Below are 906,083 nucleotides of genomic sequence, written 5' to 3'. Positions count from 1 at the left end.
GCTGGCCGAGGCCGAAGCGGCGCGCGAAGTGATCGAGCAGGCTCGCGACCAGCCCGGCGGCACCTTGCGCGTGAGCTGCCCCGTGGCCATTGCCCAGAGCCTGCTGGCGCCCGCCATCGGGCATTTCATGCAGGCCAATCCCGGCGTGCGCATCGAACTGGAAGCCACCAACCGCCGCGTGGACGTGATCGCCGAAGGCTTTGACCTGGCACTGCGGGTGCGCGACGTGATGGACGACTCGTCGCTGGTGGTGCGCACCTACGGCGAGAGCCCGCTCATGCTGGTAGCCAGCCCGGCGCTGCTGGACAGCATCGGCCGCCCGCGCACGCCAGAGGCGCTGGATGGCATGCCGGGCGTTAACCAGAAGCCGCACGACGGCAAGCATGTCTGGACGCTGACCTGCAATACCGGGCAGTCGATCCACGTGCCGTACGATCCGCGGCTTGTCACCGACGAATTCGCCTTGCTGCGCGCGGCCGCCATCGCGGGCGTCGGCGTGGCGATGCTGCCGCGCATGTTCTGCCGCGATGCCATCGAGAGCGGGGAACTGGAGGTGCTGCTGCCGCAGTGGATCATGCCGGTCGGGACGTTGCACGCGGTCTTTCCCTCGCGCAAGGGCATGCCGCCGGCGCTGCGGCGCTTCCTGGATTTCCTTGCCGACATCTTGCCCGAGACGGCCTGCAAGGCGGGCATGCAGCCGCCGCGCCAGCCGGGTATGCATCGGCCCGTCGGCCAGGTCTGAGACACGCCAGCGCAACTTGTGCCTTTACCTTCACCGCGCGGCGCACTAAGGTAAATATGCGTGCCGCGCGTGGAGCCAAAGGCGCTTCGGCTGCAGGCGGCTCATTCGCGCTTTTCTGATGCGGACAAGGAGTGACGACCATGAGTGGTTCTCAGCCATCGCAGGACCTGGGCAAGGCGGTACTGCGCATTGTGCTCGGCGCGCTGATCCTGCTGCACGGGATCTCCAAGCTTATCGCCGGGCCGGGATTCGTGACGCAGGTGGTGACGCAGGCCGGCCTGCCCGTGGTGCTGGCCTATGGTGTCTACATCGGGGAAGTGGTGGCGCCGGTGCTGCTGATCCTTGGCTTGTGGGCCCGGGTCGCCGCGCTGATTGTCGTCGTCAACATGCTGGTGGCGGTGGGCCTCGTCCATGTGAAGCAGCTAGGCATGATGGCCGACACCGGCGGCTGGGCGCTGGAGTTGCAAGCGATGTTCCTGGGCGGCGCCCTCGCGGTCGCGCTGCTGGGTGCGGGGCGCCTGAGCGTGGGCGGCATCAACGGCAAGTGGAATTAGTGTAGCTGCCGCTTGGGGGCGTCCCGAGTGCGTCCTCAGGGCGTCCAGCGGCCCAGCGTTTCGGCCACGAACATGTCGGGCGGCAGCGCGGGGGACCACAGGTAGCCCTGGCCAAGGTCGCAGCCCAGGGCTTGCAGCGCGTCGCGCTGCGCGGGGGTCTCGATGCCCTCGGCCACGCATTCCAGCTTGAGGTCGCGCGCGAGGTTGATGACGTTGCGGCAGATCGCCGCGCGCTGGCTGTTGCCAGGCACCGCCACCACGAACGAGCGGTCGAGCTTGATCTGGGTGAAGGGCAGGTCCGCCAGCAGCTTGAGGGTGGCGATGCCGATCCCGAAATCGTCGATGGCCACGCCGTAGCCGAGCAGGCGCAGGCGGTTCAGCGCGATCGACAGGGCACGGGTGTCGCAGACCGGGTAGCCCTCGGTCAATTCGATATTCAGCAACTGGCGCGGCATGCCGCTGGCTTCCACCATGGCGTCGAAGGCGTCAAGCACGCCGGGCCGGCACAGCGTCTGCGCGGATGCATTGATGCTCAGCGGGATGCGCACGCCGCGCGCCAGCAGCTGGCGCTGCACCGACAGGCATTGCTGGCCCGCCAGCTGGAAGATGGCATCGGCCTCGCCCAGCGCCTCGAGCCTTGGGATGAAGAGGTCGGGCCGGATCAGGCCCATGGTCGGATGGCGCCAGCGGCAAAGCGCTTCCGCGCCGGCCAGCGCGCCGGTGCTGATCCTGAACTGCGGTTGCAGCATGATGACGATGGCGCCGGGCGTCTGCACCGCGGCCAGCAGCTCGCGGTCATCCGTCTGGCTTGGCGCCGCCGCCGGGGCTTCGGCGGTGAGGTCGCGCTCCAGCGCATCCTGCAGGATTTCTTCCAGCACCACCGCCGAGATCGGCTTGCGCACCGCGCGCACATGGGCGAGCCCAACCGAATCGGCCAGGCTCACATGGGAGTCGATGATGTCGTCCTGCAGCGCCGACACCCATACCCACAGGGGCTGGGCGCCGGCGAAGGCGTGGTCCTTGCGCCGGGTCAGCTCGTCCATCATGCCGGGCCCGTTGAGCCCCGGCATCTCGATATCGCAGAGCACGAGGTCGACCTTGCGCGCGGCAAGCAGGTCCAGCGCAATGCGGCCGTCCGCGGCGCAGTGCACGTCGCTGACGCCGAGCTGGGTCAGCAACTGTTCCGCCGCCAGCAATTGGAACGGGTGGTCATCGACCACCAGGGCGGACAGTCCGGCGTAGCGCGTCTGCATGGTTGGCTCGAGATGGGGTCGATGGAAATCGGCCGATGAGAACGGGCGGAGTGGATTCGAGGCAGGCTTCGTCCATAGTAGTGCACATGCTGCACGGCGGGCACGCCTTTGCGCCGGCGTTTGCCGACGTCGGCGCACAGGGTTCGCGCGGCGGGGGAGGGGGCCAGGCGCCGGAAAGCGGGCGATATTCCGTTGCGAGTGCCATCTTGGGCGGAAACGCAGCGCCCAGACCCGCTACAATCGTCGCCCGAGGTATTTGATGATGGCGTTTCGATAATGGGTTTTGGCTGGTTCGGATTTTCGACCTTGTGGCTTGTGCCGCTGGTGTGGCGCCAGGCGGCGCGCCTGCTCGCCGGCGAGCGCCGGTTCTTCAGTGGACGCGGTACGCTGCGGGTATGGCTTGGCACGTTGATCGTGCTGTGCGCAAGCGCTTCGCTCGAAGCGCTGACAGGCGCGGCGGGCGAGGGCGGCATGGCAGGCAGCACGTCGGGCGGCAGCGCCGGGCGCGCGCTGGGCACCCTGGTTTCCGGCATGCTCGGCTGGAGCGCCAGCCTGATGCTGATGCTGGGCGTGCTGGCCCTGGCCGCGCCGATGGTGTTCGGCGAAACCTGGCGCAGCCTGTTCCTGCGCAAGCCCAGCCTGCCGGAGCCGGACGAGGCCGAGCTGGCGCCCCAGCGCCCGCCCGCCCGCGCCGCGCGCGAGCCGGACAGCTGGGAGACCACTCACCTCGGCGCCACGCACACCGCCGTGCCGGGGTCGACCGACTATGTGCCGCGCCACAAGGGCATCGAAGCCGTATCGGCGCGACGCCAGCCAGTGTGGCAGCCGCCGGCGCGCACCCGCAATTCGCCGCCGCAGCCGGGCGAGATCTGGTTGCAGCAGGCCGGGCCGCCGGGTGCCGCCAAGCCGCAGGCCCCTGCGCCCGCCTCGCCGCCACCTGCAGCCAAGGCGCCCGTCAGGCCGGCGCCGTTGCGCACCCCCAGCCAGCCGCAAGCCGCCAGCCCGGCAACCGCGCGCACTGCATCCGTCGCGGCGTCTGCTGCTGGTGCCGCGGCGGCCATGCAGGCCCGGGCAGCCAGTCCTGCCCCGGCTACGGCTGCACGCGCGGCCGTGGCCAGCAGCCCGGTGCGCCAGCCGCAGATGAGCGCACGCTCGGCCATCACGACGCTGCCGCAAGCCAATGTGCGGCCCAATGCGCAGCCCGCCCAGCCCGCCCAGCCCGCTGCAAAGAGCGGGACGACAGCTGCCGCGGTGCGGCCGGTTGTCATGCCGGTAGTCACGCCAGTCGTGACGTCGGTTGGGCAGGACGACGATGCGCGCAAGCACCGAAGCGAACAGGTTGCCACCGTGCCATCCGGGCCGGCAGCGCCTGAATCGCTGTCCGGCCAGGCGCAGGAAACGGAAGTGCTGGAGGCCGAGGCCGTCCCCGCCGTGGCGCCCGCCGAGCCGCAGCCTGTGGTGGTGCTGTCCACCGAGGACATGGCCATTCCCGCCGCTGCATCCGTTGACGCCCCGCAGATTGCGGAGCCGCACGTGGAATCCGCAGGCGCGGCGCCCACCGTGACGCTGGATGCGCTCCGGCTGGAAGCCGAGGCGCTGATGGCGGAGCTGAGCGCACTGGCCAGCGCCTGGAAGTCGACGCGGCCCGCCGCTCCGGCGGCCGACGCGCAGCCGGAGCCGGAAGCCGCTCCCGCAGTTGCCGCTGTTGTCGCCGAGGCAGGCACCGATGTTGTCGCCGGTGGCGCAAGCGAGGTAGCAGCGCCGGTCGTGGCTGAAGCCTCGATCGAAAGCCCGGCCGAAGCAACGGCCGAAGCAACAGCCGAACCCAGCGACGGAGTCGTTGCCGAACCGTCCGCCGTGGATATCGAAGTAGCTGTCCCGGCCGAGCCCGAGGCGCTTGCCTTGCCAGAGGTTGTCCTGGCGCCCGAGGTGGACGAACCGGCAGTGCTTCAGGCGCCGGAAGGCGCCGCCGAGCCGGCTGCGCAGGCCGGAGCAGAGCCGGAAGTAGAAGCACAAGCCGCACCCAATATCCTGTTCGTTCAGGATGCCGAAGCCGACCTGATGCCCGTAGGCGACCCCGAACCTGAAGCCGAATCTGAGGCCGAGCCTGAAGCCGCCACGGAAGAGATCGCCGAAGGCGTTCTCGATGCCAATCTGCTGGTCGAGCACCGCAGCGAGGTTAGCGCTGCCGGCCCCGCGCCCGAGATAGAGGCAGCGCCGGCTCCGCTGCCCGAAACATTGCCGGTCACGCCGCCGGCGCCCAAGCCGCGCATTGTGCTTCCGGCCGTGGTCGGCAAGATGGTGGCGCTCGATGTGCCCGCACCCGCCGCACCCGCCGCATTCGTTGTAACCGCCGCGCCAGCAGCCAGCGCCGTGCCGGCGTCGCAAGTCATTGCCGTCACGCCGCCGCCATCCCGTATTTCGGACTACCGTTTGCCGGACCTGGGCTTGCTGGAAACCGCCACCGCAGACATCCAGCAGGTGACCGAGGCGCAGTTGCAGGAAACCGGCAACCTGATCGCGCAGCGCCTGGCGGAGTTCAAGGTGCCGGTGTCGGTGGTTGGCGCCTCGGCCGGCCCGGTCATCACGCGCTTCGAGGTGGATCCCGCCATGGGCGTGCGCGGTGCGCAGGTGGTCGGCCTGATGAAGGACCTGGCGCGGGCGCTGGGCGTGACCTCGATCCGCGTGGTCGAGACCATTCCGGGCAAGACCTGCATGGGGCTGGAGCTGCCGAACGCGCGGCGCCAGATGATCCGCCTGTCCGAGATCGTGGCAGCCTCATCGTTCCTCGCGCACAACTCGCACCTGGTGCTGGCGATGGGCAAGGACATCACCGGCAACCCGGTGGTGACCGATCTCGCGCGCGCGCCGCACCTGCTGGTGGCCGGTACCACCGGCTCGGGCAAGTCCGTGGCGGTCAATGCCATGATCCTGTCCTTGCTGTACAAGGCCACGCCGGACGACGTGCGCCTGATCATGATCGACCCCAAGATGCTGGAGCTGTCGGTCTACGAAGGCATCCCGCACCTGCTCTCGCCGGTGGTGACCGACATGAAGCAGGCCGCGCACGCGCTGAACTGGTGCGTGGGCGAAATGGAAAAGCGCTACCGCCTGATGTCGGCGCTGGGCGTGCGCAACCTGGCCGGCTTCAACCAGAAGATCCGCGCCGCCGAGGCAGCGGGCGAGCACGTGCCCAATCCGTTCTCGCTGACGCCCGATGCGCCCGAGCCGCTGCGCACGCTGCCGTTCATCGTGGTAGTGATCGATGAGCTGGCCGACCTGATGATGGTGGCGGGCAAGAAGATCGAAGAACTGATCGCACGGCTGGCGCAGAAGGCCCGCGCCGCGGGCATCCACCTGATCCTGGCCACGCAGCGCCCGTCGGTGGATGTGATCACCGGCCTGATCAAGGCCAACATCCCGACCCGGGTGGCTTTCCAGGTCTCGTCCAAGATCGACTCGCGCACCATCCTTGACCAGATGGGCGCCGAGAGCCTGCTGGGACAGGGCGACATGCTGTTCCTGCCACCGGGCACCGGCTATCCGCAACGCGTGCACGGCGCCTTTGTGGCCGATGACGAAGTGCACCGCGTGGTGGAGCACTGGAAGCAGTTCGGCGAGCCCGACTACGACGAGGCCATCCTCGCGGGCGATCCCGCCGAGGCCGCAGCGTCGGACCTGTTCGGCGAAGGTGGTGGCGATGTGGAGGCCGACCTGCTATACGACGAAGCGGCCTCCTTCGTGCTTACCAGCCGGCGGGCCTCGATTTCCGCCGTGCAGCGCCAGTTGCGCATTGGCTACAACCGTGCGGCGCGCCTGATCGAGCAGATGGAAGTGGCGGGACTGGTCTCGCCGATGGGCCGCAACGGCGCGCGCGACGTGCTTGCGCCGGGCCCGGGCGATTGACGTTGGCGGCAGACGTTGCGCCCAACCGGAGACGATGATGGATGCCAAGGGCAACCCGCCGCCTGCGCCACAGGGCAACCTGCTGGCGCAGGTGCCGGTCGACCGCACTGCCGAGCGCTTCGAAGCCTTGCTGGAGCGGCCCGGCCTGAAGATCGAGCGCATCGTCTCGAACGGCCAGGCCAGCCCAAAGGGCTTCTGGTACGACAGCGCGCAGGACGAGTGGGTGCTGCTGCTGAGCGGCAGCGCGGGCCTGCACCTGGACGGCGAGGCCGCGCCGCGCACGCTCGCGCCCGGCGACTACCTGCACCTGCCGGCGCATTGCCGGCATCGCGTGGCGTGGACGGATGCGCAACAGCCTACGGTCTGGCTCGCGGTGCATTGCGAGCCGGCCGCGCAGGGCTGACTGGCGTCAGCGCCCTGCGTTAACTCTCCGCAGCCGGAAACACCGGCTCCCCCAGGTTCAGCATCAACCGGTTCGCCCACGCAAAGATGGCGATCGAGTGAATCAGGTCGAGGATTTCGGCATCGCTCACGCCCACCTCGCGCAGCGCGCGCAAGGTGTCGGCATTCACCGCATCCGGCCGCTCGGTCAGCGCGATCGAGAACTTCGAGATCGCCTGCTCGCGCGCGCTGGTGCCCGCCGTATGCGGGTCCTCGAACACCTGCGTGATCACATCGTTGCGCTTGGCCAGTTGCTCGAAGCGCTGGGCATGCACCGACGCGCAGTACACGCAGCCGTTGATGCGCGACACCACCGTGCTGGCCAGCTCGCGCTCCGCGCGCGCCATGCCGCCGGGGGCGTACATGATGGCGTTGAAGGCGGTGGAGCGCTGGCGCAGGATTTCGGGCTGATGCACCAGGAACAGGTAGTAGTCGGATACCTTGGCCTTGGGATGGCTTTCTTCCAGCACCGCGATCTGCTCTGGCGTGGCCTGGTCCACCTGGACCACGTCCAGCCAGGCTTTCCAGTCGAGCACCTCGTTGGTGAAGCCGTTTGCCTTGATGGGTGCGCTCATGCTGCAGCCTCCTGGGATTGCAGGGTGTTCAGGGCCTTCAGGGCCTTCAGGCCGGCTACCAGGCGCACCTGGTAGGACAGGAAGGCGATCAGCTGCGCCAGCGTCACCACCTCGGGCGTGGCCAGGCCGGCGGCGGGCAGGGCCTTGAGGGCGGCTTCGTCGCCCGCTACCGGGTTCTCGATCAGCGTGCGGGTGAAGGCGAGGATGGCACGCAGGCGCGGATCGGCCAGCGAATCCGCATTGCCTTGCCCGGCCACGGTGACCAGGTCGGCATCGGCGCCGGCTTGCGCCAGGCGCGCGCTGTAATGCGCAACCAGTTCCGGCGCGGGCGTGAGGCGCGCGGCGTACAGCGCCACCAGCAGGCGCTCGGTCAGCGGCAGGCCGGGCAGGGCGGGATCGAACAGCGCGTCATAGCTGCCTTGCGTGGCGGCGGCGACCTTCTCACGCTGATGGCGCAGTGCGTGGGTGGCCGAGCCGGCGGCGAGGCCGGCAACGTTGTCCACCACGTCGGCGGTGGCTGGATTGGCTTGGGTCATGATGGGGTTCTCGGTCTTGACTCAGTGATTTTGTTGTTCGGCAACTCAGGCTTGGCCAGCGTGGCGCGCCACGGCGCGCGCCAGGAAGTCGCGCACGGCGATCCACGATTGCTCGTCCGCCTCGGCATTGGCGGCCGCCGTGCCACCCGTGGTGCTGATGCGTCCGGATACCGGATGCGCATAGACCATCTGGGTGGTCGGCACATACGGGAAGAGGATGGCGTGGCCGGCTTGCTCGAAATCAAGGTGCCTGACGTCGTGGGCATGCCCCGCTTCGGCCAGCTTGTCCGCCACCATGCGCGCATACAGGCTGGAAGGCCAGGAGCCGTCATCGGTCCCCGACAGCAGCATCACCGGCCCGCGGATCGCCTCCACGCGGATGCGGGCGCGCGCCACCGCTTCGGGGTCTTGCAGCGCGGTCAGGATGGCGCGTTCGTGCCGGTGGGGCGCCGGGCCTTCGTCAAAGGGCGCCCAGCTTGCCGTGCGGTTGTTCTCCCACACATGCGGCAGCGGCTTGCCGTGGTGCAGCCAGGCGGGGCCTTCGCGGCCGATGGCGGGATCGGCGGCGTTCTGCGCGCTGTGCACCACCGCGCCGGGCACGTAGCCGATCACAGCCGAGACCAGCTCGGGGAAGGTTGCGCCCAGCAGCAGCACAAGCTCGCCGCCGCGCGACTGGCCCGACAGCGCGATGAAGTTGCGCGCAGGCCGGACATGCTCGCGGATCCAGCGCAGGCCGCACTCGAAGTATTCCAGCGGCGTGTTGGAGATGTAGTCCGATAGCCCCGGCGCCTTGAAGTAGGCCAAGGCCAGCGCGGCATACCCGCGCGAGGCGTAGAGCGCGGCGCGCGGTTCGTTGATGCCGCCGCCCGAGCCATTGAGCACCATCACCGCCGGATGCGGGCCGGGGCCCGCGGGCAGGTAAAGCGTGCCGACCAGCCCGTCCTCGCGCACTTCCCGGCGGGTCACGCCGGCAGCCGCCAGGCGCTGCACCAGTTCGCCGCGTGCTTGCGCGCCATCGGCCCGCACCGTGATCTCGGTCACGAGCGCCCGGGTGGCGTCGGCATGGAACTGCTCGCGGCTGTCGCTATCGACCGGGCGCTGGGACCACAGCAGGCCCATCGGGCTCACGCCCGTGTAGCTGCCCGACAGCGGCGCGTCGCGCTCCAGGTCCACGGTGCCGGCGGCGTTCGCCGCGAACGTGGCTTCGCTGGCCCAGGCCAGCTCCGGGCCGCGCAGCGTGCGCGTGGCGATGGCAATGGTTTCGCCGGGACGCAGTCCAGACACGGAAATCCGCCGCGCGACGTCGATCAGGTCGTCGGCCGGGGTGATATGAAGCTGTGCCATGTCCGCCCCCGCCTCACTTGCCGTCGCGGGTGACCATCATCGCCGCGGTGCGGTCGCTGGTCATCGGCGCCACCTTCAGGCCCTTCCTGGCGGCCCAGATGTTCTGGTAGTGGTAGAGCGGAAGCACGCCTACGTCGTCCGACACCAGCTTGACCGAGCGGCGCAGGATGGCCTCGCGCTTGGGCACATCGAACTCAGCGGTGGATTCGTCCAGGGCCTTGTCCACGGCCGGGTTGCTGTAGTGGCCCCAGTTGGAGGCGCCCAGGCCCTTCTTGGCATCCACGGTGGCCAGCACGTTGACCAGCGCATAGCTGGCCTCGCCGGTGCCGTTACCCCAGGCCAGCATGCTAACCGCGTACTCGTTCTTGTTGGCGCGGCCAGAGTAGACCGACCAGGGCACCACTTCCACCTGGGTCTTGACGCCGATGCGGGTCCAGAACTGGGCAACCGCCTGCGCCGTCTCCGGGCCTTGCGGATAGCGGTCGTTGGGGGCGTGGATGGTCAGCTTGAAGCCATCCTTGAACCCGGCCTCGGCCAGCAGCTTCCTGGCTTGCTCCGGATCGAAGGGGATGTCCTTGACCTCCGGGTTGTAGCCGAAGGTGTTTTTCGGCATCCACTGGTTGGCCACGCTAGCGGTGTTCTGCAGGATGCGGCCCACCACCGCCTGCCGGTTGATGGCGAGCGACAGGGCGCGGCGCACACGCACGTCCAGCAACGGGTTCTGGTCCAGCGGCTTGCCGGCGTTGTCAGTGATGTACGGATTGGGGCCGGGCTTGAAGCTGGGCTGCAGCAGCATCACGCGCAGGCCGGCATAGGGAAACACGCTGATGCTGGGCGATTGCTTGAGCTTGGCCAGGTCCGACACCGAGACTTTGTCGATCACATCGACGTCGCCGGACAACAGCGCGGCGGTGCGTGCCGGGCCGTTGTTGATGTAGCGGTAGCTGACCTGCTGCCAGGCTGGCTTGCCGCCCCAGTAGCCATCATTGCGCGCCATCATCACGCGATCGCCTGGCGTGTAGGAGATGAACTTGTACGGACCGGTGCCAACCACGGCGCGGCCGCTGTTGTAGTCCTCGGTGCTGGACTTCTCGCCGACGTGCTTGCTGACGATGTGGATCGAGGCCAGGTTCAGGGGCAGATCCGGGTTGGGGATATTGGTCTTGATGACCAGGGTGTACGGATCCTTGGCATTCATCGACTCGATGGTGCGCAGGTAGCCCGCGTACGACGCCACGCTGCCCGGCACGTTGCGCGCGCGCTGGTAGGAGAAGATCACGTCTTGCGCGCCGAAGGGCTTGCCGTCTTGCCACTTCACGTCGCGGCGCAGCTTGAACTCCCAGGTCTTGTCGTCCAGCGCTTTCCACGACAGGGCCAGCCCCGGCTGCAGCTTGTTGTCCTTGTTTTCGATCAGCAGGTCCCAGAAATGCAGGTCGACGGAGCGGTCGCCGGCATGGTTGTTGAGCTGCGGGTCCAGCGACGAAAGCGGATCGGCAAACGCGATTGACAGGGACTGCGCGCTGGCCGCGCCGGCGCAGAGCATGGCGGCAACGGCGGCGCTGATCGAGAGGGACAGCAGGCGTTTCATGGGCAGGTTTCCTCGGGGCGTGAGAAGGGTTGAGAGGCGTGGCGCGCATTGGCCAACAGTTAGCCAACAGTTAGCCAGCCGATGTGCAACATCTAGCCAGCCTCGTTCAGGTGGCAGGCGCTGAGATGGTTCACGGCGATGCCGCGCAGGCGCGGCACCTCGGTCCGGCAGCGCGCCATGGCATGCGGGCAGCGCGGATGGAAGTGGCAGCCCGGTGGCGGCGCCAGCGGGCTGGGGATCTCGCCTCTGATGGCGGTGAAGATCTTGTGGCGCGAGTCCAGGCGCGGGATTTCCGCCAGCAGCGCCTGTGTGTACGGGTGGTTGGGCTGCCGGAAGATCTCTTCCGTCGGCGCGCTCTCCACCACGCGGCCCAAGTACATGATGACCACGCGGTCCGATACGTGCTCGACCACGCCAAGGTCGTGGCTGATAAAGAGATAGGTCAGGCCAAGCTGCTCGCGCAGGTCCATGAACAGGTTGAGCACCTGCGCCTGGATCGACACGTCCAGCGCGGCCACCGCTTCGTCGCACACCAGCAGTTCCGGCTGCACGGCAAGTGCGCGCGCAATGCCGATGCGCTGGCGCTGCCCGCCGCTGAACTGATGCGGGTAGCGCTGGCGCAGGGCCGGGTCCAGCCCGGCGCGCTCCAGTTGGGCGCTGACGTAGTCGTCGAAGCCGGCCGCGTCCACCAGGCCGTGCAGGCGCGCGCCTTCGCCGACGATGCGGTCCACGCGCAGGCGCGGGTTGAGGCTGGCGTACGGATCCTGGAACACCATCTGGATCTTCAACCGCAGTGCGCGGCGGGCGCTGGCGTCCAGGCCCTCGATGCGCTGGCCGTCCACGCGGATTTCCCCCGCTGAAGGTTGCAGCAGGCCGGCCACCATGCGGCCAAGCGTGGACTTGCCGCAGCCGGATTCGCCGACCAGGCCGACCACTTCGCCACGGCGGATCTGCAGGTCCACCCCGTCCACGGCGTGCGTGACCGGCGCGGGTACCGACCAGCCCATGCGCTGCAGCGCGCGGCCAATGCGGCCGGGATGCTGCTCACCAAAGCGCTTGGCGAGATGGCGGGCATCGATCAGGGCAGGTAATTGCGGCTGCTCGCCGGCAGCGTGTTCAGTCGGTTTCATGCGAACTCCGCGGCAATGGCCGGTTGGCCCGGATGGAAGCAGCGCACCTGGCGCAGCGCTTGCGGCGAGGTGATGGCGGGCGCCTGCACGCACGCCCCGGAGACGCGCGGGCAGCGCGCCGCGAAGGCGCAGCCGGGCGGCATCGTCAGCAGGTTGGGCGTCATGCCGGGGATCTGGCGCAGCCGCTGGCCGCGCTGGTTCAGGCTGGGCAAGCTGCCGATCAGGCCGGCGGTGTAGGGGTGCAGTGGATGGTCCAGTACGGCATCGACCGGCCCTTGCTCGACGATGCGCCCGGCGTACATCACGGCGACTTCATCGGCCAGCCCGGCCACCACGGACAGGTCGTGCGTGATCCAGATCAGCGCGGTGCCGTGCAGGCGCGCCAGCTTCTGCACCTCGGACAGGATCTGCGCCTGGATGGTGACGTCCAGCGCGGTGGTGGGCTCGTCGGCAATGATCAGGTCGGGCCGGTGCAGCATGGCGATGGCAATCGCCACGCGCTGGCGCATGCCGCCGGAGAGCTGGTGCGGATAGGCGCGCAGGCGCTCCTCCGGGCTGGGGATGCCCATCATGCCCAGCGTATCGCGCGCCAGTTCGCGCGCCTGTTTGTGGCTCGCCGGGCTATGCGCGCGCACCGCCTCGATCATCTGGGCGTCCACCCGCATCACCGGGTTGAGCGTCATCATCGGATCCTGGAAGATCATCGCGATGCGGTTGCCCTGCAACTGGCGCAGCTCAGCGGGCCGCATGCGGGTCAGCTCGCGTCCCTGGAACAGGATCTCGCCGCCGGCAATGCGTCCCGGCGGATCCACCAGGCCCATGATGGAAAACCCCGTGACCGATTTGCCGGAGCCGGATTCGCCCACCAGCCCGAGAATGCGGCCGCGCGGCACGGTAAAGGAGACGTCGTCGACTGCCGGCAGCACGCCGGCGCGGGTTTCGAAGTGCGTGCGCAGGTGGCGGACCTCCAGCGTCGGCACGGCGTTGTCGATGTCCGGCGCCGTCATTTCTGCAACCTCGGGTTGAGCACGTCGCGCAGGCGGTCGCCCACCAGGTTGATGGCCACCACCGTGACCAGCAGCGCGACGCCGGGGAAGAAGCTGATCCAGTACTCGTCGGACAGCATGAACTGATAGCCGTTGGCAATCAGCAGGCCCAGCGAGGGCTCGGTCACCGGCACGCCCAGGCCAAGGAACGACAGGGTAGCCTCCAGCGTGATGGCACGCGCCACCTGCAGCGAGGCGATCACGATCAGCGGCGGCAGGCAGTTCGGCAGGATATGGCCCACCACGATGCGCCAGTTGGAAATGCCCTGGCCGCGAGCGGCTTCCACGTACTCGCGCCGGCTTTCCACCAGCGCCTGGCCGCGCGCGGCGCGGGCGTAGTAGGCCCACTCCAGGATCACGAGTGTCAGCACCACATTGGTCACGCCCTTGCCGAGGAAGGCCAGGATCATCATCGCGACCAGGATCGACGGGAACGACAGCAGCAGGTCCACGGTGCGCATGATCACGCTGTCCACGCGGCCGCCGGCATAGGCGGCCAGCAGGCCAAGCAGGGTGCCGATGACGCCGGCGATCAGCGCCGAGCCCACGCCCACGCTCAGGCTGATGCGCAGGCCGTAGAGGATGCCCGAGAAGATGTCGCGCCCCTGGCCGTCGGTGCCGAGCCAATAGCTGTAGGCGCCGGCGCCGCTTGGCGTGCCGGGCGCGAGGCGCGCGTCCATGACGTCGAGCTGGAGCAGGTCATACGGATTCTGCGGGGTGACCAGCGGTGCAAAGACCGCGGCCAGCACCAGGATCGCCAGCAGCACCAGGCCAAACACGGCGGTGCGCGAGGCGAAGAAATCCGCCGCCATGCGGCGCCACGGCGATTCCCGGCGCAGCGCCTGGGGCGCCGCCGGGGCGGTGGCAACGGGGTTGTCGATGGCGCTCATGTGGCGGCCTCCAGCCGCACGCGCGGGTCGAGCAGCTTGTAGAGAATGTCCACGATCAGGTTCAGCGTGACAAATAGGCACACCACCACGATCAGGTAGGAAACGATCACCGGGCGGTCGAGCGCGTTGATGCTGTCGAGAATCAGCTTGCCGGCGCCGGGCCAGGCGAAGATGCTCTCGGTCACCACGGCAAATGCGATGGTCGAGCCGAACTCCAGCCCCAGCACGGTGACCAGCGGAATCATCGTGTTGCGCAGCACATGGCCCAGCACCACGCGGATCGGCGACAAGCCCTTGGCGCGCGCGAACCTGACCCAATCCTGCGGCAGCACCTCGCGCACGCCGGCGCGGGTCAGCCGCAGCACCAGCGACACCTTGAACAGCGACAGGTTGATGGCCGGCAGGATCAGGTGGCGCAGGCCGTCGGTGGTCAGCCACGACCACGGCACGCCCAGCCACTCGGCGGTGGCGCCGCGCCCGCCCGAGGGCAGCCAGCCCAGCCGCACGCTGAAGGCCATGATCAGCATCAGCCCGACCCAGAAGGTCGGCAGCGAGAAGCCGACGATGCTGCCGGTCATCAGCAAGCGCGAGACCGGATGCTCCGGATACAGCCCGGCAAAGAGGCCGCAGGGTACGCCCACCAGCACCGCCAGCAGCAGCGCCGCCACGGCGAGCTCCAGCGTGGCGGGCAGCCGCTGCAGGATCAGCCCGATGGCGGGCACGTTATAGACAAAGCTGTTGCCCAGGTTGCCGTGCAGGGCGCCTTGCAGGAAGGCGAGATACTGGCGCCAGAGTGGCTGGTCCAGCCCCAGCCTGGCGATGATGCGCGCGCGCTCGACCTGGTCCACGTCCTGGCCGATCAGGATATCGACCGGGTTGCCGATCGCGTGCAGGCCGGCAAACACGATCACCGTCATCGCCAGCACGACCAGCAGCGATTGCGCCAGCCGCCTGGCCAGCCATCGGATCGGCCAGCGGCTCATGATGCGTTCGCCGCGTCGCTGGGCAGCGCCGGGGGTGGCCCGGCGGGAATCCACTCATCGCCGAACACCTCGGGCTCGTCGAAGGCTTCCATATTGGCGTAGTGCAGCGCCACGTCTTCCTGGTAGAGCAGCGCGGCGATGCCTTGGCCGAGGCGCCTGGCGCCGTCGCTGATGGCGGGGATGTCGCCCGATACCGTGCCGTGCGTCAGCGCCGCCGGATAGCAGAAGCAGTGGATGCGCGACAGGCCGGGGCATGCGTGCGCCGTCTTCTCCAGGAATTCGAAGGCCGGGCCAAGGTCCGGCGAGTCCGACAGCTCCTGGTCTTCCTGCCCCGCGGCCGGCGTGTAGCGGTCACGCCAGTAGCGGATATGGCGCGCGAAGGCGCCGAACTCCTCGCGCGTCTCCAGCGCGATACGAAAGCCGGTGGAGAAGATCAGGAAATCCAGCTCGAACGCGCCCTTGGGCGTATGCACCAGCAGCGCGTCCCCGGCTTGTTCGATGCGCTCGATGGGGCAGGCCAGGTTGAAACGTGCATTCTCGTGGCGGGAGACGCGCAGCGTGCTGCCGCGCGGCGGTGGCACCTGCTGCGCGTTGATGTAGTGGCGGATGCGCCATTTCCAGTCATCCGGCAGGCTCGGGTGGCCATGCGTGAGGCCAGGGTTGCCCGCGCCCTTGCCCTTGTTGACGCGCGGGATGTCGGCGCGCCGGATCAGCAGGTCCACGCTGGCCGCGCCCGCTTCCAGCGCGGTGGCGGCGCTGTCCATGGCCGACGCGCCGGCGCCGATCACGCCCACGCGCTTGCCACACAAGGTGGTGTAGTCGAACACATCGCTCGAGTGCGCCCAGCGCGAGCGCGGCAGGTCCTGCGCGAAGGGCGGCACATGCGCGCCGCCCAGGCCGTCGCGGCCGGTGGCCAGCACCACGCGGCGCGCCAGCACGCTCAGCGCGCCGGCGGGGGAGCGGAGTTCCAGTGCCACCAGGCCATCGGGGCGGGGCACCACACGCTCGACCACATGTTCGTTGCGCACGTCCAGGTCCAGCACCCGGCGGTACCAGCGCAGGTAATCCATCCATTGCAGCCGCGGGATCTTGTCCAGCGCTTCCCAGGCGCTGGCGCCGAACTGTGCCTCGAACCAGGCTCGGAAGGTCAGGGCGGGCAGGCCGAGCGCGGGGCCGGTGAGTTGCTTGGGCGAGCGCAGCGTTTCCATGCGCGCGGTGGTAGCCCAAGGGCCTTCGAAGCCTTCCGGCGAACGATCGAAGATGCGCGCGTTGATGCCCAGGTGCTTGAGCGTAGCCGCCGCGGCCATGCCGGCCATGCCGCCGCCGATCACGGCAACGTCCAGCACCGGCTTGCCGTCATGCGTGCGAGCCACGGTCCAGCTTTTGGCCGGGAGTTCCAGCCAGGACAGGTCCTGGCGCAGGCGCGCTTCCAGGGCGGCAAGGCCGGCGGCGTTGGCGGCGGCCGGGCAGGTGTCAGCGGGCGAGTTCATAGGTCGGTGTGTTCCGTGTCGTAGGGCGTGCCGGCGGCCGGCTCGGTGGCGGTGGCGTCGCCATACAGCGCTTGCAGCAGCGCACCATGCTGTTCCGGGCCGCGTTGGGTGAAATCCGGCAGCAGCGCGCGGGCCGCGTCGGCCAGCGTGTCGATCAGCGCCAGCACCGCAGCGCTGGCCGGCCTGGCCTGCGGGGTGATCACGCCAAAGTAAAAGGGAATGTCGGCATCGATCGGGCGCACCACGATATCGGCCAGCGGCACGCCGCGCGCGGTCACTGGCTCTAGCACGGCAATGCCCAGCCCGGCGCGCACGGCGGTGAGCGCATTGAGCGAGGAGTTGGTGTCGATCAGCGCGGCCGGCTCCACCCCGGCGCGGGCAAACGCCTCGTCCAGGCGGCGGCGCAGCCGGTAGGGATTCTGCATGGTGACGATGCGCCGGCCGCTGCAGGCTGACAGCGCAATCGTAGCCAGCGCCGCCAGGGGATCGTCGGCACGCACCGCGGCCACGCAGGCAGCTTGTCCGATCCAGTGCACGGTGACGCCGCGATGCTCCAGCGGCAAGCTGGTCAGGCCGATCTCGGCCGCGCCGGTCAGCACCGAATGCACGACTTTTTCGGGGGAGGCGCTACTGATATGGATATGGCTGGCGTGGGCTGCCCCGCTTGCCACCCCGGCCGCCCCGGCCGTCGCATGGTCCGGCTGGTGGCCGGCCAGGGCCAGGGGCAATAACCCGGCCGCCAGGGCCGGCGTGGCCGCGATCTGCAGCGAGCGGTTTTCCTCGCGGGCGATTTCAGCGGCGCGGGCGCGGATCTGTTGCAGGCCAACCAGCGCGTGCTCTACCTCCTCGTACAGCAGGAAGCCGCGCTCGGTCGGGCTGACGCGCGGCCCGCTGCGGGCAAAGAGGGCAAAGCCGATCTCGCTTTCCAGCTCCTGGATCAGCCGCGTGATGGCCGGCTGGGAGCGCCCCAGCAGGCGCCCGGCGGCGGTCACGCTGCCGCTGGTCATGACTGCCGCGAAGGCTTCCAGTTGCCGGATTTCCATGGGGGCCCGAGTTGCTGATGCTATGTATGTGTTTTGTGGATTCTCGCCCCGCTAGCATTCGGATTGCAAATACTATTTTCGTATGTGCTCATGCGGCACAAAGTGGGTGCGCGCCGGCGTCGCCGTCGCGGCCATGCACGTATCATGTGATGAACCGGCCCGGCAGTCCGCGTGCCACGCACGATGCCCACGAGAGCGCTTCATTTGACCTTGCAACCCGGAAATCCCCGCCGTGCCGAGCCCTGGCTGGCCTTGCTCCTGTGCTGGGCAGTGGCCTGTTTGTCGCTGCTGGCCACAGCCGGCACGGCCCGCGCCGATACCCTGCGGGTCGGCTCCAAGCGCTTTACCGAGTCCTACATCCTCGGGGAGGTGCTCACCCAGACCGCCGCGGCCCAAGCCAGTGCGCAGCACACGCCCGGCCTTGGCAATACGGCGATCGTGTTCGAGGCGCTCAAGGCCGGCAGCATCGACCTCTATCCCGATTACACCGGCACCGTCTCCAGTGAAATCCTCAAGCTGCCCCCCGGCGCCAGCCTGGCGCAGATCAACCAGGCGCTGGCGCCGCTGGGCCTGGCGGCAGGGATTCCGCTTGGCTTCGAGAACACCTATGCGCTTGCCATGGAGGAGCACAAGGCCCGGCAGCTCGGGCTGGCGGCGCTGGGCGACCTGGCCGCGCAGCCGCAACTGCGCCTCGGGCTGTCGCATGAATTCCTGGGCCGGGCGGACGGCTGGCCCGGGCTGGCGCGGCGCTACGGCTTGCCCCAGCGGCCCCTGGGGCTGGACCACGGCGTGGCCTACGAAGCCCTGGCCAACGGGCAGGTCGACGCCATTGATATCTATTCCACCGATGCGAAGATCCGCAAATACGGTCTGCGCGTGCTGACGGACGACCGCCACTACTTTCCCCGCTATGACGCCGTGGTGCTGTACCGCCTGGACCTGCCGCAGCGCTTCCCGGCCGCCTGGCAGGCATTGACGGGGCTGGCCGGCAAGGTGAGCGCGGCGGACATGATCGCCATGAATGCCGCGGCGGAACTGGATGGGCAATCCTTTGCCGCCGTGGCGAGGGCCTTCCTGGCGCATGGCAACGCCAGCGTGGCCGATGCAACGGCAAGCGCGCGGGCCGGCCTTGCCGGCACCTTGTTCGGGCGCGATACCTTGCGGCTGACCTGCCGCCACCTGGCCCTGGTGCTGGGCGCGGTTGGCGCGGCCAGCTTGCTGGGCGTGCCGCTTGGCATCGTCGCCGCACGCCGGCGGCGGCTGGGGCAGGTGCTGATGGCCACGGTGAGCGTGCTGCAGACCGTGCCGTCTCTGGCCCTGCTGGCGATGCTGATCCCGCTGCTGGGGCGCATCGGCGTCTGGCCGGCGATGGTGGCGCTGTTTCTCTATGCACTGCTGCCCATCGTGCGCAACACGCTGACCGGCTTGCAGCAGGTGCCAGCCGGCATGCGCGAGGCAGCGCGCGCCCTGGGCTTCACGCCCGGCCAGGTGCTGCGCTATGTGGAGCTGCCGCTGTCGATGCCGGTGCTGCTGGCCGGCATCAAGACCGCCGCCATCATCAGCGTGGGCACCGCCACCATTGCCGCCTTTGTCGGTGCCGGCGGCTATGGCGAGCGCATCGCCACCGGGCTGGCGCTGAACGACCATGTGCTGCTGATGGCGGGCGCCATCCCGGCCGCGGTGCTTGCACTGCTGGTGCAGGCTGGCTTCGGGCTGGGGGAGTGGTATCTGGGCAGGCATGCCCGGAGCGGGACGGTAACCTGACGCGCTTTGTTGCGGCGTACTGCGCCTTACTGCAATTTATTTCGCCCTATTTAGACCTATTTCGCCCTATTGCAATTGCGCTTTCGCCAGCTCGCCCAGCTTGGCCACGGCGGCTTCCACGGCATCGCTCCACAGGTGGCCATAGTTCAGCCGGATGCAGTTGCGATAGCCTTGGCGCGCTGAAAAGATCGGGCCCGGCGCAATGCCGATGCCATGTTCCAGCGCGGCGCGATGCAGCGCCAGCGCATCGAATCCGGCCGCAAACTCCACCCACAGGAAGTACCCGCCGGCGGGCTGCGAGACCCGCACGTTCTCCGGGAAGTGCAGGCCGATGGCCGCGATCAGCTGGCCCTGCTGCATCTCGAGCAGATGGCGCAGGCGCCGCAGGTGCTTGTCGTAGCCGCCGTTCTGCAGGTACTCGGCCAGCGCCACCTGCGTGGGCACGCCCGCCGACAGCGTGGTCATCAGCCGCAGCCGCTTGATCGCCTCGCCATACCGCCCGGGGGCCACCCAGCCCACCCGGAAGCCCGGCGCCAGCGTCTTGGAAAACGAGCTGCAGTGCATGACCAGCCCCTCCTGGTCGAAGGCCTTGGCGGGCAGGGGGCAGCGATTGCCGAAATACAGCTCGCCGTAGACGTCATCCTCGATCAGCGGCACGCGGTGGCGCGCCAGCAAGGCCACCAGCGCCTGCTTCCTGGCCTCGGACATGCTCGCGCCCATTGGATTCTGGAACTGCGTCATGAACCAGCAGGCCTTGATCGGATGGCGCTGGAGCGCGGTATCCAGTGCGTCCAGGTCGATGCCTTCGCGCGGGTCCACCGGGATTTCCACCGCCCGCAGACGCAGCCGCTCCAGCGCCTGCAGCGCGGCATAGAAGCCGGGAGACTCGATCGCCACCACGTCGCCGGGCTGGGTCACTGCCATCAGGCACAGATTCAGCGCTTCCAGCGCACCGTTGGTGACGATGATCTCGTCGGTGGGCTGCGGCGCGCCCGCGCCGAGGTAGCGCAGCCCGATCTGCTGGCGCAGGGCAAGGTGCCCGGCGGGCATGTCGTTGACGGAATACCAGGGGTCGAGCTCGCGCCCGGCCCGGGCCAGCGATTTGCCCAGCCGCTCCCAGGGGTACAGCTCGGGCGAAGGGAAGGCCGAGCCAAGCTGGATGAGCTGCGGATCGCGCGCGGCGTCCAGCACGGAAAAGACCAGCTTGGAAATATCAACGTCGGTCGAGACCTGGTGCGAGGGCCGCGCAGCCGGCTGCGGCAGCGGCCGGCCGGCCTGGCCGGTCACGTAATAGCCGGAGCGCTCGCGTGCCCGCACCAGGCCGCGCTCCTCCAGCCGGTAGTAGGCCTGGAACGCGGTGGCGGGGCTCACGCCGAACTGGGTCACGGTCTTGCGGATCGACGGCATCTTGGTGCCGGGCGGCAGGTTACCGTTGCGGATGTCCTTGGCCAGCGTTTCCGCCAGTTCTTCGTAGCGCTTCATTGGGGCAGGGGGGCAGGGGGCGTTGCCGTGGCGATGAGCGCAGTCTCAGGCGCTCAAACTGATACGCAAAATTATCGCAGATCTGATTCTGTTATTCCTTGCCAGCCGACGCCATAATCCCCCGTAACTACCAAAAGCCAAAGCGCCGCAAGGTCACGCGGCGGTTGGCACGCATGTAAGGAAGAGCGAAATGAACCCCTTGAGATTGGTGCTCACAGTGCTGTGGGGATTTTTTGGCCTGCGCAAGGGCCAGGAACATCTGCGCGACCTGCAGGCCGTGCGGCCGGTGCCGTTGATCCTGACGGGGGTGGCGCTGGCGGCGGGGCTGGTGCTGCTGCTCGTGTCGCTGGCGCACTGGGCGGTGACCCACGCCTGAGCCGCGAGCCCGCCAATTTTTCCCGTGCCCACGGGGCCATCCAGGCCCGCAACCACGAAGTGCAGCCCGCCGCGTGCGGGCTGTGCACGTTCGCCGTACTGAATGCCATCGCGGCGCTTGAAACGACAAACAGCCCCCATGAGCCTTGCCACAAGGCGGTTTTCCGCCACCGTTGCCTTTGCTGTCCTATTGCTGGCGCCGTGCTTCGCGGCGGCGGCTGACGCCCCCGGTGCCGCGCAGGTCGAGCGCGGCCGCTACCTGGCCAAGGTTGCCAATTGCGCGGCCTGCCACACCAGCGTCGGCGGCGCGCCGTTTGCCGGCGGCTTGCCGTTGAAGACCGGCGTCGGCACCGTCTACTCGACCAACATCACGCCGGACGTGGACAGCGGCATTGGCGCTTACTCGTTCGAGGAATTCGACCGCGCGCTGCGCGAGGGCGTGGCCAGGCATGGCAAGCGGCTGTATCCCGCCATGCCTTACCCGTCCTACGCCAGGCTCGCCGAGCCGGATGTGCAGGCGCTATACGCCTATCTGCGCACCGAAGTGAAAGCCGTGCGGCAAGCAACCGCCGAGCCCGAGATGCGCTGGCCGTTTGGCATGCGCTGGCTGCTGCGCGTCTGGAACTGGCTGTTCCTGGAGTCCGGCCCGGTTCCTGCCAATGCAGGTCAGAGCGTCGAGTGGAATCGCGGGGCTTACCTGGTCCAGGCGGTGGCCCACTGCGGCGCATGCCATACGCCGCGCGGCATGCTGATGGCCGAGAAGGGGCTGGACGAGCGCAGCCGGCACTTCCTGGCCGGCGCCAGTGTGGAAGGCTGGGCCTCCACCAACCTGCGCGGCGATCCGCGCACTGGGCTGGGCACCTGGTCGCGCGAGGACATTGCCGAATACCTGCATACCGGCCGCAATGCGCATGCGACTTCCTTCGGGCCGATGTCCGAGGTGATCGCGTCGTCCACGCAGTTCATGACACGCCCGGACCTCGATGCCGTTGCGGTGTACCTCAAGTCCGTGCCCGGCGCGCGCAGCGACGAAACGCCGTATGCCTATGACGCCCATACCGCCGACGCGCTTGCGCAGGGCCGTTTCGATGCTACCGGCGCGCGCCAGTACGCCGAGTTCTGCATGCCTTGCCATGGCGCCAACGGCAAGGGCTTTGCCCGCGTTTTCCCACCGCTGGCGGGCAATCCCACCGTGGTGGATCCCGATCCGTCCTCGCTGGCCAACCTGCTGCTCGATGGCGCCGTGACGGCGCACGTGGGCACCGCGGCGACCGATTACCACATGCCCGGCTATGGCTGGACGCTGGACAACCAGGAACTGGCGAATGTGCTGACCTTTATCCGCACCGGCTGGGGCAACCAGGCCAGCCAGGTCAAGGAGGCGACTGTCGCCGCCCGCCGCGCCGCGCTCGGGCGCCAGCGCGACGCCGCCGAATCCCGTTGAGCCCGCGCGCCACCTACATCAAGCGAATCCTATTGCCATGACCATCACGCGCAGAGATTTCCTCAACGGCGCCGCACTCACCATTGCCGCTGGGCTGGCGCCGTCCCAGCTATTGCAGGCCGCCGAACGCGGTGCCGGCTACCCGCCCGCGCTGACCGGGCTGCGCGGCAACCATGCGGGCACCTATACGCTCGCGCACAGCCTGGCGCGTGAGGGCGCCAAGTATCCCGCCGTCATGGCGCGCGAAGTCTACGACCTGGTGGTGGTGGGTGGCGGGCTCAGCGGGTTGGCGGCCGCGTGGTTCTACCAGCGCCGCTTTGGCGCCGGCAAGCGCATCCTGATCCTGGACAACCACGACGATTTCGGCGGGCACGCCAAGCGCAACGAATTTACCGTGCGCGGGCAGAAACTGGTGACCTACGGCGGCAGCGCCGAGATGCCATCGACCGCGCTGGACAGCCGCGCGGTGGCGACGCTGCTGGCCGGCCTCGGTGTAGACGCGAAGCGCCATCAAGCCGCCGAACGCGACCCTTACCGCGAGCTGGGCATGGGCCGCTCGGTGTTCTTCGACCAGGAGCATTTCGGCCGGGACCAGTTGCTTGCCGGCGATCCGTTTGCGGGGCTGATCGATGCCCGCAATGGAATAGGAACGCAGGGAATAGGAACGCAGGGGGCGGGCGCGCAGGCTGCGGATGCCGCCGCCTTCAAAGCCTTCCTCGACAAGGCGCCGTTGCCCCAGCAAGACCGCGCCGCGCTGGCGCGGCTGGCCGACGGCGGCACGGATTACCTGGCCGGCATGAGCGAAGGCGAGCGGCTGGCCTACCTGAAGCGCACCAGCTACGCGGTGTTCCTGCGCGAGAAGGCCGGCCTGGGACTGGATGGCCAGCGCTTTTTCCGCAGCCGCAGCAACGATGCCTATGCACTCGACGCCGACGGCGTGTCCGTGTTCGACGCGCTCGCCATCGGCCTGCCGGCGGGCAAGAACATGCCACCAGCGAGCCTGAATCCGCGGCTTGGCAAGTCGCCCGCGTCAAAGCTCTGGTTTGCCGACGGCAACGCCACGCTGGCGCGGCTGCTGGTGCAGAACCTGATCCCGGGCGTGGCAAGCATCGCCAGCCCCGATGCGATCGGAGCGGCCAGCTTCGACTACAACCGGCTCGATGCCGAGGATGCAAAGGTGAGGGTGCGGCTGAACAGCACCGCCATCGCCATCGAGCCCGACCAGCGCATCACGCGCGTGACCTACGGCTGGAGTGGGAACCTGCACCGGGTCGAAGCCGCGCATGTGGTGCTGGCGGGCTACAACATGATGATCCCGTTCATCATGCCCGGCCTGCCGGACGCGCAAAAGCAAGCGTTGCGCTCCGACGTGAAGGCGCCTGTGGTCTACACCAAGGTGGCGCTGGACAACTGGCGTGCCTTCGAGGCGCTCAAGACCAGCCGCATCCACGCGCCGGCCATGGCCTACACCGACCTGTGGCTGGAGAAGCCAGCCGGCACGCGTCCGGCCGATCCGGTGGTGCTGCATATGCTCTATGTGCCCACCGTGCCGGACAGCGGCATGCAGGCGCGCGAGCGCTTTCGCGCGGGGCGCGCCTTCTTGCTGGGTACGCCGTTCAGCGAACTGGAGAAGGGCGTGCGCAGCCAGCTGGATCGCATGCTGGCGCCAGGCGGCTTTGCCGGCAAGGACGTCATCCGGGGCATCACGGTCAACCGCTGGGCGCACGGTTACAGCTATATGCCCAACAGCTTGTTCGAGGAAGAAGCGGCGGCGCAGGCCGTGCTGGACCGCTCGCGCGCCCGCGCTGGCAATGTGGTGATCGCCAATAGCGATAGCGCGGGCAGCCCGTCGTTGACGGCCGCCATTGATCAGGCGTGGCGGGCGGTGGGCGAGTTGGCTGGCTGATGTGGCGGCGCAATGCGGGCACGTTCAGGCGCAAAGCTTGAAGTTGCTGGTGCGGGGCGGAGCGCATCAGGCCGGAATGCCAAACAGGCGGCGGCTGTTGCGGGTGCACTGATCCGCCACTTCGCGCATGCTCAGTCCCTTCAGTTCGGCGACTGCTTGCGCAATCCAGGGAAGATTCGCGGGCTCGTTGTACGGCCGCCGGTTCTTGTGGTTTTTCGGGCCGAGATACGGCGCGTCCGTCTCCAGGTGCAGGTGCTCGAGCGGGATGGCTTGCACGGCCTCCCGCAGCGCCTGGCCGCGCTTGATATCCGTGACCCAGCCGGTGATGCCGATGTCCAGGCCTAGCGCTACGAAAGCGGCTGCCTCATCGGCTGCGCCGGTGAAGCAGTGCACCACGCCGTGGGCGCCCGCGCGCACGGCGGGTGCGACCATGGCGTAGAGATCGTCGAAGGCGTCCCGGCAATGGAGGAACAGCGGTTTGTTCCAGCGCACCGCCGCCTCGAGTTGCGCCTCGAAGGCGTGGCGCTGGTCGGCTGGCGTAGAGAAGTTGCGGTTGTAGTCCAGCCCGCATTCCCCGATTGCCACCACGTCAGGGCTCTCCCAGAGCGCCTGGAGGGACTGCAGGACCGTTGGCGACCAGTCCTTGGCGCTGTGCGGGTGGATGCCGGCCGTGGCAAAGAGAAAATGGGGATGCCGGCTGGCCAGGTCGCGTGCCCCTCGGCTTGATTCCAGCGAGGTGCCGGTGGCAAGGATGCCGACCACGCCCGCTGCCTTAGCCCGCTCCAGGATCACTGCGGTGTGCGGGGCAATCTGAGAGGAGTGGAAGTTCACGCCAATGTCGATCAGGTGCATGTCTCTGGCTAAGGGGTGGGGTGGCTGGTGGTTCGGCAGGTTTGCAGTCTAACCTCTTGAATATCGTGCCCGTGCAACCTTCTTAATGTTCCTCATATGGAGCATTGCTAGGATATTGGCCATTATTGTTCTACTTGTGTCACGTTATCTTGATGCCGCCTTCTGTTTCATATACAGTACATTAAATGCATTTCAAGGCTTAATGTTTTATAGGTGGCATATGAATCTCGCCGAACTGGGGGAGGCCTTCAAGCACGCCAGGCTTCTTGCCAACAAAACCCAGCAGGAAGTCGCGGACTCCAGCGGGGTGCCGCGTGCGCGGATCAGCCGGTTCGAGACCGGCGGCTTGCCGGAGTTGGGCGCCGTGAAGCTGCTGAGCCTGTTTGAAACCGTCGGGCTTGAGCTGTTCGCACGGCCTGCCGGCCACCGAAGGACCCTTGACGACGTGCTGGCAGAGTCCGAAACAGGCAATGCCGCTGCGGGAGAGCTCCGCCGGCGGGTCAGGCATGCCCACAACAAGCCCCAGGCAGCCATGGGGAGGACGGATGAGCGCTAAGGTACTGGACGTCTACGTGAATGCAACGCCAGTGGGCACGCTGGTCGAAGAGGCGCGCGCGAGCGTTTTCACCTACCTGCCAGACGTTCAGGCGCACAACCTCGTCTCACTCCTGCTCCCGGCGCGGGCAGCGTCATATAAATGGGCTGCCGGATTGCTGCCTTTTTTTCAGATGAACCTGCCCGAGGGGTACAAGAAAGACCTGGTGCGCCGAAAGCTTGGCGCCCATGCCGACGTGAGCGACCAGGGCCTGCTGGCACTGACCGGCGCGAACGGAATCGGCAGGGTCAGGGTGGTGCCCCGTGGCGTATCGGCGGACGCCCCCGCCTCCAGCCTGGACATGGCGAGCCTGCTGGCCGCAACAGGCTCGCGGGACAACCTGTTGCGGCAGCTGGAAGCCGGCATTACCGAAGGTGTCTCTGGCGTCATGCCGAAGATGCTTGCCAGGCCAGAGGACAAAGCCACGGTCTGGACCGACGAGTTCATCCTGAAAACCGGTCCGGCCGACTTGCCCGGCCTGTCCGTCAATGAGTTCCTGTGCCTGGAGGTCGCGCGGCATGCGGGCCTGGAGGTCCCCGAGACACAACTCTCGGAGGATGGGGAGGTGCTGGCCATCCGGCGTTTCGACCGGCTGGCCAACGCAGGCCGCCTGGCGGTCGAAGATTTCTGCGCACTCAAGGGGCTGGATCCCGTTAACAAGTACAAAGGCAGTCTTGAGGACCTGGCAAAACTGTCGTCGATTTACGTCAGTGCCCCGCATCGCAAGGAGAGCGCGAGGCGGCTGTTTACGCTGTTGCTCGTGAACTATGCGCTGCGCAATGCAGACGCGCACTTGAAAAACTTCGCAGTGGTCTATACCTCTGCAGAGGACGTGCGGCTGGCGCCGGTTTACGACATAGTCACGGTGACGGCCTACCCCGAGTACCAGGCAGATATTCCGGGCCTGCCATTGGCCGGCAAGCGGGCCTGGGCATCCGGGCAGTGGTTGACCCAATACGGCGGTGCCCGGTTGTCGCTGTCCCGCACCGACATGGCGGCGTGCGTGGCGCAGGTGACCGAGGCGGTTCGAGCCGTGCTGCCGATGGTGGCTGAGTGCGCTGGCCGCTACCCGGAATTCAGGGAAATCGCCAAGCGGATGCTGGCGGCATGGGCGCAAGGGCTGGAGGACATCAAGCCGGATGCACGGCCGGGGAAATCGACACCCACCCCGTTAAGAGAAGAAGCCGGCCTTTCCGGGCCCGGTAGCCTGGCTGGCAAGAAAAAAACAAATCTGTATGTAAATCCTGACGGTGCTTTCGGTCACAAGGCCCGATGAGGTTGTATGTAATCTTTGTGTCACATATAGCGGGTAATTCGCCCGCTTTGTGCGTGAAAATAGGGCTATTGCCTAGCATGGAGTGACGTGGCAACGCAAATTTAAGAGGGGCTGAAGGGCCTCGGCGATGCGGTAAAAAACTTTTATCACGTGCTGCGTCGCACCAACGAATGTAGAATATCGCCCTTTGGCCTAAACGAGCGCGGACCACCATACTGGAAGAACCCGGTAGTGGTGGCGTCAGCCATGCATCTCTCGACAGGTACCCATCCTGTGGCGGCTTTGACAGCCGGAGGTGCGTTGGGTGTACCCTCGTACGGGCAACAGCAACAGTTAAGCAGTAATTCAGCAAGGGAGCAGCAGTTAATGGCGAGTGGCGCACAACGGACGGTGGCAGAAACAAAGACAGCATTGACCGGCAAAAAGCCTGTCGGCAGGGGTGCGGCGTCCACGACTCAAGCTGATCCCGCAACCGAAGCAACGGAACGCAGCCAGCAGCTGCGCGCGCTGATCCAGCTGGGCAGGGAGCGAGGCTACCTGACGCACGCGGATATCAGCGACCATTTGCAGGGCAATTTCACGGACACAGCGGCGATGGAAAGCATCGTCAGCACGTTCGCCGAAATGGGCGTGACGATCTATGAGCAGACGCCGGATGCCGAAGCGCTGCTGCTGCGCGACAGCGCGGTCGCCGCGTCTGACGACCAGGCCGATGAAGAGGCGGAAGTCGCGCTCTCGACGGTCGACTCCGAATTCGGCCGCACCACCGATCCGGTGCGGATGTACATGCGGGAAATGAGCTCGGCAACGCTGCTGACCCGCAAGCAGGAAGTCGAGATCGCCAAGCGGATCGAGGACGGCCTGAACCGCATGGTGCACGCCATCGCTGCCTGCCCGTCCACCATTGCGACGATTCTTGAGCTGTCGGAGCGGGTCGCCCGCGACGAAACGCGTATCGATGAGCTCGTCGACGGCCTGATCGAAGGGGAAGGCGACGTCGCCGAAGCCGAGGAAGACACCAGCCGCGACGAAGTCGTCGCCGAGGATGAAAGTGCCTCGGACGAGCCCGTCGACGAAGGTGCGGCCGCGCAAGCCAACGAAACCGCCAGCCTGGCCAAGCTGCGTGACGATTGCCTGACCCGCTTCGCGCGCGTCGCCAATCATTTCGAAGCCATGCGCAAGGCCTACACCGCGCACGGCGTGGAGTCGGAAGGCTTCCTCGTGGCACAGCTCGCGGTTCGGGAGGAGCTCAAGTCGATCCGCTTTACCGCAAAGACCATTGAGCGCCTGTGCGCCGATGTGCAGACGGTGGTGGAAGAAGTACGCGTGGTCGAGCGCCAGATCCTGCAACTGATGGTCGAGCGTTGCGGCATGCCCCGTGAGGAGTTCATCGAACGCTTTCCGGGCAACGAGACCAATCTCGCCTGGGGCCGCGCGATCGCCGGCGAGTCGCGTTCGTACAGTGATTCCGTTTCCCGCAGCTTGCCGGACCTCGAAGCGCATCAGCAAAAGCTGATCGACATCCACGCACGCGTGGTGCTGCCGCTGTCGGAACTGAAGCAGGTGAATCGCCAGATGCTGGCAGCCGAGCGGCAGATGCGCCAGGCCAAGCACGAGATGACGCAGGCCAACCTGCGCCTGGTCATCTCGATCGCCAAGAAGTACGTGAACCGCGGCATGCAGTTCCTGGACCTGATTCAGGAAGGCAACATTGGCTTGATGAAGGCGGTCGACAAGTTCGAGTACCGTCGCGGCTGGAAATTCTCCACCTATGCAACCTGGTGGGTTCGCCAGGCCGTGACGCGCGCGATCGCCGACCAGGCCCGGACCATCCGGGTGCCGGTGCACATGATCGAGACGATCAACAAGCTCAACCGGATCTCGCGCGAAATCATGCAGCGCACCGGCAAGGCGGCGGATCCCGCTGCCCTGGCCGAGCGCATGGAGATGCCCGAAGAGAAGGTCCGCTCGATCATGAAGATCGCGAAGGAGCCGGTTTCGATGGAAACGCCGGTTGGCGAAGACGGCGACACGAGCCTGGGCGACATGATTGCCGACTCGGACACCGCGTCCCCCGCCGAAGCCGCGTTGCATGCTAGCCTGCGCGCCACCGTGCGCGAAATGCTCGACGATCTGACGCCGCGCGAGGCCAAGGTGCTGCGCATGCGTTTTGGCATCGACATGTCGACCGACTACACGCTGGAAGAAGTCGGCAAGCAGTTCGATGTGACCCGCGAGCGGATTCGCCAGATCGAAAGCAAGGCGATGAAGAAGATGCGCCATCCCAGCCGCGCGGACCATCTGAAGGCGTTCCTGAAGGAAGGCTGATCAAGGTTCTGCCCCGGCGCCTGCCGGGCGAAGGCTGGTCGAAGGGGGTTACGGCAAAGTTGAAAGCCGTAACCCCCTTCATTGTTTCAGCCAGGCGAGTACCTCAGCCTGCGCCTGCCACTCGGGCCCGCGTGCCGTTGGTGGTCCGTTACCAGCGAGACACGGTCTTGCGCCGAATGGCGCCCGCCAGCTGCAAATGCTTCATGCTGCGTCCGGCGCCGCCACCAGCGCCATCAGCGGCGCGATGCATGGGCTGGCCGCCGCCAGCGCGCGCTGTTCGTCGAGGATGTCCTGCAGGATGGCATGCGTCGTATCCGGGTTGGCCAGCACCACGCGGAAAACAGCAATCGGGCGCCCACCCCACTGTGCCGACATCAACTGCGTGCGCGATACGAACGAACGGCCGGCATCGCGCTGCATTTCCTGGATGCTGATGGTCAGCGCATCCAGGGCGTCCAGGATCTTGTCGCGCCTTTCGGCGCACGCCGTTGCCAGCGCGGCATGCACGGTCTCGGGCACATGGCGATAGGTCAGGATGCAAAGCTGCGGGCGGCTATTGAGCTCGAAATCCGGCTGCCGCGCTATCAGGGATGCAAAGTAGCGGGCGTTATCGATGCTGCGATCGATCAACTGCGCCAACCCCTTGCGACCGAGCAGGTGCAGGTTTGCGTAGAGCATGACTGCCGCAGCGCCTCGCGATCCTTCGAGCGTATGGCGCCCCAGGTCCACCGAGCCCTTGCGCACAATGTAGTTCGCATGCTGGATGATTTCCTGCGTCCACGCCGGGCTCCGGAACAGCACCATGCCGGCGCCCATCGGCACGTAGAACTGCTTGTGCGCATCGATGACGACGGAATCGGCACGCTCGATGCCCGCGAAGCGCCAGCGCTCGCGCTCCGACAGGAGCGTTGCGCCGCCCCAGGCGGCATCCACGTGGAAATGGCAGCCGGCCTCCTGGGCCACATCCGCGATCGCGTCGAGCGGATCGACCGCGCCCGTCTCCGTCGTCCCCGCTATGCCGACGATTGCCATCGGCCGGATGTTGCGCCGCTGCAGGTCACGCAGGGTGTCGCGCAGCAGGTCGATGCGCATGCGCCCGTCCGAATCGACCGCGACCGGTACAAGATTGTCGCGCCCGATGCCAAGGACATCGGCTGCTTTTCGCAACGAGTAGTGGCCGCGCTCCGAGACGACGATCGCGAGCCCGTCATGGCCGTAGTGGCGCAGCGCGGCCACCATGCCGGCGCGATGGATGCCGGCGAAGCCATCACACGCGCCCAGCAACTTGTTGCGGCTCGCCCATAACGCGGTGAGGTTGGCGACCGTGCCGCCAGAACAGATCGCGCCGAGCGCGTGGTCGGCATCGTGCAGCCACCTCCCATAGAACGCGCTGTCCTGGGCAAACACCAGCTTGTGCAGCATGCCGATGACCTGGCGCTCGAGTCCTGTCAGCGCGCCCGACGTCTCGAGTTTCACGACGTTCTGGTTCAGCGCCGCCACCACCTTGGCCAGCGAAGGCATGAACGACGGTAGCGACGACGTCATGTGTCCGACGAATGTTGGCGATGCCACGGGCATCACGTGCCGAAAAACGTCGTGGAGCAGATGATCGGCATGCGCTTGCGGCGATGTCGGCGTCTCTGGCAGTTCTACCGACGCGAACACCGCCTCGCGTGTGGCGCAAGCGCCGACCGGATCAAAACGCTCGCTCGCGAAGAAATCCGCCGGATGCTCGGCGATCCATTGTTCGAGCGACTCGAATGCGCCGCGATCCGCATCGAACCAGCGCAAGGGGCAGTCGTCGCCCCCGTCTGTGCTTTGTGAGGTCTTTTCGCGAGGGATGTCCGGCTTCATTTGCATTACCCAGTTCAATCTAGTGCCGCCATGGTGTGCTGGGCATTATGCCGGAGCGGACGGGATCTACCACAGGTCGTGACTCAGATAGCGCATCGTGCGTGCCTTCGCGGCGGCAAACGAGCGCCAGTCAGGGTGGCCGCCCGGGAGCTTCTTCCTGCTGCCGGCCATCAGCCAGCGCGCGGTTGCCGGGCAGCGAGGAAGCGCTCGTGCGTGAGCGACGTTATGGCTACCAGAAGGGTAGGCCTCTAGCGATTGATACCCCGTGACTTATGGCGCTTCGTGACGTTGTCAGAGCGGTTCTTGATTCAGGCTCCTGGATTCACCGGGTGACACCGGCTGGGCGTGCTGCGCGATGGCCTTCTCGAAAAACCGCAGTGCTGCGGCCTTGTCTCGCTGGGCGCGCAGCAGGAAGTTGATGGCATTTCCCGCCTGGTCGACCGCCCGGTACAGATATTTCCACTGGCCCGGCAACAACGGCGCCGGTACTGCCTACGCGAACGGCTCGAACCAGAACATGGGGCTGGACAACTTGTTCTACACAAACACGCTGGCGCAGACGGCCGCTGGCTGCTATGTCATCGGCAATTGTCCGTGAGTCGCCGCGATGTGGGGTCGCGGGGCGATTCATTCGACAGGCCGGCCCGATTCGGCAAGCGCCGCCGTGAGGCTTGCCACATGCAATGAAACTGCCATATTCACCCTGCCGCCGATCCTGCTGCAGGGTGTTTCTTTGCTCGTGAACGGTTCCCGGAACCGCCGCGAGGACATCTAGGGTTCGATGCCGAGCGCTGCGATCTTCTTGTACAGCGTCGCGCGACCAATGCCGAGCCGGCTGGCAGCCTCGGCGACGCGGCCGCCGGTGGCGCGCAGCGCATCCGACAGCAGGCGCTGCTCGAATGCCCGCATCGCCTCCTCGTACCGCTGCGGCGTGGCGGCGGCAGTCGCCTCGCTCGCATCGTCCTTGCCCGGCGCAGCGTCCTCCCCGCCGCGCGGGGCATCCGCGTGCGTGCCGAGGCCCGCCATGCCGTGGCCATCGCCGATGAAGCGCGCCAGCGAGCGCGCGTCGATTCGCTCGCTGTCCGACAGCATGACCGCGCGCTCCAGCGTGTTCTGGAGTTCGCGCACATTGCCGGGCCAGTGGTAGGCGCAGAGCAGCCGCAACGCTTCCTCGTCCAACTCCAGATGGCCGGCATCGCGCTGCGAGCAGAGTCGGTCGAGGATGGCGTAGGACATCGCCTCGATATCCGACAGGCGCTCGCGCAGCGGCGGTACGTGGATGGTCAGCACATTGAGCCGGTAGTACAGGTCGGCGCGGAACCTCCCCTGCGCCACCAGGGCCGGCAGGTCGGCTGAGGTTGCGGCAATGATGCGGGCGTCGGCGCGCACGATGCGGTTGGAACCCAGTGGCTCGAACTCCTTGTCCTGCAGGACACGCAGCAGCTTGCCCTGCAGCGGCAGCGGCATGTCGCCGATCTCGTCGAGGAACAGTGTCCCGCCGTGCGCGAGTTCGAACTTGCCGACGCGCCCCTTGCGGTCCGCCCCGGTATAGGCACCGGCGGCGGCGCCGAAGAACTCCAGCTCGAGCAGGGTGTCCGGGATGGCGGCGACGTTGACGGTGACCAGTGGCCTGTCGGCGCGCCCCGAGGCGCCGTGGATGGCGTGCGCCAGCAGTTCCTTGCCGGTGCCGGTTTCTCCCAGCAGCAGCACCGGCGAGCCGAGCTGCGCCGCGCGGCGCGCCAGGCGTTTGGTTTCCAGGCTGGCGGCGCTGGTGCCGACGAAGCTGGAGAAGGTGTACTTGGCGCGGCGGGCCTGGGCGAGTGACTGCCGTGTGGCGATCAACTCCGCTTGCAGGCGCGAGTATTGGCTGAACAACGGTGTCAGCGCCTTCAGCTCGGCGAACAGAGCGAAGCCCACCGCGCCGATCGTGTTCCCCTGGCCGTCCTTGATTGGCAGCCGCGTGACCACCAGCGGGTCGCGGCTGGTTTCGAGGATATCGAGCAGGATGGGCTCGCCGCTCGTCACCACCTCGCGCATCAGGCTGTGAGGGATCACGGCTTCGCAGTCCCGGCCGATGGCATTGCGCGGATCGGCGAAGCCGAAGCGCGCCGCATAGTCCTGGTTGATCCAGACGATGCGCGCATCCTGGTCGACCACCACCGTGCCTTCGCTCGAGGCGTCCAGCGTATCGAACAGTGACTGCATGGCCAGCTTGCGTACGTGACCGTAGTCGGCCAGCAGCTTGCCGCTGTCGTTAGCGTTCATTTCAACATTCCTGATGGCGCCGCGCATGCCGGCCTACTCGTCTCTTGTCTCTTAATGGAGACAGTGTGTCCATGTTTTGAGACGTGGCATCCGAAAGACATTCGGCCACTCTCCCTGCTTACTGGGGTGGTCGGTGGTCCTTGCGGCGGAGATCGCCCCAGGTTGTGTCTCCAGATCGAGACGTATTGTACCCGCAATCACCGGACCGACGGGACCGTGCCCTCGCCGCGAGCCGCCAGGGAAGCCGGAATGCCGCGTGGGACAAGGATTTGCGCGCCAGTGGCACGTTTTGTGCGTTGCATCACCGCCGCGCGGTGCCTTTCACCGCGCCCTGACGGGCAAGCCAACCGCCCGGCAGCGTATTCACACGGACAAAACGATTGGAGACAAGATGTCCTTCCTGATAGTGATCGCCGCACTGGCGTTCCTGATGCTGGTCGCGTACCGCGGCTATAGCGTGATCCTGTTCGCCCCCGTCGCTGCGCTCGGCGCGGTTCTGCTGGTCAACCCCGAAGCCGTGGCGCCGGTCTTCTCCGGCATCTTCATGGAGAAGCTGGTCGGCTTCGTCAAGCTGTACTTTCCTGTATTCCTGCTCGGCGCCGTGTTCGGCAAGGTCATCGAGTTGTCGGGCTTTTCGGAATCCATCGTTGCCGCGGCAATCAAGTACATCGGCCGCTCACGCGCCAATGCAGTCATCGTCGCGGTGTGCGCGCTGCTGACCTACGGCGGTGTCTCGCTGTTCGTCGTGGTGTTCGCGGTCTATCCTTTCGCTGCGGAACTGTACCGGCAGAGCAATATCCCCAAGCGGCTGATGCCGGGCGCGATCGCCCTGGGCGCCTTCAGCTTCACGATGGATTCGCTGCCGGGCACGCCGCAGATCCAGAACATCATCCCCACCACCTTCTTCAAGACCACCGCCTGGGCGGCACCCATGCTGGGTACCCTCGGCGCGGCCTTCATCGTCGTGGTCGGGCTGTCCTACCTGGAATGGCGCCGGCGCGCGGCGGCCGCGCGAGGCGAGGGCTATGGCGACTCGCTGCTCAACGAACCTGAGCATGTCGACTCCACCCACCTGCCCAACCCGATGCTCGCGATCGCTCCGCTGATTCTGGTCGGCGTGGCCAACTTCGCGCTGACCAAGCTGATCCCGCAGTGGTACGGCGACAAGTACTCGGTGGATCCGTCCGTGCTGCCGGGCGTGCACGCCCCGCTGACCGTGTCGATCAAGAGCGTGGTGGCGATCTGGGCCGTCGAGGGCGCGTTGCTGCTCGGCATCCTGCTGGTCCTGGCCACCGCCTTTGGCCGCGTGCGCGAGCGCTTCGCCTCCGGTACCAAGGTGGCGATCTCCGGCGCATTGCTGGCCACGCTCAACACCGCGTCGGAGTATGGTTTCGGCGGCGTCATCGCGGCCTTGCCCGGCTTTCTTGTGGTCGGCGATGCACTCAAGAGCATCCCGAACCCGCTCGTCAATGCCGCCGTCTCGGTCTCGACCCTGGCTGGCATCACGGGATCGGCCTCGGGCGGCATGAGCATCGCGCTGGCCGCGATGTCGGACACCTTCATCAAGACCGCGCAGGAAATGCAGATTCCTCTGGATGTCCTGCATCGCGTGGTCGCGATGGCCAGCGGCGGCATGGATACGCTGCCGCACAACGGCGCGGTCATCACCTTGCTGGCCGTGACCGGGCTGACGCACCGGGAATCCTATCGCGAGATCTTCGCCGTGACGCTGATCAAGACGCTCGCCGTGTTCTTCGTGATTGTCACGTTCTATGTGACCGGCCTGGTCTGACCACGCTTCGGAGCTGATTCATCATGACTACTACCTCTTGCGCCCCGCTCGCGGGCAAGACCGCCCTCGTCACCGGCTCGACCAGCGGGATCGGCCTCGGCGTCGCCAGGGCGTTGGCCAAGGCGGGCGCCGACATCGTGCTGAACGGATTCGGCGACGCCGAGGGCGCCGTCGCACAGATCGAGGCGCTTGGCGTGCGTGCCATCCACCACGGCGCGGACATGAGCCGGCCCGGCGAGATCGAAGCGATGGTCGCTTTCGCGGCCGAACGCTTCGGTGGCGTGGACATCCTCGTCAACAATGCCGGCATCCAGTTCGTCGCGCCCATCGAGGACTTCCCCGCGGAGCGCTGGGACGCGGTGATCGCCATCAACCTGAACGCCACGTTCCACGCCATGCGCGCTGCCTTGCCGGCCATGCGCGCACGCGGCTGGGGCCGGGTGATCAATATCGCCTCCGTCCACGGGGTGGTCGCGTCTGCGGGCAAGTCCGCCTACGTGGCGGCCAAGCACGGCGTGATCGGCCTGACCAAGGTGGCCGCGCTCGAAACCGCGCGCAGCGGCATCACGGTCAACGCGATCTGTCCGGGCTGGGTGCTGACCCCGCTGGTGCAGCAGCAGATCGACGACCTTGCCCGGCGCGAAGGCCTTGCGCCGGACGAGGCCAGCGTCAGGCTGCTGGGCGAGAAGCAGCCTTCGGCGCGGTTCGTCACGCCGGAGCAGATCGGCGAACTGGCCGTGTTCCTGTGCTCCGGCGCCGCCAGCGAGATGCGCGGCGCCGAACTGAAGATTGACGGCGGCTGGACGGCGCAGTAGGCGGCCTCGAACCTGGGAGCAAGTAGAGGGCTTCTGCCTGGGTGTCGGACGCAGCCGGATCCCCATTTGCCGGCATGGGGAGCGCACTGGCAGCAGCCTCCGACACCTCCATCGCCAATGGCAGCGCACTACTTCACAGGTATCGCATAATAGTGCCAGCCGGCGTATTGTGACTAAAGACGGGCGGGAGACAACAACGTGAGCGATTCCTTTGCGAAACAGGATCTCTATGGTGCGCGGACCGGCAAGATAATGAGCGCGCGCCAGGCGGTGCAGTTGATACGGGATGGCGATACGGTTGCCACTGGCGGCTTCGTCGGTATCGGTTTCGCGGAGAACATCGCGGTCGCGATGGAAGAGTTGTTTCTGGAGAGCCAGGCAGCCGAGTCATCCGATCTGCGTTATCCGCGCAATCTGACACTGGTCTACGCGGCCGGGCAGGGCGACGGGAAGGACCGGGGGCTAAATCATCTCGGCCACATGGGTCTTGTACGACGCGTGATCGGCGGTCACTGGGGCCTGGTGCCGCGGTTGGGGGAACTGGCCGTCAACAATGCGATCGAGGCGTGGAATTTGCCGCAGGGGGTGATCTGCCACCTGTTTCGCGACATTGCTGCCGGCAAACCAGGCACATTGACGCGCGTCGGCCTCGGTACCTTCGTCGATCCACGGTGGGGCGGCGGAAAACTCAACGCCCGCACGCAGACCGACCTTGTGCGGCTGATGCCGATCGATGGCCGCGAGTACCTCTTCTATCAGGCTTTTCCGATCCACGTCGGTATCATCCGCGGCACCACTGCCGATCCGGATGGCAATATCACGATGGAGCGCGAGGCGCTGACGCTCGAAGCACAAGCCATTGCGATGGCGGCGCATAACAGCGGTGGCATTGTCATAGCGCAGGTCGAGCGCCTGGCAGAGCGCGGCACGCTCAGGCCGCGCGAGGTCAAGATTCCCGGGGTGATGGTCGATGCGGTGGTGGTGGCGGAAAAGCCGGAGTATCACATGCAGACATTTGCCGTGCCATACAGCGCGGCATTCGCGGGTGAGTTGCGTGTGCCGCTGGCGAGCATCGGCGGCATGCCCCTGAACGCGAGGAAAATCATTGCCCGGCGTGCGGCGATGGAGCTGCGTAACAACGACGTTGTGAATCTGGGCATCGGTATGCCGGAGGGCATCGCAAGCGTTGCGGCGGAGGAGAAAATCATTGATCTGCTGACGCTGACCGCGGAGCCAGGGGTGATTGGCGGCATTCCGGCCAGCGGGTTGAACTTCGGCGCTGCGACCAATCCGCAAGCCGTGATTGACCAGCCAAGCCAGTTCGATTTCTACGATGGCGGCGGACTCGACGTTGCCTTTCTCGGTCTGGCGCAGGCGGATGCGCAAGGCAACGTCAACGTCAGTCGCTTTGGCCACCGGCTGGCCGGGGCGGGCGGTTTCATCAATATCTCGCAGAACGCGCGCAAGGTCGTATTTGTCGGGACGTTTACCGCCGACAAGTTCGAGCTTGTCGTCGAAGAAGGCGGGGTGAGCGTGCGCCACGACAGGCCCGCAGTCAAATTCGTTGACGCAGTCGAGCACCGAACCTTCAGCGGCGGATTCGCACGCGAGGCCGGAACAGTGGTTCTATACATCACTGAACGATGCGTATTCGAGTTGGGCGAGTCCGGGATTGAGTTGACAGAGATCGCACCGGGGATGGATTTGCAAGGCGATATTCTTGCGCACATGACCTTCCGTCCCTCTGTTCGCACGCCACTGAAAATCATGGACGCGCGCATCTTTGCTCACGCCCCCATGGGATTGCGTGCTCAGTTGCTGGATCTGCCGATAGCGCAGCGGTTGCGCTACGACGCAGAGACCAAGTGCCTCTATATCAATCTCGCGGGAATGGAGGTCTGCAGCGTCGACGATATCGAGCGTATCCGACGCGCTGTTGACGAGCGCCTGGCGCCGATCGGCGAGAAGGTATCGGCCATCGTCAACTATGAGCATTTCAGTTTCCTGCCGGAGCTGGCCGAGGCCTACGCGGAGATGATGGCCGATTTGAGCGCACGCTATTATCGCAGCGTGACTCGCTACACCACCAGTGCCTTCGAGCGCGCTCAACTCAAGAGCGCGTTGGCGCAGCATCTGGGCGATCTCAGGCTCTTCTCGAGCGAGAATGAAGCTGGGGAACATCTGGACTAGTACAACATCCTGTAAATGGGTGGAATAGCGAGATGTCATGCGCGCGCGAATCGCGTTGTGGGCCCACGAGGGCCACTCCAATACCGCCATTGCGCGGGAATCGGACGTATCGGTACAAACGGTCTGCCTCTGGCGTAAGCGCATTGCCAAGCACGGTGCCCAAGGCATTCGCGAGGGCGAGCATAGTGGCCGTCCGCCACGCATCACGCACGAGGCGCGGCTACAGTTGATCGCGCTGGCGTGTGAAACGCAGGAACCTGAGGGACGGCTCGCGCCCGGGGCTCCCGGGGTTCCAGATTGTACGGAGTCAGACGGCCTCTCGCGCGAGATCCAGTGCGACGTCCACAATCATATCCTCCTGCCCACCGACCATCTTTCGACGACCCAGTTCGACAAGGATATCGACGGTCTTCAGGCCATAGCCCGTCACCCTTCGCGTGTCCAACCGATTCGGTGCCGCTCCTGGGTTGCCTCGTGTCGCGCATCGTCCTCGGTGTGCAGATAGGCGCTGGTGGTCGAGATGGACGCGTGCCCAAAATTATCCCGTACAAAGCGCAGGTCCATCATCAGCTCATCGGCGGCCGGCACCAGCCGTGTCTTGCTGCCCTCTGCCAAACCTGGGGCGGCAAGGGCAGTCTCGGTTGCTGCAGCGCCGCCTTGCCAACCGCCCGGATTGCAGCTGCGGGGCAGGCACAGGCATTCGCGGGGCGAGATGCACTGCACGCATTGCCAGCTCCTATTCTTTATACGCCGCCCCATCTGGCGGAGCGGATTCGCGCCGAGCAGGCCGCCATGGAGGCAAAGGGCGGGGACGCCGGTGGTGAGCGCAAGGCCATCTCCGCACTGTTCGCGGATGTGGCCGGCTCGACGGCATTGATCCAGGACCTGGATCCCGAGGAAGCCCGCAGCCTGATCGATCTGGTCGTGGCGCTGATGATGGAAGCGGTGCATCGCTATGAGCATGTGGGTATACACAGTTGCCCCCATCGTCGACGGCTCGTAAGCCTCGCAGTGTCTTCGCCGCGACATGAACTTCTTTCAGCCCCAGCCAAATCGTCTTCACGCCGGGCTCGCCATCACTCTTGCGGCCAAGGAATCCGCCAAGGTTTGCTCCATGGTCACGGGCGTCCCTCCGAGCGAGTGCCGTTTCTTCATCCCCAGTGGAGCGATCTCCAGTGTCGGTACGCCAGTGTGACGTCATAGCGATTGGCGCGGACCTTTTTGGGCGATCGCTTGGACTCGCAATGCCGCGCTGCACAAATTTAGATTATTTGTGAAAACGCAATAATTCGCTTATTTGTTGACTTGACGCCACAAAACTAAGCGTCTAGGATGCGCGCAACCGCCGCATTTGTTCGTCTACAGAACTAATGTTCGACATACGGTGAATTTGGCTACATTTAGGGGACAGTGAAGTGAATAAGATTGCTGGGTTCTTTACAGAACTGATGCGCCGGTATTTGCCGGATCCGTTTGTTTTCGCCATCGGGCTGACGCTGCTGACGATGGTTATGGCGATGCTGGTGCAGGGCCAAGCCGCGCCGGCCGTGATCGTCAGTTGGGGCAAGGGCTTCTGGAATCTGCTCGCGTTCACCACGCAGATGGCGGTGATTTTGGCCATGGGCTACGTGCTGGCCACCGCGCCACTGACCGACCGCCTGCTCGACCGGATCGTCGGCAAGGTCAACACGCCGCATGGCGCCATCATCGTTGCCACCCTGGTGGGCGGCATCGGCAGCTACCTGAACTGGGGCTTCGGTCTGGTCATCGGCGGCATCATCGCCAAGAAACTGGCCCGCCGCGTCAAGGGCGTGCACTACCCGCTGATCATCGCTTCGGCCTATAGCGGCTTCACGATGTACGGCCTCGGCCTGTCGGCCAGCATCCCGGTGCTGATCTCCACCAAGGGGCACCCGATGGAAAAGCTGATGGGCGTGATCCCCTTGTCCGAAACCATCTTTTCCATGCCGATGCTGCTAACCAGCCTGGCGGTCATCGTCACGCTGCCGCTGCTCAACGCCTGGCTGCACCCACGCGATGCCAAGGACGTGGTCGAGTTGGACACGCGCGCCGAGGATAAGGACGATGCTGCCGCTGCAGTCTCGCACAGCATCGGCGGCGACGGCACACTGGCTTGGCGCATGAACAACAGCCGGTTGCTGAGCCTCGTGATTGGCGTGTGCGGGCTCGCGTACGCCGTGCTGTACTTCACGCAGGGGGGCACACTGGACCTGAACCTGATCAACTTCCTGATCCTGTTCATCGGCGTGCTGCTGCTGGGCACGCCCGTCAAGTACGTGGCGAAGCTCAACGAGGGCATCAAGACGATCTCCGGCATCATCCTGCAATATCCGTTCTACGCCGGCATCATGGCGATCATGGCGGGCTCGGGCCTGGTCGATACCATATCGCGCGTGTTCGTCGATATAGCCACGCCGCAGACGCTGCCGTTCTGGGGCCTGGTCAGCTCGTTTGTGATCAACTTCTTCGCGCCGTCGGGCGGTGGCCACTGGGTGATCCAAGGTCCGTTCATGATCGACGCCGCCAAGGCGATTGGTAGCTCCGTGAGCCAGACCTCGATGTCGGTGATGCTTGGCAACGCCTGGAACGATCTTGTGCAGCCGTTCTGGATCCTGCCCGCGCTGGCGCTGTCCAAGCTCAGCCTGAAGGACGTGATGGGCTATACCGTCATCATGATGTTCTGGGTGGGCTTCATCTTCATTGTGTCGATGCTCTTGTGGGGCGCGCAGATCGTCTGACGACGCGTCCGCTCTTTATTTGCCACGGCCCGCTGCCGGCGGGCCATTGACCAGGCGACGCTAGATGCCTTACTTCATCGAAACTTGGGACAAGCCGAACCACCAGACGGTCCGCCAGGCGATCCGCCAAGTCCACCTCGAGTTCCTTGAGCAACACAAGCAACTGCTGCTCGCGTGCGGTGCCAAGTTGAACGACGACGGCAGCGATGCGGGCGGCGGTGTCTATATCATCGATGTCGATACGCGCGAAGCTGCCCAATCGTTCATCGACGCCGACCCCTTCACGAAAGCCAGCCTGTTCGCCGAGGTCCGCATCATGCGCTGGCGCAAGGCCTATCTCGACGGCACCTGCTGCCTCTGAACCGCAATCAACGACAGGCCTCGGTGCCACGCGCGCGGCATGGCATCATGCCGCCCCAGCCCGCTACTGGAAAACGCAAGCCATGCGATGGAAGAATCGGCCGGAAGGCTCCAACTGGGGCGACTTCGGCCACGACGACCAACTCGGTCGCCTGAACCTGCTCACCGCCGAACGGATCCGCGCCGCGGCTCGCGAAATCCGCACCGGCCAGCGCTTCTGCCTGTCATTACCGCTGGACTATCCCGGCGGCAACGGCCTCAACATCCGGCGGCATCCGCCGGTGCTGCGCCCTACGTACCGTGAAGGCATCGCGTACGTCAACTTTCCCCTCGTCAAGGTGGATCCTCGCGCGACCGACGTGCTCAGCGACGACCAAGTGTTGTTGTCGCTCCAGTATTCGACTCAGTGGGATTCGCTGGCCCATGTCGGCGCCCTGTTCGACGCCGACGGCGATGGCGTGCCGGAGCGCGTCTACTACAACGGCTACCGCCCCAACGCCGACATCCTCGGACCGGTCGACTACCGCGAGGACGACGGCTTCGCTGCTCACGCTTGCGGACATGATCACAGCCGCGCCAATGCGCTGGGCATCGAGACGCTGGCCGAGCACAGCATCCAGGGCCGTGGCGTGCTGGTTGACCTGGCCGAGTATTTTGGGCGGGAGTTCCGGACGATCGGCTACGATGACCTGATGCGCGCGATGGAGGCCCACCAGGTCGATGTCGAATCAGGCGACATCCTGGTACTGCGCACCGGCTTTGCCGAGATGGTGCTGGAAATGCAGCGCGAACCCGATCCCCATCGCTTGCACAACAGTTGCGCCGCGCTAGATGGCCGCGACGAACGGCTGCTGCAATGGATCACCGACTCCGGCATCGCCGCCATTGCGGCCGATAACTACGCCGTCGAACGATTTCCGGCGCGCGAGGCGGCCGGCGCTGCGCCGGCGTTGCCGCTGCACCACCATTGCCTGTTCAAGCTGGGATTGCCGCTTGGCGAACTCTGGTACCTGCGCGAGTTGGCGGCGTGGCTGCGCAGCCACCGCCGCACGCGCTTCTTCCTGACCGCGCCGCCACTGCGGCTGCCGGGCGCGATGGGTTCGCCCGTCACGCCCGTCGCCACCGTCTAGTCATCAGGCGCCGGTCACCCCGATATCCCCGACACCGCTAGCAAAAGGAGACCCCTATGTTGTTCATGGCCGAAATGACCGTCCGCATTCCGCACGATCTCGACCCGCAAGTCGCCGAAAAGCTGAAGGCGAACGAAAAAGCGCTGTCGCAGCAGTTGCAGCGTGAAGGCAAGTGGCGCCATCTGTGGCGTGTGGCCGGCAAGTATGCCAACGTCAGCATCTTCGACGTGCGTGACAACGACGAACTGCATACGCTGTTGATGTCGCTGCCGCTGTATCCGTACATGGAGATCAGCGTCACGGCGCTGGCCCAGCACAGCTCGGCCATTGCCCAGAACTAAGGCCGCCGTTCCGTCAATCCGGCGCGCGCCTTGTCCGCCGCGCCCTTAACCTGCTATCGTTCATGCCCTTTGCTGAATTTCCTGGCGTGCGCCTGCACTACCGCCTCGACGGGGACGACACGCTTCCCGTCCTCGTTCTGGCCAATTCGCTTGGCACCAACCTCGACATGTGGAATCCGCAGATCGAGGCCTTCGCCAAACACTTCCGCGTGCTGCGCTACGACACGCGCGGCCATGGCCAGTCGTCCGTCACGCCTGGTCCGTACACGATCCCGCAGCTCGGCGAAGATGTGATCGCATTGCTCGACGCATTGAAGATCGATCGCGCGCATTTCTGCGGCCTCTCGATGGGCGGCATCACGGGCATGTGGCTTGCGCTGAACCATGCCGGCCGATTCGACAAGGTTGTGCTGTGCAACACGGCTGCCTATATTGGCCCAGCGGAAAACTGGACGAATCGCGCAGCCGCTGTGGAACGCGACGGTGTGGGTTCGATCGCCAACGCCGTGGTCGACAAATGGCTGACGCCGGGCTACGCCGCGGGCCAGCCCGCGTTGGTGCAATTGCTGCAAGCCATGTTGTCCGCCACCGATGCCGCCGGCTACGCCGCCAACTGTCGCGCGGTGCGGGACTCGGATCTGCGCGATGCCGTGGCAGGCATCACCCGCCCGACGCTGGTGATCGCCGGCTCCGGCGACATCCCCACGCCGCCGCACGACGGCCAGTATTTGGCGCAGAAGATTCCGGGCGCACGTTATGCCGAACTGGACGCTGCGCACCTTTCGAACCTCGAGCAGGTCGAAGGGTTCACGGACGCCGTGCTGGAATTCTTGCAGAATTGAGCTGTTCTGGCTGGAATGCTAGGGAGGCATCACCCAGCGGAGGGCCGCGGAGTGAGAGCCGAACGGGGGGGAGGGCTTTCGCATCAGGGGGAAGCCCACTTCATCCACGCTATGGAGATGTACCATTCTGAATGGCCAGGCGTAGAACGAAGTAATTCTGTCACTCCGGAATCCCGCCGAAACCGCGCTGAATATAGAAGCCAGGCCGGCGAATTGACAATATTGCTTCCACTCAAAACGAAGCAAAACCGTCAATTCGCATAAGTCCGGATTAATTTTGTCAATTGGCGTCCTAGACTTCCAATCCCGCTCGTAAGGCATTGATCTTATGGAAGATTCTCTGCACATAACGGAGCCGATTGCACTCGTCCGGCCGCGTGGCTCGCACCGCCTAGAAGCCTTCAGCCCGAAGCTGAAGCGGCGGCTGACCCTCTACTGACGCTGCGCGTTCGACCAATGGGTGTTGATCGAATCCGATCCGGCAATCGGCCGCTTTTGTGAGCGTCCTGGGTTCATTCAGTTTCGCGGCAGACGCTACCTCGCCGACTACTTGGTGTCTTACGCAGATCGCCAAGAATTGGTACTCCTACCCAATCCAATGATCGATGAGGGTGCAAAGCAGAGCGCAGAGCTTAGCGCCGCATCAGGCTATGCCGGATATGGTCTGTACAACCCCATCGAAGCCGTCACCGAGGCCCAGTTCGATGGTTTGATGGGCGTGCATCTGAAAGGCCCATTCTTCCTGACTCAGACACGGCTGCCGCTGTTGAGGGAGGGCGCAGGCATCGTCAACCTCACCAGCGCGACCACTCGTGTGGCGACTGTTGGTGTTGCGCCCTATGCCATGTTTAAGGGCGGATTGGAGGTGCTGACCCGATACATGGCCAAGGAGTTCGGTGACCGTCGCGTTCGGGTTAATGCCGTATCGCCTGGAGCGATCCGAACAGAACTCGGTGGCGGGCTGAGTGTTGAGTTCGAAGCCGTACTGACTTCCCAGACAGCCCTCGGGCGCGTGGGGGAGTCGGAGGACGTCGCCCGGGTAATCGCCTCTCTGCTGACGGAGGATGGCGGCTGGATCAACGGCCAGTCGATCGAAGTCGCCGGCGGCTACATTATTTGAGGAATGTCTCCACGCTTGATCACATCTTTCTTACCGTCAGTGACATCGATCGTTCGATTGCCTTCTATGAGAGGGTGCCTCCGATCCTCGAAATCCCCAACCTCCTCGACTATGACGGCGAGGACGGCCTGGCAGGTCATCCCTACCTGAAGGGCTTCTGCACAAAGGGCCGTATATTTTTCCGGCAGAGGCAGGGTACGGCGGCGCCGTGCGCCGTGCACGTCGGCTTCGTTGCAGACTCCGAACAGATGGTCAGCTCTGCTTACGCAGAAGCATTGGCGGCCGGCGCGACTGAGATCCATCCGCCCGGACCGCAACTTCACTACGATCCTCGATACAATGCGGCGCAAGTCACGGACTTGGACGGCTACAGCCTAGAGTTCGTCTACAAAAGTTGGCAGCACGGGAGTTGATGTGATGATCCAACAGAATGAGAAACTGCGCAAAGCCGCTGACGCACTGATCGCCGCAACGAACGCTTTTGATGTCGAACGCGCGCTGTCTCTGTTCACGCCAGAGGCGGTGATCGATGATCCGTCTACCGGCGACCGTTTCGATGGCCATGCGGGCGTCCGCGACTATATCGAGCGGTATTTCATCGGCTATCACACTGTGACTCGCTTTCTGTCGATTGCGATCCGCGACGAAAATCGGGCGCGCGTGCGGGTCGATTTCACCGGCGATTTTGGGCACGAGATCGGTTTGCTGGAGATGTTCATAAATGCCGAAGGCCTTATCGCACGAGTCGACGCCGATCTCGAATGACCACGATCAAGAAGCCATTCGGATGGCGGCGATGCTAGAGTCGGTGATTCATCGCAGCAGCTGTTCGTCGCGGCCATCTAGCGCGGCGCAACTGTTGTGCAAGCGATGGGGGGGCGAGTGTTGATTTTCACCGAATTCTGACCCTTTGCCCGTGCTGCGCATCAATGGATGGTCCGCTTAATTTGTGACATAGTAGAACTAATTCCCCGTTGCGTTCGCAATATAAGCGACAACATCGTCAAGGGTAACCAGCCTGGCATAGTCGGACTCTGGAATTTCCACGCCCAGCTTCTCGTGCAAGTCAATCAGGAAATTGAGCCAGTCCATCGAGTCAAGGTCCACCTGTTTCCGCAGCGGACGATCCGGGCGAAGTTTCTCCGCTTCTACCTCGGGCGCGATCGAGCGGAGGGTGGCCAGGGCGACGGCGCGGATATCGGCATCCTTCATTGGTTCAGTTCCTCGGGGTGTTGCAGCAGTTCGCGAAGTTCGACGAGGAACAGGGCGCCGCGATGACCATCGGAGACGCGGTGATCGGCCGACAAGCTGGCGGTGACTGCCGGGACCACCTTAAGCTCGCCGTTCTCGGCCCAGGGCCGCTCTATCACGCGACCAATTCCCACCAACGCCACCTGGGGCGGGTATATGACGCCGAACACTGCTTCCGCACCCTGGTCTCCGAGGTTGGTCACGGTGATTGTCGGCATTGCCATCTCGGAGCTTCTCAACGATCCGGCCCGGCAGCGCTTCACCAGGTCGCTCAATTCCCGCATCAGCAGTGTCAGCGGCTTGGTGTCTGCGTCGAGCAGTGCCGGCGCGATCAGCCCGCCCTGGCGCAGCGAGATTGCAACGCCGACATGCACTTGCGACACGGCATGGAATACCTCGTCGCGAAAGAAGCCGTTGAGTTCGGGGTAGTTCTTCAGAGTGACAGCCACCGCTTTGATTAGCAGCGCTGCCGGTAGCAGGCGCTCGGCCATCGGACGATTCGCGTTCTCCCGCGTGAGCCAGGCCAGCGTCGCCCCCAGGGGGATCGTCTCGCCCACGTAGTAGTGGGGGATCTCTCGCTTCGAGCGCGCCATCGCCACGGCGATGGCTTTCCTGATGCCGGCGGATTTGTCGACTGGTGCTGCGGCCCTTTCTCGTACTGCCCGCTCCACATCTGCAAGTTTTACTATGCCATTGGGGTCCGTGGCGAAAACGGCGTCAATATCGATACCGAGTTCCAGCGCGGACTTGCGCGCTGCGGGGGAAACCATGTGTCGCGTCGGCGGTGCCATAGCGATGCCGGGCAGCCCGTGGGCGGCGGATGGCGCCGGCGCATCGGCGGGTCCGGTCGCAGGCCTTGCGGCCCCGGGTGTCTCACCCGGTTCGAGGAAAACCGCCATGAGCGTGCCAACGGGGATTTTCGCACCAGGCGTGACGATCAACTCGGCCACCGTACCTTCATGCCAGCACTCAACTTCGACGGCCGCCTTGCTGGTATCAACGACAGCAACCACCTGGCCCCTCTTCAGCGGATCGCCGGGCTTCACGGTCCATTCAAGGAGCGTGCCCTCGTCCATGTCGGCACCCAGCGCGGGCAGCCTGAACTCGATCATTTTGGCACGCCCGTCCTTGCGAGGGGCGGCGAGGGCAGGGAGGAGTTCATGAAAGCAATTGCTTCACTGCGGCGACGATCTTGCCGGCCTGGGGCAGCGCCGCCTCTTCCATGTGCCTGGCATAGGGGATCGGCACCTCCTCGGAACACACCCGCGCCACCGGCGCGTCCAGTTCGTAGAAGACCTGCTCGACAATGCGCGCCATCACTTCGGCGGCGAGGCTGCCGCTACGCCAGCCCTCGTCGACGATCACTGCGCGGCGGCACTTGGCGACCGAGGCCATGATCGTTGCATCGTCCAGCGGGCGCAACACCCGCAGGTCGATCACTTCGGCGGCGATGCCCTTGGCTGCGAGCGTGTCGGCCGCCTGCAGCGCCTTCGCCAGCGTGCCGCCGTAGGCAACGATGGCCACGTCCTTGCCCTCGCGTCGCACCTTCGCCGAGCGGATATCCACGCCGGACACGTCGGGTAATTCGTCCTCCATATTGTAGAGGGCAGCATGTTCGAAGATCAGTACCGGATCCGGATCGGCCAGCGCCGGTGCGAGCATATGCCGCGCGTCTTCGATGGTGGCCGGCGCCAGCACCTTGACACCGGGTATGCCGGCATACCATCCCTCGAAGCTGTGCGAATGCTGGGCCGCCACCTGGCGGCCAGCGCCGGTGGCCATGCGTACTACGAGCGGGACGGAGAACTGTCCACCGGACATATGGTGATAGAGCGCTGCCGTATTTACGATCTGATCGAGCGCCAGCAGGCTGAAGTTGACTGTCATCACCTCGACAATAGGACGCATGCCGCCCAGCGCCGCACCGATGCCGGCGCCAGTGAAGCCGAGCTCGGAGAGCGGCGTATCGCGTACGCGCTCGGGCCCGAACTCGGCGAGCAGCCCTTTGGAGACCGCATAGGTGCCGCCGTAGCGCCCCACGTCCTCGCCCATCAGGAAGACGCGTGGATCGTTCGCGAGCGCTTCACGCAGGGCCTCGCGCAGCGCGTCGCGGTAGCTGAGGCGGCTCATCGAGTTGCTCCCGCGGGCGTGTAAACGTCCTTCAAGAGATCCTCGACAGGTTCCCAGGTGCCCGCCTCGGCGAAGGCTTCGGCCTTGGCCACTTCGGCGTTCGCCGCGGCATCAAGGGCGAGAAATTCCTCTTCCGCCAGCTTGCCGCCGGCCTTCAAACGCGCGGTGAATGTATGGATCGGGCCACACTCCTCCCACGCCTCGACCTCGGCCTTCTGACGGTAGAGTTCGGCATCGTACATCGAGTGCGCGCGAAACCTGTAGGTGCGCAGTTCGAGGAATACCGGCCCGGCGCCGCTTCTGACGTGCGCCGCCGCATCCCGTGCCGCCTCGTGCACCGCGACGATGTCCATGCCATCCACGGCCACAGCTGTCATATTGTAGGACGCTGCCTTGGCGCAGAGATCCGTCTGGGACTCGTGCCGCTCCAGGGCCGTACCCATCGCGTAGAGATTGTTCTCGCAGCAGAAGAGGACCGGCAGCTTCCACAGCGAGGCCAGATTCATCGATTCGTGAAACGCGCCTTCGGCGACGGCGCCGTCGCCGAAGAAGCAGGCCGTCACGCGCTGTCCCGCCTGCATCTTCTCGGCGAGCGCGAGGCCCACAGCCAGCGGCAGGCCGCCGCCGACGATGGCATTGCCGCCGAAGAGCCTGGTCGCCCGGTCGAACAGATGCATGGAGCCGCCGCGCCCGCGGGCGCAGCCTTGCTGCTTGCCGTACATCTCGGCCATCAGCACGCCCATGTCCATGCCGCGAACCAGTGCGTGGCCGTGCTCGCGGTAGGTGGCGACGACGTTGTCCTCCGGTGCAAGCGCATGCAGCACGCCGACACCGACGGCCTCCTCACCGATGTAAAGGTGCAGGAAGCCGCGTATCTTGCCCGCATCATATAATTCTGCGCACTTTTCTTCGAGCCGGCGGATGCGCAGCATGTCGCGCAGCAAGTCGAGCGCGACGACTTTATCGTACGGTACCGGACCGCTTGGCGGCGCCGGGGCTGGATGGTCAACCGCTGTCATGGCCCGGCTTCCAGTGTCGATGTATCGCCCTCGGGCAAGCCCAGCTCGCGCGCCTTTAACAGCCGGCGCATGATCTTGCCGCTGCGCGTGCGCGGAAGCTGGGTCAGGAAGGCAATCTCCTTTGGCGCGACGGCCGCGCCGAGCCGTGTTCTGGCGTGGCCCAGCAACGCCATGCGCAAGGCTTCGCTTTGTTCGAAACCATTGTTCAGCGACACAAACGCCTTGACCACCTCGCCAGCTATGGGGTCCGGCTTGCCGATCACGGCGGCCTCGGCTACGGCCGGATGTTCCATCAGTGCACTCTCGACCTCGAACGGTCCGATCAGGTGTCCAGCCGACTTGATGACGTCGTCGGCGCGGCCGACAAACCAGTAGTAGCCATCCGCATCGCGCCGCGCCAAGTCCCCGGTCAGGTACCACTCGCCGGAAAAACTCTTGCGGTAGCGCTCCTCGCTGTTGAGATATCCGCGGAACATCGATGGCCAGCCGCGCTTGAGGGCCAGTTCGCCTTCCTTGTTGGGTGCTTCTATTACCTGCACGCTGCCGTCTGCCTGCCGCGACACGATCGCAGCCTCTACGCCCGGCAGCGGCCGGCCCATCGAGCCGGGCTTGATATCGAAGGCGGGCGTGTTGGCAATCATGATGCCGCCAGTCTCGGTCTGCCACCAGTTATCGTGGAACGGCAAGCCCAGCACCTGCTTGCCCCACCATACGGCCTCCGGGTTCAACGGCTCGCCGACGCTGGCGGCAAAGCGCAGCCGAGGGAAGGCATATTTCTTTGCGATGTCGGCACCGGCTTTCATCAGCATCCGAATCGCCGTAGGCGCCGTGTACCAGATGCTCACGCCTTCGTCTTGGAGGATGGCGTACCAGCGCTCGGCGTCGAACTCTTCCCGATCAACGATCGACGTCACGCCGTGCAGCAGCGGAGCGATAACGCCATAGGAAGTGCCCGTCACCCAGCCGGGATCGGCGGTACACCAGTAGATGTCGTCGACATGCAGGTCAAGCGCATATCTGCCGGTAGACCAGTGGGTCAAGACGGCGCCATGCACGTGGACGGCACCCTTCGGCGTGCCCGTGGTGCCGCTGGTGAAATGTAATAGCGCCATGTCCTCGGCCGTGGTCGGCGTGATCTCGCAAGCGTCCGACGCGCTGGCCATCAGCGAAGAAAGGTCGAGGGTCCCCGGCACTGCCGTGGTGCCGCCGTCCTCTGCCACCAGCAACACGTGCTTCAAGCTCGGCATGCGGTCGCGCCATTTGGCAATCTTGCGCTCGAAGAGCATATCGGTTGTCACCAGCACAGCCCCTTCGCCGAGGTTGACGCGCGTGGCGATGGGATCGGGGCCGAAAGCCGAGAATAGCGGCGAAACTGCAGTGCCGTTCTTCAGGCTGCCAAGTATGGCGATGTAGAGTTCCGGGATGCGGCCGGCAAGAATGAACAGACGTTCGCCCTTGCCAACGCCCAGGTCTCGCAGCACATTGCAGAATCGGTTGGTGAGCGCGGACAACTGGCCGTAAGTGACGAAGTGGGTGGGTGTGCCGCGGGCCAGGATGCGAAAAGCCGCCTTGCCGCGTAAGCTACTGGCGGCATGGCGATCCACCGCCTGCCACGCGATATTCAACGCGCCTTGCGGCTGGTCCGCCAGCTCGCGGCTCACGGCAGCCCAGGAAAAAACGCGGCGCTCGGCTTCATAGTCGCCCAGGTTGGGCGCTAACCGCAGATCGGAGGCTGTCTTGTGGATAATCGACGAAGATTCCATCGTTCCTCACTTCCCATTGGCATCAATATAGCCTTCTAGACACGCAACGGGAAGGTGCGCGAAATCGAATCCGGGGCCAAGTGACGGCTTCCCTCAACCTATAATGATCTTGCCGGGCGGCGACACGCGGGGGGGTGAGCCGCCGTGCGGCTGCCAGCACAGGAGCGAGGGTTTTTGATGCGCTTCCAAGGTTTTTCCTTCGGCTCAATCCAAATTGATGGTGTGACCTATGGGCACGACGTCGTAATTGATAACGGAAAGATCCGCAAGCGCAAGAAGAAGCCATCCAAGGCTTTTCGCCAGGCTTTTGGCCACACGCCGCTGTCGGTGGCGGAGGATATACCTTGGAAATGCCGGAGGCTGGTGATTGGAACAGGGACCGGGGCGCTGCCAGTCATGGGCGAGGTCAAGCGCGAGGCTCGGCGGCGGCGCGTCAAACTGGTGATAGTGCCGACGGTAGAGGCCATCGCCGATCTGAAGGAGCACCCCGACCGGACCAATGCCGTCCTGCATGTCACTTGTTAGTTGGTGCAGCTTGGTTTGGGGTAAGCCAAGCCAAGGAGAAGCATTTAGCGTGCCCGAGTCTGCGCGCGAGGTCTTGTTCATATGCGCGCTTCTCTTGAAATCCGATTTGCCGAGGTCGGGCCAAATCTCGATAACAACTGGATAGAGGCAGAAAATGCTGATCGGCGTGCCAAAGGAAATCAAGGATCAGGAGTATCGGGTCGGACTGACTCCGGCCAGTACACGGGAATTGACAAGCCGGGGCCACCAGGTGCTGGTCCAGTCGGGCGCTGGCGTGGCGATCGGCCTGGCGGATGAAGCCTACATCGCGGCCGGAGCGGCGGTATGTGGCGACGCAGGCGATGTATTCGCCCGTGCCGACATGATCGTCAAGGTCAAGGAGCCGCAAGCTGCCGAGCGCGCCATGCTGCGACCGGGACAGATTCTTTATGCGTATCTGCATCTGGCCCCGGATCGCGAGCAAACGGCGGATCTCTTGAAGTCCGGCGCCGTCTGCATCGCCTACGAGACGATTACCGGGCCCAGCGGCGGCCTGCCATTGCTGGCACCCATGAGCGAGGTAGCGGGCCGAATGTCCGTCCAGGTGGCTGCGGCCAACCTTGAAAAGTCAAAGGGCGGGATGGGCTTGCTGCTCGCTGGCGTACCCGGCGTCGCTCCGGCGCATGTCGTCGTGATTGGTGCGGGCGTCGTGGGGGCGCACGCCTTGCAGGTAGCTATCGGCATGGGGGCCAGAGTCACGATTTTGGACAGGAACGTGGACCGCCTGCGGCAACTCGATTTGATCTTCGGCAATCGCGTCACGACGCTTTACTCCAGCGGACACAACATCGAAGAGTCGGTACTGGACGCCGACGCGGTGATCGGAAGCGTTCTGTTACCGGGGGCAGCTGCACCTAAACTTGTTACACGCGGCATGGTGGCAAGGATGAAGACCGGCGCGGTTGTCGTCGACGTTGCGATCGACCAGGGCGGATGCTTCGAGACATCGCACGCCACCACCCACACGGAGCCGACCTATGTGGTGGACGGCGTGGTGCATTACTGCGTTGCGAATATGCCTGGAGCCGTCGCCAGAACCTCAACGTTCGCGCTGAACAATGCAACCATCGGCCACGCGGCCGCGTTGGCGGACAAGGGATGGAAGCGCGCGCTTGCTGAGGACAAGCACCTGAAGGCCGGCTTGAATGTGTGTGAGGGCCGAGTGACGTACAAGGCGGTGGCAAAGGCGCTTGGCTACGAATACACGCCGGCCGACCAATTGCTGGACTGATGGCATGAATCGACGAGGTCGGCTATCTGTCGTGCTCGAACCGTCATGCCGACCTGCTGTTCGAGCTGATTAGTCGGAGATACGAGGCCCGTTCCACTATCGTCACGACCAACAAGCCGTTTGCACAATGGTCCGAGGTGTTCCCGAATGCCGCCTGTGTCGTCTCGCTAGTCGACAGGCTGGTGCATCGTGCCGAGGTCCTCTCAATCGAGGGTGAGTCCTATCGCCTGAAGGAAGCGCGCGAGAGCGCCGAAGCCCGTTCCCGCCAGCGGGCCGCGAAGAAGATCGTCACGGAAAAAGGAGCCGCAGCATTAGCCACGATCCCTTGCTGCCGTCGGGACGCCGACGCGGCCTGCCGTTCGTCGTGCCTGACGACTGGACACCCGAGCAGGCGATCGCCGTGTTCGAGTTGCTCGACGATCTACGCGAAGTCGTCTGCTCGCGCTATCTACATCAGATCCAGGACTTGATGGGAGAAGAGCGCGGATCCTCCACCAGTGCCGCGAGCCAGGCGACGCAGCATTCTGACGTCTGTCGCGCATCACAAATAAAAGGGCCGCGCGGGCTCCTTTGTTGTTGAACAATTCACTCAACCTTGCGCCGCCATTTATGCGCGGTTTTACACCGCCGCTAACACCCGCTCGTACAGCGCCAGCCGCGTGGCGCGACGCTGATCGCTCAGGCGCTGCCATGACCGCAGTGAGGTGTGGCTCGGCACCCCTTGCCGGCCCAAGGTCACTCCGCCGACCTCGACTTGCTGCGCGGCTTGGCGCAGTTGCGGCCCGAGTCGATACAGCAGCCTCTCGACGTTGTCGCGCAGGTTGCTCAGCAGATACCAGCGATCCGAGACTTGCTTGGCTACCGGCAGCGCGATGTCGACCGCCTCGGAGTAGGCCCCGGCCCGCTCCCTGGCGACGATCTCGATCGATGGGTGCGCACGCGTCCACGCAGCCACCGCAATGGCTTCCCTGCCAGCGAACACTGCGATCGGCTCACGTCGCTCCATGTCGACGATGATCGTTCCGTATTGGTGACCGAGCGCGATCGCCCAGTCATCGATGCCGACGACCCGCGGTCGCGGTTTTCGCTTGCGCTCAGGAGCTCTTCGCAACTCCCGCAGCACGGTGTCGGCATTGGTGCGCAAGCCCAAGGCGTTAGCAAGCCGGGCTGCGGCCTCACCACCGAGGGCGTGGTCCAGCGCGTGCAACGCCCGAGCCTGCGATCGCGTTCGGCGTTGATGCCGACCGGCCAAGGCGTCGATGTTCTCGGCAAACGTACGACGGGGGCAGCTGGCGTTCGCGCACTTGAAGCGACGCACCTCAACGGCGAGAACGACCCGCTGCTCCAGCATCGGACGTTCTTCCAGCCTGCGCACATAGCTGCCGTGGCGTCGGTGACTCCAACGATGGCAGGCAGGACACGGTGCCGCGCGAATCGTACTGCTGGCTTCGACAGTGATGGTCTTCCCTCGCGCGTCGCTGGAGACGACGCGCTTACCCACACGGGCGAGAATACGATCGATGGCACCGAGAACTTGGCCCATGGTAACGATCAACGTGGGGCCAGATCGGCCTGAAATCAAGCCATCGACGCGGCCGTCACACAAAGTGCGGGAGACCCAGTTTTACTTCATAAACGGAGCGCGATTACTTCACTTCACGACAGGCGGTACTGTTCCGCGACCAGCTTGTGGGTGCGGGCGCTGACAAGCGCGTAGATCTGCTGCACGTCCAGTCCATTCTGGCCGGTGATCGCCGGCGCCTGCAGCTTGATCTTCTCCTTCAGGCCGGCAACGCGGATCTCGAAGAACTCGTCCAGGTTGCTGCTGAAGATGCAGAGGATGCGCAATTGCTCCAACAACGGAATGTCGTGGTTCTCGGCCTCGGCGAGCACGCGCCGGTGGAACTCCAGCTGGCTGGCCTCACGGTTCAGGAAGAGCTGCCGTGCGTTGGCGCTGGCACTGGCGAGGAAGTCAGATGGAGCGCCGTGAACATCAATCGGCGCCAAGGGGAGGGAAGGGGCGATTTCCAGGGGGTCTACCTGACCATGCAGGGCGCCTTGTTGTCGAAGGTCCAGCCCGGGATCAGGAATTGCATGGCCACGGCGTCGTCGCGCGCACCCAGGCCCATGTTCTTGTAGCGCTCGTGCGCCAGCGCGAGTTGCTCCATATCGAGCTCCACGCCCAGGCCCGGCGCCGTCGGCACGGCCACCTTGCCGTTCTCGATCTTCAGTGGCGCCTTGGTCAGGCGCTCGCCGTCCTGCCAGATCCAGTGGGTGTCGATGGCGGTGACGCGGCCCGGCGCGGCGGCGGCCACGTGGGTGAACATCGCCAGTGAAATATCGAAGTGATTGTTCGAGTGCGAGCCCCATGTCAGGCCCCACTCGGCGCACATCTGCGCCACCCGCACCGAGCCCTGCATGGTCCAGAAATGCGGATCGGCCAGCGGGATGTCCACCGATTGCAGGCGCACCGCGTGGCCCATCTGGCGCCAGTCGGTCGCGACCATGTTGGTGGCGGTGGGCAGGCCGGTGGCAGTACGGAACTCGGCCATGATCTCGCGGCCCGAGTAGCCCTCTTGCGCGCCGCAAGGATCTTCGGCATAGGCCAGCACGCCATGCTTGTCGCGGCACAGGCGCACGGCTTCGGCCAGCGACCATGCGCCGTTGGGATCCAGCGTGATGCGCGCCTTGGGAAAGCGCTCGGCGAGCGCGAGGATGGCTTCCATCTCTTCGTCGCCGCGCAGCACGCCGCCCTTGAGCTTGAAATCGTTGAAGCCATAGCGCTCATAGGCAGCTTGCGCCAGGCGTACCACGCCCTCGGCATTCATCGCGGCTTCGTTGCGCAGCCGGAACCAGTCGTTGTCCGCCTCGGGCTCGCTGCGGTAGCCGAGCGTGGTGCGGTTACGGTCCCCGATATAGAACAGGTAGCCCAGCATCTCCACGGCATCGCGCTGCTGGCCTTCACCCAACAGCGCGGCCACCGGCACGCCCAGATGCTTGCCCAGCAGGTCGAGCAGCGCCGCCTCGAGCGCGGTGACCGCATGGATGGCGATGCGCAGGTCGAAGGTCTGCAGGCCACGCCCACCCGCGTCGCGGCTGGCAAAGGCGGTGCGCACGCGATTGAGCAGCGCCTGGTGGTTGCCGATCGACTGGCCGGCGAGGAGTTCGCGCGCATCCTCCAGTGTCTGGCGGATCGCTTCGCCGCCGGGCACCTCGCCTACGCCTGTATTGCCCGCGCTGTCTTTCAGGATGACGATATTGCGGGTGAAGAACGGACCGTGCGCCCCGGACAGGTTCATCAGCATGCTGTCGTGGCCAGCCACCGGCACGACGGTAAGTTCGGTGACCACGGGCGTCAGGCCGATGGAAGCGCTATGTGTTTGAGTGGGATTCATGATCTCTGAGACTAATGCGGGAAAGAACGTCGGGTTGATCAATCAGGCGGCAGGAAAGCCATAGACTTCGGCCGGATTAGCGACCAGTACCCTGTGTTTCACGGCTTCGGTTTCCATGCAATCGAAAGCCCAATCAAGCAGGTCCTTATCGCCTGGGCAAGGATTGATGTTCAAGTGGGGCCAGTTGCTCGCCCACAGGCAGCGCTCGGGGTAATCCCTTGCCAAGGTTCGGGCAAGGCCAGCCGCATCCTCATAGCCGGGTGGTCCCTTACGGGCGCTCTCGTATGGCGCCGACAATTTGATCCAGCAATGCCCCTGCTCCAGTAGCCGGCGCAACGACAGGAAGGCTTCATCCTGCACCGTCACGGGCCCCAGGAACTTGCCGATGTGATCGATGACGAGGCGGCCCGGCAACTTGCCGAGCGTGGCTTCGCGATGGGGCAACTCGCGACCGTCTAGCTGCAGGTTGATGTTCCAGCCCAAAGGAGCAACGCGCGCGGCCAGCGTCTCCAGGTTGTCCCACGGCAACAAGCCGCCCGGCAGCATCATGTAGCGCACGCCGCGGATGCCGGCGCGATGCAAGCTCTGCAGTTCCACATCCGCAACGTCCTGCCGGACCACGGCAATCCCCCTGGCATTCGCGCCGAGCTGCTCGATTGCCGCAAGCGTGCAGCGATTGTCGAAGCCGTATCCAGTTGGCTGCACCACCACCGCGCGAGACAACCCGAGTGTGGCCTGTACCTCCTGATAGCACGCAGCGGGCGCAGGCGGCGGCGTTGACGTTGCGGTTGGCGCCAGCGGGTAGGCATCGTCGAAGACATGGATGTGGCAGTCGCAGGCATCCGGATAAGCGAGCGTGGCATGTTTTTGCATGAGCAGCCTTTACCTTGCTTCCGCATTTTCGAGACCAGTCAAGTGGATACCCCAGCGCTGAAGCCGGGTGGCGCGTGCGGCGTTGACTGCGCCATCGGGCAGGCGGCCTTGTACCAGGGCGCGGAGTTGCTCGACCGTTTCGAGCGCCTGGTGTTCTGTAGCCGCTAGAGTTAACCCGCCGATGTGGGGCGTGGCAATCACGTTCGGATGGCGCGCCAGTCCGAGCACCGGCATCTGGTCGGGCGCGCGGCCGACATCTAGTGCACAGCCGCCCAGATGACCGGATTCCAGCGCGTGCAGCAGCGCCGGCTCGTCGACCAGCTCACCGCGCGACGCATTGATGAAGTACGCGTCAGGCTTCATCGCCGCGAAAGCTTGCGCGTTCATCATGTTCTCGGTTTCCGCATTGGCGGGGGCCACGCAGACCACGAAATCCGCCTCCGCCAGCAACTGCGGCAATGGAACCTGCCGCAGTGCAGGCTGTGCAGGGATTTTCCCCGGCGTGGTCACCAGGATGCGCATGCCGAATGCCTGCGCCAGCTCGCACAGGTAGCGTCCGATCTGCCCGTAGCCAATCACTCCCAACACCGAGCCCCGCAGTTCGCGGCCCATCACCGGGGCGGGAGGCTGGCCGCGGTGGTAAGCCGCTGCGTAGCGGCTGGTGCCGCGCGCCAGGTCCACCATTGCCCCGATTGCCCATTCGGAGACCGCGGGCATGAAGCCTGCGCTAGCCTGCGTGATCAGCACGCCGTGCCGGCTCGCCGCCGGTACGTCGATGGTGCTGATGTCCACGGCGCAACGGATAAATGCTGCCAGTGCGGGAAGGCCAGCGAACAACGCCTCCGGCCCCGGGGTCTGCCGGTATGCAATCAGTGCATCGCAGCCGTGTGCCGCGGCGATAAGCTCCGGCGTGGAAAGCTCCCGCGCCTCGGTGTTCAACCGGACCTCGGCGAATGCCTGCAGCGCAGTGATGGCTTGGTTACCGAAATAGTGCCGCAGCTTGTCGGTGGGGTGGCTAACGAAAACGGTTTTCATGGATTGCGTGTGGCTGATGGTTGTTGGGGCGCACCGGGCCCGCCTTCCTGCGGCGGCGGCGCCACGGATTCGCGTTCGATCAGGCGGGTTGGCGGGAAAATCGCTTCGCAGCCGGTGGCTTCGACCTCCGTATTGGCGTCGCGCCGGCGCAGCGCCCGCTCAACCATGGCGCGGGCCATTTCGGGAACCGGCAGTTCCACCGTGGTCAGCATCGGATTGGACAGTGCCGACAGGAAGTGCCCGTCGATGCCGACCACCGAAACATCGCGCGGCACCTGCAGGCCGGTCTCGCGCAGGCCGGCCATCAGCCCGAGCGCCAGCAGGTCATTCACGGCGACGACGCCGGTCGGTCGTGCGGGGGCGTTCGCGATCTGCAACGCCAGTGCGTAGCCGACCTCGGCGATGACTGAATCGCCGTAGTCTTCCAGCGGACCGCTGTCAAATACATGGGCGCCGGCCTGGATGCCGGCGTGTTCAGCCGCGGCAAGGAATCCCCTGATCTTGTTGCTGCGGCTCATCGTCATGCCGGACACAGTCGCGAAGGCGAGGCGTGTGTGTCCGTATCGGATGAGATGTTCGGTCGCCAGCCGCGCGGCCTCGAAGTTGTCCGGCGTGACATGCTCGATCAGCGACGGCTGCCCGAGGGTCGCCGGGCGGTCGTAGCTCACCACCGTCATGCCGCGTTCGACGGCCAGCTCGATGTGCCGCTCGTCGCTCAAGGAGGAGATGACGATAACGTGCCTGACACCGTGCGCAAGCAGGTCTTCGAAAAAGGAAGCTTCCCTGTCGCTCGTGCGATGGGTACTGCCGATCACCAGCCGGTATCCGAACCGCTCTTGCGCGATGGCTTCGATCTCGCGGGCGATGTAGCTATACATCGGATTGGCCATTGAGGGGACCAGCAGGCCGAGTAGCGGCGTCTGCCCGGTCTTGAGCTGCCGCGCCAGCTTATTGGGCCGGAACTGCAGCATCTTGATAGCATGCTCGACGCGCGCAAGCGTATCTGCCCGCATCTGGTCGGTCCTGCCATTGAGTACATTTGAGACCGTGCTCACGGACACGCCGGCATGGCGTGCGACGTCTTGAATGGTGGTCACGCGAATATCCTTGAGGCGGCTACATCCCGAGCCGGTTCGGAAGCCACAGGGAAAACGCGGGCACGAGAATCAGCAGCACCAGTGCAACCAGCAGTACGGCCAGGTATTTCAGCATGGGACGAGCGACGTCCTTGACCTGGGTACCGGTGATGGCGCACGTGGCGAACAATCCGAGGCCGACGGGGGGCGCAAACAGCCCCAGGCCCATCGCAATCACCATGACGGTGCCGAAGTGTAGCGGGTTGACGCCCAATTGCTGCGCAATCGGCGTCAGCAATGGTCCGAAAATGATCAGGGCCGGCGCGCCCTCCAGCACGGCCCCGAATACCATCATGAGCAGGGCCGACAGCATGATGAACATGACGCTGCCATACTGCGCCGCGAAGGCGGTCATCGTGCCGGACATGAGTTGCGGAATCTGCTCAATGGTCAGCGCGAACGATACGCTCGACGCCGCTGCCACGATGAACAGGATGCCGCCCGCCATCGACGCGGAACGCACGAACAACCGTGCCACCGAACGCAGGTTGAGCTCGCGGAACGCCAGGCCACCGACTACCAGCGCATAAACCACCGCGAATGCCGATACCTCGGTCGACGTGGCGATACCGGAGGTCACGCCCTTGCCGATCATGCCGACCATGATGAGCGCCACCAGCGCGCCGCCAAGCAGGGGCCACAGCGGTGTGCGGTGCTCGAATGCCTCGTCGGGATTAATCTTGCGACCCACGATGACGGCGAGGACAGCCAGAGACAGTGCCATTACCGCGGCCGGCACGAGCCCGGCCATGAACAGACCTGCAATGGAGATATTGGCTACGAAGCCCATCAGGATCAGGTTGATGCACGGCGGAATCGTCTCCGCCATGACGGCGCTGCAGGCCAGCAGCCCCGCCGCCTCGCCAGGATCCTGCCGGGTGCGCCGCACCGCGGGCATGACGATACCGCCTACCGCCGCCACATCGGCCAGCTTGGACCCGGACACGCCTGAGAAGAACGCGGTGGCGATGATGGTGATCAGGCCAAGCCCGCCGCGCACGCGGCCAAAGACGCGCAGCAATAGCTCGATCAGGCGTGACGACATGCCATTCGCCTCCATTAGCAGGCCGGCCAGCACGAAAAACGGAATGGCTAGCAACACGAAGTGATCGGTTCCCGCCATCACTTGCTGAGAGTAGACCAGCATCGGCAGCGACGGGTCAGCCAGGAAGTACAGCAGCGCTGCAAATGCCAGCACAAAGCCGATCGGCACGCCGAGCACCAGAGCACCGATAAAGCCAATGGCGAGCAGCGCGCCTCGCGAGATTGCATGTTCCGGCACCAACACGTTCCAGGCGGTGACGGCCGCAGCCAGTACCGCGCACGTCACGAATGCGCGCCACACCACGCCGCGCGAACCACTTACCGCGTTGGCCAGCGCGAACAGTGTCATGAAGGCACTCCCGAACACTACGGGGTAGACGTAGAGCCACTGCGGCAAGCCGATGGACGTGGTCTGGTCATAGCTATCCACCAGCAGAAGAACCGATGACACCAGCAGGCTTGCCGATACGCCGGCAATGATCCAGTGGCCGGCCTGGATCAGCAGCGGTTGCCAGCGCACGGGCAGCAGCCCGCGGAAAAGGTCGATGCCGACGTGCTGGGACCTCGCCAACACGGTGGCGGCACCGAAGAACACGAGCACGACCATCAGGGCGCGAGCAATTTCCTCGGCCCAGTCGACGGGATCGTGCAGGAAATAGCGGTACACGACTGAGAGGAAGACGATCAATACGTCGAGAGCCAGGACCGCGCCGGACATGTACTCGAGTGACCGGGTCAGCCACGCCAGCCAGCGCCCGGCCTCATTGTCCTGGTGGAATCCCAGTACGTCGGTCCGCGTCGTTTCCGAGTTTGCAATGGAAGCGCTATGGTTCACGACTCACCTCTTGCTGCGTTGATCGCCGAGAAAAGGGGGGCCGTCGCCGGATACTGCTTGGCGAAGCCAGCCCAGAGGGTGTTCTCCATCTGCTTGCGGACGGCAACGCGCTCGGCGGGGGCCATCGGGAAGAAGGTCACACCCTTGCGCTTCAGTTCCTGGACCACCACCGAGCCGTTACTCTGGGCGATCACGCGTTCCTGGGCCGTTGCGTCCGCCACGGCCTTCAGGAAGGCCGGGCGCAGGCTCGCGGGAATCTTGTCCATGCCGCGCCGGCCGATGACTACCACCATCGGACTGAACAAGTGCTCGCTCAACCAGCAAAACTTGACGACCTCATTCAGCTTGCTGGCCAGCACGGTTGCGGCATCGTGCTCGAAACCGTCGACCACGCCAGTCTGTGCGGCCATATATAGCTCGCCAAACGGAATCGGCGTCGGGATCGCGCCCATCAGCTTGAACGTCTCGATGAAGGAAGGGGTGGGCAACACGCGCAGCTTGACCCCCCGGATATCGGCCAATGACTTGACAGCGCGCTTGGTATAGACGCTGCGCGCGCCGAAATGCGATGCCCAGGTCAGGATGGTGCAGTCCGAACGCTTCCGGAGCAGTTGGTTCAGGCTCGCGCCCGCTGCCCCATCGAGCACTCTCGCCACGTGGTTGTAGCTGTCGAACAGATAACCCAGATCCAGCATGCCAAGCTCGGGGGCAATCGTCGCCCAGATCGAAGAGCCGGTCACCATCATGTCGATGGACCCGACCTTGACCTGCTGGACGACGTCGCTCTCCTTGCCCAGTTGATTATTGGGAAAGTAATCCACTCGGATGCTATCGCCGACGTTTGCCTTCAGATTGGCGGCAAAACGTTGATACCAGACGTAGTGCGCGGCGTTTTGGTCTGCCAGCATGGACGAAGAAAAGCGCAAGGTGATTGGCGCTTGGGCCCGCAGGACCGAGGGAAACCCAACTGCACCTGCTGTGATCGTTGAGGCACTCAATAAGAACTGGCGGCGCGAAAGTGGATGCATCTTTTGTCTCCTACTGTGGTCAATTTTTGTACTGTATCGGTTTACTATATCGATTCAGTAGATGAATTGCATCAGGGTTTTCACGGAGCAAATGAAGTGACCGGGCTGTTGCCGCGTTCCGCCCCCGCCCATCGCCACACCTTGCAAAGCTGCGTTAGGCACCGCTACGCGGACATCGATCCGCAGATTTATTTCGCCGAGATGTTGGGGGCCAAGGGCGCTGCCTTCCGGCCGGAGGACGTCTACATCGCCACGATGCTGGTACCCGCGGCGCGTTCGCGCACGGCTGGCCGCTGGTCGACGGAGCCTCATGGATGTTCGACAGTCAGCGAGGCCACCTCGAGGATATCCGGCGCCTGCGCGAGCGCAATTTCTCTTCCGATGACCAGTTGCTGACGCTTGCTATGGCAGGGCGCGGCCCGGAAATGGCGTGCCGCAATGTCTGGCTGGCCAACCTGCGCCTTGGGCGCCTACGCCCGCAATGCTGCCGTTAAGGGCATTGCGCAGATGCACGATGCGGGCGTGCAGGGCGACGATCTGACGTTCGTGCATTGCTGCTGTTCCAGCCAGGAAGAGATCGCGATGATGGCTGACGCCAGCGTCAGCGCATCGCTCGGCGTGCATTGCGAGCTGAACGCACAGGGCATCGGCATCCCGCTCAACCGCATGCTCGCCGCCGGCATCCGGCCCAGCCTGAGCGGGGATACAGAGACGAAGTGTTCGGGCGACATGTTCACGTAGATGCGCCGCGCCTTTGTCTATTACCGATCGTGGATGGGCGGCAATCACTCGCGCGTGGCGAATGCCCCCACGACCATCTCGATGCGGGATGTGCTGGAATTCGCCCCGGTGGCCGGGGCCAGGGAAAATGGCCTGGACCACAAGGTCGGCTCACTGACGCCGGGAAAGCAGGCCGACATCACCACGGTCCTGCCGACTCGCTTACGGAAGTTGTTGTGGCGACCCGGGAGTGTTCGACCCATGAAGCCGGAGTACCGCAAGGCGTTGGCGCGGGCCTACTTTGAGCATGGCCTGGGATGCAGGCGCCTTGGCTAGTCACGGACACCGGCTTGAGCCCGTACCACGATCACAAGACAGTCGCTGCGACAAGGCGGGAAGGGTTGTCGTTTCCCGTTGGTCGCCGATCGCGGGCACCAGTTGGACATCGGCCCAGAGATTTAGGGGCGTGTAAGGGCGTCGCACACGCTCAATTGACACCTTCGCGAGCCTCAGGCGGTGACAACTTTAATTCGCTGTGTGCAAGTTATTGATTTCATTGGTGTTACGTCGGGTCGCATTGCCGTTTCAACGCGGATTGACGACATTGCTTCGGAAACGGTGACAACTTTACTTTGGTCTACGTCGGCGTCGGCCTTCTCCCTCAAGTACCACACCACCTTCTGCACCACGTCGTTGCTGCTCGTGCCCTTCGGGATGCACACGCGCACACGGCCGATCTGCTCGTTCTGCAAGGTGCTGGCCACGCCCGTGATGAAGCCCTCGCAGTGGGCGCGATCCGTTTGGCGTTGGCTCGTGCAAAGCTCGTAGAGCTGGCTGGGCCCTGACGGAGTCCTCCCGTTCAGCCCTTGCTTCGTCCGCTCGAATCACGTATGATGACCATCATGCGAAAATCACCCATCAACGTCCGAGCCGCCGCCAAGGAGGCCTCCCACGAGCGCATCGTGCAGGCTGCTGCACGCGCCATCCGTCGCAGCGGCTACGACGGCACGGGTGTAGCCGACATCATGAAGGACGCGGGCCTGACGCATGGCGCCTTCTACGCCCACTTCGAGTCCCGCGAGGCCATGTTGGCCGAGGCGGTGGACCGCGCCGGCGCCGAGTCCAACGGCTTCGGGGCCCGTGTCATTGCCGCTGTGCCGGCAGAGCAGGCTTTCCAGGCCTTGATACAGGCCTACCTCTCCAAGGAGCACCTCGCGGGCATCGAGACGGGCTGCCCCGTGGCTGCCCTCGGTTCCGAGATGCCCCGTCAGGCGCCTGAAGTGCGTCGGGCGGCCACGCGCCGTATCAAGGAAATGATCGATCTGGTTGCGCGTCAGTCGCCGGATTGGGGGCAGCCAGGAGTCCACGAACGCGCCTTAGTGACCGTGGCCACCATGGTGGGCACCTTGATGCTGGCTCGCGCCGTCGATGATGCTGCGTTGTCGGACTCGCTGTGCAGTGCCGCATTGAAGCGGCTGGCACCCTCTGACGCGTGACTGCACCGTCCCTGCCTTTTTTTGACATTACGTATGACAATCATCATACCAAACGCCACATCCACCGCTGCCGCTGGGCGTGTCCGTGAATCTGGCAGCAACAAGGAAAAACAATGAAAGCCTTCATCGTTGATCGCTACGGCAAGAAGCCACTGCGGGCCGGCGACGTGCCTGAGCCGGAACTGCGTGACGACGAGGTGTTGATCCAGGTCCACGCGGCCGCCGTCAACCTGTTCGACGCCAAGGTTCGAAACGGCGAGGTCAAGCTCATCCTGCCGTACCGCACACCGTTCGTGCTCGGGCACGACGTGGCCGGCGTGGTGGTTCGCGTCGGCCCCCGCGTGAGCCAATTCAAGGTGGGCGACGAGGTCTACGCCAGGCCCCGTGACCTGCGCATCGGGACCTTTGCAGAACTCGTTGCGGTCCATGAAGACACCGTGGCGCTCAAGCCCAGGAACATCAGCATGGAGGAGGCCGCCTCCATCCCCTTGATCGGTTTGACGGCATGGCAGGCGCTGGTCGAAAGGACCAGGCTCCGCAAGGGTCAGAAGGTCTTCATCCAGGCAGGCTCCGGCGGCGTCGGAACATTCGCGATCCAGCTGGCCAAGCACCTGGGCGCCACGGTGGCCACCACCACCAGCACAGCCAATATCGCGCTGGTGAAGAGCCTGGGTGCCGATGTCGTCATCGACTACAAGAAGGAAGCGTTCGAAGAGCAGCTGCGCGACTACGACGTGGTGCTGAACAGCCAGGACGAAAAGACATTGAAGAAGTCCCTGGGCGTGGTCAAGCCTGACGGTCATGTCGTGTCCATTACGTCGCCGCCCGACCTGCAGTTTGGCAAGGACGTCAAGGCTCCGTGGCTGGTTAGGCAGGTCTTCAGAGCGCTGGGCTTCAGCGTTCGCCGGCAAGCCCAGCGCCTCAGGGTCAACTACAGCTTTCTGTTCATGAAAGGCAACGGAAGCCAGCTGCGGCAGATCGCGCAGCTCATCGAGTCGGGCGCCATCCGCCCGGTGGTCGACAAGGTCTTCCCGTTCGAAGCCACCAACGAAGCCCTGGCCTATGTCGAGAGCGGCCGCGCCAAGGGCAAGGTTGTCATCAAGGTTCGTTGAACCGTTCCTTCTGACCGTCATTGCACGCTTTCACAGTTGACGGTCGTCATATTCCCCACCATCCGGCCCTTGGAGATCTCCATGAACATTGCAAACTCCGTCGTCCTCGTCACGGGTGCCAACCGCGGCATCGGGCTGGCATTTGCGCGCGAACTGCTTGCGCGCGGTGCCCGCAAGGTCTACGCCGCCGCACGCAACCCTGCCACCGTCACGCTGCCGGGCGTGCAGGCCCTGCGGCTTGATGTCACCAAGCCCGAAGAGATCGCGGCCGCAGCAGGGGTGGCTGCCGACGTGAACCTGGTGATCAACAACGCCGGGATTGCCCAGGTCGGCGGCTTTCTCGCTGGGGACAGCGACGCAGTGACCCGCCGCATCTTCGAGACGAACTTCTTCGGCGTGCTGAACGTGAGCAAGGCCTTCGCACCCGTGTTGAAGGCCAATGGCGGTGGCGCATTGATCAACGTGCTGTCGGTGGCGTCCTGGATCAACGGCGGCGAGCTGGCCGCCTACTCGGCGAGCAAGGCAGCGGCGTGGTCCTTGACCAATGCCTTGCGCCACGAGCTGGCTGGCCAGAAGACCCAGGTGCTGGGCCTGCACATGGCCGCGGTCGACACCGACCTCACGCGCGGCTTCGAGGTTCCGAAGACCAGCGCCGAAGAGATCGTTCAGCGTGCACTCGACGGCCTGGCCGCGGGCGCCGACGAGGTGCTGGCCGACGCGCTCACCCAGCAGGTCTGGCAAGGCTTGACAGCGCCGCGCCCGGCCTATCTTCCCCAGGCCCAGTGAACCGACGCTGTTAATCCGACACCGACAGAAGGCCCGACATGCTCTTCACCGCACTCTCCGAACCCTCCCTGCCGCTGCGCAACCGCATCGTGATGGCGCCCATGACGCGGCACCGCGCCGTGGAGCGCAACACGCCGAACGCCCTGATGGCCTCGTACTACGGCCAGCGTGCAGCGGCCGGCCTGATCGTCACCGAGGGAACCTCGCCATCGCCCAATGGGCTGGGCTACCCGCGTATTCCGGGCCTGTTCAACCAAGCCCATGTGCAGGGATGGAAGCAGGTGACGGAGGCCGTTCACGCTCAGGGCGGCAAGATCTTCGTGCAGCTCATGCACACCGGCCGCGTAACTCATGTTGACAACCTGCCGGCCGGCGCTGAGGTTGTAGGGCCGATGGCAGAAGTCTGCCCCGGGGAGATGTTCACCGACACCGGGGGGCCCCAGCCGCACAGCGCGCCGCGCGCCATGACCGCTGACGACATCACCCACGCGGTGGCGGAGTACGCGCGGTCGGCACAACTGGCCATCGAGGCGGGGTTCGACGGCGTCGAGCTGCATGCGGCCAACGGCTACCTGATCGAGCAATTCCTGAACGCCAACGTGAACCGGCGTACCGATGGGTATGGGGACGGTCTTAAGGGCCGCAACCGTTTCGCGCTGGAAGTGGTTCGCGCCACTGTGGCCGCCATTGGCGCAGACCGCGTAGGTATTCGCCTATCGCCCTACGGCGTGTTGAACGGCACGGGCGCCTACTCCGATGTCGAAGCCCAATATCTGGCGCTCGCCGAGGAGTTGTCGCAGCTGGGCATTTTGTACGTCCACCTGCTGGACCATTCCGCCTTGGGGGCACCACCCGTGCCCGCCGAGCTGAAGCTGCGCCTGCGCGCGGCGTTCAAGGGAGTGTTCATCCTGGCCGGTGGCTTTGACCGGGCCAGTGCCGAGCGTGCGCTCGAGGCGGGCCAGGCGGACCTGATCGCCTTTGCCCGCCCCTTCATCGCCAACCCCGATCTGGTGGCACGCATGCAGACGGAGGCACCGCTCAACCCCTTGGACATGGCGACGTTCTACACGCCCGGCCCCAAGGGCTACACCGACTACCCCGCGCTCAACGCCTGACCTGCAGACCCACCATGAAACGCCTGCTCATCACTTTCGCCCTGGGGCTCGCCCTGTCAACGACCCTGCACCCGCTCACGGCTGGGGCGGCGGAACCCGCCGCAGCGGGCGCGGCCCAAGGCCAGCCGTTGATGGCTCAGAAGTCCGAGCTTTCCTGGAAGACCGTCCCGACCCAGACCATAACGGCAGGTGGCGTGGACTACACCTACCGCGAGATGGGCCAGCAACACGGCGGGACACCGGTCGTGTTCCTGGTGCACCTCGCCGCCGTTCTGGACAACTGGGACCCACGGGTCATGGACGGTATCGCGGCCAAGCACCACGTGATCGCATTCAACAACCGCGGCATCGGCTCCAGCAGCGGCTCGCCGGCCAATTCGATCGAACAGATGGCCGACGACGCCATCAGCTTCATCAAGGCCAAGGGCTTCCAGCAGGTGGACCTGCTGGGCTTCTCGATGGGCGGCATGGTCGCCCAGGAAGTCGTGCTCAAGGAGCCGCAACTCGTCCGCAAGTTGGTCCTGGCCGGCACCGGCCCGGCCGGCGGCGAAGGCATCAGCTCCGTGGCGGGGGTGACCTTCTACGACATGCTGCGCGGCTTCTTCACGGGCCAGGATCCGAAGCAGTTCCTCTTCTTCACGCGCACTCCCAACGGCATCGAGGCCGGCAAGGCCTTCCTGGCGCGCCTGAACGAGCGCACCGAGAACCGTGACAAGGAGATCTCGAACAGCGCCTTCTTCGCCCAGCTGGGGGCGCTGCGCGCTTGGGGCAACAAGGCCCCGGCCGATCTCTCGGTGGTCAAGCAGCCGGTACTGGTGGTCAACGGCGACGACGACCGCATGGTGCCCACCATCAACACGCACGACCTGGCGAAGCGGCTGCCGAACAGCCAGCTGATTATCTACCCGGATGCCGGGCATGGCGGCGCATTTCAGTTCCACGACGAGTTCGTGCGCAGCACGCTGGAGTTTCTGGCCCGCTGAGCGGTGCCGGAACACGCCCGCCATCACCAGGACTCCTCCATGAGCCCCACCCATCTCACCGCCGCCACCCGCTTTGTCGAAGTGGGTGGCGACCGGTTCGCCTACCGCCGCTGGGGGAATGCCGCGACGGACCAGCCGCCGCTGTTCTTCCTCCAGCACTTCCGCGGTGGCATGGACCACTGGGACCCCCTGATGACCGACGGCCTGGCTGCCGGGCGCGAGGTGATCCTGTTCAACGGGCGAGGTATCGCGTCGTCCACCGGCGCGCCGCGCACCCGGATCGAGGACATGGCCGATGACGCGGCGGCGGCGATACGCGCTCTGGGGCTGCGCCAAGTGGATGTGCTGGGCTTCTCGCTGGGCGGCTTCCAGGCCCTGGACCTGACCTGGCGCCATCCCGAGCTGGTGCGCAAGCTGATGCTGCTGGGCACCGGGCCGCGCGGCGGCGACCCGGAACTGGAGCAGCGCGTGCTGAGCACCGCCGTCAACCCGGTGCCCACCCTCGACGACTTTGCGTACCTGTTTTTTGGCCGCTCGGCGCAGGCCCAGCAGGCCGCGCGAGACTTCTGGGCGCGGCGCCACCAGCGGGTGGACCAGGACCCGCCGTCTTCCCCGGAGGTTGCTAGCGCGCAGATCGAGGCCAACCTGCACTACCTGCCCAGGGTGCAGGAAGACGACCCCTTTGCCTACCTGCGCGGCATCCGGCAGCCCACCTTCATCCTCAATGGCGTGAACGACGTGATGGTGGCCACCGTCAACTCGTTCTACATGGCGCGCAACCTGCCCAACGCGCAGTTGTTCATCTATCCCGACGCCGGCCACGCCGCGCAGTTCCAGTGCCCGCAGCGGTTCCTGCAACACGCGGTGCAGTTCCTGGCCGAGTGACGCCTGCCACTCCGTCGCCAGACCGCACCGCTCCACTTCTGAAGATCGCCTGCCATGCTCAAGTTCAAGTTCCTGCTGTGGGTCTTCGCCCAGTTGCTGCAGCGAAAGATTCGCAGCGACGCTGATTGCGCGCGCTATGTCGGCGCCAAGCAACTGGTCTTCCAGATCCGCACGGCCTCGGGCGCCGGCCGCACCTACGTGATCCAGGACGGTGCCGTGCGCTCCTTCGCCGGCCTGAGCGGCAATCCCAGCTTCACGCTGAGCTTTGCGACGCCGGCCAAAGGTTTCGAGATCCTGTCGGCCAAGGACGTACAGCCGGCCTTCGTGCGCGGCGTGGGCAGCAAGGACCTGGCAATCAGCGGCGACTTCCGCGAAGTGCTGTGGTTCCAGGGGCTGACCTCGTTCCTGCAGCCGCCCAGGGTCATCGCGGCCTGGGACCGCAGCCCGTTCTGAACCCGCGGTTCACACACAGAGACAACTCCATGCCCAGCACATCCACTGCCGCCCCCCGCCTGCTGGCCCAACCGCTGACATTGCCCAACGGTACGGTCCTGCGCAACCGGCTGGCCAAAGCCGCCATGAGCGAGACGCTCGGCACCTACGACAACCGGCCCACGCCGGCACTCGTCGCCCTCTACCAGCGCTGGGCGGCATCGGGCCTGGGCCTGATCCTGACCGGCAACGTGATGGTCGACCGGCGAGCCCTGGGCGAGCCTGGCAACGTCGCCATCGAAGACGAGTCGGACCTGGGTCTGCTCGCGCAATGGGCGCAGGCCGCCACCGGCCGCGGAGTCGCGATCTGGGCGCAGCTCAACCACCCGGGCAAACAATCGACCAAGGGGCTGAACGCCTACAACATCGCCCCCTCGGCTGTGCCGTTCCGGGAGGACATGGCCGCCTTCTTCGAGACCCCGCGCGAAGCGACGCAGGAAGAGATCGAAGACGTGATCCGGCGCTTCGGGCGCAGCGCCGCGGTTTGCAAGAAGGCCGGCTTCAGCGGCGTGGAGATCCACGGTGCCCATGGCTACCTGGTCAACCAGTTCCTCTCGCCCCGGCACAACCTGCGCGATGACGAATGGGGCGGCACGCCGGAGAAGCGCCGGCGCTTCGTGTTGGCGGTCTATGCCGAGGTTCGCCGCCAGGTCGGCCCCGGGTTCCCGGTGGGCATCAAGCTCAACTCGGCGGACTTCCAGCGCGGCGGCTTTACCGAAGAGGAGTCGCTGGACGCCATCCGCGCCTTGGCCGAGGCGGGCATCGACCTGATCGAGATCTCGGGCGGCACCTACGAAGCGCCCGCGATGAACGGCGCCAACCACGATCCGAAGAGTGCGTCGACGGCGTCGCGCGAGGCCTATTTCCTGAGCTTCGCCGAGAAGGTGCGTGCCGCGGTGGATGTGCCGCTGATGGTGACCGGCGGCTTCCGCAGCGCCGCCGGCATGGAGGGTGCCCTGGCCTCCGGCGCACTGGACATCGTCGGCCTGGCGCGGCTGCTGGCCATCGACCCCGATGCGCCGGCCGCCTTGCTGCAAGGGCGCGACAGCTCGCAGCAGGTTCGTGCCATCAAGACCGGCCTGAAGGCGGTCGACCGCTTGGGAATCATGGAGGTGCTCTGGTACGAGCGCCAGCTCAAGCGCATCGCCAGAGGCGCCGAGCCACGGCCCGGCGAAAGCGGCCTGGCGGCCTTCCTGAAGTCGGCATTGGCCAGCGGCTGGGGGACCTACCGCACGCGACGCTTGCGCGCGAGCAATTGATCGACGACGTGACATTCGATGACCAAGGACGCAAGGAGACGACGATGACATTCAGAGCACTGTTGGCCACCAAGACGGGTGATGCCATTTCCACCGACCTCGTGGACTTTGACGAGGACCACCTGATGCCGGGCGAGGTCACCGTCGCGATCGACTATTCGACGGTGAACTACAAGGATGCGATGGCGATCAGCGGCCGCGCGCCGGTGATCCGCCAGTTCCCCTTGATTCCGGGCATCGACTTCGCCGGTGTCGTCGAAGCATCGACGCACGCGGGATTCGCCGTGGGCGATCGGGTGGTCGCCAATGGCTGGGGCCTGAGCCAGACCCACCATGGCGGCTTCGCGCAAAAGGCACGCGTCAGCGGCGACTGGCTGGTCAAGCTGCCCGACGTGTTCTCGACGCGCGATGCCATGGCCGTCGGCACGGCGGGGTACACCGCCATGTTGTCCGTCCTTGCGCTCGAGCATGCGGGCGTTTCACCGGACAAGGGCGAGATCCTGGTGACCGGGGCCGGCGGTGGCGCCGGCTCGATTGCCATTGCCTTGCTGTCCAGGCTGGGTTACCGGGTGGTCGCCTCCACCGGGCGGCTGGACGAGGCGGACTACCTGCACGCGCTGGGGGCGGCCGAGGTCATCGACCGGCGCACGCTCTCCGAGCCGGGCGCGCCGATCGGCAAGGAGCGCTGGGCCGGCGCCATCGACTCGGTGGGCAGCCACACGCTGGCCAATGTCCTGGCGCAGACCCGCTACCGCGGCGCCGTGGCGGCCTTCGGGCTGGCGCAGGGCACCGACCTGCCGGGCTCGGTGCTGCCCTTCATCCTGCGCAACGTGACGCTGGCCGGCATCGATTCGGTCAACGCGCCGCAGGACGTACGGCTGCAGGCGTGGGCGCGTCTGGCCACCGATCTGGATCTGGGCAAGCTCGCGCGCGCTACGCAGGTTGTCGCGTTGGCCGACGTGCCTGGCCTGGCAGGGCCGGTGCTTCAAGGCCAGGTACGCGGCCGCACGGTGGTGGACGTCAACGCATGAAGGCAGCCCCACCGTGCTGCACAACTTCACCTCATCTCACGACAAGGAGTTTCCATGAGCAAGCCTGAAATCGTCCTCTGTGCGCCAGTGCGCACACCCATCGGTGCCTTTGGCGGTGCGCTGAAGGAGACCCCTGCCACCGCACTGGGCGCAGCGGTGGTGCGCGAGACCCTCCGTCGTGCCGGGCTGCCTGCCGAGGCTGTCGACACCGTGGTGCTGGGCCAGGTGATCCAGGCAGGCGCCAGGATGAACCCGGCGCGTCAAGCCGCCATCGGCGGCGGCCTGCCCGTGCAAGTGCCTGCATTGACCGTCAACCGGGTCTGCGGATCGGGCGCACAGGCCATCGCCAGCGCGGCGCTGGAGGTGACATCGGGCTACGCCAAGGCGGTGATCGCAGGCGGCATGGAGAGCATGGACCAGGCACCGTATCTGATCCCTGGCGCACGCTGGGGACAGCGCATGGGGGACGCGGCGATGCTCGACAGCCTGCTGCGCGACGGTCTCAACGACGCCTTCAGCGGGCAGCACTCGGGCTGGCATACCGAAGACCTGGTGAGCCAGCACCGCATCAGCCGCGAAGATCAGGACCGCTGGGCAGCGCGCTCGCAGCAGCGATTCAGTGCTGCGCAGGCGGCGGGCAAGTTCGGCGAGGAGATCGTGGCGATCGAGCTGGCGGGCCGCAAGGGGCCGGTGCGATTCGATCGCGACGAAGCAAATCGCCCGGACACGACCGTCGCAACGCTGGCCAAGCTCAAGCCGGCTTTTCGCAAGGACGGCAGCATCACCGCCGGCAACGCGCCCGGGCTCAACAGCGGCGCGGCCGCGATGATCGTCGCGGAGCGTGGATTCGCCGAGAAGCAAGGCTTGCAGCCCTGGGCCCGACTGGTCTCGCACGGTGTGGCGGCGGTCGAGCCGGGCCTGTTCGGCATCGGACCCGTGCCGGCGGTCAAGCTGGCCCTGGAGCGAGCAGGCTGGAAGCACAGTGACATCGAGCGCATCGAGATCAACGAGGCCTTTGCGGCAATTGCGCTGGCCTGCCTGCGCGAGATGGGCCTGCCGGAAGACATCGTCAACGTCGAAGGGGGCGCGATCGCCCACGGCCATGCGATCGGCGCCACGGGTGCCGTGCTGACCACGCGACTGCTGCATTCGATGCGGCGGGACCGGCTGAAGCGGGGCGTGGTGACCCTGTGCATCGGGGGCGGGCAAGGGATCGCACTTGCGCTGGAGGCGCTTTGACACGGAGCGGTGTACTTGGCGAAGTCGAGTGCGTGGTACGAGGAAGCGCATGCACGGGACGGCTTGCCTCGGCGCGCGACGCGCCATCGCGCTGACTCAGGACCGATCGCCACCGGCTTCGCAAGACGCCGATCCGGAAGTCTTTCAAACTCACTCTTCAAAGGAAAATCATGAGCAAGTATTTCAGGCTCTGGTGCGAATCGGCTGGGGAAGTGGGTTACGCTCGGACTTTTGATGAGCGCGAGCCCACGATGAGTACGTTGAGAGACATTGACTGGTTGTTCAACGGGCGGCACTTCGACCGCGAAGTCATTGTCCTGTGCGTGCGTTGGTACCTGCGCTAAAAGCTCAGTCTTCGGGACCTCGTTGAAATGATGGCCGAGCGCGGCCTGTCGCTGGCGCATAAGACCATCATGCGCTGGGTCAAACGCTTCACGCCGGAGTTCGTGAAGCGCTGGGATCGATTTGCAAGATCGGCCGGTCGTTCGTGGCGCGTCGACGAGACCTATGTGAAGATCCGCGGCAAATGGGCCTATCTCTACCGTGCCGTTGATCGAGCGGGGATGACGGTCGATTTCCGGCTCAGCGCCAAGCGCGATGTCGCGGCAGCCAAGGCCTTCCTCGCGAAGGCGATCAAGCGTCAGGGGGGGGGCGCTCCCAACACCATCACGTTGGACGGCTACGCGGCGTCTCATCGCGCGGTGCGCGAAATGAAGACTGACCAGTTGCTGCCCGGAGACACGATGTCTCGATCATCGAAATACCTTAATAACCTGATCGAGCAGGATCATCACAATATCAAGTCCAGGGTCAATGCGATGCTCGGCTTCAAACGCTTCAGGAATGCGGCCGTTACGATCTCCGGCATCGAACTGATGCATCGCATTCGCAAAGGGCAGTTCGACATCACAATGCCGCGCTTCAAAGATGCCAGTGCGCCTGCCGTATGGAAGGCGGTTCTCTCGGCATGATGAGGTCACCGCGAACGCGCCGCCTCATCGCTCGCGGCCGAAGTTTGCACCAGAGCCGTCGAGATGGACGCATGCCCAAAATTGTCACGCACGAAGCGCAGGTCGACCTGCTGGTCGGTCATGTGCGAGCCCGCCGTCTACTCGCGATGGACCTTCCGCCAGGCACGTCCAGTAGCGGGTTCCGTGACACCAGGTCCGGATCGCCTCGCGCAATTCCGCCTCTATCAGGGCAAGCTCTTGGGCGTGTTGAACGAGGTCCGCGAAGATGCCGATCTTGAGCGGCACCTTGGGCGCAGGGTTCTTCGAAAAGGGTTGCGGGAAGCGTTTTTTCGGCATGGCGATGGCGTGCACCACCGGATCGACAGTTTTTGTGGGCTGAGCCGAAGCGGCAACCCGTGCGCGGGGCGGCTTTGGGCTTTTCGCAGCCTTTGCCTGTTCTGCCAGTCGAATACGCGCGATATGCGAACGGCTTCGAGCGCGGTTGCGAGGGCGTGACAGCCGAATATGCGAAGCGCGACGACGGGCTGATCTCGGTTCGCAATACATGCCATGAAGAGTGCGCCGACAGCAAGTCGCGCACGTCGGAAGGCCGTGCCCGCGTGGTGCCCGGCAGCGGTGGTGCCAAGCTTGAAGTATCGTTTTTTGGTCCGTTCTTCTTTGGCAACTACTGGGTGCTCGATCACGGCAACGACTAGTCGTGGTCGATCGTCGGCGAGCCCTCGGGCCGCTATCTGTGGATCCTCACCCGCGACGCCAGTCCATCGCGCGAAATGGCCGATTCACTCGTGGCCCATGTAGCCGCACTTGGCTATGACACCTCGCTACTACGCACGACCATGCATTGAGATTGCCAATTGCCGATTGTGTTCGCCCCTCTCCCGCGCGCGGGAGAGGGGCGGGGGAGAGGGCTGGCGCATCAAATGCTGCGATGCTGGACCAAACCGACGGCCTTGCTCATTGTGGCTCCTTGCTGTACCACCCCTCACCCCCGCCCTCTCCCCATGAGGGGCGAGGGAGCCAAGACACCACCTCCTGATTGCGCTTGGGCGTGGCTCGCGGCGTTGGTTGTTAAACAACCCGCGGCTTCGTTCTTCGTTCCTGGCTTGTTTCTTTTTACTCCGCCTGGATATTGGCTTCCTTGACGACCTTGCCCCATTTGGCGAGGTCGGACTTGATCACCGCAGCGTATTCCTGCGGCGTGCCGCCCTGGACTTCGATGCCCGCGGTTTCCAGCTTGGCGCGGACTTCCGGAAGCTTCAGTGCGGCGTTGATCTCGGCATTCAGTTTGGCCACGATCTCCTTCGGCGTGCCGGCCGGCGCCAGGAAGCCGCCGTTGGTGTTGGCGTCATAGCCCTTCAGGCCCTGTTCTTCAGCCGTCGGCACATTGGGCAGCGCCTTGGAGCGCTTGCGCGTCGATACGGCCAGCGCGCGTACATTGCCCGATTTGACCTGCTCCAGAACGGCGCTGATGGTATCGATGTAGAGGGCCGTGCGACCGGCAATCAGGTCAGGATGCGCGGCGGACGAGCCCTTGTAGGGCACCAGCAGTACCGGCGCACCGCTGACCATGCGGAACATTTCGGCGGCCATTTCCTGTGCGCTGCCGCGACCCGAGGTAGCCACCTTGGCTTCGGCCGGATCGGCCTTCATCCATGTCACGAGTTCCGGCACGGTCTTCACCGGCAACTTTGGATACGCCGCGAACACCAGCGGGATCTCGTGGGTGTAGACGATCGGTTCGAAGCTCTTCTCCGGGTCCCAGCCCAGGTTCTTGAACAGGAACTTGTTGATATTGTGGCTGCCGCCGACGATGCCGATCGTGTAGCCGTCAGGCTTGGCGTTGGCCAGCACGGCGGTGCCGAGGTTATTGGAAGCGCCCGGGCGATTTTCGACGATAAAGGGCTGGCCGAACTTTACCGAAAGCTTCTCGCCAACCACGCGCGCGATCAGGTCGATGCCGCCGCCGGCCGGTGCCGGGACGATGATCGTGACCGGACGGGTCGGATAGTTTTGCGCCGACGCCTGTCCGGGCGTCATCATCAGCGCCGCGCAGCCGGCCGCGGCGCCAATCAGGGTAGTGAATTTAGTGGTGGTGAATCGCATGGGGTGTCTCCGTTTGGATGCTGGTCAACTCGAGTCAACTCTTTGGGCGCCCTGGAGCGTGATGTGCCAGGGCGCGGGGTCTGGCTTCAGCCGCGACCCACGAATGGCATGGCGCTGGCCATGACCGTCATGTTCAGCACGTTGGCGTCCAATGGCAGCGATGCCATATGGCGCACGGCGTTCGCTACGTGACGCGCGTCCATCATCGGTTCCGGCGCGGTGGTGCCGTTAGCCTGCAACACGCCACGCGTCATACGCTCCGACAATTCGGTCAGCGCATTGCCAATATCGATCTGGCCCGCCGCGATGTTGAAGGCGCGGCCATCGAGCGCCAGCGCCTTGGTCAGGCCGCTGACCGCATGCTTGCTGGCGGTATAGGGCGCGGTGAACGGTCGCGGCGTTTGAGCGGAAACCGAACCGTTGTTGATGATGCGGCCACCTTGCGGCGACTGGCGACGCATCAGTCCGAACGCGGCCCGTGCGCACAGGAACACGCCCGTAATGTTGGTGTTGACGACGTTGAACCACTTCTCCAGCGGCAATTCGTCCATCGGCACCGCGGGTGCATTGACGCCAGCGTTATTGAAAAGCATGTCGAGCCGGCCGAACTCGCGCTCGATGGTGTCGAACAATGCCTGCACGCTGGCGGGATCGGTCACGTCGGTCGGTACGGCCAACGCGGTCTGGCCGCGTGCAGCGGCTTCGGCTACCAGAGTCTGCAACGGGTCGGCACGACGGCCGGCCAGCACCACGGTCCATCCATCTTCAAGCAGAGCCAGTGCGGTCAGGCGACCGACGCCACTGCCGGCGCCGGTAACCAGCGCGATTTTCTTGGAAGTATTCACGGCATTCACGGTTGTCTCCGGGGGTTCTTTCAAAGTTCAGGTTGCCGTCACGCGACGGTCAGCGATATCTCGCCAATGCCGGTCACGCTGGCATCAATGACATCGCCGCGCTGCAATGGGCCAACGCCCACCGGCGTGCCGGTGAAGATCAGGTCGCCAGCCATCAGCGTGACCGAGCGTGACAGCATGGCGATCAGTTCGGGCACGGGCCAGATCAGGTCGGACAGATCGGCACGCTGACGCGTGGTGCCGTTGACCGCCAGGCGGATCTCGCCGTCGTGTGGGTGGCCACATGCAGTTGCCGGTACGATTGGGCTGCAGGGCGCCGACTGGTCGAAGGCCTTGGCTGGTTCCCATGGGCCGCCAACCTGCTTGGCTTGCTGCTGCAGGTCCCTGCGCGTCATGTCGAGTCCGACCGCGTAGCCCCAGATATGCGGCGTCGCATAAGCCGGGTCGATGTCGCGGCCGCCTTGCCCGATCGCCACGACGAGTTCGACTTCATGACAAAACTCTTCTGTGCCGGGCGGATAAGGCAGCGCGCCTTGTGCCTGCACCACGGCGGTGGCCGGTTTCATGAACCATGCAGGCATCTCGGTCGGCGCCGGCTCGTTTGCGGTCCAACGATAGTTGCGCCCGATGCAGAAGACCCTGGCGATCGGGAACTGCGCGTTGCTGTTGGCAACGGGCAGGGTGCTGGGTGCCGGTACTGGCAGAACGAATTCCATCATGACGCTCTTGAGGTTGGATACGTTCGCAGGTTCAGGTGGTCAGGCTCATGGATGGGCGCTTGCCGGCCAGCCCGTCGGCAACGCTGTCCAGCACCATGCGGATCATGGCCGCGCGCGTTTCCCAGGTGGCACTGGCGCGATGGGCCTGCAGCGTTGTGCGGTCGGACTGGCGCAGCGCCAGCGGCACGCGCGGTTCGTCCACGAACACATCGAGGCCCGCGCCAGCGATGCTTCCCGCCTCGATGGCCTGTGCCAGGTCCACTTCATTGACCAGACGTCCACGTGCCACGTTGACCAGGAAGCCGCGCGGGCCCAAGGCATCGAGCACCTCGGCATTGACGATGCCTTCGGCCTTGTCAGCCGCCGCGCACAGCACCAACGCATCGCTGTCGCGCGCCAGATCGACCAGATCGGATACGAACTCATGCGGCAGGTCGTTCATGCGCTGCAGATCCGTATAGCGGATCGGACAACCAAAGGCCGCGGCACGCGTGGCCACCGCGCGTCCCACGCGTCCCATGCCAACAATGCCCACCCGCATGCCGCTGAAGCGGCGCGCCAGCGGAATCGCCGATGGCTGCGGGAAGCGTTCCCACTGTCCGTCACGGACAAAGCGATCACCGGCGCAGATATTCCGGCACGCCGCAATCAGCAGGCCGATGGCCAGGTCGGCCACGTCTTCGGTCAGTGCGCCCAGCGTTGCGGTGACGGGCAGGCCGCGTTCACGGCAATAGGCCAGGTCCACCGCATCGGTGCCAACGCCGTTCACGGCCACCACCTTCAACGCCGGCAACTGTTCGAGCATCGCGCGGGAAATCCCGGTATGCCCGCCGGTGATCACGGCCTGGATCGATGGGCCATGCTGGGCCAGCCAGACGGCCTGGTCTTCAATCTCGAAATACTTGTGCACTTCGTAGAGTGCTGCCAGCTCTTCATTGGCGGCGGGAATCAGGATGGGATTCAGTTGCAGGATCTGGGGCTTCATGGGCTGTCGTGGGCGGCTGGAATGTGGAACCCATGGTAGTTAATAGTTGATTGTCAACGCAATATTGATATATAAAATCAACATAAATAAGTGCGAGCGAGTCAAAAATGGGTTCATGGATGTCGATGGACGAGGCGTGTACGCGGCTTGGCGTGCGGCCGCAAACCGTCTATGCATACGTAAGCCGCGGCAAGATCGAAGTCATGTCCGATCCGGCCGACACGCGGCGCAGCCTTTACCGTGCCGAGGATGTCGCTACGCTTGCCAGGCGCAAGCAGGCCGGCCGCAAGCACGAGACGCTGGCCACCAACACCTTGTTCGGGGCGGAGCCGAGCATTCCAACAGCCATCTCCACATTCGTGCGCGAACGGCTGTACCTGCGCGGCCAGGATGCAGTGACCCTGGCGGCGAGGGCCACGCTGGAAGAGGCCGCGCAATTGCTGTGGGATTCAGGGCAGCCGGTGGATTTTTCGTCGTCGGTGAAGGTGGCGCGCCCTGGCCGTGTGGCGGCATTCAGAACGCTGGCCGAGCTCGCGGCCACCGGACACTCCACGCACGGCCGTATGAAACGGGTGTTGCAAGTGGAAGGGCAGGCGTTGGTCGGGCAACTGGCCAATGCGTTTGGCGCCCAGCCGGGGCAACACCCGCTGCACCTCCGTTTCGCGCAAGGCTGGGGGCAGACGCCAGCGGTGGCAGAGCTGTTGCGGACGGCCATGGTCCTGCTGGTGGACCACGAGTTGACGAGTTCGGCGTTCGCGACGCGCATTACGGCGTCGACCGGCGCATCGCTACCGGCCTGCCTGTTGTCTGGCCTGACCACGCTGTCGGGGCCGCTGCATGGCGATGCTTCGGGTCGAGTCAAGGCGTTGTTCGATGAGCTGGAACGGCAGGGTGAGGATCAGGTGATTGCCCATTACCTGTCCACCGGACAGCCGCTGGCGGGATTCGGGCACCATCTGTATCCCGAGGGCGACCCGCGTGCGACGATGTTGCTGGCCATGTTCAAGCCGCCGGCAGTGATCGCACGGTTTATCGAGAAGGCAACCCGCCTGACCGGTCTGCAACCCAATATCGACGTGGCACTGGCGGCGCTGTCCACCCACTATGGGTTGCCTGACGATGCCGCATTCGGGATGTTCGCCACGGCGCGCAGCATCGGGCTGCTTGCGCATAGCTTGGAACAACTCGGGGTAGGTCAGGTCATCCGGCCGCGCGGCCGCTATGTCGGCGTGCTTCCGGACAAGGGCTAAATCCGATCAGCGGATCCTGCCGAATCCATCGGCGGCCCAGCGCGAGGCGCTATCCCGCGTCAGCTTGAAATCCGGTCGCACCTTGACCGTCGCGAGCACATCGCCAAACGGGCCGATGGCCGTAAGGGTGCGAGACCGCCCATCTGTGACGTGCTCGTTAGCACACATATGGGCGCCGCTAGCAGAATTAGTGGTCCTCTACAGCAACACCTTGCGTGACTCGGTGTGCCAAGACCAAAAACGCAATTAATCGCCAAGACGCGCGACCAACTGCACAAATAGGCCGACATGACGACCACGGCAGAGGGGGAGCCGTCGTAGAAATACAAGGTTTACTCAATGGTCGCCGCGTAGCGCCCCGACCCTCCCAAGCACCAATCACTAGCGCTAGCCGTGCCGACAGATATGGTGAGCGGAAGGCCTGTTGGCCACCGCAGCGTTTGATATACTTTCATGATGGTGAAATAACCGAGAGAGCCGTTCAAGTGCTGGATCTCTCCCGACCTCTGGACCTCCCCTCATGCCACGACCGCTAGCCGATGCGTCCCCACCATCGCGGGCCACCATCCGCACCATCGACCAACTGGGTGATCGCATTCGGGCGACGCGGGTTGCCGGGGGGATGCCAATTGACCAAGCCGCCAGGCATTGCGGCGTCTCCGTCGGCATGCTGTCTAAGCTGGAGAACGGTAAAGGGGTGAATCTAGAGCACGCGCTACGCGCGCTGGAAGGACTGGGTTTGACGATGCTGGTTGTCCCCAAGGCGCACGCGCCCCTGCTCGAGCAAGCCGCCGCTCACGCGGCCAAAGTCTCCGGGCAGGCAGCGAGGGAGGATCACACGCACATGGAAGAGGGCGACTCCCAATACTTTTAAGCGGACACGCCGGCGCGAACCAGCACGCCTGCGGCGGGCCCCCTTCGTGGATCAATTGGTCTTGGCGGCTTTCGCGGGCTGCGGCAAGGCCCGTGCTGCGCGACGGGCTTGCCATTGCCGTGTCCGCTTTGCATTGGCCTGCGATACCTGTCCCACCTCCTGGCCTGCCAGATCCACGCGCGGCGCGCCTTCCACCAGAGAGGTCCAATATCGGGTGCCGCGGCACCAGGTCCGGAGCGCGTTGTGCAATGCCGCCTCTGTCAGGGCCAGTTCCGGCGCGTGCTTGGCCAGGTCTCGAAGATGTCAAGCTTCAGTGGCACCTTGGACGCGGGACTCTTCGGGAACGCCGCGGACGCTCCGGACCAGAGCCGCGATGGCTTAGTCAGTCCACTCGGCATCCACCTCCCGCATCAGCTTCCCCGCGAGGATGTAGTCCCCCAGTCTTGTTGCTTTCGCCTCCAAACTCTCCAATTCAGCTGCTGGCAACTCACTTAATTCAAATTGGCAGTACAGATTGCGTTGCCGGAACGTCAGCTTTGGCCGGAAGAGGCCGGCTGCCAATGCCGCTGGCGACGTAACAGCAATGCTCTCGTGTCCACGGTATTCCACACGAATTCCGGTCTTCTGACCGAGGCGGCCGAGTTCGACGGCATCTTGCCAGCCAGACTCGTAGTTCAAGTCCACGACCGTTACTCCCGCTGTTTTCAGGTGCAGCAGCGCCTCCCCCTTGGTGCGTGCTCGAACCGTCGCCATTCTCTCTCTCCACTCACATCGATCGCACATCCAAATTGCACCTTGCGCGTCTACAACATTGTAACTGGCGGTAGCGCGGTAAGCTGCGTCTGGCGATTGACGTCCGCAGCTAACAAGCGACGCGGCGCCAAATCAGGAAAGCATGTGACTTCGCATCCTCCGGAGTGGAAGTTATTCAGCGGGCCGTATCGTCGATGACACTCTCCCCTCATTCAAATGAAAAAGTGAGTAAAAAGTTCAAACGGATTAGTTTTCCGACAGGTGGATCGACACGTTGACGAGTCAAAGAAGGACAGAAATTATTTGACATTTAATGGTGCGGAAAAAATAGAGGATTCGGCGCACCTCGCCCCGATAAATAATGTACGATTCTGAGATCCAAGGATAAAAGGAGAAAAGCGATGGCCACCTACAAGCAGTTGCTGGCAGAGAAGGAAAAGATCGAAGCGCAACTTGTGGAAGTGCGTGCCACAGAAGTGGCCGGTGTTATCGAGCAGATTCGGGCCTTGATGGCGCAGTACGAACTAACCGCGGAAGACATTGCGCCAAAACGGCGTCGTGGCCGTCCTGCTGCGAGCGCGGCGCCTACCGAAAAAATCAAGGTTTCGCTGCCACCCAAGTACCAGGACCCGAAGACCGGTGCCACCTGGACAGGGCGCGGCCGAGCACCCGCCTGGTTGGGCAAGAATCGCGACAAATTCTTGATTCCGGAAGCGTGAGTCAAGGACGATATCCACTGACGTGAAGACGTACCATGCCTCGCCTTCGCGAGGCAACTCGGCACGGGTGGATGGCAACTCACGCACCTCCATTCGTGTGAAATCTGGTGCTTCAGGCTTGTCTCCAATTGATTTCATGTCAATGTCGGATTCGCCTCCGCTCTTTGTATCTGGAACCCGGAAAACACTGGAGGAAGCGGATCCTCAGGCGACGAGCGCCAGTTTTCACACGAGAAGTACCCTTACCCCAAAGAGCGACGACCGACTCCAAAGCGGAGAAGATTCATCGATTTCTGCCTCGAGCCCTTCACGTCGCTGACTCTTACCAGAGGCATGCCAATATCCACTGGACGTGAGCAAGGGACGCATCCCGCGCGGTAATGTCTGGAACCCAGAGGGAAAGCAAGTCTGCAAACACCGCCTGAGGCCGCTTGCCGAGCCGCGAGCGTGATATTGACGCGCTGTACTTTGTCCGAAGATCAGGCGTAACGACGTAGAATGACGCGTACCGCGCGCGCAGCGCGGTGGCAGCCACGGCTCAGAATAAAGGAAAGATGGCTACACTGCCACCCAAGCAGGTCATGGACCTGCTGCTCGACGCGATTTGCGTTGTCGACCGCCATGGCCGTTTTCTATCCATTACGGGGGCTTGCGAAAGTATCTTTGGTTATCAACCAGAGGAGATGCTGGGCAAGCCCATGATGGATTTCGTCCATCCTGAGGAACGGGCGAGAACGCTACAGGCCGTCGAACGGATCGAGGCAGGCTATTTGCAGCGTCATTTCGAGAATCGCTATGTGCGCAAGGACGGCAGTATCGCGCGCATCATGTGGTCGGCGCGCTTGTCCGAGTGCAAGAACCAGCGGGTGGCAGTGGCCAGCGATATTTCTGACCAGGCCGACGCGCTGGCCGAGGAGCGGTTGCAGTCCAGCGAAGCCTCGGCGGAGGCGCATTGGCGGCTGTCGGCCACGCCCCCGACACTGACCCCGCCAGGATTCCCGCCGATTCCACTGTCGATGCAGGATTACACGGTCTTGCACGCACTCGCCAGCGGCGAAGCCTGCGTGACGCGCAAGGCGATCGTGCACGCGCTTGGTGAAGACTTCCTGCATTACGATCAGCGCCGACTGGATACCCAGATGCGCCGCCTGCGCCGCAAGGTCGAGCAGGCGGGCAGTCTGCGCTTGCCCGTATCCACGGTGCGCGGTAAGGGCTTCCGGGTCTACCAGAAGATCGTGATCGACCGCTAGCGCCGAGGCACGACGCGAAGGCACGCGGAGTGCGAGCCGGGCTGCTCAGATTTGCTCAGACAACGCCGGCGATTCTGCTTCTATTCTCTTGGCTTTGAACATAGCCAGACTGGCGATCGTCGGCGTGCCTTGCACGCCCGATCCATCAGAGTTTCCATCGCATGGAGCAGTCTCAACCATCCGTACTTAGCCGTACGGATTTGGACATCGCATTTTCCTCGTTCACAGGTATGGAAGGCGGCAATCTGGGCGCCGCCCTTTGGGTATGCGATGTGGCGCCCCCGTCTAGTTCTGTTCCGCTGTCGGTCGCGTTGCAGAGCCAGCCGATTCCCGGAGCCTGGGACAGGGAGTTTCGTGCGCGCCATGCCGATCAACTGCCGCGCTGGCAGTCGCACTATCGCATCGCACGGGTTTTGGCCGCGGCGCGATCGGCTGCCTTGCCGCTTGGACGCACGCCGATCAGTGCGCAGGAGTACTTTGACAACTATCTCTATGTGCCTTCTGGGTGGGAACTCAAGCTGAATCTCTTCCCATTGCCTGAACGATCCGATCATGCTTTACCCTGGAGTGGGGAACTGCGTAAGCTGTCAGTGCTGCGTGTCAAGTCGGAGTACTATCGCCTATGCCGCCTCGGTGGGCGCTTCCAGTTCATCTCGTCGCTGCGTCGTCAACACCGTCCCCGTGTCGTGCTTTGCCTCGGCCATCGGCACGCGCGCGATTATCTGCATGCCTTCGGTTTCGAAAACATTGAGGGCGCCGAAGTGCTCCTGCAGCCGGCGGATCTAACGCAGCGCCTACAAGTTTTCGAGCATGATCAGACCGTGCTGGTTTTGAGCCCTCGTCTTGGTGGTGCGCAAGGACTGACTTCCGACGTCTTGCTCGACGCGCTGGGCACCTTCTTGGCAAAGTGGCTTCGCCCGACGGATTTTCCGCCCTGCCTGGGCTTGACCACGGATACGCCCATGGCGCCGCCCGCGAATAGCGCTTCGCCTGCTGCTCTGGGGCTCGCATTGAGCGAAGCAGCGTAAGCGTCCGAGAATGGGCGTCCTAGCCTGATAGGCTGAGAGTTGGCAGGATTGCGTCCGCAACCAGAAATTGCGGACGCAAGCATGAACGAAGATGATTTGGCATTTCTCCCGCTGAAGGTGACCCATGTAGGAATCGACCGCAAGCTGAGCTTCGACCCCGATGGCAAACGCCGGCCGATTGGGGCGTGTCTGCGGCCGGGGGGATCGATATCCGGCATGGCGCTGAAGGCTGGCGTCAACGCGACCCAGTTGCACACAAATGGATTCGCGAGCGCGAGCGGGCGGACGCCGCCGTGATGGATGACGCTGAGCCTGCACCACCGGCGTTCGTCCCGGTTGTCGCCGTCGGCGATCTTGTGCCAGCGCCGGTACCGGGGGGCAGCGCGAAGCAGCAAGCCCAGCGCCGCGACCAACGGTACCATCGCGCCTGACGGCGCCGTTGCCCGACGGCGTGACGTGCCCCAACCTGAAACCACGGTTTGGTACTACAGGCAAACCGGCAAAGGGAGCGACGCGGAGTGTGGGGCCGTCGCCGTCCACGGCGTTTCAAGGCACGTCGTCTACTAGGGATCCACGGTCGAGATTCTTGAAGGCGATCTTCAGGACGCCGACCAAGTCTTCCACGATTTCTGCGCTCTCAAGAACCGGAAACTCCTTTCGGAGCTTGTTCGAGACGGCACCCTGGTTGTCCCTGATCGAGCGGATGATCCGATCGATATCGGCGTCAGGACCATCGATGATGTCCTTCACCATCCGCCGCGCGGTTGTCCACTCCTGCAGAATCCCGGCTTCCATCCTCATTTCCTGCCTGATGGTTCTGTCGATCACGTCAGCCATATACTCGGCCTGCGCAGTCAGGTCAGGGTAACGCCATGCCGGCAAGGCAGCGTCATATCCAGCAAACTCGAAGTTCGACTGGACGCCATCCGGGTACAGCCTCCGAGTCGGCGTGAATGCGCATAGGTCGCCATATCGAGCCATCAGCGGCTTCGAGAAGCGTTCAAGGATCTGGTCGTAGCGCGCGATGTTCTGCGGTTTCTCTGTGATGACAGCCGAGATTGGTAGGATGAAGGGCCGCGGGACGGCGCCGTCTCGCCGGAGGACGTCATTGATGATGAAGCGGTGGATGCGCCCATTGCCGTCGGCCAGTGGGTGGATGAACACGAACGCAAACGCGGCGGTTCCGGCGCGAACCACGGACGATTGCCCGGCAGTGCGTTCCAAAAAGACTTCGAGCCCGCGTAGGAGTTCCGGCAGCTGATCCCAGTGTGGGGCAACATAGTGGACGATTTGCTCAAACCGATGCGTCTCGCCGACGAACACGGGGGAGGCGCGCAGCCCAAAACGGGAAATCGTGCTGCGCTCGCTCACAATCTCTCGTTGCAAATCGGCTAACGTGTCAGGGGAGAGCAGCGCTGGGTACTCCCCTATGCGGCGTTCCATGACTGCCGCGAATCGGCGAATTCGATCTTTCTGGTCTTGCTCATGCTCGATCGCAAACGACGACTTGGATTCCTTGATGGTCAGCCAGACGGCGCTGCGCATCAGAATGTTGCCCCCGAACTCTGCATTTAGCTCGTCGAGCCGCGCCGCGCAGTCGTAGTGCTGCGCCTCCCTAATTTCCGGGGTTCGCCGAACCAAAGGGCAGAAATGTCGATTGCCGGGCAGGTTGTCCCGCACGCGCCAACGTGTATTTCGAGTGGCCTCCGTCGCCGTCACGTAGGCCTCGGGGTCTATCGCGTCGACGTAGTTGCCCCCGGTCACCGTCTCGACGCCGGCGATCCGCCGGCCGGTGAGCCATTCATACAGGAATCCAACGCGTCTGGCATATTGGCCGGTGCGCTCGCTGTTCAGCCAGGCGGCCAACTCAGCCTCTGGAAGCACATCAAAGAGCCGCGCCAGGAACTCGAGATGGACGCCTTCATGTCGTAGCGCGTAAGTCAGGTGAGACTGCAGCGTCGGCTCTTGGCGAGAGGCGGTCGGGTAGGTTTCCAGCGTCTTTCCGTCGTTGACGACGGAGCGCCGAGCGGCGCCGATCTCGCTAGTGATCTGGAAATCCTGCACGGGGGTGACGTTGTAGTGCTCCGAGAGCCACTTATACCCCATCCATTCTGTCGTCAAAGCACACTCCAGTCGTTTAATCTGGCCGACGGACGTTTAAATATCCCGCATTTTTTCTATTATCGTTTAAGCGCCACTTTTATGCTGTAATCTTCTCGGCGCAGCGAGCCTGTGCGGCCGCTGGTGGCGCGCGAGTTCCGTGACCAGTTCGTGGGTGGGAGGAACCCGGAAACGCAATTAATCGCCAGGATTTGCCCACTTCCCAAAATGGAACAGCCCGGCAGGAAAGGCGGGGCAAAGGCCCGCTATCAGCGCTTCCACCCAATCCGGTGCCGTTCCTGCGTAGCCTCATGCCGCGCATCGTCCTCGGTGTGCAGGTAAGCGCTGATGGTCGAGATGGATGCATGCCAAAATTATCCCGTACAAAGCGCAGGTCCACCTGCCGGTCAGTCATGTGCGAGCCCGCCGTCTACTTGCGCTGGACCTTCCGCCAGGCACGTCCAGTAGCGGGTTCCGTGACACCAGGTCCGGATCGCCTCGCGCAATTCCGCCTCTATCAGGGCAAGCTCTTGGGCGTGTTGAACGAGGTCCGCGAAGATGCCGATCTTGAGCGGCACCTTGGGCGCAGGGTTCTTCGGAAAGGGTTGCGGGAAGCGTTTTTGCGGCATGGCGATGGCGTGCACCACCGGATCGACAGTTTTTGTGGGCTGGGCCGAAGCGGCAACCCGTGCGCGGGGCGGCTTTGGGCTTTTCGCAGCCTTTGCCTGTTCTGCCAGTTGTTTTTTTAGTGCCGCCAGTTGTTCGAAGCCCATCGTGTCCAGCCGAGTCATACCCCGGGGCGATTGTAGAAGTCCCGCCTCATTCTCCTTGCCGCCTGCGCCAGATAGGACTTAGCAAGGGCGATTTTCGGGCTCGGCACGCTGGTGCGCCTCATGTCCTGCTTGTCCATCCGATCGATGCCGCCTGTGACTTGGGCTTCCCGCGCGGGGGCCCCGAGCAATCAGGCGCTTGGTCCGCCATGCCGAGTTATTGTGGCGCTACCGCACGGCACGTTCTATGGGAGCCGGGGGGCGGGTGACTATTCCGGCGACCCGACTGGTATCGGGCAATCGATATTCCCAGCAAGATCTGGAATACGATACGGCTTCAGGTCATGGGCGTCTGAAAGTTCTGGTCCCCGAAAAGTAAAAACCCCACACTTCGGAAAGTGTGGGGTTCGGCAGCAGTCTGAAGCTCACATCCGGGCGGGCTACTTCGCCAGGGAATGCGAAGAGGGCCCCTTCAGGCGTCCTCCCCAGTACCTATCGGGACCAAGCTGGAGAGGGGGACCGGGTTCGGGGGAGTGGTCCCCGACCGGGGCTTGCAGCCTATTAGAGGGCGGCGCCGTCAGACGCGATGTAGTACCTGGCGCCATCGGTATAGGTGTCGAATTTGCCGCTTTTCGCGCCGTCAGTGTAAACATCGTACTTCCCAGACCGCGCGCCGTCAGTGTAAGTGTCGAATTTGCCACTCTTTGCAAACGCCGGAGCAGCCGACAGGGCGGCGGCGAGTGCGGCGACAGCGATCAGGGCATGGCGATTGGTATTCATGGCTCACCTCTTTCTAACTGGTGGATGCCATTCTTTTGGTCCGGCCTGTTGCACTGCGGCATCCGATGACCGAATACTAGGGATTTCCCTCGTAGAGGTAAACCCTTGCACCCACAATGATCGATTTCAATACCCACAATAATCTGGCCTGAGCCGGAAGTATTTTGGCTGAGCCCGGCGGACTATGTCAGGAATCGCCTGGGAATCGATGCGCATCCTCAAGGTGGTAGGGGCCCAGCACCTTTGCTCGGGCGGTGCAGCAACTGGCGTTGTTCTTTGCGGTCGTCGTGCCAGCCTGAAGAGCCACTTAGGCTTGTTGCTGATCGACCATCTTTCCTAAATCTCGGGCACCGCGAGAATGCCACCTGTAGGTGCGAGAGCCTGCGGTAGGGCGCAGCCAGCGCGCCGAGTCCCGGTCGGCGTCTCGCGCGACACAGCCTGCCCACATCCGATGACCGGCAGGACACACCTCTTGTACATGATCGGCCGGAAGCGGGGAGACGAGGTCGCTTTCACAGACCGATAGATGGCGACCGAACGCGGCCGGGCTTGCGACTTGGGCTGCTCTCCAGAACCGCAACGCGACCGGCAAGTGTGTTGGGGCCAAGCCCTGACAAATTGCCTTCGCTGTCCTTTAGATCGATCAACAACTGGCGGATCAACTGGCTCGTGTCGCTGCATGTCCTTTCTAGTTGTCCATCGAGCGCGCCTGACCCCGAAGGATGAAGCGGGCGCGCGGCACGCGCAGGCAGCGAGCCAGCGCAGGCCTGCGTCAATTGTTGCTGCTCCACCCGATCCGATGCCGCTCCTGCGTCGCTTCGTGCCGCGCATCCTCTTCCGAGTGCAAGTAAGCGCTGGTGGTCGAGATGGACGCGTGCCCAAAATTGTCCCGTACAAAGCGCAGGTCCACCTGCTGGTCGGTCATGTGCGAGCCCGCGGTATGGCGCAGCCAGTGCGCGGAGGCGCTGGCCAGCACCGCGGCCGGGCTTTCCCATTCGGGGCCGCGCGCGCGCAGGCGCGCGGCCGCCAGCGCGAAGATCTCCTTGAGCACCAGGTGCAGTGCGCCGCGCGATAACGGTTTTTCCTTGCCGATGACCGGCAGCACGATGGGGCGTTCCTCGCCGGGCAGCGGCGCCGGCGGCAGGCCGTGGGCGCTGCGATAGCGCGCCAGTTCCACCATCAACTCATCGGTGGCCGGCACCAGCCGCGTCTTGTTGCCCTTGCCGGTCACCTCCAGCCACCAGCGCTCCGCGCCCTCCCGGTCGCGCCGGCAAAAAAATGCCCCCATGCGCGTGCTGGCCACCTCGGCTGCACGTAAGCCGCCCAGATACAGCACCGTGAAGAGCCAGCGGCACCGCGCCGCGTGCAGGCGCTCGCGCTCGGTCGCGCTGTCGCTCGTCCCCGGCATCGCCTCGATGGTGTCCTTGACCGTCTGCCACATGGCGTGGCTGAGGTAGCGCGTGATCCTGGGCTGGCTCTGGCGGCGCCGGCGGCGCGCCAGCGACAGCGGGTTGCCGGCCAGGTAGCCGGCCTCGACCAGCCAGGCGAATAGCGCATTCAGGATCACCATGGTGTGGCGCGCGCTGGCCGGGGAGAGCGGACCGGCGAAAGGGCGCCAGTCCGGATGGCTGCGCGCGAGTTTCTTGCGCGAGGCCATGACCCAGCGCCAGGCCGGCTGCGGGTCGGCCAGGAAGCGCTCGTAGCGCAGCAGGTCCTCGTGGGTGAGCGACGACAGCGGCTTGCCGTGCTGCATGACCGCCCATAGCAGCAAGCGCTCCGCCTCGCGCCGGTAGGTCTGCAGGGTGGCCGGGGTGTCGGTGTAGCGCGCCAGCCAGGCGGTGACGGCGGCGAGATCGTCGGCGGCCGCGATCTGCGGGGTGCCGCCGCGGGCGCGGTTGCTGCCGGTGGTGCCGGATAGGTCGGCGGGCAGGGCCAGGCGTTCGAGCGGGGTGGCGGGCAGGGCAGTGAAGGCGGTGTGGGCAAGCGGGAGGGGTTCCATCGTGGCACGCAAGGCGCGCAAGCTGATCCAGGCATTATTATAGACAGAAGCCTACTTATGTCTAAAGATTTATCTTTTTAGTTAACTATTTAACGTATTACGTAGTAATATACGACAAATTTACCGAACGTTCCACGTAGAACATGACCGCCAGCCCGCTCGATCACCCGCCGCCCCTGCCCAGCGACGCCGCCGCCGAGGCCCAGCTCGCCGCCGACATCGCCACGCTGCGTGCGCAGTTCCCCGACACCCGCGCGCTCTACCGCGAGGTCTGCGCCTTGCTGTTCTTCCGCTACGGCATCACGCCTACCGCCAACAAGCTCTATCAGTTGGTACGAAAGGGCAGCATGGGCACGCCCACCGAGGTGCTGGCGCAGTTCTGGCAAGACCTGCGCGGCAAGATGCGCGTGACCATCGACCAGCCCGGGCTGCCGGACGCGCTCAAGGCGATCGCGGCCAACGCCGTGCAGTCGATCTGGCAGGCCGCCAATGAGGCGGCCGCCGGCGAGCTGGCCGCCTTGCGGGCCGAAGCGCGGCTGCAGGCGAGCGAGGCGGAAGCGCAGCGCGACCAGGCGCGCGCCGCGGTGGTGGAGGCCGAGCAGGAGAAAGCCGCCGTACAGGCCGGGCTCGACGCCGCCCAGCGGGCCAGCGCGGCGCTACAGGGGGAGCTGGACGCCGAGCGCCAGGCCCACGCGGCCGCGCAGGCGCGCCAGGAGGAGGGCCGGCGTCAGATCGAGGCGCTGGAGCGACAACTGGGCGAGATGCATACGCAGTTCTCGGCGGACCTGGAGCGCACCCGCGAGCAGGTCGCGGTGGCGCAGGAGCGCGCCAGCGCCACGGAGCGCCGCGCGCTGCGCGAGATCGACCAGGAACGCACGCTGCGCCAGAAGGGCGAGCAGGCGCTGGCGGATTTGCGCGCCGAACTGGCGGCCGGGCAGGCGAGGGCGCAGGAGGCCGCCGTGGCTGGCGCGGAGGCGCGGGCGCGGCTGCAGGCCGAGCGCGATACGCTCAGCCGGCAACTGGTGGAGGCAGAGCAGGCGCTCGGGCGCGGGCAAGCAGCCCAGGACGAGCTGCGGGCGGAACTGGAGATGGCAGTACGGCGCGCCGAGCGGGCCGATGCGCAAGCCAGCGCGACGCGCCGCATGGCGACCACCAGGCGCCAGGTGCCAGCGACCAAAACCAAGTTCAAGTTCAGGCCGGGGCCGGTCTGAGGAGAGGAGGGGGGCGAGGATTTGTCCATGCCGCATGGCATCGAGGTTTCGGCCACGGCGTTTCACATGGTTCCGTTACGAACCCCAACGGCGGATAGGCGCGGCCAGGACTCCTTCAAGAGGAAATTGAATGCCGCCCCCTTGAAAACCGGCGACAGATTGCCTAATTTAATCTCGCCCAGGCAGCCGCGATGTTGCGCGCTGCGTGTTTCTGTTTGTTTGCCAGCAGTTTGGCAGGCGAGTGGGAGCGCATAGGCCCGTTCGCCTCCTTGCTGCATCAAAGGAGGATACGATCATGAGTGATCTCTTTTTGGGGACCGACCTCTTCAGCGAGTTCGACCGCCTGCAGCGCCAGATGGCGAGCTTGTTCGGCGGCTTCCCGTCCAGCATCCGCTCCGAGCGATCCGGCGCGTTCCCTGCCGTCAACGTTGGCACCACGGAAGATTCGATCGAGATCGTCGCATTCGCTCCTGGCATCAAGCAAGACAACCTTGAGGTATCGATCGACAAGGGCTTGCTGACGATCAGCGGCGAACGCGAAGCCGCGCACTCGGAAAATGACGCCGAGGTACGGCCGTACGCGCAGGAGCGATTCGTCGGCCCCTTCCGGCGCATCGTCGAACTGCCACAGAATGCTGACCCCGACAAGGTACAGGCGCACTACGCCAACGGCTGCCTGTCGATCAGCATTGGCAAGCACGAATCCTCGAAGCCTCGGTCGGTCACTGTCCAGTAACGTGAGGAGAATGCCATGAGCGACACTACCCAAGTGGTTGAGCGCGGCCAAGGCGCGGTGGCGCAACGCCAGGAAGAGAGGCCGACGCGCAAGATCACGCTGCTTCCCACTGTTGACATCTTCGAGGACAGCAACGGCGTCACCCTTTGGGCGGATCTGCCGGGGGTCACCAAGGACAGACTCAACGTGAGTGTCCATGATGGCACCCTGTGCATCGAGGCGGAAGCCGTGGTGCCGACCCCGGCCAACCTGCGAGTGCAACACGCGGAAATTCGCGAGCCGCACTTCGCCCGCGCGTTCGCCCTGAGTCCAGAGTTCGATACGTCGAAGATAGACGCGCACTTGCAGGATGGCGTGTTGAAGCTGACGATCCCGCGCCGAGACGAGGCACGGCCACGTCGCATCGCGGTTAGCGTCGGGTGAGTTCTGTCGTGCCATTCACGGGGTTGAAACGGCAGGGTGGCGTCCGGATGGGCGCCACCGTCGGCCCTTAGAAGACGCGGATGACCGTATCGGCGGCCTCACCACCAGGGTTGGGTCTAGCGGCGTCGCCGGTGGCCGGGCGCGGCCGGTCGTTGCCGGCGGTCATTCGTACCCGTCAACTGAGCATTCGGCAGGAGGGTAAGATGAAAACGGAACTGGGCAAATGGAACCCCTTCAAGTTCCTGCGGAAGACGACAAGTGACAAACAACCGATGGGGGATGCGTCCAACGTGCCCGCGCCGAGGCACGGCACGCCCGACTGGCCCGACGTTGCGCCTCCCCAAGACCGGTTCGTCGCGGTCTGCCGTAAGGACGATCGAAGTGAAGTGAGCTGATGTCTGCAATCCTGAGGCATCGTATGTATTTGCGCGAAGCGTGCTCCAGGCAGGCGGGCAATCCTGGCGGCCGTGGAAGGGGGCGGCTGACGCGGAACGCCAGAGGCGGGCGCAGCCCTTTGGCGCGCGCGGTGCTTGGGGCTGCACGCTATGGGCTTCCAGTGGGGCTCATTGCAGCGGCGAACGACGGCGCGACGTTGCGTTCTTGAAATCGCCGGACTCGCCCCTATTTTGGCGGCAATGTACTGTCGGATGGAGACTTCCATGGAGTTCAATTCTGAGTGGCTGACGCTGGGCAAGCATCGGGTGCAACTCAAGTGCGTGCGCGGCTTCCCTACCGAGCGAACGCGGAGTGTGGCGGAGCTGGCCAAAATGGCCATTGAGAACAACCTGAGCGCGGGAGCCCGCTTGGTGGAGGTGACCGCAGAAGGCGAGAAGGCCTATGTGATCAGTGTCGGTACGACCTTCGCGAAAGACAGGGAGGCGGCGCCCCACCTGGAAGTGGCATTGGCCACAATGTTCGGCTTAGCGCCCGAGCAGGTCAACATAGACGTCGTCGTGGTCAGTCAAACGGAGGTGGATATGCACTTTGGCGTGTATGAGCGGATGCTGGCCGAAAAGCTTGGCGCCGTGCCACCAATCCAGTGAAGCTCGGTCCTGGCACCAGAGTTCGAACGGGTTATCGTTGATAGCACGGTCCAGGAGAAGGTCGTTGCCTATCCGACCGACAGCCCGCGGCTGGAAGTGGCGCGGGCTAAGGTGGTCCAACTAGCAAGACGCGCTGGCATCCGGCTCAAGCAGACCTTTACCAGGGAAGGCAAGTGGCTGCGATTTCGTGCGGGCGGTTATGCGCATGCCAAGCAGTTCAAACGGCTGAGTACAATGCTCACGCGTCAGCGCACCGTGCTCGGCCGTGTACTGCGTGATATCGAACGCAAGATGGCGGCGCTCGCCGAGGATCAGCAAGAGCGTTTGCGTCCCTGGCCAGAACGCGCGCGACGCACTGCGCAGCAGCGTGCCAAGGGGGGTACAGATGAGCAAAGCCGGCGCCGAATTTGTCACACCAGCATCGAATGGTTTCGTAGGTCATGACCACGCCGCGCTCAAACAGCTACTCCTCGATGTCGCGCGCGCAGGACACTGCTGCGTATCATGCTCTGCTGGGGTATCGCCGCCGCAGCGATGATGTACGTCGACACGCCGCCCCAGTTCTATGCCGCGCGGCTCCTGCTCGGCGTGTTCGAGGCCGGCTTCTTTCCTGGCGTTATCCTGTATCTCACCTACTGGTACCCTTCGGCCCGCCGCGGGCAGGTGATCGCGATCTTCATGACGGCGACGACTATTGTCGGCTGCGTCGCCGGGCCGTTGAGCGGCGCCCTCCTGAAGTATATGAACGGGGTTGGCGGCATGCACGGATGGCAGTGGCTGTTCGTGGTACAGGGCCTGCCCGCTTCGGTACTCGGTGTATTGATCTACCTGCTGCTGCAGGACCACCCGAACGATGCGAACTGGTTGACGCAGTCCGAGAAGAACCTACTCCGCCATCACCTCGAGCACGACGAAAATGGCATCGAGGGTAGGGACGAACCCAGCGTCCTGCACGCCTTGCGTGACCCCAAGATCTACATCTTCGCGCTGGTGTACTTCTTGTCGCTCGGCGCGACCTATGCACTCGCGTTCTGGGTTCCGACCTTGATCCAGAGCTGGGGCGTCAAGGACGTCATGCTGATCGGCATCTACGCCGCGATCCCGAATGCGGTCGCCGTAGTCGGCATGGTCCTGGTCGCACGCAATTCAGACAAGCACCACGAGCGCCGCTGGCACTTCGCGATCAGCGCGGCCGTCGCGGCCATCGGCATGTTTGCCACCACCCTGCTGCAGGGAAACCTGGCGGGGTCGATCATCGCGCTGTCGATCGCATCGATCGGCACCGCCTCCCTGACGCCGCTGTTCTTCACGCTTGTCAGCGAGTACCTGTCGGTGACCTCGGCCGCCGGCGGCATCGCGTTGATCAGTAGCCTGGGCAACCTCGGGCCGATGGTGAGTCCGTCGATCACCGGCCTTATCCGGCAGCAGACCGGCAGCGCGACCTACGCCATGTACCTGGTAGTCGCGATGTATGTGGTCGCTGGCGCCCTCCTGCTGAGCACCGTGCGCGCGGTGAAGGCGGCGAGGCGGGGCGCTTCCTAGTTGGGGTAATCGAATGGCGGGGACTTCCATTCGATTACCCCGAGGAGGGCAAGCGCCAGGTCGAAGCGCTGGAGCGGCAACTGCAGCGAACCATGGACGCCGCGCTCACCATTCAAGCACTGCGGGAAAAGTCATGACTTCTGTATAAGGAAATGGGCCATGGAGGGGATTCGCTGCGCGCCTCGATCGGTGGTATTGGTTTGCACAATGTTGTTCCCGCTGGTCCGCTGCCAACTGGCCGATCGCTGAGGCCACTACGCTTTCCATGGGAGCTGTCAAAGGATGCCCATTGGGGGCGGGAACAAAATTGCTGCAAAAACCGGAAACAAGAATGTGCAAACCAACGGTTGCGAGTACTCCATATTCTCCAAGCCGGCCGACATGTCTGACATAACATCCGGTGCCGCGACAATTGAAAGTTGAATCTGGGGGTGGACATTTGATTCGCCTATTCTTTGTCGGGCGCAAAGCACCCGATGGCCATCAGCCGTCCATCGACGAGCGGCCGGCGGGAACAGGAGCAAAGTCGAAATGGGCGGCGGCATACACGGCATTGCATGCCCAGACTTCTTCGCCGTCCCTATAGAAGGTGACCCATTTGCCGTCGCTGACGCAGTGGGCGCCAGGGAAAACCTCATCATGGCCGTTGGGACCGTCCAGCGGAAAGGGCGCGTGGGGCGTGGCCCAATAGTGGCCGTTCGGCAACGCCGATGGCGTCTTTCGGGACATACTCTTCAGGACAGCCATGCGCTATCGCTCAACATGGTGTCCAACCCCGCCGCGAAAAAACGGATTGTGTCAATCCTGCAACGGCATGGCACCGACCCGAGACATCCTCGTGTAGTCTCACTGCCAAATCTCCTTCTGCCATACCGTGCAATTCCGCCATGGCGCAATACCTCCGAATTGCCGCCCGAGCCTTCCGCCTCGGCGCCATCATCGTGATCATCGCCGTTGTCTCCCGGCAAGTTTACCTGCGCGTCGGCCCTCAGGCTGGCATTGCCGCCGCGGAAGAGGATCCCGCCGCAACGATGTTGAGCCGGTGCGAGGCGATGCACAGTCGCCTGCAGAATCGGCAAGTTTCCGAAGACGCTGCGCAGGGTGCCGAGGAGCCGCGCTCCCGTTGCATGGCGTCCTGAGCGCGCAGCGAAGCTGACCAACCAGCGCCTCACGCGCCATCCCCGACGTGACGGATGCAATGGCGGCCATTCGCCGAACTCGAAGGTCAGCTGGCGGTCTCCAGCGAGCGGCGACCGCCGGCACGTTACCGGCACCTTGCTTACACAAAGCGTCTAGCCGTATCGTAGCAACCGCGCCAGCGGGTGATTTTGCCGTCATGAACGGTGAACACATGGATCCATTCGGTTTCGACCAGTTTTCCTTCCGGCCGGGATACGAATCGTTCGAAGCCTAGCACGGTCACCTGTTCGCCGGCCTCGATGAACTCGCGTGGCTCGAAACTTTGCATGTCGTCCGCCTGTGCCACCTCAGCGAAGAACCGCGCCACCTCTTCCTTGTTATTACGCTGGCCGGCGTAGGGGATGGCGGGCGGCCCCAATAGCTTCCAGTCCACCTTCTCGGCAATGAGATCAAGAATGGCTGGGACATCGCCTCGCCCGAAAGCGGCGTAGGCGGCCTTGACAACGGAAAGTGAGTTGGCCATGTGTGCTCCAGAGTTGGAAGCGCGGATTTCCGCGCAAGCGATTCCAACTTAGTGCCAAATCTGCGCGTCTTCAACCGGCTCCGTGCGGGACGGTTTGATACCTTTGCCGGGCTGGCGAATGGCTCGCCAGATGCGAAGTACGCCTTCGTATAGGCGTGTACGCCCGCATCCGCCAGCACCGCCTCCGGCGCCAACCAACGATACGCCCCATGCTGGAGCTAGGGCAACTGCGCCGCGTCCACCGGCCCAGGTAGACAGCGGGGCAGCGCGGCGCTACAGGGGGAGCTGGACGCAGATCGCCAGGCCCGCGCGGCCGCCCAGGCGCGCCAGGAGGAGGGCTTCCGTCAAGTGGACGCGCTTGAGCGGCAGTTGCAGGAGTTGCGTACCCAATTCTCGGCGGAGCTGGAGCGTACCCGCGAGTTGGTGGCCGTCGCGCAGGAGCGCGCCAGCGCTACCGAGCGCCGCGCGCGGTGCGCTGCGGGAGATTGGAGCCGATTGGTCCCGATGTAGTGCGCGTGCATCCGGACCCACCTGCACTCTGGCCTTGCCCCTACTCGTCAGCTTGTAGCGGCCATTGCTCCACTTCCGCCTATCGTGAAGCCGTTACCTTCTCATCGCCGCCCCTCTACTCGGCAGACACGTTTTGTATTTAAACGGGTCGATAGCTAGCCAGCCTGGCCGTGCGGGAAAGCCCCGTCAAGCTGGCCAGAATCTCACGACGGTCACCCGGCATGCACCAACTGTGTGAATGCGGCTTCCACGAATCGCTCCACTTTGGCCGATACGTATTTCCGGGTCGGATAGGCAACCCACACATCCACTGCAGGAAGCGTTTCGTTTTGCAATACCTTGACCAGACGCCCAGCTGAAAGATCATCGGTGACTAGGAACGTCGGAACAATGACAATCCCTGCGTCTTCAAGTGCTAGCAGACGCAGCATTGCGCTGTTGCCCGTGATATTTACGCGCCGGGATTCCAGTTTGGGCAGCTCGCCTGCGAAGCGCCGAAGGCAGAAGATGCGGTGGCCTTTTAGTTCTGCGAACGTGGAAGGTGCCTGCAGGCTGCCAAGATAAGCCGGCGTGCAGCAGGCGACGAAATGGCTGAGGCTCGCCCGGCGAGCCACTACGTCATCGCTATTTAGCATGCTATCGACCACGATCGCCACGTCGAAGCCCTCTTCGATCATATCGATCTGCCTGTCCACAAGAGAGACATCCAGTTTCACTTCGGGGTGGCGCCGGGCATACTCGGCCAGCACAGGCGCCAGCAAAGTTAGAGCAAGCGAGGACGGTATCGCGACGCGAAGCAGGCCTCTCGGATTGACATGTTCCTGCCCCGCGAATGCATCGGCCTCGTCGATGGCGGCCAGAATTTCCCCGCAGCGCCGGGCGTATTCGATGCCGATTGCGGTTGGCAGCACGCTTCTGGTGCTCCGCTGTAGCAGGCGCGCCCGCAACTGCGACTCCAGTCGGGCCACGGCGCGCGTGACCATCGGCTTTGAGACTGCCATGACGCGCGAAGCGGCAGCGAAAGAGCCGCTCTCGACGACTTGAAGGAAAACTCGCATTGTGAATAGCCTGTCCACCGTGCCTTCTCATTGGAATGTTTCACCGCTTGCAACACTGCGTGAACCGCCTGGAGCCTTTTCGGGGCCCATGCCCGCGGCTATGCTTGAACTCGTAAACCCGGTTTCCACGGATACCCGTAGTTCGTAGTAGAGGAGTTCGAGAATGAAGCGCAGCTTGATGATGTTCGTTTTTTTTGCGGCGGTGTCTGTTGGTCTGGAGGCCATGGCAGCCGATCGCACGGTGGCACAGCCGATGTCTCCGGCGTGCGCGCAATCGCAAGTCACCCGGGAGCAAGTCAAGCGTGAGCTTGCCGAAGCCGTGGCGCATGGCCGCCTCGTCACCGAAAACAATTACCCGGAGATCTTTATGCAAGCTGGAACGTGCAGCCGTGTGCAGGGTACGGCCGGCTCTTCAGTCAGTGCGCAGCCGGGAGGGATCGGTGCTTGCGGCCGCTGACTACACGCGCGCTGAATGAGAGCGCCTGGCTACCAGGGTTGGCGTCGTAGGAGGTAGTCCAAGCCTTTCCTTTGGCGCCTGCCCGCACCGGCCACGAGCCTCGGATCGACGCAGTCGTCCCGAGGCCGCCGCCGTCTTGAACCCCTGGTCAGCCAATCCTCATACTTCTCATCCATGCCGCTCTGCACATCGTAGTGCGGCATGGGGGCGAGCGTGTGGACGGTGGCGTCGCGCCAGTCAATCAACCGGCCGTACATCCGGATCCTGCCTTCCCGGTCATGCAGCGGCATCGGATGCGCTTACGGATTCCACCATCCCGGATCGCCATTGCCCTCAAGATATTCGCCTTGCTTGGTGATGAAGGTACGCGATTCATGGTCCGGTAAAAACGCGCCCTCAACGGCGAGGCCCAGCCAGTCGAGCGAGGCCGTCAGCCACTCGTCCGATTGCGGCCCGATCGGGTGGAATTCGTACTGGTAAATCCAGAGCTCCTTTGGCCCGCGCAGCTTGTTGTAGACATCGATGGTGGAGTCCAGTGTCGTCAGTTCGTCGTTCTCGCCGGTGACGATGAGATAGGGCACGCTGACGCGCGGCGCGATATCGTCCAGTGCCATCGTTTTCGAGAGCGCCTGGATTTCGTCGGTGTCGGTGATGCCTGTCATGAACATCAGGTTCGACATGAAGCTCGGCTGCGCTTGATTGAGCAACACGAATTTGTCGCCCAAGTTCGACATGTTTGCAGCGATGGCACGGATACGAGGCTCGACCGCGGCGGCCCGCGTCGCCCACCACGACCCCATGCTGGAGCCCATGATCATGATGCGCTCCGGATCGATGGCGGGATGTGCCGATAGCCAGTCGATCACGGCGGTGATTGCGCGGTCATAGTTGTCGAGTGTCATCTTCAGACCCTTGGTCAGGCTCTCTCCCTGACCCGGTCCGTCGAGTGCAAAGGCGGCCCACCCACGCGGCAGGATGCGCTGCTCCATCAGCTTGTGCCAGTCTTCCTTAAACATGTCCATGCCGGGCAGCATGATCACGCAGGGCAGGCGCTGCGCGCCGGGAGGATGCTCCAGGATGCCGTGGAGATGCTTGCCTTCGAATGGCAGCATCACGCGCTCGATGGGGTGGTCGGAGAATTCGATGACCTTCTCGAAGGTTGCTACCAGCTTGTCCAGATAGCGCATGCGACGCGGATCGTCGCCGATGATGGAATAGTGCGTGCGCGCATAGAGCAACGTCGCACGTTCATAAAGGCGCTTTGCCGTGCGGATGAAGCCGCGCTCCTCCCAATGACGGGCGCGCTGCTCTATCTCCCTGGCTGCGGCGCTCCAGGCCGAGGGGAGCATCGAACCCGCCTTGACCGGGTTGAACACTCGCTTCAGATCGGTCGAGTCGTAGCCGATCTGCTCGAAGATCGCACCTGCATCCGGATGCAGCACATCCAGGCCACCCACGGCCAGGAAGGCGTCGAGCACCCACCTCTGGCCCTTACGCGTCATATCCATCTTTTCCTCTCCTCTCTTTCTCTTGGTTTGCCGATATGCACTGTCTGCAATATAGCAGCGTGATCTGAGATCACGCAATGCTTTGTTAGCAAACCTGCGATCGCCACCGCTGCTCGTTGTTTTTCCAAAAAAACCGCATGAAAAAGGCTATTAATTCACTTTTTGCACTTGGAGGCGTAAACCCCAATTGAGATCAGTGATCACAAGAACGATATTTGCATTAGCCGCAAGCCAGGGAGCTTGAGAGCCGAACAATTGATACGGAGAACTACCCCCATGCTGTCGCGAACACTATTGCCGTTGTTTATCGCGGGTGCCGCCTGCCTTACACCGTCTCCTGCCAAGGCAGCCGATCCGGCACTACTGCGCGTCGGTCTGATGACCGTCAAGACAGGTGTCGCTGCCGGTATCGGCAGTCAAATGCAGGAAGGATTCGAATACTTGCTGAGCGAGAGGGGGGGGCGCCTCGCCGGGCGCCCGATTCAACTCATCGTGGCGGATACGGCGGCGTCTCCAGCCACCGCGAAGGCAAAGTTTCTGCAGCTGACCGAGCGCGATCATGTGGACGTGGTGGTGGGCCCGCTGGCGGCATTCGAGGCTGTCGCGATCCGGGACGACGTGGTCCGGGCCCGCGTGCCGGTGATCCTCAGTTCAGCGGCTGCGGAGGACCTGACGCAACGGAAGGCCGATCCCTGGATGGTGCGCAGCTCCAGCTCATCCGCGCAGGCGATGCATCCATTCGGGGACTATGCCGCGCGCGTGCTCAAGTACAAGCGCATCGCCGTGGTCGCGGAAGACCTCGCGTTCTCCCATGAGGCCGTCGCCGGATTCCAGCGCACATTTGAAGAGGCCGGAGGAAGGATCACTCAGCGGCTCTGGGCACCATTCAATTCGAGTGATTTCGCCACCGTTATTGCGCAGATCAAGCCCGACGTTGACGCCGTGTTCATCAACTTCTCGGGGGCCAATGCCACGCGCTTCCTCAAGCAGTACAACGAGTATGGCCTCAAGCAGAAGCTTCCCTTGCTCGCCGGAATGAACACGGTCGACGAGTCCCTGCTGGACAGCCTGGGCAACGAAGCGCTCGGCATTACCTCCGCAGGCTGGTATAGCGCGGCCATCGACACGGCGGATAACGCGCGATACGTTGCCGGCTTTCGCAAGCGCTACAAGAGCACACCGGGTTTCTATGCGACAGGCGGCTACAGCGCCGCGTTGCTACTCGAACAAGCGCTACAGGCAACGGGTGGCATGCCAGCCGACGGAAAGGCGCTGGCCGATGCACTGCACGCAGTGAAGATCGATCGCTCGCCGCGCGGACCGCTGAAATTGGATCGCTTCGGCAACCCGGTTGTGACCGTGTACGTGCGCAAGGTAACGAGAGTCAACGACAGGCTCGTCAACTCGGTCGTGATGAGCTATCCGGATGTCAGCCAGTTCTGGACCTACGAGCCGAAAACCTTCCTCGCCAGTCCGGTTTATTCAAGGGAGTTTCCCCCCGCACGGAACCTCGAGTAAGCCGGCGCACTGGAGCTCACCATGTCCTTGCTTCTTACGCAAACGCTCAACGGCCTGACCTTCGCTTCCCTGCTGTTCCTGATGGCGTCCGGCTTCACACTGATCTTTGGCCTGATGCGTGTGCCGAACATGGCCCACGGCGCGCTCTTCATGTTGGGCGCCTATCTGGCGGTCACGCTGCTTGGTGCCGATCTGCCGTTCGCCGTTGCCGCTTTGTTGGCGGCGGTGTTGGTTGGTGTCCTGGGCGTATTTGTAGAACGCGTCATCCTCGCGCGCATTGCTGGCAATGAACTGGCGCAGGTGCTGGCAACCCTAGGCATCGCCTTCGTGATTGCCGACGCTTGCCGTGCGGCATGGGGAGGCATGCCGCTGGAGGTCGCATCGCCCGAATGGCTGAGTGGCACCACCACGTTCGCGGGTACCGTCTTTCCTTTGTACCGCCTGTTCGTCGTGGGCGTGGCGGTTGCGATCGCCATTGCTCTCGATCGGTCCTTGTCACGTACCACGCTCGGCGCAAGGCTGCGCGCCGCAGTTGACGATCGCGTCATGGCGCGTGCCGTCGGCATTCCAGTTGACCGTTTGTTTGTCGCCACGTTCTTTGCGGGCGCTGCCCTCGTTGGGCTGGCCGGCGTAATCGGCGCACCGATTCTCTCGGTCTTTCCCGGGCTCGACATGGAAGTGCTGCCGCTGGTGCTAATCGTCGTCGTGCTGGGCGGGACCGGCAGCATCCCGGGCGCATTCCTAGGCAGTGTATTGACAGGCTTTGTCTACAGCTTTGGGCAGACCCTGCTGCCCGAGCTGTCCTATGTACTGCTCTTCGTACCGATGATTGCAGTGCTGGCCTTGCGTCCACAGGGCCTGTGCGGAAGGAAACCATCATGAATCGTGCTTTCGGCATTGCTGCAGCGCTCGCGCTGCTCTCGTTTCCGGTGTTTTGCGCTTCACCGTTCTATCTTGACCTGATGGTCCAGGTCATGATCGCGGCGCTGATCGCCAGCAGTCTCAACATCCTGCTCGGTATCGGCGGATTGCTGTCCTTCGCGCAGACGGCGCTGGCGGGCAGTGCGGGCTATTTCGTTGCGATCGGGTGTCTGCAGGCGGGGTTGTCTCCCTGGTTAGCGGCGGCGTTGGCGATCGCAGGGACGGTGGCCGCCTCGGTCGGTGTCGGCATGCTGGCGTTGCGAACCACCGGGCTCAATATCGGCATGATCACCCTTGCGCTGGCCCAGGTGCTTTGGGGCGTGGCGTTGCACTGGGGACGCATTACGGGTGGAGAGAACGGCCTGAGCGGCATTGTGCGCCCGAGCATTCCCTTTGTTGTCACCGCGGATCCCGTCATTTGGTTCGAGCTGGTCGCACTTTGCTTCATCGCCCTGATCGTAGCGCTGCAGCGCTTCATGCGCTCACCGCTTGGCGTCTGCCTCGCCGCGACCAACTCGCAACCGCGGCGCATGGCCGCGCTCGGCTACGACGTCTGGCGCATCCGCATCTCGGTCTTCGCCATTGCTGGCTTTGTCACCTCCGTTGCCGGCGTGCTCTTCGTCTTTCACCAGCAGTTCATCAGCCCGCATGCGCTCTCCCTGGGCGAAACAGCCGAGACCCTGCTGATGGTGATTGTCGGCGGCCCGGCGACGCTGTTCGGACCCCTTGTCGGTGCGGCGATCGTCGTGACCTTCCGCGTAATCGTCAGCAGCTACTTCGAGTACTGGCCGATGCTGCTCGGCCTGCTACTAGTAGCCGTCGTGGTCTTTCTTCCCCAAGGGATCGTGCCTGGTCTTACCGCGGCATTGAAGAAGAGAGGTTCCCAATGAATGCAGTCGAGATATTGCCACCGCCCGCATTTGCGGCAGCGTCGCCGGCCCCGGCCGATGCGCGGATTAGGCGCCCCGCGATCAAGGCACTTGGCATCGGGATTGCGTTTGGTGCCCTCAAGGTGGTCGACGGGATTGATCTATGCGTGTACGAGGGCGAGCGCCGGTTGCTGTTGGGCCCCAATGGCGCGGGCAAGACCACGCTGCTGAACTTGATCGCGGGCGATTTGCGTGCCACTTGCGGGACCTTGCACCTGTTCGACGCCGACGTGACGACGGAGCCGACCCAGCGGCGCGCTCGCAGGGGGCTGGCCCGCACCTACCAGATCATCACGCTTTTCCGCGAAAGCAGTCTCTTGCACAACGTGCAGATCTCGCTGGCGGCGGCTGCGCAGTCGCGCTGGAGCGCGTGGAGGCCATTCGGCAATCCAACGCTCGCACGGCACGCACGCGAGGTGCTCGAACGCGTGGAACTCGATAGGAAGGCTGATGCGTTGGTAGATTCATGCTCCTACGGTGAGATGCGCCGACTCGAGATCGCGCTCGCTCTGGCCCAGAACCCGCGCATCCTCCTGCTTGACGAGCCGCTTGCCGGTTTGTCCGGCGCGGAGCGTTCCCGGGTCGGCGAGTTGCTTGCCGCTTTACCCCGCGATCTGACCATCATCATGATCGAGCACGACATGGATATCGCGCTCGTATACGCAGACACCATCACCGTATTGCAGAGTGGCCGCGTGGCGGTCGACGGCAACAAGCGGGAGGTGTTGTCCGATCCGCGTACCCAGGAGATCTATCTTGGACACTAATACAACCCGCGCGCTCGAACTGCTGCATCTCACCTCCGGCTACGACGGCAGCGAGATCCTTCAGGACGTGTCGTTCTCGCTGCCGCCGGCCAGCGTCTTGGCGCTACTGGGCCGGAACGGCGCTGGGAAGACAACCTGCATCAACACCATCGTCGGGATCACTCGTGCGATGCGTGGACAGATCCGCTTGTTCGGCAAGCCGGTCACGTCGTTGCCCGTCGATGGCGTGATTCGCAGCGGCATAGCAGTGGTGCCGCAAGGCCGGCGGTTGTTCTCCCTGCTCTCAGTAAAAGAGAACTTGCTCGTGGCGCAGCCCGCCCAGCCCCCGCACGCGGGGCCACGCTGGTCGCTCGACCAGATCGTTGCAATGTTCCCCAGGCTTGGCGAGCGCTTCAGTCAACGCGCGGGCACCCTTTCCGGTGGTGAGCAGCAGATGCTTGCCATCGGCCGCGCGCTGATGGCAAGCCCGCGCGTGCTGCTGTTGGATGAACCGTCCGAAGGGCTCTCTCCACAGATGGTCGCGGAAGTGGCTCACATCATTGCAAGGCTGCGCGAGGCTGGACTCGCGATCTTGTTGGTCGAGCAGAACAGCCGGCTCGCGCTCTCCGTGGCGCAGAACGCGGTCGTGCTCTCCAGCGGCCGGATTGTATTCAGTGGGCCGGCCACGGAGCTAGCGGCTAATGGGGACTTGATGGCGTGCCACCTTGGGGTGCGCGCAAGCGAGCCTGCCGACTAGTCAGGAGATGTCCCGGCTGCAATAGAAGAAAGCAAACCAAAGCTCTGCAGGCCCTTGTTTTTCAAACTGAGACGTTCTGGAGGAAACAATGAAGAAGGAATCGGAGACCCCACGCAGCAGGCTTCACGGGTTGGCGGCAGCCGGCTCTGCATGGCTGCTGCTGCGTAACACCATCTTGTCCGGCGGCGTTGCCGCGCTTGGCTTGTGCGTGTCAGGCGCCGCTGGCGCACAGTCCAGCGTGACCTTGTACGGTGTCATGGACGTCGGCCTTAACTATCGTTCGGTGGCGGGCGCGGATCCAGCCACTGGCAAAGCCGCCGGCTCGCTGGCCCTGGCGTCCGGCAATGAACTGACGAGCCGATGGGGCCTCCTCGGCCTCGAAGACATCGGCGGAGGGTACAAAGTCACGTTCAAGGTCGAAAGCGGCTTTAGCGCCGACACGGGGGCTGGCAATTTCTCCGTGCCGTTTCCCAACGACACGAACTCGCTTTTCGACCGTGGAGCCATCGTCGGACTGATCGGACCCTGGGGCTCGGTGCGCCTCGGGCGCAACTGGTCGCCGTTCTTCGATGGCATCTCAGCGGGCGATGCCACCGGCTACATGAATTTCGGATCGCTCGCAAACGCGACCTTCCAGAACGCCTCGAACCTGAATCCGTCTCTTGGCCTGGCGGGCGTGGCGTCGGGCGCAAACAGCGCAGCTAACGGCGGTTTGCTGTACACGTGGGTGAACAAGTCAATAAAGTACATGCTGCCTGACAACTTCTACGGCTTCAGCGGTGGCTTGCTGTACTCCTTGGGCGGTACTCCCGGCAGTTTCTCCAACAAGTCCACGATGTCGGCCAACCTGAACTGGACCAATGGGGCGCTGGGCATAGCATCGGGCTATTTCGATGCGAAGGACCCAACCGGGCAGACGAATAATCCCTGGTTGCGCGCCTACACCATCGGTACGACATATACGGCCGGCCCGCTCAAGGCTGGCATCAATTTTGTTAAGTTTCGTAATCCCACCACGGGTGCGAACCAGAACTTCTACTATGTCGGCGCGGCGTATCAAGCATCGCCCGCGTGGCGTTTCACGGCGGACTGGCTGCACTTGCAGGATCTGCAAAACAGTTCCGCCGGGGCAAACCTGTACAAGGTTGGGGCGGGATACGCATTATCCAAGCGTACCATGCTATATACCGATGTCGCGTTCTCGGATAACAAGCCGAAGGGCATGCTGGGTGCGGGCAGTAATACCAGTATCCTGACGAGTCCCGCAACGATCGGGCGCAATCAGTGGGCGGTTGGATCGGGAATTCGTACCGTGTTCTAGCCGCTGGCCAGCCGGGACCCTGAGTGTGTGGGGGGACCTGATGGTGCTAAAGCGCAGAGTGGCCGGGTCTCGGGCGCGCCCGGGAACACGGCCACTCTGCGCGCCACTTCACTCACTCCTTCTCACGTATCGGTAGCGCGGTCTTGTAGACAACGCGCCGCATCGCCAATGAAGTGCTGATATTGCTGACCCCCTCGATCTTGGTGAGCCGGGTCATGACGAAGCGCTCGATGCCGGCGATATCGGCGGCGACGACCCGCAGCATATAGTCGAAGCTGCCGGTCATCAGGTAGCACTCCATCACTTCCGCCTGGCGCGCGATGGCCGCCTCGAAGTTGGCCAGCCTGGCCTCTGTCTTCTTCTCTATTTCCACCTGGACGTACGCGTTGACGGGAAAGCCGGCCTTTTCCTGGTCTAGCAGCGTGACGTATTTGGCGATGACGCCTTCCTCTTCGAGCATGCGGATACGTCGGTAGAAGGGCGAAGGGGAAAGTCCGACCTTCTCGGCGAGCTCACTGCTACGGACATGCGCGTCGCGTTGCAGCTCTGCCAGGATACGGACATCGGTACGATCAAAGCGCATTGGCACTCTCGGTTTCTTTGTGGGAGGCGATTGGGAATGTGTGCTAAATCCGATGGAATTAGTCGTTAAGTTTGGCACAAAGGGAAGCGACTGCAAACCTAGAATTGGAGAAAGAAATCGCAATATTCAAGGAGACAGTTGATGAACAAGCGAGCACGCGTCGAGCAGGAAATCGACGACACCTACCGTCTGGAAGATCGCTACCGGCGTGAAGCCGGATCCGTCTTCCTGACCGGGACGCAGGCGCTGGTGCGGATCCTGGTTGAACAGGCGCGGGCTGATCGCATTGCGGGCCTGAAGACGGGGGGCCTTGTCTCCGGGTATCGTGGCTCGCCGCTCGGTGGCTTCGACCAGGAGCTGTGGCGGCAGCGCTCGCTCCTTGCCGAATACGAAATCCGCTTCGAGCCCGGCCTGAACGAAGACCTCGGTGCGACGATGCTGTGGGGCGCGCAGCAGATAGATGCATTCCCCGGCAAGCGCGTCGAAGGTGTGTTCTCGATGTGGTATGGAAAGGGGCCCGGCGTGGATCGCACCGGCGACGTGTTCCGCAATGCCAATGTCCTTGGCACATCGCGCCATGGTGGCGTGCTGGCTATCGCGGGGGACGACCATGCCGCGCAGTCGTCGATGTTCCCGCATCAGACCGATCACGTCTTCGAAGGCGCGATGATGCCGGTGCTGTTCCCGGCATCGGTCGAGGAGTATGTCGAGTTCGGATTGTTTGGCTACGCGCTGTCGCGCTTCTCTGGCCTCTGGGTGGCGTTCAAGGCGATCACGGAGACGGTGGAGAGCGGCCGCTCGATGCTGATCGGTGGAGCCGGATCGGCGCGGGGTGCCCGCTTCAGCTTGCCGGGAGACATCGACATTCCCGAGCGGGGCTTCGGCTACGATACCGGGGTGAAGTGGCCCGGCCAGCGTGCGGAACTGGAGCGTCGCCTGCTGGAGGAGCGGCTGCCTGCGGCGCAGGCTTTTGCGCGCGCAAATCCCATCGACCGTACTATCGTCCGCCCGCGCGACGCCCGGATCGGCATCGTGACGGTGGGCAAGGCACACGGTGACTTGCTGGCCGCGCTGGCGCGCCTTGGCCTCGACGAACCCAGGCTTGCCGAGCTCGGCATTGGACTCTACAAGATCGGCATGACCTGGCCGATCGAAGGCGAGGGCGTCCGGCGTTTCGCCTCGGGCATGCGTGCCTTGCTGGTCGTCGAGGAGAAGCGTTCGTTTGTTGAGCGGCAGATCCAGGAGACCCTCTTCAATGTTGCGGCGCCGCAGCGTCCCGAGGTCTTCGGCAAACGGGGGCCCAACGATGCGCCACTGTTGCCGGCCACGCTTGAGTTCGCACCCGATCAGCTCCAAAAGGCCCTGCGGCAGTTCCTTGCATACACGGGGGTGCACGCGCTGCCGCCCGGCAATACGGGCAGCGCCGCGGCGCTGCCAAGGCAGCCGCGGGTCATTCCATTGAGTGCGCAGCTGCAGCCGGATGTGCTTACGCGAAAGCCATTCTTCTGTGCGGGCTGCCCGCACAATAGCTCGACCAAGCTTCCGGACGGCTCCTACGCAGCTGCTGGCATTGGCTGTCACATCATGGCGTTGGGCCAGGGGGACAACACTGCAACGTTCTGCCAGATGGGCGGGGAGGGCGTGCAATGGGTCGGGCTATCGAGCTTCTCTGATCTGCCCCACCTGTTCGTCAACCTGGGGGACGGAACCTACCAGCACTCTGGCAGCCTTGCGATCCGGCAAGCCGTGGCGGCCGGCACGGCAGTCACGTACAAGATCCTATTCAACGATGCCGTCGCCATGACGGGCGGGCAGCCCACGGAAGGCGGCTTGACGGTGCCGCGCATGGTCGCCCAGCTCATCGCCGAGGGCGTGGGGAAGGTTGTCCTCGTGTCGGACCATCCGCAGCGCTATTGGGGGGCGAAGAGCATTCCCGCCAGCGTGGAGATCGCGCATCGGGATGCGCTCGATGACGTGCAGCGGCGACTTCGCGCCTACCGCGGGGTTTCGGCGATCGTCTACGACCAGACGTGCGCAGCCGAGAAACGGCGGCGCCGCAAGCGCGGAACGCTGGCTGACCCTGTAAGGCGCGTCGTCATCAATCCATCGGTGTGCGAAGGCTGCGGAGATTGCTCGGTGCAGTCCAACTGTATTGCCATCGAGCCACTCGAAACCCCGTTAGGCCGCAAGCGCGCGGTGAACCAATCGAGTTGCAACAAGGACATGTCATGCCTGAAAGGATTTTGCCCGAGCTTTGTCACGATCGAGGGCCTTCAACCAAAGCGCGCGAACCAGCGTCGCATCCAGCAGATGGAGGCGCAATGGCGCGCCTCCCTGCCGCCGCCAGCCGGGCCTGCTGCGCTGGGAGCCCTGCTTGAGCATGCGCGTATTCTCGTCACCGGGGTCGGCGGGACCGGTGTCGTCACGGTGGGGGCAATCCTGGCAATGGCAGCCCACCTGGAGGGCAAGGGCGCAGCGACGCTGGACTTCACCGGACTGGCCCAGAAAAACGGCGCGGTGGTTAGCCATGTGCAGCTCGCGGATCGCAGGGAGCGCATTGTCACGGCGAGAATCGAGGCATGCTCGGCTGATGTGATGATTGGTTGCGATGCGGTGGTGGCGGCTTCGCCAGACGTGCTGGCGCGGCTGCGCAAGTGCGGGACACGCGCTGTAGTCAATAGCGCAGTCGCGCCGACGGCGGATTTCGTCGCGAATGGCGACCTGCCGATTAGCAGGGAGATTCACCAGGCGGCGATCGAAAGCGTGGTTGGCGCGGGTCAGGCGGAGTTCTTCGATTGCACTGCCGCGGCAATGACGTTGTTTGGCGATGCGATTGCGACCAATATGATGCTGGTCGGCCACGCCTACCAGCGCGGCTGGATTCCGCTGTCGGAAATGGCGATCGCCAGGGCGATCGAACTGAACGGCGCCGCTGTCGAGTTGAACCGGCGGGCATTTCTCTGGGGGCGCATCCTTGCATGCGAACCCAATGCGCTGCGGCGGACAAGCGCTGCCGAGGCGCAGGCTGCGCAGCCGTTCGAGCTGGCGCGCTTCGTTGCCGAACGCAAGCGCGACCTGTCGGCCTACCAGAATGCCGCTTACGCGGAGCGCTATGGCCGCATGGTGGCTGCCGTTGCCGGCGCGGAGCAGCGCATCGCAGGGGAGGCCGGCCTGCTGGCGGAAGCCGTGGCTAGGAGCTACTACAGAGTGCTTGCCTATAAGGATGAATATGAGGTGGCCCGTCTGCACAGCGATCCTGCCTTCGCCCGGTCACTGGAGAGCACCTTCGACGGCCATGGGAAGAAGACTTTCCACATGGCGCCACCATGGCTCACCCGGGTCGATCGCAACACTGGGAGACGCAACAAGATTGTGCTGAGTGGAACCGTCATGAGTCCGCTGCTTCGCCTCCTGCGGCATGGCAAGATCCTGCGCGGCACACCCTTTGATCCGTTTGGCCGGCAGAGCGATCGCAGGATTGAGCGTCGGATGATCGTCGAGTGCGAGGACGACGTGCAACTCGTGCTGCGTACGCTTTCCGAGCGGACACTCGCAAGCGCTGCAGCGCTCGTGGGAGCGTACGCGCAAATCCGTGGCTTCGGCGTGATCAAGGAGCGAAACTACAGGTCGGCGCAAGCCGACCTGCAGAAGTACCGCGCACTGTGCGGCGCGCCGCACGCGGTGTCGGGTTCCGCGGAGCATCTTACGTAAGTACAGGACACGCCCGACCGGCTGGCGATGGTGCCGACGGTGTGGCTCTCCTTCCCGCGGGGTCATCGCCCAAGCAATTCTGGCCCCGTATCAACATACCATTCCTCCACGACTTCATCTGCAACCATGAATGCATCGATTCTAGCTACGCCTTCCCTGTTTGGCCTTCGCGGCGAGGCCGCGCATGAGAAGCTGTTGTTCGTCACTGACGAAAAGACCGCAATGCGTGCCATCGTTGCGGTGCACAGCACCGCGCGCGGCCCGGCATTCGGCGGTTGCCGCTACTGGCAATACGATTCGGAGGAGGCTGCCCTGAGCGACGTGCTACGGCTGTCACGGGGCATGAGTCTGAAGAATGCCATGGCCGACTTGCCGTTCGGTGGCGGGAAGGCCGTGATTCTCAAGGATTCGTCGCAGCGCGAGCGCGCCGGACTGTTCCGTGCGTTCGGGCGGGCGGTGCAGTCGCTTGCCGGCGAGTACATTAGCGGAGAGGATGTCGGCACCACAGTCGAGGACTTGCTTGAGGTGCGCAGCGAAACCACTTTTGCGGCAGGGATTCCGCGCGAGGGCGGCTTCGGCGGCAATCCCTCACCCAAGACAGCGTTGGGTGTCTTTGCTGCGATCGAGAGGGGATGCGGCTTGCTTCTCGGTGGGGCATCCCTACAAGGGCTCACGGTAGCGGTGCAGGGCCTTGGCTCGGTCGGGTGGGCGCTGGCGGAGCACCTGCACGCTGCAGGCTGCCGGCTGATCGTCGCGGATGTGGATGCGGCGCGCGTCGCGGCCGCGCGCGAGCGATTCAATGCTCGCGCAGTTTCGCCATTAAAGATCACGGCGCAAGCTGCGGACGTGTTCGCTCCATGCGCGCTGGGGGCAACGCTGAACGGGGCGAGTATTCCGGCGTTGAAAGTGCGCATGATCGCGGGCGCTGCAAATAACCAACTCGCGACCGAAGCCGACGGTGACGCGCTGCATGCGCGGGGGATTGCCTATCTGCCTGATTACTTGGTCAACGCCGGAGGCATTGTCAGCTGTGCGCGCGAGTACCAGGGGGGCGCGGAGTCCGCCCTCGTCGACGCGGAAGTGATGCGTATCGCCGATCGCGTCGAAGCGCTGATCGAGCGCGCAGCGGGTTCGGGCGAGTCGCTGGCCCGTACTGCCGACCAATGGGCGCGCGAAAAGCTCCTGCTTGCGCATTGATCCACCACAGTGGGCGTGGCGGTCGATCGCATCGACAAGATGCCGGCGAATGCACTATAATTGTGATCACAAACGGCGTTTTGCCGCTTTGAAATGGATTATGTGCTCACAATGGGCGCATGACATGAAATCAGAGATCACAAAGCCGGACTTGATATGGCTACATCCATTGCGGAAACAGAGGACGACGGTGGTCCGCTCGACGATGAAGCGCCCGCCGTATCGCGGCTAAACAACGTAGCTTTGCGCGAACGTGCCTACGAAGAACTGGCGAACGCCTTGCGTGCGGGGCGCTTTGTCCCTGGGACGGCAGTGACGATTCGCGGAATCGCTGCCATGCTCGGGACGAGCACCATGCCGGTTCGCGAGGCGGTCAGCCGGCTGGTCACAGAGGGTGCGCTCGAAATGCTGCCCAATCGCACCCTATGCGTGCCGACCGTATCGATCGAGCGGCTCGACGATTTGATCGATACGCGAGCCACGGTTGAAGGGCGCGCGGCCTGGCTGGCTGCCGAACGGATGACTGCCGCGGATTTTTCCCAGATCAAGGCAGCGGCCGAAGACTACAGCCATGCGGTCGATGCCAGGGAAGTGCTGGCTGCAGTCGCTGCCAACGAGCAACTTCATTTTTCGATTTATCGGGCGGCGCGTTCGGAACAGCTGCTGTCGATCATCGAGAGGCTCTGGCTGCAGAGTGGGCCGTATCTCGCATCTGTCATGAAGCAGATGCAGACGGCGCAGGAAAACCTGCATGATCGCGGCATCATGCATCACTTCAATATTCTCGCCGCGCTGGCCAAGCGCGATCCGCAGGCCGCTAGCGAAGCCGTCAAGGCAGACATCATCGACGCATCAATCTGGTACAAGTCGCAGATATTCTCGCCCGATGGCGCACCGGTGGCGACGGAGCCGCTTCCCCGCAAGCGCAAGACACGGGTCTCCGCGCCCGGGTTTTGAGCGAATTGCAGGAGGGGCCGGATTTGCCGGCCCCAATCCATACCGGCGCCACGCGGCTTCATGACGCCGCGCAACCCCGCTTGGCCAGTGCCGAGAGACAGTCCTTGCCGAGCCGGACGTACTCCTGCGCGCCCCACACCAGTTCACCAACCTCTTCGTCGGTCAGCGTGCGTACGATCTTTCCGGGCATGCCCATGACGAGCGCACGCTCCGGAATGATCTTGCCAGGTGGGATCAACGCGCCGGCGCCGATCAGAGCGTGACGCCCGATTCGCGCACCGTCCAGGACGGTCGCGCCAATCCCGATCAGCGCGCCGTCTTCGATGGTGCAGCCATGGAGCATGGCGCCATGGCCAACGGTGACGTCATCGCCCAGACTGACCGGGTAGCCTGGGTCGGCATGGACAATGACGCCCTCCTGCAGATTGGTCCTCGCGCCCACGGTGATTGCTTCCACGTCGCCGCGCAGGACCGCATTGAACCAGACCGAGCTGTGCGCGCCCAGCATCACCGCGCCGATGAGGGTCGCATTGGGCGCAATGAAGCAGTGCTCGCCGATGGACGGCGTGATCTGACGAAAGGACAGGATCATCACGCCCCCTTTGCCTGCCGCTCGCGCAGCGCCGCCGAGCGTGCCACGTCGACCTCGCCATGCGCATCGAGCGCAATGCCAAACACGGATTGCGCGCGCTCGGCAGAAAGATAGCCTTCGCGGACATCCTTACGCACCAGTTCAGGGTCGCGCGTGCGCGGGTCGCCATAGCCGCCGCCGCCGCAAGAGTATGAGAGTACGGTCTCGCCATCGCGCAGGTTCAGCAGTGCTCCGCCGGGAAGCTCAACAAGTTCGCCCGACGCCAGGCGCTTGAACTGTTTCGAGTTCGCGCCCGCAAGGCCGCCGCGCACACCCTTCGGTGCATTGATGGTACCGTCGCTCACATAGCCCACGTCCATATCGCAACCGCGCGGGCCGAACTCGACGAACATGCTGCGCGCGCCGTTGAAACGCCCGGAGCCCTCGCTATCGGTGACAAAGCTGCGGGAATGGACCAGCAGCGGATGGCGCATTTCGTCGAGCTCAACGCTGTCCTGAAAGCACAGACCAGCATTGCCTACGTGTCCGATGGTCTGCCATGCATCGGCATGCGGCGCGCCCGCGCCGCCGGTGAATCCCAGGAACAGCTGGTTGATGAAGCGATGGCCTGTCAGGGGATCGGTCCCTGAGATCACGCCGATCGCCGGCGGAATTACCGCGCCGCATTCGGCCAGGCCGGCGCCGTCCGCCATGTCCGCCATCGCCGTCTGCACCGAGTTGGCGACCCGGTCGGCCATATTGGTCGTGGCCACCGAGCAAGAGGTCGGATGCCTGGGGATGCCGACCACGCAGCCTTCGCGCAGCCGGATATCGATCCGGCGGAAGGATCCCGCATTCTTCGGGACGGTATGCTCGATCCCGTTGAACACGCCAACCATCGCGGCGGTGCGTGCGCAGGCCTCGCTCAGGTTCAGTCCACACGGCAGGCAGTCGGGATTGTCCTGCAGGTCCACCACGATCCGGCCACTCTGCGCATCGACTTCAACTTCCGCGCGAATCGTTACGCCTTCTGCCGGCATGCCGGGAAACAGGGGATCGTGCGTGCTGGATCCCACCGCCCGCCCGCCGGACATGTTGCGGATCGCGCCAATCATTCTCTGTTCGGAGTAATCAAGATAGTCGCGCGAATAGTCCTCCAGTGTTTGCCAGCCGAGCTCTTCGCCCAGGGCAAGCAGTTCGCGCTCGCCGATGCGCGCCGCGCCCACCATGGCGAGGTAGTCTCCCCACCATTGGTCGGGCACGCGAATGCGCATCTTGCACATGCGCACGATGTCGTCGATATTGCGATAGTCCCGCTGCACCTTCACTGCAGGGAAGATCAGCGCGCCTTCATGATAGACATCGCGCGCGGATCCCATATACGTCGTCGGTTCGGAGTTGCCGCAGTCGGCCTGGTGCGCCTTGGCAACCACCGTGAAGCGATGAATGCCGACGTCGTCCATCACCGGCACCAGGATGGTGTGGTCGGCGGGATGCGAGCAACCGTGGTACGGCGAGTTGTGCAGGAAGGCATCGCCGCGGCGCAGTTCCGGATGAAAGGACTTCATTGCCGCGCTCATCAGGTCGGGGCCGCACAGCACATGGATGGGCAGGCTTTCGGCAGCCGCCAGCAGTTCGCAGCCAGCGGTGACGATGCAACAAGAGAAATCGCGGGCGATATTGAGCACGCCGGAGCGGCCGCTGCGCAACAGCGTGTTGGCCATCTTGCGGGCGATGCCTTCGAGCCGGTTGGTCAGTAGGGCAAGCTGGACCCCATCGGTCGCGGGGCGTTTGGTGTCTCGGGTCATTTGGGTTCTCCTGTTCCTGTTTTAGTCGCGGCCGGGAATGATCGACAGGCTGCCGCTGGCACGGCGCTCGGCTGTCGCGCCTGGGTTCAGCACGACCGTGGTGAAGGAAGACTCGACGATGGCCGGGCCGTGGATCGTGGTGCCGGGCTGCAGCGCCTCGAAGCGGACCACCGCGGTGTCGACGTAGCCTGAACCCGCGAAATAGGCGCGGCGCACGGGCTGGGCGATCGGCAGCGCGACGGAGTTGGCCAGCGCGCCCCCTTCCTGTTTCCTGATTCTGCAGGCGACTGTGGCGCGCCATCCGACGATCTCGATCTGCGAGCTTGCATCTCGGATCGCAAAGACTTCCTCGTGTGCGCGATGGAAGCCCTCGATCAGGTCCGCGACGTCGGCTTCCGTCTGGATAGTCATTCCCTTCAGCGGAACCTCGAGCTCCCACACCTGTTCCGGGTAGCGTGCCTCCGCCCAGAAGGTGATGGCTTGCTCTAGGGAATCTTTGCCGGGGCCGGAGATGAATTCCCGGCACTTCGCGTCCAGCGTGGCGAGCACATCGTGCACTGCGCTGAAGTCGAATGCATCGCTGCGGGTAAAGAATGTCGCGTGGTAGTGCGAGGTTAGATCGGACATCATCGCGCCCGCGGCGCTCATGGTCGCACCAACCTGCGGGATGACGAGGCGCGGCGAATCCAGTCTCCGCGCGATAAGCACGGAGTTCAGGCCCGCCGCCCCGCCGCCGCCAATCAGCACAGCGTCGCGCGGGTCGATGCCCTGGTTGATCGTGATGTCGCAGATGGCTTGCACCATATTCTCCGTGGCGATCGTAATGATTGCCGCGGCGGCGTCTTCGATGGACAGGTGGAGCGGCGTGGCTACAAACTGATCTATCGCGCGCTTGGCTGCGGCGGCGTCGAGCTTCATGGCTCCGCCAAGGAAGAAATCCGGATCGATGTAGCCGAGCGCGAGCGAGGCATCGGTCACCGTGGGCTGGGTGCCGCCGCGCCCATAACAAACGGGACCCGGCACGGCGCCCGCGCTCTTGGGGCCGACGTGCAGCATGCCGCCGTCGTCCACCCAGGCGATGGAGCCGCCGCCGGCTCCGACGCTTTTAACGTCCACTGAGGGGAAGCCGGTCATGATGCCCCGATAGGGCGCTCCAATCCAGGTCTCCTGGGACCAAGGCACCCTTCCACGACGCACCAGGCTGACGTCGTAGGTGGTGCCGCCGGTATCCGCGACGATCGCGGTTTCCGCCTGCTCGTCCGCCTTGGCGAAATAGCGTCCCGATACCGGCGCCATGGACGGGCCGGAATTGATCAGGTGAATAGGCGCCTCGGCGACATGGTCGGCGTCCATGACGCCGCCCTGTGACGTGACCACCACCACGCGGCCGGGAAAGCCGGCCGACTCCAGGCGGTCGACCAGCGTGTGCATATAGGCCCGCATCATGGGCTTGAGCGATGCGTCGATGCATGTCGACGAGGCGCGACGAAACTCGCGGGGGATGGGGTTGAGCTGATGCGACAGCGTGAACGGCACGCCGGGCAGATGCCGTGAGAGGAGTTCGCCAACGCGCAGCTCATGCGCGGGGTTGACCACCGACCACAGCAGGCAGACCGCCACCGCTTCCACGCCAGCACCGAGCATCTGGGTGCAGGCTCGCACCAGTGCAGCTTCGTCCAACGGAAGCAACTCCGAGCCATCGGCCAGGATGCGCCCGGGCACGTCCCAGGTCAACGCCCGAGGCACGAACGGATCCGGATAGGGCACGGCGAAGTTGAAGGGCTCGAGCCGCCCACCCTCGCGCAACGTCAGGATATCCCGGTGCCCGCCCGGCACGATCAACGCGGTGCGTGCCGTGTTGCCAGTGATGATGGCGTTGATGGCGTGTGTTGTCCCATAGATAAACATCTCGCCGCGCGCCAGCATTTCCGCGCGGTCCATGCCAAGTCCATCTGCCGCCACCTGCAGGGCTTCGAGCACGCCGCTGATCGGATCGGACGGGGTAGTCGGGGACTTGAACATATTGAGGTTTCCGTCGTCGTCCTCGACGATCAGATCGGTGAACGTACCCCCTGTATCCACTGCGAAACGCATAAATCATCTCCTGATGAACAAACCTCGAGCCAACGCTGATCGGCGCATCCCGCGATCGCGCAGCATTGCATCTGAGTATATTAATCGATGTTTGTGATCACAAGAACAAATTGAGATTGTGATAAAAAACGAGGGTTAACCCCAATAAAAACTTAGAATTATGCGATGTTTTGAGCGGCGAATTAAAAAAACATTTGATCAGTGATCACAAAAAGGCTAATCTTCGCATCATGGTGAACGATCGGGATGTCCTCGGCACGAAGGGCGTCGCCAATGGTTCCGTGGATCGAAAAGAGGAGAACGACGATGAGCGTGGAGCGCAAGGTTGTAATCGTGACGGGTGGCTCGCAGGGGATTGGCGAGGCCGTGGCAAGGCGCCTGGCGGCGGATGGCTACCGGGTTGCCGTGATTGCCAGTTCAGATATCAGGAAGGCCCAAAGGGTGGCGGCGTCGATCCGGGAAGCGGGCGCCGAGGCAGAGGGCTTTGTCTGCGACGTGCGCAATGCCGTGGCGGTGGGCGAACTGGTGGCGTCGGTCAGGCAGGCTTTTGGCAGGATTGACGCGCTGGTCAACGCGGCGGGCGTGTTCAAGCCGACGCCCGCCGGCGAAGCCAGACTCGCCGACGTGGATCAGATGATCGATATCAATCTCAAGGGTACCTGGAACATGATCAACGCGGTGGCGCCCACTCTGAAGGAAAACGGCGCGGGCCGGATCATCAACGTGGCTTCGGTAGCGGGCCTCACCGGCTTCGGCACCTATGCGATCTATTGCGCCACGAAGGCTGGCATCGTCCTGATGACGCGCGCGCTCGCGTGCGAGCTGGGCCGCCTAAACATCAACGTGAATTGCGTTGCGCCGGGCAATACGTCCACGGCGATGAACGAGGACATCCGCAATGATGCCTCCATGCAAGGGCTGCGGGACTTTATGGCTTCGCGCACGCCAAGCCCCCGCACCTTTTCGCAGCCGGAAGATATCGCCGGCGCCGTCAGCTTCCTGGCTTCGGATGCGGCCCGCGCCATGCATGGCAGTTGCCTGCTGATGGACGAGGGAATTTCCGCGGGCCTCTGACCGGGGTGCCGGCGCGCGCCGGCGATACAGCGCGCACCAAGCGTGCGCCGCATACGCTATGGAGAGTCACAGCATGGAAGAAAGAGTCATCGTTACCGGCGGGGCGGACAGCGTCGGACGCGTCATTGCAGAGCAGTTCCGGGCAAGCGGCGCGCGCGTGCATATTTGCGACGTTCGTGCCGACGCGCTCGAGGCCACGCTCGCGGCCAATCCCGGCATGACGGGTACGGTCGCCAACGTTGGAGATCCTGCTGGCGTCGCCCGTGTGGTGCAGGACGCGGAACGCGTGTTCGGCGACGTGTCGGTGCTAGTCAACAATGTCGGCATCGCTGGCCCCCGGGCCGCGCTTGAGGACATCTCCGATGATGATTGGCGCGACACGATGGAGGTGAATGTCGGCGCCATGTTCCAGTTCATGAAGCGGGTCGTGCCGTCGATGAAGCGCAATCGGCATGGCGTGATCATCAATTTCTCCACGGGATCGACGCGCACGCGCCTGCCGATGCGAACGCCCTATGTCGTCTCCAAGGCGGCGGTCGAATCGCTTACGTTGAATGCTGCCCGGGAACTGGGGCCGTTCAATGTGCGCTGCAATGCGATCCTTCCCGGCATGATCGACAACGAGCGCATGGGCCGGATCGTCGCCGGCATCGCGCACGAAAGCGGCCGCAGCGCGGCGGACGTCGAAGCAGATTATCTGAAATACATCTCGTTGCGCTGCAAGGTGCAGCCAGACGATCTCGCGCAAACGGTGTTGTTTCTGGCTTCCGGCGCAGCATCGAAGATCACGGGCGAACTCATTGCCGTCAGCGGCAATGTCGAATGGGAAATCTGAACATGTCACGAAAAGTCATTCTGACCTGCGCGGTCACAGGCAACGCACCTTTCAACCGCAAGCACCCCGCTATGCCGGTCACGCCGGTCCAGATTGCCGACGCCTGCGTGGAAGCGGCGAAGGCCGGCGCTTCCGTGGCGCACATTCATGTGCGCGATCCGGATACAGGTGCGGGCAGCCGCGATCCGGCACTCTTCAAAGAGGTGGTTGACCGCGTGCGCGCGTCTGGAACCGATATCGTGCTGAATCTCACCTGCGGCCTGGGCGCTTTCCTGCTTCCCGACCCGGAGGACGAGTCGCGTGCATTGCCGGACAGCGATGTAATTCCGGTTGCGGAACGTGTTCGCCATCTCGAGCTGTGCCTGCCGGAGATTGCGTCGCTGGATATCACGACCGGCAACCAGGTGGAAGGCAAACTCGAGTTCGTTTACCTGAACACCACCCGCACTTTGCGGGCAATGGCCAAGAGGTTTCAGGAGCTGGGAGTGAAGCCGGAGCTCGAAGTATTCAGCGCGGGCGACATCCTGTTCGGCAATTCAATGATTGCGGACGGCCTGATTAATGGAGTGCCACTGTTCCAGATGGTGCTGGGCGTGCTGTGGGGCGCGCCAGCCACTACGGAGACCATGATCTATCAACGCAGCCTGATTCCGGCTAACGCGCAATGGGCGGCGTTCGGCATCGCCCGCGACGAGATGCCGATGGTGGCGCAGTCCGCGCTGCTCGGCGGCAATGTCCGGGTGGGGCTGGAAGATAACCTGTACCTGAGCCGCGGCGTCTTTGCGACCAACGGGCAGCTCGTGGAGCGGGCGCGCACGATCATCGAGTACCTGGGCATGTCTGTTGCCACGCCTGCCGAGGCTCGCGACATCATGGAGTTGCGCACGCCGCGTTGAGCGCTGCCCAGCCCGGTCCGGGGTTCCGTCGCGATAAGGGTGTAGGTGCAGCCGGCGGTGTCCGAGTAGCAAGCGCTTATGCGACCAGCGAGTAGAATTGCTCGGCCGCGGACGGATTGCTCCTCTTTGAGGTAGCCATCTGCCCCTTACGGATCATGCGCATGGTCTCAATGCCGCCCAGGATGATGCGCGCGCAGAGAAAGGTCTGGAATCCCAGCATCGGCCTGACCCGGCGTTTGATGGATCGATGGTCCTGCTCGACGAGATTGTTCTGGTACTTGTTTTGCCGGATCTTGATGGGCGTTTCCCGCTCGGCGTTGATCGCCTGCAGGGCCGCCAGGTTCGCACCACTCTTGTCCACCGTGACAGTCTGCGGCACCCCGTTCTGGGCGATGGCCTTCTCGAAGAAGCGGCGAGCGGCGGCGGTATCACGACGAGCGCGCGGCAGGAAGTCAATGGTCTTGCCGGACTTGTCCACGGCCCTGTAGAGGTACGTCCACCGGCCTTTGACCAGGATGTAGGTTTCGTCCATGGCGTAATCGTACGATTACCCCGAAGGGCGCGGCTTTGTCGCACCGCTATCTCATCGCAAACATCGAGCGGTTCTAGGTCTTCATGCCTGATGTGCTGCAGTTCGGCGAGGAGGTAGTTGCGACTGTGATCCCGCTGTACCAGATCTTCGCCCTCATGGTGAACTTCCTGACCGACTTCTCTGTCGACGCCGAGAACTGGCTCGTGGCCAACGCGCGAAATATCGATGGCTGCATCGACGTGCTGAAGGCTGTGCGGCCGACAGTGTTCACCGGTGTCAACACGCTGTACACCGGGTTAGTCGCCCATCCACGATTGAGGGGGAACTGGTCAAGATTGAAGCTTTCCGCCGGCGGTGGGGCAGCGGTGATCGACACTATCTCAGATCGGTGGGAGTCGGTAACCGGAAACTTCATTCGCGAGGGCTATGGGTTGTCGGAAACCTCGCCTGTCGTCTCACTCAAACCGCATACCGTTAGCGGCTTTACCGGTACCTTACACAGACGTCAAGCTTCTTGACGACAACGATAGCGAGGTTCGCATTGGTGAGGTTGGCGAGATCTGCGTCAAGGGACCGCAGATGATGTCAGGATACTGGAAGAATCTCGAAGCAAACGCGAAAATCGTTCACCGCTGACGGCTACTTCCGCACCGGCGATCTCGGCATCTTCGACGACAAGGGCTTTCTGAAGATCATCGACCGCAAGAAGGAGATGGCGATCGTCTCCGGCTTTCGGCGGAACTCCCCGACGGCGAGTCGGTGTCAGATTTTTCCCTATTTTTCCATCCTTCGCACAGGTGCACGGCTGCTGGCTATAGTCACCAGTGATTTGCGCCATGGCGGCGCCGCCGACAGGACAGGAGAGAGACATGGATTTCGCACGGATTACTCCACAAGCGATGTTGGACTCATCTTTCGTTGCGCAGCAAGGACAGATGGCATCCACTGTTGATGAGCAGCCCGGCCTTGTGGAGTTGCTACTCGGTGCCGTGCTGGATTCAACATGCGGCTCCGCCGCCCCGGTTTTGCTGACGGCTTACATTGACAAGCCGTTGCGATCAGGCAGATACGACCTCGAGGCAAGCCTGCGGCATGCAGACGGCCGGCAGCAACGATGGCTAGCCGAAGTTAGGCAAGAGGGAGACATTGTTGGCCGCGCGCTTGTGGTTTTGGATGCCGAACTCCCGTCGTCCAGCTATGTGCCATGGCGCAGCGGAATGCGAGCGGCATCGACAATGATTGACGATGGCCTTGGGCAGTTTCTCGCGATAGCTCGAATATGCGACTCGTATGGCCGTTCGCACACGGCAGCTGCATCGAATCCAGTATGGTGCGCGGTGCGCTACTTCGACAACGCAGAGCGCGGGAGCTTGTCGGGGCCTTTGACAATGTCCCTGCTGCGCGACGAGCAGTTTGGCGTCTTGCAACACGTTGAAATTGATATGTTGCGGGAAGAGGTCAAGATTGCTACGGTAACCACCGTCTATGAGGACAATCATGCCTAGGCGCGAATCCCGGTCGTCACGCAGAGCAGTCTTGGGCGCAGCTATTTCTCTCTCACGGCGTGGAGGCCTCGATAGCTTCTCGATTAGCGACCTTGGTGAAGAGATCGGCGTGTCGAAGAGCTGCATCTACCAGCACTTCGAATCCCGCAGCGAGCTTCTCGCAGAGGCCGTCCTTACTTACGCTGAGGCTCTCTCGGCCGACGTGATAAAGGCTGCCGCGCAAGCGCCAAAAGGCTTACGCCGGCTAGTACGCATGCTGGACGTCTGGCTCGGCGACTATGTATTGCGCGGTGGTTGCCTCATCCTGCGCGCCGGCAGCGAATTGGCTGGGCGAGCAGAGAACGCTGTCAGTCTTAGCGTGGCACAGGCGGTAACCACCTGGCGTGGCCTGTTGGCTTTGCAGCTAAAGGACGCCGCGCATGTAGGGGAAATCAACCCGAGTGTTGATGTTCAACACCTAGTGTTCGAGGTTTTCAGCTTTGCTCTGGGTGTTCAGCATGACCACCTGTTCCTGGGTTATCCGGTGGAATTCCGGCATTCGGTTCTGAGGGGAATCTTCGGCCGTCATGGCATTGAGGTGCCGGTAGAGGCGAGCCACCGCGTCTTACCATCTGGCGCCCTCAGGCACGCTCAGACGACCTACTGAAGCATCCTGACGAAGCCGACTTTCCTCAGCAATTCTCTTCCAGTGCGAGCAATTCCCGCTTGGCGGCAGCCAGTACGGCATCCGAGTGCTTCTCGTCTGCCATTACCCGCGACACCACCAGTGCGCCAATCAGCGCGCTGACCGCGAACAGGGCCTTCTCGGGGTCGCCACCAAGCGCCTTGTCTATGCGTGCGACGAACTGTTCGATATGGGCCGACATCACTTCGCGCACGGGTTCTTCGGCTCGCGCTACGTCACCGGCCAAGGCCGCGATTGCACAACCCGTGGTACGTGAATCCCGATGTTTGCGGCTCAGATAGCTTTTGACAGTTGCGGCATAGTCGGGATGTGTACTGCCTTTCTTCGCTTCGAATGCGGCCGCTCCATCGTCTAGCGCACGCTCCAACGCATGGGCGAGCAGGTCCGCCCGTGATGCGAAATGTCCATAGAACCCGCCGTGGGTCAGATTGGCGCGGCGCATCAACTTGCCAACGCTGACGGATTCCAGCCCGCCGTCCCGGATTTGCTCCGCCGCTTCACTAAGGATTCGCTCCCTGCTGCGCATCTTGTCTGCTTGAGAATGACCCATGCGTCATACCTCCATCGTTCTCTTGACTTTATACATTGTGCTTGTCATCCTCCTGCATGACAAGCATCATTTAGAAGGGCGGATGTCATGCGTGACACGAACGTTGAACTGGGCGACGTTGGCCTTGACGACTATGAAATCCCTTTCAAGGGCATCGTGGAGCAGTCCATCGTTGGCATCTATATCCTCCAGGACGGAAGGTTCCGGTACGTGAACGAGACGTTCGCACGCATGTGTGGTCTGAAGCGGGAGCGTCTCATTGGTGCCAGGCTACGCGACGTGGCCAATCCTTCTCAGCGCGCGGACCTGATGGCTCAGTATCACCAGAGAATCAAGGGTATCGCGCAGACCGAAGTGTTTGTCATTCGGAGGACATCGTCCCGCAATCCCGGTTGCTTCGAAATTCACGGCACCCGCGTGAATGTTCACGGTCGACCGGCGATTTTCGGCGTCAGCATCGATATCACCGAGCGAGAGCGGCAGCGCGCCGACCTGGTCGACGCCAGCGAGCGATTGCAGGAACTCGTGGCTAGCGCCAACAACGTAAGGGAGAACGAGCGCAACCGCGTGGCGCGCGAACTGCACGATGTGATTGGCGGCATGCTTACTGCAATTAAGTTCGACCTGTCGAGGCTGTCACGGGGCATCGAGGCACTGGACCGCTGTCGCGAGTCGGGGAAGAGACGCGGCGGCGACGCTTCGTCTTCGCTCGCCTTACTGGCTCTCACGGCAGCTCAGACCCTTCAGCTCACACAAGAAACTATCGAGGCGGTGCGCACGGTTTCAGAAGGCCTTCGCCCGGGGGCTCTGGACCATCTGGGCTTATGCGACACGCTTTCGTTGGATTTGAACCGCTTCGAGCGGCGCTATGGAATCGCAACGCGATTCCATACTACGGGCCCGGGGCAGTGCTTGGACCGCAATCGAGAGATTGGCATTTACCGCATATTTCAGGAAGCCATGACGAACGTGGCGCGGCATTCCAAGGCGACCGAAGTGACGGTCAGCCTAGATTGGGCGGCTGACCGGCTAGAGCTTGAAATCGCGGACAACGGACTAGGGTTCGAAGTGAATTGCGGTGCTTCCGAGGGACATCTCGGCCTTTTGGGCATGCGGGAGAGGGCGCGCGAGCTGCACGGGACGCTGGTTCTGGATCCCGGACCCCGCTCCGGGGCGCGCGTGAGACTAGGCGTTCCAATGCTGTCGCGCGCCAACTGTGAGAAAGGATAGGTCATGATTCGCCTGCTGCTGATAGACGACCACACAATCTTCAGAGAGGGTCTCAAACGCCTGCTGGCAGAGCAGGACGGATTCGATGTGATTGCCGAGGCCGGTGATGCGTCGGAGGCGCTGGGCCGCGTGCGAGAGCAGCCGTTCGATGTTGCGTTACTCGACGTGAACATGCCCGGCCGCAGTGGCCTGGAAATGCTACCCACGCTACGGGCCGAGAGGCCAACAATGCCGGTAATCGTCCTGAGCATGTACCCGGCCGAGCAGTATGCGCTGCGAGCGTTCCAGGCGGGAGCATCCGGCTATGTCACCAAAGACATGGATGCCATGGAGTTGGTTGATTCAATCCACAAGGTAGCGCAGGGCAAGCGCTACATAGCGCCTTCCGTTGCGAATTGTCTGCTCGATGGCTTCGACCGCGTTGCTGACAAAACACCGCATGAACAGCTGTCGTCCCGTGAATACGAGATCATGCTGCTGATTGTACGGGGCATCCGATTGACTGAGATTGGCCGGCAGATGTTCCTGAGCGTAAAGACCGTGAGCACCTATCGGTCACGCATCCTGAAGAAGCTTGGCATCACCAGCAACGCCGAGCTGGCGCGCTATGCCGTCGAGCATCGACTGATTGACTGAGCCACTGCACCACCGGGGTCTTAACTTCAGAAAACGCTGACAAGCAGCAGAGTCAATTCCGACAGCCAAATCAGCGCCCGACGTCCAAACTCTCCTCAACGACACAACTCCACCGGGGTTGGACCGAAGGAGAGAACGATGACGGCAGACGTGCTGCTGCACATGGACGACGGCGTGCTGGTCGTGACAATCAACCGGCCGGCGAAGAAGAATGCGCTTACTGCGCAGATTTACACGGCGCTTGCCGATGCCATCGCTGAGGCGGACCGTCGGGACGACGTGCGCGCCGTACTGCTCCAGGGCGAGGGTGGCAACTTTACCAGCGGCAACGACATCAGCCTGTTCGTGAATGGGCAGACGTCCGGGCCCGAGGAATCCCCCGCCGGGCGTTTCCTGCGCGCGGTCATCGCGCTGCACAAGCCCATGGTTGCCTGCGTGTGCGGGCACGCCGTCGGCATCGGGGCGACCATACTGCTCCATTGCGACTACGTCGTCGCCTCCGACGATGCCCGTATCCGCTTCCCGTTCGTTGACCTGGGCCTGTGCCCGGAATTCGCTTCCACGCTGCTGCTCCAGCAAGTAGTGGGCCGGAACAAGGCGGCGGAATGGCTACTCCTCGGTGCGACCATTCCCGCCGCCGAGGCGCATCGGGCAGGACTTGTCAATTGCGTGGAACCGCTGGAGACAGTGGCCGAAGCGGCACTGTCGATTGCAAAGTGCCTGGCCGCAAAGCCACGCCAGGCACTTATGGCGACTCGCGGCCTGATGCGCGAGGCAACCGAGGCGCTCGTGAAAACCAGCCTCCAGCGCGAAATGGTTGTATTCGACTCCCTGCGCCAGTCGCCCGAAACGCAGGAGATTCTCCGGCGCTTCCTGGAACGCGCGCCGGTCAGGGCGGCTGCTCGCACCTGAGCCGCGCGGCCAGACAGTCCCATCTGCTACCCCGATCTGTAAAGAACCTTCCATGAGCATCCAGTACACAGTCATCCATGACGTCGCCGTCATCTCGATTGCCAACCCGCCCGTCAACGGACTGGGCTACGACGTGCGCGTTGGCATCATCGACGGCATCGACCGTGCCGCGGCCGATGACAACGTCCGCGCCATCGTTCTGACCGGCGCGGGCAAAGCCTTCTCCGGCGGTGCCGACATGCGCGAATTCAATTCGCCGGAAGCCTGGCGCGAACCGGGCCTCAACACAGTGCTAGTGGCCATTGAGAACAGTATCAAGCTCGTAGTCGCCGCCGTTCACTCGGTGGCGATGGGCGGAGGGCTCGAACTGGCGTTGGCATGCCATTACCGCGTCGCCGTGCCGAAGGCGCGCATTGCACTGTCGGAAGTGACGATGGGATTGCTGCCGGGCGCCGGCGGCACCCAGCGGTTGCCGCGCCTGATTGGCTTGGAGGCGGCCACCAACATGATTGTGCACGGAACGTCCATCCCTTCCGAGGCGCTGGCCGACACCGGCCTGTTCGACCGCCTCGTGGAAGGTGACGTGGTCACTGCCGCCGTGGCCTTCGCGCAGGAAGTCGCGGCACGCCCGGGCCCGCATCCCAGGGTACGTGATCTGACTATCCGCCATCCAACCCCGGAGGGCTACCTGGCGGTAGCGCGTCCGGCCGTCGCCGCCCGCTACAAGAATCTTCAAGCGCCGCTGCGCTGTCTGGACGCCATTGAGGCCAGCTTCAAGCTGCCCTTCGACGAGGGCTTGGCGCTGGAACGCCGCCTCTTCCTTGAGCTGATGAATGGCCCCGTCTCGAAATCGCTGCGCCACGCGTTCTTCTCGGAACGGGCGGCGGCCAAGTTGGCGGACGTGCCCGATTCGGTGCCCGAGCGCGCGGTGAACAAGGTAGCCGTCGTGGGGGCGGGCCTCATGGGCAGCGGGATTGCAATGAACTTCCTCAGTGCGGGAATTCCCGTCGTGCTGCTGGACATCTCCGATGAGGTTGTACAGAAGGGTGCCGCGGCAATTCGCCGTAACTACGAGGCAAGCCTTAAGAAGGGCAAGCTGCGAGCCGAGGTGGTCGAGGCGCGTATGGCGCTGCTGCAGCCGACCGTGGACTTGGGCAGGGTCGCCGCTTGTGACCTTGTAATCGAGGCCATCTACGAAGACATGGACGTCAAGCTGCGCATGTTCCGCGCGCTCGATGAAATCGCCCGCCCTGGCGCGATTCTGGCGACCAATACGTCGATGCTAGACGTCGACCGTATCGCCGCTGAAACGAGGCGCCCCCAGGACGTGGTTGGTTTGCACTTCTTCAGCCCGGCCAACGTGATGCGCCTGCTGGAGGTCGTGCGCGGCGCCAAGACGGCACCGGACGTACTGCAGACCGCAATGCGCCTGGCCCGACGTATAGGCAAGGTGCCGGTCGTGTCGGGCGTTTGTGACGGCTTCATCGGCAACCGCATGCTGGCCAAGTACACCCGGCGCGCCGGCGAACTGCTGGAGCAGGGCGCGTTCCCCGAACAGGTAGACCGCGCCATCGAGGAATTTGGGCTCGCGATGGGTCCCTTCCGGATGGCAGACCTTGCCGGCAACGACATCGGTTGGGCTATCCGAAAACGCCACTACGCCGAAGATCCGTCGCAGCCCCGTTTCGAACTTGGGGATCGCCTTTGCGAGGCTGGCCACTTCGGCCAGAAGACCGGCACCGGCTGGTACGACTATGAAGCGGGTCAACGCAAGGCGCTGCCGTCGGCGCGCACGCGGGCCATGCTGGAGGCGTACTGGAAGGAACGCGGTGTGGTGCCGAGGCGCTTCAGCGGCCAGGAAATTGTCGAGCGGCTGATCTATGCGTTGGTGAACGAGGGCGCCGCCGTTCTCGATGAAGGCATTGCGGCCCGCGCGTCCGACATCGACGCGGTCTATCTGCACGGGTATGGCTTCCCTGCCTGGCGCGGTGGTCCGATGTTCTACGCCGACACGGTCGGCGTGACGAACGTCCGCCGTACTCTGCGCGCACTCTCGGCGAAAGACCCGAGCTGGAAGCCCGCTGCATTGATCGAACAGCTGGCTGACAAAGGCCGAACCTTCAACGCTTGATTCCCACTCAATCCTACGGAAGACCATCATGAATGAGGCTGTCATCGTTTCGACTGCCCGCACCGGCCTGGCCAAGAGCTGGAAGGGCGCGTTCAACATGACCCACGGCGCCACGCTGGGCGCGCATGCGGTGTACCACGCGGTGGCCCGCTCGGGCCTGGACCCGTCTGAACTCGAGGACTGCATCATGGGCGGGACCTTCGGCGAAGGCACCACCGGCGGCAACATCGCCCGTGCCATCGCCCTGCGTGCCGGCCTGCCGGTGACAACGGGAGGCGTGAGCGTGAACCGATTCTGTTCGTCGGGACTCCAGACCATTGCGATGGCCGCGCAACGCGTGATTCTGGAGGGCGCACCGGCCATCGTCGCTGGCGGCGTCGAGTCGATTTCCTGTGTGCAGAACCAGGCCAACACCCATATGGGGTGCGACCCGTGGTTGGTCGAGCACAAGCCGGAGTTGTACTGGGGCATGGTGCAGACCGCCGAGACTGTGGCGAGGCGCTACGGCATCCCCAGGGAAATACAGGACGCGTACGGCGTGCGCAGCCAGCAGCGTGCGGCTGCGGCGCGGGCCGCCGGAAAATTCGACGACGAGATTGTGCCGATGACGACCACGATGGGCGTGGTCGACGAGGCGGGCCGCGTCACGACTCGTCAAGTCGTCATCTCCGAGGATGAAGGCATCCGACCAGATACGACGCTCGAGGCGGTGTCGCGTATCCGTCCCGCCTTGCCGGGAGGTGTCGTCACGGCTGGCAATGCGAGCCAGTTCTCGGACGGCTCTTCGGCCTGCGTTGTGATGAACGCAAAACTCGCCGAGCGCCGCGGCATCGAGCCCCTCGGGCTGTTCCGTGGGTTCGCGATTGCTGGCTGCGAGCCCGACGAGATGGGCATCGGGCCCGTGTTCGCTGTCCCGCGCCTGCTGGATCGGGCCGGCGTCAAGCTGGAAGACGTCGGACTGTGGGAGCTGAATGAGGCGTTTGCCTGTCAGGTGCTCTATTGCCGCGACAAGCTGGGCATTCCCGATGACCGCCTCAACGTCAACGGCGGTGCCATCGCGGTTGGCCATCCCTATGGCGTCAGCGGTTCGCGACTGACCGGGCACGCGCTAATTGAGGGCAAGCGCCGCGGCGTCAAGTACGTCGTAGTGACCATGTGTATCGGTGGCGGTCAGGGTGCCGCCGGGCTCTTTGAAGTGCTTTAACAACGTTCCAATCACCAAGAAGGAGACAGCAATGACGGCTGTGGCAAATCTCTTCGACCTGACGGGCCGCACGGCGCTCGTTACCGGCGGATCCAGCGGGCTGGGCTTGCAAATTGCCGAGGCGCTCGGCACGCAAGGCGCCCGCGTGGTGATCTCATCACGCAAGGCTGATGCGCTCCAGTCCGCGCAAGCGCATCTTGCCAGCCTCGGGGTTGACGCAAGCTGGATTGCGGCCGACAACGCCTCGGAGGACGACATCGAGCGCCTCGCCAACGAGGCAATGGAGCGACTAGGCAAGGTCGATATCCTGGTCAACAACGCGGGTGCGACGTGGGGCGCAAGCACCGTCGACCATCCGCTGGCCGCCTGGGACAAGCTCATGAACCTGAACGTGCGGTCGATTTTCCTGCTCACGCAAAAGATTGGGAAGCTGTCGATGATCCCCAACCGCTACGGGCGCATCGTCAATCTCGCGTCGATTGCCGGCCTGATCGGCAACGGTCCCAATGCCCAGCCGACCATCGCTTACAACACCAGCAAGGGTGCCGTGGTGAACTTCACGCGCGCACTGGCAAGCGAGTGGGGGCCCTACGGCATCACAGTCAATGCGCTTGCACCGGGCTTCTTCCCGTCGAAGATGACGAAGGGGACTATCGAGAAGGTAGGTGTCGAGAAGTTGTCGGAACAGGTACCCCTGCAACGCATTGGCGACGACGACGACCTGAAGGGTGCGGCACTGCTGTTCGCGAGCGATGCGGGCAAGCACATCACCGGCCAGATCCTGGCTGTCGACGGTGGCATCACAGCGGTTTAAGCGCGGTCTGAAGACATTCAAAACGTAACCCGGACATCCCGAATCGAAGGAGGAACACCATGAGCAACACCGCAGCCACGCCCGAAGTCCGCATGACGATCGAAGACCACATCGCAATCATCTCGCTGGACAACGCCGCCAAGAAGAACGCCATCACGCCGGAATTGATGCAGCAGCTTTCGCAGCGGCTGACCGAGTTCGACAACGACGACAACCTGTGGGTGGCCGTGCTGGATCCGGCCGGGGAGCACACCACGGCCGGCCTGGACATGCCGAAGTTCTTCGGCCCGACTGCCACGGCCAAGCCGATCCCGGACGACCAGATCGACCCGTTCGGTCTCGAGAAGCGCTGCCGCAAGCCGCTTATCTCGGTGGTCCACGGAATTACCTACACAATCGGCATCGAGCAGATGCTTGCTTCCGATATCGTGATTGCGGCCGATACCGCGCGCTTTTGCCAGCTTGAATCGAAGCGAGGTATCGCCCCGCTCGGCGGCGCCCACTTCCGCTATCTGACGCGGACGGGTTGGGGCAACGCGATGTACCACCTGTTCCTGTGCGACGAATTCTCGGCAGCCGAAGCGTACCGCTGCGGTTTCGTTCAGGAAGTCCATCCCTACGGCAGGCACCGCGAACGGGCGATGGAGATTGCCCGTCTCATTTGCAAGGTGGCGCCCATCGGCTTGCGTGCGACCAAGGCAGCAGCGCTGACCTATATCGAGCACGGCGAGAAAGCCGCCATCGAAGTCATCCCCCAGGTGCGCGACCAGGTTTTTGCCTCGGAAGACTTCAAGGAGGGCATCCAGTCCTTCGTTGAGCGTCGCGAGGCGAGGTTTCAGGGGCGCTGAGGCGACGCTGGCGATCATTCACGCAGACAGGGGAGCAACATGCAGACTTTTACGTCAATCGATGCCTTGAAGGCGTTCAGGGGAAAGGAGGCCGGGCCTAGTCCATGGCATCAGGTCACGCAAGACGAAGTGAACCTGTTTGCGCAGGCGACCGGCGACCATCAGTGGATTCATGTCGACCCCGAGCGTGCCCGGCGGGAGTCCCCTTTTGGTGGTCCCGTCGCACATGGCTTTCTCACGCTGTCGCTGCTGCCAATGCTGATGGCCCAGGTGACCCGGTTTGAGGGGATGCGGGCGGGCGTCAATTACGGCCTGAACCGGGTTCGTTTCACCGGGCCAGTACCGGTTGGCGCGAAAGTACGAATGCGGGCCGTTCTGCACGACGTTGATGACGAAGGGCGGGGTGGAGTGAAAGTGATGTGGACGGTCACGTTCGAGATGGAGGGCGCTGCCAAGCCCGTCTGCATCGCCGAATCCCTGGCCAAGCTGTACTTCTAGGCGAGTCCTCCCGCCGACCACCGACACCATGTTGCGCCGCGCGACTATGTCAGTCGTGCGGGGCTGCGCCCTGCGCCCGGCGGGAATGCCGCTCGTAGTAGAACTATAAAAACTGGAGACAACAAAATGGCTTTACTCATCCCGAGACTCGGACGCACCGGTCTCGCCGCTGCGTCTTTGCTGATAGCCGGCATGTGGGGAGGCACTGGCGCTTTGGCTCAGTCGCCTGCGCGCACCACAGCCTCAATGATTGTTCCGTATCCGGCCGGCAGCGCGTTCGACATGGTCGCACGGCGGATTCAGTCCGAACTTGGCACTCGCCTGGGCCGAACTGTTGTCGTCGAGAACTTCGGAGGAGCCTCGGGTTCTCTTGGCGCCCAACGGCTGCTCAACGCCGACGCAGAGATGCTGACGATGCTGGTGGCGTCGCCGAACGAATTGACGCTGCCGCCGCTGGCGATGAAGAGCGTGCGCTACAAGCCGGACGACTTCCGCATGGTGGCGCAATTGCAAACGGGCGTGCTAGCTGTCATGGCAAGACCGGACTATCCGGTTAATAGCCTGAAAGAGCTTGTCGACAAGGCGAAGCAACCAGGCGCGCGGCCGCTTTCGTTCGGCAGTACGGGAACTGGCTCCCTCTTCCACATGGTGGGCATCGACTTCGGCAGGCGCCTCAATATCCCTGTTACCCACGTGCCCTACAAGGGGGGCGCCCCCGCGATGCAGGACGTGATGGCCGGCCAGATCGACGTCATTTTCCTGCCCCTGATCCCAAGCTACATTCAGGCGGCAAAGGCGGGAAGGATCAAGGTGCTGGGCGTTCTCTCGGCGGACCGGCATACCGGAATGCCAAATGTCCCGTCGGTTGACGATATCCCGGCATTGCGCGGCTTCCACTATGCGATGTGGACGGGGCTCTTCGTGTCATCAAAGCTTCCGAAGGCAACCGCGGAGGCTGTCAGCAAGGCGGCAAACCATATCATTGACGAGCCGACCTTTCGCGATTGGGTGGCGGAGCAAGGCAATTCGGTCGGTGCAGTCATGGACCTTGAACAGTCCGCCAGCTACTTCGGCCAGGAGTCCAGCCGCTTCGCGCGACTGGCAAGCGATATCAAACTCGAACGCGAATGAACGCGGCAAACGAGCAACCCATGACCACCTCAATGCCTAAGTACTGGACGTCCGAAGTCCTGCTGAGCCAAGCGGACGTGACGCGCTTCGAACGCGTCCCGCTTGCGGACCGCAAGCTGCCGGCGTCCACCTACGAGATGCTGATGGACGGCTGTGCTATCGCACCGTCCAAGGTCGCCATTCACTTCTTTACGGACGGCGCACGGCCATTGGAGACCGCCCGACATGTCACGTACGCCGAGTTGCGCGAGAAGATTCACCAGACAGCCAACCTGTTCGGTGACTTGGGTGTCGGCAAGGACGACGTCGTCTCGGTGCTGATGCCCGCGATTCCAGAGTCACAATTCGTCCTGTGGGGCGCTCAGGCGGCGGGCATCGTGAATCCGGCCAACTGGATGTTGGAGCCGGACAACCTCATCGAAATGTTCCGGTCCGCCGGCACGAAGGTAGTGGTTGCTTTCGGCGGTGAGGGGAACACGGAGATTTGGGCCAAGGCCGAAGCGGTCGCGCGCGGTCTGCCCTCGCTGGCTGCGGTGGTTCGCGTGGGCGGTTCGGGACCGACGTCGGTGGCGGGTGTGCCGGTGATTGACTTCGCTGAAGCCGTGGAGCGCTATCCGGCGGACCGCCTTCTCTCAGGGCGGGTTTTCTCGCCCGACGACACCGCGTCTCTTTTTCACACCGGTGGCACGACCGGTGTCCCGAAGCTGGCGCGTCACCTGCACCGCAACCAGGTGTTCTGGGTGTGGGCATCGAAGTACTTGACCGGGTTCGATTCGACTGACGTGCTGCTGGTCGGCGTTCCGGTCTTCCACGTGGCCGGCGCGGTGGTCAGTTGCTACAGCCCGTTGGCGAAAGGTTCGACGGTCGTCCTTATGACGTCGTCCGGATTCCGCCATCCGTCCGTGCTGCCCAATATCTGGCGCATCGTCGAGGCATTTCGCGGGAACATGCTGACGTTTGTGCCGACGCTGGTTAATCAAGTGCTGTCGATTCCCCTCAATGGCGCGGACATTTCGTCGCTGACCTACGTCGCCTCGTCGACTGCTCCGCTGTCGACCACCGTCGCCGAGGCATTTCATCACATGACTGGCTTGCGTATCCGCGAAAGCTGGGGCATGACCGAGACCACGGCGGTCACATGCATCACGCCGCCGGCTGAGCGGGTCAAGGTCGGCAGTTCCGGTGTGCGCATGCCGTACCAGCAGGTGCGCATCGTGCAGCCGGATGGGGAAGGAAAGATCGCCCGGGACTGCGAGCCGGGCGAGCCCGGTCTGGTCATCGTGCGTGGCCCTTTGGTCTTTCCGGGCTATCTGGGGCAGGAGCAGGCAGCGCGTTGGTTCGACGGCGACTGGTTCGACACCGGCGACCTTGGATACCTCGACGCGGACGGCTGGCTGTGGATAACGGGCCGCGCCAAGGATCTGATTATCCGAGGCGGCCACAACATCGACCCGAGGATGGTGGAAGAGGTGCTGTTCGGCCATCCCGCCATCCAGGATGCCGCAGTGGTCGGCGCTCCTGATGCCCATGCCGGCGAGATACCGGTCGCCTACGTGGTGCTGAAGCCGGGAGCGACGGCATCTGCAGAGAGCATTCTGCAATACGCTACGGCCCACGTGCCCGAGCGTGCTGCGATACCGAAGTACTGCTCCGTGCTGCCGGAAATGCCGAAGACCTCGGTGGGCAAGATTCAGAAGAACCTGCTGCGCGTCGATGCCATTGAGCGGATGTTTCGCGCCGCGCTCGACAGCATCGGCCGGAGCACACATACCTTGGTGCAGGTGAGTGACCGGGGCAGCCGAGGTTTCTTCGTCGAGATTCGTGTGCGGGGAGGCGACGCGGACGACGCTGCGTTGACCGAAGTGCTACGCAGCTTCACCGTCCCCTATGCCATTCGACACGCCGAGGAAGTTTAACCGTGAGCCTGAGCCCCGCCGCCGCAAGCCCTGAGTTCGGCACAGACAGACGGGCTGGACCGGAAAACCAACGCCGCCTGGGCGAAGCTTGTCTGGGAAATTGGTGACCGCCACGGCAACGCCTGACCTGTCACCATTCATCGCATCAACCATGGAGGAATCGCTGTGTCTACAAAATACAAGGCTCCCGTCGACGACTATGTCTTTCTGCTGCACGACGTCATCGCGCCCGTCGCGCCGCACGCGCTTGGCGAGATGACACGGGACGATACGCGTCAGGTGCTGGAGCAGGCGGCACGTTTCTTCGAAGAGGTCTGGGCACCGCTGGACGGGCCAGCAGACGAAGAAGGTTGCCATTTCGAAGACGGCGTAGTAAGGACGCCTGATGGGTATCGGGCCGGATACGCCGCGCTTTGCGAAGCGGGCTGGAACCGGGTGTCCGCTCCAGAGGAATTCGGCGGAACCGGCTTGCCTGAATTGATTGGACAGGCGGTGCACGAGTTCACTGCATCGGCCTGCAATTCGCTGGGACTCTACGCGGGGCTGACGGGCGGGGCGCACGCGACAGTCAGCCGCAACGGCGAGCCGTGGATGCTGCAGTACATCGTTGCGCCAATGGTGGAGGGGCGCTGGGCCGGTACGATGTGCCTCACCGAGCCGCATTGCGGTACCGACCTGCGCCTCATGAAGACGCGCGCTGTGCCGCAGCCGGACGGTAGCTGGCGGCTGAACGGCACGAAGACCTTCATCAGCGGCGGGGACCATGACCTCACCGAGAACATTATCCATCTCGTGCTGGCCAAGGTCCCGGACGAGGACGGCCGCATCCGCGAGGACTTGTCGACGGTCCGGCTGTTCCTGGTATCGAAGCGTGTGGTGGATTCTGAAACCGGTGCGCTGGGCGGCCCAAATGGCGTCGTTGTGGCCGGTGTCGAGCACAAAATGGGTCTGAAGGGCAGTGCCACCTGCACGATGTCGTTCGAGCACGCTCTGGCCTATCCGCTGCGTGAGTCGAGTCAGTCTGGCGGCACGCAGCGCAAGACGTCCGCAGGCATGAGCGGCATGTTTGACATGATGAACTCGGCCCGCCTCGGTACGGGGCTCCAGGCGGTGTCGTCGGCGACACGGGCCTATGGTCATGCGGCTGACTACGCCCGCGAGCGACTAGCTGGCCGCGCGGCGAAGGCGGAAGACCGCACCGGTGGCGCCGCCGATCCCATCGTGGTCCACCCCGACGTGCGTCGGCTGTTGCTCAAGCAGGCATCCTTCCTCGAAGCTGCCCGGGCTTTGGCCCTGCACGTCCGGACGCTGCTCGACGAACCGGATGAAGCAATACGTGCAAACCGGAGCGCAATCGGCAGTCTGTTGACGCCGGTCATCAAGGCATTTTTCAGTGACCGCTCCTTCGAGTCGGCCAATGACGCCATGCAACTGATGGGCGGCCATGGCTATATCCGCGACAACGGCGTCGAACAACTCGTGCGCGACTGCCGCATCTTCCAGCTTTATGAAGGCGCGAACGGCGTGCAGGCGCTGGACCTCGTGCTGCGCAAGCTTCCGGCCGCAGGCGGGAGGGCGCTGGCCGACTTCCTCGACCTGGTGGACGCTACCGCATCGGAGGCGGAACAGCAGGAGCCACTCCGCGCGTACGCCGAGGCACTGCGCAAAGCCGTGCAGGAAATCCGCGCGAGCGCCAATTGGTTTGCCGATCCCGCGCGGGACCCGTACGACGCTGGCGCATCGTCCAGCGATTTCCTGGCCATGATGGGCATCGTGGCCTGTGCATGGATGTGGCTGCGGATGTCTAACGTCGCGCTTCCTCTTCTGCCTCACGCCGACAACAAACAGTTCCTCGAACGCAAGCTGGAGCTTGCCCGCTACTGGTTCGCGCGCGAGCTGCCGCTGGTCTTCGCGTTGCGGGAGCGCGTGGAAACGGGCGCCGCCTGCCTGATGGCGCTGCCTGCCGACCAGTTCTGACGCATTAATATTTCTCTATTCAAAGGAGGCTCGTCGATGAAGACGAAGATTACCGAATTGTTCGGCATCGAACATCCCATCATTCAGGGTGGCATGCACTACGTCGGATTCGCGGAGTTGGCTGCAGCAGTGTCAAACGCGGGCGGCCTGGGCATCATCACGGCGCTGACCCAGCCGAGTCCGGATGCCTTGGCCCGTGAAATCCGGCGTTGCCGGGAAATGACCGACAAGCCGTTTGGCGTCAACCTCACCTTCCTTCCTGCCCGTGTACCGCCTGACTATCCCGGTTACTTGAAGGCGATTGTCGACGGTGGCGTGAAAATCGTCGAGACTGCCGGCAACAATCCGGTGAAGTGGCTACCCGTGCTCCATGAAGCCGGAATCAAGGTGATTCACAAGTGCACATCGGTGCGGCATGCGCTAAAGGCGGAGAGCATCGGTTGTGACGCGGTCAGTGTGGACGGCTTCGAATGTGGAGGGCATCCGGGAGAGGACGACGTTCCCAATTTCATCCTGCTGCCCCGCTCCGCGGACGAACTACGGGTGCCGTTCGTTGCGTCGGGCGGCATGGCAGACGGTCGCTCGCTGGTGGCCGCGCTCGCGATGGGGGCGTCCGGCATCAACATGGGGACGCGCTTTGTTGCAACGCAGGAAGCGCCGGTGCACCAAAAGGTGAAGGAGGCAATCGTCGCCGCGACGGAACTGGATACGCGGCTCGTGATGCGCCCACTCCGAAATACTGAACGCGTGCTAAACAATGCCGGGGTCGAACGTCTATTGGAGAAGGAAAGGCGACTCGGGTCAGACATAACCTTCTCGGATATCGCGGAAGAAGTCGCCGGCATTTATCCGCGCGTCATGAAAGACGGCGAACTCGACGTGGGCGCCTGGTCGTGCGGCATGGTTGCGGGCCTCATTCATGACATTCCCAACGTCGGAGAACTGATCGGCAGAATCATGCGCCAGGCGGAAGAGATTGTCGCAGAGCGACTTCATGGAATGCTGGGGCGCCGCTGACTATCGGGAGACAAGAAAATGCGTGCAATCGTTGCCAAGATTAAAGTCAAACAAGGCCAAGAGGCTAACTTTGAAGCGCTAGCCGCCGGACTGGTCGCGGAGTCGCGTCGCGAAGCGGGTTGCCTGTCTTACGACCTGTGGCGTTCCGACGAAGCTCGTGAATACGTGTTCATTGAGCGTTATACCGACGATGCTGCGGCCCAAGCCCACGTCAAGTCCGACCACTATCGTCGAATTGGTCGCCAGATGGGGGCGCTCATGGATGGTGCGCCGACCGCCTACCGGCTATCCGCAGCGGAGGTTGCTGTAGGTATGGCATCCGACAATCCAGAATCCGCGGCGGACGGGTGCCTCGATGCAGAGCGCGTCAGACTGGTGGCACAGTGGCTCCGCCATTTCGGGGTCGAGGATGCGAGCGAACTGGACTTGGGCATCCTGGAGGCGATTCGCCAATGCATCAACGACGGCGTGTCACCACCCGATCGGACTGCGCACGTCTGAACCGCCAACACGGATGTACCCAGTGGTCTTCTTCGACGTGCTGTGCGTCAAGGAGCGAGGTTCCGGCAGGGGAGTTTGATGACCTCGACACTGCATTTGTTTGACCATCTGCGGGCGGCCAGCGCGGCCGCCTGCCAACAACCAACCACCAACCACGGAGTAATCTAGCCATGAGTGCGCAGTCTGAGGTCTTGCTCACCGATGCGTTGTTCCAGCCGATCAAGCTGGGCAGAATCGAGCTTGCCAATCGCATGGCCATGGCACCGCTGACGCGCAGTCGGGCCGATGGCAACCTCGTACCGACCGACATGGCGGTCGAGTACTACAGCCAGCGGGCCAGTTTGGGCCTGATCATCGCTGAAGCCACGCAGGTATCCACGACCGCCCAGGGCTACACGAATACGCCCGGCATCTACACCCCCGACCAAATTGCTGGCTGGAAGAAGGTGACTGACGCGGTGCACGCGAAGGGGAGCAAGATTTTTCTGCAAATCTGGCACACGGGCCGCATCTCACACACACACTTCCAGCCGGGCAACCAAGCACCCGTAGCACCGTCGGCCTTTGCCGCCAATGCCAAGACCTACATCAACGGCCAAGGATACGTTGATTGCTCGCCCGCGCGCGCGCTCGAGACCGCTGAAATCGCCGGCATCGTCGATGACTTCCGCAGCGCCGCCGCAAACGCCATCCGGGCCGGCTTCGATGGTGTAGAAATCCACGGCGCGCACGGCTACCTGCTGGACTCCTTCCTGCGCGACGGCACCAACAAGCGCATCGACGCGTATGGCGGCAGCATCGAGAACCGTGCCCGCTTCCTGCTCGATGTCATGGAAGCAGTGATCGCGGAAATCGGTGCGGACCGAGTGGGCGTGCGCCTGGCACCGGTGTCGCCGGTCAACGACGCAGTCGAGAGCAACCCGCAGCCATTGTTCGAGCATGTCGTAAGCGAACTGGAGAAACTTCACCCGGTGTATATCCATGTCGTCGAAGGCTACACGGGCGGCGCGCGCGACAACGTTCCCTTCGACTATGAGGCGCTGCGCCGGCTGTATACCGGCGTGTGGATGGTCAACAACGGCTACACCAAGGAAATGGCAGAGGACGCCATCCGCAACGGCCGCGCCGACATGGTCTCGTTTGGCCGTAAGGTGATTACCAACCCCGACTTGCCGCGCCGCTTCCGCGAGAACAAGCCACTAAACCGGCCGTTCGAAGACGCTCCGCTCTACGGCGGAGATGGCGCTCACGGCTACGTCGATTATCCGGTGGTGTCCTGACACGGGCGCTTGTCTTGATGTCATGCTGCTCCAGGTGGCGCGGGCATCGGCCGCGCCACCCTTTCCATTTGCATCAGAGGGCGCACAGCACCAGCCTTGTAGTAGTTCGGGCAGCACAGGCGGAAGTCCGTGCATCACCGCACTGCATGGCCCGTAAACACGCTGACTTGAGGCGATCAAGGCCTGGGGAAATGAGGACCCCTCGCGTCTGAAAGAGATTGATCGGCCGACCGTCATCGCAAATGGGGATGATGACGTAATAGTCCCCACGGAGCGGTCTTTTGCATTACACCGACTGGCACCTAATTCGACCTTGCGCATCTATCCGGATTCGGGTCACGGTGGAATCTTCCATTGTCACAACATCCTTGTGAATCAGACGCTTGCTTTCTTGGTGTGCTGAGGCGGCTCGTTGGAGCCACATCAAATAGTTTTTCTTGCTCAGGCGGTTGATTGACCTTAACGGAGAGAACCATGTTTCGCGCAATTCTACTCAATCAGAAAGAAGGAAAGACCGAGGCATCGGTGCAGACGCTCACCGCGGATAGACTCCCTGCGGGTGATGTCACGGTGGCGATTGATTACTCGACGCTGAACTACAAGGACGGGATGGCCATTACCGGACTTAGACCTGTGGTAAGGACGTGGCCGATGGTGCCGGGTATCGACTTCGCGGGAACGGTAGAGCAGAGTGCGGACCCGCGCTACCCCGTTGGCAGCAAGGTTGTTCTGACCGGCTGGGGTGTGGGCGAGTCATATTGGGGTGGTTTGTCGCAGAAGGCCGCCGTAAATGGCAACTTTCTGGTACGACTGCCGGAGGGACTGAGCACTCGTGACGCAATGGCTGTCGGCACGGGCGGCTTCACCGCAATGCTGTGCGTGCTGGCCCTGGAGCGAAATGGTGTGACGCCGGATTCGGGTGAGATCCTCGTGACCGGTGCCAACGGCGGGGTGGGTAGTTTTGCCACGTTTCTACTTGCCAAGCGCGGCTACACGGTTGCTGCGTCCACTGGACGTCCCACGGAGGCCGATCGACTTCGCGCTCTGGGCGCGTCGGAGATCATCGACCGCAAGACGCTAAGCGAACCGGGTAAGCCACTTCATGGCGAGCGCTGGGCAGGCGCTGTAGATTCGTTGGGAAGTCACACGCTCGCCAACGTCTGTGCGAGCACTAAGTATGGCGGCACCGTAGCGGCGTGTGGCTTGGCGCAAGGCATGGACTTTCCGTCGACTGTAGCACCGTACATCTTGCGCGGCGTCACCCTGGCCGGCGTTGACAGTGTCCATTGTCCGCTATCGGCGCGGATCGAAGTTTGGCGGCAACTTTCTGCAACACTGGGCGGGAGCGAGTTGCTTACTGCAGTGAAAGAGATCAGCCTTGAGCAAGCGATACCTGTCGCCAAGGAACTACTGGAAGGAAAAGTGCTCGGGCGAGTGGTGGTGAACGTGAATAAGTAATCTATGGGGGTTGGGCATAAATGGCCTATGAGTTCCTCGGCACCGAGCCGGTGGGAAAGCAGAGGATTCCAGTGGTCAGCACAGTGCATGCACGCCGCATTGCAGGTCCCGAGGATTTCGCGCGCCATCCCAGCGAGGAATTCGCGTACGTACTCTCCAGCGAGATCAAGGTGCATTTCGACAACGATGAGAGGGTACATCTGCCGCGCGGCGACTCACTGTACTTCGATGCCCGCCTGGGGCACGCCTAAAACAGCGTCAGCCGCCAGTTCGCCCGGATCGTCGGCGTGATGACTAGCGAAAGCAACTTCATGAAGTCAGTCCAGGCCAAGGGCATGGAGGCTGCGCTAAAACGGGGCGTCGGGGGGGGGGCTCAGGGGAAAGCCGCTGCCGGGCAGGGCAAGGATTGACGGGCGACGCGGATCAGCGAGCACCGGTGGCCACGCTTTGCACTGGAGTTCGCTCCCACCCTTAGTCCACCGTAGTCCACGCCGCCCGGGCCATGGCCGGCGATGGTCTTTCCGGCTGGGGCGTGCGCGCAACGATAGCGATCTTCATCGTGCCACCCAATGGGCCACTTTCTGCCAGAATTGGCGGCTTTATTCCCCCCCCTCTGGCGCCATATGCAGGCACAACACATTTCCTCAGCCACGCTGACGCACCGCGAACGAGAAGTCCTGGCCCTGGTCGCATCCGGCATGAGTTGCCGCGCCGTTGCCACCGAATTACAGATCAGCGTGCTGACCGCCCGCAAGCATCGCAGCAACTTGCTCGGCAAGACGGGCCTGCGCAATGCGGCGCAGCTTGCCGCCTACGCGGTGGCGCACGGCTTTCGTCGATCTCGCGCGGCCCATCGGAGCGGCAGAGATGGCGCATCCGGATCGCGTGCCACCGCTTGTGCTGACGCAGCGCGAGTGTGACATCGCACAACGCGTAGCCGCGGGGCACACTAGCAAGCAGATCGCCAGAGAGCTCGGCCTGAGCAACCTGACCGTACGCAAGCATCGGGAGAACCTGTGCCGGAAACTCGGGGTTGGCAATGCGGCCGGCGTGGCGATCTATTGCCTACGTCATGGCCTGCTGGCGCCTTGAGCGAATGCTTGAATCCGTGCTAACGGAGATACGGCATTGGCAGTATTGCAAGGTGCGTGCGCGCGGCGGGATGATGCTGCGCAGGCTTTGCTTTGTAGGCTGGAAAGCTAGAGCTGGCGCGGCACTCAGCGAACTGTAAGTCAATTGAAAAATATTTAAAAGAGATTTTCGCGTGCACGGGCGTTAGTTGGTTTTTATTAGGGGCAGGCATGGAGCAAAATAAAAATTCCGGGTCGGTGCTCTGGGGCGCGTACGGGCTTGTCCCAGAGCGCAGGCCCGCGTACCAAGCCAATCGTCCAACGCGCGGGCGGCGGCGCCGCGAGCAACAGCAAGCCATCCTCGACGCCAGCCTTCTGGCCCGGGAATGCGAGCGGCAGCGCATCGCCTGCCGCCTGCACGACGAGGTGGGCCAGGTGCTTGCCCTGGCGCTATTGCGGCTGGGCCAGTTCGAGAGGCTGGCGTGCCCGCCGCAGGCGCGGGCGCTGATCGACGAGACGCGTGAGCTGGTGGCGGACGTTGCCGGCAACATCCGCTCGGCGACGTTCGACCTCGGGCTTGGCCTGCTGGCGCAGGGGCCGCTCGACGACGCGCTGCGTAGCTTGGCGCATCGTGCACGGGCCGGATCGAGCGGCGCACCCCGCCTGCTGCTGGATCTGCGCGGCCCGCAGGTGCTGCTTGAGCAAGCCGCCACCGCAGTGTTGCTGCGTGTGGTGAACGAACTGCTTGCCAACGTCCGGAAGCACAGCGGTGCGGCCCAGGTGTGGGTGCGTACGGCCTGTGGGCGCGGTCACGTGACGGTCAGCGTGGAGGACAACGGCCGTGGCTTCGATGCCGGCGCCGTCTCCAGCGAGGGCGCTGCTGCTGGCGGCTTTGGCCTGCCCAGCAGCACGGCGCAGCTTCGCGCGCTGGGCGCGCGCCTCGAAGTGTGCTCCGCGCCGGGCATCGGCACTCGCATGCGCATCGTAATGCCCATAGGCCACGGGCGGGGGGGTGGCGCCGACGCCGACGGCTCGCCGCATCGCGACGGGAGCGACACCATATTGCGAGGTTAGAGATGCCGACCACGCGCGTTTTGCTGGCGGATGATCACACGCTCTTCCGGGAGGGGCTCGCCGCTTTGCTTGAGCGGGAAGCCGACATGACCGTCATCGGGCAAGCCGCCGACGGTATGGAAGCTTTCCGAATGGCTCAGGCTTTGCTCCCCGACGTGATCGCACTCGATCTCGGCATGCCAGTACTCAACGGCGTCGACGCGCTCTGCCGCATCGTGCCTGCCGTGCCCTCGGCGCGCGTCCTGTGCCTCTCGGCGCATGCCGAGCAGCGCATGATCGCCGCCGCGCTGGATGCCGGCGCGCTCGGCTATCTGCTCAAGGATTGCGCCTACGACGAGCTCGGCAAGGCCATCCGCACGGTGGCGGGCGGACGCTCATATCTCAGTCCGGAAGTAGCCACCGCCATGGTCGCCAGCCTGCGCTCGGCGCGGCACCACGGCGCGACGGCGCCGAGCGCGCAACTCAGCGTGCGCGAGAGGCAGATCCTGCAGTTGCTGGTGGAGGGTCACTCCACCCGGGAGATCGCCGAACGGCTGCACATCAGCGCCAAGACGGTAGGTACCCATCGGGAACACATCATGGCCAAGCTTCAGGTCAAGGGCATTGCCCAGTTGACGCGTTACTCCATTCGCGAAGGCCTGTTCTAGCCGTTGCGCCCCCGCGCGAACCGCGCCTGTGCCTCCGCCGGTCCGGGCTGCTGACGAGCGAATCAGTTTTCCTGAAGGTGCAAATCAGCCAGCGACACGGTTCGCCGGCGCCCGCGATGGGCGACCATGCATTCCAGACGAACGGTGCATGCGCGATGGCGGCAAGGCACGGCGCGTCGGCGGACGACGGGGTTGATGCCGGCGCCGTCCTTTCTCGACAAACGATCTGGAGCTGGAAAATGGCAAACGTCGATACGGTGGGTCTGTGGAAACAGTGGATGGGCGCCCTGCAGGCGTCCGCCTTTCCCAATGGCATGTCCGCCCAGCAGCAGTTCAGCGCTGGCTCTACCACCCTGAACGTGGACCTCGGCAACGCCGACCCTGGCATTATCAATGCCTACGTGTATGGCATTGGCGATGTCGTGCCTGCCAACAGCCCGGCATACGCACCAGCGGGCGGGCTGCTGGCGACGTACGCGACCTTCCTCGACTGGGTGGACCTTGGCGCCATGGTCAACCCAAACCTCGCCAGCCAGGTCAACCAGGCCGCAGCCGCGCTCAATACCGCCCAGACGACATTCAACAACGTCCAGGTGGCGGCCTACACGGCTTACGGTGCCTACAAGAACGTCAATCCCACGCCGCCTGCGTTCCAGACCTGGGTGCAGCAGAGCTATCCGTCATACCTGAGCGCCAACAATGCGCTGATCGGCGCTGCCAGCGCCTATGACGAAATCATGATCCAGGCCTATGGGGCCGGCTATAGCGTCGTGCAGCAGGCCCGCGCAAAGGTGGGCATCAACGGCGCGCAGAGCATGTCGCTGCAGAACCCGTACAACATGCCAGTCAAGATAGGCAGCGTCGCGCCCGCGGGCAGCCAGCCGGTGGTAATCGGCGGCACCAATCCGGTGCCGGCGAACAACCTAATCTCGGCCTTTGCGCCGTCCTACGCCCTGCAAGCATTCAGCACCAAGTATGCCGAGTGGCAGCAGGCCAGCGTCGCCGGTAAGAATAACGCCGGCGCGTCGATCTCGGTGACCTCCGCTTCGAAGACCTATGACTTCGACGAGTTTGGCTGGAGCACCTCGGTGGACGCCAGCCTGTTCGGCGACTTCTTCTCCTTCTTCGGCAGCGGTTCGGCCAGCGGCCAGAAGACCAGCGTCAATACCGCCAGCACGGACTTCAGCCTGACCGTGGACTTTACCGGCTTCGGCACCTTTCCGGTCGGCCCTGGGCTGTGGTGGGACAACGGCGCGCTGGTGTCGACCTACCATCAGCGGCTCAAACCCGGCGCGCCGGCTTTCTTCGGCGACAGCGGAGCGCTGGCGCGGATGCCGACGCAGATCGTGGTGGGCTTCCAGCCGACGGTGACGCTGAAGATGGCGGCCAGCGACTACAGCAACGTCAAGAACAGCTGGCAGGCACAGGCGACCGCATCGATTGGCATCGGGCCGTTCCGCCTCGGCTCGGCCACGGTGTCGACCTACGGCACAAAGCAGGACATCAAGTGGGACGACGCATCGGCCACAGTCACCATCGGCCCGGTCAGCAGCACCCTGCCGATCCTGCTTGGGGTCGTAAGCCAGAAGCTCGGCACCTGATGCCACTCGCAGTGGCAGTCCCTCGCGCGCTCGTGCGAGGGGCTGCACCGCGTTCCTGTCCATCCTGCCGGGAGGTCTCGCCGTGCTATCCGACCGCGCGCTCTGGCGCTTGTATGCCGCGGCGATTGCCAGCCATGTGGGCGTGACTGGCAGCGACGTGTTCTCCGTCGCCGGGGTTGCCACCTTCAGCGGCCTGGGCAGCGCGGATGCGCAGGTGTGCAATTGGTGCACCTACCAGCTTGGCGACAGTATTCCCGCTGCCGCCGGTGCCTACGCACCACGCAGTGGCTTGTTTGCCGCATATTGGCTGTGCCTGAGCTACCTGGTGGAAAGCGCCGCGGCGCAGCCCGGCTTGTTGCAGGCGGCTGCCCGGTCGAGCGGCCTGCAATCCGACCTAGCGCGCTACCGGCACGCCGTGCTGGCATGGCGGCCCGGACCTGCCACGCCGACGGGCGTCAACTTCGCGGCCAATGCCGCAAACGATGCGATGGCGGGTGGCGTGTCCGCGGCAGCGCTGGACGCGCATCAGGCGCTGCTAGTCCGGCTGGGCGGACGCATGCTGGCGCTCACGACGGCCTTGAATCGCTGCCTGCAGGCAGCGCAACAGGAGGCGTCGGACCTGAACATGGCCGCCAGCCTCTATGCGACGGGAACCGTATTCCGCTGCCCGCAATACGCGATCGACGGCTGGCTGACGGGACTGGCCACATGGCGCGCGTCGCCGGCCAGCGGCGCCACGGCCTGGTCCGTGTCCGTGCCGCCGCAAGGGCTGGCTGCGCTAGCCGAGGCCGCGCCCGCTGCCTCGCAGGGCGCAGGGCCGCCGGATCCGACGGATGCAGGGAACTGGCCTTCTTTCCTGGACCTGCACGCGTCCGGAGACACGGTAGCGGCTGGCGCCCTCAACGCCGCTTCGCTATCGACGACGGTCGACGGCGCGGCGGGTGGCCTGCTCGACGAGGTCAATGGGTTGACGTTGTCGCTGGGTGGATTCGGCGTCTTCGCGCTGTCCCCGGGCAACTGGTTCGACGCCGGCCTGCTGGGTGGCGGCCAGGCCGCGTTGCCTGCCGGCGCGCCCGATTTCTTTAGCGCTGCCGGTGCGCTTGCCTTGCTGCCAACGGGTGCAGTCATCGGCTACCAGCCGCGCGTTACACTGCGCGCCGGCAGCCCTCAGCAGGCTCAGGCGCTCGCCACCGCGCTGACGCGGGTCGGTCCGTTTGCCGTACAGGGCGTGAGCCAGGATGCGCCGGGCGTCATGGCATGCCGGGGTTGCAACGACACCGAAGTCTCGTTCGATGCCAGCGGCTCGGATGTCCCGGTCCTGCTGGGCGTGATCAGCAAGCCGATTTCGTAGCGCTAGCGGGGACACGCCCGCCAGCGCATCCATTGCAGTAGCGTTTCAAGGAGAGCAACCATGATGAACGACTGGAAAGTCAGCACGTATCGCGACCCCACGAACGGCATTGGCGTCTGGGTGTACTACGAGAATCCGGCCTTTCCGGATATCCACATGAGTCGTTGCGTCGACGATGCCACGCGCGACCATATGGCGACGAACGATCGCACCGCCTATTACTTCGGCAATAATCGGCCGCCCACTTTCAACAACGCCACAGTGCCGGAACATACCCGCATCGCGCTGCAGGCGGCCTGGCGCGACTATTTCACTGTGATGTGAGGTCTGCCATTCCACGAGTTGCATCCTTCAAGGAGTCAGCCATGGCCAAGTATTGCCAGGAAAAATTCACCGAAGCCACCACCGGAACAGAGGTCAAGGTCTGCTGGCGGCAGGACAAGCATGTCCACGATGCCACTCTCATCACAACGATCGAGCTCTGGCTCCAGGCCCAGCGGGGAGGGCAATGGGGTGTACGCCCCGGCAGCTACGAGTCCAACCTGTCGTCCTGCGCGGTGAACGCGGTCAGTTTTGGCTAGTGCGCTAACCAGGGCGGGGGCCGGTACCCCCGCCGATCGGACTCAGGCGACGGCATCAGCTTTGTCGCCGCGCCATGAAAACCTGCCGCCGGCCCTAAAAGGATCCGGATCCCCGCCGTTAAGCAGCCACGCCTAATTCAATCTGTACATGGGGAGCTGGCAGGCTCTGTCGCGATAGGGGTGTGGTGACGAGCTAAGTGGGTGAGTGCCGCGCGGGTCGAATCTTCTAGAGGAACAAAGCGCGATATGGTGTATCGCCCATGGTCGCTTGAGGGCAAAGAGATTGAAGCGCGGCCGTTTGGCTCCCCACCGCCAGATATGGAAGTTGTCCTGCTTTGGCGGAAGGATGTGGAACTCTCGCAATCCGCCACCGCAGTTCGCGACTTTCTGATCTACGCCTGCAGCCGTTAGTTGCTCGACGCATTGGGTCAGTGTAATGCAGAGCGCTGCTCAAGCCGTGCCACGATCCAGTCGATGAAAACGGGAACCCTGCGATTCTTCTTGGCCGAGGGTGGATAAAAAGCGAAACTGGTGCGGTTGGTGTCTTCCACTCGGGAGGAGAAGGACCAGAAGCCCTTGAGAGATTGGGGTGGGTATGGTTGAACGGTAGAGCTGACCAATACCTAGGCCCTGTACCACCATGCTGAGGTGGCCGTTACTTCCACGGCTTGCGCACCGATAGCGGTGCCGATGTGCGTTTTAACCGTGCCGGGCCCGCCCACAAGGACGACGTTGTGGGCAGACTCGAGGAATTCGCATCGATAGAGTTACCGCACGAGTGCCTCGTTCATTTCAACGCAACTGAAATCGAAGCCGACTAGATCCTGAAGCGCTGGAAACTTGGCTAACCACGAGTTTGTCACGCTCGAGCCAGGCACACCATATCGGGTGTGGGCTTGACGATACTTGCTGCTCCAAGCGGATTTCCTACGATATAGATGTTGGAGGTCACGAAAAGGTCTGGAGGCAAATATGTATCGGCATGAGCGCTCACTGGCGGTGATGTACCCGCTAGGCACAGGAGAGTGGTTGTTCGCCGTAGTCACCGGACCGCGAGTTGTTCACTTCGGTCCATTCGAATCGAGGGATGATGCGGACGAAATTCTCGCAAAGATGTATCCGGATACACCGATGGTTGAACTGTCGGTGCAGCCAAGGAAACTAGATAACGATGGTGTGTCGATCCTCGGATATGCCGCCGCGCAGCAGGTAGCGTTTCAAGCGGAAGTCGGCTAGTAGCCGCGTCAGCAGCCATAGCCAGTAGCCACCTTCGGGTGGCTCTTTCATGCCCATTGCATGCGCAAAAAAAAGACCGGACCGCGCGGGGGCGTCCAGTCCGATCCTGCGCAGCGGCGCTAAAGGTGAAGCAGCTACCGCTGCGAGGCGTGAATTTAAACATATCAATATCTGATATAGGCGGCGTCTAATTCTCTTGTTGTTGTCGGCCAACGCTTAAAAATATTAAGCGGTGGGCCAAGTGCATGCCTCTTCATTCCACGCGCGCTCGTCCACGCACAAAGCCACCTTTGGGTGGCTTTTTCTTTGCCGGAGTCCGCATGGACCAACAAGTCTTCTAGGCCGCTGCCGGCCTATCGCCGGCGCTCTCGGCACGCTGGTGGCCACACGTCGAGCCGGCGCCGTTGGAGTTCGGCATCCTGTCGCCGGCGCGTGTTGCCGCGTGGATCGCGCCGACCGGCCACAAGTCGCTGGGCTTCTCGCTCACACGCGAACTGTGGGGGCCGACCCCAGCGCAGATGCGCTGCGAGCGCGACCTGTCGGCGCGGTAGCCGCTGGCGGACAAGACCGGCCGCAACCAGAGACCATTCGAGCTGGGCAACAGCCAGCCAGGAGACGGCAAGCGCTTCATGGGCCGTGGGCTTATCCAGATCACCGGGCGCGCGAACCACCGTGCATGTGGTGCCGCCCTTGGCTTCGACCCGGAGGCGGCACCGGCAATGCTCGAGGGCGATGCGCTGGCCGCGCGCTCGGCGTGCTGGTTCTGGGCAAGCCGCAATCTAAATGCGCTGGCAGATGCCGGTGACTTCGAGGCGCTGACACGCAAGATCAACGGCGGCACCAATGGGCTAGCGGACCGCAAGGAGCGTTGGGCCCGCGCAAAGCAATTCATCAGGGGATAACAGGGAGGGTACATGCAAGAGCACGAAAAGAGCCTGGCGATGCTGATCGCAATGGACGCGATGATTGCCCTGGGGAAGCTGCTTGTGAGCGATGAACACCTGACATTCCGGCTGATCATCAGCCGGGCACTCCTGGGCGCGGCCACGTCGATAATTGCTGGCGTGGGCCTGATCCAGTTTCCGGAGCCGCCGCCGCTGGCGCTCTATGGCATTGGCAGCGGCCCTGGCATTGTTGGCTCGCAGTACATCGAGGTGTGGCTGAAGCGCAGGCTGCGCCAGGGGGGGGCGGGAAATGAAGACGGTCATCTGGGGCGCCTGTGGGCTGGCGGCGCTGCTTGGCGCCGTGCTCGCGGTGATGCTGGCCTATCTGCTGTATTTCGCACCGTGGACGGACGCCGCCGCTCAAGCGCTGCAGGCGGCCACCGAACGCGCCGGTCGGGTGCAGGACGCCAACGAGCGCTGTACAGCTGACGTGGATAAGGCCAACGGCGCCGCGGCGGCGCTGAAGGCGGCGGCGGCCGAGCGTGCGGGCCAGGTTGCCGCGGCGCTGGCGCAGGCCGAGAGCCGCGCGGTGGCGGCTCTGCATCCATGAGCTCGTGCTGGCAGGCCCGCATGAAGCTGCGCGCCCGCTCCGGGTCCCGGCACGTCATCCAGTCATCCCACTCCGCCCGCGGCACGATGACGATCATTCGTTTATCCTTGCCCGGTGCATGGAAGCGGTTCATCAGCGGATGCTTGTCCGAGTCGATGGTCCGCATGGTGAACGAGAGCGCGCCGTCTTACCAATCCCGCCACCGGCCGGCGATGGCGAACTCCGGCTCGTCCTTCAGCCAGATCCGCCAGCGCAAGGACTTGGGTCCGGCCTCGTAGTTCGGCTCGTAGAAGCTGGGGCCGGCACTAGCTGGGGCCGGCACTAGACAGAGCTACCTATTCGCAAATCCTTGGAGTCGACGCGGACCGCCCACAGGAGGTTCTTCATAAAATGACGGCAGCGAGCTTCGCCTCCAGCGGAGTATCTGACGAAGGCTTGCAACTTCGACTTTGTCGACCGGCCGATGGCATACAGCAGGCGCTGGCCGAACTGCGCGACAGCGGGGGGCGGCTGGACGAGGATCCGTCGCTGGTCGTATCGTTCAACGAGCGCCAGCGGCTGGTGAACAAAGCGCTATTCGACCACCTCGATCAGGAATACATGGCGGGCGAGGCATAGCGGCATCCAGAGTGCACCGGCTAATGGGTGTCATTCGGCACAATACGCGGAATTTCACGCAATTTCCCCGCCTTCTTCATGCAACACGTCAGCAAAATGTTCTGGTAGTCCGGTTTGCCATGAGCGCGGGTACGCATCTAAGATGCATTTCCCAATCGTCCACCGATGCTGCCATGCTGCTTGACCGACTCACCCAGGCCGCCGCCGAGCGTGCCGAACGCGCCATGACGCGCAGGCGGCGCGTCACACACACAGCCTGCGCGCCGCATCAGGAGGTCAGCCATGGATGCGGCGAGCCCCGCACGCTGTTGAGTTTTTGCAGCAACGACTACCTTGGGCTGGCCAACCATCCCACGGTTATCTCCGCCTTTGCCGAGGGCGCTTACCGCTATGGCGCGGGCAGCGGGGCATCCCACGTGGTTAACGGGCACTCGTTGGCCCACGACCATCTGGAGAACGAGTTGGCGCGGTGGCTGGATTCACATATCCCCGGCGCGCAGGCGCTCTATTTCTGTAGCGGCTACATGGCAAACATGGCAGTGCTGAGCGCGTTGGGCACGGCCGGCGCTACCCTGTTCTGCGACAAGCTCAACCATGCCTCGCTGATCGACGGGGCGCTTCTGGCACGCGCCCATGTAAAACGCTACCCGCACGGCAACACCACTGCGCTGGCGAGACTGCTGGCCGGTAGCGACAGCCCCCTCAAGCTGATCGTCACCGACAGCGTATTCAGCATGGACGGTGACATTGCCCCGCTGGTCGAATTGCTGGCATTGGCCGAACGCCACGATGCCTGGATCGTCGTCGACGACGCCCACGGCTTTGGCGTGCTGGGGGAGAGCGGTCGCGGCGTGCTGGAGCATCTGGCACTGGCCTCCGAACGCTTCATCTACATCGGCACGCTGGGCAAGGCCGCCGGCGTAGCCGGCGCCTTCGTGGCTGCGCACGCAACCATCGTGGAGCATTTGGTCAACGTGGCACGGCCCTATATCTACACGACGGCCGCGCCACCGGCCGCAGCGCATGCGCTGCTGGCTAGCCTGGCGCTGATCGCGGGCGCGGAGGGGCGTCGGCGCCGCGCCCATGTGGCGCAACTTATCGGACAGCTGCGAGCAGGCCTGGAAACATTACTGGCCTGCCATGCGGAGGCCGGCTGGCAGCTGGCCGATAGCGATACGCCTATCCAACCACTGATCGTAGGAGGCAATGCCGCTGCCATGGCCCTCTCCGCCGCGCTGGAAGCTGACGGCATCCGCGTCACTGCCATCCGGCCGCCAACGGTACCGGAAGGCACGGCGCGCTTGCGCATTGCGCTCTCGGCAGCGCACACGGCGGGCGACATAGCGCGCTTGCTGGACTGCCTGTCTGCCATCGTGGCGCAGCGGGAGGCGGCATGAGCGCGCCGGCCCGTCTCGCCACATTCGCCAGGCTCGGCATGCACGCCCAAATGGAGGCTGAGGCGCAAACGGAAGCGGTGATCGAGAAGCCAGCGTCCTGTCGCCCATTCGTTGACGCCACATTCTTGCACGATCCCTATCCTCTCTATCGCGAGCTGCGTGAGGCTGGCCCTATCCATTGGAGCGAGGAGTTCTTCGGCGGTGCCTGGTTGCTGACCAGGCACGACGACGTTGAGGCCGTGCTGCGCGATCCCCTTTACTCAGCGCGGCGCACGGGTGGCTGGGTGATGCGTGGCAACGAGGAATCGCGCCAGACGCTCTGTCCCTTCCAGCGCCTGTTCAGCCGGGCGATGCTATTTCTCGACGCACCGGATCACACGCGCCTGCGGCAGGTGCTCAATGCCGGCTTCCGGCCGTCAACCCTACGCGCCAGCGCAGGCGCGATCGAGCACATGGTGGCCGGATTGATGAGTGGCATTGACGAAGCAGGGCCGTTCGATTTCATGGAGAGGATTGCCAGGCCGCTCCCGGCAATGGTGATTGCGCGGTTGCTCGGCATGGACGCGGCCGACCAGCCGGAATTCCTGGCCTGGTCCGAGGATCTGGCCGCCTTCATCGGCGCACCGGATCCTGATCAGGGGCTAAAACGACAAGCGCAGGTCAGCCTGCTCAAGCTGAGTGCCGCCTTCGAGGCAATGCTCGCGCGGCGCCGGGAGCAAGGGGCAACGGTGCTGGACGCAGCGGGTGACGATTTGATCGGGCACCTGCTGCGAGCCGAGGCCAGCGGCGAGGTGGAGTCCGGGGCCGAACTGTTGGCGCAATGCGCCATGCTTCTGTTCGCGGGACATGAGACGACGCGCAATCTGCTCGGCAATGGACTGTATGCCTTGCTGAGCCATCCGGATCAATGGCGGCGCCTGCAGCGGGCTCCCGAGTTGCTGCCGAATGCCTTGCGCGAGCTGTTGCGCTACGAGAGTCCGGTCCAATACACAGGCCGGCGGGTCACCACGGACGTGGTCCTGCATGGGCGCCGGCTGCGGCGCGGGGAACTAGTGGTCCCTCTGATCGGCGCTGCCAATCGCGATCCGGCGCGCTACAGCAACCCGGACAGCCTGGATATCTCCCGGCGGGAGGGCTCGCATTTGTCTTTCGGACATGGCCCGCATTTTTGCATTGGCGCCGCGCTAACGTTGATGGAGGCAGAGATTGTGTTTCGGGCGCTGTCAGCCCGCTGGCCCGAGCTAGCGCTCCTGGATGCCAGTCCACATTGGAACGGGAACCCCGTCTATCGGGGACTCGCTAGTCTGCAGATACGCTGCCTCCCTTGAAGCACACCAAGGGCGCAAGATAAAACGACTCGTGGACCAGATAAGGCAGCCTAATCCAGCTTCATTCGCGCGTCTTTTGCCAGTTGCCACTACTGTGCGATCTCGGCACCCACGCACTGGCGGAAATGCTCGGCGTGACCATGCCCGACAACAATAGCTTGTTCGGCGAGCGTATTGTGAACTTCAGAATTCTACAGGACCGTCTGCAGGTCCACTCGCAGCCGCTCCTGGACATTCCGCAGAGTACCGCGAGGGACGGCTACGCCGTACCAGAACGCACCGCTCGACATGGTGATACCGGCTTCGGAAAAGGTGGGAACTGCGCGATACTAAGGCAACCGTGCCGCTCTCGACGGAACTGGAGCGCACCCGCGAGCAGGTGGCCGTCGCGCAGGAGCGTGCCAGCGCCACCGAGCGCTGCGCCAGAAGGGCGAGCAGCCGGCAGCGGACCTGCGCGCCGAACTGGCGGCCGTGCAGGTGATGGCGCAGGAAGCCGCCGTGGCCGGCGCCGAGGTGCGGGCGCGGCGCCATACTGGACTGGCTGCAGCGGGCGGTCCACGCCGGGCAGACGGTGGAACCTTTCCGGGGAGTCGCTACGAAGCAATAGCTGACCACTGCCGAAGAGCCAGAACCCAGACAAGAGTCCTGGGCGGGAGCACCAAGTTCCGGTAGTGGTGGGGGAGGCGGAGGATGGCTCCGCTGTGCTCCAGAAGCTGGCTTGGTTGCCAGCGATTCATCTACAATGCCCGGCTGGGTTGGAACCGATATCATGGGGCATTCCAGGGCAACGCACCGTCCTTGGCGAGGCAGCATCCGGCCCATCGACCAGGAATACGCGCGCTGCAAGACCAAGTTCGATTACCTGCTGGCGATCATAATAATATTGCACCCGAACCTCACTACGCTGGAGAGACCGTGATACGAAGTGGACTTGGTGGCTTGCTCCTTGCGCTGTGCTGCGTAGGCCCCGCACGCGCGGGCGGTCCTGATTGCTCACGCCCATTCACCCTTGCGTTGCACGATCACGGCCTGCTCTATTCGCTTGACACCGATACCGGTATCGACAAGGATTTTGCCAATGAACTGATTCGCCGCAGCGGCTGCCAGATTAAAGTCAGTCTCATGTCGCGCGCCCGTATCTGGAAACTAATTGAATCCGGTGCGCTCGATTTCAGCCTGTCCGGCATTGCAAGCGTCGAACGCAATCAATACGCGTCGTTCGCTTGGTACTTCAGCAACAAATACTATCTGCTGGTACGCAAGGATGCCGGCATACGTATGCTGTCCGACTTCGAGCACAACGACCAGCTTCAACTCGGTGTCATCCGCAGTTTCCGCTACAGCGACTCTGCCAACCAGTTGGTGGACAAGCTAGCACCCGTCAACCGCGTCAGCCAGGCCGGCGGCCTTGAGCCCCTGTATGAGGCGCTTGTCCTCAGGCGTATCCAGGGCATGATCATTGAACCCTTCGATTACCCCGCGCTCGATGCAAAGAAGATTCGCGACGTCACCACAATTGTCGAGTTCAGCGACCCGGCCGTCCCGCACGGTCTCATCATGTCGAAGAAGGCGCTGTCATCCTCCGAGCAGGATAAGTGGCGTGCGTTGGTGCAAAGCATGCGCACAGATGGAACCGTACGCCGCATATTCGAAAGATATTTCAACCCGGATCTGATCGATTCCATGGTCGATTTCAAGACGCCATCGTGACCTGGATGCGCCTCGTCTTACTTCCAATTCTGATCCTGTTCGCCGGATTCGGTGTGACGTGGACAGTTTGGGATCACGAACGGCAAGCCTCCCGGCATGAAGTGCTATCCCAATTCGATTTCGCAATGAGTGACGCTGTCAGCCGCATCGAACAGCGGATGGCGACGTACGAGCAACTACTGCGGGGCGTGCAGGGCATGTTCGTCGCGAGCGGCTCGATGGACCGCAATAGCTTCCGCGACTACCTCGGCGCTGTCAATCTCGATGCAGACTTTGCCGGAATCCAGGCCGTCGGCGTCGTCAGGTGGGTACCAGCGACTGACAAGGAGGCACACGTCGCTGCGATGCGCCGGCTAGGTGTTGCCGGCTACGCTATCAAGCCCGACGGGTTGCGCGAAAACTACGCACCGGTCGTCCAGCGCGAACCGTATGCCGACGGGAATTCTGCAGTGCTTGGCGTCGACTCCTGGGCCAGCCCGGTACGGCAGCTGGCGATGCAAAAGGCACGCGACTCGGGGATGGCGACTGTATCCGGGAAGGTTCAACCGATCAGAGGCAATGGGGAGGATTACCCACCCAGCTTCGTCATGTACCTCCCGGTATATGCCCGAAACCAGCCACCGGATACCGTCGCAAAGCGTCGCGCGCACCTGGTTGGCTGGGTCTACGCTGAATTCCGTATGCGAGACGTGATCGCCAGTCTCTACGGCGAGCAACCGCCGGGACTCTCCCTCGCTATCTACGACGGTGTCGAACCATCTGCTGCGGCACTACTATATCGTTCGTCCGACCGAGGGCGGCAACCGAATTCAGCGATGTCGGCCAGTGAATATCTGGTTGTGGGGAGACACAGTTGGATGCTCTCCGTGACCGCAGGTAAGGACTTCACGGCTCGCTTCGGTCGCAATTCCGAAACACTGATCGTTTGGGCCGGTACTGGTCTCAGCCTGCTGCTCTCGCTGCTGGCCTGGGTATTGCTGACCGGTCACAGCCGTGCTATGCGCCTGGCTTCCACGATGACCGGAGAGTTGCGGGAGAGTGAGAGAAAATTTCGTGCCTTCGCCGATTGCGCAGTCAACCTGGAGGTCTGGTTGGGATTAAATGGCAAACCGCGCTGGATCAGCCCATCCGTCAAGGAATACACCGGCTTTACCGTGGACGAGTGCATGGCGATGCCCGACTTCGTTGGCACGCTAGTCCATCCAGAAGATCTGCTACGTGTCGCACCTGTCCTTCTGAAAGGGCTGCAGAGCTTTCGTGGCAATGATCTTGAATTTCGTTGTTTCCGCAAGGATCGCTCGCTGCTCTGGCTTTCCGTCTCCTGGGTTCCCGTACACAGCGCCAGCACCGTTTTTACTGGGGTCCGAATCAGCGGGCGAGATATCACCGAGCGCAAACTCCTCGACGCCGAGCTTCGTATCGCCGCGGTCGCTTTCGACTCGCTGGAAGGGATGATGGTCACGGATGCAAGCGGCACGATCCTGCGCGTCAATTCGGCTTTCACCGAGTGTACCGGCTACACGGCCGACGATGTAGTGGGGCAGACGCCGCGAATACTTCAGTCAGGCCGTCACGACGCGGCATTCTTCCGTGAGATGTGGGACACGATCCACCGCGCGGGTGGATGGCAAGGCGAGATCTGGGATCGTCGAAAGAATGGCGAGATTTATCCGAAATGGCTCACGATCGCTGCAGTGACAGGAAGTGATGGGGGGGTGACGCACTATGTCGGCACGCACCATGACATTACCGAACGCAAGCTCGCCGAAGATCGAATTAAGGAACTGGCCTTCTTTGATTCCCTTACGTGTTTGCCTAATCGCGCCCTGTTGTCGGATCGCCTGAAGCAGGCCATCGCGGTCAGTGCCCAATGCGGATCCTCTGGCGCCTTATTGTTCATCGACATCGACAACTTCAAGACACTAAATGATACGCTTGGCCATGACAAAGGTGATTTACTGCTGCAACAGGTAGCGCAACGTCTCGCTGTCAGCGTACGTGAGGGTGACACGGTCGCGCGGGTAGGCGGTGACGAATTCGTCGTTGTGCTAGGAAATTTGGGCGAAAGCGGACAGGAAGCCGCCAGTAAGACCGAAGCCATTGGTGAGCAGATTCTCTCCGTTCTCCGCAATACGTTTTCTCTTGATGGTATCGAATATCGCAGTACTTCGAGTATTGGCGCGACCGTGTTCAAGGGACATCAGGCCTCCATTGAGGTACTCCTGAAGCAAGCCGATCTCGCTATGTACAAATCGAAGGAAATAGGGCGCAACACGATGTGCTTCTTCGATCCAACCATGCAAGCCGTCATCCTGGAGCGAGTTGCTCTTGAGGCCGGTCTGCGCAAAGCAATCGAAGAAGATCAGTTCCTGCTTCATTACCAGGCACAAGTGACCTCCAACGATCGCCTAACAGGCGCCGAAGCGCTGGTGCGTTGGCAGCACCCGGAGCGCGGTGTCGTATCTCCTGCCGAGTTTGTCCCACTGGCCGAGGAAACTGGTTTGATCCTCGCACTCGGAAAAAAGGTGCTGGAAACCGCCTGTATTCAACTGGTGAGATGGTCGAGCCAACCAGAAATGGCCCATCTCACGATCGCAGTAAATGTCAGTGTCCACCAGTTCCGTGCGCCTAACTTTGTGGCCGAGGTATTGAAGGTAATCGAACAAACGGGAGCGAACCCGACTAGGCTAAAACTGGAATTGACAGAAAGCGTGTTGGTGGAAAATGTGCAAGATATTGCAGAAAAGATGCGCGCGCTTAAAAACAAAGGCGTAGTTTTTTCCTTGGACGATTTCGGTACCGGATATTCATCACTTTTGTACTTGAAACGCCTCCCGTTAGACCAATTGAAGATCGACCGATCATTTGTGCGTGACATCCTTATTGACCAGAATGACGCCATAATTGCCAAAACTATCGTTGCGCTTGGACAAAACCTTGGCCTGGAGGTGATCGCGGAGGGTGTCGAGACCGAAGCGCAGCTAGAGTTCCTTGCTGGAGCAGGATGTTCTGCCTATCAAGGTTACTACTTCTGCCATCCGCTGCCGATCGAGGGCTTTGAAGCGTTTGTGAGCGGGTTCGATTTCCGTCGACGCGAATCAGAATTCGCGCAACAAGCGCAGGACTGAGCGGCATGGATTGATGGGGCCATGTCGGCCAGCTGTTGCTGGGTAAGACCCAGGGCAATCCGCTCGCACTGGATCGCCCTGCCTATGGTTGCGGGGTTGATGGAAGGCTCCAACGTGTAGACGACAAACGTCGGGGCCCCCGCACGCTATCTTTGTCTCCCGCCTGAAGTTGCCGCTGACTGGTTCTGGAAGCGAAATGTCATGCCGCGCCTGAAGCTGACAATCGTGGGGCGAGCACGCCATGTGGGATGCGGAGCAACGCGTCGGCGTGAAATTCTTGTTGCATACGGAACGCGTGCTCCCCTCGCTCCATCGCTTCGATCAGTCGGATTTCAAGCGGCCAAGCGCCCCCGTTTCTGCGAGCCACGGTTTAGAGGATGTCGGCCACTCCTGTAGCGGCATAAACCAGTCCAAGATTTTAGCCGCCCCCCGGGTCAGAATTCGGTGCAAATCAACAGCAATGACGCTCTGCACCTATGGAAACAGTGTGATCCGTCTCCTGGGGGATGATTCAGGTCGATCTGGCAGGGGGCAGGGGGCAGGGTCCGAGTCTCGTCGATCCTCAGTTTCTACAAGGACGATTTTCTGATGCGGAGCCCGACGTTGATTTCCTACATCAATCGTTATGTGCCAGTGCGGCTACCTCCATGCATGGAAATCGAGTTCATTCCCAACGAATGGACGGTCAATACGCAAGGCCGCAGTTGCCAGCGGACTGATTGATGTTCGCTGCACCCGTCACGGCAGCTGCCGCCCGTTGCTGGGCCGTCCCCATCGCTTGAGACGATCGGCGAATTTTCCCTGCGATGGCGTAACAACGTGGGCAAGCGGAATGACTGCAATCAACCGCAGGTGCGGAATCCGACGAAGATGTCGTTACGGGGCGGCAGATAGAAGTTTCGGTAGTGAGGATGCCGCATCCTGGCGTGGGTGGCGAAGGACCCACCGCGTACGGAGCGGTGCGTGTGAAACCAGGGCGCTGAATATTCCCGGTAGGGGTCTGCCAAGAAACCTGAATAGGGTTCGAAAGGATCCGCCGTCCATTCCCATACCGCCCCTCCCCAGCGAATCAAGCCGTGGCTCGCGGCATACTCCCACTCGGCTTCGGTCGGCAGGCGCCGCCCGCGCCACCGGGAATAGGCCTCCGCTTCGTAGGCATTGACATGGCAGACCGGGAGGTCAATGGGAAGCGGCTCCCACTGTCCGAACCAGCGTTGCTCCCAGTGTCCTTGACCATCGTGCGCCGATTTGCGCCAGCGGTTCGGTTTTGTGAGCCTGGTATGCTTCAGCCACGCCCTCCCTTCATCCGACCACCAGCGCTGGTCGCGGTAGCCACCGGCCGCGACGAATTCAGCGAACGCGCCGTTGCTCACGCACTGGCGGTCGATACACAGGGGAAGGATCCGGATTGGGTGGGCCCATTTCTCGTTGTCGAACACGAATCCATCGTCATCGGATGCGCCCATCAGGAAAGCCTCGCCTCCCATCGCCACTTCGCCGCCGTGGGGTTCGAGGGGCGGCATCGCAAGGGGTGCATGCAGGGGATAGTCAAGGGTCTGGCGCATGTAGGTCAGCGCCTCGGCGTGCATATCCTCGTGGAACAAGGCGAGGCGAAAGAAATAGAGCGCCTCGTCCGTGTCGTTGGCTGCGGCGAGCCTGGCGCGCACGCCCTCGAGCACGGCGGCCACATAGTCGCGTATCTGCGCAAGCGGGGGCAAATCGAGATGCCAGCGGTCCTGATGGGCAACATGCATGGAATCGAACCAGCGGTCCGCGTCCGCCAGTAAAGAGGGCCGGCTGGCAACGAACGCGCCTTGGCGGCTGGCCCGCGGATCCCGCAGTATCCAGTGCTCCGTAAACCAGGCGATATGGGCATACTCCCACAAGGGCGGATTGATCCCCGGTTCATAGCGGACCTGCCATCGGGACGGCGACAGATCCCGGAGAATGGCCCAGGTGCGCCGATGGGCATCGACGAACGCGCCATCCAGCCCGGATTTGTTTATCCTTCTTGCAGCAACGCCTTCAGCCTCCATCGTCATGCGTCCTCCCAAGACCACAGTGGCAATTATCAGCCCGGCTCTGCGCAAAGCCAACAACGGCAACTGGCAGACCGCTTATCGCTGGTCCCGCTTCCTGCGCGCCGCATGCGAGGTCTCGCTGGAAACCGAATGGTCGCCCGCAGACCACCCCGGCAAGCCGCCCGCGTGCATGATCGCGCTCCACGCCCGGCGCTCGGCCGATACCGTCGGCAGGTTCGCCAAGGCCTGCCCGGGTAGTCCCCTGGTGGTGGTGCTGACCGGCACCGATCTCTACCGCGACATCCGGACCGATGAGTGCGCCCAGCGCTCGCTCGATCTCGCCACCCACCTGGTGGTATTGCAGGAAGAGGGGCCCGCCGAACTGGCCTCGCACCATCGCACCAAGTGCCGCGTAATCTACCAATCGGCGCCGGCGCTGACACCGGGGACGCCTAACCAGCGCACCTTCGACGTCGTCCTGGTGGGCCACATGCGGGCGGAAAAGGACCCGCTTACGCCCATGCGGGCGCTGGAATGGCTTCCGGACGATTCGCCCGTGCGACTGATCCACATCGGCGATGCTCTGGAGAACGAGTATCTGCGAGCGGCACAGGCTTTGCAAGCGCGGGCCTGGCCTACCGTAGGGCGCTACCTCTGGCAGGCGGGCTTGCCGCACCATGACACGCGACAGCGCATCAGGCGGGCCCAGGCGATGGTCATCTCGAGCGTCATCGAAGGCGGCGCCAATGTGATTATCGAGGCAGTGACCGCCGGCGTGCCCGTGCTGGCCAGTCGCATCCCGGGCAACATCGGCATGTTGGGCCGAGACTACAATGGTTACTTTGCGCCGGGCGATTGCCGGGAACTGGCCCGCTTGCTCGACCGGGCGAGCCGTGACCCTGCCTTCCTGTCCCTGCTGCAACGGCAATGCGCCCGCCGGGCGCCGCTGTTTGCGCCGGCGCGAGAACAGGCAGAAGTCATTAGACTAGTGACCGACGCTTTGAGCAGACCCGATACCCTACAATGACTACCCCAATGGCGGCGGGGCCGGCCCGGGTCGCCGTCGCCTAGGCGCCCATTCGCAATCCCACTTCCCCAATCGATCTCTGCTATGCACCCCATTCTTGCCCGTACCCAGAAGCGCTTGTTGGCGCTAGCGCTGATGGCCGTTGCCGGTCTCGCGAGCGCCCAGGCGGTTCTCAAAGTCTCGGCGATTCCCGACGAGGCGCCGACCGAACTGCAGCGCAAGTTCGCCCCCCTTGGCAAATACCTGGAAAAGGAAACCGGCATGAAGGTGGAGTTCGTCCCGGTCACGGACTATGCGGCAGTGGTCGAATCACTGGCGACGGGCAAGATCGACATGGCCTGGCTGGGCGGCTTCACCTACGTGCAGAGCAAGATCCGCACGAAGGGCGCGACGATCCCGATCGTCCAGCGGCAGGAGGACGCTGCGTTTACCAGCAAGTTCATCACCGCGAACAAGGCGATTCAGTCCCTGGCAGACTTGAAGGGCCGCACCTTCGCCTTTGGGGCGCCGTCCTCGACCTCGGGCCACCTGATGCCGCGCCACTTCCTGCTGCAGGCCGGCATCGATCCGGACAAGGACTTCAAGACCGTTGCCTATTCGGGCGCCCACGATGCGACGGTGGCCTTCGTGCAGGCGGGCAGGGCAGACGCCGGCGTGCTCAATGCCTCGGTATGGAACAAGCTGGTGGAACAGAAGAAGGTCGATCCCGGCAAGGTGAGGGTGTTCGCCGTGACGCCCCCTTACTACGACTACAACTGGACGGTACGGGGCGGCCTCGATCCCGCGTTGCGAAAGAAGCTGACTGAGGCCTTCCTCAAGCTCGACGCGAGCAACCCCGAACAGCGAGAGATCATGGCGCTCCAGCGGACCACCAAATTCATCCCAACCCAGCCGGAAAACTACGCCGGCATTGAAGCTGCGGCCTTTGCCGCCGGCCTGATCAAGTGAGCTTCCGGCTCGATGCGGTCGGCGTCAGCTACCAGAACGGCCAGCGAGCCCTCAGCCAAGTGAAGCTGGCGGCAAGCCGCGGCGAGCGCATCGCTGTCATCGGTCCGTCTGGGGCCGGCAAAACATCCCTGCTGCGCCTGCTGGGAACGTCCCTGCGTCCGACGGACGGTCGCGTCGAGGTGCTGGAACAAAGCCCCTGGGCGCTCTCTGCCGGGCACCTGCGGCGCTTGCGCTGCCGTATCGGCACGGTGCACCAGGCGCCGCCGATTCCGCCGCGGCAGCGCGTCGTCACGGCCATCCTGGCCGGGCGCCTCGGCGTCTGGCCAGGGTGGAAATCGATGCTTTCCCTCGTCTATCCGTCAGACCTGGCGGGCGCGAACGAGCAGCTTGCCCGCCTTGACCTCGCCGACCGGCTATTCGATCGCTGCGACCAACTGTCGGGAGGCCAGTTGCAGCGGGTGGGGGTCGCGCGCGTGCTGTATCAGCGCCCTGAGTTAATCCTGGCGGACGAACCTGTCTCGGCGATGGACCCGGCCCTGGCCAATCTCACGATTGGTGAACTGACCAGGGAAGCTTCGACGCGGGCGGTGACCCTGGTCGCCAGCCTTCACGCGGTGGATCTCGCGCTACGCTGGTTTCCCCGCATCGTAGGACTCAAGGCAAGCGAGGTCGCCTTCGACCTGCCACCTGGGCGCGTCACGGATGCGTTGCTCCGGGATCTTTATGCTTCCGAGAGCGGGGTTCTGCCGGTACAGGGCAGCCAACCTCTGGTCGTGGCCGCAAACGCTTCTGGCGGCAATGGACGCAAATCGCCGTGCCGCTGAACACCCACCCCCGCGATCCGGAGGCTATGAAGCGGGCGACCGGCCTGGTCGTCGCATTGATCCTGTTGTGGCCCTTGCTAAGCCTTTCCCAGTTCAGACCGTCGGCGCTGTTCGATGCCGGCAACCTGGATGTGATGGGCAACTTTTTGCGCGGCTTTCTCCCCCCGGATGTTTCGGCCGAGTTTCTCGGCTACGTGGTCAAGGCCACGTTGGAGACGCTGGCGATCGCCACTGCGGGCATTACCCTCGCTTTCGTGGTCGCCGCGCCTCTCGCCCTGGCGATGACGCGCAGCCTGTCGATCTCCCGCATTGGGCCCGGACCCGGGCGCAAGCGGCGCAAGGTGCTGCGCATTGGTGTGCGGGCCTGGGTGCTGGTCTTGCGTGGGGTACCGGAGTTGGTCTGGGCACTGGTCTTCGTGCGCGCTCTGGGCCTGGGACCGGCAGCGGGCGTGCTGGCGCTGGCGATCACTTATGGTGGCATGCTGGCGAAGGTCTATGCGGAAATTCTTGAATCCACCGACAAGCACGCGGTGGATGCGCTGCTCTGCAGCGGTAGCGGGCGGTTGCCGGCTCTCTTATACGGACTGCTCCCGAACGCGTCGCAGGAGTTGGTCTCGTACACGGTCTATCGCTGGGAGTGCGCAATTCGGGCCTCGGTGGTGATGGGCTTCGTCGGCGCTGGCGGGCTCGGGCAATTGATGGACCAGGCGATGAAGCTGCTCAATGGCGGCGAGACGGCGACAATTCTGCTGGTCTTCTTGCTGCTGGTGCTGCTGGCCGACGCGGTTAGCGCGCGTCTGCGCAGACTGTTGGCGTAAATGATGAGCGAGAAAGCCAAAGCCAGCGAGCTCTGCATGAGTTGCCTGCTCACACTACTTGCCCTGGCAACCATTGTGGCGGGCAGTTTCGCCTATCTCTCGCTCAGCCTCGACCGGCTGTTTTCCATGGCCGCTGCCGGCGAGATGCTACGCTTCGTCCTGTCTTTCTTTCCCCCTGACCTGTCGGCAGAGTTCCTCGCCAGGACAGCCAGGGGCATGCTCGAAACGCTTGCAGTTTCCGCGGTTGGCACCTTGTGTGCCACAGTCCTCGCGCTAGCCCTGGCGCTGCCCGCATCCGGTCGTCACGGCGACGCCATGCGTGCGCTGTCACGCTTCATGCTGAACCTGCTGCGCTCCGTGCCGGAACTCGTCTGGGCAGCGCTCACGGTGCTCGCCGTGGGCCTGGGACCGTTCGCCGGGACCCTCGCCCTAGCACTGCATACCGGCGGTGTGCTGGGTCGCCTGTTCGCCGAAGCGCTGGAGAACGCTCCGAGCGCGCCGGGCAATGCACTCTTGGCGTCGGGTGCCTCTCCCGCGCTGGCCTTCCTCTACGGCACGCTGCCTTGCGTCCAGCCGCAGTTCCTCGCCTACATCCTGTACCGTTGGGAAATGAATATCCGCATGGCGGCCATACTAGGCTTCGTCGGAGCCGGCGGGCTTGGACAGATGCTTTACTTCGAGCTTTCGCTTTTTCACCTGGCCCAGGCCTGTACCGTGACCATCGCCATGCTTGCGCTGGCGGTTCTGGTCGACGCGGCGAGCGCAACGGTGCGCCGCAGATGGGACAATGCCCACGCATGAAGGGAGAGTGATCGGGCTGCAAACCGCCGTTCGACGGCACCTCGTCCAGCCCCGACCTGGCTGAGACCTGCAGCGTCCCGGTGCTGGCGTTGATCGACGCGTCGGCAATGGCACAGACCTTCGCGGCCATCGCGCACGGATTGGTGCGCTTCGGCCCCGGCTTACCGTTTTACGGCGCGCTGGCCAAACAGGTCGCCAGTGCCCGCCATGGTGAATTGCAGACTTCGGCAAGCTCGTCACGCTGCCCGATGGCGTGGTCGATATTGGACTCTGTCACGATAAGGGGGCTGGAGCAGCAACGGGGTAAGAAGAAAGCTGCGGTTATACGACCAGGGAGTAGAACTGCTCGGCAGTGGACGGATTGCTCCCCTTGGGGGTGGGCATCTGTCCTTTGCGGATCATGTGCATGATCTCGATGCCGCCCAGGATGATGCGTGCACAGCGAAAGTTATGGAACCCCAGCATCGGCCTGACGCGGCGTTTGATCGCCCCAGGTCGATAACGAGTAACGGTGGAGGGTGACGCTTGCGTCTTCGAGCGAAGCGGCTAGCGCTCCGCGGACTTCCGGCCCGAGGACGAGGTCGAGACACGTCCAGCCGGAAATGGTTGTGCCGTTATGCGAAGCACACCAGCGTCCCTCGCCGAGTAGCAAATCGTCTTTTGTCGTATAGGCGTTCGGCTCGCCGGAGAGACCCATGCCGAGAGCCTTCAGCAGAGCTTCCTTTCGGGTCCAGATACTGAGCAGGGTTGCAGCCGAATCGGGTCGCGCCGGGTCAAGCGCCTCCTCCTCGATCGGAGAGAATATCCCGCGTCCAATGCCCGCAACGTCTACGCCGTCAATCCGTCGCTCCACGTCCACGCCGACGCGGCAATCCCATGCGAAAGCGAGCAGCGTCATCCCGTCAGTGTGGGAAACACTGAACGCGAGGCTTGCAGCGTGCGGCCACTGCAAGGCGGGCTTGCCGAATGGCGTAATACTAAAGCGCAGGGATTCGGGTTTGCAGCTCAGATAGCCGCCGATCAGCCAGCGGAGAACGCTCCGCCGGGCAATGAAGTAGTTGCGATTCCTTGCGTGTCTGTAGGCTCGGGCACGCTGTCTCTCATCCGGCGAAAGCGTGTAGGCGAGCGTCGAACATGCTGGTTCGACAAGAGCGTCATTCAGTACCCACACATGCACGGCTCTTTCCGGTAACGAGAGGCGGCTCGGATCAGGCAGTATGGGAGACGCGGTACGCCCCGCGCTTCGGGCAGTGACAATATCGTGCTGCATGCCGTTCGATCCTCGCTCACGCCTTGCGGCGCCTCATGAAACACGCCAGCCGCGTCACGCGTTTGCCAACCCCTCGTCCAGTAGCGCCGCGACGACCTGCAAGTTCGGTTCGACGAGCATATCGTTATGGCCACTGGGCACTTCGGAAATCATCAAGCCGCCGCGCGCGACACGCCGCCACAGCGATATCGGATCGCCCCGATCCTGCTGGCGAATCGCCGCGCGCACATAGACAATCGGGCCCGCGTGATACGGCCGCGGCCGGTAGGTCGTCATTGCTAGTCCCATTGTTTCGCGCACGCGCCGAAGCGCAGGCGGCAACGATTCAGTGAAGGGGTCCGGCCGGCGCCTCATGCGCCCGCGGCTCATCCGCACGCGATCTGCCGCCCTCCCGAGCATGTACGTCAGGTAACCGAAAAGCTGCGACGCAGGCACCGCGCGCAGCTTGCGCCACCGCTCGCCCAAATAGCTGCAGCGGTGTTGCATCCAAGCACTCCATGGCAGGAAATGCTCGTGCACATAGGTATCGAGCAGGCACAGGAATTCGATGTGCTCGCCAGCGCAGCTCAGCTGCTGCGCAATCGCGAACGCGACCAGCCCGCCGAACGAGTAGCCCGCCAGCGCGTACGGTCCGTCCGGCTGCACGGTGCGCATCTGTTCGATGTAGCTGGCTGCCATGTCTTCGACGCGCCGCTGTGTCAGCTGCTCGCCATCAAGGCCTCTGGCTTGCAGTCCATAGACCGGGCGTGGACTACGCAGCGCGCAGACCAGCCCCCAGCATTCCATCACCGAGCCGCTCAAGCCATGCACGAGGAATAGCGGCGTCCCGGTGCCGGCGCGTACGGGCACAAGGATCGGCGACGGCGGCGGCGGTGCGCCCTCGTCGATCGCGGCGGCGAGGCGCGCGATCGTCGGCGCGATCAGCAGCGTCGCGAGTGGAATCGTGCGCCCGGTCGACTGATGCACGTCGGCGAGCAACCGCGCTCCGAGCAGCGAATGACCACCCAGGTCGAAGAAGTTGTCGTCGCGACCGATCGGCGCGAAGTGGAACAGTTTCTCCCACAGCACCTGCAAATGACGTTCTAGTTGTTCGCGGGAGTCGCAGGCGGGTGGCAATTCGCGCGCCGCCAGGTTTAGTGCCGGATGGTTCTGGATCGAGTCGAGGCATCCGGGATTGCGTAACGCCGCGGCATTGCCGACCGGCAAGCCGTTGATCGCATTGCGCGCGGCCGCTTCGGACAGCTTGCCGTTATGCGTGACCGGCAACTCATCGACGGCGATGATCAGGTCTGGCACGTGCGCCGGCGACGCACGACGTGCGAGGTCGCGGCGCACTCGGGTGGCCAGCGCGCCAGTCAGCGCGACGCCATCCTGCAAGACCAGCAGCAGCACGATGCGCTGGTCGTACCTCTCCGCGTGCGTGCGGTCAGGCGGCGCGGCGCATGACCGCTGCTCAACCACCAGCGCCTCGCGAATGTCCCGGATATCGCTCAGCACACGATAGATCTCGCCCGGACCAACGTTGATGCCGCGAACATTCAGTATGCCATCGGAACGGCCATGCAGCCGCGCAGTGCCTTCCGGCGAAAATTCGATGCGATCGCCGTGCGTCCAGACACCTGGGTTTCTGGTGAAATAGGCAGCGTGAAACCCCTTGCCGTCCATGTCGCCAAAAAAACCGAGCGGACGTGATGGAAACGGATTCGCGCAGACCAGCTCGCCGATTCGGCTGGTGTGGGCACCCTGTTCCCACGCCTGAACATCGAGCGCAAGGCTCTTGCATTGGGCTTCCCCTGCATAGATCGGCAGATTCGGATTCCCCAACACAAAGCAGCCGAGAATGTCCGTGCCGCCCGAGATCGACTGCAGGGGCAGCGGCTTCACGTGATCACGCACCCATTCGAACTGCGCGTCGAACAGCACAGCACCGGTCGACATCATCGCGCGTAGTGCGCCGAGATCGAATTGCTGCCCTGGCACCAGGCCCGCGTCCTCGCACATCTTCAAGTAAGCGGGACTTGTGCCGAACACGGTGACGCGCTCGTCGGCGACGAGGCGCCACAACGCATCGACCGTCGAGATCGGGCCGTCATACGTAACGATCTCGGCCCCGGACGCGAGCGCCGACAATTGCCAGTTCCACATCATCCACGCGCAGGTGGTGTGAAAGTACAATCGATCGCCGGGCCGCAGGTCGCAGTGCAGTCGATGCTCCTTCAGATGCTCGAGCAGGCTGCCGCCAGCGCCGTGCACGATGCACTTCGGCTTGCCGGTAGTGCCCGACGAGAACATGATGAAAAGCGGATGGTTAAACGGGAAGCGCCGCCACACGAAGCTCCCGGCATCGCCACTGTCGATCAGTTCGCCAAGCGAATAGATCCGCTGCTTGACGGTGCCGGGCAAGGTTCCGTCGTCGAGCCGGACGACGCCCTGCAGCGACGGCAACGCAGCAGCCAGATCGGCGACGTTATCCGCCAGCGACATGCCCGTGTCGAACTCCCGCTCCGCAACGTGTGCGAACAGCAGCCGCGGCGCTAGCGGCGCGAAGCGATCGAGGATCGTCTCGACGCTCATCTCGGCCGCCGCGGTCGACAGCGTTGCACCGAGCGCGGTGACGGCCAGCGCGGCAACGACCGCATCTGCGTCGTTGCGCATCACACCAACCACGCGGTCCCCATCGCGCAGCCCCAACTCCGAAAGAGCATGCGCGAGACGAGCTACTCGATTGCGCAGTTCGCCACGGGTCAGGCGTACACGTCGGCCATCTGCGTGACATGCGGTCAGCGCAGGTGTGTCGGGCGCCGCTACCGCCTGGCCAAGCAGGTTGTCCGCGTAGTTCAGTTGGACCTGCGGGAAGAAGCGTGCATGCTCGCACTCGTCGCCGACGCAGACCGGCTCGGTGCTGCCGGACCATGCGAGCCCGTGCGACCACTGCACGAAGCATTGCCAGAACGTCCGGTACTCCCGTACCGAGAAATCGTGTAGCGTATCGTAGTCACCGAAGACTTGGCCGGTGTATGCCTGCAGGGCCGTGGTAAATGCGGTCATTTGCGACGCCGCGGCGCGCTCGGATGTGCTGCCATAAATGGGTAGGCGTCTCATGGTCACGCTGGGCAGAACGACTCGTCGAACAGGTAAAAGCGATCCATCCAATGCTCCACGGAGCCCGGTGCACACCGTTCGGAGCAACGGCGTGTTCTGATGATCCAGACTAATGACTCGCTATCATTTGCTCTGTGCGAAATCGCACGAACTATTACCAAACCACAGGCAACGACCAGCGAGCTTGCATAGACATGACTGGGGCGGCCACCGCAGCATCGCAGGCGCCACTTGGCAACTCAGGCAGAAGTTATATCCGGACGTTTGGACTGCCGCGGGTACCCGACGGGTTCGCTCAATCGGCGTGCTTGCGGCCCAGAAGATGTCGTACCTCTCTTAGCTCATGCTCCGAGCCGTCCGCCGCCTCCGAGCGTTACACCTTTCGCCGCCCTGCGTTGGCGGCAAGCTTCTGCGCAGCCCTGGCGGGGGAGGGAATCCAGGATGCTCGCTCGGGCCTGTTCCTCGCTGCGCCGCGTCGGGTAGGGAAGTCCACGTTCCTGCGCGAGGATCTGATGCCGGCCGCCGGGCAGCGCGGCTGGGTGTCCAGGCTAGATTCAAATGTCCTCTCTCTGGCCAGACCAGAATGTCCGGTCTAATGCAGGCTGGTTTTGATTCGTTGACGTTTTTTTCCTGGCAGTTTCCGTAAGGCAGTCGAGCTGGCCTGAGGCGGTAAGGTATCTACAGGGTGGGGCGGTTGCGCCAGTTCATCGATGGCGCGACGCAAGTCTTGCGCATTCAGCTGCCGTTGTGGTTTCGTGCCCGGCGTCACCTGTTCAGGCCGTTGCCGCGGTTTTTGACCGGTCAGCGTGCGCGACGGTGTCGCCAGGATGCGACGATTGTCGCGCTGGGCCTGCACGCGCTGGGCGATCTCCAGCACATGCCCCAGCCGCTTGTTCTCCACTACTGCGCCCTGATTGATCTCGGACAGCCGGTCATAGAGGACGTAGGGCAGGGAAGTCCCGTCGGCGCACAACTCGATACGGCCGTCCGGGTATTCGGCCACTTCGATGTAGCGATGGATCAGGGGGCGCCGCTCGGGTTGGTCCGCGATGAGATACAGCTTGCGGTCGTACTGCAGCGTCAGTCGGTTGGAGACTTTGCGCCATTCGCGCCAGGTAAAGATGCGCTCAAGGTCCTCGTCGGGCCGCACGGGCCGGTGCGCGTTGAAGTCGCTTCTGGGCGTCTTGGCGAAGCGCACATTGAAGTCCGCCAGGAAGACCGGGGCAAAGGCATTGGCCTCGGCCAGCGTCGAGATGCCGCGTTGGCGCAGTTCTTTGACCAGGCGGTCCTGCAGCGTGCCGTTCATTCGCTCCACACGGCCCTTGGCCTGGCTGCTGTTGGCGCACAGGCTCTCGATATTCAGCTCGTACAGCGCGCGCCCGAACTGCGTATGGTCCCGCCCCGTGGTGACACCTTTGGCATTGACCCGGAAGATGCTGGCCTTGTCGCTGTAGAACGCCACCGGCTTGCCATGGCGCTCGATGTAAGCACGCGTCGCGGCAAAATAGGCAAAAGTCGATTCGGTCGGCACGAACAGCAACTGCATCAGGCGGCTGGTGGCATCGTCGACATAGACCAACAGCGTGCACATGGGCGCACGCTCCTCGAACCACGCGTGCTCGCTGCCATCGATCTGCACCAGTTCACCCAGGCAGGCGCGGCGCTTGCGCGGCTGGTGCAGCTTGGGCGGGCGCAGCTTCCTGGGGACCCAGAAGCCGGCGTCAATCATGATCCGGCGCACCGTCTCCTTGGCCAGCACGATGCCATGGCGCTCGCGCAGCTTCTCGCAGGCCAGCGTGGGACCGTAATCGGCGTAATGCTCCTGGATTAGCGCGCGTGCCTGCGCTTCGAGCATCCTTGGCAGTTGGCGATGCCCTGGCTGCCCGCGCTGGCGCGACAGCAAGCCCATAGGGCCATCGGCGCGCCAGCGCTGGACTAGCCGCCGGACTTGCCGCGTCGTCAATTCCAGGCGCTCTGCGGCGCGCCATTGCGCCAGCAGACCCTCGGCTGTTGCCTGAATGACCTTGAAGCGGTCAACTTCACGCAGACTCATGGTGATCAACCCTCGATCCTTCACGGCGCGCTCCCGTCCAACTCAGGCGCTACCAGTATAGGTCTATCCAGAGGACATTCTGATGTGGCTGGAAGCGGACATTCTGATTTGGCCTTCACACACGTAGGTTTCGCATAATGAGGATTATGTTAAATAAAGGATGGAGAGGATGAACCGACGGATTGTCGGCAATTGTTCTGCTGGGCAGGGTTGGCGCATTCGCTCCCCCTGGGAGCATCTTGCGCCGTAAGGCGTAATGGGTTGCGCTTGCGGCGTTGTCGACAATGGCGATCACGATGCCATCGTCTTTTCTGCTCTACCGGGCATTCACCGCGTTGATCGCGCCCTTGGGTATCCGCCTGCCTATTCGTAAAATTACAAATGTTGTATTAACATTAAAATCAGAATTTTTTCACAAAAATAGGACTAGTCCGATTCCATCATCTCGATCATTCTGCTAGGTTCGCCATTGAGGGTCATCTACGAAAAACACTTGGGAGTGTGGAGTGCGTTAGATGCACTGGCTCATGAGGTGCGAAGCTTCCCCTTTGCCTTGTGGGCTGGATTGCCCGTCAATTTATTTACGTTTTTATAAAAATACAAAGGAGAATGTGATAATAAATGTACTCTGGATTGATGTAATTTGTTTATTTCAAATGAAATTTGAAAAGTCTCTCGACATGAAAATAAAAAATAATCTACCTATTAATTTTGATTTTTTCATTCTGACTTTTGACGGCGACAATCGTGAGGTGAATTTGGCGGATGGATTGCGCGTTGCACTGACTATGCCAGCATCAGGCTTCCACTTTGCAGAGGCGAAGCCGTGACAGCATTTGAGCCTGGGATTTTGCAGTTTCTCCATGCGGCCTGCGCAAGTCTTTCTGCATCAGCGGGCCGCGTGTCCTACGCGCCCGGGATTGCAATTCCGCTGGTCGTGCAAGAGTTTGGAGACGTCGGGATAGACTTTCCTCCCGTAGCATCTCCATTCCGATGGAACGGCCCCGCCCTGCCGCAGTTGCTTTCCGCGGACATTGTTGAGAGCGCCTTCTTTGGTCCGGATGGCTCGGCGTCGCGGCTTCTCATCCAGCGCGCCCCTCCTCCCGACCTCGGCTCAATCCTCGCTGCTCACGCGAGACTTCACGCTGCCTATGACAATGCGTATTCAAAGAGCACTGAAACATCGAGCAGTCCTGCTCGATTAGAGGACAGGGAGAAGAATGTACTGGCGTACGCGGCGCTCGGGCTGTCGAGCAAGGAGATCGCCCAAGAGCTTGGGATTTCAGCGCGTACCGTGGACTACTATGTGGATCTCGCGCGCGATAAGCTAGGGGCTCACAATCGAACCGAAGCGATTGTTCGAGGAATCCTCACGCGCCAGATTTGCGCGCTCAAACTGCCAGGTGAGCGGAAGGTGTAACGCATCATCGTCGTAGCGGAAAGTGCAAGTTGTGGCAGAACGCGGCGCGTGAACACAAGGTCGGCGGGAGAAAGGCAGCTTGCAAAGATGGAGGTGGGCCGGTGGGGACACGGCAAGCGCTTGATCAGGCTTTCACGGAGCCGTAACGCGCAGCCAGTCCATCCACGGCCTGGCCGAAATCCCGAATCGTTTCTTCAATGATCCGCCGTACCGTTTTTACGGAATCGATACGCCCGCAAACCTGACCGGTCAGCGGAACGGCCGCCTCCATGTCGCCGCCGAAATAGAGTTGCTGCACGCCGGCAAATTCGTTTTTAATGCTCTCTGGTATCTGCTCTTCGATCCGGGACGTGCGTGCCGTGCGCAGGGCGCGCAGCGCTGGGCCATTGCCGCCGCGATTGAGAAAAACGGTGTCCGTTTCGCGGGCATCGACGATGGCGTTCTTCCAGTTGTCGTGAACGGGTGACTCGACCGACGACAACATGCGCGTGCCCATCTGGATCCCCTCGGCGCCCATGGCAAACGCCGCCGCCATGGTGGCACCGTCGCAGAAACCGCCGGCGGCGATGACCGGAACATCGACCTTCGAGCAGACCAGCGGCAGCAACACCATTGAGGCGACGTCACGCTGATTCTTGAAGCCACCGCCCTCGCTGCCTTCCACGATCAGGCCATCCACGCCGGCGGCGACCGCCTTGAGCGCGCCGGCCAGCGTGGGCACCACATGAAAAACCGTCAGGCCGGCGGCCTTCAGTTCGGCGCAATAGCGCGTCGGGTCGCCGGCGGATGTGGTCACGAAGCGGATTCCCTCATCGACGACGAATTGCACGATGGCTGGGTCACGCACATAAGTCAGGGCAATGTTGACGCCGAACGGCCTGTCGGTCAGTTCGCGCATCTTGCGAATCTCACCACGGATGGTGTCCAGTTCGCCGGATGAGGTCTCGATGATGCCCATGCCGCCCGCATTGGAGACTGCCGCAGCAAGCTGGGCCCGGGCGATCCATCCCATGGGGGCCTGGACGATAGGATGCTGGACGCCAAGCATCGTTGTGACGCGATTGTTTATGGTCATGTCAATTTGTCGCCGCTTGGCAATCCAGGATCGTTGATTGTGCATTTTATTTCGCAACGCCGACTCAATGCAACTGATTGCATATTCATGGCGCCCCGCCGGTCGGTCGGTCGTTTCATCAATGCGTTCCGGCGTTGGCGTGGGCAGGAGCCGCATGCTTTCCGGCTGGCTCGCACGAATAATGCGTGCAGGCCCGGCCAGGCAGGCCGGGCCTGCAACCAAGACCGCTTCAGTGTCCAGCTTCGGCCCGCGCGGCCTCAATCGACTCCATCACCACGCGGCGCGCGTCAAACTCCTCCGCGATCTTCTGGTCCTGCGCGAACTGCGCCTCGACGTCGACGTTGGCGAACTCGATCGCGCCCATGTCGGCAAACGCGGCCTGCACGCGCGGGCTCCACAGGCCGATATCCTTGACGGTCGGCACGATCCGGCTGAACAGCCGCTGGCGGAACTGCCGCATGGTCTCGGACTCCCGCACGGCCTTGGCGCACTCTTCGTCCGGCAGGCCGAGCCGGCCCCAGACTTCCTTCTGGTCGAAGCGATCGCGCATCAGGTAGCAGGCCTCGATCACGAAGTCTTCGCGCTCCTTGCGCTCGGCCTCCGTCAGCTGTGGATAATAGCCGCGCAGCGCGGTGCGGCCGAAGGCAACGTGGCGCGCTTCGTCCTGCATCACGTAGGCATTGATCGATGCCGCCAGCGGATTCTTGGAGAAGTCGCGAATGCGCTGGAACGCGGCCAGGGCAAGACCTTCCACCAGCACCTGCATGCCGAGGTAGCAGAAGTCCCAGCGCGAGTCGGTCAGGATGGTTTCAAGCAGCGATTTCAACCCGGACGTGATCGGATAGATGATGCCGACCTTCTCGTGCAGCAGGCGCGAATAGGCTTCCACGTGGCGCGCTTCGTCCATGGTCTGCGTGGCGGCATAGAACTTGGCATCCATCTCCGGCACCATCTGCACGATGCGCGCGGACACCATCAGCGCGCCCTGTTCGCCATGCAGGAACTGCGACAGCGAATGCGCTTGCTGGTGGCGGCGCACTTCGATGCGGTCGTGCTTGCCCATCTTCTCCCATAGCGGCGTGCCGTAGATGGGAATCATCCGGTCATCGAGTTCCTGCGGGTTCTCGGGGTCGAGTTCCTGCGACCAGTCGATCCGGTCGGTAGCGTTCCATTGCTGCTTCTTGCTGGTCTCGTAGAGCTGCAGCAGCTTGGAATTCTCGTTGTCGTATTCCCAGTTGAACTCGGTGGAAACCTGGCTGCCGATCGACCAGCCTGTCTGGACCACCGGCAACGTGTAACGATGAAGGGATGACATGCAATCTCCTTTGGCGCTCATGGGTTTTGACCGTTCTCCCCGCCTGTTTTGCTCACCCTAGCCGGTGGTGGGATCGGTCTTGAATTTGCTTTTGCTTCCGGCTATAAACAGAATCATAATTCTCTTTCTTGTTATATCAAGGGTTCGGCACAGGGCCCGCGGAAGCCAGGAGACATTGATGCAGTTCCACAATCTGACTGTCGCGCAGATCACTTGGGAGACCGAAGACGCCCGTTCCTACGCGCTCTTGGTCCCCGATGCGTTGCAGCAATCCTTCGTGTATCGCGCTGGCCAGCACCTCACCTTCCGGGTAAACGTGGACGGGAAAACACTGCTACGCAGCTATTCGCTTTCCAGCTCGCCCGAGGCAGGCGGCCTTCCGGTCGTCACCGTCAAGCGGATCCCGGGGGGGCGCGCGTCGGGCTGGTTCCATGCGCACGTCGATGCGGGCACGCGACTGGAGGTAAGCGCGCCGACCGGCCGGTTCGTGTGCGAGGACATGGGCGCCCCGCTCTTCTTCTGCGCGGCGGGCAGCGGCATTACGCCGGTGCTGTCGATGATCCGTTCGGCGCTGGCATCCACCAGCTCCGCGATGACGCTCTACTACGCCAATCGGGATGCCGCCAGCACGATCTTCGCGGCGCAGATCGCCAAGCTGTCCCGCGACCATTCCGATCGGCTGGCCGTGCATCTGCACCACGACGACACCGATGGCTTTCCCGAACGCGGCAAGATTGCTGCCTTGCTCTCGGCGGTGCCACACTGCCAGCTCTATCTGTGCGGCCCCGGGCCATTCATGCAGACCGTGCTGGAGGCCGCTGAAGTGGCCGGCATGGGGCCGGGGTGCGTGCATCTGGAGCGATTTGACGCGGCCGCGCAGGAGCCCGAAGTGGCAAGCGCGGCGCCAATGCCTGCGCAGGCTTGCGACGCCACGGTAACCCTCGGCGGCGCCCTGCATGTGGTGCGGGTTGCCAGCGGCCAGTCCCTGCTGCAAGCCGCGCTGGCCTGCGGCGTGGATGCGCCCTATGCCTGCGAGGAAGGCTATTGCGGCTCGTGCGCGGCCAAGTGCGTGGATGGCGCGGTCGTCCATGCGCGCAACGATGTTTTCAGTGCTGACGAACTTGCCGCCGGCTGGATCCTGACCTGCCAGGCGCGCCCGCGCCAGGAGCGGCCGGTCGCCATCACCTTTGACGTATGACGCCCGAGATCACGGCCCCCTCCGAGGCTGCGGCGCCAACGCTGCGCGCGGGGCTGAAGCAGCCCCGCCAGGAGAGAAGCGAGGCCACGCTAAGGGCGCTGCTTGCCGCCGGCAGAGCGCTGATCAACGAGGCCGGCAGCCTGACCGGCTTCTCGCTCGCCGATCTCGTGCGGGCTGCGTCCACGTCCATCGGCGCGTTCTATGCACGCTTTCCGGACAAGGAGACCTTCTGCGCGCTGGTGCTGGAAGACACACTGGCGGAGCTGCGCGCCGAGTTGGACTATTCGCTGGCCACGGACCCCGCCTGGAACGCAGGGCCGGCCCACGCGATCTGCACGCGCATCGTCGGCTTCTACATCGGCCTGTTTCGCAAGCACCGTGGCCTGTTTGCCGCATATATGCGGCATAGCCCCGCGCAGAACCCCTTGTGGCAACCCATTCGCGAGGCCAACCGGCAGATCCTGGATGCCATGGTGCCGCGCCTGGCCAGCCGCGTCGCCGCCGGGCGCTTTGCCGGGCCGGACGACGAGACCCGCATTGCGGTCCAGCTTGTCATCAGCGCATTGACCAACATCGTGCTGCATACGCCCAGCGCCCTGGATCTGTACGATCCGCGGCAGGAGCAACGGCTCACCGAGATGCTGCACCGCTACCTTGCCTTGCCAGCGGCGGACGACGTCTCGCCTACGCCTCTGGCAGCATCAGATAGCGGCTCATCATGCGGATCAGGTGGGTTTCCAGCTTGCGTTGCTCCAGGTGCAGCGGGCCCGGATCGTTGAGCAGCAGATTGGCCAGCGTGCCCACTAGGAACTGAATGGCGACGCGCACCTCGAAGTCCGCGGTGCCAGTGCGTGGGGAATCGAGTTGCCTGGCCAGCAATGGCACAAGCAAATCCTGGATGCGGCGGTTGGCCTGCCGCATGGGATTGTCGCCGCCCCCGGTTGCGGAGTAATGCCGCAGGAAGCCTTTGAACAGGCCACGATTCTGGCGAAACTGGCCTACGTAGACGCGTACGATGCGCTCCACGATGGCCGTAGCCGAACCGGCTTGCCAGACTGGATCCCTGGAGATGGATTTCTTCGTGAGCGCTTCGGCCTCGTCCAGTGCCGCCTCAAGCATGATCTGGAGGAACGCCTCCTTGTCCTTGAAGCGGGCATAGAAGGCACCAATCGACGTCTCGGCGGCCTTCACGACGTCATTCAGGGAAATGTCATCCAGGTCGCCGCGCTGCTCAGCCAGCGCACGCCCCGCCTTGATCATGTTGACCAGGTTCTGCTCGCTGCGCGGCTGGCGTGGGGGGCGCATGGCTGGCGGGGTGACGGTGGTTGCGGCAGGTCCCTTTGCGGCTCGCCGCGCGGGCGCGTCCTGGCGAGCGGACGCGCTGGCGGGTGTCGGGGTTTTTCGGCGAATAGGCATGGAGTACAAATAGACGATAAGCGCAAGCAATGCCACATTATGCGGCCTTCTTATTCTTCCGCCAGCAAGCCGAGCACCCTGGCCAGCTCGGTATTCAAGATCGATCGCACTTTTCGCAGCCACTTTCGATCGCACAAAAGCAAAACCCCCCAGCACTTTCGTACTGGGGGGTTTCAAGGGAGAGCCTGGCGATTACCTACTTTCACACGGGTATCCGCACTATCATCGGCGTGGAGTCGTTTCACGGTCCTGTTCGGGATGGGAAGGGGTGGTTCCAACTCGCTATGGTCACCAGGCATAAACGGTGGCCGCGCTGAGGGTTGCTCAACGCAGCGAATAGGGATGTAGTAAGGGGTTGTGCGTATCGGCCAAGCTGCTGCGCAGCGGCACGCGACACTCACACCAGGTAGAAACACACTGGTTATAGGATCAAGCCTTACGGGCAATTAGTACTGGTTAGCTTAACGCATTACTGCGCTTCCACACCCAGCCTATCAACGTCCTGGTCTCGAACGACCCTTCAAGGAGCTCAAGGCTCCAGGGAATCCTCATCTTCAGGCGAGTTTCCCGCTTAGATGCTTTCAGCGGTTATCTCTTCCGTACATAGCTACCCTGCGATGCCTCTGGCGAGACAACAGGTACACCAGCGGTACGTCCACTCCGGTCCTCTCGTACTAGGAGCAGCCCCCGTCAAGATTCCAACGCCCACGGCAGATAGGGACCAAACTGTCTCACGACGTTTTAAACCCAGCTCACGTACCTCTTTAAATGGCGAACAGCCATACCCTTGGGACCGGCTACAGCCCCAGGATGAGATGAGCCGACATCGAGGTGCCAAACACCGCCGTCGATATGAACTCTTGGGCGGTATCAGCCTGTTATCCCCAGAGTACCTTTTATCCGTTGAGCGATGGCCCTTCCATTCAGAACCACCGGATCACTATGTCCTGCTTTCGCACCTGCTCGACTTGTCGGTCTCGCAGTTAAGCACGCTTTTGCCATTGCACTTTAGGTACGATGTCCGACCGTACCAAGCGTACCTTCGAACTCCTCCGTTACACTTTGGGAGGAGACCGCCCCAGTCAAACTGCCTACCATGCACTGTCCCCGATCCGGATTCACGGACCAAGGTTAGAACCTCAAACAAACCAGGGTGGTATTTCAAGGACGGCTCCACGCAGACTAGCGTCCACGCTTCAAAGCCTCCCACCTATCCTACACAGATCGGTTCAAAGTCCAATGCAAAGCTACAGTAAAGGTTCATGGGGTCTTTCCGTCTAGCCGCGGGGAGATTGCATCATCACAAACACTTCAACTTCGCTGAGTCTCGGGAGGAGACAGTGTGGCCATCGTTACGCCATTCGTGCAGGTCGGAACTTACCCGACAAGGAATTTCGCTACCTTAGGACCGTTATAGTTACGGCCGCCGTTTACCGGGACTTCAATCAAGAGCTTGCACCCCATCATTTAATCTTCCGGCACCGGGCAGGCGTCACACCCTATACGTCCACTTTCGTGTTTGCAGAGTGCTGTGTTTTTATTAAACAGTCGCAGCCACCATTTTATTGCAACCCCTTCACCCTCCTGGCGCAGGCCAGTCAAGCTACAAGGGCGTACCTTATCCCGAAGTTACGGTACCAATTTGCCGAGTTCCTTCTCCCGAGTTCTCTCAAGCGCCTTAGAATACTCATCTCGCCCACCTGTGTCGGTTTGCGGTACGGTCTCGTATGACTGAAGCTTAGAGGCTTTTCTTGGAACCACTTCCAATTGCTTCGCAGCACTAGGCCGCTCGCCCCGCATCCTTGAATTCCGCGCCCGGATTTGCCTAAGCGCCTTCTCCAATGCAGGGACCGGGACTTCCAACACCCGGACAACCTTCCGCGATCCGTCCCCCCATCGCATCATACGACGGTGCAGGAATATTAACCTGCTTCCCATCAGCTACGCATCTCTGCCTCGCCTTAGGGGCCGACTCACCCTACGCCGATGAACGTTGCGTAGGAAACCTTGGGCTTACGGCGAGGGGGCTTTTCACCCCCTTTATCGCTACTCATGTCAGCATTCGCACTTCTGATACCTCCAGCATCCTTTACAAGACACCTTCACAGGCTTACAGAACGCTCTCCTACCATGCACTTACGTGCATCCGCAGCTTCGGTGACTGGCTTAGCCCCGTTACATCTTCCGCGCAGGACGACTCGATCAGTGAGCTATTACGCTTTCTTTAAAGGATGGCTGCTTCTAAGCCAACCTCCTGACTGTTTTAGCCTTCCCACTTCGTTTCCCACTTAGCCAATCTTAGGGACCTTAGCTGGCGGTCTGGGTTGTTTCCCTCTTGACACCGGACGTTAGCACCCGATGTCTGTCTCCCGTGATTGCACTCTTCGGTATTCGGAGTTTGCTATGGCGGGGTAATCAGCAATAGACCCCCCAACCATGACAGTGCTCTACCCCCGAAGGTGAGACACGAGGCACTACCTAAATAGTTTTCGGAGAGAACCAGCTATTTCCAGACTTGTTTAGCCTTTCACCCCTATCCACAGCTCATCCCCTAACTTTTCAACGTTAGTGGGTTCGGTCCTCCAGTACGTGTTACCGCACCTTCAACCTGGCCATGGATAGATCGTCTGGTTTCGGGTCTACACCCAGCGACTGAACGCCCTATTCGGACTCGCTTTCGCTACGCCTTCCCTAATCGGTTAAGCTTGCCACTGAATGTAAGTCGCTGACCCATTATACAAAAGGTACGCCGTCACCCGTTTCCAGGCTCCGACTGTTTGTATGCATGCGGTTTCAGGATCTATTTCACTCCCCTCCCGGGGTTCTTTTCGCCTTTCCCTCACGGTACTGGTTCACTATCGGTCGATCACGAGTATTTAGCCTTGGAGGATGGTCCCCCCATCTTCAGACAGGATTTCACGTGTCCCGCCCTACTTGTCGTACACCTAGTTCCACAACGCTGTTTTCGCATACAGGGCTATCACCTGCTATGGCCGGGCTTTCCATCCCGTTCTGCTAACAATGCTGCTAAAGAGTACAAGGCTCTTCCCATTTCGTTCGCCACTACTCTGGGAATCTCGGTTGATTTCTGTTCCTGCAGCTACTTAGATGTTTCAGTTCGCCGCGTTCGCTTCCCTGACCTATGTATTCAGTCAGGGATGACCCATAAGGGCCGGGTTTCCCCATTCGGACATCTCCGGATCAAAGCTTGTTTGCCAGCTCCCCGAAGCTTTTCGCAGGCTACCGCGTCCTTCATCGCCTGTGATCGCCAAGGCATCCACCACATGCACTTGTTCGCTTGACCCTATAACGAGTGTGTCTCAAACTTGCGTTCAAGCCGTGCTCGCTACAGGATGAGTTCTCGCATTTGTGCCGTATTCCAAGTCATCTTTCGATCACTTAAATACATTTCGGTTGATACAATCACAACCCGGTATCGTGTTTTACTACAGCGTCTCATCAACGCTCACGACACCTTTACTACATCCCATATTTTTAAAGAACAGCCGACTGAGACTGGGTCTCATGTCGTCTTGGCAAAGCCAAATGCAAACGCTCAATGCTAAGCGCTTGCATTTGACCATGCTACGCAAGACACGCACCGCGCATCCTGGCTCTAACAACCAACAAACCGATAAGTGTGAACGCTCGACTTGAGATGCACGCTCTGAAAGGAGGTGATCCAGCCGCACCTTCCGATACGGCTACCTTGTTACGACTTCACCCCAGTCATGAACCCTGCCGTGGTAATCGCCCCCCTTACGGTTAGGCTAACTACTTCTGGCAAAACCCACTCCCATGGTGTGACGGGCGGTGTGTACAAGACCCGGGAACGTATTCACCGCGGCATGCTGATCCGCGATTACTAGCGATTCCAGCTTCACGTAGTCGAGTTGCAGACTACGATCCGGACTACGATGCGTTTTCTGGGATTAGCTCCCCCTCGCGGGTTGGCAACCCTCTGTACGCACCATTGTATGACGTGTGAAGCCCTACCCATAAGGGCCATGAGGACTTGACGTCATCCCCACCTTCCTCCGGTTTGTCACCGGCAGTCTCTCTAGAGTGCTCTTGCGTAGCAACTAAAGACAAGGGTTGCGCTCGTTGCGGGACTTAACCCAACATCTCACGACACGAGCTGACGACAGCCATGCAGCACCTGTGTCCACTTTCCCTTTCGGGCACCTAATGCATCTCTGCTTCGTTAGTGGCATGTCAAGGGTAGGTAAGGTTTTTCGCGTTGCATCGAATTAATCCACATCATCCACCGCTTGTGCGGGTCCCCGTCAATTCCTTTGAGTTTTAATCTTGCGACCGTACTCCCCAGGCGGTCAACTTCACGCGTTAGCTACGTTACTGAAGAAATGAATCCCCAACAACTAGTTGACATCGTTTAGGGCGTGGACTACCAGGGTATCTAATCCTGTTTGCTCCCCACGCTTTCGTGCATGAGCGTCAGTGACGTCCCAGGGGGCTGCCTTCGCCATCGGTATTCCTCCACATCTCTACGCATTTCACTGCTACACGTGGAATTCTACCCCCCTCTGACATACTCTAGCCTTGCAGTCACAAGCGCCATTCCCAAGTTGAGCTCGGGGATTTCACGCCTGTCTTACAAAACCGCCTGCGCACGCTTTACGCCCAGTAATTCCGATTAACGCTCGCACCCTACGTATTACCGCGGCTGCTGGCACGTAGTTAGCCGGTGCTTATTCTTCCGGTACCGTCATCCCCCCGCTGTATTAGAGCAAGGGATTTCTTTCCGGACAAAAGTGCTTTACAACCCGAAGGCCTTCTTCACACACGCGGCATTGCTGGATCAGGGTTGCCCCCATTGTCCAAAATTCCCCACTGCTGCCTCCCGTAGGAGTCTGGGCCGTGTCTCAGTCCCAGTGTGGCTGATCGTCCTCTCAGACCAGCTACTGATCGTCGCCTTGGTGGGCCTTTACCCCACCAACTAGCTAATCAGACATCGGCCGCTCCTATCGCGCGAGGCCTTACGGTCCCCCGCTTTCACCCTCAGGTCGTATGCGGTATTAGCTAATCTTTCGACTAGTTATCCCCCACGACAGGGCACGTTCCGATGTATTACTCACCCGTTCGCCACTCGCCACCAGGATTGCTCCCGTGCTGCCGTTCGACTTGCATGTGTAAGGCATGCCGCCAGCGTTCAATCTGAGCCAGGATCAAACTCTTCAGTTTAATACCTGTGTGGTTCCGAAGAACCTCGCTCTTTCGAGCGGTCGCTCACTCTCAGAAAACTGACTGGTTACATCCGAAGACATAACCAACATGTTTTACTGTGCGAGCACTTTATAACTTGTAAGCTAAAAGACCGAAGTCTTCCGCATCCGCTATCAAGCGCCCACACTTATCGGTTGTTTGTTTGTTAAAGAACTGGCCTCGGCTCGCTTTGCTTACCGCGTCGCTGCGTTTGCTGCAGCAGAGAAACGAGACTATAAAGAATTATCTGCGTTTCATCAATACTTTTTTAATCTTTTCTTGCTCGGGAAAGTTTCGCTATGCGGATTACTCACCTTCCCCACTAGCACCCCCCGCGAACTCTTCCACCCTGCCCCTGAAGCTGAGCCTCATGCCGCGAGGGGAGCGAATACTAAGTCGTTCGCGCAACGCTGGCAAGTTTTTTCCAAGATTTTTTGCCCCAAGCTTTGTCGCCGCGGGATGAAGATCACCGCAGAGCACTTGTGCAATGACGATGGGGACACCACCAGCCTGCCGGGCGGATTCCGGCCAGAGCCGAACGGCGCGGATCCCCGATCTGAACATATTGTATGCAATAATAGAATGCAATTACATGGTTTGACGCCCGCCATTCTGGCCAAGGCCAGGCGGATTCATAGATCTGGAGACAACATGACATTCAGCACCCCCGGCATGACATCACAACATGTAGCCGCTCTTGAGCCGATCGAGAACTACCTGCAAGCCCACATCACCGGCGATGCCGAATACATGCGCAAGGCGTTCCACCCGGATGCCAGGATCATCTCGTTTCGCGAGGGAAAGCTGCACGCCTTGACCCTCGATGAGTTTTCCGCGCGCTTCCAGGGCCAGCCTGCGGCAGATGAAGCACAACGCAAGCGCTACATCACGCATTTCGACGTCACCGGCAACGCCGGCACTGCCAAGGTCGTGCTGGAGTATCCGGAAGTGACCTTCACGGACTACATGACGCTGCTGGAAATCGACGGCGTCTGGAAGATCGCCAACAAGACGTTCAGCGCAGCGCCGCCAAAAAAATAGCCAGGCAGAACCGCGCAGGTCACGGCGCCCGGTGGGCGCTGGCCCGCCTCCTGATGCGCCAAAATCTGGCGATGACGCGGAGAAATTAATTTAAAATCAATGAGTTGAAGGAAAATCGAGTTCGCCGGACCGCGTCCTTCGGATGCAAAATCTGGCGCATCCGCCCTTTGCCAGCAGCGCTGAACCCCAGCGCCATTCTTGGCCGATGCTGCTCGGTGCGGAACGGCAACGTACCTCGGAAATTCACATGTGCCGAATGCGTCGCCCCCCATCCCGAGGCGGGGCGACGGCATGGCCGCATGCTTGCCCCGCGCCCCGCCGCCGTCAGATCGCCGACGGATGCTGTGCCAGCGGCGTGACCTGGATGGTCATATAGGGAAACAGCGGCAGCGACGACAGCAGCGCGTGCAGTTCATCGTTGCTCTCCACGTCGAAGAGGCTGACATTGGCGTAGCGGCCGACGACGCGCCATAGGTGGGGCCACTTCCCGGACTTCTGGATCTCGATGGCGCGCGCCTTCTCGGCTGCCTTGATGGCGTCGGCCTGCTCGGCCGGCAGGGAGTCGGGAATGTTCACGTCCATCTGCACGTGGTAAAGCATGGTGTCTCCTTGAAGGATGGTTGCGGGACGGGCACGGCCGCGCGGTGCGTCGGCCGGGACCCGCCGGGTGGGGATCGTGGGGGCCGGCCCGGCTCAGCCCGCGCCGTCGCCGCCGACCGTTTCGGTACGAAAGGGCTTGAGCCGGCCGATGAAGGTCTTGCCGTGCTCGAACCAGGCCTTGCGGATGTCGCTGGCCAGATAGGCGGCGTAGGCCGCTTCGTTCTCGAACCAGCATTCGCCGACGGCGTCGACGTGGCCGATGTCAAAGAAGGGCACGTGGGTGTCGGTAGGCTGCTCGGCGACGAGGCGGACCTCGTACTTGTGCAGGCCCGGGATGGCGTGCGACATGTCGTAGTGGCGCCGGCATTCGGCGCGGAAGGTGGCATCGGACATGCCTTCAGGCTTCACCAGCAGGTACAGCATGCGGATCATCGCGTCTCCTCTCGGTATGGATCAGTTCTATGTGGCGTGCGCTTGCCGGCGCCGCGCATCAACCATGCGCCCGTACGGGCTCGGCCCGCGGTGCCGCGGCATGGGCATCGTGAGCATCGGCGTGGCCACCGTCCGCCGCGCCGATGTGCTCGATGGCAATGCCTCGCGTCTCGGGCAGCAGCAGGATGCCGAACACGGCGATGGCATAGGCCACCAGGCAGAAGGTGCCCATGGCGTTGGCGAGGCCGATGTGGGTGGACAACACGCCGACGCCGACGACGGAGCCGGCGCCCACCGACTTGCCGACGTTGTAGGCGAAACCCATGCAGGTAGTGCGCACGTGGGTGGGGAACATCTCGCTCAGGAAAGGCCCCAGCGCAGCAAACATGCCGATCGCGGAAAAGCCTACCAGGAAGCCGAGCACGGCCGCCAGCACCGGGTTCAGCGGCAGCAGCATGTAGCTGGCGGTGACGATCCACGCGCACACGGCCAGGCCGATCAGCGTGGGGCGCCGGCCGATGCGGTCGGCCAGGTCCGCGGCCACGGCGAAGCCGCAGAACGAGCCGAAAGACATGATGAATACGGTGACGATCATCGAGGACGCGGCCACCTGGCGCTGGGCGAGCAGCGAGGGCAGCCAGATCAGGATGGCATAGCAGCCGGCCTGCAGGCCGATCACCAGTATGCTGGAGAGGATCAGTGAGCGCGCGTACTGGCGGCTGAACACCGAGGCCAGCGAAGCACGCGCCATGCGGCTCTGCCTGGCGCGCTCGAACATGGGCGAGTCCTTGATGTGGCGGCGGATGAAAAGCACGATCGAGGCCGGGATTACCCCACTCCAGAAGGCCACTCGCCAGGCCAGGTCATGCGGCAGCCAGGCCAGCAGCGCGGTGGCCACCACCACCGCCAGCGCCCAGCCCAGGGCGAAGCCGGATTGCACGAAGCCCATGGCCTTGCCGCGGTGCTTGGGGTCGATCACCTCGGCCATCAGCGCGGCGCCGACGGCCCATTCGCCGCCGAAGCCTAGACCTTGCAGCGTGCGCGCGACCAGCAGCTGGTTGTACGACTGCGCGAAGCCGGCAAGCACGCCGAAGAATGTGAACCAGACGATGGCGAACACCAGGATGCGCGCGCGGCCGTAGCGGTCGCTGAGGATGCCGGCGCCCCAGCCGCCGATGGCGGTGACGACCAGCGCCACGGTGCCAAGGACACCCACTTCGCCCTTGCCCAGGCCCCACGCCGCGGTCAGCGCGGGCAGCAGGAAGCTGAACATCTGCATATCGAAGGAATCCAGCGCCCAGCCGGAATAGCAGGCCCAGAACGTCTTCTTCTGCTGGGCATTCCCAGCCTTGTACCAACCTGTCATTGTCGTCTCCTGTTTGTTCTGACTGTTCTACTGACTCTTCTGTCTTGTCTTGGTCCTGCTATCGCGCGCGCCACCCGGCGCTCAGGCGTACTCGGCCATGACCATGTTCGTGAAGTCGAGCGCCACGTCGGTGACCGACTGCAGCGCTTGCGACGACATGTCGCCGACGATCTCGATGACCGACACCCCTTGCGGGCCGATAGCGAAGGTGCCAAGTTCGGTGTACACGCGGCTCACGCATGCCATTCCGGTAAGCGGGTAGCTGCACTGGCGGCGCAGCTTGCTCGTCCCGTCCTTGGTCAGGTGGTCCATCATCACGAACACCTGCTTGGCGCCGATGGCCAGGTCCATGGCGCCGCCCACCGCGGGGATGGCGTCGGGGGCGCCGGTGTGCCAGTTGGCGAGGTCGCCGCGCTCCGAGACCTGGAAGGCGCCAAGCACGCAGATGTCGAGATGGCCACCGCGCATCATGCCGAAGGCGTCGGCATGATGGAAAAAGGCCGCGCCGCGCTCCAGCCGGATCGCTTCCTTGCCGGCGTTGATCAGCTCCCAGTCTTCCTGGCCAGGTTCGGCGGCTGACCACTGCCCCAACACGCCGTTCTCGCTGTGCAAGATGACTTCGCGGTGACGCGGCAGATGGTTGGCTACCAGCGTGGGCAGCCCGATGCCGAGGTTGACGTAAGCGCCGTTGGGGATGTCGCGCGCCACGCGCGCGGCCAGCAGGTTTCTTGCCACTTGGTCCATTTTCCTCACCTTGCCTGTGCGCTTGCCTTCGCGCCTGCCTGCTGATTTGCCGCGGCGCCCTGCGGCCCGCGCATTGGCTGTGCGCAGCCACCGCCGCGCAGCACCACGCGCTTGACGAAGATGCCGGGCGTGACGATGGCCTCGGGGTCCAGCTCGCCGAGTTCGCACACGCGCGTCACCGCGGCGATGGTGGTGGTGGCGGCCATCGCCATCACGGGTGCGAAGTTGCGCGCGGTCTTGTTGTAGACGAGGTTGCCCCAGCGGTCGGCTGCCGCGGCGTTGATCAGGGCCACGTCGACGTGGATGGGATACTCGAGCACATAGTCGCGCGCGCCGATGCGGCGCGCTTCCTTGCCCGCCGCCAGCAGCGTGCCGTGGCCGGTCGGCGTATAGAAGCCGCCGATGCCGCAGCCGGCCGCACGCAGGCGCTCGGCCAGCGTGCCCTGGGGAATCACTTCCAGCTCGATCTCGCCGGCCCGGTACAGTGCCTCGAAGACGTAGGCATCGCGCTGGCGCGGGAAGGAGCACATCAGCCTGCGCACGCGGCGAGCCTTGAGCAGCGCGGCGAGGCCGGCGTCGCCATTGCCGGCGTTGTTGCTCACCACGGTGAGATCCTTGGCGCCCTGCTCGATCAGGGCATCGATCAGTTCGTCAGGCATCCCGGCGCCGCCGAATCCGCCGATGGCGATGGTGGCGCCGTCGGCCACGTCGGCCACCGCCTCGCGCGCTGTTGCGTAGAGCTTGTCGATCATGTCTCGCGTCGTTGTTATCGGGTACGGCAAGATTGCCATGCACCCTCCGGCCAAACAATTTCGCGATTTGCAAGCACCCTTAGCGCTGCGTTAAAGACCAGGCCAGGGCTGCCGTGAAGGTCTGGCGGGAACGCTTCGACATGCTGCGCTCAAACCATGCGCGACGAACCGGGAAGCGCCTCGCGCGCTGTGCCGAGGGCGAAGGCGAACGGTGAAAGGAAGGCGAAGAGAAGGCGCCCTTGGTGGGCAGCGAGCGCGACAGGTGCCCCGCTGCCCCGCGCGTCTAGCCCGCGTCGCCGGCGGGCGCGTAGTGGCCGATCAAGCGGTTCGCGAACTCGCGCGCAAAGCTGGACAAGCCTTCCAGGTCCCGCGCGCAGACCTGGAAGGTGCGCACGGCCCAGTCGTCGAGCAAGTCGCTGCAGCCGATGCGTTGCTCGCCCTTGAGGCGCGCGAAGGCGGCCTTGGGCATGATGGCAATGCCGGCGCCGGCGGCCACCATGCGGCAGGTGGCGTCGTAGCTGGCCACGTGCACGCGGATCGTCATGGGCTTGTGCAGCGCGCCCGCGGCGCGCGTCATGAACATCTGGTAGGCGCTGCCCTCAAGCAAGGCGACGAAGGCATGTTCGAGCGACTGCTCGAACCACACGGCCGGCTCCGCCAGCAGCGGATGGCCGAGCGGCGCGACCAGGATCAGCGCACTCTTGACGAAGGGCACCGCCTGCAGGCCTGCGGTGGGCACGTTGCCGGAGATGATGCCGAGATCGGCCCCGCCCTCGCGGACCACGCGCACCACGTCATCGCTCAGGCGCTCGCGCACATCAATGCGCACATCCGGATGGGTGGCGAGATACTCCCCGATGACCGGCGGCAGGTATTCGGTGATGGCGGTGGTGTTGGCCACCAGCTTGACCTGCCCGCTCAGGCCTGCGGTGAAGGGCTGCAGGTTGCCGGTGAGCCGCTCCAGCTCGGCCAGCACCACGCGCGCGTGGTGCAGGTAGACTTCGCCGGCCGCCGTCAGCGCCACGCCCTGCGGCGAGCGCTCCAGCAGCCGTACGCCGAGCGTGTCCTCGAGATTCTTGATGCGGTTGCTGACCGCCGGCACTGAAAGAAACGAACGCTCGGCGCCGCGGGTCAGGCTGCGCGTTTCCGCCACGTTGACGAAGAGGCGAAAGTCGGTGATATCGAAGGGGACAGCCATACAGCATGGTCTCGCGGCTCATTCGTGTAGCGGGGATGATAACCCCGTCGAGGCAGACACCATGGCGCCATGGAGCGCACGCGGCCGCGCAGCCAAGCCGCGGTGCGCTACCAGCCCGCTGGCTCGAAGCGAAAGCCCTGGTCTTGCCGCCGCACGTAGCCGCAGTATGGCTCGCCGAAATGCACTGGCAGCACCAGCGCGCCACTGTCGGCGGCCTGGTGGAGCAAGGCAAGGCGCGTGCTGCGGGCAAGGTCGGGGCGGATACAGTAGCCGGAATTTACGTCCGGGCGCACGATCTGCAGCGGGCTGTGCAAGATGTCGCCGCAGAAGATTGCCTCCTCGCCGCGCGAACGGACCCGGAACGCGACCTGCCCCGGGCTATGGCCGGCGGCGGCCTCTACCTGCAGGCAATCGGCGATCTCGCGCCCCGGCTCGATCATCTCGGCCAGACCCGCGTCGACCACCGGCATCACGCTGTCGAAGAACGATTCACCGAACACGTCCACCACGCCCGGCTCCCTGTTGCGGCCCTGCTCGCAGAAGACGAAGTCTTCCTTGGGGAGGTAGTAGCGCGCGTTGGGGAAGGTGGGCACCCAGCGGCCGTCTTGCCAAGTGGTGTTCCAGCCGACGTGGTCGGCATGCAGGTGCGTCATGACCACGTGGGTGACCTTCTCCGGCGGCGCCCCGGCCGCGATCATCCATTCGCGCACCAGGGTGTTGAGCATGTTCATGCGTGCGATGCCCGCGCGCGGCTTGAAGTTGCCCACGCCGGTATCGACGACGATGATATGGCTCCCCGCATGCACCACCCAGAACTGGATCGTCACGATCAGCTTGTTCATGTGGGGGATCCAGTGGTGCGGCGCCATCAGGCCGGCATTCGCATCCAGCACCGAGCGGTCGATGTCGGGGAACAGGAAGGCTGGATCGTGCGTGGGACCGGCGTATTCGAGGATGCGGGTGACCTTCAGGTCGCCGACGGCGCGCGTTTGCATCATGGTGCGGTATCTCCTTCTTGGTTCTATGCGGGCCGGGACCGGCGCGCCGGATACGCGGCTCCGCTTGGCAGGCTCCAAGCATCAGCGATTCCGCCGCCGGCGCCAATTTCGCTTTGCGAAAGTGGGGTTTCAGACGGCTTTACCCTCGCAGCCGGCGACGTCCGCCCTGCCCCTGCGCCTCGCTTGGCAGCCGCCCTTCCTCCGCGCGAACAGGGAATCTGGGATAGTCTCAACGGCACGCAGGCTTTCACAGCCAGACGTCGCGCCGGCAATGCCAGGGAGAGCGCGCAGCGCAGCATTCCGTCACGGCACAGGATATCCCCCGCGAATGGTGGCCGCTGTTCATTTGTGCCTCATTCGACACATTGATGCTGTCTCCCTCTTGTCGGGAGACAGCAGAGTGGCGCAGAATCCCCCCTGCGATTCCAATGACCCGGCATGACAGGCCTGGTACGGTTGATTCTGCCCCAACGGTATGTAACGGTCAGGATGCAGGGACCACACTGGCTGTAGGGCAGAGCCAAGGACTGGTGAACACCATGGAAAGCTTCCTGGTACGGCAAGCCACGCGCAGACAGGCAATGCTTGCCGGTATCACGGCGCTACTCATCCTGTGCGTCTTCGCGATCGCAGTCCCTCGAGCCACCCAGGCGCTGCCCGCGGTTCCCCCTTTCATGCCGATGTGCGCGCTGACGGTATTCACCACGGCCTGTATCGCCAGCTTTTTGCTCGGCGCGCAATTTACGGTGACCCGGCAGCCGATCCTGGGAGCACTGGGTGGGGCCTACGCGTTTACCGCATTGGCCGTGGCTGTGCAGCTGCTGACGTTCCCCGGTGTTCTCACCCCTGGCGGCCTCTTTGGCGCCGGTCCGAATAGCGCCGGGTGGATGTGGGTCTTCTGGCACGGTGGCTTTCCGTTTTTTGTGATTCTCGCGGTGGCGGCGCGTAGCCTATCCGTGGAAGATCTGATCCGCCCCAAGAATGTCCGCCTATGGGCATGGGGGCTAGTCGGCGGGCCCGTCGCAATTGGCGTGGCGCTGTGTGGCCTCGCCATATACGGCGACCTGCCATCCGCCCTGAACGTAGCGGAAAACGCCGGAGCTTACGACAAGAATGCAACCGCGCTGGCGATATGGTCGCTCAATGTCGTTGCGATTGCTGTCGTGTTGCTGAGCGGCCGCTTGCGGGCCGTACTCGACATCTGGCTATCGATTGCCTTGCTGGCTTGCCTCATCGATACCAGCTTGAACCTGCTGAGTGCCTCGAGGTTCAGCGTGGGCTGGTATCTCGCCAGGGTATTCAGCATGTTTGCACCTGGTGTTCTGGTATGCGTTCTGGTGTGGGAGGTCACCATACTGTATCAACGTCTATTTGCCGCCCATGCCACTTTGCTGCAAACGTCTGTCCATGACGCGTTGACGGGGATCTATAACCGGAGCTATTTCAACGAGCAATTCAACAAAGAATTCGACCGTGCGAAACGCAAGAATTTGCCACTATCGCTGATCATGATCGATGTCGATCATTTCAAGCTCTACAACGATACCTTGGGCCACCTGAAAGGAGATGCTTGCCTTGTTGCTGTGGCGACTGCTCTCGCCGGGGTCGTTCGCCGGCCGGCGGACCTTGTCTGCCGCTACGGCGGAGAGGAGTTTGTGATTGTGCTTCCGGATACGGACCGTCGTGGCGCTTCCGAAGTCGCGGCGCAAGCGCTCCAGGCGGTGACCCGGTTGAAACTCGAATCTCCGACTTCCGTCGGCTATGTCACAGTCAGCGCCGGCTACGCTGCCCTTGCGCGAGAACGCTTCCCCGACGAGCTTGTCGAGGCGGCCGATGCGGCGCTGTACCGAGCGAAAGGCGCTGGGCGAAATCGCGCATATCTCGCGAAAACTGAATGAAGGGCTCTTTGCGCTCTATCCTGTTGGCCGCGCATCACCCCGTCAGGGATATATCCTGTTTCTCTCGGACACCTGCTCATTCAGCGTCCAGAAATCGTACAGCACGCCGATCAGGAATAAGCCACCGGTCAACAGGTAGATCAGGCCACTGATCCATTTGCCGATAACCATCCGATGCACACCGAAGATGCCGAGGAAAGTCAGCAGGATCCACGCCACGTTGTAGTCGTACCTGCCGGACGCAAACCGGCTGTCCGCTTCCCGGTCCATGCCGGGGATCAGGAACAGGTCCACGAGCCAGCCGATCCCGAGCAGGCCCAACGTGAAGAACCAGATCGTTCCGCTCACCGGCTTGCCGTAGTAAAAACGATGGGAACCAGTAAAGCCAAATATCCACAACAGATAGCCAATGACTTTGCTGTGCGTATCACTCGGGGGGGTGCTCGATGGCTGCATCGTCCGTCTCTTGCAGTGGTTTGGCGCGATGATGCCATAACCTGTGGCACCGAAGCTTGGGCAAGCCGGCGCCGCCGTCCCGTTGGTACCGCAGCAGCAAGCGCAAAAGCTGCCGATAGGTCTGTCCAAGGCTGAAGGCAGCCGTCAGGTGTGCGACACGTGCTCGTAGTACTGCTCCGCGGACTGCGGCGGCACGGCCTGGCCGGAGAGGCATTGCAGACCCGGTTAAGCGATCAGGCCCCGATGGCATCCTGGCCGAATACCCCACTTAAGTGGGGGTTCCACAACCGCATTCGGCCTTGCCCCGGCTCCAATTTGGGATAACGTTGTAGAGACAGGTCAAACAACGCTGCGCAAATCCGCGCGCCTCGGCGGCGGCCCAGCAGCCGGTTGACATCATCGCCGCTTGATCGCTTAGGTTCGCAGTCAACACGTCACGCTCCGGGGGATATCGTGTGCGCAAACTACTGACGCAATTGCTGCGTCCGTTTGGGCGCGTCAGTACGGCCGCCGTTACACTCGGCGCGCTGCTGCTTGGCCTGCTCAGCACGATCGTTGTGCATTCGCTCTACACAGACTTGCTGGAGAAGGACGCGCGCCTGCGCTTCAAGAGCGATACGGACGATATCGCCCGGCAGATCGATACGCGTATCCGGCTCTACACCGACGTCCTGGTAACCATGCAAGCGCTCTTCGGCGCTAGTGATGACATCTCGCGCGAGGAATTCCGCGACTTCGTCAATGGTCTCAACCTGGAGCAACGCTACCCCGGGTTCCAGACGCTGAACTACGCGCCCTATGTGCCGGCCTCCGAGCTGGCCAGCTTTGTCTCCAGTCAGCGCACTGACCCGTCCCTGCGCGACGCCGGAGTGGTGTTCTCCATCCACCCGGCAGGAGAGCGGCCAGCCTATTTCGTGTTGACTTATGTCGAGCCGTTCCATAACAACTTGCCGTCGATCGGCATCGACATGGGTGCCGAGCCGGGACGCTTGGCCGCCCTCGAAAGCGCCCGCGACAGTGGGCAGGCAGTGAGCAGCGGGCGCCTGATCTTCAGCGGAGCCAAAGGCCCACACGTCGGCATTGCCTTGCGCCTTCCGGTCTACAGAAAGGGGCAACTGCTCGACTCAGTGGAGCAGCGCCGCCATGCCTACGTTGGCTCCGTTGGTGCAGGCATACGAATCAGCGGCCTGCTTGGGGAGATCGCCGGCAACGAGCGCGTGTATGGGACCCGTTTCGAACTGTACGACGCCGGGAAACTCGATGACGAGCCGGTGCCGCCGTCCCCAGCGACTTTGCTGTATAACAGCGCCGACGGCTCGATGGCCACCGCCACCGCCAGAGCCAAGGCTGCTAGCCTGGCCAGCACATCGGACGATCGTTCCTTCCTGCGCAAGGAAGTGGCACAGCCGTTTGGAGGGCGGCGCTGGCTCATTGTTTTCTCCGCCGACGCCCAGGCCATGGCGGGCTCGCAACGCTACCTGAAGAGCGTGATGCTTGGGGCCGGGTTGATCATTACCGCGCTACTGGCCGGGCTGGCCTACGCGCTATCCAGTTCCCGTTCACGGGCCCTGGCGGTGGCAGATGGCATGACACAAAGCCTGCGCGAGAGTCAAGAGGGGCTGGCCCAGGCGCAACGGATCGCGCACCTTGGGGATTGGCGCCTCGACCTTGAGCACAACGCGGCCTATTTCTCCCGGGAGATGGCCCGGCTGCTCGGTGTGCGTGTGCTGGATCTCACGCCAGCCACGCTGGTAGGCGCAGCCGACCCGCGCTTTCGCGGCGCGTTGCGGCAGAAGATGCAAACCGCCTTGCGGGAACGCATCCCTTTCGAGCTCGAATGCCCCTACCGCTCGTCGCGTGGACGCACGGGTTGGATTCACCTGATCGGCCACGCGCATGGCCCACCGGGTACGGCCGTCCTGCGCGGCACCGCGCAGGACATTACGCAACGAAAGCTCATCGAGCAGGCTCGCGCGCAGGAACATCTGGTTGCCTTGCATCTCGCCAGCGTGTCCAGCGAGGCCGAAGTCCTGGAAAAAATCGTCCGGACGCTGGTTGCAGGAATGGAATGGGAGGCGGGTGCGTTCTGGCCCTCGGATGCTGGACGTGGCTTGACACTTGCGCCGGTTCGCCAGGCCAGAGAGCACGAACTGGAAGCTTGGCTGGCACGGCGGCCGGCCGAGCCGCAGGCAGATCAGGCAGACGCACTGACGCAGCCACATTGGTATGCGAGCCGCAGCGCCATCGCGGGTTTGCCTCAGCATCAATGGCTGGCCGACGGGGGCATGCGAACTGTATTCGTTTTCCCCCTACGCAAGGGTACGACCACGCTTGGACTGGTGGAGTTGTATTCGCGCACCAAGCGTCCACGCGATCCGCATGCGCTTGCCATGGCTAGCGCGATAGCAAGTCACACTGGCCACTTCCTCCTACGTCGCCAGGCCGAGGAGACCTTGCGCTTTTTTGCCAATCACGATGCGCTCACCGGCCTGCCAAATCGGCTGATGTTCAAAAGTCATCTCGAGAGCAGCCTCGCGCGTTCGCGCTCCCGTCAACATCGTCTCGACATCCTTTTTGTTGACCTGGACCAGTTCAAGAGGGTCAACGACACAATGGGCCACAATGCAGGCGACGACTTGCTGCGCGCCGTGGCAGATCGCTTTAGCGCCACGCTTGGAGAAGCCGAACTGATTGCCCGGCTTGGTGGCGACGAGTTTGTCGTACTGGTCGAGCCGATCGACGACTTCTCCCTTTTGCATCGCATCATCAAGCGTATCCAGGCCGCGCTCGCATCCGGCTTTGTGGTCAATGGCAAGGAGCTGCAAATGACAGCGAGCATCGGCGTCAGCTCCTTCCCCGAAGATGGCAATGACGCGCAGACTCTGCTCAAGCATGCTGATCTCGCCATGTATGCCGCCAAGCAGCTCGGCAAGAACGGCTTCCAATACTATGTGCGCGAAATGAGCGTTTCCCTGCAGAATCGCATCGACATAGAATCGTATCTGCGCAGCGCGCTCGAGCACGATGAGTTCGTGCTGCACTACCAGCCTCGAATCTCGCTGGACACCAATGCCTGTACCGGCGTGGAAGCACTGATCCGATGGCACCATCCGAAACTCGGCCTGGTGATGCCAGCTGATTTCATACCGATTGCGGAGGAATGTGGCGCCATCGTGCAGATTGGCGCGTGGGTACTGCGTGAGGCTTGCCGGCAGAATGCGCAATGGCTTGCCGACGGCATTGCCCCGATACGCGTCTCCGTTAACCTGTCCGCACGGCAATTTGCCGACAAGGACTTGAGGCAAATCGTTCTCGCTGCCCTGAAGCAAGCCGGCTTGCCAGGGCATCTGCTCGAACTTGAACTGACCGAAAGCATGGTAATGCGCGATGCCGAGCAAGCGGCGCGCTGGCTGTCGCGCCTGAAGCGAACCGGGGTGCGGCTGGCCATTGACGATTTCGGTACCGGCTACTCCTCGCTCGCCTACCTGAGCCGTTTCCCGATCGATACCGTGAAGATCGACCGCTCATTCATACGCTATCTGCCCGACAGCATGAGCGATGCGCAGATCACGGGCGCGATCATCGGGCTGGGGCACCAGATGGCTCTGGAGGTCGTGGCCGAAGGCGTCGAGAACGAGGCGCAACTGGATTTTCTTCGCCGCGAGGGCTGTGACGAAGTCCAGGGCTACTATTTTAGCCGCCCCATTCCGGCCGAGGATGTCACCGCATTCCTCGCCAGCCATATTGTGCACGGCCCGCTGCCTGAGCAGGGACCGCAGCCGATGCGCGCCTGATTCTGGAATCCGGCGCGCGCCCCAGCGTCAACTCAACGATAGGAGGGATCACATCATGACAGTGCAGCAACAATCGATTGAACGGTCATGGCAAGCAATCGATGCGCTCGATTTCTCGAGGATCAAAGCCAAGCTCCTACATGGACAGTCTGCCCATTGGAGCCTCGAAAGCCTGGCCGATGCCGAGGCGGGTTACCGCAGGTTTCTCAAACTCGCGGCAAAGTACCCCGACGCACCGGTCGTACCCGGTGAACAGGTGGACGCATTCTGGCACGCCCATATTGTCGATACCAGGCGCTATGCAAGCGACTGTGAGCGCATCTTTGGCCATGTACTGCATCATGACCCCTATGTCGGCATTGATGGACCACAGGATGAAGTCCGCCTGCGCGGGCTGGCCGAGGCAAGCGCTCAGCTCGGCAAGCGCGAATTTGGCTTGAAACCGACGACGGCCGCCTACTGTGCGATCTCAGGCGAGGAGAGATCCATGCAGAGTCCTGCGCCGACCGGCGCCAAGGCGGCGTACTGTGCGATAGCCCAGGGAGTGGTTTCGCCCCAGTGATGGACCAGGCCACGCCCTGGAGGGCGTGCCCTTCTGCCGGAGACGATGCGATGATCGATGCATTGCTGTTCAGCAAGCCGTTTACCTTCCTGGCCTGCCCACCGATAGCAGAACTAAAAGAAGCCATCGATGCGCTCAATACGCTGCCAGGACATTCGCGCTGGCTCAACGAGGAAAACGCTATCCGTCGCGATCATGTGCCTGCCTTTGTCGAGCAGAGCCGCCAGGCCCTGGAGGCGCTTGTTCCGGGTCGGTCTTTCATGGTCGATAGTCTTGCCGAACAGATTCGGCACACACCACGCGTGCTACACGAGCTGCGCGAGTACGGACCTGAGGTGGCGGCTGCCGCTCACTCCTACTTCTACTGGCGCTACTCAGCCGACGTGCTTGGACGAGCGCAGGGTATTCCGCGAAGTGCGCTGGAGCGTCAATTTGGCAGGGTGGCAGCGCGCGACGGTTCCCACAGGATCATGTGGGACTGTCCGTGTTGCGCTCACCCAGCGCGATACCAGGTTGATGGACTCCTTGCCAACCAGCGCCCGTCGCGCCAGGGTGGCTTTGCCCTCGAGTGTGATCACTGCGGGCACCAGGAACGGCTGTATGCCGGATTTCTGCATTACGGGCGCCTCCAATGCCAATGTGCTGCGTGCAAGAGCTATGTTGGCGTTCTCGCCTATGACATGGCCAGGGCCGCGCGAAAGCTTGCCGAGAATCTCGAGAGCTACGCCTGGAGCCAAGCTGCCGAGACCCTCGCCGAGATCCAGGAGTACAAGGACGAGTTCCTGCACAAGCTGCAGCGCCGGGGGAGCCCGTCACGCAATGCGGTCTCATTCGCAATGGAAGTCACGTCTGGCAGGCACGCATCGATGCCTGCCATTCTAGCGAGCTTGGACCCTGGCCTGGAAGGCTGCATCGAGAAGAACCCCAGATCCTGGACATTGCTGTGCGAGTTGCTGCGCGAAGGCATGGTTGACGCCGATTGCCTGACTTACCAGGAGGCTGACCGCGAGCGCGTGGCGCTGCAGCTCTGCCTGCTGGACGACCTCTCCCCAAATTCGGAAAGCTTGCCTCACAAGAACCTCGAAATTGTGCTGCAAGGCTATCAGCCCGCATCGCGCGAATCCTTCGTAGCCTGGCTGAAGGCAAGCACGCAACTAAAAATCTTCACCAGTAAATTCTGCACCGCGGTGGAAGTTACCTGGAGGCCCAATATGCAGCGCTGCGAGATTGTCGCCAGCAGCGAAGTTGTCCAGAGCCTGGCCCTCCCGCACGATGCGCCGGCAGGACCAGCGACTTCCTTCATCCCGCCTTCGAGGCACCCGCCCCACACCGAAGCGGAAATTGAGGCAGTGACGCTACTGAGATCACTGGGCTACATTGTTGTGGATCCCGCTGTCATCGAGGCGCACGGTTACGCCAAACTGGAAGAGAGCACACCGCTCAACAGGTAGGCCCGTGCAGCATGAATCCGCTAACGTCACCTGACGGCGCCGCCTCCGGAGCCCTCCATGTGGGGATACTTGTCGGCTCCGTCTCCTTTGATGCAGCGAAATGGAGGGGGCGCGACTGGAAGGTGAAACGATATACGGCCAAGCGCCGGGTGTCGGTGGTTGCGCCGATGACGCCCCTCCCCCGCTTGACCGATCAGTAGAGGCGTTGGCCATCCACGCCGCAGCTTAGGCGCGCAGCGCTTCGTGAGTTCGGGATTTTGGCGCCTGCCCCGCGCGTCAGCCGTTCAGGCAGGTGCGCAACGTTCGCGCGAGACGGCCCGCTTCGCCCGCGTCGGCGACGTTCGCGAAGCCCATCACGAGGCCGCGCGGCGTGCACCGCATGCGGCCATTCGCGTACCAGATCGAAAGTGGCAACACCGCAAGCCCAGCCTCGCGGGCACGCGCGGCAACGGCGACATCGTCGACCGGGCCATCGGGGCCTTCGGCGAATTGCACCGCGAACTGGATCCCACCGGGTGGCAAATTGACAATCAGCCGCTCACCGAACGCCTGCTCTAGCGCAGGCGCGATCAACAGGCGCCGCTGTCCGTACAACGCACGCATCCGCTTCACATGCCGCGCGAAATGTCCCTGCTCCATGAAGTCTGCCACGGCAGCCTGCAATAGCGTTGGCGAGCCGGCGTTCATGCTGCACGCCACCCGCCCCACGCGCTCGACAGCGCGCTGCGGCACCACCGCGTACGCGAGCCGCAGACCGGGAAACATCACCTTGCTGAACGTGCCGCAGTAGATCACGCGGTCATGCCGGTCCAGGCTCTTCAAAGCCGGCAAGGGCCGCCCAACGTAACGAAACTCGCTGTCGTAGTCGTCTTCGATGATCCAGCGAGACGCTTTTTCTGCCCACTCCAGCAGCGCCATGCGTCTTGCGAGCGACAGCGTTTGCCCGAGCGGGCTCTGATGCGACGGTGTCACCAGCGCGAAGCGCGCCTGCGGATCCAGTTGTGTGCCGCGCTCGACGTCAATCCCTTCGCTATCCACAGGCACCGGCACGAGCTGCACGCCGGACTCGGACAGAAAGCTGCGCGCGAGCAGATAGCCGGGATCCTCGAACCACATGTGATCACTCGGGCTCGCGAGACTGCGCAGCACGAGTTCGAGCGTAGCGCGGTAGCCACCGGTCACGAACACCTGTTCCGGCAGGCAAGTTACGCCGCGCGAGAGACCGAGATAGGTGGCGATGTGTTCGCGCAGCGGCCTGTAGCCCGCCGGATCCGGGTAGGCAAGCACCGCGCGTTCGCCACTGCGTGCGCGATGCGATACGAGCCGGTTCCATACCTTGCGCGGAAACGCGTCGAGCGCTGGCAGGCCTGGTTGCAACGGCCGCGGCTCGCCGCTCATGGCGACGGTGATCGCCAGTTGGCGCGGCGCCCAGGGTTCCCCACCGGGTGATGCGTCTGGCGTCTTCGGCGCGCTCGCTTCTTTCGAGTCCGTTCTGCCATGCGCCTCCTCGAGGCCTTGCCTTTGTGAGGAACGCAGTACCGATGGCGGCAGCGACGGTGATACGAACGTGCCTGCCGCACCGCGCATCTGCAGGTAGCCCTCGTCGACGAGGATCGTGTAGGCCAGTTCGACTGTCCCGCGCGCCGTGTTCAGCTGTGTGGCGAGGCCACGCAACGCGGGCACGCGATCGCCGGGGCGCAGATGCCCCGCCGCGATCGCCGTTCTGAAACGCTCGCAGATCTGCAGATAGATCGGCAACGCCTGCTGCCGATCGACTTCGATGGCCAATGCTGGGGGCGGTACGGTCATGACGGTCTCGCGGGCAAGGGGGCGGAAAGAACTTGGACTAGTCATATCGACAATTCTTGGCCCTTATCAGTGGGTCATGATTGTCCCATACTGGCCTCAAGCAATGCCCCGTTCACCGCGCCCAGCGCGGTCATTGACCCTCATCTGGAGAATTTGCCATGAAGATCATCGTAGTCGGAGGTTCCGGCCTGATCGGCTCGCGTCTCGTCACGCTGCTCAACGAGGCAGGCCATGCGGCGCTCGCCGCATCGCCGCGTAGCGGCGTCAACACCATGACAGGCGACGGCCTGAGCAACGCGCTCGTGGACGCGGACGTCGTGGTGGATGTGACGAACGCACCCTCATGGGAGCCGCAGGCGGTACTCGATTTTTTCCGCACTTCGGCGCGCAATCTTGGTAAGACCGAAGTGGCAGCAGGCGTGCGTCATCACGTTGCGCTGTCGATCGTCGGCGCCGACCGCATGCCGCAGAACGCATACTTCGCTGCCAAGGTCGCGCAGGAGGAAGTGATCGAAGCGGCAGGTGTGCCATACACGATCGTGCGCGCGACGCAGTTCATGGAGTTCATCGGCGGCATCGCTGATTTCAGCACGGAAGGCGGCATGGTGCGGGTGGGCGACGGCCTGTTCCAGCCGATCGCCGCGGACGACATCGCGGCGATCCTCGCGCAGGTCGTGCTCGCGGCGCCGCTGAACGATACGATTGAAATCGCCGGCCCGGACCGCGAGCCCTTCGCGGAAATCATCACGCGCTATCTGAAATCGGTCGGCGACGCACGCCCGGTCGTGACCGATCGCAATGCGCGCTACTACGGCGGCCAGGTCGAGGAGTTGTCGCTCGTGCCGCTTGGCGACGCGCGGATCGGCCGGGTCAATCTTGACCAGTGGCTCGCGCAGACTAAAGGCGGTTGATCACAGGTTGCCAACCTGCGAAGTCCATCCTGCCGCGCAACGCTTGGATCCGAGCGTCACGCCGTTGCCGGGCACAACTTGCCTGACGAGACCTGTTCGGGCCAACCGCTTAAAACCATGCCGGCGAGCTTCAGCGAGATCCGCCTCGATGTGCCGCCCAACACAACCTTGACCATCTCCCCAGGAGAGCATCATGACGCAACGCGTTAACTACTTTCAGCAATCCCCGGAATTATCCAAGAAGCTCATGGAGCTCAGCGCGCTGTTCCAGAAAACGACGATCGAGGCGCACATCCGCGAGCTCGTCGAGCTACGCACGTCGCAGCTCAATGGCTGTGCGTTCTGCGTCGACATGCACGTCAAGATGGCGAAGATCCATGGCGAGCGCGAACTGCGCCTGCATCATGTGGCGATCTGGCGCGAGTCGACCCTGTTCTCACCGCGCGAACGCGCCGCGCTGGCATGGACCGAGGTGCTAACCAACATTCCTGCCCAGGGCGTGTCCGACGATATCTATGACAGCGTACGTACGCTGTTTTCCGAGACGGAACTGTCGGATCTCACATTCCTCGTGGGTGCGATCAACAGCTGGAACCGGCTGAACGTGGCTTTCCGTATGGTGCCCGGCTCGTCTGACAAAGCGTTCGGGCTCGACAAGGCCAATCTGGAGTGACGCCATGAAAACGATCGCTTCATTTGCGGCACCCCTGGTGTTGTCTTCCTTGCTGGTTATGCATCCGGCGGTGGCCGCGCCGCAAGCGAGCGTCACGCCGCTGACCTCGGAACCGTTGCCCGAGTACCCGGGCAAGGAAGTCCAGATGATTGTGGTGGACTATCCGCCTGGCTCGGCAGACCCCGTGCATCGCCATGACGCGCACGCCTTCGTCTATGTACTCGAGGGAAGCATTATCATGGGCGTCAAGGGCGGCAGGGAGGTGACACTCAAGGCCGGAGATACGTTCCACGAAGGCCCCGACGACATCCATACCGTTGGGCGCAACGCCAGCGCGACGCGACCGGCCAGGTTTGTCGTGTTCCTGATAAAAAACAAGCGCGCGCCAATCCTGACCCCGGTGAAGTAGCCAGGTCGTTCACGCAGGCACCGGCAGCGCCGGCTTGCTTTCCTGTGCGCAGAAGAATGACTGCATCGCGGCGTTCTTGCCGCGTCCCCGGTTTCCTGAGAGAGACGATCCTCCGGTCCTGACGCGACCGGGGGCATACCTGGCCAATGCCCGCAACACGCTGCCCGCGCCGGTCACCGGCGGCGCTTTCTCCGCCCTGCCCGCGCAGAATGCCACCAGCAACCAGACAGAATGTCCTGAGTCTGAAATTCGTTGAAGAAATAAGTTGTCGCACGTTCTATTGCACGACCTATTGCACGACCTATCGCACCGACGTGTTCCAGCGCTACGGTGAATATCCCAGGCAATATGAGGTCATCAATATGCGCTTTGTCCGCGCCTTTTTTCCGCTGCTGCCTGTTGGCATTCTTACGGAGTTCAAAAAGCGCATTGCCAGCGTTTCTGGCGTCATGCATGGCAACATGATCAGGCCGGTCATTCCATTCAGCGCGATGATCTTGTGGGTGTACCTCGCGTTGGAGCAGGTGGTCGAAAGCACGGAGAACCCATTCGAAGGAAGCCCCGATGACGTGCCCGTGGCCCAGATCTGCCGGAAGATCGAACTTGAACTCATGGACATGCTTGGCGAAAAGAGCGATGTCCCCGAGCCAACGGCAGAGCACGGCTTTGTCCTGCTCTAGACCATTCAGGGTTATCGGCTTTCCCACCCAGGGAGCCTGCTTGGTAACTTTCCGCACACGTGCTTTTCTACGGAACTGAATTGAAATCAGTTCAGAACCTCGCCGCCATCAGGGTCCACAAGACGTAGGCTAGTCCAGGTATCAGCAGGCAGGCCGCCAGCCCCAGGTAATACCGCGTCCCGTGATGCCGCGGGTTGGAGTGAAAGTGGCGAATTAGTGGTTTCATGGCGGCCTCCGGGAGGCAGGATGTGCACTGAAGTCGCTTTTAGAATAGACCTCGGTGCCGCATGTAAAAAAGCAAAGCCAATGCCCCCCTCCCGCTGGGCGCGCTGCGGCGCGCGCGTGGTCGCCAGCCTGATCGTCTGCGGCATTTTCGACTCGCTCATCGGCAGCGGCCGAGACCCGCGCGCCGCGATCTGCCAATCGGCAGCGCGACCACTGCCCCACAGGCCGGCATGGGGAAACAGTGTCACCCGGCGCCACGTCAAGATATACAGGCCGATCTGGAACAGCTGGCTGACACTGGTTTTGTGCAGTGCAAGCTTTACCTGCGGCAGACAAGCTATCCTCCCGGCCTGGGATGATCGTTCTTTTCGTGTCGATTGATACGGTCATGCTCCAATAAAACCTTGTGATTCAAAGCCCATTGCGCAACGATGCGCGCGCCTGACAAGCGTGTGCGGTCGTCCGGCAGACTGGCCGACTGACCCGGCAGATCTCGCCGATCGGCAAGGTGCGCGTGCTCATCATCAATCTGCTCGACATGCACCGTCGCCTTCAGGATTCAGTGTCGCAAAAATGGGCGTGACCTTCTTCTGAAGCGGCCCCGGGGTGATCTTCTGGCTCTTACGAATCCTCATCGGGAGCGATAACCTACAGATATCACTCCATTAAAAATGGTGAATAGACAGTAATTGGACCGACGGAGAAAATCTCTAAAACAAAGTCGAATCCAGACAGGAGACAAGCATGCCGGCTGCGCCCCGCATTGCATGGGCGCGCGCGTCCCACACCGCTTTGCCAGTCGCTTCGATGCCTTGCAAGCACCGGCAGTGACCGGGAACGGCGCCACAATCTGCCGCCTTTTTCCTTGCCCAGCCTGATGAGATCCGGGTCCGGCAAGTTCTGAACGAGTTCGAAAAGCTCGCCGCCAAGCCTGCTCGGCATCCTTGCTCAACATCCAGCGAAAAAGACCAACCCATGTTTTTGCGTCATTTTCGTCCCCACCGTTCGCAATCCGGCAAGCTTTCTCGGCGGCGTTTCCTGGCGTGCTGTGGCGGTGCCGCATTGGCGGCGCAGGCCGTTGCACGGGAGTCCGGCCCGCTGGCGGCCACGCGCCTGCAGGAGCCGGTTGTGCTTGATGAACGCTTCCAAGACGTCCTGCAACCGGGCCAGCTGCTCGAGCGGCTGGCGACCGGTGCGATCTGGAGCGAGGGGCCAGTGTGGGTGCCCCGGCTGCAGAGCGTGCTGTGGAGTGACATTCCCAACAACCGCCTGCTGCGGTGGTCCGCTGCCGGCATGGAGGTGTTTCGCCAGCCTGCACAATTCACCAATGGCCATACGCTGGACCTGCAAGGCCGGCTGGTGTCGTGCGAGCACGGCCGTCGCTGCATCTCGCGCACCGAGGCTGACGGCAAGGTTGTCATCCTCGCCGACCGCTACAAGGGCAAGCGGCTCAATTCGCCCAATGACGTGGTGGTCAGATCGGACGGTTCTATCTGGTTTACCGACCCGAGCTACGGCATTCTCAGTGACCGCGAGGGCTACAAGGCGGACCAGGAGCAGCCGGGGCGCCACGTCTATCGCATGGACCCAGTGACCGGCGCGCTGGAGGTCGTTGCCGACGATTTCGTGCAACCCAACGGGCTGGCATTTTCCCCGGACGAGTCGAAGCTATACATCTCGGATACGTCGGCCTCCCACGATCCCGACGGCAATCACCATGTGCGCGTGCTGGACGTGGCGACAAACGGCAGGCCGGGCAAGCGCCTCGCGAGCGGCGGTGTGTTCACGGTTATCTCACCCGGCTTGCCGGATGGCTTGCGCGTGGACCGTCAGGGCCGGGTCTATATCACCGCGGAGGATGGCGTGCACGTGCACGCGCCGGACGGCACCGCACTCGGGCATATCGCCGTGCCGGAGAAGACTGGTAACTGCACGTTCGGCAGCGCGCCGGGTAGCGCGGCGCGCAACCGACTGTACATCGCTGCATCGAGCTCTCTGTATGCCATCACGCTGATTACGACGGGCGCGGGGCACGCATGACGTGTTCACGACGCTACGCTGCCCGATGGTGTGCCGCGGCATTGAGCGGTGGCGCGATGCTGCTAGGGGCGCCAGCGGCGGGCGATGTTTCCCCGCCCCGTGCGGATGAGGTTGCCGACACCGCGCGCGCGACCCAACTACTCAAACGCCAGGCCGCGTTGCCGGTGCGGCCGTGGTCCGTGCCTGATCCGGCCACCATTCCGGCCGCGTATGTAGTGTATGAGCTGCCACGCAAGCACGACCCGGGGCGCGTCCGGTCGTATCCAAACGAGAACTTCAGGCCTGGCGGTTTCGTCATTCCCGAACAATTTCCGCGGAACGCAGCGGCATATCAGCGTGCGCGCCTCGGACCATTCGCCGACCCGCCGGCTCTTGCCGTTTCCGCACGTATGCGCTGACCAGGCACTCACAGGCACCACACTCGCAGGCACCAAGGAAGGAGACTAACCATGCAATCCGTGCAATCCATCAGGCCGGCCACCAGTCCGGCACGCCGCCATTTCCTGCAGCAGTGCGCCACGGGTGCGGCTGGCATCGCCCTGGGGGCGCTGGGCATGCTGGCCGGACCGGCGACAGCCAACCCAGCGGTAATCCGCCCGCGCGAAATGCTGTTGCTGATCGAGAAATCAGCCCATACCTTCAGCATTTACGACGCGGTGACGGGGGATCCGATCAAGCACATCCCGATGCCGTCTGGCGCGCAGTATCCGCACGAGTTCGTGGTGGACTCCAGGCGGCGCTATGCGTACATCGGCCACTACGGCGTGCAAAACTCCAGCATCGAGGGCCAGGGCGGCAACCGTATCTTCGTGATCGACCTGGAGCAGATGGCCCACGTGCGAACTCTGCGCACCGATACCTTCTATCGCATCCATGGCTTGGCCATGGATGACCAGGACCGTCTTTATGCGTTATCGGAGACCCAGGGCGCCGTGCTGATCTTCGACGACCCGACTCGAGGCGAGACCCCCAACCGGGCGGTACCGACCGGGGGCTACAAGAGCCACCTGATCGCGCTGACGCGCGACGGGCAGCAGGCGTTCTCGATGAACCTGCTATCCAACACGGTGACCTACTTCAGGCCGCACGACCCGGCATTCGTGCCCGTCGTCGTCAAGCCGGGCCGCAAGCCGGAGGGCAACTGCCTGTCGCAAGACGAGCGCACACTGTATGTCACCAACCGTAATGACGACACCGTGGTCGCCATCGACGTTGCCACGAGAAGAATCGCCGGCAGCGCCGCGACGGGCAGGGATCCGACGCGCGTGTACCTGGCTCCCGACGGGAGACTCTTTGTCTCCAACTACGGTGAAAACTCGATCTCGCTGTTCGATACGGCGCTGAAGCCGGTCGGCCGCATTGCACTGCCCGCGCAACCCATCGCGGTTAGCTTCCATCCGACTCGTCCGGCGGCCTACGTCTCGCTCACCAACGACACGCTGGGCATACTGGATCTAGCCACGCTGCGCTTCACGCGGTTCATGAAGACGCTGGCGGAGCCGGATGTATCGATGGTCATCGTAGCCTGACGGCGCGCCGCCTGGCTCGTTACGGCAGACAGGCTGGCCACGAAATTGCAAGCGTCCCGTTCCGGCAAGTCCAATCCGAAATTGGGGAGTTGGTCCAGCAAGCCCAGAGTGGCGAAATCGAACTCGCCTACGTAGACGAAGTTGGCTTCGCGCAAGCGCAGCCGAATCGAAGTGCTTGGACACCCATGGAGGAGCAACACATGATTGAAGCCCGGCGCGGTAAGCGTCTGAACGTGGTCGGAGCACTGCAGTCCTCGGGACAGCCCGGAGCTCAATCGCATCGAAAAGCGCTGGCACAAGATGAAATACAAGTGGCTGGCCTTCAAGGCTCGCGACACCAAAACCCTTGAAGCTGATGTCGATGTCATCCTTTTAAGATTCGGGGAAGACTATAGATTCACTTTTTGCTGAAAGCTTAGCGCGCATCGCCGTCGATGCCTTGGTCGGGTTGGGAATCGACGGAAGGAACTTGCCCCGCATTGGTTACACCTCCCACGGATTGATGACGGTGACGCCGGCCGCGGTGTACGGGGCCGCGTCACGAGACGCCACGATGAACCCGCGCGAAGCCGCGATCGCGGCAATGTAACCGTCAGGCGTCGGGAAGCCGCGCCCGCTGGTCCTCGCCAGCATGGCCAGCTCGGCATAGTGCCGTGCTGCGTCGGTGTCGAAGGGCAGCACCCGATCGCGGAAAAGCGCCAACAGGCCGTCAACGGCCTCCGTCAACATGTTCTTTCGCTTGCCGGCCGGGAGTGCCGCGATCCCGAACAGCAGCTCGGCGACTGTCACGCTCGACAGATACAGCGTTTCAGCAGCCTGGTTGTCCAGCCAAGCACGCACCGCCGGGTGCGACTCGGGCTTCATCGCCTCGGAAACGACGTTTGTATCCAGGACGATCATTCAAATCTCAGCGGCTCGGCCGGCGTCTTGTTACTCACACGGTCGAAGACCTCGAAATCCTCGCCGGTCAGGCCGATCTTGCGGCCGAGTGCCGCAAGGGCTTCGCCCATGCGAATGCGAGCTTCTGGCTTGACTACGCTTTCCAGAATCTCGCGGACTTCGGCCTCGGTGCTGCGACCATGTTGCGCGGCCCGCACTCGCAGAGCACGGTGCACGTCGTCGGGCAGGTTACGAACGGTCAGCATTGCCATAGCTTCATCCTTCAATAAACGCATTCGATGCATGCATTTTATATTTATGCATTCATTTCTGCAAGCAACGCCCTAGGAGGTGTCCCTTTGATTTCGGTGCCATTTACCGGGATGGCTGCCTCTGGCATTCATGCGGGTTTCCGGGCGATTTTCTGGAAAATACCACGACAAATCAATAGGTTGCTGTCTGCGGTTGCCTGCCATTTTTGGGTGCGCTAAGCAACATATTAATGCTCTGGGCATTGCGCCCCCCCTTCTCATTGCCGCTACCCTCCGCAGTCCGTCTCAAGCTTGGGAGAGCGCGATGGATCACTGGCGGTTGGCCTACCCTCTTCCAGCGCTTGCAGCGTCAGCCTGTACGCGGCGACCCTCTACGCCTGGACCCAGCGGATCGCCGCCGCCCGCTCGCGGGCACAGGATGACCTTCAGTGCTGCGACGACTTCGGCTCTGTACCGGCACGAATTCCTGCGGCGATAAAGCTCACCAGATACTCGGACTTGCGCCGCATGTCCCCGGCCTTGACCTTGCCTCCGGAGATTCGCTCGATGCGACTGTCGAAAACGCTCATGACCAGCGCCCCGACGGCAAACAGATAGGCCCAGTGCGCATAGCTCGTGCCGTTTCCCGGCAGGGCCTTACGGATCGCCTTGACAAATTCCATGGCAAAGGGGTCGAAGTAGTCGGCAACGATACCGCGCTCGGCTTCCTTCGGGTCGGAGGCCTCGCGTGCGACCAGCTTGGCATAGGCAAGACCGCCCTCCGTATTCTGGATCCGCATCACAGGCTCGACGAACGCCCGGACGATATGCTCGACCGGATCCTTGCCGTCCGTCAGCGGTTCGCGCAGTGCCGCCAGGCGTGCCTCGAACACCGTTTTGCGCCGCTCAAAGAGCGCGCGGTACAGGTTCCGCTTGGTCTCGAAGTGATAGACGATCAGCGGCAGGCCAACCTCTGCGGCTGCCGCGATATCGCGCATCGACACGCCGTCAAAGCCGCCTTGCGCAAAGAGTCGTTCCGCGGCATCGAGCACGCGTTCGCGCTTGCTCGCCTCAGGAATCGGTGACGCCAGCACTTGTTCCCGCGCTCTGCTCCGCGCCCCGATCGCAGATTTCCGTGCTTCTCCGCCTTCCATGCTGCCTCCGCGTTGTTGATGCGCCATTGTAGCGAACCGCACATCACCGCTCGCGGCACCGGCGTTTACCCTAGTTCAAGACTTGACTGTACGAGCGTACAGTCCGCTCAAATTCATACTGAACGATCGTACAGTCAGTATAAGAATAGCGCCGACAACTTAGGCCCCGGCTTACACAACCAGGAGACGCATCATGCCCCTCAATCCTGCCTCGCTGAAGTGGCGCGTGCTGCTCGGCTGTTTCCTCAGTTATATGTTCGACGCGGTGGACATCCTCATCCTTGCCATCGCCATGCCGGCCGTCACGGCGTCGCTGCACATCAGCCAGGCGCAGGCCGGCTTGCTGGTCACCGCCACGCTCCTGGGCATCGGGCTGAGCAGCGTGGTGATGGGCCGGTTGGCCGACACCAGGGGCCGGCGCACGGCGTTGCTGCTGTCGCTGGTCATCTTCGGCGTGCTGACGATGGTGACTGCTGCCGCTACTGACTGGCGCCAGATTTTGCTCTTGCGTTTCCTTTCCGGCCTTGGCCTGGGCGGGGTCTGGAGCGCGGCAGCGGCGCATGTCAACGAGACTTGGCCGGCGCACCGGCGCGGACGAGCCACGGCCTTCGTGCTCAGTTCCTTTTCGGTGGGCGCGACCGTGGCCGCGCTGGCCGCGGCCTGGCTGCTGCCCGCATATGGATGGCGCATGTTGTTCCTGGTCTGCGGCGCTGCCGTAGGCATCGCCATCGTCTATGTCTGGCTGTGCGTGCCGGAATCAGCCGTCTGGCGGCAGCAGCGAGCTAGGGGGGCGGCCGGCGAGGCGCGCGCTGGCAGCGGGAGTCTTGCCGAATTGTTCGCCCCCGGCATGCTGCGCATTACGCTGCTCGGCACCACGACCTCAGCGCTGGCGCTGTCCGCGTACTGGGGCGCTTCGACCTGGCTGCCGACCTTCCTGGTCAGGGAAAGGGGGCTCGATGTCGCCACCATGGCGAGCTTCGTGGCCGTGCTGAACGTCGGTATGTTCCTCGGGTACAACGTCTTCGGCGTGCTCGCGGACCGCATCGGCAAGCAACGTGCCGTGATCGCTTCGCTGGTCGGCTCCGGGCTGATGCTGCCGGTCTATACCGCCGTCACGGACCACACCGCTTTGCTGGCGCTGGGACCGGTGTTCGCCTTCTTCATGGCCTTTGCCGGGCTGGTGGGCTCCTATTTCTCCGAACTTTTCCCGACGCACATCCGCGCAACCGGCGCCGGATTCTGTTTCAACGTCGGCCGCGGCATCTCCGCCTTCGCCCCCCTGGCGCTGGGCTCGGCGGCAACGGCGTTCGGCTTTGCACCCAGCATCGCACTGTGCGGCGGCTTGTTCCTGCTGTCTGCTGGCGTGGTGACTCTGTTGCCACGCGCCGTCGCCGGGCAGGAAGCCGGCGCGAACGCATCCGAGGCGGCAGGCGCCGCACCGTCGCTGGACGCCAGCTGAGCCCGCGTCTTCCGAACTTACGCATCTCCACAGAGGATTCGTCACCATGCCCCGCCACTTCGTCGATCTCTCGATCTACCTGGAAAACGATGTCGTTTCCGACCCGCCCGGCTATGGCCCCCGGATCGAGTACCTGTCCCATCGCGCCACGGCCAAGCAGATCGCGGCCTTTTTCCCAGGGCTGAATCCATCAGACCTCCCGGACAGCGAAGGCTGGGCGATCGAGCAGGTCCAGCTCAATACGCACAATGGCACGCACCTGGACGCACCCTATCACTTCCACAGCACCATGAACGAATCGTTGGGGCAGAAGGAGCGCGCCATCACCATTGACGAGGTGCCGCTCGAGTGGTGTTTCCAGCCGGGCGTGAAGCTCGATTTCACCAGCCTGGCCGACGGCTATGTGGTCACCGCCGACGATGTCGAGGCCGAACTCGCCCGCATAGGCCACGTGCTCAAGCCGCTCGAGATCGTGGTGGTCAATACGCGCGCGGGCAAGCGCTACGGCCAGCCTGACTATGTCTCGTCAGGCTGCGGCATGGGGCTCGACGCCACCATGTACCTGCTTGAGCATGGCGTACGCCTGACCGGCACAGACGCGTGGAGCTGGGATGCACCGTTCGTGCATACGGCAAAGAAGTATGCGCAGACGCACGATGCCTCCCTGATATGGGAGGGCCACAAGGCGGGCCGCAATATCGGCTATTGCCATCTGGAGAAGCTGCATAACCTTGAGTCGCTGCCGCCGCATGGCTTCTACATCTCGTGTTTCCCGCACAAGATCCGGGGTGCCTCGGCCGGCTGGACCCGCGCCGTTGCCATCTTCGACGATGCCCTCAACGCCGCCTGAGTTCATCATGGAACTGAACCACACGCATGATGCCTCGCGCCGCAGCTGGCTGGACTCGGCCAATGCCGCTGGCTGCGATTTTCCGCTGCAGAACCTTCCGCTTTCTGTCTTCCGGCGCAAGGGCAGCACCGAAGCGTGGCGCGGCGGCGTAGCAATCGGTGACCAGATAGTCGACCTCGGTGCGTTGCAGTCTCTGCCCGGTTTGCAGGACAGCGCCGCAGAAGCGGTGCGGGCTGCGGCGGCGCCAACGCTCAATGGCCTGCTTGAACTGGGTCCGGAGAGCTGGCGGGCACTCCGGCACGGACTCTATGGGCTGTTGCAGTCCGGCAGCTCGCTTGCACGGCAAGTTCGCGAAGCGCTGGTGCCGCAGCTGGATGCCGAGCATGCCGTTCCCGTGCGTATCGGCGATTACACGGACTTCTACACCTCGCTGGACCACGCCGTGAACTGCTGCCGCCAGTTCGGGATCGAGGTCAACCCGAACTTTGACTGGCTCCCCATCGCCTATCACGGCCGCGTGTCCTCTATCGATGTCAGCGGCCAACAGGTCTACCGGCCGGCGGGTCAGTATCGTACAGATCCCAGCAGTGCGCCTGTGTACGGACCTTGCCAGCGTCTTGACTACGAACTGGAAGTTGGTGCGGTCATTGGCATCGGAAATGCGCGTGGTACGCCCATCCCCCTGGCAAACGCGCAGCAGCACATATTCGGCTTGTGCCTGCTCAACGATTGGTCCGCGCGTGACATCCAGACCTGGGAGATGCAACCGCTCGGGCCCTTCCTCGCCAAGAACTTCGCCACCACGTTGTCACCATGGATCGTCACACTGGAAGCCTTGCTGCCGTACCGCACCGGGTGGACGCGCGCTCCAGAGCGCCCGCAGCCGCTCGACTATCTTCGCTCGGCGGACAACGCTGCAGCCGGCGCGTTCGACATCCAGCTCGAGGTGTCGATACTCAGCGCGCGCCGACAGGCGCAGGGCCGGCCACCGCACAAGCTGACCCGTACCAGCTTCCAACACCAGTACTGGACACTGGGCCAGATGATTGCCCACCACACCGTGGGAGGCTGCAACCTGCAGCCCGGCGACCTGTTGGGGAGCGGCACGGTTTCTGGCCCCAATCCTTGGGAAGCCGGGGCGTTGATCGAGCTCACCGTATCCGGGACGCATCCGGCAGATATCGGCGACGGCGAGCAACGCGGCTTCCTTAAGGACGGCGATACCGTCGTGTTCCGTGGCTGGTGCGAGCGCGAGGACTATGCGCGGATCGGCTTCGGCGTCAACTACGCGACCGTGTTGCCGGCCCCTGGGCCTCCTTGACAGCTTTCTATCCACAACTGGCGCGCGCCACGCTCTGCCCCTTATGGGTCGCACTGCGCTGTCGCGTCGCAGCCAGCATGGGCGAATACCAGCATTCACACTGCCGCAGGGCGGGACGACCACCCCGTCAGTGAGCTGGCTCATACGCCACGATTTTTGGTGCTCGAAGTCAATAAGATGGAGGAGATGCTTTGTACAAAGAACGACAAGTAAGCAGTGCCATTGACGACATGGCTTGTAGCCAGCGCGAGGATTCAAGGAGCGCGCCGATGGTGAAGTGGTACGCGCTGGCGCTCATTGCGTTGCCTTGCGCAGCCAATGCAACCGGCGCACAGCTATACGGGCTCGCAGACGCCTATGTCGGCTCGACCCATCTCAGTGGGCAGCGTTCCGCAATTGGCGTGGAAAGTGGTGGTCTGCAGACGTCCTTCTGGGGCATGACGGGGAGCGAGGACCTTGGCGCCGGGCTCAAGGCGAACTACCGCCTCGAGGGATTCTTCCTGACGGACACGGGTGCCAATGGGCGTGCACCCACGGATGGCCTTTTCGCCCGGAATGCCTATGTTGGATTGGAAAATGGCTTTGGCGAAGTTCGCCTCGGCCGGCTCGCCAATCCGACATACCTGGCCACCGCACTCTTCGATGCGTTCTCCGGATCGACCAAATTTTCGCCATTCGAGAACGTGCTGTGGACGCCGCAACAAGGCCGATTCATTGCTGGCGATACCGCTTGGAACAACGCGTTCGGATACTACTCACCGGAATTCTCGGGAGTTTCGTTCCGGGGCCTATACAGCCTTGGCGAGCAGTCTGGCACAAACTCGCAGAACAATGCCGTCGGTATGCTCCTCTATGATCGCGGGCCATTCTCGGCGAGCTTCGCCATCCAGAGGACCCGGCTCGGCCCCGGACTTCCGGCGGGAAGCTGGGCGCAGACAGCAATGGTGGGAGGATTGTCCTATGACTACAAGGCCATCAAGCTGCTGACTGAATATGCCCACACAAGCACGAGCGGCGCATCGACGATGACCGATACGCTGCAAGTGGGTGTGCAGATTCCAGTCGGCAGCGGAAAGATCTTAGCCTCGGCGGTGTCTTCACGCGTACGTAGCGATGTCATGGCGGACTATCGTCGTCACGGGCTTTCCGGCGGTTATGACTACGCCCTGTCGACGCGCACGGACCTTTACGTTGCGACTATGTTCGACAAGGTGGCTGGAAAGGGCAGCGGCACCAGCTTGGCCCTGGGCATGCGCCAGAAGTTTTAACGCTGACTACAAACTGTATCAGGAGACAGACATGCAAATCGATTGGGACGTTGAAATCCCCATGGACGATGGTTCGGTAGTTCGTGCCGACGTCTTCCGCCCGCAAGAGGAAGGACGCTATCCGGTGTTGATGTCATACGGACCCTACGCGAAGGGCCTCCCATTCCAGGTGGGATTCCCCGCACAATGGCAATCACTCACTGCCAAGCACCCGGAAATCCTCAACGGCAGCAGCGGGAAGTACGCGAACTGGGAGACCGCGGATCCTGAACGATGGGTACCCCTGGGTTATATCTGCATTCGCGTGGACTCGCGCGGCGCTGGCCGATCACCAGGCGTCATTGATTCCTTCTCCCCGCGCGAGGCACAGGACTTCTACGATTGCATTGAATGGGCAGCGCAGCAGCCCTGGAGCAACGGGAAGATCGGGCTGGCGGGCGTGTCCTATTACGCTTCCATCCAATGGATCGTCGCGGGAAAGCGCCCCCCCCATCTGGCGGCGATCTGCCCCTTCGAGGGGTTCAGCGATTTCTACAGGGACGTCGTCAGGCACGGCGGAATGCTCAACACCTTCATGATCGAGTGGTATCCGATGCAGGTGACAAACGTGCAGCACGGCCTCGGCAGGCGTGGGCATGTGAATCCCAACAATGGGGTTCCGATTTCCGGACCGGCGGAACTCAGCGACGAACAACTGATCGCCAACCGCGTTGACATCGATGCCATGCAGGTCGGCTCGGAACTTATCACGGCCGGCTACTTTGACGGCAGGCGCGCGGACTTGCCGGCCATCGAAGTGCCTGTGCTCTCATGCGGCAACTGGGGTGGCCAGGGCTTGCACATGCGCGGAAACATTGAAGGGTACCTGCACGCCGGATCGAAGCAGAAGTGGCTCGAGATCCATGGCCTTGAACACTGGACGGAGTTCTATACCGACTATGGGGTCGCACTCCAACGCCGGTTCTTCGATCACTTCCTCAAGGGGGAAGACAACGGCTGGGACCGTGAGCCGCCAATCAGGCTTCAGGTACGCCACACAGACAAGTTCATTGAGCGTGCCGAGTTCGAGTGGCCATTGGCCCGGACCGCGTGGACGCCCATGTATCTGGACGCAGATACCCTGGCACTGAATGCGGAACCGCCGGCTGCGTCATCTCTACAGTCCTTTGACGGGCTCAACGGGAAGGTGAGTTTCAGTACGGTGCCCTTTGAGCAGGACACAGAGTTGACCGGCCCACTGGCTGCAACGCTCTATATCTCCTCGACAGCCGCGGATGCCGACTTGTTTCTGACGGTGCGGGCCTTTGCTCCAGACGGAAAGGAACATCTGGTGCTCGGTTCCGTCGAGCCTCACGCGCCCATTACGCAAGGCTGGCTGAGAGCATCTCATCGCAAGCTGGATTCGGCTGCCTCCAAACCTTATCAGCCCGTACATACGCATGACGAGATTCAGCCGCTTGAGCCGGGCGAAGTATACGAAGTCCAGGTTGAGATCTGGCCAACCTGCTTCGTCTTTCCGAAAGGCTATCGGCTTGTACTTACGGTAGGCGGCTCGGACTTTCAGCATGATCTGCCGGGTCCCTATCCCAAGCTGTACGGCAAGGAGCTGCGGGGATGTTCGGTGATGCTGCACGATCATCCTGTCGATCGGAGCCAGGAGCGATTCCGCGGCGTGACTTCCCTTCATTGCGGTGGTGAATACGCTGCGCGCATCTTGCTGCCTGTCATTCCGGCGCTCTGAGTCGCCGTCCGCGGCAAGCGATCAGCAGGCCGTTGTTTGGCCTCCTCTCGTACGTCGTTCAAGGCAGCACGGCACGAGGAACGGCTTCAACTTCGGTAAGGATCGGGGGCCTACCGATTGAAGCCACCACGCGCGGCGCACGGCTTTGACCGCGCGACACATGAGATCGCCCCAAAAGGCCCCAGTTCAAAATGATAAGGAGACCGAAAATGAGCAAACATGGACTGGTCGACAAGTTCGTCCGGCAGCAGTGCATTGGCGACATACTCCGCCGCGCGGCGAAACGTAGCCCTGACAAGGACGCGATCCTATGCTGCGACGTGCGATGGACCTATGCCGAGTTCGATCGCATCTGCAATCGGGTCGGCCATTCGCTACTCGAACGAGGCATCGGCAAAGGGGATCCGGTCGCCATCCTGTCGCGGAATTCCCACGCGTTCGCCGCGATGCGTTTTGCCATCGCGCGCATCGGAGCCATTCTCGTTCCAATCAATTTCATGTTGAACGAGGACGAGATTGCGTACATCTTGCGCAACTCGGGTGCGCAAACGCTTGCGGTCGGCCCGGGGCTGGAGGATTTGGGGCTGGAGGCGATCAAACGGGACACCAAAGTGTCGCGAACGCTCTGGCTGCCGGGTGAAGAACCGGCAACAGCACTTGCGGGAATGGACACATTCGCCGACCTGCTGAGCGGTGCCGATGAGCCGCTTTCGATCACTGTCGAATCCAGCGCACCCGCTCAAATCATCTATACCAGTGGCACCGAGTCTTTGCCCAAGGGGGCACTCTTGAGTCATGACGCCGTGCTGTGGCAGTACGTCAGCTGCGTCATCGAAGGGGAGATGTCAGGCGAGGATACGCTTCTTCATGCGCTGCCCTTCTACCATTGTGCGCAACTCGACTGCTTCCTCGGGCCAGCGATCTATCTTGGATGTACGAACGTCATCACCGGCATGCCGCGGCCGGACGTGATTCTGCCGTTGATCGCACGGAATGCGATTAGCTCGTTCTTTGCTCCGCCGACGGTATGGATCAGCCTGCTGCGTTCAGAGCTATTCGAATCGAGTCATCCCACTACGCTTGAAAAGGGCTACTACGGCGCGTCCATGATGCCGGTAGAGGTACTACTAGAAATGTGGCGGCGCTTGCCTAAGGTTCGGCTGTGGAACTACTACGGGCAAACAGAAATCGCGCCATTGGCGGCGGTGCTCAAGCCGGGCGACCAGTTACGCAAGGCCGGATCTGCGGGACGGCCGGTACTGAACGTGGAAACCCGTTTAGTCAATGACGAAATGGAAGATGTCCTGCCCGGTGAGATCGGCGAGATCGTGCATCGCTCTCCCCAACTCCTGTCGGGTTACTTCAACGCGCCGGACAAGACCGAAACGGCATTTGCCGGTGGCTGGTTCCATAGTGGCGATCTGGCAATGATGGACGACGAGGGCTACATCACAATCGTGGATCGAAAAAAGGACATGATCAAGACTGGCGGGGAAAACGTCGCCACTCGAGAGGTAGAGGAGACCATCTTCCGCATCGCGGAAGTTTCGGAGGTCGCGGTCGTCGGTGTTCCGGATCCCCGCTGGGTCGAGGTAGTGGCTGCCGTCATTGTTGTCAAGAGCGGATGCACTCTTGAGGAAGATCGGGTGATCGAACACTGCAAGGCCCACATGGCGCACTTCAAGGTGCCCAAGCGCGTGGTCTTCGTCGACAGCCTACCCAAAAATCCGAGCGGAAAGCTGCTCAAGCGAGAATTACGCCGCCAATTCGAGGTGCCGTCTACCGTCTGACCAATTGAGAGGCACCGTTCCTTGAACAGCTTCTGGATGGTCGTCGGGCTGGTGTTCAGGTAGGCCGCGAACACAGCCTGGCTGGCACGCGTGCGCAGCCGCAGCGCCTTGCCCCACGCGCCCTTTCCGCTGGACGGTCCCAACGGCCATGATGAAGGCTTCCCTGGCGCCCACTGCGTGACAAGCGGCTGCGCCGCACTAATTTGGTGCAGAGCACCAGCGTAGATGGCGCGATGAGTGATGCGACGTCCCTGCTTGTCGTATTGCGCGGTCGGATACATCCCTACTTGCACAAATCGGCAGCCGAAGGCGGCGTCGCCAGGCTCAAATCAAAATCACTCTCTCGCAGGCCCGCGGGAGTCAGGGAGACCCAGTGCAGTATCGATGGCGAGCGCACCAGCCCAAGGCTGCCTGCATAAGTCCATGGAATCGGCGACGGCTGGCTGCCGTGCAACGCAATTGCGTCGGCGGACAGCTTCAGGTGCAGTAGGCGGCCATCCTGCGAGGGCGTGTACGCCATGTTGCCGACCACGGTGATGCCGGCCTCGCGCACGCTTTCCGGCATGCAGGCCAGCGAGGCACTCACCCTGCCCGCCCTGTCCAGCAGATGCGCGAAGCCCTTGCCCACGTCGTTAGTGCCAACCAGCAGGAAGCTGTCCAGGGCCGGGACATAGGCCACGCTGTAGGTGTAGTACTTCAGGCGGCCATTCAGTACCTGCATGCCAGTCAGCGTGCCGTCGATGGGCCGATAGACGGCCGTCTTCAGCCTGGCGTGCGTCTCGCCGGGCACGAACTCCTGCCAGGCAAGCAAGGCCGTCTCCTTCGAGCCTGCAATCAATGGCCACCATTCGCGCTTGTTCGGCGCCACCTCGGTGCTTTGCAGCAGCCGGCCGTTACCGTCGTAGGTCTTGAGGTAGACGCCGTTCCCGGTGCCCAGGTTGTCCACGCCGCCACCATCGATCCAGTCGTCCGAGTAAAACACGACGAAATTGTCCCCTACCGCTGTCACGTGGCCAGAGTGTCCGCCAGACCAGACGTCGGTCGATTTCGCCTCTTTCGATTGAAGGTCCGTGCCGTACACACGAAAGCGCTGACTGACGCCGTTGGTGGTGTTCGAGCCGTCCTCAAAGGTCAGCATGATGCGGCCCGCGGCGTTCTGCGCTACCGAAACCGGCTCCTGCGCTTCCTTCTCGGCGACCAGTAGCCGGGGCTTGCCAAGACTGGCCTGGGCCGGGTTCCATTCGGCGACGTAGATGTCGTGCGTCCAGTTGCGATTGCGATCCGGGCCACGCGGCGGCAGGCCTGAGCTGCTGAAGACGATGTAGGTGGTCTGCCCAGGCCCGCTGGCCGCGCCAATGCCATGCATAAAGGCGCGCTGATCGATCGCCGGGCGGACCTTGGCGGGCGGCCGGGTGTCAGCGCGGCCATTGTTCCGGCCTTCGTTACGCGCACCCGCTGGCGCGCATAGCAGCGCACCGGCAAGCACGAGGGTAGCGCCACGCATCATGGCGAACGCACGCATGGTTATTCCACAGTCACGGACTTGGCGAGATCGCGCGGCTTGTCCACGTCGGTGCCGCGCGCGCAGGCAGTGTGATACGCCAGCAACTGCAGGGGCACCACGTGCAGGATCGGCGACAGCAACCCATAGTGCTCGGGCATGCGGATGACGTGCAGCCCGGGCGCACTGCGGATCTTGCTGTCTGCATCGGAAAACACGTAGAGTTCGCCACCGCGTGCGCGCACTTCCTGCAAGTTGGACTTGAGCTTCTCCAGCAACGCATCATTGGGGGCAACCGTGACGACCGGCATCTGCTCAGTTACCAGTGCCAGCGGCCCGTGCTTTAGCTCGCCGGCAGCATAGGCCTCGGCATGGATATAGGAAATCTCCTTGAGCTTGAGCGCGCCTTCGAGTGCGATCGGGTAGTGGATACCGCGGCCAAGAAAGAGCGCGTTCTCCTTGCGCGCCAGCGAGCCTGCCCAGGCAATGATCTGTGGCGCCAGCGCCAGCACGCCATTCAGCGCCGCCGGCAAGTGGTGCAATTGCCCAAGCATGGCGGCTTCGCGGTGCGCGTCCAGCATGCCGCGGCGCTTGGCCAGCGTTGCCGCCAAGACGAACAGCGCCACCAGCTGGGTGGTGAAGGCCTTGGTGGAAGCAACGCCGATCTCGGCGCCCGCGCGGGTCAGGAAGTGCAAGGCCGCCTGGCGCAGGATGGCGCTGCCCGCCACGTTGCATACTGCCAGTGTATGACGATGGCCAAGCACCTGCGCATGCTTGAGCGCGGCCAGTGTGTCGGCCGTCTCGCCTGACTGCGAGATTGCCAGCACCAGGGTGCGGGGATTCGGCACGCTGTCGCGATAGCGGTATTCGCTCGCGATCTCCACGCTGGTTGGCAAACGCGAGATCGACTCCAGCCAGTACTTGGCGGTCATCCCCGAGTGGTAGCTGGTGCCGCAGGCAAGGATCAGCACCGAATCGATTTCGGCGAAGACAGCATTGGCATGCGCACCGAACAGTGCCGGGGCGAACCTCACCAGGTGTTCGGTGGAGTCGGCGATCACCGATGGCTGCTCGAAGATTTCCTTCTGCATGTAGTGCCGGTACGGGCCGAGTCCGACGGCAGCCTTCGTTGCCTCTAGCTCGCGGATCTCGCGAGCGACCGGGTTACCGTCGCGGTCCGCGATCGAGATCCCCTCGCGCGAGAGTGATACCAGGTCACCCTCTTCGAGGTAGATAAAGTGCTCCGCGTTGCCGGCCAGTGCCATGGTGTCGGAGGCAAGGTAGTTTCCGTCACGGCCGAGTGCGCTCAATGTCTCGCGCAGCGATTCGTGATTCTCGATGATGCCGTTATGCACCAGCGCGATCTCGCCGCTGGAGAAGATGGGGTGCGCATTGCGCGTAAGCGGCTCGCCATCCTGGAGCACGGCAACGCCACAGGAATCGTAGCCGCGATATTCGAGACGCCGCAATCCTTCCAGCAGGACCGGTGTCACATTACGTTGCGCGATGGCGCCGACAATGCCGCACATCCTGATTTCCCCGTGATGATGCAAAATCCATTCAATGAGGACCTCGCGCGAAAGCGGCCGGGCCGCCGGCGCGAGGCCAAACTGCGGAGCTGGTCAGGCTAGTTCCTGCTGTAGCGGTGCAACGTGCGAGATCAGGCCGTCTTCGTCGTGAAAAGCCACCAGGCGACGACCCGTGCCCACCGATAGCACCACATCCTTGGCCAAGTCGAGCGTCGAGATCGGTGCCACCCGGGCAGGCTGTTTCAGGTTGGACACGCTTGTCCCGAAGCGGCGCGCCAACGTCCACACCGTGAGCGCCATGCCTATCCAGAGAATGGTCAACGCGTCGGGGATGACTTCCCTAAGCGCGAACTCGGTGCTTCCCGCGGAGGCCACGCACCAGTAGATGTAGAACGCCGCAGCTACCCAGATGCAGGCCACCAGCAGGGGCCGCGCCAGCCGATACCAGAGATATCGTCGGACTGCCTTTCCCCGCGCATGGTGCTGCAGATACTGCTGCAAGGTCGTGCCGGACGCGTCAATGATGGGCTCTTTCATGTCTCACTCCTCCTCAAGAATGCTCTTCAAGCTGCCCGACAACCGGAGATGCGGGCGCAGGTGACCTTGGCGGCGTGGACGCGGGGGCGTCCTCGCGGATGCCGCGGTCGGGGCTGACCCACCTTGCCCGGGTGCGGCGCTGGTGCAACAGCACGCTGGGCAGGGCGATCACCGATGCGACCATGCTGATGGTCCAGAACGCGATCGGGTACCAGATCGTGTCAAGGAAGTAGCGCAGCAGCTTGGTGTCGTAGCGGCGATCGATGACGCAGCCGACCAGGATCTGCACGCAGCAGGTCAGAAAGAGAAAGACGCCGGCCCCGCGCGGCATGCCGGCGAAGCGCCAGGCTTCGGGCAGCACGAACAGCGCGGTTGCGGCCGTCATCACCAGCGTGAACAGCATGCAATAGGCCCAGATCACGCTGATCGAGTATTCGAGGAAGATCGGCCACATCATCGGCTTGTTCTTGGTGACGATGGGCGCCGCATACTTCTGCAGCACCTGGATGCCGCCCCGCGCCCAGCGCAGGCGTTGCTTGAACAGGCCCTTGAGCGTCTCCGGCATCAGGATCCAGCTGAGCGCGCGCGGCTCGAAATGCAGCCGCCAGCCATTGACCTGCAGCTTCCAGCTGATATCGATGTCTTCGGTCAGCATGTCGGGGCTCCAGTAACCCACGCCGCGCAGCGCGCTCTTGCGGAACATGCAGATCACGCCAGACACGGTCAGCAGGCGGCCATACATTTCCTGGGTCCTTTTGATCAGGCCCACGATCGACGAGAACTCGCCGACCTGCATGCGCCCCAACAGCGAGGTCCGGGTGCGGATGCGCGGATTGCCGGTGACCGCACCAACCCCCGCATCCCGCAGGAAGTGCCGCAGCATCCAGCCGATCGCCTCGCGGTCAAGCAACGAGTCGCCGTCGATGCACAGCAGATACTCGGCATCGGTCAGCATCGCCGCAGTGGTCAGGCCAATGGCCTTGCCCTCGTTACTGTTCTGGTGGATCACCAGCAATTGCGGATACTGATCGATCAGCGCATTCAGGATGTCGCCGGTGGCGTCGCTGCTGCCGTCATTGACAGCGATGATGTTGTAGTTCGGATAACGCAACTCCGCCAGGTTCGCGATGACCTCGCGCACATTGGCTTCCTCGTTGAAGCAGGGCACGATCACCGACACCTTCGGGCAATCGAGCAACACGTCCGCCCGCGTTTCCTTGCGCTCTTTTCTCTCGATCAGGAAGTAGTGAAGCAGCCCGCCGGTCATCCATAAGTAGGACATGAACAGTGGGTAGTAGAAGACAAAGTTCGAAAGCAGGCTTGCCGTATTCTTCATAATCTTCCCCCTACCTTGTTGCTATCGGCTCTTGGTCTGGATCTTGGTCTGAATCTTGGACTGGATCTGGCTCTTGGTCTAAACCTTCATGCCATTGCGCGGTCGCACCAGGTTCTGCATCGACATGACATCCCGCAGCACCGCCAGGTCTGGCTGGTTCACCATGAACTGGTCGGGGCAGTAGCCGAGGTGCTTCACGCCAGCCATGCGCAGGCGCTGCATCTGATCGCGTAGCGCGGTGGTGGCGACCGGCGCCTGGGTACGGCCGTCGAGTGTCTGCAACGCGAAGATGGTTTTCGGCAGCGCGCCCGGATGCGCCGCTACGGCGCGGGCCAGGCCCTCCAGCCAGGGCGTCGAAGGCGGGCCGCCTCTGGCGTCCGCGTAGGCCATCAGGTTGACGAAGTCGTATTGCGCGGCGAACGCATCGATGTCCTGGGCCAGGCGCATGCTCGCATCGGGGCGCAGCACCGCATTGGCAGGCAGGCTGCGCACGGTCAGCACATTGCCGCCGCCCTGATAGTCCTTGACCAGGTCGCCCAGTTGCCGCGTAAAGTCGATCAGGTACCGGAGCTTGGCGTCCGACCATCGTTGCAGCAGATCGGGGTTGGCACGGATCGCAGCCAGTCCGCGCGGCAACCCCCAGTCTGCGTAGGCGGCAAGCGCTGCGTCGCCCGCGTCTTCGATATCGCTCAGGCTCGCGTCATCGCCAAACACGATGCCATTCAGACTGGTGTACCTGCCCAGGTCGTAGTAGATATCGCGGATCACGCTGCGGGCGAGCGGGTCGAAGGGGCTGAGCCGTTGCCGCTGGCGCGGGTCGAAGGGCGTGGCCGGCGCGCCCGGCATCACCGCTACCAGCCGCGATGAGGCCGGATGGCCCGCGGGCAGCTTGTAGGCAAGCACCGGCAATGCCGCATAGACTTGTACGCCAGCTCGGGTGATCAGCTGCCAGGCCGCGCGCGAGAACAGGTCGCCGCGCACCGGCATGTGGCGGTTGGGAAAGTAGAGCGCCTGGGCGGTGCCGCTGCCGTCGGGATCGTGAAACGCCTGCAGGTAGACCGATTTGGGCTCAAGATCCTTGATCCGATCTATCAGCCGCGACAGCCTGGCTTCCTGGCGATCGGGGTTCGGATCGTACACGTCGTCGAGAGAGACGTTGACAACCCGTTCGACCGGCTGGTTGTCGCCGCGATAGGCCGACTGCTGCCGGAACTGGCCCATCATGACACCCGCATCCCAGTCGTAGGAGACCAGCAGGCGCCTGACCTTGGTCAACGGCACCTCGGGCGTATTGGGCCCGTCGTCGAGGGTGAAGTGGACATTCATGCCCAGTTTGTGCGAGGCACCGATCAGCGCCGCGTTGTACATGCCGTAGGGCCAGACCATCGAGCGCACCCGAACCCCGGTCTTGGCCTGGATCATGTCCGAGCACGTCTTCAGGTCGCCACCGACCCGGCTTTCGTATTCCTGGTCGGTTTCGTAGCGTTTCAGGTCGGCATGGTAGAGGTGCGCGCTGGCCGCCGGTAGTTCGTTGCCCTGAGGGTTGGCCACGGCACCGTGGTGCATGTCGTGCGTGTGCGAGGCGATCTCCACCAGACCAGACTCAGCCATCTCGCGCAGGTTGTCCCAGCTCATGAAATAGCCTGGCGCCATCACCGACTTATGGCTGATGCGCACCGGTTCGTCCTGGGGCGTACTGGTCCAGCGCGACACCACGGCGACCAGGCCGGGGTAGTTGTACTGTTGCAAGAGCGGAAAGGCCTTGGTGTACTGGCTCTTGTAGGCATCGTCGAAGGTCAGCAGCACGGCGCGCTGCGGCAGGCGTGGGCCGCCGTTGCGCGAAGCGATGATCTGGTCGACGCTGACCGGGTGGAAGTCGTTGCCCTTGAGCCAGGCGAAGATATTGTTGAGCGTGGCGGTGCTGATCGCGCAGGTATCTGCCACCGTTCCCACATCCGCACGCAGGTCGTCCCGGATGTCGTGAAACGCGAGTACGCGGAAGGTCAGTCCGTCGTCGCGATCCTGCGGCGGCAGCAAGGACAGCGCATAGCCGGCGTGGACGCTATTGGTCACAGACAGCGCGCCGGCGAGCCCGATGAATGTTCGGCGATTGAGCTTTTGCATGATGACCTATAGAGGGACGTTGAGGTTGACGTAGATCAGCTTGGTCGTCTCCCGGCTGGCGTCGAAGCGCCTGCTACCGATGCCGATGCCGTAGGTGAGCGAAGCCTTGCGGCCAAGCTGCCAGAACTGTTCGAGGCGCGCCTCCCACAACATGCTGTCGCCGAAGCCGTCCTGCCGGTAGCCGCCTGCGGTGACATAGACGCGCTGGCTGAAGGACTTCTCCGCATAGCGCCACGGCGTCCATTGGTACATGGTGCGCAGTTGCGCGGTGTAGTCGCGTCGAGGATTGAAGTAGGCGGTGCTGTCCAGCGTATTGCTGGTGGTGCCCACATCAAGCCAGATTGCCACCTGGTGGCGCGGCTGGTTCAGCAACCGCTGGTAAGCGGTGCCCTGCCACATCTGGTGAAAGTTGGTGTCGCTGTAGCGCGAGGCGCCGTACATCACATTGAAGTAGCGCGCATCGTCCTGCGAGTAGCGTGCCGATGCCATGGCAGCGCGGCCTGTCACGCCGGCCCGGTAGGCCTTCAGCGGCAACGCGTTGTCGTCGGAGTCAACGCCCGCGCCGAAGCGCCAGTAATCATTGGGCTGGAAGGCGACCGTGCCGGTGCCGCCGGTCTTGCCCTGACCGCCGGTGGACTGATGCAGCTCGGCGGCGGCTTCCCAGCCGTCGCGCCGGAAGTCGCCGCCGAGGCCGTTGCGTATGCGGCTGACGCTCTGGCCATCGCCGGTGTCGCCACGCGCCGTGTATTGGTGCGCGAAGACACGCCAGTAGTCCGCCATCGGTGACGAGTAGAGACGGGTGTCAACACCCCAGGCATGATCCGCCAGCACTGCGTTGCCGCGCTCGCCAATGGCGTCGATGATCAGTTGCGGTCGCTCGTAGACGCGGTACTCGCGCTGGAAGTTCTTGACGCTGTTGTTGTCGGGGAATTTGCCGTCGAAAGCCGCGGCGACCGCCTTCGCCTGATCGTACTGATGAAGTTGGAGGGCGGTCTTGCCGAGCCCCACCAGGCTTTCAATATCGCCGGGGTGGTCGACCTGCGCCTGCCGGTAGAGGCTTTGCGAGGCGTACGGGCGCTCCAGCACCAGCGAACCGTCCGCGCGGGCGGTCAGCAGGGAGGGATCGAAGGGGGCATCCTTGCGCAAGGCATCCAGTGCCTGGACACCCTCATTGACGTGATTGGTATAGAGGAGGTACTGCGCCTGCAGCTTCTTGACTCGGCCGTACTCGGGATTGGTTTTGTCCAGGTCTTCGGACAACTCGGTTTGCGCTGGCGTGGTACGGGCCATCATCGAGACCAGTTCGCGCGCCGCCTCGTAGTGTCCCTGGTCCAGGTACGCAAAGAACAGGCTTTCCTGCACGTTAGGACGCGATAGCGCATAGGGTTCGGTAGTCTCCTTGATCGGCTCGATGACTGCCTGCAAGGCCAGTTCGTAGGCGCGCGAGGCAAGGTCGGGCTTGTCGAGATAGGCGTAGGCATCGCCCGCAGCGGCATAAGCCGAGCCCGGTAGCGGCTCGTTGGCCAGCGAGAGCTGCTCGTATAGCGCTGTGGCTTCCTTCATGCGTCCGCGCACGGACAACGCCGTGAGGCGATCCGCCTGGACCGCGCGCCGCACCCCGTTGTATTCGTCGTCGGCGGGAATCCTGCCTTGCAGTGCCTCGGCGGCTGCAAGCGCGCTGTCGGCGGGAACCAGGCGATCCTGGTCATTGGAAGCGCTGGCTTGCTGCCGTGCCCAACGGATTTGCTGGGCAACGACAAGATGCTCCAGCAGCAGCAGATCCCGGCGCGCGAAGACATCCGGGCGCGCGGTGGCCTGTTCCAGCGCCAGTTTTGGAGAACCTGCTTCGGCCAGGGCAAAGATGCGCTCCCTGAGCCGGTCCTGCTCGCCGGCCAACGCGGGTTGCTCCAATCTTGCCGGTGGTTGCACGCGTGGTGTTGCCGGCTTCGCTGTCTCTGCTGCGCAATGCTCGCGAGCGAGAAGCGCCAATAGCACGGCTGTGGTTTTGAGCGTGGTCCGCAATCGCTTGCGGCTTTGCTGGGATGCGTTCACGTTTTTGTCCCCCCGGATCGCGCTACTGCAAACAAGACGTCTCCTGGCGTGCGGCATATCCTTGCCGGCACCAATGCGCTGGAACCAGAGAGACGGACACCACGCGGCCAACCCGATGGCCCCGTTGCAACACAACGCGCCAATCTGGTTCACCGAAACCTGATCTTGCTGAATTCGCTAGAAATCAAAGCGGCTCCGGATCTTCGCCGGTTGCACCCTGTTGCCTCCATCCAATGCCCCTCGCCCTCGGCAGCGATTTGTGCTGCGGCGATGCGGCCGATTTCCCCGATTCTTTTCGTTCTGTTCACGTCTGCCATGAAGGCGGCTGCTCCCTGCTAACCTCGCCCTCCAGACTTTCTCTTTGCGCCTGCATTCATGCACTTGCTTCGTGCAGGTGCGCCTATTATTTGGCAGTCGAGCGCTATTGCGACAGTGACCAGAAGCACTAGAGCGCCCAGCCGAAAGATGGAGTCGATCTAAACCGGGAAGCCAGCCGTGCTGTCATTGGCATGACACGTAGGCGTGCTTACGAACGCGCTGTGAAAAAATTCGCGTTCCTGCAGTGGGTACTGCTTCAAGTGGAAGCGGGGCGTCGAACGGGGCCTTCAGGTTTGGCTGCGCTGGGTTAGCCCGTGCCGTGCGCGCAGTTGGAGGCGAGGCATCCGCATCGCTCCAGCGGCAATTCCGCGATCTCGCAGCCTCCTTGCCCACGGAGAATCGTTCCGCTTACCTGGTACGATCAGGGATCAATTTTTCGTAGCCCGCCGAGCAAGGCAAGTGCGGGCAGATGCGACGGGGACATCCCGCGACGTTCGTGAGGACCATCGTCTTCGACGCCAGGGAGCTGAAGGATGAAACCACGCCTGACTGAGACTGAAGCACGTCACCTGCCGCCCGTCCCCTTGTTGGTCGGGCGGCAAGGCAGTGTCATCCTGGAACGGCGCTGCGAACGCCGGCCGCAGGCCCGGCCCATGCCGAGCTTCACGCTGTAGTCCGGCCCGAAGGTCAAGTCGCCGGTGCACAGTCCGACCTGCACGCGGTCGTGGCAGTGCGGCGTGCCGACTGCCGCGCTTGACGCGCAATGGCTGGGCGCCCTCCCCTCGCTCGGGTTCGCCCACGGCGCAGGAGAACTAGGTCGAGGACCCTTGCCGCTACCCCACCAGATCCAGACTGAGTGCGGCACGCATGATGGAGGCGGCAATGTGCGCCAGGCCACAAATGGGTGGGACTTCTGGCGGATAGCTGTGGATGCTGCAATTGTCTAGGCTTCTCGCACCAAACCAGAGAGGGGAACGCAGTGCCAATCTCACATACTGCCCGCCCGGCGGCTGTTGCGCGCTTTGTATTTACGGTTCTGTCGGCGGCGCTCGCGCTTGGCACGCACGCCCAATCGTCGCCAGAGACATCGCCTACGTTGCCGCAGGCGGCCTCCTCGTTGCCAGAGGCTGCGGCAAAGCCGGCGGAGCTGGCACCGGCGGAGGCGCCGGCCCAGCAACCGCAACCCGTGACCACACCGCTGGAGATAGCCGCCCCGGCGATGGCAATACCACGAGCCGCAGACCCGCAGGCCTCAATTACACAGGTACAGACGGCAAGCGCGCAACCGCCGCATTTCATCGCGCAGCCGGATGCCGCAGCCTCACAGGCGCAACCGCCAGTCATGCGCCCGCAGGCCTCCGGACCGCAACTGATGGTGCCGCGGACTGTGGGCAATGTCACCTATATTTGCGGTGGCACGGGCGTCGCGGAGCAGGACCAGCTGACCGATCTCGAACAACAATACAACCTCGGCATCATATTCACGGAGGGTCCACGCGGCGACTTACTGGCGGGAGTCAATGTCCAGCTGCGGCGGCATGGCAGGGTGCTGGTGGCGTTCCAGGCCACCGGCCCGCGCTGCCTGTTCAAGGTGCCCCCCGCCGACTATCGGGTGGAGGCCACGTACAAGCAACGAACGCAATACGTGATCTTCGAAACAGGATCCTTGGGGACAGGCATGCGCTGGTAGCAATGACCTGCGGCTGGCTGACCCAGCAGCAACTGGCGGATATGGCCAAACTGTCGCGCCAGTCCCTAAACGGCATCGAGCATGGAACCGTGAACGCCACGCTCGAAACGCTGGGCCGGCTGATGGACGTCCTCGGCCTGGCGCTTGATGTGTACGATCCCGAAGCCGACCGCCGAGCCGGGGGCACGCCGACCCGCGCGCTATGGATGGCCGTGAAGGGCGCGAACGTCAGTTACACCGGCGAGCTCACGCCTGATCAGCTTGAATGGGCGCTGGCCACTGGCGAGGTGCCGGCGGAGTTTCGGCCGCAGCTAGCCCAGGTCTTGGATGAGGCGCCACTGCAGCTCGTCACCAAGGTAGTGGCCGACGTGGCGGCGAAGCAGCACCGGAAACCGGCCGACATCTGGAAGAACCTCAGACGGCTCGCGCAGTCATTGACTGCGACACGCGGAGGGCTGTGGGCATGAAGATTGAACTCCGGGGTGACATCTGGGAACGCCTGTTCCCTCACGCCTTCACGCTGATGGACGAGGTCAGGACGCACGGGGGTATCGAGCCGTTCTGGACCTTCGGGGGCAGGACGGTCCTGATCGAGGCGGGCCCGCCGATCATGCGCGAGCAGTTCGCCAGAATCCAGCGGATCGGCTTTGACCGAAGCTTTGATGAGTGCGTTGCGCTGGCGCGGGATTTTCTCAATTCGCTGCGGGAAACCAATAACGCTCCGCGAAGGGCGCGGGAACGACAGCGCCCGTAGATCTCCCGAAGTGCGCGTCGTTCTTTCAGTTCTGGCACCTGGTGGGCAATATGATCCGCGTGGACCTGCCGTCGCTGCGGAAAAAGCTGTGCGCCTGGCAGGCATTGCAAGCGTGGCTGCCTGTAAAGCCGCGTCTGGCATAGCTCGTTCACGCTCCCACGTTACTTGGGTATCCCTTCATACATGCTGGTGACGTCATCCATCAGCTGAAGAATACGCTCGCTGGTCGTGGCGATGTTTCTCAACTGTTCCGCACGACTGACCCCGGTCTGATTGAGCGCCTCTTCAAAGAACAGCCACTGAGAGCCGGCAAGCTGCAGTTCGCGACGGATGGCCTCTGTGTTTTGCGGTGCTGCGGTGAGGAGTTCCTGCGCGGCTGCGAATTCCCTGGTGGCCGTGTCCAGATCCTGTGCCATCTGGGGGGAAGTAATGCCCCAGGCGCGGAACATGCTGATCTTGGCGATTCTCTGCGAGAGCATCCGCTGGCGACCGGCAACGTTGATCAGCTTACCCGTCATGGTGCCGGAATGTTTCTCGAGCAGGAGGGTTCCCTGTTGCGCAAGCTTCAGCACGTCCTCGCTCATTCTTGCGATTGCTTTCGCGCTATCGAGATTCGGATCGCCAGCGGACAGCAACTGCTTGTAGGGAATCCATGACTGCTCGAGCCTGGCGTAGGTGTCCTTGATCTCCGGCGTGGGCGCTGACGCCTTCAGCTCCATGAGCTGCTTGTCAAAGAGCGCCACGGATTGTTCGAGGATCTTCTTCGAACGTTCGACTTCAACACCAAGGCCAGCCTGGCAGTATGCCTTGGCCATGCGCTGAGACAGCATGCGCTGGCGGCCCGCCTTGTTGATCGCCGCGTTGATTGTTAGCGTTTCGGCCGAAGCAATCCCGGCCAAGGCCAGCGCCATGACGCCGCAGGCAATCAAGCAGAAGGAACAGACGTAACGTTTCAAGGGTGTCTCCGCATTAAACTTTGATTGGATCTTTGGACGCATCGATCGAGCCGACGACGTGTCGGATCAACTGATCCATCTCCTTGATGATGTCCGCAAGCACCAGCGTGATCACCGCGAACTCCCTGCCATACTCTCCCGCCCGTGCCGCCGAGATGCGCGCATTCATTGCGACGATGTTCGCCTGCATTGAAATGCCGCTGAGGCGCTCGACGAGGTCGGTGTGGCGTTTGCGCACTGCGGCCTCGCAACGGTGCATCTCCTCCTGGTAGGCCTGCGTGACGGTCTGCAGCAGTTCAAGCACCGGCGTGGCCTGCGCCACCAGTACGTCGAGGGATGGCGCTCGCCGGCCGGTGTCGGCCAGTGGTGCGTCTATCGCTGTTCTGACCTGGCCGATAAATTCACGGATACGCGCGTCAGCGCGCGGACTGCCAAAATACAACTGCTGCAAAGCGCCGGAGAATGCGCCGGGCAAACGCGCATTGCCCGTTACGAGATCCGAATGCGCCGACTCGAACATTGACAGGCACTTGCGCGCGATATCGAGCGCGGCAGTGTCCCCCCGCGAAGCGAGCAATATCTGGAGGACGATCCGTTGCGACAGCATGCGCTGCCTTCCGGAAAGGTTGATCAATCCGCCGATGGTTTCGGCGGACACTTCGGCCTCGGGTGACTGAGTAGAGAAAGCGTTCATGCCATGCCTTGCAGGTAGTGTCGACGCAGACGCGCACCGCGCTGACCGGCAAAGAAAAAGCGCCCCGAAGCGAGATGCCTGCAAACCGGTTGTCCGGTTCGTGATCATTTCGCTCCGGGGCGCCGTTGCCCGGGATGCTCCTTTTCGGAGCGTGTCATCGCGACTTGCCAGATTGTTTCAAGGCCGCCGTTGGCCTGTGTGTCGCCTACGCAATATCTATGCCATAGCCTACGGGGGTTGCATCAGGCTGCGGGCGCAGGAAAGTGGCACGGCGGGGCCGACCCACGCACCGATCCCGTGCCAGATGCCTCATCACGACGCGTGCGTTGGGGCATGGCCAGCTGATCACGGGTAACTCTCGGCTTGACTGGAAGTACTTTGCCTGCCGCATCGCCCCCATGGACGGCAAGCACGTCTTTGGTCAGCCCGATACCCACGATAACAATGGACATGGGGCTTCCCCTCCTGTGGTCGTGATGGCATTTCGACATGCCATCATGGCACCTCGATGCCGACTCGCGGCTTCCGCCACAGCCTCGGGACGGGGACGTCCCTTCCATTCGATTACCCCTGCCGTCAGCGAGGGGGCGGCATACCACAGTCAATCGCCAATTACGGACCAGCAGGTCCGGCTGTATATGAGCAAGCGCAAACATCAAACGCAGGAAGTCGCCGCGGCCAGGGCCGGCATGGCACCACGCCCGTCCCAGACCTGCCCGTGCGCGTTGCAGTAGCGCACCGCCCCAGGCGACCGGGTCGGCGGGGTCTCAGTAAAGCAGCCGGTGGCCTGCAGGTCGACCAGGGTCAGGCCGTACTGGGCCATCTGGATGCGGATCCAGGTAATCGCTTGTGCGCGCTCGATTTCGATCGACGTGGTGTAGGTGAACAGATTTGGGGGCCGCGCCGGATCCGGCGTTGTGCCGTCGTCTGGGAGCATGGGACTTCAAGGTTGTCTGGAGGTGGCCGTTGTGGGAATTCGCGCCGGCGGGAACTCGCGGCCCGCCCTTTCGCTTGAATTTTAATCAAATCCGCAGAGGCTGCCGGCCACCTGCCCCTGCGCGGCTTGTCCACCGGCGTGTCCCTGCGTGCGGTGGATCGGCCTCGGCTACTGCGGCGCGCGCCAAGTCGAGGGATGGCCGGGATTAGTCATATATAAGTAGCTTTACATATTCGAGAATGCCGACCATCTCTCTATCCGGGCAGCGCGGAAACTGGCGTTGGGTCAAGGAAATGCCAAGTGGCAGGGAGCAATTCGAGGGATTCAAACGCTCCCCCATTATTGGGGGATCAAAGAACGCAGACCGGCCGTACACTGCTTCTAACGTGTGCACTGCACCATGAGGCCGCTATGAGCATCTCCCTGCTGGGCTTCCTCGTCTTCGAGGCGCTCTGGTTCTTCCCGTTCCGGAAGGTTTTCCGCACGGCTCGCTTCGAGTCGGGCTTCGAGTATCTAGCCCTGATACCTATTTTTGGGCCGCTGGCCTGCGTCTGGATTCTCGCATTCAGGCCTTGGCCACTAAAATCGAGACTGGTGCGCACGCTGGCACCCTAGATCAATAGAGCCACCCGAAGGTGGCCGTTTTCTGGCGAATCGGTTCTACTGCGGTCGCTTTATCTGTGGAAGCGACTCTTGGAATCCGTGGAGCAAACAGCCAACGAGCGCCGGACCGTAATTGCTATCCGGACTATCTGGGATCTTCCATTCGAAGAAACCATCCTCGGAAAAGGTTGCGTTCCCCTGATCCTCGATCAGGATCACATGGAACGGAATCAGCCGCATCATCTCATCTGTGCCTAGAACGAAGCGCGAGAATTGGTACCGCCCCACGAGGTGTCCATCCCACTTCGCAAAGCCGAACTGAGCATAAACGCGACCGAAGCTAGTATTGAGTTCGAAACTCTCTCTCTCATCTCCCGGTAACGCTGGGCCTTCCACCGCGGAGCGGGCCAAGAATCCCTCTTGGGCGAGACATTCGCCCACGAACCTCATGAACCGCCTCGCCTGCGCGCGAAGCATCTCGGCGCGCATGGCATTTTTCCTGGCGGCGTCGCCCTGCTCTTTTGTGGCGTCCATGTCAGCTGCATGATGGTGAAGTGACGCCCAGTCTCCGATGTGCTGGCAGTGTCTGCAATAGCCCTTCATGGGGGAATGTAGATCCGCGGATCGAGGCGGCGTGGCGAACCAATATGTATGAGAATCCGACAAGAGCAACCTCGGCCCACCGCAGGGCTGCTCGCCCGCGCGCGCTGCTTCCACGGCGGCATTTAGCGCAAGGATGTTGGTCTGGAAGGCAATGCCTTCGATCACGCCGGTGATCTCGCCAATCTGGCTGGAGGCGAGCCGGATGTCACCCATCGTATCTACCACGCGCCGCACAGCCTGCCCGCCGCGTGCAGCGAGGTCGGAGGCCTGCGCGGCCGCGTGCGCCTGGCGCTCTGCGTCCAGCTCCCCCTGTAGCGCCGCGCTGCCCCGCTGTCTATCTGGGCCGGTGGACGGGGCGCAGTTGCCCTTGCCCCAGCATGGGGCTTATCGATGGTTGGCGTCGGAGGCGGTGCTGGCGGATGCGGGCGTGCACGCCTATACGAAGGCGTACTTCGCATCAGGCGGGCCATGTCCGGTATCGAGGCCCTGCCCACGAGTCGAGCAGAGCGCGAGCGTAACGTGACGTTTTCGGCGCATGCCAGCCCGGCTCCACGCCGTGAGCACGGGACTAGCGTACATGCTGCTTGTCGGGTTCGCTGACCTCGATTAGCCTGCTATCGATGTCCATTCTTCGCTGCGCCGCGATACCAGTTTCATGCCAAAACGTTCGACCACCCAATATGGCAAGGCGCTGCAGCGCCTGCGCCAAGTCTTTTCCCCGTTGAACCTGGGGGCGGCAGCGTGGCTGATTGCAACATGGGTGTTCGCGGTGTTTCAGCTCGTGAGCGAACGGGACCGCTTGCTGCACGACGCCGCGGAGCGTACCCAGGCGGAAGCTCAGGCGTTCGGCGCGTACTCGCAATCCAGCATCCTGCGGCTGTCCGAGTTCCTCCTCGACCTGCGGGCCAGTTGGCTGGTTGGCCAGACGGGGTTCATCGACATGGTGCGTGAGCGGGAGAACCTGGTGGTAGACCTGTCGTTCCAGGTGGCAGTGATCGACAAGCATGGCCTGCTCGTCTACTCGTCCATCGCCCCGCCCGCGCCCGGCGAGAAGGTCGACCTGAGCGGGCGCGAGCATTTCCGGATCCATCGGAACGCGGGCGGGCGCGACATGCTGTTCATCAGCGACCCGGTGAAGGGCAAGGTCTCGCACAAATGGTCGATCCAGTTCACGCGCCCCATCCTGCGCGCGGGCAGCTTCGACGGGGTCATCGTGGTCTCGGTCAGTCCGGAGCAGTTCGCCAGCTTTGCGCAGACGTTCACTAACCGTGATGGCGAAGTGGCGTCGGTCATCAAGACTTCAGGCCAGGTCATTGCGCGCGTGCCGGCCCTGGAGGGCACGCTGGCAAGGGCGGTCAGCAACAGGCCGTACCTCGCCAGCGAGTCGCCCCAGTCTGGTAGTTATCGGGCGGTGTCGGGCTCCGAAGGCGTGGAGCGGGTCTTCGGCTATCACCGTATGCCGGAGTTCGGGCTCAATTTCGTGGTGGGCGAGTCGGTCGGGCTGGTGCTGGCGCCCTACGAGGTCTATCGCCGCGTTGCCTTGGCCGGTGCCATGGCTTCCACGCTGCTGCTTGGCCTGTTGTACTACAGCTTGCGCCGCACCATGGCGGAGCGACGGCGCCATATGGAGGAGATGCGGCTGGCTTCGCTGGTCTATTCGTCCAGCAGCGAGGCCATGGTGGTGACGTCGCTCGATGGCACCATCATCGACGTGAATCCGGCCTTTGCCGCCGCCACCGGCTATACAGCTGAGGAGATCAAGGGCCGCTCGGGCTATAGCATCAGCGGGGCAGGCAATGCGGCAGGGCTGGTCGAACGCCTGCGGGCTACCGTGGGAGCCAAGGGCAGATGGAGCGGCGAATTCTCGATCCGCCGCAAGGACGGCAGCGAGTTTCCCGCCTACCTGACGGTGGATACCTACCTGGCCCACGCGTATGGCGAGCGCCGCCGCGTCGCGCTGATCCATGACATGACCGAGAAGCGCCAGGCGGAGGAAGTCATCCGGCACCAGGCGAATTTCGACGCGCTCACGGATCTGCCCAACCGCCGCCTGTTTTTCGACCGGCTGGAGCGGGAGATCGAGCGTTCGCGCGGCACACAGGATGTGCTGGCGCTGCTGTTCATCGACCTGGATCGCTTCAAGGAGGTGAACGATACCCTCGGCCACGACCAGGGCGACCTGTTGCTGCTGGAGGCGGCGCGGCGCATTGCGGCATCGGTGCGCGCGTCGGATACCGTGTCGCGGCTGGCGGGCGACGAGTTCACCGTGATCCTGCCCGCGGTGGGCGATGCCGGCGTTGCCGAGGGCATTGCCCAGGCGATCCTGCAGCGGATTTCCGCGCCTTACCGCCTGGCCGGCGAGCTGGTGGTGGTATCGGCCAGCATCGGCGTGGCCACCTACCCCAAGGACGCCAACAACGCCGAGGCCCTGCTGGTGTGCGCCGACCAGGCGATGTTTGCCGCCAAGCAGGAGGGCCGCAATCGCTGGAAGGTCTTCACCCAGGCGCTGCTGCAGGCGGAAAAGGAGCGCCTGCGCATCACGCAGGATCTGCGCACGGCGCTGGCGTCCGGGCAGTTCGCGCTGCACTACCAGCCCATTGTCAATCTGCGCACGGGCAAGGTCTGCAAGGCCGAAGCCCTGATTCGCTGGAACCATCCGGTACGCGGGCCGATCCACCCGGCCGATTTCATTGCCGTTGCAGAGGAATCCGGCCTCATCATCGACATCGGCCGCTGGGTGCTGACGGAAGCCCTGGACCAGCTTGTGCGCTGGCAGGTGCTGCTGGGCAAGGGCCTCCAGATCTCGGTCAACAAATCACCCATGGAGTTTTGCGCGCCTGCGAGCGGGCCCGAGTCCTGGTCCAGCATGATCGAGCGCAGGAACGTGCCGGTGGGCAGCCTCGTCATCGAGATCACGGAAGGCTCGCTGATGGAGCAGAACGCCGACGTCATGGATCAACTCTCCCGCTTCCAGGCGGCGGGCATCGAGATCGCGCTCGACGACTTCGGCACCGGCTACTCGTCCTTGTCGTACCTGCGGCGCCTGGACATTGACTACATCAAGATCGACCAGTCCTTCATCCGCTCGCTGACGCGGGGCCCGGACGACGTGGCCTTGTGCCGCGCCATCATCAGCATGGCGCATGCTCTGCGCATCCGCGTGATTGCCGAGGGCATCGAGACCGAGTCGCAGCGCGACATCCTGCTGGCTGCCGGCTGCGACTACGGGCAAGGCCACTTCTTCTGTCCGCCGGTGGAAGCCAGCGCGTTCGAGGCCTTCGTGAGCGCCTTGACTTAACAGGCTGCTGAAATTCGTCCCGCGCAACTGCGGCTTTTCCCGCTCGCGCGGCGACGACTCTGTTTTTTCCACATCCTGAAACGTAGGCGTAGCTTCGTCGGCTTTTCGACTGCCTGACGCCTGTTTCCCGCGCGCTTTTGTCCCTTTATCAATCGGATCGGGCACTGCAGAGCGTCGCCCATTGGTGTTTTGCGCCACGTGCGGCATGACCCTCATCCTCAGGCACGCTTCGACGAACTCCGCTGCGTCATAGCCCTTGTCTGCACCGAGCGTGAGCACCGTGCCTGGATCCTCAACGGCCTGCCGAGCCTCGTTGATCATGACCTTGGCGGCCTCGCGTTCTGCGCAACCGTCCGCGACTGTCACCATGGCGCTGGCCACCAGGCCATGACGGTTATCGCTCAGGGCGTGTCCCATGTAGCGCAGTGCACTGGCTGTATTGCCTTTGCGGAACAGCCGAGCATCGGGAAATAGCCGGGAGGCCCCTATTGCTCCAGGTATCGCAGCGCATCCAACGCCGCCATGCATCCAGGGCCGACGCTTGTAATTGCCTGCCGATAAATTTGGTCTTGCACATCGCCGGCAGCGAAAACTCCAGGCACGCTAGTCATGGTTGCGAACCCGTCGACACCGGTGGAGATATATCCATCTTGCATGCCAACTTGTCCAGCAAAGATTCCCGTGTCCAATCGGGGGCAATCGTCCTTTTCGTGCAGATTGATACGGTCAGGGTTGAAAAGACCTTCTGGAACAATGACTTAGTGATCCTCTGTTTCGCGCTGCGCCGACCTTTCCTTGCGGATTGGTACGCTTGCCCAGCGTTTCCGCCCATGAAAAGCTGGCACACGGAGGACCATGCTTAGGTGCACCGAACGGATTCGGCTACCTGCGGCGCGCTGCTACTGTCGTAGCTGCCGCAGCAAAGGTACCGCCGTATCTCGGCCTCCAGCCACTGCGGTGTACCAATCTGTGTCCGATTTTGCTCCGCGGCGTTGTTGGGGGTGCGACCGAGAAGCTGGGACTGCCCCGGCGCCAGGTGAAACGCCTGGTGATCCGGTATCGCGAAGACGGTCCAAGCGGTCTAGGTTCGCGTAAGCGCGGCCGTGATAGCAATCGGCAGCTGCCGCCAGGTCTGGAATCCCGCGTGCGCGGCCTGATCCGCGATACCTATGCCGATTTCGGCCCGACCCTGGCCGCCGAGAAGCTGCGCGAGCGCCATGGCATCGACCTGGCCAAGGAGACCGTGCGCCGGATCATGATTGACGCCGGCTTCTGGGTGCCACGCTTGCGAGCACCTTTTTCGCGCCCGTTTCACAGCGAGCGGCAAAGCGCGATCGACGAGGCGCTGTCGGAGGATGACATTGGCCCAATGGCGCCATCACGAAGCGGTAGGCCTGAGCGCCTGTTGGCACATTCGGCGCTGGCGTCCCAGCCCCCGCCCAGCGCCAGGAACAAGGTCACGGTGTCCTGCAGCCGCTGGGTCCTGGCTTGCAGGTAGCCGATATCGGCCTGGTGAAACTGCGCATCCGCCACCAGCACCTGCAAGTAGCCGGCGGTGCCGGCCTGGAAGTTGGCCTGGACCTCCTGCAAGGCCTCATGGGCGAGAGCCCGCGCATGGCGCGTGGCCTCGACCAGTTCAGCATCGTGCTCCAGGGCGCGCAACGCGTCTGCCACCTGTCCAAATGCAGCCAGCACCACCTGACGGTAGCCGGCCTGCGCCGCGTCCATCTGCGCCAGGGCGGCTTGCCGCCGGTAGTACAGTTCGCCGCCATGGAACAGCGGCGCTGTGAGGCCCGCCCCCAGGCTCCAGACTGCGCTGCCGCCGCCAAACAGCGTCCCGATCTGCAAGCTCTGGCGGCCATAGCCAGCACTCAGGGTAATGGCGGGAAACATGGCGGCGGTGGCCACGCCCACCTCGGCGCTGGCGACGTGGAGCTGCGCTTCGGCCAGCAGCACATCGGGACGGCGCCGGACCAGTACCGCCGGCAGCAGCCGGGGAATGTCCGCCGGCAAGCGCAGGTTCTCAAGCGTCACGGCAACCGGCTCGCCCTCGGCAGGGTAATGGCCAGACAGGGTCGCCTCCAGATGATCGGCCTGCTCCAGCTTTTGCCGCAGCGGCGGCAGCGTCGCCTCCAGCGCGGCAAGCTGCACCGCCAGGCTCAGTTCGCTGGCGTGTGCTGCCGTGCCGGCCTGCACCTGCGCGTGCGTGATCTCCACCTGCTCGCGCACCAGGGCCGCCAGCTCGGTGGTGGACTGGATCTGTGCCGCGTAGCCAGCCTGGGCGACCACGGCGTTGACCAGATTGCCCGTCAGCGCCAGGTAGGCGGCGCCGAGCGTCTGCCGCTGCAGGTCAACTTGTGCGGACAGCGCCTCGACCGTGCGCCGGTTCAGGCCGAACAGGTCGAGCGTATAGCTGACCGTAGCGCTCAGCGAGAACAAGTTGAAGACGGTGCCCGGGACGGCTTGGCCGAAGCGGACCGGCGATGCTGCCTGCCGCGTGGCCCCTGCCGCGGCGTCCAGCTGCGGGTAGAACACGCCGGCGCCAGCGCGCATGGCGGCCTCGCTCTGCCGCAGGTTGGCCTGCGCCGCCTGCAGTGTGGGGTTGCCCGCCAGAGCCCGGGTCATGGCGCCGTCCAGCGCGGCGCTGCCGAACATGCGCCACCAGTGCGCCGGCAACGTGGCCCCCTCCATGAAATTTTGCGAGATCCCGTCACCAGGCACCGTGCGCGCCGCGTCTGCATCGCGCGTAAAGCTAGCCGGCACCGCCGGCTCGGGGCGGACGAAGTCCGGGCCCACGGCGCAGCCAGCCAGCAAGGTGAGGATCAGCGCGAACCCGGGCAGCGCATGGCGCTTCACGACGTGCCACCCAGGTAGACATCGACCAGTTGGCCCGGATAGACAGTGACGTTCTGCGGCGGGCTGAACCTGAATAGCAGGGGCAGCACGCGCACGTCCACGCGCTCGGTACGCTGGTCGGACAGCTGGATCTTTGGCGTGACGTAAGGCTGCGTGCGCACGAACTCCAGCGGGATGCTGGTGTTCGTGCCGCGCACAAACATCCTCCCCTGCATCGCCTGTCCGGATTTCGCGCTCGGCAGGCGCTGCAGCAGGATCTCGTCGACATACACGCGCACCGCCAATGTGCCTGGCGCGCTGCCCATCACGATCACAGGGGTGTTGGCCTGCGTATAGGTGCCGTAGGTGCCTTGCGAGGACACATAGGCGCCCACTGCCGTATTGACCGACATGACCACGCCGTCCACCGGCGCGTGGACCACATACTTGCCGAGCAATGCCGTGGAGGCGGCAGCGGCCTTGCGCAACGCATCGACCTGCCTTTCCTGATTGCGGATGTCGTAGACCCAGGCGCCTGCGCGCGTCAGCTCCAGCTGGCGGCGCGCCACGTCGAGGTTGCCGCGCGCCACGCGCACCGCATTGGCGGCGTTGTCCATGGCGTCCTGGCTGACCGAGCGGGCGTTGAGCGCATAGGACCGCTGCAGCTTGTCAAGCTGGTCTTGCACCGTCTTCAGGCTGGCGGAACTCGCCTCGGCCTGCGCGCGTGCCACCTCCAGCGTTTCCTTGCGCGGCTGCGCCTTGAGCTGCGCGAGCTGGGCCTCGGCAGCCTGCACCTGCGCCTGTTGCTGCGCGGCCAGCGCGCGCTGCACGGAGTCCTCGATCACCAGCAAGTCCGCGCCCCGCCCCACCTCTTGCCCCTCGCGCACCGGAATACGGATCACCGTTCCCGCGACTTCGGGATACAGGTTGATGTTGGCGCCGTTGTCCTGGTAGCTCTCGATGATGCCATTGGCGTAGATACCGTTCTTGTACGGATTGGCCGCTGGCTGGAACACCGGCGGCAGCGGCGGCCGCTGCTGAGCATAGAAAATGGCCGCCACCACGCCGATCAGGGCGCCCAGCGCTGAAAGGATGAACAAGAGCTTGTTCTTCATCGCGCCTCCCCCCGCTCGATACCCTTGAGCTTGCCATCTTCCATATCCAGGATGCGGGTGGCCATGTCGAAAATACGGCCATCGTGGGTGACGATCACGATGCAGCGCTTGTCATTAAGGATATGCACCTTGACGAACTCCATGATGGCGTGGCCGGTGTCGCCATCCAGCGAGGCCGTGGGCTCGTCGAGAATCAGGATGTCGGGCTGGCTAACAATGGCACGTGCGATGGCCACGCGCTGTTGCTCGCCGCCGCTGAGCTTGATCGGCGGCAACTGGGCGCGGTTGGCCAGCCCGACGATTTCCAGGTAGCGCTTGGCTTCGTTCAGCGCATCGTTCCAGTCGCGGCCCTTGAGAATCAGCGGGATAGCCACGTTTTCCAGCGTGGTCAGGCGCCCGAACAGGTGGAAGTCCTGGAACACGAAGCCGATCCTGGCGAGACGGAAAGCCGCCAGCGCATCGTTGTCCATCTGCCAGATACTGTTGCCGTCGATCACCACCTCGCCACCGTCCGGGCGCAGGATGCCGGAGATCACGCTCAGCAGCGTGGTCTTGCCGCTGCCGGATGGGCCTACGATAAACAGGATCTCGCCGAAGTACGCCTCGAAGGTGACCTGCCTGAGCGCGTTGGTCCGGGCCTCCCCTTCGCCAAACCATTTGTCTAGCGCCTTTGCGGCAATGGCAACGCGCGGCATGCTTACCCCCGGAAGATGTCGAAGGGTTCGATGCGCAGCACCTTGCGCACGCCGATATAACCGGACACGGCCGCGATCACGATCACCATCACCAGTGCGAGGCCCAGGTTATAGAACGTGATCATGGCGGCGTAGTCGGGGATACGCAGCCGCGCCAGGCGGATCAGGATGGCGCACAGCCCAATGCCCAGGCCGTAGCCGGTCAGCGCGGTGAAAGCCGCCTGGAACACGATCATCGCCACCAGTTCGTGCCCCTTGGCGCCGATGGCCTTGAGTGCGCCGAATTTCTCCAGGTTCTCGAGGATAAAGGTGTAGAACGTCTGCCCGGAGATCGACAGCCCGACGATAAAGCTGATCACGGTCATCAGCAGGATATTGGTGCCGAGCCCGGTCTGGTATTTGTAGAAATCCGAGATGCGCTGGATGAACTGCGCCTTGGTGAGCGCGCGGTAGCCTAGCCGTTGCACTTCCCGCTGGATACGCGTGACGTCCGCCACGGACTTGGGCTCCACGAGAATGTAGGAGATCGTATAGCGCGTGGTCGGCAGGTACTGGATGGCGCGCTGGTAGGTCGTGTAGAGCGTGGGCACACCAAACAGGCCCGTGGTGGAGACCTGTGCAATCCCGACAATGACGCCGCGGTTATCGTTGATCTCGAACTCGGTGCCGACCGCCGGGTTCTCCAGCTTGTTGAATTCGGCATCCTTGACGACCAGGAAGGCGTTCTCGGCGTAGATATCCTCGATCCTGCCATTGAGCACGTCGGGCCGCCCGAACAGGCTGGCGTCATCAATGCCAACCACGGTCACTGGCTGGTAGGTGCCGCTCCTGAGACGCACCAGCGCACCGCCCGAGTAGAGCGGGACTGCAAACTTGACGCCCTCGATACTGCGCACGGCATCGAGCATGTAGTCCGGCATGCCGATGGTGTTGGCCACGGTATTGACCGCCGGGTCCATGACCCAGATGCTCGCCCCGATGTTGTACACGGTCGATGACGAGCGATTGAGCACGCCGGCAAACAGCGAGGTCATCTCGATCATCAGAAACACCGCGAATGTGATCCCGACCAGCAAGCCAGTGAACTTGGCCCGGTCGTTGACGAGCAGCTTGTAGGCGAGTTTGAGGATACCGGGCACCATGTTCTTGCTTGCTTGACCGTGTGCTGCGCAGGGGGCATCAAGGCACGCTGGTGCCGTGTACTCAGTCTAGTGTCGGGCGCTTGGTGGCCTTTGATGCAGATCAATCTCGCCTGCGGCGCGGCTGGTGACACCGGAGCTGCGTGCAATCCAGCACAATCGTTGTCGGCCTGGCCCTGATCGGCCTTGCCGTCACCGGCACGATCGGCGGCTGGGGATGGATCGGCGTGATCCCGGTCCTGACTGGGCTCATCCGCAACTGCCCCCTCTACAGCCTGCCCGGCCTCGGGCGGAAACCCCGACTGATCCGGCCGGCCTGCCGCCCGCGGCCCCTGGCGGCAGGCGTGCGCGGCCGGAAGAGGTCGCAGCGCTGATTGGACTTGCAGTCCGCGTGACTCGATGGTGCGCTTGCTGGTCGAGCAAGGCCACGCGGTCTTCATGATCTCGTGGAAGAACCCGGGTGCCGATGCGCGCGACCTGGTCTGGTCCCCCATCATGAGCGAGCGCCTGCTCGGCGAGCGGCTGCGCCCGAACGACCTGGTGTCATGGACCCGGGTTGCCACTCGCCTGCCCTTGCGCATGCAATCAGAGTGGCTGCACAAGCTGTTCCTCAACAACGACCTTGCGCAAGGACCCTATTGCGTGGATGGCCGCCCCGTCGCCCTGTTCCGGCTCATCGTGCGCCACGCAGTGCCGTGGTTTGGCTGTGTTGGCGGTATTGGCGGGCATGTCCGAGGGCGGCCCCGGAAGACACCATCTCAGCGGATCGTCACACGCTGCTGCGGCGAGGCTTCCTTCTTGGGCAGTACCACCCGCAGGACACCGTTCTCGTAGCTGGCATCCACCTTGCTTTCGTCCACGGAACTGTCCAGGGTAAAGGCGCGTTGCATCGAGCCACTGTAGCGCTCACGCCGGATCACCCGTTCGCCTTCCTTCTGCTCGGAAGACTTTTCCACCTTGGCCGAGATCATCACCGTGCCGCGATCGACGGATACTTCGATATCTTCCTTCCTGGCGCCGGGAATCTCGGCGACGACGTTGTAGGCCTTGTCAGACTCGGTCACATCGACCTTGAACGCGAATCCTCCTTCATAGTTGCCGCGAAACGCGCGCAACATGCCCTGCAGCATGTCCCCAACCGGTTCGATCGACAGCGGATCGTGAATCCTGAGATTGCTCATTGTCGCCTCCTTGCAGTGAAGGGCCCGCATGGCGAGCGGACCTCCACTTCATGGTGGCACAGCGCGCCTGCCGTATCTTGTCCCAGATCAAGCGCGGCGTTGCCCGGCAATGAGAGAACCTGGGGGGCCAGGGCTGGCCTGCAGCGCCAGGTAGTGGAGGCTTTGGAAATCCCGGTCCATTGATACCGCTGCTGCCCGATCGGCAACATCCTTGTCCTGCATCAAGACCGATGCACCCAAGCTGAACAATGCTGGCATATGGCCTGACGCACAGCCCGTCCCGCAGCCGGATACGGATCTGGCGCCACCTTCCACCCCGGCAACCCCAACCACAATGAGCATTCGTAACCTGGAACATCTGTTTCATCCGCGCTCGGTCGCGGTGATCGGGGCGTCCACACGACCGCACAGCGTAGGGGCCACCGTGCTTGCCAACCTCTGTGCCAGCGGCTTCGCCGGCCCGGTGTATGCGGTGAACCCAAAGTACCGCGCGCTGGAAGGCCGGCCTTGCTATCGCTGCGTCGCCGCGCTGCCCGATACGCCCGAACTAGCAGTGATCTGCACGCCGCCCCACACGGTGCCGGGCCTGATCGCCGAACTGGGCGAACGCGGCACCCTGGCCGCCGTGGTTCTTACCGCGGGCATGGCGCGAGCGGACGGCGCGGGCGGACAAACCCAGCAGGATGCAATGCTCGGCGCCGCCAGGCCGCATCTGCTGCGCATCCTTGGCCCCAACTGCGTGGGGCTGCTCGTGCCGGGCCTGGGGTTGAACGCCAGCTTTGCGCACGCGCCGCCCCTGCCCGGCAAGCTGGCCTTCGTCTCGCAGTCCGGCGCGCTGACCACGGCGGTGCTGGACTGGGCAAGATCGCGCCAGATCGGCTTTTCTCACTTTGTCTCGCTCGGGGACAGCGCCGACGTCGACGTGGCGGACGTGCTCGACTATCTCGGCAGCGACCCGGGCACCCAGGCGATTCTGCTGTATGTGGAAGCGCTCAGGTCCGGGCGCAAGTTCATGTCCGCAGCGCGCGCGGCTGCCCGCAACAAGCCAGTGCTGATCATCAAGGCCGGCCGGGTGCCAGAAGGCGCGAAAGCAGCAACCTCGCATACCGGAGCCCTGGCTGGCGCCGACGATATCTACGACGCGGCGATCCGCCGGGCCGGCATGTTGCGTGTGGACAGCACCGAGGACATGTTCGACGCAGTGGAAACGCTCGCTCGCGCGCGCCCGCTCGCCGGCGATCGCCTGGCGATCATGACCAACGGTGGCGGCGCTGGCGTGATGGCCACCGATGCCTTGATGCTTGGCGGTGGCCGGATGGCCACCCTGGGAGACGACACGCTGAAGTTGCTGGACGCGGCCTTGCCACCAACCTGGTCGCACGGGAACCCCGTCGACATCGTTGGGGACGCTCCCGTCGAACGTTACGTCGACACCTTGAAGCGACTTGCGGCGGACCCCGGCAGCGATGCAATCCTGATGATCCACGCTCCCACGGCGATCGTGCCAAGCAGCGACATCGCCATTGCCCTCACCTGCGCCCTCACCAGCGCCAGCACGCCAACTGCGCCGGCCACACCGTCGACGGTATCGCACCCCGTCTTCACAAGCTGGCTCGGCGGCGACTCGGTGACCCGCGCCCGCCAGATCTGCCGGCACGCCGGCCTTCCCACCTACGACACACCGGAGCAGGCCGTGCGCGGCTTCTTGCAGGCCGTGGCCTACCGCCGCAACCAGGAACTGCTGATGGAAACGCCGGCATCGGTTCCGCCCGGCCCCGATCCCGACAGCGAACGGGCGCGACAGTGCATCCGCGACGCGCTCGCCACTGGCCGGTCGATGCTGACCGAACCCGAAGCCCGCACGGTCCTGACCGCCTACGGCATCCCTGTGGTGGAAACCCGGACCGCTGCCGATATCGATGCCGCCGTCGCCGCCGCCGAAGGCATCGGCTTTCCGGTTGTCGCCAAGATCCTGTCGCGAGACATCACGCACAAGTCCGATGTCGGTGGCGTGGCGCTGGACCTGCAGTCTGCCGGCCAGGTACGGCAGGCCCTGGAGCGCATGGAAGCCCGCATTCGCAGCGAACGGCCCGGGGCGCGCCTGGATGGCTTCACGGTACAGCGCATGATCCGCCGGCAGGGTGCTTTCGAATTGATCCTGGGCGCCACCACCGATCCGGTGTTCGGCCCTGTGGTGCTGTTTGGACACGGCGGCACCGCCGCCGAGCGCATCGCCGACCGTGCCATTGCCCTGCCGCCGCTGAATGTCAACCTGGCAAGGGATCTTGTCGGCCGCACGCGCGTTGCGAAGCTGCTTGCGGGCTATCGGGACCAGCCGCCGATCCGCCATGACGCCCTGTACCAGGTCCTGATCCAGCTGTCACAACTGCTATGCGACCTGCCGGAAATCACCGAACTCGATATCAATCCGCTGCTGGCCGACGGCGCTGGCGTACTGGCCCTGGATACGCGTATCGGCGTGGCCACAGCCACGCAGCCTGGCGCCGCCCGCCTTGCCATCCGGCCTTATCCCAAGGAACTGGAGAAGACTGTGACGTGGCACGGCGCACCGTTGCAATTGCGCCCCGTGCATCCCGAAGACGAGCCCGCCTACCAGGCCTTCTTTGCCGCCATGGCGCCGGAGGACATCCGCATGCGTTTCTTCTGCATGATCCGCCAACCGCCGCACAGCCAGCTCGCACGAATGACCCAGATCGACTACGCCCGCGAGATGGCATTCGTCGCCGTCGGAGCGGCAACCGGCGGGCAGCCGGCCATCCTGGGCGAAGTGCGGGCCGTGGCCGACCCCGACAACCAGCGCGCTGAGTTCGCCGTGGCGGTGCGCTCCGATTGCAAGCGCCAGGGCATCGGCAGCCTGCTGCTGGGCAAGATGGTGGCCTACTGCCGCACACGCGGCACGCGGGAGCTGGTCGGGACCACGCTGGCAACCAACAGGGCGATGCTCAGGCTCGCCGAAAGCTGCGGTATCCACGTGCTGCGCACTGGCCAGCCTGCCAGCGACGGCGTGGAACTCCGTCTCTTGCTGACGGGGTCGAACTCAGGCAATGGGCCATGACATTGCACTGGCCGCCCGCCTTTGCCTAAAACACTACCTCCCAGAACGCCCACCCCTACTCCCGTCCCGCCAAACGCCCCTCCCCGCGCTGCCCCGAATCCCCTTCCAGGCAAGCCACCACTTCCGCATCCTCAACCTGCGGAAACTCCCGGTAATGCTCACCGACAGCGGAAAAATTGGCCGGCGAGCGCAGGCAGACCACCTCATCCGCGTAGCGCCGCACCTCGGCGAGCGAAGCCGGCGCGGCCACGGGAACAGCACATACCAGCCGGGCAGGATGCTGCTGGCGCACGGCATGCAGTGCAGCAATCATGGTGGCGCCCGTGGCAAGCCCATCGTCCACCACGATCACAGTGCGCCCGTCCAGAGCACGCGCGCGGCGCCCCGGCGTGTATTGCTCCCGGCGGCGGCGCAGCAATGCAAGCTGTTCGTTGCGCTCCTGGTTGAGATAGCTGGCGTCGGCGCCAACTCGTGCCGCGTAGGGCGTCACGTAGACCCAGCCGCTTTCATCGACCGCGCCGACCGCCATCTCGCGGTCGAATGGCGCCCCTAGCTTCCTGACCAGGACCACGTCCAGTTCGCCGCCGAGACGGTCGGCGAGTATCTTGCCCATCGGCACGCCGCCCCTTGGAATGGCCAGCACAAGGGGATGGGCGTCGCCATACCCGGAGAGCGCTTCGGCCAGCCGCTCGGCGGCCTCGTTCCTGTCCTGGAAAGTCATGACATCACCTCTTGCCTGTGAGGGACTAGCTAGCTGGTTTGCCAGACTGGACGGCCCTCAAGCGCGGTGCCAATGGACATACAGGGTCTCGTCGGCGTCGGGATAGTCGATTTCCAGCTTGCCACGATACGCATGATGCACGGCAGAGCCAATATCGCGTGCCAGGTGAAAGCCCGTGGTCGTGATGGTGATGCGATCCTCCTGCGTCTGCGTCGCCATGATGCGCTCCATCGGATGACTCTCCCTCATCAGGGCTTCCCGGTGCCGCACCAGCCCGAGAATCTCTTCCCGGTGCTCCCGCTGAAACGCCCCATCCAGTGTCAACCGCGCCGCGGGCACAAGGTCGGCGGTGCGGTGGCAGGCCGGGCACATCAGTGCCTTGGCGCCAGGCGGCACGGCCCGCCATTGCCAACGTCCTTTCAGGAGGACCGCGTGGCAAGCCGGACAGGAAGCGATGGCAGGCGCTTGCTCCGGCTGCTTGTAGGCATCGTGGATGGGATCCTGGGGAAGCCGGTCCCAACGGGCCGGCCTGACCTGACTCGCACGCTCACGGACTTTCATGTCTGGCTCCTTCCTGAAATCGAATCGGGCAGCGCCCACGCGGCCTGCCTGCTGTATTGCGGACTCACCTGGCGAGTCCGCCCCATGTTCATCGCATACCGCTCGGCGCCCCGAACATGTGCTCGTGCTTGCGCTGGCAAGGGGTGCAGCGTTTGGCCGTGGGATACGCTTGCAGCCGCGGATAAGGAATAGGCTCGCCGCAGTCCAGGCACACGCCGTAGCTGAGCCTGGCGATCCGCTTACGCGCCACCGCTATGTCGGCCAGTTCCATGCGGTAATGTTCCGCCACGGCATCGTCCATGCGCTCCTCGGTGCCGTGCTCGGCGAGCTCCGCGTCGTCGCTCGCTTCGCGCTCGGCGGACACAGTACGGGAAACGGCAGCGGCGTCCATCTGGCCACGGATTCTCTGCTCTCTGCCATCCAGCAAGGTGACGAGGCTGGAGAGCTGCTCTTTCGTTAGATCGGACATCGTTGACTCCCGGGCGCGGCAAAGCGGATCCTCATGCATGAGGCGATGACATCGGGCAGGCCGCCCGCGCCAGATCAAGTAATGGGCCGCCGGTACGGAGTGCCTGCGGCGCGGCGCGCTGAACCCTCGTTCCGCTTCAAGCTTCAATATAGTTTGGGGGGCTGCCGGTAAGCTTGATCCGCGTCAATCTCACTTCCGGCCCTGCGCAAAGCCAGCCTCAGCCATGGTGCGCGTGGGCGCGGATATCGCGCCGGCGCCATGCCGGCCGTAATTGTGGCCAATGTGGCCAATGTGACTAATGCGACATCAGGACGGGCACCGTCATGGTGTCCAGCAAAGCCCTGGTGACGCCACCCAGTACCAACTCGCGCAGGCGGCCGCGCCCGTAGGCACCCATCACCACCAGATCGGCGCCAAAATCCGCCGCGCGCGAGAGCAAGGTTTCGCCGATGGCGATGTCCGATCCTTCCTGGCAGTGTTCAAGCTCTGCGTGGACGCCATGGCTTGCCAGAGCAGCCATGGCATGGCCCGGCAGGCTCGCATCGGGCCGCGCGCCGGTACCTTGCGCGCAAAGCACCTTGGCCTGCCCGCCGCAGATCAAGGGCATGGCGTCGTGCAAGGCGCGCGTGGCCTCGCGTCCGCCGTTCCAAGCCACCATGACACGGGCGCCAGGGACGGCGAACTGGCCGGCGAAGGGAATGATAAGGACCGGCCTGCCAACGTCGAGGATGAGGGTTTCCAGGAACTGGGTCGCGACAAAGCTGTCTGGGTCGTCCGGATCATATTGCCCGGCAACGACAAGGTCGGCCTCGCGCGCTTCGCGCAGTGCCATCGTCAACGGATCGCCCTCCACTGCCCGCCACTCGGTTTCGATCCCCAGGTCCTGCGTTGCCGCCCGGAAGCGCCGGTGCACCGCCTCGCGCGCCTCGCTGCGCCGCTGGCGGTCCTCGTTGATGTAGGTCGCGGCGCCCTCCATCAGGTAAAACCAGGCGACGTCCGGCATAAAGCCGGCAAACAGCCCGATCAGCCGGGCATGGCGGGCCACGGCGAGCCGGGCAGCGATTTCAAGCCGGTCCATCGCGCGTGGGCTGGTGTCCAGGTGGACCATGATGCTGGCGTATTCCATGACATTCCTGTGCGGTTTGGGTTTGGGAGCTTGAATCCAGTCTAGGAAGCGTTTGGACTTGGCTATTGACTCAGGTCAAGCCGATATCTTCTGCACAGGGGCTGGCGCCTCGCGTACGCCATTGATACGGATCAAGCGCCGACAGTCGGCGTGGCCTAGGATAAATGCTGGGCACCGGCGAGGATGTCACCATGCACGAGACGATGCGCGCCATGATTTTCGACGGCACCGGGCCGGTCCTGCGCCTGGCGCACGTCCCCGTGCCAAACCCCGGCCCAGGCGAAGTGCGTATCGCGGTGAGCACCTGTGGCGTCTGCCGCACCGACCTGCACATTGTCGACGGCGAACTCGCGCACCCGAAAGCCGCGCTCATTCCCGGACACGAAGTCGTCGGCAGGGTCGAGTCCTGTGGCACTGGCGTAACGGGCCTTGCCCCGGGCGATCGGGTCGGCGTGCCGTGGCTCGGGCAGACCTGCGGGCACTGCGGCTATTGCGCCGCGCATCGCGAAAACCTGTGCGATACGCCGCAGTTCACCGGCTATACGCGCGACGGCGGCTACGCCGAGTACGCGGTAGCCGACAGCCGCTATTGCTTCCCTATCCCGGAGCACTACGACGACGAGCATGCGGCGCCCTTGCTGTGCGCGGGCCTGATTGGCTACCGCACGCTGTGCATGGCCGGTGACGCCCGCAAGGTCCGGTCTGTCGGCATCTACGGATTTGGCGCCGCGGCCCACTTGGTGACGCAGATCGCCGTCGCCCAGCAGCGCGAGATCTTTGCCTTCACGCGTCCCGGCGACACCGCCGCCTGCCAACTCGCCCGTGACACCGGGGCGTGCTGGACCGGTCCGAGCGACCAGCCCGCGCCGCGGCCGCTCGATGCCGCGCTGATCTTCGCGCCGGTGGGTGCGCTGGTGCCGATGGCGCTGCAAGCCGTGGCCAAGGGCGGCACCGTGGTTTGCGGCGGCATCCACATGAGCGATATTCCGGCCTTCCCCTATCGCCTGCTATGGGAGGAGCGATCGATCGTGTCGGTGGCCAACCTCACGCGCGACGACGGGCTGGAACTGATGCGAATCGCCCGGGCCACGCCGTTGCGCACCACCACGACGGTCTATCCGCTGGAGCAGGCCAATGCCGCGCTGGCCGACCTGCGCGCGGGGCGCCTGGCCGGCGCGGCGGTACTGCGCATCGCCTAGCGTGACATCGCTCGGGCAACCGATACATCGACCGCGGCGCTAAACACGGCACCTATTAGAACTCCCCCTCCAAAAAGTGCCCCCTTCGGCACCGACTTGCGCTAGATCAAGTCCACGCCCCACCCCGCCGGATAGCATGGGTTCCTACGCCGTCGCCCCGCGGATCAAGGTCTGTCTTTGTCGTCTCCCCTCCCCTTTGCCCGACACCCTGAAACCCCTGGAGCGCCCGGCGGCATCCATCATTCAGCGCACAGGTGCACAGGTAGCCGATGAAACTCAAACCAGGCTGGGGTATAGCGGTATTGTTGGTTGCTGGCGCCATTGGAGCCGCCGTGTGGTGGCTTGGCAGCCAGCGCGACCCGTGGCCGGCTTATGTGGTCCACAGCAACGGGCGCATGGAGATCGGCCGCCTCGACGTGGCGGTGAAGTATCCGGGCCGCGTCATCGATCTGCCGGTTCGCGAGGGCGATGCCCTGGCTGCGGGCGCCGTGGTGGCCCGGCAGGATGACGCCGAGCTATTGACTCAACTCAGCCTTGCCACTGCGGCCCGCGAACGTGCCGTGCAGGCAGCGTCGCGCGCGCAGGCGGAGATCGAGGGGCGCGCGAGCCGCCAGCGGCTGGCGCGGCTGGAGTTGACCGAGGCGGTCAAGCTCTACCAGGACCGTCAGATTTCTTCCGTGGAGCGTGATCGCCGCCAGCTTGGCCTGGATGGCGAGAGCGCGGGCGTGACCGGTGCGCGCGCCGGGCTTGGCGAGGCTAACGCGGCGATCGCGGAGGCCAACGCACAGATTGCCCGCCTGAAGATCCAGCTGGATGAGGCAACCATCCGTACCCCGGTGGCCGGCCGTGTGGAGTATCGCGTGATCGAGGTCGGCACGGTGCTGCCGGCGGGCGGGCGCGTGGTGTCGCTGCTGAACCTGGCCGATATGTATTTCACGGTGTTCCTGCCCGCGGGTGCCGCCGGCAAGCTGGCGATCGGCGATGAGGCGCGCATTGTGCTGGACGCCATGAAGGACGAACCGATCCCGGCCCGCGTCAGCTTTGTCGCCAGCGAGGCGCAGTTCACCCCCAAGTATGTCGAGACCGATGCCGAGCGGGCCAAGCTGATGTATCGCGTCAAGCTGCAGCTGGCGCCCGAGGTTGCCCAGCGCTACGCGGCCAAACTGAAGGCCGGCATGACGGGCGATGGCTTTGTGCGCCTGGATGCCAGGCAGCCCTGGCCCGCCGCGCTGACGCTGCCCCGGCAGCCGGCCTGACGCCATGCCGAGTCCGTACCCCGACGGTGCCGCGGCCATCCGGATCGATGGCTTGTCGCACCGCTACGGCGCCAGCGTGGCGCTGGACAATGTGTCGCTCACGCTGCCCGGCAATGCCACCATCGGCCTGATCGGCCCCGATGGCGTTGGTAAATCGACGCTGCTCGGCGTGATTGCCGGCGTCAAGCGTATCCAGCAGGGCCATGCCGCCGTGCTGGGCGCGGACTTGCGTGACCGGCAAGCGCGCGAGGCGCTGTTGCCGCGCGTGGCGTTCATGCCGCAGGGGCTGGGACGCAACCTGTACCCGACGCTGTCGGTCTACGAGAACGTGGACTTCTTTGCCCGGCTGTTCGGCCTGGGCGGCGAGGAGCGGCGCCAGCGCATCGAGCGCCTGCTCGCGGCCACCGGCCTGGCGCCTTTCCCGGACCGTCCGGCGGGCAAGCTCTCGGGCGGCATGAAGCAGAAGCTCGGCCTGTGCTGCGCGCTGGTCCACAACCCGGACCTGCTGATTCTCGACGAGCCCACCACCGGGGTGGACCCGCTCTCGCGGCGCCAGTTCTGGACCCTGGTGGAGGACCTGCGCGCCGAGCACAGCAATATGACGGTGATCGTCGCCACCGCGTATATCGAGGAGGCGCAGCGCTTCGAGCATCTGGTGGCCATGGATGCGGGCAAGGTGCTGGTGTGCGACCGTACCGCCGAAGTGCTGGCGCGCGCGGGCACCGGCGACCTGGAGCAGGCCTATATCTCGCTGCTGCCGGCGGCCCGGCGCGGCGATGCCACGGGACTGGTGATCCCGCCCCGCCCGCCGGATGGCGACGAACCCGCCATCGAGGCCGAGGGACTCACGCGGCGCTTCGGTGCCTTTACCGCCGTGGACAATGTGAGCTTTCGTATCGAGCGCAGCGAGATCTTCGGCTTTCTCGGCTCCAATGGCTGCGGCAAGACCACCACCATGAAGATGCTGACCGGGCTGCTGGATGCCACCAGCGGCACCGCGCGCCTGCTCGGCCAGACCATCGACGCCGGCGATATGCGTACGCGCATGCGGGTGGGCTATATGTCGCAGGCGTTCTCGCTGTACGAGGAATTGACGGTACGGCAGAACCTGGACCTGCATGCCAGGCTCTACCAGATGGAGGGCGAGAACGCGCAAAAGGCGGTCGGGCAGGCCCTGCTCGATTTCGAGCTGGACCAGCATGCCGGTGCGCGGCCCGCTGCCCTGTCGCTCGGCATCCGCCAGCGCCTGCAACTGGCCGCGGCTTGCCTGCACCATCCGGAAGTGCTGATCCTCGACGAACCCACCTCCGGCGTGGACCCCGGCGCGCGCGACATGTTCTGGCGCCATCTGGTCCAGCTATCGCGCCAGCAGCGCGTGACAATCTTCGTTTCCACGCACTTCATGAACGAGGCGGCGCGCTGCGACCGCATCTCCTTCATGCACCGCGGCCGCGTGCTGGCGGTGGGCAGCCCGGACGCGCTGCGGGAGAGCTGCGGCGCGCGGACGCTGGAGGATGCGTTCGTCAGCTACCTGGAGCAGGCGCAGACCCCGGAGAACGGCGCAGCCGCTGCCTCGGCTGCGGCGAAGGCAGCGCCGGCGCAACCCGCCCCGTCCTCCTCCCCGTCCTCCGCGCCGGTCGGCAGGCCGGCCGCGCATGCCGGCGGCTCGCGGCTGGCGCGGACCTGGGCGTTCGCCAGGCGCGAGGCCATGGAGCTGGCGCGCGACCGGCTCCGGCTGGCATTCGCCATCCTCGGCCCGATCGTGCTGCTGTGCGCCGCGGCGTGGAGCGTGTCCTTCGATGTGGAGAACGTGCGCTTCGCCGTGCTGGACCGCGACCAGAGCCGCGCCAGCCGCGAGCTGGTGGAGCAGTTCTCCGGATCGCGCTATTTCGTGCAGACCGATGGCGTGCACAGCGAGGCAGACGCGGACCGGCGCCTGCGCGTCGCGGCCGATATGCTGATCGTCGAGCTGCCGCCTGGCTTCGAGCGCGACCTGCTGGCCGGGCGCCAGCCGCAGCTCGCATTCCGCGTCGACGGGTCCAGCCCGTTCCCGGGCGCCACCACGCGCGCCTATGTGACCGGCGTGCTGCTGGCCTACGCCAATGCGCAGATGCGCGCGCAGCCGGAGCGCCCAGCGGCGCTGCCGGTGTCGATCGAGACGCGCTTTATCTACAACCAGGAGTTCCGCAGCATCTACGCGATCACGCCGGGCATCATCATGCTGGCGCTGATCCTGATCCCGACCATGCTGACCGCGCTCGGCGTGGTGCGGGAAAAGGAGATGGGGTCGATTACCAACCTCTATGCCTCCCCGGCCAGCGTGGGCGAGTACCTGATCGGCAAGCAACTGCCCTACGTGGGGCTGGCGATGATCAGCTACCTGACCCTGGTGGCGCTGGCCATCGTGCTGCTGCAGGTGCCGCTCAAAGGATCCTTCCTCGCCTTATCGATCGGCGCCGCGCTGTTCGTGCTGGCGGCCACGGCGCTCGGGCTGCTGATGTCGACCTTCGTGCGCTCGCAGGTGGCGGCCATCTTCGGCACCGCGATCCTGTGCCTGATTCCGTCGGTCAACTTCTCCGGCCTGCTGTATCCGGTGTCAACGCTGACGGGCAGCAGCTACTGGATCGGCCTGGGCTTTCCGTCGTCGTGGTTCCAGCTGGTCAGCCTTGGCAGTTTTACCAAGGGGCTCGGCGTGGGCAGCTTCGGCACCATGTACCTGGCCTTGCTGGGTTTCGCGCTGCTGTACCTGGCGGGCGCGCGTGTGCTCCTGCGCAAGCAGGAAGCCTAGCCGGGAGATACCGCGATGAATCAATGGTGCAAGAACGTGGCCAGGCTGTGCGGCAAGGAGCTGCGCAGCCTGTTCAGCGATGTGACGCTGATGGCGCTGATCGTCTTTGCTTTCACGCTGGCCGTGCATTCGGTCGCCAAGGGCATCAAGGCCGAGGTATCGAACGCATCGGTGGCCATCGTCGATGCCGACCACTCCGAGCTCTCGCGCCGCCTGCGCGATGCGATCCGGCCGCCGTATTTCAAGACGCCGGTGGATGTGGACCGGCACGCCGTCGATGCGGAGCTGGACCGGGGACGCTATATCTTCGCCATCGAGATCCCGCCGCGCTTCGAAGCCGACGTGCTGGCGGGAAGAACGCCGGCGGTGCAGGTGCTGGTCGATGCCACCGCGATGACCCAGGCGGGCCTAGGAGCCAGCTACCTGCAGCAGATCTTCACGCGTGAGGCGCTTGAATTCCTGCACGCGCGAGGCATCGAGGCGCAGTTGCCCGTGCGCGCGCAGAGCACGGTGCTGTTCAATCCCAATACGGAGTCGCACTGGTTCACGTCGACCATGCAGATCCTGGTGAATATCACGGTGCTGGCCATCATCCTGGTAGGCGCGGCGGTGATCCGCGAGCGCGAGCACGGCACCATCGAGCACTTGCTGGTGATGCCGGTGCGCGCCAGCGAGATTGCGGTGGCGAAGATCCTGGCCAATGGCGCGGTGATCTTCCTGGCGTCCCTGCTGTCGTTGTGGCTGGTGGTGCATCTGTGGCTGGATGTGCCACTGACCGGTTCGATGGGGCTCTTCGCGCTGAGCACCGCGCTCTATCTGTTCTCGGTGACGGCGCTCGGCATGTGGCTGGCGACCATCGCGCCGGCGATGCCGCAGTTTGGCTTGCTGGCGGTGCCGACCTATGCCGTTGCCTACCTGCTGTCTGGCGCCGCCACGCCGGTGCAGAGCATGCCGCAGGCCATGCAGCACGCGGTGCAGTTCCTGCCGACCACCCAGTTCGTCACGCTCACGCAGGCCATCCTGTTCCGCGGCGCGGGCGTGGATGTGGTGTGGCCGCAGTTGCTCGGCGTCACAGCCGCGGGCGGGATCTTCCTGGCCCTGGCGCTGACACGGTTCCGCTCCATGCTGGCACAGCAAGGATAGACAGCCATGCCTGACCACACTTACCACACCCGCCTTTTCTCCAGCCCGCTCACCCAACGGATTTCCGCCTTGAGTACCCATCCACGACGCGGCATCCTCGCCGCTCTCATTACAGGCATCGCAAGCATCGCCGCAGCCGGCCTGGCCGGCTGCGCCACGGTCGACGTCACCGTGCCCGGCAGTATCGCGGCGCCGGCCGCGTTCAGCGAGGCCCCCGCCGAGGGCGCGCCGGCGGCGCAGGACCTGGCGCAGTGGTGGCAGAACTGGAACGACCCGGAACTGACGCGGCGCGTGACCGAGACGCTGGCGGCCAATCTCGATCTGCGCGTGGCCCAGGCGCGCGTGGCGGAGGCACGCGCGATCGGGCAGGTTGCGGAATCGGCGCTCTACCCGACGCTGTCGGCGCAGGCACGCGCGGCGCGCGGCGTGGCCGACTTGCGCAGCCCCCCTGGCCTGCCGGATACCTCGCCCGGCCTGGAGGGCCATCTTGCCGGACTGACCGTGGCCTGGGAGGTCGACGTCTTCGGCGCCCGCCGCAGCGACGCGCTAGCCGCGGCGGCCGTTGCCCTCAGCGCGCAAGAGCGCCTGCGCGGCACACGCCTGCTGATCGCCGCCGACGTGGCCGAGAACTACCTGGCGGCGCGCGGCTTGCAGCGCCGCCTGCAGCAACTGGACCGGAGCACGGAAATCGTCGCTCAGTTGCTGAGCTATACCCGCGCGCGCTATGCGGCCGGACAGGCGCTGTCCTACGATGTCGACCGCGTGAGCGAACAGCTTGGCGCATTGCAGGCGCAGCGCCCGGTGCTGACGAGCCAGATCTCGATCCGGGAACGCCGCCTTGCGTTGCTCGCCGGCCAGGTGCCGCAGGCCGCGGCGGCGCTTTCGCCGCCGCCCGCGTTCTTCGTGCCGGCGTCACCCGCCGGGCAGGTGCCGTCGGACGTGATCGAGCGGCGCCCGGACGTGCGCGCCATGGCCGCGCTGGTAAGCGCGCAGGCTGCCAGGCTCGGCAGCGCCAAGGCGGAACGGTTTCCCCGGTTTTACCTGACGTTCCTCGGCCAGGACGGGCGCCTGCACGTGGACGGGCTGCCGGCGCTGAGCGGCACCGGCGGGCTGGTGGGCGTCGGCGTGCAGTTGCCGATCTTCACCGCGGGCCGCGTCCAGGCCGGCATCGATGCCGGCGACGCCCGCCTGCAGGCCGCGCAAGCGGAATACAACCAGACGGTGCTGCGCACGCTGGAGGAAGTGGATAACGCTTACAGCCAGCGCAGCAGCCTGGACCAGCGCGGCGCCCGGCTGGCCGATGTGGCCGCCACTGCGCAGCGCAACAGCCAGAACGCCACGCGCCTCTACGAAGGCGGCCGCCGCACGCTGCAGGATGTGCTGGACGCACGCATCGGCGCGCTGCAGCGGGCCGACGAACTGATCCAGACGCAGACGGCGCAGGCGCTGGCAGCCGTGCAGCTGTATCGGGCACTCGGCGGAGCATGGCCGGGCGATCCGGAGTCAGCCCGGCATTGACGACGTCGTGGCCGTGTTCGCGGGGAAGCTGGAAACCGAAGACGCCTTCGAGCCGTTTGAGGAAATCCTCCGACGGCTTCTCCGTGATGCCGACCACGCGGTTTCCCTGGACGCTGGAGTGCCCGCGCAGCGGGCATATGTCAGCACCAGATGTGGGCCGACGACGCGAACCGTCGGCTATTTGCAGAACATGAAAAAGCTGCCTATGGTAGCGCAATGGCAACCCAGGATCGAGTGCGTATCCCGAGCGCTGACCTGCATCCCCGCGAGGAGGGATTCTGCAGCGGCGCCTGGCGAGCCGATTTCCCGCGGCTGCATTCGCACGCAGCCGCGACGGCCGCCTTCAGGCCTTCAACGCCCCCAGCGCATCCTCAATTTCCTGCTGGAACGCCGGCCATAATCCCTGGAAGCTATCGAGCCCCTCGCTTCTCACCAACTGCTGCAGGCCGATGCATAGTTCCGCCAGGGTCGCGTTTCCTACCAGTGCGAAGCCTCCGCTCAGCGAGTGCAATGCATTGAGGACGGCGTCGGCGTTGCCCGCCCGCAAGGCATCCGTCATGGCCGCCGTTGTCTCCCGCGTGGCGGCGTGCATCGCCTCGCACACCTGTGGGGTGATCGGCAACTCCGCCAGTGTCTTGTCACTATCGGATTCCTTTGGCGCGCTTCGACCGCCATGCGACCGCAGGACGCGCCCCAGCACCGCGAGCGGCACGGGCTTGACCAGCAGCGTGGAAATGGACGATTGCAGGCTGCGATGCTCCTGCTCGGGCGTGCTGTGCGCGCTCATTGCGACGACCGGCAAACCGGGATATTGCCGCCGGATGGCCGATGCCAGGGCATAGCCATCCATCACCGGCATGCCGATGTCCGTGAGCACGACGTCGTACTGCCTTTGCGCAAGCGCCGCCAGTGCCTTCGCGCCATCCTCGACAATGGTCGCGTCAAAGCCGAGCTGCTCGAGCTGGTCGGCCAGCATGGCACGGGTTGCGGGATGGTCTTCCGCGACAAGCACCTGGATGGGTGGCTCACCGTCACTGGACTCCAGCGCGCTTGCGGCGTCCGATGTCTCGGCTGCCGCTGCGCCGCCGGCCTGTGCTACCTGGGGAGGCGCCTCCGCGCGTTGCAATGGCCACCTGACCGTGAAGGTGCTGCCCTGCCCCGGCGTGGAGTTGACCGAGATATGGCCTTGCGCGGCTTCCACAATGCGCTGGCACAACGGCAGCCCCAGGCCAGTGCCACCGTAACGCCGATGGATGGAACTGTCAGCCTGCGTGTAGAGCGCGAACAGGGTTGGCACGGCGGCCGGATCCATCCCGATGCCGGTATCCGCAATCTCGAACTGCACGACAGATCGTTCGTTGTCTTGCACAAAGGCGGCGCGAACGATCACATGGCCGGATTCCGTGAACTTGATCGCGTTGCTGACCAGGTTGGCGATCACCTGCCGGATCCGGGTCGGATCGCCAAGAAAGTAACCGGCAACACCGGGCGAGATTTCACAAGTCAGCGCCAGGCCTTTGGCCTCCGCAAGCGGCGCGAACGTGTCGCGCACGTTCTGCAGCAGCTGGTCGCAACGGAAAGGAATGGATTCGAACGTCAATTGTCCCGCTTCCACCTTGGACACGTCCAGCACGTCATTGATGATGCGAAGCAGCGACGCGGACGACGACTCGACGATCTCCAGCCTTCGCCGCTGGCCGGCAGACAATGGGGAGCGCCCCATCAGCTCCAGGCAGCCGATGATGGCATTCAGCGGCGTACGGATCTCGTGGCTCATGATGGCAAGGAACGTGGATTTGGCCTTGTTGTCCTGGTCCGCCGCCTGGCGCGCCTCCCTGAGCTTCTGCTCCTTCTTCTTCTGCGCGCTGATGTCCAGCAACGCGCAAAGCAGAGCCGCCTCCCCTCGATACCTGACATGGGTGAAGTTCACCAGCAGATGCGTCAAGGCATGCGTGCCCGCCCCGATGGTCAGCTCCTGTCCGACCAACGGCCGGTTCCTGCTCGGGCGGTCCGCACGCGCTTGCGACGCGCGGCAATAGAGTTCCCACATGCGCTGGTGCAGCGGCGGCGCACCAGCCTGCTCGGCATACCGGGCCATCACGTTGTTGTCCACGATCACACTGCCATCCGCCAGCGCAAGCAGGCTAAGGCCCACCGGCGCGGTATGGATCAGCACACGGTTGAGCTTCTGGCTCTCCTTCAGGCGCACCGCGCGCTCATACGACGGCAGGAGGATATCGCGGCGAAAGATGACAATGCGGACCCACAGCAACAACCATCCCACCAGGGCAAGGGCGCTGATCGTCAGCAGGCGATACTTCAGGCCAGCCAGGATCGTGTACGGCGTATAAGCATAAACGAGCGTCCAGTCCGTCTCCGCAAGGCGCTTGCTGATCTGGAAGATGCCATCCTTGAAGGTCTGTTGCACGCCCGGCGGCGGCCCAACGGTATGCGTGGCAGCCACACGGCTGATGAAGGCGCTGCGCTCCGCGCCAGGCGTCAACAGCAACTTGCCCTGCCCGTCGAGAATGGCGAACTCGCCCCCGTCGTCCGGATTCTGCAGGCCATTCAGGAGTTGGCCCGGATGCCTGGTGGCGACCACGATGGCCAGCGGCCTGTTGTCGCTGTCGAACAGGAACTGCGCGAGGCGGACCACCAGTTCGCCCGAGAGCGGATCAAGTTGCGGCGCCAGCCAGATCACGTCCGCCGGCGCGGCTTGGGGATGGGCTACCGCGGCCTGCGTGAGGCTGACGACGTCCGGCCAGGCCTGCCTGAACAATGCGAGCGCATCGGGCAGGCGGGACAGTGGTGCAGCGTCGCCGCTTTCCGACCGGAGCAGCATGGCCAGGAAATCCCCTTGCACGGAAAGGAAATAGGTGTTCGCGGAAAGCCCGGGAGTGCGCTTGCGCACGATTCTGGGCTTGAGTTGTTTCTCCATCAATGCCAGAAGCGGCAAGAAGCTCGATGCGGGCCGGGCGTCGCTGACCTCGGTTGCCACGGCATAGACCCGGCGGCCCGAATCCTTGATGACCCGCAGTTGACCGTTGTTGGCGAGATACTGTTCACGCAGGGCTGCCGACGGTAGCGCCTGGCGGTCCCACATGCTTTCCACATTGGCCGTGCCTCGCATCAGAACCGCGCTGGCCCTGGTCATGCTGACCAGGAGCCTGGTTTCCTGTATCCGAAAGCCAGCGCGCGCCGCCGCATTGTAGTCACTGACCGCCATGCGCAAGGCCAACAACGAGCACAGCAGGATGAAAGCCGAGAGTGCGGCACCACCGACGTACAGCAGGGTAAGCTGATACCGCTTCATCCACTCAGGATTGAAGTCGCGGCGGCCACGGGAAATGCGGCGCCTGACAAAGGGCTTCAGTTTCACGGTGAAGTTGATATCATTGCGCTTCTGTTGTATCCATCAGGCGCTCAGGCGCGCCGGCGTCACGCTTGCTCTTGCCCACCTTCCGGCTCAGGCTGCATCTCGTCGCCGCTGTAGCGGATCAGATCCGCATCGCGCGTGACCCCGAGCTTTTTCATTGCCGCCACCTTTTGCGAGCTGATGGTCTGCTTGCTACGATGCAGCTGGGCAGCAATCTCGCCCACCTTGTAGCCTGCCCGGAACAATCTCACGATTTCCGCCTCCCGGACACTCAGCTTGCGCGTGGCACCGGGGTCCTCCTGATCTTCGAACAAGGCAACAACGCTGGGCGACACGTATTGCCCGCCGGTATAGGCGGCATGCACAGCGGTGACGATATGCGCCATGGCATCGGACTTGCTCAGTATGCAGGTCACGCCAAGCGTCTGGATGGCGCGCAGCACCGCTGGATCGTCCACCATGGTGATGGTCACGATGCGCACCTCGGGAAACCGCCGCAAGATCATCGAGATGAGTGCCTGTCCGTCGCCGTACTTGCCATCCGGCATGACATAGTCGAGCACCAGCACATCGCAAGGCTGCTTGCCGAGCGCATCGACCAGTTCCGTGGAATTCGAGGCTGTCCCGGTTACCTGGATGCCGCTGGCCCCCTGCAGCGAGTGGGCAATGCCGAACAACGTGACTGGGTGATCGTCCGCCACCATGACACGCAAATGAAAGTCATCCATCAAGCCCACGCTTGTAGAAAGTTGCACAAGACCCCAAGATGCCAATGGCAAAGAGTGCAACGTCACCACGGACAGTTCCTGGTCCACACGGCGCCAGGGTTTCGACCCCGGTCGCAATGATACCCTTCGATCACTTTCCCGCCTGCAAGTGCGAAGTAGACTTTGCAGATGGTATACCATCCGCGCCGACGCCCTCCCAATTGGCGGCCGAGCACGACTGGCGCGTCGATTTCTTTCACCCGAGGCGCTACTTTCATACTCGTCCTATTCAGTAATGCCAACCATCCTTTTATCCTGTGGGCATGAAAGGATTTCTCAGCACCCTCGCTCCGCATCAAGCCCTGCTCCATGGCTCCCCAGGCGCGCGTTCCCGCGATAAGCCAATAGGCCCGGACAGCGCGCGCCGTCATCGCATCCTGGTCGTGGAAGAGAATCCGCGGCACCTCTTCACCACAATGCAAATGTTCGCCGGCCAGGGCGAACATCATGTGGAAGGCTGCACCGACGGAGCCAAAGCCTTGCAGCGCCTGGGCGAATGCCCTTTTGACCTGGTTGTCACCGGCCTCAATGTCGCCGGCGTCGACGGCATCCAGATCATCCAGAGCCTGCCTGTGTCCGCGCTCGCGCCGGCGCTGGTCATCACAAGCACCGCGCCGCGGCCGATACTGGTCGGCGCCCGCAAGGTCGCCGAGTCGCGGGGCATCCCGGTGATGGCAACGTTGCCGAAGCCGCTCACCCAGCAAGGCGTGAATGCAGCGCTTGGCGCGTACAGCGAGAGCGTGAAGCGTGTACGTCCCGCCCTGCCCGGCAACACCCTGGAATTTCACCGCAATGCCCTGATCGCCGCGATGGAAAACGGCGAAATGCAAGCGTGGTTCCAGCCAAAGTACGCACTGGTCGATGACCTGGGCCATGCCGCGGAGGCGCTGGCACGTTGGGAACATCCGAAATTCGGCTTGCTGCTGCCTGGCGCCTTCCTGTCCGCCATTGAGCGCGAAGGGCTTGAGGACCGCTTGCTGCAGACCATGCTGGCACAGACACTCGCCGCACAACAAGATTGGATGGCCGCCGGCCTGGATATCGCCGTCTCCGTGAACCTGACGACCAGGCTGCTGGATGACCCGGAACTTCCCGATCGCTTGCATGCGCAGGTAAAAGCGGCCAATGGCGATCCGCGGCGCATCTGCTTCGAGTTGACCGAAGACTCCATGGAGGCGCAGGAAAGCAACTACTACGCGGGCGCATGCCGGCTGCGCATGCACGGCTTTGGCCTGGCCCAGGATGATTTCAGCAGTGGTTTCAGCTCGTTCTACAGACTGGTGGCGACACCTTTCACGGAGCTGAAGCTGGACGGGTCCATGATCAAGGACGCCATCATGATCGATGCCTTCCGTGCCGCCCTTTCGAGCGTGGTGCAGCTCGGGCGCAAGATGGGCCTGACCGTTGTGGCGGAAGGCGTGGAGACCGAAGCCCAACTACGGCTTCTCCAGGAATTTGGCTGCCACCGGGCGCAAGGCTTTCTGATATCGCCCGCCATCCAGCGAGACGCCATCGCGCGCTTCTTCCGCGCAAGCTGATGCGGCGCATGGCGCCGCAGCCTGCCGCCGCCACCGCCCCTTGAGCCGTAAAGACTGTGACAATCCGTGGCGCGACCGCCTCCCCTGGCGCTGCCGCCTGAATGTCAACAACTGCAAAGATTAGGACTTGTCCTATTAATTTCTGAAAATTTCGTACATGTCCTATGTATCTTGGCCCAAGAATCGTACAAGATACACATATTGCAACGCCACACGCCGCCATCGAAATAGGGGATAACCAGACAATCAGCAAACAAAGGGTCCATGGTTAGAATGCGTAAGTTAAACATAAACGTGGTGATCGCCGACGACACCCCATTGATACTGGATGGATTGAAATGCGCACTCAATTCTATTTCGACGATAAACGTCCTGGCGTCGTGTGAATCGTCATCCGAACTATTCGGTGCTTTGTCTGATACCGATTGTGATGTTGTTGTAACGAACTACTCCATTCGTGGAGATGAATATGGTGATGGTGCTGATGGGCTGTCTTATGTATCCCGCCTTCGCCGCCTTCACCCAAATGCAAAGATTGTTATCCTGACGAGGCACAAGCAGCCCGCCATCATCAAGTCTGTCCTGGCCCTTGGCGTCTCCGCCATCGTGGGTCGGCATGACGATGCAACAGAGGTAATCACTGCCATTCATGTCAGCGCTTCCGGCGGGCAGTATATTTCTCCACGGGTCCGCCTGGCGCTGGCTTGCCTGCAGTCCAACATAGATCGGTCACAGCCGCTTTCGGCCCGTGAAACCGAGGTGATGCGCCTCTATATATCGGGCATGACCGTCGGTGAAATTGCAGTCCTTCTCAAGAAGGGCAAACAGACAATCAGCTGCCAGAAGATGAGTGCCATGCGAAAGCTCGGAATAAAGAGCAATGTCGATCTCATCAAGTATGGCCATGACATTAATCATAGCCAGCATTGATTGATCGCAGTCGCAGCAGCGATCGCGCATCTTCCGGCTGGCTTCCCTGATACCGGGTCGCCCGCAGTACCGGCTGTAAGCCGCCCTGTACCGAGGCAATCACTCATTAATGAGTGTGCAGCCTCTAACCTTGCATGAATGCAATGCCATTCACTCGCGATATTGCTGAGTGGCCATGCGTATCAAGCAGCCTTTGAAACTTGCTTTTACTAACCTCCGAGAGGAAACTTGAAAATGAAAACGAAAATTCTGGCAATCACCCTGGCAACGGCTGGCCTGATGACCGCGGCTGGCTCGGCACAAGCTGCTGACGGCATGATCAACTTCACCGGCAGCGTGATCGCCTCCACCTGCAAGATCAACGGCGGCACCAACGATCTGGCCGTAGCGCTGCCCAAGGTGAGCACCAGCACGCTGGCCAAGGCGGGCGCCACTGCCGGCCGTACGCCGTTCGTCCTCTCGCTGACGGGCTGCACCGTCTCCAAGGATGCGCCCACCAAGGTCGCTGTTTCCTTCGAACCCGGCACGACCGTCAACGCCGACACCGGCCGTCTGAAGCTGCAGGGCGCCGACGCCGCTGCCAACGTGGAAATCGGCATCCTGAACGATCAGTCCCTGCCGATCAAGGTGGGCGCGGCCAGCACCGACCAGAACTCGCAGATCGTGGACATCGATGGCACGACCGGCATCGCGAAGCTGAGCTACGCCGCCGAGTACACGGCGACTGGCGTGGCAACGGCGGGTAGCGCGAACTCGTTCGTGCAATACACCCTGATGTACCCCTAAGCGCAAGGACGAATCTCTGATCTACAGGGATTGACGTACCAGCTTGCAAGCCGCCCGGCCGGCTCCGGCCGGCGGCTTGCGACAGGAGGTATCAACGCAAAGGACACGCATATGACACTCAGCATTCCGAAGTCGAAGTTATCGAGGATGATGGCGCTGGTTTCCGCATCGATTGCCTGCGCATCGATCGCGACAACGGCCGCCGCAGCCGTCGTCGTCTCGGGCACGCGCCTCGTCTTTCCCTCGCAAGAGCGCGAAATGACCCTCAAGGTCACGAATGACGGCCGCCTCCCCTCCCTGGTGCAGACGTGGATCGATACCGGGACCGAGAATGATTCACCTGACAAGATCGACGTGCCGTTCACGCTCACGCCGACCATGTTCCGCGTTGAGCCCGGCAAGGGCCAGACCCTGCGCATCATCTATACGAACGAGCCGTTGCCGACCGACAAGGAATCGCTGTTCTGGATCAACGTCCTGGACGTCCCCCCGAAGCCGGCCGCCGAAGACGAACGCAACCGCCTTCAGGTTGCCTTTCGCACGCGGATCAAAATGATGTACCGGCCGCAGGGACTGCCGGGTAAAGCCGAGGAAGCCCCGGCACTGCTCAAGTGGCACATCGCCAGGGACCCCGAAGCCAACCAGTATGTCCTGAAGACCGTCAACCCCAGTCCTTATGTCGTCAGCCTCGGCAGTGTCCAGTTGAAGATGGGCGGGAAAACGTTCGACGCAGGCATGGGCTATGTACTCCCCGGCGCGTCGCAGAAATTCCCGATCACGGGGCTGGAATCGGCGCCCGCCGCGGATGCGACGGTCGAGTTCAGCAGCATCGACGACTGGGGCGGCAACAAGAATGCGCAAGTGCCCGTCGCCATCGACCCGCGGCACTAGCCTGGCCGGTTAGCGCGGCCAGCGCATCCGGGCCAGCCGCACTGCTGGCCAATCAGAAATCCCACACAAGCAAGCGTTGCGCATCCATGCGCCACGTACCGAAGTCGGGCGGCAAGTTCGGACCGTAGATCCGATGGCGTGGTCCGATCCATGATCGCCTGATGAATTGCTCCAGGAGTGTTTTGTATGCCGCCGATTCAGCGTCCGAATTCCGATATTGGCCACATGCCGCAGTTGCGGCCAATATGCGCTTTGCTCCTGACCGGCCTGGCCGGCTGGCAGAGCAATGCGAACGCTGATGGTGGCACGCCCGAGCCGTTTCAAATCGCACAAGCCCAGTCCACGCCCCTTGAGTTCGAGAGCGGTTTTCTCAACAACAGCGGCGGCACCGTGGATCTGTCGAAGTTCCAGCGCAGCAATATCGTCCCGCCTGGAACATACAGCGTCGATATCTATGTCGAGCAAAACTGGGTGGGCCGCGCCAGTGTGCCGTTCAAGGCCGTAACCGGTTCCGCGGATGCCCAGCCTTGCTTCAATGAAGCGCTGCTGAAGCAGGCGGGCGTCAATCTTGGCAAGTTGCCTCACCATGTGAAGGCCACCTTCGCCGATCCGGATGCCTGCGTTCGCCTCGGGCAGGCCATTCCGGACGCGAGCACCAGTTTCGATTTCGGCGAGCAGCGGCTCAATCTCAGCATTCCGCAGATTTCGCTCGTTCGCAACGCGCGCGGATACGTGAGCCCCGACCAGTGGGATGCCGGCGTCCCCGTCGGCATGGTCGGCTACAACGCCAACGTCTACAGCACCAAGAGCCAGGGCGGCAATGCGCAGACCCAGGGATACCTGGGCCTGAATATCGGCGCCAACCTGGGGAGCTGGCATTTCCGTCACGACGGGTCGTATAACCTGGACGATAAAGGACGCCAGAAGTACCAGAACGTCGCCACCTATCTGCAACGCAACCTGCCATCGTTGTCGTCGCAACTCATCATCGGCGAGTCCTATACCTCGGGGGACCTGTTCGACTCCACCCAGTTCCGCGGGGTGCGCATTGCCTCGGACGACCGGATGCTGCCGGATTCGTTGCGCGGTTACGCGCCGGTCGTGCGCGGCGTGGCCAACAGCAATGCGAGAGTCTCGATTTCGCAGAACGGCGTCAAGCTCTACGAGACCACGGTCGCACCCGGTGCGTTCGAGATCGACGATCTCTACCCGACCGGGTACGGCGGCGACCTGCGCGTTACCGTCACGGAAGCGGACGGTTCCGTGCATTCGTTCTCCGTGCCGTATGCGGCCGTGCCGCTGTCGCTGCGTCCTGGCACCAGCCGCTACAGCGTGGTGGCGGGTGCGGTGCGCAATCAGCAGAGCTCGAAGAACCCGCTCTTCACCCAGGGCACCTGGCAGCACGGCTTCACCAACCTGCTGACCGGCTACGGCGGCATCACCGTGGCCGAAGGCTACGTGTCGGTGATGGCCGGCGGCGTGTTGAACACCTCATACGGCGCGCTCGGGGCGGACGTCACGCAGGCCCGCACCTCGATCCCGGGCGTGAAGCGCTTCGACGGCTCCAGTGTGCGGGTGAGCTATGCGAAAAACGTGGTGGCGACCGGCACCAACATCTCGATCGCAGCCTACCGTTATTCCACGGCCGGCTTCTTCGGGCTCAACGACGCCATGCTCGCCCGCGAGCAGGCCGAGCGCGGCCTGTCGATCGACACGGTCTACCGGCAACGCAATCGCGCGTCGCTGACACTCAACCAGCGGCTCGGCGAGCGCGGCGGCAACCTCAATGCCACCGCGTCCACGGCGACATACTGGAACCGCAGCGGCTCGGATGTGAGCTATTCGGTGGGCTACAGCAATGCCTACAAGAATCTCTCCTACAGTGTTTCCGCCACGCGCCAGCGCAACTCCGGCGGGCAGATGAGCACGCTGTACTACGTCGGCCTGACGATTCCGCTGGGCGGGAAGACGCCGGGCACGGTCACCGGAAGCTTGCTGCGCGATACCGCCGGACGCACCCAGCTGCAATCGTCGGTCTCCGGGTCGTCCGGCGTGGACAACAATCTCTCCTACGGCCTGAACGCCAATCACGCGAACGGCAGAGGCGGCTCGACGACCACTGGTGGCGCCAACGTGATGTACCGGGCCCCGAACGTCGAACTCGGCGCGAGCGTGAGCGGAGGTGCGGATTACCAGCAGGCCTCCGTCTCGGCACGCGGCGCCATGGTCGGGCATCCCGGCGGGATCACGCTGTCGCAGCCGCTTTCGGAAACCTTCGCGATTGTCGAAGCACCGGGAGCGGAAGGCGCGCGCGTGACGAATGCGTCGGGCGTGCGGATCGATAGCCGGGGCTACGCGATCGTGCCGTACCTCACGCCGTTCAACATGAACACGGTCGAGCTGGACCCGAAGGGGTTGTCGACCGATGTGGAACTCAAGGAAACGAGCCAGCGCGTGGCGCCGCTGGCGGGCTCGGTCCCGATGCTGAAGTTCGCCACGGAATCCGGGCGCTCCGCGCTGATCCAGCCTCGGCGGCCGAATGGCCAGCCGCTCCCGTTTGGCGCCACGGTGCTCAACGAGCGCGGCAAGGAAGTCGGCTCGGTCGGCCAGATGGGCAAGATCTTCGCGCGCGGCCTGGAATCGCAAGGCGAACTGACCGTCAGGTGGGGCAAGGACGAATCGTCGGTATGCCATGTCCCCTACAACCTGCCGGAGCGAAAGAAGCAAAAGGGGCTGCAGCCGCTGCAGCGGATCGATGCGGCCTGCGCGGATGGTGCGACTCGCCCGAACTATGCCTCGAATCAGGTGCGCCGCTAAACATCGGATCGGGTGCGCGGGATGCCGCGCCACGCTTGAGCAACGCAAGATCACAGGAATTGAGAGAAATCGGGATGAATATTCTGGAAGCTCCAGGAAGTGCCGGTGGCTCGCACCCATACGCGAAGAGACTGTCGACATGGTTCCTGTGGCGGGCGCGTGCATTCCAGGCGGCGGCCCATGCGCCGGCGTCCCGGATCAAGCCCGCGAGTCCCGATAGTACAAAGCGTGACCCGAATCGAGGCGCGGTATGGGAGGGAGAGATGTTCCCTCGCCTGCCGAAGGTAAAAATTCCGGCCATGCAACGGTTCCCTCAAATCCCCCAAGGTCTTACCGCGCATCTGATCCCGGCATGCGTTCTTGTCGTTGTCGCGTCGATTTCGCCGAAAGCACTTGCGATGACCGACCTGACGGCGTTTGGAACGACGCTGAACCTGCCAAGCACTTTGCCGGAAGGCACCGTGATCAGCCGCTACACGATTGCGTTGAGTCAACTCTGCGGCGCATTGCCGTCGTGCGAGATTGCTGCGATATCGCTCTGGCCGAACGGTGGAAGTACAATCCATTCCGGACCGTTAATCGAGACCAACGTATCGGGCATCTCGAGTCGCCTGCTGATGAACGGCCGGCCCGTCTCCAGGTTCGACTACAAAACCGGCGCCACAGTCATCGCCAATTCGCCGCTTGAAGTGCAACTCGTGCGCGACGGCCGCCCACTGTCGCCCGGCAGCCTCGCGGGCCAGCAAAACGGCAACCCGGGCTATTTCGGTCTGTGCTTGCCCTACGTTTGGGCAAACCCTGGCCAGGCATGCCTGTTTGGCCACCCCGGTTTCGCCATTGTTCTGAAGGCCACCATCAGGCTGATCAACGGCACCTGTTCGACACCGGATCAAAGCGTTACGCTGCCTCCCATGGTCGTGCACAAGCTCAAGGGCGTGGGATCGACCGGCGACATGTCGGGCACGAAGGGGTTCGAGCTTCGCTTCAACAACTGCCCACCCGGCTTCGCTCGCATCGGCTATGTACTCAGCCCGACCGCAGGCACGGCGCCCGCCTTCGCCGGCGCGCTGCCGGTCGACGGCGGCACGACGGCAAAGGGCGTGGCGATCCAGATCACCGGCAAGGACGGCGCGCCCGCGACGTTCAACCAACGGCTGCCGCTCGCCGCGTATAGCTCCTCGACCGGCGGCTCGTACTCGGTCCCGATGAACGCACGCTACATTCAAACCGAAGCGACGGTCACTCCCGGCACGATTTCCGGCATGATGTCCGTGCTGGTGGACTACCAGTAGCGCGGATCGTGCGCCTCGCCCGAACTATGCATCGAATCAGGTGCGCCGCTAAAAATCGGATCGGATACGCGGGATGCCGCGCAACGCTTGAGCAACGCAAAATCGCAGGAATTGAGAGAAATCGGGATGAATATTCTGGAAGCGCCAGGAAGTGCCGCCGGATCATATGCATACGCGAACAGGCTGTCGAAATGGCTCCTGCGGCTGGCGCTTGTATTCCAGGCGGCAGCCCATGCGCAGGCGTCCCGGATCAAGCTCGCGAGTCCCGATAGTACAAAGCGTGACCCGAATCGAGGCGCGGCATGGGAGCGAGAGATGTTCCCTCGCTTACCGGAGGTAAAAATTCCTGCCATGCAACAGTTTCATCAAATCCCCCGGGGTCTTACCGCGCGCCTGATCCCGGCATTCGTTCTTGTCGTTGTCGCGTCGATTTCGCCGAAAGCACTTGCGACGACCGACATGACGGCGTTTGGAGCGACGCTTAACCTGCCGAGCACCTTGCCGGCAGGCACCGTGATCAGCCGCTACACGATTCCGGTGAGTCAATTCTGCGGCGCATCGCCGTCGTGCGCGGTTGCTGCGGTATCGCTCTGGCCGAACGGCGCGAGTACACTCAATCCCGGACCGTTGATCGTGACCAACGTATCGGGCATCTCGACTCGCCTGCTGATCAACGGCCAGCCCGTCTCCTCGTTCGGCCACAAAACTGGCAACACCTTAATCCTCAGATCGCCGCTGGAAGTGCAACTGGTGCGCGACGCTCGCCCACTGTCGGCCGGCAGCCTCGCGGGCCAGCAAAACGGCCGCCCGGGCTATTTCAGTTTGTGCGTGCCCTACGATGTGCCAATATCTGGTAGCGCATGCTATGCGAGCCACCCCGGTCTCAGCATTGTTCTGAAGGCCACCGTCAGGCTGATCAACGGCACCTGTTCGACACCGGATCAAAGCGTCGCGCTGCCCGCCATGGTCGTGCACAAGCTCAAGGGCGTGGGATCGACCGGCGACATGTCGGGCACCAAGGGGTTCGAGCTTCGCTTCAACAACTGCCCACCCGGCTTCGCGCGCATCGGTTATACACTCAGCCCGACCGGAGGCGCGGCGCCCGCCTTCGCCGGCGCGCTGCCGGTCGCCGGCGGCACGACGGCAAAGGGCGTGGCGATCCAGATCACCGGCAAGGACGGCGCCCCCGCGACGTTCAATCAACGGCTGCCGCTCGCCGCATATAGCGCCTCGACCGGCGGCTCGTACTCGGTCCCGATGAACGCACGCTACATTCAAACCGAAGCGACGGTCACTCCCGGCACGATTTCCGGCATGATGGCCGTGCTGGTGGATTACCAGTAGCGCGGACTGTCCGCGCCGTCTGCCGCATGCCGTCGCGGCGAAGGGCATACCGTCAGTTGAACGCGCGATTGAGTCCGCCCGCGCGGCCGCCGGCCTCCTTCGGCGATGCAGCCGCTGCAGCGGATCGATGCGGCATGCGCGGATGGTGCGCCTCGCCCGAACTAGGCATCGAATCAGGTGCGCCGTTAGAGAATCAGATCGGATGCGTGGAACGCCGCGCAACGATTGCGCAACGCAAAATCATAATAAATTAGAAAAACATAAGGGAAATGGGATGAATATTCTGGAATCCACAAGAAGTGCCGCTGGATCGTACGCATACGCGAAGATACTGTCGAAATGGCTTCTGCCGCTGGTGCTTACATTCCCGGCTGCAGCCCACGCGCGGTCAGGATGAAGCGGCTCAGGGGGCGCCTACGGTGCCTTCGCCAGCTATACCGCGCAGTCTCGCCAGTGCGGCGGACGCTTGCCAACCTGCACCGTTCCACCATCTTCCCGCCCGTTACAGCAAAGCGTGGCGATTACACCTACGACCGGTGCTCTCCCTCTTGAACAATCAAAGATGAATTCCCCGAAAAAATGGCAGTTATGGCGGCTTGCCTCGCAGGGCAACGGATACTGCGCGCTTGCTACCGCCTCCCTGGCAAGCCTGCCGCCACAACAGCAGGACATGGCGCAAGGCATCGCGGCCAGGCTCTTGCCACGCGACCGCTACTCCGACGTCAAGGTGGCGCTTTTGGTCCTTGTCACGCTGGATCTGCGCAATGAAGCCCGCCCGCATGCCGGCGGCACCGCCGTGGGGCGAGCACTGCACTATGTCTACGCGCCCTGGAGTTTGCAATTTGCCTATCGGCAATTCAATCACACCGGCCCTGTTCCTCGCTGAAATCCCGTGGCACTGCCCTTTGCGCCAACGACGAAACGCCTTCTCGTCGACGGCGCGCAGTTTAGTACTCGTCCTATTCCAAACGGTCTGCAATCTCGATATCCTTGTTGCTTCAGGACGCCTTGTCGCCGGCATTTTCGCCATTTTGCTTCAGGCTATGGCTGTCGTGAGACCGCGGGATGCGGACGGTCAACAGCGCGGTGAAGAACCCATCCGTCTTTCAGCTCCAGGGACGATCAAGGTGACGACGCGTGGATGCGTGTCGGCCGCTCGTCGGCATCGGGGGCCTCGAAATCCGCGTCATCAATACTTATCGGGAAGCTCGGACGCGCAGGACGCCGCGCAGCGCTTGAGCAACGAAAAATTTATGTCGAGTCGTGCGGCTGCGCCGCACGGGATGTGACGCCAACGCGGGCATCTAGCCCAGGCAGAGATGGGAGCATGCACCCGATGATGCATTGCGGTGTTCGGATGGCATCGGGAACTTTGATGGATCCGACACGTGTATGGCAAGTGGACTTCTTATGCTATTTAAAATTACTTCGAGCGCTCTAATCCTGGGTGTCATGTTTCTGTCTGAATCAGCGTTTGCTGGTTGTACGGTAATTTGGCCTGGTACTTCGTTATCGCCGACACTTCCGACCACTCTCAGCCAGGTTCGAGATTCGTTAACCCCAGGGATTCAGTTTCCGTCATCGACTGCCGGAAGCGAATATGTTGCAGGAATCTCCGGCGCCGGCTGCCGGCTCGATGCAGTCGTCGTAACGCCGCTCGGGAGAGTGGTTCCGGGTGTGACGTATCAGGGCTACACCGGCCCCGCGGCTGTATTTGAAACCGGAATTCCCGGCATCGGTTACGCACTGGAAACAAAAAATATCAACACGTCATGGGTGTCTATTGGGGCTGGGCCAACTGTGTTTCCGGGCGGGCCATCCGGCTCTGGCGGTTGGGGTTACAACCAGCGGGTGACGCTCGTCGCAACGGGGGCTGTCCCAACGGGAACCTATCGTGTCCCGGCTCAAACCACCTCGACCCTAGGCGCCATGCTGGATGGAACTGTCGTGTCGAATCGACTGTCGTTAGGTATAGGTGCATTGAGCATCACCGTTACGGCAAGAGCATGCACGATCACGTCCGGCGCGACCAACGCGGTGGTCATGCCGCAGTTGGTGACGTATAGCCTGAAAGCGGTAGGAGATGTCTCTGCCGCCAAGTCGGCGCCGTTTTCGTTGGGACTCAAATGCGATGCGAACGTCAGTGTCTATGCAACCTTGACGGATGCGACCAATCCCGCGAATACCGGCAATATCCTTAGCCTGGCGAAGAATTCGACGGCAACTGGCTTGGGTATTCAGATAATGAAGCAAGGTACGACCAGTCCGTTGAATTTTGGGCCGGATTCATCGGTCAAGGGCAATAAGAATCAGTGGCTGGCCGGTAGATCGGCATCTGGTGGTGTGATCTCGGTGCCCCTCGAAGCGCGCTATATCAAGACGGCGGAAACGATCAAGCCGGGTGCCATGAGCGCGCTCAGCACCATCACTTTTTCGTATCAGTAGTAGCCACCGAATCCGGACGGAGAGACACAGGCTTTCCGGCTGATGCTGTAAATTTTCGGGAGATGGAAATGCCGGCAATGCACTGACAGGCCCGTTGGCGGCAATTCCACCGCCACCGGCGTGGGAATTCAAATGTTCCGCTCGGGCGAAACAACGCCGCCGGGGCTCGGTCCGGATTCGTCGGCGAAGGGAAACACCAACCAAAGGTATGTCTGCCGCTCGCGGGCGTCGGGTGGCAACGTCAACATTCCCCTGGCCGCAAAATATGTGAAGACCGAGCCGACCATCAAGCCGGGCTCGGTTAGCGCGCGGAGTACGGTCACGTTCTCGTATCAGTAGCATCAACCCGCTTCAACCGGTTTTCGGTTCGGTCTGCCTTGCCGCCCCCGCCGCCGCCGTCCTCATCTGGCGATGCGGCAGCACGCATCGGCCGCCGCGCCGGGTTTTCTTGCAAATTCCGCCGCATTTTCAAACTTGTCCGATTGTCTTCCCTGCCCAAGACACTCAGAATCTTGTTACTTCGCTAACGACAGCAGCGACGCACGATGCACGACGCGCACGCGCGTGCAAGACACCAAACACAAGACACCAAACGCAACACACAGCGACTGCCACCCCGGCCCATCAAGCGGCGCAGGCATTGGCGGGCTGGCGTTTCCGCAACAAACCTGCGCCTGCGTTCCAGGCAACGCGCGCAGCATGGGCAGCATGAAATCCATCCGCATTATCGGCGGCGCAGTTGCGCTGCTCCTGCTTCGGGCCCCCGCGGCCACCGCACAGTCACTGACACCGCATGCGGCCGCCGAGACCACAGAAACGACACGCCGCCAGGCGCAGCAGGTCGACGAGGCGTTCTCACGCGCCTCGTCCGCAGCGCCTGTGCTGTCGGGCGGCGAGGCATCTCCACACGCGACACTGGTCTTTCCCGTGGAGTCGCCTTGCTTCAACATCTCGCGCCTTGCATGGAAGAACGCCGAGGCGTTCGCATGGCTCGTGCGCGCTGTCCAGGTGCAGGACGTGTGCGTCGGGTCCGAGGGCATCACCCGCCTGCGCGACCATCTGCGCTACCAGCTCATCGAGCGCGGCTACCTCACCACGCAAGTGCTCATCGGCGAGCAGGACTTGCGCGCCGGCACGCTGGAAATCGAACTCGTGCCAGGGCGCATCGGCAGCATCGCCGAGACCGGCGATGCCCCGGGCCGCCGCCAGATGGCAATGCCGATGCGCGAAGGCGACGTGCTCAACCTGCGGGATCTCGACCAGACGCTGGAGAACATTCGCACCGTGGCCGGCGATGCATCGGTACGGATGGTGCTGGAGCCAGGCAAGGCGTTTGGCCAGACCGATCTCGCCATTCACCATGCGCCCGAGGTGCGGCGTTGGCGCGCCATCGTCACCGCCGACAACTCCGGCATCGACGCGACCGGCAAGAATCAGCTCGGCGGCGTACTGGTGCTTGACTCGCCCCTGGGACTTTACGACCAGCTCGTCGCCACCTACAACAACGACGCGCACCTGCGCAACCGAGCCGTCGGCTCGCGCGCGATGGGCCTGCAATGGACCGTGCCGCTTGGCTATGGCGCCTTCTGGCTGGGCGCGAACCAGTATGATTTCCTGCAGACGATCTCAACGACTGCCGGCAACCTGCCCTACACGGGCCGCACGCGTACGTTCGAGGTGGGCGCCAGCAGCGTGGCCTACCGTACCGGCACGATGAAGGGCACGGTGCGCGCCAGGCTGTCGCGGCGATCGGACGACGTCCGGCTTGGCCAATGGCCGATCGGCGTGCAGACGCGCGACATCACCAGCTACACACTCAGCTATTCCCACTATCAACGCACGAGCCGCATGACGGTCACCGCGGGCCTCGGCCTGCGCGGGAGCATTCCCGCGTGGTCGGCCAACAGCGGCTATGTGAGCGGAAAAACGCAATGGAACGGCCGCTACAGCATCCTCAGCGCCAATGCGAGCGTCGATGCCCCCTTCTCTCTCGCCGGGCAACGCCTGGGCTATCGCGCCAGCGCCAATGCCCAGGCCGCGCCGAATGCGATCCCGGCGACGGAAATGCTCTCGATCGGCAGCCGCTACACCGTGCGTGGCTTCGATGGCTCGCGCACGCTGATGGGGCAAAGCGGGTGGGTGCTGCGCAATGAAGTGGCGCTGGCGATCGGGAACACCGGGCAGGAAGCCTATGCCGCGGCTGACGCGGGCGCCGTGGGTGGCAGCGTGACGCGCGAACTCGCGGGGCGGACCCTCGTGGGCGCGGCGATCGGGGTCCGGGGCGCGTATGGCAGGGTTGGCTACGACGTGTCGGTTGGCATGCCGGTGGCCAAGCCGGCCGGGTTCGAGGCGGCCCGCGTGGCGGTGGCCGTGCAGCTATCCATGAGGCTATGACACCGGATGCACTGACATTGAATGGATCCACAACCTGACGGAGGAAGCCAACCACAGCCATCACTGAATCGCCCCCCCTGACCCGGCATGCCCGCCCCCAATCGGCACGGATCTCCGTATGCCGGCGGCCTGCCGTCTCTCACTTTACTTTCCATGGCCCAAATGATGAAAACGACATCCATGATTGCCCGCCCGCCCAGCTGCAGCAGCCTGCTGCGCGCACTGTTGCTGGCCGTCCCGGCGCTTCACGCCTCCATCGCGTCCGCACAGATCAGCGCGGCGCCTGGCGGCCCGGCTATCGGCGCGACCGCCAATGGCGTGCCGCTCGTGCAGATCAACGCGCCGAACGCCGCCGGCGTATCGCACAACCAGTTCCAGAACTACAACGTGGGCGCCAATGGCGTGGTGCTCAACAACAGCGCCAACGGCGCCGCCACGCAGATCGGCGGCAACGTCGCGGGCAATGCCGCGCTCGCCAATGGCGCCGCCAGCGTCATCCTGAACGAGGTGGTCGGCAGCTCCCGCACCATGTTGAATGGCGCCACGGAAATCGCCGGGCAGCGCGCCGCGCTGATCGTGGCCAACCCGAACGGCATCTCCGTCGATGGCGGCAGCGTGCTGAACGCCTCCCGCGTCACACTGACCACGGGCACCCCTAACCTCACCAGCGGCGGCGCCGTATCCGGCTTCGCGGTGGCCGGCGGCGACATCGCCATCAGCGGCCGGGGGTTCGATGCCGGCACGGTGGACAAGGTCGACCTGCTGTCGCGCTCCATGAAGATCGACGCGGCAGTCCGTGCCAAGGACCTGATCCGCGCCGTGGCGGGGCGCAACGATATCGCCTATGACGGCGAACGCGTCGACGCCGCGCAGACGACCAACGGGAAAGATATCGTTCCCGTGCACGCGATCGATGTGGCCGCGCTGGGCGGCATGTACGCCAACGCCATTTCGCTGCGAAGCACCGAAGGTGGCGCCGGCGTGAACATCGCAGGCAAGGTGCAGGCGCTCACGGGTGACCTGACGATCAAGAAGACCGGCATGGTCGTCACATCGGCAGGCCAGGGCGGCGAGCAGGCCAACGCCGACATCGAGCCCGGTTTCGTCGTCGCCGGGAAAGCCACCGAGGACAAGATCCGCGTACGGTCGGGCGCGCAGCTGCTCGCGGCAGGCACCACCGATATCAATTCGAACAGCCTGGACAATGCCGGCGCGATCCGCGGCGCATCCGGCGCCACGATCAAGGTGGCATCGCTGATCAATGACGGCACCATCGCGTCGGACGGCGACATCACGCTGAACACGGCCACGCTGCAGAACACGAAGACGATCAAGGCCGGCGGCACGCTTTCGGCCAAGACGGCGGACTTCTCCAATGGCGCGCAAGGCACCATGGAAGCGCAGCAGGACCTTTCCGTATTCGCCGCAACCCTGATTAACGATGGCGTTGTCCGTTCCAACGCGGGTGAGCTCAAGCTCGATGCCGCAACCATCACCAACACAGGCACGGTCAGCAGCGCGACTGGCATCACCACGGTGAAGGCGGCGGAATTTTCGAACTCCGGCAAGATCACCGCGAGCCGGGACCTGTCGGTCAAGATAACGTCCGGCAGGAACGAAGGCACGCTGTCCAGCGAGCACGGCAACCTCGACGTCTCCAGCACCACCTTCACCAACCTCGACCGCCTGTCCGCCAAAGAGGGCGAGGTGACGGTGCGCTCGCCGATCTTCGTCAACTCCGGGACCATCGAGCAGGCCCAGCTTGTGGAGCTGCCCTTGGTGCCGGTCAAGCCTGTGGAGCCTGAGGAGCCAGTCAAGCCCGTGAAGCCGGTGAAGCCACCCAAACCCGTGAAGCCAGCCAAGCCCGCCAAGAACTGGTGGGCACAACAATGGTCCGCACCCGTCGTCGGCGCTTGGGGGCAAGCGACGCCCGTCAGCTGGAATACGCGCTGGAACTGACGCGCTGAAGGCATCCGCGGCATAGCGCGACGCGGATGACGAAAGGCGAAGCGGGCGCCTTCCCGGCGCCCGCCTTTCGCGGGCGTTTCGTATGCCAACCTTGGTGTCTGTTCTTTTGATCGCTGCCGCAACGCACCGGCACGCTGCCAAAGCCAACTTTGCCGACTTTGCGGACTTCGCCGGCGTGGCTGGCTTTCGTGGCGCCGGCAAAAAAAAACCCAGGCTGTCACGGGGATAACAGCCTGGGGCGCGATTGCGGGGTCGGAGGGGGTCGCCCACTCAGCAAATGTAGACCGTCGGCACATAGGGGTATGCCGACAAACGAAAGTCTAACGAGATTGCATCGCGCCGGAAATCGGATAAGTCTGATTTTTTATGGCGCTTGCAATCGGATAAGTCCGAATTTAAAAACCGGCGCAATTGCCCTGCACCTCAGTCCAGGCGCGCATCGAGGCCGAAAATGCGGACTTCGAAAGCCGGTTCTGCGGTGATGCAGATTCGTACTTGTCCGATTTTCATCTGATTTTAGCGATGCTAATATCACTCCACTGACCAGCTTCGCCCGGATAGGCCGGCCGCGTTGCGTCGTTTTTGCGCTTCGGAGATAAGCCTTGTCTAGTTCCGTTATTCCTTCCCAACTCGATGTGCCACCACCATGGGGCACACGCTTCGATGTGCGCGATACGCTTGCCGCGTACCGTGCGGAGGCCGTCAAAGTCCATCTTGCCAGCACGGCCCCCACCCTGGCGCGGGCGTTGCGCCGCGCGCGGCTGCGCGGGCTGGCTGCCGGCACGGTAGGCTGTGGCATGGCGGCGGCGGCGTGGCTGTTGGCGGCTTGGTTGACGGGCCCCGCGCCCGAGCCCTTGCCTTCGTTCCAGCCTGTGTCCATGCCCGGGTCCATGCCAGTGACCTCGCCTGCGCGATTGCCCGCACCGGATGCCGGGCTGCAAGCCGCTGTGGCCGACCGGCCGGAAGCCGTGGCGGCCGCGGTTGACTCGCCCACGCCTGCGGCGCCTCTGCCCGCCCCTTTGCGGGCTGATAGCGCAACCGCCAGCACAGCCACCAGTCCTGTCGCCGCACCGGTCGAGCGCGCCATGGCCCGCAGGCATTCGCATGCCGACCCGGTTCCTCCCAGGCAGGTGGCCGGGCGCAGTGCCGGGACGCCGGTAGCCGATGATGCTGGAGATAACGCCGGCCATAGCACTAGCGATAGCGTCGGCCATAGCGCTGGCTATATGTTGGCTGCGCCCGCGTACGATGCCGGCTCGCGCCCGAGCGCCGTGGCCTATCTGCCGCCCGACTCGCACTTCACGTTGCATGGGCACTCCCGGCTGATCGACGAGTAAGGCTGCTGCCTTCCACGTGCGCCGGTTTCATCGACTCGATCCCGGGCGCCGTGGAAGTCAAACTGGCCGCGAGCCAAGCGCAACGCGCGTCGCTCCCGGCCAGCATCCTGACATCGACTTTTCCAGGCGCCCGCTTCGCTTTCGCTCGCGCTTTCGTTTTCGTTTTCGGTTGAGCAATGCGCCATGCCCGGAGACCGCGCTTTGTCGTCGAGCGCCACGCTTTTCGTACTTGTCCGATTCAAATCTGGCGAATGCGTATCTAGAATGCCCCGGCTGATCCCATTCTCTCAACGCTCCCCGTCAACGCCTCCATACTCACTTCATTATTTTCAATAACGGATTCAGGTTTGGTGTATTTGGTATTGGGCGGAGCAAGCCGGGCACGCCTCCATGAAACTGCAACCGACCGGAATTTCCGTCGCCATCCTCACCATGCTGTTCCCGGCCATTCCGCTGGCCACGGCAGCGACGGCCTACCCCAGCATCGATCTCTCCCCACCCGATGGGGAGAACCGGGTGCTCTTCCCCGGTGACACGGTCACGCGTGCGGATGCCGGCGCAGCGGTCAATATCAGGGGAACCAACAACTCTCTTTCGGGTAACAGCGTCAGCATCCGGGCCGGCATCGCAGGCACAAGCGTCGGCGCGCAGGGCGTCACCGTCAGCGCCGGCGGCACGCTGGGACTGTCCGACAGCAACCTTACCGCGCTGGGCGAGTTCAACGCCGATGCCTTGGTCGTGCGCGATGCGGGCAGCCTAGCGACCCTGAACGGCACGCGGACAACGACCGAGGGTCGATATTCCTACGGCGTGCACGCCATCGACGGCGGGCGCGCCGAGGTGACCGGCGGCTCGGTTTCCACCCAGGGAGACGAAGCCCATGGCCTGCACGCAGCGGGGACGGATGCCGTGATTACCGCCCGCGAAACGCAGATCACCGTCCTTGGCGACGGCGCCTCGGCAGTCCACGCAGCGGATGGCGCCAGCGTCGTCCTGGATCAGGCGAGGCTCCATGCCACCGCCGCCACGAATTGGGGCGGCAAAGGCATCAGCGTCGAGCGCGGCGCGGTGACCGCAACCAACGCCGAGATCGTCTCGGTCCGCGGCACCGGCATCCACGCGGCCGGCGGCAGCATCTCGTACTTCAACGGCACCATCGATGCGTATCGCGACGGCGTGTATCTCACCAGGGCCGGTGGCGCGGTATTCACCCCGTCCAAAGCCGAGTTGCGCGATGTGGTGGTGCATGCCGAGACGGGTTCCGGCATCGACGCAAACGCCGATGGTGTCCATGCCAGGCTGGAACGCGTGCAGATCAGCAGCAATGGTTCGTTCGTGGCTGGCATCCGGGTTCCGAGCGAGAGCGTCGTGCTGGCCAAGGACGTCTCCATCAGGATGACCGGGGAAAACGCCTTGGGCGTGGACAACCGGGCGGGCGCAGTCACCATGGACGGCGGCTCGATCACGACGCTTGGCGCCAGCGGGCACGGCATCTACGTGTCCGAACTCTATGGCGGCAGCGGCACCAGCGCGACGACCACCGCGCACGGCGTCGCCGTCGAGACCTTCGGCAACGCTGCCATCGGTGTGGTCTCGCGCCTGTCCGGGTCCCGTGTCGTGCTGGAAGGTGGCTCGGTCACCACGCACGGCGACACGGCCTACGGCCTGCTCGCCAACGGCGCGCGCCTGGAAGCAACCGGTACCATCGTGCGCACCGCTGGCGACAACGCCCATGGACTGATGATGGGCAACCAGGGCGCGCAGGCCAGCCTGGACGGCGTCGACATACGCACCGGCGGCACAGGCGCCAATGGCATGCAGGCCTACTCGAACACGCCCGGCGTCGACAACGCGATAGGGATCCGCAACAGCCATATCGAGGCCGCGCGCGGCAATGGCATCTCGGTCGAAGGCGGCGGCCTCATCGCCAACCTGGTCGACACCACGATCATCGGTGGATCCCGCAGCGGCGAAGGCACATTGCTGTACGTGGACGAACGGCGCCTCTCCACACCAAGCGGCAGCACTACGATCGCCGCACGCAATGTGCAACTCAACGCGCAGCGCAGCCACCTGGTGGGTGACGTGCTGCTCGACAGCGGGTCGGCCAGCGTAACCCTGCGCGACCACTCCGTGTTGACCGGCACCTTGCGCAACAACGCCGGGCGGACGCTGGATACGCTGAGCATTGACGGCAGCAGCACCTGGCGCGTGCGCGGGAACTCGGCGGTGGCGCGCCTGGACAATGCGGGCACGGTGTCGTTTGCCACCCCGGGCAGCGGCTTCAAGGTGCTGGACGTGACCGGCAACCTCGGCGGCGGCGGCCTGTTCGAGATGCGCACCGACCTGGGCGCCGGCCAGGGGGACCTGCTGCGTGTCGCCGGCACCGTCACGGGCAATCACCGCGTGCTGGTCGCCAACAGCGGCGCCGAGCCACTGGCCGGCCACGGGTCCCTGAGGATCATTCAGAGCGAGGGCGGCCCGGGGTCGTTCGCGCTCGCAAACCGCGATCAATTGGTAGACGCCGGCACCTATCGCTATGCGCTGAAAAGCAGCGACACGGTTAACGGCCGCGCCACCGACTGGAGCCTCGTCAACGCCATCGAGCTGTCGCCGGAAGCGGTGCCGGCGCCAGACCAGTCCCGGATCGGGCCGCCTGACAACCTGTCCACGGCCGCCAACGCCGCGGTCAATACGTCCAGCGCAGGTACCGCGCACGCGATCTGGCATGCCGAAACAGGCACGCTGGCCAAGCGGATGGGTGAGTTGCGCCAGGGCAAGAACGAAGGTGGCGTCTGGGTGCGGGGTTTCGGCGAGCGCCAGAAGCTCGACAATCGCGGCGCTCGCTCGTTCGAGCAGACCGTGGGCGGCCTGGCGGTCGGCGTCGACAAGTCCCTGCCGGTCGAAGGCGGGCGTTGGTACGTCGGCGCCATGACCGGATACAGTTCGACCGACCGCCGTTTTCGTGACGAAGGCACGGGCGGCGCCGATAGCTACCACTTCGGTGGCTATGCCACCTGGCTGGCTGACGCCGGCTGGTACGTCGACGGCATGTTCAAGGCCAACAAAATCCAGCAGAACTTCGCGGTGGTGGCGACCGACGGCCAGTCGGTGAAGGCCGCCTCCCACCAGAACGCCATCGGCGTGTCGGTGGAAGCCGGCCGCCAGATGCCGTTCGGTTTCGGCTGGTTCGTCGAGCCTCAGGTGGCGTTGTCGATGCTCCGCGCCAGCGGCGCCAGCTACCGCGCCAGCAACGGTCTGCAGGTCGATGCCGGCAGCGGCAATTCGATGCGCCTGCGCGTTGGTTCCCTGCTCGGCCGCCACATTGCATTTGCCAATGGCAACGCCGTGCAGCCCTACCTCAAGCTGAGCCTGTCGCAGGAGCTTGACGGCAGGAGCACGGTACGCACCAACGGCGTGGCTACCCGGACCGATCTGTCCGGCGGCCTTGCCGAGCTGGGCGTGGGCGTTGCTGCGTCACTGGGCACGAACCACCGCCTGTACGCCGACTACGGGTACGCAAGCGGCGCCAGGCTCGACAAACCGTGGACGCTCAGCATGGGCTACAGGTACAGCTGGTGATTTCGGGCAAAAAACCCAAGCCCGAACCCAAACCCAAACCCAATCTGCGCCCTATTTGCCCCTATCCGCCCAAGGATCATCGCCCGTGCGCCGGCTTGCCCAGGTGCTCGGCGAACCAGCTTGCAGCCGCGCGGCTGGTCTGGTCGAAATGCTCCGTGTAAACCGAGTAGTGCCCGCCGCCAAGCAGCAGCAGTTGCTTGGGCTGGTGCGCCTGGTTAAAGGCCTCTTGCTGCAGGTCGGCTGGTGTCAGGCCATCTTCGGTCGCAACGATCATCAGCAGCGGCGTTGGCGCGATACGCCGGATGTAGGCACCCGGCTCATAGGCGCGCGCCAGTTCCAGCGAGCGCAGCGTGACCGCGTTGGCCCACGACGGGCAGCGCTGCGCTTCGCCATGCATGTAGTCGTACGAATCGCGGCCGGGATAGGCGACCGGCGCATCGGGCTCGGCATCAATCATGCGTAATGTCGCCGGCGCTGCTCCGGCAAAGCGGGCCTCGCGGTCCGCCTCGAACGCGGCCTGCAGTGTGCGCGCCTTGTCGTAGCGCACGCGCCGCTGCGCGGCGGCAAAGCCGCTGATGGTCGGGACCTGGCTGACCACGCACCTGACCCGTTTGTCGATGGCGGCCACGACCAGGGCATGCCCGCCGCTGTAGCTCGATCCCCAGATGCCGATGCGCTCCCGGTCGACCTCGGGCCGGCTGCGCACGTAGGAGATCGCCGCGCGGAAATCCTCGATCTGCCAGGCGGGATCGATCTCCTGGCGGGGCTGCCCGCCGCTGCGGCCCAGCCGCCGGAAATCGAACGTCAGGGCCGCGATGCCCTCATTGACAACTGCCGCGGCGTAGTCCTCCAGGTCACCGCCCGCCACCATCGACCACCCGTGCGCAAGCACCACGGCCGGCACCTGGCCCGTGGTGCCCGCAGGCAAGTAGAACGTACCGCGGATCACGTCGCCATCCAGTGTGAATTCGATCGGTTCTGCCGATCCATTCACGCGCACCTTGTTTTGCGCAGTCTTGCTCAACGCCCCTTCTGCTTTGCCCATATCGCCAGATAATTCAAGTAGTAACCGCGCCATTCTGCCGATGTGCAGTTTTGGGAACAAGTGCTAATATCCTGCCGATTAATCGCACTTTCCGATTGATTAAACAATGCGTGTCAGGAGGCATGGATGGACCTGAAGCAACTGGAGTGCTTTCTGGCAGTCGCGCGCGAGTTGCACTTCGGCCGGGCCGCCGCGAAGCTCTACGTGAGCCAATCGTCGGTATCCGAGGCGGTCAAGGCGCTGGAGCACGCGCTGGGCGGGCTGCTGTTCGATCGCACCAGCCGGCGTGTCGCGCTGACGCCGCTGGGCGAGACACTGCGCAACGGCGCTGCGCCAGCGATCATTCAGCTCAAGGCATCCATCGAGGACTGCAAGCAGCAGGCGGCGGGCAAGCCACGTTTGCTGAAGATCGGTTTTCTCGGCGGTGGCCTTTATGAACTGCACCAGCCGTTCGTGACCGAAGCCAAGGCCGCGCACCCCGAAATCGAGCTGGAATTCGTGGAACTGACCTATGTGACGCACTACGCCGCTGTCAGCGACGGCACGGTGGATGCGGCTTTCTGCCGGCTGCCGCTGGGGGCCGACGGCCTGCGCCATGGGCCCGTGATCATGCGAGACCAGCGCATGCTGTGCGTGCCGCAGGACCACGCTCTGGCCGCCACCGGATTGGTGGACCCTGAGTTGCTGGCGCAGGAGCGGCTGGTGCGCATGGTGCCGGGCTCGGTCAACCAGGAATGGCAGGACTATCACTTCCCGCACCACACCCCGCAGGGCAAGCCGATCGGCGAAGGGCCAGTGATACGCACCATCCGTGAAGCCATTGCTGCCGTCGGCACCAAACAGGCCTTGCTCATGCTGACCAAGCGCGCCGCCAGCTACTACGCGACGCCGCAGATCGCGTTCGTCGAAATCGATCTGCCGGCCATGCCGTCGGCACTGGTGTGGCGGGCCGACGACAGGAGACCGATCATTCAGGAACTGAACGCGCTGTTGCTGCGCATTGGCAGCCGCTACGGCATCGCTCCCGCCTGAGCCCGGGCCGGCCTTGGTCTTGCCCTCATTGCTGACCTCATTGCTGACCTCATTGCTGACCTTGACGCTGTACTTAATGTTGCCTTAAGCCAGCGCGGACTAGCATCTGCCAATCCTGGCGGGCAGGCGACTGCCGCGCCACGCCCAACGCAGCACGAAGGAGTTCAACATGACAGCACGCCCCACTTGCGAGGCCAGCGCCGCAGCGGCCAGCAAAGTGCCGGAAGTCACACTGGCATTCTGGCTGATCAAGATCGCTGCGACCACGCTCGGGGAGACCGGCGGCGATGCGCTGTCCATGACGATGGGACTGGGCTACCTGGTCAGCACAGCGATCTTTGCGGCGGTGTTCCTGGTGGTGGTCTGTGCCCAGGTTCGCGCCAGGCACTTCCGGCCGCTGCTGTACTGGGCCACCATCGTGGCCACCACCACGGTCGGCACAACCCTGGCGGACTTCGCCGACCGCTCGCTCGGCATTGGCTACGCCGGGGGATCCGCGTTGCTGGCACTGCTGTTGCTGCTGTCGCTGGCGTTGTGGTATCGCTGGCTTGGCACGGTCTCGGTCGACAGCGTGCATTCGCCGCGCGCCGAGCTGTGCTACTGGGTCACCATCATGTTCTCGCAGACGCTTGGCACAGCGCTGGGAGACTGGACTGCCGACACGGCCGGGATGGGCTACGTCGGCGGCATGGCGATCTTCGGCTCGTTGCTGGCATTGTTAGCCCTGGCCTACTACCGCACGCGGATCTCACGCACGCTGCTGTTCTGGGCGGCTTTCATCCTGACGCGCCCGCTTGGGGCGGTGGTGGGGGACTTCCTCGACAAGCCCCTGCAATCCGGCGGGCTGGCGCTGGGTCGCTTCAGTGCTTCGGCAGCGCTGCTGGGCTTCATGGCGCTTTGCCTGCTGCTGATGCCGCAGCGGGCCGCGGCCCGGGCCCGGCACTAGCGGCCGGAGCCCGATGCATTCGCCTGCGGCGAGGATGCGAGCAGTGCCAGGAAACCAGCGGCGGCACCCTTCGTCCGACCCGGGTTTGATGGGCGGCTTGATACCGATCAAGCACCGGGCCGGCGCCGTACCTATAGTGTTATGTGGCTTGGCTTCATCCCGCCGAACCTTCATCGTTTCCATCCGCCAGGAGTGCGCCATGAACGACGTCAGATCCGCATTTTCCGTCCACCGCGTCGTGCTACAGCGCGATGTCAACGTCCTGCTGGCCGATGTGCAGGCATTGCTGCGCGACGCCGCCGCCTTGACCGGCGAGCAAGCCGGCCAGGCCCGTGAACAGTTCAAGGCGCGGCTGGAGGCGCTGCAGCTGCGCCTGCGTGAACTGCAGGCGCAAGGCCGCGACCAAGTGCGCGATCTGGCCGATGCGGGAGAAGCGTACGTGCAGTCGCACCCATGGCGCGCGCTTGGCGCGGCCGCGGCCGTTGCCGCCGTATGCGGGGTGCTTGTCGCGATGTCGGTCTCGCGCCGCGATTGAAGGCGGAATGATGGCCGATTGATAGCGGATCGAAGGCAATATGGCGCCTGCGCAGCCTCGCTACCATCGCTGGCTCGACCTCGGGCTTCTGGCGACCTGCGCGCTCACGCTGAGCGCGGGATCGCTGCTGTACTGGTTCGAATCGGCGGCGCTTGCCCGCACCGCGTGGCTGATCGGCGTCCTGCCGGTACTGATCGCCCTGGCCGCCAGCACCGTGCTCGCGGCGTGGCGCCGCAAAGCCGGCGTGGATGTCCTGGCTCTGCTGGCCATCGGCTTCGCATGGTGGCTGGGCGAGCACTTTGCCGCCGCCGTGATTGCCCTGATGCTGGCCAGCGGACGCGCACTGGAAAGCTATGCGCAAGCGCGCGCCGCCAGTGAGATGAGCGCGCTGCTGCGCCACGCGCCGCGCGAAGCCAGCCGGTTCGAAGACGGCGAATGGCGCCCGGTACCGCTGGAGCTTGTGCGCCCCGGTGACCGGCTGCTGGTACGCGCGGGCGAGGTGGTGCCCGCCGATGGGACGCTGCTCCAGGCTGCCGAGCTGGATGAATCCACCCTGACCGGCGAGGCCATGCCGCTGCGCCGCGCACCGGGCGAGCCACTGCGCAGCGGCGTGGTCAACGCCGGCGCGCCGTTCGAGATGCTCGCCGGCGCCACGGCGGCACAAAGTACCTATTCGGGCATTGTCCGCCTTGTGATGGCGGCGCAACAAAGCCGCAGCCCGTCCATACGCCTGGCTGACCGCTACGCCCTGCTGCTGGTACCGCTGGCGCTGGCCGTCGCCGGTGCGGCCTGGATCATCACCGGCGATGCGCGCCGGGCACTCGCGGTGCTGGTGGTCGCCACCCCCTGCCCGCTGATCCTGGCGGTGCCGGTGGCCATCGTCTGCGGCATGTCGCGCGCTGCCAGCCGGGGCATCCTGGTCAAAAGCGGCGGTGCGCTGGAGCGGCTGGCGCAATGCCGCGTGCTGTTTTTCGACAAGACCGGAACGCTGACCACGGGCCAGGCCCGCATCTCGGCCATCGAGGCGGCGCCGGGACACGCGCAGGACGAAGTGCTGCGCCTGGCAGCTTCGCTGGCGCAAGCCTCGGTCCATGCCAGCTCCCGCGCGCTGGTCGCCACGGCGCGCGAGCGCGGCCTGGCGCTGGCGTTGCCGGGCAAGGTCGCGGAGGATCCCGGCGCCGGCCTGCGCGGCACGATCGACGGGCATGTGGTCACCATCGGCTCCCTGGCGCACGTGGCCAGCGAAACCGCGCCCACGCCGTGGAGCACGGCATGGGTGCGGCGCATGGGCCATGAGGGCGCGTCGGCCGTCTTTCTTGGCGTCGATGGCGCCATGTGCGGCGCGCTGCAGCTTGCGGACCAGATCCGGCTTGATACGCCGCGCGCGCTCAGGCTGCTCAGGCAGGCCGGCATCCAGCGCATGGTGATGCTGACCGGCGACCGCGAAGACGTGGCGCGGATGACAGGCGCGATGCTGGGCGTGACGCAAGTGCGCGCCCAGCAAACGCCCGCGCAAAAGCTAGCGGCAATCCGCGAGGCACAACGCGACGGCACGGTCATCATGGTTGGCGACGGCGTCAACGACGCGCCCGCGCTGGCCGCCGCCGATGTCGGCGTGGCCATGGGCGCGGCAGGCGCGGCCGCGTCGGCGCAGGCTGCGGACGTGGTACTGCTGGTCGACCGCCTGGACCGCCTGGCCGAGGCGATGCAGATCGCCCGGCGCACGCGCCACATTGCCGTGCAAAGCGTCGTGGCGGGCATGGCGCTGTCGCTGGTGGCCATGATCGCGGCCGCATTCGGCTACCTGCCGCCACTGGCGGGCGCGCTGCTGCAAGAAGTGATCGATGTCGTTGTGATTCTCAACGCGCTGCGGGCACGCAAGCCTGGGCCTGAATGGAAGCCCGCGCAAATCACCGCGGCCGAGGCCGCCAGGCTGAAGACAGAGCATGGCGAGCTGGGGCAGGTGCTCGACCAGGTGAGATCGATGGCGGATCGCGTAGCCAGCCTCCCAGGTCATGCTGCCGCGACCGAACTGGCGGCGCTCAACCAGGCACTGCGCGAGCAATTGCTCGCGCATGAGATCCACGACGACGCCGACCTCTATCCGGAACTCGCGCGGCGCCTCGGCGGCCAGGACCCGCTGGCGGCGCTCAGCGGCGGGCATCGCGAGATATTCCACCTGGTCGGCATGCTGGAGCGCATCGCCGCGGACCAGCCCGCGGACGGCATCGAGCTGCAAAGCGCGCAGGAAATCCGGCGTCTGCTCTATGAGCTCAATGCGATCCTGCGCCTGCATTTCGCGCAGGAAGACGAGCTGTATCACGCGCTGGGGGACGTCTGACGATCTGCCCGCGGCACGGCGTGCCCGGGCCGGCGTCAGCGCAACCACGCCAGCGCGAGCGCCGCGGCCCAGGTCACTGCGCCAGCCAGCACAAGCCCCGCACCGACACGCAAGGCAAAGGCACGCCCGCCCGCGGCAGCCAGCACGATCTTGGTCGCGGTGTTGGCGGAAAAAGCCGCCAGCACCGGCCACACCGCCGCCTCTGCCGGCATGCGTCCCGCCGCTACCTGCGCGGCAACCGACACGGTTGCGGCATGCGCATCGGCAAACCCGCCGGCCACGGCAACCACCATCAGCATCCCGGCCCCGGACGAGGCCCGCGTGGCGCCATTGACCAGCAAGAGCAAGGCCATGAGCAGCACGAACCCTGCCGCTACGCGCCAGTCCAGCGAGCGGCCCGCCAGTTGTGCGCCATCCTGTGCACCGTCCCGCACGGCTGGCCTGCGCGCTGCCAGCCAGAGCCAGACGCCGGCATAGAGGCCCATTGCCGTGAGTCCGGCCGCGAGGGGCAATGCCAATGGCCGCAGCGCTGCCGCGCTGGTCGCCGCCAGCAACAGCAGCATCTGCACGAACGTGGCCACGCTGGAAAGCAGCGCGGCCGCCACGGCCGCATCGCGCAGGCCCGGCGTCCTGCGCACCATCACCGCCATCGAGCCGATGGTCGCCGCGCTGGAGACGAAGCCACCGAAAAGGCCGGTCACCGGCAGGCCTACCCGCTCGCCGAACAGCCGCGTGGCAATATGCCCGGCAGCGCCCATCAGCATCACCAGCATCGCCACCAGCCAGAGTGTGCGCGGGTTCCAGGCGTCGAACGGGCCCATGTAGCGGTCGGGCAACAAAGGCCAGATCACCAGCGCCGCTACCGCCAGCATCAAGGCATCGCTCAGCTCCTGCCGGCTCAGCGCGTTGCGCACCAGGCCGTGCAGGGTTGCCTTGCCGTGCAGCAGGATCGCAAGGACGGTGGCAATGCCGGCGGCAAGCGCCGGATGCGTCACGGCCAGCGCGCCGAGCAAGACCGTGCACAGCAACGCAATCTCCGTGGTCATGCCGGGATCCCCGGCCGCTGTGTGGCGGTAGCCCAGGGCTGCCAGGCCGGCAATCGCCAGGAGGACCGCCGGCAATAATCCCGCGTTGGGCAGGAACGCGCCCAGCGCGCCGCTGACGCTGGCAATGGCAAACGTGCGCAAGCCGGCCGGCGCCTCGCCACCGTCGGCCGCCTGGCTGCGCTCCCGCTCCAGCCCGATCGCAAGGCCGATGCCGAGCGCGACGCTAAATGCCACGACCGTGTGATCCATGCTATCCCCCCGGAAACGGTCAAGCTTACCGGCACCATTGCATCCAGTCTGGACCATGCCTGCGCAAGCAGCTTGATGTGCCGCAAGCTTGATGCGGATCAACCAGCGCCGGCGGCACGCTTCTAGAATCATCGGATGGGCGAAACCGGGATCTTCCGTCGTCGCGCGACTTGCGTGAGACATATCCGGTGAGACAGGCCCGGTGAGACAGGCCCGCCCTGACCGCTGACAATAGTTGGCGGCACAGCAACAATCCACGCGCATTACCGCACTATCTCGTGTTACCGCGCGCATCCAGGAGATTCACCATGACAGACCAGACCGACATCCCCCTCGCATTTTTCACCGCCAATTGCGAGGCGGGCCTGCGCGCGCTGACCTTGATGCAGGAGAGCCGGCAGCGCTTTCTCGAACTCCAGCTCGATGCGGTACGCAAGGACATCAAGACCTTGCACGATGCAGGCGCGCAGCTGGCGAATGCCGGTGACTTCGCCACGCTTGCCACCCTGCCGGCCACCTTCGCGCAAAACCAGGCCGAGCACTACGCGCAGCGGATGCAAGCCTGGATGAATCTCGCCATTCACAATCAGACCGCCATGGTGGAACAAATGCGGGAAGCCGCAGAGACCTGGCAGCGCTGCCAGGCAGCGACGCTGCAGCAGGCCGGGAGCACCGCTTCGCTGCCCACGCCAGTGCAGGAGATGTTCGAAAAATTCAGCCAGGCGGCGGCCATGCTGAACGGGACCGCCGGCGGCACCGGCGCCGCTACCCGGAAGCGGCCCATGCCTGCCTAATCCAGCGCATACGAACGAAGATACTCCGGCATCGTGACAGCCCAGCGCAGTTCCCGCTCGATGCGCTGGCGCAGGGCGTCGCTCGCGGCGGGCTCGCCGTGCACCACGAAGGTCTGCCGGGGCGCGCTGCCGAAGCCGCCGAGCCATGTCATCAGCTCACCGGCGTCGGCATGGGCCGAGAGCGAAGTAATCTGCTCCACCGAGGCCTGGATGGCAACCTGCTTGCCATGGATGCGCAGTTCACGCATGCCCGAGGCCAGCGCCGCGCCCCGCGTACCGGCGGCCTGGAAGCCGGATAGCAATATCGTATTGCGCGCATCCTGGCCATAGGTCTCCAGGTGATGCACCACCCGCCCGCCGGTTGCCATGCCGCTGCCGGCCAGGATGATCTTGGGCGCGCGGTCGCGGTTCAGCCACATGGACTGCTGCATGCTCTGGACCAGGACGGCGATATGGCAGGCCGCCGCGCAGGCGGTGCGGTCGATCCGCAGTTCGTCCGGGTGCAAGGCGAAGATCGTGGTGGCGTCGATCGCCATCGGGCTGTTGAGGTAGATCGGCACCTGGGGAATGCGGTTTTGCTCGCGCAGCTTGTAGAGGCAGTACAGCAGCGCCTGGGTGCGCCCGACGGCAAACGCGGGAATCACCACGCTGCCGCCGCGGCCGATGGTGCGGCTGACGACCTCGCCCAGCGTGTCGAGCGGATCATCCGCGGGATGGGCGCGGTCGCCGTAGGTGGACTCGACCAGCAAGTGATCCGCTTCGCGAAGGATCTCCGGGGGGCGCATCACGATGTCCTGCTGGCGCCCCAGGTCGCCCGAAAACACGATCCGCTTGCCATCCACATGCAGCGTCACGATGGCCGAGCCGATGATATGCCCGGCGCGATGAAACTCCGCCTCCACGTCGGGCGTCACCCTCACCCGCGTGTCGTAGTGAAACGGGTCGAGCCGGCGCAGGGCGCGCACGGCGTCCGCGCCGTCGTAGAGCGGCAACGCCGGCTGGTGCCGCGAGTAGCCCTTGCGGTTGGCGTAGTGCGCGTCCTCCTGCGCCAGGTGTGCGCTGTCGGGCAGCAGGATCTGGCACAACTGCGCGGTGCCCATGGTGCAGAACACCCGCCCCCGAAAGCCGTTGCGCACCAGCAGCGGCAGGTATCCGCTATGGTCGATATGCGCGTGCGTGAGCACCACCGCGTCCAGCGTGGACGGATCGACCGGCAAGCGGTCCCAGTTGCGCAGGCGCAGCGCCTTGTAGCCCTGGAACAGCCCGCAGTCGACCATCACGCGGCTGCGGCCGGTGTCCAGCACATACTTGGATCCCGTGACCGTGTCGGTCGCGCCGAGAAATTGCAGCTGCATGGCGCGCTCCGTCAATGCGACAACAGCAGAGGCACCGGCGCGTGATGCATCAACGTGCGCGTGGTGCCGCCCATGATCAGTTCGCGCATGCGCGAGTGTCCGTAGCCCCCGGCCACCAACATGTCGGCCCCCAGCGCGCCAACCGCGTCGAGCAGCCTGGCGGCGACGGGCCCCGCCTGCTGCACGTTGCGCACGCCGGCCACGATGCCGTGGCGCTGCAGGTAATGCCGCAAGCCGGCCACCGGCTCCGAGTCTGCCCGCGGTTCGCCGCGATCGTCCCAGACGCCGATGATGGTGACGTGGCTGGCGCGCAACAGCAAAGGCATGGCGTCGGCCACGGCCCGGGCCGCTTCGCGCTGCCCATCCCACGCGATCGCCATGTGCCCGCCATGCAGCCGGCGAAACGCCTGCGGCACCAGCAATACCGGGCGCCCGGCGTTGAGCAGCACATACTCGGCCGCCCCGGCGCCCAGGGATGGCACTTCCTGCGTTGCCACCGGCCGAGCCATCACGGCCAGGTCGGCTACGCGGGCCTCCTGCGCCAGGACCCAGCCGGTCTCCTCCTCGACCACGCGGTGCGAGAACGGCACGCCCGGCGCATGCGCTGCCATGGTGCTGTGCAGTATCTCGCCCTGCAGCGTGGCCTGCGATAGCAGCCTGCCGCGCGACGCCGCCATATGCCGCGCAACGTCATCGCCCACGCCCCGGACCGGGTCCAGGCGCAGGCCGGTGGCGCTGACGCCGGTGACATGCGCGCCAAAGGAGGCTGCCAGGTCGGCAGCCATCCTGACGCGAGATGCGCAGTCGGGATCCGCTCCGAGCGCGACCAGCACGGTCCGGTAGTCCATGATGTGCTCCGTGTATTGGCGAGCCTGCCCGCGGGCAGGCCCAGTCCAATTCATGGTGGCACAGCACGCCGGCCGCACTTTGTCCCAGATCAAGCGCAGCAAGCGCAGGGACTAGATCTCGCCTTCGCCGAACAGGCGATGCCGGATCGCGTAACGCACCAGCGCCGCCTCGCTGGGCAACCGCAGCTTTTCCATCAGCCGCATCTTGTAGGTGCTCACGGTCTTGGCGCTGACGCACAAGCCAGCGGCGATCTCGGTCAGCGGCTCGCCCAGCACCAAGCGGCGGTAGACCTCCATCTCGCGGTCCGACAGGCGCAGGTGGGGATCCTCGCGGTACTCGTCCTGCAGGCTGTTGGCCAGCTTCTCGCCCATCGCGGCGCTCACGTAGGTGCCGCCCGCGGCGACCTTGCCGATGGCGCTGACCAGCTCCGTGGCCGCGCTTTCCTTGGTCAGGTAGCCCGCCGCCCCGGCCCGGAAAGCGCGCACCACGTACTGCTCCTCGGCGTGCATGGTCAGCACCAGAATACGCAACTCGGGCTGCTCCACGCGCAATTGCCTGATCAGCTCCAGCCCGCTGCGCCCTGGCATGGACAGATCCAGCAGGACGACCCGGGCCTTGCAGTCGCGCGCCAGCTGCAGCACGGCGGCACCATCCACCGCCTCACCCACCACCTCGAAGCCGCCCGCGCGGCTCAGGATGTGGCGCAGCCCGTCGCGCATCACGGCGTGGTCGTCGGCAATCATCACGGGGATCATGGGCTTGCCTCCTCGCTCGCGGCTGTGGCTGTGGCCGTGGCCAACGGAAAGCGCACGGTCAGGCAGAAGCCCTCGCCAGGCGCTTGCCTTGTCGCGACCGTGCCGCCAAGCAGCCGTGCGCGCTCCCGGATCCCCACCAGCCCCAGCGATACCCGCTCGCCACCGGCAGGCTGCGTGGCGGCGTCGCCGCGGCCATTGTCCCGTACGGTCAGCTCAAAATGGTCGTCCTGGCGAACCAGCTCGATATCGACCCGGTCGGCCTGCGCATGCTGCACGACATTGCTGAGCGCCTCCTGCACGATACGGAATACCGCGGTGGCCGCATGCTCGCCGACGTCTTCCTCCTCGGCGGCATGGATGATGACATTGACGCCGTAGCGGGCGGAGAACTCCTTTGCCAGCCATTCGATCGCCGGGATCAGGCCAAGCTCGTCCAGCAATGCCGGGCGCAGGTCGGCGGCGATGCGCCGCACCGAAGCCACGGTTTCGTCGATGACCAGATGCATGGCGGCGGCTTGGTCCAGCAAGGCAGGCGCCGTGCCGGCGTCCTTGAGGTCGCTGGCGAGGATAGCCAGGTCCATTTTCAGCGCGCTCAGGCGCTGGCCCAGGTCGTCGTGCAACTCGCGGGCGATGCGGCGGCGCTCCTCTTCCCGCGACGCCTGGACCCGGTCGGAGAGTTGCTGGAGCTCCTCGCGCGACTGACGCAAGGCCGTCTCCGCCCTCACCCGCTCCGTGGTGTCCCGCAGGATGACGGTAAACAGTCTTCCGGCGCCGTCCTGCGTCTGGGAGATCGAGGCCTCGATGGGGAACTCCGTGCCATCCTGGCGCAGCGCGTGCAGTACCCGCTGCTGGCCCATCTGCCGGTCCGTGACCCCGGTGACGCCGAATCGGCGCACATGCGCCTCATGCGCCACGCGAAAGCGCGCCGGAATCAGGTCAGCCAGGGGGCGCCCGGCCACCTGCGCGGCGGTGTACCCAAAAAGACGCTCCGCCGTGGGGTTGAACAACACGATGCGCTGCGTTTCGTCCACCGTGATGATCGCCTCCATCGACGAGCGGATGATCGCTGCCAGGCGGGCCTCGCTGTCCTGGGTATGCGGCAGGTTGCCTTCCCCGGCGCGCCGCGGCCGCCGCAGGCGCACCAGCAGCAGGCAGAGCATCACGGCCACCGCCAGGCCCCAGGCGCCGAGCCTCGGCGCGCGAGGCAAATTTGGTGAAGTAGGCTCGTTGGTCGCCATGGCTGGTCGCGAAGTGCTCCCGGAGGGTCGGCAAGTCCTACGTGGATCCCGCGAGGATCGCCGGAGGCTCTCCTGTAAAGGTAGGCGATTTGAGCGAAATGCACACGCCCTCTGTGATGCACGCGCAATATGGCGAGGTGAGCGCAGTGGGCACGGTTCGTGCTGTCGGCCGAGTCAACGATGGTCCTTGTCAGGGTTGCCTGACAAGGACCTGCTTTTTTCCGACATCACTATCAGCCTGCGCTTCTTTCCGCCTGCCGCGGCGCAAGCCATACTCGATTGCATGGCTCCCATGACTCTTCCTGAACGTCTGACCGTCCTGCTGCTCGAGGACTCCGCCCTGATCGGCGCGCGGCAGGCCATGATGCTGAGATCGATCAAGGACGTGGAACTGCTCGCCCTGGCCCGCGAGCCACGTGCCGCGCTGCTGGCCGCGCAGATCCTGCTGCCCGACATTGTCATCCTCAGCCTGAGCCGGTATGGCGGCTCGGGACTGTGCGCACTGCGGGGCCTGCGAAGAATGCGCCGCCAGGCGACCGTGGTCGTCCTGAGCAACTGCCCTGCGCCGCCAATGCGCAGTGCTTGCCTGCGGGCCGGGGCGTCGTATTTCTTCGACAAGACCATGGAATTCGACGCCTTGCGCAGCACCATGCTGCGCCTTGCGGCGGAAAAGATAACCGCCCGGGCGGCGGCGCCGGAACACACCGCGGCGTAGTGCGCGCAGCCCCGGCCCTTTGCCCGGCACCGGCGGCAAGCACGCCCGGCAGCGGTGGCCGGTCCGAGCGGCCAGGGGCAAGAGATAAGAGACCAGAAACCAAAAACCAAAAACCAGAGACAAAGGAATCAGCCATGTCAGCGTACCTGCAACAGCAAGCGAAAGCGCCTGCGGCGATGCCCCAGGCCTACCACGGCCCTCAATTGCTGGATTTCCTGCCCCTGGAACCCACCCCGCCGGCCACGGTGTCCCACAAGACAAATTGCTCGAGCTGCGCCATGCGCGCCATCTGCATGGGTGGCAACCTGAACGACGCGGATCGCTCCAGGCTCGATACCGTGATCCACAACTGGCGCATGGTCCGGCGCGGCGAAGCGCTCTACCGGGCCGGCGACGCCTTTCAGAGCATCTACGCGCTGCGTTCCGGTTCGTTCAAGACGGTGTTGGCGCACCAGAACGGCTGCGAGCAGGTCAGCGGCTTCTTCCTCACCGGCGAGACGCTCGGGCTCGATGGCATCTGCACGGAGCACCACGCCTGCGACGCCATCGCCCTGGAAGACAGCGCGGTGTGCGTCATTCCCTTCCATCTGCTCGAAGCGCTCTGCCGCGAAATGCGCTCGCTGCAGCAGCACGTGCATCGCATGCTGAGCAGCGAGATCGTGCGCGAATCGGGCGTGATGCTGCTGCTCGCCAGCTTGTGCGCGGAGCAGCGCGTGGCGGCATTCCTGCTCAATATCTCGGCGCGCCAGCATGCGCGCGGCTACTCCCGGCGCGACCTCGCGCTGCGCATGACACGCGAGGAAATCGGCAGCTACCTGGGCATGAAGCTCGAGACCGTCAGCCGCACCCTGTCGCGCTTCCAGCGCGACGGCCTCATCGAGGTCAAGGGCAAACGCGTGACCCTGCTGGATCTTGAGGCGCTGGACCGCATCTAGCCGCGCGCCGTCGCGCAAGCCGCTCCTGCCAGCCTTGTGCAAGCCGTGAGAGCGCGGCCCACCATCTTGCGCGCCTGGTTGACGTTGGCTTGACGTTGATCAGCAAACGCGCACGGTTCGGCTTGCGGCTGCAACCGTAGTGCCTAGACTGGCAGAAAGCACGCTGCTGCGTGCCCGCGGCGCTCGCCCTCCCGTGCTCCGCCTTGCACTGCATTGCGCCTTCCTTTTTGCGCCTTCCTCGTTTCCCTTCCCGGGGGAGGCAGATGCCATGACCATCGAGATCGTCTTTGCAAAAGCCATCCCCTCGTATTGCCCGGCTGACCTGTGCCTCGAATGCGCTGCCAGCGTCGATGGCGTCCCGGCCAGCTACGCGATCACGGCGGAGGCACTGGAAGACCACTTCGGTGCGCGTTCGCACCAGCCGGACGACCTCATCCAAGCCTTCGAAGGGCACCGCGAGGATATCGAATGCGTGGCACGGCAGTTGTTTGAAATCACCGCGGCTCACCACATTGTGCTGCACAGCGGTCATTTCCGATTCGCGCTCTAGGCCTGCCTGTGCGCCGGCCGGCGCGGCCCCTCGATGGCAACGGCACCGATTGCCAGCAACGGATCGAACGAATCGAACGAATCGGACTGATCGGACAGGCACATGGCATTCCGGGCATGCATCGCGGCGGCGGGTGCGACCGTGTCGGCCTTGGGCCTGGGCGGCCGCCACCACCCCGGTCCCGGCGCGCAGCCGGCGCAAAGCATGGCGGCCAGGCAAGCCGCAAGGCCGCGCCACAGTATGCAGCCGCCCGCGGCACCTTGGTGGGGAACTCTCATCTTCATCGCCGCCTCCAGTTGCCGGCGCTTGCGGGCACCGGCTTGTCACGCCCGTGGCCTGCCGCGTCGAACCCTCGTTCCGCTTCAATATAGGCGCGTGGTTGCCGCTCGGCTTGATCCGCATCAAGCTAACTTCCAGGCACGCGCATAGCATGAGTGCATGACCTGCCCGATCGGGGCGGCAGGCACCTGGGAGAGCGCGGCATGGAACCGGCGGCACTCACGCAAGCGTTGATGCGACCCGCGGCGTACCCGCATCCGGTGGGCAAGGTCAGCCTCATCGAGACGCACATCTCGCAAGTCTTCCTTGCCGGGCCCTTTGCCTACAAGGTGCGCAAGCCCGTGCGCCTGGACTTCGTCGACTTCGCCACGCTGGCCGCCCGCAAGGCGGATTGCCAGGCCGAACTCGAACTGAATCGCAGGATGGCGGCGGCGCTCTACCTCGGCGTGGTGCCGATCGTGGCGGGCGCCGGCCCCGGGGAGGTCCGGATAGGCGGTACTGGCCAAGCGCTGGAGTACGCGGTAAAGATGCGCCGCTTCCGCCAGCAAGACCTCTTCTGCGCGATGGCGCAGACAAACCGGCTAACCGGCACCCATGTCGAGACGCTGGCCCGCCGGCTTGCCGCGATCCACCTGGCTGCGCCGGTCGCCGGCGGCGGCACGGGGCACGGCACGCCGGCACGGATCGCGGCGGTGGCGCAACAAGCCATGGCGGGCGTTGCCGCCCTCGCCTCGGACACCGGCGCGGCGGCACGCATGGCGGCGCTGTTGCGCGAGCGGGCCGTAGCGCTGCAACCGGCATTTGCCAAACGGCTGGCAAGCGGCCATGTCAGGGAGTGCCACGGCGACCTGCACCTTGGCAACATCGCCTTGATCGACGGCGAGCCCACGCCATTCGATTGCCTGGAGTTTGATGCCGGGCTACGCTGGATCGACACCATCAGCGATACCGCCTTTGTCTTCATGGACCTGCTCCATGCCAGCCGGCAAGACCTCGCCTACCGGCTGATCAATACCTATCTGGAGTGCAGCGGCGACTATGCCGGCCTGGCGATATTGCCGTTCTACACGGCGCTGCGCGCCGTGGTGCGCGCCCGCGTGCTGCTCGAACGTGCGCACCAGCGCAGCGCGGCGGGAACCGGTACCGCCGCGGAAATGGCGGCGGCTCAGATGCGCTGCAACGATCTGCTTGCGCTGGCCAGCGCCGCGCTGACGCGCAATCCGGGCGCGATCACCATCATGCATGGCCTCTCGGGCAGCGGCAAAAGCACCGTTGCCCACCACCTGGCGCTGGCCGCGGCCATGGTGCGCGTGCGCGCCGACGTGGAGCGCAAACGCCTTGCGCCTGCACATGGCGATCAACAGGGCAATCAACCGGGCGATCAACCGGGCGATCAACTTGCCGATGCACCTGGCAAGCCGGCTGCGCACGGCGACCGGTACACGGCGCAACGCACCGCCCGCGTCTACCGCAGGCTGCTGGCAATCTGCCGGCTGGGCAGCGGCGCCGGATTCCCCATGATTGCCGATGCGACCTTCCTCGCGCGGGCCGAGCGGCTGCGCTTCGCGTCGCTGGCCGCGCGCCGGGGAGCGGACTTTTCCATCGTCGACTGCCATGCGAGCCTGGCCACCCTGCGCGAACGGATCGTCACGCGCGCGCGCCGGGGCGGCGATCCTTCCGAGGCGGATCTCCAGGTGCTGGAGTGGCAGCGGCGCGCGCAGGAGCCATTGGGCAGCGATGAATGGCGCCATGTGGTGCGCATCGGCGAGACCGTTCTGTCCGGCTGATGGCGCTTCGTGGAAATTTCGTGGAAATTTGCCCGCTCAGGCTTCCTTGGGCGATAGCCATGCCGGGCGCTGCGCGGCGCCGCTGCGCCCGTTCGCGGCTTCCACCTGCTCGGCAAAAGCGCGCAGGGCCTGCGTGGCCGCCCCGCTGGCCACGTCGGCCTGGCGCAGCGCCAGTACCGGCGACGGTGGCTGCGTGGCCAGGCGGGCGATCTCCTCTGCCGCCCTGAAAGCGCCTTGCCGGGCCATCACGCAGATCACCGACGTCTTGCAGGCCAGCGGCATGTGGTCGCGCAGGAAGCTGCGCATGGGCGCGGCCAGGTGGCCGACCCAGATGGGCGCGACGATGACAAGCCGCTGGCAATCGTCCAGCGCCGGGCCGGCGTAGCGGTAGCCTACATGCCGCTGCAACAAGATATCCAGCACGCAGCGCGCATCGCCCAGCAAGCCGGAGCGGCTGGCCTGGTCGCCGACTTCCGCCAGCGGCCAGCCGGATTGCGCCGCCAGTTCTTCCGCGGCCTGGCGCGCCGTGCCGGTGCGCGAGTAATAAACGATCAGGATCTTTTCCATCAATGGCTCCTCAGCTCTCGATCCGGGTTATGCGCGTGCCGACCAGCGACAGGCTGATCATGATGCCGCCGTTGGTCAGCACGAAGCCCGCGATATCGCCCCGCACGGTGTTGCTATCCACGCTGGCACCGATGCCCAGGCTCAGGACGGACACCGACCCGTCCACGCCCACGGTCCAGCCCTGGCTGGCACGGAAGCGTTCCAGCGCCTGCCCGGTCAGGAACACCAGCACCACGGCCTTGGATGCCATGCCCGCCTGCGCCCCGAGCGAGGCGCCAACCAGCCGGTAGTAGGCCTTGTCCCCGCCTGCGCCACGCAGCATGCCGTCGCCCTGCTGCACGCCCGCCACCGCGCCGCCGGCGAGCACGTCGGGAAAGACCAGTACACCGCTGGCCTTGTCCACCAAGGCCCGCGCGCCGGGGTTACGCGCAGTCAGGCGCGCCAGCACGGCTTCGCAGCGTGCATCGAGCTCCTCGGCATCCAGCACGCGCTTGTCGGCGGCTGAACCCGCCCAAGCGGCCGCCGGCAGGCCTGCGGCGCAACACAGCACGGCAGCCCCGGCGAGCGCCCGGCATGCCAGGCGCCGCCGCCTGGCGGCAGCCGGCAACGTGGAGGTCATGGCGCTACCGGCGCGCCTGATGCCGGCTTTGCGCCGGCCCTCGCCTCAGTCTGTGGTGCGTGCACCAGCAGTACCGGCTGGCGGCATTGCCGGACCAGCGCTTCGGCTACGCTGCCCATCAGCAGGCGCCGCACGCCACGCCGGCCGTGCGTGCCCAGCACCAGCAGCTCCGCCCCGGTCTGCTGCGCCACCTGCTCGATGGCGTTGGCCACGTCGCCCAGCGCCAGGGCTTCATCCACCATCAGCGTCTTGCATGTCACCTGCGCAGCCGCCGCCTTGGCCTTGGCTTCGTCCAGCAAGATCTGCCCGCCTTCGAGCAGGCCGGCACGCAGGTCTGTCAGGTCGACGTAGCCGACCTCGTACCTGAGGTAGCTGTTATCGATCACATGCACCACGGTGAGTTCCGAGCGCATCGCGGCGGCCAGGCGCAGCGCCTCCTCCAGCGCTCGATCGGCGGACTCGCTGCCATCCACGGCAACCAGGATCTTGCTGTACATCTTGTACCTCCCGCTAAAAAAAGACAGGCGCCGCAGCTTGCAGCCGACGCTTCCAGTTTGTACGCCCGGGCAAGCGTGGTGTTGATGTAGATCATGGCATTCGCTGCTTTCCCGGGTACCGCGCCGTTTGCGCGCTTTGCGCGCATCGCCCAGGTGGCTTGACGTGCATCAATACGTCCCGTGCCCAGCGCTCTAAGCTGCTGATGGAAGCCGCTGCCATGCGCGCTTTCCTATCGACATTGCAACATGGCGACATCCAGCCAGGAGGCACGGACCATGTACCAGAGAATATTGCTCGCGGTGGACGGCAGCCGCTCTTCGGACCTAGCCCTGAGCCAGGCCATCACGGTGGCCAAGGCGACCGGCAGCGAGGTAAAGGTGCTCTACGTGGCGGACGACAACGATATCTTCTTCACGGCGGGCAGCTACGACCCCCACAAGCTGATGGAAGGCATCCTGGCCGCGGGACGCGATGCGCTGGCAGCGGCCGCCACGCGCCTGGCGGATGCCGGCATCCCGCATTCGACGCTGATCCTCGAGAAGCCCGTTTCCCCCGGGCAGATCTCCACCACGATCGTGGAGCAAGCCGACCGCTGGAATGCGGACCTGATCGTGATCGGCACGCACGGCCGCCGCGGCTTCCGGCGCCTGGTCATGGGCAGTGTGTCCGAAGGCGTGGTGCACAAGAGCAACAAGCCGGTGCTGATGGTGCGCAGCGAGATCGAGGAATGAGGGCGCCCCGCGAGCAACAGGTGCAACAGGTGCGACAGGTTGATCGACGGGCTTCATGCCGGCGGCGGGCGGGCTGATGCGAGGCGCTTGCCGGATCCGACGCAACGGCGTGGCCGCGCCCCGGGTCCTCGCCGGCCTGGTGGCTGCGTGGGCCTTGAGTTGCCATGGCATTGCGCTGGCCGCGCCCTCCGCGCCCTCTGCGCTCTGGTTTTCGCAGGGTCATCCCAATGCCCTGGCCTGGCAGGCCGCCGGCATCCTGGACGGCGCCACGGCCGACGGGCTGGAACCCCGCGACTATGATGCCGACGGCCTGCGCCGCGCGCTGGGCCAGGCCGCGGATGGGCTGCCGCTGGCGCCCGAAGCCGCCGCCTCGCTTGACGAGAGGCTGACAGCGGCGATGCAGCGCTATCTCGCCGACCTGCACGGCGGCCGGGTCGATCCCGGCACGATCCACGAGAAATTTGCCCCGGCGCCGGACCGGCAGTTCGATTCGTCGCGCCTGCTGCGCGCAGCCATCGCCGGACAGGACCTGCCCGAGGCGGTCCGGCAGGCGGCGCCGTCGTTCCCGCTCTACGCAAGCCTGCGCGCGGCGCTTTCACGTTACCGCGCGCTGGCCGGCCACCCGGCCTGGCAGGCACCGCTGCCGCCGCTGCCCGGCAGGAAGCTGGTGCCCGGGCAGGCCTACGCCGGGCTGCCGGTGCTGGCACAGCGCCTGATCGCGCTCGGCGACTTGCCCGCCGCCACGCCCGTCCCGCAACACTATCAGGGCGAACTGGTGGAGGGCATCAAGGCGTTCCAGGTCCGCCACGGGCTGGCACCGGATGGCGCCATCGGCGCGGGCACGTTCGCGCAACTGAATGCGCCGCTCGCCGGCCGCGTACGGCAGATCGAACTGACGCTGGAGCGCCTGCGCTGGACGCCCCTGCTGGAGGGCCCGCGCATGATCGTGGTCAACGTGCCGGAGTTCGTGTTGCGCGCCTACGAAATCCACGACGGGGCCATCCAGGTCAAGGTGGAAATGAAGGTGATCGTGGGCAAGGCGCTCGATACGCGCACGCCGCTGTTCAAGGAGGACATGCGCTTCATCGAATTCAGTCCTTACTGGAACGTGCCGCCGTCCATCGCGCGCGCGGAAACCGTGCCCCGGCTGCGCCGCGATCCCGGCTATTTCGAGCGGCAAGGCTTCGAGTTCGTCAGTGGCGACGCCAAGGTGATCACCACCTTGTCGGCCGCCAGCCTGGATGCCGTCCAGCGCGGCCAGCTGCGCATACGGCAACGCCCAGGGCCGATGAATGCGCTTGGCGACATCAAGTTCGTCTTCCCCAACAACGAGAACATCTACCTGCATCACACACCCACCCCGCAACTGTTCGCGCGGGACCGGCGCGACCTGAGCCATGGCTGCATCCGTGTCGAGGCACCGGTGGCGCTGGCTGGCTTCGTGCTGCAGGACACGCCCGGCTGGACCGAGGCGCGCATCCGCGAGGCCATGGAGAAGGGAGAATCCAGCACGCTGCGGCTGCGCCAGCCCCTGCCAGTGGTGCTTGCGTACGGCACGGCCATCGTCAAGGCCGACGCTCGCGTCTACTTCTTCCCGGATATCTATGGACTGGACAGCGTGCTTGACGAGGCGCTACGGCAACGGTCCGCCCGCCTGCGGGCTTCCGCCTTGGCCAGCACGCAGGCAAGATAGAGCCATTGCATTGCGCCAAAGGGGAGTGCTTTCGATGACCAAACCGCCCAGCGATCCTCGCCGCCTGTTTCTGCGGCACACCGGCGGGCTTGTGCTGGCTGGCGCGCTGTTGCCGTTGCCGGCCCGGGCGGCCCTGGTGAGCTTGCCGGATGCCCGCAGCCTGTCTTTCGAGCACACCCACACCGGTGAGCGCATCGCCTTGGTCTACGCCGTCGGCGATCAGTTCGTGCCCGAGTCGCTGGCCTCGCTCAATCACTTCCTGCGCGATCACTACTCGGGCCAGGTCGGCGTGATCGATCCGCAACTATTCGCGCTGCTTTACCGCCTGAGACAAACGCTGTGCTGCGCGGCCCCCTTCCAGGTCATCTCCGGCTATCGCAGCCCCGCCACCAATGCGCGGCTGCGCCAGACGCGCGGTGGCGGCGTGGCCAGCCATAGCCTGCATATGGACGGCAAAGCCATCGATATCCGCCTGCCCGGCGTTGCGCTGTCCGACCTGCGCGACGCCGCGCTCTCGCTGCGCGCCGGCGGGGTGGGCTTCTATGCGCAGGAGCAGTTCGTGCATGTGGATACGGGCCGGGTGCGGGATTGGTAGGCAAGGCACCGTGGAAGGCCATCGGCAGGTTCCGGCCAAGCCCTCGCATCCGGGTTTTCCCCAGCGGTGGCCCCCCTAGCCTGCGCTGCCCGGACAAGTTATGCTTTTTGCCGCATATTAGCCCGCACAGGATGGGCTAGCGCTCAATCGACAATCCCCCGGCACCGGGCGGGCACAGGCACAACTGGACGGAAATCAGCCATGCGCACCCCTGCACGAACAACCTCTTGCCCGCGCGCATGCCGCTAAGCCGCTTGTTGTTGCCTCCAGAGCCGCCAACGCTCGCGCCCGGCATCGCGCACAGCAGTTTCAGCGTGCAAGGCGACGCCCGCCAGAGCTTGCTGGCCTGGCAGGAGCGGATGAGCCCGGTCTACGATATCCGGCCTGCCACGACGCAAGGCGACCAGACGTTCGAAGCCTCGCTGTCGCGCTACTCCATCGACGATCTGAGCTTCTTTGACATCCGCACCAGCCCCAATCTGGCCGAGCGCTCGTTGGGGCGCGTGTCGACAGAGAACATTCGCGACATTACCTTCAGCGTGTTCCTGGAAGGCGCGCCCGCCCAATTCATGGGCGGCAAGCCCGGGCCGGACGCGCCGCAGCGGCACGGCGTGCCAAGCATCCTCGCGCTGGACATGGACCAGCCGTGCACCATCCGGAGTTTTCATGGCCGCATGCTGCTGTTTTTCGTGCCGCGCGCCCTGGTGGAAATGGCCTTCCCCGATGCCGCCTCGCTGCATGGCCGCCTGGTTGAGGCCACCACACCACTGATGCGGGTGCTGATCTCGCATCTGGTGGCACTGAACCGACAAATCGTGGGCCTGAGCAAAGCGGAAGCCGACCGGTCATTTCGCACCGCAATCGAACTGCTGGCAGCCGCGTTCAGCCGGCACGCAGGGCTTTCCGGCAGCGCCCGCGCGGCGGTGCGGGCCGCGGTGTACGGCCAGGTGCGGCGTTATGTCGAGGCCAATCTGCATGACCCCGACCTGACCCCTGACAGCGTGCTGCAATCGCTGCAGCTGTCGCGCGCCAGCGTGTACCGCCTGTTCCTGCATGAAGGCGGCCTGGCCGCTTATATCCGCAGCCGCAGGCTGCGGGCGGCGGCCGATGAGCTGGTGCGCTTTCCCGACATGGCGGTGCAGGACATTGCCTCGGGGCTCGGTTTCAACAATGCATCGAGCTTTACCCGCGCCTTCCGCCGCGCCTACGACATCGCGCCGCAGGAATTGCACAGCTATGCCTCGCTGCTACAGCGCGAACAGGCAAGGCTGCAGCGCCATGCACCCTGGCGCGCGGCGGGATTCGGGTAGGAATCCGTTCAGGGCACTGCACCGCTGGCCACCTCTCGCCCCGTCACTCCACTGGCGCCGCCATCCACCCGTTTGCGGCATTCGCCGCCACGACCTGTTTCGCGATCGAATCGCCCAGGCGCCTGGCATCCGCCGAGATACTGTCGCCCTTGACCTCGGACACGCCATGCAAGCCCGCGCCGGCCGCGGCTGACATCGCGAGATGGCCGGCGGCGGCACCCACGCCGGCGGTTTCCGCCACGCCCGGCATGTGGCCGCTGTTGGCCTCGGCCGCGAAGCGCTGCAGCGGCATGGGCGCACCGTGCGCCGGCTGGTACAGGATCTGGACCGACGCGCCGACCTCGCTCTTGCCTGCGCCAAGGCCGATCAGCAAGCGGCGCCGACGCTTGCCCTCGTCGATCTTCTGGATGCTTGCCTCAACGATCAGCGCATTGCCGGGCGCGGGCGCGGCGCCGTCCGCGCGTACCGCGCGCAGTCCCTGGGACTGCAGCTGGCGCACGATTTCATCGGACACCTGCTCGCTGGCAGCGGTCCCGCCAGCGACCATCGTCTTGAGCTTCTGAGCCATGCCGCTGTCGAGTTTCACCTGATCCGGGCTGGCATCGAAGGCTTGCACATAGATGATGTCCGCCCGCACCTGTGCCTGAGGCATGACGCTGGCCTGATGCGTCACGCCGGTGACGCCCCAGGCGCAGCCCGCCATCAGGAGCGATCCTGCCGCCAATGCTGTCATTGCCAGACGCGTGGCGTTGTGCTTGATGAGTGAGTATGAAGTCCGCATGTTGTTCCTGTCATCGGCACCATCGTGCCGCCGATTGCCGAAGAATTGCCGAGAAGACGTCGCCGACAATCATTCGATCCACAGGATCAGAAACCATCGGAGATCATGCCTGCTTGCGTGCGGCTCATCTGCTATCGGTGTGAGCCGCGACCCGCAGACGCAAGTATGGGAGGCACCGGCTGCGCGCGCCATGCGGGAAATATGTCGCGCGATGTCACCCTTGCGTCGAGCCCGGGCGCGGGGAATGGGCGGTCTCGCCTCACGCCGATGGCTGGTGCAGCGGCAACGCCACAACGGCTTCGAGACCGCCCCCCTCGCGAGCGCGGAACTGCAAGGAACCGCCGTGCAGGCGCGCAATGCGCTCCACGATCGCCAGGCCCAGGCCGGTGCCGCCCGAATGGCCGCGTGCGTTGCTGCCGCGGCTAAAGGGCGCCTTGAGCTGCTCCAGCTCCTGCGCGCTGATGCCACTGCCCCGGTCGCACACGGCGGCATAGGCCGTATCGCCCTCGGCCCAGGTGCGCACGCACAAGCCGGTTCGTCCGTAGACGACCGCGTTGTGCATCAGGTTCATCAGCAGCCGCATCAGGGCCACCGGCCGGAACGAAAGCGCCGGCACGCTGCCGAGCGAAAGCGCGAACTCGTGCCCAAGCCCGGCATAATCCGCGGCGAGCTGGCTCACGAGCGCATTGAGGTCGCCAGGCTGTGGCACCTCGCGTTCGCCACTGCCCGCGTAGTCCATGAACTGCTGGAGGATCGTGTCGATCTGATCGAGATAGCCCTCCGCCGATGCCACGAAGTGATCGGCGGCGCCGCGCGGCATCGCCATGGCCATCGCCAGACGCAGCTTGGTGAGCGGCGTGCGGATATCATGCGACACGCCGGCCAGCATCAGCGCGCGCGTCGCCTCCGCCTGCTGCAATGCCTGCGTCATCTGGTTGAACGCGCTGCTCACCTGGGCGATTTCCGTCGGCCCGCTGGTGGGCAGAGGCACGGGGGCTTCGCCGGCGCTGACATGGCGTGCCGCGCGCGCCAGATCCTGCAACGGACGATTGATGTGCAGCTGGATCAGGTAACCGGTGAGCGCCGCGAGCAACGCGAAGGCCGCCGACAGCGCCAGCGCGGTGGTGACGCCGCTCGCCTGCGCGTCTTCGGTCATCGGCAAGGCGATCCATTGGGGTGCGCCATCCACATGCACGCGAATCCAGAGCTGTTCCCCTTCCCACTCCCTCCCGCCTTGCCCCGTCTGCCATCGCACCGCCATGTCCGGCGGCAGATAGCGCTGCAATGCCTCCATGAAGACATCGCGCTGGTAGGTGCGAAAGAAGTGGAGCGCGCTGGCATGCGGCGCCTCTACGCCTTGCTCCGGCGGCTGCGCCCGCGCCCCGAGCCGTGCCGCCGCCGCGCGGCCCTGCTCGGGCGGCATGGCGGCAAAGACGCGGTCGAGCGTCTTCACGTAGTCGGAAAATATGATCGCCGCACGCTCGATGTGCGGGCGCTGCACGAAATGCAGCAACACGGTGAGCGCGCTGACCTGGGTCAGCGCCACGAGCGCCACCAGCAGGGCGATGTTGCGCGCGAGCAGCGAGCGGGGCAACGCGAGCCGCATCACGGCCCGACGCCGGCGACCAGCATGTAGCCGACGCCCCACACGGTCTTGATGAAGCGCGGCTTTGATGGATCGTCTTCGACGATCTGGCGCAGCCGCAGGATCTGTACGTCGATGCTGCGGTCAAGGGCGTCATGGTCGCGGCCGCGGGCTCGCGCCAGCAGGTTCTCGCGGCTCACCGGGCGGTTTGGCGACGACCCTAGCGCGTGCAGCAGCAGCATCTGCGCGGAGTGCACTTCGACCGGCTCACCGCCGCGCTCCAGCGTCTGCTTGCCGACGTCGAATGCGAAATCGCCGAAGTGCAAGGTCTGCGAGGTCACGGTCGGATCTCCAGCCGCCATCTTCTGCCGGCGCAGCAGCGCGCGAATCCGTGCCACCAGTTCGTCCGGAAGGAATGGCTTGGCGAGATAGTCGTCGGCGCCGGTCTCAAGCCCGGCCACCCTGTCGAGCGGATCGCCCTTGGCGGTCAGCATCAGGATGGGCAGCGTCTGCCCTTCGGCGCGCAGCCGGCGGCAAATGGCCAGGCCATCTTCCGGTTCCATCATCAGGTCCAGCACGAGCAGGTCGTACGGCTCGCGCTGCAGGTAGCGGTCAAGCCGCTTGCCATCGGCGACCGCGCGTACCAGGAAGCCGTGCCCGGTCAGGAACCGTTGCAGCATGTTGCGCAGCTCGGCCTCATCATCGAGCACGATAATCCTGTTCACCTGCTCCATGGCGCGTCTCCGGCAAGGATCGCGAATCGCCCGAAATCACCGGCGATCAGTGGTGATCAGCGAGCCATTGCCTTCTGTCTCATGAACCCCTCGATCTGCGCCAACGTGACGTATCCGGCCTGCTGCGTGTCGATCTCATCGAAATGGCTGGCGACCATCGGCATGCCCGCCGCCGCTTGTTCCCGGGTCAGCTTGCCGTCGCGCGTCGTGTTGGCATTGGCGAAGCGCATCTGCAATTGCTGCATCGCACGTTCCACCCGCGCGCTGGCGCCCGCTGGTGGCGCGACGCTCTGCGCGGATGCGCCTGCAGAAACAATACACAAAATCAAAACCGCGATCATCTGCTTCATGGTGTTCTCCGTGGTGTAGCCGACATTCGATGCCGGCGGGGGTAGTCGATCCGCATCAATCCGCATCAATCCGCATCGATCCGGAACAATCAGATTGGGCTGATGGCCGTCAGGCCCAGTGCGCGGGCACCCAGACGCGGCCGACCCAGTGTCCGGGCACCATGACCGCCGCACGCGGCGCCCGTGCCACGTAGACGGCACGCGGCGCGACATACACAACCCGAGGCGGGGGCGGCGGCGCAACCACCACCACCTTGGGCGCCGGCGGGGCGACGTAGACCGCCTTCGGGGGCAGCGCGGGCGGCAGGTAGACAGGCGTGGGCTGCACATAGGCAACCGGAGGCGGAGGCACATAGGCCACTGGCGCAGGCGTGACGACCACCGGTGCGGCGCCAACCGCCACGGTGGCGCCCACCGTGGTCACCGTGCCGCCGGTAGTGACTGTGCCTGCGGTCGTCACCGTGCCGCCATGCACCACCGTCGCGGCGCCCGTCGTCACGACACCCGGCGCCACGCGCGTCGCGGTGCCAGAGTGGGTGACGGTGCCGCCGTCCGCGCCGGTCACCGTCCCCGAACGGGCGCACGTCGCGCCGGCGCAAGTGGTCGATGCCGCGTGGCTGACCGTGTTGCCGTTCGAGCCGGTGATCGTGCCCGACGATGCATACTGGCCCGGCGCGTCACGCGTCACGCTGCCCGCCGTGGAAGCAGTCTGGCCGTTTGGTCCGGTGAGGTTGCCCGTGTGCGAACAGGTGCCGCCGGCGCAACTGGTGTCGCCAGCGTGCTGTACCGAGCGGCCGTTGGGCCCGATCGCCGTGCCCGAGTTGGAGAACTGCCCGGGCGCGGTGCGGGTCACCGTGCCGGTATTCGTCGCGATCCCGCCGTAGGGGCCGGCGACGCCACCGGCGTGCGAACAGCTTGCGCCCGAGCAAGAACCGGCATGCGCGCCGTTGTAGACGCCGTGCGGCGTGTAGGCCGTGCCGTGGCCCGACCAGCCAGCGAAGGCCGGGGTGCTGGCGAGGAGGATCAGCGACGCGGCCGCTGTGACAACGTGATGGCGTTTCATGGGATGTCCTTCGGGTTCGGGTTCGGGTTCGGGTCAGGTCACGCACTGCGGCCTGGCAACGGGACGAACTATAGGACGAGGGTGCGAAACATTCGCCATGGAAAACATGTCGCGGTGTTACACCGGCCGGGCTGACGGATTGGCTGACGGATTGGCTGACATCGGGCGACATATTTCCCGCCTGGCTCTGCCCGCGGCCGCCCACTACAGTGGCCTCACCCGACGCGACGGCGGTCACTGCCGCGCACGACGCGTCCCACCCCAACCTGTTCCGCGCCCATCATGCACACCACTGGAAACATCGCACTCTATGTCGCGTTAGCCACGTCGTTCATCGTCGCCGTCTCGCTGATCGAGGCTTTCGTGCTGACCCGAAAGCTGCGCGACAGCGCCGCGCCGTTCGACTGGAATGAAACGTGGCTGTCGCTGGCCGACCTGGCCGGCGGCAAGCTGTTCGCGCTGCTGCCGCTCTCGCTGGCAACGCCGATCTTCGCCTTCGCCTGGGATCATCGCCTCTTTACCGTCACGATCAACAGCGCGCTGATGGCGCTGCTGCTGTTTGTCGGCCAGGAGTTCTGCTACTACTGGTATCACCGCGCGTCGCACCGCATCCGTTTCTTCTGGGCCACGCATGCGGTTCATCACTCGCCGAACCAGTTGACGCTGTCGTCCGCCTATCGCCTTGGCTGGACCAGCAAGCTGAGCGGCTCGGCGATGTTCTTCGCGCCGCTCGTCTGGCTTGGCGTGCGCCCTGAGGTCGTGCTCGCCACGCTGATGTTCAACCTGCTGTATCAGTTCTGGCTGCACAACACGTGGATGCCCAAGCTCGGCTGGCTCGAATACGTGCTCAACACGCCGTCGGCCCACCGCGTGCACCACGCGTCGAATGCCGCTTACCTGGATGCCAACTACGGCGGCGTGCTGATCGTGTTCGATCGCCTGTTCGGCACCTACGTCGAGGAACGCGCCGACGAACCGTGCCGTTACGGCCTGGTCACGCCGACGCATACGCGCAACCCGCTCGTCAACCAGTTCGAGCACTGGGTCAGCCTTGCGCGGGATATCGCGTCGGCGGGCAATGCATGGACCGCCATCCGTTACGTGATGCTGCCGCCCGGCTGGCGCGCGGACGGCACTGGCCAGACCACGGAGAACCTGCGCCGGCGCCACTGCGGCTCGCCACCGCCTGCCTCTACTCGCTGACCCCGTGCGCAAGCCAGCCAAACTGGAACGCGACGCAAACACGATCGGCGTGCCTGTCGCGACCCGGCGGATCTGCGCGATGTGGCGGCATTCGCGCTCGACCCGGGGTGCTGGCAAGACAGGTACGCACGATGCATAATCCTGAAACTGGTTTCACCGAGACCGACTTCCCATGCCACACGCTGTGACACAACCCAAGTCCGACCTGAAGCCCGCAGAGACACTCACCATCCAGGACGTTGCCAACTATGCGGGCGTCTCCAAAGCGACGGTGTCGCGCTTCCTGAACCGGGGCGGCGAGCAGTTGTCCGCCGACGTGGAGGCACGCGTGGCCGCGGCCGTGCGCGCGCTGGGCTATAGCCCGAGTCCCATGGCGCAGGCGCTCAAGCGTGGCAAGTCGCGCCTGATCGGGCTGGTGGTGGCGGACGTTTCCAATTCGTTCTCGGTGGCCGTACTGCGTGGTGTGGAGAAGGCCTGCCGCGACGCTGGCTATATGGTGATGCTGTTCAACCTGGGCAATGACGAGCAGCTGGAGCGCGAAGCCATTCGCTCGCTGTCAGCCTACCGGGTCGAGGGCTTCATCCTGCACACACTGGGCCACGACGCCGGCGCCCTTGCCGATGCCGCTCAACTGGGCAAGCCGGTCGTGCTGGTCGACCGCAAGGTCGGCGACGCCCAGGTCGACCTGGTGGCCCTGGATAACCTCTCCGCGGTTCACGAGGCTGCCGCCCACCTGCTCGAAGCCGGCTACCGGCGCCTGCTCTTCATCAGCGAGCCGATCAAGGCCATCAGCTCGCGCAACGAGCGGGCCCGGGCCTTCCAGAACTTCATCGCGGAGCATGAGGACTCGCTGGGCGGAAGCGTGTTCGAAGCCCGTACCGGTGACGACGCCGCTCTCGACGAAGCGCTGCGCGCCCTGCGCCGCGACGCCGGCGAGGCGCCGGTAGCCGTGCTGGCGGCCAATGCGGTGATCTCGCTGCGCGTGGCCGCCGCCGCCGCCAGGCTGGGGTGGCAGCTCGGTACCGACCTCGGCCTGGTCGGGTTCGATGATCCGGAATGGGCTGCCCTGGTCGGCCCTGGCCTGAGCACCATTTCCCAGCCCACCGACGACATCGGACGCGCCGCCACCAACTGCCTGATCGAGCGGCTGCAAGGCGCGCAGCTTGCGCCGCGCCAGGTCCTGTTGCCTGGCACCCTGGTCAAGCGCGGGTCGACGCGCCGCGGCTGACAGGAAGCCGAAAGTCGTTCTTGGCGACGCGACGGCGTAACGAGCGCCACCCTCTCCCTCGCTCCATCCCCCCGTTCCACCCGTAAGGGTTTCCACTGCTGGAGTTCTGAAACCGGTTTCCTATAATTCTGAAACCGGTTTCAGAACCGTACTTGCCGATCGCTGCGACGCCAGCGACACATTCCACAGAACGTGCAGGAGACATTGATGAACATCCAACGCTTGTTGCGCCAGATTGCCGCGCCCGTGCTCACGCTGCTGGTCCTGGCCAGCACCTCGGCCGGAGTCCAGGCGCAGACCGTCGCCGAGATCGTCAAGAGGGGCAAGGTCACCATCGGCGTGGTGACGGGCGCGCCGCCCTTCGGCACCACCGACGCCACCGGCAAGCCCGCCGGCTACGATGTCGACGTGGCCAACCTGTTGGGCAAGTACCTCGGCGTGCCGGTCGATATCGTGCCGCTCACCTCTCCCAGCCGCATTCCGGCGCTGGAAGCCGGCAAGGTCGATTTCCTGGTCGCCACCCTGGCGCCGACGCCCGAGCGGGCGCGGGCCATCATGTTCAGCTCGCCCTACAGCGCGTTCGAGCTGACCATCTTCGCGCCGGTCGCGGCCAGGTACGCCAAGCTGGCTGAGCTTGGGAAGAAGAAGGTTGGCGTGACGCGCGGCACCACGCAGGACACGGCACTGACCCGCCTGGCTGTGCCCGGCATGAGCATCGTCCGCTTCGAGGACGACGCGACCTGCGCGCAGGCGCTGATCAGCAACCAGGTCGAAGCCATTGCCCTGCCCAGCACCACCGGCAACGAGATCATGAAGGCACGCGGCGCCGGCAAGTTCGATGCCAAGTTCGCGTTCTCGGTGCAACCGAACTCGATGGCCGTGCGCAAGGACGCCTTCGAGCTGCGCCAGTGGCTCAACACCACCATCTCCTACGTCAAGCTCAATGGCGAGCTCGACGCCATTGCGCAGAAGTGGACCGGCAAGGCGCTGCCCGCGCTGCAAACGTTCTGACCCCGGCAAGCCCGACGTTGCGCGCGGGCGTCAGCCTGCGCGCCAGGAGACCCGCATGAACTATCAATTTGAATGGAGCCCGGTGCTGTCGCAGCTGGATAGCTTTGCGCGCGGCGCGGCCATGACGCTGGCGCTCAGCTTTGGCTCGATCCTGCTCGGCACGCTGGTCGGCACCGCCGGCGCCATCGCGGCAGCGTTTGGCGGCCCCTGGCTCCAGCGCGCCGCCAGGGTATACGTCGAGGCGATCCGCAACACGCCCTTCCTGATCCAGCTCTTCATCATCTTCTTCGGCTTGCCTACCATCGGCCTGCAGATCGATGCCATCACCGCCGCGGTGATTGCCATGACGGTCAATCTCGGGGCCTACTCGACCGAGATCATCCGGGCCGGCCTGCAGGCCGTCCACCGTTCGCAGCTCGAAGCCGCCGCCGCGCTGGGCATGACGCGCTGGCAGTTGATCCGCCACGTCGCCCTGGTGCCGGCCTTCGAGAAGGTCTATCCGGCGCTGACCAGCCAGTTCACGCTGATGATGCTGACTTCGAGCGTGGTGTCGGCGATCTCGGTGGAAGAGCTCACGGCGGTCGCCAGCCAGATCGATTCGCAGACCTTCCGCACCTTCGAGAGCTACATCCTTGTCATGTTCATCTACATCGGGCTAGCACTGCTCCTGCGCGCCATGTTTGCCCTGATCGGCAACCTGGTGTTCCGGCGGCGCCGCGTGGTGGCGCGCGCCAGGAAGGCCGCGCGCACTGCCCGCGTTGCACCGCTGGCGCATGCGGCGCTGACGCCGGCGGTGGCAGGGAGCGCGAAATGATCACCGAGTTCTCCTGGAATCATCTTGAAATCCTGCTCCTGGCAGCACGCTGGACGCTGTGGGTGACCTTGCTGGCCTTCGTCGGCGGCACGCTGGCCGGCTTCCTGGTGGCGCTGGCGCGGACCTCCAGAAGCGCCCTGCTGCGCCTCGCCAGCACGGTCTATATCCAGATCGTGCAAGGCACGCCGGTGCTGATCGTGCTGTTCCTGAGCTACTACGGCCTCTCCGTGCTCGGGCTCAAGCTGTCGCCGATGACGGCGGCCATGCTGGCGATGTCGATCTACGCCAGCGCTTATCTTGGCGAGATCTGGCGGGGCTGCATCGAGGCCGTGCCGCAAGGGCAGTGGGAGGCCAGCGAGGCGCTCGCCCTCACCCGCTGGCAGCAGCTGCGCCATGTGGTGCTGCCGCAAGCCGTGCGGCTGGCCCTGCCGCCCACGGTGGGCTTCTCGGTCCAGCTGGTCAAGAACACCTCGATCACCTCCATCATCGGCGTCATCGAACTCACCCGCGCCGGCCAGCTGATCAACAACGCGACCTTCCAGCCCTTCGCGGTCTTCGTCGTCGTCGCACTTATCTACTTCGCGCTTTGCTTCCCGCTTTCTTCGGCAGCCAGGCGCATGGAAAGGAGGCTCCATGCCCATCGTTGAAGCACAAGGCGTGCACAAATCCTATGGCCCCGTCGAAGTCCTGAAGGGCGTGTCGTTTGCCATCGAGCCGGGCCAGGTGGTCGCCATCATCGGCCGCAGCGGCTCCGGCAAGAGCACCATGCTGCGCTGCCTGAACGGCCTGGAAACCATCAACGCCGGCAATATCACGGTCGCCGGGCACAAGCTGGACCACGACAGGAAGCGGCTGCTCGACCTGCGCCGCGACGTAGGCATGGTGTTCCAGAGCTACAACCTCTTCCCGCACCTGACGGTGGGCGAGAACATTGCGCTGGCGCCTGCCATCGTCAAGAAGATGGCCACCGACAAGATCGACGGCATCGTCGACCAGGTGCTGGCCCAGGTCGGCCTGCAGGACAAGAAGGACTGCTACCCCGAGCAGCTCTCCGGCGGCCAGCAGCAGCGCGTGGCCATCGCCCGTTCGCTGGCAATGGAACCCAAGGTGATGCTGTTCGACGAGGTGACCTCCGCGCTCGATCCGGAGCTGACCGCGGAAGTGCTGCGCGTCATGGAAAACCTGGCCGCTTCCGGCATGACCATGGTGCTGGTGACGCATGAGATGGAGTTCGCGCGCCGCATGGCGCATACCACCATCTTCATGCACCAGGGCAAGGTGCACGAGGCCGGCCCGTCAAAGGCACTGTTCGCGCAGCCACGGACACCGGAACTGCAGCAATTCCTCAGCGCGGGAGCCCTGAAATGACCCGGCGGCAACAAGATGGTTCTTTGCAGCCGCCGGTGCTGATCTCGCTCACGGCCTATGGCGCGGACCTCGCCCGGCGCGACGGGCAGGCGGCCCTGGGGCGGATTGCCGCGGCGGCCGGCGCGGACGGCGTGGAATACCGCGGCGAACTCCAGCGCGGACACAAGGATGAAGTCAGGGAACAGCGCGCGGTCGCCGAACACCATGGGCTAAGCGTGGTCTGGTCTAGCCCCGAAGGCCTCTGGAGCGAAACCGGTAGCCTCGACCTCGCCGCGCTCGACCGCGCCTTCACAACCGCGCTGGCGCTCGGTGCCGGCAGCGTCAAGATGTCGCTGGGCGGCTACCGGGAAGGCGCCGCGCTTGAAGGATTGCTCCCGTGGCTGCGGCACGGCGGCATCGAGCTCGTCGTGGAAAACGACCAGACCGCCAGCGCCGGCACCGTACCGCCGCTGCGCGACTTCTTCGCGCGTGCCACGGCGCTCGGCAAGACGGTGCCGATGACCTTCGACATGGGCAACTGGCACTGGACGGGCGAAGATCCCCTCGACGCCGCGCAGGCCTTCGCCGCGCAGGTGGGCTATGTGCACTGCAAAGGCGTGCTGCGCACGCCCGCCAGGTGGGTTGCCGTGCCGCTGGACCAATCTGCCGCGCCATGGCGCAGCGTATTGCGCCGCCTGCCCGCCGGCGTTGCGCGCGCCATCGAGTTTCCGCTGCAAGGCGAAGACCTGGTACAGGTCACGCGCAAGCATGTCGAACTGCTGCGTTCGGTGGAGATTCCCGCATGAGCCCGGATCTGGATGTGGTGACGCTGGGCGAGGCCATGCTGATGCTGGTGGCCGGTGAAGCCGGGCCGCTCGAAGGCGTGCAGACCTTCCACAAGCGCACCGCCGGCGCCGAGACCAATGTGGCCATCGGCCTGTCGCGCCTGGGCCTGAAGGTCGGATGGGCCAGCCGCCTCGGCGATGATTCGATGGCGCGCTACCTGCTCGGTGAAATGCGGCGCGAAGGCGTGGATTGCAGCCAGGTGGTGTGCGAGCCCGGCGAGCGCACCGGCTTCCAGTTCAAGGGACGGGTCGACGACGGCAGCGATCCGCCCGTGGAATATCACCGCCGCGGCTCGGCCGCAAGCCGCATGAACCCGGAGCATCTGGACGACCGGTGGCTACGGCGCGCACGGCACCTGCACGTCACCGGCGTGTTCCCCGCGCTGGCCGAAGGCACGCAGGCCGCCACGCGCCAGGCCATCGCCACCATGCGGGCTGCCGGCCGCACGGTCTCGTTCGATCCCAATCTGCGCCCCGCGTTGTGGGCCACGCCCGAGTTGATGCGCGAGACGTTGAACAACCTGGCCCAACAGTGCGACTGGGTGCTGCCCGGCATCGAGGAAGGCCGCTTCCTGACCGGCCATGCCGAGCCCGAACGCATCGCCGCCTTTTACCGTGGGCGCGGCGCCAGGCTGGTCGTGGTGAAGCTGGGCGCTGAAGGCGCCTACTTCGATGGCGAAGCCGGCACCGGCCATGTCCCCGCGTTCAGCGTCGAGCGTGTCGTCGACACCGTCGGCGCGGGAGACGGCTTTGCCGTGGGCGTCATCAGCGCGCTGCTGCAAGGCCGGACGGTGGCCGACGCCGTCCGGCGCGGCGCATGGATCGGCGCGCGGGCGGTGCAGGTGCGCGGCGATACCGAAGGCCTGCCGACCCATGCCCTGCTGGCGGCCAGCAACCTGTGAAGTCACAGCAAGGATTTGCGATGCGCAAGAATGTATTGGTGTTCCGTCCCATTCCGCCCGACCTGCTCGCCCGGATCGAAGCGGAGCATGACGTGATCGTCGCCGACCCGCGCCAGCCGCCGCAACGGCCGGCCTTTCGCGCCGCGCTGGCGAATGCGCACGGCCTGATCGGCTCCAGCGTCAAGCTAGGCGCGGCCGAACTGGCAGAAGCCGGCCGGCTGGAAGTGATCTCGAGCATTTCGGTGGGGGTCGACAACTATGATCTCGCCTGCCTGCGCCGGCGTGGCATTACGCTCTGCCATACGCCCGGCGTACTCACCGAGACCACCGCCGACACGGTCTTCGCGCTCATCATGGCGGCCAGCCGCCGCCTGGTCGAACTCGCCGCCCATGTGCGCGAAGGCCGCTGGGCCGCCAATATCGGTGAAAGCCTGTTCGGCTGGGACGTGCACGGCAAGACGCTGGCGATCCTCGGTTTCGGGCGTATCGGCCAGGCGGTGGCGCGCCGCGCGGCGCTCGGCTTCGGCATGGAGGTGCTGTACGTCAACGAGACTGCCGCCGAACCGCCCGATCTCGTGGGGCGCGCCACCCGCACGGAACTCGACGACGCCTTGCGCCGCGCCGACATCGTCGCCGTCACGCTGCCGCTAACCAAGAGCACGCGCGGCTTGATGGGGCAGCGCGAGTTCGCGCTGATGAAACCGGGGGCCATCTTTGTCAACGGCGCCCGCGGCCAGATCGTGCAGGAAGACGCGCTGCTCGCGGCGCTCGACAGCGGCCACCTGCGCGCGGCCGGGCTCGACGTCTTTGCCACCGAACCGCTGCCGCAGGATTCGCCGCTGCGCTGCCATGCGCGGGTGACGGCCCTGCCCCACATCGGCTCAGCCACGCATGAAACCCGCCGCGCCATGGCGGAACTGGCCACGCGCAATCTGCTGGACGCGCTGGCCGGCCGGCCACCCGCCACGCGCTTCGACCTGACGGCCATGGCCTCTTGAATCGCTCATCGCTGCAATCGCTTTAATCGCCTAAGCCGCTTTAATCGCTTAAGCCGCTGCCCGAACCTTCCCGCAAGGACCATCCGCAATGCCCCGTTCCATTCCCACGCTGTGCGGCTCGATCATGGGCGAGCCTTTCACCTTCAATGTACGCATCCACAACGCGGCCTACCGGGCGCTGGAGATCGACTACACCTTCGTCTGCTTCGGCGTGCAGGACGTGCCCGGCGCCGTGCAATCGATCCGCGCGCTGGGCGTGCGCGGCATGAACGTATCAATGCCGCACAAGCAGGCCGTGATCCCTCACCTCGACCACCTCGACGAGACCGCGCGCGCCATTGGCGCGGTCAACACCATCAACAATGTCGATGGCGTGCTGACCGGCTACAACACCGATTGCATCGGCGCCGTACGTGCCTTCCAGGAGGTGACCGAGCTGCAGGGCAAGCGCATCGCGCTGCTGGGCGCGGGCGGCGCGGCGCGTGCCATGGCCTATGGATTGCGCGAGGCCGGCGCCGCCGTGACCCTATTCAACCGCACCGCGGCGCGCGGCGAGGAACTGGCCGCCTCGCTTGGCCTGCGCTTTGGCGGCGCGTTGTCCGACTTCCGGGCGGCAGACTTCGACCTGCTCGCCAACGCAACGGCCGCCGGCTTTCGCGCCCCCGATGTCAACCCCGTGGCCGGGCAGCTTGCCGCCCACCTGATCGTCATGGACGCTGCCTTTATCCCGGTCAGGAGCAAGCTGATCCGGGACGCCGCCGAGCTTGGCTGCCGCACCATCGACGGCACGCGCATGATGCTGCACCAGGCTTGCGCCCAGGTCGAGTTCTACACCGGCTGCGCACGCGCGCCGATCGAAGCGATGGAGGCGGCGCTGCTGGAGGAGATCGCACGCCAGTCCTGACGGCCCATCGCCCGCCTCCCACCGCAAGCCTCCGACCCTCGCCGTTAGCGGCTAGCCACTCGCTGCGAACCATGCGGGCTTCGCGGTGAGTTCGCTGGTAGCGCAAGCCTTGCCTATTCCCTCATCGCGATGAAGGCCGGATGGCTCTCATCGTTCCGTGGCGAGACGTTCGGCCTGTCGCCGAACCCTGGCAAGCATACGCCGCCGGAGTAACCCACTGACAGGACGGATGACGTACCAGTAGGGCGCAAAGCGGCGACGAACTGCCGCGGTTGGACAAAACACCCGGGTCTCCGTGCTCAGCACGGACGCGCCTGACGCATCGGCATCTACGTTGAAGCTCATGACGAGCTGGCAGACGTCCAGTCTGACAGTCGCCTTGAAGGCTTCGGGGGACGCAATGTCCAGCAAACCGTAATCTGCCCGCCAGAACGCGCCTGTCAGTCCGAACGCTAGCCCGGCATCCCCCTCGCGGCCAAGAAATGTGAAATCGTCGAGATCAAGCGGGGGTCTGCTCGACCGGCTCATCAAGCGCGACGGCAGTTCGCGCAGGCCAATGGCCAGTCGTACCAGCGGATCATCTTGCACACGTTGGCGAGTAACGCAATCCAGAATCATGTTCGCCGGCGCGTGTACGCGCGCAGCGTGCCGCTCGCGGAAATCATAACGAGGCAGAAAATCGTCAATCAGAGTCATCTACATTTTCCCCACCGCATGCGAAATTTGCATCCTATGGTCCGCGGTCCGCTCCACGAAGCGGCCATTCGAGACGGCCATATGCACCTTGGTCTTTTGCCAGACAGGGAGACTACCGGAGTGCGACGAAGGCAGCAAGCATAGCCGGTTCGCATGGCTCCTCGCTGAATCCCCAAGCCGAAAAAGTCATCCGGCAGGCGCCAACGCAAGCTTCTTCACCATGGGCATGCAGGCCAGCCGAAGCCCCGAGGGGGATTGGTAGACAGACGGCTTATCGCCGATGAAACCACATCGCCGGTAAAAGGCGGCGGCGTTCAACGTGGCCTCGAGATTGATTTCAGTCAACTCGGCCTGGCGTGCCAGGCATTCGAGGTGGGTCATCATTTTCATGCCCAGGCCGCGCTGCATGAAGTCGGGGTGGACAAAGATTGCCCCCAATTCTCTCTTTTCGAAATCGATCATGCCGGTGGCGACGGGATCCCCCTGGATGCAGACCAGGTGAAAGTGATTTTCCACCAGGTCTCTATACCACTCCGTGAGCGGCACGGTCGTCCAAGCCTGGACCTGCTCCGGGGTATAGGCGGTGCCGCATTGATCATGAATCGCCAGACGGCGAATATCGAATGCCGCCTGGGCATCGCTTCGCCTGGCTCGTCGAATTTCCGGCATTTCCATTCTCCGTTCATGGCCATCAGTGACGGAGAAGCAAAAAGCCCCGTCATTGTTGGCGGGGCTTCGAGTAATACGCTGAATCCTGGATGCGTACGACGTCATGGCCCGCCGAAGGCGGTCATGGAGAAGCACATCATGTTCATCTGGCGTATGTGGGGCATACCCGGATAGTGGTGGACGCTTTGCGGATTGTCAATATCAAGGTCAAGGGCCGCTCCTGGCCGAGCTTATTGAAATACGCAATCTACCCACTGAGTACCCACTGAGCAGACTGGGCCTGCCGGTTGCCAACCTCTCGGATCGGCCTGTGTTGCATCGACCGGTTGAATCCGCAACTCAGCGGCGGCGCACGCACCCTCGACCCGCAAACGTCAGACTTCCACCTCCACCACCCGAGCCTTCAAGCGCGGCGCGGCGAAATCAAGGAAAGCGCGCAGCTTCAGCGGCAGGATGCCCTGTCCGGTGTGAACAAGGCTGACGGGCCACGGCGCCGGCTCGAACGGTGCGAGCACGATCTTGAGCGCACCGGCGCGCAACGCGCTCGCCATCTGATAAGACGCCACGCGCGTGATCCCGACGCCGGCCACCGCCGCATCGACCGCGGCTTCGGCGGTGCTGACGGCAAGCCGCGAACGCACGGGCACCGCGATCTCCGACTTGCCCGACATGAAGGTCCAAACCTGCCTGGATGTCATCCGTTCAAACGTGATGCATGCATGCGCGGTGAGCTCAAGGGGGCTCGTCGGCATGCCGTGTTCGGCGAAGTAGGCCGGGCTTGCGCACACCACCCGGCGCACGGTGCCAATCCGTGCCGCGACGAAACTGCTGTCGGGCAGGTCGGCAACCCGCAATGCGACATCGACGTGCTCTTCAAGCAGCGGCACCACGCGGTCGGTCAGCACCATCCGCACATCGATGTCCGGATAGATCTTGAGGAAATCCGCGACCACCGGCAAGACGTGCAGGCGTCCGAAGACGAGGGGCGCGGTGATGACGATCTCGCCTTTGGGCGCCGCGTACTCCCCCGACGCCGCACGCTCCGCCTCCCCCACTTCCTCGAGAATGCGCCGGCATGCGGCGACATACGCTTGCCCGGCTTCGGTGAGGGAAAGCTGTCGGGTGGAGCGGTGCAGTAGCCGGGTTTTCAGGTGCGACTCCAGGTCTGCGACCTTGCGGCTCACCGTTGCGAGCGGCATCTTGAGCTGGCGCGCCGCAGCAGAAAAACTGCCTGCCTCGACGACAGCCACCAGGATCGACATGGATTCGAAGCGATCGGCCACGTTCTCAATTTTTGGGAGGATGATTTCCAATAATGGCAGATTATCTTCTTAGGTGGAAGAGCATATTATCGGCCGCACTGCCCCGGCAAACGAGGCGGCGAACGATTTGAGGCTTGTCGATTGGCTGCTCTGGGCTGCCACGTCTCAGGTCCGCAAAAATCTGGAGAATGTGCTGTGTCAACGCTTTCGAGTCCCCACCCGCAGTCCTTGCGCGCAACCGCTTCCATCAAAAATCTGCCCGTCAACCTGTTTGCGTCGGTCATGGGCATTGCCGGACTGTCCATTGCGTGGCGCCAGGCCAGCCACGAGTTCGGGGTAAGTCCGCTGATCTCCGATGCAGCCGGCATCCTCGCCTTGGTGGTGTTCGTCGTGCTGGGCGCGGGCTATCTCGTCAAGGCAGTCAAACATCCTGAGGCGGTTGTCGCCGAGTACCGGCATCCCGTCGCCGGCAATTTCTTTGGCACGATCACGATCGCTATCCTGCTGCTTTCATCGGTCGTTGCGCCATTGAGCCCGACGCTCTCCGAAATCATGTGGACGGTGGGTACCATTTTCACGCTTGCGCTCTGCTTTGCGATTGCGGGCCGGCTGCTGCGGGGAAAGATTGACGCGGCGCACGCCGTTCCCGCCTGGTTCATCCCGGGTGTGGCCACGTTGGACATCGCCGTTGCCGGCGGGACCATGCCAATGCCGTGGGCGCATGAAGTCAACCTCTTCGCGCTGGCCGTTGGCACAATGATTGCCCTCTTGTTCTTTACGATGATCATGTCGCGAATGATTCACCACGAACCGCTGCCCGCCGGCATGGTCCCTTCGCTGCTGATCCTGATGGCACCGTTTGAAGTGGGCTTTCTTGCCTACACCAACTTTACGCAGCACGTCGACACGTTCTCCGGGTTGCTGTTCTACTTCGGTCTCTTTGTATTCCTCACACTGGCGCCCAAGGTGTTTCGCAGGGGAATGCCGTTCGCTTCGGGTTGGTGGGCAATCAGCTTTCCAATGGCAGCGCTGGCGATTGCGTCGCTGAAATACGCGATGTTCGTCCAGGCCTGGCCCGTGAAGGCGATTGCCATCATCCTGCTCGCCATGCTGACCCTCGCGATTGGGGTTCTCTTTGTCAAAACGCTGCACATTCTCCTTAACGGTAAGCTGCTCGGCGGTTGAAACGGCGAACGACATGACCGAAGTCCAGGACCTGCGCATCGTCTCCGACCCGACAGGCGGTGCGCCATCGCCATCACCATCGCTACCGGACGTGATATCGGAAGGCTTGGCAGTCGTCTTTTGTGGAATCAATCCCGGCATGAAAGCGGCGGCAGGCGGCCACCACTTTGAAGGCAATGGCAACCGCTTCTGGCGAGTCTTGCATCTGGCCGGTTTCACGCCAGTGCTGATGCGCCCGGAAAACGACCGGGACCTGCTCGCCCACCGGTGCGGATTGACAACGGCCGTTGCCCGGCCTACCGCGCGGGCCGATCAGCTTTCACCGCATGAATTCCATGCATCGACATCGGCGCTACTGAAGAAAATCGAACTTCATCGCCCCGCCTGTATCGCCTTCCTGGGCAAGGCCGCATACGCAGCGATATCAGGTCAGCGGCACGTGTCATGGGGACGCCAGAACGCGATGTTGGGCGGGTCGACAGTGTGGATCCTTCCAAATCCGAGCGGGTTGAACCGCTCGTTCAGCCTCGATGAACTCGTTGTGGCTTATAGAACGTTGTACCTTGCGTATGCCTCGCCGAAAGCCTGGTTTGCGCAATAGACCGCAAAACACAGGACATCGGAAAGCCTCGGGGCCGCGGTGGCCCCCTTGCCCCCTTGCCCCCTTGCCCCCTTGCCCCCTTGCCCCCTTACCCCCTTGCTCCCCACCACGCGGCCCTCCGCGTGCCGCTATCTGCCGCCCCCCTCCACGCGCGTAAAACCTCCTTGCAACGTCATGATCCGCCTGCTAGAGTCCACAACTGATCAGTGCATAGTTAAAGAAGAATCGATCGAGCCGCCTGGCAGGCGAGACGACCAACGACAGGAGACACGATGGTTCCGGCACTATGGTTTGACGGGCGAGCATATTCGGCCGACTGGATGAAAGGGGAGATCCAGCGCATTCTCGCTGGCCTGCACGATCTGCAATGCAAGGAGGGCGACACCATCGCCGCCATGCTGCGCAACAGCCCGGAGTACGTGGCGCTTGTGCTGGCCTGCCGCCAGGCGGGGCTGTACCTGGCATCGATCAACTGGCACTTCAAGGCGCTGGAAGCCAACCATATCCTGACCGACAGCGGCGCCCGCGCGTTGGTTGTCGATGCGGACCTGCTCGACCAGGTGCGTGAAGGCATCCCCACGGGCGTCGGTGTCATCCTGGTCTCGCGCGGCGCGGCGCCGCCATCCAGCCCGCAGGCGCATCACTGGGCGGATTTCGGGGCGGGCCTGCCAGCCATGCCCGCGCGCACCGGCACCTCGCACGGGGCCATCGCCTATACCTCCGGCACCACCGGCAAGCCCAAAGGCGTGCGCCGCATTCCCGGCGCGCCCGAAGAGCGCGCCGCCATGGAACAGCGGCTGCAGCGGGTCACCGACATCGTCTACGGCACAGGGGCGGACGTGACGGCCTATCTAAGCGCGCCGATCTACCACAGCGCGGCCATGGCCTATCTCTCGCACTTCTGCAACCTGGGCGCCACGCTGGTGCTGGAGCCGCGCTTCGATGCGCAGCGCGCGCTTGCGCTGCTGGCGCGCCACAAGGTCACGCATGCCTACCTGGTGCCGACCATGTACCAGCGCCTGCTGGCCTTGCCGCCTGAAGCGCGCACGGGGCATGATCTGTCCGCGCTGCGCCAGGTGGCCTCGACCGGCTCGCCCTGCCCCGTTCCCCTCAAGCAGGCCATGATCGCGTGGTTCGGGCCCATCATCACCGAGGCCTACGGATCGAGCGAGGCAGGCTACACCACGTTCGCCGACTCGGCGAACTGGCTGCGCCATCCGGGCTCGGCAGGCAGCGCGCTTCCCGATGCCGAAATCCGCATCCTGGACGAGGACGGCAACGCGTTGCCGGCGCGGGAAATCGGCCTGATTTATGTGCGCCAGCGCGCGCTGCCCGACTTCACCTACATCAACCGGCCCGAAGCCCGTGCGGCCATGGAGCGCGACGGGCTGATCACGCTGGGCGACATGGGCTACCTGGATGAAGACGGGTTCCTGCACATCTGCGACCGCAAGGCCGATATGGTCATCTCGGGCGGTGTGAATATCTATCCGGCGGAGATCGAGTCGGTGCTGCAGACCATGCCGGGCGTGGCGGACTGCGCGGTCTTCGGCATTCCCGATGCGGAGTTCGGCGAAGGCCTGGCCGCCGCGGTCCAGCCAAGCCCCGGGCACGGCCTCGATGGCGCGCAGGTGCAAGCCTTCCTGCGCGAGCGCATTGCCAACTACAAGGTGCCGCGCATCGTCGAGATCCACGCGACGCTGCCACGGGAAGACACCGGCAAGATCTTCAAGCGCCGGCTGCGCGAGCCGCACTGGCAGGGCCAGGCGCGCGCCATCTGAATCCAGCGGTGCCCAAGCGCATCAAACCCATCAAAAGCAGGTGGATAAAACAGATCGGAGACAGCACCCATGGCCATCGCCTTCCCCACCAACGAGCCCTATTTGTCCGGCTACTTCGCGCCGCTGCACGCCGAGTGCGACGCGCCTAACCTGCCGGTCACGGGCGAGGTGCCGGCCGGGCTGCGCGGCACCTTTTACCGCAACGGGCCGAATCCGCAGTTCGCGCCGCGCGGCAAATACCATTGGTTCTCGGGCGATGGCATGCTGCACGCGTTTCATTTCGAGAAGGGCCGCGTGTCCTACCGCAACCGCTGGATCCGCACGCCGAAATGGGTCATGGAAAACAAGAACGGCGAAGGCTTGTCAGGCTCGCTGGCAAGCCGGCACCTGACGGACCCCAGGCTGCTTGAGCTGAACTCCACCGTGGCCAATACCAACGTGGTCTGGCATGGCGGGCGCCTGCTGGCGCTGGAAGAAGCGCATATGCCGTTCGAAGTGGACCCGGTATCGCTGGCGCCGCGCGGCTACCAGACCTTCGATGAGAAATTCTCCGGGCCCATGACCGCGCACCCCAAGATCGACCCGGTCAACGGCGAAATGGTCTTCTTCGGCTACGGCGCCCGCGGCCCGTTCACGCCGGACCTGATGCTGCATGTGGCAGACAGCCAGGGCAAGCTGCTGCGCTCCGTGCATATCGTCGCGCCGTTCCCGAGCATGGTCCATGACTTCGTGGTGACGCGCACCCACATCCTGTTTCCCATCTTCCCGCTGACGGGATCGATGGCGCGCGCCACCAACGGCCAGCCGGCCTATGCGTGGGAACCGGACAAAGGCACGCACATCGGCATCCTGCCGCGCGACGGCACCGCGGCGGATGTGCGCTGGTTCACCGGCGATCCGTGCTACGTCTTCCATCCGATGAACGCCTTCGACACGCCGCACGGCGGCATCGTCTGCGACATGATGAAGTACGACGTGCCGCCGCTGTTCCCCGGCCCGGACGGGCGCCCGCTCTCCAACGGCGCGCCCGTGGCCAGCCTGGTGCGCTGGACCTTCGACCTGGCGGGGAAATCCGGCACGTATCGCGAGCAGCCGCTATGCGATACGCCGGGCGAGTTTCCGCGCCTGGACGAGCGCTTTGCCATGCTGCCCTACCGGCACGGCTACTACTGCAGTGGGGATATCTCCGCCTCCACCCAGGGCGACAGCCTGCGCAGCGGCCTGGCGCATATCGACCTGGCCACCGGGCAGGTCGCGCAGTACCAGCCGCCGGCCGGCGACAAATGCGGCGAACCCGTGTTTGTCCCGCGCCATGCGGATGCCGATGAGGGCGACGGCTGGCTGCTGTCCGTGATCTGGCGCGCCGCGGAGAACCGCAGCGATATGGCTATCTTCAACGCGCAGGCGCTGGCGGCAGGGCCGGTGGCGCTGGTACACCTGTCGCATCGCGTGCCCGCCGGCTTCCACGGCAACTGGCGTCCCGCCGACTGAGGCGGATGCATGCCGGCGCATTGACTGGCCCACTGATCAAACTAGCGCGGCGTTGCCGATCCCCGCAACGCCGCCAGGCAGAACTGCACGACAACATCGGCCATCTGCTCGGCCGTGGGCTTGTGCGTGGAGGCCACAGGCAGGCGGCGGCGGTCGATGGTCAGCGTGGCCAGGCCGTGCGTGGCGGCCCACACGGAGAACGCCAGTTGCTCCTCGCTGAGCCCGCCGACGCCTGGCGCCTGCAGTACGGGCCCGATGGCGCTGCGCAGCACCTGGAACGAGGCAGCACCCGCCTCCGCCAGCTCCGGATACTGCTCCCGGTCCGCAATCTCCGGCCCGAACATCAGGTGAAACCGCGCGGGATGCGCCTGGGCGAACGCCACGTAGGCGAGCATGATCGCCCGCAGCCGCCCTTGCGCATCGGCAGGGTCGATGTTCTCGACGCTCTGGCGGCGATACGCCACCAGGTCGCGAAACGCCTGGGCCGCAATGGCGGCCAGCAGCCCGTTCCGGTCCTTGAAATGATAGGCCGGCGCGCCCGGCGAGACGCCAGCGAGCTTGGCTGCCGTGCGCATGCTCATGCCCGCGATCCCCTCGGTATCGAGCAGATGGGTGCCCCACGCAATCAGCGAAGCGCGCAGGTCGCCATGGTGCCACTGCCCTTCCGGCTTGGTGGTTCCACCTTGGGACTGGCCCTGCTTTACCGGGGCGTCACCGCGTGCTGTTGCTGGTTTTTTCATGGGAGCGGAGTTTACCAAATGCCCGGGCCGCGGCATGAATGCCCTCGGCATTCTCAATAATTAGACGATTGTGCTGCCATGGCTACTGCAGACTAGCGAGAAGCGTATGCGAGCCACCGCTCCAGCATGCCATCGGCCTCTAAAAAAACCCTTGCAAACGCGATTTTCCACGCGTAATCTAAAAAAAAAGACAGATACCGAATGGCAACGGATCAAAGAGTATTTGCAGAGTAGTGCCTGCAGCCAGATCCATCCGGGTATTTTTTTCCCTATACAGTCTACAAATTGAGACGTATTTCGGCTTACCTGCAGTGGCCCGCAACCCGGCGTCATGCAAAAGATCATCGATGGGCTGCAGGACTATTGCCAGGAAACCGGCACCGAGGCGCTGCTCGACCTGGTGGGCCAGGTCCGGATCGACCCGCACTTGAGCGACCGCTGGCTGCGCTTCGCGCAGCAATCCGGCTGAGCGCCATGCGCAAAAGACCGCTCGCGCCGGCGCATGCCGCTGGCGCGTCACTGCAACGATCAACAAACGTGTCATGGAAATTCTGGAACTCAAGCCGGTCGCCGAACAGCTCTTCAAGGACATGCGCGAGCTGTCGTTCGATGGCGTTGGCGTGACCCGCGACAGCTACGGCGCGGGCGAAACCGCGGCGGCCAGCTACCTGCGGGACTTCGCGCTGCGCCACGGCCTGCAAGCGCAGGCCGACCGCGCCGCCAATCTCGTCTTGCGCCTGCCGCAAGCCGACACGGGCGCGCCAGCGACGTGGGTCGGCTCCCACCTGGACTCCGTCCCGCAAGGCGGCAACTTCGACGGGCTGGCGGGGATCGTCGCTGGCCTGCTCTGCCAGTTCCGGCAAAAGCGGTCCGGCCGGCACTCGCGCGTGCCGCTGCAGGTGGTGGGCTTCCGGGGCGAGGAAAGTGCCTGGTTCGGCAAGGCGTACATGGGTTCGGGCGCGCTGCTGGGCAAGCTCAGCGCCGACGACCTGGCGCTGGCGCACCGGCATTCCGGCGCGTCGCTGGCGGCCTGCATGACCGCCGCCGGCGCCGATGTCGAGGCGATCCGCGCGCAGGCGCCGCTGCTCGACAAAGCCAAAGTCCATGCCTACCTGGAACTGCATATCGAGCAAGGCCCGGTGATGGTCGCGCGCGGCTTGCCGGTGGCGGTGGTGCCCGGCATCCGCGGCAATGTGCGGCACAACCGGATCCAGTGCATCGGCGAGGCCGGGCACTCCGGCGCGGTGCCACGATGGCTGCGCAAGGACGCCATGTTTGCCGTGGCCGACCTGATCACGCGGCTGGACGAGCACTGGCGCGTGCTGCTGGAGCGCGGTATCGACCTGGTCGTCACCACTGGCGTGGTCAGCACCAGCCCGGCGGAGCATTCGATCTCCCGCATCCCCGGCATGGTGAGCTTCAGCTTCGAAGCGCGCAGCAAGAGCGAGGAAACGCTGGAAGGCTTCCATCAACTGCTGCGCACGGAATGCAAGGCGATCTCGCGCGATCGCGGCGTGCGGTTCGCGTTCGACCGCCGCATCGAATCGGCCCCGGCCACCATGGACGGCAGGCTCTGTGCGCTGCTCACGCAGGCATGCCGGCAACGTGACCTCCCGGTTGAGCCGGTGCCAAGCGGCGCGGGGCACGATGCCTCGCTGTTCGCCAACGCCGGCATCCCCACCGGCATGCTCTTCGTGCGCAACGAAAACGGCTCGCACAACCCGCACGAGGCCATGGACATCGATGATTTCCTGCTCGGCGTGCAGGTGCTGGACGACACCATCGCGAGCCTCTGAGCCACGGCCGAGCCGTTCCGGCCGGGCCAGCCCGGTCTATATCGACTGCCGCCGGCTGATCTCGTTTCCGGCGCTGCGCGAGGCACGAATCGCGTCTGACGCGGTTCCCGTGCTGCGCTGCAATGTGAGCGCCGGTTCGGGATGTGCTAAAAAGACGCGGCACGCAGACCGGTGCCGCGTGATCGTGGCACACAACGCAGCCGTGTCGACCTATCGAACGCCGACGCACCTTGCAATTGGCGTGACGCATGTTGAGGAAGCTGGCATGACGCAATCATATGCACTGCAACACGCACGACGCGTTTCATCCGTGGTCGACAATGCATCATTCCATGAAGCGGCGGCGCAGGCGCGCCTGTTTCGCTCCTGGACCCGCTCGCTCAATACCTTTCAGCTGGATCCGGGCAATACGTCAGGCCCGCGCGTCATCAGTGCGGCGGAGCTGAAAGACCGACGCAATCGCGCCGAGGCCCTGCTGCGCTTCTCGAGCCCGGTGGTGGAGCGCTTGCACGGCATCGTTGGCAAGGCGGGCTATTGCGTGCTGGTGGCCGACGCCGATGGCGCCCTGATCGATTTTCGTGGGCAGGAAGACCGGCGCAAGGAATATCGGCAGCACGGCCTGTATCACGGCCGCTATTTCACGGAGGACGCCGAGGGGACCAGCGGCGTGGCCTGCGTGCTGGCAGACAAGGAACCCATCACCGTCCACACCGAGGATCACTTCAGGGCAGCGTTCACCTGCCTGACCTGTACCGCCGCGCCCATCATCTCGCCAGCCGGCGAACTCACCGGCGTGCTGGACGTATCGGCCGTGCGAAACAGTGAAAACCGGGACTCGCAGGAACTGATCTACGCCTGGGTGTGCCAGGCGGCGGAGATGATCGAGAACGCCTACCTGCTCCACGATACCGGCCACTTGTGGACCCTGTACCTGCACCGCAGCCAGGACTACCTGAGCCTGCACCCCGAACTGCTGATTGCATTCGACGATGCCGGAAACATCGCATCGATGAACCGGCAGACGAGAAGCATGCTGAGCAGGCTATACACCGCGATTCCGTCGAACGTCCAGCATCTGTTCGATCTCAATGCCGGACAGGTCATCGACCTGAACAGCGGCCTGGAGATGTTCCCGTTGCGCCTGACCCGTGGCGGGGACCGCTTTTTCGCGAGACTTCGCCCGCCGCGCCAGGCCTTGCGCACGATATCGCTGCCGCCGGGACACCCGGCCGCCGGCCACGCCGAGCCGGCGGCCCGTGCCATCGCCAGCGATCGCCTGGTCACCGGCGACCCACAGGTCTCGTCGCATCTCGCCCGCGCGCTCCAGATCATCGACCGGCGCATTCCCGTGCTGCTGCAGGGCGAGACGGGAACAGGCAAGGAGGCATTCGCACTCGCCGTGCATCGCGGTTCGCTGCGCGCGCCGCAGCCGTTTGTCGCCGTAAACTGTGCGGCCATCCCGGATACGCTGATCGAAAGCGAGCTGTTCGGCTACGCGGAAGGCGCATTCACCGGCGCAAAGCGCAAGGGTCTCAAGGGAAAGATACTCCAGGCGCACGGCGGCACTTTGTTCCTGGACGAGATCGGCGACATGGCTTTGCCGCTGCAGACGAGGCTGCTGCGCGTGCTGGCTGAGAACGAGCTGGTGCCGCTGGGCTCCGAGCAATCGGTGCGGGTCGATATCAACCTGATCTGCGCCACCCACAGGGACCTTGCGCGCATGGTCTCCGAAGGCACTTTCCGGGAAGACCTCTACTATCGCCTGACTGGCGCCGTGTTCCGGCTGCCTCCCCTGCGCGATCGCACTGACCTGGGCGAGCTCGTCGACTTCTTCCTGGCGGATGAAGCCCAGGCGCACGGCACCCGGTCCGCGCTGTCCGAGGAGGCAATGGCATGCATCCGCCGCTATCGCTGGCCCGGCAACGTACGGCAACTGCGCATGGCATTACGCTACGCATGCGCGCTGGCCGCAGCCCAAGGCGTCATTGTCGCCGAAGATCTTCCCGACTACCTGCGCTGCCCGGCCGATGCCGCGCCAGCGGCGCCGCAGCCCGCGAACCCGCCAGTCACCGCGCAGGCATTCGACAGTGCCGGCCTGCGCCCCGGCGAGCTTCTCGAACGAGAGCACATCGCGCAGATGCTCGCCTGCCACCACTGGCGCGTCAAGGAAACCGCCAAGGCACTGGGCATGAGCCGCGCAACCATCTACCGCAAGATGGCCAGATACGGCATCGTCTACCCGGGTTCGGCATCCTTGCCTGGAGCGCCGCCCTTGTCTCAAACAGACGCTCAGACAGACGCTCAGGCGGACGAGGCGGACTGAGGCACGGTGTCTCACCGGATCGAGCCGGGCCGTCTCACGCTTGCCGCGCCGTAGCTTGCCAGTCCATCGCCGGCGTCATGCTGTATCGCAGCACTAATCCCGCGCTGCCCACGCTTTACCCTGCCTGCGCCTGAGCCCTCCCCGCGCTGCGCCGCAGCGCACGCTGCGCCTTCGTCATCCACCTTCGTCTGCTGTCCTCTCTGGCATGGATCATGCGGTTTCCTTCCTGCACGAAGGCCACGCCACACGTTGACCCGCGCCACCCGCATGGCCCTTCGTCGATTCCCCACAACTACGATGGAGACACAACCGTGAGCAACGAAGGTTCGGTACATCAGTCCAGCATGAAGGCCGCCGTATGGCGGGGTCGCCACGATGTCCGCGTCGAGGAGGTACGCGTCCCGGACAAGCCCGCCGAAGGATGGGTAAAGATCCGCGTGCATTGGTGCGGCATCTGCGGGTCGGACCTGCATGAATATGTCGCGGGCCCGGTCTTTATCCCGGTCGACCACCCCCACCCGCTCACCGGTCTGAAGGGGCAATGCATCTTGGGCCACGAGTTCAGTGGCGAGATCGCGGAACTGGGCGCGGGCGTGACCGGTTTCAAGGTCGGCGAACGCGTCACCGCGGATGCCTGCCAGCATTGCGGAAAATGCTATTACTGCACCCATGGCCTGTACAACATCTGCGAGAGTCTCGCGTTCACCGGCCTGATGAACAACGGCGCATTCGCGGAATACGTCAACGTACCGGCGGAGCTGCTCTACAAGCTGCCGGAGAACTTCCCCACCGAGGCGGGGGCACTGATCGAACCGCTGGCGGTAGGGCTTCATGCCGTGAAGAAAGCCGGCAACATCGTCGGCCAGACGGTTGTGGTGGTTGGCGCCGGCACCATCGGCCTGTGCACGATCATGTGCGCGAAGGCGGCCGGCGCAGGCCGCATCATCGCGCTCGAAATGTCGTCGGCGCGCAAGAAGAAGGCGCTGGAGGTTGGCGCCAACGTCGTCATCGATCCCAAGGAATGCGACGCGATCGCGCAGGTCAAGGCACTGACCGGCGGCTATGGCGCGGATGTGTCCTTCGAGTGCATCGGCAACAAGGCCACGGCGAAGCTTGCCATCGACGTGATCCGCAAGGCCGGGAAATGCGTGATGGTGGGCATCTTCGAAGAGCCCAGCGCATTCAATTTCTTCGAGATCGTATCGACGGAGAAGGAAATCATCGGATCGCTCGCCTATAACGGCGAATTCGCCGACGTGATCCGCTTTATCGCCGATGGCCGCATCGACGTGCAGCCGCTCATCACCGGACGGATCTCCCTCGCCGACATTGTGTCGCAAGGCTTCGAAGAACTCGTCAACAACAAGGATGGCAACGTCAAGATCATCGTCCAGCCGGTTGCCAGCCTGGCAGCCTGACCGCTGGACAACTTGACGGCTTGACGGCTTGACGGCCGCTCATTCCAACGCGCCGCGTTGACCAACGCGGCCACCCTCCCATCCCACCGGCATGCGGGCCTCGCGCGATGCAGCGTCGCGCAGCGGCCAGCGCGCGCCTCGCGTGCCGGGCCTTCATCGTACTGGACATGCCGGTCATGGAACCCCTCAGCCCCAATATCGAAGCTCAAGACACACCAGCGCTCGCGCCTGCCGGACTAGCGCTGCGGCCATTGGCATTCTCCGTGGCCGTCTTCCTGATCGTGCACGGCATCAGCCTTGGCGTATGGCGCCTGTTCGCCGACCCCGCCCAGGCCGTCTGGAAATACGCCCCCCAGCCATTTGGCATGTACCTCTTCTGGGGCATCCTGGTGCTGGTCTTCGTCGGCTTCAACTTCGGCATGGCGGGATTCTCAGCGCTGAAGCAGCCCGTGCGCGGCTGCGCCGCCACGGTCGTGACGCTGGCGCTCTCCTTCGCCGTGCCCGCCGCACTGGTCCATGGCTACGGCGCACTGGATCCGGCATTCAGCGCCATCAACGGCGCCGGCTACGGCGCGGCCGGCCTGATCGTGCTGATCGGCTTCTACGGCTTCGGCATACTGGCAACAGGCATGGCCGGATGGCCGTGGTCCGACAGCGGCCTGCGCCCCGCGGCTAGCGGCCTTGCTCAAATCGCCGCCGGCTGTTGCCTCACGGGCCTGGGATACTTCCTGCTGATCTATCCCAGCGTGTCGGCCACCACCGCGCCGCATGCGATCCTGCTGCCGTTGCCGGTGGCGATCGGCTGGTTCTATTCCGTCATCGTAGCGTGGCTGACGACATTCCTGATCTTCGACAACTGGCCGTGGAACAGGCTGGCCCGGAAAAGCCATATGGCGCTCGCCGCGCTGGCCGGCAACTTCTTGCTGGGCACTGCGCTCTATGCCGTGCATCTGGCGTTGCTCAGATGGGTCCTCATCCCTCCCGGCGCCGTTGAAAAAATCGGCGCGATGCTTCCAAGCTGGCCCGCGCAGCTAGGCGTATGCATTGCCTTCTGGCTGATCTTCTGGGCCAACGTTGCCGGCAACTGGCCGACACGGTTCGGTGCCGGCACGAACCGGGCCATACGCGCGGCATCGTGCTGGGGCCTTGGAGTGATCTCCTTTTTTGCCTATACGCGATGGTTTGCCGGCACCGTGCTGCATGAAGCGCAGATCATCCCCGGCTTTGGCGGCGATCCGCTCACCTGGGTCGACCTGCTCAACTACGTCATGCTGATCTACGCCGTCTATTTCGAGTTCTACGGTCTTTCGAAGAGGAACGGCTGATCTACCTGCCGCAAGGCTTGGCCGGCACTCCGCCCCCTCGCGCGCTTTGCGCTGGCCATGAGCGACAACGGATGGATCGAAATGGAGCGCTACGGCATTGTCGCACCCAACCAGCACTAAGGCTTCGGCCGTGGAAGAACCGTAAACACCTGAGTCCCGGCACGTACGGCGCGGGTGAGCGGCATCGTTCCTGTTCACCCGCGCGGCAGCAAGGCGGTGGATCGACCATAATGTCGGTCGCCCCCAAAACACCCAGCCCTTGCTGCGCAACGTGCCAGACGCCGACAGTCCCCTCTCATCCGCTTCACCCGCCAACGGCAGCGCTTGCAGCGCACCGCCGGCCCTGCCCGCTTCGCACTGGCACCGCCGCGTGCTGGCGCTGGCGTGCCCGATCATCCTGGCCAACCTGACCCAGCCGATCCTGGGTGCGGTCGATACCGCCGTTGCCGGCCACCTGCCGGACCCGGCCTACCTGGGCGGCGTGGCCGCCGGCGGCCTGTTCTTCAGCTTCGTGTTCTGGGGCTTCGGGTTCCTGCGCATGGGTACCACCGGCCTCGTCGCGCAAGCGTATGGCGCCCGGGACGGCGCGGCATTGCGCGCCACGCTGGCACGCGCCCTGATGCTGGCCACCGTCATCGGGCTCGGCGTGCTGGCCGTACAGATGCCCTTGATCCACGGCGCGCTGGGCCTGATCGGCGGCAGCGACACACTCCAGCACCACGCGCGGGCCTACAGCCATGCGCGGATCTGGGCGGCGCCTTTTGCCTTGTGCAATTACGTGGTGCTCGGCTACCTGCTGGGCTGCCAGCGCGTGCGGCTGGGCCTGCTCATCCAGCTCTTCATCAACGCGGTGAACATTGCCGCGGTACTGCTCTACGTTTATGTATTCGACTGGAGCATCGCGGGGATCGGCGCTGCCACCGCCACCGCCGATGCGTGCGGCTTCATGCTGGGCGCCGCCCTGCTCTGGCGGCTGCGCCCGCACGGCCTGGCGCCCCTGCGCTGGGCGGTGGTCGCCGATGCGCACGAACTGAAGCGGCTGGTCGCCCTCAACCGCGACATCTTCATCCGCACGCTGTGCCTGGTGGCCAGCTTCGGCTGGTTCGCCCATGCGGGCGCCCGGCAAGGCGACGTGATCCTGGCGGCCAACGCGCTGCTGCTCAACTTCCAGACCTTCATGGCGTACGCGCTCGATGGCTTCGCGCATGCGGCCGAGGCGCTGGTGGGCGCCGCCATCGGCACCCGGGACCGGCACGCCTTCCGCCGCGCGGTCCGCGTCACGATGATCTGGGGGGCAGTGGGCGCGCTGTGCTTCTCCCTGGTGTATGCCAGCGCCGGAGCATGGATCATCGCCTGCCTGACCGACCAGCGCACGGTCCACGACGCGGCGGTGCGCTACCTGCCGTGGGCGGTTGCCCTGCCGCTGGTTTCCGTGTGGGGCTTCCTGCTCGATGGCGTGTTCATCGGCGCCACCAGCACGCGCGACCTGATGCACTCGATGGCCTTGTCGTTCGCGGCGTTCATGGTGGCGGCGCTTGCGCTGGCCGGCCCGTTCGGCAACGATGGCTTATGGGCGGCGCTGCTGCTGTTCATGGCCGCGCGCGGCGTCACGCTGGCGCGGGTGTTCCCGCGCATCGAGGCCAGCCGCCTGGCGTGATGTCGGACATCGCCGGACTTCGGTGCCTGGCATCCTGGTCGGGCTGGGGCCGGGACGAGAGGAATGGCGTCACGCTACCGGCCACGCCCGCCGGGACTGCCGGCACTCCCGCTATGCGTCGCGCAACAAGCCCAGCAACTGCGCCCGGCGCACGATCTGCTTGCGGGTGCCGGCATCCAGCTTGGCGGACAGGTTCTTCAGGTGCCACTTGACCGTCTCCTGACCGATGCCCATGGCAAGCGCGATTTCCTTGTTGGCAAGATGCCGGGCCAGCAACTCCAGGACATTGCGCTCTTTCGGCGTCAGCACCATGCTGGGCGCCGCGCGCGGCCCGTCTGCGCCGGCCTCGGCAGCAAGGTGTACCGCCGCACGTGCCGGCCTGGCAGGATCAGGACGCTGCGTACCGATCGATTCCGTCTCGATATTGCGAGCCCAGTCCGCCAGCGCGGGATGGATGTCGCGCACGCCTCGCGTCACCCCGTACGCCTCCAGCAGGTTCATGGCTTCACGCAGCAAGGTAAGGCTCTTCTCCCCGCAGCGGTCAATGGCCAGCGCCCGCAGCGCCATGATTTCGATGCGCACGACCTCGCGCTTCATCGCCTCGGCCCCAGCCTCCGCTCGCATCAGTTGCTGCTGCGCCGCGCGCCAGTCTTGCTCGGCAATGCACGTGTAGGCGTGCGCCAGATCCTGGAGCAGGACCAGGTTGCGCCGCTGGATCGCAGACTCGGGCGCGGCATTGTCCGCGACGATCTCATCAACGCGCCGCAGCAGGGCCCGGCACGTCTCGGAGCGAAAACGCCCGCTATGCAGCCGCAACTGCTCTGTCAGGCTGGCCACGCACAGCCTGGGCAGGTTGCGGGCAATGCCCACCGCATACAGGGTCTCGAGCAGGTCGAGAGCGCGATGCTCAACGCCCCTGGCGGCAGCGATGCGGGCCGCCGTGCGGTAAGCGAGCAGCACCGTGTCTGGCGTGCCGCCACGCTCCAGGACATCCAGGCGATTGGCCAGGAGCGCTGCCGCTTCGTCTATCTGGTCCCGCGCATAAGTGGCGGCGGCCAGCAAGCCGGCGATCATGCAGGAAAACGGGTGGCGCCGGCCCAACTCTTCGTCGGCGCGTGCCAGCGCCGGGCGCAGCGTGCGCTCCGCCAATAACACCTGTCCCTCGAACAGGTACCCAAGCCCGATGATGTAATCGCGCCAGCGGATCACGTAGCGGTAGGCAAGACTGGCGTCGCCGCGCGGTGCGTTCTGTTCGTAACGCCGCGCCTTGGCATACTCCCCCGCCATCAGCGCACGCACGGCCAGGCGGTTGGCGTGCGCCTGCCGCAGCCATGCATCGTTGACGGGCGGTGCCTCCCCCCAGCGATCGAAGAACGCCGCAATGCGGTCCGGCTCGTCCGCGTAGTAGGCCGCGGCGCTCAGGATCAGGTCGATCTCGTAGCGCATGGCATCGTCCGGCGTCGCATGGTGCAGGATTTTCCGCACTTGCACCTCGGCCTGCTGGTGGCGCTCGCTCAGCGCCAGCGCCCATGCCGCGGCCAGGCGCAGGCGTGGATGCCGGTCGAGCTCGGACTCGGGCAGCCATTCGAGCCATTCGAGCACGGCGGGCAACTGGCCGCGCGTGGCGGCTTCATACAGGCAGCGCTGCGCCAGGTTGTAGGCAGTCTCGCGCTGGCCGCTGGCGAGCGCGTGGCGCGCGGCAGCCTCGGTCATGCCGTGATCGGCAAGCCAGTGCATCGCGCGATCGTGCATCCCGGCGAGTTCCTGTGCCGGAAGGTCCGCCAGCCGGGCGCGCAGCGCATCACGTGCCATCGCATGCAGGCGGAACCACTCGCCATGCTGGTCCGAGACGACGAACAGCGGCGTGTCACGCATCAGACGCTGCAATCGTTCCTGCGCATCCGGCAACCCCGTCATGGCGCGGCAAAGATCCGCATGCAGCAACTCCACGATCGAGATGCGCGTCAGGAATCCAGCATCCGCATCGGAGAGCCGGGCGAGCAGCGCTGTAACGAAGTGTTCTCGCATGCCTGCGGTACTGCTGGCGAAGGCATCGATGGCGGCAACGGGATCCGGGGCATGGGTGGCTGCCGCCAGCGCAAGTTGCAAGCCAAGCGGCCAACCCTCGGTCACGTCGTGCAGCCTGGCGCAGGCGTCGGCCTCCACGCTGGCCTCAAAGTGCATGCCGATCAGCGTGATCGTCTCGTCCAAGCGGAAACGCAGCAAAGCGGTATCAACCTTCACGCACTGGCCATACGGTCCCAGCCGCTCAACCACCGTGTCGAACCCGTCACGGGCCGCCACCACGATGCGCAGGTTGGATGGCAAATTGTTAAGCAGGTAGATCAGCGCATCGCGGCTGCCGTCCGGCAGCCGCTCGGCCTCATCCAGGATGAGCACGACATCCAGTGCAAGGTGGGCAACCTCGGCCAGCCATGCCGTGAAGCCCTCCAGCGGCGCGTCGGTCACCCTTCCTCCTGCCAGCAGCCGTGCGCCGAACGCAGCGCGCCCGCAGCCGGAGCGAATCGCGCTCGTCAGGCTCATCAGCAACCGGGGGGGATCGTTGCTCTCATCCAGCGACACCCAGGCAACGGCGCTGCCGCGCATGATGTATTCGCGGTGCCACTGGATCAGCAGCGATGTCTTGCCGAAGCCGGCAGGCGCTTGCACGATCGTTACGGGCCGGTCACGAAACCGCTCGCTATCCGAGCGCAGGCGCGAGCGCGCCAGCAAGTGGCGCGGCGCACGGGGCGGACTGGTCTTGAGGAGCAGTTCCGATGCTGTGATGCCAGTGCCACTGTAGGGATTTGTCATCAAGGAATCCCGGCAGGCGATGCCGATCAAGAGGGTTGAGCGTATCCGGCTGGTCAACCGACGCGCACGGCAAATGCCGCGGATTATAGCCATGCCAGGTGCGTTTCTGGCCGCACTCAGGGATATCCCTGTGCCCAATCCCCCCCGCTGCTGGGGGGCGCCCCCAACCAGAGCGCTTCTACCATTCAATCCACATCAGGACGATCAAGCAAGGGACGCAATGCCTCTCACCGACGACCCAATCGCTACACCGGCCGGCGACGTCGTCCTAACCCGACCTAACCCGACCTAACCCGAACCGGCCCCAAACCATGCTCCGCCATCTGTTCGTCCCTGTCGACCCTCGCGACCATGACGCCAAGGCAGCGCTGCAAGCGATCGCGCTGGCCCGCAGCCACGGAGCACGCATCAGTTTCCGGCATGCGCAGGACAACGGCACGCGCGGGCAGTCGCAGGCCCGCGAGGCGCTGATCCGGGCAGATGCGGCGGCACGTGCACAGGGGGTAGCGAGCACGTTCGCCAGTCTGATTGCAGAACATCCGGCGCGGGCCTTGCTGGCCGCGGCGGACCAGGCCGGTTGCGATGCGATTGTCCTCGCCCACGGCGCGGGGGATCTCGCCGGGCCAGCGTCACCTGCCAAGGACATACTGATGCATGCCCGCATGCCGGTGCTGTCGATCGGGGCTGCTTGCGCACCCGCGCCGATTGCGGCGATCGCTTTGCTGCACAACGCATACAGCCGCCTGGCCACATTGCTGCATGCCTGGCTGCACCTCGTCGAAACGACGCAGGCGGCGGGCGCGCCGATTGTCGCGGCTCCCATGCTCGCGGCCATCGATTATGTGCGCCAAACGCTTCATCCCCTGCAGCGGCGCAAGGAGGCCACGTTGTTTCGCCGCCTGAGCCAGCGCAGCGAGGCATTGCGCGCGGAACTGGACGAGCTGTCCCGCCAGCATTTGCGCCAGGAGAACCTGCTCGAAGACCTTGCCGTGCAGGTGGAGCAAGCTGCCGCCAGCGCGTGCGCGCTTACGGCACTGGCCCAGGTGGTCGAACTGTATGCCCACCTGGCATGGGAGTACCAGGGCCGCGAAGAAGGCGTGATATTGCCGGCGGCGCGCCACTACCTCACTCAGGCCGATTGGGATGCGCTGCATGTCGCACTGACCCAGAGCTTCGGTCATCACGCCGGGACGTCCCCCGATGCTGCCTTTGCGCAGCGACTGGCCGGGCTTGCCCCTGGCGCACCGCAGGGTGCCTGAACGCAAGCCGGCGGATCACCGCCAAACCGAATCAACCACATACTGAATATAACCAGGAGTCAACTTGCCACACGCCATTCGAATCCATGAAACCGGTGGCCCGGAAGTCTTGCAATGGGAAGAGGTCGCGGTAGGCGATCCGGCTCCTGGGCAGGCACGCTTGCGCCATGAGGCCGTCGGCCTGAATTTTGCGGACACTTACTTCCGCTCGGGCCTGTACCCGATGCCTCTGCCGGCCGGCATGGGCGTTGAAGCCGCCGGCGTCGTCGAGGCTGTCGGGGCCGGCGTCAGCCAGGTCGCGGTTGGCGATCGCGTCACCTATACGGGCTTTCTGAACACGCTCGGCGCGTACAGCACCGCACGCCTGATCCCGGCCGCGGCGCTGATCAAGCTGCCCGCCGGAATCGCCTGCGAGACAGCTGCCGCCATGACCATGCGTGGCCTGACTTCTGCCTACCTGATGCGCCGCATCTACGCGTTCAAGCCCAACGACACCATCCTGCTGCACGCCGCCGCCGGCGGGGTCGGCCTGATCGTCTCGCAATGGGCGAAGCTGCTCGGCCTCACCGTGATCGGCACCGTTTCGAGCGAGGCCAAGGCGGCAGTCGCCCGCGCCCACGGCTGTGACCACATCATCGACTACAGCCGTGAGGATGTGGCCAGGCGCGTGCGCGAACTGACCGGCGGAGTCGGCGTCAACGTGGTGTTCGACAGCGTCGGCAAGGACACCTTCGAGGCTTCGCTGGACTCACTCAAGCGCCGCGGCCTGATGGTCTGCGTGGGCACCGCCTCGGGCCCAATCCCGCCGTTCAACCCGCAATTGCTGGCAATGAAGGGGTCGCTCTACCTGACCCGCCCGGCCCTGGCCGACTACATCGCTGATCCCGCCGAAAAGAAGGAACTGGCGGACGAGCTGTTCGCCCATGTCGCGGCCGGCCGCATCCGGATCGAGATCAACCAGCGCTACGCTCTGCAGGACGCGGCACAAGCCCATCGGGACCTGGAGTCGCGCAAAACCACCGGTTCCTCGGTCTTCACGGTCTAGGAGGGCAGCATGCGTGTCGAACAACTTACCTGTGCCATCGGCGCCGAACTGGTTGGCGTAAAACTGGCGGACGCCATTCACGATGCCGGCCTGTTTGCGGAAATCCGCGCCGCGCTGCTCAAGCATCGCGTGCTGTTCCTGCGCGGCCAGGACATCACGCGCGCCGAACACGTGGCCTTTGCCCGCCTGTTTGGCGAACTCGAAGATCATCCGGTAGCCGGCAGCGACCCCGACCACCCTGGCCTGGTGCGGATCTACAAGAATCCGGAACAGCCGAACGACCGCTACGAGAACGCCTGGCACGCCGATGCCACCTGGCGCGTAGCCCCGCCCTTCGGCTGCGTCCTGCGCTGCGTGGAATGTCCGCCCGTCGGCGGCGACACCATGTGGGCCAACATGGTCCTGGCCTATGAGAACCTGCCGGACCACATCAAGAGCCAGATCGCCGGGCTGCGTGCGCGTCACAGCATCGAAGCCAGCTTCGGCGCCGCCATGCCGATCGACAAGCGTCTCGCGCTGAAGGCCCAGTTCCCGGACGCCGAGCATCCAGTCGTACGCACCCACCCGGAGACCGGCGAGAAGGTGCTGTTCGTGAATGCCTTCACCACGCACTTCACCAACTTCCACACGCCGCAGCGTGTTCGCTTCGGCCAGGACGCCAATCCGGGCGCCGGCCTGCTGCTCAGCTACCTGATCAGCCAGGCCAGCATTCCCGAGTACCAGGTGCGCTGGCGCTGGCAGCCCGATAGCGTGGCGATCTGGGACAACCGCTCGACCCAGCACTACGCCGTCATGGATTACCCGCCCTGCCATCGCAAGATGGAGCGCGCCGGCATTATTGGCGACACCACGTTTTAGGCGTTCAGCTGCCTTAGCGCAGTTGAACCCACCCCAATCCGACAAGGAGTAACAAATGCAATTTCTCGACGATTCCCTGCATCCCGAAAACCAGGACAAAGTGGTCATCACCGTGGCGCCTTATGGCCCCGAGTGGATGCCGGCGGATTTCCCCGAGGACATTCCGGTGACGATGGAAGAACAGGTGCAAAAGGCCGTTGACTGCTACAACGCCGGGGCCACGGTGCTGCACCTGCACGTGCGCGAACTCGATGGCAAGGGCTCCAAGCGCCTGTCCAAGTTCAACGAGCTGATCGCCGGCGTGCGCGCCGCGGTGCCGGACATGATCATCCAGGTGGGCGGCTCGATCTCGTTTGCGCCGGAAGACGACGGTCAGGCCGCCAAGTGGCTCTCGGACGATACCCGCCACATGCTGGCCGACCTGGACCCCAAGCCGGATCAGGTGACGGTAGCTATCAATACAACGCAGATGAACATCATGGAGTTGCTCTATCCAGAGTACCTGGAGGGCACCTCGCTGGCCAACCCGGCGTTCCAGGCCGCCTACAGCGAAATGACCGTGCCTGCCGGCCCCGCCTGGGTCGAGGAGCACCTGAGGCGCCTGCAAGCGTCCGGCATCCAGCCGCACTTCCAGCTCACCGGCATGCATGCGCTGGAAACGCTCGAGCGCCTGGTGCGCAAGGGCGTGTACACGGGACCGCTGAACCTGACCTGGATCGGCATTGGCGGCGGCTTCGATGGCCCGAATCCGTTCAATTTCGTCAACTTCATCCATCGCGCGCCGGATGGTTGCACGCTGACCGCCGAATCGTTGTTGAAGAACGTCCTGCCGTTCAACATGATGGCCATGGCGATGGGCCTGCATCCCCGCTGCGGCATCGAGGACACCATCATCGACCAGCACGGCAACCGCATGAGCTCGGTGCAGCAGATCGAGCAGTGCGTGCGCGTCGCCCGCGAGCTCGGCCGTGAAGTGGCCAGCGGCAAGGAAGCGCGCAAGATCTACAAGATCGGCGTGCAGTACAAGGATGCCGACGAAACCCTGGCAATGCATGGCATGGCGCCCAACCGCAAGCCGCGCCAGGTAAACCTGCCCTTGCGCGCAGCTTGACGGCAACCCGGGCAAGCAGAGAGACGGCAACGCCCATCCGCTTGCCCCGGCACGCACAATCCGCGCCGAATTCGCGGCGCAGCAGCGGCACCAGACCGCAGGAGACCTTCATGGGACAGTACCTCTCCGGGGCCGCTCGCGCGGACACGGCTCTCACCGCCAAGCCGGCACGCTCGCATGCCTACGCGTGGCTGGTATTCGCCCTCATTTTTGCGCTCCTGCTTTCCGACTATATGTCGCGGCAGGTGCTGAACGCCGTCTTTCCCCACCTGCGGCTTGAATGGAGCCTGTCTGACGCCAAGCTCGGCTCGCTCAGCGGCATCGTCGCGCTGATGGTCGGGCTGTTCACTGTCCCGTTCTCGCTGATGGCCGATCGTTGGGGCCGCGTCAGGAGCCTGGCCGTGATGGCGCTGCTCTGGAGCTGCGGCACACTGGCATGCGCGCTGTCCGCCAGCTACGGGCATATGCTTGCGGCGCGCTTCTTCGTCGGCATTGGCGAGGCCGCCTATGGCAGCGTCGGGCTGGCCGTGATCCTGAGCATCTTCCCGCCCTCCATGCGTGCCACCCTGACCGGCGCCTTCACATCAGGCGGCATGTTCGGCGCCGTGCTGGGCATGGGGCTGGGCGGTGTCGTGGCGGCCCGCTTTGGCTGGCGCGCGGCTTTCATGGCCATGGCGGTATTCGGCCTGATCGTGGTGCTGATCTACTGCGTGGCCGTTACCGAAGCCAGGCTGGCGCGGCACGCCGCCGGGTCACCGGCCACCCGCGGCCAAGCGGTGCCAGGCCGTGTCCGCCCCCCCCTGCCGGCGCTGCTGGGCGGGCTCTTCTGGGCACCGTCCCTGGTCTGCGCCTATGTTGGCAGCGGCCTGCAGTTGTTCATCGCCTATGCGATCATGGCCTGGATGCCGAGCTACCTGAACCGGTACTACGACATGCCGTCCGACAAGGCGACACTGCTTGCCGCGGCGCTGCTGATCGTCAGCGGCATCGGCATGACCTTGTGCGGCATGCTGACGGACCGGGCAAGCCGCAACGCGCCGGCCCGCCAGCTGACACTTGCGATCCTCTTCTGTCTCGTGTCGTGCGCGCTACTGCTGGCGGGCTTCCGGCTGCCGCCGGGTACCGCGCAGTTGCTGCTGATCGGCTTGGGCATGCTGCTGGCAATGGGTACCTGGGGTCCCGCCGGTGCCATGGTGGTCGGCCTCTCCCGTCCCTCGACCCATGCCACCGCACTGGCGATGCTGACCCTGGCCAACAACATCCTTGGCGCGGCGCCGGCGCCTTACCTGACAGGCCTGCTGGCCGACAGGATCGGTTTGCTGGGGGCCCTGCAGATGGTGCCACTGATCTCCCTGGGCGCAGCAGTCGTATTCCTCATCGCCAAGCCGCGCTACCTGCGCGACCTGCGGCTTGCCGAGGCGCGCAATGAGACGGAGCGCACCCTCGCCTGACGCTTCTTTCACCCACTGAGTAGACAAGCAGATGCAACGCACTGAATTACCCCCGATCGTCATCGTCCCCGGCCTGCGCGACCATGTCGCGGATCATTGGCAAACCTTGCTGGCCGACAAGTTGCGCGCGCACGGGCGCCAGGTCAGCGTCGTACCCCCGCTGGAACACGACAGGCTTGACTGTGCCGTGCAGGTGGCTGCGCTGGAACGCACGCTGGCGAGCCTGCGTGAGCCCGCCTTGCTGGTGGCCCACAGCGCCGGCGTCTTGACGACGGTGCACTGGGCGCGCCGATGCGCGCGCGCCGTGCATGGCGCGCTGCTGGCCGCACCGCCCGATTTCGATCATCCGTTGCCTGCGGGCTATCCGGACGAAGATACGCTGCGCCTGAACGGTTGGACACCCGCACCGCGCGCAGCCTTGCGCTTCCCAAGCATCGTTGCGGCCAGCCGCAACGATCCGCTTGCCCGCTTCGAGGAAGTCGCCGCACTGGCCAGCGCCTGGGGCAGCCGCCTGGTTGACCTCGGCAACGTGGGCCACCTCAACCCCGCCGCAGGCTATGGCGAATGGTCCCGCGCGGAGCCGCTCATTCAGGAGCTTTCGGAAATAGCCGAACTGATTGGCCAGGGCGCAGAGCGGACGGCTTAAGCGTCCGACGCCCCACGGGTCACGGCAGGAAACACCGCGACGTCTGGCTGAACTCGCTGCAAGTGTCTTCCATCCCGAAGACCTCCCCCAAAGCCACCTCGCCCTCGGCCAGCAGCGCGTTCATGTGGACGGCCTTCTCACAAAGGCGACGGCCTCCCGGTGCGATAACTCCGGATGCCCCCGCGATATTCCGCGGGGTAGCGCATCTGCCGGTGCTCCCCCCCAACCCTGGCAGCTGTAAAACCAGAAAAAAAACCCCAGCTTCAAACCGAACGGCCGAATCGACTGACGGCTGGCTCGAAGTCTTCTTCGTGTTTCTCAAGCTTGGGCTGTCGTCTTTTGGCGGCCTGCTCTGCCTCGCTATACGACCCGGTTTGGACAACAGCGCTCCGGTGGCGTTTCTCCGACAGCGCCTACCCTGCGTTACCAAAACGCCGCGCATTGCCGCGCGGTTCTTGCGCCTTACACAGGCCAGCTTGCCCGTCACCTCCGGCTTTCATTTCTCGCCCGTCGACAGGCCCTGACCTGCAACTGAATCCGCGGCGTCCACTTCCCGCCATGTACCGAAAATCTCGTGCTATCCGGAGTATCCCGCCCCCCTGCCATTGGGGGGTGCGCAGTGCCCGATTCTTTGCATGATGACGGCGTCTGCCACAGACGTAAAAATAGACAAGAGGAGAAAAGATAGTGAAGTTATCTGGCAATCTGAGCAAGCTGAATCTTGCACTCATCGCTGTGGGCGCGATCTGCGCCGGCAGCGCACATGCGCAAAGCGGCGTGACGCTGTATGGCGTGGCGGATATGAACGTAGAGTTCGCTAATCATGTCGGCACCGTTCCCAGCGCAGCCAACAAGTTCAATGCGGGCCCGTCCAACAGCGTCTACCGCATGGACTCCGGCGGCCTGTCCGGTTCGCGTTGGGGCTTGCGCGGTACCGAGGATCTCGGCAATGGCATGAAATCCGTTTTCGTTCTGGAAAGCGGCTTCAACCTGGATACCGGCACGTCGCAGCAAAGCAGTCGCCTGTTCGGTCGCCAGGCATACGTAGGCGTGCAGAGTACGCGGTTTGGCCAGGTGACTTTCGGCCGTCAGTACACGTCGATATTCGAAGGCCTTGCGAACTTCGTGCCGGCATCCTTTGCCACACAATATGAACCGATCGTGATGCTGACCGGCGCCAACTTCCGCGAGGACAACACCATCAAGTACTCCGGCCAGTTCGGTCCGGTGTCCGCACTGGCGCACTGGTCCTTCGGTACCGGCCTGGCGTTGCCGACGACGGTGGCCAACGGCCCGCTCCTCGGTGGCAATGGCGAAGTGCCGGGCCAGTTCCGCCGCGACACCGCTTATGGCGCGGCGCTGACCTATATTGCCGGCCCTGTCGGCGTGGCGGTTGCTTACGACCAGTTCAACCCGACCATTTCCAACCCCTTGACCGCTGCTGCCCTCGGCAGTGGCAGCTTCAAGAAGGCAACCATCGCAGGAAGCTATGCGTTCGGCCCGGCAAAGATCATGGGCGGCTACCGCTGGGGTCAGAACAAGGACCAGAATGGCGGCCTGATCGAGCGCGACGACTTCTACTGGATCGGCGCCAACTACCAGGTGACGCCGGCGCTTGGCCTGACGCTCGAATACGACTACGACCACGTCAAGCGCTTCTTCGCCAGCACGTCAACCCCGAACCCGTGGCAAGTTGCGTTCATCGCCGACTACACGCTCTCCAAGCGAACTGATGTCTACCTGACCACGGCGTATGCAAAGAACGCGGGCCTGGGACTGGATTCCGCGATGATCGGCTACGCCAACAGCCTCTCCCTTGGCAATAGCTACACGCTTGCCAGCGGCCAAAGCAACATGCTCGGCGTCGCCGTAGGTATTCGCCACAAGTTCTAAGGAAAGTCCGCTGGTATGTAACAAGGTCATGCTTGCATGGCAGTGCGGGCAGTCCTGCAGATGCGCCCGCGAGCATCCCGCCTCTCTCATGCTCTTTGTGCCACCTCGGTGGCACTTTTTTTGGCCCAGTGCTGGTGCCGCGGCACCGGGTTCAACAGCGAGCGCACAACCACAGCACCTCCGAGCCTGAGCGGCCATTTCAAAAAGTTCCTGGCGTCGTTGCGCGGCCTTGGCCGATCCACTTGTACTGTCTGCGGCGCGCGCCTGGCCGGGTGCGCATCCCAGGCTTGCCCGACGGAAGGTCCTTCTATCAAACCGCCATGGAGACACGCGTCGCACAGGGCGACCCTTCGCAATGGGCCGGGAAGAGCCGTCGGCCGACGGCGGTTCATCGGCCTGTACGGACAACCACCAATGCAGGAAATGGGGCCGGCAGCCGAGCGGAGCGCTGACGTGTTCCGCTGCGCCAGGCTGGCAATGGATCTGGTCGGTGGGGAGATGCCGAAACTAGCCCTGGCCGGACACGCTCAACTCGCTTTCGATTTGCTTGCGTAGCATCGCGAAACGCTCTTGGACGTTTTCCCCGAAGAGCGGATCGTCGCTCGCCGGAACGGCAGCGTCAACGGCTGCCCAATCCTCGCGCGTTAGTAGCTGAGCCGCGCGCGGCATGACGCGTTGCTCCTCTGTCGAAAGATGATTTCGATAGTACACAAGGTACATCGCTCCGGCGGCCTCCAGAGCCGTGCGCGAACTGATCAGATCTCCTTCAGCCTCATTGAGGCGGTCCGATAGCGTTTCGCCCACCATGGCAATCACACGATGTTCCTGCTGGATCCGACTAATCACGATCTGCATGCCGGGATCTCGCTCAATGAGCCGTGCGTATGCAACATCCTCACGGGGATGGTGAACGCGATCGCCGAAACTTCGCATGTAATAGATGATGATGCTCATCAAATTGTAATTTGGCCGCTCTCCCCGACCGAAGAGAATTACCTGCTCTTCCAAAATGTCCAGCAGTCGAGCGAAATGAATATGATCTTCGTGCCATAGCGCAAGTGGGGTGGTCACGGCGCGCTCCATGGAAACGGGTTATGCTCACATCGCCTTCGACACCATATCGAATCGAAGAGCCTTGCCTAGTACAGTATTCCTCCATCCAGAGATTGCCATGACCTAGATCAATGGATCGAAGCTAAAGCCCTGTACGGCTATGGCAGCGCGACCGGGCGCGATGCTTGCGCGACACCGGCTGCGCTGTATCGAAGGGCTGGATCGGCCGGTGAGCCGTCGTAGGCCGGCACGGCGGCGGACGGCTCTTCCCGATCCATGACTGGTTCCCGGATGCCCACACGACCGGACTGAACTGAGGCAAGGAGAACAGAAATGAGTATCTCGGCGTATTCGGCCTTCATGCCGGTCAAGCCCTGTTTCGACCTGGTGCGAACTGCCATGAGGGATCTCGTCGACGGCGAACCTTTCTTCGATTGCGCCGCCGACGACATAGTCTACGAAGTCCTCTACGATTTTCCGGGCTGGCCGAGAATCATCGAGGGCAAGGCCGACCTGATGGAGCGTTTCCACGGCTACGGCAAGCACATCGTCGTCCATGCAGCAGACCACCTGATCAGGCGCCTGGCCGCGGATGGTCATGTCATCGTCATCGAGTACGAGGTGCATGGAACGATCGTGTCGACGGGCGTGCGCTACGACAACCGGTTCTGCTCGATCGTCAGTGTCGCCGCTCGGCGCATTGTTCACTGGCGAGACTACATGGACTCACTTGCCGCCTGGAACGCGCTTAGCCAGAACCGCTTCGCTTCATTTTGAAACAGCCTCTAGCGTATTTTCTCCTGTGCTATGATTTCTGCACTCATGTGACTGGCGCATACAGATAGGCCACTATCGGGGAGCATGAGGTTGCTGGCCGCCGCGCGCCTGGGCATTACCTACTATCCTTGGAGATGGGTTATGCCTGATTTTGCACAGTTGCTCATGTTCGCTCTTGTGGCGTTGGGAATGGTTCTAACGCCGGGGCCGAACATGATTTATCTGATTTCCCGCTCAATTTGCCAAGGTAGACGCGCAGGCCTCATTTCATTGGGCGGCGTTGCGCTGGGCTTTGTGTTCTACATGCTCTGTGCGGCATTCGGAATTACGGCTTTCGTATTTGCGGTACCTTACGCATACGACACGCTTCGCATCGGCGGCGCTTTGTACCTTCTGTATCTTGCCTGGCAAGCGGTCAAACCGGGCGGACGGTCCGCGTTTGCGGTGCGCGACCTGCCAATCGATACCCCAGGAAAGCTCTTTGGCATGGGGTTTATCACTAACCTGGCGAATCCAAAAATCGCCGTCATGTATCTGTCTCTGCTTCCCCAATTTATTACGGAAGGACATGGCAGTATTCTTACCCAGTCGCTGGCGCTCGGCAGCGTTCAGATTTCGATCAGCCTGGCTGTGAATGCACTGATCATCGTGACGGCCGGATCGATATCCACCTTCCTGTCGGGACGCCCGCAGTGGCTATCGGTGCAGCGCTGGCTGATGGGAAGCGTTCTGACAGGTCTGGCGGTGCGGATGGCATACGAATCCAAGAAATAGCGGCACCTTGCCAATACGCCGGCGAAGGTGAAAGCGCTGGCACCCAGGGCTTGGCGACGACACTGCCGGGCTGCGCAACCCCGACGCCCGGCCCCCCCCGTCAAAACAACGCCTTCTGCCCCGTCACCAGCGTCTCGAACGCATCGCCCAGGAAGGGCAGGATGGCGTCGGCCACCGGTTGCAGCTGGCGCGTGAGATAGTGGTCGTAGTCGATGGGCGAGCGCCGGGTTTCCAGCGGCTCGGGGCCGGCCACCGTCATCACATAGCTGATCCAGCCGCCGTTCTGGTATTGCAGCGGACGGCCTTCCTTGCGGTTGAACTCGTCCGCGATGCGTGCTGCGCGCACATGCGGCGGCACGTTGCGCTGATAGTCTTCGAGCGTGCGGCGCAAGCGCTTGCGGTAGACCAGTTGCGCGTCGAACTCGCCGCTCATGGTGCGGCGGACATAGTCCCGCACGTATTCCCGGTACGGTTGCTTCTTGAACACGCGCTGATAGAGCGCTTGCTGGAACTGCTGGGCTAGCGGCGTCCAGTCCGTGCGTACCGTTTCCAGCCCCTTGTAGACCATCTCCTCGCTGCCGTCCGCCTTGGCGACCAGCCCCGCGTACCGCTTCTTGCTGCCCTGCTCGGCGCCGCGCACGGTGGGCATCAGGAAGCGGCGGTAGTGGGTCTCGTACTGCAGCTCCAGCGCACTCTCCAGGCCGTACTGTTGTTGCAGATGCTGCTGCCACCACTGGTTCACTTGCTGGACAAGCATGCGGCCAATCCTGTCGGCGTCTTCCTCGGCATGCGGCTGCATCAGCCAGACAAAGGTCGAATCGGTATCGCCATAGATCACCTGGTAGCCCTGCGCCTCGATCAGCTCGCGCGTGCGGTGCATGATCTCGTGGCCGCGCATGGTGATCGACGACGCCAGGCGCGGGTCGAAAAAGCGGCAGACGCTGGACCCCAGCACCCCGTAGAACGCATTCATGATGATCTTCAGCGCTTGCGACAAGGGCTTGTTGCCTTCGCGCTTGGCCGCTTCCCGGCCTTGCCAGATCTGCTTGACGATGGCTGGCAGGCAATGCCGGGTGCGCGAGAAGCGCGCGCCGCGAAATCCGGGCACCGAGCTTTCGTCGGACGGATCCTGCAGCCCTTCCACCAGCCCGAGTGGATCGATCAGGAAGGTGCGGATGATGGACGGGTACAGGCTCTTGTAGTCCAGCACCAGCACCGAATCGTACAGCCCGGGCTGCGAATCCATGACAAAGCCGCCGGGGCTGGCACCCTCCGGCACCTCGCCCAGGTTCGGGGCGACATAGCCCTGGCGATGCATCAGCGGCATGTACAGGTGCGTGAAGGCCGCCACGCTGCCGCCGCTGCGGTCCGCGGGCAAGCCGGTGACGGCGGCACGTTCCAGCAAGAAGGTCAGCAACTCGGTCTTGGCAAAGATCCGGGTCACCAGCTCGCAGTCCTTGAGGTTGTATCGAGCCAGCGCGGGCTTGTCTTCGGCAAAGCGGCGGTCGATCTCCGCCATGCGCTGATACGGGTCGTCGATGGACTTGCCCTCGCCTAGCAGCGTCTGCGCCACGTTCTCCAGGCTGAAGGATGGGAAGTTCCAGGTGGCGGAGCGCAGCGCTTCGATACCATCGATGATCAGGCGGCCGGCGGCGCAGGCAAAGAAATGGTTCTCCTTGAAGCCGTGCTCGCGCCACTCCAGCACATTGCCTGCCCGGCCAAACAGCAGCGGGACCTGATAGCGATCCGCATGCTTTTGCAGCACGCGCAGGTCGAACTGCACCACGTTCCAGCCGATGATGGCATCGGGATCATGCTGGGCTAGCCATTGGTTCAGCTTTTGCAGCATCAGCGGGTGGCTGGCGCAGTACTCCAGGTCAAAATCGAGCGCGCTGTCGTCGCCGTTGGGCGGGCCGAGCATATACACCTGGCGCTGGCCGCAGCCTTCCAGCGCGATCGAGTACAGGTCGCCGTGGGCGGTGGTCTCGATGTCCAGCGACACCAGCTTCAGCGTTGGCCGATAAGCTGGCCCCGGCTTCATCTGGCTGTTGAGCAGGGTGCCCCCGCCGTGGGCCGCGTTGGCCTCGCCGGCAAACCAGACGGGCGCGGTGATAAAGCGCTCCATCAGGTAGCGCTCCGGGGGGCGGATGTCGGCCTCGTAGACGCTGACGCCGGCTTCCTTCAGCAGCTTTTCCAGCTTGATGAGCTGGCGGTAGTGCTGGCAGTACAGGCCCAGCACCGGGCGGCGATGGAAATCTGCGAGCGGGAGTTCGCGCAACGCCACATTGCGCTCACCGCACAAGATCGCCTCGGCGGTCTCGCGCTGCTCCGCCGGGATAAATGCCACTGAGGGCTGATGCGCCAGGCGGATATGCCGGGGGCCGCTGTCGGTCGCCAGCCAGAACTCGACTTCCGTCCCGGCGGCCGTATCCCGCCAGTGCCGAGTCAGAAGAAAACCCTGTTGTCGTTGTGCCACCTGCCGCCTTTGAAAACCAACCCTGACCGGCCATTTTACTGGTCCTTGGCCGGCCGGCCCCCTTCAGGCGCAGGTCAGGCGCAGGTCAGGCGCCGGTCAGGCCGGATGGCGCGCCATGCCCTGCGCGCTCCTGATGGAGCTTGAACACGGCCACCGCCTGCACGGATGCCTGATCTTCGCTTGTCGTGGCAACCGATCGAGCGTCGGCTTCGGGAGGAAGACATCGGCAAGACTGAGTGGCTCTTTTGTCCCTCGCGCAATGGCGTTGCGCGAGTAATGATTAGCCGGCCATCCTTTTTTTAAGCAACTACTGCACACGCGACGACGGATTGCGTGTCACACGAATTTCCCGGTGATGCCGCCATCCACCACGAGCTCCGTGCCGGTGACATAGGCCGCCGCATCGGAGGCGAGGAAGGCGCAGGCGTGGGCCACGTCCCATGCGCTGCCCATGCGGCCCATCGGCACTTGCGCGGCGCGCGCACGCCGCGCCTCGTCCAGGCTGGTGCCGGAGAACATCTTCGCCACCGTGGTGGCGATGCGCGGCGTGTCGATCAGCCCCGGCACCACGGTGTTGGCGCGCACGCCATGTGGCGCATATTGTTGCGCCAGCATGCGCGTGAACTGCGTCACGGCGGCCTTGGTCACGCTGTAGGCCAGGTGCGGGTAGCCCACGTAGCGCATGCCGGCCACCGACGAGATGGCGATGATGGCGCCGCGCCCGCGCGCCACCATGTCGGGCAGCACCTGCTGGCTGGCCAGCAGCAGGCTGCGCACGTTGACGGCATGGATGCGGTCCAGGTCGTCCGCGGTGGTGTCCATCGGGCCACCGGTCTTGCCAATGCCCACGTTGTGATGCAGCACGTCCACCATGCCGAAGCGCTCGCGCGCCGCGGCAAAGAGCCTCACCACTTCGGCCTCCACGGACACATCGCCCGTGAAGGTCTCGGCGATGCCGCCTTCGGCCCGGATCAGCGCCGTGGTTTCCTCGGCCGAGGCCGCGTCACGGTCCACCACGCAGACCTGCGCGCCCAGGCGCGCGTAGGTCACGCTGGCCGCGCGGCCGATGCTCCAGCCCGGCCCCGCCGAGCCCGCGCCGGCGACAAAAACCGTGCGGCCCGGAAGATCGAGCGGCAACGCCGGCGGGCGTGCCGCCGGCGCGCTGTCGCCTGGGTTCGATCGGTTCGTCATGTCACGCGCCCTCCCCCGGCTGGTGCCCGCCTTCGCCCACGTAAGGAATCGCGTGCTCGATGGTGTCCCAGATAAAGCGGCCCGAGGGGCTTTGCTGCTCCTCCACGATATGCGCCACCAGCCCGGCCGCGCGCGAAATCACGGCAAAGCCGCGCATCACGGCCGTGGGCACGCCCAGCTCACCCAGCAAGGCGGCCACGGCGCCGGTGGCGTTGATGGTAATGGGCCGGCCGGCCACGGCATCCACCGCGCTGGACAGGCGCTCCAGCGCACGGATCTTGTCGCCGGCCAGGTCGGGCTCGGCGCGGCCCATGTCCAGCAGCTTGTAGGCGCGCGGGTCCACCGGCTTGTGCAGGTGGTGGCCAAAGCCGGGCACATGGCTCTTGATGGACTTGTAGTGGCGCGCGATCTCCATGGCCTCGGCATCGGGGTCGGCGGCCGCTCCGATGCGATCGAGCAGCTGCGCGCAGTTCTCCATGGTGCCCACGAAGGAGCTGCCCACGGCCAGCAGGCCGGCGGATACGGCGCCCTGCAGGTTTTCGGGCGCGCTCATGTAGATCAGCCGCGTGGCGATGGCGCTGGGCGTGAGGCCGTGCTCCATCAGCACGATCAGCACCACGTCGGTGATGCGCAGGTCCACCGGGCGCGGCGCGCGGCCCAGGATCTGCATGAGCATGACCTCGGTGAAGGTCTTTTTGCCCATCAGGTCCTCGACCAGGTCCGCGTCGCGGTAGTGCAGGCTGGTAAGGGTATGGGTGCAAAGGCGTGTGACGGGCTTGGAGGACGCTGAGGAAGTCATGATGGGTTCGCAGTGGATTCGTTGGCAGGGGGCGGGGCCGATGGGACCGAAGGGGCATCGGGGGCGATGGCGCGTTCGCGCACGGCGGTCTTGAGCACCTTGCCCACGGCGGAGCGCGGCAGGCTCGCATGGAAGTGGACTCGCTTGGGCGTTTGCACGGGGCCCAGGCGCTCGCGCACAAAGGCAATCAGCTCGCCTTCGGTGGCATGCTGGCCGGGGCGCAGCTGCACGGCGGCCTGCACCGCCTCGCCCCATTTTTCGTCGGGCACGCCGAACACCGTGCATTCGTGCACCGCCGGGTGCTGGCCCAGCGCGTTCTCCACATCCACCGGATAGACGTTGAAGCCGCCGGTGATGACCATGTCCTTGAGCCGGTCCTTGAGGTACAGGTAGCCGCGCTCATCGATCAGGCCGCGGTCGCCCGTGTGCAGCCAGCCGTCCACCAGCGTCTCGGCGGTTTTCTCCGGCAGGCGCCAGTAGCCGCTCATCACCAGGTCGCCGCGCGCCACCACCTCGCCGACCTCGCCCGGGGGCAGCAGGCGGCCGTCCGGTGCCATGATGGCCACGTCGCTGAACCAGGTGGGCAGGCCCACGGCGGCCCAGTTGCGCTCGTCCTCGAAATCCTCGGGGCGCATCACGGTCAGGCTCTGCGGCGCCTCGGTCTGCCCGTAGGTGGTGCCCAGCACGGGGCCGAAGAACGCACGCACCTCGCGGATCTTCTCCGGCGGCATCGGCGCGCCGCCGTAGATCAGGCGGCGCAGGCAGGGGAAGTCCGCGCGCGCGGCGCCAGGCAGCGCCATCAGCATGTAGACCAGCGTTGGCGGCATGAAGCACACGGTGCCGCCGCGCTCGCGAAACGCCGTGCGCACCGCCTCGGCGCCCGCCTCGGCCAGCACCACGTGGCAGCCGCCCTGCGCCAGGATGGGCAACAGGTAGGTCGACGTGCCATGCGTGATCGGCGCGGCCACGATGTAGCGCTCGTGCTCATCGAAGCCCCAGGCGTGGATCTGGTTGGAGACGTTGGTCATCCAGGCGCGGTACGGCTGCATCACGCCCTTGGGCAAGCCGGTGGTGCCGCCGGTGAACTTGATCGCCTGCGTGGCATCCTGCGGCAGCGCAAAGGCCGGGCGCGATGCGCCGGCATGCTGCGCGATCAACGCGGCCACCGAGCTCTGCCCGGGCGGCGGCGAGCCGCAATGGATGCGCGCGCCGGCCGCGCCCTCCAGCAGGCCGGCGCAGGCCGTATCGAGCACCAGGATGGAGGGCTCGGTGGCGTCGATGATGCGGCGGATCTCCGGCCGGGTGCTCTTGGGGTTCAGCGGCACCCAGACCTTGCCGCAGGCCAGCACCGCCAAGAGCGCGACGATGTGCTCGGCGCTGTTCTTCGCGCAAATGCCCACGCGGCTCTGCAGGGTGTTGTCGAGCGCATTGAGCGCCGTGGCCAGCGCGGCCACCTGGGCAGCCAGCGCGTCGTAGCGGATCGCGCCTTCGGGGGCGTCGATCGCAATGTTGCCGGGCCAGCGCGCTGCGGCGCGCCAGAAGAAATCGATCGGGTACATGGTAGGCAACGCTCCTTGTTTCTTATTCGGCCTTGGCGCCGGACTGTTTCACCACGTCGTGCCAGCGCTTGGTTTCCGCCGCGATCAGGCGGCGCAATTGCTCTGGCGAGCCGGGCTCGGGGGTGGCCGCCAGATCCTGCAAGCGCTGGCGCACGTCGGGCGCGGCCAGCACCTTGTTGAGGGCCGAGTTCAGGCGCTCGATCACCGGCCGCGGCGTGCCGGCGGGCGCGGCCAGGCTGAACCACGATTGCACGTCAAAGCCGGGAAAGCCCGACTCGGCAACGGTCGGCACCTCGGGCAGCAGCGGCGAGCGCTGGGCGCTGGTGATGGCAATGGCGCGCAACCGCCCCGCCTTCACGTGCGGCAGCGCCGAAGGCGTGTTGTCGAACATCGATTGGACCTGCCCGCCCAGCAGGTCGGTCACCGCCGGCGCGCTGCCCCGGTACGGGATGTGCAGCATGTTCAGCCGGGCCTGCATCTTGAACATCTCGCCCGACAGGTGGATGGACGAGCCGCTGCCCGACGAGGCAAAGGTGATGCCGTCCGGCGACGCCTTGGCAAAGCGGATGTAGTCGGCCAGGGTCTTCACCGGCAGCTTGGGGTTCACCACCAGGATGTTGGGAATCCTGGCGATCAGCCCGATGGGCTCGAAGTCCTTTTGCGGGTCGTAGCCAAGCTTGTCGTACAGCGACGCGTTGATGGTGTTGGCGATGGTGTAGACGTAGAGCGTGTAGCCATCGGGCGCGGACTTGGCCACCACTTCGGCGCCCACGTTACTGTTGGCGCCCGCCCGGTTGTCCACCACCATCGGCTGGCCCAGCTGCTCGCCCAGCTTGAGCGCGATGATGCGCGCGATCACGTCCGTGGCGCCGCCGGCGGCGTAGCCGACCACGAGCTTGATGGGCTTGGTAGGCCAGGCGGCAGGCTGGGCATGAAGCGGCAGCGCGAGGCCGCCCGCCAGGCCAAGGGCCGCCGCGAGCGCCAGCAGGCGCCGGCGCGGTGCATTGTGGAAGGTCATGGTTTGTCTCCTGTTTTGGCAGTGCGATGCCGTCGCTAGCCCCCTTCTGGCCGCGCTGCGGCATACTGCGGGTGGCTTCCATCGACCGAGAAATTCTTCCCCATGCCTGCCCGCTCCGCCAATCAAAACGTCCGCCTGCCGGACGTTTCTGCCAAAGGCAAGGCAACCCTCAGCGCCCTTCCCGATGCCGCCGATGCCACCGATGCCGCCGATACCACCGATGCCACCGATGCCACCGATGCCGCCGATGCCGCCGATGCCGCCGATACCACCGATACCACCGAGGCCGCCGAAGACGGCGGCAGCCGCACGCTGCGGCGCGGCCTGCAATTGCTGGATGCGGTGCTGGCCAGCGGCCGCGAAGGCCTGCGCGTGGTCGACCTGTGCCGCATCGCGGCGCTGGAGCGCGCCACCGTCTACCGGCTGCTGGCCACTTTGATGGAAAGCGGCTATGTGGCGCAGCGCGGGCGCTTTCGCTACGTGGCGGGGCCGCGGCTGGCGGTGCTCGCGCAGCCGCACGCCACCGATGGCCTGGCGGCGCGGCTACAGCCAGTGCTGGCGCGCGTGAGTGCCGCCTGTGGGGATGCCGCCTTCGCCGTCGTGCGCGAAGGCGCGATCTCGCACTGCATCGCGCGCCATGTCGGGACGCATCCGGTGCAGATCCTCGTGATCCAGGTCGGTACTCGCCAGCCGCTCGGCGTCGGCGCCGCCGGGCTGGCCCTGCTGGCGGCGCTGCCGCAAGACGACGTGGCGCAATGCATCACCGCCAATGCCGCGGCGCTGGGCCACTATGGCGGCATGACGCCAGAGCGCATGAACATCCTGGTGCGCGCCACGCGCGAGCGCGGCTGGTCCGTGATCGGCAATCACGCCACCAGCGGCGTGCTGGCCGTGGGCATGGCGGTGCACAGCACGGACGGCGAACCGGTGGCGGGCATCAGCGTGGCCTCCACGCTGGCCCGCATGCCGCGCGAGCGGCAGCAACTGATTGCGCGGGCCATGCGGGAATCGCTGGCGGCGTTGTTGCCCAAGGGACTGTGAAAGCGATGGGTAGCCCCCCTACCCCCAAGACACATCCCGAAACGCCTCCACCAGGAAATCCACCAGCCGGCGCACCTTGAGCGGCAACTGCTTGCGCGTCGGATACACAGCGTAGACGCCAATCTCGATCGCGCGGAACCCGGGCATCAGTTCAACCAGGTCCCCGCGCCGCAAGTCGTCCTGGAGCATGAAGCTCGGCTGCAGCATGATGCCGCCATGCGCCAGCGCAATGGCGCGGCACGTGTCGCCATTGTTGGAGTACACCCGGGCGCGGGTGCTCACGCTGACCTTGCCGTGCGGGCCATCGAACTGCCATTCGTCGCGCCCGGACCAGTTGGTGTAGGCCAGCACGCGGTGCTCGGCCAGTTCATGCGGATGGGTTGGCGCGCCGTGCTGCGCGAGATAGCCAGGCGACGCGCATAGCACCATGCGGGTTGCGACCAGTTTGCGGCTGATCAGCGCGGAGCTTGGCATGTCGCCAATGCGCACGGCAAGGTCGTAGCCTTCGTCGACCAGGTCCACCACGCGGTCATTGAGGGTGATGTCGAGATCAACCTGTGGATACGCCGCCATGAAAGCGCTCCAGAGCGGCGCGAGGTGCAGGATGCCAAACGTGAGCGGCACGTTGATGCGGATCAGCCCGCTAGGCTCCTGCGTGCGGGACGTGATCTCGGACTCGGCGTCGTCCAGCGCCGCCAGCACTTCGCGCGCGCGCTGGTAGAAAATGCGCCCCTCCTCGGTCAGCGACAGCCGGCGCGTGGTGCGCTGCAGCAGGCGCACGCCCAGGCGCTGTTCCAGCGCATCCACATGGCGCGAGACCGCGGCCTTGGACATGCGCAGGCCCTCGACCGCGCCGACAAAGCTGCCGGCGTCGACCACGGCGGTGAATACGGTCATTTCCAGTGCGCGGTCCACGGGGTTGTCTCGGCTCCGGCTTATTGTCTCGATAATCGGGACTATATATCACACGATTGGCAGTTTATTGCCGCCACATGAATCAATAGACTAGCAAGATTCCCTATGTCGTTGCACGCCGCGGGTTTTGCCGTGGCCTCCGGAGATTCCGAGATGTCTACCGCACTTCCCGTCCTGTTTGTCTCCCACGGCGCGCCCACCTTCGCCATCGAGCCGGGCCTGGCCGGCCCGCAGCTCACCGCGCTGGGCCGCGCGCTGCCGGTGCCCGAGGCGGTGCTGGTAGTCTCGCCCCACTGGGAAACGCGCGGCGGCGTACGCGCAACGGCAAGCACGCAGCCCGAGACCATCCACGATTTCGGCGGCTTCCCGCGTGCCCTGTACGAGATCCGCTACCCGGCGGCCGGGCATCCGGCATTGGCCGAGCGCACGGTGGCGCTGCTGGCGCAGGCCGGGTTCGACGCCGGGCTGGACCCGCAGCGCGGCCTGGATCACGGCGCCTGGGTGCCGGTCCGCCACCTGTATCCCGATGCGCAGGTGCCGGTGTTCCAGGTGTCGCTGCCGCAGCCGCTGGACCCGGCCGGCGCGCTGGCGCTGGGCCGTGCGCTGGCGCCGCTGCGCGAGCAGGGCGTGCTGATCGTCGCCTCCGGCAGCATGACGCACAACCTCCATGAATTCCGCGGCCATGGCGGCGGCGATGCCCCGTACGTGGCAGCATTCACGCAGTGGGTGCGCGAGGCGGTGCGCAGCGCCATGCGCACCGGCGACCCGCAGCCGCTGATCGATTACCGCCAGCTGGCCCCGCACGCGCAGCGCGCGCACCCGACCGACGAGCACTTCCTGCCGCTGCTGGTGGCCATCGGCGCGGCCGCGGCGGGCGAGCCGATGGCGGTGATCGACGGCGGCATCACCTACGGGATCTTGTCGATGGAATCCTATGTGCTTGGCCGATTCCGGCCGCTGGCCGCGCAGCCCGTTGCGGCCTGATCCCCTGATCCCCTGATCCCCTGCCTGATCCCTTGCTCACAGCCACGCGAGACGATATGAACACCACCCCCAATGAAATCGGCCCGCTGGCCGAAGACCCCGTGACCGGCCTGCGTTATCGCTTGCGAAAGGCGTCAGCGGCTGCGGCCGCAACGCCTGCCGCGCGGCTCCTGCTGCTGCACGGCGTAGGCAGCAACGAGACCAGCCTCGCGCCGGTGGCCACGCGTATCGACCCGCGCGTGGAAGTGGTGCTGGTGCAAGGCCCGCTCACCTTCGGGCCCGGCCAGCATGGTTTTTTCGAGGTCAGCTTCGCCGGTGGCACGCCCGCCATCAACGCAGCCCAGGCCGAGCGCAGCCGCCAGCAGCTGATTGCCTTCGTCCGTGCCCGCCATGCGCAGGATGGCGCCCTGCCCGCGCGCACGGTGATCGCCGGCTTCAGCCAGGGCGGCATCCTCAGCGCCAGCGTTGGCCTGAGCGCGCCAGCCGACGTGGCCGGCTTTGCGGTGCTGAGCGGGCGCATCCTGCCGGAGATCGAGCCGCACCTCGCCCCGCGCGAGGCGCTTGCCGGGATATCGGCCTTCATCGCGCACGGCGAACTCGACAACAAGCTGCCCGTCGCGTGGGCCGAACGCGCGGACCGGTGGCTGGACGCGCTGGGCGTGCCGCATCGGTCGCAGCGCTACCCGATCGGCCATGAACTGGATGCCGACGTGGTTGCCGATTTCCAGCAATGGCTCGCCGGCGTGCTTTTTCCTGTCTAATCCTTACCCTGCACAAAACCCAAAAAACCCGATACCCCGCCCCCTGATCGCATGTACAAGAAAGGCACCGCAGTAGAGATCCAGTTTTCCCCAAAGCGATTGAACGACGGCGCAGGCGATCCGTACTGGATCGACCTGACCACGGAAGAGGCGCAGGCGCTGCTTGCCCTGTTGCAGGCGCGCCTCGCGCCCGGCGACGCTACCGCGGCGCCGCTTGTCTTCAGCCTGGACGAGCCGGAACAAGAGAAGCCCGCCGCGCAGCCAGAAGCCCCCATCGCGGCAAAGACCGCATCCGCCGCTGACGACGCGTTCAAGCAATGGGTGTGCATCATCTGCGGCTGGGTCTATGACGAAGCCGCTGGCCTTCCAGAAGACGGCATCGCGCCCGGCACCCGCTGGGAAGATATCCCCGACGACTGGCGCTGCCCGCTGTGCGACGTGGGCAAGGAAGACTTTGCGATGGTGGAATTCTGATCGGCCCCAGTCAATCTGGTTGCGCGCGGTGCTCGCTGGAAATCCTCGACGCGCTCGGGGTTGCCGCCCCGGTCCCGGACAAAGGCCTCGCCTGGGCGGGCGGCCGCAGCTACTACCGCAACGAGGCGGTGTGTCGTTGCGCGGCATGCAGCACGAGGGCCGCTACGTCATCGTGGACATCGCCATCGACGCCCCGCGCGGTGCTCATTTCGCTGTCCGCCGAGGGCAAGCCGCTGTTCGAGAAGATCATGCTGATCGTGGTCTGCCGGCACGAGACGCTGATGTCCGCGCTTTCCCCCGGGAGCGCACGGTGATGGAGCTCGCGCTGGGCAAGCTGCTGGCGCAGGTGGAGGTGATGCTGTAGGGCTGCGGGCGTTGCGCACCTGGGGCTTGTAGCGGCACGTCAGAAAACGAATGATCAATATTGCACGCTAAGCCTTCGAGAACCTCGCCAGAAGCTCGCGACCGGGCAGCAACAGCCTGATCCATCTGGCGTGCCCGCTTGAGCTCATTGCTTCGCAGGTAAATCGAGGTGTTGGCCACAGAGGCATGGCGAAAGCTTTCGCGAGCGGTGGTCAGCTCTGCGCCGCTGGCTAGGGCGCGTGCGGCATGGGTATGCCGCGTCTAGTGCGGACTAGCACGCCGCAGCTTTTCGGCGACTGTCGGGTGATCGAGGGCGATGATGTCCGCGGCCTGGTCAAAGAAGCGCTGCATCACCGTCCACAAGCGGGTACCGGTGATGCTGGTTGCGCTGCCCTACTCCAGGCTGGCGATCAGGGCCATCTTGGGATCCCAACGGGCTGGCGTCACGGGCAGGCCGCGTTGCGCGAGTTGCTGATCGAGCGCCATGCGCAAAAGCGGCGATAACGCCAATTTTACCGACCGGCTTCCCTTGCCGACCGGGTGCTGCCAGTGGCAATCAGCCAGCGAAACAAGGCGCCAGGCCCCAATAACGCGTACGCCGTCGAGCGTGCCGACAGCCCACCTGCGAAGGGGCGCCCGTCGGGCGCGTTACGTGTTCGTGGTGGTCCTATCCACCGCTCGCGGGGATCAGTACGCGCCATATCAGTCCAAGCTGGTCAATGTCGGCGTACGTGATCCCACTTACGTGCTGGATTCCTACTCTACGTTTGATGGGCCGGTCGACAAGAAGCCACTTGCAATTGTTTGCTATTCATCAGTCCATTTTCAGACGCGTCCGATTGCCATCTGTGCTGAACTACTGTTGTATTGGGTGTTGGCGAAACTCTATTGTTTAACAAGGAGAATTACGTTAATAAATCGAATGTCAAGCAATCCTACGTTGTCGCATTTTCTGGCGCAAGAACCGCCAAAGGCGGTGAGATCCTGACTGGCACTTCGGAGCTGTCTATCGATGGGCATGTCGGGCTGCGCGTTGGGGATATCGCGACCTATCCGGACGGTCGTTCTGCCGAAATCATCTCGGGTGCCGGCAACGCTGTTTGTTTTGATGGCGTGCCTATGGCAATCGTCGGAAGTGTACTAAGCAACGGCGACACCATCGTTTCTAGCTCGACCTCGTTGTTTACCTTTAATGAGATAGAGGGCGCGCCGATTCCTGGCCTGCTTGAGCCGGGCTATCGATTCTTCGCCGTGAATGGAGTACAAAATTGAGTGATATGCGCGCAGCCATTCGGCACGGCGACGCAACAAATCGGGGTGGGAAGGTATTTGCCACAGGGGGCATTCCGCACCATGGTGTCGAAGTTGCTGCCGAGGGTGACCAGGCGACGTGTCCGGCGTGCAATTCCATCGGCACGTTGTTCAACGATGCTTACCCAGCATTTACGCTAACCGATGGACGGCAGATTCTCGTCGAAGGAGCATGGCTGAAGTGCAAGTGCGCGACTCATCCTCGCGTCATTGCCTCGCAGAGCGACTTCCGTATCGCGATACGTCGGCCGCTTTCAGAGGCCCATTTGACGCAGGCAGGACCACTTGTTCCGTCCCATCGCGCTCTAAGTCAGGAGGCATCCAATAAGCTCATCGAGCGGATGCAGGACGACACCTACGCGGAGGATCAGACGATCATCTGCCCAAACATGTCCAATGCGGAGTTCCGCGCATTGATGCTTCGTCTGCGCGATAAGGCTGTGAAAGACGTAGACAATCGGCTCGGAGAAATTTCTACCTGGGGCAAGATAGACCAGGCGAAGATGGCTCTGTACTTTGGCCCCCCAAGCAACGAGTTACGAACGAGGCTGAAGGATGGCCTCGCGAGGATCCGTGCGTTGCTGGTATCGCTATCTGAGAACAACTTTGAGCGGTACTCCGAAGAGAGCCTCGCGCGGACAGGATGCATACCGAAAGCCGCCAAAGATAATCTTGGGGCGGCCTCCGTCTGTGGGCCCGACGGACTGCACCGCATTTTTATCTGGCCGGCGTTCTGCAGGCTGCCCGATGAACTTAAAGACTCAAAGGGAGTGCCAGTCGATGGGGATAGTAAGCTGCTCACTCTTATTCACGAGGTCTCTCACTTCCAGGATGCAATGGGAACGCGAGATGTTTGGTATAGCACCCGCAACTCACGCTGGAAGGCGGCGGACGCCAACCGCTTTTGCATCGAAAACGCCGAGAATATCGCCGCATACACCGTCGGGATTTGGGATGATCGAATATAAGAAGCTCTTGGCTGGAGCATGCCTATTCATGGCGCTAGACGCTCTTGCCTGCAAACCACTGGGGCTTGATACCGAGGTTCAGTTTGCAACGGGCGCCTCGACACTCTCAGCAACGAATATTGGGAATCTGGCACACTGGAATGCAAAGATCATCGCCAATTTCCAGATCAAGGGACGCTACCTCGTAGAAATTAAGACTGGGTCTTCCCTCGGCGTGTCGAGAGCACTATCCGAGAAACGCCAGACCCACCTGCGGAACCTCCTGTCCCAGTTTGGCGCTGATCCAACGCAGATCGAAGTCAGATTGTTCACGTCCAAGGATTCGAATTCCGATCGTGCCAATTTGGCAGGGATATCTTTCGAGCCCGACTGCCCTAACCCCTGTTGCCCCGGACCGTAAGACACCTACCTCGCTGACGCGTACTCCGAGGCGTAAACGTCAGTGACTCACCATTGCCTTTGAATTTTCCGTTTCCTGAAGCGCCTCATTGCGCAGGCGCCCCTCGGTGGATAGCGTCAGGCAACCCGCTCACTCGGGCCAGATGCACCTCAAGTCCCCTGCGAACCCGCGTCTTCTTGCTCGAACGCCCGCTTTGCCAGGCGCCGCAGGCATACTCGCCATGTGGGTTAGCGCACGTGCGCGCGCCGGGCACTGGCTCAAGCTCAGCGCGTCAGCCGTGCCAGCCTTGATCGAGGACAGACGCCATGACCCTGTACCTGCTCGCGCTTTTTATCGGCATCGTGGCTGGCCTGCGCGCCATGACGGCACCTGCCGCCGTCAGCTGGGCGCTGTGCGGGGCCCCGATCGGGGCGGGCGGCGGCATGCTGGTGGGAGGGGGTATTCTTGGCACCGCGGGCGCGGCGATCGGCACGCTCGGCGGCGCGGCGGTGCGCGCGCGCCTTGCGGCGATACTCGGCAGGTCCTACAACGGATCGACCAGGCTGCGCACGACCTCCGCCAGACGGGCCGCGCGTGCGCGCCCCTTTGCGTCCAGGCCAAGCGCGCCACCCGCGGCCAGCGCCTGCAGGCCGAACGCGGCGTCGGTCATGTCGCGCCACGAGGGGTGGTCGGCGTGCATGGCCTCCAGCGCCTGCGCGCCAGCCGCCAGGCGCGCCGGGTCAGGCTGCAGGCCGGCGGCCAGGTCCTCCAGTACCATCGCTGCATCGAGCAAACCCTTGCGGTCCATATCGGCATCTCCCTCTCAAACTGAATAGCAAACGGACGCTCCCGCAGTGCATTTTTTTGCAGGCTCGCCGCTGGATTTCGCTGCGGTGGGCCACACGCCGTGCGCCGCGCCGGCCCAAACGATATGCGCGGACTTTCACCCCTTATTCACTCAATTGGCCCCAAGCCCGCGCCGCTACGATCTTGAGCGTGAAGAGTGAAGCACACGATCGGGATTACCCCCTGGTTTTCGGTCGATGCGCTCATCTTCAGCGCGAAACGAGGGCAAGATCGGCGCACACAGCCGACAGATCGGCGAGCCGGGGTGCAGTCAGCAACATCTTAATGGCCAGTGGCGTCCCACGGCTGTCCCGGCGTACCCGTATCTACCCTCGTGTCGACAACCTCAAGGGCGACGCGACAGCCAGGCCACGGGCACCGGATTTCCTGCCAGGAACCAGCGGCTTGTCGCAATACAGCGCACGCCTATGGCGACGCCATCGATCAGTACCTCGCCCGAGGAAGCCCTGCGTGCCGGCCGTATCATCCGCACGCAACTGGCTCTCCTGACTAGCCGGGCCGCTTCGGCGGGCCGACCTCCTCCAACATGCAATTAAGGGATTGCAACCATGGCTATTTCCTCGATAGGCGTCGGGTCGCAGCTGGACCTGAGCACCTTGCTGGACAATCTGCAAAAGGCGGAAGAGACCAAGCTCACTGCCCTGACCAAGAAAGCCACCGTCCACACCACAAAGCTCTCCGCTTATGGTCTGCTGCAAGGGGCGCTGGCTTCGTTCCAGAATGCCGCCAGCGCGCTTGGCACGGCGAGCCTGTACAACAGCACCACGACCACCTCCAGCAACACCGGCGTGCTGGGCGTCGTGGCCGACAAGTCCGCGCTGGCGGGCACCTATGCGGTCAAGGTGTCGCAGCTGGCGCAGTCGCAGACGCTGGTGTCCAACGGCATCTCCGACAGCACGGGCCAGTTGCTGGGCAGCGCCAAGATCACGATCGAGTTCGGCACCACCGAGGGCGCCGTTTTCACGCCCGGCACCGGCAAGCCCGCCTCGATCAACATCAACGGCACCAACAACACGCTGACCGGCATCCGCGATGCGATCAATGCGTCCAATGCCGGCGTGACCGCCAGCATCGTCAACGATGGCGGCAGCACACCGTACCGCATGGTGCTGACGTCCAACACCACGGGCGCCAAGTCCAGCATGCGCATCTCCGTGGACAGCAACGGCGCCGGCGACCCCAGCACCATTGCCGGTTTGCTGGCGTATGACCCGGCCGGCACCAAGGCGATGAAGCAGAACATCGAGGCCCTCGATGCCAAGCTGAACATCAACGGCATCGACGTGAGCAGCCCGACCAACTCGGTGCAAGGCGCCGCGCCGGGCCTGACGCTGAACCTGTTGAGCAAGGGCGACAGCACGGTGACCGCCGTCACCGACACCGGGACGATGGCTGCCGCCGTACAGAGCTTTGTCACGGCCTACAACACGCTGCAAAGCACCGCCGCGAAGCTGTCCGCCTTCGACAAGAGCAACAAGGGCACGCAGTCGCCGCTGCTGGGCGACGCTACGCTGCGCACGATCCAGAACCAGTTGCGTTCCGTGTTCAACACGCCGCAGACCGGCACCAGCGACTCCAGCCTTGTCAACCTGACCCAGATCGGGATCTCGTTCAAGGCCGACGGCTCCATGGGGCTCGACACCGCCAAGCTGAACAAGGCGCTCACCTCCAACCGGACCGGCGTGGCGCAGCTGTTCAGCGGTGCCGACGGCAAGTCCGGCTATGGCAATCAGCTGGCGGACATGGTGAAATCGTTCAGCGCTGCAAAGGGCGCGCTGACGACGGCCACCGAAGGCCTCAACACCAACCTGAAGAACCTCGACAGCACCTACACCCGCACCTCCGCGGGGATCGACGCCACGATGTCGCGCTATCGTGCGCAGTTCCAGCAGCTTGACCTGATGATGACCCGGATGAACTCCACCAAGACCTACCTCACGCAGCAATTCACAGCGATGAACAAAACGTCCTCCAACTAGTCATCACCGCCACTGCCGTCCTGCCCGCAAGTGCGGGACGGCCCCGCCAACGGCTTACCGTCTCGCTTTCCCTTGGTGGCATAACCGTGCGATGCCGCTACACTGTCGCCTGATCCTAGCCAGTCAATCAGGAACCGCCCCACATGCGCGAACAAGAACAGAGCGGAAGCCCCCCTCCCTCACGCCCCCCCTCACTGCGCCAGGCCGCAAGCATCCTGGTAGTGCGCGATGGCGCGGCCGGCATGGAAGTGCTGCTGGTGCGCCGCGCCGAGCGCAACGACGACCGCAGCAGCGGCGCCTTCGTCTTTCCCGGCGGCACGCTCGACCCCCAGGACAAAACCCTGCACGAGGCCTGCGCCGGCCTGGACGATGCCGCGGCCAGCGCACGTCTCAAGCTGCCTGACGGCGGCCTGGATTTCTACCTGGCGGCCGTGCGCGAGTGTTTCGAGGAAGCCGGCCTGCTGTTTGCGAGCGATGCCGGCGGCGAGTTGATCGCGCTGGACACGCTCGACGCCACGCAGCAGGCATGGCTGCGGCAGTCCGCGCGGCGCGGCGGGCCAGGCATGGCGCAGCTCTGCGAGCGGCTTGGCGTGCGCCTGGCGGTGGACCGCCTGGCATATCACAGCCACTGGCTGACGCCACCCGGCTTGCCCAAGCGCTTCGACACGCGCTTTTTCGTGGCCATGGCGCCCGCCGGGCAGTCCGCCACGCACGATGGCGACGAGGCCGTGGAGCATCTCTGGATACGCCCGGGCGATGCCATCGATCCGGCGCGCGGCCTGAAGCTGGTGGCCGTCACGCGGCGCACGCTGGCATCGATTGCCCGCTTCGACACCGCCCAGGCCTGCTTTGACCACGCGGCGCAGTTGCGCGACATTGCGCGCATCATGCCGCGCCTGGCCCAGGGCAGTGGCGGCCTGCGGCCCGTGCTGCCCAGCGAGCCCGCCTATGCCGAGATCGAGCGCATCGACCCGCTAGGCCAGGGCCATGCGCGCTATGAGCTGGCGACCGGTGCCGCGGTGCGCCTGTCCGAGCGCATCTGGCGCGTCACGGCCGGCAATGGCAGCGTGATGACCGGGCCCGGCACCAATACGTACTTTGTGGGCGATCCCGCGCGCAACGAATGGGCCGTGATCGATCCGGGCCCCGACGACGAAGCCCATGTGGACGCCGTGCTGGCGGCCGCGCCCGGGCCGATCCGCTGGATCCTGGCTACCCACACGCACATCGACCACTCGCCGGCGACATCCAGCCTCAAAGCCGCCACCGGCGCTCCGGTGCTGGGCCGTCCCGCGCCGCAGACGCCACGCCAGGACCAGACCTTCCAGCCCGAGCGCATCCTGGCGCACGGCGAGCGCCTGGCGCTTGGCGAAGGCTGCACGCTGCGCGTGGTCCACACGCCGGGACATGCATCCAATCATCTTTGCTTCCTGCTCGAGGAAGAAAAGACCTTGTTCACCGGCGACCACGTGATGCAGGGCTCCACCGTCGTCATCAATCCGCCCGATGGCGACATGCACGCGTACCTGGCCTCGCTGGCCGCGCTGCAGGACGAAGACCTGGAATGGCTCGCGCCCGGCCACGGCTTCCTGATGCCCCGGCCCGCGGATGCCATCCGCACCTTGATCCGCCATCGCATGCAGCGCGAGGCAAAGGTGCTCAACGCGCTGCGAGAGCTTGGCGAAACCGGCATCGACGCCCTGCTCCTGCGCGTCTACGACGACGTGCCCCAGCGCATGCTCCCGGTGGCAAAGCGCTCGCTGCTGGCGCACCTGCTCAAGCTGGCGCACGACGGCCGCGTGCAGGAGTCCGACGAGAAGTGGCAGGTGCTGAAGCGCGCAGCGGATTGAAAACGCGGCGGCAAACAAAAAGCCGACCTCGACAGGTCGGCTCAACTTGTTGACAAAGCCGGCTCGGCGCTGCCCTACTCCGCTCTCCCCCTGAGGGGAGTAGGGAGCGACAGCCTTCGTCATGGCGCGCGGCTTTGGCCTGTTCAGCGCCTTCGGCTATTGCTTCAGGCTTGTCAGCAATACGTACTACTCGGATACCGAAGCCATCAGCAGGTCCGCGGCGGACTCCAGCCGCTCAGGCGCCCCAAACAGCCGCGCAACGATCAAGCCGTTCTGCAGCGCGCCGTAGATCACCTGCGCCAGCGCGCGAGCCGTCACCGGGTAGACCTTGCCGTAATCCTTCTGCGCGCGCTCGATCAGCCCCATCAGCCAGTTCTCGTTCATGCGGTAGAACGCCTTGAGTTCGGCGTGGACCGACTCCGGCAGGCACAGCGTCTCGGTGGACAACATGCCCGCGAGACAGATCTGGTCGCCGCAGGCCGCGGTACGCAGGAAGTTGAGGTAGCCCTCGGCCTGCGCGGCAGGGGAAAGCGAGGAATCCACGCTGCGCAGCCGCTCGGCGATGCGGGCGCTGTATTCCTTCACCGCCTCCAGCACCAGGTCGTCCTTGGCGGGGAAGTAATAATGGATGCTCGAGGTCTTCACGCCGACCAGCTCGGCCAGGTCGCGATAGCTGAAACCATTGAAACCGCGCCGGCGGATAAGCACCAGCGTGTGTTCGAGCAGTTGTTCGCGTACGGATTGCGTTTTCATAGCGTGATCTTATCTATCTATCGATAGATCCTCAAGCCAATTTCGTGTGCGGTCGCAACAAGGCAGCTTAGTTGGCCCTAAGTTACGCCTTCATTGCGCTTATCAGCACCCCATGCCGGCTCAAGCCGGGAGCACTTGCGCCACCACGGTGATGGCAGAGCCACTGGCGACGCAGAGAACCACCCAGCCGGCCAGGATCAGGAAGCTGTCCCGTAAATTCATGATGCACCCCCACTCTATTTCACGCTCACTCTGTTTCCCAACCGCTATCGGGCATCCAGGCGGCGATCGCCGGGATGCCTTTGCCGCGCTCAGGCATTGGCGCCTTCGCTGAACACGTCGAACTTGCCGCCACGCGCGCCATCGGTGTAGGCGTCTACGCTGCGCGCCGGGCTAGCGGAGACGCCGCTGCGATCCAGGCCGGCTACGATGCGGGCACCATCGGTGTACGGGTCAGCCTTGCCAACGCGTGCGCCTTCGGTGTACGGGTCGAACTTGCCGCTGCGGGCGCCGTCGGTATAAGCGTCAACGCTGCGGGCCGGGCTGGCCGACACACCAGTGCGGTCCAGGCCGGCTACGATGCGGGCACCGTCCGTGTACGGGTCGGCCTTGCCAACGCGAGCCCCTTCGGTGAACGGGTCGAACTTGCCGCTGCGCGCGCCGTCGGTAAAGGCGTCGGGCGTAGTGGTGCGGAACACGTAGCCGTACTTGTCACCCGAGAACGTGCTGTCCTTCGGGCCCGAAGCCTGGGCGGTACCGGCAACGAACGCGGCGGCAAGGGCGGCGGCGGTGATCAGGGTCTTGGCGAAGAGGTTCGAGGTCATGATGTTCTCCATTTGCATTTGAGGATCCGCGCTTGGGCGGAATCGAATCGGTACGCTTTGGAACCCTTTGCTTTTCTCGTCGTTATCTACCAGTAGATAGATAAGCTAGCCAAAAAAAACGGGGAGTCCCCGGGTGCTGCGCTGGATCCTCTTTCCTGCTTCAGCTTTCTTGCTGGGGCGGAGCAGCGGCTTCCATGTGCTGAATATTATCTACTGGTAGATAGATAGTCAAGGGGTTTTTCAGATCGGATGCCAGAAGCTCAAGATACCGCGCGAAGCGCACATGAGACGTGGCAAGACGCGCGAAGAAAGCGCGAAGAAAAGCCGGGGAAAACCAGGAAAATCGGGGGGAATGCACCGGCCGCTGCACACCGTTCACGCTCCGGGACAGGGCGCGGCCGAAAGGAAAAGAGCGCAACAAGGATTTACAACGTTTTACTACGGCCTCCCCGGATTCACTCCTAGGATGAACTGTGCGGGACGCAGCATAGGCAGACGGGGGCGAGCACGCATGCACCCCGGCCAGCCTTCACTTGCGTGCCCCGCTGGCCCACCGAGGTTGCCGCCCCAGCTTGCCTGGCGTGGCGCAGATGCCAGCTATTCCGGCCGGCCTGTGACCGGGCGCACCCTCGCTGAACCACAGGCGACCACCTCCTTACCACCGGAGCAAGAGATGCGCAGAGTACTCACGTTGACGTTACTTGTCGCCGCCGCAACGGCTTCAGGCTTGAGCTATGGCCAGCAGAAGAAGTTCGACCCATACACCGACGGGGCCAAGGCCGGCAAGGCCGATCCCTATACGGATGGGGCGAAAACCGGCAAGTTCGATCCGTACACGGATGGCGCGAAGCAATCCACGCAAATGGACCTGAATGCCGCGCAAGGCAAGCCCGATCCCTACACGGACGGGGCCAAGGCCGGCAAGGCCGATCCTTATACGGATGGCGCCAAGGCCGGCAAGGCCGACCCGTACACGGACGGCGCGAAATCGAAGTAGTGTGCAGCCAAAAGGCGCGGCCACCCATGTGCCGCGCCGCCGCGTGGCCATGCTGACTCCCGGGCAATAGCGCCCCGGGTTCGGATCTTTGCAGCGGCAACCGCGCGCGGCCCCTTCGCTTGGCCGCGCTGGGTATGTCTGTGTGCGCAAGGTCACGTCGCCCCCTTCCCCGATCTCCACGCCTAGCCGGCCAGGACCCGCTACGCTTGCGGCCGCTGGCGCCCAGCAACACCTCTGTCCCGCGCTGCGACGCCAGGCTGGCGCTGGAGCGGCTAGCTCGCGGCGAGGCCGTGGGCGAAGTTGCGCCGGCGCTGGGCTACGCCACGCCAAGCAACTTCATCGCCATGTTCCGCCGTGCCTTTGGCGATTCTCCGGCCCGGTATTTCGCCAGCCGCGGGGTGAACGCGTAGCCATCCACGCCGGCAAGCGGCACATTCGGGACCTGTTGACCGCCCTTTGCGCACGCGCTAAAGAATGTAGATTCTGACCTTGAATTTATCTGACTTATCAAATACTATCCAGCCAGCAGACGGAAGACAGGAGGTAGCCATGAAGCACTACACGAAAGGGACTTTCAACCTGACGGAGAGCGTCGGTTTTTATCTCAACAAGGCCCGCAATCTCGTGCTGATGGAGATGGACGCGGCCCTGAAGGACCTGGATATCACCGCCCAGCAGATGGGCATCCTGCTGTCGCTGTCGCACGGCACGGCCACGACCCCGTTCGAGCTGAGCAAGCTGCTGGTGATCGACACCGGCCTGATGACCCGCATCCTCGACAAGCTGGAGCACAAGGGCCTCCTGACCCGCTCGCGCAGCGTGGATGACCGCCGCGTGGTGAACCTGGAACTCACCGCCAAGGGCCACAGCGTTGCCGACCAGATCCCGGAGATCGCCCCCGAGGTGCTCAATGCGCGCCTCAAGAATTTCAGCAAGAGCGAGTTCAACGAATTGTTGCGCCTGCTCGACAAATTCTCCGCCGCCTGAGCGCGCCTTATTTTTTAACCATTTATCTGACAAATCAGAAAATGAAAACGCAGATTTCTCGAGCGACCGGCCGCGCCCTGCGCTCCGCCAAGGTCCTGCCCCTGCTGCTCAGCGCCTGGCTGGCCGGCTGCGCCAGCTACGCGGGCATCTCCAGCGACAAGCACATCACCGACCCCACCACGCTGGAGGCGACCGCCAGCCTGCCCGCCGAGCAAGGCCGCTGGCCCGCGGCGGACTGGGCCGCCCAGTTCGGCGACGCGCAGCTGCGCGCGCTGATTGCCGAGGCGCTCGAAGGCAGCCCGTCGATCGACATGGCCAAGGCTCGCCTGGCCGCCGCCGCGGCCTACAGCGAAGGCGCCAATGCCAACACCTTGCCGCGTGTGGATGCCGGTTACGCCTTGACCCGCCAGCAGTACTCGGCCACGGCCATGGTGCCTCCGCCCGTCGCGGGTTCCTGGCAGACCGAAAACCGTGGCGTGATCAGCGCCACGTATGAACTCGACCTGTGGGGCAAGAACCGCGAGGCGCTGGCCTCATCGGTCTCGGCCCGCCGCGCTGCCGAGGCCGAATCGGAACAGGTGCGCCTGTCCGTCAGCTCGGCCGTGGCCCGCGCCTATAACGAACTGGCCCGCCTGTACGCCCTGCTCGACATCGCCCAGAACGAAGTCAGGCAGCGCGGCGCGCTGGCCCGCATCACCCACGCCCGCGCCGCCTCCGGCCTGGACACCGAAGTGGAACAGCGCACCGCCGACGCCAACCTCGACGCCAGCAACGCCACAGTCACGGCGCTCAACGGCGCCATCCTCAATGCCCGCTACCAGCTGGGCGCCCTGCTCGGCCGCGGCCCGGACCGCGCTCTGGCCCTCGCGCGGCCCACGCTCAGCCCCGGCGATACGGTGCGCCTGCCGGACAACCTCCCGGCCGACCTGGTCTCGCGCCGCCCCGACATCGTTGCCGCGCGGTGGCGCGTGGATGCCAGCACCCACGACATCAAGGGGGCCAAGGCCGGCTTCTACCCCGACATCAACCTGAGCGCCACGATTGGCCTGGATGCCTTCGGCTTTGGCCGCTTTCTCACCGCCGCCAGCCGCACCGCCAGCGCCGGCCCGGCCATCCACCTGCCGATCTTCGATGCCGGCGCGCTGCGCGCGCAGCTAAAGGGCCGCTACGCGGAATTCGACATGGCGGTGGCGAACTACAACCAGACGCTGATCGGCGCCCTGACCGACGTGGCAACGCAACTGGCCCAGATCCGCACGATCGATGCGCAACTGGTCGATGCACTGCGCGCCGAGCAAAACAGCCGCCGCGCCCGCGACCTGGCCCTTGCGCAATATCGCCAGGGCCTGACGACCCAGCTCACCGTGCTGAACGCCGAGACCAGCGCGCTGGCCCGCACCCAGGCCGTGGCCCAGCTGCGCATGACGCGCCGCGACCGCCAGATCGCGCTGGCGGCGTCTCTTGGCGGCGGCTACACGGATACGTCCGGCGTGGCGGGCGCTCCCGAACAGCCGCAATCGCCGCAATCGCCGCAATAACCGCTCAACGCCACCAACGCCACCGATACCGCCACCGATACCGTCACCGAGGTGATCAAAATGACCGAAGCTACCCAGACCGAATCCGCTGCCGACAGCAGCAGCACCGCCCCCGCCAGCAAGATGGCCACCCGCAAGCGCCTGCTCGCCACGCTGGGCCTGGCCGGCCTGATTGCCGCCGGCGGCTACGCTGGCTACTATTTCACCTACGCCGTGCACCACGAAAACACCGACGACGCCTATGTCAACGGCAACCTCGTGCAGCTCACGCCGCAGGTCAGCGGCACCGTGATCAGCGTCAACGCCGACGACACGCAGATCGTCCAGGCCGGCGAAGCCGTGGTCAATCTCGACCCGGCCGATGCGCAGGTCGCGCTGGGCAACGCCCAGGCACAACTCGCGCAAACGGTGCGCCAGGTCAGCGCCCTCTACGTCAACAACAACGTCTACCAGGCCGCGATCCTGCAGCGCCAGGCTGACCTGGCCAAGGCCCGCGACGACTTCCAGCGCCGCAGCCAGGTGACGGAAACCGGGGCCGTGTCCGCGGAAGACGTGGCCCACGCCCGCGACGCGGTCAAGACCGCCGAGGCCGCGCTCGAAGCCGCCCGCCAGCAACTTGCGTCCAACCGCACCATGACCGACCACACCACGGTCGCCGAGCATCCTGCCGTGCAGGCCGCCGCCGCCAAGCTGCGCGACGCGCACCTCGCCCTGGCGCGCAACACGCTGCCGGCGCCGGTCACGGGCTATGTGGCGCGCCGCTCGGTGCAGGTCGGCCAGCGCGTAGCCCCGGGCGCGCCGATGATGGCCATCGTCCCGCTGGATGGCGTGTGGGTCGATGCCAACTTCAAGGAAGTGCAGCTCCAGCACATACGAATCGGCCAGCCAGTCGAGCTGCGCGCGGACGTGTACGGCAGCAGCGTGCGCTATCACGGCCGCGTGGTGGGCTTCTCGGCCGGCACCGGCAGCGCGTTCTCGGCCCTGCCCGCGCAAAACGCCACCGGCAACTGGATCAAGGTGGTGCAACGCCTGCCCGCCCGCATCGAACTTGACCCCGCGGAGCTGCGTGCCCACCCGCTGCAGATCGGCTTGTCGATGCAGGCCGAGGTGGACACCAGGGACCGCAGCGGCGCGCAACTCGGCGCGGTCAAGAAAACCACCTACAGCACCAATGTCTACCGTGGCTATGGGGAGCAAGCCGACGCTGAAATCGCTCGCATCATCGCGCTGAACAGCACTTCGGGCGCATCGAGCCAGGGCGCACAGGCCACCGCGATTGCCGCGGTGGCTGCGAAGACAGCGGAAAAACCGGCCAAGGGTGCTGCCCTGTAATGCCTCGCCAGGATTTTTCTTCGCCATTTATCTGATAACTCAGATTTTTAAATAGCAATCAAATCCGGCGAAAGCCGGCCGGCACCAGCCAGAGACCCGTCGAGTTCACCATGGAAAACGCCAACACAGCCGAACCGCTCCAGCCCCCGCCGCTTGCCGGCGGCAAGCTGGTGCTAGCCACCTTCGCGGTAGCGCTCGCCACCTTCATGAACGTGCTCGACTCGTCGATCGCCAACGTGGCCATTCCCACCATCTCCGGCAACCTCGGTGTGTCGGTGGACGAAGGCACGTGGGTCATCACGCTGTTCGCCGCCGCCAACGCGGTATCGATCCCGCTCACAGGCTGGCTGACCCAGCGCATCGGGCAAATCCGCCTGTTCGTCGGCGCCATCCTGTTGTTCGTGCTGTCATCCTGGCTGTGCGGCATTGCGCCCACCCTGCCGATCCTGCTGGCCGCGCGCGTGCTGCAAGGCGCCGTGGCCGGCCCGCTGATTCCGCTCTCGCAGGCCATCCTGCTTGGCTCGTATCCCAGGCAACGCAGTTCCACGGCGCTGGCGCTGTGGGCCATGACGGCTACCGTGGGCCCGATTGCCGGCCCGGCGCTGGGCGGCTGGATGACCGACCGCTACTCCTGGTCCTGGATCTTCTACATCAACATTCCCGTAGGCCTGTTCGCTGCCGCCGTCACCTGGATCATCTACCGCTCGCGTGAAACACCGAAGCGCGCACTGCCGATCGACAAGGTTGGCCTGGCTTCGCTCATCACCTGGGTGGCAGCGCTGCAGATCATGCTCGACAAGGGCAAGGATCTCGACTGGTTCCATTCGTCGCTGATCGTGGGCCTGGGTGTCGTTGCGTTGATCAGCTTTATCTTCTTCGTGATCTGGGAGCTGACCGAGGAACATCCGATTGTCGATCTCAGGCTGTTCGCCGGGCGCAACTTCCTGGGCGGCACCGTGGCGATCTCGGTAGCCTACGGCGTATTCTTCGCCAATCTGGTCCTGCTGCCGCAATGGATGCAGCAGTACCTTGGCTACCCGGCCGTGAACGCCGGCCTGGTGACCGCTCCGCTGGGCATCTTCGCCGTGATACTGGCGCCGGCGCTGGGCAAGATCATGCCGCGCTCCGATGCGCGGGTGCTGGCGACCATGGCCTTTGCCGGCTTCGCCGCCGTGTTCTTCATGCGCTCGGGCTACACCACCACCGTGGACACCTGGACGCTGGTGTTGCCCACGTTGTTGCAAGGCATCCCCACCGCGCTGTTCTTCGTGCCACTGACCGCGATCATCCTGTCGGGGCTGTCGCCGGACAAGATCCCGGCCGCCGCGGGCCTGTCGAATTTTGTGCGCGTGTTCACCGGCGCGGTAGGGACGTCGCTGGCCAGCACGGCCTGGAACGACCGCAATGTCCTGCATCACTCGCAACTCGCGGAGCAGGCCAGCCAACACAACCCGGCCTTTGTGCACGCGCTGGAAGCCTTGCAAGCCACGGTCGGCTTCAGCCATGACCAGGCGATGGCGTTTTTCGAACGCAACCTCACCACGCAAGCCGCCATGCTAGGGTTGAACGATATCTTCTGGATCTCGGGCGTGATCTTCATCATGATCATTCCGCTGATCTGGTTCACCAAGCCGGCCAAGGGCGGCAATGCTGCCGCTGGTGCGGCCGCGCATTGAAGGCGGGCGGGAGCTTGCATGAATGGGGGGCAAACCGGCCTGCCTGCTTGCCTACTTGCCTGCTTGCCTACTTGCCTTCCTGCCGCCTTGCCCCCGCCGTCCCGTGCGGCTGCTCTGCCTTCCCGGCGGCCCATAGCAGCAACCAGATGCCCAGCAGGCCCGAATAGATCACCAGGCCCACGCCCGCGATGCGCTGGTCGGCCAGCAGGTAGCTGGCGCAAAGGCGCGTCTCGCTATCGATGAACAGCATCCCGAAGGTCAAGCCCATCCATATGTAGTTTCCGCCGAAGAACAACACCAGCGGCCAGGCGCTCACCTTGAAGCCGAAATGCGCGGCGATGCCCGCTGCCACCACCAGCGCGTACTTGGCCACCAGGGTCGGAAATTCCAGCCGGCTGAGATCCAGCGCGACGGGAAGCATCCATGCGCCGTAGGCCAGCAAGGCGAACGCCAGCAGGCTCGGAGCGTAGGGCCGCAACGCCGTGATTCGCTCGCGCCGCGCGTCCGAGATCAGCCAGGGCAGCGCGCAGCCCGCGCAGAACAGGCCCGGCAGCAGCACCAGCATCTGCAGCGTCATCGAGCCCTCCAGCAAGGCATGCACACGCGGCACGCACAGCGTCACGGCTAGCACCGCCAGCCCGCCGGCAAGACCGGCCCGGCGCGCCGGCCAATGGTGGGGACACGGTTGCTGCACGGCGGATTGCGGATTCATGGCAGATGCCTGCGCGCGAAGTCGTAGGCCTGCTGGTAGTCGGCCAGCGCGTAGACGGCCAGCACCCGGCCATGGGCGTCGGCCACGTGCACGCCGCCGTTGTGCTCGAAGCCGCCGAGCCCATCCGGGATAGCGATGACATCCGCGTCGCGCAGCAGCGCCTGCATGGCGGGCGCGGCGACGGGCGCGGCCACCTGCCAGCCGGGCAGTTGTGCATGATGCGCCCTGGCATATGCGGCAAGGCTGGCGGTGTCGTCGCCGGCGGGGTCGAAGGATAGGGATACCAGGCCAATGCGGCCGTCCAGCCCGTCGGCACGGATGCGGCCCTGCAATTGCTCGAACTCTGAGCCGAGCGCGCGGCACACGCTCAGGCAGCGCGTGTAGATGAAATCCACCAGGAAGAACTGCGCGCCCTGCTCCCGCCCCGCGCCGAACAGCCGCGCGGGCTCGCCCGCTTGATTGCGCGTCTCGATGGCCGGCAGCACCAGCGCGCCTTGCGCGATGCGCGTCTCGCGCCGGTCGTCCAGCGTCCAGGCAGTAAAGCCAAAGGTGAGATAGCGCAAACCCGCGACGGCCAGCACCAGCACCAGCAACAAGGCCGATGCCGGCCATGCCGGGCGAGTGCGCGACAGCATGCTAGCCACCCGGCGCGCCAAGCGCGGCATCGCCGTCGAACGGTGCGGTCATGGCCGCGGTCTGCGCGCGCGCCGCCTTGACGATATCTTCCGTGATCGCGGGCGAGGTGTTGCCCCACTGGCTGCGCACATGCGTGAGCACCGCCGCGACCTCGGCATCGCTCAGCTGATCCGCGAATGCCGGCATGGCGCCGTTGTACGTGGCGCCCTTGACCGTCAGCTTGCCGGTGATGCCGCGCAGCACGATGGAGGCAACCTTGGCGTCCTTGCCGTTGACCCACTCCGAGCCGGCCAGCGGCGGGAACACACCCGGCAAGCCCTGCCCCGTGGCCTGGTGGCAAGCCACGCAGCGCGCCTGGAACACGGCGGCGCCATCCACGGCACCGCCGGCGGCCTTGCCGCTGCCCTGGAGATCGGCCAAGGTGCGGCGGTCGCCCAGTTCCGCCGGCGCGTTGATGGGCGCGGTGGCGATATACCAGCAGCCCCAGGCTACCAGGGCCACCACCAGCACCAGCACCACCTTGGGCATGGGTGCGCGGTTTTCATGCGGGTCCGCATTCTCGCGGGATCGGGCCGCTGCGGCCCGGCGCTTTTCCGATGGGCTGTCCATCTGTGTCTCCGGGGGCTACGGCGCGGCCTTGGCCGCGGGCGGCGCGGGCAGGACGGCGCCGGTGCGATTCAGCGATTGCAGGTACGAAACCAGGTCGAGCGCGGTTGCCGATGCCACCACGATCTTGCCCGGCGGATTGAAGGCCTCCGGCAGGTTGACCACCTTGTCGCCGGGGTCCGCCTTGTCCTTCACGTCGAACAGGAACGGATAGCTCGGCATGATGCTGCCGGGCACGTAGGCGCGCGGCTGGAACAGGTGGCCGAGGTGCCAGTCGGCACTCGGCTGGCGCACGCCGATGTTCATCAGGTCCGGCCCGGTGCGCATGGTGCCGAGCAGGTGTGGGTGATCGTAGTAGTAATCGCCCGCCACCGACACCCGGCCCCAGCCACGCTTGGCGTCCGGCGCGAACGAGGCATCGCGCGGCTGCTGCGAATGGCAATAGACGCAGCCGTTGGCGATATAGACCTCGCGCCCGCGCAGTTGCGCGGCGGAATACGGCTTGACGCCTTCGGTGGGCTTGACGTCCCGGAGCTGCAGATAGGGGATCACGACCAGCGCGCTCGTTGCCAGCGCGAGCATGGTCATGCCGCCGGCCAGCAGGGCTTTTTCATTGTTCACGATTCAGGCTCCCAGTGCCCGCTTGCGGCCTTGGTGGAACAAGGCAGGCCGGTCCCGGTTGGGTCCCAGGCCAAGGATGGCGCAGACAAAATTGGCGACGAAGCACAGATGGCCGAGCAGCATCATGCCGCCCCCGACGGAGCGCGCTTTCAGGTAAGGGATGGTGACGGCCACGGAATCCATGAAGGGCTTGCTGGCATCGAGCATGGCATAGCCCTGCAGCGTGCCGCCGATGGACAGCCCGATGAAGTACACGCCGATGCCGGCCACCGCGAGCCAGAAGTGCGCGTAGATCAGCCAGCGGTACGGCCACTCGCGGCCGGTCACGCGCGGCACCATGAAGTAGATGGCGCCAAAGAACGCAAAGCTGACAAAGCCGTACAGTCCCAGATGCGCATGCGCCACCGTGTAGTGCGTGAAATGGGTCACGCGGTTGACGGCGCGCAGCGCCTCGAACGAGCCTTGCGCCGAGCTCAGCGTGTACATCATGCCGCCGAAGGTGACGAAGCGCAGCGTGGGCGAATCGATCAACCGGTGGAAATGGCCGCGCATGGTCTGGTGCTGGTTGATCGAGAACGCAATCACGGGCACCAGCATCATCATGCTCTGCACGATGGACAAGGTAATCAGCCAGCCCGGCACCGGCCCGCCGATCAGGTGATGGCCGCCGACCTGTCCATAGAAGAACGCCAGCGCCCAGAAACCCAGCAAGGACAAGCCGTAGGAACGCACGGGCTGGCCGATGATCTTGGGCAGGAAGTAATAGATGGAAGCCAGCGCTAGCGGCGTGTAGAACAAGCCGAGCACGTTATGGCCGAACCACCAGTTCATGGTGGCCTGCTCCACGCCGAAGTGCAGCCCGGGGATGTTCGCCACCAGGAACAGCACGGGGAACCAGAACAGCGCGCAGCCCATGTACCAGACCGAGACGTAGAGGTGATCCACTTTGCGGTTCACCAGCGTGAGCACCAGCGGCATGCCCACCAGCGCACCGCCGGCCACGAGCAGGATGTCGACCTGCCACGGGATCTCCAGCCACTCCAGGCCGTCCGAGATCCCGGCCGCGATGCTCCCCAGCCCGGCAATGAGCCCCGCGTTCCACAAGGCCGCGCCGAGTACAGCATACTTCGCGCCGGCCAGGCGCGTCTTGAGCAGGCGCGGCAGCAGGAACAGCGCGATGGACAAGCCGGCCATCGGCGCCCAGCCATAGGCCACGGCGTTCAGGTGGATGGTGCGGATGCGGCCGAACGACAGCCACGGCACCGAAGCCAGCAAGTCGGGCTCGTGCAACTTGACCGAAGCCGTCAGCCCCGCCAGCGACGCCACCACCAGCCAGACCATGGCGCAGCAGATGAACAGGAAGACCACGGGCGCCGAGGATTCGTCAGCGATATCGCGCGAGGTGTCGTACGCGGCATCGCCAGCGGTCCCATGCGGCTTGTCCGCGGCAGGGTCTTCCGGCTGCCCCGCCTCCCCGCGCTCGAAGATGACGTTGGCCGCGGCTGGCGAAGTATCGAACAAGCCCTTCTGCATGCTCCAGATAAAGGCCGCGAGCGCGACCACCGAGAGCAGGAAGGCGGATAGCAGGATGGCGATTGTGCTCATGGGACGTTTCGGTTGCTGCCGCATCGGGCGCGTGGCGACGATTGCCGCGCGCCAGGCCACCAGCTTGGCCAAGCGCTCGACCCTTTGGGTGGTTTTGTTGCGGATGTGCCGGTGGCGGCCGGCGGCCAAGGCCTCCCCCCGAGGCCTTCTTCAAGATGCTCGTCACAACTTAGCTCAGTTTGGCGGGCGGCGTCGCCCGGGCAAAGAATGGCCTTGCCCGGATACGTCACAGGCCCCGTCACGTGCAGAGTAGGTAGGAAATCGATAAGCCGCCATAGCCATTTTCCAGATTCTTCTAGTAACCACCAGCGGGCGGGCACGCACCGCGGCGGCTCAGCCTTTGCGCAGCCGGGGCCGCGGGCGGCTTAGCGGCAAATTGTCACGTCGCCGCGCCGCCCGTCGCCCCGTTGACACATCCGCATTTTATGTTGCATTTGAAATGCTTGTTTTATAGAATCGTTCACGGGTTGCCGCGCCGCACGATATGCGAGCTCTGTTGGCAAGCGCACAGACAAACACCTGGAAACACCGGCAAACGCCAACAAACGCCAAGAAGCGCCAACGGCAATCCGTGTTTCATCCACCCCCTTGCGAGAAGCGTCATGCTGCCCCTGCCACAAACCCGGCCATCTACCCGGGCGCCAACCGGCGCCGGATACCACGGCCACCCCGTGCTTGCGCTCGCGTTCCGGCCCTTCTATCTGCTGGCGGCGGGCTTCGCCGTGGTGGCCATCGGCGTGTGGGCAGCCATCTACCTGGGCTGGTGGCCCTGGTCCGGCGCACAGCCGGCCATCGGCGGCATGCTGTGGCATGCGCACGAAATGGTGTTTGGCTTTGCCGCCGCGGTTGTGGCTGGTTTCTTGTTTACCGCCGGCAAGAACTGGACGGGACAGCAGACGCCGCAGGGTTGGCTGCTGGGTGGTCTCGCCGCGGTGTGGCTCGCGGCGCGCGTGGCGATGTGGACCGGGCCCGCCCCTGCCGCAGCCCTGCTGGACCTCGCCTTCCTGCTGCTGTGCGCCGCCGCCTTCCTGCGCGTGCTGGTGCGCGCCGGCAGCACGCGCAACTACGGCCTTGCCGCCGCCCTGTTCCTGCTGTGGGCACTGAACGTGGTGTTCCACCTGGCGATGAACAGAGGCGCCGTGCACATCGCGCTGCAAAGTGCCGATGCCGGCATCGGCCTGGTCGTCATCTTCATCACCGTGATCGGCGGGCGGGTGATCCCGATGTTTACCGCCAATACCGTGCCCGGCATACGCATCCGGCGCTCGACGCCGGTAGAGCGCAGCGTGGTGGCGCTGACGCTGGCCGCGATGATCGCCTGCACGCTGGCGCCGCGCGGCATGGCTACCGCGGCCATCGCGCTGCTGGCTGCGCTGGCGCAAGCGCTGCGGCTTGGCGGCTGGAGCTCGTGGCGCACGGTGCGCAAGCCCTTGATCGCCATCCTTCACCTGGCGTATGCATGCCTGCCGCTGGGCCTGGTGCTGCTGGCGGCATCCGCCCTGGGCTGGGGCGAGCGCTCGACGGCGCTGCACGCCCTCACCGTGGGCGCGATCGGCTGCGCCATTCTGGGGATGATCACGCGCACCGCGCTGGGCCACACCGGCCGCAAGCTGGAAGCGGGTGCGGTGGAGAGCGCCGCCTACGCATGCATCGGCCTGGCTGCTGTCGCGCGCGTGATCGGGCCGCTGCTGTTGCCGCAATACAAAGCCTTCTGGATCGCCAGCGCGGCGGCGCTCTGGATGGCGGCCTTCGCGCTGTACCTGCTGAAGTACGCGCCCTACCTGACCCGGCGCCGGGCCGACGGGCGGGAAGGTTAAGGCTTCCGGCGATGCCCGCCGAACGAGACCACGCTCCCCGCTCTCTGCGCTCTCCCCACCTGCCAGCCTCAGCCTCAGCCTCAGCCTCAGCCTCAGCCTTTGGCATCGTGCCGGGTCCGGGTAACCACCAACAAAAGATCAAGGCATGGATGTCCATTTGAGCCTTCACGGCCGGCAGGGCCTTGCCGGCCAACTCTATCGACAGTTGCGGGCGGCCATCGTCGATGGCCGGCTGGCGCCGGGCGAAAGACTGCCGTCGACCCGCGGCCTTGCCACGCAGCTCGGGGTATCGCGCAAGACCACGCTCGACGTGTTCGAGCGGCTGATTGCCGAGGGCTACCTGCGCTCCCGCGCCGGCGACGGCACCTTCGTCGCGCACGAGATGACGGGCCTGGCGCCATCGCCGTCACCGCTCGCCCCCAGCGCCGGCTCCGGCTCGATCTGGGAAGCGCTGCCCGACACCCTTGCCCATACGCCGCCCGGCGCCGCGCCGGCGTTTGACTTCGTGGGCGGCGTCACCGACAAGGGCATGTTTCCTTTCGACAAATGGCGTAGCTGCGTCAGCCACGCGCTACGCGTGCAGGCCCGCGAGCGTGGCAGCTACCGGGATCCCGCCGGCGAGCAGGAACTACGGCTTGCGGTGTCGCGCTACCTGGCGTTCAGCCGTGCCGTGGTAAGCAACTGGCAAGACGTCATCATCACGCAGGGCGCGCAGCAGGCGATCGACCTGATGGCGCGGGTGGTCATCCGCCCCGGCGACGTGGTGGCGGTGGAGGATCCCGGCTATCCGCCCGCGCGCATCGCGTTCCTCGCGCTGGGCGCGCAGGTGGCTTATGTCCCCGTGGATGCGCAGGGGTTGGTCGTGGACGCCCTGCCGGACAATGCGCGCATTGTCTACGTCACGCCGTCCCACCAGTTTCCACTGGGCATGGCGATGAGCCTGGAGCGGCGCGTGGCGCTGCTCGAGTGGGCGCAACGCCGTGGCGCGCTGGTGCTGGAGGACGACTACGACGGCGAGTACCGCTTCACGGGCCACCCGATGGAGTCGCTCAAGAGCCTGGACAAGACAGGGGTGGTGGCGTACGTCGGCACCTTCTCCAAGACCATCTTCCCTGAGTTGCGCATCGGCTACGTGATCCCCCCGGCGCCGCTGGGCACAGCCGTGCGCAGGGCCAAGCAGGTCAGCGACTGGCACAGTTGCACCATGACGCAGACGGCGCTGGCCAAGTTCATGCTCGATGGCCACTTCGCCAAGCACCTGCGGCGCATGCGCAAGGAGTACGCCGCACGCCGCGCCGCGTTGCTTGCGCACCTGCAGGGCCCGTTGAGCCCGTGGTTCACGCCCCACGCGCCGGCCGCGGGCATCCACATGGTGGCCCACCTGAGGATGCCGCAAGACGAAACCGCGCTGATCGCGCGCGCCGCCGCCGCATCAGTCGGCCTGTATGGCATTGCGGGCATGTACGGCGGGCAGGCGCCGGCGCCTGGCATCCTGTTTGGCTACGGTGGCATCAGCGCGGCGGACATCCACGCCGGCATGGAAAAGCTGGCCGGCACACTAGCAGCGGACGGCCCGCCACTGGTTACCTCAAATTAGAGAAAACTGGCTATTTTGCATAGCCAGTCGCCGTCCTATTCTTGTTCCTGTCGCGCCTGCACACCGATGGCGCAAAACGCAAGACAGGAGCAAACCATGGAACAACGTCTGGACTTCTACAAAGCCAACCCTGCCGCCATCAAGGCCGTGCTCGGCCTGGAAGAACGCATCGGCAAGAGCGGCCTGGAAAAACCGCTGGTAGAACTGGTGCGCCTGCGCGCCTCGCAAATCAATGGCTGCGCCTATTGCATCGACCTGCACACGACCGATGCGCGCAAGGGCGGCGAGAATGACCGCCGCCTGGCCACCCTGTCGGCCTGGCGTGAAACGCCCTTCTTCACCGACCGCGAGCGCGCCGCACTGGCCTGGACAGAAGCCCTCACGCTGGTCGCCCAGGATCATGTGCCCGACGCTGCATGGGAAGCGGTTCGCCCCCACTTCAGCGACGCCGAGCTGGTCGACCTGACGCTGCTGATTGCCACGATCAACAGCTGGAACCGCTTCGCCATCTCGTTTCGCAAGACGCCGGCCTGAACCCGGGCCGGCCTCGCCAGCCGGGAGACCGGCGCAACGCCGGCTTACTGCTCGCCAGCGTCCTCGGCTGTCGCCTTGGAGGCCTTGGCCTTGCGCGTCACGTTCTTGACCGGGATGGCGGCCAGGGTGGCCGCGCCGCCGTCGCCAAACGCCCGCGTGAGCGCCGCAGGCTTCTCCACCAGATCCTGCAGGCTATAGGCGTCGAGCACCTCGAAATAGGCGCGCAACGCCGCAGACAGCACACCGCGCAAGCCGCATACGCGGGTAATGATGCAGTGGTTGTCGTCGCCCTGGAAGCACTCCACCAGGTTGAAATCCGACTCCATGGTCCGGATCACTTCGCCCAGATTGACCTCCGACGCCGGCCGGCCCAGCGCGATGCCGCCGGCGCGCCCGCGCACCGTATGCAGGAAGCCGGCCTGGCCGAGCTTCTGCACGATCTTGATCAAGTGGTTCTTGGGAATGCCGAACGCATCCGCGATGTGCTGGATGGTGACCAGTTCGCCCGGATGGACCGCGACATAGATCAGGGTCCGCAGACTGTAGTCGGTGTAGTCGGTCAGTCTCATGGAAGGAATCCGGTTTGCGGCGATGACGCACGGGGTAGCCAGGATGGGGCTGTGGCGGGCACTTGGCCTCAGTGTGACGGCCAACGCAGTCTAACATGGACCAAAGATACATCTTTGCGCGCCGCCGCAAATTTTATGTTGCATTGCAAATGCATGTTTAATAAAATCGGCTCCAAGGCGTCACCATCTGACCGCGTCCAGGCTGAACCGGGACGGCACCCAGACCGTACGCCGCCACCGCACCACGTTGCGGAGTCGTTATTCTTTTTTGTTGCATTTTCTGCACATCTTTGGAGGTTGCCGTGCTGTCCGAACAATCGAGACCCCTGATCGACGCGAGCGTGCCCGTACTGCGCGAACATGGCCTGGCCATTACCCAGACGTTCTATCGCAACATGTTTGCTGATCGGCCCGAGCTGACCAACCTGTTCAACATGGGCAACCAGGCCAACGGTTCGCAGCAGCAGTCGCTCGCCTCCGCCGTGTTTGCCTATGCCGCCAACTATGGCGACAACAGCGCCCTGGCACCGGTGGTCAGCCGCATCGTCCACAAGCACGCCTCGGTCGGCATCAAGCCCAGCCACTACGCCATCGTCGCACGCCACCTGCTCGGCGCCATCGGCGAAGTGCTCGGCGATGCCGCCACCCCGGCGCTGGTGGCCGCCTGGGACGAAGCCTACTGGCTGCTCGCCGCCGAACTGATCGCGGCGGAAGCCCGCCTCTACGCGCACGCGCAAACCGGCCCCGATCACCGCCAGCCCGTGCGCATCGTCGCGCGCGAGGAACAAAGCGCCGACATTACCGCCTTCACGCTCGAAGCCGTCGGCGGCACCACCTTGGCCGACTTCCTGCCCGGCCAGTACATCTCCGTGGTGGTGGAACTCACCCCCGGCACATTCCAGCAGCGCCAGTACAGTTTGTCCGACGCGCCCAACGGCAAGACCTGGCGCATCTCGGTCAAGCGCGAGCGCGGCAATGGCGAGGACCTGCCCGCCGGCACGGTCTCGAACTGGCTGCATGAAAACGCCCGCGAAGGCGACGTGCTGCTGGTCAGCCAGCCCTTTGGCGACTTCGCCCCGCGCATCGAGCCCAGCACCCCCATCGTGCTGCTTTCGGCCGGCGTCGGTGTCACGCCCATGATCAGCGCGCTGAACACCGTCGCGCAGCGCAATCCTTCACGCAAGGTCGTATTCGGCCACGCCGCGCGCATGGTCTCGCATGTGGCGCACCTGAAGGACGTCAAGCATGCCGCCCGCAAGCTGCCCGAGTTGCGCACGCACTTTTTCCTGGAATCCGAGGAACCGGCGGAATTTCTGGCGCAACCCGCCCTGCCCGGCCGCATGGACATCGATGTGATTCTGGCCAACGAAGATCTTGCGGATGCCGACTTCTACCTGTGCGGGCCGCTGCCGTTCATGCAGGCACAGCGCGCGGCGCTGCAAGCGCGTGGGGTGAAGGCGGACCGGGTGCACCGGGAGGTGTTTGGGCCGGATCTGCTCGATACGCTGCTGTAACGCTGCTGGCACGCTAGAAACCAGACGGCAATGAAGCGCGCGGGGATCCCGCGCGCAAGCTCAGCAAGCCTGCCCCTGCTGCCGCGGGAACCGTAGCGCAAACCGCACCAGCCCCGGCGCGGGGCAACTGGCCGTCACGCCGCCGCCGTGCAGCACCATGATGGCCTTCACGATGGCCAGGCCGAGGCCGTTGGACTCGGTGACCCGGCTGCGCGCCGCATCGCCGCGATAAAAGCGGTCGAACAGGCGGTCGAGCTGGCCTTGCGGGATGGCCTCGCCCTGGTTTTCCACCGCAACGACGATGCCGTCAGGCTCTTCGGTGCTGCTGAGCCGCACCACGCTGCCCGGCGTGCCGTAGCGCACGGCATTGACCACCAGGTTGTTGATGGCGCGACGGCACAGCAGCGGATTTGCCCAGACCGTGCCGAGTGCCTCCACGTCGAATGTCATCGCCCTCTCGTCCGCCGGCCCTTCGAAATACTCGGCAATCTTGTTGAGCTCGTCAGGCAGCGACACCGGGACGCGCTCGATAACCAGCCCGGCATGGTCGGCCTGCGCCAGGAACAGGATGTTCTCGGCGATATGGCCGAGCCGGTTCAGCTCCTCCAGGTTGGACTCGAGGACGTCCTGGTATTCCTCCGGCCGGCGCGACTGGTTCAGCGTGACCTGGGTCTGGCCGATCAGCGCGCCCACGGGCGTGCGGATCTCGTGGGCCAGGTCGGCGGAGAACTGGGACAGCCGCTCGTAGCCGTCGGCCAGCCGGTCCAGCATGGCGTTGAACGCGCCAACTAGGCCGCGCAGCTCGGCGGGCGCATCCCGCTCATCAAGGCGCACCGCGAGGCTGGCGGGGCTGATCTCGGCGGCGCGCGCGGCGATGCTGCCAACCGGCTTGAGCCCGCGCCGGATGGCGAAGAAGGCGAGCGCGGTCGCCGCCAGCATGCCGACCAGCGCGGCCAGCACCACGCGGTCGCGGTAGGCGGCGAGCATCCGCACTTCGTTGCTCATCGGATGCGCGGCGATCACCTCGACCACGCCGCCATCCTCGCTGGAGCGCGCCATCGCGGCCGCCCAGTGCACCGGCACGCCGTTGTCCAGCCGGGTGCGCAGGATGCCGGCCGCGCTCAGGCCGGCGCCGTCGCCCGGCGGGGACGCCTCAAGCCTTGCCGGCACCGGCAGGTTGTCCGGGTTGACGTGGATGAACGGCGGCTCGCCCGGCTTGCGGAAAATCAACACGTCGCGCTCGGCGCCAAGCATGGATTCGAACAGCAAAGGCCGGTCCTTGAGCTCGCCGACGGTGTACACGTCGCTGGCCAGCCGGCGGAAATGCGCCACGCGCCCGATCAGCTGCAGATCGGCGCGGGCCTCCATCGAGGTCTTCACGGACTGGTAGAAATACGCGCCCAGCGCGCCGATCACCACGCAGGCAATCGCGGCGAACGACAACGTGGTGCGCGCGGTCAGCGAGCGCGAGGACCAGGCTTTCACGCGCCCTCGCCGAAGGTATAGCCGATGCTGCGCACGGTATGGACGAGCTTCTTGTCGAAGGGCTGGTCGACCTTGGCGCGCAGCCGCTTGATGGCCACGTCGACGACATTGGTGTCGCTGTCGAAGTTCATGTCCCACACCTCGGCGGCAATCAGCGTGCGCGACAGCGCCTCGCCCTGGCGCTTGACCAGCAGGTGCAGCAGCAGGAATTCCTTGTTGGTCAGCACGATCTCCACGCCCTGGCGCGTCACCTTGCGGCGCAGGACATCGAGCTTGAGGTCGGCGAATTCGAACACCTCCGCCTCGCGCACCACGCCGCGGCGCAGCAGCGTGCGGATGCGCAGCACCAGCTCGATGAACGAGAACGGCTTGACGAGGTAATCGTCGGCGCCAAGCTCAAGCCCGTGGATGCGGTCGTTGACGTGGTCGCGCGCGGTCAGAAAGATCACCGGCAAGTCGCGCCGCGCGCGCAGCGTGCGCATGATTTCCCAGCCGTCGATGCCCGGCAGCATCACGTCGAGCACGACGAGGTCATAGGCATGCTCCAGCGCCATGTGCAGGCCGTCCGTACCGGTGCGCGCGAGATCCACGGCGTAGCCGCTTTCGCGCAAGCCCTTCTTGAGGTAATCGCCGGTCTTGGGGTCGTCTTCGATGACGAGGATGCTCATGATGCGCAATGCCATTCAACGGTATGCCGCCATTCTAGCGGTGGCCGGAGCCCCGATTTATGACTTTTTTGTCATCAAAAAGTCACCCGAGCGACCCGGCCATCACCCTAACCTACGCAGCACTTTCCACGCACCAGGAGTTCCAGGATGAAGATCGTTTCGAGTAGGTTGACACGTACCTTGGTGGCCCCGGCGCTGCTCGCCGGCGCCATGTTTGCCGCAGCGCCCGCAGTGCTGGCGCAGCCCGCTCCCGCCGCCACGCCGACCGGCGTGCGCGGCACCGTGACCGCCTTCGCCGGCGACACGTTGAAGGTGCGCACGCGCTCGGGACAGGACCTGGAAGTGGGCCTGACCAAGGACACCGCGGTGCGCGCGGTGACGCTGGCCAAAGTCGATGAGATCAAGGCCGGCAGCTATATCGGCTCGGCCGCCGTGCCGCAGGCGGATGGCTCGCTCAAGGCGCTCGAGGTGCACGTGTTCCCGCCGAGCATGCGTGGCAGCGGCGAAGGCCACCGTGCGTGGGACCTCGGCAAGAACAGCAGCATGACCAACGGCACCGTGGGCAACGTGGTGGTCAGCAACGGCCGCACTATCACCGTGAAGTACCCCGACGGCGAAAAGCGCATCGTGATTCCCAACGACGTGCCCATCGTCAACCTGGAACCCGGCGACCGCTCCTTGCTGATCCCCGGCGCGCACGTCGTGCTGTTTGCCAGCAAAGGCGCCGACGGCGGGCTGACCGCGCGCTTTATCTCGGCCGGCAAGGAAGGCGTGGTGCCCCCGATGTAAGACCCGCCCGGGCCGGCGCCGTCCGGCCTGGATCCTTGCTGTCCCGCCAACGTTCCCCGTCATGCGCAAGCTTCCCTCCTCCGCACCCGCGCGGCGCGCCGTCGTCCATCCGCTGGTCGTGCGCGCCACGCACTGGATCAACGCCTTCGCCATGGCCTGCATGGTGATGAGCGGCTGGGCGATCTACAACGCCTCGCCGCTGTTTTCCTTCAAATTCCCGGCCTGGGCAACGGTGGGCGGCTGGCTGGGTGGCTCGATCGCATGGCATTTCGCGGCCATGTGGCTGCTGGCCGCCAATGGCCTGGTCTACCTGGCTTATGGCCTCGCCACACGGCATTTCCGGCGCCACTTCCTGCCGCTGAGCGCGCGCGGCGTCCTGCGTGACGCGTCGCTTGCCATCCGGTTGCGCCTGCCGCATCGGCCCGGCGCCTACAACGCGGTGCAGCGGCTGATGTATGTGGCGGTGCTGCTGCTGGGCGTGCTGGTGGTGGCATCCGGGCTGGCCATCTGGAAGCCCGTGCAGCTGGACTGGCTGGCGACGCTGTTTGGCGGGTTCGACACGGCGCGCCATGTGCATTTCCTTGCCATGGCGGGGATCGTGGGTTTTGTGGTGATTCACCTGGCGCTGGTCATCCTGGTGCCGGCCACCTTGTTGCCAATGTTGACCGGACGCGCCGGGCGCGCTGGCCATGGAGATGTCCAAGCATGAGCGCCCCCAACGATGACAAGCGGATCGTCATGCCGGCCGCGGAGCCGCCAAGCGCGGCTGATTTCAAGCCCCAGCTCGTGCAGCTCCAGCGGCGCCTGTTGCTGCGCTCCTCGCTGTCGCTGGGCGCCCTGTCCATGCTGGCCGGCTGCACCATGCAGGATGGTGATGCCGTGGACAAGGTGCTGTGGTCAATGTCGCGCTGGAACGATCGCGTGCAGGCCTGGCTGTTCAACCGCAACCGGCTCGCCACCACCTACGCGCGCAGCCAGGTCACGCAGCCCTTCCCGTTCAACGCCTTCTATCCTGAGTACGACGTGCCGGAGGTCGACGGTGCCGGCTACCGCCTCGAAGTCTCCGGGCGGGTCGCCGACAAGCGCGCATGGAGCCTGGCGCAACTGCGCGCGCTGCCCCAGGCGGGGCAGATCACGCGGCATATCTGCATCGAAGGCTGGAGCGCGATCGGCGAATGGCGCGGCGTTGCGCTGCGCACCTTCCTGGAACGCATCGGCGCGGACACCACCGCCCGCTATATCGGCTTCAAATGCGCGGACCGCTACTACTCCAGCCTCGACATGGAAACCGCGCTGCACCCGCAGACCATGCTGGCGCTGGATTTTGGCAGCGAGCCGCTGCCCGCCCGGTATGGCTACCCGCTCAAGCTGCGGGTGCCGACCAAGCTCGGCTTCAAGAACCCCAAGCATATCGCCGCGCTCTTCGTGACCAACGAGAATCCGGGCGGCTACTGGGAAGACCAGGGGTATAACTGGTTCAGCGGGCTGTAGGACAAGAAAGCGCCGCCGCCGGCAAGTGACGAACTCTGGGTGATGCACTGGTTGCCGGGCACCCGACGCGGCGTGTGGTGTGCATGCTGCCGCACTCACAAGGCGCGCCGAGCATTCCCACCGTCGCCGCACATGGGTAATATCAAGGCCATGCGCGTTGCCGCCACCCTGGCCGGCACGCAACCTGGATAGCGCAAGCCCGCCCGATCTCCCGCCGCGGGCACCGGCACGCGAACGGGAGAGACCATGGCTTCAGTGGCATCAGGCGGCAGCCCCTACCGGCAACTCTGGCATCTCACATCCGAAGGATGGGGCTACTGTGCGCTCGGCACCTTCAGCCACGATGGTCTGCCCCCGGAATGGCGCGCCGTGCTGCCCATGCTGCCGCTGCGCGACCGCTACTCCCCCGTGAAAGCCGCGCGCATGGTGCTGGTCACCATGCAGATCCGCGGCGCGGCGCCGGCATCGGCCAGGCAATCGGACCCGCAGCGGCCGTTGTACTTCGTTTATCAGGCCTGGAGTACGCGGCGGGTGGCTTGAGCGGGGAAACCACGGGCTTCGCTTGCAGTGGCTCCTAGCTAAGCCACCCCTCTCCCCGGCCCTCTCCCCCTGAGGGGAGAGGGAGAGACAGCCGTCGTCATGGCACTCGGCTTTGGCCCGTTCCCCGGCTTCGGCAAATGCCCCGATCAGAAAAGACAAAAGCCCGCTTGCGGGCTTTTGTCTTTCTACAGCGCAAACAACAGCAGGCCGGTCAACCCACCCACTTGCGCGCATTGCGGAACATGCGCATCCACGGGCTGCCGCCGTCTTCCACCTGCTTCCAGGCGTCCGGCGCCCAGCTCATGGTGGCGGTGCGGAACACGCGTTCCGGGTGCGGCATCAGCACGGTGAAGCGGCCATCGGTGGTGGTCACCGAGGTAATGCCGTCCGGCGAGCCGTTCGGGTTCAGCGGGTAGGTTTGCGTCGGCGCGCCGTGGTTGTCCACGAAACGCAGCGCCACCTGCGCCTGGCTCTTGTCGCCTTGCTGCGAGAAGTCGGCGAAGCCTTCGCCGTGCGCCACCACGATGGGGATGCGGCTGCCTTCCATGCCGGCGAAGAAGATCGACGGCGAGGATTGCACTTCCACGGTGACGTAGCGCGCTTCGTACTGTTCCGACTGGTTGCGGGTGAACTTGGGCCATGCGCCCGCGCCGGGGATGATCGGGGCGAGGTTGCTCATCATCTGGCAGCCGTTGCACACGCCCAGCGCGAAGGTGTCCTGGCGGTTGAAGAAGGCCGCAAACTGCTCGGCCATCTGCGCGTTGAACAGGATGGTCTTGGCCCAGCCCTCACCGGCACCCAGCACGTCGCCGTAGCTGAAGCCGCCGCAAGCGACAAAGCCGGAGAAGTCGGCCAGGTTGGCGCGCCCGGCAATCAGGTCGCTCATGTGGACGTCATGCGTGTCGAAGCCGGCGCGGTCCATGCTGTACGCCATTTCGATCTGCGAGTTGACGCCCTGCTCGCGCAGGATCGCCACGCGCGGACGCGCGCCGGTGGCCACGAACGGTGCGGCGATGTCCTGTGCCGGATCGAAGGTCAGCACCGGCGAGATGCCCGGGTCCGCCGCGTCGAGCACGCGATCGTATTCGCTGTCGGCGCAAGCCGGGTTGTCGCGCAGGCGCGCGATGCGCCAGCTGACTTCGCTCCAGGTGCGCTGCAGCTCGCTGCGCGCGGCGCCGAAGACCTTCTTGGCGTCGCGGTAGATCTCGATCTGGTCGGTGGCATTGGGCTTGCCCACCACGTGGCTGCAGGCCGACAGGCCAACTTCGCGCAGCACGGCGAACACGCCGTCGCGCTCTTCCTGGCGTACCTGGATCACCGCGCCGAGCTCTTCCGAGAACAGCGCGCGCAGGGTCTGCTCGTCGCGGCGGCCGGAGATTTGCTGCGCCCAGTTCTTGGCGTCGCCAAAGTCCTGTTCCTGGACCGGGTCCAGCGCCAGCATGTCGACGTTGAGCGACAGGCCGCAATGGCCGGCAAAGGCCATCTCGGCCAGCGCGGCCATGAAGCCGCCGTCGGAACGATCGTGGTAAGCCAGCAGCTTGCCCTCGCGGTTCAGGCGCTGGATCACGTTGAAGAAGTTCTTCAGGTCTTCGGCGCTGTCCACGTCCGGCGTGGTGTCGCCAACCTGCTGCGTCACCTGCGCCAGGATGCTGCCGCCCAAGCGGTTCTTGCCACGGCCCAGGTCGATGGCGATCAGCACGCTGTCGCCCGCATCGGTGCGCAGTTGCGGGGTCAAGGTGCGGTCGGTGTCATCCACGGCGGCAAACGCCGAGATGATCAGCGAGACCGGCGCGACCACTTCCTTGTCGACGCCGTCGTCCTGCCACTTGGTGCGCATGGACAGCGAATCCTTGCCCACCGGGATGCTGATGCCCAGCGCCGGGCACAGTTCCATGCCGACCGCGTGCACGGTGTCGTACAGCTTGGCGTCTTCGCCGTCCACGCCGCAGGCGGCCATCCAGTTGGCGGACAGCTTGACCTTGCCCAGGTCCTTGACCGGCGCGGCGGCCAGGTTGGTCAGCGCCTCGCCGATGGCCATGCGGCCCGAAGCGGGGGCGTTGATCACGGCCAGCGGCGTGCGCTCGCCCATGGTCATGGCTTCGCCGGCGCGGCCCTTGTAGTCGAGCGTGGTCACCGCCACGTCGGCCACCGGCACCTGCCAGGGGCCGACCATCTGGTCGCGCGCGTTCATGCCGCCGACCGTGCGGTCGCCGATGGTGATCAGGAACGACTTGCTGGCCACGGTCGGGTGGCGCAGCACGTCGCGCACGGCCTGGTCCAGCGCGATGCCGGTCACGTCCACCGGGGGCAGGCTTTGCTCCACGTGCCTGACGTCGCGGTGCATGCGCGGCGGCTTGCCCAGCAGCACGTCCATCGGCATGTTCACGGCATAGTGTTCCTTGAGCGCCGCGTCGACATGCGCATCGACCAGTTGCAGCTGCTGCTCTTCGGTGGCGATGCCCACCACGGCAAACGGCGAACGCTCGCGCTGGCACATGGTCTGGAACAGCGGGAAGGACTCCGGCGCCACCGCCATCACATAGCGTTCCTGCGACTCGTTGCACCAGATCTCGGCCGGGCTCATGCCCGACTCTTCCAGGTGCACCTGGCGCAGGTCGAAGCGCGCGCCGCGGCCCGCGCCGTCCACCAGCTCGGGGAAGGCATTGGAGATGCCGCCCGCGCCCACGTCGTGGATCGACAGGATGGGGTTGTCGTCGCCGAGCTGCCAGCAGGCGTTGATGACTTCCTGCGCGCGCCGCTCCATTTCCGGGTTGCCGCGCTGGACCGAATCGAAGTCCAGGTCGGCCGTATTGGTGCCGGTCGCCATCGAGCTGGCGGCGCTGCCGCCCATGCCGATGCGCATGCCCGGGCCGCCCAGCTGGATCAGCAGCGAGCCGGCCGGCAGCGCCTTCTTGTGCGTGTGGCCGGCGTCGATGTTGCCGATGCCGCCGGCGATCATGATCGGCTTGTGATAACCGCGCACGGTGCCGCCCACGTTTTGCTCGTAGACGCGGAAGTAGCCGCCCAGGATGGCGCGGCCGAATTCATTGTTGAACGCGGCGCCGCCAAGCGGGCCTTCGGTCATGATTTGCAGCGGCGAGGCGATGCGGTCCGGCTTGCCGGTCACGCTCACCTTGTCGTCCGGGTTGCGGTGCGCCACCGGCTGGGCGGCGTCGCGCGCGTTTTCCCAGCCTTGCACGGCGTCGGGCAGCATCAGGTTGGAGACCGTGAAGCCGGTCAGGCCAGCCTTGGGCTTGCCGCCGCGGCCGGTGGCGCCTTCGTCGCGGATTTCACCGCCGGCGCCGGTGGAGGCGCCGGGGAACGGCGAGATGGCGGTCGGGTGGTTGTGCGTTTCCACCTTCATCAGCGTGTGGGTGAGCGCCTCATGGCGGCCGTACTTCTGCTCGGCGCCGCGCGGGAACCAGCGCTCGGCCACATCGCCTTCCATCACCGCGGAGTTGTCCGAGTACGCCACGATCGACCCTTGCGGGTTGAGCTGGTGGGTGTTGCGGATCATGGCGAACAGCGATTTGTCCTGCTGCACGCCGTCGATGGTCCAGGTGGCGTTGAAGATCTTGTGGCGGCAATGCTCGCTGTTGGCCTGCGCGAACATCATCAGCTCGACGTCGGTCGGGTTGCGATCCAGCTTGGCGTAGGCATCGACCAGGTAGTCGATCTCGTCTTCCGACAGGGCCAGGCCCATTTCGGTATTGGCTTGCGCCAGCGCGGCGCGGCCACCGGAGATATCGATGAAGCGCAGCGGCTTGGCCGGCAGTTCCTGGAACAGGCCGGCGGCGTCTTCACGCGAAGCCACCACGCTTTCGGTCATGCGGTCGAACAGGTGCGCGGCCACCGCGGCGCGCGTGCCGGCATCCAGCGTCTTGCGCCCGCGCAGCAGGCCCTTCTTGCAGATCACGGTGATCTCGATGCCGCGCTCGATGCGGTGCACGTGCTCGAAGCCGCAGTTGTGCGCGATGTCGGTCGCCTTGCTGGCCCACGGCGAGATGGTGCCGAAGCGCGGAATCACCACAAAGCGATCACCGTCGGTTTGTGCCTCGAAAGGCGCGCCATAGGTCAACAGCGCGGCGATGCGGGCGCTGTCGTCTTGCGACAGCGGCACGTCGGTGTCGACAAAATGCAGGAACTGGCCGTGTACCGACTCGATGTCGGCGTCGATCTGCTTGAGGGCGGTGAGCAGGCGTTGCTGGCGAAAGGCGGAAAGCGCCAATGCACCGGGGAAGCACGAGAAATGCGCCATGGTCTGAGCGGTCGGGAGGGCAGGAGGTAGGGGCTGCTACCGGCCGGCGCCGCTGGTTGGGGCGCCGTGCTGGCGGGAAACCGGGATTATACCTTGTCGAGGGGGGTTTCCCGCGTTGCAGCAGAGGCGGCTTGACGGACAAAGGCGGCGGCGGCCCGGACAAGCTCCGCAGCCATCACGCGGGCCGGGCGACACCCGGGCCAATTGCGCCTCATAAGCCACTTTACCTACTTAACCCACGCAAACCACTTGAACCCGACTCACCGCGACCAGGCTCAGCGGTCCGGCCAGGGGGCCGCGTCCACCACCGGGAAGCTGCCGCTGAACTGGTCCAGCAAGCCCATGAAGCGCGCAAGCAGCGACACATCGCCGCGCAGCGCGAGCCGGCCTTGCGCCACCGCCTCGGCCGCCGTCCAGCGCCGGGCCAGCACGGCGTCGAGCGTGTCGCGGCTGGTCTCGATGACCACGTCCGGCGTGCCCGCCATGTCCGCCGCATCGGCCACATCGGCCGCCTCCACCTGCAGGCTGCTCAGCGCGCAGTTGGACAGCGTGCTCACCCAATGCTCGCCGCTGTCGGTGAACTGCCAGCCGATCTGGCACGCCATGCCCTGCGCGCGCTGGCCGTGGATGCGCACCGCCAGCGCGTCGAACAGCAGCTCGTTGCTCATCGCGCCCATCAGCGCGTTGGCCGGTGGCCCCTGCGGATTGGCCTGCGGCGGCCCTTCGCGATACTCGCGCGCGGCCAGCAGGTAGGCATTGCGCCACGTCGCCGACTCGGCCTGGAAGCCCATCTGCTCCAGCGCGCGGGCCGCCAGCTCGCGCGCCTCGGCATGCGCGGGATGCGCGTAGACCGCGTGCTTGAGCACCTCGGCCACCCAGCGGAACTCGCCGCGCTCGTAGTCGGCGCGGGCCTTGGCCATCACGGCGTCGATGCCGCCCATGTATTCCAGGTGCTTGCGCGCGGCGGCCACCGGTGGCAGCGCATGCAGGTTGGCCGGATGCGCGTCGTACCAGCTCAGGTAGTGCTGCACGATCGCCTTGACGTTGTGCGACACGGTGCCGTAGTAGCCGCGCGTGTGCCAGCGCCTGGCCAGCGGCTCCGGCAGTTGCAGCCCTTCGGCGATCTCGCCGGCCTTCAGGCCGTGGCTCATCAGCCGCACGGTCTGGTCGTGCAGCACGCGGTACAGGTCGCGCTGCTCGGACAGGAAGCGCCGGGCGCGCTCCGCACCCCAGGTCGGCCAGTGATGCTGGGCCAGCACCACCTCGGTACGCGGGCCGTAGCGGCGCAGCGCGCGGTGCAGGTACTTGGACCACGCCAGCGCGTCGCGCACCTTGGCGCCGCGCAGCGGGCACAGGTTGTGCAAATTGTGGGTAGCGTTCTCGGCCAGGTTGAGCGCGCCCTCGGACGGGATGAAGAGGTGCATCTCGGAGGGCGCCTCGGTCTCGGGCGTGAGCTGGAACTCGATCTCCAGCCCGTCGATCACGTGGATCTCGTGCTCGGCCTCGATCGACCGCGTCGGCGCGATCAGCGTCGAGCGGCCCATTGGCAGCGTCTTGCCCAGGCCGGCATCCACCTGCGCCGCCGGCCCTTTGGCCAACGTGTGGCCGAACTGGAACTGCGCGCGGCGCGCCATGGCCACGCCGCCGATCACGTTCTCGGCGATGGCGTGGTGCATGAAGCCGGAGGGCGCGATCACCTGGACCCGCCCGGCGCGCACATCGGCCTCGTCAACCAGCCCCGCCACGCCGCCGAAGTGGTCGGCGTGGCTGTGGCTGTAGATCACGGTGTGCAACGTGCGGTTGCCGCGATGCGCCCGGTACAGCGCGAGCGCCGCCGCGGCGGTCTCCGGGCAGGTCAGCGCGTCCAGCGCGATCACGCCGGTGTCGCCTTCGATAAAGGTGATATTGGCGATATCGAACCCGCGCACCTGGAAGATGCGCGGCGTGACCTGGAACAGGCCGTGGATGCGGTTCAGGCGCGCCTGCCGCCACAGGCTGGGGTTGACGGTATCCGGCGCCTCGGCGGCGTCAAGAAAACCGTAGGCCTCCAGGTTCCACACGCCGTGCCCGTTGGCGCGCGCCACCTTGGCATTGGGGATGGTGCCGACAAAGCCGCACTGCGCGTCTTCCCAGTCCTGCTCGTCGTGCTCCGGCAGCTCGCGCGCCAGCAGGCGGTGAAAGTCAGCCGTGGCCGCGTGGGCACAGCTTGCGTTGTCCGGCATGGGGTCTCCTTGGTGGCTCGCTGGTAGCTCGCTGGTGGCTCGTTGATGGCTCGTTGGTGGCTCGTTGACGATGCCCAGGCAAGCCAACCGCGCCGGGACCGGTCAGCACGGCGTGAATCGGCACGCCATGCCATGGATGAGCGGACGCAACCCGCTTGTGAGCGCGAAGGGCGGTTTCGCCGCGATGGGCATGGCGCAAAACAACCTGAACAGGAATCGGGGTTTCATTCTTTGTCGCGCCCTGCGTTCACGTTATCGGTAAAAACCCTCGCCGGGCGGGGCTGCCTCAGGTGCGTGGCTGCCCGGCGGCCTGGTGGATGGCTGCGCGGATCCGCGGGTAGGTGCCGCAGCGGCAGACAATGTGCGCCATTGCCCTATCGATGTCGGCATCACTGGGCTTCGGGATGCTTCTCAGGAGCGCGCTGGCGGTCATGAGCTGCGCGCTCTGGCAGTAGCCGCACTGCACCACGTCCAGATCGAGCCAGGCCGCCCTCAAGGCTTGCGCCTGCGCGCCGCGCAAGCCTTCGATGGTCACGATCCGGATATTGGCCAGCGTGGAGACCGGGCTCATGCAGGCGACCTGCGGCGCGCCGTTCAACTGCACCGTACAGGCCCGGCAAACGCCGATGCCGCAGCCATACTTGGTGCCGGTCAACCCCAGCTCGCACCGGAGCACCCACAGCAGCGGGGTGTCCGGGTCGGACTGCACGGAGACAGTCTTACCGTTGATGTTCAGGGGCAGCATGGCTTTCTCCCGGGGCTCAGGCCAGTTTCAAGGGCAACGCGCGCAGGCGCTGTCCCGTCAGCGCAAACAGGGCATTGGCCACTGCCGGCGCAATGGGCGGCGTGCCCGGTTCACCCACACCCTGGGGATGGTCCTGGCTTGGCATGATGTAGGTTTCGATGGCCGGGCAGTTGTTCATGAAGATGACGGGGAAATCGCCAAACGTTTTCTGGTGCACCTGGCCGTCGACGATCGTGATCTCCTCGAACAGCGCGGCCGACAAGCCAAAGATGATCGCGCTCTCCATCTGCTGGCGAATCAGGTTCGGATTCACCGGCAGCCCGCAATCGATCGCGCACACCACGCGGTGCACGCGCACGGTCTTGTCCGGCGCCACGGATACCTCCGCCACCTGCGCGACGATGCTGCCGTATGCCTCGTGCAGCGCCACCCCGCGTGCGCGTGCGGCACCGTCTGCCGTCTTCCCTAACGGCTTTGCCCAGCCGGCCTTGTCCGCTGCCATGTGCAACACGGCCAGATGGCGCGGATGCCTGGCCAGCAGGCCGGCGCGGAATGCAACGGGATCCTTGCCAGCGGCCGCCGCCAGCTCGTCGATAAAGCTCTCGGTGAAAAATGCCTGGTGCGAGTGGCCCACCGAGCGCCAGAAGCCCACCGGCACCGGCAGGTCGACAATCACATGCCCGACGCGCGCGTTCGGCCATTCGTAGGGCCGGTCGAATGCGCCCTCCGTCGTGGTCTTGTCGATGCCCAGGCCGGGCAGGCCAAGCAAGCGCGCCAGCATGGCCGGCACGACCGCCTGGCTGGCCGACGTGTTGTGCCAGGCCACCAGGTTGCCCGCGCCGTCGAGCCCGGCCTTGAAGCGCGAGAGGCAGGCAGGCCGGTAGAAGTCGTGCGTGGTGTCCTGCACGCGCGACCAGATCGTCTGCACCGGCCGTCCACCGCCCGCGCGCGCGATGGCTGCGGCCTGGGAGATGAAATCCACCTCCAGCCGCCGCCCGAACGCGCCACCGATCAGTTGCGGCTGCACATCCACCTTGTCGGCATCGATGCCAAGGACCTTCGATACCGCCCGGCGCGCCAGGCCAGGCAGTTGCGTCGAGACCCAAACCCTGGCCGCGCCGTCGCGCACCTGCACCGTGCAGTTGATGGGCTCCACCGCCCCATGCGCGAGGTAGGGCGCGCTGTACTCGGCGCTGACGGGCTTGGCGGCTGACTTCAATGCCGCGTCGACATCGCCGTGGCGGTAATAGGCGTGGCCGTCGGAGGCATCCAGCGCCTGCGCGAGGCGGCGGCTCACCTCCGGGCTGGACAGCGAGGCGGCGGCGCCAGGGTTCCACACGATCTTGACCGCATCCAGCGCCTTCATGGCCCGGTACGCGTTGTCGGCGATCACCGCCACCCCGCCGGTGCCGCCGTTGTAGGCATCGACCGCGAGCACCTTGACGATGCCCGGCATCGCGGCGGCAACCGCGCCGTCGAAGCTCGCCACCGTGCCGCCCAGGGTCGGGCACATCGTCACGCTGGCGTACAGCAAGCCCTCGGGCAGCACGTCGATGCCAAAACGCGCCGTGCCGTCGATCTTGGATGCGGCCTCGATGCGGCGTATGTCCTTGCCGATCAGCTTGAATTCGGATGGCGTCTTCAGCGCCACCTTTGCCGGCAGCGGGAGCTGCCCGGCCTGGGCCGCCAGTTCACCGAAGGTGGCTGTTTTTCCGGAGGGATGCAGTACCTTGCCGTCCTGCGCGCGGCACGCGCCCGCTGGCACGTTCCACCGCGCCGCCGCCGCGCCGATCAGCATCGCGCGGGCGGATGCGCCGGCTTCGCGCATCGGGTTCCACAGGTCATTGAGGCTCGACGAACCGCCTGTCACCATTTCGCCGATCTCGCGCATGAGCTTGCGGGTCAGCCAGGCGGCCAGATGCCTGGCCACGCCGTCGTCGTCCGCTCGGAACGGGAGATCCTCCACGACGACTTCCAGGTTGTTGTAGATCTTGTCCACGGGCGCGTGCTCAACCTTCACCTGTGCCCAGTTGGCATCCAGCTCGTCGGCCAGCACCATGGCCAGGCCGGTGTGCACGCCCTGCCCCATCTCGGAGCGGCACATCATGATGGTGACGGTGTTGTCCGCCGCGACCTTGACCCAGCCATTGAGCCCCACCTGCGTGCCAACCGCCGGCAACGGCTGCGACGTGGCCAGCCGCTGCCGAGGCGGCAGCACCGACCAGCCGACCAGCAACGCACCGGCCCCGCCAATGCCAGCGACCAGGAACGCTCTGCGCTTCATCGGAACGCGAGGCAGAAATCGATCAGGCGATGCTTGTCCCAGTACACCTTGCCAAGATATACGCCGGGCGCGATGCAGCGAATCTCGTCACGGATCCAATGCGCGACCAGCGATGTGGCGGAATAGTCCAGGACAACGCACTCCTTCTGGTCAAGCCAGCTCTCGCCCTTGTACACCTTCGCCAGGATCGCCTCGAGCCCGAAGATGGAGACGCGGTTCTTGAGAACGCCGCGCCTGGCGTCGAAGACCTTTCCCTGCCAGGCAAAGAGGTTGATCATCTTGGCGATGCTCTCGGTGAATACGGTGCCGGGCGAGATGATCGCGGTGCCGGTGGCCTCGCCATCCGGAATATCGCCGGCCGGGCTGTTGCGAAACAGATCGTCAAGCTCGTCCTGGCGCATTTCCAGCAGCGTGCGTACGTCGTATGCCATGTTTGCACCTCCAATGTCCCGCCTGCCTACACCTTCGCCGCCTTCTCCGCCACCCTCGGCGCGGCTTTCGCTTCGTGCAAGAGCACATCGGCAGCCTTCTCGGCGATCATGTAGACCGCGCTGGCCAGGAAGAAGCCCGGAATCCTCGGAAAGACGGACGCGTCGACAACCCGCAGCCCGCGCGTGCCATGCACGGAAAAATCGCTGCCCAGCACGCCGCCCGCCGCGCGCGCGCCGATGGCGCAACTGCACGAGGCGTGATGCCCCCAGGCGTTGTCGCGCACATAGCCGCCCAGCTCCTCGTCGCTGCGCAGGTGCGCGCCAGGAAGCTGCTCCTGCACGATCACGCCGCGCTCAGCCAGCGGCGCTGCCAGCTTGCGCACAAAGCGGATGGCGTCGATCACCGCGCGCAGATCCTCGTCCGCCCCCGCCCCGCCTTCTTCGAAATAGTGGAAATTGATCAAGGGCGGCTCCAGCGGATTCGCGCTGCACAACCGCACCGTGCCCGCGCGGTTGCGCGTGTGTGCCTTGAGAATGGCCCAGGTGAGTGCATCGTCGCTCTGGGCGAGTAGCTTGGAGTAACCCGGGAAGTAGCCGGTGAAATGCGCAACCAGCGCCATGCAGAACACATCCGGCACTGGCGCGGATTTGCGTGAGCGACGTGCAACCGCGATCGCCACGCCGTTGGAGGTATAGACCCCCTGCCGGCGGTCGCGCCAGCTGCAATAGGCCGGATCGTCCTTCTGGAAGCGGGCGCCATCAAGGATGCGCCACGGCTGCGCCATCCGGCTTACCACGCCCACCTCATAGCGATCCTGGAGATTGCGCCCGACGCCCGGCAAATCCACCTTCACGGCAATGCCGTGCGCCCGAAGGTGCTCGGCAGGGCCAATGCCCGACAGCATCAGCAGTTGCGGCGTATTGAACGCGCCGCCCGCCAGGATCACCTCACGGCGCGCGTGCACTTCATGGCGCACGCCGGGCGCCGTGCTTGGCGAGACATGGGCCTGATAGAGGCGCTTGCCCTTCAGGTATTCGACACCGGTTGCCGTGCCGTGCGCGTCCAGCAGCACGCGCGTGGCCAGCGCGTCCATCTCGACATGCAAGCACGACGGCAGGCGGGTCGCCACCTCCAGCACCCGTTCGCGCGCGCCGTGGCGCGCATGCCCGCGTGTGGAAAGCGGTGTGTAGCAAACGCCTTCGAAACATCGCCTTGCCCAGATCCTGGCGTTCGGATCGCCCTGCCAGCGCAAGAAGCGCAGGAGCGCATGCAGGCGCCGCGGCACGCTGCGCGCGGCCATTTCCATGGAGCCCAGGATCAGGCGCGTGAGCGCATCGTCGGTCAGCGCTTCCAGCGGGAACGCGCGCTCGGTGCTGAGCCATCCGTCCCAGCCGTGCGCCGTGGGATCGAAGCCAAGGCGGCGCGCGAGCGCCCACAGCGGACGGTGCCGGCATTGCTCCAGCGTCTTGGCGTACCGGCGCATGCGGGTGGCTTTCCACGAGTGGTCGCCGGTCAGCTCGGCAATGCCGTCCCAGTCGGAGTCGTGCGGGTAGAGGAAGATCATCGCATTGTGCGCGGTACAGCCGCCGAGCGTCGCCGCCCGGGGATAGAGCACGCCTTCGCCGCCGTACTTCGGGTCCCTGCGCTGCTGCGCATCGTCCGCGTAGTGGCGCACAAAGAAATTCCAGCTCATGGCCGGGTTCTCGGAGGCGCAGGCATGAAACGCCGGCACCTCGTAGTCCTCCGGCATGCAAGCCGTGCCGGGCTCGCCCGCATCGTTGCCGGCCTCGAGCAGGAATACGCGCATGCCGGCCTGCGCCAGCCGCGCGGCGAGCGTGCCGCCACCCGCGCCGGAACCGACGATCACGTAATCCCATGCTTGTTCGTCTGGAGCAGACATATCCCCGCCGCGCCGCCTACGTCAAAACGTCTTGAGAAAGGCAATCAAGGCCCGCTTGTCGTCATCGCTCAATACCGGCTCCTGCCCGAACGATTGCTCATCGGCGCTCAGGCCGGCCTGGTTGTTGAACTCCGCCGTGCCGAAGTAGTGGCCGCGGTTCACAACAAAGTCCGGGCACTTGCTGAGTGCCAGCATCGGTTTGACCAGGTCGGCGTAAGTCTTGCCCAGATCCGCGTCGGTCGCACCTTCCGGCACGGAGGCCAGGTCCGATCTCAGCTTGAGCGCAAAGCCCACCAACCTGGCCGCATGCTCGGCCTTGGCCCCGACATCGCTGGTCTCCGACAGCGGCTGGATATTGGCCAGCAGGTTGACCGGCATGCGCCTGGGCGCCGGCCCGATCGTCACATCGCCGCCCGCCCCCACCAGCCACGGCGCATAGCGGTGCATGAAGCCCTGCAATGGCTTTAGCGCGTCCGGCACGAAGCCCTCCGGCACGGTAATCTGGCTGCGCTCGGTGGTGCGATCGATGGTGCCCGGCACCTTGGCGCCCAGGATGTCGTCATGCACGCGCTTCTCGGGCCAGAGCAGCTGCTCGATGGACGCGTCGAAGACCTGGATGCGGCTGGCAACCGACGGATCCTCGCTGAAGGGTCCAAGCGCGTTATTAAGCAGGAACGGCGCCGTCGACCAGACGCTGATCAGCGAGGGCACGCGGGTATAGCCACGGCCGCCGGCCGGCATCCGGTATTGCCAGCGCTCGCCGGTAAAGGGGTCGTTGAGGGTGACGGCCCCGACCGAGGGCAGCGTCTTGTATGACTCCGACGAGAAGTTGTCCCAGATATTTCCGCGCAACGCATTGGTCGCGAGCGGGCTGCACACGTTGGTCCGCAGCAGCGTAGCGGGAATGCGCGCATCGGACGACAGATAGTTGCCCGCCAGGAAGTCCGGCGCTTTGACCACCGCGCGCATCTGCGTCTTGAACTCGTCCGTCTGCGTCCATTTCCAGTACCGCATGAAGCAGGCGAGATAGTTCGGGCCCGCGCAGTTCCGCAGGTTCAGGCTGGCCGGCGGCGGCGGCGCCTTGCTGGAATGACAACGCGCGCAAGTGTCGGCGAACACGACCTTGCCCCGGTCGAGCACCTGCGCGCCGGCCGGCGTGGAAGCGTCCGCCAGGAAGCCTGCGCCGCCCGGGGCATCGCTCAAGTGGTCCGGCGGGGTTGCCTTCAGCAGGAACAGCGCCATGTTGATCGTGCCGGCTTCCGTCGCCGCCCAGTAGCTCGAATTCTTCTGCGCCACCGCCAGCTCGATGGGCGAGATCGCCTTGCCGCCGAGGATTGGATTGAAGTGCAGCAGCCATTCCTCGCTGAACAGCCCGATATTCAGGTACACCCGGTTCAATGCGCCCAGCACGCCGACCGAATCGGCGCCGTCCTTGAGGACGTGCGGCGTCCATACCGTGTCGGGCGGCGTGTAGAACTGCGTCAACGCGCCGGTCTTGACGAAGTCGTTGAGCTGCCGGTTGTTCAGCTCGCCCCCGGCCAGTTTTTCCTCGCCGATGCGCCTGGCCACGCCCATGCGCGACGTCAGGTCGTAGAGCGCGTTCATGGTGCGGGGGTTGTTGATGTTGTCCGTGGACACCAGCGAGGTATCCATGGTGCCCGGGCGGAAGGTATGCACGAGCTGGAACATGAAGTTCTGCCGGCCTTCGGGCGTCGATGCGTTATGGATGAACAGCCGGTCCACCCACATGTACTGCGCGCCCACGGTGGAGCTCAGCTCGGGCCATTGCGGGTGCGCGGGATCCCGGGGGGGATGGATCGGGCTCGGGCCCACGTGGCAAAAACCGCAGGCCATGCCAACGCGGTAGGGCCGCACGAGATCCGCGCGGTTGTAGTACTTGGGATCGGTGTAATAGCGCTGCGGATCCCATGCCTTCGCGGCTTTCTCGTCAAAGGCCGGGTTGGGAAACAGCCGCAAGCCGATGATCCCCGTGGGGTAGCCGTAGTAAGAGCCCACCGGCAGCTTCGCGCCATTGGCGAACGTGGTGCCGCGCGCGCCAATCCTGACGCCCGGATAGGCTTGCTCGTTCTCGAAGGGATCGGCCGGGCAATCCTTGGCCCGCTGGTCCAGCCACAGCCCGAAACGCTGCGGATCGGGCCCCGCGGGCTTTTCGAAGCAGGGCTCGTTGAGCAGGCCCAGGTAGCGCCAGCGGGTGTCGCGGGAATAGCCCTGGCTCGGATGTGAGCTGATGGACTTGAGCAGGTCGAACGCGCCGAACGTGAAGTTCGTCATGTCGTCCCAGAACCGGTCGTTGCCGCCGCTCCACACCAGCCACATATCGCGGCCGGCGACTTCTTCCCGGGTCAGCGCAACGCCACGATCCATGTCGTGGAAATAATCCTCCGATGCATGCCGGAACGTTTCCGGGCCCCGGCCGGCCTGCTTCGCCTCGTCAAGGACCCGGCCCGGCTCCGGCCTGGAGCACCCGCCTGCGGCAAGCGCGCCAATCAATGCGCCAATCAATGCGATACCAAGAACGATTGATCTGCTGCGTGGCGTCACTGTGGTCCCTCCCTTGCCCCCCGGGAATGGCCACATGCTGCACGATGGCCTCACCCCCCAGGGTCTTCATAAACCTAGGAATCACCTGAAGATAAGTCAAGGAGTTTGCTGCAACGCGATGTGTCCGGCAGCGGCGCCCGGCGCGCCGAATCTGCCGAAAATACTGGATCGAAAACTCAGGAAGTGACGAAAGACTGATCTGTTGGAAATGAATGGAAATCAATGGAAATGACCGGGAATGAAAATTCGCCGCACCCGCGAAGCGCGCGCGGCGAGCCGGCGCATTGCACCCCTGCTCGCCCCGCCGGGCGCTTACACCTTGCCGTAGCCCCCGCCTCCCGGCGTTTCCACCACGAAGACATCGCCCGCTTTCATCTCGCAACGCCCGACATGGCCCAGCGCTTGCTCGCTCCCGTCACCCCGCACCACGTAGTTGCGGCCCATCGCGCCGGGCTCGCCGCCGGCCATGCCGAACGGCGCATGCAAGCGGTTGTTGGACAGGATCGACGCCGTCATCGGCTCCAGGAAGCGCACCTTGCGGATGCCGCCGTTGCCGCCATGCCACTGCCCCGCGCCACCCGAGCCAGGCCGGATCTCATAGCTCTCCAGACGCACCGGGAAGCGCCATTCCAGCACCTCCGGATCGGTCAGGCGCGAGTTGGTCATATTGGTCTGCACCACGTCGCAGCCGTTGAAACCCTGCCCCGCGCCGCTGCCGCCGGAGATGGTCTCGTAGTACTGGTAGCGCGCGTTGCCGAACGTGAAATTGTTCATGGTGCCCTGGCTGGCCGCCACCACGCCCAGCGCGCCATACAGCGCGTTGGTGATGCACGAGGACGTTTCCACATTGCCAGACACCACCGAGGCCGGATAGCGTGGATTGAGCATGGAGCCTTCGGGGATGATCACGTTGATCGGCTTGAGGCAGCCGGCATTGAGCGGGATGTCCTCGCTGACCAGCGTGCGGAACACGTAGAGCACGGCCGCCATGCAGACCGCGCGCGGCGCATTGAAGTTGTTGGGCAGTTGCGCCGAAGTGCCGGTGAAGTCCACCACGGCTTCGCGCCTGGCCTGGTCCACGCTCACGCGGACCTGGATTTGCGCGCCATTGTCGAGCGGGTAGCGATAGGCGCCATCCTTCAGCGCGGTGATGACGCGGCGCACGGCTTCTTCGGCGTTGTCCTGCACATGGCCCATATAGGCGCGCACCACCGGCAGGCCGAACTGCACCACCATCTTGCGCAGCTCCTCCACGCCCTTGGCGTTGGCTGCCACCTGGGCGCGCAGGTCAGCCATGTTCTGGTCGATATTGCGGGCCGGGTAGCGCGCGCCCGCCAGCAGTGCGCGCATGCCGGCATCGTCGAGCACGCCGGCCTTCACCAGCGCAAAGTTGTCGATCATCACGCCCTCTTCCTCCACCACCGTGGAGTCCGGCGGCATCGAGCCCGGCGTGATGCCGCCGATATCGGCGTGGTGGCCGCGCGAGCCGACGTAGAAGAGGATCTGCGCGCCAGCCTCGTCGAAGACCGGCGTGATCACCGTCACGTCCGGCAGGTGCGTGCCGCCGTTGTACGGGTCGTTGAGCACGTAGACATCGCCATCGGCCATGTGTCCGGCATTGCGCGCGATCACCGTCTTGATGCTCTCGCCCATCGAGCCCAGGTGCACCGGCATGTGCGGGGCATTGGCGATCAGGTTGCCGCCGGCATCGAAGATGGCGCAGGAGAAGTCGAGCCGCTCCTTGATGTTGACCGAGTACGCCGTGTTCTGCAGCCGCTGGCCCATCTGCTCGGCGATCGACATGAACAGGTTGTTGAACACTTCCAGCATGACCGGATCGGCGTCGGTGCCCATGGCGCGCCGCTGGGGACGCGGCACCGCGCGGGTCAGCACCAGGTGGTCGCGCGCGGTCAGCTCAGCCTGCCAGCCGGGCTCGACCACCGTGGTGGCGTTGCGCTCGGCGATGATGGCCGGACCCGGCAGCACGTCGCCGGGGCGCAGCGTATCGCGCGGGAACAGGCCAGTGTCATGCCAGGCGCCGCCGCTGAACATGCGCACCAGTTCCGCCGGCACGGGGCCGCCGCAGCGCGGCTGCGCGTCGGGCAGCTTCTCCTCGGGTGGCTCGCTGCTGCCGATGGCTTCCACCGACAGTGCTTCCACGACCAGGGGCTTGCCCTGCATCAGGAAGGCGTAGCGCTGGCGGTACGCGGCATCGAACGCCGCCCGCATGGCAGGCAAGGTGCCGAACGGCACCACCAGTGCCGAATCCGTGCCCTCATAGCGCAGGTGCGCGCGGCGCACCACATCGATCTGCGCCTCGGCGACTTCCTGCTCCAGCAATTCCTGCCGCGCTTCGCTTGCCAGCGCATCGAGCGTGGCTTGCAGCGCGGGCAATGCGCTGTCGTCCAGGCGCGTCTCCACGGCGCGCTCGCGCATGGCGGTGCGGTCTGCCAGGCCCATGCCGTAAGCCGACAACACGCCCGCCAGCGGATGCACGAACACGGTCTGCATGCCGAGGGCGTCCGCCACCAGGCAGGCATGCTGCCCGCCGGCGCCGCCGAAGGTGGTCAGTGTGTAGCCGGTCACGTCGTGGCCGCGCTGCACGGAGATCTGCTTGATGGCGTTGGCCATGTTGCCGACCGCGATCTCGATGAAGCCTTCGGCCACCTGCTCGGCGCTGCGTTGATCGCCGGTCGCCTGCGTTACCTCTTGCGCCAGCGCCGCGAACCTGGCCACCACCGTGTCGCGGTCCAGCGCGGCATCGGCGCGTGGGCCGAACACCGCGGGGAAATGCCGCGGCTGGATCTTGCCGAGCATGACATTGCAGTCGGTCACCGCCAGCGGGCCGCCGCGCCGGTAGCTCGCCGGCCCCGGGTTGGCGCCGGCCGAATCGGGGCCGACACGGAAACGGCTGCCGTCGAAATGCAGGATGGAGCCGCCGCCAGCGGCCACCGTGTGGATGCTCATCATGGGCGCGCGCATGCGCACGCCCGCCACGCTGGTCTCGAACACGCGCTCGAAATCGTTGGGATGATCGCCGTTGAAGTGCGAGACATCGGTCGACGTGCCACCCATGTCGAAGCCGATGATGCGCCCGAAGCCCGCGCTGTGCGACGAGCGCACCATGCCGACGATGCCGCCGGCCGGGCCGGACAGGATGGCGTCCTTGCCCTGGAAGCGGTGCGCATCGGTCAGGCCGCCGCTGCTCTGCATGAACTGCAGGCGCACGCCCGGCATCTGCTGCTCCACTTGCCCGACATAGCGGCGCAGGATCGGCGACAGGTAGGCGTCCACCACCGTGGTGTCGCCACGCGAGACCAGCTTCATCAGTGGCGACACCTGGTGCGAGACGGAAATCTGCGTAAAGCCGGTCTCGCGCGCGATCCGCGCGGCGGCCTGCTCGTGCGCCGCCTGGCGGTAGCCGTGCAGGAACACGATGGCAATGGCGCGGATGCCGCTGTCGAACACGCGCTGCATGTCAGCGCGCAGCGCGGCCTGGTCGAGCGGCATCACCGTTTCGCCCTGCGCATCCAGGCGCTCGCCCACCTCCACCACTTCGCGGTAGAGCAACTCCGGCAGCACGATGCTCAGGTCAAACAGGCGCGGCCGGTTCTGGTAGGCGATGCGCAGCGCATCGCGAAAGCCGCGCGTGATGAACAGCGCCACCGGCTCGCCCTTGCGCTCCAGCAAGGCATTGGTCGCAACGGTGGTGCCCATCTTCACCACTTCCACCTGCGCCGGCGTGACCGGCTCGCCCGGCGCCAGCCCCAGCAGGTGGCGGATGCCGGCCACGGCGGCATCGCTGTACTGCTCCGGATTCTCGGACAACAGCTTGTGCGTGACCACCGTGCCGTCCGGCTGAAGCCCCACCACATCGGTGAAGGTGCCGCCGCGATCGATCCAGAATTGCCAGCGGCGACGGTCCGAAACAACGGCGGCGGAGGATGGCAGCGACTGTGGCATACGGGGGCTTCCTTCTCGGGCGTGATGGAGATGTCGGGGAAAAAACGGGCGATCATGCGGCAGCGCGGCCGGGGCACAGGCCGGCCGCGCGCGGTGTGCTTGCTGCTACAGGGACGTCGCCGAGCGTGCGGCCTGCTCGTACAGGCCGGTCAGCACACGCAGCAGCCGTGCCAGCTCGCCGATCTCGACGTTCTCGGCACTGCCGGCGGAAAAATTGCTGGTCAGGCATTGCTCGCGGATCTCGCGGTAGCGCGCGCAGGCCTCGGTGCCGGCGGGGGTGGTGATGTAGGTGGCTTCCTTGCCGATGCGCTCGCCCTCCACCAGCGCCAGGCCTTGCAGCTTCTTGAGCGCGTAGGTGACCAGGTGGGTATCCTCGACGTTGAGCACGAAGCAGATATCGGCGAGCCGCTTGGGACGCGCCCGGTGGTTGACGTGATGCAGCACCAGCACGTCCAGGAAGGTCAGGTCGCGCACGCCGGAGGCGCCCATGCAGCGCACCACCCAGCGGCTGTATGCGTTGTAGGCCGTGTTCAGGCCGAACTCGAACTCCGACAGCTCCGGGCTGCGCTCCGACACCAGGTGCGAGGACGAAACGATATTGGGGCCGGGCGGGCGCGCCAGCGCGCTGGCCGCGGATCTGGCGTGAGCGTGGCCAACCTCGGCTTGATCGGCGGCTGGCTGAGTTGCTGGCTCGGTTGCTGGCTCGGTTGCTGGCTTACGCGCCATGTCTTCACTCCTTTCAGGGGTTGGTGTACGCACGGAACGACAAGGATGACTAGGTGTATCCCCGAGGTCCCGGCCACCATATTTGGCTTGACAGTTTATTAACAAATTATGAGGATAAACACAAAATAAATCCAAGCAAAACATCGGGGATGTCACCGTGGATTCTGCACGAAAAAAGGGCGGGAAACGCGGATTGCGCACTATCGCGGGGACGCAGGCGTGCCCCGCCATGGGCTGGTTGCGCAGCGCGGACGCACTGGATAGACTCGATCCGACCCCTCCTGAGCGCGACTGATCGCGAGCCCCATGCCCACGGATATCCATACATTACAGACAAGACTTCGCGATGGCGCGATCTCCCGCGCCGACGTGATCGCCCAGGCTGCGCAGCACGCGCAGCAGCCGGACGCGCACGCCGTGTTCCTGCACACCACCTTCGACACCGCCGCGCAGGTCGCCAAGGCCGCCGATGCGGCCACCCGGGCGGGCAAGCCGCTGCATCCGCTGGCGGGCCTGCCGGTCTCGGTCAAGGACCTGTTCAACATCGCCGGCGAAGCCTCGCGCGCCGGCTCGCCGGTGCGCAGCGACGCGCTGGCGGCCACGGCCGACGCCACGGTGGTGCGCCGGTTGCGCGAGAGTGGCGCGGCGCTGGTCGGGCGCACCAACATGACCGAGTTCGCCTTCTCGGGCGTGGGCATCAACCCGCATTTCGGCACGCCGGTGAACCCCGCGGACAAGCAGGTCGCGCGCATTCCCGGCGGCTCGTCGTCGGGCGCCGCGGTGTCCGTGGCGCTGGGCCTGGCCGTGGCGGGGCTGGGCAGCGACACCGGCGGCTCCATCCGCATCCCGGCTGCCCTGTGCGGGCTGACCGGCTTCAAGCCGACCGCCCGGCGCGTGCCGCTGGATGGCGCCTTCCCGCTCTCCTATACGCTGGACACCGCCTGCGCCATGGCGCGCACGGTGCAGGATTGCGTGCTGGTGGACAGCGTGATCGCCGACCAGGCGGTGCTCCCCGTCATCAAGGCCGCGGCGGGCATCCGCCTGGCCATTCCGCGCCAGGTCCTGCTCGACGGACTCGATGACACGGTGGCGCGCGCGTTCGACCGCGCCCTCGGCCGGCTGTCCGCGGCCGGCGTGCAGATCGAGCACATCGACCTGCCGGAGCTGGCCGAGCTGGCCAGCATCAACGCCGGCGGCGGCTTCACCGCCGCCGAGGCGCATGCCATCCACCGCCACGTGCTGGCCACGCGGCGCGAACAATACGATCCGCGCGTCGCCTCGCGCATCGACCGCGGCGCGGCCATGAGCGCGGCCGACTACGTGGACCTGATGCGCGCCCGCCTCGACTGGATCGCGCGGGTTGCGGCCCGCATCGAAGGCTTCGACGCCGTGACCTGCCCCACCGTGCCGATGGTGGCGCCGCCGATCGCCCCGCTAGTGGCGGACGACGCGCTGTTCTTCCGCACCAACGCCCTGCTGCTGCGCAATACGTCGGCGTTCAACTTCCTCGATGGCTGCTCCATCTCGCTGCCCTGCCACCAGCCGGACGAGTTGCCCGTGGGCCTGATGCTCTCGCACGGTGCGTTGCGCGACGCGCAACTGCTGGGCACGGCAATTGCATTGGAATCCATCATCAAGCCGGCCGCCTGAGGCGCCGCGGCAAGAACCGGGGTAACCCGCGCCACCCCTGAGCCAGGTGGCGCGGGCAAGACGACTTCAGAACAAAAACCAAGACAAAACGTAGCCGCAACGACCAACCAGGAGAGATCGATGCAAGGGAAGGCCACACTGAAGTGCATGTTGCTGGGCGGGGTGCTTGCCACCGCTGCCGTGATGACGTCGGCCGCGCGGGCGGATACCAAATGGGACCTGCCAACCGGCTACCCGGTGAGCAACCTGCACACCGAAAACCTGCAGCAGATGGCCACCGACGTGGAGAAGGCCACGGGCGGCAAGCTCAAGATCGTGATCCATCCCAACGGCTCACTGCTCAAGGCCAACGAGATCAAGCGCGGCGTGCAGACCGGCCAGGTGCAGATGGGCGAGATCCTGATGTCGCTGCTGGCCAACGAGAACCCGGTATTCGGCGTGGATGCGGTGCCCTTCCTGGCGACCAGCTACCAGGACTCCTACAAGCTGTGGCAGGCCTCGCGCGCGGTCACCGACAAGGTGCTGGACAAGCAAGGCATGAAGCTGCTGTACGCGGTGGCCTGGCCACCGCAGGGCATCTACGCCAACAAGCCGATCAACGCCGCGGCCGACATGAAAGGCCTGAAATGGCGCGCGTATAACCCCGCCACCTCCAAGATCGCCGAACTGGTGGGCGCGCAGCCGGTGACCATCCAGGCCGCCGACCTGGCGCAGGCGCTCGCCACCGGCACCGTCAATTCGTTCATGTCCTCGGGCGCCACGGGCGTGGACACCAAGGTCTGGGAGAGCGTGAAGTACTTCTACACCGTCGATGCCTGGCTGCCGAAGAACATGCTGGTGGTCAGCAAGAAGTCCTTTGCCGCGCTGGACAAGCCAACCCAGGATGCCCTGCTCAAGACGGTGGCCGAAGCCGAGAAGCGCGGCTGGCAGATCTCGGAGCAAAAGACACGTGAATACCTGGCCGTGCTCGGCAAGAACGGCATGACGGTGCAGCCGCCCTCGCCCCAGTTGAAGCAAGACATGCAAAAGCTTGGCCAGGTGATGGTGGAAGACTGGGCCAAGGGCGCCGGCGACGACGGCAAGGCCATCCTGGACGCCTACAAGAAGTAGGCGTCGCCGTCATTGGTGCCGTAATTGGTGCCGTAATTGGTGCCGTAATTGGTGCCGTAATTGGTGCCGTCATTGGCGCCCTAGTCAGCGCCGTAGCGGGAAACCAGCGGTCCGTATCCTGCCATGGCGGCATTGCCCGCCGCCGTGGCCCTGCTGCCGCAAGCCTCCCGCGCCCTCCTTTTTCACTGCCTCTTTTTCACCGCATCCACCCTCCCCAATCGCCATGCAAGCCACTTCCGTCAACAAGCGCTGGCTGGACCGGCTGCTTGACCTGTTCGCCGTGCTCGGCGCGCTGTGCATCCTCGGGGTCTGCCTGATCATGATCCTGATGTCGTTCTCGCGCGAGACCACGTTTATCTTCAAGGGCGGCGACGACATCGTTGCGTGGCTGTGCGCCGCCTCCGCCTTCCTCGTACTTGGCCAGACCTTCCAGCACGGCGGCATCGTGCGCGTGGAAATGCTGCTGGAGGCCGTCAGCCCGCGCGTGCGCTGGTGGCTGGAGCTGATCTCGCTGACCATCTGCGCGGTGTTCGCCGCCTACGCGACCTGGGCCTTGTTCAGTTTCGCCTGGGCGAGCTGGGAGATCGGCGATGTGTCGCAGGGCCAGATCGTGGTGCCGCTGTGGATTCCGCAGAGCTTTGCGGTGCTGGGCTGTGCCGGCTTCATGCTGGCGGTGCTGGACGAACTGTTGCGCGTGGCGCGCAAGCAAAAGCCGCGCTACCAGCTGGCGCAGGAAGCCAAGCTGGCCGCCGGCGACTTCGGGGAGACCGTCTGATGAGCACCGTCCTGGTTTCCCTGATCCTGCTGGTGGTGATGATCGGCTTCCTGGTCATCGGCGCGTGGATTCCCGTGGCCATTGCCGTCACCTCCTGGGTGGGGCTGGTGGTGTTTGCCGATCGCGATGCGCTGGTCAACCTGGCCAATGCGTGGTGGTCGTCCAGCGCGTCGTATACGCTGGCCTCGCTGCCGCTCTTCGTGTGGATGGGCGAGATACTGTTTCGCACCAAGCTGTCCGAGCAGATGTTCAACGGGCTCTCGCCGTGGTTGAACTGGCTCCCCGGGCGCCTGATGCACGTCAACATCCTGGGCTGCGGCATCTTCGGCTCGGTGTCGGGCTCGTCTGCCGCCACCTGCGCCACCATCGCCAAGTCGGCGCTGCCCGAGCTGACCCGGCGCGGCTACGATGAGCGCGTGACGCTGGGCTCGCTGTCGTGCGCCGGCACGCTCGGCATCCTGATCCCGCCATCGATCACCATGGTGGTCTACGCGGTATCGGCCGATGTGTCGATCATCCGCGTGTTCCTGGCCGGCTTCCTGCCCGGCCTGCTGCTGATGCTGCTGTTCTCCGGCTACATCGTGGTGTGGGCGCTGTCGAACCCGGACAAGACGCCGAAGGCGGAAGCCTTCAACTGGCGCTCGCGGCTCGCCTCGATCCGCCAGCTGATGCCGTGCATCGTGCTGATCGCCTTTATCACCTGGATCATGATCACCGGCTACTCCACCGCCACGGAAGCGGCCGCCTACGGCGTGGTGGCGTCGCTGGCGCTGGCGTGGGTGGGCGGCTCGCTCACCCGCAAGGCGTTCTGGGAAAGCCTGATGTCGGCCACCCGGCTGACCGCCATGATCATGTTCGTGCTGGGTGCCACCTCGTTCCTGTCGGTGACCATGAGCTTTACGGGCATCCCGCGCGCGCTGGCGGAATGGGTGGCCTCGATGCACCTGTCGCCCTGGGCGCTGATCGCCGTGCTGACCGTGATCTACATCCTGCTGGGCACCGCGCTCGATGGCATCTCCATGATCGCGCTGACCACCGCCACGGTGCTGCCGATGGTGCAGGCCGCGGGCTTCGATCTGGTATGGTTCGGGATATTCATCGTGCTGCTGGTGGAGATCGCCGAGGTGACGCCGCCCGTGGGGTTCAACCTGTTCGTGCTGCAGAGCATGACAGGCAAGGACAGTAACTACATAGCGCGGGTCTCGCTGCCGTTCTTCATGATGATGGTGGTGGCCATCGGCATCGTCACCGTGTGGCCGCAGATCGTCACCTGGCTGCCCGATGTGGTGATGCAAAAAGAGCTGAAGTAACTGAAGTGACTGATGTGACTGATGTGACTGAAGTAACCTACGGAGCGCCATGCATGTGATCGTCATCGGCGCCGGTGTCATCGGCGTGTGCTCCGCGTGGTACCTGCGCGAGGCTGGCTTCGACGTAACCGTGGTCGAGCGGCGCGCGGCGCCGGCGCAGGAGTCGAGCTTCGGCAACGCTGGCGTGATCGCGCCGGGCTATGTCACACCCTGGGCGGCGCCGGGCATGCCGGGCAAGGTGCTGCGCAACCTCTTCGCCAGCACCTCGCCCGTGCTGTTCCGGCCCAGCGCCGATCCGGCCATGTGGCGCTGGATCGCGCGCTGGCTGGGCGAATGCACGCTGGAGCGCTACCGCCTCAACAAGCTGCGCATGCAGCGCCTGGCCTTCTACAGCCGGCAATGCCTGCATGCGCTGCGCGGCCAGCTCCAGATCGACTACGAGCAGTCTCAAGGCTACCTGCAGCTGTTCCGTACCCAGCGCGACCGGGATCTCGCCGAGCCGGCGCTGGCCCTGCTGCGCGAGCACAAGGTTGCGCACCGGCTGGTCGATGCCGACGGCTGCCGGCGCATCGAGCCTGGCCTGACCACCGATACGCCGCTGGCCGGCGGGCTGCATCTCCCCGAGGACGAATCCGGCAATTGCCCGATGTTCGTGCGCCGGCTGCGCGTGCTGGCCGAGGCCGCGGGCGTGCGCTTTGTCATGGACAGCGACGCCAGCGCGCTGCGGCCGTTGCCGGGCGGCAAGCTCTCGCTCGACCTGCGCAGCACCGCTGCCGGCGATGCCCGCAGCGCGCGCGGCGTGCGCGAAACGCTCACCGCCGATCGCGTGCTGGTCAGCGCAGGCATCGCCAGCGCCGCGCTGTTGCGCCCGCTGGGCCTGCGCATCCCCCTCTACCCCGTCAAAGGCTATAGCGCCACCGTGCACGTCAGCGACGAGCTGCAGGCGCCGCTGGGCGCGCTGATGGACGAGTCCTACAAGGTCGCCATCACCCGCATGGGCAACCGCCTGCGCATTGCCGGCACCGCCGAGCTCGGCTCGCGCAAGCTCGACCTGCGCCCCGCGGCCATCAACACCTTGCTCAAGGTGGCGCGCGACTGGTTCCCGGTTGCAGGCCACTATGGCACGGCCACGCTGTGGGCCGGCGCCCGCCCGATGCTGCCCGATGGCCCGCCGCTGATCGGCGCCACGGCCGTGCCCGGGCTGTACCTCAACCTGGGCCACGGCTCCACCGGCTGGGCGATGGCATGCGGCTCCGGGCGCATTGCCGCCGACCTGATCGCAGGCAATCGCCCCGGCATCGACCTGGATGGCCTGACCCCCGACCGCTACGGCTTAGGCCCACGCTGACCATGCAAAGCTCTGCCCCGACTTCTCCCACGCTGGCCGCTGCGCTGCCCGACGATGCCTGGCTGCCCCTGGACGCGGCAAGCGCCAGCGCGATCCCGTTGTACGACGTGGCGTCCGTGCGCCACATCGAAGCGGCCGCCCTGGCCAGCCTGCCCGCCTTCGCGCTGATGTCCCGAGCCGGCGCCGCCGCGGCGGCCTGGCTGGCGCACCACGCGCCCGCGGGCCCGCTGCTGCTGCTGGCCGGCCCGGGCAACAACGGCGGCGACGCGCTGGTGGCCGCCACCCGCCTGCACCAGGCCGGGCGCCAGGTGCAGGTGTGGCTGACGGCCGAGCCCGATCGCCTGCCCGCCGACGCCGCGCGTGCCTGGCTGGAGGCGCGCGCGGCCGGCGTGATACTGCACGCCATGCCGGAATCCGCCTGCCATGGCACCCTGCCGCCGTTTCCCCCGGACACCTGCGCGCTGGTCGACGGCTTGTTCGGCATTGGCCTGAACCGCGCCGCCGATGGCTTCACGGCGCAGTGGATCGCGCACCTTGCCGAGTCCCGGCTGCCCGTGTTCTCGCTCGACATCCCGAGCGGGCTGTTCGCCGATACCGGCGCCGGCGCGCCGGCGGTACGCGCTTTGCGCACCCTCACCTTCATCGGCGCCAAGCCGGGCCTGCTCACGCTCGACGGGCGCGATTGCGCGGGCGAGGTCGATATCGCCCCGCTCGGCCTGCTCTATCCGCCGGCCCAGTCCGCCTGCGCCACGGTCAGCGTGCCGGCGTCGTTTGCATCGGCGCTGCCCGCGCGGCGCCATGCGACCAACAAGGGCACGTTCGGCTCGCTCGCCGTGATCGGCGGCGGCATCGGCATGACCGGCGCACCGCTGCTTGGCGCGCGTGCCGCGCAGCACCTCGGCGCCGGGCGCGTGCACATCGCTTTCCTGGCGCAGCCCGCGCCGCTGATCGACCCTGTTCACCCGGAGCTGATGCTGCACCCGATCGCGGAGATCGAGCTGACCAATATGTCCGCGCTGGTGATCGGCCCGGGCATGGGCACGGGCACGGCGGCGCGCAAGCAGCTGGCGCAGTTGCTGCAAGCCAGCGTGGCCGCCACCGAGCCGCCCGCGCTGGTGCTGGATGCCGATGCGCTGAACCTGCTGGCCGCGGACCCCGCGCTTGCCGCCATGCTTGGCGGCGGCCCGCCGGTGCGCGTGATGACGCCACACCCGCTCGAAGCCGCGCGCCTGTCCGGCATCAGTGTGGCCGAGATCCAGCGCGACCGCCTGGCGGCGGCGCGCTCGCTGGCGGCCCAGTGGCAGGCCGTAGTCGTGCTCAAGGGCTCGGGCACGGTGATCGCGTCGCCGCCCGATGCGCTTGGCAGCGTGTCGCTATCGATCAACCCGACCGGCAATGCCGGCCTGGCCACCGCCGGCACCGGCGACGTGCTGGCCGGCATGATCGGCGCCCTGCTGGCCCAGGGGATGCCGGCGCTGCAGGCCGCACAGGCCGCGGTCTGGCTGCACGGGCGCGCCGCCGACCACCTGGTGGCGCAGGGCACCGGCCCCGCCGGCCTGACCGCGAGCGAGCTCTACCTGCCGGTGCGCGACCTGTTCAATGCTCTGCTGCGGGCGCGGCAGGCATGAGCAAGGCGACGGATGGCGGCGCCCGCGCGCAGGCTGCCGGCACCTCGCCGGCCCGGCGCCAGTTGCTTACCGGCGTGGCCCTGCTGGTGCTCGGCCAATGGATACTCAGCCTGCTGGATGCCAGCAGCAAGACGCTGACCCAGCAGGGCCTGCCGGTGGTGGGCGTGGCGTGGGTACGCTACGTGGGCCATGTGGCCGCCATCTTCCTGCTGCTCGGGCCGGCGCGCGTGCGCCAGCAATGGCGCCCCGTGAAACCGGGCCTGCAGTGGCTGCGCGGGGGAATGATGCTGGTCTCCACACTGGTGTTCTTCAGCGTGCTCAAGCTGATGCCGCTGGCCGAGGCCACGGCGCTGAATTTCTGCGCGCCGTTGTTCGTGGTGGCGTTGTCGCCCTGGCTGCTGGGCGAGCGCCCAAGCGCGCATGCGCGTGTCAGCCGCTGGAGCGGCGTAGCGATCGGCTTCATCGGCATGCTGATCGTGGTGCGCCCCGGCGGCGAGTTGAGCGGGCCCGGCATTGCGCTGGGCTTGTTGTCGGCACTGGTGTTCGCGCTGATGCAGATGCTGACGCGGCGCATTGCAGCGCATGACGCGCCCATGACCACCTTGATCCAGAGCGGCGTGACCGGCGCCGCCCTGACCACCCTGCTGGTGCCCTTCTTCTGGTTCGAGGCGGTACCCACGCCGCTGCAAGCCGTGCTCCTGCTGAGCACCGGCGTCACCGGCTCGATTGGCCACTATTTTGTGATTCGCGCTTTCCAGTACGCCGACGCCTCATTCCTCAGCCCCTTCCTCTACCTGCAGATCCTGTCGGCGACGACCATCGGCTACCTGGCGTTCGGCCAGTTGCCGGACTGGATCACTGCGCTCGGCGTGGCGGTGATCTGCGTGGGCGGGGCATGCGTGGCGGGCGGTGAGCCAGCGCTGCGGGCCGTCGCGCGCCGGCTCGGCCGGCCCGGCTGACGGGAGAACAGCGCCAGCGCGCGCAGGCATGCGCCCGGCGACCGATCCCCTCGGAAGCACTAATGCCGTCTTTTGCCGCCAAAACGCCGAGTCGTGCCAGATGGGCGCGTTATACTTGAGAGGCTTCTGACCGTTGCGCAAGGCCAGCCTGGCTGGCTGCCGGGGAGCAATGCTACCTAGCCGAAAAACCAAGCTTGAAACGGTACTTCCGCGCAGTCCTTCAAAGAATTCCGCACGCATGCCCACAGACCTCCACGCCTGGCACTCACTTCTGCAACACCACGACGCCATTCGCGAAACGCCGATGCGCGAGTGGTTTGCCGCCGGCTCCGCGGAACAACGCGTCGAGCAGTTCTCGCTGGAAGCCGCAGGCCTGTATCTCGATTACTCCAAGAACCGCATCACGCCACAGACCATGGCATTGCTGATGCAACTGGCGGATGAAGCCGGCGTGCCGAAACGCCGCGATGCCATGTTTGCCGGCGACCACATCAACGCCACCGAGGACCGCGCGGTCCTGCACATCGCGCTGCGCGCCGGCGCCGACGCAACCTTCAAGGTCGACGGCAAGTCCGTCATGCCCGCCATCCACGCCGTGCTGGACCGCATGCGCGTGTTCTCGCAGCGCGTGCGCAGCGGTGACTGGACCGGCTTCACCGGCAAGCGCATCACCGACGTCATCAACATCGGCATCGGCGGCTCGGACCTCGGCCCGCGCATGGTGTGCCGCGCGCTCTCGCACCTGGCCGGCAACGGCCCGCGCATGCATTTCGTCTCCAACGTGGACGGCACCGAACTGGCCGAATGCCTGGAGCGGCTTGACCCCGAACAAACCCTGGTGATCGTCTGCTCCAAGACCTTCACCACGCTCGAGACCATGGCCAACGCCTGCAGCGCGCGCCAGTGGTTCCTCGACAAAGGCGTGGCCAAGGACCAGCTCGCCAGCCACTTCGCCGCGGTATCGACCAATGTGGAGGCGGTGCGCGCCTTCGGTATCGACCCGGCGCACATGTTCGAATTCTGGGACTGGATCGGCGGGCGTTTCTCGCTGTGGTCCTCGGTCGGGATATCGATTGCGCTGGCGGTGGGCTTCGATGCATTCGAAGACCTGCTGATCGGTGGCCGCGCCATGGATGCGCATTTCAGCAGCGCGCCGCTGGCGCAGAACATGCCCGTGGTGCTGGGCATGCTCGGCATCTGGTACCGCAACTTCTTCGGCATGCCGACCAGTTGCATGGCGCCGTATTCCACCTCGCTCGAATTGTTCCCTGCCTTCCTGCAGCAACTGGAAATGGAGAGCAACGGCAAATCGGTGCAGCTCGACGGCCGCCACGTGCGCGCCCATACCGCGCCGGTGGTCTGGGGCTCCGCCGGCACCAACGGCCAGCACGCCTATTTCCAGCTGATCCACCAGGGCTCGCAGATCGTGCCGGTGGATTTCGTGGCGCCGCTGCGGCCGCCGCGCCAGCTGCCCGGCCATCACGCCAAGCTGCTGGCCAACTGCTTTGCCCAGGCCGAGGCGCTGATGCTCGGGCGCACGGCCGAGGAACTGCGCGCCACGGGCCTCACCGACGAGATCCGTATCGCCCACATGGTGTTCGAGGGCAACCGGCCGAGCAACACGCTGCTGATGCAAGACATCACGCCGCATACCCTCGGCGCGCTGATCGCGCTCTACGAACACCGCACCTTCGTGCAAGGCGTGGTCTGGAACATCAACTCGTTCGACCAGTGGGGCGTGGAACTCGGCAAGATCCTGGCCAAGCCGATCGAGGGCGAGCTTAACCATGCGCAAAGTGCCGCCGCCGGGCAGCACGATGCATCGACCGGCAGCCTGATTGCGCGCGCGCGCGCGGCGCTCGGCAACGCCTGACACCGCGGTTTATCAAACCGGCGCGGTCATCCATTCGTCGCTGGCAACCCGGCCGGCTTCGATGGTCAGGATGCGCCCGCAGCGAGCCGCCACCGAGCGATCGTGCGTGACCAGCACCAGGGTGGAACCGGCATCGCGGTTCAGCTCGAACATCAGCGCAATCACGGCCTCGCCAGTTGCCGTATCCAGGCTCCCGGTCGGTTCGTCGGCAAAGAGAATGTCGGGACGGGCCACAAACGCCCGCGCCAGCGCCACGCGCTGCTGCTCGCCGCCGGAGAGCGTGCGCGGATAGTGGGAAAGGCGCCCGCTCAGCCCCACGCGGGCCAGCATGTCGGCGGCGCGCTCGCGCACGCCCGCGGTCTCCCCGCGCAACTCCAGCGGCAGCATGACGTTTTCCAGGGCGCTCAGGTGCCCGACCAGCTGGAACGACTGGAACACAAAACCCACATGGCGCCCACGCTGCGCTGCCCGCTGGTCTTCGTCGAGCTGGAACAGGTCCTGCCCGTTGAGCTTGACGGTGCCCGTGGTGGGCAGGTCCAGGCCCGCCAGCAAGCCCAGCAGGGTGGATTTGCCCGAGCCGGATGCGCCCACAATGGCCAGCGTTTCGCCGGACGTGACGGAAAACGACACGTCGTGCAAAATCGTCAGCGAACCTGTCGTGTCGGCTACGGTCTTTCCTAATGACTCGACTGCAAGAATGGATGAAGACATGAGCAAGAAGTTCTGGTGCGGTTGGCGAAAGCTGGCGCTGGCGGTGAGCGTGGCCACGCTGGTGCCCGCGATGGTGCCGGCCACGGCGTCGATGGCGCGTGCGGCAACGCCCGCCATCCTGGTGCTGGGCGACAGCCTGTCCGCTGAGTATGGCCTGGCCCGCGATGCAGGCTGGGTCAAGCTGATGGAGGCGCGTCTGCGGGCGGAACGTTTCGATTATAACGTCGTGAATGCCAGCGTCAGCGGCGAGACCACGGTGGGCGGCAAGACGCGCTTGCCCGACCTGCTGGCAAGGCACCATCCGGCCGTGGTCATCGTGGAGCTGGGCGCCAACGATGCCTTGCGCGGCCTGCCGCTGCAGACCACCGAGGCCAACCTGCGCAGCATCGTCACCGGCGCGCAGCAAGCCAAGGCCAGCGTGCTGCTGGTGGGCATGCGCATCCCGCCCAACTACGGGCCGGACTACACCGAGCGCTTCTTCTCGCTCTACCCCAAGCTGGCCGGCGAGTACAAGGTCCGGCTGGTGCCCTTCCTGCTGGAGCAAGTCATCGCCAGGCCAGAGTGGTTCCAGGCGGACCGCCTCCATCCCACGGCGCAGGCGCAGGGCGCGCTGCTCGATACCGTCTGGCCGCAGCTCAAGCCCTTGCTGAAGACGCCAGCGGCCGAGACCGCTACCCGCTAGTTGTCCGCGGCTTTGCCATAACGAGAAAGGCGCCCGAAGGCGCCTTTCTCGTTATGGCTGCGAGCAGCAGGTTTACTGCGCGCCAGCGTCGCTGGCCGGACCGGCTTGCGTCGTGGTGGCGGGCTTGAGCAGCTTCACCTTGGCCCGGTCCTTCAGACCTTCGTAGAAGGCTTCCAGCTGGCTCTGGCCGAGCATCTGGCCCAGTTGCTGCGCCTCGCCCTGGCGCTGCGCGGCATCCGCCTGCGCAGGCTGGCTGACCTTGCCGATGCGATAGATCGCGTAGCCGTCGGCACCCAGGTCCACGCCGACATACGCGGGCAGCTTGGCGGTATCGGCACGCATCACGGCTTCCACAGCCTTCGGTGCCAGGCCGTCGGCCTTGGCGCGCGAGACCGTTACCGGCGCGCCGAAGCCGTCGGCGCCGCCGCTCTTCTTCAGCGCTTCGAGACGTTCCGCGCCCGCCTTGGCGGCAAGCTCGGCTGCCTGCTGCGCGATATAGCCTTCGCGCACCTTGGCCTGCACGTCTTCGAACTTGCGCACCGTGGCCGGGCGGTAGTCGACGATGCGCGCCGCCACCAGCGTGGTGGGGCCAACCTGCACGGCCTCGGTGTTGCGCTTGTTCTTGACGGAATCATCGCTGAACAGCGCCTTGAGCAGCTTCTCGTTGTTGAGCGGGTTCTGCGCGCCCAGGGCCGGGTTCGGCTGGCGGGTCACGTTGTCGGCGCTCTGGATCGTCAGCTTGAACTTGTCGGCGGCCGGCTTGAGGCTGTCGGACTGCTCATAGACCGTATTGCCAAACGTGTCGGCCAGTTCGGTGTACTTCTTGGCGGCGAGTTGCTTGCGCAACTCCGCTTCCAGTTCGGTACGGACCTGGTCAAGCGGCTTGGTCTCGGCCGGCTTGATGCCGGTGAGCTTGATGATGTGATAGCCGTAGTCGGTCTCGACCACGTCGCTGATCTGGCCATCCTTGAGCGCGTACATCGCGTCTTCGAACGGCTTGACCAGCGCGCCACGGCCCATGAAGCCGAGGTCGCCGCCCTTCTGCGCCGAGCCCGGGTCCTGCGACTGCTTGCGGGCCACGTCGGCAAACGTCTCGGGATGCTTGCGCAGGTCCTCGAGCAGCTTGGTGGCTTTTTCCTTGGCGGCCTGGCGCTCCGCGGCCGGGGCTTCCTTGGGCGAGCCGATCAGGATGTGGCTGGCGCGGCGCTGCTCGTCGGTGCGAAAGCGCGCGATGTTGCTGTCGTAGTAGGACTTGAGCTCTTCGGGCGTGACCGGCGTCGATGCGGCCAGCGCGTCGGCCGACAGCACCAGGTAATCGACCTTGGCTTGCTCGGGCACCGAGAACGCCGCCTTGTGGCTTTCGTAGTAAGCCTTGAGCGCGGCGTCATCCGGATTGACCTTGGCGGTGAAATCGGCCGCCTTGATTTGCAGCGCCTGCACGTCGCGCTGCTGGTCGCGAATGGCGATCAGGCGGTCAAGCAAGGACTTCGGCACGAAGGCGGTCGCGCCAACCGAGCTGCTGAGCTGCTGGGTGGCCAGGTCGAAACGCATGCGGGCGTCGAACTGCTCGGGCGTCATGCCTTGCTGGGCCAGCAGGCCAACGTAGGCCTTGTCGTCGATCGTGCCGTCTTTCTTTTTCGGCAACTGCGCGATGGCGGGAATGCTGCTGATCGTCTCGAGCAGGCGTTCGTTGGAAACAGTCAGGTGCTTCTTGGCCACCTCATCCGCCACCACGCGCTGCAGGATCAGCTGGTCGAGCACCTGCTGGCGTGCCTGCGCGCCCTCGAACTGGCGCGGATCGTAGTTCGTGCCAAGCATCTGGCGCATGCGCTCGCTCTGGTCATGCACCACGTTATCCACTTCTTGCGCCGTGATAGCGCGGCCGTCGACCTTGGCAAGGTCGTGCGAGCTGTCCATGAAACGCGAGTAGCTCTCCACGCCGAAGAACACAAACGACGGGAAGACAAGCACCAGCAGCAGCAAAAGCATCAAGCGCCGGTTGTTGCGTACGAAATCAAGCATGCTGACTCAGAAAAAGGGTTGGTACCGAACGGCAAACCTCGGGATTCTATCAGGAGCGGCAGGCTTCACGCGATTCGCAGCCCCGCGGCTGCAATTGGCGAGCCATATCTGCCCTTGCCGGGCGGGTGCTCCGGGACACCGCAAGCCGGAGCCGGCTTGATCAGGAACGGCGCGCCGAATGCGTAAAGCGAAGTGATGCGCAAAAAGCAAAACGGGCCACTAAGGGCCCGTTTTGCTGACTGCTTGTTTGGCGGAGTGGACGGGACTCGAACCCGCGACCCCCGGCGTGACAGGCCGGTATTCTAACCAACTGAACTACCACTCCTGAATTGGTGTTGCAGGATGCATCCGTGTGTCTGGCTTGTCTTGCGGCAGGAGCGTGGTGGGTGCTGAGGGGCTCGAACCCCCGACCTACGCCTTGTAAGGGCGCCGCTCTACCAACTGAGCTAAGCACCCGCTCGTACCGCAGCCGCACTGCATGCTGCAAGCATCGCCGCGCACATATCAGAGTAATTACTGCTGTTTGCGTTGCGAGGGCGCAAGTGTAATACAGCCTTTGGCGTTTTGCCAAGTATTCTTCGCAGGCATTTTTACAGGCCGGAAAATGCGCCTGCACGTTGTGCAAAGGCTGTGCGACGTGGCATGAAACAGGAGACGGAACACAGGGGCCAGAATGGAAAAACGCCGCGGGGGACACCCGCGGCGTTTTTCATGCGCTGCCAGCAAGCTACGGCAGCATCAGCGAGACATCATCAGTGATGAATCATCTCGACCTTGGCAGCGCCCTTGTCCGCCACATCGGCAGGCTTGGCCACTTCTTCAGGCAGAGGCTCGGGCTTACGCTCGAGCGCGAGTTCCAGGACCTTGTCGATCCAGCGCACCGGGACGATCTCGATGGCGTTCTTGACGTTGTCCGGAATCTCCGCGAGATCCTTCACGTTCTCTTCGGGGATCAGCACCAGCTTGATACCGCCGCGATGCGCCGCAAGCAGTTTCTCCTTGAGGCCACCGATCGGCAGGACTTCGCCGCGCAGCGTGATCTCACCGGTCATGGCCACGTCAGCACGCACCGGAATGCCCGTGAGCACCGACACCAGCGCCGTGGTCATCGCACCGCCTGCCGAAGGGCCATCCTTGGGGGTGGCGCCTTCAGGCACGTGGATGTGGATGTCGCGCTTCTCGAACATCTCGTCCGTAATGCCCAGACGACGTGCCCGCGAGCGCACCACCGAACGTGCTGCCTCGACCGACTCCTTCATCACGTCGCCCAGCGAACCGGTGCGGGTGATGTTGCCCTTGCCCGGCATGATCGCGGCTTCGATGGTCAGCAGATCGCCGCCCACTTCCGTCCACGCCAGACCGGTCACCTGGCCTACCTGGTTTTCCTTGCCGGCCAGGCCGAAGTCGTACTTGCGCACGCCAAGGAACTTGTCCAGGTTCTCGGACGCGACCTTGACCGTGCCCGTTTCCTTCTTGAGCAGCAGCAGCTTCACCACCTTGCGGGCGATCTTCGACACTTCGCGCTCAAGCGAACGCACGCCCGCTTCCCGCGTGTAGTAGCGAATGATGTCGCGCAGGGCGTCTTCGTTCACTTCCATCTCGCCGGGCTTCAGACCATTGTTCTTGATCTGCTTGGGCAGCAGGTAGCGCTGGGCGATGTTGACCTTTTCCTCCTCGGTGTAACCCGACAGGCGGATCACTTCCATCCGGTCCAGCAACGGAGGCGGAATGTTGAGCGAATTGGAGGTCGCCACGAACATCACATCGGACAGGTCGAAATCGACCTCGATGTAATGGTCCTGGAACGTGTGGTTCTGTTCCGGGTCCAGCACTTCGAGCAATGCCGACGACGGATCGCCGCGGAAATCCATGCCCATCTTGTCGATTTCATCGAGCAGGAAGAGCGGATTGCGCACGCCGACCTTGGCCAGGCTTTGCAGGATCTTGCCGGGCATCGAGCCGATGTACGTACGACGGTGGCCACGGATCTCGGCCTCGTCGCGCACGCCGCCCAGCGCCATGCGCACGAACTTGCGGTTCGTGGCACGCGCAACGGACTGCCCGAGCGAGGTCTTGCCCACGCCAGGGGGCCCAACCAGGCACAGGATCGGCGCCTTCACCTTGTCCACGCGCTGTTGCACTGCAAGATACTCAAGGATGCGTTCCTTGACCTTCTCGAGACCGTAGTGGTCTTCATCCAGCACGCGCTCGGCGTTGGCGAGGTCGTTGTTGACCTTGCTCTTCTTGCGCCACGGCAGGTTGACCAGCGTGTCGATGTAGTTGCGCACGACCGTGGCTTCCGCCGACATCGGCGACATCAGCTTGAGCTTCTTGAATTCGGCGTCCGCCTTTTTCTTGGCTTCCTTCGGCATGCGCGCAGCCTTGATGCGCTTGTCGAGTTCTTCCAGGTCAGCGCCTTCTTCGCCCTCGCCCAGTTCCTTCTGGATGGCCTTGACCTGCTCGTTGAGGTAGTACTCGCGCTGGCTCTTCTCCATCTGGCGCTTGACGCGGCCACGGATGCGCTTTTCCACCTGCAGGATGTCGATCTCGCCTTCGAGCTGCGACAGCAGGCTCTCCAGGCGCTCGGTGACATTCACCATCTCCAGGATCTTCTGCTTCTGCTCGAGCTTGATCGGCAGATGCGCGGCGATGGTGTCGGCCAGGCGACCCGGTTCGTCGATACCCGACAGCGACGTCAGGATCTCGGGCGGGATCTTCTTGTTCAGCTTTACGTACTGGTCGAACTGCGACACGATGGCGCGGCGCAGCGCCTCCGTCTCGGCGGTTTCGACCGGACCCGGCGGCACGGGCACGGCTTCGCACATGAAGTGCGATTCGTCTTCGCTCACTTCGCGGATATTCGCGCGCTGCGTGCCTTCCACCAGCACCTTGACGGTGCCGTCGGGCAGCTTGAGCATTTGCAGGATGTTGGCGATGCAGCCCACCTCATAGAGGTCGTCAGCGGTCGGCTCATCCTTGGCCGCCGTTTTCTGGGCCACAAGCATGATGCTTTTGCCCGCCTCCATCGCAGTTTCCAGCGCCTTGATGGACTTCGGACGTCCCACGAACAGTGGGATCACCATGTGCGGAAACACCACCACGTCGCGCAGCGGCAACAGTGGCAAGCGAATCGGCTCAGCCGGGAGGAGTTGTGTTCCGGACATCATTTTCCCCAGTCAGTCATTTAGGCGTAAATTGGGTCTCATGAATCGATTGCAAGACATCCTTTGCGCGCGATTCGATGCTAGTTGCAAAATGCTGCTCCCCGCACTTGCAAGACCCGTCCAGACAGCATACCCCCGTTTCCTCCCCTTCGTTTTACGAAAATGAAGAAAAAAAGCCGCTCGCTTTTCGCGAACGGCCTCTCAGGACTCGCTGCCGGCCTGGCATCGTCATAAGCGCCGGCGTTCGCGTCAGTTCGAACCAGCCACCTTCGGCTGTTCCTCGTACATCAGCAGCGGCGGCGCGTCCCCGGTGATGGTGTTCTCGTCGATCACCACCTTTTGCACGCCCTTGTAGTTAGGCAGGTCGTACATCACATCCATCAGCGATTGCTCAAGGATCGAACGCAGGCCACGTGCACCGGTCTTGCGGCGGATTGCCTTGCGGGCAATCGCGGAGAGCGCGGCCGGGCGGATTTCCAGCTCAACGCCTTCCATCGCCAGCAGCTTCTGGTACTGCTTGATCAGCGCGTTCTTCGGCTCGACCAGGATCTGCATCAGCGCGGCTTCGTCCAGCTTGGCCAGCGTAGCCACTACCGGGAGGCGGCCGATCAGTTCCGGGATCAACCCGAACTTGATCAGGTCTTCCGGCTCGACCTGCGGCAGCACTTCGCTGGCCTCGCGCTCTTCCTTGCTCTGCACCTGCGCGGCAAAACCGATACCGGTCTTGTCCGAACGCTGCATGATGACCTTCTCGAGGCCGTCGAACGCACCGCCGCAGATAAACAGGATGTTGGTGGTATCCACCTGCAGGAAGTCCTGGTTCGGGTGCTTGCGGCCACCTTGCGGAGGCACCGAAGCCATGGTGCCTTCGACCAGCTTCAGCAGGGCCTGCTGCACGCCTTCACCGGAGACATCCCGGGTGATGGACGGGTTGTCGGATTTGCGCGAGATCTTGTCGATCTCATCAATGTAGACAATGCCGCGCTGTGCCTTTTCCACCTCGTAGTTGCAGTTCTGCAGCAACTTCTGGATGATGTTTTCCACGTCCTCGCCGACATAGCCGGCTTCGGTCAACGTGGTGGCATCGGCGATCACGAACGGCACATTGAGCAGGCGCGCCAGCGTTTGCGCCAGCAGCGTCTTGCCCGAACCGGTGGGACCGATCAGCAGGATGTTGCTCTTGGACAACTCGACGTCGTCCTTCTTGCCAAGGTGCTTCAGGCGCTTGTAGTGGTTGTACACCGCTACGGCCAGGATCTTCTTGGCCTGCTCCTGCCCGATCACGTATTGATCCAGGCTTTCGCGGATCTCGTGCGGGGTGGGGAGATCGGACTTGGCCGTGGCCCCCGCGTCCTTGTCGGATGCAGCAGCCTCGTCGCGGATGATCTCGTTGCACAGGTCGATGCATTCGTCGCAAATGAACACCGACGGGCCCGCGATGAGCTTCTTTACCTCGTGCTGGCTCTTGCCGCAGAACGAGCAGTAAAGGAGCTTCTCGCTGGATGAACCTTTTTTATCCGCCATAGGAATCAGTCACATTAGCAGTGTGCGTGCCGCAGTACCGGAGCGCTGCGGGGATACGCTTCAAACGCATCATACGCCAAAAAAAATGGCGCGGCGGGTAGACCCCCACGCTGTGGGGCAAAAGCAAAAAACGAGGCACAAGGCCTCGTTTCTCTATAGCCTTCTTCGTTGCGGCCGGGCGGCGATTCCCGAAGGATCACTGCCCGGCCCCTGCCCGGGCCGCCTTGCGGCAGCCGGGCCGGTCTGTCAGGCACGGCGGGCGAGCACCTTGTCGATCAGGCCGTAGTCCACTGCCTGCTCGCCGCTCATGAAATTGTCGCGATCGGTGTCGCGGGCAATCTTGTCGACCGGCTGGCCGGTGACTTCCGACAGGATCGTGTTGAGCCGCTCGCGCAGGTACAGGATCTCGCGGGCCTGGATCTCGATGTCCGAGGCCTGGCCGCGCGCGCCGCCCAGCGGCTGGTGGATCATGATGCGCGAGTTGGGCAGCGCCGAACGCTTGCCCTTGGCGCCAGCCGACAGCAGGAAGGCACCCATGCTGGCTGCCATGCCCATGCACAGCGTGGCCACGTCCGGCTTGACGAACTGCATGGTGTCGTAGATGGCGAGGCCAGCCGACACCGAGCCACCCGGCGAGTTGATGTAGAGCGAAATATCCTTGTCGGGATTCTCGCTTTCCAGGAACAGCAACTGGGCGACCACCAGGTTGGCGGTCTGGTCGTTGACTTCGCCGACCATGAAAATCAGACGCTCCTTCAACAGGCGCGAATAGATGTCATAGGCGCGCTCGCCCCGACCGGACTGCTCAACCACCATCGGCACCAGCCCCAGTCCCTGCGTTTCCAGGGCGGAGGCCTGCGTGGTGGCCAGACGGTCAAGCAAATCATTGCGGGTCATGCAAGTTCTCCTGGAGTTCGGTAAGAGGCAAGGCTGCGGCCAACGCGCCACGCGCGCCGGCCACGGACCAGGCTCAGGCCTGCTGAGGCTGGTTGTTGCCTTCGGCAGTCAGTTCCTCGAAGGACACCGTCTTGTCGGTGACCTTGGCCTTGTCGCACACGAAATTTACCACGTTGTTTTCGAGCACGTAGGCCTCCATCTCGGCCAGGCGCTGTTGGTCACCGTAGTACCAGCGCATGACTTCCTTCGGGTCTTCGTAGCTCTTGGCGAAGTCTTCGATCTCGGCCTTGATCTGGTCTGCCTTGGCGTCCAGGCCGTGCGCCTTGACGATCTCGGCCAGGATCAGGCCCAGCTTGACGCGGCGCTCAGCTTGCTGCGTGAACATTTCGGCCGGGATGGGCATGTCCTTGGCGTTCGGCATGCCGCGTTGCTCCAGGTCGCGACGCGCCATTTCCACCAGGCGCTCCTGGTCTTGCTCGATCAGGGCCTTCGGCACTTCCAGCTCGCTCGCCTTCAACAGCGCGTCCATGACCTGGTCCTTCAGCATGGCGTGCGTGCGGCGCTTGACTTCGCGCTCCAGGTTTTCGCGGATGTCGGCGCGCATCTTCTCGACGCTGCCGTCGGCGATGCCCAGCGACTTGGCGAACTCGTCGCTCACTTCCGGCAGGTGCGCCCACTCGATCTTCTTGAGCGTGACGGTGAACTCGGCAGTCTTGCCGGCCACGTCCTTGCCGTGATAGTCCTCGGGGAACGCCAGCGGGAAGGTCTTGCTTTCGCCAACCTTCAGGCCCAGCGCAGCTTGCTCGAACTCGGGCAGCATGCGGCCTTCGCCCAGCACGAAGGCGAAGTCGTCAGCCTTGCCACCGGGGAATTCCACGCCGTCGATCTTGCCCACGAAGTCCAGGGTCACGCGGTCGCCGTTCTGGGCGGCCACTTCCGCACCGCCGTCGCCGTGCTCGCCGGCTTCGCCACGGGTGTGGTAGTGCACGCGCTGCTTGCGCAGGATGTCGATGGTCTTGTCGACTTCGGCATCGGTAATTTCGGTCTTGGTGCGGGTCACTTCGGCGCCAGCCAGGTCACCCAGCTTGACTTCCGGATAGACCTCGAAGGTCGCGTCGAAGGCCACTTCGTCTTCGCCCACGCCGTCGGTCTTGACTTCGAACTTCGGCTGGCCGGCAACCTTGACGTCTTGTTCTTTGGTGATGTCGAAGAACTTGCGGGCAGCCTTGTCGAAGCGCACTTCGAACTCGACTTGCTGGCCGTATTGCTTCTCGACCATCTTCATCGGTACCTTGCCGGGACGGAAACCGGACATCTTCACCGTCTTCGACAGGCGAACCAGACGTTCCAGCTTTTCCTTTTCGACTTCGGCCTTGGGAATGGCCAGGGTCACCTTGCGGTCCAGTTTGCCAAGGTTTTCAATGACATTCGACATGGTCGTTGATCCAATCCAGAGTGTTGTTGTGTTCGTAAGCGCACCCCGCTCGCGTGCCCGAGAAGACACAGGCAAAGCGACGGCAAATGCCGATACCCGGCACGCAAACCCGTACCCGGCATGCAGGACACGCGCAAAAATCGGCGTTTCCAGAGCATCCGGGCGCAGGCCCACGCAAACGGAAAACGGGCATTATCGCACGGTTTTCATTCGGTTCCGGCAGTTTTTACCCGGGAACCGGCTCGGCGGGCACATCGCCGCCTGCCACGGTCCCCTGGCGCAAGGCGCGCACCAGCAGGCGCGCCGGATCGATGGCCTCGGCCAGTTCGAGCTCGAGCGGCAATGGCTCCCCTTCGATCTGGCTGGCCAGCAATTCCGCCCCCAATGCGGCCCATGTGAGGCCGCGCGAGCCATATGCAAGTGCCGCGTAAAGCCCCGGCAGCCGAGGGATATCCCTTAGGCGCGCCCCGCTGAGCGCCGCGGCGTCCCGCGCCGCCCGGGCCTCGTCGGCCACGCGGCCGATCAGCGGCAGGCGGTTGTGCGAGACGCTGCGCACGCCCACATACCCGCTGAGCATTGCCGGGTCCAGGCTGGCGGCCGTGCCGGCAAGCGCCGGCAGCAACGCGGCGAGCCGGGCGAGGTTCTCGGCGTGCACCGCGGGGCGCGCATCCAGCGCGCCGGATTCCTGTGCATCCGGCTCGTAGCTGGAACCGATGCGCGCGGTGCCGTCCGCCGCGCGCGGCAGCAGGTAGCCGGTGCCGGTGACCACGCAATCGGGCCATTCGCCAAGGCGCGCCAGCTCTGCCGGCGCCAGCGTGGTGAGCTGGCCGCGCACCCGGTCGATCGTCATATGGCGCAGCGCGAGCAAGCGCAGCGCCTCGTACGCGTTGGCCACGACCACCACCGGCGCCGCGGCCATGACCATGCCCACCTCATCCAGCGCCTGCCAGCCATCCGCCACGCGCGCCAGCCGCGCAACGCGGCTGCCATAGCGCGCCGTTACCGCCGCCCCGGCCCGCGCCAGCTGCGCGCGGCAGATCTCGGGCGGCGGCGCCCAGCCGCCCTGCCCGAACCACAGCCCGCCATGGGGCACCGGCGCGCCATGCCGGCTGGCCGCCTCCTCGGCGCTCATCCACCGCGCGAACGCCTGCGGAAAACCCAGGGCGGCAAGCGCCGCCTGCTGGATATCCGCGTCCTCCACGCCCGCACCGGTCTGCAGCACGCCGCAGCCCTGCCAGCCGGGCGCATGTCCCGCCGCCGCCAGCCCCGCCCAAGTCCGCAGGGCCTGCAGGTTGCCGGCGCGCGACAGGCGCGACAGGATGCTGTCATCCGAGGACAAGTGCGGATGCATGGCGGCGGCACGGTGGGCCGAGGTCAGTTGCGCCGGGCCGTCATGGGCATCGAACAAGGTCACGCGCCAGCCACGCGCGGCCAGCCGCTCCGTGACCGCGCAGCCGGCCAGGCCCGCGCCGATAACGATCGCGTGCCGCTCGGGCCACGCGGCCGCGGATGGCGGCGGCTGGCGCCGCGTGCCGCGCATGGCAGGAAAGCGCGCCACGGTCATCGGTGGCTCTGAGCCATATCCCGGTGCGGAGCTGAGCGCGAAGCCGGCGGCTTGCAAACCCCGCTGGAAGGCGATGTCCGCCACGTGCGTGGCTAGCGTGGCCTCCGGGCGGGCCAGCCGGGCCAGCCGCTTCATCAATGGCGGCTGCCACATATCGGGGTTGCGCGCGGGCGAAAAACCGTCCAGGTAAAACGCATCCGCGCCCAGCACCAGCCGCGGCAGCACGGCGTCGATATCGCCAAATGCCAGCGTCAGCACGACCGCCCCGCCCTCGAATTCCAGCCGGTGCAGGCCAGGCAGCGCCAGCGGCCATGCGGCCCTCAGCTCGGCGGCCAGCGGCGCCAGCGCCGCCGGCGCGCCAATGCAGGCATGCATCGCGGCAAGCCCCTCGCTCGTCAACGGATGCTTCTCGATCGACACAAAGTGGAGCCGCCGGCAACGCTTGGGATCGTCTCGCCATGCCTGCCAGGTTGCCAGGAAGTTCAGCCCCAACCCGAAGCCGGCCTCCACAATCACGAACTGGTCGCGCCCGCCCCAGGCCTGCGGCAAGCCGTTGCCGGCAAGGAAGATATGACGGGCCCGCTCCAGGCTATCTTCGTTGCCGTGATAGGCCTCGTCGTAGCGCGGCGAGTAGGGCAAGCCTGAAGCGGAAAACGCGGGCTCGGCGAGATCTAGGCTGCGGGACATGGACAAGGCAACAAGGCGGCTGAGGCCGGGAGAATGGGAAATGCGCAGGAGCGTCAGACGCGAAGCGCATTGGAAGTGCATCGGAAGCGGAGACTGGCGAAGAAGCCGGCAATCGCCCGCCAGGCGCGCCCTGCGGCATGCCGCAGGGCCGCCCCAAAGCCCGGCGATGGTAGCATAGCGCCCTGTGCCGCCGGCCCCTCCAGGCCGGCACCCGCACGCCCCGCACGACCTTTTCCCGCCTCGCCATGCTCAGCTACCGTCACGCCTTCCACGCCGGCAACCACGCCGATGTTCTCAAACACGCCATCGTGGTCCAGTTGCTGGAGCAGTTGAGCCAGAAAGACAAGCCCTTCTGGTACATCGACACGCACGCTGGCGCCGGGCTGTACGCGCTCGATCACGCCTACGCGCAGAAAAAAGGCGAGTTCGAGACCGGCATTGCCCGGCTGTGGCAGGCCGCCGCCGCCAAGCGGCCCATGCCGACGCTGGTCGAGGATTACCTGGAGCAGGTTCGCACGCTGAACCCGGACGGCAACCTGAAGCACTACCCCGGCTCGCCGTGGCTCGCCTGGCAGATGCTGCGCGACGCGGACCGCCTGCGCCTGTTCGAGATGCACAGCACCGAAATCCAGGTGCTGCGCGACAACTTCCGTGGCGCCGGCCGCCGCGTCATGCTGTACGACGGCGACGGCTTTACCGGCATCAACGCCATCCTGCCCCCGCCGCCGCGCCGCGCACTGGTGCTGATCGACCCTTCATACGAGGACAAGCAGGACTACGGCCGCGTAGTGCGCAGCCTGCAGGATTGCCTGCAGCGCTTTGCCACCGGCATGTACGCGATCTGGTATCCCGAAGTGCAGCGCCGCGAATCCGTGCAGTTGCCGGTGCAGCTGAAAAAACTGCCGCTCAAGAGCTGGCTGCACGTCACCCTGCGCGTCAAGCACCCCGTCGCCGGCGGGCTGGGCCTGCACGGCAGCGGCATGTTCATCGTCAACCCGCCGTGGCGCCTGAAGGAAACCCTGGAGGCAGCCATGCCCGCCCTGGTGACGATGCTGCGCCAGGACGACGGCGCCGGCTTCACGCTGGAAGCGCAGGAAAGCTGATCCTCGCGCCGGCCGGGCCGCTGGCGAGAAAGAAGCTATTTGGCCATGCGCCGGCCATCCTCCAGCATGCCGCTGGTGTCGCGGCAGTGCTGGCCGCTTTTAGCGCCGCTGTCAGGAGATGGTGTACCTGTTCTGCCGGCTGCGGGAATAGAGCCCGCGGGCGAGTTCCAGGATGTGGTCGCGGTGGCGGTCGAATGCCTCCAGCACGGCAGGCTCGTCCGGGCGCAGTTCGGGGCTGAGGTTGGAGAGTACCGCTCGGTCGACCTCGAAGGAGATCTCACGCGAACTGTCGTAGCCCCAAAAGCATACGCAATGCCTGGATGGGTCGTAACTCCGGCTGGGATTGGGAAAATTAAGTGCCATTTCTGTATCCTAGTCCGATTCGGCCCCCTCTGTACGGCATAGAAGGCGGGACTGCCGGATTTGCGCCGAATTGGGCAACCATCCCGCCAGCAAGTCTGGAGAAGACCGCTTCTCATCGCCATTTCGCTTACCGGTAACCTGGTGTCGAGCCGCACAGACATGACGCGACATAGGTGTCGGGAAAACCAGATCTAAGCATCTTCTACTTCGCCCGCGCGCGGCCAGACCGTACGATTCCCATCACAACCGCGGTGGCACGATCGCCGCGGTCCGGGACAGGACGGCAACCATAAAGCTGTCCGCCGGACATCAACACAAGGGTCAAGGGGTCTTATGAAAAGCTTGCGCGGAGCCAGCAACGGTTGGGCGCCGGACGTCGAGGTGACGGACAGGGGCATCTGGAAAAACACGATCGCCGCAGCCAGCCACGCGCTGGAAACCGTCGCCCTCATCGAGCACGGCGTCGGCATGACATTGAAGCTGCAGCGCAAGATCCGCGCGCTGCGCGAGCGTTTGCACGCCACCCAGACCGAACTGGACCGCTATCGCGACATGCACGCCGCCGCCATGGAGGCGTTACGCCAGATTGAAGTGACACCGCCGGAAGATACCGGCCGGCTGCGCGCCGAAGGCGAAGCCCTGCAGATGCGCCACCGTGCCTACAAGCTGCTGGTCGAGCATTACGCCCGGGCGGGCATTCCCATCGACCTGGCCGTCTTCGCCAGGCAGCGCCGCCAGGTCCTCCAGCACATCCTGTTCCAGCAGCGCCGCGGCGTCGCGCCGGCGCAGATCAGCGTCGACGATATCGCCTTCCTGCTGCGCTGATCCCATCGCCAGAGGGGAAAGAGATTCCGGCGTCCATTGCGACAATCGCGGGCCAGCCGGATCCGCTTACACCGGCTGCGCTTTCAAAGGCCCGCGCAGTTCGCGGGCTTTTTTTTCGCGCCGGCGGGCATCGTCATGACGGCCACCTACGTGCATCGCTGGTAGCGCGACCGGGACGCAGCGGTATTGTCGGCAGAATTCGATATACTGTATATGCATACAGTCACCCGCCGACGCCCCATGTCATCTGCACCTCACCGCATCGCCCACCTGGATATGGACGCGTTCTACGCGTCCGTCGAGCTGTTGCGATACCCGGAGTTGCGCGGCAAGCCCGTGGTGATCGGTGGTGGACGCAATGCGGTACCCGAGATACTTCCCGACGGCAGCCGGCGCTTTGCCCGCCTGCGCGACTACGCCGGGCGCGGCGTGGTCACCACGTCCACCTACGAAGCCCGCGCGCTGGGCGTGTTCTCCGCCATGGGCATGATGAAGGCCGCGCAACTCGCCCCCGACGCCATCCTGCTGCCCACGGATTTCGACTCGTACCGGCACTACTCCCGCCTGTTCAAGGCTGCCGTCGCCACCTTCACCAGCGACATCGAAGACCGCGGTATCGACGAGATCTACATCGACCTGAGCGACGTGCCGGGCGAGCCCGCCGATATCGGTACCCGCATCAAGCAAGCGGTGCGCGAAGCCACCGGACTGAGCTGTTCGATCTGCATCGCCCCCAACAAGCTCCTCGCCAAGATCGGCTCGGAACTCGACAAACCCGACGGGCTCACCCTGCTGGCAGCCAGCGACGTGCCACTGCGCATCTGGCCACTGCCCGTGCGTAAGGTCAACGGGATCGGCCCGAAGGCCACCGAGAAGCTCGCGGCGCTGGGCATCGCCACGGTCGGCGACCTCGCCAGCGCGGACCTGGGCATGCTGCAGACCCATTTCGGCCGCAGCTACGCCGCCTGGCTGGCCGAGATCGCGCAAGGCCATGACGAACGCCCGGTGGTCACCAGCTCCGAGCCCAAGTCCATGAGCCGGGAAACCACCTTCGAGCGTGACCTGCACCCCAAGCAGGACCGCCAGACGCTCTCCGAAGTCTTTACCGGCCTGTGCCAGCGCCTGGCGGAAGACCTTCGCCGCAAGGGCTACGTGGGCCGCACCATCGGCGTCAAGCTGCGCTACGACGACTTTCACACCGTCACCCGCGACCTCAGCATGCCGGCCCCGACGGCGGACGCCGCACAGCTGCGGCGCGCCGCGACCGAATGCGTCAAACGCGTTGCGCTGGACCGGAAGATCCGCTTGCTGGGCGTGAGGGTCAGCGCGCTGACGCCTGCGGGAGAAGTGGCGCCGGCTGCGCTGCCGGTACAGGCAGAGTTGCCTTTCGCCGACAACGCTTAGCCGGCCCCGCTTTGAGCCGATCCGTCTGATAGTATTGGCACAGCCGTGCATAACGTTGCAGCACCTGCGCACAATCCGCACAATCAACACCCTCGGGCTAACGTCAATTGTCATTTGACCTGGATATGCGGGCCTCTACCGAAGCGCAAGCTAGACATGAACGCATCGACACCTCTAGGTGGCTAAGCCTGACAGTCGCCTTACAGCAAGCGCGGTTTGACGCGCTGACACGACTCGCGCGGCACCTCTTCAAGGTCCCGGTTGCCCTGGTTACGTTGCATGACGTGCTTGATGATGCGCATCCCGGCGACGTTCCCATCCTCATCGACGGCCTGCCCATGGGCTTTCACGCGGCGTGCCCCTTGACCACATCGAGCGGCAGCCGGCTCGGCGCCTTCTGGCTGCTCGATGCAGGGTCACGCGAACTGGACCAGGCGGAGCGCGGCCTGCTGCAGGACTTTGCCGACATGGCGGTCGCTATCGTCGAGCGCGACCTGGCCCAGGGCAAACTGAACGACGACGCCAGCAGGCTCGAGGAAAACGAAAAGCGGCTTGAGCTGGCCATCGCGGGAAGCGGCACGGGCGTCTGGGACCGGGATATCCAGTCGGGCTGCATCCACTACTCGGCCGGCTGGAAAGCCATCATCGGTTATGAAGAATCCGAGATCACCAACCGGATCGAAGATAGCTATACCCGCGTCCATCCCGACGACCTCGCCTACGTCCAGGCCACCATACAAGCCCACTTCAACCAGGAAACGGAAAGCTACGCGGTGGACCACCGGATCCGCTGCAAGGATGGCAGCTATAAATGGATATCCAGCCGCGGCAAGGTGGTCAGCCGCGGCGGCAACGGCGAGCCGCTGCGCATGATCGGCACCACCACCGATATCACGGCCATCCAGGCACTGGCCGAAGAACTGCAGCAAACCGTCGACCTGGTCACCAGCCTGACCAACGAAGTCCCCGGCCTGGTATTCCAGCATCGCCTGCTGCCAACGGGGGAATCCTTCCTGTCCTACGCCAGCGCCGGCATCGCCGATATCTACGAGCTCACGCCGCAACAGGTAGCCGCCAGCACAGGCCCCATCCATGCCGTCATCCACCCCGACGACCTGGAGGCTTACCGCGCCTCGCTTCACGCGTCCGCCGCCAGCCTGACGCCCTGGCACCTCGAGTATCGCGTCGAACTGCCCAGGCAAGGACTGCGCTGGCGGCAAGGCGACGCGCGTCCCCGGCGGCTCGACGACGGCAGCACGCTATGGCATGGATTTATCACGGACGCGACCGAACGCAAGCGCATCGAGGGAGAACTGCAGGAATTTGCAACCATCGATTTCCTGACGCAACTACCCAATCGCCGTCACTTCGTCGTGCGGATCGAACAGGAGCTTGCCCGGATCCAGCGCACGGACGGCCGCCCTGCCGCCGTCCTGACGTTTGACCTCGACCACTTCAAAGCCATCAACGACACCTGGGGCCACGCCATGGGCGACCACGCCCTGCGGTGTTTCGCGGCGCTGCTGCGCGATGCATTGCAAAAACACGATTTCGCCGGCCGCATCGGCGGCGAGGAATTTGCCGTGGTGCTCCCCGATGCGAGCCTTGAGACGGCGACACGATTTGCCAGGCGCGTACAGCATCAGATCGCGGAAACCGCACTGCTTGACGGCAGCCAGATCGTCACGCTGACCGTCAGCGTCGGCATTGCCCTCATGCATGCCACCGATCTCAGCGCGGACCTATCCCTGTTGCGCAGCGACGGGGCGCTCTACCGCGCCAAGGAACGCGGCCGCAACCGTATCGAGTGTGACTGATCCACGCCAGGCCGGTGACTGGCGAAGCGATACCGCACGACGATGACACACCAGCAGAATCCCCGGCACCCCGGCCAGCCTCTCACGCCATTCATCAATGGCTGGAAAACGCCTCCTGATGCATAAGCCACGCATTAAGTTACCCAGTAAATTACCCACCGAATTACCCACCGAATTACCCGCTAAATTATCCACTAAGTTACCCATTAGTCATTGAATTAGCAGTACCAACAGAAAATTTACCTTCAGGTAATGCACAGGTTTAATGGGCCATGGATATTCAAGACACGCGTGAACAGCGCCTAGCCCAGATCATGGCCGAACAGTTCGGCGGCTCTATAGCGCGCCTATCAGACCGGCTGGACCGCGACCCCTCATACTTCTCCCGCATATTCTCGAACACAGGTAAAGCCGGAAAAAAGCGCATCGGCGAACATCTCGCTCGCGACATCGAAGCCAAGCTCGGCCTGCCGCGCCTGTGGCTGGACGGCGAGGCACAAGACGCCGCCGCACCCCCGAAAGAAGAAACCCTGCCGCCCGAGATAGCCGCCCGATTCGCCCGCCTGATCAATGGCTTGCGCAACGAAGACATCGACAGGCTGCTCGCGGCCATCGAATTGATCACCCAGGTCGAAACCGTGCAATCGGTGCGTAAATACAAGAAAAACACCAGAACTGCCCGCGTCCTGAAGACCGGCGGGAGAAGCACGGCATTCAAGCTAGCCAGCAACGCCGTTCACGAAAGCGGCACGCAGGCACCCGCCAAGCCACGCAAGAAAACGTCCACAAGCTGAGATAAGCGCGACTACCGGCTTGCCGGATGACTCACCCCGCCCTGCGCGCTCCGCAAGATCCTGGCGGGGTATCAAAATTACCCAATGATCTTGCATTTTTAGTTACCCATGGGTAATCTATGACATCGACTTCCCTGACGCTGCACGACCAAGGAAACTTCATGCTCATAGGACTCTGCGGCCGCCCGGGCTCCGGCCAGGACCGCATCACGAACTACCTGGCCTGCGGGAGCCGCGCCTTCCACGTCATCACCTTCGACGCCCCGCTGCGCCACATGATCCAGGCCTGTGCGGGCATCCGTGAGACGTACTTCAGCGCGGCAAGATTCCACGACGTCATCCCGGCGCTCGGCAAGTCACCGGCCCAGTTGCTGTACACGCTTCGGGAATCCTGGATCCGTTCGCCGATGGATCCGGATGTGCTGGTCGGGTACTTCTCGCAAACGCTGGCCCGGCACGACGGCCACGATGTTGTGGTTCCCGATGTGTCCACGCAAGCAGAGGCTGAGTTCATACAGGCGCGCGGTGGACGGTTGATCCGGGTCGTTTCGCGACGCGGGCCGGGGGCTGACCCGTTGATCAAGCCTGCATGGATTGATCTGGAACTGCAGGCGGACGAAGGGTCGGATCGGCTGTATGCGCAAATTGATGCGATCGTGGGCGAGGACGTTCCGGTGGGTTGACGGGTTGCGCGCCGGCCAGTGCTCAAGGTTCGGCACATCGTGCGCGATGGCAACCAGCAAACAATATTTGCATCATGGTTAGCTGCAATGGCTAACATGAAGATGCACACGATCGCGTTCACCAGGCATTCGGCCCGGCCGCCCAAGCCATACCGGGGAATGTCCGGGAATGCCCATCGAGGAGGTGCCTTGCCATGATCCAAATTCAGTTCATCGAACGCGACGGCCGCCCCGAGTTTGCGGTAGTGCCCATTGAATTGTGGGAGCGCATCAAGCATCGGGTCGAGGACCCGATGCTTGATGCACTGCCAGGCCAGGCGAAGGGCCAGGACAACAGCTTTCGGATCCCTGCCGCCATCCTGGACGCCGAACTCGCCGGGGACAACCCGGTCAAGGCCTGGCGGGAATATCGCCGCATGACCCAGGATGCGCTGGCGGCAGCGGCAGGCCTTAGCAAGCCCTACCTCAGCCAGATAGAGAACCGCAAACGCGATGGCAGCCCCGAGGTTTTCCAGAGCCTGGCGGCGGCGCTGCGCGTCCCGCTCGACGTATTGGTGGGACGGCCGGAAAAATAGCGCGACATCCGATGTCCAGGCGGAGTACCGGACACCGCCCGCCATGCCGCCATCCCGCCATGCCGCGGACAGAACACCCCCTAAAACAGCAGTAGCGCACTGCTCAGAGAGACAACCATGGATTCGATACCGCAACGCAACGTACACGTCGTGCCTCATGGCGACGGTTGGGACATCATCCACGAGGGGGCAAAGGGGGAAAGAGCACACTTCCTCACTCAGGAGGAAGCGGTGCAAGCCGCGACGGTGATTGCACAGCGCGAGAAGGTGGAACTCCTGGTGCACGGCCAGGATGGCCAGATCCGTACGCGCGCCAGCTACGGGCGAGACCCCAGGAGCATAAGGGGCTGATCATGCTCAGGCGGCTGGCGTGCCGGGACCCGGCGCGCCAGCCTGCCCCATGGAATCGCCGCCAGCGGAATCAGAGCACCTTCTTCATCGAGGGAGCCGGATGGAGGACATAGCTCTCGCGCTCATAGAACGGAATGGCCTCCGGGCGGGCGTCGAGAAACACCGCAGTCATGTCGCGCGCACGCGCGTCGGCTTCCGCATATGCCATCAGGGCGTGACCGGCGCCAGTTCCGCGCGCTTGCGCATCGACCACGAGGTCATCGACGTGCAGGTGTGCTCCGCGCGCCAACGTATGGACGGGCCGCATCCCCATCACGCCGACAAGCTTGCCGCCTTGAAAGGCGCCAACAAGCTCGTAGCCAGAATGCGATTGCCGGCGCACCCGGCGCAGGAACTCGGCTTCATCCAGCGAGCGCAATTGCATGATGATGGGGAAAGCTTGCTCCCATTGCGCTGGGGAAAGCCTTCGGACATCCAGGCTGGCGCTGTGATTTTCAGTCATCGTTTCGTTCCTTGCGCATTGCCGAAATCGCGATTCTGGCACAGGCGTTAGCAGCCGGCATCCAACTTGCACGGCGAAGTCACCCGCTGTCACGCAAAGCCTTGGCGCACCCCCTCTACGGCGGGGTACTGAAACTGGTGCGACGCACCACAATCAATAGCGGCGACAGATTGCCCCTTTGCCTTCTCCCGAGGGTGCAGGCAACCACCTTGCCGTCCCCCCCTTTTTTCACCCAACCGGGATGCAGCATGAGAATGACTCCGATTCTTGCTCTGATGTTGGTGCCGGGCGCGGTTCATGCCCAACTCACGGCATACAAAGCTTCCGGATCTGCTGGCTACGGTGGCTACGGTGGCTATGCCGCCGCCTCGCAGCAGCACGGCGGCACGGCCTACGGCTCAGCACAAGGCCAGGGCAATTCGCTCTCTGGCGTCAACGGCGCCATTACGCAGCGCTATAGCAATGCCACTTCAGGGCATCAGCGGGACGAGTTGACCGCTGCGCAGACTGCGGGAGCCTCGCGAGACTACGGCGGCGGCGCAAGCAAAACCTCGTTGAATCCGTCGACAGCCCGCGCTCAGCCGGGCAAATGAACGAGCGCGACGCCACCGTGCTGAGACCATGAGCGTCCCATTTTCCTGAGTACCCAAAACGATACACGGCTGCGGCAAACGGCTACGGCAAACGGCTGCGGCAAGCTCAAGCGGCATGTCCGCCCGGTTCTCAGGCACAGGACCTGAGTGCCGTCTCATCCCAGGACTTTCCGCGCGAGTCCGGCTTGCGCTTGGGCACAAACAAAGCGTTAACGTCCACGCTGACGATACGGGGATTCCCCGTTGGACCAAAGTCCAATAGCCCGGGAACCTCACTGCAAGTACCATGGGTTCAGGGCCATTCCACAAGCGGCGAAGCCGGTGGCTTGGCGATCTGCTGCCGTCTGCCAGGGAGCCGGCGCGCAGTGAATCGCCCATGCACGACAGCGCCGCGATGCCAGCAACAACGACCGCCTTGCGGTTGTTTGCGGAGAATCAAAATGCACAAGAAAACTGTCTGTTGTGCAGCGGCGCCCTCCAACAGCGTTGGAAGACGTACCGTGCTGAAGACTGCGCTTGGCGTGGCAGCCGTTGGGCTGGCGGCAAGCATGGGGGACGCCGAATCCGCCTATGCGGCGGCGCTATCGAAGCCCGAGCGAGACAAACTGACCCCGGACCAGATCATCGAGAGCTTCAAGCAAGGCAATAGACGTTTCCGCTTGGGGAAGATGCGGTCCCACGATTATCTGGCACAAAAAAGAGTGACTGCCGGCGGGCAGTATCCAGCGGCGGTGATCTTGAGTTGCATTGACTCCCGGGCCCCGGCCGAGATCATCCTTGACACGGGAATTGGAGACACGTTCAACGCGCGTATTGCGGGCAATATCGCCAACGAGGATCTCATTGGAAGCCTGGAGTTCGCCTGCGCGGCGGCTGGCGCTAAAGTCATATTGGTGATGGGGCACACAGGATGCGGCGCCATCAAGGGCGCGATCGATCACGTTGAACTGGGAAGCCTGACCGGTCTCCTGGCCAGGATCAGACCGGCAGTGGACGAAACGCAGTACGCCGGCGACAGAAGCAGCAAGAATGATGAATTTGTCGATGCGGTGGCAAAAACCAATGTTCAACGCACGATCGACGCAATACGAAATGGGAGTAGCGTGCTGGCCTCGATGGAGAAAGATGGAAAATTGAAAATCGTTGGCGCGATGTACCACTTGAACGGTGGGGCTGTCGAATTCCTCGCCTGAGAAGAGCACTGTATATCCATACAGTTAACTCAACTATCCACGCTTGGCCTACGATGACTCTTATACTGGATATCCATACAGTACAAACGAGAAAGACATGTTCGCCTGCGATCTGGAAACCGTCTTCCTGTACCGCCGCGCAGCCGATGCGGTCGCCGTGCCCTTTCCTTGCGCGCGCATCACGGTGGACGATCCGCTGCTGATTGCCGACACGTGGAATCCTGAGGCAGAAGCGGCAGCGCAGGCCAGCAGCGCCACGCTTACCCTGAACGGCATCGATACGGCAGCAATCATGGCACTGCCATGGACAATCGACCGCCTGGCATTCCATTACCAAGGCGCCTGGCTGAGCTTCCAGCTTGCCTGCAGCATCCAGTTCACAGGTCCTCGCTCGATTTGCCTGCGCACCCGCGGCGAGCGCCACTACGCCACCCGCCAGGAAACGGCATGCTCCCTGTAAAGTAGCCATACCGTGCGCCGCCATGCCACCCGACACACCAGAGACATGGGCCCGGGCGCTACGCCACGCCGTTCGCGGCGGCATGCCGGATCACTACGGCGAGATCTATCGCATGCAGTTCTACCTGCTCGGCCCCAACGGCGAGCCGGTGAAGGAGTCGCGCATGCAGACGCACCAGGAATTCCTGACGGGCAGGTTCAAGCGGTTCGTCCTGCGCACCGACCTGATCGAGCAGAGCGCCCGCGTCTGGACCTGCTTTTGCCCATGGTCGGAAATGATGGATCCGCCGGTCTTCCTGACCCACCTGAGCGCGCCCGGCGTCGACAAGATTTTCACCTCGCCAACGTGGCAAGATGCGCAGGACAAACACCGGCGCGTCTCGGACAAGGCGCGGCGGGTGCTGCCGCTCACGCCCTTGCCGGGCTCTCCATGACGAAGAAACCGGACTTGACCATGGCGCGATACACGACTGGGTCTGCGCCGAGCGCAGGCTGAAGACCAGGCCGGGGCGCGCCATGCGCGCGCTACTGTACCAACGGTGTGTCCGAACCGTCGAGATCCACGCCCTCGATCACCGCCTGCCCTGCCAGCAGGCACAGGTATTGCCGCAGCGCGGTGACATAGGCTTGCTGGCGCAGTTGCAGCGCCACGGCCGGGCGCACTGTCTCGAACGGTTGTACTTCGCCACTCTCACGCGCGCACACCTCCACCACGTGCAGGCCAAAGCGGCTGTGCACCAGCCGCGGCAGCACCCCGACTTCCTGATGGCCGAACAGCTCGCGGGCGAACTCCGGCGCGCAATCGCTCGCCTCCAGCCAGCCCAGTTCGCCGCCCTGGGCGCCGCTGGGGCAGTTTGAAAACTCCCCGGCCGCGCGCGCAAAGTGTTCGCTCGCGGATGCCGGGTCGTCGTGGCAGCGCACTGCCACCAGCATGCGTTCGGCGCGCTGGCGCAGTGCATTGACATCCAGGCCGGGCGTCACGGCAAACAGGATGTGACGGGCCTGCACGCGCTCGCCGCGGCTATAGCGGGCGAGATTGGCCGCGTGATGGCGCCGGCATGCCTCTTCGCCCGGCTCGGGTATCCGCAGCTCGTTTTCCAGCAAGGTCTCGATTGCCGTGCTGGCGGCCTCGCTGATCACACCGTCGGTTGCGCCGGCATCGGCTGGATCGAGCAGCCCGGCACGCTGGGCGGCCTGGCGCAGCAGCTCGGTGCAAGCGCGCTGGCGCAGGGCTTCCAGCGCCAGCGTTTCATCGTCGGCGTGCAGGGCCTGGCCGTTGACGGACGCGGCGCGGGTAGATACGGAATGACGCATGGCACGCTCCTCAGTGCGATTGTTCGGGCTGCGCACGCTTGGCGCGATCGTGCCCCGCCGGCAGGTTCAGGCGGCGGCTGCGCACCACCTGGTAAGGACGGAACAGGTAGGTCACCGAGGCAAAGCCGCTCCAGACATGGACCAGGCGGGTGAAGGGAAACACGAGGAACACTGTCATACCCAGCACCATGTGCAGCTTGAACACCCAGCCCACCCCCTGCATCAACGCCGGCGCGCCGCCTCGCAGCGTCACGATGCGCTGCGCCCATTCGGCCAGCACCAGCATCATGCTGCCGTCCAGGTGTTGCCCGGACAGCGGTATGGTGCCCAGCCCCAGCGCCAGTTGCACCCACAGCAGCCAGAGGATGGCGATATCTCCGGGCCGCGAGGTGGCGCGAATACGCGGGTCACCCAGGCGGCGATGCAGCAACAGGCTCACCCCGATGAAGCCAAGCACGCCGGCCATGCCGCCCGAGATCATTGCCAGGAGCTGCTTGGCGCCGGCGCTGATGAAATGGCCGTAGACCGCATGGGGCGTGAGCATGCCGAACAGGTGCCCGAAGAACAGGAACAGCACGCCGACGTGGAACAGGTTGCTGGCCCAGCGTAACTGCCCGGAGCGCAGCATCTGCGAGGAATCGCTCTTCCAGGTGTACTGGTCCCGGTCGAAGCGGATCAGGCTCCCGACCAGGAATACGACCAGGCAGATGTACGGATAGAGGCCGAAGAAGAAGGTGTCGAGGGCGGCAGTCATGATCGCGCTCCGGTGACGGGTCCGTCGCGGCGGACGAAATGGATAGGCTGGGGCTCGCCGGGCTTGCTCTGGCCACGCGTGGCACAGCCATCGAAGGCAGGCGGCTCGGCCCAGGCCTCGTCGAGCGATTCCTCGGGCGGCAGCCGTACCGGCTCGACGCGCTCGCCCGCCAGTTCCAGCACGGCCGCGATTGCCGCGTGATACGGGCTGTGGCGCTCGGCCAGCGCGGTATGCACGGCATTGAGGATGTGCGCCATCTCGGCCAGGAACTCGCGCGCGGTCTGTGCGGGCTGCGTGGCGGCGAACTCCAGCACTACCGGCAGATAGTCGGGCAGTTCGCCCGGCCCCAGGAACAGGCCGGCGGCCTCATAGGTCTGCAGCAAATCCACCAGCGCCTGGCCGCGCTCGCGCGAGTCGCCATGCACATGCTCGAACAGGTGCAGCGCGGTGGCGCGACCGCGGTCGAAGGTGTCGACATAGCGCGCCTCGAGTTCATAGGGGTCGCGCCGCTGCATGCCGTCAACCAGCGCCAGCAGGCTGTCCCGCCCGGCATCGCTGAGCGTGCGGCTCGCCGCCACCAGATCCCGCATCGGCGCCAGGCAAGCACGCAGCTCCTCCCCGGGATAGGCCAGCAGCCGGGCCAGCACCAGGCAAATTCGCGCATCGAATGGTTTCATGGCAGCGTCCTTTACAGTGTCGCCTTGATCGGAATGGTCCGCCGCTTCTTGCCGCCGAACAGGCTGGTCTCGCTGGTGCCGTCCGAGCAACCGTTGCCGAACGAGAAGCCACAGCCGCCGCGCAGGTCGAAGGCGTCCTCCGCATACTCCCGGTGCGCCGTGGGGATGACGAAGCGATCCTCGTAGTTGGCGATCGCCATCACCTGGTACATCTGCTCGACCTGCGCCACGCTCAGCCCGGCCTGCTGCAGCGCAGCCAGGTTCTGGCGCCCTTCCACATGCTTGTCGCGTTGATACGCGCGCATGGCCAGCATCCGCTCCAGCGCACGCACCACGGGTGTGGTGTCGCCGGCGGTGAGCAGGTTAGCGAGGTACTTGACCGGGATGCGCAACTGCTTCACGTCGGGAATCTCGCCATTGATGCCGACTTCGCCGGCGTTGGCCGCGGCCGTGATGGGCGAGAGCGGCGGCACGTACCAGACCATCGGCAAGGTGCGGTACTCCGGGTGCAGCGGCAGCGCCACCTTCCAGTCCACCGCCATCTGGTAGACCGGGCTGCGGCGCGCCCCCTCCAGCCATGACTCGGGCACGCCGTCCGCCCGGGCCTGGTCAATGACTTTGGGGTCATTGGGGTCGAGGAAGATGTCGAGCTGCGCCTGGTAGAGATCGCGGTCATGCTCCACGCTGGCCGCCTCCTGGATGCGGTCCGCATCGTAGAGCAGCACGCCGAGGTAGCGGATGCGGCCTACGCAGGTTTCCGAGCAGACGGTCGGCTGGCCGGCTTCGATGCGCGGGTAGCAGAAGATGCACTTCTCCGCCTTGCCGCTCTGCCAGTTGTAGTAGATCTTCTTGTAGGGGCAGCCGGACACGCACATGCGCCAGCCGCGGCACTTGTCCTGGTCGATCAGCACGATGCCGTCCTCTTCCCGCTTGTAGATCGAACCGGACGGGCAACTGGCCACGCAGGTGGGGTTCAGGCAGTGCTCGCACAGGCGCGGCAGGTACATCATGAAGGTGTTCTCGAACTGCCCGTAGATCTCCTTCTGGATGTCGTCGAAGTTGCGGTCCCTGGAGCGCTTGGCAAACTCGCCGCCCAGGATCTCTTCCCAGTTCGGCCCCCATTCGATCTTTTCCATGCGCTTGCCGGTGATCAGGCTGCGCGGGCGCGCGGTGGGGGCCGTACGGGACTCGGGCGCGGACTGCAGGTGGTCGTAGTCGAACGTAAACGGCTCGTAGTAATCGTCGATCTGCGGCAGGTTGGGATTGGAGAAGATGCGCATCAGCAGCTTCCACTTGCCGCCCTGGCGGGGCTCGATGCGGCCGTCGGCCTTGCGCACCCAGCCACCGTTCCAGCGCTCCTGGTTTTCCCATTCCTTGGGGTAGCCAATGCCGGGCTTGGTCTCCACGTTGTTGAACCAGGCGTACTCCATGCCGGGGCGGTTGGTCCAGACGTTCTTGCAGGTCACCGAGCAGGTATGGCAACCGATGCACTTGTCCAGGTTGAGAACCATGCCGATCTGTGCGCGGACTTTCATCGTCGGTCTCCTTCTTGTCAGGCGGCGCCGGGGGCGTCGGCGTTGGCTGGCTCGTCGAGCCAGTCGACCCGGTTCATCTTGCGCACCACCACGAACTCGTCGCGATTGGTGCCGATGGTCCCGTAGTAATTGAAGCCGTAGCTGTATTGCGCGTAGCCGCCGATCATATGGGTGGGCTTGAGCACCACGCGCGTGACCGAGTTATGGATGCCGCCGCGCAGGCCGGTGATCTCCGAACCGGGCGTGTTGATGATCTTTTCCTGCGCGTGGTACATCATCACCATGCCCGGCTTGATCCGCTGGCTCACCACGGCGCGCGCGGCGATGGCGCCGTTGGCGTTGAAGAGCTCGACCCAGTCGTTATCGACGATGCCGGCCCGCCCCGCATCGTCTTCCGACAGCCAGATCACCGGCCCGCCGCGATTGAGCGTGAGCATGATCAGGTTGTCGGTGTAGGTTGAATGAATGCCCCATTTCTGGTGCGGCGTGATGAAGTTCAGCGCAATCTCCGGGTGGCCGTTGGGCTTCTTGCCCAGCATCTCGTCGACGTTCTTCAGGTTGATCGGCGGGCGGTAGCTGACGAAGCCTTCGCCGAAATCGCGCATCCACGGATGGTCCTGGTAGAACTGCTGCCGCCCGCTCAGCGTGCGCCACGGGATCAGTTCGTGCACATTGGTATAGCCGGCGTTGTAGCTCACCTTTTCGCTCTCCAGCCCGCTCCAGGTCGGCGAGGAGATGATCTTGCGCGGCTGCGCCTGGATATCGCGAAAGCGGATCTTCTCGTCCTCGCGGTGCAGCGCCAGGTGGGCATGCTCGCGCCCGGTGATGCGGCTGAGCGCCTGCCATGCCTTGACCGCCACGTGGCCGTTGGTTTCAGGCGCCAGCATCATCACCACTTCGGCCGCGTCGATATCCGTGTCGATGCGCGGCAAGCCCTGGCTGACGCCCGCCTCGCTGACCGTGCCATTGAGTTCCCCGAGTGCGTGCACCTCGCTTTGCGTGTCCCAGCCGATCCCCTTGCCGCCATTGCCGATGCGCGTCATCAGGGGCCCGAGCGCGGTGAAGCGCTGATAGGTGTTGGGATAATCGCGCTCCACCACGTTGATCTGCGGCGCGGTCTGGCCGGGCACCAGGTCGCACTCGCCCTTCTTCCAGTCCCGCACGCCAAAGGGCTGCGCCAGTTCGGCGGGGGTGTCGTGCATCAGCGGGGTGAGCACCACTTCCTTCTCCACCCCGAGATGGCCCGCGCAGACCTTGCTGAAGGTCTTGGCGAAGCCCTTGTAGATCTCCCAGTCGCTGCGCGCCTGCCAGGCCGGATCAACGGCGGTGGAGAGCGGATGGATAAACGGATGCATGTCGCTGGTGTTGAGATCGTTCTTCTCGTACCAGGTCGCCGTGGGCAGCACGATGTCGGAGTACATGCAGGTGGTGCTCATGCGGAAGTCGAGCGTGACCAGCAGGTCCAGCTTGCCCTCGGGCGCCTGCTCATGCCAGCGGACTTCCTCGGGCTTGGCATGGTCGGGACCGAGGTCCTTGCCCTGCACGCCGTGGCTGGTACCCAGCAGGTGCTTGAGGAAATATTCGTGCCCCTTGCCCGAGGAGCCGAGCAGGTTGGAGCGCCACACGAACATATTGCGCGGCCAGTTGGCCGGGTGGTCGGGATCCTCGCAGCTCAGCTTCAGCGAGCCGTCCTTGAGGGACTGGGCCACATAGTCCCGCGTGTCCATCCCGCGCGCCTGCGCGTCGCGCTGCACCTGCAGCGGATTGGTCTGCAGTTGCGGCGCCGATGGCAGCCAGCCCATGCGCTCCGCGCGCACGTTATAGTCGATCATCGAGCCGCTGTAGCGCGCCGGATCGGCCAGCGGCGAGAGGATCTCGTCCACACCGAGTTTCTCGTAGCGCCACTGGTCGGTATGGGCATAGAAGAAACTGGTCGAGTTCATCTGGCGCGGCGGGCGGATCCAGTCCAGCGCGAAGGCCAGCGCGGTCCAGCCGGTCTGCGGCCGCAGTTTCTCCTGGCCCACATAGTGCGCCCAGCCGCCGCCGCTCTGGCCGATGCAGCCGCACAGCATCAGCATATTGATGATGCCGCGGTAGTTCATGTCGCAGTGGTACCAGTGGTTCATCGCCGCGCCGATGATCACCATGGACTTGCCCCGGGTCTTGTCGGCGTTGTCGGCGAACTGCCGCGCCACCGCGATGACCTGCTGGCGCGCCACGCCGGTGATGCGCTCCTGCCAGGCAGGTGTGTAGGGGACCTCGTCGTCGTAGCCTCCGGTGGCGGCACCGCCCTGCTGTTCGCCCGGCAGCCCGCGCGCCACGCCGTAGTTGGCCGCCAGCAGGTCGAACACCGTGGCCACCAGTGTCTCGCGCTGCCCGCCTGCTTCCTGCAACGCCAGGCGCGCCGCTGGCACGCGCCGCACGATCACGTCGCCGGCGGTCTTGCTCGACGTGAAGTGCGGCGTGTCGATGCCGCCGAAGTACGGGAAGCCGACATCGACGATGTCATGCGGCTGGGCGCCATCCTCCACCACCGACAGCTTGAGCTTCACGGCTTCGCCCTGCCTTGCCTCCTTGCTCTCCAGGTTCCATTTGCCGGCGTCGGGCCTGCCGTCCGGCCCCCAGCGAAAACCGATCGAGCCGTGCGGCAAGGCGACCTTGCCCTGCTCGTCGAATCCGACCGTTTTCCATTCGGGATGGTTCGCCTGCCCCAGTGCATCGGGGAAATCGCTGGCGCGCACATAGCGATCGGGCACCAGGGTCTTGCTGCCGTCGGGCAGCGTGTGTTCCTTGAGCGCGACCAGCAACGGCAGGTCCGTATACCGGCGCGCATAGTCGTCGAAATAGGCGCTGCGCCGCTCGAAGTAGAACTCCTTGAGGATGACGTGGCCCATCGCCATCGCCAGCGCCGCATCGGTGCCCTGCTTCGGGTGCAGCCACAGGTCGGCCAGCTTGGAAACCTCCGCGTAGTCCGGGGTCACGGCTACCACCTTGGCGCCTTTGTAGCGCACCTCGGTAAAGAAATGGGCGTCCGGCGTACGTGTCTGCGGCACGTTGGAGCCCCACGCGATCAGGAAGGTGGAGTTGTACCAGTCCGCGCTTTCCGGCACATCGGTCTGTTCGCCCCAGGTCTGCGGGCTGGCGGGCGGCAGGTCACAGTACCAGTCGTAGAAACTCATGCAGACCCCGCCGATCAGGCTGAGATAGCGGCTGCCCGCGGCGTAGCTCACCATGCTCATGGCCGGGATGGGCGAGAAGCCGATCACGCGGTCCGGGCCGTGCTTCTTGATGGTGTACACGTTGGCCGCGGCGATCAGCTCGTTGACCTCGTCCCAGCTGCTGCGCACGAAGCCGCCCAGCCCGCGCTGCTGCTGATACTCGCGGCGCGCGGCGTCGTCTTCGACCACGGCCGCCCAGGCATCCACCGGACTCTTGGCCACGGCCCGCGCCGAGCGCCAGTGCTTGAGCAAGCGCCCCCGCACCATCGGGTACTTGACCCGGTTGGCGCTGTAAAGGTACCAGGAGTAGCTCGCGCCGCGCGCGCAGCCGCGCGGCTCGTGGTTCGGCAGGTCGGCGCGCGTGCGGGGGTAATCGGTCTGCTGGGTTTCCCAGGTCACGATGCCGCCTTTCACGTAGATCTTCCACGAGCACGAGCCGGTGCAGTTGGTGCCATGGGTGGAGCGCACGATCTTGTCGTGCTGCCAGCGGTTGCGGTAGGCGTCTTCCCAGGTGCGGTCCTCACCCGTGGTCTGGCCGTGGCCGTCGGAGAAACTCTCGCGCGGCTGGCTGAAGTAAGTGAGGCGATCGAGAAAATGGCTCATTGCGGGGCTCCGGTATCGTTTGTGCGCATCGCGCTCGTGCTCAGCACGGCATCTCGGCGCCGCGGCGCCCGTAATACCACCAGGTGACCACCACGCAAAGCAGATAGAAGACGATGAAGATCCATAGCGCGGCCTCCGGGCCGCCGGTCGCGGCGATGGCGGTGCCATAGCTCTTGGGGATGAAAAAGCCGCCGTAGGCACCCAGCGCCCCGGCGAAGCCCAGCGCGGCTGCCCCTTCGGTATTGCCGTCCTTGATCGCCCGGGCCTGCGCCTCGTCGCCGGCGCCCTCCACCTCGCGCAGCTTCTGATTGAGGAAGATCACCGGGATCATGCGGAAGGTCGAGCCATTGCCGATGCCCGTGGTCAGGAACAGCACCAGGAACATCAGGAAGAAGCCGGTAAAGCTGCCTTGCGCCGGACCCGCGGAGAGTGCATAGCCGCCCGCGCCCTTGGGCAGGAAATACAACACCCCGACCACGGCCAGCGCCATCACCACGAAATTCCACAGCGTGACGGACGCGCCGCCGAGCCGGTCGGCCAGCCAGCCGCCGACGGGCCGGATCAGCGCGCCGAGCAGCGGCCCCAGCCAGGCATACGCCAGCGGGTTGACGTCGGGAAACTGGCTCTTGATCAGCAGCGGGAACCCCGCGGCAAAGCCGATGAACGAGCCGAAGGTGCCAAGGTAGAGCAAGCACATCAGCCAGTTGTGCTTGCGCTTGAAGATGGCCGCCTGCGCGGCGAACGAGGCCCGCGCGTCGGCAATGTCGTTCATGAAGAACCAGGCCGCTACCGACGCCAGCGCGATCCAGGGAATCCAGATATAGGCGGCGTTCTGCGCCCACACCTGGCTCACCTGGCCGGTCTTGCCGACGATCGTCTGCGGATCGCCGCCAAAGATGCCGAGGATGCCCACAGTGACGATCAGCGGGCTAAGGAACTGCACCACCGAGACGCCAAGATTGCCCAGCCCCGCATTCACGCCCAGCGCCGAGCCCTTGTGCTCCTTGGGAAAGAAGAAGCTGATATTGGCCATGCTGGAGCTGAAGTTGCCGCCGCCCAGGCCGCACAGCAACGCCAGCAGCAACATGGTGGGATAGCTGGTGGTCGGATCCTGCACCGCAATGCCGATCCCGATGGCGGGAATCAACAAAGACGCCGTGGAGATCGCAGTCCAGCGGCGCCCGCCGAACAGGGGCACCATGAAGGAATAGAAGATGCGCAGCGTCGCGCCCGATAACGCTGGCGCGGCCGCCAGCCAGAAGAGCTGGTTGGTCGAGTACCTGAAGCCGAGCTGCGGCAGGTTGACGGCCACCACGCTCCACAATTGCCAGATCGCAAATGCCAGGAACAGCGCGGGCACCGATATCCACAGATTCAGCTTGGCGATCGCCTCGCCCTCGCGCTCCCAGAATGCGCGGTCTTCGGGGGTCCAGATGGTCAGCACCCGGCCACCGCCGGACGGCTTCGGTGTGTCTGCTACGGTTCGGCTCATTTCAGTCTCCAGGCGCGCTCAGGACTGCGCCGCGTTGCCGGCACGCACCCCGTGCGGGCCCATCATCTCGGTGCGGCGCACCTCGGTGAAATACAGCGAGCCGGTCAGCACGAGCATGGCTGCCGGCAGGCCGAACGCCGGGGCGTTGAGTCCCAGCGCCCTCTCCTGCGATAACGCCGTGCCGATCGCTCCCCCGGTCTCTTGCTGAGTTCCAATCTAGGCGCCCTGTGCAAGGCGCAACATCCCTCGACCGGGCAGGCCGGCATGTCCGGAAGGAGGATGGTTTCGAGCAACCAGACGCCCGGGCATAGTTCGAAAGAACGATGCCGGATCCGGTTCAGGCGCTGCCGCGCCCGGCGAGGAAGACGGCCGCCTGGACCCGTGAACTGAGGTTGAGCTTGCGCAGGATATGCTGGACGTGGACTTTCACCGTCGTCTCGGCGATGCCCAGCTGGCGCGCGATGGCCTTGTTGCTCAAGCCGCTGGCGATGCCGTGCAGGATCTCCTGTTCGCGCGGCGACAGCACGGCAAGCGGATCGGCGGGTGCGGGCGGCGCGCAGGCACCTTCCCGACTGCCATGCGCGGCATGGAACGCGGCGACCAGCTTGCCGGTCATCTCGGGACTGATGGCAGACTGCCCTTTGCGGATCTGGTGGATGGCCGCGACCAGGGCAGCACCCTCGATGTTCTTGAGCACATAGCCGGCGGCACCCGCCTTGAGTGCCGCGCTCAGGTCGTGCTCGTCCTCGCTGACCGTCAGCATCAGCACGCGCGCGCGCGGCGCGGCCTCCCTTAGCCCGGGCAGCGCATCGATCCCCGTCACACCGGGCAGATGGTTGTCGAGCAGGATGACATCCGGCTGCAAGGCCTGGGCGCGATGCTGGGCCTCGCCTGCGTCGCCGGCCTCGCCAACCACCTGCAGCGCCGGTTCCTGCGCCAGCAAGGCGATCAGCCCGCGGCGGAACAAGGTATGGTCGTCCACGACCAGGAGGCGGACCGGATCAGCGGCGGGCATCGGTTTCTCCTCTCTCGTCAGTGGCTCTGCAAGGTGCTGGCCATCCGGGCGGGCCGGGACGACGCTTCGCGCAGCGCGGGCCGGCGCGGCGGCAACGTCAGCGTCACCCGCGTGCCGTGGCCGTTGCCCGAGGTCAGCGTTACCGTGGCGCCGATGCGCTGCGCGCGCTCGTGCATGATGCGCAAGCCCACGTGCAACTGGGCGGACGCCGGCGGTTGCGCAACGTTGAAGCCAAGGCCATCGTCGCGCACCTCGAAACGCCACACCTCGGCCTGGCGCACGTCGATCCAGACCTGTGTCGCATGCGCATGCTTGCGTATGTTGGACAGCGCCTCCTGAATGACGTGCAGTACCTGAACCTGCACGTCGGGCATCAGGGGCACATCATGTCCTTCCATGCGCAGATGCGTGCGCAAGCCAGTCTGGTGCTCGAATTTCTGCAGCGTGGTACGCAGCGCGGGCTCGATGTCTTCGTGGTTGGTGCGCGTGCGGAAATGCACCAGCAGTTCGCGCACGTCGTTATAGGTCTCGTGCACGCCGGTCTCGATCTCTGCGAGCACCTTGTCAAGCGCCGGCGCGTCACGGCGGCCAAGCGCGGTCCTCATCAACTCCACCTGGATCCGCAGAAAAGCCAGCGACTGGGCGATCGAGTCGTGGAGTTCCTGTGCCAGCAAGCCCCTCTCCTGAGCCACCGTGGCTTCTTTCTCCAGTGCTCCCGCGCGCAGCCCCTCCATCGCGCTGGCAAGGTGAGCTGCAAGGGCTTCGAGCAGGGAGCGGTCCTCAGCCGTCAGCGAGGTTTCCTCGAGAAAGAACAGATCGATTTCGCCAAGCACCCGCTGCTGAAGTTTTACCGGCAGGCAAACCAGTGTCCGGTAACCGGCCCGCGCGCATCGGATCGATGGATCGTCTGTTATCCCCCGGATGGGGATAACCCGCAGTTGCGCGGTGGCGCCGGCCTGAGCGCAATGGCAAGCCCCCGGGTGCAGGCAGCGCTCCTGCTCAAACATCACCTGCGGCAGGCAGTCGCCCGCCAGCAAAAGATAGCGCTGGTTGGCGGCATCGGACCAGCGGATCGCAACGGCATCGGCATGGGCAATCGCGCGAACCTTGCGCGCAAATCCTTTTGCAAGCTCGTCGAGCGTAGCCGCCTGCGCGATTTGCCCGCTCATCTCATACAAGGCGGCAAGGCGCATGCGCTCGCGTTCCAGCCGTGCGGTCTTTTCATTGACGCGTTGCTCGAGGTCGCCATACAACGCTTCCAGTTTTGCGGCCATGTGATTGAAGCCCTCAGCCAGTTCGCCAAACTCGTCCTGGGAGGTCACGGCCACGCGCGCGCCGAGGTCCGCGGTCTCGATGCGCTGCAAACCGCGCCGCAGGCGCGTCAAGGGCTCAAAGACGATCAGATAGCCGGCATAGAGGAGCGTCACTGCGCTGGCAATGACAAGGGCCACCATGGCGAGCTGGAACATATGCAACCGTGCCGTCCACCGGGAGAGCTGCAGCTCGATGCCGGAGACCAGCGCGTCGACGGCTGCCGCGAAACGGTCCAGCTCGCCCGCCGGGGCAGGCGCACCCGATAGCCAGTGCGCGCGAAGCGAGGCCCAGCCTTGTTGCACCGTGGCGAACTGCGCACGGGTCTCGGCGTTCCAGGGAACAAAGAGTGGGCGCGAAGGATCGCCGCTCGCCAATAGCGCCAGACCCTGGTCAGACTCGTGCAACTGGGATGTCACCGTATCCATGGTTGCGCCCCGCTCCATGGCCAGCGCGAGCCGATAGCCCTGCATGCGCATGCGGCCAGCTTCGTTGACGGCTGCCGCTCCGCCTTCGATCTGCCAGGTGACCCAGAGCGTGAGGCCGATCGAAGTCAGGGCAAGGCACAGTACCGCGGCACCGATCGCCAGCAGTTTGGTCAACAGACTCCAGCCCGGACGGTGCATCGCGTGACTCCAGGTTGCGCGTTCCGCATGCCGCTATTGCCGGAACCCGATCACTGCATGCTGCGTTGCACGATTCCTGCCGCCACCGGCATTGACCGTCTCTGCCGGCGATCGGTCGGCAACGCAGTATCCGTGCGCACAAAGAGGCACTTGATCGCGCCGGTGTTTCACTCGGATCTACGTGAGCGCCGCCAACGGATATGCGTCCCCCCAATGCAACTGAATATATCCAAGACCGCGTAGCGATGTTTGATTCATCGCAAACCTGGTGCTTGCCAATTCCGAAGATCTGCAATAAAGAGGCGTATTTTTCCCGATTTTTTTCGATCCTGGCGAGCGTTCATGGAAATGCCTTCCGGCTACGCTTTTCCCTGCCAGGATCGGAATGTCCGGTTTCCCTTCGACCGGCATGCCGAGGCGGCAGCCCGCCGCGGGCCATGGTGCGGTGCAGGCAGCGAACGGCGCGCAACAGTTGCAGGCCGAGCCAGACGTTGGCCGCCGCAAACAGCACGCCACCAGGCAAAGCCAACCATCGCGGCGCCAGCGGCAGCGCCAGCAGCAGGACATAGGCCAGCAACAGCAAGTTGGCTTGCCAGCGCTGCTGGCCTGGCGAAATCATCGCCTGCATGGCAGGAATCCGGGCTGGCAATGGCAACCGGCGGCGCAAATGCATCCAGATCAGGAAAGGCACGATCTTGCCGATCATCGCGGTTACCGGCAATACCCCGCATCCGACCAGCACGGCGATGCCGATCCACCAGGGTATCGCGATGGACACAGGCAGGGCGATGGCCGCGAGCGACAATGCCACCGCGCCGATGGCGCTCACGCAGGCGGCGGCCCACAGCCGCCAGCACGGATCATGGCGGCGTCGCGCACGCAGTACGCCACCCAGTCCATACGCCGCGAGGGCCCCCAACAACAATAGAAGCGGCGCTGCGCCAGCACCGGAAAATTGCGGCGCGTCGATCACGGCGCCGCTATAGGCCAGCAGCAACAACCAGATTCCCCAAGGCAGGAAGCGCTCCAGCGCGGCAGGCAGGCGCCCGGTCTGCCAGAACATGGGCACCACCGTGGTCGCGACGCCGGTAACGAGCGTGGCAATCCAGCCCACCAGCCCCCAGGCGACATGCAGTCGCAGCAATGGGCCCGGCGCCAGTTGCCACTGCCCGCCCAGTACGCCGGCTAGCGCCGCGCCGGTCGCAGCCGTTGCGATCAGCGCGGCGCCTATGCCTGCCAGCGTCCGCGTGGTTGCATCCACGGCAACTACGCGTGCGCCCGCCCGCAGCAATGCCAGGCCGACCAGTCCCAGGAAAGGCGCCCCAAGGACCATTGCCACGCGAAAACCGAGTGGCCGGCCGGCAAGGAAGCCTCCGGCCAGCCCAAGCGCCGTGGCCCCGCCGAGCAACGCGACCAAGCGAGCCAATGCATCGGACCCGCGTACGCGCACCCCGGCGACCACCGGCATCATCTGGAACAGTGCCCCCACCATGACGGGAACCAGCATCCCCAGCGCAAGGAGATGGACTACCGCCAGCACCGTCGGGGAGAAGCGCAACGGCAGGCCGTCGGAGGGACCGAACGCCAGCAGCAATCCCGCGGTAGCGCCAAGCCATGGCGCCGGCAGCAGGCAGCCAAGGACTACGGATGGCCGGGGTGCGTTCTCGTATGTCAGGTGCGCAGCCCTCATGCTGGCTGCCATGCGACAAGGCGCTGCCGGCGCAGGCGAGGTGGCGCACCGGCGTCCTTGTGGATTTCGGAAGGGGAAAGTCGGGTCGGCATCTTGTCAATCTCCGCATGCAGGGCAGCAGGGTTGCAGCATTCATCTCGAACTCACGTTCGTCCTGGCGCAGACACACTAGACGCCAAATGCGCGCGTCGTCATTGATCGCGGCAAAGGGTTGTACAACTGGAGAAGCCACCCATGAACCGGCGGCGCACGTTTTTGCGCTATCTCAACAGTGCGTGCTCTGCGTCAGGCGATACTTGAAAGTCGGCAGCAGGCGATTGAAGATTGCCTGGCCCAACCGGAGCGCGACAATGTTCTCTACCGCGGCCAGTCTTCCTGGCTTCGATTCACCGATTGAATTGCTGCTGGCATGCCACGACAAAGTGCGGCATTTCGCCGGCTTGTGTTCCAGACTTGAGCAGCATGCGGCGCGGCACGGCGCAGATGAAGAGGCACGCGCCGCGGCCGCCAGTGTGTTGAGATACTTCCAGCTCGCCGCGCCGCTGCACCATGCGGACGAGGAGGAAGACCTGTTCCCGGCACTGCGCGAGCTGGATGACGCTGGCCTGAGCGCAAGTATTGACGAACTGGATGCCGAGCATGAATACCTGGGCGAGTTGTGGTGTTGCGTGCACCCCTGGCTGGAGGCGATGTCGTCGGGGACAAGTGACCCTGCTCCGCCTGAGCTCGAGGCGTTCTCCACCCTCTATCCCGAACACGCATTACGGGAGGAGCGCGAGGTCTATCCCGCGGCCGTCCGCCTGCCGCACGATCGCCTCGCCGGGATTGGCCAGCGCATGGCGCAACGCAGAGGCGCACGCCAGGGGCCCTGACCGTCAAAGCTCGCCAGCCAGGACGGCAGACTTGATCTGCCACAAGGCCCGGTTGCCCCGGGCGTGGAATCCTATGCGCTACGTGGCTGTCGCCGCGCTCCGGATACGCCACCATCGGCCGGTCCGCAAGGCCGGCGTGCCCTGGAGGCAGGCTGCGACAGCCTGACCGATGCAACCACCGCCACTGAGGCAATCCATGCGCCACAAACTAAACCTGGAGGGACTACTGGGAAGCCTGCCGCTCTTCAGGAACCTCGACGCAGAACAACTGGCCGAACTGGCGGGCTCCTGCCATGAGGTCAGGGTATGCAAGCACAGCCGTCTCTTCCGGCGCGGCGACGCGGCTGCGGGCTTGTACGTTGTTGCCGTTGGCCAGATCAAGCTGGCGCTGCCCTCGGTGCACGGCAATCCCGAGAAAATCGTCGAGTTCTTCGGCCCCGGCGAGGCATTTGGGGAGGCCGTCATGTTCCTTGACCGCCCCTACCTGGTAGACGCCCAGGCGCTCGATGACACGCTGCTGATCCTGCTCGACAAAAAGGAGATATTCGCCGCCATCGATCGCGATCCGTCGTTTGCGCGCCGCATGCTTGCGGGCCTGTCGATGCGTCTGCATACCCTGGTGCAGGATATCGAGACAGTGAACCTGCACAACTCGCAACAGCGAGTGATCGGCTACCTGCTGAACGGGCCTCGCGAGGGCAACCTCACGCGCTTTACCGTCAACAAGAACCTGATTGCCTCCAAGCTGGGGTTGTCGCCGGCAACGCTGTCTCGCACCCTGCAGCGGCTCAGCGAAGCCGCCTTGATCACCGTGGCCGGCCCTGAAGTCGTGATTCACGATATCCAGGCGCTTGAGCGCCGGTTTGCCGGACGGTAAGCGCGCCCTCGCGGCATGCAACCCCAACCAGAAATGGCTTGACCGGCGTCAATCGCGGCGGGCCGATCCCTCGCTAGCGCGGCGTTCCATTTTCGTCGTGGGCGCGGTGGCACCGCCGGAACAGTTCTGAGGGATTCACCACCGCGCCCACCCCACCACGAAACCATCATGGCGCGATATATCGTGGCGATTCGGACCGGTACCGGCAGATGTGTGAATGAGCAGGGATGCCGCTACCGAGCAGCCCCACCACGAAACCAGCGTCATTCACAGGATCGTGGCCATTCAAACCGGTAACGGCACGAGTCCTTTAAAACCCGGGGCCTGACGACGAAACCACCGGGCTACGCAACCCCGACACGCCAGCCTCCTGCAAGGATCGCTTTCTTTTGGTTACTTTTCTTTACGAGTAAAGAAAAGTGACATCTCACACGTTCCAAAACGGCCAACACCGTACAGCCGCGACAGCAGCTAGAAGCGCTAAAACCTCGCCCACTTACGCTACCATCCAAACCAACCCTGCCTTTCTATTCAACGCGCGCGGCATCGCCAGGCGCTTTCGCCATGCCGCGATTTTTGGCGCGCTGGAAGCGCTGGGCGAAGGCGAGTCGATGCGATTCGTCAACGATCGCGACCCCCTTCCCCTGATCGAGCAACTGCGCCGGCGCTATCAAGACCAACGCCAGATTGCCTACGTTGAGCGCGCGGGCGATGCCGTGGTGATCGACTTCACCGTGCATCCCGCGGCCGCCACACAGGGATGCGGCGGCGCAAACGGCACGGGCTGCGGCTGCAGCGGCGGCTAACCACGCCTAACCACGCCGTCCTGCGCCGCATTCAGGCCGTCTTCGCTCTCCCGATTCGCTTTTTCCGCAATTGGCTTGCCCGCGGACAAGCCGGCCCAGGCAGTCCTGAGGCAAGATGCCAATGAGGCCACTGAGTTGCGGGGGCGCGCCCGGTGGCCTTGATGTTGCTGGCCTGAAGCCTGTCCGTACGAACTATGGGCAGGCTTCTTTTTTCCCCGTTCGGCATCGCCTGCGCTCGACTCGGCTTGTCTTTGGTCAATGCATTGCGACAAAGCACGGCGGCGTCGCGCCTCATAAGATACATTCACCATGAATCTTAAATTTCGTGATGTCTCCCGCCGCAAGCGGAGGCTTGATGCCCCGAGCTTCCTGCCTGCCGTTCTGACCGGGGCCAAGAGCCACGAACCAACAGGCAAGAACCAAGAGCCAGGAACCAACAGCCCGACAGGCTGAGAGGTCGATACGATGCGCCTTACCACCATGACCGACTACGCGCTACGGCTGCTGATCTACGTGGCGCGGCATCCTGAACGGATGTGCACCAATAGCGAGATCGCGCAGGCCTACGGTATCTCCAGAGCACACATCGTCAAAGTGACGCACAAGCTCAGCCGCCAGGGATGGATCGCAACCATGCGCGGCAGAGGCGGCGGCATGCAGTTGTCGTCCGGGCCGGGAAGCATCAATCTCGGCGACGTGGTTCGCAGCGTGGAGCCCGATTTCGATCTGGTTGCCGGCCTCGCCGACGGCAGCGCCCGCAAGTTCGCGAGCGACGAGCATCTGTGCTGCGTCATGGATGGCGCTCGCCGGCGTTTCCTGCAACATCTTGAAGGCTATACGCTCGCCGACCTGCTGGCGCGGGCATTCCCGGCTGCGCCGCATGCCGGCGTAGCCGTGGATCCGGTCAGAAACTGAGGCCAGCCGCAGCGGCCCTCGTTCTCCGGTGGAAGATTCAGGACTGCCGGGGCCGTGGCGCCTCGCGGGATCGCCATGCCTGCGCCGCGGCGGCGGCGACAGCGATGAAGAGCAGGATGGCGACAACGTTGCCCGCCGCCGCCGCCGCCCTGATTGCAGGCAGCGCGTGGCCGAAGCTCAGTCGCGCGGCCAGGGACAAGTGCAGCAAGGCAAGCGGCACATAGAAGCCATTGCCGAACTGCAGCTTGATACGCGTGATCGCCGGCAGGATGACAGGCGCATGCGCCATCACCATGCTGACGATAAAGCCCAGTCCCAGCGCATGCAGCGCGGCGTCGCGCCATGGCAGCCCTGCCGCGGTTGCCGCCCACGCCACGCCCGCCACCAACAGCCAGCCGTAGCCCAGAAGCAGGCAGACCGCCATGTAGCGGCTCAGTCCGTGGCTGCGCACCGTGCGGCGCGCAATGTCGAACAGTGCCAGCCAGGCGGCAAGCAACGCCAGCGCTGCGCCATAGATGACGCCGCCGATCCTGCCCGCGCCGCCTTCCAGCGCCGAGCCGGCGGCACCCAGCACCAGCACCGCCAGGATGGCAAGCAAAGCCGCTTGCGCGCCGGGCCGGCGGCGCATCAGGCGCGTCATTTCAAGCCGCTCGGCAGCGACCGTGACAACCAGGAAAATGAAGTACCAGGCGTTGACCGAGGCCAGCCAGCGGCCTGACGCCACCCCCACGTTGCCCGCCAGCCAGGCCACCGCGGCGACCAGCAGCAAGGCGGTATGGGCGGCCGGCTGGCGCCGCAGGACTTCCACGCTGACGCCCACGAACACCAGCGCGCCGGCCGCCATGGCCCAAGCGCCGGCGGCAGGCAATCCCGCCACCATCAGCAAAGCGCCCAGCCCCGATGCGACTGGCGCCGCAAAGGCCACGGGACGGCCGAGCGCCACCGCACGCTCGATGCCGATGACCGTGCCGAAGAAGCCGCCGGTCATCAAGGCACCGTGGAATTGCAGCGCGCGCCACGCCACGTGGTAATCGCCGGCCCATGGCAGCATCACGCCCGCGCGCATCCATCCACCGAGCATGCCCGCGAGCAATGCGCATACGGCCAGCAGCAGCACGGCCAGCCGGGGCCAGGTCTTGCGCTGGCGTCCTTGCGCGCGGCGCGCGGCCACGCTCACCATCCCATGGCGTGCTTCGCGCTGGCGCTCATGCGCTCCGGCGTCCATGCGGGCTCCCAGCCTAATTCCACATCGATCAGGTACCCCAGGGGCATCACGCCTTCCAGTTCGAGCTGCACGTCGTCCAGGATCATGTCGGCCACCGGACATGCGGCGGAAGTCATGGTCATCGAGACATGCACGGATCCGTCCGATACGGTGATGGCGTAGATCAGGCCAACGTCAAGGATGCTTAGCGCCAGTTCCGGATCCACCACGCGGCGCAGGGCATCCCTGATCGGTATGCGCCACTCCTCCGGCCCCTGGTAGTCGAACCTGCCCGTCCCGTTCGAAGTTTGTCTGGTGAGCATGCTTGCCTCCTTGCGCATTACTGTTGGTTTCCTGTCACGCGTCATCCCATCGTAGTACGGACCACGCTGGCTGCGTGGCCCCTACCCGCCAATCGATTGACATAGCGCAATGCCGACGCGTCCGTCACGCCGTGCGCAGCGTGAAACTGCTGAAGTGCGATGCCAGCCTGGCGATATCGTAGCGGCCAAGCGAGGCGCTCGCGCCGCCGCCGCGGCACGCCTGCAACGCCCAGTGCGTCACGCCAAGCGCGGCGATCCGTTGCGCCAGCGCATGCAGCTCGGCGATATCGAACAGGCCGGCGTGCCAGGTGGTGCGGCATTCGCCCGCCACGCCGCTGGCAAGCCACCGGCGCAGCGATTCCCAAGCCCTCTCCCCGCTGCCCGGCACCCGTGTAATGGCCTCATACCGATGCAGGGGTGCCTTGAGATCGAGGCCGATCCAGTCCAGCCGGGGCAGGATGGCGGCCAGGCGATCGGGGTACATGCCGGCGGTATGCAGCGCAACCTCGAACCCCTCGGCCCGCACGGCCTCGATGGCACCGGGCAGTCCCGCCTGCAGGGTTGGCTCGCCCCCGGAAAACACCACGCCGTCGAGCAGGCCCCGCCGCGCCTGCAAGAAGGCCTGCACATCCGCCCAGGCAATGGCGGGCGGCACGCCAGCATCCAGCAAGTCCTGGTTGTGGCAATAGCCGCACCGCCACGGACAACCCTGGCAGAACAGGACGGCGGCCAGGCGGCCGGGGAAGTCGATCGTGGTCAGCGCTGTCATGCCGCCGATACGCAACGTGGCCGCGTCGCGCCGGCGCCGGGCCGCCGCCGCGCATACGTCAGGCGTCGATGGCATGGGGTTGCGTGAAGAAGCGCCGCTCGCGGTGCTCGCCCTGCTTGCCGGTGTTGAAGCTGGAGACCGGGCGGTGATAGCCCATCACGCGGGTCCAGACCTCGCAGGGTTGGCGCTCCTCGTCGCGCAGCGCGGCGCTGCAAGGTTGGAATTGCGTGGATGGCGAGGATTGAGCTTGGTGAGTCATCAGATTTACTCCGTCTTGAGAGTGGGTTGAAAAAACCGGGGCATGAAAAGAACAGCGGATCCTGGTCAGGCGGCGATCGGGTCCCGCTTGCGCGCGAGGATCTCTTCGTCGCACCGCGGGCAGAACGGATGCTCGCCGGCGAGGTAGCCGTGCGTGGGGCAGATCGAGAACGTCGGCGTCACCGTGATGTACGGCAGGCGAAAGCGCGTCAGCGCGCGCCGCACCAGTTCGCGGCAGGCCTCGCCGCTGGACAGGCGCTCGCCCATGTACAGATGCAGCACCGTGCCGCCGGTGTACCTGGACTGCAAGGCCTGCTGCCGCGCCAGCGCCTCGAAGGGGTCGTCGGTCCAGCCGACCGGCAACTGCGAGGAATTTGTGTAGTAGGGCTGTGCGGCCGTGCCGGCCTGGCGGATCTCCGGCCAGCGCTTGCGGTCTTCCCGTGCGAAGCGGTACGTTGCCCCTTCGGCGGGGGTCGCTTCGAGGTTGTAAAGATGGCCGGTTTCCTGCTGGAAGGCCACAATGCGCTCGCGCACATGTTCCAGCAAGCGCAGCGCGAAGGCATGGCCCCACTCCGACGTGATGTCGTGCCGGTCAGCGGTGAAGTTGCGGATCATCTCGTTGATGCCGTTCACGCCCAGCGTCGAGAAATGATTGCGCAAGGTGCCCAGGTAGCGCTTCGTGTAGGGGAACAGGCCCTGGTCCATCAGGTGCTGGATCAGCGTGCGCTTGTTCTCCAGGCTCTGCTTGCCCAGATCCAGCAGGCGGTCGAGCGCACGCAGCAGCGCCGCTTCATCGCCGGCATGCAGGTAGCCCAGGCGCGCGCAATTGATCGTGACCACGCCCACGCTGCCGGTCTGCTCGGCACTGCCGAACAGGCCGTTGCCGCGCTTGAGCAGCTCGCGCAGGTCGAGCTGGAGCCGGCAGCACATGGAGCGCACCATATTTGGCTCCAGCTCCGAGTTGATGAAATTCTGGAAGTACGGCAGCCCGTACCTGGCCGTCATCTCGAACAGCCGCGTGGCATTCTCCGATTCCCACGGAAAATCGCGCGTGATGTTGTAGGTCGGAATGGGAAAGGTGAACACCCTGCCCTTGGCATCGCCTGCCGTCATCACCTCGATATAGGCGCGGTTGATCAGGTCCATCTCTTCCTGCAGGTCGCCATAGGCGAACGGCATTTCCTGGCCGCCGATCACCGGCACCTGTTCGCGCAGGTCTTCGGGGCAGGTCCAGTCGAAAGTCAGGTTGGTAAAGGGCGTTTGCGTGCCCCAGCGCGACGGCACGTTCAGGTTGTAGATCAGCTCCTGGATGCACTGGCGCACCTGGCCATAGGACATGGCGTCCTTGCGCACGAATGGCGCCATATAGGTGTCGAACGACGAGAACGCTTGCGCGCCGGCCCATTCGTTCTGCAGCGTGCCGAGAAAATTGACGATCTGCCCCACGGCAGAGGACATGCGCTTGGGCGGCCCGGCTTCCACCTTGCCCGGCACGCCATTGAAGCCCTCATGCAGCAGTGTGCGCAGCGACCAGCCGGCACAGTAGCCGCTGAGCATGTCGAGATCGTGGATATGGATGTCGCCGCTGCGGTGGGCGTGGCCGATTTCCGGCGCGTAGACATGGGACAGCCAGTAATTGGCGGTGACCTTGCCCGCCACATTCAGTATCAGCCCGCCCAGCGAATAGCCCTGGTTGGCGTTGGCATTGACGCGCCAGTCCGCCTTGCTCAGGTATTCGTTGATCGCGGCTTGCACGTCGATCAGGGCCGTGCGGTCCTGATCGACGTGCTGGCTGACCTCCCTGTGCAGGCATGCTACAACGGCTTCGGTACAGTGCTCCATCTATTCCCCCGATAATATTCACACTAAATGTGGGGGTAGAGTACCCGTCAAACACTATATCTAGATTGACGGAAAGCAAGCGTATGGCATGCCGACCTGTTCTCTCTGGTATCGGCGCGGGGCGGATCGCCGCGGCCATCCGCCCCGCGCTTACCGTTGCGCCGCGCTCAGGCGCCCTTCCGGCGCGGTCTGCGCCGGTGCCTTGGCGGCGAGGCCCAGTACCACTTGCAGCGCCATCGAGAGCGCGCCGACGATAAACACCACGTCGCCGAAGGTGCGCACCCAGCGCAGCGTCTGCAGGATGGGCTGCTGCATGAAGGCCTCGCTGCGCGCATACCACAGCCCCTGGCTGACGCTGGCGTGGAACTGGATGATGCCGATGGGCAGCAGGCTGGTGCCGATCATGAGCACCAGGCCGGCGTTGAGGCCCCAGAACGCTGTCTTCGCCAAGCCCTGGTTCAGTACGTAGCCGGGCCGCACATAGCGCAGCACCAGCAGCGTGAAGCCCAGCGCCAGGAAGCCGTAGACCCCGAACAGCGCCGCGTGGGCATGCACCGCCGTGGTATTCAGGCCCTGCACGTAGTACAGCGAAATCGGCGGGTTGATCATGAAGCCGAATACACCGGCGCCCAGCATGTTCCAGAACGCCACGGCGACGAAGCACATCAGCGGCCACTTCAGGTTGGCCATCCACGGTGCCCGGTCCTTCAGGCGCCAGTTTTCCCAGGCTTCATGGCCCAGCACGATCAGCGGCACCACTTCGAGCGCGCTGAAGCTGGCGCCCACCGCCATCACCGGCGTCGTGGTGCCGGCAAAGTAGAGATGGTGGAACGTGCCAGGCAGGCCGCCCAGCATGAACAGCGATGCCGACGCGAGGCTGGCCGCCGTGGCCATCGGCCGCGACACCAGGCCGAGGGTGGAGAAGATAAAGGCCAGCGCCGTGGTGGCGAACACTTCAAAGAAGCCCTCGACCCACAGGTGCACGACCCACCAGCGCCAGTACTCCATCACCGACAGGTTGGTGCGCTCGCCGTAAAACAGGCCGGCCCCGTAGAACAGGCCGATAGCCACCACCGAGGATGTCAGCAAGGCCAGCAGGTTCTTGTCGCCGCCCGGCGTGCGCAGTGCCGGCGCGATGGCGCGCAGCATCAACACCAGCCAGAACAGGATGCCGGCGAACTTGCCGATCTGCCACAGGCGGCCCAGGTCAACGTACTCGTAGCCCTGATGCCCCAGCCAGAAGTTAAGGTTCTCGGGCATGATCTGCGCGATCGCCAAGTAGTTGCCGGTAAACGATCCCACCACGACCACCACCAAGGCCCAGAACAGCACGTCCACGCCAAGCTTCTGGTACTTCGGGTCCTTTGCGCCGTTGATAAGCGGCGCCAGGAACAGGCCGGCAGCCAGAAAGCCGGTAGCGATCCAGAACAGCGCGCTCTGGATGTGCCAGGTGCGCAGCAGCGTGTATGGGAACCACTTCGACAGCTCAATGCCGTAGAAACGCTGCCCTTCCACCGTGTAGTGAGCCGTCAGGCCGCCGATCAGCACCTGGAACACAAACAGCGCCACCACCAGGAACAGGTACTTGCCCAGGGCACGTTGCGACGGCGTAAGCGCGAACGCCGTGAGCGGGTCGCGCGCGGCCACGGCGGGCGGTGCCTCTTCGTGTCCGCGCAGGAATGACCAGGCCCATACCAGGAAGCCAACACCCGCGAGCAGCACGACCACGCTGGCGATGGACCAGATGATGTTCTCGCTGGTGGGCTGGTTGCCGATCAGCGGCTCGTGCGGCCAGTTATTGGTGTAGGTGGCGGTGAGGCCGGGGCGTTCGGTGGCGGCGGCCCATGCGGTCCAGAAGAAGAAGTGCGTCAGCTTCACGCGGCGTTCGGCGCTGGGCAGCGTGTTCTCCTTCATGGCGAAGCTTTCGCGGCTCTTGCGCAGCGCCGGTGCGTCGGAGAACAGCCGTTCGTAGTAGACGGCGGTGGCGGCAATGGCCTGCGCTCGGCGCCTGGAGACGGTGAGCACGCCGCTGTCCTGGTCGGCGCGGTTGCCACGGTACTCGGCGCGGAGCTGCTCGCGCAGCGCGGCCTGGGTTGGCCCGTCGAGCGCGGCATAGGTGCGGCCGTAGGTATCGCGCGCGGCCAGGTCGAGCCAGGCGGTGAGCTCGCGGTGCAGCCAGTCGGCAGTCCAGTCCGGCGCCTGGTAGGCGCCGTGACCCCAGATGGAGCCGAGCTGCATGCCGCCGACGGATTGCCATGCGGTCTGGCCGTCGAGGATATCGTCCTTGCTGAACAAGGCGTTGCCGTCGGCACTAACGACTTGCTGCGGAATCGGCGGCGCCTTGCGGTAGACCTCGGTGCCGTAGTAGCCAAGCAGCGAAAAAGTGACCGCCACGACGGCGATCAGGGTGAACCAGAGTTTTTTATATTGTCCCATGATGGGTCTCGCTGTGATGCGTGTGCCTGTCGCGGCGGGATCAGGCGTGGGCCGGGGCGGCTTGCTCAGCGTTGTCGAACAGGATGTTGTTCTCGAGATGGATGTGTTCCATCAGGTCTTCACGCAGGGTGCGCAGCCCCAGGTACAGCGCGCGCCAGGTGTTGCACGCGGCGCGGGGCAAGGTGATGTCGTTGGTCAGCGCATTGAGACGCTGCAGGGCCTGCCCGTGCTCGTCGTGCTCCATGCGCATGACCGTGATGGGGCCGCCCGCCATAGCGCCGAGTTCGCGCGCGAGCAGCGGGAACAGGATCTGCTCTTCCTTCTGCATATGGCTCTCCAGCTCCTGCTGCATGACGCAGAGGTGATCCGCCAGGCCGAGCGGGCAATCCTCGCGGTCGCCATGCACCTGCTCCACCCGGCGCGCCAGGCGGATCAGCTCGGGCAGTTGCTGCCGATGCACCTCGTGGTAGCGCGCGAGGATGTGGGCGATCAGGTCGGCCGCGCACGCGCTGCCCCAGTCGCGGCCGTCGCGTTGCGCCTGGGCTTGCAGCGACAGCAGGCTTGCCTCGATGGCCTGCGCATCCAGGCCCGCGGCTTGCGCGGCCTCGCCCAGGGTCTGCTTGCCGCCGCAGCAGAAATCCAGCTGGTAGTCGTGAAACACGCGGGTGGCGCCGGGGATCTTGCGGGCAAGCTGGCCCAGCGATTGTTCGGTCATGCTCATGATGTTCTCCTGTGTAAGGTGTGCATCATTCACATAGCCAAATCCATGCCCGAAAAATTAGCGCAAAGAATCAATGGTTTAGTTTTTTGAGGGTATTATTTACCCTTGCTCAACAATGGTAAAAAATACCCAATAGGGTTTAATTGACCATGATGGAAAATCTCTTGCTGACGGACCTCGTTGCCGACCTTCCGCAGGCAGTGCGGCTGCAGCGGCTGGTCAGCAGCCTGCGGGCCCACTTCCGCTGCGGCGCCGTGGCGCTCCTGCAGCTGGAAGAGGATCAGCTGCGGCCGGTGGCGATCGACGGGCTGGTGCGCGATGCGCTCGGGCGGCGTTTCGCGGTGGGCCTGCATCCACGGCTGGCCGCCATCCTGGCCAGGCGCGGCGTGACCTGCTTCCACCACGACAGCGTGCTGCCCGACCCCTACGACGGGCTGATCGACGAGCATGTGGGCGAACCCCTCCCGGTGCACGACTGCATGGGAACGAGCCTGCATGTGGAAGGCCAGCCGTGGGGCGTGCTGACGCTCGACGCGCTGACGGTCGGCACCTTCGGCGACGAAGCGCAGGCCGATTTGCGGCAGTTGACGGTAGTTGTCGAGGCGGCGATCCGCACGACACGGCTGGAAGCCGAGATCCGCGCGCTGCGGCTCACGCGCGGCGAAGCCCCGCTGGGCGACACGGCCCGGGACGATGGCGAGATCATCGGCCAGAGCGAGGCGATCAGCCGCTTGCTGCATGAGCTCACGGTGGTGGCCGACTCGGAGCTCCCGGTGCTGCTGCTGGGCGAAACGGGCGTGGGCAAGGAACTGTTCGCGCACCGGCTGCACCGGCTCTCGCGCCGTCGCGCGCAACCGCTGATCCATGTCAATTGCGCTGCCTTGCCGGAATCGCTGGCCGAGAGCGAGCTGTTCGGGCACGCCAAGGGCGCGTTCTCGGGCGCGGTGGGCGAAAGGCCGGGCCGCTTCGAAGCGGCCGACGGCGGCACGCTGTTCCTTGACGAGGTGGGCGAGCTGCCGCTCTCGATCCAGGCCAAGCTGCTGCGCACCTTGCAGAACGGCGAAATCCAGCGCCTGGGTTCCGACCGGCCGCGCCGCGTCGACGTGCGCATCATCGCCGCCACCAACCGCAGCCTGCGCGATCACGTGCGCGACGGCTCGTTCCGCGCCGACCTGTATCACCGGCTCTCGGTCTATCCGATCCCGATTCCGCCGCTGCGCGAGCGCGGCAACGACGTGCTGCTGCTGGCAGGCCGGATGCTGGAACTCAATCGCGCCCGGCTCGGCCTGCGCAGCCTGCGCCTGTCCGTCGCGGCCGAGGCCGCGCTGCGCCGCTACCCCTGGCCGGGCAATGTGCGCGAGCTGGAGCATGTCATCAGCCGGGCGGCGCTCAAGACCGTCAGCCGCGGCGCGAACCGCAACGACATCGTCACCCTGGAGGCGGAACTCCTGGATCTCGACGGGGTGGAGCCGGCGCCGCCCGGTGCCGCAGCCCCGCCCCCAAGCGCCGAGCCGGGTGCGTTCGCGCCAACGGCAGCCACCCTGCGCGAGGCGATGGACCAATGCCAGCGGCATTGCATCGAGCAGGCACTGGCCGCGCGGGGTGGCAACTGGGCGCAGGCGGCCCGCCAGCTGGGCGTGGACGCGAGCAACCTGCACAAGCTTGCCCGCCGGCTCGGCATCAAGCACGACGACAAGCACGACAACAAGCACCACGACATGCCGCACCGCATGGCGGACTGAGCGTATCTCGTCGATCAGCCTGGCGCCCGCTTGCGCGGCGCCAGGCCTGCCCCAGGCGGGCACACCCCTCCCCATTAGAACTAGCTCCACCGGCACCTGCGGATGTGCTGCCGGCGAATGGTCAATTGCGGTCGCGCTCTCTACGCTGGGAGCCGATCGTCATTGTTGACACAGGAGCATGGCCATGGCCACTCAACCCCTCACGCATGAGCCGGTGCCACCGCGCGCCTACGCGGTGCTGGCATCCAGCACCTTCGCCTTCACCATCTGCTTTGCCATATGGATGATGTTTGCGGTGCTGGGCATTCCCATCAAGCAGCAGCTGGGCCTGTCTGAAACCCAGTTCGGCCTGCTGGCCGCCACGCCCGTGCTCAGCGGCGCGCTGGTCCGCCTGCCGTTGGGCATCTGGACCGACCGCTACGGCGGGCGCATCGTCTTCTTTGCGCTGATGCTGGTCACTGTCATTCCGATCTGGATGATCTCGCATGCCACCACGCTCCCGCAGTTGCTGATCCTGGGCTTGTTCGTAGGCCTGGCGGGCGGCTCGTTTTCCGTGGGCACGCCCTACGTGGCGCGCTGGTTTCCGCGCTCCCGCCAGGGCCTGGCCATGGGCATCTTCGGCGCGGGCAACTCCGGTTCGGCCTTGACCAAATTCGTGGCGCCGGCGCTGATCGTGGCCGCCGGCGGCAGCTGGACCGTGGTGCCACGCGTCTATGCGATCGCCATGCTGGTCACGGCCGTGCTGTTCTGGGTGTGCTCGTCCAGCGATCCCGCTCACCGCGCCACGTCCTCGGCCAGCCTGCGCGCCCAGCTCGCCATGCTGCGCGACCCACGCGTGTGGCGCTACTCGCAGTATTACTCGGTGGTGTTCGGCGGCTATGTCGGCCTGTCGCTGTGGATGACCAAGTACTACATCGGCGAGTATGGCTTCGACATCAAGATCGCCGCCCTGCTGGCGGCCTGCTTCTCGCTGCCGGGCGGCGTGCTGCGCGCCATCGGCGGCTGGATCTCCGACCGCTACGGCGCGCACCGCACCACCTGGTGGGTGATGTGGGTGTGTTGGGTGGCGTTCTTCCTGCTCAGCTATCCGCAGACCGATTTCATCATCCACACCGCGCGCGGCCCGCAAGCCTTCCATATCGGCCTGTCGGCGCTGCCGTTTACCGCGCTGCTCTTTATCGTCGGCGTTGCCATGGCGGTGGGCAAGGCCTCGGTGTTCAAGTTCATCGCCAACGATTTCGGCCACAACCTCGGCGCCGTCTCCGGCGTGGTGGGGCTGGCCGGCGGCCTGGGCGGCTTCATCCTGCCGGTGCTGTTCGGCCTGCTGGCGGACCTGACCGGCGTGCGCAGCAGCTGTTTCATGCTGCTGTACGGCACGGTCTGCGTGAGCCTGGTGTGGATGCACTACAGCCAGCGCGCCAAGGGCGCGGGCGCCGGCCAGCGCGTGCTGGCGGCGCAGCCGGCCTGAAGCGGCGCGCCGGTTCCCCGATCGCCCGCCCCCTCGATCCCCCGATTCCTTCTTCCGTCACATAGGACATTGTCATGTCTAGCTCCGTACTAACCCGCTGGGAGCCCGAAAGCGCGGCCTTCTGGCGCACCCACGGCGAACGCATCGCCTACCGTAACCTGTGGATCTCGATCCTCGCCCTGATGCTCGCCTTTGCAATCTGGATGCTGTGGAGCGTGGTGGCGGTCAACCTGGACCGCGCCGGCTTCCGCTTCAGCAAGAACCAGCTGTTCTGGCTCACCGCGCTGCCGGCACTTTCGGGCGCCACGCTGCGCATCTTCTACGCCTTCCTGGTGCCGATCTTCGGCGGCCGCCGGTTCACGGCTATCTCCACCGCCACGCTGCTGGTGCCGGCGCTGGGCATGGGGTTCGCGCTGCGCGACCCGGCCACGAGCTATCCCACCTTGCTGGTGCTGGCACTGCTGTGCGGATTCGGCGGCGCCAACTTCAGTTCCTCGATGTCCAACATCAGCTTCTTCTTCCCCAAGGCCAAGAAGGGCCTGGCGACGGGGCTCAATGCCGGCATTGGCAACCTGGGCGTATCGGTGGTGCAGTTCCTTACCCCGCTGGTGGTCTCCGTGGGGCTGTTCGGCGCCTTTGGCGGCGAACCCCAGGCCTACCAGGCCGGCGAAGCCGGCAGGAGTCTGTGGCTGCAGAACGCCGGCTTTATCTGGGTGCCGTTCATCCTGGCCGCCACCCTCGCCGCGTGGTTCGGCATGAACGACATCGCCGATGCGCGCGCCTCGTTCGCCGACCAGGCGGTGATCTTCAAGCGCAAGCACAACTGGCTGATGTGCTGGCTGTACGTGGGCACCTTCGGCTCGTTCATCGGCTTCTCGGCCGGGTTCGCGCTGCTCACCAAGTCGCAGTTCCCCGGCGTCAACCCCACCGCCTACGCCTTCCTCGGGCCGCTGATGGGCGCGCTGATGCGGCCGGTGGGTGGCTGGGTGTCGGACAAGCTGGGCGGAGCCCGGGTCACGCTGTGGAGCTTCGTGGCGATGATTGCCGCCGTGTTCGGCGTGCTGGCCACGCTGCCGCATGACGGCGCCGGCGGCAGCTTCCAGGGTTTCCTGGCCGCGTTCGTGGTGCTGTTCGCGCTGACCGGCGTCGGCAATGGTTCGACCTTCCGCATGATCCCGGTGATCTTCCTGACCGAGCGCCAGCGCGCCGCGCGCGGCAAGGACGCCGCGGCGCAAAAGCAGGCGCAGCTGGACGCCGGCAAGGAATCGGCCGCGGTGCTGGGTTTTTCCGGTGCCATTGGGGCCTACGGCGGCTTTTTCATTCCCAAGAGCTTCGGCACCTCGCTGGAGCTGACCGGTTCGGCGGACGCGGCGCTGTATTGCTTTGTGGTCTTCTACGTGAGCTGCGTGCTGGTGACCTGGTGGTACTACGCGCGCAAGAACGCGCCCATGCCTTGCTGAACGGTGCCGGCCGGCCTAGTTCCTCCGAACTAGGCGGCCGCGCCCGGACTAGCCCGAGCGCATCGCGCCCTACTCCCCCACCAGCGAATGGGCACGGCCGGGCCTGGCCCATAAGCTTGCAACATCCCTGGACCGATAGCCCAACGGTCAGCAAAAGCACTCGCGGAGAACAACAATGAGCCATTTTCTGGATCGACTGAAATTCATGTCGCGCGTCAAGTCCACCTTCGCGGGTGGACACGGCGCCGTGGTGGACGAGGACCGCCGGTGGGAGAACGGATATCGCAGCCGCTGGCAGCACGACAAGATCGTGCGTTCCACCCACGGCGTGAACTGTACAGGTTCGTGCTCCTGGAAGGTCTACGTCAAGAACGGACTGATCACCTGGGAAACGCAGCAGACCGACTATCCGCGCACCCGGCCCGACCTGCCTAACCACGAGCCGCGCGGCTGCCCTCGCGGCGCCTCGTACAGCTGGTACGTGTATTCGGCGCAACGCGTGAAGTACCCGATGATCCGCGGCCGCCTGATGGAGATGTGGCGCGAGGCCCGCAAGACCATGGACCCCGTGGCCGCCTGGGCCTCGATCAGCCAGGATCCCGTCAAAGCCAATCGCTACAAGAGCGTGCGCGGCCTGGGCGGCTTCGTGCGGGCCGACTGGGACACTGCCACGGAGATGATCGCGGCAGCCAATGCCTTTACCATCAAGCGCTTCGGCCCGGACCGCGTGGTCGGGTTCTCGCCGATCCCGGCCATGTCGATGGTCTCTTACGCCGCCGGGGCGCGCTACCTGAGCCTGCTGGGCGGGGTCTGCCTGTCCTTCTATGACTGGTACTGCGACCTGCCGCCGGCCAGCCCGCAAGTCTGGGGCGAGCAGACCGACGTGCCGGAATCGGCCGACTGGTACAACTCCACCTACCTGATGGTGTGGGGCTCCAACGTGCCGCAGACGCGCACCCCGGACGCGCACTTCTATACCGAAGTCCGCTACAAGGGCACCAAGACCGTGGCCGTGTCGTCCGACTTCGGCGAGATGGTCAAGTTCGGCGATATCTGGCTGACCCCCACCCAAGGCACGGACGCCGCCCTGGCCATGGCCATGGGCCATGTGGTGCTCAAGGAATTCCACCTGAACGCACGCTCTGCCTATTTCCGCGACTACATCAGGCAATACACCGACATGCCGATGCTGGTGCTGCTGCGCGACAACGGCGGCACGCTGGTCCCCGATCATTTCCTGCGCGCCTCCCACCTGGCCGGCGCCCGCGGCGAAGCCAACAACCCGGAATGGAAGACCCTGGTCATCGATAGCGCCAGCGGCGACTTTGCGGCCCCCAATGGCAGCATCGGTTTTCGCTGGGGCGAGGCCGCCCACAACGACGGCGAGAAGGTAGGCCGCTGGAACCTGGAAATGAAGGACGGCGGCAGCGGACACGCGCTTGACCCCCTGCTCTCGCTGATGGCGGCCGAGCACGAGGTGGCGGAGGTCGGCTTCCCGTACTTCGGCGCGGAGCACGATGCCCTGCTCAAGCGCCGCGTGCCGGCCAGGCGCATCACGCTGGCGGACGGCAGCAGCGCGCTGGTGGCCACCGTCTATGACCTGCAGATGGCCAACTACGGCGTGGACCAGGGCCTGGGCGGCGACAACGTGGCCACATCCTTCGACGACGATGTGCCCTACACGCCGGCCTGGCAGGAGAAGCACACCACGGTGCCGCGCCACCTGGTGATACAGGTGGCACGCGAGTTCGCCGACAACGCCGATCGCACCCAGGGCAAGAGCATGGTGATCGTCGGCGCCGGGCTCAACCACTGGTACCACAACGACATGATCTACCGCGGCATCATCAACCTGCTGATGATGTGCGGCTGCGTGGGCAAGAGCGGCGGCGGCTGGGCCCACTACGTGGGCCAGGAGAAACTGCGCCCGCAGTTCGGCTGGGCTCCGCTGGCCTTCGGCCTGGACTGGTCGCGCCCGCCGCGCCAGATGAACGGCACCTCGTTCTTCTACAGCCACACCAGCCAGTGGCGCCACGAAAAGCTCGCCGTGGACGAGATCCTTGCCCCGACCGCCGACAAGGCCAAGTACGAGAATCTCTCGCTGCTGGACCTGAACGCCCGCTCGGAGCGCATGGGCTGGCTGCCTTCGGCGCCGCAGTTGAGCAGCAATCCGCTCGATGTGGCCGACGCGGCCGCCGCGGCAGGCAAGGACCCTGTGGCCTATACGGTCGAACAACTGAAGTCCGGCGGATTGCAGTTCGCCTGCGACGACCCCGACAACCCGGAGAACTTCCCGCGCAACATGTTCGTCTGGCGCTCGAATATCCTCGGCAGCTCGGGCAAGGGGCACGAGTACTTTCTCAAGTACCTGCTTGGCACCCAGAACGCCGTGTTCGGCGACGAGGCCGACGCCATCACGCCAAGCGAGGTGAAGGTGCGCCCCGCCGCCGAGGGCAAGCTCGACCTGCTGACGGTGCTCGATTTCCGCATGAGCACCACCTGCCTGTACGGCGATATCGTGCTGCCGACCGCGACCTGGTACGAGAAGGACGATCTCAACACCTCCGACATGCATCCCTTCATCCATCCCTTGTCGGAGGCGGTGCAGCCGCTGTGGGAGAGCCGCACGGACTGGGAAATCTACAAGGCGATCGCCAGGAAGTTCAGCGAGATCGGCGGCGCCCACCTGGGCACCCGCAAGGACCTGGTCTGCAGCCCCTTGCTGCATGACACCCCGGGCGAGCTGGCCCAGCCGTTCGAGCCGAAGGACTGGAAGCGCGGCGAATGCGAGCTGATCCCCGGCAAGACCGCACCATCGATGACCGTGGTCGAGCGCAACTATGCCGACATCTACAAGAAATTCACCTCGATCGGACCGCTGCTCGACAAGCACGGCAACGGCGGCAAGGGCATCAACTGGGATACCCGCCACGAAGTCAAGGAAATCGGCGCGCTCAGCAAGACGGTGGACGAGCCCGGCGTGAGCCAGGGCCGGCCGCGGCTGGATACCGCCATCGACGCCGCCGAGATGATCCTGACCTTTGCACCGGAAACCAACGGGCATGTCGCGGTAAAGGCGTGGGAAGCGCTGTCGGCCATCACCGGGCGCGATCACGCCCACCTGGCCGCCGGGCGCGAGCACGACAAGATCCGCTTTCGCGACGTCCAGGTACAGCCGCGCAAGATCATCTCCGCGCCGACCTGGTCCGGGCTCGAATCGGAGGAAGTCAGCTACAACGCAGGCTATACCAATGTGCACGAGCTGATTCCCTGGCGCACCCTGACCGGGCGCCAGCAGTTCTACCAGGACCATCGCTGGATGCTGGATTTTGGCGAGGGCAACTGCGTCTACAAGCCCGCCATCGACACCAAGACCATCGCGCCGATGCTGGGCGCCAAGCCCAACGGCAACACCGAGCTGGTGCTGAACTGGATCACGCCGCACCAGAAGTGGGGCATCCACTCCACCTATTCGGACAACCTGCGCATGCTGACGCTGTCGCGCGGCGGGCCGCACGTCTGGATCTCCGAGACCGAGGCCAAGGCCAGCGGCATCCGGGACAACGACTGGGTGGAAGTCTTCAACGTCAATGGCACGCTGACCGCGCGGGTGGTGGTGTCCCAGCGGGTCCCCAAGGGGATGTGCCTGATGTACCACGCCCAGGAAAAGATCGTGAACGTGCCCGGCGCCGAAACCAGCGGCATGCGCGGCGGCATCCATAACTCGGTGACCCGCACGGTCACCAAGCCCACCCACATGATCGGCGGCTACGCGCAACTGGCCTACGGTTTCAACTACTACGGCACCGTCGGCAGCAACCGCGACGAGTTCGTGATCCTGCGCAAGATGAACAAGGTCGACTGGCTGGAAGGCCCGCTGGTGGAAAAACAAGCCAAGGAAGGAGCTGAGCAATGAAAATCCGCGCCCAGGTAGCCATGGTCCTGAACCTGGACAAGTGCATCGGCTGCCATACCTGCTCGATTACCTGCAAGAACGTGTGGACCAGCCGCGACGGCGTGGAATACGCCTGGTTCAACAACGTCGAGACCAAGCCCGGCATCGGCTACCCCAAGGAGTGGGAGAACCAGGACAAGTGGCACGGCGGCTGGGTACGCAATGCCGCCGGCAAGCTCGAGCCGCGCCAGGGCAGCAAGCTCGGCATCCTGGCAAAGCTGTTTACCAATCCCAACCTGCCGCAGATCGACGAATACTACGAGCCGTTCACCTACGACTACGAGCACCTGCAGAAGGCCCCGCTGGTGCAGACGCCGCCCACCGCCCGTCCGGTATCGGTGCTGACCGGCAAGACGATGGAAAAGATCGAATGGGGCCCGAACTGGGAAGACGACCTGGGCGGCGAGTTCAGCGCGCGCAGCAAGGACAAGCTGTTCGAAGACGTGCAAAAGGAGATGTACTCGACCTTCGAGAACACCTTCATGATGTACCTGCCGCGCCTGTGCGAGCATTGCCTCAACCCGACCTGCGTGGCCTCCTGCCCGTCCGGCTCGATCTACAAGCGCGAGGACGACGGCATCGTGCTGGTCGACCAGGACAAATGCCGCGGCTGGCGCATGTGCATCTCCGGATGCCCGTACAAGAAGATCTACTACAACTGGCAAAGCGGCAAGGCCGAGAAATGCCTGTTCTGCTATCCGCGCATCGAAGCGGGCCAGCCCACCGTCTGCGCGGAAACCTGCGTCGGCCGGATCCGCTACCTGGGCGTGATGCTGTACGACGCCGACCGCATCCAGGAAGCCGCCTCGGTGGAGAACACGCAGGATCTCTACCAGTCGCAGCTGGACATCTTCCTCGACCCGCACGATCCGGCCGTCCAGGCCGAAGCGCTGCGCCAGGGCGTCCCGCAAAGCTGGCTGGACGCCGCGCGCAAGTCGCCGGTCTACAAGATGGCCTGCGAATGGAAGGTGGCCTTCCCGCTGCACCCCGAGTACCGCACGCTGCCGATGGTGTGGTACATCCCGCCGCTGTCGCCGATCCAGTCGGCCGCCGAGGCCGGCCACATGGGCATGAACGGCGTGATTCCGGACGTGAAGAGCCTGCGCATCCCGGTCAAGTACCTGGCCAACCTGCTGACCGCGGGGGAAGTCGCGCCGGTGCTCAAGGCGCTCGAGCGCATGCTGGCCATGCGCGCCTACAAGCGCTCGGAAGTGGTGGACGACGTGCAGGACCTGGCTGTGCTGGAACAGGTCGGCCTCACGCCGGCGCAAGTGGAGGACATGTACCAGATCATGGCAATCGCGAACTATGAAGATCGCTTCGTGATCCCGTCCTCGCACAAGGAAATGGTGGAGGACAGCTTCAACGACAAGGCGAGCTGCGGCTTCACGTTCGGCAACGGATGCTCGGGCGGGACGTCGGACGGCTCCCTGTTCGGCAAGAAACCGCAAGGCAGCGTGATGTTCGCGGACATGCCGAAATCGCGCAAGAAGGCCTTGGCGGCGTCATGACCGGCGCCTGACGTGCCGCCACGCCCCCGTTGGCAAACGGGGGCGGCCGGCACCCGCATCTTCCCCATCCAGACAGAACAGAACAGAACAGAACAGGAGCCTTCCCATGCCGCTTTACCCCATCCTCAGCGCCCTGCTGTGCTACCCCGAGCAGGAGCTGCTCGACGCCCTGCCTGAAATCGACGCCGCGCTGGCCGAATGGCCGCAGGCGCAGGCCACGCTGGCGCCGTTGGGCGATCTGTTGAAGACAAACACGCTGATCGAGCTCCAGGAGAACTACGTCGCCACCTTCGACCGCAACCCCGCCCACTCGCTGCACCTGTTCGAACACGTGCACGGCGAGAGCCGGGATCGCGGCCAGGCGATGGTCGACCTGATCGAAGAATACCGCCGCGAGGGCTTCGAGCCCGCCGAGGCGGAGCTGCCCGACTACGTGCCGCTGTTCCTGGAGTTCCTGGGCGCGCTGGTCGCAGACGGCAAGGACGCGCATGCCGGACAACTGCTGGGCGACGCCATCCACGTGCTTGCCGCGGTCGGCGACCGGCTGGCGCGCAACGAGAGCCCGTATGCCACGGCGTTCGCCGTATTGCGCACGCTCACGGATGTGCAGCCGCAAGCCCGGACCGAGCCGCCGGTGCGCGACATGGACGAAGCGCTGGAGACCCTCGGCCCCGGCGCGGACGGCGTGGAGCCGCTGCTCGCTGCGCGCCCCACGGGCGACCAGCCCGTGCACTTTTACGCCCGTGGTATCACGCCAACTCGCACACCAACCCGCACGCCAACCTCAACGCCCATGCCCACCGCTTGCTGAGGCGACGACCATGAACCTGCTCAACCAATTCCTCTACGGCATCTATCCGTACATCGCCCTGGTCGTCTTCCTGTTCGGCAGCCTGGCGCGCTTCGAGCGCGAACAGTACGGCTGGAAGAGCGACAGCTCGCAGCTGTTGCATCGCGGCAACCTGCGCGTGGGCAGCATCCTCTTTCACGTCGGCATCATCGGGCTGTTCTTCGGCCATCTGGCGGGCCTGCTGACGCCGGTGGCGGTCTGGGACGCACTCGGCGTCTCGCATGGCTTCAAGCAAGGCGTGGCCATGGCGGCCGGCGGCCTGATGGGCACCATGTGCCTGTCCGGCCTGCTGATCCTGCTCCACCGCCGCTTCACCAATGCCCGCGTGTCCGCGGTCACACGTGCCGGCGACAAGGTGCTGCTGCTGTGGATCCTGGCGACCTTGCTGCTGGGCCTTTCCACCATCTTTGAATCGTCCCGCCATATGGACGGCCACATGATGGTGCAGCTCATGACCTGGGCGCAGCACATCGTCACCCTGCGCGGGGACGCCGCCAGCTATATCGCCGACGCACCGCTGCTGTTCAAGCTCCACCTGTTCATGGGGATCTCGCTGTTCGTCATCTTCCCCTTCACCCGCCTGGTGCATGTGTGGAGCGGCTTTGGATCCATCGGCTACCTTGGCCGCGCCTGGCAACTGGTGCGCAGCCGCTAACGCCCGTCCGCCCGCCCGCCCGTCCGTCCACCCACCCGGCAAGGAGAATGCAATGCCTGTGTTAGTCAATGGCGTCGAACTGGAAGACGCCGAAATCGAGCGCGAACTGGCTCACCATAGCGGCTCGCCCGAGCCCACCCGGCATGCCGTGGTTGCCCTTATCCTGCGCCATCTGGTGCGTGCGCAAGCGCGGCGGCTCGGACTGCCCGACAGCGACGACGAGGCACTCACGCAAGCCCTGCTGGAGCGGGAGGTCGGGCTGCCCGAGCCGGACGAGGCCAGTTGCCGCCGGCATTACGATCACCACCTGGAGCACTTCCGCGAGGGCGAATGGGTCGAGGCCGAGCACATCCTGTTCCAGGTGACGCCACGCGTCCCGCTCGATGCGCTGCGCGCAACCGCCGAGGCCACCCTCGCGCAGGTGCAGGCCGATCCCCCGGCATTCGCCGGCCTGGCCATCGCCCGCTCCAACTGCCCGACCGGCGCCGGCGGCGGGCGCCTTGGCCGTGTGTTGCGCGGCGAGACCGCGCCCGAGTTCGAGCGCGCCATCTTCGCGGCGCGCCACCCCGGCGTGTTGGCCCGGCTGGTTGAAACGCGCTATGGCCTGCACGTGGTGCGGGTCGTCGCGCGCTGCGAAGGCGTGCAGTTGCCGTTCGATGCCGTGCGGCAATCCATCGCGCGCGCCCTCGCGGCGGCGGCGCGCGACCGCGCCTGGAAGCAGTATGCAAGCCTGCTGATCGGCGGCGCCAGCATTGAAGGGATCGACCTGGGCGGCGCCGAAACGCCGCTGGTGCAATAAGCAACCTTCACCGCCACGTCCGGCAACAGGCAACAGGCGCAGGCACTGGAAAGCCGGAGGCGCACGCATCTCGCTCCACTGGAACGCACGCCGCGCTTTGCCAGTCAGCCTGCCCGGACGCAACTCATGGGAGAACAGTCATGCAACCCGCCATCATTGGCATCGCCGGCACCTCGGGCAGCGGCAAGACCACGCTGATCACAGCCATGCTCGCCTGGTTCCGCCAGCAAGGGCTGACCGTCAACGTCATCAAGCATAGCCACCATCCCCTCGAACTCGAACCGCCGGGCAAGGACAGCGCGCGCTTTCGCCAGGCCGGTGCCGGCGAGGTGCTGGTGGCCTCGCCCTTTCGTTTCGCCATCGTGCACGACCTGAACGGCGCGCCGGAGCCCACCCTGCGCGAGCAGGTGGCACGCCTGGCGCCGGCGGACCTAACCCTGGTGGAAGGGTTCCGCAGCGAAGCCATTGCGCGCATCGAGGTATACCGGCCGGCGCACGGGCGCGCGCCCTACTACCCGCGCGATGCGTCCATCGTCGCGGTGGCCAGCGACGTGCCGCTCGATATCGGCATGCCGTGCCTGCCGCTCGACCAGGCTGCCCAGGTGGCGCGCTTTATTCTCAGGCTGTGCGGGCTGGACGGCGCTGTCGCGCCGCGTGGCGAGCGCCTTGCCGCTTCCCCGGGCAGCGCGCGATGCGAGCCGTCGGCAATCGCTTCCTGAGGACGTTCCGACGCTCCCTTAGACCGCACATCAAGTCCGGAGGTATCGCAATGCCCAAGGCTGGCACCACATCCTTGCCCCTCGTCTACGCCTGCTCTGGCTGCTCCAGCGTGGCGCAGCTCGCCAACACCTTCGCCGTGCGGCTGGATCGCAGCGGGATGGCCGAGATGTCCTGCATCAGCGGGGTTGGCGGCGGCGTTGCCGCGCTCACCAGGGTGGCGCGCTCGGGCCGCCCGATCCTGGCCCTGGACGGCTGCCCGCTGGCCTGCGTGAAAGCCTGCCTGGCCAGCACGGGCGTGGAACCCGGCCAGCACCTTGTGCTCAACCGCCTGGGGGCCACCAAGCGGCAGCATGGCGAATGCAGCGAAGCGGAGGCTGGCGCGGCCTGGCAGGCCGTGATGTCGGCGCTGTCGGCTATCAAGGATGCGTCGCCCCAGCCTGCTGACAAACCGGCGGCATTAGCCGAGAGCGACAAGTTGCGCCAAAGCAGCCTGGAATGACGACGGCTTTGACTCCCTCTCCTGTCACATCACGGGGAGAGGGTTGGCTAGAGGGGGCGGTTTGGCCAGGCGCCACTTGAAGCCAAGCCAATGGCTTGGTCTGGCACGACGGCATAACAAGCGCCCACCCACTCCCCCAGCCGCCCTTGCCGCCTCATCAGCCAGCGTGCGGCGCGACGGCACCCGCCGCCAGATGCCTGGTCAGGCCGGTCAGCCACTCCGGCCGGCTCACCGCGTCCAGCCAGTATTTCACCTCCAGGCCTAGCGCGGTATCGCCGCCGATCACCAGACGCCGCTGGAAGAACAGCGTGTCGGTATCAGCCTGCCCGCCCAGCAGACGCAGGTAATCGACAGCCTTGGCGCGCAACGCCAGCGTCGGGGGAGTGCCGTCAAAGGGCCCGGCGGCGAAGCGGCCATCCGCGCAACGAAAACGTATCTGCAGGCCAAGGTCCTCCACCGTCAACAGGAAGCAGTGGCCATCGAGCGCCGCCGGTGGCTGCAGCCAGCCACGCCGCCGCGCAAGCTCCAGCGCGGCCACCAGGGGTAAGGCCTGGGCCTGCGCCGGAACCGCGCGGTGCAGGCGTGCCAGCATGGCTTTGGGGCCGATCATGCGTGTGCCTCCTGCCAGGCGATGCCGGCCTTTGCGTCCCAGTAGCCATTGCTGGGCTGTGCCCCCGCCGGCAGCAGGCCGCCGGATGCCGTGGTCCTTGCGCCGGACCGCAGTGCCGCGAGCGCTGCCACGACATCCAGCGTGGCGCTGGCATGCGGGCTGACACGCACGGAGTCGATCCCCATGGCCATCAAGGCCGGCACTTCGGCGCACAGGTCGAGACAAGTCGCGGACTGGATCTGCACCCCGTTGAGCGTGAAGAATGGCTGGCCCTCCCCGGTCGAGGCCACCAGGCCATCCGGGTAATCCAGACAGCGGAACTCGCAGTTGTCCTTGCGCAGCCTGTGATGGCGCGCGGTGAAACAACGCGCCGAAAACGCCAGCGGCATGCGGCCCCAGACCAGTACCTCCAGCCCCGTGGCTGCCGGGCGAGCCGCCGCCAGCGCCGCCAGCGCGGTGCGGTCCATTTCCAGCGGTGGCACGCATGCCACGGCGCCCAGCCCGCTCAGCCAGGCCAGCGTATCCGCGTGGTACACGTTGAGATGCGGTCCGCACACGAAGGGGCGTCCATGCATCCGGTTGACCGCGCCGGGGTCGTTGGCCTCGACCGGATATTCTGTCTGCTCGCAAACGCGGTGCATGCAGGCAATATCGCTGTCGGACTCGACCAGCACCGGCGTCGAGAGCACGACTTCCTTGCCGGCCTCCTGCAGCATCTGCGCGATCTCCAGCCAGTGGGTATGGCGCAGCTCATGACGCCGGGTACAGACGGTTTCGCCCAGGTAGACGCGGTCGACCGCGGAGTGCGCGACCTCGGCATAGAACTGCATGACCGTGGCACGCGGCCAGTAGTACAGCAGCGGGCCGAGCGAGATGCCCAAGCGGGCCGCCGTGGCGGCGGCGGGGTCGATCATCGAATCGTTCATGGGTAGTTGGGTTCCAGAAGAAAGTTGGCATGCCGTGAGGCATGAGGAATGCAGCCGGCAAAGGCGCGACGGACCTGCCTTAGCGCCACGGCCGGTCGTACGCGCCCTGGGTAACCTGGTCACCCTCGGCGTGCCGGCCAAGCACGCCCTGCCATTCCTGCCGTGCTGTGAAACGCGCCGGATCGGTACACGCCGCGTCGATCGCCGCGCGCAGCACGCCGACCACATCGCCCACATAACGCGGGCTGCGCTGGCGGCCTTCGATCTTGATGGCAGCGATGCCCATGCCGATCAGCGCCGGCAGCAGCGACAGCGCATTGAGGCTGGTCGGTTCCTCGAGCACATAGCCCCGTTCGCCTTCCACCTCGAATCGCCCTTTGCACAACGTCGGATAGCCGGCGGCCTCGCCCGGCGCGTAGCTGTCGATCAGGATGCCGGACAGCCGCGCCTGCATGGTTCCCTCGCGCTCTTCCCAGCGTACCGCGTGCGCGGGCGAGCACACCCCCTTGTTGTTCGGCGAGTCACCAGTCGCGTAAGAGGACAGCAGGCAGCGGCCTTCGGCCATCACGCACAGGCTGCCGAAGCCAAACACTTCGAGCTCGACATCGGTCTGGCGCGCTAGCTTGCCGATCTGCGCCAGCGTCAGCACACGCGGCAGCACCACCCGGTGTATGCCGAAACGCGCGCGCATCAGCTCGATGGCGTCGGCATGCGTGGCCGAGCCTTGCACCGACAGATGAAGACGCAGTTGCGGATGGCGCTCGCGGGCATAGGCCATGAGGCCGGGGTCGGCCATGATGACCGCGTCAGCGCCGAGTTCCGCCGCGGCATCGACGGCGCGATGCCAGCACGTCACCGCACCCATCTGCGCGAAGGTATTGATGGCGAACAAGACTTGCGCGCCTTGCGCATGGGCCTCGGCCACGCCTGCCTGGATGTCGGCCTCGGTGAAGTTCAGCCCGCCGAAGTTGCGCGCATTGGTGGCGTCGCGCAGGCCAAGGTAGACGGCGTCGGCGCCACGTTGCAGCGCCACGCGCAGCGCCGCCAGCGAGCCGGCGGGCGCAACCAGTTGCGGTCGGCGCGTTGCGCCGGATGTGTTGGATGTCATTGGATAGGCTCAACGGGGTCAACGGGGTCAACAGGGTCAACGGGGTTTAGGAGTCCGCATGCGCCACGGTGGCGGCGAACGCCTGTGAGGCACGATCCTAGCCAAGCCCGGGGGCGAACCAGTTGACCAGGCGCAAAAGCGTGGGCTGTGGCGCGCGCATGGAACAGCGGCCCTCCGCCGAGTGGCATAGGCCATTGGTATCGTGCCGTGCGCGGCTTGATCCAGCGCAATTCCCTGGCCACCTGCCCATGCAACCCTATGCCGGTTTCCTGTATCGCCCGGCACCTCCGCCGGCGAGCGGGATGTCTTATCGAGGGTGATATGCAAGAGCAATGGCTAAAGCTGATGGGCCGCCGGCTGGTCCCGGTGGTACAGGGCGGCATGGGTATCGGCATCTCCGCGCACCGGCTCGCGGGCGCGGTGGCGAGCCAGAACGGCATGGGCACCATTGCCAGCATCGATCTGCGCCACCATCATCCGGACCTGCTGGCGGCCACCGCCAAATCACGCGACAAGGCCAAGACGGAAGCGGCGAACCTGGTGGCCCTGGATCGCGAGATCCAGGGCGCGCGGCGGCTCTCCGGCGGGCGCGGCGCCATCGCGGTCAACGTCATGAAAGCAGTCAGCTCGCATGCCGCGCTGGTCCGGCAGGCTTGCGAGAGCGGGGCCGATGCGATCGTGATGGGCGCGGGACTGCCCCTCGACCTGCCCGAGCTCACGGCCGGCCACCCGAACATTGCGCTGATCCCGATCCTGTCGGATTCCCGTGGCATCGGCCTGGTGCTGCGCAAGTGGATGAAGAAAAACCGCCTGCCGGACGCGATCGTCGTCGAACATCCGGCGCACGCCGGCGGCCACCTCGGGGCTTCGCGCATCGAGGACCTCGGCGACCAGCGCTTCTCCTTCACCCGCGTGCTGGCCGAATGCCGTGAACTGTTCGCCGGGCTGGGGCTGGCCTGGGACAGCGTACCCCTGATCCTTGCCGGCGGCATCAACACCCACGCCAAAGTCCGTCACTGGCTGGATCAAGGCGCCGCCGCCGTGCAACTGGGCACGGCCTTTGCCGTCACCGAGGAAGGCGATGCACACCCGGCCTTCAAGGAAGTCCTGGCCAGTGCGCATCCCGGACAACTGAGTGAATTCACCAGCGTGGCCGGCCTGCCAGCACGCGCCGTGCTGACGCCCTGGCTCAAGCGTTACCTGTCGCGTGAAGCCGCGCTGCAGACCCGCGCCAAGGTGCGCGACTGCCTCGAAGGCTTCGACTGCCTGCAGGCCTGCGGCCTGCGCGATGGCGTCGGCCGCGTGGGCCAGTTCTGCATCGACCTCAAGCTGGCCCAGGCCATGCGCGGCGACGTGGAACGGGGGCTGTTCTTCCGCGGCAAGGGAGCCTTGCCGTTCGGCGAAGCCATCCGTCCGGTGCGCGAACTGATGCATTACCTGCTCACCGGCGAAATGCCCGCGGGCGCCGGCACGCAGCGGGGCACGGTGGCCCCGGCCATTTGACTGCACCCGCCTCACCGCACTGACCGATTCATCCCGGTCTCGACGCCGGAAATTGCGTCACGCCATGATATTTAAGGAAAGTTAGCCAAGCGCCACCCGGCGACGCAGGGGATATTGATTTTGCGCAAGTCGCCACGCCGGCTTCGCGTCAATAATGCGACAAGCCCCTGAAGCGCCGATCCAGACCGAAGACGTCCGCCGGGGGGCCGGAGCCATATGGTAGATCTCACGCCCCCTTCCCCGTCCGCTTTCCCGCCCGCTTCCCCGTGCGCTTCGCGGCACGCTTCCCCCGTGGAGCAGTCCTTCCCGGCGCTGCCTGGCCAGGCAGCGTTGCCTGGTTTGCGCCACCGGCTGTCGACACGCATCGTCTCGCTCTCGCTGGGCGCGCTACTGATCGTGCTGGCCATGATTTCCGGGACGCTGTGGCTGTCATGGCAGCTCGAAGGCGCGGGCGCGGCCATCAATGATGCGGGCAGCCTGCGCATGCGCGCCAATCGCGTCGCCATCGAACTGGCCAGGGCACATGCCGGCGAGCGCCATCAACTGGATGCGCAGATCACCGGGATGGATGCCACTCTGGCACGCCTGCGCCAAGGCGATCCGGCGCGGCCCTTGTTCCTGCCGGACGACCCCGGCATCCGCGCACAACTGGAACGGGTCAGCCATGACTGGAACCAGCGCATCAAGCCCAGCGCGCTCGCCGACCTGGGCGTCGCAACCGGCGAAGCGCCTGCCTACCCTGCCGCGCTGGCCGCCTTTGTCGATCAGGTCAATCGCCTGGTCAGCATGATCGAGCAGGAGAACGCCACCAAGACCACCCTGCTGCGGCTGTCTCAGGCCGGACTCGCGGCAATGGCCTGCATGGGTACGGTGGCCGTCATCTACCTGCTCTACATCTGGATCATCCTTCCGGTCATGCGCTTGCAGGATGGCTTGCAGCGCATGGCCGCGCGGGAGTTCTCCCTGCGCCTGCCGGTGGAGACGCGCGACGAGTTCGGCATGCTGGCGGACGGCTTCAACCGGATGGCCGGCGAACTGGAGGGGCTATACCAGGACCTGGAAGCACGCGTGGCGCAGAAGACCGCCGAGCTGGCGCGGCACAACCGCGACCTCGCGGCGCTTTACGACATGGCCGCCCTTCTCAATATGCCGAATGACAGCGAGGCGCTTTGCCGCGGCTTCCTGGAGCGCGTGATGCAGCAGTTCAATGCCGACGGCGGCAGCGTGCGCATGATCGATGCGGACCACGGCCAGCTGCACCTTGTGGTGTCGGCTGGCTACTCGGCTGCACTGGAAGAAGCCGAGCACTGCATGAGGGTGGACGCGTGTTTTTGTGGCGAGGCGGCCAGCGAATCCGTCGTACTGATTGAAGATCTCAGCAAGGGAGCCGCACTCTCGGCCGGCCGGCCAGCGTCCGATGCGCGCTTCGGCTGCGCGAGGGAAGGCTTCCCGGGGCTTGCGGTGTTCCGCATAGAAACGCAGCGCACGGTGCTAGGCACCTTCTCCCTGCACTTCCGCCAGCCGCTGACGCTGCCCGCCTCGGATATCCGCCTGCTCGAGACCTTCGGACAGCATCTCGGCGTGGCGCTGGATCATCTGCACCTGTCGGAAACCGCGCGCCAGCTTGCGGTGGTGGAAGAGCGCAACCTGGTAGCACAGGGCCTGCACGACAGCATTGCCCAGGGCCTCAACTACCTGAACCTGCAGGTGCAGGTGCTGGAAGACGCGGTCTCGCGCAGCGATATGGACGAGACTCGCACCATCGTGCCGCTGTTGCGTTGCGGTGTGGAAGAAAGCTATCAGGATGTGCGCGAACTCCTGCTCAACTTCCGCAGCAAGCTGGCGCATGGTGAGTTGCGCCAGGCAGTGGAAGACACCGTGGCGCGCTTCCGCCGCCAGAGCGCAACGGAGCTTGCCTTGGCGTTCAATGACGCGCAGGGCGGGCCGCCCCTGCAGCCGGAGCAGCAATTGCAGGTGCTGTTCATCCTGCAGGAGGCGCTGTCCAATGTGCGAAAGCATGCGCGCGCCGGCCACGCCAGCGTCATCGTGCGCAATGGGCGCACCTTCAGCATGGTCGTGGAGGACGATGGCGAAGGCTTCGACCCCATGGAGCCGGCCGCCGACGATCAGGCCCACGTGGGATTGCACATCATGCGCGAGCGGGCGGCCCGGCTTTCGGCCAGCCTCCGGATCGTGGCCGCGCGCGGCACGGGCACGCGCGTTGAGCTCATTCTGCCGCGGTAACCAACGCCACGGCCGCCGGCCGCCCTCGCTCGCCTACTTCGTTCAAGTGAATATCATGACCATCCGCATCCTCCTGATAGACGACCACTCCCTGTTTCGCTCGGGCGTGCGCGCCCTGCTTGCGCGCCAGACCGATTTCGAAATCGTCGACGAAGCGGCGGATGGCGTGGAAGGCATCAAGCGGGCCAAGCAGCACCGGCCCGATGTGATCCTGCTGGACCTGAACATGCCCGGCCTGTCGGGGCTTGAAACCCTGCAGTTGCTGGTGGAAGACTTGCCCGAGAGTGCCGTGGTGATGCTCACTGTGTCGGAGCAAGCCGAGGAACTGGCGGCCGCCCTGCGCAGCGGCGCCCGGGGCTATCTGTTAAAGAATATCGAAACGGAAACCCTGACCGGCGCCATCCGCCGCGCCGCGGCGGGAGAGGCGGTCATTTCGCAAAGCATGACGGCAAAACTTGTCGCGCAATTCCGTGCGCCCACCAACCCTGCCGCGACCACGGCAGCATGCGTGAGCGACGAGCCCCGGCTTACCTCGCGCGAACACGAGATCGTGCGTGGCCTCACGCGCGGCGAAAGCAATAAGGAGATCGCGCGCGAGCTGGGCGTGGCGGAAAGCACCGTCAAGATCCATGTGCAGAATATCCTCAAGAAACTCAACCTGACGAGCCGCGTGCAGATCGCGGTCTACGCCGTCGAGCGCGGGCTGACTGCGCCCGGCTGAAGCGGCCGCGCATCACTTGCCCTCGAGACATGACCGAATCCGTCATTCCCATTTTCGACCTGCGCGATCATCGCTACCGCTCGATGACGCCAGGCATTCCGGCCGTGCTCACCGCACCGTCCGGGCTGGTTGCCGACACGCGCGGCCGCCCGCTCCATGATCTGCGCATCTCGGTCACGGATCGCTGCAATTTCCGCTGCGTCTACTGCATGCCCAAGGAAGTGTTCGACAAGGACTACACCTTCCTGCCCCATTCCGAGTTGCTGAGCTTCGAGGAAATCGAACGCGCGGCGCGCCTCTTCGTTGCGCACGGCGTCGAGAAGATCCGCCTCACCGGCGGCGAGCCGCTGCTGCGCAAGAACATCGAGAAGCTGGTGGAAATGCTGGCGCGCATCGACACCGTGTCCGGCAAGCCGCTGGACCTCACCCTCACCACCAACGCCTCGCTGCTGGCCCGCAAGGCGCGCGCGCTGCGCGACGCCGGCCTGACGCGGGTGAGTGTGAGCCTGGACGCCATCGACGACGCCACCTTCCGCCGCATGAACGATGTTGACTTCGCGGTGCGCGACGTGCTGGACGGCATCGAGACCGCCCAGGCGGCCGGCCTGGCGCCGATCAAGGTCAATATGGTGGTCAAGCGCGGCACCAACGACGGGGAAATCGTGCCGATGGCCGCGCATTTCCGCGGCAGCGGCATCATCATGCGCTTTATCGAGTTCATGGACGTGGGCGCGAGCAACCACTGGCAGATGGACGAGGTGCTGCCCTCGGCCGATGTGGTGCGCCGCATCCACGCGGCCTTCCCGCTGGAAGCCATCCCAGCCAACTACAGTGGCGAGACCGCAGAGCGCTGGCGCTACCGCGACGGCGCCGGCGAGATCGGCGTGATCTCCAGCGTGACCCACGCCTTCTGCGGCGACTGCAGCCGCATCCGCCTGTCGACCGAAGGCCGGCTCTACCTGTGCCTGTTCGCCACCGAAGGCTACGACCTGCGCGCGCTGCTGCGCGGCGAGCACAGCGACCTGGAAATCTCGAACGCCATCGCCGGGGTCTGGCAAGGCCGCACCGATCACTACTCCGAACAGCGCAGCGACCCCGCGGTGCGCCAGGCGCGCGCCGAGAACAAGATCGAGATGTCCTATATCGGCGGCTGAGGGCAGCTTTCACCAGATGCTGAAGGCAGCGCTTATGGTGGAGTCACGGTTTCCGAGGCTGATCGAGAAGCTGATCGAGAGGCTCATTGAGCACGTAAAGGCGGCTATGGGGCAGTAAGGCTGTTCTGAACAAACGGGTATTCGTGATCAAGACCCCTACGCCATTCCAAGCTAAACGAGTCAGCGTATGAGCAGGTTGGCACCCACCCCGCTGCATTGCGGGATTGCAACGCCTTGCCCGCCCTCCAACGTCACCAATGCTACCTGGGCGCGCAAGTTGCCAGCGTAAAGCGCTAGCGCTTGCCGCCAACGACAGCACCAACTCTGCCGCACCGGCCTTCTTGGCATCCCCGAACGTGCGCCGGCTCACGGACTATCTGCGCAGTGAATGGCTCGGGCAGAAGCTGTGTCTCGGCACTGTCCGACTGCAACTCGCCGACGCTTCACATAACAGGAAACACATCCGCAGGTGTCATTCGATTTCCATTGATCTTGGTCACGTGCGCATCTTTCAGGACGGTCTAAGGTTCATCGTAGGCAATAGGTAATGGGTAATCGGTTCCCGGCGAGATGGCTAAGAAATTTCCTTTGTATCCGAATCATCCCGAGCGGATCTGCTGGGGATGCGACAAGTATTGTCCCGTTGACTCGATGCGATGTGGAAATGGCTCGAGTCGCACACAGCACCCGATTGAATTGCTTGGAGAGGACTGGCTCGCGTGTGGCGACTGGGGCATCGATTCCCCAGTCAAGGCCGGCGAAATGCCAGGCACGCCGGACGACCATCGAACACCAGGAAGTGGCTGTCAGGAAAGGAATCGCGATGGAATCAATGAACGGGAATGAGGCATACCTGGCCCCGAAGGAGTTGATCATGCACTTTCCACAGCAATGCAATGCGGTGCGCATTATCCAGGACGAACACGAACGGTTGTCGACCGTGATGAATGGCATGCTGCATTTCGTGCGTCGGATCGATGAAGGAGAGAAGGCGCCGGGTCTTATGGTATTTCGCGCGATGCTCTACTACATTCGCGAGTATCCAGAGCAGGTGCACCATCCCAAAGAAGACCGCTTCCTGTTTGCGCGATTGCGGGAGCGGACCAGCGAACTCGACGGGACGCTTGCTGAACTGGAAGCCCAGCACGCCAAGGGCGAGACGCTGGAGCGGGAATTGGAGCATGCGCTCGCCCGCTATGAGCTGGAGGGCAGTGCCGCATTCCCGGCATTTCGCGACCTGGTGGAGAAATACGCCAAATTTTATTTCAATCACATGCATCTGGAAGAGGATGTGGTCTTGCCGGCAGCGCAGCGTCTGTTGACGTCGGACGACTGGAACGTGATTGACACTGCGTTCGCCGCCAATCGGGATCCACTTGCCGGGGCCGAACTCAAAGACAACCTCGACAACCTCGACAAGCTCTACTCGCTGATCGTGACAATCGTTCCCGCTGCGATGGGATCAAGGTCGACGCCTTCTGCAAGCTCCCCCGGGTGACGGGCGTTTGTCTGCACGGCGCCAGCGGCCTGCAGGTCGGCCAGGAACTGCCAGATCGATCCGGTCAATGCTTTTAACGCACCCGCCTCTACGCTCGTGCCTGTCGGGACTGCGCCGCATTGTTCCCCGCAAGTACCGGGCTTTGACGCTTTGCGCCACCGCGCCCCGATGAGCCGCTTCTTATCCGCTCCCTGTTTGTCGGGCCAGCGCTTTGCTTCGACGAGTCAGTTCAGCCTCCCGACGAGCCAGACCACCGCGAGGTAGGTCAGCACGTGCGCGTACTGGTCCACGCCAAATGCCCACCAGAACTGCGGCCGGTCCGGCGTCAGATTGGCGCTTCGGCCCAGGCGCACCTTCCAGCGGTCAACCATGTAGTGGACGACGGCGTCGAAGATCCCTAGCCAGAGCCAGTGGGCCACACCGAAGCCACCAAGCAGCGTAGCGGTACACAGGCCATGCAACCCTGCGTGGGCATAGCCACCCGGGCTGCGAAAGTCGCCCTTGCCGGCCAGCATCCAGCGCGGCTGCCACAGAAAGTCGCACACGAGATGCTTCGTGAACAGCGCGAACAGCAGCTGCAACGCCATGGCCAGCCCTCCACCCAAAGTCGTGCCAGACCGCGCGTGCCAGCGACGGCACCGCGCTCTGGCTATTCATTATCAATGAGCAGAAAAGAATAAGGCCACCGACCGCCCGGCATTGACCACCCGCCGCAGCCAATCCGGCATCGTGCCCTGCCGGTCGCAGAGCTAAATCTGCGCATTGCGGTAGCAGAACCCGCCTCGCTGCTGCCACGAAACACCCCGCCGCTGGCAGATCCGCTAAGAACTGAAATCTTGGTACCCTTTCATGGAAAGTCGTGTTTCTTTTGGCAAAATTCAGACCTTCGCGGCGGACCGCCGCGAAGGTTGAAGGTTGGTCAGCCGGCGGCAGAGTCGGGGGCGAGCTTCCGTGAGCAACTATAAGCGATCAGGTTGTCCTACAGCAGATGAAAAGACAGTTCACCAGACATGTGCAACGCAGCGCACAGGCATACCCCGGACGGTTGGTCGACCCGATAGTTCGGCCATGCCAGACGCAAACGGAGATTCGCCCGGCCCGAACCATGCCGGAGGGCCCGCTGTTTGATTCCTCAGCCGCCTGCCTTGAACACATGCGGCTTCAGCGCTTGCACCAACCGTGCGATTGGGGTGGTCGCTCGTGACGGCTCCCGACATGCTCGCACCACATCTGACGCCCGGCGGACACCTGCTTGCGATGCCGGAGGACGGCGCGCCAATCATGGCAGATGACACGCGACTGCGGCTTGGGAGTGCTTTTGCGCTGGGGGCGGGGCATGGCCTGCTGCATCTGGGAGCGGCGGAAATCGGCCGCATCTTGCCCCCCGCCTGGGCCTGGTGGCGCGATGTTGCCGCGCGCTATGTCACCGCCTTGTGCGCTACGCCCGAAGGCGCCGAGATCGTGGTCGCAACGCCTGCGCCCAAGGATCTTGATGCCATGATTGCCGATGCGCCACCGATGACGGGCGGCGAGTATCTCACGCCAGCGGTGCTGGGCACGCTGTGGGGCGAGATCGATTCCGCCTTGCGCCAGGAGCTGGCGAGCGCAAAGGTCTCGCTTCAGGATTTCCTCAAATTGCGCCACCCGGCCTGGAATCTCGTCGGTCGCGTGCATTTCAACCTCGCTGAGAACCGCAAGGATCCGGAGTCACCGTTCGCCTTTCTTGCGACTTACACCTCGCGCCTGTCGGCCCATGGCAAAGCGCAACATCAGCCACTGTCGCAAGCCCTGGCGGAATTCTCCGGAGCCAGCAGCAAGGCGCAGCTCCTGTCATTGCTGCTGCCGGTGCAGCGCGCCGCGGAACACTGCGACTGGCTTCGCGACATGGTGGACACCGGCGAGATATACCATCCGCTGCGCTGGACGCCGCTCGACGCCCATCGCTTTCTCTCGGACCTGTCCAAACTCGAAGCCGCCGGCATTGTCGTACGCACCCCAGGCGTCTGGCAGGCTGGCCGTCCCGCTCGCCCCGTCGTGAAAGCCAGCGTCGGAGCCCAACCGCCTTCGCTCCTGGGCAAGGAAGCGCTGCTCGATTTCAACATGGAAGTCTCCCTCGACGGCGAGCGTCTGAGCGCCGCCGAGGTCAGGGATCTGCTCAAGGGCGCCGACGGCTTGCAACTCATCCGTGGGCGCTGGGTCGAGGTGGACAAGAAAAAACTCGGTCGCCTCATGAAGCGATTCGAGGCCATGGAAAAGGCGGCGCAAACCGGTCTGCCGCTCAATGAGGCCCTACGCCTTCTGGCCGGTGTTTCGCTCGACGATAGCGCCGACCCCGCTGACCACGACTGGTCGCAGCTTGTTGCAGGACCCTGGCTGGCCGATATCCTGCAGGAATTACGTCAGCCGCAGGGCTTGGCGCAGATCAGCCCAGGCGCGGAACTCAAGGCCAAGCTGCGGCCCTACCAACAAGCCGGCGTGCGGTGGTTGTACCTGCTCACCCGGCTCGGACTGGGCGCTTGCCTGGCCGATGACATGGGCCTGGGCAAGACCATGCAGGTACTCTCGCTGCTGCTCGTGCTCAAGCGCGAAAGCGCCGAGGCGCGGCCCAGTTTGCTGGTCGCCCCCGCATCGCTGCTGGCCAACTGGGCGGCGGAGGCCGAGCGCTTTGCCCCCGGCCTGCGCCTGCTGATCGCCCATCCGTCGGTCATGCCGGCGGCCGATTTGCGTGCGCTGGACCCCGCGCGGCTTGCGGACATCGATCTCGTCATCACCAGCTTCGGCTCGTTGCTTCGCCAGCCGGTATTGGGGGCCGTCCAATGGCGCGTTGCCATTGTCGACGAAGCCCAGGCGATCAAGAATCCGGGCGCCAGGCAAACGCGGCAGGTCAAGCAGCTCCAGGCACAATCGCGCATCGCACTGACCGGAACGCCCGTGGAGAACCGCCTGTCCGATCTGTGGTCCATCTTCGATTTCACACACCCCGGCCTGCTGGGCTCGGACAAAGTCTTTGCCAGCTTTACCAGGCGGCTGGCGAAGGCCGAGCACTTCGGTCCGCTGCGAACGCTCGTGCGGCCCTACATCCTGCGCCGCCTGAAGACCGACAAGCGGGTCATCGACGACCTTCCGGACAAGACCGAACTCAAGGCCTGGTGCCACCTGAGCCCGAGCCAGGCGGCACTTTATCAGCGTGCGGTGAAGGATCTGGCCGCCGCGCTGGAAGACGCCGAAGGCATTGGCCGCAAGGGTGTCGTGCTGAGCTTCCTGATGCGCTTCAAGCAGATCTGCAACCATCCGTCGCAGTGGTTGGGCGACGCGGCCTGGAAGGCGGAAGACAGCGGCAAGTTCGCCCGCCTGCGCCAACTGGCCGAAGTCATTGCCGCCAAGCAGGAAAAGGTGCTGGTATTCACCCAGTTCCGCGAGACCACCGAGCCGCTGGCGGCATTTCTGGGTTCGATCTTTGGCCGCGAAGGCCTGGTGCTCCATGGCGGCACCCCGGTAGCCAAGCGCCGCGAACTGGTCAAGCGATTCCAGGAAGATGAACTGATCCCCTTCTTCGTGCTCTCGCTCAAGGCCGGTGGCGCGGGTCTGAATCTCACCGCCGCTTCGCATGTGATCCACTACGACCGCTGGTGGAACCCGGCCGTGGAAAACCAGGCGACCGATCGCGCATTTCGTATCGGCCAGCAGAGGAACGTCCTGGTGCATAAGTTCATCTGCCGTGGCACGATCGAGGACCGTATCGACCAGTTGATCGAAGCGAAGCAGCAACTGGTGCAGGATGTGCTGGAGGGCGGCGCAGAACTCCTGCTCACCGAGATGAGCGATCGCGAATTGCTCGATCTCGTGAAGCTCGACGTTTATGCCGCGCAGGAAAACTGACCGTCAAGAGGAAGCAATGGATTACGGTTACGGGGGGTGGAAGCCCTATGTCTCGGTCGCCGAGCGCAAAAAGAAGGCTGAACGGGCCGCCGCGAAGGCGAAGAAGGTTGGTGCGGTCCTGTCGCCAATCGCGTCGTATCGCGGCGCCATCGCCAAGACGTTCTGGGGCAAGGCCTGGTGCGACAATCTGGAACGCTACAGCGACTATGCCAACCGCCTGCCGCGCGGCCGCACCTATGTGCGCAACGGCTCCGTGATCGACCTTCAGATTACGGCAGGCGAAGTCCGCGCGCAGGTAATGGGCTCGAGCCTCTACACGGTCGCCGTGACCGTGACGGCGTGTACTGAAAAGCAATGGCGAGCGATTGGCGCCGATTGCGCGGGATCGATCAATTCGATCGTGGAACTCTTGCAGGGCAAGCTCTCGACAGCGGTGATGGAGCGCATCTGCAAATCCGGCACCGGTCTTTTCCCGGTGCCGAAGGAAATCAGGTTCCAATGCAGTTGTCCGGACTGGGCGTCAATGTGCAAGCACGTTGCTGCCGTACTGTACGGCGTCGGCGCGCGGCTCGACCAACAGCCGGAATTGCTCTTTGCCTTGCGCCGCGTCGATGCCAGCGATCTCGTCAAGCAGGCCGCCGCTGGCCTGCCCAAACCCACCAAACGACCCACTGCCAGCAAGGTGCTCGACGACGCGCTGGTGGCCGATGTGTTTGGCATCGAGATGGCCGACGCTTACGCGCCGCCAAGGCCTGCCGCCGGACGTAACAAGCCACCCGCAGGTAAGGCGACAGCGAAGAAGGCGACCCGGTCGGCTGTCCCGGCAACCCCCAAGCCACCTGCGACCGCCAAGACTGCGAAGACTGCGAAGACTGCGGAAGCCAATAAATCGGCGACAAGGAAGCTACCAGTCAAGCCCTCTGCCGGCCCGCGTAAATCAACAACCGGCAACGTGGTTGCCGGCAAAACAAAGGTGGCGAGCGCGCCGGCCAGCCCGAAAGAGGCTGCGACAAGCAAGCGCACCAATACTCGACTGGTGAAAGGTACGTCCCGCTAGACGCCGATTCCATTGCCCGCAACCTAGCGCCCGATGACCACCTGGAAGACCACGCCAGTCGGAACGGCGACCAGGAAATAGTCCCCGCCAACGCCCACCCACTGGTATCCGCGCGGCGGAGGTGACAGCCGATAGGCGCGCCAGTCATCGATCACGTACTGACGCTGACGGTATTCCGAGGGGACCCTTTCACCTTTATGCCAGCTGCCGGGCCCCGGGCGATCGGCGCGACGGTCAGGGCCGTACCCATGGTCCATCGGTCCTCTGCCCCTGTCACCTTCCCAGCCTCTGTCACCTTGCTGACCGTGGTCGCCGTCCCGGCCATGGTCACCATCTCGACCTCGGTCGTTGTAGCCGCGCTGGTTATCGTGATTCTGCCCATGATCGTGACCCATGGTCGGCCTTCCGCGATCATCGCCGCCGGGGCTCCTATCTTGGGCATAGCCTGCCGCCGAAGTGAGAGTACACGCCGCCAGCGCCAAGCTGGCGAACATCTTGATCTTCCGCATCTCGATCTCCAAAAACCCACGTGATTGATGGGCGTGTACCGTCCAGTCTATTCCGGGCTCCCGAGCAAACCAGTAACGAAATCGTAACGCGTACTCATCACATATCCGGCGACGCCCGCACCCGCATATCTATGCCCAGCCGATAAAGCGTGGCGCCAACCTCAGTCAGCAGCATCCTCTCCTCCCCCTGAATAGCCGGATCGGCCAGCAGCGCCGCTAGGCCGGCGCTCGCGTCGTCCATCGGTAGCTCGGTTTCCTCGTCCAGCGCCAGTGGCTCAAACGGACCACCGACGGTACAGGGTAGGGATGGGGATCAGAAGCGCGCTGCACGCGCGAGGGTCTGCGAAACAGTGCCGCAACAACCTATGACCGTGGGGACGGTGCCGAGCGCCGGACAGGTTGGCAGCTAATGGGAGCGGCGGCAATCGGCCAGGAGCGGCCAATCCCACGAAATATACTCAGGCCGCTTCGATCGACAAAGCGGCCTTTCATCAATGCAACAATCAAGCGGTGCGCGTCACGGCGAACGCATCCGCCGCCGCCACCGTATCCAGCGCTTCACGCAGCAGCGAGATCTTGCCGTCGCGTGCCACGAGCCGTCCGGCGTACATCTGGCGATAGATCTTCCCCGTTGACGGCACGAGCGCTTCAACTTCATATTCCGCGAACACCTGCTCCGGCGTTTCGATCAGAAAGCGCACGTTCCTGAACGCGAAATCCGGTACTTTCACAAGCAGCGAAGCAATGAATCCCTCGATCGATTCGGGTCCCTCCGCACGCCCGTCGATACCGAGCGACTTCAGATAAGGCAGTTCCAGCACGCCGTCGCTGGCAAAGAGCGCGGCGGCGGCACGCGGGTCGCGAATCGATTCGAGGTAGGCGAAAAGCAGTTGTTTGGCGTTGTTCATGATCGGCTCGAAAAAAGAAGGAATGGATGCGGCTTTATTGCAGACGCGTCTTCAAGGCGTTCGCCATCTGCTGCATGGCGGCGCGCGTTGGGGCGTCGGCGGCTAGTGCGTTGAGCAGGCCGAAGTCGTGGATCGTCCCCTTGTACTGCGTCGTCGTCACGTCGTTACCCGCCTGGTCGAGCCGATGTCCGTATGCTTCGCCTTCGTCGCGCAGCACGTCGAACTGCGCGGTCTGAATGAGCGTGGGCGGCAAGCCCTTCAGCTCGTCGATAGATGCGCGCAGCGGCGACGCGTAGCGTTCGTTTCGCTCGCGTTCATCGGTCGTGTACGCGTCCCAGAACCACTTCATCATGTCGCGGCTCAGGAAGTATCCATTGGCGAAGGCATCGTACGAGGCGTTGTCGAACGCGTGGTCCGTCACCGGCCACATGAGTCCCTGGAAGCGGATGGCCGGACCCTGCCGGTCCTTCGCCATCTGGCTGATGACCGCCGCCATGTTGCCGCCCACGCTGTTGCCCACGACGGCAAGCCGTGCACCATCGACGCCGATTTCCTCGCCATGTGCGGCGACCCATTTCGTCGCGGCATAGGCCTCGTTGACCGCGACCGGATAACGCGCTTCGGGAGAGGGCGTGTATTCAACGAACACCGCTGCTGCGCCCGACTGGACGACGAGGTCGCGCACGAGACGCTCGTGCGTCGGGTAATCGCCAAGAATCCAGCCGCCACCGTGGAAGAACATGAACACGGGCTGCACGCCAAGCGCATTCCGCGGCTTGAGGACGACGACCGGCACGACGAGGCCATCCTGTTCGATCGTGCGGCGCTTGACGTCGATGCCCGACACGTCGACCGGCGCGCTGCGCTGGGCGCCCGCCAGGACTTCTCGCGCCTGGACGGGCATGAGCGTTTCGATCGCCGGGCCGGTTGCGCGGTTGAGCGCATCGAGGAAGGCGACGGTTGCGGTGTCAGGCGTATTCGGCGTGGATTGCGTGTTCATCGTAATGCTCCGTTTCCGTGTGGTTGGTTGGCCTTCGACGTGATGTCGTGCAGCCGGTGGAAAGGAGAATACGGATCGCGCGATATTTGCGAAATTGAATTGTTTGAAATTCATCATTGCAAAAATGCAATGATCCTCGGCCATCCAGACTGCGGGCTCAATCTCGCCAACGCGTTACTTCGGCCATCGCCATGACGGCTCCGAGAGATGCTCCGCAAAATAATCGGACAGCGCCGCCACCTTCGCAGGACGTGCGCGCGCCGATGGCGTGACGAAGTAAAGACCGCCTTTCGTCAGTGACCAGTCGGTGAGGATCGCTTCGAGGCGGCCATCGGCCAGATATTCGCCGGCGATGAATTCGGGCAACTCGGCAATTGCGAGGCCGTCGAGCAGCGTGGGCAGCAGCGCATCGGAATTCGTCACGCGCAACGGGCCGGTCGGCACGACCGGCTCCTCCTCGCCCGCCGCGTTAGTGAAGCGCCACAAATCGCTGCGCGCGCGATACGCGTATGAAAGGCATGGCCGGCCCGCCAGTTCGCGCGGATGCGCGGGCCGCCCTTCGCGCTTCAGGTACGCGGGCGACGCCACCACGAATTGTGTGACCGCGCACAGGCGTCGCGCCACCAGCGACGAATCAGGCAGCGCGGCAATGCGCAGTGCGGCGTCAAACCCATCGGCAACCAGATCGACTGACGCATCCGAAAGATGCAGGTCGATCGACACCTCCGGGTACGCGCGAAAGAATGCGGGCAGCAGCGGCGCTACCCAGCGCAGCCCGAACGACATCGGTACAGCCAAGCGCACCAGTCCGCGCGGCTGCACCGACATCTCGCGCGCGGCGCTTTCTGCTTCTTCAGCCTGACGGTAGATCTCTCCGGCTTTCTCGCAGATCGTCCGGCCGAACTCGGTGAGCGAGAGTTGGCGCGACGTGCGGTTGAAAAGCCGCGCGCCCAGCCGGTCTTCGAGACGGGCGACGCCGCGCGACACCGTCGCCACCGACACGCCCATCGCGCGCGCCGCAGCCGCGAATGAGCCTTCCTCGGCGACCTTCGCGAACATAGCAAGTCCTTCGAAATCAGGCAGCTTCGCCATTTCCCCTCATCTTTTCATTTTTGCAACGTTGGATTGCAATCAATTCTATTTCGAAAAGCCTTGGGCGTCGATATTCTCCTCACATCGCAGCACGCAACACCGAATGCAGTCATCCACTTACCGAACGAAAGGAGAAGCACCATGGCACGCAAGCTCGACAACAAGATTGCACTCGTTACCGGCGCAACTAGCGGCATCGGCCTCGCCACTGCACAGCGTTTCGCGGCAGAAGGCGCGCACGTCTACCTCACCGGCCGCCGTCAGGCCGAACTAGATGCCGCAGTGAGGGGCATCCGCGAAGCAGGCGGCAACGCGACGGGGGTACGTGTCGATTCCACAAAGCTGGGTGAGCTCGACGCGCTGTATGCGCAGATCAAGGAAGAACAGGGGCATCTCGACGTGCTGTTCGCGAATGCCGGCGGCGGTTCGATGCTGCCGCTTGGCAGCATCACCGAAGAACACTACGACGACACCTTCGATCGCAATGTGAAGGGCGTGCTATTCACGGTGCAAAAAGCGTTGCCGCTGCTCGCCGAGGGGGCGTCGGTGATTCTTACCGGTTCAACGGCAGGCAGCGCGGGCACGGCTGCATTCAGCGTGTATTCGGCTTCGAAAGCCGCGGTGCGCGCCTTCGTACGCAGCTGGATTCTCGATCTGAAGGATCGCCGCGTCCGCGTGAATACAATCAGCCCGGGCGCGACGCGCACGCCCGGCCTGCTCGACCTCGCCGGTGACGATGCAGCCCAACGCCAGGGTCTTGCCGATTACCTGGCTGCCCAGATCCCGATGGGGCGCCTCGGCGAGCCTGGCGAGATCGCGAGCGCTGCCCTGTTCCTTGCCTCGGACGACGCGAGCTTCGTGAACGGCATCGAGCTGTTCGTCGATGGCGGGCAGCAGCAGATCTAAGCGCAGGCCGGGCGCGTGGATGCGGTCTTCGCCGATCGCATCCACGCCCGACGCGTACGCGCGCCTTGAACGGATTCACGACATGTTCGAACATCGTCCTTACCTTTCGCTTGGCGCAGTCAGGCGCGACTGGCTCGATACGCGACTGCATTTCCGCCTCGGCGAATGCGGGCGCGCCGACCATGCGCCGCTCGGCGCGCTCTATGTGTGGAACGACGATGCGTTCGCGCCGCACTCGGGCTTCGACCTGCATGCTCACCGCGGCGTGGAGATCGTGACGTGGGTGCGTTCGGGTGCGATCACGTATGAAGACGACGCGGGCAATCGCGCGCGGCTCGTCGCCGATTCCGTGCAGACGATCAGTGCGGGCGCCGCGATCCATCATACCGAGCGCAACGAGGAAAACGTGCCAGCGCGGCTATTCCAGATCTGGCTGCATCCGCGCACGCCGGGTGGCACGCCACGTTGGGCGGCGCGTATTTGTTCGCGCGGTTGTCGCGAAGGTCACTTCGTCACGCTGGCGAGTGGCGACCCAGAAGATGTGCGCGCGGGGGCGCTTCCCGTTAATGCCGACGTGCGCGTGCGCATCGCCACGCTACGCGAAGGCACGATGGTGCATCACATGTTGTCGACGCCAGGTTCGGCGTATCTGGTTGCCGATCATGGTCGGGTTGACGTGGGACCGGTCCGGCTCGCGCCGCGCGATGGCGTCGTGATCAGCGATGAAGCGCAGCTTACGATGGTTGCGCGAGACGACACCGATGTCGTGATAGTCGAGCTTTTGCGGTAGAGACATTGTGCCGTTGGGCTCGAGCGCGACGACATTCCCCCTGGTTTCCGCGTTTTCCGCAAGACTCGGTTTGGTAGCTTTAATTGGCTGTTTTGCGATAAGAACCCGACGTTGATCCTGCGTGGCCGGATAACAGGTTCCTACCTCAGGCTCGAAAACCAAAGATATCCGTCAAACCGGTCCCCATCAAAAAACACGAAAAGGAAAATCCGGCGATCATCGCTATTCTTGCCACCGAGGTCAATCACGCCTTCCTCGTAGTAGTACGTCCACACGGTACGCGGCGAGTCCTGCCAGGGCATCATCGAGCGCCCGCGGCCGGCGGGACTGCCCAGAGTCGCCAGAACCCCCTGCTGCGTGGATTTGCCGACCTGCAGTGAGCTGCCCAGCGCGGTCACGTCGGGCTTGCTCCCTGCGCGCACCTGGATGGGGCCGCAGCCGGCCAGCAGGCCAAGCGCCAGTGTCAGATGCAGAAGCAGAAGCACTGCGGCCAGTCTCATTGCTTGCTCTCCAACAGTTGTCCGGATGAAAACCACATGTATCCCGCGTAGACATCTTCTTCCATAAATACGAGCAGCATCTTGAGCTTCACCTTTTTGCCGTCGGATTGTGTGTACTCATAAAGCCAGACCTGCTGTCCGGGTTGGTCGGCAGCAAACCTGACCTGCCCGCGGCCACGCGGCACGCCAAGCACGGAAACGACTTCGTTCGCGCTGGAGATGCCAATCTTCAGCGTAGGCAATTGCTCGACTCGCGGCATGGAGCCAAAGCTCATGGTGGTCGCGCAGCCAGCCATGAGGGCAAGCCCGAGCAGCAGCATGAGCCCGCTGGCAAGCCGGCACAATGCGCCGATACCCGCCAGATCATCGATCAGCCGTCGACGTGAGCGCATTTGAACTCCAGAGATAGCCGTCGAAGATGTCTGCTTTGAAGAAGACAAGGAGGATCTGCTGGCGCTCCTTCATGATGACTGCACCATCGCCCGACTTCGTGTCCGTGACTTCGATATCGTCGTAGTACCAGATCTCGCGCGGCCCGGCGCCCAGCGCCAGTGCGCCGCTCGCGGCCAAGCGCGCCATCTCGCTGCGACCAGTGCCGTTCGGCACGCCGAGCAGCCGCTGCACATCCGCCTTGGTCGAAATGCCGCGCCGCAGTTGCTTCTCAATCAGCGTGGCGTTGGGAAACACACCGGTCGTAGCGGTCTGCGCCTGCACAGGCGAGGCCTGCAGTGCGATGCCTAGTAATAATCCGGCGGTCAGCACCAGGCGCGCTTTGATGCGGGTCATCGCTATCCTTCCTCTTAAAAGGTGCATTCACTTGCCCGGTACAAAATCGGGAGCCAGCAGGCGCAGTTGCCTCACAACATCGTCAATCGCAGAGGCCAGGATTATCTTGTCCGCGCCGACCGAATATAATCCGCCCGCCTGCACTGTGGCCCGGCCGCGGACCAGAGCAATCGTTTCTCCTGTAGCGGAATCCGTGATCATCACGGCAACCTGCCCGGAGGTGGTGCCCCAACTTGGCAACAGCCAGCGTTTGAAGGCGCTGCCTTCCTCAAAGGCTGAAATATCGCAGGTCAACACGTAACGCCCGTCGGGCTCCAGTTCGAACCCGGCGGCTTCCTTAAGCTTTGCAGTTAGAGCCTCGGTGGCTTCGCGGCCAAGATCCCGGCCGGCGTATCCGGTGCGGTCAACGCACGCCTGCACCTGCAGCGGCATGCGCCCGCTCATGCCGGCAACAGGGTGCAGATCGGACACGGATTCCTTTGCGGCAAGGTAGGAAGCGCAGCCTTCAAGGGCGAACAGCCCGGTCAGAGCCAGCGCAGAGGCGGAAAAAATTCGCATGGCATGCCTTGTGCACGAAACGGCAAGGGGAAGGCAGGTTCTTTCCACCGAGGGTATCGGAGAAAATCCTCCCATGCCCTCGCCGCAAGGCGGTCTTATTCGAAGAATTTAGTGCCTGCCGCCCTCTTGTCAAGCCACTCATGGGCGCAGCCCCGGTGTCCGCAGCGCCGTTTTTGGGAGGCGAGAAACTGGCGGCCGCTTCTCGACGGCGACCGGTTCCGCATGCGGCCATTCATTCTTGGCCCGTCCGGACAGCCAGTGGAGGAACTTGTGCCAGATTTCCACCTGGACTTCCTGAGGGGATGGTTCAGACGCTTCATCCTGCGGACGGATCTGCCGGATCAGGATGCCCACATCTGGACTCGCTTCTGTCCATGGGACACGCCGGTATTCCTGACCCACTTGATTGCACACAGCGTCGACAAGATTTTCACGTCGTCAAGCTGGGCGGAAGCACAGGACAAGCATCAACGCGTTGCGGAAAAGGCCAAGCGTTTACTGCCGCGCGTGGCGAAGTGACCGCCATGGCACCCGAGTTCCCTATCGGCCCGGACGGCCGGTGCCTGTATCCGAAGCGCACGGCCGCCGAGCTGCGCGCCAACAAGTTGCAGAAAGCATACGGCGGGGGCTGCCACATGTCGCACGCGCAGATCCTAGAGACTTTTCGGGCCGAGATCCGTGGCGAACCCTGCATCGAGGAACGGGAGGCTTGGGAAGAAGAGTTCTTCGGACCAGCCATGCAGAGCGTTTACACTCGACAGCGCACCCAGAACCGCGGCGGATAGCGCACGCGGCGCCAACAGGAGGCACCGTGGACGTAGTTGCAGCATTCACACTCGCAAAAGCAGCCATTGAGATGGCTAAAGGGATGTCGTCCCTAGCAAGAGTTATTACAAGCAACGGCCGACAACGCCGCCCTCCAGGCGCAGAGGGACTATTTCGGCGCGCATAGCGTGAGTCAAGAGCGATGTGCAATAACTACGCCCCGGTCCAGCGGCAATTGCTGCGCGACGTCTACGGCATCGAGCCGCCGATGGATTACCCGCCGGAGACATGGCCGGACTATGCCGCGCCGCTGATCGTGGCCGACAGCGAAGGCAGCCGCCAGGCGCTGGTGGGCACGTTCGGCATGGTACCCAAGACCCGCATCCCGCCGGGCGTGGCCAAGTTTGACACCACCAACGCGCGATCGGAGACGGTCGGCGAGAAGCGGTCGTTCTCGGGGCCGTGGAAGAAGGGCCAGCTCTGCCTGGTGCCGGCCACGAGCTTCTACGAACCCTTCTACGACCCCGATCAGGAGAAGCCCAAGTCCGTGCGCTGGCGCATCTGGCTCAAGGACCAGCCTGACTTCGCGATCGCTGGCTTGTGGCGGGCGTGGCCGAGCGAGGCAGGCGCCGAGTTGTTCAGCTTCACCATGCTGACCATCAACTCGGACAAGCACCCGCTGATGAACCGCTTCCATGCCCCAGGCAAGGAAAAACGGATGATCGTCATCGTGCCGCGGACGCAGTGGGATGACTGGCTGCGTTGCCGGGATACTGAGCGGGCACGGAGTTTCATGAGGCCCTACCCGGCGGAGTTGATGGATGCGGAGCCTGCGCCACGTGCCCCAAAAGCATTGTGAGGCGAATCCAACTCAACGTCTCCAGCGGGGATTAATCCAAGGCCTGCGCAACAGTTCAGGCGGGCAACCTGACCGTGGGTGAATTTTGGGTGAACTGGGTGAAAGGACTAGACAGAAACAGAAAGAACCTACCGAGTCGAATTACCGGTAAGCCCTTGTTTTTCAAGGCTTTCGGCAGTACCGGAAAGCCCTGGAAATGGTGCGAGGGAGGGGAAGCGTGAAGCACTAAGTATCAAGCACTTACGTATCGCATGCGGAGCCGAAGGGGAAATCCGCATTGCGGACATTGAGCGTCTGGAGGAGCGAATGAGATCTCTACATGCCCGCCCCGCTCCTAGCGCAACAGTCCAGGATCATCACAGTTGTTCTGAGCGCTATTGCAGTACGGACTTGTTCAGGGCCGTACTGTTAGGGTCGCATGGATCCCCCGATTTTGGTGCCTTGATGCTTGCGAATTTGATGACTAGGGTGTTGCCTGCAGTTGTTGTCTTGCTTCTATCAAACGTTCCCGATGGTGCCAACTGTCCGATTACCGGGAAAGTGACCGAGATGCCACCGGCAACCTTATCTTCGACCGTCAGCCCTAGGGTGAGTTCGATATCACTAAGGTAGACGCCAAGCCTCTGATGTTTTTCACATTCAGCCGCGCGGGCCTCTGCAATCTGCGTGCTGATCTGCTTAAGAACATCACTCAAGGGCTTTGTGACCATCGGTTGCTGTTGGGGCTGAACTGTACAGCACGCAGAAAGCAGCCCCGCACCAAAGAGACAACAGAATCGGGACGTTGCCATGAGGCCTCTCCAAGGCATGAACACCTAGCGAAGTAGACATCAGAGTGTCTGATGGGTGTGTTCGGTAATGCACATAACGGCAGCTTCGCTAAAGTCGGGCAGGGGTCCGGAAAAAGGTAACCTCAGTAACTTGACGCACGGAATATCGCGGAAAGCCTTACCAGACAACGGATTCCAGCTTTCTGGCTGAAGGTAACTTCGGGGTAACCTGGAGGTAATTAGTTACCTTCTTGAAGAGTAATTTCCCTCTTACCCGACCTTCAATAAAATCAACTACTTAGAAGTAGGTTACCTTCTTGGTTACCCCGGATTACCTTCCGAAGGTAACCATCCACCCCTTACAAATCAAGTACTTAGATGCGATTTTCGGGGGCGGTTAGCGAAGTTACCTTTTTCCGGAGGCGGCCCTGGATCTCAACTTCCTGGCGCAGCGGTAACCGCCCCGTTCGCTCCCTGGCTGACAGGCTCGATGTGCCTTTATGCGCATAAATCTGCATGAATTGGCGAGATCCGTCCTCAACCGCTCCGCTCGCTCTGGCCGGCGCCACCGGTCTGTGTGCACCTGCAGAAAAGGAACTCGATAAAGTGGGCCGGCGAGGCGGGGTCTCAACCGCGCGCGGAGACCGCAATCAGCCACGCCCTTGGAATTTCACGATATGAAATTCCGAACAGGGACCCTTTGCGCAGCGAGGACGGGCACAAAGGCCATCGGCGCTATGAAGCATGGGTATAGCAGGTGCACTGTACGCACGGGGCCATCTCTGGCGATGAACTTCGGCTTGGCAGGCTAAGGAAGATAGAATTGGCGGAATCGCGAAAAAGCTTTACAGTGCGGCGTAACCGTCCCAAATTTAGAGAACGTTTTCCAATGACTACAAGCGCAGCCGCGAAAAAGACAGCAGCAACAACCCGTAGGCCTTCGCCTGCTGCTACCAAAGTAGCTGCGAAGTCAAGACCAACGGCTAAGACAGGACGAAAGCGCACTAGCAAAGCAGACCTCCCTCGAGAAGAGGAAAACAAAAGCAGCCAAGGGCCCGTTCTGGACCTTCCCGAAGGCGACTCCCTGGAGATCGAACCATCGCGACTGCTTCTTGACCCCGATAACCTCCGGTTACTCGAACGAGTGGGTGAAACTTTCCAGAATTTGGAACTTAAACTCTATGGACAGCCTTCAATCCAGAAGAAGCTATTCGACGTCATCAACAGCGATCCCCGATTCGATATCGGCTCGCTGGCAGCCTCAATTGCAAATAACGGATTTCTGAAGCATGAACGCCTAATTGTCGCCAGATATGACGGAGAGAAGTTCCTCGTCCTTGAAGGTAACAGACGGGTAACGGCTGTACGCAGACTTCTCGAGGAGAATGGACCCACTCTTCAGAAGCTGCGCCCAACTGTGCGCGAGTCGCTCCAAACCCTTCCCTGCTTCGTTCTAAAGGGATCTGTAATTGGTACATCAACGCAGCAGTTAGCGGCATATCGGCGGGCATCTGAAATTTATATTGGCATGCGGCATCTCATGGGTGCCAAGAGCTGGGAGCCAGCAAGCAGGTATGAATTCCAGTCGAGACTCATCTTTGATGAGGGCTGGAGTGCATCGGATGTCGCCGAGCGATTTGGCCGAAAAAAAGCTGAAGTCCTTCGCGATCTTAAAGCCCACGTTTTGTATCATGACTTTGTAAAGTTCGAGCGCGCAAATTCCATTGAGCACTCGCTTACCTACAACGCATTCGCAGAAGCTGCCCGGGCACCTGTAATATCTCAATGGCTCGAGTGGTCGGCCGATGAGATGCAATATCTAAATCGGGAAAATGAGGATGCCTTTTTCCATTATCTGATTACCAGACTTAGAGGCGCATCATCCAGCAGTGAGGATACCGATGATGACCTCGTGCCGGAACTGTCAGCCGAAATGGCTGTTCGCAGGCTTCGCGACATGCTCAGATTGGAAGACCCGACTATTGTGGAGTCGTTGCTCGACCGCGACTTCAAGTCCGCTGAGATTTTGTTTGAGGAGCGGAAAGAAGGTGCATTACCCAAGAAGATTGCTAGTTTCACTAGAACGCTGAAGCGAACGACCACAGAAGACCTTACTGACTCGCCAGAGACTGAAGCAAGGCTATTAGAATTGCACAAGCAGGTCACAAAAATGCTGTCCATGATAAAGGCGTTGTCCGGCGAATAAGATGACCTTGACTAGTGCGGATATTCGGCGAGTGATTAATCACGCCTGTGCGCTTGACTTTGATGCGCCGGAAAAGTCCATCGAAGACTTTTTTGGGGACGTTTTGGGTCTAAATGCAATCCAACGGGCAGGCGTATTTCCCGACCCAGATTTAACCGGAACTGGAGCAGTGACCGTCGGCCGTCTCACCTGCGCGCGCGACGAATTGCTTCGGGACAAAGGCGAGGTCCCCTCCTTCATCATCTTTCACAGAAAGCCCCAGAATCGGACGTTTATTTCTGGGATCTCCACATACCTGAGGCTTAAAGGACTGCCTTCAGACTACCCCGCCGACTTCCTGACCCGGATAGGGAGGCATCGCGCCATTCGCCGAGAGCTGCTGCAACTTGACCAGGGCCACAAGCTTGAAGTTGTGGCCGCTGCCATTTTGTCTGCCGCATGTCACTACGGCGAAGCTACGAAGGGCTCTGGAGATCAAGGGGTAGACGCCATCGCATGGAATCAACTGATCCACATTGAGGACGCATTTCTAGATGGCCTCATTGGTGACAAGGTCATTCGACCCGGCCATCGCGTCATGGTCGTCGCGTCGTCGAAAGCCGCGATTGGTTCTGACCCTGATAACTTGAAAGTAATCAACCCAGCGCACATACGGGAGTTAGTTGGTAGTTGGCTCATCCAGAGAAGCGAGAGCGGTCACTGGAGAAGTTTTGGCATCCAGATGCTGACGCCATTGCAGTTGGTACTGGTCACGACGTATCGCCTGAGCGAAGAGTCAAAAGCCGAATGCCAGCGACTCGGCGTTCAAGTCTGGAGCGTGCCGGAGCTTGTATATTTGATTTGTCGCTATGCGCCTTCTACGGTCTTTCCTAACGGACGACGATCCACGTTTTCAGCCCGCGGCTTTGCTGATTGGTGGCAGGCAAAGGAGCCCACCCGGTTGAGGCCCGAACTTGCGTGATATTCGGCCGCTATGCGAGCGCCGTTAGGCCGCCGCCCGTCTGCTTAGGCCGAAAATTGGCCGATCTGGCGACAGTCTGTAAATGGCCAAAATTGGTTCCCCCCACACGCTGAACCCTTTTTATAGCTCGGCCGATATCACCTTGTCGCCCACGGCGCTGTCGATTCAGGCATTCCTGAGTTGGCTCACGGTAGTGGGCCTCCCACCTCATTGCAAAGGCTGTAGGCATCAAAGCGCACCACCTCCGCACCAAGCCATTCGTTGACCTCCATCAGCCGGTTCTGCAAAGGCTTCACCTCATTGCACGCGAAGACCTCCGCCGCCTTCGCCGCATCCCCGAACCCACCGGTGTTGTGTGGAATGATCCCAATCAGTTGCGGCGGCACGCGATGCGCGGACAACTGATCATCGCGCGTAATGTTCTTCACGTTCCAGAATTCATCCTTGGCCGCCACTTCCGACACCGGCAACAGCTGGATGCCGTCCTTCTTCCCATTTGGCGCGTACATGAACAGGTTCCGGAAATTCCCCGGCCCCTTGCTGTCCTTGAGCGCCTGGCGAAGCGTATCGACGTCTTCCTGCTTCTGCGCGGCGTCCGTCATGTACAGGATGAAGCCGGCGTGGCTACCGTTCTTGTAGTAGCGGCGGCGGAACAGCGTGGCCGATTCGTTCAGCCAGGTGGCATTGAGCGCAGAGAGATACTCGGGCAAGCCATACACCTCCTGGTTGATGTCCGGCTCGAGCAAATGGAAGACGCTGCCCGGCCTGAACTCATGCGGCTGCTGCCAGTTTTGCACCCACCAGTAGCTGGCCAGGTCAATGCCGCGGCGCATGTACTTCGCCAGCGCGGGCTCCAGGCTGACGGGGCGGCCCAGCACGTTGTCGCGCCGTTCGAGGTACGCGTTGCCGAAGATGAGAAAGTCCAGCACCCAGCGCGCGAACGCCGAGCGTGACAGCAGCTTGTGCGGCACGAAGGTGGATACCAGGATGTTGCGCTTCACATAGATGGGCGAGCTGTGATGCACGGCCGCGCGGAACGACCGCGCCAGACCATCCCACGACATAGGTGGCTCATACCATTTCCCCATGCGCTGGCACTCCACATAGTCCAACAGCTCGCGCCGGTCGAGCACGGCGATGGGATCGCCAAAGCTGAACGCCTCAGCAGAGGCGGCAGGCGCTGCATGCGCCTCGGCTGGGTTCGTTGCGCGTGCGCCGCGTGGCGACTTTCTTCGACTCATGACAGCTCCATGATGCTGGAATTGGTGGTGGTGACGCCTTCGATGGGTTCGTGCGAAAGCGCATGCATGCAGGCCCACGCGAGATCCGCGTGGCTGGTTTCCTCCGAGCGGCCGGCCTGGTACGTGACCCGGCCGCCGGCGGCGGTGGTGGTCTTCTTGATGGACATGAAGGACGCGGCGAAGTCGGTCCAGCCGGCGTCGTATTCCAACCGGCCCTTGCTGATGACGTCGTTCGCCTTGAGCACCAGGCCAGTCTTGACGTCGACCGAATACGTGAAGCCCTCCGCTCCGGGAAAGAACTTCTGCGCCAGCTTGAACACGGCATCGCCGATACCAGTACGGTCAATGCCGATGTAGCTCACGTTGTAGCGCTCGGTCACGCGCTGGATTGCGGCAGCCTGCTCTTCGTAGTCAATGCCGCGGAACTGATGCTTCTCCAGTACGCGGAACTTGCCACCGGCCACCAGCGGCGGCGCCACGACAACTAGCGCGGCGCTGTCGCCACCACCGCCGTTCGGGTCGTAGCCCACCCACACCTCGCGGTTGCCGAACGGCCGTGGCGACCAGTGCCGGAAGTCTTCCCACACCTCCCAGCTATCGACCATGCAACGCATCATCACCGAGAGCGGGAAGACGGAGGCGTTGTCATCGATGAACCCGCACATCAGCAGGTTCTCGAAATCGGCGTCGCTGTATTCGAGGCGGAGCTGGTCCAGGTCGAACAGGTTGCAACCACCACGCACGGCATCTTCCACGGTAACAATCTGACGCCACTGTCCATCTCCGCACCGCTTGCCATGCTGCAGGCTGGCATGGTCGATATCGACCTGTACCCGCGCCTCCTTCTTCCGACCGCGATTGAACAGCGCGCCGGACCAAAACGGATAAGCCTCATGCGCCAGACTGGACGGCGTCGAGAAATAGGTTTGCCTCCACCTGGCATGAATCGCCATGCCAGACGCCACCTTCCGCAGCTCCTGGAAGCGCTGAATCCAGAAGTACTCGTCCACGTAAAGATTGCCGTGATAGCTCTGCGCCGTGCGTGCATTGGTCCCGAGGAAGTACAGCGTGGCGCCATTCGGCAGCACGATGGGATCGCCCCGTAGCTCAACGCCCGCGGCGTCGCGGGCGAACTGGATGATGTACTGCTTGAAGACGTGCGCCTGCGCCTTACTGGCCGACAGGAAGACCTGGTTGCGCCCCGTGGTCAGCGCGTCGATGAAGGCCTCCCGCGCGAAGTACCATGTGGCCCCGATCTGCCGGCTCTTGAGGATATTGCGGATGCGCTCGGTCAGCCCCGCCTCGTACCAGCGCTTCTGGTAGCCGAAGAGCGAATCCATGAACGCATCCTGCAACTGCGTCTGCTGTTCCTCGCTGACCGCATTGCGCTCCGGCGCCTTTCTCGGACCCTTGTTCCGGTTCGCCACGTTCGGGTTCAGGTCCGCCTCATTTCGGCTGACCTCGTACCGCCGCACGCGCGCCAGTCGCTCCATCTGCCGGCCCAGCAGGTCGATCTCCTTGAAGTCCTTCCCCTCTTTCGCTTCCTTGGCGATCAGCTGTGCCATGCGCGCTTCGATGCAGGTGCTCACCCGCTCCACCGGGTCCGCCGCATCCCACGCGTCGCGCCGCTTCCAACTGTAGACCGTGGCTGCGGTGATGCCCAGCATCTCGGCGATGCGCGCAATGCGATAGCCCTGCCAGTAGAGCGCCCGAGCGCGCCGGCGAGGGTCCATCACCGCTTCGACAGGGACTGTTAAGAGGGCTTGCGTATCCATGCCGCCACGCTACCCGCCGCGCGCGCGCGTGCCACGCCGCCCATGTTGTGTACGGCCAGCTCACAACACCCCGACATTGCCCGCGCGTGCCCCGCCGCAGAAGATGGCATCACCACGACGCATCGCCAAACACGAGGACACCATGGCCGCCAAGACCAAGTTTTTCCGCATCGCTACCGAAGGCGCAACCAGCGATGGCCGCACGATTGACCGCAACATGCTGCTGCAGATGGCTGCCAGCTACGATCCCAAGACCTACGGCGCACGCGTCAACCTGGAGCACATCCGCGGCTATGACCCCACTGGCCCGTTCAGAGCCTACGGCGACGTGATCGCGCTCAAGACCGAGGAAGAGGACGGCAAACTCGGCCTGTATGCGCAGATCGACCCAACCTCTGAGCTGGTGGCGCTCAACAAGGCACGCCAGAAAATCTACTGCTCCATGGAGATCCAACCCAACTTCGCCGACACCGGCGAAGCCTACCTGGTCGGCCTGGCCGTCACCGACAACCCCGCCAGCCTCGGATGCGAGATGCTGCAATTCAGCGCCAAGGCGAAACAGAACCCGCTGGCCGAACGCAAGCAGGAGCCGGACAACCTCTTCTCCGAGGCCGTCGAGGTCTCCCTCGAGTTCGAACCCGCGCAGACCACCGCGGCTGTAAAGCCCGGATTCGCGGCCAGCATCAAGAAGCTGTTCGCCAGACAGCAGGAAACCGATGCCGGAAACGCCGACATGCAAGAAGCCGTGCAAACCATCGCTCAGCAACTGCAGGCACTTGGCGAACAGTTCTCCACCGCCATCGATGGCATCAACCAGCAGCTCGCCCAACTCAAGACGAGCCAGGACAAGGACAAAGAAGCCTTCACAGCCCTGAAGAGCTCGCTCGACAAAGCCGAAACCTTCGCCCGCCGCCCCCCCGCCACCGGCGGCAGCGGCGACGCCATCAAGACCGATTGCTGACCCAGCCTCCGGCCAGCGCACCTCACTCATCCATCCGGAGCCACCACAATGCGTAACGACACCCGCGTCCTGTTCCAGCAGTTCGCCGACACCATCGCCCAGCTCAACAGCGTGCAGCGCGTCGACCGTAAGTTCTCGGTCGAGCCCAGCGTGCAGCAGACGCTGGAAACCAAGATCCAGGAATCCAGCCAGTTCCTCAAATCGATCAACATCTATCCGGTCCTGGAACTGGAAGGCGAGAAGATTGGCCTGGGCGTATCCGGCCCCGCCGCCAGCACCACGGACACCTCCAAGCGGGATCGCCAGACCAGCGACCTCGCCACCCTCGACGACCGCCGGTACCGCTGCGAGAAGACCGACTCCGACACGCACATCACTTACCAGAAGCTGGACGCCTGGGCCAAGTTCCCCGACTTCCAGACGCGCATCCGCGACGCCATCATCAAGCGCCAGGCGCTGGACCGCATGATCATCGGCTTCAACGGCATGCGACGGGAGGCGGACTCCGATCGCTCGGCCAACCCGCTCCTGCAGGACGTCAACAAGGGCTGGCTGCAGCATATGCGCGAGCAAGCGCCGCAGCGCGTCATGAAGGAAGGCAAGCGCGGCGGCACGATCGCCGTCGGCAAAAACGGCGACTATGCCAACCTGGACGCCCTGGTGTTCGACCTGGTCAATGAGATGCTGGAACCCTGGTACCAGGAAGACCCCGACCTGGTGGTGATCTGCGGCCGCAAGCTGCTAGCCGACAAGTACTTCCCGGTGGTGAACCAGAACCACGCACCCACGGAGACCCTTGCAGCGGATCTGGTCATCAGCCAGAAGCGCATCGGCAACCTCCCGGCGGTGCGCGTGCCCTACTTCCCGCCCGCCGGCCTGCTGGTGACTAAGCTGGAGAACCTCTCGCTCTACTACCAGTCCGGCGCGCGTCGCCGTACCATCATCGATAACGCGCGCCGCGACCGGATCGAGAACTTCGAGTCCAGCAACGATGCCTACGTCATCGAAGACCTGGGCTGCGCCACGCTGGCCGAGAACATCGAGGTGCTGGAATGAGCAGCCCGGCCCGCCACCACTTCCTGCGCGTCTCCGCCACCCAGGCCGCGGCAATCGAGCAGGCCGGGAACCCGCTGCGCCATGCCACCGGCCACGAGCTCATGCTGGCCCAACTGGCGGACCACAAACGGCAGCTCAAGCTGGTGCAGTCCATCGAGCGCAAGGCCGAGCTCAAGCGCGTGCTGCTGCCCGAGTACGCAGCCTGGATCGAAGGCGTGCTGGAGGCCGATGCCGGCGTGCAGGACGAGGTCTTCATGACTGTCATGGTCTGGTTCATCGATATCGGCGACTTTGCCGGCGCCCTGCCCCTGGCGATGTACGCCATCCGGCACCAGCTCGCCATGCCCGACCAGTATCAGCGCACCACCGCCTGCCTGATTGCGGAGGAGTACGCCACCATGGGCATCAAGGCAGCCGAGGCCGGCCAGGCCGTCGATGTGGACACGCTAGTTGCGGTCGTGAACCTAACCGCCGACCAGGACATGCCCGACGAGGTGCGCGCCAAGCTCCACAAGGCCGTCGGCTACGCGCAGCTGAGTGTGCTCGATGCCAGCCCTCCCGACGCGCAGCCACACCACCGCGCCTTCGCTCTGAGCTCGCTCAAACGCGCGCTGGAATTGCACGACAAGGTCGGCGTGAAGAAAGACATCGAGAAGCTCGAACGCGAGCTAAAGAACGCAGCCCAGGCCGATACCAAAAAAGGGACCGGCAAGGCCTGACACCGAGCGTGACCCCGCGCACCAGGCGGCACGGGGCGAGCTTCCGGCATGCCGCGATCCCTCGCCCCGTCCACCGCCTCTAATTCAAGACGCCCATGTCCTCTTTCATCGCAGCTGCACCGCCCGACACAGCGCAGGAAATCATCCGCAACGACGGATTCTTCCCCGACCTGGACGTGGCGCACGCCCTAAAGGCCATGCGCCTCGATGGCACTGTGACTCCCGAGCGCCTGCGTGCCGCCCTCGTGGAGGCAGCACTTTCCACCAACGAGGAACTGGCCAACTGGAAGGCCCGGCAGTACGCCGCCGGCCACACCACCCTGCGAGAGATCCCCACGCCGGAGATCGACGGCCAATCGGCCCACCTGCACCGCTACCAGCGAGCCGTGTACTGCATGGCCCGGGCCAGTCGGATTGAGCGCTACCCGGACTTCGACGCGACCGCCGCCGGCGACCGCAAGGGCGAAGTACTCCTGCTCGCTGTCGACGACCTGCGCCGCGACGCCCGCTGGGCCATCAGCGACATGCTGGGCATCCCGCGCAGCACCGTGGCGCTGATCTGATGCGCGCGCGGGCCATGCAGGGCGACACCGTGGACGCGATCTGCCAGCGCGTCTACGGCCGCACCGCCGGCGTCACTGAGGCCGTGCTCGAAGCCAATCCCGGCCTGGCCGATCTTGGCCCGGTCCTGCCCAACGGCACAGAGCTTGAATTGCCCGACAACCCGCCACAGCCTGCCATCCAACGCGTGCAGCTGTGGGACTGATCAAAGGAGCCGTCATGGCTGAACCCATCGCCGCCAGCTCCGCCACCGCCGTCGCGGTGACGGCCGCCGGCGCCATCTCCCTGCTGCCTGGCGTGGACGCCGGCACCGTGCTCGGCGCCTTCGCCGGCGCCGCCGTGTTCGTCCTCAACTCGGAAGATCTCGGCCCGCTCAAGAAGATGGCCTTCCTGGCACTGTCCGTCATTGCCGGCTGCATGTCGGCACCGCTCACCGCCTACCTGATCGACTGGGCGCTACCGCCGGAGGCTGAGGTAAGCCATGGCGTCGGCGCCCTCGTGGCGTCCGCCGTGGTGGTCAAGCTGCTGCTGGCGCTGATCCGCGTTGCCGACAACGGCGACAAGATGTTCGCCCTCTTCAAGGGCGGTACCCGAGGAGACCGCAAATGACCCTGCTGTTCACCCTGCACGCCATCCTGTGCGCCCTGATCGCCGTGCGCTTGCTGCTCTTCCGCCGGCATGGCGCGGTCTACCGGCCGTGGGCCGCCCGGCTCGCCTACGGCATGATCGTGGTGACCGCTGCTGCGCCCATCGGCGTGCTGTTCGGCCGGTACGACTGGGCGATGCTGGCTCAGATCGGCATCACCGCCATCCTCTGCGTCGCCGTCTACACCGTGCGCGGCAATGTGGTCGAGCTGTTCCGCATGGACGACGGCCGGGGCTCCTGGCTGCTCCGCCTGCTGCGGAGGTGCCCATGACCATCCTGCGACGCGGCAGCAGCGGCGATGACGTGCTGGAACTGCAACGGCTGCTCCGGCTCCGTGGCGCCACCCTACCCCTGACCTCCCACTTCGGCATCCAGACCGACGCCGCTGTGCGTGCCGCCCAGGCGCGCTACGGCCTGGTCATCGATGGCATCGCCGGGCCGAAGACCTTTGTCGCCCTCCAGATCGACGGACGCCAGCCGGGACACCTGGCTGCTGCCGATCTGCAACGTGCTGCCGACAAGCTAGCCCTGCCCTTGGCCGTGGTGCGCGCCGTGAATGAAGTGGAGAGCCGCGGCACCGGCTTCCTGCCCGATGGCCGCCCCGCGATTCTCTTCGAACGGCACATCATGTATCGGCAGCTCCGCCTGGCAAAGCTGGATGCCGATGACTTGGCCAAAGGCTTCCCCAAGCTAGTGAACCCCGCCCGCGGCGGCTACATGGGCGGCGCCAGCGAGCATGTACGGCTGGCCGGCGCCATGCACATCCATCGCGACAGCGCGTTGGAATCGGCAAGCTGGGGGCTCTTCCAGATCATGGGCTTTCATTGGCTGCGGCTCGGCTATGCCAGCGTGCTCGCCTACACCGATGCCATGCGCACCGGCGAGCCCGCGCAACTTGGAGCCTTCGTGCGCTTTGTCGAAACCGATCCCGCGCTACACAAGGCACTGAAGACCCGCAAATGGGATACCTTCGCCAGCATTTATAACGGCGCGGCCTACAAGGCGAACCTGTACGACATCAAGCTGGCGCGCGCTTATGAGCGTTACCAGGCAGAGGAGCAGGCAACCGTATGAAGCGCTCGCTCGCCATCGCACTCACCCTGCTGGTCGCGCTGGCGGCAGCAGCTACTGCCGGCGCCTCGGCGGTCGGCAGCTACCGTGCGGCGCAGCAACGCGCTACCGAGGCACAACGCACGGTTGCAGCGCTACGCATCCAGCTGGACAACGCCCAAGGCGCCACGGAGTACGTCACCCGGTACGTCGATCGCGTGCGCGAGATCCGAATCAAGGGCGACACCATCATCAAGGAGGTACCCCGCTATGTTTCCCCGCAAGCTGATGCCGCTTGTATTGTCCCTGTCGGCTTTGTCCGGATGCACGACGCCGCAGCAGCCGGCGTCTTGCCAGATCCAGGTACCGGCGATGCTGATGCGGCCCCCGCAGGCCTTGCGCTCTCTACCGTCGGCGCCACCGTTGCCGACAACTACACAACCAGCCACGCCAACGCCGAACAGCTAGCCCGGCTCCAGGCCATGCTACGCGCCCAGGGCGTGACCGTCATTGGAGACGACAACCCATGATGAAGCCCAACGACCTCCGGCAAGCGCTAACCGCCGCGGTACCGGAACTGCAACGCAACCCCGACAAGCTGCACATCTTCGTGGACGAAGGCCGCGTCGTGGCTACCGGCAGCAAAACGCTCTCCTTCGAGTACCAGTACACGCTGACGCTGATCGTGACGGACTATGCCGACAACTCGGACACCATCACGGTGCCGGTGCTGGCCTGGCTGCGCGCCAACCAGCCGGAGCTATTCTTCAACCCGGATCGGCGGGAAGATGGCTTCAAGTTTGAGGCAGACATCCTCAACCACACCACTGTCGATATCGCCATCAAGCTGGCGCTCACCGAGCGCGTAACAGTCCGCGTGGCCGGCAGCGGCTACAGCATCACGCACGAGCCGGAGCCGGTGAACGAGTACGACGATCCCTCCACCTGGCGGCCGGTGGTGCCATGAGCGATCTTCACGAGTTGGAGTCCTGGTTGGGCGGGCTGCTGGTCAACGTCGATGCGCCCGCGCGCCGCGCGCTGGCGCGGGCCGTGGCGGCGGAGATGCGGCGCCGCCAGGTCAAGCGGATTGCCGCGCAGCGCAACCCCGATGGGTCGGCGTATGAGCCGCGCAAGCCGCAACTGCGGCAGCGGCCTGGACGAATACGCCGCACGATGTTCGCGCGGCTGCGCACTGCACGGTTCCTGAAGGCCGAATCTGATGAAAACGCTGCCGTGGTCACATTCATCGGGCGCGCGCGCCGAATTGCGGAAGTGCATCACTTTGGGCTGAGGGATCGCGTCAACAAGGCAGGCCTAGAAGCGCAGTACCCCAAGCGCGAATTGCTAGGCTTCGACGATGCAATGGTGTCGGCACTGACCGACGCCATCGTTGCGCACATCGCGGGCTAAACCACTGCTACCTACGCATCAAACTTAGCCTCGCATCAACGCCTGGCGGGCGGCACCGAGCGTCAGTTCAAGGCAGACCACCGGCAGCGGAATCCAGAGGATCGGAAACCAGAAGATCTTCCCACCTATCTGCGTCACTGCAGAACAAAGGATATTGGCGCGCCGGTTGCAAAGATTTAGTACTTCGGCGCGCTGACGCTGCCAGCCTAGCGTTGTTGTAGTGGCAGAAATGACAACATCGAATGAATGACCATCCCGCGCGCGCAAGGCAATCTTGCCGCATGGACCTCGCCGAACTCGCTCGTCTCCTCGAAAACCTCCTCCGCCTCGGCACCGTCGCCGCCGTGCAGACAGGCAATCCGCCCCGCGTCCGCGTCCAAACCGGCGGTCTCACCACCACCTGGCTACCCTGGGCCGAGCGCCGCGCCGGCAAAACACGCACCTGGAACCCACCCACCGTCGGCGAGCAGGTTCTGCTCCTCTGCCCGAGCGGCGACGTCGCCAACGGCATCGTCCTGACCGGCATCCCTTCGGACGCAACCGACGTTCCCAGCCACAGCGCAAACGAGACCGTCACGAGCTACCCGGACGGCGCCCTCACCCGCTACGACCACGCCACCAGCGAGTTGGCCATCACCGGCGTCAAGACCATCCTGGTAGAGGCGGCAACCAGCGTCCTGGTGCGCTGCCCGGACACCACCTTCGACGGCAACGTGACCGTACAGGGCCTGCTCTCCTACCAGAACGGCATCGCCGGTACCGGCGGCGAGCATGGCAACGCCATCACAGGCGACTTCATCCACCGCGACGGCGTCCTATCCTCCAATGACGTGGTCCTCGACAAGCACGACCACGGCGGCGTCTATCGCGGCGACAGCCGAACGGACGGCCCCCGATGACCACTTATCTCGGCATGCACGCCATCGCCGGTACCGCCATCGGCGACCGCGACCACATCATGCAATCCGTGCGCGACATCCTCACCACGCCAATTGGCACCCGCGTCATGCGGCGCAACTACGGCTCGCTACTGCCCGAACTGATCGACCAACCGCTACACGGCGCCACGCTGCTGCGGGCCATGTCGGCGTCCGTTGCCGCGCTGGTCCGTTGGGAGCCACGCATCCGCGTACAGCGCGTGAGCTTCGAAGTCAGCGCGCAAGGCAGTCTCTATATCGATATCGACGCGCCGCGCGTGGACGGCCCGCGCCTTGAGGCCGGCGCCTACCGCGTCCTGCTGCGCGAGGCCAACGCATGAGCGCCACGCCGATCGATCTCTCGCGCCTGCCCTCGCCCGATGTGGTGGAAGCGCTCGACTTCGAAACCCTGTACGCCGAGCGCAAGGCCGAGTTCATTGCCCTGTGGCCGCCCGAGCAGCAGCCCGCCATTGCAGCCGCCTTGGCCCTGGAATCCGAGCCCATGGCGAAGGCAGTGCAGTCCAGCACCTACCGCGAGCTCGTGCTGCGCCAGCGCGTAAATGAAGCGGCGCGCGCCGTCATGCTCGCCAAGGCGCGCGGCGCCGACCTGGAGCACTTGGCCGCCCTCTTTGGCATCCAGAAGCTGACGATCACGCCAGGCGACCCGGACCGGGGTATCCCGGAGGTAAAGGAAGGCGACGAAGACTTGCGCAAGCGCACGCAGCTTGCCCCGCAGGGTTTTTCCGTGGCCGGCCCGGAGGGGGCATACATCTCGCATGCCATGGGCGCCAGCGGGCTGGTGCTGGACGCGTCCGCCACCAGCCCCAGTCCCGGCAATGTGCTGGTGACGATCCTGGCCCGAACCGCCGACGGCACGGCGGACGATGCCCTGGTCCAAGGCGTCAGCGCGGTGCTGACGGCCGACCACGTCCGTCCGCTGACCGACTTCGTCACCGTCCGCTCGGCGGAGATCGTCAGCTACCGCGTCCGAGCTACGCTCTACACCTTGCCGGGCCCCGATTCCAGCGTGGTGCTGGTAGAAGCCGAGCGGAACCTGGCCAGGTACGCCGCAGCCTCCCACCGCATCGGCCGCGAGATCAACCTATCCGCCATCTACGCCGCCCTGCATATCGAAGGCGTGGAGCGCGTCGAGCTGCTGGAGCCCAAGGCAAGCATCCCTATCTCCCGCACCCAGGCGCCGCATTGCATCCAGGCCGAGATCAAGCACGGAGGCGTCTATGGCTGACCGCAGCCTGCTCCCGCCAAACGCCTCACCACTGGAGCGCCGGCTGACCGAGATCATGGGTCGCCTGGGAGACATCCCCTCGCCCCTACGCGAGCTGATGCAGCCCGACATCTGCCCAATCGAATTGCTGCCCTGGCTGGCCTGGCACCTCGGCGTGGACGCCTGGAAGGACTACTGGCCCGAAGAGGTCAAACGCGCCCGCGTGAAGGCCGCCATCCCCATCGCCCGCCAGAACGGCACTGCCGCGGCGGTGCGCGGGGTCATCGCCGCCTTCGGCGCCGATATCGCCCTGCGGGAATGGTGGCAACTCACCCCGCCCGGGCCGCCCCACACCTTCGACGTGGTGCTGACAGTGAACAGCCGCAACGGCGAGCCGGTCACCGCCGACTTCGTCGCTGACGTCATCGGCGAGATCGATCGCACCAAGCCCGTTCGCTCGCACTACACCTTCACGCAGCGCATGAACAGCCGCGGCGCCGTCGCCATCGGCGCCGCGCTGCGCGTCGCCCTCTACTACCGTCTCTCCATTACCGAATCCTGATATGGCCGGCATCCTCATCAAGCTCACCACTGCCGGGCGCGCGGCGCTCGTCGGCCCCGGCAACACTGGCACCGCAAAGCGCCTGGTGGTCTCCATCGGCGTAGCCACCGCCGCGTTCACCCACAAGGACGATCTCGCCAAGCTGCCCAACGAGCGAAAACGCCTGCAGACTATCGCCGGAGTGAACGTTGCGCCTGACACCATCCACGTCACGATCCAAGACGACACCGATGATCGATACACCATGTTTGGCTTCGGCTTGTACCTGGACAACGGCGTGCTGCTCGGCACCGTTAGTTCGACCGTAGCGATTGCGGAAAAAGCGCCGGCGGCAATCATGCTGGTGGCAGCCGATATCAAGTTCGAAACTGCAGACGCCACCGTCCTGGTCTTCGGTGATGCCTCTTTTGCCAACCCGCCGGCCACCGAGGAGCGCATGGGAATCATCGAGCTGGCAACGGCGGAGGAAACCGGCGCTGGCGAAGACGACTCCCGAGCCGTCACCCCTCAGAAACTGAGGCATCGCCTCGCGGCGCTCGGGCTGGGCACGACGGATAACAGCGCCAGCATCGCCGACCTGAACGATGTCTCGGTGGGTAGCGGGATGTTCTTCGCAGCTGCGGATGCCAAGAACCTCCCGATGCCGCGTGGCGCCGGCATAGTCCTGCACCGGGTCTATGGCACTGCGGGCATGCAGATCTTCTCGCCCCAGGAACACTCTCAGTTGTTTTTTCGGCGTCGCATCGACCAGGAATGGCATTCCTGGTCCGAGTTGGCGCCGACCGACAGCCCACGCCTCACAGGTAGTCCTACCGCACCGACGCCACCGGCAGGCGACCACTCCACCCGGATCGCCACCACAGCCTTCGTGATGGACGTCATCTCAACAGCGTCCATCGGGCAGATCATCATCGAGGCGCGCACTAGCGTGCGCGCCGGTTGGCTCAAGCTCAATGGCGCCGTGCTCAACCGCGCAGACTATCCGCTGCTGTGGGCCTACGCACAGAGCAGCGGCGCGCTGGTACCAGAGCTCGAATGGTTCGCCCGGGGCTGGGGTTGCTTCTCCACCGGCGACGGCATCGCCACGTTCCGTATTCCGGACGGGCGCGGAGAGTACCTGCGTTTCTGGGACGATGGGCGTGGCGCTGACACAGGCCGCGAAATTGGCAGCTATCAAGGTCCGCAGAATATGACGCACTCGCATACTGCCAGTGCTGCGACCGCGGGCGACCATCTACACAGCGCCTGGACGGACGCGCAAGGCAACCACAACCACGGTGGACCGACAACCGCCGCTGGTGCCCACAACCACCACTCCGGCATCTACCGCAATTCGATGATCTATGGCGGCGGCGGCCCGCGCGACGACATCGGTGAGTACCCTACCGATCCGATCTACACCAGCGGCGCGGGCGACCACCAGCACTGGGTGTATTGGGACGGCCACCACGGCCACAACGTCGGAATCGGTACGGGCGGCGGCCACACGCACGGCGTCACCATCGAGTCACACGGTGGCGACGAGGTCCGCGTCCGCTCCATCGCATTCCTAGCGATGATCCGCGCTTACTAGGAGAGACACAGCATGCTGATTCACCAATACGACAGCGAGACCGGCCAGTACGTATCCAGCCGTCTGGCCGACGCCGATCCGCTCAACCCTGGGCGCTGGCTGATCCCGGCCTTTACGACACCGCTGGCCTTGCCTGAGCGCGCCCGCACGACCTGGCCCTTCTTCCGGAACGGCGAGTGGGTCCTTCTGCCGGACTATCGCGGCATCCTGCTCTATCGCCAGAACAACGGCGAACGCGCGGAAGTGCTGGCCGCCGGCCTCACACCAGCCGATGTCGGCCTGACGGAGCAGCCGCGCCCCACGGCTCAGCACCGCTGGACCAGCGACGGCTGGGAGCTTGACCCTGCTGTGGTGGCGGCGCACGCGCGCGACGCCGCCATGGCGGAGTTCGAGATGCGGCTGGAGCACGCGCGTACGCGCAACGCCGGCAAAGCCGACGCCTATGCAGCCGGCCAGCTCTCCCGGCTTGAGGTTGCCGTTTTTAAGGCCTGGGCGGCGTATCAGCTGGAGCTGGTACGCGCGATCCAGTCGCCAGGCTTCCCCGAAAGCCATGCGTGGCCGGCAGAGCCGGACGAGGATGCGATCGCGATCGAGGTCGCCGCCGAAGTAGAGCCTGAGATCACACCCGAGGCTGCGGTTGATCTGGTATCCCACGATGGACGTGCCCCTCACGAACCACCTGCGACAGCGCCTGGGGCAGACGCTCTAGCGCCCAACCCATAGCAAACCGCTACGTTGTGTTGTGACACCAAACCGCACAACACAACGCACGCGACCAGCTCGCGCGAGCACTGCATCCTACCGGGACGAACCCTTCTTCGCCCGACCATCCCCGGAGGACTGCATGGCAACCGACTACCACCATGGCGTGCGTGTCATCGAACTCAACGAAGGCACACGCGCTATCCGCACCATCAGCACCGCCGTGATCGGCATGGTCTGCATCGCAGACGATGCCGACCCGAAGGTCTTCCCGCTCGACACGCCCGTGCTCCTGGCCAACCCTCAGGCCAGCATTGGCAAGGCCGGAGACAAGGGCACTCTCGCCCCCAGCCTGCAGGGCATCTGCGACCAGGCCAATCCGCTGACCGTCGTTACGCGAGTAGCCAGCGGCAAGAACGAGAACGAAATGCATGCCAACGTCGCCGGCTCCGTCAACAAGGACGGCCGCTACACCGGCATGAAGAGCTTCCTGACCGCCAAGGCACGCCTCGGGGTCGCGCCACGCATCCTGGTGGCGCCTGGGCTGGAAACCATGGGCATCGGCCTGGAACTGGCCGCCTTGTGCCAGAAGCTGCGCGGCTTCACTTACATTGCCGCCTCAGACCGCAAGACCAAGGAAGACGCCACCGCCTTCCGGCAAATGTTCGGCCAACGCGAGGCCATGGTGCTGTGGCCGGACTTCATCGGCCGCCATCCCAAGTCGGGCACCAACGGCATCGTGCCCACGGCCGCCCAGGCCGCCGGCCTGCGGGCGAAGCTTGACGAGACCATCGGCTGGCACAAGACGCTCTCCAACGTGCCCGTCAACGGCGTCAGCGGCATCTCCAAGGACGTCTATTGGGATCTGCAGGACCCCGCCACGGACGCCGGCTACCTGAACAGCAACGAGGTCACCACGCTGGTGAACTTCCAGGGCTTCCGCTTCTGGGGCTCTCGCACCTGCTCCGCCGATCCGCTCTTCGCCTTCGAGAACTACACCCGCACCGCGCAAGTGCTGGCCGACACCATGGCCGAGGCACATGCCTGGGCCATGGATCTCCCCATGACGCCCTCGCTGGTGCGCGACCTGCTGGAAGGCATCAACGCCAAGATGCGTAGCCTCATCCGGCAAGGCTACCTGCTGGGCGGCGCGGCCTGGTTCGACCCCGAGGTCAACGCCAAGGAAACGCTCAAGGACGGCGGCCTGATGCTCGACTACGACTACACCCCCGTTCCGCCCCTGGAAAACCTCACCCTGCGCCAGCGCATCACCGATCGCTACCTGATGCAGTTCGCCGAGGCCGTCCAGGCCTGACTGCCCCTGACAAGGAACCACCATGGCTCTGCCACGCAAACTCAAGAACTTCATCATCTTCGCCGATGGCGTGAACTACGCCGGCGAATGCGAGGAAGTCACCCTCCCCAAGCTAACCCGCAAGCTGGAGGAATACCGCGCCGGCGGCATGAACGGCCCCGTCGATCTGGACATGGGCGGCGAGAAGCTTGAGCTCGAGGCCACTTACGGCGGCCTGATGCGCGAGATCCTCAAGCAGTACGGCGTCACCAGCACCGATGCCGCCCTGGTGCGCTTTGCCGGCGCCTACCAGCGCGACGACAGCGGGGACGTTGACTCCGTGGAAATCGTTGTCCGCGGCCGGCATACCGAGCTGGACTTCGGCACCGGCAAGGTCGGCGACAACAGCCAGTTCAAGGTCAAGTCGTCCGTCAGCTACTTCAAGCTCGCCGTCAACGGCGAAGTCTGGATCGAGATCGACTACGTCAACTTCATCGAGATCGTGTTCGGCGTCGACCGCCTGGCTGAGCAGCGCCGCGCCATGGGCCTGTAACGTCGCCACACTCCCCTATCTGCCCTCCCTTGGAACGCCATCATGAACGAACAAACCACCGTCATCATCCCGCTCGACACGCCCATCACCCGTGGCGAGCAGACCATCGCCACCATCACCGTACGCAAGCCGGCCGCCGGCGAGCTGCGCGGCTGTAGCCTGATGGATCTCATGCGCATGGACGTCACCGCCCTCCACGTGGTGCTACCGCGCATCACCACGCCCACGCTCACCACGCAAGACGTCAGCAAGCTCGACCCCGCCGATATGACCCAGCTCGCCACCGCGGTGAGCAATTTTTTGCTGCCGAAGGCGGCGAAGGGCGAGGAATACCAGACCGAGTCGAAGACGCCATCGCCGACGTTGCAGTGATCTTCCATTGGCAGCCCGAACACCTCTTCGAGATGGGGCTCGCCGAACTCATGGCATGGCGCGAACGCGCCAGGGAACGTAGCGGAACAGACGAATGAGCACGCCACGCAATCTAAGGCTGGAGGTGATCCTGCAGGCGGTAGACCGCCTCACCCGCCCGTTCCGCTCCGCCATGGGCAGCAGCACCGCCCTGGCCCGCACGGTGAAAGCCACGCGCGACCAGCTGAAGGAACTGAACCGCACGCAAGCCGGCATCGACAGCTTCCGCAAGCTATCCAAGGACGCTGCGATCACGCAGAACCAAATGCGCGGCGCACAGGCACGCGTCAAGGCGCTCTCCGACCAGATGGCCGCAACGGAGAAGCCCACGGCCGCGATGGCCCGAGGCCTGCAGGTGGCCGTGCGCGAGGCCCAGGCCCTCAAGCGGCGTGGCACGGAGCTGCAGCAGAACCTGCACGGCGTGCGCGGCCGGCTCGAAGCCGCCGGCGTCAGCACTACCAACCTGGGCCTGGCGCAGCGCGAGCTGCGGACCCGCGTCACGACGGCAAACGAAGCGCTCGTGCAGCAGGAAGCGCGGCTGCGGGCCGTAGGCGCGCGCCAGCGGCAAATGGCCGCCGCCCAGGCGCAATACGCCAAGGGGATCGCCGTGCGAAATTCCATGCTCGGCGCGGGCGTCTCCACCATGGCGGCCGGCGGCGTAGCCATGGCGCCAGTTGCCAAGGCGGTGAAGGACTTTGTCAGCTATGAAGACGCGATGCTGGGCGTTGCGAGGCAGATTCCCGGCGCGCGAGACGATGCGGGGAAGCTGACACAGCTGTACTACGACATTGGCGCGGCCGCCAGGAAACTGAGCGAGGATATTCCCATCCCCACCAATCAGATCATCGAGATGACGACAGCCGCCGCGCGCATGGAGGTCGGCACGGATTGGTTTGAGCAGGCGGAGGCAGCAGAAGCGGCCGGTGACCGCATTGAAGCAGCTCGCAAACGCGCGCTCGGCATTGCAGAACTGATGGAGTACAACAAGATGGTGGCGATGATGGCCACCGCATTTGATGCTGTGCCCGACGAGATCGCGGAGAGCATGGGCAAGGTGGCGAAGAACTTCAAGATTCCCACCAAGCACATCCGGGGCCTGGCAGACACGATCAATTACCTGGACGATAACGCCATCAGCAAGGGCGCGGACATCATCAATGTGGTGAATCGCACCTCCGGCGTAGTCTCCACCGTCAAGATGACTCCGGGCGATTCCGCCGCCCTCGCGTCAACGCTGCTCACGCTGGGAGAGCGCGCCGAGACAGCTGCCACGGCTATCAACGCCATTACACAGAAGTTCGCTGCGGCCGAAAAAGGCACGAAGAAGTTTCGTTCGGCGGTGGCGGAAATCGGCCTGACCCCGGAAGGCATCCAGAAGGGGATGGCCGAAGACGCCACCGGCACGATACAAAAAGTCATCGAGGCGGTGCAAAAGTTGCCGAAGGAAAAACGCGTAGGTGTCATGGTGGAACTCGTGGGCATGGAGCACTCCGATACCCTCGCAAAGCTTGTCGACAAGCCGGAGGAATTCGAGCGCCAATTGTCACTGGCACGGGGTACGAAGGCGCAAGGCTCAATGGAACGAGAGTTCTCCGCGCGCCAGCAGACGCTCTCGGCGGCGTGGACGCGCCTGCAGAACAAACTATTCAACGCCAGCGCCACCAGCGGCGAAGTGCTACGCCCGGTGCTGGTGGACCTAATGAACAGCATCAGTGGCCTGGTGGACCGCTTCAACACCTTTGCACAGGCGAACCCCGGGGTGGTGGCCTGGCTCATCAAGGGTGCCGCCGCCGTTGGCGTGCTGCTGGCCGTCATGGGCGCCCTCACCCTCGCGCTAGCTGCCGTGCTCGGGCCGCTGGTGATCGCCAAGTACGGCCTGGCCATGCTCGGGGTCCACATGGGTGCCGGCGCGGGCATCGCCGCGCGCCTGGCAGGGGCTTTCAATGTCGTCATGAAAGCGGTGGGCCTGCTCAGCCGCGCCTTCCTGATGAATCCCATCGGGCTGGCCGTCACCGCCATCGCTGTGGCCGCCTACCTGATCTACAAGTATTGGGAGCCGATCAAGGCGTTCTTCACCGGGCTGTGGTCCGAGGTGCGCGGCGCCTTCCTGGGCGGCCTGGGCGGCGTGCTGGCACTGATCCTCAACTGGTCTCTGCTTGGCGCGCTCTATCGCATCGTCGCGCCGGCGCTCGACTATTTCGGGATCAAGCTGCCGGCCAAGTTCAGCGAATTCGGCGCCAATCTGCTGCAGGGCCTGGTCGACGGCATCACCAGCAAGCTCGGCGCCGTGCGGGACGCCGTGGTGGGCGCTGGCGAGAGCGTCGCCGCATGGTTCAAGGAAAAGCTGGGCATCCACTCGCCCAGCCGCGTCTTTGCCCAGCTGGGCGGCTTCACCATGGCCGGGCTCGAGCAGGGCCTGGCGCAGGGCCAGGACGGCCCACTGCAGGCCATGGCACGCATCGCCGCAGCCGTGACGGCTGCCGGTGCTGCGGGACTTGCCGGGGGCGCCGGCGCGCCGGCCGTGGCCACGGTGCCTATCGACACGCGTCCGCCCCTCGCCACCCAGGGTGGCGCCTCGGCCAGCGCCGGCGTGGGTCCGGCGACGGTCATCTTCAACATATATCCGCCCGCGGGCGCGGACGAGCAGCTGATCGCGCGCCTGGTGGAAGACAAGCTCCGCAACCTGGAGCGCCAGCGTGGCGCTCGGGAGCGCTCGCGATTCACCGACAGGGACTGACCATGATGATGGCACTCGGGCAGTTCGTCTTCAGCGTGGAGACGGCGCCCTACCAGGACTTTCAGCAGCAGATGGGCTGGCAGCACCCCTCCAACAATCGGATCGGCCGCCGGCCTGCGCGGCAGTTCCTTGGCCCCGACGACGAGACCATTACGCTGGCGGGCCTGCTTGTTCCCGAACTGACCGGCGGCGATGTGACCGTCGACAGACTGCGCAATATGGGCGATGCCGGCGCGGCGTATGTGCTGATCGAGGGCACAGGCCGCTACTATGGGCTCTTCGTGATCGAGGGGCTAAGCCTCACCCGTACCCTCTTCTTCCAGGATGGTAAGGCGCGACGGATCGAGTTTTCGCTCAAGCTGACGCGCGTGGACGATGAAGCCGAGGCGCTGATTGGCCCCGGGCTGGTGGAGGATGGGCTCGCATGATCCGCTCCGTTGCAAACACCGAGCCGCGGGAGACCACCGGGCGGGAACCCAAGCCAATCTACCGGCTCACGCACAACGGCAAGAACATTACCGCTCGCTTCCAGGGACGGCTCATGAGCCTGACGCTCACGGACAACCGCGGCTTCGAGGCCGACCAGCTGGATATCGAGCTGGACGACCATGACGGCATGCTGGATCTGCCGGAGAAGGGAACCCGGTTGTCCCTTGCGCTCGGCTGGGCCGATACCGGCGTAGTAGACAAGGGCACCTACAAGGTGGATGAGATCGAGCATAGCGGGCCACCGGACCAGCTGACCATCCGCGCACGTAGCGCGGACCTGGGCAGCGACCTGACCACCCGGAAAGAGCGCTCCTTCCGCGACAGGACCGTGGGCGCGGTGGTGCGCGCCATCGCCAGCAAGAACGAGCTGGCGGCCGTGATCGCGCAGCAGCTCGCCGACCTGGTCATCGACCACCTGGACCAGACCGGCGAGTCCGATGCCAACCTGCTCACGCGCCTGGCGAAGGACTACGACGCCGTCGCCACCGTCAAACAGGGCAAGCTGCTGTTCATCAAGGCCGGCGAGGCGCTGTGCGCATCGGGCATACCGTTGCCCGTTGTCACCATTACCCGCGCGTCGGGCGACAAGCACACCTTCAACATTGCCGACCGAGAAAACTACAACGGCGTCAAGGCCAGCTACCAGGACACGCGCTCGGCGAAAAAGGGAGAGGTGGTCATCGACGCGTCGAACGCAGTAGCGGTGCGGGAGAAGGCCGGCTCGGGCAAGGGAAAGAAGAAGAAAGAGACCGTCACCAGCTATCCCAACCCGGACAACGTGAAGGTGCTGCGGCACACCTATGCCAGCAGGGCCAACGCGGAACGCGCCGCACGTGCCGAGTGGCAGCGCATCCAGCGCGGCGTGGCCACCTTCAGTATCACGCTCGCTCGCGGCCGGCCCGAGTTGTTTCCCGAACTGCCTGCCGTCGTGCGCGGGTGGAAGCCGCAGATCGACAGTACTGGCTGGATCGTGACGAAGGTTACCCACAACCTAACTGGCAATGGCTACACGACTGCGCTCGAGCTGGAGATCAGGCCTGCCGACCTCGACAATGAGGAACGTCTGGACAGAAGATCAGTCAGCCCTTAGAGTCAGTTTGAGATGTTGCCTCTGCATCTCTACTCGGCTTCATGAGACAGAGTCAGTATCCTCAGTACGTCTAATAGCAGACTACCATTTGCCGTTATCATGTGCGAACTATGTCAACGGATGAACCGATAGATGAGCGCACCACTAATTTCCGCTGAGTCTCGCGTTGCCGTACTGGTTGACTGCGACAACACTAGTCCGGAGATTCTGGAATACGCACTACGAGTCGTAGCTCAGTTTGGCCGTGTTGTTCTTCGTCGCGGCTATGGCAACCACAGCACGCTCGCAAAGACGTGGCAGGAGGCACTGGTTCGTCAAGCTTTCACACCATGCCTTCAATATCAATACGCTGCCGGCAAAAATACAGCCGACATTGCGCTGGCGCTGGATGCTCTCGAAGCGATGTTTGATCATCGTGCTGACAAGTTCTGCCTTGTTACCAGTGATTCCGATTTTGCCTATCTATGCCGGAAGCTTCGAGAGCGCGGGGCGACGGTCTGCATCGTCGGCGAGTCAAAGACGCCAGAAGCGCTACGCAATGCGAGCGACCAATTCTTTGAATGGTCATCAGTATCCACCGCAAGCGCTGAGCCTTCCAATGGCAAGCCAACCCAACTGAGAACGGAGCAGCCAAAGCAGCAGCCAGTAATCAAGCGGCGCCCGAGGTTCATTATGGACGCGGTGGCGTTGCTCGCGAGTAGCACATCCGAAGGCCAAGTTGCTTTAAGCGCACTAGGACAATACCTGAAACGCACAGACCCTGGTTTTTCAACAACAAGCTACGGTCATTCCGGCTTATTAGACATGTTGAAGACGTACGACCTTTTGGCTCTCAGAAAAGGGGAAGGTGGTCATTACACGGTGAGTCTGAGCCACCTGGGATGGAGCGGAGCCGGTTCCGTCGCTGAATCCTTGCCTAGCGAGACAGTCCAGCAATAGTGGAGGCAAAAACCTACTTTCTTACTGAGCATCGTCGTGTGCTCTGCGCAGGGAGCGCACATCGTCGATGTCCGAAAGCAAATCGACAACAACGGGTCGGATGCGGTCATTCCCCCATAGCCAACGAACCGCCGAGAAGGATTGGAAAGTGCCGATCGGCTCACGACTGGTGGAGATCGCTTGCCGGCCAGAAGCGGTCATTCGACATTGAGTCCTCAATAGTCGAATCCTGCTGGGCGTATTCGCAGAACGTTTGCCATTCCCGAAGCGGCACATGACGGAAAAACCCATGGGTCTGGCACAGCAGGTGGTCCGCCTTGTACCGCCCGGGAGCGTAGTCTGCGATCCATTCGCCGGCTCGGGCAGTTTCTTGGTCGCCGCAAAGGAGGCCGGGCATCAGTGGTCGGGTGCGAACTGCAGCCGGCCTACCATGAAGCGGCCAACGATCGTCTGGCCGAGGTGGAGCCCTCGGCGGCGTGAGCTACTTGTGAGGGACTCCCGCGCAGTTGCATACCTGCGCGGGGTATGGACTAGCGATCCCCGCCTCAGTCGGCGTCCCGAAGCAATTCATCGCGCCACTTGCCTGCCGTCAGCAGTTCTCCGGTGCTCATTCTGGTGACCTTGCCAACAATGCTATCGAAGAGGAAGGTTCGCACGTCCCTTCGAAGATGGCAGAAGCCCTCGAAGTACTCGTCATCCGCCTTTTGTACACTCACATGCCGCGCTGACTTCGCGCCCTGTCGATCCCGATATACGAACCTCACCTCGTCTGACACGGCGGCCATGTCCACTTGGATGGATTCGAAATCGGAAGACTGCGTATCGGTGACAGCGTATGTCGGCTTTGCCGCGTTAGAAGCGAGCTTGCGCAAAGACTCAATCTCAGCCTGAACGCGGCTTGTCGAGTTGCCGGGAGTTCGATTGCGCACATCTCCCTCGATCCGGGTAGCTGCATGAACGAGAGACCTCCACAGGGCGACGAGCCGTGCAATCATTTTCATTGAATCCCAAAATTTGTCTCGGTACGGCAGCGCAGCAAGGTTGCTCGTTGGCACCGATGCGCGTGCGCGTTCAGGTTGTAGACGACTGGCAATGCCAGGTACTACTACAGGCGACGCTTGCCGCCTACGCCTCGGGCAGGTACCCAGCTCGCCATGTCACCGCTGGTAGCTAGAGCAGCACATTCATAGATGCTGTTGTCTGGCATGCGTACCATGCTGCCGATGGAGTGTTCTTTTCCATCGTGGCGGCATGAAAGTGAAGTCGAGGGGTTCGTTGCATCCGCTGCGGGCCACGTGGCGTTGGCATATAGGCTATAGGCGGCTAAGCCCATCGCTACTATGGCAGTGCCTTTAAGGAAGCGAAGCGTCTGGCGGGTACCGTCAAGGCGAGCAGATAGTGCTGCACAACCGGTGCACTCCGAATGCGCGGGCGTTGTGACGTCGGACTGCCTGCAGAGAGAGCCAGGCGGCTCACCTCTCGCTTCCACGATCCAGTTGTCGAGCATCGACATCACGCTCTTGAACTGGCCACAAGGCAAGTCGAGAATCTTCTCAACACCGAAATCGCTCAGAACGACCGAGTAGACATCAAGCTGACGCTCGACACCTGCGACCTGCATGACCTCTTTCACCTTGGCCGCGATGCGCTTGCGCTGCAACTCCGTAATCGTCCTGACCGGGGGCAATGGCTCGCCGGTGCTAATCGTGATGACGTTGCTCATGTGGCTATTGGCATTGGCGCCTTCGTGGACCACGTTGCCGGCGACCACTTGCCCCACGTCGCCATCTACGGCTACACCACCATTCTTCATATTCACCGACGGTTTAGAGGACGACATGTTCGCGAGCGAGACTGGCAGGTGTGTGTACTTTGTTCAGCATAAATTTAAGTGTTGGATTACCGTGACCGGCAAAGTCACGTCACTGAGCTGCCCGTGGAATTCCAAGCAACCGCATGCGAAACGCCACAGGGAGCATGGCCCACCCAACCTATCCTAAAAAGAGTCAAAACGCTCTAGGACAAGTCTGGATCTGATTTCGATCATTTGTAATCAGATATGCGCGGCACTTAATTGCGCGGTCCCAAACGGAAACGGGCCTGCATTTAGCAGGCCCGTTTTTCGTTCATCCCGATGACTCAGGGTTGCTTCTTCTTACTCATGTCGATGGTAAATGGCGCGGTGACGTTGCCCTCGACGTACTGGCCAACGTTGCCTTTCACGCGGACGATGGCGTTTCCATTGTCTGGCTGCATGCCACCGATCAATGCGAGCACGCCGGCTCGGCCGCGCGCATCGAGCAGACGATAGCCCGCCAAGACGGCCGCTTCCTCAGCCGCTAGAGCAGCCGAGCTGCTCGCGCCAGTTAGAACATAAAGAACGTCAACGCCCGCCCCAGCTATTGCCGCCAGATAGTTTGCGTCCGGGACACGCTCGGCCTTCTCGTAGAGAACCTGAGTCTTGACTGAGACCCCGCCAATGGCCGCGAAAGCGGCCTGATTCAAGCCTTTGCGCTTCCGCTCCTCGGCCAGCCGGCCCCCGATAGTCACCGATTGGTTCATTTTGATGTTGTCAAATGCACCGTTCGGTGCATATAATTTGTTGTGCAACGCTAACTTACACAAGTATATCCGCCATGCTCAAAGCTAAAGTTCCTGTGTCTCGCTCTCCGCGCGGCGTGCTGACTAGCAAACCGATCTACACCCGCTTGCTGCCCGCCGAGCAGTGTGAATTCGAGGCACGTGCGCTGGAAGAAGGCCGGTCGCTCTCAAACATGGCTAGGGTTTTCATCCTGGTGGGCATGCAGGCTGCTGGCAACTCAAAGGCTACTCAGGGCCCAGCGCATCAGCAAACAACGTCCGTTGAGGGAGATTGAGCCATGCGGCCACCCATCCGAATTGAACAGGCCCTTCGAACAGCACTAAGCGGCCCGGGTCGCCTGGACATGCAACGCTCCATCGGCTGGGACAACTCGCAGGTGAGCCGTTTCCTCAACGGCGACCAGGGCGTGGTGATCGACAAGCTGGACACCATGGTGGCGTCGGTGGGCTATGTGCTGGTCACCCGGAAGTACCTGGACGCGGTCGCCACCCTTGGCGAGGTCGGCATGCACTGCGAATGCGCGCGGCAAGGCATGGGCGAATGCGGGCTGTCGCGGGAGGTACGCCAATGAACCGCTCCACTCGCAAACTGCGCGGACTGCTGGATACGGCCAGCGCCACACTCGCCTGCATCAGCACGGCGCGGTCAGACTGTCGGCGCCGTGACCTCGATAAATGGTTTCGGGTTGCTTGGCGGTATTACGCCTGGAATGCTCCCATGACCCTCGCTGCAATGAAGGGATTGGCCGCCATCCTGCAATTGCAGGTACGTTTTCTTATGTCGGTTCATGCAATTGGCGCAAAGGTATATCGCCGGATCAGCCGCCCCTCCCTGCGCCTTGTCGCGAAAGCAGAAGCCGCCGAGCCTGGTGTGATGTGGTTCATAGCGCGTCATATCGGCTTGAAACTCTTCGATCTTGCGCAGTTCGGCGCGGAGTTCCTCCACCAGATCTTCCGCTGCGCGTTTCTCCTGCAGGAGCGTGTTATTCGCATAGTGGAGCTCGAAGGCTGCGTGCGAGATCTCGACCAAGCGCTCAGTCAGGACAGCCTTCGCTTCGTTGAGCTTGACGTCGTCGCGCAGACCGATGGCGACCTTGGTGAAATCGACGGCTTGCTTGAGTGCCGAGAATGCGGTCATAAGTTCCATGAGGGCTCCTCCGATGTTGAATTGAACAGCGTTGCAACTGGCGATTCTACGTTGGTGGATGTCCCTCGCCCCAATGCATCAAAGCCACCGCCTCACCGGGATTGCATATGAAAATGGACTGCCCGCACTGCGGCACCCGGATGCATATCCGCACCAGCCGCCCTGTATCACTGCTCTCCCGCGAGCTATACGTGCAGTGCCCGAACGTGGAGTGCGCCTACACCTGCAAGATGCTGCTTTCGCCTGTGCACACCATCGCGCCCAGCATCCGACCGAATCCGAAGGCATACCTGCCGCTAGGCCGCGCACGGCCTGCGGCCGGCGACGAGCGCCAGCTCGAATTGCTGACGACCTGATGGCCTAGCCTCTTCCTTCCTTTGATTGCCTGTTTCATGCCCTTCGGGGCGTGAGGGGCTCCTTTTGTCCAAAATCCGCCGCCCTTGCGGCTTTGCCCTGGAGAACGCCATGCAGAACCACGCCGATTCCATCGTCCTTGCCTATGAAAACATCGAGTTCGACGTGGTCGATATTCACAACGTGCCCTGGCTAAGGGGCTTGCAGGTTGCAAGTGCCCTTGGCTACAAAAACCCGTCGGCTGATATCCAGAACCTGTTCGACCGCAACGCCGACGAATTCACTGCGGAGATGACCCGACTGGTCGAACTCGACACCGCCGGCGGCCGCCAACAGGTCCGCATCTTCAGCCCGCGCGGTTGCTACCTCCTAGGCATGCTGGCCCGCACGGAACGCGCCAAGGACTTCCGCCGCTGGGTGCTGGACGTCCTGGAGGGCCGGCAGGTGCCGCGCAAGGTCGGCGCCTTGACCGTGGCGCAGCAACTGGCCGCGCTCCGCTACCGGGGCGCCCTGGTGAAGGAACTGCCCGGCATCAGGACACGCGCCGTGGCGGTGGAGCTGTACGCCAACCTGCGCCACGTCTCCCGCCTGCTCGGCTTGCCGGTATCGGATCTCGATGCCCTGCTGCCGCGCCAACACCGGCTCGATGGCGTCGCCTGACCTAAACATCGGCATCCATCATGAACCCATCCCTGCGCACCGAAGTCACCAGCCGCTTGCTGCGCGACTACGGCTTCAAGCAGAAGAGCACGCCCACTGGCGAGAAGCTGGACGCCGGGGCCTGCCCATCGTGCGGCAAGAAGATGCTGTGGGCCTTTGGCGACGCGCCGTGGGTGATCCGCTGCAACCGGCTGAACCACTGCGGCGCGGAGTTCCATATCAAGGACCTGTACCCGGACCTGTTCGACAACTGGAGTTCCCTGCACAAGCCCACGCCGGACAGCCCGAAGGCCACGGCAGATGCCTACATGCGCGACGGCCGCGGCTTCGACCTGGACCAGGTGCGCGACTGGTACACGCTGGAGAGCTACTTCAACCACGAGCTGCAGATCGGCAGCGCCACCGTGCGCTTCCCCTTGCCCGCCGGCGGCTACTGGGAGCGGATCATCGACCAGCCGCACCGCTTCGGCAAGCGCAAGGCGAATTTCCACGGCAGCTACGCGGGCACCTGGTGGCAGCCGCCTACGCTGAACACGGCGGCGGTGGACGAAATCTGGATCGTGGAGGGCATCTTCGACGCGATCGCGCTGCTGCACCATGGTATTGCCGCCGTGGCAGTCATGTCCTGCAACAACTACCCGGCGAAGGCGCTGGCGGCATTGATCGAGCAGCTGACGGCGCTCGAACGGCCACGGCCCACGCTAGTGTGGGCATTGGATAGTGACAAGGCGGGCCGCACATTCGCCAGACAGTGGATCGCGCGCAGCCTGGAGGAAGGCTGGACGGCCACCGCCGCCCAGGTGAAGGCCAGCGGCGCCAAGAAGCTGGACTGGAACGACATGCACCAGCGCGGGCTGCTGCGTGAGCAGGACCTGGACGAGTACCGCTACCTGGGCGCCCTGCTTGCCGCGAACTCGCCGGCGGAAAAGGCGCGGCTGATCTATGGCCGGGGCAGCGCCAGCCAGTTTTCCTTTGACTTCGAGAACCGGCTCTACTGGTTCAAGCTGGACATCGAGGCGCTGAACCGCGAGGCCTACGCCATCCGCGAGACGCACGGCGATATGCCGGAGGCCGAGGTCCGCGAGCAGGCCATGCTGAAGGCCGGCGTGGTCGTGAACATCGCCACGTGTTTGCCCACCGCCTTGTACTACCAGGCCAACGCGCTGACGGACGAGAGCTGGTACTACTTCCGCGTGGCGTTTCCGCACGACGGGGCGCCGGTCAAGAACACCTTCACCAGCGCCCAGATCGCCTCCGCCGGCGAGTTCAAGAAGCGGCTGCTGGCCGTTGCACCTGGTGCGTTCTACACGGGTTCCAACGGGCAGCTGGACGAGTACCTGAAGGCGCAGATGCAGCGCATCAGGAGCGTGCAGACCATCGACTATGTGGGGTACAGCAAGGAGCACGGCTGCTATGTGTTTCCCGAAGTGGCCATCAAAGACGGGAAGCTGCATACGCTGAACGACGAGGACTTCTTCGACGTGGGCCGGCTGTCGATCAAGACGATCAGCACCTCGGCTGGGCTGTCGTTGAACACGGTCCTCAAGGACTTCAAACAAGACTGGCTGCAGCTGCTATGGGGCGCGTTCGGGCCAAAGGCCATCGTGGCGCTGGCGTTCTGGCTGGGCAGCCTGTTTGCCGAGCAGATCCGTGGCGCGCACAAGAGCTTCCCCTTCCTGGAGATCGTTGGCGAGCCGGGTGCGGGCAAGACGACGCTGATCGAGTTCCTGTGGAAGCTCTGCGGCCGGCGCGACTACGAGGGCTTCGATCCATCGAAGTCATCGCTGGCGGCGCGGGCGCGCAACTTCGCCCAGGTATCCAATCTGCCAGTGGTGCTGATCGAGGGCGACCGTGGCGACGATGGCGCTAAGGCGCGCGGGTTCGACTGGGACGAGCTCAAAACAGCCTACAACGGCCGCAGCGTGCGCGCGCGCGGCGTGAAGAATGGCGGCAACGAAACCTACGAGCCGCCCTTCCGTGGCGCCGTGGTCATCAGCCAGAACGCGGACGTGAGTGCCAGCGAGGCGGTGCTGCAGCGGATCGTTCACCTGTACTTCGACCGCTCAGGGCAGAGCCACGACAGCCTCACCGCCGCCAAGGCCATCGAGCATGTCGCCGTGGAAGAGGCGTCTGGCTTCCTGCTGGCCGCCGCGATGAAGGAACAGGAGATCATGAAGGACTTCCTGGCGCGCGAGCCGGTGTACCAGGCGCACCTGGCGAAGCATCCGGACATCAAGCACCCGCGCCTGATCAAGAACCACGCGCAGATCATGGCGCTGGTGGACTGCCTTGGGCATGTGCTGCCCCTGCCCAAGGAATACCGCGACGCCGCGCTGCGCCAGCTCACCACCATGACGGTGGAGCGCCAGCAGGCCATCGGCGCCGACCACCCGCTGGTGGCGGAATTCTGGGAGGTCTACGACCACGTCGAATCCGCCGAAGACGACCGCCCGGTACTGAACCATGCCCGCGGCGATGGCCTGATCGCCATCAGCCTTCGGCACTTCGAACAGGTGGCGAACGACCGCCGCCTCAACATCCCCCCGCTTGCCGACTTGAAGCGCGTGCTCAAGACATCGCGGCATCGCAAGTTTGTCGACCTGCGGGTGGTCAACAGCGCTATCAACGCGCACCACAACGCCGAGTATCCGATGTCTCCGAAGCGGCCAGCCACTGTGAAGTGCTGGGTGTTTGAGGGAGAGCGGTCGGCATTTAAGGGAGTTTGAGTATGAGCGCAATCAGCACCGTTCTTTGCCGCGCCGTCCATGTGGACTTGACGGCGGTTCAGTTCCACAGGTACTCCCCCGCGGATGGTAGATCTGACTACCTCATCGCAACGCAACGCCTTGAGGCCACGCTTCATGACGGTAGTCGCTTCGAACTGGTGATCCATCTCACTGAAGGCTGTGGCTGCCTAGAGGCCGGCCCACCTGTTCTTATTCCGCCTGTGTCGGCAATGGAAGGAGCGCTGGCATGAGTGCCTTCTTGGTCTTAGTCATCTCGCACGCCGGCGTACGCCTGCAGTTCACCGCGATTGCGCATACTCGGCTTGACGCGCAATTGAATACGCTCGAGCACCTAACCGAGCCGCCCCGCTTCTGCCGCGCCCGCGCGATCGGGAGGGCTGCCTGATGCTCGCCGTGCTCAACCTGTGGATGGTCGCCACGGCGTTGGTATCCGTGTTCCTGTTCAACGCAGGCCCTTCGCGGGCACGCTGGGCGGCCCTTGCCGGCCTGCTCGGCCAGCCGGCCTGGCTGTACCTGACCCACGCCACCGGCGAGGCCGGCATGTTCGCGGCGAGCCTGTTCTTCACGCTCTGCTATGGCCGAGGCGTCTGGAACGGCTTCCTCCGGCCTGGAGATCACGATGGCTAAGCCCGAGCTCACCGAAGCCGATCTGCGCCGCGCGCACCGTGCCATGCGCATCGCCACCCCGTTCGAAGCGATGTCCGACCTGGTGCGCCGGGCGCTGGCTGCAGCGGCTGGCGCCATGGCGGTCCGGGACCGTCAGCGCGCAGCGCGGCGGCCGGTGGATATGAAGCGCCGCGCCGGCGGCGATTTTGAAGATTGATATTGCAGGAGGGTCAACCCATGAAGCACGAGATCACCATCGCGATCGATGAACACCAGCTCGCTCAGCATAGCGACGAGAGCCTCGCCACGCTGTGGTACGTCGCCCAGGCCAACCCGGCGCCGTTCGGCGACCCGGCCGCGTGCCACCTGGCGGAGCAGATCGGCAGGGAGATCATCTGCCGCTGGTTGCGGATGACGCCGGCGCCGCTGTGGAACTGGCAGGGTAGCCATGTACAGCACGCCTCATTCCATGCAGCGAGGGAGAATGCCGCACGGTATCTGAAACTGCGTGACGCGCCCGTTGACCAGCTCGGCACCGCGGGTGTGCCTTGCATCGCCGTGCCATCCGGACTGCAGAGCGGGGACTATGTGAGTGGCAAGGAAGCAGACGCGGCCGTGGACTCCATCACGAGGCCCGCCGAGCACGGGAGACCGCAATGAGCGACGCGGAGCTGATTGATCGCCTCGCTGCCGCCGTCGCCGAGCGCGTCTTGCCGGCGGTTCCGTTTAACGTGCAGTTGTGGAGCACGGAGGCGATTGCCACCTACCTGCAGCGGCCCGCGCAGGTGGTGCGCGAGCGAGTCGTTTGCTTACCCGGCTTCCCCCGGCCCATTCGCCTCCCCGCGGCTGCGGGAAGCAAGGCCACTGCCCATCCCCGCTGGAAGGCGGCCGAAGTGATCGCCTGGACAGAGTCACATCGAGAGAAATTGCCCCGAGGGCAGCGCCGGACAGGCTAGAACCGATGTGCTCGTTGCAGTAGCGCTGATCTGGGAAGATCGGCGCTATTGCTCGCTACCGCTACACCAACAGCCGCGCAATCTCCGCCGCACTAGCGTTGTAGTAGGTCATCAACTCATTCAGATTGGTATGCCCAGTCATCCGCGCCAGGTCGAGCACCGGGATCTTCTTCGCCAGCCTGGTGATCGCCTCATGCCGCGTATCGTGGAAAGTCACATCCCCCACCGCCGCCCTATCCCGCCCCACGCGATAAAGCGCGTCTCGACTGCTGTTCGTCAGGTTGAAGAGCGGTTCGCCCTCCTCGACTGCCGGCAACAGCTGCAGCAACTCGACCGCACGGCTCGATAGCGGCACGTCGCGCGCACCGCCGTTCTTGGTTAGGGGAAGATGGGCAACCCGGGCAGTCAGGTCGACTGCCTGGCTTGTCAGCCCCAGGATCTCGCCGGAGCGCATAGCCGTCTCGATGGCGAACAGGAAGGCAACGGCAACGCGTTGCTTAGGTAGAGCGACGGGGAGCCCCTCCTGATAGCCCAGGGCCGCCGTGATCGCGGCAACCTCAGCCTCGGAGATGCGCCGCGCCCTGGGCCGGCTGTCTGGTGGCCGGCGGACCGGCTTCATGGGGTCGGTGATCAGCCAGCCCCACTCGTCCCGGGCCACCTTGAGCGCATGAGACAGCAGGCACATCTCGCGGGACACGGATGCCCCTGACACCTCGCGTAAGCGGGCATCGCGCCAGGCGGTGATGTGTTGGACTTTCAGGTCGGCGAGCCGGATCGCGCGGAACGGCTTGCCGTCGATCTCCTTGTTGCCGATGAGCTCAAGCCGGTAGATCTCCCAACGTTTGCCTCGCTTCTGAGGGCTGACTTCTCGCTGGTAGCGGTCGAGCACGTCGCCGACCGTATGCGTCTTGCTGCCTTGACCATCGGCCAGGGAGCGCAACTCTGCTTCCCGCTGTACGGCCCAGGCCTGGGCCGCTGCCTTGGTATCGAAAGACCGGCTTTCGCGCTGACCGTGGACGAATACCGACGCCTGCCATCCTGCTGCCTTTTTCCTCAGACTTGCCATTGCCCAAATTCCTCAGGGGCCCCCGGAGCCAGAGCAAACGCGCTCATCCCGATATTGTGGTGTGCTTATCACATGGCATTGTACCGAGCAGGCTGCGCCTGACGTAGTGCGGGCGTAATTTAGGCGTAATGAGGCGTAGTTTCGTGGGTTTTTGTGCGGCATTCCCGACACGAATGCCGAGACGCGCAAACGCCTAGAAACCCTTGTGGGGCTTAGGTTTGCGGCATGATTTGGTGTGGATTTGGGTAGTGCGGAAAGAGGACTTTGGTGCGAGGGAGGGGACTCCCTCCCACTTTGAAATCAATCACTTAGTGCACTTATGGGGCCGGTTTGGGGCCAAAGTCGCCGTTAGCGCCCCGAATCGAACTGGCACCCGAATCGCATCCCGAACCCGCGGTGGGAGCCAGTATAGCGCGCGGTTGCCGCCGCGCCCCATGCGCCGCATGGTCTCCGCGATCATCGACACTGTATATCCATACAGTTAACTCAACTATCAGCACCCGCATTAGGACGACTCCTATACTGGACATCCATACAGTATCCAGTGAGAGAGACATGTTCGCCTGCGCCCCTGAAGCGGCCTATCTATATAGCCAGTCCCACGGAGCGGCCCGTTTGGCCATCCGCTGCCCTCGCCTGACAATCGAGGACCCGCTGCTCACCGCCGACACCTGGAATCCCGAGGTCGAGGCCGCCGCGCAGGCCGCCAGCGCGACGATCACCCTGACGGGGGTCGATACCGCCGCGATCATGGCGCTACCGTGGACCATCGACCGCCTGGCGTTCGACTACCAGGGCGCCTCGCTGAGCTTCCAGCTCGCCCACAGCATTGAGTTTGCCGGCCCGCGCGCCATCCGCCTGCGCACCCGCGGCGAGCGCCACTATGCCACCCAGCGGGAGATGGCATGTTCCCTGTGACCTACCAGGCGGCATCGATCTTCTTGGAAACCCAGTTCCTGCCCGGCGACACGGCCGAGTTGCGCCTGGACTGCGAAGGCGTCACGGTGTCGGCCAACGCCGTCACCGTGCACGGCATCGAGACGCGTCATATCGAGAAGATGGCGTGGACGGCCGATTACCTGTCGTTCGAGCAGGACGGCCAGCACCACCGGATCAAGGTGGCCCGGCCGGCGGTGACGACGCCGCTGCGCGCTCGGTTCCCGCGCCGCTGACTAGCTGCACCCGCCCCACCATGCCCCCCAACACCCCAGAGAATTGGGTACGCGCGCTGCGCCAAGCCGTGCGCGGCGGCACGCCAGATGCCTATGGCAATCCGTTCAGCATGCAGCTGTACCTCCTGGACCCTCACGGCCAGCCAGTCCACACGCTCGACGGGAACGCCCATCGTGAATTTCTGAGGGGCTGGTTCAAACGCTTCGTGCTGCGCACCGACCTTCCCGAGCAGGATGCCCGCGTCTGGACATGCTTCTGCCCATGGTCGGACAAGATGAGCGACAAACCGGTTTTCCTTACCCACCTGATTGGCGGCGGCATCGACAAGATCTTCACCTCGCCAACGTGGCAAGATGCGCAGGATAAGCACCGGCGCGTCTCGGAGAAGGCGCGGCGGGTGTTGCCGCTCACGCCCCTGCCAGGAGATGAGGATGTGCACTAATTACGCCCCCGTGCAGCGCCAGCTGCTGCGCGACGTCTTCGGCGTCGAGCCGCCACCTCTGGACTATCCGCCGGAGACCTGGCCGGACTATGCCGCACCGATCATCGTGGGCAACGGCGACGGCGCGCGCCAGGCGCTTGTGGGCACGTTTGGCATGGTGCCGAAGACCCGCATCCCGCCGGGCGTGGCCAAGTTCGATACCACGAACGCCAGATCGGAGACGGTCGGCGAAAAGCGGTCGTTCTCGGGGCCGTGGAAGAAGGGGCAACTCTGCCTGGTGCCGGCGTCGAGTTTCTACGAACCGTTCTATGCAGAAGGGCAAGCAAAGTCGGTGCGCTGGCGGATCTGGCTGAAGGACGAGCCCGAGTTCGCCATCGCGGGCCTGTGGCGGGATTGGCCGGATGGCGCCTACTCATTCACCATGCTGACCATCAACTCAGACAAACACCCGCTGATGAATCGCTTCCACGCCCCGGGCAAGGAAAAACGAATGATCGTCATCCTGCCGCGGGCGGAGTGGGATGACTGGCTGACCTGCCGGGATCCGGAGCGGGCGAGGAGCTTCATGCGGCCCTATCCATCCGAACTCATGGCGGCCGAGCCGGCGCCGCGACCTTGGAGAATCCAATGACCACGCAAGACCCGAAACAGGACGAGTGTGCGTTGGAGCTTGCTCGCCGTCAACGTATCCGCGACTCGCTTGGAGAATGGTGGGCGAGGTTAGCCAAAATGTCGTCCATATGGGACTTGGAAACTGTAAAACACTTAGTGATTCTCAACGCCGCCGGATTCGCTGGTGTATCGACGCTTCTGGCTAGCAACAAGCTCACCCCGCAATGCATTGGGCCAGCCACTCTGCTCGGATACGGCTTCGCAGTGCTGCTGGCCGTGCTCAATATGCATTTGGGCGGAAAGAGTTTTGAGCGGATGGCCAGTGAAGTCAAAGACAGGATCTCGCTTACAGGGCAACTGTCGGAAAGTATGGCTGGGATTTTCGATCGCCCAAAGGCCGGTAGAGTTCTTAATATAGTTGGTCAATTTTGTGGATGGATGTCGGCGACCTTAGCGGCAGCCAGCACCGTTGCGGTCGGCATCAGCCTTGTGAGTCGTTAGGCCCCGGGTCCACTGGAACGGGCTAAACTAGTTGCATGGGGGTACGCCATGAAACAACTGAGCCGGGATTCCTTGTATGAGAATTTGCAAGCTGCTAGAAAGGCCTTCAAGGAGTTTGTGGCGACGGCGGGCCTGGACGGCGCGAATCCAAACATGGGATTGTCAGAGCGGGCACGACTTATCACCGACGCCAATCTACGTCGACAGTACTGCGATCTCGCAATAGTGATGCTCAAGGCGAACACTGCCTATTATCGGCCGGATGCGACGCCCTTGCCGGAGCCGAAGAGGAGCAGCGCTGCGCTTATCGTTCCGACCCTGATTGTGGCTGCTATTGCCCTGCAAATGTTCGGGCCGGTCGTGGCCCTATTGGCTGCCGCTGCTTGCTATTGGCTTGCGGAAAGGGATGCTGTGAGCAGGCATGAGGTCGCGGTTCGCAATGCAGAGGAACACGACAAAGAAGTCAAGGAATGGCAGGAGACCTTAGCGGGATGGGAACGGGAATGCTCGGAGCTAGAGAACGCCCGCGAACAAATGCATAGGGACAACACGCAACCGCTTAGCGCCGTGGGGCGCGAACTTATAGCCTCCGTTGCACGAGCCATGGGACTGGAAGCAAAGGACCGCTAATCAGTGCCGAATGGCACCGGCTCATTTAGCCCGGCCCCACAAGAGCAGACTCGGCCCCAACGCTCGCTAAACACGCGCGCCCTCGGTCAATTGCAAGTCCAATCGGCGCGCATAAAAGTACTACGGGTACCGGTGCTGGCCGATCCGCCGGCCGGCCTGCTGTATGCCCAGGACGTCGACGATGGGAAATGGCTCTACGCCAATGCGCTGGCGCTGAATCTGGAGGGGATCGTCGGCAAGCGCGCCGGTGGTACCTATCGGGCCGGCGTCTGCTCCCGCGCGACTGGGTGAAAATCAAATGCGCCGGCCGGTGCCTCCGGAGCGGTTCAACTGGCAGGAGACATTCGCGGTAGACTTGCACCCAGCACTGACTGCCCGAGACGAAAGAAATATGAAATCGGAAGAAATTTCTCAGAGATGCAATGAATTGATCGCGCGAGGCGTGGCCATCGAGGCGACGGTCAAGCGCTCCGAAAGATACGGTAGAGAATATTGGGTGACTGATACTGCAGCAATTCAGGATTCCCGGGCTTGGCTTTCCTCTGCGCAGAATCTGATCCGAATCTCCGCACCCTCAGACTCGCATTTTTCAAGTGAAATCGCCAAGATCCTTGGCGACGATTCACTCATAACCGGAGTGCCAACGAAAGCATTGGACGCGGCGATTGGATTGTTGAGGTCTTTGGCGGAAGAACTTGATCTTGGCTTACTTCGTACTGCGGAGTTTTATTACACCGCATCTACTTTTGATGAGTTCCTTGATCATGCTGAGGACTATCACAAGCGAGGGAAAATAACGGAATCGGCCGTGTTATCGAGTGCTGTCTTCGAGGACGCTGTCCGGAAGACAGCCGACAAGGCTGGCGTCCCCCAGGCCGGGATAAACCTTGATCCGCTCATCGATGCCCTCGTGAAGAAGGGCACGATCACACCGGTGAAGGCGAAACGTTGGAAGGCCCACGCGGCCGTGCGCAACGAAGCGCTGCATGCACAATGGGACAAGATCGAACTCCGCGATGTCGGCGATCTCATTCGCGGCACGCGAGAGATCATTGAAGATCTTTGATTTGTCCAGATTCGCTTAGGGCGTCGTATGCGCGCTCACAGGCCTGCCCGGCGATGCGGGCGGCGTCAGCGTACCCAGCCAGGATTCCCGCGCGCTGGTCAGCCCGGCTGAGCACGTCGGCGAGCACCCCAAGAAAGTCGCCGACTAGCCCCAGCCCCGATCTACTTTCCCTTGCTCGGCGGGTTGTTGCCTCTGCCGGGGCCTGATTGGTGTCCAGGCACCTTGCTCGGCCAATTGGGATTTGCAGGTATCGCGTGGCCGGCACGCCCGGTAATTTGCATCGACATACGCATGATGGTCTCCAATGTCGTCATCGACGATTTGATCCTAGACCATCCACGAGCTCACTGGCATGCAGCTACGGCCGCCTTCAGCCACGTGTCACACGTCGCGCGCTGGCCCGGCGCCATCTACGAACACTGCAGTGGTGGCACTTCGCAAGGGATGCCATCGTGGTCGCCGTCAATCTTCACGCCTGGGCAATTGCGCAGGTAAAAACGAGCTTCCTCGCAGGAAGCCATTTGGCTGCAATGCTGCTTCCCCTGGCACTGAAAGACCGGCGAAGCTGCAGGAGATGTCGTCGCTTCAATCATGGGTTCGGCAGGTTGAGCAGCTTGCTCAGCCTTGGGCGCTTGCTTGAAATAGAACCAGGCGGCAGCCGCCGCGACGCCGAGCAATAGAAGTTTGTTCATGTGACCCCTCGTTATCCCCGAAGGATGCCACAGCAAGCCACGCAGGGGCAACGCGACGCGCCGGAGGCTGCTGCGCCACGTCACCCGTGCCGCTCCCGCACCTCGTTCTCCAGATCCTCCGCCCCTCGCGGCTCCGCGACGCATCCCTTCCTCGGAAGGGTACTAAGATTGCTGCAACGCACCACAATTGATTTCGGCGACAGATTGACCCCCGTTGCCAAACCTCGAGGGTGTAGGCGTCTACCCTGCCGCCTACACCCCTTTTTTCCATCTGTCGCAAGGATGGATGTTCACTGACACGTCGCCACCGCCGCCCGCAGCCTGACCTCATACCCCGCCCGCAACGCCAGCTCGGCCAGCGCCGCCCGGAACCACTCGAAGTCGCTGGTCGTCTCCGGCACCTTCGCCAGCGGCCAGTCCGGCTCGGGGATCTCAGCCGTCTTGCACGGCACGGCCACCGGCACCCTCACCTCCACCGGCTTCTCGATCACCTGCGGCGCGGCGGCGCATCCGGCCAGACTACAAAACGCGGCGCAAATTATTCCCAAAATATTCCTGCGTGCCGCCAGCGCCGCAGAATTGCGTTTTTGCGCAATTTGCCCATTCATAGCTTCCCCCGCTCGGTCGTGAAGGTCTGCCGCAGCCCGTGCAGCGATGCGCACTGATCCGACCCAGGCACCTGCGCCTGGATCTTCCCGGCCAGCAGCGTGTACTTGGACTGGGCCGCCTGCGCCTCGGCGTCGGCCTTTGCCGCCTGGTACTGCCGCAGCTTGGCCTTCGCCTCCAGGTCGGCCACCGCCGCGTTCTGGGTGGCAACCAAGCCGGCCAGCGCCTTGTTGTCGCCCTGGGCCTTGACCAGGTCGGCCTGGGCTTGCGTCAGCTTCGTGCGCGCCACGTCGCGTTCATGCCGGTAGGTCAGCACCGACCCGCCGGCCAGCGCCAGGATGATCAGCACGGTGGCAAAGAAGATCCGTTCGGGCGTGGCGAAGACGGCTTTGATGGCCGCACAGACGGCTTCAAGAAGCAGCATGGTGAATCACCTCCGTCGGCGTGAATTGGTACCCTTCCCGCGCGTACTTCTGTGCGATCCAAAGCGGGAACGGCATGTCGTGGATGCCTTCGTCCTTGCCGGTGTGGTGGGCCTTGCAGAGCAGCAGGCCGTTGACCGTCATGTCGTCCACGAAGGTGTAGGGATCGGCCGGGTCGAACTTGTCCCAGTCGAATGTGGCCGCGTGCGGGCCCAGCGCGCCGGCGCGCGCGAATTCAGCCACGCTGGCCCAGTCGATCATGTTGGCCAGCGAGCGCTCGATGGGATGGTGGTGGGCCTCCAGCGGATGGCCGCTCACTTTTGCCGTCTCTCCGCAGATGAAGCAACGCCCGCCCTCGCGCTCGATCAACGTCTTCTTGGAATGCAGGAACAGCGGCGTGGTGGTGCGCGCCTCGTGCCCGGGCAGCAGCACGTCGACGGCCAGGGTCTCTTTCTCTTCGTGGGTATCGGTGACAGCCATAGGGGCCTCAGAAATGCAAAAAGCCGCCCGAAGGCGGCTGGAATGAGAAAAATGTGGTGGGGCTGAGGGAAAACTGGGGCTACGCGCCCAGCACTGCCTTGGCCTTCACCCAAAACGCCCGCCGCTCGGCGATACCGTTGATCCCGCCGTTGATAGCCCGCGTCAGGCCCACGAAGTCACCGGCATCCGCAAACCGATTCAGGTTGTGCGTGTGCCAGTACCATCCAGCAGACGCCGCCGCATGCACGGGAAGCTCGAGCAGCTCGGGATGCGTCAGCAGGTCCAGGTGCAGCCCGAACCCGCACAGCAGGTAGTTCTTGCGGCCGGTGACCTGGATCAGGCCGCGCCCCATGAACCGCTTGCCGTCGCCCACCTCGGTGTTGCCGAGGTCCGCCCTCCCCTCGTACCGGCGCTGCGTCGGCGTTGGTCCCCAGATCTCGCGCAGCAGGCGCAGTTGCCCAGACTCATGCGCGACCTGAGCCACGAAGGCGGCCACCCGCGTGGGCGTGTTGATCTCGAACTGCAGCATCGCGGCAGCCAGCGGCACGGCGAACACGTCGGCCCGCGCGCCGGCGAGCGGCATGATGGCGTGCAGCTGGGCGGCAGTGACGAGTGCGTCAGCCATGATTGCCCCCCGTCACCGCGTCACGCACGTCCTGAGCGACCTCGCCCAGATCCTTGCCTTCGCGCTTCTCGATGAAGTTGAAGGTCCACCGGACGACGGCCCACGCAGGCAACCCACAGGCAAACGCCAATCCGATCAGCGCCACCAGGCCGATGTACTCGCGCGCCCAGACCAGCAGCCCATATTTCATGATCACGGCAGATCCGCCGCACGCTGACCCGACGACAGTCGAGGTCAACCCTACCGCCCATTCCTTCCTGCTACGTGGCGTCATCATGCACATCACAACGAGAGATGCGAGACCGGCCCCAATGGCCCCCGCACCGGCGAGACCGCCGATTAGCTTCCAGCCGGCTACGCCTGCGGCGCTGCCGCTGATTGGTTCGGACATTTGTGACCCCGGAAATGAAAAGGCCCGCTCGGGGCGGGCTGTGGTTTTGTTTAGGTGCCAACCAGTGATTGCAACGTCGTTGCGACACGCAGGGACGCCAGATAGTTGAGATAGTCGCGGCCCAATCCTCCCGGATGAGCACCGTCGGATGCAACGTAGAAGTCCCAATTGCCAACCCCGGTTTCCGCCGTCGCCTTGCCGGTGCTCGTGGTCATCAGCCACCCCTCGGCAGTCGAGTCGATATAGGCCGTACGCGTCTGATCCTGCGCCGCAAAACCAGCAGCGATAGCGCTAGATAAGGTGGTTGCTGCGGCACCGGACGCAACAATAGGCCCCAGCCCAATGAGGTAGCAATCCGGGTTGTTGGCGCGCAGAGCGGACAACACCTTAGTAACTGCGGCAGTTACTACCGACGAACCGGCGGCCGCATCATTCTGCGACCCCCAAAATACATACACGTCTGCATTCATAGCAACGAAATCAGCAATGCGCTTGTCGTCGCTCCACGCCGGACCGTTTGGGGTAACTGCGCTATTGACTGTGGCCCATCCAGTCCCACCGATAGCATTTACCTTGCAACGATCAGCCATGCCGAGCCTTTGGGCCATGATGTAGCCCATGTGCTCGCCGGCATAGTTGCCGTAGGTCAGGCTAGAGATGGAGTCGCCTATCTGAGCCAAAATTGGTTGATTCGGGGGCGCCGGGTACGGAAGGATGCTTCCTTGCGAGCGTACGTTGATGCCATACAACTTGAGGCCCGAGCCATGCCAGATCACCTCAATCTCGCGCAGGCGGCGAGTGGCGTAGGCCGCCAGCCAAATTGGGCTGACGAACGTCGCGCCAGTGCCGCTGCCTGTGGTCGATGCTTGCGAAATGGTGCCAGTCGGGACGACCGTGTAGGCGCCGATGTTAAGAACTTCCACCAGGGAGACGGCCCCGCTGCTCACCTGAATGACATTCAGCACAGCCGCAGTGCCGGTACCACCAGCTAGCGTGATCTGATCGCCTACTGCGTAGCCAGATCCACCCGCGCTTTTGCTGATCTGCGCCAAAGTATAAGTGCGTGTATTCGCGGCATCGCCAAAGTCAAACTTGACGTAACATGGATTTCCACTGTTCGGAAGCGAGATGGCGCGAGTCTTTGCGGCATATTGATCACCGCCCAACAGATCGCGGACGGTAATGCCGACCTGTCCGAATTGAGTCCCGCGAAAACACGCCTCAAAAACAGGCTCATCCGTAACGAAGCACGTGCGAATGGGGCTATTGTTCGCTTGGTTTGACCCATCGGCAAAGGTGGTGCCTGTGCCAACCCCGCGATTCGTGCCGTCATTAATGACCACGCATCCAGAATGCCGAAGGCTGACATTGTCGAATCGATGCGAAACATTGCCCGAGGTGAAGGCATTGATTGCAGAAGATGAGCCGCCAAGGGTGATGGTTGGGGGCGAGGCCATGACGCCGTATGGATCGCGCAGTTTGTTGAAGCTACGCGCCCAATTTTGCACCCGGCTAGGCCTTTTTTGCGGAAACGACATCGGCATAATCAAGCCTCCCGAGCGGTGAAAGTCTGACCAGTCGTCGCGCCAATGATGCTGATGGCGGACGGCGAGCAGTAGGACGCAGGGGTTTCATAGAGCGCCCCGGCTTGTATCTGGATTGACGGCTGCGAAAGTACCGCCGTACCGCCAATCTCATTCAGCCAAAGATCGCCCGACGAGTTGTTTTGAATCCACCAAGCGCGCCGGTTGGCATTGGCCGCCATGAGCACCTGCGCAGTACCGCCTGCGGCGATCGAACCACTGCGATCCGTCGGCGGGATGCTGGCCGGTACCGGCTGCACTTGCATGTCCGCCGGATTCCCATTCTTCACCGCCATGTGCTTCGCAGCACCAGTCCCATTCAGCGTGGCCGAGAAGGAACCCGAACCAGCCACCGACAGCCGCGCGCGAACCTGCTTGAACGCGGCGCAGTTGAATTCAAAATCGCCCGCTGCGGTGATGGACATCACGCCCGCAGCGCCCGCCACGAGGGGGTAGACCTTGATCGTGTCCCAGGTCGTACCGGCGATAAGCCCTTCGATCACGACCGTCGCGCCGGCATTCGTGCCGGAGAGGTTGACGCCGACAGAGCCCAGGGAATCGGTCGCGAGCGTCACGGCGTCATTCAGCGCCGCCAGCGTGCCCGACGTCGACTGGTTTGAAACGCCTACAGGGAAAAATACGGAGGTCGTCATCGCTTAGAACCTTTGAATGGACGCCACTTGGTAGCCGTGGCCGTTGGCGTCGATGGTGTATTCGGTCGGGATGCTGTTGAACGTCTCATCCACCATGACGAGCACCTTCCGAGGGAGAGTGAACGCGCCAGCCGTCAGAGCGGCCTGCATGGCGGCGAAGGTGGGGAACGACAGTTGCGCGACCAGGGCGCCGCGTGTCATCCGCTTTTCCGCGCCGGATTGGGCGCCGTAGAGAAGATCGGCGTCGCCGATGGGGGCGGCATCCGGGAAATCTTTGAGCTGCTTGCCTGCGGCCATGTCTGGTACCCTGTCAAGTCCTGACATAGGTTGACAGGTTTTGTGGCGCCGTGGGCGCCTAGCGTTCCAAGGTAATAGACGCCCGATGAACCTCATCGGGCGTTTTGTATTTCAGGGCTTGATGGGGGCGTTCACGGTTATAGATCTGTACGGACTCCTTCACCATGCGAGCCGCTTGCTGCAGGTCAGTTGGTCGGTTCAGCAGGAATTCGCTCTTGAGGATGCCGTTGATGCGCTCGGCCATGGCGTTCTGGTAGCAGTCGTAGCCGTCGGTCATGGAACAGGTCAAACCGTGCCGCTGATGGATGGCCTGGTAGTAGGTCGCGCAGTATTGAATTCCTCGATCCGAATGATGTACCAGCGTCTGCCGGGTCCGGCGCGAGCGTAGTGCCATTTTCAGCGCCTGGCTCACCTGCTCGGTCTGCAGGCTGTCATGGACATGGTAGCCCACGATCTTGCGCGACCAGGCATCCGTAACAAGACTCAGATAGACGGTCTGCTGGGTGGTGGGAAGGTACGTAATGTCAGCGACCCAGACCTGCTCGGCCGCCGTGGGCACTACCTTCTGCGGCCCCTCCTTGAGAAGATTGGGATGGCACCGGAAACGGTGATGGCTGTTAGTGGTCTTGTGATACGCCCGATGCGGTTTCACGAGCAGCCTGGCTGCGCGCAGAACATCAAATAGCCGGTCTCGGCCCACCCGGATATCTGCCTTCGCCAGCGGCGCCTGCAGAACCCGCTGCAGTTTTCGCGTGCCCAAACGGGGTTGGCGCAGCCGCACTTCGGTGACCAATGCGCAGATCCTGGCGTCTCGGGCCGTTTGTCGAAGCTCGCTGTGGCGGCGCTTGTAGTACGCCTGGCGACTGATGCCAAAGTAACGGCAAGCCCTGCTAACGCTTAGCCCTTGGACGAGCTCTTGCGCGAGGACTTGCCCGAAGGCTTTTTTACGACGCGTACCCCGTGCTCCTTCTGAATCACGTCGATCACTGCTTCGAACAGTCGCGCCTTCTCCTGCGCCTCGCGCAACTGGACTTCCAGTTCCTTGATGCGCTGCTCCGGCGTGCGGGGCTTGGCTTTACCTTGCTTTTCCATCGTCGCGTACCGGGCGCCCTGTGGCAACGAGCCGCTCCAGTCCTGTAGTCCGTGCTTGCGTAACCATACCAGCACCGTGGACCTCCCCTGGATTCCGTACTTGTGTTGCGCCTGCTTGTACGTCAGTTCGCCTTTTTCCACTTCCTCAACGACCGCCAGCTTAAAAGCCAGCGTGTAGTCGCGTTGGGTTCGTTTCCGATCTATATCCAAGACACTCTCCTCATTGCTGCGGGAAAAGTGTCAACCTTAGTCAGGACGGGTCACCCAAAAGAGAAAAGCCCGCGCGGTGGCGGGCTTTGTAGCGCCGTCAGTTCTGGCGGCAATCTGGAAAAGTAAAATAGGCGCGTGTAGTAATATCCTGCGCTGGCAGCGCGAAACCACCAAAACGACACCCTCCAACACGGATGAAGCCCATTAGCCACAATTTCCGACCCCTCTCCGAGAACGAGTCAAAACAACTTGACTCTCTTCGTGGTTTTTCAGCCCTGGCCGTGTTGGTGGGTCATACGAACCAAATCGTGGTTGCGCCTGCCTACGACAAGTTAAGCCCATGGTTCGGGCTTCTCTCGCAGAGCGCTGTAATGGTGTTCTTCGTGATGAGCGGCTTTCTGATTGCCAAGTCGATTAAAGGCAATATTGCTCGACACGACGGCAACCTTCTCTTGCGGAAGTACCTTTCGGACCGTGTCATCCGTATTTGGCCCCCGCTCCTTTTCTCCGTCGTTTTGATGGCGCTGCTGTACCAACTGGCGCCAGCGGTATTTCCAAGCGGCTCAAATGCTTTTCTGCCTGCTGAACGAAATGCACTCGCAAGACAAGCATTCATCTTCGAGCCCACTCAGATGCTTGGGGCTGCGCTGGCGTTGAATGACTTCTTTACGGACACCCCATCCTCCAACGGGCCGCTCTGGAGCCTTTCCATCGAGGTCTGGTATTACGTTCTGGCTGCGATCATTGCTTGGCCGAGAGGATGGTGGAAGATCCTGTCGGTGCCAGCCGCGACTGCGCTCTTCTACGTCGGCTGGAACAACGATCAGTTCTACTACTACCTACCCGTCTGGTGGGCCGGCTACGCGCTGTCCGAGTTGCACGACCGCCACTGGATTCCGCCTGCCAAGTATCTGCGGGCGGCCACAGCAGCCTTCTCTGTTGCCGCTGCCGCGTTCGCGTACAAGTCATTGACCGTAGCAGATGCCCGCAGCGCCTGGCACTTTCTCGTGCTCTTCAACGTGACCACGGGGCTTTGCTTCGCGGCGATTCTCGGACTGTTGCTTTCCGGAGCAATACGTGTCCCTACGGCCTTTGCACCTGCCGCCGCCTACTCATACACGCTGTATATCGTCCACATGCCGCTTCTGCTGTTCGCATTCGGCATTTTCCAAACCACAATTCAAAGTTCCACAGCGTTAAGCATCGTGGCGGGGGTGAGCTTCGTCCCAGCTATCGTTTGGATTTCCAAAGCTGCATCCAGGATCTTTGAGAACCGCCCACTCGTGCGCTCGATTCTTCCTGTGTTTCGGTAAGCTCCACAGGGAATCCGGAGCATGGTTCGCTCCGGCACTACGGCGCATTGCCGGAATCTGACTCAGGCCCCTTCAGAATCCACTGGGCTGCTATATCCTGCGACGCGGTGCCGTGCCCTTTGTTCGGGGTGATTATTGTGGTGAAATCCACAGGATTACCGGCCCCCGCAGCTACGACACCTACGCCGAAGGAGATTGCTTCAGCGGTGCCTACACGATCGTCGCTGTTTCCGATCTGCATGAAGATGCGACGACCGGCAAACTTTGCAAAGTCGTTGGCGAGCCCATACATCGACTGATCGACGACAATGCCACGGAATTCCGTCAATCTTGCCAAGTCCGTCACCGGCGACAGGAGGACCACCGTCCCGATGCGAGAATCCGCGGCAGCCGCGCGAAGGGCAGCATAGCCGCCGCGCGAAACGCCGATTGCCACGACATCCACCCCGCTCGCCACTCCCTTGGCTACGAGATCAGAGATCGCATCCGAAGCGCGTTTAACCATGGGGGCAAAGATGTCGCCATTGCCTTGCTGAACGCGAGTAGCCCAGCAACCAAGGCCCGCTGTCTCACCGGCCTGCAGGTCTTGACCGTGACAAGTGACATCGACAGCGGCGATTGTGTAACCCGCCGCCTGCAAAGTCTTCGAGACTGACGTGAAAGTGCCATTCAGCGAATTGGCGACGTCCGTGGTGAAAACCAAGGCCAGCGGCTTTGCCGGAGACCCTGGCAAAACCCCGTAGCTAGCAGTTGACACGTTGCCAACCCGCGTTGCGTCGGCCTTCTGGTCAGAGCCGCAGCCTCCGATCAGAGTCATAGCCACGAAGCCAGCGGCGAGAAATTGAGTAGGTTTCATACCCCAATTCTACCGGCATTTATGCTGGTCCAGCAGGGTCCGACGGAACATGTGCATCGTATACCGACAACACTCCGGCCACCACATCTTGGGGCGTGTCGTCGAAGAATTCGATGGTCCCGTCGGCCCTCCAACTGAAATGCTGGCCCACGAGATTCCCATGCGCGACGAGATCAGCAAAGAAGTTCGATCCGATTCTCTTCCTCGTTACCATGATTAACCTCGCGTGGTGACTGACATGTTGACTTGGCCGTTGCTAGCCCCTAGCGCTGCGCTACCACCTGAGGTCACTGCGCCCCATAGTTGGAAGATGTGGAGACCTTCTGTAAGCGTCTTCGCCCCCGTGACGGCGAAAGTCTCTGCAAAGATTGCGCTGCCCGCCAATCCGAAGTTTCCGTAGCTGCCGAACTGAATCCCATCGGCGACCAGGCCCAGCGATCCGACGCCGCCAGACGTAGCCACAGATGCCGTCCCGCTGCAGGCGGCTGAGAACCCTTCATCGCCCCAGCACAGCATGCTGACGCGGAGCGCCGCAGTAACCTCTGCGACACTCGTATTGGTGAAATTGACCGGAGACCCGTTGGTGATGTTGTCGCCAGTCAACATCCGACGGTTGAAGAAGTTATGGCACAGCGCGCCGGAGAATTGACCCGGCGTGGCTGCGCTGGTGTAGATCATCCCAACCAGTGTCCGCGTCGCGTCGCCTGTCTTCTGCTCGATGCCGGTCGAGCCCGTCGTATGGCCCGTGGCCGACAGTTCCAGCGCCATCGCACCGGCGTTCATGTACGCGTAGACGTAATACAGCGTCGAGGCGGCGAGGCCACCGTTGCCAATCGTCACGCCAGCGCCAGAGACCTGCTGCGGCACGCCGTTGATGACGAGGTTGTTGCCGTTGTACGGCGCCAGCTTCAGCGACGTGCCGCTGACGACGGAGAGGCGGCACTGGCCGTGGCCGATCTGGCCGAGCTGGGCGGCATGTTGCGGTTGCGCGGCCGCAGCAACCTGCAGTGCGCCGCCGGTACATTCCAACAACACAAACGAACTGATGTCCGCGCGCCAGACGAACAATGCGCGCCCGTTGGCCACGAGCTCGTTTCCTTGTAGCGCCTGGTGCGCCGCACCGACAACCGGCGCCGGGCTGATCACACCAGGATTCGGCGTGAACGTCGTTGCCCCTGTATTGGCGGCCTTGATCTTGACCCAGAACTGCTGATTGTCCGTGAGCGTGGCCGACGGCAGCGGGAAGCTGGCCTGCACGACGTTGGCAGAGCCGTTGTCGCCCCCATAGACCAGGTTGCCGTTGATGGCGGACTGCAGCACGCCGCCGGGCAGTACCGGCGCCCCCGGATAGGCCGCAATATTCGCGCTGGTCAGCGACGCCGCGCCGTACGGCACCGTGACCACCCACAAGCCGACCCAGCCCGTGTCGGGCGTCGGCGTAACCTGTGACCCCGTCGCCGCGGCGACGCCCGCCTTGACCTGGTAGGCCACCACACCGTCGCGGAAGGTGTTGCTGGTCGCCCCGGTGTTGTTCGGGCCGGCCCACGGTTGCGTCGGATTGGCCGAGTTGTAGAACTGCAGCACGACCGGCGCGGTGCCCGTGGTCGGGTCCAGGCTGATGTCCGCATCCTGGTACTGCGCCTCGATCAGGTAGTTGATCGACTGGCCGCTGGTGCTCGGCAGCGCAAAGGCGCCGGTCGTGTACGTGCCGAGCTGGATGCCCTGCTTGAGGATGCTGTAGGTCGTGTTCGCCGGCAGCGTGCCGCAGGCAGTCGCTTCAAGCGGCGCGGCCTGGTAGATTTCGCCTGCACCGATCTGCACGGTTATGGATGCCGGCGTCGTGGGGGTGCATGCAAGGCCGTTGGCGACTGCGCTGGTGCCGAAGATCGCCGCGCAGACCTTGGCAATCGCCGTCATGGTGCTCTGGGCCTGCGCAGAGTCGTACCACTCATACACCTGGCTGCCTACATACGTTTCAACGCGTCGCATATGGGGATTCTCAATAGGAAAGGGCCGCGCACGGCGGCCCTTCGAAGGATGGAGAGGAACAGGGTTAGTTCGAGATGAGCACGCCGATATTGGTGGCGATGGGCTTCGTGGCGTTGATGGCCGCCAGAATGTCGGCATCGGTCGCCACGGACGTTTGCTCGGACAGCGAGCCGAAGGAGCCGTGAGAAAGCGGCGTGCTGAATGCGGACCAGGCCGCAGCGTTGCGGTAGGCGGCGCCCGCCGAGCCCCCGGCCACCAGTGGCCGGTACGCCGTGATGAGTGCGCCGAATGGGCAGGCAATCGAGCCGAAGCGCGCCACACCGAAGAAGCCCGGCGACGTGGGCGCGCTGAAGCAGCCGGTATCGAGTGGCCTGGCCGGTTCGAAAATAATCGGCGCGCGCCCGGTCAACTGCGTCAGCACACTGATCATGGCCGGCCGCGTGGCCCGCTTCTGGAAGATCGCGACCTGGATGCGCGCGATGTAGCTGGAATCGAGCTCGTTCGGCTTGCGCGGCAGCGTCCCTCCGAGAAAATCTGCCGCCCAGATGTCGATCCAGCCGCCCGTCGAGGTCTGCAGGCGCGTTTGCGCCCAGAAGAACATGATCAGCGCGTAGGACACCGCCAGAACAGATGCGATGCCGCCCAGCACCGCGGTGATGATGGGGGCCTGCGCCCAGCCCCCGAACCAGCCGCGGGGCACGTAGGCCTTCAGTCGCGACAGGATGTCGTCGGAATCACCAGTCGCCATATCAGGTCACCGTAATTACGCCAGCCAGGACGCGCTGCTGCGGAGTTGGGACAATATCGGCGGTGCCGCCGTTGAGCAGCACGTTCGCGACATTCGTGACGCCTTCCACGTCGAATGCGACGGTGGACAGGTACGCCCATGGCAACTGCACCCCATCGCCGAGCCCATTGATGTAGGCCTGCAGGTCGGCGGCGACCTGCGCGGCCACCGCAGAGTGCGTGTATCCGGTGCCGGTGGTGATCGCCATCGATACGGCGGCGGTGAGGATCGTCGGCCCATGCACCCCGTAGGTCGAACACAGCGGCCGCACCGCCTCGACCGCGTTGGCGACGTTGGTCAGCGTTGTTGAGGACGGATAGCCGGTGCCATCGTCTGCAATCACTGTGAAATAGCCGTTCTGGGTCGAGCCGTTGTACTGCTGGTTCTCGGTGATGATCCCGGTGATGTTCAGGCCCACGCTGGCGATGGCGTTCTTGACGGCCAGCAGCGTCGCCGACTCCAGGCTGGCGATGTACAGCACGAACCGGGCGCGCGCCGGCGCGTCCTTTTCTGCCGGCACGCCATTCTGGAAGGCCGCGGCGTTCGTGACGTAATCGACGCCAGAAATGGCCGTGCCGAGCGTGTTCACCGCGCCTGCCGAGACGTTTCCGATGGCGCCCGCTACCGTGCACTGCACCGTCACATTCACGCTGGCCTGGCCGGGCGGCAGCACGTAGCCGCCTTGCGCGGCACTGTACGCAGCGTTGGTGGCGTCGGCGACGACGGTGTACAGGACTGAACCGTCCTGCGTCTGGACCGTCGCCCCCACCGGGACCAACGCCTGGTTGGTGGGCGTGTAGCGCGCGAAGGATTCTTGCCCGGTCGCAGCTACCGCCGGCAGCCGGGCAAAGCCAAACTGCGCGAACCACGAATCCAGATCGGTTCCGTTGGACGTGGCGGCACGGGTGAGCGCACCCACCTGCAGCGCCAGCCCCTGCAGCCAGAGGGACACGCCGCCCATCGCCTCCGCGATGGCACGCAGGACCGACCCGATGGTGAAATCCACCAGCTTGGACGCCCGCCCCTGCACCGCTGTGGCGAAGTTCGAGACGATCTGCGCGAACGACTGAGTGTTGAGATTCGCCATGGCTCACTTGTTGATATCAAACGTCACCGACTGCACCGCCGCGGTGTTCGTGTCGGTGTACTTGATGGCTGCACTGATGCCGTCACCGAAGTCCGTCAGGTTCACGTTCGGGCGCGGCTGCCGTGCCACCGCCGATTCCAGTAGCATCTGCCCCCGGATCAGCGCCTTCGTAGCGCCCAGGTCGCCCGGCAACCCCACCTTGCGCGGCAGGCCGGCGCCGTAAGTTGGGTGCCATGTGTAGTCGGCTGACGCAATGGGCTGCCCTGCCGCGTTGCTGAGCTGCGGGTTGGTCAGCAGGCGCCGGTAGACGCGCTGCGTGCCGGTGGTCGGCCGGTCGGCCAGCATCAAGTCCCCGGACGGCGACGCGGAAAGGTCGCTACCGTAGTAGTGGTAGACATCGATCATGTGGCGAGGCTCAGAAGGTGATGCAGACCGTCGGGAAGCTAAAGCCCAGCATCGAAAGCGTTCCGGTGACGAAGCTCATGATCAGCGTCATGGGATACGCCACCAGCGATGAATAGAGCACGTTCAGTCCCTCGTTGAACTCGTGCTCGTAGCTGCTGTAGTTCGGGATCAGCGGCACCGGCAGCGCGGGCAATGCAGGGAAGCCGGGCACCACCACGGCGCCCAGCAGTGCGTTCAGTGACGCGTTCCCCGAGTTGATCAGCGCCGTGAGGCTTCCGAAGCCGGGAAACGCGGCAATGACCATCGCCTCGATGCGGGCCAGCGTCGGCAACGTCGGCAGTGCTGGCATGGCCGGCAAATGCAAATTGCCAGTAACCTGGTTAATCAGCCCGAAAACGGTGTCGAGCAGGTTGTTCATGTAGCCCTTCACGACCATCTTCACCGTCGTCACCAGCTCGATAGAGGGGACCGACAGGCTTCCGAAGATGGGCGTCTTGAGGTACGGGAAAATGCTGGGCCCGTGCGCCGCCAGCGCCGCAGAAATTCCCGAATAGATCGGTGCGGGGTTCATTGCCAGCAAGTCGATCAGCGTCAATGCGGTGCCGGGGATCGGCGGAAGAATCGAGGACAGCGAGAGCCCAAGGAACGAGGTCAGCGGCGTCAGGAACGCGGTGAAAGTTGTCAGCATCTGGTAGGACTGCAGTTCCTGCACGAGCTGCACGATCTCGCCATTGATGTTCGAGATGTCTGGGTAGATTGGATTCGGTAGAGTCGGCAGCGCGGGGATCGAGATCGAGCCGGGCGGGAAGGTCATCGCCGATAACGCGCCGTTGTAGAGGCTGTTGAAATCGGGGATTGGCGTGCTCGCGCATAAATGCATGGATCAGGCCCCGTTCATGCTGATCAGCGGCGCATGGACCGATACCTTCGTCTCGCTGGTAAGTGAAATCTCCTGCACCGCGGTTACCGTGATCTTCCCTGCAGCATTGATGTCCACGTCGCCGTTGGTGACCAGCTTCACGAAGCTCCCTGTCTCGTGTACCGCCCAGATTTCCCCGGACGGGACCGCAATCGCCTGTTGGGCGACCGAGAAGATCCGAGACACGATCGTGCCCGAACTGAAATCCCCATACTCGAACACCACCAGCACCTGGTCGCCGATCTGCGGGCCGACAGCCACCCCCCAGCCGTTGCCGATCCCGATGGCGCCCAGCGGCATCCAGTTGGACTCGGTGGGCGGCACGCCCGGGTCGCGTGGTTCCAGCGTCACCTTGACCGCGTGACTGGACGCGTCGTAGCTGCTGATCGTCGCCAGCCGCGGCTGCGACACGTCGTTGGTCGCCATACGGGCCTGCTGGCGGATGGCGTTCGCCAGCGCGTGGTCTCCTCGGCTCATATGGTCGCAATCGTCGATTCCGGCGAGTGATTCTTCGCCGTGATGGTCATGTCGTAGCCGCCGTCGAAGTTCATCGAGCGGTGGATGGTGTCGGGGAAGTACTGCTGGTCGAATGCAGTGCCAGTCCCGCTGAAATCGAGAATCGAGGTGGTGTCCAGGTCGTTGTCGCCCGGCATTGCCAACCCTTCCAGCCGCATCTCGTGCGCGACGATCTGCTGGTACCAGCTCTGGGCGCGCTGCAGCGCCTGTTCCTGCGTGAGGTTCGGGATCGTGCGCGAGTAGATCTGCGCACCGGAGCCCAGCGCCGACGAGCCGACCCGGATGGTCTTCACGTTCGACGGGTAGGACACCGCAAAGCCCTTGGCGTACTTCTTGTTCCAGGACCGGATCTTGACCTGGATGCCGCGCGAGACCGTCAGGGCCCGCCGCATCTTGAGCGCCTCGAAGTTGGCCTTCGGGACGCCGTCGGCGCCGGTCGCGACCTCGTAGACGATCCGGTACGGTGCGGTGGTCTTCGGGTCCGGGGGCGGCTGGAAATACAGCGACTGCCCGCGCACCCAGACGCGGAACCCCTCGATGTCCGCCAGGTAGTTCAGGATGTCCCACTCAGACCGCTCGTCGGTAAGGTTGACGTGGTCGATTTCGTAGTACTTCCCAACCCGCGTGGTGGTGGTTTCCACCATCGGCGTCAACCCGTGCTTTTGCGCCAGCGCCGTGGCAATCTGGGACGCTGTTTGGTTGGGCCATTTCTGCGTGGTCTTGGTGTCGATGAAGACGCGCGTCAGGTCACGCCCGGGCACCGTGACGGTGTTAGTCACCGGGTCGATCACGACATCGTCCGCCTGCCCGTAGATCCAACTCTTCAGGTCGGACGGCCCGTAGTTCACCGGGTCGCTAGGGAAGCCGATGAAGAGCTCGACGAACATGTCCTGTTGCTCGGAAAACCACGCGGCATCCCGGTCTGGCGGTAGCAACGCGCCCGCGAACGTGCAGCGGAACGTGTCGGCTGAATAGAACGCATTGTTTTCGAGCTCAAACTCAACCCAGCCATTGATGAGGACGCCATTGACCTTCACCGCCCCGCGCGGCTGGCGCCCGGTTGGTTCCGTGAATGAGGTCATGGGTCGCTATGCACTGAGTACGCCGCCACCCGCGCCGCTGCTGTACGGAGGGATGATCAGAGTCGTGATGCCTGGCAGTTCCGGGTCGGTGATGTTGTTGGCCTGGGCGATCTGCGTCCAGCCCGTGGCGTCACCGTATTCCTTCGAAGCGATATCGAACAGGTTGCCACCGCCAACCGTGATCGAGCGCCCACTGGAATTGATCTGCGCGAGGTTGGTGGACATGCGGCCCAACACACCCTGCAGCTGCACCAGCGGAAGCTGCATGGCCGTCGCGTTCAGTTGCGCCGTGAAGCGCGCGATGTTCCCGGCCAGCGGCACGGAGGGCAGCACGCCCGCCGGCACGCCCACGCTGGCCAGCACCGAATCGGTCGTGGCGATCAGCGAGCTCACGCTGCGCACAGCGGCGTTGATAGGCTGCAGTACCGATGCGATGGTGCTCAGCGATGCGCCCACGAAGCTTCTAACCTGACCGACCGCGCTGGTGACGTTCGCCATTAGGCCAGAAAGCCCGCTGTCGCCGATACTGTCGGCCAGCCCGTTGGCGGCATCCAGGTCGCCGTTGATCAGGTCATCTGCATCCGGCGCGGTGTCGTCGCTGACCGGCGCGGCCAGGTCCTTCAGCACCTCAAGGGCAATCCGGTACGGAATCCTGCCGAACCGCAAATCCGGGTCGAAGTCCCGGATGTAGACCAGCTTGTAGATCTCGTCCAGTTCCAGCGCGACAGGCAGCCCGGCGTCGCGCATGGCCTCAAGCAGACGCGCGCGATCGAGCGCCGACTGGCCGTCCTCCGTCGGCATGAAGATGCCAGACCAGGCAATCGGCTTCGGGTCCGCGCCTAGGGCTTGGATGTCCCGCACGCCGCCAACCATCTTCTTGATTGCTAGGCGCTGCGAACCGCCGAAGGAAATCTCCTCGGGCACCTCGAAGTCCTGGAAGACAAAATCACCAAGGATTAGGGTAGTCATAGCGTTACCTCAAGCCGGGCATCGGCAGGCTCAGGTGGCTGTCAATGCCGCCGGTGTTGGTCGACAGGCCCAGTTGCGCCGCGATGTAGGGCGTCACGCCCTGCGCGACCTTGCGGCCATCCAGATTGACGGTCCAGTGGATGTCCTTATCGCTGCTGGCACCGCGCGCCGATACCGATTGATCGGCAAGAGAGGCGGCGCGACGATCGTTCTGATCGCCACTCACCTCCCCTAAGCGCGCCTGCGCGGACGGAGTCAATCGCGCGCCGCGATATAGCTCGACGTCGGCCTGGTTCGGCTTTCCGATGTCGGCGATCTTCCGCAAGATGCTCGCGCCAGTTGTCAACATTCCACTGATAGCCGGCAGCATGTTCTTGCCGAACTCCGTCTTGAAGTCGGTCCATGCCGCATTGAATTCCGCCTCGGCGCCGGCGGGAGACTTCTTGTACTGATCTTCCAGTTCCTTGATCCCCATCGCGCCCTCGGTGACCGCGATGTTCTTCTCGATCTTGTGCTGCTGCAGGAACATCTGCGCAAACGCATTGCTAGCCGTGCGCTGGCTGAACAGGGTGTTCAGCTCGTTCACGATCTGGTCATCGGTGATGGCGTCGCCAGTGATGAGCCCATCCTTGCCGCGCACGCCCTTGGCGCGAATGGCCGGAATCAGGACCTGCTTGAGCCACTCGAATTTCGACTTGTTGTATAGGTCGTCGTTGGTCAGCGCACCCGGCAGCACCTGCTTGATCGTGCCGATCTTGGTGTACTCGATCATGCGGGGGTCGATGATCCCCAAGCGTGCGGCCTCGTTCATCGACTTCAGCGAGCCGCGGCCCATGGCCAAGTTCTGGTGGGCGCTCATCAGCGCCGTGCCGAACCGCGAGCCGCCCATCTCCTGGATCAGCGGCGCCGATTCCTCGTAGAAAGCCTTGTTCGACAGCAGGCGCGTCGCCACGCCGCCGGTTTTCATGAAGGCCAGCAGATCGGACGGGGTGACCAGGCCAGCGGAACCGGTGAGCGTCTTCTGTGCGAAGTCCGCCTGCCGGAACATCTCGGCTTCGGAGGACGTGCCACCGCGCATCTCGATGACCTTGCCCAGCGCCTGGAAGGTCTTCGTGTCGAACTTGTTACCAGCCTCGCCGAAGATCCCCTTGTTGGCCGCCAGCATGCGCGAGAACAGCGGCGTGACCGCCTTCGCCTCCTCATAGCTGCCCATGACCTCGTGCATGTCACGCAGGATGGTCATGCGCTCGGTCATCGAGACGCCGAACTGCTTGGTGCCTGTCGCGAACGCGTCGGCATCCTTGTTGACCTTCTCGCCCAGGTTCAGTGTGCGGAACCGGGCGAAGGCCATTTCGTAGTCTTTGGCGGCCTCGTAGAACTTGTGACCGACATAGATCGTCGCGCCGGTGGCGGCCAGCGGCACCAGCATGTTGGTGGCCATGCCCATGCCCACGCCGCCAATGCCGAAGCCATTCGGGCCGACGTGCATGTTGCCGCCGTGGATGTGGCCTGGGCGGCGACCACCACCACCACCACCACCACCGCCAGCGCCCGGCAGAATCGGGGTGCCACCGCCCGGCACCCGGCCGGCGCCGCGCATGCCCGCGATCTGAGCTCGCAGCGTAGCGGCCTGCGCGTTCGCACGCACCAGCTCGGCTTCCAGTCCAATGCCGCCGCTTGGGATGGCGCCGCGAATGCTGTATAGGTTGCGCTCGGCCCGCAGCGCCTGGTCGGCGATGCCGCGCAGCCCCGTGTTTAGTTGGCGCGCCGCGGCGGCGAGATTGCGCACGCCAACCACCTCGGCGCCCATCGTCTTCAGGCGCTTGTTGACCTGCAGCGCCAGCTTGTCGACCTTGGCGAATTCCTGCGAGAGCTTGAGCAGTTGCGGCGTAATGTGGTCGTGCAACTTCAGCGTTGTGCCGATTGCGTATGCATCAATCATTTTGTGCCGCCTATACTGGTTGTTTTATGGCTCTCGGCGCACAGCATCATGCTGGATTCCAAAACCCGCTACCGGATTCATGAGTGTCTCGCAGAGCACTTTTCATTCATCCAATACCCGTCGCCGCGCGCATTCCCGCTGGACAACCGCCCGACTGGCCTGCGCCGCTTGTGGATTGAGCGACCGCGCATGCCGATCGCCGTCGCCATGATTCCGCCGCCCCTGATGCTGTTTATCCCGGTCATCGGCGTGTACCTGTCGATCGCCTACCTGGTCTTCCTCTTCATCTACTTCAAGAGGACTTGATCCGGGGCCGCATCCAGCCGCGACCGGCCAGCCATGCGAACGCGGTGGCGCCGATGATGGCCTTCACCCTCCCCTCGCTGTGCAGTGCGGCAGGCCCCATGACCGGCCGCGGCGGCTGGTGGGGAGTGCCCTGGTCGAACCACACCAGGTGCGGGTCATTCGAACCCACGACAGCTTCATTGCCCTCGACGGTGCGCTCGATCGAGCGCTGCATCTTGCCGTCGCGGTAGCCGGGATCGTTTTCGGAATAGCCCAGGCGCGACCGCTCGGCCTGCGTCGACTCGGCCAGTTCTTCCCATGCCGGATAAGGCCCGACGGCATCCTGATAGTCCCCGATGATCCCCTGCGCGGTCTTCTGAATCTCCTCGGCCGCCTTGTCGACGATGTGGTGCGTGACCACCTCAGAGGTTGCCGCCAGGCGCGCGAGGTGCGTCGCGAAGGCGCCGAAGCTCTTGAACTCTTTCACGTGCTGTCCTGGGCGAGCTTCTCGTACTTGCGGGTTGAGAAGTTGAAGCGCGTATTGTTGCTATGCTCGGAACAGATGATCGACCACGCTGTGCGCGTCGTGTCGTCGATGCTGAAAGCCACATCAAACGGCACGCCGTGGCGCGCCAGCCATAGCGACTGGCGCGTCCCGGGGTCGCCTACGATTTTTTTACGAGGTCCTCGTCGACGTCCGCGTCACCGGCATTGAAATGCTCGGCGTGGGCCTTCACGACCGCGTCGTGACCGTCCTCGTCTAGCCGTAGGTACAGGGCCTCGATCTGGGCCTTGTTGGCCGGCGTCGGGACGGGCTGCCCGTCGATCGAAGCCACGAACATCAGCGGCCAGACGGTGCTAGCCCAGAGCGGGTTGTTCGACGACGGCCCCATGGCCTCGATGAAACGCAGCTTGGTAATGGGATTCGGCTTGCGCAGCACGATGACGCGTCCGCGCGCGTCTTCCGTGCTGACGTCCGTCGCGGGCCGCACGACCTGTTCAGACGGCGTTTGGGGGGTGGGGTTGACGGTGACTTTGGCGTGCATTATGCGATCCTGATTTTGCGGCCAGCGTCGAACGTCATGCGTTCGGTGACCTTGTCTTGACCCTTCCACGTGCCCGCGTCTTCCGGCGCAAGCGCGACGTCCGAGTACTGCCACTGGCTGACGCTGCCATCCAGTTCGTTGATGGTATGAGTGATGAACACCGCGCCGGGCGGCAGCCCTGCGAAGTAGTTCGCTTCGACATTCGCGAAGTAGTCGTCGAACGACGAGTCCTGACGGTCCAGTTCGAGGGTGCCAGAGTGGCCATCCGGCACGTTGCGATGGATGATGCGTCCGTTCACGTTGACGCTCTTGAGCTTCACGAACGCCGGCTTCGCCTCGAAGCTGGTGATCCCACTAAAACTCACGGGTCCGGCATTCGAGTCGATGATCGTGATCTGGTATCCATCTCGCCCGACGTTAAAGGTATTGTTGCCCGCCATATGCGGCTCCTATGAAAACAAGAAGCCCGCGCGCGGCGGGCTCGTGAAGCGTTGTTGGTCGATCAGTTCACGCTGACGTTGACGGTCGAGCCACCCTGCAGCGAGATCAGGAATTCGCGCACGATGGACAGGAACTTGACCTGCGCCAGGCACTGCATCAGACCCGTCGACACAGCCGCATCCGGGTTGTTGGACCCATTCAGTGTGACCTTGAACGGCACCTTGGTGGGGTTGTTCACATCGCCGATGTACTTGTCGACCAGCCACAGCCGGTTCAGCCATGCCGTAATGGCGTCATTGACGCCCTGGCGCAGGTCCACCGTCTGCGGGTTACCCACCACGTAGCCGAAGTTCGCCGCCAGCGTCAACGCGAGGAAGTTCGTCATGGTCGTGTACGCCTCGCTGTTGGTGGCGGCATAGCTGGACGTGTTGCGGTCGGTCTGGAACGCGAAGTAGTTGCCGCCCGGCGACGGGTTGGCCAGGAAGTCCAGGCGCCCCTGCACCGCGGCGAGCGTTTCCGGCCCAGCGTACGGCGAGTTCTGCACCGAGCGCTGGGTGCCGATGATCCCCATCACCGGCTTGTTCAGCGTCGACTGGTTCGGCGCCAAGTTGGCGCGCATCGGGCCCCAGAAGGTGGCCGGCCCCAGCAAGCGCTGCTGGCCGTTGACCGTATCGTTCCAGTACACCCAGTCGCCAACCAAGCACTTTAGGCCGTAGGTGTCGGCGCCGGCAGTTGCCAGCGCCGTGGCGACGGTCGCGATGGACTGTCCGGGCTGCCCCTGCGCCGCACCGAACATCCCGTACTGCTGGCAGAACAGCCCCAGGGTGCTCCATTGGCTCTGCGTCTGGTGATCCACCAGGTTGACGGTCTGCACCCCGGTGCTCTGCAGCGCGTACATGCCGGTGGCCGGCATGCTGTTCGAACCGATCTGCAGTGCGTCGGTGACGCCAGACGCGCCGTCCGTGCCGCCGGCCAGGGTGACGGCCGTCAACGCGGGCACGGCGGCAGACGTGCCGACGGTGGCCACGCACAACTGCGAAGGCCCGCGCACGCCGGACTGGCCGTTGTTGATGGCATTGACCAGGTTCAGCCAGACGCTCGCGGCCAGCGTGATCGAGCCGCCGGTGCCACCACCGCCGCCATTCAGCGTCAGCGTGGCGCTGGTGTAGCCGCTGCCCGGGTTCACGATCTGGGGCTGCCCCAGCCCCCAGACGAGATTCACCAGCGCGCCGGTGCCGGCGCTAGAAGTCGAGGTTGGGGCCGCCGGGTTGGTCGGCACCGAGCCGCCCGAGAGCGAGCCGCCGTTGACGACCGTCAGGGTGGAGATGATGCCGCTCGACGCCGTGACCCTCAGCACCACGCCATTGGGCATCGTGATGGTGTCGTTCGTGACATAGCCGGTGCCGCCGCTGGCACCCCCGCCGGTGACGTTCGCCGAGACCACGGCCAAGGTAGGCGCCACCACCGCCTGCACGCCGCCGGCCAACTGCGGCGCGGAGACGGTAGCCGCGGGGACCGAGGTGTAGCCGGTGCCGGCAGTGACGGTGGCGCCGCTGATGCCCTGGGTGACGTTATCGAAGACCTCCGGCGAGAATCCCGGCAGCGCCAGCGTCACCTTGTAGCTGTTCGGCTTGGTGCCAGCCGCGGGCGTGGCCACCAGGCTGTTGCCCAGTGAGCCGGTATAGAAACCCGTCAGCGTGGCGCCCACGACGCTCGCGCCGTCCTTGAGCTGGCCCGACGCTGCGGTATCGGTGCCGTCGCTGACGCGCACGCCGGTATTGTTGTATTGGCCGAGCTGGAACGCGATCGCAATGGCCGTTGCCAGGTCACGCTGACGCACCGTCTGCGGCCCCCAGTTCGCCTGGTTGGCCTGCGGCGAGCCGGTCAGCATAGGGCTGTTCACCGGGCCCCACGAGGCAACACCGACGAGGCCGTAACCGTTCGTTGCCACACCTGCCACCACCGGCGGTGGCTGGACGATCTGCACGTAGGCGCCGGGCGCCATCGCGCCGGCCGTGTTCAGCTGGCCGTACTGGTAAATCATCGTGCCGCTCATGTAGAGGCTCCAGAAATGCAAAAACCGCCCGAAGGCGGCGCTTTACGGAATGGGAAAGGGGTTACTGCGGGAAGACCCGGCGACAGTGGTGCGCGTTCTCGCCGGCCAAAATGGTCGCGATCTCGTCGGCGCCGGTCAATGCAGCGCCGCGGCTGTAGCTGCCGAACGGGTGCACCACGACCAGGTGAAAATCGGGCCTGGCCACACTCTCTTCCAGGGTCGCCGGCAGCGCCGGCACGGGGTCTTTCTTGTCGGTTGCCATAGACGGCTCCTAGTAAGTGCGCGAGGCGATCAGGCCGCCCTGCATGTCTTCGAATTGAACGGCAGTCGCAACGACCGTGGCGATCTCCTGGCTGGCCGTGGTCGCGTATTCAATCTCGTATGTGAAATCGCGACGGTAGATCCGTTCCTTCTCGGCCTCGTCGCTCAACCGGTTGCCCTTATAGAGGATCCGCGCGCCGAAGCCGTCAACCATCGTCAGGAACGAAATCTGCGCCAGCGCGACCTTGATGGCATCGCCCACGGCCTTGCGCGAAGAGCAATCAGGTGCCCAGACCGTGATCCGGAATAGCTGCGCCTGCCGCTCCCACTCGGTGGTTACGGTGCCGGTGGACCCGACACGTGCGACTGAGGGGGGTACCGGGGCGACGTTGGCAATGATCGCGTCCGACTGCCCGTCGACCACCTGCATGCCGCCAGATGTAAAGACCAGGTCCGCATCGTTGATACTCACCACCGGACCGCTGCTACTCGTTCCGGGATACACGGCGCCGATCAGCGCCGCCAGGCTGCTCGCGATCGTGGTCAGCGTGTCCAACGCCTGGACCGGGTAGATGAAGGCGCGCCCCTCGATGAGCACCGCCATGTTGTGCGGCCGGAACGGCGATGGCATCGCGCCGCCCACCGTCACGGTGTTGGCCGAGCCCACCAGCGTCAGCGTCGGCGGGTGCACGGCCATGACGTGCTGCTTCGGGGCATACCGCGTGACATTACGGTCCGGACCGGCCGGAAATACGCTCACATGAACGATGCCAAGCGCGATATCAGCGGTGAGCTGCGGCGCGATCGGCCAGCCTGGATACACGCGCACACCAGCGCCCCCTACTGGCGGCTGGCTTGTGCCATTCGGGTACACAACGCCGGCAATCTTCGCCACCAGCGTGTCCATAACATCCTGGACATCTGCCATCAGATCCCTCCGCCGCTGCGCTATGCGTGCAATTCGGTCATATCAAGTCGCCAAAGCTGCCCGTTACGCTCTGCGCCCGCGACCATGAAGCGGCGCGCGAGATCGTCGGTGATGACGTCACCAGCAAGCAGCGCAATCGGGTTGCTCATTGGCAGCAAGATCTGGTAACCGTGCTCATCAGCCGAGGTCGGCAGCAATTGGTGGCGCAGCGTCCGGGATCCAAACAGGATCGAAGCGGGCCAGCCGGCGCCGTTCTGGGTCCCAAGCACGTAATCGTCGGTGTGCGCGCTGCTGCATGAATAGCCTTGCGCGCCGAAGCCGCTGGAGGCCATGGGGCGCGTCACCCACACCCGCGCGTTGCACTCCACCGTCAGGATCGGCAGCTCCGACTGCATGCCGGCGATGAAGTGCACCGACTGGCCGTACACCAGGTAGTCGCCCAGCTGGGTTTCGCGCCCGTCCATGAGGCAATACCAGAACGGCTTGCTGGGTAAATTCGCCTTCGTGTACGTCCATTCCTGCGCGCTGAACGAGGCGTTGAGGCTCGCCACCTTAGCCGTCAGCGGGTTGGCCGCGCTGGCCGGCCGGTAGACGTCGTAGACATAGCCGATGCGCTTCGCCGCCTTTGCGTAGCCGACATAGATCCGGTCCTGAAGCTTGGCTGCGTCCATCAGAACCTCACGCTGTCGACACCGAGCGCGGCATAGTCGCTGCGCTTGGCCGCGATCAAAACAGCCTGGCGCGCCGTCGCGCCCGCCTCTAGCGCACCCCAGGCGAACTCATGGCCAGCGCCCTGGGCGAAAATCCTCTCCCGCATGCGGCACCCGTAGGAGAGCGCGCCTGACAGCTGCCACACGCCGCCGCGCTCGTCGATGACGACAGCGCAGGTGCTGGTCTTGTCGACGTCGAAATGCGCCGGGTCGGGGCGGTCCCCGCCGCGCATCCAGGCCAGGATGGCAATGGCGAAATCGCCGTTGCCGCAGAAGGCGACGAGGAACACGCGCCCGCCAGGTGCCCTCACCCGGTAGATCTTGCGGACGCGCCGGCGCACGCCGCCAGACCAGGAGCAGCGGTCGGCGGCGAGCGTCGTTCCGTCCCATGCGATCGTTGTCACAGCGCTCTCCTATCCCCTTGCGATGGAAATACCACCGCGGCCCAACACCGGCCCAGGCGCGAACCCGATGAATTCGCACAAGCGCCGGCGCCACGAGTCGAACAACCGGTCCCGGTCGGCCTGCTCGCGTGCGTTGTGCTTCCACACTGCCGCCTGGTCGGTGTCCAGGTTGTCGCTGACCGCCGGAATGGCGCTCTCGAGCGTGGCCAGGTTCGTCAGGTAGGTATTGATCAGAACGGCCTCTTCGCTCGCGGACAGCGTCGTCAAGCGCTGGTGCAGCGACATCACAACCATGCCGAACGAGCCGTACACCACGTCCTGATAGTCGGTAATGGGCATTGTCGTCCCGGTGAGCGGGTAGCCCATGTAGCGACGGACGTCGGTCAGTTGTGCGTCTGTGAGCATCGGTTACCCCTGATTCGATGCGTCCAGCAGGGCCTGCAGGTCCGCCTTCTTGGCGCCGTCCGGGATCTCGATGGCCTTCTCGGTCAGCGCGGCCTTGAGCTGCTCAACGTTCAGAGCACCGGACTGGCTCTTGTCCTTCGACTTGACCAGCGAGCGCACGTGGCTTTCGTCGTCGGCAGTGAAAAGGCCACCGAAGTAGGCGCGCATCTGCGTCACCACATATTCCGCGTCGGTGTACTCGCCAGGCAGACTGGCCAGTGCCGCATCGAGATCGGCTCGCGTGGCCACTGGGCGTCGGCCATCCTCGTCGAACAGCTCGTGCTCGTCGGTCAGATCGGACTTGTTGATGACGATGAAGCCCAGCGGGTTCCCCTCGGACACCGGGGAAACGACCTTGACGGTTTCACATTGCATGGTGGTTCCTTTTGGAAGCCGGGGCGACCGGCACTGCGCCGCCCCGCGGCGTTTAGCCGAGCAGCACGGCGATGTGGTTACTCTTGATGGCCTGCGTGCCCCAGGCCAGACGCACGTGGTACACGAGCTGCATGAACTGGCGATACACGGCGACGTCGAAGACCAGGCCCGAGACCGGGTCCGTGACCTGCGCCATGTCATCGGCCATATCCATCGGCTTGCCATCTGGACCAACCGGCATGGCCGGGGCGCGGGTGATCAGCTGCACGGCGGAGCGGCTGAAGCCAACGTTCGGCGTCGCGCTGGCACCCACGGTCACGGCGGTGGCGGACCCAGCAATAGCCTGCTTCAGGCCAGGCGCCGCCAGCGTGATCGCGCCCGGGGCCGCAACGCCGGTCACCACCACATACTTGTTGGTGTCGCCCGCAAAGGTCACCGTGTCGCCAGCCAGCACGGTGCCGGTGCCGGTGATCAGGTTGACCACCGTGGCGCCGACCGCGTAGCCAGCCGTGTCGGTGGTGTAGCTTGCGCCGGTGCCCTTGGTCACCGCCTGAACGGCATTCGAGTTGTGCAGCATCTGGCCTTCCAACTCGCCGATGATGCCGCGGCGCAGCAGGTCGTCGGTGCCGGCTTCGTTCACCTTGAACAGCACGTTCTGCTTGCCGCGCAGGTTGGCGATCGCCGCCGAGCCGAGTACCAGCTGCAGATCGGTCTGCGGCGCGCCATTGTCGTCCAGGATCTTGCGTTGCTGGGCGATGTCCGACAGGTCGCCGGCGGTACCGAAGGGCGCCGTGCCGGGCGTGCCGTAGGCGCGCGAGGCGTTCTGGTACGTGGTCGTGAACAGATCGACCTCGATCGCGTTGCACAGCGTACGGAAGGCCTGCGCGAACTGGTTCATCAGGACGCCGCCGTAGCTGCCGGCATTGATCATGCCGCGCTGCTCTTCGCCGTTCCAGCGAATCGGGACGTGCTTGGACTTACTGATCGTCATCGACACGTTGCCGATGTTCGAGTCGCCGGTGTTCGGGGCGGTCACAGCCGGCGTGTTGTCGGCCATCGTGCCCGGGGGCGCGATCGGAATCATGATCGTCTGGTTCAGCGCAGCGCGCTCGCCGCTGCTGTTGCGCGACACCGCGGGAATGAAGCCGACCTGCTCGCGAGACACCACGTCGAGTGCCTCGTAGATCGTCGGGATAAGGCCAGTCAGGGTGTTTGCCACTTGGATACTCCAAATATGGGTGGTGGGTACGATTTGGGATTGATCGGGCCATCCAGCCCATAGCGCCGTGCCCCATCCAGGGCTTGGCTAGATACCGCGTGACCCGCAGAGCGACCCCGGAAGGGCCGCCACTGCTTAGTCGTTGAGGGTGGCTTTGCCGGCGCGAACATCCGCGGAGACCGCGGCCTGCTTGCTCGGCTCGAAGGTGTTGAACTCGGCCCGGGTGTAGGCGCGCTTGCCGCCAGACGAGCCGCCACCGCTCGCACCGCCACCGCTGGCGCCAGACCCCTTCAGGATCTGGTCGCGATGCGGGTAGTTCTCGACGAGCGTTTCCAGTGCCTCGTCGAAGTCGGCCAGGTCACCGGGGCGAACGCGGGAGAAAATCTTGTTGCCGGTCGCGTCATAGGCAACCGTCTTGCCGTCTTCGATCTTGAAGGCCTTGCCGAAGGCGGCCTTGGCGATGTCGCCGGGAATGGCCAGCTTTTCGGCGATGAACTTCGATCGGTCGAAACTGCCGCCGATGCGCTCGTCGTAGAGCGTGCTCTGGAGGGTGTCGCGCTCAGTCTTTACTCGCGCGAGCTCTTCGACGTGCGACTTACTGGCGGCGGCGACCTGCTCTTCAGCGGCGCGCTTGGCGGCCGCCTTGATTTCCTCGACCTTGCCGGCCGTGATGAGGTCGCCGTCCTTGATGTTGCGGACGGTTTCGAGCGCCTTGCGGGCAGCGTCGGCATCCTCGATGCCCTCGAACAGCTTTGCCCGGCCCTCGGCGGCCTCCGCGCGCTCACGATGCGACTTCGCCTCGCCGTTCAGGCGCGAGATCGTTGCCACGGTGCCCGGGGCATCGAAAGCGATTTCCTTGCCATCGTCATGCACATAGACCGGCTTGCCGTCCTGGACCACGACGTGGCCATGTTCATCGATCTTCAGCTTCACGTTCATTCCTTTGGCTATCCAGCCAGTGAACCGGGTCATCCGACCCACGCGCCGTTCCGCATCCGCGGGCCGGCAAAAAAAGCAGCCGCGGGCCCCGAAGAGGCCGTGCGGCTGGAGAAAAGAATTTGGTTCGCTTAGTCGTTGATGTTCGCTTTCCCGGGCTTGGGGGCGTTCAGCGCGATGCGCTTCTTCTCGTCTTCCCAGGTCAGTTCCGGGCTAACGAGGCCGCGCCGCTTCGCTTCGTTGAACAGCGACTCGTCGGAGAAGGTGCCGTCGACGTTCATATCGCGCAGAATCTCCATCGAGGCCTCCGCCAGCGACGCCACGCCGAAATCGTTGAAGATCTGGATGTGGCCGCCCTCGGGCTCCTTCACCCACTCGGCAGCCAGCTGCAGGGCCGCGTCGATCGCGTCCTCTTCGTCCTGGATGATCCGCTGCAGCGTGCACATGCCGGCTTCGTTGTCGGAGACGGTCTGCGCAACGGTAAGATTGCCTGGCTTGATCACCAGCAGCTCGGCACCGACTTGGCGCATCCGGTCTTCCAGCGCCGCCAACTCCCTGCTGCCCGCCTCGATCGCCTTGCCGCCGTGCTCGACAAACCGAAGGTCCGCATCCGGATGGTCGGCATTGACCGCAGACGATGCACCCACTGTGATCGGCGAATCCCCCAGCAATTTCGCGAACAGGATTGGCACGCGCGCGACGTGCAGAATCGTCTGCTGATCGCTCTTCGACTGCCAGTGCTCGACGTTCATGTGTGCCAGTTCGACAAGCGGCGGAACGCCCTGCATGAATCCAATGCGCCGACCATAGACCGGCACGAACGGGATCTTCCGCAGCGTCGTGGTGCCTTCGTCGTGAAGGATCCACTCCTTTTCCGCCGAGTTTGCCTTCTCAGCCTCGCGCCACACCTCCCAGCGCCCGGGGTACAGCACGCGAACCTGCTCAATCTCCCGTTCGCCGAATGGGCCGTCCGGCTCGGAAACCGTCTCCAAGAACCGCAATTGCGTCAGCGTCTGAACCCCGTTGATCCGCTGCGCACGCCAACCCAGGATGCTCTGCGCGTGGATGTGAACGAAGTACGGACGCACGCCGGCGGCCTCTTCCTCGGCCTTCGTGCGAATGCCGCCGGCATTGGGGAAGTCGACCAGGATGCCGCACAGGCCATAGGAAATGGCGTGAAAGCACACCGCCGCAGCGAACGCGTGCAGATTGTGGCCCTGCAGGTCGATGTTCTCGCACCAATTGGCGATGCGCCCCGGCACATCCTTGCCAACCGTAATCGGCTTCGAAAACGGCTTGCCGGTCAACACCTCGCACGTGCGGCCAAAGGCAGGAAACAGCGTGGCCGAAGCCAGGCGTGCCTTGTACGCATCGGCAGTCTCATTGGGCCACTGCGGAAGGTGTTTGATGCCGGCCGCGCGCATGGCCGTCGTGCCGCCCAGTAACGCGGTGATGAGCGGATAGTTCTCCGCCATCGCCTTGACGGCGGCTGTTTGCTCTCGGACGGTCGATGTCATGCCAGGTTGCTCGATGATGTGCGCCGCCTACATGTTCACGGGGCGGACGGTCGCGGCGCGCTTCACGATCGGCCACAGCTTCACCAGCGGGTAGCCGCCGGCATCGTTGACGTGGTCGTGGCCGGTTGACTTGTCCGGCTCGCCGTTCTTGTCGTAAGGCTGCTGTTCGAGCGCCTCGGTGAACTCCGGGCACAGGTGCGTATTGACCTTCAGCCGGCGCTCGCCCTTGTCGTTCAGGATCAGGGCGTTGACGGCGTTCACCCGGTCCTTCACGGCTGGGTTCGTCGAGTTGACCTGCAGTTGGAACCCGGCGCCCCGGAGGATCGACAGGTCCGACTCGCTAGCGCTCTTGCTGCTGGTGTTCTGGCCGCTCGCGTCGGGATAGATCAAGACGGCATGGCCCTTGTCCTTGAACCGCTCCTTCAGCATCCGCGCCATCTCGGGCGTGTCCCGCACCTTGGTCAGCTCGCCAACCGCGCGCGGCGTGCCGTCGCGCACCACGTAGATCACCGATGCCATCTTCAGCACGTTGAAGTCCATGCCGACGTGCAGCGGCTCGCCGGCCGCCATGGCGTCGTCGGTGTGGTTCAGCTTCCGGCTGAAGTTCGGATACACCGACCCGGCTGCGAGGTTGACGAACTTCCCGCGCAGGTACGCCTCGATCAGCTGCGGCGGATAGCTCTCGCGCAGCGACGGGATGTAGTCGTCCGGCAGGTTCAGCTCGTTGTCGAACGTACTGGCCTGGATCAGCCCATACAGGCTTTCCAGCGACGGCTTCTCCGTGATGGCCTTGACGAACTGCTGGTAGACGAACTTGAACCCCTCGGGGGTCGTCGTCACATCGATGCCGTTGCGCAGCCCCTCGACCTTGTAGCGCATGCGCGCGATGATCTTCCGCCAGGCCGTCTGGGCCTTGATGGGGTTCATCACGTCCAGCTCGTCGATCAGCGCGTGGCCGATCTTGAAGCCCACGATGGTCTCGGGCTTCTCCATCGAGCGGCAGATGATCGTGCCGCGGTACCGCCGCCCCTCGTAGACGTGGACTTCGTGGTTGCTCTGGTTGATCTTGACCCGCAGGCCCATCGTGGCTGCCACCTCCTCCATCGTGGGATAGAAGATGTCGCGGATCTGCGGGTAGGTCGGCGCGAAGTAGCCCTGGTTGATCTTCGGCCACCGCCAGAAATGCTGGCAAATACTGGTGCAGCCCACCCACGTCTTGCCGGACCCGAACCCGGCCACGTAGGCCCGGAACTTGTGCGGCATCTGCAGGAAGGCAGCCTGCGGGACGTTCAGGGAGGGGCTATTCGCTGCCATCGGGGTCGGTTGCAGGGCGCCGCGCGTCCTTCACCACAAAGGTGAACGTCTGCGCCGCCGGCGGGGTCTCGTCCTCGGGGTCCGTTCCGTCGCCGCGCCAGCGCATCCGCGACTTTGTCCACCAGATAGCCGCCGTCACGGCGCCCTTGCCGCTGCCCGTGGCCGCGCGGAAGAGCGCGTTCGCCACCGCAATGTTGGCCTTCGTCGCACCAGTTTCCAGCTCGATGCGGAAATGTTTGCGCAGGGACACGGCCGCCAGCGGCTTGCCCGTCTGCGGGTTGGTGATCAGCCGAGCGATCTCATCCTGCGGGATGCCGAAGGCCGCGGCGCTTTCGACCAACTTGCGGTCTGCCGCCGTCGGCACGAAAGGTTTGCGTCCTGCCATGGAGCTTCGCGTCCCTGGGCGCTACGTTTTATTCCTCCGCCTCGGGGAATAGGTCATCCGACACGTCCACCTCACCGCACGCGGCCACCGCCCGCTTCCAGTCGCCCTTCACGAACACCAGCACATGCTGGTGCGCCGTGCCGAGCTTCCGACTGGCGCTGAACTGCTTGCCGGCGCGGATGGGCAGGCTGCCCAGCGCGGTCAGCAGCACCGCGTGGTTGTACAGCTCCGTGCCAGCGTCCAGAAACGCCTCGATGGTGTCGGCCACGAAGTTGCGGTAGCAGCCGGTACCGCGCTTCTCGCGTACGTCGCCGACCACAAAGCAGGCGAAGCGGTCGGGCTTGAGCTGCCCCACCGCGCCGGAGATCACCTCACGGTAAGCGGTCAGGAAGGCCGGATAGTCCATCGTGGACAGGTCCGCCGGGTCGTCCGAGTAGCGCTCCAGGTTGGCGTACGGCGGGCACGAGAACACGAAATCGGCTTCGACATCCGCCAGGTGCTGGCCGATCTTGCGGCTGTCGCCCACGTGCCAGGCTGGGGCGGGGTCGTCAGCGCGCAGCAGATCCAGCTGCGCCCGGTTGGCCTGCACCTGCTCGGCGCGCAGCTCCATGCCGACGTACTGCCGCCCCAGGCGCGCCGCGACGATGCCGCGTACGCTGCCGCCCGCGAACGGGTCGAGCACCAGGCCGTCAGCCGGGCAGAACCAGCGATACGCCAGCTCGCACAGCACCGGGTCGAAGATGCTGGTGCGGTGTTGCGCCGGCGCGCCGCGATCCGCCTTCTGCTGGTCGGACGCCGAAGAAAACGCCGGCGCGTCGCGGCCCAGCTCCGACTGGATGCCCAGCGCCAGCCAGGCCTTCTTGCGGTCCTGCCACGCGGCGTCGCGCGCGTTGAGCGTGCTGAACGGGGGCACCATGAACTGCTCGGCCAGCGAGCCGGCGCCACCACCAGGTGGACCAGGTTGCGGCGGGTCCAGCAGCTCGGCCAGCTCGCCAGCGTCGAAGCCGATCACCGATAGGTCGAAGTCCGCGTCGCGCAGGTCGGCCAGCTCGATCGCCAGCAGGTCCACATCCCAGCCGGCGTTCTCGGCCAGCTTGTTGTCGGCCAAAATGTAAGCTCGCCGCTCGTCCGCCGACAGGTGCGACAGGTCGACCGTGGGCACCTGGCCGGGCACAGGGCAATTCGCAATCGTCTCGCCAGCCGCCCACATCTGCGTGGCCGCCTCGATGCGGCCGTGGCCGGCCAGCAGGTCTTCGCCGGCGACCAGCGCCGGGTTCGTCCAGCCGAAGCGCCGCAGTGAAGTCTTGATCTGCTCGATCTGGGCGGCGCTGTGCGTCCGCGCATTCCTGTCGTACCGGACCAGGTCCGCCGCCGCGCGGTAGGCGATGGCGAGCTGGTTGGATGTTTTCATAGACGACAACAATGCGCGGGACAGGGAAGAAAATAGCCCGGCGGGAGGCCGGGCAATCCACCACGGGGTGGGTGGAGGAGACACTAGTTGGGCTGTGCCGTATTTGGCACCCTATCGGCACCAGGAATCTAATGATTCCCTGGCAGAACATTACGCCCTCACGTCAGGCCGGCTACCAGTTTTTCGCGACTCGGGGAGAGTCCCGGCAACCGGCCTGCGTGAGGGGGCTGTGGCCAGCGCGCCTGAAACCAGACACCCCACAGCAGGAAACAGTAGGTCGGCAGGAACATGGCTGGCCCCAGAGTTGCATCCCGTTTCCTGTCGTCAATGACGTCAGCAAACTGTCATAGAGTCGGCCTAAGGTAGGAGTTCGCCCCCTCTGCATTTCCAATGCAGTAGGGATTTCTGGAATCACTTACCGGAGGCTCACATGGCTGTCAGTCTCAGGTGCTGGTCCGAAGACGGCGAGGAAGTTCTCGACGTGCCACAGTCCGCGCTAGTTTTAGCGTTCGCACCACATACGACATTGCCCCCACCGAAAAAGGCGGTAGACATCAAAGAAGAATCCATCAAGTGGACGATGCCAGACGACCCAGATCGCTTTGGCGATTTCGCGTAGCAAGTACGCCGAAACGCCCAAAGCAAAAGACCCGCGAGGCGAGAACCTGGCGGGCTCTGAAAAGCAAAAAGCCCGCTTGCGCGGGCTTTGGACGTAATTCGCAGGTGTATCGAATAGAGGCCATTTTTGTGCAGACCTCGAAATAAGTCAAGAAATCTCAAAAAAATTGGACTTGGACTGGTTCTCGAACGCCGTGGTGACGCGCAGGTTGTACTCGCAGTGAAGCCCGCAGACCAGCGGATGCACCAACGGAACGATATGGTCGACCTGATGAAGGATGCCGGTCTCTACGATCATGCGCTCGCGCTCCAGGTAGACGGCGGTCACCGCCTCCCTATTCGCCCAGCGCGGCGTGGCCAACCTCATGATGATCCGCCGGCGCTCGGTCGGCGAGGTCGTCAAGCTAATCTGCTCGGCCCACAGCCCCTTCGTTTCCGGGTTGGTCCACGGATTGTCCTGCACGACACGCTCGATTCGCATCTGCGTCCACTCAAGCTGGCGCATCCTGCCATCGAATCGCGCGAGAAACTGCTCCGGGGTGAGCAGCGTATCGGCCAAGAATTCGCTTACTGGCTCACCCGTCGTGGCCTCATACCAGGCCCGAAACGCGCCGCCACGCATCTGATCTTGAGCAGCTTCCAGCAACTGCCTGTTGCGCGCGTGAGCGCGGTCCCTCGCAGCGCTATCCTGGCTTTGCGTCTGTCTGGAGTGCAGCCGGGCAAGCTCAGCTTGCCATTCCTCACGTCTTTTCCGTGCGCGCTCGCGGCGCTCTTCCTTGGTCGCCTTCATTGCCGATCTCCTACGCAGCTTCCTCGACGCCGACCATCCGCGCGGCCTTCAGGCGACCATCAATGGCCATCCAGGCGACCGCCTCAACGCCCGGCGCCGCGTTCAACCCCTTACGCCCCTTCTCGCCCTCGATCCACAGCTTCAGCTTCGCGTTCTGGTCACTGACCGTGTTGCGGTGCGCGCCGCAGGCCTCGGCGATGTCGGCCAGGTTGACCTTCACCCCGAAGATCTTTTCCAGGATCGACCGACGCACGCGGTAGTGCGAGAACGAGCCGGACAGCTGCTGCATGGCGCGCTCGGTCAGCCAAACGATGGCGTCGGTCCATTCGGCATTGGGCAGGCGCCCGCTGCAGCATGGCCGGGTGCATTCGCACGGCACGTCGCGCGGCGCCACGCGCGCGGTCAGCACCGCCTGATGCAGCTCGGGCAGCGTACCCAATTCTCGACGGATCATACCGGCCTGCGCCGCGCCGTCGACCCCGACGAGCCCCTTGCCGGAACCGATCTGCGGCGTCATGGCCTTGTTCATCGCCGACGCCTGGTACTGCTGCCCGGAAAAGTTGAACGCGAACACGAGCGCCGCGTGAGAGCTATCGAACAGGCGTTCTTCGGTCATGGTTTCCCCAGTCAATTTCATTCCTTCAAGCCGCTTGGAGCGGCAGTTGTTCCACGCTGACGCACACACCGGGCGCGGTGCTGTAGCGCTTGCTGATGCGGTCACTCACCGCTCACGTCCAAGGCAGCATTCGGCGATGCGTATTCCCCATGCAGCCTCAGCGCCTCCGCGTCATAGGCCGCAGCAGCCGCGTCCCTGGTGTCGTAGAGCCCAATGAACCGCTCTTTACCGTCAACCCAGATGCGAGCCCGCCATTTCCCGCGCGCGGCGCGCGCGACGCCCTTGAAGCCACTCGAATTGTTCTTCGCTAGGCTGGTGTTCTGGGCGTTGCCGTTCGAGTTCGCCCACCGCAAGTTCCCGCGCCGGTTATCGAGCCGATCCCGATTGGCATGGTCAACAATGAGCCGCCCCTTGGCGCCCCCAACCAGTAGCCAGCGATGCAGGGTGACGCTGTTGGTAGAGCCGGGCGGGCGACCGACAACATAGCCTCTTGCGTCCTTCGTCCACGCGATGTCTCGCGTTGCGTCCAGGTCGCTGGCGTCGATAAGCGCCCAGCCGTGGAACACGCCACCCTGGCCGTGCAAGGGCAGCTTTGCCGTTACTCCGTCGCATTCGATCTCGCGCCGGTCGAACACCTGGCCGAACAGGCGCAGCTCGCCCGCGAGACGTGCTGCCTTTGCAGACTCGAAGTCCGCGAACCAACCAAGGTAGACCTGCTTTCCTTCGTGCCCGATGGCCGCAGTCCACCCGCTGTCCTTGTGCGGATACACGCCGCGAAACTTGAGTGAGCTCACTCGAACACCTCCTGCTGCCAGCCGCTTCCCTCGCGCTTCAGGCGCGGCCGCACCGCGATGAAGCGGAACGGGTATAGCTCCGCAGCGACCTTGATCTTCACGCGGGCGTCATCCTGCCAATGCCCCTTCACCTCGTGCATCTCCATCGCGCCGCTGGCCAGCATCACGGCGAAGTCCGGCGAATAGAACGTGTTGTCGGCCAAGCGCAGCTTGACGCCCTCGAACTTGAACCAGGCCACCGTGCCGGCTACGCGCCTCGCCTCCAGGAAATCCGCGTACGCCTTCTCGGTCTTGTTCATCTCGCCAGACTTGAGGCGCCCGAGCGCCTGCATGCGGCGCTTCGCGGTGTTCTGAAAATTCATGCTCGGTTCCTTTCCGCCCAACGGGCTTGCACCTCGGTTTCGATGCGCGTCGCCATGGAGTCGCCGTCGCGCTTGCGCCAGTAGTCGATCCATGCCCGCCGGATTTCGACGTGAGGCATTTTCAGCAGGAAGCGCACGCGGCAGCAGACGTGGTTGAAGTCGAGGCGGCCGCCCTTGGCCCGGCACAGGTCGCACTGCTCGAGCTGGTTCATGCGGCCACCTGCCCCGGCGTCACGCCGTGAAAAAATCGGTACACGACCTCGAACTCGTTCGGGTTCATTCGTTCGGCCTTGCTGACCTCGCGCTCGACCAGGTGCTGATCGCCTGAGGCCTTGATGACCCGCCGGCGGAACCAGATCGGGTGCTCATCGGCGCGCTGGGGCGCAAGCTGCAGCTCGTCGGCCTTGGCCTGCACGCCCTCGGGGGTTTCGTCCCAGCCGGCCGCCGGAGGCGCGCTGCGCTGCTCGGCGAGCGCCTCGTCCACGAACGGCTCGAGGAACCCCGGGTTCACCGGGCCAGGGTCCCCGTCGGCCGTCCGTCGCGCGCACGCGAGGGCATGAGCCCGGAGCAACACGGGCATGGCGATGTTGCGGCCTGCAACCCGGAGCAACGCCTCGTGCGCGCGCGAGGACAGCGCCAGCGATTTGCCCCGATCGGCTTCCAGCCCAACCAGGTGGTTGCCGATTTCATCGGCGGAAAGCGGCGGCGGCGATGCCGAGTTATCCACAGGGCCACCCACGGTTGAGTCACTAGCGCCGCCGCCTATGTCTTTTGTTTTTATATGTCCTCTGTCCTCTGTCTCGCGCGCCCGCGTGGGTGGTGATGGGTCAGGTGGTGGGTAAGGTGATTCACCAAAGCCTTCACCAAAGGGGGGCTTTGGTGAAGGGTTCGGTGGTGCCTTTGGTGCCGCACCGGACCCTACATTTCCACCCTGCTTTGCAATGCGTTTGTACTCGTCTTCCACCATGCGCGAGCTGTACCAGATAGGCCCAGCTTGGCTCTCAAGGATGGTGACGGCCGGAAGGCGCTTGCGGGCGTGGGTCGGCGTGAACTGCAAAGCCGGGCAGATTTCACTCGGCTCTGCGCCCTTCAAAACCCCCTTCGAAATCAGCGATTTCAGGGTCTTCGTCGCGCATCCGACGACGTGCGCAATTTCCTTCAAATCCCAGCGCAAAACGCCGTACTCCTCGCTCTCGTGCATCAGGCAAAGGATGTCCATCCACACCCCCTTCTCTTCATGCGTGCAGCGCTTCAGCTTCACATTGGAAAGCCAGTCAGCCGTGTAGAACGGCATCCAGGGGCGATCTCTTTTCATACTGCCCTCGCAATCTCCGGCAGCGGCCGGTCTACGCTCGCTATGGCGCTCTCTACGCGCTCAAACAGGCTTCTTAGCCGCTGCACCTCAGCATCAGCTTCCAGTCGCCGCGCTGCTGCCTGCGCGGCGTTGGTAATCTCAAACGTCCTGGCGTCGGACGCCAGACCCAGCGCCTGCGCCAGCTCGGCGCGCGCGCCGTCAATCCGCGCGGCGTCGCGCTCGGCATTCTTGCGCGCGTCGTCCAGGGTCTTGCGGTACTCGGCTTCCGCCGCGACCGCACTCTTGTTCAGCATCTCTGTGGCTTGCTCGTAGCGGTACCGCGTGGCACGCCGGTCGTGCAGTAGCCGCGAGACTTCCTTGCCGAGACGCTGCTCGACGCGGTGGATCAGCGAGTACTCGTCGGCGACCTGCGGAAACCGCAACTTCACCTGGCGTTCCAGCCCATCGATGAGCAGCTTGATCCAGGCCTCGAGCGGCAGGTTCTCCACTGGGCGCAGCGTGGGCGCCTTGGCGGCGCGCCAGCCGGCCTCGCTGCGCAGCAGCAGGCCGCAGCCGTCAGGGATGTCGCCCTTCGTGATCAGCCCGGCCGGCGCGGCGAAGGTCACGCCAGCGGCGTAGCGCAGGTAGCTCTGCCACTTCCCGGCGGTCACGTCACGCCGGAAATCGGCCACGGAGATCTTGACCTCATAGGCCAGCGGCGTGAAACGGGTGAAGCTGAACGGCAGGCTGTAGGCGTCGGGCCGCGGCGAGCCGGCCGGGCCCATCTGCATGTTCGTCCAGACCATGCGCTGGGTCTTGTCGCGCAGGTACTGCGCCAGGTCTTCCTGCAGGGTGTCGTGGGTCCAGGTCATGCTAGGATTTCCGACCAACGACCAGAGAGACTGATATGAGCCGTGCGAACCGAGATAAAAAGCTCCTTGACGCGCTGAAAAAGGATTGCGATGAGGCGCTGCGACTCCTTGAGATAGAGAAGGAGCGGTGCAGACTCGGCGGCGTAGACGGCACGCATCTTCAGCGATTGAACCTGCAATATTCGGACGCGTACCGGAAATACAAAGCCCTGTCTAACGCCCTCGGTCATGGCTCGGATCTGGGCTCGAAATAGGTAGTCCGTCACGCAGTCACCTCGTCGCTAACCTCATCCTCAACCGGCACGCCGCTGATCGGGCGCAGGTCGCTGTCGTAGCAATCGAACTCAGTATCCCTGAGCGTTTCTCGTGGCCGGTCGATGTTCATCACGCGCAGCGGACCGCCGGTTGCCTGGCAGAACCAGGCGGGCCCGTCATCGATCCACTGTGGCGCGCCGACGACTTTGACGACTCGGCCCAGGTTCTCGGGATAGGGGTCGCGCACGATGTAGGCGAGATCGCCAGGCTTGCAATTCACAGGGGCACCTCAGGGATTTCCTCGCCGAACTTGCTGGCGACGTACACGCGCATGGCGGCGATCAGCGGGGTATTGCCTTTCATGCCGCGATGAGCGCTCGCGTGAGCTGCCATCCAGTAGCGTGCCCCACCCTCAAAGAAAGGCATCGTGCCTATGTTCTCCCTATCAATGATCGGGCCGCCATGCGCCCAGCGGCTGTCCGGGCGGAAATCGAAGGGCTCGCCGCCGCCCCACGGCGTTTCCTTGTAGAGGCACGGGCCGGAGGCGTACAACTTCACGCCCAAGGGCTGCTCGATGCCCTCAGCCTTGGCGACCCACAGCGCCAACAGCGCCCCTTCCAGATCCGCGACCTTCATGCCGCCTCCCGTTGCTCGCCAGCCAACTGCGTCGGCACGATGAACTCGATCCAGTAGACCCGATTACCGCTCTCGTCTTCCCATGGGCCGGCGAGGCCTGCGCCGCTTCGCGCGACGTCCCATACCACCTCGAATGCCCCGCGTCCTATCACGCAGTGCCCCACGCCGGGGATGTTGGGGCTCGCGCCACAGAGGATGTAAAGCGTGTCGTCGAACCAATCGGCCGCTGCGTGCGCGTGTTCCGCCAACATGCAGAACTTGACCAGGTTGTAGCCGCGGGCCTTGAGCCACGCACGGCACACCACGTCCGCCGCCGGCTGGTCGCCGCCGGCCGCAAAGTTCGGCACCTCTGCCGGCGCCATGTCGAGCAGGCAGGCGATGCACGTCCGCCAGCAATCGCCCCAGAAACCGTGCTCGGGGTCGTGCGAGATCAGTTGCTTATGTGGTGTCATCAATTGCCCTCCAGCGTCTGTCGGCGCGCCGCATAGGACGCCACAAACATCACCGTAGCCGCCGCGCCTGAGGCGCCGGACAGCAGCACAATCGCCAGGACCTGCCAGGCGTCCAGGGTGAACGTCATCAGCCTTCCTCCGGTGGATCTGCCCAGCCGACCATCAGCTTCGCCTGATAGCGGGTGTAGCCTTCCTCGATCAGATCCCGGTATTGCGCATAGTCCTCGTCGATGCCGGGGTAGTGGCAATGCGCGCACCAGCGCGAACCGAACACCTGAACCTCTTTCCGGCACTTGTAGCAATGCCCGTGGTTCGCGCTCATGCCGGCCTCGCAATCCGCACGTACTTCAGCGGGCAGTGGGGCGCGGTGTGGCCGGTGCTCCCGCAGTTGGCACAGGTCATGCAGTTACCTCCTCGTGCGTTGTAACTTCGAAGCCCAGAGTCTTGGCGATGTGCACCTCCAGCGTGGCGCCACGTGAGCGTTCCCAGCCCGGCAGCAAGTGAATCGCATCGCAGGTCACCAGCTCGCGGATGTCTGCGCGCATGCATTCGACCCATCCCGTTGAGGGGTCGGCGTTGATCTCGGCCGGGTTCACAACTTCGTGGCCGGCGGCGCGCAGGCGGCGGGCGGCCTCATGGAATGCCGGAAAGTTCAGATTCGGGAAGCCCGTCATGGGGCCGGCAACGTAAATCCTCATGGCCGCATCCCCATCGTGATCGCCACCATCGCGATCAGAACCACCAGCACCCAACCGCTCACGAGGTCGTCCATCACACGCCCCCCAATGCCTTCTTGGCCAAGCACTTCAACGCCTCGTACTCTTCGCGCGGCAGGCAGACCGTGCTGCCATCACCGGGGGCGACGACGTCCAGCTCGAGCACGTCGAGCAGTTGGCAGACCTTCGCGAACGGCAGGTTGTGCCCGCTGTTGTTCAGGAAGCGCGAGAAGTTCGTCGGCTCGACGCCGATCAGCTCGGCCACGCGCTTCTGGGTCATGGGAGCAACGCGGTTCAAAACCATCGATTCCAGGCTAGGCATGCGGTGCTCCCGAGTGCTTCAACCGATCCATAAGATTCATTCCAACGAGACAAAGCAGCTGGCGCGCCGAGGCCGCCGACAGAGAGAGGGAAAAATGGGAAACGAATGCCATCACCGGGTGCCCCTGCAGAAAGCGGCCCGGCCGGCGCGTGCGCGCCTGCTTCGGTCATGTGCAGCCATCTGCGTACGTCGCAGCATGGTGATTCCCCCGGTCGGGCCCTATCGGGACCGTTCAATAAAGCGCGAGTCACCCCGCGCGCCATCTATCTGGCGCATCCCCTCAGCTGTGGAACAATCAAGACATCTGACCTTCCCAACTGCCCACAAACGGGGGATGCATGAAAGAACAAGACATCACGGCAGCTTTTGTTGCCAACGCGAAGACCGGCCTGCATTTGGAAAGCGGCTTGGTCTTGCTAGAGCTCTCCTTGGCAAACTCGCCAGAAGACGCAGCAGCCGGCAAACTCACTTCACAGTGGTACGCGCTACCGCCCGAAGTCGCGCAGCAGCTCGCTGTGCGACTCGCCGAGCAAGCTCGATCTCTTCTGGCGTGGGATCAGGCTCAGCAAGGACAGAAAAACTGATTCCGCCGATGGAGAGGCGGCGCGCGACCAGGCGGCTGCCTACGGAATCGCAAAGCGGTTTCATGTGCCTATCTCCGGCGGTGCTGTTTCGGTTCATGGATCGCTCTCCACGGGTCGCTTTTAGGCGGCCTCGGGATGGTCTAGCTGGGCGGCGCTCTTCGGCTTTCCCGACTTCTTTGCCGGTGCATCCCTCGGTGCGCCGACGCGCGACGCTCGCACGAAGGCCCAGTCGACCCTGTCGTTCAATTCCTCGCATGTCACTGCCCCGCCCGTGATTCGCTCGATCACCGGGCATTGCTCGGCAGAAATCGGGCGCTTCCCGGCGATCCATTGATAGACGAGCCCTTGGGAGACCCCGAGCAGCTTGGCAAACGCCGCCTGGCTGGTCTTGGTCGAGTCGAGGTATTCGGCGAGTTTCATAAGCACAATACTAGCATAGCTAGTTAATAAAGGAATAGCTATGCTCGTTGTGGAATCTAATAGCGTTGCTAAACTCGCGCGCATGATGCGAGCAAGTAACTCTCTGGAGCAGTGGCAAGTCGAAGACTCCATTCGACTGAAGGCGCTATACAACGAGCGCAAGGGCAAAATGAGCCAGGAGGAATTCGGCAGCCGGTTCGAGATCGGCAGTCAAGGCATGGTTTGGCAGTATCTGAATGCGCGCCGCCCGCTGAACATCAAGGCCGCGACCGGCTTTGCTCGGGGCCTGGGGGTTGACGTCGACACGTTCAGCCCGCGCCTGGCAGAAGAGATCCGGCGAGCGTCCAATTCGATCACCGAAGCAGTGCCCGTACCTGCAGCCACCTCGGTGGACTCCGGACGCCCTGTCGACCGGCTCACTCTTGTTATGGCCGAGCAACAGCTCGACCCCGCAGCCCTCGCCAAGGTACTGGGCGTCGAGGCGGCCGTCGTTCGTGCGTGGCTCGAGGGCGATGGCACCAAACTGCCCCTTCACCACATCGTGAAGTTGCAGGAGACGTACGGCTACAGCCCGAAGTGGCTAGCGAACGGCAAGGGCGATAGCAAGCTTTCCGGCCAAATCGAGCCAGAGCTCGACGAACCTAGCCTCGCCTTTGACATCGTTGAAATCCCCCCAAACAGCTTCCGGCGCATTCCAGTGGTTGGCATGGCACAACTCGGCGATAACGGCCACTTCTCGGACATCGAGTATCCCGTCGGCCATGGCGATGGCTTTCTAACGTTCCCCACGAATGACCCCGACGCATATGGTCTGCGCTGCAACGGTGACTCCATGCGGCCGCGCATCAAGCACAACGAATTTGTCGTGATCGAGCCGAACCGTGCAATAACGAACGGCGACGAGGTCCTGGTGAAGTCCCAGGACGGCCGCGTCATGGTGAAGGAGTTGGCCTATGTCCGCGACGGTGTAGTGCACCTGTCATCCGTGAATGAGCGCCACGGCATGCTGCGCGTCCCTCAGGACCAGATCGAGCGGCTGCACTACGTTGGCGGCATTGTGAAGGCGTCGGCCTGGCGGCCGGACTGACGAAGGCAGCGCAGACGAGAGATTCCGCGCCATTCACTCAAAGTTCACACAACAACGCGGCTTGGAAAAATGGAACCCTCAGTAACTTCGTCTGATCCTGGTATCAGGAAGGCCCTTTCCCAGCTCCACTCCATGCTGGTCCCGAACGAAGTTGCACAGTGCTACGCCGTGCAGCGCCGGCTCTTTGCGCTTCTCCACCGCCGGATTATGGTGGCGGCGACCTCCGGGCGGCTAATCGGCATCAACCGGGGCTTGATCGGCGGATTCACGCCAGTCGACATCCGCTGGCAAGACGTCAAAACGGCCAACGTCAAAGCGGGAATTTTCGGCAGCGACATTACCATCACAGCTCTCACCCAGCCTGACCTGGCGAGCGGCGGAACAGTGCGCACGTTCCAATTTACCGGACTCAGGAAGGCTGACGCGCAAGCGGTATATCGTGCCTGCCAGGCGCAGGAACAAGCATGGCGCGAAAAGCGGCGACTTCGTGAGCTGGAAGAGTTGCGGGCCAAGTCGGGCGGCTTCCAGGCGGAATCCCCACGCGATGTGTCGTTTGGTAGCGACGAAGCAGGCTCCGGCAAGGGAGATCTGACGGCGCGCCTGAAACGCGCCAAGGAAATGCTCGATAGCGGGCTGATCAGCGATTCCGAATACGAGACGATTAAGGCCAAGGTTATCTCGGAAATCTAGCCTTGACCGGGGAAGCCGCGCGTGGGCGGGCCGGCCACGCAAAGAACTACTAACGGGAAAGATTTATGCGCATAGTCGCACTCGCATTTGTCGCGCTTCTTGCAGGCTGCACCACAGTTTCAGAGGTTAGCCCTGCCGGGAACGGCAATTTCACAGTTGGCACCCGCCACATGGGCGGTGTGGACTCGTGGCAGGAAATTATGGCCAGCAGCCTGCGTCGCGCCGACGAGTACTGCAAGGGCCAGGGCAAGGAGATGGAGTCCGTCGACATGAAGACCCACGGCGCTCGCGGATGGACTCCACTTGAGTCGGAACTGACATTCAAATGTGTGGCCGCGCCGAAGGCGTAGGCTCTCGTCGCGCCCGAATAAGCCCTCGGCCTGGCGGCCAGATTGACCAACAGGAACACAATGTCCGAAAAATTCTCGCCGACATGTCGGTACGGGCACGGCCCGCTGAGCCAGATTGAGCAAATCCCGTCGGATCATCGATGGGGCCTGGCTGGAGTGACCATCGCTCCACTAACGGCTGGAAGCCCGGTCAATCGAGCGCTCTCTGCCTCGTTCGCCTCGGGTCGAATCTATACCGTCTCCGTCCACCGCTGCCAGATTTGCGGCTATCTTGAACTGTTTGACGACGAGGTGCTGAATGGCTGAGCGTCGCCTGGTACCCGTTGACGGAAATTACGAGCCGCCCTCCGGCGGAGAACCTCCCTATAATGGCGAGATGGAAGCACGTGTAAAAACACTCGAGAGCACCATTGTCACGTTGCAGCAAGACGTGGCGGTCATACACTCAAACTACGTAACCAAGGCCGACCTCTCGGAAGCGGTTGGAACGTTGCGTGCAGAGGTTGGGGCGATGCGCGCCGAAATACATAAGGCCCTCAACGAGCAAACTTGGAAACTGGTGACGTTCACCTGTTCCTTCGGCACCGCCTTGGTTGCAGCCGTGTATTTCCTGACCAAGAACATCCACTAGAGCGCCTGCCATAGACACATAAGCCCGCTTCGGCGGGTTTTTTGTTGCCCCTCGCGCACGACGGAAGCGACCTACACTGGTTGTATAGTCACCCAATAGGAGGCCGCCATGGTTGCCTCGCTTGTCGTCCTGCTCGTCGGATTAGCGCTATGCGCGATCGTTGTCTGGGTGCTCCGCGAGCACGATCCGACCCTACTGTCGACCCAACAGCGTGCCGTCCAGACCTGGTTTGACCACCTGATTCATTGGCACTAAGGGCTTGTCGTCAATTCATCGAAGCCCGCCAACCGGCGGGCTTTTTGTTGTCCGCAACCTAGCGCCCGATGACCACCTGGAAGACCACGCCGGTCGGAATGGCGACCAAGAAGTAACCTCCGCCGACACCCACCCATTGGTAGCCACGCGGCGGGGGCGACAGTCGATAGGCGCGCCAGTCATCAATCACGTACTGACGCTGACGGTATTCCGGGGGGACCCTTTCACCCCTATGCCAGCTGCCAGGGCCCGGGCGATCGGCGCGACGGTCAGGACTGTCCCATCCGCCCATCTGTTCCCTACCCCTGTCACCTTCCCAACCTCTGTCACCTTGCTGGCGGTGGTCATCGTCGCGGCCGCGGTCGCCCTCGCGGCTATGGTCACCATCCCGGCCACGGTCGTTGTAGCCGTGCTGGTTATCGTGTTCCCGCCCCTGATCGTGCCCCATGGGCGGCCTACCGCGATCATCACCGCCCGGCCCCCTGTCTTGGGCATAGCCCGCAATCGAAGTGAGAGTACACGCTGCCAGCGCCAAGCTGGCAAACACCTTGATCTTCCGCATCTCGATCTCCTATAGCCCACGTGTGAGGACCTATACGGTTCACTCTATCCCGATCCCCCGCGCCGACTAGTTACGAAATCGTAACGTGTGCATCACAAACCTAGTGCCGCCCCCACCCGCGCATCGATCCCCAGCCGGTACAGCGTCGCGCCCACCTCCGTCAGCAGCACCCTCTCCTTCCCCCTGAATAGCCGGATCGGCCAGCAGCACGGCCAGGCCGGCTATCGCGTCGTCGATCGGTAGCTCCGTTCCCTCATCTAGCGCCAGTTGCTCGAACTGGCGGATCACGTCGTCCGGTTCCATTCCACCCTCCCCCAAGGCTAGCGCCTGACCAGGCTAGGCGCCTGACAAGACCACCGTGAGCCGGCTTTCTTGGGTCGCGCACCCCAACGAAACTGCGGCAGCTATTGAAACTAGCGCCGCTATTAAAACAAACAATCGCCTAAAACTAGCACAGCTATTGAAGATAACGACTAGCATCGCTAGTATTCATACACCGCTGAAGTTCGCAGCGGTTCGCCGGAGACAGAGATGCGCAAGCAAGCCAAGCAGTCGTGGGAAGTGGGTCAACAGGTCAAGGTGGGGTTCCTGGCCGGCCTGACCGTCATCGCCAAGATCCCGACCCCGGGCGACTTTGCGCCGGACGCCTATGTCCTGGTGCGCGGCGAGCAGTTTTATGCCTTCGTGCCGCACAACGGCATTTCCAAGATCGAAGCCGACGAAGCCCGCGAGATGGTTGCCGAGGCCAAGCGCCTGCGCGCCGTCGCCGAAGGCCGCGCAGCTGAGCAGGCCGACCGCGTCATTGCCACCGCCAAGCTCGCCGCCGAGCTGATGGCTGCCTGAGCGGGGATCGAGATGCAAGCCAACCAGTCCCTCAAGATTTTCAGCGCCGATCTGCCGCGGGCCCATGTCGTGGCCGCGCAGATGGGCATCGTCCTCGACCGGCTATACGGCGGCAACGAGGAAACCATGCGCGTATGTGGCCGCAAGGCTGGCCCCAAGGGAAACCACGAGCCGCGCTGGAACGAGCAAGAGCGCCTGGCATTCGACCTCGCCATCAACGGCTAAGGAACAGCCATGCCCTCCCTTAGCACCTACGCCCGAGTTTTCCGCAAGCCGCGCCTGCGCGCCGACGAGGCGCAAGCCGTGGTGACCGCCGCCGGCCTGTTCTGGTCGGTCACCGGCGAGCTCACCACCCCTGCCCTGGGCCAGACGCCCAAGTTCGTGGCCTCGGACGTGCGCCTCATCAGCGACGACGGCAGCGAGACCACCGAGATGCTGGACAACTTGCATCCCGACTTCGTCGCGCACCTGGAAGAACAGGCCGCCGAGTCGATCGCGGAAGAGCGCGCCGAGGCACGGGCCGCCATCCAGCAGTCGTACGCCGAGCAGGACCTGTGTGACGTGATTGATGCTGCTAGGAGCGTGGCATGAGCACCACCACCGAATCCCCCAACGCCTACGGCACCACCGCCGAACTGGCGTTCCTCAAGCACCTGGGCGGGCAGCTGACGCGCAAGGTCCTGCTGCGCAACTACATCGCCGCGGCACAGCGCCGCACGGTTTGGGGCCAGATCGACAAGTGGCGAGTCCTGGGCTATGCCGAGCAACTGCTGGCTGAAGCCGAGAGCGCAGAACAACACGTGGCGAGGGCGGCGTGAACACCACCCGCCTGCGCAAGCTAGCACGCCACCCGGTGGCCCAACTGCTCGCCCTCTGGATCGGCACCACCGTGGCCATGGCCGCCCTGTTCTGCGTCTACGACGCGGCCCAGGCCAAGAGCAGCCCCATCAAGCCCACCGCCCACCGGAAGCTCACATGATCGCCCGCCCCATCGTGCCAGGCCGCAGCTATCAGGTGCACGGCGCCGGCCTCGATCTGACCGTGCTCGCCACCAACCCGGTCGATGCCATCTGCATCGCAATCGACTTCATCAAGGAGCCGCAGCAATGAACATTGTCACCATCCGCGCCAGCTCGCTGGCCGAGTTGTTTGATTGCCCCGCGCGCTGGGAGGCCAAGCACCTCCTGGGCATGCGCATGCCTTCCGGTCCCGCCGCCCACCTGGGCACGTCCATCCATGCCGGCACGGCCGCGTTCGACCAGGCCGAACTGGACGGCGCACCGATCACCGCCGACGACGCCGCCAGCGCAATGGTTTCCACGCTGCGAGACAAGAACGCCGAGGTGGACTGGGAAGACGTCAACCCGGCCGATGCCGAACGCATCGGGCTGGCGCTGCACACCCGCTATTGCGCCGAGATCGCGCCGCGTCAGCGCTACATCGGCGTCGAGGTCCCTTGCGAGCGCTTGGAGATCCCCGAACTGGGCATCGCGCTGACCGGCACCACCGACCGCGTGCGCACCACCGCCGCCGGCGCGGGCATCTCCGACCTGAAATCGGGCGGACGCGCAGTGGGTGCCGACGGCATCGCCGTCACTGCCGGCCACGGCCCACAACTGGGCGTCTACGAGTTGCTGGCCGAGCATGCGGTCGGCATTCCCATCACCGCGCCGGCGCAGATCATCGGCCTGAACACCGGCAAGACGGCGGCCGCACAGCGCGTGGGGATGGGCGAGATCGAATCGCCGCGCGCCATGCTGCTGGGCACCGAAGAGCAGCCCGGTCTGCTGCAACACGCATCACGATTGATCCATTCCGGCGCCTTCTACGGCAACGGCAAATCCGTCCTGTGCTCGGCGAAGTACTGCCCGCGGCACGCCACCTGCCACTACAAGTCCTGACCCCCAATTCCTGAATCCTGACCGAGACCACCAACATGTCCGCATCCGCCACTCTCGACCAAATGCGCGCGCCCGTCGTACGCGAACCCGCCCTCAACGTGTCGATGGGCTTTGGCTCGTCGCAATCCTTCGAGCTGATGCAGCGCGCCGCCAACCTGCTGTCATCGTCCACCCTGGTGCCGGCGGCCTACCGCAAGGTGATCGAGAAGCTCGACAAGTACGGCAACGTGAAGGAATCACGCGAGAACCCCAATGCGCTGGCAAACAGCGTCGTGGCGCTCAACATGGCGCAGCGCATGGGGGCCGATCCGCTCATGGTGATGCAGAACCTCTACATCGTCGAGGGCCGTCCGTCCTGGTCGTCGCAGTGGATCATCGCCGCCGTGAACGGTTGCGGCCGCTTCTCGCCGCTGCGCTTCGACATCCAGGTGCTGGGCAAGAAGACCGTCGAGCGCATCGAGACCGTCTGGCAGAACGGCGACCGCAGCACCGTCACGAAGAAGGTCGAGATCATCGACAAGGTTGCCGTGGCCTGGGCGATCGAGAAAGAGACCAAAGAGCGCCTGGAATCGCCGCCGGTCACCATCGAGATGGCCGTCAAGGAAGGCTGGTACACGAAGAACGGCAGCAAGTGGCAGACCATGGACGAGGTCATGCTGCGCTACCGCACCGCCAGCTTCTTCGGGAAGCTGTATGCGCCCGAGCTGCTGATGGGCCTGCAATCCGTCGAGGAAGCGCAGGACATCATCGACCTCAACCCGGACGGCTCGTACACGGTGGCCAGCACCTCGGTGGATGAGCTGCGAGGAAGTCCGCGCGCCCAGCCCGCCCAGCGCGCCGAGGTCGTCGAGCGGACGTCAGAGCCTGCGGCCAGCGCCTCTTCTGTGGAAGTGGAACCGGAAGCCAGCGCCGACCAGGCGACCGAAGGCGAACTGCCGCTGGACCATGGGCAGCAGGACGGCCACCCCGACGCCGCCGGCGACGAGCCCGCCCTCTCCTTCCAGGACGTGAACCGCGAGCTGCTGAGCGCCAACACCATCGAGGACCTGGATTACGCGCGCAGCCTCATCAAGCAGATCCCCGACGAGAAGGCCAAGGCCACGCTGAACTCGGTCGCAGCGCGCCGTATGCGCGAACTGGCGCCGCCCGATGAGCCCGCCGCCGCGGCCCAGCCCGCCCGCCGCGCCCGTGCGCCGATCAACGCGGACTGAACGATCACGGGGGAAAGCGGATGCCACGGAGTCTGCCGTCGACCGGAAGGCGGCGCAGCAAGGCCGGCGGAAGCAGCGAGTACCCCACCCCAACACCTGACAGGACACAGAGATGAACCAATCGCCTGAATTCAAGAACACCCTGAACATGACCGCCGGCACGCTGGGCAAGGATCTGCTGTCCGCTCTCGTGTTGGAACTGAAGATGATGCCCGACACCTGGGTGAAGCTGTCGCAGAAGAAGCAAGACGACATCCTCGATCGCCTGCGCAACCGCGTCGACTCGTCGGTGAAGATGGCCGTTCACCTCATCGCCAGCAACGGCCGCACCGTCGTGGTGGGCGACCTGGACAAGGTGACCTTTAAAGGCGGCGCGCAGGCAACGATCAAGATCGGCAAATCGGCGCCGAATCTCCACGGCCTGGTAGATGCCGAGGGTCAAGCCGTGATGCTGGTCCTGAGCGGCGACGAGGAATTCACCACCGGCATGGAGGAGGTCCGTGGCGAGGCCGATCAGCGCGCGTTCGACCTCGGCAAGGAATACACCGACGGCGATGGCGACGGCATGCCCGCCGGCGACGCTGCTGCCGACGACGACAACGTGGTCGACGCCGAGTACACCGAAACGCCGCTGGTCATCGAGCAGCAGCCCCTGCAGGAAGAACTCGAAGCCGCGCACGAGGCCGGCCACAAGGCCGCCAGCGAGGGCAAGCCCGAAAGCGACTGCCCGAAGCTGGCCGGATCGCTGTGCATCGCCTGGGTCAAGGGCTGGAAGCGCTGGCACGAAGAGCAGGCAGGCGCCGACCCGCTGTACGACCAGGTCGTCGCCCTCGTCGTCGAGAAGCAACGCGTGTCCGTCTCCCTGGTACAGCGCCATTTCAAGATCGGCTACAACCGCGCCGCGCGCCTGATCGAGCAGATGGAAGCCGACGGCGTCGTCAGCTCGGTGGATCTCGAAGGCAACCGCAACGTGCTCAAGAGCACCGAAGAAACGGAGTAAGCCATCATGCAACTCACCGGCATCCACGTCCGCAATTTCCTCGGCATCCGGGCGGCCGACATCATCCCGGCCACGCCCATCAGTCTCGTCTGTGGTCCGAACGGCGCGGGCAAAAGCTCGATCCAAGAAGCCGTCCGCATGGCGCTCACCGAGGAAACCGTGCGCGTCGGGCTCAAGAAGGAATACGGCCAACTGCTGCGCACCGGCACCGAATCCGGTTCTATAGTGGTATCCGTTGGTCCGCAGTCCAACAGCATCGTGCTGCCGTCCGGCAAGGCCACCAAGGCCATCCCCACCGACGCGCGCACGCCGTTCGTGCTGGACGCCCAGCGCTTCGCCCGCATGGACGTGAAAGAGCGTCGTTCGTTCCTGTTCGACCTGATGGGGCTCAAGCTCGGTACCGACCTGGTGCGCGAGCGCCTGCTGGCGCGCAAATGCGACGCCAAGAAGATCGAAGCCGTGCTGCCGCTGGTGCGCGCCGGCTTCGACGCCGCCGCGAAGGAAGCCGGCGGCAAGGCCACCGCGGCGAAGGGCGCCTGGCGCGAGCTGACCGGCGAGACCTATGGCAGCGTCAAGGCCGCCAACTGGGTCGCCCCGCTGCCCGCCGGCGCCGAGGACCCCGAGGAACTCGCCAGCCTGATCGCCGAGTCCGAGGACACCATCAAGGTTCTGTCCACAGAGGCCGGCGAGCTGCAGCGCCAGCTGGGCGATATCGACGCCTCGGCGCGCCAGCGCGCGCAGCGCACCAGCCAGATCGCCGAACTGCGCGCCAAAGCCGAGCTGCTGCCCAAGGCACAGGACACCGCCGCCCGCGCGCTGGCCGAGCGCGACGCCTTCCTGCCGAAGGTCGAAGCACTGCGGGCCGCCGCCGGCGGCAAGGTCGCGGGAATGCCCTGCGCCTGCCCCGACTGCGGCGCCGCCCTGCTCTTCCTGGCTGGCCAGCTCGCCAAGTACGAGCCGGCAAAGGTCGATCCGGAAGCCGCCGGCCGCCTGCCGGAATACGAGCGCAGCCTGACCGTGCTGGAAAACGCGCTGAAGAGCCGCACCGCCGAGCGCGACGCAGCCGACACCGCGGCGAAGCAGTTGGCCCTCCTGCTGGATGAGGCCAAGAGCGAGGCCACCGACAGCGCCGACGACGTTGAGCGCCAGACCATCGCGAGCCGGCTGGAAGCCATCCAATGCAGCATCACCCAGTTCGGCAAGGATCTGGACGCCGCCCGCGCTTCGCAGCGCGCAGCCGCCCAGGCCGGTGAGATCACCAAGCGGGCCGGCCAACACCACGCCGACGTGGCCGCATGGGACGCGCTCGCCGAAGCCCTTGGTCCAAGCGGCATCCCCGCCGATCTGCTGTCCGAGGCGCTGGACCCCATCAACGAGCGCCTGGCTGCCGCCGCGAATGAATCCGAATGGATGCGCATCGGCATCGAGAAGGACATGAGCATCACCGCCACCTGCGGGCGCCCGTATGCGCTGCTGTCCGAATCCGAGAAGTGGCGTGCCGACGCGATGATCGCCGAGGCCATCTCGCGCCTGACTGGCCTGCGTCTGCTGGTGTTGGACCGCGCGGACGTGTTGATCGGGCCGGAGCGCGATCGCTTGCTCTACTGGCTCGACGACCTGGCCACCGCCGACGCGATCGACACCGCGCTGATCTTCATGAGCCTCAAATCGCCCCCGGGGGCACTGCCCGAGTCAATCACGTCGTTCTGGATCGCCGACCACGAGGTGGGCACTGTGCGGGAGGCCGCGTGATGGTGAGCACGACCGTGATGATCCAGCGCCTGGAAGGGCTGTTGGGCACCAAAGACCTGAACGCCCGGGAAACCAGCTTCGTGCGCTCGCTTGCGACACGCATGCACGCCGGCGAGGTGACGAAGCTCAGCGGCGACCAGGTCGACAAGCTGGACGAACTGCATGGGAGGCACTTCTCGTGAACACGGCACCGCAACGTCGAATCATCCGAATGCCCGAGGTCCGCACCCTTGTCGGCCTGAGCGAGGGCGCCATCCACGAGCGGATCAGGGAGAAGAAGTTTCCTTCCCCGATCAAGCTCGGCCGCGCCAGCGGCTGGATCGAGGAAGAGATCCAAGCGTGGATCGACGCGCAGATCAAAGCCACGCGGGGAGATCACTGATGCCGCGCGCCATGAAATTCACCCGCAAGTCGGTGCTGGCCTATCTGCAGGAACGCACGGGCCAGCACTTCACGCCGACGCAGATCGCGAACAACTTCAAGCGCAGCAACGCCGAGGCGCGCGAGGTGCTGGACGACCTGCACGCAAACGAGCTGATCCGCAGCGGCGTCGACGGCACCACCCGCGTGTTCTTCGTCGCCGCGCCGGGCAGCAGCGAGCCGCGACCCGAACGCATTGTCGGTCGCGGCGAACTCAAGGGCTGGGAAGCTGGCCTGCGCCACTTTGAAGCGCTTTGCATGACCGTGCGGCGCTGAGACAGGCGCCGAGAGAACAGCAGCACCAACCACCGCTACCCCCACAGGAACGAGATCATGACGCCCATCCTCTTCTACGACACCGAGACCTCCGGCCTGCCGCAATGGAGCCTGCCCAGCGAAGACCCCAGCCAGCCGCACATCACGCAGATTGCGGCCGAACTGCACGACGAAGATACCGGGACCACGCTGGCCTTCATGGACCTGCTGATCAAGCCCGATGGCTGGACGATCCCCGAAGAACTCGAAGCGCTGACCGGCATCACCAACGAGAAGGCCGTCCAGTTCGGCGTGCCCATCGAGAAGGCGTTGGCGCTCTTCCTTGGCCTGTGGCGCAAAGCGGATCTGCGCGTTGCACACAACGAGTCATTCGACATGCGGATGGTGCGTATCGAGATGATGCGCCAGCTCGACCATGACGCGCCGATCCACGAGGACTGGAAGACCGCCCCCGCGTTCTGTACGCAGTCGAAGAGCACCAAGATCATCAACCTGCCGCCGACCGAGAAGATGCTGGCCGCCGGCCGGCGCACGCCCAAGTCGCCGAACCTGGGCGAGGCCTTCAGGCACTTCACCGGCACCGAGCTGGTGGGCGCGCACAACGCCGCCGTCGACCTGGCAGCATGCCGCACCGTGTACTACGGCATCAAGCGGCATCTCTCCACGGCGGCATGAACTGCCACGTTGCATTGGTCGTCACCGTCGCCGGCATGCTCATCTGCCTGGTGATCGGTGGCTACGCCCAGTACCGCCTGCTCAAGAAGATGGCAGGCGACAACAAGGAACCGAAGTGAGCCAGCAAACAGATACCCAAGCACTGACGGCGAGCGCGCAGCATCCTGATGATGCTGCCGTGGACCGCTTCGCGGTCGCCATGAAGGCAAAGATGGCCGCAAGCCGCGCGAAGGGGCGCGGTGGCTGGGACGACCCTGCGCAGTGCCCGCCGAACCGCCTGGCGTACCTGCTCATGGACCACGTTCCCAAGGGTGACCCTGTCGATGTCGGTAACTTCGCCATGATGCTGTTCAATCGGCCGGACGCGGCCGGCGTTCTGGCGAAGGTGGCCACCCATGGTGCCCTCGTCACGGTTATCAAGGACCTACTTGACGTTTTCTACGAAGACCCGCTGGAAGCCAGTACAGGCCCTGCCGTTGAGCGTGCTTATGCGGCCATCGAAGCGGCTGAGTCAGGGGCAGAGCAGCCCACCGGGACCAACCGCGACGCGAAGCGCTTCGTGGCGTTCGTCGGCGCCCTGGTAGCCGACGCGAACGGTGAATCACTGACGGAAAGGCAGCAACGCATTCGCGCAGCATTCCGGGGCCAAGGGAAGCTCACAATCGAGACGGTTCGGAAGTGCGTCGATGCCGCAACTGCAGATGGAGGCGGCCATGAGTGAGCACGCGCAGAAGCTGAATCCGTGCCCCTTCTGCGGACAACCGGCTGCCACGAAAACAAGCGGCGATTGGTACGCCGCTGGCTGCACAACCTACATGGCCCCGGGCGTGCTGTGCTACGGGCAGGCCATCGCCCTGCAATACAGGTCGGAAGCCGAAGCCATTGCCGCCTGGAACCACCGGGCGCCGTCAGAGGCCGAGCCGGCGCCACGCCAAGCACCGTCGCCCGTAGAGTCGATGTTCTACGTGCAGGACACCCGCCAGTTCGTCGGCAACTGCGTGATGTGGTGGGGCAAGAATCGCAGCGGCTATGTGACGCGCCTTAACGAGGCAGGCAAGTACACGCTAGACGAGGCGACAAGCATTTGCGAGCGCGACACTGACCGCATGTGGCCGTGCGAGCAAATCGACGCGCTGGCGCATCCGACGGTCGACATGCAGCACCTACCGAAGCCGCTTCAGTACAGGACGAAGTGCGCCGGCGTGGCCTACTCGCTCAACAAAAAGGACCGCGCGTGACTCCCAACGTCCTCGCTAGTGCGGCGCTAATAGCGCTGCCCGCCCTGCCCCCGGTCTCTGTCACCACCGTAGTCCCGGTGATCGCCCCGGTCGCGATCGCCGTGGTCTCCTCGGCCATCGCCGCCGTAATACCCACCACCACCCCGATGCTCGTCTCCATAGGGGGCCACAACGCAGCCGCTCAGCAATGCAACGGAGGCGGCCAGCAACACAAGAATGGGCTTCATAAGACTCTCCTATTCAACCTACGCCTTCCTTCAGGATACGCTTTGGGTTGCAGGTCGGATGTAGGAAATGAGCTCGCCCACAACGAGAATTTCTCCTACAACGAGGCACGCACATGATCCGCCGCGAATACAAGACGTTCGGCTTCTGCTGCGGACTCGGTGGCGGCGCCAAGGGCTTCAAGAAGGCTGCCTCGCAGGTGGGCAACATGGTGGCCACCTGGAAGTGCATCGGCGGCATCGACGTCGACCCAGCTGCCGCGCGTGACTTCGAGCAGCTCGTCGGCGTGAAGTGCACGGTCATGGACCTGTTCACGCGGGCCATGTACACCGCCTTCCACGGCAAAGAGCCGCCGGTAGGCTGGCGTGAGGCCACGGCCGCCGACATCCGGCGCGCCGCCGGCAACGAGACGCCCGATTGCGTGTTCATCTCGTCGCCGTGCAAGGGCGCATCCGGGCTGCTGTCCGAGGCCCTGAGCCGCACGCCGAAGTACCAGGCGCTCAACGAGTTGACGCTGCGCTGCGTGTGGCTGATGTGCGAAGCCTGGAAGGACAATCCCGTCAAGCTGATCGTCTTCGAGAACGTGCCGCGGCTCGCCACGCGGGGCCGGCACCTGCTGGACCAGATCAACCAAATCCTGCGGTACTACGGCTATGCCGTGAACGAGACGACCCACGACTGTGGCCAGATCGGCAAGCTGGCCCAGAGCCGCAAGCGCTTCCTGATGGTGGCGCGGCACATGGAACAGGTGCCGGCGTTCCTGTACGAGCCCGAGATTCACCGTCTGCAGGGCGTCGGCACAGTGTTGGGCCGCATGCCGATGCCCGGCGATACCGCGGCGGGGCCGATGCACCGGGTGCCATCGTTGCAGTGGAAGACGTGGGTGCGGCTCGCGTTTGTCGAGGCCGGCAGCGACTGGCGCAGCCTGAACAAGCTGGCGGTCGAGGATGGGCGCCTGCGTGATTACCTGATCGTGCCGGAATATCGCGACGGCTACATGGGAGTGAATCGATGGGACGAGCCCAGCGGAACCGTCGCTGGTCGCAGCGGGCCGACGAACGGCACGTTCAGCGTAGCGGATCCTCGCGGCCCGGCGAACGCTGCTCAGTACCAGCAGTATGGCGTGCTGCGCTGGGGCGAGACGTCCGGCGCCATCATCGGCGTCAAGTCGCCCGGCCAGGGGACGTTCAGCGTGGCCGACCCGCGCCACCCGGGTCCGGCCAAGCACAACAACGAGTTCCGGATCGTGCCGTGGGACCAGGCTGCCGGCGCGGTCACCAGTGCTCACGGAACAGGTCAGTGTGTACAGGACCCGCGCCGGGCCGGGCCGACCTTTGGCAAGTACGCGGTGACGCCTTGGGATAGCGCCGCAGGCACGGTGATCTCTGGCAGCACGACAGGTCAGGGCGCCTATGCCGTTGCCGATCCGCGCCCCGGCATGCGCCGCGAGCCCGGCGACCACTACCTGACCGGTGGCCACTATGGCGTGGTGGGTTGGGAACAGCCGAGCGGCGCGGTGTCCGCGGCTGCGGGCCACGACAATGGCCGCTGGTCGGTGGCGGACCCGCGTCTGCCCGCGGCGAATGACAAGCTGATCGCGATCATCCGCGCGCTGGACGGCACCTGGCACCGCCCTTTCACCACGTTCGAACTGGCCTGCCTGCAGTCGCTGGTTGAGCCAGAGGAATATCTCGAGCTGGACGGCCTGAGCGATCAGGCCTGGCGCGAGCGGATCGGCAATGCGGTACCGCCCGACGCCGCACAGGCGATCGCGGAGGTGATGGGCACGACCCTGCTGCTGGCCGAGACTGGAGATACGTTCAGGTTGTCAGCCACGCCGATTTGGGTGCGGCCGGTGGCGGTGGCGTTGAGTGTGGCAAACGTGGGGGAGGCAGCGTGAAGCTATGTTTGATCGGCGGATCCCGTCTCATCGGCATCCGGGCACTCATCCTCGAAGAGTTCGGGATAGTCCTCTTTGCGGGCCTCTCCGTTGGCGACCATCTCACGAACATAGGCGATTGCCTCATCCATTTCCTCTTGGAGAGTGGGCCTGCCTTGGGCAACTCGGATGGCATTGAAGCTGCCCATCTCCGCTTTCAGTATGTCGGAAAGGGCGTCGACCTTGGCCATGGTGAGGCTCGCCTGCTCTTGGCCGAGCAGATCGGCCAGTTCTTTGTGAATTTCGTCCATGCCTGCCATATCGGCTGTGGCGTCCAAACCTTGAGGGAGCCGTCATGAGTGAAACGACCAAAATCGAGTGGACCGACGCCACGTTCAACCCGTGGATTGGATGCACGAAGGTTTCGCCCGCGTGCGACCACTGCTATGCCGAAGTTTCGACGCCGGCGCGCGCGCTGGGCGTGACCTGGGGCGCCAAGGAAGACCGCCACCGCACATCGGCCGCCAACTGGAAACTGCCGCACCGCTGGAACGCCCAGCACGACGCGTTCTTCGCTACGCATGGCCGCCGTCGGCGCGTCTTCTGCGCCAGCTTGGCTGATGTGTTCGACAACGCCGTCAGCGCGCAATGGCGCTTTGACCTGCTCCGGCTGATCGTCGAGACCCCCAACTTGGATTGGCTGCTGCTGACGAAGCGCATCGGCAACGCCGCGGAGATGCTGGAACAGGCCATGCGCGCGCTCACGGTTGGCCGCGAGGGCTGGCGCGACAACTACCTGCCCAACGTCTGGCTCGGCGCCACCATCTGCAACCAGGAGGAAGCCGACCGCGACATTCCGAAGCTGCTGGCGGTGCCGGCGTCGGTGCGATTCCTGAGCATGGAGCCGCTGCTGGGGCCGGTCGATTTGCGCATGTGGATGCGTGCCGCTTGGCGGGGACCACTGCCGATTGGCTGGGTGATTGTCGGCGGCGAGAGCGGCGCCGGCGCGCGGCCGATGCATCCGGATTGGGCGCGGAGCTTGCGCGACCAATGCGCGGCAGCCGGCGTGGCGTTCCTATTCAAGCAGTGGGGCGAGTGGCTCGGGCCGGGCCAAGACGGCAGCCATGACCACGACCCTATCGAGCTGAACGCCAGCGACTCGCCTGCCCGCGTGGGCAAGAAGGCCGCCGGCCGCCTGCTCGACGGCGCGCAGCACGATGGATTCCCGGAGGCGACGCGATGAGGGCTACCTCAACTCTGGCGTTGTCGCACGAATCACTTTGCGCGGCCAAGCTCGATCACTCTGCACTCGTTCAAAAGTTCGTTGACGTCTTTCACCAACCCCGTATGGGCCTCGTCCAGTCGGTCCAAAACGGCCTGAGATACCTCATTAATATGACCGAACTCTCTAAAACCCTCCCCTACAGCATTTGTGAATGTGCTCATTCTGTGCCGCGCATCCACGACCGCTTTGACGGCACCGGGCGTCGGCAGACGGTGAACCTCAATTCCATCGAGGAGCTGCAGCGCATGCGCGAAATGGGACGGATCGTAGTCGTTCGGGAAGTACGTACGTCCCTGAGTGGGACCCTTCACTGCCGTGTGCGCCGTCGTCGCGAGCTTGGCGCCGATCCGGATAACTTCCACCGTTGCGCGAAGAGCTTGCGCTTTATCACGTCGATCCATCTTCTTCGAGGAATGCGTTTGCACCGCCGGCACAGCGATCGCGATAAAGATTCCGATCATGGCACCAAGGAACTGCACCCACCCAGACAGCTTATCGTGCTGCTCAAGCCAATAGAGGACAGCGTACATGCGTGAACTCCCGATCTTGTTTTCTGGCGCCATGGTACGCGCCATCCTCGACGGCCGGAAGGCGCAAACGAGGCGCGTAATGAAGCGCCAACCCTACGTTAGCGTCTCGAACCCGCCGCGCTTTAGCGACGTGGAAGCAGGAGACGTTTTTGTTTGTCCGGACTTCGCCCCGACCACCTCGGCGCGCGGCAGCGTTTTAGCCGAATGCGAGCGGCCTGGCATCTATCACTGCATGGGACAGAAGCAGTTCGCCGAGAAGCATTCACCCTATGGCGTCCCCGGCGACCGCCTGTGGGTGCGCGAGACATGGAATCCTCGCATCGTGCATTCCTGTTTCGACATGGCGTGTGATTGCGAAACGGTACGGGTGGAATACCAGGCCGGGGGTGACGGCAAAACGTTCTATGGCGAGAAAGTCGCAGACGAATGGACGATGCCGCAAGCGGCCATCAAAGGGCGGCAGGTTCCTTCCCTGCATATGCCGCGCTGGGCATCGCGCCTACTTCTGGAGGTTACGGGCGTGCGCGTCGAGCGGCTGAACGACTGCAGCGAGGCCGATGCGATCGCCGAAGGCATTGCGCCGGAACTGGACGGCTGGACGGACTACGGCAACCCGAGTTGCCAGATGTGCGTGAACCCGGTCGATTCGTACCGCACTCTGTGGAACAGCATCAACGGCGCCGGCGCATGGGCGGCGAACCCATGGGTGTGGGTGGTTGAGTTCACGCAGGTCCGTCTGTGAACCTACTCATGTCCGAGATCCATGCCGAACCCACCAGCCAACTCACAGTCAATGGCACCGGCCGCGTATGCAAAGAGCCATGCTTCCGCTTCCTCAGTCGTTTTGGGTGCCTGCATCCAGTCCGGTGTGAACCGAACGCCGATACTTGTCTCTGGGCCGGAGATCTGCACCGAGCCATGAGTTCCTCCGGTTGCACCCGCCTCCGGAATGGCGAGTTTGACCGTGAATCCCTTGTAAGCAAGCGTCTTCTCATGCATAGCCGTCTCCCCTCGTTTCAAAGGATCGTAGCATGAAGCACCTCACGACCCAGACCCTCGACGGCGTGGCCGGCGCCATCCTCTCCGACTGCGAGCAATACCGCTTCCGCCTCTGGCGCGAGTGGGACCGCAGCCGCCCCGGCCTAGGCTTCATCATGCTCAACCCGTCGACGGCAGACCACCAAGTCAACGACCCGACCATCACGCGGTGCCTGCAGCGCGCGCTGGCCGGCAAGTATGGCCGCCTGGAGGTGGTGAACCTGTTCCCGCTGCGCTCGACCGATCCAGCCGGCCTACTGACCCACCCCGCACCGCTGGGCGACAAGGCCGACCGGAACGACTGCGCCATCATGGACGCGCTCGACCGCTGCTCGCTGGTGATCTGCGCCTGGGGCGCGCACAAGTCGGCGCCGGCGCGCGCGACCGAGGTGCTGCGCATCGTCCGGATGTGCGGGCGCGGCACCCTGCTCCATCACCTCGGGCTGAACCAGGACGGTAGCCCGAAGCACCCCCTGTACATCGCGGCCAAGGTCCGGCCGCAGCCATTCACGCCAGATGCCAGTGGATACCTATCACACGCGTAAATGGCATTTACCAATCTGATGAGTGAAACAAGAATGACCGCGACACAAGAAAAGGCAATCCGGCGCGCCGCCGAGCTGATGGACCGCCTGGCCAGTGAAATGGACGAAACATTCGTGCGCGGCCGGCGCTGGGAGGGCAGCGAAGCCCAGAAGGGAGACCGCGACGAGTACCGCGCCCTCGCGGCCAGCCTCAGAGCCGTATTCGAGGGCAAATGAACGACGCAGCAAAACGAATCATCGAATTGACCCGCCAGGCTTGGCGGATTGGAGAACAGCATGAGTGAGTCGGATCTGATCGAGCGCCTGGCCGCCGCAGTTGCCGCCCGGGTAAAACCCGCCCTGCCCTTGGCAGTCCAGTTGTGGAACCTGGAGATGATCGGCGCCTACCTGCAACGCTCGCCGCGCGTAGTGGGCGAGCGCATCGTCACGCTGCCCGATTTCCCCAAGGCTATCCGCCTGCCAGCGGCCCGCGCCAAGAAGGCGGGTGTCGAAGAGGAAAAGGACAAGGGCAAGAGCCTGCCGCTGTGGAAGGCGGCGGAGGTGATCGCGTGGACGGAGGGGCACCGCGACAAAGTGGTCGGGCGCCCCCGCCGGACCGACTAACCGAGTATGGCGGCGATGTCCGTCGCCGACTCGTTGTAGTAGGTCATGAGCTCATTCAGGTCCGTGTGCCCGGTCATCCGGGCCAGGGCCAGCGGCTGCAGCTTCTTCGCCAGGCGCGTGATAGCCTCGTGCCGTGTGTCGTGGAAGGTCAGGTTCTTGAGGCCCGACCGATCGCGGCCCTTCCTGAACAGCGCATCCCTGCTCTTGTCCGACAGATTGAACAGCGGCTCGCCGGCCTCCACCGCCGGCAGCAGCTCGAGCAACTCAATCGCCCGCGATGACAAAGGAACGTCGCGCGCGCCGCCGTTCTTGGTCAACGGCAGATGCGCCACCTTGGCCACCTTGTCGACCGTCAGGCTGGTGAGCCCCAGGATCTCGCCGGACCGCATGGCCGTCTCAATGGCGAACAGGAACGCGACTGCCACACGTTGCACCGGCAGTTCAACCGGCAACCCTTCCCGGAATCCCAGCGACTGGACGATCAACCCTGCCTCGGCATCTGTGATGCGCCGCTCGCGCGGCGGGCTGTCCGGCGGACGGCTTACCGTCTTCATCGGGTCAGTCAGGAGCAAGCCCCACTCGTCGCGCGCCACCTTCAAAGCGTGCGACAGCAACGACATCTCCCGCGATACAGAGGCCCCTGCCACCTCCCGCTCCCGGGCGTCGCGCCAGGCGGTGATGTGATGCGGCTTGAGGTCAATGAGGCGGATATCACGGAAGGGCTTGCCCTCGATCTCCTTCCGACCGATCAGCTCGAGCCGCAGGATCTCCCACCGGCTGCCACGCTTCTTCGGGCTGACGTCCTTCTGGTACTTGTCCAGGACGTCGCCGACCGTGTGGGTCTTGCTGCCCATCCCCGACTCGATCGAGCGCATTTCCGTCTCGCGCTTGGCCGCCCAAGCTTGCGCCTCGGCCTTCGTGTCGAACATGCGGGAATCGCGTACGCCCTTCACCTTCACCTGCGCGCGCCAGCCGGATGCCGACTTCGTAAAGTGTGCCATTTCGTGGGGCCGAACGTGGGGCCGCTATGGGGCCGGAGCGCCGATTATAAGTGAAATGGGAATGTGCTGAGTGCAGCGAGGCGATTGCCGCGAATCACCTGCTAAGCCTTGTGTGGCCTAGTTTTGCGGGCGGAAGTGATACGAAAATGTGGGAGGTGAAACGAGGCGGATAAGTGATTCTTAAAAGACTTTGGTGCGAGGGAGGGGACTCGAACCCCTACACCATTGCTGGCGTCAGGACCTAAACCTGGTGCGTCTACCAATTTCGCCACCCTCGCAGTCCCTGCGGCGTGCATCCCTGGCGGGAGGCCGCTGTGCTCGTTGTCTTGCAGGCGTGCCGGGCAGCGTGAGAGATGTCACAAAACCACAAAAGCAAACAGGCGGCTGGAACTGCCCGCCTGGCTTGTGTTACCTGTGCTGCCGGCGCACTTTGCGCATGCAGCGCAACGAGGCAGCGGATTCTAGCGCAAAGCGCCGCTGGAATCCAGCCCCCTCGTGCTGCCTGGTGCATCTCCTGGGCTATGCCTTCGCGCTGGCCTTGGTTTTGATGAATGCCAGCACCAGGACGGTGGCGCAGGCTTCCAGCGCGGCGACAAAGTACAGGCCGGACGAAAGCTGGCCGGTGTTGGTCTTGAACCAGCCGATCATGTAGGGCGCGACGAAGCCGGCGAGGTTGCCGATGGAGTTGATGAGGGCGATGCCGCCCGCGGCGGCGGTGCCGGCGAGGAAGGCGGAGGGCAGCGACCAGAACACCGGGAAGGCGGCGAGGATGCCGACGGAGGCGATGGTGAGCGCCACCATGGCGAGCACGGCGCTGTGCAGCCACATGCCGGTGAGCACGAGCCCGGCGGCGGCCATCAGGGTGGCTAGCGCGCAGTGCAGGCGGCGCTCACCGGTGCGGTCGGAGTGGATGCCGTTCCAGACCATGGCGAGGGTGCCTGCGATGAAGGGGATGGCGGAGACGAGGCCGATCTGCAGGTTGCCCTTGACGCCAAGCTCCTTGATGATGGATGGCGACCAGAAGGCGATGGTAGCGTTACCGCTGACCACGCAGAAGTAGATGGCGGCGCAGATCCAGACGCGCGAGTTGGTGAAGGCGGCGCGCAGCGAGGAGTGCTTCGCGGGGTCGCGGTTTTCGGCTTCGATCTCGCGGGTGACGAGGTCGCGCTCGCTGGGGCTGAGCCATTTGGCGCTGATGGGCTTTTCAGGCAGGAACATCAGCACGGCGATGCCGGCGAGCACGGAGGGGATGCCTTCGATGACGAACAGCCATTGCCAGTTGGCGAGGCCGTCGACGCCTTCCATGCTGCTCATGATGAAGCCGGCGAGCGGGCCGCCGATGACGCCGGCGATGGCGAACGAGGTCATGAACAGGCCGTTGATGCGGGCGCGGCGCTGGGCCGGGAACCAGTAGGTCAGGTAGAGCACGACACCGGGAAAGAAGCCGGCCTCGAACACGCCGAGCAGGAATCGCAGGGCGTAGAACTGCATGGGGGTCTTGACGAAGATCATCGCCATGGAGGCAAAGCCCCACAGGATGGTGATGCGGGCGAGCGTGCGGCGCGCGCCGATTTTCTCCAGCAAGAGGTTGCTGGGCACTTCGAACAGGAAGTAGCCGATGAAGAAGATACCGGCACCGAAACCGTACACGGCTTCGCTGAATTGCAGGTCTTGCAGCATCTGCAGCTTGGCAAAGCCGACATTGACGCGGTCGATCCAGGCGAGCACGAACAGGAACACCAGGAAGGGAATCAGCCGCACTGCGATCTTGCGGTAGGCCTCATTGCGCTCTGCCGGGGTGTGGGCCGGGCTCTCCAGGGCGCCAGGGGCGCCGGTCATCACGGAAGACATCGGTGGTACTCCTTGGGTGTGGATTGACGGGGCCGCGCTGCCTGGCCGCGGCCCTTGGTCTTTTCTGCTGGTTGCTACGCCTTACCGCAGTGCGGCTTCGATGGCGCCGGCCACCTGCAGCACGCGCGCGTCGCGCCCGTTCAGGCCGCCGACGCTCAGCCCCATGCCCTGCTCCGCCGCCGGCATCGGCAGCGATACGGCACAGCCGTCGAGGAAGTTGAGCACGCTGGGGTTGCGCAGCACGAGGCCGTTGGTGGCGAAGAAGGCTTCGTCGCTTTGCAGGGCATCGAGCCGTGGCGGGCGCACGGCGACCGTGGGCATCAGCCAGGCGTCGGCTTCGCGCAGCAGGCCGGCGGCGCGCGCCTGCATGGCGCGGCGCTCGGCCAGCAGTTCGATATAGTCGGCGGCGCCGAGTTGCTCGCCGCGGCGGATGCGCATGGCAACGCGCGGGTCGTAGGCATCGCCGCGTTCGGCCAGCAACGGCTTGTGCCAGTGCCAGGCTTCGGCTGCCGTGAGGCCGCCGGCGGCGTTGATCTGCGGCAGGCGCTTGAGCTCGGGGAAATCGAACGGGATGATCTGCGCACCGAGCCGGGAGAGCGTGGCGAGCGTGACGTCGAAGGCTTGGGCGACTTCGGCGTCGAGGCCGTCGCACACGAAATCGCGGGTCACCAGCAGACGCAGCCCGCCCAGCGGCGCGGGGCGGCTGTCCAGCGTTTCGCCGCTGACGATGGCGTCGAACGCGGCGCAGCAGGCAACCGAGCGCGCCAGCGGGCCGGCGGAGTCGAGCGAGGTCGACAGTGGCACGGCGCCGGCCAGCGGCACGCGGCTTGCGGTGGGCTTGAAGCCGGTCAGGCCGCAGAACGCGCTGGGGATACGGATGGAGCCGCCGGTGTCGGTGCCGAGCGCCGCGACGGCCAGATCGAGCGCCACGCTGAGCGCACCACCGGACGTGGAGCCACCCGCGATGCGTGCGTCATCGAAGGGCGTGCGGGGCGTGCCGTAGTGCGGGTTCAGGCCGAGGCCGGAGAACGCGAACTCGCTCATATTGGTGCGCCCGATCAGCACGGCGCCGGCGGCGCGCAGGCGCGCCACCACGGGCGCGTCGGCGCTGGCGGGCTCGCCCGCGAGCGCCTTCGACCCGGCCCGGGTCACCTGCCCTTTTACGTCGAACAGGTCCTTGATGGAGACCGGCAGCCCGGCCAGCGGAGAAGCCACCAGCCCTGCTGCCCGCGCCTGGTCGGCGGCGCGGGCCGCGGCCAGCGCGCCGGCGCCGTCGACTTCCAGGAAGGCGGTGCCGCCAGCGTTACGGTGGCCGTCGATGCGAGCCAGTGCCTGCTCGGTCAGCGCAACGCTGGTGGTGCGCCCGGCGGCCAGGTCGGCGGCGAGCGCGGCGATGGTGGGCAGCGTGGTGCTCATGGTGCGACCGCCAGGCATTCCACGCGATAGGCATGGCGCAGCGTGCGCTTGAGCACCGGATCGTGGAGCTCGACCTCAAAGGCTTCGCCGCTGCCCAGCTCGCCAATCACGGCTTGCGTGCCGCAGAACATGGCGGTGCCCACCGGCAGCTTGTCTTCGCCGGTGAGGCGCTGGATCAGGTCGCGCGGGTCCAGCAGGCGCGTGACCAGCCCTTCCTGATAGAGCGCGCGCTGGCCGTTGCGGGTGCGCCAGCAGCGCATCTGCAACTGGTCCCAGTGCGCGGCCACATCGTCGAAGCGCCAGACTTCGGTGCCCAGGGGCTTGGCGCACATCTGCTTGGAGACGGTGACGTCATAGGCTTCGACCTTGCGGTCGGTGTGGTCGGAACCCACACCGATGTACATCGCGTCCTTGGCCGCCAGCAGCACGAACTCGATTTCGCCGGAGGAGTCTTCGCGCGGCACTTCGAGCAGCGCGTCGGTGGTCAGCAGCGAAGCGGCCAGCGGGTAGAAGCACGGCACGGTGGTCGGCGGCTTGACGCCGATCTCTTCGAGCTCGCGGATGTGGTGGTTGACGGCGTCGGCGTCGCGGCCGGTCCAGCCGGCGATGATCAGGCGCTGGATATCGAGGACGAGTTCACCCTCGCCGGCTACCTGGAATTGAAGTGTCGGCATTGCTCACTACCTGTTGCGGAGAAAAACGGTCAGATGGTCCGGATGATGTTCTTCCGGAATTCGTCAATGTGTTCGCGGATGGCCTCGCGCACGGCCGGCACATCGCGCCGCTCCAGGGCATCGATGATCACCCTGTGCTCCTGGTAGACGTTCTCCAGGTGCTGCGGGTCGGACAGCGAGAGGAACCAGAAGCGCGCCTGCTTCTCGTGCAGGCCGCGCAGCAGGTCGGCCAGCACGCGATTGCGCGAGGCGGCCGACATGGCGGTATGGAACTTGAGGTCGAGTGCGGCCAGGCCGGCGATGTCGCGCCGCGCGATCAGGTCAGGCGAGCGGTCGACGATCTCGCGCATGGCCTTGAGATCGCTCTCGTGGGCGCGCTCGCAGGCCAGCGTGGCGCACAGCACTTCGTTGGTGGCGCGCACTTCGATCATGTCGAGCACTTCGTTAAGCGACAGCGGCGAGACCAGCACGCCCTTGCGCGGCAGGATCGACACCAGCCCTTCCACTTCCAGCCGGTGCAGCGCCTGGTGCACGGGGGTGCGGCCGATGCCGAGCAAGGCCGCGACCTGGGCTTCGTTGAGCGGCTCGCCAGGACGGAATTCGCAGGAAATGATGCGCCGCTTGATCTCGGCATAGGCCTGCTCGCGCAGCGCGGCGCCGGTGGCAGCGCGCGAAGCTGGCTCGGGGGTGTGATCGGCGCCGCCGACCAGCCGGATCGGGTTCGACATGGTGATTCCCGCAGTCTTGAAGTTGTTGTGATACTAGTCTGATATTTCACTGATCGTCAACAAATCAGGAATGCGGGTAAACACTGAAGGGGAACGAATCGACTGCATCGCACTGTCGCGCATGCGCTGCATGTCTCGCCAGCCCGCAACCGGGAAAACGCCCCGGAAGCCTTATAAAACAAGGCATTCAACCGGAATAAGAAAGCTCGCGCCCCCAAATCGGCGGGCCAGTTACATCGCCGCTATTCCCAAAGAAAGATGGCCCGAATATGATGGACGGAAACCAAACGAATCGATAATCGATTCAGTCGTATATTGGTGCAATATACATTCATCGTGGTGCAGGCCTTCCCTGCGATGGTGCCCGTCACCTGTACGAAGACTCGGAAGACTCGGCGGAATGCAAACATGAACCGGCAAGACCATCAGGAAAACGGCGGCGAAGCGCCGGTCAGCGGCACGGAGAGCGGCACGGAAAGCGACGAAAAATCCGCTCGCCCTGACCCGCTTTTCAATCAGTCGCTGGAGAAAGGGCTGGAAGTGCTGCGGGCTTTCAGCGCAGTCCATCGCACCCTCACGCTGGCCGAACTGGCGGGGCTGACCGGCATGACCAAAAGCTCCGCGCAACGCACCGTGCATACGCTGGAAACGCTGGGCTATGTGGCCAAGCACCCGCAGACGCGGCGCTTCCGGTTGACGCCCAAGGTGATGGAGATCGGCTACAACTACCTGTCCGCCGACGCGCTGATCCAGGTCGCCAGCCCCTACCTGTCGCAGCTCGCCAATGCCAGCGGCGAGACCGCCAACCTGACCGAGCCGGTGGGGCTGGAGATGGTCTACGTGGCGCAGTTGATGACGTCGAAGTACATCCCGGTGCTGACGCCCGTTGGCATGCGCATCCCGATGTACTGCACCAGCAGCGGCCGCGCGTATCTGAGCAAGTTGCCCGACGATCAGGTGATGGCCATGCTGGAGGACTCGGCCCGGGTGGCGCGCACGCCGTCCACGCTGACCGATGTGGCGGCGATCTTCGAGAGGGTGGTGGCTTGCCGGAAGGTGGGCTACGCCTGCAACAACGAGGAATTGTTCCTGGGCGATATGGGCGTGGGCGCGGCCATCGTCAACAGCCAGGGGCAGGCGGTGGGCGCGGTGCATGTGTCGCCGCCGGCCAGCCGCTGGAGCATGGCCGAGGCGCAGAAAAAGCTCGCGCCGATGGTGATCGAATGCGCCTGGGCGATCTCGCGTTCGATCGCCCACTGAGACGCTGAATCGCTAGATCGCCAGGGCGCTGAGTCGCCTTAGCGCGCGTGCTCCAGCATCGCTTGCAGCAGCACATTGGCGCCGGCCTCGATATGCTCGGGCAGCGCGTCTTCCAGCTCGTTGTGGCTGATGCCGTCCTTGCACGGCACGAAGATCATGCCGGTGGGCGCGCGCTGCGCCACGTACACGGCGTCGTGCCCGGCGCCGCTGACCACGTCCATGTGCGGCAGCCCCAGCGCGGCCGCGGCGCGGCGCACGCTGTCCACGCATGCCGGCGCGAACACGCAGGGCTCGAACTTCACCACCTGGATGATCGACACTTGCACCGCGCCACGCTGCGCAATCTGTGCGAACGACGCGCGCATGGCGGCGTCCATGCGGTCCAGCCCGGCCTGCGAGAGATTGCGCAGGTCCACGGAAAAGTCCACGCGGCCCGGAATCACGTTGCGTGAGTTGGGTGTGACCTGCACGTAGCCAACCGTGCCGCGCCCGTGCGGAGCCTCCTCCACGGCGATGCGATTGACTTCATCGATCATGCGAGCGGCCGCCAGCATGGCGTCGTGGCGCAGCGCCAGCGGCGTGGGGCCGGCGTGGGCGTCCATGCCGGTCACGGTCACGTCGTACCATTGCTGGCCGAGCGCGCCCGAGACCACGCCGATCGGCAGCCCGGCGGCTTCCAGCACCGGCCCCTGCTCGATATGCGCCTCGAAATAGGCCGCGAACATGCCGCCCGGCACTTCGCCCACCGGTTGCTCGCCACGGTAGCCGATCTGCTCCAGCGCCTCGCCCACGCTGATGCCGTCGAGGTCGCGCTGGGCGCGGATGAACTCCGCCTCGAACACGCCGGCGAAGGCACCCGAGCCCATCATCACGGGCGTAAAGCGGGTGCCCTCCTCGTTGGTCCAGAACGCCAGCTCCAGCGGCGCGCGGGTGACGATGCCCAGGTCGTTGAGCGTGCGCATCACCTCCAGGCCAGCCAGCACGCCGAAATTGCCGTCGAACTTGCCGCCCGACGGCTGGGTGTCGATGTGGCTGCCGGTGGCCACCGCGGCCGCATGGGGATCGCTGCCGGCACGGCGCGCGAACACGTTGCCGACCTCGTCGGTGCGCACATCGAGCCCGGCCGCGCGGCACCAGCCGACCACCAGGTCTCGGCCCTGGCGGTCCAGCTCGGTCAGCGCGATGCGGCACACGCCGCCCTTGGGCGTGGCGCCGATCTGCGCGAGGTCCATCAGCGATTGCCACAGGCGTGCTGCGTTGATGCGGGGAAGGTGTTGCTGATCCATGTCGGGAAGCCGGTTGGTTGGGAGTCAGACGGGGAAGTCAGCAAAAAACAGGCCATGGCAGGAACGCCAGCGGAACGAAGCTGGGGCACAGGCTCGCACATCGGCTCAGACATTGGCTCAGACGTTGAGCACTGGCATATGACTTGCTTAACTGGTTCCGTCTCCCCTTCCCCTACCCAGGAGCTTTGCCCGTGACCGTTTTCTCTTCCGACTCCATAAGAAGCGTGAAACCCGGCCTGAAGTCCATCGCCGCCGCTGCCGCGATCACCGCCGTCTCGATCCTCGCCTTGCCGGGCACCGCGATGGCCGAGAAGGTACTGCGCATCGGCATGACCGCCGCCGACATCCCGCGTACGCTGGGCCAGCCCGACCAGGGTTTCGAAGGCAACCGCTTCACCGGCATCCCGATGTATGACGGGCTGACCCAGTGGGACCTGTCCAAGGCCAATGGCCCCAGCCTGCTGATTGCCGACCTGGCCACGGAATGGAAGGTCGATGCCAAGGACAAGACCAAGTGGATCTTCAAGCTGCGCCCCGGCGTGAAGTTCCATGACGGCTCGCCGTTCAACGCCGACGCCGTGGTGTGGAACGTGGGCAAGGTGCTCGACAAGACCGCCAGGCAGTTCGATCCCAGCCAGGTTGGCGTGACCGCCTCGCGCATGCCGACGCTGCGCTCGGCCAGGAAGATCGACGACCTCACGGTGGAGCTGGTCACGTCGGAGCCGGACTCCTTCCTGCCGTACAACCTGAGCAACCTGTTCATGGCCTCGCCCACGCAGTGGGACAAGAAGCTGGCCGCCGTGCCGGCCTCGGTGACCGATCCGGCCGAGCGCTCCAAGCAAGCCTGGGTGGCCTTTGCCGCCGATGCGTCCGGCACCGGTCCCTTCAAGATGAGCCGCTTCGTGCCGCGCGAGCGCCTGGAGATGGTGAAGAACGCGCAGTACTGGGACGCCAGGCGCGTACCCAAGATCGACAAGGTGGTGATGCAGCCGATGCCGGAGGCCAATGCCCGCACCGCCGCGCTGTTGTCGGGCCAGGTCGACTGGATCGAGGCACCGGCGCCGGATGCCGTGGCGCAGATCAAGAGCCGCGGCTTTGAGGTCTATGCCAATGCCCAGCCGCATATGTGGCCCTGGCAGCTGTCGTTCGCGCCCGGATCTCCCTGGCTCGACAAGCGCGTGCGCCAGGCGGCCAACCTGTGCGTGAACCGCGAGGGCCTGAAGACCTTGCTGGGCGGCTACATGGCCGAATCCAAGGGCATCGTCGAAAAGGGCAACCCGTGGTGGGGCAACCCCACCTTCGATATCAAGTACGACGCCAACGCCGCGCGCAAGCTGATGCAGGAGGCCGGCTACTCGGCCGCCAAGCCGATGAAGGTGAAGGTGCAGGTTTCCGCCTCGGGCTCTGGCCAGATGCAGCCGCTGCCGATGAACGAGTACGTGCAGCAGAACCTGAAGGCGTGCTTCATCGACGTCGACTTCGACGTGGTCGAGTGGAACACGCTGTTTACCAACTGGCGCATCGGCGCCAAGGACCCGAGCGCGCATGGCGCCAACGCCATCAACGTGAGCTTTGCGGCGATGGACCCGTTCTTCGCCATGGTCCGTTTTGTCAGCACCAAGACGCAGCCGCCGGTATCGAACAACTGGGGCTACTTCGGCAACGCGGAGTTCGACAAGCTGATCGAGACGGCGCGCACGTCTTTCGACGAGAAGGCGCGCGACACGGCGCTGGCCAAGCTGCATGCCCGCATCGTGGAAGAAGCACCTTTCGTGCTGATCGCGCATGACGTCGGCCCGCGCGCGATCTCCAGGAAGGTCAAGGGCGTGGTGCAGCCGCAGAGCTGGTTTATCGACATCGCCACCATGTCGATGGACTGAGCCGTGCCACACGCCGAGCACCGGGCCGTGCACTAAGCGGCCTGCGCGCGTGGCCGGTCCCGGGCCGGCCGCGCGCAGCGCAATCCAGAAGATGCCCGGCCGGCATGCATCGGCCGGGCTCCCCCGAGAAACCACGGCAGGCAACGCTCGCCTTCCTTCCCGGCCACGAACATGCTCTACCTGCTCCGCCGCATCGTCTACGCGATCCCCATCCTGCTCGGGGTCGCCCTGCTCTGCTTCTCGCTGGTCCATATCGCGCCAGGCGACCCGCTGGTGTCGGTGCTGCCGCCCGACGCCTCCGAGGACCTGCGCCGCCAGCTCACTGCGCTCTACGGCTTCGACAAGCCCTTCGTTGAGCAATTCCTGCACTGGCTCACCCGCGCGCTGCACGGCGACCTGGGCACTTCCATCGCCACCAACCGCCCGGTGATGAGCGAGGTGATGACGGCGGTGATCAACTCGGTCCGGCTGGCCGCGGTGGCCACGCTGATCGGCTTTACCTTCGGCTGCCTGTTCGGCTTCGTGGCGGGCTACTTCCGCGATTCCGCTGCGGACCGCACGGCCTCCTTCCTGTCGGTCTTCGGCGTGAGCATGCCGCACTACTGGCTGGGCATGGTGCTGGTGATCGTGTTCTCCGTGTTCCTCGGCTGGCTGCCCGCCACCGGTGCCGGCCCCGGTGGCTCCAGCGACTGGGCCTGGAACTGGGAGCATATCCAGTACATGGTGCTGCCGGCGGTGACGATGTCGGTGATCCCGATGGGCATCGTGGCACGCACCATCCGCGCGCTCGTGGCTGAAATCCTCTCGAACGAATTCATCGTCGGCCTCAAGGCACGCGGCTTGTCGGAGTTGGCGGTGTTCCGCCATGTGCTGAAGAACGTGGCGCCCACCGCGCTATCGGTGATGGGCCTGCAGCTCGGCTACCTGCTGGGCGGCTCGATCCTGATCGAGACAGTGTTCTCCTGGCCCGGCACGGGCTTCCTGCTCAACTCGGCGATCTTCCAGCGCGACTTTCCGCTGCTGCAGGGGACCATCCTGGTGCTCGCCGTGTTCTTCGTGTTGCTGAACCTGCTGGTCGATGCGCTGCAGACCTTGTTCGACCCGCGCATCCAGCGCAACTGACGCCATCCAGGAAACCCGGGAGCCCCCATGGAAATGACGCTGAAAAAACCCGCCCTTGTGCCCGTCGTGCAGCGCTCGCCCGGCTACTGGGCCACGGTGGGCAAACGCCTGCTGCGCAACAAAGTGGCCATGCTGGCCGCGCTGATCGTGCTGGCGCTGGTGCTGATGGCGATCTTCGCGCCCGTGCTGATGCCGGCCGATCCGTACGCCGCCTCGATCATGAAGCGCCTCAAGCCGATCGGCACGGAGCACTACCTGCTTGGCACCGACGAGCTGGGGCGTGACCTGCTGTCCCGTCTGATGCTGGGCGCGCGGCTGTCGCTGTTCATGGGCATCACGCCGGTGCTGATCGCCTTTGTGATCGGCAGCGCGCTGGGCATCGTCGCGGGCTATGCCGGCGGCTGGACCAATACCGTGATCATGCGGCTGGTCGACATCCTGTACGCCTTCCCCTCGGTGCTGCTGGCCATCGCGCTGTCGGGCACGCTGGGCGCGGGCGTGGGCAATGCGCTGCTGTCGCTCACCATCGTGTTCGTGCCGCAGATCGTGCGCGTGGCGGAGAGCGTGACCACGCAGGTGCGCAATCGCGAGTTCGTCGATGCGGCGCGCGCCTCGGGGGCGTCGTCGCTGACCATCGTGCGCGCCCACGTGCTCAACAATGTGCTGGGGCCGATCTTTGTCTACGCCACCAGCCTGATCTCGGTGTCGATGATCCTGGCCTCGGGCCTGTCTTTCCTCGGCCTCGGCGTCAAGCCGCCCGAGCCGGAATGGGGCCTGATGCTCAACACGCTGCGCACGGCAATCTACACGCAGCCGCTGGTTGCCGCCCTGCCCGGCGCCATGATCTTCCTGACCTCGATCTCCTTCAACCTGCTCGCCGATGGCATTCGCTCGGCGATGGAAATCAAGGACTGACGCCATGATGGAAACCTTGCAAGACACGGTACCCGATGCATTGGCCAACACCGACGTCGGCGGCCCCGCGCAACCACTGGTGATCGCGCGCGACCTGATCAAGCACTTCCCGCTCAAGTCGAAACTACCCTGGCGCAGCGGTGGCGAAGTCCGCGCCGTCGACGGCGTCAGCTTCGAAGTGAGAAAGGGCGAAACGCTGGGCGTGGTCGGCGAATCCGGCTGCGGCAAGTCCACCACCGCGCGCCTGCTGATGCAGTTGATCGAGCAAAACAGCGGCGAGCTGATTTTCGATGCGCTGGGCGTGGGGTCGGCGCAGTTGCCGATGAAGCGCTACCGCAGCCAGGTGCAGATGGTGTTCCAGGACAGCTACTCCTCGCTCAATCCGCGCCTGACCATCGAGGAATCGATCGCCTTTACCGCGCGCGTGCACGGCATCGACGCGGCCGAAGCCAGCGCGCGCGCGCGCGCCCTGCTGGATCGCGTGGGCCTGGAGCCGACACGCTTTGCCGGGCGCTATCCGCACGAACTCTCCGGCGGGCAGCGCCAGCGGGTGAATATCGCGCGGGCGCTGGTACTGCGCCCGCGCCTGGTGATTCTCGATGAAGCCGTGTCGGCGCTGGACAAATCGGTGGAGGCGCAGGTGCTCAACCTGCTGCTCGAGCTCAAGGCCGAGTTCGACCTTACCTACGTCTTCATCAGCCACGACCTGAACGTGATCCGCTACCTGTGCGACCGCGTGATGGTGATGTACCTGGGCAAGGTCGTGGAGGTGGGCGACACCGAAACGCTCTACGCCAACCCCGCGCATCCCTACACGCGCGCGCTGCTGGCCTCGATGCCGGCGATGGACCCGGATCACCGCACCCAGGTTGCGCCGCTGGCGGGAGACCCGCCCAACCCGATCAACCCGCCATCCGGCTGCAGCTTCCATCCGCGCTGCGCCATGGCGCAGGACGTTTGCTCGCGCCGCGCGCCGCAGTTGTCCGACGCGCTGGCGGGGCATCCGGTGGCCTGCCTGATGGCTAACGTGGACGGCGGCCACAGCCGGCAGATGCCCGCGGCCGCCAGCCCGCTCGTTGCAGCACCCTGAGGGCCAAATCGTGAATGCACCCGTGAACGTACCCATGACTGCACCCGTGAGCGTACCCGTGACCGCACCCAACCACAGCACCCACCCCCAGGCAGCCGCCCCCATGGTGTCGGTGCGCGACCTGCGCGTGACCTTCTCCGGCGGCGGCAAGACCATTCGCGCCGTCAGCGGCGTATCGCTTGAGGTGGCGCCTGGCGAGACCCTCGCCCTGATCGGCGAATCCGGCTCCGGCAAGAGCGTGACGCTGCGCGCGCTGATGCGCCTGCACCCGCCGCGCCGCACCCGCATGGAAGGCGAGATCCGCATCGACGGCACCGACGTCACCGCCCTCGATGGCCGTGGCCTTGCCCGGCTGCGCGGCGGCAAGGTAGCGATGGTGTTCCAGGAACCGTTGCTGGCGCTGGACCCGGTCTACACCATCGGCCAGCAGATCATCGAGTGCATCCGCACCCACGCCCGCGTGTCCGCCGCCGAGGCGCGCCAGCGTGCGCTGCGCGCGCTGGAGTCCGTGCGCATTCCCAGCCCGGAGCGGCGCCTGGCGGCCTATCCGCATGAGATGTCCGGCGGCATGCGCCAGCGCGCCATGATCGCGCTGGCGCTGTCGGCCAACCCCAAGGTCCTGCTGGCCGACGAGCCGACCACTGCGCTGGACGCCACCGTGCAGATCCAGGTGCTGATCCTGCTGCGCGAGTTGCAGCGCGAGCTTGGCCTGTCGATCGTGTTCGTCACCCATGACATCGGCGCGGCCGTGGAAATCGCCGACCGCGTCGCCGTGATGTACGGCGGGCGCATCGTCGAGGAAGGCCCGATCCGCACCATCCTGCGCGCCGCGCGCCATCCCTATACGATGGCGCTGCTGCAAAGCCGCCAGCACGGCATGGACCGCGGCCAGCGGTTGCAGACCATCGCCGGCTCGCCGCCCGATCTGTCGGCCCTGCCGCCAGGCTGCAGCTTTGCCCCGCGCTGCCCGCACGCGCGCGCGCAATGCCTGGAGGCGGTGCCGCGGGCGACCGCGCTGGGTGGCGGGCATAGCGTGAGCTGTGTGCTGGCCAGTGAGCCCATCGCCCGTGCCGAGGCCCTGGCGTAAGCGCTGTCAACCGTTCGTGACTGCACAGCATGCCGTGCGTTCCGTGCCAATATCGCCCTTACTGATTGCTACCCCAGCCCTCACCTTCACCTTCACCGCTAAGCGCATCCATGACCCTGGCCAGCCATCCCTCCCACGCCTTCCTCCCCTACCCTGACGCACCCGTCGCCAATGCGGCCAGCGGCCCGCTCGCCGGCCTGACCTTTGCCGCCAAGGATCTGTTCGACGTAGCCGGCTACCCAACCGGCGGCGGCAATCCCCATGTGCTGGCCATGTCGGGCATCAAGTCCACCACCGCGCCTACCGTGCAGCGGCTGCTGGATGCCGGCGCGGCCTTCGTCGGCAAGACCCATACGGATGAGCTGGCGTTCTCGATGAACGGCAAGAATGCCCACTATGGCGCGCCGGTAAACGGCGCGGCGCCGGGGCGCATCACGGGCGGCTCGTCCTCCGGCTCGGCCTCGGCGGTATCCAACAAGCTCTGCGACTTTGCGCTCGGCACCGACACTGGCGGCTCGGTGCGCGCGCCGGCCAGCCACTGCGGGCTGTTCGGCATCCGCCCCACCTTTGGCCGGATCTCGCTGGCACAAACCCTGGCGCTGAGCGAGAGCCTTGATACCTGCGGCTTCTTCGCACGCGACATCGGCACCTTCGCCCGCGTGGCCGACGTGCTGCTCGGCAGCGACCCCCGGCCCCTGCCCGCCAGCCCGCGCCTGCTGCTGGCCGAAGACCTGTTGCGCCTGCCCACCGCCGCCGCGCTGGACGCGCTGCTGCCGGTGGTCGGCGGCATCGAGGCCGCCTTCGGCAAGGCCACGCCCGTCACGGTGGCGGACCGCCCCCTGGAAGACATCTGGTGGGCCTTCCGCTATGTGCAGGGATGGGAAGCCTGGCAGACCGACGGCGCCATGATCGAGCAGTACGGCCTGCAGCTGGGCCCCGACGTGGCCGCGCGCTTTGCGTTCTCCAAGGGCGTCACCGAAGCCCGGTTCGAAGCCTCCAGCGTGATTCGCCGCGCCTTTACCGCGCATCTGGCGGCGCTGCTTGGCGACGACGGCATCCTGATCCTGCCGACCATGCCCGACATCGCCCCGCTGTCCGACGCCGCCGGCGAGGAACTTGAGACCTACCGCAACCTCTCGGCGCAAACGCTGTGCCTGGCGCCGCTGTCCGGCTTCCCGCACCTGAGCCTGCCGCTGGCCGGCCGCGCTGGCGCACCGCTGGGCATCTCGCTGATGGGCCCGGCCGGCAGCGACCGCAGCCTGATTGCATTTGCCGAAAAGCTGGTCGCCGCGCTAAGCTGAGCAACCACCCCGATTTCCCCAGGAGAGCCTGAATGGCCCAGATCCGCATTACCGCCGGCGGCTACCAGTTCGTCGCCGAAACCCATCCCGACGCCCCCCTCACCGTTGCGGCCTTCACCAGGCTGCTGCCCTACCGCCAAAAGCTGATCCATGTGCGCTGGAGCGGCGAAGGCTGCTGGATCCCGCTGGGCGAGTTCAAGCTGGGCGTGGATTTCGAGAACCACACCAGCCACCCCTCGGTCGGCGACATCCTGTTCTATCCCGGCGGCTACAGCGAGACCGAGATCATCCTGGCGTATGGCAGCTGCTGCTTCGCCAGCAAGCTGGGCCAGCTGGCGGGCAACCATTTCCTGACGATCGTGCAAGGCAAGGAGAACCTGCGCGCGCTAGGCACCAAGGTGTTGTGGGAAGGCGCGCAGGACGTCAGCTTCGAGTTGATGTGAGATAGGGAGCGTGCCTGGCGGCGCTACCGCCAGAGCACGCCCGGGCGCGTGCTCAGCGTGCCAGCACCGCCCCGCCCGGCTCCGGCGCCTTGACCCGGAACCAGGCCGCATACAGCGCCGGCAGGAACAGCAGCGTCAACGCCGTCGCAATCACCAGCCCGCCCATGATGGCAACCGCCATCGGCCCCCAGAACACGGAGCGCGACAGCGGGATCATGGCCAGCACAGCCGCTGCCGCGGTCAGGATGATCGGGCGGCAGCGCCGCACGGCGGATTCGACGATGGCATCCCACACCGGCGCGCCGGCACGGATGTCCTGCTCGATCTGGTCGACCAGGATCACCGAGTTGCGGATGATCATGCCGAGCAGCGCGGTGATGCCAAGCTGCGCGACAAAGCCCATCGGTGCGTTGAGCAGCAGCAGCGTGGCGGCGGCACCGATCAGGCCAAGCGGCCCGGTCAGGAACACCATCAGCGAGCGCGAGAAGCTGTGCAGCTGCAGCATCAGCAGCGTGAAGATCAGGAAGATGCACAGCGGCAGCTGCGCGGCGATCGACGCGCCGGCCTTGCCGCTTTCTTCTTCCGCCCCGGCCACCGTGATGCGGTAGCCCGCCGGCAGCTGCGCGCGCAGCTTGTCCAGCCTGGGATTGATCTGCGCCGTCACGGTGGGACCCTGGATGCCTTCGGCCACGTCGGCCTGCACGGTCACGCCAAAGTCGCGGTTCTCGCGCCAGATCACGCCCGGCTCGGAGCGAAAAGCGATGCGCGCGACCTGGGTCAGCGGCACCACGCGGCCGCTGGCGGTGGGCACCTGCACGTTCTGCAGGTCGGACATGGCGTCGCGCTCGTTGCGCGGCGCGCGCATCAGGATATCGATCAGCTTGTCGCCATCGCGGTATTGCCCCACCGCCACGCCGGTCAGCACCGTCTGGGTCACCCGCGCAATCGCGGTGGTGCTGACGCCGAGCGCGCGCGCGCGGTCCTGGTCGATGTCCAGGCGCAGCACCTTGACGCTCTCGTTCCAGTTGTCGTTGACCCCCACGGTGTTGGGGTTGGCGCTCACCACCGCCCTGACCTCGTCAGCCAGCTTGCGCACGCCGGCCGCTTCCGGCCCGATCACGCGGAACTGCACCGGATAGGGCACGGGCGGGCCGTTCGGCAGCAGCTTGACGCGGCCGCGCAACTGCGGGAAATCGCGCGCCAGCAGGTCCACCACGCGTTGGCGCACCCGGGCGCGCAGCGCGACTTCGGCCGGCATCACGATCACCTGCGCCACATTGGTCTGCGGGAAGATCTGGTCCAGCGGCAGGTAGAAGCGCGGCGCGCCGCTGCCGACAAAGCTGGTCAGGCTGGCAATCTCGCGGTCCCCGCGCAGCGCGGCCTCGAAGCGCTTGGCCTCGGCCTCGGTCTGCGCAAAGCTGGTGCCCTCCGGCAGCCACAGCTCCACCATCAGCTCCGGGCGGCTCGAGTCCGGGAAAAACTGCTTCTCCACGAACTTGAAGGCGTAAAGCCCGAGGCCAAAGGCCACCAGCGTGATGACGATCACCGTCTTGCGCCACGTCACGCACCAGTGCACCAGGCGGCGGAAGCGGTTGTAGAACGGCGTATCGAACACCTCGTGCTGCTCGCCTTCGCCGGCGGGCCGCGCCTTGAGCAGCAGGTAGCCCAGGTAGGGCGTGAAGTAGACCGCGGCCAGCCACGACAGCACCAGCGCCATCGCGGTCACGGCGAAAATGGCGAAGGTGTACTCGCCCACGGTGGAGCGCGCCAGCCCCACCGGCAGGAAGCCGGCGGCGGTGATCAGCGTGCCGGTCAGCATCGGCATGGCGGTGGAGGTGTAGGCGAAGGTGGCGGCTTCCATCTTGGAGAAGCCCTCCTCCAGCTTGCGCACCATCATCTCCACGGCGATGATGGCGTCGTCGACCAACAGCCCCAGCGCCACGATCAGCGCCCCGAGCGATATCTTGTGCAGGCCGATGCCGAAGATGTTCATGAACAGGAACGTGACGGCGAGCACCAGCGGAATGGTCAGCGCCACCACCAGGCCCGGGCGCACATCGATGCGCAGCGGCTTGGTATGCAGCCCGAGCGAGACAAAGCTCACGCCCAGCACGATCACCACGGCCTCGATCAGCACGTGCACGAACTCGCCCACCGACCGCTCCACGGCTTCGGGCTGGTTTTGCACCTGGTCCAGCTCGATGCCGACGGGCAGCTGCCCGCGCAAGCCGTCCATCGCGGCACGCAGGTTCTTGCCCATGGCGATGATGTCGCCGCCGCGCTCCATCGAGATGCCCAGCCCGATCACCTCCTTGCCCTGGAAGCGCATCTTGCTGGCCGGCGGATCGACATAGCCACGGTACACATGGGCGATATCGCCCAGGCGGATATTGGCAATGCCGTTGGGGCCGCGCAGCACCAGGTTTTCCAGGTCGGCCACATTGGCGAACTGGCCCGACAAGCGCACCTGCAGGTTGTCTCCCGGGGTCACCAGCACGCCGCTGGCGGTCATGCTGTTTTGCTGCGAGATCTGGTCGGCGATCGCATTGATGTCCAGCCCGAGCTGGGCAAAGCGCGCCTGGTTGAATTCGATGTAGACCTTCTCGTCCTGCAGCCCGATCAGCGACACCTTGGCGACGGACGGCACACGCAGCAGCTGCTGGCGCACCAGGTCCGCGTACTCGCGCAGCTCCTTGTAGTTGAAGCCGTCGGCCGAGAGCGCGTAGATGGAGCCATACACGTCGCCAAACTCGTCATTGAAGAACGGCCCGCGCACGCCCGGCGGCAGCGTCTGCGCGATGTCGCCGACCTTCTTGCGCACGGTGTACCAGATCTGCGCGGTGTCCTTGGCCGGCGCGGTGTCCTTGAGCTGGAAGATCACCGTGGTCTCGCCGGGCTTGGAGAAGCTGCGGATCTTGTCGGCGTAGGGCACTTCCTGCAGCTGGCGCTCGATCTTGTCGGTGACCTGCACCGCTATCTGCTCGGCGGTGGCGCCGGGCCAGAACGCCTGCACCACCATCACGCGGAAGGTGAAAGGCGGGTCTTCGTCCTGGCCGAGCTGAAAAAAGGCAAAGAGCCCGCCCAGCAACAGCACCACCAGCAGGTAACGGGTCAGCGGCTGGTGCTCCAGGGCCCAGCGGGACAGGTTGAAACGGGAGTGATCCATGCCGGCGCCTTAGTTGCGCACGGCCGGCGTGGGCGCCACGGCCTGCAGCGGCTTGACCTTCTGCCCGGGCTTGAGCAGGTGCACGCCCGCGGTGACGATGGTCTGGCCGGGCGACAGCCCCTGCCTGACCTGGATCTCGTTGCCCTGAAGCTCGCCCAATGTCACGTTGACCGGCTGCACGGCGCCCGTCGCCGCGTCATACACCCAGACCTGGTTGCTGCCCTGCTTTTGCAGCAGCGCGGAGAGCGGCACCCGCAGCGCGGCATCGTCGCTGGTGCGGGTGAAGGTGACCACGGCGGTCATGCCGAACTTGAAGTCAGCCGGTGGATTGGGCACGCTGATGCGCGCCGCGTAAGTGCGCGTCACCGGGTCGGCCATTGGCGAAATCTCGCGCACGTGGCCTGGCAGCGCCCGGCCGGGCTCGGCCCAGGTGCGCACGGTGACGTCGGAGATGCCGCGCAGGCGCTCGACCTGATCCTCCGGCAGGCCAACCGCGACCTCTTTCTCTGCGGTTTGCGCCACCCGCACGACCGACTGGCCGGCCGCCACGACCTGGCCGACTTCTGCCTCGATCAGGGTCACCACGCCATCGGCGTCGGCGGCGAGCACGCCGTAGGCGGTCTGGTTGGACTGGTTGCGCAGCCCCGCCTCGGCCTGGCGCAGGCGGGAGGCGGCGGAGTCAAAGGTGGCCTGGCGGCGTTGCTGCTCGGCCGCGCTGATGAACTTCTTGGCGAACAGCTCGTTGTAGCGCTTCAGATCGGCCTCGGCGAGGTCGCGGTCGGTCTTGGCCGCGTCGTACTGGGCCCGCGAGCCGGCTTCCGCCAGGCCGAGGTCGGTGGGGTCCAGGCGGGCAAGCGGCTGGCCCCTGCGCACGGTGGCGCCCACGTCGACCAGGCGCGCGGCAATCTTGCCGCCCACGCGAAAGCCTAGCCGCGACTCGATCCGGGGCCGCACATCGCCCGAGAACTCGACCTCCGTCTTGCCTACCCCCGGCTGCAACTGCATCAGGCGCACCGGGCGGATCTCTGGCGCCTTTTCTGCCTCACGGCTGCAACCCGCCAGCGCCACCCCGGCGAGCAGCAGCAGGGTCACCAGCGCGCCGCGACCGCGCATGCGCAAGCCGGCCGCGAACGCGTTCGCACCGCAAAGCGTGGAAAAAGGCACTTCAATGGCCGCAACTTCCGGCCCGGGATGAGGCACTGGCATGAGTTAAGCGTTAGATCGGTGGCACTGTTGGGGTGACACTGTTGGCACTGTCGGCATTGTTTGCACTGCGGCAGGCACGGCGCGGAGTGGCGGTGATTAATAACTCACCGGTCAGTAATGTAACGGCGTGAAGCTGAAAGCGTCAAATGGCGCGCGCAGGGGGATGCCGGAAACGCACTTTTCAAACGCGGTGCTCACCCTGGGTCCCAAGTCGGACGCAGGCATCGCGCCTGGCGCGGCCAAATGCCGCAGCGCGAGATATCCGCGCAGGCCGCAGCGCGCGACGGCGCCCTCGCCCTTGGCCGCTGCCGCCGGGAGGGCGATGTTACAATCCGGTCCGTCGCCCGCGCTGCCTTGTCCCCTGCCGTGGAATGGCTTGACGACGGGAAATCGCGGCTCCTGGCACGGCCCCCCTGGCTAGCCCATCGCGCCATCTCGCCACACCGGCCACCCCGCGCCGGCCAGGTTGCCGGGGCGACAGCGCAGGCACTAGCCCCCCAATAGCCCCCCAATTCACCGACCCGAGCCTGGCGTGACGCCCGATCAGTATTGCCAAGAGAAAGCCGCGCAGAGCGGCTCCAGCTTCTATTACAGCTTCCTGTTCCTGGCGCCCGAGCGGCGGCAGGCCATTACCGCCCTCTATGCGTGGTGCCGGGAGGTCGACGATGTCGTGGACGACACCCAGGACGCCAGCGTGGCCTATCAAAAACTGGCCTGGTGGCGCAACGAGCTCGCCCAGATGTTCAACGGCGCGCCGACCCATCCCGTGACCAAGGCGCTGCAGCCGCACGCGCAAGCCTATGGGCTGACCCAGCCGATGTTCAACGAAGTGCTCGAAGGCATGGAGATGGACCTCAACCAGTCGCGCTACCTGGATGACATCGCGCTCGCGCGCTATTGCCATTGCGTGGCCGGCGTGGTCGGCACCATGAGCGCCCGCATCCTCGGCCACACGGATCCGCGCACGCTCGAATACGCTGAAAAGATGGGCTTGTCGCTGCAGATGGTCAATATCCTGCGCGATGTGGGCGAGGACGCCCGGCGCGGCCGGATCTACCTGCCGGTCAACACGCTGCAGCGCTTCCAGGTGCCGGTCTCCGAGGTCAACCAGGCCACGCACTCCGATCGCTTCGTCGCGCTGATGCGTTACCAGGCCGAGCAGGCCCGCACGCTGTACCGCGAGGCGCTGGCGCTGTTGCCCGCTGCCGAGCGCCGCGCCCAGCGCGCTGGCCTGGTCATGGGTGCGATCTACCAGACGCTGCTGGACGAGCTGGAGGCGAGCGAGTTCCAGGTGCTGAACCAGCGCATCTCGCTCACGCCCATGCGCAAGCTGTGGGTCGCATGGAAAACGTGGATGCGCAACCGCTGAACGCCACGTCCTGCCTTTTGCACCGCCACCTGCTTTCGCTGCTTTCGCTGCTTTCGCTGCTTTCGCTGCCTTCAATGCTGTCAATGCCTTCAATGCCCGAGCTGCCATGACCCGATCCGCCTCCCCACTCCTCCCGCTTGGCCAGACCATTCTCGACCAGGCCGCGGCGCTGGCCCGCTTCTCGGATATGGAAGGCGGCCTGACCTGCGCCTACCTGACCCCGGCCCACCGCGCCGCGCAGGCCCAGCTGGCGGCATGGATGGAGGCGGCGGGCATGCAGGTCCGCATCGACGCCATCGGCAACGTGATCGGCCGCTACGCCGCCGATCCTGCCGTGGGCGATGGCGCGCGCGTGCTGATGACGGGCTCGCACTTCGACACCGTGCGCAACGGCGGGCGCTATGACGGCCGGCTTGGCATCTTGCTGCCCGTGGCGGTGGTTGGGGCGCTCAACGCGGCCGGCATCCGCCTGCCCTATCACTTCGAGGTCGTGGGCTTTGCCGAGGAAGAAGGCCTGCGCTTCAAGACCAGCTTCCTGGCCAGCAGCGTGCTGGCCGGCCGCTTCGACCCGGCCCTGCTGGATCGTGCCGACGCCGACGGCGTGACGCTGCGCGAAGCCCTGGCCGCCTCTGGCCTGCCGGGCGCGGGCGGCGTCGATGCGCTGCGCGCCGCGGCGGTGGACCCCGCCAGCCTGCATGGCTTTGTCGAAGTCCATATCGAGCAAGGCCCGGTCTTGCTGCACCACGGCCTGCCGCTGGGCGTGGTCACGCAGATTGCCGGCAGCAGCCGCTTCCAGGTCCGCGTGGAGGGCCTGGCCAGCCACGCCGGCACCACGCCCATGACCCTGCGCAAGGACGCCGCGGCGGCGGCAGCGGAGATGGTGCTGCTGGTAGAGCAGCGCTGCGGGCAAGTGCCGACGCTGGTGGGCACGGTGGGCCAGTTGCAGGTGCCCAACGGGTCGAGCAACGTCATCCCCGCCGAATGCGTGTTCTCGATGGATATCCGTGCCGGCGAAGACAGCATCCGCGAAGCCGCCATTGCCGACATCGTGGCCGGCATCCAGGCCATCGCCGAGCGTCGCGGCCTCGGCGCCGCTATTGAGCGGGTGACGCCGGTCAACAACGCGCCCTGCGCGCGCTGGCTGATGGACCAGTTCGGCGCGGTGCTCAAGAAGCGCGGGCTGGATGCGTTCGAGCTGCCCTCGGGCGCCGGCCACGACGCCATGATGATGCAGCGCATGACCGACGTGGCGATGCTCTTCGTGCGCTGCGGCAACGGCGGCATCAGCCACAACCCGCTGGAAACCATCACGACCGACGACGCCCAGCTCGCGGCCGAGGTCTTCGTCGACTTCCTGCGGCATTTCCAGCCCCGCGCCTGACCCCACCGCGGCGCGCTTGCGGTCCCGGCACAAATCGTATTGGATGTAGGCACACCAATCACAAGATCGAAAGATCACAACGGAGACACCGCATGGCGCACCGGGAACTATCGGTCCTGACCGAGGGGCACACCTTTCTGGAAGGACTGCGCTGGCACGACGGCCGGCTCTGGCTGTCGGATTTCTATACCCATCGGGTGATGGCGGTGAGCCTGGATGGCGCCGTCGAACAGATCGCCGAAGTGCCGCAGCAGCCATCCGGCATGGGATGGCTGCCGGACGGGCGCCTGCTGATCGTCTCCATGCGCGACCGCAAACTGCTGCGCCGGGAACCGGACGGCAGCCTCGTGGTACACGCCGACCTGTCCGGCGTCGCCAGCGGGCACCTCAACGACATGGTGGTGGACCAGCATGGCCGCGCCTATGTGGGCAATTTCGGTTTCGACCTGATGGCCGGCGCCCCGATGCGCACCGCGAGCCTGGCGCGGGTCGACCCGGATGGCTCGGTGACCGTGGTAGCCGATGGCCTGTTCTTCCCCAATGGCTCGGTCATCACGCCGGACGGCAAGTCCCTCGTGGTGGGCGAGACCCTGGGCAATCGCATCTCGGCCTTCGATCTGCACGCGGATGGCTCGCTGGGCCCGCGCCGTGACTGGGCCCTCTTCGGCAGCCAGCCCGCTGGTTCGGATCTCGGCCAGGTGCTGGGCGGCGCCAAGGTAGCGCCGGACGGGTGCGCCCAAGATGCGCAAGGTGCGCTCTGGGTGGCCGACGCCATCGGCAATCGCGTATTGCGGGTGATGCCGGGCGGGCGCATCGATGAGGAGATTGCCTGCGGGACGGGCATCTTCGCGGCCGCCCTGGGTGGCCCGCGTGGCACCACGTTGTTCCTGGCCGCCGCGCCGAACTTCGACGAGGCGCAGCGGCGCGCTTCACGCGAGGGTCGTATCCTGATGACGGAAGTCGAAGTGCCGCATGCCGGCCTGCCATGAGGCTGTGAGGTTATGGGGCTGTGAGGCTATGGCGCTTAAGCAGGACGCACGCCGATATCGCGCTCGGCGCGCACCGAGCCAAGCTGCACGCATGTTCGCGTGCCTCGACACTAGCCCCCCTGGTACATCTCCCGCCCGAGTTCGTACAGGTTCTGGCGCAGCTTGCGCCGCTCGTCGGGCGAGAGCTTGTCGTTCGGGAACGCGTGGGGCAGGCGCTCGTTCATGCCACGCTCGCCGCGGGTCTTTCCGGCGCGCGCTCGCGCCTCGTCCTGGCTGTAGCGCTCGCGCTCGTTGCGCGGCGCGGTCTCGCGGCCTGCTGGCTTGCCAGCGCCCGGGAACAAATGCGCCATGCCAGGCGATTGCGGGTGCCCCGCACTAGCGGCAAGCAACAGCGCAACAGTCGCGCCGGCGCGGGAAAGGGTATGCCCGGCGCGCTTGCGGGTAACTTTCATTGATAATGGCGGTTTGGGCTTCGGAAACGGTGGTTACAGGACCGCCGGAAGCCGGACATCCAGTAGCCCCGCCTCGCCACGTCATGGCAGTGAACTACACGGCGGACGCCCACGAAATCCCCGTGGGACTGGCTACGGAAACGGTATGCGGCAGTTTAAACGCAGGGTGGATGCGCGCCTTCATACCTCGGGGTAAAGTATGTAACCTTTTGTTAAGCCATTTTGACCGAAAGCGTTTGTCGCTAAGATACCGCCATGGAAAATACCAGTCACAAGATTCTCGTCGTGGACGACGACCCCCGTCTGCGCGACCTGCTGCGCCGTTACCTTGGCGAACAGGGCTTCACCGTACTGGTAGCTGAGAACGCCACCGCGATGAACAAGCTCTGGTTGCGCGAACGTTTCGACCTGCTAGTGCTCGACCTGATGATGCCCGGTGAAGACGGCCTGTCGATCTGCCGGCGCCTGCGCGGCGCCAACGACCAGACGCCCATCATCATGCTCACCGCCAAGGGCGAGGACGTCGACCGCATCGTCGGCCTCGAAATGGGCGCCGACGACTACCTGCCGAAGCCCTTCAACCCGCGCGAACTGATCGCGCGGATCCACGCCGTGCTGCGCCGCAAAGGCCCCGCCGAAGTCCCCGGCGCGCCCTCCGAAACCCCGGAAACCTTCGCCTTTGGCGATTTCGTGCTGAACCTCGCTACCCGCACGCTGACCAAAAATGACGAAGAGATCACCCTGACCACCGGCGAATTCTCGGTGCTCAAGGTCTTCGCCCGGCATCCGCGCCAGCCGCTGTCGCGCGAGAAGCTCATGGAAATGGCACGCGGCCGCGAGTACGAGGTATTCGACCGCAGCCTGGACGTGCAGATCTCACGGCTGCGCAAGCTGATCGAGCCCGATCCTGGCAACCCACGCTTCATCCAGACGGTCTGGGGCCTGGGCTACGTCTTCATCCCCGATGGCGTGAAGTAAGGCGCCGCGCATCGTGGCGACTGTCATCAGCCGCACGGCTACGCGCCTGTTCGGTTCGCTGTTCTGGCGAACCTTCATGCTGATCGCCCTGTTGCTGGCGATCTCGCTGGGTATCTGGTTCCAGAGCTATCGGCTCTTCGAACGTGCGCCGCGCGCCCAGCAGATCGCCATGCAAGTGGTCAGCGTGGTCAAGCTCACGCGCGCCGCCCTGCTCTATTCCGATCCCGCGCGGCGGCGTTTCCTGCTGCTCGACCTGGTGCAAAACGAGGGCATCAAGGTCTACCCGCGCGAGAAAGACGACGATTTCTCCGTGCCCACCACGAACCCCTTCCTGACCCAGCTGGTGCAGCAGGAGATTCGCAGCCGGCTCGGCGAAGAGACCGTGATCGCCACCACCGTGAACGACATTCCCGGCGTATGGGTGAGTTTCGAGATCGAGGGCGACGATTACTGGGTGGCGATCAGCCCCGAACGGTTCGAGCGCGTGCCCGGCATCCAGTGGCTCTGGTGGAGCATCGCCGCGCTATTGCTGTCGATCATCGGCGCAGCCTTCATCACGTCGCTGGTCAACCACCCGCTCAAGCGGCTGGCCAACGCGGCACGCGCCATCGGCGGCGGCGGCGACCCACCCACACTGCCTGAGCACGGCGCCAGCGAAGTGGCGCAGGCCAACCACAGCTTCAACCAGATGGTGCGCGACCTGCGCCAGCTCGACGACGACCGCGTCGTCATGCTGGCCGGCATCTCGCACGACCTGCGCACGCCGCTGACGCGCCTGCGGCTGGAAACCGAGATGTCCCCCGTGGACAACACCACGCGCGAAGCCATGATCGCCGACATCGAACAGATGGACGCCATCATCGGCCAGTTCCTCAACTACGCCCGCCCCGCGCTGGAAACGGTCGAACCCGTCGACCTGTCGGCACTTGTGCAAGACGCCGTCGGCGTCTATGGCGCGCACGACGACGTACGCGTCCATGTCCGCGCCGGCGACCCCGTCATGGCCGTCGCCAACCGCATGGAAGTCCAGCGGATCCTGGACAACCTGGTCGAAAACGCGCGCCGCTACGCCAAGGACGAAGACAACGGCGTAGCCGTGGTCGAGATCAGCACCCGCATCGAAGACAAGGAAGCCGTGCTGACCGTGGCCGACCACGGCAGCGGCGTGCCGGAAGCGCAATTGCCCTTGCTGACCCGGCCCTTCTACCGGCTCGATGGCGCACGCAGCGAAGCCAAGGGCGCCGGGCTGGGGATGTCGATCGTTAATCGGATCTTGCAGCGAAATGGGGGAAGATTGATGTTGGCGAATCGGCCGCCGCCGGCGACTGGGTTGGTGGTTAGTGCGTTTTTCAGGCGAGCATAGGGTTGATAGGTTGGCTGCAACTGCAACCGCAACCGCAAAATCAGCTTCAGATTCAATGGCTTAACTGCAAATTCAACTGCAGTTTCACCACGCCTGCGGCGCGGCGACCTACTTTTTTGTCTTGCCAAAAAAGTAGGCAAAAAAGGCGCGCCGGATGGGGCGACACCCCCTCGGGATTTCACCAAAAGAGCGGCCGGGACCCAAACTCGCATCGCCTTAAGGCGATACTCAGACATGGGTCCCTCTTCTCCGCTCTTTTGGTGAAATCCCGAGGCGCCCCATACGGCCTGGGTGAACCTTCACGGCTCGCTTCGCATCGCGCTTGGGTGTTTCCCGCCTCCAGGCGGGAAACACGGCCGACCCAGCGCTAGAGCGATGTCCTCAGATCACCATTCGGTGTAGCCGTGATTTCCGCCCCCAGGCGGCAATCACCCGAGCGCGATGCGCAGCGAGCCGTCTGCCTTTCAACTCCCGTTATGGGGCGCCTCGTCGTCGGGCGAAAAGAGCGGAAACGAGGAGGCCATGTTTGAGTATCGCCTTAAGGCGATGCGAGTTTGGCCTCCGGCCGCTCTTTTCGTCCGGCGACGAGGGGTCTTTCGCCCCATCCGGGTCGCTTCTTTGCCTACTTTCTTGGCGAGCCAAGAAAGTAGGTCGCCTCCCCGCAGGGGAGGTGAAACTGCCTTTGACTTTCAGCCTTTGACCTTGAAGTGGCAGTTAAGCCGTCGCACATAAAGTTGCAAATACAGTTGCACATACAGCCCCCCAAGTTACCAAAAAATCACACCCCTCCGTACTAACCCTAATCCCCCCATCCCCCTTCATCCCACTGACAGGCTTTCGACAGCGTTTGATATCAAACTGAAAGCCATTTGACAGCGTAATGACAGCCCCCCCGGCGCAAACTTGCCGCCATTAGCAGCACCCCCCAAGACCAAGCCCAGCCAAGGCCATTTCCCCAAAAAAGGGGAAGCCGCCCCCCTCTGGCGCCCGATCAAAATCAAGCCGCCGGAACCAACCGGCGGCAACAGCGAGAGACACCAGCAACATGTCAAGCTCCCCCTCCCAGCAACACGGGTTCCGCACCGTGTTCCGCGTTGTCAGCGGCAACTTCCTCGAAATGTACGACTTCATGGTGTACGGCTTCTACGCCGCCGCCATCGCCAAGACGTTTTTCCCCAGCGGCAACGAGTTCGCCTCGCTGATGCTCTCGCTCGCGACCTTCGGCGCGGGCTTCCTGATGCGTCCGCTCGGCGCCATCATCCTGGGCGCATACATCGATCACCACGGCCGCCGCAAGGGCCTGATCATGACGCTGGTCCTGATGGCGCTCGGCACCCTTCTGATCGCCTGCGTGCCTGGCTATGCGTCGATCGGCGTGGCCGCACCGTTGCTGGTGCTGGCGGGCCGGCTGCTGCAGGGCTTCTCCGCCGGCGTTGAGCTGGGCGGTGTGTCGGTGTACCTGGCGGAAATCGCCAAGCCCGGCAAGAAAGGCTTCTACGTGGCCTGGCAATCGGCCAGCCAGCAGGTGGCGGTGATCTTTGCCGGCCTGCTCGGCGTGGTGCTGCACTCGATGCTGTCGCCCGAGGAAATGGGCGAATGGGGCTGGCGCATTCCGTTCCTGATCGGCTGCCTGATCGTGCCGTTCCTCTTCCTGATCCGCCGCTCGCTGGAAGAAACCGAAGAGTTCAAGACCCGCAAGCATCGCCCCAGCATCAGCGAGATCTATCGCTCGATGATGGAGAACTGGCGCATCATCGTGGCCGGTTGCATGATGGTTGTGATGACGACGGTGTCGTTCTACATGATCACCGCATACACCCCGACCTTCGGCAAGACCGTGCTCAAGCTCGACGACGTCGACAACCTGATCGTCACCATGTGCGTGGGGCTGTCCAACTTCATCTGGCTGCCGCTGATGGGCGCCTTGTCGGACCGCGTGGGCCGCAAGCCGCTGCTGGTGATCTTCACCATCCTCACATTGCTCACGGCCTATCCGGCGGTGTCGTGGCTGGTGGCGGAGCCGTCGTTCGGCCGCCTGCTGATGGTCGAGCTGTGGCTGTCCTTCCTGTACGGCAGCTACAACGGCGCGATGGTGGTGACCCTGACCGAAGTGATGCCGCCCGCGGTGCGCACGGCGGGCTTCTCGCTGGCGTATAGCCTGGCCACGGCCCTGTTCGGCGGCTTCACGCCGGCCATCTCGACCTACCTGATCCACAGCACCGGCAACAAGGCCGCGCCTGGCCTGTGGCTGATGTTTGCCGCTGCATGCGGGCTGATCGCCACACTGGTGATTTTCCGCGGCGGACGGCAGCATGCCTATGTCGAGCCCGCAGCCAAGACTGCCTGAGGTTCACGAAGGCGGCCCTGCTGGGGTAGACTCGCCGTTCCGGCAGGGCCGGCCGCGAACCCCGCGGCTGACATCGCGCGGCAACATGGCAGCGCCAACATCACTAATCGGCGCCCGCGCTTGCCGGATGTGCGGCGCCCCGCGCCTGGCTATCGGGCTCTTTGAGAATATCAATTAGCCCCGCCCCCCGGGGATGCCGCATAATCCATGTTCGTTGCGCGGCGGCCTGGCCTTATCCGTTGGGGATGGCCTGGCTTGCGGCGCGAGCGTCTCTCTTCAACCGTATCCAGGAGCAGTCTATGAAGACCGTTGGTGACAAGATCGAAGCCTTCCACGTCGTCGGTGTCAAGCCGGGTTTCAACAACCACGAAGAGAACGGCCAGTCGGCCTTTGAAGACATCACCGAAAAGTCGTTCGAAGGCAAGTGGAAGATCATTTACTTCTACCCGAAGGATTTCACCTTCGTGTGCCCGACCGAAATCGTTGCTTTCGCCAAGCTCAACGGCGACTTCGCCGACCGCGACGCGATCGTGCTGGGCGGCTCGACCGACAACGAATTCGTGAAGCTGGCATGGCGCCGTGAGCACAAGGACCTGAACAAGCTGGACCAATGGCAATTCGCCGACGTGACCGGCTCGCTGATCGACCAGCTCGGCGTGCGTGACCAGGCTGCCGGCGTCGCCCTGCGCGCTACCTTCGTCGTCGATCCGGACAATGTCATCCAGCACGTGTCGGTAAACAACCTGAACGTCGGCCGCAACCCGGACGAAGTGCTGCGTATCCTCGACGGCCTGCAAACCGACGAGCTGTGCCCGTGCAACCGCGCTGTTGGCGGTGCCACGCTGTAAGCTGTCGACCCGCTGACATGCTGCACAAACGGCCGGCGAGAGATTGCCGGCGATTTGTGACGATCTGCGCGCCGGGCTTCGGCCCGCGCCTCAAAACCCGCCATGGCGGGTTTTTTGAGACCTTACCGATAGGAGATTTGTATGGAATTCCTCAGCACGATTAAAGGCCTTATTCCTGACTACGCCAAGGATATCCGCCTGAACCTCGACGGCACCATCGCCCGCTCCTCGCTCGAGGGCAACGATGCGGTGGCCGTGGCGCTGGCCGCGGCGTTTGCCGCCAAGAGCCGCGTGATCGTCGACGCGATCCGCAACGCGGGCGTGCTGTCGCCCGAGGAAACCAATGCCGTGCTCACCGCCTCCGCGCTGATGGGCATGAACAACGTCTGGTATCCGTTCGTGGAAATGGCCGACGACCAGGATCTGGCGACGCAACCGGCTGGCCTGCGCATGAATGCATACGCCACGCACGGCGGCGTGGACAAGCGCCGCTTCGAGATGTACGCGCTGGCCGCATCCATCGTCGGCAAATGCCATTTCTGCATCAAGTCGCACTATGCGCTGCTCAAGAACGAGCAAGGCATGAGCGCGCAGCAACTGCGCGACGTGGGCCGCATTGCCGCCGTGGTCGTGGCAGCTGCCAACGTCATCGCGGCGGAATAAAGCCGTATCGAGGGCCTGCGGACCTGCGGGACTGCGGCAGGCAGGCGCCGGCCCGGCACGGCACGGCACGGCACGGCACGGCCCTGCATGGTGCTTCCGGTACTTCCCCGAAAGCCCCGCCGCGCAAGGCCGGCGGGGCTTGCCCAGCATGCCGCGCGCGTCAGCGCAAGCCTGTTGCCAACGCGCCAAGTCGGTAATTCACTGACTGCATTTGTGCACCGAAGGGCCTACAATCCAGCAAGGTCATAGCCTTCGCCCCCTCTGCCATGAGCACCCTTCCTTCGCATACCTCCCCTCGCTTTCACTACCGCCTCGCCACCGTGCAGGACTGGGGCGACATCGCCGCCGTGACCCAGCAAGCCTATGGCCAGTATGAGCTGGAGATCATGGAGGATTGCCGCGAGTCCTTCCAGCAAGGCATGAAAGCCGTGCTGGCCGCGTCGACCTCGGAAATGGAGTGGTGGGTGGCGGAAACCGATCACGGCATCAGCGGCGCGGTGTTGTTCTGCCATCCCGGCGCCACGTTGCAGGTGCTGGACGGCAGCACCATCACGCTCGCCTTGCCGGAAGCCCGGCTGCTGGCGGTCAGCCCGCAGGCTCGCGGACTGGGGCTTGGCCGCACGCTGATGCAAGTCTGCATCCAGCGCGCGCGCGATATCGGCGCCGGCGCGCTGCTGGTGCGCACCATGCCGGAAATGAAATCCGCCAACCAGCTGTGCCAGCAGATGGGTTTTGTCAAACGCACCGAAGCCGGTGCGCGCTCGGGCCCGATGGCCCGGCTGATCGACTACCGCTACGCGCTCCCGCCCGAACACGCTGGCACAGCCGGAGCGGCCGCCAGAAGCTGAGCGCCTGCGGCGCTCAGCCCCGCATCAATCCTGCGGGGAGACGATGGTGCCGCGCCAGATCAGCACCACGGCTTGCGCAACGATACCTTCCTGACGCCCCTCGAAGCCCAGCTTCTCATTGGTCTTGGCCTTGACGTTGCAACTGGCGGGGGCCAAGCCCAGGTCCTCCGCCAGGTTCGCCACCATGGCGCCGATATGCGGCGCGAGCTTTGGCGCCTGCGCGATCACCGTCGCATCCACGTTACCGATTTCATAGCCTGCCTCACGCACGCGGCGCGCGGCCTCGCGCAGCAGGACACGGCTGTCCGCGCCGGCAAAGCGCGGATCGGTGTCGGGAAAGTGGCGGCCGATGTCGCCCAGGCCGGCCGCGCCGAACAGCGCATCGGTGATGGCGTGGAGCAGCGCGTCCGCATCGGAATGGCCTAGCAGGCCGCGGTCATGGGGAATGTCCACGCCGCCCAGGATGAGCTTACGGCCCGGCACCAGCGCGTGCACGTCATAGCCTTGGCCGACGCGGATATCGAATGGGGTCATGGGAGCAATTCTCCTTCAGGATCGGAACGGGGATGGATCGGGATGAATAAGGATGGGTTGGATTAGCCGGGAATGCGCGAGGATGCCGGTCAGGGCTTGCCGGCACCCTCGCCCAGCAGCAATTCGGCCAGCGCGAAATCCTCGGGGTAGGTCACTTTGAAATTGCGCAGCGAGCCATTGACCAGGCGCGGATGCAGGCCCAGCCGCTCGATCGCGCTGGCCTCGTCGGTCACCACGGCGCCCGCGGCCAGCGCTTCCTGCAGCGCCTGGCGCAAAACACCGAGGCGGAACATCTGCGGGGTCTGCGCCTGCCACAAGCCCTCGCGCGAGACCGTGGCGCCGATGCGCACCACTGCCGCCGGCTGCCCGCCGGGAGGCGCATCGGCGCGCTTGAGCGTATCGGGCACCGGCACCGCCAGGATGCCGCCAATGGCCGCGTCGGGGCCGTCTTCGTCTTCGTGTGCGCCGTCGCCCTCCACCGCGCGCACCAGCGCGTGGATCATGGCGGGCGTCAGGCCCGGGCGGGCCGCATCATGCACCAGCACCCAGTCGCGGTCCGTGGCGCCGAGTTGCGCCAGGTGATGCAGGCCAGCCAGCACCGAGGCATGGCGCGTATCGCCACCCACGAAGGCAGTGTCAAAACGCAGGCCGGCAAACGCCGCCGCGCCGAAGCGGGACTCCAGCGGCATATCGTCGGGCGCCAGCACCAGCGCGGTGGCGCTGATGGCATCACAGGCGGCGAAAGCGGCGAGCGCGTACCAGATCATCGGCCGGCCGGCCACGGTCTGGTATTGCTTGGGCAGGCTGCCGCCCGCGCGGCTGCCGGTACCGGCACAGGGAATCAGGGCAAATCGGCGAGCAGACACGGATAGCGTGAGGGACAAGGTAAGCGCCATGCCAAGAGCACGGCGCAAGGCTTCAGGGCCCCCGCCATGGGCAGGGGAGCGGGAAGCGCGGCATTGAAAACGCGGATTCGGAGCGCATTCTATAATACGGCCTTCGCTCGCGGACATGCGGGCGTCGATCAGCGCGAGCGCCCGCCCGGCGCCGCATGCTTCGCCCACGCCCCGCCCGCTATGCCGGCGGGGTGTTGCTGTTGCATCGCCGCGCTCTTTTTGCCCCGCAACGCCTGAAAGCCGTCAACAAGCCAGCCCGTACCCGATGCCTGAAGCCAATCGCCCCGTCCCCTTCGCCAACCTCCCCTTGGTCAAGGCCGGCCAGCGCTATACCGTGTCCGGCCTGCCCGGTTCCGCCGACGCCCTGGCGCTGGCCGCCTACGCCAGCCAGCACCGCGAGCGTGTGCCGATGCTGGCAGTGGTGTGCGCCAACGCGGTCGACGCGCAGCGGCTGGCCGAGGAAATCCCCTGGTTCGCCCCTAGCCTGCGGGTGCGCCTGCTGCCCGACTGGGAAACCTTGCCCTACGACAGCTTCTCGCCGCACCAGGACCTGGTCTCGGAGCGGCTTGCCACGCTGCACGACATCCAGGGCGGCCAGTGCGACATCATGCTGGTGCCGGCGCAGACCGCGCTCTACCGGCTGGCGCCGCCCGCCTTCCTGGCGGCCTACACCTTCTTCTTCAAGCAGGGCGAGAAGCTGGATGAAGCCGCGCTCAAGGCACAGTTCACGCTGGCCGGCTATGAGCATGTCAGCGCCGTGATGCGGCCCGGCGAGTACAGCGTGCGTGGCGGCCTGATCGACCTGTTCCCGATGGGCTCGCCGCTGCCGTACCGGATCGACCTGTTCGGCAATGAGATCGAAACCATCCGCGCCTTCGATCCCGACACGCAGCGCAGCCTGTACCCCGTGAAGGAAGTGCGCTTGCTGCCGGGCCGCGAGTTCCCGCTCGACGACGCCGCGCGCACCGCGTTTCGCGGCCGCTGGCGCGAACTGTTCGAGGGCGATCCGAGCAAATCGACGATCTACAAGGACATTGGCAATGGCGTGCCGTCGGCCGGCATCGAGTACTACCTCCCGTTGTTCTTTGAAAGCTCGGCCACCGTCTTCGATTACCTGCCCGCCAACAGCCAGCTCGCCTTTGCCGGCGATGTGCCTGACGCCATCCGCCGCTTCTGGGCCGACACCACCCAGCGCTACAACTTCATGCGCCATGACCGCGAGCGGCCGCTGCTGCCGCCCGCCGCGCTGTTCCTGTCGGAAGAGCAGTTCTTCACGGGCGCAAAGCCGCTGGCACGGCTTGTGCTGCAAGGCACCGCTACCGGCGACACCGTGCCGCTGGCTGAGTCCCTGCCCGATGTCTCGGTCAACCGGCGCGCGGAAGATCCGCTAGTCAACCTGGAAGCGTTGCTGCTGAAAAAAGACCGGCGCGTGCTGATGTGCGCGGATTCCGCCGGACGGCGCGAAACGCTGCTGCAACTGTTCGGCGAAAGCGGGCTGCGCCCGCAGCCGATCGATGACTACGCTGCCTTCCTGGCGGGAGATTCGCATTTCTCCATCGTGGTGGCGCCGCTGCAAAGCGGCTTCGCCGTGCCCAGCGCGCAAGGCATCGAGCCGCTGGCCTTTGTCACCGAGGCCGAGCTGTATGCCGGCACCGCGCGCCGCACGGGCCGGCGCAAGCAGGAACAGGCCAGCGCCGTCGACTCGATGGTGCGCGACCTGGCCGAGCTCAAGATCGGCGATCCGGTCGTGCACAGCGAGCACGGCATTGGCCGCTACCAAGGCCTGGTCTCGCTGGACCTGGGCCAGGGCGAGGAGGAATTCCTGCACCTGGACTACGAGAAAGGCAGCAAGCTGTATGTGCCCGTGCATCAGCTGCATGTGATCTCGCGCTACTCCGGCGCCGATCCGGACACCGCGCCGCTGCACTCGCTGGGCTCCGGCCAGTGGGACCGCGCCAAGCGCCGCGCCGCGCAGCAGATCCGCGACACCGCCGCGGAGCTGCTCAACCTGTATGCGCGCCGCGCCTTGCGCCAGGGCCATGCCTTCGAGCTGACGCCCAAGGACTACGAGAAGTTTGCCGAGAGCTTCGGCTTCGAGGAAACGCCGGACCAGGCCGCGGCCATCGCCGCGGTGATCGCCGACATGACCTCGGGCAAGCCGATGGACCGGCTGGTGTGCGGCGACGTGGGCTTCGGCAAGACCGAAGTCGCATTGCGCGCCGCGTTCGTCGCGGTCATGGGCGGCAAGCAGGTCGCCATCCTGGCGCCCACCACGCTGCTGGCCGAGCAGCATTTCCAGAATCTGTCCGACCGCTTCGCCGAATGGCCGGTGCGCATCGTGGAGCTGTCGCGCTTCAAGACCAAGAAGGAGATCGACGGCGCCATCAAGCAGATCAACGACGGCACCGCCGACATCGTGATCGGCACCCACAAGATGCTGTCGGACGACGTCAAGTTCCAGCGCCTGGGGCTGGTCGTCATCGACGAGGAACACCGCTTTGGCGTGCGCCAGAAGGAAATGCTCAAGACCCTGCGCGCCGAGGTCGACGTGCTCACGCTGACCGCCACGCCCATTCCCCGCACGCTGGGCATGGCGCTCGAAGGCCTGCGCGACTTCTCCGTGATTGCCACCGCGCCGCAAAAGCGCCTGGCCATCAAGACCTTCGTGCGCCGCGAGGAAGACGGTGTGGTGCGCGAGGCCATCCTGCGCGAGCTCAAGCGCGGCGGACAGGTCTACTTCCTGCACAACGAGGTCGACACCATCGAGAACAAGCGCGCCAAGCTCGCCGAGCTGGTGCCGGAAGCGCGCATCGCGGTGGCGCACGGGCAGATGCACGAGCGAGAGCTGGAGCGCGTGATGCGTGACTTCGTGGCACGCCGCGACAACATCCTGCTGTGCACCACCATCATCGAGACCGGCATCGACGTGCCGACCGCCAACACCATCCTGATCCACCGCGCCGACAAATTCGGCCTGGCGCAGCTGCACCAGCTGCGCGGCCGCGTCGGGCGCTCGCACCACCAGGCCTATGCCTACATGCTGGTGCACGATGTCGAAGGCCTGAGCAAGCTGGCGCAGCGCCGGCTCGAAGCCATCCAGCAGATGGAAGAACTGGGCTCGGGCTTCTACCTGGCCATGCACGACCTGGAAATCCGCGGCGCGGGTGAAGTGCTGGGCGACAAGCAATCGGGCGAGATCCACGAGATCGGCTTCCAGCTCTACACCGACATGCTCAACGCCGCCGTCAAGTCGCTCAAGGCCGGCAAGGAACCGGACCTGATGGCGCCGCTGGCCGTGACCACCGAAATCAACCTGGGCACCCCGGCCCTGCTGCCCAGCGACTATTGCACCGACGTGCACGAGCGCCTCTCGCTGTACAAGCGCCTGGCCAATTGCGAGGCAGCCGAGCGCGTGGATGACATCCAGGAAGAGCTGATCGACCGCTTCGGCCGCCTGCCGCCGCAGGCGCAAGCGCTGATCGAGACGCACCGCCTGCGCATCGCCGCGGTGCCGCTGGGCGTGCGCAAGATCGACGCCAGCGACGCGGCCATCAGCATGCAGTTCCTGCCCAACCCGCCGATCGATGCGATGAAGATCATCGACCTGGTGCAGAAGAACCGCCATATCAAGCTGGCAGGACAGGACAAGCTGCGCATCGAGGCCAAGATGCCGGACGTGGCAGTGCGCGCGCAGACCATCAAGCACACCCTGCGCCAACTGGCCTGATTGGCCTGATTGGCCTGATTGGCCCGAATGGCCCGAATGGCCCGAATGGCCCGAATGGCCTGATCATTGCTCCACGGTACCCGTTCGCGGCGCGCCGCCGCGGCGCCAAAATGGTGCACCGTGCATGGACCGACGAGCCAGCACGGTGTAGCATCGTTTACTTAACACGTTACCAAAAGCCAACCGCCATGCAAGCCGATACCCTCAGCAAGCCTGCCGATGCCGCAACCCGCGGCAGCGCGCTCGACTGGACCCAGCGCCTGGTCAGCTACGACACCACCAGCCGCCACTCCAACCTCGGCCTGATCGAAGCCGTGCGCGATCATTTCCTGGCCAAGGGCCTGCGCCCCCACCTGAGCTACAACCCGCAGGGCGACAAGGCCAACCTGTTCGTCACCGTGCCCGCCGCCAGCGGCAGCACCGATGGCGGCATCGTGCTGTCGGGCCATACCGACGTGGTGCCGGTGGACGGCCAGAACTGGACCACCGACCCGTTCAAGCCGGTGATCCGCGATGGCCGCCTGTACGGGCGCGGCACCTGCGACATGAAGGGGTTCATCGGCACCAGCCTGGCGCTGCTGCCCACGCTGCTTGAGGCCAGGCTGCGCGAGCCGGTGCACTATGCGCTGTCCTTCGACGAAGAGATCGGCTGCATGGGCGCCCCCTACCTGCTGGCGGAGCTGCGCGAACGCGGCGTGACCCCGGGCGGCTGCATCGTCGGCGAGCCCACCAGCATGCGCGTGATCGTGGCGCACAAGGGCATCAACGCCTACCGCTGCTGCGTCAAGGGCCAGGCCGCGCATTCGTCGCTCACGCCCAAGGGCGTCAACGCCATCGAGTACGCCGCCCGCCTGATCTGCCATATCCGCGACATCGCCGACGAGTTCAAGGCCAACGGCCCGTACGACCGCGACTTCGACGTGCCCTTCACCACAGCCCAGACCGGCACCATCCACGGCGGCATCGCGCTCAACACCATTCCGGCGCTGTGCGAGTTCGTGTTCGAATTCCGCAACCTGCCGGGCGTCGATCCGGAGGCCATCTTTGCCCGCATCCAGGGCTACGCCAACGACGTGCTGCTGCCGAAAATGCGCGCCGAGCATGCCGACGCGGGCCTGACCATCAACAAGATCGCCGCCGCGCCCTCGCTCGATGTGGCCGAGCAGGCCGCCATCACGCAACTGGTGCGCGCACTGACCGCCGACCGCGACGTCAACAAGGTGGCCTACGGCACCGAAGCCGGCCTGTTCCAGCGCGCCGGCATCCCGGCCGTGGTGTGCGGCCCCGGCGATATCGAGCAGGCCCACAAGCCCGACGAGTTCGTCGCGCTGGACCAGCTCGCCGCCTGCGAGGCCTTCCTGCACAAGGTGGTCGACAGCCTGCGCGTGAACTAGGCCGTTTTCGTCGTTTTCCTCGTTTTCCTCGTTTTCCGTTGTAGCCGGCCCGCTAAAGCTGCGGGCCGGTGGTTGCGTCATGTCCAAAAATAACCCGGAGACACCATGACAGCAGTATCGGCAAGCGGTAGCAGCAACAGCGGCGCGGCAGCATCTGCGGCGCCCGCCTCGCGCCATCCCTGGCGCGCGGTGATCTCAGCCTCGATCGGCAATGCGCTGGAGTGGTTCGACCTGGTGGTCTACGGCTTTTTTGCCGTCACCATCTCCGCGCTGTTCTTTCCCAACCACGATGAAAACACCTCGCTGCTGCTGACGCTGGGCACCTTCGGCGTGTCCTTCTTCATGCGCCCGCTGGGCGCGGTCGTGATCGGCGTCTATGCCGACCGCAAAGGCCGGCGCGCCGCGCTCACGCTGTCCATCCTGCTGATGATGGTGGGCACGCTGATCATCGCGCTGCTGCCCACCTATGCCGCGATCGGCGTCATGGCGCCCATCGGCATCGTGCTGGCGCGCATGATCCAGGGCTTCTCGGCTGGCGGCGAATTCGGCAGCGCCACCGCCTTCCTGGCCGAGCACGCGCCCAACCGGCGCGGTTTCTACTCCAGCTTCCAGGTCGCCAGCCAGGGCCTGACCACCCTGCTTGCCGCGGGCTTCGGCGCGGTGCTCACCACCACGCTCACGCCCGACCAGATGCAATCCTGGGGCTGGCGCGTGCCCTTCCTCTTTGGCCTGCTGATCGGCCCGGTGGCGTACTACATCCGCCGCCACGTCGACGAAACCCCTGAATTCCTCCAGGCCGAGACCACCGACACGCCGCTGCGCGACACACTCAGCCACCAGAAGGAGCGCCTGCTGCTGGCCATGGGCGTGGTCATCGTGGCCACGGTATCGACCTACCTGGTGCTGTACATGCCCACCTACGCGGTCAAGCAGCTCGGCCTGCCGCCTTCGGCCGCCTTTGCCGCCACGCTGGCCACGGGCGTGGTGCAGATGCTGTTCGCCCCGCTGGTCGGGCACTGGTCGGATCGCTATGGCCGCATCCCGCCCATGCGCCTCGCCGCGCTGCTGTTGCTGGTATCGATCTGGCCGCTGTTCTGGCTGCTCAGCCACTATCCCGGCTTCGGCGTGATGCTGGCGGTGCAGGTGGTGCTGGGACTGATGATGACGCTGTACTTCGGCGCGCTGCCCGCGCTGGCGTCGGAGATCTTCCCGGTCAAGACGCGCACCACGGGCCTCTCGCTCTCGTACAACATCGCGGTGACGCTGTTCGGCGGGTTCGCGCCCTTCATCCTGACCTGGCTCATCAGCGCCACCGGCAGCAAGCTGGCGCCGAGCTTCTACCTGATGGTCTGCGCCGTGGTGAGCCTGGCGGCGCTGGGCCAGACGCGTGCGCGCCTGGGCATCCGCTGAGGCGCGGCAAGCATGCGGTTGCGGGGCAGGCCCCCGTTCTTCAGGCTCTGCAATGAGAACAAGGAGACATCCTCATGGCAGCACAACAAACCCATCGTTCCCGAACCTCCACGCGCGCCACGCTGAGTGCCGGCCTGTCGGCACTCTCGCTGGCCGCCGGCCTGCTCTGCCTCGCCCCCGCCCCCGCCGCCGCCGCCGCCGCGCAGGCGCAAGCCACCGGCAGCGAAAGCCTGCAGGCGCAGATCGAGACCCGCGCCAAGGCCGTCGAAGCGCAGCTGATCGCCTGGCGCCGCGACATCCACCAGCATCCCGAACTTGGCAACTACGAAGTCCGCACCGCCAGGCTGGTGGCGGACCATCTGCGCAAGCTCGGCATGGAAGTCACGACGGGAGTCGCCAAGACCGGCGTGGTGGGCGTGCTCAAGGGCGGCAAGCCGGGCCCCGTGGTGGCGCTGCGCGCGGACATGGATGCGATCCCGGTGAAGGAACGCGTGGACGTGCCCTTCGCCTCCAAGGCCAAGGGGCAATACCTCGGCAAGGAAGTGGACGTAATGCACGCCTGCGGGCACGACACCCACGTCGCCATCCTGATGGCCACGGCCGAGGTGCTGGCCGGCATGAAGGACCAGTTGCCCGGCACGGTCAAGTTCATCTTCCAGCCGGCCGAGGAAAGCCCGGCGGATTTCGAGCCCAACGGCAGCAATATGTGGGGTGCCAAGCAAATGGTGGCTGAGGGCGTGCTGGACAATCCCAAGGTGGATGCCATCTTTGGCCTGCACGTCACCAGCAACATCGAATCCGGCAAGCTCGGCTGGCGCAGCGGCCCCGCCATGGCCGCCGCGGACCAGTTCTGGATCGACGTCAAAGGCCGCCAGACCCACGGCGCCCGGCCCTGGGGCGGCATCGACCCGATCGTGGTGGCCTCGCAGATCGTGCTCGGCCTGCAGACCATCCAGAGCCGCCAGGTCGACGCCATGCTGGAGCCTTCGGTGATCACCGTTGGCACCATCCACGGCGGCAACCGCATGAACATCGTGCCTGAAAAGGTCGAGATGATGGGCACCATCCGCACCTACGACCAAGGCATGAAGAAAGACATCCACGCCCGCATGAAACGGACCACCGAAGCCATCGCCGCCAGCGCCGGCGCCGAGGCGGATTTCAAGGTGCTGGAGCTATACGACGCCACCATCAACCAACCGGCGCTGACCGAGAAAATGGCGCCCACGCTCAAGCGCGTGGCGGGCGACGGAAACTGGATGATCACGCCGAAGGCTACGGCTTCCGAGGACTTCTCGTTCTATCAGGCGAAGGTGCCGGGGTTGTTTTTTAACCTGGGCGTTACGCCCAAGGGGACGGATGTGAACAAGGCGCCTTCGAATCATTCGCCGGAGTTTTATGTGGATGAGGCCGCGTTGGTGAATGGGGTCAGGGCATTGGCTGGTCTGACGGTCGACTATATGACGATGGCGCAGCGATAAGGGAGGATTGCCGGGCAGACGATGGTCGGAAGTGATCTCGTCTGCCTGGAGAGCTGTTTGGGGCCATGATGGGTTTCGGGCCAGAAGCAGTCGCCGGAGGCTGAGGTAGGCGCCTTCTTTGACGCAACGGCGAACTCACATTGGATGGTATTTTCCCCAGCCAAAATGATCGCTGTACTTTTGGCAAGCGTACTTTTGCCAAGCCTCTTCAGGCAAAAGGCGTCGTCTGGCGTCCCGTTACACCCGAAATCGCGAGAGCCTGAAGGCGTGGTGACCGACCGTGGGCGCGATGCCTTGCACCAGCTGGGCCAGCAACTCGCCGGCAGCGGGGCCAATGCCAAAGCCGTGGCCGCTGAACCCCGTGCCAATGAAGAACCCGGGAAGGGAGTCCACCGCCGAGATGACTGGCAGGGCGTCGGGGGTGACATCCATCATGCCGCCCCAGGCCTGGACCACCTGTGCGCCTGCGAAGACGGGGAACGCCCGCTGCAGTTGACGGAGCGCGGCGAATACGGAGTGGGTGTTGGGTCCGGGGTCGAGCGTACGGTTTTTTTCGAACGGCGTGGGCCTGTCGAGCGGAAAACGCGTGGGGGTGAACAGTTCTTCAAAGAATCGCCGCCCGAAGCGGATGTTGAGATTCTGCCGTTGCGCCATCCAGGCGGGGAAGAAATGGCGCAGCAGGCGAATGCTGTCGGGCGTCACGTCGGCCACCGAGGCGGCGAGCTTCGATACCGTGTAGCCGCCGTCCGCACGGGGTCGGCAGGTGAATTCCTTGCCGTTGACCGCCAGGTCCAGGCCGCAGGGAAAGGAAGTTGTGCGCAACGCCGACCCATGCACCTTGAGCTGCGGCAGAAAGATGCCCGTATTGCCGCACAGCAGGCGGCTCCAGGCGCCGCCGGCCAGTACGACGCGGTCCGCCGCCACCCTGCCGAATTCCGTGATGACGCCCGCGGTGCGGCCACTTGCCGTGTCCAGGCCGCGCACGGCGCACTGTTCAAAGATCTGGCAGCCGGCGGCGCGCGCCAGATGCGCGATACCCGCGGTCGCCAAGTGGGGCTCGGCCACGCCATCCTCGGCGCTATGCAGTGCACTTGTCCACGGGCGCGTGGATGGCTCGGCCAGGATCTGGCGTACGGCCTCTCCGGTGAGCAAGTGCGCGCCTGTCGGGTGCTCGCGGGCCGAGTCGAGCCACGTCTGGAGTCCGGCCTGGTCGGTCGCGTTTTCGCCCAGGTAGGCCAGGCCGATCTGCCGGTAACCGACGTTCACCTGTTGCTGGATCTCGCGCCAGAGGCTGTTGGCGCGGTGGGCCAACGGCAGCTCTGCCGGGTCACGGCCAATGCTGCGAATCCAGCCCCAGTTGCGCGACGATTGCTCGCCGGCCAGGACGCCTTTTTCAAAGACGGCGACACGCTGACCGGCCCGGCTCAGTGCCCAGGCGGTGCTGATGCCGATGATGCCGCCGCCGATGATGGCAACGTCGACTTGCTGCGGAAGTGAGGAGGACATGATGCAGGCGCTGGAAGATGGGGGGGAAGGAGCGGAGCGATCAGGCAGGCAAATTCCCGCCGCGGGCTCCGTGCTCCGGACTGTTCTCGTGCTATGTGGTTTGTTGCGTCAGGGTCAGGGGCTGCCCCGCCTGCGCGTCTTGCGGCCCAGGCCTGTCAGCCGGGGTGGCCCATCGCGTCGCGCAGCCGGTACCACTGCAGCGCCGCCATCGCGCTGACCTGGCGCACTGGGTACAGCGGCAGCCGCTTGACGGGCGTGACGGGATAGTCCAACGCCGCCGCGGGCATGCCGCGCACGGCTTCGCCCAACACGCGTCCCAGGACCGTCCCCATCGCCACGCCCCGGCCGCAGTAGCCGTACGCGGCCCACAGGCCATCGGCCAGTTCGTGCAAATGTGGGAGATCATCGATGGTCATGCCCACGCGGCATGCCCAGCCGTGGGTGAATACCACGTCGTTCAGTTCCGGAAAGCGCTGACAGGCCGCGAGGCGTAGTTGCTCGCGCGTGGCGGGGTCGAGGTTGTCGCTGTCGCGGCCCCGGCCGCCGATCACGAACCGGCCCTCGGGGTCGAGGCGGCAGTAGTAGGTGATCTTGCGCGTCTCCGAGATGCCGGCGCGCAGCGGCAGCAGGCGCTGCTGCAATTCCGGTGGCAGCGGATCAGTGGCGATTTGCGCGCTGGAAACGTTCACGTACGACTGCGCGACCTCGGGGACCAAGCGGTCGGTGTAGGCATCGGTGGCCAGGATGACCTTCCTTGCTTGCACCGCATGACCATTCACCTGCAACTTGAATCTCCCCGCCGAGGTGGAAATCGATTGAACGGGCGAATACTCGTGCAGCGTGCCGCCGAGATCGGTTACCGCCCTTGCCAGGCCGCGCGCATAGGCCAGGGGCTGCACGGCGCCCGCGCTCTTCTCGAGCAAGCCCGAGGGCCAGTAATCGGATCCCGTGGCGGCGCGCATCTCATCGCGGTCAAGGTAGGTCGTGTTGCCGCCCTGGCCATTGATTTCATGCGACCGCTGACGCAGATAGCCGCTTGACGCCTGGGAGTAGGCACCCTGCAGCCAGCCATTGCGCGTCGGTTGGCAGCGGATCTGGTAACGCTCCACGAGCGCAAACAATTCGTCGGCACTGCCGTAGGCGAGGCGCATCATGCGTCGGGCCGTATCGTCTCCGAAGCGCTTGGTCAGCGCCGACGGCGGCGGCTTGACGCCGGGCACGACCTGACCGCCGTTGCGACCCGAAGCGCGGTGGCCGATTTCAAAGGCCTCGAACAATGCGGTGTGCACGCCGGCTTGTGCCAGATGCAGAGCCGCCGATAATCCCGTGAAGCCGCCACCGACGATGGCAACGTCAACCTGGAGGGGGCCGCGCACCGCCTCGGAAGCGGTGCGCGGCAACGCGGTGGCAGCCCAGAGCGATGTGGAGGGCGTAGAGAGTCGGCTGCACATGGCGTTACCCGGCATGCGTGACACGGCGCAGGAAGTCTTGCATGCGTTCATTGCTTGGCTGGGTCAAGACCTGTGCGGAGGGACCTTGCTCGGCAATGCGGCCGCCGTCGAGGAACAGCACCCGGTTTGATACCTCGCGAGCGAATTTCATCTCGTGCGTCACGATGACCATCGTCATGCCTTTCTCTGCCAGCTTGCGCATCACGCCAAGCACTTCGCCAACCAGCTCCGGGTCGAGCGCCGAGGTGGGCTCGTCGAACAGGATGGCATCCGGGCGCATGGCGAGAGCCCGGGCAATCGCCACGCGCTGCTGCTGCCCACCCGATAGCTGGGTTGGGTAATGCGCCATCTTCTCTGCAAGGCCGACCGAGGCGAGGATCTCGGCCGCCCTCTCCTTCGCCTCGGCGACGCTTTCCTTCTTGACGTGAACCGGGCCTTCCATCACGTTTTCCAACGCCGTGCGGTGCGGGAAGAGGTTGAAGCGCTGGAACACCATCGACACGCGCTGGCGAATCTGCCGGATCCCGGGCGAAGCCGCGTTGACGCGCTCGCCATCGATGGTGATGCTGCCGCCCTGGTACTGTTCGAGGCCGTTGATACAGCGCAGCATGGTTGATTTACCTGATCCCGACGGACCAATCAGGCAGACGACCTCTCCTTGCCGGATCTCCGCGTCAATGTTCGACAGCACCCGGTGCGCCCCGTAGGACTTGCTCAACTGCTCCATCTTGATCATTTGCGGCTCCCCAGGCTGCGCTCCAGCTTGCCCACGCCATACATCATGGGAAGGCTCATCACGAGATAGACCAGGGCCACCAGCGTGAAGATAGTGGCGCTCTTGAACGTGGCGGCGGCGATCAGCTTGCTTTGCATGGACAGTTCGACGACGGTGATCACCGCGGTCTGGGACGAATCCTTGAGCATCATCACAAGGTTGTTGCCATAAGGAGGCAGCGCGATCTTGATCGCTTGCGGAAGGATGACGCGGCGCATCAGCAAAGCGCGCGACATGCCCAGCGATTGCGCGGCCTCGTACTGGCCAACGTCCACGGCGTCAATGCCCGCGCGAAACACCTCGGCCATGTACGACGAATAAGCAATGCCCAGCCCCAGCGCGCCGGCCTGGAATGCATTCAGGCTGACGCCGAGTTCGGGCAACACGAAATACATGTAGAACAGCACGACGATGATCGGAACGCCCCGGATCATGTTGGTGAGAATACGGCTGGCATGGGACAGCGGGCCGATGCCCGAAACGCGCAGCAAGGCCCAGAACAGGCCCAGGAAGGTGGCGATGAGCAGCGCCGCGATGGTGATGGCGAGGGTCGTCAAGACCCCCTGCATCAGCACGGGAAGGTACTCAGCCGCATCGCTGAAAAATGTGTCGAACATAGGTGAGCCTTGGCAGGTCGGACAGGGGCTGCATGGCCCCGACTCTCACGTCGGCGTGCCATGCAGAGGCTGAGGGGCATTACTGCGGCACGCCCCATTTCTTCAGGATGTCCGCCAGCTCGCCGTTTTGCTTGATCTTGGCAACGGCGGCATTGACCCTGGCCAGCATCTCGGTATCGCCCTTGCGCACGGCCAGGGCGATGTCGGTGGCTAGCAGGCTTTGGTAGGTGTCGACAAGGCGCACCTGCTTCGAGGCGGACGTGCGCACCTGGTAGGCGACGACCGGGCCATCGCCAAAACCCGCGTCCACGCGGCCCAGGCCGATATCACGCACAAGGTCGGCCATGGTGTCGTACATCTTCAGTTCCTTGAAGCCCTGGACGGCCTTGAGCGGCTCCACATAGGACGTGCCCATCTGTACACCGACGACCTTGCCCTTGAGGTCGTCGTAATTGCGATAGGCCTTGGTGTCATTGATGGGCACCAGCAGCGCCTCCTTGTACGTCAGGACGGTCTCCGAGAAGTCCACGGCGACGGCGCGCGCGGGAGTCTTGGCGAAGGCCGACGAGATCATGTCGATCTTCCTGGTTTGGAGCGACGGGATCAGGGTGGCAAACGGGATTCCGGAGATCTCGGGTGTGACGCCTAGTTCCTTGCTGACCGCACGGGCCACGTCGATCATCACGCCCTCCAGTGCGTTCGTTTTCACATTGAGGAAGTTGAAGGGCACGGCGGTAGGCGTCGCGCCGATCTTGATGACCGGTTGCTGCGCGTAGGCCGACACAAGGGCGAAGGACAGAGCGGCGGCAAGCGATTTCAGAGCAATCTTCAGCATGGGAGCTTTCAGTTGTTGATCCGGCGCCGCACCTGAGTGACGAAGCTGGATGCCTTGTGGAAAGACCGATTGATCGGGTAATATCGTATCGCTAAACAATACGCAAAATTGATTAGCGATTCGTTGAGGTAAGAATACTGCAAACCACCGACGCTGGATCAGCTCTTTCGCCCCTAATTTCCTAGGGATTTCCCTCGGTTAGGCTCGCTCTGAGCGAATTTTCGGCTGCCGGTGACGAATGTCTTCCCGTATTTCTATACAGTAGACACCTATCTGTTATCGATTGATCTTCTGTCTTGCCACACCGATGTGATGTGGCTATGGATTTGCCCTCATGACCCCCGTGAACCCGGAATCGTCCACCCTGTATGTGCAGTCGCTGGCCACTGGCGTGCAGGTGTTAAGAGCGTTCAATACGCAACGCGCATCGATGAGCCTGCCGGAGATCGCCTCTGCCGTCGGAATCTCCAAGAGCGCGGCGCAGCGCTTTGCCTTCACGCTGGAAGCGCTGGGGATGCTCAAGAAAGACCCGCAGTCGAAGCGATATTCCCTTTCCTCGGCCAACCTGGAATCGGGCTATCAGTATCTGCAGTGCCACCCGTTGCTCGAGCGCGCGAATCCCTATCTGCTGGATCTGAACCAGCGCACCGGGGAAACGGTGAACCTGGCCGAACCCGCGGATGACTGCATGGTGTACATCGGGCGATTTTCCAGCCTGGCGCGGCTGATCGCGCATGTGCCGATCGGGCAGCGCATTCCGATGTTCTGCGCCTCCACGGGGCGCGCGTATTTGTCCGGGCTGTCGGACGATGCAGCACGCGAGATCCTGGAGCGCAGCGATCGGGTTCGCTACACGCCGCAGACGGTGACGGATGTGGATGCGCTGCTGGCGCTCGTTCAGCAGGCACGCGAGGACGGATTCGCTTGCTGCAATGACCAGTTCTATCGCGGCGATCTGGCCCTGGCGGTGCCAATATGGGACGCGGCGGGCAACGTCGTTGCCGGGCTCAACCTGTCCGTGTCTTCCTCGACATTCACCGTCAAGCGTGCCATCAGCAAGTTCGTGCCGCTGATGCTGGAAACGGCACGCCTGATTTCCACGACGCCGCCCAACCCGGCGGCGCAGCGGCCGTTTCGCACGGAACTGCGGGTGTCGAAGAGCGAGGGCGGGGTTTGATCAATCCACCTATAAGGAGCCTCGCCGTTTAACAAGATCGGTTTGTAGTGGGTTTCGAGGTGTGGGGAGCGTTTCCTTGAGGTCGAGGGACGTGCAGGCATGAAGCGGCGGCATGATTGACGGTTGCCAGGCCGTTTTTTTTATCTTGTTGTGTCCTCACGCCGCCCCCCCCTGTTGAAGAACGTCTTTGAGGCTCGGGCGATTGCTGTGAACAGACTGACACAGGGATCGCCGTAGGCCCTCAGGTACGCGTGGTGTCGGTCATTTGATCGTAATGGCTAATCTATCCGGCACAATGCTCGTTCTTGACAAGCACCCTATGTTAGACATTTCCACATCATCCCGCCGGCGTTGTGAGTGTTTAGCGTGCGGGTGTCATGACTCATGGCGTGGCCAACGCCGGTTTGACCGTTGAGATGTCCTTCCTTGGTGCAGAGACTGGAGGGGTGGCCACGCAGTTTAATTTTCGAGATCGTCAAGGGGTTTGTCGTGGACGTGGCCTGAACTGGCTCAGCGGACGGGATACCCGCACCTGACGCGTTCTGCGCTGCAGAGTTGCGGAACCTAGAGCGCTGCTTGGCCCTTCTCGGCCATCTTCGGCCATCTTCGGCCGTTGGCGCACGCTCTCGCGGCGAGGGTCGAACGTCGGCTCCGCCTAGGAGACGGTCATTCCGCCCCGGAAGACGAATGCTGCTTCATCGGCTAAACGTTCGATTGTTCGCACCTCGGCGCTTCGGAACGCATTGAGTCCTTGACTGTCGGTCGACTTTCGTCAAATCGCATAGTGCATGATCGCGCCCACAAACTGTGCCGCTAGACGAACAGTCTTTCCACCATACGACATTAAGGTTATTTCCGCTGCGTCGATATTGATCAACGCAGGCTAACGCGTGTGCAGAAGGCTATCGAAGATTCCGTCGAAACAGACCGAAACATAGTCGACAGGGAAAGCAGCCAGGCTTCGCCACATGTCATGCGCGCGGGTTGCGTTCCTTCAAACAAGCAAGCAAGAGAACCGGCATGAATGTCAACGACATGAAAATTTCTACCCGCCTGACGCTCGGGTTTGGCGTCTTGGTCCTATTGATCGCGCTTATGGGGGGCATGTCGCTGGTTGAGGTCACCTCGGTGGAGAATGAGTTCTCCGTCGCCATGAAAGATCGCTACCCGAAGATCGCTGCGGCCACCAAGATCAAGGAAGACATGAACCTGATCGCGCGCAAGTCGCGCAATGCGCTAATCATGAGCGAGCCGGCCGAAATCAACGGCGAGCTCGATTCCGCGGAATCTCTCCGCAAGGCAGTCGGTGAGCAATGGAAGGAACTTCAGGCGCATATCCAGACAGAAAAGGGCAAGGCGCTCCTGCCCAAGATCAACGAGTCCCGTGCCAAGTTTGTGGCGCTCCAGACCCGTTTTATCGATCTGGCTAGAGCCGGCAATTTGGACGCGGCGAAGAGCCTGCTCTTGGGCGAACTCCGACCCGCGCAGTTGGACTATTTTTCGCATACCGACGATCTCATCAAGTACCTTAACACCTTGATGGATGAATCCGCCCAGCGGGCATCGCTGGCCGTCGACGGACTGAAGGCGGTCATTTGGGCGACGGGCACCGTCGCGCTGGTAGTCGCCTTGCTGATGGGTCTGTGGATCATCCGTGCCATCACGGTGCCCCTCAACAAGGCGGTCGAGATATCGCGCGCGGTCGCGTCTGGCGACCTCAGCGCCACCTTTGACGCGGAGGGCAAGAGCGAGACCGCGCAACTGCTCCGCGCTCTCAAACACATGCAAGCCAGTCTCATCAAGGTCGTGTCCAACGTACGCCGCGGCGCCGAAGCGGTGGCCACCGCAAGCGCGCAGATCGCGCAGGGCAATATTGAGCTGTCGAGCCGCACGGAAGAGCAGGCCAGCGCATTGGAAGAAACTGCCTCCTCGATGGAGCAACTCAGTTCCACTGTCAAGCAAAATGCCGACAACGCCAAGCAAGCCAACCAGTTGGCAGTTGGCGCCAGCGACGTGGCCGTGCGGGGTGGCAACGCAGTGGGGCTTGTGGTGGACACCATGAAAGGCATCAACGACAGCGCCCGGCAGATCTCCGACATCATTGGCGTGATCGACAGCATCGCCTTTCAGACCAATATCCTGGCGCTCAACGCTGCGGTGGAAGCCGCCCGCGCGGGCGACCAGGGCCGCGGCTTCGCCGTGGTGGCCGGCGAGGTCCGCGGCCTCGCACAGCGCAGCGCCGGGGCGGCCAAGGAGATTAAGTCGCTCATCAATGCCAGCGTCGAGCGCGTCCAGCAAGGCACCACCCTGGTGGACCAGGCCGGCGCAACGATGAGTGAGGTCGTCACGTCGATCCGGCGCGTCAACGACATCATGGGCGAGATCAGTGCGGCCAGCGCCGAGCAGAGTGCTGGCGTCACGCAGGTCGGCGAAGCCGTGAGTCAGATGGACCAGGCCACGCAGCAGAACTCCGCGCTGGTAGAAGAGAGTGCAGCGGCCGCCGAAAGCCTGCGCGACGACGCTCAGCGGTTGGTGCAGACAGTGGCGTTGTTCAAGCTCCCGAACGATATGGGCAGTGCGCGGCCGCTGTCGGCGACAGCAACCAGTCAGGCTGTAGGCAGCACCTCCGCGGCAACCCGGAGCGTGGCTTGGCCCAGGGCCAAGACCGTTGAGGTGACAGCACCGCTCTCCATTACGGCCGACGCCACGCCGCGCACCGGTGTCGACGACTGGCAGTCTTTCTGAGTACTCGCCTCCCCTGCGCCCTCCGAACGGCTGAAGAGGCCGTTTCGCCCATTCGAGGGAGACAAGCGCAGCGCGGCTGCGAGGGAAATCGGTTGCGAGCAGCGAACTCCGATAAAGATCTTGCCCTCGAAGCGTGGAGTTCTTAGCCAATGTTCAAATACGAGCAAGGAGCCAAGACATGGCAGGCAAGCAAACGCGAGCGAAATACATGCAGGAATACAAACTGGAGGCGGTTCGCCAGGTGAGGGCCAGCCAATCGATAGCGGTCACGGCGAAGGTTCTCGGCATTCCCAAGGGTAGCCTTTGGGCATGGATGCGTCAGAGTGAGAAGGGAGAAGGGAGAACTGGCGGCGGGGACGACCGGCAAGCCTGAGCAGATGGAGTTGGCTCGGCTGCGGGCGGAGAATGCGCGCCTGAGAATGGAGCGCGATATCGCAAAAAAAGCGAGCGTACTTTGCAATCGGTCATTGACGGCCTGCCGGTCGGACCGACGATCCAGCCAGGCAAGTCATGGGTCGATCTCATCGAGTAATTCGTCCAGAACGCCGAGTTTGACAAGCGTCAAGTCTCCCCTGATGGAACCGGCTAGGCTGAATAGGGGAATAAATTCGCCACTGCACGGGCACGAGCGATATCTCTCCGTAAATCAGTTGCCACGCGGGCGCGCCGGCTCTTCCATCAGGCCAGCGATGAACAAGATGAACAAGGTGGCGTTGGGGGCTCCGAGGGATCCGGTCATGACTTTCACCGGTTCGAAACTCTGGAGTATATGCAAGATCGACAGATCGACGAACAACTGGAGTCAACATCATGAAAGGCGCATTTGAGCTATTTTGTATCGTCAGCATTGCCAGCCTCAGCTTGTTTGCCCCTGAGTGCCATGCACAGGAAACCGTTGGACGGGCTGCAAAACCCGCAACTCCCCAGACCATGCGCGGAGTTGACCTACTCAGCAGCGAGGAGAAGGCGGATTTCTGCGCCCGCATGCGCGCCGCCGCGACTCCCGAAGAGCGCCGGGAAATCACGCGTCGCCTGCATGATCTCGTGCATACACGCGCCGATCAACACGGCGTCGTGCTTCGTCACGAGCGCGGGGGCGGACAGCGCATGTACGGCGGCGGTCGGAGCACCGCAAGCCTGGACTGCGGCCCCATGATGGGCCGTAGTGCCGACACTGATCAACCAGCAGCCGGCGGGCTGCCGCCGCAGAAACGGGCGAGCGGCGTGGCCTACCTTAGTGGTGGCATTGGCGAGGATGAAGCCGCCGCCTTCCGGGCTGCTGCGCCAGCTTATAGTCTGCGCCTTACCTTTACCGGCAAGCGAGGCGAATTTCTGGCCGACGTTGACACTCGGATCTACAAGCCGGATGGCAAACAGATCTTTCGGGCGATATCCGACGGGCCCTTTATGTACATCAAACTTCCGGCTGGAAAGTATCGTGTGGTTGCTACTGCAAACGGAATCGAGCGTAAGACGGAGGTTACGATTCCATCGAAGGGAGGTGTCGCGCAGCACTTGAATTGGCCTTCCTGAAACAGTTGGAGTCTAGGACTTGCGTCGTCCCGTCTTCGTTGTGGCATTAAGGACATGGCAGTAGTCCGAACTGAGCACAAAGGAACAGGAGGCAAGCTATGTTGGCAACCTTACTCTCGTTGGCCTTTTTCGTTTCTGTTCTGACTACAGCAATTTCGATTGATTCGTATGAACAGAGCGCGAGATCCTGTTGAGTTTACGAGCGTCGCATATGGCCTGGTGACCGCCGAACTCACCGCCGTGGTCGAACCGTTCGTCGAGGGCTACAAGAACGGGGAAGGCTGCGATCTGTTCCTAATGGACGAACAGAAGGAGATCAAGGAGTCACAAGCACATGAAATGCCGGTTTAACACGACCTGAACATCATGCCGGGACACAATCACCACTGACGTGATGGAAAAGCAAGTGCACGTCAAGATGCTAAATATTACCCGCAACTGAACTGCTGCTGATGCTGTCAATCGCTGGCGGGCAAGTTTTTGCCCTCGTGTAGCAAGAACCACTGACAAAGGAGGCGGCCCCCAAGTCAGGGCGTCTTGAAGCTTGAACCTGCAGGTACCGCATAAAGCACAAACATCAACCAACGGCGCCGTCCCCGTTCGTCGCGCGTTGACATTGGTCAACCACGCGACCGCGGTGGCATCTACAGTCGTATTAGCATGCCGGCGACCAGATTGGCCGCCCCTTCGGACGCTTGAATGGAGAACATAAAAATGAAAAGCATTCCCGTAGTCGCCACTATGCTGATCGCTGCCGGACTGCCGCTCGGTGCCTCAGATCTTTATGCTCAAACCCTGGAAAAGATCGCGTCAAGCGACACGATCACGGTCTCCTATCGGGAGGCCGCCGTGCCGTTCAGCTATCTGCTGGCACCACACAAGGCAGTCGGATTCTCGGTCGATCTGACAGAAGCGATCGTTGACGAAGTGCGTGCCCGGCTGAAGAAGCCTCACCTTAAGGTCGACTACGTCCCGGTGACCGGCCAAAACCGAATCCCCATGTTGGTAAGCGGCACCTATGATCTGGAGTGCGGATCCACCACCAACACCAGTGCACGCGGCAAAGAGGTGGCGTTTTCGATCAACGTCTTCTACGCCGGCACGCGCCTGCTGACCAAGAAGAGCTCAGGCATTAAGAACTACTCAGATCTAACGAAGAAGACGGTGGCCAGTACGGCCGGTAGCACCAACGAGAAACTGCTGAACAAATTCAGCGCCGACCACAATCTGGATATCCAATTCGTCTCCGGCAAGGACTATGCGGATGCCATGCAACTGGTATTGAACGACCGCGCCGTGGCGCTTGCCCTTGACGACGTGCTGCTGTTTGGCCTGCGAGCCAACTCTGGAAATCCTTCCGCACTCGAGATCGTAGGCGATACCCTTCAAGTTGAGCCGTATGCCTGCATGGTTCGCAAGGACGACACCGAGTTCAAGAAGTTGGTGGACGGAACCATCACACGGTTGATGAAGTCGGGGGAGTTCGCGCGGCTGTACAAGAAATGGTTTGAATCGCCTATCCCTCCCGCCGGCGCGAATTTGAATATGCCGATGAGCGACGCATTACGCGCCAATATCAAGGCGCGCAGCGATAAGCCTGCACAATAAGTCCCGATAGGCGAGGGACGAAGATGAGCGACTTTCCCAGGTTACACCCCGGGATCCCTGCTCTCGCCGTGCTACCTCGCCTAATGTCGCTCGATGCGGCGATAGTGGAGCGCTACACCGCGCTCTACCTCGAGAGCCATGACCCAGAGGTTGGGCATCAGATGCGGGTAGCCCTCCGTAGGCTGCGGGCACTGTTCTGGGCATATCAATCTTTGCTGCCGGCGGGACTTGCGAAGCGGTGGCGCAAGCAACTTGGCGCGTTGGCCGGTCAGGTCGCCAATGCGCGAAACTGGGAGGTCATCGTTAGCGAGTTCTTGCGCGCCGCGGTGCCGCCGACGTATCCCGCCGCACTGGTCCTTCTAGAGATTCTGGATGATCTCACGCATCGGGCTCGCGCCGAGAGCCGCACGGCACTCACCGTTCCGAGTCAAAACGATCTGATTCCCGGCATTAGGGCGGCTGCCGCCGTACTCGCAGGCGGTCAGCTAGAGGGAACGATGGTCATCGGGGATCTCGCACGTGCGCGCGTGAAAGTGGCTTCCATTCGATTGGGACGGCGCTTGAAGCGAGCGAGGAAGGGCAAACTGGACGACGTTCAGCAGGTCCGCCATGAGATCAGGCGCTTGCGTTATCTAATCGAGTATTTCGCACCGGTGCTCAGAGGCACGGACCGCGAGCGCGCAGTGCACTTGGCCGAGGCGCAGGCGGTCCTTCGAGAGTTGAACGACGTCCTCGTTGGTGCAGCTTACGTCTCGACACTGCCGAAGCGCACAGATTGCGCGGGCGCTCACGCGTTGCTCATGCAGTGGATGAAAAAGGAGCGGCGAGTACGGAGACGCAAGGCAGTAAGGGCGCTGCGCGCCCTGGGGCATCCAAAGCGTTAGCCACGGCGAAGCCGCCTATCCTCGCATTACTACGGCGGCTTATGTCCCCATGGCGTAGGCAGAAACGCTCTTACGCGCCCGAGTGAGCGTGCGACGGTGGGAAGAAACGCCTATCAGATTTTGGGCAGATCCCGCACATTGCTGATTTGTGGCAGGACCTTTTGTTCTCATGCCCTACTCAGGAGGGGATGACCATGTGTCGTGGTACTCGCGCCGGGGCGCAATGCAGGTAGTAGTCATGCACCGCGCGGCGGCTCAGTTCAGCGGCACGGACAGCTCGTACTTGTGCAAAGTAGCCAGTCATCTTCCATGGCCCGCCTACCGGCCTCGTCATCTCTGGCACAAGCGTAGGGAATGCCCCGCTGCTCCATGATGCGCACGCGGTCTTCCCCAGGTTCCGTCTGTGTCGCGCAACCCACTGCCACCAGCGCGGCCAACAGCGACGACATCGCGATGCCAAGGCTTTTGAAATCGGCATTTACCTGTCCCCATTGGATTTCGACAGCGGCCCCGATTACCGGTCACGATAGGGGCCGACTGCGTAAGTCCGTCACCATCGGACCGATCGCGCTCCTGCGGCACTGGACGACCCGTCCTGGCAACGACTTGATCTGAGACGGAACTCAGGATGGCGCCTCTAACACCTCCGCCCCGGTTTGGGTCCGCGTCTAGGAATTCAAGTTCCTTTTTCGATCAGCTTCAAGGCTAGCCGCCTGGGTAATTTCGATGAGGTCGCTCAAGCGCTTTCTTCGACGGCGTTTGCAAGAATCCCGTGTTCCAGTTCCGCCGCCTGCTCTGCGCCGCGTGCAAGGTGAGCCGAGACGTCGAGCCAGGTCTGGATGACGTCTGCAACCGGAATGCCGTCACGGAAGACATCGCCGCGCTGGGCGTATGGCAACAGCGCATACCGGCAGCAAAAACTGGCCAGGGTCCTAGCGCGCATTGGCAAAGTAGCCGGTCCCGATCGTGCGCAGCGCATCGCCGTCGCGTACGACGAAGAGTGCGTCGAGGCGCCTGCGCTGAGCATAATCTCGCCCCGCCTGCGCGCCGAGCACCAGCAAGGCTGTCGCGTAGGCGTCCGCGTCCGCGCATGTCGGTGCAATGACCGTCACCGACGCAACGGAACTGCGCAGTGGCGCGCCGGTTCGGGGATCCATTGTGTGCGAGATACGCACACCGTCGATGTCAGCCCAGTGGCGGTAGTCGCCAGACGTCGCAATAGCGGCGTTGCTCAGTTCGATCACGCCCATTGCGGCGTGCCGCTCGTAATCCGGGGCCTCAAGCGCAATCGCCCACGGCGACCCATCCGGCTTGCTTCCGCACGCGCGCATTTCACCGTCGATGCCGACAAGCCATGAGTCGATCTCGTGCTCGCTTAACACGCGTGCAAGTTCGTCGACGCCGAACCCCTTTGCAATACCACACAGATCCAGCGCAACGGGTCCCCGCTTGCGCACCCGGCACCGTTGCACATCCACGTCAATCAGTTCGCTCACAGACGGGCATGGGCTTGCCTTGAACGTGTGCACCGCGCCTGGGCGAGGTGCACGCTGCTCGCCCGATGGCCCAAAACCCCACAAACCGACAAGCCCGCCGACGCCGATGTTGAAGGCGTTGTGCGTATCGTTGCCGATCTCCATCGCACGTGCGAGCAAAGCCGCGAGATTCCTGGACACCGGCACCCAGCAGTCCAGCTCGGCACGATTCAACCGTGACACGTCGGAGCTTTCCTTCCAGTTCGACATCTGCTCGTCAACCGAGCCAAGCGCCGCAGCAAGCCGCGCCGCCAGTTCTTTTTCGTCCGCCTTCGGCGACGTATGGAAGGCCGCCGTGTAGCGGGTTCCCATCGTCGCACCGCTCACGCGCCAAAGCTTGAATTGCGTGTCTGGCAACGCCTCAATAGACATCTTCGACATAGCGTCCCTGTGCTCTCAGTTGTGCGACGGACAAGCCGGTATCCGTCAGAATACGTTCCCACGCCTGCGCGACACCCTCCGCCATCCTGCGGCCGCCGCACACCATGATTTGCGCGCCGTGCGTAACCAGGGTGCGCAAGCTCTGTGTATCGGCGAGAAGGCGCTCCTGCACATAGCTCCGGCTTCCGGAACGTGAGAAGGCAGTCGTGAGTGCCTGCAGCCGCCGGTCGGCTACGAGGTGCTTGAGCTCGTCGCGGTACAGGAAGCCATCGTCAGCATTGCGCGCACCGAAATACAGGTGCATGGGACGGCGGGCCGCATTGTGCCGGATGAAACCGATCAGCGGACCAATCCCGGTACCGGCCCCGATCAGGATCACTGGCGCGCTACCGGCACCCGGCCGAAAGCACGCGTGCGGCCGCATGAATGCCTCAATCATGTCGTCGGGCCGCAGGCCTGTGAGATACCCGGAGCACACGCCGTTCAGATGACGCCGCACGCAGATCTCGACCAGGCCGTCCGCCGTCGCGCTCGCGAGCGAGTAGTACCGGGGCGAGGTGGCGCCCGGCGGCACGACGCCGAGCAGATCCCCCGTCTCGAACCGAGGCAGCCGTGGCCGTCGCAGGGTGGCCCAGAATCTTGCCCCCTCGGCAGGCATGAAACGCAGCACTGAAGTCCTGTCCTCCGGATCCGCACCATAGTCCTCACGTGAGACGAGCTTGAGCGGTATCGTGGGCGGCAGCAATGGTGTGTAGCGGATATCCAGCGACACGCCGAGCCTTTTGGCTAGCCCCGTGCACCACTGCCGGAATTCGGGTTCAGATTGCCGGTCAACCGTGCCCGGCTCGGTCAGTGCTTCCAGCCCCCTGGCGGTCAGCGCGTCATGAACCGTTCGCGCATAGCCGCAAAAATGAGGAAACTGGCGGTCGCCGAAGCCCAAGACCCCGAACGCCACCCCGCCAGGGATCGTCAGGCGTCCGAGCTTCGGCAGGAATCGTATAGCGCTCTCCGGTGCATCGCCGTCACCGTAGGTCGCAGTCAGGACTAGCAGATGCCGCAGGCTGCGGCCGGCTGCAAAATCGTTCATCGGCGCAACATGCACGCGAAGGCCAGCCTGGGTCAGCGCTGCATGCAGTGCCGAAGCAAAGCCCCACGTGCTATTGCCCTCGGTGCCCACCAACAACACAGTATCCGCGTCGCGTGCCGGCACGTTGCGGGCGAGCTTCGGCATGGCCCGTCGACGACGCAGCCACAGCAGCAGGCCGGTTGCGGCCAGCAACGGCACCGACGCCGACGATGCGCCGAGAATCAGACCAAGCCACCATAGTCCTTCGCCCGTGTGCAGCATGCGGACAACCCCGTGCACACGTTGCCAGGCGTCGGCGGGCTGAAAGGCAAGCCATCTGCCTAACGATGGATCGACATAACCGGCTCCATCCGTCGTATTCACTTCGATGATGCTGCTCGGGTCGGCGGCGTTGGCAAACGTCAACTGACGCAGGCTGGAGACATCTATTGCCAGTGCGGGCATCTGCCGCAGTGGCATCGGGGGCGTGGTGATTGCCGAAACGCTGAGGACGGGCTGCTGCGCGCCGCCTTCCGGGATCACGCCGAACGTCGTCAACGACATGAGGACTCCGGTCATCGCGGACAGCGTGAGGCCGGCAAGCGCGGCTCGTGCAGTTTCGTTATGCAAACGCTGCAACCCATCACCCCGGATCGGGGCCAGGATATGCGTCCACCCGCCCATCCGGCGGGCGAGCAATACAAGCCCGGAGAACGCCGCGAATAGCATGAAAGCTGCAGTTGCACCGGTGGCGATCCGGCCAGCGTCGCCGAGAAAGAGCTTGCGGTGCAGGTTCCTCAGCCAACGCTCGACAGGCGAGGGTCGATAATCGCCGACAGCCTTGCCGCTAGCGGGATCAATGATCGATGCACGCTGTTCGCCGCCGGCCCGGTAGTACGCGATGATCGCCCCTGACGGCCGGCGTATGAGTGTTTCGACATCGGGCACCGAGGTGCTCACGCGGCTGGCGAGCGTTGCAACGCTGAGCGGAGCCTGGCCTGGGCGGACGGCACTTGCGTGCTCAAGTGCCGGATTCACAGATAGCGCCACGCCTGTCAAGGCGACGATCGTCATCAGCAATGCGGCGACGAGTCCGGGGATTGAATGGAGCTTACGTAACATCGGGCACCTCCTCGTCGAGCCCCGGTTACAGTGAATAGCGGAACGACTTCACATAGCCGCTCCCCTTGACCGTCTTGTTCGCGCCCGAGGTGGTCAGCGGCACGACGACCTCGGACGGGTACTCCTTCATGTCCTCGACCGCAGTGTCAATGTGGACCTCATATCCGGCGTCGAGCAGCGTGTCGGACAGATCCAGCGTCGCACGCAGCGTCTTGCCTGCGCCGACGCTGGCGCCCGTAATGCCGTCTACCTTTGCGGTGCCGCCCGTGGCGCGATACCAGTCGCGCAGATGCCGGTAGTACTTGGCTTTGCGCCCTGCCACCCATAGCGTGCCCTGGTACCGTCCGGTGCGATCGGTGACATACATGGCAACGTAAGCGCCATCTCCCCCATAGCTCGACAGTTGCGTTTCGAACGAAACCTGACGCGCGGATGCCAGTGAAGGCGCGGCAAGCGCGCCGGCAAGCACGGCGATCGAGATTACGTGTTTCATCGGGATTCTCCTGATTTGGGCAAAAAGGGGGCCATCGCACCCGTCGCATTGGCCTGCCGCTGATTCAGCAGGGGCAACGCCGATGAGGTACGCGGTGCGTCGGCAATAAGGGGTCAGCGGATCTGGACCTGGGGCTTCGCGCCCGGCTTCAGCAAGCCTTCGTGGGGTGCGTCGGCCGGTGGCCTGCCAGTATTCGCGTCCGGCAGGCGTCCGCGTGCTCCGCCGCGGTCGGCGTCTTCACGCTTCATGCGGACGACGTCAAGGGTGACAGGATCAAGTTTTGCCTTAAAAGGCCGGCCATCGGCATCATGCCCCTTGACCTCGTAGCAACCGTCGTCGATCCTGAGCCTGTCGATCTGCCAGCCTTTTTGCTGCGCCATCGTCCGGACAGCGTCACGCGGCTTCCAGGCATTCACTGGCGCCTCGCAATCGTCGCTGTCGTGCGCCTGTGCGGGATGGATGCCGACAGCGCCGACAAGTGCAAACATGGTGAGCATCAGGCTTCTGGCTATTCTCAGGTGTTTCATGACTAACATCTCTCGTTCGCATCCTTGGACTCCACAATGCACCTGAAACCTGAAGCCAAGCTTGCGGGCACAAAGAATTTTCTTCATGTTCGCGACAGGTTCGCGTGGCAAAGTCACGCGAGACACCTATCAGGAAGATCTTAATGAGAGTCCTTCTCATCGAGGATGAGCCTTGGCTCGGGGAGGCCGTTCGCGACCAGATCGAGAAAGACGGACATCCGACCGACTTCGTGGCCAGCCTCGCCGAGGCGCGCCGACACCTTGCTGCTGCTAACTACGACCTAGTCCTGCTCGATCTGCTGCTTCCCGACGGTCGGGGGCTCGACTTCCTGCGAGAGCTTCGCGCGCGTGGTTCGACCGTGCCCGTCATCATCCTGACTGCGCTCGATCAGGTATCGAACCGCATCGCCGGCCTGAACGCCGGCGCGGATGACTATCTCGTCAAGCCATTCGACCTGTCAGAGCTTTCCGCACGGGTAGGCGCGGTGTCACGCCGGTATTCGGGCAATCCGAATCCCCTGGTCGAGCTCGGCGGACTCCGTATCGATACGGTGGGGCGCAGCGTGATGCGCGGTGCCGCACGCATCGACCTGACGGCCAGTGAATGGGCACTTCTCGAAGCGCTGATTCAGCATCCGGGAATAATCGTATCAAGGAGCCGGCTGGAGGATCGCCTTTACTCCTTCAACGAAGAAATTGGCAGCAACACCATCGAGGTACATATGAGCCGCCTACGCAAGAAGCTTGGTGCCGATGTCATTGAGACCTTGCGTGGGCTCGGCTATCGGCTGAAGCAGGACTGACCATGCTGCGCAGCCTGCAAGGTCGACTCGCGGCAGCACTGGTTGCAGGGCTCGCCGTGCTGTCGCTCGCGGCCGCGGCCGCTTCATTCTACGTGCTGCGCCACGAAGTCGATCGGATGTCGGACAGTGCGTTGCAGGAAGCGGCGCAGCGCCTGTTGCCACTCGCCATCATGGATATCGTCGGGCGTGATGCGGATGGCGATGACGATGGCAGCCGCCGTATCGCAGCCGTTCGTCCACACGACGAATTGCTGACCTACGCGGTTCGCGATGACAGGGGCAGACTTTTGCTGCGATCGCACGATGCCGATACGGTCATCTTCCCGTCGGATCTGAAAGCGGGCTTCACTTCAACGGCGTCGCACCGGATCTATGCCGAGCCGGGCTTGCAGGGCACGATCTCCCTGATGATCGCGGAGCCGCTCGCCACGCGCCGGCATGCAGTGATTGAAGCCGCGCTAGCGGTCGCCAGGGTCCTCATCCTGTTTCTGCCGGTGGGCCTGTGTGGCATCTGGCTGATTGTCCGCACCGGGCTACGGCCAATCCGGCGCTTCTGCGACAGCATCGCTGCACGTGGGCAGAACGACCTGACACCGCTCGAAAGAGAGGAACTGCCGACGGAGGTCGCACCGATCGCCGACGCGGTCAATGACCTGATGGCTCGCCTGGACCGCGCGCTGGCCGCGGAGCGTAGCTTCACTGCCAATAGCGCGCACGAGTTGCGCACACCGATTGCCGCAGCCCTTGCGCAGACGCAGCGCCTCATGGCCGAAGCGCCTTCCGACCGAGTGCGAGAGCGAGTACAAAACATCGAACGGGGGTTGCACGCGCTGTCGCGGGTCAGTGAAAGACTCATGCAACTGGCGAAGGCGGAAAATGGGCGCGTGCTCGGGGACGCGCCGCAGGATCTTCGACCAGTACTGGAACTTGTAGTCGAGGATTTTCGGCGCGTGGCCTCTGCGAACCCGATTCAGCTTGACCTGCCCGACCAGCCCGTTCCGTCGTGGATTGATCAGGACGCATTTGCCATTGTCGTGCGCAATCTGGTCGAAAATGCCCAAAAGCACGGCTCACCTGGGCAAACCGTGGGGATTTCGCTGCTGGCCACCGGTTCGCTCACAGTGAGGAATCACGGGCCGGTGCTGCCGAACGATGAACTTGATCGTCTGACAAAGCCTTTCGAGCGTGGCGCGACGGCAGCCAAGGGCAGCGGACTTGGCCTTGCTATCGTCGAAGCGATTGTGCGCGGCGCGGGTTCGTCCCTTGAGCTACGCTCCCCGGTTCCGGGCTGGCAAGACGGCCTGCAAGTAAGCATCGACCGTTTGCTTGTTGCGCCAGCGATGCAGAAGCGCGTGTAAGCGGGCCTGGCGACTTCGATTGCGATGCGTTGTACCGGACACCCGCGGCTCGACCGACAGGCACCCCGAATCGGCTAGGTTCCGACGCACGTTGCTTCGTCACGGTGGAGAAGATAGTCTCCGTGAGCGTCGCCAACGTAAGCGTCGCTCATGCAGCAGGCATACCCAGTCCACTCTTGTGAAAAGGTACACGGCCGCCAGAAGAAGCAGCTGCGAAAGAACGAAGTACAGGCCGAAATAGGCCCCATCAACATCCGTGTCCAGATAGCGCGAGCCCACTTGGGCCAGATGCGTCCACATGAAATAGCTGATGAGGCGTCCGGCAAAGAACGGCAGTCCAATCATCCAAAGCCGCATCCCTGTGAGGCCGTAGGCAATGAAGAGATAGTTCGAGGGGAATGGGCTGAAGGCATAGGCAAGCATGAACCCCATTGTCATGCTTTTGCGGCGCCCCAGCCACTGACCAACTACATCAATGTTCCGCCTGTCATCCTCACGCATCCAGCGCTGGCGCACCAGTGTAAAGGCCATCTGAGCCAAAACCAGGCGGCCAGTAGTCGCTGCACATGCCGCAGCAAGCGCCAGAAGCGCGGGATTGGCCTCCGGCAGTGAAAATCCTATCCATGACATCACCATCCAAGTCGGCGGTGCAAAGGCTGGCATCAGATTCAAGCCAAAGACCACGACGGCAAGGACAAGCAAGCCTGCGATATCGCTCATCCCTGTCCTCCCAAGAAAAAATCAAACTCATCTTCTTGCGCGCAATGCAGCCGCCGGATGGCATCGAGTCCTTAGAGGAGCCGCTGTAATTTCCGCGTGCTCATCTCGTCCGGCCCGTTCGACGGCAAGACGGCACCAGCACGGCGCGCGACGATGCCCCTTGCTCCGTATTTGCGCGCTGAAGAACCTCAAGTACAAGCCTCCCCGTGCTGTAGTCCAACGCTCCAGTCGGCTCGTCGCAGAGAAGAATGTCTGGTTGCTTGACGACGGCCCGGGCAATGGCGATGCGCTGCTGTTCTCCGCCGGCGAGTTGCGCTAAAAAGTGGTCCTTGCGCGCCGATAGCCCTACCAACTCAAGGGCATCGAGCGGATTCATGGGATGTTCGGCAATATTGGCCACCAGTGCGACGTTCTCCAGCCCCGCCAAGCTCGGAATCAGATTGTAGACCTGAAATACGAAGCCGACGTGTTCGCGGCGGCAGAGGATAAGACCGGCCTCATCCGCGTGTGCCAGGTCATGCTTCCCGTATTCGACGGTCCCGGACGTCGGGCAGTCCAACCCGCCAAGAATATGCAGCAACGTCGATTTTCCGCTTCACGATGCTCCCAACAGGACGACAAACTCCAGGTCATAACGGTCAAGGTCCACACCGCTCAAAAAGGACGGGGTACGGGGCGTACATGACCATGTTCGTAAGGTAGCTGATGAACCACTCACAGATTTGAGCTGGATCAAAGAAGCTGTAAGCGCAAGAAGCCGCGCTATACGGCCGGAGAGTCATGAAGAGACCATGATTAACCGGCTGGGCCGCGCCTCCGGCCGTTCGGTGGCGCACACCGGAGATCCCGCCACCCTCATCCGGTTGGCACCATCGAGTAGGGTAAGGGTCTGGCCGGGAGCGCCATGGCGCAAGGAGTTCCCCTGGTTACGCCAGAGCAACAATTTCCTCCTAGATACCTCGAGGAAGTCGCAACAGGATATGACCACGGTTCCACGGACGCCCGAAACAAATGTTAGCAAGCCGAGCAATCCATCACCGGCAGGGGGCAGGCCTTCTCTATGTCCGGCAGTGAGATAAATTTGGCCGTGGCTACGCGGCGTCATAAGGCGGCGCCATGCTCGGCGCACGCATGACGACACGCGCAAACGCAAGGCGCGCGGCCTAAGCGCCGCTGCAGCGCGCAAGCACCGGCACGACGCCCCATGGCACAACGATGCTGAGCGGCAGGATGGCGCTCCACGTGATAAGCCACTGCTTCCACGCGGTTGGGATCTTGACCTTTGCGTTCTTTGGCGTGAACCAGAAATCGAGGCCAGTCCTGATCTCGTACCGGTCGCCCTGCCGCAGCGATGACCGCATTCTCTCAATATGTTGGCGGCGCACATCGGATTCCATCCAGGCGTCGAGGCTCCTGAAGTCGGCGAAGCGGACGATGGTCGCATACTCGCGGCTCGTGCCGACCGGACGTATCACATCGGTGCTCAGGTAGCCGGGAAACCTGGCGCTTGCGGCTCGGATGTCCGCGAGCTACGCGTCATACTGCTCGGCGGCGTCGGGCTCCACCTCGTGGACAATGATGCTCGTCACGATTTCCTGCGGATCGACGGTAGTCGGGTTCATCGCGATTACACTCCCGGCAGAAGTGGGCGCTTTGCTGACGGACTCGGAACGCCGATCCATCACCTGGCAGCGCGCAGAGCGTCAAACGCCTGCATTGAGGACGTTCATGTCGGTTTGATCATGTCACGCGCATAGGCGAGGCCCGTGCCATACCCGCCGCCATGCTCGACCACGATCGAGCGAGCCTTCTCATAGGTGTCATGACGGGTCCAATCCCTCTGGAATTCGAGAAGGACCTGGAGCCAGGAAGTCATGACTGCGCCGGCGGAAGCCATCCGTCGCAACGCAAGATCATGGCTCGTTGGTGTCAGCCCACCGCAAGCATCGGCCGCGACGTATACCTGATATCCCTCGGACAGCGCTGAAAGAACCGGGAAGCTCACGCAGGCCTCCGTCAGCATGCCCGCGATGATCAGCGTACGCTTTCCGGTAGCCGTAATCGCGCCGCGCACCGCATCGTCTTCCCAAAGGTTCATGTTGCGGCGCTCGATCGGCGTGACGTCTGGCAGCACGTCTCTGAAAGCCGGCATCAATGGGCCGCTGTACACCTTCGAGGCTGAAGTGGAGACCACAACCGGCAAGTCAAAGGCGACCGCCGTCTTCGCGAGCGCAAGGCCATTGCCGCGCAGAATCTGGGGGTCTTGAGAACCCGCAGCAAACGCAAGGCCTGCCTGTTCATCAACGAGGATCAAGGCGCAATCGGCGGGGTCGAGCAACGGTAGTTTGGACATGGGAGTTCTCTTGTTCATTCTTGTTCATTCTTGTTCATTTGAGACCGCGATCTGTTCTCATGCCGCGATCTGCGATCAATCCGCCCACCGCCAGCGTGCCGGCGAGGATGCCGAGAGAAGATGACGTATGGGCATGCTTGAAGAATCCGCTCGCGAACGCGAATACGGCGAACTCCCACTTGCTGGCAATCTTCCTTACGCGCTTCATCGTCAGTCGGGATTGAAGTGGGCTGTTGGCCCGGTCTCTGAAATGACTGGACGTCCCTTGGATCGTCCAGCCCGCGAATGCAGTACTAGCGCTCGATCACCTGCGCATGGACCGGCGCCAGCGACTCGTGCTTCGTGGCGGTGCGCTGCTCGGCCTTGTGGACCATGGTGTAGGCGTAGTCCACGCCCATGCCGTAGGCACCCGAGTGTTCCTTGGCCACCTTCATCACCGCGTCGTACGTGTCACGGTTCTTCCAGTCGCGCTGCCATTCAAGCAGCACCTGCTGCCAGGTCACCGGCACCACGCCAGCCTGCACCATGCGCTGCATGGCGTAGTCGTGCGCTTCCTTGGTGGTGCCACCCGAGGCGTCGGCCACCATGTAGATTTCATAGTTGCCTTCGAGCATTGCGCACAGCGCGAACGTGGTATTGCAGACCTCGGTCCACAGGCCGGCGACGATCACCTTCTTGCGGCCATTGGCGGCCAGTGCGTCGCGCACCTTCTGGTCGTCCCATGAGTTCATCGAGGTGCGCTCGAGCGTCTGCTTGCCCGGGAACACGTCGAGCAGTTCGGGGTAGGTATAGCCCGAGAACGAGTCAGACTCGACCGTGGTGATGGTGGTCGGGATGTCGAAGATCCTGGCCGCCTTGGCCAGGCCGACCACGTTGTTCTTCATGGTCTGGCGGTCCATCGACTGCACGCCGAAGGCCATCTGGGGCTGATGGTCGATGAAGATGATCTGGCTGTTGTGCGGGGTCAGGACTTCGAGCTTGGCGTTGGACATGGTGCTTTCTCCGTTCTATTTCATTCAATTTGGTTGATGTTTTTTGGCAGCGAACATTTGTTGTTGCGCTGCCATTGACGTAACTATAGCGGTGATAGTTTTACTAAAAGTGATCCAATCAAGGACGCATCATTCAAATATTTTGAATTCATGAATCCGCTGAGCAGACACCCCGGAGTACGGTGAGGGATATGACTACTCCTCTGCGTCTGTGCTAGACCGTACGCGGTCATCCTCAGGGGGGTCATATCCTTCAATGACTGGATATGTTCGTGCGATAGGGTGTCGATCCAACCTGGGCGGTGCCGGGTGTCATGGTTCCTGCTTCCACTGCACGATGTGGGATGTTGGATGTTGGTAAGCTGGCTTTGCTTGAGTATCTTCGCAACGCGTCTGATATACCAATCATCCTTTGGTATGGTCGATCGGCTCGGCCGCGCGCCGTCCACATGGCCGAATACGGATGTCGACGTGATCTGGCTCGATAGGCGAGTTTCGTTCGGCATGACCCGGGCGACTTTTGCGCACGACCGAATTCTCTTCTGCAGCCGATCCACTTTTTACTCGGGGAGGCGCGCCGTACAGTGACTCCGCTGTCTCATCACCACAGTTCGGAGTTCAAATGAAAGCGGTACAAATCCAGAAGCACGGCCCGGCAGAATCTCTTGCCATCGTCGATGTCGACATGCCGGCCCCGGGGCCAGACGACCTCATCATTCGGGTCCATGCGGTTGGCGTCAATCGCCTCGATCTTCTCCTGCGTGAAGGCAGCGTATTCCAGGTACCCTTGCCGCGCATTCCCGGCACGGACTTCGCCGGAGACATCGTGGACGTTGGCGTCAACGTCGATAGCAGCCGCATCGGCGAGCGCGTGTTCGCGGCCCCTATCCTGTCATGCGGCCAGTGCGGCCACTGTCTGCGTGGCGAAGACAACCTCTGCAGCAGGTTTGGTACGGTCGGCTCGACCATTGACGGCGGATACGCGCAGTTTGTCCGCGTCCCTGCCCGCAATGCCATGGCATTGCCTGAGCAGATCGACTACGTCCGCGGCGCGAGCTTTGCCCTCACCTACGCTACGGCCGCGTCAATGCTGCGTCGTGGCCGGCTGGCACCAGGCGAATGGGTGATGATCCTGGGCGCCAACGGTGGCCTTGGGTACGCCGCAGTAGAGCTGGCCAGTGCCATGGGCGCTCGGGTGATTGCGATCGGCCGCACAGCCGATACCGACGAGGCGTTGCGCCGCGCTGGTGCTGCCGCAGTGGTGCTGGCAGGACCGAACATGGCAGAGCAGGTGCGCGAGCTGACGGGCGACCGTGGCGTGGATCTCGTATTCGAGCACGTGGGTGCGGTCACTTTCGAGCAATCGGTAGCGTCACTTGCCATGGACGGTCGACTGGTACTCGGCGGAGTGACGACCGGCACAGAGGCGCCGATGGATCTGAAGGCACTGTTTACTCGCCGCCTGGAGATCCTGGGTTGCCGGGGCAGCGGTCGCAGGGACCTTGAGCATGTCCGAGATCTCCTGATGCGGGACCTTGTCAGACCCCAAGTCCAACAGGTGATGCCCCTCGAGCAGGCGGCACAGGCGCATCGGCATCTCGAATCCGGCGTGAGTCTCGGCAAGATCATCCTGACTGTTTGAGGAAGGCATCATGTTCATTGTACTTTTGCACTACGTTCAACCCCTGTCGGCAATCGACCCGCTCATGCAGCAACATCGCGACTTTCTCGACCGGAACTATCGCACCGGTCATTTTGTGGTGTCGGGCCCCCAGATACCGCGCATCGGAGGTGTTATTCTGGCGCGAAATCTGGATCGCCCGCAGCTGGACGCGGTGCTGGCAGAGGACCCTTTCTACCGCGAACGGCTGGCGCGATATGAAGTCATCGAGTTCAATCCCAGCAAATTTGCTGACGGTGCCGAGCACCTGTTCGCGCCGGCCAACTAACAGCCAACGGAAACACAAGCATGGACATGCTGGCAGCGATGCGCATCTTCCAGAAGGTGGCCTCGACGCTGAGCTTCACCGACGCCAGCGAGCTCCTGGGCATCGCTGCTTCCAGCGTGTCCCGGCAGGTCGATGCGCTCGAGGCCCAACTGGGCGTCAAGCTCCTGACCCGCACGACCCGCCGGTTGACGTTGACGGAGCCCGGCCATACCTACAAGGAACAGTTGGACACCCTGCTGGCTGAACTGGATGCCGTCAACGAGAGCATTGCGTCGTTCGCCGATGCACCTCGCGGGCGGCTTAAGGTCAGTTCGCCCCGCGTCTTTGGCAAGCGCTTGCTGACGCCACTGATTCCGTCGTTTCTCGAGGCATTCCCAAAGGTCACGCTGGAGTTGTCGCTTACCGATGACTATGTCGACCTGGTCGAGACCGACACTGACCTGGCCATCAGAATAGGAGCGCTTGGCGACTCCAGTCTTGTCAGCAGACCGCTTGGGCGCTATCGGCGGCTGCTCGTGTGTCACCCTGACTTTCTGCGGGGGCGAACGGCACCGCAATTGCCTGCAGACCTGCTCAATCACAATTGCTTGCGCTACCGTCGCTCCGGAGAGCGGGTTGCCTGGACCTTTGCGAAGCCCGACGGCGAAGGATGTATCGAAGTGGCGCCACAAGGCGATCTGGTGGCCAACGACGTGGAGGTATTGCTGGAGAGCGCCCTGGCCGGATTGGGCATCGCTCTGCTGCCATACTGGCTGGTTCGCGACGCGCTGGCTGCCGGGCGGCTGGTTCGGTTGCTACCGGACTTCCCATCGATGAGCACATTGCAGGACGCCGGGATTCACTTCGTCTACGCAATCAATCGACGGCAGTCACGCAAGGTGCATGCTTTCATCGAATACGTGATGCGTCATACGGCGACATTGCTTATCTGAACGTTGAAAAGCCTGTTCCCGTTGTGCACCTATGGCGCCGACCTCCGTGTGCGCCGCTGCGTGACATATCCGAGCTAGCGTCTCGCCAGACCGAGTGCTCTCGACGCAAACGCCCCGAACCGCTGACGTCAGAGCTTCGGAAACGCCTTGACCACGTGCCGCAACAGACTGCTGGCGACCGGGGAGAGCGGCCGTCCGGCTCGCGTGACGATGTGGATCCGGCTGTTGTTCAGGATTGGATTGGCAAGCGGCAGCGATACCAGATCGGCAAACTGTGCGCCCTTGAGCGGAATCGAGCGCGGCGTCATGATGTAGCCGAGCCCCATCGCCGCAAATTCCCACAGCACCTTGAACGAGTTGGTGACGAGCATCGGCTTCAGGGTGATGTGCTCGTCCAGCTCCGCTGCCTGCACGTGCTTGCGCACGCCGAACGACTCGACCAGCGCCGCGCCCTGGTGCGGCGCCAGTTCCGCCAAGGTCAGCGCGCTGCGGTGGCGCGCCAGGGGGTGGCCCTTGCTCACGTGAACACGGATCGGGGACAGCCGCGAATAGTGCGAGCGCAGGCGCGCGTCGTTGGGCGGCTGGAACACCAGGCCAATGTGTGCCATGTCCTCCACGATGCAGCGGACCGTTTCCTCGGTCCCGGCCACCCGGACGTTGTAGGTCACGTCGGGATGCCCGATCAGGAAGTCGCGCAGCACCGGCTCGAGCACCATGTCGATGAAGCCCTCGCCAAAGATCAGCTCGATGTGCCCGCGCTGGGCGTTCTTCAGGCTGTTGACCTCGGCGAGGAATGTGTCGTGCAGGTCCTGCTGGCGGCGGGCGAACAGGGCGAGCATGTGCCCGGCGTCGGTGACGACGACGCCCCGCCCACGCCGCTCCAGCAGCGTCAGGCCCGTGTCCTGCTCCAGCTTGGCCACGGCGCGGCTCACCATCGACGGGTCCACCGAGAGCACATCCGCCGCGCCGCGCACCGACCCCGTCTCGATGATCTGGAGCAGGCAAAGCGCCCGCTTCCGATCCAGCACGTCTCCCATCCGTTCTTCCATGGCACCGACATCTCAAATGTTGTGGCTCGAATGTTGTCATTTATACAACAATTCGCCCCTTCGGCTGTCATGGATGCGACGGACACATCTGCAGATAATGGCGTGAATCACCTTGATCGACGACCACCATGACCGAATCCGCCCCCGCCCACTTGAGACGATCCATCGAGGCCATCGAGGCCATCGCGCCAGAGTTCGTCGCGATTCGCCGCCAGATCCACGCGCATCCCGAGCTGGCGTTCGAAGAGCGACGCACCGGCGACCTCGTCGCGGAACTGTTGACAGCCTGGGGCTACGAGGTCCATCGCGGCCTGGGTACGACCGGCGTGGTCGGCAGGCTAAGGAAGGGCCTGGGAACGCGGACGTTGGGCATCCGCGCCGATATGGATGCGCTGCCTATCCAGGAGAAGACGGGGCTGGACTACGCCAGCACCCTGCCCGGAAAAATGCACGCCTGCGGGCACGACGGCCACACGGCCATCCTCCTGTGCGCCGCGCGGTATCTGGCCGAGTCCGTCGACTTCAACGGGACGCTGAACCTGATCTTCCAGCCCGCCGAGGAAAACGAAGGCGGCGCGCTGCGCATGCTGGAGGACGGTCTGTTCGAGCGCTTCCCCTGCGATGAGATCTACGCCCTGCACAATGCCCCCGGCCTGCCGGTTGGCCAGATCGGCCTCATCGCCGGTCCGGCCATGGCCTCGTTCGACCGTGCCACGGTGACGCTGACCGGCCGCTCGGCCCATGGCGCCATGCCACACCATGGCATCGACGTGATGCAGGGCGCGGCCAGCATGGTGCTCGGACTGCAGTCCATCGTCAGCCGCGAGATCGACGCGCTGAAGTCGGCGGTGATCACCGTGGGCTCCATCCAGGCGGGCGCAACCTACAACGTGGTGCCTGAGAGCGCGACGATCAAGATCGGGGTAAGAGCGCTCGACCCCAAGGTGCGCACCTACATCGAAACGCGCCTGCGGGACTTCGTCGCGGCTCAGGCCCAGAGCTTCCAGCTTCAGGCCGAGGTCGTCTACGAGCGCAAGTATCCGGTGCTGGTCAATCACGACCGCCAGACGGAGCGCGCGCGGGAAGTGGCGGTCCGGCTGCTGGGTGAGGACAACGTCGTGTCCCGCGGACCCGTGATGGGCAGCGAGGACTTCGCCTGCATGCTGGAGCATCGCCCCGGCGCCTACATCCGGCTCGGCAACGGCCTCGGCCAGGATGGCGGCTGCATGGTCCACAACCCCTTGTACGACTTCAACGACAGGGCCCTGCCGGTGGGCGCAGCGTTCTGGGCCAGCCTGACGCAAAGCTACCTCGCCTGACAAATTCAATAATTCAATAACGGGAGACAACCATGACCACACAGACGCGCCGCCGCTTTCTCCAATACGCCGGCCTGACCGCAGGCTCGACGGTACTCGCCGGCCTGCCCGCCTTTGCGGAGCAGACCTTCCCGAGCCGGCCGCTGTCGCTGGTGGTTCCCTACCCCGCCGGCGGCGCCAGCGATACGTCCGCGCGCATCTTCGGGGAATCCATCGGCAAGAGCGTGAAGCAACAAGTAGTCGTCGAAAACTACGGAGGCGGCACCGGGCTGATCGGTGCCAACAAGGTGCTGGCCGCGCCGGCTGACGGGTACACCTTCTTCCACGGCTCGATCAACGAAGTGTTCCTCTCCCCGCTGCTGAACCCGGCGGCCCGCTACAAGCCTCAGGACTTCATGCTTGCCGCCCCGATCAGCGACGCCAGCATCGTGCTCCTCATCCGCAGCGGCATCCCGGCCGACTCGCTGGACAAGTTCCTGGACGTGGCAAGACAGAACAAGAGCAAGCCGCTGACCTACGCGACCGTCGGCATCGACTCGATCTATCACCTGATGGGCGACGCACTCGGTGCCCGCATCGGCGCGCCCTTCCTGCACGTGCCCTACAAGGGCGCGGCCCCCGCGCTGCAGGGCCTTGCCGGCGGGGAGGTGGATTTTGCCATCCTGCCCTACCAATCGAGCTTCGACAGCATGCAGGAACAGGGCCGGCTCAAGGTGCTGACAAGCTTTTCCAGGTCGCTGCCCGCGCCGCTCAAGCATATTCCGCTGATCTCGCAAAGCCGGCAGGTCCCCGACTTCGAATACGCGATCAGCGGGGGCTACTTCGTCAAGCAGGGCACACCCGCCGACCGGATCGCAGTACTGCGCAAGGCGATCGGCGAAGCGCTGGCGAAGCCGGAGATCCGGTCCAAGCTGGAAGCCGAGGGCCGCGCGGTCGCGCAGCCCATCGACAATCAGGCGCAGGCGAACCAGCTCTTCGACCAGTACATGGGTCGCGTTTCGCAGCTTATCCGCGGCGTGGGGCGCAAGACTGCCGCCTAAGGCAATGTGGATCAAGTCCTCCGATTCGTGAGATGAAGTGTTATTTGAAGAGTCACAAGTGCAGAAGGAGATGTCATTGAATGTACCGTGGCCTGAACGGCCGAGATAGTTTGCGGATTCAACCGGTCGAGCAGTCGCTCCTTCAGCCATCACCGCCACTCGACCGGAGCTACGCCAAACGGTGCAGTGCGTCCTCCTCGGCCAGGTCGATGGAATGAACCCGGCCCCCCTCCGGACGAATGCACCCACCATCTCCGCGCCGATTCCGCTTCCTCCATCAGCGATGGCGACGGTCCTTCCTTTAAGGCTCGGGTAAATCGCGTGAGACTTCAAGACTTCCGTTGGTTGACAGTCACCGCCGATAGAAAGTGAGAGCGTGCTGCGTCAGTACACCCATGTGGTTTCCTTTTTGCACGAGGGCAACTGCTTGGCGAAGCGGCGCGGCCATAACGGCGGCGGCAATGTTGCGCGCCAAGCGGTGATCTTTGAGACGAGATGCTGGGCGATCTCGGGGTGGTCTTTTGAAATGTCCTTCAGTTCGGCTGAATCAGCCTCCAGGTCATAGAGTTCGACCTGGTTGCGCTCTATCGATTGCCATAGCTTCCATTTGCCCTCGCGTGCAGCAAACACTGGGTCCTGCCCCCAAATAAGCACACGCGGTTGCTCGGATGTCCTTCCCTGCGCAGCAGCGATCAAATTCAGCCCCTCCAATGGCTCCGACGACGACAGGTCGATGCCGGCGGCCGTTAATACTGTAGGGACCACATCAAGACTGGAAACCGGCGTGTCGACCGCCCCCACTGCCGGCATGCCATGCGGCCAGGAGATCAGGAACGGCACGCGAATGCCACCGTCGACGTAAGTGAACTTCCCCGCGCCTAGCGGATGGGAGCAGTCGCAAGCACCCAGTTGCAACGGACAACCATTGTCGGAGACGAAGATGACAAGGGTGTCGTCACGCGTGCCCGTTCTCTCAAGTGCGTCCAGGACTCGCCCGACACCATCGTCCAACGCAGAGATCATGGCGATTTGGGTGCGCCGGATCGGGTCCTCGATTCCGGCAAAGCGATCGTAGTAGCTCTGCGGAACCTGAAACGGCCAGTGCGGTGCGTTGTAGGCCAGATAGAGAAAAAACGGTGCATTGCCGCTGGCGTTGCGATCAATGTAGTCGACAGCTCTATCGGTCAGGTCCTCCGTGAGGTAGCGGCGTTGGTTGCCCACCGGCGTGGCATCGGGGCCCATTACGATAGCCGCGGCAGAATTTCGCTTGAACGCCTTATCGCGCCTGGATGGCGTTGTAACGATTCCGGGGGTGCCGGGATCCGCGTACTGAGCCTCGCCGCCAAGGAAGCCATAGAACTCGTCGAAGCCGCGCCTCGTCGGATAGAACTGCGGCGCAAAGCCGAGATGCCATTTCCCGATTGCCGCCGTACGGTAGCCGTGGCCTTTTAGGCGATCGGCGATGGTCGTTTCCGTTAGCGGCAATCCTTGTTCGGGATTGGCATCGCCGTCGTCGATGTTGTAGTGGAATCCAATGCGCTGCGGCATGTGCCCCGTTAGCAGGGCCGCGCGCGACATCGCACAGACGGAAGCCGCCACATAACCGTTGGAAAAGGCCGCGCCACGGCGGGAAATCCGGTCAATGTTCGGCGTATGCACAGCGTTGCGCCCATAGGCGGACACATCAGGCCATGCCAGATCATCTGCCACGATGATCAGGACATTGGGGCGCTTTGCAGGAAACTGGCTGGCTGCTGACGGCTCCGAGCGCGTCTGCCCATGTACAGGAACGGCGTTGAGCAACGCCCCAAGTAGCATCAGCAGCGCAAAGGCGCCATAGATGCCGAGACGGCTTGCTCCCGATTGGTAGCGACAACGGACTGGCTTGTGCAGGCTCATGGAGGATCTCCGCATTTGCGAACTTGTATGAGTAAAGATGCGCGCGATAAGGAGCCTTCTGCACCGTCGCGCCGCCGTCGACGTAGTCAATTTGGACCGGCGTATAGCCAATGCGCATCGCATTCACGTGCAGGGTCTCTCCCGGCCTGAGCGGAATGACTTCGCCGCCATAGACGTTCCAGTTTGGCGGCACCGACCGCTCGTCGCCGACTTTGGCGAAGCCCTTGCCTCGGCTTCGCGGGCGCGCGCGTCGGGATCCGCGCACGGGACATTGAACGGTAACGCCGGTGGCCGAGGCGGTACGGGATTCGCAAGCACACAGAAATTGTTAGGAATCAGGAGATCCCATGGATTTGCTGCCGTCATTAAGCCTGCCTCACAAGCACGAGATCACCATGCGCCGCCATCGTGTGGCAGATAGGGGGCAACCAGGAAGGCTCACGTACTCACCGTAGTTTGCCCGCGTGGGTTTCCGTCCGCCATTAAATTATCCAATCGGATAATTTATCAACCAATTTGATCCCATGTCAAGTGCGAATCTCCTCTCCCGGCTTCAGTACAAACCATGATCCTGTCGGCGACGGGGATTCACTTTCGCTGCGACTTCGCACACTCGGAGAAAGAGTACATACCGCCCGAGCCGGGTTCGGAAGGGTTTTCACTGGATGCGGTCAAGGAATACATCCACACCTACGTCCGGTACTGTGCGCGCCACCCTGAACACGCGCGCCTGATGATGCAGGAAGCCAACCGTGACTCGGCGCGCCTCAGTGGATGGCGCAGAAGTTCATTCGTCCGCGGCATGACCAAACAGTCATGCCGATCAGGCATGTAACCACGTTGACGGCAGGACTGAAAGAAATCGATCCCGTGATGTTGCTGTACATGATCACCGCCATCGCCCAGGTTCCGCATTTGCTTACCTCGGAAATGCGGTACGCGCATGGAATCAATGCAATGCGCAAAAAGGCAAAATTTCTGACAGGCCCACGGCCATTGCCGGCCCTCGCCAGGCTGCACTCCCGCGCGTAATCGGATGCTATGAACCGCCCCGGATTTTGAGGAGCCCCCCTTGAGAGAATGGAACTCCTCAAAACCCGGGGCGGTTCAGCGGGCGAGAAGCAGTAAGCAGGGCCCTACCCTGAATCGCTACAGCGCAACAATTCTAGTGGCGGCGAATGCCACTACCCAATGCGTGAGAATCGCCGCCACCAACGCCACAACTAGCAGGCCGGTTCTCTCAACGCGCGTGCTCAGCATAAACCCCAACACGCCAAACAGAACCGGTGGAACGGGTATCAACAGAATCAAGCCAAACAGCATCCGTGCATCAGCAGGGCACACGTCTATTCCAACGCATGTTCCAGGCCGTGGCGTGCATAGCCGCAGGAACGCGTCACAGAGGTACGCATCAATGACGGAAGATCCGACGACACTAGCCAAGCCGACGCCGGCGAATGCGGCCGTCACGACGAAGCGCCACCTGCTCACTTGATTCCCCAAAAGAGTATCTCCGTCGATCGACCGAGGTCCGACCATCCATGATGCGTGCCCGGAAGGAACGCATCCAAATGTCGACGGGCTGTTTGCCTTCCTGCATACGCTTTCCCCCAGGATGGGTCATGTGCGCAAATGCGCCTACCCCATTTGGACGTACTGCATTACTGAGATCAATGAGACTGGTCCGAATCTGTGCTGAGAAATTTCTTCGTCTGTGCTGCACGTTTCCTACATGGGATCTGAGAGCAGTTACCGACCGCCCCGACACAAAGCGCCACTCGACAATCGCGCGCTATACTCTCTCGTCGCTGCAACCACAGCGACCGGGATTGGAAGCCCGAACGAAGGCGGACCGCGCCACCGCCTGGCGTTTTCATTGACAGGAGACCGCGCCATGCGCCTCTTTGCATTCGACCATTCCGGCTTCCCACCCGCATGCTCAGCGTTACCCCTTTCCATCACCGTCCTCCGCAAAGCGCGAGCAAAGCACAAGGAGGCGCCCAATGAATAACCCCCGCCAGCACACCCGCCACGGCCTCACCGCCGAATACCGCAATGCGGACATCCACCTGAGCTCGCGGGTACTCTGCGAAACCCCGCTGAGCCTGGCCGTCGAGAAATCGGCCCAGCTCTGTGCCCTACTCTTCCTGGCCAGTGACAATGCGGAATCCGGCGTCTTTGGCGACCTGAACCCGGAGATCCAGAACCGGGTGCTGTCGCTGGCCGCCGGGCTGGCGCACGAGACGCTGGTGCTGAGCGAGCTGGCCACGCAGTGCGAGGCTAACGCGCAAGTGGCGTAGTGCGATGTAGTGCGATGAGGGCTGGCCTGCGGGCCGGCCCCACACCTCGACGAGCACGATAGAACACATCCGCCCGCACGGATTCCGCCTTGCAGCCGCTGGCGCTTTCGGGCGGCGGCTGCGCCGCATGGGCGCGGGCATATACAATAGCGGTCTTCGCCGCCGCCGCGGCTCGCATCCCGCATTTACCGCCATCGGCCGCCCGGCCAGGCCCTGCATTCGCGCCATGTCCCTGATTCTGCAAAGTCCCGCCCCGCTGTCCGCCAACGATATCGACGCCGTCCGCGCCATCGCCCAGGCTCCCACGCTTGCGCCGCGCGCCGAGACCGTGGCAGCCGCCGATGCCTGCGCCGCGCTGACGCCCGCCCTGCGTGAAGCGCTGGATGCCTACTGCGGCCCGCGCAGCATCGACTGGGCCATCGTGCCCGCCGGCCGCAAGCTCTCGGACTTCAAGCTGGTGGCGATGGATATGGACTCCACGCTGATCACCATCGAGTGCATCGACGAGATCGCAGACTTCTGCGGCCTCAAGGCGGAGGTCTCGGCGATTACCGAGGCCGCCATGCGTGGCGAGATCACTGATTTCAACGAGAGCCTGCGCCGCCGCGTGGCCCTGCTCAAGGGGCTGGACGCCAGTGTGCTGGACCGCGTGTATGAAGAGCGCCTGCGCCTGTCGCCCGGCGCGGAAACCATGCTGCGGACCGTGCAGGCCCTGGGCATGCGCACCCTGCTGGTTTCGGGCGGTTTCGTGCATTTCACCGATAAACTCAAGCCCCGCCTGAAGCTCGACGTGACCCGCGCCAATACGCTGGAGATCGTCGATGGCAAGCTCACGGGCCAGGTGCTGGGCGAGATCGTCAATGCCGACGTCAAGGCCCGCACGGTGCAGGAAGTGTGTGCGCAGATCGGCGCGGACCCGTCCCAGGCCATCGTCATGGGCGATGGCTCCAACGACCTGAAGATGATGGCCGTGGCCGGACTGTCGGTGGCCTTCCGGGCCAAGCCGGTGGTGCGTGCGCAGGCCAGCGTGGCGTTCAACCACGTTGGGCTGGATGGCTTGCTGCAACTGTTTGCGCACTGACGCCCGGCCGAAAAGAGCCGCCCCGGACACCGTCCGGGGCGGCTCTTTTCCTGTCATGCCACCAGCTGCGACTCCATCGCGCCACGCAGGTCGGCGATCAGGTCGCGGGTGTCTTCCAACCCGATATAGAGGCGCACCAGCTCGCCTGTGTTCTCCCAGCCAACGGGCGGCCAGCTGCCTTGGGGCCGCATGGTCTGGACGTGGTACGGCAACGCCAGGCTATGCGCGCCGCCCCAGGACCAGCCGATCGCGAACAGGCGCAGGGCCTCGACAAAGGCATCGACCTGGGCACGCGTGTAGCGTGCGTGCAGCACAATCGAGAACAGGCCGGTGGCGCCGCTGAAATCGCGCCGCCAGAAGTCGTGGCCGGGGCAGTCCGGCAGCGCCGGGTGCAAGACCTTGACCACTTCCGGGCGCTGGGTCAGCCACTCGGCCACTTCGCGCGCGGCGCGGTCGTGCGCCGCCAGCCTGACCGGCATGCTCGGCAGCGAGCGCAGCACCAGGTAGCAATCGTCTGCCGACACGCCCCAGCCCATCAGCATGCGGGCGCGCTTGATGCGGTCATGGAGTTTGTCGTCGGTGCTCAGCACGGCGCCCATCAGTACATCGCTGCCGCCCGACTGGTACTTGGTGAGCGCCTGCACCGAGATGTCGATGCCCTTGTCGAACGGCCGGAAATACACGCCGGCGGACCAGGTGTTATCGATGGCGGTGAGCACCCCGCGCGCCTTTGCCGCGGCCACGATGGCCTCGGTGTCGGGGATTTCCATCGTCACCGAGCCTGGCGACTCCATCCAGATCAAGCGGGTGTTGGAGCGGATCAGCCCGGCAATGCCTGCGCCGATCATGGGGTCGTAGTACCGGACGGAGACGCCGAAGTCCCGTGCCAGCCATTCGCCGTGCTCGCGGTTGGGGCCGTAGACGTTATCCGGGACGAGCACGTCGTCGCCCGACTTGACCAAGGCGAAGTAGACCTGCGAGATCGCAGCCAGCCCTGACGGCAGCAGCAGCGCATGGCGCGCGCCTTCGATCAGCGCGAGGTGCTGGCACAGCGCCTCGCTGGTGGGCGTAGCATGCAGGCCATAGCGCCAGTAGGTGGTGGCACCGTCGCCATGCGCGCGCAGCTCCGCCAGGTTGCGGAACACCACAGTGGAGCCACGATGGGTAGCTTGGGAAAACGAGGCGAAGCCCGGCGCGATATCCAGCTCTGGCTGGACGGCCACGGTCGCCAGATAGGCGGGTTGGGAAGCGGGCTGCTCGGGTGGCTGGCGGTCGGACACGGCGATTCCTTGTCTGGCGATAACTCAATGAACGTTTGAGCTTACCAGCATTCGGGTGCGCGTTGGCCTACCTGGCGGGCCTGCCCCTGTCCACCTCGGCTTGGGCGCTACCGGCCGGAGATCGAGGACTTCGGTGCGGGCGGGGCGTAGGTAATGCCGCTGTTGGGGGTCATGTCGAAGGGCGGGATCACCAGCACGCCCAGTGGCCGGATCATGAAGGGGAGCACGATGGCCGGATTGACCGGGTCGGTCCAGTTGCCGTGCACGATGCCGGCACCGTCGATGCTGCCTTCCCAGTTGCCCGTGACGTGCGTGCCGTCATTGGACTCCTCCATCAGGAAAGCGCCGTTCTCGAATTCGCCGGCCAGCAAGCGCACGCCGCCAGCATGGCCAACACTGTACTCACCGCGCACGCTGTCGCGCTCGTCGGGCTTGGGGCCCAGGCGCAGGCGCACCGGCTGGTCGCCGAGCGTGCCCACGTAGACCGGCAGCGAAGCGTACTCCGGCCGCGGCGCGAGCGCCTTGGGCACGGACCCGGTTGAAAGCTGCGCGCCGCGCCGCGACTCGCCCTCGCGGATGGCCTGGTTGATCCCGAAACCCTGTACCTGGCTGGCATCGCTGGCGGCATTGGCGGTGCCGGGCGTGCCCGTGGACAGCTCGGTACCGCCGGCGGCCAGTGCGGCGCCAGCCAGCGTTGCCGCGGCCAGCCCGGCTGCCAGGGACAGGGACAGGGAAACGGGAAGTGACAAGGACATGGATAAAGGCAGGGACAGAGTCGCTACGCGCCGCAAGGCAGCCTCAGGTTCAGAGTCGTTCGAAAATCGCCGCGATGCCCTGGCCACCGCCAATGCACATGGTCACCAGTGCATAGCGGCCTTGCACGCGTTGCAGCTCGTACAGGGCCTTGACGGTGATCAGCGCGCCGGTGGCGCCGATCGGGTGGCCCAGGGAGATGCCCGAGCCGTTCGGGTTGACCTTGGCCGGATCGAGACCGAGCGCCTTGGTGACCGCGCAGGCTTGCGCGGCAAAGGCTTCATTGGCTTCGATCACGTCGAGGTCTGCCACGGTCAGGCCAGCGCGTTCCAGCGCCTTCTTCGTGGCCGGCACGGGGCCGATGCCCATGGTCTTGGGATCGACGCCGGCATGCGCATAGGAGACCAGGCGCGCCATCGGCTTGAGGCCGCGCTTCTCAGCCTCGGCACGCTCCATCAGCACCACGGCGGCGGCGGCATCGTTCAAGCCCGAGGCGTTGCCCGCGGTGACCGTGCCGTTCTCCTTGACGAAGACCGGCTTGAGCTTGGTCATGTCTTCCATGACCGCGTCGTGGCGCACGTGCTCATCGGTGTCGAAGGTCACGTCGCCCTTGCGGCCCTTCAGCGTGACCGGCAGGATCTGGTCCTTGAAGTGGCCGGCGCGGATCGCCGCCGATGCGCGCCGGTGCGACTCCAGCGCGGCTTCGTCCTGCTGGACGCGGGAGATGTCGTACTCCTTGGCCACATTCTCGGCGGTGACGCCCATGTGGATGCCGTGGAACGGGTCGTGCAGCGCACCCAGCATCATGTCGAGCATCTTGGCGTCGCCCATGCGCGCGCCCCAGCGGGCCGACTGCGCCAGGTACGGTGCGCGGCTCATGCTCTCCGCGCCGCCGCCGATGGCCACATCGGCATCGCCCAGCAGGATGGTCTGCGCGGCGCTGACGATGGCCTGCAGGCCCGAGCCGCACAGGCGGTTGACGGTCAGGGCCGGCGCGTCGATGGTGACGCCGCCCTCCACTGCCGCCACCCGGCCAAGGTACATGTCCCGGGGCTCGGTCTGGATGACGTTGCCGAACACCACATGGCCGACGTCGTCGCCGCTGACCTGCGCGCGGGCGAGCGCTTCGCGCACCACCATGGCGCCCATCTGGGTCGGGGAAAGATCCTTCAGGCTGCCGCCAAAGGTACCGATCGCGGTCCGGACGCCGCTTACCACCACCACTTCACGTGTCATTTTGTGTCTCCTGGGCTGATGTTGCAGCGCACAGTATAGCGGCGCGTTCGCCAAAACGAACGATCGTACTTTTACCTATCCGGACCGATGGCTGCCACCAGCCTCAGACTTCGCCCCACAAGTCGTGGCCATCCGCGCCGGTGATCTTCACCGAGACGAATTCGCCAACCTTGTAGCGCGGCGCGCCCTGCGCTGGCGGGTCGATATAGACCAGGCCGTCGATCTCCGGCGCATCGGCCGACGAGCGGCCAATGCCGCCGTCCTGGTTGATCTCGTCGACCAGCACGCGCAGGGTCTGGCCGACCTTGCGCTGCAGGCGCCGGGCGGACACTTCCTCGGCCACTTCCATGAAGCGCGCGCGGCGCTCTTCGCGGACTTCGTCGGGCAAGGCGCCCGGCAGGTCGTTGGCCGTGGCGCCGTCCACCGGCGAATAGGCGAAGCAGCCCACGCGGTCCAGTTCCGCTTCGGCGATGAAGTCCAGCAGCGTCTGGAACTCTTCCTCGGTCTCGCCGGGGAAGCCCGCGATAAAGGTGCTGCGGATAGTCAGCTCGGGGCAGATCTTGCGCCAGGCCCGGATGCGGTCCATGGTCTTCTCGGCGTTGGCCGGGCGCTTCATGCGCTTGAGCACGTCCGGGTGGGCGTGCTGCAGCGGCACGTCCAGGTAAGGCAGCACGTGCCCTTGCGACATCAGCGGAATGATCTCGTCGACGTGCGGGTACGGGTACACGTAGTGCAGGCGCACCCAGGCGCCGTACTTGGCAGCCAGCTCACCCAGCGCGCCGACCAGTTCGGTCATGCGCGTCTTGAGCGGGCGGCCGTCCCAGAAACCGGTGCGGTACTTCACGTCCACGCCGTAGGCGCTGGTATCTTGCGAGATCACCAGCAGTTCCTTGACGCCCGACTTGAACAGGTTCTCGGCCTCCAGCATGACTTCCGCCACCGGGCGCGAGACCAGGTCGCCGCGCATCGAGGGGATGATGCAGAACGAGCAACGATGGTTGCAGCCCTCGGAGATCTTCAGGTAGGCGTAATGCTTGGGCGTGAGCTTGATGCCGGCCGCCGGCACCAGGTCCATGAACGGGTCATGCGGCTTGGGCAGGTGCGTGTGCACGGCCTGCATCACCTCGCCCAGCGCGTGCGGGCCGGTCACGGCCAGCACCTTCGGGTGCACCGACGTGATGATGTCCTCACCTGCTGCGTTTTTCTTGGCGCCCAGGCAACCGGTGACGATCACCTTGCCGTTCTCGGCCAGTGCCTCGCCGATCGCATCCAGGCTTTCCTGCACGGCTTCGTCGATAAAACCGCAGGTATTGACGACCACCAGGTCGGCGCCGTCATAGGTGCCGCTGATGGCATAGCCCTCGGCGCGCAACTGGGTAATTATCTGCTCGGAATCCACAAGTGCCTTTGGACATCCAAGGCTTACGAATCCCACATTTGGAATATGGTCTTTCTTGATCGTTGATTCTGAAGGGTTTTTCACGGTTACTTCCAAATGTGGGGCGAGCAGGGCGGGACATGGCCGCCCGGCGGTTCAAAGCCAATCGCGCATTTTAACCGCTCGCGGGAGTTTGCCGGGGACTCATGGCAGACATGAACATGGCAGCCCGTTTGCGGCTTCAGGCTGTCGCGCGGGGCAATGCCACCTGCGAGGTCCGTCTAGCGGTCCATGGCAAAACGCTATGCGCAACGATAACGCGCGCCCCCCTTGCCCTCTCATCGACGTCCACGTCGGAAGCCAACCTGCCCCCGTTCTTCCTGGCACCTGGGCAGTGGCGTGAAGGTGTAACATAGGTCACATTTCCCCATCGGGCGGCGTGGGCTTGGCGTTTAGCAACGCCTATGACTTGATCCGCAACGCCGAAGTGTCACGGTGGGCGTCGTCCTCCAGCATGGCAAGCGCGCCGACGATACCTGCGCATGCTGCTGATCCACGATGCCAGCGCAGTCCTGTTCCGGGCCAAGGACAAAGGGGCCTGTTGCGACCCGCTGGCGCGCCGGCAACTGCCGCCAATGCGGGAGAGCCGTTTCCGCTGTCCAAGACCAAGCAGAAGGAAATCAGCCTCAAGCTCGATCTTGATGCCTGGCTTGACCAGCACAACAACCAGCGAGAGCATCAGGGGCGATTGCGCTACGGCAAAACGCCCATGCGCACCTTCCTTGACTCGCTGGAACTCGCCAAGGAGAAATTGATCTCGCATTGAGTTGCGCTTCTCAATTCGACAGCCCGGCTACCTGTCAGATCGAGTCCCAGCCAATACACATCAGTGCCGACAACTTTGGCCCTGGGCGCACCGCGTACCTTCATGCTCTCGGCCACGATGGACTTATGAACGAAGCGCGCGCAGACATCCACTCTTAGCACCCAGCCATGAAACAACATGATTTCTACCAACAAACCCGGGGCGCCCCCGCCCATCCGAGCCTGCTGCAGGCGCTGGAGCACTGGACGGGAGAGCCTGGACTGGCGCTGGACCTGGGCTGCGGCGCCGGCCGTGACAGCCTTGAGTTGCTGCGGCGTGGCTGGCGAGTGCAGGCAATTGATGTGGAAGCGCGGGCCCTGGCCGCTCTCGAGGCGCAGGTCTGCGTTGCCGATCGCCCACGACTGCACACCGTGCAAGCGCGCTTCGACGACCTTCACCTGCCCACCGCCCAGTTGATTAACGCCAGTTTCGCCTTGCCCTTCTGCGCCCCGCCGGCCTTCCCGGGCCTGTGGCAGCGCATTGAGAACGCTCTCGATCAGGGCGGTCTTTTCGCCGGCCACCTGTTTGGCGAACGTGACCCATGGCGCGAGCGAGGCCTGTTGGTCCATACCCGCGAAGAAGCCGAGCGACTGCTGCGCGGCTGGCAGGTCCTCAGCCTCGACGAACATGAGTGGGATGGACGCACCGCGCTTGGCAGGGCCAAGCACTGGCATTTGCTGGCCTTCGTTGCGCGCCGCTGAAAGGCGCCTCGAACGCGACGCCGACCAGCGAGTCATCGGCAACCAATGCTACGCCTGAACCCGCCCGATGGAGCCGCTATCGGCACACCAATGCGACCACGTAGACGGCAGGCCTGCTCCCCCGGATTGGAGAACGTGCAGGAAGCCGGGAGGCCTAGCTGCAGGCAATCCCCCATGTTCAGCCTATGTGTGTCCTCCCCTTCCTCGAACTCCAGCATGCCGCCATTGCGCGGGGCGTGCATCCAGTTTAGGGGTCTTGCCAGAACGTTTGCTCCTCGTGGCGGCTGAGCCGCTCGCCCGTCTGCTCCGCCAGCGCCCGCGCCTATTGCAACGAGGGTGATGTCCCCGGCATGCCCGCCAGGGCGCTCTCGATCACCGCCTGGATCGCAGGCGCATCATGCAGGCGCCGGATCGCCGCATGCAGTTCGGCAGCCTGCGGCCAGGTCCGTTTCAGGTAGCTGAGCCACAGCTTGACGCGCCCGTGCTCATGAAGGCATTCAGCTTTAGCCTGCAGTTTCTTCAGGTAGTCGGCGATATGACGGAGCACTGCCGGCCATTCCTCGCCGGATGCCGACCTGTCCATCAGCCCGCGTATGCGCAAGGCCAGGAACGGATCGGACACGGCGCCCCGCCCGATCATTACGTCGGCACAGCCGCTGACGGCCCGGCATCGCTCCCAGTCGGCTACCGTCCAGACTTCGCCGTTGGCAACAACGGGCACGTCCACAGCGGCGTCGATCCGCGCGATCCACTCCCAGTGCGCGGGAGGCCGGTAGCCATGATCGCGCGTCCTGGCATGCACGACGAGCGAGGCTGCGCCGCCTTCCGCCAGCGCCGTGGCGCAGTCGATCGCCAGCGCGGTATCGGACACGCCGAGCCGCATTTTGGCTGTCACGGCGATGTTCGCGGGCACAGCGGCGCGAACGGACAACACGATGCGGTTCAGCAGTTCCGGGTCCGCCAGCAGCATGGCCCCGCCGCCGTGCCGGTTGACGACTTTGGCGGGACAGCCGAAATTCAGGTCGATGCCATGCGGCGACACGGTAGCTGCCTGGGCCGCATTGACCGCCAGCCATTCAGGATCGCTCCCGAGCAGCTGGATCACCATCGGCGTGCCGCCTGGGGTATGGCCGCCGTGGAGGATTTCGGGTGTGTCCCGCTCGTAGACGCGCTCGGGAAGCAAAGAGCCCGTCACCCTGACGAACTCGGATACACAGCCATCGTATCCTCCCGAGCCGGTCAGCACGTCGCGCAGCACATAATCAGCAAGCCCCTCCATGGGGGCAAGAAACAGCCGGCTCATACGAAAGGTGGCGTCGATGCGGGAAAACGAGAAAACGCCAAACCCACCATGGGAACGGGCGTGGCCTCGGCGGCGAGCGCCTGGCGAATGTCTTGGATTGCGGAGGGCATTGGGATTCGCGCTGTGCAGGCGAGTCCGCTGTATGAATCGCCACATTTGACAGGGGTAGCGGCCGCGGTGATTCCGCGCGTTACCCGAATGTGCGTGATTTTAACCGATCGCCCCGATCGGCGAAGGAAGGTCATGCGTGCGCCGGGAATTCGCCTCCACGCCAGCCCGGCAAGAACGCCGGCGCCGCGAGGGTTCCATGCGTTCCCGGGCGATTGGGAACGCGCAACAGGCCGGCGCGGCGTGCGCCGGCTCTACTTCTTGTCCGGCTGATTGAACGGGAACGTGCCAAACATGTTCTTGGCCTGGCTTTGCATCTGCTCCTGCATCTGCACGAACAGGTTCTTGCTCTGCTCGATGTAGTTGCTCATCATTCCTTGCATCATCGGGCCCTGCATGTTCATGAACTGGGACCACATATCGGGGCTGAACGGCTCGCCCGAGTACAGGCCCTTGGAGTTCTCGGCCAGCTTGCTCTGGATGTCGATGAAGGCCTGGATGTTCTTTTCCAGGTAGGTGCCCATCATGCCCTGCATCGCATGGCCGTAGTAGCGGATGATCTGCGACAGCATGGAGCTTGAGAACATCGGCACGCCGCCCGTCTCTTCTTCGAGAATGATCTGCAGGAGGATGCTGCGCGTGAGCTCGTCGCCGGACTTGGCGTCGATCACCTTGAAGTCTTCGGTATCCATCACGAGCTGCTTGACGTCGGCTAGCGTGATGTAGGTGCTGGTCTGCGTGTCGTAGAGCCGGCGGTTTGGATACTTCTTGATCAGTCGCTCTGCGCCTTTCTTGGTGGTAGCCATCGTGCTCTATCCTTTTATCGTCGCTGTTGCATGCTGCTGCACCGCATGCTGTGCGGTGCGCAAATAGGGACCGCCAGCGGGGGATACAACGTGTTGACCTGCAACGCATGATCTATTTTGGTGCGGGCTAGCCGCTGCCCTGATTCTATGCCCAACAAGGCACTATTGAAAGCCGGACCCGTTAAGGAAAACCCGCACGGGGCATAGGATTGCGGGGTGTTTGGGGCCCGCAATGCCGGGCCACGCCCGCGCATTGGTGCGGTGCGGCGTGTGCGATGCAATATTGCTGCGGGGTGAGAGGCCTCGCAAGTGGTCGCAGAAATGAAAAAGGCCCTCGGCAGAGGACCTTCCCAAGACAGAAACCGTCCAGGAAAACCAGGGACGGCTTGCCGCTCGTTACCCCATGTGCAGGCCGCCGTTCAGCGAGAAGTCCGCGCCTGTCGAGAAACCCGACTCTTCAGACGCCAGCCACGCGCAGATCGAAGCAATTTCTTCCGGCGCGCCCAGGCGCTTGACCGGAATCGTGCCGACGATCTTGTCCAGCACGTCCTGGCGGATCGACTTGACCATGTCGGTAGCGATATAGCCCGGCGACACCGTGTTCACGGTCACGCCCTTGGTCGCCACTTCCTGCGCCAAAGCCATGGTGAAGCCGTGCAGGCCAGCCTTGGCGGTGGAGTAGTTGGTCTGGCCGAACTGACCCTTCTGGCCGTTGACCGACGAGATGTTGACGATGCGGCCAAAGCCACGATCCGCCATGCCATCGATGACCTGCTTGGTCACGTTGAACAGCGAGGTCAGGTTGGTGTCGATCACGGCATCCCAGTCGGCGCGCGTCATCTTGCGGAACACCACGTCGCGCGTGATGCCGGCGTTGTTGATCAGGATGTCGACCTCGCCCACTTCGGCCTTGACCTTGTCGAACGCGGCTTTGGTCGAATCCCAGTCGGCAACATTGCCTTCCGAGGCGACAAAATCGAAGCCCAGGGCCTTCTGCTGCTCGAGCCATTTTTCGCGGCGCGGCGAGTTGGGGCCGCAACCGGCCACGACCTTGTAGCCATCCTTGGCCAGACGCTGGCAGATGGCCGTTCCAATGCCACCCATGCCACCGGTTACGTATGCAATGCGCTGAGTCATATCTACTCCTTGATGGCTAGTTCTTATTGACGCCGGCGGTGGGAAGCCCCCCCTCGCCGGCACACCCCTCAGACCGGCCTGCGCGCTTGTTGACTGCGGCAAGCCCGGCAAATCGTCACTTGCGTTCCACAGCCAGCGCCACACCCATGCCGCCGCCGATGCACAGCGAAGCCAGGCCCTTGTGGGCGTCGCGGCGCTTCATTTCGTGCAGCAGCGTGACCAGGATGCGGCAGCCCGACGCGCCGATCGGGTGGCCAATCGCAATGGCGCCGCCGTTGACGTTGACCTTGGACGTATCCCAGCCCATCTGCTTGTGCACGGCCAGGGCCTGGGCGGCGAAGGCTTCGTTGATTTCCATCAGGTCGAGCTCTTCCACGCTCCAGCCGGCGCGCGACAAGCAGCGCTTGGACGCGGGCACCGGGCCCATGCCCATCACCTTGGGATCGACACCGGCGGTGCCGTAGGCGCGGATCGTGGCCAGCGGGGTCAGGCCGAGTTCCTTGGCCTTGGCTGCCGACATGACCACCACCGCGGCGGCGCCGTCGTTCAGGCCCGAGGCGTTGGCGGCGGTCACGGAACCAGCCTTGTCGAAGGCGGGCTTGAGACCAGCCAGCGCGTCTTGCGTGACGCCGTGGCGCACGAACTCATCGGTGGCGAACATCACCGGGTCACCCTTGCGCTGGGGAATCGGCACCGGCACGATTTCTTCATCGAACTTGCCGGCCTTCTGCGCGGCTTCCGCCTTGTTCTGCGAACCGGCCGCGAACGCGTCCTGGGCTTCGCGCGTGATGCCGTATTCCTTGGCCACGTTCTCGGCGGTGACGCCCATGTGGTACTGGTTGTAGACGTCCCACAGGCCGTCCACGATCATGCTGTCGATCAGCTTGGCGTCGCCCATGCGGAAGCCATCGCGCGAGCCCGGCAGCACGTGCGGCGCGGCGCTCATGTTTTCCTGGCCACCAGCGACCACGATCTCGGCATCGCCCGCGGCAATCGCGTTGGCGGCCAGCATCACGGCTTTCAGGCCGGAGCCGCAGACCTTGTTGATGGTCATGGCCGGCACCATCACGGGCAGGCCAGCCTTCAGTGCTGCCTGGCGCGCCGGGTTCTGGCCGGAACCGGCCGTCAGCACCTGGCCCATGATCACTTCGCTGACCTGCTCGGGCTTGACGCCGGCACGCTCAAGCGCAGCCTTGATGACGATGGCGCCCAGCTCGGGCGCGGGAATCTTGGCGAGCGAGCCGCCGAACTTGCCCACCGCGGTACGGGCAGCGGATACGATGACAATGTCAGTCATTGGGAGGTCCTCTCGAGTTGGATGCAAATAAGGGGTGAAAGGGGCCGGCCCCGCAGGGCGCCGGCCCGGACAAATCCTATGCCTTCGCCTTGACGTAGCGGCCCGGTGCCGGCTCGATCGCGCGGTAGTCCTTGTTGCCGTAGTCGGTGGGGGCCGCCTTGCGCGCGCCGGCGTGTTTGGCCAGCCAGGCCGCCCAGTCCGGCCACCAGCTGCCGGCATGCTCGGCGGCGCCGTCGAACCACTCCTGCGCCGAAGCCGGGAGCTTGTCGTTGGTCCAGTGGCTGCGCTTCTTCTTGGCCGGCGGGTTGATCACGCCGGCGATATGGCCCGACGCGCCCAGCACAAAGCGCAGCTTGTTCTTGAGCAACGCGGTGGAAGCATAGGCCGACATCCAGGGCACGATGTGGTCTTCACGCGAGCCATAGATGTAAGTTGGCACGTCGATGCTGCCCAGGTCCACCGGCGCGTTGCACACGGTCAGCTTGCCCGGCACCTTGAGCTCGTTCTGCAGGTAGGTATGGCGCAGGTACCAGCAATACCAGGGGCCCGGCAGATTGGTGGCGTCGCCGTTCCAGAACAGCAGGTCGAACGGGACCGGCGTATTGCCCTTCAGGTAGTTGTCGACGACATAGTTCCAGACCAGGTCATTGGGACGCAGGAACGAGAACGTGTTGGCCAGTTCCACGCCGCGCAGCAGCGCGCAGGGTGTGCCCGCCGCACCACCCAGGGTGTTTTCGCGCAGCTTGACGTGGGCTTCGTCGACGAACACATCGAGCACGCCGGTATCGGCAAAATCGAGCAGCGTGGTCAGCAGCGTCAGGCTGGCGGCGGGATGCTCGCCGCGCTTGGCCAGCACCGCCAGCGCAGTGGAGACGATGGTGCCGCCCACGCAGAAGCCCAGCACGTTGATCTGGTCCTGGCCGCTGATCTCGCGCGTGACTTCGATGGCGCGGATGGCGGCATGTTCGATGTAGTCGTCCCAGCTGAGCTCGGCCATCGAAGCGTCCGGATTGCGCCAGGAAACCATGTAGACGGTATGGCCCTGCTCCACCATGTAGTTCACCAGCGAGGTCTGCGGCTGCAGGTCGAGGATGTAGTACTTGTTGATGCAAGGCGGCACCAGCAGCAGCGGGCGCGCAAACACCTTGTCGGTGGCGGGCTTGTACTGCAGCAACTGGAAGTAGGCGTTCTCATAGACCACCGCGCCTTCGGTCACGGCCACGTTGCGGCCCACCTCGAAGGCGGATTCGTCGGTCTGCGAGATCTTGCCGCGGCCAAGGTCGTCGAGCATGTTGCGCACACCGGCCCGCAGCGATTCGCCGCCGGAGTCGATCAGCTTTTTCTGCGCTTCCGGATTGGTGGCGAGGAAGTTGGCCGGCGACATGGCGTCGACCCATTGCGAGATCGCAAAACGGATGCGCTGGCGGGTCTTGGCATCGGCCTCGACCGCGCCCGCCAGCTCATTCATGGCACGCGCATTGATCAGGTAAAAAGCGGCGGCGTAGTGAAACGCCGCGCTGCTGCGCCAGGCATCGCCGGAAAAGCGACGATCGGCCAGGGCCGTGGCGGGATTGGCACCGCCCTCGGCCATGCTTCGCCAGAGCGCGGTGAAGTCCTTCATGTAGCGTTGCTGGATGTCGGCCAGTTGATCGGGCGCGATTTTCACGCCCGCCATGGCGGAACCCTTCAATGCCTCGAAACCGGGAATAAATGGCATGCCAGGCATGCCCTGCTGGGTCGTCGCACCGTTAGCCTGTGCCTGACGGGACCATTCCAGCCATGTCGCTGGATCAAATGGCCCCGAAGCAAATGAAAACGGTTGGGACTTGTCTTCCTTGGTGGAAGCTGTCGCACCTTTGCCGGTTGCCATGTTCTTTCGTCTCTCTGCCGTCACTTATTTGAAAGCTGGCTGGGCGGCGTACCACCACCGCGGGGCTCTCCCCCGCCGCCAGCCTCGGAACCGGCCCCGTGCTGACGCCCTCGGCTGGTGACGTCATGCGGTATGCTTGCCGGACACGCCGCGCCGCGGACCTGAACGTCCCGGCGGAGCCTGCGAATGCCTGCCAGCACACAGCCTTGCAGTGCATTCGAGGCCATTGTTGCCTTGCAATGTTATGCCTGTCAATGCGGAAAGATGCGTGGACCGGCGCTAACGGCAAAATGCGCTCAGCGCGAACCTGCGAGCCTCACTCCGGCGCCACTCCGGCCACGGGGCCAGCTTGCCAGAGAAGGATGACTTTCTGATGTACATCGTTGCAATCGGTTGGCTGTATGTGGTCCTGATGATGGCCATTACCGAACATACCGTGATCGCGGGACTGGCCACATTCGTCTTTTACGGCCTGTTCCCGGTGGCGATCCTGGTGTACATCATGGGCACCCCGGGGCGCCTGCGCCGGCGCAAGGCAGAGGAAGCGAGGCAGGCGAAGAGCGCGCAAGCGCCCTCCGGATCCGTGGCACCCGCAGAATCCGCGGGGCCGGAACAGCCGCCTGCCCGGGATTGACGCCGGGAACGTTTCAGGCGGCCAGCCAGACCAGGCTGGCCATGCGCCCCGTGACGCCGTCGCGCCGATAGGAGTAGAAGCGCTGCGCATCGCCAACGGTGCAGGCGTCGCCGCCGTACACCGCTGTGCAGCCGGCGCGGGCCAGGCGGATGCGGGCCAGCGCGTAGATATCGGCGAAGTACTTGCCGCCTGCGCCGGCACGGAAGGCAAGGTCCACCTGGGCCGTCTCGTCAGGCCGCGCCTGAGCCAGGAACGCCTGCCGGACTTCGGCGCCCACCTCGAAGGCATCCGGGCCGATGGCCGGCCCGAGCCAGGCCAGCCATTGCGCCTGCGCGCCAGCTTGCTTGCCAACCTGCTTGCCCATATGCGCCAGGGTTGCCTCGATCACGCCGCCACACAGCCCGCGCCAGCCGGCGTGCGCGGCGCCAACCACCGTGCCGGCACGGTCGCACAGCAGCACGGGCAGGCAGTCGGCGGTCATCACGGCGCAGACCCGGCCAGCGGTCGTGGCAATGCTGGCGTCCGCCTGTGGAACCACGCCATCGGCGGCAAACTGGTCCTCGGTGGCGATCGCGCAGCCATGCACCTGCTCCAGCCAGCCTGGCACGGCTGGCAGCCACGCGTCCAGCCGTGAGCGGTTGGCCGCGACCGCGGCGGCTTCGTCGCCCACATGGGTGCCAAGGTTCAGCCCGCCCGGGCTGCCGTCAACCAGGCCGTAGGGAGCCTCGCTGACGCCGCCCTGGCGGGTGGTGGACAACGCGCGCACCCGCGCCGGAGCCGGCCAGTCGGGAACTAGCCAAGGCGCCTCAGTCGTCATCGCCGTATTCCCATGCGCCGTCCTCGCCTTCGGTCCAGCCGTCGTCCTCGTCTTCGTCGCCGGCACGGTCAAAGTCGAGCGCTTCGATCAGCGCCTGCAAGTCATCGGGCGGCTGCGCTTCCCAGGATACGAGCTTGCCGGTGGCCGGATGCACCAGCCCAAGCCGGAAGGCGTGCAGCGCCTGGCGCGTCAGCGGCACCGGCAGCGGTGCCTTGATGGCCGGACGCTGGCCGCGCTGGGTGGCGGCGCGGTGATAGACCGGGTCGCCCACCATCGGATGGCCGATCGACTCGAAGTGGACGCGAATCTGGTGGGTGCGGCCGGTTTCGAGCTGGCACATCACCATGGAGACATGGCCGCGCCCGAGCGGCACCGTGCCAAGGGTACGAAAATGGGTGCGCGAGGGCTTGCCGCTATTGGTGAGCACGATCGCCATGCGGATCCGCTCGCGCGGATCGCGGCCGATCGGCGCATCAATGGTGCCGGACTCGGGCGTCACGCCCCACACCAGCGCCAGGTAGCTTCGCTTGACGGTACGCGCCTGCAGCTGGCGCACCAAGTCGGTCTGGGCAGTCAGCGTGCGGGCCACCACCATCAGCCCCGATGTTTCCTTGTCGAGCCGGTGGACGATGCCCGCGCGCGGCAGGCTTGCGGCCTCCGGGTAGCGGTGCAGCAGGCCGTTTAGCACCGTGCCGCCCCAGTTGCCGGCGGCAGGATGCACCACCAGGCCGGCGGGCTTGTCGATGACCAGCAGCGTGGCGTCCTCGTACACGACGTTGAGCGGCACGTCTTCGGCCACGAAGGCGCGCGATTCTGCCGCCGCCTGCGGACGGACCACGACGCGCTCGCCCATCTGCACGGAGGACTTGGAGCGGCGCACCTCGCCGTCGACCAGCACCGCCCCGTTCTCGATCCATTGCTGCAGGCGGCTGCGCGAGAAGCCGCTGAGGTGGCGTGCCAACAACTTGTCGAGGCGCTCGCCGTGTGATGCACCATCAACTTCGATCTCTACCGGCTGCATTTCCAATTCGATTGGAGATGCCTCCGCTCCTGCCTCCAGGCCGCCTAGCGCGGCCACATCGGTCAGGTCTTCCAGGTCCTCCACCTCGTTCAAGATGTCGGTTGAATCGGCAGCTTGCTGCTCGATGCCCTTGGCGGCGGTTTCCGACAAGGGGCTTGGGCTATAATGCTTGACGCTATTTTTCATCCGGGATACGTTGCCCATGCAATTGATGAGCATGAAGCGCGCCAGCTGGCGCGCAAGAATTGGAGCGATTCTGCTCGCAGGCGGCTGCGTCATGCTATCGGCGTGCGGCCTGCTGTCGGATCAACCAGACGAAACTGCCGGCTGGTCGGCTAACAAATTATATTCGGAAGCCAAGGACGCACTAGATTCCGGCGACTTTCCCCGAGCTGTGAAGCTGTACGAGAAGCTTGAGGGACGTTATCCCTTCGGCCGTTTCGCCCAGCAGGCACAGATCGATACCGCCTACGCCAACTACAAGGACGGCGAAACCGCCGCCGCGCTTGCCTCGGTCGACCGCTTCATCCAGTTGCATCCGAATCACCCGAACGTGGATTATGCCTATTACCTGAAGGGCCTGATCAACTTCAATGACAATTTGGGCTGGCTTGGCCGTTTTTCCGGTCAGGACCTGAGCGAGCGCGACCCCAAGGCCGCGCGCGCTGCTTATGACGCCTTCAACACGCTGGTCACGCGCTTCCCGGACAGCAAGTACACGACGGATGCTGCCGCGCGCATGCAATACATCGTGAACTCGCTGGCCCAGCACGAGGTCCATGCGGCACGTTACTACTACCGCCGTGGCGCCTACCTGGCCGCCGCAAACCGGGCCCAGCAGGCGCTCAAGGACTATGACGGCGCGCCGGCCAACGAGGAAGCGCTGTACATCATGATCCGCTCGTACGATTCGCTGGGCATGAAGGACTTGCGCGACGATACCGCCCGCGTGATGGAAAAGAACTTCCCCAACAGCGATTACATCAAGTACGGGGAACGCCGCAAGGACAAGTCCTGGTGGGAAGTGTTCTGAACGTCAGGCACGGCGCTTGAGTGCGCTGGCAACTGCGCCGGCAACAAAAAACCCGATCGGAAGATCGGGTTTTTTGTTTGTTGGCCAGCCGCCCGCGCCAGGCGGTCAATCGGGCGCGGCTTCCCCTCCTGCGTCGCCAGCCGCCGGCGCGCTTTCGCCATTGCGCAGCGACTCCAGGAAGTGGACCACCGTCTCGGCCTCGCGCGTGCGCTTGAAGGGCGGCAGGCTCTGCCAGATCTGGCGGCCGTAGGGCTTTTCAACCAGCCTGGTATCGCAGATCACCAGCACGCCACGGTCGGATTCCGAGCGGATCAGCCGCCCCGCGCCCTGCTTGAGCGTGATCACGGCATGCGGCAGCTGATGCACGGCGAACGGGCTCAGCCCCTTCCTTTGCAGCACTTCCATGCGCGCCGCCAGCACCGGGTCGTCGGGCGGGGCAAACGGCAGCTTGTCGATGATAACCAGCGAGAGCGCCTCGCCGCGCACGTCGACGCCTTCCCAGAAGCTCTGGCTGCCCACCAGCACCGCATTGCCAAGCTCGCGGAAGCGATCCAGCAATTCGGTACGGCTGGCCTGGCCCTGCACCAGCAAGGGCAGCTCCAGGCCGCGTTCGGCAAAGGCCTCGTACAGCAGGTCGGAGGCGCGCTGCACTGCCCGCAGCGTGGTGCACAGCAGGAAAGCGCGGCCGCCGGCGGCCTCGATCAGCGGCAGCGCGGTCTGCACCACGGCGTCGGTGAACTGCGGCGACTGCGGCGCCGGCAGGTCGCGCGGCACGTAGAGCAAGCCCTGGGTGGCGTAATCGAACGGGCTGGGCAACGTCAGCGACTTGTCCTTGTCCAGGCCAAGCTGAGCCGCATAGTGCGTGAAATTGCCCTTCACAGATAGCGTAGCCGAGGTGAAGATCCAGGCACGCGGGTGCCCTTCGCGCTGGCGGGTGAAGATCGGCGCGATCGACAGGGGCGTGCGGTGCAGCTGCACGGTCTGGGAGAACACCTCGACCCAGCGCACGGTTTCCGGCCCGAGGGCCGTGCTGGCCGGGGCTTTTTCATCACCCTCCACAGCGGCGGGCGGTGGCGCCGCCTTGGCATCGCTGCGCCAGGCGGCAAGGCGTTGGTCGAGCTCCACCGCGCGGCGATGGCACTGCTCCAACGACTCGGCACGTTCAGCCTGGCTTTCCAGCAGGGTCACGAATTCTGCCAGCGCGGTTTCGAGCGCGTCCAGGGTCTCGAAGAATGGCTTGCCGATGCGGGGGTCCGCCTCGATCTGGCTCACCGCCAGGCGGGAATTGTCCCGGGTGAAGGCCAGGCGCAGGTCCCGCGCGGCGCGCTCCAGCGGGGCCGCGATCCGCACCCAGTCGGCGGCGTCCCGCGCGTGCGAGAGGCCCTCGGCCACGGTGTCCCGCGCCAGCTCCAGCAACTGGCTGGTAGACAGGCTCTCGCCGAAGAACAGCGTCGCCGTATCGGGCAACTGGTGCGCTTCGTCGAAGATCACCGTATTGGCAGCTGGCAGCAGCTCGGCCATGCCCGTGTCACGCAGCACCACGTCGGCAAAGAACAGGTGGTGGTTGACTACCACGATGTCCGCCTGCTGTGCTTCCTTGCGAGCGCGCATCACAAAGCACTCTTTGTAGCTCGGGCACTCCGTGCCCATGCAGTTGTCGCGGGTCGAGGTGACCAGCTGCCAGACCGGCGCGTTTTCCGGCACCGAGGCCAGCTCGCCCTTGTCGCCCGACGACGTGACTTTGGCAAAGCGGGCGATCTCGCGCAGCCAGGCGGCATCCTGGCGCGAAGCCAGGCGGCCCTGGATCTCGGCCCGCTCCAGGTGGTAATGGCAGAGGTAGTTGGCCCGCCCCTTGAGCAGCGCCACCGACACCGGCACATTGAGCGCTTTGCGCACCGTGGGGATATCGCGAAGGAAAAGCTGGTCCTGCAGGTTCTTGGTGCCGGTGGAGAGGATCACCTTGCCGCCCCAGAGCATGGCCGGAACCAGGTAGGCGAAGGTCTTGCCCGTGCCCGTGCCGGCCTCGACGATGACCGTGTCTGCGCGTTCGATCGCCCCGGCCACGGCGGCGGCCATCTGCTCTTGCGCCGCGCGCGGGCGATAGCCCTCGATGCCGGTGGCCAGGGTCCCGGTCTCGGCAAAGATGGTGGCCAGTTGGGCGGCGTGTGAAGCCGCCGTACCGGCCGGCCCGGCAGCGCTGGCCGCCGGTGCTTCGGGCGAGTCAGGCGTGTCGGGCATGTCGGACGTAGCGGCGTGATCAGACGGATCTGACGTTACGGTGGCGGCGGGCAGGTCTTCGGAGTCGGGCAAGGCGAGGCTTTCTGGCGAGCCGCTTCAAGAGCGGCCCGGAGCAAGGGGGAATCGGGGAATCAGGCGGGCACGTCCGGCTCGAGCTGAAGCTGTAGCAAGGTAATCGCATCCTTGAGCTTGAGACGGCGCTTTTTCAGTCGGCGCAGTTGCAGCTCATCGTGCGTGGCATCAGCCACCATGCGGTCGATCAGGTAATCGAGATCGCGATGCTCGATCTGCAATTCCATGATCTGTCGCGATAAGGTATTCAGGTTGCGGTCCATGGGCTCCCCCGCTCAAAGCCGGCGCTGGCGCCGGCGGCGCCGGTACGGCAAATGACGTGGGCGCGGCCAGATGCATCGCGCCGACGTCTGGCACCGGCTATTGTCGCCGGTATTGCCCCCGGCTGTGGGCGCGGCGCGCAGCCGCTCAGAAACCGAAGGGGCGTGGCGCGGACGCCTGACCCTGCTGCTCCTTGGCCTTGGCACGACGCTCGTCGACGTCTTTCTGCCGTTGCTCGGCGTCGCGCTGCTTTTGGTCGTAGGCCTTTACATTTTCCTGCCGCTGCCTGGCTTGCTGCGCGCCCTGCTCCTGAGCGGCCTTGACGCGGGCATCGAAGTCGGCCTGCTTCTTGTCGTAGGCCTGGGCATTGGCGGCGCGCTGCGGCGCATCGGCCTCGTGCTGCGCATCGCGCAGTTTCTGCTCCTGCTGCTTGCGCTCGTAGCTTTCGCGGCTGGCGCGCTCGTTGGCGTCGCGGCCGGGTTGCTCCGCTTCGTACTGGGCGCGCTGGATCGCCTGTTGCCGGTCACGCTCGGCCGCCTTGAATGCGCGCTCAGCGTCACCGACCTCAAGCTCGCGCTTGCGCAGCACCTGCAACTCGGCACGCTGCACGTCCTTGGCCTTGTCGATGCAATGCGTGACAAAGAACTTGTTGTAGCAATCGTGCTCGGCCGTGCCATAGCGATAGGTGGTCCAGGCACGCGAGTCGCTGATGGCCTTGCGCTCCGCGGCGAAATCCCGGGGCGGCGTTTGCGCCGCGCCGGCGGCGCCAGGAGGCTGCGCGGCGCCAGGGGCCGCCTGCGCCTGGCCGAGCGTTGGCAGGATCAACGCCGCCAGGCCGGCGGCAAGCACGGCGAGCCGCACCTGCGCGGGCAGGAAGCGGGCCGCGCGGAGCACAGCCGGAATGGCGAGGCGGTCGGGGAACGCGGCCGCAAGGGCGGTCGGATGTGGCTTGACGATCATGCTCGGATTCTAACATCCGCCCTGCCGGTTGCCGTGCTTGTTGCCACGCTTGTTGACATACGGGCAGGCCGGCATCCCGGCGCGGCGCCACCGCCCCCGCGGGCACCCCGGGCCACGCGGGCAGCCCCGCTCCCCAAGCACCCCGCCGCGGGGCGGCAAGCTTGTGGCAAAATGCCCCGCTTTCGACCGACTGTTTTCCTGATGTCCACTCTGCCAGCTTCCGTCATGCAAAAGATCGTGTCGCTCATCGCGGCCGAACTGTCCGTCCAACCCCGCCAGGTGGCGGCGGCCGTAGAACTGCTCGACGAAGGCGCGACCGTGCCGTTCATTGCGCGCTACCGCAAGGAAGTGACCGGCAACCTGGACGACACGCATCTGCGCAATCTGGAAGAACGCCTGCTCTATCTGCGCGAGATGGAAGAGCGCCGCGCCACCATCCTCGCCTCGATCGAGGAACAGGGCAAGCTGACGCCCGAGCTGCGCGCAGCCGTCGAAGGCGCAGAAACCAAGCAGGTCCTGGAAGACCTTTACCTGCCCTACAAACCCAAACGCCGCACCCGCGCCCAGATCGCGCGCGAATGCGGGCTGGAACCGCTGGCGCTGGCGTTGCTGGCCGACCCCACGCTGGACCCGCAGGCGGAGGCTGCCAAGTACGTCAACGGCAACCCCACCGCCGACGGCGGCGTGCCGGACATCAAGGCCGCACTGGATGGCGCGCGCGACATCCTGTCGGAACAGTTTGGCGAAACCGCCGAACTGCTCGGCAAAGTACGCGAGCACCTGTGGAGCCATGGCCTGGTCACCTCCTCGGTGATGGAAGGCAAGGAAGGCGCGGAAGAAGAGAAATTCCGCGATTACTACGAATACAGCGAAACCATCCGCACCATTCCGTCCCACCGCGCGCTGGCGCTGTTCCGCGGCCGCAATGCGGGCGTGCTGATGGTCAAGCTCGGCCTGGGCGAGGAACAGGACGCCATGGTGCCGCACCCGTGCGAAGGCATGATCGCGCGCCATGTCGGCATCCAGAACCAGAACCGCCCTGCCGACAAGTGGCTGGCCGATGTCTGCCGCTGGTGCTGGCGCGTCAAGGTGCAGCCGCACCTGGAAACCGAGCTGCTGACCCAGCTGCGTGAAACCGCGGAAAGCGAAGCCATCAAGGTGTTCGGCCGCAACCTGCACGAACTGCTGTTGGCCGCGCCGGCGGGACCGAAGTCCGTGATGGGCATCGACCCGGGCATCCGCACCGGCTGCAAAGTGGCCGTGGTCGACGCCACCGGCAAGCTGATCGACACCGCCACCATCTACCCGCACGAGCCGCGCCGCGACTGGAACGGCTCGCTCGCCACGCTGGCGCGCATGGCCAAGCAGCACAATGTCATGCTGGTTTCGATCGGCAACGGCACCGCCAGCCGCGAAACCGACAAGCTGGTGCTGGACCTGATGAAGGCCTTGCCCGAAGCCAAGCTGACCAAGATCGTGGTCAGCGAAGCCGGCGCCTCGGTGTACTCGGCATCGGAGCTGGCCGCCAAGGAATTCCCGGACCTCGACGTGTCGATTCGCGGCGCGGTCTCGATCGCGCGGCGCCTGCAGGATCCGCTGGCGGAACTCGTCAAGATCGATCCCAAGTCGATCGGCGTGGGCCAGTACCAGCATGACGTGAACCAGCGCGAGCTGGCCCGCGCGCTGGACGCCGTGGTGGAGGATTGCGTGAACGCCGTGGGGGTGGACGTGAACACCGCCTCGGCCCCGCTGCTGGCCCGCGTGTCCGGCCTGAACACGGTGCTGGCGCGCAATATCGTCGAGTACCGCGATGCCAACGGGGCCTTCCCCAATCGCGCCGCGCTGAAGAAGGTGCCGCGACTGGGTGACAAGACGTTCGAGCAGGCCGCTGGCTTCCTGCGCGTCAACGATGGCGACAATCCGCTGGACCGCTCCTCGGTCCACCCGGAAGCCTACCCGGTGGTCAAGCGGATCCTCGACCAGATCAAGAAGGGCTTGCCGGAAGTGATGGGCAATCGCGAAGCGCTGCGCGGCCTGTCGCCGACATCCTTCACGGACGAGACCTTCGGCCTGCCGACCGTGCGCGACATCCTGTCCGAGCTGGAAAAGCCCGGCCGCGACCCGCGCCCCGAGTTCAAGACCGCCACCTTCCAGGACGGCGTGGAAGACATCAAGCACCTGCAGCCGGGCATGGTGCTCGAAGGCGTGGTCACCAACGTTGCCGCCTTCGGCGCGTTCGTCGATATCGGTGTGCATCAGGACGGACTAGTCCATATCTCCGCCCTGTCCACCAAGTTCATCAAGGATGCGCACGAGGCGGTCAAGGCTGGCCAGATCGTCAAGGTCAAGGTGATGGAGGTGGACGTCAAGCGCAACCGCATCGGCCTGACCATGCGCCTGGACGACGAGCCCGGCCAGGGGCCGGTCCGCGCGGGCCAGACCGACCGCGGCAACGCGCCGCGCCAGGGTCAGGGCCAGCGGCCCGGCCAGGGCAAGGGGTTCGGCGGCAATCAGCGCCGCGATGAACCGTCAGGCGCCATGGCGGCGGCCTTCGCCAAGCTCAAGCGCTGAGCCTCGCGGGACCGACGTAAAAAAGCCCCTGTGCCATGTGCCTACCCGTTACACAAAGGTGTTGATAATCGGGTGACCGGCTAGGCTGATTCTGAGGAGTCCTTCCCTTCGGGGATGGACTCCTTTTTTGTGGGCCCACGGCTGTGCTTCAGCGGGTCGAAGTAGATGATGTCTTCGAGTCGGACGGGCGCTCTGGCCAAACCAAGCCGCATGGCCGGGGTCTTGCCGTCTCGGCTTTCGTCCGGAACGAGGCAGTAGTTCCAGTAGGTGCGCAGCAGCACCAGGAGTTTCTCAATCATGGCTGGGTTGTAAGGAGCATACCCATACCACATGCGACGGGCTGCGCTCGCGCTGCCGAGCGCCCGCTCCAGGGGGCTGAGTCGCCGGCGGACGAGTTCCAGGAAGCGGTCGGCGCCATAGGTGGACCCATACAGATACAACTCAGCCAGGGCATCCGTAGTAAGAGACGTACCTGGTCGCTCGGTCAGATGGCAGAGCGCCTTCTCAGGCTCGTTCATCGTCGGCAACGGATGAATCAACCACCGGTCGTGATAGCGGCCGATTTCCTTCATCAAAGGAAGCTGTTCTTTGATGAGTTCGACCTTTACACGGTAATCAGACAAGCCTGGCATGCGAGCTTGTGCGTCTCTGAACGTCTTCTTGGCGCCGTTGAAGGCTCGGACCTTCTCCCCTTTGGTCATGTCCTTGTTTGTCTTAACAAAGAAGGCATGCACGCGGTCGCGCTGAACGTCTTCCGCAAATGCGGCAAGACAAGCGGCCCGGATGCCTGAGTCCTGGTCCAGGTAGAAAGTGACGGCATCCGCGCCGGTCAGCAGTCGCTTCAGTATCTGGAAGTGCGCATAGAGCGTGTACTCAGAGTGAACCTGCATGCCGGTTTCTGGCAAGCGCTGTGACCCAACGAAGTCGTCGGGCACCTCGATGTCGTCACGTTGAGCAGCGTTTGCATAGGTCGCCGAGGCGGCTCCAAGAACGTCGCCTTCGTTCCGATATCGCTTCCGGGCGCCGGATGCCAGCACTGATGCTGAATACTCGGAGGCGAGCCAAAACCGTGCGTTTCGGCGATGCTCCTGGGGCTTAAGGTCGTCGTCGTCCGTTCGGACATCGGCCTCTACCGCGTCTGGCTGGAATCGCGCGTCGAAGTTCACGTGCGTGCCAAAGACATAGCCGGACCGGTTCTCCGCCGCAACCACAGCGTGAAGCGGCACATTGCGTTTGTCCTGGCGCCTGGTCCAGTTGGTGTAGTAGTCCTGCCGGTCCACGGATACCGAGAGATGGCCCAGCGGGAGGCCCTCCATCAGCTTGCGCTCCCGATTGGCGAGGAAGCGCTCGCATTGCCGAACCAAAAAATCAATCTTCTGATATAGCGTGGGCGCTTTGATGTCTTGCTTTTCGAGAATCCGGCGGAACGGCGCCTTGTTCACCAGCTCCAGGAAGATGTCCCGGTTCAGGTGAGGCTTCTTCTGCCCGGTCGTCGGGCCAGGTACAGAGAACGTCTTCTGGCAGGACTTGCAGCGATAGCGGGACGACCCGTGGGCCGTCTGGCCAAAAGCTTGATAGGCCCCTGGATGGGTCAGCATCCCGAGGGTATGGCACCGACAGGCGCCATTAGGGCAGCAGGGCTCAGGTTCCGGCTCCAAGTAGGCAAGCAACCGGCCGACTTCTTCAGCAATCGCGAGATTCGACTTTAAAGGGGGCTTCTCGCCACAAAGCTTGCACTCCAGACGAAGCCTAACGGCTCCCCGCTTTGAACTGGCGGCCGTGAGGATGTAGGTGTCATGGGAGCCGGAGCCCCGGCCCCTTTTGCTCTCGGCTTTGGGCGGAACCCCAAAGTTGGCGCACCTAGGCGACTTACAGAAATTGACCTGTATCCCCTCGGCTTCTGGCGGAATGCGGGGTCGAGCGGGCTTTGGCGAGGGGGGCGGCGGGAAGGGGTCCGGCAGATGCACGAGCAGAGACGGGGTCACTCCCCCGTCACCTCCCGAAGAATTCTTCGGCAAAACAAAATCCCCCGCAAGCCAATGCCTACGGGGGATTCTAATCATTGCATCTTAGTTAACCAACACCTTTGTGTAACGGGTAGGCCATGTGCACAGGGGCTTTTTACTTTCCGCGGGCCAGTGAGGCTATCCCGGCCGCGACTGCGGCATGCGAACCGCGGGGACTGCCGTCAAATCTCCACCTTGGTTCCCAGCTCAACCACACGGTTGGCCGGAATCTGGAAGAAGTCCGAGGGCTTGGCACCGTTCTGATGCATCCAAGCGAACAGGCTTTCGCGCCACATCGACATGCCCGGCAGCTTCGACGGAATCACCGATTCGCGGGCGATGAAGAACGAGGTTTCCATCAGCTCGAACTGCATGTTGAGCTTGCGCTGGGCCAGATCCAGCACCCGCTGCACATCCGGCGTTTCCTTGAAGCCGTACTCGGACTTGAGGATGAACACGCCGCCGCCAAGATCCTTGCAGGTCAGGCGATGGTCATCGTCCACATAGGGCACGTCGCGCGTGACAAAGCTCAGGAACACCACGCGCTCATGCAGCACGCGGTTGTGCTTGAGGTTGTGGAGCAGCGAAACCGGTACCGACTCGGTGTTGCCGGTCAGGAACACGGCCGTGCCTTCGACTCGATGCGGCGGGTGCGCCAGCAGCCCGCCGATAAACGGCTCGAGCGGAATGCCATCTTCCAGGCTGCGTGCGCGCAGCAGCTTGCGCCCGCTGTGCCAGGTCATCAGCAGGAAGAAGGCGGTGCCGCCCATCAGCAGCGGGAACCAGCCGCCCTCGGCGATCTTGAGCAGGTTGGCGGAGAAAAACGCAAGGTCGACCAGCAGGAAGGTCAGGCCGATCAGGGTTACCAGGATCGGGTTCCACTTCCACACGTTGCGCATGACCACGGCGGCCAGGAACGTGGTGATCACCATGGTGGTGGTCACCGCGATACCGTAGGCGGCCGCCAGGTTGTCGGACTTCTTGAAGGCCACCACCACGATCACCACCAGCACCAGCAGGAGCCAGTTGATGACAGGCAAGTAGATCTGGCCGATTTCAGCGTCCGAGGTATAGCGGATGCGCATGCGCGGCACGAAGCCCAGCTGGATCGCCTGGCTGGTCAGCGAGAAAGCACCGGAGATGACGGCCTGCGAGGCGATCACCGTGGCGCACGTGGCCAGCAGCACCATGGGGATCAGCAGGGGCTGCGGCACCATCAGGTAGAACGGGTTGCTGACGGCTTCGGGGTTCTGCAGCAGCATCGCGCCCTGGCCGAAGTAGTTGAGCATCAGGCAAGGCATCACCACCGCGAACCAGCCCGTGCGAATCGGCCGGATGCCAAAGTGGCCCATGTCGGCGTACAGCGCTTCCGCGCCGGTCAGCACCAGGAACACCGAGCCAAGCACCACGAAGGCCTGCAGCGAATGCTCCATCAGGAAGGTGACCGCATAGTACGGGTTGACCGCCATCAGGATCGAGGGCGCATGCATCATGTGATACACGCCCAGGGCGCCCAGCGCGGCGAACCACACCATCATGATGGGCCCGAACAGCTTGCCCACCGCGGCGGTGCCGCTGCGCTGGATCATGAACAAGGCCACCAGGATCACCAGCGTGATCGGTATGACGAAGTGTGTAAGCCCGGGCGCGGCGATCTCCAGGCCCTCCACCGCGGACAGGACCGAGATCGCCGGGGTGATCACCGCGTCGCCATAGAACATGCAGGCGCCGAAGATGCCGAACATCATCAGCAGCTTTGCCATGCGCGAGCGCGGCGCCGCAGTACGCAGCGCCAGCGCCATCAGGGCCAGGATGCCGCCCTCGCCGTCGTTGTCGGCGCGCATGACGAACATCACATATTTGAGCGAAACCACGATGATCATCGCCCAGAACAACATGGAGATGATCCCCATGACGGCTGCGTCGCTAAAGGGGATGCCGTGCTCTTTACTGAAGCACTCCTTGAGCGCGTACAACGGGCTGGTACCGATATCGCCGAAGACGACGCCGATCGCCCCGATCACCAGCGCACGCTTGCTGGGACTTTCGACGAAATAATGACTGGTTGCGGGCTGGGTCATGGATAAGGGTAAGGTTGAAAGGCTCGCGCAACGGCATCGGCGCACGGCTATGTGCGCCTGAGATGGCGCAACGGCACCGTGCCGCTATTGCGTTGCACAAACGCGCGCCATTCTAGATGAAGTGCCGGGTGACGACCACTAGGGAGCATCCCGCCTTGAGGAACCTGCCTCGTGCTGGTGACGTGGCAAGCATGCGAGGGAAGTCCCGCCCGGTCAAGCGCTTGCGCGCGTTGAACCACCGAATTGCCCACGAATAGGGGGATACGCACGTTGCTGCACCGCCACAAATTGCGCACGATCAGTCACAATTGAGTGGGGATCGCGTGCGGATCAAACGCCAAGATAGCGATCCAGCAAGCCAGGTTCCACCGCCAGTTCGGCCGCAGGCCCGTTCATGACGACCATGCCCTTCTCCAGCACCACCACCCGATCGGCATTGGCCAGCACCGTGCGGTAGTTGCGATCCACCACCACGGATGCAATGCCGGTGGCGCGCACGGTGGCAATGACCTGCCAGATCTCGGCGACAATGCGTGGCGCCAGGCCTTCGGTCGCCTCATCGAGGATCAGGCAGTCCGGGTTGGTCATCAGGGCCCTGCCGATCGACAGCATCTGCTGCTCGCCCCCGGACAGTTGCTGCCCACCGTGGCCAAGGCGCTCCTTGAGGCGCGGGAACAGGTCCAGCACCCTTGCCTCGTCCCAGTCCATCCGGCCGGATGGCCCTTTGCGCGCCGCCATCAAGAGGTTCTCGCGCACTGAGAGATTGGGGAAGATGCCCCGTCCTTCGGGCACATAGGCCACGCCCAGGCGTGCCACTTCATACGGCTGCGCACGGGAGACGTCGCGCCCGCCAGCGAGGATGGCGCCCTCGCGCTGCCGCACATGGCCCAGGAGAGTACGCAGCAGCGTGCTCTTGCCCATGCCGTTACGCCCCAGCAAGCCCACGGTCTCGCCCGTGCCGACGCTGAAGTCGATCCCGCGCAGGACATGGCTGCTGCCATACCAGGCATGCACGCCGCGTGCGGCAATCATCTCGCTTGGCGCATTCATGCTGCCTGCTCCCTATGCAGGGCCGCCTGGCGGGAATCCGCCCCCTGCTCGCCCCCCTCCCCCGCCTTGCCCCCCTCAGGCTCCTCGCCCAGGTAAGCCTGCTGGACTTCGCGATTGACGCGGATCGCTTCGGGATCGCCCGAGGCGATCACAGTGCCGTTGACCATCACCGTGATCCGGTCCGCCACGGAGAACACCGCCTCCATGTCGTGCTCGACCAGCAGCACCGCGTGGCCATCGCGCAGCGAACGCAGCAGCGCAAGCATGCGTGCCGACTCCTCCGCGCCCATGCCGGCCAATGGCTCATCCAGCAGCAACACGGTGGGCTGGGTGGCCAGGCACATCGCCACCTCAAGCTGGCGCTTCTGGCCATGCGACAGCGCCGTGGCAACGGTATCCGCGCAGCCCGCCAGGCCGGCGCACTCCAAGGCTTCGTCGCCCAGCGCGCGGCTGGTGCGGCAACGCTGCGCGCCCTCCCATAGCCGCCAGGCCCGCTGCGCGCGCGACTGTGCCGCCAAGCGGCAGTTCTCGCGCACCGTCAGCGGCAGGAAGATATTGTTGCGCTGGTAGCTGCGGCCCACGCCCTCGCGCGCCAGGCGTGGTTGCGACCAGCCGGTCACGTCGCGCCCCTGCAATTGCAACGCGCCAGCCGATGGCGGCAGCTCGCCCGACAACATATTGATCAGCGTGGACTTGCCCGCGCCATTGGTGCCGATCACCGCGTGGATCTCATGCAAGGCCAGGTCCAGGTCCACGTCGCCCACCGCGGTGAGGCCGCCAAAGCGGCGAGTCAGCTTGCGGGCCGACAAGACCGGCGCAGGTACGACAGGTGCAGGTGCGTTCATCGTGATCCTCCTTGGCGCCGGCGCGCGGCACCACGGGCCAGGCTGATCAGCCCATGCGGCAGCAAGGCCACCGCCAGGATGACAAAGCCGCCCATCAGCAACTGCCAGTGCTTGGTCAGCGTGCTGAACCACTCCGCGAGCAAGACGAAGGAGAAGGCCCCCAGCACCGCGCCCGCCAGGCTGCCTGCCCCGCCCAGGATCACCATCAGCATGGCGTTGCCGGACTGGTGCCAGGATGCGATCTCCGGATTGACGAAGCCGTACTGGATGGCATACAGGTAGCCAGCCAGCCCGGCAAAAGTGCCGGCCACCACGAAGGCGCCAAGCTGGTAGCGATAGGTGGCATAACCGGCAGCACGCATGCGCTGCTCGTTATGCTTGATGCCCACCAGCGCATGGCCGAAGCGCGAGCGCAGCACTACCGCCAGCCCCGCCACCGTGAGCACCAGCGCGCCAAGTACCAGCCAGTAGAAATGCGTGACGTCGTTGACGTCGAACGGGTGCGCCCCCAACAGGCCGAACTCCGGCCGGAAATAGATATAGGTACCGTCGCTGCCGCCGGCGATCTTGGTGTCGTGAAAGACGAAGTACACCATCTGCGCGAATGCCAGCGTAACCATGATGAAATAGATGCCACGCGTGCGCAGCACCAGCGCGCCCACCACCAGCGCCAGCAGCGCGGCCGCGCCAAGCGCGCCCAGCAGCATAAGCCAGCCGTTGCCCGGACCGGCCTGCGGCGCCATCATCGCGGTGGCGTAGGCGGCCATGGCAAAGTAAGCCGCATGGCCCAGGCTGACCAGTCCGGTGTAGCCGATCAGCAACTGCAGCGACAGCGCGAAGATGGCCATGATCATGACCTTGCTGACCAGCTCGATGTAAAAGCGCTGCCCATCCGCATTCAGCAGTAGCGGCAGCACCGCCAGCACCGCAAACGCGGCCAGCCAGCCCAGGCCGCCCAGCCAGGGCATGGGCTGGCTGCGCGCGCGCACCGGCCCCTCCAATGCATTGCTATCGCTTGGCATATCCCTACCCCGCCTTGAACAAGCCCTGGGGTTTCCAGAGCAGGATGAGTGCCATCAGCAGGTAGACCAGCACGCCGGAGGCCTCCTGCCAGAACACCTTGCCGAACGTATCGACGAAACCCAGCAGCAGCGAGGCCACCATGGCCCCCTTGACCGAGCCGATGCCGCCGATCACCACCACCACGAAGCACACGATCAGCACCTGGCTACCCATGCCCGGATAGACCGAGGACACCGGCGCGGCGATCATGCCGGCCAGCACCGCCAGGGCCACGCCCAGCGCGAACACGAAGCGGTACAGCACCGTGACGTTGATGCCCAGCGACTGCACCATCTCGCGATTGGTGGCGCCGGCGCGAATCATCATGCCAAGGCGCGTGCGGCGGATGACCAGGTACATGGCCGCGGCCACCAGCAGGCAGATTGCGGAGATAAACAGCCGATAGACCGGATAGGTCATGTCATTGCCGATCGGCAGGGCCCAGTCGAGCATGGCCGGCACGGTCACGCCATGTACGTCGTCGTCCACCAGGATGCTGCGCAGTTCCTCGAACACGAGGATGAGCCCGTAGGTCATCAGCACCTGCTGCAGATGCTCGCGCTCATAGAGATAGCTGAAGAACACCCACTCCAGCACGTAGCCGAACGCCACCGCCAGCACGATGCCCAGCGGAACGGCGATCAGCAGGCTGCCGGTCAGCCCGGCCAGCGTGAAAGCCAGGTAGGCGCCCAGCATGTAGAAGCTGCCGTGGGCGAGGTTGATCACACCCATGATGCCGAAGATCAACGTCAGGCCGCTCGCGACAAGAAAGAGCAACAGGCCGTACTGGATGCTATTGAGGCACTGAATGAAGAAGGAAACGATATCCATGGATATCCATGCGGCAAAGCGGCAACTCGGTTGCGGTATGCGGCCCGGCTGGCGCCGGGCCGGACTTCGGCACGGCGCCTTGGCGGCGGCGGGCCACGGCGTTTACCCGCTCAGAGCCGGCAGCCGCGCGCCGGATCGGCCAACGCCTTCACCGCGACGGCGCCCAGCTTGTTCTCCCGGCCATCGACTTTGCGCAGGTAGAAATCCTGCACCGGATTGTGGGCCTTCGACAGCGTGAACGTCCCGCGCGGGCTATCGACCTTGGTCTGCTCCATCGCCTTGATGACCTCGGCCTTCTTGCTCATGTCGCCCTTGACGGCGCCAGCGCCGGCGGCCAGCAACTGCGCAGCGTCGTAGCCCTGCACGGCGTACACGTCGGGCTGCAGCTTGTAGGCCTTGGCGTACTCCAGGCGGAAGCTTTTGTCGCGCGGGCTGGACAGGCCATCGGCATAGTGCAGCGTGGTTTCGATGCCTTGCGCCGCGGCGCCCTGTGCTTCCAGCGTGCCGTCGGTGAGAAAGCCCGACGCATAGAGCGGAATCTTGTCCTTGAGGCCCGCCGCGGCCCAGTCCTTGACGAACTTCACTGCGCCGCCGCCGGCGAAGAACACGAAAACCGCATCGGGCTTGATCGATGCGACCTCGGTGATCAACGCCTGGAATTCCACGTTGGGGAACGGCAGGCTCAACTCCTTGACCACCTTGCCGCCCTTGGCCTCGAAGGCTTCCTTGAAACCCTTGACCGACTGCTCGCCGGCTGCGTATTTCCACGTCAGCGTGACCACCTTCTTCATGCCGCGCTCGGCCAGCACATGGCCCATGGCGTAGCCCGGCTGCCAGTTCGAAAACGAGGATCGGAAGATATTGGGGCCGCACAGTGGGCCGGTGGCTTCGTCGACACCCGCATTGGGGATGATCAGCAGCGTGTTGTTTTCCTTGGCCACCTTGACGATGCCCATCTGCACGCCCGAGTGCACCGTGCCCACCACCACGTCGACCTGGTCGCGCTTGATCAGCTTGGTGGCGTTCTCCGGCGACTTGGCCGGATCGGACTCGTCGTCCACCTTGAAGTACTCGATCTCCCGCCCGCCCAGCTTGCCGCCCTGCTCCTGCACGTACATCTTGAAGCCATTCTCGATGGCGTTGCCCAGCGACGCGTATGTGCCCGTGTAAGGCAGCATGAAGCCAACCTTGATCTTGCCGGTGCCCTGGGCATTGGCGCCCGCAGCAAAGGCAAGGGATGCAGCGATGGCTAGGCATGCGGGGGCCAGCCCGCGCGATGTGAAGCGATGCATGGATGTCTCCTGGTGGTCAAGCCGACTTCCGTCGCCTGGGCCGGCATCGCCAGCCTGCGGGACTCCCCTCCGTGCGCGGCATTCGCAGACCTCGCGAGCTGCCGGACGGGGGGAACTGCAGGCCAACGCGCAGGGGGCGCGGAATTATTTTAGGTATGAAGTATGTGCCGTTATAAACCTGACTGCCGCGTCCGTCAACGGCCCGGGCTGGTCGCGGTGAGGCGAGTGGCCGCATCGCGGGAGTTTAAGCAGGACGGTTTGTGGCGCATATCGATGGATACCCTCAATCTGCGCCATGGTGCCGTATTCGTCGTCCTCGCCTTGAACCGCCAGCACGGGACATTGGATCTGCGACAGCAGCGGATGCAGGTCGAAGGCGCGAAACGCGGGATCGAGCCAGATATCGTTCCAACCCCAGAAGGCGGAATCCACATCGTCGTGATGGCGCGCCAGCTTGCTGCGCAGGTCCGTCTGCAGATAGGCCTCGCGGGTGGCCCGGATGCTGCTCACCGAGAGGTCCTCCACCAGGATGTGCGGCGCCAGCACGGTGATGCCATCGACCGCCTGAGGAAAACTCGCGGCATGAATCAGCGCGATCGAGCCGCCGTCGCTGTGGCCGAACAGCCAGGGCTTGCCACGTTTGCGTCCCGGCCCAATCTCGAGTGTATCGAACAGCGCCGGCAGTGCCTCGCGCGCCTGGCGATGCATGAAGTCGACGCCCCACTTTTCCGGGGCGGGACGCGGGGTGGAGCGCCCGTAGCCATAACGCGACAGCACCAGCCCGCGAAAGTCCCCAGCCTCGCACAGCACGGCGGGATAGTCGCGCCACATGCTGATCGAACCCAACCCCTCGTGCAGGAAGACCACCAGCGGGCGCTCCTGCCGCTGCGGCCGCAGCCACTGGATCTCTATCTGGATACGACGGCCGTCGAACGGAATTTCCACCAATTCGCTTTGCATGCCCTTGCCCTTCATCATCGGTCTGTCGCCGCCGGCGCGATTGCCGGCGGCGGAGCCACGCCGTCGGCAGCCGCATGCGCAGCCTGCTCACGCTGGCGCAGCCGGAAGCGCTGGATCTTGCCGGTGGCCGTCTTCGGCAGTTCAGCCACGCACTCGATCTGGCGCGGATACTTATACGGGGCCAGCCGCGACTTGACGAACGCCTGCAGCTCGGCCGCCATGCCTTCATGCCAGGACCGGCCGGGGCGCAGCACCACGAAGGCTTTGGGCTTGACCAGTTCGTCGGCATCGGCCACGCCGATCACCGCCGCCTCCAGCACGGCCGGATGCAAGGCCAGCACAGCCTCGACCTCGAATGGTGATACATAGATGCCGCCCACCTTGAGCATATCGTCGCTGCGCCCGGCGTAGATGAAATAGCCATCCGCATCCTGCTGGTACTTGTCGCCGCTGCGGGTCCATTCGCCCACGAAGGTGTCGCGGGTCTTGTCGCGGTTGCCCCAGTACATCAGCGCGGCACTCGGGCCCTTGATAAAGAGGTCGCCAATCTCGCCCGGCGCGCAGGGCTGGCCCGCTTCATCCAGCAGCCTCAGCGCGTAGCCGGGCACCGGCTTGCCGGTGGTGCCGTAGCGCACATCGCCGGGACGGTTCGACAGGAAGATGTGCAACATCTCGGTGGAGCCAATGCCGTCGAGAATGTCGCAGCCAAAATGCGCGCGGAAACGCTCGCCGATATCCTTGGGCAGCGCCTCGCCCGCCGAGGTGCAAACGCGCAGCGCAACGTCCGGCCGACCCGGCAGGTCGCTCGCGGCCAGCATGCCGGCATATAACGTGGGCACGCCGCAGAAAACCGTCGGGCGCTGTTCGCGCAGCCGGCGGAACACCGCTTGCGGCGTGGGACGTTCGGCCATCAACACGGTGGTGGCGCCAACGGCAAGCGGAAACGTCAGCGCATTGCCCAGGCCGTAGGCGAAGAACAGCTTCGCCGCGGAAAAAACCACATCGTCCTCACGCAGGCCAAGCACCTGGCGCGCATAAAGATCGGCGGTATGGAACAGGTTGCCATGCGTGTGCACGGTGCCCTTTGGGCGCCCCGTGGAGCCGGACGAATACAGCCAGAATGCGATGTCGTCGGGCCGCGTGGCGGCAGCGCCTTCCAGCGCCGTGCCCTGCCCGGCCATCTCGGCCACGCTCGGCCCCGGGCCGGCACTGCCGGCATCCGGTGCGGCAAGGATCAGCGCGGGCGCGGTGCCAGCTTTGCCGATAGCTTCGCGCATGACGCTGGCCAGCGGCGCCGAGACCACGGCCGCGCGCGCTGCGCTGTGGTCCAGCATGTAGGCGTAGTCGTCGACGGTCAGCAGCGTGTTGACGGCCACGGGCACCACGCCGGCGAGCAGGCAGCCGAGGAACACCGTGGGGAAATCGATGGTGTCCAGCGCGCACAGCAGCAGGCGCTCCTCGGGGCGGATCCCTGCATGCAGCAGGGCGGCGGCAAAGCGCCGGCAGCGCTGGTCCAGCGCGGCGAAGCTGAGCTGTCCGGCATCGTCCACATAGGCGACCTTGTCGGCGCGGCCTGCCGCCAGGTTGCGCGACAGCAAGTCGGCGGCGGCGTTGTAGCGGGCCGGCAGTACGGAAATGGCCGCAGCAGCAGTAGTAGCAGTAGCAGCATTGGTCGCATCAGCCGCCGGGGACGGGGATGCAATGGGGGGCGTCATGTCTCCACTCCTCGATGCCGTCCCCGGGCCGCACTTCGCCGCGGGAACGGATTCAGGTTTGTCGTGATTTTTTGTTTTTCTTCTTGACCTGCATTTGCCGATGCATTTTATTGCATATCACCTATTATGCAAGCAGAGAAATGCACTATATGACACGATGGCCGCGTCCCTTATAATCGCAACCCCGATCCCGGCCCCAACCGCTCCCATTCCCCATCCAAACCCGCCCGCCATGCGCCGCGACCCAGACCCACTGCTGGCCCCCGACTCCTCCGACGCCCGCCCTGCCGGCGAGCGCGATCCCTACCTGACGCAACTCGGCGAGCGCATCCGCTCGCTGCGCGCGGCGCGGGGCATGTCGCGCAAGGACCTCGCACGCGGCGCGGAGGTGTCCGAGCGCTACCTCGCCAACCTGGAGACCGGCACCGGCAATGCGTCCGTGCTGCTGCTGCGCCAGGTGGCGCGCGCGCTGGATGTGCCGCTGCCGGTGGTGCTGGCGGAGATGGAGACCCAGCACGCTGCTGGTGGCCAGCCTGCCTCGGAGTTCTCGCAGCTGGTGCAGTGGCTGGCGCAACTGCCCGCGGCCGACCTGTCACGCGTGCGCGAGGCTTGCCACCATGCCCTGGCGCCCTCCGCCTCCCATGACGCGCGCCATCGCCGCATTACGCTGATCGGGCTGCGCGGCGCCGGCAAATCCACACTCGGGCGGGCGCTGGCCGCAGCTATGGAAGTGCCCTTTGTCGAACTCAACGGCGTCATCGAGCAGGAGGCCGGCGCCAGCCTGGCCGAAATCCACTCGCTCTATGGGCAGGCCGCCTACCGCCGCTACGAGATGCGCGCACTTGAACGCGTGCTGCGCGAGAACGACCGCATGGTGCTGGCCACGCCCGGCAGCCTGGTCTCGGAGCCCTCCACCTTCAACCTGCTGCTGGCACGCTGCTACACGGTCTGGGTAAAGACCACGCCCGAGGAACACATGGCGCGGGTGGTGGCGCAGGGCGACATGCGCCCGATGGAAGGCAACCGTGAAGCCATGGACGATTTGCGCCGGATCCTGCTGGCGCGCACCCCGCTGTACTCCCGCGCGGACGTGACGATCGACACCAGCGGCCAAGATCCCACCACCTCCCTGCAGGCCTTGCGCGCCCACCTTCGAATCATCGGCGCGTGATTGGCGCGTGAACCTCGCGCAAGGATTGCGCCGGCCGAATTTGTGCACTATATTTCATCACAAGGGATGATCGACAATATAATGCATAAAGGAGACCACGATGTCCGCCCCGGCTACTTCCACCGCCACCACCGCCACAGCCACCACTGAGCAAGCCCCCGTCACCTTTGAGCGCGACCCCGCGCAGTACCGCCACTGGAAACTGACGTTCGCGGGCCCGGTGGCCACGCTGTCCATGGATATCGACGAAGACGGTGGCCTGCGCCCCGGCTATGCCCTCAAGCTGAACTCTTACGACCTCGGCGTGGACATCGAACTGCACGACGCCGTGCAGCGCATCCGCTTCGAGCACCCGGAAGTGCGCACCGTGATCCTCACCAGCGCCAAGGACCGCATTTTCTGCTCGGGCGCCAACATCTTCATGCTCGGCAAGTCATCGCATGCCTGGAAGGTGAATTTCTGCAAATTCACCAACGAAACCCGCAACGGCATCGAGGACGCCAGCCGCCACTCTGGCCTGAAGTTCATCGCGGCCTGCAACGGCACCACCGCCGGCGGCGGCTATGAGCTGGCCCTGGCCTGTGACGAGATCGTGCTGGTGGACGACCGCTCCTCCGCCGTCAGCCTGCCCGAAGTGCCGCTGCTGGGCGTGCTGCCCGGCACCGGCGGGCTCACGCGCCTCACCGACAAGCGCCGGGTGCGACGCGACCACGCCGACATCTTCTGCACCACCACCGAGGGCGTGCGCGGCCAGCGGGCGCACGACTGGAAGCTGGTCGATGCCGTGGTCAAGCCGGCGCGCTTCGCGGAGCATGTGCAACAGCGCGCGCTCGCGCTTGCCGCGCAGAGCGACCGCCCCGCCGGCCACGATGGCGTGAAGCTCACGCCACTGTCGCGCAGCCAGGAGGCGCACGGCTACCGCTATGACACAGTCCAGGTGCATATCGACCCACGTGCCCGCAAGGCCACGCTGACGGTCTTCGGTCCGGCCAAGCACCAGCCGCAGGCGCTGGCCGCGATCCTTGCCGCCGGCGCCGACTGGTGGCCACTGAAGATGGCGCGCGAGCTCGACGACGCCATCCTCACGCTGCGCGCTAACCATCTCGATATCGGCATATGGATCCTCAAGACCGAGGGCGACCCCCATCAGGTGCTGGCCACCGATGCGCTGCTGGATGCGCATGCCAGCCACTGGTTCGTGCGCGAAACCATCGGCATGCTGCGCCGCACGCTGGCGCGCCTGGAGGTGTCGTCGCGCACGCTGTTTGCGCTGATCGAGCCAGACTCCTGCTTTGCCGGCACGTTGCTGGAGCTGGCCCTGGCCGCCGACCGCAGCTACATGCTGCACCTGCCCGACGCGCCGGATGATGCACCGCGTGTGTTCGCCAGCACCGCCAACTTCGGCCGCTATCCGGCCGTCAACGGACTGACCCGGCTGGCCGCGCGCTTCTGCCAGGACGAGGTGGCAATCCAGGCCGTGCAGGACCATATCGGCGCGCCCCTCGACGCCATCAACGCCGCCTCGCTCGGCCTCGTCACCGCCACGCCAGATGACATCGACTGGGAAGACGAGATCCGCATTGCCATCGAGGAGCGCGCCAGCCTGTCGCCGGACGCCTTGACGGGACTCGAAGCCAACCTGCGCTTCGGACCGGTGGAGACCATGGAGACCCGCATATTCGGCCGCCTCACCGCCTGGCAGAACTGGATCTTCAACCGGCCCAACGCGGTGGGCGAGCAAGGCGCGCTCAAGGTGTTCGGCTCGGGCAACAAGGCCCGCTTCGACTGGGACCGCGTCTGAGCCCGTTTGTCCATTTGGGCCAGCCGCCCATGCAACAAAAAACAAGACAAGGAGACAACCCCGTGCGCATCGACTACAGCCAGAAGATCCCGAACAACGTCAACCTGTCCGACGACCGCGCGCTGCAGCGCGCACTCGAGCACTGGCAGCCCGCCTTTCTCGACTGGTGGCGCGACATGGGACCCGAAGGCTCGCACCAGCACGATGTCTACCTGCGCACGGCGGTCTCGGTCGATCCCGCCGGATGGGCGCACTTCGACCACGTCAAGATGCCCGACTATCGCTGGGGCATCTTCCTCCAGCCCGCGGACCCGGCACGCCGCATCCATTTCGGCGAGCACAAGGGCGAAGCGGCCTGGCAGGAAGTGCCGGGCGAGCATCGCGCCAACCTGCGGCGCATCATCGTTACCCAGGGCGATACCGAGCCGGCCTCGGTGGAGCAGCAACGTCACCTGGGCATGACCTGCCCCTCGCTCTACGACCTGCGCAACCTGTTCCAGGTCAATGTGGAAGAAGGCCGCCACCTGTGGGCCATGGTGTACCTGCTGCATCGCCATTTTGGGCGCGACGGGCGCGAAGAGGCCGAGGCGCTGCTGGGGCGGCGCTCCGGCGACGAGGACAACCCGCGCATCCTGGGCGCCTTCAACGAGCGCACGCCCGACTGGCTGGCCTTCTTCATGTTCACCCACTTCACCGACCGCGACGGCAAGTTCCAGCTCTGCGCATTGGCCGAATCCAGCTTTGACCCGCTGGCGCGCACCACGCGCTTCATGCTGACCGAAGAAGCCCACCACATGTTCGTCGGCGAGTCCGGCATCTCCCGCGTGATCCAGCGTACCTGCGAAGTCATGCGCGAGCGCGATATCCAGGACCCAGCGGACGTGCGCGCCGCCGGCGTGATCGATCTCGATACCATCCAGCGCTACCTCAACTTCCACTACAGCGTGACCATCGACCTGTTCGGCGCTGATCAGTCGTCCAACGCCGCCACCTTCTACAGCGCCGGGCTCAAGGGCCGCTTCGAGGAAGGCAAGCGTGGCGACGACCACGTGCTCAAGGGCGAGGTGTACCGCATCCTCGACGTCACCGACGGCCGCCTGGGCGAGCGTGAGGTGCCCATGCTCAACGCGCTCAACGAGGTGCTGCGCGACGACTACGTCAAGGACACGCTCGGCGGCGTGGCGCGCTGGAACAAGGTGATCGAAAAGCACGGCATCGCGTTGCGCATGACGGTGCCGCACAAGGCGTTCAACCGCAAGATCGGCAGCCTGGCCAACGTCCATGTCTCGCCGGCTGGCGAGCTGCTCACCGAAGCGCAATGGCAGGCCGGCGAGCGCGAGTGGCTGCCAACCGGCGAGGACCGCGCCTTCGTGGCCTCGCTGATGGGCCGGGTCACCGAGCCCGGCAAGTACGCCAACTGGATCGCTCCGCCGGTGGTGGGCGTCAACCGCCAGCCGATGGATTTCGAGTACGTGCGCTTCAACTGACCTTGACCAGCCCGGACTGACCCACGGGCAACATGCGGCGCAGCACCGGCGACAGACCGGCCGCGCGCCAAGGAGACCAAAGAGATGGGCGCCCCCGACATCATCAAGCAGCACCTGATCGACCCCGAGATCTGCATCCGCTGCAACACCTGCGAAGACACCTGCCCGATCGACGCGATCACCCATGACGACCGCAACTACGTGGTCAGGGCCGATGTGTGCAACGGCTGCGGCGCCTGCCTGGGGCCGTGCCCCACCGGCGCGATCGACAACTGGCGCACGATGCTCAAAAGCGAGGCCTATCCGATCGAGGCGCAGTTGCTATGGGACGAGCTCCCCGCCAGCCTGCCCTTGCCGGCGGACGCGGGGATCGATGATGCGCCGGATACGGCTTCGCCGCAGACCGGGCAGGAGCCGCAAACCCAGCAGGTGGAAACCAGCCGGCATACCTCGCCCAAGGCGCCGTGGTCGGCGGCGCATCCGTATGTCAACCTGCACGGCGTGCGCGCCCCCGTCACCGCCACCGTGGCCGGCAACTACCGCCTGACCGCCGACGACGCATCGAGCGATGTGCATCACATCGTGCTGGATTTCGGGCAGCACTTTTTCCCGGTGCTGGAAGGCCAGGCGATCGGCATCGTGCCGCCCGGCACCGACGCTAATGGCAAGCCGCACTACATCCGCATGTACTCGATCGCCAGCCCGCGCGACGGCGAGCGGCCGGGCTACAACAACCTGGCCCTCACCGTGAAGCGCGTCGAGCAGGATCATGAGGGGCAGCCGGTGCGCGGCGTCGCATCCAACTTCCTGTGCGATCTCGCGCGCGGCGACGAAGTGCGCGTGGTAGGCCCGTTCGGCACCACCTTCCTGATGCCCAACCACCGTGAAGCCAGCGTGATGATGATCTGCACCGGCACCGGCTCGGCCCCGATGCGCGCCATGACGGAACACATGCGGCGCAACGTCGGGCAATTCGACGGACAGCGCCTGCTGTTCTTCGGCGCCCGCAACGCGCGGGAACTGCCCTACTTCGGCCCGTTGATGAAACTGCCGCCAAGCTTCCTCGATATCCATCTCGCCTTCTCGCGCGATCCCGGCCAGCCCCGGCGCTATGTACAGGACGCCATCCGCGAGGCTGGCGCCCGCGTGGCGGCGCTGCTCAACGATCCGCACGGCCATGTCTACATCTGTGGCCTCAAGGGAATGGAAGACGGGGTGCTGGCTGCGTTCGCAGAGGTTTGCGCAGGTGCCGGGCTGGCCTGGGGTGAACTGGAAGCTGCCATGAAGACAGAGGGACGGCTGCATATCGAGACGTACTGAGACGGTTTGACCCATACTGATCCGGTGGAAGGCCTCGCTGCGTTGCACCCCGCACCCTCGCAACAGAGAGCGCTGCAGAAATGTCGTATACAGGACAAGTGCGCATTTTGCAGTGGGCGGGGCCACCAAGCCATGCCGATAAAGTTGGCGTTTCCCGCTTCCCTTACGAAACGAACCTCCTATAATGTTTCTGAAGAAACAGGAGCGAGGCGATGCAACCCAAGCAAGTCCCGGAGCATCTTCCTGCCGGCAGTCCGGACCCCGGCACCACCCTCACCAAGGCGGTCATGCGTGCAGCCGGCTTCCTTGGCATCAGCCAGGCAGGCGTGGCCAACGTGCTGGGCATCAGCACCGCCTCCGTATCCCGAATGGCTTCCGGGGGCTATGTGCTCGATGCGCATCGCAAGGAATGGGAGTTCGGTGTGCTGTTCGTGCGCCTGTTCCGCTCGCTCGACGCCATCCTCGGCCACAGCGACCAGGCCCGCCTCTGGCTGGCCAACGAAAACCTGGCGTTGGGTGGCAAGCCGCTCGACCTGATCCGCACAACAGAGGGCCTGGTACGTGTCGTTCACTATCTGGATGCCACCCGCGGTCGCGTCTGAGCGCAAGCCGTTTGCGCTCACGCTCTGGCGCGCGGTTGAGGCCCAGCATGTGGTATCGACCATGCCGTTGGTCGACAGCCTGGAGGAGCAGGCCGTGCTGGAAGCCGTGCTGGATGCCGGCAAGCCCGCGGTGCCCGCCGACGCGCGCCACCTGCACTATCTTCTGTTCACGCCCTTTCGCTACCCGCCCTCGCCCTGGGGCTCGCGCTTTCGCGCCGAGCAGGATCCTGGCGTGTTCTATGGCGCGGACGATATTCGCACCGCCTGCGCGGAACTGGGCTACTGGCGCTGGCGCTTCCTGCTCGACAGCCCGGCGCTGCCCCGCATCGACGCCCGGCCCCACACCTTGTTCCAGGTCAGCGTGCGCACCGACGGCATCGCGCTTGACGCCCCGCCCTTTGCCGAAGACGCGGCAAAGTGGACCGATCCCGACCACTATGATGCCTGCCAGGCCCTGGCCCGCACGGCCCGGGAGGCTGGCCTCGGCATGATCCGCTACACCTCGGTGCGCGACCCGGAGCACGGCGCCTGCGCCGCACTGCTGACCCCGCGCGCCTTCGCCGAACCGCAGCCACGCACCACCACCACCTGGATGCTGACCGTGCGGCCTGACCGCGTCATCTGGCAACGCGACGACCTGCTGCAGCGGGACAGCTTCCAGTTTGCCGCCAGCGTCTGGCAGCGCGGCAAGGCCAGCCCCGACCCTGCCTGACCCCCAGCGCGCCATTGCGGCCGCGATCCCAATCAGGGCGAGTTCTTGCGCCCTTCCCCATTCTGGCGCAATTGGCTGTTGCACCGCGGTAGGATTTGCCTTATAATCTTTTTCTTCGACGGACGCGGGGTGGAGCAGTTGGCAGCTCGTCGGGCTCATAACCCGAAGGTCGCAGGTTCAAGTCCTGCCCCCGCAACCAAACACTTGCATACCAATGCAGTCACGGTCGAATGCAAAGCAAACCAACGCCCTATACGGGCGTTTTTTGTTTTGTGCGCCGGGCGCTCGACTTCGGTGCGCTCCCGCGCGCTAGCCCACCCCAAACTCGCATCCCACCCCCGGCAGCCCCCATCGGCGGTGATACACTTTCGCCATTCCTCCCGGACGCCCCTCATGAAATTCTGCTCGAACTGCGGCCATGCGGTCGTGCTGCGCATCCCTGAAGGCGACTCGCGCCTGCGTTCAGTGTGCGACAACTGCAGCACCATCCACTACGTCAACCCGCGCAATGTGGTCGGCACCATTCCCGTGTGGGAGGACAAGGTCCTGCTGTGCAAGCGCGCCATCGAGCCGCGCTACGGCTTCTGGACGCTGCCGGCCGGCTTCATGGAGATCGGCGAAACTACCGCGCAGGGCGCCGCACGCGAGACGCTGGAGGAAGCCGGGGCACGGGTGCAGATCGGCGAACTGTTCTCGATCCTGAATGTGCCGCATGTGCATCAGGTGCACATGTTCTACCTGGCAACGCTGGAAGACCTGGACATCTCGGCGGGCGAGGAAAGCCTGGAGGTAAAGCTGGTCGAGGAAGCCGACGTACCCTGGGACGAACTGGCCTTCCCCACCGTGATCCATTCGTTGCGCTGCTTCTTCGCGGATCGCGCGGCGGGGCGACTGGCCGACGGCACCTTCCGCCTGCACAGCCTGGATATCGACAAGCCGATGCGCCCGCTGACCACCCGGGCCACGGTCGAACCCTGAACCCGGGCGCGTTGCCCGCACTGCCCGCATGATCACCTGGCTGGATCCGCATGATCCGTTCCCGCCGGTCGAGCGTGCGCTCGGCCCGGGCTCCGACGCGCCCGGCCTGCTTGCGGCCAGCCGCGAGCTGTCGGCGCAGCGCCTGCTGCTGGCTTACCGGCAAGGCATCTTTCCCTGGTACGCCGAAGGCCAGCCGGTGCTATGGTGGAGCACCGATCCCCGCATGGTGCTGCCGCCGCAGGCACTGCGGGTTTCCAGCACCTTTCGCAAGACCCTCAAGCGCGTGCTGCGCGACCCCGACTGGGAAGTCCGCGTCGACGACGACTTCATCGCCGTGATGCAGGCCTGCGCCGAAACCCCGCGCGATGGCCAGCATGGCACCTGGATCACCGAGGACATCATCGCCGCCTATGGCGCACTGCACCGTAACGGCCTGGCCCATTGCGTGGAGACCTGGTACCAGGGCGAGCGCGCAGGCGGCCTGTACGGCGTGGCGCTCGGGCGGATGTTCTATGGCGAATCGATGTTCGCGCGGCGCACCGATGCCTCCAAGATCGCCCTGGCCGCGCTGTGCGCGTTCCTCGGCAACCACGGCGTGGCGATGATAGACTGCCAGCAGGAAACCGATCACCTGGCTTCGCTCGGGGCGAGTCCCATCCCGCGTGCGGAGTTCGCGGCCCATATCCGCATTGCCACCCGCCAGCCGGATATCGTGCCGTGGGGTTTTGACAAGACGGTGCTGCAGAGATGGACTCAGGCGCAGCCGTAGGGCGCGCCGCATTGGCCACTCGCCGCAAGGCCTGGCCGCTGCGCCATCGGCTTTCCCGCGTTGCTGTTTCATCCCTGGCCGTTGCAGACACATGAGCAAGCTAAAGGAACTCCCCCTTTCCGCGTTGCAGTTCTACGCTACGGCGCCCTACGCTTGCAGCTACCTCGATGGCCGCATGGCGCGCTCTCAGGTGGCCACGCCCGCCCACCTGATCAATGCCGACGTCTATTCGCGGCTGGTGCGCGCCGGCTTCCGGCGCAGTGGCATCTTTACCTACCGCCCCTATTGCGATGAATGCCACGCCTGCACGCCGTGCCGCGTGGTGGTCGACCAGTTCCACCCTGACCGCAGCCAGCGCCGGGCCTGGCGCCAGCACGGCAGCCTGCAGGCGCTGGTGGCGCCGCTCACCTACGTGGAAGAGCATTATTCGCTCTACCTGCTGTACCAGTCGATGCGCCACGCCGGCGGCGGCATGGACCAGGACAGCCGCGACCAGTACGAGCAGTTCCTGCTGCAAAGCCGGGTCAACTCGCGGCTGGTTGAATTCCGCGAGCCGCCGGGCTCGCCCGAGGCCGGGCGGCTGCGCATGGTCAGCATGATCGATGTGCTCGACGATGGCCTGTCCTCGGTCTACACCTTCTACGACCCGCTGGAGGTGCACGCCAGCTACGGCACCTACAACATCCTGTGGCAGATCCAGCAGGCCCGCGAACTCGCCCTGCCACACCTGTACCTGGGCTACTGGATCGCTGATAGCCGAAAAATGGCCTATAAGGCGCGCTACCAGCCAATGCAGGTGCTGACCGCAAACCAGTGGCGCGCGTTCGATGCGGCGCCGGCGTCGCTGCGGGATGCGGCGCCCGCCGCCGTGGCATCGCCCACCGCTGTGCCCGTCGTGCCCCCGCAGCCCGGCGACGAAGCCCCGGAAAACAGCCGGTAGCGGACAGCCTGCGCAAGGCATGCCCGCGCCAGCGGCGCAGTACCCGATCCGGCCCAACCGTTACAATGCCGCCTTGGTCCCGACTTCCAAGCTGATTCCCTGTGCTGAACGCGCTCTACCCCCTGTTTCGCCCCGCCCTGTTCTCGATGGATGCGGAGGACGCTCACCATTTCACCCTCAACAACCTGCTCCGCGCCAAGCGCATGGGGCTGGCGGGCTGCATCGGCAATACCATCGCCGATGACCCGCGCACGGTGATGGGCGTGCGCTTCCCCAACCCGGTTGGCCTGGCCGCCGGGCTCGACAAGGATGGCGCCTACATCGACGGGCTGGCCGCCTTCGGCTTCGGCTTTATCGAGGTGGGCACCGTAACGCCGCGCCCGCAGGCGGGCAACCCGCGGCCACGCATGTTCCGCCTGCCGCAGGCGGATGCGCTGATCAACCGCATGGGCTTCAACAACGGCGGCGTGGATGCCTTTATCGCCAATGTGAATGCGTCGCGCTGGAAGGCCGAAGGCGGCGTGCTGGGCCTGAACATCGGCAAGAACGCCGATACGCCGATCGAGCGCGCGGTGGACGATTACCTGCACTGCCTGGAACGGGTCTACCCGCACGCCAGCTACGTCACCGTGAATATCTCCTCGCCGAACACCAAGAACCTGCGCCAGTTGCAGGGTGCCAGCGAGCTCGACCACCTGCTCTGCACGCTCAAGGACGCGCAGCAGCGCCTGGCCGACAAGTACAAGCGCTACGTGCCGCTCGCGCTCAAGATCGCGCCGGACCTCGATGCCGACCAGATCGGCAATATCGGCGATGCGCTGGTCCGCCACCGGATCGACGGCGTGATCGCCACCAACACCACGATCGCCCGTGACGCCGTCAGGGGCCTGCCGCACGGCGAGGAAGCCGGCGGCCTGTCGGGCCGGCCGGTGTTCGAATCCTCCACGCGCGTGGTCAAGAGCCTGCGCGCGGTGGTTGGGGACGCGGTGCCGATCGTTGGCGTGGGCGGCATCTTCAGCGGTGCCGATGCGCAAGCCAAGATCGCGGCTGGCGCGCAACTGGTGCAGGTGTACAGCGGGCTGATCTACCGCGGCCCGGTGCTGGTCAAGGAATGCGCCGCCGCACTGCGCGCCTGACCGCCTCGGCCCAACCCCGTTTTTGCGCCTTATCACCCCAGTCTCACAAGGATAGTCATGGAAACCACCCGTCTTGGCCGCAGCGACCTGCAGGTTTCGCGCATCTGCCTGGGCACCATGACCTTCGGCGAGCAGAACACCGAAGCCGAAGGCCACAGCCAGCTCGACTACGCGCTGTCGCGCGGCATCAACTTCATCGACACCGCAGAGATGTACCCGGTCAAGCCGCGTGCCGAAACTTATGGCAGCACCGAGCGCATCGTCGGCACCTGGCTCAAGCGCCAGCAGCGTGAGCGTATCGTGCTGGCCACCAAGGTGGCGGGCCCGGCGCGCATGCCGTGGATCCGCAATGGCGGCGACCTGACCCCGGACAGCATCCGCGCGGCGGTGGACGCCTCGCTGGCGCGCCTGCAGACCGATTACATCGACCTGTACCAGATCCACTGGCCCGCTCGCAACGCGCCCATCTTCGGGCAAAAGCAGTTCGATCCGGCCAATGAGCGCGAGTGCGCCTCGATCCAGGCGCAGCTCGAAGCCATGGGCGAGCTGGTGCGCGCGGGCAAGATCCGCTATGTCGGCGTGTCCAACGAAACGCCGTGGGGCGTGGCCGAGTTCGTCAAGCAGGCGGAGCTGCACGGCCTGCCGCGCATCGCCACCATCCAGAACCCGTACAACCTGCTCAACCGCAGCTTCGAGCAGGGCCTGGACGAGGCGTGCTTTCGCACCGACGTGAGCCTGCTGGTATACAGCCCGCTGGCCTTTGGCCAGCTCACCGGCAAGTACCTCGGTGGCGACCTCGCCCACCCCATGTTTGACGCGCAGGCCAAGGGCCGCCTGACGCGCTTCCCGCCCGACTGGAGCCCGCGCTACCTGCGCCCGGAAAGCCTGGCCGCGGCCGCCCGCTATGTGACGCTGGCACGCGAGCACGGCCTCTCGCCGGCAACGCTGGCGCTGGCCTGGAGCTACTCGCGCTGGTTCGCGGCGAGCACCATCGTCGGCGCCACCTCGCTGGAACAACTGCGCGAGAACATCGATGCCTGGCAAACGCCGCTGCCCGAGGCGGCAACCGCGGCCATTGCCCGCATCCACGCCGAAATCCACAATCCGGCGCAGTAACGTTTGCGCGTTGCAGGCACCAGCGACGGTGCGCCGCCCGGCGCCGCCGATGGCGTGCTCCGGGCCTGCCGTTTTCCCCTGCGGACGCACTGGAACAGGGCAAAACCGGGCAAATTTCGCCTCGAAAATGGTATCCTCGCAGGCTTATCGCCGTCGTATCCGCTGTACAAGAGCGTCCTCCAGCCTGCCGCCTGGTGTATCGCCCACATAGCGGACCGGCCGGTTGGCGCAGCGCGCCGCCGGGCAAGACGGCGGACCAGTTCTTATCGAGAACGAAACGCGGCTCATCACCCAGAACCCATATCCGGGGGAGATTAAAAATCATGAAGTGTCTCAAGACATCGACCAAGACCATCCTGGGCAGCGCCGTCGCCCTCGCGCTGCTGTACGGTGGCGCCGTACAGGCCCAGACCGTCAAGGTGCTCTCGATCGTCGACCATCCCGCGCTGGACGCCATCCGCGATGGCGTGCGCGACGAGTTGAAGACCGCCGGCTTTGACGCCGACAAGAACCTGAAGTGGGAATACCAGAGCGCCCAGGGCAATACCGGCACGGCCGCGCAGATCGCCCGCAAGTTCGTTGGCGACCAGCCCAATGTGATCGTGGCCATCGCCACGCCGTCGGCCCAGGCCGTGGTGGCCGCCACCAAATCGGTGCCGGTGGTGTACTCCGGCGTGACCGATCCGGTCGCCGCCCAGCTGGTCAAGAGCTGGAGCGCATCGGGCACCAATGTGACCGGCGTGTCGGACAAGCTGCCGCTGGACCGCCAGGTTGCCCTGATCAAGCGCGTGGTGCCCAAGGCCAAGACGGTCGGCATGGTCTACAACCCCGGTGAAGCCAACTCGGTGGTGGTGGTCAAGGAGCTGAAAGCGATGCTAGCCAAGGAAGGCATGACGCTGAAGGAAGCCGCCGCACCGCGCACGGTCGACATCGGCGCCGCCGCCAAGAGCCTGATCGGCAAGGTCGATGTGATCTACACCAACACCGACAACAACGTCGTGTCGGCGTACGAAGCCCTGGTCAAGGTCGCCAACGAGTCGAAGATCCCGCTGGTGGCCGCCGATACCGACAGCGTCAAGCGTGGCGCCATTGCCGCGCTGGGCATCAACTACGGCGACCTGGGCCATCAGACCGGCAAGGTGGTGGTGCGTATCCTGAAGGGCGAGAAGCCCGGCGCGATCGCTTCGGAAACCAGCGACAAGCTGGAACTGTTCGTGAACACCGGCGCGGCCGAGAAGCAAGGCGTGACGCTGTCGCCCGAACTGATCAAGGAAGCGAAGACCGTCATCAAGTAATCACGGCACGCTGACCCTGCGCGTTCGCGCGCAGGTGGCTCTATCCGGGCCCGCCCCCGGAAACGCCTGCGCCGCGCCGCCTGACCCGGGCAGCGCGCCAGGCGTTTTCAGATTCGGCCTCCCGTGCCGGACACAAGCAACTGGATTCCCCCATGTCCCTCTTTTCCCTGCTGGGTGCCCTGGAGATCGGCCTGATCTTCAGCCTCGTCGCCCTGGGGGTGCTGATCTCCTTTCGCATCCTCAATTTCCCCGATCTGACCGTCGACGGCAGCTTCCCGCTGGGTGGCGCCGTGGCGGCCACGCTGATCGCCTCTGGCCAGGATCCGTTCATCGCCACCGCGCTGGCGATTGTTGCGGGCGCCTTTGCCGGCTTCGTCACCGGCTGGCTCAACGTGCGCCTCAAGATCATGGACCTGCTGGCCAGTATCCTGATGATGATCGCGCTGTACTCGATCAATCTGCGCATCATGGGCAAGCCCAATGTGCCGCTGATCACCGAGTCGACCATCTTCACCATCCTGCAGCCGGACTGGATGCCCGACTACATGCTGCGCCCCGCGCTGCTGCTGATCGTGGTGGTCGTGGCCAAGCTTGGCCTGGACTGGTTCTTCTCCTCGCAGCTCGGCCTGGCCATGCGAGCCACCGGCGCCAATCCGCGCATGGCGCGCTCCCAGGGCATCGCCACCGGCCGCGCCACGCTGGCGGGCATGGCGCTGTCCAACGGACTGGTAGCCCTCGCGGGCGCGCTGTTCGCGCAGACCCAGGGCGGCTCCGATATCTCCATGGGCATCGGCACGATCGTGATCGGCCTGGCCGCGGTGATCATCGGCGAGAGCATCCTGCCGGCGCGCCGGCTGGTGTACACCACGCTGGCCGTGGTGCTGGGCGCCATCCTCTACCGCTTCTTCATTGCGCTGGCCCTGAACAGCGAGTTCATCGGCCTCAAGGCCCAAGACCTGAACCTGGTCACGGCTGTACTGGTGACCGGCGCCCTGGTGCTGCCGGGAACCCGCAAGAAGCTGTTCGGCCGCAAGAACGGAGGTGCCTGAGATGCTGCGCGCACAAGACCTGAAACTCACCTTCAATCCCGGCACCCCGATCGAGACGCGCGCGCTGCGCGGCCTCAGCCTGGATATCCCGACGGGCCAGTTCGTTGCCGTGATCGGCTCCAATGGCGCCGGCAAGTCCACCTTCCTCAATGCCATCAGCGGCGATCAGATGGTGGACAGCGGCCGCATCACGATCGACGACGTCGATGTCACGCGCAAGCCGGCCTGGGACCGTGCCCCGCTGGTGGCGCGCGTCTTCCAGGACCCGATGGCGGGCACCTGCGAGGCACTGACGATCGAAGAAAACATGGCGCTGGCCATGGCGCGCGGCAGCCGCCGGGGCTTTCGCGCGGCGCTGAACAAGCCCTCGCGCGAGCTATTCCGCGACAAGCTGCGCCTGCTCAACCTCGGCCTGGAAAACCGCCTGACCGACCGCATCGGCCTGCTGTCGGGCGGACAGCGCCAGGCCGTGAGCTTGCTGATGGCCTCGCTGCAGCCCTCGCGCATCCTGCTGCTGGACGAGCACACCGCTGCGCTGGACCCGAAGACCGCCGCCTTCGTGCTGGAGATGACCGCCAAGATCGTGGAGCAAGCCAAGCTCACCACGATGATGGTCACGCACAGCATGCGCCAGGCGCTGGACTACGGGCAACGCACGGTGATGCTGCATCAGGGCCAGGTGGTGCTGGACGTGTCGGGCGACCAACGCGCCGGGCTGGACGTGCCGGACCTGCTGCGCATGTTCGAGCAGACGCGGCATGAGCAGCTCGATGATGATGCCCTGCTGCTGGGCTGAGCCTCGCGCTTCGTTCGCTTAGCCACGCACCCATGCAAAAGGCCCCTGCTTGAGCGGGGGCCTTTTGCATTCGGGCACAGCGTGTGGCTGCTCAGGCTGTGGCCGCCTTGTCCAGCCAGCGCTTGAGCTGGTCGGTGACGGCGGTGCTCGAGAACGAGCAGCTATCTTGCGCAAATACCGCCGCCATCTCCAGCCGGCGCAGCAACTCTTCCATCGCCTGCCCGAACATCGGCGGCAGCACCAGGCCGGGAGCTGCCTCGCGCCAGCTGCGCACCAGGCCATCGGCCGCGAGCTGGCCGCCGATGTGTTGTTCGAGTGCGGCGCGCATGGTTGCCAGCGCCGGTGCATTGTTCGTCGTCGTGGCCATCAACGCGCCCTCCTTTCTTTGTAAAGTTCGCGGAACGTGCGTCCGCTCGGCGCCGGCAAGTCGCGGGTCTCGGTCCAGCCACGGCCAGCCATCGGCAAGCGGGCAATCAGCTTGCTGCTGCCGCCCATGCGCGCGAGCAAACGCGCGCCGATGCGGGTGGCGAAGGCGTATAGCCCCGGGCGGCGCGCCACAAAGCCCCACACTTGCAGCCCGAGCCGCTCCTGCCAGGGACGCAGGCCACGCTCCATCTGCTTCTCGCGCAGCTTGCGCAGCAGGTCCGACAGCGGGATCGAAGCCGGGCACACGCGGTTGCATTCTCCGCACAGCGTGGCAGCCTGCGGCAGGTCCAGCGCGTTGGCGATGCCGACATAGCTCGGCGTCAGCACGCTGCCCATCGGGCCAGGGTAGACCCAGCCATAGGCATGGCCGCCGATCTTCTGGTACACCGGGCAATGGTTCATGCAAGCGCCGCAGCGGATGCAGCGCAGCATGTCCTGGAAGTCGCCGCCGATCAGGCCGCTGCGCCCGCCGTCGACCAGCACGAAATACATATGCTCCGGGCCGTCGCGCTCACCCTCGGCGCGCGGGCCGGTCAGCAGCGAAAAGTAATTCGAGATGGCCTGGCCGGTAGCCGAGCGCGGCAGCAGCCGCATCACGGTGGCCAGGTCTTCCAGCGTCGGCAGCACCTTCTCGATGCCGGTCACGGCCACGTGCACGCGCGGCATCACCGTGCACATGCCCTCGTTGCCTTCATTGGTCACCACCGCCACCGAGCCTGTTTCGGCGATGATGAAATTGCCGCCGGTCACGCCCATGTCGGCCGACAGGAATTCCGGCCGCAGCACTTCACGCGCCTCGCGCGTCATCTCCGAGATATCGGTCAGGCGCGGTTTGTGGTGGACCTTGGCGAAGAGATCGGCGATCTCTTCCTTGTCCTTGTGCACCACCGGGGCAATGATGTGCGACGGCGGCTCGGCATCGTTGATCTGCAGGATGTATTCGCCCAGGTCCGTCTCGATGCTCTGCACGCCCATCTCGCCCAGCACCTGGTTCAGGCGCATTTCCTCGGTCACCATCGATTTGCTCTTGATGACCTTCTTCACCCCGTGCTTTTGCGCAATCTCGGCTACCAGCCGCGCGGCGTCGGCCGTGGTCTCGGCAAACAGCACGGTGGCGCCGCGGCGCGTGGCGTTCTCCTCGAAGGTGGCAAGCCAGACGTCGAGGTTCTGCAGCGCGCGGTCGCGACGCTCCTTGAGTGCCTCGCGGGTGGCATCGAAGTCGATGTCGCGGATGGCGTCGGCGCGCGCCGTGACGAACTTGGTGGAGAGCTTCTTGAGGTTCTGCTGTAGGCGCTGGTCGGCCAGCTTCTGGCCCGCGCGCGCTTTGAACTCCATGCTGCGAACTTGCATAGCGGGGATCTCGCTAAGGTTTGTTTTTCAGCTGGCCGGGATCAGGCATCGCCGGCGAGCACTTGCGCGATATGCAGCACCTGGGTACGCGTGTCGCCGGTCCTGCGCAGGCGCCCCTCGATATTGAGCATGCAGCCGAGGTCGCCCAGCACCACGGCATCGGCGCCGCTGGCCTTGATGTTGGCGCACTTCTCATCGACGATGGCCGTGGAGATATTGCCGTACTTGACCGAGAAGGTGCCGCCGAATCCGCAGCAAGCCTCGCAGTCCTTCATCTCGCTCAGCTGCACACCGGGCAATTGCGCCAGCAGAGCGCGGGGCTGGCTCTTGACGCCCAGTTCGCGCAAGCCGGAGCAGGAGTCATGGTAGGTAATGCGGCCCGTGAACTTTGAATCGAACTCGCCCAGCTTGGCCACATTGACCAGGAAATCGGTCAGCTCGAACACGCGCGAGCGCAGGCCTTCGTAGCGGCCATTCAACTCGGGATCGTCGCCGAGCAGGTCCGCATAGTGATGCAGCACCATGCCGCCGCAGGAGCCGGATGGAATCACCACGTAGTCGAACATTTCGAACTCGCGCAGGAATTTTTCCGCCAGGCCACGCGATGCCGTGCGCTCGCCCGAGTTGTAGGCAGGTTGCCCGCAACAGGTCTGGGCTTCGGGCACCATCACCTCGAAGCCAGCCTTCTCCAGCAACTTGAGCACCGAGAAGCCGATTTCCGGACGCATGAGGTCCACCAGGCAGGTGGCGAACAGACCAACTCGCATTGTTTCCCTTTTCCAGACCCCGAAACCCCGCAATTATGCGCCCTTGCGCACCGGCCAGCATACAAAAGCGTGCACGGCAGGGGTGAATTCGCCGCATTTATGCATGCCCTTTTCGACACATTCGCCACCGGCAAAATCAGAAGATTCTTGCGGCAATGCCATTTCACCCATTGAAATTTTCACAATGTGAGATAGAATCAGGCAACCGCTTAATTTGCCGCACGGCAACATTTCCCCATGGCAGAAGCAGACAAAGCCCCCGGCAAGACGTCCATCCAGGTCATCGAACGCATGATGACCCTGCTGGATGCGCTCGCCCAGCACGCTGATCCGGTCAGCCTCAAGGAGCTGTCGCTGACTACCGGGCTGCACCCTTCCACCGCGCACCGCATCCTCAATGACATGGTGGCCTGCCGTTTTGTGGACCGCTCCGATCCGGGCAGCTACCGGCTTGGCATGCGGCTGCTGGAGCTCGGCAACCTGGTCAAGGCCCGCCTGTCGGTACGCGATGCCGCGCTGGCACCGATGCGGGCCCTGCACCGCGTGACGGGCCAGACGGTGAACCTGTCGGTGCGGCAAGGCGACGAGATCGTCTACATCGAGCGTGCCTATAGCGAGCGCTCTGGCATGCAGGTGGTGCGCGCCATTGGCGGGCGCGCACCGCTGCACCTGACTTCGGTCGGCAAGCTGTTTCTCGCCGCCGATGAAGTGGCGCGCGTTCGCAACTACGCCACCCGCACCGGGCTGGCCGGCCACACCCGCACCTCGATCACCGACCTGATCAAGCTCGAGCGCGAGCTCAACTGGGTGCGCACCAACGGCTACGCGCGCGACAACGAAGAGCTGGAACTCGGCGTGCGTTGCATCGCCGCCGGCATCTACGACGACTCGCGCCGTCTGGTGGCCGGATTGTCGCTCTCGGCCCCGGCCGACCGCCTGCAGGACAGCTGGCTGCAAAACCTGAAGGAAACCGCGCTGCAGATCTCGCGCGGCATGGGCTACGCGACTGACGCCGCAGCCTGAACACGGCGGGGTGGACGGTGCGGGGAGCCACGCGCCCTTCGCGCCGAACCCTTACCTCGCCCGCTTCCCCTTTCCTACCCCCTTCCCCTCCGGATAGCTTCAGCCAAAACTAAGTATATACCCTTAGTTTTCAGATAACCTGAATAGCTATATCCTGCTGGGCATGCGGACCAAAGCCATTACCCTCACCGAACAGGTAACCCAGCAGTTGCGCGCCGAGATCGCCGGCGGCACCTACCCCGTTGGCGCCCGGCTGCCGACCGGCAAGCAGCTTGCCGAGCAATACGGTGTCAGCCCGGCCGTCATCCGCGAGGTGACCGAGCACCTGCGCTCCCAAGGCCTGGTGGAAAGCCGCCAGGGCGTGGGTAGCACGGTGCGCTCGCGCGTGGGCAATGCCGGCTTCCAGCTGCCGCAGGAAATCGGCATCGATCGCGACGAACTGGCCAGCATCTACGAGCTGCGGCTCAATCTGGAAAGCGCCGCCGCCGCGCTGGCGGCGCTGCGGCGCACCGCGCAGGATGTCGCCGGCATGCAGGCGCTGCTGGACCGGCTCGCGGCGCAATTGCACGACCCGCACCACAGCGCCGAGGCAGACACGGCCTTCCATGTGGCGATCGCCACCGCCACCCACAACAAGTACTACCTGCAGTTGCTGCAGTACCTGAACCTGCAACTGCACCAGGCCGTGCATGTGGCGCGGCTCAATACCCGCCAGCAGGAGGGCCTGTCCGAACAGGTCCACCAGGAACACCTGGCCATATTCCACGCGATCCGCGCCGGCAACCCTGAACAAGCGCGCGCCGCGGCGGTAGCCCACCTGCGCGGTGCGGCGGCACGCCTGGGCCTGCAGCTGGCAGCGCGCGGCAAGCCCCTCACCAGCGGCCAGGATCCCACTCATTCCGCGGCCTGAAGCCGCATTGCCACTCCGGATAGACCCATCATGCAAGACTTAGCTTTCCTGCCCCGCCTGATCGAGGCGCTAGGCCCCGACGTGGTCGCCACCGAGCCAGACCAGGTTGCACCGTGGCTCGCCGACTGGCGCGGCCTTTACCGTGGCAATGCGCAGGCCGTGGTGCGCCCGCGCTCGGTGGATGAAGTGGCACGTTGCCTGGCCTTATGCCAGCAGGCCGCGGTGCCGGTGGTGCCGCGTGGTGGCAACACCGGCCTGTGCGGCGGCGCCGCGCCGGACAGCAGCCCCGCCAACGTGGTCCTGAGCATGGACCGCATGAACGCGATCCGCTCGATCGATACCATCGCCAACACGCTCATCGCCGAAGCGGGCTGCATCCTGGGCAACCTGCGGCGCGCCGCGCAGGAGGCGCATCGCCTGCTGCCGCTCAGCCTGGCGGCCGAGGACTCCTGCCAGATCGGCGGCAATCTCGCGACCAACGCGGGCGGGGTCAATGTGGTGCGCTACGGCATGACCCGCGAGCTGGTGCTGGGCGTGGAAGCCGTGCTGCCCAATGGCGAGATCTTTCACGGCCTGCGCGCCTTGCGCAAGGACAACACCGGCTACGACCTCAAGCAATTGCTGATCGGCTCGGAAGGCACGCTGGGCGTCATTACCGCGGCAGCGCTGCGCCTGTTTCCGCGCACTGACGCACGCTCGGTAGTGCTTGCGGCGGTGGCCTCCCCGCTGCAGGCGCTGGAGCTCTTCGAGTTGCTGTTCGCGCAGTGCGGCGCTCGCCTGCAAGCCTTCGAATTCTTCACCGGCGATTGTGTCGACCTCGTGCTCAAGCACGCGGAGGGCGTGCAGGAGCCCTTCAGCCAACGCTATCCCGCCTATGTGCTGGTGGAGCTGGCCGACACCACCGACGAAGCCGCCCTCAACGTGCTGCTGGAGCGCGTGATTGGCGAGGCGCTGGAGCGCGAACTGTGCCTGGACGCCGCCGTCTCTGCGTCGCTGTCGCAACTGCAGAGCCTGTGGAAGCTGCGCGAGGAAATCTCCGAGGCCCAGCGTGCCGACGGGCCGCACCTGAAGCACGATGTGTCGCTGCCGATCGAGCAGATCCCAGCCTTCATGGTGTCGATGGAGGCGCGCCTCAAGGCCATCAGTCCCAGCATCCGCCCGTTTATCTTTGGGCATTTCGGCGACGGCAACCTGCACTACAACCTGTCGCGCCCCGCGGGCGCGCAGCGCGACTGGACCGCGCAGCATGGCAAGGCGCTGACCGCCGAAGTGCTGGATGAGGTGGCGCGCTACGGCGGCAGCATCAGCGCCGAGCATGGCATCGGCCAGCTCAAGCGCGATGATTTCCTGCGCCTCAAGGACCCACTCGAGCTGCGCATGATGCGGGGCATCAAGCAGTTGCTGGATCCGGCCGGCATCATGAATCCGGGCAAGCTGCTCTAAGCGCGCCGCCCACTCCCCAAGGAAAAACGCGCCGGTGACGGCGCGTTTTTTGACTTCAAGCAGCAGGCGGCCAGATCACTCCGGTGCCGCCATCAGATGCCGCGAGGCTGCTGGGCGGTCAGGATTGCCTGGGGGCTAGTGGGGTTGCCAGGCCCTTGCGTCAGGTTTGGGGACGTCGGAAAAGGGCGGCCAGGCCCGGTCTGCACGTGTTCCAGCCAGTCCTTGACGCGGTTGGCATCGGCGAAGCGGGACAGCTTGCCAACGGAATCCAGGAACACCATCACCACATTGCGGCCATTTACGCGTGCCTGCATCACCAGGCACTGGCCAGCCTCGGAGATAAAGCCTGTTTTCTGCAGGCCGATCTCCCAGTTGCCGCCGCGAACCAGGCGGTTGGTGCTGACGTAGTGCTGGGTGCGGCCCAGTACATTGACCTCATGCTCGGTCTGCGTCGAAAACTCGCGGATGGTGGGATTGCGGTACGCCGCGTTGACCATGCGCACGAGGTCCATCGCGCTCGATACATTGCTGCTCGACAAGCCGTTCGAATCGACAAAGTGGCTGTCGTTCATGCCGAGCTCGCGCGCCTTGCGGTTCATGGCCTGCACAAAGGCCGGCAGGCCGCCCGGGTAGCTGCGGCCCAGCACCGATGCCGCACGATTCTCCGACGACATCAGCGCCAGCAGGAGCGCCTCCTGACGGGAGAGCTGCGCGCCAAAGCGCAGGCGCGAACTGCTGTGCTTTTCGTTGTCGCGGTCTTCCTCGTTGATGGTGAGCACCTCGTCCATGGGCTGGCGCGCGTCCATCACAACCAGCGCGGTCATCAGCTTGGTGATCGAGGCGATCGGCAGGACCGCGGCGGCGTTCTTCTGGAACAGCACTTCGTTGGAGTTCTGATCCATCACCAGCGCCACGCTGGAGCGCAGCGCGAGCGCGTCTTCGGTGTCACGCAGGCCGAGCGCCTCGCCCAGCGAGGGTTTCGCGGGGATGAACGCTGCACGAACCGGTACCGCCTGGCGCTGCGCCACCACGGTGCGCTTACCGTTTTTCAGTACCACGACCTTGCGCGTCGTGGCGTGCTCGGCCTTGCCGCTGGTCGCGACGACCTGCTTGGATTTCGCGGATTTAGAGGGGGAATTTGCCGATTTTTTTTCGGACTTGGCGACTTTTGCCGACTTTTTGCTGGTTTTAGCGGTGTCCGACGTTTTCGTCGCGGCATCGGCCACAGGGGCGGCCAGCATGGAAACGGTCAACAGCACAGAGGCCGCAACCGAAGTAAGAGGGGTAGAGCCGAAGAATCGCAAAAATAGGGGGGAATCAGACCGGAACATGATTCATTCAGCGCGCAACTAGGATTGCGCCAGTTTAGGAAAAAAAGAAATTGTTAGCAAGATTAAAGACTTACGAAGCCTCTTTAAAGTTCGATTTGCAAACAATTCCACATTACGGCAAATGCGTGGCACACATCACATGACACGTGCATTAAGACCGACGTCGGCTGTGGTAATTCCACACCGTTTCATCTTTCTCACCCGCCCACCGGGTTGCCCCGAGCCAACATGCAGCGGACAGCGACGGCACAAAGCTGGCCTTCGCCGCCGACAGCTTCTTAAGATAAGAAACGCGCGAACCCGCTTACCGGTTCACGCTCGGTACTAAGGGTATTCTCTATGGCGGCGGGGTCGGCATGGCCCAGGGCCATGCCGCACACCACCATTTCATCCGCCGGCAGGCGCAAGTGATTGCCGATGACCGCGTGGAACTGGGTGAACGCCGCCTGCGGACAGGTATCCAGCCCGCGCGCCCGCGCCGCCACCATGATGCTTTGCAGGAACATCCCATAGTCCAGCCAGCTGCCCAGCTCCAGGATGCGGTCTATCGTGAAGATCATGCCCACCGGGGCACCGAAGAACGTGAAGTTGCGCGCGTGCTGCGCATGCATGCGCGCCTTGTCCTCGCGGCTGATCTGCAGCAGGCTGTACAGGTCCCAACCTACCTTGCGGCGGCGATCAATGTACGGCGCCACCCACTCGCGTGGATAGTAGGGATACTCCTCGCGATACTTGCTGTCGCGCTGCGGATCGTCGTAAGCGGCCAGCACGTCGGCCGACAGCTTCACCTTGGCATCGCCAGTCAGCACATAGACCCGCCATGGCTGGGCGTTGGTGCCCGACGGGGCCCGGCTGGCCACGGCCAGGATCTCATTGACCACGGCGCGCGGCACCGGCGTATCGAGAAACGCGCGCACCGAGCGGCGCGTGATGATGGCCTGATCGATCAGGGCGGCGCCCCGTTTCTGCTGCGAATCCATGGTTGTCAACTCCTTTGCGCGGGCCGGATCACGCGTTGGCATCCGCGGGTTCGCACACCAGGGCCTGCAGCGCATCGCGCAGCGCGGGCAGTAGCGGCACCGGGCGGCGCGTGGCGCGATCCACATAGACATGAACAAAATGGCCCTGCGCCGCAGCTACGTCTTCGTCGTTACGGAACAGGCCCACTTCGTAGCGCACGCTCGAATTGCCCAGCCGCGCCACGCGCAGCCCCGCCACCACCGTGTCAGGAAAACTCAGCGCGGCAAAGTAATTGCATTGCGTCTCGATCACCAGCCCGATGGTGTCGCCGGACTCGATATCCAGCACGCCCTCCCGGATCAGGTAGGTGTTCACCACGGTATCGAAATAACTGTAGTAGATGACGTTGTTGACGTGGCCATAGACGTCGTTATCCATCCAGCGCGTGGTGATGGGCTGGAAATGACGATAGGCGCTGCGGGTATCTGCGGTCGGTTTCATCGAAAAGCGCGAGAAGGGGAAATTAGCGGCGGATCACCAGCGCAACGCCACCGGCGGCCAGGGCCATGCCAAGCGCGGCCAGCGGCGGGAAGCTCTCGCCGAACAGCAGCCACGCCATGGCGGCGGTGGTCGGCGGGGTAAGGTACATGAGGCTGGATACCTTGGTGGCCGCGCCTTGGCGGATCAACAGGAACAGCAGCGAGATGGCCCCGATGGACAACGCGACCACCGACCAGGCGAGCGCGCCGACCATCTCGGCATTCCACTCGACGTGACGGGTTTCGGTCAGGAACATGAAAGGCAGGCAGGCCAGCGCCGCCGCGGCGAACTGGATCACCGAGCCCATGCGCAGGTCGAACATCGGGCAATGGCGTTTCTGATACAGCGTGCCGAAGGTGATCGAGAACAAGGCGCCCAGCGCCAGCAGCAGGCTTGGCGCGGACAGCCCGCTGGCCGACAGTTTGTTTGCCACCACCAGGCCCACGCCAAGGATGCCGAGCAGCAACCCCAGCCATTGGCGCCGCCCGATGACCTCGCCCATGCGCGAGGCCGCCAGCGCGGTCAGGATTGGCTGCATGCCAACGATCAGCGCGGAGACGCCCGCTGGCATGCCGAGCTTGACCGCTGCCCACACGCCCCCCAGGTAGCCCGCCTGCAGGAACAGCCCTGCCAGTGCGATGTGCCCCACCATGCGCCAGTCGGTCGCCCCGGCGTGCTGCGGCAGCGGGACACGCGCCATCAGCACGAAGGGCACCATCAGCACCAGCACACCGACAAAGCGCAGAAACAGGAAGGTCATCGGCTCCGCGTGCGGCATGCCGTACTTGGCTACGATGAATCCCGTGCTCCAGATCACGACGAACAGCCACGGCATGGCGGCCATCCACAAGTTGCCGCGTGCCACATGGGCCTGGCTGGTTGCGCTCATTGCTGTGCCTTCTCCGTATCGCCGGTTAGCGGGATCGCACCTGCACCGGCGGCGTCCGGCTTGTCGCGCCGGGCATAGCGCTCGTGATATTGCGTGGCGAGTGCGATGGTCTGTGCATGCACGGCGACGGTATTCTCGATCTGGTTGCCGTAGCCGCCGGCCATGGTCACGGCAATGGGCAGGCCGCGTTCCAGGGCTGCGTCAAACACCAGGCGGTCGCGCCGGGCCAGCCCGGCCAGCGTCAGTTTCAGGCGTCCAAGCCGGTCGCCCTCATGCGGATCGGCCCCGGCCAGATAAATGATCAGGTCGGGAGCAAAACGCGCGAACAGCGTATGGAGTGCGCCCTGCAGCGCTTGGGCGTAAGCCTCGTCGTCGCAGCCATCGGGCAGGCCCACGTCGAGATCGCTGGCCTCCTTGCGAAAGGGATAGTTCTTCTCGCCATGCAGGGACAGCGTGAAGACGAAGGGATCGTCACGCAGGATGGAGGCGGTGCCGTTGCCCTGGTGCACGTCGAGATCGACCACGGCCACGCGCGCCACCCGGCCGTCGCGGCGCAGTTGGCGCGCGGCGATGGCCGCGTCGTTGAAGACGCAGAAGCCACCGCCCTTATCGGCATAGGCGTGATGGGTGCCGCCCGCCAAGTTGACCGAGATGCCCTCACGCAGCGCTACGCGGCAGGCCTCGATGGTGGCACCAGCGGAGCGCCGCGAGCGCTCGACCATGGCGTGCGACCAGGGAAAGCCGATCTCGCGCTGGCGCGCCGGGTCCAGTTCGCCCCGGGAGACGCTCGCGACATATTCCGGCGTGTGCGCCAGCAGCAAGGCATCGTCCCCGGCCCGCGGCGCCTCGATCAGCACCAGCCCCGGCACATCGCGCTCGACCGCCTCCCTCAACATGCTGTACTTGCGCATCGGGAAGCGGTGGCCCTCAGGTAGGGGCAGGACAAAATGATCGGCGTAAAAAGCGAGCATGAGGGCAAACATAGGCGGGCGGCCGGTCGCGGCAACTTGGCCGTGGTGCATCGGCCGGCTGGTCGCGCCCTTGCGAGACGGCAATTCCGGCAGACCGCGATGGTAGCACTGTGCCGGCGCCAGGGTGTGCCACCCCTCCCCTGCCTCCCCCCGCAAGATGCCGGGCGTGGCACGCCTGCCGGTGCTGCGCAGCCAAAATGTGACAGTGCATCGACTTCAACAACAGTTATTTGTGCAATGCACAAGAAGCCCTTGACACCGTTTTTCTTTTCCCTACAATTGGAATTGTTGCGGCGCACCATCGATTTTGCAGAGCAAGCGGAGCGCGCCGATAACCCCCTTACGCCTGGGGCTGGCTGACGAAAAAACAGGTTCAACCTTGATTTCGTCATGGCTTTGACATCTGGGCGGCCTAATTTTGCATGACCTTGAACTTCATTATTGGAGACCAGCATGAGCTTCACCCCGGAACAAGTCGCCGCAGCGCAAAAAGCCAACCTCGAAACCCTGTTTGGCCTGACCACCAAAGCTTTTGAAGGCATCGAAAAGCTGGTCGAACTGAACCTGCAAGTCGTCAAGGCCACGTTCGCTGAAAACGTGGACACCGCCAAGAAGGCCCTCTCGGCCAAGGACGCCCAGGAATTGCTGGCCCTCCAGACCTCGCTGGCCCAACCGGTTGCCGAAAAGGCCCTGGCCTACAGCCGCCACGTGTACGAAATCGCCTCGGAAACCCAGGCTGAATTCACCAAGGTCGCCGAAGCCCAGCTGGCTGAGAACTCGAAGAAGGTGCAAACCCTGGTCGAGAACCTCGCCAAGAACGCCCCGGCCGGCTCCGAGTCGACCGTTGCCATCGTGAAGTCCGCGATCAGCGCCGCCAACAACGCTTACGAGTCGGTCCAGAAGGCCACCAAGCAAGCCGTTGAAATCGCTGAGACCAACTTCCAGGCAGCCGCCAGCGCCGCCACCAAGGCCGCACAGCAAGCCAGCGCCACGGCTCGCACCGCGACCAAGAAGGCCACCACCGCCGCCTAATCCGCGACGGCAGGAAACGGACCGGCTTCGGCCGGTTCGTTGGCAAAGCGCGCCTGGCATGGCCAGCGCATTTTGCCAACGAAGGCAGCACGGAAGGCGACTCAAGCCGCCCTGCCCTCCTACGGTGTCTCCTCGGTATCTGGTTTCCATGTATTCCAATATCGATTCATTCCCGGCCATGCGCCGGGATTTTTTTGCCCGCGACACATGGGCAAGCAGGCACTCGGACATACGGACACACGCCCTCCCCGCTGCAGGCAAGCTTTGGCCGGCGCAGCCGCAAGCGTGTGCGGCAAAAAATCCGGCGGTTAATTGCGGATCAGGGCGTAAAAAGGCCCGCCATACGGCGGGCCTCTCTAGTGTCGGCGACGTTTAGCGCTTAGCGCTTGCGCGGCGGCGGGACGTCGGTGCAGACACCTTCGTAGATCTCGGCTGCCATGCCGATGGATTCGCCCAGCGTCGGGTGCGGGTGGATGGTCTTGCCGATATCCACGGCATCGGCGCCCATCTCGACTGCCAGGCAGACTTCGCTGATCAGATCGCCGGCATGCGTGCCGACGATGCCGCCGCCGATGATCCGGTGGGTTTCCTCGTCGAAGATCAGCTTGGTAAAGCCTTCGTCGCGGCCATTGGCAATGGCACGGCCGGATGCTGCCCACGGGAACACGCTCTTGCTGTACTTGATCCCCTGCGCCCTGCACTGGTCTTCGGTCACGCCGGCCCAGGCCACTTCCGGATCGGTGTAGGCCACCGACGGGATCTGCTTGACGTCAAAGTAGGCCTTCTCGCCGTGCGCGGCTTCCGCTGCCACGTGCGCTTCGTGCACCGCCTTGTGGGCCAGCATGGGCTGGCCGACGATGTCGCCGATCGCGAAGATGTGCGGCACATTGGTGCGCATCTGCTTGTCGACGTCGATAAAGCCGCGATCCGTGACCGCCACCCCCGCCTTCTCCGCGCCGATGCGCTTGCCGTTGGGCACGCGGCCCACCGACACCAGCACCAGGTCGTAGCGTTGCGGCTCGGCCGGCGCCTGCTCGCCTTCGAACTTGACGTAGATGCCGTCCGGCTTCGCTTCCACGCCGACCGTCTTGGTCTTGAGCATGACCTTGTCGAAGCGCTTCTTGTTCATCTTGTCCCAGACCTTGACCAGGTCGCGGTCGGCGCCCTGCATCAGGCCATCGAGCATTTCCACCACGTCGATGCTGGCGCCCAGCGTGCTGTACACCGTGGCCATTTCCAGCCCGATGATGCCGCCGCCGATGACCAGCATCTTGTTGGGCACTTCCGGCAATTCCAGCGCGCCAGTGGAGTCGACGATGCGTGGGTCCTCGGGGATGAAAGGCAACTTGACCGCCTGGCTGCCGGCGGCGATGACGGCTTTTTCGAAACGGATCACCGTCTTCTTGCCTGTCGTCGCCTTGGCGTCACCTTCGGTTTCCTGCACCTCGAGGTGATGCGGGTCGAGGAAGGTGCCGATACCGCGCACGACCTGTACCTTGCGGGCCTTGGCCATGCCGGCCAGGCCGCCGGTCAGCTTGCCGACCACGGTTTCCTTGTAGTGGCGCAGCCCGTCGAGGTCGATCTTGGCCTCGCCGAACAGGATGCCGTGGGCCGCCAGGGCCTTGGCTTCGTCAATCACGGCGGCGTTGTGCAGCAGCGCCTTGGAGGGGATGCAACCCACGTTCAGGCAGACCCCGCCAAGCGTGCTGTAGCGTTCGACCAGCACGGTGTTCATGCCGAGATCGGCGCTGCGGAAGGCGGCCGAGTAGCCACCAGGGCCGGCGCCGAGCACCAGCATGTCGCAGGTGATATCCGCGCTGCCCGCATGCGCGGCGGCCACGGGAGCCGGAGCCGCGGCAGGCGCGGATACCTGCGCAGGCGCAGGTGCAGGTGCAGAGACAGGCGCGGCCGCCGGCTTGGCCGCGGCTTCGCTCTCCAGTGTGCAGATGACGGCGCCCTTGGCAACCTTGTCGCCCACCTTGATGCGCACCTCCACCACCTTGCCGGCGGCGGACGACGGCACATCCATGCTGGCCTTGTCGGACTCGAGCACGATCAGCGATTGCTCCTGCTCGACCGTATCGCCAGCCTTGACCAGCACCTCGATGACTTCCACCGCGTCGAAATCGCCGATATCCGGCACCTGGACTTCGATCACACTCATGTTTTGCTCCTCAAGAACGCGCTCCGCTTCAGATGCGGGGCGCGCCATCGTTATTGGTTGCTCCGTCGCCAGCCATGTCAGCCAGTTGCACCACCTGCACCTCGACCGGGCCTGCCGAACTCTTGTCGAACTCCACCCCTGCATCCACCCCGATGCGCGCAATCTCGCGGGCGGCCAGGCCCGGCTGGTCGTAGACCGCGTGCATGGCGCCCAAGGCGTAGTTACGCCCCGAGCCAATGCCCCAGAAACGATCGAACGAGAAGACTTCGCGGTACGAATACACGCCGAAGATGCCGGCCGGATTGGCAATCAGGCAGACGATCTGCGAGGACTCGTAAGGATCGTCCTCGTCCTCCTTGGTGTTGATGAAATACTCGTTCTTGAGTTTTTCATGCACTTTGAGGAAGGTCCGGAAGACCTCATCGCGCGAACCCAGCCGGCAATCCTCGCCCAGCCCGGCCAACAGGCTGCGCATGACCGGGAAGTGCGCGGTGGTGCCAGCGAGCGCCACGAAGCTGTCACCCACCGGGAACACCTTCTGGTTGCGCTCGTAGGCGCGCGTGAGCCGGGTGTCGCCAAACGTCACCAGCGCGTCGGCGGCAATCGCCACTTCGCCGGCCTTTTTGACGACAACGCAGGTAGTCATGGGCTCGCTTCCTGTTTGCAGGTTGCAGACGTTGCAGACGTTGCAGGTAAGGGCGCGCATGGCCGCGAGGCCCGGCGCGCCCTGCCCGCCTTACAGCAGGATGCGGCGGAAATCGGCCAGCAACTGACCGAAATAGGTGTTGAAGCGAGCCGCTTCCGCACCGTCGATGACGCGGTGATCCCACGACAGCGACAGCGGCAGCGTCAGGCGTGGCACGAACTGCTTGCCATCCCACACCGGCTTCTGGTACGACTTGCACACGCCCATGATGGCCACTTCCGGCGCGTTGATGATCGGCGTGAAATACGTGCCGCCGATGCCGCCCAGCGAGGAGATCGAGAAGCAGCCGCCTTGCATCTGGTCCGGCTTGAGCTTGCCGTCGCGCGCCAGCTTGGCCAGTTCGTTCATTTCCTGGCCGATCTCGATCACGCCCTTCTTGTCGGCGTTCTTGATCACCGGCACAACCAGGCCGTTCGGCGTGTCAGCCGCGAAACCGATGTTGAAATACTGCTTCAGCACCAGGTTCTCGCCATCGAGCGACGCGTTGAAATTCGGGAATTTCTTCAGCGCGGCGACGGCGGCCTTGATCATGAAGGCCAGCATGGTGACCTTGACGCCTTGCTTCTCGTATTCCTTGTTGAGCTGCACGCGGAAGGCTTCCAGCTCGGTGATGTCGGCCTCGTCGTGATTGGTGACGTGGGGAATCATCACCCAGTTACGATGCAGGTTCGCGCCCGAGAGCTTCTTGATGCGCGACAGTGGCTTGCTTTCGACCTCGCCAAAACGGGTGAAATCCACCTTCGGCCACGGCAGCAGGTTCAGCTCGCCACCACCAGCCGGGGCAGCGGCTGCCTTTGCCGGAGCCGCGGCATGACCGCTCATCACGCCCTTGACGTAGGCCTGCACGTCGTCCTGGGTGATCCGTCCCTTGGGGCCGGTGCCCGGCACGCGCGACACGTCCACGCCCAGTTCGCGCGCGAACTTGCGCACGGAGGGGCTGGCATGGGCAGCGGTGCCGGTCACGCCGGCTACCGGAGCGGCGGCGGCGGGCGCGGCCGCAGGGACCGGGGCCGGGGCGCTGGCTACAGGAGCGGGAGCCGGAGCAGCGGCAGCAGCAGCCGGGGCAGCAGCGGCAGGCGCGCTGGCCGCAGCGCTGGCGGCGCCTTCGAGAATCAGGATCAGCGTGCCTTCGGCGACGTTGTCACCGACCTTGATCCGGACTTCCTTGACCACGCCGGCGGCTGGCGACGGCACGTCCATGGTGGCCTTGTCGGACTCCAGCGTCACCAGCGCGTCTTCGGCGTTGATGGTGTCGCCCGGCTTGACGTGGACTTCGATCACCGGGACCGAGTCGTAGTCGCCGATGTCCGGCACCTTGACCTCAACCGGGCCGGCGGCAGCGGCCGGCGCGGGAGCGCTGGCGGCGGCCGGAGCCGGCGTCGGGGCGGGTGCCGGCGCGGCGGCTGCGGGAGCCGGTGCGGCTGCGGCCGGGGCGGGTGCGGTGGCAGCCTGGCCGGCGGGCTCCAGCATCACCAGCACGGTGCCTTCGGCGACGTTGTCGCCAATCTTGATCCTGACTTCCTTGACAGTGCCGCCCTGGGGCGAAGGCACGTCCATCGTGGCCTTGTCCGATTCCAGCGTCACCAGCGCGTCTTCCGCGTTGATGGTGTCGCCCGGTTTCACGTGCACTTCGATGACGGGAACGGCGTCGTAATCGCCGATATCCGGCACCTTGATTTCAATCGCTTGACTCATTCAGTGTCTCCTGGGCAGGCCGGCGCGCACGACAAACACGAGCGTGTGAGGTTACCCTCACCGCCGCGATCTGTCACGCCGCCGCGCCGCAAGGCGCCGGACATCAGCCCGGCGCCCGCGCACGCGGCATTGCCGCTCCTGCGGGGGTTCGTGCAGCCGGTCTGCTTAGACCGACATCGGGTTCGGCTTGTTGGGGTCGAGGTTGTACTTCTTGATGGCTTCGGCCACCTTGTCACGACCGATGGCACCTTCGTCGGCCAGCGCTTTCAGTGCAGCCAGCGTCACCCAGTGACGATCGACCTCAAAGAAATGACGCAGCTTTTCGCGGGTGTCCGAGCGGCCGAAACCGTCGGTGCCCAGCACCACGAAGCGACGCGGCACGAAAGGACGGATCTGGTCGGCGAAGGCGCGCACGTAGTCGGTCGAGGCGATCACCGGGCCACGCACGGACTTGAGGCTCTTGGTCACGTGCGATTCGCGTTGCGTCTCGGTCGGGTGCAGCAGGTTCCAGCGCTCCACGTCGTGGCCTTCGCGGGCCAGTTCGGTAAAGCTCGGGCAGCCCCACAGGTCCGACTCCACGCCCCAGTCCTTCTTGAGCAGGTCGGCGGCGGCGATCACCTCACGGAAGATCGTGCCCGAACCCAGCAGCTGCACGCGCGGCGCATTGCTGTTTTCCACGCCCTTCTTGAACTGGTACATGCCCTTGACGATGTCGCCCTCTACGCCAGCCGGCATTTCCGGATGTTCGTAGTTCTCGTTCATCACCGTCAGGTAGTAGTACACGTCTTCCTGCTCGGCGTACATGCGGCGCAGGCCGTCCTGCATGACCACCGCCAGCTCGTACTGGAAGGTCGGGTCATACGAGATGCAGTTCGGGATCGCGGCGTGGAACACGTGCGAGTGGCCGTCTTCGTGCTGCAGGCCTTCGCCGTTGAGCGTGGTGCGGCCCGAGGTGCCGCCCAGCAGGAAACCGCGCGAGCGCATGTCGGCAGCCGCCCAGCACAGGTCGCCGATACGCTGGATGCCGAACATCGAGTAATAGATGTAGAACGGGATCATCTGGATGCCATGCGTCGAGTACGACGTGGCGGCGGCGATCCAGTCGCACATGGCGCCGGCTTCATTGATGCCTTCCTGCAGCACCTGGCCAGTCTGCGATTCCTTGTAGAACATCAGCTGGTCGTGGTCTTCCGGCACGTACTTCTGGCCTTGCTGGTTCCAGATGCCGATCTGGCGGAACAGGCCTTCCATGCCGAAGGTGCGCGACTCGTCGGGCACGATGGGCACCACGTGCTTGCCGATCTGCTTGTCCTTGAGCAGCGTGTTCAGTATCCGTACGAAGGCCATGGTGGTGGACACTTCACGGCCTTCGCTGGTGGCCTTGAGCAGCGCGTCGAAGGCGGACAGCTCAGGCACCTTCAGGGCTTCCGCCTTCTGGCGGCGGGCCGGCAGGTAGCCGCCCAGGTCCATGCGGCGGGCGCGCATGTATTCGAGTTCCTTCGAGCCTTCCTCGAAGGTGATGTACGGCACTTCCTCGATCTTGTCGTCGGTGACCGGGATGTTGAACTGGTCGCGGAAGCGGCGGATCGCGTCCACCGGCATCTTCTTTTGCTGGTGGCTGATGTTCATGGCCTGGCCGGCGTCGCCCATGCCATAGCCCTTGATGGTCTTGGCCAGGATCAGCGTGGGCTGGCCCTTGTGCTCGTTGGCGGCGCTGTAGGCGGCATAGATCTTGTGCGGATCATGGCCGCCACGGTTCAGGCGCCAGATGTCCTCGTCGGACCAGTCGGCCACCATCGCCTTGAGCTCAGGGCTATTGAAGAAATGCTCGCGCACGTAGGCGCCATCCTTGGCCTTGAAGGTCTGGTACTCGCCGTCCACGCAATCCATCATGCGCTTCATCAGCAAGCCCTTGTGGTCGCGTGCCAGCAACTGGTCCCAGCGGCTACCCCACACCACCTTGATCACGTTCCAGCCGGCGCCGCGGAACTCGGATTCGAGTTCCTGGATGATCTTGCCGTTGCCGCGCACCGGGCCATCCAGGCGCTGCAGGTTGCAGTTGATCACGAACACCAGGTTGTCCAGCTTCTCGCGCCCGGCCATGCCGATCGCGCCAAGCGATTCCGGCTCGTCGGTCTCGCCGTCGCCCAGGAACGCCCAGACCTTGCGGCCTTCGGTCTGCACCAGGCCGCGGCTGTGCAGGTACTTCATGAAGCGGGCCTGGTAGATGGCCATGATCGGGCCCAGCCCCATCGACACCGTCGGGAATTGCCAGAAGTCCGGCATCAGCCACGGGTGCGGGTAGGACGAGATGCCCTTGCCGTCGACTTCCTGGCGGAAGCTGTCGAGCTGTTCCGTGCTCAGGCGGCCGAGCAGGAAGGCGCGCGAATACACGCCAGGGGCCGAGTGGCCCTGCACGAATACCAGGTCGCCGCCGTGTTTCTCGGACGGGGCGTGCCAGAAGTGGTTATAGCCGACGTCATACAGCGTGGCCGCCGAGGCAAACGAGGAAATATGGCCGCCAACGTTGGTGTGCTTGTTGGCGCGCAGCACCATCGCCATGGCGTTCCAGCGGGTGTACGAGCGGATGCGGTGCTCGATGTCCTGGTCGCCGGGAATGCGGGCCTGCCGCTCCACCGGGATGGTGTTGATGTACTGCGTTTCAGCGTGGAACGGCTGGGTGACGCCGTTCACGCGTGCGTATTCGATCTGCTTTTCGATCAGGAAGGCGGCCCTGTCGGTGCCTTCGGCGGCGATCACGCCCTGCAGGGCATCAAGCCACTCGTGGGTTTCCTGGGGATCGGCGTCGTTGGCGCTGCTTGCGCCGAGGATCTGCTCTGGTACAGCTGACATGACTGTCTCCTGGTGAATTCCTGCCTCGGTGCCCCCCGATTCTTGTGGTGGGAGCCCCGGCCTGACGGTGTGACTACGGTACGGCGCGCGGGCCGCGAGTGTCTTCGCACGGTCCTTCGCTAGCGCTTCGCCGGACTTGCCAGCAAGGCTGGCAGGACCGGACGCAGCACTGCCGTCCGCACTTTTCGGTCGGACCGATTCTATGGAAGCACATTGGGCAAGACAAGCCTAATTTTCAAATTGCGATATGGTTTCTTACAATATGAAATATTGCGGCAGCGCACCACAAAACTGCGCCAGCCCTTGCCGCCAAACGGCATTCACCCGTCGCGCCTTCGGCAGGAATGCCGCAGCGCCGCATTGGCGCTTACCCCAAGCGACGGGGCGCCGCAATCCCGCTACACTGGTCGGTCAGTCGTCAATCCCACCATGCCGTCCCTCAAAGATTTCTTTTCCCACCTGCGCGCCGCAGTCGTCCCTCCCTCCGCTTCCGGCTCCGCCAAGGCGAGCGGCAGCGACCCTACGCTGACCGCCCCGCCCAACCCGCTGACGTCCCTCGATACGCTTGGCCACGTGGACGAGCCCGCTGCCGTCAACGGGCCGCCGCGCGGATTGTGGTGGCTGCGCTGGCGCAACCTGGTGGCGACCAGCTGGTTCATGTTCATCCCGCTGGTGGCGATCGTGCTGTTCACGGTGGCGATGGGCGTGATCCTGTGGTCGCTCCATGAAACCGAGCGCCAGCAGCAACGCGACGCGCTTTATCGCGACGCGGCCTGGGCGCAGCAGCGCGTGCGCCTGTCCCTGCTGAGCAACCAGGACCAGCTAGCCTCGCTGGCGCGCGACATCGCCGCCGCCCAGCTGGACCAGGGCGCCTACCGCACCGCCGCGCAGGAAATCCTGCGCGAGAACCCGGAAATCGTCTTCGTCAACTGGCTGGACGCGACCCGGCGCGGGCGCTGGTCGCTGCCGTCCACCTCCGAATTTGCCAGCCGGCTGCGCGAAACCCAGGACCAGCCGCTGGAGCCCGAGGTGCTCGATACCTTCGACGCCGCCCGCGAAACCCAGCGCGTGGTGTACTCACGCCCGCTGGTCAACGACCGCGGCGACAGCTTCATGCTGATGGAGGTGCCGATCGTGCGGGACAACGAGTTCCTCGGCACCCTCGGCGCGCTTTACTCCGTCAACGGCATCCTGACCCACCTGCTGCCGCCGGAGCTGACCGAGCGCTACCGCTTCTCGCTGATCGACAAGAACAACCAGATCCGCGCCAGCACTTCGTTGCGGCCGGTGCCAGGCAACGCGCTGTCCTACGAGGTGCTGCTGGACCCGCCGGGGCACTCGCTGTCGCTGCGCGCCGACGCCTACCCGCCCGCCTCCAACCTGCCCAACAACATGCTGCTGTGGCTGGTGGTGGGGCTGTCGTGCTTCCTGCTGTGGAGCCTGTGGAGCATGTGGCGCCACACCAGCCGGCGCTCCGAGGCGCAGCGCGCCTTGCTGGCCGAGACGTCGTTTCGCCGCGCGATGGAAAACTCGATGCTGATCGGGTTGCGCGCACTCGACCTGAACGGCCGCATCACCTACGTCAATCCCGCCTTCTGCCGCATGACGGGCTGGCAGGACAGCGATCTGGTCGGCCGCGTGCCGCCCTTCCCCTATTGGCCGCCCAACGACCATCAGGAGATGCAAAAGCAGATCGACCTGACGCTGCAGGGCAAGTCCCCGGCCAGCGGCTATGAGATGCGCGCCATGCGGCGCGACGGCAGCAGCTTCTACGCCCGCATGTATGTCTCGCCGCTGGTGGACAGCCGCGGCAGGCACACCGGCTGGATGGCCTCGATGACAGACATCACCGAGCCCAAGCGCGCCCGCGAGGAACTCGCCGCCGCCCACGACCGCTTCACCACGGTGCTGGAAAGCCTGGACGCCGCGGTGTCCGTACTGGCGACCGACAAGCCTGAGTTGCTGTTCGCCAACCGCTATTACCGTCAGCTGTTCGGCTGGGAAGCCGAGGGCCACCTGAAGCTGGCCGGCGGCGAGGTCGACAAGGAGCAGGTCTCCAGCGACGCCACCGACTTCGTCGACGCCTACGCCGGCCTGCCGGCCTCGGAACTGATGCCCTACTCCTCGGACGCGCGGGAAGTCTTCGTGCCCGACATGCAGAAATGGTTCGAAGTGCGCCGCCGCTACATTCAGTGGGTCGACGGCCATCTGGCGCAGATGCAGATCGCCACCGATATCACGGTGCGCAAGGCCGCCGAGGAAATGGCGCGCCAGCATGAGGAACGGCTGCAGTTCACCAGCCGCCTGACCACCATGGGCGAGATGGCGTCGTCGCTCGCGCACGAGCTGAACCAGCCGCTGGCGGCAATCAACAACTACTGCATGGGCGCGGTGGCCCGGCTGCGCTCCGGGCGCAGCACCGCCGAGGACCTGATCCCGATCCTGGAAAAGACCTCGGCGCAGGCCGTGCGCGCCGGCACCATCATCAGCCGCATCCGGGGCTTCGTGAAGCGCAGCCAGCCCCAGCGCCGCGAAGCCGCGCTGCACGACATCGTGGCCGACGCGGTCGGGCTGGCCGACCTGGAGGCCACCCGCCGCCGCGTCACCATCCTGACCCGGCTGCCGCCGCCGCCAGTGGTGCTGTTCGTCGATCCGGTGCTGATCGAGCAAGTGCTGGTCAACCTGCTCAAGAACGCCGTCGAGGCCATGGCCGGGCTGCCGGCGCTGCGCGCCACCGGCGTGGTGCGCCTGCACGCACGCATCGAGCCGGGCGAGATCGGCCCGAACATGCGCATCGACGTGATCGACCAGGGCCCTGGCGTCGACGAGGCCACGAAGGAGCGCCTGTTTGAACCGTTCTTCAGCACCAAGTCCGACGGCATGGGCATGGGCCTGAATATCTGCCGCTCCATCATCGAGTCCCACCAGGGACGCCTGTGGGTGGAGAACAATGCCGACGGCATTGGCTGCACATTCAAGATCATGCTGCCGCTGCAGCCGGCACTGATCGACCAATAATCGGCCCACACGACGCCGGGCGGGCCGCCCGGCATTGACAAGACAAGATAAGGCGCGCCAAGGCCGCCCCTGTCGCTTGCCGCCCGGCCCGGTTACACTTGGCGGCAAATGACTTTGATGTCCCAGGAGACTTCATGACCGTAACGCCAAACCCCACCTCCCACCGCGGCGAGACCGTCTTCATCGTCGACGACGATGAAGCCATGCGCGACTCGCTGACCTGGCTGCTGGAGGGCAATGGCTACCAGGTTCGCAGCTTTACCAGCGCCGAACAGTTCCTTTCCGCCTACGACTCGGGCCAGGTCTCCTGCCTGATCCTGGACGTGCGGATGCCGGGCATGAGCGGGCCCGAGCTGCAGGAACGCATGATCGCGGAAAATATCAATATCCCGATCGTCTTCATCACCGGCCACGGCGACGTGCCGATGGCAGTCTCCACCATGAAGAAGGGCGCCATCGACTTCATCGAAAAGCCGTTCGATGAGTCCGAACTGCGATCGCTGGTGGAGCGCATGCTGCAAAAGGCCCGCACCGACCACTCCGCCGCGCGCGAGCAGCGCGCCGCCAAGGACCTGCTGGGCAAGCTCACCACGCGCGAGCAGCAGGTGCTGGAGCGCATCGTGGCCGGCCGGCTGAACAAGCAGATTGCCGACGACCTGGGCATTTCCATCAAGACCGTGGAGGCGCACCGCGCCAACATCATGGAAAAGCTCAACGTCAACACCGTGGCCGACCTGCTGCGCCTGGCCCTGTCCAAGAACAGCTGAAGCACAGCCGCAACAGCCGAGAGCCGAGCCAGCGCCGAAGCCACCCCCGCCGAGCTTGCGGGGGCTGCCGGCTCAACGCCCGAGGTACTCCTCGTCGCGAAAGGTCACGACCCATTGCGGCTTGTAGACCACGAACACCGCCACCAGCATGCCCGTGAGAAAGGCTTCGCCAAACGCCAGGATCAGCACGGCGGTCAGCGTATCGGGCAGCGACAGCACGCCATCGCCCACGCTGTAGCTACGCCAGACCGCGCGCGCCGCCCCCGCCCCCAGGGCGGCGAGCCCGGCGGCAAAGTAGCCATGGCCGAGGATGAACACAAAGGGATGGCGCGGCAGCAGCCGGCGCATGCCCCCCTGCAGCGCGGCCGACAACAAGGCCGGCAACAACCCCATCCAGACATAGCGCGGCCACAGCACCGCCCAGCCCAGTTCGGCCCAGGTGCCGCCAGCCAGGTAGCCCAACCCCAGGAACGACACCAGATCCACCAGGAACAGCGACAGCAGGGCCAGCGGCAGCCCGAACAGGGTCACCATCAGGGTGGCGCCGAACAACTGGATCACCAGCCCGCCCGGCAACGTCGCGCGGACCGTCCATAGCAGCGCCAGCAACACCAGCGCGCCCAGCCAGCCATGCTGCAAATCGTCGCGCCGCAGCAGCTGCCAAGGCCGGCGGCTCAGCGCCCAGGCCATGGCGGCCAGGCTGAGCACGATGAGCACGGCATGTTCGGCCGCCGCGGCCGTGGTAAAAGGGTTCAGGGCATCCATACGGCCATGCTACCAGTGCCCTACTCTCCTGCGCCCCGGGTTGCGTCAACCTTTATAATTCCGCTTTGACCACCTCCAGCTCTCCAGCGCCCATCCCCATGCCAGCCCAACTCATCGACGGCAACGCCCTTGCCAAGCAACTCCGCACCGAAGCCGCCCAGCGCGCCGCCCGCCTGACCGAACGCGGCCACCGGCCCGGCCTGGCCGTGGTCCTGGTGGGCGAAGACCAGGCTAGCCAGGTTTATGTGCGCAACAAGGTCAAGGCCTGCGACGACAATGGCTTTCATTCCTCGCTCGACCGCTACCCCGCCGACCTGTCCGAGGCCGACCTGCTGGCCCGCATCGACGCCCTAAACCGCGACCCGCATATCCACGGCATCCTGGTGCAGTTGCCGCTGCCCAAGCATATCGACAGCCACAAAGTGCTCGAAGCGATCGCCCCGGAAAAAGACGTGGACGGCTTCCACGTGGCCAATGCGGGTGCCCTGATGACCGGCGCCCCGCTGTTCCGCCCGTGCACGCCCTATGGCTGCATGAAAATGCTGGAATCGGTCGATTTCCCGCTGCGCGGCGCCCGCGCGGTGGTGGTCGGCGCCTCCAACATCGTCGGCAAGCCGATGGCGATGCTGCTGCTGCAGGCCGGCGCCACCGTCACCATCTGCAACAGCAAGACGCGCGACCTGGGCGCCCATACCCGCGACGCGGACGTGATCGTGGCCGCCGTGGGCCGGCGCAACATCATCACCGCTGACATGGTCAAGCCCGGCGCAGCCGTGATCGACGTGGGCATGAACCGCGACGACAATGGCAAGCTGTGCGGCGATGTCGACTTCAACGGCGTCAAGGAAGTCGCCGGCTACATCACCCCTGTGCCGGGCGGCGTTGGCCCGATGACCATTACGATGCTGCTGATTAATACGTTGGAAGCCGCCGAGCGCGCGGCCGGCTGAACGTCGTACCGGCCTGCCGCGGACAGCGCCGGCGCCTTGCGCGCCGGGTGCTGCCCGGCACTGGAAATCCTGCCGCCCCGCCCCAATGTGCGGGGCATTGCCCTTACGGGCCCTGCCAAGAGAGACGTCATGGATCAAGCCGCCAACCAAGCCAACACTGCAAGTCACGCAAACGGCGACAATCCGCTGCTGGATTTCACCGACCTGCCGCGTTTCTCCGAGATCCGCCCCGAGCACATCGGCCCGGCGCTGGACGTGCTGCTGGCGACCGCGCAAGCCGCGGTCGACCGTGCCGAGGACCCGGCCACCGAAGCCACCTGGGCCAATGCCGTGGAAGCGCTGGAAGCCGCCACCGAGCCGCTGGGACGCGCCTGGGGCGTGGTGGGCCACCTGAGCGCGGTGGCGGATACGCCGCCCTTGCGCCAGGCGCATAGCGACAACCTGCCGCGCATGACCGAGTTCTGGTCGTCGCTGGGCCAGAGCCTGGCGCTCTATGACAAGTACAAGGCAATCGCCGCGAGCCCCGAATTCGCCACCATGAGCACGGCTCGGCGCCAACTGATGGAAAACGAGTTGCGCGGTTTCCGCCTGGGCGGCGCCGAACTGCCCGAAGACAAGAAGCCCCGCTTTGCCGCGATCCAGGAGCAGCAGGCCCAGTTGTCCAAAGCCTTCTCCGACCACGTGCTCGATGCCACCAATGCCTACGCGCTGCTGATCGAAGATGAAAGCCGCCTGAGCGGCATCCCGGAAGACGCGCTGGAAGCCGCGCGCCATGCCGCTGAGAAAGACGGCAAGCCGGGCTGGAAATTCACCCTGCACTTCCCCTCCTACTTCCCGGTGCTGCAATACGCGGACGACCGCGCGCTGCGCCAGACCATGTACGAGGCCAGCGTCACCCGCGCCTCGGAACTGGCCGAACAGTACGGCCAGGGCAAGGCCGAGTGGGACAACACGGCCAATATGCGCGAGCAGCTCGCGCTGCGCCGCGAAGAAGCGCAGTTGCTCGGCTACGCCTCCTTCGGCGAGGTCTCGCTGGTGCCCAAGATGGCGGAATCCCCGGCCGAAGTGCTGCGCTTCCTGGACGAACTGGCCGCCAAGGCGCGGCCGTACGCCGAGAAGGACTGGGACGAGCTCAAGGCATTCGCCGCAGGCGAGCTGGGCCTGAGCGACCTCTCGCCCTGGGACGTGGCCTACGCGTCGGAAAAGCTGCGCGAGCAGCGCTACGCCTTCTCCGAGCAGGAGGTAAAGCAATACTTCCCCGAGCCGCAGGTGCTCAAGGGCCTGTTCAGCGTGGTGGAGAAGCTGTTCTCGGTGCGCATCGAAGCCGACCAGGCCCAGACGTGGCACGAAGACGCGCGCTTGTTCCGCGTGGTATCGCCCGAGGGCGAGCTGCTGGCGCAGTTCTACATCGACCTTTACGCCCGCGAAGGCAAGCGCGGCGGCGCGTGGATGGATGACGCCCGCGGCCGCAAGCTGCTGGACGGCGGCCGCGTGCAAACCCCGGTGGCCTACCTGACCTGCAACTTCACGGCGCCGGTGGGCGGCAAGCCAGCGGTCTTCACCCACGACGAAGTGATCACGCTGTTCCACGAGTTCGGACACGGCCTGCACCATATGCTCACCCAGGTGGGCGAGCTGGGCGTGTCCGGCATCAATGGCGTGGAATGGGATGCCGTTGAGCTGCCCTCGCAGTTCATGGAGAACTTCTGCTGGGAGTACGAGGTGCTGGCCGACATGACCGCGCACGTCGACACCGGCGAGCCGCTGCCGCGCGAGCTGTTCGAGCGCATGCTGGCCGCGAAGAACTTCCAGAACGGCATGATGACGCTGCGCCAGATCGTGTTCTCGTCGTTCGACATGCACCTGCACACCAGCTTCGACCCAGCGGGCGAGAAATCCGTGCTGGCGCTGTCCAGGGAGATCAACGATCGCGCCCACGTGGTGCCGCAGCACCCGCTGTCGCGCTGGCCGAACACCTTCAGCCATATCTTTGCCGGTGGCTATGCGGCGGGCTACTACAGCTACAAGTGGGCCGAAGTGCTGTCCGCCGACGTCTATGCCGCCTTCGAGGAAGCCGCGAAGCTCTCCGGCACCGTGCTGGACGCCGAGACCGGCGCGCGCTACCGCAGGGAAATCCTCTCGGTGGGCGGCAGCCGACCGGCCATGGAATCGTTCACCGCGTTCCGTGGCCGCGCGCCGCAGATCGACGCACTGCTGCGGCACGGCGGCATGGCGGTGGCGTAAGCCAGCACGCCGTCAATAGTCCAGGTCAAGCGGCTCAGTCTGAGCCGCTTTTTTCATGGCGGCGCGCGCGTGCAATGCAGGCCGTCGACAGCAACGCGCAGCCTGCGCTCACCGCAATCGCCACCGAGTAACTGCCGTAGGCATCGAAGAGCCAGCCCGCCAGGCTGCCGCCCGCCATCGCGGCAATCCCCACCGCCACATACAGTGCGCCCAGGATCGCCCCGAGGTTGACCGTGCCGAACCATGTCGCGGCCAGCGCCGGGTACAAGGAAATGCAACCGCCGTTAGCCGCGCCAAACAGGACGGCAAACAGCGCCAGCGCCGGGAAGCTCGTGGCCCCAAGCCACACGCCGTTGAGCAGCGCGAGCATCAGCGTCAGGCACATGAGCAGCCGCCCTGGGCCCAGCCTGTCGCCAAGCCCGCCGAGCAACAGGCGCCCCAGGATATTGCCGGCGCCCACCAGCCCGATCAGCAGATTCCCGGCCGTGGAAGACAAGCCATGCTGCCGCGCGTACGGATGGATATGGACCAGTGCGGCGAACAGGCCGACCGAGCCCAGCAGGATGGCGCCGAAGTACCACCAGAATCGCCCGCCGCGCACGGCCTGCGCCAGGCTGAGCCCGGATGGCGGGGGCAAATGGGCTGCGCCAGGCGCCGCAGGCGCGCCATCGGGATACAGGCCGGCCTCTTCCGGGCGCCCCTTTAGCAGCATTGCCATTGCCAGCCCGACCACGGCGATGGCCAGCGCGAAGCAGCGCATTGTCGCCTGCCAGCTCATATGCTCCATCAGCAGGCCCGCCACCACCGGCCCGATGAACGTGCCAAGCCCCGTGCCCGCCAACGCAAGGCCCGACGCCCGGCTGCGATGCCTGACGAACCAGCGCTGCACCGCCGTCACCGCCGGCACGTAGACCAGGCCTACACCCAGGCCCACCAGCGAACAAAAGGCAACCAGAAACCCCGCCAGCGAATCCGTGACGACGCTGGCGATGGCGAATCCCAACGCCAGCGAGACAATGCCCATCGCAATGACCCGGCGGGTGGAGATCCGGTCGGCCAGGGACCCGGAGAATACGCCCACCACGTAGTAAATCAGCGCGGTGAACGAGAACACGGAAGCCGCTGACGAACTCCCCACCCCGAAGCCTTCCTGGATACTCGCGAAAAATGCGCCAAACGAGTACGCGGCGCCAAATATCAGCGCCAGCAGCACGTGCGTCGCGCCAACCACATACCAGCCCGGGAATATGTTCATCCCCGCCCCCCCACTTGCGCTCACCTTTGCCATGTTGTCTCCGGTCACCCTCTCGCCTGTCCATCCATGCTTCCAGCATCCTGGAATCATCGATTGCGACACATATTCTTGTATATACAAGATAAGACAACAAATCAACGAGCCGGGATTACCCTGATCGGCGCCAAACCCGGAGCCAAAACCCGCCTCCTCTCTCCTGGCGGATGCCGGCCTTGATCTGGAAGATCGCTGCCAATGGAAATTGGCTAGACAAGCGCGGTCAAGTAAACTGCGTGCCATGACCTACCTGCCACCCGCCGCCGCCTACGCGCACATCAAGAACTACCTGAAGGACGGACTCAGTGCCGGACGCTGGCCGCCCGGCACGCTGATGCCATCGGAATCCGAACTGGTGACCCAGTTCCGCGTCAGCCGCATGACCGCCAACCGGGCGGTACGGGAACTGCAGGCCGAAGGCCTGGTGGAGCGCGTGCAGGGCGTCGGCACGTTCGCCACCCAGCCCTATCGCGCGTCGTCCACGCTGACCATCCGCGACCTGCACGACGAGATCACGGAGCGGGGCCACCGCCACCGCTCCGACGTGCACATGGCGCGCGCCGAAGTCGTCACCGAGGCATTGGCGCAGCGCATCGGGTTGCCCGTCGGCAGCAAGGTCTTCCACACCTTGATCGTGCATAGCGAGAACGGCGTGCCGCTGCTGTGCGAGGACCGCTACGTCAACCCCGCCCGCGCGCCTGACTATCTCGACGTGGACTTCACCAAGACCACGCCCACCAATTACCTGCTGACCGTGGCACCGCTTTGGGAAGCGCAATACTCCATCGAGGCGCAGTTGCCCACCGAGCAGGAGGCCGAACTGCTTGGCGTCAAGCCAAGCGAGCCCTGCCTGATCGTGATCCGCCGCACCGAAAGCCAAGGCTCGCCGATCACGCTGGCACGGCTGGTGCATCCGGGATCGCGCTATACCATCGAGGGCTCGTTCAAGCCTTAGGGCAGCGCCGCGACGCCGCAGCCGGCCGGCCCAGACGATGCAACGCCTTTACCGCGTTCACGAGGTGATGGACCCGCTCAGCCTCTCGAAGGCAACGGTCTATCGCATGGTGGCCGCTGGTACACTGCGCCTCGTGAAGATCGGCCCACGCTCAAGCGGCATTAAAGAGATAGAGAAATAATGAGAATTGCGACTTGGAACGTCAACTCGCTCAAGGTCCGGCTACCGCAGGTACTGGACTGGTTGAGCGAGCAGGAAAAGGCCGATACGCCGATCGATGCCCTGTGCCTGCAGGAGCTGAAGATGCCGGACGACAAGTACCCGCTGGCCGAACTGGAAAGCGCGGGCTGGCATAGCGTGTTCACCGGCCAGAAGACGTACAACGGCGTGGCGATCCTGGCGCGCAATGCCACCATGGCGACACCCACCGACGTGGTGCGCAATATCCCTGGCTTCGACGACCCCCAGCAGCGCGTGGTGGCGGCGACCTATGGCGACGTGCGCCTGGTGTGCGCGTACTTCCCCAACGGGCAGGCACCGGACTCCGACAAGTTCACCTACAAGCTCGGCTGGCTGCAGGCGATCACCGCGTGGCTGCGGGAGGAAATGGTGAAGTACCCGAAGCTCGCGCTGCTGGGCGACTTCAATATCGCGCCCGAGGACCGGGATGTGCACGACCCCAAGAAATGGGAGGGGCAGAACCTGGTGTCGCCACCGGAGCGCGATGCGTTCCGGGCGCTGGAGGCACTTGGGCTGACCGACGCGTACCGCATGTTCGAGCAGCCGGAGAAGAGCTTCTCCTGGTGGGACTACCGCATGTTTGCGTTCCGCCGCAACGCCGGCCTGCGCATCGACCACATCCTGCTGTCGCCGGCCCTGCGCGAGGCGTGCAGCGCCTGCGTGATCGATCGCGTGCCGCGCACCTGGGAGCAGCCCTCGGACCACACGCCGGTGGTGGCCACGCTCGACCTGGGCTGAGGCGTTGCGCCAAGGCGCCGGCCACCAGGCTGGCGTTCGGCATATCCGGGTAGCCACCGGCTCGCGTCCGGGCGCCTGCACGGCTACACTTGCGGGCATGAAACCGGCTACCTTCCGCCACCGCAACCTCCCCCACCTGCTGCTGCAAGCCCGCGAAACGCTGATGGCGGGCTTCCGGCCCATCCTACGCCAGCACGGCATGACCGAGCAGCAATGGCGCGTGGTGCGCACCCTCAACGAGCAAGGCGAGATGGAGCCTAACCAGCTCGCCGATGCCTGCCTGATCCTGAGCCCGAGCCTTACCCGCATGCTGTCGAGCATGGAGGAAGCTGGCCTGATCCTGCGCTCGCGCTCCACCACGGACCAGCGCCGCCAGTTGATCTCGCTGACCGACAAATGCCGTGCCCTGATCGCCGAGATGGAGCCGCTGATCGACCGCCGCTATGCGCAGCTCGAGCAGATGATCGGCGCCGAGCGGTTGGGCAAGGTCTATGGCGCGATCGACGAATTGCTGGTGAGCCTCAGCGAACGAGACCCGCGAGCATGACCGCTCCGGCTGCGCAGGGCACGACCGGCCGGATGCTCGAGCGCCTGTTGCCGGCATGGCGTCACCGCGTGAGCCGCGCCTCCTTGCGTGCGGACCTGGTTGCGGGCCTGCTTGGCGCGGTGCTGGTGCTGCCGCAGGGCGTGGCCTTTGCCACGCTTGCCGGCCTGCCGCCGCAATACGGCATCTACGCGGCCGTGATTCCCTGCATCGTGGCGGCCTTGTTCGGCTCAAGCTGGCATGTGATGTCCGGCCCGACCAACGCCAACTCGCTGGCGCTGTTCGCCATGCTGAGCCCGGTGGCATTTGCCGGCAGTCCCGAGTACATCAACCTGGCGCTCGCCGTCACCATCATGGTTGGCTTGCTGCAGCTTGCCGTGGGCACCCTGCGCCTTGGCACGCTGGCCAACTTCATCTCGCCCTCGGTGCTGCTTGGCTTCACCTGCGGCGCGGCGACGCTGATCGGCCTCTATGCGCTCAAGGACCTGTTCGGGCTGGCCGTGCCGACGGGTACGAGCGCCTTCGGCGTGGTGCGCTTCCTGCTGGACAATGCCGACGGCATCAACTGGAGCGCGTTCACGGTAGCGGCGATTACTCTCGCGGTGACCATCGCGGTGAAGCGCGTCTCGCGCCGCCTGCCCTTCATGCTGATCGGCCTGCTGGCGGGTTACGGCGTCGCCCTGCTGCTCAACGCGCCGGGCTGGAGCGCGGGCGCACACCACGTTAATGTGGTCGGGCCGATTCCCTCGGCCATCCCGCCCTTCGGCCTGCCGGATATTTCCTGGCGGGCAATCCCCGACCTGCTTGGCGTCGCCGCCGCGCTGACCATCGTGGCACTCGGCCAGTCGATCTCGATCGCCAAGGCGGTGGCGCTGCGCTCGGGCCAGCACATCGATGCCAACCGCGAATTCATCGGGCAGGGCCTGTCGAATATCGCAGGCGGCTTGTTCTCCGCCTATATCTCCTGCGGCTCGCTGAACCGCTCCATGCCTAACTACGAGGCCGGCGCGCAGACGCCGCTGGCCAGCATTTTCTCGGCCTTGCTGCTAGTGGTGCTGGTCACGGCCAGCGCCTCGCTGCTGGCGCAGATCCCGCTGGCCTCCATCGCCGCGATGTTGCTGCTGGTGGCCTGGGGCCTGTTCGATTTCGGCCGGCTGCGCCGCATCGCCAGCCTGAGCCGCACGGAATTCGCCATCGCCGTCAGCACCTTTGTCGCCATGCTGGCCATCCGCCTGGAGATGGCGGTCTTGCTCGGCACCATCCTGTCACTGGTGGCCTATCTCTATCGCACCTCGCGCCCGGCGGTGCGCAGCCTGGTGCCAGACGCCGACGACCCCGACCGGCGCTTTACACCGCTCGACGAACTGCACCGCCCGCAACCGGAATGCCCCCAACTCAAGCTGCTGCGCATGGAAGGCGCGATCTACTTCGGCGCGGTCCAGTACGTGACGGACCGCTTGCACGCAGCACGCAACGCCCATCCTGGCCAGATCCATCTGCTGGCCATGACCAAGAGCATGAACTTCATCGACCTGGCCGGCGCCGAGATGTGGGAAAGCGAACTGAGCGAGCGGCGCGCTGCCGGCGGCGACCTGTATTTCCATCGTCCGCGCACGCAGGTATTGCAGACGTGGGACCAGACCGGCTTCGCGCCGAAGCTGGGCGAGGGGCACATCTTCTCCACCAAGCGGCAGGCGCTGCACACCATCATTGCGCGCCTCGATCCCGCAGGCTGTGCGCAATGCCAGGCACGCATCTTCGAAGAATGCGCTAGCCGCCCTGGCGCGGCGGGCTACCCAGCAAAACCGGCTTGAGCGCGATCAACGTGATCGGCACAATCGGCGCGATCGGGAAGATCAATGATGAGCGCGGGGAATGAAAAAGAGAAACGCCGGCGGGAGACCGGCGTCAGGCGGCGAGAAGCCGCAATGACCTGAAGCGGTAGCCCGGGATCGGACCGATGACCGGCCCGGACTGGAATCCGCTTCAGAGCGGCGCCACATGGGCGCGCTTGACTACAACTGGCTGGGCAGCGCCCTGCTCGATCAGCACCACCGCAGCACGCTCGATGGTTTCACGTCCGGCGCGGAATGCCTCTTCCAGCGACAACACCTGGTCGGCACTGAAGCCTTCCCACAGCGCTTCACGGGTCACCACGCAAGTGACTGTTTGGCCGTCGACAACGGCGTGAAATAGCAAGCCTTCATTGTTGATATCGTAACGCTCTTGCTCTTGGAACTTGATATCCATCGGTACAGCCCTCCATTGCAAGTGAATAATCATCCTAACATGGGTCGGCCCGACTCGTCCGCAAAGGCCTACGCCCCGCTCACCCCAAGCAAGACTGCCGAAGCCCCGGGCGAGTTCCCACGGCGTGAGTGCCTGAGTTCGGTGCAAGGAGAAGTAACAAGGCTGCCCGGGCATTGCGCGTACGACGGCGAAATCGCACACGGCATTTCCAGAGCACCCTCATGCAGGAAAAATTACGCAGGGGTTTGACAAGCTCCAAAACCATGATACAATCTTTTTCTTCGTTGGGGCGTTAGCTCAGTTGGTAGAGCAGCGGACTCTTAATCCGTAGGTCGAGTGTTCGAGTCACTCACGCCCCACCAGCGAATTCTAAAAGCCGGAAGCAGCAATGCTTCCGGCTTTTTCCATTGGCGCTCCACGTCTGTCACCGCCCGCCCCACGGCCCCGGCGATTCATCGTCGAAAAACACGCAAAAAAAAGCCCGCGATCGATGGCGGGCTGGGGAAGGGTCAGGGGCGTTCAGGGAACGACCCGATGCCTAGTGTGAATACATTGAAGACATGCCGCGACCCCTCTGCAGAGGGGTCGCACGCGCGGCACATTCCATTGTTGCCTCAACCCAGCCTGGCGCGCTCGAACAGCTCACGCGCGAGCCCGCGATGCTGCGCAAGAACGCGCGGCAACTCCACCGTCTGCAACTCGCCATCGCGCACCACCACCTTGCCGTTGATCACGCTGGCGGCGACATTGCCCGGCGTGCAGAACACCAGCGCCGCCACCGGGTCGTGGCCTGCGCCGGCGTAGCCCACCTGCGCCATGTCGAAGGACACGAAATCAGCCGACATGCCAGGCGCCAGCGCGCCGATATCGTCGCGGCCCAGCACGCGCGCGCCGCCCAGCGTTGCGATCTCCAGCGCCTCGCGCGCGCTCATGGCGGCGGGCCCGTAGCCCACGCGCTGCAGCAGCATGGCCTGGCGCACCTCCCCCAGCATATGCGCGCCATCGTTCGACGCGCTGCCATCCACACCCAGCCCGACCGGCACGCCGGCATCGCGCATCGTGCGCACCGGTGCAATGCCTGACGCCAGGCGCATGTTCGAGCAAGGGCAATGGGCAACGCCCGTGCCCGTGCGGGCAAACAGCGCAATACCTTCATCATCGAGCTTGACGCAGTGCGCGTGCCACACATCGGGACCGACCCAGCCGAGCTCCTCGGCATACTGGGCCGGCGTGAGGCCGAACTTCTCGCGCGAGTAGGCGATGTCGTTGTCGTTCTCGGCCAGGTGGGTGTGCATCGACACGCCATAGTTGCGCGCGAGCAGCGCCGACTCGCGCATCAGGTCGCGCGAGACGGAGAACGGCGAACACGGCGCCACCACCACCCGCAGCATCGCGTGGCGCGAAGCGTCGTGGTACCGCTCGATCAACCGCTGGCTGTCCTCCAGGATGGCGTGCTCCTCCTCCACCACCGAATCGGGCGGCAGGCCACCCTTGCTGCGGCCCACGCTCATCGATCCGCGCGCGGCATGGAACCGCATGCCCATTGCCGCCGCAGCCTCAATGGAATCGTCCAGGCGCGAGCCATTGGGATACAGGTACAGGTGATCGCTGGTGGTAGTGCAGCCGGACAGCATCAACTCGGCCATCGCGGTACGGGTCGACACGCCGATCATTTCCGGCGTCAGGTGCGACCACAACATATAGAGATTGGTAAGCCAGGTGAACAGCTCTGCGTCCTGCGCCGCCGGCACGGCGCGGGTCAGGCTCTGGTACATGTGGTGGTGCGTGTTGACCAGCCCGGGGATCACCACTTTGCCACGCATATCGATCACCTCGGCGCCACCCTCGTCGATCAGCCGGCGGTATTGCGGCGGCAGCTCGGCGGTGGCGCCCACCCATTCGATCACCGGGCCTTGCGCCACCAGTGCCCCACCCGGGATCTCGCGGCGTTGCGCATCCATGGTCACCAGGATGTCGGCATTGATAAGGATGAGGGGCATGGCAGGATCTTCAGGTTAGTGGCGAAAATACCTGGCGCATCATGCGCCCGGGCCCACACAGTCTAAGACGCCCGCAGGCCTTGGCAAAGCATCGATTTCCACCGACGGTGTGCGCAAAAACAGCACAGCCAAGCGCTGCGCCGCTAGCGCACGCCAGCAAACAACGCCACCAGGCTCTCGCCAATCCGCTCGGCCATCAGTTCCGCCGCGGCGCTTAGCGGATTGCGCGCGCGCGCGACCAGCCGCAGCGTCTGGCACGGCAGCTGGCCGTCGCGCAGCGGCACCCAGGCCAGCGCCCCGCGCTCCCGCTCCTCCAGCACGTCAAGCGGATTCAGGAAGGCGATGCCGGTGCCAAGCATGACCAGGCGGCGCATCAGCGCGGTCGAAGTGGTCTCGGTGACCGGCGACACCACGACCGCGGCGCGCGCGAAGGCCTCATCGAGGATGGCGCGAATCGACATCGACGGCGCGGGCAGGATCAGCGGGCAGGCCAGGCACTCGCTGAGCAATGTCGACGGCTGCGCGGCCAGCACATGCCCGGGCGCCACCACTGCGCCGATATGCCAGTCGTTGCTGGCCAGAATGCGGAAGGCGGCGATATCGGGCAGATCGTAGGCAAGACCGAGATCGACATCGCCGCGCCCGACAGCGCTGACAATATCGGCCACGGGCAGATCCAGCAGGCGCACCAGGATGCCCGGGTACTGCTGGCGAAAGGCATGCACCAGCGACGGCATCAGCGAGCCGGCGAGGCCGGCCGTGGTCGCCACGGTGACCTCCCCCTGGCGCACGCCTTTCACGGCCTCGATACGGCTGCGCAGCAACTCGTGCTCGCGCAGCGTCTGGCGCACGTGCGCCAGCACCATCTCGCCTAGTGGGGTCAGGCGCAGGCGTTTGTTGATGCGCTCGAACAAGGGCGCGCCCAGTTCCGCCTCCAGGTCCAGGATCTGCCGGTTGATCGCGCTCGGCGCCACGTGCAGATGCAGCGCGGCCTGGCGGATCGATCCGCGGCTCACCACCTCATCGAGGTAGCGCAGGACTCTGGCATGCATGAAGGCCTCCGGATTCGGGCGTTGGATTCAGCGCGGCGGCGGCATTCCGCGCCTGGCAGGACGAGCGCATTGTAGCCGCTGGCAAGGCGCACGAAATCCGTGTTGCGCCGGCAGTCTCTACAGCCACGTCGCGAGGTACCTGGGTGAGGCGATCGGCAACGCCCACGCGCGCCAGATGGACCTGGCCACCCAGCGCAGCTGGCTGGGCGAGCTGGCACGCAATCGCTCCAAGCAACTGGATGCGCCATCCTGGCTATGGACCAGCGTGCTGGACCTGATCGCCAGCCATGAGGTCGGCTACCTCGAACACTGCCGCAAATTCGCGCTCGGGCCGGAGGCACATATCTAAAAGCAAAACAGCTATTGCAAAGTCAAAAATCGTCCTCTATAATCTTGGACTTCGTTGGGGCGTTAGCTCAGTTGGTAGAGCAGCGGACTCTTAATCCGTAGGTCGAGTGTTCGAGTCACTCACGCCCCACCAGCGAATTCCAAAAGCCGGAAGCAGCAATGCTTCCGGCTTTTTCCATTGGCCCGTCCACCCTGCCGGATTTCTCCCGGTGGGTAAGGCAACCCTGGGCCAATCCCCTCCCACGCAGCGACACATACGCGGGTTGATACCAATTCCGCCGGCTGCGCTTTCACGGTTGAATTGCGCCTGGAGCACAATGCGGAACAAGGTTCCGCATCACGGAACCCATCCGACATCTCCGGCGTCCCGCGGCAAGCAGGAACCAGGGCAACCGCGCGACGCAGATCGCCGTGTCCCAACCCCGCGCCCGCCCGGGCCGTCATTAGACCTAGAACCCTCGGGAGCCTCTCTTGAAAGCAGTATTGAATGTCGGCAGCGCAGCTTGCCTGGCCCTACTTGGCCTGTGCCACAGCGCCTTTGCACAAACCTACCCGACCAAGCCAATCCGCCTGATCGTGCCGTTCGCCGCGGGTGGCACCACGGACATCGTGGGCCGCTCGGTGGCCGACGGCATCGGCCGTGAGCTTGGCCAGGTCGTGGTGGTGGAGAACCGCGGCGGCGGCGGCGGCGCGATCGGCGCTGACGCGCTGGCCAAATCCGCGCCCGATGGTTACACGCTGGGCATTGCGACGGTCAGCACCATGGCGACCAACCCCGCCACCAACGCCCGCAACCCCTACGATCCGATCAAGGACTTCGCGCCCATTACCAACCTGGTCAATGTGCCGAACGTACTGACGATCAACCCCAAGGTGCCAGCCAAGAACCTGCAGGAGTTCATCGCGCTGGTCAAGGCCAACCCCGGCAAGTACAGCTATGCGTCGGCAGGCAAAGGCAGCATCTCCCACCTCGACGGCGAACTGTTCAAGTTCCTGACCAAGACCGACATGGTCCACATTCCCTACCGTGGATCGGGTCCCGCCCTGAACGACACGCTGGCGGGCCAGGTCAGCAGCCAGTTCGACAACCTGCCCTCGTCCATGCCGCACATCCAGGCCGGCAAGCTGCGCGCCCTCGCCGTGGCCGCGCCCAAGCGCGTGGATGGCTTGCCCGATGTGCCGACCTTTGCCGAAGCCGGCATGAAGGACATGAACAACATGGCCTGGTACGGCCTGGTGGCACCCGCCGGCACGCCTGCCGCGATCATCGCCAAGGTGCATGACGCTGCCGTGAAGACCTTGCAGGACCCGAACGTGAAACGCCGCCTGGCGGAAAGCGGCGCCTACCCTGACGGCAACACGCCGCAGCAATACGCCGCGCAGATCAAGCGCGAGCTGGAAATGCGCAAGAAGATCGCGCGCGACCAGAACATTACACTCGAGTAACCGGTGACCAGTCACGAGTAGCGTCGCAATGGCCCGGCTGCCTGCAGCCGGGCCTTGCCAGGGCTCGCGCCTTCGGCAAACCCGCCTCACCCCTTCCTTCCGTAGATCCCCTCCCCCAAGAACAACGCTTGCCTTGATCTGGCGCATAGCCGGCGAGGCCAATAAGCGGTTCAATACAGTGGGAAGAAAGATTAACTTCGCAGGGTCATCCCAAGTCGGTAGAGTCACCCTGGTCTGACGACCATTTTGCGGCCATGCCCCCTGCCCGTGGCCATTGCTCTCGAACTACCCAAGCTTTACTCACGAGGATGAAAATGCGCAACAAGACCGTACCCGCCCTGATCATCGCCGCCCTCACCGCCTTTGGCGGCGTGCAACTGGCGCACGCCCAGAAGAACTACACCGATGGCGGCGACCTTTATGGCGGCGCCCATACCAACAAGACGGACCCGAACAAGAGCGCCGCCAAGTCCGGCAAGTTCGATCCGTACACGGATGGCGCAAAGAAATCGACCAAGTCGAACCTGAACGCTTCCGGCAGCAAGAAAAAGGCCGACCCCTATACGGACGGGGCCAAGGCTGGCAAGCCCGATCCATACACGGACGGCGCAAAAGCCGGCAAGTTCGATCCGTACACGGACGGCGCCAAGGCCGGCAAGTTCGACCCCTATACCGACGGCGCGAAGGCCAAGCAGTAAGCAGCCCGTCTCGCCGGATGGTGCGCCAGCGCACCATCCGGGCCGCGGGGAACAGGCAAGATCAGCCAGCGGGATCGCCACGGCAATGCCCAACGCCCGCTTGAAACGCCATCTGAGCCAGATGGCGCCGCATGTGGAAATGTGAGAAGTATCCGAAAATGAATGCGCAAGGCTGCCTACAGCATGAACCGTAGCGCAGCCTTACCCTTTCACGATCCCGGACCTCTCCCTTTCGGAGACCATCATGCTAGCCCTGCTGATCCTAATGGCGTCCTCCCTGGTACTGGCCGTGCTCATTTTCAAGGGATAGAGATACCGAAAAAGGGATCAGGCCGGAAGACAACAAGGAAGGTACAAGCGCAAGCCATTTCAGGCTGCGGCCAGGGCCACCTTCGTGCCGCCCATCGTGCCTTGCTCGCGCAAGCGCACGTGCCAGGCCAGCGCCTCTTCAATGAGGTGCGGCGTATGGCCGCCACGGCGCGTGGCGCGCGTCACGTAATCACGCAGCAACTCCCGATACAACGGATCCGCGCAGTTGGCGATGACCTGCTGCGCGCGCTCGCGCGGCGCCAGGCCGCGCAGATCAGCCAGGCCGTGCTCGGTCACAATGACGTCGACATCATGCTCGGTGTGATCCACGTGGGACACCATCGGCACGATGCTGGAGATGGCGCCGGCCTTTGCCATCGACTTGGTGACGAACACCGACAAATGCGCATTGCGCGCAAAATCTCCCGACCCGCCGATGCCGTTCATCATGTGCGTGCCGCCCACGTGCGTGGAGTTCACGTTGCCGTAGATATCGCACTCCAGCGCCGTGTTGATGGTGATCAGCCCGAGCCGGCGCAGCAGCTCCGGATGGTTGCTGATCTCCTGCGGGCGCAGGATCACGCGCGCTTTGTACCTTTCCAGGTCTGCCAGGAAGCGCGCGTAGACGGCGCTGGTCAAGGTCACCGATGACGCAGAGGCAAAGCGCAGCCGCCCGGCGTCCAGCAACTCGATCGTGCTGTCCTGCAGCACTTCCGAATACATCGTGAGATCGCGGAACGGGGAATCGATCAGGCCATGCAGCACGGCGTTGGCGATCGTGCCGATGCCGGCCTGCAGCGGCTGCAGCGAAGGCGCCAGCCGGCCTGAGCGCACTTCATGCGACAGGAAATCGTTCAGGTGCCCAGCGATCTGGCGCGTTTCCTGGTCGGGCGGCAGCGCATTGGACGGGCTATCGTCCTTTTGCGTGATCACGATGGCGGCGATCTTCGCGGGGTCCACGGGAATAAAGGGCAAGCCGATGCGCTGGTCCACCGAGACCAGCGGAATAGGCTGGCGATGTGGCCGCGCCGTCGGCAGGTAGATGTCGTGCAGGCCTTCAAGGCCGGCCGGCATACTGAGGTTGATCTCGACGATCACCTTCTGCGCCAGCATCGCGAAGCTCGCGGAGTTGCCGACCGAAGTCGATGGCACGATGCCGCCGGATTCGGTGATCGCGACCGCTTCCACCACCGCCACGTCTACCGGCGCGATCTGGCGCCCGCGCAGTTGCTCCACGGTTTCGGACAGGTGCTGGTCGATGAACATCACCTCGCCCGCGTTGATCTTGCGCCGCAAGGTGGCATCCACCTGGAACGGCAGGCGCCGCGCCAGCACATTGGCCTCGGCCAGCATTTTGTCGGTGTCGTTACCCAGCGAGGCGCCAGTCATCAGCGTGATGCGCAGCGGCTCGTGCGCCGCGCGCCTGGCCAGCGCTTGCGGCACCGCTTTGCAGTCGCCAGCGCGGGTGAAGCCGCTCATGCCCACGGTCATGCCGTCCCGGATCATCGCCGCCGCAGCCTCGGCCGGCATGACCTTGTCGAGCAGGCTGGCCAGCCGGATACGTTCCTTGTACATCTTATGTCTCCATGATGCCCGTCCCGGCCAGTGAGGCCTTGCCGCGCGCCGCGGCAAGGCCAGGCGCCCAGTTCGGCTCGCGCTGCCTACCGGCGGGTAAGGCGCAGACAGGCAGTGTAGCCACGGCAGGCACATTCCTGCGGCGATATAAAATCATGAAAACCAGTCGTAAATCTCATACATCCCAACGCCCGCGCCAGCCCGCGCACATTGTGCGCAGTGTTGCCCTTTATGCTCTACAGTAGTTAGCACGGTCATGCTGCCAGGACGCAGGAAACACACGACGCGTGTCGCGCGGTGCCTGTGCCGGCAACGGACTGCCAAGACAGCCGTCTGGGGGAGACACCATGCTGGCGGAAAGCGAAGCGCGACAGGCCCAGTTGCTGGCCGACCTGATGCAGTTCGCCCAGGGCCGTCTGCCCGGCGACATGTTCGTCCAGGCCGAGCCATTCCTGCGGCACTACTACGACCTGGCCGACGCCGAAGACCTGCTCAAGCGCAACGTGGCCGATCTCTATGGCGCGGTCATGGCGCACTGGCAGACCGCCCAGCGCTTTGTCCCGGGCAATGCGCGGCTGCGCGTCTACAACCCCAACCTCGAGCAGCACGGCTGGCACTCCGACCACTCCGTGGTGGAGATCGTCAACGACGACATGCCGTTCCTGGTCGACTCCGTCACCATGGAGATCAACCGGCTGGGGTTGGCCCTGCATTCCGCGATCCACCCGGTCTTCCGGGTCTGGCGCAACGCGGACGGCACCATCGCCAAGGTGGGCCTGGGTGGCGAGGGCGACACCGCCACGAGCGAACCCGCCGGTGGTCCCCGGCTCGAATCCTTCATCCATTTCGAAGTGGACCGCTGTGGCGACACCGCCACGCAGGAGGCCTTGCGCAACGGCATCGCCCGCGTGCTGGGCGACGTGCGCGCCGCGGTGCAAGACTGGCCGGCGATGACCGCCATCACCCGCGCCACCATCGACATGCTGGCGCAGGGCCCGGATGGCAACCAGCCCGATACGCAAGAAGCCTGCGCCTTCCTGCAGTGGATGCTGGACGAGCATTTCACCTTCCTCGGCCAGCGCGACTATGAACTGGTCGCCCGGGACGACCGCTTCTACCTGCGCGGCGTGCCCGGCTCCGGCACCGGCATCCTGAGCGAAATCCTGCACCCGCCCGAGGAGGACACGCTGACCGAGCTGCCCGCGGCGGCCACCTCGGTCATCGAAGACACGTCACCGATCTTCGTGACCAAAGCCAATTCGCGCTCCACCGTGCACCGGCCCGGCTACCTGGACTACGTCGGCATCAAGCTGAAGGACGCTAATGGCAAGCTCTTTGGCGAGCGGCGCTTCGTGGGCCTCTACACTTCCACCACCTACATGATGTCGTGCGAGGACATCCCGCTGGTGCGGCGCAAGTTCGGCAACATCCTGACGCGCGCGGGCTTCCTGACCAAGGGTCATCTCTACAAGTCGCTGGTGACCATCATCGAGCAATACCCGCGCGACGAACTGTTCCAGGCCGAGGAAGACGAACTGTTCCACATCACGCTGGGCATCCTGCGCCTGCAGGAGCATCAGCGCATCCGCCTGTTCGTGCGGCGCGACCGCTTCGACCGCTTCGTCTCCTGCCTGGTGTTCGTGCCGCGCGACAAGTACAACACGGATCTGCGCCAGCGCATCCAGAAGCTGCTGATGGCCGCCTTTTGCGGCAACACCTGCGAGTTCACGCCGCAACTCTCCGAGTCGCCGCTCGCGCGCATCCAGCTGATCGTGCGCGGCGAGCCTGGCACCATGCCCGAGGTCAACCCGGACGAGCTGGAAGAGCGCATCGTGCAAGCCGCCCGCCGCTGGCAGGACGACCTTGCCGCCGCCCTGCTCGACAGCACCGGCGAGGAGCAAGGCAACCGCCTGCTACGGCGCTACGGCGACTCCTTCCCGGCCGGCTACCGCGAGGACTACCCGGCCCGCATCGCCGTGCGCGACATCGAGCTGATGGAGGCGGCGCAGGCCACCGGCGGCATCGCCATGAACCTGTACCGGCCCATCGAAGCCGCGCCCGGCGCATTCCGCTTCAAGGTCTACCGCGCCCGCGAGCCGATCGCGCTGTCGCTCAGCCTGCCGATGCTGGAGCACCTCGGCGTGCGCGTGGACGAAGAGCGTCCCTACCTGATCGAGCCCAACGGCGCGGCACCGGTGTGGATCCACGATTTCGGACTGGAAATGGCCGATGGGGTCGCGGCCGGCATCGACCTTGGCGCCGATATCGCGCGCATCAAGGCACTGTTCGAGGACGCCTTCGCACGCGCCTGGAACGGCGAGATCGAGAACGACGACTTCAACCGCCTGGTGCTGCGCGCCGAGCTCGCCGCACGCGACGTGACCATCCTGCGCGCCTATGCCCGCTACCTTCGCCAGGTCGGGTCGACCTTCAGCGATGCCTATATCGAGCGGGCGCTGACCGGCAACCCGGCTATCGCCTCGCGCTTCGTGGAACTGTTCGTCGCGCGCTTCGATCCCGCCACGGAAAACGCCCGCGCCGCGCGCTGCGAGCGCCTGCAGCAAGCCATCGGCACGGAGCTGGACCAGGTGCCCAACCTCGACGAAGATCGCATCCTGCGCCTGTTCCTGGGCGTGATCAACGCCACGGTGCGCACCAACTATTTCCGCCACGGCCCCGACGGCGGGCCGCGCCCTTACCTGTCGTTCAAGTTCAACCCTGCGCTGGTGCCCGGCCTGCCCGAGCCGCGCCCGATGTTCGAGATCTGGGTCTACTCCCCGCGCGTGGAAGGCGTGCACTTGCGCGGCGGCCCGGTGGCGCGTGGCGGCCTGCGCTGGTCTGACCGGCGCGAGGATTTCCGCACCGAGGTACTGGGGTTGATGAAGGCGCAGATGGTGAAGAACACGGTGATCGTGCCGGTGGGCAGCAAGGGCGGGTTCGTGGTCAAGCGCCCGCCGCCAGCGAACGACCGCGACGCCTTCCTGCAAGAAGGCATTGCGTGCTACCAGACCTTTCTGCGCGGCCTGCTCGATGTCACCGACAATCGCGTCGCCGGCACCTTGGTGCCGCCGCCGGAAGTGGTGCGTGAAGATGGCGACGACCCCTATCTGGTGGTTGCCGCCGACAAGGGCACGGCCAGCTTCTCCGACTACGCCAACGCGATCTCCGCCGAGTACGGCTTCTGGCTCAGCGACGCGTTTGCCTCGGGCGGCTCGGTCGGCTATGACCACAAGAAAATGGCTATCACCGCGCGCGGCGCCTGGGAATCGGTCAAGCGCCATTTCCGCGAGATGGGCGTCGACATCCAGTCCACTGACTTCACCGTCGCCGGCATCGGCGACATGTCGGGCGATGTGTTCGGCAACGGCATGCTGCTGTCGCCCCATATCAAGCTGGTGGCCGCGTTCGACCATCGCCATATCTTCCTGGACCCCAACCCCGACCCCGCCGCCAGCTTGCGCGAGCGCCAGCGCATGTTCGAGTTGCCGCGCTCGAGCTGGGCGGACTACGACATGAGCCTGGTCTCCGCCGGCGGCGGGCTGTTTCCGCGCACCGCCAAGACCATTGCGATCACGCCGCAGGTGCAGGCGAGCCTTGGCATCAGCGCGAGCGTGCTCTCGCCCGCCGAGCTGGTCCACGCGATCCTGTTGGCACCGGTCGACCTGCTCTATAACGGCGGCATCGGCACCTATGTCAAATCCAGCCGCGAGAGCCATCTGCAAGTGGGCGATCGCGCCAACGACGCGGTGCGCGTCAACGGCGCCGAGCTGCGCTGCAAGGTGGTGGGCGAAGGCGGCAACCTTGGCTTCACGCAGCTTGGCCGAATCGAGTTCGCGCTCAATGGCGGACGCATCAACACCGATGCGATCGACAACTCTGCCGGCGTCGATTGCTCCGACCATGAGGTCAATATCAAGATCCTCCTGGGGCTGGTGGTGGCGGACGGCGAGATGACCGAGAAGCAACGCAACAAGCTGCTCGCGCAGATGACTGACGAAGTCGGCTTGCTGGTGCTAGAGGACAACTACTACCAAAGCCAGGCGCTGTCGGTTGCCGGGCGCAATGCCCCCGCGCTGCTCGACGCCGAGGGCCGGCTGATCCGCTGGCTGGAGCGCGCCGGCCGCCTCAAGCGCGCGTTGGAATTCCTCCCGACCGAGGACGAGCTGGGCGAGCGCAAGGCCGCCGGGCTGGGCCTCACCTCGCCCGAACGCGCGGTGCTGCTGGCCTACAGCAAGATGTGGCTGTACGACGAGTTGCTCACATCGGCGCTGCCGGAGGACCCGCTGGTCGCCGGCCTCTTGCCCGCCTATTTCCCGCAGCCGCTGCGCGAGCGGCACGCCGACACCATGCTGCGCCATCCGTTGCGCCGGGAGATCCTGGCCACGCACCTCACCAACACGCTGGTCAATCGCATCGGCGCCACCTTTGTCCACCGCATGCAGGAAGAAACCGATGCGCGGCCCGCGGACATCGTGCGCGCCTGCCTGATTGCGCGCGACGTGTTCGGCCTGGACCCGCTCTGGCTGCGCATCGACGCGCTGGACAACCAGGTCGACGATGACGTGCAGGCGCGCATGTTCGCCGCCGTGGGACGGCTGCTGGACCACGCCAGCCTGTGGTTCCTGCGGCATCCGCACGCGGGCGGCCCCACCGATGGCGACAGCGCGCGCTACGCCGAAGCCGCAGCCTGGCTCACACCGCAGCTACCGGCGCTGCTGGCCGGGGCAGAGGCCACCACGCTGATGCAATGGCGGCAGGACCTGACCCAGTCCGGCGTAGACGATGAACTGGCCCTGCGCGTGGCTGCGGGGGAGATCTGCGCGGCGGCACTGGATATCGCCGACGTGGCGGCCGCCACGCAGCGCAGCCTGGCGCTGGTGGCGGGCGTCTATTTCGCGCTCGATACCGAATTCAGTTTTAGCTGGCTGCGCGAACGCGCCCTCGCTTTGCCAGCCGACAGCCATTGGGACCTGCTGGCGCGCACCACGACGCTTGAAGACCTCGGCCGCCTCAAGCGCGCGCTCACGGTCAGCGTGCTGGCGCAGCCACAGGAACTGGATACGCCGGCACAACTGATCGAGGCATGGCGCGGCGAGCGCCAGGCACAGATCGAGCGCTTCTCGCGCATGCTGGCGGATCAGCGTGCATCGGGCGCGGCCGGCTTGTCGATGCTGTCGGTGGCGGTACGGGAAATCGGCTTGCTGGAAAGCCGCCAAGGACGCGCTTGAATACAGCTTGTCCTATCGGGCGCCGAACACCGTGGCAGCCTCGGCCACCAGGGACAATGGCGAGCGCATTCTCATTGGCCTGACGCGCCGGGGCATATGGACATGGAAATGGAGCAGCGTCGTCTTGCCGGCGCCCTCCAAGCCTTAGGCTTTGATGGCAGGATTCACCGGCCCCATTTCGCCTCGAGCAGCACCGCCGCCTTGATGGCTTCAATGGTCTGCTCTTCGGTCTTGAAATCGCCCAGCAGCCGCTTGGACTTGCCGCTGAGCACTGCCGCCTGGAGTGCCTTGCCGGATGCCTCCGACGTACCCGGACTCCAGCAATAACGCGCCGTCCACGTGCCATCCTGCAAACGCTCGGCTACCCAGATGACGCGAAAATCCTCGAACACTTCCCCGAAAGGCTCGTCTTCGTTCATTGCAACCTCCACAACACGCGATCGCTCCCCTCGAACACCACGGCCGTGCGCGCGTGCCGTGTCAGCATCATCATCCCGGCCGGGATCGGCGTCGGGCCGGATGATATGTCGCCGTCGGTGCGGCGATCTGGTTGATCGCGAGATGCTAGCACGCTAGCCGAGCCGCCGTGTCCGCCGTAGCGCACTACTGCTCCGATCGTGGGGTATCTAATCGGCAGGGATCTCGTGGCTGCCGTGCGCCAGGAGGCTGCCCGGGCTGTCGCCAAGCATGCGCGGCCTGCGCGGCTGCAACTCCAGACCCAGGCGGATGAGCAATTCGAATGCATCCGCCAGCAGGTGCCGCTGGCGCGGCAACAAGCTGGCATAGGGCATGTCGTAGATGGACTGGTGCGAGCCACGCGCGCCTTTGAGGCCGCGATCGCGGGCCATGTCGGACAACAGCGCGGCAAAACCGCTCAGGTCCTCGGCGGCCAAGGCGGTATTGAGCACCGCGGCCAGCACATGGGGCGATGACGAACCCCACCCCATGGCATCGGCATTTGCAGCGCATTCTTCGGAAGCATCGAATGAGTTCATACCCGGATTAACGACAGCGATTCCGCGCCATGTAGGCTGACCGGCGAAACTTCTGCCCAAGCCAGTGCTGGCCGTACAGGCCACCCGGATCAATCACTCAACTCGCGGCATAGGCAACATGGTCCACCGTCGCGTCGATCAGCCTGCAAGCGCGAGCCTGGGCCCGGTCGGCGATTTCCATCAGTTCGCCCTGCTCATGCCCCACCCATGACTGCAGCGGCGACGGATTGCGCACCGCGCCTTTGGCCTCCTGGACGATTGAGGCACTCACCAGACATCCGCGCTCATGCTGCCGTACCGAGATCAAGATCACGTAGCCTCGGTAATGCTGTGTTCTGGATTCATTCATTGCGTCTCCCTTTGCCGGCCATCGTAGCATGCCGCAGCGCAGCGGCCGGCCGGCCGGGGCAAGGCGCTGCCGGGCCTAGGTCCGTTCCTGCGGGCGATCCTGGGGGCGGCGCCCCATGCGCCAGACATTGGGCGGCTCACCGTGGGCGGCATTCTGGAACATCCAGGCGCCGCAAACCGTGCAGCGCCAGGGCCGGTCCACCCAGCGCGAGTTGATGTCCATGCCAAGTGCGCCCGCACCCGATGCGGCCAGGTTCTCGTGCGGCTCCACTGTGGTCGGGGCACCAACGAGAAGATGGCAGAGATCGCAAGCGTGCATGCCTTACTCCAATGAAACGCTCACTCCAGCGAGGGCGGAGTGCCAAAGGGATCAGCACTCTGCTGGCCCGGCACCTCGGTCAGGTCGAACTCGTCGCGCGCCTTGTCCACCACGGCCCGGATACTCCGCTCATAACCCGCGGCATTGGCGAAGGTCTTCATATCCCAGTTGCGCCCGCGCGCATCGCGCGCATGCGCTTGCGGTGCCGGCACCCGGATCTTCGCGCCGTCCTCCACAATGTCATCAAGATGCTGGATGCGCCGGCTCACCTCGTCCTGCAAGGCCCTGGCGGCGCGCTCGCGTTTGGCCATCCCTTACTCCTATCGTATGCGTTGCACGCGGTAAACGGCATCCGGCCAAACCAGTGCCTCGGGACCCTGCGCACAGCAAACGTCTGCCTGGAAAGACATGCGCGCCACACGGTCCATGGCTTGATTGTAGAGTCCGCTGACCCTTCGCGACAGACCTGATTGGCCTGATGGATCGGCAAAGGGCTTCGCTAGCCCACCACCTCATTGGTCACCGCGACCGCGACGGGCGGGTGCACCTCACCGAACACGGACAGGCGGATAGGCATGCCGGCAAGGATGTTCGCAATATCCTGCTCCGTGGGCTGCCAGAAAGAGTGCATCACGCCACGCGCCGCATCAAGGTGCACCGGCAGCCCTGAGAATTCCCCGTCCCTGGCGGCATCCCAGTCCAGGGGCTCGCCGACCACGAGGTTGGTGTGCTTGGTTTTCACGGGTGGCATCATGGCGCTCTCCACTGTGGAGCAAACTCCGTGATGCAGGGAGCTGCCCAGACCCCGGTGGGATCGCCAACGGCGGCCATCCTCCAATGGTGAAGCATTTCGCCGGCAACCGCATCGGACAGATGCATTAGTCCCTTAGCGCTACCCGCGCGCCACCACCGGCGCGGAAAGGCAGGCGAGGAGGATCAGGCCGGACGCCAAGAGCCCTTGGCGGCGTCGGCATCGGTGGCGGCGTCGATTCGAAAAGATTAAGGAGAATTCGATGATGCTTGTTGCCGCGTATTTTTGTCGGGCCAAATGCTGGCGTTTTGAACAGGCAACAAAAAACCCGCACCACAATCGCTGTGCGGGTTTTTCTTAATACTGGTCGGGGCGAGAGGATTTGAACCTCCGACCACCTGCACCCCATGCGGGATTGCGCTACCCTGCCGCCCGCATAGGGACTAGGAATAGTCCCCAACCGCATAATACTTGCTCAACTTTTGAGCGCCCGAAAGCCTTCAATCTACGTGGGGTAGCGGCTTAAATTATGCACACTTTTAAGCCATCCTAGGCCACGCAATGTAGGCGCTATTGTAGCACTCCCCAGGCGTTTTGTCCCTCCCAGCACACAACCCGTAACCGCATTTTAATAGCCATATACGGATATTTTGCTTGACCGTCCGCAGATAGCCTCATACACTTATTTATAGCCACATACGCATTTTTCCAGAGCCTCTGTGGCACCCAGAAAGCAGCAAACCCACCGGCCCAACGAAGGGCAGAAGCCACCCCTACAGCGAGCAAAAGTGCGGCGTGGCGAGGATTGCGAAGCAGCGGCCGGTAGATCGATTGCGCATAAATGAGGAGCATATATGTCAAACAACGCAGGTGCGCTGCGCGTCTGGTGGGTACCTCAGGTGCCAGGCCCATGCTTCAACGTGGAAGTCGCATCGCCAACGGAAGCCAAGAAGCTCTTGGCTGTCCTCGCGGACTATGACCTGTTCCATCTGACCAATCGCATCAAGCCTGACTATGCCAATGCCGGCGGCCTTGAAGTGCTCCAGCAAGACGGCGAGTGGGAAGAGTGGGCGGACGAGGACGGGAATGAGATCGACTCGGACGATGCGGACCTGAGCAACTCGGGAGTCGCGCAATGAACATCATCTCGCCTAAGGAGTGGGACCAACGCCCTCCCGGGATGATCCGCAGCATTCTCGGCGTGTCCGGAGTTGGCGTCCTGTTCGCCCTGATCGTGTTCTTGGGCATCAATTGATGTGCTTCATTTATCACACCAACTAAGTGCCCTGTCGCTTCGGCTGCCAAGCCGAATCGGCGGATCCCCCAACCAATCGTGAGATGACCATGAGTGAATCCGTCACTACCGAAATGCGCGAGGTCAGCATCAAGTTGCCGGTGCTAGATATCAGTCCCTTTATGGAAATGGTCGCGCAATTCAGGCGCGGCGAGACTGATGCCCAACGAGCTGCAAAAGTACGCGCGCAAGACCAGAGCGACGGCCTGGAGTCGTTGAAGCGGCTCTACGAGCTGGCACACGGTTGCAGCGGGCAGTGCAAGTACGTAGCAAAGTTCCTGTTGGGTCTATACAACGGAACACGATTTCCGTTCGACCTTACGGATCTCCGCTGCCTGGACGAAGCCATCTTCGAAGATTGCCTGAAGGTGCTTCGCATGGACAGCCGCCCATCCAAGGAAGTCCACCTCTACTTCGAGCGTGGCGGTGAGACCTTCGAGAAACTGGCCATCGACTGGCGCATCAAGGACCGTTCGGGAGACGCCCAATGACCAGACCGCAAGGACCAGTAATCAGCGGAGCTCAGCGGGAGTCTGTCTGCTCGGCAGTTTCTGAAGCGCTCGGCGAAGCGTATGACTGCCTTCGGGTATGGAGCGTATGGGGCTGCGGCACGATGTGCTCTGACGACTTCCGCCTGGTAGCCGAGGACGAGACTCGCGTCGCTGAGATCGCTGATGCGGCAATCACCGCCCTCCACGCCGCTCCCGCTGCGCCACCCGAGGGCTGCGTCTATGTCTCCCAGGAACTACTGGCCGACTACAACGCGATGAAGCGCGCCCAGTCCACTTCCGACACGACTGCACGGGAAAGAATGGCGCGCGAGATGCCGTGGCTTAAGAACTACCACCAGATGCCCAGGGGCGGGGCCAACTCCGCCGCCCTCTGCGCCGCTGCCCCGGCATGCCAGAAGTGCGACGGCACTGGCGACGTACACCGCGCGGACGGAGAGTGGCTTGGCCGGTGCAGTTGCGCCGCTCCCCCGGCACCTGTTGGCGGGGCGGACTTCAGTGCATTCGCCAAGCAGCAGGGTTACGACCTGACCACCTGTGCTTACCACGGCAGCATCACGACTGCTGACGGCGTGGGACCCGCCACTTACTGGAACGACGACACTGAGCACGCATGGCGCGGCTGGGCCAACAAGCCGTCCGCCCCCGTCCTCAGCGAGGATGGCAGCGAGCCGGTGGCGTGGCTTTCGCCGGAAGTTGCAGGCGCATGCTTCTACGTCACGGACCGCGCCCTAGCTGAGCACTACGGATACACGCGTGCTGTTTACGACGACGCCCCTGCGCCGAGCGCATCGCCGGCAGCACTGACGGTGCCGGATGGATTCGCGTTGGTGCCGTTGCGCATGACTCCCGAAATGCTGGAAATCGTGAGCGATGAGGAAGGCTGGGAATGGGCCGACTTGCTCAACGTGGCAGGCGCCATCACGGAAGATCAGCACAGCGCCCTGCTCGACGCATCGCCAGCCGCCCCGCAACCGAGCGCCAAGGCGCTGACGGATGCCATTCGCACAGCCGGCACCAAGTTGGCCAATGCCGCATTCAACCTTGCGCAGCGCGCAGGCGACACGCTATCTGATGAATGGGCCCAAAGCCTAAATGACCTTCGCCGTGAATGGGATGCAGCCATCCTGCCCGCCGAAGCGCCGGCCGGGGCTCAGCATCCGGACGACACCGCCGTGGACCGCTTCGCAGCCGCCATGAAAGCCAAGATGGCTGCCAGCCGCGCCAAGGGTCGGGGAGGTTGGGATGACCGGCACGCATGCACGAACGAGTATCTGGCACGCCTGCTGGTCGACCACGTCCAGAAGGGGGATCCGGTAGACGTTGCCAACTTCGCCATGATGATTCAGCAGCGTGACGCAGTCGGGATCGAGTTCGGCTACATCGCCGGGCCAAGGCAGGGGTCATCGCACCTTACTTGGGCATTCAATGAGCACATCCGCGCCCTGCTGGCCGCAGAGCCGCCCTGCGAAGACAAGCGCAATGCGGAGCGGTATCGGTGGCTGCGAGACAAGTGGGGCTATCTGGAGGATGAATATGACGGCGATGGCCCATTGATGACTCGAATCTGGAAAGCTGAGCCGTCGCACGGATGGGATGTTGACCCATCGAGCCTCGACGCCGCCATCGACTCCGCAATCGCAAAAGGAGAGGGTCATGACTGAGAACGCTGAGACGAGCACGCCCGACGAGGACGATCTTCTCCACTTTCGCTGCTGCAGGTGCGGGAAAGTGGAATCTGTCACCCCGAAAGCCTACGAGAACGGCGACACCGGCTGGTATATGGAAGATGTAGAAGACGGCTCCGGCGTATGCGGCGGCTCTCAATGGTGCCTGCCGTGAGCCACATCGCAGACCGCAGGCAAGAGTTGCTTGACCGCTTCTACGTCGAGCATGGTCCTTGCTGTGCTGGCTGTGACTGGTGGCGATGGACCAATAGCTTGGTTGGGGAATGCCGCAAGTCTGCGCCAGTTTCGGGGGCAGACAGGTTTGCAATTCTCGGAATTCGTGTATCGAGCATTACCCCGGACGCAGGTCACATCATGACGCCGCGCGAACACCACTGTGGCGACTTCAAAGACGAATTTAACTGGGGCGACCTGCCCCCCCGCATATCTGCGGAAGATCGGACATAGGATGGAGAGGTCATGAGTCGAATCGCTAACCACCGCGCGCTGGCCGAGGCCATGCAAGCACTGGTGCGCGCCGCCGAGCCGAAGGTGGAGCACTACGCCAAGCTGCTGCCGGCACTGGCCCGCGTTGTCTCGGATGACGTGGGCGAGGAAATGATGGTCAAGCTAGAGCCAGTCGGGGAACGCCTGTACACAGCCAGCGAGCTCGATGCCGCCCGCGCCGAGGCCCGCGCGGCGGCGCTGGAGGAAGCGGCCACGATCTGCGAAAGCCCGGACGCCATCGATGCTGACGACTGCGCCGCTCTTATCCGCGCCGCAATCGCCAAAGGAGCGGGGAAGTGAGCCGCGATCCGAACGCCGGAAATTACCAGCGCCTGGCCAAGCAAGAGTTTTCCATCGCCGAGAAGGTGCTAGCCGGCGCTGGCGGCCGTCTCCAATGGGGCACCAACGACTACGAGGCATTCCGCTTCGTTTCGCCGGATGTGACGCTTATCTTCTACCCGCACAAGACCAGCGGCACCGGCAATACAAGCATCCGTGTGCGCGACCAGGCGAGCAAAAAGAAGGGCAAGGCCGCCCATCTGATGGCGCTGCTATATGTAGGCGCTGGGAACAACAACACCTTCTACTGGAAGGATATGGAATATAACACCGTCCACCGCGTGGCTCAGTCTGCCGGGCTGGAATACGGTTGGGCCGCCAAGGAGGCAGCATGACTGAGCGCGCAGAGCGGCTGGAGCCGTGCCCGTTTTGTGGCGGAGAGCCCGAACTTCGGCCTCAGGGCAACAACCACACGCGCAGCCGGAAATTGACAATAAAGTGCAAAGGATGCCGTTTCCAATTGACCAATGCTGCGATCCGACACGGATTCGATTGGCTGGAGAAGATAACCATCGATGCCTGGAACCGCCGAGCGCCCACAGAGGCGGGGGTGCCAGATGGGTATCGGCTGGTGCCGGTCGAACCGACACAGACCATGTGTCAAGCCATGCAGGAGAAGCTGCGCGAGTGGCCTCGCTACCCTTTTCGCGTCGCTCCGGTATATCAGGCTGCTCTCGCCGCCGCTCCCGCAGCGCCAAAGCCCACCGGCCAAGAGCCGGAAGGCGGTGCAGCATGAACCCACGAATCTACAAAAAGCATGCGAAGCGCGCCATTGAGCTGCTGCGCTCGCACGGCGGATGGGGCCGCGACATGGACTCTGACGTGTTTGGCCACGATCCGACGGAGGGCGATCACCCGGGCTGTATCGGTGCGCTCAAGGGTACGCCAGTAATCGGCTACATGAGCGGCTACTACGAGCCTGAGTACGAAGAGCACTGCCCGCTCGACCTATGGCTTGAGTGCCATTACTGGACATACGTCGTCCCTGAAGGATTCGATGGCAACTGGCGCGACGTGCCGAAAGTAACTCTGCAGCTGCGCCGGGAGCGGATTAGCACGAAGGCGATCGCACCAGGCTGGCGCTGGCGCGGTGGCGTGGCCACCCGGATCAAGGCGGGGCACCAGGCTCTGCAAGGGGGTGCCGCATGACTCAGCAAGCCATCCAAATCGCGGCAAAGCTGTATGAGGTGCGCGACACCATCAAGCGCCTGCTCGGCGACCGGTACCGCGAACGCATGGACGAGCTCGGAAGCGCGCTGCAGAAGATCGCGGCGCGCAAGGGCAAGGACGTCCTCATGACTGCGAAGGAAATCTGCTCGGATCCAGGTATGACCGGGATGGAGATTGGCCAGATCATGGCCGCAGCCGTAGAACTTCTGGAACCCACACAATGAGCACGCCAGCGCCCGTGCAATCGTCAAAGGAAAAACCAGTGAAGGTACTCTCCGTGCGCCAACCTTGGGCCTGGCTCATCGTCAACGGCCACAAGGACATCGAAAATCGCACATGGCCAACTAAGTACCGAGGCCGTCTGCTGATCCACGCCAGCAAGGGCATGACGCGCGCAGACTACGAAGCCGGGATGGCTACCGCGTTGGCAGTCGGATTTCGCTCCTACTTCCCGCGTGATCAGGACCTAGAGCGCGGCGGCATCGTCGGCATTGCCACCCTCACCGACTGCCTGCGCGACAGCAGTTCACCCTGGCATATGCCAGACTGCTGGGGCTTCAAGCTTACCGAAGCCCGCCCTATCCCACTGATGCCGATGACAGGACGTCTTAACATCTTTGACGCACCGCAGGAGATCATCGCGGCCTTGGCTAGAAGCTGACTCATGGCGGTGCCGCCAAGAATAGATCGATCGCACCCCGTCCGTAGTGAAAGGCAGCTTGCTCGGCAGCCGCCCGGGTGAAGTAGTCCTCCAAGGACGGGGCATAGACCGGCTCCTCGTCCGGTTGGGCGGAAAAGCGTATCTCCACCAGGTAGCCCCACTTCTGACCAGGCGGCGAGGTCTGCCGGCCAATCTCCACCACCTCGAAAGCTAGCGCGTGAACAAACATCCCGCGATAGCTATGAGATACCCACTCGAGTCGATTCCCCATGGCCCTCTCCTAGCAGCACATGGGAAGCCTAGCATGCGCCCCCGAGAGGTCAAGTTGGGAACAAGCCTATTTGGCAGCCTCTTCCCTGGCTTTCTGCAGGTTCACGTAGAAGTCACGCAGCCCTAAGGCCTGCTCGCGCCATTGCCTTGCGACTGAGGCGTTGAAGGCATCGGCTTCTGCGACTTCAGAGAGCGGAACTCCGGAGGGTTCTCGGTCAGAATCGGCGGGAGGTCCGGCAGGCTCACCTGCCCAGGCGGCGTGGTATGACCGCACGAAGCCAGCATTGACAGTGCAAGCAGAATCGTCGCTCGGCGTAACATACTTCGGGACCTCCTTGATGATCGTATCGCCCTTGGCCCGGACCGTCACAATTCGGTCTCGCCATTTCGTCTCAGTTACCGTGACTACCTTGGTCTGGGCTTCGACCACCTTCACCGCCGTCGTGGCTTGCTTGGCGACATAGTCGGCATGTTCTGCGCCCTGGATCCTCTCGCCATCCAGACGCCCGAGCACGTAGACCGCCAGCAGCGCCGCAACGATGAAGAGCGCCCGCGCCCAACCCGGAATGACATAGCCAAGCACGTTCATGGACGCTCCATAGGGCCGACGTACTTCGGCATGCGCGCCTCCACCCTGCCCGGGTAGCGACTGTTGATCTCACAGAATGACTCGCCGTACTGGGCTGCCTTCTTCTGTGACTGAGGGCACAAGCGTTCCAGATGCCCGAACCACAGGTGCGATTCACAGCCTGACGTGGCCTTGCACGTATTGATGCGTTTGAGGACTGACCCACCGCCGCCGTTGTAGCTGGCAGCGTTACAGGCCTTAACCTCACGATTTCCACGCATCCACGCCGCACACTGCCGCTCGTTAGCCTTGAGCTTGAGAATCACGCCACGCAGCTGGTACTCGGCGTTGTAGCAATCCGACCAGGACCAGCCGGCCAGAGAGCGATCCAGGCGGCGCGTCTCCGCCAGCGCATCAAACCGGACCGAGCCGTCCGAGTTGAGTGCCTTCGTGAACTGCCCGAGCCCGCAGCCGAGCTCACGCGACGTCCGCAGCGTGGCCCGCAGCTTCCAATTGCTCTCCTGCTCGATCAGAGCCGGTGGCCAAGCGCGAGGCTGCAGGTCCGGCCAGTAACGCGCGATCTCACCTTTGAGTGTGGGCAGATAGCGATCCGCATCCCCGGGAAGCTTCTGGGCCTGTGCCTGCACCCCAAATAGCAGCGCCAAGGCCAGAAGAACCCGAGGCATCACAGCGCGAAGATGATCCATACCAGGATGCCCACTCGGAACATGACGGAGAACGTCTGCACAGCGAAGACCATGGCCGCGCCGCTTGACTCCTCGGCCGCTTTGCGCGCGATGGCCTGGTGATCGATATCCGGACTGAAGATGACGCGTGCGAGGAAGAGCGACAGTTCGATCCAGTAGAGCACCGCCAGCGCCGGCAAGACACGCGCGACCTCGGGCACACCGGTCAGCATTGTGAGGGGCTGGAATGCAAGAAAGGCCACGATCGTGAGAGCCGCCGACCAGACAACGCGCGGGAGAACCCGCCAAAGCAAACCCATCATTTTGTACTCCTGTCGCCGGTAGAGTGCCGGCCCTCAAGTTGCCCAATACGCAGATCCTGCAGGTCATTGACCCGCTTCTGGTCGTAGATGTCCCGGATCACGTTGTCGATACGGGCATCCCGGTCATCCATACGCCGCTCGAGCTTCGTAGTCTGGGTGATCAGGATGTCCAATTTTGCCGACTGGTTGAACACGGCCCAAAGCGCGCTAGCCAAGAAGGCAATCACTGCGACCGTGGACGAAATAAGCCATGACAACGGCAGCTTGGCGTCGATGATCTTCTGAGGCTTGGTGTCCTGGTTGTCCAAATCGACTCCAATGGTTATGCGCTACCCCTTCTTGGCCAGCGCGTTGCTTAGCGCCCCGATAGCGCGAATCATCACGTCCATACGGGCGATCAACGCGGCCTGGAGTTTGAGTTCCGCTTCCCTGGACTTCCTGTGATCGGTGTACGCCTTCGAGTCAAAGAATCCTTGGGCATCGGATACCCCTAGCCGCAGCGCTTCGGGATACGATGTGCTCGAATATAGGGGCATGCTGGCGGCCAACTCACTCAAGTTTTCCGACCAGGTCTTTCGCAAAGTCTGAGATGCAGGAACCAACTGGAAATCGTGCCGGGGGAAGTGCCGATTCCCCCGCCTCCGCTTCATTAACCGGCATCACGATCACGCCTTGATCATCGAACTCGATTTGAAAGAGGTGGTCGAGATCACGCTGACCGAACTTGAATGCTGCAAGCAACTGTACGAAGTCGGACTCTGGATAGCCGGCAAAGACGTGTATCCGCTGCTGTAGCCAATCGGCGAACGTGGACGGATCGGCTACCGCGTCGGGCACCTCCTCGTCCCCACGCCGCAACTGCGCCCCCATCGCACCGACAAGCCAGTGGAACCGCCCGGAGATGGAGTCACCCATCCCCCCTTGAAGGTTCTCGATTGCTTCCGCTGCCGCACCGATGAGTGGCACGAGGTGCCACTTGTCTCCGCCTACCTCATACGCCTCGGAGGCCTGGGGCGGCATGTCTTTTGCCGTATCAAGATAGTTCGAGTAACGGCCTCCGCCACCCACGGCGAAATCGGGGCCGTCATCGCTCACATGGGCCAGATAGTGGCCGACGACAAACATGCGTTCCTGCACCGTCCAGGCGCGGGGATCTGCCACTTGCGCTGCAGTTTGTGCGTCTGCTTTTTCGACAACGCGTGTGAGGAAGTCCGTTGTTCCCGCTTCGAAACGGCTCGCCGGCACCGAAGCCAAGCGAATGGCGTCCGCGATCGAGATCTCCCGGAGTAGCACAGAAAGCCGGCGGGTGCGCAATGCTGAAAAGTTGACCATCGTATGTCCTGTTATGCCGCCGGTCCGACGTCGGTACCTGGCGCTGCTATCCGCTGGATGTCATCCCTATCGAGGGCGGTCAGCGTCGCAATCGTCATTGGGACCAGCAGCTCTGTGTAGTAGCCATTGCTCGCCACAGGGCTGTTAAGCGGCTCACCAATGTTCTCGATCACCATCGGCGCATAGGTGCGGCGCTTGTACTGAAACCCAATGAGCTGGGGTGCCTGAGACGGCAGCAAAGCCTTGAGGTATCCCGTCACGCCCTCTGCGCCCGCAGCGCGCTTGATGATGCTGTCTGAGCTCAACTTCTTAGGCAGTGCCCAACTCATCAATTGCTGGAAAGGCTGCTCGACCTCTTTGTACGGATCAGCATAGGCACGGAAGAGCGCCATGCAGGTGATCTTGACTGGAGCCATTCCGGTGAAAATCTGAACGCTGTTGAGCTTTGTGATCCCGGTTCGTCCCTGAAATTCCTGCAGGGTCGTTTCAAGGGAGGACTGGTCATTGAGCGCCTGCCGCTGCTTATCCTTGTCGGTCCCGATCCGAGCATTCGTCAAGTCGTTCATCACGGTGCTTAGCGCCCCCGACTGAAGCATTGCGAACAGCGCCGGAGCCTTCGTGTCAGGACTGGCCTGCTCGAACGGCGACTGCCAGTTCAAGGCGATATCCGTGTTCGCGTCCAGCAACGGTGCATGCACCTCCACGGAGTCGCCGGAGATCCGGTACCCCTTGCTGTCGACCGCATAGAACTTCGCGATCAGGTGCTCGCTGAGCCCATCCCACCTGGACGAAAGAATGTTGCCTGCGCCGCTGTCGGCCATACCTAAACCCTATGAAAACGGGCTGCGCCTGGTGAAGCGCAGCCCGCGTGGCACATCGGAATTGCCGACGGCTTACTTGGCCAGCCCTTCGTTCCGCAGCGACTTGAGCCGGCGCATCATCGCGCCTGCGGTATGCGCCTTCTTCTGGGCTTTGCGGATGGCCAGCTTCTGCTTGGCCGAGAGTTTCACCTTGCCGGACATGCGCTTACGGATGCGGACACGTTTTCCGTTGCGAACGGCGGTCTTCATCTTGTAGACGGCATCCAACTTGACCGAGCCGTCATCGTCGTCCCCATCAAAGGCGAACGAATCGATGTCCTCTGCGGCTGCGTCATCGCCGTCCGGCAGGATCGACACCAGCAGGTCACGGATACGGCCGGCCGCGTCGGGGTCCCAGTCGTTCAGGAGCTTGTCGGCATCGTCTTCGGACACGCCCTTGTCCGTCAGATAGTCCCAAGCCGCTTCCAGGGCCAGATTGAGGACGGCTTGCTCATCGTCGTCCATCTCCTCGTCGTCCTGGTCAGGGTCAGCGATGCCGATCAAGGTCGCGAGCAACCTATCGGCGAGGCTTTCGCCTTCATCCAGGTCGTCATCAGCGGTTTCGACCCACTCCTGCAGCGCGGCGGCGACTAGGACGGCGATATTGGTCAGCGCATAGCTGGCCGCATCGTCATCTGCGTCAGCGTCGAGCACGCTGTCCAGCACGACGCCAGGCGTCTTTGGCTTCTCCTTCTCCGCCTTGTCGGCCTTCATGGCGGCACGGAGGCTCTGCGTCAACGGGTGCATATCAAAATCCTCTCTTCAATTGGCCGATTAGCGGGACAGCGTCTGGGTCACCGTGATCTGCCGGGTCGTCCCGTCGTAACGGAGCGAGTACGTGACGACTACGTTGTCAGCCGGCTTGATTTCACTGCGCTGCACCAGGTACTTCGCTGCCGCCCCGGCGAGATCAACACTCGGGATAATCCAGCCGGACGATTGGGCATCTTCGAAGAGCTTTTTCAGGAAGTCATTCATCTTCTTGATGGTGACTTCAATGGGCAACTGGATTGCTTCCTTACCGAATCGGGTGATCCAGTCGTCCATCGTTGCAGACATCTCGGCGACCGAGATGAGCTTCTTCATCGATACGGCTGTCTTCGCATTGGTCAGCGAGTCCGTGAAGACATATCGCCCGCCACCGTTGTAGACCTGGAACAGGACCGGATTGATCTTCGCGGTCGCAAGGTCGCTCAACTCCTGGCCGGTTTCGTCCGGCGTGTAGATCTGGATGATGCCCGTGCGATCCAGTGGCCACTCTTTGCCGGCGATGGGAAAGTTCTTCGGTGCGAAGCCTTTCGCATTGGTCTGAGCGTTCCGCGCGCAGGCCCGGGCGATGTTGAAGGTCGACGTCCCGATCACCGACTTGCCGTTCAGGCCAAGCGGATCGTCGCTTTTCAGCGGTGCCCAGAAGGCATGGCAGTAGTGCGAATCGAGGTTCAGTTGCGCGATCCACGCAGCAGCGGCATCCGGTGTCAGCGTACCCGGCACGTCGTACTTGAAGGGTCGGTTGGTGTCGAATGCGAGTTGCGCGAGTTGGGACAGGAGCGCGATCGACTGGGAACCGCCGCTCGCGATGTAGCCGTAATCGTACTCGGTCCGCTTGAGGCGGGAGATTGCGCTAGCATAGTCGGCGGTCGCGTAGCCGGTGCCACCTTCGGAGAAGTACGCCAGTACGGCGGAGGTGGCCCACTTGTTCAGATTGCTTGCATCGCGCCCGTACGCATCCGAGTCCGGCGGAATCGACGCGCCGACACCGACGGTGACGACAACGGCATCGGTCTGATTGCTTACGACGTCCGGCAGATACAGGCTCTGGCCGTAGTCGTCCAGCGCCGCTGGGTCAAACGAACCCTGGAACTCGTAAAGGATGTTCCCATCCTTGTCCAGCAGGCGGAGCGTCACGAGTGGGTTCGCGACCAGGGTACCCGTCCCGTCCTTCACCGCGTCAGCATGCAACGCCAGCTTGATGCCGTCGTTGAAGCACTCCAGATGCTTCACGGAAACCAGGTACTGCCCACCTGGAACCGTCGCAGAGGTTGCAAATGCGGTTGTCGTGGCGGAAGGGTTCGGCACAACCGTCAATGCCGGCGCGGACGTATAGCCGCTACCGGCATTCGCGACAGTTACGGACGTGATGACGCCCGCGACGATCACAGGGTTCAGCACCGCACCGGAGCCAGGGCCGCCAACCGTGACCGATACCGAACCGGAATACCCGGTACCGCCGTTAGTCACCGTAACGCCGGTGATGACACCACCCGCGACGGTCGCCGCCAGAACTGCTCCGGTCCCTGCAGGTGCCGTCGTCTGCGTGATGTTGATGAGCTGTAAAACCGCCGCCGACGTAACCAGGCGGGCGATTACCGCCTGGTAGGCACCTTTGTTGAGCGCCTCGTAGACGTGGATGTGAGCCTCGTTCAATGCCGAGGCACGCAAGGACTCGCCAGCGCCGAGCCGCGTCTTGAAATTCCCCGCGTTTGCCCGAAACGCCTTGTCAATGCGGCCCCGAGTTGCGCGCATTGCGATGCCGAAGACCTGGTCGGAGTTGTCCGGCGCAAAGCCGTCCGTGTTATCACGCAGGGGATTCAGCTGGATACCCGGCTGCGCGCCAAGTTGTCGGGTAAATGCTTGCATACCTTCCCCTTAGTTACCGTCCGCCCCGGAGTCCGGCGCGTCGGCTTGTTCGATCGTCAGCGGTTCTTGCCAGCCATGCATCTCGGCGATGGCAGCGATGTCCGTGGCGAACCGGATCAACTGATCCACGTCTTTGAACGAAACCGTATCCGAGGTCTTCCCCGCTGGTTCAGCGTTGCCTGCGAGCTCAAGCCCGACCTCCGAGAACACGACTTGCATCGGCGTGTTGTTGGTGATGCGGAACCACTTAGGAAACTCGGGGACCGCATAGCCCGGAGCATCCGCTATGGATGGCGCAGCAAGCGACGGCGAATCTTCGATCACCGGCACCGGAGGAACCACTGGGGATAGAGCGGCATCGATGACCTGCCCACCCAGAGTCGCACCGTCTTGTTGGCTGGCATAGCCTTCAGGGGCGCTGCCCCCGTTGCTACCACCCACCACTTCGGAGCCAGCGCCTTGGCCATCCACCGAAGCCACTACTCCACCGCCGGGCTCAAGACCACTGGCGGTATCGCCGCCACTTTCGCCGCCAGCATTGGTACCCTCGGAGATGTCCGCTACTCCGTCCCCTTGCTCAGCCGCATCCTTCCCAGATTGGGAAGGAGCGCTGGCACTGCCTTTCTTGGCCATGCTTGCACCCCTTCTTATGGTTGGCGCTGCTTAGAACAGATTGGTGACGTTGAAGACTGCGCAGCCGAAAGCCGACGGCACGTGCGGGTTCACGCTCGTGAACTGACGCGCGTAGAAGGCCGAGCCGGACATCATCTCGCGCGTGAACGGGGTGGGATTCACGGTCGGCGGCACGGCATCCCCCAGGACGAACGGGCAGCGAGCAACCTGCGATGAGCGGCCGATCGCAAGGATCGTGGCGGTAGCCGAACCCTTCGCCCCGACAACTACCTTGGGGCTGTAGTACACCTCGTACATGCCGAACAGGCGGCCGACGCGGTAGATGCCGGGCTTCGCCAAGATGCCGGACGGTTCGAAGATGTCCGCCGGCAGAGCTTGCCACTGCGCGACGATGTTGATCGGCACGTAGAGGTGAGTGATACCGTGATCGATGGTGTCTTCGGCCATCTTCTGCGAAGCGGCACCCAAGACGGCCGAGAAGTCCTGCCAGATGGCAGCACGGCTCTTGTACACGCCCTTGGCGGCCCAGCCGAAGTCGAAGTTGTTGACGTTCTGCACCGAGCCGATACGCAGGGCCTTCCGCAGCACATCGTAGTGACGCTCGTTGGATGCTTGGTACCGGACCGCCAGCATGGATTCGGCGGCGGGATCCAGACCCAGTTCATTCGAGAACTGGGTACGCGCGTCGATGGTCTGCTCGGTCAGCACGCGCCACGGCGATGCGAACAGTTGGAACGGCGTGGCATTCGTGTTGATCACCGGCGTGGTGCCCGGCGAGCGCTCATAGTCGATGAAGCCTTCGACCACGACCGGCGTGTTGGCCGGCAGTGCGCTGCTCGGGGTAACCTTGACTACGCCCGTATCCGGCGCGACGGTGCCGGCCAGATTGTAGGTGGTGCCAGCAATCACGATGCTGCCGCTGATCGGAGCGGTGGCCGGGGAACCGACCTGCTTGACCTCGAAGGCAACCGGCAGGCCATTCACGTAGACGATCAGGCGACCACGCATCAGCTTCACCGGCGTGGCTGCCTGATCGCAGGTTTCCGGGGTCGCCTGGACTTGAGTCAGGATGCCGGTGTACGAACCGGTGTCCGCGCCCGAGCTCTGCAGCGTGAGCGCATGCACGCGAGCGGACGAAATGTACGAATCGCCGCTGTTGACGCCGTCCATCAATTGATCTTGCGCGTAGCCGCCGTACAGGTTGCCGGCGGTGTGCGACACGATAACCAGCTTGGCTTCGTTCGAGCCGATATCGGCGGGCAAGTAGTTGGCAACCGGGATGGCCTCGGCCAGCGCGGCGGTGATCGCGATCACCGCGCGATTCGGTTGCAGCGAAAGCGGGTCGCTACCGGTAGAGCTGGCAGAGTCCAGCGAGTACTTCTTGCGAGCTTCCTCGGTCGTTGCGTAGCCTTGGTGGAGCGCCCACTCGATCACGTCGGCAGTGGGTGCCACGCCGTGCTGGGCTTCGAACGAGGCGACGCCGTCCAGCACGCCCTTGATGACCTTGGCATCCTGGCCGGCGGGCAGTTCCTCCAGGATGGCGGCCAGCGCTTGAGGGATCTCGATGCCGTTGGACTGGCTCTTGATGCCAGCGACGAACTCATCGGCTGCGGCCGAATCGAACGTGCCGGGCTTGGCCTGGGTCTCGCGCAGGCCCTCGACAAATTGTCCGATCTGCGCGGTCTTCGCATTGCTGTACTGTGCGCCTTGAGTTCGCATTGTTTCCTCTCTCAGATAGTTCAGATTTACGCCTTGGCGCAGGCGAATCCCGCGCAACCGTTACAGAGACAATTTTGCGTACTGTCAAGCGCTACGAAGGTGCTCGTTTTCCGATTTCACCGACCTTCCCTAGCACGGGATGCCAGCCACTTCTCAAAGTCCTCACGGCATTCGGTACAGCAGAAGAGCAGGCCGGCACCGATCGGCTCGTCGCAGTTGTAGCAAGCCTTGCATGGCGGCAGGCTGGAAGTGGAACGAGCCTTTCTGATGCCCTCCTGAGCCTGGTCATCCTGAAATCCGTCTGCCAGGTCGGCCACGTCAGGCATCGATCGCCTCCAGCTCCTTGTGAGCGAGATCGATGGCTTCATCCAGCCCGGCGAGCTTCTCCTTGAGCGCCACCTCGATCTTCGGGACTGCCATCCGGATGCTCGGCGGCAAGACTGCCCGAGCCTTCGCCAGGGCCGCTTGGAACTTCGCTCGCCCGGAGTCCATCGCGCTCACCATCTCCGTCACGGCCTTCTCTTGATCACTCTGGTTCTTGATGGCCAGTGCCTTGCCATTGAGGCTGACCTGGTAGATATCGCCCGTCTGCTTGACGAACATCGTGATCACCTGGCCGTCGGCAAAGGTGAGGCTCATTTGGCGATAAGACACGCCGGCGGTGCGACGCACCTTGGGATCGACTGTGGTCTGGACAACCTGCTCACCCGCGCGGGCAAAGTACCTCACCAAGGCCTTGGTTGCCTTGCTGCTATCGGTCATGTCTTCGAAGCTGAAGATCACGTTTCCTGCCATAGTCGCACCCCGCATCACGCTCATCATTTGATGAGCCCAATGCTAGATGGGCTGCTCTACCACGGTCCGTCCGGATTTCCAGGCCATGGTCCCTTGGTCACCATGTACGTCTGGATTTCGACTAGCCGCTGATACTCCTTTAGCTTCATGATGTAATCGTCACCCGCCGCCGAGTAGCTCTGATAGTCCGGCTTGGCGTGCAATTGGGCCTCAACTACCTTGAACTGTGCCTCAGCCTCTGGCGAGGCAGCCCGGTTGTTCTTTAGCGCGTAGAAACCGTTCGCATCCAGCCAAGGCTCCAGTTGATCTCTGGCTGTCGTGCGCACCCCTTTTGCCTGGATGGCTGCTTGGCCGGCGGCCTCGCACTGCGCCTGAATCGCTCCTAGCTGGACCTGGCTACATGAGGTCGGAGTATGAGCGGTAGGTGCTGGCACTGCTGCCTTTTGGTCTACCTTCCCGCTCGGCCCGTCATACGCCAAGGTGGTCGGCTTGCTTTGCGCACTCATCCACCGGGACGAGCCGGCATCTGCGACCCCAAATGCAGGTCGCGACGGAATCGACGTGGGCTTTACCGTCCGCTGAATCACCTCTTGAACCGCTGTCGGCTGTGGCGCAGAACAGAAGCGTGCGAAAGACATTGCCTTGAGCGATGCCATTCCGTCGGCATACTTACTCTTGGCAATCGCCATTTGCCCATCGATACCGGACTTCCCAGAGGCTGCAAATGTTGCCAGGCTCCCTGCAGAGCCCGTTAGAGAATTCAGGGCTCCTGCATTTTGGTTCACGAATGCGGTATAGGCCGGATTTGGGATGGTTTGGCCCGGGTGCTCAGGATCAGGGATAGTTGCGGAAGGAAATGCAGCGGCCAACGAGCCGAAGACCTGCCCAGGGCTCCCGCCCCCGACCCCTGGAATACCAGTCGCAACAGACGACATAGCGGACACGGTCGACTGGAGCAAGGAGGAAGCCTGCGCAGTGACGGTATCGATGACGTCAAACGTCGCGAAGTACGACGAGAAGGAGGCGGAACCGGCTGTGGACGCCATGCCTCCACCGTCCATCTCCATTTTCTTTTCAAGCACGTGAACGGCCTTCATTGCCGGCAGAGCAAACGGAAGGCTAGATATCAGCGAAGCGCGGGCGGCGGAGATTGCTGTAGCCATCGCGGCCATGCCGCTGGCCGCGGTTGCGAATGATGGCATTGCCGCTCCCACGCTAGCTACAGCTGACGACATGGACGACACCGCATCCACGTGCTGCGACACGTTATCCACAAACGCCGATCCGTCCTTGAAGGTAGATACGAAGTCAAACAAACCCATCATGCATCCTTCACGATCTCTGAGCCGCTCACAACCACCCCCTCGCCGCCTTCCTGAACTGCCACTGGGTCACCGACCCGGACCAGTCCAATACCGTCCGCCAGAAGGACGTCGGACCCTGCCAACGCCACGATTGTGTGCCCGCAGTCCGTATGCCCGATATCGCCAACGCGTACCAAGCCGGCCCCATCGGAACCCAATGTCCCCGACCCCGTCGTGAATGTGGCAGTGAATTCGACGGGCGTAGGGTGAGCTCGGCAGATGCCTTGTGCAAGATCTCCGATTCGCGCGAGCTCGGCCATGTCTATTTCGAGTTGAGATTGATTGTTGTGGCGCTGATCGTTGCCTCACCATCGCTGCTCACGTTAGCCTGGCCTCCTGCAACTACTTCAGCATCGCCGGAAGCGCTTACCTTTGCATTGACGCAGTTGATCCTGACGTCAGCCCCTGTGCTCGTAATGGTGATGTGTGAACCAGCGATTGCATTCAGGAGAGTGTCCGCGTTGATCTCGACGTTAGGATGGTGCCAGCGTCTCCATCCTACGGAGTTCGCAGAACGCGGGTTGCGCCACCCCGTGATGATCGGAAAGCGTGGATCGCCGGCCTCAAATGCGAGCCAGACCAGATCGCCGTCAAGAATCTCAATCTCGGTGGGGTTCATTCCTCTCGACTTATCGCCAATCGGATACTCGATCTCAGCCACGGGCAACTCCTGTGCACCATCTGTGATGCCGGGGATCTCGACGCGACATGTCCGGGAATCCGGGTCATACCCTCGGACGATGCCGGGGAGGCGGGATGGAAGCATCACGGCCTATTCCTCCACAGAGCCAAGCCAGAACTTGGAGTAAGTGTTCGCCGCAGAGCCGTCGGTCCCGCTCTGATAGACGTGCGCGGCTGTAACTACCGGATACGGCGTGTTCTCCACCAAGATCAGGTCGCCTGCATTGATCGCCGGGGCATAGGGGGACTTGAGGGTCTTCCGTTGCACTAGGACCCGAGTCATATTGGTCAGGACGCGCGTGTCCTGGCGCGGGATGTACTGAGCGGCACGCGCCTTGTTCCGGTTGCCGAAGACAAACCCGCCACCAGGATCGATTGAATAGAAGAATGGGACCTCGTGCCTCTCCATGAACCCGGAAGAGATGTCCTCCAGCGTGTCCGCCGGGAGCTGAGCCACCGGCTTCTTCTTAAGCAGGTCAGGTAGGCGGATGAACTGGAGCCGCTTACCGTTCCAGAAGACTGCCCCACCCTCCTCCTGCAGCGCCTGCGCAATTCGGAACGTAGGCACATCGCCGACGTACGAGGCGAAGCGGTCAACTGTAAAGTCGGAGTCGATTTGCACGGTCGCGCCACACGCCCGGTAGATTTCGCCCAACGTTGCACGGCTCTTGATCACCGCCGTCTTCCGCCGGAACGAAACCTTGTGGCAGGCGTCCAGCAACGCGATGAATGAAATCTGCCCATATGGTTGGCTACCCTGCACTGCAGTCACATCCTTGTCCAGGGAGTTTGCGACGATGCGAAAGGCCAACTGGTCGCGGCCCGCATACACAATCTGGTCTTCCTGAATGCCTGGTAGAAACCTCTCATCCAGGCGAATCGTGCCCTCGAGCGTCACCGGTACCGGCGCGGCATCCGTTCGGAGCACCAGGGATACAATTTGGTCTCCATTGAGGAGTTTGGAAGGTGAACCGATGGAGAGATTCAAGTTAGGCCTCGTCCGGGCGGTACTTCTATACCGAGATCACCGGCTGAACGAACGCTGCCCGCTTGATATCCATCTCAAGCTGGGAGATCTCCTGGTTAATCTCAGATGAAGAGCGGCCGTAGACATCGACCCCAAGATTGCGAGAGGCCTCGAGATGCAGCGAGTTCTCCCGCTCGACGTACAGCATGAAGAGCGGACGGATCAGGGACCATTCGCTCTGTGAGATGACCGTGCCGGCTTCCACCCAGTCCACCGGAGCGAGCGGCTTGCCAGGCTCAATTTTTTTTGCCGGCAGGGGATACATGGGCCAGCCATACAAGGGCAGGAACGGATACAGCTCCTGGGAAGAGTCTGCCGGCGGCGCGGCATCCACGGACGCAGGCGGTAACAGGCTCTTTACCGGCCCGTGGCCGGCATAGAATCGCGCGGCTGCCACGGCCTGTGCGGCAACCGTATCCGCGTCCAGCACGACGCCAACCGGCCTCTCCGTCTGGTAGAAGAGGCCGGCCAGGTCAGCTAGCGTCTTGTCAGCCATTAGGTGATGTTGCCGACGATCTTCTCGCCGAAGTAGTGGAAATACATGGTTCCGCTGATCGTCAGAATCTGAGAACGGTTCTCGAAGTCCCGGTCCTGGATGTCCGTCTGGATGAAGCAGTCCTTGAGACGGTGGTAGAACCGGTAGCGATCCGGAGTTCCCTCATACGCCTTGGCATTGAACCGCGCACCTTGGGCAATCAGCCGGATGAGCATGTTGGATACGCTACCAAGGGAGGTTTCCATCAGGGTAATCTGGCCCTGTAGGTTGACCTTGACCTGTTGCGGCTGCCACATCCCGCCACCTAGCGGAGTGGGGACTTCGATTTCACCGGCCGGCGAAATGGTCGGCCACGGAAAGCTCTTGGTCAGGAGCCACATGTCCTCGAAACCCTCGATTTCGAAAGCGCCGTCGCTCGAAACAGCCTTGTCACCCATCGCCCGCGTGGTGTCGTAGAAGCCATTCAGATAGGCTGCGGTGTTTACGCCCATAGACCCTCCAGCGGTATATGCGTTTGTCTACCGTGGATTTTGGATGGCTCAACTACCATGACCGGACGCTGTTTTCCGAACGCGTTTGCGAGCCTAACCCAACCAAAGTGGGGTATAGCGCAGTCAGTAGCCGTATGCCGGTGATGTAAAGTCACAAACTTGCCGGGCAAAACGCCAAATTGGGGCCGGCTTGGCTTGATGCGAGGATCCATGATGCAACGCCGTCTCCGTGCCGCCTTACTTTCTGTCGCTCTTCTTGCCGCTGGGGCCCAGCGACTGGCCAACGCCGAGCCAATCCGCTATGAGCCGCAGGTCGTGACGGTCCATGGGAAGCTGCTGTCAGCACCCGGTGCAACGCCAGATGGCAAGAAACTTACGTTCCCAGCGATCCAACTCGACTCGCCTATCACAGTGGAAGGTGACCAGGAATCGCCAACTGAGCGAGGCGTCGTGCTCATGCACCTGGTTCTGAATCCCAGGATGATGGAGAGCTTCAAGAGCCTGAAAGGCCAGCCGGCCACCATCACCGGTTCACTGTTCCACGCTGATAACGGCAATCACCAGACAAACGTGTTGATGACGCCGGCTCAAATCCGGCCAGCCAAGTAGCTGGCCGTACCGATCGATCCCAAGTTACGGGCTACTGAGCCCGCCTGTCGCAATGCGGGCGATCTTGCTATCGCTGAGGTTTTGCCCAACGTCTCCCTTCTCTTGCGTCACCCTGATCTCTTGACGAGACGTGGCTGGGATTGCGGTCAGAGGGGACAACGCCGGAGCATCGGCGATTTTCGGCATTGGAACAGCGGTGTTGACTGAGACGGTTGGCGCCGAAGCGACAACCGGTGTACCAGGCACCCCGCCGGCAGCCAGCACGGGAACGCCACTCCGGCCCTTGATCACAGTTTTCCCGACCTTGTATCCCTCCACCTTTTGCATCGCATCCAGAATCACGGTTCGCTGTGCGGGCGTGTAGTCGGACATCTTCAAGTCCTGCCCTCCTACCGATCCAAGGACCGAGCGCTGGTAGGCGGCCGTATCGTTCTCCGAAGCAGGGGCGTAGCGGGAAATTGCCTGCGACAGGGTGAGGTTGCGATACGACTTCCCATCGAAGATCAGGGACTCCTTCGCCTTACGGCCTGAACCGTAGTCAGGGAATATGGCGAATCGTCCATCCGAGCCAATGGCTCCGTGCTTCTTCGCGAAGTCCCCATACTCGATATTGCCAGGGTTGTTATTGCGCCAGTTGCGCGCCCCCGATTGCTGGACGACTGAACCATCCCCCCGTTCCACGACGTTGAAGCCAGCTCCAGTCTGAACAATCCGCTTGATTGCGTTGGCCGCCGGTTGGATCACCTCTTGGTTAGCCCACTCCGCTGCACTTTTGGTCGCCGAAGAAATTTTGTCGAAGAAATCCCCACCATAGTCGATAGCCTTCTTGGCGACTTCCTTGGCTGCGTCCATAACTGCTGGCACGTCTACGCCGAACTTCGTCTTAATGAGTTGCGTGACAGCGCCCCATGAATCGGTGATGTTCTCCGCAACGTTCTTCCAATCCACCTCAGCGAGCCAACCACCCACTCGGGAGCCAACCTTCTCGCCGATGATGCCGCCGATCACCGTCCCCACAGGCCCACCAAGGAAGGTCCCAAGCGCACCGCCTGCGATCGCCCCGACACCAGCCCCACCGCCCTCGAACCGACTACGCCGGTTTTCCTCGGGGCTAGCGTTCGCGTCGTCACCAAACCCGAGCATGCTATAGAGAGCACTGCCGCCGGCCAGTAGTCCGCCGAGGAGTGGGATTCGCCGCAAGAGTCCACTCTTTCGCCCGAACTTCAGCAGTGCGCCCAGGCCGCCACCGACGGAGCCAAGGAGGCGGCCAGCAATGCCAAGGCCAGGGATCTTGGACAACATCCCGCCGAGCAACCCCGACCCTGATCCGGTGCTCGTACGTTGCTCGATATCCTTGAGTTTGCGGAGCTCGGCCTTGTGGAAGGATGAGTCATCTCTGCGCATCCCCCTCAACTCGCCCAAGATGCGCCGGTACCACGGCACCGCCCGGTCCGAGCTACGGCTGAAGAGTTTCCCGATGCCACGGCCTACCGGAGATGCGATCGATTGCACTTCCTTGAGCGCGCTAATCGTAGGATCGATCTCCGGCGCGGAGGCAACGACGCCCGATGCCGTTCGTACCCGTCCCATCACTCGGGAAAGCAACGAGACCGCTTCGTCCTCGCCCCGCTTACGACGACCACCCTTGCCGCTGGAGTCAGCTGGCTCGTCTTTAGCGCCATCTTCTAGCGGGCCGTCGCCATTCGTGGGCCCCTTTTTGCCGGCTCCGGCGAACCGCCCATTCTCTTCGCGCTTCTGCCCATCCACCGACCGCGCTGGCCGAGCCGGGGCCATTGCGGCATTCTGACGCCGAACCAGGTCCCAGTCGGTCTTCGCCTTCGGGCGCGCAGCCTCCGCCTTGGCCAGATCAATCGGCGGCTCCAAGTGGAGCGCCACTTTCGTTGACACGGGCGTTGCTGTTGGCTGCGCCGAACCGCCTCCCTTTGATAGGAACCGGCCACTAGAGTCGCGCTGGAGACTGCTATGGTTGGTGTTTCCTCGCCGCTTGGCGGGGGCAACCACCTCCTTTACAGCTTGAGCTACCTCGCGCTTCACCAGTGCGGGTACGGCGGTTGTGGACGATGGTGGGCGACGCTTCGCACTCGGAACTGCCGAGCCATGCCCGGCTGCCAGCGCCAGACGGAGCGCGCGGATTTCGACCAGGATGTCGTTCCAGACGTCCAGTGCCTTGCCCCACTCTACTGGTGCGCCAACCAGGAATCCGTAGGAATCGCTTTTGAGTGCCATGAATTAAGGAGGCAGGAAAGTATCGAACTGACTGAAGTTGAGGTGGATCTCTTGGATATTGTTGTCTCGTCGGGAGAGTTCCACCTCGGCTGTCGCCGGCCGCATCAGATACGTATCCTCGTAACCCAGCACGTTCGAACCATTGGTAATGAAGGCGTGCAGGATGCGAATGCGGACCAGGTAGTCGGCGGGAACCCCAACCGTCCCATCCCAGTTGACGGCCTGGCGCGCCTTCCACCGATACCACTCCTTGATCGTTCCGACGGTGTCGTCCATCGTGGTGATGCGCAGGTCGGTTGGATCAAACGAGTTGACGCCGTCCGTCGTGGCACCACCCACCCTGTGCTTCTCACCCGATACGCTGACAGGCGTGTAGCTCACGTCCGTGGCAAAGATGTTGAAGGCTCTGGGTCCGTCAGTTCCGAGGTAAGTCGGGCCGTCCAGCCAAACCGAAGCCGTAGGCGTAAGGTCAGAAATCTCGATCAGGAAAAGGTTCTTCTTGGCCAGATCAAGGTCACGGACATAGCCGTAGAGTTCCTGCGCATCCACCGGCGCGATGCCGCCAAAGACAGGCGTTGGCGTGAGCCAGTATTCCGCCTGGCTCGCCAGATCCGCACCGATCGGGAACTTGTCACGGATGAATCGCGAGTTGATGAGCGCCGACGCGGCACCCAACAGGTTCCCGCTGGCTACCTTCCCCAATACATTGCCAGCCGTCTGCAAGCCGGCGATGGCATTGGAGGGGATGCGCTTCTTAACCTGGCCGGCGATCTGCCCAAGCACCTGGTTAGAGACGAGATCGAATAGGCCCATGATTACTCATCATCCTCAGTCTCATCCGAGCCGCTGAGACGTACGCGCGGATCCCGTTTGCCGCGCGTATCGGGCTCATTAGCAATCTGCGAGTACATCTTGGCTTGGTCCTCGTCCAGTAACATCTGCTTCGTCAGGAAGTGCGAGATGAAGTCCTGCGACGCTCCCATGTCTTTCAGATCACGGATGGCCTGAATCAGGGACTGGCCGGCGGCCATGGCGTCCTGGCGCGTCCGTTGTCGCTCCGACTCGAGCGCGGAAATCGACCCATAGAAATTGATCGACCACGGGCGAGCACTCGGCAGGAACACCGTCCCATATCGGTGCATGGTGTGAATGTCGATGATCGCGTTGCAACAATCGGACAGCGCCCCCCGGATCACCCGCGCCCGCTCCGCCGCCTGGGCACTTGTACGGAAGAAGCCGCCGTCGCCCAGGCCGCCGGACAGGAGTTCAGAGAATCCAAGCATGGAGAGATCGGTGCCCAGCGCGCCGGAGAGCAGCTTGGCATGCAGCATCACGTCCTCGACGCTGATCGTGGCGTTGCGCCCGTTCTGCATCTGATCAAGACGGGTAATTTGCTTTTCGCCCCAGACCGGGATGATGTGGCGAATGCGCTCCATGACCGGCTGCCCGGTCTTCACAGCGTTCTCAGCGCGATCCTTGCTCAGCTTGAGCATCCCGATGATCGACGTCAGGAATTTCTCCTGCTGATCGGCTGTCATGGTCTCCAGATTGACGCCCACCATCTGCTCGTCAATCGAATCCATCCAGCGTTGGCCGACCAAACCCAGCAAGGAGGCCAGCAGGTTGTCGTAGGGCTCCTCGGCCTGGTAGAGGAACGACCCGCCAATGGATGCCGGCAGCACCGGCAACTTATCCATGTCGTTCTCGGTCAAGGCGGTCCGGAAGGCCTTCTCAACGATTTGGAACTGCGGCACCCACAGCGTGCGCGGCATCTTCAAGCGCGCGAGCTGGGAGATGTCCAAACGTTCGAGCATCTTGTCGCCGGCATAGATCATGAAGCCAACGGTTCTGGTGCCCTTCTCGTAGGGCTGCACAATGGGCGGGCGCACCAACTCGTCCACGTACAGGTCCCTAATACCCCCCCGGTCCGCATAGATGCGGGCGTACGAATCGCCAAAGACCGCGCCGTTGTAGGCCAGCGTGTAGGCAACCCGGTTGAACAGCGGAGCGAGATCGTCGTTGATCTCATCCACCATGTTGGCCAGACGCTTGTCTTTCTCGGCGGCGGGAGTCTTCTCAATGAAAACCACGTCGCCAGATGTTTCGTGCCCGCCAAGGGCCGACGTCACCAGCAGGCCGATTGCGCTGGAGATGATTGGATCACCCTCCATGAACGACCACTTCTGATAGATCTGCGCGCGCGAGCGGGCCATGCGCCGACCGCTGCCAAGCAAGGCGGAGATGGTCGTGCCGCCGTCATAGACGTAGGAGTCAGCGGTCGTTATCTCGGCTGCGTCACGCTGGGATGCCGAAAGAAGGCGCCTAGCAGACTGGCCGAATCGGCTGATCAAGCCCGGGCGCGAGGTAAGTTCTTTTGGCATCGTGGATTGGAGTCAGCTTCGTCAGCCTATTGTGTGGGGGTGGCCCCGGACGGCATGGCGTGGTTTTCCAAGGCAAAAAAATGCCCCGAGCAGTTTCATCAACCGGTCGGGGCCAACACCTTGAACGGCTCAAGTATGGGATAGCGTGGCTATTGTCCCGACCGCCGTTTTCCATTTTTGTTACACAGGGAGCAAATCGGGCTCCGCACCGGCGTCGACCTGCTGAGTCGCGCCAAAGATCGCGTCCAGCAATGTCGGGTTCACAGCGGCAGACTCGAATGTCTTGGCCTCACGGATGGCAGCGAACAGCCCATCGAACGCCGCATTGATCTGGGCCCGCTCATCCCCCTCCGGGTAGGGCTTCCACTCGAACCCTGTCAGCGGATCGACGTGGTACTTGTTATCGGCATAGACGCTCAGGTAGTCATTCTGCCGATCCTGCTCCGTCAGCCGGTCCTCGATCCAGGACTGGAATGCGCGCGCCGCGAGTTCATCAGTTTGCGACCAGTACTTGCCGATTTCGCCGTTGTCCAGTTGTCCGGCCCCGACGACGAAGTTCGATACAAGCCGACCAGTCTTCGTCCGGATGATGTTGACACCCTCCGGCGCGTAGTAGGCGGCGGCCAACGTTCGCCAACGCCTGTGATACGTGCTTCCCTTGGATCGGGTGTTCTCGACCGAACTGTCTACTGCGAGGACCGCATCAGTCGCGTTGCCCGCCTCCTTGATGGCACGCGCCATGTTGCTACTAGGCGAATCGACGTTGTACTTCGCGATCCTGACGTCCTTCTCCGTGAACTTGATCGATTCAGTGACCCGATTGTCGCCCTGGTAGATAGCACCAACGAGCGCTTTGGTCGCCTCCTTGATAGGTCCGTCCGGCAGCAAGTCCGGGTTGCTGGTCGCAAAGTCGCCCTTCCCAGTGGACTGCTGTGTCACCAGTTCCGCAAGCATGTTGTCCACAGCATGGAAGAATTCATGACCAAGGCAGCCGCCCCCACCCATTTTGGTAAGGTTGATCACGCGATGAACCGGCTCATAGTGAGCCCGCGCCGTATTCTTGCCGCCTGTACCGCGAGCTCCGAAAGCAAGCCCAAGACGTCCACCAAGGCCCAAGGCGTTGCCATCAATACCAAGCACGTCGGCCAAATCGGACATAGCGGCGGCGGTCTGCTCCACGTGAAATTTGGCGCTGTTTGGGTCCTTCAGCACCCAGTTTCCAGATTGGACATCCCGGAGGCCAAGCGCATCCTTGAGTGCTTGGGTGGAGGCAGCGGAGACCGCCCGGCCACCACGACGCGTGTAGGTATCCGCTACCCTCAACTGAAAGTTGATCTCCTGCTTGGTCGCCGTCCGAAGCGGACGATCCTTCTCCTCTGACCAAGCCCAGTCGGCAATCCGGCCTGCTTTTGCGTTGGTCACGTGGCCGGCAAAGGCGTCGGAGCCCTTGAAACTGCGGTAGTGCAAGAGCTTGAAGAACCGATCCCCGAAAGTCAGCCAGGCCCTGGTGACTGGGTTCTCGGTCAGGTTGCGAGCCTTAGCTGCCTGCTCGAGGTCGATCAGTTGACGAGAGAGGGCTTGCGCCTGATTGCGAAGCGACTCTACGATGGGCCTCTTTGCGTCCAGGGCCGAGGACCACTGCGCCCACAACTGCTCCGCCAGCGCTTGGGCGTTTGCCAGAGCCTCCTCGTGCTCCGGCTGGATCTTCCAGCCGCGCTTCTTGCGGCCCTCAAGGGTGTACTCGACTCGATATTGCTCGCTCTTGGCGGCCTGCGCTGCCTCGTACAGGCTGTTCGTGCTGTTCTCCGCATCACGAAGCTTTATCCGCACCTCGATCAACTCAGCGCGCCATAGTTCGTACTGCTCCGCCTCATCCGGCCTGAGGGTGGTGCCTCGGAGCTCATCGCGAATCTCCTGCAGCACCGCCATGACGGCATCGACAGTCAAGCAATCCTCGATACGTGCCCGAATCGTCTCAATCCCACGGGCGTAGTCCATGCGCGCCTGCGGCTTGTCCTCTGCCGGCTCTGGAGCAATCGACGCATATACCCTGTCGATGAGAAAGCCGGCTGCTGGATCCATCCCCGCTTCGCGCAAGGCCGCCCAATCCACCTTGCCAAACAAATTCGACTTGGTGATCAGCTCCTTTGCCTGACGCGGATTCTGCTCGATCTCCGACCAATCCACATCGGTAGCGCGCAGCATCTGCCCACTATCTCGCGCCACCCGGATCATCTCTGCTGCCCTTTCCTTGCGCGAGGCAGCAATATATCCCGTGTCCCGATAGCGGTAGTTCGGGCTATTGGGGTCGTCGCTCTCCTCCTCTGGCTGCACGCCAAGCGCGGCCAGGGCATCGCGAATCTGGACCGCAAGCCGAAGCCTCTCCAAGGCGTCGGCGTCACTGTCGCCCAGCCGGCTCAGATCTGCGAGATGAAGCCCGAGCCCTGCGCTGATCCGAAGCCGATCCAAGTCGGTACTGTCGAGCGCAACACCGCCACCCGAGGGCAGACTGCTGATCGCCTCTCCGACCTGGACCGGGATTACCAACGATGGCGGAGTAGGCGGTACATCTTCCGCCCCCTCAAGCACCACCGCGCCGGGAAGAATATCGGGCGGCGTATCCGTCTGGGTCATGATCTCCATCACCACTCCCCTTAGGCAAGCGCCAGGCCGGCGCGATCGACCATGAACGAGGAATAGGCCCTGACCGCCTCCGAGAAACGTGCCCCCATCCCCGCATCGTCACCGTAGGCAGCATGGATGGTGGCCAACTTCTCGGGCACCTCAGGGTCCATCATGTCGGCGCTCTGGTCGATGACCGACTGGATGAAGGCGATATCGTCATCCCTATTCCGGTCAATCGCGGCCGGTAGTTGCGCTCCCTCGGCTACCACGGGCTCAGTCGGCACCTCAGGCACCGCCGGCGGCTCTCCCGATGCAGCCGGCTCCGTAGACGGCTCCACGGTCTGAGCGGTTGCTGCCAACGGGGCCGTCTCGGCAGACTGGGGATCCACGGGCGGCTCAGCAACTGCCGTCGGCTCGGGCGCAGGCTGGCCCCCAGCGCCAGCCGGGAGAGTCGGATCAGCCGGCGGCTCGGGGATGACAGGCGGCTCGGCCGGCGGGGTCGGATTGTCCGGATCCACCTGAACGGCAGCAGCAGCGACCTGTACGGCCAGGGCGGCGGCCTCGGGTGCAGCGATACCGCTCTCCTGAACCTCCACGACGGCGGGCCCAGAGGGAGCCTCCTCGGCAGGAAGAGCCGGATCGATCTGAGGGGCCGGAACAGCGCTTGCCCGGATTTCATCGGTCACGTCCACCGGGCCCGATTCGTCTTCGCGGAAGACCTTGTACATCCACCAGACATCATTCGAAATTTCGGCAACGCGCGCGGTAACGTCTGCCAGCGACAGGCCGGGCCATGAGTTGGATGCGTCTGTAGCCGGTGCCCCATTCAACTCCAGGGTGTATGCAGGCTCAGCTGCCGGCTCAGGCAGAGCCACAACCGTCGCGACTACCTCCGGCTCTGGGGTTGGGTCCAGCGCGACTTGCGGTTCCGTCGGGGGATCGATCACGACCGCAGCGATAGTGGGATCCACCACTACGACCGCAGCATCCGGCTCTGCCGGCTGCGCCGCAGCGGGCTCCACGATCGGAGACGCGACGGCTGCGGCCATGGCATCGATCGAATGCGCGAGCTGATCTGCCGTTTTGGTCATGTCGTTTTCGACCGTGCCCACGTGCGATTCCCGCCCGTCTTCCCCGGTTCGCCCCACAGCGATCGCGAAGTTTGTGAGGTTGTAGCTGGATGCGGACCGTCGATCGATACCAAACCCGTAGACCACAGGCCCGACAGTCTTGGTCAGTTGGCCGTACATCAGGCCTTCCCAGCCACGTTCCCGCAGGCCATTCCGGATGGCGTTGATGCGCTCAACGGCAATGTGATCAGCAACGTCCTGGTTTGCGATGTCCGCCGCGAACGCCGCGTAAGTCGCGTAAAGTTGAATGGCCCCGACATCAGCTTCGGGCACACCCATTGCGCGGAGGACACCGGTTTCCGCTGGGTCTAGCTTGATGGCAGCTGCTGCTGCCCGCGCTTCCGCGTCCGCACGCTCCTTCTCGGCCCGCTTCTCCACGATCGCGCGCTGAACCGTTTCAAGGGTCTGCTCTCGGTCGGAAATCTGAGCCTTGAGTCCCTCAATGCTTTCCAGACGAGCGGCTCGGCTTGCATTGACTTTCTTGAAGGCGGCAGAGTTCTTGTCCGCCAGGCGCATCACCCGGCGGGAGACTTCCCGAACGTTAAGGTCGGCACCCCGCTCGCGAGCCACCACGATGGTGATGTCCTTCTTGTTCAGCAGCCACTTCCACGAAATGAGCTCGTCGTTCGGCTGCACACGGCTGACGCTGGCCTGATTGCCGCTGTGAAAGTAGATCGTCATGGTCTGGCCGTCGCTCATCTCGAAGATAGCAGCGACATTGACAACTCCGCGAATCTTGTAAGGCTTGGTGATCGTGTAGGCGGCGACGTTCAGGCCGGTACCGGTGCGGTTCATGACGTTCTGCAGTAGCCCCATTCGGCGCTGCAACAGCTTGAACGGCACCACCATCGCGTCCAGCGTCATCACCTCTTCGGCATCCTGGTGGATCTCATCTTCCGTCACCGGATCAAACACCAATCCGGCACCGTCGTCGTGCCGGCGGATGTCATATAAGACCGCGTCCAGCGTCTTGTTTTCCGGCATGTCGCCGGCCCATGTCACTTTGTCCATCGTGGCTCCTTCGGGAAGCTGCGCGGCAGTCAGTTCCTGCGTCGTATCACCGCCTGCCAGCCATTGCTTTAACTGCGCCACGGTCAGGGACACGATGGAGCCCAGCCCCCTCCAATCCCGGTCGTAGCTCTCCTGGTAGGCTTGGATCGCGCTGCTGCGATCCGCAAAGCCGAGCATGGTCTTGTGCTCATCGAAGCGGCCGGAGCGCGGGTCCACCTGGTTGATCACGTAGACACGCGTGGATTCGGGCACCGGGCCGATAAAGCAATCCACCTCGTCGCCGTCTGCACCTGTGGTCCCTTCGATATAGCCGTAGTGAGCCGCCATGCGGTTCGACCATTCGTGGCCGTCAGGGTCGACACCCGAGCGAACGGACCCGCGCGGCTGCTCAATCGCCACCGGAAGGCCGAACATTTCGGTATGTCCGACCTTGTAGTCGTTCGCCAGGCACTGCGCAGGCGTAGGCAACGGAAGGTTGTTGTCCCCGAATGCCCCGTCATGGGCGGCGCGCTCGAGCAGAGCGAAAGCATCCTCGCTTACACCATCCCGAGTGCCCGCGTCATTGGGCGACACCAGTTCGGACGGGATCCCGCCGACGACGGCGTATAGGGTGAGACCATCGCGCGGCTCCGGGGAAACGGCGAATGCGACGGCATAGCGAACCTTCTCCGCCGTGAAGCTGACACCCACGACCAAGCCATATAGGACTAACGGTGACCCATCCTCAGACTCAATGGAAACTGCGACATTGCCACCGATGGTATTTGCTGCTGGTAGGTGGCCGGCGGCAAGTTGATTCGCCTCCGCGCCAGTGAGAATGCAGTAATCAAGCCAAGACATGCTCGCCCCTTATAGATGAGGCGATGGTACGGGGCCACGTTGGCTGGACTACGAGGGTTTTTCCGGTTGCCAATGGTTGCCGCTCTAGACGGCATAATTGCGCTTGCCTTTTTAGCCTTATATGACTATTATTAGCTCAAATTGACAAGCAAGGACTCCCACTATGAGCACCACAAGGATCAAGATCGGGAATGGCGCATATGCCGGCGTGAACAGCTTTGCACTCGCCTATTCGAAGGCTGCGGCTGTTCGGGAACTGCGCGATCGGGGTCTGAAGCGCGACGACGCGCGCAAGGCGGTAAATGAGGCCGCCCAAGGCCAGTACCTCTGCGTTCGTGGCCAGGGCTTCGACGTTATTGAGGTTCAGCTAGCCATTTAGTCAGGAAAGCCGCCGATGTACGTGAGGTCGTCTCGCTTGGACAGCAGATATTTCCGTGCGTATGGGGGAATGTTGACCGCCCCATCAACTTCCATAACCTCGTAGGCGATCTTGATCTCGTCGGCTAGCAGCAGGTAGACCACATCATGTTTCTGCACCACGCGCCTGTCGGGATCGGTATGCAGGTCAACGAACTCCACCAGGGCATACATCTGGGCCGATGTCATGTCGATCGCGTCGTCTCGGTTCACGACTTGGCCGCCGCCGTAGGCTTCGGTGATGAGGAGCTTGCCGTATCCCAGGTCATCCCAGTCGACGTCTGGCTCGTCTTCAGAATCGAGCACGGCCAAGCCGCCGAGCGTCGGCAATCCTCCCAAGTCGTCCGGCGGCATGTTGGCACGGTTGACGACCTTGCGATAGACGGCACAGTCCATATTGTTCGGGTGGCGTAGCACCACCGCACGCGCCGCCCTGTTGATGTCTTGAGGGACCTTGTTTAGCATGGTTATTTCTTCCTCAACGTCGTCATGATCGTCTTGAAATCCGCATCGGAGATCTGGCCGAGTTCCTTCAGCCGGCGCAAGTTGCGCTCAGCATCGAATCGCGCCTGGTCGGCGTCCTTCTTCGGCGGGGCCTTCTTCGCTGCGACGATCTTCTGTAGTGCCTTGACCTCTTTCTGTGGGTGCTTGACCTGGATCTCGCTTCGCTTGCGCGCCTGCTGCTTGGCGATCTTCTCGGCCTGCTCCTTGCTAATAGTGGCGTGCTTCCTAGCCTCGTCGGACTGGCCGCGCTCGATCATCTGAGCCACCACGTTACGGATCGACGTGCTCCGCTGGAGCTCGTGCATCACCCGCAAGATATGCTTGCAGGCCACGCCAGTCAGCATGGGGTTCTTGATCTTCGGAAACGCGGTCTCGTTGTAGACGAGGTTGAAGCCTCCAATCGTGGCAATGTACCCATACCAAAAGCGCCAGCGCCCGCAGTCGCACCATAGGCGCAGCGGGCTCTTTTTCACCAGCTCCGTCGCGAGCTTCTTCGGGTCCAGCGGCGATGCCGTGGCCACCGAGTAGCCCATTAAATCCACATGGACATGATGCCGCGCCACGTCGGAATTTGGCCCGGCATTGGTGATGAACCGCACAGTTCCGCGATTCGCGCCAGCCGGAATCGCATGGTGGATCTGCTGGTTCGCCCTCTCCCGGTCTTCCGGCCGGGCCAGGTTGATCACCTTTTGGGCCGTCAGGCCCTTTTTGTAGTGTCGCCCAATCGTGGCAATGTTGTCACGAAACGCCTGCAGATCCTCGACCGTGATCGTCCGCAGTTCGCCGCCGAGTGTTGTTTTAAGCACTCGCTCGGCATCGTATTCGCCCCGGACGTCCGCCGGGGATAGGAGTGTGGATGCACGCGCCCGCCTGTCCTGGTCGGCCTTGAGGCGCTCGCGAGCCTCCTTGACCGAGCCACGATGATTGACCAGGTCCTTGATCTGGTCGGCCTTCGAACGTGGAGGTGCCACTTAACTTGTCCCGTTGGTGAGGCTGCCAAGGAGCAGCGCGTACTCTGGCGGGATGGCCGTCGGGCTCGTGACTGGTCGATCATCGGCCAAGTTCACAAACCCGGCCGCCGTCTTGATGTCCTTCAACTGCGCCTCGGTTGGCAGCACCAGCAACTGCTCCGTCAGTTGCTGCTCGATCGAGTCCAGGCCGGCGGCCGCCATGACAGCCAGAAACTCATCCCGCCTGCCATACACGCGCTGTGAGACCAAAGTCATGTCCCAGCGCTCGTCCGGCATGGTCTGGTAGCGCAGCGCTGTACCCCAGACTGGGGTCTGCGAGGCGAATGTCCGGACGCGCTTGTAGAAGTCGCTGACCGAGGCGGTATTCTGCTCGATGCTCATGCCGGCTTACGCTGCTGGAGGATCCGGCCAGACGATGCTGGCAGGATACCCGGCCTGGTCTACGACTTTTGCCACGGCGAGCTGATATGCTGCCCATGCCTTGAAGCTTGCGACTTCGGCATCCGAGAGAAGCCCGGCGGCGAACGCATCCGCCTTGCCGGCGGTCATTTGCCGTGCCTGGATGACGCGTCTCTCCATTTCCGCCAAGGCCTCTGCCCGCAGCCTGGTATCCACCAAGGTTGAGTTCAAGGCCCATCCCCCTGCCTCCCAGGAGTAGTCGCTGGACGGGCGCGGGGTATCTGCCAGACCCAGATCGGCCAGCGTCTTCCCAATCTGGATGACCTCGACCGCCTCGCCCGTGTCTTGCCGGTAGGCAAGCACGCCCCGGTAGTCGGGGACGAGTACCCATGCGTCAGCCCGCCGCACCGGCCAGGTATAGCGAGTTCGATCGGGCAACGCATCCGGAGTGGTGAAGGCCGGCTGCAACCAGCGGTCCTGATTGCGAGGGTCGGCCTCTGCCAGCGTACTGCTCAGATACTGCCCCGTTTCGCTGTCGAAGTGATGAAGCAACATGATGGGCTCTCCTTAATAGGCGCGCATGAACATCGGCCAGGCGACGTTTCGTGACCTGGCTTCCCCGCTACCGTCGGCGTACACCGTAATGTTGTGGTTGTGGCTGCCATCGCCGATGATGCTGTGGACGTGCCCCCCATTCGTGCTGGTGTAAATCGGGTCGCTTGTTGGATTCAGGGCCGGGTCTAATGGCTCCCCGCCGTAATGGTTGTTCAAGGAACTGCGATAGAAACTGGTGCTGTGGTTGTGGTCCCCGTTGTACGAGGTAGTGGCACCGTGCGAGTGGTAACCCTGCACGTCCGCGTACGCTCCGTGTGCGTGGGACAGATTCTGGCTGCCCTGCCAGGACCCTATGATTCGGCCGGAATCGACACCGCGTGCATCGTCCAACGCACGAATGAACTCCCCTCGAACCTCTGGGACCCGGAATGTCGTCGCCCCATCGCCAGTTGAGAAACTGCCAGGACTCGCCGGCCAAGCCGCTTCTGAAACCAGATTCCCGCTCGCCTGCGCAAACTGCCACAAAGCGGGATAGTTGGCGCGGAGCAGAAGCACACCGTTGAGCTTGATGGATCCGGCCGGCGCAGTCGTGCGCGGACTGAAAAATACTCGCCCGATCGTATCGGCCAGGATAGCGGCCGCAATCGCTCCTTGCGCGAAAGCGGTCGTAGCTAGCAGCGTGCTGTTGTCGCTGGCCGGCTGGGTGGGGGCCCGTGGTGTATTGATGAACGTCGGGCTGTCCAGCGGCGCGTACTGAGGGTGCGCATTGGGGTCAATGACGTGCTGACCGATCAGCAGCGGTACCGAGGCTGCATTGGGGTCGACCGTGACGGTAATGCTGTCGGGCGGCAGCGCCTTGAAGCCAAGGGAATACGATATCGTGGTCGAAATCTCATCCGACACGTACAGCGAAGGCGCAGCCGTCCGGCCATAGACCGCAAACAGTATGCTTCCGGCGTAGAACCCAATCTCGCCAGACCAAAATGGTTGACCTGCATTCGCGCGCCCACTGGCATAGACCTGGATCTGCGTGGGCGAAATACGCCCGCCGCCGGCTATCGGCAGGCGAAGCTTTTCGTTCTGCAGCGCGTGCTCGGTACCATCGGGCACATACTGCCCGGTTCCCAGTGCGATGTGGGTGATTGCAAGTTCGACACCTGTGTTCTGCGCATTGAATAGCGCAGTCAGCCCGTCTGCGGTGACGGTAGGTGTCAATGGAATGGAAGTTGGCATCCCGCCGGACTCCTAAGACTAGTGGAGTCATTGTCGGGAATGCCCTATCGCGCCAAGCTCGGCGTTTTCCGTAACGGTCAGACGCTCAATATGCCGCCGCGTTGGATCTCAAGCAGGCGATCGGCCATGTTCACGACCTTGTTTAGGGTACGTGACCGCTTGACATACCAGCAGGTGGCCATGACGGCCACCTGGCAATTCAAGGTGTTGGGATTGATCCGGTAGGTCCGACCACCGTTGGTGCTGAGGCCGTCATCCTGGATGCAGTGAGTAGGGTTACTCCGGCTCGCCTTATCCTCGATGTGGATCTGCTTCCCCCGGCTCAACTCGAAGAATGCCTCAATGGCTTCCGGGAAGTGATCAACGGTGAAGAGGGCCTCGCGCGCGGGCAACTCTGCGTTGCTGACAATCACGCAACCGCCAAATCGGTCCTCTCGAAACGCCACCTCCTTGTTGACGACCAAGAGACCCGTGTCCAGGTCATACAGCGAATAGACGGTTCTCGGCTCGCCCTCAAACCCGGTGATCGATGCCTGGATGAGACGCTTGGTCATAGGTTATGGCTTGGCATGGTCGAGTTGAGGAGCGTCGTCAACGCATCGTCGGTGTTGGCGATCGCGATGGCACCCCCACCAAAGATGGGCACCTGGTAAGTGTCGTCCACCTGCATTTCCGTGCCCACCACCTCGTCCGTGATGCGGATCACTCGGGTGTATGGATAGCCGTTGGGATCCTCCGGCGAACCATCGCCCTTGCCATCGTTCGGCTCATCCCCCTTGGGCGCGCGGAACAGCGGAATCGATTCGCGCAGCATGATATCGACCACCAGCAGGGTGAGGTTCTTTTCATCCGTCTGGATGCTCTGCGCCGGCGTGTCGATGTTCTCGATCATTACCGGCCACTGGTGATCGAGGCCCGCGAACCGGTATGTCGCGTAGAAACGCCGATTGGGAACGGAGGCCACCCAGAGGCAAAACTGAGCTGCCAAGCTCCTGGCGCTCTCCTCCTCGGCGGCCGCGATCAGCAGTTGCGCCCTTCGATCCCCCTGCATCTGTCGCAACTTGAAAATGCGACCCTTCTCGTCTGCCGGCACTGTGATCCATTCGTCGTCACCAACCTGGCGCGAAAAATCGCCAGATACCGGTACGTAGTCCTTGGCCAATGCCACGATCATCACTGGGAGGAACGCACTGCTACCCGGCTGACCATTGTTGTCGTTCCTGCGCCAGGCTGCGAGCATCTCCTCGGCTGCGTCGATCATCCGGCCCGGTGCGTAGACGATGCATGACTTCAGCCCGCGAGCACAGAACTCGGTCATGGCAGGGGTGGTCGGCACGAGGGACGAGTAGTACCCACCGAGATAGTGCCCGAAGGCCTTTTTTGTCTCTTGCATTGCTAGCGGCCCAGAAGCCGGCTCATAAACCCTTTTAGGGCCGGCTCTTCAGCCTGCTTAGGCTCATCGATGCGTGCCAGGACTGCGGTCCTGAAACCTTGGATGGTCCGTTGGAGTCGGTGGGTAGCGTCAGAATCCGTCACGATTGGCATGACCGATTCAAGCGTGCCAATAGAGTCCAGGGTAGCCGCCGCCCCCTTCTTCATCAGCATGGACTGGAGCTGCACAATCTCCGCCTCCATCCTGCCAACTACCGACAGAGCGCGATCGAGATCGCCCACCGCCCTGTCCCGGTCCTGCTGAACACAGTCCAAGAGTTTGCCGATGCCGGCGATCTGCTCCTGGTACTCGGCTACCGCCTCGACAGCATCGAACGTACCCAGCACCCCATCCAGCGCCAGGTCATAGCCCCGATTCTTGGTGTAGTTTGGCTCGAGCACGTAGTCAAAACCGTAGAACTCGGGGCGCAACTCATCGATGGCGGATGAGAATCCTCCCGCCTTGCTCGCGTACAGGCGCTGAGCCAGCCGGCCGGCGTTCGTATCGAGAAACTCGGCTTGATGCTCGATCGTCCCATCGTCAAAGGCCTTCAGGGAGATCGTTACCAAGGCCGGCTCGACTGCCACCTGCTTGCCGTCCACCAGGCCACCTTCCGATGGATTCATGCCGAACTTCACCCGGGGCCAGTGCCCGAAGTAGCCGAACATGTCCCGGTGACGCACCTTCTCCTGGCATGCCCCGCCGTTCACAGTTGCAACGATGCGCGGCACGTCGAAATTGCGTTCCTTGCCTCGGAACTGGCGGCCCCGGTCTCGGAGGTTGTAGCGAATGACTTCGGTTTGCATAGCAGCCAATGGAGATACCGTTTCCCCATTGTCAGCGGCGGCAGTCATGCATCCTTGGCTAGTTTTCCGCTCCGCATCCCAGCTGAGTTATACTGTACATTCATACAGTGGTTTTCTGACAAAATGACCCTGAGTGATGCCCCAGAGCCTTGGGTGCGCGCGCTACGCCATGCGGTGCGCGGCGGCACTCCGGATGCCTATGGAGATCCGTTCACCATGCGCCTCTACATCCTGGACCCCAACGGTCGGCCGGTACACGTCCTGGACGGACATTCTCACTACCGCTTCCTTAAGGATGGCTTCCGCCGCTTTGTGCTCCGAACTGACCTGCCCTACCAAGGTGCTCACGTCTGGACCTGCTTCAGCCCGTGGTCAGACGCCAGGGGAGATATTCCGGTCTTCCTGACGCATCTGAAGGGCCCCTCCGTCGACAAGGTGTTCACCTCATCGAGTTGGGAAGAGGCACAGGAAAAGCACCGCCGAGTGGCGGAGAAGGCGCAACGCGTCTTGCCAGCCCAGAAATCCTGAGTCATGACGCGAAATTTACCGATTGGTCCGGACGGACGTTATGAGTATCCGAGGCGTACCGCCGCCGAGCTCCGTGCGATCTATGCGCGCAACCCGTGCCCTGAGGTCCGCGAGCTCCTGTGGGAGATCCATCGTTTGCGCATACTGCTGGTGCGCGCCAACCAGTTGCAGAAGGCATACGACTGCGGCTGCCATGCCTCCCACATGCAGATTCTCGACAAATTCCGCGCGGAGATTCAAGGCGAACCATGCATCGAGGAACGGGAGGCATGGGAGCGGGAGTTCTTCGGGCCGCCGCAGCAAAGCGTCTACACTCGCAATAAAAATCGGAGGGACTAGCCTTGTGCAATAACTACGCCCCTGTCCAGCGCCAGTTGCTGCGTGACGTCTACGGCGTCGAGCCGCCCGCCCTGGACTATCCGCCAGAGACCTGGCCGGATTACGCAGCGCCAATCATCGTGGCCGCCGGCGACGGCGCGCGCCAAGCGCTGGTCGGAACCTTTGGCATGGTGCCGAAGGCCAGAATCCCACCCGGTGTGGCCAAGTTCGATACCACCAATGCACGATCGGAGACGGTTGGCGAGAAGCGCTCGTTCTCCGGTTCATGGAAGAAGGGGCAACTCTGCTTGGTACCGGCCAGCGCGTTCTATGAACCCAACTACGAGAGCGGGCCCAAGTCAGTCCGCTGGCGGATCTGGCTGAAGGACGAGCCGGATTTCGCCATCGCTGGCCTTTGGCGGGCGTGGCCGGGCGACGCCGGCACCGAGGTATTCAGTTTCACCATGCTAACGATCAACTCGGACAAGCATCCGCTGATGAGCCGCTTCCATGCGCCAGGCAAGGAAAAGCGAATGATCGTCATCGTACCTCGGGCGGAATGGGACGACTGGCTGACCTGCCGGGATCCGGAGCGGGCTAGGAGCTTCATGCAGCCTTACCCTGCCGATCGGATGAATGCGGAGGCTGCGCCGCGTGCGCCAAGAGCCAAAGCGGCAGAGTAAGCGGCAAGATCAGGCGGCCGGGCGCAGTGCAGGCGCGGGGGGGGGGCCGGCGCTGATTGGTTCGGGCATTTGTGACCCCGGAAAAGAAAATGCCCGCTCTGGCCGGGGTGTGGTTGCACTTCGGTTTCTGCCTATTCGGGCAACTCGGTAACCGGCTTTGGATGGAGGAAATGCTAGGGGGTGGGGAGCAATTCGAGTTCAGACTCAAACGCTCCCCCAATATTGGGGGATCAAAGAATGCAGACCGGCCGTACACTGCTTCCAACGTGTGCACTGCACCATGAGGCCGCTATGAGCATTTACCTGCTGGGTTTCCTCGTCTTCGAGGCGCTCTGGTTCTTCCCATTCCGGAAGGTTTTCCGGATGGCCCGCTTCGAGTCGGGCTACGAGTATCTAGCCCTGATCCCTATTTTTGGGCCTCTGGTCTGCGTCTGGATTCTTGCATTCAGGCCCTGGCCCCTGAAATCAAGACTGGTGCGTACATGGACGCCCTAAGATAAAAAAGCCACCCTGGTGCGGCTATTTGCCGAAAACCGGCTCCGGTGGAGATGCGTACCCCCCCGAACTGGGGGATCCCAGAATACGCAGCCACCGTATACTCGCTGCCAGATTGGACCGCGCCGCGGGCCTACTTGATCTCAATCTGCTGAAGATGAAAAACACACTCGGTCAGCCGCGCCTGATTGAACTCGACTTTGCGCGTGGGGTTGCGATTCTTCTTGCGGTTGGTTGGCATTTCAACGTCCATACTGGCTACGCTGTACTAGATTGGATGCAGGCGCCTGGCAGGACAATAGGGTGGGCCGGCGTTGATCTGTTCTTCGTGCTAAGCGGGTTCCTCGTCGGCGGCCTGATCTTCAGCGAAATAAAGCGGACTGGTGGATTTGCCGCAGGACGATTCCTGATCCGTAGAGCCTTCAAGATATGGCCCGTCCTCTATTTGTATATTGCGCTGCTCGTAGTGACTGGCCGATATAAGCCCATGGAGATTGTCCCTCAGACGATTCTCCATTTGCAAAACTACTGGCTCACGCCTCTCAGTCATCTATGGAGCCTCGCAGTCGAGGAGCATTTCTATCTGCTCTTCGCCCTACTCGCATCAGCGTTCTCGCTGGGAGTCGCCCAGATTAGGCGTGTTCCCAAGGTTCTCGCCGGGATAATGGTTGTCGCCTTGGTGGCGCGGGTCTCTGGCAGCATACTTGGCGTTGATCCGCACACACTCCAGGTTCAGACGCAGTTCCGAATTGACTCCCTAGCCTGCGGCGTGCTGCTGGCGTACGCGAAGTTCTTCTTGCCGGAGATGTTCTCATCTCTCCTCAAGTACAAGTGGCTTTGGGCGGCCGTTGCGGCAGCTAGCGTCTCCTTCTTGGTTTTCGCCCATTCTGAAAAGGTACTAATTGCGACTGTATGGATACTCGATTGCGTACATCGGGGCGGCAGCCTTCCTGCTCCTGATTCTCGACGGTCGCACGGTCACCTCGCGGAATAGACTCGCGAGTTTTGTGGCTTGGATCGGCACTTACTCATATGCCACGTATGTCTTTCAGTTCGTCATGTTCAGAGCCCTCGAAAGGATGTGGCTGAAATCCGGCCTTGGCACTATCCCGCCAGTCGTCGAGCTTTCCATGAAATACGGCGGCGCGATCATCCTGGCAGTCATCATCACCAAGGCCATTGAACGGCCAAGTCTGCGCCTTCGTGATCATCTATTCCCCGCGCAGCGCTCCACAGCAGAGACTGACCCAGTCACTGCCAATGCGTAACCATACAAAGCCGCGCGAAGGCCAAGGCGCCCTTCACAAGCGGCGCAGATTCCCTCTGTATCATGCGGCGCTTATCCGATCGTTAGCACTGACCCAAGCTGGCTCTTGAGATAGTTGTAGTAGAGCAGAAGATCGGAATGCGAAAGCGCGGCATTCCATACGCCTGCATGTGCCATCTCGATGGTATTCGGGAATGTGGCCGTTGCATCGTAGTCGGCGAGCAGCCTCACGTTTCTGGACGGCATCCCGGTAACCACTCCCGCAGCAGAGGCGGAGGTGAATGATCCGTTGTTGACATACCCAACCTCCAACGTGCCGCCGTCGTAAGTCACGTACATCAAGTAATAGCTCCCAGCGGTCAAGCCGGCCAAAGATCCAGCATTGGCCGCCGCGCTCCCTGCACTGCCGGCACAGAGTCCATTCAGGTTGCCATTGAAATAGAAGCACGCGCCTTTAGGCGCAGCACCGTCATAGTTGCCCATGGCGACTGCACTTGCTGCTGCCGGTGCCTTCATCAGGGCAGCCAGCGTCAAGGTTGCAGGCATCGCCACGCCAGTGTTCAGGCCGTTAAGGTACGTCCCCGACATGGAGTTGGCGTTGATCGTCGGCGACCCGACTAGCGACGTTGCCGCCGCTCCAGGAACAAGGTTGTTCTGCACCGCACCTGCGCCGCCGCCGAGCTTGAATAGGCCGACAATGTTGGCCGTCTTCGGGAGTTGCTGCGCGACCGCATACTTAAACAGCGCGTCATTGATTTGTAGGCTAACACCCATACTTCACCTCAATTGAGAATTTGTTCGTCAACGATGGCCCAGTTGTGCATGGGCTGATTCCCCGCGCCTGCATAGACGATGGTGTCGCCCATGCTGTCCCGCAAGCAGCCACGAGGACCTGCTGTCCTGCCGTAGTTCGCTGTCCCATTGCCCCAGCCATAACGCCACTTCGCGCCAGCCGGGATCGCGGTGGCCGCAACGATCTTTACCGTATCGTTCTGCAAGAGAGACACGCCGCTGATCGTCAGCGGATTGCCAGAAGAATCCACTAGCGAGAACCCGTAGTTCCCCGGGTCAGTCACATATGAGGTATCGAATACAAGGCCCCCACCTGGAACGTTGAACTTGATTAGAGCAACCTTTCCCTGCCTGACCCACGATGTCGCCATGGTCGGTTTCCAGACGAGGCCATCGATTACGACCCGCTTATAGACGAGACCGTAGTAGGCACCCAGCCACCTTGACGACACGTTTGTCAGGTGCACGCCAGCATCCGAGTTATCGAACTGGTACATCGGGCAAGCCAGGAACATATTGGCGTTTTGCCGGCACGCATCTCGCTGCGCAAATGCGATTGTTGGGTAGGTGCCGCCAAGCGCCTTATATGAGCCCATCTGATACATGATCATGCGAACGGCTTGGGATTGTCCGCTGGCGGCTGCGGCATCCGAATTCACATTAGCAAGCAGAGTGTTTAGCGCGGTGATATAGGCGCTGGCTGACGTGCCGAGACTCTGATCCGCCTCGCCCTGCGTCCAGGTTATTGCCGTCGTTTGATACAACTTGCTCGCTGCATTGGCAAGGCTGACGCCATAAGATACGTCATTGAGCAGCCGCTGATAATAAGAGCCACCTTTCGACAGATTTGCAATCGATTGGCTTCCCTGCCCAGGAGCAGAGCCGAGCAATGACATCGCCGAGGCATTGAAGCCGGGATTCTCGGCAACTAGACGCTCGTGAATGAACTCCGTCATGCCAGACAATGGTGTCTCGCCTGCAACACCATTCCCGGTATCGAACTGCGTTTCAACCATCGGGATGAGGCTTGCGTGCGTTACTGCCGGATCGGTGCCGCCATCTTGTGCGCGAACTCCCCCATTGAAACTGACTGCGTTGTACTTCTGCACCGTCGACAAGGGTGGCAACGCATTCACACCTTCGCCGAGGGACTGACCATAGCTGATGACGTGCGGCATGTCTGGCATGAGCGCTGAAACGGTAGATGCCGCAACCGCAAGGCTTTGCGCACTCACGCTCGTGACCTTTAGGGCTCGCACGGTTAGCGTGTCCACCTCAACGCTACCGTCGGCGTTAACCCGCGCAGCCGTACTCCCAAAGCCGTCCTTAATCGAGAACACTCCGGAAGTTGGCGTGCTCTGCTCAGATATTACGGACGACGATCCGATATTCAGTTGATTGATGGAGGTAAGCAGCGCCGTTAGATTCGAGATAATGAACGAACCAGATGTTGTAATGCCTGCTGCCATTTGCCCAAGGGAATCCATCCAGGCATAAGAGTAGCCGGCCGGCGGTGAGGATGCCGTTGTGAGGTTTCCGATGCGGCTCACCGTGGCCACGAGGTTCGCGATGTCCGTGACTACTGCGGTAAATGTGCCGTCCGTTTTTACGCCGATAGCGGCACTAAAGAACGCATCAGTAAGTGCCCACGCATATCCAGACGGTGCGAGAGACGGAAGGATTGACTGCAAAGCAGATACAGCAGCCGACGATGGGTAGATCGCTATCAGCGTTGCGGACGCACTATTTACGCGTCTATATTCAAAAGCCGCGATAACGCCCGAACCTTGCACTTTGAAAGCCTGCCCATCAGCAACGGCAGCCCGCCCCGTCGGCTCATCCACATAGACGCCAGCCTGGATCAGCGCGCCATCGCGTGCCGCCTGAGCACCGGTCATAGCAAACTGAGCACCTGTCATTGCAGACTGCGCTGCGTCCTTACTCGCGTTTACCTGACCGAGTAAGCCAGCCGCGTTGATAGCCGCATCATTGTCTTTCGCCTGCTTGGCTATTGACGGCACCGGGCCACCGGCTGTCTGTACAAGGGTGTTCTGGTCACCGTTCACATACTGATGGTTGAGACCCTCATCCACGATGAATTGGTCTACCTTGTCCTGCAGCGGGTTACTCATAGCTCTTTCAGTGCCCTTGCTCAATAGCCGCAAGATAACAATCTGGGGCAGCCACCGAACCGTGCAATTTCCCGAAATCGATATCCAGTTCGCCGGGATGCCTACCGCTCGATCTGCTCGGCCCTACTGGAAGGTTTGCGGTAAGGTCACGTTGACAAGCGTATGCAGTTCGTCCAGATATGGCGCGAAGGCCGCGAGCCTTTGCGTAATTGCATCTCGCTGCTGGGAAGCTGTCCAAGAACTGGACCAGCCCGGCACAGCCAGGATCCACGAGTACCAAGGAAGCAGAGAATCTGGAGCGGATGGCAGCTTCGCGCCGACATCGAGCGCGGTGTAGAGCATCGAAAGATCAGATTGAGAGGGGCTTGGAGGTGGCACTCCCACCAGCAACTGCCCATCATAAAAGCCAAAGGTCTCCGTGAGCGCCCCTGATGCAACGCTAATGGTGTTCCCCGCACGCTTCAGCACCTCGATATCGAGTACGAAGCGCGCGGCCATGACGGACCGTAGCGCCGGCAACACTCGCGGGATACTTACCCCCGTCTCATTGTCGTCATCAATCGAAACGGTTATGCGGCTTGTGAGGTAGTGGGTGTCGTGTGGGTTGGCCCCTAGTTCACCTCGTGCCACCAGCTTCGTTGGGTAGGACTGACTCTTGTCCTGCCACATCTGCTCTACCCGCCAGCCATCCGGCCAGAGCAATTGGAGGTACGTTCGAAGGAAGGTCAAACCCCGCTTAGGATTGCGAGCGTGCCAGGCGCGATACAGGTATCGAACCGCGTTGGTGTCATCGCCGAATACGGCGAGTCCGTCCCGCTTGATACTCCGGGCCAGCAGATCCAGTGAGCCGAGATGAGCGGTACCATAGACATTCAGGTCCCGCTCGTCCCCACGAAGATAGGTCGCAAACAGGTCCAGAAATACCTGCTTGAGCTCGGCCTCAACTTCGTTGGCTTCCCAACTGTTCTGAAGTGGCCCCAGAGTGGGCGTCATGTCCTCCACGGCTAGCGACCCCAGTAGCCGATGTTGTAGTTGGACAGCGTGACCGCAATCGTTAGGCTATCGGCGGTCATGTAGCGCCACTGCTCTGGCAATTGCGTGGACGGCAGCGCACCGATGCTGACGGTAAAATCGCTCCCTCCGTCCTGGAGCGCCGCCACATTTGCTCGCAACTGCTCGTACACGCGCTTGTACTGCGGGTAGAACATCCCCGCCTTGGCCGTCGCAGAATCGATCCCGTATTGCCCTAGCAAGACATCTTGAATCTGCGTCGAGACAGCCGTAGGCTCGTGAACTCGTGCGACTGTTGCAGCAATGGTGGTACCGATTGGTAGCACCACCGGCATGACAAAGGCAACATCGTACGAGTCGTCCGCTTTGGTGATGAGGGCTCGAATGTCACTCTCGTACGTCGTCCGATCGCCACCGTCAGGCGGCTGAAATGAAACAAACAGCCGATTGATGTTGTCGACGCTCGCCCCACGCACCTGCTCCTCAATGGTCTCGTTCCAGACGGACAGGAACTTGAGGCTCGGCATGTTGCGCCGGATAAGGAAGTCGAATTCCCCCAGGTACACAGCGCTCGCGTCATAGGTCGACGGATACTTGCAGAGCTCCCGAAGGGTATCCATATCGATGGGATTCTGCCCCGGCACCAATACCGAATCGAGCGTGATCTTCACCATCGAGTCCTGCGGCGCGAGCGTGTACTCGAGTGCGAACGGACTACCCGGGTCCAGGTCGAAGTTCCCGTTGGTGTCGTTCACCGTCACCGTGAAGGCTTCACCGGCCGCCGGCTGGTATCCCACCACCCCGCCATATCCGAATTTCACAAAGATCCGGCGATACTCGTCTGATTCCACGTGGAAGATGCGATCGCCAGCGCCGACGTTTGTGAACTCCTGGGCGTAGGTGAATGCGTTCCCATGGGCATCCGCTAGGGCAATCCCACCGATGTACTGGCCGTCGTCAGGCTGCGGCACCTCGATGGTGTAGAAGGGCTGAGACCCTGTGACCGTGTGCGCGATCGTGCGGGTCTGGCGCTGGAGCAGTTGGGCAAACCCGGTGCCGCCGGCCACCACTGTGACGGGGGTATCCACCACGTAGGGACGACCAGTCGGGTCCAGAACGCTACGTCCAGCGATGAGCGCGAAGTCGGCTGCCGTCGGGTTGGCCACCAGAACCTTTACCCGGGTAGGCGTCCCAACCGGGATGATGCCCTTCAGCGCGGCATCGGCGAGCACAGTGGAGTCCCGCACCTTCTCGAAGGGCTCCATCATGCCAATCTCGAGTTGCTGCGAGAGCATCGAAGCCATCTGCGAAATGGCGCTCAGGCTGGCGAGAACGGTGGGGTCTCCAGCCTGGAACCGCGTGGCAACGGCTGGGTATTCCTGGATCCTGTCAGCTACAGCTCGGTCAAAGTCGCTCTTCGTGTACATGCATCAGCCTTTTGGCGCTTCGATCAGTTTCCCGGCTACTTCAACGAAGATGCTCCGCTTGTCCGGCTGGGTGTCCTGGTAGTACAGGTTGACGGCGTTGTTCGGCAGCGCAGTGATCACGGGGACGTCGGTCCGCAGCTTCCCAAGGAAGGCATCAGCCAGGCCGGCTGCCTGGGGTGTCTGGAGCATGTCCTTGATCGGCGAGCCATAGGGCGAGCCGAGATAGCCATTGGGGGGCGTGCCCAGCCAATGGGAGACCATCGCTTGGACGTCTTCGCCGGTGATTTTGGTTGCCATGCGGAGGATTATGGGAGGCGGGGCCCATCCCCATGAGTTTCATTTTCCGGGAAGAAAAAAGCCCGCAGCGGGGTGGGCTGCGGGCCAACATGCCGGGATAGCACGGGAGACAATCGGTCAGTCTGACCCAGGGCTAGGCCGCCTTGACAGGCTCCATAGTCGCCAAGTCGATGATCGTGAAGTCGCGACCCCGGCGATATGCCCCAGTGTCGCAGTAGTACACATTGCCAAGGCTGGTGAAGCGCTCTACAACGTAGTGGCCAACCACCACGGCGCGCACGCCGGCCACGTCATCATCGCAAACGCATTTGATGCGCTGGTCCTGCCACATACACCAAGCCTCGTACATCTGCTTGGCTGGGCCAGTCAGTGCGAGTTCAAGGCGAGACCAGTCGGTGACGGGACATTCGGCGTGAACAATTCCAACCAAGCCGGATTCAGTCTCCACCTCCATGGCCACCGGAAGGTCGGCGAATGCAAGCGCATAATCTGCCCTCTCCGCCGGGGTCATACCGATGAACCACGCACCGCCGTTAGCGTTGTATGCGTACACGTCGATACCGTGGCGGTAGTGATGGATTGCCATGTCCTCGTGGTTTCCGCGCACCGCATGGAACCATGACTTGTCCAGCCAAGAGAGCACTTGCTCCGATTCCGGGCCGCGATCCACCAGGTCACCGGTGCTGAAGAGTCGATCGCAGTATGGGTCAAACCCGATACTGTCGAGCTTCACCTGCAGGCGCGAGAAGCAACCGTGGATGTCGCCGACAGCGAAATCTCGGCCGGCCGTGTTCTTGCCGAAGTGTTTGACGCTCATAGCTCGCTCCGTTGCGCCAACTCGCCGGGGACCGGCAGTCCACCTTCCTCGATCGCTTGGGTCCGGTAAGCCGGGGTGAGTTTCATGGCATGCCTCAACCGTCGTCGCTCGGCCAGCCACAGGCAGACACGAAGACACCGGCCCATAGGAACACACAAACGGGAAACCACATGCTCAATCTCCTTGGGTGGTGCGCCCATCGGGCTACGCTTTCGCGCTGGGCGCTGCCGTAGCGGGGTGTCGGATTGACACGGCCCCGCGCCATGTCATGTGTCCGGGCGATTTACCCCTCACCCGCGTGACCCGACTGCACGATCTTCCGGGGTGGCATGGATTCATCTTGGGATACGGGATTGAGTCAGCGGAACGCCGTTTTCCATCTTCCCCAACAAGAGGCCTGATCTCCTGTTGCCTTAGAATTCACGTCAGGACCGAACGTACTGCAGGAGGGGGAAATGGATTGCTGGATCTGCGGGAAAGCTGCCGAGACGGGAGAGCACCTGATGAAGGTCTCCGATCTGAGGGGGTTGTTTGGGCACGTTTCTCAGAACAAGCTTCTTTATGTTCACTCGAGTAAGGCGCGCAACGTCCCAAAACGCACAGTGATGGATCCGGCCTTCAAGTCGAAGGCTCTTCTATGCGCGGACTGCAACAACAATCTCAGCCAGCCGTATGACAAAGCATGGGAGCAATTGTCTGGCGATCTGAGAAGTCGACCATCTATCCGACCGGGGGACTCAATTGAGATGGCTGAAGTATTCAAGCAACCGGTGGAGGATGCTTTGCTTGATACCCACCTCTATTTCGTGAAGCTTTTCGGCTGTCTAATCGCCGAACACAAGGTTCCAATCGATCTCCGCCCGTTTGCGAGTGCTTTTCTTACTCGAACGGCGCATCCGCACGTCTTCATTGCCATCGGTCCAACACCGTCCCACGAGCCGGGTACTAGGGTCGCGGGCTGGACAGAAGTGAATGGAAACGACGTCGATGGCAGGTGCACATTCGCCTATTGGTCCTACCACGTCGGAATTGTCGCGGTGAGAATCCTGTACGCCGAGCCTGGGATGCGGCACAAGGAGCTGGTACAAGCGTGGCACCCTGACACCGCGGGCCGGCTCATGCTGATGGCTAGCTTCGACAAGATCTAGGCTAGCGGATCTAGCCGACCCCAGAAAAGACAAACCCGGCCGAAGCCGGGTTTCGTCAACATTCCCGTGTTGAAGTCGTCATGGTGCTGCCACTAACCCCACTCCGTTTTCCATGCCCTGGCACCCAGGCGTGGAGTAGGCTGTGGGCTTGGCTGACTCCGCCAGGCGGGCGATCCAGCCCCCGACAGCGCCGGCGTCACGGGAAAACGCCAGAAGCAGAGCACCACCAACAAGAGCAGGTATGCCATTCGTTTCGTCCCGTTGTCGAAATTGAAGAAAGTGGCCGGACGCTACCCCGGCGGCACGCAAAGTCCATGCAGGTTTCTCTTGCTCCCAGCTCGCGCCTTCCGCCTGGCAAGTGGCGGCATTTTTGGCTTTCGACAGAGGAGTGTCCTGATACGGGGCTCGCATCCCCGCTTCACTTTCAGGCATGACGACTGCCGCCACCTATTGCCGGGCGGTCGGCGGCTGCTTTCGCTGGCCCTTTGGCAATCGCCATGCATGAAAGAGCTGGTTACGGGTTCCAGCATCCGCCCTATTGTGCGGTAGGTTTCTTGGAGCGGGCTGCCGGATTCGAACCGGCGTTGGCGGCTTGGAAGGCCGCTGCCTGACCACTCGGCCAAGCCCGCATACAGTAGAGGGCGCGGATCACCGCATATCACCTGCCTGCTCGGCCCACGGGCTGACGACTAGGTGGCCCCTCATGGATGTCCCTGGACGTTACGTTCTCCTTCCCAATGATATTTGGGCGAGTCACTTCTCTGAAAACAGACATCCATGAAGGTGCTGGTTACGATTCCAGCGACGGCATTTCGGTCCGCCCGCACTCTGCTAATCCGTCCCGTGTGTTTTTCGCTTGCGCGCCGCCTCCGGGCTTGCGGCTGAGGGGCCGGCGCTGATCCCGGCACAGGGACGCGGTGATTTTTTGTATTCGCCGCTTTGCTCACTTACGTGGTACGGCCCAGGACATTCGTCGCCGCCGGTTCGCTTCCATCCGCCGCGCGTCAGCCCGCGCATTCCCTCATGCATCACCACACCGGCGCGGGTCAGACCGTCGTTTAAGGTCCGGCTACAACCCCGTGACCCCGAGATGGTGATGCATGAAGGGTCGGGCTTCCACCGACTGCCAGGCCAAGAGTCCAATCTATACCTGTCTGAAAGGTGCATTCGCATGCATGCCATCAAGTGAACGCCCTGAGCACCTGTCGCCAATTCGGGAACAAGGCAGGGAGGCTATGCGTGCCAACCCTGCTACCGGAGTCATGTGGCCAAAGGCCCACCGGATCGCTCATTTGCGTTTTAGCTGCTGAGGTGCGCTACCACCTCTTGTCGCCATCTCTGGCCGCGCCCACTGGACAGCAGGACGCTCACTTGAAAGCTGAAGGTGGCCGGTCGCTACTCCGGCTCGTCGCGGTTCTCTATCTGCCGCGCGGAGGACCAGTCCATTCACGCGCTACGTGTTCTCACCCTCAAGTGTGCGGCCGCACATAGGTGTGTGGCCTGGAATCGCGGGATACCCCGCTCGGGGCAGCCGCACGCTTGAAGATGCCGGTACTCTCCCCGGCTAGTCACGGATTGGGCCTTGCGCCCCGCACGCTACCGTCTCGCTGCCACCTCTTCTCCTTCGCCGGTGGCGACCCGGCTACTGGTGGCGATCAGGAATTCCAGCCGGGTACTCTCGTCCGGCGATGCGTCAGACTCCTGCGGCGGAGCCATCTTGCAACAGGTGGCCGACTTTTCGCTGTCAGCCGCGCCAGCAAGCGAGAGGTGCGCTAGCTGAGTCTTGTGTCGGACCTACCTAGCGACCACCCACCACGGCAGTCATTCGGATTGCTGCGTACTGCTGCAGCGCGGCCCTCTCGGGGTGCATTCTGTAGCCGGTTACGCCGGCCAGTCGGGTTCGTGTCTCAAGCGAACCACTGCGCCCTTGGTAGACATTTAAAGAGACCGTCTTGAAGGGTCACCATCCAGTCTCGGTAAGCGCACTCGCTGAATGTGCTTACCGAGATTGGTGACAGACTGGCCGCGCCGGCGTTTCGATGCACGGCGGCGCGGCCGACTATCAAGGACACTGCACATTACCCTGTCCTTTCGGGCTGCCGTAGGAGACGGACGTTTGACTCCCCGCTTGCGCGGGCCGCATGTGCAATACGGTGGATTGCTCGGGGCCGCTTACGACCGGCCAATCTTCCTGCAGTTCGGCGGTGCCCCACGGCCGAGGAGGCCTTCACCAACGAAGCAGAATTCGTATTGGCCTAAGTATAGCCATGTATGCATATTTTTCAACAAAAACTTTACTCGGCTAGTGGTCCTAGGCAAACAGCTTCTGCGCGCCACTTGTCGTGCCCGAGCCTGTAGGCCTCCGCCTGGCGGCGGTCTACTTCCCGCTCAGACTCTGCGATCCATGCCTCCCCGTCGCCAGTCCTGAACCAGGCAAAGAGGTGCTCCGCGACCTCAAGGTCATTGACTGAAATTTCCGGGCGACGAACCAGGCTCAACTCTGATTCATGTGGCCATTGCCGCCCAAAGTGGTCGTCAGGGGCAAGCATGTATTCGATCGTCCTGTAGCCACGATTGATCCCCAAAGACCTCCGGTTTTCTCCTGCCCAGGCATACAGGTATGACTCGGGTCCAGCCCCGAGCTCTTTCAATCGCTTCGCGATGTACAGGATAGCCCGACCGCAATTGCAGCCAAGCCAGCAGACCACCGTTGCAGCCACAGTAGCATCGCGTTGATCGACTTGGTCCTTGTGGTAATTGCGCAGGATCGTCTCGAGCATCTCGTTGGGATGGCCCTCTCCATGCAGGGGAACGCTCGCCATCAACTCGCGCCACCGCTCCGCAAAGACCTGTTCACCGATATGGCCGGCGCGGGGCTTGCGGACGGGGCTGTGGTCCAACCAGCCCTGATTCAAGAGCTTTTGACTACCCATCATGAGACCTCCGCAGGCTGCGCCACCGACAGCGCCACGGCCACGGGCTGGACCCACACCGGCATGGCCGACAGCATGAACGTCTCGCCGGTCTCGGCCAGTAGCAGGGTGGTGCCCATCACCTCGGCGATCGCGCACGCGGCGTCCGGCGGCACAGCGTTGCCGATGCGCTCGCGCCAGGCCTGATCGCTCAGCCCGTCCAACTCGAGATATTCCTCGGGCTCAACAAGCGACTGCAGGCAGGCCAGTTCAAACGTAGTGAAAGGGCGGTGCCAGGTACCGTCCAGCGCGCGGATGATCGCAATCAGCTTGTCGTTCGCCGCAGGCAGGCGCGGGTCCGCCACAGACCACCGGCCGTTGTCGTGGCCAGCAGCAGCAGACACCGCACCGCTCGGCTGTTCCCAGCCCACCACGCCATAGTGGCCACCGGTCAGGTAGTGGTCGCCGCGCTCGCGCCGCATGCCCGGGCGGGGATCCGCCACGGCATAAGCGCCCTGGCCGGTATCGCTGCGAGCGATGACCGTGCCGGCCGGCTCGTCGAATCCGGTGATGCGGTACTTGCCCGCGCCCTCGAAGCCGGTCGACGCGCGCGGGTCCTGCACGCACTGGCCGGTGCCGTGGGCGCCGGTTACTGCGCCGGCGGCGTGGCCCCACGGCACGATCCGGAACTCGTTATTGTGCTTGGCCGGGCCAGCGTGACGCGGGTCCGCGACGGTGTAGTAGCCCTGGCCTGGCATCTGCTGCGCAGCGATGGTGTTCGTATGCTGGTCCCACGGCAGCACGCCGTAGGCATGGCCGTCATTCCATTTCGCGCTTTTGGCGAAACGGGGATCCGCAACGCTGAACGTGCCGTTCGTCGGCCCACTACGACCAGCGACGGTCCCGCTGGGCTCGTCCCATCGATTCACCCCCATGTAGCCGTCGCGATATTCGGGCACGATCAGGTAATCGCTGAGGTGGCCGTTCTCCACCGCCAGCTTGTTCAGGCTCCGCCAGTCGCTACCGGCCTCAACAAACGCCAGCCGCACCCAGGTCTTCCACTGCAGCGACGGCACGCGGTGCATCGGTCCGCCGGCCGGATCGCCAGGCAGCGGCATGCGGCCCAGCACGGTACCGACGCCCTGCAGGCGATGAATCTCAGGCTCGTAGAGGAAGGCCGGGACCTGCTCCATGTGCCGGGCAACCATCAGGAAGCGCTTGCGGCTTTGGGCCAGCTTGCCGATCTGGCCGCAGTCATGCGTAGTCTCATTCACAGCATAGCCGTAGTGGCGCAGGATCTGGTTGATCTGGTCCAACAAGTGCCGCCCGCGCGTGGCCAGTCGCGGCACGTTCTCGAAGACGATCAGCTTGACGGGCTTGTCTTTCCAAGCCTCGCACATCAGCCACACGCAGCGCAGGGTCAGCTCGTTCAGAGCTTGGTACTTCGGTGTGCGGCTGAGCGCCTCGGACAGCAGACCGGACGCGCCCTTACAGGGCGACGAGATGAACACGCAGTCGGGCGTCTCGTTGCCGGCGGCACGCCGAACGTCGGCGGCCGTGGCCTCGCGCCAGCCCGCCGGCGGCTCTTTGCCGTGGAAGGCGGTGTACATCGCCCGGGTGAACAGGTCCATCACTGTGCACGGCACGCCAACGAGGTGCTCGAAGTCGCGCGCCGCTGCCGGGTCGACGTCGATGCCGCCGATGCAGCGCCAGGTCGCGATCATGTTGCCCACCTGGGAAGCAGCCTTCTTGAAGCCCTTGGCCCCGCCGCCCAGGCCGCAGCAGAAGCCGAACGTCTTGTATTCGCGGTGGATCATGCGCGCTCCTGCCGGGCGAGCCGTACTGCCGATGCGGATAGCAGCGTGCGCGCATGGCAGCCTATGCCGTGCGGCACTAAACTGCCGTTCGCATCAAGCGAAATCAGGGCCTCAATGCATCGAACCAAGTGCACGTTGTCTCCCGCGAAATCGTCCGTCAGCCCCAGCTTCGGCATGGATGCAACCGCGAACGGGTGATATCCCTCGTTTCCGTACTTCGCATCCATCAGCGGGCGCGCGACCGTGGCCTGAGCACTAGCCCGGACCGCGCGAACGCAATCGAAGAGCTCCAAGACAGTGTTTGGGTTGGCTGCCGCGAGGTAAGCGCGCAAGCGCTCATCGTCAGCATCATCGCCGGTGTAGGCGGCAACGTCCGTTTCGATGAACGGGTAGAACTCGCTTTCGATCAGAGAACCGACCTTTCCATCTTGGGCAGCCCACTCATTCGCGTTGCCGTGAGCAATGGAGCGCGCAGTGAGCTCCAGGGCCTCGTGCTTGGCATCAACTCCGGCCACCTTCGCTCCTTCCTTCAGGCGCTCGATTTCCGCCAGGATCGGCGCGGCACCGCCCGCCTCGTCAGCCGGGATGCCCAGAGCCTGATCAATGCAAGCTAGGCTGCGGACGGCGTCCTCGTACATGCGCTTCCAGCTGTCATGCTCGCTCGCCAACGCCATGTAGTCGCTGACCGCGACAAACCCGCCATTGGCGTGCTGGGAGACCGATCCGGTCCATCTGGCAACGGTCAGTGCCTGCGCACCGGGCTTCATCTCTTCATTCATTGTTGGATTCTTCCGTGACGCGCGCACAGAGCGGCAATTCCCCGGCATCGAGGTCGCCATGTGCCGCAGTGTTGATGAGTTGGGCACAGTGAGCGCAGTAGTAGGCTCGGGTGCCACGGTTAAACCAGTCCGCACCAGGCGCAAGACAGGCTGATCGGTTGCACAAGCCTTGATAGGCCCCTTTCGTGGGCACAGTCGTCAGCGATGGCATGACAGTTCCCGATTTGCAGCAGCGAGCTCTCGCTCGGCATCCGCTAGCGCCTCGCGACAAATCCCGAGTTGGCTTTCAAGATCCTGTACCCGCCTATGAAGCGTTGCGTTCTCTGCCGCCAGGGCATTTGCCGTGTACTCGAACAGCCCCGTTGGGAGCCTGCGAACAAACGTGGTCTCCTGGCTCATCCGATCCATCAGGGACATGGCTACCGCGTAGGGGATCTTCAGGCAGCGCTCGACCAGGGTGATAGATGCGATCTGGCGTTCGTGCACCACGGCGACGGCCTTCGCGTACAACGCATCGTCAGTCATGGGTCAATCGCGCTGCGATGCCGAGGCTGCTTCGCACTGCTGCAGATACGGCCCGTGGGGCACCGACAGCAGCCTTCCGTTCAGCCGCGCTGCGCGCCGCCAGTACCAGCCAGGGCGCGGTTCGTCCTTGGTGACCTGGTTATGGCTCACGTAATACGGCTCGGTGCGCATTGATTGCGGTTGCAGCTTGCAACGGGCGCGGGCGTTAGTTCCGGTGACTTTCTTCATGCTGTTCTACCTGCTGAGCTTGACTAGAAACCTGGTGCATGCGGGAAGGCCCAGTGAAAGGCCGTTGCAGCGCAATACAGCGAAAACAGGGCTGTCACGGTCACGACCCCGATCTCCAGGACGGCGCTGTTCAGAGTGCGTGGCCTGGTGATGGCGGTGACAACAAGGGCAAGGGCGAGCGAACTGATGAAGCAAGCAAGGAACATCGCCTTACCTCCTGTTTCCAAGCCCAGGGACGGTATCCCCGGTTGCGGTATGCTTGAAGCCCATCAGCCGTCTCCCCTTAGAAGTCCTGACAAGTGACGGTTGGATATTATGCATATGTGGCTATTTTATCAAGCATTTTTTTAGCCATATACGCATTATTTGGGGCAAAAAAAATGAGCCCCAAGCTCATGTCTCGAGGCTCTTTCGCTGCTGCCAGATAGGTAAGACCCCTCTCGCCCTATCCTTTGAAGCGGATCAGCACTCAGATGGCCTGAGCGTGAACCCTTCGAAGTTGTGAATCAGCATTTCCGATATTGCGCGGAGGATCTCAATACGCCCTGCCTCGTCGGTGTTGCTCAACCCGTCTGCAAGCGTATCGCCGACCTCCTCGACACTAGCGCTGACCCCGTCCTTTGCAGCCTTGGCAACCACCTTCTCGATAGCCAGGAGAATGGGCTTGGCCACGTCTCCGGTGATATAGATGGGGGAGTCGTCCGTCTTCTGATCCATCAAAAACTCCTATGCTTTTGTCTGTGTCACCGTTTTTAGGCGACTATTTTTAGCCATCGGTGGGTATTCTGGACTCACTTATGTCTGACCGCATCCCCCCATGAAGAGGGGTTAAGCATGCGCAAACATATCCTCGGCCTCCTTCCTTGCCTCGTCGCGTTTCGTCACCACCTCCGGAGTCGAACTTGACTCAGCGATGATGTAGTTGGCGTCTTCCAGGAATAGGAAACAGATTGCGTCCCAGATGTCTGGAGATGGAATACCGGCAGCCCGCATATCCTCCTTCTTCTCTATGACATAGCGCGCCTTCTCATCAAAGTGGTAGGGGATGCGGGACCCCTGATCCAGAATGTCCTTGCGCCAGGGCCCTGAGACAATGCCCAGCCGGCCTTCCTTGGCCGCCCGAGATGCATGCACCATGGCCTGCGCGCGCAGATTGAAGAAGCGCTCCTTGTTTTTCGTACCGAAGCAGGAATTACCCCACTTCACCCGTATGACATTGGGCAAGCCCTTTGTCTCTAAACCCTGGCAGACCGCCACCCCCATGCCGCCGGCATCAACCAGGGTGGTCGCGCTCTCAATTTCAGCGACCTGGTGAAACACGTCACCAGTGAAGTCCTGAATGATTCGAGTGTTCGTGATGATGGGGATACCAAATACCTGCACCCGTCTCGCGTCCGGCCCGAAATCACCATAGCCGGACACCTTCGCTAGCACCAGAATCGATTTGTCCCGGTATTCGCCGGCCCCTACGTCAGCCGAAGCGACAAAGCCATAAAGCAGGCCGTCCCCGATTACCTCCTTGTCGAAGCAAGCCTCGAGCTGGCTGCGCCCCAGCAGAAAACCGTCCATGTTCTCGGGGAACCGGCCGAGCACCTTGATCTGGTACTCCACATCGGTGTACTCGAGCTTCTTGTCCCGAATGAACTCGTCCGATACCCGAGGCGATTCCTCCGAGTTGAAAACGAGGGCATTCCACGGCCCACCCTCCGCTTTCGACAGGGAGTGATGCGTATCGTAGAAGAACCCCACGTTTCGCGTCGGCTGGCTCGTCAGCAACATCCGGTTGCGGGCATCTGTCAACGCGCCCGTCAGCACCGTGTAGTTGTTGTCCGGGATGCCCGAGGCCTCATCGGCTATCACCAGGTACCAGTCCCGGTGCATACCCGCCAGATTCTCTGGCGAGCCGCGCGGGGCAGTCTTGGCAATGATGAACCACTGCTGCTTGTAGCCCTTTACGTAGACGCGCTCAGCCTCGACCTCAAAGTAGTCCGCTATCCACCCATGCGGGCCGGCGCGGACCAGGTCCTTGATATCGGTGATCTCCTTCCAAGCTGTGTTGCGGACCTGCTCTATCTTCGGCGCGGTCAGCATCGTGTTACTGAGGAAGTAGCACAGCAGATGCCACAACGCCGTGATACCAATGGCTCTCGTCTTCCCGGTGCCGTGTCCGGATGAAACAGACGTCCTTGAGCCGGCCGGGTTGATGGATTCGAAGAGGTCGATCTGTTGATGTGTGCAGGTCATCCCGCACACCTCAATTGCGAAGCGCGTCAGATCGAACGCATAGCGATCGACAAAGCCCAGCCAGCGGGGGTCTTCAGGAAGCGTCTTTGCTGCCGGCACTACTCGTGGATTCGATATCGCTGTCGAAGTCGCCAGCGGTGGTTATCAACTCCACCATTCTGTTATACCGGGGGCGCCTCAAACGGCGCAACTTTCCGTAATCGTCATCACCGGTTTGGGTTAAGGCGTACCCGTTTCTGCGTGAGACGCAGAATCTTAGACAGTCTCCCATTTGATATTGAGGCGCATTTCCGCGAAGTCCTCGACCGCGCCAACTATCTCACGGCCGGCGAGCGCATGAACACCGTAACTAGCAGTGCTGACGATGTTCCCTTCGCGGTCCAAACCCAGAACGTGCGCGGTCTGATTGGCGACAGCGGCTACTAGCCAGAAACGCGTATCTCCCCGGCCGCCCTTCGCGCGCAACACATCGCCGACCTTCGGCGCGTCCAGGGAAATGGTGATCGGGATCTTTCCCATCTCGACCTTCATTGGAGTCCCTTCCGTCCAGCAACAGCCGTGGCGAGCGATCGACGCACCTTCGCACGATCGCCATCAACCTCAGCGAAAGCACACGAGAAATTGCCCCCATTGCTGGCTACCCGCCGTGCCATCCTGACCATCAAGCGGAAAGCATGGGCATCGTCCTGTAGCGGGTCGAAGTACTCCCACTCGCCGCCGTCCTCGCGCACGTACACTACTTCGAGCTCGCGCACGCGGTACCGCTGCGTCTCGTAACCAGCTGCCTGCGCTGCTGCCTCGATCAGTTCCAGGTCCGTCATACCGGCCGCACCATCACCTCATCCCACGCTTTCCGCATCTGAGCCGCACTCTCTGCCGGAGCCATGCGGCCGGTGAGCGTGCACATGCCGGTGCCAAGCAGGATTTCAACCCCCAACTTCCGAGCTATAAGCAATGCGGCCCGGGTCGCAAGGTAGGCGTTTTGAGACAGCGGAACAGGACTAGGGCGCACCATAGTTGGCGAACTGATCATGGTCGGGATCTCGGGGTCCCCGGTCGGCACTGCGACGGCCTGGCCGATGGGCAGCACACCGCCGTGGCGTTCCCTAAGCAACATTTGCAGACGCGTCTGCAGATCCCACCCGAAGCGCCGGATGTAGACCAGGTCGATTCCCCCATCCATGTAGCCGTAGCTATTTGCTGGGCTCACGATCGCATCTGCACGGCCTGCGCTGAAGATGTCGGCACAGGCAATGTTCACGTCGCCTATCCCCACGAAATGCTGGACCATGGCCAGGCAAACATCGACATTGGTGCAACGGAAATTGAACCTCATGACGCCACCCGTGCGGTATTGCCTCGATCGGGGGAAAGGTCGAGTTGTCCCTGAGGCCCCGAATCCATCTCAGCCTTGACGAAGTCGGCCACGGGCATCATCAACGTGTCATAGGGGTGGTAGTCTGCCTTGAGTCCTTCGACTTCCGGCTTGTACCAGTGAATCAATGCACGGGCGGCTGCCTCCGCGCGCTCAACCCTGGCGATCAATTCCAGGATCGTTACCGGCGAGCATCCCGCGATATGGGCGTCATCGTCTTCACCGATGATGTCGCAGGTCACGCCCTGCAGCGAGCCCTTCTCGTACCAGGCGGTTTCGCCGATTTTTTCACCATGCTCTATGGCGGCTTCTGCCGCTGCCCTCATGGCGCTTATGTCACACGTCATTTTCTCGCCTTCATCATTCAGACACCCACCGCCAGATGGGCGAACCGGTGCGGTATAGGCCAGTCTTCTCAACTCGGCCGGCCTTCTTCTCACCCTGCAAAATGCGATCAACGATGCGATCAGCAATTTCGCTATGGCTCAACCGGAACACCGTGCAGTCAGCTCTAAGGTCCGGAGGCAGCATCTTCCTAACCAAGGGCACAATCTCTGCCACCACGAAAGGCCCGCGTTCCATGCGCGCCAAGGCAGCGGCTTTGATCTCTACAGGCACCTCAAACCCACGCACCTTCATTCCAACGGCCCTCCGACCCAGCGGTACAGCCCTTTCTTGACGCGGCGAACCCGCCCGGCCTCCCGCTGCGTGGTGATGACCTCATGAACCATTTTGTTGATGTCAGTCTGCAGGCGAGCGAGTTCTGGCACGCTCAGCGGCAGCACCCACTCGATCTGACGACGCAGGTTCTCCCGGGTGAACGTGGCGGTCTTTCCCATGCGCTTAAGGCATACGACATGAATGGCTTGTCGAACGCGCTCCGGGTTGATTTCAACGCGCGGCGGTACTGGTGCTGGCAGTGGCGCGCTCTGGGGTTCTCGCTGCTGGTGAGCAAGCGTCCCCATTGCCGCTAGCGCCGCGATATGAGCGATTTTGGTTCTCAAGCGAATCCCTCCTCGATAGCATCATCGAACTATTATGCGCCACATATGGCTATTGATTCCAGCAGTTTTTCAATGCGTCGAACTGCGATGGGCCCAGTTGCCGGCTAGGCTACAAGGCTGCGGCACCGGGTCGAATGGAGGATCAGGGGCTAGTCTCGCTGACAGCGCGGTCGACGCAGCATCGTTCTCCCGTCCCTTGGGTAGTCGGCACCCCGCATGTCAGACGGGGCAGAGTTCGAATAGCGTTCGCTCTTGCCCTGTTGTTTCACGGTGACTCCCCTTGTTTGATTCGGTGTGGAGATGACTTTAAGGGCATTTCGACCACTCTGCAAACGCCCCAAAAAGGCGTTCCGATCAAATAGTTGCGCGCGCGAAGAAATTTGCTAATCTCCTTTTCCAAGCGCCAGCGCGTTTTGCATCGGGATGGGTAATCAGGCCGGAAACCCGCACGGCGCTTAGGTTTCCGGCGATATTTCCGCAGTGCGCACACCACCTGTTTGTGATTAAAACGTCATGCAGATATATTTTCTAGGTGTTTTCACTTAGCCCCGCACTAGATTGCGCCAACCTTTATTTGTCATCTCCTGATGGCCAAGGGCAGTGCTGCACCGAGTGCTGACCAGTGCATCGTATGCAAACCCGTAGTGGCCTTGCTGCATCCATGGTTTGGACCTCCAGGTCAGTCTTGAAAATGCGGCCTGGGGTAGATGCTCCCCTCTTGGCCAGGCTCATTGCTTCCAGTACATGCACGGTCGTGGTCGGAGGCGCGTGGGCACCGCTTGTTTCCACAGGTCGGGCAGAGAACCATGCGCGTCAATGCGAGTGGTATGCCAGAAGCGTCGTCCTTGTCCCTGATGCACTTGTGGCAGCCGCACGCCCGAGCCTGTGACTGCACGGGAGACGGGGAGTGGGTGGCAAGCAGCGGCATGACGCTCAGATCGATGTACGCGCCATTGCCTAATTGGATGGACCAGGACACGCGCCCGTGCGGTTTCCGCTCTCGCACGTGCAATGGCACGCCGTGGCCATCCTTCAGATCCATGCATGCGTCTGCGTACTTGGCAATTGCCCGCATCAGCTCTTCGGCTGACGAGGCCTCCGCCTTCCAAGGGATCGCTACCAGGTCGAAATCGCTAACAAGGCTGCCGTGCGCGGCCAGGGCATAGCCGTGCTTCTGCGCTACTTCCGCCAGCATGGGGAAATACGACAGGTATGCTGGGGCAAAGGTTGGGCTTTTCATTATTCGATCTCTTGAATTGGTTTCTTCAGCCAATAGCGGCCGCTCTTGTAGATGTCTAGCCCGGAAACGTGCTGCGGCAACGGAGAGTGCTTTGGCTTTGCTGCCTGCTTCGCCCGAATCTGCTCGACCTTGGTCCAGATGCGCGCGAGCTCAGTCTCGCCGGCGGCGTGCATGTCCAGGTCCTGTGCCAGGCACAGCGCTGCCAGCGTCACCATGACTCCGCCGACCTCCTGTACCTTCTCTCCTACCGGCCTGCCGTAGACGTAATCGACCAGCTGGTGGGCCTCGCTTTGCGTCGCGCCGCACGCCTGCACCAGTTCTAGTGCTTCCTCAAGGAACCGATGGTTGCGCTCCTGCGCATCGGCTGAGATCTCCGCGCCGAAGCAAGCCATCATCCACGGCTGCACGCGGGCCTGAAAGTCCTCGGTAGCCACCTTCGCCAGCCGCTCCAGCTCATCAAGATTCAGTTGCTCAGCCATCGCGCTACTCCACCATGGCACCAGCGCCGGCCACCTCAACCAGTTCGCACGAATATGGCAGCATAAGAGGATGCGCAGGCGTGCCGTCATCCAGCAGCCGCAGTGCGTGCGCCTTGGCGCCCATCCCACGGACAATGCCTTGCACCACTACCGGAGCCGCTAGTCCGCGCGCGTTTGCTCCCCAGGCAAGGACGATAGCGCCACCCTCGTCTATCGATTCGCGCACCGCATCGGTGATGGCACGCTGGTTTTCGGGCCCGCTGTCATAGCCGGCCGCCTTCAGGTCGGCGGGGTTGGTCGCGCGGTACCCGAACAGGTTGACCACCTCGACAGCGCCAAACCCTTTCCTCGTGGCAAACCCGATGCATTTTCGGATGGTCGGATCGTCCTGCTCGGCATCTGCCGTTGATGGGTTGAGCATCACGAACAGCATAGCCGGGCCATCGTCCCAGCGCCGGCCGAGCCGGTAGCGGTAAGTGCCGCACTCGGAAACCACAGCGGTTTTCTTCACTCTGCTTCTCCTTTGGCAATTGCGGGGCGCGCCATGATGCCCGCCTCGCTCCACTTCGATTCGGCGTTGGGCTTCACAAACGAGCCGCACCAGCCGTGCGTTTCCCCACAGTCGCAAGGAAAACTCTCACGCGACAGGGATTTGGGGTTGTCTGAGTACCGACCACAGTACGAGCAGCGCGCATAGGCTCCCGCGCCGTGTTGGAGGCCGGCTGGGATCTGCGAGCCGCGCATTGTGGCGCTGGGTTGCGCCTCAGTAGCGCTCGGCCAACCCGCCGCGTGATACAGAGTCACCACGTCCGGCTGCCCGGCGAAGGTCTTTTGCACTTCCTTCCAGCCGCTGCCTTTGGTGCGCAGGAACAGGCCAGCCGCAATATCGCCGCCACGCTCTACCGCGATATGCTGCTCAGCGCGGAGACAACTGCGATGCGTGCCATCCGGGTATGCGCAAGGAATGTCGCCATCATTGCCTCCGCAGGCTGCGCACGCCGGCCGCGAGGCGGGTACCAACCCTTGGGCGAGAAGTGTATTCACGTAGCTTAGAACCGAACATTCGGTAAGAGGCGTATGAGCACCCATGCGCTTCGCCCAGTCTTCGTTGAATTGATATTGGGGCATACGAGTCATCCGGCTCCCTTGAGCCTCCCGGTCGTATGCCCCCGCCATATTCGGGGCGGGTAGACTGACCAAATCGCACAACGGCAGATTGGCCCAGTACATCAACACCGCGAGGCTAGGACCATCAGGCTTCCGTCCGTGAGCTATCCGACTTAACGTCGTCTGGCTTACCCCCGTTTCCTCGGCGACCTGCTTCCACGTCAAATTCCGCGCCACGACCGTAGCTGATAACGATCGCTGGAAACCTTCAAAATCGAAGCGTACGGGCTGTTCCAGCATGCTCTCTATCTCCGATGACCTGGCCTCCGCTGGGGCTCGGCGTGCGGCTTTCCATGCAATCTCCATATGCCACCTTGCGGCAGTGTTCCAATGCGCCGGGCACTCAATGCGAGGATCAGACGGAAGCGGCCGCCAAGTGCTGCGACGCCAACTTTCAAACCAAGCCTCAAAAGCCTCGCGCTCCAGCCGCTCTGCGCTCTCAGTCATGGCGCTCATCTCATTCCCCTCCTGCGGGATAAATCCACTTCGGGTCGGTTGCCCACATCGCGTGCTGGGCATGGCCCTGGCCGGCGTCTATCTTCTGCTTCAGGTTCCGCGCCGCATCGCACAGCCGGTTGTAAGCCTCAACGGAGCCCATCTGTGTTTCCAGGGCTTGAACGGCACTGACAAGCTGCCATTCGCACGGGCGCACGATACGCTTCGGCGCTGGTCGGCTGGTTTCGAGTGGCGCGGGTAGTTGTCGTATGTCGCTCACTTCCCCTCTCCTTTGGAGATTGCGCCGCGGATGCTGACTCGGCGCGCCCTGCTCAGAGCAGACAAAGTTCCTCCGATACCTTCCCGTTCAAAATAATTTGCGGCGTGGCGCGGAAGTTCTTCTGGGATGGGCTTCCTGCCACATTCGTATGCACTAAGTTCGGAGGGCGCGAGTTGCAGGTCTTTCGCCATATCCATGAGCAACGAACCGGAGACGATTCGCAGCGTGCGAACTAGCATGCCGAATGGAGGCATCGGATTGCGAAGGCGTTCAAGCATGTCCTCGCTGCTCTGCTCTGCGGCCAGGATGGGCATCAATGCATCCGTGAACTTGCGCGCGTCGGACTCAATCATGGAGTCATCCCATTCGCCTTCGGACTGCATTCCGATCAGCTCCTTCAGCTTCGAATGCACGGTTTCCGTCAGCGCCTTGGCGCTCGCTTGCGGGGCGGCGTAGAGCGGCGTCAGAGCCAAGTCACTCTTCTCTGCCACGGCTTCGACATTGGTCTTACTTGCCGACCAGATCCTGATGTTCCCCTCGGCGGTGAAGATTGCCCACGCTACCGGCTCGCTGCCACCCTCATTGATGGGAGCAGACGGGGCACGGAGATCAGGAGCCGCCGATATAGCCAACTGCGGGCTGCTATAGCCGCGTGACTCCGAGAACTTGACTGCGACATCCCATAAGGTGTCCTTACGCACCGACTTATGCGCCCGGCTGACAGGTGCCGGGCGAGCGGACTGCGACGCGCACGAACATGTCGTTCCAGTCTGTGTGTCAGGCTGGATACCATCGCCGCACGTCCCACACGCCGAGGGAGCAGAGTTGAGGGCGGCGCGGGCGACTTCGATCCATTTCTGCTTTGTAGTCTGAGACGCTTGCTCCCAGTCGTCGTCGGGAAAGGCCGGCAGCCAGTAGACATGGCGCGCAGCCTTCGCAGCGGCCTCGACATTCGCCTGCCCATCAATGCCAGCAGATGCGGCCTTGGCGCGGAGCCGCTGCTCGGGTCCCGCAATGGCTCGGCGCATAGCGCTGGACCCGGCGTTGTATCCTTCCGCATATGCCGCTGCGGTGGGCTGCGTATGAACCCACCCGGTCAGCCCGATGTTCACCAGGTGCACAGTTGCCTTCGGGCCTACGCCGTTGTCCAGAACGACGCGAGCCCGCTCTCCGGCGAGCAGAGCCTTCGCGACAGTCACGGGTTCCGTGAGGGGCAATGCTTCGAGCGGCACTTCGCCTGGCATGCCCTCGAGGAACTGCAGCGCGATCGGCAGGGCCTCCACGCTAGGACTGACCTCCTTTGCCGTCCATGGGCCTTCTTCCCCGCCGTCGGCAATTTCATCCCATTTAAGCAGGCGCGGCGTTCCGGGATCTTCACTCAAATCGCGCCACCAGAAAGCGCGGATCGACGCCGCCACATCGGGGTTTTGCAGCCCGACAAAGCGCGCCAAGTCCGCGCGCGCAACCAGGAGGCCCGCACGGAAATAGACGCGGTGGACAGCATTCTGCAAGGTGTCTGACATAGGGATGCCAAACCCATCGTGCATGTCCTTCTCAGGAACCGGTCGCTCGGCCTGCTCCGCTCGTGATGAAGCAACAAGTTCAGCGGCGGCATGCCGCGCGTCGCGATGCCCCACGCGATATCCCATCTTGACTGCTGCATCTTCGTACTCGGCGGGAACCGTGCACGACAGGTTCATGACAGCGCCGTGCAACTCACTCGGGATCTCGTGCTCAGCCATGGCTCACCTCCTTGCTAGAATCCACGGCAAGAGCCCATCCGGTCACGTTGGGAAGCCGGGTCCCGGTTGCGCTGCAGATGAACCCATTGGTGACGATCGAGAACCAGGTCTGACGATAGATGGGACCACCGTCGTAGCCTTCATGCCCGGGATCCAGGCGTACCAAAACTGCCTCGACCGCTCCCGTGATGTCTTGGCTGGCAAAGAGCGCGTCCGTGCCGTCCGGGCTAGTCCACTCGATGGCCACTGGCGAGATAGAGCGGGCCGCGATCGTCCGAGGAGCGGCGAGCTTGTCCCGCAGCCAATCTGCGACCGTGGCACCCTGCGGGCAGCCATATTCCTGGCAAACCCCGTGCACGTCATCGAGGGCTTGCTTGACCTCCCGCAGCAGGTGGACGGAGACCATCTCCTCCGGCGATAGCGCGCCAAGCTCTTTGGCTTCATTCATGTCCAGCCCCTTTCGATGTGTAGGACGCGCTGTTGATTGCCCGGCCAGCCAGGCGGAACGCCTTTGCCTCCTTGATCGTGTCTGCGTTTCCGAAATGCTCGGCGTAGGCATCGCGCCCGGCATAGGTTGCTGCCGTATGGCCGTCGGCCCCATTAACCACGACCCGGACGGCAAGCCCGCTGTCGATCAAGTCATCGCGGCCTGACTTACTTGGTACGTCGCCGTCATCTAACGGGCCACGCTCAACGAGAGCGACGAGCGTGTCGATGTGCTTTCCTTGGAGTTCCATCACTGTTGCTCTCCCGTCTAGGCTTCGCCGAAGCCGCCGGCAAGCCCGAGGGCGGCACCGAGGATGGCGCGCTGCGCCTCGCTGACGCTGATCCCAAGGTGGTAGTTATTGGCCAGGAAGGTGGAAAGGTTGGCAAGCGAGTCACCAGCCTTCCACTGAACGGCATAGGCCTCCGCCTCCCACCGGAGCCGCCACCGCTTGGACAGGTAGTAGATCGCCCCCATCAGGAAAAGCGTGCGGTACACCTGGCGGCTGTGCGTGAGCTCATGCTCGAGCAGCGCCGCCCGAGCAGTCGGCCGCAGCAGGATGACGGGGCCAAGGTTGTACCCCTGGAAGCGCGCGGGGATTAGCCGATCAGTGCGGATGACAAGCACCGGCAGCACCCGATAGACAAAGCGCCAACTCATAACAGCGCCTCGCTCGTTGCTTCGGTGGCCTGGCCGGTAGCGGCTTCGACACGCTCGCCACCGAGTGCCCCCACCAGGTCACCCAGCAGCAGCGCCAACTCGCTGGCCATCAGCAGGAAATCGCCGTCAAAAGCGTCGTCAGCGTCGCCGGTCGCATCCTTGGCTTCCTTGAGCACGTCCAGCGGCGCTACACGCTTGATAGTGAGGTCATCCGTGAGGATGAAGGACACGCGGTCGCTCCAGGTCATCGCCAGGCGCGTGCAGCGCTTGCCGGCGGCGATGTGGCGGCTCATATCGTCCGCGTCGACCGGGTGGCGGGCATAGCGAACCGTGGCCTTGCTTTCGCTAGATGATTGCAGTTCGACATCCTGGTCGATGGTGAAGGAATTTGGGACCTCGTCCGTGGCCAGCCAATCCGTCATCGCGGCAACCGGCGAATGGTTGACGTGCAGGTTGACCAGCGGCAGCGGGTCAATGGACTTGAATAACATCCCGCGCACGGCGTCGGCCTTTGCACCAGCCCCAGCATCGATCACTAGCCAGCCGCTCGCTGCATCGATCCAAACCCGGGTGACACTGCGGACGCGGAACGCCTGGGGAAGCAGTTCCTCCGTGACGTATTCCTTCAACTCCCGCATCTGCTTCCGACCAGGCTTGAAGCCTTGTTGGCTTTCGAGCTCCGCTGAACGGGCCTTTACAACCTCCTTGACGACCGAGGCTGGAAGGAGTTTCTTCTCGATGCAGAGCGCAATAAGCATCTGCCCGTTCACGGCATGCACCAGCTCGCCGTTGTCGCGCGGCGAGATCCACCCTTGAGCCTGCATCTCAAGGCCCCCGGCGGTGGCGAATGCATGCTTTGCAAGGGCCTCAGCCAACTGGCTGGGGCCGAAAGCGAACGAGGACAGGCGATGCACTGTCAGGTTGCGAAACCACATGATCAGTCCTTATGGTGATGGGAGACAAGAAGGTGTTGCGGGGCTTCTGGCTCATTCGGTTGCTGTCCATCAGCAACGGCAATGGCGGCCCACAGTTGCCGCAATAGAACGGCCTCGGGGTCGGTCGACGTAGGCAACCAGCCCTGCCGGCGGAGGAGTTCCACTGCTGCGCGAGCTGCAGTCAAAAGCAGCGGAGAAGCGATGATGAGATTTGCGTCCGCCTCGAGTGAGGCATCGTCCCAATCCTCGCGAACGACAAGGGCAATCACTCTGCCCTGACGATGCACCGCCACGGATTGGGTCAGGCCGACTGTGTGGTGTGTGGCTTCCCACATGTGGTCGCCAAACCAAGCACCGTCGGCGGTTTTTCCCTCCCAAGGGCCGGGCGTGTGCTGCGCACTCATGCCACCCTCCACGAGGATTTCTCGGGTTGGGCGGTCGGGCGGCACTCGAATGCACCGTGCTTGTCGCTACGATGCCAGCCAAGCTGCTGGCAGTCCTTCCGCCATGCCGACTCATAGAGCGATCCCCCTACGAGGCCGCCGACAACCAACCCAACCACCAGCGCAATGAAAGCCTTTCCCACATGCGTCTCCAGTTAGTACTCACCGAAGCAGTGTACTAAAAATAGGCGTATGTGGCTAGGAATATGCGTATGGAAATACAGGGCCAGCGAGTACCGATCACTGGCGGTCAGTCTTCAGTCTTCGGGCGGGTGGACCGGTGCGCAACTGAGGCAGCCTGCTTGGCAGTCTCCTCCATGCGCTTCTTGTAGATGGCGTCCAGTTCCTGCGGCGTGGCGGTGGTCACGTTGACCTGCACCTTCTCTTCGTAGAAGTTCACGTGCTTGGCCAACATCTCGATGGCCTTGTCGGAAGACTTGGTCTTGACCTCGATACCTTCCTTCCCTTCCTTCACGCCGGCATACAGCGCCAGGGCTTCGGGCGGGAGGTTGCCGGTGTCATGCACAAAGACGTAGCCCCGGCCTTCACCGAAGCATTCCGGGCAGTCGGGATTGGGAGCCTTCCGTCCGTCGAAGTTCACGCCGCCACGCTCATCAGGCTCTGGAGGCAGTGGCTTGTCTTCCTTCTCAGCCTCGCGACAGGCACGCTGATGTGCCACAAGCACGCTCTCGAACTCCGCAGGGGTGTACTGGTATCGGTAGCCCATCCCCCAGCAGTATCGACAGCAGCGACGGCGGAACTCCACCAATTCGTTGGCATCCCCGAAGGCGACGCCCATCAGGTGCTTGAGGACAACGTCCTGGCTGATCTCAGTACGCTCTTGGCGTGCCTTCTTTCGGATATCGATGGCGCGAGCGATCCTAGGGTCTGCTAGTAATTTGCAGGCATTGACCCCAGCGACCTTGTCAGACTTGACGGAGAAACCGGCCTTCTTATAGGCATCGGTGCCGTTGAGCGAGATGAGGTACTCGTCAACGAAGCGGCGCTGCCGTTCAGGCAGGCCTTGGTATGGGTCAATACTCTCATCCGCCGCGATAGCAACTGCGAGGGATTTTCTCTTTTCGGTCCTCGCCTCCCGGGCGTGTTGAGCGGCGGCCTGGCGGACGCGCTTCACGTCCTCAGGGGACTTTGCTTTTGCCGGAGGCACCTTCCTCGGTACGCTAGCCTTCGAGACAGCGCTCTTCCCTTCCACGGGTTTCCGGGAAGTCGCGGACCTCTTCGGGGTCTTCTTAGCGGGAGCGGTCAATCAACCACCTTCTGTTCGGTTCCCTGAGTGGCGGCTAATTGCGTTTTCACTCGCGTCGCCTTCTTCAAGCCTCTGGGCTTCCCTTCCCCCTGCTCTCGGACTACCAAGATGACCTGGCGGGGAGAGGCAGCCCGGATCGATATGGACAAGACCAGGAGCATGACCACCACGAAGGCGATCATGAACCCAAAGACGCTGCCAACTACTATCCCGTACCACTTGAGTGCGTTCAGCAGGAAATCCAGCATCATCCCTCCTCTGTCTCACTGTCAGCGAACAGGGGCATGCTCATCCCGTCGACGGCCAGATCAAGCTTGACCTCGGTGAGCCTGGACCGACGCTCCATGTACTGGTTGGACTTGCCGATCGCATCTACCAAGGAATCCATGGCAGCCTGCAGCCGGGAGCCGGCCACAACGTCATCCTGGAACTCAGGGTTCTTGCGACAGACGGTATCGAAAGCCTCGGCCGCACGGTGCGCTGTCTCGATGATCTGCTTGAGATGCAACTCCAGCGGGACAGACTCGGCGGCATTCCGCAACAGGGCAGTCGCCATGTGATGGGTATGCTGGCGGACAGACTCCTCCACGGAACGGATCACGGCCATATGCTCGGCGGTGCGCGGGTCGCGCTCGGGCTCGTCGGACAAGCCGAGCAGGAAATCGGCTGACACCCCATATGCGATCGATGCCTTGACCAGCAAGCCCTTCGGCATCTTCGCCTGGCCACCCTCGATCTTCGAGAGCGGCGCGCTGTTCTTGTACCCCAGCAGCTTGGCTGCATCCTTCTGGTCAAGCCGGTTCAAGTTGCGGGCGGCCACCATCCGTTTCCGGACAATCTCATCCGTGGATTCTGTCGCCGGCCGAGTCCTGCGGGGGCGCTCCGGCGTCCGGGCAAACCAGGTGAGGTTCGCCAGGTCAGGCCGCTTTGTGCGACTACTCCGCCCTACCGTTTCACTCTGCATCAATGTTCCCCCGGGTCAGGCTGCCGCCAACTCTTCGGCCGGCAAATACCGGGCGAGGATAAAGCGCGTTTCTTCGACTAGATCGACCTCACTGAAGCCGTACATGCGCTCGAACTGGGGCCGGCCCATGTCATGGACACCGAATCCACTGAACTGATGGTGAGGAGGACACAACGGACAGGTTCTGTAATGGCTTGCACGCATCTTGCCCTGGCCTGTGCGTTGGTGGTGCACCAGGGCAGCGGTTGGCCCCAAGCCAAGCCGCCGGCAGACAGCGCAGCCGAGGGCAGCGACCCGCCCCATGTAGGCGCACTCGTCCGCCGTGGCTTCCTTCTTCGCCATCCCTAATGAAGCCTCTGTTGTGCAACCAGGCAGCGCGCGAGCTCGGCCTGGGCCGTATCCATCTGCCGGTGGCCGCCGTCGACAGCGCCATTTCGCCAGCCATGCCAGAATGCGCGGGACTTGTCGCTACCAGGCTCGGCATCACCGCAATAGCCAGAGCAGTACCCGCTCACCATCTCGTTGTCGTCCAGACCAGAGAGGTCTTCTGGCTTTGTAATCGGCTGGAATTCGCTCATATGGACTAGGATCGAAGATGTTTTCTAACCAATCCATTATAGGCTATGTTTAGTCCTTTGTGGCTATTTAGGATCAAAAAAATGCCCCGGGGAGGGGCTATTACTTCCGGCAACGCCGCGCTCAAATCGCAGCGCGGATCTCTCGCCAAAATTCCATTGCGGACCCTGTGCGATCCGCAACATGACGGCGCAGCGCCTTAGCAATCACCCGGCCGAACCTCGATGGGTGGTTCTCTGCCATCTGACGCGGCACACCCGCAAGAATATCTTGATGCGAGAAAGTTGGCATCCTGTTAAACAGTAGCGCCAGCAGCAGCAAGCCGACATGGTAGATGTCCGTTCGCTTCCCTACGATTCCGAACTGCATCGGATCCAGGGCCTCTGGTGGCATCATCCATTCCGCGAGCACCGTGTTGAAAACGTTGATCTCGTGTTCGAGACGGGATATCCCCAGATCACCTATCTTGTATGACCAAACCGGCTCCTTGCCCGGGACCATCCTATCAAACGTCTGCGCTACGAAAACGTTGCCTGGATGAATATCTTTGTGGACATAATCTTGATCGTGAATATAGTCAAGCCCCTGCAAGATATCCCTCCCAACGTGGGGAATCCATGCATCCGGCTGAAGGCCTTGATAGCTGATCAGTTGGTCAAGCGTGCACGTGCAGCGTTCGATAATCAGGTAAAAAGTATCTTCCCATTCGAACGCAGCATGCACGTAGGTAATATTTGGGTGCCGGAGATGCAGCAGGTTCTTTAGCTCTCGCATCCAGTTCTCACGTACCTGCTCGTACGTTTGATCCTTAGGCACCAAAACCTTGGCCACCAGAGCGTTGTTCCATTCATCCGAACACGTATAGACACTACCGAACCAACCGCCGCCAACCTGCGCCCCAATCGTAAAGATCTTCCCATCCACAGTGATCGTTTGCCCAATCACAGGTGGCTTGAATACCTTGGTTGGCAGGGACGGGCTTTGGAATGCCTGCTCCAGCGAGAATGTGCTTCCTGGTACCGGATGCTGGAACAGCGACTGCTCAAGCATAAACGCCTGGCTAAACGGCGCAGGCTGCGGCAAGAAGGGGCTGACGATGTTCGCCGGCGGCGATCCATCCCAATCGGGCGGCAGGATCGGAAAAACTGGCTCGTTGTTGGTCATCTGAGTATCCTCCCAGTGTTAGGACCCGGTATCGCTGTTGGACCAGAAACCCAAGTGCAATTATGCCCGGCCTGCTTCAACTTCGCCAATCTGATCTAGTCGCCGTAGACTATTTCCATGCTCTAGAAGAACGACATCAAGCCATCCATGAAAGCCTGCTGATTTACTGATGCTTTCAGCCAATCTATGCCCTCATGCGGGAAGAATTCCTTCAGGATCACGGGCAGCAACTCTTCCTTCAGTTGCTTGAACTCAGTCTCATCCATCTCCCTGTATGACCAGGAGCGAGGAAAACGCAGTACCTGCCCAGTGGCCTGATCCACGCACTCGATGCAGAAGGACGTATTGAGCGTCAGGAAGCATCGCAGCGCCTCAGGGGTGTCAAACCGCTCTTGTGCCTCGAAGACGAAGCGGAGCAAACCCCCGAACACCTGCCGGTGGTGCGGCCCACTCCTGGGTTTCCTGAACTCCGAGGTGATGACATCGCCGTGCTTCCACCGCAGGCGCTCCACGCTCTTGATGTCGAACGCGGAGGACGGCACCAGGTATGGCTGGCCATGGCCCGGCGGGTTGAAAACGACAAAAGAGAGGTCTGGCATCTGTCTCAGGTAAGGACAAACTCGGGTTCCGTGACCGGCGTGGGCTGAGCTCGCTTCTTGCCCAGGAACTGCTGCGCCAGCAGCTTGATGCGGGACGCATCGCTATGGACAGCCTCGAACAGCCTGCCTGGATCCACGATCGCGGTGGATTGCGAGGCCTTCAGGCCAAGGAGATCCACCATCGGCGGATCGGAGCCATCCTCGCTGTTCAGGTAGATGGCGGTTACCTGCTCCTCCTGACCCTCCCTGTCCAGCCGACCGATGATTTGCTCGTGGACCTTGGGCGACCAATCCAGCTCACCGAAGACTACGGTGGAGCAGCGATGCTGCAGCCCATCCAGACCAGCACCAGACCGGAGCGACATGATGAACAGATTCGTCTCGCCGGCCAGGAAGGCCCGTTTAGCCTCTTCCTTTTGCGTGGGCGACTCGCTGCCGGTGTACATCACCGGCTTGAACTCAGCCAGGTCCTTGAGCCAGGTGTCGTAGACGTCCCGGTGCCATCCCATGAGCAACACTGGGACATCCGCATCGAGGAGGATTCGGACGTAGGCGGCAACCGATCGCGCCTTGGCCACCCCTGTTGTGTGCCGAGCCAGCAAATCGAGTTCCCGGGCAGCCTGCCCACGCTCCGTGAATGAGCCGGTGGTGACCTTCAGCGCAAGCGCCTGGGCGAGTTTCGCCATGTCCTGCATGGCCTTCTCGTCCGTGTCCACAATTTCCACAATTCGGTTAATCGGCGGCACCTGTTGTCCCACGTCCCGCTTGGTCCGGCGGATGAACACGTGCTGCTCGCGGAGATAGGTGCCAAGCGCTTCCGGATCCTTCATGGCACCGGTGCCGTCGGTCCACTCCCTGGTGAAGTCCCCCGTCGGTCCCAAGACCGCACTGTCGATAGCGCGCATGATGTTCCAGATCTCGGTGCCGTAGTTGTAGATCGGCGTGGCGCTAAGGCCAATCCGGAACTCCGCGTTGTCAGAAAGCACGTGGGCGGCGCTACCCTTCCCGCTCGCGCTACCGGTGCGCAGTTCCTGAACCTCGTCATAAATCACCGTCTTGAAGTAGCCAGTCCTCAGGAAGTCGACCCAGCCCAATAGCTGGCTGTACTTGAAAATGTAGACATCCGCCGGCGGGAGATCATATGGCTTGGTGCCCTTGATCTTGTGGACCCGCAAGGTCGTGAAGGCAGTCAGCTTCTCTGTCCACTGCACCTGCAGGTGGGTCTGCACCACCACAGCAGCCGGCAGCGTGCCGGGCTTGAGCATGAATGCGCCAGCGGTGTAAGTCTTCCCGAGGCCCAGATCATCCCCGAGCAGCAGGCCCTTCCGGCGCAGCGCCACCTCGACAGCCTGCCCCTGATAGGGACGCACCACCTGCCCTGGCCTCAAACCCAGATAGGCCGGAGGCACATAGTCAGGAGTGAGGATCCGCTCCAGCTCGGCCTGCGTCGCCTCAAACTCCAGCCGGCCACCTCGCAAACTCACGACATCGCCATCGGACATTGCCAGCGGATACCGGGAGCAAAACCAGTCCAGGTCCGCACAGTGGGCCTGATCATTCGGGAAGACGAAGTCGTCCGTCTGAGCCTTGGGGATGCGCGGGAAGATGTGCTTCAGGCGGATGGCGACGTGCGGCTCAAGGCCGGTCATGACCCATTGCGACCGATCGCTTACTAGGCGGAGGTTACCGTAGCTACGGAAAGGCATTAGAGCCACCCCCTGCTCAGGGAAGCCACGTGCGCCGGCTTCCCGCCGATCTCCCCAGGCAACATCATGGCCACGGAGGTGAACAGGAGAATGTGCGTCACGCGGTCGTGGCCGGCATACCGCTCGAGTTGGCGGAAGATGGCTTTGCGCTGCCCCTTGATCTTCACTTCAATGGCGATGGTGTCAGCCACCATGAAATCAACGATATCGGCCTCGCACAGGCGCACTTCCCGCTCGAAAGGGATGCCCGCTACCGTAAATACGTCCGCGATATCGGACTGGGTCTGCTTCTCATTGGTCAGGGAGAGCCGGCGTGTTTGCACCAGCTGCACGACCTGGTGGACCGTTTCCGCGAGCTTCTTCATGCTGCGGCACCGAACAGGTCTGGCTGCACGGATACCTCCACTGACTCCACCCGCCTGATGGTTAGCTCGTGCTCAATTCGCGCGCGGGCGATGCCCAGGTATTCAGCCGTCATATCGATGCCGATGAAGCGGAAGCCCTCGCGCATCGCGGCTTTACCAGTGGATCCAGACCCCATGAACGGATCGAGCACTACGCCGCCAGGAGGCGTCACCAGCCGGCAAAGGTAGCCCATCAATTCCGTAGGCTTCACAGTCGGGTGATTGTTCTGACTCGTCTTGTCCGTACCTTCTGACTGGAAGGACCCCGGGTTCTGTACCCCATTCGACCAGTGCAGCGGCTGACGCTCGAGGTGCTCGCAGCCCTCATTGCGATCCGTGCGGCTCGCTTTAGCGCAGTAGAAGAAACGGGCGGCAGAACCCAGCGAATCGTGGGGCTGGAACTCGGCATCGGTCTGACCGGCAAAAGTACCGAATGTGTTCCGGGTCTTGTCGCTGTTCCGGGTCGCGAGAGCGGCGGTCTGCCCCTTGTTCTCGCCAAACTGAGCAAAGGCCGCCAGCACCTCCGGCGAGCCATCGTGGATGACATTAGCGGGCCAGCGGCCGGCGGCGTCCCCGCCGCGAGGGCCGGGCTTCATTGCGAAGTCAGTGCCGCCCTGGCTGGTGTAGCGGCGCTCAGCGCTGGCCTCACCGGCGCGGCCACGACCCTCATGCTTGTGCATGGCATCCCACGTCCCTCCGGCTCCGGCACGGAGCGCATCGTCGGTACCCACGCGGCACGCGTCGATATTGAGCGCGCCGGTGCCGTGGGCCTGCACGTTCGCGGCAACAGTTCCGGCCAGCGGCTTCCGCGCCATGCAAATTGGCTCCCAAGCCGGCTTCAGTGCCGTGCCCCAGCCCTGCCATTGACCATCCAGGTTGCGGGACTTGGGGAAGCCAGATCCATACAGCCAGCCCAACTGGTCGCGCAGATCAAAGCCTGCATCCTCGATAGCGCAGGCCATCCGGTGATAGGTCCGCGTGCCGGCGAAGGCCAGAAGGTGGCCGCCAGGCTTGAGCACCCGCAGGCATTCCAACCAGAGCTCGACGCGGTGTGCGATATCGCCGCCATCCCATACCTTGCCCATGAACCCTTTGTCACCGATGCGGTGGCGGCCATGGGGCATGGCGGGATTGCTTGATCGCGCGTGGCTTCCGCGCGAGCTGTCCGTGAGGTGGTATGGCGGGTCAGTAACGATTGCATCGACTGAGGCCTCCGCCAACGTCCGCAGGACGTCCAAGCAATCGCCCAAATGAAGGGAGAACGGAACGATCATGCCTGCTCGGCCTCGCCAAAACGCTCAAGAGCGTCGGCGACGATTCGCGCCGCCACGGCATGAAGCGATGGATTGCCGTCCCTCAGTACGTCCAGCAACGCTGCCTTCTCCTGGATGTAGACCATCGCGAACGCGCGGTCACGCGCTAGGATGCTCCGGGAATTGCTGATCAGATCTGCAAGTTTGATCGTCTTCGCCTGTGCAGGCGCACAGGCGAGGTGATCCCGGTCAATTGTCTTGCGCACAGCCCGGTTACCGTCCTCCGGCAGCGAAATATCGGTCACAGCTGAGACAAGACGTGCGACAGTCTCGCCAAACTCCGCCCGAATCTGAGCGATCTCGACCTTGGTGTCTTCAACGACATCATGCAGCCAGGCGGCGGCGAGCATCTCGTCGGTGTGTTGCACCGACCGGACCAGCCCAACTACCTCTGCCGGATGCACGATATAGGACTCAAGGGTGTACTTGCGGCGCTGACCGACCGCTGCGTGGGCAGCGGAGGCGAAGAGGCGCGCGCGCTCAACAACGTAGGTCGGAGTCATACTTCCCCCGTCTCAGCAGTCAGGAACTGGTAGCGGATACCCTCCGCATCGGGCGGCAGGTCGACAATGCGTTGCGCGAAGTAGCGGCTGCGCTGCCCACATTGGCCAGCGATCAGATCCAAGAGGAACGGCAGATCACGCTGAAACTCGGCATACTCCGAGCCTTTGCGACCCGGCCGGTCACAGAGCGCGTATAGGTGCGCCGCCTCGCCCCCCAAGTGAGGATCGGGACGGTAGTGGCGGCATTCAAGGCATTGCTTCAATTGCGTCTCCCGCTATCACAGGATGTAGATATCGATCGGACCGAACTCAAAGACATGCCGGCCGCGTGGCGCACGCCAGAGCCCAAACCCCCAACGGCCGATGCCGCACCAAACCACACGAATGCTCGGCACCTTCAGAACTCCTCAATCGCCCAGCCGCCGCCCTGCTTCTCCGGCAACCTGGTGATCTTCTTGAACACGAACCACGGAAGCGCCTCGGCGCAGAGCTTGATTTTCATCTGGCCTTTCTCGGTCACGAACGTGCCCTTGGTCTCATGAATCTCAACCACAAGGCTCGACGTGAGGACGAGAAAATCCACCTCGTAAAAGGTGTTCTTGGCCAAGCGAACGTTCATCGGGTGGAACTTCCAATCGATGATCAAGCCCTGATGCTTCTGCAGATCAAGCAAATCTGCGTAGGCTTGCTCGGTCTTGTTCTTCTGATCCTTGGGCAGACGGCCCAGCGCCTGGAAGCGCTTTACCGCATCAATCACCTTCTTGTCCCTCGCGCGCTGCTGGTGCGCCATATACTCTGCGTGGGACATTCGCGGCGATCTGCTCATGAATGCATTATAGGCTATTGATAGTCCTATGTGGCTATTCTTGGTCGGATTTTTTTCCTTGCTTTTGAATCCACTCCCGGCGCTCAGCAACCTTTTCCTCAACTATCGGGATATGCCTATCGCAGTAGCGCTCGCTCTCGCCGGGGTGCCAACGTCGGCTTAACTCATCTCGTAAGCACCGTCCCCAGCCAATTCTCGCGTGCGCAAGATCCTCCTCAGCCAGCCGGGGATCGGCCGCATCCTTGCGAGGCTTCAGGGTCCAGTTTTCGCATGCAACGCACCTGCTCATACTTCACCCAAAGAGGTTCAGACGGAACTGATCGCCGGCGGCCGGCCTCACGAGGTCCGAGGCTGTCGACATCCATCGACTCATCTCCGTAGACCGGTGCGCGATCGAGTTCGAGATCCCAGTCTGGTGCGCCTTCACTCTCGCCCCATAGTCGTAGGCCATCGAGTCGGCGGACGCGACCCAGTCGAGCATTTTGAGTTCTGCCAGGCAAGCCCCCTTCACGCCGAAGAGGTGAAGCCGCGACCCGGTAGGCAAATTACCCTCCAGCGCTGACAGAACTGAGAAGAGTCCGTGGGTTGGGTGCTTCAGGGTCCGCCGGCACACCGAGCCAACGCCGATGAGCGCCGGCGTGGCCAGCCATGGCTGCCATCTTTCCCAAACGGCGTTGAGCAACTCCAGGCTGCGCCTGTAGTCGCCTGCTGACCACCCCTGGAGAACTGGAACAGGCGGCTTCAGCATATGAGCGACGACAGCGGAGGAGCAGGTCCTCGCGAGCTCGTTCTGCCACTCATAGAGAATGCGCAGCACCCCCTCCAGCAGGGTAGCCGTGGCATTTATCCGGAAGTCGATTTCCTCCTGGTTGTGGGCAATTTCGGGCTCGCAGCACAGATCGGGCTGCGACCACCAGGATGCTCCGGACTGCGTCGCGAACTCGATGTATTGCGAGTACGTCCAGGGGAAGATACCCGCCATGCCCCGCTGTTGCCCCTTCGACTGCCACATCTTCATCGCGGTATAGCCAGCGCTATCCATCGCGAAGTCCAGTTCCGAGACGTCCGTCGCCCGAGGGAACTGGAAGCCCCCAGCCGCTGGATTCCAGAAGGCATTTGCGCTGACCATGGCCGGGAACCCTTCGTTGAAGGCGTGGAATGCCAGCTTTCCGCCCTTGTGCGGGATTCCGACCCGCATGACGAGCTCGCCTCCCACCTCCGCGTTACGCTGGCCGGCCGGAATGCCCATGTGCGCCTTCATGCCGCCTCTTGCGCCCGTTGCGCGAGTTGACCGATCTGAGCCGGTGGCTGGTCGTAGAAATACCCAAAGACGCGAGCGTGCTCCTCGGAGTTATCGCGTGCCGCTTCGCTGAGTGCCGCCTCTCGCCAGGGGCCCTCACCTGCGGCTTTGAAAACCCGAATGCGAAAGGACCGGTAGTGCTCGTTCTTGTCGACGCGTTGCACAACGTTGAACTCGACTGCCTTGGTCCGAACGCCCTCCTCCAAATGCCACCAGTCCGTGCTTGCCGGCGCGGGCGCACCGCCGCTCGATGCAGTGCCGTTGGCCGCCGCCGCAGCCTTTGCAGCCTTCTCCCGGACGCTCTTGATCATCTTCAGGATGTAGCTGGCATTGGGCGTATCGCCAGGCTTCTTGATCCGGAAATTCTCGACTGCATCCAGGATCTCGCGATCGGAAACTGCGAGCTGAACCATCTCGATCACCTCAACCGAGCCGCTGCTGGCGTCCATCCCATACCCCTTCCGCAGCAGGATCGCCAGTTGGACGTCCCTCGGGTTGGCTTCACCTGTTGTCGCATTCAGCAAGTGTGATGTGAAGTCGCATGTCGCATCGCTCTTGCTACTGCCTTCCATATCACCACTATCTTCTCTACTAGTAGTAATGGTGTATGGCGTGTGGTGGGCCGTGCGACTGGCAATGCGACTCGCATTGCCAGTCGCATAGGATTGGGTATGCGACAAATAGAGATCCATGAAGGATTTAAGGGTGGACTCGTGCGCTACCTCTAGCGCGAAGGTGTCCGCATCATCCTGAATACCAAGGGATTTCTTCAGGCCGGCAAAGGCCTCGCCCATGTTATCCACAGCGACAACGTGGACCATGGTCACATGGTGACCAATCTTCTTTCGATGCTGATGCAACCTGCTTCGGAAATTGGTGCTGACGCCCACCTTGACCGTCGCATGCGACAGTCGTATCGCATATAGCGACCCAGGCGATGCGACGCTCTGATGCTTCTTCGCTGTCGCCTTGCCGCCCTGCTTCCCATTCTCCTGGGCCGCCTCAATGCGGGACTGCGCCTTGGTAATTTCAGCGTCGGTACGGTGCTGGTGATAGAGGCTATCGCCCTCGAGCTGGAAGAACTCGCGCACTACATCCTCTACAGCCTTGCGCTCTGTCGCATCCATCGCACGTGCGATGCGACAGAGCGCATCGATGTCGGCAGGCAGGGCCCGCTCCGTCGCATAGTAGTGGTCCAGCAGGCGGTCATACACGCCCATGGCTGCGCAGGAGAGGTGCCCGGTGTCCCGTTGGATGTCACCCACGTAGCGCTCGTAGTAATTCATGCCGCACCGTGAGCAAGTGGGAACGCCATAGACACGGCTAGGCCAGCGCATAGCCAGCAAGACAATGGCATGGGAGAAAGAGTTCGCTGATGGGGGAAGGTCCGCCAACCAGGTCGGTTGCCGGCCAATTCGTAATCCACGTGGGAGTCTCCGCGCCTAGGGAGAGGGGCGTGCAAGCCCCGCCGTAACTCAGGGTGCGTCCGTTGCCGGTTTCGCCGCCCCTCCATAGGCACACTACGGATCAGCGGATCCCGGTACCTTGCGAGCACCGGGGCTTTGGAAGAGCGGTTGTCGCGCTCACATACGGCGCTTTTTAGTCGTATGTGGCTACTCAAGACCGCAGAAAAGCCATTCGATTTAGCCGGCGCTCGCGCGAACCGGGCGGCCGAGGGTGTAGACCATCTCACGGGTACGCCAGCCGTCGTGGACGACTTCTTGAAAGCGCTTCTGGATATTGATGCCCTGCTGCTTGAGCTCGCTGATGCGAGCATTCGGCGTGGCGATCTTGTACTCGTCACGCAAGTGCTGGAGGGTGACACCGCGCTTGCCCGCGCGGCGCAGATGGCTGAGGATCACGTCACGTTGCCTTTTTCCGTTCATTTCCATCTCCGTTGTCGCGCCGGTAGGCGCTTTCGATCTCGCCAGATACCCAGGTAACAGTCCGTACTTGGCTCCTCAGTTCGTCAACCGCATCGAGGACGCCATGTCGAGCTCCGTGAAAAGCAAATCGGAAGCAGTCGACAAGAAAGAAGCAGTACACCGCCAGATAGGCTAAACAATAGGCGACCCACCTGTAGAGCCAGAACCGGGAAAGGTAGGCGCGCATTACGCGTGCCTCCGACAGACCACCTTGGCAGCGTCGAACTGGCCAACAGAGCGGCTGCGCTTGCACAAGGCGCAATACCTGGTGGGCCAACCATAGACCGTCTTCTGTTCAGCGGTTCTCTGACGAAAGAGGTTAGTTGCTACGTCGGTGTTCATGGGGCATCGCAAACGGCCTGTCCCGCGTTGCCAAGACGCTTTGCCGCCTCTTGCGCGAGAAAATCCGCCATATTTGATCCGCTCTTGTGCACCTTTCGCTTTGCCGAGCGTTCTGCAGCTACGAGGACGTCGTAGATCCTCTGCACCGTGCTGGCGAGAGGCTGCTTGGTGCGGCCCTGCAGGACTTTGTTGAGCGTGTGACGCGGGACCCCACTCTTCGCGGAAAGTTCTTCGCGCTTCCGGTGGTAGTAGACGTCATGCTTGCGCATCACAAAGTCCAGCATGGGTTCTGGAGTCTGCATCTTCGAATTCCCTTTTGTATACGTTGCGCGCACCATAGAATGACATATAGCCACACGCCACTAAGGCCACCACGCCTAAGTTTAGTCCTATATGGCTATCCATGCAAGATTGGTTGAAAAGTTTCGTGAGCAATTTAGAGCACACGGAACGCGGCTATAATGCGCCTTGTGTGGCTATACCTAAAATTTAAAAATTCTTAGATCACCATGGACAAACATCAACCAATCCGTATGGTTTTGGCGACGACGCTGGCCCGATGGATGGCACAGCGGCCAGATCTAGACACTCAGATGAAGGTCGCGGATGCTTCGGGCCTTGGGCAGACGACGATCGGCCGAGTCTTGAATGGAAAGGTCTCAGCCACCATCGACATTCTCGAAGCTCTAGGTCTCGCCTTTGGTCGAGATCCAGGCGAACTTATACGACAGGACTCTGCCGGCATAAACTATGAGATGGATCGCTACGCGCGGCTACCTGACTATGAGAAGGCTCGAGTCGAGGCCTTTATAAAGCATGTAATCAACGAGCAAGAGTTTAGAAGTAGCCCCACTCCTCATGAGCCGTCAGAGTTGATTACTAAGGTAGAACCCTCGGTAACTAAGCAAATCACGCGAGGGAAGACATCTCAAAGTCATGCCACAGAACCCTCTGGTCAGCCAGCTACGAAGAGGGTCAGACGAACTCGCAAGTGAAGTTTCAGTCTTCATTGTGTCGGCGGGTTCCACTCGCGATCCAATTAGGTAGTTGCTTACCAATAGCTTTCACCCCAGCTCCTGGGTGATTGAGGCTGTGCCATGAGAACTCATGGCACCAGGCGAAGAGTCTTGGGAATCCCCCTCCCTACCTTAGCCAAGATGCACCCTCCGTTAGGAGGATAAGCCTAAAAAGAAGCCGCGCCGGTCGCGGCTTCTTTGTTACTTCGTATTTTTCACACCCCTCTAAGCGTACTTCCCGCCCCACCCTAGCTAGCCACATACGCATAATAAAGTTCTTGCCAAGATAGCCTTATGTGGCTATTCTAAGCTCATATCGTCTAGGCAAAGGAGCGAATGTGATGCGCAGGATCGTCAAACGCTGGTGGCTCAAGCTCGCCGCCTCGTGGCTCGAATCGGAGTTGCGAGGCAACGAGCGTGAGCACCGGACCCTTATCCATGAGCGGGAGGACCTCCATGCGCGCGCACGCCGCGTGCAGACGGATCTCGCCATGCTGTCTGCTACTGGAGCGACACAATGAGCGAAATCACGAATGCGGTCCGCGACATCCTCGGCACTGTCCGCGCATCCAGCTGGAAGAGTTTCTTCGGCTGCGAGTTGTCCTGGTACTACTCGAATGTCATGGGACTTCGGATCCCATCAACAGGCGTTGCGGCAACCGGTACCGCGATCCACGCTGGAACGGCCGTCTTTGATGCAGCCCGTTTGCGTGGCGAGGAACCAAGCGTCGAAGAGGCGGTGGCCGTCGCCATGGCGTCCCTTCATAACCCGGAGGAAGAGGTTGCCTGGGATGACGTGAAGGACTTCAAGGACGCTGAGGCCATCGTCATCAAGCTCACGACGAAGTACTGCAACGAATTCGCACCGACCAGGCACTACGTCGCGATCGAGACTCGCTGCGCGGCGTTGGACATCCGGACCGACTACGGGGTAGTGCGTACCACGGGGACGATCGACCGGGTCCGCGAGCTACCGGATCTGCGGCGTGGCGTCACGGACCTGAAGTCCGGTAAGCAGGCCACCGAGAAGAACGACGACGGCACCAGGCGCGCGGCCATCGGCGCGCACCACCTGCAGGTCGGCATCTACACGCTGATGGCAGAAGTCGCTCTCAACGAGCAGTTGGAGGCCCCAGCCGAGATCGTGGGCCTGAGCACGACCAAAGAAGCCCCCATTGCGGCAGCAGACATCCCTGACGTCAAGACCGCCCTCCTCGGAAAGGAAGGGTATGTCGGAATGATTGAAATGGCGGCCAAGACATTGAAGGACGGGCTCTTCCGACCAAACCCCGGCGCTTTCACCTGCACCAAGACGTGGTGTGCTGGTTACCCGCGCTGCCCCTACCACGCATAACCACCATACCAAAAAACTGAGGAACCACCATGGGCAATCAAGCCGACGTCAACCAACTTCGCGAGAGTTCCCTCGCTCTTCCCGCAAACCAGGATGTACGGTTGGACCTGTTCACTGGCCGAGGTTTCGCGTTGGCGCAGCGGATCGCCAATGCATACCAGACCTCCAACGCTGTGCCGGCTCAGTTTCGCCAGTTCATCGAAAAGAAGGTCAATGGGAAGGTCACTGAGATCGAGAACCCTTCGGCATTCGGCAATTGCCTGGTGGCAATCGAGACGGCCCAGACCGTCGGCATGTCGATCACTGCGGTAATGCAGAACGCCGACATCATCGAGGGCAAGCTTCGTTGGAGTGGCAAGTTCAAGATTGCTGCTATCAACGCGTCCGGGCTGTTCACGCGTCTTCGCTTTCGCATCACGAACCGGGGGCGTATCTCGGCCAAGTACCTTGAGAAGACTGGCTGGAACGACGAGCTTCGCCGTTATGACATGGCTGAGCGCGAGGTCACAGTGGACGATATCGAATGCGTGGCCTGGGCTTACCGCATCGAGGATGGCAAGAAGACTGACGAGCTGGTCGAGTCTGTCCCCGTCAGTATGAAGATGGCCGTCGAAGAAGGCTGGTACGCCAAGCCTGGCAGCAAATGGCAGACCAGTCTGCGTGACCTGATGTTGATCTATCGTTCCGGCTCCTTTTTCGGCGACACCCATGCTCCTGACATCGTCATGGGCATGGGCAAGACCACGGAGGAGCATGAAGACATCATTGATGTGGTGAAGCAGCCGGACGGCAAGTATGCGGCCGAATTCGACGCCACCCGCTCTACCTCAGCGCCAAGCGCCGCCCCACAGTCCGAAAAGAACGCGGGTGCTACGACGGTTGAGCCCAATCCCGTCGCTAGGACCACTGCGACCGCTACCGAGAGCGAGCTGGAAACCACCACCGTCGGCTCCGCTACAGCCTCTTCGGAGCCGGCCGGCTCAAAAAAGGATGCGCCGGACATGTTGGCCATCGCCATGGACGCTGTCAAATCTGGCGACTTCGACACCGCCAACGACATCGCTCGCAGCCTCCCACTCGAACAGAAGGTCCAGATCGAGGACGCAATCGCAGCGAAGCGCCAACCGAACGCGAGCGCACAGCAAGACTCTGCCCAGCCTCGCCGGCAAAGGCAGCAGCGTTCCTTTGACATGCAGTGACTAAGAGTCGCCCGCCGTCCAAGCGGGCCAAGGGGAGCGTCATGCGAATCGAGGACCTTTTGCGCTGGCCGGAGCTATGCGACCGCCTATTGACCGAACTGGATCGGATCGCCCGGGAGGAGTACCCGGGCGAGGCCGGCCTTCCGGTTCACAACGAAGGCGGCATGGCCCGTATGCGCGAAGCCATCTACCGATGGATTGCCAGCGATATTCCAGCGAACATGCCCGGGGACCCCGGCGACGATGCACAGGATCAAGGATGAGCGAAAGCACAAAGATTGAGTGGACCGACGCCACGTTCAACCCGTGGATCGGCTGCACCAAGGTGTCGCCCGCGTGCGACCACTGCTATGCCGAGGTATCTACCCCGGCCCGGACGCTGCGCGTGGCCTGGGGCGCTAAGGAAAATCGCCACCGTACTTCCCCGGACAACTGGAAGCTACCACGACGCTGGAACGCGCAGCACGCCGAGTTCTTCGCCGCGAACGGCCGCCGTCGTCGGGTCTTCTGCGCCAGCCTGGCGGACGTGTTCGACAACGCTGTGGATCCGGCCTGGCGCGCGGACCTGTTCAAACTGATCGAGGCCACGCCCAATCTGGATTGGCTTCTGCTGACCAAGCGGATCGGCAACGTCGCTGCAATGGTCCCCGAGGCTACCGACCTGATCGACTACGGCGAAGGCTGGCAATCCATTTGGGGGCAAGGCGAGTGGCCGGTGAACGTCTGGCTCGGCGCGACGATCTGCAACCAGGAGGAAGCCGACCGCGACATCCCCAAGCTGCTGGCGGTGCCTGCGTGCGTGCGATTCCTGTCGATGGAACCACTACTTGGCCCCGTCGATATTTCTAAGTGGCTTGACCCATGGACATGCTCGGACTGCGGCCACCACGGCAGCGAGAACGATAGCGGCCCATGCGCGTGCGCAGACTGTGGCGTCGAAGCCAAGTACGACCGGTCAATCGGTAGCGCGCGTTGCCCCCAGTGCGGGAAGGATGACGGAACATCCGATGACGTGAGCGATACCTGCCCCAAATGCGAAAGCGTCCGAGGCTGGAGCCGCGATTACGGCTTCAAGTTCGATAGCGAACGGAAGTTGCTCGACTGGGTAATCGTCGGCGGCGAGAGCGGCACCAGCGCACGGCCGATGCATCCGGACTGGGCCCGCAGCCTTCGCGACCAGTGCGCGGCTGCTGACACGCCGTTCCTGTTTAAGCAATGGGGTGAGTGGGCACCGCCCACGAAACGAGAAGACTTGCGCTTCCTCGGCGATCTGATGCACGCCGGCAGAGCTATCCACGTCTACGGCGATGGCCGCGAGCCAGACGGGCATTTCCGCCAGGGCGACGACCATATGCTGCGCATCGGCAAGAAGGCCGCCGGCCGCCTGCTCGATGGTATCGCGCACGATGAATACCCAAGGGATCAATCATGACTACCACTCAGACTCTGGCGGAGATTCTGCCAACGGTGTCAGGCAATGAGGCGATTGTCGCAGCGTTCCATCACCTGGCAAGCAACATGTCCTACTTCAACGCCGCTGAGGGCGAATGCCGCCACAAGGAAGCCAACGCCCGGTCCTCAACCCGGGCCTCGTTGATGGAAGTTGAGGCCGAGATCAAGTCGCGCGGAATCCAAGTGGACCGGGGTAGGTATCTCCTATGAACACCCTGAGTGTAGTCGTCGGAGAGGAACTGTTTCAGTTCGAATCCTTCATGGCCTGGGTCAGTAGGGCCAAGCGTCGGTTCACTGACCACCGAGTTCGATCGGAGGACGTGCTTTGCGTGGACGCCCAGGGACGCATCTGCACGAAGGGCGCTGAATTCATGCGAGCCAACTCCGAGAAGACCTTTCCCATACGCGTGTACCGGAAGCTAGTGTAGCCCCCCGGTTATTACAAGAGCGAAAGTGTTTGCATCAATAGCCGTATACGGCTATTGTTATGCACACACGAATTGCAATAGGCTTCGCTGGCTGCACGGCGAGCCAACCCAAGGAACTACCATGGAACTGTCTCGCATCTCTATCGAAGGCATCCTGGGCGTGAGATCTGCCCACTTGAGCCTGTCTGCCCCCATTCTCCTGCTGACTGGGGAAAACGGAGCCGGCAAGAGCAGCATCATTGAGGCCGTCAAGCAAGCCATGACGGGTGTGGTCACGCGCACCATGATCAAAAACAAGGGACAGCTGGCCGGCCTGCTCCACGACGACTTCAAGGCTGGGAGCGCATTCCTCGAGTGGGATGGTGGGCGCGCGTCTGTAATCTTGCCGAAGGGCACGCAGTCTTTCGAGTTCCCAGGCCTCTCCATGGCGCAGGCCTCTGTGATGCAAGCTGCCCTGCCCTACACGCTCGACCCCGACCTTTTCGCGCGTAGCACCCCGGACCAGCGACGTGAATTCCTGTACGCCATGATGCGGGTCGAGACGACGCCCAAGGCCGTGGCCCAGATGCTTGCCGATCGCGGATGCGATGCTGACAAGATCAAGACCGTTGCGCCGCTGACTGCATCCAGCTTCGAAACTGCACTTGGTGAAGCTGAGACAAAGTCACGGGAAAGTAAAGCCGCGTGGCGCGCCGTAGCGGGAGAGGCCTATGGTGGCGTCAAGGCGGAGGGCTGGGAGGCAGCCAAGCCTTCCGCCGATCCTGCAGCACTACAAGCGGCCCAATCCAAGGTTGAGTCGCTGACGACGGAACATGGCAATGCCTCGCGTCGCGCCGGTGAGCTCGATGGTCAGTCGAAATCCGCCGCCGAACAAGCCGTCCAACTCGCTGGTCTACGCGAGCGTGCCGCCCGGAAGCCTCGCATTGCGGAGAAGCTCAAGATCGATGAAGCCGAGCTCGCCAAGTGGACGGCAACGGTTGAAGAAACGCGGGCTAAGGCCTCCGGGGCCCGGGCCGGAAATCCGGTGCCGTGTCCGCATTGTGCCGCGCTTGTGGAGATCAAAGGCGCGGTGCTGCATCCCTATGAGCCGCCGGAGACCCTGGCCGACCCGGACGCGGCCGCCAAGCTGCCGGAGTATGAACGGTCCCTCAAATTGCTTGAAACGGCTGTCGCAAACGACAAGCGTGATCTTGCGGACGCCGAAGCTGCAGCTGGCGCTATCAGCGCGCTGGAAGCCTCGCCTGTGACTAAGCCGACGTCCGCCGAAGTCGACGCAGCGCACCGCGAGGTCACCCGCATCATCGAAGAGGGCAAGAAGGCGCGCGCTGAACTCCAGACGCAGGAAGAGGCCCAGCGCCAAGCTGCTGCTGCCGACAAGAAGACCAAGGACGCTACGCAGCACCACGCTGACGTGAAGGCCTGGGGAAAACTCATCGAGGCACTCTCCCCGGACGGAATCCCGGCCCAACTGATGCAAAGCGCGCTGGATCCGCTGAACGAACGACTTCAGGTAGCCGCCGATCTGTCGTCCTGGCCACTGGTGCAAATCGAACCGGATATGGCAATCACAGTCGGAGGCCGCGAGCACTTGTGGCGCTCGGAGTCCGAAAAATGGCGAGCCAATGCCATGCTGGCGGAAGCCATCGCCTTCCTGTCCGGCTTGCGGTTCATGGTGCTTGATCGGTTCGACGTGCTAAATGCAACTGGCCGGAACGACCTGATCTGCTGGCTCGATACCCTGGTGCAGGATGGCGAGATCGGTACTGTCATCATCGCTGGAACATTGAAGGCGAAGCCCAGCGGCCTGCCATCGACCATCCAGGCGGAGTGGATCGAACAAGGCGTTGTAGGTCAGCCGATCGCGGAGGCAGCATGACCATGACCAAGGGCCGCATTGAGCGCAGCGGCATGCTGTCCTTTGGAGATGCCAGCCTGGCCGTTTGGGAAGAAGGCCTCAGCGCGGCGCGCAATGCCGGCGGCTACAAGGCCGAGAAAGCGTGGGAGCGGAATTTCAAGCGCGACGTGTTCGCCCGCATTGTTCAGCAACTCAACAGGCTTGGCTGGGGCTGCACTGTTCAGCCGATTGATCCGCGTGACGTGAAGCATTACGGCGGCACGGTCGCCCGGTGGGCTGTGGAGCGGCGGCGTACCTGCCGCAAGGGCGACCTACAAGGTGAGCTGTCTGTGTCGGGGCGCAGCATCAAGTTCGAGATGTGGCAGGACGCGCAGAACGTCGAGAACCCGAACGGCGGCAAGTACGACTTCGGCAAGGAACGCCGCATGACGTACCTGCAGCGCCTTGAGATGAATCGCACTCGCAACTGCATCCGCGACTATCTGTGCAATGTCTTCACCAGGTATGAGTTCCAGCCGGAGAAGGAACCGAAGCGAGGACCGGGCGGCGTTACTGCACTTGAATGGATCGACAACCACTACAAGCAATCGTGGCACTACGATCCGGCGCTCCGCCGGCCGGGAGGCGATGACCACTGTGGCAACAATCGGTCCGCCGATGGTGACATCGTGACGCACGGCGCGCGCGTTTGGTTTGCAGACTACCACGGACGCATCTTGACCGGGACCGCCTATTACAACATCAACAACATGTGGTGGGTCGTGACCGGCAAGTACGACCTGAACAACGAGGCCAGCTTCGAGCTATACACACGCCAGCCCGAAAACCTGCGAGTCAAGCGCAATGCCGACCGCCGCCGCAAACGCCTCGAGCGCGAGCTGCAGAAGGCCGTCGAAGCGATGAACTTCGAGCGCGCCGGCGTGCTACGCGATGTCCTGTTCCCGGGAGCCCCCGCACTGTTCGTCGTATGGCACGAGGAACACCGACTGTTCCATTCGCCCGGGTTCTGCGGCTACACCGCCGATAAGTCCAAGGCCGGCAAGTTCACGGCCGATGAGGTGAAGGGCTGGGACTGCGCGCCGAACAAGGTAATGCCAGCGGCATTGGCAAAGGAGGCAGCATGAGCATCCTCGGTTGGTACTACCTGCATACCAATGGCAGCCTGATCTATAAGCCGTCCCCCGACGCTGCTGCGGACATCCGTGAGAGTCCCTTCGCAGTAGCACTCTGGCCATGCGATCCGACTGACCGGGCCGGCGCATGGCAGATCCTGGTTGAAGCCAAGGCCGCCGGCGCAAATGCCGAGCGCGTGGCCGAGTTGGCCACCAAGTGGGGCGGCACGGACGAGGACGCGCAGATCTACGCGGGCCGCGTCGGAGCCGTGCTCTCTCGCGATGGGAACCAATGGTGTGCCAAGCGCAAGGACTTCATCAATATCCAGGAATCCGCATCAGGATTCGGGGACACGGCCCTCGACGCTTTGGCTGCGCTTTGCAAAGACTTGGGGTACAAGCCAGCCAAGCTGTGGGGCAAGAGTTTCCCCAAGTTGCTTGAAATATCGGCAGTGCCAGCATGAGAGCGACCTTCCAAATCGATAACCCTGGCGACGTCGAGATGGTGCTGACCGTCAAGATGAAACTGTCCGACTGGGTCGCACTCCAGAAGCAACTGCCAAGTGAGTACCCCTCGTGGAAGCTAACCGCTGCCATCTCAGAGATGACCATGCACGCGAAACAGGTCTTTACCCCATCCAAAGCCGTCGACACGTGAAGAATTCGACTCACCCTTAGCCCATCCCCCAATTGATGCGCAGTACCTCTCGAAAGGAAAGCAATGAACGCGATCACAACAATTGAAGCAAGCGCCGTACAGACCACCATCAGCCAGGTTGAAGCCGACTCCCTCCGAGCCGGCGATGCAGCAGGCGGCGGATTCTACGCCGGGCAGATCCGACAAGCCGATGGAGTCTATGCGCTCATCGTCGCCCCCAAAGGTACTGGCGAGCACGCCGAAAGCGTCTGGAACAGTGATCGTAGCCGCGTCGATGGCGCGCTCAGCTACTTTGACGGCGCGGCCAATACCGCTGCCATGGCGGAGGCCGGAAGCGATCTCGCGAAATGGGCGCTTGGCTTGCAGGTCAACGGGAATCACGACTGGTACCTCCCGGCGCGTGACGAGTTGGAGCTCATCTATCGCAACCTCAAGCCCACCGCCGGAAACTATGCCGGCTTCCGTGACGGTGAGAACCCCAGCAGCGCTCCGGCTGGATATGCCTATACGGAGGAGCTCCCCACACAGACCCGTGTTCTGCTCTTCCAGGAAGATGGCAGTGAGGTACTGGAAGCCGAGCCCTATTGGTCCTCGACGCAGTCCGCTAGCAACTCCTACGACGCGTGGGTTCAGGGCTTCAATGCTGGCTTTCAGAGCCTCAACCTCAAGAGTAGCGAGTTTCGCGCCCGGGCCGTCCGCAGATTAAAAATTCAGTAATTCAGTCATTCTTGGCCGCGCCAGCGGCCTTCCTTTACCTATTCAGTGGAGCGAACACCAATGACGCACGTTGCAGAGAACGTGACCTTCCAGGTCGGCGAAGCACAAGTGACCCTTCCCGCGAAGTCGGTCATGAGGGCATGGCTGGACAGCCTTGTAACAGGAGCGGAACCTGCCGCCAAGCAAAGCACCAGTACTCCCCGCATCGGCGAGATATGGGCCGGCCAGGGAGGCGTGTATGCCGGGGTAATGCGCGGCGAGAACGGGCAGACAGACTATCACCTGATCGTGCCGACGCACCCCGACGCATCGGTAGAAGAGATCGCATGGGGCAGTGCTGACCATGACGAGACCGGCGCAAAGAGCGAGTTCGACGGTTGGGCAAACACCGAGGCACTGTCCTGCTCCCGCCATGCCCACCCGGCAGCGCAGTGGGCACGGAGCCTGTCAATCGATGGCCACTCCGACTTTTATCTGCCGGCACGTCGCGAGTTGAGTCTCATGTACGCCAATGTTCCCGAACTCTTCGAGAAGGCATGGCACTGGTCCTCGACGCAGTCCGCTAGCAACTCCGGCTTCGCGTGGAATCAGACCTTCGGTGATGGCGGTCAGACCATCACCCGCAAGAGTAGCGAGTATCGCGCCCGGGCCGTCCGCAGATTAGTCCCTTGATTATTTAGTCATTCAGCATGGCCATCCATACCAGCCTTCCGATCTACAAGGTGGCATACGACCTGCTCGACGCCGTCACGGACCTCGCCAAGAATATGCCTCGTGACTACAAGGCGTCGATTGGCGGAGTCATCCGCGACGAGTGCGTGAAGATCACCGTCCTGATATTTCGGGCGAACACGGCCCGAGAGAAATCTCCGCATCTACTGGACCTGATCGAACGCCTTCAGGTGACTGAGCTTCTGCTGCGCTTATCGGTAGACAAGCGGCTCATCTCTAGGCAGCAGTATGCCAAGACCGTAGTGCTTACCAACAGTATCGGGAAGCAAGCCAATGGATGGCGGAGAGCCGCATCGTCGCCTGTTGCATGACCGTCAAGGCGGTCATGCCCGTGCGATTTTTAATCTGGTCGTGCCGCTGGCTCACAAGGCCACCGCCATGCGCATCACAGATACCGCTGGGAGTCACCAGGGCTGGTCTGGCGCAGTTTCCCCACTGATCGGCCCAGGCCTTCGGCGAGGCGACGTAGATAGCACGAATAGACGCAGTCCGCTAGCAACTCCAACAACGCGTGGAATCAGAACTTCAATGATGGCAATCAGAACAACAACCACAAGAGTAGCGAGTTTCGCGCCCGGGCCGTCCGCAGATCATGCCGATGCGGTTCCTGCTGGTTTTTCCTTCGAGGACTTGGTGGTGGCCTACTTCGATTGTCGGAAGAACAAGCGAAACACCCACAATGCCCTCGCCTTCGAGCAGAACCTAGAGCGGAACCTATGCCGGCTTGCCGACGAGCTCGCCGATGGAAGCTATCGACCCGGCAGATCGATCTGCTTCGTGGTCACACGCCCGAAGCCGCGCGAGGTATGGGCTGCCGACTTCCGCGATCGTGTGGTGCACCACCTACTCTACAACCACATTTCTCCGCGCTTCTATGCCTCGTTCATCGCAGATAGCTGCGCATGCATTCCTGGCCGTGGCACTCTGTACGCCGCGCGCCGCCTCGAGTCCAAGGTGCGCAGTGTCACGAAGAATTGGGCGCGGCCGGCCTGGTACCTGAAATGCGACCTGGCGAACTTCTTCGTCAGCATCGACAAGCGCGTGCTACGCGCGCAACTCGCCGCACGTATCACCGAGCCCTGGTGGATGTGGCTGACCGAATTGGTGTTGATGCATGATCCGCGCCCGGATGTCCAAATGCAAGCGCCGGCCGAACTGCTGGCGCTGGTACCGCCGTATAAGAGTCTATTGAACCAGCCAGCGCATCGAGGCCTACCGATCGGCAACCTGAGCAGCCAGTTCTTTGCGAACGTGTACCTTGACTCGCTTGACCAGCATGCGAAGCACCAGGTGCGCGCCCGCCACTACGTCCGCTACGTGGACGACTTCGTGCTCCTGCATGAGTCGCCCCAGTGGCTGAACGCAGCGCATGACGACATCGAAGCCTTCTTGCCTCGCGAACTGGGCGCTCGGCTGAATCCTTCCAAAACCATCCTACAGCCTGTCGAGCGAGGCATCGACTTTGTCGGTCAAGTCATTAGCCCATGGGTACGCACCACTCGGCCCCGAACAGTCAATGAAGGGGCGCGTCGACTGCGGCAAATGGATGCCGCTGACTTACATGCGGCCGCCAACAGCTACTTCGGACTCCTTCGCCAAGCGACGGGCAGCCATACGGATCGGGCTCGCTTCGCAAACATTGTCCGCAAGCGCGGGCATTCAGTGAACCGCCAACTAACCAAGGCATATCGCTCCCATACAACCTGAATGAAACCGACCTTTCAACATAGCTTCGACAAAGGGGATGACCAGGAATGACGAACTCCCAGATCCTGATGGCCATCGCGCCAAAGATTGAGGAACTTGCCGCCGAGGATCAAGCGGTGGTGCGACCGTTGCTCGAGTACATGATTGCCGGCCAGGTTCGACCGCTCTCTGACGATGAGCGCATCACCATTGTGCGCGTGCATGAAGAACTCTCGGCGGAGGCCAGCTAGATCCGCCTCCCGCGACCACGACGCGGCGCGCCAGAATCCCCGCCGCCGAGCGGGGAACTTTTACGAGGATCAAACTTGCTTGTTTAGCCTTATATGGCTATTATTAGCCTCATACAATCACATGCGATATGAGGCATGAGCTACGGCTGCCACAACAACGACAACCGCCAGGCAGGCTATTTCGCCCAGGACGGATGGATCTACGCCGAATCAACGGACGTCACCACGCGAATGGCACGGATGGTCTTCGTTCTGGACGTCATGTCGACGGGCTGTCAATACAGCCAAAGCACCAAGGACCAGCGCTGCGAGGGATGTAAATGGAAGCCGTGATCAAGATCGTCAGAAGGAAATGGACCGAGCCCGAATTGGACGTCATCCGGGACATCTGGCGGTCAGGGATCCCGGTAAAGGCTTGTATGCATCTGCTCCCCGGTCGCACCTGTGGGGCGGTCAAGGAAAAGGCCCGCGAGCTCGAACTGCCGAAGAAGTCGCGCAAGTATTCGCCGACGTGGGAAGTGCTCAAGCATCTGATGAAGGATGGCAAACCTCTCACAGCACTCCAAGCCAGCAAGCTGACAGGAATTTGTGCCGAGCAGATCCGAAGCCTAGTCAGCGAGCATGTTAACGATGGTTCGGCGCATATCGTGGACTGGGTCCGTGCCACGCGGCGAGGACATCTGCAGGCGTACTTCCTACCGATTCCAGGTGAGAGCAAGCCTAAACCGCAAAAGCTGACCCCTCGTGAAATGCAGCAACGGTATCGGGACAAGTTCGACCCCGAGGATTGGCACGCGAGGCAGCGGAAGTACGTCAATCGACGTTACTTGAAGCGCGGGAAGCTCATCCGCCGCGAGCCACTGCTGGCCGCCTTTTTCGGTTCTGCGGGGTAACCATGGTCGCCGTACTAGAATCCCCTCCCCTCGAACTCACCCCCCAGGAACTGGTGAAGATGACTGGCTTCAAGCGTGCCGGAAAGCAGATGGATGTTCTGCAAGCCCTCGGCATCCCCTCGCGAAAGCGACCCGACAATACCCTACTGGTACTGCGCATGCACTGCCAATACCCCTGCGCCCCACCGCCGGCACTGGCAGCAGCACCGTCATCCGGCATGGGATCTGCACCACCCAGGCTGCACAAGATTCAGAGGAAGCGCTAGTGGGCCGAGCACGAAAGGGCCACAAGGGGTTGCCGAAGCGCGTTATCGTCAACCACGGAGCCTACTACTTCACCGCGCCCGCCCCCATGCGCAATCCTTGGACCGGCAAGACACAGCGCCTCATCCAGCTGTGCCGGGTGGACGATGGCGAGGGCAAGATGTTCAGCCGACTGAGCGAGTTGTTCACGGACAAGCGCCTGGTCGATGGGTCGATGCCTTACCTCTGTACGGAATGGAAGGCGCGGAAGCTCAAGCGGTACACCGACAGCGTGCAATCTGACTATGGGCGGATGGCAGACACCATCAGTGAGAGCTTCCGGGATTTCTTCGTGGCCAATGTGACGACCAAGGCATGCGCCGATTTCCTCAGAGACAACTTCTCCGACAAGGCGAACTCGGCCCAGAAGTACGCTAACGTCCTCCGAAAGATGTTCAAGATGGCGATTAGTGAACTTGGCCTCAGGGAAGACAACCCCTGCGATAACCTGGACCTTTCCGACTACCAGACTAAGCGCCGAGAGGTCCTACCCACTCATGACGCCATCAAGCGGATTCGGGCGGCCGCCCTCGTCGGCGAGGACAAGTTACCGACCGAGTCCGGCCCGATGTTCCAGTGCATCATCGACATGGCCTACCTGGTCTGGCAACGGGGCACAGACGTCAGAAATCTGACCGAGAGCCAAATCTCAGACGGCGTCATCCGCTTCAAACCATCCAAGACCGCCGGCAGCAGCGGCAAGGTGGTCCATGTCGTTATCACGACCCACATTCAGGTGGTTATCGACCGAGCCAAGGCGATCAAGAAAAAATATGGAGTGAAGACGGACTATCTCTTTCCCAGTCAGGCCGGAACGCCCTACTCTAAAACGGGCCTGCATTCCATGTGGCGACGCGCCAAATCTCGGGCGAAGGTAACGGATCAAATAGTCTTCAAGGACTTGCGAGCCTTGGGCGCAACCGACGCTGCCAGGGATGGAAATGACGCTGCCGATATCCAGAAACGGCTAGCCCATACGACCGCAAAGACGACCGCGATCTACATCAAGGAGGCGTTCCCTGAACGCTCTGAGATGGACGTTAGCCTACCTTGGGATTGAGAAATATTATGCGCGCATAATATTTGGCTACTTCTGGAGGTGCTGGAACTAGCCGGATCAGAAAAGAAAAAACCCGCTAGACGTTGATCTAGCGGGTTCTTAATACTGGTCGGGGCGAGAGGATTTGAACCTCCGACCACCTGCACCCCATGCAGGTACGCTACCAGGCTGCGCTACGCCCCGAAAGAAAAAGATTATATCAGAAGCTTTTTAAAAATGGCTAGTCATTAGCGCACTTTTTATTCGTGCTTCGCGATCTGTTGAAGCTGCGCGAGCAGGTGCTGCACTTCCACCAGTTCGTTGCGCAGGTTGTTGAGGTCGAGCGAGAAAACCGGCGCTTCACCGGCGGCTTGCGCAGCCAACGCTTGCACGTCTTCGGCGGCGGCCTGGCTGTGCTGCCGCCCTTCGTCAAGGCGATTGCGGGCGCCATTGATCGTGAAGCCCTGTTCGTACAGCAGGTCGCGGATACGCCGGATCAGCAGGACCTCATGATGCTGGTAGTAACGCCGGTTACCACGTCGCTTGACGGGCTTGAGTTGCGTGAACTCCTGCTCCCAGTAGCGCAGCACATGCGGCTTGACGGCGCAAAGCTCGCTGACTTCTCCAATGGTGAAGTAGCGTTTGGCGGGAATCGGCGGCAACAAGATGCGTTCGCTGGATCGTTCCGACATACGGTGAATGGGCGGGCTTCAGGCCGTGCCGGGAGAGGTTGTGGTGCTCGCGCGGGCTAGCGCGCAAACAAGCGTGATACACGGATTCAGCAGGATAACGAGTCGTCGTGCTGCTGGCAAACGATCAGCCGGGCACCGCCACCAGGCCTGCACGCTCTTCCACCAGGCCCTTGAGCTTCTGGCTGGCATGGAACGTCACCACGCGTCGCGCCGTGATGGGAATGATCTCGCCCGTCTTGGGATTGCGGCCGGGACGTTGCGGCTTGTCGCGCAACTGGAAATTGCCGAAGCCGGAGAGCTTGACGCTGTCGCCCTGTTCCAGCGCTTCGCGAATCACGTCGAAGAATGCTTCGACCATGTCCTTGGACTCACGCTTGTTGAGGCCGACCTGGTCGAACAGCATTTCAGCGAGCTCGGCCTTGGTAAGGGTCGGCACTTCGGCAACGCGGGCGTCGGAAGTATCGTCGTCGAGCGAGGCTGCCTGGCGGTCGCCTGCTTCACCCATTGCAGAGGCCATGAGATACGCGTGTCGATCGTTCATTGTCATTCGGTGTGGCGATCCGCCCGGATGCGGAAGTCCGGGCGCTCCATTGTCATGTCAGCTGGTGGATCAGCCGCGCATCCGCGCCTGGAATGCAGCGCCGGCGGCTTCGACCATGCAACGCACCGCGCTGTCGACGGTTTCGTCCTGGAGGGTCGCCCCAGTATCTTGCAAGGTCAAGCGGAACGCAAGGCTTTTCTCGTCCGCGCCAATGGCCGCCGAAGCCGCCTTCGGACGGAACTCGTCGAACAGCACCAGGCTCTGGCAATAGCGGGCAGAACCCTGTTTTTCCAGGGCTTCGCGCATGGCGTCGAGCAGGTCCTGCACGCGCACCGACTGCTTTACCACCAGTGCCAGGTCGCGTACGGCGGCCGGGAATTTGGAGATTTCGGTGTAGCCGGGCAAGCCCACTTCACGCAGTGCCTGCAGGTCCAGTTCGAACACGACCGGTGCTTGCGTCAGTTCGTACTCCTGCAGCCAGCGCGGATGCAGTTCGCCGATCACCCCGGCGACCTTGCCGTCGATCACCACTTGCGCGGCGCGGCCTGGATGCAGCGCGGGATGCGATACCGGCTCGAAGCGCGCGACGCGCGGGAACAGCAACGCCTCGACATCGCCCTTGACGTCGAAGAAGTCCACCGGGCGGGTGGCGATGCCCCACTGCTCGTCGAAGGCCGGGCCGTAGGCAATGCCGCCGGCAACCATCGGCTGGCGATAGCCGGCCACCGTCAGGCCGCCATCGGCAACCGAGGCGTCGCGATGGAACACGCGGCCCACTTCAAACATCCGCACACGCGATGCCTTGCGATTGAGGTTGTAGCGCACCTTGTCGAGCAGGCCACCGATCAGCGTGGAACGCATCACCGCCAGTTGGCTGGCGATCGGGTTCAGCAGTCGGATCGGGTTGTCGTTGCTGGCGAAGTCGCGCTCCCACTTCTCTTCGACGAAGGCGAAGTTGATCACCTCCTGGTAGTCGCGCGCGGCAATCGCGTGGCGTACCGCATGGGTCGAGCGGCGGGCTTCGTCGGTCGGGCGCATCTCGCTTTCGGCGATCGGCGGGCGCGCCGGAATACGCTCGAAGCCGTAGATGCGGGCTACTTCCTCGATCAGGTCTTCCTCGATCTCGATATCGAAGCGATAGCTCGGCGGCGTGACCACGAACACCTCACCGTCCTCGCCTTGCTCGCGGGCGAACGGCAACTGCAGGCGCTGGAACACGTCGGCGATGACCGCAGGCGACAGCTCGATGCCAAGCACGCGCTCGGCACGCGCCACGCGCAGTCGCACCGGCTTGCGTTGCGGCAGGTTGACAATCTGGTCGTCGACCGGGCCGGCCTGGCCACCGCAGATCTCGAGGATCAGCGCGCTGATGCGCTCGATATGCTCAACCGTGGTGGCGTAGTCCACGCCACGTTCGAAGCGATGTCCGGCGTCGGTCGAGAAGTTGAAGCGGCGCGAGCGGCCCTGGATCGCTTGCGGCCACCAGAAGGCGGCTTCGAGGTAGATGTTGGTGGTGTCGAGCGTCACGGCGGTGCTGTCGCCGCCCATGATGCCGGCCAGGCTCTCGATCTCCTTGTCGTCGGCGATCACGCCGACCTGCTCGTCGAGCTCCACGGTATTGCCGTTGAGCAGCTTGAGCTGCTCGCCCTTGCGGCCCCAGCGCACATCCAGCCCGCCGTGGATCTTGTCCAGGTCGAAGACGTGCGAGGGGCGGCCGAGTTCGAGCATCACGTAGTTGGAGATGTCGACCAGCGCGGAGATGCTGCGCTGCCCTGCCCGCTCCAGGCGTTGCACCATCCATGCCGGCGTGGCCGCGTGCGCGTTCACGCCGCGGATCACACGGCCCGAGAAACGGCCGCACAGGTCGGGGGCGGAAATCTTCACCGGCAGCTTGTCGGCCAGTGTCACCGCAACCGGCTTCATCTCCGGCAGGCGCAGCGCGGCACCGGTCAGCGCGGCGACTTCGCGCGCCACGCCGTGGATCGACAGGCAGTCGGCCTTGTTGGGGGTGAGCTTGATGACGAAGACCTGGTCATCCAGGTCCAGGTACTCGCGAATGTCCATGCCGATCCTGGCATCTTCGGGCAGGAGCATCAGGCCGCCGTGGTCCTCCGACAGCTTGAGCTCGCGCGCCGAGCAGAGCATGCCGAAGCTGTCCACACCGCGCAGCTTGCCTACCTTGATCTCGAACGGCTTGCCGCCCGCCTCGGACGGCGGCAGCACCGCGCCGACCAGCGCGCAAGGCACCAGGACGCCGGGCGCGACATTGGGTGCGCCGCAAACGATCTGCAGGGTCTCACCGGTGCCGGCATCGACCTGGCAAACGTTGAGACGGTCCGCATTGGGATGACGCTCGGTGGAAAGCACGCGCGCCACCACCACCTTGTTGAAAGGCGGCGCGACCGGGCCGACCTCTTCCACTTCCAGCCCGGCCATGGTCAGGCTGTGCGAGAGCGCATCGGTGGAAATCTTGTCGGGATTGACGAAACTGCGAAGCCAGGATTCCGAGAATTGCATGGCGCTTCTGATCCGGTAAGTATTCTGTTCTGGGGTGTCGGTGACGATGTGCTCTGGCGCGGATACGCGCCTCAGGCGAACTGGCGCAGGAAACGCGCGTCGCCTTCGAAGAACAGGCGCAGATCGTTGATGCCGTAGCGGAGCATGGTCAGGCGTTCAAGGCCGGAACCGAAGGCAAAGCCGATATAGCGCTCGGGGTCCAGGCCCATATTGCGCAGCACATTGGGGTGCACCTGGCCCGAGCCGGAAATCTCCAGCCACTTGCCGTTGCCGAAAGCCATGTCGATTTCCGCCGACGGCTCGGTGAACGGGAAGTACGAGGGGCGGAAACGCACCTGGATGTCATCGCGCTCGAAGAACTTGCGCAGGAAATCGGTGTACACGCCCTTGAGGTCAGCAAAGCTCACGTCATCGCCAATCCACAGGCCTTCGACCTGGTTGAACATCGGCGAGTGCGTGGCGTCGCTGTCGACGCGGTAAGTTCGGCCGGGACAGATCACCTTGATCGGCGGCATCTCGCGGCCCTTGTACTTCTCCACATGCATGCGCGCGTAGCGCACCTGCATCGGGCTGGTGTGGGTACGCAGCAGCAGCAACTTGCCGTCGCTGTCGCGGCCGTCCACATAGAAGGTGTCCTGCATCGAACGGGCCGGATGGTTGTCCGGGTTGTTCAACGCGGTGAAGTTCATCCAGTCCGTTTCGATTTCGGGGCCATCCGCCACATCGAAGCCCACCGAGCCGAAGATCTGCTCGACGCGCTCCCAGGTGCGCATCACCGGGTGCAGGCTGCCACGGGCAACCGCGCGGCCCGGCAGCGTGACGTCGATGGCTTCGGCAGCCAGCCGCGCGTTCATCAGCGCGTCGGCCAGCGCCTGGCGGCGTGCCTGCAGCGCGGCTTCGACCTGTTGCTTGGCCTGGTTGATGCGCGCGCCTTCGCTCTTGCGCGTTTCCGGGTCGAGCTTGCCGAGGCTCTTGAGCAACTCGGTGAGCGCACCGGTCTTGCCGAGAAAGCGGGCTTTTTCGTTTTCCAGCGTGGCGTTGTCGTTGGCTGCAGCGAAGGCGGCCTGGGCGTCGGCGACGATTTGATCCGGATCCAGAGACATGGCGGCGGTCGGCGATAAATTTGGCGTCCGGGTCACGCTGGGCCCGGGCGTGGGTTGGCACTAAGTGCGATGTGGGTGCAGAGCCCGCGCGGCACCGGGGGCGGCGCGGGCTTCGTTTCGGATGTCGTCTTGCATCGAGCCGGGAACGGCGCGCGAAACGGTATCCGAAATGAAAACGGGGCTCGGTGAGGAGCCCCGTTTCTGCAGGTCCGGCCGAATCGCCATCGCGGCGACAGGCGCTGCTCAGGCAAATTCGGCGGAAATGCTGTCGACCTTGCGGTCGGTGCTTGCCCGGGAAACCACGCCAGACACTAGCGTGGCACCCCGGAGCCGGCATCAGGCAACGGTGGCTTTCACCTGGTTGACGATGGCGGCAAAGGCAGGCTTGTCATGAATAGCCATGTCCGACAGCACCTTGCGGTCCAGTTCAATCGAAGCCCGCTTCAGGCCGTTCATGAACACGCTGTAGGTCATGCCATGCTCACGCGAAGCAGCATTGATACGCGCAATCCAGAGTGCGCGGAACACGCGCTTCTTGTTGCGGCGATCGCGGTATGCGTACTGGCCAGCACGCATGACCGCCTGCTTGGCGATACGGTAGACGTTATTGCGGCGGCCGCGGAAACCCTTGGCGGCGACGATGACTTTCTTATGGCGGGCCCGTGCAGTGACCCCACGTTTTACTCGAGGCATGTAATGCTCCTTTCGTTTTCGTTAGGGTTATGCGTAAGGCATCATTGCGCGAACGGACTTCAGGTTCGTCTCATGGACGTCCTGGGTGCCGCGCAACTGGCGCTTATTCTTGGTGGTCTTCTTGGTCAAGATGTGACGCTTGAAGGCCTGGCCACGCTTGAACGAACCATTCGGACGCGCAGTAAAGCGCTTGGAGGCGCTTTTCTTGGTCTTCATCTTCGGCATGAAATACTCCAGCTTCTATGACATGCATGCAGGTGGCCAGCTAGCGCCGACACTTGCAAAACCCGCATCCACTTATTGTTGCGCTAAAGCCGCGTGCGGCCTCTGCGCTGCTTTCGCACGACACCGCGCCCGGAGGGATTCCCCTCCGGGCCGCGGCGACGCGCAAAATCTTACTTCTTCTTCTTGGGAGACAGCACCATCACCATCTGGCGGCCTTCCATCTTCGGCATCTGCTCGACCTGGCCAACTTCTTCCAGATCCGCCTTCAGGCGTTCGAGCACACGCGCGCCGATTTCCTGGTGCGCCATCTCACGGCCGCGGAAACGCAGCGTGATCTTGGTCTTGTCGCCGTCTTCGAGGAAGCGCTTCAGGTTACGCAGCTTGACGTTGTAGTCGCCATCATCCGTACCCGGCCGGAACTTGACTTCCTTGACCTGGATGATCTTCTGCTTCAGCTTGGCGTCGTGCGCGCGCTTGGCTTCCTCGTACTTGAACTTGCCGTAATCCATGATACGGGCAACCGGCGGCACCGCTGTAGGAGCGATTTCCACCAAGTCCAAGTCCTTATCCTCAGCCAGGCGGAGCGCGTCCATGAACTTGACGATGCCGAGCTGCTCGTTATCAACCCCGACCAAGCGCAATTCGGGTGCGCTGATTTCGCGATTGATGCGATGACCTTTGTCTGTAGCGATGTTGCGTTACCTCAAGAAGACAAAAAACAAGCCGTGCTCATCCCATCAGGCTTTGCTGGCAACGTCCTGTTGCAGACGCTCCACAAACGCGGAGACGGACATCACGCCCAGATCCACGTTGCCACGGGCACGCACGGCCACTTGACTGGCATCCCGTTCTTTGTCGCCCACTACCAGGAGGTAGGGAATCTTCTGAAGGGAATGCTCGCGGATTTTATACGTAATTTTCTCGTTACGCAAATCCGCCTTAGCCCTAAATCCTTGTTTTTGCAGCAGTTGCACGACGTTTTCGGCATATTCCGCCTGCGAGTCCGCAATATTCAGCACCAGAACCTGCTCCGGCGCCAGCCAGGCGGGCAGCGCGCCGGCGTGGTTTTCCAGCAAGATGCCCAGGAAGCGCTCGAAAGAGCCCAGGATGGCCCGGTGCAGCATGACCGGGCGCTTGCGCGAGTTGTCTTCGGAGACGTACTCGGCATCCAGGCGCTCCGGCAGCACCAGGTCCAGCTGCAGCGTGCCGCATTGCCAAGACCGGCCGATGGCATCCTTGATATGGTATTCGACCTTGGGGCCGTAGAAGGCGCCCTCGCCCGGCAGCTCCTCCCACTCCACGCCGCAGGCGCGCAGCGCCAGGCGCAGGCCTTCCTCGGCGTGATCCCAGACTTCGTCCGAACCGGCACGCTGATCCGGGCGCAGCGACAACTTGACCGCAATGTCCTTGAAGCCGAAATCGTCGTACACGGAGAACGCCAGCTCGTTGAAGGCCTTGGCCTCCGCTACGATCTGCTCTTCCGTGCAGAAGATGTGCGCATCATCCTGCACAAAGCCACGCACGCGCATCAGCCCGTGCAGCGCGCCGGAGGGCTCGTTGCGATGGCAGGCACCGAACTCGGCAAGGCGCAGCGGCAGGTCGCGGTAGGAGCGCAGGCCGTGATTGAAAATCTGCACATGGCCAGGGCAGTTCATCGGCTTGATCGCGTAGTCGCGCTTCTCCGACTCCGTGACGAACATGTTTTCCTTGTAGTTCTGCCAGTGACCCGACTTCTCCCACAGCGAACGATCCATCACTTGCGGCGTGCGCACTTCTTCATAGCCGGCCTGCGTCAGGCGGCCGCGCATATACTGCTCCACCGCTTGCCACACCTGCCAGCCCTTCGGGTGCCAGAACACCATGCCCGGCGCCTCTTCCTGCAGGTGGAACAGGTCGAGCAGCTTGCCCAGCTTGCGGTGGTCGCGTTTCTCGGCCTCTTCCAGCATGTGCAGGTAGGCTTCCTGGTCTTCCTTCTTGGCCCATGCCGTGCCGTAGATGCGCTGGAGCATCTCGTTCTTGGCGTCGCCGCGCCAGTAGGCACCCGCCACCTTCATCAGCTTGAAGACCTTGAGCTTGCCCGTGGACGGCACGTGCGGGCCACGGCAGAGATCGACGAACTCGCCTTCGCGATACAGGCCGATCTCCTGGTCCTGCGGGATCGAGGCGATGATCTCGGCCTTGTACTTCTCGCCCATCGACTCGAACAGCTTCACGGCTTCGTCGCGGCTCCAGACTTCACGCGTTACCTTCTCATCCTTCTTGGCGAGCTCGGCCATCTTCTTCTCGATGGCGACCAGGTCCTCGGGCGTGAAGGGGCGCTTATAGGCGAAGTCATAGTAGAAGCCGTTCTCGATCACCGGGCCGATCGTCACCTGCGCCTCGGGATACAACGCCTTGACAGCGTAGGCCAGCAAGTGCGCCGTCGAGTGACGGATCACATCGACACCATCGGCATCCTTGTCCGTGACGATGGCGAGAGCAGCATCGCGCTCGATGAGGAAGCTGGTATCGACCATCTGCCCATCGACCTTGCCCGCCAGGGCAGCCTTGGCCAGGCCCGAGCCAATGCTCTGCGCCACTTCGGCTACCGTCACCGGGCCGGGGAATTCGCGTCGGGAACCATCCGGCAGCGTGATTGCGATCATCTTGCACCTCATCAGAAATCCACCCGCCGGGGCCCAAGCCGCCGGCAAGCGAATGAAAAGCATCTTGTAGCGCCCGGCTCATGCATTTCGTGAAACCAGCATGGGCCTGGCAGCGGGGACTTCGCCCGGATCCACCCACGGGCGACCGAGCAGGATAGCAGGGAGCCAATAAGCGACAGACGAAAAAAAACGCAGCCAAGGCTGCGTTGTTTTTCGATTTAACCCCAATCCACCGGGTCCGAAGGCGCACCTCGACTACTGTCGCTAATTAGCGGTAGTAGTTCGCTGTGTCTTGAACATGGCGCCTTTTCCGTTCCAGGTTATCGGGATCAACCGGACTGCTTCGGTACTTCTTACTGCTATGCGTTGGTAGGCTCGATTGGACTCGAACCAACGACCCCCACCATGTCAAGGTGGTGCTCTAACCAGCTGAGCTACGAGCCTATGGTACTGCTTGAAACTAACCGCTGTATGCGCTTGCTGCTGCGCCTACGTTTTACTGCTTGTTCGTTGGTAGGCTCGATTGGACTCGAACCAACGACCCCCACCATGTCAAGGTGGTGCTCTAACCAGCTGAGCTACGAGCCTACGGAGAACGAAAGTATAGCATCACTTTCTTTTCGCTTGCAAGACCCCCGCCACATCTTCGATCAAACCGAGTGCGCGCTGCAACTGCGTGGCCTCGGAAACCTCGGCGGTGAACTGCATCCGCGCGACGCCTTTGCTCGACAGCGTCTTCACGCCGGTGACGTTGATCTTCTCGCGCGACAGCACTTCGGAGATGTCGCGCAGCAGTCCTTGCCGGTCGATCGCCTCCACGTGGATGTCCACCGGATAGACGGCATCGCTGCGCTTGCCCCACTCGGTATGGATCACGCGCTCCGGCGCACGCGCCGAGAGCTGCCCGAAGGTGTGGCAGGTGCGGCGATGGATCGAGACGCCGCGCCCGCGCGTGACGAAGCCCACGATCTCGTCCGGCGGCGCCGGCTTGCAGCATTTGGACATCTGCGTGAGCAGCGAATCCACGCCCACCACCAGCACACCACTCTTGGCGCCGCGCGCCACGCTGGTGGCGCGACTCTTCTTGGTGACAGCCTCTTCCTCGCTCTGCACCACCACGGCTTCACCCTCGGGGTGCCGCAGCGCCTGCTCCACATGGCGCAGGCTGAACTCATCCTTGGCGACCGCGGCGAACAGGTCGTCCGGCGTCTTGAAGCCCAGCCGAGCGGCAAGGTCATCCAGGTTGACCGCTGTCTTGCCCTCGCGCTGCAAGGTCTTGTCGATCAGCGCGCGGCCTTGCGACATGGTCTCTTGCGAATCCAGCGCATTGAACCAGGCGCGCACCTTGGCGCGCGCCCGCGGGCTGGCCAGGTAGCCCAGCTCCGCGTTGAGCCAGTCGCGTGACGGGCCGCCCTGCTTGACGGCGATGATGTCCACCGTCTGCCCGTTCTTCAGCGGCGTGTTCAGCGGCACCATGGTGCCATCCACGCGCGCGCCGCGGCAGCGATGACCCAGATCCGTATGCAGGTAGTACGCGAAATCCACCGGCGTAGCGCCCTGCGGCAACGCCACCACGCGCGCCTGCGGCGTCAGCACATAGATGTGGTCGTCGATGGCCGCGTGCTTGAGCTGCTCCCACGGCGACTCGTCGTGCGCAACCGAATGATCGGCGTCGTCCTTCCACGCCAGCAACTGGCGCAGCCACGCGATCTTCTCGTCGTAGCGCTCGCTGGCGGAGAACTGGCCGCTATAGCCCTTGCTGCCGGCTTCCTTGTAGCGCCAGTGCGCGGCCACGCCGTACTCGGCGAAGTGATGCATCTCCTGGGTGCGGATCTGCACCTCGAAGGCGCGCCCGTCGTCGCCGATCACCACCGTGTGCAGCGACTTGTAGCCGTTGGACTTGGGCCGGGAAATGTAGTCATCGAACTCGCGCGGAATCGGCTGCCAGATATGGTGCACGATACCCAGCACGGTGTAGCAATCCTTGATGTCGTCGACGATCACGCGAAACGCGCGCACGTCGTAGAGATCGGCAAAGTCGAGCTCCTTGCCACGCATCTTCTTCCAGATGCTGTAGATATGCTTGGGCCGTCCGCTCACCTCGGCGCGGATCCCGGCCGATGCCAGCTCGGACTGCAGCCGCGCGATGGCGCTGGCGATATAGCCTTCGCGCTCGATGCGCTTTTCGTCGAGCAATCGCGCGATGCGCTTGTAGGTATCGGGCTGCTCGAAGCGGAACGCCAGATCCTCCAGCTCCCACTTCATCTGCCAGATCCCCAGCCGGTTGGCCAGTGGCGCGTAGATGTCCAGCGTTTCGCGCGCGACCCCCGGCAGCGGCTGCGCCTTGACCTGCGCCAGCCAACGCAGCGTCTGGAGCCGCGAGGCGAGGCGCACCAGCACCACGCGGATGTCCTGCGCGAAGGCCAGCAGCATCTTGCGCAGCGCCTCCACCTGCTCCTGGCGCGCGGCAATTTCGTCCTTGGTGGTTTCGGGCGCGCCGCTGTGGCCCACCGCGATCGCGCCGATACGCAACAACTGCCGCACACCCTTGACCAGCCCCGCCACTTCTTCGCCGAAGAGCGGCTCGATTTCCGCCTCGCTGCCAGGCACGAACGCGGCCAGCGCAAACAGGCAGGCCGCCGCGCGCGCGGCATCGTCGACGCGCAGGCCGTCGAGAATGCGCAGCATGCCCTCGGCATGCGAGAGCACGGTTTCGCCGGTGGGCAGCAACGCCGCGCTACCGCGCTCGCGCACGAACGCCAGGGCGCGCTCCACCAGCCCGGCATCGGGCGTGCCGGCAATCTGCCCGGTCAGGTCAGTCGACGTCACCATCTCGCTGCCCCAGCCTCACTTGAGCGCGGCGGTGACCACCACTTCGATCAGGTACTGCGGATTGGCCAGGCGAGCCTCCACGGTGGCGCGCGGGGGCGTATGGCCCTGCACCACCCACGCGTCCCAGACTTCGTTCATGATGCCGATCTGGTCGACGTCGGTAAGGAAGATCTGGCACGAGAGAATCCGGCTCTTGTCGCTGCCTGCTTCGTTCAAGAGGCGCTCGATATGGCCCAGCACCTCGCCGGTCTGGCCACGCAGGTCCGCGCCGGGATCGACTTCCGGCACCTGGCCGGCAAGGTAGACCACGCCGTTGTAGATCGCGTATTCGGACAGGCGCTTGCCCACGTGGGCGCGCTTCAGTTCATTGGCACTCATGGCAATACTTTAGTCGTCGGGTAAAACATCAAAATCATCGGGGCCGGGCAGCGCTTCCCGCTTCAGGCCGCGCCCAGGAAAAACTGCTTAGCGATGGCCACTTGCGCGGGATCGATGAACGTCGGGGCATGCCCCACATCCGGCACTTCCACAGAAGTCACGCTGCGCCCGCGCGCCACCATCTCCGCCACCGTCTCGCGCGTGAGCAAGTCGGACTGCGCGCCGCGTACCACCAGCGTGGGCGCCTGGATGGCCTCGAACATCTGCCACAGCGCCACTTCGCCCGCGCTCACCTGCTCGGGCGTGGTCTCGCGGAACGGCAGCGCCATCGCCAGATCGTAATGCAAGCCCCATTCCAGGCCTTCCGCGCCCTGCACGGGCTTGAGGATGGCGCCGTTGAGCTCGCGCCATTGCTCGGGCGTGTGCCGGCCAAAGGACGCGCTGATGGTCTGCAGGTAGGCGAGGCCTTCCTCGAAAGTCTTGAAGCGCACCGGCAGGCCCAGGTAGGCACCAATCCGCTCCACCGCCGAGGCGGCGATGCGCGGGCCCACGTCGTTGAGCAGCAGCTTGCGCACCGGCGACTTGGGCAGGCCCGCCAGTCCCATGCCGATCAGGCCGCCCATCGAAGTGCCAAACCAGTCGACCTGCTCGACATTGAGCCGGGCGATCAGGGTGACCATGTCTGACACGTACTGCGGCACCACGTAGCGGCGCGGGTCCGCGAGCCAGTCCGAGCGGCCGCGCCCGACTACGTCGGGGCACACCACGCGGTACTCTGCGCACAAGGCAGCAGCCACCGTGTCAAAGTCACGGCCGGTGCGCGTCAGGCCATGCACGCACATCAGCACCCGGGGATTGGTGGGATCGCCCCATTCGTGATAGGCCATGCGGTGAAGACCCGCCGGGCTGATGCACTGGACGAAGCCGAGGCGCGGACTGACTGACGGCATCTGAACTCCCTGGCAATACGGTAGCAAGAACGGCGCCGCCGGCATGGTGGCGCCCGGGTTGGGCAAAGCTGGATTGTACGCTGCAGCAGTTACAATGCCACAGCATCGGGGTTCTCGCCGTCATGCCTTTGCCGCTGGCGCACGACGAGTCCCTCGCGCAGTCCAACTCCAACGTGCAAAGCACTCCGACGAAAGGGCAAACATGCTTAAAGGCAAGACGGCACTGGTCACGGGTTCCACCAGCGGTATCGGACTCGGCATCGCACAGGCACTGGCCGCCCAGGGCGCCAACATCATCGTCAACGGCTTCGGCGATGCAGAAGCCGCCAAGCGCGAGATCGCGCAGGCCGGCGCGGGCATTCGCGTGGGCTACCACGGCGCGGACATGAGCAAGTCCGCCGAGATCGAGGACATGATGCGCTACGCCGACGCGGAATTCGGCGGCGCCGACATTCTCGTCAACAATGCCGGCATCCAGCACGTGGCGAACATCGAGGACTTCCCGCCCGAGCGCTGGGACGCGATCATCGCCATCAACCTGACCTCCGCCTTCCACACCACCCGCCTCGCGCTGCCCGGCATGAAGCGCAAGGACTGGGGCCGCATCATCAATATCGCCTCGGCCCACGGGCTGGTGGCCTCCGCGCAAAAATCCGCCTACGTAGCCGCCAAGCATGGCATCGTCGGCCTGACCAAGGTCACCGCGCTGGAAACCGCGCAGACCGGCGTGACCGCCAATGCGATCTGCCCGGGCTGGGTGCTGACGCCGCTGGTGCAAAAGCAGGTGGAAGCGCGCGCGCAGAAGGACGGTATTCCCGTGGAACAGGCCAAGCACGAGCTGGTGATCGAGAAGCAGCCGTCCGGCCAGTTCGTCACGCCCGACGAGCTTGGCGCGCTGGCCGTGTTCCTGGCCAGCGACGCGGCCCGCCAGGTGCGTGGCGTGGCCTGGAACATGGATGGTGGTTGGGTGGCGCAATGAGCGCAATGAGCGCAATGAAAACAAAGGCACAGAGCACGCAGCGACGCCACGTTCTGCGCGCCCTGACCCTGGGCGCCGCCGCCTCGCTGGGGCTGCGCGCCGGTGCCGGCGCCGCTGCCGCCCCACTCGCCATCGAAGTGTACAAGAGCCCGCAATGCGGCTGCTGCGAGGGCTGGGTCGAGCACCTGCGCGCAAACGGCGTTGCCGTGACCGTGCGCGACGTGGAAGACACCGGCGTCTATCGCGCCCGCTTCGGCATGCCAGAGCGCTTCGGCTCCTGCCATACCGGCCGCATCGCAGGCTATGCGATCGAAGGCCATGTGCCGGCCGCCGACATCAAGCGGCTGGTAGCCAGCAAGCCCAAGGCCGTGGGCCTGGCAGTGCCCGCCATGCCGGTCGGCTCGCCAGGCATGGAGCAGGGCACGCGCAAGGACCCGTTCGATGTCCTGCTGGTCCGCGCGGATGGCGGCGCATCGGTCTTCGCCAGCTACAACAAGCGCAGCACCTGAAGCACCCGGAGCATCTGACAAAGGCGCCCCCGGCGCTGAGAACAAAAAACCCCGCGAACGCAAGCTCGCGGGGTTTTTCATTGCGACAGCGCGAATCAGAGCAGCGGAGCGCCCGTCTTGCTCTGGATCTCTTCGCGGCTCACGCCCGGCGCGGTCTCCACCAGCTTCAGGCCGGCTTCGGTCACGTCGATCACGCCGAGGTCCGTGATGATGCGATTGACCACGCCCACGCCGGTCAGCGGCAGCGCGCACGACGCCAGGATCTTGATGTCCTCGCCGCCGTCCTTCTTCTTGGCGGTGTGCTCCATCAGGACCACCACGCGGCCGACACCAGCCACCAGGTCCATCGCGCCGCCCATGCCCTTGACCATCTTGCCCGGAATCATCCAGTTGGCCAGGTCGCCCTTCTCGCTGACCTGCATGGCGCCGAGGATAGCCAGGTTGATATGGCCGCCGCGAATCATCGCGAAGGAATCCGCCGAGGAGAAGATCGACGAGCCCGGCAGCGTCGTCACGGTCTGCTTGCCGGCGTTGATCATGTCAGCGTCGACCTCGGCCTCGGTCGGGAACGGGCCGATGCCCAGCAGGCCGTTCTCGGATTGCAACCAGACTTCCATGCCTTGCGGCACGTGGTTGGCCACCAGCGTCGGCAGGCCGATGCCCAGGTTCACATAGAAGCCGTCCTGCAGTTCGCTCGCGGCGCGCGCCGCCATTTCGTCACGTGTCCATGCCATGATGATTCTCCTTAGCCCGCGGCACGCACGGTGCGCTGCTCGATGCGTTTCTCGGGGTTGGCGTTCAGCACGATGCGCTGCACGAAGATGCCCGGGGTGTGGACCTCATCCGGATCCAGCGTGCCGGTATCGACCAGGTGCTCGACCTCGACGATGGTGACCTTGCCGGCCATCGCGCACATCGGGTTGAAGTTGCGCGCGGTGCGGCGGAACACCAGGTTGCCGGCGCGATCCGCCTTGTACGCCTTGACCAGGGCCACGTCAGCGGTCAGCGCGCGTTCCATCACGTACTGCTGGCCATCGAACTCGCGGATTTCCTTGCCGTCGGCCACGATGGTGCCCACGCCGGTCTTGGTGAAGAAGGCGGGGATGCCCGAGCCGCCGGCGCGCAGCTTCTCGGCCAGCGTGCCCTGCGGGGTAAATTCCAGCTCGAGTTCGCCGGCCAGGTACTGGCGCTCGAACTCCTTGTTTTCACCGACGTACGACGAAATCATCTTCTTGATCTGGCGCGTGGCGAGCAGCAGGCCCAGGCCGAAACCGTCAACGCCAGCGTTGTTCGAGATGCAGGTGAGCTGCTTGGCGCCGCTGTCGCGCAGCGCGGCAATCAGCGCCTCCGGGATGCCGCACAGACCGAAACCGCCAACCGCGATCGTCTGGCCGTCGCGAACGACGCCCGCGAGCGCCTCCGCGGCGCTGGCGTAGACCTTGTTCATGTTTGCTCCTTCCTCGGTGATTTCCTGTCATTGCGCCCGCCTCCAGGTGATGCCGGCGAGTCACGCAGGGAAATTGTAACGGTACAATCGGACGGAGATCGTCCAGTTGCCAACCGTCCGACAGCATACGCAAGCGTCGCATCCCGCGCCAATACGTACAATTACATAAGCAAATGCCCGCCATCGACTACCAGACCGCCTTCCAGCTCGCCCCAGTCGGCCTCGTGCTGTCGCGCGAGCGCATGATCGAGGACTGCAACGACGAGCTCTGCCGCATCTTTGGCACCACCCGGGCCGCCATGATCGGCGAATCGTTCCAGGTACTCTATCCCACCGCTGACGAGTTCGAGCGTACCGGCGCGCGCATCGTGCCGATCATGAACGCCAAAGGCACCTACTCCGACGAGCGCATCATGAAGCGCGCCGGGGGCGACCTGTTCTGGTGCCACGTCACCGGGCGCTCGCTGGACCGCCAGCAGCCCTTGGGCGCCGGCATCTGGACCTTCGAAGACCTCTCGCAGAAGCGCCCGGTCACCGCCGAGTTGACGGCGCGCGAACGCGATATCGCCGCGCAGCTGGTGGATGGCAAGACCAGCAAGCAGATCGGCAAGCTGCTCTCCATCAGCCCCCGCACGGTGGACATCTACCGGGCCAGGCTGATGAAGAAGTACAGCGCCCATACCTCGGTCGACCTGGTACAACGCCTGCTCAACCACTAAGAGGCCATTTCAAAAAGATTCTGGCGTCGTTGCGCGGCCTTGCCGTACTAGTTGTACTGTCTGCGGCCGCGCGCCTAGCCAGAACCGCTTCGCTTCATTTTGAAACAGCCACTAAGGGCGGCGCCCTACTCCATCAGCGCCCGGATTGCCGGCGGCACGGGCACGGATTTTTCGGCCTCGTAGTCGCACCAGACCACCTTGGCGCCGCCTTGCGCGTACACCACGTCCGGCTGGTCGATGCGGCGGATCTCCATGCGGGTCTCGAAGCTCGTGCGCCCCAGGTCTCCGGCAAACATCCGGCACTCGATATCCCCGGGATAACGCAACTGCTTCAGGAAACTCATGTGGGCGTTGATGATGACTGGCCCGCAACCGCTGGCGTCCTTGCCCCCATGTCCCAGCGACTCGAACCAGGCAATGCGCGCCTGCTCCAGGTAACGGAAGTAGACCGTGTTGTTGACATGGCCCATGGCGTCCATGTCGCCCCAACGGATGGGCATGTGCAGAGTGAATACGGGTTTCATGCGCGTGAGCGTAACACCGGGAGCCGGCCGCTTCCATCGGCGAAAGCGACGGTTCACACATCGGCGCATCAGGAGGACGGCCGCCCTGGCCTTCGATCAGCCAAGCATGTTCATCTCGGACCAATCCGAATCCGCGCCCGGAAGTTGGGGCGAGTGCAAGCCGGCGACGGACGCCGCCGGCATGACAGGCAAAGACAGGAAGGCGATGGCTTAGCGGCGCACAGGGCGGTCGGTGCCCGGCGCGCCGGGCATGGCGAGGCCGGAATCCGTCAGGGACGATTCCATGCGGCGGATCTGCTGCTGCAGCTGCTCCAGGCGGATACGGGAGGCACGGCTCTCGATTTCCGCGCTCTGCACCTCGATGCGCGCCGCCTTCTGCTCTTCGGCGATACGCTGGCGCTGCGCCTGCATCACGCGCACGTCTTCATTGAGCGCATTGGCACGCGCTTCGGTTTCTTGCAGTGCCTTGTCAAACGCGCGTTTTTGCGATGCCAGCACCTGGCGGCGGATATCGTCATCGGCCCAGATCGCGCTCTGCTGCGTTACCTGGCGGTAAGCCTGTTCCGCCGCGCCGATCGATTCGAAGCGGAAAACCCGCCAGAGATTCTTCTGGTAGAACAGCGCCACATAGCAAACCACCTGATCGTCCGCGAGCATCAGCGTGGTGCCGTAGTCGCCGTTGTAGCTGGTGCGCAGCTCGCGCACCGACCTGTCACGCAAGCGTTTCTGCAGCTCCGACACCAACCCCAGGGAAGCCGGCGAGGCCTGCGGCATGCTGCCCGAAGCGGTCAGCGGCGCCGGGGCCACCGACGTCGGCACGGGCTCGGCTGCCGCCACGACACCAGAGGCGGACAGCGACAACGCCAGGCCGATCAGGCTGGCTAGCAAGGGGGCGCGGCAGGAATTATTCAACATGGCGTTCCGGCTGGGACGGGGACGAAATACGGTTCAAGAAATCAGAGTGCATCATGCTGCACTACCCGGCGGCAATGATGCGCAGCGTGCACCTCTCCGACCGCGGATTGTAACAAGCTTCCCGGCAAGGGCCGCGTTTTGTAACCAGAACGGGATTGGCGGTGCCATTCCCGCAACAGCCCCACCGACGCGGGGGAGCGTTAGCGCCACCCCAAGCCAGCGGAGCCGCCCGCCGCTTAGCGCTTGGCGATCGAGGCTTCTGCCTTGCTCACCAGGTCCACGCCAATCTGCTTCTTCCACTTGTCATAGACCTTGGCCGTAGCCTTGCGGAAAGCATCGTGCTCGGCCGGCGTCAGCTGCGCCACCTTCACGCCGTGGGCCTCCATATCCTTCCAGGCCGGTGCGCCCGCCTCGACCAGGCCCTTGCGGGCCAGCGCCGTTTCCTGCTTGCCGGCGTCGATGGCGGCCTGCTTGACGATCTCGCGGTCAGCCGGCGTCCAGCTTTCCCAGATCTGCTTGTTGACCACGAAGATCAGCGGGTCAGCCACGTAGCCCCAGGTGGTCACGTACTTCTGGCCGACCGTGTAGAGCTTGGCGGCGGCAAACACCGATTGCGGATTTTCCTGGCCATCCACAGCACCCGAGGCCATGGCCGGCTGCGCGTCGGCCCAGCTCATCTGGGTCGGGTTGGCGCCGAGCGCATTGAAGGTCTCGATATACAGCGGCGAGCCCACCACACGCAGCTTCATGCCTTTCAGGTCTTCCGGCTTGCGGATCTCGCGCTTGGAGTTGGAGACTTCACGAAAGCCGTTCTCGCCCCAGGCCAGCGGCACCACGCCGGACTTGTCCAGGGTCGCGAAGATCGACTTGCCGACTTCGCCTTGCGTGAGGGCATCCAGTGCCTTGTAGTCAGGCATCAGGAACGGCAGCGAGAACAGGTTCAGCTCCTTGACCTGCGGCGACCAGTTGATGGTCGAGCCAACCGCCATGTCGATCACGCCCTGGCGGATCGCCGAGAACTCGCGGGTCTGGTCACCGGCCACCAGCGAGGTTCCCGGGTACAGCTTGATGTTGATGCGGCCGCTGGTGCGCTGGCGCACCAGGTCGGCCCAGATCTCGCCGCCCTTGCCCCACGGGAAGGCCGGGCCGAGCACCAGCGACATCTTGTACTCGGCTTTGTAGCTCTGCGCCATGGCGCCAGCGGGCGCGAGGGCGGCAGCGGCAATGGTAGCTGCCAGCGACAGCATCAGGGCACGACGTTTCATGCGTTCTCTCCTCTCAGGATCTGTTGTGTGTTTCTTATGGGCAACCAGAATTTCAATACCTCAACGACCTCAATAACCCAGGTAGTCAGGCAACCAGGTCGCCAGCGGCGGGAAGGCCAGCACCAGCAGCATGGCGACGAACATCGCCAGCAGCATCCACACCACCCACGGCACGGTCTCTTCCATGCGCACGCGCGCGATCCGGCACGAGACCATCAGGTTCACCGCCAGCGGCGGCGTGAACTGGCCAAGCGCGACCTTGAGCGTCAGCACCACACCGAACCAAACCGGGTTCCAGTGAAAGGCATTGGCGATCGGCAGCAGCAGCGGCACGAAGATCAGGAAGATCGAGATGCCATCGAGGAACATCCCCACCGTCATCAACAACGCCACGATCAGCGCCAGCACGCCGTATTCGCCCAGCCCGGAATGCGCAATGGCATTGGCCAGCGGATCGATCACGCCCAGCGTGGACAGCGCGTAGGCGAAGATGCCGGCCAGCGCCACCACCAGCAGGATCACCGCGGAAGTCTCCGCCGCCTCCTGGAAGATCACGAACAGGTCGCGCATGCTGATGCTGCGGTAGATCACCATGCCGACGAACAGGCCGTACACCACCGCCACCACGGCGGCCTCGGTCGGCGTGAACCAGCCCGCGCGCATGCCACCCAGGATCAGGAACGGCGCGACCAGGCCCCAGGCCGCTTCCCGCAGGCTCTTCCAGAATGGGGGGCGCGGCAAGCCGGCCTCGATGGCACCCATATTGTGCTTGCGCGCCAGCCAGACGGCCGGCACGATCAGCGCCACGCCGGCCAGGATGCCGGGGATCATGCCTGCGGCGAACAGCGCCGGCACCGAGGCACCGGGCACCAGCACGCTATAGATGATGAAGGCAACGGACGGCGGGATCAGGATGTCGGTCGCGGCGGCGGCGCCGACCACGGCCGCGCTGTACGCGCCGGGATAGCCGGCCCGCGACATCGCAGCGATCATCACCCCGCCCACCGCGGCCGCATTGGCCGGGCCGGAGCCGGAGATACCGCCCAGGAACATGGCGACCAGGATGGCCACCAGCGGCAGCATGCCCGGTCCGCGCCCGACGATGGCGATGGCGAAGGTCACCAGCCGCTGCGCCACGCCGGAACGGTCGAAAATCGAGCCGACCAGCACGAACATCGGGATCGCCAGCAGCGGGTACTTGCCCAGGCCGGCGTAGAAATTCTGCGGCACGGCCAGCAGGCCGAACATCTGAGTGTCCAGGTTGGACAGGCCGATCGCCACCAGGCCGCCAAGCCCCAGCGACACGCCGATCGGCACGCCCAGCATCATCAAGCCCAGGAACACCACGAACAGGATAATGGCAATGAGGGTCATGGCGCGGACTCCGAAGCGGCTGCGCCATCGACGCGCTCGGCATGCAGGGCCTTGAGCGCACGCAGGTTGCGCACCGCTACGCCGAGCGCCCGCAGCGCGATGGCAGCGGACAGCACAGGCAGCCAGACGGAGTACCACCAGCTCGGCACGCCAATGCCCGGCGAGGTCTCTCCAAACGTGTATTCGTCCCACGCCACGCGAGCGCCCAGCACCGCCAGCGCGATGAACATGACCGCAACGGCCACCGCCGACAGCACCGCCAGGCGCCGCTGCCGCGCCGCGGTGCCGCGATCGAAGAAAAATTCAATGCGGATATTGCGATCGCGCGCCACGGCCGCGCTGCCTGCCACCAGGGCCAGCACGATCATCAGGAAAACCGAGAATTCCTCGGTCCAGGCAAACGATTCATCGGTGAAATAACGGACCACCACGTTGGCGAAGGTGATGCACACCAGCAACACCATGACGATCACGCCAACCCAGTCTTCAATTCGCGGCGATACCTTGAAGCCGCTGTCCCCTTGCTGGCTGGCGCCAGTCTCGTCCGGCATGGCCGTGACGTGTTTTGGGCCGGCATCGCGCCGCCCCTCCCGATCTGCTTGCATCTCCCCGGCCTCCGGTCCGGTCCGCGCGGCGCCGCTGGCTGCGCACGGATTTTCTCTTTGAATTATGTAAAGACTTAATCTCAAGACATGGCGGATTATGCCAAGACTTGCAGCGCACGCGGGAACTTTTGCTCCATGCCGAGCGTTGCCCCTGCTGGACAGGCGCGCCCGTGCACCCCGCGCTGGCTCGCGCCAACAGGCAGTCTGCTGGCCGTGGGAATCCGGCAGGCCATCGATTCCGCAGGGTGTCCAAGGGGACCGGATAAGCCCAGGGACCGTGAATCGCACGCCCCGCCGCGGCTTTTGGCGCGGGCCAGGGCCAACCTGCCGGCAAGCGCACGCAAGCGTGCGCCGCCCCTTCTGACGGCTACACCATGCCGTCGTCGGCGGTAATGATCGCGCCGTTGATGAATGCCGACTGGTCGGACGCCAGCAGCAACAGCAGGCCGTCCAGGTCCTCTGGCTTGCCCACGCGCTTGCGGGGCAGCATCTGGACCAGCTTCTGGCCGGCGTCGGTGTCCCAATGGTGGTGGTTGATATCGGTGTCGATGTAACCGGGGCAGATGGCGTTGACGTTGATGCCATGGCGCGCCCACTCCAGCGCCATCGACTTGGTCATGTGCACCACCGCAGCCTTGCTCATGCAGTACACGCCGATCTGCGACAGCACCTTGAGCCCGGCGACCGACGCGATGTTGACGATGCGCGACTGCGGCAGCGGATTGCCGTTCTTCTCGGCACCCTTGGCGCGCGCAATCATGCGCTTGGCCACTTCCTGCGCCACGAAAAAAGCGCCCCGGGTATTGGTGTCGAAGACGAAATCGAAGTCGTCGGGGGTGACGTCGGTCAGGCGCTGGGTGGTGGAGACGCCCGAGTTATTGACCAGGATGTCGATCGCCCCGGCCTCGGTCTCGGCATGCGCCACCGCGGAGCGCACGCTATCGTGGTCGGTCACGTCGAGCTGCACCACGTGCGCGCTGCCGCCCTCGGCCTCGATCGCGGCACGCAGCTCCTTGAGCCGCTCGGTACGCCGCGACGCCAGGATGACCTTGGCGCCGGCACTCGCCAGGACGTGGGCAAAGCGCGTGCCCAGACCGCTTGAAGCGCCTGTCACCAGCGCGACCTTGCCTTCCAGATTGATCGACAAACCCATAATGGCCTCTATGTTCGGGAGCCCCGGCGCCGCCTGCCATGGCCACGGCCAACGGGCGCTCCTCGCGCAATCTGCCTGCGGAAAACCGAAGGCAGCATATCAAAAAAAAGAACGGTCGTTCCAAAAAAAATCTTGCCTGACCATGGCGAGTCCCGGACAATGCCGGAGATTCTAAGAACTCGGGCCACAAAGGGAAAGAGGAAAAACGCGTATGGCCGCCACGATCTGGCGAGTGCGCCCCCCCCCTGCCCCAGGTTCCCCCCGATCATCGCATCCCCGGTACCACCGAACACGGCATTTCCCACAATTGCGCGCAAGTTGCCAAGAATAGAGGGTTAGAGACAATGAATCAGCAACAGCTCCTGGAGCAGTACGGCCCCCGCGAGGCCATGGAATACGACGTCGTCATCGTTGGCGGCGGCCCCGCCGGCCTGGCAACCGCCATCCGCCTGAAGCAGCTCGCCCAGGAAAAAGGCACCGAGGTCAATGTCTGCGTGCTGGAAAAAGGCTCCGAGCCGGGCGCCCACATCCTGTCCGGCGCCATCATGGACCCGGTTGCGCTCAATGAGCTGATCCCCAACTGGAAGGAACTCGGCGCCCCGCTGAACCAACCGGTCGCCGAAGACAAGTTCCTGTTCCTCAACGAAACCGGTTCCAAGGCCACACCGTCCGCGCTGCTGCCGGAGTGCTTCCACAACCACGGCAATTACATCGTCAGCCTGTCCAACTTCACGCGCTGGCTGGGGCAACAGGCCGAAGGCCTGGGCGTTGAGATCTTCCCGGGCTTCCCTGCCGCCGAGGTGCTCTACAACGACGACGGCTCGGTCAAGGGCGTGGCCACCGGCAACATGGGCATCAACAAGGAAGGCGAGCCGACCGAGAATTTCCAGCTCGGCATGGAGCTGCACGCCAAGTACACCATCTTCGCCGAAGGGTCGCGCGGCCACCTGGGCAAGCAGCTGATCGCCAGGTACAAGCTCGACGACGGCAAGGATCCGCAAAGCTACGGCATCGGCCTGAAAGAGCTGTGGGAGATCGATCCCGCCAAGCACCAGCCAGGCCTGGTGGTGCACACCGCCGGCTGGCCGCTGGACCCGGCCACCTACGGCGGCTCCTTCCTGTACCACATGGAAGACAACAAGGTTGCCGTGGGCTTCGTGGTGGGCCTGGACTACACCAACCCCTGGCTCTCCCCGTTCGAGGAGTTCCAGCGCTTCAAGACGCACCCGGAAATCCGCACTTATTTCGAAGGTGGCAAGCGCATCAGCTACGGCGCGCGCGCCATTACGGCCGGCGGCCTGCTGTCGCTGCCCAAGACCGTATTCCCGGGTGGCGCCCTGGTCGGCTGCGACGCCGGTTACCTGAACGCCTCGCGCATCAAGGGCAGCCACGCCGCCATCAAGACCGGCATGATGGCCGCCGAAGCCGCCTACGATGCGCTGCAGGCCAACCGCCAGCACGACGAACTGACGGCCTACCCGACCGCCTTCGAGAACAGCTGGCTGCACAAGGAACTGCTGCAGGCAAAGAACTTCAAGCAGTGGTTCAAGAAGGGCCGCACCACCGCCACGCTGATGACCGGCATCGAGCAATGGCTGCTGCCCAAGCTGGGCATCCGCAATCCGCCCTGGACCCTCCACCGCGAGAAGCCGGACCACGTCTACCTCAAGCCAGCCGCCGAGTGCCAGCAGATCGTCTACCCGAAGCCGGACGGCAAGCTCACCTTCGACCGCCTCAGCTCGGTGTTCATCAGCAACACCAACCATGAGGAAAACCAGCCGGCCCACTTGACGCTCAAGGACGCGAGCGTTCCCGTCAATGTCAACTGGGACAAGTTTGCCGGCCCCGAAAGCCGCTACTGCCCAGCCGGCGTGTACGAGTTCGTGCAGAACGACGACGGCAAGGAACGCCTGCAGATCAATGCGCAGAACTGCGTGCACTGCAAGACCTGCGACATCAAGGATCCCACCCAGAATATCGTCTGGGTGACGCCGGAAGGCGGCGGCGGCCCGAACTACGTGGGCATGTAAGTTCGCCGCAAGGCAAGCAAAACGGCACCGGATTCGGTGCCGTTTTCTTTGAGGCTCAGACCTGCGGGCTCGACGTCGCGGGCGACGTCAGTAAATCATGATAGAGCGGCTTGTCGTCGGCCACGCTCCGATACCAGCCAATCACATCGGCCACGCCGGCAATCAGCGTGATGAGTGCCGGGCCGGCGAGCGGCACCTGCCCGATCCCGTCGATCAGGGCCAGCACCACGTCCGTCATGCCGCCAGCCTCGCGCGGCTTGCCGAGGGCCGTGGCCGAGGCCACGTCCAGCGGCGACATCCCAGCCAGCGGGCGGGCGCCGTCAGCGCCGGTGCCGGCGCCGACGGGCTTGGCTCCGCTCGAAAGCGCTTCCAGCCCCAGCGCGCGCTCGTCCATCGACCAAGCGCTCGCCTGGCCGCCGCCCTGCGCGATATTGGCCATGGCTGGCATGGCAACGGCTAGCAGGGCTGCCAGGATGGACGCGCGCAATGGCGCGCCAAGACGGGATATGCGCTTCATGATGCCTCCTTGTGGCAGGGATCGGGATACCGGCCAGCCGCAACGCCAGCACGCCGTGCCCGATTTTCTTGCAGGGGACGGCAGAGACGGGAAGCGTGCCTCGGGCAAGAATCCGTGTTGGCAGGATGACTCCAAACGCCGCCCCCCCCTCACGCAGCGGTGACCTGCATGCTGGCATTTGCCAGCAACTGCTCATAGATAAAGCACTGGAGCAGCGTCAGCTCGCGCTCGCCGAGGGCGTCGAACACAACGCCGAACGTGGGAAACTCCAGATCGCCCTCGGCAGGCAAGACGTTGCGCACTACCCCGTCGACCATGATCTCGCTGTCCAGCGCGGCGGTGCGCAGATGGAAGCACAAGCGCACCGGCGCACCGGATGCCGGCACGGCGCCGGCGATCTGGATCTGCGCGCCACCGGTGCTCAGGTCGGTCAGCAACACCAGACGGGCAGGCTGGTGCTGCGCCGTTGCATCGTCGTCCGTGCTGCCGGGATCCACCAGGTAAGCCGCCAGCCGCGTCGGCACGCGGGTTGCCTTGCGCACCGGCATCTGCTGCGGCTCGGCCGGTGCTGACAAGACCAGGTAACGGAAGGGACTGCGGCAGATGGCGGTCACCGTCGACTCGAAACTGAGGATGGCGTGACCGGAAAAACCGCGCAGCAACACCGTCTCGCCGGGCCTGAGCTGCAGTTCCTTCCCGCCGAGTTGCGGCCAGGTCACGAACAGGCCCTGCTCGACAAATCCGATCAGCCGGCTGGCCGCGGCGCGCCCGGCCTGCCCCGGCGATTTGACCTGCAGCAGCGTGCCTACCTGCAGGCCAAGCGGCCCCGCACTGGCCTGCCGCCCGCTGTCCACCGGCTCGCCCGGTTCGCCCGGCTCGTCCTCTGGCCGGCACACCGTGCCATGGCGGAACACCAGGGCGACGTCGCGATCCTCGGGAATCACGCTGCCGCTGCCGAGCACGAGATTGCCCGCCTCGTCCAGCAAGGACCACGGCAAGGGCTGGCCGACGGGGAGATCGTCAGGGGTGAGCGCAATCATGGTTAGCACCAGTGAACGCCCGCGCAGCGGGCGTGGCAGATCCAACGGCGGCTACGGGAACGCACGAACGGTCGTCCCGGCCACCACCTAGCGAGGCGCTCAATGCACGCAGCGGCTGGCGCGGCAGCCGCGAGGCGCCGCGATGTACCAAGTGAATAGCGCATCTCATCCAGTTTGCTATCGGCGTATTCCTGGAAAACCTTGAGCGCAATCCGACAACCACGGGGGCAGGCACACCTTGACGCCGCCCCGCTTTCCTCGCAAAATCTCGCCACAATCTGTCTGACAGCCTTACATATTAGTCGATGACCATCCTGAGCCGCCCCGCCTCGCTTGCCGCACGCATCGCCGACGCACTGCGCGCCGACATCGCGGCCGGCCGCTTTGCCGCCGGCGCCCGGCTCCCGGCCGAAGCCGCCCTTGGCGAGACCTTTGGCGTGAGCCGCCCCATCGTCCGTGAGGCCATTGCACAACTGAAGGCGGACGGGCTGCTGGTCACGCGCAAAGGCTCGGGTGCCTATGTGTCGGACATGCCCGGTGGTCAGGTATGGCGCATGGCCCCCGAACTGCAAGGCGGCCCAACCCCGGCCCAGCTGTTCGAGTTGCGCATGGTGGTGGAATGCGCCTGCGCCGAAATGGCCGCGCTGCGCCGCACCGAGGAGGACCTGCAAGCCATCCGCGCCGCGCTGGCCGCGATGCGCGAGCACGCCAAGGATTTCACCAGCGCCGCAGCCGCCGACGTAGCGTTCCACCACGCCATCGCGCAGGCCGCGCACAACCCCTGCTTCACCGGCCTGACCGATTTTGTTGGCCAGCACATGCTGGCGGCGCGGCAAACCGCCTGGGAAAACGCCGCCCGCTTTCGCGGCGGCTCGCAAGGCGCGGACAGCGAGCACACCGTGCTGGTGGAGGCCATTGCCGCCGGCAACGCCAGCGCGGCGCGCCAGGCCGCACGCAGGCACCTCGGCGCGGCAGCCAAGCGCATGGGGCTGACTTTGAGTTAAGCCCTGGCGCGCAGAGCGCAGGGCCTATCCACAGCGCAACACAATCCAGGGACCCGCGGCACGCACCGCCTGACAGGCGCCGGCCGCATCAGCAGAGAACGACAATGGAACAAGTAGATTGCGTGGTAATCGGCGCGGGCGTAGTGGGCCTGGCCGTGGCGAGACAACTAGCCATGCAGGGCCGCGAAGTCATCATCCTGGAAGCCGAGAACGCCTTCGGCACCATTACCAGCGCACGTAACAGCGAAGTGATCCACGCCGGCATCTACTATCCGGCCGGCTCGCTCAAGGCCGCGATGTGCGTGCGCGGCAAGGCCATGCTGTACGACTACTGCGCCTCGCACCACATCCAGCACCAGCGCTGCGGCAAGCTGATCGTAGCCACCACCGAGGCCCAGGTCGCCACGCTGGAAGCCATCCGGGCCAAGGCCGCGGCCAATGGCGTGCATGACCTGCAGTTGCTCAGCCAGGCCGAGGCGCAGGCGCTGGAGCCAAACCTGCAATGCCGCGCCGCCCTGCTCTCTGCGTCCACCGGCATCGTCGACAGCCATGGCCTGATGCTGGCCTTGCTGGGCGACGCCGAGAACGCCGGCGCCATGCTGGCGGTGCAGTCGCCCGTAGCCAGCGGCGCCGTGATGCCGGATGGTATCCGCCTCGACGTGGGCAGCCAGGACGAGGCGGCCGGCACCACGCTACTGGCCCGCACCGTGATCAATTCGGCCGGCCTGAGCGCGCCAGCGCTGGCGCGCAGCATCGAAGGCATGCCTGGCGCACATGTTCCGCCGCAGTACTACGCCAAAGGCTGCTACTTCACGCTGGCCGGGCGCGCGCCCTTCTCGCGCCTGATCTACCCGGTGCCGGAGGCTGCCGGCCTGGGTGTGCACCTGACGATTGACCTCGGCGGCCAGGCGCGCTTCGGCCCCAATGTGCGCTGGATAGATGAGATCGAGTACGGCGTGGACCCGGCCGATGCCGACAGCTTCTACGGTGAAGTACGGAATTACTGGCCGGGACTGGCCGATGGCGCGCTGCAGCCAGGCTATGCCGGCATCCGCCCCAAGATCAGCGGCCCGGGCGAGCCCGCGGCGGATTTCCGCATCGATGGCCCAGCCACCCATGGCGTGCCGGGGCTGGTCAACCTGTTCGGCATCGAGTCGCCCGGGCTGACCTCGTCGCTGGCGCTGGCCGAGCACGTGGCAAGCCTGCTGTGAAGCCCTGAACGATCCAAACGCCGGTGCGCGTCAGCGCCCGGCCGTGGCGGCTTGCGCCTTGGCGTCGGAAGCCGCTTCCGTACGGAACGTCATGAACGCGCACAGCGCGCCGCCCGCCGCCGCCAATGCCGCCAGCCCGAACGTATGAGCGGGTCCGAGCGCCTTCCACGTCCACCCCATCGCCAGCCCGCCGCAGGTGCCGCCAAGGCCGTAGGAAAGGCCTGTGTAAAGGGCCTGGCCGCGCCCCTGCAGGGGACCCGCGAACCAGCGCTGCAGGCGCTTCAGGCTAGCGCTATGGTGCGCGCCGAAGGTGGCCGCGTGCAGCACCTGCACCAGCGCCATCAGCCATGACAACCGGGCAAAGTAGCCGGTCAGGCCGAAGCGGATCGCGGCCAGCACGAAGGTGCCGGCCAGGATGGTGCGCAACGGTACGCTTGCGAACAACCGCCCCTGGAAAAAAAAGAAAACGATCTCGGCCACCACGCCGATGGTCCACATCACGCCGATGGCAAGCTTGCTGTAGCCAAGCTGCTCCAGGTACAGCGAATAGAACACGTACAGCGCGGCGTGGGCGAACATCATCAGGAACGCCGAGCCGAAGAACCAGCTCACATCGGGACGGCGCAGCAGCGGCAGCGCCGGCGGTGGCTTGACGCGCGGCCCGTCGTCGGGCGCATCGTGCATGCCGAACACCACCACCAGGAACAGCGCCAGCATGGTGCTCGCCAGCCACGGGAACACCTCCATGCCGTAGCGCTCGAACAGCGCCCCGCCCAGCAGCACGGCCACGATAAAGCCGGCCGAGCCGAACATGCGGATGCGCCCGTAGCGGTAATCGAAGGCGCCGTAGCGGCGCAGCGTGGAGATGGTGAGCGCGTCGCCCAGCGGAGACATGGCGCTGGTGATCAGGTTCAGCCCGATCATCATCGCCATCATTGCGCCGTAGCTGGTGACGCCGGGCACCATCAGGAACGCCAGCAAGGATGTCACGGCGGCCAGGCGCAGCAGGCGCACGCGGGTATGCATCACATCGGACAGCCAGCCCCAGAAATACGGGCCGACGATGCGGCTGACCTGGAAGCAGGCCATCAGCACGCCGATCTGCACCGGGGAAAAACCGCGCCCGGCGAAGAACAGGCTCACATAGGGTGAGATGACGCCGACGTAGCCGTAGTAGCCAAGATAAAACAGGCCAAAGCGCGTCTCGGAGACACGCCCGGCACCCGCGGCGCGGGCGCGTTGTTCCGCCTGCGCCAACTCAGCGCGACTGGCCGGACAGCGGCGACTGGGCGGGGATGCGCGGGGTATCGACCTTGACGTCGCCGCACTGGGCGCGGTGGCGCAGCGCATGGTCCATCAGCACCAGCGCCAGCATGGCTTCGGCGATGGGGGTGGCGCG

General features: G+C 64.0%; 873 protein-coding genes, 10 tRNA genes, 3 rRNA genes, 32 pseudogenes and 1 riboswitch (2 of these 919 only partly in view). Of the genes and pseudogenes, 474 read left to right on the top strand and 444 right to left on the bottom strand.

What is annotated here, in order from left to right:
* Window positions 1–742, top strand: partial view of a LysR family transcriptional regulator gene (locus RR42_RS10865; RefSeq protein ID WP_043346535.1) — the 3' portion only. 215 nt of this gene lie to the left of the window's left edge; the window shows 742 of its 957 coding nt (coding positions 216–957); the start codon falls outside the window, past its left edge; it ends in the stop codon at window positions 740–742.
* Between the two features lie 140 nt (window positions 743–882).
* Window positions 883–1,296: a DoxX family protein gene (locus RR42_RS10860; protein WP_043346532.1), complete on the top strand. Its 414-nt coding sequence runs from the start codon at window positions 883–885 to the stop codon at window positions 1,294–1,296.
* Between the two features lie 35 nt (window positions 1,297–1,331).
* Here RR42_RS10860 and RR42_RS10855 read toward each other — a convergent pair whose 3' ends face one another.
* Window positions 1,332–2,549 carry an EAL domain-containing protein gene (locus RR42_RS10855; RefSeq protein WP_043346530.1) on the bottom strand — a complete coding sequence of 406 codons (1,218 nt, stop codon included), beginning with the start codon at window positions 2,547–2,549 and terminating at the stop codon, window positions 1,332–1,334.
* A 276-nt stretch (window positions 2,550–2,825) separates the two neighbouring features.
* Between RR42_RS10855 and RR42_RS10850 the strand changes: the two genes are divergently transcribed.
* On the top strand, window positions 2,826–6,455 hold the full coding sequence (locus tag RR42_RS10850) for an FtsK/SpoIIIE family DNA translocase (RefSeq protein ID WP_043346528.1): 3,630 nt from the start codon (window positions 2,826–2,828) through the stop codon (window positions 6,453–6,455).
* Window positions 6,456–6,489: 34 nt separating this feature from the next.
* A complete protein-coding gene (locus tag RR42_RS10845) occupies window positions 6,490–6,858 on the top strand; it encodes a cupin domain-containing protein (RefSeq protein WP_144409814.1) in 369 nt (122 codons plus the stop codon).
* Window positions 6,859–6,877: 19 nt separating this feature from the next.
* Here the strand turns inward: RR42_RS10845 and RR42_RS41720 are convergent.
* From RR42_RS41720 to RR42_RS10795, 9 genes and pseudogenes are all read right to left on the bottom strand, one after another.
* Window positions 6,878–8,007, bottom strand: a pseudogene (locus RR42_RS41720) (CMD domain protein).
* Window positions 8,008–8,052: 45 nt separating this feature from the next.
* Window positions 8,053–9,351, bottom strand: coding sequence for an acyl-CoA thioester hydrolase/BAAT C-terminal domain-containing protein (locus tag RR42_RS10830; RefSeq protein ID WP_043346519.1), 1,299 nt, complete (start codon window positions 9,349–9,351; stop codon window positions 8,053–8,055).
* 13 nt (window positions 9,352–9,364) lie between these two features.
* Entirely contained in the window at window positions 9,365–10,939 is a 1,575-nt protein-coding gene (locus RR42_RS10825) for an ABC transporter substrate-binding protein (RefSeq protein WP_043346515.1), read from the bottom strand.
* 92 nt (window positions 10,940–11,031) lie between these two features.
* A complete protein-coding gene (locus tag RR42_RS10820) occupies window positions 11,032–12,069 on the bottom strand; it encodes an ABC transporter ATP-binding protein (RefSeq protein ID WP_052494593.1) in 1,038 nt (345 codons plus the stop codon).
* The gene (locus RR42_RS10815) at window positions 12,066–13,076 is read right to left on the bottom strand and encodes an ABC transporter ATP-binding protein (RefSeq protein WP_043346513.1); all 1,011 of its coding nucleotides are present in this window, start codon (window positions 13,074–13,076) and stop codon (window positions 12,066–12,068) included. The genes RR42_RS10820 and RR42_RS10815 overlap by 4 nt, the downstream gene beginning before the upstream one ends.
* The gene (locus RR42_RS10810) at window positions 13,073–14,005 is read right to left on the bottom strand and encodes an ABC transporter permease (RefSeq protein ID WP_043346510.1); all 933 of its coding nucleotides are present in this window, start codon (window positions 14,003–14,005) and stop codon (window positions 13,073–13,075) included. Before RR42_RS10810 ends, RR42_RS10815 begins: the two co-directional genes overlap by 4 nt.
* Window positions 14,002–14,988, bottom strand: a complete 987-nt coding sequence (locus RR42_RS10805) for an ABC transporter permease (RefSeq protein WP_043346505.1) — start codon at window positions 14,986–14,988, stop codon at window positions 14,002–14,004. Before RR42_RS10805 ends, RR42_RS10810 begins: the two co-directional genes overlap by 4 nt.
* Window positions 14,985–16,478 (bottom strand): NAD(P)-binding domain-containing protein, encoded by a 1,494-nt coding sequence (locus RR42_RS10800; RefSeq protein ID WP_043346501.1) that lies wholly within the window; start codon window positions 16,476–16,478, stop codon window positions 14,985–14,987. Before RR42_RS10800 ends, RR42_RS10805 begins: the two co-directional genes overlap by 4 nt.
* Window positions 16,475–17,521 carry a LysR family transcriptional regulator gene (locus tag RR42_RS10795; protein WP_043346498.1) on the bottom strand — a complete coding sequence of 349 codons (1,047 nt, stop codon included), beginning with the start codon at window positions 17,519–17,521 and terminating at the stop codon, window positions 16,475–16,477. Before RR42_RS10795 ends, RR42_RS10800 begins: the two co-directional genes overlap by 4 nt.
* A gap of 258 nt (window positions 17,522–17,779) precedes the next feature.
* Here RR42_RS10795 and RR42_RS10790 point away from each other — a divergent pair, with 258 nt between their 5' ends.
* Window positions 17,780–19,285: a glycine betaine ABC transporter substrate-binding protein gene (locus RR42_RS10790; RefSeq protein ID WP_043351889.1), complete on the top strand. Its 1,506-nt coding sequence runs from the start codon at window positions 17,780–17,782 to the stop codon at window positions 19,283–19,285.
* A gap of 66 nt (window positions 19,286–19,351) precedes the next feature.
* On the opposite strand, the gene RR42_RS10785 is transcribed toward RR42_RS10790, so the two are convergent.
* Window positions 19,352–20,767, bottom strand: coding sequence for a PLP-dependent aminotransferase family protein (locus RR42_RS10785; protein WP_043346494.1), 1,416 nt, complete (start codon window positions 20,765–20,767; stop codon window positions 19,352–19,354).
* 190 nt (window positions 20,768–20,957) lie between these two features.
* Between RR42_RS10785 and RR42_RS10780 the strand changes: the two genes are divergently transcribed.
* The 3 genes from RR42_RS10780 to RR42_RS10770 all read left to right on the top strand — a co-directional run bounded on the left by RR42_RS10780 (window position 20,958) and on the right by RR42_RS10770 (window position 24,492).
* Window positions 20,958–21,143, top strand: coding sequence for a DUF2970 domain-containing protein (locus RR42_RS10780; protein ID WP_043346490.1), 186 nt, complete (start codon window positions 20,958–20,960; stop codon window positions 21,141–21,143).
* A gap of 138 nt (window positions 21,144–21,281) precedes the next feature.
* Window positions 21,282–22,586 carry a cytochrome c gene (locus RR42_RS10775; RefSeq protein WP_043346485.1) on the top strand — a complete coding sequence of 435 codons (1,305 nt, stop codon included), beginning with the start codon at window positions 21,282–21,284 and terminating at the stop codon, window positions 22,584–22,586.
* A 37-nt stretch (window positions 22,587–22,623) separates the two neighbouring features.
* Complete coding sequence (locus RR42_RS10770; protein WP_043346480.1) at window positions 22,624–24,492, top strand: NAD(P)/FAD-dependent oxidoreductase; 1,869 nt, start codon at window positions 22,624–22,626, stop codon at window positions 24,490–24,492.
* 66 nt (window positions 24,493–24,558) lie between these two features.
* Here RR42_RS10770 and RR42_RS10765 read toward each other — a convergent pair whose 3' ends face one another.
* The gene (locus RR42_RS10765) at window positions 24,559–25,344 is read right to left on the bottom strand and encodes a TatD family hydrolase (protein WP_052494592.1); all 786 of its coding nucleotides are present in this window, start codon (window positions 25,342–25,344) and stop codon (window positions 24,559–24,561) included.
* Between the two features lie 220 nt (window positions 25,345–25,564).
* Between RR42_RS10765 and RR42_RS10760 the strand changes: the two genes are divergently transcribed.
* The 3 genes from RR42_RS10760 to rpoD all read left to right on the top strand — a co-directional run bounded on the left by RR42_RS10760 (window position 25,565) and on the right by rpoD (window position 29,543).
* Entirely contained in the window at window positions 25,565–25,900 is a 336-nt protein-coding gene (locus RR42_RS10760) for a helix-turn-helix domain-containing protein (RefSeq protein WP_043351885.1), read from the top strand.
* Window positions 25,890–27,215: a type II toxin-antitoxin system HipA family toxin gene (locus RR42_RS10755; RefSeq protein WP_043346477.1), complete on the top strand. Its 1,326-nt coding sequence runs from the start codon at window positions 25,890–25,892 to the stop codon at window positions 27,213–27,215. The genes RR42_RS10760 and RR42_RS10755 overlap by 11 nt, the downstream gene beginning before the upstream one ends.
* 366 nt (window positions 27,216–27,581) lie before the next feature.
* Window positions 27,582–29,543: an RNA polymerase sigma factor RpoD gene (gene rpoD, locus RR42_RS10750; RefSeq protein ID WP_043346476.1), complete on the top strand. Its 1,962-nt coding sequence runs from the start codon at window positions 27,582–27,584 to the stop codon at window positions 29,541–29,543.
* A 201-nt stretch (window positions 29,544–29,744) separates the two neighbouring features.
* Here rpoD and panP read toward each other — a convergent pair whose 3' ends face one another.
* On the bottom strand, window positions 29,745–31,397 hold the full coding sequence (gene panP / locus RR42_RS10745; protein WP_043351884.1) for a pyridoxal-dependent aspartate 1-decarboxylase PanP: 1,653 nt from the start codon (window positions 31,395–31,397) through the stop codon (window positions 29,745–29,747).
* Window positions 31,398–31,733: 336 nt separating this feature from the next.
* Window positions 31,734–31,865: pseudogene (locus RR42_RS38550) on the bottom strand (DDE-type integrase/transposase/recombinase); the annotation flags it as partial.
* Between RR42_RS38550 and RR42_RS10740 the strand changes: the two are divergent.
* On the top strand, window positions 31,816–31,995 hold the full coding sequence (locus RR42_RS10740) for a hypothetical protein (RefSeq protein ID WP_043346473.1): 180 nt from the start codon (window positions 31,816–31,818) through the stop codon (window positions 31,993–31,995). The pseudogene RR42_RS38550 and the gene RR42_RS10740 sit on opposite strands and share 50 nt — an antisense overlap.
* Before the next feature lie 173 nt (window positions 31,996–32,168).
* Here the strand turns inward: RR42_RS10740 and RR42_RS10735 are convergent, their stop codons facing one another.
* Complete coding sequence (locus tag RR42_RS10735; RefSeq protein ID WP_043346472.1) at window positions 32,169–33,662, bottom strand: sigma-54 interaction domain-containing protein; 1,494 nt, start codon at window positions 33,660–33,662, stop codon at window positions 32,169–32,171.
* 391 nt (window positions 33,663–34,053) lie between these two features.
* On the opposite strand from RR42_RS10735, the gene RR42_RS10730 reads away from it, so the two are divergent.
* The 4 genes and pseudogenes from RR42_RS10730 to RR42_RS41100 form a co-directional block, all read left to right on the top strand.
* Window positions 34,054–35,454, top strand: coding sequence for a GntP family permease (locus tag RR42_RS10730; RefSeq protein WP_043346470.1), 1,401 nt, complete (start codon window positions 34,054–34,056; stop codon window positions 35,452–35,454).
* Between the two features lie 23 nt (window positions 35,455–35,477).
* Entirely contained in the window at window positions 35,478–36,269 is a 792-nt protein-coding gene (locus RR42_RS10725) for a 3-hydroxybutyrate dehydrogenase (RefSeq protein ID WP_043346467.1), read from the top strand.
* 252 nt (window positions 36,270–36,521) lie between these two features.
* Window positions 36,522–38,459, top strand: a complete 1,938-nt coding sequence (locus RR42_RS10720; RefSeq protein WP_052494590.1) for an acyl CoA:acetate/3-ketoacid CoA transferase — start codon at window positions 36,522–36,524, stop codon at window positions 38,457–38,459.
* 37 nt (window positions 38,460–38,496) lie between these two features.
* Window positions 38,497–38,700 (top strand): annotated as a pseudogene (locus RR42_RS41100) (helix-turn-helix domain-containing protein); the annotation flags it as partial.
* A gap of 66 nt (window positions 38,701–38,766) precedes the next feature.
* Here RR42_RS41100 and RR42_RS38540 read toward each other — a convergent pair.
* Both RR42_RS38540 and RR42_RS41620 read right to left on the bottom strand, forming a co-directional pair.
* Window positions 38,767–38,880, bottom strand: a pseudogene (locus RR42_RS38540) (4-hydroxy-2-oxovalerate aldolase); the annotation flags it as partial.
* 5 nt (window positions 38,881–38,885) lie between these two features.
* A pseudogene (locus RR42_RS41620) lies at window positions 38,886–39,023 on the bottom strand (integrase); the annotation flags it as partial.
* Between RR42_RS41620 and RR42_RS41715 the strand changes: the two are divergent.
* Window positions 39,000–39,419: pseudogene (locus RR42_RS41715) on the top strand (hypothetical protein); the annotation flags it as partial. The pseudogenes RR42_RS41620 and RR42_RS41715 sit on opposite strands and share 24 nt — an antisense overlap.
* Window positions 39,420–39,456: 37 nt before the next feature.
* Here the strand turns inward: RR42_RS41715 and RR42_RS38525 are convergent.
* Window positions 39,457–39,570, bottom strand: a pseudogene (locus RR42_RS38525) (IS4 family transposase); the annotation flags it as partial.
* Between the two features lie 304 nt (window positions 39,571–39,874).
* Here RR42_RS38525 and RR42_RS10710 point away from each other — a divergent pair.
* From RR42_RS10710 to RR42_RS10675, 8 genes are all read left to right on the top strand, one after another.
* Window positions 39,875–41,218, top strand: a complete 1,344-nt coding sequence (locus RR42_RS10710; RefSeq protein ID WP_043346462.1) for a short-chain fatty acid transporter — start codon at window positions 39,875–39,877, stop codon at window positions 41,216–41,218.
* A gap of 64 nt (window positions 41,219–41,282) precedes the next feature.
* Window positions 41,283–41,579: a YciI family protein gene (locus tag RR42_RS10705; RefSeq protein WP_043346459.1), complete on the top strand. Its 297-nt coding sequence runs from the start codon at window positions 41,283–41,285 to the stop codon at window positions 41,577–41,579.
* A gap of 82 nt (window positions 41,580–41,661) precedes the next feature.
* Window positions 41,662–42,708, top strand: a complete 1,047-nt coding sequence (locus RR42_RS10700) for a cyclase family protein (protein WP_043346457.1) — start codon at window positions 41,662–41,664, stop codon at window positions 42,706–42,708.
* 56 nt (window positions 42,709–42,764) lie between these two features.
* Window positions 42,765–43,049 carry a muconolactone Delta-isomerase gene (gene catC / locus RR42_RS10695; protein WP_043346455.1) on the top strand — a complete coding sequence of 95 codons (285 nt, stop codon included), beginning with the start codon at window positions 42,765–42,767 and terminating at the stop codon, window positions 43,047–43,049.
* Window positions 43,050–43,111: 62 nt separating this feature from the next.
* A complete protein-coding gene (pcaD, locus tag RR42_RS10690; protein ID WP_043346451.1) occupies window positions 43,112–43,891 on the top strand; it encodes a 3-oxoadipate enol-lactonase in 780 nt (259 codons plus the stop codon).
* Between the two features lie 460 nt (window positions 43,892–44,351).
* Window positions 44,352–45,011 (top strand): SDR family NAD(P)-dependent oxidoreductase, encoded by a 660-nt coding sequence (locus tag RR42_RS10685; protein ID WP_236701898.1) that lies wholly within the window; start codon window positions 44,352–44,354, stop codon window positions 45,009–45,011.
* Window positions 45,008–45,424 (top strand): VOC family protein, encoded by a 417-nt coding sequence (locus RR42_RS10680; RefSeq protein ID WP_043346448.1) that lies wholly within the window; start codon window positions 45,008–45,010, stop codon window positions 45,422–45,424. The genes RR42_RS10685 and RR42_RS10680 overlap by 4 nt, the downstream gene beginning before the upstream one ends.
* Before the next feature lie 4 nt (window positions 45,425–45,428).
* Window positions 45,429–45,776 carry a nuclear transport factor 2 family protein gene (locus RR42_RS10675; protein ID WP_082054871.1) on the top strand — a complete coding sequence of 116 codons (348 nt, stop codon included), beginning with the start codon at window positions 45,429–45,431 and terminating at the stop codon, window positions 45,774–45,776.
* 198 nt (window positions 45,777–45,974) lie between these two features.
* On the opposite strand, the gene RR42_RS10670 is transcribed toward RR42_RS10675, so the two are convergent.
* The 5 genes from RR42_RS10670 to acsA are packed head-to-tail and all read right to left on the bottom strand — an operon-like array spanning window position 45,975 to window position 51,174.
* Complete coding sequence (locus tag RR42_RS10670) at window positions 45,975–46,223, bottom strand: acyl carrier protein (RefSeq protein WP_043346444.1); 249 nt, start codon at window positions 46,221–46,223, stop codon at window positions 45,975–45,977.
* Window positions 46,220–47,374, bottom strand: a complete 1,155-nt coding sequence (locus RR42_RS10665; RefSeq protein ID WP_043346441.1) for a dihydrolipoamide acetyltransferase family protein — start codon at window positions 47,372–47,374, stop codon at window positions 46,220–46,222. The genes RR42_RS10670 and RR42_RS10665 overlap by 4 nt, the downstream gene beginning before the upstream one ends.
* Window positions 47,375–47,420: 46 nt before the next feature.
* Complete coding sequence (locus tag RR42_RS10660) at window positions 47,421–48,392, bottom strand: alpha-ketoacid dehydrogenase subunit beta (RefSeq protein ID WP_043346436.1); 972 nt, start codon at window positions 48,390–48,392, stop codon at window positions 47,421–47,423.
* Entirely contained in the window at window positions 48,389–49,411 is a 1,023-nt protein-coding gene (gene pdhA / locus RR42_RS10655) for a pyruvate dehydrogenase (acetyl-transferring) E1 component subunit alpha (protein WP_043346433.1), read from the bottom strand. Before pdhA ends, RR42_RS10660 begins: the two co-directional genes overlap by 4 nt.
* Complete coding sequence (gene acsA, locus RR42_RS10650; RefSeq protein WP_043346432.1) at window positions 49,408–51,174, bottom strand: acetate--CoA ligase; 1,767 nt, start codon at window positions 51,172–51,174, stop codon at window positions 49,408–49,410. The genes pdhA and acsA overlap by 4 nt, the downstream gene beginning before the upstream one ends.
* A 177-nt stretch (window positions 51,175–51,351) precedes the next feature.
* On the opposite strand from acsA, the gene RR42_RS10645 reads away from it, so the two are divergent.
* The 3 genes and pseudogenes from RR42_RS10645 to RR42_RS38520 all read left to right on the top strand — a co-directional run.
* A complete protein-coding gene (locus RR42_RS10645) occupies window positions 51,352–51,699 on the top strand; it encodes an MTH938/NDUFAF3 family protein (RefSeq protein WP_043346428.1) in 348 nt (115 codons plus the stop codon).
* Window positions 51,700–51,853: 154 nt separating this feature from the next.
* Complete coding sequence (gene ald, locus RR42_RS10640) at window positions 51,854–52,969, top strand: alanine dehydrogenase (protein ID WP_043346424.1); 1,116 nt, start codon at window positions 51,854–51,856, stop codon at window positions 52,967–52,969.
* A gap of 8 nt (window positions 52,970–52,977) precedes the next feature.
* A pseudogene (locus tag RR42_RS38520) lies at window positions 52,978–53,253 on the top strand (ATP-binding protein); the annotation flags it as partial.
* 335 nt (window positions 53,254–53,588) lie between these two features.
* On the opposite strand, the gene RR42_RS10635 reads toward RR42_RS38520, so the two are convergent.
* The 8 genes from RR42_RS10635 to RR42_RS10600 form a co-directional block, all read right to left on the bottom strand.
* Window positions 53,589–54,512 carry an ISL3 family transposase gene (locus RR42_RS10635; RefSeq protein ID WP_236701897.1) on the bottom strand — a complete coding sequence of 308 codons (924 nt, stop codon included), beginning with the start codon at window positions 54,510–54,512 and terminating at the stop codon, window positions 53,589–53,591.
* 113 nt (window positions 54,513–54,625) lie between these two features.
* Window positions 54,626–54,976: a hypothetical protein gene (locus RR42_RS10630; RefSeq protein WP_043346422.1), complete on the bottom strand. Its 351-nt coding sequence runs from the start codon at window positions 54,974–54,976 to the stop codon at window positions 54,626–54,628.
* 29 nt (window positions 54,977–55,005) lie between these two features.
* Complete coding sequence (gene gudD, locus RR42_RS10625; RefSeq protein WP_043346419.1) at window positions 55,006–56,364, bottom strand: glucarate dehydratase; 1,359 nt, start codon at window positions 56,362–56,364, stop codon at window positions 55,006–55,008.
* A gap of 42 nt (window positions 56,365–56,406) precedes the next feature.
* Window positions 56,407–57,237, bottom strand: coding sequence for an amidohydrolase family protein (locus RR42_RS10620; protein ID WP_043346417.1), 831 nt, complete (start codon window positions 57,235–57,237; stop codon window positions 56,407–56,409).
* Between the two features lie 9 nt (window positions 57,238–57,246).
* Window positions 57,247–58,272, bottom strand: a complete 1,026-nt coding sequence (locus tag RR42_RS10615; RefSeq protein WP_043346413.1) for a hydroxyacid dehydrogenase — start codon at window positions 58,270–58,272, stop codon at window positions 57,247–57,249.
* On the bottom strand, window positions 58,269–59,369 hold the full coding sequence (locus RR42_RS10610; protein ID WP_052494588.1) for a LacI family DNA-binding transcriptional regulator: 1,101 nt from the start codon (window positions 59,367–59,369) through the stop codon (window positions 58,269–58,271). Before RR42_RS10610 ends, RR42_RS10615 begins: the two co-directional genes overlap by 4 nt.
* Window positions 59,370–59,388: 19 nt before the next feature.
* A complete protein-coding gene (locus RR42_RS10605) occupies window positions 59,389–61,170 on the bottom strand; it encodes a TRAP transporter large permease subunit (RefSeq protein ID WP_082055004.1) in 1,782 nt (593 codons plus the stop codon).
* 113 nt (window positions 61,171–61,283) lie between these two features.
* The gene (locus RR42_RS10600) at window positions 61,284–62,315 is read right to left on the bottom strand and encodes a TRAP transporter substrate-binding protein (protein ID WP_043346411.1); all 1,032 of its coding nucleotides are present in this window, start codon (window positions 62,313–62,315) and stop codon (window positions 61,284–61,286) included.
* On the opposite strand from RR42_RS10600, the gene RR42_RS41090 reads away from it, so the two are divergent.
* The 3 genes from RR42_RS41090 (at window position 62,310) to RR42_RS41080 (ending at window position 63,371) form a co-directional block, all read left to right on the top strand.
* Window positions 62,310–62,711, top strand: a complete 402-nt coding sequence (locus RR42_RS41090; protein ID WP_236701896.1) for a hypothetical protein — start codon at window positions 62,310–62,312, stop codon at window positions 62,709–62,711. The two genes, RR42_RS10600 and RR42_RS41090, sit on opposite strands and share 6 nt — an antisense overlap.
* Before the next feature lie 66 nt (window positions 62,712–62,777).
* Window positions 62,778–63,056, top strand: coding sequence for a hypothetical protein (locus tag RR42_RS41085; protein WP_236701895.1), 279 nt, complete (start codon window positions 62,778–62,780; stop codon window positions 63,054–63,056).
* Window positions 63,057–63,371 (top strand): amidohydrolase family protein, encoded by a 315-nt coding sequence (locus tag RR42_RS41080; protein ID WP_236701894.1) that lies wholly within the window; start codon window positions 63,057–63,059, stop codon window positions 63,369–63,371.
* A 173-nt stretch (window positions 63,372–63,544) separates the two neighbouring features.
* On the opposite strand, the gene RR42_RS40705 is transcribed toward RR42_RS41080, so the two are convergent.
* Window positions 63,545–63,898, bottom strand: a complete 354-nt coding sequence (locus RR42_RS40705; RefSeq protein WP_269083397.1) for a Rap1a/Tai family immunity protein — start codon at window positions 63,896–63,898, stop codon at window positions 63,545–63,547.
* Between the two features lie 27 nt (window positions 63,899–63,925).
* Here RR42_RS40705 and RR42_RS10585 point away from each other — a divergent pair, with 27 nt between their 5' ends.
* The 11 genes and pseudogenes from RR42_RS10585 (at window position 63,926) to RR42_RS10535 (ending at window position 74,404) form a co-directional block, all read left to right on the top strand.
* A complete protein-coding gene (locus tag RR42_RS10585; protein ID WP_043346407.1) occupies window positions 63,926–64,531 on the top strand; it encodes a TetR/AcrR family transcriptional regulator in 606 nt (201 codons plus the stop codon).
* A gap of 113 nt (window positions 64,532–64,644) precedes the next feature.
* On the top strand, window positions 64,645–65,643 hold the full coding sequence (locus RR42_RS10580) for an NADP-dependent oxidoreductase (protein WP_043346404.1): 999 nt from the start codon (window positions 64,645–64,647) through the stop codon (window positions 65,641–65,643).
* A gap of 81 nt (window positions 65,644–65,724) precedes the next feature.
* Window positions 65,725–66,429: an SDR family oxidoreductase gene (locus tag RR42_RS10575; RefSeq protein ID WP_043346401.1), complete on the top strand. Its 705-nt coding sequence runs from the start codon at window positions 65,725–65,727 to the stop codon at window positions 66,427–66,429.
* Between the two features lie 38 nt (window positions 66,430–66,467).
* A complete protein-coding gene (locus RR42_RS10570; protein WP_043346398.1) occupies window positions 66,468–67,544 on the top strand; it encodes an alkene reductase in 1,077 nt (358 codons plus the stop codon).
* A 131-nt stretch (window positions 67,545–67,675) separates the two neighbouring features.
* On the top strand, window positions 67,676–68,527 hold the full coding sequence (locus RR42_RS10565; RefSeq protein WP_144409890.1) for an alpha/beta fold hydrolase: 852 nt from the start codon (window positions 67,676–67,678) through the stop codon (window positions 68,525–68,527).
* A 39-nt stretch (window positions 68,528–68,566) separates the two neighbouring features.
* Window positions 68,567–69,412, top strand: coding sequence for an alpha/beta fold hydrolase (locus RR42_RS10560; protein WP_043346393.1), 846 nt, complete (start codon window positions 68,567–68,569; stop codon window positions 69,410–69,412).
* A gap of 54 nt (window positions 69,413–69,466) precedes the next feature.
* Window positions 69,467–69,865 (top strand): hypothetical protein, encoded by a 399-nt coding sequence (locus RR42_RS10555; protein ID WP_043346391.1) that lies wholly within the window; start codon window positions 69,467–69,469, stop codon window positions 69,863–69,865.
* 29 nt (window positions 69,866–69,894) lie between these two features.
* Window positions 69,895–71,163: an NADH:flavin oxidoreductase/NADH oxidase family protein gene (locus RR42_RS10550; protein ID WP_043346389.1), complete on the top strand. Its 1,269-nt coding sequence runs from the start codon at window positions 69,895–69,897 to the stop codon at window positions 71,161–71,163.
* Window positions 71,164–71,207: 44 nt separating this feature from the next.
* Complete coding sequence (locus RR42_RS10545) at window positions 71,208–72,194, top strand: MDR family oxidoreductase (protein WP_043346387.1); 987 nt, start codon at window positions 71,208–71,210, stop codon at window positions 72,192–72,194.
* A gap of 54 nt (window positions 72,195–72,248) precedes the next feature.
* Window positions 72,249–73,433: an acetyl-CoA C-acetyltransferase gene (locus RR42_RS10540; RefSeq protein ID WP_043346384.1), complete on the top strand. Its 1,185-nt coding sequence runs from the start codon at window positions 72,249–72,251 to the stop codon at window positions 73,431–73,433.
* A gap of 251 nt (window positions 73,434–73,684) precedes the next feature.
* A pseudogene (locus RR42_RS10535) lies at window positions 73,685–74,404 on the top strand (IS6 family transposase).
* Between the two features lie 5 nt (window positions 74,405–74,409).
* Here the strand turns inward: RR42_RS10535 and RR42_RS41710 are convergent.
* Both RR42_RS41710 and RR42_RS38505 read right to left on the bottom strand, forming a co-directional pair.
* Window positions 74,410–74,541 (bottom strand): annotated as a pseudogene (locus tag RR42_RS41710) (integrase); the annotation flags it as partial.
* Window positions 74,489–74,740, bottom strand: a complete 252-nt coding sequence (locus tag RR42_RS38505) for a ProQ/FinO family protein (protein ID WP_236702020.1) — start codon at window positions 74,738–74,740, stop codon at window positions 74,489–74,491. The pseudogene RR42_RS41710 and the gene RR42_RS38505, both read right to left, overlap by 53 nt.
* Window positions 74,741–74,850: 110 nt before the next feature.
* On the opposite strand from RR42_RS38505, the pseudogene RR42_RS10530 reads away from it, so the two are divergent.
* Window positions 74,851–75,249: pseudogene (locus RR42_RS10530) on the top strand (lipocalin family protein); the annotation flags it as partial.
* A gap of 268 nt (window positions 75,250–75,517) precedes the next feature.
* On the opposite strand, the gene RR42_RS10525 reads toward RR42_RS10530, so the two are convergent.
* The 4 genes from RR42_RS10525 to RR42_RS10510 form a co-directional block, all read right to left on the bottom strand.
* Complete coding sequence (locus RR42_RS10525; RefSeq protein WP_052494584.1) at window positions 75,518–76,507, bottom strand: Bug family tripartite tricarboxylate transporter substrate binding protein; 990 nt, start codon at window positions 76,505–76,507, stop codon at window positions 75,518–75,520.
* 86 nt (window positions 76,508–76,593) lie between these two features.
* A complete protein-coding gene (locus RR42_RS10520; protein ID WP_043351865.1) occupies window positions 76,594–77,352 on the bottom strand; it encodes an SDR family oxidoreductase in 759 nt (252 codons plus the stop codon).
* A 47-nt stretch (window positions 77,353–77,399) separates the two neighbouring features.
* Window positions 77,400–78,080: a fumarylacetoacetate hydrolase family protein gene (locus tag RR42_RS10515; RefSeq protein ID WP_043346380.1), complete on the bottom strand. Its 681-nt coding sequence runs from the start codon at window positions 78,078–78,080 to the stop codon at window positions 77,400–77,402.
* Between the two features lie 31 nt (window positions 78,081–78,111).
* A complete protein-coding gene (locus RR42_RS10510; RefSeq protein WP_043346376.1) occupies window positions 78,112–79,065 on the bottom strand; it encodes a 2-hydroxyacid dehydrogenase in 954 nt (317 codons plus the stop codon).
* Between the two features lie 107 nt (window positions 79,066–79,172).
* Here RR42_RS10510 and RR42_RS10505 point away from each other — a divergent pair, with 107 nt between their 5' ends.
* Window positions 79,173–80,315 (top strand): citrate/2-methylcitrate synthase, encoded by a 1,143-nt coding sequence (locus tag RR42_RS10505; protein WP_043346374.1) that lies wholly within the window; start codon window positions 79,173–79,175, stop codon window positions 80,313–80,315.
* Window positions 80,316–80,835: 520 nt separating this feature from the next.
* The gene (locus tag RR42_RS37745) at window positions 80,836–81,189 is read left to right on the top strand and encodes a helix-turn-helix domain-containing protein (protein ID WP_052494583.1); all 354 of its coding nucleotides are present in this window, start codon (window positions 80,836–80,838) and stop codon (window positions 81,187–81,189) included.
* Between the two features lie 51 nt (window positions 81,190–81,240).
* Here RR42_RS37745 and RR42_RS38500 read toward each other — a convergent pair whose 3' ends face one another.
* Window positions 81,241–81,438: a ProQ/FINO family protein gene (locus tag RR42_RS38500; RefSeq protein WP_330218515.1), complete on the bottom strand. Its 198-nt coding sequence runs from the start codon at window positions 81,436–81,438 to the stop codon at window positions 81,241–81,243.
* A gap of 129 nt (window positions 81,439–81,567) precedes the next feature.
* Complete coding sequence (locus tag RR42_RS10495) at window positions 81,568–81,942, bottom strand: hypothetical protein (protein ID WP_043346372.1); 375 nt, start codon at window positions 81,940–81,942, stop codon at window positions 81,568–81,570.
* A gap of 401 nt (window positions 81,943–82,343) precedes the next feature.
* Between RR42_RS10495 and RR42_RS10490 the strand changes: the two genes are divergently transcribed.
* From RR42_RS10490 to RR42_RS37740, 4 genes are all read left to right on the top strand, one after another.
* Window positions 82,344–82,661 carry an H-NS family nucleoid-associated regulatory protein gene (locus RR42_RS10490; protein ID WP_043346369.1) on the top strand — a complete coding sequence of 106 codons (318 nt, stop codon included), beginning with the start codon at window positions 82,344–82,346 and terminating at the stop codon, window positions 82,659–82,661.
* Between the two features lie 581 nt (window positions 82,662–83,242).
* The gene (locus tag RR42_RS10485) at window positions 83,243–83,911 is read left to right on the top strand and encodes a PAS domain S-box protein (RefSeq protein ID WP_173430678.1); all 669 of its coding nucleotides are present in this window, start codon (window positions 83,243–83,245) and stop codon (window positions 83,909–83,911) included.
* Window positions 83,912–84,072: 161 nt separating this feature from the next.
* Window positions 84,073–84,939: a hypothetical protein gene (locus RR42_RS10480; protein WP_043346362.1), complete on the top strand. Its 867-nt coding sequence runs from the start codon at window positions 84,073–84,075 to the stop codon at window positions 84,937–84,939.
* A gap of 81 nt (window positions 84,940–85,020) precedes the next feature.
* A complete protein-coding gene (locus tag RR42_RS37740; RefSeq protein WP_052494582.1) occupies window positions 85,021–85,236 on the top strand; it encodes a hypothetical protein in 216 nt (71 codons plus the stop codon).
* A gap of 249 nt (window positions 85,237–85,485) precedes the next feature.
* Here the strand turns inward: RR42_RS37740 and RR42_RS10470 are convergent, their stop codons facing one another.
* The 5 genes and pseudogenes from RR42_RS10470 to RR42_RS10455 form a co-directional block, all read right to left on the bottom strand.
* Window positions 85,486–87,060: a Fic family protein gene (locus RR42_RS10470; RefSeq protein ID WP_043346360.1), complete on the bottom strand. Its 1,575-nt coding sequence runs from the start codon at window positions 87,058–87,060 to the stop codon at window positions 85,486–85,488.
* Window positions 87,061–87,308: 248 nt separating this feature from the next.
* A pseudogene (locus tag RR42_RS41075) lies at window positions 87,309–87,469 on the bottom strand (integrase); the annotation flags it as partial.
* Window positions 87,447–87,668 carry a ProQ/FinO family protein gene (locus RR42_RS41615; protein ID WP_330218521.1) on the bottom strand — a complete coding sequence of 74 codons (222 nt, stop codon included), beginning with the start codon at window positions 87,666–87,668 and terminating at the stop codon, window positions 87,447–87,449. The gene RR42_RS41615 and the pseudogene RR42_RS41075, both read right to left, overlap by 23 nt.
* Window positions 87,669–88,370: 702 nt before the next feature.
* Window positions 88,371–88,589 carry a hypothetical protein gene (locus tag RR42_RS10460; protein WP_043346358.1) on the bottom strand — a complete coding sequence of 73 codons (219 nt, stop codon included), beginning with the start codon at window positions 88,587–88,589 and terminating at the stop codon, window positions 88,371–88,373.
* A 772-nt stretch (window positions 88,590–89,361) separates the two neighbouring features.
* The gene (locus RR42_RS10455; protein ID WP_043346355.1) at window positions 89,362–90,588 is read right to left on the bottom strand and encodes a tyrosine-type recombinase/integrase; all 1,227 of its coding nucleotides are present in this window, start codon (window positions 90,586–90,588) and stop codon (window positions 89,362–89,364) included.
* Window positions 90,589–90,731: 143 nt separating this feature from the next.
* On the opposite strand from RR42_RS10455, the gene RR42_RS10450 reads away from it, so the two are divergent.
* The 6 genes and pseudogenes from RR42_RS10450 to RR42_RS39640 all read left to right on the top strand — a co-directional run.
* Window positions 90,732–91,799 (top strand): DNA-binding protein, encoded by a 1,068-nt coding sequence (locus RR42_RS10450; RefSeq protein ID WP_043346352.1) that lies wholly within the window; start codon window positions 90,732–90,734, stop codon window positions 91,797–91,799.
* Window positions 91,800–92,094: 295 nt separating this feature from the next.
* Window positions 92,095–92,535, top strand: coding sequence for an Hsp20/alpha crystallin family protein (locus RR42_RS10445; RefSeq protein WP_043346346.1), 441 nt, complete (start codon window positions 92,095–92,097; stop codon window positions 92,533–92,535).
* A 15-nt stretch (window positions 92,536–92,550) separates the two neighbouring features.
* Window positions 92,551–92,958, top strand: a complete 408-nt coding sequence (locus RR42_RS10440; RefSeq protein WP_043346343.1) for an Hsp20/alpha crystallin family protein — start codon at window positions 92,551–92,553, stop codon at window positions 92,956–92,958.
* A 203-nt stretch (window positions 92,959–93,161) separates the two neighbouring features.
* A complete protein-coding gene (locus RR42_RS38490) occupies window positions 93,162–93,353 on the top strand; it encodes a hypothetical protein (protein WP_201777361.1) in 192 nt (63 codons plus the stop codon).
* Between the two features lie 264 nt (window positions 93,354–93,617).
* On the top strand, window positions 93,618–94,001 hold the full coding sequence (locus tag RR42_RS10435) for a hypothetical protein (protein WP_043351860.1): 384 nt from the start codon (window positions 93,618–93,620) through the stop codon (window positions 93,999–94,001).
* Between the two features lie 18 nt (window positions 94,002–94,019).
* A pseudogene (locus tag RR42_RS39640) lies at window positions 94,020–94,376 on the top strand (IS5/IS1182 family transposase); the annotation flags it as partial.
* 13 nt (window positions 94,377–94,389) lie between these two features.
* Here the strand turns inward: RR42_RS39640 and RR42_RS41070 are convergent.
* Window positions 94,390–94,494: pseudogene (locus tag RR42_RS41070) on the bottom strand (IS6 family transposase); the annotation flags it as partial.
* 11 nt (window positions 94,495–94,505) lie between these two features.
* On the opposite strand from RR42_RS41070, the gene RR42_RS10425 reads away from it, so the two are divergent.
* A complete protein-coding gene (locus RR42_RS10425; RefSeq protein WP_052494581.1) occupies window positions 94,506–95,543 on the top strand; it encodes an MFS transporter in 1,038 nt (345 codons plus the stop codon).
* 483 nt (window positions 95,544–96,026) lie between these two features.
* On the opposite strand, the gene RR42_RS10420 is transcribed toward RR42_RS10425, so the two are convergent.
* Complete coding sequence (locus RR42_RS10420; RefSeq protein WP_236702019.1) at window positions 96,027–96,290, bottom strand: hypothetical protein; 264 nt, start codon at window positions 96,288–96,290, stop codon at window positions 96,027–96,029.
* Between the two features lie 140 nt (window positions 96,291–96,430).
* On the opposite strand from RR42_RS10420, the gene RR42_RS10415 reads away from it, so the two are divergent.
* On the top strand, window positions 96,431–96,682 hold the full coding sequence (locus RR42_RS10415; RefSeq protein ID WP_043346337.1) for a hypothetical protein: 252 nt from the start codon (window positions 96,431–96,433) through the stop codon (window positions 96,680–96,682).
* A 140-nt stretch (window positions 96,683–96,822) separates the two neighbouring features.
* On the opposite strand, the gene RR42_RS10410 is transcribed toward RR42_RS10415, so the two are convergent.
* Both RR42_RS10410 and RR42_RS10405 read right to left on the bottom strand, forming a co-directional pair.
* Window positions 96,823–97,206 (bottom strand): nuclear transport factor 2 family protein, encoded by a 384-nt coding sequence (locus RR42_RS10410; RefSeq protein WP_043346334.1) that lies wholly within the window; start codon window positions 97,204–97,206, stop codon window positions 96,823–96,825.
* 722 nt (window positions 97,207–97,928) lie between these two features.
* Entirely contained in the window at window positions 97,929–98,774 is an 846-nt protein-coding gene (locus tag RR42_RS10405) for a LysR family transcriptional regulator (protein ID WP_052494580.1), read from the bottom strand.
* Window positions 98,775–98,937: 163 nt separating this feature from the next.
* Between RR42_RS10405 and RR42_RS10400 the strand changes: the two genes are divergently transcribed.
* On the top strand, window positions 98,938–99,231 hold the full coding sequence (locus tag RR42_RS10400) for a DUF4148 domain-containing protein (RefSeq protein ID WP_043346330.1): 294 nt from the start codon (window positions 98,938–98,940) through the stop codon (window positions 99,229–99,231).
* Between the two features lie 299 nt (window positions 99,232–99,530).
* Here the strand turns inward: RR42_RS10400 and RR42_RS10390 are convergent, their stop codons facing one another.
* On the bottom strand, window positions 99,531–100,739 hold the full coding sequence (locus RR42_RS10390) for an alpha/beta hydrolase family protein (protein WP_043346325.1): 1,209 nt from the start codon (window positions 100,737–100,739) through the stop codon (window positions 99,531–99,533).
* Window positions 100,740–101,015: 276 nt separating this feature from the next.
* Between RR42_RS10390 and RR42_RS10385 the strand changes: the two genes are divergently transcribed.
* The 6 genes from RR42_RS10385 (at window position 101,016) to RR42_RS10360 (ending at window position 106,931) form a co-directional block, all read left to right on the top strand.
* Entirely contained in the window at window positions 101,016–102,257 is a 1,242-nt protein-coding gene (locus tag RR42_RS10385; protein ID WP_144409813.1) for an ABC transporter substrate-binding protein, read from the top strand.
* Between the two features lie 21 nt (window positions 102,258–102,278).
* Entirely contained in the window at window positions 102,279–103,139 is an 861-nt protein-coding gene (locus tag RR42_RS10380; RefSeq protein WP_043346322.1) for a branched-chain amino acid ABC transporter permease, read from the top strand.
* On the top strand, window positions 103,136–104,068 hold the full coding sequence (locus RR42_RS10375; RefSeq protein ID WP_043346319.1) for a branched-chain amino acid ABC transporter permease: 933 nt from the start codon (window positions 103,136–103,138) through the stop codon (window positions 104,066–104,068). The genes RR42_RS10380 and RR42_RS10375 overlap by 4 nt, the downstream gene beginning before the upstream one ends.
* Window positions 104,065–104,874, top strand: a complete 810-nt coding sequence (locus tag RR42_RS10370; protein ID WP_082054869.1) for an ABC transporter ATP-binding protein — start codon at window positions 104,065–104,067, stop codon at window positions 104,872–104,874. Before RR42_RS10375 ends, RR42_RS10370 begins: the two co-directional genes overlap by 4 nt.
* Window positions 104,864–105,610, top strand: a complete 747-nt coding sequence (locus RR42_RS10365; RefSeq protein WP_043346318.1) for an ABC transporter ATP-binding protein — start codon at window positions 104,864–104,866, stop codon at window positions 105,608–105,610. The genes RR42_RS10370 and RR42_RS10365 overlap by 11 nt, the downstream gene beginning before the upstream one ends.
* A gap of 88 nt (window positions 105,611–105,698) precedes the next feature.
* A complete protein-coding gene (locus RR42_RS10360) occupies window positions 105,699–106,931 on the top strand; it encodes a porin (protein WP_082054868.1) in 1,233 nt (410 codons plus the stop codon).
* 112 nt (window positions 106,932–107,043) lie between these two features.
* Here the strand turns inward: RR42_RS10360 and RR42_RS10355 are convergent, their stop codons facing one another.
* Window positions 107,044–107,514, bottom strand: coding sequence for an Lrp/AsnC family transcriptional regulator (locus tag RR42_RS10355; protein ID WP_043346316.1), 471 nt, complete (start codon window positions 107,512–107,514; stop codon window positions 107,044–107,046).
* A gap of 141 nt (window positions 107,515–107,655) precedes the next feature.
* Here RR42_RS10355 and RR42_RS10350 point away from each other — a divergent pair, with 141 nt between their 5' ends.
* From RR42_RS10350 to RR42_RS10340, 3 genes are all read left to right on the top strand, one after another.
* Window positions 107,656–111,225 (top strand): indolepyruvate ferredoxin oxidoreductase family protein, encoded by a 3,570-nt coding sequence (locus RR42_RS10350; protein ID WP_052494579.1) that lies wholly within the window; start codon window positions 107,656–107,658, stop codon window positions 111,223–111,225.
* Between the two features lie 126 nt (window positions 111,226–111,351).
* Window positions 111,352–112,422: a Glu/Leu/Phe/Val family dehydrogenase gene (locus RR42_RS10345; RefSeq protein WP_043346313.1), complete on the top strand. Its 1,071-nt coding sequence runs from the start codon at window positions 111,352–111,354 to the stop codon at window positions 112,420–112,422.
* Window positions 112,423–112,665: 243 nt separating this feature from the next.
* On the top strand, window positions 112,666–113,379 hold the full coding sequence (locus RR42_RS10340) for a GntR family transcriptional regulator (RefSeq protein ID WP_236702018.1): 714 nt from the start codon (window positions 112,666–112,668) through the stop codon (window positions 113,377–113,379).
* A gap of 58 nt (window positions 113,380–113,437) precedes the next feature.
* Here the strand turns inward: RR42_RS10340 and RR42_RS10335 are convergent, their stop codons facing one another.
* The 3 genes from RR42_RS10335 to RR42_RS10325 are packed head-to-tail and all read right to left on the bottom strand — an operon-like array spanning window position 113,438 to window position 117,852.
* Window positions 113,438–113,971, bottom strand: a complete 534-nt coding sequence (locus RR42_RS10335) for a gamma carbonic anhydrase family protein (RefSeq protein WP_052494577.1) — start codon at window positions 113,969–113,971, stop codon at window positions 113,438–113,440.
* Window positions 113,971–115,758 (bottom strand): hydantoinase B/oxoprolinase family protein, encoded by a 1,788-nt coding sequence (locus RR42_RS10330; protein ID WP_043346310.1) that lies wholly within the window; start codon window positions 115,756–115,758, stop codon window positions 113,971–113,973. Before RR42_RS10330 ends, RR42_RS10335 begins: the two co-directional genes overlap by 1 nt.
* A 21-nt stretch (window positions 115,759–115,779) precedes the next feature.
* The gene (locus RR42_RS10325) at window positions 115,780–117,852 is read right to left on the bottom strand and encodes a hydantoinase/oxoprolinase family protein (RefSeq protein ID WP_043346307.1); all 2,073 of its coding nucleotides are present in this window, start codon (window positions 117,850–117,852) and stop codon (window positions 115,780–115,782) included.
* Window positions 117,853–118,158: 306 nt separating this feature from the next.
* Here RR42_RS10325 and RR42_RS10320 point away from each other — a divergent pair, with 306 nt between their 5' ends.
* The 3 genes from RR42_RS10320 (at window position 118,159) to RR42_RS10310 (ending at window position 120,657) form a co-directional block, all read left to right on the top strand.
* Window positions 118,159–118,926: an SDR family NAD(P)-dependent oxidoreductase gene (locus RR42_RS10320; RefSeq protein ID WP_043346304.1), complete on the top strand. Its 768-nt coding sequence runs from the start codon at window positions 118,159–118,161 to the stop codon at window positions 118,924–118,926.
* Window positions 118,927–118,999: 73 nt separating this feature from the next.
* The gene (locus tag RR42_RS10315; RefSeq protein WP_043346303.1) at window positions 119,000–119,761 is read left to right on the top strand and encodes an SDR family oxidoreductase; all 762 of its coding nucleotides are present in this window, start codon (window positions 119,000–119,002) and stop codon (window positions 119,759–119,761) included.
* A 2-nt stretch (window positions 119,762–119,763) separates the two neighbouring features.
* On the top strand, window positions 119,764–120,657 hold the full coding sequence (locus tag RR42_RS10310; RefSeq protein ID WP_043346300.1) for a 3-keto-5-aminohexanoate cleavage protein: 894 nt from the start codon (window positions 119,764–119,766) through the stop codon (window positions 120,655–120,657).
* Between the two features lie 76 nt (window positions 120,658–120,733).
* Here RR42_RS10310 and RR42_RS10305 read toward each other — a convergent pair.
* Window positions 120,734–121,195, bottom strand: a pseudogene (locus RR42_RS10305) (IS6 family transposase); the annotation flags it as partial.
* Window positions 121,196–121,272: 77 nt separating this feature from the next.
* Here RR42_RS10305 and RR42_RS10300 point away from each other — a divergent pair.
* Window positions 121,273–121,825, top strand: a pseudogene (locus RR42_RS10300) (AMP-binding protein).
* On the opposite strand, the gene RR42_RS41705 reads toward RR42_RS10300, so the two are convergent.
* The gene (locus tag RR42_RS41705) at window positions 121,755–122,027 is read right to left on the bottom strand and encodes a hypothetical protein (protein ID WP_419188891.1); all 273 of its coding nucleotides are present in this window, start codon (window positions 122,025–122,027) and stop codon (window positions 121,755–121,757) included. The pseudogene RR42_RS10300 and the gene RR42_RS41705 overlap by 71 nt on opposite strands.
* A 31-nt stretch (window positions 122,028–122,058) precedes the next feature.
* Between RR42_RS41705 and RR42_RS10295 the strand changes: the two genes are divergently transcribed.
* Both RR42_RS10295 and RR42_RS10290 read left to right on the top strand, forming a co-directional pair.
* Complete coding sequence (locus RR42_RS10295; protein WP_144409812.1) at window positions 122,059–122,694, top strand: hypothetical protein; 636 nt, start codon at window positions 122,059–122,061, stop codon at window positions 122,692–122,694.
* Window positions 122,695–122,725: 31 nt separating this feature from the next.
* The gene (locus tag RR42_RS10290) at window positions 122,726–123,340 is read left to right on the top strand and encodes a TetR/AcrR family transcriptional regulator (protein ID WP_043346295.1); all 615 of its coding nucleotides are present in this window, start codon (window positions 122,726–122,728) and stop codon (window positions 123,338–123,340) included.
* A gap of 25 nt (window positions 123,341–123,365) precedes the next feature.
* On the opposite strand, the gene RR42_RS10285 is transcribed toward RR42_RS10290, so the two are convergent.
* Window positions 123,366–123,929, bottom strand: a complete 564-nt coding sequence (locus RR42_RS10285) for a TetR/AcrR family transcriptional regulator (RefSeq protein ID WP_043346293.1) — start codon at window positions 123,927–123,929, stop codon at window positions 123,366–123,368.
* An 87-nt stretch (window positions 123,930–124,016) separates the two neighbouring features.
* Between RR42_RS10285 and RR42_RS10280 the strand changes: the two genes are divergently transcribed.
* From RR42_RS10280 to RR42_RS41060, 25 genes and pseudogenes are all read left to right on the top strand, one after another.
* Window positions 124,017–125,159, top strand: coding sequence for a PAS domain S-box protein (locus RR42_RS10280; RefSeq protein WP_043346291.1), 1,143 nt, complete (start codon window positions 124,017–124,019; stop codon window positions 125,157–125,159).
* A 3-nt stretch (window positions 125,160–125,162) separates the two neighbouring features.
* Entirely contained in the window at window positions 125,163–125,795 is a 633-nt protein-coding gene (locus RR42_RS10275) for a response regulator transcription factor (protein ID WP_043346288.1), read from the top strand.
* Window positions 125,796–125,933: 138 nt separating this feature from the next.
* Window positions 125,934–126,707: an enoyl-CoA hydratase gene (locus tag RR42_RS10270; RefSeq protein ID WP_043346285.1), complete on the top strand. Its 774-nt coding sequence runs from the start codon at window positions 125,934–125,936 to the stop codon at window positions 126,705–126,707.
* Window positions 126,708–126,759: 52 nt separating this feature from the next.
* Window positions 126,760–128,838: a 3-hydroxyacyl-CoA dehydrogenase NAD-binding domain-containing protein gene (locus RR42_RS10265; protein ID WP_043346283.1), complete on the top strand. Its 2,079-nt coding sequence runs from the start codon at window positions 126,760–126,762 to the stop codon at window positions 128,836–128,838.
* Between the two features lie 28 nt (window positions 128,839–128,866).
* Window positions 128,867–130,042, top strand: coding sequence for an acetyl-CoA C-acyltransferase (locus RR42_RS10260; protein ID WP_043346282.1), 1,176 nt, complete (start codon window positions 128,867–128,869; stop codon window positions 130,040–130,042).
* Between the two features lie 31 nt (window positions 130,043–130,073).
* Window positions 130,074–130,856, top strand: coding sequence for an SDR family oxidoreductase (locus RR42_RS10255; protein WP_043346280.1), 783 nt, complete (start codon window positions 130,074–130,076; stop codon window positions 130,854–130,856).
* A 59-nt stretch (window positions 130,857–130,915) separates the two neighbouring features.
* Entirely contained in the window at window positions 130,916–131,704 is a 789-nt protein-coding gene (locus RR42_RS10250; RefSeq protein ID WP_043346277.1) for a crotonase/enoyl-CoA hydratase family protein, read from the top strand.
* A 39-nt stretch (window positions 131,705–131,743) separates the two neighbouring features.
* Window positions 131,744–132,202, top strand: coding sequence for a MaoC family dehydratase (locus RR42_RS10245; protein ID WP_043346276.1), 459 nt, complete (start codon window positions 131,744–131,746; stop codon window positions 132,200–132,202).
* Between the two features lie 126 nt (window positions 132,203–132,328).
* On the top strand, window positions 132,329–133,333 hold the full coding sequence (locus tag RR42_RS10240; RefSeq protein ID WP_052494576.1) for a Bug family tripartite tricarboxylate transporter substrate binding protein: 1,005 nt from the start codon (window positions 132,329–132,331) through the stop codon (window positions 133,331–133,333).
* A gap of 20 nt (window positions 133,334–133,353) precedes the next feature.
* Window positions 133,354–135,249 (top strand): acyl-CoA synthetase, encoded by a 1,896-nt coding sequence (locus RR42_RS10235; protein ID WP_043351835.1) that lies wholly within the window; start codon window positions 133,354–133,356, stop codon window positions 135,247–135,249.
* 165 nt (window positions 135,250–135,414) lie between these two features.
* The gene (locus RR42_RS10230) at window positions 135,415–137,226 is read left to right on the top strand and encodes an acyl-CoA dehydrogenase C-terminal domain-containing protein (protein WP_043346274.1); all 1,812 of its coding nucleotides are present in this window, start codon (window positions 135,415–135,417) and stop codon (window positions 137,224–137,226) included.
* Window positions 137,227–137,262: 36 nt separating this feature from the next.
* A complete protein-coding gene (locus RR42_RS10225) occupies window positions 137,263–138,243 on the top strand; it encodes an NAD(P)H-dependent flavin oxidoreductase (protein WP_043346271.1) in 981 nt (326 codons plus the stop codon).
* 18 nt (window positions 138,244–138,261) lie between these two features.
* Window positions 138,262–138,744 (top strand): putative quinol monooxygenase, encoded by a 483-nt coding sequence (locus RR42_RS38115; RefSeq protein ID WP_043346270.1) that lies wholly within the window; start codon window positions 138,262–138,264, stop codon window positions 138,742–138,744.
* A gap of 170 nt (window positions 138,745–138,914) precedes the next feature.
* Window positions 138,915–140,024 (top strand): alkene reductase, encoded by a 1,110-nt coding sequence (locus tag RR42_RS10215; RefSeq protein WP_043346267.1) that lies wholly within the window; start codon window positions 138,915–138,917, stop codon window positions 140,022–140,024.
* A 474-nt stretch (window positions 140,025–140,498) separates the two neighbouring features.
* Window positions 140,499–141,482, top strand: a complete 984-nt coding sequence (locus tag RR42_RS10210) for an MDR family oxidoreductase (RefSeq protein ID WP_043346264.1) — start codon at window positions 140,499–140,501, stop codon at window positions 141,480–141,482.
* A 20-nt stretch (window positions 141,483–141,502) separates the two neighbouring features.
* Window positions 141,503–141,892, top strand: a pseudogene (locus tag RR42_RS38480) (cupin domain-containing protein); the annotation flags it as partial.
* Between the two features lie 159 nt (window positions 141,893–142,051).
* Window positions 142,052–142,402: a helix-turn-helix domain-containing protein gene (locus RR42_RS41700; protein ID WP_082054866.1), complete on the top strand. Its 351-nt coding sequence runs from the start codon at window positions 142,052–142,054 to the stop codon at window positions 142,400–142,402.
* On the top strand, window positions 142,350–142,574 hold the full coding sequence (locus RR42_RS10200; RefSeq protein WP_173430662.1) for a helix-turn-helix domain-containing protein: 225 nt from the start codon (window positions 142,350–142,352) through the stop codon (window positions 142,572–142,574). The genes RR42_RS41700 and RR42_RS10200 overlap by 53 nt, the downstream gene beginning before the upstream one ends.
* A 209-nt stretch (window positions 142,575–142,783) precedes the next feature.
* A complete protein-coding gene (locus RR42_RS10195) occupies window positions 142,784–143,626 on the top strand; it encodes a sensor histidine kinase (RefSeq protein ID WP_082054865.1) in 843 nt (280 codons plus the stop codon).
* 2 nt (window positions 143,627–143,628) lie between these two features.
* On the top strand, window positions 143,629–144,273 hold the full coding sequence (locus RR42_RS10190) for a response regulator (RefSeq protein WP_043346259.1): 645 nt from the start codon (window positions 143,629–143,631) through the stop codon (window positions 144,271–144,273).
* 239 nt (window positions 144,274–144,512) lie between these two features.
* On the top strand, window positions 144,513–145,874 hold the full coding sequence (locus tag RR42_RS10185; RefSeq protein WP_236702016.1) for a hypothetical protein: 1,362 nt from the start codon (window positions 144,513–144,515) through the stop codon (window positions 145,872–145,874).
* An 82-nt stretch (window positions 145,875–145,956) separates the two neighbouring features.
* A complete protein-coding gene (locus RR42_RS10180) occupies window positions 145,957–147,225 on the top strand; it encodes a hypothetical protein (protein WP_043346256.1) in 1,269 nt (422 codons plus the stop codon).
* 60 nt (window positions 147,226–147,285) lie between these two features.
* A complete protein-coding gene (locus RR42_RS10175) occupies window positions 147,286–147,549 on the top strand; it encodes a hypothetical protein (protein ID WP_043346254.1) in 264 nt (87 codons plus the stop codon).
* Between the two features lie 41 nt (window positions 147,550–147,590).
* On the top strand, window positions 147,591–147,806 hold the full coding sequence (locus tag RR42_RS10170; RefSeq protein WP_043346252.1) for a hypothetical protein: 216 nt from the start codon (window positions 147,591–147,593) through the stop codon (window positions 147,804–147,806).
* Between the two features lie 243 nt (window positions 147,807–148,049).
* Window positions 148,050–148,217, top strand: a pseudogene (locus tag RR42_RS41060) (LysR family transcriptional regulator); the annotation flags it as partial.
* Window positions 148,218–148,465: 248 nt separating this feature from the next.
* Here RR42_RS41060 and RR42_RS41055 read toward each other — a convergent pair.
* Together RR42_RS41055 and RR42_RS41470 are read right to left on the bottom strand one after the other, a co-directional pair.
* Window positions 148,466–148,651, bottom strand: a pseudogene (locus tag RR42_RS41055) (ATP-binding protein); the annotation flags it as partial.
* Between the two features lie 316 nt (window positions 148,652–148,967).
* Window positions 148,968–149,093, bottom strand: a complete 126-nt coding sequence (locus tag RR42_RS41470) for a hypothetical protein (RefSeq protein WP_269083390.1) — start codon at window positions 149,091–149,093, stop codon at window positions 148,968–148,970.
* A gap of 353 nt (window positions 149,094–149,446) precedes the next feature.
* Here RR42_RS41470 and RR42_RS41050 point away from each other — a divergent pair, with 353 nt between their 5' ends.
* The 10 genes and pseudogenes from RR42_RS41050 (at window position 149,447) to RR42_RS10125 (ending at window position 158,717) form a co-directional block, all read left to right on the top strand.
* The gene (locus RR42_RS41050) at window positions 149,447–149,593 is read left to right on the top strand and encodes a hypothetical protein (RefSeq protein ID WP_236702015.1); all 147 of its coding nucleotides are present in this window, start codon (window positions 149,447–149,449) and stop codon (window positions 149,591–149,593) included.
* A gap of 3 nt (window positions 149,594–149,596) precedes the next feature.
* Window positions 149,597–149,944: a glycoside hydrolase family 19 protein gene (locus RR42_RS41045; RefSeq protein ID WP_330218520.1), complete on the top strand. Its 348-nt coding sequence runs from the start codon at window positions 149,597–149,599 to the stop codon at window positions 149,942–149,944.
* A 12-nt stretch (window positions 149,945–149,956) separates the two neighbouring features.
* Window positions 149,957–150,202, top strand: a pseudogene (locus RR42_RS41040) (holin); the annotation flags it as partial.
* Between the two features lie 34 nt (window positions 150,203–150,236).
* Window positions 150,237–150,536: a hypothetical protein gene (locus RR42_RS41035; protein WP_043346248.1), complete on the top strand. Its 300-nt coding sequence runs from the start codon at window positions 150,237–150,239 to the stop codon at window positions 150,534–150,536.
* A gap of 20 nt (window positions 150,537–150,556) precedes the next feature.
* The gene (locus RR42_RS40420) at window positions 150,557–150,814 is read left to right on the top strand and encodes a hypothetical protein (protein ID WP_158408280.1); all 258 of its coding nucleotides are present in this window, start codon (window positions 150,557–150,559) and stop codon (window positions 150,812–150,814) included.
* Between the two features lie 112 nt (window positions 150,815–150,926).
* The gene (locus tag RR42_RS10145; RefSeq protein ID WP_043346244.1) at window positions 150,927–151,154 is read left to right on the top strand and encodes a hypothetical protein; all 228 of its coding nucleotides are present in this window, start codon (window positions 150,927–150,929) and stop codon (window positions 151,152–151,154) included.
* Between the two features lie 173 nt (window positions 151,155–151,327).
* Complete coding sequence (gene bioF, locus RR42_RS10140) at window positions 151,328–152,551, top strand: 8-amino-7-oxononanoate synthase (protein ID WP_043346241.1); 1,224 nt, start codon at window positions 151,328–151,330, stop codon at window positions 152,549–152,551.
* Window positions 152,548–153,879 carry a cytochrome P450 gene (locus tag RR42_RS10135; protein ID WP_419188875.1) on the top strand — a complete coding sequence of 444 codons (1,332 nt, stop codon included), beginning with the start codon at window positions 152,548–152,550 and terminating at the stop codon, window positions 153,877–153,879. Before bioF ends, RR42_RS10135 begins: the two co-directional genes overlap by 4 nt.
* 915 nt (window positions 153,880–154,794) lie before the next feature.
* Entirely contained in the window at window positions 154,795–155,589 is a 795-nt protein-coding gene (locus tag RR42_RS10130) for a substrate-binding periplasmic protein (RefSeq protein ID WP_043346239.1), read from the top strand.
* Window positions 155,586–158,717, top strand: a complete 3,132-nt coding sequence (locus RR42_RS10125; RefSeq protein ID WP_043346236.1) for an EAL domain-containing protein — start codon at window positions 155,586–155,588, stop codon at window positions 158,715–158,717. The genes RR42_RS10130 and RR42_RS10125 overlap by 4 nt, the downstream gene beginning before the upstream one ends.
* Window positions 158,718–159,559: 842 nt before the next feature.
* On the opposite strand, the gene senA is transcribed toward RR42_RS10125, so the two are convergent.
* Window positions 159,560–160,759, bottom strand: coding sequence for a selenoneine synthase SenA (gene senA / locus RR42_RS10120; RefSeq protein ID WP_043346234.1), 1,200 nt, complete (start codon window positions 160,757–160,759; stop codon window positions 159,560–159,562).
* On the opposite strand from senA, the gene senB reads away from it, so the two are divergent.
* The 6 genes and pseudogenes from senB to RR42_RS41015 all read left to right on the top strand — a co-directional run.
* Complete coding sequence (gene senB, locus RR42_RS10115) at window positions 160,758–161,765, top strand: selenoneine biosynthesis selenosugar synthase SenB (RefSeq protein WP_043346232.1); 1,008 nt, start codon at window positions 160,758–160,760, stop codon at window positions 161,763–161,765. The genes senA and senB overlap by 2 nt on opposite strands.
* Window positions 161,766–161,849: 84 nt before the next feature.
* A complete protein-coding gene (locus RR42_RS10110; RefSeq protein WP_043346230.1) occupies window positions 161,850–162,713 on the top strand; it encodes a putative selenate ABC transporter substrate-binding protein in 864 nt (287 codons plus the stop codon).
* The gene (locus RR42_RS10105; RefSeq protein WP_043346229.1) at window positions 162,710–163,537 is read left to right on the top strand and encodes a phosphonate ABC transporter ATP-binding protein; all 828 of its coding nucleotides are present in this window, start codon (window positions 162,710–162,712) and stop codon (window positions 163,535–163,537) included. The genes RR42_RS10110 and RR42_RS10105 overlap by 4 nt, the downstream gene beginning before the upstream one ends.
* The gene (locus RR42_RS41025) at window positions 163,534–164,355 is read left to right on the top strand and encodes a PhnE/PtxC family ABC transporter permease (RefSeq protein WP_043351829.1); all 822 of its coding nucleotides are present in this window, start codon (window positions 163,534–163,536) and stop codon (window positions 164,353–164,355) included. Before RR42_RS10105 ends, RR42_RS41025 begins: the two co-directional genes overlap by 4 nt.
* Window positions 164,356–164,358: 3 nt before the next feature.
* Window positions 164,359–165,156: a phosphonate ABC transporter, permease protein PhnE gene (gene phnE / locus RR42_RS41020; protein ID WP_236702040.1), complete on the top strand. Its 798-nt coding sequence runs from the start codon at window positions 164,359–164,361 to the stop codon at window positions 165,154–165,156.
* A 29-nt stretch (window positions 165,157–165,185) separates the two neighbouring features.
* A pseudogene (locus RR42_RS41015) lies at window positions 165,186–165,386 on the top strand (cobyrinate a,c-diamide synthase); the annotation flags it as partial.
* Window positions 165,387–165,477: 91 nt separating this feature from the next.
* Here RR42_RS41015 and RR42_RS40700 read toward each other — a convergent pair.
* The 4 genes and pseudogenes from RR42_RS40700 to RR42_RS10080 all read right to left on the bottom strand — a co-directional run.
* Window positions 165,478–165,645, bottom strand: a pseudogene (locus tag RR42_RS40700) (IS6 family transposase); the annotation flags it as partial.
* Entirely contained in the window at window positions 165,605–166,426 is an 822-nt protein-coding gene (locus RR42_RS10090; protein WP_052494572.1) for a 4'-phosphopantetheinyl transferase family protein, read from the bottom strand. The gene RR42_RS10090 and the pseudogene RR42_RS40700, both read right to left, overlap by 41 nt.
* A 54-nt stretch (window positions 166,427–166,480) precedes the next feature.
* Window positions 166,481–169,474 (bottom strand): acetoacetate--CoA ligase, encoded by a 2,994-nt coding sequence (locus tag RR42_RS10085; protein WP_236702013.1) that lies wholly within the window; start codon window positions 169,472–169,474, stop codon window positions 166,481–166,483.
* 646 nt (window positions 169,475–170,120) lie between these two features.
* Entirely contained in the window at window positions 170,121–171,581 is a 1,461-nt protein-coding gene (locus tag RR42_RS10080; RefSeq protein ID WP_043351820.1) for an ISNCY family transposase, read from the bottom strand.
* 515 nt (window positions 171,582–172,096) lie between these two features.
* Here RR42_RS10080 and RR42_RS39610 point away from each other — a divergent pair.
* Together RR42_RS39610 and RR42_RS38450 are read left to right on the top strand one after the other, a co-directional pair.
* Complete coding sequence (locus RR42_RS39610) at window positions 172,097–172,411, top strand: hypothetical protein (RefSeq protein WP_144409810.1); 315 nt, start codon at window positions 172,097–172,099, stop codon at window positions 172,409–172,411.
* On the top strand, window positions 172,408–173,001 hold the full coding sequence (locus RR42_RS38450) for a helix-turn-helix domain-containing protein (RefSeq protein ID WP_158408279.1): 594 nt from the start codon (window positions 172,408–172,410) through the stop codon (window positions 172,999–173,001). The genes RR42_RS39610 and RR42_RS38450 overlap by 4 nt, the downstream gene beginning before the upstream one ends.
* 124 nt (window positions 173,002–173,125) lie before the next feature.
* Here the strand turns inward: RR42_RS38450 and RR42_RS10070 are convergent, their stop codons facing one another.
* Together RR42_RS10070 and RR42_RS10065 are read right to left on the bottom strand one after the other, a co-directional pair.
* On the bottom strand, window positions 173,126–174,232 hold the full coding sequence (locus tag RR42_RS10070) for a nitronate monooxygenase (protein WP_330218513.1): 1,107 nt from the start codon (window positions 174,230–174,232) through the stop codon (window positions 173,126–173,128).
* A gap of 73 nt (window positions 174,233–174,305) precedes the next feature.
* Window positions 174,306–175,391, bottom strand: a complete 1,086-nt coding sequence (locus RR42_RS10065) for a ferritin-like domain-containing protein (protein ID WP_043346226.1) — start codon at window positions 175,389–175,391, stop codon at window positions 174,306–174,308.
* Window positions 175,392–175,569: 178 nt separating this feature from the next.
* On the opposite strand from RR42_RS10065, the gene RR42_RS10060 reads away from it, so the two are divergent.
* Both RR42_RS10060 and RR42_RS10055 read left to right on the top strand, forming a co-directional pair.
* Window positions 175,570–176,589: a ferredoxin--NADP reductase gene (locus RR42_RS10060; RefSeq protein ID WP_043346223.1), complete on the top strand. Its 1,020-nt coding sequence runs from the start codon at window positions 175,570–175,572 to the stop codon at window positions 176,587–176,589.
* Complete coding sequence (locus tag RR42_RS10055) at window positions 176,586–177,368, top strand: TetR/AcrR family transcriptional regulator (protein WP_063778413.1); 783 nt, start codon at window positions 176,586–176,588, stop codon at window positions 177,366–177,368. The genes RR42_RS10060 and RR42_RS10055 overlap by 4 nt, the downstream gene beginning before the upstream one ends.
* Here the strand turns inward: RR42_RS10055 and RR42_RS10050 are convergent.
* The 4 genes from RR42_RS10050 to RR42_RS10035 all read right to left on the bottom strand — a co-directional run bounded on the left by RR42_RS10050 (window position 177,274) and on the right by RR42_RS10035 (window position 183,207).
* A complete protein-coding gene (locus RR42_RS10050; protein ID WP_043346220.1) occupies window positions 177,274–177,894 on the bottom strand; it encodes a TetR/AcrR family transcriptional regulator in 621 nt (206 codons plus the stop codon). The two genes, RR42_RS10055 and RR42_RS10050, sit on opposite strands and share 95 nt — an antisense overlap.
* Window positions 177,895–178,188: 294 nt before the next feature.
* Window positions 178,189–178,301 (bottom strand): 5S ribosomal RNA (gene rrf, locus RR42_RS10045).
* Window positions 178,302–178,430: 129 nt separating this feature from the next.
* Window positions 178,431–181,309 (bottom strand): 23S ribosomal RNA (locus RR42_RS10040).
* 366 nt (window positions 181,310–181,675) lie between these two features.
* Window positions 181,676–183,207: ribosomal RNA gene (locus RR42_RS10035) — 16S ribosomal RNA — on the bottom strand.
* The 16S, 23S and 5S rRNA genes sit together here, the layout of an rRNA operon.
* A gap of 672 nt (window positions 183,208–183,879) precedes the next feature.
* On the opposite strand from RR42_RS10035, the gene RR42_RS41610 reads away from it, so the two are divergent.
* Window positions 183,880–184,269, top strand: coding sequence for a nuclear transport factor 2 family protein (locus RR42_RS41610; protein ID WP_043346218.1), 390 nt, complete (start codon window positions 183,880–183,882; stop codon window positions 184,267–184,269).
* 324 nt (window positions 184,270–184,593) lie between these two features.
* Here RR42_RS41610 and catC (RR42_RS10025) read toward each other — a convergent pair whose 3' ends face one another.
* From catC (RR42_RS10025) to RR42_RS09995, 7 genes are all read right to left on the bottom strand, one after another.
* Window positions 184,594–184,869 (bottom strand): muconolactone Delta-isomerase, encoded by a 276-nt coding sequence (gene catC, locus RR42_RS10025; RefSeq protein WP_043346215.1) that lies wholly within the window; start codon window positions 184,867–184,869, stop codon window positions 184,594–184,596.
* A 93-nt stretch (window positions 184,870–184,962) separates the two neighbouring features.
* Window positions 184,963–185,301, bottom strand: coding sequence for a 4-methylmuconolactone methylisomerase (locus RR42_RS10020; protein WP_043346212.1), 339 nt, complete (start codon window positions 185,299–185,301; stop codon window positions 184,963–184,965).
* Between the two features lie 58 nt (window positions 185,302–185,359).
* Window positions 185,360–186,667, bottom strand: coding sequence for an MFS transporter (locus tag RR42_RS10015; RefSeq protein WP_043346211.1), 1,308 nt, complete (start codon window positions 186,665–186,667; stop codon window positions 185,360–185,362).
* Window positions 186,668–186,748: 81 nt separating this feature from the next.
* Window positions 186,749–187,411 (bottom strand): 3-oxoacid CoA-transferase subunit B, encoded by a 663-nt coding sequence (locus RR42_RS10010; RefSeq protein WP_043346208.1) that lies wholly within the window; start codon window positions 187,409–187,411, stop codon window positions 186,749–186,751.
* Between the two features lie 5 nt (window positions 187,412–187,416).
* Window positions 187,417–188,163, bottom strand: coding sequence for a 3-oxoacid CoA-transferase subunit A (locus RR42_RS10005; RefSeq protein WP_082054862.1), 747 nt, complete (start codon window positions 188,161–188,163; stop codon window positions 187,417–187,419).
* A 283-nt stretch (window positions 188,164–188,446) separates the two neighbouring features.
* The gene (locus tag RR42_RS10000) at window positions 188,447–189,361 is read right to left on the bottom strand and encodes a LysR substrate-binding domain-containing protein (RefSeq protein WP_043346207.1); all 915 of its coding nucleotides are present in this window, start codon (window positions 189,359–189,361) and stop codon (window positions 188,447–188,449) included.
* 107 nt (window positions 189,362–189,468) lie between these two features.
* Window positions 189,469–190,359, bottom strand: a complete 891-nt coding sequence (locus RR42_RS09995; RefSeq protein ID WP_043346206.1) for an MBL fold metallo-hydrolase — start codon at window positions 190,357–190,359, stop codon at window positions 189,469–189,471.
* A 539-nt stretch (window positions 190,360–190,898) separates the two neighbouring features.
* Between RR42_RS09995 and RR42_RS09990 the strand changes: the two genes are divergently transcribed.
* Window positions 190,899–192,257, top strand: a complete 1,359-nt coding sequence (locus RR42_RS09990) for a diguanylate cyclase (RefSeq protein ID WP_043346203.1) — start codon at window positions 190,899–190,901, stop codon at window positions 192,255–192,257.
* Between the two features lie 42 nt (window positions 192,258–192,299).
* Here the strand turns inward: RR42_RS09990 and RR42_RS09985 are convergent, their stop codons facing one another.
* A complete protein-coding gene (locus tag RR42_RS09985) occupies window positions 192,300–192,713 on the bottom strand; it encodes an NINE protein (protein ID WP_043346200.1) in 414 nt (137 codons plus the stop codon).
* Between the two features lie 455 nt (window positions 192,714–193,168).
* Between RR42_RS09985 and RR42_RS09980 the strand changes: the two genes are divergently transcribed.
* The 3 genes from RR42_RS09980 to RR42_RS09970 are packed head-to-tail and all read left to right on the top strand — an operon-like array spanning window position 193,169 to window position 198,520.
* Window positions 193,169–196,507: an EAL domain-containing protein gene (locus RR42_RS09980; RefSeq protein WP_043346198.1), complete on the top strand. Its 3,339-nt coding sequence runs from the start codon at window positions 193,169–193,171 to the stop codon at window positions 196,505–196,507.
* A 55-nt stretch (window positions 196,508–196,562) separates the two neighbouring features.
* Entirely contained in the window at window positions 196,563–197,069 is a 507-nt protein-coding gene (locus RR42_RS09975) for a glycine-rich domain-containing protein (protein ID WP_236702011.1), read from the top strand.
* Window positions 197,070–197,119: 50 nt separating this feature from the next.
* A complete protein-coding gene (locus RR42_RS09970) occupies window positions 197,120–198,520 on the top strand; it encodes a hypothetical protein (protein ID WP_043346195.1) in 1,401 nt (466 codons plus the stop codon).
* Between the two features lie 276 nt (window positions 198,521–198,796).
* On the opposite strand, the gene RR42_RS09965 is transcribed toward RR42_RS09970, so the two are convergent.
* A complete protein-coding gene (locus tag RR42_RS09965; protein WP_043346193.1) occupies window positions 198,797–200,329 on the bottom strand; it encodes a PLP-dependent aminotransferase family protein in 1,533 nt (510 codons plus the stop codon).
* Between the two features lie 158 nt (window positions 200,330–200,487).
* Between RR42_RS09965 and RR42_RS09960 the strand changes: the two genes are divergently transcribed.
* The 4 genes from RR42_RS09960 (at window position 200,488) to RR42_RS09945 (ending at window position 203,002) form a co-directional block, all read left to right on the top strand.
* Window positions 200,488–201,240, top strand: a complete 753-nt coding sequence (locus RR42_RS09960; RefSeq protein ID WP_043346190.1) for an SDR family oxidoreductase — start codon at window positions 200,488–200,490, stop codon at window positions 201,238–201,240.
* Window positions 201,241–201,433: 193 nt separating this feature from the next.
* Window positions 201,434–201,913: a carboxymuconolactone decarboxylase family protein gene (locus RR42_RS09955; protein WP_043346188.1), complete on the top strand. Its 480-nt coding sequence runs from the start codon at window positions 201,434–201,436 to the stop codon at window positions 201,911–201,913.
* A 4-nt stretch (window positions 201,914–201,917) separates the two neighbouring features.
* Entirely contained in the window at window positions 201,918–202,322 is a 405-nt protein-coding gene (locus RR42_RS09950; RefSeq protein ID WP_043346185.1) for a cupin domain-containing protein, read from the top strand.
* Between the two features lie 209 nt (window positions 202,323–202,531).
* A complete protein-coding gene (locus tag RR42_RS09945) occupies window positions 202,532–203,002 on the top strand; it encodes a bestrophin family ion channel (RefSeq protein WP_236702010.1) in 471 nt (156 codons plus the stop codon).
* 91 nt (window positions 203,003–203,093) lie between these two features.
* On the opposite strand, the gene RR42_RS41465 is transcribed toward RR42_RS09945, so the two are convergent.
* Window positions 203,094–203,228, bottom strand: a complete 135-nt coding sequence (locus RR42_RS41465) for a hypothetical protein (RefSeq protein WP_269083389.1) — start codon at window positions 203,226–203,228, stop codon at window positions 203,094–203,096.
* Window positions 203,229–204,202: 974 nt separating this feature from the next.
* Here RR42_RS41465 and RR42_RS09940 point away from each other — a divergent pair.
* Complete coding sequence (locus RR42_RS09940) at window positions 204,203–205,267, top strand: SMP-30/gluconolactonase/LRE family protein (protein ID WP_082054861.1); 1,065 nt, start codon at window positions 204,203–204,205, stop codon at window positions 205,265–205,267.
* A gap of 449 nt (window positions 205,268–205,716) precedes the next feature.
* Window positions 205,717–206,796 carry a YncE family protein gene (locus RR42_RS09935; RefSeq protein ID WP_158408278.1) on the top strand — a complete coding sequence of 360 codons (1,080 nt, stop codon included), beginning with the start codon at window positions 205,717–205,719 and terminating at the stop codon, window positions 206,794–206,796.
* A 483-nt stretch (window positions 206,797–207,279) separates the two neighbouring features.
* Here the strand turns inward: RR42_RS09935 and RR42_RS09930 are convergent, their stop codons facing one another.
* The 3 genes from RR42_RS09930 to RR42_RS09920 form a co-directional block, all read right to left on the bottom strand.
* A complete protein-coding gene (locus RR42_RS09930; RefSeq protein WP_043346181.1) occupies window positions 207,280–207,696 on the bottom strand; it encodes a type II toxin-antitoxin system VapC family toxin in 417 nt (138 codons plus the stop codon).
* Window positions 207,693–207,947 carry a FitA-like ribbon-helix-helix domain-containing protein gene (locus tag RR42_RS09925; RefSeq protein WP_043346179.1) on the bottom strand — a complete coding sequence of 85 codons (255 nt, stop codon included), beginning with the start codon at window positions 207,945–207,947 and terminating at the stop codon, window positions 207,693–207,695. Before RR42_RS09925 ends, RR42_RS09930 begins: the two co-directional genes overlap by 4 nt.
* A gap of 425 nt (window positions 207,948–208,372) precedes the next feature.
* A complete protein-coding gene (locus RR42_RS09920; protein WP_052494570.1) occupies window positions 208,373–209,080 on the bottom strand; it encodes a TetR/AcrR family transcriptional regulator in 708 nt (235 codons plus the stop codon).
* A 193-nt stretch (window positions 209,081–209,273) separates the two neighbouring features.
* Here RR42_RS09920 and RR42_RS09915 point away from each other — a divergent pair, with 193 nt between their 5' ends.
* The 6 genes from RR42_RS09915 (at window position 209,274) to RR42_RS09890 (ending at window position 217,509) form a co-directional block, all read left to right on the top strand.
* Window positions 209,274–210,539, top strand: a complete 1,266-nt coding sequence (locus tag RR42_RS09915; RefSeq protein ID WP_043346173.1) for an MFS transporter — start codon at window positions 209,274–209,276, stop codon at window positions 210,537–210,539.
* Window positions 210,540–210,585: 46 nt separating this feature from the next.
* Window positions 210,586–211,389 (top strand): cyclase family protein, encoded by an 804-nt coding sequence (locus tag RR42_RS09910; protein WP_043346171.1) that lies wholly within the window; start codon window positions 210,586–210,588, stop codon window positions 211,387–211,389.
* Window positions 211,390–211,396: 7 nt separating this feature from the next.
* Window positions 211,397–212,710 (top strand): fumarylacetoacetase, encoded by a 1,314-nt coding sequence (fahA, locus tag RR42_RS09905; RefSeq protein WP_043346168.1) that lies wholly within the window; start codon window positions 211,397–211,399, stop codon window positions 212,708–212,710.
* Window positions 212,711–212,901: 191 nt separating this feature from the next.
* On the top strand, window positions 212,902–213,978 hold the full coding sequence (locus RR42_RS09900) for a porin (protein WP_052494569.1): 1,077 nt from the start codon (window positions 212,902–212,904) through the stop codon (window positions 213,976–213,978).
* 31 nt (window positions 213,979–214,009) lie between these two features.
* Window positions 214,010–215,719 carry a CocE/NonD family hydrolase gene (locus RR42_RS09895; RefSeq protein ID WP_052494568.1) on the top strand — a complete coding sequence of 570 codons (1,710 nt, stop codon included), beginning with the start codon at window positions 214,010–214,012 and terminating at the stop codon, window positions 215,717–215,719.
* Window positions 215,720–215,928: 209 nt separating this feature from the next.
* Window positions 215,929–217,509 carry a fatty acyl-CoA synthetase gene (locus tag RR42_RS09890; protein ID WP_043346164.1) on the top strand — a complete coding sequence of 527 codons (1,581 nt, stop codon included), beginning with the start codon at window positions 215,929–215,931 and terminating at the stop codon, window positions 217,507–217,509.
* Between the two features lie 283 nt (window positions 217,510–217,792).
* On the opposite strand, the gene RR42_RS09885 is transcribed toward RR42_RS09890, so the two are convergent.
* From RR42_RS09885 to pgaA, 6 genes are all read right to left on the bottom strand, one after another.
* Complete coding sequence (locus RR42_RS09885) at window positions 217,793–219,031, bottom strand: hypothetical protein (RefSeq protein WP_236702009.1); 1,239 nt, start codon at window positions 219,029–219,031, stop codon at window positions 217,793–217,795.
* Window positions 219,032–219,033: 2 nt separating this feature from the next.
* A complete protein-coding gene (glmS, locus tag RR42_RS09880) occupies window positions 219,034–220,539 on the bottom strand; it encodes a glutamine--fructose-6-phosphate transaminase (isomerizing) (protein WP_043346162.1) in 1,506 nt (501 codons plus the stop codon).
* A 93-nt stretch (window positions 220,540–220,632) separates the two neighbouring features.
* Entirely contained in the window at window positions 220,633–221,076 is a 444-nt protein-coding gene (locus RR42_RS09875) for a hypothetical protein (RefSeq protein WP_043346160.1), read from the bottom strand.
* A 13-nt stretch (window positions 221,077–221,089) separates the two neighbouring features.
* Window positions 221,090–222,412 (bottom strand): poly-beta-1,6-N-acetyl-D-glucosamine synthase, encoded by a 1,323-nt coding sequence (gene pgaC, locus RR42_RS09870; RefSeq protein WP_043346157.1) that lies wholly within the window; start codon window positions 222,410–222,412, stop codon window positions 221,090–221,092.
* A 78-nt stretch (window positions 222,413–222,490) separates the two neighbouring features.
* Window positions 222,491–224,536 carry a poly-beta-1,6-N-acetyl-D-glucosamine N-deacetylase PgaB gene (gene pgaB, locus RR42_RS09865; protein ID WP_043346156.1) on the bottom strand — a complete coding sequence of 682 codons (2,046 nt, stop codon included), beginning with the start codon at window positions 224,534–224,536 and terminating at the stop codon, window positions 222,491–222,493.
* Window positions 224,537–224,542: 6 nt separating this feature from the next.
* On the bottom strand, window positions 224,543–226,465 hold the full coding sequence (gene pgaA, locus RR42_RS09860; protein WP_236702008.1) for a poly-beta-1,6 N-acetyl-D-glucosamine export porin PgaA: 1,923 nt from the start codon (window positions 226,463–226,465) through the stop codon (window positions 224,543–224,545).
* Window positions 226,466–228,092: 1,627 nt separating this feature from the next.
* Here pgaA and RR42_RS09855 point away from each other — a divergent pair.
* The 3 genes from RR42_RS09855 to RR42_RS09845 are packed head-to-tail and all read left to right on the top strand — an operon-like array spanning window position 228,093 to window position 229,350.
* A complete protein-coding gene (locus tag RR42_RS09855) occupies window positions 228,093–228,596 on the top strand; it encodes a hypothetical protein (RefSeq protein ID WP_144409808.1) in 504 nt (167 codons plus the stop codon).
* Between the two features lie 2 nt (window positions 228,597–228,598).
* Window positions 228,599–229,063 (top strand): helix-turn-helix transcriptional regulator, encoded by a 465-nt coding sequence (locus RR42_RS09850; RefSeq protein WP_052494566.1) that lies wholly within the window; start codon window positions 228,599–228,601, stop codon window positions 229,061–229,063.
* Entirely contained in the window at window positions 229,060–229,350 is a 291-nt protein-coding gene (locus tag RR42_RS09845; RefSeq protein ID WP_043346151.1) for a hypothetical protein, read from the top strand. The genes RR42_RS09850 and RR42_RS09845 overlap by 4 nt, the downstream gene beginning before the upstream one ends.
* A gap of 161 nt (window positions 229,351–229,511) precedes the next feature.
* Here RR42_RS09845 and RR42_RS09840 read toward each other — a convergent pair whose 3' ends face one another.
* From RR42_RS09840 to RR42_RS41605, 4 genes and pseudogenes are all read right to left on the bottom strand, one after another.
* Entirely contained in the window at window positions 229,512–230,306 is a 795-nt protein-coding gene (locus RR42_RS09840) for a type IV pili methyl-accepting chemotaxis transducer N-terminal domain-containing protein (RefSeq protein WP_043346148.1), read from the bottom strand.
* Between the two features lie 13 nt (window positions 230,307–230,319).
* Complete coding sequence (locus tag RR42_RS09835) at window positions 230,320–231,000, bottom strand: methyl-accepting chemotaxis protein (RefSeq protein WP_043346146.1); 681 nt, start codon at window positions 230,998–231,000, stop codon at window positions 230,320–230,322.
* A 338-nt stretch (window positions 231,001–231,338) separates the two neighbouring features.
* A pseudogene (locus RR42_RS41005) lies at window positions 231,339–231,452 on the bottom strand (IS110 family transposase); the annotation flags it as partial.
* Between the two features lie 203 nt (window positions 231,453–231,655).
* Window positions 231,656–231,937 (bottom strand): H-NS histone family protein, encoded by a 282-nt coding sequence (locus RR42_RS41605; RefSeq protein WP_052494565.1) that lies wholly within the window; start codon window positions 231,935–231,937, stop codon window positions 231,656–231,658.
* A gap of 411 nt (window positions 231,938–232,348) precedes the next feature.
* Between RR42_RS41605 and RR42_RS09825 the strand changes: the two genes are divergently transcribed.
* Entirely contained in the window at window positions 232,349–232,552 is a 204-nt protein-coding gene (locus tag RR42_RS09825; protein ID WP_043346144.1) for a hypothetical protein, read from the top strand.
* A gap of 669 nt (window positions 232,553–233,221) precedes the next feature.
* Here the strand turns inward: RR42_RS09825 and RR42_RS40825 are convergent.
* A pseudogene (locus tag RR42_RS40825) lies at window positions 233,222–233,443 on the bottom strand (methyl-accepting chemotaxis protein); the annotation flags it as partial.
* A 355-nt stretch (window positions 233,444–233,798) separates the two neighbouring features.
* Between RR42_RS40825 and RR42_RS09815 the strand changes: the two are divergent.
* Window positions 233,799–236,441 (top strand): EAL domain-containing protein, encoded by a 2,643-nt coding sequence (locus RR42_RS09815; protein WP_043346142.1) that lies wholly within the window; start codon window positions 233,799–233,801, stop codon window positions 236,439–236,441.
* Between the two features lie 150 nt (window positions 236,442–236,591).
* Here the strand turns inward: RR42_RS09815 and RR42_RS38435 are convergent.
* Together RR42_RS38435 and RR42_RS40995 are read right to left on the bottom strand one after the other, a co-directional pair.
* Window positions 236,592–236,921: pseudogene (locus tag RR42_RS38435) on the bottom strand (IS5/IS1182 family transposase); the annotation flags it as partial.
* A gap of 5 nt (window positions 236,922–236,926) precedes the next feature.
* Window positions 236,927–237,127: pseudogene (locus RR42_RS40995) on the bottom strand (thioredoxin-disulfide reductase); the annotation flags it as partial.
* Window positions 237,128–237,393: 266 nt separating this feature from the next.
* Here RR42_RS40995 and RR42_RS39585 point away from each other — a divergent pair.
* Window positions 237,394–237,738 (top strand): annotated as a pseudogene (locus RR42_RS39585) (helix-turn-helix domain-containing protein); the annotation flags it as partial.
* Window positions 237,739–237,752: 14 nt separating this feature from the next.
* On the opposite strand, the gene RR42_RS09800 reads toward RR42_RS39585, so the two are convergent.
* The 4 genes from RR42_RS09800 to RR42_RS09785 are packed head-to-tail and all read right to left on the bottom strand — an operon-like array spanning window position 237,753 to window position 242,225.
* Window positions 237,753–239,297 carry an efflux transporter outer membrane subunit gene (locus RR42_RS09800; RefSeq protein ID WP_063778412.1) on the bottom strand — a complete coding sequence of 515 codons (1,545 nt, stop codon included), beginning with the start codon at window positions 239,295–239,297 and terminating at the stop codon, window positions 237,753–237,755.
* Entirely contained in the window at window positions 239,294–240,391 is a 1,098-nt protein-coding gene (locus RR42_RS09795) for an HlyD family secretion protein (protein ID WP_043346136.1), read from the bottom strand. Before RR42_RS09795 ends, RR42_RS09800 begins: the two co-directional genes overlap by 4 nt.
* Complete coding sequence (locus tag RR42_RS09790) at window positions 240,388–241,086, bottom strand: ABC transporter ATP-binding protein (protein WP_043346133.1); 699 nt, start codon at window positions 241,084–241,086, stop codon at window positions 240,388–240,390. The genes RR42_RS09795 and RR42_RS09790 overlap by 4 nt, the downstream gene beginning before the upstream one ends.
* 2 nt (window positions 241,087–241,088) lie before the next feature.
* Window positions 241,089–242,225 (bottom strand): ABC transporter permease, encoded by a 1,137-nt coding sequence (locus RR42_RS09785; protein WP_043351787.1) that lies wholly within the window; start codon window positions 242,223–242,225, stop codon window positions 241,089–241,091.
* 143 nt (window positions 242,226–242,368) lie between these two features.
* Between RR42_RS09785 and RR42_RS41695 the strand changes: the two genes are divergently transcribed.
* Window positions 242,369–242,599 (top strand): YgaP-like transmembrane domain, encoded by a 231-nt coding sequence (locus RR42_RS41695; RefSeq protein WP_043346131.1) that lies wholly within the window; start codon window positions 242,369–242,371, stop codon window positions 242,597–242,599.
* A 91-nt stretch (window positions 242,600–242,690) separates the two neighbouring features.
* Window positions 242,691–242,924, top strand: a pseudogene (locus tag RR42_RS40985) (poly-beta-hydroxybutyrate polymerase); the annotation flags it as partial.
* Window positions 242,925–242,983: 59 nt separating this feature from the next.
* Here the strand turns inward: RR42_RS40985 and RR42_RS09775 are convergent.
* Window positions 242,984–243,406: an Hsp20/alpha crystallin family protein gene (locus RR42_RS09775; RefSeq protein WP_043346129.1), complete on the bottom strand. Its 423-nt coding sequence runs from the start codon at window positions 243,404–243,406 to the stop codon at window positions 242,984–242,986.
* A 334-nt stretch (window positions 243,407–243,740) separates the two neighbouring features.
* On the opposite strand from RR42_RS09775, the gene RR42_RS09770 reads away from it, so the two are divergent.
* The gene (locus tag RR42_RS09770) at window positions 243,741–246,482 is read left to right on the top strand and encodes a bifunctional acetate--CoA ligase family protein/GNAT family N-acetyltransferase (RefSeq protein WP_043346126.1); all 2,742 of its coding nucleotides are present in this window, start codon (window positions 243,741–243,743) and stop codon (window positions 246,480–246,482) included.
* A gap of 55 nt (window positions 246,483–246,537) precedes the next feature.
* Here RR42_RS09770 and RR42_RS09765 read toward each other — a convergent pair whose 3' ends face one another.
* From RR42_RS09765 to RR42_RS09750, 4 genes are all read right to left on the bottom strand, one after another.
* Window positions 246,538–247,203 (bottom strand): phosphoribosyltransferase, encoded by a 666-nt coding sequence (locus tag RR42_RS09765; RefSeq protein ID WP_043346125.1) that lies wholly within the window; start codon window positions 247,201–247,203, stop codon window positions 246,538–246,540.
* A gap of 57 nt (window positions 247,204–247,260) precedes the next feature.
* Complete coding sequence (locus RR42_RS09760; protein ID WP_043346123.1) at window positions 247,261–247,764, bottom strand: BCAM0308 family protein; 504 nt, start codon at window positions 247,762–247,764, stop codon at window positions 247,261–247,263.
* An 88-nt stretch (window positions 247,765–247,852) separates the two neighbouring features.
* Entirely contained in the window at window positions 247,853–248,233 is a 381-nt protein-coding gene (locus RR42_RS09755) for a TraR/DksA family transcriptional regulator (protein ID WP_043351785.1), read from the bottom strand.
* A gap of 295 nt (window positions 248,234–248,528) precedes the next feature.
* On the bottom strand, window positions 248,529–249,359 hold the full coding sequence (locus tag RR42_RS09750) for a universal stress protein (RefSeq protein WP_043346120.1): 831 nt from the start codon (window positions 249,357–249,359) through the stop codon (window positions 248,529–248,531).
* 191 nt (window positions 249,360–249,550) lie between these two features.
* Between RR42_RS09750 and RR42_RS09745 the strand changes: the two genes are divergently transcribed.
* The 5 genes from RR42_RS09745 (at window position 249,551) to RR42_RS09725 (ending at window position 257,263) form a co-directional block, all read left to right on the top strand.
* The gene (locus tag RR42_RS09745; protein WP_043351784.1) at window positions 249,551–250,558 is read left to right on the top strand and encodes a zinc-dependent alcohol dehydrogenase family protein; all 1,008 of its coding nucleotides are present in this window, start codon (window positions 249,551–249,553) and stop codon (window positions 250,556–250,558) included.
* Between the two features lie 269 nt (window positions 250,559–250,827).
* Window positions 250,828–251,814, top strand: coding sequence for an HlyD family secretion protein (locus tag RR42_RS09740; RefSeq protein WP_043346117.1), 987 nt, complete (start codon window positions 250,828–250,830; stop codon window positions 251,812–251,814).
* Window positions 251,815–251,818: 4 nt separating this feature from the next.
* Window positions 251,819–254,602, top strand: coding sequence for a ribosome-associated ATPase/putative transporter RbbA (gene rbbA / locus RR42_RS09735; RefSeq protein ID WP_043346113.1), 2,784 nt, complete (start codon window positions 251,819–251,821; stop codon window positions 254,600–254,602).
* A gap of 15 nt (window positions 254,603–254,617) precedes the next feature.
* Entirely contained in the window at window positions 254,618–255,745 is a 1,128-nt protein-coding gene (locus RR42_RS09730; protein ID WP_043346112.1) for an ABC transporter permease, read from the top strand.
* Window positions 255,746–255,751: 6 nt separating this feature from the next.
* Window positions 255,752–257,263 (top strand): efflux transporter outer membrane subunit, encoded by a 1,512-nt coding sequence (locus tag RR42_RS09725; RefSeq protein WP_082054858.1) that lies wholly within the window; start codon window positions 255,752–255,754, stop codon window positions 257,261–257,263.
* Window positions 257,264–257,606: 343 nt separating this feature from the next.
* Here RR42_RS09725 and RR42_RS09720 read toward each other — a convergent pair whose 3' ends face one another.
* From RR42_RS09720 to RR42_RS40655, 3 genes are all read right to left on the bottom strand, one after another.
* The gene (locus tag RR42_RS09720; RefSeq protein WP_043346110.1) at window positions 257,607–260,642 is read right to left on the bottom strand and encodes an ATP-binding protein; all 3,036 of its coding nucleotides are present in this window, start codon (window positions 260,640–260,642) and stop codon (window positions 257,607–257,609) included.
* A 59-nt stretch (window positions 260,643–260,701) separates the two neighbouring features.
* Window positions 260,702–261,367, bottom strand: a complete 666-nt coding sequence (locus tag RR42_RS09715; RefSeq protein ID WP_043346108.1) for a response regulator — start codon at window positions 261,365–261,367, stop codon at window positions 260,702–260,704.
* 62 nt (window positions 261,368–261,429) lie between these two features.
* The gene (locus tag RR42_RS40655; protein ID WP_052494563.1) at window positions 261,430–261,855 is read right to left on the bottom strand and encodes a hypothetical protein; all 426 of its coding nucleotides are present in this window, start codon (window positions 261,853–261,855) and stop codon (window positions 261,430–261,432) included.
* Here RR42_RS40655 and RR42_RS09710 point away from each other — a divergent pair.
* The 14 genes from RR42_RS09710 to RR42_RS09650 all read left to right on the top strand — a co-directional run bounded on the left by RR42_RS09710 (window position 261,829) and on the right by RR42_RS09650 (window position 282,730).
* Window positions 261,829–262,944 carry an EAL domain-containing protein gene (locus RR42_RS09710; RefSeq protein WP_052494562.1) on the top strand — a complete coding sequence of 372 codons (1,116 nt, stop codon included), beginning with the start codon at window positions 261,829–261,831 and terminating at the stop codon, window positions 262,942–262,944. The two genes, RR42_RS40655 and RR42_RS09710, sit on opposite strands and share 27 nt — an antisense overlap.
* Before the next feature lie 297 nt (window positions 262,945–263,241).
* On the top strand, window positions 263,242–263,874 hold the full coding sequence (locus tag RR42_RS38105) for a response regulator transcription factor (protein ID WP_158408276.1): 633 nt from the start codon (window positions 263,242–263,244) through the stop codon (window positions 263,872–263,874).
* Between the two features lie 234 nt (window positions 263,875–264,108).
* Window positions 264,109–264,660: a fimbrial protein gene (locus RR42_RS09700; protein ID WP_043346106.1), complete on the top strand. Its 552-nt coding sequence runs from the start codon at window positions 264,109–264,111 to the stop codon at window positions 264,658–264,660.
* 111 nt (window positions 264,661–264,771) lie between these two features.
* Complete coding sequence (locus RR42_RS09695) at window positions 264,772–265,551, top strand: molecular chaperone (RefSeq protein WP_052494561.1); 780 nt, start codon at window positions 264,772–264,774, stop codon at window positions 265,549–265,551.
* Window positions 265,552–265,737: 186 nt separating this feature from the next.
* Entirely contained in the window at window positions 265,738–268,368 is a 2,631-nt protein-coding gene (locus RR42_RS09690; protein WP_043346102.1) for a fimbria/pilus outer membrane usher protein, read from the top strand.
* Window positions 268,369–268,631: 263 nt separating this feature from the next.
* Window positions 268,632–269,660, top strand: coding sequence for a fimbrial protein (locus RR42_RS09685; RefSeq protein ID WP_158408275.1), 1,029 nt, complete (start codon window positions 268,632–268,634; stop codon window positions 269,658–269,660).
* Between the two features lie 87 nt (window positions 269,661–269,747).
* Window positions 269,748–271,004, top strand: a complete 1,257-nt coding sequence (locus RR42_RS09680; protein ID WP_144409804.1) for a fimbrial protein — start codon at window positions 269,748–269,750, stop codon at window positions 271,002–271,004.
* 514 nt (window positions 271,005–271,518) lie between these two features.
* Window positions 271,519–271,890 carry a hypothetical protein gene (locus RR42_RS39580; RefSeq protein ID WP_144409803.1) on the top strand — a complete coding sequence of 124 codons (372 nt, stop codon included), beginning with the start codon at window positions 271,519–271,521 and terminating at the stop codon, window positions 271,888–271,890.
* Between the two features lie 524 nt (window positions 271,891–272,414).
* A complete protein-coding gene (locus tag RR42_RS38420; protein WP_158408274.1) occupies window positions 272,415–273,449 on the top strand; it encodes a fimbrial protein in 1,035 nt (344 codons plus the stop codon).
* 51 nt (window positions 273,450–273,500) lie between these two features.
* On the top strand, window positions 273,501–273,788 hold the full coding sequence (locus RR42_RS38415) for a fimbrial protein (RefSeq protein WP_269083395.1): 288 nt from the start codon (window positions 273,501–273,503) through the stop codon (window positions 273,786–273,788).
* A 369-nt stretch (window positions 273,789–274,157) separates the two neighbouring features.
* Entirely contained in the window at window positions 274,158–275,843 is a 1,686-nt protein-coding gene (locus RR42_RS09665; RefSeq protein ID WP_063778437.1) for a ShlB/FhaC/HecB family hemolysin secretion/activation protein, read from the top strand.
* A gap of 180 nt (window positions 275,844–276,023) precedes the next feature.
* Window positions 276,024–277,802 (top strand): filamentous hemagglutinin N-terminal domain-containing protein, encoded by a 1,779-nt coding sequence (locus RR42_RS37705; RefSeq protein ID WP_052494556.1) that lies wholly within the window; start codon window positions 276,024–276,026, stop codon window positions 277,800–277,802.
* A 611-nt stretch (window positions 277,803–278,413) separates the two neighbouring features.
* The gene (locus RR42_RS37700; protein WP_144409802.1) at window positions 278,414–279,148 is read left to right on the top strand and encodes a hypothetical protein; all 735 of its coding nucleotides are present in this window, start codon (window positions 278,414–278,416) and stop codon (window positions 279,146–279,148) included.
* A gap of 390 nt (window positions 279,149–279,538) precedes the next feature.
* Window positions 279,539–282,730, top strand: a complete 3,192-nt coding sequence (locus RR42_RS09650; protein ID WP_043346097.1) for an autotransporter outer membrane beta-barrel domain-containing protein — start codon at window positions 279,539–279,541, stop codon at window positions 282,728–282,730.
* A gap of 76 nt (window positions 282,731–282,806) precedes the next feature.
* On the opposite strand, the gene RR42_RS09645 is transcribed toward RR42_RS09650, so the two are convergent.
* Window positions 282,807–283,730 (bottom strand): alpha/beta hydrolase, encoded by a 924-nt coding sequence (locus tag RR42_RS09645; RefSeq protein ID WP_419188883.1) that lies wholly within the window; start codon window positions 283,728–283,730, stop codon window positions 282,807–282,809.
* A 171-nt stretch (window positions 283,731–283,901) separates the two neighbouring features.
* On the opposite strand from RR42_RS09645, the gene RR42_RS09640 reads away from it, so the two are divergent.
* From RR42_RS09640 to RR42_RS09625, 4 genes are all read left to right on the top strand, one after another.
* Window positions 283,902–284,807: a LysR family transcriptional regulator gene (locus RR42_RS09640; protein WP_043346094.1), complete on the top strand. Its 906-nt coding sequence runs from the start codon at window positions 283,902–283,904 to the stop codon at window positions 284,805–284,807.
* A gap of 169 nt (window positions 284,808–284,976) precedes the next feature.
* The gene (locus RR42_RS09635) at window positions 284,977–285,753 is read left to right on the top strand and encodes a membrane protein (RefSeq protein WP_043346093.1); all 777 of its coding nucleotides are present in this window, start codon (window positions 284,977–284,979) and stop codon (window positions 285,751–285,753) included.
* A gap of 199 nt (window positions 285,754–285,952) precedes the next feature.
* On the top strand, window positions 285,953–286,288 hold the full coding sequence (locus tag RR42_RS09630; RefSeq protein WP_043346091.1) for a DUF883 family protein: 336 nt from the start codon (window positions 285,953–285,955) through the stop codon (window positions 286,286–286,288).
* Between the two features lie 40 nt (window positions 286,289–286,328).
* Window positions 286,329–288,629, top strand: coding sequence for a heavy metal translocating P-type ATPase (locus RR42_RS09625; RefSeq protein WP_043346088.1), 2,301 nt, complete (start codon window positions 286,329–286,331; stop codon window positions 288,627–288,629).
* A 35-nt stretch (window positions 288,630–288,664) separates the two neighbouring features.
* Here RR42_RS09625 and RR42_RS09620 read toward each other — a convergent pair whose 3' ends face one another.
* The gene (locus RR42_RS09620) at window positions 288,665–289,924 is read right to left on the bottom strand and encodes an MgtC/SapB family protein (RefSeq protein WP_043346087.1); all 1,260 of its coding nucleotides are present in this window, start codon (window positions 289,922–289,924) and stop codon (window positions 288,665–288,667) included.
* Between the two features lie 308 nt (window positions 289,925–290,232).
* On the opposite strand from RR42_RS09620, the gene RR42_RS09615 reads away from it, so the two are divergent.
* Entirely contained in the window at window positions 290,233–290,718 is a 486-nt protein-coding gene (locus tag RR42_RS09615; protein WP_043346086.1) for a phasin family protein, read from the top strand.
* On the opposite strand, the gene RR42_RS09610 is transcribed toward RR42_RS09615, so the two are convergent.
* From RR42_RS09610 to RR42_RS09595, 4 genes are all read right to left on the bottom strand, one after another.
* Entirely contained in the window at window positions 290,715–292,073 is a 1,359-nt protein-coding gene (locus RR42_RS09610; protein WP_043346084.1) for an MBL fold metallo-hydrolase RNA specificity domain-containing protein, read from the bottom strand. The genes RR42_RS09615 and RR42_RS09610 overlap by 4 nt on opposite strands.
* Window positions 292,074–292,084: 11 nt before the next feature.
* The gene (locus tag RR42_RS09605) at window positions 292,085–292,921 is read right to left on the bottom strand and encodes a universal stress protein (RefSeq protein ID WP_043346082.1); all 837 of its coding nucleotides are present in this window, start codon (window positions 292,919–292,921) and stop codon (window positions 292,085–292,087) included.
* Between the two features lie 111 nt (window positions 292,922–293,032).
* Window positions 293,033–293,677, bottom strand: a complete 645-nt coding sequence (locus RR42_RS09600) for a response regulator transcription factor (protein WP_043346081.1) — start codon at window positions 293,675–293,677, stop codon at window positions 293,033–293,035.
* The gene (locus tag RR42_RS09595; RefSeq protein WP_082054848.1) at window positions 293,674–294,915 is read right to left on the bottom strand and encodes a PAS domain-containing sensor histidine kinase; all 1,242 of its coding nucleotides are present in this window, start codon (window positions 294,913–294,915) and stop codon (window positions 293,674–293,676) included. The genes RR42_RS09600 and RR42_RS09595 overlap by 4 nt, the downstream gene beginning before the upstream one ends.
* A 196-nt stretch (window positions 294,916–295,111) precedes the next feature.
* Between RR42_RS09595 and RR42_RS37695 the strand changes: the two genes are divergently transcribed.
* From RR42_RS37695 to RR42_RS09580, 3 genes are all read left to right on the top strand, one after another.
* Window positions 295,112–295,630, top strand: a complete 519-nt coding sequence (locus RR42_RS37695) for a response regulator (protein WP_052494554.1) — start codon at window positions 295,112–295,114, stop codon at window positions 295,628–295,630.
* Window positions 295,631–295,764: 134 nt separating this feature from the next.
* Window positions 295,765–296,565, top strand: coding sequence for a helix-turn-helix domain-containing protein (locus RR42_RS09585; RefSeq protein WP_082054846.1), 801 nt, complete (start codon window positions 295,765–295,767; stop codon window positions 296,563–296,565).
* Between the two features lie 268 nt (window positions 296,566–296,833).
* Entirely contained in the window at window positions 296,834–297,115 is a 282-nt protein-coding gene (locus RR42_RS09580) for a DUF1488 domain-containing protein (protein WP_043346078.1), read from the top strand.
* Here RR42_RS09580 and RR42_RS09575 read toward each other — a convergent pair.
* Entirely contained in the window at window positions 297,112–297,393 is a 282-nt protein-coding gene (locus tag RR42_RS09575; protein ID WP_144409800.1) for a hypothetical protein, read from the bottom strand. The genes RR42_RS09580 and RR42_RS09575 overlap by 4 nt on opposite strands.
* A 204-nt stretch (window positions 297,394–297,597) precedes the next feature.
* On the opposite strand from RR42_RS09575, the gene RR42_RS09570 reads away from it, so the two are divergent.
* Window positions 297,598–299,181 (top strand): bifunctional aminoglycoside phosphotransferase/ATP-binding protein, encoded by a 1,584-nt coding sequence (locus RR42_RS09570; protein ID WP_043346074.1) that lies wholly within the window; start codon window positions 297,598–297,600, stop codon window positions 299,179–299,181.
* A 36-nt stretch (window positions 299,182–299,217) separates the two neighbouring features.
* Here the strand turns inward: RR42_RS09570 and RR42_RS09565 are convergent, their stop codons facing one another.
* Genes RR42_RS09565 through RR42_RS09555 form a run of 3 tightly spaced genes read right to left on the bottom strand, consistent with a single transcriptional unit; the run spans window position 299,218 to window position 300,864 of the window.
* On the bottom strand, window positions 299,218–299,748 hold the full coding sequence (locus tag RR42_RS09565) for a flavodoxin family protein (protein ID WP_043346073.1): 531 nt from the start codon (window positions 299,746–299,748) through the stop codon (window positions 299,218–299,220).
* Between the two features lie 10 nt (window positions 299,749–299,758).
* Window positions 299,759–300,367 carry a YSC84-related protein gene (locus RR42_RS09560; protein WP_043346071.1) on the bottom strand — a complete coding sequence of 203 codons (609 nt, stop codon included), beginning with the start codon at window positions 300,365–300,367 and terminating at the stop codon, window positions 299,759–299,761.
* Window positions 300,364–300,864 carry a universal stress protein gene (locus RR42_RS09555; RefSeq protein ID WP_043346069.1) on the bottom strand — a complete coding sequence of 167 codons (501 nt, stop codon included), beginning with the start codon at window positions 300,862–300,864 and terminating at the stop codon, window positions 300,364–300,366. The genes RR42_RS09560 and RR42_RS09555 overlap by 4 nt, the downstream gene beginning before the upstream one ends.
* A 276-nt stretch (window positions 300,865–301,140) precedes the next feature.
* Here RR42_RS09555 and RR42_RS09550 point away from each other — a divergent pair, with 276 nt between their 5' ends.
* The 4 genes from RR42_RS09550 (at window position 301,141) to RR42_RS09535 (ending at window position 305,194) form a co-directional block, all read left to right on the top strand.
* Window positions 301,141–301,596, top strand: coding sequence for a universal stress protein (locus tag RR42_RS09550; protein ID WP_043346067.1), 456 nt, complete (start codon window positions 301,141–301,143; stop codon window positions 301,594–301,596).
* Window positions 301,597–301,705: 109 nt separating this feature from the next.
* Complete coding sequence (locus RR42_RS09545; protein WP_043351750.1) at window positions 301,706–303,289, top strand: L,D-transpeptidase family protein; 1,584 nt, start codon at window positions 301,706–301,708, stop codon at window positions 303,287–303,289.
* A 34-nt stretch (window positions 303,290–303,323) separates the two neighbouring features.
* Window positions 303,324–303,884 carry a YcbK family protein gene (locus RR42_RS09540; protein ID WP_043346065.1) on the top strand — a complete coding sequence of 187 codons (561 nt, stop codon included), beginning with the start codon at window positions 303,324–303,326 and terminating at the stop codon, window positions 303,882–303,884.
* A 314-nt stretch (window positions 303,885–304,198) separates the two neighbouring features.
* A complete protein-coding gene (locus RR42_RS09535; RefSeq protein WP_236702007.1) occupies window positions 304,199–305,194 on the top strand; it encodes an AraC family transcriptional regulator in 996 nt (331 codons plus the stop codon).
* A 43-nt stretch (window positions 305,195–305,237) separates the two neighbouring features.
* Here the strand turns inward: RR42_RS09535 and RR42_RS09530 are convergent, their stop codons facing one another.
* The 5 genes from RR42_RS09530 to RR42_RS09510 form a co-directional block, all read right to left on the bottom strand.
* A complete protein-coding gene (locus tag RR42_RS09530; protein ID WP_043346064.1) occupies window positions 305,238–305,975 on the bottom strand; it encodes a DUF4410 domain-containing protein in 738 nt (245 codons plus the stop codon).
* A 259-nt stretch (window positions 305,976–306,234) separates the two neighbouring features.
* Window positions 306,235–307,581 carry an ATP-binding protein gene (locus tag RR42_RS09525; protein WP_043346062.1) on the bottom strand — a complete coding sequence of 449 codons (1,347 nt, stop codon included), beginning with the start codon at window positions 307,579–307,581 and terminating at the stop codon, window positions 306,235–306,237.
* Window positions 307,581–308,294 (bottom strand): response regulator, encoded by a 714-nt coding sequence (locus RR42_RS09520; RefSeq protein WP_043346059.1) that lies wholly within the window; start codon window positions 308,292–308,294, stop codon window positions 307,581–307,583. The genes RR42_RS09525 and RR42_RS09520 overlap by 1 nt, the downstream gene beginning before the upstream one ends.
* A gap of 56 nt (window positions 308,295–308,350) precedes the next feature.
* Window positions 308,351–308,644, bottom strand: coding sequence for a hypothetical protein (locus RR42_RS09515; protein ID WP_043346057.1), 294 nt, complete (start codon window positions 308,642–308,644; stop codon window positions 308,351–308,353).
* Between the two features lie 109 nt (window positions 308,645–308,753).
* Entirely contained in the window at window positions 308,754–309,707 is a 954-nt protein-coding gene (locus RR42_RS09510; RefSeq protein WP_043346054.1) for a hypothetical protein, read from the bottom strand.
* 282 nt (window positions 309,708–309,989) lie between these two features.
* Between RR42_RS09510 and RR42_RS09505 the strand changes: the two genes are divergently transcribed.
* The 10 genes from RR42_RS09505 (at window position 309,990) to RR42_RS09460 (ending at window position 318,959) form a co-directional block, all read left to right on the top strand.
* Window positions 309,990–310,910, top strand: coding sequence for a sterol desaturase family protein (locus RR42_RS09505; protein WP_043346053.1), 921 nt, complete (start codon window positions 309,990–309,992; stop codon window positions 310,908–310,910).
* A 172-nt stretch (window positions 310,911–311,082) separates the two neighbouring features.
* Entirely contained in the window at window positions 311,083–312,138 is a 1,056-nt protein-coding gene (locus tag RR42_RS09500) for a substrate-binding domain-containing protein (protein ID WP_082054845.1), read from the top strand.
* A gap of 207 nt (window positions 312,139–312,345) precedes the next feature.
* Window positions 312,346–313,149 carry a transporter substrate-binding domain-containing protein gene (locus tag RR42_RS09495; RefSeq protein WP_043346052.1) on the top strand — a complete coding sequence of 268 codons (804 nt, stop codon included), beginning with the start codon at window positions 312,346–312,348 and terminating at the stop codon, window positions 313,147–313,149.
* Between the two features lie 55 nt (window positions 313,150–313,204).
* Window positions 313,205–313,963, top strand: coding sequence for an amino acid ABC transporter permease (locus RR42_RS09490; RefSeq protein ID WP_043346051.1), 759 nt, complete (start codon window positions 313,205–313,207; stop codon window positions 313,961–313,963).
* Window positions 313,960–314,610 (top strand): amino acid ABC transporter permease, encoded by a 651-nt coding sequence (locus RR42_RS09485; protein ID WP_043346050.1) that lies wholly within the window; start codon window positions 313,960–313,962, stop codon window positions 314,608–314,610. Before RR42_RS09490 ends, RR42_RS09485 begins: the two co-directional genes overlap by 4 nt.
* Window positions 314,597–315,331, top strand: coding sequence for an amino acid ABC transporter ATP-binding protein (locus RR42_RS09480; RefSeq protein ID WP_043346049.1), 735 nt, complete (start codon window positions 314,597–314,599; stop codon window positions 315,329–315,331). Before RR42_RS09485 ends, RR42_RS09480 begins: the two co-directional genes overlap by 14 nt.
* Window positions 315,328–316,116, top strand: coding sequence for a sugar phosphate isomerase/epimerase family protein (locus RR42_RS09475; protein WP_052494553.1), 789 nt, complete (start codon window positions 315,328–315,330; stop codon window positions 316,114–316,116). The genes RR42_RS09480 and RR42_RS09475 overlap by 4 nt, the downstream gene beginning before the upstream one ends.
* Window positions 316,113–317,057 carry a sugar kinase gene (locus tag RR42_RS09470; protein ID WP_043346044.1) on the top strand — a complete coding sequence of 315 codons (945 nt, stop codon included), beginning with the start codon at window positions 316,113–316,115 and terminating at the stop codon, window positions 317,055–317,057. Before RR42_RS09475 ends, RR42_RS09470 begins: the two co-directional genes overlap by 4 nt.
* Before the next feature lie 20 nt (window positions 317,058–317,077).
* A complete protein-coding gene (locus RR42_RS09465; protein WP_043346040.1) occupies window positions 317,078–318,055 on the top strand; it encodes a 2-hydroxyacid dehydrogenase in 978 nt (325 codons plus the stop codon).
* Window positions 318,056–318,143: 88 nt separating this feature from the next.
* The gene (locus tag RR42_RS09460; protein ID WP_043346038.1) at window positions 318,144–318,959 is read left to right on the top strand and encodes a shikimate dehydrogenase family protein; all 816 of its coding nucleotides are present in this window, start codon (window positions 318,144–318,146) and stop codon (window positions 318,957–318,959) included.
* A gap of 147 nt (window positions 318,960–319,106) precedes the next feature.
* On the opposite strand, the gene RR42_RS09455 is transcribed toward RR42_RS09460, so the two are convergent.
* The 3 genes from RR42_RS09455 to RR42_RS09445 form a co-directional block, all read right to left on the bottom strand.
* Window positions 319,107–319,655 carry a hypothetical protein gene (locus tag RR42_RS09455; protein WP_043346036.1) on the bottom strand — a complete coding sequence of 183 codons (549 nt, stop codon included), beginning with the start codon at window positions 319,653–319,655 and terminating at the stop codon, window positions 319,107–319,109.
* Window positions 319,656–319,841: 186 nt separating this feature from the next.
* The gene (locus RR42_RS09450) at window positions 319,842–320,330 is read right to left on the bottom strand and encodes a GNAT family N-acetyltransferase (protein ID WP_201777360.1); all 489 of its coding nucleotides are present in this window, start codon (window positions 320,328–320,330) and stop codon (window positions 319,842–319,844) included.
* A gap of 368 nt (window positions 320,331–320,698) precedes the next feature.
* Window positions 320,699–321,586 carry a LysR family transcriptional regulator gene (locus tag RR42_RS09445; RefSeq protein WP_043351742.1) on the bottom strand — a complete coding sequence of 296 codons (888 nt, stop codon included), beginning with the start codon at window positions 321,584–321,586 and terminating at the stop codon, window positions 320,699–320,701.
* Between the two features lie 195 nt (window positions 321,587–321,781).
* On the opposite strand from RR42_RS09445, the gene RR42_RS09440 reads away from it, so the two are divergent.
* From RR42_RS09440 to RR42_RS09425, 4 genes are all read left to right on the top strand, one after another.
* Window positions 321,782–322,771 carry an SLAC1 anion channel family protein gene (locus tag RR42_RS09440; RefSeq protein WP_043346033.1) on the top strand — a complete coding sequence of 330 codons (990 nt, stop codon included), beginning with the start codon at window positions 321,782–321,784 and terminating at the stop codon, window positions 322,769–322,771.
* Window positions 322,772–322,784: 13 nt separating this feature from the next.
* Entirely contained in the window at window positions 322,785–323,372 is a 588-nt protein-coding gene (gene mug, locus RR42_RS09435; protein ID WP_082054844.1) for a G/U mismatch-specific DNA glycosylase, read from the top strand.
* A 272-nt stretch (window positions 323,373–323,644) separates the two neighbouring features.
* A complete protein-coding gene (locus RR42_RS09430) occupies window positions 323,645–325,153 on the top strand; it encodes an AMP-binding protein (protein WP_043346031.1) in 1,509 nt (502 codons plus the stop codon).
* Between the two features lie 69 nt (window positions 325,154–325,222).
* A complete protein-coding gene (locus tag RR42_RS09425; RefSeq protein ID WP_052494552.1) occupies window positions 325,223–326,644 on the top strand; it encodes a carotenoid oxygenase family protein in 1,422 nt (473 codons plus the stop codon).
* A gap of 41 nt (window positions 326,645–326,685) precedes the next feature.
* Here RR42_RS09425 and RR42_RS09420 read toward each other — a convergent pair whose 3' ends face one another.
* On the bottom strand, window positions 326,686–327,384 hold the full coding sequence (locus RR42_RS09420) for a TetR/AcrR family transcriptional regulator (RefSeq protein WP_043346030.1): 699 nt from the start codon (window positions 327,382–327,384) through the stop codon (window positions 326,686–326,688).
* A gap of 331 nt (window positions 327,385–327,715) precedes the next feature.
* Here RR42_RS09420 and RR42_RS39570 point away from each other — a divergent pair, with 331 nt between their 5' ends.
* From RR42_RS39570 to RR42_RS09395, 6 genes are all read left to right on the top strand, one after another.
* On the top strand, window positions 327,716–327,853 hold the full coding sequence (locus RR42_RS39570; protein ID WP_201777359.1) for a hypothetical protein: 138 nt from the start codon (window positions 327,716–327,718) through the stop codon (window positions 327,851–327,853).
* Between the two features lie 73 nt (window positions 327,854–327,926).
* A complete protein-coding gene (locus tag RR42_RS09415) occupies window positions 327,927–329,180 on the top strand; it encodes a hydantoinase/carbamoylase family amidase (protein WP_043346029.1) in 1,254 nt (417 codons plus the stop codon).
* A gap of 265 nt (window positions 329,181–329,445) precedes the next feature.
* Window positions 329,446–331,503 carry a sigma-54-dependent Fis family transcriptional regulator gene (locus RR42_RS09410; protein ID WP_052494551.1) on the top strand — a complete coding sequence of 686 codons (2,058 nt, stop codon included), beginning with the start codon at window positions 329,446–329,448 and terminating at the stop codon, window positions 331,501–331,503.
* 344 nt (window positions 331,504–331,847) lie between these two features.
* The gene (locus RR42_RS09405) at window positions 331,848–332,921 is read left to right on the top strand and encodes a 2,3-butanediol dehydrogenase (protein ID WP_043351735.1); all 1,074 of its coding nucleotides are present in this window, start codon (window positions 331,848–331,850) and stop codon (window positions 332,919–332,921) included.
* 176 nt (window positions 332,922–333,097) lie between these two features.
* Window positions 333,098–334,246: a hypothetical protein gene (locus RR42_RS09400; protein WP_043351733.1), complete on the top strand. Its 1,149-nt coding sequence runs from the start codon at window positions 333,098–333,100 to the stop codon at window positions 334,244–334,246.
* Between the two features lie 343 nt (window positions 334,247–334,589).
* Window positions 334,590–335,903, top strand: coding sequence for an MATE family efflux transporter (locus tag RR42_RS09395; protein WP_043351731.1), 1,314 nt, complete (start codon window positions 334,590–334,592; stop codon window positions 335,901–335,903).
* Window positions 335,904–336,014: 111 nt separating this feature from the next.
* Here the strand turns inward: RR42_RS09395 and RR42_RS09390 are convergent, their stop codons facing one another.
* Window positions 336,015–338,717: a LuxR C-terminal-related transcriptional regulator gene (locus RR42_RS09390; RefSeq protein WP_043351729.1), complete on the bottom strand. Its 2,703-nt coding sequence runs from the start codon at window positions 338,715–338,717 to the stop codon at window positions 336,015–336,017.
* A 311-nt stretch (window positions 338,718–339,028) separates the two neighbouring features.
* Here RR42_RS09390 and RR42_RS09385 point away from each other — a divergent pair, with 311 nt between their 5' ends.
* The 7 genes from RR42_RS09385 to RR42_RS09355 all read left to right on the top strand — a co-directional run bounded on the left by RR42_RS09385 (window position 339,029) and on the right by RR42_RS09355 (window position 346,980).
* Window positions 339,029–339,976, top strand: coding sequence for a universal stress protein (locus RR42_RS09385; protein ID WP_043346027.1), 948 nt, complete (start codon window positions 339,029–339,031; stop codon window positions 339,974–339,976).
* Window positions 339,977–340,040: 64 nt separating this feature from the next.
* The gene (locus RR42_RS09380; protein ID WP_043346026.1) at window positions 340,041–341,021 is read left to right on the top strand and encodes a quinone oxidoreductase family protein; all 981 of its coding nucleotides are present in this window, start codon (window positions 340,041–340,043) and stop codon (window positions 341,019–341,021) included.
* A 9-nt stretch (window positions 341,022–341,030) separates the two neighbouring features.
* Window positions 341,031–341,879 (top strand): TauD/TfdA dioxygenase family protein, encoded by an 849-nt coding sequence (locus RR42_RS09375; RefSeq protein ID WP_043346023.1) that lies wholly within the window; start codon window positions 341,031–341,033, stop codon window positions 341,877–341,879.
* Between the two features lie 55 nt (window positions 341,880–341,934).
* The gene (locus RR42_RS09370; protein ID WP_043346020.1) at window positions 341,935–342,990 is read left to right on the top strand and encodes a 3-keto-5-aminohexanoate cleavage protein; all 1,056 of its coding nucleotides are present in this window, start codon (window positions 341,935–341,937) and stop codon (window positions 342,988–342,990) included.
* A 110-nt stretch (window positions 342,991–343,100) separates the two neighbouring features.
* Window positions 343,101–344,441 (top strand): MFS transporter, encoded by a 1,341-nt coding sequence (locus RR42_RS09365; protein ID WP_043346018.1) that lies wholly within the window; start codon window positions 343,101–343,103, stop codon window positions 344,439–344,441.
* Between the two features lie 31 nt (window positions 344,442–344,472).
* Window positions 344,473–345,087 (top strand): RBBP9/YdeN family alpha/beta hydrolase, encoded by a 615-nt coding sequence (locus RR42_RS09360; protein WP_052494550.1) that lies wholly within the window; start codon window positions 344,473–344,475, stop codon window positions 345,085–345,087.
* 687 nt (window positions 345,088–345,774) lie between these two features.
* A complete protein-coding gene (locus RR42_RS09355) occupies window positions 345,775–346,980 on the top strand; it encodes a porin (protein ID WP_082054842.1) in 1,206 nt (401 codons plus the stop codon).
* Between the two features lie 507 nt (window positions 346,981–347,487).
* On the opposite strand, the gene RR42_RS09350 is transcribed toward RR42_RS09355, so the two are convergent.
* The gene (locus RR42_RS09350; protein WP_144409798.1) at window positions 347,488–348,051 is read right to left on the bottom strand and encodes a hemerythrin domain-containing protein; all 564 of its coding nucleotides are present in this window, start codon (window positions 348,049–348,051) and stop codon (window positions 347,488–347,490) included.
* Between the two features lie 315 nt (window positions 348,052–348,366).
* Here RR42_RS09350 and RR42_RS09345 point away from each other — a divergent pair, with 315 nt between their 5' ends.
* Together RR42_RS09345 and RR42_RS09340 are read left to right on the top strand one after the other, a co-directional pair.
* A complete protein-coding gene (locus RR42_RS09345) occupies window positions 348,367–348,810 on the top strand; it encodes a nuclear transport factor 2 family protein (RefSeq protein ID WP_043346015.1) in 444 nt (147 codons plus the stop codon).
* 37 nt (window positions 348,811–348,847) lie between these two features.
* A riboswitch (ZMP/ZTP riboswitch) is annotated at window positions 348,848–348,931 on the top strand.
* A gap of 20 nt (window positions 348,932–348,951) precedes the next feature.
* On the top strand, window positions 348,952–349,584 hold the full coding sequence (locus RR42_RS09340; RefSeq protein WP_043346012.1) for a LysE family translocator: 633 nt from the start codon (window positions 348,952–348,954) through the stop codon (window positions 349,582–349,584).
* Window positions 349,585–349,684: 100 nt separating this feature from the next.
* Here the strand turns inward: RR42_RS09340 and RR42_RS09335 are convergent, their stop codons facing one another.
* From RR42_RS09335 to RR42_RS09315, 5 genes are all read right to left on the bottom strand, one after another.
* Complete coding sequence (locus tag RR42_RS09335; RefSeq protein ID WP_043346010.1) at window positions 349,685–352,060, bottom strand: DNA polymerase II; 2,376 nt, start codon at window positions 352,058–352,060, stop codon at window positions 349,685–349,687.
* A gap of 336 nt (window positions 352,061–352,396) precedes the next feature.
* Entirely contained in the window at window positions 352,397–353,251 is an 855-nt protein-coding gene (locus RR42_RS09330) for an SDR family NAD(P)-dependent oxidoreductase (protein ID WP_052494549.1), read from the bottom strand.
* Window position 353,252: 1 nt separating this feature from the next.
* The gene (locus RR42_RS09325; protein ID WP_043346008.1) at window positions 353,253–354,050 is read right to left on the bottom strand and encodes a citryl-CoA lyase; all 798 of its coding nucleotides are present in this window, start codon (window positions 354,048–354,050) and stop codon (window positions 353,253–353,255) included.
* A complete protein-coding gene (locus RR42_RS09320) occupies window positions 354,047–355,609 on the bottom strand; it encodes a class I adenylate-forming enzyme family protein (RefSeq protein ID WP_043346006.1) in 1,563 nt (520 codons plus the stop codon). The genes RR42_RS09325 and RR42_RS09320 overlap by 4 nt, the downstream gene beginning before the upstream one ends.
* A gap of 22 nt (window positions 355,610–355,631) precedes the next feature.
* A complete protein-coding gene (locus tag RR42_RS09315) occupies window positions 355,632–356,627 on the bottom strand; it encodes a tripartite tricarboxylate transporter substrate binding protein (protein ID WP_043346004.1) in 996 nt (331 codons plus the stop codon).
* A 102-nt stretch (window positions 356,628–356,729) separates the two neighbouring features.
* Between RR42_RS09315 and RR42_RS09310 the strand changes: the two genes are divergently transcribed.
* On the top strand, window positions 356,730–357,668 hold the full coding sequence (locus RR42_RS09310) for an IclR family transcriptional regulator (protein ID WP_043346003.1): 939 nt from the start codon (window positions 356,730–356,732) through the stop codon (window positions 357,666–357,668).
* Window positions 357,669–357,686: 18 nt separating this feature from the next.
* On the opposite strand, the gene RR42_RS09305 is transcribed toward RR42_RS09310, so the two are convergent.
* Entirely contained in the window at window positions 357,687–358,583 is an 897-nt protein-coding gene (locus RR42_RS09305) for a LysR family transcriptional regulator (RefSeq protein WP_043346000.1), read from the bottom strand.
* 153 nt (window positions 358,584–358,736) lie between these two features.
* On the opposite strand from RR42_RS09305, the gene RR42_RS09300 reads away from it, so the two are divergent.
* From RR42_RS09300 to RR42_RS39565, 7 genes are all read left to right on the top strand, one after another.
* Window positions 358,737–359,567 carry a dioxygenase gene (locus RR42_RS09300; RefSeq protein ID WP_043351721.1) on the top strand — a complete coding sequence of 277 codons (831 nt, stop codon included), beginning with the start codon at window positions 358,737–358,739 and terminating at the stop codon, window positions 359,565–359,567.
* A 56-nt stretch (window positions 359,568–359,623) separates the two neighbouring features.
* Window positions 359,624–360,328, top strand: coding sequence for an alpha/beta hydrolase (locus RR42_RS09295; RefSeq protein WP_043345998.1), 705 nt, complete (start codon window positions 359,624–359,626; stop codon window positions 360,326–360,328).
* 51 nt (window positions 360,329–360,379) lie between these two features.
* Entirely contained in the window at window positions 360,380–360,802 is a 423-nt protein-coding gene (locus RR42_RS41600; RefSeq protein ID WP_082054841.1) for a rubredoxin, read from the top strand.
* Between the two features lie 130 nt (window positions 360,803–360,932).
* Entirely contained in the window at window positions 360,933–361,166 is a 234-nt protein-coding gene (locus RR42_RS40405; RefSeq protein WP_158408273.1) for a hypothetical protein, read from the top strand.
* Between the two features lie 887 nt (window positions 361,167–362,053).
* Window positions 362,054–362,437: a PAAR domain-containing protein gene (locus RR42_RS38395; RefSeq protein WP_082054839.1), complete on the top strand. Its 384-nt coding sequence runs from the start codon at window positions 362,054–362,056 to the stop codon at window positions 362,435–362,437.
* A 5-nt stretch (window positions 362,438–362,442) separates the two neighbouring features.
* Window positions 362,443–363,444, top strand: coding sequence for a M35 family metallo-endopeptidase (locus RR42_RS38390; RefSeq protein WP_082054838.1), 1,002 nt, complete (start codon window positions 362,443–362,445; stop codon window positions 363,442–363,444).
* The gene (locus RR42_RS39565) at window positions 363,431–363,844 is read left to right on the top strand and encodes a hypothetical protein (RefSeq protein ID WP_144409796.1); all 414 of its coding nucleotides are present in this window, start codon (window positions 363,431–363,433) and stop codon (window positions 363,842–363,844) included. The genes RR42_RS38390 and RR42_RS39565 overlap by 14 nt, the downstream gene beginning before the upstream one ends.
* A 523-nt stretch (window positions 363,845–364,367) precedes the next feature.
* Here RR42_RS39565 and RR42_RS09275 read toward each other — a convergent pair.
* Complete coding sequence (locus tag RR42_RS09275) at window positions 364,368–364,631, bottom strand: hypothetical protein (RefSeq protein WP_043345995.1); 264 nt, start codon at window positions 364,629–364,631, stop codon at window positions 364,368–364,370.
* A 607-nt stretch (window positions 364,632–365,238) separates the two neighbouring features.
* Here RR42_RS09275 and fliD point away from each other — a divergent pair.
* Complete coding sequence (gene fliD / locus RR42_RS09270; protein WP_043345992.1) at window positions 365,239–366,669, top strand: flagellar filament capping protein FliD; 1,431 nt, start codon at window positions 365,239–365,241, stop codon at window positions 366,667–366,669.
* Window positions 366,670–366,812: 143 nt separating this feature from the next.
* Window positions 366,813–368,519: an MBL fold metallo-hydrolase gene (locus RR42_RS09265; RefSeq protein WP_043345990.1), complete on the top strand. Its 1,707-nt coding sequence runs from the start codon at window positions 366,813–366,815 to the stop codon at window positions 368,517–368,519.
* Between the two features lie 186 nt (window positions 368,520–368,705).
* On the opposite strand, the gene RR42_RS09260 is transcribed toward RR42_RS09265, so the two are convergent.
* Together RR42_RS09260 and RR42_RS09255 are read right to left on the bottom strand one after the other, a co-directional pair.
* Window positions 368,706–369,272, bottom strand: coding sequence for a TetR/AcrR family transcriptional regulator (locus RR42_RS09260; protein ID WP_043345987.1), 567 nt, complete (start codon window positions 369,270–369,272; stop codon window positions 368,706–368,708).
* 311 nt (window positions 369,273–369,583) lie between these two features.
* Entirely contained in the window at window positions 369,584–370,096 is a 513-nt protein-coding gene (locus RR42_RS09255) for a hypothetical protein (protein ID WP_043351716.1), read from the bottom strand.
* 673 nt (window positions 370,097–370,769) lie between these two features.
* Between RR42_RS09255 and RR42_RS09250 the strand changes: the two genes are divergently transcribed.
* The 6 genes and pseudogenes from RR42_RS09250 to RR42_RS09225 all read left to right on the top strand — a co-directional run bounded on the left by RR42_RS09250 (window position 370,770) and on the right by RR42_RS09225 (window position 376,626).
* Entirely contained in the window at window positions 370,770–371,093 is a 324-nt protein-coding gene (locus tag RR42_RS09250) for a hypothetical protein (protein ID WP_043345985.1), read from the top strand.
* 242 nt (window positions 371,094–371,335) lie between these two features.
* A pseudogene (locus tag RR42_RS09245) lies at window positions 371,336–371,503 on the top strand (helix-turn-helix domain-containing protein); the annotation flags it as partial.
* Window positions 371,504–371,642: 139 nt separating this feature from the next.
* On the top strand, window positions 371,643–372,080 hold the full coding sequence (locus RR42_RS09240; RefSeq protein WP_043345982.1) for a MarR family winged helix-turn-helix transcriptional regulator: 438 nt from the start codon (window positions 371,643–371,645) through the stop codon (window positions 372,078–372,080).
* 41 nt (window positions 372,081–372,121) lie between these two features.
* Window positions 372,122–373,618: an efflux transporter outer membrane subunit gene (locus RR42_RS09235; RefSeq protein ID WP_052494547.1), complete on the top strand. Its 1,497-nt coding sequence runs from the start codon at window positions 372,122–372,124 to the stop codon at window positions 373,616–373,618.
* Window positions 373,619–373,678: 60 nt separating this feature from the next.
* A complete protein-coding gene (locus tag RR42_RS09230; RefSeq protein ID WP_043345980.1) occupies window positions 373,679–374,950 on the top strand; it encodes an efflux RND transporter periplasmic adaptor subunit in 1,272 nt (423 codons plus the stop codon).
* 110 nt (window positions 374,951–375,060) lie between these two features.
* On the top strand, window positions 375,061–376,626 hold the full coding sequence (locus RR42_RS09225) for a DHA2 family efflux MFS transporter permease subunit (protein ID WP_043345979.1): 1,566 nt from the start codon (window positions 375,061–375,063) through the stop codon (window positions 376,624–376,626).
* A 67-nt stretch (window positions 376,627–376,693) separates the two neighbouring features.
* Here RR42_RS09225 and RR42_RS09220 read toward each other — a convergent pair whose 3' ends face one another.
* From RR42_RS09220 to RR42_RS09200, 5 genes are read right to left on the bottom strand one after another with little or no spacing between them, the layout of a single operon-like run.
* Window positions 376,694–377,338 (bottom strand): hypothetical protein, encoded by a 645-nt coding sequence (locus RR42_RS09220; RefSeq protein WP_052494546.1) that lies wholly within the window; start codon window positions 377,336–377,338, stop codon window positions 376,694–376,696.
* Entirely contained in the window at window positions 377,335–377,973 is a 639-nt protein-coding gene (locus RR42_RS09215) for an SCO family protein (protein WP_052494776.1), read from the bottom strand. The genes RR42_RS09220 and RR42_RS09215 overlap by 4 nt, the downstream gene beginning before the upstream one ends.
* Before the next feature lies 1 nt (window position 377,974).
* Window positions 377,975–378,583, bottom strand: a complete 609-nt coding sequence (locus RR42_RS09210; RefSeq protein ID WP_043345977.1) for a c-type cytochrome — start codon at window positions 378,581–378,583, stop codon at window positions 377,975–377,977.
* 15 nt (window positions 378,584–378,598) lie between these two features.
* Window positions 378,599–379,201, bottom strand: a complete 603-nt coding sequence (locus tag RR42_RS09205) for a cbb3-type cytochrome c oxidase subunit II (protein ID WP_043345976.1) — start codon at window positions 379,199–379,201, stop codon at window positions 378,599–378,601.
* 3 nt (window positions 379,202–379,204) lie between these two features.
* Window positions 379,205–380,806, bottom strand: a complete 1,602-nt coding sequence (locus RR42_RS09200) for a cbb3-type cytochrome c oxidase subunit I (protein ID WP_043351707.1) — start codon at window positions 380,804–380,806, stop codon at window positions 379,205–379,207.
* A gap of 602 nt (window positions 380,807–381,408) precedes the next feature.
* On the opposite strand from RR42_RS09200, the gene RR42_RS09195 reads away from it, so the two are divergent.
* From RR42_RS09195 to RR42_RS09185, 3 genes are all read left to right on the top strand, one after another.
* Window positions 381,409–382,623, top strand: a complete 1,215-nt coding sequence (locus RR42_RS09195) for an NnrS family protein (RefSeq protein ID WP_043345975.1) — start codon at window positions 381,409–381,411, stop codon at window positions 382,621–382,623.
* Between the two features lie 145 nt (window positions 382,624–382,768).
* The gene (locus RR42_RS09190; protein ID WP_043345973.1) at window positions 382,769–384,220 is read left to right on the top strand and encodes a PLP-dependent aminotransferase family protein; all 1,452 of its coding nucleotides are present in this window, start codon (window positions 382,769–382,771) and stop codon (window positions 384,218–384,220) included.
* 96 nt (window positions 384,221–384,316) lie between these two features.
* Window positions 384,317–384,754: a carboxymuconolactone decarboxylase family protein gene (locus RR42_RS09185; RefSeq protein ID WP_043345971.1), complete on the top strand. Its 438-nt coding sequence runs from the start codon at window positions 384,317–384,319 to the stop codon at window positions 384,752–384,754.
* Window positions 384,755–384,798: 44 nt separating this feature from the next.
* On the opposite strand, the gene RR42_RS09180 is transcribed toward RR42_RS09185, so the two are convergent.
* Window positions 384,799–385,323 (bottom strand): RrF2 family transcriptional regulator, encoded by a 525-nt coding sequence (locus tag RR42_RS09180; RefSeq protein WP_043345969.1) that lies wholly within the window; start codon window positions 385,321–385,323, stop codon window positions 384,799–384,801.
* Window positions 385,324–385,625: 302 nt separating this feature from the next.
* On the opposite strand from RR42_RS09180, the gene RR42_RS09175 reads away from it, so the two are divergent.
* Complete coding sequence (locus RR42_RS09175; RefSeq protein WP_043351705.1) at window positions 385,626–386,837, top strand: globin domain-containing protein; 1,212 nt, start codon at window positions 385,626–385,628, stop codon at window positions 386,835–386,837.
* 60 nt (window positions 386,838–386,897) lie between these two features.
* Here the strand turns inward: RR42_RS09175 and RR42_RS09170 are convergent, their stop codons facing one another.
* Entirely contained in the window at window positions 386,898–388,322 is a 1,425-nt protein-coding gene (locus tag RR42_RS09170) for a heavy metal sensor histidine kinase (protein WP_043345967.1), read from the bottom strand.
* On the bottom strand, window positions 388,319–388,990 hold the full coding sequence (locus tag RR42_RS09165; RefSeq protein WP_043351702.1) for a heavy metal response regulator transcription factor: 672 nt from the start codon (window positions 388,988–388,990) through the stop codon (window positions 388,319–388,321). Before RR42_RS09165 ends, RR42_RS09170 begins: the two co-directional genes overlap by 4 nt.
* A 147-nt stretch (window positions 388,991–389,137) precedes the next feature.
* On the opposite strand from RR42_RS09165, the gene RR42_RS09160 reads away from it, so the two are divergent.
* The 4 genes from RR42_RS09160 to RR42_RS09145 all read left to right on the top strand — a co-directional run bounded on the left by RR42_RS09160 (window position 389,138) and on the right by RR42_RS09145 (window position 391,810).
* Complete coding sequence (locus RR42_RS09160) at window positions 389,138–389,779, top strand: hypothetical protein (RefSeq protein ID WP_043345964.1); 642 nt, start codon at window positions 389,138–389,140, stop codon at window positions 389,777–389,779.
* Window positions 389,780–389,840: 61 nt separating this feature from the next.
* Window positions 389,841–390,488 carry a cytochrome b/b6 domain-containing protein gene (locus tag RR42_RS09155; protein WP_043345962.1) on the top strand — a complete coding sequence of 216 codons (648 nt, stop codon included), beginning with the start codon at window positions 389,841–389,843 and terminating at the stop codon, window positions 390,486–390,488.
* Window positions 390,489–390,517: 29 nt separating this feature from the next.
* Window positions 390,518–391,270 (top strand): molybdopterin-dependent oxidoreductase, encoded by a 753-nt coding sequence (locus RR42_RS09150; RefSeq protein WP_043351701.1) that lies wholly within the window; start codon window positions 390,518–390,520, stop codon window positions 391,268–391,270.
* 246 nt (window positions 391,271–391,516) lie between these two features.
* Window positions 391,517–391,810, top strand: a complete 294-nt coding sequence (locus RR42_RS09145; protein WP_043345960.1) for a hypothetical protein — start codon at window positions 391,517–391,519, stop codon at window positions 391,808–391,810.
* 211 nt (window positions 391,811–392,021) lie between these two features.
* Here RR42_RS09145 and purL read toward each other — a convergent pair whose 3' ends face one another.
* The 9 genes from purL to RR42_RS09100 form a co-directional block, all read right to left on the bottom strand.
* Entirely contained in the window at window positions 392,022–396,068 is a 4,047-nt protein-coding gene (gene purL / locus RR42_RS09140; RefSeq protein ID WP_043345959.1) for a phosphoribosylformylglycinamidine synthase, read from the bottom strand.
* A gap of 275 nt (window positions 396,069–396,343) precedes the next feature.
* Window positions 396,344–398,290: an alkyl/aryl-sulfatase gene (locus tag RR42_RS09135; protein ID WP_043345957.1), complete on the bottom strand. Its 1,947-nt coding sequence runs from the start codon at window positions 398,288–398,290 to the stop codon at window positions 396,344–396,346.
* A gap of 286 nt (window positions 398,291–398,576) precedes the next feature.
* On the bottom strand, window positions 398,577–399,035 hold the full coding sequence (locus RR42_RS09130; protein ID WP_043345955.1) for a (2Fe-2S)-binding protein: 459 nt from the start codon (window positions 399,033–399,035) through the stop codon (window positions 398,577–398,579).
* 16 nt (window positions 399,036–399,051) lie between these two features.
* Window positions 399,052–401,319 carry a xanthine dehydrogenase family protein molybdopterin-binding subunit gene (locus tag RR42_RS09125; RefSeq protein ID WP_043345953.1) on the bottom strand — a complete coding sequence of 756 codons (2,268 nt, stop codon included), beginning with the start codon at window positions 401,317–401,319 and terminating at the stop codon, window positions 399,052–399,054.
* The gene (locus RR42_RS09120) at window positions 401,316–401,750 is read right to left on the bottom strand and encodes a hypothetical protein (RefSeq protein WP_043345951.1); all 435 of its coding nucleotides are present in this window, start codon (window positions 401,748–401,750) and stop codon (window positions 401,316–401,318) included. Before RR42_RS09120 ends, RR42_RS09125 begins: the two co-directional genes overlap by 4 nt.
* A 26-nt stretch (window positions 401,751–401,776) precedes the next feature.
* Entirely contained in the window at window positions 401,777–403,651 is a 1,875-nt protein-coding gene (locus RR42_RS09115) for a GMC family oxidoreductase (protein WP_043345949.1), read from the bottom strand.
* Window positions 403,652–403,672: 21 nt separating this feature from the next.
* Entirely contained in the window at window positions 403,673–406,036 is a 2,364-nt protein-coding gene (locus RR42_RS09110; protein ID WP_201777357.1) for a hypothetical protein, read from the bottom strand.
* A 489-nt stretch (window positions 406,037–406,525) separates the two neighbouring features.
* The gene (locus tag RR42_RS09105; RefSeq protein ID WP_043345944.1) at window positions 406,526–410,176 is read right to left on the bottom strand and encodes a hydantoinase B/oxoprolinase family protein; all 3,651 of its coding nucleotides are present in this window, start codon (window positions 410,174–410,176) and stop codon (window positions 406,526–406,528) included.
* 105 nt (window positions 410,177–410,281) lie between these two features.
* Window positions 410,282–410,902, bottom strand: coding sequence for a winged helix DNA-binding protein (locus tag RR42_RS09100; RefSeq protein ID WP_043345941.1), 621 nt, complete (start codon window positions 410,900–410,902; stop codon window positions 410,282–410,284).
* A 306-nt stretch (window positions 410,903–411,208) separates the two neighbouring features.
* Here RR42_RS09100 and RR42_RS09095 point away from each other — a divergent pair, with 306 nt between their 5' ends.
* From RR42_RS09095 to pgi, 8 genes are all read left to right on the top strand, one after another.
* Window positions 411,209–412,552 (top strand): amidase, encoded by a 1,344-nt coding sequence (locus RR42_RS09095; protein WP_043345939.1) that lies wholly within the window; start codon window positions 411,209–411,211, stop codon window positions 412,550–412,552.
* A 147-nt stretch (window positions 412,553–412,699) separates the two neighbouring features.
* Window positions 412,700–413,662 carry a TRAP transporter substrate-binding protein gene (locus RR42_RS09090; protein ID WP_052494774.1) on the top strand — a complete coding sequence of 321 codons (963 nt, stop codon included), beginning with the start codon at window positions 412,700–412,702 and terminating at the stop codon, window positions 413,660–413,662.
* A 223-nt stretch (window positions 413,663–413,885) separates the two neighbouring features.
* On the top strand, window positions 413,886–414,437 hold the full coding sequence (locus RR42_RS09085; RefSeq protein WP_043345936.1) for a TRAP transporter small permease subunit: 552 nt from the start codon (window positions 413,886–413,888) through the stop codon (window positions 414,435–414,437).
* A complete protein-coding gene (locus RR42_RS09080) occupies window positions 414,437–415,747 on the top strand; it encodes a TRAP transporter large permease (RefSeq protein WP_043345935.1) in 1,311 nt (436 codons plus the stop codon). The genes RR42_RS09085 and RR42_RS09080 overlap by 1 nt, the downstream gene beginning before the upstream one ends.
* Window positions 415,748–415,796: 49 nt before the next feature.
* Window positions 415,797–417,095, top strand: a complete 1,299-nt coding sequence (locus RR42_RS09075) for a D-amino acid dehydrogenase (protein WP_043345932.1) — start codon at window positions 415,797–415,799, stop codon at window positions 417,093–417,095.
* Window positions 417,096–417,097: 2 nt separating this feature from the next.
* A complete protein-coding gene (locus RR42_RS09070) occupies window positions 417,098–418,723 on the top strand; it encodes a bifunctional ADP-dependent NAD(P)H-hydrate dehydratase/NAD(P)H-hydrate epimerase (protein WP_043345930.1) in 1,626 nt (541 codons plus the stop codon).
* Complete coding sequence (locus RR42_RS09065; RefSeq protein ID WP_052494544.1) at window positions 418,720–419,682, top strand: DMT family transporter; 963 nt, start codon at window positions 418,720–418,722, stop codon at window positions 419,680–419,682. The genes RR42_RS09070 and RR42_RS09065 overlap by 4 nt, the downstream gene beginning before the upstream one ends.
* A 238-nt stretch (window positions 419,683–419,920) precedes the next feature.
* On the top strand, window positions 419,921–421,555 hold the full coding sequence (gene pgi, locus RR42_RS09060; protein WP_043345927.1) for a glucose-6-phosphate isomerase: 1,635 nt from the start codon (window positions 419,921–419,923) through the stop codon (window positions 421,553–421,555).
* A 12-nt stretch (window positions 421,556–421,567) separates the two neighbouring features.
* Here the strand turns inward: pgi and RR42_RS09055 are convergent, their stop codons facing one another.
* Window positions 421,568–422,266, bottom strand: a complete 699-nt coding sequence (locus RR42_RS09055) for an ABC transporter ATP-binding protein (RefSeq protein ID WP_043351695.1) — start codon at window positions 422,264–422,266, stop codon at window positions 421,568–421,570.
* Here RR42_RS09055 and RR42_RS09050 point away from each other — a divergent pair.
* Window positions 422,265–422,948 carry an arylesterase gene (locus tag RR42_RS09050; RefSeq protein WP_144409794.1) on the top strand — a complete coding sequence of 228 codons (684 nt, stop codon included), beginning with the start codon at window positions 422,265–422,267 and terminating at the stop codon, window positions 422,946–422,948. The genes RR42_RS09055 and RR42_RS09050 overlap by 2 nt on opposite strands.
* 72 nt (window positions 422,949–423,020) lie before the next feature.
* On the opposite strand, the gene RR42_RS09045 is transcribed toward RR42_RS09050, so the two are convergent.
* The 8 genes from RR42_RS09045 to mnmC all read right to left on the bottom strand — a co-directional run bounded on the left by RR42_RS09045 (window position 423,021) and on the right by mnmC (window position 434,241).
* Window positions 423,021–424,970 carry a SurA N-terminal domain-containing protein gene (locus tag RR42_RS09045; RefSeq protein ID WP_043345923.1) on the bottom strand — a complete coding sequence of 650 codons (1,950 nt, stop codon included), beginning with the start codon at window positions 424,968–424,970 and terminating at the stop codon, window positions 423,021–423,023.
* Window positions 424,971–425,218: 248 nt separating this feature from the next.
* A tRNA-Asp gene (locus tag RR42_RS09040) sits at window positions 425,219–425,295 on the bottom strand.
* Between the two features lie 55 nt (window positions 425,296–425,350).
* Window positions 425,351–425,426 (bottom strand) — tRNA-Val (locus tag RR42_RS09035).
* Between the two features lie 296 nt (window positions 425,427–425,722).
* On the bottom strand, window positions 425,723–428,134 hold the full coding sequence (lon, locus tag RR42_RS09030; RefSeq protein ID WP_043351692.1) for an endopeptidase La: 2,412 nt from the start codon (window positions 428,132–428,134) through the stop codon (window positions 425,723–425,725).
* A 249-nt stretch (window positions 428,135–428,383) separates the two neighbouring features.
* Window positions 428,384–429,658 carry an ATP-dependent Clp protease ATP-binding subunit ClpX gene (gene clpX / locus RR42_RS09025; RefSeq protein ID WP_043345921.1) on the bottom strand — a complete coding sequence of 425 codons (1,275 nt, stop codon included), beginning with the start codon at window positions 429,656–429,658 and terminating at the stop codon, window positions 428,384–428,386.
* Between the two features lie 246 nt (window positions 429,659–429,904).
* Window positions 429,905–430,555 (bottom strand): ATP-dependent Clp endopeptidase proteolytic subunit ClpP, encoded by a 651-nt coding sequence (gene clpP / locus RR42_RS09020; RefSeq protein ID WP_043345919.1) that lies wholly within the window; start codon window positions 430,553–430,555, stop codon window positions 429,905–429,907.
* 73 nt (window positions 430,556–430,628) lie between these two features.
* Window positions 430,629–431,990, bottom strand: a complete 1,362-nt coding sequence (tig, locus tag RR42_RS09015; protein WP_043345917.1) for a trigger factor — start codon at window positions 431,988–431,990, stop codon at window positions 430,629–430,631.
* A gap of 226 nt (window positions 431,991–432,216) precedes the next feature.
* A complete protein-coding gene (gene mnmC / locus RR42_RS09010; protein WP_043345915.1) occupies window positions 432,217–434,241 on the bottom strand; it encodes a bifunctional tRNA (5-methylaminomethyl-2-thiouridine)(34)-methyltransferase MnmD/FAD-dependent 5-carboxymethylaminomethyl-2-thiouridine(34) oxidoreductase MnmC in 2,025 nt (674 codons plus the stop codon).
* A gap of 245 nt (window positions 434,242–434,486) precedes the next feature.
* Between mnmC and RR42_RS09005 the strand changes: the two genes are divergently transcribed.
* Window positions 434,487–435,344: a 23S rRNA (adenine(2030)-N(6))-methyltransferase RlmJ gene (locus RR42_RS09005; protein WP_043345913.1), complete on the top strand. Its 858-nt coding sequence runs from the start codon at window positions 434,487–434,489 to the stop codon at window positions 435,342–435,344.
* 111 nt (window positions 435,345–435,455) lie between these two features.
* Here RR42_RS09005 and RR42_RS09000 read toward each other — a convergent pair whose 3' ends face one another.
* Window positions 435,456–435,707, bottom strand: a complete 252-nt coding sequence (locus RR42_RS09000) for a DUF1488 domain-containing protein (protein ID WP_043345911.1) — start codon at window positions 435,705–435,707, stop codon at window positions 435,456–435,458.
* A 333-nt stretch (window positions 435,708–436,040) separates the two neighbouring features.
* Between RR42_RS09000 and RR42_RS40695 the strand changes: the two genes are divergently transcribed.
* The 7 genes from RR42_RS40695 (at window position 436,041) to RR42_RS08965 (ending at window position 442,156) form a co-directional block, all read left to right on the top strand.
* Window positions 436,041–436,532 (top strand): hypothetical protein, encoded by a 492-nt coding sequence (locus tag RR42_RS40695; protein WP_043345909.1) that lies wholly within the window; start codon window positions 436,041–436,043, stop codon window positions 436,530–436,532.
* Between the two features lie 240 nt (window positions 436,533–436,772).
* Entirely contained in the window at window positions 436,773–437,936 is a 1,164-nt protein-coding gene (gene dinB / locus RR42_RS08990) for a DNA polymerase IV (RefSeq protein ID WP_043345906.1), read from the top strand.
* A 107-nt stretch (window positions 437,937–438,043) separates the two neighbouring features.
* A complete protein-coding gene (locus RR42_RS08985; protein WP_236702006.1) occupies window positions 438,044–439,753 on the top strand; it encodes a sensor domain-containing diguanylate cyclase in 1,710 nt (569 codons plus the stop codon).
* Window positions 439,754–440,025: 272 nt separating this feature from the next.
* Window positions 440,026–440,547 carry a hypothetical protein gene (locus RR42_RS37685; protein ID WP_052494543.1) on the top strand — a complete coding sequence of 174 codons (522 nt, stop codon included), beginning with the start codon at window positions 440,026–440,028 and terminating at the stop codon, window positions 440,545–440,547.
* A gap of 161 nt (window positions 440,548–440,708) precedes the next feature.
* A complete protein-coding gene (locus RR42_RS08975; RefSeq protein WP_043345904.1) occupies window positions 440,709–441,230 on the top strand; it encodes a hypothetical protein in 522 nt (173 codons plus the stop codon).
* Between the two features lie 194 nt (window positions 441,231–441,424).
* The gene (locus RR42_RS08970) at window positions 441,425–441,805 is read left to right on the top strand and encodes a helix-turn-helix domain-containing protein (protein ID WP_043345902.1); all 381 of its coding nucleotides are present in this window, start codon (window positions 441,425–441,427) and stop codon (window positions 441,803–441,805) included.
* A 117-nt stretch (window positions 441,806–441,922) separates the two neighbouring features.
* Window positions 441,923–442,156 carry a DUF2188 domain-containing protein gene (locus RR42_RS08965; RefSeq protein ID WP_043345901.1) on the top strand — a complete coding sequence of 78 codons (234 nt, stop codon included), beginning with the start codon at window positions 441,923–441,925 and terminating at the stop codon, window positions 442,154–442,156.
* A gap of 70 nt (window positions 442,157–442,226) precedes the next feature.
* On the opposite strand, the gene RR42_RS08960 is transcribed toward RR42_RS08965, so the two are convergent.
* Entirely contained in the window at window positions 442,227–442,658 is a 432-nt protein-coding gene (locus RR42_RS08960; protein WP_043345898.1) for a GNAT family N-acetyltransferase, read from the bottom strand.
* A 254-nt stretch (window positions 442,659–442,912) separates the two neighbouring features.
* Between RR42_RS08960 and RR42_RS08955 the strand changes: the two genes are divergently transcribed.
* From RR42_RS08955 to RR42_RS08940, 4 genes are all read left to right on the top strand, one after another.
* Window positions 442,913–443,251, top strand: coding sequence for a hypothetical protein (locus RR42_RS08955; protein WP_144409793.1), 339 nt, complete (start codon window positions 442,913–442,915; stop codon window positions 443,249–443,251).
* 440 nt (window positions 443,252–443,691) lie between these two features.
* A complete protein-coding gene (locus RR42_RS08950; protein ID WP_043345892.1) occupies window positions 443,692–444,444 on the top strand; it encodes a carbonic anhydrase family protein in 753 nt (250 codons plus the stop codon).
* A gap of 97 nt (window positions 444,445–444,541) precedes the next feature.
* A complete protein-coding gene (locus tag RR42_RS08945) occupies window positions 444,542–444,904 on the top strand; it encodes a hypothetical protein (RefSeq protein WP_043345889.1) in 363 nt (120 codons plus the stop codon).
* A gap of 82 nt (window positions 444,905–444,986) precedes the next feature.
* Window positions 444,987–445,337 (top strand): hypothetical protein, encoded by a 351-nt coding sequence (locus tag RR42_RS08940; RefSeq protein WP_043345887.1) that lies wholly within the window; start codon window positions 444,987–444,989, stop codon window positions 445,335–445,337.
* A gap of 91 nt (window positions 445,338–445,428) precedes the next feature.
* Here RR42_RS08940 and RR42_RS08935 read toward each other — a convergent pair whose 3' ends face one another.
* From RR42_RS08935 to RR42_RS08895, 9 genes are all read right to left on the bottom strand, one after another.
* Complete coding sequence (locus RR42_RS08935; RefSeq protein WP_043345886.1) at window positions 445,429–446,217, bottom strand: peptidylprolyl isomerase; 789 nt, start codon at window positions 446,215–446,217, stop codon at window positions 445,429–445,431.
* Window positions 446,218–446,227: 10 nt separating this feature from the next.
* On the bottom strand, window positions 446,228–446,971 hold the full coding sequence (gene narI, locus RR42_RS08930) for a respiratory nitrate reductase subunit gamma (protein WP_043345884.1): 744 nt from the start codon (window positions 446,969–446,971) through the stop codon (window positions 446,228–446,230).
* The gene (gene narJ, locus RR42_RS08925; protein ID WP_043345882.1) at window positions 446,968–447,648 is read right to left on the bottom strand and encodes a nitrate reductase molybdenum cofactor assembly chaperone; all 681 of its coding nucleotides are present in this window, start codon (window positions 447,646–447,648) and stop codon (window positions 446,968–446,970) included. Before narJ (RR42_RS08925) ends, narI (RR42_RS08930) begins: the two co-directional genes overlap by 4 nt.
* Before the next feature lie 11 nt (window positions 447,649–447,659).
* Window positions 447,660–449,183 carry a nitrate reductase subunit beta gene (gene narH, locus RR42_RS08920; RefSeq protein ID WP_043345879.1) on the bottom strand — a complete coding sequence of 508 codons (1,524 nt, stop codon included), beginning with the start codon at window positions 449,181–449,183 and terminating at the stop codon, window positions 447,660–447,662.
* A 17-nt stretch (window positions 449,184–449,200) separates the two neighbouring features.
* On the bottom strand, window positions 449,201–453,004 hold the full coding sequence (locus RR42_RS08915) for a nitrate reductase subunit alpha (protein WP_043345876.1): 3,804 nt from the start codon (window positions 453,002–453,004) through the stop codon (window positions 449,201–449,203).
* A 40-nt stretch (window positions 453,005–453,044) separates the two neighbouring features.
* Window positions 453,045–454,496, bottom strand: coding sequence for a NarK family nitrate/nitrite MFS transporter (locus RR42_RS08910; RefSeq protein ID WP_043345874.1), 1,452 nt, complete (start codon window positions 454,494–454,496; stop codon window positions 453,045–453,047).
* Between the two features lie 337 nt (window positions 454,497–454,833).
* Complete coding sequence (locus tag RR42_RS08905; protein WP_043345873.1) at window positions 454,834–455,511, bottom strand: response regulator; 678 nt, start codon at window positions 455,509–455,511, stop codon at window positions 454,834–454,836.
* Window positions 455,512–455,528: 17 nt separating this feature from the next.
* Complete coding sequence (locus tag RR42_RS08900) at window positions 455,529–457,424, bottom strand: type IV pili methyl-accepting chemotaxis transducer N-terminal domain-containing protein (RefSeq protein ID WP_330218510.1); 1,896 nt, start codon at window positions 457,422–457,424, stop codon at window positions 455,529–455,531.
* Between the two features lie 364 nt (window positions 457,425–457,788).
* Entirely contained in the window at window positions 457,789–459,138 is a 1,350-nt protein-coding gene (locus RR42_RS08895; protein WP_236702005.1) for a hypothetical protein, read from the bottom strand.
* Window positions 459,139–459,434: 296 nt separating this feature from the next.
* On the opposite strand from RR42_RS08895, the gene RR42_RS08890 reads away from it, so the two are divergent.
* The 4 genes from RR42_RS08890 to RR42_RS08875 all read left to right on the top strand — a co-directional run bounded on the left by RR42_RS08890 (window position 459,435) and on the right by RR42_RS08875 (window position 462,608).
* Window positions 459,435–460,010, top strand: a complete 576-nt coding sequence (locus tag RR42_RS08890; protein ID WP_236702004.1) for a hemerythrin domain-containing protein — start codon at window positions 459,435–459,437, stop codon at window positions 460,008–460,010.
* A 196-nt stretch (window positions 460,011–460,206) separates the two neighbouring features.
* Window positions 460,207–460,887 carry a Crp/Fnr family transcriptional regulator gene (locus RR42_RS08885; protein WP_043345868.1) on the top strand — a complete coding sequence of 227 codons (681 nt, stop codon included), beginning with the start codon at window positions 460,207–460,209 and terminating at the stop codon, window positions 460,885–460,887.
* A gap of 506 nt (window positions 460,888–461,393) precedes the next feature.
* Window positions 461,394–461,693, top strand: a complete 300-nt coding sequence (locus RR42_RS08880) for a DUF2249 domain-containing protein (RefSeq protein WP_043351685.1) — start codon at window positions 461,394–461,396, stop codon at window positions 461,691–461,693.
* A gap of 480 nt (window positions 461,694–462,173) precedes the next feature.
* Entirely contained in the window at window positions 462,174–462,608 is a 435-nt protein-coding gene (locus RR42_RS08875; RefSeq protein WP_236702003.1) for an Rrf2 family transcriptional regulator, read from the top strand.
* Window positions 462,609–462,645: 37 nt separating this feature from the next.
* On the opposite strand, the gene RR42_RS08870 is transcribed toward RR42_RS08875, so the two are convergent.
* The 7 genes from RR42_RS08870 to ytfE all read right to left on the bottom strand — a co-directional run bounded on the left by RR42_RS08870 (window position 462,646) and on the right by ytfE (window position 470,161).
* The gene (locus RR42_RS08870) at window positions 462,646–463,833 is read right to left on the bottom strand and encodes a hypothetical protein (RefSeq protein ID WP_236702002.1); all 1,188 of its coding nucleotides are present in this window, start codon (window positions 463,831–463,833) and stop codon (window positions 462,646–462,648) included.
* Window positions 463,782–464,135: a metal-sulfur cluster assembly factor gene (locus RR42_RS08865; protein ID WP_052494772.1), complete on the bottom strand. Its 354-nt coding sequence runs from the start codon at window positions 464,133–464,135 to the stop codon at window positions 463,782–463,784. The genes RR42_RS08870 and RR42_RS08865 overlap by 52 nt, the downstream gene beginning before the upstream one ends.
* A gap of 124 nt (window positions 464,136–464,259) precedes the next feature.
* Window positions 464,260–464,979 (bottom strand): anaerobic ribonucleoside-triphosphate reductase activating protein, encoded by a 720-nt coding sequence (locus RR42_RS08860; RefSeq protein ID WP_052494541.1) that lies wholly within the window; start codon window positions 464,977–464,979, stop codon window positions 464,260–464,262.
* Window positions 464,963–465,163, bottom strand: coding sequence for an anaerobic ribonucleoside-triphosphate reductase (nrdD, locus tag RR42_RS08855; RefSeq protein WP_043345862.1), 201 nt, complete (start codon window positions 465,161–465,163; stop codon window positions 464,963–464,965). Before nrdD ends, RR42_RS08860 begins: the two co-directional genes overlap by 17 nt.
* Before the next feature lie 65 nt (window positions 465,164–465,228).
* Entirely contained in the window at window positions 465,229–467,004 is a 1,776-nt protein-coding gene (locus RR42_RS08850) for a ribonucleoside triphosphate reductase (RefSeq protein ID WP_052494540.1), read from the bottom strand.
* 150 nt (window positions 467,005–467,154) lie between these two features.
* Entirely contained in the window at window positions 467,155–469,440 is a 2,286-nt protein-coding gene (locus RR42_RS08845; protein ID WP_043345859.1) for a nitric-oxide reductase large subunit, read from the bottom strand.
* Between the two features lie 40 nt (window positions 469,441–469,480).
* Window positions 469,481–470,161 carry an iron-sulfur cluster repair protein YtfE gene (gene ytfE, locus RR42_RS08840; protein WP_043345856.1) on the bottom strand — a complete coding sequence of 227 codons (681 nt, stop codon included), beginning with the start codon at window positions 470,159–470,161 and terminating at the stop codon, window positions 469,481–469,483.
* A 149-nt stretch (window positions 470,162–470,310) separates the two neighbouring features.
* Between ytfE and norR the strand changes: the two genes are divergently transcribed.
* The 10 genes from norR to RR42_RS08790 all read left to right on the top strand — a co-directional run bounded on the left by norR (window position 470,311) and on the right by RR42_RS08790 (window position 483,820).
* Window positions 470,311–471,903, top strand: a complete 1,593-nt coding sequence (norR, locus tag RR42_RS08835) for a nitric oxide reductase transcriptional regulator NorR (RefSeq protein ID WP_043351675.1) — start codon at window positions 470,311–470,313, stop codon at window positions 471,901–471,903.
* A gap of 184 nt (window positions 471,904–472,087) precedes the next feature.
* Window positions 472,088–473,371, top strand: coding sequence for an MFS transporter (locus tag RR42_RS08830; protein WP_173430677.1), 1,284 nt, complete (start codon window positions 472,088–472,090; stop codon window positions 473,369–473,371).
* Window positions 473,372–473,445: 74 nt separating this feature from the next.
* Window positions 473,446–474,831: a NarK family nitrate/nitrite MFS transporter gene (locus tag RR42_RS08825; protein WP_043345853.1), complete on the top strand. Its 1,386-nt coding sequence runs from the start codon at window positions 473,446–473,448 to the stop codon at window positions 474,829–474,831.
* A 175-nt stretch (window positions 474,832–475,006) separates the two neighbouring features.
* Complete coding sequence (locus RR42_RS08820) at window positions 475,007–478,747, top strand: nitrate reductase subunit alpha (protein WP_043345850.1); 3,741 nt, start codon at window positions 475,007–475,009, stop codon at window positions 478,745–478,747.
* A complete protein-coding gene (narH, locus tag RR42_RS08815; RefSeq protein WP_043345849.1) occupies window positions 478,744–480,297 on the top strand; it encodes a nitrate reductase subunit beta in 1,554 nt (517 codons plus the stop codon). Before RR42_RS08820 ends, narH (RR42_RS08815) begins: the two co-directional genes overlap by 4 nt.
* Before the next feature lie 106 nt (window positions 480,298–480,403).
* Entirely contained in the window at window positions 480,404–481,108 is a 705-nt protein-coding gene (gene narJ, locus RR42_RS08810) for a nitrate reductase molybdenum cofactor assembly chaperone (protein WP_043345847.1), read from the top strand.
* A 10-nt stretch (window positions 481,109–481,118) separates the two neighbouring features.
* Entirely contained in the window at window positions 481,119–481,802 is a 684-nt protein-coding gene (gene narI, locus RR42_RS08805) for a respiratory nitrate reductase subunit gamma (protein ID WP_043345846.1), read from the top strand.
* A 52-nt stretch (window positions 481,803–481,854) separates the two neighbouring features.
* Complete coding sequence (locus tag RR42_RS08800; protein ID WP_043345844.1) at window positions 481,855–482,601, top strand: peptidylprolyl isomerase; 747 nt, start codon at window positions 481,855–481,857, stop codon at window positions 482,599–482,601.
* A gap of 140 nt (window positions 482,602–482,741) precedes the next feature.
* Window positions 482,742–483,320 (top strand): molybdopterin-guanine dinucleotide biosynthesis protein B, encoded by a 579-nt coding sequence (gene mobB, locus RR42_RS08795; RefSeq protein WP_043345842.1) that lies wholly within the window; start codon window positions 482,742–482,744, stop codon window positions 483,318–483,320.
* A gap of 50 nt (window positions 483,321–483,370) precedes the next feature.
* A complete protein-coding gene (locus RR42_RS08790) occupies window positions 483,371–483,820 on the top strand; it encodes a putative zinc-binding protein (RefSeq protein ID WP_043345841.1) in 450 nt (149 codons plus the stop codon).
* 157 nt (window positions 483,821–483,977) lie between these two features.
* Here RR42_RS08790 and ubiT read toward each other — a convergent pair whose 3' ends face one another.
* The 3 genes from ubiT to ubiU all read right to left on the bottom strand — a co-directional run bounded on the left by ubiT (window position 483,978) and on the right by ubiU (window position 486,464).
* Window positions 483,978–484,430: a ubiquinone anaerobic biosynthesis accessory factor UbiT gene (ubiT, locus tag RR42_RS08785; RefSeq protein WP_043345838.1), complete on the bottom strand. Its 453-nt coding sequence runs from the start codon at window positions 484,428–484,430 to the stop codon at window positions 483,978–483,980.
* Window positions 484,427–485,356 carry a U32 family peptidase gene (locus RR42_RS08780; RefSeq protein ID WP_236702001.1) on the bottom strand — a complete coding sequence of 310 codons (930 nt, stop codon included), beginning with the start codon at window positions 485,354–485,356 and terminating at the stop codon, window positions 484,427–484,429. Before RR42_RS08780 ends, ubiT begins: the two co-directional genes overlap by 4 nt.
* Window positions 485,357–485,435: 79 nt before the next feature.
* Window positions 485,436–486,464, bottom strand: a complete 1,029-nt coding sequence (gene ubiU, locus RR42_RS08775) for a ubiquinone anaerobic biosynthesis protein UbiU (protein ID WP_173430676.1) — start codon at window positions 486,462–486,464, stop codon at window positions 485,436–485,438.
* A 321-nt stretch (window positions 486,465–486,785) separates the two neighbouring features.
* Here ubiU and RR42_RS08770 point away from each other — a divergent pair, with 321 nt between their 5' ends.
* The 6 genes from RR42_RS08770 to RR42_RS08750 all read left to right on the top strand — a co-directional run bounded on the left by RR42_RS08770 (window position 486,786) and on the right by RR42_RS08750 (window position 493,584).
* A complete protein-coding gene (locus tag RR42_RS08770; RefSeq protein ID WP_043345836.1) occupies window positions 486,786–487,967 on the top strand; it encodes an NAD(P)H-dependent flavin oxidoreductase in 1,182 nt (393 codons plus the stop codon).
* A 216-nt stretch (window positions 487,968–488,183) separates the two neighbouring features.
* Window positions 488,184–490,211: a type IV pili methyl-accepting chemotaxis transducer N-terminal domain-containing protein gene (locus RR42_RS08765; RefSeq protein ID WP_082054837.1), complete on the top strand. Its 2,028-nt coding sequence runs from the start codon at window positions 488,184–488,186 to the stop codon at window positions 490,209–490,211.
* Window positions 490,212–490,266: 55 nt separating this feature from the next.
* Window positions 490,267–490,932 carry a response regulator gene (locus RR42_RS08760; RefSeq protein ID WP_043345833.1) on the top strand — a complete coding sequence of 222 codons (666 nt, stop codon included), beginning with the start codon at window positions 490,267–490,269 and terminating at the stop codon, window positions 490,930–490,932.
* 29 nt (window positions 490,933–490,961) lie between these two features.
* Window positions 490,962–492,086, top strand: a complete 1,125-nt coding sequence (moaA, locus tag RR42_RS08755) for a GTP 3',8-cyclase MoaA (RefSeq protein WP_043345831.1) — start codon at window positions 490,962–490,964, stop codon at window positions 492,084–492,086.
* Window positions 492,087–492,656: 570 nt separating this feature from the next.
* Window positions 492,657–492,932, top strand: a complete 276-nt coding sequence (locus RR42_RS38375; protein WP_082054836.1) for a DUF3079 domain-containing protein — start codon at window positions 492,657–492,659, stop codon at window positions 492,930–492,932.
* Window positions 492,933–492,960: 28 nt separating this feature from the next.
* Window positions 492,961–493,584: a hemerythrin domain-containing protein gene (locus RR42_RS08750; protein ID WP_052494771.1), complete on the top strand. Its 624-nt coding sequence runs from the start codon at window positions 492,961–492,963 to the stop codon at window positions 493,582–493,584.
* Between the two features lie 224 nt (window positions 493,585–493,808).
* Here RR42_RS08750 and RR42_RS08745 read toward each other — a convergent pair whose 3' ends face one another.
* On the bottom strand, window positions 493,809–494,171 hold the full coding sequence (locus tag RR42_RS08745) for a DUF3307 domain-containing protein (protein ID WP_043345828.1): 363 nt from the start codon (window positions 494,169–494,171) through the stop codon (window positions 493,809–493,811).
* A 628-nt stretch (window positions 494,172–494,799) separates the two neighbouring features.
* Here RR42_RS08745 and RR42_RS08740 point away from each other — a divergent pair.
* Complete coding sequence (locus RR42_RS08740; RefSeq protein ID WP_043345826.1) at window positions 494,800–497,463, top strand: DEAD/DEAH box helicase; 2,664 nt, start codon at window positions 494,800–494,802, stop codon at window positions 497,461–497,463.
* 16 nt (window positions 497,464–497,479) lie between these two features.
* Window positions 497,480–498,520, top strand: a complete 1,041-nt coding sequence (locus RR42_RS08735; protein WP_043345825.1) for a hypothetical protein — start codon at window positions 497,480–497,482, stop codon at window positions 498,518–498,520.
* A gap of 23 nt (window positions 498,521–498,543) precedes the next feature.
* Here RR42_RS08735 and RR42_RS08730 read toward each other — a convergent pair whose 3' ends face one another.
* The 5 genes from RR42_RS08730 to RR42_RS08715 all read right to left on the bottom strand — a co-directional run bounded on the left by RR42_RS08730 (window position 498,544) and on the right by RR42_RS08715 (window position 502,029).
* Window positions 498,544–499,029 (bottom strand): RcnB family protein, encoded by a 486-nt coding sequence (locus tag RR42_RS08730; RefSeq protein ID WP_043345823.1) that lies wholly within the window; start codon window positions 499,027–499,029, stop codon window positions 498,544–498,546.
* 97 nt (window positions 499,030–499,126) lie between these two features.
* Window positions 499,127–499,270 carry a hypothetical protein gene (locus RR42_RS40400; protein ID WP_158408272.1) on the bottom strand — a complete coding sequence of 48 codons (144 nt, stop codon included), beginning with the start codon at window positions 499,268–499,270 and terminating at the stop codon, window positions 499,127–499,129.
* Window positions 499,271–499,532: 262 nt separating this feature from the next.
* Window positions 499,533–499,937, bottom strand: a complete 405-nt coding sequence (locus RR42_RS08725; RefSeq protein ID WP_043345820.1) for a nuclear transport factor 2 family protein — start codon at window positions 499,935–499,937, stop codon at window positions 499,533–499,535.
* A gap of 34 nt (window positions 499,938–499,971) precedes the next feature.
* The gene (locus RR42_RS08720) at window positions 499,972–500,937 is read right to left on the bottom strand and encodes an alpha/beta hydrolase (RefSeq protein WP_043345818.1); all 966 of its coding nucleotides are present in this window, start codon (window positions 500,935–500,937) and stop codon (window positions 499,972–499,974) included.
* A gap of 174 nt (window positions 500,938–501,111) precedes the next feature.
* A complete protein-coding gene (locus RR42_RS08715) occupies window positions 501,112–502,029 on the bottom strand; it encodes a LysR family transcriptional regulator (protein WP_043345816.1) in 918 nt (305 codons plus the stop codon).
* 141 nt (window positions 502,030–502,170) lie between these two features.
* Between RR42_RS08715 and RR42_RS08710 the strand changes: the two genes are divergently transcribed.
* On the top strand, window positions 502,171–502,935 hold the full coding sequence (locus tag RR42_RS08710) for an SDR family NAD(P)-dependent oxidoreductase (protein ID WP_043345815.1): 765 nt from the start codon (window positions 502,171–502,173) through the stop codon (window positions 502,933–502,935).
* 82 nt (window positions 502,936–503,017) lie between these two features.
* Window positions 503,018–503,725: a pirin family protein gene (locus tag RR42_RS08705; protein ID WP_043351664.1), complete on the top strand. Its 708-nt coding sequence runs from the start codon at window positions 503,018–503,020 to the stop codon at window positions 503,723–503,725.
* Between the two features lie 140 nt (window positions 503,726–503,865).
* Here the strand turns inward: RR42_RS08705 and RR42_RS08700 are convergent, their stop codons facing one another.
* The 4 genes from RR42_RS08700 to RR42_RS08685 are packed head-to-tail and all read right to left on the bottom strand — an operon-like array spanning window position 503,866 to window position 505,569.
* Entirely contained in the window at window positions 503,866–504,225 is a 360-nt protein-coding gene (locus RR42_RS08700; RefSeq protein WP_043345813.1) for a hypothetical protein, read from the bottom strand.
* Complete coding sequence (locus RR42_RS08695) at window positions 504,222–504,617, bottom strand: hypothetical protein (RefSeq protein WP_043345810.1); 396 nt, start codon at window positions 504,615–504,617, stop codon at window positions 504,222–504,224. Before RR42_RS08695 ends, RR42_RS08700 begins: the two co-directional genes overlap by 4 nt.
* Window positions 504,589–505,011, bottom strand: a complete 423-nt coding sequence (locus RR42_RS08690) for a hypothetical protein (protein WP_043345808.1) — start codon at window positions 505,009–505,011, stop codon at window positions 504,589–504,591. The genes RR42_RS08695 and RR42_RS08690 overlap by 29 nt, the downstream gene beginning before the upstream one ends.
* 27 nt (window positions 505,012–505,038) lie before the next feature.
* Window positions 505,039–505,569 (bottom strand): DUF4410 domain-containing protein, encoded by a 531-nt coding sequence (locus tag RR42_RS08685; RefSeq protein ID WP_043345807.1) that lies wholly within the window; start codon window positions 505,567–505,569, stop codon window positions 505,039–505,041.
* Between the two features lie 270 nt (window positions 505,570–505,839).
* Between RR42_RS08685 and RR42_RS08680 the strand changes: the two genes are divergently transcribed.
* The 3 genes from RR42_RS08680 (at window position 505,840) to RR42_RS08670 (ending at window position 507,193) form a co-directional block, all read left to right on the top strand.
* Window positions 505,840–506,088, top strand: a complete 249-nt coding sequence (locus RR42_RS08680) for a hypothetical protein (RefSeq protein ID WP_144409792.1) — start codon at window positions 505,840–505,842, stop codon at window positions 506,086–506,088.
* 5 nt (window positions 506,089–506,093) lie between these two features.
* A complete protein-coding gene (locus tag RR42_RS08675; protein WP_144409791.1) occupies window positions 506,094–506,354 on the top strand; it encodes a hypothetical protein in 261 nt (86 codons plus the stop codon).
* A gap of 182 nt (window positions 506,355–506,536) precedes the next feature.
* Window positions 506,537–507,193, top strand: a complete 657-nt coding sequence (locus tag RR42_RS08670; protein ID WP_043345801.1) for an SOS response-associated peptidase — start codon at window positions 506,537–506,539, stop codon at window positions 507,191–507,193.
* 374 nt (window positions 507,194–507,567) lie between these two features.
* Here the strand turns inward: RR42_RS08670 and RR42_RS39555 are convergent, their stop codons facing one another.
* Window positions 507,568–507,984: a trypco2 family protein gene (locus RR42_RS39555; RefSeq protein ID WP_144409790.1), complete on the bottom strand. Its 417-nt coding sequence runs from the start codon at window positions 507,982–507,984 to the stop codon at window positions 507,568–507,570.
* Window positions 507,985–508,852: 868 nt separating this feature from the next.
* On the opposite strand from RR42_RS39555, the gene RR42_RS39550 reads away from it, so the two are divergent.
* The gene (locus tag RR42_RS39550) at window positions 508,853–510,169 is read left to right on the top strand and encodes a hypothetical protein (RefSeq protein WP_144409789.1); all 1,317 of its coding nucleotides are present in this window, start codon (window positions 508,853–508,855) and stop codon (window positions 510,167–510,169) included.
* Window position 510,170: 1 nt separating this feature from the next.
* Window positions 510,171–511,130: a hypothetical protein gene (locus tag RR42_RS08660; protein WP_043345793.1), complete on the top strand. Its 960-nt coding sequence runs from the start codon at window positions 510,171–510,173 to the stop codon at window positions 511,128–511,130.
* A 185-nt stretch (window positions 511,131–511,315) separates the two neighbouring features.
* Here RR42_RS08660 and RR42_RS08655 read toward each other — a convergent pair whose 3' ends face one another.
* Together RR42_RS08655 and RR42_RS08650 are read right to left on the bottom strand one after the other, a co-directional pair.
* Window positions 511,316–512,371, bottom strand: coding sequence for a phage portal protein (locus tag RR42_RS08655; protein WP_043345789.1), 1,056 nt, complete (start codon window positions 512,369–512,371; stop codon window positions 511,316–511,318).
* Window positions 512,368–514,146 carry a terminase ATPase subunit family protein gene (locus tag RR42_RS08650; RefSeq protein ID WP_052494537.1) on the bottom strand — a complete coding sequence of 593 codons (1,779 nt, stop codon included), beginning with the start codon at window positions 514,144–514,146 and terminating at the stop codon, window positions 512,368–512,370. Before RR42_RS08650 ends, RR42_RS08655 begins: the two co-directional genes overlap by 4 nt.
* A 142-nt stretch (window positions 514,147–514,288) precedes the next feature.
* Between RR42_RS08650 and RR42_RS08645 the strand changes: the two genes are divergently transcribed.
* From RR42_RS08645 to RR42_RS38360, 26 genes and pseudogenes are all read left to right on the top strand, one after another.
* Window positions 514,289–515,107: a GPO family capsid scaffolding protein gene (locus RR42_RS08645; RefSeq protein WP_043345783.1), complete on the top strand. Its 819-nt coding sequence runs from the start codon at window positions 514,289–514,291 to the stop codon at window positions 515,105–515,107.
* Window positions 515,108–515,155: 48 nt separating this feature from the next.
* Window positions 515,156–516,163, top strand: a complete 1,008-nt coding sequence (locus RR42_RS08640) for a phage major capsid protein, P2 family (protein ID WP_043345780.1) — start codon at window positions 515,156–515,158, stop codon at window positions 516,161–516,163.
* On the top strand, window positions 516,160–516,882 hold the full coding sequence (locus RR42_RS08635) for a terminase endonuclease subunit (protein ID WP_043345776.1): 723 nt from the start codon (window positions 516,160–516,162) through the stop codon (window positions 516,880–516,882). The genes RR42_RS08640 and RR42_RS08635 overlap by 4 nt, the downstream gene beginning before the upstream one ends.
* 95 nt (window positions 516,883–516,977) lie before the next feature.
* Window positions 516,978–517,445, top strand: a complete 468-nt coding sequence (locus RR42_RS08630) for a head completion/stabilization protein (protein ID WP_043345773.1) — start codon at window positions 516,978–516,980, stop codon at window positions 517,443–517,445.
* Window positions 517,445–517,648: a tail protein X gene (locus RR42_RS08625; protein ID WP_043345769.1), complete on the top strand. Its 204-nt coding sequence runs from the start codon at window positions 517,445–517,447 to the stop codon at window positions 517,646–517,648. Before RR42_RS08630 ends, RR42_RS08625 begins: the two co-directional genes overlap by 1 nt.
* Window positions 517,649–517,662: 14 nt before the next feature.
* Complete coding sequence (locus RR42_RS08620; RefSeq protein ID WP_043345765.1) at window positions 517,663–518,052, top strand: putative holin; 390 nt, start codon at window positions 517,663–517,665, stop codon at window positions 518,050–518,052.
* Window positions 518,049–518,360, top strand: coding sequence for a phage holin family protein (locus RR42_RS08615; RefSeq protein ID WP_052494536.1), 312 nt, complete (start codon window positions 518,049–518,051; stop codon window positions 518,358–518,360). Before RR42_RS08620 ends, RR42_RS08615 begins: the two co-directional genes overlap by 4 nt.
* On the top strand, window positions 518,357–519,163 hold the full coding sequence (locus RR42_RS08610; RefSeq protein ID WP_043345762.1) for an N-acetylmuramidase domain-containing protein: 807 nt from the start codon (window positions 518,357–518,359) through the stop codon (window positions 519,161–519,163). The genes RR42_RS08615 and RR42_RS08610 overlap by 4 nt, the downstream gene beginning before the upstream one ends.
* Window positions 519,160–519,669, top strand: a complete 510-nt coding sequence (locus RR42_RS08605; RefSeq protein ID WP_043345759.1) for a hypothetical protein — start codon at window positions 519,160–519,162, stop codon at window positions 519,667–519,669. The genes RR42_RS08610 and RR42_RS08605 overlap by 4 nt, the downstream gene beginning before the upstream one ends.
* Complete coding sequence (locus RR42_RS08600) at window positions 519,666–520,106, top strand: phage tail protein (RefSeq protein ID WP_043345755.1); 441 nt, start codon at window positions 519,666–519,668, stop codon at window positions 520,104–520,106. Before RR42_RS08605 ends, RR42_RS08600 begins: the two co-directional genes overlap by 4 nt.
* A complete protein-coding gene (locus RR42_RS08595) occupies window positions 520,103–520,549 on the top strand; it encodes a phage virion morphogenesis protein (protein ID WP_043345751.1) in 447 nt (148 codons plus the stop codon). Before RR42_RS08600 ends, RR42_RS08595 begins: the two co-directional genes overlap by 4 nt.
* Window positions 520,550–520,830: 281 nt before the next feature.
* Window positions 520,831–521,448 carry a phage baseplate assembly protein V gene (locus RR42_RS08590; RefSeq protein WP_043345747.1) on the top strand — a complete coding sequence of 206 codons (618 nt, stop codon included), beginning with the start codon at window positions 520,831–520,833 and terminating at the stop codon, window positions 521,446–521,448.
* A complete protein-coding gene (locus RR42_RS08585) occupies window positions 521,445–521,807 on the top strand; it encodes a GPW/gp25 family protein (RefSeq protein ID WP_052494535.1) in 363 nt (120 codons plus the stop codon). The genes RR42_RS08590 and RR42_RS08585 overlap by 4 nt, the downstream gene beginning before the upstream one ends.
* On the top strand, window positions 521,804–522,712 hold the full coding sequence (locus tag RR42_RS08580) for a baseplate J/gp47 family protein (RefSeq protein WP_043345742.1): 909 nt from the start codon (window positions 521,804–521,806) through the stop codon (window positions 522,710–522,712). Before RR42_RS08585 ends, RR42_RS08580 begins: the two co-directional genes overlap by 4 nt.
* On the top strand, window positions 522,705–523,253 hold the full coding sequence (locus RR42_RS08575; protein WP_043345739.1) for a phage tail protein I: 549 nt from the start codon (window positions 522,705–522,707) through the stop codon (window positions 523,251–523,253). Before RR42_RS08580 ends, RR42_RS08575 begins: the two co-directional genes overlap by 8 nt.
* Window position 523,254: 1 nt before the next feature.
* Window positions 523,255–524,826, top strand: coding sequence for a tail fiber protein (locus tag RR42_RS08570; protein ID WP_043345736.1), 1,572 nt, complete (start codon window positions 523,255–523,257; stop codon window positions 524,824–524,826).
* 12 nt (window positions 524,827–524,838) lie between these two features.
* Window positions 524,839–525,549, top strand: coding sequence for a phage tail protein (locus RR42_RS08565; protein WP_063778406.1), 711 nt, complete (start codon window positions 524,839–524,841; stop codon window positions 525,547–525,549).
* 121 nt (window positions 525,550–525,670) lie between these two features.
* Window positions 525,671–526,843 (top strand): phage tail sheath protein, encoded by a 1,173-nt coding sequence (locus RR42_RS08560; protein ID WP_043345733.1) that lies wholly within the window; start codon window positions 525,671–525,673, stop codon window positions 526,841–526,843.
* 22 nt (window positions 526,844–526,865) lie between these two features.
* A complete protein-coding gene (locus RR42_RS08555; RefSeq protein ID WP_043345729.1) occupies window positions 526,866–527,375 on the top strand; it encodes a phage major tail tube protein in 510 nt (169 codons plus the stop codon).
* A 42-nt stretch (window positions 527,376–527,417) separates the two neighbouring features.
* Entirely contained in the window at window positions 527,418–527,747 is a 330-nt protein-coding gene (locus tag RR42_RS08550; protein WP_043345724.1) for a phage tail assembly protein, read from the top strand.
* Window positions 527,748–527,779: 32 nt separating this feature from the next.
* Window positions 527,780–527,845 (top strand): GpE family phage tail protein, encoded by a 66-nt coding sequence (locus RR42_RS41690; protein WP_419188882.1) that lies wholly within the window; start codon window positions 527,780–527,782, stop codon window positions 527,843–527,845.
* Window positions 527,842–530,523 (top strand): phage tail tape measure protein, encoded by a 2,682-nt coding sequence (locus RR42_RS08545; RefSeq protein ID WP_043345721.1) that lies wholly within the window; start codon window positions 527,842–527,844, stop codon window positions 530,521–530,523. The genes RR42_RS41690 and RR42_RS08545 overlap by 4 nt, the downstream gene beginning before the upstream one ends.
* Window positions 530,524–530,525: 2 nt before the next feature.
* The gene (locus tag RR42_RS08540) at window positions 530,526–530,951 is read left to right on the top strand and encodes a phage tail protein (protein ID WP_043345716.1); all 426 of its coding nucleotides are present in this window, start codon (window positions 530,526–530,528) and stop codon (window positions 530,949–530,951) included.
* Window positions 530,948–532,102 carry a phage late control D family protein gene (locus tag RR42_RS08535; RefSeq protein WP_052494534.1) on the top strand — a complete coding sequence of 385 codons (1,155 nt, stop codon included), beginning with the start codon at window positions 530,948–530,950 and terminating at the stop codon, window positions 532,100–532,102. The genes RR42_RS08540 and RR42_RS08535 overlap by 4 nt, the downstream gene beginning before the upstream one ends.
* Window positions 532,103–532,234: 132 nt before the next feature.
* Window positions 532,235–533,041, top strand: coding sequence for an NYN domain-containing protein (locus RR42_RS38365; RefSeq protein WP_082054834.1), 807 nt, complete (start codon window positions 532,235–532,237; stop codon window positions 533,039–533,041).
* Window positions 533,042–533,270: 229 nt separating this feature from the next.
* Window positions 533,271–533,521 (top strand): annotated as a pseudogene (locus RR42_RS38360) (DNA methyltransferase); the annotation flags it as partial.
* 65 nt (window positions 533,522–533,586) lie between these two features.
* On the opposite strand, the gene RR42_RS08520 reads toward RR42_RS38360, so the two are convergent.
* The 3 genes from RR42_RS08520 to RR42_RS08510 all read right to left on the bottom strand — a co-directional run bounded on the left by RR42_RS08520 (window position 533,587) and on the right by RR42_RS08510 (window position 535,603).
* Window positions 533,587–534,042 carry a hypothetical protein gene (locus RR42_RS08520; protein ID WP_144409788.1) on the bottom strand — a complete coding sequence of 152 codons (456 nt, stop codon included), beginning with the start codon at window positions 534,040–534,042 and terminating at the stop codon, window positions 533,587–533,589.
* A gap of 104 nt (window positions 534,043–534,146) precedes the next feature.
* Window positions 534,147–534,881, bottom strand: coding sequence for a hypothetical protein (locus RR42_RS08515; RefSeq protein ID WP_144409787.1), 735 nt, complete (start codon window positions 534,879–534,881; stop codon window positions 534,147–534,149).
* A 299-nt stretch (window positions 534,882–535,180) separates the two neighbouring features.
* The gene (locus RR42_RS08510) at window positions 535,181–535,603 is read right to left on the bottom strand and encodes a helix-turn-helix domain-containing protein (RefSeq protein WP_043345704.1); all 423 of its coding nucleotides are present in this window, start codon (window positions 535,601–535,603) and stop codon (window positions 535,181–535,183) included.
* Window positions 535,604–535,677: 74 nt separating this feature from the next.
* On the opposite strand from RR42_RS08510, the gene RR42_RS38355 reads away from it, so the two are divergent.
* On the top strand, window positions 535,678–535,917 hold the full coding sequence (locus RR42_RS38355) for a hypothetical protein (protein ID WP_082054833.1): 240 nt from the start codon (window positions 535,678–535,680) through the stop codon (window positions 535,915–535,917).
* A 3-nt stretch (window positions 535,918–535,920) separates the two neighbouring features.
* Window positions 535,921–536,214 carry a hypothetical protein gene (locus RR42_RS08505; RefSeq protein ID WP_043345702.1) on the top strand — a complete coding sequence of 98 codons (294 nt, stop codon included), beginning with the start codon at window positions 535,921–535,923 and terminating at the stop codon, window positions 536,212–536,214.
* Between the two features lie 74 nt (window positions 536,215–536,288).
* Here RR42_RS08505 and RR42_RS08500 read toward each other — a convergent pair whose 3' ends face one another.
* Entirely contained in the window at window positions 536,289–536,789 is a 501-nt protein-coding gene (locus tag RR42_RS08500) for a hypothetical protein (RefSeq protein WP_043345699.1), read from the bottom strand.
* Between the two features lie 107 nt (window positions 536,790–536,896).
* Here RR42_RS08500 and RR42_RS08495 point away from each other — a divergent pair, with 107 nt between their 5' ends.
* From RR42_RS08495 to RR42_RS08465, 8 genes are all read left to right on the top strand, one after another.
* Entirely contained in the window at window positions 536,897–537,145 is a 249-nt protein-coding gene (locus tag RR42_RS08495; RefSeq protein WP_043345697.1) for an ogr/Delta-like zinc finger family protein, read from the top strand.
* A 109-nt stretch (window positions 537,146–537,254) separates the two neighbouring features.
* The gene (locus RR42_RS08490) at window positions 537,255–537,803 is read left to right on the top strand and encodes a Bro-N domain-containing protein (RefSeq protein ID WP_043345694.1); all 549 of its coding nucleotides are present in this window, start codon (window positions 537,255–537,257) and stop codon (window positions 537,801–537,803) included.
* Window positions 537,804–537,823: 20 nt separating this feature from the next.
* On the top strand, window positions 537,824–540,529 hold the full coding sequence (locus RR42_RS08485; RefSeq protein ID WP_043345691.1) for a toprim domain-containing protein: 2,706 nt from the start codon (window positions 537,824–537,826) through the stop codon (window positions 540,527–540,529).
* A 247-nt stretch (window positions 540,530–540,776) separates the two neighbouring features.
* Window positions 540,777–540,935 carry a hypothetical protein gene (locus tag RR42_RS40395; protein ID WP_158408271.1) on the top strand — a complete coding sequence of 53 codons (159 nt, stop codon included), beginning with the start codon at window positions 540,777–540,779 and terminating at the stop codon, window positions 540,933–540,935.
* Entirely contained in the window at window positions 540,935–541,177 is a 243-nt protein-coding gene (locus RR42_RS08480) for a hypothetical protein (protein ID WP_043345687.1), read from the top strand. Before RR42_RS40395 ends, RR42_RS08480 begins: the two co-directional genes overlap by 1 nt.
* Window positions 541,170–541,373: a hypothetical protein gene (locus tag RR42_RS08475; RefSeq protein ID WP_043345683.1), complete on the top strand. Its 204-nt coding sequence runs from the start codon at window positions 541,170–541,172 to the stop codon at window positions 541,371–541,373. Before RR42_RS08480 ends, RR42_RS08475 begins: the two co-directional genes overlap by 8 nt.
* A gap of 20 nt (window positions 541,374–541,393) precedes the next feature.
* Entirely contained in the window at window positions 541,394–541,816 is a 423-nt protein-coding gene (locus RR42_RS37675; RefSeq protein WP_144409786.1) for a hypothetical protein, read from the top strand.
* A complete protein-coding gene (locus RR42_RS08465) occupies window positions 541,813–542,112 on the top strand; it encodes a hypothetical protein (RefSeq protein ID WP_043345680.1) in 300 nt (99 codons plus the stop codon). The genes RR42_RS37675 and RR42_RS08465 overlap by 4 nt, the downstream gene beginning before the upstream one ends.
* A 61-nt stretch (window positions 542,113–542,173) precedes the next feature.
* Here RR42_RS08465 and RR42_RS08460 read toward each other — a convergent pair whose 3' ends face one another.
* A complete protein-coding gene (locus tag RR42_RS08460; RefSeq protein ID WP_043345677.1) occupies window positions 542,174–543,178 on the bottom strand; it encodes a tyrosine-type recombinase/integrase in 1,005 nt (334 codons plus the stop codon).
* 615 nt (window positions 543,179–543,793) lie between these two features.
* Here RR42_RS08460 and RR42_RS08455 point away from each other — a divergent pair.
* From RR42_RS08455 to RR42_RS08425, 8 genes are all read left to right on the top strand, one after another.
* Window positions 543,794–544,096 (top strand): hypothetical protein, encoded by a 303-nt coding sequence (locus RR42_RS08455; protein ID WP_236701999.1) that lies wholly within the window; start codon window positions 543,794–543,796, stop codon window positions 544,094–544,096.
* Window positions 544,084–544,350, top strand: coding sequence for a hypothetical protein (locus RR42_RS08450; RefSeq protein ID WP_043345669.1), 267 nt, complete (start codon window positions 544,084–544,086; stop codon window positions 544,348–544,350). Before RR42_RS08455 ends, RR42_RS08450 begins: the two co-directional genes overlap by 13 nt.
* Window positions 544,351–544,370: 20 nt before the next feature.
* Window positions 544,371–544,793 (top strand): hypothetical protein, encoded by a 423-nt coding sequence (locus RR42_RS08445; RefSeq protein WP_043345666.1) that lies wholly within the window; start codon window positions 544,371–544,373, stop codon window positions 544,791–544,793.
* Window positions 544,783–545,424, top strand: a complete 642-nt coding sequence (locus RR42_RS08440; protein ID WP_043345661.1) for an SOS response-associated peptidase — start codon at window positions 544,783–544,785, stop codon at window positions 545,422–545,424. The genes RR42_RS08445 and RR42_RS08440 overlap by 11 nt, the downstream gene beginning before the upstream one ends.
* Window positions 545,421–545,906 carry a hypothetical protein gene (locus RR42_RS08435; RefSeq protein ID WP_043345659.1) on the top strand — a complete coding sequence of 162 codons (486 nt, stop codon included), beginning with the start codon at window positions 545,421–545,423 and terminating at the stop codon, window positions 545,904–545,906. The genes RR42_RS08440 and RR42_RS08435 overlap by 4 nt, the downstream gene beginning before the upstream one ends.
* Before the next feature lie 48 nt (window positions 545,907–545,954).
* Complete coding sequence (locus tag RR42_RS08430; protein WP_043345658.1) at window positions 545,955–546,536, top strand: hypothetical protein; 582 nt, start codon at window positions 545,955–545,957, stop codon at window positions 546,534–546,536.
* Between the two features lie 132 nt (window positions 546,537–546,668).
* Window positions 546,669–546,827 (top strand): ATP-dependent DNA ligase, encoded by a 159-nt coding sequence (locus RR42_RS39545; protein WP_201777356.1) that lies wholly within the window; start codon window positions 546,669–546,671, stop codon window positions 546,825–546,827.
* A 100-nt stretch (window positions 546,828–546,927) separates the two neighbouring features.
* A complete protein-coding gene (locus tag RR42_RS08425) occupies window positions 546,928–547,602 on the top strand; it encodes a hypothetical protein (protein WP_144409785.1) in 675 nt (224 codons plus the stop codon).
* Here the strand turns inward: RR42_RS08425 and RR42_RS40970 are convergent.
* From RR42_RS40970 to RR42_RS08380, 11 genes are all read right to left on the bottom strand, one after another.
* On the bottom strand, window positions 547,586–547,717 hold the full coding sequence (locus RR42_RS40970) for a DUF2514 family protein (protein ID WP_236702037.1): 132 nt from the start codon (window positions 547,715–547,717) through the stop codon (window positions 547,586–547,588). The two genes, RR42_RS08425 and RR42_RS40970, sit on opposite strands and share 17 nt — an antisense overlap.
* A 295-nt stretch (window positions 547,718–548,012) precedes the next feature.
* On the bottom strand, window positions 548,013–548,294 hold the full coding sequence (locus RR42_RS38345; RefSeq protein WP_082054831.1) for an excalibur calcium-binding domain-containing protein: 282 nt from the start codon (window positions 548,292–548,294) through the stop codon (window positions 548,013–548,015).
* Window positions 548,295–548,584: 290 nt separating this feature from the next.
* Window positions 548,585–548,902 (bottom strand): hypothetical protein, encoded by a 318-nt coding sequence (locus tag RR42_RS08420; protein WP_236701998.1) that lies wholly within the window; start codon window positions 548,900–548,902, stop codon window positions 548,585–548,587.
* Entirely contained in the window at window positions 548,899–549,324 is a 426-nt protein-coding gene (locus RR42_RS08415; protein ID WP_043345653.1) for a hypothetical protein, read from the bottom strand. The genes RR42_RS08420 and RR42_RS08415 overlap by 4 nt, the downstream gene beginning before the upstream one ends.
* Window positions 549,311–549,802: a hypothetical protein gene (locus RR42_RS08410; protein ID WP_043345648.1), complete on the bottom strand. Its 492-nt coding sequence runs from the start codon at window positions 549,800–549,802 to the stop codon at window positions 549,311–549,313. Before RR42_RS08410 ends, RR42_RS08415 begins: the two co-directional genes overlap by 14 nt.
* 79 nt (window positions 549,803–549,881) lie before the next feature.
* A complete protein-coding gene (locus tag RR42_RS08405; RefSeq protein ID WP_043345645.1) occupies window positions 549,882–550,427 on the bottom strand; it encodes a glycoside hydrolase family 19 protein in 546 nt (181 codons plus the stop codon).
* Window positions 550,420–550,818: a hypothetical protein gene (locus tag RR42_RS08400; RefSeq protein WP_043345641.1), complete on the bottom strand. Its 399-nt coding sequence runs from the start codon at window positions 550,816–550,818 to the stop codon at window positions 550,420–550,422. Before RR42_RS08400 ends, RR42_RS08405 begins: the two co-directional genes overlap by 8 nt.
* Window positions 550,819–550,868: 50 nt before the next feature.
* Window positions 550,869–552,368: an SGNH/GDSL hydrolase family protein gene (locus RR42_RS39540; RefSeq protein WP_144409784.1), complete on the bottom strand. Its 1,500-nt coding sequence runs from the start codon at window positions 552,366–552,368 to the stop codon at window positions 550,869–550,871.
* Window positions 552,365–553,054, bottom strand: coding sequence for a hypothetical protein (locus RR42_RS08390; RefSeq protein WP_043345637.1), 690 nt, complete (start codon window positions 553,052–553,054; stop codon window positions 552,365–552,367). The genes RR42_RS39540 and RR42_RS08390 overlap by 4 nt, the downstream gene beginning before the upstream one ends.
* 3 nt (window positions 553,055–553,057) lie before the next feature.
* Window positions 553,058–553,351, bottom strand: a complete 294-nt coding sequence (locus RR42_RS08385; protein WP_144409783.1) for a hypothetical protein — start codon at window positions 553,349–553,351, stop codon at window positions 553,058–553,060.
* Window positions 553,352–553,409: 58 nt separating this feature from the next.
* Window positions 553,410–554,653, bottom strand: a protein-coding gene (locus RR42_RS08380) for an IS3 family transposase (protein ID WP_144409723.1) whose coding sequence is annotated in 2 segments (ribosomal slippage) — window positions 553,410–554,297 and window positions 554,300–554,653 — 1,242 coding nt in all. Because the reading frame shifts where the segments join, the coding sequence is not laid out codon by codon here.
* Between the two features lie 194 nt (window positions 554,654–554,847).
* Between RR42_RS08380 and RR42_RS08370 the strand changes: the two genes are divergently transcribed.
* Entirely contained in the window at window positions 554,848–555,966 is a 1,119-nt protein-coding gene (locus tag RR42_RS08370) for an acyltransferase family protein (protein WP_043345630.1), read from the top strand.
* A 37-nt stretch (window positions 555,967–556,003) separates the two neighbouring features.
* Here the strand turns inward: RR42_RS08370 and RR42_RS08365 are convergent, their stop codons facing one another.
* From RR42_RS08365 to RR42_RS08315, 10 genes are all read right to left on the bottom strand, one after another.
* Window positions 556,004–556,822, bottom strand: a complete 819-nt coding sequence (locus RR42_RS08365) for an alpha/beta hydrolase family protein (RefSeq protein WP_144409782.1) — start codon at window positions 556,820–556,822, stop codon at window positions 556,004–556,006.
* 216 nt (window positions 556,823–557,038) lie between these two features.
* A complete protein-coding gene (locus tag RR42_RS37670; RefSeq protein ID WP_144409781.1) occupies window positions 557,039–558,739 on the bottom strand; it encodes a hypothetical protein in 1,701 nt (566 codons plus the stop codon).
* Between the two features lie 136 nt (window positions 558,740–558,875).
* Window positions 558,876–559,559 (bottom strand): hypothetical protein, encoded by a 684-nt coding sequence (locus RR42_RS08350; protein WP_043345624.1) that lies wholly within the window; start codon window positions 559,557–559,559, stop codon window positions 558,876–558,878.
* A 1-nt stretch (window position 559,560) separates the two neighbouring features.
* On the bottom strand, window positions 559,561–560,685 hold the full coding sequence (locus RR42_RS08345; protein ID WP_043345621.1) for a baseplate J/gp47 family protein: 1,125 nt from the start codon (window positions 560,683–560,685) through the stop codon (window positions 559,561–559,563).
* A 3-nt stretch (window positions 560,686–560,688) separates the two neighbouring features.
* Window positions 560,689–561,090: a hypothetical protein gene (locus RR42_RS08340; protein ID WP_043345617.1), complete on the bottom strand. Its 402-nt coding sequence runs from the start codon at window positions 561,088–561,090 to the stop codon at window positions 560,689–560,691.
* 10 nt (window positions 561,091–561,100) lie between these two features.
* The gene (locus tag RR42_RS08335) at window positions 561,101–561,970 is read right to left on the bottom strand and encodes a hypothetical protein (protein WP_043345614.1); all 870 of its coding nucleotides are present in this window, start codon (window positions 561,968–561,970) and stop codon (window positions 561,101–561,103) included.
* Window positions 561,971–561,973: 3 nt separating this feature from the next.
* Window positions 561,974–562,486: a phage baseplate assembly protein V gene (locus RR42_RS08330; RefSeq protein WP_052494529.1), complete on the bottom strand. Its 513-nt coding sequence runs from the start codon at window positions 562,484–562,486 to the stop codon at window positions 561,974–561,976.
* Window positions 562,483–563,607 (bottom strand): phage late control D family protein, encoded by a 1,125-nt coding sequence (locus RR42_RS08325; RefSeq protein WP_043345612.1) that lies wholly within the window; start codon window positions 563,605–563,607, stop codon window positions 562,483–562,485. The genes RR42_RS08330 and RR42_RS08325 overlap by 4 nt, the downstream gene beginning before the upstream one ends.
* 6 nt (window positions 563,608–563,613) lie before the next feature.
* Entirely contained in the window at window positions 563,614–564,531 is a 918-nt protein-coding gene (locus RR42_RS08320) for a LysM peptidoglycan-binding domain-containing protein (RefSeq protein WP_236701997.1), read from the bottom strand.
* 49 nt (window positions 564,532–564,580) lie between these two features.
* A complete protein-coding gene (locus RR42_RS08315) occupies window positions 564,581–566,518 on the bottom strand; it encodes a hypothetical protein (RefSeq protein WP_043345598.1) in 1,938 nt (645 codons plus the stop codon).
* Between the two features lie 48 nt (window positions 566,519–566,566).
* Between RR42_RS08315 and RR42_RS08310 the strand changes: the two genes are divergently transcribed.
* The gene (locus RR42_RS08310) at window positions 566,567–566,824 is read left to right on the top strand and encodes a hypothetical protein (protein WP_043345597.1); all 258 of its coding nucleotides are present in this window, start codon (window positions 566,567–566,569) and stop codon (window positions 566,822–566,824) included.
* Here the strand turns inward: RR42_RS08310 and RR42_RS08305 are convergent.
* The 32 genes from RR42_RS08305 to RR42_RS08150 form a co-directional block, all read right to left on the bottom strand.
* Window positions 566,811–567,290 carry a phage protein, HK97 gp10 family gene (locus RR42_RS08305; protein ID WP_043345595.1) on the bottom strand — a complete coding sequence of 160 codons (480 nt, stop codon included), beginning with the start codon at window positions 567,288–567,290 and terminating at the stop codon, window positions 566,811–566,813. The two genes, RR42_RS08310 and RR42_RS08305, sit on opposite strands and share 14 nt — an antisense overlap.
* Window positions 567,287–567,412 carry a hypothetical protein gene (locus RR42_RS41460; RefSeq protein ID WP_269083380.1) on the bottom strand — a complete coding sequence of 42 codons (126 nt, stop codon included), beginning with the start codon at window positions 567,410–567,412 and terminating at the stop codon, window positions 567,287–567,289. Before RR42_RS41460 ends, RR42_RS08305 begins: the two co-directional genes overlap by 4 nt.
* Window positions 567,413–567,468: 56 nt before the next feature.
* Complete coding sequence (locus RR42_RS08300) at window positions 567,469–567,849, bottom strand: hypothetical protein (protein WP_043345592.1); 381 nt, start codon at window positions 567,847–567,849, stop codon at window positions 567,469–567,471.
* Window positions 567,849–568,289, bottom strand: a complete 441-nt coding sequence (locus tag RR42_RS08295; RefSeq protein WP_043345587.1) for a hypothetical protein — start codon at window positions 568,287–568,289, stop codon at window positions 567,849–567,851. The genes RR42_RS08300 and RR42_RS08295 overlap by 1 nt, the downstream gene beginning before the upstream one ends.
* 62 nt (window positions 568,290–568,351) lie before the next feature.
* On the bottom strand, window positions 568,352–570,346 hold the full coding sequence (locus RR42_RS37665) for a hypothetical protein (protein WP_052494528.1): 1,995 nt from the start codon (window positions 570,344–570,346) through the stop codon (window positions 568,352–568,354).
* A gap of 61 nt (window positions 570,347–570,407) precedes the next feature.
* Window positions 570,408–570,608 (bottom strand): hypothetical protein, encoded by a 201-nt coding sequence (locus RR42_RS08280; protein WP_043345584.1) that lies wholly within the window; start codon window positions 570,606–570,608, stop codon window positions 570,408–570,410.
* Window positions 570,609–570,617: 9 nt separating this feature from the next.
* The gene (locus RR42_RS08275; protein WP_043345580.1) at window positions 570,618–571,535 is read right to left on the bottom strand and encodes a hypothetical protein; all 918 of its coding nucleotides are present in this window, start codon (window positions 571,533–571,535) and stop codon (window positions 570,618–570,620) included.
* 20 nt (window positions 571,536–571,555) lie between these two features.
* Window positions 571,556–572,206, bottom strand: a complete 651-nt coding sequence (locus RR42_RS08270) for a hypothetical protein (protein ID WP_043345576.1) — start codon at window positions 572,204–572,206, stop codon at window positions 571,556–571,558.
* Window positions 572,206–572,649 (bottom strand): hypothetical protein, encoded by a 444-nt coding sequence (locus tag RR42_RS08265; protein WP_043345574.1) that lies wholly within the window; start codon window positions 572,647–572,649, stop codon window positions 572,206–572,208. Before RR42_RS08265 ends, RR42_RS08270 begins: the two co-directional genes overlap by 1 nt.
* A 9-nt stretch (window positions 572,650–572,658) precedes the next feature.
* Window positions 572,659–573,054: a hypothetical protein gene (locus RR42_RS08260; RefSeq protein WP_043345569.1), complete on the bottom strand. Its 396-nt coding sequence runs from the start codon at window positions 573,052–573,054 to the stop codon at window positions 572,659–572,661.
* A gap of 3 nt (window positions 573,055–573,057) precedes the next feature.
* Window positions 573,058–573,468 (bottom strand): HeH/LEM domain-containing protein, encoded by a 411-nt coding sequence (locus RR42_RS40965; RefSeq protein ID WP_043345566.1) that lies wholly within the window; start codon window positions 573,466–573,468, stop codon window positions 573,058–573,060.
* A 52-nt stretch (window positions 573,469–573,520) separates the two neighbouring features.
* A complete protein-coding gene (locus tag RR42_RS08250; protein ID WP_043345565.1) occupies window positions 573,521–574,687 on the bottom strand; it encodes a P22 phage major capsid protein family protein in 1,167 nt (388 codons plus the stop codon).
* 135 nt (window positions 574,688–574,822) lie between these two features.
* On the bottom strand, window positions 574,823–575,626 hold the full coding sequence (locus RR42_RS08245; RefSeq protein WP_063778405.1) for a DUF6651 domain-containing protein: 804 nt from the start codon (window positions 575,624–575,626) through the stop codon (window positions 574,823–574,825).
* Window positions 575,627–575,754: 128 nt separating this feature from the next.
* Window positions 575,755–577,140: a DUF4055 domain-containing protein gene (locus tag RR42_RS08240; RefSeq protein WP_043345564.1), complete on the bottom strand. Its 1,386-nt coding sequence runs from the start codon at window positions 577,138–577,140 to the stop codon at window positions 575,755–575,757.
* 27 nt (window positions 577,141–577,167) lie between these two features.
* Complete coding sequence (locus tag RR42_RS08235) at window positions 577,168–578,454, bottom strand: terminase large subunit domain-containing protein (protein ID WP_043345563.1); 1,287 nt, start codon at window positions 578,452–578,454, stop codon at window positions 577,168–577,170.
* Window positions 578,441–578,839 (bottom strand): hypothetical protein, encoded by a 399-nt coding sequence (locus tag RR42_RS08230; RefSeq protein ID WP_052494527.1) that lies wholly within the window; start codon window positions 578,837–578,839, stop codon window positions 578,441–578,443. Before RR42_RS08230 ends, RR42_RS08235 begins: the two co-directional genes overlap by 14 nt.
* A 28-nt stretch (window positions 578,840–578,867) precedes the next feature.
* On the bottom strand, window positions 578,868–580,250 hold the full coding sequence (locus RR42_RS08225) for a DNA methyltransferase (protein ID WP_043345562.1): 1,383 nt from the start codon (window positions 580,248–580,250) through the stop codon (window positions 578,868–578,870).
* Window positions 580,251–581,016: 766 nt separating this feature from the next.
* A complete protein-coding gene (locus tag RR42_RS37660) occupies window positions 581,017–581,658 on the bottom strand; it encodes a hypothetical protein (RefSeq protein WP_052494526.1) in 642 nt (213 codons plus the stop codon).
* Between the two features lie 10 nt (window positions 581,659–581,668).
* Window positions 581,669–582,274, bottom strand: a complete 606-nt coding sequence (locus RR42_RS08215) for a hypothetical protein (RefSeq protein WP_043345561.1) — start codon at window positions 582,272–582,274, stop codon at window positions 581,669–581,671.
* 101 nt (window positions 582,275–582,375) lie between these two features.
* On the bottom strand, window positions 582,376–583,068 hold the full coding sequence (locus tag RR42_RS38340) for an HNH endonuclease (protein ID WP_158408270.1): 693 nt from the start codon (window positions 583,066–583,068) through the stop codon (window positions 582,376–582,378).
* A complete protein-coding gene (locus tag RR42_RS08205; protein ID WP_043345560.1) occupies window positions 583,065–583,430 on the bottom strand; it encodes a hypothetical protein in 366 nt (121 codons plus the stop codon). Before RR42_RS08205 ends, RR42_RS38340 begins: the two co-directional genes overlap by 4 nt.
* Window positions 583,427–583,642 (bottom strand): hypothetical protein, encoded by a 216-nt coding sequence (locus RR42_RS08200; protein ID WP_043345559.1) that lies wholly within the window; start codon window positions 583,640–583,642, stop codon window positions 583,427–583,429. The genes RR42_RS08205 and RR42_RS08200 overlap by 4 nt, the downstream gene beginning before the upstream one ends.
* Entirely contained in the window at window positions 583,639–584,745 is a 1,107-nt protein-coding gene (locus RR42_RS39525; RefSeq protein WP_144409780.1) for a hypothetical protein, read from the bottom strand. Before RR42_RS39525 ends, RR42_RS08200 begins: the two co-directional genes overlap by 4 nt.
* A complete protein-coding gene (locus RR42_RS08185; protein ID WP_043345556.1) occupies window positions 584,742–585,596 on the bottom strand; it encodes a hypothetical protein in 855 nt (284 codons plus the stop codon). Before RR42_RS08185 ends, RR42_RS39525 begins: the two co-directional genes overlap by 4 nt.
* Window positions 585,593–585,862, bottom strand: coding sequence for a hypothetical protein (locus RR42_RS08180; RefSeq protein ID WP_043345555.1), 270 nt, complete (start codon window positions 585,860–585,862; stop codon window positions 585,593–585,595). The genes RR42_RS08185 and RR42_RS08180 overlap by 4 nt, the downstream gene beginning before the upstream one ends.
* Window positions 585,859–586,131, bottom strand: coding sequence for a hypothetical protein (locus RR42_RS08175; RefSeq protein ID WP_043345554.1), 273 nt, complete (start codon window positions 586,129–586,131; stop codon window positions 585,859–585,861). The genes RR42_RS08180 and RR42_RS08175 overlap by 4 nt, the downstream gene beginning before the upstream one ends.
* Entirely contained in the window at window positions 586,128–586,487 is a 360-nt protein-coding gene (locus RR42_RS08170) for a phage protein NinX family protein (RefSeq protein WP_043345551.1), read from the bottom strand. Before RR42_RS08170 ends, RR42_RS08175 begins: the two co-directional genes overlap by 4 nt.
* On the bottom strand, window positions 586,484–586,939 hold the full coding sequence (locus RR42_RS08165; protein WP_043345549.1) for a hypothetical protein: 456 nt from the start codon (window positions 586,937–586,939) through the stop codon (window positions 586,484–586,486). Before RR42_RS08165 ends, RR42_RS08170 begins: the two co-directional genes overlap by 4 nt.
* Complete coding sequence (locus tag RR42_RS41455) at window positions 586,939–587,067, bottom strand: hypothetical protein (protein WP_269083379.1); 129 nt, start codon at window positions 587,065–587,067, stop codon at window positions 586,939–586,941. The genes RR42_RS08165 and RR42_RS41455 overlap by 1 nt, the downstream gene beginning before the upstream one ends.
* On the bottom strand, window positions 587,067–587,261 hold the full coding sequence (locus RR42_RS08160) for a hypothetical protein (RefSeq protein ID WP_043345548.1): 195 nt from the start codon (window positions 587,259–587,261) through the stop codon (window positions 587,067–587,069). The genes RR42_RS41455 and RR42_RS08160 overlap by 1 nt, the downstream gene beginning before the upstream one ends.
* 76 nt (window positions 587,262–587,337) lie before the next feature.
* On the bottom strand, window positions 587,338–587,637 hold the full coding sequence (locus RR42_RS08155) for a DUF4406 domain-containing protein (RefSeq protein WP_043345547.1): 300 nt from the start codon (window positions 587,635–587,637) through the stop codon (window positions 587,338–587,340).
* Window positions 587,638–587,710: 73 nt separating this feature from the next.
* Entirely contained in the window at window positions 587,711–587,977 is a 267-nt protein-coding gene (locus tag RR42_RS08150; protein WP_144409779.1) for a CII family transcriptional regulator, read from the bottom strand.
* A 338-nt stretch (window positions 587,978–588,315) separates the two neighbouring features.
* Here RR42_RS08150 and RR42_RS39520 point away from each other — a divergent pair, with 338 nt between their 5' ends.
* The gene (locus RR42_RS39520) at window positions 588,316–588,561 is read left to right on the top strand and encodes a hypothetical protein (protein WP_144409778.1); all 246 of its coding nucleotides are present in this window, start codon (window positions 588,316–588,318) and stop codon (window positions 588,559–588,561) included.
* Window positions 588,562–588,681: 120 nt separating this feature from the next.
* Here the strand turns inward: RR42_RS39520 and RR42_RS08145 are convergent, their stop codons facing one another.
* On the bottom strand, window positions 588,682–588,981 hold the full coding sequence (locus tag RR42_RS08145) for a helix-turn-helix domain-containing protein (RefSeq protein ID WP_063778404.1): 300 nt from the start codon (window positions 588,979–588,981) through the stop codon (window positions 588,682–588,684).
* A 40-nt stretch (window positions 588,982–589,021) separates the two neighbouring features.
* Here RR42_RS08145 and RR42_RS39515 point away from each other — a divergent pair, with 40 nt between their 5' ends.
* The 5 genes from RR42_RS39515 (at window position 589,022) to RR42_RS08125 (ending at window position 591,739) form a co-directional block, all read left to right on the top strand.
* Complete coding sequence (locus RR42_RS39515; RefSeq protein ID WP_144409777.1) at window positions 589,022–590,068, top strand: S24 family peptidase; 1,047 nt, start codon at window positions 589,022–589,024, stop codon at window positions 590,066–590,068.
* 132 nt (window positions 590,069–590,200) lie between these two features.
* On the top strand, window positions 590,201–590,758 hold the full coding sequence (locus RR42_RS08135; protein ID WP_236701996.1) for an SHOCT domain-containing protein: 558 nt from the start codon (window positions 590,201–590,203) through the stop codon (window positions 590,756–590,758).
* Window positions 590,759–590,823: 65 nt separating this feature from the next.
* On the top strand, window positions 590,824–591,108 hold the full coding sequence (locus RR42_RS08130; RefSeq protein ID WP_043345538.1) for a hypothetical protein: 285 nt from the start codon (window positions 590,824–590,826) through the stop codon (window positions 591,106–591,108).
* Between the two features lie 60 nt (window positions 591,109–591,168).
* Entirely contained in the window at window positions 591,169–591,414 is a 246-nt protein-coding gene (locus tag RR42_RS39510) for a hypothetical protein (RefSeq protein ID WP_144409776.1), read from the top strand.
* Window positions 591,407–591,739 (top strand): hypothetical protein, encoded by a 333-nt coding sequence (locus RR42_RS08125; RefSeq protein WP_144409775.1) that lies wholly within the window; start codon window positions 591,407–591,409, stop codon window positions 591,737–591,739. The genes RR42_RS39510 and RR42_RS08125 overlap by 8 nt, the downstream gene beginning before the upstream one ends.
* 313 nt (window positions 591,740–592,052) lie before the next feature.
* Here RR42_RS08125 and RR42_RS38100 read toward each other — a convergent pair whose 3' ends face one another.
* On the bottom strand, window positions 592,053–592,556 hold the full coding sequence (locus RR42_RS38100; RefSeq protein WP_063778403.1) for an RcnB family protein: 504 nt from the start codon (window positions 592,554–592,556) through the stop codon (window positions 592,053–592,055).
* Window positions 592,557–592,622: 66 nt separating this feature from the next.
* On the bottom strand, window positions 592,623–592,859 hold the full coding sequence (locus RR42_RS08115; protein ID WP_236701995.1) for a hypothetical protein: 237 nt from the start codon (window positions 592,857–592,859) through the stop codon (window positions 592,623–592,625).
* Between the two features lie 228 nt (window positions 592,860–593,087).
* On the opposite strand from RR42_RS08115, the gene RR42_RS08110 reads away from it, so the two are divergent.
* The 17 genes from RR42_RS08110 to RR42_RS08045 all read left to right on the top strand — a co-directional run bounded on the left by RR42_RS08110 (window position 593,088) and on the right by RR42_RS08045 (window position 601,872).
* Window positions 593,088–593,399, top strand: a complete 312-nt coding sequence (locus RR42_RS08110; RefSeq protein WP_052494525.1) for a hypothetical protein — start codon at window positions 593,088–593,090, stop codon at window positions 593,397–593,399.
* Between the two features lie 12 nt (window positions 593,400–593,411).
* Window positions 593,412–593,624: a hypothetical protein gene (locus RR42_RS08105; protein WP_043345527.1), complete on the top strand. Its 213-nt coding sequence runs from the start codon at window positions 593,412–593,414 to the stop codon at window positions 593,622–593,624.
* A gap of 9 nt (window positions 593,625–593,633) precedes the next feature.
* Complete coding sequence (locus RR42_RS08100; protein ID WP_043345522.1) at window positions 593,634–593,990, top strand: hypothetical protein; 357 nt, start codon at window positions 593,634–593,636, stop codon at window positions 593,988–593,990.
* On the top strand, window positions 593,987–594,217 hold the full coding sequence (locus tag RR42_RS08095; RefSeq protein WP_043345519.1) for a hypothetical protein: 231 nt from the start codon (window positions 593,987–593,989) through the stop codon (window positions 594,215–594,217). The genes RR42_RS08100 and RR42_RS08095 overlap by 4 nt, the downstream gene beginning before the upstream one ends.
* A complete protein-coding gene (locus RR42_RS40390) occupies window positions 594,214–594,378 on the top strand; it encodes a hypothetical protein (protein WP_158408269.1) in 165 nt (54 codons plus the stop codon). The genes RR42_RS08095 and RR42_RS40390 overlap by 4 nt, the downstream gene beginning before the upstream one ends.
* Entirely contained in the window at window positions 594,375–594,509 is a 135-nt protein-coding gene (locus tag RR42_RS41450; RefSeq protein WP_269083378.1) for a hypothetical protein, read from the top strand. Before RR42_RS40390 ends, RR42_RS41450 begins: the two co-directional genes overlap by 4 nt.
* Window positions 594,506–595,300 carry a RecB family exonuclease gene (locus RR42_RS08090; RefSeq protein ID WP_043345516.1) on the top strand — a complete coding sequence of 265 codons (795 nt, stop codon included), beginning with the start codon at window positions 594,506–594,508 and terminating at the stop codon, window positions 595,298–595,300. Before RR42_RS41450 ends, RR42_RS08090 begins: the two co-directional genes overlap by 4 nt.
* Window positions 595,301–595,335: 35 nt before the next feature.
* Window positions 595,336–596,511 carry a hypothetical protein gene (locus RR42_RS08085; RefSeq protein ID WP_043345514.1) on the top strand — a complete coding sequence of 392 codons (1,176 nt, stop codon included), beginning with the start codon at window positions 595,336–595,338 and terminating at the stop codon, window positions 596,509–596,511.
* Window positions 596,512–596,623: 112 nt separating this feature from the next.
* Window positions 596,624–597,511 carry a DNA translocase FtsK gene (locus RR42_RS41595; protein WP_043345512.1) on the top strand — a complete coding sequence of 296 codons (888 nt, stop codon included), beginning with the start codon at window positions 596,624–596,626 and terminating at the stop codon, window positions 597,509–597,511.
* A gap of 6 nt (window positions 597,512–597,517) precedes the next feature.
* Window positions 597,518–599,263, top strand: coding sequence for an ATP-binding protein (locus tag RR42_RS08075; protein WP_043345509.1), 1,746 nt, complete (start codon window positions 597,518–597,520; stop codon window positions 599,261–599,263).
* Window positions 599,263–599,445, top strand: coding sequence for a hypothetical protein (locus tag RR42_RS08070; protein ID WP_043345506.1), 183 nt, complete (start codon window positions 599,263–599,265; stop codon window positions 599,443–599,445). Before RR42_RS08075 ends, RR42_RS08070 begins: the two co-directional genes overlap by 1 nt.
* The gene (locus tag RR42_RS08065) at window positions 599,442–599,645 is read left to right on the top strand and encodes a helix-turn-helix transcriptional regulator (RefSeq protein WP_043345505.1); all 204 of its coding nucleotides are present in this window, start codon (window positions 599,442–599,444) and stop codon (window positions 599,643–599,645) included. Before RR42_RS08070 ends, RR42_RS08065 begins: the two co-directional genes overlap by 4 nt.
* Complete coding sequence (locus RR42_RS08060; RefSeq protein WP_043345503.1) at window positions 599,645–599,959, top strand: hypothetical protein; 315 nt, start codon at window positions 599,645–599,647, stop codon at window positions 599,957–599,959. The genes RR42_RS08065 and RR42_RS08060 overlap by 1 nt, the downstream gene beginning before the upstream one ends.
* A 57-nt stretch (window positions 599,960–600,016) precedes the next feature.
* Window positions 600,017–600,634 (top strand): 3'-5' exonuclease, encoded by a 618-nt coding sequence (locus RR42_RS08055; RefSeq protein ID WP_043345499.1) that lies wholly within the window; start codon window positions 600,017–600,019, stop codon window positions 600,632–600,634.
* Complete coding sequence (locus RR42_RS41445) at window positions 600,631–600,753, top strand: hypothetical protein (protein WP_269083377.1); 123 nt, start codon at window positions 600,631–600,633, stop codon at window positions 600,751–600,753. The genes RR42_RS08055 and RR42_RS41445 overlap by 4 nt, the downstream gene beginning before the upstream one ends.
* A complete protein-coding gene (locus tag RR42_RS37655) occupies window positions 600,750–601,355 on the top strand; it encodes a hypothetical protein (protein WP_052494523.1) in 606 nt (201 codons plus the stop codon). Before RR42_RS41445 ends, RR42_RS37655 begins: the two co-directional genes overlap by 4 nt.
* Window positions 601,348–601,872 (top strand): Lar family restriction alleviation protein, encoded by a 525-nt coding sequence (locus RR42_RS08045; RefSeq protein WP_158408268.1) that lies wholly within the window; start codon window positions 601,348–601,350, stop codon window positions 601,870–601,872. Before RR42_RS37655 ends, RR42_RS08045 begins: the two co-directional genes overlap by 8 nt.
* 26 nt (window positions 601,873–601,898) lie before the next feature.
* On the opposite strand, the gene RR42_RS08040 is transcribed toward RR42_RS08045, so the two are convergent.
* Window positions 601,899–602,099, bottom strand: a complete 201-nt coding sequence (locus RR42_RS08040) for a hypothetical protein (protein WP_043345494.1) — start codon at window positions 602,097–602,099, stop codon at window positions 601,899–601,901.
* A gap of 113 nt (window positions 602,100–602,212) precedes the next feature.
* On the opposite strand from RR42_RS08040, the gene RR42_RS08035 reads away from it, so the two are divergent.
* Window positions 602,213–603,997 (top strand): DNA cytosine methyltransferase, encoded by a 1,785-nt coding sequence (locus RR42_RS08035; RefSeq protein ID WP_043345492.1) that lies wholly within the window; start codon window positions 602,213–602,215, stop codon window positions 603,995–603,997.
* Window positions 603,998–603,999: 2 nt separating this feature from the next.
* On the opposite strand, the gene RR42_RS08030 is transcribed toward RR42_RS08035, so the two are convergent.
* On the bottom strand, window positions 604,000–604,287 hold the full coding sequence (locus RR42_RS08030) for a hypothetical protein (RefSeq protein WP_144409774.1): 288 nt from the start codon (window positions 604,285–604,287) through the stop codon (window positions 604,000–604,002).
* A 44-nt stretch (window positions 604,288–604,331) separates the two neighbouring features.
* Between RR42_RS08030 and RR42_RS08025 the strand changes: the two genes are divergently transcribed.
* A complete protein-coding gene (locus RR42_RS08025; protein WP_043345485.1) occupies window positions 604,332–605,219 on the top strand; it encodes a phage Gp37/Gp68 family protein in 888 nt (295 codons plus the stop codon).
* A gap of 32 nt (window positions 605,220–605,251) precedes the next feature.
* Here RR42_RS08025 and RR42_RS08020 read toward each other — a convergent pair whose 3' ends face one another.
* Window positions 605,252–605,791 carry a hypothetical protein gene (locus tag RR42_RS08020; protein WP_043345482.1) on the bottom strand — a complete coding sequence of 180 codons (540 nt, stop codon included), beginning with the start codon at window positions 605,789–605,791 and terminating at the stop codon, window positions 605,252–605,254.
* Here RR42_RS08020 and RR42_RS08015 point away from each other — a divergent pair.
* Complete coding sequence (locus RR42_RS08015; protein WP_043345480.1) at window positions 605,790–606,533, top strand: hypothetical protein; 744 nt, start codon at window positions 605,790–605,792, stop codon at window positions 606,531–606,533. The two genes, RR42_RS08020 and RR42_RS08015, sit on opposite strands and share 2 nt — an antisense overlap.
* Before the next feature lie 2 nt (window positions 606,534–606,535).
* Here RR42_RS08015 and RR42_RS08010 read toward each other — a convergent pair whose 3' ends face one another.
* A complete protein-coding gene (locus tag RR42_RS08010; protein ID WP_043345478.1) occupies window positions 606,536–606,790 on the bottom strand; it encodes a hypothetical protein in 255 nt (84 codons plus the stop codon).
* Between the two features lie 32 nt (window positions 606,791–606,822).
* Between RR42_RS08010 and RR42_RS08005 the strand changes: the two genes are divergently transcribed.
* Genes RR42_RS08005 through RR42_RS07995 form a run of 3 tightly spaced genes read left to right on the top strand, consistent with a single transcriptional unit; the run spans window position 606,823 to window position 607,977 of the window.
* On the top strand, window positions 606,823–607,374 hold the full coding sequence (locus RR42_RS08005; protein WP_043345476.1) for a DUF1643 domain-containing protein: 552 nt from the start codon (window positions 606,823–606,825) through the stop codon (window positions 607,372–607,374).
* Window positions 607,375–607,590 carry a hypothetical protein gene (locus RR42_RS08000; protein WP_043345474.1) on the top strand — a complete coding sequence of 72 codons (216 nt, stop codon included), beginning with the start codon at window positions 607,375–607,377 and terminating at the stop codon, window positions 607,588–607,590.
* Between the two features lie 60 nt (window positions 607,591–607,650).
* Window positions 607,651–607,977 carry a hypothetical protein gene (locus RR42_RS07995; RefSeq protein ID WP_043345472.1) on the top strand — a complete coding sequence of 109 codons (327 nt, stop codon included), beginning with the start codon at window positions 607,651–607,653 and terminating at the stop codon, window positions 607,975–607,977.
* Here the strand turns inward: RR42_RS07995 and RR42_RS07990 are convergent.
* The 6 genes from RR42_RS07990 to RR42_RS07965 all read right to left on the bottom strand — a co-directional run bounded on the left by RR42_RS07990 (window position 607,974) and on the right by RR42_RS07965 (window position 613,647).
* On the bottom strand, window positions 607,974–608,906 hold the full coding sequence (locus RR42_RS07990) for a tyrosine-type recombinase/integrase (protein WP_236701994.1): 933 nt from the start codon (window positions 608,904–608,906) through the stop codon (window positions 607,974–607,976). The two genes, RR42_RS07995 and RR42_RS07990, sit on opposite strands and share 4 nt — an antisense overlap.
* A 263-nt stretch (window positions 608,907–609,169) precedes the next feature.
* Window positions 609,170–609,256: transfer RNA gene (locus RR42_RS07985), tRNA-Leu, on the bottom strand.
* A 241-nt stretch (window positions 609,257–609,497) separates the two neighbouring features.
* Window positions 609,498–610,829 carry an MFS transporter gene (locus RR42_RS07980; RefSeq protein ID WP_043345470.1) on the bottom strand — a complete coding sequence of 444 codons (1,332 nt, stop codon included), beginning with the start codon at window positions 610,827–610,829 and terminating at the stop codon, window positions 609,498–609,500.
* Window positions 610,830–610,910: 81 nt separating this feature from the next.
* Window positions 610,911–612,245 carry an amidase gene (locus RR42_RS07975; protein ID WP_043345467.1) on the bottom strand — a complete coding sequence of 445 codons (1,335 nt, stop codon included), beginning with the start codon at window positions 612,243–612,245 and terminating at the stop codon, window positions 610,911–610,913.
* Window positions 612,242–612,919 (bottom strand): DUF2848 domain-containing protein, encoded by a 678-nt coding sequence (locus tag RR42_RS07970; RefSeq protein WP_043345464.1) that lies wholly within the window; start codon window positions 612,917–612,919, stop codon window positions 612,242–612,244. The genes RR42_RS07975 and RR42_RS07970 overlap by 4 nt, the downstream gene beginning before the upstream one ends.
* 29 nt (window positions 612,920–612,948) lie before the next feature.
* The gene (locus RR42_RS07965; RefSeq protein WP_043345460.1) at window positions 612,949–613,647 is read right to left on the bottom strand and encodes a GntR family transcriptional regulator; all 699 of its coding nucleotides are present in this window, start codon (window positions 613,645–613,647) and stop codon (window positions 612,949–612,951) included.
* 408 nt (window positions 613,648–614,055) lie between these two features.
* Here RR42_RS07965 and RR42_RS07960 point away from each other — a divergent pair, with 408 nt between their 5' ends.
* Complete coding sequence (locus RR42_RS07960) at window positions 614,056–614,907, top strand: IclR family transcriptional regulator (protein ID WP_269083376.1); 852 nt, start codon at window positions 614,056–614,058, stop codon at window positions 614,905–614,907.
* A 38-nt stretch (window positions 614,908–614,945) separates the two neighbouring features.
* Here RR42_RS07960 and RR42_RS07955 read toward each other — a convergent pair whose 3' ends face one another.
* Window positions 614,946–616,193 carry a Zn-dependent hydrolase gene (locus tag RR42_RS07955; protein WP_043345458.1) on the bottom strand — a complete coding sequence of 416 codons (1,248 nt, stop codon included), beginning with the start codon at window positions 616,191–616,193 and terminating at the stop codon, window positions 614,946–614,948.
* Between the two features lie 302 nt (window positions 616,194–616,495).
* Between RR42_RS07955 and RR42_RS07950 the strand changes: the two genes are divergently transcribed.
* The 7 genes from RR42_RS07950 (at window position 616,496) to RR42_RS07920 (ending at window position 624,031) form a co-directional block, all read left to right on the top strand.
* Entirely contained in the window at window positions 616,496–618,073 is a 1,578-nt protein-coding gene (locus tag RR42_RS07950) for an ABC transporter substrate-binding protein (RefSeq protein WP_236702036.1), read from the top strand.
* Window positions 618,074–618,244: 171 nt separating this feature from the next.
* Window positions 618,245–619,195 (top strand): ABC transporter permease, encoded by a 951-nt coding sequence (locus RR42_RS07945; RefSeq protein WP_043345454.1) that lies wholly within the window; start codon window positions 618,245–618,247, stop codon window positions 619,193–619,195.
* A gap of 27 nt (window positions 619,196–619,222) precedes the next feature.
* Window positions 619,223–620,110 carry an ABC transporter permease gene (locus RR42_RS07940; protein ID WP_043345453.1) on the top strand — a complete coding sequence of 296 codons (888 nt, stop codon included), beginning with the start codon at window positions 619,223–619,225 and terminating at the stop codon, window positions 620,108–620,110.
* Window positions 620,111–620,117: 7 nt separating this feature from the next.
* Window positions 620,118–621,200 (top strand): ABC transporter ATP-binding protein, encoded by a 1,083-nt coding sequence (locus RR42_RS07935; protein ID WP_419188881.1) that lies wholly within the window; start codon window positions 620,118–620,120, stop codon window positions 621,198–621,200.
* A gap of 103 nt (window positions 621,201–621,303) precedes the next feature.
* Complete coding sequence (locus RR42_RS07930) at window positions 621,304–622,287, top strand: ABC transporter ATP-binding protein (RefSeq protein WP_052494519.1); 984 nt, start codon at window positions 621,304–621,306, stop codon at window positions 622,285–622,287.
* A 110-nt stretch (window positions 622,288–622,397) separates the two neighbouring features.
* On the top strand, window positions 622,398–623,588 hold the full coding sequence (locus RR42_RS07925) for an amidase (RefSeq protein ID WP_043345444.1): 1,191 nt from the start codon (window positions 622,398–622,400) through the stop codon (window positions 623,586–623,588).
* A gap of 32 nt (window positions 623,589–623,620) precedes the next feature.
* On the top strand, window positions 623,621–624,031 hold the full coding sequence (locus RR42_RS07920; protein ID WP_043345441.1) for a DUF3830 family protein: 411 nt from the start codon (window positions 623,621–623,623) through the stop codon (window positions 624,029–624,031).
* A 52-nt stretch (window positions 624,032–624,083) separates the two neighbouring features.
* Here the strand turns inward: RR42_RS07920 and RR42_RS07915 are convergent, their stop codons facing one another.
* Both RR42_RS07915 and RR42_RS07910 read right to left on the bottom strand, forming a co-directional pair.
* Window positions 624,084–627,197: an efflux RND transporter permease subunit gene (locus RR42_RS07915; RefSeq protein ID WP_043345437.1), complete on the bottom strand. Its 3,114-nt coding sequence runs from the start codon at window positions 627,195–627,197 to the stop codon at window positions 624,084–624,086.
* A gap of 9 nt (window positions 627,198–627,206) precedes the next feature.
* Complete coding sequence (locus tag RR42_RS07910; protein WP_043345435.1) at window positions 627,207–628,403, bottom strand: efflux RND transporter periplasmic adaptor subunit; 1,197 nt, start codon at window positions 628,401–628,403, stop codon at window positions 627,207–627,209.
* 532 nt (window positions 628,404–628,935) lie between these two features.
* Here RR42_RS07910 and hpnD point away from each other — a divergent pair.
* The 3 genes from hpnD to RR42_RS07895 all read left to right on the top strand — a co-directional run bounded on the left by hpnD (window position 628,936) and on the right by RR42_RS07895 (window position 632,142).
* On the top strand, window positions 628,936–629,772 hold the full coding sequence (gene hpnD / locus RR42_RS07905) for a presqualene diphosphate synthase HpnD (RefSeq protein ID WP_043345431.1): 837 nt from the start codon (window positions 628,936–628,938) through the stop codon (window positions 629,770–629,772).
* A 106-nt stretch (window positions 629,773–629,878) separates the two neighbouring features.
* Window positions 629,879–631,153 carry a Zn-dependent hydrolase gene (locus RR42_RS07900; RefSeq protein WP_043345430.1) on the top strand — a complete coding sequence of 425 codons (1,275 nt, stop codon included), beginning with the start codon at window positions 629,879–629,881 and terminating at the stop codon, window positions 631,151–631,153.
* Window positions 631,154–631,245: 92 nt separating this feature from the next.
* The gene (locus RR42_RS07895) at window positions 631,246–632,142 is read left to right on the top strand and encodes an SMP-30/gluconolactonase/LRE family protein (RefSeq protein WP_043345429.1); all 897 of its coding nucleotides are present in this window, start codon (window positions 631,246–631,248) and stop codon (window positions 632,140–632,142) included.
* 110 nt (window positions 632,143–632,252) lie between these two features.
* On the opposite strand, the gene RR42_RS07890 is transcribed toward RR42_RS07895, so the two are convergent.
* A complete protein-coding gene (locus tag RR42_RS07890; protein ID WP_043345426.1) occupies window positions 632,253–632,594 on the bottom strand; it encodes a hypothetical protein in 342 nt (113 codons plus the stop codon).
* 255 nt (window positions 632,595–632,849) lie between these two features.
* Here RR42_RS07890 and ompR point away from each other — a divergent pair, with 255 nt between their 5' ends.
* The 6 genes from ompR to RR42_RS07860 all read left to right on the top strand — a co-directional run bounded on the left by ompR (window position 632,850) and on the right by RR42_RS07860 (window position 639,641).
* Window positions 632,850–633,572: a two-component system response regulator OmpR gene (ompR, locus tag RR42_RS07885; RefSeq protein ID WP_006576352.1), complete on the top strand. Its 723-nt coding sequence runs from the start codon at window positions 632,850–632,852 to the stop codon at window positions 633,570–633,572.
* Between the two features lie 13 nt (window positions 633,573–633,585).
* On the top strand, window positions 633,586–634,935 hold the full coding sequence (locus RR42_RS07880) for an ATP-binding protein (RefSeq protein WP_043345424.1): 1,350 nt from the start codon (window positions 633,586–633,588) through the stop codon (window positions 634,933–634,935).
* Between the two features lie 1,045 nt (window positions 634,936–635,980).
* Window positions 635,981–637,282 carry an MFS transporter gene (locus RR42_RS07875; RefSeq protein WP_043345421.1) on the top strand — a complete coding sequence of 434 codons (1,302 nt, stop codon included), beginning with the start codon at window positions 635,981–635,983 and terminating at the stop codon, window positions 637,280–637,282.
* 299 nt (window positions 637,283–637,581) lie between these two features.
* The gene (locus RR42_RS07870; RefSeq protein ID WP_043345420.1) at window positions 637,582–638,130 is read left to right on the top strand and encodes a peroxiredoxin; all 549 of its coding nucleotides are present in this window, start codon (window positions 637,582–637,584) and stop codon (window positions 638,128–638,130) included.
* Window positions 638,131–638,271: 141 nt separating this feature from the next.
* Window positions 638,272–638,793: a carboxymuconolactone decarboxylase family protein gene (locus RR42_RS07865; protein WP_043345418.1), complete on the top strand. Its 522-nt coding sequence runs from the start codon at window positions 638,272–638,274 to the stop codon at window positions 638,791–638,793.
* 266 nt (window positions 638,794–639,059) lie between these two features.
* The gene (locus tag RR42_RS07860; RefSeq protein WP_043345414.1) at window positions 639,060–639,641 is read left to right on the top strand and encodes a GNAT family N-acetyltransferase; all 582 of its coding nucleotides are present in this window, start codon (window positions 639,060–639,062) and stop codon (window positions 639,639–639,641) included.
* A 24-nt stretch (window positions 639,642–639,665) separates the two neighbouring features.
* Here RR42_RS07860 and ispF read toward each other — a convergent pair whose 3' ends face one another.
* Entirely contained in the window at window positions 639,666–640,175 is a 510-nt protein-coding gene (gene ispF, locus RR42_RS07855; RefSeq protein WP_043345411.1) for a 2-C-methyl-D-erythritol 2,4-cyclodiphosphate synthase, read from the bottom strand.
* Window positions 640,176–640,264: 89 nt separating this feature from the next.
* On the bottom strand, window positions 640,265–641,071 hold the full coding sequence (ispD, locus tag RR42_RS07850; protein ID WP_052494517.1) for a 2-C-methyl-D-erythritol 4-phosphate cytidylyltransferase: 807 nt from the start codon (window positions 641,069–641,071) through the stop codon (window positions 640,265–640,267).
* Between the two features lie 265 nt (window positions 641,072–641,336).
* Between ispD and mfd the strand changes: the two genes are divergently transcribed.
* The 4 genes from mfd (at window position 641,337) to RR42_RS07830 (ending at window position 649,083) form a co-directional block, all read left to right on the top strand.
* A complete protein-coding gene (gene mfd / locus RR42_RS07845; RefSeq protein ID WP_043345406.1) occupies window positions 641,337–644,798 on the top strand; it encodes a transcription-repair coupling factor in 3,462 nt (1,153 codons plus the stop codon).
* Window positions 644,799–644,986: 188 nt separating this feature from the next.
* Window positions 644,987–646,192 carry an acetylornithine deacetylase gene (gene argE, locus RR42_RS07840; protein WP_043345403.1) on the top strand — a complete coding sequence of 402 codons (1,206 nt, stop codon included), beginning with the start codon at window positions 644,987–644,989 and terminating at the stop codon, window positions 646,190–646,192.
* A gap of 105 nt (window positions 646,193–646,297) precedes the next feature.
* Window positions 646,298–647,602: an MFS transporter gene (locus tag RR42_RS07835; RefSeq protein ID WP_043345400.1), complete on the top strand. Its 1,305-nt coding sequence runs from the start codon at window positions 646,298–646,300 to the stop codon at window positions 647,600–647,602.
* 74 nt (window positions 647,603–647,676) lie between these two features.
* Window positions 647,677–649,083 carry an amidohydrolase gene (locus tag RR42_RS07830; RefSeq protein WP_043345398.1) on the top strand — a complete coding sequence of 469 codons (1,407 nt, stop codon included), beginning with the start codon at window positions 647,677–647,679 and terminating at the stop codon, window positions 649,081–649,083.
* A gap of 237 nt (window positions 649,084–649,320) precedes the next feature.
* On the opposite strand, the gene RR42_RS07825 is transcribed toward RR42_RS07830, so the two are convergent.
* The 5 genes from RR42_RS07825 to RR42_RS07805 all read right to left on the bottom strand — a co-directional run bounded on the left by RR42_RS07825 (window position 649,321) and on the right by RR42_RS07805 (window position 654,267).
* On the bottom strand, window positions 649,321–650,589 hold the full coding sequence (locus RR42_RS07825) for an NAD(P)/FAD-dependent oxidoreductase (protein WP_043345396.1): 1,269 nt from the start codon (window positions 650,587–650,589) through the stop codon (window positions 649,321–649,323).
* A gap of 155 nt (window positions 650,590–650,744) precedes the next feature.
* Window positions 650,745–652,055: an NAD(P)/FAD-dependent oxidoreductase gene (locus RR42_RS07820; protein WP_158408267.1), complete on the bottom strand. Its 1,311-nt coding sequence runs from the start codon at window positions 652,053–652,055 to the stop codon at window positions 650,745–650,747.
* Window positions 652,045–652,776 carry an amino acid ABC transporter ATP-binding protein gene (locus RR42_RS07815; RefSeq protein WP_043345394.1) on the bottom strand — a complete coding sequence of 244 codons (732 nt, stop codon included), beginning with the start codon at window positions 652,774–652,776 and terminating at the stop codon, window positions 652,045–652,047. Before RR42_RS07815 ends, RR42_RS07820 begins: the two co-directional genes overlap by 11 nt.
* Window positions 652,773–653,432, bottom strand: a complete 660-nt coding sequence (locus RR42_RS07810; RefSeq protein WP_043345391.1) for an amino acid ABC transporter permease — start codon at window positions 653,430–653,432, stop codon at window positions 652,773–652,775. The genes RR42_RS07815 and RR42_RS07810 overlap by 4 nt, the downstream gene beginning before the upstream one ends.
* Before the next feature lie 79 nt (window positions 653,433–653,511).
* Window positions 653,512–654,267, bottom strand: a complete 756-nt coding sequence (locus RR42_RS07805) for a substrate-binding periplasmic protein (RefSeq protein ID WP_043345390.1) — start codon at window positions 654,265–654,267, stop codon at window positions 653,512–653,514.
* A 334-nt stretch (window positions 654,268–654,601) separates the two neighbouring features.
* Here RR42_RS07805 and RR42_RS07800 point away from each other — a divergent pair, with 334 nt between their 5' ends.
* The 7 genes and pseudogenes from RR42_RS07800 to RR42_RS07770 all read left to right on the top strand — a co-directional run bounded on the left by RR42_RS07800 (window position 654,602) and on the right by RR42_RS07770 (window position 662,214).
* Window positions 654,602–655,444, top strand: a complete 843-nt coding sequence (locus tag RR42_RS07800) for an IclR family transcriptional regulator (RefSeq protein ID WP_052494515.1) — start codon at window positions 654,602–654,604, stop codon at window positions 655,442–655,444.
* Window positions 655,445–656,464: 1,020 nt separating this feature from the next.
* A complete protein-coding gene (locus RR42_RS41440; RefSeq protein ID WP_052494514.1) occupies window positions 656,465–658,189 on the top strand; it encodes a methyl-accepting chemotaxis protein in 1,725 nt (574 codons plus the stop codon).
* Window positions 658,190–658,367: 178 nt separating this feature from the next.
* Window positions 658,368–658,635 (top strand): annotated as a pseudogene (locus tag RR42_RS07790) (transposase); the annotation flags it as partial.
* A gap of 364 nt (window positions 658,636–658,999) precedes the next feature.
* The gene (locus tag RR42_RS37650; RefSeq protein ID WP_063778401.1) at window positions 659,000–659,722 is read left to right on the top strand and encodes a hypothetical protein; all 723 of its coding nucleotides are present in this window, start codon (window positions 659,000–659,002) and stop codon (window positions 659,720–659,722) included.
* 219 nt (window positions 659,723–659,941) lie between these two features.
* Entirely contained in the window at window positions 659,942–660,073 is a 132-nt protein-coding gene (locus RR42_RS41435) for a hypothetical protein (RefSeq protein WP_269083375.1), read from the top strand.
* A gap of 363 nt (window positions 660,074–660,436) precedes the next feature.
* Entirely contained in the window at window positions 660,437–661,330 is an 894-nt protein-coding gene (locus RR42_RS07775; RefSeq protein ID WP_043345386.1) for an amino acid ABC transporter substrate-binding protein, read from the top strand.
* 23 nt (window positions 661,331–661,353) lie between these two features.
* Entirely contained in the window at window positions 661,354–662,214 is an 861-nt protein-coding gene (locus RR42_RS07770; RefSeq protein ID WP_052494512.1) for a CHAD domain-containing protein, read from the top strand.
* 736 nt (window positions 662,215–662,950) lie between these two features.
* Here the strand turns inward: RR42_RS07770 and RR42_RS07765 are convergent.
* The 5 genes from RR42_RS07765 to RR42_RS07745 all read right to left on the bottom strand — a co-directional run bounded on the left by RR42_RS07765 (window position 662,951) and on the right by RR42_RS07745 (window position 667,338).
* Window positions 662,951–663,112 carry a hypothetical protein gene (locus RR42_RS07765; RefSeq protein WP_236701993.1) on the bottom strand — a complete coding sequence of 54 codons (162 nt, stop codon included), beginning with the start codon at window positions 663,110–663,112 and terminating at the stop codon, window positions 662,951–662,953.
* Between the two features lie 34 nt (window positions 663,113–663,146).
* Window positions 663,147–664,130, bottom strand: a complete 984-nt coding sequence (locus RR42_RS07760; protein WP_043345380.1) for an FAD:protein FMN transferase — start codon at window positions 664,128–664,130, stop codon at window positions 663,147–663,149.
* Window positions 664,111–666,318 carry a PepSY domain-containing protein gene (locus tag RR42_RS07755; RefSeq protein ID WP_043345378.1) on the bottom strand — a complete coding sequence of 736 codons (2,208 nt, stop codon included), beginning with the start codon at window positions 666,316–666,318 and terminating at the stop codon, window positions 664,111–664,113. Before RR42_RS07755 ends, RR42_RS07760 begins: the two co-directional genes overlap by 20 nt.
* A 25-nt stretch (window positions 666,319–666,343) precedes the next feature.
* The gene (locus tag RR42_RS07750) at window positions 666,344–666,811 is read right to left on the bottom strand and encodes a DUF2271 domain-containing protein (protein ID WP_043345375.1); all 468 of its coding nucleotides are present in this window, start codon (window positions 666,809–666,811) and stop codon (window positions 666,344–666,346) included.
* A gap of 113 nt (window positions 666,812–666,924) precedes the next feature.
* Window positions 666,925–667,338, bottom strand: a complete 414-nt coding sequence (locus tag RR42_RS07745; RefSeq protein WP_043351604.1) for a PepSY domain-containing protein — start codon at window positions 667,336–667,338, stop codon at window positions 666,925–666,927.
* Between the two features lie 143 nt (window positions 667,339–667,481).
* Here RR42_RS07745 and RR42_RS07740 point away from each other — a divergent pair, with 143 nt between their 5' ends.
* Entirely contained in the window at window positions 667,482–668,141 is a 660-nt protein-coding gene (locus RR42_RS07740; protein ID WP_043345373.1) for a response regulator transcription factor, read from the top strand.
* A 2-nt stretch (window positions 668,142–668,143) separates the two neighbouring features.
* Window positions 668,144–669,499 (top strand): sensor histidine kinase, encoded by a 1,356-nt coding sequence (locus RR42_RS07735; protein ID WP_043345372.1) that lies wholly within the window; start codon window positions 668,144–668,146, stop codon window positions 669,497–669,499.
* Window positions 669,500–669,598: 99 nt separating this feature from the next.
* Here the strand turns inward: RR42_RS07735 and RR42_RS07730 are convergent, their stop codons facing one another.
* From RR42_RS07730 to RR42_RS07710, 6 genes and pseudogenes are all read right to left on the bottom strand, one after another.
* Entirely contained in the window at window positions 669,599–670,210 is a 612-nt protein-coding gene (locus RR42_RS07730; protein WP_419188880.1) for a hypothetical protein, read from the bottom strand.
* 166 nt (window positions 670,211–670,376) lie between these two features.
* Window positions 670,377–670,877 (bottom strand): annotated as a pseudogene (locus RR42_RS07725) (ABC transporter ATP-binding protein); the annotation flags it as partial.
* Between the two features lie 505 nt (window positions 670,878–671,382).
* Window positions 671,383–671,739: a hypothetical protein gene (locus RR42_RS07720; protein ID WP_330218519.1), complete on the bottom strand. Its 357-nt coding sequence runs from the start codon at window positions 671,737–671,739 to the stop codon at window positions 671,383–671,385.
* Between the two features lie 206 nt (window positions 671,740–671,945).
* Window positions 671,946–672,572, bottom strand: a complete 627-nt coding sequence (locus RR42_RS07715) for a hydrolase (protein ID WP_043351601.1) — start codon at window positions 672,570–672,572, stop codon at window positions 671,946–671,948.
* Window positions 672,573–672,606: 34 nt separating this feature from the next.
* A complete protein-coding gene (locus tag RR42_RS40385) occupies window positions 672,607–672,780 on the bottom strand; it encodes a hypothetical protein (RefSeq protein ID WP_158408266.1) in 174 nt (57 codons plus the stop codon).
* Window positions 672,781–672,865: 85 nt separating this feature from the next.
* Window positions 672,866–673,564 (bottom strand): hydrolase, encoded by a 699-nt coding sequence (locus RR42_RS07710; RefSeq protein WP_043345367.1) that lies wholly within the window; start codon window positions 673,562–673,564, stop codon window positions 672,866–672,868.
* 622 nt (window positions 673,565–674,186) lie between these two features.
* Here RR42_RS07710 and RR42_RS07705 point away from each other — a divergent pair.
* Genes RR42_RS07705 through RR42_RS07695 form a run of 3 tightly spaced genes read left to right on the top strand, consistent with a single transcriptional unit; the run spans window position 674,187 to window position 676,445 of the window.
* On the top strand, window positions 674,187–675,206 hold the full coding sequence (locus RR42_RS07705) for an alcohol dehydrogenase catalytic domain-containing protein (protein ID WP_043345364.1): 1,020 nt from the start codon (window positions 674,187–674,189) through the stop codon (window positions 675,204–675,206).
* A gap of 10 nt (window positions 675,207–675,216) precedes the next feature.
* Window positions 675,217–675,513, top strand: coding sequence for a YciI family protein (locus tag RR42_RS07700; RefSeq protein ID WP_043345361.1), 297 nt, complete (start codon window positions 675,217–675,219; stop codon window positions 675,511–675,513).
* A 20-nt stretch (window positions 675,514–675,533) separates the two neighbouring features.
* On the top strand, window positions 675,534–676,445 hold the full coding sequence (locus RR42_RS07695; protein ID WP_043345359.1) for a LysR family transcriptional regulator: 912 nt from the start codon (window positions 675,534–675,536) through the stop codon (window positions 676,443–676,445).
* Window positions 676,446–676,573: 128 nt separating this feature from the next.
* Here the strand turns inward: RR42_RS07695 and RR42_RS07690 are convergent, their stop codons facing one another.
* Window positions 676,574–677,482: a LysR family transcriptional regulator gene (locus tag RR42_RS07690; RefSeq protein WP_043351598.1), complete on the bottom strand. Its 909-nt coding sequence runs from the start codon at window positions 677,480–677,482 to the stop codon at window positions 676,574–676,576.
* A 140-nt stretch (window positions 677,483–677,622) separates the two neighbouring features.
* Between RR42_RS07690 and RR42_RS07685 the strand changes: the two genes are divergently transcribed.
* On the top strand, window positions 677,623–678,813 hold the full coding sequence (locus RR42_RS07685; RefSeq protein ID WP_043345357.1) for a M20 aminoacylase family protein: 1,191 nt from the start codon (window positions 677,623–677,625) through the stop codon (window positions 678,811–678,813).
* 32 nt (window positions 678,814–678,845) lie between these two features.
* Window positions 678,846–679,853 (top strand): Bug family tripartite tricarboxylate transporter substrate binding protein, encoded by a 1,008-nt coding sequence (locus RR42_RS07680; RefSeq protein ID WP_043345354.1) that lies wholly within the window; start codon window positions 678,846–678,848, stop codon window positions 679,851–679,853.
* A gap of 384 nt (window positions 679,854–680,237) precedes the next feature.
* Here the strand turns inward: RR42_RS07680 and RR42_RS07675 are convergent, their stop codons facing one another.
* Entirely contained in the window at window positions 680,238–681,752 is a 1,515-nt protein-coding gene (locus tag RR42_RS07675; RefSeq protein ID WP_158408265.1) for a sulfatase, read from the bottom strand.
* A gap of 774 nt (window positions 681,753–682,526) precedes the next feature.
* Between RR42_RS07675 and RR42_RS40940 the strand changes: the two genes are divergently transcribed.
* The 3 genes from RR42_RS40940 (at window position 682,527) to serB (ending at window position 685,133) form a co-directional block, all read left to right on the top strand.
* Entirely contained in the window at window positions 682,527–682,784 is a 258-nt protein-coding gene (locus tag RR42_RS40940; protein WP_236701991.1) for a hypothetical protein, read from the top strand.
* A 971-nt stretch (window positions 682,785–683,755) separates the two neighbouring features.
* Complete coding sequence (locus RR42_RS07665; RefSeq protein ID WP_043345351.1) at window positions 683,756–684,052, top strand: hypothetical protein; 297 nt, start codon at window positions 683,756–683,758, stop codon at window positions 684,050–684,052.
* 226 nt (window positions 684,053–684,278) lie between these two features.
* Window positions 684,279–685,133, top strand: coding sequence for a phosphoserine phosphatase SerB (gene serB, locus RR42_RS07660; protein ID WP_043351594.1), 855 nt, complete (start codon window positions 684,279–684,281; stop codon window positions 685,131–685,133).
* A gap of 53 nt (window positions 685,134–685,186) precedes the next feature.
* Here serB and RR42_RS07655 read toward each other — a convergent pair whose 3' ends face one another.
* The 4 genes from RR42_RS07655 to rimO form a co-directional block, all read right to left on the bottom strand.
* The gene (locus tag RR42_RS07655; protein WP_052494510.1) at window positions 685,187–686,413 is read right to left on the bottom strand and encodes a cystathionine beta-lyase; all 1,227 of its coding nucleotides are present in this window, start codon (window positions 686,411–686,413) and stop codon (window positions 685,187–685,189) included.
* A 107-nt stretch (window positions 686,414–686,520) separates the two neighbouring features.
* Window positions 686,521–687,168, bottom strand: coding sequence for a hypothetical protein (locus RR42_RS07650; RefSeq protein WP_043345349.1), 648 nt, complete (start codon window positions 687,166–687,168; stop codon window positions 686,521–686,523).
* 49 nt (window positions 687,169–687,217) lie between these two features.
* Window positions 687,218–688,402, bottom strand: a complete 1,185-nt coding sequence (gene bktB, locus RR42_RS07645) for a beta-ketothiolase BktB (protein ID WP_043345346.1) — start codon at window positions 688,400–688,402, stop codon at window positions 687,218–687,220.
* 103 nt (window positions 688,403–688,505) lie between these two features.
* Window positions 688,506–689,885, bottom strand: a complete 1,380-nt coding sequence (gene rimO, locus RR42_RS07640; protein WP_052494509.1) for a 30S ribosomal protein S12 methylthiotransferase RimO — start codon at window positions 689,883–689,885, stop codon at window positions 688,506–688,508.
* A 340-nt stretch (window positions 689,886–690,225) separates the two neighbouring features.
* On the opposite strand from rimO, the gene RR42_RS41685 reads away from it, so the two are divergent.
* Both RR42_RS41685 and RR42_RS07630 read left to right on the top strand, forming a co-directional pair.
* The gene (locus tag RR42_RS41685; RefSeq protein WP_082054827.1) at window positions 690,226–690,606 is read left to right on the top strand and encodes a hypothetical protein; all 381 of its coding nucleotides are present in this window, start codon (window positions 690,226–690,228) and stop codon (window positions 690,604–690,606) included.
* A 167-nt stretch (window positions 690,607–690,773) separates the two neighbouring features.
* Complete coding sequence (locus tag RR42_RS07630; protein ID WP_043345341.1) at window positions 690,774–691,346, top strand: class I SAM-dependent methyltransferase; 573 nt, start codon at window positions 690,774–690,776, stop codon at window positions 691,344–691,346.
* A gap of 322 nt (window positions 691,347–691,668) precedes the next feature.
* On the opposite strand, the gene RR42_RS07625 is transcribed toward RR42_RS07630, so the two are convergent.
* From RR42_RS07625 to phaC, 5 genes are all read right to left on the bottom strand, one after another.
* The gene (locus RR42_RS07625; RefSeq protein WP_043345340.1) at window positions 691,669–692,649 is read right to left on the bottom strand and encodes a tRNA dihydrouridine synthase; all 981 of its coding nucleotides are present in this window, start codon (window positions 692,647–692,649) and stop codon (window positions 691,669–691,671) included.
* A gap of 362 nt (window positions 692,650–693,011) precedes the next feature.
* A complete protein-coding gene (gene phaR, locus RR42_RS07620; RefSeq protein WP_006155938.1) occupies window positions 693,012–693,563 on the bottom strand; it encodes a polyhydroxyalkanoate synthesis repressor PhaR in 552 nt (183 codons plus the stop codon).
* A gap of 396 nt (window positions 693,564–693,959) precedes the next feature.
* Complete coding sequence (locus RR42_RS07615) at window positions 693,960–694,700, bottom strand: 3-ketoacyl-ACP reductase (protein WP_043345337.1); 741 nt, start codon at window positions 694,698–694,700, stop codon at window positions 693,960–693,962.
* A 115-nt stretch (window positions 694,701–694,815) separates the two neighbouring features.
* Window positions 694,816–695,997 (bottom strand): acetyl-CoA C-acetyltransferase, encoded by a 1,182-nt coding sequence (locus RR42_RS07610; RefSeq protein WP_043345333.1) that lies wholly within the window; start codon window positions 695,995–695,997, stop codon window positions 694,816–694,818.
* Window positions 695,998–696,073: 76 nt separating this feature from the next.
* Complete coding sequence (phaC, locus tag RR42_RS07605; RefSeq protein ID WP_043345330.1) at window positions 696,074–697,867, bottom strand: class I poly(R)-hydroxyalkanoic acid synthase; 1,794 nt, start codon at window positions 697,865–697,867, stop codon at window positions 696,074–696,076.
* A gap of 373 nt (window positions 697,868–698,240) precedes the next feature.
* Between phaC and RR42_RS07600 the strand changes: the two genes are divergently transcribed.
* Window positions 698,241–698,501, top strand: a complete 261-nt coding sequence (locus tag RR42_RS07600) for a hypothetical protein (RefSeq protein WP_043345327.1) — start codon at window positions 698,241–698,243, stop codon at window positions 698,499–698,501.
* A 13-nt stretch (window positions 698,502–698,514) separates the two neighbouring features.
* Here the strand turns inward: RR42_RS07600 and pgeF are convergent, their stop codons facing one another.
* A complete protein-coding gene (gene pgeF / locus RR42_RS07595; RefSeq protein WP_043345325.1) occupies window positions 698,515–699,318 on the bottom strand; it encodes a peptidoglycan editing factor PgeF in 804 nt (267 codons plus the stop codon).
* The gene (locus tag RR42_RS07590; protein WP_419188874.1) at window positions 699,308–700,618 is read right to left on the bottom strand and encodes an RluA family pseudouridine synthase; all 1,311 of its coding nucleotides are present in this window, start codon (window positions 700,616–700,618) and stop codon (window positions 699,308–699,310) included. Before RR42_RS07590 ends, pgeF begins: the two co-directional genes overlap by 11 nt.
* On the opposite strand from RR42_RS07590, the gene RR42_RS07585 reads away from it, so the two are divergent.
* A complete protein-coding gene (locus tag RR42_RS07585) occupies window positions 700,542–701,372 on the top strand; it encodes an outer membrane protein assembly factor BamD (RefSeq protein WP_043345321.1) in 831 nt (276 codons plus the stop codon). The two genes, RR42_RS07590 and RR42_RS07585, sit on opposite strands and share 77 nt — an antisense overlap.
* A 105-nt stretch (window positions 701,373–701,477) precedes the next feature.
* Here RR42_RS07585 and RR42_RS07580 read toward each other — a convergent pair whose 3' ends face one another.
* From RR42_RS07580 to RR42_RS07570, 3 genes are all read right to left on the bottom strand, one after another.
* Entirely contained in the window at window positions 701,478–703,610 is a 2,133-nt protein-coding gene (locus RR42_RS07580; protein WP_052494508.1) for an ATP-dependent DNA helicase, read from the bottom strand.
* Window positions 703,611–703,741: 131 nt separating this feature from the next.
* The gene (locus tag RR42_RS07575) at window positions 703,742–703,945 is read right to left on the bottom strand and encodes a DUF465 domain-containing protein (protein WP_043345316.1); all 204 of its coding nucleotides are present in this window, start codon (window positions 703,943–703,945) and stop codon (window positions 703,742–703,744) included.
* A gap of 145 nt (window positions 703,946–704,090) precedes the next feature.
* On the bottom strand, window positions 704,091–704,903 hold the full coding sequence (locus RR42_RS07570) for a hypothetical protein (protein WP_043345315.1): 813 nt from the start codon (window positions 704,901–704,903) through the stop codon (window positions 704,091–704,093).
* A gap of 201 nt (window positions 704,904–705,104) precedes the next feature.
* Between RR42_RS07570 and RR42_RS07565 the strand changes: the two genes are divergently transcribed.
* Entirely contained in the window at window positions 705,105–707,474 is a 2,370-nt protein-coding gene (locus RR42_RS07565; protein ID WP_043345312.1) for a Tex family protein, read from the top strand.
* Window positions 707,475–707,554: 80 nt separating this feature from the next.
* On the opposite strand, the gene RR42_RS07560 is transcribed toward RR42_RS07565, so the two are convergent.
* From RR42_RS07560 to RR42_RS07520, 9 genes are all read right to left on the bottom strand, one after another.
* A complete protein-coding gene (locus RR42_RS07560; RefSeq protein WP_052494507.1) occupies window positions 707,555–709,072 on the bottom strand; it encodes a hypothetical protein in 1,518 nt (505 codons plus the stop codon).
* A 590-nt stretch (window positions 709,073–709,662) separates the two neighbouring features.
* The gene (locus RR42_RS07555; RefSeq protein WP_043345310.1) at window positions 709,663–711,561 is read right to left on the bottom strand and encodes a potassium transporter Kup; all 1,899 of its coding nucleotides are present in this window, start codon (window positions 711,559–711,561) and stop codon (window positions 709,663–709,665) included.
* Window positions 711,562–711,891: 330 nt separating this feature from the next.
* Entirely contained in the window at window positions 711,892–712,611 is a 720-nt protein-coding gene (locus RR42_RS07550; protein WP_043345306.1) for an ABC transporter ATP-binding protein, read from the bottom strand.
* The gene (locus tag RR42_RS07545; protein WP_043345305.1) at window positions 712,608–713,456 is read right to left on the bottom strand and encodes an ABC transporter ATP-binding protein; all 849 of its coding nucleotides are present in this window, start codon (window positions 713,454–713,456) and stop codon (window positions 712,608–712,610) included. The genes RR42_RS07550 and RR42_RS07545 overlap by 4 nt, the downstream gene beginning before the upstream one ends.
* Entirely contained in the window at window positions 713,453–714,424 is a 972-nt protein-coding gene (locus tag RR42_RS07540; protein WP_052494768.1) for a branched-chain amino acid ABC transporter permease, read from the bottom strand. The genes RR42_RS07545 and RR42_RS07540 overlap by 4 nt, the downstream gene beginning before the upstream one ends.
* A gap of 58 nt (window positions 714,425–714,482) precedes the next feature.
* On the bottom strand, window positions 714,483–715,349 hold the full coding sequence (locus tag RR42_RS07535) for a branched-chain amino acid ABC transporter permease (RefSeq protein WP_043345299.1): 867 nt from the start codon (window positions 715,347–715,349) through the stop codon (window positions 714,483–714,485).
* 110 nt (window positions 715,350–715,459) lie between these two features.
* The gene (locus tag RR42_RS07530; protein WP_043345296.1) at window positions 715,460–716,641 is read right to left on the bottom strand and encodes an ABC transporter substrate-binding protein; all 1,182 of its coding nucleotides are present in this window, start codon (window positions 716,639–716,641) and stop codon (window positions 715,460–715,462) included.
* Between the two features lie 144 nt (window positions 716,642–716,785).
* Entirely contained in the window at window positions 716,786–717,601 is an 816-nt protein-coding gene (locus tag RR42_RS07525) for an alpha/beta fold hydrolase (RefSeq protein ID WP_144409884.1), read from the bottom strand.
* A gap of 14 nt (window positions 717,602–717,615) precedes the next feature.
* Window positions 717,616–719,316 carry a benzoate-CoA ligase family protein gene (locus RR42_RS07520; protein ID WP_043345293.1) on the bottom strand — a complete coding sequence of 567 codons (1,701 nt, stop codon included), beginning with the start codon at window positions 719,314–719,316 and terminating at the stop codon, window positions 717,616–717,618.
* A 232-nt stretch (window positions 719,317–719,548) separates the two neighbouring features.
* Here RR42_RS07520 and RR42_RS07515 point away from each other — a divergent pair, with 232 nt between their 5' ends.
* The 15 genes from RR42_RS07515 to RR42_RS07445 all read left to right on the top strand — a co-directional run bounded on the left by RR42_RS07515 (window position 719,549) and on the right by RR42_RS07445 (window position 734,488).
* Window positions 719,549–720,487, top strand: coding sequence for a helix-turn-helix transcriptional regulator (locus tag RR42_RS07515; protein WP_043345290.1), 939 nt, complete (start codon window positions 719,549–719,551; stop codon window positions 720,485–720,487).
* Window positions 720,488–720,587: 100 nt separating this feature from the next.
* Window positions 720,588–722,288, top strand: a complete 1,701-nt coding sequence (gene boxC, locus RR42_RS07510; RefSeq protein ID WP_043345287.1) for a 2,3-epoxybenzoyl-CoA dihydrolase — start codon at window positions 720,588–720,590, stop codon at window positions 722,286–722,288.
* Between the two features lie 62 nt (window positions 722,289–722,350).
* A complete protein-coding gene (gene boxB, locus RR42_RS07505) occupies window positions 722,351–723,775 on the top strand; it encodes a benzoyl-CoA 2,3-epoxidase subunit BoxB (protein WP_043345284.1) in 1,425 nt (474 codons plus the stop codon).
* Window positions 723,776–723,859: 84 nt separating this feature from the next.
* On the top strand, window positions 723,860–725,095 hold the full coding sequence (boxA, locus tag RR42_RS07500; protein WP_043345281.1) for a benzoyl-CoA 2,3-epoxidase subunit BoxA: 1,236 nt from the start codon (window positions 723,860–723,862) through the stop codon (window positions 725,093–725,095).
* Between the two features lie 212 nt (window positions 725,096–725,307).
* Window positions 725,308–725,697, top strand: coding sequence for an MbcA/ParS/Xre antitoxin family protein (locus RR42_RS07495; protein ID WP_043345277.1), 390 nt, complete (start codon window positions 725,308–725,310; stop codon window positions 725,695–725,697).
* Window positions 725,657–726,409 carry an RES family NAD+ phosphorylase gene (locus RR42_RS07490; RefSeq protein WP_082054826.1) on the top strand — a complete coding sequence of 251 codons (753 nt, stop codon included), beginning with the start codon at window positions 725,657–725,659 and terminating at the stop codon, window positions 726,407–726,409. The genes RR42_RS07495 and RR42_RS07490 overlap by 41 nt, the downstream gene beginning before the upstream one ends.
* A gap of 123 nt (window positions 726,410–726,532) precedes the next feature.
* A tRNA-Met gene (locus tag RR42_RS07485) sits at window positions 726,533–726,608 on the top strand.
* 194 nt (window positions 726,609–726,802) lie between these two features.
* Window positions 726,803–727,387 carry an NUDIX hydrolase gene (locus tag RR42_RS07480; protein ID WP_043345274.1) on the top strand — a complete coding sequence of 195 codons (585 nt, stop codon included), beginning with the start codon at window positions 726,803–726,805 and terminating at the stop codon, window positions 727,385–727,387.
* A gap of 28 nt (window positions 727,388–727,415) precedes the next feature.
* Complete coding sequence (gene aat, locus RR42_RS07475; RefSeq protein ID WP_043345273.1) at window positions 727,416–728,156, top strand: leucyl/phenylalanyl-tRNA--protein transferase; 741 nt, start codon at window positions 727,416–727,418, stop codon at window positions 728,154–728,156.
* A gap of 91 nt (window positions 728,157–728,247) precedes the next feature.
* On the top strand, window positions 728,248–729,096 hold the full coding sequence (locus RR42_RS07470) for an arginyltransferase (RefSeq protein WP_043345270.1): 849 nt from the start codon (window positions 728,248–728,250) through the stop codon (window positions 729,094–729,096).
* A gap of 101 nt (window positions 729,097–729,197) precedes the next feature.
* Complete coding sequence (locus RR42_RS07465) at window positions 729,198–730,232, top strand: quinone-dependent dihydroorotate dehydrogenase (protein ID WP_043345269.1); 1,035 nt, start codon at window positions 729,198–729,200, stop codon at window positions 730,230–730,232.
* 57 nt (window positions 730,233–730,289) lie between these two features.
* On the top strand, window positions 730,290–731,348 hold the full coding sequence (locus RR42_RS07460; RefSeq protein ID WP_043345268.1) for an aldo/keto reductase: 1,059 nt from the start codon (window positions 730,290–730,292) through the stop codon (window positions 731,346–731,348).
* 323 nt (window positions 731,349–731,671) lie between these two features.
* On the top strand, window positions 731,672–732,643 hold the full coding sequence (locus tag RR42_RS07455; protein WP_043345265.1) for an ABC transporter substrate-binding protein: 972 nt from the start codon (window positions 731,672–731,674) through the stop codon (window positions 732,641–732,643).
* A gap of 152 nt (window positions 732,644–732,795) precedes the next feature.
* Entirely contained in the window at window positions 732,796–733,692 is an 897-nt protein-coding gene (locus RR42_RS07450; RefSeq protein ID WP_043345263.1) for an ABC transporter permease, read from the top strand.
* 1 nt (window position 733,693) lies between these two features.
* Complete coding sequence (locus tag RR42_RS07445; RefSeq protein WP_043345258.1) at window positions 733,694–734,488, top strand: ABC transporter ATP-binding protein; 795 nt, start codon at window positions 733,694–733,696, stop codon at window positions 734,486–734,488.
* 91 nt (window positions 734,489–734,579) lie between these two features.
* On the opposite strand, the gene RR42_RS07440 is transcribed toward RR42_RS07445, so the two are convergent.
* The 4 genes from RR42_RS07440 to RR42_RS40380 are packed head-to-tail and all read right to left on the bottom strand — an operon-like array spanning window position 734,580 to window position 737,202.
* Entirely contained in the window at window positions 734,580–734,855 is a 276-nt protein-coding gene (locus tag RR42_RS07440) for a hypothetical protein (RefSeq protein WP_043345256.1), read from the bottom strand.
* Window positions 734,855–736,264 carry a LutB/LldF family L-lactate oxidation iron-sulfur protein gene (locus tag RR42_RS07435; protein ID WP_043345254.1) on the bottom strand — a complete coding sequence of 470 codons (1,410 nt, stop codon included), beginning with the start codon at window positions 736,262–736,264 and terminating at the stop codon, window positions 734,855–734,857. The genes RR42_RS07440 and RR42_RS07435 overlap by 1 nt, the downstream gene beginning before the upstream one ends.
* 41 nt (window positions 736,265–736,305) lie before the next feature.
* Complete coding sequence (locus tag RR42_RS07430) at window positions 736,306–737,031, bottom strand: (Fe-S)-binding protein (RefSeq protein WP_043345249.1); 726 nt, start codon at window positions 737,029–737,031, stop codon at window positions 736,306–736,308.
* A gap of 33 nt (window positions 737,032–737,064) precedes the next feature.
* Window positions 737,065–737,202, bottom strand: coding sequence for a hypothetical protein (locus RR42_RS40380; RefSeq protein ID WP_158408264.1), 138 nt, complete (start codon window positions 737,200–737,202; stop codon window positions 737,065–737,067).
* A gap of 66 nt (window positions 737,203–737,268) precedes the next feature.
* Here RR42_RS40380 and RR42_RS07425 point away from each other — a divergent pair, with 66 nt between their 5' ends.
* The 3 genes from RR42_RS07425 (at window position 737,269) to RR42_RS07415 (ending at window position 740,407) form a co-directional block, all read left to right on the top strand.
* Window positions 737,269–738,054, top strand: coding sequence for an IclR family transcriptional regulator (locus RR42_RS07425; protein ID WP_043345247.1), 786 nt, complete (start codon window positions 737,269–737,271; stop codon window positions 738,052–738,054).
* Window positions 738,055–738,217: 163 nt separating this feature from the next.
* Window positions 738,218–738,964 (top strand): FadR/GntR family transcriptional regulator, encoded by a 747-nt coding sequence (locus RR42_RS07420; RefSeq protein ID WP_043345246.1) that lies wholly within the window; start codon window positions 738,218–738,220, stop codon window positions 738,962–738,964.
* Between the two features lie 30 nt (window positions 738,965–738,994).
* The gene (locus tag RR42_RS07415) at window positions 738,995–740,407 is read left to right on the top strand and encodes an FAD-binding oxidoreductase (RefSeq protein ID WP_043345244.1); all 1,413 of its coding nucleotides are present in this window, start codon (window positions 738,995–738,997) and stop codon (window positions 740,405–740,407) included.
* Between the two features lie 92 nt (window positions 740,408–740,499).
* On the opposite strand, the gene pbpG is transcribed toward RR42_RS07415, so the two are convergent.
* From pbpG to RR42_RS07390, 5 genes are all read right to left on the bottom strand, one after another.
* Entirely contained in the window at window positions 740,500–741,648 is a 1,149-nt protein-coding gene (pbpG, locus tag RR42_RS07410; protein ID WP_043351576.1) for a D-alanyl-D-alanine endopeptidase, read from the bottom strand.
* Window positions 741,649–742,016: 368 nt separating this feature from the next.
* The gene (locus tag RR42_RS07405; protein WP_043345242.1) at window positions 742,017–742,718 is read right to left on the bottom strand and encodes a nitroreductase; all 702 of its coding nucleotides are present in this window, start codon (window positions 742,716–742,718) and stop codon (window positions 742,017–742,019) included.
* 28 nt (window positions 742,719–742,746) lie between these two features.
* Window positions 742,747–743,199: an acyl-CoA thioesterase gene (locus RR42_RS07400; RefSeq protein WP_043345240.1), complete on the bottom strand. Its 453-nt coding sequence runs from the start codon at window positions 743,197–743,199 to the stop codon at window positions 742,747–742,749.
* Window positions 743,200–743,221: 22 nt separating this feature from the next.
* A complete protein-coding gene (locus tag RR42_RS07395; protein WP_043345238.1) occupies window positions 743,222–744,127 on the bottom strand; it encodes a DMT family transporter in 906 nt (301 codons plus the stop codon).
* Complete coding sequence (locus RR42_RS07390) at window positions 744,124–745,098, bottom strand: histone deacetylase (RefSeq protein ID WP_043351574.1); 975 nt, start codon at window positions 745,096–745,098, stop codon at window positions 744,124–744,126. Before RR42_RS07390 ends, RR42_RS07395 begins: the two co-directional genes overlap by 4 nt.
* Window positions 745,099–745,551: 453 nt before the next feature.
* Between RR42_RS07390 and phaP1 the strand changes: the two genes are divergently transcribed.
* Window positions 745,552–746,130: a TIGR01841 family phasin PhaP1 gene (gene phaP1, locus RR42_RS07385; RefSeq protein WP_043345236.1), complete on the top strand. Its 579-nt coding sequence runs from the start codon at window positions 745,552–745,554 to the stop codon at window positions 746,128–746,130.
* 379 nt (window positions 746,131–746,509) lie between these two features.
* Here phaP1 and lpdA read toward each other — a convergent pair whose 3' ends face one another.
* The 4 genes from lpdA to aceE all read right to left on the bottom strand — a co-directional run bounded on the left by lpdA (window position 746,510) and on the right by aceE (window position 753,548).
* A complete protein-coding gene (lpdA, locus tag RR42_RS07380) occupies window positions 746,510–748,294 on the bottom strand; it encodes a dihydrolipoyl dehydrogenase (RefSeq protein WP_043345234.1) in 1,785 nt (594 codons plus the stop codon).
* A gap of 28 nt (window positions 748,295–748,322) precedes the next feature.
* Window positions 748,323–748,940, bottom strand: a complete 618-nt coding sequence (locus RR42_RS07375; RefSeq protein WP_043345231.1) for an MFS transporter — start codon at window positions 748,938–748,940, stop codon at window positions 748,323–748,325.
* A gap of 90 nt (window positions 748,941–749,030) precedes the next feature.
* Complete coding sequence (gene aceF / locus RR42_RS07370) at window positions 749,031–750,695, bottom strand: dihydrolipoyllysine-residue acetyltransferase (protein ID WP_043345228.1); 1,665 nt, start codon at window positions 750,693–750,695, stop codon at window positions 749,031–749,033.
* 165 nt (window positions 750,696–750,860) lie between these two features.
* Window positions 750,861–753,548, bottom strand: a complete 2,688-nt coding sequence (aceE, locus tag RR42_RS07365; RefSeq protein WP_043345226.1) for a pyruvate dehydrogenase (acetyl-transferring), homodimeric type — start codon at window positions 753,546–753,548, stop codon at window positions 750,861–750,863.
* A gap of 429 nt (window positions 753,549–753,977) precedes the next feature.
* Between aceE and RR42_RS07360 the strand changes: the two genes are divergently transcribed.
* Both RR42_RS07360 and RR42_RS07355 read left to right on the top strand, forming a co-directional pair.
* Window positions 753,978–756,566: a PAS domain S-box protein gene (locus RR42_RS07360; RefSeq protein ID WP_043345225.1), complete on the top strand. Its 2,589-nt coding sequence runs from the start codon at window positions 753,978–753,980 to the stop codon at window positions 756,564–756,566.
* Window positions 756,567–756,700: 134 nt separating this feature from the next.
* A complete protein-coding gene (locus RR42_RS07355; RefSeq protein WP_006155997.1) occupies window positions 756,701–757,333 on the top strand; it encodes a response regulator transcription factor in 633 nt (210 codons plus the stop codon).
* A 72-nt stretch (window positions 757,334–757,405) separates the two neighbouring features.
* On the opposite strand, the gene RR42_RS07350 is transcribed toward RR42_RS07355, so the two are convergent.
* On the bottom strand, window positions 757,406–758,098 hold the full coding sequence (locus RR42_RS07350) for an energy-coupling factor ABC transporter permease (protein WP_052494505.1): 693 nt from the start codon (window positions 758,096–758,098) through the stop codon (window positions 757,406–757,408).
* Window positions 758,099–758,196: 98 nt separating this feature from the next.
* On the opposite strand from RR42_RS07350, the gene folD reads away from it, so the two are divergent.
* Together folD and RR42_RS07340 are read left to right on the top strand one after the other, a co-directional pair.
* A complete protein-coding gene (gene folD / locus RR42_RS07345) occupies window positions 758,197–759,048 on the top strand; it encodes a bifunctional methylenetetrahydrofolate dehydrogenase/methenyltetrahydrofolate cyclohydrolase FolD (RefSeq protein ID WP_043345220.1) in 852 nt (283 codons plus the stop codon).
* A gap of 129 nt (window positions 759,049–759,177) precedes the next feature.
* Window positions 759,178–761,292: a M3 family metallopeptidase gene (locus tag RR42_RS07340; RefSeq protein WP_043345218.1), complete on the top strand. Its 2,115-nt coding sequence runs from the start codon at window positions 759,178–759,180 to the stop codon at window positions 761,290–761,292.
* A gap of 34 nt (window positions 761,293–761,326) precedes the next feature.
* Here the strand turns inward: RR42_RS07340 and RR42_RS07335 are convergent, their stop codons facing one another.
* Complete coding sequence (locus RR42_RS07335; RefSeq protein WP_236701990.1) at window positions 761,327–762,580, bottom strand: MFS transporter; 1,254 nt, start codon at window positions 762,578–762,580, stop codon at window positions 761,327–761,329.
* Between the two features lie 244 nt (window positions 762,581–762,824).
* On the opposite strand from RR42_RS07335, the gene hutC reads away from it, so the two are divergent.
* The 4 genes from hutC (at window position 762,825) to RR42_RS07315 (ending at window position 766,874) form a co-directional block, all read left to right on the top strand.
* Window positions 762,825–763,538, top strand: coding sequence for a histidine utilization repressor (gene hutC / locus RR42_RS07330; RefSeq protein ID WP_043345213.1), 714 nt, complete (start codon window positions 762,825–762,827; stop codon window positions 763,536–763,538).
* 180 nt (window positions 763,539–763,718) lie between these two features.
* Window positions 763,719–764,516, top strand: a complete 798-nt coding sequence (gene xth / locus RR42_RS07325; protein WP_043345210.1) for an exodeoxyribonuclease III — start codon at window positions 763,719–763,721, stop codon at window positions 764,514–764,516.
* 97 nt (window positions 764,517–764,613) lie between these two features.
* The gene (hpaR, locus tag RR42_RS07320) at window positions 764,614–765,063 is read left to right on the top strand and encodes a homoprotocatechuate degradation operon regulator HpaR (RefSeq protein WP_043345209.1); all 450 of its coding nucleotides are present in this window, start codon (window positions 764,614–764,616) and stop codon (window positions 765,061–765,063) included.
* Entirely contained in the window at window positions 765,060–766,874 is a 1,815-nt protein-coding gene (locus RR42_RS07315) for a SulP family inorganic anion transporter (RefSeq protein ID WP_052494504.1), read from the top strand. The genes hpaR and RR42_RS07315 overlap by 4 nt, the downstream gene beginning before the upstream one ends.
* A gap of 172 nt (window positions 766,875–767,046) precedes the next feature.
* Here the strand turns inward: RR42_RS07315 and RR42_RS07310 are convergent, their stop codons facing one another.
* Window positions 767,047–767,310, bottom strand: coding sequence for a DUF1488 domain-containing protein (locus RR42_RS07310; RefSeq protein WP_043345207.1), 264 nt, complete (start codon window positions 767,308–767,310; stop codon window positions 767,047–767,049).
* Between the two features lie 286 nt (window positions 767,311–767,596).
* Between RR42_RS07310 and RR42_RS07305 the strand changes: the two genes are divergently transcribed.
* Window positions 767,597–767,672, top strand: a tRNA-Lys gene (locus RR42_RS07305).
* Between the two features lie 252 nt (window positions 767,673–767,924).
* Here the strand turns inward: RR42_RS07305 and RR42_RS07300 are convergent.
* Both RR42_RS07300 and RR42_RS07295 read right to left on the bottom strand, forming a co-directional pair.
* Complete coding sequence (locus RR42_RS07300) at window positions 767,925–769,310, bottom strand: 8-oxoguanine deaminase (protein ID WP_043345205.1); 1,386 nt, start codon at window positions 769,308–769,310, stop codon at window positions 767,925–767,927.
* Between the two features lie 143 nt (window positions 769,311–769,453).
* Window positions 769,454–770,362 carry a LysR substrate-binding domain-containing protein gene (locus RR42_RS07295; protein ID WP_043345203.1) on the bottom strand — a complete coding sequence of 303 codons (909 nt, stop codon included), beginning with the start codon at window positions 770,360–770,362 and terminating at the stop codon, window positions 769,454–769,456.
* On the opposite strand from RR42_RS07295, the gene RR42_RS41680 reads away from it, so the two are divergent.
* The 4 genes from RR42_RS41680 to RR42_RS07280 all read left to right on the top strand — a co-directional run bounded on the left by RR42_RS41680 (window position 770,361) and on the right by RR42_RS07280 (window position 772,854).
* Window positions 770,361–770,711 carry a DUF2252 family protein gene (locus RR42_RS41680; protein ID WP_201777355.1) on the top strand — a complete coding sequence of 117 codons (351 nt, stop codon included), beginning with the start codon at window positions 770,361–770,363 and terminating at the stop codon, window positions 770,709–770,711. The genes RR42_RS07295 and RR42_RS41680 overlap by 2 nt on opposite strands.
* A gap of 56 nt (window positions 770,712–770,767) precedes the next feature.
* A tRNA-Lys gene (locus tag RR42_RS07290) sits at window positions 770,768–770,843 on the top strand.
* A 338-nt stretch (window positions 770,844–771,181) separates the two neighbouring features.
* Window positions 771,182–772,156 carry a tripartite tricarboxylate transporter substrate binding protein BugE gene (locus RR42_RS07285; protein WP_043345200.1) on the top strand — a complete coding sequence of 325 codons (975 nt, stop codon included), beginning with the start codon at window positions 771,182–771,184 and terminating at the stop codon, window positions 772,154–772,156.
* Between the two features lie 314 nt (window positions 772,157–772,470).
* Complete coding sequence (locus tag RR42_RS07280) at window positions 772,471–772,854, top strand: hypothetical protein (RefSeq protein ID WP_043345199.1); 384 nt, start codon at window positions 772,471–772,473, stop codon at window positions 772,852–772,854.
* 369 nt (window positions 772,855–773,223) lie between these two features.
* Here RR42_RS07280 and RR42_RS07275 read toward each other — a convergent pair whose 3' ends face one another.
* The gene (locus RR42_RS07275; RefSeq protein WP_043345197.1) at window positions 773,224–774,738 is read right to left on the bottom strand and encodes an acetyl-CoA hydrolase/transferase family protein; all 1,515 of its coding nucleotides are present in this window, start codon (window positions 774,736–774,738) and stop codon (window positions 773,224–773,226) included.
* 347 nt (window positions 774,739–775,085) lie between these two features.
* Here RR42_RS07275 and RR42_RS07270 point away from each other — a divergent pair, with 347 nt between their 5' ends.
* Window positions 775,086–779,966 (top strand): NAD-glutamate dehydrogenase, encoded by a 4,881-nt coding sequence (locus RR42_RS07270; protein ID WP_043345196.1) that lies wholly within the window; start codon window positions 775,086–775,088, stop codon window positions 779,964–779,966.
* A gap of 164 nt (window positions 779,967–780,130) precedes the next feature.
* Here RR42_RS07270 and RR42_RS07265 read toward each other — a convergent pair whose 3' ends face one another.
* The 6 genes from RR42_RS07265 to RR42_RS07240 all read right to left on the bottom strand — a co-directional run bounded on the left by RR42_RS07265 (window position 780,131) and on the right by RR42_RS07240 (window position 782,382).
* Complete coding sequence (locus RR42_RS07265) at window positions 780,131–780,385, bottom strand: hypothetical protein (RefSeq protein ID WP_043345195.1); 255 nt, start codon at window positions 780,383–780,385, stop codon at window positions 780,131–780,133.
* A gap of 207 nt (window positions 780,386–780,592) precedes the next feature.
* The gene (locus RR42_RS07260; protein ID WP_043345192.1) at window positions 780,593–780,961 is read right to left on the bottom strand and encodes a hypothetical protein; all 369 of its coding nucleotides are present in this window, start codon (window positions 780,959–780,961) and stop codon (window positions 780,593–780,595) included.
* 97 nt (window positions 780,962–781,058) lie between these two features.
* A complete protein-coding gene (locus RR42_RS07255) occupies window positions 781,059–781,310 on the bottom strand; it encodes a hypothetical protein (RefSeq protein WP_043345191.1) in 252 nt (83 codons plus the stop codon).
* 75 nt (window positions 781,311–781,385) lie between these two features.
* Window positions 781,386–781,628: a hypothetical protein gene (locus RR42_RS07250; RefSeq protein ID WP_006163223.1), complete on the bottom strand. Its 243-nt coding sequence runs from the start codon at window positions 781,626–781,628 to the stop codon at window positions 781,386–781,388.
* Between the two features lie 20 nt (window positions 781,629–781,648).
* The gene (locus RR42_RS07245; protein ID WP_043345189.1) at window positions 781,649–781,939 is read right to left on the bottom strand and encodes a hypothetical protein; all 291 of its coding nucleotides are present in this window, start codon (window positions 781,937–781,939) and stop codon (window positions 781,649–781,651) included.
* A gap of 188 nt (window positions 781,940–782,127) precedes the next feature.
* Complete coding sequence (locus RR42_RS07240; protein WP_043345187.1) at window positions 782,128–782,382, bottom strand: hypothetical protein; 255 nt, start codon at window positions 782,380–782,382, stop codon at window positions 782,128–782,130.
* An 851-nt stretch (window positions 782,383–783,233) separates the two neighbouring features.
* Between RR42_RS07240 and RR42_RS07235 the strand changes: the two genes are divergently transcribed.
* The 10 genes from RR42_RS07235 to RR42_RS07195 all read left to right on the top strand — a co-directional run bounded on the left by RR42_RS07235 (window position 783,234) and on the right by RR42_RS07195 (window position 788,526).
* Window positions 783,234–783,518, top strand: coding sequence for a hypothetical protein (locus tag RR42_RS07235; RefSeq protein ID WP_043345186.1), 285 nt, complete (start codon window positions 783,234–783,236; stop codon window positions 783,516–783,518).
* A gap of 205 nt (window positions 783,519–783,723) precedes the next feature.
* Window positions 783,724–784,164, top strand: coding sequence for a DUF7673 family protein (locus tag RR42_RS07230; protein ID WP_144409771.1), 441 nt, complete (start codon window positions 783,724–783,726; stop codon window positions 784,162–784,164).
* Window positions 784,161–785,846 (top strand): hypothetical protein, encoded by a 1,686-nt coding sequence (locus RR42_RS37645; RefSeq protein WP_144409770.1) that lies wholly within the window; start codon window positions 784,161–784,163, stop codon window positions 785,844–785,846. The genes RR42_RS07230 and RR42_RS37645 overlap by 4 nt, the downstream gene beginning before the upstream one ends.
* Complete coding sequence (locus RR42_RS07220; protein WP_043345185.1) at window positions 785,839–786,024, top strand: hypothetical protein; 186 nt, start codon at window positions 785,839–785,841, stop codon at window positions 786,022–786,024. The genes RR42_RS37645 and RR42_RS07220 overlap by 8 nt, the downstream gene beginning before the upstream one ends.
* Window positions 786,025–786,329: 305 nt before the next feature.
* Window positions 786,330–786,656 carry a hypothetical protein gene (locus RR42_RS07215; RefSeq protein WP_043345184.1) on the top strand — a complete coding sequence of 109 codons (327 nt, stop codon included), beginning with the start codon at window positions 786,330–786,332 and terminating at the stop codon, window positions 786,654–786,656.
* Window positions 786,653–787,030 carry a hypothetical protein gene (locus RR42_RS07210; RefSeq protein WP_043345183.1) on the top strand — a complete coding sequence of 126 codons (378 nt, stop codon included), beginning with the start codon at window positions 786,653–786,655 and terminating at the stop codon, window positions 787,028–787,030. The genes RR42_RS07215 and RR42_RS07210 overlap by 4 nt, the downstream gene beginning before the upstream one ends.
* The gene (locus RR42_RS38310) at window positions 787,027–787,431 is read left to right on the top strand and encodes a Lar family restriction alleviation protein (protein ID WP_082054823.1); all 405 of its coding nucleotides are present in this window, start codon (window positions 787,027–787,029) and stop codon (window positions 787,429–787,431) included. Before RR42_RS07210 ends, RR42_RS38310 begins: the two co-directional genes overlap by 4 nt.
* On the top strand, window positions 787,428–787,844 hold the full coding sequence (locus RR42_RS07205) for a hypothetical protein (RefSeq protein WP_043345181.1): 417 nt from the start codon (window positions 787,428–787,430) through the stop codon (window positions 787,842–787,844). Before RR42_RS38310 ends, RR42_RS07205 begins: the two co-directional genes overlap by 4 nt.
* On the top strand, window positions 787,841–788,089 hold the full coding sequence (locus RR42_RS07200; RefSeq protein WP_043345179.1) for a hypothetical protein: 249 nt from the start codon (window positions 787,841–787,843) through the stop codon (window positions 788,087–788,089). The genes RR42_RS07205 and RR42_RS07200 overlap by 4 nt, the downstream gene beginning before the upstream one ends.
* A 38-nt stretch (window positions 788,090–788,127) precedes the next feature.
* On the top strand, window positions 788,128–788,526 hold the full coding sequence (locus RR42_RS07195; protein ID WP_043345178.1) for an ASCH domain-containing protein: 399 nt from the start codon (window positions 788,128–788,130) through the stop codon (window positions 788,524–788,526).
* Window position 788,527: 1 nt separating this feature from the next.
* Here RR42_RS07195 and RR42_RS07190 read toward each other — a convergent pair whose 3' ends face one another.
* From RR42_RS07190 to RR42_RS07095, 17 genes are all read right to left on the bottom strand, one after another.
* The gene (locus RR42_RS07190; protein WP_043345176.1) at window positions 788,528–788,797 is read right to left on the bottom strand and encodes a hypothetical protein; all 270 of its coding nucleotides are present in this window, start codon (window positions 788,795–788,797) and stop codon (window positions 788,528–788,530) included.
* Between the two features lie 66 nt (window positions 788,798–788,863).
* Window positions 788,864–789,385, bottom strand: a complete 522-nt coding sequence (locus tag RR42_RS07185) for a hypothetical protein (protein WP_052494501.1) — start codon at window positions 789,383–789,385, stop codon at window positions 788,864–788,866.
* Window positions 789,382–790,071 carry a hypothetical protein gene (locus RR42_RS07180; protein WP_144409769.1) on the bottom strand — a complete coding sequence of 230 codons (690 nt, stop codon included), beginning with the start codon at window positions 790,069–790,071 and terminating at the stop codon, window positions 789,382–789,384. Before RR42_RS07180 ends, RR42_RS07185 begins: the two co-directional genes overlap by 4 nt.
* Window positions 790,050–790,373, bottom strand: a complete 324-nt coding sequence (locus tag RR42_RS07175; RefSeq protein WP_043345174.1) for a hypothetical protein — start codon at window positions 790,371–790,373, stop codon at window positions 790,050–790,052. Before RR42_RS07175 ends, RR42_RS07180 begins: the two co-directional genes overlap by 22 nt.
* Window positions 790,370–790,681, bottom strand: coding sequence for a hypothetical protein (locus RR42_RS07170; RefSeq protein ID WP_043345172.1), 312 nt, complete (start codon window positions 790,679–790,681; stop codon window positions 790,370–790,372). Before RR42_RS07170 ends, RR42_RS07175 begins: the two co-directional genes overlap by 4 nt.
* 241 nt (window positions 790,682–790,922) lie before the next feature.
* Window positions 790,923–791,705 (bottom strand): hypothetical protein, encoded by a 783-nt coding sequence (locus tag RR42_RS07160; protein WP_043345169.1) that lies wholly within the window; start codon window positions 791,703–791,705, stop codon window positions 790,923–790,925.
* A gap of 11 nt (window positions 791,706–791,716) precedes the next feature.
* A complete protein-coding gene (locus RR42_RS07155) occupies window positions 791,717–792,526 on the bottom strand; it encodes a hypothetical protein (protein ID WP_052494500.1) in 810 nt (269 codons plus the stop codon).
* Window positions 792,527–792,598: 72 nt separating this feature from the next.
* A complete protein-coding gene (locus tag RR42_RS07150) occupies window positions 792,599–793,312 on the bottom strand; it encodes a hypothetical protein (RefSeq protein WP_043345167.1) in 714 nt (237 codons plus the stop codon).
* 27 nt (window positions 793,313–793,339) lie between these two features.
* On the bottom strand, window positions 793,340–795,202 hold the full coding sequence (locus RR42_RS07145) for a hypothetical protein (RefSeq protein WP_043345165.1): 1,863 nt from the start codon (window positions 795,200–795,202) through the stop codon (window positions 793,340–793,342).
* A gap of 9 nt (window positions 795,203–795,211) precedes the next feature.
* A complete protein-coding gene (locus RR42_RS07140; RefSeq protein ID WP_144409768.1) occupies window positions 795,212–795,835 on the bottom strand; it encodes a hypothetical protein in 624 nt (207 codons plus the stop codon).
* 30 nt (window positions 795,836–795,865) lie between these two features.
* Window positions 795,866–797,554: a hypothetical protein gene (locus tag RR42_RS07135; RefSeq protein ID WP_043345162.1), complete on the bottom strand. Its 1,689-nt coding sequence runs from the start codon at window positions 797,552–797,554 to the stop codon at window positions 795,866–795,868.
* Between the two features lie 318 nt (window positions 797,555–797,872).
* Entirely contained in the window at window positions 797,873–798,337 is a 465-nt protein-coding gene (locus RR42_RS07125; RefSeq protein ID WP_144409767.1) for a hypothetical protein, read from the bottom strand.
* A gap of 68 nt (window positions 798,338–798,405) precedes the next feature.
* The gene (locus RR42_RS07120; RefSeq protein ID WP_144409766.1) at window positions 798,406–799,674 is read right to left on the bottom strand and encodes a hypothetical protein; all 1,269 of its coding nucleotides are present in this window, start codon (window positions 799,672–799,674) and stop codon (window positions 798,406–798,408) included.
* Between the two features lie 301 nt (window positions 799,675–799,975).
* Complete coding sequence (locus RR42_RS37640; protein ID WP_144409765.1) at window positions 799,976–800,374, bottom strand: hypothetical protein; 399 nt, start codon at window positions 800,372–800,374, stop codon at window positions 799,976–799,978.
* 111 nt (window positions 800,375–800,485) lie between these two features.
* Window positions 800,486–801,382: a hypothetical protein gene (locus tag RR42_RS07105; protein WP_144409764.1), complete on the bottom strand. Its 897-nt coding sequence runs from the start codon at window positions 801,380–801,382 to the stop codon at window positions 800,486–800,488.
* 25 nt (window positions 801,383–801,407) lie between these two features.
* Complete coding sequence (locus RR42_RS07100; RefSeq protein ID WP_043345153.1) at window positions 801,408–801,917, bottom strand: hypothetical protein; 510 nt, start codon at window positions 801,915–801,917, stop codon at window positions 801,408–801,410.
* A complete protein-coding gene (locus tag RR42_RS07095) occupies window positions 801,917–802,408 on the bottom strand; it encodes a hypothetical protein (protein ID WP_043345151.1) in 492 nt (163 codons plus the stop codon). The genes RR42_RS07100 and RR42_RS07095 overlap by 1 nt, the downstream gene beginning before the upstream one ends.
* 210 nt (window positions 802,409–802,618) lie before the next feature.
* Here RR42_RS07095 and RR42_RS07090 point away from each other — a divergent pair, with 210 nt between their 5' ends.
* On the top strand, window positions 802,619–803,017 hold the full coding sequence (locus RR42_RS07090) for a DUF4431 domain-containing protein (protein ID WP_043345150.1): 399 nt from the start codon (window positions 802,619–802,621) through the stop codon (window positions 803,015–803,017).
* A 24-nt stretch (window positions 803,018–803,041) separates the two neighbouring features.
* Here RR42_RS07090 and RR42_RS07085 read toward each other — a convergent pair whose 3' ends face one another.
* The 5 genes from RR42_RS07085 to RR42_RS07065 form a co-directional block, all read right to left on the bottom strand.
* The gene (locus RR42_RS07085; protein ID WP_144409763.1) at window positions 803,042–805,264 is read right to left on the bottom strand and encodes a hypothetical protein; all 2,223 of its coding nucleotides are present in this window, start codon (window positions 805,262–805,264) and stop codon (window positions 803,042–803,044) included.
* A 3-nt stretch (window positions 805,265–805,267) separates the two neighbouring features.
* A complete protein-coding gene (locus RR42_RS07080) occupies window positions 805,268–806,077 on the bottom strand; it encodes a hypothetical protein (RefSeq protein ID WP_052494498.1) in 810 nt (269 codons plus the stop codon).
* A 2-nt stretch (window positions 806,078–806,079) separates the two neighbouring features.
* Complete coding sequence (locus RR42_RS07075; protein ID WP_052494497.1) at window positions 806,080–807,645, bottom strand: hypothetical protein; 1,566 nt, start codon at window positions 807,643–807,645, stop codon at window positions 806,080–806,082.
* Window positions 807,646–807,825: 180 nt separating this feature from the next.
* Complete coding sequence (locus RR42_RS07070) at window positions 807,826–810,288, bottom strand: LPD1 domain-containing protein (protein WP_043345147.1); 2,463 nt, start codon at window positions 810,286–810,288, stop codon at window positions 807,826–807,828.
* Window positions 810,289–810,299: 11 nt separating this feature from the next.
* Window positions 810,300–813,251 (bottom strand): hypothetical protein, encoded by a 2,952-nt coding sequence (locus RR42_RS07065; protein WP_144409762.1) that lies wholly within the window; start codon window positions 813,249–813,251, stop codon window positions 810,300–810,302.
* Window positions 813,252–813,414: 163 nt separating this feature from the next.
* Between RR42_RS07065 and RR42_RS07060 the strand changes: the two genes are divergently transcribed.
* The gene (locus tag RR42_RS07060) at window positions 813,415–813,630 is read left to right on the top strand and encodes a hypothetical protein (protein WP_043345141.1); all 216 of its coding nucleotides are present in this window, start codon (window positions 813,415–813,417) and stop codon (window positions 813,628–813,630) included.
* Here the strand turns inward: RR42_RS07060 and RR42_RS07055 are convergent.
* The 8 genes from RR42_RS07055 to RR42_RS37625 all read right to left on the bottom strand — a co-directional run bounded on the left by RR42_RS07055 (window position 813,627) and on the right by RR42_RS37625 (window position 819,616).
* Complete coding sequence (locus tag RR42_RS07055) at window positions 813,627–814,133, bottom strand: hypothetical protein (protein ID WP_043345140.1); 507 nt, start codon at window positions 814,131–814,133, stop codon at window positions 813,627–813,629. The genes RR42_RS07060 and RR42_RS07055 overlap by 4 nt on opposite strands.
* Window positions 814,134–814,135: 2 nt before the next feature.
* The gene (locus RR42_RS37635; RefSeq protein WP_052494496.1) at window positions 814,136–815,143 is read right to left on the bottom strand and encodes a hypothetical protein; all 1,008 of its coding nucleotides are present in this window, start codon (window positions 815,141–815,143) and stop codon (window positions 814,136–814,138) included.
* Window positions 815,144–815,524, bottom strand: a complete 381-nt coding sequence (locus RR42_RS07045; protein WP_052494495.1) for a hypothetical protein — start codon at window positions 815,522–815,524, stop codon at window positions 815,144–815,146. It lies immediately after the preceding gene.
* A 6-nt stretch (window positions 815,525–815,530) separates the two neighbouring features.
* The gene (locus RR42_RS07040; protein WP_052494494.1) at window positions 815,531–816,097 is read right to left on the bottom strand and encodes a tail fiber assembly protein; all 567 of its coding nucleotides are present in this window, start codon (window positions 816,095–816,097) and stop codon (window positions 815,531–815,533) included.
* Window positions 816,098–816,109: 12 nt separating this feature from the next.
* The gene (locus RR42_RS37630; protein ID WP_052494493.1) at window positions 816,110–817,330 is read right to left on the bottom strand and encodes a hypothetical protein; all 1,221 of its coding nucleotides are present in this window, start codon (window positions 817,328–817,330) and stop codon (window positions 816,110–816,112) included.
* A 77-nt stretch (window positions 817,331–817,407) separates the two neighbouring features.
* The gene (locus RR42_RS07030; RefSeq protein WP_043345139.1) at window positions 817,408–817,884 is read right to left on the bottom strand and encodes a hypothetical protein; all 477 of its coding nucleotides are present in this window, start codon (window positions 817,882–817,884) and stop codon (window positions 817,408–817,410) included.
* Window positions 817,881–818,723 carry a hypothetical protein gene (locus RR42_RS07025; protein WP_063778399.1) on the bottom strand — a complete coding sequence of 281 codons (843 nt, stop codon included), beginning with the start codon at window positions 818,721–818,723 and terminating at the stop codon, window positions 817,881–817,883. The genes RR42_RS07030 and RR42_RS07025 overlap by 4 nt, the downstream gene beginning before the upstream one ends.
* A gap of 2 nt (window positions 818,724–818,725) precedes the next feature.
* Complete coding sequence (locus RR42_RS37625; RefSeq protein WP_052494492.1) at window positions 818,726–819,616, bottom strand: hypothetical protein; 891 nt, start codon at window positions 819,614–819,616, stop codon at window positions 818,726–818,728.
* Between the two features lie 168 nt (window positions 819,617–819,784).
* Here RR42_RS37625 and RR42_RS07015 point away from each other — a divergent pair, with 168 nt between their 5' ends.
* From RR42_RS07015 to RR42_RS06990, 5 genes are all read left to right on the top strand, one after another.
* Window positions 819,785–820,096, top strand: a complete 312-nt coding sequence (locus RR42_RS07015; RefSeq protein WP_043345135.1) for a hypothetical protein — start codon at window positions 819,785–819,787, stop codon at window positions 820,094–820,096.
* A gap of 3 nt (window positions 820,097–820,099) precedes the next feature.
* The gene (locus RR42_RS07010) at window positions 820,100–820,435 is read left to right on the top strand and encodes a hypothetical protein (RefSeq protein ID WP_043345134.1); all 336 of its coding nucleotides are present in this window, start codon (window positions 820,100–820,102) and stop codon (window positions 820,433–820,435) included.
* A 2-nt stretch (window positions 820,436–820,437) separates the two neighbouring features.
* The gene (locus tag RR42_RS07005) at window positions 820,438–821,097 is read left to right on the top strand and encodes an SOS response-associated peptidase (protein ID WP_043345131.1); all 660 of its coding nucleotides are present in this window, start codon (window positions 820,438–820,440) and stop codon (window positions 821,095–821,097) included.
* Between the two features lie 652 nt (window positions 821,098–821,749).
* Entirely contained in the window at window positions 821,750–822,586 is an 837-nt protein-coding gene (locus tag RR42_RS06995) for an acyltransferase family protein (RefSeq protein ID WP_144409761.1), read from the top strand.
* 64 nt (window positions 822,587–822,650) lie between these two features.
* A complete protein-coding gene (locus RR42_RS06990) occupies window positions 822,651–822,860 on the top strand; it encodes a hypothetical protein (RefSeq protein WP_144409760.1) in 210 nt (69 codons plus the stop codon).
* 71 nt (window positions 822,861–822,931) lie between these two features.
* Here the strand turns inward: RR42_RS06990 and RR42_RS06985 are convergent, their stop codons facing one another.
* The 6 genes from RR42_RS06985 to RR42_RS06960 form a co-directional block, all read right to left on the bottom strand.
* Window positions 822,932–823,633 (bottom strand): hypothetical protein, encoded by a 702-nt coding sequence (locus RR42_RS06985; protein WP_043345123.1) that lies wholly within the window; start codon window positions 823,631–823,633, stop codon window positions 822,932–822,934.
* Between the two features lie 8 nt (window positions 823,634–823,641).
* The gene (locus RR42_RS37620) at window positions 823,642–825,783 is read right to left on the bottom strand and encodes a sialate O-acetylesterase (protein WP_052494491.1); all 2,142 of its coding nucleotides are present in this window, start codon (window positions 825,781–825,783) and stop codon (window positions 823,642–823,644) included.
* Window positions 825,784–825,906: 123 nt separating this feature from the next.
* A complete protein-coding gene (locus tag RR42_RS06975) occupies window positions 825,907–826,776 on the bottom strand; it encodes a phage tail protein (protein WP_043345122.1) in 870 nt (289 codons plus the stop codon).
* An 11-nt stretch (window positions 826,777–826,787) separates the two neighbouring features.
* On the bottom strand, window positions 826,788–828,221 hold the full coding sequence (locus tag RR42_RS06970; protein WP_043345119.1) for a hypothetical protein: 1,434 nt from the start codon (window positions 828,219–828,221) through the stop codon (window positions 826,788–826,790).
* A gap of 3 nt (window positions 828,222–828,224) precedes the next feature.
* Complete coding sequence (locus RR42_RS06965) at window positions 828,225–828,518, bottom strand: hypothetical protein (protein ID WP_043345117.1); 294 nt, start codon at window positions 828,516–828,518, stop codon at window positions 828,225–828,227.
* A gap of 133 nt (window positions 828,519–828,651) precedes the next feature.
* Window positions 828,652–829,335: a metallophosphoesterase gene (locus RR42_RS06960; protein ID WP_043345115.1), complete on the bottom strand. Its 684-nt coding sequence runs from the start codon at window positions 829,333–829,335 to the stop codon at window positions 828,652–828,654.
* Between the two features lie 455 nt (window positions 829,336–829,790).
* Here RR42_RS06960 and RR42_RS06955 point away from each other — a divergent pair, with 455 nt between their 5' ends.
* Window positions 829,791–830,483: a hypothetical protein gene (locus RR42_RS06955; protein WP_043345114.1), complete on the top strand. Its 693-nt coding sequence runs from the start codon at window positions 829,791–829,793 to the stop codon at window positions 830,481–830,483.
* Window positions 830,484–831,038: 555 nt separating this feature from the next.
* On the opposite strand, the gene RR42_RS06950 is transcribed toward RR42_RS06955, so the two are convergent.
* The 41 genes from RR42_RS06950 to RR42_RS06740 all read right to left on the bottom strand — a co-directional run bounded on the left by RR42_RS06950 (window position 831,039) and on the right by RR42_RS06740 (window position 862,423).
* Window positions 831,039–831,112, bottom strand: a tRNA-Gly gene (locus RR42_RS06950).
* 1,665 nt (window positions 831,113–832,777) lie between these two features.
* Window positions 832,778–833,419 (bottom strand): hypothetical protein, encoded by a 642-nt coding sequence (locus RR42_RS06945; RefSeq protein ID WP_043345113.1) that lies wholly within the window; start codon window positions 833,417–833,419, stop codon window positions 832,778–832,780.
* Window positions 833,416–835,212 (bottom strand): DNA cytosine methyltransferase, encoded by a 1,797-nt coding sequence (locus RR42_RS06940; RefSeq protein WP_043345111.1) that lies wholly within the window; start codon window positions 835,210–835,212, stop codon window positions 833,416–833,418. The genes RR42_RS06945 and RR42_RS06940 overlap by 4 nt, the downstream gene beginning before the upstream one ends.
* Window positions 835,209–835,991: a hypothetical protein gene (locus RR42_RS06935; protein ID WP_144409759.1), complete on the bottom strand. Its 783-nt coding sequence runs from the start codon at window positions 835,989–835,991 to the stop codon at window positions 835,209–835,211. The genes RR42_RS06940 and RR42_RS06935 overlap by 4 nt, the downstream gene beginning before the upstream one ends.
* 198 nt (window positions 835,992–836,189) lie before the next feature.
* Window positions 836,190–836,516, bottom strand: coding sequence for a DNA translocase FtsK (locus RR42_RS06930; RefSeq protein WP_043345106.1), 327 nt, complete (start codon window positions 836,514–836,516; stop codon window positions 836,190–836,192).
* Between the two features lie 3 nt (window positions 836,517–836,519).
* On the bottom strand, window positions 836,520–836,744 hold the full coding sequence (locus RR42_RS39490; RefSeq protein WP_144409758.1) for a hypothetical protein: 225 nt from the start codon (window positions 836,742–836,744) through the stop codon (window positions 836,520–836,522).
* Window positions 836,745–837,206: 462 nt separating this feature from the next.
* Window positions 837,207–837,461: a hypothetical protein gene (locus RR42_RS06920; RefSeq protein WP_043345102.1), complete on the bottom strand. Its 255-nt coding sequence runs from the start codon at window positions 837,459–837,461 to the stop codon at window positions 837,207–837,209.
* Window positions 837,462–837,572: 111 nt separating this feature from the next.
* A complete protein-coding gene (locus RR42_RS06915; protein WP_043345100.1) occupies window positions 837,573–839,087 on the bottom strand; it encodes a hypothetical protein in 1,515 nt (504 codons plus the stop codon).
* Window positions 839,088–839,243: 156 nt separating this feature from the next.
* Window positions 839,244–839,519 carry a hypothetical protein gene (locus tag RR42_RS06910; RefSeq protein WP_043345097.1) on the bottom strand — a complete coding sequence of 92 codons (276 nt, stop codon included), beginning with the start codon at window positions 839,517–839,519 and terminating at the stop codon, window positions 839,244–839,246.
* Window positions 839,516–839,809: a hypothetical protein gene (locus RR42_RS06905; RefSeq protein ID WP_043345095.1), complete on the bottom strand. Its 294-nt coding sequence runs from the start codon at window positions 839,807–839,809 to the stop codon at window positions 839,516–839,518. The genes RR42_RS06910 and RR42_RS06905 overlap by 4 nt, the downstream gene beginning before the upstream one ends.
* Window positions 839,806–840,324, bottom strand: coding sequence for a macro domain-containing protein (locus RR42_RS06900; RefSeq protein ID WP_052494490.1), 519 nt, complete (start codon window positions 840,322–840,324; stop codon window positions 839,806–839,808). The genes RR42_RS06905 and RR42_RS06900 overlap by 4 nt, the downstream gene beginning before the upstream one ends.
* Window positions 840,321–840,836, bottom strand: coding sequence for a hypothetical protein (locus RR42_RS06895; protein WP_144409757.1), 516 nt, complete (start codon window positions 840,834–840,836; stop codon window positions 840,321–840,323). The genes RR42_RS06900 and RR42_RS06895 overlap by 4 nt, the downstream gene beginning before the upstream one ends.
* Before the next feature lie 162 nt (window positions 840,837–840,998).
* Window positions 840,999–841,367, bottom strand: coding sequence for a hypothetical protein (locus RR42_RS39485; RefSeq protein ID WP_144409756.1), 369 nt, complete (start codon window positions 841,365–841,367; stop codon window positions 840,999–841,001).
* A gap of 679 nt (window positions 841,368–842,046) precedes the next feature.
* Window positions 842,047–842,607, bottom strand: coding sequence for a hypothetical protein (locus RR42_RS39480; RefSeq protein WP_144409755.1), 561 nt, complete (start codon window positions 842,605–842,607; stop codon window positions 842,047–842,049).
* A complete protein-coding gene (locus tag RR42_RS06870) occupies window positions 842,607–843,086 on the bottom strand; it encodes a hypothetical protein (RefSeq protein WP_236701989.1) in 480 nt (159 codons plus the stop codon). Before RR42_RS06870 ends, RR42_RS39480 begins: the two co-directional genes overlap by 1 nt.
* Window positions 843,087–843,090: 4 nt before the next feature.
* Window positions 843,091–843,597, bottom strand: a complete 507-nt coding sequence (locus RR42_RS06865; protein ID WP_052494489.1) for a DUF1643 domain-containing protein — start codon at window positions 843,595–843,597, stop codon at window positions 843,091–843,093.
* The gene (locus tag RR42_RS37615) at window positions 843,594–844,493 is read right to left on the bottom strand and encodes a helix-turn-helix domain-containing protein (protein ID WP_082054986.1); all 900 of its coding nucleotides are present in this window, start codon (window positions 844,491–844,493) and stop codon (window positions 843,594–843,596) included. The genes RR42_RS06865 and RR42_RS37615 overlap by 4 nt, the downstream gene beginning before the upstream one ends.
* Before the next feature lie 217 nt (window positions 844,494–844,710).
* Window positions 844,711–844,968 (bottom strand): hypothetical protein, encoded by a 258-nt coding sequence (locus RR42_RS39475; protein ID WP_144409754.1) that lies wholly within the window; start codon window positions 844,966–844,968, stop codon window positions 844,711–844,713.
* Window positions 844,965–846,710 (bottom strand): hypothetical protein, encoded by a 1,746-nt coding sequence (locus tag RR42_RS37610; protein WP_052494487.1) that lies wholly within the window; start codon window positions 846,708–846,710, stop codon window positions 844,965–844,967. Before RR42_RS37610 ends, RR42_RS39475 begins: the two co-directional genes overlap by 4 nt.
* A complete protein-coding gene (locus tag RR42_RS06850) occupies window positions 846,703–847,158 on the bottom strand; it encodes a hypothetical protein (protein ID WP_043345087.1) in 456 nt (151 codons plus the stop codon). The genes RR42_RS37610 and RR42_RS06850 overlap by 8 nt, the downstream gene beginning before the upstream one ends.
* Entirely contained in the window at window positions 847,151–847,447 is a 297-nt protein-coding gene (locus RR42_RS06845) for a hypothetical protein (protein WP_043345086.1), read from the bottom strand. Before RR42_RS06845 ends, RR42_RS06850 begins: the two co-directional genes overlap by 8 nt.
* A gap of 17 nt (window positions 847,448–847,464) precedes the next feature.
* Window positions 847,465–847,854, bottom strand: a complete 390-nt coding sequence (locus RR42_RS06840; RefSeq protein ID WP_052494486.1) for a hypothetical protein — start codon at window positions 847,852–847,854, stop codon at window positions 847,465–847,467.
* On the bottom strand, window positions 847,851–848,789 hold the full coding sequence (locus RR42_RS06835; RefSeq protein ID WP_043345085.1) for a recombination-associated protein RdgC: 939 nt from the start codon (window positions 848,787–848,789) through the stop codon (window positions 847,851–847,853). The genes RR42_RS06840 and RR42_RS06835 overlap by 4 nt, the downstream gene beginning before the upstream one ends.
* Before the next feature lie 2 nt (window positions 848,790–848,791).
* Window positions 848,792–849,193, bottom strand: coding sequence for a hypothetical protein (locus RR42_RS06830; protein ID WP_043345083.1), 402 nt, complete (start codon window positions 849,191–849,193; stop codon window positions 848,792–848,794).
* A gap of 289 nt (window positions 849,194–849,482) precedes the next feature.
* Window positions 849,483–850,367 carry a terminase small subunit gene (locus RR42_RS06825; protein ID WP_052494485.1) on the bottom strand — a complete coding sequence of 295 codons (885 nt, stop codon included), beginning with the start codon at window positions 850,365–850,367 and terminating at the stop codon, window positions 849,483–849,485.
* Window positions 850,368–850,495: 128 nt separating this feature from the next.
* Entirely contained in the window at window positions 850,496–850,750 is a 255-nt protein-coding gene (locus RR42_RS06820) for a hypothetical protein (RefSeq protein WP_144409753.1), read from the bottom strand.
* Window positions 850,747–851,322 (bottom strand): helix-turn-helix domain-containing protein, encoded by a 576-nt coding sequence (locus tag RR42_RS06815; RefSeq protein WP_043345080.1) that lies wholly within the window; start codon window positions 851,320–851,322, stop codon window positions 850,747–850,749. Before RR42_RS06815 ends, RR42_RS06820 begins: the two co-directional genes overlap by 4 nt.
* Before the next feature lie 156 nt (window positions 851,323–851,478).
* Window positions 851,479–851,805 carry a Ref family recombination enhancement nuclease gene (locus tag RR42_RS06810; protein ID WP_052494484.1) on the bottom strand — a complete coding sequence of 109 codons (327 nt, stop codon included), beginning with the start codon at window positions 851,803–851,805 and terminating at the stop codon, window positions 851,479–851,481.
* A 2-nt stretch (window positions 851,806–851,807) separates the two neighbouring features.
* The gene (locus RR42_RS06805) at window positions 851,808–852,041 is read right to left on the bottom strand and encodes a hypothetical protein (RefSeq protein ID WP_043345078.1); all 234 of its coding nucleotides are present in this window, start codon (window positions 852,039–852,041) and stop codon (window positions 851,808–851,810) included.
* Window positions 852,042–852,162: 121 nt separating this feature from the next.
* The gene (locus RR42_RS06800) at window positions 852,163–853,203 is read right to left on the bottom strand and encodes a serine/threonine protein kinase (RefSeq protein WP_201777354.1); all 1,041 of its coding nucleotides are present in this window, start codon (window positions 853,201–853,203) and stop codon (window positions 852,163–852,165) included.
* A gap of 122 nt (window positions 853,204–853,325) precedes the next feature.
* Entirely contained in the window at window positions 853,326–853,802 is a 477-nt protein-coding gene (locus tag RR42_RS06795; protein ID WP_043345075.1) for a hypothetical protein, read from the bottom strand.
* 5 nt (window positions 853,803–853,807) lie between these two features.
* A complete protein-coding gene (locus tag RR42_RS06790) occupies window positions 853,808–855,451 on the bottom strand; it encodes a DEAD/DEAH box helicase (RefSeq protein ID WP_052494483.1) in 1,644 nt (547 codons plus the stop codon).
* Window positions 855,452–855,507: 56 nt separating this feature from the next.
* Entirely contained in the window at window positions 855,508–855,873 is a 366-nt protein-coding gene (locus RR42_RS06785) for a hypothetical protein (RefSeq protein ID WP_043345071.1), read from the bottom strand.
* Window positions 855,870–857,186 carry a DNA-methyltransferase gene (locus tag RR42_RS06780; RefSeq protein WP_043345070.1) on the bottom strand — a complete coding sequence of 439 codons (1,317 nt, stop codon included), beginning with the start codon at window positions 857,184–857,186 and terminating at the stop codon, window positions 855,870–855,872. The genes RR42_RS06785 and RR42_RS06780 overlap by 4 nt, the downstream gene beginning before the upstream one ends.
* Entirely contained in the window at window positions 857,183–857,728 is a 546-nt protein-coding gene (locus tag RR42_RS06775) for an HD domain-containing protein (protein WP_043345067.1), read from the bottom strand. Before RR42_RS06775 ends, RR42_RS06780 begins: the two co-directional genes overlap by 4 nt.
* Window positions 857,725–857,991 (bottom strand): hypothetical protein, encoded by a 267-nt coding sequence (locus RR42_RS06770; protein ID WP_144409752.1) that lies wholly within the window; start codon window positions 857,989–857,991, stop codon window positions 857,725–857,727. The genes RR42_RS06775 and RR42_RS06770 overlap by 4 nt, the downstream gene beginning before the upstream one ends.
* Window positions 857,992–858,125: 134 nt before the next feature.
* The gene (locus tag RR42_RS06765; protein ID WP_063778398.1) at window positions 858,126–858,518 is read right to left on the bottom strand and encodes a hypothetical protein; all 393 of its coding nucleotides are present in this window, start codon (window positions 858,516–858,518) and stop codon (window positions 858,126–858,128) included.
* 328 nt (window positions 858,519–858,846) lie between these two features.
* Window positions 858,847–859,815 carry a DUF7221 family queuine tRNA-ribosyltransferase-like protein gene (locus tag RR42_RS06760; RefSeq protein WP_043345064.1) on the bottom strand — a complete coding sequence of 323 codons (969 nt, stop codon included), beginning with the start codon at window positions 859,813–859,815 and terminating at the stop codon, window positions 858,847–858,849.
* Window positions 859,812–861,140, bottom strand: a complete 1,329-nt coding sequence (locus tag RR42_RS37605; protein WP_052494481.1) for a YdaU family protein — start codon at window positions 861,138–861,140, stop codon at window positions 859,812–859,814. Before RR42_RS37605 ends, RR42_RS06760 begins: the two co-directional genes overlap by 4 nt.
* Before the next feature lie 357 nt (window positions 861,141–861,497).
* Window positions 861,498–861,746 carry a helix-turn-helix domain-containing protein gene (locus RR42_RS06750; RefSeq protein WP_082054818.1) on the bottom strand — a complete coding sequence of 83 codons (249 nt, stop codon included), beginning with the start codon at window positions 861,744–861,746 and terminating at the stop codon, window positions 861,498–861,500.
* Between the two features lie 371 nt (window positions 861,747–862,117).
* Complete coding sequence (locus RR42_RS06740) at window positions 862,118–862,423, bottom strand: hypothetical protein (protein WP_144409750.1); 306 nt, start codon at window positions 862,421–862,423, stop codon at window positions 862,118–862,120.
* 207 nt (window positions 862,424–862,630) lie between these two features.
* Between RR42_RS06740 and RR42_RS41675 the strand changes: the two genes are divergently transcribed.
* The 20 genes from RR42_RS41675 (at window position 862,631) to RR42_RS06645 (ending at window position 876,837) form a co-directional block, all read left to right on the top strand.
* Window positions 862,631–863,116: a helix-turn-helix domain-containing protein gene (locus RR42_RS41675; protein ID WP_144409749.1), complete on the top strand. Its 486-nt coding sequence runs from the start codon at window positions 862,631–862,633 to the stop codon at window positions 863,114–863,116.
* A 362-nt stretch (window positions 863,117–863,478) separates the two neighbouring features.
* Complete coding sequence (locus RR42_RS06735; protein ID WP_043345058.1) at window positions 863,479–863,658, top strand: hypothetical protein; 180 nt, start codon at window positions 863,479–863,481, stop codon at window positions 863,656–863,658.
* Window positions 863,655–864,491: a RecB family exonuclease gene (locus RR42_RS06730; RefSeq protein WP_043345057.1), complete on the top strand. Its 837-nt coding sequence runs from the start codon at window positions 863,655–863,657 to the stop codon at window positions 864,489–864,491. Before RR42_RS06735 ends, RR42_RS06730 begins: the two co-directional genes overlap by 4 nt.
* A 29-nt stretch (window positions 864,492–864,520) precedes the next feature.
* Window positions 864,521–865,690: a hypothetical protein gene (locus RR42_RS37600; protein ID WP_052494480.1), complete on the top strand. Its 1,170-nt coding sequence runs from the start codon at window positions 864,521–864,523 to the stop codon at window positions 865,688–865,690.
* Window positions 865,691–865,731: 41 nt separating this feature from the next.
* A complete protein-coding gene (locus tag RR42_RS06720; RefSeq protein WP_144409748.1) occupies window positions 865,732–865,953 on the top strand; it encodes a hypothetical protein in 222 nt (73 codons plus the stop codon).
* Complete coding sequence (locus tag RR42_RS38305; protein ID WP_043345055.1) at window positions 865,950–867,122, top strand: phage Gp37/Gp68 family protein; 1,173 nt, start codon at window positions 865,950–865,952, stop codon at window positions 867,120–867,122. The genes RR42_RS06720 and RR42_RS38305 overlap by 4 nt, the downstream gene beginning before the upstream one ends.
* Window positions 867,119–867,352 (top strand): hypothetical protein, encoded by a 234-nt coding sequence (locus RR42_RS06710; RefSeq protein ID WP_043345054.1) that lies wholly within the window; start codon window positions 867,119–867,121, stop codon window positions 867,350–867,352. Before RR42_RS38305 ends, RR42_RS06710 begins: the two co-directional genes overlap by 4 nt.
* A gap of 339 nt (window positions 867,353–867,691) precedes the next feature.
* On the top strand, window positions 867,692–869,446 hold the full coding sequence (locus RR42_RS37595; protein WP_052494479.1) for an ATP-binding protein: 1,755 nt from the start codon (window positions 867,692–867,694) through the stop codon (window positions 869,444–869,446).
* Window positions 869,443–870,549, top strand: coding sequence for a UvrB/UvrC motif-containing protein (locus RR42_RS06695; RefSeq protein ID WP_052494478.1), 1,107 nt, complete (start codon window positions 869,443–869,445; stop codon window positions 870,547–870,549). Before RR42_RS37595 ends, RR42_RS06695 begins: the two co-directional genes overlap by 4 nt.
* Window positions 870,546–871,001 carry a hypothetical protein gene (locus tag RR42_RS06690; protein WP_043345052.1) on the top strand — a complete coding sequence of 152 codons (456 nt, stop codon included), beginning with the start codon at window positions 870,546–870,548 and terminating at the stop codon, window positions 870,999–871,001. The genes RR42_RS06695 and RR42_RS06690 overlap by 4 nt, the downstream gene beginning before the upstream one ends.
* Window positions 870,998–871,195, top strand: coding sequence for a hypothetical protein (locus tag RR42_RS06685; RefSeq protein WP_043345051.1), 198 nt, complete (start codon window positions 870,998–871,000; stop codon window positions 871,193–871,195). The genes RR42_RS06690 and RR42_RS06685 overlap by 4 nt, the downstream gene beginning before the upstream one ends.
* A 63-nt stretch (window positions 871,196–871,258) precedes the next feature.
* Complete coding sequence (locus tag RR42_RS06680) at window positions 871,259–871,912, top strand: DUF1566 domain-containing protein (RefSeq protein ID WP_082054817.1); 654 nt, start codon at window positions 871,259–871,261, stop codon at window positions 871,910–871,912.
* Between the two features lie 60 nt (window positions 871,913–871,972).
* Window positions 871,973–872,584: a DUF1566 domain-containing protein gene (locus tag RR42_RS06675; protein WP_043345050.1), complete on the top strand. Its 612-nt coding sequence runs from the start codon at window positions 871,973–871,975 to the stop codon at window positions 872,582–872,584.
* A gap of 17 nt (window positions 872,585–872,601) precedes the next feature.
* Entirely contained in the window at window positions 872,602–872,955 is a 354-nt protein-coding gene (locus RR42_RS06670; protein WP_043345048.1) for a four helix bundle protein, read from the top strand.
* A gap of 220 nt (window positions 872,956–873,175) precedes the next feature.
* Entirely contained in the window at window positions 873,176–874,351 is a 1,176-nt protein-coding gene (locus RR42_RS06665; protein ID WP_043351499.1) for an RNA-directed DNA polymerase, read from the top strand.
* 47 nt (window positions 874,352–874,398) lie between these two features.
* On the top strand, window positions 874,399–874,581 hold the full coding sequence (locus tag RR42_RS06660; protein WP_043345046.1) for a hypothetical protein: 183 nt from the start codon (window positions 874,399–874,401) through the stop codon (window positions 874,579–874,581).
* A gap of 135 nt (window positions 874,582–874,716) precedes the next feature.
* Window positions 874,717–874,914, top strand: a complete 198-nt coding sequence (locus tag RR42_RS06655) for a hypothetical protein (protein WP_043345043.1) — start codon at window positions 874,717–874,719, stop codon at window positions 874,912–874,914.
* Window positions 874,902–875,474, top strand: a complete 573-nt coding sequence (locus RR42_RS06650) for a hypothetical protein (RefSeq protein ID WP_043345042.1) — start codon at window positions 874,902–874,904, stop codon at window positions 875,472–875,474. The genes RR42_RS06655 and RR42_RS06650 overlap by 13 nt, the downstream gene beginning before the upstream one ends.
* A gap of 2 nt (window positions 875,475–875,476) precedes the next feature.
* Complete coding sequence (locus tag RR42_RS41670) at window positions 875,477–875,740, top strand: DUF4224 domain-containing protein (RefSeq protein WP_082054816.1); 264 nt, start codon at window positions 875,477–875,479, stop codon at window positions 875,738–875,740.
* On the top strand, window positions 875,740–876,837 hold the full coding sequence (locus RR42_RS06645; RefSeq protein ID WP_043345041.1) for a tyrosine-type recombinase/integrase: 1,098 nt from the start codon (window positions 875,740–875,742) through the stop codon (window positions 876,835–876,837). Before RR42_RS41670 ends, RR42_RS06645 begins: the two co-directional genes overlap by 1 nt.
* A 106-nt stretch (window positions 876,838–876,943) precedes the next feature.
* On the opposite strand, the gene RR42_RS06640 is transcribed toward RR42_RS06645, so the two are convergent.
* From RR42_RS06640 to RR42_RS06575, 14 genes are all read right to left on the bottom strand, one after another.
* Window positions 876,944–877,020, bottom strand: a tRNA-Pro gene (locus RR42_RS06640).
* A gap of 56 nt (window positions 877,021–877,076) precedes the next feature.
* A complete protein-coding gene (locus RR42_RS06635) occupies window positions 877,077–877,508 on the bottom strand; it encodes a MerR family transcriptional regulator (RefSeq protein ID WP_043345039.1) in 432 nt (143 codons plus the stop codon).
* Between the two features lie 124 nt (window positions 877,509–877,632).
* Window positions 877,633–878,049, bottom strand: a complete 417-nt coding sequence (locus RR42_RS06630; RefSeq protein ID WP_043345037.1) for an integration host factor subunit alpha — start codon at window positions 878,047–878,049, stop codon at window positions 877,633–877,635.
* 69 nt (window positions 878,050–878,118) lie between these two features.
* On the bottom strand, window positions 878,119–880,566 hold the full coding sequence (gene pheT, locus RR42_RS06625) for a phenylalanine--tRNA ligase subunit beta (RefSeq protein ID WP_043345036.1): 2,448 nt from the start codon (window positions 880,564–880,566) through the stop codon (window positions 878,119–878,121).
* 71 nt (window positions 880,567–880,637) lie between these two features.
* Window positions 880,638–881,669, bottom strand: coding sequence for a phenylalanine--tRNA ligase subunit alpha (gene pheS / locus RR42_RS06620; RefSeq protein WP_043345035.1), 1,032 nt, complete (start codon window positions 881,667–881,669; stop codon window positions 880,638–880,640).
* A 336-nt stretch (window positions 881,670–882,005) separates the two neighbouring features.
* Window positions 882,006–882,362, bottom strand: a complete 357-nt coding sequence (gene rplT / locus RR42_RS06615) for a 50S ribosomal protein L20 (protein WP_006163216.1) — start codon at window positions 882,360–882,362, stop codon at window positions 882,006–882,008.
* Between the two features lie 27 nt (window positions 882,363–882,389).
* On the bottom strand, window positions 882,390–882,587 hold the full coding sequence (gene rpmI / locus RR42_RS06610) for a 50S ribosomal protein L35 (RefSeq protein WP_006575466.1): 198 nt from the start codon (window positions 882,585–882,587) through the stop codon (window positions 882,390–882,392).
* Between the two features lie 170 nt (window positions 882,588–882,757).
* A complete protein-coding gene (infC, locus tag RR42_RS06605) occupies window positions 882,758–883,279 on the bottom strand; it encodes a translation initiation factor IF-3 (protein ID WP_081488948.1) in 522 nt (173 codons plus the stop codon).
* A 45-nt stretch (window positions 883,280–883,324) separates the two neighbouring features.
* On the bottom strand, window positions 883,325–885,232 hold the full coding sequence (gene thrS, locus RR42_RS06600) for a threonine--tRNA ligase (protein ID WP_043345032.1): 1,908 nt from the start codon (window positions 885,230–885,232) through the stop codon (window positions 883,325–883,327).
* Window positions 885,233–885,599: 367 nt separating this feature from the next.
* Window positions 885,600–885,676: transfer RNA gene (locus tag RR42_RS06595), tRNA-Val, on the bottom strand.
* A 67-nt stretch (window positions 885,677–885,743) separates the two neighbouring features.
* Window positions 885,744–885,820: transfer RNA gene (locus tag RR42_RS06590), tRNA-Val, on the bottom strand.
* A gap of 21 nt (window positions 885,821–885,841) precedes the next feature.
* Complete coding sequence (locus tag RR42_RS06585; protein WP_043345031.1) at window positions 885,842–888,064, bottom strand: RelA/SpoT family protein; 2,223 nt, start codon at window positions 888,062–888,064, stop codon at window positions 885,842–885,844.
* Window positions 888,065–888,079: 15 nt separating this feature from the next.
* Window positions 888,080–888,442, bottom strand: coding sequence for a RidA family protein (locus RR42_RS06580; protein WP_043345029.1), 363 nt, complete (start codon window positions 888,440–888,442; stop codon window positions 888,080–888,082).
* A gap of 62 nt (window positions 888,443–888,504) precedes the next feature.
* Window positions 888,505–889,392, bottom strand: a complete 888-nt coding sequence (locus tag RR42_RS06575; protein ID WP_043345027.1) for an alpha/beta fold hydrolase — start codon at window positions 889,390–889,392, stop codon at window positions 888,505–888,507.
* A gap of 202 nt (window positions 889,393–889,594) precedes the next feature.
* On the opposite strand from RR42_RS06575, the gene RR42_RS06570 reads away from it, so the two are divergent.
* On the top strand, window positions 889,595–890,371 hold the full coding sequence (locus tag RR42_RS06570; RefSeq protein ID WP_043345026.1) for a 3-hydroxybutyrate dehydrogenase: 777 nt from the start codon (window positions 889,595–889,597) through the stop codon (window positions 890,369–890,371).
* A gap of 14 nt (window positions 890,372–890,385) precedes the next feature.
* Window positions 890,386–890,880, top strand: coding sequence for a DUF411 domain-containing protein (locus RR42_RS06565; protein ID WP_043345024.1), 495 nt, complete (start codon window positions 890,386–890,388; stop codon window positions 890,878–890,880).
* A 95-nt stretch (window positions 890,881–890,975) separates the two neighbouring features.
* Here RR42_RS06565 and RR42_RS06560 read toward each other — a convergent pair whose 3' ends face one another.
* The gene (locus tag RR42_RS06560) at window positions 890,976–891,614 is read right to left on the bottom strand and encodes a CoA transferase subunit B (protein ID WP_043345023.1); all 639 of its coding nucleotides are present in this window, start codon (window positions 891,612–891,614) and stop codon (window positions 890,976–890,978) included.
* A gap of 11 nt (window positions 891,615–891,625) precedes the next feature.
* On the bottom strand, window positions 891,626–892,327 hold the full coding sequence (locus tag RR42_RS06555) for a CoA transferase subunit A (RefSeq protein ID WP_043345022.1): 702 nt from the start codon (window positions 892,325–892,327) through the stop codon (window positions 891,626–891,628).
* Between the two features lie 173 nt (window positions 892,328–892,500).
* Between RR42_RS06555 and RR42_RS06550 the strand changes: the two genes are divergently transcribed.
* Window positions 892,501–893,046 carry a PAS and helix-turn-helix domain-containing protein gene (locus RR42_RS06550; RefSeq protein ID WP_043345020.1) on the top strand — a complete coding sequence of 182 codons (546 nt, stop codon included), beginning with the start codon at window positions 892,501–892,503 and terminating at the stop codon, window positions 893,044–893,046.
* 125 nt (window positions 893,047–893,171) lie between these two features.
* Here the strand turns inward: RR42_RS06550 and RR42_RS06545 are convergent, their stop codons facing one another.
* The 6 genes from RR42_RS06545 to RR42_RS06520 all read right to left on the bottom strand — a co-directional run bounded on the left by RR42_RS06545 (window position 893,172) and on the right by RR42_RS06520 (window position 898,882).
* Entirely contained in the window at window positions 893,172–893,570 is a 399-nt protein-coding gene (locus RR42_RS06545) for an acyl-CoA thioesterase (RefSeq protein ID WP_043345018.1), read from the bottom strand.
* Between the two features lie 210 nt (window positions 893,571–893,780).
* On the bottom strand, window positions 893,781–894,485 hold the full coding sequence (locus RR42_RS06540) for a DUF2968 domain-containing protein (RefSeq protein WP_043345016.1): 705 nt from the start codon (window positions 894,483–894,485) through the stop codon (window positions 893,781–893,783).
* Between the two features lie 236 nt (window positions 894,486–894,721).
* A complete protein-coding gene (locus RR42_RS06535) occupies window positions 894,722–895,750 on the bottom strand; it encodes a DctP family TRAP transporter solute-binding subunit (RefSeq protein ID WP_043345015.1) in 1,029 nt (342 codons plus the stop codon).
* A 69-nt stretch (window positions 895,751–895,819) separates the two neighbouring features.
* Window positions 895,820–897,124 carry a TRAP transporter large permease gene (locus RR42_RS06530; RefSeq protein WP_043345014.1) on the bottom strand — a complete coding sequence of 435 codons (1,305 nt, stop codon included), beginning with the start codon at window positions 897,122–897,124 and terminating at the stop codon, window positions 895,820–895,822.
* Complete coding sequence (locus RR42_RS06525) at window positions 897,121–897,729, bottom strand: TRAP transporter small permease (RefSeq protein ID WP_043345012.1); 609 nt, start codon at window positions 897,727–897,729, stop codon at window positions 897,121–897,123. The genes RR42_RS06530 and RR42_RS06525 overlap by 4 nt, the downstream gene beginning before the upstream one ends.
* A 367-nt stretch (window positions 897,730–898,096) precedes the next feature.
* On the bottom strand, window positions 898,097–898,882 hold the full coding sequence (locus RR42_RS06520; protein WP_043345010.1) for an SDR family oxidoreductase: 786 nt from the start codon (window positions 898,880–898,882) through the stop codon (window positions 898,097–898,099).
* A 344-nt stretch (window positions 898,883–899,226) separates the two neighbouring features.
* On the opposite strand from RR42_RS06520, the gene RR42_RS06515 reads away from it, so the two are divergent.
* A complete protein-coding gene (locus RR42_RS06515) occupies window positions 899,227–900,912 on the top strand; it encodes an electron transfer flavoprotein-ubiquinone oxidoreductase (RefSeq protein ID WP_043345009.1) in 1,686 nt (561 codons plus the stop codon).
* Between the two features lie 55 nt (window positions 900,913–900,967).
* Here RR42_RS06515 and RR42_RS06510 read toward each other — a convergent pair whose 3' ends face one another.
* Window positions 900,968–901,429 (bottom strand): hypothetical protein, encoded by a 462-nt coding sequence (locus RR42_RS06510; RefSeq protein WP_043345008.1) that lies wholly within the window; start codon window positions 901,427–901,429, stop codon window positions 900,968–900,970.
* A 149-nt stretch (window positions 901,430–901,578) separates the two neighbouring features.
* Complete coding sequence (locus RR42_RS06505) at window positions 901,579–902,469, bottom strand: flagellar brake protein (protein WP_043351498.1); 891 nt, start codon at window positions 902,467–902,469, stop codon at window positions 901,579–901,581.
* A gap of 305 nt (window positions 902,470–902,774) precedes the next feature.
* Here RR42_RS06505 and RR42_RS06500 point away from each other — a divergent pair, with 305 nt between their 5' ends.
* A complete protein-coding gene (locus RR42_RS06500; RefSeq protein WP_043345007.1) occupies window positions 902,775–903,473 on the top strand; it encodes a FadR/GntR family transcriptional regulator in 699 nt (232 codons plus the stop codon).
* Between the two features lie 104 nt (window positions 903,474–903,577).
* Window positions 903,578–904,684 carry an NAD(P)/FAD-dependent oxidoreductase gene (locus tag RR42_RS06495; RefSeq protein WP_043345006.1) on the top strand — a complete coding sequence of 369 codons (1,107 nt, stop codon included), beginning with the start codon at window positions 903,578–903,580 and terminating at the stop codon, window positions 904,682–904,684.
* Window positions 904,685–904,714: 30 nt separating this feature from the next.
* Here the strand turns inward: RR42_RS06495 and RR42_RS06490 are convergent, their stop codons facing one another.
* Both RR42_RS06490 and aroC read right to left on the bottom strand, forming a co-directional pair.
* On the bottom strand, window positions 904,715–905,941 hold the full coding sequence (locus tag RR42_RS06490) for an MFS transporter (RefSeq protein WP_043345005.1): 1,227 nt from the start codon (window positions 905,939–905,941) through the stop codon (window positions 904,715–904,717).
* Between the two features lies 1 nt (window position 905,942).
* Window positions 905,943–906,083 carry the final stretch of a chorismate synthase gene (gene aroC, locus RR42_RS06485; RefSeq protein ID WP_043345004.1) on the bottom strand. Its footprint extends 978 nt past the window's final position, so 141 of the gene's 1,119 nt are visible here — the last part of the coding sequence; the start codon falls outside the window, past its right edge; its stop codon occupies window positions 905,943–905,945.

The organism is Cupriavidus basilensis, from assembly GCF_000832305.1.
In the GTDB taxonomy this organism is placed as follows: domain Bacteria; phylum Pseudomonadota; class Gammaproteobacteria; order Burkholderiales; family Burkholderiaceae; genus Cupriavidus; species Cupriavidus basilensis_F.
The sequence above is the reverse complement of the archived record's forward strand: the minus strand, read 5'-3'. Positions and strand labels throughout refer to the sequence as shown.

Coding starts and splice junctions, on each gene's coding strand:
- RR42_RS10860 (WP_043346532.1), top strand. CDS start 883: ATGAGTGGTTCTCAGCCATCGCAGGACCTGGGCAAGGCGGTACTGCGC.
- RR42_RS10855 (WP_043346530.1), bottom strand. CDS start 2,549: ATGCAGACGCGCTACGCCGGACTGTCCGCCCTGGTGGTCGATGACCAC.
- RR42_RS10850 (WP_043346528.1), top strand. CDS start 2,826: ATGGGTTTTGGCTGGTTCGGATTTTCGACCTTGTGGCTTGTGCCGCTG.
- RR42_RS10845 (WP_144409814.1), top strand. CDS start 6,490: ATGATGGATGCCAAGGGCAACCCGCCGCCTGCGCCACAGGGCAACCTG.
- RR42_RS10830 (WP_043346519.1), bottom strand. CDS start 9,351: ATGGCACAGCTTCATATCACCCCGGCCGACGACCTGATCGACGTCGCG.
- RR42_RS10825 (WP_043346515.1), bottom strand. CDS start 10,939: ATGAAACGCCTGCTGTCCCTCTCGATCAGCGCCGCCGTTGCCGCCATG.
- RR42_RS10820 (WP_052494593.1), bottom strand. CDS start 12,069: ATGAAACCGACTGAACACGCTGCCGGCGAGCAGCCGCAATTACCTGCC.
- RR42_RS10815 (WP_043346513.1), bottom strand. CDS start 13,076: ATGACGGCGCCGGACATCGACAACGCCGTGCCGACGCTGGAGGTCCGC.
- RR42_RS10810 (WP_043346510.1), bottom strand. CDS start 14,005: ATGAGCGCCATCGACAACCCCGTTGCCACCGCCCCGGCGGCGCCCCAG.
- RR42_RS10805 (WP_043346505.1), bottom strand. CDS start 14,988: ATGAGCCGCTGGCCGATCCGATGGCTGGCCAGGCGGCTGGCGCAATCG.
- RR42_RS10800 (WP_043346501.1), bottom strand. CDS start 16,478: ATGAACTCGCCCGCTGACACCTGCCCGGCCGCCGCCAACGCCGCCGGC.
- RR42_RS10795 (WP_043346498.1), bottom strand. CDS start 17,521: ATGGAAATCCGGCAACTGGAAGCCTTCGCGGCAGTCATGACCAGCGGC.
- RR42_RS10785 (WP_043346494.1), bottom strand. CDS start 20,767: ATGAAGCGCTACGAAGAACTGGCGGAAACGCTGGCCAAGGACATCCGC.
- RR42_RS10780 (WP_043346490.1), top strand. CDS start 20,958: ATGAACCCCTTGAGATTGGTGCTCACAGTGCTGTGGGGATTTTTTGGC.
- RR42_RS10775 (WP_043346485.1), top strand. CDS start 21,282: ATGAGCCTTGCCACAAGGCGGTTTTCCGCCACCGTTGCCTTTGCTGTC.
- RR42_RS10770 (WP_043346480.1), top strand. CDS start 22,624: ATGACCATCACGCGCAGAGATTTCCTCAACGGCGCCGCACTCACCATT.
- RR42_RS10765 (WP_052494592.1), bottom strand. CDS start 25,344: ATGCACCTGATCGACATTGGCGTGAACTTCCACTCCTCTCAGATTGCC.
- RR42_RS10760 (WP_043351885.1), top strand. CDS start 25,565: ATGAATCTCGCCGAACTGGGGGAGGCCTTCAAGCACGCCAGGCTTCTT.
- RR42_RS10755 (WP_043346477.1), top strand. CDS start 25,890: ATGAGCGCTAAGGTACTGGACGTCTACGTGAATGCAACGCCAGTGGGC.
- rpoD (WP_043346476.1), top strand. CDS start 27,582: ATGGCGAGTGGCGCACAACGGACGGTGGCAGAAACAAAGACAGCATTG.
- panP (WP_043351884.1), bottom strand. CDS start 31,397: ATGAAGCCGGACATCCCTCGCGAAAAGACCTCACAAAGCACAGACGGG.
- RR42_RS10740 (WP_043346473.1), top strand. CDS start 31,816: ATGGCATTTCCCGCCTGGTCGACCGCCCGGTACAGATATTTCCACTGG.
- RR42_RS10735 (WP_043346472.1), bottom strand. CDS start 33,662: ATGAACGCTAACGACAGCGGCAAGCTGCTGGCCGACTACGGTCACGTA.
- RR42_RS10730 (WP_043346470.1), top strand. CDS start 34,054: ATGTCCTTCCTGATAGTGATCGCCGCACTGGCGTTCCTGATGCTGGTC.
- RR42_RS10725 (WP_043346467.1), top strand. CDS start 35,478: ATGACTACTACCTCTTGCGCCCCGCTCGCGGGCAAGACCGCCCTCGTC.
- RR42_RS10720 (WP_052494590.1), top strand. CDS start 36,522: ATGAGCGCGCGCCAGGCGGTGCAGTTGATACGGGATGGCGATACGGTT.
- RR42_RS10705 (WP_043346459.1), top strand. CDS start 41,283: ATGCCTTACTTCATCGAAACTTGGGACAAGCCGAACCACCAGACGGTC.
- RR42_RS10700 (WP_043346457.1), top strand. CDS start 41,662: ATGCGATGGAAGAATCGGCCGGAAGGCTCCAACTGGGGCGACTTCGGC.
- catC (WP_043346455.1), top strand. CDS start 42,765: ATGTTGTTCATGGCCGAAATGACCGTCCGCATTCCGCACGATCTCGAC.
- pcaD (WP_043346451.1), top strand. CDS start 43,112: ATGCCCTTTGCTGAATTTCCTGGCGTGCGCCTGCACTACCGCCTCGAC.
- RR42_RS10675 (WP_082054871.1), top strand. CDS start 45,429: ATGATCCAACAGAATGAGAAACTGCGCAAAGCCGCTGACGCACTGATC.
- RR42_RS10670 (WP_043346444.1), bottom strand. CDS start 46,223: ATGAAGGATGCCGATATCCGCGCCGTCGCCCTGGCCACCCTCCGCTCG.
- RR42_RS10665 (WP_043346441.1), bottom strand. CDS start 47,374: ATGATCGAGTTCAGGCTGCCCGCGCTGGGTGCCGACATGGACGAGGGC.
- RR42_RS10660 (WP_043346436.1), bottom strand. CDS start 48,392: ATGAGCCGCCTCAGCTACCGCGACGCGCTGCGCGAGGCCCTGCGTGAA.
- pdhA (WP_043346433.1), bottom strand. CDS start 49,411: ATGACAGCGGTTGACCATCCAGCCCCGGCGCCGCCAAGCGGTCCGGTA.
- acsA (WP_043346432.1), bottom strand. CDS start 51,174: ATGGAATCTTCGTCGATTATCCACAAGACAGCCTCCGATCTGCGGTTA.
- RR42_RS10645 (WP_043346428.1), top strand. CDS start 51,352: ATGCGCTTCCAAGGTTTTTCCTTCGGCTCAATCCAAATTGATGGTGTG.
- ald (WP_043346424.1), top strand. CDS start 51,854: ATGCTGATCGGCGTGCCAAAGGAAATCAAGGATCAGGAGTATCGGGTC.
- RR42_RS10635 (WP_236701897.1), bottom strand. CDS start 54,512: ATGGGCCAAGTTCTCGGTGCCATCGATCGTATTCTCGCCCGTGTGGGT.
- gudD (WP_043346419.1), bottom strand. CDS start 56,364: ATGAATCCCACTCAAACACATAGCGCTTCCATCGGCCTGACGCCCGTG.
- RR42_RS10620 (WP_043346417.1), bottom strand. CDS start 57,237: ATGCAAAAACATGCCACGCTCGCTTATCCGGATGCCTGCGACTGCCAC.
- RR42_RS10615 (WP_043346413.1), bottom strand. CDS start 58,272: ATGAAAACCGTTTTCGTTAGCCACCCCACCGACAAGCTGCGGCACTAT.
- RR42_RS10605 (WP_082055004.1), bottom strand. CDS start 61,170: ATGTCCGGCGCGGTCCTGGCTCTCGACGTATTGATCGTCTTCCTCTCA.
- RR42_RS41090 (WP_236701896.1), top strand. CDS start 62,310: ATGCATCTTTTGTCTCCTACTGTGGTCAATTTTTGTACTGTATCGGTT.
- RR42_RS10600 (WP_043346411.1), bottom strand. CDS start 62,315: ATGCATCCACTTTCGCGCCGCCAGTTCTTATTGAGTGCCTCAACGATC.
- RR42_RS41080 (WP_236701894.1), top strand. CDS start 63,057: ATGCGCCGCGCCTTTGTCTATTACCGATCGTGGATGGGCGGCAATCAC.
- RR42_RS10585 (WP_043346407.1), top strand. CDS start 63,926: ATGATGACCATCATGCGAAAATCACCCATCAACGTCCGAGCCGCCGCC.
- RR42_RS10580 (WP_043346404.1), top strand. CDS start 64,645: ATGAAAGCCTTCATCGTTGATCGCTACGGCAAGAAGCCACTGCGGGCC.
- RR42_RS10575 (WP_043346401.1), top strand. CDS start 65,725: ATGAACATTGCAAACTCCGTCGTCCTCGTCACGGGTGCCAACCGCGGC.
- RR42_RS10570 (WP_043346398.1), top strand. CDS start 66,468: ATGCTCTTCACCGCACTCTCCGAACCCTCCCTGCCGCTGCGCAACCGC.
- RR42_RS10565 (WP_144409890.1), top strand. CDS start 67,676: ATGGCTCAGAAGTCCGAGCTTTCCTGGAAGACCGTCCCGACCCAGACC.
- RR42_RS10560 (WP_043346393.1), top strand. CDS start 68,567: ATGAGCCCCACCCATCTCACCGCCGCCACCCGCTTTGTCGAAGTGGGT.
- RR42_RS10555 (WP_043346391.1), top strand. CDS start 69,467: ATGCTCAAGTTCAAGTTCCTGCTGTGGGTCTTCGCCCAGTTGCTGCAG.
- RR42_RS10550 (WP_043346389.1), top strand. CDS start 69,895: ATGCCCAGCACATCCACTGCCGCCCCCCGCCTGCTGGCCCAACCGCTG.
- RR42_RS10545 (WP_043346387.1), top strand. CDS start 71,208: ATGACATTCAGAGCACTGTTGGCCACCAAGACGGGTGATGCCATTTCC.
- RR42_RS10540 (WP_043346384.1), top strand. CDS start 72,249: ATGAGCAAGCCTGAAATCGTCCTCTGTGCGCCAGTGCGCACACCCATC.
- RR42_RS38505 (WP_236702020.1), bottom strand. CDS start 74,740: ATGCCGAAAAAACGCTTCCCGCAACCCTTTTCGAAGAACCCTGCGCCC.
- RR42_RS10525 (WP_052494584.1), bottom strand. CDS start 76,507: ATGCGATTCACCACCACTAAATTCACTACCCTGATTGGCGCCGCGGCC.
- RR42_RS10515 (WP_043346380.1), bottom strand. CDS start 78,080: ATGATGGAATTCGTTCTGCCAGTACCGGCACCCAGCACCCTGCCCGTT.
- RR42_RS10510 (WP_043346376.1), bottom strand. CDS start 79,065: ATGAAGCCCCAGATCCTGCAACTGAATCCCATCCTGATTCCCGCCGCC.
- RR42_RS10505 (WP_043346374.1), top strand. CDS start 79,173: ATGGGTTCATGGATGTCGATGGACGAGGCGTGTACGCGGCTTGGCGTG.
- RR42_RS37745 (WP_052494583.1), top strand. CDS start 80,836: ATGCCACGACCGCTAGCCGATGCGTCCCCACCATCGCGGGCCACCATC.
- RR42_RS10495 (WP_043346372.1), bottom strand. CDS start 81,942: ATGGCGACGGTTCGAGCACGCACCAAGGGGGAGGCGCTGCTGCACCTG.
- RR42_RS10490 (WP_043346369.1), top strand. CDS start 82,344: ATGGCCACCTACAAGCAGTTGCTGGCAGAGAAGGAAAAGATCGAAGCG.
- RR42_RS10485 (WP_173430678.1), top strand. CDS start 83,243: ATGGACCTGCTGCTCGACGCGATTTGCGTTGTCGACCGCCATGGCCGT.
- RR42_RS10480 (WP_043346362.1), top strand. CDS start 84,073: ATGGAGCAGTCTCAACCATCCGTACTTAGCCGTACGGATTTGGACATC.
- RR42_RS37740 (WP_052494582.1), top strand. CDS start 85,021: ATGAACGAAGATGATTTGGCATTTCTCCCGCTGAAGGTGACCCATGTA.
- RR42_RS41615 (WP_330218521.1), bottom strand. CDS start 87,668: ATGCCGCAAAAACGCTTCCCGCAACCCTTTCCGAAGAACCCTGCGCCC.
- RR42_RS10460 (WP_043346358.1), bottom strand. CDS start 88,589: ATGAATACCAATCGCCATGCCCTGATCGCTGTCGCCGCACTCGCCGCC.
- RR42_RS10455 (WP_043346355.1), bottom strand. CDS start 90,588: ATGGAACCCCTCCCGCTTGCCCACACCGCCTTCACTGCCCTGCCCGCC.
- RR42_RS10450 (WP_043346352.1), top strand. CDS start 90,732: ATGACCGCCAGCCCGCTCGATCACCCGCCGCCCCTGCCCAGCGACGCC.
- RR42_RS10445 (WP_043346346.1), top strand. CDS start 92,095: ATGAGTGATCTCTTTTTGGGGACCGACCTCTTCAGCGAGTTCGACCGC.
- RR42_RS10440 (WP_043346343.1), top strand. CDS start 92,551: ATGAGCGACACTACCCAAGTGGTTGAGCGCGGCCAAGGCGCGGTGGCG.
- RR42_RS38490 (WP_201777361.1), top strand. CDS start 93,162: ATGAAAACGGAACTGGGCAAATGGAACCCCTTCAAGTTCCTGCGGAAG.
- RR42_RS10435 (WP_043351860.1), top strand. CDS start 93,618: ATGGAGTTCAATTCTGAGTGGCTGACGCTGGGCAAGCATCGGGTGCAA.
- RR42_RS10425 (WP_052494581.1), top strand. CDS start 94,506: ATGCTCTGCTGGGGTATCGCCGCCGCAGCGATGATGTACGTCGACACG.
- RR42_RS10420 (WP_236702019.1), bottom strand. CDS start 96,290: ATGGCTGTCCTGAAGAGTATGTCCCGAAAGACGCCATCGGCGTTGCCG.
- RR42_RS10415 (WP_043346337.1), top strand. CDS start 96,431: ATGGCGCAATACCTCCGAATTGCCGCCCGAGCCTTCCGCCTCGGCGCC.
- RR42_RS10410 (WP_043346334.1), bottom strand. CDS start 97,206: ATGGCCAACTCACTTTCCGTTGTCAAGGCCGCCTACGCCGCTTTCGGG.
- RR42_RS10405 (WP_052494580.1), bottom strand. CDS start 98,774: ATGCGAGTTTTCCTTCAAGTCGTCGAGAGCGGCTCTTTCGCTGCCGCT.
- RR42_RS10400 (WP_043346330.1), top strand. CDS start 98,938: ATGAAGCGCAGCTTGATGATGTTCGTTTTTTTTGCGGCGGTGTCTGTT.
- RR42_RS10390 (WP_043346325.1), bottom strand. CDS start 100,739: ATGGATATGACGCGTAAGGGCCAGAGGTGGGTGCTCGACGCCTTCCTG.
- RR42_RS10385 (WP_144409813.1), top strand. CDS start 101,016: ATGCTGTCGCGAACACTATTGCCGTTGTTTATCGCGGGTGCCGCCTGC.
- RR42_RS10380 (WP_043346322.1), top strand. CDS start 102,279: ATGTCCTTGCTTCTTACGCAAACGCTCAACGGCCTGACCTTCGCTTCC.
- RR42_RS10375 (WP_043346319.1), top strand. CDS start 103,136: ATGAATCGTGCTTTCGGCATTGCTGCAGCGCTCGCGCTGCTCTCGTTT.
- RR42_RS10370 (WP_082054869.1), top strand. CDS start 104,065: ATGAATGCAGTCGAGATATTGCCACCGCCCGCATTTGCGGCAGCGTCG.
- RR42_RS10360 (WP_082054868.1), top strand. CDS start 105,699: ATGAAGAAGGAATCGGAGACCCCACGCAGCAGGCTTCACGGGTTGGCG.
- RR42_RS10355 (WP_043346316.1), bottom strand. CDS start 107,514: ATGCGCTTTGATCGTACCGATGTCCGTATCCTGGCAGAGCTGCAACGC.
- RR42_RS10350 (WP_052494579.1), top strand. CDS start 107,656: ATGAACAAGCGAGCACGCGTCGAGCAGGAAATCGACGACACCTACCGT.
- RR42_RS10345 (WP_043346313.1), top strand. CDS start 111,352: ATGAATGCATCGATTCTAGCTACGCCTTCCCTGTTTGGCCTTCGCGGC.
- RR42_RS10335 (WP_052494577.1), bottom strand. CDS start 113,971: ATGATCCTGTCCTTTCGTCAGATCACGCCGTCCATCGGCGAGCACTGC.
- RR42_RS10330 (WP_043346310.1), bottom strand. CDS start 115,758: ATGACCCGAGACACCAAACGCCCCGCGACCGATGGGGTCCAGCTTGCC.
- RR42_RS10325 (WP_043346307.1), bottom strand. CDS start 117,852: ATGCGTTTCGCAGTGGATACAGGGGGTACGTTCACCGATCTGATCGTC.
- RR42_RS10320 (WP_043346304.1), top strand. CDS start 118,159: ATGAGCGTGGAGCGCAAGGTTGTAATCGTGACGGGTGGCTCGCAGGGG.
- RR42_RS10315 (WP_043346303.1), top strand. CDS start 119,000: ATGGAAGAAAGAGTCATCGTTACCGGCGGGGCGGACAGCGTCGGACGC.
- RR42_RS10310 (WP_043346300.1), top strand. CDS start 119,764: ATGTCACGAAAAGTCATTCTGACCTGCGCGGTCACAGGCAACGCACCT.
- RR42_RS41705 (WP_419188891.1), bottom strand. CDS start 122,027: ATGGCGCAAATCACTGGTGACTATAGCCAGCAGCCGTGCACCTGTGCG.
- RR42_RS10295 (WP_144409812.1), top strand. CDS start 122,059: ATGGATTTCGCACGGATTACTCCACAAGCGATGTTGGACTCATCTTTC.
- RR42_RS10285 (WP_043346293.1), bottom strand. CDS start 123,929: ATGGGTCATTCTCAAGCAGACAAGATGCGCAGCAGGGAGCGAATCCTT.
- RR42_RS10280 (WP_043346291.1), top strand. CDS start 124,017: ATGCGTGACACGAACGTTGAACTGGGCGACGTTGGCCTTGACGACTAT.
- RR42_RS10275 (WP_043346288.1), top strand. CDS start 125,163: ATGATTCGCCTGCTGCTGATAGACGACCACACAATCTTCAGAGAGGGT.
- RR42_RS10270 (WP_043346285.1), top strand. CDS start 125,934: ATGACGGCAGACGTGCTGCTGCACATGGACGACGGCGTGCTGGTCGTG.
- RR42_RS10265 (WP_043346283.1), top strand. CDS start 126,760: ATGAGCATCCAGTACACAGTCATCCATGACGTCGCCGTCATCTCGATT.
- RR42_RS10260 (WP_043346282.1), top strand. CDS start 128,867: ATGAATGAGGCTGTCATCGTTTCGACTGCCCGCACCGGCCTGGCCAAG.
- RR42_RS10255 (WP_043346280.1), top strand. CDS start 130,074: ATGACGGCTGTGGCAAATCTCTTCGACCTGACGGGCCGCACGGCGCTC.
- RR42_RS10250 (WP_043346277.1), top strand. CDS start 130,916: ATGAGCAACACCGCAGCCACGCCCGAAGTCCGCATGACGATCGAAGAC.
- RR42_RS10245 (WP_043346276.1), top strand. CDS start 131,744: ATGCAGACTTTTACGTCAATCGATGCCTTGAAGGCGTTCAGGGGAAAG.
- RR42_RS10240 (WP_052494576.1), top strand. CDS start 132,329: ATGGCTTTACTCATCCCGAGACTCGGACGCACCGGTCTCGCCGCTGCG.
- RR42_RS10235 (WP_043351835.1), top strand. CDS start 133,354: ATGACCACCTCAATGCCTAAGTACTGGACGTCCGAAGTCCTGCTGAGC.
- RR42_RS10225 (WP_043346271.1), top strand. CDS start 137,263: ATGAAGACGAAGATTACCGAATTGTTCGGCATCGAACATCCCATCATT.
- RR42_RS38115 (WP_043346270.1), top strand. CDS start 138,262: ATGCGTGCAATCGTTGCCAAGATTAAAGTCAAACAAGGCCAAGAGGCT.
- RR42_RS10215 (WP_043346267.1), top strand. CDS start 138,915: ATGAGTGCGCAGTCTGAGGTCTTGCTCACCGATGCGTTGTTCCAGCCG.
- RR42_RS10210 (WP_043346264.1), top strand. CDS start 140,499: ATGTTTCGCGCAATTCTACTCAATCAGAAAGAAGGAAAGACCGAGGCA.
- RR42_RS41700 (WP_082054866.1), top strand. CDS start 142,052: ATGGGCCACTTTCTGCCAGAATTGGCGGCTTTATTCCCCCCCCTCTGG.
- RR42_RS10200 (WP_173430662.1), top strand. CDS start 142,350: ATGGCGCATCCGGATCGCGTGCCACCGCTTGTGCTGACGCAGCGCGAG.
- RR42_RS10195 (WP_082054865.1), top strand. CDS start 142,784: ATGGAGCAAAATAAAAATTCCGGGTCGGTGCTCTGGGGCGCGTACGGG.
- RR42_RS10190 (WP_043346259.1), top strand. CDS start 143,629: ATGCCGACCACGCGCGTTTTGCTGGCGGATGATCACACGCTCTTCCGG.
- RR42_RS10185 (WP_236702016.1), top strand. CDS start 144,513: ATGGCAAACGTCGATACGGTGGGTCTGTGGAAACAGTGGATGGGCGCC.
- RR42_RS10175 (WP_043346254.1), top strand. CDS start 147,286: ATGATGAACGACTGGAAAGTCAGCACGTATCGCGACCCCACGAACGGC.
- RR42_RS10170 (WP_043346252.1), top strand. CDS start 147,591: ATGGCCAAGTATTGCCAGGAAAAATTCACCGAAGCCACCACCGGAACA.
- RR42_RS41470 (WP_269083390.1), bottom strand. CDS start 149,093: ATGAAAGAGCCACCCGAAGGTGGCTACTGGCTATGGCTGCTGACGCGG.
- RR42_RS41035 (WP_043346248.1), top strand. CDS start 150,237: ATGAAGACGGTCATCTGGGGCGCCTGTGGGCTGGCGGCGCTGCTTGGC.
- RR42_RS40420 (WP_158408280.1), top strand. CDS start 150,557: ATGAAGCTGCGCGCCCGCTCCGGGTCCCGGCACGTCATCCAGTCATCC.
- RR42_RS10145 (WP_043346244.1), top strand. CDS start 150,927: ATGACGGCAGCGAGCTTCGCCTCCAGCGGAGTATCTGACGAAGGCTTG.
- bioF (WP_043346241.1), top strand. CDS start 151,328: ATGCTGCTTGACCGACTCACCCAGGCCGCCGCCGAGCGTGCCGAACGC.
- RR42_RS10135 (WP_419188875.1), top strand. CDS start 152,548: ATGAGCGCGCCGGCCCGTCTCGCCACATTCGCCAGGCTCGGCATGCAC.
- senB (WP_043346232.1), top strand. CDS start 160,758: ATGCGTCCTCCCAAGACCACAGTGGCAATTATCAGCCCGGCTCTGCGC.
- senA (WP_043346234.1), bottom strand. CDS start 160,759: ATGACGATGGAGGCTGAAGGCGTTGCTGCAAGAAGGATAAACAAATCC.
- RR42_RS10110 (WP_043346230.1), top strand. CDS start 161,850: ATGCACCCCATTCTTGCCCGTACCCAGAAGCGCTTGTTGGCGCTAGCG.
- phnE (WP_236702040.1), top strand. CDS start 164,359: ATGAGCGAGAAAGCCAAAGCCAGCGAGCTCTGCATGAGTTGCCTGCTC.
- RR42_RS10090 (WP_052494572.1), bottom strand. CDS start 166,426: ATGCAGCACGATATTGTCACTGCCCGAAGCGCGGGGCGTACCGCGTCT.
- RR42_RS10085 (WP_236702013.1), bottom strand. CDS start 169,474: ATGACCGCATTTACCACGGCCCTGCAGGCATACACCGGCCAAGTCTTC.
- RR42_RS10080 (WP_043351820.1), bottom strand. CDS start 171,581: ATGAGTCTGCGTGAAGTTGACCGCTTCAAGGTCATTCAGGCAACAGCC.
- RR42_RS39610 (WP_144409810.1), top strand. CDS start 172,097: ATGCACTGGCTCATGAGGTGCGAAGCTTCCCCTTTGCCTTGTGGGCTG.
- RR42_RS10070 (WP_330218513.1), bottom strand. CDS start 174,232: ATGCGGCTCCTGCCCACGCCAACGCCGGAACGCATTGATGAAACGACC.
- RR42_RS10065 (WP_043346226.1), bottom strand. CDS start 175,391: ATGTCATCCCTTCATCGTTACACGTTGCCGGTGGTCCAGACAGGCTGG.
- RR42_RS10060 (WP_043346223.1), top strand. CDS start 175,570: ATGCAGTTCCACAATCTGACTGTCGCGCAGATCACTTGGGAGACCGAA.
- RR42_RS10055 (WP_063778413.1), top strand. CDS start 176,586: ATGACGCCCGAGATCACGGCCCCCTCCGAGGCTGCGGCGCCAACGCTG.
- RR42_RS10050 (WP_043346220.1), bottom strand. CDS start 177,894: ATGCGCCCCCCACGCCAGCCGCGCAGCGAGCAGAACCTGGTCAACATG.
- RR42_RS41610 (WP_043346218.1), top strand. CDS start 183,880: ATGACATTCAGCACCCCCGGCATGACATCACAACATGTAGCCGCTCTT.
- catC (WP_043346215.1), bottom strand. CDS start 184,869: ATGCTTTACCACGTGCAGATGGACGTGAACATTCCCGACTCCCTGCCG.
- RR42_RS10020 (WP_043346212.1), bottom strand. CDS start 185,301: ATGATCCGCATGCTGTACCTGCTGGTGAAGCCTGAAGGCATGTCCGAT.
- RR42_RS10015 (WP_043346211.1), bottom strand. CDS start 186,667: ATGACAGGTTGGTACAAGGCTGGGAATGCCCAGCAGAAGAAGACGTTC.
- RR42_RS10010 (WP_043346208.1), bottom strand. CDS start 187,411: ATGGACCAAGTGGCAAGAAACCTGCTGGCCGCGCGCGTGGCGCGCGAC.
- RR42_RS10005 (WP_082054862.1), bottom strand. CDS start 188,163: ATGATCGACAAGCTCTACGCAACAGCGCGCGAGGCGGTGGCCGACGTG.
- RR42_RS10000 (WP_043346207.1), bottom strand. CDS start 189,361: ATGGCTGTCCCCTTCGATATCACCGACTTTCGCCTCTTCGTCAACGTG.
- RR42_RS09995 (WP_043346206.1), bottom strand. CDS start 190,359: ATGATGCAAACGCGCGCCGTCGGCGACCTGAAGGTCACCCGCATCCTC.
- RR42_RS09990 (WP_043346203.1), top strand. CDS start 190,899: ATGGAAAGCTTCCTGGTACGGCAAGCCACGCGCAGACAGGCAATGCTT.
- RR42_RS09985 (WP_043346200.1), bottom strand. CDS start 192,713: ATGCAGCCATCGAGCACCCCCCCGAGTGATACGCACAGCAAAGTCATT.
- RR42_RS09975 (WP_236702011.1), top strand. CDS start 196,563: ATGACAGTGCAGCAACAATCGATTGAACGGTCATGGCAAGCAATCGAT.
- RR42_RS09970 (WP_043346195.1), top strand. CDS start 197,120: ATGATCGATGCATTGCTGTTCAGCAAGCCGTTTACCTTCCTGGCCTGC.
- RR42_RS09965 (WP_043346193.1), bottom strand. CDS start 200,329: ATGACCGTACCGCCCCCAGCATTGGCCATCGAAGTCGATCGGCAGCAG.
- RR42_RS09960 (WP_043346190.1), top strand. CDS start 200,488: ATGAAGATCATCGTAGTCGGAGGTTCCGGCCTGATCGGCTCGCGTCTC.
- RR42_RS09955 (WP_043346188.1), top strand. CDS start 201,434: ATGACGCAACGCGTTAACTACTTTCAGCAATCCCCGGAATTATCCAAG.
- RR42_RS09950 (WP_043346185.1), top strand. CDS start 201,918: ATGAAAACGATCGCTTCATTTGCGGCACCCCTGGTGTTGTCTTCCTTG.
- RR42_RS09945 (WP_236702010.1), top strand. CDS start 202,532: ATGCCACCAGCAACCAGACAGAATGTCCTGAGTCTGAAATTCGTTGAA.
- RR42_RS41465 (WP_269083389.1), bottom strand. CDS start 203,228: ATGAAACCACTAATTCGCCACTTTCACTCCAACCCGCGGCATCACGGG.
- RR42_RS09940 (WP_082054861.1), top strand. CDS start 204,203: ATGTTTTTGCGTCATTTTCGTCCCCACCGTTCGCAATCCGGCAAGCTT.
- RR42_RS09935 (WP_158408278.1), top strand. CDS start 205,717: ATGCAATCCGTGCAATCCATCAGGCCGGCCACCAGTCCGGCACGCCGC.
- RR42_RS09930 (WP_043346181.1), bottom strand. CDS start 207,696: ATGATCGTCCTGGATACAAACGTCGTTTCCGAGGCGATGAAGCCCGAG.
- RR42_RS09925 (WP_043346179.1), bottom strand. CDS start 207,947: ATGGCAATGCTGACCGTTCGTAACCTGCCCGACGACGTGCACCGTGCT.
- RR42_RS09920 (WP_052494570.1), bottom strand. CDS start 209,080: ATGGAAGGCGGAGAAGCACGGAAATCTGCGATCGGGGCGCGGAGCAGA.
- RR42_RS09915 (WP_043346173.1), top strand. CDS start 209,274: ATGCCCCTCAATCCTGCCTCGCTGAAGTGGCGCGTGCTGCTCGGCTGT.
- RR42_RS09910 (WP_043346171.1), top strand. CDS start 210,586: ATGCCCCGCCACTTCGTCGATCTCTCGATCTACCTGGAAAACGATGTC.
- fahA (WP_043346168.1), top strand. CDS start 211,397: ATGGAACTGAACCACACGCATGATGCCTCGCGCCGCAGCTGGCTGGAC.
- RR42_RS09895 (WP_052494568.1), top strand. CDS start 214,010: ATGCAAATCGATTGGGACGTTGAAATCCCCATGGACGATGGTTCGGTA.
- RR42_RS09890 (WP_043346164.1), top strand. CDS start 215,929: ATGAGCAAACATGGACTGGTCGACAAGTTCGTCCGGCAGCAGTGCATT.
- RR42_RS09885 (WP_236702009.1), bottom strand. CDS start 219,031: ATGCGTGCGTTCGCCATGATGCGTGGCGCTACCCTCGTGCTTGCCGGT.
- glmS (WP_043346162.1), bottom strand. CDS start 220,539: ATGTGCGGCATTGTCGGCGCCATCGCGCAACGTAATGTGACACCGGTC.
- RR42_RS09875 (WP_043346160.1), bottom strand. CDS start 221,076: ATGAAAGAGCCCATCATTGACGCGTCCGGCACGACCTTGCAGCAGTAT.
- pgaC (WP_043346157.1), bottom strand. CDS start 222,412: ATGAAGAATACGGCAAGCCTGCTTTCGAACTTTGTCTTCTACTACCCA.
- pgaB (WP_043346156.1), bottom strand. CDS start 224,536: ATGCAAAAGCTCAATCGCCGAACATTCATCGGGCTCGCCGGCGCGCTG.
- RR42_RS09850 (WP_052494566.1), top strand. CDS start 228,599: ATGACCTGCGGCTGGCTGACCCAGCAGCAACTGGCGGATATGGCCAAA.
- RR42_RS09845 (WP_043346151.1), top strand. CDS start 229,060: ATGAAGATTGAACTCCGGGGTGACATCTGGGAACGCCTGTTCCCTCAC.
- RR42_RS09835 (WP_043346146.1), bottom strand. CDS start 231,000: ATGAACGCTTTCTCTACTCAGTCACCCGAGGCCGAAGTGTCCGCCGAA.
- RR42_RS41605 (WP_052494565.1), bottom strand. CDS start 231,937: ATGCTCCCAGACGACGGCACAACGCCGGATCCGGCGCGGCCCCCAAAT.
- RR42_RS09825 (WP_043346144.1), top strand. CDS start 232,349: ATGAGCATCTCCCTGCTGGGCTTCCTCGTCTTCGAGGCGCTCTGGTTC.
- RR42_RS09815 (WP_043346142.1), top strand. CDS start 233,799: ATGCCAAAACGTTCGACCACCCAATATGGCAAGGCGCTGCAGCGCCTG.
- RR42_RS09795 (WP_043346136.1), bottom strand. CDS start 240,391: ATGAAGAACAAGCTCTTGTTCATCCTTTCAGCGCTGGGCGCCCTGATC.
- RR42_RS09790 (WP_043346133.1), bottom strand. CDS start 241,086: ATGCCGCGCGTTGCCATTGCCGCAAAGGCGCTAGACAAATGGTTTGGC.
- RR42_RS09775 (WP_043346129.1), bottom strand. CDS start 243,406: ATGAGCAATCTCAGGATTCACGATCCGCTGTCGATCGAACCGGTTGGG.
- RR42_RS09770 (WP_043346126.1), top strand. CDS start 243,741: ATGAGCATTCGTAACCTGGAACATCTGTTTCATCCGCGCTCGGTCGCG.
- RR42_RS09765 (WP_043346125.1), bottom strand. CDS start 247,203: ATGACTTTCCAGGACAGGAACGAGGCCGCCGAGCGGCTGGCCGAAGCG.
- RR42_RS09760 (WP_043346123.1), bottom strand. CDS start 247,764: ATGAAAGTCCGTGAGCGTGCGAGTCAGGTCAGGCCGGCCCGTTGGGAC.
- RR42_RS09755 (WP_043351785.1), bottom strand. CDS start 248,233: ATGTCCGATCTAACGAAAGAGCAGCTCTCCAGCCTCGTCACCTTGCTG.
- RR42_RS09750 (WP_043346120.1), bottom strand. CDS start 249,359: ATGGAATACGCCAGCATCATGGTCCACCTGGACACCAGCCCACGCGCG.
- RR42_RS09745 (WP_043351784.1), top strand. CDS start 249,551: ATGCACGAGACGATGCGCGCCATGATTTTCGACGGCACCGGGCCGGTC.
- RR42_RS09740 (WP_043346117.1), top strand. CDS start 250,828: ATGAAACTCAAACCAGGCTGGGGTATAGCGGTATTGTTGGTTGCTGGC.
- rbbA (WP_043346113.1), top strand. CDS start 251,819: ATGCCGAGTCCGTACCCCGACGGTGCCGCGGCCATCCGGATCGATGGC.
- RR42_RS09730 (WP_043346112.1), top strand. CDS start 254,618: ATGAATCAATGGTGCAAGAACGTGGCCAGGCTGTGCGGCAAGGAGCTG.
- RR42_RS09725 (WP_082054858.1), top strand. CDS start 255,752: ATGCCTGACCACACTTACCACACCCGCCTTTTCTCCAGCCCGCTCACC.
- RR42_RS09715 (WP_043346108.1), bottom strand. CDS start 261,367: ATGGATGACTTTCATTTGCGTGTCATGGTGGCGGACGATCACCCAGTC.
- RR42_RS09710 (WP_052494562.1), top strand. CDS start 261,829: ATGTTCGCCGGCCAGGGCGAACATCATGTGGAAGGCTGCACCGACGGA.
- RR42_RS40655 (WP_052494563.1), bottom strand. CDS start 261,855: ATGATGTTCGCCCTGGCCGGCGAACATTTGCATTGTGGTGAAGAGGTG.
- RR42_RS09700 (WP_043346106.1), top strand. CDS start 264,109: ATGAAAACGAAAATTCTGGCAATCACCCTGGCAACGGCTGGCCTGATG.
- RR42_RS09695 (WP_052494561.1), top strand. CDS start 264,772: ATGACACTCAGCATTCCGAAGTCGAAGTTATCGAGGATGATGGCGCTG.
- RR42_RS09690 (WP_043346102.1), top strand. CDS start 265,738: ATGCCGCCGATTCAGCGTCCGAATTCCGATATTGGCCACATGCCGCAG.
- RR42_RS09685 (WP_158408275.1), top strand. CDS start 268,632: ATGTTCCCTCGCCTGCCGAAGGTAAAAATTCCGGCCATGCAACGGTTC.
- RR42_RS38420 (WP_158408274.1), top strand. CDS start 272,415: ATGCTATTTAAAATTACTTCGAGCGCTCTAATCCTGGGTGTCATGTTT.
- RR42_RS09665 (WP_063778437.1), top strand. CDS start 274,158: ATGAAATCCATCCGCATTATCGGCGGCGCAGTTGCGCTGCTCCTGCTT.
- RR42_RS37705 (WP_052494556.1), top strand. CDS start 276,024: ATGATTGCCCGCCCGCCCAGCTGCAGCAGCCTGCTGCGCGCACTGTTG.
- RR42_RS09650 (WP_043346097.1), top strand. CDS start 279,539: ATGAAACTGCAACCGACCGGAATTTCCGTCGCCATCCTCACCATGCTG.
- RR42_RS09640 (WP_043346094.1), top strand. CDS start 283,902: ATGGACCTGAAGCAACTGGAGTGCTTTCTGGCAGTCGCGCGCGAGTTG.
- RR42_RS09635 (WP_043346093.1), top strand. CDS start 284,977: ATGACAGCACGCCCCACTTGCGAGGCCAGCGCCGCAGCGGCCAGCAAA.
- RR42_RS09630 (WP_043346091.1), top strand. CDS start 285,953: ATGAACGACGTCAGATCCGCATTTTCCGTCCACCGCGTCGTGCTACAG.
- RR42_RS09625 (WP_043346088.1), top strand. CDS start 286,329: ATGGCGCCTGCGCAGCCTCGCTACCATCGCTGGCTCGACCTCGGGCTT.
- RR42_RS09620 (WP_043346087.1), bottom strand. CDS start 289,924: ATGGATCACACGGTCGTGGCATTTAGCGTCGCGCTCGGCATCGGCCTT.
- RR42_RS09615 (WP_043346086.1), top strand. CDS start 290,233: ATGACAGACCAGACCGACATCCCCCTCGCATTTTTCACCGCCAATTGC.
- RR42_RS09610 (WP_043346084.1), bottom strand. CDS start 292,073: ATGCAGCTGCAATTTCTCGGCGCGACCGACACGGTCACGGGATCCAAG.
- RR42_RS09605 (WP_043346082.1), bottom strand. CDS start 292,921: ATGGACTACCGGACCGTGCTGGTCGCGCTCGGAGCGGATCCCGACTGC.
- RR42_RS09600 (WP_043346081.1), bottom strand. CDS start 293,677: ATGATCCCCGTGATGATTGCCGACGACCACGCCGTGATGCGCGACGGG.
- RR42_RS09595 (WP_082054848.1), bottom strand. CDS start 294,915: ATGGCGACCAACGAGCCTACTTCACCAAATTTGCCTCGCGCGCCGAGG.
- RR42_RS09585 (WP_082054846.1), top strand. CDS start 295,765: ATGTCAGCGTACCTGCAACAGCAAGCGAAAGCGCCTGCGGCGATGCCC.
- RR42_RS09580 (WP_043346078.1), top strand. CDS start 296,834: ATGACCATCGAGATCGTCTTTGCAAAAGCCATCCCCTCGTATTGCCCG.
- RR42_RS09575 (WP_144409800.1), bottom strand. CDS start 297,393: ATGAGAGTTCCCCACCAAGGTGCCGCGGGCGGCTGCATACTGTGGCGC.
- RR42_RS09570 (WP_043346074.1), top strand. CDS start 297,598: ATGGAACCGGCGGCACTCACGCAAGCGTTGATGCGACCCGCGGCGTAC.
- RR42_RS09565 (WP_043346073.1), bottom strand. CDS start 299,748: ATGGAAAAGATCCTGATCGTTTATTACTCGCGCACCGGCACGGCGCGC.
- RR42_RS09560 (WP_043346071.1), bottom strand. CDS start 300,367: ATGACCTCCACGTTGCCGGCTGCCGCCAGGCGGCGGCGCCTGGCATGC.
- RR42_RS09555 (WP_043346069.1), bottom strand. CDS start 300,864: ATGTACAGCAAGATCCTGGTTGCCGTGGATGGCAGCGAGTCCGCCGAT.
- RR42_RS09550 (WP_043346067.1), top strand. CDS start 301,141: ATGTACCAGAGAATATTGCTCGCGGTGGACGGCAGCCGCTCTTCGGAC.
- RR42_RS09540 (WP_043346065.1), top strand. CDS start 303,324: ATGACCAAACCGCCCAGCGATCCTCGCCGCCTGTTTCTGCGGCACACC.
- RR42_RS09530 (WP_043346064.1), bottom strand. CDS start 305,975: ATGCGGACTTCATACTCACTCATCAAGCACAACGCCACGCGTCTGGCA.
- RR42_RS09525 (WP_043346062.1), bottom strand. CDS start 307,581: ATGCGGCTCGCGTTGCCCCGCTCGCTGCTCGCGCGCAACATCGCCCTG.
- RR42_RS09520 (WP_043346059.1), bottom strand. CDS start 308,294: ATGGAGCAGGTGAACAGGATTATCGTGCTCGATGATGAGGCCGAGCTG.
- RR42_RS09515 (WP_043346057.1), bottom strand. CDS start 308,644: ATGAAGCAGATGATCGCGGTTTTGATTTTGTGTATTGTTTCTGCAGGC.
- RR42_RS09510 (WP_043346054.1), bottom strand. CDS start 309,707: ATGAAACGCCATCACGTTGTCACAGCGGCCGCGTCGCTGATCCTCCTC.
- RR42_RS09505 (WP_043346053.1), top strand. CDS start 309,990: ATGCACACCACTGGAAACATCGCACTCTATGTCGCGTTAGCCACGTCG.
- RR42_RS09500 (WP_082054845.1), top strand. CDS start 311,083: ATGCCACACGCTGTGACACAACCCAAGTCCGACCTGAAGCCCGCAGAG.
- RR42_RS09495 (WP_043346052.1), top strand. CDS start 312,346: ATGAACATCCAACGCTTGTTGCGCCAGATTGCCGCGCCCGTGCTCACG.
- RR42_RS09490 (WP_043346051.1), top strand. CDS start 313,205: ATGAACTATCAATTTGAATGGAGCCCGGTGCTGTCGCAGCTGGATAGC.
- RR42_RS09485 (WP_043346050.1), top strand. CDS start 313,960: ATGATCACCGAGTTCTCCTGGAATCATCTTGAAATCCTGCTCCTGGCA.
- RR42_RS09480 (WP_043346049.1), top strand. CDS start 314,597: ATGCCCATCGTTGAAGCACAAGGCGTGCACAAATCCTATGGCCCCGTC.
- RR42_RS09475 (WP_052494553.1), top strand. CDS start 315,328: ATGACCCGGCGGCAACAAGATGGTTCTTTGCAGCCGCCGGTGCTGATC.
- RR42_RS09470 (WP_043346044.1), top strand. CDS start 316,113: ATGAGCCCGGATCTGGATGTGGTGACGCTGGGCGAGGCCATGCTGATG.
- RR42_RS09465 (WP_043346040.1), top strand. CDS start 317,078: ATGCGCAAGAATGTATTGGTGTTCCGTCCCATTCCGCCCGACCTGCTC.
- RR42_RS09460 (WP_043346038.1), top strand. CDS start 318,144: ATGCCCCGTTCCATTCCCACGCTGTGCGGCTCGATCATGGGCGAGCCT.
- RR42_RS09455 (WP_043346036.1), bottom strand. CDS start 319,655: ATGACTCTGATTGACGATTTTCTGCCTCGTTATGATTTCCGCGAGCGG.
- RR42_RS09450 (WP_201777360.1), bottom strand. CDS start 320,330: ATGGAAATGCCGGAAATTCGACGAGCCAGGCGAAGCGATGCCCAGGCG.
- RR42_RS09445 (WP_043351742.1), bottom strand. CDS start 321,586: ATGTCGATCCTGGTGGCTGTCGTCGAGGCAGGCAGTTTTTCTGCTGCG.
- mug (WP_082054844.1), top strand. CDS start 322,785: ATGACCGAAGTCCAGGACCTGCGCATCGTCTCCGACCCGACAGGCGGT.
- RR42_RS09430 (WP_043346031.1), top strand. CDS start 323,645: ATGGTTCCGGCACTATGGTTTGACGGGCGAGCATATTCGGCCGACTGG.
- RR42_RS09425 (WP_052494552.1), top strand. CDS start 325,223: ATGGCCATCGCCTTCCCCACCAACGAGCCCTATTTGTCCGGCTACTTC.
- RR42_RS09420 (WP_043346030.1), bottom strand. CDS start 327,384: ATGAAAAAACCAGCAACAGCACGCGGTGACGCCCCGGTAAAGCAGGGC.
- RR42_RS39570 (WP_201777359.1), top strand. CDS start 327,716: ATGCAAAAGATCATCGATGGGCTGCAGGACTATTGCCAGGAAACCGGC.
- RR42_RS09415 (WP_043346029.1), top strand. CDS start 327,927: ATGGAAATTCTGGAACTCAAGCCGGTCGCCGAACAGCTCTTCAAGGAC.
- RR42_RS09410 (WP_052494551.1), top strand. CDS start 329,446: ATGACGCAATCATATGCACTGCAACACGCACGACGCGTTTCATCCGTG.
- RR42_RS09405 (WP_043351735.1), top strand. CDS start 331,848: ATGAAGGCCGCCGTATGGCGGGGTCGCCACGATGTCCGCGTCGAGGAG.
- RR42_RS09400 (WP_043351733.1), top strand. CDS start 333,098: ATGGAACCCCTCAGCCCCAATATCGAAGCTCAAGACACACCAGCGCTC.
- RR42_RS09390 (WP_043351729.1), bottom strand. CDS start 338,717: ATGACAAATCCCTACAGTGGCACTGGCATCACAGCATCGGAACTGCTC.
- RR42_RS09385 (WP_043346027.1), top strand. CDS start 339,029: ATGCTCCGCCATCTGTTCGTCCCTGTCGACCCTCGCGACCATGACGCC.
- RR42_RS09375 (WP_043346023.1), top strand. CDS start 341,031: ATGCGTGTCGAACAACTTACCTGTGCCATCGGCGCCGAACTGGTTGGC.
- RR42_RS09370 (WP_043346020.1), top strand. CDS start 341,935: ATGCAATTTCTCGACGATTCCCTGCATCCCGAAAACCAGGACAAAGTG.
- RR42_RS09365 (WP_043346018.1), top strand. CDS start 343,101: ATGGGACAGTACCTCTCCGGGGCCGCTCGCGCGGACACGGCTCTCACC.
- RR42_RS09360 (WP_052494550.1), top strand. CDS start 344,473: ATGCAACGCACTGAATTACCCCCGATCGTCATCGTCCCCGGCCTGCGC.
- RR42_RS09345 (WP_043346015.1), top strand. CDS start 348,367: ATGAGTATCTCGGCGTATTCGGCCTTCATGCCGGTCAAGCCCTGTTTC.
- RR42_RS09340 (WP_043346012.1), top strand. CDS start 348,952: ATGCCTGATTTTGCACAGTTGCTCATGTTCGCTCTTGTGGCGTTGGGA.
- RR42_RS09330 (WP_052494549.1), bottom strand. CDS start 353,251: ATGACGAACCGATCGAACCCAGGCGACAGCGCGCCGGCGGCACGCCCG.
- RR42_RS09325 (WP_043346008.1), bottom strand. CDS start 354,050: ATGACTTCCTCAGCGTCCTCCAAGCCCGTCACACGCCTTTGCACCCAT.
- RR42_RS09320 (WP_043346006.1), bottom strand. CDS start 355,609: ATGTACCCGATCGATTTCTTCTGGCGCGCCGCAGCGCGCTGGCCCGGC.
- RR42_RS09315 (WP_043346004.1), bottom strand. CDS start 356,627: ATGACCTTCCACAATGCACCGCGCCGGCGCCTGCTGGCGCTCGCGGCG.
- RR42_RS09310 (WP_043346003.1), top strand. CDS start 356,730: ATGCCTGCCCGCTCCGCCAATCAAAACGTCCGCCTGCCGGACGTTTCT.
- RR42_RS09300 (WP_043351721.1), top strand. CDS start 358,737: ATGTCTACCGCACTTCCCGTCCTGTTTGTCTCCCACGGCGCGCCCACC.
- RR42_RS09295 (WP_043345998.1), top strand. CDS start 359,624: ATGAACACCACCCCCAATGAAATCGGCCCGCTGGCCGAAGACCCCGTG.
- RR42_RS41600 (WP_082054841.1), top strand. CDS start 360,380: ATGTACAAGAAAGGCACCGCAGTAGAGATCCAGTTTTCCCCAAAGCGA.
- RR42_RS38390 (WP_082054838.1), top strand. CDS start 362,443: ATGCGCGCAGCCATTCGGCACGGCGACGCAACAAATCGGGGTGGGAAG.
- RR42_RS39565 (WP_144409796.1), top strand. CDS start 363,431: ATGATCGAATATAAGAAGCTCTTGGCTGGAGCATGCCTATTCATGGCG.
- RR42_RS09275 (WP_043345995.1), bottom strand. CDS start 364,631: ATGGACCGCAAGGGTTTGCTCGATGCAGCGATGGTACTGGAGGACCTG.
- fliD (WP_043345992.1), top strand. CDS start 365,239: ATGGCTATTTCCTCGATAGGCGTCGGGTCGCAGCTGGACCTGAGCACC.
- RR42_RS09265 (WP_043345990.1), top strand. CDS start 366,813: ATGCGCGAACAAGAACAGAGCGGAAGCCCCCCTCCCTCACGCCCCCCC.
- RR42_RS09260 (WP_043345987.1), bottom strand. CDS start 369,272: ATGAAAACGCAATCCGTACGCGAACAACTGCTCGAACACACGCTGGTG.
- RR42_RS09255 (WP_043351716.1), bottom strand. CDS start 370,096: ATGACCTCGAACCTCTTCGCCAAGACCCTGATCACCGCCGCCGCCCTT.
- RR42_RS09250 (WP_043345985.1), top strand. CDS start 370,770: ATGCGCAGAGTACTCACGTTGACGTTACTTGTCGCCGCCGCAACGGCT.
- RR42_RS09240 (WP_043345982.1), top strand. CDS start 371,643: ATGAAGCACTACACGAAAGGGACTTTCAACCTGACGGAGAGCGTCGGT.
- RR42_RS09235 (WP_052494547.1), top strand. CDS start 372,122: ATGAAAACGCAGATTTCTCGAGCGACCGGCCGCGCCCTGCGCTCCGCC.
- RR42_RS09230 (WP_043345980.1), top strand. CDS start 373,679: ATGACCGAAGCTACCCAGACCGAATCCGCTGCCGACAGCAGCAGCACC.
- RR42_RS09225 (WP_043345979.1), top strand. CDS start 375,061: ATGGAAAACGCCAACACAGCCGAACCGCTCCAGCCCCCGCCGCTTGCC.
- RR42_RS09220 (WP_052494546.1), bottom strand. CDS start 377,338: ATGAATCCGCAATCCGCCGTGCAGCAACCGTGTCCCCACCATTGGCCG.
- RR42_RS09215 (WP_052494776.1), bottom strand. CDS start 377,973: ATGCTGTCGCGCACTCGCCCGGCATGGCCGGCATCGGCCTTGTTGCTG.
- RR42_RS09210 (WP_043345977.1), bottom strand. CDS start 378,583: ATGGACAGCCCATCGGAAAAGCGCCGGGCCGCAGCGGCCCGATCCCGC.
- RR42_RS09200 (WP_043351707.1), bottom strand. CDS start 380,806: ATGAGCACAATCGCCATCCTGCTATCCGCCTTCCTGCTCTCGGTGGTC.
- RR42_RS09195 (WP_043345975.1), top strand. CDS start 381,409: ATGCTGCCCCTGCCACAAACCCGGCCATCTACCCGGGCGCCAACCGGC.
- RR42_RS09190 (WP_043345973.1), top strand. CDS start 382,769: ATGGATGTCCATTTGAGCCTTCACGGCCGGCAGGGCCTTGCCGGCCAA.
- RR42_RS09185 (WP_043345971.1), top strand. CDS start 384,317: ATGGAACAACGTCTGGACTTCTACAAAGCCAACCCTGCCGCCATCAAG.
- RR42_RS09180 (WP_043345969.1), bottom strand. CDS start 385,323: ATGAGACTGACCGACTACACCGACTACAGTCTGCGGACCCTGATCTAT.
- RR42_RS09165 (WP_043351702.1), bottom strand. CDS start 388,990: ATGAGCATCCTCGTCATCGAAGACGACCCCAAGACCGGCGATTACCTC.
- RR42_RS09160 (WP_043345964.1), top strand. CDS start 389,138: ATGAAGATCGTTTCGAGTAGGTTGACACGTACCTTGGTGGCCCCGGCG.
- RR42_RS09155 (WP_043345962.1), top strand. CDS start 389,841: ATGCGCAAGCTTCCCTCCTCCGCACCCGCGCGGCGCGCCGTCGTCCAT.
- RR42_RS09150 (WP_043351701.1), top strand. CDS start 390,518: ATGCCGGCCGCGGAGCCGCCAAGCGCGGCTGATTTCAAGCCCCAGCTC.
- RR42_RS09145 (WP_043345960.1), top strand. CDS start 391,517: ATGGCTTCAGTGGCATCAGGCGGCAGCCCCTACCGGCAACTCTGGCAT.
- purL (WP_043345959.1), bottom strand. CDS start 396,068: ATGGCGCATTTCTCGTGCTTCCCCGGTGCATTGGCGCTTTCCGCCTTT.
- RR42_RS09135 (WP_043345957.1), bottom strand. CDS start 398,290: ATGCCGGACAACGCAAGCTGTGCCCACGCGGCCACGGCTGACTTTCAC.
- RR42_RS09130 (WP_043345955.1), bottom strand. CDS start 399,035: ATGCTGCCCCTGAACATCAACGGTAAGACTGTCTCCGTGCAGTCCGAC.
- RR42_RS09125 (WP_043345953.1), bottom strand. CDS start 401,319: ATGAAGCGCAGAGCGTTCCTGGTCGCTGGCATTGGCGGGGCCGGTGCG.
- RR42_RS09120 (WP_043345951.1), bottom strand. CDS start 401,750: ATGGCATACGACGTACGCACGCTGCTGGAAATGCGCCAGGACGAGCTT.
- RR42_RS09115 (WP_043345949.1), bottom strand. CDS start 403,651: ATGTCTGCTCCAGACGAACAAGCATGGGATTACGTGATCGTCGGTTCC.
- RR42_RS09110 (WP_201777357.1), bottom strand. CDS start 406,036: ATGGATCGTGGCGTTGCGCTGACCCGGGAAGAAGTCGCCGGCCGCGAT.
- RR42_RS09105 (WP_043345944.1), bottom strand. CDS start 410,176: ATGCCACAGTCGCTGCCATCCTCCGCCGCCGTTGTTTCGGACCGTCGC.
- RR42_RS09100 (WP_043345941.1), bottom strand. CDS start 410,902: ATGGCGCGTAAGCCAGCAACCGAGCCAGCAACCGAGCCAGCAACTCAG.
- RR42_RS09095 (WP_043345939.1), top strand. CDS start 411,209: ATGCCCACGGATATCCATACATTACAGACAAGACTTCGCGATGGCGCG.
- RR42_RS09090 (WP_052494774.1), top strand. CDS start 412,700: ATGTTGCTGGGCGGGGTGCTTGCCACCGCTGCCGTGATGACGTCGGCC.
- RR42_RS09085 (WP_043345936.1), top strand. CDS start 413,886: ATGCAAGCCACTTCCGTCAACAAGCGCTGGCTGGACCGGCTGCTTGAC.
- RR42_RS09080 (WP_043345935.1), top strand. CDS start 414,437: ATGAGCACCGTCCTGGTTTCCCTGATCCTGCTGGTGGTGATGATCGGC.
- RR42_RS09075 (WP_043345932.1), top strand. CDS start 415,797: ATGCATGTGATCGTCATCGGCGCCGGTGTCATCGGCGTGTGCTCCGCG.
- RR42_RS09070 (WP_043345930.1), top strand. CDS start 417,098: ATGCAAAGCTCTGCCCCGACTTCTCCCACGCTGGCCGCTGCGCTGCCC.
- RR42_RS09065 (WP_052494544.1), top strand. CDS start 418,720: ATGAGCAAGGCGACGGATGGCGGCGCCCGCGCGCAGGCTGCCGGCACC.
- pgi (WP_043345927.1), top strand. CDS start 419,921: ATGCCCACAGACCTCCACGCCTGGCACTCACTTCTGCAACACCACGAC.
- RR42_RS09050 (WP_144409794.1), top strand. CDS start 422,265: ATGAGCAAGAAGTTCTGGTGCGGTTGGCGAAAGCTGGCGCTGGCGGTG.
- RR42_RS09055 (WP_043351695.1), bottom strand. CDS start 422,266: ATGTCTTCATCCATTCTTGCAGTCGAGTCATTAGGAAAGACCGTAGCC.
- RR42_RS09045 (WP_043345923.1), bottom strand. CDS start 424,970: ATGCTTGATTTCGTACGCAACAACCGGCGCTTGATGCTTTTGCTGCTG.
- lon (WP_043351692.1), bottom strand. CDS start 428,134: ATGTCCGGAACACAACTCCTCCCGGCTGAGCCGATTCGCTTGCCACTG.
- clpX (WP_043345921.1), bottom strand. CDS start 429,658: ATGGCGGATAAAAAAGGTTCATCCAGCGAGAAGCTCCTTTACTGCTCG.
- clpP (WP_043345919.1), bottom strand. CDS start 430,555: ATGACCCGCAATGATTTGCTTGACCGTCTGGCCACCACGCAGGCCTCC.
- tig (WP_043345917.1), bottom strand. CDS start 431,990: ATGTCGAATGTCATTGAAAACCTTGGCAAACTGGACCGCAAGGTGACC.
- mnmC (WP_043345915.1), bottom strand. CDS start 434,241: ATGTCCCGCAGCCTAGATCTCGCCGAGCCCGCGTTTTCCGCTTCAGGC.
- RR42_RS09005 (WP_043345913.1), top strand. CDS start 434,487: ATGCTCAGCTACCGTCACGCCTTCCACGCCGGCAACCACGCCGATGTT.
- RR42_RS09000 (WP_043345911.1), bottom strand. CDS start 435,707: ATGGCACTTAATTTTCCCAATCCCAGCCGGAGTTACGACCCATCCAGG.
- RR42_RS40695 (WP_043345909.1), top strand. CDS start 436,041: ATGAAAAGCTTGCGCGGAGCCAGCAACGGTTGGGCGCCGGACGTCGAG.
- dinB (WP_043345906.1), top strand. CDS start 436,773: ATGTCATCTGCACCTCACCGCATCGCCCACCTGGATATGGACGCGTTC.
- RR42_RS37685 (WP_052494543.1), top strand. CDS start 440,026: ATGGATATTCAAGACACGCGTGAACAGCGCCTAGCCCAGATCATGGCC.
- RR42_RS08975 (WP_043345904.1), top strand. CDS start 440,709: ATGCTCATAGGACTCTGCGGCCGCCCGGGCTCCGGCCAGGACCGCATC.
- RR42_RS08970 (WP_043345902.1), top strand. CDS start 441,425: ATGATCCAAATTCAGTTCATCGAACGCGACGGCCGCCCCGAGTTTGCG.
- RR42_RS08965 (WP_043345901.1), top strand. CDS start 441,923: ATGGATTCGATACCGCAACGCAACGTACACGTCGTGCCTCATGGCGAC.
- RR42_RS08960 (WP_043345898.1), bottom strand. CDS start 442,658: ATGACTGAAAATCACAGCGCCAGCCTGGATGTCCGAAGGCTTTCCCCA.
- RR42_RS08955 (WP_144409793.1), top strand. CDS start 442,913: ATGACTCCGATTCTTGCTCTGATGTTGGTGCCGGGCGCGGTTCATGCC.
- RR42_RS08950 (WP_043345892.1), top strand. CDS start 443,692: ATGCACAAGAAAACTGTCTGTTGTGCAGCGGCGCCCTCCAACAGCGTT.
- RR42_RS08945 (WP_043345889.1), top strand. CDS start 444,542: ATGTTCGCCTGCGATCTGGAAACCGTCTTCCTGTACCGCCGCGCAGCC.
- RR42_RS08940 (WP_043345887.1), top strand. CDS start 444,987: ATGCCGGATCACTACGGCGAGATCTATCGCATGCAGTTCTACCTGCTC.
- RR42_RS08935 (WP_043345886.1), bottom strand. CDS start 446,217: ATGCGTCATTCCGTATCTACCCGCGCCGCGTCCGTCAACGGCCAGGCC.
- narI (WP_043345884.1), bottom strand. CDS start 446,971: ATGACTGCCGCCCTCGACACCTTCTTCTTCGGCCTCTATCCGTACATC.
- narJ (WP_043345882.1), bottom strand. CDS start 447,648: ATGAAACCATTCGATGCGCGAATTTGCCTGGTGCTGGCCCGGCTGCTG.
- narH (WP_043345879.1), bottom strand. CDS start 449,183: ATGAAAGTCCGCGCACAGATCGGCATGGTTCTCAACCTGGACAAGTGC.
- RR42_RS08915 (WP_043345876.1), bottom strand. CDS start 453,004: ATGAGCCATTTTCTCGATCGCCTCACTTACTTCAGCCAGCCGCGCGAG.
- RR42_RS08910 (WP_043345874.1), bottom strand. CDS start 454,496: ATGAGCCGAACCGTAGCAGACACACCGAAGCCGTCCGGCGGTGGCCGG.
- RR42_RS08905 (WP_043345873.1), bottom strand. CDS start 455,511: ATGCCCGCCGCTGATCCGGTCCGCCTCCTGGTCGTGGACGACCATACC.
- RR42_RS08895 (WP_236702005.1), bottom strand. CDS start 459,138: ATGAGGGCTGCGCACCTGACATACGAGAACGCACCCCGGCCATCCGTA.
- RR42_RS08885 (WP_043345868.1), top strand. CDS start 460,207: ATGCGCCACAAACTAAACCTGGAGGGACTACTGGGAAGCCTGCCGCTC.
- RR42_RS08875 (WP_236702003.1), top strand. CDS start 462,174: ATGACCGACTACGCGCTACGGCTGCTGATCTACGTGGCGCGGCATCCT.
- RR42_RS08870 (WP_236702002.1), bottom strand. CDS start 463,833: ATGGACGCCGGAGCGCATGAGCGCCAGCGCGAAGCACGCCATGGGATG.
- RR42_RS08865 (WP_052494772.1), bottom strand. CDS start 464,135: ATGCTCACCAGACAAACTTCGAACGGGACGGGCAGGTTCGACTACCAG.
- RR42_RS08860 (WP_052494541.1), bottom strand. CDS start 464,979: ATGCCATCGACGCCTGACGTATGCGCGGCGGCGGCCCGGCGCCGGCGC.
- nrdD (WP_043345862.1), bottom strand. CDS start 465,163: ATGACTCACCAAGCTCAATCCTCGCCATCCACGCAATTCCAACCTTGC.
- RR42_RS08850 (WP_052494540.1), bottom strand. CDS start 467,004: ATGGAGCACTGTACCGAAGCCGTTGTAGCATGCCTGCACAGGGAGGTC.
- RR42_RS08845 (WP_043345859.1), bottom strand. CDS start 469,440: ATGGGACAATATAAAAAACTCTGGTTCACCCTGATCGCCGTCGTGGCG.
- ytfE (WP_043345856.1), bottom strand. CDS start 470,161: ATGAGCATGACCGAACAATCGCTGGGCCAGCTTGCCCGCAAGATCCCC.
- norR (WP_043351675.1), top strand. CDS start 470,311: ATGATGGAAAATCTCTTGCTGACGGACCTCGTTGCCGACCTTCCGCAG.
- RR42_RS08830 (WP_173430677.1), top strand. CDS start 472,088: ATGGCCACTCAACCCCTCACGCATGAGCCGGTGCCACCGCGCGCCTAC.
- RR42_RS08825 (WP_043345853.1), top strand. CDS start 473,446: ATGTCTAGCTCCGTACTAACCCGCTGGGAGCCCGAAAGCGCGGCCTTC.
- RR42_RS08820 (WP_043345850.1), top strand. CDS start 475,007: ATGAGCCATTTTCTGGATCGACTGAAATTCATGTCGCGCGTCAAGTCC.
- narH (WP_043345849.1), top strand. CDS start 478,744: ATGAAAATCCGCGCCCAGGTAGCCATGGTCCTGAACCTGGACAAGTGC.
- narJ (WP_043345847.1), top strand. CDS start 480,404: ATGCCGCTTTACCCCATCCTCAGCGCCCTGCTGTGCTACCCCGAGCAG.
- narI (WP_043345846.1), top strand. CDS start 481,119: ATGAACCTGCTCAACCAATTCCTCTACGGCATCTATCCGTACATCGCC.
- RR42_RS08800 (WP_043345844.1), top strand. CDS start 481,855: ATGCCTGTGTTAGTCAATGGCGTCGAACTGGAAGACGCCGAAATCGAG.
- mobB (WP_043345842.1), top strand. CDS start 482,742: ATGCAACCCGCCATCATTGGCATCGCCGGCACCTCGGGCAGCGGCAAG.
- RR42_RS08790 (WP_043345841.1), top strand. CDS start 483,371: ATGCCCAAGGCTGGCACCACATCCTTGCCCCTCGTCTACGCCTGCTCT.
- ubiT (WP_043345838.1), bottom strand. CDS start 484,430: ATGATCGGCCCCAAAGCCATGCTGGCACGCCTGCACCGCGCGGTTCCG.
- RR42_RS08780 (WP_236702001.1), bottom strand. CDS start 485,356: ATGAACGATTCGATGATCGACCCCGCCGCCGCCACGGCGGCCCGCTTG.
- ubiU (WP_173430676.1), bottom strand. CDS start 486,464: ATGACATCCAACACATCCGGCGCAACGCGCCGACCGCAACTGGTTGCG.
- RR42_RS08770 (WP_043345836.1), top strand. CDS start 486,786: ATGCAAGAGCAATGGCTAAAGCTGATGGGCCGCCGGCTGGTCCCGGTG.
- RR42_RS08765 (WP_082054837.1), top strand. CDS start 488,184: ATGGTAGATCTCACGCCCCCTTCCCCGTCCGCTTTCCCGCCCGCTTCC.
- RR42_RS08760 (WP_043345833.1), top strand. CDS start 490,267: ATGACCATCCGCATCCTCCTGATAGACGACCACTCCCTGTTTCGCTCG.
- moaA (WP_043345831.1), top strand. CDS start 490,962: ATGACCGAATCCGTCATTCCCATTTTCGACCTGCGCGATCATCGCTAC.
- RR42_RS38375 (WP_082054836.1), top strand. CDS start 492,657: ATGGCTAAGAAATTTCCTTTGTATCCGAATCATCCCGAGCGGATCTGC.
- RR42_RS08750 (WP_052494771.1), top strand. CDS start 492,961: ATGCACTTTCCACAGCAATGCAATGCGGTGCGCATTATCCAGGACGAA.
- RR42_RS08745 (WP_043345828.1), bottom strand. CDS start 494,171: ATGGCGTTGCAGCTGCTGTTCGCGCTGTTCACGAAGCATCTCGTGTGC.
- RR42_RS08740 (WP_043345826.1), top strand. CDS start 494,800: ATGCTCGCACCACATCTGACGCCCGGCGGACACCTGCTTGCGATGCCG.
- RR42_RS08735 (WP_043345825.1), top strand. CDS start 497,480: ATGGATTACGGTTACGGGGGGTGGAAGCCCTATGTCTCGGTCGCCGAG.
- RR42_RS08730 (WP_043345823.1), bottom strand. CDS start 499,029: ATGCGGAAGATCAAGATGTTCGCCAGCTTGGCGCTGGCGGCGTGTACT.
- RR42_RS40400 (WP_158408272.1), bottom strand. CDS start 499,270: ATGGACGACGCGAGCGCCGGCCTAGCGGCGCTGCTGGCCGATCCGGCT.
- RR42_RS08725 (WP_043345820.1), bottom strand. CDS start 499,937: ATGAACAACGCCAAACAACTGCTTTTCGCCTACCTCGAATCGATTCGC.
- RR42_RS08720 (WP_043345818.1), bottom strand. CDS start 500,937: ATGAACACGCAATCCACGCCGAATACGCCTGACACCGCAACCGTCGCC.
- RR42_RS08715 (WP_043345816.1), bottom strand. CDS start 502,029: ATGGCGAAGCTGCCTGATTTCGAAGGACTTGCTATGTTCGCGAAGGTC.
- RR42_RS08710 (WP_043345815.1), top strand. CDS start 502,171: ATGGCACGCAAGCTCGACAACAAGATTGCACTCGTTACCGGCGCAACT.
- RR42_RS08705 (WP_043351664.1), top strand. CDS start 503,018: ATGTTCGAACATCGTCCTTACCTTTCGCTTGGCGCAGTCAGGCGCGAC.
- RR42_RS08700 (WP_043345813.1), bottom strand. CDS start 504,225: ATGAGACTGGCCGCAGTGCTTCTGCTTCTGCATCTGACACTGGCGCTT.
- RR42_RS08695 (WP_043345810.1), bottom strand. CDS start 504,617: ATGCGCTCACGTCGACGGCTGATCGATGATCTGGCGGGTATCGGCGCA.
- RR42_RS08690 (WP_043345808.1), bottom strand. CDS start 505,011: ATGACCCGCATCAAAGCGCGCCTGGTGCTGACCGCCGGATTATTACTA.
- RR42_RS08685 (WP_043345807.1), bottom strand. CDS start 505,569: ATGCGAATTTTTTCCGCCTCTGCGCTGGCTCTGACCGGGCTGTTCGCC.
- RR42_RS08675 (WP_144409791.1), top strand. CDS start 506,094: ATGGCACCCGAGTTCCCTATCGGCCCGGACGGCCGGTGCCTGTATCCG.
- RR42_RS08670 (WP_043345801.1), top strand. CDS start 506,537: ATGTGCAATAACTACGCCCCGGTCCAGCGGCAATTGCTGCGCGACGTC.
- RR42_RS39555 (WP_144409790.1), bottom strand. CDS start 507,984: ATGGCAACGTCCCGATTCTGTTGTCTCTTTGGTGCGGGGCTGCTTTCT.
- RR42_RS39550 (WP_144409789.1), top strand. CDS start 508,853: ATGACTACAAGCGCAGCCGCGAAAAAGACAGCAGCAACAACCCGTAGG.
- RR42_RS08660 (WP_043345793.1), top strand. CDS start 510,171: ATGACCTTGACTAGTGCGGATATTCGGCGAGTGATTAATCACGCCTGT.
- RR42_RS08655 (WP_043345789.1), bottom strand. CDS start 512,371: ATGAGTCGAAGAAAGTCGCCACGCGGCGCACGCGCAACGAACCCAGCC.
- RR42_RS08650 (WP_052494537.1), bottom strand. CDS start 514,146: ATGGATACGCAAGCCCTCTTAACAGTCCCTGTCGAAGCGGTGATGGAC.
- RR42_RS08645 (WP_043345783.1), top strand. CDS start 514,289: ATGGCCGCCAAGACCAAGTTTTTCCGCATCGCTACCGAAGGCGCAACC.
- RR42_RS08640 (WP_043345780.1), top strand. CDS start 515,156: ATGCGTAACGACACCCGCGTCCTGTTCCAGCAGTTCGCCGACACCATC.
- RR42_RS08635 (WP_043345776.1), top strand. CDS start 516,160: ATGAGCAGCCCGGCCCGCCACCACTTCCTGCGCGTCTCCGCCACCCAG.
- RR42_RS08630 (WP_043345773.1), top strand. CDS start 516,978: ATGTCCTCTTTCATCGCAGCTGCACCGCCCGACACAGCGCAGGAAATC.
- RR42_RS08625 (WP_043345769.1), top strand. CDS start 517,445: ATGCGCGCGCGGGCCATGCAGGGCGACACCGTGGACGCGATCTGCCAG.
- RR42_RS08620 (WP_043345765.1), top strand. CDS start 517,663: ATGGCTGAACCCATCGCCGCCAGCTCCGCCACCGCCGTCGCGGTGACG.
- RR42_RS08615 (WP_052494536.1), top strand. CDS start 518,049: ATGACCCTGCTGTTCACCCTGCACGCCATCCTGTGCGCCCTGATCGCC.
- RR42_RS08610 (WP_043345762.1), top strand. CDS start 518,357: ATGACCATCCTGCGACGCGGCAGCAGCGGCGATGACGTGCTGGAACTG.
- RR42_RS08605 (WP_043345759.1), top strand. CDS start 519,160: ATGAAGCGCTCGCTCGCCATCGCACTCACCCTGCTGGTCGCGCTGGCG.
- RR42_RS08600 (WP_043345755.1), top strand. CDS start 519,666: ATGATGAAGCCCAACGACCTCCGGCAAGCGCTAACCGCCGCGGTACCG.
- RR42_RS08595 (WP_043345751.1), top strand. CDS start 520,103: ATGAGCGATCTTCACGAGTTGGAGTCCTGGTTGGGCGGGCTGCTGGTC.
- RR42_RS08590 (WP_043345747.1), top strand. CDS start 520,831: ATGGACCTCGCCGAACTCGCTCGTCTCCTCGAAAACCTCCTCCGCCTC.
- RR42_RS08585 (WP_052494535.1), top strand. CDS start 521,445: ATGACCACTTATCTCGGCATGCACGCCATCGCCGGTACCGCCATCGGC.
- RR42_RS08580 (WP_043345742.1), top strand. CDS start 521,804: ATGAGCGCCACGCCGATCGATCTCTCGCGCCTGCCCTCGCCCGATGTG.
- RR42_RS08575 (WP_043345739.1), top strand. CDS start 522,705: ATGGCTGACCGCAGCCTGCTCCCGCCAAACGCCTCACCACTGGAGCGC.
- RR42_RS08570 (WP_043345736.1), top strand. CDS start 523,255: ATGGCCGGCATCCTCATCAAGCTCACCACTGCCGGGCGCGCGGCGCTC.
- RR42_RS08565 (WP_063778406.1), top strand. CDS start 524,839: ATGCTGATTCACCAATACGACAGCGAGACCGGCCAGTACGTATCCAGC.
- RR42_RS08560 (WP_043345733.1), top strand. CDS start 525,671: ATGGCAACCGACTACCACCATGGCGTGCGTGTCATCGAACTCAACGAA.
- RR42_RS08555 (WP_043345729.1), top strand. CDS start 526,866: ATGGCTCTGCCACGCAAACTCAAGAACTTCATCATCTTCGCCGATGGC.
- RR42_RS08550 (WP_043345724.1), top strand. CDS start 527,418: ATGAACGAACAAACCACCGTCATCATCCCGCTCGACACGCCCATCACC.
- RR42_RS08545 (WP_043345721.1), top strand. CDS start 527,842: ATGAGCACGCCACGCAATCTAAGGCTGGAGGTGATCCTGCAGGCGGTA.
- RR42_RS08540 (WP_043345716.1), top strand. CDS start 530,526: ATGATGATGGCACTCGGGCAGTTCGTCTTCAGCGTGGAGACGGCGCCC.
- RR42_RS08535 (WP_052494534.1), top strand. CDS start 530,948: ATGATCCGCTCCGTTGCAAACACCGAGCCGCGGGAGACCACCGGGCGG.
- RR42_RS38365 (WP_082054834.1), top strand. CDS start 532,235: ATGAGCGCACCACTAATTTCCGCTGAGTCTCGCGTTGCCGTACTGGTT.
- RR42_RS08520 (WP_144409788.1), bottom strand. CDS start 534,042: ATGAAAATGATTGCACGGCTCGTCGCCCTGTGGAGGTCTCTCGTTCAT.
- RR42_RS08515 (WP_144409787.1), bottom strand. CDS start 534,881: ATGTCGTCCTCTAAACCGTCGGTGAATATGAAGAATGGTGGTGTAGCC.
- RR42_RS08510 (WP_043345704.1), bottom strand. CDS start 535,603: ATGAACCAATCGGTGACTATCGGGGGCCGGCTGGCCGAGGAGCGGAAG.
- RR42_RS38355 (WP_082054833.1), top strand. CDS start 535,678: ATGCTCAAAGCTAAAGTTCCTGTGTCTCGCTCTCCGCGCGGCGTGCTG.
- RR42_RS08505 (WP_043345702.1), top strand. CDS start 535,921: ATGCGGCCACCCATCCGAATTGAACAGGCCCTTCGAACAGCACTAAGC.
- RR42_RS08500 (WP_043345699.1), bottom strand. CDS start 536,789: ATGGAACTTATGACCGCATTCTCGGCACTCAAGCAAGCCGTCGATTTC.
- RR42_RS08495 (WP_043345697.1), top strand. CDS start 536,897: ATGAAAATGGACTGCCCGCACTGCGGCACCCGGATGCATATCCGCACC.
- RR42_RS08490 (WP_043345694.1), top strand. CDS start 537,255: ATGCAGAACCACGCCGATTCCATCGTCCTTGCCTATGAAAACATCGAG.
- RR42_RS08485 (WP_043345691.1), top strand. CDS start 537,824: ATGAACCCATCCCTGCGCACCGAAGTCACCAGCCGCTTGCTGCGCGAC.
- RR42_RS40395 (WP_158408271.1), top strand. CDS start 540,777: ATGAGTGCCTTCTTGGTCTTAGTCATCTCGCACGCCGGCGTACGCCTG.
- RR42_RS08480 (WP_043345687.1), top strand. CDS start 540,935: ATGCTCGCCGTGCTCAACCTGTGGATGGTCGCCACGGCGTTGGTATCC.
- RR42_RS08475 (WP_043345683.1), top strand. CDS start 541,170: ATGGCTAAGCCCGAGCTCACCGAAGCCGATCTGCGCCGCGCGCACCGT.
- RR42_RS37675 (WP_144409786.1), top strand. CDS start 541,394: ATGAAGCACGAGATCACCATCGCGATCGATGAACACCAGCTCGCTCAG.
- RR42_RS08465 (WP_043345680.1), top strand. CDS start 541,813: ATGAGCGACGCGGAGCTGATTGATCGCCTCGCTGCCGCCGTCGCCGAG.
- RR42_RS08460 (WP_043345677.1), bottom strand. CDS start 543,178: ATGGCAAGTCTGAGGAAAAAGGCAGCAGGATGGCAGGCGTCGGTATTC.
- RR42_RS08450 (WP_043345669.1), top strand. CDS start 544,084: ATGTTCCCTGTGACCTACCAGGCGGCATCGATCTTCTTGGAAACCCAG.
- RR42_RS08445 (WP_043345666.1), top strand. CDS start 544,371: ATGCCCCCCAACACCCCAGAGAATTGGGTACGCGCGCTGCGCCAAGCC.
- RR42_RS08440 (WP_043345661.1), top strand. CDS start 544,783: ATGTGCACTAATTACGCCCCCGTGCAGCGCCAGCTGCTGCGCGACGTC.
- RR42_RS08435 (WP_043345659.1), top strand. CDS start 545,421: ATGACCACGCAAGACCCGAAACAGGACGAGTGTGCGTTGGAGCTTGCT.
- RR42_RS08430 (WP_043345658.1), top strand. CDS start 545,955: ATGAAACAACTGAGCCGGGATTCCTTGTATGAGAATTTGCAAGCTGCT.
- RR42_RS08425 (WP_144409785.1), top strand. CDS start 546,928: ATGAAATCGGAAGAAATTTCTCAGAGATGCAATGAATTGATCGCGCGA.
- RR42_RS38345 (WP_082054831.1), bottom strand. CDS start 548,294: ATGAACAAACTTCTATTGCTCGGCGTCGCGGCGGCTGCCGCCTGGTTC.
- RR42_RS08420 (WP_236701998.1), bottom strand. CDS start 548,902: ATGAATGGGCAAATTGCGCAAAAACGCAATTCTGCGGCGCTGGCGGCA.
- RR42_RS08415 (WP_043345653.1), bottom strand. CDS start 549,324: ATGCTGCTTCTTGAAGCCGTCTGTGCGGCCATCAAAGCCGTCTTCGCC.
- RR42_RS08410 (WP_043345648.1), bottom strand. CDS start 549,802: ATGGCTGTCACCGATACCCACGAAGAGAAAGAGACCCTGGCCGTCGAC.
- RR42_RS08405 (WP_043345645.1), bottom strand. CDS start 550,427: ATGGCTGACGCACTCGTCACTGCCGCCCAGCTGCACGCCATCATGCCG.
- RR42_RS08400 (WP_043345641.1), bottom strand. CDS start 550,818: ATGTCCGAACCAATCAGCGGCAGCGCCGCAGGCGTAGCCGGCTGGAAG.
- RR42_RS08390 (WP_043345637.1), bottom strand. CDS start 553,054: ATGACGACCTCCGTATTTTTCCCTGTAGGCGTTTCAAACCAGTCGACG.
- RR42_RS08385 (WP_144409783.1), bottom strand. CDS start 553,351: ATGGCCGCAGGCAAGCAGCTCAAAGATTTCCCGGATGCCGCCCCCATC.
- RR42_RS08370 (WP_043345630.1), top strand. CDS start 554,848: ATGAAGCCCATTAGCCACAATTTCCGACCCCTCTCCGAGAACGAGTCA.
- RR42_RS08365 (WP_144409782.1), bottom strand. CDS start 556,822: ATGAAACCTACTCAATTTCTCGCCGCTGGCTTCGTGGCTATGACTCTG.
- RR42_RS37670 (WP_144409781.1), bottom strand. CDS start 558,739: ATGACGGCGATTGCCAAGGTCTGCGCGGCGATCTTCGGCACCAGCGCA.
- RR42_RS08350 (WP_043345624.1), bottom strand. CDS start 559,559: ATGGCGACTGGTGATTCCGACGACATCCTGTCGCGACTGAAGGCCTAC.
- RR42_RS08345 (WP_043345621.1), bottom strand. CDS start 560,685: ATGGCGAATCTCAACACTCAGTCGTTCGCGCAGATCGTCTCGAACTTC.
- RR42_RS08340 (WP_043345617.1), bottom strand. CDS start 561,090: ATGATCGATGTCTACCACTACTACGGTAGCGACCTTTCCGCGTCGCCG.
- RR42_RS08335 (WP_043345614.1), bottom strand. CDS start 561,970: ATGCATTTATGCGCGAGCACGCCAATCCCCGATTTCAACAGCCTCTAC.
- RR42_RS08330 (WP_052494529.1), bottom strand. CDS start 562,486: ATGAGCCGAGGAGACCACGCGCTGGCGAACGCCATCCGCCAGCAGGCC.
- RR42_RS08325 (WP_043345612.1), bottom strand. CDS start 563,607: ATGACCTCATTCACGGAACCAACCGGGCGCCAGCCGCGCGGGGCGGTG.
- RR42_RS08315 (WP_043345598.1), bottom strand. CDS start 566,518: ATGATTGATGCATACGCAATCGGCACAACGCTGAAGTTGCACGACCAC.
- RR42_RS08310 (WP_043345597.1), top strand. CDS start 566,567: ATGCTGGATTCCAAAACCCGCTACCGGATTCATGAGTGTCTCGCAGAG.
- RR42_RS08300 (WP_043345592.1), bottom strand. CDS start 567,849: ATGCACGCCAAAGTCACCGTCAACCCCACCCCCCAAACGCCGTCTGAA.
- RR42_RS08295 (WP_043345587.1), bottom strand. CDS start 568,289: ATGGCGGGCAACAATACCTTTAACGTCGGGCGAGATGGATACCAGATC.
- RR42_RS37665 (WP_052494528.1), bottom strand. CDS start 570,346: ATGAGCGGCACGATGATTTACCAGTACGGCCAGCTGAACACGGCCGGC.
- RR42_RS08280 (WP_043345584.1), bottom strand. CDS start 570,608: ATGGCAACCGACAAGAAAGACCCCGTGCCGGCGCTGCCGGCGACCCTG.
- RR42_RS08275 (WP_043345580.1), bottom strand. CDS start 571,535: ATGGCAGATGTCCAGGATGTTATGGACACGCTGGTGGCGAAGATTGCC.
- RR42_RS08270 (WP_043345576.1), bottom strand. CDS start 572,206: ATGGACGCAGCCAAGCTTCAGGACCGGATCTATGTCGGCTACGCAAAG.
- RR42_RS08260 (WP_043345569.1), bottom strand. CDS start 573,054: ATGCTCACAGACGCACAACTGACCGACGTCCGTCGCTACATGGGCTAC.
- RR42_RS40965 (WP_043345566.1), bottom strand. CDS start 573,468: ATGCAATGTGAAACCGTCAAGGTCGTTTCCCCGGTGTCCGAGGGGAAC.
- RR42_RS08245 (WP_063778405.1), bottom strand. CDS start 575,626: ATGAACGTGAAGCTGAAGATCGATGAACATGGCCACGTCGTGGTCCAG.
- RR42_RS08240 (WP_043345564.1), bottom strand. CDS start 577,140: ATGACATCGACCGTCCGAGAGCAAACAGCCGCCGTCAAGGCGATGGCG.
- RR42_RS08235 (WP_043345563.1), bottom strand. CDS start 578,454: ATGGCAGCGAATAGCCCCTCCCTGAACGTCCCGCAGGCTGCCTTCCTG.
- RR42_RS08230 (WP_052494527.1), bottom strand. CDS start 578,839: ATGGCAGGACGCAAACCTTTCGTGCCGACGGCGGCAGACCGCAAGTTG.
- RR42_RS08225 (WP_043345562.1), bottom strand. CDS start 580,250: ATGAAAACATCCAACCAGCTCGCCATCGCCTACCGCGCGGCGGCGGAC.
- RR42_RS37660 (WP_052494526.1), bottom strand. CDS start 581,658: ATGAAGGCGACCAAGGAAGAGCGCCGCGAGCGCGCACGGAAAAGACGT.
- RR42_RS08215 (WP_043345561.1), bottom strand. CDS start 582,274: ATGACCGAAGAACGCCTGTTCGATAGCTCTCACGCGGCGCTCGTGTTC.
- RR42_RS08205 (WP_043345560.1), bottom strand. CDS start 583,430: ATGAATTTTCAGAACACCGCGAAGCGCCGCATGCAGGCGCTCGGGCGC.
- RR42_RS08200 (WP_043345559.1), bottom strand. CDS start 583,642: ATGAACCAGCTCGAGCAGTGCGACCTGTGCCGGGCCAAGGGCGGCCGC.
- RR42_RS39525 (WP_144409780.1), bottom strand. CDS start 584,745: ATGAAAAGAGATCGCCCCTGGATGCCGTTCTACACGGCTGACTGGCTT.
- RR42_RS08185 (WP_043345556.1), bottom strand. CDS start 585,596: ATGACCTGGACCCACGACACCCTGCAGGAAGACCTGGCGCAGTACCTG.
- RR42_RS08170 (WP_043345551.1), bottom strand. CDS start 586,487: ATGAAGGTCGCGGATCTGGAAGGGGCGCTGTTGGCGCTGTGGGTCGCC.
- RR42_RS08165 (WP_043345549.1), bottom strand. CDS start 586,939: ATGACACCACATAAGCAACTGATCTCGCACGACCCCGAGCACGGTTTC.
- RR42_RS41455 (WP_269083379.1), bottom strand. CDS start 587,067: ATGACGTTCACCCTGGACGCCTGGCAGGTCCTGGCGATTGTGCTGCTG.
- RR42_RS08160 (WP_043345548.1), bottom strand. CDS start 587,261: ATGAGCGCGAACCACGGGCATTGCTACAAGTGCCGGAAAGAGGTTCAG.
- RR42_RS08155 (WP_043345547.1), bottom strand. CDS start 587,637: ATGAGGATTTACGTTGCCGGCCCCATGACGGGCTTCCCGAATCTGAAC.
- RR42_RS08150 (WP_144409779.1), bottom strand. CDS start 587,977: ATGCCTAGCCTGGAATCGATGGTTTTGAACCGCGTTGCTCCCATGACC.
- RR42_RS39520 (WP_144409778.1), top strand. CDS start 588,316: ATGAAAGAACAAGACATCACGGCAGCTTTTGTTGCCAACGCGAAGACC.
- RR42_RS08145 (WP_063778404.1), bottom strand. CDS start 588,981: ATGAAACTCGCCGAATACCTCGACTCGACCAAGACCAGCCAGGCGGCG.
- RR42_RS39515 (WP_144409777.1), top strand. CDS start 589,022: ATGCTCGTTGTGGAATCTAATAGCGTTGCTAAACTCGCGCGCATGATG.
- RR42_RS08135 (WP_236701996.1), top strand. CDS start 590,201: ATGCTGGTCCCGAACGAAGTTGCACAGTGCTACGCCGTGCAGCGCCGG.
- RR42_RS08130 (WP_043345538.1), top strand. CDS start 590,824: ATGCGCATAGTCGCACTCGCATTTGTCGCGCTTCTTGCAGGCTGCACC.
- RR42_RS39510 (WP_144409776.1), top strand. CDS start 591,169: ATGTCCGAAAAATTCTCGCCGACATGTCGGTACGGGCACGGCCCGCTG.
- RR42_RS08125 (WP_144409775.1), top strand. CDS start 591,407: ATGGCTGAGCGTCGCCTGGTACCCGTTGACGGAAATTACGAGCCGCCC.
- RR42_RS38100 (WP_063778403.1), bottom strand. CDS start 592,556: ATGCGGAAGATCAAGGTGTTTGCCAGCTTGGCGCTGGCAGCGTGTACT.
- RR42_RS08115 (WP_236701995.1), bottom strand. CDS start 592,859: ATGGAACCGGACGACGTGATCCGCCAGTTCGAGCAACTGGCGCTAGAT.
- RR42_RS08110 (WP_052494525.1), top strand. CDS start 593,088: ATGCGCAAGCAAGCCAAGCAGTCGTGGGAAGTGGGTCAACAGGTCAAG.
- RR42_RS08105 (WP_043345527.1), top strand. CDS start 593,412: ATGCAAGCCAACCAGTCCCTCAAGATTTTCAGCGCCGATCTGCCGCGG.
- RR42_RS08100 (WP_043345522.1), top strand. CDS start 593,634: ATGCCCTCCCTTAGCACCTACGCCCGAGTTTTCCGCAAGCCGCGCCTG.
- RR42_RS08095 (WP_043345519.1), top strand. CDS start 593,987: ATGAGCACCACCACCGAATCCCCCAACGCCTACGGCACCACCGCCGAA.
- RR42_RS41450 (WP_269083378.1), top strand. CDS start 594,375: ATGATCGCCCGCCCCATCGTGCCAGGCCGCAGCTATCAGGTGCACGGC.
- RR42_RS08090 (WP_043345516.1), top strand. CDS start 594,506: ATGAACATTGTCACCATCCGCGCCAGCTCGCTGGCCGAGTTGTTTGAT.
- RR42_RS08085 (WP_043345514.1), top strand. CDS start 595,336: ATGTCCGCATCCGCCACTCTCGACCAAATGCGCGCGCCCGTCGTACGC.
- RR42_RS41595 (WP_043345512.1), top strand. CDS start 596,624: ATGAACCAATCGCCTGAATTCAAGAACACCCTGAACATGACCGCCGGC.
- RR42_RS08075 (WP_043345509.1), top strand. CDS start 597,518: ATGCAACTCACCGGCATCCACGTCCGCAATTTCCTCGGCATCCGGGCG.
- RR42_RS08070 (WP_043345506.1), top strand. CDS start 599,263: ATGGTGAGCACGACCGTGATGATCCAGCGCCTGGAAGGGCTGTTGGGC.
- RR42_RS08060 (WP_043345503.1), top strand. CDS start 599,645: ATGCCGCGCGCCATGAAATTCACCCGCAAGTCGGTGCTGGCCTATCTG.
- RR42_RS08055 (WP_043345499.1), top strand. CDS start 600,017: ATGACGCCCATCCTCTTCTACGACACCGAGACCTCCGGCCTGCCGCAA.
- RR42_RS41445 (WP_269083377.1), top strand. CDS start 600,631: ATGAACTGCCACGTTGCATTGGTCGTCACCGTCGCCGGCATGCTCATC.
- RR42_RS08045 (WP_158408268.1), top strand. CDS start 601,348: ATGAGTGAGCACGCGCAGAAGCTGAATCCGTGCCCCTTCTGCGGACAA.
- RR42_RS08040 (WP_043345494.1), bottom strand. CDS start 602,099: ATGAAGCCCATTCTTGTGTTGCTGGCCGCCTCCGTTGCATTGCTGAGC.
- RR42_RS08035 (WP_043345492.1), top strand. CDS start 602,213: ATGATCCGCCGCGAATACAAGACGTTCGGCTTCTGCTGCGGACTCGGT.
- RR42_RS08030 (WP_144409774.1), bottom strand. CDS start 604,287: ATGGACGAAATTCACAAAGAACTGGCCGATCTGCTCGGCCAAGAGCAG.
- RR42_RS08025 (WP_043345485.1), top strand. CDS start 604,332: ATGAGTGAAACGACCAAAATCGAGTGGACCGACGCCACGTTCAACCCG.
- RR42_RS08015 (WP_043345480.1), top strand. CDS start 605,790: ATGCGTGAACTCCCGATCTTGTTTTCTGGCGCCATGGTACGCGCCATC.
- RR42_RS08020 (WP_043345482.1), bottom strand. CDS start 605,791: ATGTACGCTGTCCTCTATTGGCTTGAGCAGCACGATAAGCTGTCTGGG.
- RR42_RS08010 (WP_043345478.1), bottom strand. CDS start 606,790: ATGCATGAGAAGACGCTTGCTTACAAGGGATTCACGGTCAAACTCGCC.
- RR42_RS08005 (WP_043345476.1), top strand. CDS start 606,823: ATGAAGCACCTCACGACCCAGACCCTCGACGGCGTGGCCGGCGCCATC.
- RR42_RS08000 (WP_043345474.1), top strand. CDS start 607,375: ATGGCATTTACCAATCTGATGAGTGAAACAAGAATGACCGCGACACAA.
- RR42_RS07995 (WP_043345472.1), top strand. CDS start 607,651: ATGAGTGAGTCGGATCTGATCGAGCGCCTGGCCGCCGCAGTTGCCGCC.
- RR42_RS07990 (WP_236701994.1), bottom strand. CDS start 608,906: ATGTTCGACACGAAGGCCGAGGCGCAAGCTTGGGCGGCCAAGCGCGAG.
- RR42_RS07980 (WP_043345470.1), bottom strand. CDS start 610,829: ATGTCTTCCGTGATGACCGGCGCCCCTGGCGCCCTGGAGAGCCCGGCC.
- RR42_RS07975 (WP_043345467.1), bottom strand. CDS start 612,245: ATGAGCACCACGCTGCCCACCATCGCCGCGCTCGCCGCCGACCTGGCC.
- RR42_RS07970 (WP_043345464.1), bottom strand. CDS start 612,919: ATGCCGACACTTCAATTCCAGGTAGCCGGCGAGGGTGAACTCGTCCTC.
- RR42_RS07965 (WP_043345460.1), bottom strand. CDS start 613,647: ATGTCGAACCCGATCCGGCTGGTCGGCGGCGCCGATCACACCCCCGAG.
- RR42_RS07960 (WP_269083376.1), top strand. CDS start 614,056: ATGAACCGGCAAGACCATCAGGAAAACGGCGGCGAAGCGCCGGTCAGC.
- RR42_RS07955 (WP_043345458.1), bottom strand. CDS start 616,193: ATGGATCAGCAACACCTTCCCCGCATCAACGCAGCACGCCTGTGGCAA.
- RR42_RS07950 (WP_236702036.1), top strand. CDS start 616,496: ATGGCCGAGAAGGTACTGCGCATCGGCATGACCGCCGCCGACATCCCG.
- RR42_RS07945 (WP_043345454.1), top strand. CDS start 618,245: ATGCTCTACCTGCTCCGCCGCATCGTCTACGCGATCCCCATCCTGCTC.
- RR42_RS07940 (WP_043345453.1), top strand. CDS start 619,223: ATGGAAATGACGCTGAAAAAACCCGCCCTTGTGCCCGTCGTGCAGCGC.
- RR42_RS07935 (WP_419188881.1), top strand. CDS start 620,118: ATGGAAACCTTGCAAGACACGGTACCCGATGCATTGGCCAACACCGAC.
- RR42_RS07930 (WP_052494519.1), top strand. CDS start 621,304: ATGGTGTCGGTGCGCGACCTGCGCGTGACCTTCTCCGGCGGCGGCAAG.
- RR42_RS07925 (WP_043345444.1), top strand. CDS start 622,398: ATGACCCTGGCCAGCCATCCCTCCCACGCCTTCCTCCCCTACCCTGAC.
- RR42_RS07920 (WP_043345441.1), top strand. CDS start 623,621: ATGGCCCAGATCCGCATTACCGCCGGCGGCTACCAGTTCGTCGCCGAA.
- RR42_RS07915 (WP_043345437.1), bottom strand. CDS start 627,197: ATGGATCACTCCCGTTTCAACCTGTCCCGCTGGGCCCTGGAGCACCAG.
- RR42_RS07910 (WP_043345435.1), bottom strand. CDS start 628,403: ATGCCAGTGCCTCATCCCGGGCCGGAAGTTGCGGCCATTGAAGTGCCT.
- RR42_RS07900 (WP_043345430.1), top strand. CDS start 629,879: ATGACCCGATCCGCCTCCCCACTCCTCCCGCTTGGCCAGACCATTCTC.
- RR42_RS07895 (WP_043345429.1), top strand. CDS start 631,246: ATGGCGCACCGGGAACTATCGGTCCTGACCGAGGGGCACACCTTTCTG.
- RR42_RS07890 (WP_043345426.1), bottom strand. CDS start 632,594: ATGAAAGTTACCCGCAAGCGCGCCGGGCATACCCTTTCCCGCGCCGGC.
- ompR (WP_006576352.1), top strand. CDS start 632,850: ATGGAAAATACCAGTCACAAGATTCTCGTCGTGGACGACGACCCCCGT.
- RR42_RS07875 (WP_043345421.1), top strand. CDS start 635,981: ATGTCAAGCTCCCCCTCCCAGCAACACGGGTTCCGCACCGTGTTCCGC.
- RR42_RS07870 (WP_043345420.1), top strand. CDS start 637,582: ATGAAGACCGTTGGTGACAAGATCGAAGCCTTCCACGTCGTCGGTGTC.
- RR42_RS07865 (WP_043345418.1), top strand. CDS start 638,272: ATGGAATTCCTCAGCACGATTAAAGGCCTTATTCCTGACTACGCCAAG.
- RR42_RS07860 (WP_043345414.1), top strand. CDS start 639,060: ATGAGCACCCTTCCTTCGCATACCTCCCCTCGCTTTCACTACCGCCTC.
- ispF (WP_043345411.1), bottom strand. CDS start 640,175: ATGACCCCATTCGATATCCGCGTCGGCCAAGGCTATGACGTGCACGCG.
- ispD (WP_052494517.1), bottom strand. CDS start 641,071: ATGGCGCTTACCTTGTCCCTCACGCTATCCGTGTCTGCTCGCCGATTT.
- mfd (WP_043345406.1), top strand. CDS start 641,337: ATGCCTGAAGCCAATCGCCCCGTCCCCTTCGCCAACCTCCCCTTGGTC.
- argE (WP_043345403.1), top strand. CDS start 644,987: ATGCAAGCCGATACCCTCAGCAAGCCTGCCGATGCCGCAACCCGCGGC.
- RR42_RS07835 (WP_043345400.1), top strand. CDS start 646,298: ATGACAGCAGTATCGGCAAGCGGTAGCAGCAACAGCGGCGCGGCAGCA.
- RR42_RS07830 (WP_043345398.1), top strand. CDS start 647,677: ATGGCAGCACAACAAACCCATCGTTCCCGAACCTCCACGCGCGCCACG.
- RR42_RS07825 (WP_043345396.1), bottom strand. CDS start 650,589: ATGTCCTCCTCACTTCCGCAGCAAGTCGACGTTGCCATCATCGGCGGC.
- RR42_RS07820 (WP_158408267.1), bottom strand. CDS start 652,055: ATGCCGGGTAACGCCATGTGCAGCCGACTCTCTACGCCCTCCACATCG.
- RR42_RS07815 (WP_043345394.1), bottom strand. CDS start 652,776: ATGATCAAGATGGAGCAGTTGAGCAAGTCCTACGGGGCGCACCGGGTG.
- RR42_RS07810 (WP_043345391.1), bottom strand. CDS start 653,432: ATGTTCGACACATTTTTCAGCGATGCGGCTGAGTACCTTCCCGTGCTG.
- RR42_RS07805 (WP_043345390.1), bottom strand. CDS start 654,267: ATGCTGAAGATTGCTCTGAAATCGCTTGCCGCCGCTCTGTCCTTCGCC.
- RR42_RS07800 (WP_052494515.1), top strand. CDS start 654,602: ATGACCCCCGTGAACCCGGAATCGTCCACCCTGTATGTGCAGTCGCTG.
- RR42_RS41440 (WP_052494514.1), top strand. CDS start 656,465: ATGAATGTCAACGACATGAAAATTTCTACCCGCCTGACGCTCGGGTTT.
- RR42_RS37650 (WP_063778401.1), top strand. CDS start 659,000: ATGAAAGGCGCATTTGAGCTATTTTGTATCGTCAGCATTGCCAGCCTC.
- RR42_RS07775 (WP_043345386.1), top strand. CDS start 660,437: ATGAAAAGCATTCCCGTAGTCGCCACTATGCTGATCGCTGCCGGACTG.
- RR42_RS07770 (WP_052494512.1), top strand. CDS start 661,354: ATGAGCGACTTTCCCAGGTTACACCCCGGGATCCCTGCTCTCGCCGTG.
- RR42_RS07760 (WP_043345380.1), bottom strand. CDS start 664,130: ATGTCGAAGATGTCTATTGAGGCGTTGCCAGACACGCAATTCAAGCTT.
- RR42_RS07755 (WP_043345378.1), bottom strand. CDS start 666,318: ATGTTACGTAAGCTCCATTCAATCCCCGGACTCGTCGCCGCATTGCTG.
- RR42_RS07750 (WP_043345375.1), bottom strand. CDS start 666,811: ATGAAACACGTAATCTCGATCGCCGTGCTTGCCGGCGCGCTTGCCGCG.
- RR42_RS07745 (WP_043351604.1), bottom strand. CDS start 667,338: ATGAAACACCTGAGAATAGCCAGAAGCCTGATGCTCACCATGTTTGCA.
- RR42_RS07740 (WP_043345373.1), top strand. CDS start 667,482: ATGAGAGTCCTTCTCATCGAGGATGAGCCTTGGCTCGGGGAGGCCGTT.
- RR42_RS07735 (WP_043345372.1), top strand. CDS start 668,144: ATGCTGCGCAGCCTGCAAGGTCGACTCGCGGCAGCACTGGTTGCAGGG.
- RR42_RS07715 (WP_043351601.1), bottom strand. CDS start 672,572: ATGTCCAAACTACCGTTGCTCGACCCCGCCGATTGCGCCTTGATCCTC.
- RR42_RS40385 (WP_158408266.1), bottom strand. CDS start 672,780: ATGAAGCGCGTAAGGAAGATTGCCAGCAAGTGGGAGTTCGCCGTATTC.
- RR42_RS07710 (WP_043345367.1), bottom strand. CDS start 673,564: ATGTCCAACGCCAAGCTCGAAGTCCTGACCCCGCACAACAGCCAGATC.
- RR42_RS07705 (WP_043345364.1), top strand. CDS start 674,187: ATGAAAGCGGTACAAATCCAGAAGCACGGCCCGGCAGAATCTCTTGCC.
- RR42_RS07700 (WP_043345361.1), top strand. CDS start 675,217: ATGTTCATTGTACTTTTGCACTACGTTCAACCCCTGTCGGCAATCGAC.
- RR42_RS07695 (WP_043345359.1), top strand. CDS start 675,534: ATGGACATGCTGGCAGCGATGCGCATCTTCCAGAAGGTGGCCTCGACG.
- RR42_RS07690 (WP_043351598.1), bottom strand. CDS start 677,482: ATGGGAGACGTGCTGGATCGGAAGCGGGCGCTTTGCCTGCTCCAGATC.
- RR42_RS07685 (WP_043345357.1), top strand. CDS start 677,623: ATGACCGAATCCGCCCCCGCCCACTTGAGACGATCCATCGAGGCCATC.
- RR42_RS07680 (WP_043345354.1), top strand. CDS start 678,846: ATGACCACACAGACGCGCCGCCGCTTTCTCCAATACGCCGGCCTGACC.
- RR42_RS07675 (WP_158408265.1), bottom strand. CDS start 681,752: ATGAGCCTGCACAAGCCAGTCCGTTGTCGCTACCAATCGGGAGCAAGC.
- RR42_RS40940 (WP_236701991.1), top strand. CDS start 682,527: ATGGCGCAGAAGTTCATTCGTCCGCGGCATGACCAAACAGTCATGCCG.
- RR42_RS07665 (WP_043345351.1), top strand. CDS start 683,756: ATGAATAACCCCCGCCAGCACACCCGCCACGGCCTCACCGCCGAATAC.
- serB (WP_043351594.1), top strand. CDS start 684,279: ATGTCCCTGATTCTGCAAAGTCCCGCCCCGCTGTCCGCCAACGATATC.
- RR42_RS07650 (WP_043345349.1), bottom strand. CDS start 687,168: ATGTCCTTGTCACTTCCCGTTTCCCTGTCCCTGTCCCTGGCAGCCGGG.
- bktB (WP_043345346.1), bottom strand. CDS start 688,402: ATGACACGTGAAGTGGTGGTGGTAAGCGGCGTCCGGACCGCGATCGGT.
- RR42_RS07630 (WP_043345341.1), top strand. CDS start 690,774: ATGAAACAACATGATTTCTACCAACAAACCCGGGGCGCCCCCGCCCAT.
- RR42_RS07625 (WP_043345340.1), bottom strand. CDS start 692,649: ATGAGCCGGCTGTTTCTTGCCCCCATGGAGGGGCTTGCTGATTATGTG.
- phaR (WP_006155938.1), bottom strand. CDS start 693,563: ATGGCTACCACCAAGAAAGGCGCAGAGCGACTGATCAAGAAGTATCCA.
- RR42_RS07615 (WP_043345337.1), bottom strand. CDS start 694,700: ATGACTCAGCGCATTGCATACGTAACCGGTGGCATGGGTGGCATTGGA.
- RR42_RS07610 (WP_043345333.1), bottom strand. CDS start 695,997: ATGACTGACATTGTCATCGTATCCGCTGCCCGTACCGCGGTGGGCAAG.
- phaC (WP_043345330.1), bottom strand. CDS start 697,867: ATGGCAACCGGCAAAGGTGCGACAGCTTCCACCAAGGAAGACAAGTCC.
- RR42_RS07600 (WP_043345327.1), top strand. CDS start 698,241: ATGTACATCGTTGCAATCGGTTGGCTGTATGTGGTCCTGATGATGGCC.
- pgeF (WP_043345325.1), bottom strand. CDS start 699,318: ATGACGACTGAGGCGCCTTGGCTAGTTCCCGACTGGCCGGCTCCGGCG.
- RR42_RS07585 (WP_043345321.1), top strand. CDS start 700,542: ATGCAATTGATGAGCATGAAGCGCGCCAGCTGGCGCGCAAGAATTGGA.
- RR42_RS07590 (WP_419188874.1), bottom strand. CDS start 700,618: ATGACGCAGCCGCCTGCGAGCAGAATCGCTCCAATTCTTGCGCGCCAG.
- RR42_RS07580 (WP_052494508.1), bottom strand. CDS start 703,610: ATGCCCGACACGCCTGACTCGCCCGAAGCACCGGCGGCCAGCGCTGCC.
- RR42_RS07575 (WP_043345316.1), bottom strand. CDS start 703,945: ATGGACCGCAACCTGAATACCTTATCGCGACAGATCATGGAATTGCAG.
- RR42_RS07570 (WP_043345315.1), bottom strand. CDS start 704,903: ATGATCGTCAAGCCACATCCGACCGCCCTTGCGGCCGCGTTCCCCGAC.
- RR42_RS07565 (WP_043345312.1), top strand. CDS start 705,105: ATGTCCACTCTGCCAGCTTCCGTCATGCAAAAGATCGTGTCGCTCATC.
- RR42_RS07560 (WP_052494507.1), bottom strand. CDS start 709,072: ATGCTGACCCATCCAGGGGCCTATCAAGCTTTTGGCCAGACGGCCCAC.
- RR42_RS07555 (WP_043345310.1), bottom strand. CDS start 711,561: ATGACCCAGCCCGCAACCAGTCATTATTTCGTCGAAAGTCCCAGCAAG.
- RR42_RS07550 (WP_043345306.1), bottom strand. CDS start 712,611: ATGAATGCGCCAAGCGAGATGATTGCCGCACGCGGCGTGCATGCCTGG.
- RR42_RS07545 (WP_043345305.1), bottom strand. CDS start 713,456: ATGAACGCACCTGCACCTGTCGTACCTGCGCCGGTCTTGTCGGCCCGC.
- RR42_RS07540 (WP_052494768.1), bottom strand. CDS start 714,424: ATGCCCTGGCTGGGCGGCCTGGGCTGGCTGGCCGCGTTTGCGGTGCTG.
- RR42_RS07535 (WP_043345299.1), bottom strand. CDS start 715,349: ATGGATATCGTTTCCTTCTTCATTCAGTGCCTCAATAGCATCCAGTAC.
- RR42_RS07530 (WP_043345296.1), bottom strand. CDS start 716,641: ATGCATCGCTTCACATCGCGCGGGCTGGCCCCCGCATGCCTAGCCATC.
- RR42_RS07525 (WP_144409884.1), bottom strand. CDS start 717,601: ATGCAAAGCGAATTGGTGGAAATTCCGTTCGACGGCCGTCGTATCCAG.
- RR42_RS07520 (WP_043345293.1), bottom strand. CDS start 719,316: ATGACGCCCCCCATTGCATCCCCGTCCCCGGCGGCTGATGCGACCAAT.
- RR42_RS07515 (WP_043345290.1), top strand. CDS start 719,549: ATGCGCCGCGACCCAGACCCACTGCTGGCCCCCGACTCCTCCGACGCC.
- boxC (WP_043345287.1), top strand. CDS start 720,588: ATGTCCGCCCCGGCTACTTCCACCGCCACCACCGCCACAGCCACCACT.
- boxA (WP_043345281.1), top strand. CDS start 723,860: ATGGGCGCCCCCGACATCATCAAGCAGCACCTGATCGACCCCGAGATC.
- RR42_RS07495 (WP_043345277.1), top strand. CDS start 725,308: ATGCAACCCAAGCAAGTCCCGGAGCATCTTCCTGCCGGCAGTCCGGAC.
- RR42_RS07480 (WP_043345274.1), top strand. CDS start 726,803: ATGAAATTCTGCTCGAACTGCGGCCATGCGGTCGTGCTGCGCATCCCT.
- aat (WP_043345273.1), top strand. CDS start 727,416: ATGATCACCTGGCTGGATCCGCATGATCCGTTCCCGCCGGTCGAGCGT.
- RR42_RS07470 (WP_043345270.1), top strand. CDS start 728,248: ATGAGCAAGCTAAAGGAACTCCCCCTTTCCGCGTTGCAGTTCTACGCT.
- RR42_RS07460 (WP_043345268.1), top strand. CDS start 730,290: ATGGAAACCACCCGTCTTGGCCGCAGCGACCTGCAGGTTTCGCGCATC.
- RR42_RS07455 (WP_043345265.1), top strand. CDS start 731,672: ATGAAGTGTCTCAAGACATCGACCAAGACCATCCTGGGCAGCGCCGTC.
- RR42_RS07450 (WP_043345263.1), top strand. CDS start 732,796: ATGTCCCTCTTTTCCCTGCTGGGTGCCCTGGAGATCGGCCTGATCTTC.
- RR42_RS07445 (WP_043345258.1), top strand. CDS start 733,694: ATGCTGCGCGCACAAGACCTGAAACTCACCTTCAATCCCGGCACCCCG.
- RR42_RS07440 (WP_043345256.1), bottom strand. CDS start 734,855: ATGGCCACGACGACGAACAATGCACCGGCGCTGGCAACCATGCGCGCC.
- RR42_RS07435 (WP_043345254.1), bottom strand. CDS start 736,264: ATGCAAGTTCGCAGCATGGAGTTCAAAGCGCGCGCGGGCCAGAAGCTG.
- RR42_RS07430 (WP_043345249.1), bottom strand. CDS start 737,031: ATGCGAGTTGGTCTGTTCGCCACCTGCCTGGTGGACCTCATGCGTCCG.
- RR42_RS40380 (WP_158408264.1), bottom strand. CDS start 737,202: ATGGGTGAAATGGCATTGCCGCAAGAATCTTCTGATTTTGCCGGTGGC.
- RR42_RS07425 (WP_043345247.1), top strand. CDS start 737,269: ATGGCAGAAGCAGACAAAGCCCCCGGCAAGACGTCCATCCAGGTCATC.
- RR42_RS07420 (WP_043345246.1), top strand. CDS start 738,218: ATGCGGACCAAAGCCATTACCCTCACCGAACAGGTAACCCAGCAGTTG.
- RR42_RS07415 (WP_043345244.1), top strand. CDS start 738,995: ATGCAAGACTTAGCTTTCCTGCCCCGCCTGATCGAGGCGCTAGGCCCC.
- pbpG (WP_043351576.1), bottom strand. CDS start 741,648: ATGCTGGCCGCCCCTGTGGCCGATGCCGCGACGAAAACGTCGGACACC.
- RR42_RS07405 (WP_043345242.1), bottom strand. CDS start 742,718: ATGGATTCGCAGCAGAAACGGGGCGCCGCCCTGATCGATCAGGCCATC.
- RR42_RS07400 (WP_043345240.1), bottom strand. CDS start 743,199: ATGAAACCGACCGCAGATACCCGCAGCGCCTATCGTCATTTCCAGCCC.
- RR42_RS07395 (WP_043345238.1), bottom strand. CDS start 744,127: ATGAGCGCAACCAGCCAGGCCCATGTGGCACGCGGCAACTTGTGGATG.
- RR42_RS07390 (WP_043351574.1), bottom strand. CDS start 745,098: ATGCTCGCTTTTTACGCCGATCATTTTGTCCTGCCCCTACCTGAGGGC.
- phaP1 (WP_043345236.1), top strand. CDS start 745,552: ATGAGCTTCACCCCGGAACAAGTCGCCGCAGCGCAAAAAGCCAACCTC.
- lpdA (WP_043345234.1), bottom strand. CDS start 748,294: ATGAGTGTGATCGAAGTCCAGGTGCCGGATATCGGCGATTTCGACGCG.
- RR42_RS07375 (WP_043345231.1), bottom strand. CDS start 748,940: ATGACTACCTGCGTTGTCGTCAAAAAGGCCGGCGAAGTGGCGATTGCC.
- aceF (WP_043345228.1), bottom strand. CDS start 750,695: ATGAGTCAAGCGATTGAAATCAAGGTGCCGGATATCGGCGATTACGAC.
- aceE (WP_043345226.1), bottom strand. CDS start 753,548: ATGTCAGCTGTACCAGAGCAGATCCTCGGCGCAAGCAGCGCCAACGAC.
- RR42_RS07360 (WP_043345225.1), top strand. CDS start 753,978: ATGCCGTCCCTCAAAGATTTCTTTTCCCACCTGCGCGCCGCAGTCGTC.
- RR42_RS07355 (WP_006155997.1), top strand. CDS start 756,701: ATGACCGTAACGCCAAACCCCACCTCCCACCGCGGCGAGACCGTCTTC.
- RR42_RS07350 (WP_052494505.1), bottom strand. CDS start 758,098: ATGGATGCCCTGAACCCTTTTACCACGGCCGCGGCGGCCGAACATGCC.
- folD (WP_043345220.1), top strand. CDS start 758,197: ATGCCAGCCCAACTCATCGACGGCAACGCCCTTGCCAAGCAACTCCGC.
- RR42_RS07340 (WP_043345218.1), top strand. CDS start 759,178: ATGGATCAAGCCGCCAACCAAGCCAACACTGCAAGTCACGCAAACGGC.
- RR42_RS07335 (WP_236701990.1), bottom strand. CDS start 762,580: ATGGCAAAGGTGAGCGCAAGTGGGGGGGCGGGGATGAACATATTCCCG.
- hutC (WP_043345213.1), top strand. CDS start 762,825: ATGACCTACCTGCCACCCGCCGCCGCCTACGCGCACATCAAGAACTAC.
- xth (WP_043345210.1), top strand. CDS start 763,719: ATGAGAATTGCGACTTGGAACGTCAACTCGCTCAAGGTCCGGCTACCG.
- hpaR (WP_043345209.1), top strand. CDS start 764,614: ATGAAACCGGCTACCTTCCGCCACCGCAACCTCCCCCACCTGCTGCTG.
- RR42_RS07315 (WP_052494504.1), top strand. CDS start 765,060: ATGACCGCTCCGGCTGCGCAGGGCACGACCGGCCGGATGCTCGAGCGC.
- RR42_RS07310 (WP_043345207.1), bottom strand. CDS start 767,310: ATGGATATCAAGTTCCAAGAGCAAGAGCGTTACGATATCAACAATGAA.
- RR42_RS07300 (WP_043345205.1), bottom strand. CDS start 769,310: ATGCCCCTCATCCTTATCAATGCCGACATCCTGGTGACCATGGATGCG.
- RR42_RS41680 (WP_201777355.1), top strand. CDS start 770,361: ATGAAGGCCTCCGGATTCGGGCGTTGGATTCAGCGCGGCGGCGGCATT.
- RR42_RS07295 (WP_043345203.1), bottom strand. CDS start 770,362: ATGCATGCCAGAGTCCTGCGCTACCTCGATGAGGTGGTGAGCCGCGGA.
- RR42_RS07280 (WP_043345199.1), top strand. CDS start 772,471: ATGCGCAACAAGACCGTACCCGCCCTGATCATCGCCGCCCTCACCGCC.
- RR42_RS07275 (WP_043345197.1), bottom strand. CDS start 774,738: ATGTACAAGGAACGTATCCGGCTGGCCAGCCTGCTCGACAAGGTCATG.
- RR42_RS07270 (WP_043345196.1), top strand. CDS start 775,086: ATGCTGGCGGAAAGCGAAGCGCGACAGGCCCAGTTGCTGGCCGACCTG.
- RR42_RS07265 (WP_043345195.1), bottom strand. CDS start 780,385: ATGAACGAAGACGAGCCTTTCGGGGAAGTGTTCGAGGATTTTCGCGTC.
- RR42_RS07260 (WP_043345192.1), bottom strand. CDS start 780,961: ATGAACTCATTCGATGCTTCCGAAGAATGCGCTGCAAATGCCGATGCC.
- RR42_RS07255 (WP_043345191.1), bottom strand. CDS start 781,310: ATGAATGAATCCAGAACACAGCATTACCGAGGCTACGTGATCTTGATC.
- RR42_RS07250 (WP_006163223.1), bottom strand. CDS start 781,628: ATGCACGCTTGCGATCTCTGCCATCTTCTCGTTGGTGCCCCGACCACA.
- RR42_RS07245 (WP_043345189.1), bottom strand. CDS start 781,939: ATGGCCAAACGCGAGCGCGCCGCCAGGGCCTTGCAGGACGAGGTGAGC.
- RR42_RS07240 (WP_043345187.1), bottom strand. CDS start 782,382: ATGATGCCACCCGTGAAAACCAAGCACACCAACCTCGTGGTCGGCGAG.
- RR42_RS07235 (WP_043345186.1), top strand. CDS start 783,234: ATGTCAAACAACGCAGGTGCGCTGCGCGTCTGGTGGGTACCTCAGGTG.
- RR42_RS07230 (WP_144409771.1), top strand. CDS start 783,724: ATGAGTGAATCCGTCACTACCGAAATGCGCGAGGTCAGCATCAAGTTG.
- RR42_RS37645 (WP_144409770.1), top strand. CDS start 784,161: ATGACCAGACCGCAAGGACCAGTAATCAGCGGAGCTCAGCGGGAGTCT.
- RR42_RS07220 (WP_043345185.1), top strand. CDS start 785,839: ATGACTGAGAACGCTGAGACGAGCACGCCCGACGAGGACGATCTTCTC.
- RR42_RS07215 (WP_043345184.1), top strand. CDS start 786,330: ATGAGTCGAATCGCTAACCACCGCGCGCTGGCCGAGGCCATGCAAGCA.
- RR42_RS38310 (WP_082054823.1), top strand. CDS start 787,027: ATGACTGAGCGCGCAGAGCGGCTGGAGCCGTGCCCGTTTTGTGGCGGA.
- RR42_RS07205 (WP_043345181.1), top strand. CDS start 787,428: ATGAACCCACGAATCTACAAAAAGCATGCGAAGCGCGCCATTGAGCTG.
- RR42_RS07200 (WP_043345179.1), top strand. CDS start 787,841: ATGACTCAGCAAGCCATCCAAATCGCGGCAAAGCTGTATGAGGTGCGC.
- RR42_RS07190 (WP_043345176.1), bottom strand. CDS start 788,797: ATGGGGAATCGACTCGAGTGGGTATCTCATAGCTATCGCGGGATGTTT.
- RR42_RS07185 (WP_052494501.1), bottom strand. CDS start 789,385: ATGAACGTGCTTGGCTATGTCATTCCGGGTTGGGCGCGGGCGCTCTTC.
- RR42_RS07180 (WP_144409769.1), bottom strand. CDS start 790,071: ATGGATCATCTTCGCGCTGTGATGCCTCGGGTTCTTCTGGCCTTGGCG.
- RR42_RS07175 (WP_043345174.1), bottom strand. CDS start 790,373: ATGATGGGTTTGCTTTGGCGGGTTCTCCCGCGCGTTGTCTGGTCGGCG.
- RR42_RS07160 (WP_043345169.1), bottom strand. CDS start 791,705: ATGGTCAACTTTTCAGCATTGCGCACCCGCCGGCTTTCTGTGCTACTC.
- RR42_RS07155 (WP_052494500.1), bottom strand. CDS start 792,526: ATGGCCGACAGCGGCGCAGGCAACATTCTTTCGTCCAGGTGGGATGGG.
- RR42_RS07150 (WP_043345167.1), bottom strand. CDS start 793,312: ATGCACCCGTTGACGCAGAGCCTCCGTGCCGCCATGAAGGCCGACAAG.
- RR42_RS07145 (WP_043345165.1), bottom strand. CDS start 795,202: ATGCAAGCATTTACCCGACAACTTGGCGCGCAGCCGGGTATCCAGCTG.
- RR42_RS07140 (WP_144409768.1), bottom strand. CDS start 795,835: ATGGCCAAGAAAGGCAGTGCCAGCGCTCCTTCCCAATCTGGGAAGGAT.
- RR42_RS07135 (WP_043345162.1), bottom strand. CDS start 797,554: ATGCGAACTCAAGGCGCACAGTACAGCAATGCGAAGACCGCGCAGATC.
- RR42_RS07120 (WP_144409766.1), bottom strand. CDS start 799,674: ATGATGGGTTTGTTTGACTTCGTATCTACCTTCAAGGACGGATCGGCG.
- RR42_RS07100 (WP_043345153.1), bottom strand. CDS start 801,917: ATGGCTGACAAGACGCTAGCTGACCTGGCCGGCCTCTTCTACCAGACG.
- RR42_RS07095 (WP_043345151.1), bottom strand. CDS start 802,408: ATGGGCGTAAACACCGCAGCCTATCTGAATGGCTTCTACGACACCACG.
- RR42_RS07090 (WP_043345150.1), top strand. CDS start 802,619: ATGATGCAACGCCGTCTCCGTGCCGCCTTACTTTCTGTCGCTCTTCTT.
- RR42_RS07085 (WP_144409763.1), bottom strand. CDS start 805,264: ATGGCACTCAAAAGCGATTCCTACGGATTCCTGGTTGGCGCACCAGTA.
- RR42_RS07080 (WP_052494498.1), bottom strand. CDS start 806,077: ATGGGCCTATTCGATCTCGTCTCTAACCAGGTGCTTGGGCAGATCGCC.
- RR42_RS07075 (WP_052494497.1), bottom strand. CDS start 807,645: ATGCCAAAAGAACTTACCTCGCGCCCGGGCTTGATCAGCCGATTCGGC.
- RR42_RS07070 (WP_043345147.1), bottom strand. CDS start 810,288: ATGGAGATCATGACCCAGACGGATACGCCGCCCGATATTCTTCCCGGC.
- RR42_RS07065 (WP_144409762.1), bottom strand. CDS start 813,251: ATGTCTTGGCTTGATTACTGCATTCTCACTGGCGCGGAGGCGAATCAA.
- RR42_RS07060 (WP_043345141.1), top strand. CDS start 813,415: ATGAGCACCACAAGGATCAAGATCGGGAATGGCGCATATGCCGGCGTG.
- RR42_RS07055 (WP_043345140.1), bottom strand. CDS start 814,133: ATGCTAAACAAGGTCCCTCAAGACATCAACAGGGCGGCGCGTGCGGTG.
- RR42_RS07045 (WP_052494495.1), bottom strand. CDS start 815,524: ATGAGCATCGAGCAGAATACCGCCTCGGTCAGCGACTTCTACAAGCGC.
- RR42_RS07040 (WP_052494494.1), bottom strand. CDS start 816,097: ATGTTGCTTCATCACTTCGACAGCGAAACGGGGCAGTATCTGAGCAGT.
- RR42_RS37630 (WP_052494493.1), bottom strand. CDS start 817,330: ATGCCAACTTCCATTCCATTGACACCTACCGTCACCGCAGACGGGCTG.
- RR42_RS07030 (WP_043345139.1), bottom strand. CDS start 817,884: ATGACCAAGCGTCTCATCCAGGCATCGATCACCGGGTTTGAGGGCGAG.
- RR42_RS07025 (WP_063778399.1), bottom strand. CDS start 818,723: ATGCAAGAGACAAAAAAGGCCTTCGGGCACTATCTCGGTGGGTACTAC.
- RR42_RS37625 (WP_052494492.1), bottom strand. CDS start 819,616: ATGACTGCCGCCGCTGACAATGGGGAAACGGTATCTCCATTGGCTGCT.
- RR42_RS07015 (WP_043345135.1), top strand. CDS start 819,785: ATGCGCCTCTACATCCTGGACCCCAACGGTCGGCCGGTACACGTCCTG.
- RR42_RS07010 (WP_043345134.1), top strand. CDS start 820,100: ATGACGCGAAATTTACCGATTGGTCCGGACGGACGTTATGAGTATCCG.
- RR42_RS06995 (WP_144409761.1), top strand. CDS start 821,750: ATGAAAAACACACTCGGTCAGCCGCGCCTGATTGAACTCGACTTTGCG.
- RR42_RS06990 (WP_144409760.1), top strand. CDS start 822,651: ATGTTCAGAGCCCTCGAAAGGATGTGGCTGAAATCCGGCCTTGGCACT.
- RR42_RS06985 (WP_043345123.1), bottom strand. CDS start 823,633: ATGGGTGTTAGCCTACAAATCAATGACGCGCTGTTTAAGTATGCGGTC.
- RR42_RS37620 (WP_052494491.1), bottom strand. CDS start 825,783: ATGAGTAACCCGCTGCAGGACAAGGTAGACCAATTCATCGTGGATGAG.
- RR42_RS06975 (WP_043345122.1), bottom strand. CDS start 826,776: ATGACGCCCACTCTGGGGCCACTTCAGAACAGTTGGGAAGCCAACGAA.
- RR42_RS06970 (WP_043345119.1), bottom strand. CDS start 828,221: ATGTACACGAAGAGCGACTTTGACCGAGCTGTAGCTGACAGGATCCAG.
- RR42_RS06965 (WP_043345117.1), bottom strand. CDS start 828,518: ATGGCAACCAAAATCACCGGCGAAGACGTCCAAGCGATGGTCTCCCAT.
- RR42_RS06960 (WP_043345115.1), bottom strand. CDS start 829,335: ATGAGCGTCAAACACTTCGGCAAGAACACGGCCGGCCGAGATTTCGCT.
- RR42_RS06955 (WP_043345114.1), top strand. CDS start 829,791: ATGGATTGCTGGATCTGCGGGAAAGCTGCCGAGACGGGAGAGCACCTG.
- RR42_RS06945 (WP_043345113.1), bottom strand. CDS start 833,419: ATGATGGGTAGTCAAAAGCTCTTGAATCAGGGCTGGTTGGACCACAGC.
- RR42_RS06940 (WP_043345111.1), bottom strand. CDS start 835,212: ATGATCCACCGCGAATACAAGACGTTCGGCTTCTGCTGCGGCCTGGGC.
- RR42_RS06935 (WP_144409759.1), bottom strand. CDS start 835,991: ATGAATGAAGAGATGAAGCCCGGTGCGCAGGCACTGACCGTTGCCAGA.
- RR42_RS06930 (WP_043345106.1), bottom strand. CDS start 836,516: ATGACTGACGATGCGTTGTACGCGAAGGCCGTCGCCGTGGTGCACGAA.
- RR42_RS39490 (WP_144409758.1), bottom strand. CDS start 836,744: ATGAAGAAAGTCACCGGAACTAACGCCCGCGCCCGTTGCAAGCTGCAA.
- RR42_RS06920 (WP_043345102.1), bottom strand. CDS start 837,461: ATGGATCAGAAGACGGACGACTCCCCCATCTATATCACCGGAGACGTG.
- RR42_RS06910 (WP_043345097.1), bottom strand. CDS start 839,519: ATGAAGGTCGAGATGGGAAAGATCCCGATCACCATTTCCCTGGACGCG.
- RR42_RS06905 (WP_043345095.1), bottom strand. CDS start 839,809: ATGACGGACCTGGAACTGATCGAGGCAGCAGCGCAGGCAGCTGGTTAC.
- RR42_RS06900 (WP_052494490.1), bottom strand. CDS start 840,324: ATGAGGTTCAATTTCCGTTGCACCAATGTCGATGTTTGCCTGGCCATG.
- RR42_RS39480 (WP_144409755.1), bottom strand. CDS start 842,607: ATGAAAAGCCCAACCTTTGCCCCAGCATACCTGTCGTATTTCCCCATG.
- RR42_RS06870 (WP_236701989.1), bottom strand. CDS start 843,086: ATGGCTGAGCAACTGAATCTTGATGAGCTGGAGCGGCTGGCGAAGGTG.
- RR42_RS37615 (WP_082054986.1), bottom strand. CDS start 844,493: ATGCTGGAACAGCCCGTACGCTTCGATTTTGAAGGTTTCCAGCGATCG.
- RR42_RS37610 (WP_052494487.1), bottom strand. CDS start 846,710: ATGGCTGAGCACGAGATCCCGAGTGAGTTGCACGGCGCTGTCATGAAC.
- RR42_RS06850 (WP_043345087.1), bottom strand. CDS start 847,158: ATGAATGAAGCCAAAGAGCTTGGCGCGCTATCGCCGGAGGAGATGGTC.
- RR42_RS06845 (WP_043345086.1), bottom strand. CDS start 847,447: ATGGAACTCCAAGGAAAGCACATCGACACGCTCGTCGCTCTCGTTGAG.
- RR42_RS06840 (WP_052494486.1), bottom strand. CDS start 847,854: ATGAGTTGGCGCTTTGTCTATCGGGTGCTGCCGGTGCTTGTCATCCGC.
- RR42_RS06835 (WP_043345085.1), bottom strand. CDS start 848,789: ATGTGGTTTCGCAACCTGACAGTGCATCGCCTGTCCTCGTTCGCTTTC.
- RR42_RS06830 (WP_043345083.1), bottom strand. CDS start 849,193: ATGAGTGCGCAGCACACGCCCGGCCCTTGGGAGGGAAAAACCGCCGAC.
- RR42_RS06820 (WP_144409753.1), bottom strand. CDS start 850,750: ATGATGCTGGATTTCCTGCTGAACGCACTCAAGTGGTACGGGATAGTA.
- RR42_RS06815 (WP_043345080.1), bottom strand. CDS start 851,322: ATGGTGGCCGCCCGCAACTTGAACCGGCTTGACCAGAAGGATGCAGCC.
- RR42_RS06810 (WP_052494484.1), bottom strand. CDS start 851,805: ATGGCGAAGAAGGAAGCCACGGCGGACGAGTGCGCCTACATGGGGCGG.
- RR42_RS06805 (WP_043345078.1), bottom strand. CDS start 852,041: ATGAGCGAATTCCAGCCGATTACAAAGCCAGAAGACCTCTCTGGTCTG.
- RR42_RS06800 (WP_201777354.1), bottom strand. CDS start 853,203: ATGACCAACAACGAGCCAGTTTTTCCGATCCTGCCGCCCGATTGGGAT.
- RR42_RS06795 (WP_043345075.1), bottom strand. CDS start 853,802: ATGCCAGACCTCTCTTTTGTCGTTTTCAACCCGCCGGGCCATGGCCAG.
- RR42_RS06790 (WP_052494483.1), bottom strand. CDS start 855,451: ATGACCGGCCTTGAGCCGCACGTCGCCATCCGCCTGAAGCACATCTTC.
- RR42_RS06785 (WP_043345071.1), bottom strand. CDS start 855,873: ATGAAGAAGCTCGCGGAAACGGTCCACCAGGTCGTGCAGCTGGTGCAA.
- RR42_RS06780 (WP_043345070.1), bottom strand. CDS start 857,186: ATGATCGTTCCGTTCTCCCTTCATTTGGGCGATTGCTTGGACGTCCTG.
- RR42_RS06775 (WP_043345067.1), bottom strand. CDS start 857,728: ATGACTCCGACCTACGTTGTTGAGCGCGCGCGCCTCTTCGCCTCCGCT.
- RR42_RS06765 (WP_063778398.1), bottom strand. CDS start 858,518: ATGGCGCACCAGCAGCGCGCGAGGGACAAGAAGGTGATTGATGCGGTA.
- RR42_RS06760 (WP_043345064.1), bottom strand. CDS start 859,815: ATGAAGGCGCACATGGGCATTCCGGCCGGCCAGCGTAACGCGGAGGTG.
- RR42_RS37605 (WP_052494481.1), bottom strand. CDS start 861,140: ATGAATTACTACGAGCGCTACGTGGGTGACATCCAACGGGACACCGGG.
- RR42_RS06750 (WP_082054818.1), bottom strand. CDS start 861,746: ATGGAAATGAACGGAAAAAGGCAACGTGACGTGATCCTCAGCCATCTG.
- RR42_RS06740 (WP_144409750.1), bottom strand. CDS start 862,423: ATGCAGACTCCAGAACCCATGCTGGACTTTGTGATGCGCAAGCATGAC.
- RR42_RS41675 (WP_144409749.1), top strand. CDS start 862,631: ATGGACAAACATCAACCAATCCGTATGGTTTTGGCGACGACGCTGGCC.
- RR42_RS06735 (WP_043345058.1), top strand. CDS start 863,479: ATGCGCAGGATCGTCAAACGCTGGTGGCTCAAGCTCGCCGCCTCGTGG.
- RR42_RS06730 (WP_043345057.1), top strand. CDS start 863,655: ATGAGCGAAATCACGAATGCGGTCCGCGACATCCTCGGCACTGTCCGC.
- RR42_RS37600 (WP_052494480.1), top strand. CDS start 864,521: ATGGGCAATCAAGCCGACGTCAACCAACTTCGCGAGAGTTCCCTCGCT.
- RR42_RS06720 (WP_144409748.1), top strand. CDS start 865,732: ATGCGAATCGAGGACCTTTTGCGCTGGCCGGAGCTATGCGACCGCCTA.
- RR42_RS38305 (WP_043345055.1), top strand. CDS start 865,950: ATGAGCGAAAGCACAAAGATTGAGTGGACCGACGCCACGTTCAACCCG.
- RR42_RS06710 (WP_043345054.1), top strand. CDS start 867,119: ATGACTACCACTCAGACTCTGGCGGAGATTCTGCCAACGGTGTCAGGC.
- RR42_RS37595 (WP_052494479.1), top strand. CDS start 867,692: ATGGAACTGTCTCGCATCTCTATCGAAGGCATCCTGGGCGTGAGATCT.
- RR42_RS06695 (WP_052494478.1), top strand. CDS start 869,443: ATGACCATGACCAAGGGCCGCATTGAGCGCAGCGGCATGCTGTCCTTT.
- RR42_RS06690 (WP_043345052.1), top strand. CDS start 870,546: ATGAGCATCCTCGGTTGGTACTACCTGCATACCAATGGCAGCCTGATC.
- RR42_RS06685 (WP_043345051.1), top strand. CDS start 870,998: ATGAGAGCGACCTTCCAAATCGATAACCCTGGCGACGTCGAGATGGTG.
- RR42_RS06680 (WP_082054817.1), top strand. CDS start 871,259: ATGAACGCGATCACAACAATTGAAGCAAGCGCCGTACAGACCACCATC.
- RR42_RS06675 (WP_043345050.1), top strand. CDS start 871,973: ATGACGCACGTTGCAGAGAACGTGACCTTCCAGGTCGGCGAAGCACAA.
- RR42_RS06670 (WP_043345048.1), top strand. CDS start 872,602: ATGGCCATCCATACCAGCCTTCCGATCTACAAGGTGGCATACGACCTG.
- RR42_RS06665 (WP_043351499.1), top strand. CDS start 873,176: ATGGCAATCAGAACAACAACCACAAGAGTAGCGAGTTTCGCGCCCGGG.
- RR42_RS06660 (WP_043345046.1), top strand. CDS start 874,399: ATGACGAACTCCCAGATCCTGATGGCCATCGCGCCAAAGATTGAGGAA.
- RR42_RS06655 (WP_043345043.1), top strand. CDS start 874,717: ATGAGCTACGGCTGCCACAACAACGACAACCGCCAGGCAGGCTATTTC.
- RR42_RS06650 (WP_043345042.1), top strand. CDS start 874,902: ATGGAAGCCGTGATCAAGATCGTCAGAAGGAAATGGACCGAGCCCGAA.
- RR42_RS41670 (WP_082054816.1), top strand. CDS start 875,477: ATGGTCGCCGTACTAGAATCCCCTCCCCTCGAACTCACCCCCCAGGAA.
- RR42_RS06635 (WP_043345039.1), bottom strand. CDS start 877,508: ATGTCGGAACGATCCAGCGAACGCATCTTGTTGCCGCCGATTCCCGCC.
- RR42_RS06630 (WP_043345037.1), bottom strand. CDS start 878,049: ATGAACGATCGACACGCGTATCTCATGGCCTCTGCAATGGGTGAAGCA.
- pheT (WP_043345036.1), bottom strand. CDS start 880,566: ATGCAATTCTCGGAATCCTGGCTTCGCAGTTTCGTCAATCCCGACAAG.
- pheS (WP_043345035.1), bottom strand. CDS start 881,669: ATGTCTCTGGATCCGGATCAAATCGTCGCCGACGCCCAGGCCGCCTTC.
- rplT (WP_006163216.1), bottom strand. CDS start 882,362: ATGCCTCGAGTAAAACGTGGGGTCACTGCACGGGCCCGCCATAAGAAA.
- rpmI (WP_006575466.1), bottom strand. CDS start 882,587: ATGCCGAAGATGAAGACCAAGAAAAGCGCCTCCAAGCGCTTTACTGCG.
- thrS (WP_043345032.1), bottom strand. CDS start 885,232: ATGATCGCAATCACGCTGCCGGATGGTTCCCGACGCGAATTCCCCGGC.
- RR42_RS06585 (WP_043345031.1), bottom strand. CDS start 888,064: ATGGTGACGTCGACTGACCTGACCGGGCAGATTGCCGGCACGCCCGAT.
- RR42_RS06580 (WP_043345029.1), bottom strand. CDS start 888,442: ATGAGTGCCAATGAACTGAAGCGCGCCCACGTGGGCAAGCGCCTGTCC.
- RR42_RS06575 (WP_043345027.1), bottom strand. CDS start 889,392: ATGCCGTCAGTCAGTCCGCGCCTCGGCTTCGTCCAGTGCATCAGCCCG.
- RR42_RS06570 (WP_043345026.1), top strand. CDS start 889,595: ATGCTTAAAGGCAAGACGGCACTGGTCACGGGTTCCACCAGCGGTATC.
- RR42_RS06565 (WP_043345024.1), top strand. CDS start 890,386: ATGAAAACAAAGGCACAGAGCACGCAGCGACGCCACGTTCTGCGCGCC.
- RR42_RS06560 (WP_043345023.1), bottom strand. CDS start 891,614: ATGGCATGGACACGTGACGAAATGGCGGCGCGCGCCGCGAGCGAACTG.
- RR42_RS06555 (WP_043345022.1), bottom strand. CDS start 892,327: ATGAACAAGGTCTACGCCAGCGCCGCGGAGGCGCTCGCGGGCGTCGTT.
- RR42_RS06550 (WP_043345020.1), top strand. CDS start 892,501: ATGCCCGCCATCGACTACCAGACCGCCTTCCAGCTCGCCCCAGTCGGC.
- RR42_RS06545 (WP_043345018.1), bottom strand. CDS start 893,570: ATGAAACCCGTATTCACTCTGCACATGCCCATCCGTTGGGGCGACATG.
- RR42_RS06540 (WP_043345016.1), bottom strand. CDS start 894,485: ATGTTGAATAATTCCTGCCGCGCCCCCTTGCTAGCCAGCCTGATCGGC.
- RR42_RS06535 (WP_043345015.1), bottom strand. CDS start 895,750: ATGAAACGTCGTGCCCTGATGCTGTCGCTGGCAGCTACCATTGCCGCT.
- RR42_RS06530 (WP_043345014.1), bottom strand. CDS start 897,124: ATGACCCTCATTGCCATTATCCTGTTCGTGGTGTTCCTGGGCTTGATG.
- RR42_RS06525 (WP_043345012.1), bottom strand. CDS start 897,729: ATGCAAGCAGATCGGGAGGGGCGGCGCGATGCCGGCCCAAAACACGTC.
- RR42_RS06520 (WP_043345010.1), bottom strand. CDS start 898,882: ATGGGTTTGTCGATCAATCTGGAAGGCAAGGTCGCGCTGGTGACAGGC.
- RR42_RS06515 (WP_043345009.1), top strand. CDS start 899,227: ATGAATCAGCAACAGCTCCTGGAGCAGTACGGCCCCCGCGAGGCCATG.
- RR42_RS06510 (WP_043345008.1), bottom strand. CDS start 901,429: ATGAAGCGCATATCCCGTCTTGGCGCGCCATTGCGCGCGTCCATCCTG.
- RR42_RS06505 (WP_043351498.1), bottom strand. CDS start 902,469: ATGATTGCGCTCACCCCTGACGATCTCCCCGTCGGCCAGCCCTTGCCG.
- RR42_RS06500 (WP_043345007.1), top strand. CDS start 902,775: ATGACCATCCTGAGCCGCCCCGCCTCGCTTGCCGCACGCATCGCCGAC.
- RR42_RS06495 (WP_043345006.1), top strand. CDS start 903,578: ATGGAACAAGTAGATTGCGTGGTAATCGGCGCGGGCGTAGTGGGCCTG.